Raw genomic sequence first — 922,746 nt, 5'->3', positions numbered from 1 at the left:
CCGGCTGGAAGGTCAACAACAAGCGGATCCGCCGGCTGTGGCGCGAGGAGGGCCTGCGGGTCCCGCAGCGCCGCAAGAAGAAGCGGCTTGACCGGTATCGGTGTCGAGGTGGGGGCGATGTCGCCGATTCGCCCGAACGTAATCTGGGCGATGGACTTCCAGTTCGACACCACCGCTGATGGCCGCACGCTCAAGATGCTCAACGTCATCGATGAGTTCACCCGCGAAGCACTGGCGATCGAGGTCGATCGATCCATCGACGCCGATGGCGTCGTCGCGGTCTTGGATCGCCTGGCCACACTGCGAGGAGCGCCGGTCTATGTGCGTTTCGACCACGGCCCGGAGTTCGTGGCGTATGCCGTGCGTGATTGGTGCCGATTCAACAGTGCTGGTTCACTTTTCATAGATCCGGGCTCGCCGTGGCAGAACGCTTGGATCGAATCGTTCAACGGCCGGCTCCGTGATGAACTACTCAACTCCTGGCGCTTCGACTCGCTGCTGGAAGCCCGGGTAATTATCGAAGACTGGCGCCGCGACTACAACGCCAACCGGCCCAATTCGGCCCACGGCGAACTCACCCCAACCGAGTTCGCCCTACAGTGGACCACGACCCACCGACCCCAAGCCGCATAGCGACTGGACCATCAAATGGGTCCCCCTCACAACCTGACGCACTGGTATGTGCAATCTGAGGCGGCCAAGGCTCGCGCTGCCGGCCAGCCAACCATGGCGACCATCTGCGGCGGCAGCATGGCAACACCGCCCGGCCATCTTGACGACAAGGGGCGCTCAGCCGAACCCGGCCTAGTCAAGCCCAAGACGATGCGGGAAACCGAGTATGAAGACGCTGCGACCGGGCTGTCGTGGGTGTGGCGAGTCCCCGTTACTGAGTCCACCTGGTCTCAATCACCGGGAACACGCCATCGCCTCCGAACCGGAGAACTACTAGCGAGACAGCGCCGACGACTTGCATGAGATACGCCGCCGGGCCCTTAATGGGAACCAGACTCATTGTCGAAGTGTTTACCTGCTCCAACCAGGCTACTGGTCGCATGCCACGCACTATCTTGTTCGTCTATATCTACTTCGAGCCTTTAGAACAAATCGGCAAAGACTTCTTTCTCCTCAGGCTTCCCGTAGCGGCTCACGAACCGCAGCGCAGTCGATCCATTTGTTGTTTCGATCGTGGGATCAGCACCGCGCTCGCGGAGCAGTCGCATGATGTTGAGGGCAGCGGGTGTGGTGTTGCGGACGGCGTTGTACAGCGGCGTCTCCCCTTTGGTGTTCTTGGCGTTGACGTCGGCGCCGGCATCCAGCAGCAAGCGAACGGCTTCGTCGCTTTCTCCTTTGGTCGCAAAGTGCAGCGGTGTGGAGCCTTCGTCGTCGATGGCGTTGACGTCGGCGCCGGCATCTAACAGCCGGCGCGCGTTCGCCAACATGAATTCCACTATCTTGCGGTGGTTTTCGGCCTTCAGCTCTGGATCGGTTAGCGCTGCTGTGTGGTCCAGACCCACTGGCGCGTCAATCACCGCGTAATGCAGCGGGGTCCGTCCCGCACGGTCGCGATCGTTCATATCATCCTGCCTCTCTCGGTAGTTCGGATGCGTGGCTGAGGTTTCCTGGCGCGTCTTCGACCTGGTAAAGCCCGGGGCGGTTGCAGTACTCGATGAGCTGCTGTCGGGTCCAGTGCTCCCGGATGGCCATGTCTCGAATGCGCCACCATTCCTGACCGCTGACATGGCCGAGATGGTAGGTGGGGTCTACGGGGTACCGGATGCCGTCGGCGCCGAGGTAGTACTTGCCGTCCGCGCTCTTCGGCAGGTTCAGAATCGCGTCCTCGTATTGTTTGGACACCGGGACCAACACATTGTCATCGGTAGCGCTGATGTAGTACTTCCCGTCGGGCGTCCTTTCTGGCTGCCGCCTCAACAGCTTGTCGGGTTCCGACCCTGATGTAGGGCCGCGACAACAGGTCAAGGCCTTCGGTGCCCAACAACCCCGGGATGGCGCCCTCGGCTAGGAACAGCTGTGCGCGAGCGGAGAGCAGTGGCGACAGTTCACCCACCGCCCGTACCGCGTTGCCGAGGGCACTAGCGGTCGGCAGGCTAGAGGCTTCGGCTGCGACCCGAAACTCGCGGATAATGTTCGCGATCCGTGCACCGGTGGCCACCAAACGCGCTACATCGACGACCTTCGACACACCCTCACTTATGGCCGCCGTGAACGGAATAAGAACCGCGGCAACGGCTTCGGTGACCGCTACAGTCGCCCCAAGCGCGGCCATCTCATGCAGGATCTTCGAGTGCGCGTCATCGATTGCCTGCGCGTAATCCGAGCACGCCGTCCCTGCCGCGTCGAAGCCGTCAGCAACCGCTTTGAGCGAATCTCGCTCCAGAGCGCAGTTGGTGGCCGCAACCGGGAACTCTGGTGACTTTTGCGCACGCACCGACTCGATCACACCGTCGTTGGCGATATCGGCCGCAGCGCGCAATTCCCGCGCCGCCCCATGCCAGGCGTCGGCGGCCGCACGCAGCTTGTCTTGGTGACCATTGGGCCACATCTCGCCCTGCACATAGGCCTGAATGGTGTGCCACCACCCGGGCACATCACTATGCCCGCCCTCCGCGGACGGGATGGCCGGCACTAAGAACATCGGTTTAGCGGTGGGCGGAAACGCCGGCGCACCAGCGTTGTTCATCGCTGACTGCTGATCAGCGTTTTGATGGTTGACCGCCGTGGTGGCCAATAAATCCGAGCACTGAGCTGCACCCATGATCGCGGCGGTCGCCGCCTCCATCAACCCCGCCCCACCTGCACGCCCGCCGACCAGCGCGTCGTACTTCAGACCCCAGGCATGGGCGCCGGTGTCGGTGCCGGCCATACCAGCGGACCCTTTCAACACCCCCGCCAAGTGCTGTACGGCCGCAGCTGCGGCGTCATAGTGCCGTAGACGCGTCCGGCTTCGGCGACGACTGCAGGATCGACGTCTTGAGTCATGGCCACATCGTTGTGCTGAGTTCCGCCACCCCGGTGTAGTTGCGGTGCGCCAGCTCAGCGTTTCGTCGTAATTCGTCGAGGCCCTCACGCATCTGCTGATCGGCAGCCATCCACTTCTGGTGGTATTCGCGCTCGGCGTCGGCGCCCGCACCTAGCCAGCTGCCGTGCAATTCGGCGACGCATTGATCCACAGCGGTGGCGATCTGTTCCGCACGCGCAGTGAACTTGGCCAGCCGATCGGCAAAGGCCAGCAGGGCATCCAAATCGACCGTGTAGCGCCGGCTCACACTGCTGGACCTTTCCGGTACAACGCTTCGAAAGCTTTCGCCGCAGTGTTTTCATGGTCGAGCATGAGATCCACCGACCGCATCAACAGCTGCGAATGTTCCTCCAGGATCGCCGCAGCCGTCGCAGCACCCGAATACCACTCCTGCCAGGGCGGCTGATATGCCGACGCGGCGACACCGGTCCACGTGGACGACAGCTCGCGCCACTGGCGGGCGATACTGTCCAGCTCGTCCTTAAGCTCATCAGCCTGATTGGTCAGAACATGCGCGGCCGTCGCCATCGCCTCCAACTTCATTGCCAGCTCGTAGGCCAACGGCGTTCGCTCCTTTTCGCGCGCAGGGTCAGGGTGTTCTCGGGTAAGCGTCATTGGCACCACGCTTATCCTTGACCGGCCCGCAGTTGCGTGCGTCGGGAGGGTCTGCCTCCTCGCAAGCTAGCCGCCGCGGACGTCAGCCCGACCTTCTAACTAGATCGTCGACTGATCCCACGGAGCATCGCCGATAGTCGCTGGCAGATCGGATTCCGATATGCCGTGAGCCGCTGCCCACCGCCGCCGGGCCGCCCACCACTCATCGAGGCCCCGCTCCCACGTCAGGGCGTCCGTGTGTACCGGCCAGCCCGGGAATTCCAGCAGCTCGCGCGGTAGCGTCGCACCGTCGTAACGGCGTCGCATCACGCGCCCCTCTCGTCGTCGCGGTTGATGAGTGCCAGCAGCCGGCGGCGTCGTTCAGCCCAGGCGTCCACCGCTCGTCGGTACGCGACGGGCGTCGAGTACCGACGGCCGTTGAACAGAAACCCCAGTAGCGGATCAACAGGCCGGCGCCGCATCATGCACCCGCGATCCCGTAGACGCCCCTGGCAGCTCCACGCCGCTGGGGACGACGCAATACAGACGGGTCGTCCTGATCGCCACTCGGCAACCGCAGCGACGCGGCGAGCCGGGCCAGCACTATCCGCTGCTGCTGCGCAGCCGTCAGCGCCGGATGCGCCTTCGCCCCGTGCGGACCTTCCACCCACCAGGCCGTCGCGCTCGGTGATCGCATGCAGCTCGTCGAGCGGGTCGACACAGCGCACCATCTCCCTAAGCAAGGCCAGTTCGTGCTGCTCAAGCTCATACCGGGCCATAACGTCACGCCACAGCACCCGCCCGCTCGATCGTGCGCCCTTCGGCGGGGCCGGTATCTGCGCTCTCGCCATCGTCAGCTCCTGTTCTGACTTGAACTCCGTTGTGTTCCAAAGGTTTTTGCGCTACTTCCCCCCCACACACAAAGCCAAAAACGTGCGCGCCGCAATTGCCAAGGCCAGTCGTGCGGCGCGGGCCTGGTCGTCAAGGCCGAGAATCTGCGGCGGCATGCTCTCTGCTAGACCACCTCAAGGTCGGCGCCGTGGTCATGTCGTGCCCAGTACCGTATGCCGTCAAGGATGAAGTCGGAGCCGGTGTGGGCTATGGCTTCCCGGGCGCGGCGCTTGCCTCGTCTGGCCCATTCACGCGGGATGCGGATATGGCCGTTGATGATGGGCAGCGCCTCGACTGCGGCGACCCCGACACCGAAGAGAAGAGCCAAGGCTTGCATATCGAGCATCGGTTCACCGCCAATTTCCTTGATGGTGACGACAATGATGTTGGTCACGCGGATGTGCCTTTCTGGATAGGGATTCGATAGTGATGGACCTGTCTGCCTGGTAAGGGTTGGCCCGGCCGCACGGTGTTGCGGCAGGCATCGCCGGGAGGGGCGCCACAGAGGCCGCAACGTTGCGTCAGGGACGCGGCGATGTCTTGGGCGTCGGCCGCGAGTTCCGGTTCACCGTGGCCGCGCATGCGTTCGTTGCGCAGCACGAGCTTGCACTCTTGGCACAGGCCGGTGATCTCGTGCGGGTTCAGCAATGCGGCGTCGCAGATGGCGCATGAGGTGGGGATGCCGGTCATGCCGCTGACCCCTCCCGACTCTGGCGTGCCGCTGGCACCGGCATCGGGTCGTTGCCGGGCCGTGGTGCCTGCCGGTGCCCGCGCGGGGTTGGGGCCGGATCACCGGGTGGTGCCGGCGGGCGGGATGAGTTGAGATCGGCGTTGGGTACATAGATGGCGCATAGGCCATGCCGCAAGGCCACCAACTCGGGGCGCGCAGCGGTCATGACGCCAGCTGCCGGCACCATTGGCACGGCTGCGGCTGGTCGGCGCAGAGGCAGCCGGGCCGCCGAAAATCAGTGCCAGAAATAGCGGAGGGTACGTGTAGGGCACCGCTGCTTTCTTGCCCTCTTCTATGGGGGCTAGGGGTATGTAACGCTAAATCTGGTACTGATTGGGGATCGAGTGCGTGCGGATTGATACCGTCGGTCAGGCTGTAGTACCAGCGCGTCACGTCCTTACCCGACCAGGTGATCTCTTCCTCCTCGCAGTCCAGCACGCCGAGCATGTGCAGCGCCTGCAACTGACGGTCGACGGTGGCGCGGGGTTTGCCGAGTTCTTTGCGGATGTCGGCGGTCGAACTGTGTGGGTGCTTGGCCAGGTAGTCGATGATCGCCAGTCGCAGCGGCGGCATGGAGTCGCGGGCACAGCGGATCGCTAGGCGCACCGCGGCGGCCCGGTCCATGCCGAGAGCCACCCCGCCGCGCACCACCTGCGCCAGCTGCTTGGCGAAGCGGGTGGGCATCTCCGGGGCGTGCGCGTCGATCACATCACCGCGGTAGTCGTACTCGACGCCGGTGCGGGCCAAGGTCACCAGATCGGCTGCCGCCAGCAAGACGTCCGTCTCGGCCGTAACAGCGATGGGGCGGGTGTCCATCCCGGCCAGGACACCTGCCACCGCGTCGGCCAGTTCGGCGCGCATCCTGATCTCAGATCCGGTGTTGCCGATGGCCTTGCGGCCGGCGGCCTGGCGCCCGACAGTGCTGTCGATGCGAATCAGCACAAACCGGTCGCCCATGGACGCGATCGCGCTGTGCGCCTTATCCCACGCAGTCGTCACAGCACCGATGGCAGCAATACGCCCAGCCCAGTCGAGGGTAAGCCCGCCATCGGTGCCGACATTGCGGGACCAGCGCCCGTCATACACCTCACGCAACGCGCCGAGGACTTCGGCGCGCGCTTCGCCGGACATTGACAAGATGCTGGTCACGTCCTTGACTACCAGGACGCCGCGCGGCTCTAGCTTGCGCAACAAACCGCCGGTCGCGTCCTTGGCGCGCTCGCGTTTGGGGCTGGCTGAGAGTAGCGCACCGGGTGATGAGATGGTGCTGGTGACGATTGCACCGATACCGTCGAGTGCTTGCACGGTCTCGGTTTTGGCGTTGCCGGACCCGGAAATAAGCAGCAGCCAGAGCGGATCGCCATCCAGCCGCTCAACGGCCGCTGTGGCGAGTACCGCATCCACCGCGTCGGTGTCGTAGTCGTCGCCGAGCCAGCGGCGAAATACGGCGTGCGCGTCGGCGAGTGAGATCGGTTGCGCCCCCTGTGTCTCCGCCACCAGCGCCGCCGCGATGTCATCCACCGACTCGACCCGTTCGGGCATCTCTTCGGCGACGCGGGTTCGGACCTCGTCGAGGTTGGCCGCGAGTGCCTGCCCGACCGCCCACGCGAGGACGCCGGCCCACTCGGAATCGGCGACGCTGCCGGTGCGGCGGACGCCGGTCGACCCGCCGAGCGCCACCGCGCCGAAGAAGATCGGCTTGAGCGCGGCGATCGCCTCGGCTGCCGGAAAGTATCCGGCCCGAGCCTCTTTCATTGCGCCGGTGACGACTGAGACCGCACTCATGTGGCAGGATTCGCCGCGCTCGATCTTGCCGGAAAGCGCAGACACCCAGCTGCGCAACACTTCTGGGCGACTAGCGGCACGGTGCTCTGCGAGGAATGCGGCCACTACAGCATCGCTGACGGCGTCCTCGGCAGATGCGGCGTCCGGGAGCAGCTCGGCGATGTCGGCGGGCAGCACTGGGACGATACCTGCATGCGCCCAGCGGTATTCGCCGCCTTCGGGGTGCCATGACGGTGCGGCGATGATGACGCCGTTGGCGCCGCGGATTTCGCCCCAGGCTCCGCCGAGACGCCCGGTGCCGTTGCCCAGTGTCTGGCCGGGCGGCATCGCGAAAACGTAGTGCCCTCGCCGCGGCGTGTCCGGTCGGCTCGATTGGTGCGGCGCTGTGTCGAGATGCCGCGCCAGGACATCCGGCATGGCATCCGGGTCGTCGACGTCGAACACCACGGCGCCGGATCGGCCGCAGTGCAGCGCAATTCCGTGGTCGGTGGCCGCGTACCAGGCGGCGATGACCTGGGGGTCGCTGCTGGACTTGTGGTGCCATTCGTGGCCGACGATACCGCCGGGGTGTTTGCCCGCTTTGCCGGCGACGCGCCGGACCGGCAGCACGTACCACCCGGCGGCGGCGTAGGCCAGCGCGGCGGTGAGGCAGTCCGCGTCGGCGGCGATCTCGGGGATGGCCAGCTGAATACCGTCACCGCTATCCACGAGTTGCGATGCCTGCGAACGCTTCTCGGCCACTACGCCACCCCCCGCGGGATGTACGCACCGGTGCGCACCGCGTTGGGGACGCGCGTCGCTGAAGACTCCGAACATCTTTTGCGGGTCACCGTCCGCCAATTCGTACCATGCCGGCGTGCCCGGCCAGGGGTCTCGCGCCATATCGGCCGCGCAGGACTGGGGCGCGCATTGTCGAGCAATTGCCCGACTCAGACGGCAAGCCGTTGGCCGAGGGCGAGTGGAGTCCCTCGGTGAGGTTGTTGCCATCGTGGATTGAGTTTGACTTCGACAATCGCCGCGGTGGGCCAGATCTCCACTGCCGCGTTGAGTTGCGTCACGATGTGCCCAGATTGGTTGAATTAAGTTGGCGCGCAACAGAAGATCAGAGGGAGATTCGCCAGAAAGACCTCCGCGAAACGGAGGTCGCAACACTTGTAAACACCATCTACGGAACATGCATCTTCGAAGTGCGTGATGTTTGGCGCGACAGGGACGGCGCGGCGGTACGCGCTCAGCTAGGTGAAATCGACGAGAGCGAGCAGTGGCGGGCCATCCGCGGGTTTCTGCACGACCTTCGCGCGGGTCGGCGACATGTCAACGCGGAGCTTCTGCGCCAGGTCGCCGAGGTCTACCGCGCCAATATCGACAAGGCCCCCGCTGAGGCGGTCGGACGAACATTCGGAGTCAAACAGAGGATGGCGCACGAGTATGTGCGGCGCGCACGGGAGCGCGGATTTCTGCCGCCCACAACGCAAGGCAAGAAGAAGGCGTGAGGTCTACATGAGTCGCCAACAGTTACAACCACAAATCAGGAAGGTCGAGGTCGTCGACCGTAGCACTGGAAAACGCGCCGTGCGCTACCAAGTCACGGTCGACGCGGGCAAGTCGGCAGACGGCAAGCGCCGCCAGGTGCGGCGGCGCTACGCCTCGGAGCGCGAAGCGCGCGATGCTCTCGCGAAGATCACCGGCGGCGTTGTCGACGGCACTTTCGTCGCTCGCTCCGCGCTTACTATCGAACAGGCATGGTAGCGATTGGCTCGCTGGCTTGCACGACATCGAGCCGACGACCCCCGTGCGTACCACCCGGACACCCTGTCGGACTTCTGGCGAGAACTGTGCGGCGAGGCCAAGGTGCGACAGATCCGGTTGCACGACGCCAGACATTCCTGCGCCTCGATCATGCACGCGCCGGGCGTCCCGATCGCAGTTATCTCGGCGTGGCTCGGCCATGCCGATCCGGCGTTCACCATGCGGACCTACGTTCACGCGCAGAACGATGCATTGAAGGCGGCCGCTGCCGCTTTGCAGAAGGTTGTGACACGGTCGTGACACCGAAGCCTTGGATCGAGCGCTCTCTCAGCACACTGCCTGCGAAGTTTGCGCAGCTAGATGAGTAAGTCGAGCCCCCTGTCAGGATTGAACTGACGACCGCTCGCTTACAAGGCGAGTGCTCTACCACTGAGCTAAGGAGGCCTGGTTAACCGGTGCCAGCCTAACGGGTCAGTGCTCGCTGTCGATGATGCGTTGCGAGCGCACCGACCGAGACGACGAGCGTGGCCGGCGGCCCGGCAGCGGGATGCGCTCGGCGATGTTGCTGAGCGGGTTGACCACCATGGTGAGCGCAATGACGGCGTCTTGCAGCGTGGCAATCGCGGGCTCGAGCGCCTCCATGCCCGGCGCCAGCCGGGCCAGGGTGTCGGCCACGCCGGCGAGTTGTTCGAGGGGTCCGTTCTTCGACGTCAGCTTGTCGATCAGGCCGCCCTCGGCGAGCAGCCGATCGGCCAGCCCGTCCTCGGAAAGCACCCGTTCGACCAGGCCGTCTTCGGCCAGTATCTGGTCGGCCAGCCCGCCCGGTTGCAGCGCGCGCTGCATCGCACCTCCCTCGGCGGTGAGGCGGTCCAGCAATCCGCCGGGCGCGGTCAGCAGGTCGACCACCCCACCCGGGCGCAGCATTCGGTCCATCGGCCCGTCGGGTGCGATCGCGCGTCCCAGCGGTGCGTCTTCGTCCAGGAGCTTGGCCAGCCGGTTGGCGCGCACGATCGCCTCTTCGATCCCCAATACGCTGGCCATGGCGTTGGACCCGGCATCGCCACCGGTCTCACCGAGCGCTTGCTTCGCCAGTCCGACCGCTGCGCCGGCTAGGTTGAGGCTGGTTTCGGCGGCGGCGAGACCGGCACGGGCCGGCAGGGTAGCGATCGCCACGAGACTGTTGCCGAGATTCATCCTGCGAGTCTATTCGCGACGCGACCAAATAATTGCGCATGGGTTCAAGCCAATCAGCCGACTCCTGGCAGACTATTATCAGTCGACTGCCAACGAGCTCTCAGGAAGTACTCAATGAACGTGAAGCTAGTACTCAACTACGTGCTGCAGGAATGGTTGTCATGACCGCAGTGAACCCGGGAGAAGCCGGCACACCGGAAGCTCGCATCCTCGTCGTGGACGACGAGGCCAACATTGTCGAGCTGCTGTCGGTGAGCCTGAAGTTCCAGGGATTCGAGGTCCATACGGCCAGCAACGGGGCCCAGGCGTTGGACCGGGCCCGGGAAGCCCGCCCGGACGCGGTGATCCTCGACGTGATGATGCCCGGCATGGACGGCTTCGGGGTGCTGCGCCGACTGCGGGCCGACGGCGTCGATGCCCCCGCGTTATTCCTGACCGCCCGCGACTCCCTGCAGGACAAGATCGCCGGCCTGACTCTGGGCGGCGACGACTATGTGACCAAGCCGTTCAGCCTGGAGGAGGTTGTCGCCCGGCTGCGGGTCATTCTGCGCCGCGCCGGCAAGGGCAGCGCCGAACCGCGCAATTCCCGCCTGACGTTCGCCGATATCGAGCTCGACGAGGAAACCCACGAGGTGTGGAAGGCCGGCCAGCCGGTGTCGCTGTCGCCCACCGAGTTCACCTTGCTGCGTTATTTCGTGATCAACGCCGGCACGGTGTTGAGCAAGCCGAAGATCCTCGACCACGTGTGGCGCTACGACTTCGGCGGGGATGTCAACGTTGTTGAGTCCTATGTCTCGTACCTGCGCCGCAAGATTGACACCGGCGAGAAGCGGCTGCTGCACACCCTGCGCGGAGTGGGCTACGTATTGCGGGAGCCACGATGAGCGCGCTTCGTGTGGTGCCCGGCCCGGCTAGGTAGTGGAGTATGGCCACGCACCGTCGACGCGGAATACCGCTGCGGGTAAGCCTGGTCGCGGCGACCCTGGTTCTGGTGCTGTGCGGTCTGCTGGCTTCGGGCGTTGCGGTCACCTCGATCCTGCGGCACAGCCTGATCAGCCGGATCGATTCGACGCTGCTGGACGCCTCGCGCACCTGGGCGCAGTCCCCGTGGAAGCATTCGATGTCCAACGGGGAAGGGCCCGATCCCGCCCGGCCGCCGTCGAAGTTCTACGTGCGCGGCATCAGTCCCGACGGCCACACCGTCACGGCCATCAACGACCGCAATGCCGAGCCGGCGTTGCCTCCTAGCAACGACGTCGGCCCGGATCCGACGACCCTGCATTCGGTGAACGGCTCCGATATCGAATGGCGCGCGGTCTCGGTGCACGGCACTCATGGCGGCCTGACCACAGTGGCCATCGATCTGTCTGACGTCCAGCACACGGTTCGATCGCTGGTCTGGTTGCAGATCGGCATCGGCGCTGCCGTACTGGTTGTCGTCGGTATCGCCGGCTACGCGGTGGTGCGCCGTAGCCTGCGGCCATTGGCCGAGGTGGAACAGACCGCCGCGGCGATCGCCTCCGGACAGCTGGATCGCCGCGTCCCCGAGCGCGATCCCCGAACCGAGGTGGGCCGACTTTCGCTGGCGCTCAACGGGATGCTGTCCCAGATCCAACAGGCGGTAGCGGACTCCGAATCTTCTGCCGAGAAGGCCCGCGGGTCCGAGGATCGGATGCGCCGATTCATCACCGACGCCAGCCACGAACTGCGCACGCCGCTGACCACCATTCGCGGCTTCGCCGAGCTGTACCGCCAGGGTGCCGCCCGCGACGTCGCCATGTTGCTGTCTCGGATCGAGAGCGAAGCCAGCAGGATGGGCCTGCTGGTGGACGACCTGCTGATGTTGGCCCGCCTGGACGTCCAGCGGCCGCTGGAACATCACCAGGTGGACTTGCTGGCGTTGGCAAGCGATGCGGTGCACGACGCGCAGGCGATCGACCCCGAGCGCACGATCACCCTGGAATTCCTGGAAGGCCCCGGCACTCCCGAGGTGCTCGGCGACGACGCGCGGCTGCGCCAGGTGCTGAGCAACCTCGTCGCGAATGCGTTGCAGCACACCCCGGCAAGCGCCGACATCACCGTCCGCGTCGGCACCGAGGGTGACGATGCGGTGCTCGAGGTGGCCGACAGGGGACCGGGCATGAGCCAGGAAGATGCGTCGCGGGTTTTCGAGCGCTTCTACCGCACCGACTCGTCACGGGCACGAGCCAGCGGCGGTACCGGCCTGGGACTGTCGATCGTCGACTCCTTGGTCAGGGCTCACGGCGGTGCTGTCAGCCTGGCGACCGCGCCGGGGGAGGGGTGCTGTTTTCGCGTCACCCTGCCGCGTGTCAGCGAGGTTGCGGCTCAGGTCAGTTGAGCCAGTGCGGCCTTGATCTTGGCCTGCGCCTCGTCGAGTGACTCCGGCGACGGGTTGCGGTCGACGTTGGCAAATCCGAAGTCACGCAGGCTGCGGGTGGGGAACACGTGGATGTGCAGATGCGGGACCTCGAGCCCGGCGATGATCACGCCGGCCCGTTCGGTGTGGAACGCCTTGCACACTGCCTTGCCGATCAGCTGGCTGACCTGCATGACGCGGGCGAACACCGCGCCGTCCACGTCCTGCCACTGGTCGATTTCGGCGCGCGGCACCACCAGCGTGTGGCCTTGGGTCATCGGCTCGATCGTCAGGAAGGCGACGACGTCGTCGTCCTCGTAGACGAAGCGGCCCGGTAGTTCGCGGTTGATGATCTTGGTGAAGATCGACGCCATTCGTCCAGCATAGGTGGGCGCATCGGCGGCCCGCGGTCACCCGAACAGGTTGGGCGCGGAGCCGAAAAGGCCACGCGCCACCGAGTTCACCACGTCCGCGGCGGTCGGCAAGCCGACCAGTGACCCGTGTGAGAAATACGGTCCAGCATCAGGGGTCAGCGACGAATAGCCGTCGTTGACAATCGGCTGCAGAACCGAGTTGAGGGTGTCGACGATCGGTTGTGGAACACCGATATCCTTGAGCGGCAACAACATTGGCAGAGTTGGAGCGGGAATCATGTAGGTGGTGATGGCGCCGCCCAAGGAGGTGGTCGTACTGGACACCTGCACCGCGTCCGACAGCGAGGCCAGTGATGCCGTGTTGTGGTAGTAAGCCGCCCCGAACAGCGAGTTCACCGCTGCCGGCAGATTCCAGGGTCGATCGGGCGGATTGCCCCAGAAATCGTATTGGCCGTACACCACGCTGACGTCGTACTGGGTGTTCGGTAGGCCCTGCACCGTGTAGTTGATCAATGGCACGGTCATCCCGTTCGGCAGGTAGATGTTCGCCAGACCGAGCTCGGGGCTGGAGAACATGGCGAACTGCAGAGCATGAGGCGGCGGAGCGCTCGGGTTGGCTGCCAGGTAAGCCAATTCGCGGTTGACGACGATGGTGCCCTCCGACAGCCCGGCGATGTGTACCGGTGAGCCGCTACCGTTGGCAAACGCATTCATGATCTGGTCGTTGAGCGCTCGCTGTCCCATGGCGACGGCGTCGTTGGTGGTGGGAGCGGCCAGGCTACCGCTGAGGATGCCGATGCTGGCTGGGTAGTTGACCAGTTGAGCGGTGGTGCCGGGGAACCAGTTCTGTCCGATGGCATGGTTGAGCAGCTCGTACCCCTGCAGGATTGATACCGAGCTTGGCCCCGGGACGCCGCCCTGAAGGAGCACCTGCCCGAGGTAGGGCAGCGTGGTGATGAAGTTCGGGTAGTACAGCGGCCCTGCGCCGGGCACCGTGATCCTCGTGCCCGCCGCCGCGGTGGCAGTCGGGGCAAGACCGGCAGCGCCACCCATAGCCATCGCGCTACCGGCGTTGCTGAATGGCTGGCGGCCCAACAGTGCCCGGGCCGGAACGTTGACCGCGTTCCGCAGCGTTCGCTCAGCGTTGGCGGTCTCGGTGGTCAGATACGAGCTCGCGGTTGCAGCCATGGTGCTTACGAACCGCCGATGCAACTGCGCTGCTTCTGCGACGACCGCCTGGTATTCCAGGCCGTGCGCGCCGAACAACGCCGCAATGCGGGTGGACACCTCGTCGGTGGCCGCGGGCAGCAACGACGTTGTGGAATTGGCGGCCAGCGCGTTCGCCGCGCTGACCGCCGAACCGATCTCGGCCAAATCGCCGGCGGCAGTGACCAGCAACTCGGGAGCTGCCACGACGTACGACACTGGTGCCTCCTGGCGGAGCGAACACGGGCAAACATCAACGCCGTGTGGGCCCGACGCAATCAGTGGCTGTGAGGGTACTCGCCGCTGGCGGCCTGAGCGTGGCTTTTCACGGGCCGGAGCAGCACCAGCTTTTCGGGGCAGGCATTCACTATCGAGATTGGATCACCGCCACGTTGTTGTCGCGCTTGGTGACGTAGACGGTGTGGGTGCCCGGATCCGCGGCCAGCCACCCCCCGCTCTTGCCGAGGGGCACGGTGGCGGTAACCCGGTAACCCGGTAACTTGGAACAGCCGACGGCGCGGCAGAGTGGGAACTGGCGGTAGGACCCTGACCACCCGAAGAGCCCCGGCATCCAGCTAGGGACACGGCTGACACGACTGCTCCGATGACCGCCAGCACGCCCCTCAGCGCCGGTATCGGCGCGAGCCGCCAGTGTTGTCGGGTTGGTTGATCATCGGCGCTGGCGATCATGTGCACGCTCCTGGCCGTCTGTTGCCCGGTTGCAGCGTGCGCCCGGCGCCTCACCGCCGTATGCGAATTCGAGCTGTTGGTTGCCGCCGAGCACTCTGAACCGCCGGTCCGTCATCTCGAGGCGAAACCGTTAACATCGCGTTGCCGTGTCGTTGTCCGCGATCGCGACAATCCACTTAACCCAATGCGCGGGAGGGGCCCCGGTGCGGTTTCCCACAGCAATGCTGGCTGTTCCTACGGCATTTCTGGCCGCGTGCGCGATTTCTCTTGTGCCCGCGGCGCTTTCCCGGAACCTTCCACCGAACGCGCGGGCGGCAGCCATGTTCGGCCCGTTGGCGCCGCCGAATCCGTTCATGGCGCCGAACGGGTTGGCGTCCATGCACAACGACGCCGCCTCGGCCGACGCGGGACCGCTACCCGGACCCGGAGCCCGGCCCTCCGCGATTCTGGCGTACCCGCTGGTGGCCGCGTGCCCGACCATCACCCAGGGGACCGACGGCCTGGTGCTGGCGCTGTGCACCTCCGACATCACCCAGGCCCCGGTGGTTCACCTGATCGATCCCAACGGCATTGTGCCGCGGGTCATTCCGCTGGCCAGCATGGATATCGCCAAGGGCGGCCTGCTCGGTGGCGTCTATGCGTACCTGGACAACAACAACCAGCTGGTGATGATCGACGGAACCAACCATCTGCTGCGCATCGCTCACGCCAAGGACGGCAAGGGCTGCTGGCAGCTGATCGTCACCGAGTCCACCGATGTGTCCAGCGTGATACCGCCCGGCGACCAATCCGTCGGGGTGGTCCCCGATTACCTGGGCAATGTCTGGTTCGCCACCGGCACCGGCGTGGTGGGCGTGGCAAAAACAGGTGGGGGTGTTGCCAGCGTGCAATTGCCCGCCGGTGAGCAAGTGGCGAACAGCATCTCGGCGGCACCGAGCAATCGCGTCGCGGTCGCCACCACCTTCGCCCTCTACGAACTCAACCTGGACGGCATGGGCAACCCGCAGATCCTGTGGCGTCAAGCCTACGATCGCGGACCGGCCCGCAAACCAGGGCAACTGAGCTGGGGAACAGGCTCCACCCCAACCTATTTCGGCCCGACGGGTGCCGACTACCTGACCATCGTGGACAACGCCGATCCGCTGGTTCACGCGTTGGTCTACCAATCCGGAACCGGCACGCTGTTTTGCGAGCAACCGGTGCTGACCCAAGGCGGCCCCGGCAGCGAGAACTCTCCCATCGGTGTCGGGAATTCGATGTTCATCGCCAGCACCTACGGCTACCCCTATCCGGCGGTCCCGGCGGGCGCCGGTCCGGCAGTGCCGCCGACAGCGCCGTTCGTCGGCGGGATGACCAGGGTGGACGTCGAGCCCACCGGATGCCGCACGGTATGGGACAGTCGAACTCGCAGCGCCGCATTGCCGCATCTGTCCATCGCCGACGGCCTGATCTACACCATCACCCGGATCGGATTGGACAACACCACACCACTGGATGTTTTCGCGTTCGCCGTCATCGACCCTGACAACGGGAGAGTGGTTCTGCAGCAACCGAAATCGGCTACCATCCTCAGCGACCCGATTCAAACGGCCTGCATGGTGCTGATGGGTAACAAGATCATGCAAGGCAACATCACGGGAATCGGCCGGATCGGCTGATACGCCTATTCCTCCTTGCCGAACGTCATCATGTCGAGGTTCCAGTAGCCGCGCATGTTGGTGATCAGCCCCACGTCGTCGACGCGATAGGTGAATATGCCACGGACCTCGCTGGTGAAGCCGCCTGGAAACCTGCTGCGCAGCACCAGGATATGGGCGATTTCGTTGGGCGAACTCGACGGGAATGTCTCCTCGCAGGTGATCGTCAACTGATTGGCCGCGATGTTGGTGTCGTAGAAAGCGGCAACGCCGTCCTTGCCGCGCACCCCGGTGCCGTCCGGGTTCGTGACGGACTCGCCGATCGGGTCCTCGATCACCACATCGTCGGCCATCAACGCGAGCCAACCCTGCCGATCGTGAGCTTGCACGCAGCGCCACGACGATTGTGACGCCGTCAGTGCCGGAGATTGGGCCGTCTGGGTCATCGATCGGCGTCCGTGAATCGGATGACGCCGCGAATATTCTTGCCGTCCAACATGTCCTGGTAGCCGTCGTTGATCTGCTCCAGCCGGTACTGGCGGGTGATCATGTCGTCCAGGTTCAGCTTCCCGGCCCGATACATCGACAACAGCTGCGGAATGTCGTACTGCGGGTTACCGCCACCGAAGATGGTGCCCTGCAGGTTCTTCTGCATCAAGGTCAACATCGCCAGGTTCAGCGTCACATTGGTGTCCAGCAGGCTGCCGATGGCGGTGAGCACGCAGGTGCCGCCCTTGGCGGTGATGGTCAGGTAACTGTCGATATCGGCGCCCTGGAGTTCGCCGACGGTGATGATCGCCTTCTTGGCCATCAGACCGTAGGTGACCTCGGCGATGCCCATGAGCGCGGCGTTCATGTCGGGATAGACGTGAGTGGCGCCGAATTTCAGCGCCTGGTCGCGCTTCCACTCCACCGGCTCGACGGCGAAGATGTAGCGCGCGCCGGCGGCGACCGCGCCCTGCAGCGCGGCCATCCCGACGCCGCCCAGACCGACGATGGCGACGTCGTCACCGGGCCGGATGTCGGCGGTGCGCACCGCCGAGCCGTAGCCGGTGGTGACGCCGCAGCCGACCAGGCAGGCGACCTCGAACGGGATCGACGGGTCGATCTTCACTACCGAGCTGCGGTGCACCACCATGTAGGGCGAGAACGTGCCCAGCAGCGTCATCGGGTAGACATTTTGCCCGCGGGCCTGAATGCGGAAGGTGCCGTCGCTTACCGCGGCGCCGGCCAGCAGCCCGGCCCCCAGATCGCAGAGATTGCGCAGCCCGGCCTGACAGGTGGGGCACTTCCCGCACGACGGGATGAACGACAACACCACGTGATCGCCCGGGGCGATGTCGTCCACACCCGGACCCACCTCGGTGACGATCCCGGCGCCCTCGTGTCCGCCCAGCACGGGGAAACCCGCCATCGGAATACCGCCGGTAACCAGGTGGTTGTCGGAGCGGCACATGCCCGCCGCCTCCATCTGGATCTTGACCTCGTCCTTGACGGGGTCACCGATTTCGATGTCCTCGACCGACCATGGCTGGTTGAATTCCCAGATCAGAGCGCCTTTTGTCTTCACGGTAGACATGACCTCATTTCGCCGTTGAATTGAGACTGCCCGGCCCCATCGTGCCGAGCATCGGTGGTGACGAGTACCACAGGGCACCCCCGGTGGCGCCAGCATAGCGCGCCAAACAAAACAAATGCTTGGTTGGGTCCCGGCGGGCGGCTCACCACAGCGGTACCGGAGCCTGGCCCAGTGGGTAATACCCGGGCATCTTTTCGCCTGACAGGCCCCGGTCGATCCGTTTGCGCATGCCCTCCGACAATTCTCCGTTCTTCATTAGCTGCATGTAGAGCGCCGAGACGTGCCCGAAGTCGAAGAAATCCCGCTGCCACTCGATGAGTTTGTCCGCGTTGAGCCGAAACCAGCTGCCGCCGATTCCGTAGACCTCCTGCCGTCCGCCGTCGGCGTCGACGACGACCTGCTTCCAGAACCCGACGATCTCGCCCTGGCGGTCGTCGACGATGACCTTCTGGTAGGGATACTGCCAATCCTGCAGGCCCTGCATCTCCAGGCCGAGCGCGATGTCGCGGATCTCGTCGATCCCGACGCACATCACGTCTTCCTTGGGGCCGATATTCCAGCCATAGGTGGCATCGGCGGCGTAGAAGCCGGCCAGCGGCGTCCAGTCGCCCGCTTTTTCGCAGTCCTCGTTGGCCCGCAGCCACGACTGCACCCACTCGTCGAGTTCGGCGCGTTCGAAAGACACCATTTTCACCAGCCCTCTGTCAGTCCTGTTGTTTGATGAAAAGAGCTTGCGTGGGGCATGATCGGACCGCTCGCTCGATTTCCGGGCGCGCCTCCTCGGGCGGCTGCGCGTCGACGATCTCGACCTTGCCTCGCTTGGGCACCCGGAAATAGTCGGGCGCCTCCAGTTCGCACATCGCGTGGCCCTGACACAAATCCGGGTCGGCCTCGATCCGGTAAGCCATGGTCAGCCGCTTCTTCTGCGGCGGTAGCGCACGGTGGCCGGCCGCGCCAACTGCACCACCATCTTGGAGTGGTCGTTGCGGTAGCTGTCGGGCGGCTGCGCCATCTCGAATTCATACTCGCGCAACAACACCGAGAAAATCGCCTTGATCTGCATGGTGGCGAACGCCGCGCCCACGCAGCGATGCCGGCCGGCGCCGAACGGAATCCACGTCCATCGGTTGATCAAATCCTCTTGGCGCGGCTCGTCGTAACGCTGCGGCACGAAGTCGTCGGGATCGGGGAAGTCTTCGGGAATCCGGTTCGAGATCGCCGGTGAGGCCGCCACCAGTTCGCCTTCGTGTATCGGGTAGCCCTCGACCTCGAACTCGCCCTTGGCCACCCGCATCAGAATGATCAGCGGCGGGTGTAGCCGCAGCGTCTCCTTCAGCACGTTCTCCAAATGCGGAATCTGGCGCAGCGCATGGAAACTCACCGGCTGCCCGTCTGCGTAGAGCTCGTCGAGCTCGGCGATCACCTCGGCGTAGGCGTCCGGATGGCGCAGCAGTTCGATCAGCGTCCACGCCGAGGTGCCCGAACTGGTGTGGTGCCCGGCGAACATCAACGATATGAACATGCCGGTGATCTCGTCGGCGGAGAACCGCGGGTGGCCGGCCTCGTCGCGGATCGAAACCAGCACGTCGAGCATGTCGCGGTCGCGTTTGTCGATGGGCGGGTTGGCGATCCGCTGGTGCATGATCTCTTGAACCAAAGCCACCAACCCTTTTCGGGCTTCGTCGCGTCTGCGGAAGCTGTCGATCGGCAGATACGGGTCGACGTAGCACAGCGGGTCGGTGCCGCGCTCGAGTTCGTGATAGAAGTGTGCGAATCGTGAGTCGAGCTGGTTGCGGAACTTGGTGCCGATCAGGCACGAGGTCGAGGTGTAGATGGTCAACTCGGCGAAGAAGTCCAGCAGGTCGATTTCGCCTTCGTCGCACCAGTTCTCGATCATCCGGTGCACTTCGCGTTCGATCGTCGCGGCATGGCCCTTCATGTGCTCACCGCGCAGCGCCGAGTTGTGCAACATCTCCTTGCGGCGCTCGGGGCTGGCGTCGAACACCACCCCCTTTCCGAAGATCGGCGTCATGAACGGATAGGCCTGCGCCTGGTCCAGCTCCTCGTCGGAAGACCGGAAGAAGAACTCGTTGGCCTTGGCCCCGGAGAGCAGGACGACGTGCTTGTCCGCCAGCTGGAACCACCCCACGTCGCCGCACTCGTCGCGCACCCGCTGCATCAGGCCGATCGGGTCGGTCCGGAACTCTTCGAGATGCCCGTGTTCGTCCTGGCCGCCGGACACTCGCGGCACGATGGCTGTGGTCATGAATCCAGCGCTTCCTTGTCGACCCTGAGCTGGTGCCGCTCTGCGGCGGCGGCCAGCGGCGCTTCGGGCTGCAGCTCCATGTTCACCACAAAGCCGCCCCGGGGCGTCTCGGCGACAAACGTGATGGCCCGGGCGATATCTGAGGCCCGCAGGAAATAGTTGTGGCGCGCCTGACCCCATTTGGCCCAGTCCTGCAGGGCCGGTCCGATCGACTCGACGGGCAAGCTCCAGCCCATCCCCGTCTTCGTCGGGCCCGGGTGCACGATGGACGCGCGCACCCCGGTGCCCTCGAGCTCCATCTGCAGGTTGGTCACCATCGCCACCAGCCCGGCCTTGGCCGCCCCGTAGGCGCCCATGTGCGGACGCTGGCGCAACGCCACATCGGAGCCGACGAAGATCAGGTCACCGCGCTGGCGTTCCAGCATGCCCGGCAGCACAGCCGTGGCCAGGCGGTTGGCCCCGATCAGGTGAATCCGGACCTGTGACTCGAAGGTCTCGGTGTCGGTTTCGTGCAGCCTGCCGAAATAGGTGTCGCCGGCCCCGGCGACCAGAACCTCGATGTTGCCGAGCTTTTCGGTCGCGTCGCACACGAAATCCGTGACCGATTCGGGATCGGTGACGTCGAGCGGTAACGCCACCGCCGCGCCCCCGTCGGCTTGGATCTTCTCGGCGATCTCCTGGCATTTATCCACGCGCCGCGCACCCAGCGCGACTGGAAACCCATGGGCGGCGAGCTCTATCGCGGTGGCCGCGCCGATGCCCGAGGACGCGCCGGCAACAATCGCTGGCCTGCGGTCCGGGTGCGGTGGAAAGCGTGGCATTCAGCGGACCTCCACGGCTATGGGCAGGGCGGCGAACCCGCGGACATTGCTGGAGTGGACGCGGACGGCATTGGCCTCGTCGACTTCATATCCGCGGATTCGCTTGAACAGTTCGGTGAGCGCCACCCGGGCCTCCATCCTGGCCAGATGAGCCCCCAGGCAAAAGTGCGCGCCGCTGCCGAAACTCAATAGCCTGGAACCGATTTCCCGGCCGATCAGATACTCGTCGGGCCAGTCGAACACCCGCTCGTCGCGATGCGCCGACCCGGGCAGCAGTAACACGACGTCGCCATCGGGAATCCGGGTGTCGTAGAGCGTGAGCTCGCTCACGACGGTGCGGGCCAGGATCTGGCTGGACGTGTCGTAGCGCAGGGTTTCCTCGACCCACAGCGGCACCCGCGACAGGTCCGCGTAGACCGGCGCCAGCTGGTCGGGGTTCCGATGACCCCAATATGCCGCATTGGCAAGGAGTTTGGTGGTCGTCTCGTTACCGGCGATCACCATCAGGAACATGAACCCGAGGATCTCCTCGTCGGTGAGCCGGTCGCCGTCGATCTCGGCCTCCAGCAGCGCCGAGGTCAGATCGTCGGCCGGCGTCGCGCGACGCTCGGCGATCATCTGCTGGTAATACAGGATCAAGTTGATCGAGGCCTCGATCGCCGACGCCGGCACGTCGGTGACGCCGTCCTCACGGTGCATGACGCCGTCGGCCATGGCCCTGATTCGGTCGCGATCGGCGACCGGCACGCCCATCAGCTCGGAGATCACGTCCATCGGCAGCTTGCCGGCGAATTCGGCGACGTAGTCGACGGTTCCGGACGCGGCCTTGTCCAGCATGGTGTCCAGGTGCTGCACGGCCAGCTCGGTCACCCGCGGCTCGAGCTCTCGAATCCGGCGCGGGGTGAACCCTTTTGACACCAGCGTGCGCAACCGCAGATGTGCAGGGTCGTCCATGGCCAGAAATGACATCGTCTTGGCGGCATGCGGACCGCGGGACACCGGATCGAGTGAAACGCCGTCGCGGTTGGACAGCGTGGTGCTGTTGCGGAAACCCTGATGCACGTCCCGGTGCCGCGACAACGCCCAGAAGCCGAGTTCTTCGTTGTGGTACAGCGGGGCCTCGTCACGCAGCCGCCGGTAGTACGGGTACGGATCCTCGTGGAAGTCGTAGTCGTAAGGATCCAGGACCACGTCGGACTTGCCGGTATGAATAGTCATGCGTCACCGGCCTTCTCGGCCCCGGCCAGGATCAGCCGCACCGCATCGGCCAGGCGGTCGGCGATCTCGTGATAGGTGAACTCGCCGCTGCCGGCTTGCACCAGCGCCCCGAAAAACGCCATCTGCAAGGCGGATACGGTGGTGGGCTCGGCGCCGGGTCCAATGGCCGACGCGATGCGCCGGTGGATCTCGACGCCGATACGCTCGCGGGCCGCGCGTACCGCGGGGTCTGCGCCACCGCCGAGCAGCGCGGTGGTGCACGCGGCGCCGACCTCGGGTTCGTCGGCGACTACCAGCGCCAGGTGCCGCAGCGCCTGATCCACCCTGACGGGCATCGGGACGTTGACGTCGGTGAAGTAGGGGACTTGCCGGACCAGGTCGAGGTAGACCTCGGCGATCAGGTGATTCTTCGACGAGAAGTACGTGTAGGCGGTGGCCGGAGCCACCTTGGCGCGGGCAGCCACCATGCGCACCGTCAGGTCGGTGTAGGAGTTCTCCCGCAAGGTCTGCATGCCGGCTGCCAGCACCTTGCGGAACGTTTCTTCCTGGCGCCGGTTGCGTGGCCGGTCGTCGACTGCCTGCGCGGCCCGATCCGTCACCGCCACCAGTGCATCGCTGGACACCTGTCCAAACTAGCGGACGGTTGTGGCGCCGGGCAACCATGCTGGCTGAAAATCCAGTTCGTCCCGCATATTGGCGCCGGTACGACGACGGTCTCCGGTGCCGGCCCTTGCACCGCTACGACAGGCGAAGCTATGGTTCGAAGCAAAGATATCGGACAGTTGTCCACCCCAGTTGTCCAGCGGGTTGGATGTCTTCATCAACGATCAGGTGGGAGCGCTAGATGGCCTTGTTGGCCGACGGAGTCAGCTCGTTGTTCATCGACGGGAAGTTGTCGGAAGGCAGTGCCGGCACCTTTCCGACGGTCAATCCGGCCACCGAGGAAGTGCTGGGCGTCGCCGCCGACGCGGACGCGGCAGACATGGGACGCGCCATCGAAGCCGCGCGGCGTGCCTTCGACGACACCGACTGGTCACGCAACACGGCGTTGCGGGTGCGGTGCGTGCGTCAGCTGCGCGATGCGATGCGCGAGCACGTCGAAGACTTACGAGAACTGACCATTTCCGAAGTCGGTGCGCCGCGGATGCTCACCGCCGCCGCTCAGCTGGAAGGCCCGGTCAATGACCTGGCGTTTGCCGCCGACACCGCCGAGTCCTATTCCTGGAGGCAGGATCTCGGTCAGGCGGCACCGCTGGGCATCCCGACCCGGCGCACCTTGGCACGGGAGGCCGTGGGCGTCGTCGGGGCCATCACACCATGGAACTTCCCCCACCAGATCAACCTGGCCAAGCTGGGGCCGGCGCTGGCCGCGGGCAACTCCGTCGTACTCAAGCCTGCGCCGGACACACCGTGGTGTGGGGCCGTGCTCGGCGAGATCATCGCCGACCACACCGATTTTCCGCCCGGAGTGGTCAACATCGTCACCTCCAGCGACCACGGCCTGGGCGCGCTGCTGGCCAAAGACCCTCGGGTGGACATGATTTCGTTCACCGGCTCCACCGCGACCGGGCGCAGCGTGATGGCCGACGCAGCGGCCACCATCAAAAAGGTATTCCTGGAGCTGGGTGGCAAGTCGGCGTTCATCGTGCTCGAGGACGCCGATTTGGCCGGGGCGTGCGCGGTTTCGGCGTTCACCGCCGCTGTGCACGCCGGGCAGGGCTGTGCAATCACCACCCGGCTGGTGGTGCCGCGGGCGCGCTACGACGAGGCCGTCGCCATCGCGGCGGGAACGATGTCGTCGATCAGGCCGGGCGACCCCAAGGACCCGGGAACCGTGTGCGGGCCGTTGATTTCGGCGCGTCAGCGCGATCGGGTGCAGGGCTACCTGGACTTAGCGGTCGCCGAAGGTGGGACGTTCGCCTGCGGCGGCGGACGGCCGGCGGGCCGGGATGTCGGATACTTCATCGAGCCGACCGTCATCGCGGGCCTGACCAATGACGCCCGGCCCGCGCGGGAGGAGATCTTCGGGCCGGTGCTGACGGTGATCGCCCACGACGGTGACGACGACGCCGTACGGATCGCCAACGACTCGCCCTACGGCTTGTCGGGCACGGTGTTCGGCGCCGACCCGGACCGGGCGGCCGCGATCGCCGCGCGACTGCGGGTCGGGACCGTGAACGTCAACGGTGGTGTGTGGTATTCGGCGGACGCGCCGTTCGGCGGCTACAAGCAGTCCGGCAACGGGCGCGAAATGGGACTGCTCGGCTTCGAGGAATACCTGGAAGCCAAACTCATTGCCAAGGCAGCAAATTAGGAGACGGTGTGGGTCAATTCGACGACAAGGTGGCCATTGTCACCGGGGCTGGGCAGGGTATCGGCCGGGCCTACGCCGAAGCGCTGGCGCGCGAAGGCGCGTCCGTGGTGGTCGCCGACATCAACACCGGCACCGCCGAGGCAGTCGCCAAGCAGATCGCTGCCGACGGCGGAACCGCAATCCCGGTGGCCGTTGATGTTTCGGACGAGGAATCGGCCAAGGACATGGCCCAGCGCACCGTCAGCGAATTCGGCGGCGTCGACTATCTGGTGAACAACGCCGCGATCTACGGCGGCATGAAGCTGGACCTGCTGCTGACTGTGCCGTGGGACTACTACCGGAAGTTCATGAGCGTCAACCATGACGGTGCGCTGGTGTGCACCCGCGCGGTATACAGGCACATGGCCAAGCGGGGCGGCGGCGCCATCGTCAACCAGTCGTCCACCGCGGCCTGGCTGTACTCGAACTTCTACGGCCTAGCCAAGGTCGGGGTCAACGGGCTCACCCAACAGCTCGCTCGGGAGCTGGGCGGAATGAAGATCCGGATCAACGCGATCGCGCCCGGGCCGATCGACACCGAGGCCACCCGAACCGTGACGCCCGGCGAGCTGGTCAAGGACATGGTCAAACAAATCCCGTTGTCTCGCATGGGGACTCCCGAGGATCTGGTGGGAATGTGCCTGTTCCTGCTCAGCGACCAGGCGTCCTGGATCACCGGACAGATTTTCAATGTCGATGGCGGGCAGGTCATCCGATCATGACCGCGCCACCCCGCCTCGGATACATCGGCCTGGGCAACCAGGGTGCACCAATGGCCAAGCGTTACCTCGACTGGCCGGGCGGGCTGACGGTCTTCGATGTACGGGCCGAAGCCATGGAGCCGTTCGTCGAGGGTGGCGCCACAGCGGCGGCGAGCGTCGCCGAGGTTGCCGGCGCCGACATCATCAGCGTGACGGTGCTCGACGACGCTCAGGTGCGCAGCGTGATCACCGGCGACGACGGGCTGGCCGCGAACGCCAAGACCGGCACCATCATTGCGATTCACTCCACCATCAGCGACACCACCGCCGTCGAGCTAGCGCGACAACTCGAGCCGCAGGGCGTCCACGTTGTGGACGCCCCGGTCAGCGGCGGCGCAGGGGCAGCGGCCGAAGGCAAATTGGCCACCATGGTGGGCGCCGACGACGAGACGTTCCAGCGGATCAAGGAGCCGTTTCGCCGGTGGGCGTCGCTGGTGATCCACGCCGGCGAACCAGGCGCCGGTACCCGGATGAAACTGGCCCGCAACATGCTGACATTCGTGTCCTACGCGGCGGCTGCCGAGGCCGAAAAGCTGGCCGAGGCAAGCGGTTTGAGCCTGCGGTCGCTCGCCAAAGTGGTGCGCCACAGCGATGCCCTGACCGGTGGTCCCGGAGCCATCATGTTCCGGGAGACCACGGCCGCGATGAAACCCGACGACCCGCTGCGTCCGCTGCTGGAGCACACCCGGGCACTCGGGGAGAAGGACCTGAGCCTGGCACTGGCGTTGGGGGAGTCGCTATCGGTTGAATTGCCGTTGGCCAAGCTGGCATTGGAGCGGTTGGCCGCCGGCCTCGGGGTGCCGCACCCCGATCTAGCTGAGGAGTCGTGATGGACGAGTTGCGCCGCAAGGGCCTGGACAAGATGAACGAGGTCTACGGCTGGGAGATGCCCAACATCGAGGGCGACGCGTACTTCGACCTCACCGTCGATCACCTGTTCGGCACCGTCTGGACACGGCCGGGCTTGTCGATGCGCGACAAGCGGATCATGACGTTGACCGCGGTGACCGCGATCGGGAATCGCGACCTGGCCGAAATCCAGATCAACGCCGCGCTGCTCAACGCAGAGCTCACCGAGACCGAACTGAAGGAGATGGCCGTCTTCCTCACCCACTATCTCGGGTTTCCGCTGGGTTCTGCGTTCAATGGGGCGGTTGACACCGTCGTGGCAAGGCGTAAGAAGGCCGCGGCCAAGGGAGCCGACGAGGACAAGAAGGCCAACGTCGACGCCGCGTTGAAGATGCACTCGGGTAAGGCCGCCGACTAGGGCGTACGCGCTCGATGACGGCGCGGCCGTGGTCCCGTAATCCCTTGTGTCACTGTGGTTTCAGTGGTCACATGACGGCGATTGTTGTCGGTGGCTGTTCGTAGAATTTCAGGCATGGGTTCGAGCAGTCGTGAAGACATCGTCGGGGTCTTCAACACGCTCGACGCGGATCTGGATCGTTTGTGCGAGTTGTCTTTTGACGTGCTCACCACCCCCGAGCGAATGCGCGCCCTGGAGCGCCTGGAAAGCTTGGCGCGCCGGCTGCGGACACCGCAGCACACGCTGATCAATCAGCTCGGCGCGCAGGCCGGCGAGGAAGAACTGGGCGCCAAACTGCGCTCGGCGCTGGCTGATCGGTTGCGTATCACCAAGGCCGAAGCGAGCCGGCGCATCGACGAGGCAGCTGATCTCGGGCAACGGTGGGCGCTCACCGGTGCGCCATTGGCGCCGCAGTTGACCGCGACCGCGGCCGCCCAGCGCGACGGGCTCGTCGGCGACGGGCATGTGCGGGTCATCCGCAGCTTCTTCGCCCACCTGCCCGCCGAGGTGGACCTGGCTACCCGGGAGGCCGCCGAAGCCGACCTGGCCCGCAAAGCCTGCGGGTATCGCCCCGACGAGTTAGCCAAATACGCCCAACGGATCATGGATTGGCTCAACCCCGACGGGGAATGTCGCGACCAGGAGCGGGCCCGCAAGCGCGGGATCATGCTGGGCAGGCAGGAATTCGACGGGATGTCGCGCATCAGCGGCATGCTGACCCCGGAGTTGCGCGCCGCCGTGGAGGCCGTGTTGGCCAAGCTGGCCGCCCCCGGGGCGTGCAACCCCGATGACCAAACCCCCGTCGTGGATGAGACGCCCGATGAGGATGCGGTGCGCCGTGACACGCGCAGTCAGGCGCAACGCAACCACGACGGCGTCCTTGCCGGACTGCGGGGGCTGTTGGCGTCGGGGGAGTTGGGCCAACACAACGGGTTACCGGTGTCGATCGTGGTGACCACCACGCTGCAGGACCTGGAATCCGCCGCCGGCAAGGGCCTGACCGGCGGGGGCACGCTGTTGCCGATGAGCGATGTGATCCGCCTGGCCAGCCACGCTCACCACTATTTGGCCATTTTCGATCGCGGCAAGGCCCTGGCGCTGTATCACACCAAACGGCTGGCTTCCCCCGCGCAGCGAATCATGCTCTACGCCAGGGACCGTGGCTGCACGAAGCCGGGATGCGATGCCCCCGCCTACCACAGCCAAGTCCACCACGTCCAAGGCTGGAAGGCCACCGGCCGCACCGACATCGACGAGCTGACCCTGGCCTGCGGAGTCGACAACCGACTCGTCGAAAAAGGCTGGACCACCCGCAAAAACGCCCACGGCGACACCGAATGGATCCCGCCACCGCAACTGGACCGCGGACAACCGAGAACGAATAGCTATCATCACCCGGAGAGACTGCTGGCGCCCGACGACGAGGAAGCTGATTGACGTCAGGAAAGCAGGCATTACACAGCCGGCTGTCGAGCTAACGCGCATACGATGCAAGCGGTGCCGTGATGGGACAAGTCACCTCGGCCGGAACCGACCGCCCTCCGCTAAGCCGCGCCGGTCCGTTCCCGCTGGCCAGAAAAGACCCGACGGGTCGGTGGCCTGGGCCGGGACTTGCGCGGCTACGCTGACCTCTCGTGCGCGTCCTGGTAATCGGCTCCGGTGCCCGTGAACATGCCCTGCTCTTGGCGCTGGCCAGGGATCCGCAGGTCACGCACCTCATCGTGGCTCCGGGCAACGCCGGTACCGCCCGCCTGGCCGAACAGCACGATGTCGACATCACCTCCGGCGCGGACGTCGTCGCCCTGGCGCAGCGGGTCCAAGCCGACATGGTGGTCATCGGTCCCGAGCTGCCGCTGGTGCTCGGGGTGGCCGACGCCGTGCGCGCCGCCGGCATCGTCTGCTTCGGTCCCGGCAAGGACGCCGCCCGCATCGAAGGTTCCAAGGCATTCGCCAAGGACGTGATGGCCGCGGCCGGCGTGCGCACCGCCGCCAGTCAAATCGTCGACAACCCAGCCCATTTGGATGTCGCGCTGGATCGGTTCGGGCCGCCCGCGGGCGACCCCGCCTGGGTGGTCAAAGACGACCATCTGGCCGCCGGCAAGGGCGTGGTGGTCACACCGGACCGCGCTGTCGCCCGCGCCCATGCCGCGGGCCTGCTCGAGGCCGGGCATCCGGTGCTGCTGGAGTCCTATCTCGACGGTCCGGAGGTGTCGCTGTTCTGTGTGGTCGACGGCGAGACCGTGGTGCCGCTGCTGCCGGCGCAGGACTTCAAGCGGGTGGGCGAGGGCGACACCGGACCCAACACCGGTGGTATGGGCGCGTACGCGCCGCTACCGTGGCTGCCCGACGAGGTCTACCGGGAGATAGTCGGCCAGATCGTAGAACCCGTTGCGGCTGAACTCGTTCGCCGCGGCAGCCCGTTCTGCGGCCTGCTGTATGCCGGTCTGGCGATCACCACGAAGGGCCCCGCGGTGGTCGAATTCAACTGCCGTTTCGGCGATCCCGAAACTCAGGCGGTGCTGGCGCTGCTGGAGTCGCCTCTAGGGCAGTTGCTGTACGCGGCGGGTACCGGAAAATTGGCGGAGTTCGGCGAATTGCGCTGGCGAGACGGCGCCGCCGTGGCGGTAGTGCTGGCGGCCGAAAACTATCCCGGGCGGCCCCGGGTGGGCGATGTCGTCGTCGGCTCCGAAGCCGACGGGGTACTGCACGCCGGGACGATCCGACGCGAGGACGGCATCGTCGTGTCATCCGGCGGCCGGGTGCTGTCGGTGGTGGGCACCGGCGCGGACCTGTCAGCGGCGCGAGCGCACGCATACGACATCCTCGGTTCAATTCGGTTAGCCGGCAGTCATTTCCGCAGCGATATCGGCTTACGCGCCGCAGAACGAAAGATCAGCGTTTAGCTACCGCGACGGCGCAATGCCGCCGCGGTCGGAGACGTGCCCGACGTATGACTCGCCCGGCTGTGATGTCGACACGGGGAGGCGTTTTCCGCTACCCCCGGTGTTGCGGACAGAAGGCGCTGATCGCCGCGTTGACGCCGGCGGCAGCCTGTGCGGGCGAGATTCCGGTGTTGTTCACGGTCGCGGCGGCGGCATCATCGGGGCTTGCCCCGTTCTGAAGGTCCGTGCACACGCCACGGCCAGTGGCGGCGGCAGTTGCGGGGTCGGTGACGATGACACCGGGGATCTGTGACACGAGACCGAGAAAGGTCTGTTCGGGGTCGGGTATCGGTTGCTGCGGGACGGGTGCCGGGCGTCGGGGCGCCGGCGCGGCCGCAGCGGATGCCGGAGCTGGAATGTCCCTGCGCGTTGGCACCGTTGGCGGCTGCGCCGCTGTGGGTGGCGGCACGTACTGCGCCACCTGCCGAGGCGGCGCCACCGCCGGTGGTGGCGGGTAGTCCGCCGGCTGGCGAGGCGACGCCACAGTCGGCGATGCGGCGAGCGGCCCCGCTATCGAGTCGGTGTCGAACGGGTAGTCGCTGGCTCCGACGGCGGTGACCGCGACAACCGTTGATGCTGCGGCGAAGAGCCGCCACCGACGACGTCGTTGCCGTGTGCCGGCCTCAGCCACGGCCGAGACCCCCACGCCGTTGAGTGGCCCGCTCGCCAAGGGTCTCGGCATGGTCGAAGCCGACGCTATCGGATGTTCGACGCGACGGGCTGCGCGTGCGAACGCGTCGGCGAAATCAGTGCAGCATGCGAAGCGATCGGCGGGGTCCTTCGCGAGCGCTACGGCAAGCACCGGGTCGAAGGCCGCGAAGGGCGGGTGGATCTGCGCTAGTGCCGGAGGCGGGGTGGTCAGGTGGCGGCTGATCACAACCGCAGGGTTGGTGTGCGGGAACAGTGTCGATCCGGCCAGCAGATGGTAGGCGGTAGCCGCCAGCGCGTACTGATCGGCGCGTCCGTCAATCTCTGCGCCCGTTAGCTGTTCGGGCGCCGCATAGGGAAACGTGCCGATGGTCATGTTCGTCGCGGTCAGACCACTCGTCTCGCCGATGCTCCGAGCTATTCCGAAGTCGCCCAAGAGAATCCGCTGATCGCCGCCGTCCGGGTCGGCGAGCAGGATATTCGCGGGGCTGACATCGCGGTGCATGACATTGTGGTGCTGATGCGCGTGGTCTAGTGCGCTTGCGATCGCTGCGATTATCGTGACTACTTGATCTGCCGGCATTCCGGCCGGAAAGCGGTTCCGCAACAGGCTGGCTGCGTCGGTTCCGTCGACGAAGTCCATCGAGATCCATAGCTTCCCATCGAACTCGCCTCGGTCGTTGACCCGCACGATGTTCGGATGCCACAGCGCGGACGCCACGTCCGCCTCTCTGATGAATCGCCGGCGAAAGTCGTCGTCAGCGGATACCTCACCGCCCAATATCTTGAGCGCTTCGCGGCGCGGCAGCCGTGGGTGCTGGGCAAGGTAGACTTCGCCCATTCCCCCGGCGCCCAGCAAACGGACAATCGTGTATCCGGCAAAGATGTCACCGACTTTTAACCCGATACCCGGGCCTTGATCACCTAACCCAATCATCGCACCGTCCATTACCGGAATGCCGAGTACATTCTCAGCTCAGTCTGCGATTAGCTGGGATTGATATTACCCAGCGCTTTACCGTGAGGCCACCCTCTGTTTTCTATGAGTTTACCGTTAGTTCACCGTTGGTTCGGCGGCGTGTAAGGTCCCACACCTTGGTGCCGGTCCCGCCAATGGACTTGTCAACGAAGGCCGACATAGTGTCGGGGCGAAACGCGGGTCACGGTTTCCCGGCGCGATGCCCGGTGCCCGGAACCGAGCGAGTTCTGGCGATTGCAGCGAAGCGGTCGGTGGTGAGCACGGGCGCTGGCCGGTGCGCGGCATGTGAGCATCCTACCGCGTCCTGAATTCAATCCGCCTGCCAGGCAGCCACTTTCGAAAGGATCACGGTGCTGGCGGCTGAAGGCAGCATCAGCGTCTCAAAGTGCGGCGGGCGACCGCCGCGTCATGGACGGGCGGCACCACACCCAACCCCAGTTGCCCAACTCTCGGGAGGGTGCACGCGACCCGCCTCGCGGCGCGACCGAATCGGGGCGCCGTGGGCGAGGCACAGTGTGAGATTTTGACTACTGGGTATCAGGAATTGAATCGGAGGTCCACCACGATGACCCGCCCCGCGAAACGATTGATGGCCGGCAGGGAACCACGGCGATGATAAGGGTGACTGCTCCGCTCTGGATCGGTGTCATCGTTGGAATGCTGCTCGGAGGCATCGGTGAGCTTTGGGGAATAGCGAATCCCGAGACCGTGATCCGGTTAGCCCGATGGAAGGACAGGCTGCTAGTCGGCTGCATAGCCATCGCCTCAGCAGTTGGCGCCGTCACCTTGTACGGGCTGTATTCGATGGGGTTCTCCATGCATTTTTCACCGAAACCGGTATACGTTGCCGGTGTTATGCTTGGTGGGCTTCTTTTCGGTGCTGGAATGGCTATTTCCGGCTATTTTCCGGGCTCAGAGTTAATGGCGCTGGGTGAAGGACGTCGCGACGCATTGTATGCATTTCCCGGTGGTATTCTCGGTGCGGTCGCGTAAACACTGGTGTATCCGACGGCGGTTGGCCGCTGGCTAGTAAATAGGGCAAATTACGGTAGCCTTATTGCGTCTGGATCAATAGATCACATTCGCCCGGTATTCACGCTTCTCATTGCTGTCGGCTACGCGATTGCGATTCTTGTCGGCACGGCATTGCTTCCGCGCTACCCCCATGGCAGGAGTTGTTTATCTCGGCGTGGCCGGGGGAAGGTCGACCCACGCGAGCCGGAGCTGATCTCGGACACCCTTGCGTACCTCGCGGAAGGCGGCTTGGATCAGGGCCGGTTGGGAAAGCTCGACAGCAGGATCGTCGCCGACGTCGCCGACGGTAATTCTTACTCGCGGGCGAAGCTGGGAACGAGCGCATTACTCGGTATTGCGGTGGTCGCGGCGATTTTCTTGCACCAGATCGTCGGCGAATCTAGCACATACTCGTGGTTTGCCGGCCAGCTGTTCCTCCCGAACTCTGAATATACTCATTTGGTGACTCAAAAGGTAGGATGGGAGCCATTTTCGGATATCGGAACCTTCCTGGGTGCCTTGATTACGGCTGTATTGGTGAGCCGTTACTTCCAGGGGTTCAAGCCGATCGTTCCCCCGTCGTGGCGTAATAGGTTTGGGGCGAGTCCAGTGAAGCGCGCAATTGGTAGCTTCGGCGGCTTCTTCATCTTGATGTTTGGCGCGCGAATGGCGGATGGGTGTGCCAGTGGGCACATTCTCAGTGGTGGCATTCAAATGGCGGTCAGTGCCTGGTGCTTCACGGTAGCCGTCTTTATCGGCATGATCGCGACGGCTCGCGTCACCTATGGGGATGCCAGCGAAAAGGTATCAGGATGAAAACAGGTGACAAACGGTTGCTCGTCGTTGTGTTGTGCTGCGCTGCCGCGACCTGTGCGGTTGCGGGACTGGTGACCCACAATCGCACGTCCACACCGTTGACTTTGGGTGAAGTGCTGGTCACGGCCGTCGTCCCCCTGGGACTGCTCGCCTACCTCACGGTGTACTACACACGGAAGCGGGTACCTGATGACGACTCGACCGACCAAAACCCGGCGAGCCGGTAGGACAATTGATCAGGAGGCGCACGGTGCAGGTTCAGCAAGAAGAATGCGCATTGACGCGTGGAGTATTCGGCATGCCCAAGCCGCAGGGATGGACCCTCGAACGGGTCGTGAGCCTCATCGCCGGCGCGGTAGTGATTACCACGCAGATGGTAGGGGGCGAGCGTTCGGCCCGGCTGCGCTTGTTCACCGGATTCGTCGGCGCGAACTTGCTGCTCAACGCGGCCGTGGGCTGGTGCCCGACAAGCCTGCTGCTGCATCGTCTGGGCTTGCCAACGGGTGCCGAGCGCGCGCTAGACCGTGGCGCGTGAGCCGGTCGGCGACGCTTTTGGCACGCGGCCGCGAATGGCGTAACCCGCAGTGAGCACTGTTCATCCAGCAGCGGTGAGCACGGGCGCCGTCGTTGCCGCGGCGCCGTTCGGCATCTTGATCGGGCTCGCACTCGGAGCCCTCGGCGGCGGTGGATCGATCCTGGCAGTGCCTGCCCTTGTCTACGGAGTGGGCGAGACGGCCCATACAGCGACGGCGACCTCGCTGGTGACGGTGGGAGCCACGGCGCTGGTGGGGATGGTCGGGCACCTGCGGACGGGCTCGGTGCGGCTCTTCTCCGGATTGACTTTCGGGCTGGCCGGCCTTGGCGGCTCGCTACTGGGTTCGCTGCTCAGCCGTGCCGTCCCCAACGATGTTCTGTTGCTTTCGTTTTCGGCGTTGATACTGGTGGCTGCGTGGCGTATGCACGCACGGCAAGCTGAGACGCCCTGCCACACCAGACAATTAGCGACAGTCGCTGCCGACGGTGCCAGAGATCAATCCGCAAGCGTGCGTGATGCATCCCCGGCGACGAAGTCGGCGGGCAATGTCAGTGGTCACCGGCGGACTGTGACGGCCACGGCCTGGCGGGTGCTGATCGCCGGCAGCGTCGTGGGCTTTCTCACCGGCTTCTTCGGGGTAGGCGGAGGCTTTGTGATCGTGCCGGCGCTGGTCCTGGCGCTCGATTACGAGATGCCCGTCGCGGTCGGGACCTCGCTGCTGGTGATCGCCATCAGCTCGGCAGAAGGTGTTCTGTTCCGCCTGTCGAGCGGCGGAATCGAGTGGGGGGTGGCGATCCCTTTTACCGCGGGGGGAATCGTCGGGGTGCTCCTCGGAGATATGATCGCCAGCCGAGTCCCGGCGGCGCGTCTCACCAGGTGGTTCGTGTGGCTTCTCGTCGCTGTCGCCTGTTATACGGCGGCCCAGTCGATTCTGTCGATGTGACCGGGCAAATCGGTCTCGAGACCAGAGAAGCGCCGGCAAGTGCGCCGAAAACCCTGGAGAGGCGCGCGTGATCGCGAATCGTCGTGCGCACCGAAATGCCCGGTTGCCAAGCTATTTCGTGGCCCATCAGCCTTAGGTGGTTAACCGCCTCGCGCGACGATCACAGGTGTGCGTACCGCGTGCACCACCGCGGTGCTGACCGATCCGAGCAGCATTCCGGCGAAGCCACCACGCCCGTGGCTTCCGACGACCACCAGCTGCGCTGATTCCGAGCGCTCGACGAGGTGCTGCGCGGGCCGGTTGACGACGACTACACGTTCAACGTCGACATCGGGATAGCGGTCCCGCCAGCCCGCCAAACGCTCCGCCAATGTTTCGTCGGCTTCCGATTGCAGAGTTGACCATGACGTCCTGGTCAATCCGGTCCACTCGCGGCTTGGCGTGCCGGGAACTTCGGCATCGGTCCAGGCGTGCAGTGCCACCAATTCCGCGCCCCGCCACGAAGCCTCCTCGAAGGCGATGGCGGTCGCCCGCTCCGATGCCGGCGAACCATCGATGCCGACGAGCACTGGTCCCTCGCGCGGTGCGGGAATGTCGTTGTGGATCACCGCGACCGGGCAATGGGCGTGATGGACCAGCCCGGTGCTGACGGATCCCAGTAGCATGCGTTTCACAGTTCCCTGTCCGCGGCTACCGACCACGACCATGTCGGCTTTTGTGGACAGGTCGACCAGCGCGGGGACGGGCGCAAGGGAAGTCAGTTCGCTGTTGATCCGCGGGCGGCGGTCTCCGGTTATGTTTTCGACGAGCTTGATTGTGTCGGCGAGCACCCGCCGTGCGCTTCCATCCAGCTGCTGCATCAATTCGTCCGGTATGGGGTCTCCCGACCACTCGAGGAGCGGCGAGCCGCCAGGCACCGGGGCTGCGGCGTGCACAAGAGTCACTGCCAGGTTGCGCATCGTCGCCTCACGGACGGCCCACCGCGCCGCCGCGTTTGAAAAAGTAGATCCGTCGACGCCGACGACGATTCCCGGATCCGTAATCTCGCTGGACATTTTGCTGCCTCGTTTCCTAGGGAATTGTGTTCAGCACGTTCGACATTAGAACTCCGTGACGCGTGATAGGAGGTATCGGTCCCAGGCGCTGGGGGCCGAGCGACCTTCCCACCCGGGCCCACGGTCAGCCGGGACCACCTTTGCCGGTTCCGGGCGGCGCGCACACCGCCGGCGGGGAGCCCAGGCACCGTTCGGCTGGTCGCCCGCGCGCGTCGGTGCGGCCGGAAACATCTTCGGTCGCTCACGGTGGATGCACGACTGGCGATTGCCCTTCCCGGGTGTGGTGGCCGAGGTGCAACTCCTCACGCATGCGCGGCACCATGTGCGGGTAGTGCAATTCGAAAGCGGGACGTTCAGATCGGACGCGGGGCAGTTCGGTGAAATTGTGCCGGGGCGGTGGGCAGGTGGTGGCCCACTCCAGCGAATTGCCGTATCCCCACGGATCATCGACGCTCACCGGTTCGCCGTAGCGCCAGCTCTTGAACACGTTCCACACGAACGGCAACATCGACACTCCGAGGATGAGCGCCCCGATGGTGGAGACGATGTTGAGCGGCTGGAACCCGTCGGTGGCCAGATAGTCCGCGTAGCGCCGTGGCATACCCATATTGCCCAGCCAATGTTGCACCAGAAACGTGGTATGGAAGCCGATGAGGGTCAACCAGAAGTGGAGCTTGCCCAGCCGCTCATCCAGCAGACGGCCGGTCATCTTCGGAAACCAGAAGTACACCCCGCCGAACGAGGCGAACACGATGGTGCCGAAGAGCACGTAGTGGAAGTGGGCGACCACGAAATAGGTGTCATGAACATGGAAATCCAGCGGCGGGCTCGCCAGCAGCACACCGGACAGCCCACCGAGCAGGAAGGTGACCAGAAAGCCGAACGCCCATAGCATGGGCGTTTCAAAGGTCAACTGCCCCTTCCACATGGTGCCGATCCAGTTGAAGAACTTGATGCCGGTGGGCACCGCGATCAAGTACGAGGTGAGCGAAAAGAACGGCAGGAGAACGGCTCCGGTGGCGAACATGTGATGAGCCCACACCGTCATCGACAGCCCGGCAATCCCGAGAGTGGCGTACACCAAGGTGGTGTAGCCGAAGATTGGTTTGCGGCTGAACACCGGGATGATCTCGGTAACGATCCCGAAGAACGGCAGCGCCACGATGTAGACCTCGGGATGGCCGAAGAACCAGAACAGGTGCTGCCACAGAATTGGGCCGCCGTTTGCCGGGTCATAGATATGGGCCCCGAGGTGGCGGTCATAGGCCAAGGCGAATAGTGCGGCGGTCAGGGGCGGAAAGGCTATCAGCACGAGGATCGAGGTCACCAGGATGTTCCAGGTGAAAATCGGCATCCGAAACATCGTCATCCCGGGCGCACGCATACTCACCACGGTGGTGATCATGTTGACCGCACCGAGGATGGTGCCCAGCCCGGCGACGATCAGTCCCATGATCCACAGGTCGCCGCCAGCGCCAGGGCTATGTATGGCGTTGCTCAGCGGGGTGTAGGCGGTCCAGCCGAAGTCGGCGGCGCCGCCCGGGGTGATGAAACCTGCGAGAGTGATCAGTGCGCCGAACAAGAACAACCAGTATGAGAAGGCATTCAGCCGCGGGAATGCCACATCGGGGGCGCCGATCTGCAGCGGCAGCACCAGGTTGGCAAAGCCGAAAACGATTGGTGTGGCATACAGCAGCAACATGATGGTGCCGTGCATGGTGAACAGCTGGTTGTACTGCTCGTTGGACAGGAACTGCAGGCCCGGCGCGGCGAGCTCGGTGCGGATCAGCAACGCCATCAGTCCAGCCACAAAAAACAACGCATAGCTGGTGACGACGTACATGACGCCGATCGTCTTGTGATCAGTTGTTGTGACCAACTTGTAGACCAGCGCGCCCTTCGGGCCCGACCGGGCCGGAAACGGGCGGCGCGGGTACAACGGTGCGGCAGGCGGCGCTTCGGCAGTCATGGTGCTCCTATGTGTACCCACGACGATGAGCGTGATAGCCGTCATCGCCAGCGGGATACCAGCGAGGTGTGGATGTGTTCGTCACATCGGTGCGACCGCCTACCTGGATCGACGCATGACGGCCGCAGCTTGCGCGCACCACTGCGTATCGGTAGCGGAAAATGGTGCTGGCATTTGGCTTGACCCCTGCCAGGCTCACTGAGGCTTACGCCTCACCTAGCAGCGTGGCGTCAGCCTCGGTGAGACTGTCGAGGCGCTCTTGCAGCTCGGTGTTCGCGGTCGCCAGACGCTCGTTGCGTTCTTGAGCTTCATGGAGTTTGGCGGTCAGCTCCGTCTGGTTTTGGTACCAGGCCGAGTGGATGCAATTGGTGTAGTAGCCGTTCTCCGCGATCAACCACTGCGCCAGGTCCATCACGTCGTTGCACGGCGGTGTGTTGTTCATATCCGCACTATACCGATACCCGTATGGGTATTATGGCGCCGGGGATCGTGAGCTGGTCAAACCACCCACGGGTGTCGCTACGAAGACGGCATACCGGGAGACAATCTCGATAATCAGGACGCTGACGCTTGCCATCCTGTCGGCCACCGCTTCCCACCTGACCTGGTAGACCCGTGCAACTGCCGTCGGCACTTGCCATGCCCACGGGCATCGCTGGCCACGCACATCCTGGTTGTTCCGCGCCCCCCACCGCGTGGGTCGCAGGTGGCGTTCTACCCAGAACGCCGGCGCGGTGCCGCGGATGGCTAATTGAGAGTGACCTGGCAGCCTGTGACACGGACACACTTGGGGTGCCCACGGCACCACAGGCGCAGCTGTGGCTTGGCCGAAACGCAGCAGCGCCTCGTAACGGCAGGGCAGCGGGCGGTGTGCGAGGGCGAATGCGGTAACCGCCGGGGAGTGAGTGTGGATAACGCCGCCCACGTTTGGCCGGGCCCGATACACCGCGGCGTGCATGGGAACAATCTCGGCGACGGCGGGCTCAAGCTGTCCGTCGAGCGGTTTGCCGTCGTGGTCGACGACGGCGAGCCGATCGGTGGTGAGGTTCCGCACCCTGCCCGATGCGGTGAGCAGCATGCGCTCGTTGACGAGGCGGACGGAGGCGCTCGCATGTCCGGCATGGGACATCACCCGGCCTCGAACATGCGGTGTATCGCGACGACGAGCGTTTCCCGCTGCTCGCTGAATTGCTGCGCCGTCCCGCCTACCCCCTGTACCTGCGAGTCTTGCCCGCCGGGTACCCGGCTAGGTGCTCAGCAAACCGCCGCTGTTGGCAACCCAAAATTGGACCGCAGCCGCGCAGGGAAAAGTAGCCGAACTCCTGCGGACACCGCTGGGTCAGAACGCCACAGCCTGACCGTCGCGGCGCGGGTCACTGGCCGCGACATATCCGTCATCGAGACGCCAGATCGCCTGGCAGCTGCCGAACTGGTTGTAGTCGTCCACCGTGACCAGCTCATGCCCGCGCCTGCGCAAGTCGTCGAGTGTTGCCGGCGGAAAGCCGTTTTCGCAGCAGACCTGCAGTCCCTGCACCCACCGGAATCGGGGGCCGTCGCACGCCGTCTGGGGGTTCTGGCCGTAGTCGGCGATGCGGACCAGCACCTGCACGTGGCCTTGTGGTTGCATCTGGCCACCCATCACGCCGAAACTCAGCACCGGCGCGCCGTCCTTGGTCACGAACCCCGGGATGATGGTGTGGAAGGGCCGCTTGCCAGGTCCGACCTGGTTCGGATGACCTTGCGTCGCAACAAAACCCGAGCCGCGATTCTGCAGTGAGATGCCGGTTCCCGGCACCACCACGCCGGACCCGAAGCCCAGGTAGTTCGACTGGATCATCGACACCATCATTCCGGAGGCATCTGCTGCGGTGAGATACACGGTGCCGCCCCTTGGACTTCCAGCCGACGCCGGCTTGGCGTGTTTGAGATCGATCAGCGCGGCGCGCCCCCGCAGGTACTGTTCGTCGAGCAGGTGCTCCGGAAGCAGCGGCATGTGGTCGATGTCGGCGACATAAGCCTGCGCATCGGCGAACGCGAGTTTGAGCGCCTCGATCTGCAGATGCACGCTGTCCGCGGAATCGACTGGCAGCGAGGCCATGTCGAACTGCTCGAGTATCCCGAGCGCGATCAGGGCGACGATGCCCTGGCCGTTGGGCGGGATCTCGTGAATGGTGTAGCCGCGGTATGTGCCAGTGATGGTGCCCACCCAGTCGCTGCGATGGGCGGCCAGGTCGCTGACTCGCATCGCGGCGCCGTTGGCTCTGGCGTGCGCTTCGAGCTTTTCGGCCAGCTCTCCCCGGTAGAACGCTTCACCATGGGTGGCGGCGATCTTCTCCAGGGTGTCCGCGTGGTCTGGAAACCTGAACAGCTCACCGGGTTTTGGCGCGCGGCCACCGGGCAGGAACGCCTCGGCGAACCCGGGCTGCGACGCGAGCAGGGGTACCTGAGCCTCCCATTGCGCGGCGACGATCGGTGACACCGGAAACCCCTTGCGGCCGTGAGAGATAGCCGGCTCAAAAAGTCGTTCGAACGGTAGGTTTCCGAACTCCGCGTGCAGATCGGTCCACGCCGACACGGCACCCGGTACCGTCACCGAATTCCAGCCGAGCGCGGGAACGCCGTTGCCGCCGAAGTATTCCGGCGTCCACGCCGCAGGTGAGCGGCCGGAGGCATTCAACCCGTGTAGCCGCGTGCCGTCCCAGACGACGGCGAAGGCATCGGAGCCGATGCCGTTGGACACCGGTTCCACCAGTGTCAGGGTGATGGCGGTGGCGATAGCGGCGTCTACCGCGTTCCCCCCTTCGGCGAGCATCCGCAGACCGGCCTGGGCGGCGAGCGGCTGTGAGGTGGCGACGACGTTTCGGCCCAGGATCGGCATTCGTGGCCAGGCGTAGGGAAAACTCCAACCGAACGGTCTTCCAGACGGGTTCACCGGGCGATCCTCGCATGCCCTGGCGGTCACGCCGTCAGCAGCGGTGCCATCCAGGTCAACTCGGCGGGCAGCTGTGAGCTCCAAAACCCGCCGTTGTGCCCGCCGGGGGAGAACCCGCCCGCGGGCGGGTTCGGTAGTTGAGCGATGAACTGTTTGGTCGCCGAATAAAAGGGATCGCTGTCGCCGCAATCCACCCGGATTGGAATGGAACCCAGCGCGGGCATGCCGAACACCGAGTTCGCGGCAAAGTCGTCGGCTCCGTCGAACGCGCCGGGTGCGGCCGCGCCGGCCGTCAGCCATAGCGCCGGGCTCACCGCGCATATCGCCGCGGTCCGAGCCGGTCCGAGTCGGCCGCCGAGCAGTAACGCCCCGTAACCGCCCATCGACCAGCCCAGAAATGCCACCCGCGAGGTGTCCAGGTTATGGGTGTCCAGCAGCGGGATGAGCTCACTGAGCACCATGGCCCCGGAATCCTCGCCGGAAGCCCGTTTATGCCAGTAGCTGCCGCCCCCGTCGACGGCGACCACAGCAAACGGCGGTAGCCCGGCGTTGACGGCTTGTGCCAGGCCCTGTTCGACGCCGCCGGCCATCACGGTGGCCGCGTCGCTGCCCTTGCCGTGCAGCGCGATCACCGGCCGCAGCGGCTTGGTCTGGCCGGGCGGACGGGCGATGGCCCAGTTGGTCGATATTCCCCCCCGCGCCGCCGATACGAACGAGCCGGTCGTCATCGTCGGCGCGGCCTGAGCCGGTGGCGGTGGATCGAGCGGTCGTGTCGGCGCCAACGGAACGTTTGTGCCAATCGCCGGCGCCGGAGTGGCATGCGAAGTCCGTGGCTGGAGCAGCATGTCGAGTGCGAATACGCCGCCTGCGCCAAGGGTCGCGCTGGCGCCAAGGCCGAGCACGGCGCGGCGACTTAAGTCCGGCATGCGGGCCATCATGCCATGGCCGTTTAGCGAAAATGGCAATGTAGTACCAATTTCACTGGCAGCATGGGTGGGCGTGACGGCAGCTGTTACTCCAAAAGGAGAACGTCGGCGGTATGCGTTGGTCAGCGCCGCTGCCGAGCTGCTTGGCGAGGGCGGATTCGAAGCAGTACGTCACCGGGCCGTCGCCCGGCGCGCCGGACTGCCGTTGGCCTCTACCACTTACTACTTTTCGTCCCTCGATGATCTGATCGCCCGCGCGGTCGAACACATCGGGATGATCGAGGTGGCGCAGTTACGGGCGCGGGTCAACGCGCTGCCGCGGCGGCGACGGGGACCCGAGACCACCGGTGAAGTGCTGGTCGACCTGCTTGTGGGGGACGTGGACGGCCCGGGGCTCGCCGAACAGCTGATATCGCGATACGAGCGGCATATCGCCTGTACCCGCCTGCCCGCGTTGCGGGAAAGCATGCGCCGCAACCTACGCCAGCGCGCCGAGGGGGTTGCCGAGGCCATCGAGCGATCCGGCCGGTCCGTGCGCATCGAACTGGTGTGCACCCTGATCTGCGCGGTCGACGGTTCGGTGGTCTCCGCGCTGGTCGAAGGGCGCGACGCGCGCGGCGCCGCGCTGGCAACCGTGGTCGATCTCATCGATGTGCTTGCGCCGGTCGACCAACGGCCGATCCGGGTGTAGCGCCGCGGGCAACGTCGGCGTGACGACGTAGCCGGTCGCGAAGTCTCCGTAGACGGTGATGTCGGACGGGCGGCGTTCGGCGTACCGGGCTACGTATGCGCAGACCACGGCGTCGATGGGGTCTTCGGCGCGGCGCAGCTCGCACTTGCGCACGGCGGCCTGCACCTGCCGGCGCAACGAGAGCCAGTCGGCATGGCCGGTCACGCGCAGCGGCGGTGACGTCTTTTCCAGTCCCTCGATGCCGTCCATCAACCGCAGCAGCTCCGATTTGAGCTGTTCGGCACTGCGGCCGGGCTTGGCCTTGTACTTCAGCGTGCGGGACAGCCGAAACAGCGCCACCGTCGCCGCATGCGGGTAGACCTCGATGGCCCGCCGGGGGCCCGCCGAGAACGGATCCATATCCAGGCCCAGCGCACCGGACAGCCGTGCCGCGCGCGGGCCGTCGGCGAACTCGGGTCTTCCGGCGTTCGTCGGATACGCACCAGCCTCGAATGCGCGGAAGTCGCGGTTGAGTGCGGTCTCGGCCGGCCGTTGACCGGACGGGTTGGTCACCACCAGCGGCGCGTCGAACGCGACCCGGCAAGGGCCGGCGGTGTACGGCCGCAACGCCGCCAGCACCTCCGCGTCGTCGCGGACGGCACGCACGCGCACCAGCACGCCGTCGTCGTCGATCACCGCAACACCCGTGGGATTGCGGCCCGCCCAGGCGAGGTCCACACCGGCGAAGTACATAGGCCGAAGGGTAGGCGTGGTCGATCGAGCGCGCCCCGAATCCAAGCAGAACGCCTGGGCCGGACATGTCCCCCGATACACCAGACGCCGACGACCGAATGCTGCCGACGCTGGCCGCCGCTCAGGCCTGGTGGACGTCGCGAAAGAAATGCGTGGCCGCGGCTTGCCGGCTAGGTCAACCCGTCCAGGCCGAGCAGTATCCCCCCGGCGCCGGGGGTGCCACCGGTGCCGGCCACGAAGCCCGTCCCACCCTTACCGCCGTTACCGCCGTTGCCGATCAGCATGGCGTCGCCGCCGGCCCCGCCTTTGCCGCCGGTCCCAAAGCTCTCCCCGCCGGCACCGCCGCCACCGCCGTCGCCGAACAGCCCGGCCTTGCCGCCGGTGCCCCCGACCCCACCGGTTGCGGGGCCGAACCCGCCGGTGCCGCCGGCCCCGCCATCGCCGGAGAGCATGCCGGCGTTGCCGCCGGCACCGCCGGCCCCGCCGACGGCCCCGAGGCCGCTGCCGAACCCGCCGGCCCCGCCGGCGCCGCCGGAGCCGAAGAGGATGCCGGCGTTGCCACCGGCCCCGCCGACCCCGCCTGTGCCGCCAGCAGTTTGGCTGCCGCCGGCCCCACCGGTGCCGCCGGTGCCGAACAGCAAGCCGGCGCCGCCGGCCCCGCCGGCCCCGCCCGTGCCGCCGGCCAAGATGCTGAGCCCGCCGGCCCCGCCGGGCCCGCCCGCGCCGAACAGCCCGCCGATCCCGCCGGCCCCGCCGGCCCCGCCCACAGCGTTGCTGGCGCCCGTGCCGCCGGCGCCGCCGATGCCGAACAACAACCCGCCAGCCCCGCCCGCACCGCCGGCCCCGCCGCCGACGAGTGCGGCGCCGCCGGCGCCGCCGTTGCCGAACAGCCCGGCGGCCCCCCCGGCACCGCCAACCGTGCCGGACCCGCCCGCGCCGCCGTTGCCGTACAACCACCCGCCGGCCCCGCCGGCTGCCCCGGACCCCGCCGCCGCATTGGCGCCGTTGCCGATCAGCGGGCGCCCGGTAGCGGCCAGGAAGGGCGCGTTGAGTGCGTTAAGCAGCGGACTGGTTATCGACGCGGCGCTGGCGGCCTCGGCGGCCGCATAGGACCCCCCGCCGGCGGCCAAGGCCTGCACAAGCTGGTCATGAAACGCCGCCGCCCGCGCACTCACCGCTCGATAGGACTGGGCGTGCGCGCCAAACACCGCCGCCACCGCCGCCGACACCTCATCAGCGCCCGCGGCCAGCACCGACTCGACGTTGCCCGCCGCCGCGGCGTTGGCCGCCCCGATCGTCGAACCGATTCCCGCCAAGTCCGTGGCCGCTGCGGCCATCAACTCCGGCACCGCGATCACAAACGACATCGGACACCTCCCACTAGGTCATGGCCCAATAAGCCAGGACGGACCCCGGGAGATGCCCCGGGTCACCATCAACCCTTGGGCAGGAGCGAATCATAGCGCCGCACGGGGTGCGAAATCCCGATTTCGCCTTGATCATCCAAAATGCCCGCGTACCCTATTCGTTGCCGGACCGGAAAATTACCAGGGTGAGTGGGCAGGCGCAGCTGTCGGATCGGCGCGGGCGGCACGAATGAGGACCGCAGCAGCCCCTTTTCGGTGAGCTTGGCCAGCCAGACAGCGTCGCGTTTGTCGGTTTTGGGCCGGCCGGGCACTTTTTCACGGCACGGGCGTTGACCAGCTGCACGTCGAGTCCGGTCGCCTCGAGCAGGTAGTACCGGATCCGCCAGTAATCGGAGGTGGACTCCACGGTGACCTTGTCGACTTCCAGCTCGGTCAGTTGATCGGCCAGGTCGGTAACCGCGCGGGTGGGGCTTCCACGTCCCACACCTTGCTGACCCGCCGGCGCTCCCGCGGGGTCCGCACGCACACCGTGCCGGATGCCTTGGCCACGTCGATGGCGCATACCCGTTCGATCACCAATTCGTGTTCGGCGTCGGGAATCTCCTCCGGCACCGGTGTCTGTTTCGGCTTCGAACTCAATTCGCTTGTCCTCCAAACACATCCACACTCCAACGGGGCGGACCGCCTGGGGGCCTCGGTCAAGGGAACCGAAAGTCTGACCGGCGTGCTCGAAGCAACAGTGCGTGACCCTTCCAGGTCGGGCCCCGGCGCCCAGGCTCACGTGCGAGTTCGTTGATCCCAGGGAAACGTCGGCGTCGGCAGGCGACCCGAGCCCATTTTCACGCCTGCGAGGCGTCCCGGAAACGGAACTGGAGGCTCACGTGAGAATGCGCTTACCGGCGGGTGCCCTGCCCCGTAGCGAAGTCAAGTGCTTAGGCGGGCCGTCGGTTGACCCGCGAGGACGGCAGCTCGCTGAGGAGCCACGAAATCCAATCAGGCCCGCGCCAGACCGTAAGCTGTGTCTTCGTGGGCATTCCGAACGTGCTGGCCTCCCGGTACGCCAGCGCCGAGATGGTCGCGATCTGGTCGCCGCAAGCCAAGGTGGTCGCCGAGCGGCGGCTATGGCTGGCGGTGCTGCGGGCACAAGCCGAACTGGAAGTGGAGGTTCCGCAGGAGGCGATCGCCGACTACGAACGGGTGCTCGACGACGTGGACCTGGACTCGATCGCGGCCCGGGAGCGGGTGCTGCGCCACGACGTCAAGGCCCGCATCGAGGAATTCAACGACCTCGCCGGTCACCAGCACGTGCACAAGGGCATGACCAGTCGTGATCTGACCGAGAACGTCGAGCAGCTGCAGATCCGGCAATCGCTGGAGTTGGTTTTCTCTCACGGCGTGGCGGTGGTGGCCCGGCTGGCCGAACGGGCGGTGGCTTACCGCGACCTGGTGATGACCGGGCGCAGCCACAACGTCGCCGCCCAGGCCACCACCTTGGGCAAGCGTTTCGCTTCGGCGGCGCAGGAAACGCTGATCGCGTTGACCAGGCTGCGAGAACTGATCGACCGCTACCCGTTGCGGGGCATCAAGGGCCCGATGGGCACCGCGCAGGACATGCTCGACCTGCTGGGCGGCGAGCCGGCCAGGCTGGCCCGACTGGAACGCCGCATCGCTGACTTCTTAGGTTTCTCAACCGTTTTGACCAGTGTCGGGCAGGTGTATCCGCGCTCGCTGGACCATGACGTGGTGTCCGCGCTGGTGCAGCTCGGCGCCGGACCGTCGTCACTGGCCCACACGATCCGGCTGATGGCCGGGCACGAGCTGGTCACTGAGGGTTTCGCGCCGGGGCAGGTCGGCTCGTCGGCGATGCCGCACAAGATGAACACCCGCAGTTGCGAACGGGTCGACGGGTTGCAGGTGGTGCTGCGCGGGTACGCCTCGATGGCCGCCGAACTGGCCGGGGCGCAGTGGAACGAGGGCGACGTCTTCTGCTCGGTGGTGCGCCGAGTTGCCTTGCCGGACAGCTTCTTTGCCATCGACGGACAACTGGAGACATTTCTGACGGTGCTCGACGAATTCGGCGCCTACCCGCGGGTGATCCAGCGCGAGCTGGATCGCTACCTACCGTTCCTGGCCACCACCAAGGTATTGATTGCGGCGGTGCGCGCGGGTATGGGCCGCGAGAGCGCGCACCACGTGATCCGCGAACACGCGATCGCCACCGCACTGGCCATGCGCGAGGGCGCCGAACCCGACCTGCTGGACCGGTTGGCCGCCGATCCGCGGTTGCCCCTTGACCGCGCGGCGCTGGACGCCGCCCTCGCCGACCGCAAGGCGTTCACCGGCGCTGCCGCCGACCAGGTCGACGAGGTGGTCGCGATGGTAGACAAGCTGGTAGGCCGCTACCCGGAAGCCGCTAAGTACACGCCAGGAGCAATCCTATGACTCTCGCGGGCGCGCTCTCGAGCATCGACTTCACCGACCTGGACAACTTCGCCAACGGATTCCCGCACGAGCTCTTCGCGGTCCACCGCCGGGAAGCGCCGGTGTACTGGCACCAGCCGACCGACAACACCCCCGACGGCGAAGGCTTCTGGTCGGTCGCCACATACCCGGAAACGCTTGCGGTGCTGAAGGATCCGGTGACGTACTCGTCGGTCACCGGCGGCGAGCGGCCGTTCGGCGGCACGCTGCTGCAGGACTTGGCCATCGCCGGCCAGGTGCTCAACATGATGGACGACCCGCGGCACGCCCAGATTCGCCGGCTCGTCAGCTCCGGGCTGACGCCGCGGATGATCCGCCGTGTCGAGGATGATCTGCGGGCCCGGGCGCGTCGGCTGCTAGACGCGGTGCAGCCGGGCGAACCGGTCGATTTCCTGGTCGACATCGCCGCCGAACTGCCCATGCAGATGATCTGCATTCTGCTGGGAGTGCCGGAGTCCGAACGGCATTGGCTGTTCGAGGCGATCGAGCCGCAGTTCGACTTCGGCGGCTCCCGCAAGGCGTCCCTGTCGCCGCTGTCGCCGGTGTCGGTTTCCGAACAAGCGGCGCAGGCCGGGTCCCGGATGTACGCCTACGGCCAGCAGTTGATCGCGTCCAAGCGCGCCGACCCCACCGACGACATGTTGTCTGTCGTCGCGAACGCGATGCTCGACGATCAAGATGCGCCGGCTCTGTCGGATCTGGAGCTCTATCTGTTCTTCAGCCTGCTGTTCAGCGCCGGCGCCGAGACGACACGCAACGCGGTGGGCGGTGGGCTGCTGGCGCTGGCCGAACACCCCGAGCAATTGCGGGCGCTGCGCAACGATCTCGAGATGTTGCCGTCGGCGGTCGAGGAGATGGTTCGCTGGACGTCGCCGTCGCCGTCCAAGCGGCGCACCGCCACCCGCGATGTCAGCCTGGGCGGACACTCGATCCGGGCGGGGCAGAAGGTACAGATCTGGGAGGGTTCGGCCAACCGCGACGCGGCCGTGTTCGACCACGCCGACGAGTTCGACATCACCCGAAAGCCCAACCCGCACTTAGGGTTCGGCCAAGGTGTGCACTACTGTCTGGGAGCCAATCTGGCTCGGCTGGAACTGCGGGTGCTGTTCGAGGAACTGCTCTCGCGGTTCGCCGGCGTGCGCCTGGTGCGGCCGGTCGAATGGACTCGCAGCAACCGGCACACCGGCATCCGCCACCTGGTCGTGGAGCTACGTGAGGGACAGTGACACTTCGGCTCGCCGATGCCGAGCCGTCACCCGATGTCTTCGCCGCGGTGATGGCGACCGGCATCGTGTCGATCGCCGCTGAGAAGCACCACTATCGTCTGATCAGCGAGACCATGGGCGTTCTGGCGTCGCTTGGTCTGGTGTTCCTGACCGCCCTGGTGATCCTCACCCGCCGGTTTCGCGTGTGGGACCTGCGCGATCCTGACATCACGCTGCGGCTGTTCACCTTCGTCGCCGCGTGTGCGGTGCTGGACAGCCGGCTGATGGCCAACGTCGCGGTGGTGCTGACCCTCGGCGTGGCCGCGTCGTCGTCCTGGCTGGTCTTGGTGGTCCTCACGGCCCGCAACATCACGGCGCGGCCGTGGACGCGGCTGCGCGACCGGGCGCACGGCGCCTGGGAGCTGGTCAGCGTCGGCACCTCCGGCCTGGCGATCGTGGCCGCCAAGGTGGCCCGATCAACCGGTGAGCCCGGCTGGCTGGGCGTCGCCATGCCCATCTGGGTTTTGGCGCTGGGCAGCTACGGCTTGATGACGTGGCTGATCGTGTGGCGGGCGGCAGAAGACCGACGGGACCGGGAAAATGCCGAGCCTGACAGCTGGATCCTGATGGGCGGCCTGGCCATAGCGACATTGGCCGGCGACAACATCCACCGGGTGGCAGCGGCCTGGCTGGCCCGGCCGGTGTGCATCGTGACCGTGGTGACCTGGGTGGCCGCCACGCTGTGGATACCTCCGCTGGTGTACTTCGGCCTGCGCCGCTTCGGCCGGGAGCCCGAAGCGCTGCGCTTCGGCGGGGTGTGGTGGGCGTTCGTGTTTCCCCTGGGTATGTACTCGGCGGCCACCGAGGCCACGGCAGCCGAGTTGGGCCGGCGATCGCTGAGCACCGTTTCGCTGGTGTTCTGCTGGATCGCGGTGACGGCGTGGGTGATCGTGGCCGTCGCGGGCCTGCTGCGACTGCGGCGCGCCGTGGTGGGCAACCGCGATTAGTGTCCCCGGAGCCGCACGCCCGCCGCTCGCAGTTCGAGTGCGGCCAGGCCCCGGATGGTGGCGGGATCCTCACGGCGCCAGCCGCCGACCGGATCCGCGCTGACGGCGGCCAGTTTGGCCGGCGACCGGTTGGCCAATGCCCGCAGCGCCAGCAGCTGCTGACCAGCCGCGGTGGTGGCCAGGGTCGTCACGGTCCACTTGCGGCGGAAGAACCGCAGCCGCAAGAACAGCCACGGCATGGCCACCGCGAGGATCGGCGTCGCGGCGACCGCCAGTGCCAGCAATACGGCCAGCCAGCTCGCGGTGGTGTCCAGGCTGTGGCCGGCGCCGGCGATGTCGAGCGCGGCCTCGCTGGCGGCCGTGAAGGGCTTGCTGACCGCATCACCCACCAACGGGATGTGCTGAGCTCCATGACCTGCCGACTCCAGGTTGCCGGCAATGCCCTGGGAGCCGTTCTCGATTTGACGGCCCGCCTCGGCGATGGTCGAGATGGCGCTGTGGACGGCCAGACCGACCAGCACCCAGACCGTCGTCCACGCGGCAACGGTGATATCGCTGAACAACTGGATGGCCAGCCGGACGGGTCTGGTCGAGTAGGGCACAAACCGTGATCGCATAGCACTGATACCAGCACAGTGCGCGGCCCGACCCCACCGATAGGCTGGCCCGATGTTGCGTCCTGCATTGTCCGACTACCAGCATCTGGCCAGCGGCAAGGTCAGGGAGATCTACCGCATCGACGACGGCCACCTGTTGCTGGTCGCCACCGACCGGATCTCGGCGTACGACTACGTCCTGGACAGCACCATCCCCGACAAGGGCCGCATCCTGACCGCGATGAGCGTGTTCTTCTTCGGCCTGGTCGATACCCCCAACCACCTGGCCGGGCCGCCCGACGATTCGCGCATCCCCGATGAGGTGCTGGGCCGCGCGCTGGTGGTGCGCCGACTGGAGATGCTTCCGGTGGAATGCGTGGCGCGCGGCTATCTGACCGGCTCGGGTCTGCTCGACTACCAGGCAACCGGAAAGGTCTGCGGGATTGCCCTGCCACCGGGTTTGGTCGAGGCCAGCAAGTTCGGTGCGCCGCTGTTCACCCCGGCGACCAAAGCCGCGCTGGGCGACCACGATGAGAACATCTCGTTTGCCCGGGTGATCGAGATGGTAGGTGGGGTGCGCGCCAACCAGCTGCGCGACCGTACTCTGCAGATCTACGTTCAGGCCGCCGACCACGCCCTGCGGAAGGGGATCATCATCGCCGACACCAAGTTCGAGTTCGGTATCGACGGCGACGGCAACCTGCTGCTGGCCGACGAGATATTCACCCCCGACTCGTCGCGGTACTGGCCGGCCGACGAGTACCGGCCCGGCGTGGTGCAGACCAGCTTCGACAAGCAGTTCGTCCGCAATTGGCTGACCAGCCCCGAGTCCGGCTGGGACCGCGGCGGCGACCAGCCGCCGCCGCCGCTGCCCAGCGCCATCATCGAGGCCACACGGGAACGTTACATCGAAGCCTACGAACGTATCTCGGGTCTGTGGTTCGGCGACTGGATCGGACCGAGCGCATGACGGACCACGCCGCACCGCCGTTGGCCAAGCGAGCCGAGACCCGGCGGGAGCACCACGGTGACGTCTTCGTCGATCCCTACGAATGGCTGCGCGACAAGGACGATCCCGAAGTGATCGCCTACCTGGAGGCGGAGAACGCCTATACCGACCAAGCGACCGCTCATCTGGAACCATTGCGGCGCAAGATCTTCGACGAGATCAAGGCGCGCACCAAGGAAACCGACCTGTCGGTGCCGACCCGGCGCGGCAACTGGTGGTACTACGCCCGCACCTTCGAGGGCAAGCAATACGGCGTCCACTGTCGTTGTCCGGTTACCGATCCCGACGACTGGGACCCGCCGCGCTTCGACGAGAGTACCGAGATACCCGGTGAGCAGGTGCTGCTCGACGAAAACCAGGAGGCCGACGGCCACGACTTTTTCGCGCTGGGCGCGTTGAGCATCAGCCTGGACGACAACATACTTGTCTACTCCGTCGACGTTGTCGGCGACGAGCGATATACGTTGCAATTCAAAGATTTACGCACCGGGGAAAGATATCCCGACGAGATCGCCGGCATCGGCCCCGGAGCGACGTGGGCTGCAGACCACCGCACCGTCTACTACACCACCGTGGACGACGCGTGGCGCCCGGACACGGTCTGGCGCTACCGGCTCGGCCCCGGTGCCGTATCCGAGCAGGTCTACCACGAGTCCGACGAACGGTTTTGGCTCGCGGTGGGGCGCACCCGCAGCAACGCCTACATCGTCATCGCGGCGGGCTCGTCGGTCACCTCCGAGATCCGCTACGCGGACTCGGCCGACCCAGCCTCGCAGTTCGCCATCGTGCTGCCGCGCCGCGACGGCGTCGAGTACTCCATTGAGCACGCGATCATCGGCGGACAAGATCGCTTTCTCATCCTGCACAACGACGGTGCGGTGAACTTCACCCTGGTAGAAGCCCCGGTTGAGGATCCGGCCCGGCAACGCACGCTGATTGCGCACCGCGAGGACGTCCGACTCGACGGCGTGGACGCCTTCGCCGGCCACGTGGTGGTCAGCTACCGGCGCGAGGCGTTGCCCCGGATCCAGTTGTGGCCGTTCGGCCCCGAGGGGGAGTACGGCGAACCGGAGGAGATCGCCTTCGACTCCGAGCTGATGGCGGCCGGGCTGGGTCCCAATCCCAACTGGGATTCGCCCAGGCTGCGCGTCGGCGCGGGATCTTTCATCACTCCGGTGCGGATCTACGACATCGATCTGCTCACCGGCGAGCGCACCTTGCTCAAGGAGCAGCCCGTCCTGGGCGGCTACCGTCGCGAGGACTATGTGGAACGCCGCGATTGGGCTCACGGGGACGACGGCACCCGCATCCCGGTTTCCATCGTGCACCGGGCCGACATCGAATTCCCCGCGCCGGCGGTCATCTACGGTTACGGTGCGTACGAGATGTGCGAAGACCCCCGGTTTTCCATTGCCCGGCTGTCGCTGCTGGACCGGGGAATGGTGTTCGTCGTCGCGCATGTTCGCGGCGGCGGTGAGATGGGCCGTTTGTGGTACGAGCACGGCAAGATGCTGCACAAGAAGAACACCTTTTCCGACTTCGTCGCGGCGGCAAAGCATCTGGTGGATTCGGGGCTGACCCGCCCGGAGCGGCTGGTGGCCCTGGGCGGCAGTGCGGGCGGTTTGTTGGTGGGCGCGGTGGCCAATATGGCGCCGGAACTCTTCGCCGGAATCCTGGCGCAGGTGCCGTTCGTCGATCCGCTGACTACCATCCTCGATCCCTCGCTGCCGCTGACCGTTACCGAGTGGGACGAGTGGGGAAACCCCCTCGACGACAGCGATGTCTATGCGTACATGAAGTCGTACTCACCGTATGAAAACGTGGCAGCCAAACGGTACCCGGCCATTCTGGCGATGACTTCGCTCAACGACACCCGGGTCTACTACGTGGAGCCGGCCAAATGGGTTGCAGCGCTTCGGCACGCCAATACCGACGGCAATCCGGTCCTGTTGAAGACGCAGATGAACGCCGGGCATGCCGGGATAAGCGGACGATACGAACGCTGGAAGGAGACCGCGTTCCAGTACGCCTGGCTGTTGGCCGCCGCCGGATGCGACACCGAAGCCGGAGAACACGGGCCGCGAGCGTGACGCTGCAGTCACATTCGGACCCGAACGTGACCGCAGCGTCACATAGCGAACCCTGAGTCGAGATTGCCGCTACCCAGACGTAGGTTCAAACGCTCACCGCGCCCGCCGGTGTCTTGGGCAGGAACGCCGCGGGGATCAGTGTCGACACCACCAGCACGACCGCGATCACGAACACCACCGTGTAGGCATGCGAAAGGTCGTGCAGTACCCGGCTTGCGAAGTCGTGGGCAAGGGCCTGCTGCGGTATCGCCGACGGGTCGACCGCCACGCCTTGTCTGACGGCCTGCTGCTGTAGGGCAGCGATTTTGTTTGCCGCACCGATGTTTTCGCTGCGGTTGAACTGGTTGGTGAGGATCATCGACATCAGCGCGGTTCCTATCGAGCCGCCGACCTGCTGGGTGACGCTGATCACCGCCGACCCACGGGCGATCTCGCGCGGTGCCAGTGCCTGGATCGCGGCGCCCGAGAGCGGCATCATCGTGGCGCCCGTCCCCATGCCCAACACCAACAGGCCGACCAGCAGGGTCGGCAGGTAGCCCGTCTGCCTGGCGACGCCGAAAGCGAAGATGCCCAGGCCGGCGGCGATCAGGGTGAGGCCCACCAGCACACTCTTGCCCGGTCCCCGCCTGTCCATGAAAGCGCCGGCGAACGGCATGGTCAGCATGGCGCCCAGCCCGTTGGGAATCAGGTGCACCCCCGACTGCATCGGTGTTTGATGCAGAACCTGCTGGAGATAGCTCGGCAGCAGCAGCGCCGCACCGAAATAGGCGGCGGCGAATGTCACGAAGGTCAGATTGGCTCGGGCGAACACCCGGTTCGTGAACAGCCGCAGATCGAGAAGCGGATGATCGGCTCGGTGCCAGGCATGCCACCCGAACAACGCAACCAGCATCAGCCCGACGATCACCGGAACGGCCACGTAGCGGTCGGTCACACTGCCGCGGCCCGGGATGGACGACACCCCGAACAGAAACGTTGCCAGGCCGGGCGACAGCAGCAGCACCCCGACGAGGTCGAAGCTCTCCGCCGGTGCGGGCCGGTCCTTGGGGAACACGATTGCCGCAAGGGTGAACGCGATCAACCCGATCGGCAAGTTCACCAGGAAGATCCACGGCCAGCTGAAGGCGCCGATGAGCCAGCCGCCCAGGATCGGCCCGCCGATCGGACCGAGCAGCATCGGGATGCCCAGCACCGCCATCATGCGTCCCAGCCGCTTGGGGCCGGCCACCCGGGTCAGGATGGTGAACCCCAGCGGCATCAACATGCCACCGCCGATACCCTGAATCACCCGGAAAGCGATGAGCGCCAGAATATTTGGCGCCAACGCACACAGCAGTGAGCCGAGCGTGAACGCCAGGATGGAACCCATCCAGAGGCGCTTGGTGCCGAACCGGTCGGCCGCCCAACCTGTCAGCGGGATCACAGTTGCCAGCGCCAGCGTGTAGCCGGTCATGGTCCAGCCGACCACGGCCTGGGTGGAGTCGAACTCGGTGATGAAGGTGCGTTGCGCGACACTGACGATGGTGGCGTCGAGGATCGTCATCACCGAGGCCAGCACGCAGACCCCGGCGATCCGGAAAAGTCGCGCGTCGAGCCGGTCCGGGTAGACGTGTTCGCCGGGGCTGTGCTGCCCCGTGGCAGTTGTGGGCAGCGCGGCGTCGGCCGGTGCGGAACGCGCCTTGTCCATGGCGCTGCTGAGCATATCGACATGTGTCACCGCTACCGCTGCCGGGACCGGCTCGGCCCCGGGTGACCGGCCCCGCGGCGAGCCGGATATCCGCACGTCAGAGGCACTGGATAGACGCCTGTTGGCTGCGTGTACTTCACCGTCCGGAAACCTGGCATCGGCAAACTGAACGCGTGTCTGGAAAATTGATCGTCTCGGTCTCGGGGATAGGTGAGCGCACCCTGGCCGGCGTCGAGGAATTCTGCGCGGAGATGGATGCCCGATCGGTGCCGGTGTCGCTGCTGGTTGCTCCGCGGCTCAAGGGGGACTACCGCCTCGACCGGGACCCCCGCACCGTCGAGTGGCTCGCCGCCCGGCGTGCCGGCGGAGACGCCCTGGTACTGCACGGCTACGACGAAGCGGCCACCAAGAAACGGCGCGGCGAATTTGCGACGCTGCTTGCCCACGAGGCCAACCTGCGGGTAACGGCCGCCGACCGGGTACTCGAACATCTGGGGCTGCGTACCCGGCTGTTCGCGGCGCCCGGCTGGGTGGTGTCCCCGGGTGTTGTCAAGGCATTGCCGGGAAACGGTTTTCGGTTGCTTGCGGATTATCACGGGATCACCGACCTGGTCCGCAAGACCACCGTGCGTGCCCGAATACTGGGCATCGGTGAGAGCTTCCTGACCGAGCCGTGGTGGTGCCGGATGGTGGTGTTGTCGGCCGAGCGCATCGCGCGGCGTGGCGGTGTGGTGCGCGTCGCCGTTTCGGCCCGGCAATTGTCCAAGTCCGGTCCACGCCAGGCCATGCTGGATGCCATCGACCTGTCGATGATGCACGGCTGCACACCGACGGTGTACCAATGGCGGCCCAATAGGGCTGTGCTCGACGCCGCCTAGCTGACGCCCGGCCGCATGGTCAGCCGCCATGAGCGGTGGCACTACCCTGTACCGACATGAGTGATGCTTCAGTAGGTTCGGGGCCCGTGTCGGACGGGTTTACGGCTGACGCGATCATCGTCGGAGCTGGACTGGCCGGTCTGGTGGCCGCCTGCGAGCTGGCGGACCGCGGCCTGCATGTGCTGATCGTCGATCAGGAGAACAGCGCCAACCTGGGTGGGCAGGCGTTCTGGTCGTTCGGCGGCCTGTTTTTCGTGGACAGCCCGGAGCAGCGCCGGCTGGGCATCCGCGACAGCCATGAGCTCGCATTACAGGATTGGCTGGGGACGGCCGCTTTCGATCGGCCCGAAGACCATTGGCCGCAACAATGGGCCCATGCCTATGTCGATTTCGCGGCGGGGGAGAAGCGCAGCTGGCTGCGGACCCGCGGACTGAAGATCTTCCCGCTGGTGGGCTGGGCCGAGCGTGGGGGTTACGACGCGCAGGGCCACGGGAACTCGGTCCCGCGGTTTCACATCACCTGGGGAACCGGACCCGCCCTGGTCGAGATCTTCGCCCGTCAACTGCGGGACCGCCCGAACGTGCGCTTCGCACACCGGCACCAGGTTGACCGACTGATCGTTGAAGGGGACGCGGTGACGGGCGTCCGGGGCACCGTGTTGGAGCCGTCGGACGAACCGCGCGGCGCGCCGTCGTCACGAAAAGCGGTGGCTAAGTTCGAATTCCGCGCGTCGGCGGTGATCGTGGCCAGCGGTGGCATCGGAGGCAATCACGATCTGGTGCGCAAGAATTGGCCGAAGCGGATGGGCCGTGTCCCCAAGCAGCTGCTCAGTGGGGTGCCGGCGCACGTCGACGGCCGGATGATCGGCATCGCCCAAAAGGCCGGAGCGCGGGTGATCAACCCCGACCGGATGTGGCATTACACCGAGGGCATCACCAACTACGACCCGATTTGGCCGGACCACGGCATCCGGATCATTCCCGGCCCTTCCTCGCTGTGGCTGGATGCAGCGGGAAATCGGTTGCCGGTGCCGTTGTATCCCGGTTTCGACACGCTCGGCACCCTCGAGCACATCACCCAGTCCGGTTACGACTACACCTGGTTTGTGTTGAACGCCAAGATCATCGAGAAGGAATTCGCCCTGTCCGGTCAGGAGCAGAACCCCGACCTGACCGGGCAAAGCGTGCGTCAGCTAGTGCGGTCGCGGGTCCGGTCCGGACCACCGGGACCGGTGCAGGCCTTCATCGACCGGGGCGTGGATTTCGTCAGCGCCGACTCGTTGCCTGAGTTGGTGGCCGCGATGAACGAGTTGCCCGAGGTCGAACCGCTGGAATACGAGACAGTGGAAGCCGCGGTCACGGCCCGCGATCGTGAGGTGGCCAACAAGTTCACCAAAGACGGTCAGATCACCGCGATTCGCGCAGCCCGCAGCTACTGGGGCGACCGGTTGGGGCGGGTGGTGGCGCCGCACCGGTTGACCGATCCCAAGGCAGGCCCCTTGATTGCCGTCAAGCTGCACATCCTGACCCGAAAGACTCTGGGCGGCATCGAAACCGACTTGGACGCGCGGGTCCTCAAGTCCGACGGCACCCCACTGACCGGGCTGTATGCGGCCGGCGAGGCCGCCGGATTCGGCGGGGGCGGTGTACACGGTTACCGGGCGCTGGAGGGCACCTTCCTGGGTGGTTGTATTTTCTCGGGCCGCGCCGCCGGTCGCGGCGTCGCCGAGGACATCACATAGCGGCGACCTTCAACAGGCCCTGGCAAAAGCCCCCGCACGCCCGGCGTCAGCGGCTATTGCGTCTCGCCCTAGAAGGTGACCGCGCTTTCCTCCGGCAACACCTGGAAATCGGTGTCGGTCAGCTCGGTGAGCCGGCCGTAGTAGATGCTGCGCGCGTCGGGAGCAATGATCCCTTGGTGGATCGGCACCGCCCGAGCCGGGGCGACCGCACGCAGATAATCGACGGCCTCGGAGATCTTCATCCACGGCGCGGCGGCCGGAGTCGCCAATACGTCCACCGGCTCGTCGGGCACGAACAGAGCGTCACCCGGGTGCATCAGCCTGGCGCGGCGGTCACCTTCGTCGACTAGATACGAAATGTTTTCCACCACAGGAATTTCCGGGTGGATCACCGCGTGCTGACCGCCCATGGCCCGGATGGTCAGCGCGCCGACCGCCAGTTCGTCGCCGACGTGCACCGCCCGGCACGGTGCGCCCAGCTGCGCGGCTGTTTGCGGATCCGCATACAGTGCCGCATCCGGGTTGTCCTCGAGCAGCGCAGGCAGCCGCGCAGCATCGACGTGATCGGGATGTTGGTGGGTGATCAGGATTGCCGCCAGGCCGGTGATCCCCTCGAAGCCGTGCGCGAAGGTGCCGGGATCAAAAAGCACGCTGGTGCGGCCGAACTCGGCGAGCAGGCAGGAATGCCCGAAATGCGTCAGTTGCATGTCCACGATTGTGCCCCGATGCGGTCCGCACCGATGCGTGTCCCCCGGGGATGTTCGCGTCGCAGCCGGACGGGCACGGCCAGCGGCACCCAGTCCACACTCGCCTCGGTGCCCACGTGGCGAACTGCAGCTCGGTGGCCGTCGAGGATCGCCACGGCGGCGCTTCCGGGTAGCCGCGGACTCACGGGCGGGCGCGGCGCCGGAATTCGGCCTGGCGCAATTGGTTTGCTGCATGCGGATCCGGCACACGGTAGGGTCGGCTCATGCTGACACTCGACGTTGTCTACAGTGCGGCGACGCACACCTGGCCAGAGCTGCGAGACAACGTGCTGCGGGCCGAAGCGGAAGGGTATGGCACCGCGTGGGTTTACGACCACATGTCGGGTGCGGTGTTATCGAGTCCCCGAATGCTGGAATGCTTCTCGCTGGCCGGCGCCTTGGCCGCAGCCACGTCCGCGATAGGGATCGGCACTCTGGTGGTGAATGCCGCCAACCGGCCCGCGGGGGTGACGGTCGCTGGGGCAGCCTCCCTGCAAGAGATCAGCGGCGGGCGCTTCATGTTCGGCCTTGGCGCCGGTGCCGCCCCGGGTAGCCCCTGGGCGGTGGAGCATGAGCTGCTCGACTTCCCGCTGCACCATTCGATGCGGGAGCGGCACGGTCACCTTCGCGACGTGCTGGACCTTTGCGACGTCCTGTGGGATCCGCATCGAGCCGACAAATGGGCAGGCTTTCCGTTGCCGTCGCCCCGCCCGCCGGTGCTGCTCGGAGTCAATAGCGTCGCCCTGGCCTCGCTAGCCGGTGCGCGATGCGATGGCGTCAACGTACGCCTCGATCACCCGCGGATCGGGCAGTTCTTCGACGCGGCGCGTCGGGCCCGGGCCGCGTCCGCCAATGCCGGTGTGCCCTTCGATATCAGCGCCACGACGCCCATGAGCGAAGCCGCCCTCGATCCCGACGGGCCGGCCCAACGCCGGCTGGCAGAGCTGGGTGGCCACCGGCTCATCCTGGTTTCCTGAACGGAATTGGCGCTTACTTATCGGGACGCTGCCGCACCTCGTATCGCATCGCCCGATTAGGGCGGGACTTGGTCCCGCATCGACGTGCCTCTAGTATCACTGCGTTGATTTCGGCTGCACGATCGAAAAATGTCATCCCCGCGTATCGATGATCGGAGGTAACTGGCGCTTTAATTCGCTGACCGCACGTTTCAGGCATGCCGGAGGTTATTCGCATCGACGTACCGGCCCCCGATCGAATCAAAAAACTTGCGCCCCTGCGCATCCCATGGAAGGAATCAGTGAGCAGGTTATGCCGTACACCATCAAACAAACATTCCGGGTTGAAATAGGCCACCGCACCTGGAGCCATCACATGCCCACCAGTAGAGGTGGCAGCGAATTTTACACACCGGATTTGATAGCGAATAAATGTGCAAACATTCACGGCCACACGATCTTTGTTTCCGTGACTCTGGTCGGGGACAGTCTTGACGAGCAGTATTTCCTCTTGGATACCGACCTACTGGAACAGGCATTCCGGCCGATCCTGGACGAGTTCGACTTCGCTTTCGTGGTTGACCGGCACGACCCGCTCTATGAGGACATCGCCGCGGTGGTGCACAAGGGTGGGCTCAAGCTATGCACGGTGGATTTTTCGCCCACATTCGAAGGTCTGGTTCGGCACTTTTATGACCGCCTGCAGGCCGTTATCGCGGAAAAGGGGTTGGCCGACCAGCTCCGAATCAAGGAAATGAAGGTGCTCGGCGAACTGACGGTGGAGGCGACCTACAGCGGCGAAGGCGAATAGGCCGGCGCACCCGGCGTGGCGGCGGCGCGCAGGCAAACGCGGCTCGGCGCGGGCCGCCCGCGGCGATCGTCGCTGGCGCGAGAATCCCCGTCGGACAAGAGGTTTCACCAAGAACGCGAAACCAGTTTGGCGGCAGAAATCCGACGCGCAGCCATCGGCCGGGTATCCCCCGGTGTCGCCGCGGTGTGCGGCAGCACCAGGGGCCGATACCGCTGTTGTTGCTGCCGGCATTGCCGAAGCCGATGTTGTTCGATGCGGCTGTCAACCCCGGCCCCACGTTTCCGAACCCGATGTTTCCGCTACCGAGGCTGCCGCTGCCGTAGTTGGCGCTGCCGCGGTTGCCGCCGCCGACGTTGCCGCTGCCGACGTTGCCCAACCCGAAGTTGAGGTCACCGATGTCGGCGTTGCCGATGTTGCCCCGACCGTCGTTGGCCAGGCCGAAGTTGCGGAAACCGAATTGTCGGGCGGCTGCCGTGCCGGGGGAAGCGCGCCCAGCGGGTCCAACGGTGGATTCAGGCTAAACCACGAAGTCGAAGAATCACACGATGGCCTGCTACGCCACGTCGGTGGATTTGACCCAAGGTCTTGGCCTTGCCTGGAAGTGGATCTAATATTCACTCCGTGACACTGACGGGAGGTCGTTTCACAGATCGACAATCCTAGCTACGTCGTGCTTGCCCCCGGAGGTGTCGAACCATGAGCCATACGATCGAGAAGACTTTTAGGTTCGATGCGGGCCATCGTTCTCTGGGCTTCAACTACAAAAAAGAAGAAACCATCCACGGCCATACCTGGCAGCTAAGACTGATCCTTGAATATGGGGACCAGCTGGATGATATGAAGACCGTTTTCGACACCAATGAGCTGGCCGTCATAGTCGAGCCGATAATAAGCGATCTGGACCATTCCTTCATTATCTGGGACCAAGACCCGATATACGACGACTTCCTCAAGGTCTGTGAGCTGGCGGACGTTGCGGACAAGGTGTATACGGTCGATTTCAACCCCACCATCGAGGGGCTCGTCGAGCACATCTATGAAAGGGTGAACAGCCAGCTCAGGCTTTCCGGCTGCGTCTTGAGGCGGGTGGAACTCCAATGCGCGTCGACACTCAAAGCCAGCTACGGACTCAATTAGCCAAAGTCGTGCGTCGATCACACCCAGGGAGTAGGTCATGCCGTATACGATCAAACAAACCATCCGTCTGGAAATGGGTCACCGCACCTGGACCCACGACATGCGCACCAGCCGAGGCGGTAGTGAACTTTACACTCCCGAATTGGTGGCCAACAAATGTGCCAACCTGCACGGACATACGATCTTTGTCTCGGTGACCCTCACCGGAGACAGTCTTGACGAACAATACTTCCTCTTGGACACCGACCTACTCGAGAATGCATTCCGGCCGATCCTCGACGAGGTCGACCACGCGTTCGTGGTGGACAGGAAGGATCCGCTGTACGAGGACATCGCCGCGGTGGCCCGCAAGGGCGGGCTGAAATTGTGCACGGTGGACTTTTCGCCCACCTTCGAGGGGCTGGTACGGCACTTCTACGATCGCCTGCAATCGGTCATTCAGGAAAAGGGGTTGGCCGACCAGCTCCGAATCAAAGAAATGAAGGTTCTCGGCGAGCAGACGGTCGAGGCCACGTACTGCGGGGAGTAGCCTCAGCACGCCTGGGACGCGGCGCGGCAGCTGCCGCCGGTAGAGTTGGCCCCGAGCAATCGGATCTGAGGAGGAGCGCCGGTGGCGCGGGTGGTCGTGCATGTCATGCCCAAGGCGGAGATTCTCGATCCGCAGGGTCAGGCAATCGTTGGCGCGTTGGGCCGGCTCGGTCATGCCGGAATCTCGGATGTGCGGCAGGGCAAGAGGTTTGAGCTCGAGGTCGATGATTCCGTCGACGACTCCACGCTGGCCGAGATCGCCGAATCGCTGCTGGCGAACCCGGTCATCGAGGATTGGACGATCAGCCGGGACCCGCAGTGACAGCTCGGATCGGTGTCATCACGTTTCCGGGCACGCTCGACGACGTGGACGCCGCGCGCGCGGTACGGCAGGTGGGCGCCGAGGCGGTGAGCCTCTGGCACGCGGACGCCGACCTCAAGAAAGTCGACGCGGTCGTGGTTCCCGGTGGCTTTTCCTACGGCGATTATCTGCGCGCGGGTGCGATCGCCAGTTTCGCACCGGTGATGGGCGAAGTGGTGGTCGCCGCCGCGGGTGGTATGCCGGTTTTGGGTATTTGCAACGGATTTCAGGTGCTCTGTGAGGCGGGGTTGCTGCCCGGCGCCCTCACCCGCAATGTGGGGTTGCACTTCGTCTGCCGCGACGTGTGGCTGCAGGTAGCGTCGACGTCGACGGCCTGGACATCGCGTTTCGAACCGGACGCCGACGTGCTGGTGCCGCTGAAGTCCGGTGAGGGCCGCTATGTGGCACCCGAGGCAGTGCTAGAAGAATTGGAAGGTGAAGGGCGAGTGGTGTTTCGGTACCACGACAACGTCAACGGCTCGCTGCGCGACATTGCCGGCATCAGCTCGGCCAACGGTCGGGTGGTCGGGTTGATGCCCCACCCTGAACACGCGATCGAGGCGTTGACCGGTCCGTCCGACGACGGTCTAGGCCTGTTCTATTCGGTTTTGGACGCGGTGCTGGTGGCCTGACGCCGACGCTGAGATGTCGGCGCGCACATGACACCCGAACCTGTTGTCGTGCATAGTGATCCGGTCACACGACACATGCGGGCCGAAACCGAGCACGCACCGCGGTATTCCCGACTAATGGGAAGTGCCTGGCCAGTCGGACAGCATTCCGGCAGAACTGGCTCAGCTCAAGTTAGTGGGCACGTCAGCTGGGATCTTGATGGGGGCCCGGGTATCGGGTCGGCGGCGGTGCGGGCTTGATTGGCGAGGAAAGTCTTTATGCCCCAACCTGTTTCAGACTTGATACGGTGCTACTGATCAGCCTGTTGGGTGTTGCTGGTGGTTGGGGTTGGAAGGGTTTGGTACCACCACCAGTGGGCGCGTTCGCCGGTGGGTCCTGGGCAAGGCGCGACGGCGGGTGGGGGTTGGGTGGGTGGGCGCGCCAGCGATCCTGGGGCGCAGTACTCGGCCGTCGGTGTCGGTGACGGTCAAAGCGTCGGCGGGTCCGGTGATGGTGATGACGCCGCGGTGGTGGCTGCGGTGGTGATACGGGCACAGCGGCGGAGCCGTAAGTTCATGACCCGCCCGGACGAGCTGAAGCGAGTGCGAAGAGAGTGCGTGCCGAGGATCGGGCTGAGGTGACGGTGGTTCTTGAACCCACCGGAAACGCCTGGATCGTGATTGCCGAGCGGTTTCGCCGTCGTGGTGCGAAAGTGGTGATGGCGCCGACCACGCAGTCGGCTGACTTGCGCAAGTACTACTGCAAGCACGCCAAGAACGACCGGATCGACTCGGAGCTGTTAGCCCGGGTGGCGCTGCTGCACCCGGAAGGATAGCGCCCCTATACCGGCCAAGGCCCGGCTGATCCGTTGCGGCGGCCGACCAAGCAGCGTTCCACCATGGTCAAGCGCCGCACCGCGGTCTATGCCGGTCTATGCCCGCCCCGACGCGCTGATCGAGCTGCTGGGACCGGCCTGGTATGCGGTACTGGGCTCGAACTACGGCGACGCAGCGCTGGAATTTTTGGCCCTTTAAGCAGATCCGGTCGCGGTGGTCCGGCTCGGCCAGGCCGGGCTGGCCAGGTTCCCCATCGCCCGCTCGTGTGGAAACTGGCGCCAGATTGGCCCGCCCGAGGCAGGCGCCGCACCGTGTGGATAACAGAGCTATGTGCGCGAGCTAACCGAAAATAGACGAATCATTGTGATAATTACCAAGTTCCAGCGATCCACGAGCCTCACCCGGCATCGAGCAGCAACGGCTCTGTGGGTTGCGGCAACCCGGCAACCGGCGTCAACTCGCCGAACAGATCCACCGCGGCGTCCAAGGCGCGGTCGACGGTATCGGCGAACTCGTTGAACCGGACGAGACTCGGAATCCATTGGGAATTGCAGGCGGTGACGCCGACGCGCTGCGGATCGGAAGACCCGTGCACGATTGCGGTCACTGCGTGATTCCGGGTGTTCCACAGGTCTGCGAATTGTGCCAGCCGGGCCTGGTCCGCGGCGGGGAAAAAGTATGCGGGTGTGACCCGGATGGTGAACACGCACGGATGCTCGAGCGAGATCTCCAGGTGGACGTGCAATCTTCGCGGGTAAGCGTTTGCGACGAAGAAGAACTCACCGTCATGCCGGCCGCGGAAGTATCGCTTACCGCGGCTGCACAGATAGCGCTCGATCAAGTTCGTGGACAGTGGCTCACCCAGCGGCGACGATGTCATGATGCCCATGTTGAAGCGGCTTGGTACGGAAATCCTTTGAATCAGGCAAGGCGGTTGCGAAGAATCAGTTGAGAATTCGCTGAGCGGTGCGGACACCGCTCGCCCGCGGACGCAACCAGCCGACGGCAAAAAGGCACCCGCTAACTTTCGTGGCAAAGGTCGATCGAAGATACCCGCTGCTGCGGAGCAACAACTACCGCCGATAGCAGATTTTTCAACCGGGCGGTTAAGGCCTCGATGGTGGCGGCGTCATAGACGTCGGTGCGGTACTCCACGACTCCGCTGATTCCGGCGGGCGCACCGGAGGCGGTGAAGTTCTCTTCGAGGAACAGTGCCAGGTCCATTCGAGCGACGTTGGTTTGTAAGTGGACAGCGGTGACGTCCAGATCGCCCAGCATCCACTCGGCGGGTCTGTTGGTTTGCCAGCCCAGCATTACTTGCCCCAGCGCGGTGCTCGGTGATCCATGGTGATTGAGCCGCTCGGTGAGAACCCGGAAGGGGATGTCTTGGTGGTCGAAGGCCTGCAAGCTGCGCGCGCGTACCACGCCGAGCAAATCGGTGAAGGTGGCGTCCTCAGCTACCTCGACGCGCAAAACCAACCTGTTGACGAACACGCCGATCAGATCATCCAATGCCGGGTGAGTGCGACCGGCGACGTTGATCGCGACTGGAATGTCCGTGCTGGCGCTGAGCTTTGACAGCAATGCAACCAGGGCTGCGTGGACCACCATAAAAGCGGTAGCCCTGCTTTCGTGGGCGAGGCGCGCTATGTCCTGGTGCAGCGACGGTGGCCAATGCAGGGCCACTGTGCCCCCGTTGCCGACCGTGGCTGGTGGGTAGGGCCGGTCGGTAGGCAGTTCCAGCCGCTCGGGCATTCCGGCGAGGGTTTCCTCCCAGTACCGTAGCTGACTCGCGATGATGCTCGTGGGATCGGCCAGGTCACCCAGGTATTCATGTTGCCAGAGCGCGTAATCGATGTATTGCACCGGCAACGAGGCCCATGCTGGCGCCCGTCGGGCGCATCGACTGCGATAAGCCACAGCCAAATCGGCCGCAAATGTGGCCATCGACCAACCGTCAGCGGCGATGTGATGGATGGTAATCGCCAAGATGTGTTCGTCGTCAGCGACGCGGTAAAGTCTGGCGCGCAACGGAATCTGGATCGACAAGTCGAAGGGATCGCGGGCATGTCGACTGAGAGCTTGGTCGAGCTTCTCGGTCGACCACTGGGTGGCATCGACTATTTGCCAGCCGAGATCTGCCCGTGCGGGGGGCAGCACGACTTGTTGCGGTATGCCATCGACGCTGACAAAGACGGTGCGCAGGGGCTCATGGCGGCCGACCACGTCATCCAGCGCATGGCTTAGCGCCTGGACATCCAGACCGCCGCTCAATCGCAGCGCTAACGGAATGTTGTAGAGCGCGGACGGACCCTCCAGCTGGTCGACACACCACATCTGCTGCTGTGCGAAGGATAGGGGGATTTGGGGGGGTCGGGGTCGGGTGGTCAGTGGTGGCTGGGCTGGTTTGGGGTTGGGGGTTTTGATGGTGGTGGTTAGGCCGGCGACGGTGGGTGTGGTGAATATTGTTCGGATTGAGATGTCGATGCCGAGTTCGGCGCGGATGCGTGCTGCTAGGCGGGTGGCTGATAGGGAGTGGCCGCCTAGGTGAAAGAAGTTGTCGTCGATGCCGATTCGGGTTAGTCCGAGGATTTCGCCGAAGAGGGTGGCCAGTGTGTGTTCGTGGTGGTCGCGGGGGGCTCGGTAGGTTTTGTCGCTGACGAACTGGGGGGTGGGTAGGGCTTGTCGGTCGAGTTTGCCGTTGAGGGTTAGTGGTAGGGCGTCGATGGTCATGATCGCTGCGGGGATCATGTGTGGGGGGAGTTGGGTGGCTGCGTGGCGGCGGATTTGGGTGATCAGTTCGATGGCCGAGGGGTTGTTGGCGTAGTTGGTGATGTCGTGGAGGGGGTGGGTGGGCAGGTAGACGTTGGTCAGCGCGGTGTGGGTGGGGTGGGGGGTGCGGGTGTAGATGAGGTCGATCAGGCCGGGGGTGGGTGAGTAGGTCAGGGTGGTGGTGTATCCCAGGTGTTGGGCCAGTTGGTGGCATTGGTGGGGTAGGACTGTGGTGGTGGGGATGGTTGGGCGGCGTTGGTGCAGCGCGGTGGGGTCGTGGGTGTGGGTCAGGGTGTGGGCCATGGTGATGTCGGGCCAGATTCCGCCGTGGGGTATTCCGGTGATGCGTAGCTGGTCTGGCTGTTGGGTGTGGAGGTAGTGGGCCAGCTTGTCGAGGCTTTGGTAGTGCTGCCAGGGTTGGGTGGGCAGCTCGGCTAGGCAGTGTATGGGTGTTGGTGCTTTGCGCAGTATGACGTCGTAGCGGTAGTTGCTGAGTTCGTTGACTGCTGTCATGTGTTTGAGTTGGATGTCCACGGCGGCGATGTCGCTGAGGTGTTGGGGCACAGCGGCGAAGAATTCCGGTGCTAGCAGCAGTTCTTGTTCGGCGAGTATTTCGTGGCGTATTCGTTCGCGCAGCGCCGCGGGGCTGGCGTGGGTGCTGGTGGTGTCGGCGCAGACCACCCCGGTGATAAATGCTTGCAGCAAGCTCAGGTTGCGCACGTCACCGATAAACAATGCCCCGCCGGGTGTGAGCAGTTGCAGTGCCGTGGTGAGCACATCGAGTAGATAGGCCACGCTCGGGAAGTACTGGATCACCGAGTTGAGGATCACCACGTCAAAGTGACTGTGCGGCAATCCCTTGGCCGAGTCTGCGGGCTGTGCGTGCAAGCGCACCCGATCACCCCACGGTTGGCCAGCCGCCGCGACGCCTAGTGCCTTGATCGTGGATTCGCAGATATCGGTGCCCCAATACTCGAGACACTGTGGGGCCAGCTGTCCCAGCAACAGCCCGGAACCCACCCCGATCTCCAGCACCCGCTTGGGGTCCAACCCGGTTATCCGACGCACCGTGGCTGATCGCCAGTCCCGCATTTCATCCGGGGGGATGGGCGCTTCGGTGTAGCTGCTATTCCAACCGGCGAAATTGTCGCTTAGGGCTGCTGGCAGCATGCCTGCGTCAAAAAATGCCGAATGCAGATTGTCGTAAACTCCCCGCCACTGCTCAATCAGTTGCGATTCTCGCTGCTCGTCCCGCGTTAGCGTCGTCTCCCGATCGAGGACCACATAGGCCAGCAATTGCTTCTCAGCCGCGTCATCGGCGGTGGGCTCCAAGGCCGGTGTGTGCGCTACGACGACTGCCTGGGCCACTCGGGGATGGCCGGTGAGCACTGCTTCGATCTCGGCGGGCTCGATGCGGTACCCGCGGATTTTGACCTGCTCGTCGGCGCGCCCGAGGAACTGCAGCTGCCCATCAGCGCCCCAGCGCACCACATCCCCGGTGCGATACATCCGTGTTCCCGCCGCCGCGCCGAAGGGGCAGGCCACAAACCGCGAGGCGGTCAACCCACCCCGGCGCACATACCCATAACCCACCCCGGCCCCGGCCACATACAATTCCCCGGCCACCCCGACCGGCACCGGACGCAAACCCGCATCCAACACAAACAACGCCGCCCCCGGCACCGGCGACCCAATAGGAACCACACCCGCCCCCGGACGCAACGACGCATGGGCCACATACATGGTCGTCTCCGAAGGGCCGTATTGATTGATCAGTAGCTGCCCGGTCGTCCGGCACCGGTCCACCAGCGCGGGCGGGCAGGCCTCACCACCAAAGATCACCGCATCCAGTTGCAGCCGAGGGCTTGGTTGGTGTTGTGGGACCTCGGCTGCCCGCAGGAGCGCAGAAAATGCTGACGGCGTCTGGATCACCACGTTGACGTGTTCGGTGGTCAGTAGTCGGTGCAATTCGGTGGGGGAGCCGGTGATGGTTTCAGGGACGACGAGCAGCCGGGCGCCGTGCAGCAGGGCGCTCCAGATCTCCCATACCGATACGTCGAAGCCGTAGGAATGGCAGTGGGTCAGTGTTTGCCCGGCGGCCGGGGTGAAAGCTGTTGGTGCGGTGAGCAGTTGGGTGATGTTGTGGTGGCTGATAGCCACGCCTTTGGGTGTTCCGGTGGTGCCGGAGGTGTAGATGATGTAGGCGATATCGTCGGGGCGGGGATGGTCGAGGGGGTAACTGGGCGAACACCTAAGGGTCGGGTCGTCGACGGCGATGAGCGGTAGCTGGTGGCCGCTCAGGCGTGGGCGCAGTCCGGTGGTGGTCAGCGCGGCCACCGGCATGGCGTCGTCGATCATCAACGTGATGCGGGCATCGGGAAGAGCCGGATCGATCGGCAGATAAGCCGCACCGGTTTTCAGTACTGCCGCGACAGCGATCACCGCCTCGGCTGATCGCTGCAGCAGCAGCGCCACCACGTCACCGCGGCCAATCCCGTGCCCGGCCAATCGCCACGCCAGCTGGTCAGCGGCCTGATCCAGCTCACGGTAGGTCAACGTGGTCCCAAGGAAGGTCAGCGCCGGCGCCGACGGGCTCCGAGCCACCTGCTCGGCAAACAACCCAGGCACAGTCGCCCCAGCCAACCCGGCCGGTCCGGTGGCGGCGGTGGTGTTGGATCGAGTCAGCATCTGGACGCATTCGGCGGGATCAAGGACGTCGATCACCTCGATACGCCGGTATGGGTCGGTAGTGACGGTGTGCAGCAGGCGTAGGTAGTAGCCGGCGAACCTTTCGATGGTGTCGCGGTTGAACAGGTCGGCCGCGTATTCGATGCTGGCGGGCATAGCTTGCGGCTTCCCGGCGGCCGGGGGCAGATCCACCAGGTTGATGAACAAGTCGAACTTGGCCGCGCCGGTGGACACGGTCAGAAATTCGATCTCTATCCCGGGCAGTTCGACTGCAGGCACGGGATTGTTTTGCAGAGCGAATGCCACTTGGAACAGGGGATGGTAGGCCGTCGACCGTCTCGGGTTGAGCACCTCTACCAGACGTTCAAACGGAGCGTCCTGGTTTTCATAGGCGGCCAGCGCCTTGGCACGCACCTGCTGGAGCACGTCAGCGAAAGTCGGGTTGCCGGAGGTGTCGACTCGCAACACCCAGCTGTTGACGAAAAACCCGATCAGGTTGGTCAGCGCTTGGTCGGTGCGTCCAGCGATCGGTCCGCCGATCGTGACGTCATCACCGGCGCCGAGTTTGCGTAACAGCACCGCCAACCCGGCCTGCAGCATCATCGACATGGTGGTGCCTGTGTCGTGAGCCAGCTGCTGGAGGCGCTCGCGCAGCTTGGCGCCGATGGTGAACGGCACCATCCCCCCGCGAAACGACTGCCGGGCCGGTCGGGGTCGATCTGAGGCCAACGTGATGTGTTCGGGCGCTCCGGCCAGCTCGTCACGCCAGTACGCGACCTGCCGCGCCATCTGGCTGTTGGGATCGTCTTCGCAGCCCAGGATTTCGTGTTGCCACAAGGTGTAGTCGGCGTACTGCACCGGCAGCGGTGACCAATGCGGCGGTTGGCCGAGACAGCGCGTGGTGTAGGCCGCGGCCAGATCATGGGCCAACGGCACCAGCGAGGCCCCGTCGGCGGCGATGTGGTGCACCACCAACACCAACACGCACTCGGTGGCCGATAGTTGCAGCACATCGACCCGTATCGGGATCTGAGTTGTCAGATCGAAGCGATATTGAGCGGCCTGAGCCACCGCTTGCGCCAACTCCTGTTCGTCGGCGACCTCGGTCACCGATACCGGCGAATCCACCGCTTCGGCCGGCACGATCCGCTGCCAGGGGACACCGTCGGTTTCGGGGAACACCGTGCGTAGCGCTTCGTGACGGGTCACCAGGTCGCCGATGGCCGCAATGAGTGCCTCGACATCGAGTTCGCCGGTCATCCGCAGCGCTAACGGAACGTTATAGGTCGCTGAGGGGCCCTCGTACTTGTGGATGAACCACAACCGAGACTGTGCGAAGGATAGGGGGATTTGGGGGGGTCGGGGTCGGGTGGTCAGTGGTGGCTGGGCTGGTTTGGGGTTGGGGGTTTTGATGGTGGTGGTTAGGCCGGCGACGGTGGGTGTGGTGAATATTGTTCGGATTGAGATGTCGATGCCGAGTTCGGCGCGGATGCGTGCTGCTAGGCGGGTGGCTGATAGGGAGTGGCCGCCTAGGTGAAAGAAGTTGTCGTCGATGCCGATTCGGGTTAGTCCGAGGATTTCGCCGAAGAGGGTGGCCAGTGTGTGTTCGTGGTGGTCGCGGGGGGCTCGGTAGGTTTTGTCGCTGACGAACTGGGGGGTGGGTAGGGCTTGTCGGTCGAGTTTGCCGTTGAGGGTTAGTGGTAGGGCGTCGATGGTCATGATCGCTGCGGGGATCATGTGTGGGGGGAGTTGGGTGGCTGCGTGGCGGCGGATTTGGGTGATCAGTTCGATGGCCGAGGGGTTGTTGGCGTAGTTGGTGATGTCGTGGAGGGGGTGGGTGGGCAGGTAGACGTTGGTCAGCGCGGTGTGGGTGGGGTGGGGGGTGCGGGTGTAGATGAGGTCGATCAGGCCGGGGGTGGGTGAGTAGGTCAGGGTGGTGGTGTATCCCAGGTGTTGGGCCAGTTGGTGGCATTGGTGGGGTAGGACTGTGGTGGTGGGGATGGTTGGGCGGCGTTGGTGCAGCGCGGTGGGGTCGTGGGTGTGGGTCAGGGTGTGGGCCATGGTGATGTCGGGCCAGATTCCGCCGTGGGGTATTCCGGTGATGCGTAGCTGGGCTGGTTGTTGGGTGTGGAGGTAGTGGGCCAGCTTGTCGAGGCTTTGGTAGTGCTGCCAGGGTTGGGTGGGCAGCTCGGCTAGGCAGTGTATGGGTGTTGGTGCTTTGCGCAGTATGACGTCGTAGCGGTAGTTGCTGAGTTCGTTGACTGCTGTCATGTGTTTGAGTTGGATGTCCACGGCGGCGATGTCGCTGAGGTGTTGGGGCACAGCGGCGAAGAATTCCGGTGCTAGCAGCAGTTCTTGTTCGGCGAGTATTTCGTGGCGTATTCGTTCGCGCAGCGCCGCGGGGCTGGCGTGGGTGCTGGTGGTGTCGGCGCAGACCACCCCGGTGATAAATGCTTGCAGCAAGCTCAGGTTGCGCACGTCACCGATAAACAATGCCCCGCCGGGTGTGAGCAGTTGCAGTGCCGTGGTGAGCACATCGAGTAGATAGGCCACGCTCGGGAAGTACTGGATCACCGAGTTGAGGATCACCACGTCAAAGTGACTGTGCGGCAATCCCTTGGCCGAGTCTGCGGGCTGTGCGTGCAAGCGCACCCGATCACCCCACGGTTGGCCAGCCGCCGCGACGCCTAGTGCCTTGATCGTGGATTCGCAGATATCGGTGCCCCAATACTCGAGACACTGTGGGGCCAGCTGTCCCAGCAACAGCCCGGAACCCACCCCGATCTCCAGCACCCGCTTGGGGTCCAACCCGGTTATCCGACGCACCGTGGCTGATCGCCAGTCCCGCATTTCATCCGGGGGGATGGGCGCTTCGGTGTAGCTGCTATTCCAACCGGCGAAATTGTCGCTTAGGGCTGCTGGCAGCATGCCTGCGTCAAAAAATGCCGAATGCAGATTGTCGTAAACTCCCCGCCACTGCTCAATCAGTTGCGATTCTCGCTGCTCGTCCCGCGTTAGCGTCGTCTCCCGATCGAGGACCACATAGGCCAGCAATTGCTTCTCAGCCGCGTCATCGGCGGTGGGCTCCAAGGCCGGTGTGTGCGCTACGACGACTGCCTGGGCCACTCGGGGATGGCCGGTGAGCACTGCTTCGATCTCGGCGGGCTCGATGCGGTACCCGCGGATTTTGACCTGCTCGTCGGCGCGCCCGAGGAACTGCAGCTGCCCATCAGCGCCCCAGCGCACCACATCCCCGGTGCGATACATCCGTGTTCCCGCCGCCGCGCCGAAGGGGCAGGCCACAAACCGCGAGGCGGTCAACCCACCCCGGCGCACATACCCATAACCCACCCCGGCCCCGGCCACATACAATTCCCCGGCCACCCCGACCGGCACCGGACGCAAACCCGCATCCAACACAAACAACGCCGCCCCCGGCACCGGCGACCCAATAGGAACCACACCCGCCCCCGGACGCAACGAGGCGCTCATCGATGTATAGATCGTGGTCTCGGTCGGACCGTATGCGTTGATCAGTAGCTGCCCGGTCGTCCGGCACCGGTCCACCAGCGCGGGCGGGCAGGCCTCACCACCAAAGATCACCGCATCCAGTTGCAGCCGAGGGCTTGGTTGGTGTTGTGGGACCTCGGCTGCCCGCAGGAGCGCAGAAAATGCTGACGGCGTCTGGATCACCACGTTGACGTGTTCGGTGGTCAGTAGTCGGTGCAATTCGGTGGGGGAGCCGGTGATGGTTTCAGGGACGACGAGCAGCCGGGCGCCGTGCAGCAGGGCGCTCCAGATCTCCCATACCGATACGTCGAAGCCGTAGGAATGGCAGTGGGTCAGTGTTTGCCCGGCGGCCGGGGTGAAAGCTGTTGGTGCGGTGAGCAGTTGGGTGATGTTGTGGTGGCTGATAGCCACGCCTTTGGGTGTTCCGGTGGTGCCGGAGGTGTAGATGATGTAGGCGATATCGTCGGGGCGGGGATGGTCGAGGGGGTAACTGGGCGAACACCTAAGGGTCGGGTCGTCGACGGCGATGAGCGGTAGCTGGTGGCCGCTCAGGCGTGGGCGCAGTCCGGTGGTGGTCAGCGCGGCCACCGGCATGGCGTCGTCGATCATCAACGTGATGCGGGCATCGGGAAGAGCCGGATCGATCGGCAGATAAGCCGCACCGGTTTTCAGTACTGCCGCGACAGCGATCACCGCCTCGGCTGATCGCTGCAGCAGCAGTGCCACCACGTCACCGCGGCCAATCCCGTGCCCGGCCAATCGCCACGCCAGCTGGTCAGCGGCCTGATCCAGCTCACGGTAGGTCAACGTGGTCCCAAGGAATGTCAGCGCCGGCGCCGACGGGCTCCGAGCCACCTGCTCGGCAAACAACCCAGGCACAGTCGCCCCAGCCAACCCGGTAGTGGTCAACGCGGCCGCGTTATCCCACGCCGACAGGCATGACTGTTCGTCGCGCACGTCGGCTTGCGGTAACCCGAAGGACTCGGCATTACGCATTCGAGTCACCTGCCTGCTCAACGGCCATATGTCCAATTACGTTCGGGCTGAGCATCGCTCGGCCGTCAGTCGACGATCGTTCACTGCAAGACGACCTGCGGCAAACGGACAGCACTCGGTGGCGATCTCATATGGCGTCTTCGCCGGTGTTGTTCAAGGACATCCGCTTTGCCTCGAGCGCCTAACGCAATTCGCCCGTTGATTGGCGACGCCCACTGGCAACGAACGACGTACGGCGGGCCGATTCCGGCGACATCACGGTCGGGTTCGGGTCGACAGGTGGTGTTGGAAACCCCCGGGCTGCAGTCCTATTGGTGCTGCGATCACCGCACCGCCCGTCGTGGACATGGATTGGACACAGCGAAAAGGAACTTTCAACGACTCAGCTGGTTGAGTCATCGGGTTCTGACAGCGCATCGCTCGTTGTGAGTCCGACTGCCAACCGCGGTTTGCGGCGGCCTGATCCGGACACGGTCTCAACAGTCAAGACAGCTGCATGGCCATGCCTGCGGGGGCAACGCACGAGCGCCGTTGCGTCGTGCCAGCGTGCTGGTGGTCGATGCCATGTGCGCAGCAGGACCCGCAACGTCACGCGCATTCCTCCTTGAGGCAAACCTTCGTCGGCATCGACCAAACCGGTAAGAATGGTCAACATCATGTGCAGAGCGTTATCTGTTGCACTCTATGGGGTTTCGAGACCATCCGGAAGTAATTAACACCAGCTACGGAGTTGTCGCCAGGGTTAAACCAGCTCAACTGTTTCGTTCGGATGAGGCAAAGCGCCCCGGATGATCAGTTGCGGTCGCGCGGTGTGTGCACATATTCCCGTGTCGCCACGACACCGCGACACTCTGCCCCAATGCCGGAGCTGACTTGGGTCGCAACGGCCCATGCCTGCACCGCGGATATCCCACTGCCCGGGTGTATCGCCGGCAGCACCTCACTGAGTATCGACCAGTCCCTCGTCCAGCAGTGCAGGGCGTCGACAGTCGCCCATAACAGCCGACGAGTGTCGGCAACGGAGCGTAAACCAGTGACAGCCAATCGAGTTCGGGATGTTTGGAGGAGATTCGGCCGTGCGCGTATTTCAGGCATCGGGACGACCAGTTATATGCGTGATCCCAATCGCGCCTGTGCTTGCACGAGCAGCTGTCAGGCGCAGTAAATAGGCGCATCATGTTGTGCCGCAACATATTATAGCCAACTCGGGCCCTGTGCCGTTCGGTCCGACTATGGAACGGCCAGGTCTCAGCTTGATGACAGACGAACAACGGCTCGGGCCGCAGGGCCGAAGTTGTCGGTAGCGTGTGCCTGCCCCGCCCGCGGGATGTATGTGTCGTCAAGCTAAGAAAGGCTTTCGGTGAAATACGGACAGCGTGCAGAACTCTCGCGTCGGCAATTCTCAATTGGCGCAGCGTTGTTCGGTGGTGCGGGACTTTTCGCGCCGTGGGCTACGCCGCTGATGAACACCGCCTATGCGACCGGGCCGGATTCCAGTATTGTCACCGGGTTTGACCCGCAATTTGCTCTGGACGTGCCGCTACCATTGTGCCTGGCCGCCTATTCGGTGACGGACTGCAACAACGTGCCGCTTCCGCCGGGATTTGTTCAGACCGCGTTGATCAAGGTCGATGCCATTACTGCTGGGAAGAAAGCCGCAAAGCATCCCGAGGTGACACAGTTGGCCTTCAATGCCAACATATTTGGGCTGATGGGGCGCAATGCATCTACCCGTACCGCGTTCGTGGCCTTCCGCGGCACCATCACGTTTGACGATGTGATCACCGACTTGGGCGCCATACCTGAACCTTATGAACCAGTAGGCGGGTTCGGGTATGTGCATTCGGGCTTTCAGACTGTCTACCAGTTGGTTCGCGAAAGCGTGGTCAACAACATCGCCAGCGCGGCTACGGGCTGCGACAGAATTCTCGTTACGGGGCACAGCCTTGGCGCAGCGCTTGCGGTGCTTGCTGCGCCCGATATCTTCCGCAACATGACGCCGAACCTACGACCGAACACCATCACCTTCGCGGGACCTATCGCAGGGCTGTGTGACTTCGCAAAGGCTTTCAATCAGGCAATCACGAGCTGTTATCGGGTGGTGAACTTCCTTGATCTGGTGCCATACCTGCCGCCGTTTTTCTACAAACACGTGGGCAGGGCGATCGAGGTCGACAGCGGCGGGTCGATCGACCCACTGTGGCGCCATAGCCTGTTCGCCTATAAGGCTGGGCTGGAAAGGATTATCCACTCGAATGGCTGATGTGGGCCGCGAGTCTGTCAACTATGCCATTGGGCAACCCGAGCAGCGGCCGGACACGTGCAGCGAGGCGTGGCGCGGTTAGGCTTGGTTGAGATTGGGATTGCCGAGCCATCGCTGTCGGAGCCTTGGCAGGGTTCCGTTCTCCTCCAGGGCGGCCTGTGCGGTGGTGATCCGCTCGAGAAGGTCGTGGTCCGTTTTGGGGACCCCGATTGCGATCTTTTCTACCGATATGCCCGTACGCTGGACGACCTCGACGCCTTGCACCGGCTTGACCAGCTCGGTCAGCACCGGCGCCAGCTTCATGAAGGCGTCGCAGCCGCCAGTGGTCAAGTCGGTTATCGCTGAACGGACAGCGCCATAGTCGTATACCCGCACGGCGCCGGCTCGACCTTCGGCGACAAGGCGATTCGCGATTGGCTGGCTGGTGTTGCCCTGCTGGACGCCGATTGTCAGTCCAGACAGGTCGTCAATGGATCGCACGTTCGGCAGCCGGGCGGTGTCGACGGCCAGTGACTGACCCGAGATCAGGTATGGCGCAACGAATGCCGCTTGCTTCTCACGTTCGGGTGTTACGGTGGTTCCGGCTGCGACGCAGTCGTAGTCACCGCTGTTGAGCGCACCGAAGATGCCGTTGAAGTCGGCGCCTTCGTAGCGAATGAAGCTGACTTCAGTGCCTAGGGCTCGGGCAATCTCGGTCATCAGGTCGATGTCGAAACCGCCACCTGTGGGCATGCCGTTGAAGGGCGGATCAGGAAACGCCGCTCCCACCCGTAGGGTTCGCCTATCGTTGGGCGGCCTGCCCGCGACGTCGCATGCCGCCAATCCGGCGGAAGCCGCCACGGCCACGCCGGCAACCACAAGCTGCCGCCTCCGAACCGACATCAACGTGTCTCCCTTTCAGTTAGTGAACTCGGTGTCGTCATGCGCCCGATGTCCCTCCTGTCGGGAGCTCGACGGATTTCATTGGCTGATTGAATCCCATTCGACTTCGCACCGCAGGTGGATTGTGAGTGGGGCCGATCCGTCACGTTCAACTGTCGCTTTGACTTGATGTACCAAATCAATGTTCCCGGTCAAGGCGGCATCACCGTTAGGCGTGACGATGTAGGGGGTATCGGCCCTCCCGCACCTGACGGCCGTCCTTCCAAAATTACCGATATGTCTACACGCGGAATGTGCGGCTGGTCCAGGTTGAGGTACCGGACGTTGCGGAAATCACATGCGTTGGAACTAGCCACGGAGCGTCGTGGATGGCTGCCTTGTAAAATGCGTTGACAAATGAACGAATCCTCACCATGGATCGATGGCACCATGGACCTGCATTCGCCCTCACGGGCCGGTTGTACCGCGTCACTAATTTGCCGAATGTAATGTGGCACTTTGTCGCCATCGTGGATCTGGTCGGGAAGTTCTGCACCCAGCTGAGCGAGGGATACACGAGCTGTGGGCACTTTGTCTCACATCGGCCCGGCGAATGAGTCGATGTGACTCTGGCGCGCCCCCACTGGCGTGCTGTTTATTCGATGAGAGGGCGAGCGCCGACGTGGTACAGCGTCCTGGATGACGTGAATTGACCGCATGATCGACCTCGTCGGGGATTGTCATCTTCCGGCGAGATTGGCTCCATCGAGGAAAGCGTGACTATGGAAAAAAATGCCAGACCTGATAGTTGTAGCAACCGCTCGCAGGCAGGGTCCGGGCTTGGCGGCAAGGGTTGCGTAGCTGCCGCGAAGATTGGCGACGGGATAACAACACCTCCTGCACCTGGGGTGCCGGACCCGCCGCCGGCGGAATTCAGTAGGCAACAGCCTGTGGCAGCTGGTCCAATGTCTGGACGTCGGCGATGCACCGGCCGACGAGGCGGTGTCAGGCGTTCCCGCCGGGTCTCATGCGGGGCCGGCTCCGCGAGGCCGGCGAGTCGGTGACGGGAAGTCGTCGCTGGCAAGTTCCGCGGCCATCATCTACTCGAAATTCGCTCCCCCAATATCACAGCAAGCTGAAGGAGGTGACGATATGACCTATGAACTGCTTTTCACCGAGAACGAAGCAGCCCTCGCATTCAACAGCTCAGCGATGTTCACTTGCGACAACGTGGCCGAGTGAATGGCCAATCCGAGTTGGCGGCGCTGTCGGCGCGGGATCATCATACGGGAATGAGATCCCTCGCCGCCGGTCCGTCGACCAATGTGTGATCTTTAACTGTCAGATGAATTGATAGCACTAATGAGTGCCCCCGGAGCCGCTGTTTTGAATTCCGGCGCCTTTCATTGAGCCTGGAGGTTGCTTTTGATAGCCAACCTGGCCGGCGCCCGGACGGGTGGGTCGGCGTCGTTTTCAAAGATCTCACGGCGATGAGCGGCGCCTGTGTACGTCGGCCGGTCCCGATATCACCCCGATATGACCCCGATTTCACCGGGGACGAGAGCACAAGAACACGTTGATGACGAAATCGTGGTGCTGGTCAGAGTTAACACCCTAGCGGTCAGTCCCGCATCGGTGTCGGCGCACGACCCGACGGACGTTCGCCGACAACCGGCAAGTCGCTACTACCCGGACGGCCGGACTCTGTTGGATGTTTCGTGACGACGTCGAGCCGATGGTCGGCACGCTCACGGTCGGTGAGAACGCCGCCGGTCCGGTTTCGATGTGCTGCCAAAAGCGTTGCTGCCCAATGGCTTGAGTCTGCGACGAGCCGATATCAGAGCGAGGAGGCGTGAGCGTTGATCCCGTGGTGCAACTTGCAATATGGAAGGCCATTGAAAGCCATTGAAAGCCATTGAAAGCCACTGCCTTTGCCTGCAGATCGCGCCCGACTGCGCCGTACCTCACGGCCGCGCGTTCCCTTCAGTTGATCGGACAGCCATCCAGATTCAGATCGAATCGCCACTCTGACACGCGGTGGCGATGTAAAGACCGTTTACATTTCCGGTGCATATAGTTCAGCCGTACCAGGAATGTCAAAATATCCGACATCTAATGGCGGAATAATGGCTGCGTAACAAGTAAGTAATTGCAAGGTAACGTAGCATTATGCTATAGTTTCACTCGGAGGTTATTGCACCACCGCATTATTTCGGTGCGCAGTGGCCCGAGCGGACCGTCGACGACGACGGAGCCCGCCCCGGATGGCCGATTCCTCGTCTCCCGGAGGTTTCCTCATGGTGATTCTCGTGCTCATCGGTCGTCGTAGCGGCGTACGGGAAAACAATTTTCAACGGGCCTGAAGATCCGGTACGCGGACCGTTACTGCAAGCGCAATGGTGCGCCACTCGCGCTGGTGTGCATTGTTGTATCCGTTACCAGCCGAGCCGAGCAAAAGCAAAGTCCGCAGTCGGTGTGGCAAATAGTTGTGCGCAATGTGGAAGGCATTAGGTATGACCGCGTTCGCTCGGGTATCCGGCACATCAGAAGAGCCTGTTCAGCCGCCTCCTGATGCCGCGGCGCGTCGGGTCAAGGTATGTGGCGTTTCGGCCGCCGACGGGTTTCCGGTCGAGGTGGTCGAGGCTGGGCCCAGTATTGCGGCGCGGTTGGTGGCGATGACATCGCGATTGACGATCAGGCCGATGCTGACAATGGTCGGCTTTTTCCCGCATCTTCCGCTGCCGCTGCGCCTCATCGACCCCGTCTGCGGTTTCCTGATCCCGCCTGAGCCGGGCACTACCCGGACCACAATCAGGTTGCCTAACGCCACCGCGCAGTATGTGTGCGCGCCGGGGGTGCGGCCTACGGAAAACCCGCGCCGGGTGGTGCTGTATCTGCATGGAGGCGCCTTCGTGACCTGCGGCGCTAATTCGCATAGCAGGATCGTCAGGTCACTTTCACGACATGGCGACTCACCCGTCCTGGCGGTCAACTATCGGCTGCTGCCCGAGCACTCGATCGCAATGGCGCTCGACGACTGTCATGATGCATACCGGTGGCTGCGAGCAACCGGTTATCGGTCGCAAGAGATCGTGTTGGCCGGCGATTCCGCGGGCGGTTACCTCGCGCTCGCGCTCGCGCAGCGGCTGCAGCAGGACGATGAGAAGCCGGCGGCATTGGTCGCGATGTCCCCGCTGCTGCAGCTGGCCAAGGAGCCCAAGCAGTCGCATCCCAACATCAGGACCGACGCGGTGCTTCCGGCGAAGGCATTTGATGCGCTTACTGCTCTTGTCGGCAGGTCCACCGCAAAGCAAACGGTTGACGGCGGGCCTGAGGAACCTTATGAGCCGTTAGACCATATTCGCCCCGAGCTGCCGCCGGTACTGTTGCACGTCTCCGGTTCGGAGGTGTTGCTTTACGACGCGCAGCTGGCTGCCGGCAAACTAGCTGCGGCCGGAGTACCGGCCGAAGTGCGCGTGTGGCCGGGTCAAATTCACGTTTTCCAACTTACGGCGCCGCTAGTGCCCGAAGCGAACCGCTCGTTGCGTCAGATTGGGCACTACATTCGCGAAATCACTGGTCAGTCAAGCGCATCCAGTGAATAGAAATTGTCGAACTTCATACGGCCCGATGCCGTTCTGAAGAGCATATTTATCGGGAGTACCATGAGGCGTTTTGGACGCATACCCAAATCAAGCGAGTGCACGTCGCTGATTTCTGAGTGCCATAGGCTGACTGCCACGACCCTGCTAGTCGCCTCACGTGGGCGACGCGGTGAACATCGCGGCGCCCACAACGAATGGCCGCGAGAAAGTGTTCAACAAAAAACTGCGAAATCCGGCCGCAATGACGCAGTGGCGGTTATGCCGCGCAGATCACTCGAATCGTTTCGACGATGCGGCAACGCTTGTTGTGGCGGCACCGAGTCGGCCCTGGCTCAGGCGCCTTCGTGCAGAAGGTACTCCGATGGTCCACGTTGATGTTCACCCGAAGGTTGAAAGCCCGAGCGCCGCAGAGCCGCAGCGCGACAACGGTCCTGCGCCAAGGCAATCCCGGGTAGTCCGGGCAGGTAAGCGGGTCGTCGACGCTGTGCTGACACACGGTGATAGCCAGTTGTTCGGAACCGTGGCGGCTTTCGCCGCCAGGCACGCCTGGCTGGTTATCGGGTGTTGGGTGTTGTTGCTGGGAATGCTGAATCTTTCGATACCGCAACTGGAAGTGACGGTTGCCGAGGACTCCGCACCGTTCATGCCGGCCCACCTTCGGGCAGCGCAAACCCTTCAGGATATGTCGGCTGATTTCGGCGTCCCACAATCATCAGCCATTGGCAGCATCGTGGTCGTCGACGAAGCGGGCCTGAACGACGCGGACAAGACGTTCGCCGGTCGGCTCATCGAGGCGCTGCGGGCTGACAAAGACGATGTCGCTTATGTCCTCGATACATTTTCCAACGCGAACCTGCGCGATATCTCGATTAGTCCTGACGGCAAAGCAATCAACCTGTTCGTCGCCGGCACGGGCAAGGTCGGCTCGGCCAAGGCCAAGGCAAACATCGTCGACGTTCGCAGGATGGTGGAATCGCTACCGAAACCCCCTGGCGTCCATGTCTATTACACGGGGTTTGCGCCGACGTTGGCGGACCTGTTCGACGAGATTGACCGATCACTTCTGGCTATCACCGCGGTATCGATCGTGTTGATCGGGGTGCTGCTGCTGGTGGTGTACCGATCCGTGGTGTTGGCAACGATCCCGTTGCTGACGGTCGGGGTTTCGCTGGGCGTGGCTCGCCCCATCGTCTCGTTGCTCGGTCTAACGGGCAGCATGACGGTTTCCAACTTCACCATCGCCTTGATGACCGCGATGGTACTCGGTGTCGGTACGGACTATGCCATCTTCATCCTCGCGAGCTATCACGAAGGTCGGAGAGGCAAACTCCCTGTGACTCAGGCGATAACCCGCTCTGGTAAGAAGATTTCGGGAATTCTGATCGCCTCTGCAGTGACTATCGCGGTCGCATTTTCGGCGATGATACTCACCAAGATCGGTTTGTTCCGGGCGGCGGGTCCGCCCGTCGCCATCGCTGTGGCGATCACGCTCGCAGTATCGGTCAGCCTGCCTTACGCTCTGCTGTCGATCGCGGGTCGACGGGGCTATGCAGAGCCGCGCGCAATCAACGAGTTTCGCTGGCGTCACATCGGTGCTCAAATTGTCCGACGCTCCGGCTGGCTAACGGCTGCATCGCTGGTGGTGTTGGTATCGCTCGCCTTGGTGTTGGCGACGATCAAGATCAACTTCGACGAGAACTCGATGCAGCTTCGTGGAACCGAAAGCCGTATCGGATATGAAAAGGTCTCTGCGCACTGGGGTCATAATGAAGCCGCCCCGGAATTCCTGGTCATCAGGTCAGACCACGATATGCGGGACACAGATGATCTGGCTGCGCTCGAGGTTGTCGCTACAAACATCGCCCGACTTCCCGACGTGGCCTTCGTAAGATCGATTACCCGGCCGCTCGGAACGCCTTCCAAGCAGACCGCGATCGGCTATCAGGTCGGTCTGGTCAGCGATCGGCTTGGCGACGCGTCGCGGCGCATCGGCGAGTCGGCCCCCGATCTCGAGCGGCTTGGGCAGGGGGTAACGCAGTTGCTGAACGGTGCTGAGTCGGCAAAAAGCCAGTTACCCCAATTAGTCTCGGGCGTAGCGGAGGTTTCGCGGATGGCTCGCAACATGTTGAACAGTTACGGTGCCGCCAGCTCTGCCCTGGCCACGATGACGGATGGCCGCATGGGCGTGCCAGCAGCAATCGGCGATTTGAACTCGTCGCTGCATCTGCTGGATCTGGTCTTGGATTCGTTGAGCAAGGATGATTTGGCTGCGGCGGCCATCGGTTCAGCGAACGCGGCTTTGGGCCCAATGCTGACGCCTGAGCCGACCGCGGAGTGCACCGGCAACCCGCTGTGCATGCGAGGGCGCGCCGACTTGGCGGATCTGAACGAGCTTACGAATGGCGCCGTAGGCCGAGCGCTGACCATCTTGCAAGCAGCAGCTGCGGTACCACGTGAGGCGATCGATAAGGTCCGGGCTTCATTGCCGTTGCTGAAGACTCTGTTGGAACAGCTGCAGTCGATGGCGGCGCAAGTTGGCGGCAAATCGCCGGCTGAGCTCAGCGCACGGCTAACCGCGCTATCGCAGGGTGCTGAACGGCTGTCAGGCGGGATGGCCCAGCTGGTCATCGGCCTGGATCAGGTCAAGACCGGGGTGGACATGGTGAGCAGCCTCACCGGTCAGCTCGGGGCAGGATTGCAGGATGCCTCCAGCTACCTCGGCGGCCTCAGCATGCATACGACGGCCGGCAGCGGGAATGGCTTTTATATGCCCCCGCAGGGGTTTACGGACGCGGCATTCCATGCGGGAGAGAACCTTCTGTTCTCGGCCGATGGGAAAGTCGCCCGGATGGTAGTGGTATGGAAGACGAACCCTTACAGCTCCCAGGCGCGCGACACGGCAAGGGTTTTGGCGCAGACGGCACAGCACGCCGCCGTCGGCACCCCGCTGCAAGATGCACGATTCGCTACAACGGGTATCGCCTCCATCTCGGCGGACATGGGTGATCAAGTGTGGCATGACTTTGCGGTCTTTGGGTTCGCAGCGATCGTGGGGGTGTTGCTGGTACTGATGGTGCTGCTGCGAAGCATCCTCGCTCCGGTCCTGCTGGTGGCCATGGTTACGTTGTCATTCACATCTGCAGCAGGACTAAGCGTGTTGGTGTGGCAGCACATCATTGGGATCGATCTCGACTTCTCCGTACTACCCGTAGCGTTTATGGCACTGATCGCGGTCTGTGCCGACTACAGCATGCTTTTCGCTTCGCGGATTCGGGAGGAGTCTCGAGAGGGGATGATACGCGGGATCATTCGCGGATTCGGGAAGACCGGCAGCGTAATCACAACAGCAGGCGTAGTGTTCGCGCTCACCATGTTTGCGCTCATGAGCGGCAGTGTCATCCAGCTGGTACAGATTGGGTTCACAATCGGTGCGGGCCTTCTGATCGATATCTGCGTGGTCCGCTCCGTACTGGCTCCGGCAGCGATGGCTCTCATTGGTAACCGGATCTGGTGGCCCGGCACCGCTGAACCGATGGCGCAGGAATAGGACGGCGCAACACGCGCCGCACCCGCTGTGAGCCGAGGTGTCCCGATCGTTGCCAATCGTCAGTCTTTTCCGATGGGGGTAGACTCTCCTGCCGGCCCTTCGGGCACCGGCGATGTTGTCAAGCAGTGGTTTTCGGACGCTTGAGTCCGGGTAGTTGTGTGCAGGATGTGGAAGCTGCGCGCATCATCACTTCAAGGTCGCCGTTTGTGGTTGCGGTGGACAGGTTGGAGAGGGCGCAATCATCACGTCACTGGCCGCAGGCGTTGCCGCCGAGCTCAGAGCCCAACAATGTAAGGCTGGCCAGGGCCGGCGGTAATCCGCACGCTTCGTCCCCCTCATCGTGGTCCCGATTGAGCTCACGCCCCGGCGTGCGACGCACCCGAATCCTGTCGCTGTCGGTCGAAATCAGCGGTGTAACAGGGTGGTACGCGACGTGATCAACGCGGTCGCACCGCTGACATCCAAGCCTGGGAGCATCGGCTTCGTCCAGCGGCCGTTACCGCGAACTCAACCATCACCGTGGGCTCGTGTGGTTGCCGTACCACTCCAGCGCCTCGAGGGCCACGGCCACATGGACGTAGGACTGCGGGAGGGGACGGGGGAGCATACGTGCGGCTGCCTCGAGTCGCCGTAACAGCGTATTGCGGTGGCTGTAGAGCAGTTTGGCGGCGCGGGACACGTTGCATTGTTGGCGAATGTAAGTCAGGAGAGTCGCACGTAGCTCCGGGCTGGCTGAGGCGAAGTCACCTAGCGTGCTGGAGATGAAATCTTCTGCCGCAGAGGCATCCTGAGTGATCAGATTGACGAGCTGAATGTCGGCGAAGAGCGCGATCCGTCGGGGTGACTGCAGGCGTGTCATCATTCGCTGTGTGGCCAGCGCGTCAAGATGGCTGCGGCGGAAACCTTCGATCCCGGACGCATTGGGACCGATGGCGATACGGGCTCCCGGACAGTTGGTCAGCGCTTTTTCGATAGTGTCGACATCAAGGTCAACGGCGTCGGGCACCCATATCCAGCGGGTAGCAGCAGTAGCGGTCACGGTTAATGCCCGGGTTGAACCGAGAGCGTAGCTGACCGCATCGGCGGCTTTGTCGAGGAAGATGTGGTCGCCCTCGAAATCGTCGCTCCACAGAATGGCAGCGGTGTGTGGCTGATCCAGTGAGTAGCCCAATCGCGCTTCAGCACGCTCCTGACCAATCGCGGCGCCATCAAGTATGAGCTCGACGATCTCGCGGCGTTCAGCATGGGTGCCACAAGCCAACTCGTTCAACTCCAGTTTCAACTGCGCGGCGATGCCCGCGAGAGTAGCGCTGATGAAGTCACTGATCGACAACGATGAGACGACGAGGACTTCACGCAGCTCGTCTGGGTCTGCGGTGAGCCCGAAAACAATCTCGATCCAGTGCCGCCACGCGACATCCTGTCCGACGCGGTAGATCTCGAGCGTGGTCGAATCGAGTCCGCGACGAACCAAGTCACGAGCCAGGGCAAGCGGCTCGGGCCCGAGGTTGGCTGCAACAGGCGCACCCGGATCACGTACGTTCGCCGCCGCCCAATGCAACAGGTTGGCGCGGCTCGCACGCCGAACGGCCGCCGCAAGGACGGGGTCTTCGGCGATGACTGCATTCTTGCCGAGGGTGGCTTTGTCGAGGCGATCCAGCCACTCCTGGTTGGGGTTGAGGGCGATTCGCGCACCGGCACGGATCAATTCGCGCGTTCTTGCGGATGGCCAGTCTTGCGACGCCGAGTCGGCGGCATAGGGCTGGTTGCGTGTGAGTTGGGACATTTAGGTTCTCCTGCAAAGCGTTTGGTGAGGATCGAGTCGGCCTTTGCTGCTCGGCGCCCTAGCGAAGGCGGCGAATCGACTGCGATTGGTTTGGCCTCGAAATCAATTGACACGGAACGTAGTTACGTTGCGTATGGCGTGGCTAGGCAACATCGACCCGGGCGGTGGATCGCTCGTAGCGAAATTGGAGTGCGTGGGCCCGATGCAGTTGCGGTCCAATGGAGCCCATCGGATGTCACCACCGCCGCGACAGCGGACCCGCAGGTTTGCGACATGCCCCTTACTTCCTCATTGCGAAGAATCCAAATCGGCCGGGCCGGCAGAACCTGCGATGGCCGCTACCGGCCCCGGTTGAAATCGTTGCCCGGCGAGCACTCGGCCAGTGATGTTGCCGCAGAGGCCTTGTGGGTAACCGCATCCTCGGGGCAGCACCTCATCGTATCCAACCCGCCCCAACCATTGTGCACCGAGTTAGGATACCCCGGTATCGTACAGATGGTGGACCGCGAAGGTCGGATCTCTTCCCCCGGTAGCAGGAATCGCTTGTACGCCGAATGGGGGACAGCACGGTAACGGCGCGACCGGCAACGCATTGCGGTCGGGCTGTCCGGCCGCAGACCCACCCGGATACATGGCGTTGCACTTGCGTTTCAGCGGTGTCGTCGACCCAAGCGGTGTTGGGCGCTGGTGTCAGCGGAGCTGATGGTGGTCTCGGCCCGGTGGTTGTGCGCACTGTTAACGCTCGGATCGAAAAATGTTATCCGCGTTGCCTACTGGCCCGCGGTCCGGCGATGCTGTGCCAATCTCTCACGCAGCGCCTTCGGGCGAATATTGGTCCAGTTCTTGTAGAGGTACTCCGGAGTGCATCGGGAGAATCCGGACCGGAGACTGCCTCGCCAGGATGAGGCGACATCGACGAAAGTTGACCATAGCCCGTACTGCTTCTCGTCGTTGACAAAGGCCGACAATGTAGCACCCTCGTTGTCAAAAGGATTGACACTCACGTTGTTACCCCTAGCCTGATGGCGTCGCCGCATGTAGCGGTATCGGTAACGATTGCACCGCCGGCCTGTAGCGCAGATTGCCCCGGGGAGCTGCCTGAACATCGTCGACGTCGCCCCGTTGATGATTAGAGCGAAATTATGACCTGAACGGTGCTCATCCCCACGAACAATCCCGACGCCCGAACTGCTGCTGCCTCGGTGAGAAATTCAAATCGGAATGAGCTGAACGGTTTATCGATCCGATTGGCGCGACCGCTGAGCTTGTCGATCCACCTCGACGGTCGTGTCACTCGGCCCAGCGGGGAGACCCATTGGTGATGCACCGCCACGTGGTGCATTGTGCCGAAGAGTCCATTCATTACGCGGCATTTTGTACTTGTTCCTTCCGCTGGCGCGGATCCTGGTCGCAGTTTGACCCGCTTCGCGCCACTGATCGGGATGCTTTGACCCTGGTAACTTCGGCGCCGCCGGCGATGATTGTCGATGGATCGCGGCTGACGTGCAGTACCGCGCGAGGATGCTGAACCACAAAGGTACTGCCGCCGCCGGGCTCGCTAGGTGTCTGGCGGGCGTAGGCCCGTTTCAAGGAGGAATGCGCGTGACATTGCCAGCGGTGCCTGAGCGCTTGGCCGCGGCCAGCGCGCAGGTGGCAGCACTGACCGCTCGGTTGGCTGCCGCACATGTTTCGGTTCTGTCGCTGATTGCCGCCACAGCGCCTTCCCGAGTTGATGTGGTGTCGATCCAGACTGCCGCCCACTACGGTGCTGGCAAGAATGCCAGTGCCGCGGTGACGGTTGAACGAGTCGGGGAGTCGGCTGGATGCGCTACCTTCGGCCATAGCTGGGGATAGTCGCGCTGATCCTCGTAACCAGCGGTTTCTCACACCGCAAAGCCCGACTCATCTGCGACGGGCGGATGGACCGCGGTGAACACGGCGGCCCAGAGCTTGCCGTTGACCGCCGGGGCTGGCGCAGCCAAATGCCCGACAGTGGTCGCGGACAACGCACAGATATCAGGACTTACGGCGGCGAATCAATGTCGTCGGCCATTCTTTTTGCGGATGCTGGTAGACATTGCGTGCTGCAGTCGAGCGCTTGCAGCGCACCATCAGCCCGTCCGCGTTATATGTCCAGTAGGTTTACATGGCAACCGGGACCGCAAAATGCCAGATCGGCGTCCACAAGTTTTACACGGCGCTACGCAGAAGTTAAATCCCAGGTCATAGCCTACGCAGACACATGCCGACGTCGAACGTCGGTCACGTCGAAACCAAATCGGCAGTTTGGTCAAACCAATCAGGGGAACCCAAAACCGATCGATCGGGGGATACATCGAATTCGGTAGGCAACGTAATCTCGGAGCAGAAATGTGGCCGGGCGTAGTCCGATGGGGCGCCAGACAATTGAGAAGGAAATTTCGGCTTGTCCAACCGGTGTATGAGATGAGTGACATTAAGGAAGTGGGTTGCGAAAGGGTTCGAGTTGCTTGTCTGCCCAATCCGTACGGTGGTCGGCAGGGGGGCGTCTCCGGGTACCGGGGCATTGACGGGGCCGAGCGAGCTTGGCGACTGCGGTTTCGGGCCTTGCGACACGGCCCGACGCTTCCCGGCCAGCGACGCGCTCCGGGCCACCGGCAGCGGCTGACGCACCATTGCCGGCGGCCGGCCGAAGCCGGACTTACCGCCTCGTCCGGCGGGTTGGGTTGGCGTCTTTTCCTCATCGGTGGATCCGCGGGGACCCTCTTCGGATACTCGATCGCGGTCAGCAACGACGCCATCGGGCCAATCCGGCAGCAATACTCACTGTCCGGACTAGCGGTCGGAACAGTTGTCAGCAGCTTGATCGTCGGCGCTCTAGTTGGGTGCCTTTTCGCCGGCGGCGCCGTCGAACGCAACGGCCACCGGCTCGTTCTTGGGGTCGCCGGGGTCGTCGCAGCGTTCGGATCGGTCATCGCAGCAACAGCTCACGGCACTCCGATGATAGTGATTGGACGACTTATTCTCGGTGTCGCAGTGGGCGTAACAACGGCGGTCACACCCAGCTACATTGGGGAACTGGCTAACGTTGACAAGCGGGGGCCGATGATGGCCGCCTACCAATTCTCCATCGCCAGTGGCTTTCTGTTGGCGTTTACGGTTGGCGCCCTGCTCAGCTTTGGCGGCCACGAGTGGCGGATCATGTTCCTTGCCAACGCAATCCCAGCAATCTTGCAAACCGCGACAATGACCAGAGTCCCATCCAGCCCGTACTCGCTAGTCGCTCGTGGCCGACCTCACCAAGCGCGCAACACCCTGACGGCGATCCGCCATCGCGACGAGGTCACCGCCGAGTTGCAAAGCATCATTGCTGCGCATCGAGAACGGGGCCGGCCCGTCTCAGTCATAAGCGATCCGTCGCTGTGGCGACCCATCATGGTCGCCATGGGAGCGTCGTTGATGGATGTGCTCGTTGGTATCTGCGCCGTTGTCTACTACTCCACCGCGGTATTCGCCATGGCGGGTGTCGGTGGCCATGCTGGTGCCGAAATCGCCTCATTCTCAGTTGGATTGATTGATGTCGTCTTTACGGTGATAGCGGTGAGTCTGCTCAACAGACATGGCCGGCGCCCGTTACTTACCGTTGGGCTGACGGGAATGATTCTGGCGCTTACCGCGACAAGTTTCGGACTGCTGTCACCGTCCGCGGTATCCGGTGCAATAACGATCGCCGCAATGCTTGCCTTTACGGCTTGCCATGCGTTCTCAGCCGGACCAATTGGGTGGCTCCTGGTAGCCGAAGTGCTCCCTACCCGCATAAGGTCTCGTGGGAGCGCGGTGGCAATCGCGCTCAACTGGGTTGCCAACCTGGTAGTGGCCCTGCTGTTTCCGATTCTCGTGGGCAGTCCCGGCCAACCATCGCGTGCCGCGATCGGATTTTTGATCTTCGCTGGAATCTCCCTTGGGTTTCTGGTATTCGTCCGCGTCTGCGTCCCGGAAACCAAGGGTCTGACTCTTGCCGAAGTGGAAGCGAAGCTGACCGGCCGCAACATCGATGTGAGGCAAGATGATCCCACCGATTGACGATGCACCGGCCGCGGGACGTTGGGTGAAGGCCGCTCACCTTGTGTTTGGTTCAGGGCTCCGGCACCGGACCGGGCCAATCCGGGAACTGCAACAGACTGCGGCCGCGGCGGCAACGGTGCGAGCGGTAGGCGGCGGCGATTCGGGTGACAGTACGGTGGTTACCGTCGGTGATCTCGTCTTGATCGATCGATTGCGTGCGGTACTGGCGATTGATCCGCTCCAGATGAGCGGATGTGTCGACACCGGCAACCGATACGGCGAACTGACATCGCAGTGGTACCGCGGCGGCTTGGCCCTCGAGAATCTCAGCTCGATGACACACATGTCCGTGGCCGGCGCATTCTTCGGCGGAGTGCATGGACCAGGAAACCGTGATGGATCGGTATCGCACGCAGTCACCTCCGTTGCGGTGGCGCACAGGTCGCTTGCAGCGCAGAAGCGGGAACTGCGATGCAATCTCTGACGATAGAGCCGGGCCGAAGGGGATCGATGCAGGTGGTCGAGCTGCCCGAGCCCATCGCGGCTACCGGAGAACTCTTGGTCGACGGGTTGGCGCTGGGTGTCTGCGGCACAGACAAGGAACTTGTCGCCGGCGATATCGGATTGCCCCCGAGTGGGTCGTCGTGGATGGTGCTCGGTCATGAATCGCTCGGCAGGGTGCGGCAGGCGCCGCCAGGCAGTAGCTTCTCGGCCGGTGATCTGGTGGTGGGTGTGGTGCGTCGGCCCGATCCGGTGCCCTGTGGGGCGTGCGCCCGCACCGAATTCGACAACTGCCGCAACGGCCGCTACTCGGAACGCGGCATCAAAGAGCTACACGGATACGGCAGCCAAACATGGTGCGTTGAAGAAGAATACGCGGTGCGGCTGGACCCCGCGCTGAAGCACGTTGGTGTCTTGACTGAGCCCACTTCGGTGGTAGTCAAAGCATGGGAGCAGATAGACCGGGTCGGTGCTCGGGGTTGGTTCGAGCCGGAGCGAGTGTTGGTCACCGGCGCCGGGCCGATCGGACTGCTGGCTGCTTTGATGGCGACCCAGCGAGGCCTGGAAACCCATGTGCTGGATCGGGTGACCAGTGGCGCCAAGCCCGCAGCGGTGCGGGTGCTGGGCGCTACCTATCACCACGACGACGTCGAGCTTGTCGCCAAGAGGATTCGTCCGGACGTCGTAATAGAGGCCACCGGGGTGGGCACCGTCGTTGTCGACGCGATCCGCAATACCAACTTTTACGGAATCACCTGCCTGCTCGGCCTGCTGTCCAGCGAACACCACGTGGACGTCGACGCCGGCATCCTGAACCGAGACATTGTGCTGAAGAACGACGTAGTCGTCGGGTCGGTCAACTCCAACCTGCGTCACTTTCGCGGGGCCGCTGACGTTCTGGCACGTGCTGATGAAGCTTGGCTGCAACGGTTGATCACCCGCCGCGTTCCGCTCGCAAGAGCCGCCGAGGCCTTCGAACACCGCGCGGCAGATATCAAAGTGGTCATCGAACTCGACGAAGCTGGATAATCAGTCCTTGGTACCAGTTGACTTCCGAGCGCGTCTGTGAAGTCGGCATACGGGGTATAGTAATAGCGATCCCGCAGCTAGTGATGCGGCAGCGATCAATCAGTTCATGAATCCTCCACCGCGACATATAATTCTGAGAACAAGTAGGTATCTGTTGTGCGTATGCCCCGCATGTGACGTATACCATTAGGGGGTACCCAAACCATCGCGGTATGGTATTTGCACGGAAGTTGGAAGGGGCTGCTCGGCCACCGCATCACGCATGGACGCACCGGTAGCGTGGTCGCTCACTCGGTTGCTGCGCAACGGCGGGATTGGCGAAACGTGACGAAGAAGCGATGATTGGAGCAAGGAGCTTGAAGACACAGCGGCGCGCAGACCAGGTTTCGGATTCACAGTGTTTGCCTGTCGACCGCGAACCGGGGGTCAGGGCATGCCACATTGACGTCAGTCGTCATGTGGCAACATTCGATGGTCTTGGCGCCCAGCGATATCGATGGAACGAGTGTGCATCGTGACCGCCAGGACGTGGCTCCACACCGCCTTCGTGCCGCGGGACAACAAGCCCATCACCCGCCCGGTGTTGCTCGGTGTCGTGACGATGGCCAATCTTATGGGTATCGGTGTGGTGTTGCTTCTGGTAACCGTAGCTATACCCGTGCCCAATGTGTTCGATCCGCACGTCGTGTGGATTTCGGAAGAGGTTGTGCCACTTTATGTTGCCGCTTCGATTGGGCTGGGCTGGGTGTGGATTACCAAACGTATCCTTGACCAACTGCGTTGGAAAAACGACGACCGGCCGCTGACGGCCAAAGATCAACGCAACGCCTTCCTGGCGCCATGGCGGTTGGCGTTGGTTCCGATTGTGCTGTGGACCATCGGTGCCGTCTTGTTCGCGCTGCTTTACGGAAGCGTGAGCTCCGAGTACATCCCAAAGTTTGTCTTTGGTTTTAGCTTCAGCGGAATCGTGTTGTCGGTGAGCTGCTACTTCTTCGCCGAGTTGATGCTTCGGCCCGCGGCTGCCGTCGCACTTGAGGCGGGGCGTCCAGTGCGGCGGCTTTCGCCCGGTGTGATGGGTCGGGCCACGGCATCGTGGCTGTTCGGTTCCGGTGTTCCGTTGATCGCCATCATCTTGGCGGTGGCGTTCGCGCTACTGGAAAGAACCATGAACGTCACCGAGCTCGGTGCGGTGGTGCTATTGCTGACGATGGCGGCCTTCGTCTTCGGTTTGGCGTCCAACCTTATCGCCGCATGGCTCACCGCTACGTCGGTGCGAGATGTGCATTCTGCGTTGCAACGCGTGGAGGGCGGCGACCTCGAATGCCAGCTGGAGGTGTTCGACGGAACCGAACTCGGTGAGCTGCAGCGCGGGTTCAATGCAATGGTCGAGGGGCTTCGGCAACGCGAGCGCATCCGTGATCTGTTCGGCCGACATGTCGGACGCGATGTGGCGGCCGCCGCCGAAGGACAACAGATCGAACTCGGTGGTGAAGAGCGCTATGTGGCAGTACTTTTCGTGGATATCATCGGCTCCACCCGCTTGGTAACGGCCCGGCCTCCAGCCGAGGTCGTCCGGCTGCTCAACTGTTTTTTCGCCGTCATTGTGGAGGAAGTCGGCCGCCGCCACGGCCTGATAAACAAGTTTCAGGGCGACGGCACTTTGGTGGTCTTTGGCGCACCGGCGGGTGTCCGTTCTCCGGAAACCGACGCGCTGGCCACCGCTCGAGCCATTGCACACCGACTCGCCGCCGAGGTGCCCGAGTGCCAGGCCGGTATCGGCGTGGCCGCCGGAATAGTCCTGGCGGGCAACGTAGGTGCTTACGAACGATTCGAATACACCGTCATCGGCGAGCCAGTCAACATCGCTGCTCGACTGTGTGAATTGGCAAAAACGGAGCCGCACGGCATCCTTGCTTCAGCCCAAACCGTGCAGGCCAGTGACGCCTACGAACAGACGATGTGGGATCTGGGCAGGCAAGTTGTGTTGCGCGGTCATGGCAAGCGGACCAGATTGGCCAGCCCAAGCCAAGCGCCGCACGAGCGGATCGCAGCGCTATGTGCCGGGACACACCGAAAATGATCGAATCGTCTTGATCATCAGCCGATCCGCTGCGCGGCAGCGGCAGCTGAAATTGTCGCGACACGCTGTGACGAGCTCTTCGGATCGGGGAGTGGCAAATCTGCGCCGGCTTCACCATTATTGCAGCGATCGTCGCAGACTGCGCAATTCCTGTTCATTGGTCGCTGCGCGGCCACGGTGCACGAAGGGCGGGGCACCGACTCGCTAACCAGCCATTTAATGAGCGCATCTGGAAAAGTATTCTAGTCAGGACGTGCATGAGGATTCACGCTTCACCGCTCCGGGGCTACCAGGGGTGCGGTGATCGACAATTTATTCGAATGGAACGAAGGCGTCAGCGCACTCATATTCGGAATTCCCTTGATGCATCCCAGCGGCGCTCGCGGTCACCGGGAATTCGCGATCCACCTTGCTCGGTGCCGGTGCCAACGACCCAGGGCGGCAAACAAACTCGTGCATCGACCATCGGCTGGCTGCTGTTATTCTCTATCTAAGGCATAAATGGCGTACCCGTTCAAGTCAACGGTGTGCGCAAGTACATCCAATCTAAGGAAGGTTGCGAATGGGTTCAGGAACTGAGCTCTGCGACAAGACGACGAAGATAATTTCTGGGATACTCTTGTCTATGGGATCGGGAGTTCCCGACCCGGGTGACATCTTCACCACCGGATCGTCTTTGTTGAGGCAAGTCAGCGACAAGATGGAACTGGCCATACCTGGCGCCAACTGGATTGGTGCATCGGCGGCGGCGTATTCGAGTCAAAACCTCGCTCAGCAACTCCGTACGAAGGCGATGAGCGACATCGACAAGCTGGCCGGCAATCTGGTCTCAAACCAGGCCAGACACATCCGCGACGCACGTAAGGTGTTGTCGGCAATGATCACGATGGTCAATGGTGTGCGGAAGGCCTGCAAGAAGCTTGAAAAGGTGCCACTTGTCGGCAAGGGCTTATCACTCGCGCTCGCGGTACCGCCATGCGGCACTGCGATGTCTGTGGTCGGTGGGGCGCTGCTCTATTTAACGCTCACGACCATGAACAACGTGATGAACCTCAAGGGATTGCTTGGCAGGCTGATCGAGATGTTGACCGCGCTGCCGAAGTTCGCCGGGCTACCGAAGCTACCGATCCCCGGTCTGCCGGAGATTGCGTGGCCGCCGAAATTGCCTGAAATTCCGATCCCCGGTCTTCCGAGCATCCCGGGGCTGCCCGAATTCAACTGGCCACCAACCCCAGGCGCTCCCGACTTCACGCTGCCGATCCCGGGGCTGCCCGAATTCCAATGGCCGTCTATGCCAGGCTTTCCCCAATTCAACTGGCCGCGCCCCGGATTTCCTATCCCCGGGTTTCCCGGTTTGCCTGGGCTTCCGACGATTCCCGATGTCTTCCCCGGACTTCCGGGATTGGACGACTTGCTGTCGGGCGTCGGGATATTGGGCAGGTTGCCTACCTGGGTAGAGGTGGCTAGCTTGCCGGAATTTCTGGCCGGCTTCGCCGGGCTGCCCAGCTTGGATTTCGGCGAGCTGCTGAGCTTTGCGCAACTGCCGGCAGTGGGTCAGCTCACTGAAACCATGAATCAGCTGGCTCAGCTAGCTTCGGCCGGTGGCCATTCCAGCAACATCGTCAACATGGCAGGTCAACAAACACCGATGATCTCGTCGCTGGCGCGGCAGAGCGGGCCGCCGCAAGGCATCCTGGGCGTCGATACCGATAACGAAGTCAGAACGGATGCTGCCGCAGGCGCCACTGTCGAGCGCGCGCCTATCGACACCGCGAGTGACGGCACCCAACTGGAGAGGCGGCTTGCGTGACGGGACAATCCGCGCCACGCGGGCCGTACCGCCCGGCACCGCGCGATCCGGTCGGCTGCAAGAACGGGCCGCAGGCGACTGGGCGCTTGAGGGCGCTCCCGTAGTTCGAGTTACTTTCTCCCCCAGGCAATGTCGTTAATAGTCGCTTAGCCAGCGGCGCGATCAGGCCTGCCGGCAACGGATGGCGCTTGCGACCCCGCCGCAACGGCGGGGTCGTGCTGCGCTTTCGAGGTCACATTCACACCTTTGCGGCGACCGGTGGCAACGGTTAGACAATCACCCCATACGTGTGATGTGTGCGGGACAAGAACCGGGTCCTTGCCGGCGCGCCACCGCTTCCCGGCGAGGACCTGCCCACAGTTCGTCGTCGTCGGCGACTCGAGCGTGAAAGTCACCGGACTCCAAGGCATTCAGCACTGCTCGTGCGACCCGTGCGTACCATTGGGCGACGTCGGTGGGATAGTCGGCGTAGCTGCCGTTTTCCCGCAGGATGGGACCCTCCACCGTGGCAATGTCGGTGACGCCGTCGAAATCGCGCCGGTAGGGTTTGCCCAGTCGCGCCGCCGTCGTCGCGTCGATGGTGGCGTCCAGTTTTACCCATCGGTTGCCGAGATGGGCTTCGCCGAGGGAGTGCCACGGCAACGGCCTGCCGGATTTGCCTCCCCACAGGGCGCGGACCTCCGGGGCGAGAAACTCCTTGTCCGGGGAGCTCAACGTCTGGAAGGCGATGCGGGCCGGCACGCCCACCGCTCGGCATAGGGCGACGAACATGCTCGCCTTTCCCATGCAGAAGGCGACACCGTGCCGGAGCGCGTCGCTGGCCCGGTGTTCGCCCCGGGCGAGGTAGCGGAATGCGGCAAGGATGTCGTAGGGCAGATCACGCACATAGTGATAGATGCGTCCGACCCGCTCGATATCGGATGCGGCGCCGGGCACCAGCGCGGTGGCCGTCGCGCGGACCAGCGGATGGTCGGCGTCGATGTAGTCGGTCGACACCAGGAACCGCCCCATATCGCGGGCAACGGTCATGAAGCCCTGACCCCCGATTTGAGCAGCGGGATGATGTCACGACCGATGGCGTGCAGATAATCGGACTCCATCACCCGCGGAACCGTGAAGAGGAAGTGGGTGACCCCGCCGTCCAGGTACTCGCGGATGCGCTCCGCGCAGCGATCCGGGTGCCCGACGATGAGGCCGGACGCCGGAATAGAGGCGAACTCCAAGCGAATTCGCGCCTCGTCCGCAGCGGAATCGGTCGGTGCCAGCAGTACCGTCACCGACAGCTGCAGACTGGACGGGTCACGGCCGGCCGACTCGCAGGCCCGGGTCAGGAAACCCCGGCGTTGGGACACCTGCTGCGGTGACCACCACCGCACGTTCAGACCTTGCGCCAGCTTGGCCGCGATGCGGTGTACTCGGTCCCCCTCACCCCCGATCCACAATGGCGGGTGGGGCCGCTGGATGGGAGGCGGATCGCAGATCGCGCCGTTCAACGTGTAGAACCGGCCGGCAAAGGTGGGGTTCGGCTCGGTCCAGACCGTCCGGATCACCTCCAGGGCTTCGGCCAGTGCGGAGACTCGGTCACCCACCGGCGGAAACGGAATGCCGTAGGCCTCGAACTCGCGCTGAAACCAGCCTGCGCCCAACCCCAGATCGAGGCGTCCCTCGGAGATCACGTCGAGAGTGGCGGCCATTTTGGCCAGCACCGAGGGATGGCGATACGAGTTGCACAGCACACTGGTGCCCAGGCGCAGCCGGGTGGTGTCGCGAGCCAGCGCCGTCAAGGCCGTCCAGCCTTCCAGCAGGGGAAGCGATGTCGGCCGTGGTTCCCGGCCGGTTTCAGCGGACTGGCTGCCGATGCCGGCGTCTTTGACGTAGTCGTCCGGGCTGACGGTCAGGAAATGATCGCAGAGCCAGATGGAGTCGAATCCGTAGTGCTCTGCGGCTCGCGAGACGGTGACCATATCGGGGTAGCTGCTGACCGCCAGCCCGTTGACCGTCAGCGCCAGGACAAGTCCGAAGTGGGGGTCATTCGATCCGGCAATCTTCATGGGAATTACGACCTTTCGATGATTCCGGCACCCGGCTCGGGCAGCGTTCGCGGCAGTGTGACGGAGAACCGGTACCGATCGGGGCGGTAATGGAACACCACCACCTCGAGCGCTTTGCCGTCTTCGCCGTAGCTGGTGCGGTCGAGCACCAGCACCGGCGCGCCCACCGGCAGCTCCAACGCCCCGGCCACTTCGGCGGATGCGCCGGCCGCCGATATGTCGTGGGTGGCCTTGGCAATCCGGATGCCCAATCGTTGCTCCCACATGGTGTAAGTGGTTTCGGTATCGAGGGCACCGGATAATAGTGGTTCCACAGCATCGCCCACACTCGGCGGTAGGTAGGCGGTGACCAGCGCCAAGGGTTCGTCGCCCGCGCTGAAGCGCCGGCGAATACCCAAGACCTCCGGCAATGCCAGTGCCGCGGCTATGGGTTGCGGTGGCGCGCAGACGCTTTGGGACAGCACCTCCACTCGCGGGGTGACACCGGAGCTCAGCAGCACCTCGGTGATGGTTCGCACCCCCGAACCGAGTTCTTGCCTGACCGGATCGGCGACGAAGGTGCCCAGTCCCTGCCGACGGACCAGCCACCCCTGACGCTCGAGGATCCCCACCGCGGAGCGTACCGTCACCCGGCTCAGCCCCGACTTGTCGATCAGCTCCCGTTCGCTGGGCAGCCGACCACCGCTGGGCAGCCGTTGTTTGACGATCTGCGTCTTGAGTGCCTCGGCAAGCTGGGCGCTCACCGGCACGCTGCCGCGCGATATCCGGAACTCGGCGGCATCCAGGTCCAGCTTGACACTCGTCATAGGACGTATTAAAACGTCTTATCGCGTCGGCCGTCAAGGGCTGACGGCACACCTGCCCGGAAGGTCGTCACAATGTCGTCGTCAATCGCGGTCATCGCCCGGTTCAGCCCCCGTCCGGAATCGATGGACGCGCTGCGTGTCCTGCTTGCCGGGATGACCGGGCCGACCCGCGCCGAAGACGGGTGCCGCACCTATGACCTCTACGAAAGCGCCGACGGCGCCGAGTTGGTCCTGTTCGAGCGTTATCGCGACCACAGCGCTCTCGACGAGCACCGGGGCTCCGCGCATTACCGGAGTTACCGCGAACAGCTGCCCGCCCTGCTGAGTAAGCCGATCGCGGTCACTGTGCTCAGCCCACTCGACGAGGCGACCGGATCAGAGCGGATACAGCCCCGGTAGGTTGACCACGATCGGCTCCTGGGTGCTGCGCGCGATGACCACCTCCGCGGGCGTGGTGGGGTCGGGGTTCTCTTCCCGGTGCGGCAGATACGGCGGGATGAAGATGTAGTCACCGGGCCGGGCTGAGATGCGCACCTCCTGGATGCCGTCGTGAAACACGAACTCGGGATGGCCACTTCGTACATAGATTGCGGTTTCCGAGTCGCCGTGATGGTGGTTGGCCGACGCCGTTTCGGGCGAGACGTGCGTCTCGCCCATCCACAGCTTCTCGGCGCCGACGGAACGTCCGCTGAGCGCGGCAAATCGCCGCATCCCCTCTGATTGTGCTGTGTCGGAACTGATTTCGGATGATCTGACATGGTGTACCCGGTTGCGCGCGGCCACGCCCGGCGTTGCGTCGCGGTGAAATTCCGGGTGAAAGGCGTCCGAGGTCACCATGAGCACTCCCTTGCCAGTTCATGTCCGACCACCGCGACGCGCAGGTCCGACAGACTGCAGCGATCCGGGACGTTGTGCCGGACCGGGCCGGCGCCGAGCACGGCGTCGCCGTAGGAATCGTCGGGCATCTCCCAGTCCTTTCGCCGGTCCTTGTGTCGACGCTACGCCTCCAGCAACCAAACTCGTGGCGAATTGACGCCAGATCGGCACGCCGGCAACAGGTTTGCAGATTTGCTGATTATCGCCGCCCGGCGGGACTAAGTTTGGTGGATCCGCTCCTGGCGAGTAGAGGAGTCATGATGCCGCCAAATTTCGCGTTGTTGCCGCCGGAAGTCAATTCGGCACTGATGTTCGCGGGCGCGGGCCCGGCGCCGTTGCTGACGGCGGCCGGCGCCTGGGACGCGCTGGCCGAGGAGCTGAGCCTGTCGGCGGCCGAGTTTTCTGCGGTGACGGCGGGCCTGACCGCCGGATCGTGGCAGGGTCCGGCCGCGGCGGCGATGGCGGCCGCGGCGGCCCCGTATGCGGCGTGGCTTGACGCAACAGCGGCGCAGGCCGCCGGGGTGGCAGGTGGTGCCCGAGCGGTCGCCGGGGTGTTCGAGGCGGCGCAAGCCGCCATCGTCCACCCCGCGGCGGTGGCGGCCAATCGCTCTCGGGTGGTGTCGCTGGTGTTGTCGAACCTGTTCGGGCAGAATTTCCCGGCGATTGCGGCCTTCGAGGGCGCCTATGAGGAGATGTGGGCCCAGGATGTGGGCGTGATGGCCGGTTACCACGCCGGTGCCTCGGCGGCAGCCGCGCAGCTGACGTCCTGGCAGCAGTCGCTGTCCAGCGCACTGGGGCTCCCGCAGAACATCGGTGTCGGCAACAACGGCAGCGGCAACGTGGGCAACGGAAACCACGGTGACGCCAACGTGGGCAATGGAAACGCCGGCAATTCCAATGTGGGCAGCGGCAACACCGGTAGCTCCAACCTGGGTAGCGGCAATACCGGCAGTTCCAACCTTGGTGGCGGCAATCGCGGCGACAGCAACGTGGGCGGCGGCAACTCGGGCACCAGCAACGTCGGCGGCGGCAACAGCGGCACCCAGAATGTGGGCTTCGGCAACGAAGGAAACGCGAACATCGGCGGGGGCAACAAGGGCGATGGGAATGTCGGTTTCGGCAACGTGGGCCCCACGAACAGCCCCGCGCACAACAACATCGGCAGTGGAAACACCGGCAGCTTCAACCGGGGTTCGGGCAATACCGGGGATTCGAACTGGGGCTTCGGCAACACCGGCAATGGCAATATCGGCTTCGGCAACACCGGGAACGGGAACATCGGCTTCGGGCTCACCGGAGACAATCAGATCGGTATCGGTGGGCTCAACACGGGAAGCGGGAACATCGGGTTCGGCAATTCGGGCACCGGAAACATCGGCTTTTTCAATTCCGGCACCAACAACGTCGGCTTCTTCAACTCGGGTTTTGCCAACGTCGGTTTTGAGATATCGGGGACAAACAATACCGGCTTTCAAACCACGGGCGGCACCGTCACCGGTTTCTGGAATACCGGGCTGCAAGATACCGGCTTCGGCAACACCGCCGGGGAAGCCACGGGTGCATTCAACTCCGGCCGCAACGCCACCGGTTTCTTCAACTCGGCGAACGAGAATACGGGCATGTTCAACTCGGGCCGGGGGAACACCGGCTTTTTCAACTCGGGTGAGCGAAACACCGGCTTCTTCAATGCCGGCGCCACGAACACCGGGTTCGGCAATTCGGGCAATATCAACACCGGTGGCTTCAACTCCGGCAACCTGAACACGGCCATCGGGCAGGTGGGCGACGGGCCCGGCCAGAGTTCGGGCTTCGGAAATCTGGGCACCGGCACCTCGGGCTTTTTCAACCAGGGCGACGATACCTCGGGCTTCACCAACGCAGCGGAGAAGTCATCTGGCGCGCGTAACTTGGGGCCGTTGGGTTCCGGCTTCAACAACTTCGGCTTCGGCGGCTCGGGCTTCTATAACTCAAGCGATAGAGGTTCAGGCTTCTTCAATGGTGTCAACGATGGCGTGGGATTCCAGAACTCGGGGTTCTTCAACATCGGTATTCGCAACTCGGGCGTCGGAAATATCAGTGAATTCCCCGGCACCGATAGCGGCCACTCGGGCTTCTTCCACCGCTGAGCTGCCATCGGCGCGGATCTCGTTCCGGGCGAGCCGGAGCTAATACCAGCCCGGCTCTTTGACCGGGAACATGCCGGGGTCGAAATCCAGCTTCGATCTGGCGACTGCACCAAGTTCGCCCAGCAGCCTGATGAGTTCGTCGCGACCGTCGTCACCGAGGCGTTTGCGGATCGCCCGGTCTAGGGCAGCCGCTTTGCGCAGGCGCGCAGTGACGTACTCGATGGCTTTCGGTGCGAGCTCGACAACCTTCTCGCGCTGGTCGGTCGTCGACGGCTTGACATGCACATAGCCGCGACGACGCAAGTCGGCGACAACCTTGCTGGCGGCCTGGCGACTGACGCTGAACTGCCGCCCCATTTGGGAAATCGTCACGGGCTCCGGTTGTGCATACAGCGCGAACACATAGATCATCGGGAACTGTAGATCCGGAAAACCCGCGGCCTCCATTTCGACATCAATTCGCCGGGAATAGCTCCACCAGGCAATCCGCAATGCTAGGCCGAGTTCTGTCTGCGGTGCTCGGGTGCTTGGTCTGGCCGCCACGATCGACAGCATAGGCGATGGGCTTTACGGCGGCCGTCGTCACACGCGCTGGAGCCACTGCGGCGGCAAGACGCTGGCCGGGCGACGCGACGGCGGCCAACGGCACCGCGGCGTCTCTGCGACTTCACGGTAACGGTTCTGTCAATCATGATTGACAACATGGGCAGCGCGGTCATAGCATCATATTGTCAACTGCTGAAGACAAATTGTGGGAGTGAACCGCGTGGATGCAGCTGCCGCCGGAAACGGCGAGCAGGCCGGGGCGACGATGCCGCCGGGCGCGGAGCCGTCCTCGCCCCACTACGAATCACTGTGTGCCACGGACGTTTCAGCGTCGACGCTCTCGCAAGATTGTAGTGGGGCTCGTTTCGGCCAACCTCGAAAGGTATTCGGAATGTCGAAGATCCGTATCATTTCGGCCGGTGTTCTCTGCGCCGTTGGCGTGTCGCTAGCGGCAGGCCCGCTGGGTAGCGCGGTAGCTTCCGCCGACCCCGGCCCGCCACTTCCGCCCCCGACGCAGGACGTCGGGCCCGGTGCGGGCGGCGGCCCTCCGGGTGAGCAGGCGGGCCCTCCGGGCCGGCACGCCGGTCCTCCGGGTGAGCAGGCGGGCCCTCCGGGCCAGCAGGGGGGTCCTCCGGGTCCGTTGGCGGGCCCGCGGGGTCGACGCGGCGGTCCTCCGGGTGCGCAGGCCGGTCCGCCCGGTCAGCAGGCCGGGCCTTCGGGGCCGGTGGGCGGTCCGCAGCCGGCCGTGGGTATGCCGCCACACTGACGCAGCGGCACGCGCCGGGGTGCCGCCGCCCAACCACTGACCACCACTGACCAGGGCACGGCGAACCGCTGCAGTCAACGGGTTTCAACACGGTCCGCAAAGGCCCGCCGAGGACACCGGGCTCGCAATTCGAAAGGAAAGCTCAATCGATGTTGACAGAACAATCCATGGCGCTCGCAGATGTCGGGGGCGTGAACTTCGACGCCGCAGATCGACTGGCAATCATGAACTTGTTCGGTGCTTACGCCTACACGTACGACCAAGACAGGCTTGACGACTTTCGTGCCTTGTTCACCGATACGCCGGAGCTTGTCTTGCTGCACGACAACCGCGAGCTTACGGCGGACATCGATACCGTGATGCGGTTGCTCTCGGCACGGAAATCGGGTTTCAGGGCCGCCGGAAACAAACGGCGTCACGCCCTGAACTCGTTGTGGTTCACCGGCCAAAGCGCCGATGAAGCTACCGGGCACTGCTACGTCCAAGTATTCTCAATCCGGCAAGGCGGTTCGCCCGTCGCCGACCTCACCGGCTGTTACGACTTCACCGTGGTCAAGCAGCAGGGCGTGTGGCGGATCAGTCGATGGGTCGTGACCGCCGACCAGACCGAAACCGGACTCCCGAGCGACGCCGGCTCGGCAAGCGTGAGCACGGTGTCGTCAGTCGCTTAGGCGGCGCGGGGGCCGGTGCGCAACAGCAGCGAGAGGACGCGCATGGCCCCCACCGAGGAAATCATCACGCCCGGGGGCGATCTCGAAGCCGTGATCAGCGCCATGATGCGCAGCGAGCCGCCCGCCGCGCAAGTCATCGATCGCGTCGCCGTGCAAATCCACCGGAACGTCGTGGTGACCACCCTGTGTAAGCCGCAGGCGCACAACGCATTGAACCTGGCCGCCTGGCGGCGCCTGAAGCTGCTGTTCGACGACCTGGCACGCGAATCAGACCTGCGGGTGGTGGTTATTCGCGGCGCGGGCGATGCGGCGTTCGCCGCGGGCGCCGACATCAGCGAGTTTCCGCGCACCCGGATGACCGCCGTGGACGCGGCGACCTACAACGAGAGCGTCGCAGCCTGCCTACGGGCCGTGACCGCACTACCGGTTCCGGTCATCGGAGCGGTCCGCGGACTTGCCGTCGGTGGCGGCTGTGAACTGCTCGCCGCCTGCGACGTCCGTATCGCGGCCGACGACGCGCGCTTTGGCATCCCGATCGGCAAGCTCGGCGTCACCCTTGGCCTCACTGAGTCCGACACCGTAGCCGGGCTCATCGGTCCGGCGGCCTTGAAGTATCTGTTGTTCAGCGGAGAACTGGTCGACGTCGAGCAGGCCGCGCGTTGGGGTTTGGTGCAGAAGGTCGTCGCAGCAGCCGAATTGCCGGACGCGACAGCCAAACTGGTCGGCCAGATCTGCCGGCAATCGGCGGTGACGATGCGCGCGACGAAAGTGGTTGCCAATATGCACGGTCGGGCGCTGACCGCGGCCGACACCGATGCCCTGATCCGATTCGGTGTCGAGGCCTATGAGGGGGCCGACGTGCGGGAAGGGGTGGCCGCCTTCAGCCAGCGGCGGCCACCGAGATTCGGTGACAGCCAGGAGATCTGAGGTTTCAGCGCAACCGGACGACGACGCGCTGTGGCGGCTCGAACTGACCGAGCTTGCCGCGCTTATTCGCACCCGGCAGGTCAGTTCGGCGGAGGTGACCGATGCGACGCTGCGCCGAATCGAGAAGCTCGATGCGGGGCTGAAAAGCCACGCATTCGTCATGGCGGACTCCGCGGTCCAGGCCGCTCGCACTGCCGACGCTGAACTCGCCCGGGGGCTCTGGCGGGGAGCCCTGCATGGTGTGCCAATCGGTGTGAAAGATCTCTGTTACACCGCCGACGCCCCCACGGGCGCAGGCACCGTCATCCGTCGCGAGTTCCGGTCGTCGTATGACGCCACGGTCGTGGCGAGGCTGCGCGCTGCCGGTGCCGTGATCACCGGCAAGCTGGCCATGACCGAGGGCGCATACCTCGCATACCACCCCGACATTCCGGCACCGGTCAATCCGTGGGACCCGGCGACCTGGGCCGGCGTGTCCTCGAGCGGCTGCGCCGTGGCCACCGCGGCGGGGTTGTGCTTCGGTTCGATCGGTTCGGACACCGGGGGGTCGATCAGGTTTCCGACGAGCATGTGCGGGGTTACCGGGATCAAACCAACCTGGGGCCGGGTGAGTCGGTATGGAATCGTCGAGCTGGCAGCAAGTTTCGACCACGTCGGACCTATCGCCAGAAGCGCTGCGGACGCGGCGGTCCTGCTGAGCGCCATTGCCGGATTCGACGTCCGCGACCCTATGTCATCGCGAACGCCCGTGCCCGACTATGCGGCTGACCTCGCGCTGAGCCGGGTCCCCCGGGCCGGTGTGGACTGGTCGCAACTGTCCGGTTTCGACGACGACACCACATCCATGATGGCCCAGGTCGTCACGACACTGGAAGGAATCGGTTGGCCGGTCGTCGAGGTCACGCTGCCCGCGCTGGATCGGATGGTCGACGTGTTCGCCAAGATGCGCGGGGTCGAGACGGCGATCGCGCATGCCGAGACCTATCCGGCACGTGCCGACGCGTACGGACCGGTGCTGCGCGGGCTGCTCGACAACGCGCGAAACCTGAGTGCCGTTGAGTACCAAGGGCTGATAATCCGCCGGCGGGAGTTCACCGAAGCGCTGCAGCGGGTGTTTACCGACGTGGATCTGGTGTTGCTGCCCAGCGCCGGTCTGGCGTCGCCGACGGTGGCCGGCATGCGGATGCTGGGTGTGGACCCGGTGCTGTCCGCCACGTTGGCCAGACCGACTGCCCCGCTCAATGTCACTGGTAACCCGGCGATATGCCTGCCCGCGGGAGTCACGTCGCGCGGAACGCCGCTGGGGGTGCAGTTCGTCGGCCGTCATTTCGCCGAGCAGTTCCTGGTCCAATGCGGGCACGCGTTCCAGCAGGCCACCACGTTCCACCGGCGCCGTCCGCAACTGTGAATCCGCCGGTATCGACCCGCTTCAGTCCGAGGGCGGGCTGAGCGCCACCGAAGCCTCGGCGGTGTAGCACAGGAAGGTCAGGGTCTCCTGTAGGTAGAGCTGCACGCTGTCGGCGTCGTGGCTGGTATAGCCGATCGCGACATCGGTGCCCAACTGCAGGTCGAAGTCACCCCCGCGGGTGGTCAGCACGAAAGCGCCGTCGATGGCCGGCGCCCAGATGATGTCGCCGTCGACCAGCCGGTTCAGGTGCTCGCGAATCGGGTAGCCGTGTTCGGTGGTTTCGCTGACCTTGGTGTAGACGTCGGCGGCCAGCAGCACCGAATACGGCCCGTCGACGCCGGCCAAGCGCAGCTCGGTCAACGCCTGCGAGATGACATCCGGGATTTCGCGCGGGTCCTCGGGCAAGGTCAGTGGCCGGTTCGAGCTGGCGCTGCGGATGCCCTCGATGGAGGCGGCCGCGTAGCCCTCGAAGATGGTGCGGTCCTCGACGAACGCCAGCTTCTTGGCGGCCGCCTTCACCGGATCCCAGTCCGAGTCCTGCGAACCGCGCTCGACGTCGTCGATCTCGTTGCGCGACAAGGTGAACGGAACCCGCAGCCGCACCAGGGGCTTGCTGGCGCGCAAGTGGGCGATGACGCCGTCGGTAGGCGCGGTGACGTCGATCAGCCGGCCGGTGCCGACGGCCGCCGAAGCCGGTCCGCCCGGACCGCTGACGTCGACCACCCGGCGCCCGGCGAGGTGCCGCTTGAACGTCCGCGTTGCCTCCAATTCGATTTCGGCCCAAGCGGCTTCGGTGACCGGAGCCAGTTCGCGGTACAGGTTGTTCATCGGGAGGTTCCTTTCAGGCTGCCGATCGAGAGTGAACCGTCTTCGGGGGCCGGCGCGGCCGGCCGAGCGGGTGCCGGTGATTGGGGCAGGGCCGGTGGATCGTCGAGGAAGTCCATGGTGGGGGAGAAGAACAGCCCGCCGGTGACCGCGGTGGAGAAATCCAGAATGCGGTCCGTGTTGCCGGGAGGCTCGCCGAGAAACATGTTGTGCAGCATCCGCTCGGTGACCTCGGGGGCGCGGGAATAGCCGATGAAGTAGGTGCCGTACTCGCTCTTGCCGACCTCGCCGAACGGCATGTTGTGCCGCACGATCTTCAATTCGGCGCCGTCGTCGTCGGTGACGACATTAAGCGCGACGTGCGAGTTGGCCGGCTTCACGTCGTCGCCGAGTTCGATGTCTTCCAGCTTGGTGCGCCCGATCACCCGCTCCTGCTCGGTGACCGACAGCGAGTCCCAGGACCGCATGTCATGGACATACTTCTGCACGTGCACGTAGCAGCCGCCGGCGAACGCCGGATCCTCGTCACCGATCGCGGTTGCACTGACAGCCGTTGGGCCGCTTGGGTTTTCGGTGCCATCGACGAAACCCAACAGGTCGCGGTTGTCGAAGAAGCGGAATCCGTGCACCTCGTCGACAACGGTGACCGCGCCGGCCATCGCGTTGAGAATGCGCCCGGCCAATTCGAAGCACACATCCATGCTTTCGGCGCGAATGTGGAACAACAGGTCCCCCGGGGTAGCCGGCGCGGTGTGCCGCGGCCCGTGCAGTGCGACGAACGGATGCAGCTTCGCCGGTCGCGGGCCGGAAAACAACCGGTCCCACGCGTCGGAGCCGATCGAGGTCACCACCGACAGATTCTTGTTCGGGTCGCGAAACCCTATCGCGCGCACCAGGCCCGAGATGTCGGCCAACCCGTCGTGCACGGACGCGTCGCCGCCGTCGTCGATGGTGGCCACGAGAAAGATCGCGGCCGGCGTCAAGGGCGTGAGGATAGGCTGCGGCTGAACCGATGGCACTCTGCCGACCCTAGCGTGAACCATGCAGTCCCCGACAGCGATGATGGTGGGCATGTCCGGCGGGCCCACACCCTCAGCCAGCGCGCGAGGCCTCTGCGAGTTCATCGACGCCTCGCCGTCGCCGTTTCACGTGTGCGCCACGGCGGCCCGGCGGTTGCTGGACGCCGGGTACACCGAACTCGCCGAAACCGACCGCTGGCCGCGGCAGCCGGGCCGTTACTTCACCGTGCGGGCCGGCTCGCTGGTCGCCTGGAACAGTCAGCTCGCCACCGGCACCCCCGCCCCGTTCCGGATCGTCGGCGCGCACACCGACAGCCCCAATTTGCGGGTCAAGCAGCACCCGGACCGGCTGGTCGCCGGCTGGCAGGTGGTGGCGCTGCAGCCCTACGGGGGCGCGTGGCTCAACTCCTGGCTGGACCGCGACCTGGGTATCAGCGGGCGGTTGTCGGTGCGGGACGGCTCGGCGGTGCGGCACCGGCTGGTCCGCATCGACGAGCCGATCCTGCGGGTGCCGCAGCTGGCCATCCACCTGGCCGAGGACCGCAAGTCGGTGACGCTGGACCCGCAACGGCACGTCAACGCGGTCTGGGGCGTCGGCGACGCGGCCGGTTCCGTCATCGGCTATGTCGCGCGGCATGCCGGGGTGGCCGAGGCCGACGTGCTGGCCGCCGATCTGATGACCCATGACCTGACACCGGCGGCGCTGATCGGGTCTGACGGGTGCCTGCTGAGCGCACCCCGGCTGGACAACCAGGCCAGTTGCTATGCCGGGCTGGAAGCACTGCTGGCCGCGCAACCACGCGAGGTGCTGCCGGTGGTGGTGATCTTCGACCACGAGGAGGTCGGCTCGGCTTCGGACCGCGGCGCGCAATCCAACCTGCTCAGTGCCGTGCTGGAACGGATCGTACTGGCCGGCGGCGGGGCCCGGGACGACTTCCTGCGGCTGCTGCCGGCGTCGCTGCTGGCGTCGGCCGACATGGCCCATGCCACCCACCCCAATTACCCCGATCGGCACGAGCCGGGCCACCTCATCGAAGTCAACGCCGGACCGGTGCTCAAGGTGCACCCGAATCTGCGATACGCCACCGACGGGCCTACCGCCGCGGCCTTCGCGATGGCCTGCCGGCAGGCCGGGGTGCCGCTGCAGCGCTATGAGCACCGGGCCGACCTGCCGTGCGGGTCGACCATCGGGCCGCTGGCGTCGGCCCGGACCGGCATCCCTACCGTCGACGTGGGCGCCGCCCAGCTTGCGATGCATTCGGCGCGGGAGCTGATGGGCGCCGCCGACGTGGCGGCCTATTCCGCAGCCTTGCAAGCATTTCTGTCACCCGGGGCATAGGGTCTTGGGGTATGACGCTCAGCGTGGAGATGGTCACGTTCGACTGCAACGACCCGGCGCGGCTGGCCGGCTGGTGGGCCGAGCAGTTCGGCGGGGCGACACGCGAGCTGCTGCCGGGCGAATTCATCGTGGTGATCCGCGACCAGGGGCCGCGCCTGGGGTTTCAGAAGGTGCCCGATCCCACGCCCGGGAAGAACCGGGTGCACCTGGATTTCACCGCCGAGGACGTGGATGCCGAAGTGGCGCGGTTGACGGCCGCCGGCGCCACCGAGGTGGAGCGGCACCAGTTCGGCGAGAACTTCCGCTGGGTTGTGCTGACCGACCCGGAGAGCAACCTGTTCTGCGTGGCGGGGCAGTGACCCAGGCGTCTCGCCGAGCGTGACGTGGCTGCGAGAATTGCGCGCTGATCGCGCGCTGACGTCACGCTCGGCGAGAAAGACCGCCCGACCTAGACTGTCTGGCGTGACGAGCGCGCACCGGCACGTGATTGACACCGTCGAACACGCCGCCACCACCCCTGACGATCCGCAACCCTTTCACGAGCTGGGCCTCAAAGACGACGAATATCAGCGGATACGCGAGATCCTGGGCCGCCGGCCCACCGACACCGAGCTGGCCATGTACTCGGTGATGTGGAGCGAACACTGCTCGTACAAGTCCTCCAAGGTGCACCTGCGCTACTTCGGCGAGACCACCACCGACGAGATGCGCGCCGGGATGCTGGCCGGCATCGGCGAGAACGCCGGCGTCGTCGACATCGGCGACGGCTGGGCCGTCACCTTCAAGGTCGAATCGCACAACCACCCGTCCTACGTCGAGCCTTATCAGGGTGCGGCCACCGGTGTCGGCGGCATCGTGCGCGACATCATGGCCATGGGCGCGCGCCCGGTCGCGGTGATGGACCAGTTGCGGTTCGGCGCGGCCGACGCCCCCGACACCCGCCGCGTGGTCGACGGCGTGGTGCGCGGTATCGGCGGCTACGGCAACTCGCTGGGCCTGCCGAACATCGGCGGGGAGACCGTGTTCGACCCGTGCTATGCCGGAAATCCGTTGGTCAACGCGCTCTGCGTCGGCGTATTGCGCCAGGAGGACCTGCATCTCGCGTTCGCCTCCGGAGCCGGCAACAAGATCATCCTGTTCGGGGCGCGCACCGGGCTCGACGGGATCGGCGGGGTTTCGGTGCTGGCGTCGGACACCTTCAGTGCCGATGGCGCCGGAGCCGCTGCCCGCAAGAAGCTGCCATCGGTGCAAGTGGGCGACCCCTTCACCGAGAAGGTGCTCATCGAATGCTGCCTCGAGCTCTACGCGGGCGGGCTGGTGATCGGCATCCAGGATCTGGGCGGCGCCGGGCTTGCTTGTGCCACTTCGGAATTGGCTTCTGCCGGGGACGGCGGTATGACGATCCGGCTCGACGCCATGCCGTTGCGCGCCAAGGACATGACCTCGGCCGAGGTGCTGTGCAGCGAGTCGCAGGAACGCATGTGCGCGGTGGTCGCCCCGGAGAACGTCGACGCCTTCATGGCGGTGTGCCGCAAGTGGGAAGTGCTGGCCACCGTGATCGGCGAAGTCACCGACGGGGACCGGTTACGGATCAGCTGGCACGGCCAGACCGTCGTCGACGTGCCGCCCCGCACCGTAGCCCACGAGGGCCCGGTGTACCACCGCCCGGTCGCCCGCCCCGAATGGCAGGACGCCCTCAACGCCGACACCTCGGCCGCACTGCCGCGCCCGGCGACCGGCGACGAACTGCGCGCGACTTTGCTTGCGCTGCTGGGCAGTCCGCACCTGTGCAGCCGCGCGTTCATCACCGAGCAGTACGACCGGTACGTGCGCGGCAACACCGTGCTGGCCGAGCATGCCGACGGCGGCGTGCTGCGCATCGACGAGTCGACCGGCCGCGGCATCGCGGTGTCGACAGACGCGTCCGGACGCTACACCCTGCTGGACCCCTACACCGGCGCCCAACTCGCGCTGGCCGAGGCGTACCGCAACGTCGCCGTCACCGGCGCCACCCCGGTCGCGGTGACCGACTGCCTCAACTTCGGCTCACCGGAAGATCCCGGCGTGATGTGGCAGTTCGCCCAGGCGGTCCGCGGGCTCGCCGATGGCTGTGCGGCCCTGGGCATTCCGGTGACCGGCGGCAACGTCAGCTTCTACAACCAGACCGGGTCCACCGCGATCATGCCCACCCCCGTGGTCGGGGTGCTTGGTGTCATCGACGACGTGAACCGGCGTCTGCCCACCGCGCTGGGCCGTGAGCCCGGTGAAATGCTGATGCTGCTGGGCGAGACCCACGACGAGTTCGACGGATCGGTCTGGGCCCAGGTGACCGCCGACCACCTGGGTGGCCTGCCGCCCAGAGTCGACCTGGCCCGCGAGCGGCTGCTGGCCGAGGTGCTGCGCTCGGCCTCGCGCGACGACCTGGTGTCCGCGGCGCACGACCTGTCCGAAGGCGGGCTGGCCCAGGCCGTCGTCGAAGCAGCGCTGGCAGGTGAAACCGGTTGCCGGATCGTGCTTCCCGAAGGAACCGACCCTTTCGTGATGCTGTTCTCCGAGTCGGCCGGGCGGGTACTCGTCGCGGTGCCACGCACCGAGGAGAGCCGGTTCCGGGCGATGTGCGAGGCGCGCGGCCTGCCCGCGGTTCGCATCGGCGTCGTCGATCAGGCCTCGGAGGTCATCGAGTTCCACGGATTGTTCACGGTGTCGCTGGCCGAACTGCGCCAGACGTCCGAGGCGGTGCTCCCGCGATTCTTCGGGTAAGTCGGCTTCGCGCAACATCTTTGGCCGCCGGCCTGGTCGGCTGGAGCTTTGTCGCGCCGCGGCTGCCCACTGCGTGGCGGGTAGGGTTGCAGGCCGGGCTCGGGTGCTTGCTGGTGTGGCTGACCCGGGCGCCCGTGGGTCTTCGGCCGCCACGGCTGTGGGCGGGTTTGCGACTGGGAGCGGCGGCCGCGGCGGTGACGACGACGGCGATCGCGGCGAGCGCACCGGTGCCCGTGGTGCGCTTGTCGATGTCCGAACGTGAACTGCCGTCGTCGGCGCCGGGCTGGCTGGTGCTGCACATCCCCTTCGGGACCGTGTGGGCCGAGGAGGCCGCGTTCCGGGCGGCGCTGGCCACCGCCGGGACCCAGGCATTCGGACCGGTGGGCGGACGGCTGCTGCAAGCGGGCGCCTTCGGCCTTTCCCACATTGCCGACGCGCGCGCGACGGGCGCGCCGGCGGTGCCCACGGTGCTGGTCACCGGCCTGGCGGGCTGGGTGTTCGGATGGCTCGCCGAGCGCTCCGGCAGCCTGGCGGCGCCGATCCTGACGCATCTGGCGATCAATGAGGCCGGCGCGGTCGCGGCGCTGGCCGTCCAGCGGCGGCAGGCGAGCGCTGCGGGCACGCTGGCACGCCGTTATACTTGACGCGCTGTTTCCCAGCGATCACCAGACCGAGAGGGTTGGCACCTCAGGTGCACAGACTTAGGGCCGCGGAGCATCCGCGGCCGGAATACGTTCTCCTGCATATCAGCGACACGCATCTTGTCGGCGACGATGGTCCCCTTTACGGCGCTGTGGATGCCGACGGCCGACTGGGTGAGCTGCTCGAACAGCTGACCAGCTCCGGGATGTGTCCCGATGCCATCGTCTTCACCGGCGACCTGGCCGACACCGGTGAGGCTCAGGCATATCGCAAGCTGCGAGCGGTGGTGGAACCGTTCTCCGCCGAGCTTGGCGCCGAACTCATCTGGGTGATGGGCAACCATGACGACCGGGCCGCGCTTCGCAGCTTCCTGCTCGACGAGGCGCCGTCGATGGCACCGCTGGACCGGGTGCACATGATCGACGGCCTGCGGATCATCACCCTGGACACCTCGGTACCCGGATACCATCACGGCGAACTGCGGCGCTCCCAATTAAGCTGGCTGGCAACACAATTGGCGACTCCGGCACCGCACGGCACCATCTTGGCGCTGCATCATCCGCCGATCCCCAGTGTCTTGGACCTCGCGGTGACGGTGGAACTCCGGGATCAGGCCGCCCTTGGCCGGGTACTCGACGGCAGCGACGTGCGGTCCATTCTGGCTGGGCACCTGCACTACTCGACGAACGCCACCTTCGTCGGGATCCCGGTTTCGGTGGCATCGGCGACCTGCTACACCCAGGACCTCACCGTTGCCGCAGGGGGAACCCGCGGCAGGGACGGCGCGCAGGGATGCAACCTGGTGCACGTCTATCAAGACACCGTGGTGCATTCGGTGATCCCGCTCGGTGGCGGAAAAACCGTGGGCACCTTTGTCTCTCCCACCCAGGCGAAACGTCAGATCGCCGAAACCGGGATGTTCATCGAGCCGTCGCGGCGCGATTCGCTGTTCAGCCAGCCTCCAATGGTGCTGACGCCAGCGGCGCGGCCGGGGCCGGCCCACTGACGTCCGCGGCCACCTTTTCCCACGGCGCGGGGATCGGAAAGTACCGCTCCAAGAAGCTGACCACCCGTTGTGCCCGCTCGGCCGGGTCGACTTCGGGGAAGCTGCCGTCGTTCAGACAGAAGAAGTGGTACTGGCGGTGTTTCCGCAATTCCTCCAGCAGGTCCAGGCCCGCGTGGGTGGTGGTGTCGACGTAGCGAACCTTGGCATTTTCCTGTTGGACGGCACGGCCGGTCATCAGCGCGTAGTAGTGGTACAGCGAGTTGGTTACCGAGATGTCGGTGGCCGACCGGAACGCGCTGGCCCGGGTGCACGCGAACTCCTCGGGGAATTCCTGCTCCATCTCGATGAGCACGCTCTTGCGCAGCGGGACCGCGGTGTGCTCGAGATGGCGCGTGATCAGCTGCCCGAACCGCTCGAATAGCAGCCGCCGGTTGACTCGTGCCGCGTTCTCGTGACCGCTGCGGGCCGGATCGTTGGTGCCCAGCCCTATCCGGGTCTTGGCCTCGATGAACTTCGTGACGCCGCCGGGGGAGAAGAACATGCTGGCCTTGACCGGCCGCCCGAAGAACATGTCGTCGTTGGAATACAGGAAATGCTCGCTCAGCCCCGGGATGTGGTGCAGCTGGCTCTCCACCGCATGCGAATTGTAGGTGGGCAACGCGGCACGATCCGAGAAGTGATCCTCGGCTCGAACGATGGTGATTTTCGGATGGTCGGCTAACCACCGCGGCGGGGCTGAATCCGTCGCAATGAAGATACGACGAATCCACGGGGCAAACATGTTCACCGACCGCAGGGCGTATTTCAACTCATCGATTTGCCTGATGCGTGCTTCGGCGTCGTCGCCTTCGCCGACCACGTACTGCGACATTTGCGCGGCACGCCGCGCCCGGAAAACCGGGTCACTGCCGTCGACCCAGGAGAACACCAGATCAATGTCGAACGTCACGTCGCTGGCATGGGGCGTGAACATTCCCTCCAGCGTCGGCCACTTGTATCCGTACAACTTGACGGTCGCCGGGACCAGCTCATTGCGGGGCAACACTTTGCGGGTGAGTGAGTTCTCCACCGGACAACGGATCACCGTCTCGTCGAAAACCCAGAATTGAAGCTCAACTCCGAATGCCGGACCATACCGGAATCCGCCCGGCGCAATCCGTTGCCGATACAGCCTGAGGATTCGCGGGTCGCCCATTGCGGAAAGCCGGCCATTGGCCAGCAACACCGCCGGAATGCCCTTCTGATCGATTGTCTTGGCGTACATCGGCTCGGTGACACACGCCGCAGCAAAGGCTTGCTCGACCGCGGGACGCAGTCGGATGTCGACGGCCAGGATCGGCCTGTTTTTGTGGTTGCGAACCAATAGAAACGGAATGTTGGCCCGATTCAACGCCTTTCGCACAAAAACCAGGTCCTCGAGCTGTGCCTCGTGCGGGGTAAGGCTGGATTCCAGGCGGGCGATTTTGCCTCGCCGGGTGACGATGATGGGAGCCAGGCTACGCTCGGCGGGCCGGCCGCCATCGCACGAAGGGATTCTGGGCATCGGAACACCGCCTTAGGTAGAGGTGATTAGGGCACGGAGAGGATCTCACACTTTGTGCGCCGGTGCAGAGTGAGAGCGCTCCCCGCTATCGAAGCGCATGAATGCGATGCGAGCCAAGTCTACAACGCTTGTGCGACAGCCGATTTAGCACCGCCTGGATACGCGCTGGCAATCTGCTGGCTTGCGGCTGCGTATCACCGATTCAGTTTCAGTGGACCCGGTCCTGCTGGTCGGGCAACACGGTGCCATCGGCTTGACGAAGCGGCGCCTGGCCGCCGTCGGGCTCGTTGAATCCCTGGGTTGCGCACCGGTAGGGCGGGCTCACCGGCAGGGGATTGATAAAGACCGGGTTGACCATCCACTTGCCGTCGGCATTGGCGTACGCCCAGCACATCAACTCGATCTGGTTGCGATTCAGGACGAGGCGCAGTTCGGTCGCGTCCGTGACGAACGTCACGTCTCCGTCGGAGTCGCCCGCGGCGAACACCTGCCGACGCTGCTCCGGAGACTGCTGGAAGGCAGCTGCGCTCTCGACGCCGAACACCTGCTCGTTGACCCGGCATCGCTTGCCCTCGTTGAAGGGGATCGACGGTTCGCCGCCACACACTGCCAGGCGAGACGTCAGAACGTCACCGTCATGGTCCGTGCGCACGCCCATCACGTGGTCAGCCGGGATGCCGATGCCGGTCGCCCACACCCGGACCACCGGCTCAGCCGACGCGGAGATGATCCGCACGTCGAACCCGTCGGCTTGCAGCGTGCCGACGAGGTCTCGCATCTGTGTGTAGTAGCGCACCCAACCGGTCTGTCGGGTACTGCCCACGGTCTGCTCGGATCCCTGGGTGGCGTCGAGGTTCTGCTTCCTGGCCGCGGTAGCGAATTCGGTGACCTCGGCGTCGGTCCAGCCGGCCAGCAGCTGGGCCGCCCAGGCGTCGCCGGGTTGTATGCGGCGGTGGTTGTAACCAGTGAACGCGGTTGCACCCGAACGGGTTTCGCGCGTGGCATAAACGGCCACCAGCTCATCAGCGCAGCCGGTGCTGGAGCCGGTGGGCAGCGGTTGTCCGGGATCCGCGAGGCCACCGCAAGCGGCGGCCAACGCCGCCGCGGCTTCGGTGGTGAGGTATGCGCTGGTGGTGGACCAGCTGCCGCCGGCAGGCTGACGCACTTTGGAGTTGTTGATCATCCAGAAGAACGTCGCACTCCCGACGTCGTTTCGGACCATGGTGTTGTCCCAGTCGAACAACGCCAGGGGAGCGCCGGCGGCAACAGATCCGGTCTTTCCGCAGCTGCCCAGCCGGTTGATCAGCGCGTCGATGCGCTCGCGATTGTCGCCATACCAACCCGGGTCGGCGGCCACGATGCGGCAGTTGTGCGCGGCCGCATCCGAATGTCGGCCGGTGTAGCTACAACCGGTGAGGGTCAGCACCGGTGTCAGCGCAGCGGCAAGCAGGCGCAAAGGCCAGAGCCTCATCGATTCTTCCCGTCTCTGGCCTCCGTCAAGGATTGATCGTGTACTCGCCGAACTGACGTCCCCAGACATATTCGGTGAACATCGGCTGGCCGAGTTCGACATGGTTGTAGGGCGCCACGCTGGCGCCGACATCCATCACCAGAAACGGGGCGGGCCACAAGTCGTGAGTGATCGGTTGCCAGCACCCCGGTTTCCCGCCCGGTCCTCCCCGGGCGTTGACCCGCGGCAGGTTCTCCGGATAGATGTAGGGGCTGGGTGCGCCGGTAATGCTGCCGGAAGCGGCCCCCAGCGAGTAGCCGGTGAAGCCGAGTGCAGCGCGGATTTTGGGCCCGACTTCGTTGTAGTTGCGGATGGTACAGAAGATTTCGGGGCTGTACTCGTCGAGCAGCTGGCTGGGGATAACCAGATCGGCGGCCCCCCGGGCCAGATATGGCCCGCCGCGACCGAACACGTCAGAACCGTTGTTGCCCAACCCAACCGCCGCCAGCAATGCGGCATCAAGGCCGGCCTGCCCGTGGTTCGTGGTTCGCGCGGTAGTCACCGCCTGGTCCAGCGCAGTCCACAAGTCCGGCGCCGCATCGGCGTAGACGTCGCCCAAGGCCGCCAGTCCCTGTATGTCGGCCCGAACCATCGGTAGCCGCGGGTTCACGTCGTCGAGGATGGCGCTGCCGTTGACCAGTGCGGCGCCGAACTTGTCCCCGAGGCCGCTCAGGGCCTGAGCGGCCGCGCCCAGCGTCAGGTTGAGCTTGACCGGATCGACCTTTTCGGCAATCGCCGTCAGCGTCTGGAACAGCGTGTTGAATTCCGTCGTCACCGCCGTCGCGTCGATCACCATGGACGGGTTGATGTGTTGTGGATCAGCGATTTTCGGTGACGTCAGCGACACGTACTTGTTGCCGAAGACCGTCGTCGCCTTGATCTCGCCGCCCACATTGGCCGGAATCGAGTCGATGTACTTCGGATCGACGTCCAGTACCAGCTTGGCCGCCGGAACGCCGTCTCGCGTGACCTCCGAAATGCTGGCCACCCGCCCGATCTGCACACCGTTGTAGGTGACCTTGGCGCCCGGGTCGGTCACCAGACCCGCGCGCGGAGCAAGCATCGTCAACTTGGTCTTCGGGATGAAAGCCCCGCGAAACTGGGCGTAGAGCCCGGTGCCGACGAGCGCCAACACCATCAGCCCCAGCAGACCGATGATCTTGTACGGTGGCCGCGTTCGCGGATCCATGATTCTGAGACCCTAGAGCATGGCCACCCGCGGTAAAGCCGATCCGGCTAAGACTCGGCAGGCTGTGTTGGCCGTCGCGGACTGGCTGCACGACGAGACGCACCCGGCGCCCGACCGGGACGCGCTGGGGACCGCGGTTCGGCTCACCGCGCGCACCCTGTCCGCGCTGGCTCCCGGCTCCAGCGTCGAGGTCCGGATCCCGCCTTTCGCGGCGGTGCAATGTGTTTCCGGGCCTAAGCACACCCGCGGCACACCGCCCAATGTCGTGGAAACGGCTCCGCGCACCTGGCTGCTGCTGGTCACCGGACTATTGACCGTCGAGGACGCAGCGGCCAGCGGAGAGCTGATCGTGTCGGGTTCGCGGGCGCGTGAGATCGCGTCGTGGCTGCCGCTGGTGAACCTGTCGAGCTGAATATCGGCGGCATCCCGCCGCTGCGCCGGCGTACGGGCAAGACTCGCGGTCCCCGGACACGCCCCGTCGATTCGGCGACACGCCCGGATTACCCGTAGACTCCCTATACGTCACCATTCGTGCCCCAGGGAGTCGCCTAACCGTGACCGTCCAGCAGCCCGAGCAAGACCTGAACTCGCCCCGTGAAGAGTGTGGTGTATTCGGGGTTTGGGCCCCGGGGGAAGACGTCGCCAAACTGACCTATTACGGCCTGTACGCGTTGCAGCATCGCGGCCAGGAAGCCGCCGGGATCGCGGTAGCCGACGGCTCCCAAGTGCTGGTCTTCAAGGATCTCGGCCTGGTCAGCCAGGTATTCGACGAGCAGACTCTGGCGGCCATGCAGGGCCACGTGGCCATCGGGCACTGCCGCTACTCCACCACGGGCGACACGACCTGGGAGAACGCCCAACCGGTGTTCCGTAATACCGCTGCCGGCACCGGGGTCGCCCTGGGACACAACGGGAACCTGGTCAATACCGCCGCCCTTGCCGCCCGCGCCCGCGAAGCCGGATTGATCGGTGGCCGCTGCTGCCCCGCGCCGGCGACAACCGACTCCGACATCCTGGGCGCGTTGCTGGCCCACGGCTCCGCCGATTCCACCCTGGAACAGGCGGCGCTCGAACTGCTGCCGACCGTGCGCGGCGCGTTCTGTCTGACGTTCATGGACGAGAACACGCTGTATGCCTGCCGAGACCCGCACGGTGTGCGGCCGCTGTCGCTCGGGCGGCTGGATCGTGGCTGGGTGGTGGCCTCGGAAACCGCTGCGCTCGACATCGTCGGCGCATCCTTTGTGCGCGACATCGAACCGGGCGAATTGCTGGCGATCGATGCCGACGGCGTCCGGTCCACTCGCTTCGCCAACCCCACGCCCAAGGGCTGCATCTTCGAATACGTCTACCTGGCTCGTCCGGACAGCACGCTGGCCGGCCGGTCGGTGCACGCCACCCGACTGGAGATCGGTCGTCGGCTGGCCCGCGAATGCCCGGTCGACGCGGACCTGGTCATCGGGGTGCCGGAATCGGGCACACCCGCCGCGGTGGGATACGCCCAGGAATCCGGTATCCCGTACGGGCAGGGCTTGATGAAGAACGCCTACGTCGGGCGCACCTTCATCCAGCCCTCGCAGACCATCCGGCAGCTGGGCATCCGGTTGAAGCTCAACCCGCTCAAAGAGGTGATCCGCGGCAAGCGGCTCATCGTCGTCGACGACTCGATCGTGCGGGGCAACACCCAGCGCGCGCTGGTGCGCATGCTGCGCGAGGCCGGCGCGGTGGAAGTGCACGTGCGGATCGCCTCGCCGCCGGTGAAGTGGCCCTGCTTCTACGGAATCGACTTCCCGTCGCCGGCCGAGCTGATCGCCAACGCCGTTGAGGCCGAAGCCGAAATGCTCGAAGCGGTCCGGCATGCCATCAACGCCGACACGCTCGGATACATTTCGCTGCGCGGACTGATCGCGGCGACCGAGCAACCCGCCTCCCGGCTGTGCACCGCCTGTTTCGACGGCGTCTACCCCATCGAACTGCCCAGCGAGAGTGCGCTGGGTAAGAACGTCATCGAGCAGATGCTCGCCAACGCGGCCCGTGGAGCCGGGTTGGGTGGCCTCGCCGGCGACGAAGTACCGGTCGGTCGCTGACCAAGCCAACCCCGGTAGTTGATTCCGATAGGCGATCGGCCTGAGAGCGCCGGTCGCCGATACCGGTGATGGGTGCGGCCCGGTAGCCTTTATCGCGATGACGGAACCGCCACAAAGTCCAGAAAGCTCCCTCAGAGGCCCGAGTATCCAGGGCATCACCTATGTCTCGGCGGGGGTGGACATAGACGCCGGTGACCGCGCCGTCGAGTTGTTCAAGCCGCTGGCAACCAAAGCCACCAGACCCGAGGTGCGCGGCGGTCTGGGCGGTTTTGCCGGGTTGTTCGCGCTGCGCGGCGGCTACCGCGAACCGGTGCTGGCCGCCTCCACCGACGGGGTCGGCACCAAGCTGGCGGTTGCTCAGGCAATGGACAAACACGACACCGTCGGCCTCGACCTGGTCGCGATGGTGGTCGACGACCTGGTGGTCTGCGGTGCCGAACCGCTTTTTCTACAGGACTACATCGCGGTCGGTCGCACGGTGCCGGAACGGGTGAGCGCGATCGTCAGCGGTATCGCGGAGGGCTGCGTGCGTGCTGGTTGCGCACTGCTGGGTGGCGAGACCGCTGAACATCCCGGCTTGATGGAACCCGACCACTACGACATCTCGGCCACCGGCGTCGGCGTGGTGGAGGCCGACGATGTGCTGGGTCCCGAGCGTGTGAAACCTGGCGACGTGATCATCGCGATGGGGTCGTCGGGTCTGCATTCCAACGGATACTCGCTGGCCCGCGCGGTCCTGCTGGAGATAGACCGGATGAGCCTGGCCGGTTACGTGGAGGAGTTCGGTCGGACTCTGGGCGAAGAATTGCTGGAGCCCACCCTGATCTACGCCAAGGACTGTCTGGCGCTCGCCGCCGAAACGCACGTCCGCACGTTCTGCCACGTCACCGGCGGCGGGCTGGCCGGCAACCTGGAACGGGTCATTCCACACGGTCTGGTCGCTGAAGTAGACCGAGGCACATGGACACCCGCACCGGTGTTCGCCATGATCGCCCAGCGTGGCCGGGTAGTACGGCAAGAGATGGAAAAGACGTTCAACATGGGCGTCGGGATGATCGCCGTCGTGGGTCCCGAAGACACCGACCGGGCGTTGGCCATACTGACGGCCCGGCACCTGAACTGCTGGGTTTTGGGAACCGTGCGCAAAGGTGGGAAAGACGGTCCGCGTGCGACATTAGTCGGCCGGCATCCTAGGTTTTAGACACCGGCCCCATTCTGTTTGCGCTGATCCCCGCCTCGCGCTCGGCGCGGACAGCACGAAAGTCCCTTCTGCGATTGCGCCGGGTTGCACTGCCATACGGCGGAAAAAGGTCCGCCGACTGCGCTTGGCGCGGGCGACCGGGCTAGCCGGAGGCCCCGCTGAGCCCGGCAGCGCCCGGGTCGCCGCTGTGTCCGGGTGCGCCCGCATCGCCCGGCACAGCCGGTCCGCCTGCCCCGCTCGCGCCGCCTGTTCCGCCGGCGCCGCCTGCGCCGCCTGCGCCGCCTGCGCCGCCTGCGCCGCCGGTGCCGCCGGTGCCGGGGCTGCCTGAACGGCCGAACAGTCCGCCCGCGCCAGCGGATCCGCCGGCGCCGCCATTGCCGCCGCCACCGCCGTCGCCGCCGTCGCCGCCTGCCCCGCCGTCACCGCCGGCGCCGCCGGAAACCCCGGATCCGCCGTTGCCGCCGCCACCGCCGACGGCGCCATGCGCACCGTTGCCGCCGTTGGCGCCGCCGCCGCCGGCGCCGCCGTCACCGCCGACACCGAACAAGAGGCCACCCCGACCGCCGGCGCCACCGTGCCCGCCGCCGCCACCGCCATGGCCGGCCACTCCGGCACCACCGATGCCGCCAGCACCACCGCCGCCTCCAGTACCGCCAACAGTGCCGTTTCCGCCGTTTCCGCCGTGGCCACCCGGCGCGCCGATACCGCCTACGCCGCCAGCACCGCCGCCGCCACCGCCGCCGCCGTCGCCGTTGCCGCCATTGCCGCCGTGACCGCCGGGCGCGCCGGCACCACCAGCACCACCGACGCCACCGCCGCCACCACCACCCGCGCTGGAGGATTGTCCGAGCCCGCCAGCACCGCCGCCGACGCCGCCGCCGTTGCCGCCGGAACCGCGCGGGCCGCCGGCACCACCGTCGACACCGCCACCGGGGCCACCGGAGACGGCCGAACCGCCGCTACCGCCGCTGCTGCCGATTCCCCCGCCGCCTCCTCCTCCACCACCAGCGCCGGAGCCGGAGTCGCCGGTGCCGCCGGCGCCGCCGCTGCCGCCGGGCGCCCCGGGGCCGCCCGCCCCACCAGCACCACCACCACCGCCACCGTTAGCGCCGGGCGCGGTGCTGTCGGTGCCGCCGCTGCCGCCGCCGCCGCCAGCTTGCCCGCTGACCGTGCCGTCGGAGCCGGGCCCACCTCCGGCATGGGCGCCGGCGTCGGTGCCGTGAGCCGCCGGCGTGATTGGTGTGGCGAGGCCGGGATTGACCCCGTCTGCGCCGAGTGCCCCGGCTCCGCCACGCCCGCCGGCTCCGCCGACGCCGAACAACCCGGCATCACCGCCGGCCCCGCCGCTGCCACCCATGCCCCCCGCTACGGCCGCGGCCCCGCCGGACCCACCGACACCGCCATTGCCGTACAGCCAGCCTCCCGCACCGCCGGCGCCACCGGCTGCACCGGCCCCACCGGCACCCCCAGCGCCTCCATTGCCGATCAATCCCGCGGCTCCACCAGCACCACCGGCGACGCCCGCGGTCGTGCTGGCACCCCCATTGCCGCCGTTGCCGTATAGCAAGCCCCCGGGCCCACCGGGTTGACCCGGCGCGCCCGGCGTCCCATCACCAATGAGCGGACGCCCCACCAACGCGCGCGCCGGGGCGTTGATCGCATCGAGCACCAGCTGCTGCACATTGACCGCTTCGGCACCGCCATATGCGTTTGCTGCGGCCACCAGCGCCCGCACAAATTGCTGTTCAAAGGCCGCAGCCCGGACGCTGAGCACCTGGTAAGCCTGCCCGTGGCTGGCAAACAACGCGGCCACGGCCACCGACACCTCGTCGGCAGCAGCTGGCGCCACCGTCGTGGTCGCCCTCGCCACGGCCGCATCCGCAGCATCAACCGCCGATCCCACCCGGGCCAAGACCGCCGCTGCCTCTACCATCCACACCGGTTGGGCCACCACAAACGACATCGCACGCCTCCGTTCGACGGCCACCACGCCGGAATCAGACGTCCCGAGTATGACAGCAGATACTCACCCGGAGTCCCCCATTTCGTCGCAAGAGTGCGGATCGACCGGGCTGCAAACGGCGATATCTGTTTATGCCCGCGTGCTGCTCAGGATGATTGAGCCGATTCTTATCGGCGTCGCTTGGCATAGCGACAATAAACGGACAACGTCCTTGCGGGAGGGACCGAATGCAACACCACCCGCACCCCGGTCCACCAGGTCATAGGTCCACTCGCACCTCCGGTAGAGGTGGATCGCCCCCCACCGATGGCTCACCGGTAAACTTGGCTCTTTCGCCGGGTATTCATACGCGTATTTGTGAAACCAGCCCGACGGCCCGCACGGCCGCAGAATGGGGGGAAACGGGGGCGTGGGTGCCCTTCTAGCGGCGCCAGCTGTCCTCGTCGGCCCACGAGTCGTCGACGTCGTCGTCTACCTGGTCAGATGCATCGGCACTTGCTCCCGACAGCTCGCGCTGAAGCCGCTGGAAGTCGGTCTGCGGGGAGCTGTATTTGAGTTCTCGAGCAACCTTGGTCTGCTTTGCCTTAGCCCGGCCGCGGCCCATGGGGGGACCCCCTCGCGAAATAACGGAGCGGCCTACGAGTAGGCGGCTCCGATCTCTTAGTGTCGTTATTGTCCTGCCGACAGCTTACCGTGCCCGTGCGTGAGCGTGGGCACGCCCTGGCACCCAAGTGCCGGCAGCATGGCGGACGTCACAGGTTTCACTGGACACCGCGTCGTAATCGTTCGACGGCCAGCCGCCCAGCGCCAACTTCGTCGGCAGGCGGCACGGACTCGGCGTCAATCACCGCGGCGATGTCGGCATCTGGGCCGGTCATGAGCTCGGTGTCGGCCGGCAGCCCACGCTTGACCAGAGCCAAAGCGACGGGGCCGAGGTCCACGTGCTCGACCACCGTTCCGACGCGTCCGACAGCGCGACCGCCCGCCATCACCGCATCACCGGTCGACGGCCGATCCCCCGAGCCGTCCAGATGCAACAGCACCAGCATCCGCGGCGGTTTGCCTAGGTTGTGCACCCGCGCGACGGTTTCTTGTCCGCGGTAGCAGCCTTTGTCCAGGTGTACGGCCCCGAGCCCGGGCCCGCCGATCCAGCCCACTTCGTGGGGAATCGTTCGTTCGTCGGTGTCGACGCCCAGCCGGGGGCGTCTGGCCGCCACGCGGTGCGCTTCGTAGGTCCACACCCCGGCCGGTCGGACACCCGCTTGCGTCAAGCGGTGCTGCCAGTCGGCGCAGTCTTCGCGCGGCACAAGCAGGTCCAGTTCGATCTGGCCGGCGGGAGCCGGCATCCGGCGCACGAATCCGCCGCCGGCGAGCGGGACCGCGGCCATTTCGGAAGGCAATGCATCCAGGCCCACCACGTCCAGCACCGCTCGATCGGCCAGCCGCGGGCCCAGCAGCGACAGCACCGCCAGATCGGCGGCCTCAGGGGTGACGGCGGCCCAGAACACCATCTTTCGCAGATAACTCAACAGCGGTTCGCCGCGCCACGGCTCGGTGTCGAGGTAGGTGGTGTCAGCCAGCTCGGTTTGGATCCAGTGGTCTTCTACCCGGCCTTGCCCGTCCAGGCTGAGATTCTCGGTGCTGGCACCTTCGGGCAGATCACTGACGTGCTGCGTGGAAATGCTATGCAGCCAGGTCTGCCGGTCCTTGCCGGTCAAGGTGATGACGGCCCGGTGGGAGCGGTCGACGAATACGCTCTCGGTTTCGGCCGCGCGCTGTTCGCCCAACGGATCACCGTAATGCCAGATCGCGCCGGCGTCGGGTCCTGGATCCGGGGCTGGAACTGCGGTCACATGTCGACTCTACGGAAACGCGATGCAGCGAACTCCCCGAACCGAGCGGGCTTGAACCCGCTGCGCGCGGCACTGCCGCGCTTGCGATCGGCGGTGACGCCTGGTGGCGACCCGCTGCGCGCGGCACTGCCGCGCTTGCGATCGGCGGTGACGCCTGGTGGCGACCCGCTGCGCGCGGCACTGCCGCGCTTGCGATCGGCGGTGACGCCTGGTGGCGACCCGCTGCGCGCGGCAGTGCCGCGCTTGCGATCGGCGGTGACGCCTGGTGGCGACCCGCTGCGCGCGGCACTGCCGCGCTTGCGATCGCCACGAGGCCATTAGGCTCCTGGGGATGGCTGGGCAGACGGGCGTTGTCGTCACGCTCGACGGTGAAATCCTCGAGCCGGAGACGCCGTTGTTGCGGGCCGATGACCTCGCCGCGGTCCGGGGCGATGGGGTCTTCGAGACATTGCTGGTGCGCGACGGCGCGGCATGTCTGGTAGAGCCGCACCTGCACCGGCTGACCCATTCGGCCCGACTGATGGATCTGCCCGAACCGGACCTCGCCGGTTGGCGGCACGCCATCGACCTGGCGACGCAGCGGTGGGTTGCCGGCACCGGCGACGAGGGTGCGATGCGGCTGATCTACAGCCGCGGCCGGGAGAGCGGTCCCCCGCAAGCGGCAGGTGCGCCCGCCGCTCCCACGGCCTACGTGATGGTCAACCCGGTACCAGAGCGGGTCGCCGAGGTTCGGCGTTCCGGCGTCGCGGCGATCACCCTGGACCGCGGACTGCCGGCCGCCGGCGCCGACACAATGCCCTGGCTCATGGCCGGCGCCAAGACGCTGTCCTACGCGGTCAACATGGCCGCCCTGCGGCACGCCGCCCGGCAGGGCGCCGGCGACGTCATCTTCGTCAGCACCGACGGCTACATCCTCGAAGGGCCCCGCTCCACGGTGATCATCGCTACCGACGATGACGGCATGGCCAGCGGTAAACCGTGCCTGCTCACGCCGCCGCCGTGGTATCCGATCCTGCGCGGCACCACCCAACAAGCTCTCTTCCACGTGGCCCGGGCCAACGGCTACGACTGCGACTACCGGGCCTTACGAGTATCCGATCTGGTTGCCGCTCAAGGGGTTTGGCTGGTATCAAGCATGACCCTGGCGGCTCGGGTGCACACCCTCAACGGCCGGCGACTACCCCCCGCCCCGATCGCCGCCGCATTCGCCGAATTGGTCGATGCGGCCATCGTCAGCGACCGCTGAAGGCGCCAATTCTGTTGTCGGCAGCTCGAAGTGCGGGTACGGTCAGCCGTACACAGGAAAGGAGGTGGTCCGCGAAATTGATAGCTTCCTAGCGGACCACCTAAAGCCACACTTCACAGGCGGTATTTTCAGCCCCGCCCCGGCGTCACCCCGGCGTCCGCGCGACTGATGTAGCCCGGCGAGGTTTCTCCAAGCACAACCATGGCAAACTTGTCGCCGTGGAGCTTTTGAGGAAAGTGACCTAGAAGCACCGATTTGCTCAGCGGGTGCTGAGGAGGAGTCAGGATGCCGGAAAACCAACCCCCGAGTCAGCCGCCGTTCCCACCGACGCCGCCTGGCGGCTACTATGGCCCGCCGCCCGGCTACTACCAGCCGCCGCGCAAGAAGCGGAAAGTTTGGCCGTGGGTCCTGCTCGGCGTTTTTGTGCTGTTCTTTGGCGGTTGCTTTGCATTCCTCGGGGTTATCGGCTCAGCGGTGCACTCGAGTAGTGAGCAACGATCAAGCGAACGGGCTGCGGCGTCTGCGCCGTCTGCGGCAATGCCCGGCATCGGTCAAGAAGTTCGTGACGGGAAATTCGCGTTCACCGTCACTGGCGTGACGAGGGCATCCTCGGTGGGCACAACGCAAGCGCGCGGCGAGTTCGTGATTGTCGCGATGACTGTGAAAAACACAGGTGACCAGCCGCAAGACTATTTCTCATCGAATCAAAAGCTCTTTGACACCGCCGGGCGAGAATTCGCGGCTGACCCGATGGCAATTGCAAAGGATTCGATGGTGGTCAACCTCAATCCTGGGTTTGACCTCAACGTGAAGGTTCCGTTCGACGTTCCTGCAGGGACGACGATCGCCACAATTGAATTGCACGATTCCGCATTCTCGAACGGTGCAAGGGTCAGACTGAAGTAGCGCACACTACCCGACCAAGCTAACAACCTTCGCCTTGGCGGGCTTCGGCTCTGGCAGGTTGTTCGGCACGCCGCCGTCCTCAGCCGGTATGTACGCGCCGTAGGTGTTCAGGGTCAGGGTTTAGTTGGCGTGCCCCAGCCACTTCGACACCTGCATAAAGTGCAGGCCCGCCGAAAGTTGTAACGCCGCGAAGGTATGCCGCGTGTCGTGCAGGCGAGTGCCTTCTAGCCCAACCGTTTTGAGTGCAGACCGCTACACGCGCTTCGCCCAGCCGTCCAGGTCGCACGGCGCGGTGTAGTCGAACAGCAGCGCGGGCCGGGGCGGGCGGTTGTCGCTCGTGGGCAAGTAGGGGCCAATTGGGTACGCACCGCGCACCCGCCTCGGCCACAGCGGGCCTCGGGCTAGTCGGCGGCTTCGTGCGTATTTGCCAGGTACGCAGCAAGTTTCTTAGCCAGCCAGGGCGGTAGCGGCACCGTCCTGTTGCTGCGCTTGGACTTCGGTGTGTCGGTAACCCGCTGAGCGCCCTTGCGGGCCTTGGTGAGCTGTACTCGCACACTGCCGCCTGTAACGCCGGTAGGTCCGGTGGTCAACGTCAGGTCGCGCAGCTCTAAGACCTGCGCCTCGGTTTTGCGTAAGCCGGTGTAGCACATGAATAAAACCAGCAGCTCATCCACCGCGCCACGTGCAGCCACATGTTGCGCAAGTGCTGCAACCTGCGGGCCGGTAAGCGGGCGGTGCTCGCGGGGCGCTGTGGCCGGCACCGCATTACGCCCCACCCCGCGCCCAGGATTAGCGGCCAAAGCACCATCCGCCTCAGCGTAATCCAGCACCGCCATCAGCACCTGCCACGCTAGCCGTCTAGTCGCCCGCGACCTGTCGCTCAGGCCGGCCAAGAACGCCAACATGTGCGCGTAATCGACCCAACCGCACGCGACCCAAACGATTTGGTCAAGTCCAGGGACGTGGTGTACGACGTCGATCGTGTGATTCTTCGATTTTGTGATTTAGGCGGTCAGTGCTGTGGGGGTGTTCTCCTGTTCTGTCGGTGTGGTGGTGGTCGGGCGGGATTTGCTGAGGACGTCGAGGCCGAGGTAGCGGCGTGATTCGGCCCATTCATCGTGTTGTTCGGCCAGCACGGCGCCGACTAGGCGGATCAGGGCGTCACGGTCGGGGAAGATGCCGACAACGTCGGTGCGACGCCGAATTTCCTTGTTGAGCCGCTCTTTTATCCGGCCCTCAGGGTGGAGGTCAACCCGGTGTGGGTTCGGCTTCAACGATCGAGGCGTTGGAGATGGTCGGTGAGGGCATGGGCTACGCGGTCGTGGCGGGCTGCTTCGTCGGTCCAGCCGCGGTTCTCCGCGTCGGATTTGAGGGCTTGGACGTCGGCGAGTTGGTTAGTGAGGGCGCCGCGGAATTCGGGCGCGGTGATGTAGTTGTCGCAGGTTTCGCAGATGTTGGCATATGGGCAGGCGCCGGCGGTTGGGTGGCGCGCGCAGTAGCCGTGCCCGACACGGGTTTTCAGCATCTCACTGTGTAGCCAGCTGACCTTGTCGGGCAAGATGGGTCGACCGACCGGGGTGAGAGTGAACTGGCGACGCATCTTGCCCATGGCGTCGTCGTAGGCGGCGCGCAGGGTTGGCGAGGCAAGGGTGGCGTAGCGGATCGTCATCTGCGGTGTGACATGTCCGAGCAGCGCCATCAACGCTTGCATACTCATTCCGGCGTTGGCGAGTTCGGTGGCCCAGGTATGACGCAGCTGATGAGGCGTGACGACGAGGATGCCGCCGTCGGGTCCGCGTAGCCCTGAGGATTGGGCCGCGGCCAGCAGCCCGTTGCGCAGTCGGGTGTAGCCCAGGCGGCGGCCGTACTGGGTGAACAGGAAGTCGGTGAGCACGCCGGTGCGTGGATGGGCCAGTGGCCGGTGTGCGTCACGGTGGGTGACCCATTCGTCGAGCGCAGCGGTAGTGGCCGCCGATAGCGGCACCATGCGTTCGGTAGCCAGCTTGCCCAGCGGTACCTTTAGCCAGGTGCCAGCCGCCCCGTAGTCGATGATGCTGCCCAGTTCCAGGTCGAGCAGCTCACCCACCCGCAGCCCCGCTCCGCGCAGCACGGTCAGCCCGATACGAGCGAATGAATCATCTAGACGGGCAACAGCATTCATCACCGCCGCATCGATGTCAGGGGCCAGTGCCCGCGGCAGCGGCTGGTCAAGCTTGGGAACGTCGGCGGCGAAGACCAGTCGCCGCGGCGGTGCTTCTTCCCAGCCCCAGGCGGTGATGTCATCGAGCAGGTTGCGCAGGCTTAGCACCGCCGACTGGGCAACCGCAGCCGAGACGGTGCGCCCGGCGCCGGCGGCGGCACGTTGCCCGCGCCAGCCGCGGGTGCGGTTCCAGGTCAGATAGTCCTCGATGCAGGCGCGGTCGAGCTCGCGCAGGCTGGTCAGCTTCGAGTGGTGGGCGGTGAGGTATTCGACGAACGGCAGCAGGTCATTGATCAGCGATTCCACCGATTTGGGCCGCAACACCGCGGCTCGGACCCGGATATAGCGCAGCAGGGTGTCGAGGATCGGGGCAGCCATAGCCACGTCGGTGAAACGTTGCTCGAGGCTGCGTGCCCACGGTCGTCGTCGCGGAGCGGCGTCGAGGACCCGGACCTCGTAGAGCAGCTGGCGCAAGCTGGCCAACCGCGCCCGGTAGGCGCGCCGTGACGATCGCGGGATTGAACTCGCCGACAACGCACTGTCGAATTCATCGATCGCCTGCTCGGTGAGGTCAGCGACCAGCCCACCATGGCAAGCCACCAGCACCGCCAAGCACTCGCCGAGCACAGTTTCAATCCAGGAACTGCTCCAGCCCAACCGGTTTCCCGCTTCACGCATCGCGGAGAACCCGGCCGAATCACGCATCTCCACCGCGGCACCGAGCCCGGTCAGCTGCTTAATGACGGCCAGCTCAACATCCAGCCGCAACCGGCCGGCACCGATCGCATAGCACAGCAGGGGCCATGCCCCACTCGACCGAAGCTCGCCAGCCCGCTCAACCGCCGGCAGAGCCATCCACGCCGCCAGATCCGGGTGACGAGCAAGAAATTCCCGTGCGGTTCGGATCCGGTCCCGAATCGCCCGATCACTCAAGCGCAGGCGAGCGACGTGGTCGAGGTAGTCACTCAACAAAGTGCCGGCGTCAATGGAGTCCTGAACCGTAGCGACGGTCATCGCCGTGCTCCGGCCAAGGAGGCGCGGGCGGCACCATATTCGGCGGCGAGCTGCTCCAGTGACAGGTGCACGTAGCGGGCCGTGGTCTCCGGTGAGGCGTGTCCCATCAACGCCCGTAATGCAAGCAGATCAATTCCCGCAGAAGCCAATTCGGTACCATAGGTATGGCGCAGCCGATGCGGACGCACCCGGATGGACCCGGAGAGTTCACGGTGACGGCGAAACAAGCTGCGCAGCCCTGCCTCACTAACCGGCGCCCCCGTCGTCGGACCGCGCAGCACCACGAAGCACTGCGGTGTCGACAGCCCAGCCGGGCGCTCCAACCGCAGATAGGCAGCAACCTCAGTGAAGAATGCCGCATCGACCGGCACGTAGCGTTCCTTGCCGCCCTTGCCGATCACCCGCAGCCGCCGCCGCCCCATGTCCACATCGGCCAGCAGCAGACCGCGCGCTTCCGCCGACCGCAACCCGCCCAGCAGCATCGCCAGCACCATGGCCCGATCCCGATGTGACCCCAGCGTTGCGACAAATGCATCGATGTCGCTGGCCGGCAACGATTCCGGAAGCAGCTGCGGTTGGCGCACCAACCTGCCGCCAGGACGGGCACGCCCAGGACCCAGATGACCTAGCAGGCCGCGCTCCGAGCGGCGCAGCCCTTGCCCACGCCGCGGCGACGGGACCGGGTTGTTCCCACGGCGACCGGTCATCGCCAGGTACTCGAACAAGGCGCGTACCGCCGCCACCCGACGGTTCACCGTCGAGGCTGCAGCTGAGCCCGGCTGGGGCCGACCGGTGCGGCGTACCCCTTGCCAATCGATCCAGTCGAATACCAGTGGAGCCTGCACTTCGGACAGCGTCACATCGCGCTCAGTGAGGAACCGCGCCAGATTCGCCACGTCGAAGGCATACGCCCGAACCGTCGCCGCGCTAAATCCCCGTCCGGCCAAATGCGTGAGAAACGCATTGGCCGAATCCAACCCCTCCCAATCCCCACCGAGCCGATACCCCTCATCGACGCGCTGCACCCGCACCGTCATCACTCGACCTCCTGATCTCGGGGCCGCCCTCAGCATCTACCCGGCTCTGGGAACGGTCCCGGATCTCACGCCGCAGTCAGATTCGTGTCTCCTGAGGGCCGGTTAACGGATAGGGGGTTGTTGGACCAGATTTGGCGCCAGATCTGCTTGGGAAAAGCAGTGAACGCCAGCAAGTCCGATCGGGCGGCTTCGAGGTGATCGGCGACCTTGGGCAGCTTGTCGGCCAGGGCGTCGATGATCCGATCATATTGCGCAGCAACGGATGTGGCGTCGGGCTGATCGAACACCGAATGCAGCAGCGTCTTGACCCAGGGCCAGGAGCTCTTGGGGGTAATGGCCATCAAGTTGGTGGCGTAGTGGGTGCGACACCGCTGCCAGGATGCTCCGGGCAGGGTTGCCCCGATCGCGGAAAGCAACCCAGCATGGGCGTCACTGGTGACCAATGCCACCCCCGATAGGCCGCGGGCGGTCAACGAGCGCAGAAACGTCAACCAGCCGGCGCCGTCTTCGGCGGTGCTGACATCGATGCCTAAAATTTCGCGGTAACCCTCGGCGTTGACCCCCACCGCGATCAGCGCGTGCACGTTGACCACGCGGCCGGCCTCACGGACTTTAAGCACCAGGGCATCGGCGGCCATGAACGTGTACGGGCCAGCATCGAGGGGACGAGTCCGGAAGGCTTCCACGGCGGTGTCGAGCTCTTTGGCCATCACCGACACCTGCGACTTCGACAGGCCGGTGATCCCGAGAGTTTCGACGAGTTTGTCCATCCGCCGCGTGGACACCCCGAGCAGATAGCAGGTCGCCACCACGGTAGTCAGGGCCCGTTCGGCGCGTTTGCGGCGTTCCAGCAGCCAGTCCGGGAAGTAGGAGCCCTGGCGCAGCTTGGGGATCGCCAAATCCAAACTTCCTGCCCGGGTATCGAATTGGCGATGCCGGTAGCCGTTGCGGGAGTTGGTGCGCTCACTACTGCGTTGGCCATAGCCTGCGCCGCACAGCGCGTCGGCCTCGGCGCCCATCAGCGTGTGGATGAACGTGGCCAGCAGTTCGCGCAGCACATCAGGATGGGTGGTGGTGAGTCGTTCGGCCAGCACTGCAGGCAGGTCGATATCGTGGGCAGCGGTCATCGCGTCGATTCCTTTGCTTGAGTGACTTTGGACGGTCTCTCGAAGAATCACGCGATGACCCTCATCTACCCGGCTACGACACGCCGGTCCTCAACTCACGGCCCGACTCGTACACCACCTTGGTGGACGCAACCAACGATTTCAGCGCGTATCGGCTCAGATAGCCGTGACCGGACCCCGTGAACTGGTCCACGGCGAACGAGAGTCGTTCATTGGTGGGTGCAGGTGGCAGCGTAGTGGGCGGGGGCTTGGTAGCCCAAGGCAGAGTGCCGCCGGTGATGGTTGTAGTCATGTTTCCAGTCGCTGATGACCACGCGGGCCTGGGCTAGAGACCAGAAGCTGTTGATGTTGAGGCATTCGTCGCGGATGCGGGAGTTAAATGATTCGACGTAGCCGTTTCGCCAAGGTTCACCGGGCGGGATAAAGTGCAGCCCGACGTGACCGTCGGCCCAGTCTGCCATTGCCGCACAGGCTAATTCGGGTCCGTTGTCACATCTGAGCACGTTCGGATAGGTACCGCGTTGAGCGGCGATGCGGTCAAGTTCGTCGATGAGGTCCTCGCCGGTGATGCTGCGGTCTACCTTGTCGCCGAGACATTCGCGGGTGTGCTCGTCGATGATCGAGACGATCTTGAACGGGCGCCCATCGGTAGTGGAATCGAACTGAAAGTCCACGGCCCAGACCCGGTTGGGGGCATCGGCGCATACCTCGGGCCGGGCGGTGGAGCTACCGCGTCGTTTACGGCGCCGCCGCTGCGGCACGCGCAAGCCTTCCTCACGCCAGAGCCGTTGCACCTTCTTGTGATTGACTTGCCAACCTTCAGCGCGGGCATCGTGATAAGCGGGCCGAAACCCACGCCGCGGATGGTCTTTGGCGTAGCGGCGCAGCCAGGCCCGCAAGCCGGCATCGGGGTCCTGGGCAGTCTCGGCGGCGGGTTCGTGGCGTTGGGTGGCCCGATGCTGCCCGGTCACGCGGCAGGCGAACCGTTCGCTGACCCCCAGCACACGCTGGAGGTGACGAACGGCTGCCCGCCGACGCTCCGGGCCTAGAAGTTTCCCCGCGCGATCTCCTTGAGTGCAGCCTTCTCTAACTCGGCATCTGCCAAGAGCCGCTTCAGCGTTGCGTTCTCGCGCTCGAGGTCCTTCAGGCGCTTGGCATCCTCGGCCTTCAAACCACCGAACTGATTGCGCCATCGGTGATACGTCGCCTCCGACACACCCAGCTCGCGGCACACTGCCGCTGTGTCCTTGCCCTCGGACAACAGCCGATCCGCCAGCGTCAGCTTGCGCACGATCTGCTCGGGGCTATGCCGCTTCCTTGTTGCCATGATCTTGTTGAGCCTTCCTGCCCACAGCGTGGGCTGCAAGACTCTCATAAGCCATGGACCAACCGATCGGGGTCAGGCCAGCCGCTATAGCTGTCGTAGCTGCCCTGCTTGAGCCGCCCGTTGGCCACCTTAAGCTGCTGCGCCGCCAGCCATTTCGCCGCGTAGTCGCCGAACGTCCGCGCCGCCTTCACTTCGCGTCGGCCAAAGCCGCTGTGCCGCCGAGGTGGTGCTTGGCGTTGTTCAGTTCGTCGCGGCGCGCCTCAGCCGCCTCACGGGTTGGGCAGCTCTCCTGGCGGGCGCGGGTCTTGCCGGTGGGCAGGCCCGTTGTTGGGTCGCAGGCGGGCTCGCGCCACACCACCTCGTACCGCTTCACCACCTTGCCCTTGCGCTTGATGGTCGTGTTGTGTGCTCGTATGTACGCCATGATTACTCGTGTTCCTGTCGAGTTTAATGCCGACGCCAGCGTGTTTTGGCAGGTGCGTGCGCCTGTGACCTACGACGAATCAACCCGTACTTTTCTCGCCAAGCTGCCGGGTAGGGCATTCCCTGTCGGCGATTAGGCGACGCGCCAAGGGCAGCGCCGCGCCAAAACGCAAGTGCGGCAAGTAGCGGAAGAGGGCACGGAGCGCTGGAGGGGGTGTAGCCCGTCGTGCGGCCCATCGGATCACAATGGGGCACGTGAATGCGATCAGTGACTTCTGGGCGACAGGTGCCGCCCAATTACGTGCAAACTTCGAGCGAACGCGCCAAACGCAAAGGGACTCCCACATCAAAGGTGGCGCGAACGAGCGAGCACTCGCGGACTTTCTCAAAGAAAACCTCGGGGCTCACCGGGTAGCTGTCAGCTCATCCATCATCGACCCCGAGGGCCGTCAATCCGACGAGGTCGATGTGGCGGTCGTCAACGAGTTTCAACCACTTTGGACCGGTGACAGCCAATCGATGTTGATTGCACACGCCGTGGAAGCCGCATACCAAGTCAAGGCTCGGCTCAGTACCGAAGAACTGCGTCGAGCGATGAAGAACGCGCGGTCGGTAAAGCAGCTCTATCGGCGCCCAGGCAAGGGCGGTGAGGTCTTCGCAGCACCCACGGATGTCCCTCGATTCGTCGAACGCATTCCTTTTTTCATCTTCGCGTACACAACGAACATCTCTGGTGAAGCTGCGATCAAGCTCATAAGAGACGAGTTCAAAGACAGCCCATGGCACGAGCAGGCCGATGGAATCTTCGTGCTGGATGGCTGGGCAGCCGTCAATATCGGCAACAACGACGGGGCCCAGAGGGTGTCACCATTAGAGCGCCGAGGCTTTGTTCTGGCTGACGAACTTCCCTCGCTTGTACAGATGCTCTGGACTCACTGCAGGTTGCGTCCACCAAGGTGGTGTACGAGTCGGGCCGTGAGTTGAGGACCGGCGTGTCGTAGCCGGGTAGATGAGGGTCATCGCGTGATTCTTCGAGAGACCGTCCAAAGTCACTCAAGCAAAGGAATCGACGCGATGACCGCTGCCCACGATATCGACCTGCCTGCAGTGCTGGCCGAACGACTCACCACCACCCATCCTGATGTGCTGCGCGAACTGCTGGCCACGTTCATCCACACGCTGATGGGCGCCGAGGCCGACGCGCTGTGCGGCGCAGGCTATGGCCAACGCAGTAGTGAGCGCACCAACTCCCGCAACGGCTACCGGCATCGCCAATTCGATACCCGGGCAGGAAGTTTGGATTTGGCGATCCCCAAGCTGCGCCAGGGCTCCTACTTCCCGGACTGGCTGCTGGAACGCCGCAAACGCGCCGAACGGGCCCTGACTACCGTGGTGGCGACCTGCTATCTGCTCGGGGTGTCCACGCGGCGGATGGACAAACTCGTCGAAACTCTCGGGATCACCGGCCTGTCGAAGTCGCAGGTGTCGGTGATGGCCAAAGAGCTCGACACCGCCGTGGAAGCCTTCCGGACTCGTCCCCTCGATGCTGGCCCGTACACGTTCATGGCCGCCGATGCCCTGGTGCTTAAAGTCCGTGAGGCCGGCCGCGTGGTCAACGTGCACGCGCTGATCGCGGTGGGGGTCAACGCCGAGGGTTACCGCGAAATTTTAGGCATCGATGTCAGCACCGCCGAAGACGGCGCCGGCTGGTTGACGTTTCTGCGCTCGTTGACCGCCCGCGGCCTATCGGGGGTGGCATTGGTCACCAGTGACGCCCATGCTGGGTTGCTTTCCGCGATCGGGGCAACCCTGCCCGGAGCATCCTGGCAGCGGTGTCGCACCCACTACGCCACCAACTTGATGGCCATTACCCCCAAGAGCTCCTGGCCCTGGGTCAAGACGCTGCTGCATTCGGTGTTCGATCAGCCCGACGCCACATCCGTTGCTGCGCAATATGATCGGATCATCGACGCCCTGGCCGACAAGCTGCCCAAGGTCGCCGATCACCTCGAAGCCGCCCGATCGGACTTGCTGGCGTTCACTGCTTTTCCCAAGCAGATCTGGCGCCAAATCTGGTCCAACAACCCCCTATCCGTTAACCGGCCCTCAGGAGACACGAATCTGACTGCGGCGTGAGATCCGGGACCGTTCCCAGAGCCGGGTAGATGCTGAGGGCGGCCCCGAGATCAGGAGGTCGAGTGATGACGGTGCGGGTGCAGCGCGTCGATGAGGGGTATCGGCTCGGTGGGGATTGGGAGGGGTTGGATTCGGCCAATGCGTTTCTCACGCATTTGGCCGGACGGGGATTTAGCGCGGCGACGGTTCGGGCGTATGCCTTCGACGTGGCGAATCTGGCGCGGTTCCTCACTGAGCGCGATGTGACGCTGTCCGAAGTGCAGGCTCCACTGGTATTCGACTGGATCGATTGGCAAGGGGTACGCCGCACCGGTCGGCCCCAGCCGGGCTCAGCTGCAGCCTCGACGGTGAACCGTCGGGTGGCGGCGGTACGCGCCTTGTTCGAGTACCTGGCGATGACCGGTCGCCGTGGGAACAACCCGGTCCCGTCGCCGCGGCGTGGGCAAGGGCTGCGCCGCTCGGAGCGCGGCCTGCTAGGTCATCTGGGTCCTGGGCGTGCCCGTCCTGGCGGCAGGTTGGTGCGCCAACCGCAGCTGCTTCCGGAATCGTTGCCGGCCAGCGACATCGATGCATTTGTCGCAACGCTGGGGTCACATCGGGATCGGGCCATGGTGCTGGCGATGCTGCTGGGCGGGTTGCGGTCGGCGGAAGCGCGCGGTCTGCTGCTGGCCGATGTGGACATGGGGCGGCGGCGGCTGCGGGTGATCGGCAAGGGCGGCAAGGAACGCTACGTGCCGGTCGATGCGGCATTCTTCACTGAGGTTGCTGCCTATCTGCGGTTGGAGCGCCCGGCTGGGCTGTCGACACCGCAGTGCTTCGTGGTGCTGCGCGGTCCGACGACGGGGGCGCCGGTTAGTGAGGCAGGGCTGCGCAGCTTGTTTCGCCGTCACCGTGAACTCTCCGGGTCCATCCGGGTGCGTCCGCATCGGCTGCGCCATACCTATGGTACCGAATTGGCTTCTGCGGGAATTGATCTGCTTGCATTACGGGCGTTGATGGGACACGCCTCACCGGAGACCACGGCCCGCTACGTGCACCTGTCACTGGAGCAGCTCGCCGCCGAATATGGTGCCGCCCGCGCCTCCTTGGCCGGAGCACGGCGATGACCGTCGCTACGGTTCAGGACTCCATTGACGCCGGCACTTTGTTGAGTGACTACCTCGACCACGTCGCTCGCCTGCGCTTGAGTGATCGGGCGATTCGGGACCGGATCCGAACCGCACGGGAATTTCTTGCTCGTCACCCGGATCTGGCGGCGTGGATGGCTCTGCCGGCGGTTGAGCGGGCTGGCGAGCTTCGGTCGAGTGGGGCATGGCCCCTGCTGTGCTATGCGATCGGTGCCGGCCGGTTGCGGCTGGATGTTGAGCTGGCCGTCATTAAGCAGCTGACCGGGCTCGGTGCCGCGGTGGAGATGCGTGATTCGGCCGGGTTCTCCGCGATGCGTGAAGCGGGAAACCGGTTGGGCTGGAGCAGTTCCTGGATTGAAACTGTGCTCGGCGAGTGCTTGGCGGTGCTGGTGGCTTGCCATGGTGGGCTGGTCGCTGACCTCACCGAGCAGGCGATCGATGAATTCGACAGTGCGTTGTCGGCGAGTTCAATCCCGCGATCGTCACGGCGCGCCTACCGGGCGCGGTTGGCCAGCTTGCGCCAGCTGCTCTACGAGGTCCGGGTCCTCGACGCCGCTCCGCGACGACGACCGTGGGCACGCAGCCTCGAGCAACGTTTCACCGACGTGGCTATGGCTGCCCCGATCCTCGACACCCTGCTGCGCTATATCCGGGTCCGAGCCGCGGTGTTGCGGCCCAAATCGGTGGAATCGCTGATCAATGACCTGCTGCCGTTCGTCGAATACCTCACCGCCCACCACTCGAAGCTGACCAGCCTGCGCGAGCTCGACCGCGCCTGCATCGAGGACTATCTGACCTGGAACCGCACCCGCGGCTGGCGCGGGCAACGTGCCGCCGCCGGCGCCGGGCGCACCGTCTCGGCTGCGGTTGCCCAGTCGGCGGTGCTAAGCCTGCGCAACCTGCTCGATGACATCACCGCCTGGGGCTGGGAAGAAGCACCGCCGCGGCGACTGGTCTTCGCCGCCGACGTTCCCAAGCTTGACCAGCCGCTGCCGCGGGCACTGGCCCCTGACATCGATGCGGCGGTGATGAATGCTGTTGCCCGTCTAGATGATTCATTCGCTCGTATCGGGCTGACCGTGCTGCGCGGAGCGGGGCTGCGGGTGGGTGAGCTGCTCGACCTGGAACTGGGCAGCATCATCGACTACGGGGCGGCTGGCACCTGGCTAAAGGTACCGCTGGGCAAGCTGGCTACCGAACGCATGGTGCCGCTATCGGCGGCCACTACCGCTGCGCTCGACGAATGGGTCACCCACCGTGACGCACACCGGCCACTGGCCCATCCACGCACCGGCGTGCTCACCGACTTCCTGTTCACCCAGTACGGCCGCCGCCTGGGCTACACCCGACTGCGCAACGGGCTGCTGGCCGCGGCCCAATCCTCAGGGCTACGCGGACCCGACGGCGGCATCCTCGTCGTCACGCCTCATCAGCTGCGTCATACCTGGGCCACCGAACTCGCCAACGCCGGAATGAGTATGCAAGCGTTGATGGCGCTGCTCGGACATGTCACACCGCAGATGACGATCCGCTACGCCACCCTTGCCTCGCCAACCCTGCGCGCCGCCTACGACGACGCCATGGGCAAGATGCGTCGCCAGTTCACTCTCACCCCGGTCGGTCGACCCATCTTGCCCGACAAGGTCAGCTGGCTACACAGTGAGATGCTGAAAACCCGTGTCGGGCACGGCTACTGCGCGCGCCACCCAACCGCCGGCGCCTGCCCATATGCCAACATCTGCGAAACCTGCGACAACTACATCACCGCGCCCGAATTCCGCGGCGCCCTCACTAACCAACTCGCCGACGTCCAAGCCCTCAAATCCGACGCGGAGAACCGCGGCTGGACCGACGAAGCAGCCCGCCACGACCGCGTAGCCCATGCCCTCACCGACCATCTCCAACGCCTCGATCGTTGAAGCCGAACCCACACCGGGTTGACCTCCACCCTGAGGGCCGGATAAAAGAGCGGCTCAACAAGGAAATTCGGCGTCGCACCGACGTTGTCGGCATCTTCCCCGACCGTGACGCCCTGATCCGCCTAGTCGGCGCCGTGCTGGCCGAACAACACGATGAATGGGCCGAATCACGCCGCTACCTCGGCCTCGACGTCCTCAGCAAATCCCGCCCGACCACCACCACACCGACAGAACAGGAGAACACCCCCACAGCACTGACCGCCTAAATCACAAAATCGAAGAATCACACGATCGACGTCGTACACCACGTCCCTGGACTTGACCTCACTGCATGACCGTGCATCGCATCTTTTACCGCGAGCACCCGATCCGGCGATACCACCCGTTCCCCAGCCAGCCCCCTGAAACGAAGTAGGGGGACATCGGCGGCGGCATTCTCACACGAGCGTCGGGGTTGGGGGTGTCAGGATGCCGTGCAAACTAGCGAGTCGCTCCGACGCCCTAACTGACCCTGGGCGTCGCCCCGGCGTTACCCCGGCGACAGCGGGCAATTTGTAGGCGTACCGGCGCCGTACCGCGGTCGTACTCTAGTCAGCCCGAAAACGGTCGCCGACGTGCGGGAAGGGACCTGAATGCTATGGTCGAGACACACAGGAAAGGAGGTGGTCCGCGAAATTGATAGCTTCATGGACATGTGAGGTGGCTGCGCGCTAGCTGCAATGGCTCGGAAGAGCCGGCGTTCTACGCACGCTGGCGAATCCCACGTAGCCACCCGGCCCTCGAGCTTCCGGTCTGTCCAACCGGAAAAGCGCTCGGGGGCCGCTCCATATGTAGCCGGTGTTACTTCGCCGCTTTGGTACTCATCTGTTCCGCGATCTGGCCGGCTCCGTCAGCGATGTCCGTACCGCAGGCCTCCACCTCGATGACGACATCCGATACCGCCCTCAGCACATGCTGGCAGGCCTTCCCGCTGCCGTTGGTCTCAGTGCGTACCTGGGCAATTTTAGGGGAAGCCCCGGTCACATCCCCGAAGGTCCATTCGCTGGCTTTGGTCGAACTGGTGAACTTGACGGTCTGGTTCGCGCAGGTCGCCCATTTGTCTGCGGATGCCTGGACGAATGCCCGAGCCTTCTCGGCCGACGGGAAGGTTGCTGCGGCTTCGATCACTCGGTGCGCCGGGTTCTCGCCTTGGGTGTGCAGGACCTGGCTGCGCACCTCGGTAGGGGCATGGGGCCGATACACCGACTCCTGGAAGGGCTCGTAGGCCGCCAGACATGCCGGTTCCGACAGCGTCCCCTGCGGGGCGCGCAGTTGATCGCCGTGCGCAGAGACCATCATGTTCTGGTCGCCGAGAATCTGTCCGACTTCTGCGGCGCCGAGCAGCATCGGTTCGATGCGGGATGCGGCCGCCGGAGCAGCCGGAGCCGTGGAGCTGCCCGGCCTGGCCGCCGGTTTCCGGTTGCCTCCCTGGGTGGCGAACACCGCAATCAACGCGACCGCGACGACGACGGCCACGACGGCGCCGCCGATGACGAGCAGCCGCTTGTTCGACTGGCCATTGGCACCGCTTGGCGCGACTTGCGCCGGTGACGGCCGAGACTGGGTGCTGGGCGCGGACGCCGCCTCGGCTGCCGGCACCGGACTCGGTTGCGGTTTGGCTTGCGGTGTTGACGATGCACCGGCCGGACCCGCTTCGACGGCGCCGATTTCAGCGAGCACATTGTCGATTTCGGTGCGGGTGCGGTACGTGACGTCGTGTCGCATCCGCAGCATGCGCAGCAGCTGGGCGATGTCGCTGCGAGCGCTCGGATCGTCGCCGTCCTCGTCGAGCCCGGATCGCAGCTCCACCAGCAGCTGAAGCTGTTGCTGGGGACTGAGTTCCTTTTCGGCCAGGGTGTCGCCGAGCCGCATCAGGTAGCCGAACGGTACAGGTGGCTCCTCGGGCAGCGGCGACGGCAGCGCCGGGGCCTTTTCGCGCAACGCGTGTATTGCCGTCACCAATTGAATGCCGGCATCAACGGTCGGGTTCTGGTAGTTGATGATCTGCAATGTCGAGACGGGATTTACCCGCACACTGTCGACGGGCCCGACCTGTACCGGAAGGATTGGCCGCTGCAGGGCTTGGGCGTAGCGCAACTCGGCCTGACTGGGCTTGGACTGCAGCCAGTGATTCGACAGCGCGACGATGAACACGTCGGATGCGCGAATCTGCTCCAGTATCTTGTTCCACCAAGCGTCGCCGCCGCCGAGCTCTTGATCGAACCAAACTTGCTGCTGGGCACGCCGAAGCGCCGCCGTCAGGGCTTCCAGCGACGACCGGTCTTGGCTCGAGTAGCTGATAAATATGGCCATAGCAGTCTCCGATTGAGGGGGCGCGGGGAGCTAACACGGCGAATCCGTCAAGCGACGGTAGCGCATGGCATTGAGCACAGCAATCTGGCTTTGGCAAACGTGCGCTGCATCATGACGCCGGTTGGCGCCGATGGGTACTACTATCCGGTCCCTCGTGGGCGTCCTCTTCCTCCGGCGGACGAAGTTCGACATAGCGGCGGGCGAACTCGTCCCCCGGGACTGGCCATTGCTCGCCGTCACTGCCGCGTACCACCCAGTCTCCGTCCGCGGCGATCGTCGGCCCTTCCAGGGTGTTGATCGTCTCGCCCGCATGCGCGGGCCGACCCTGCACCTGCCCCTTCCTGCGCCATTGTCCGTCGCCGACGTCCTCATAGGTGGCCCGGAAGATGTCGTCGCGCACCGACCAGGTCTTACCGTCGGCTTGGACGGCCCAGTCTCCCGCGGCCGCGCGCATGGTCTGTCCCGAATCCGACTTCCAGGTCCACGGGCTGCCCCGCTGCTCAGCGGTGACCGTCCCGACACGAGTGAAAGATCGCCACAGCGGGCGTGACCGGTAGCCCAGCTGGCGCAGGCTCCAGAGGGTGGCCGCCAGGCTGCGCACCGCGGCGTTGAGCAGGTCGGGGTTGCTTTCCACCTCCGACCAGTCGACCAGCTTGTCGTGGATTCGGCGGGAATCGTCGCGGGGGGTTCCGTATTTCCAGCCGTTGCGACGGTAGTAGCGACACCAGTCCTCATGTTCTGCCTTGGCCATGCTCAGCGCCGAGTAGCGGTCGAAGCCCATCAGGGCGAGCTGTTCTAGCGGCGGCAGATCGGCCATGTCCCGGCCGGACAGCTGGGCCGGCGGGCTGCCCCAGGTGTTCCAGGTGTGTCCGGCGATCCGTTCGACCATCCATAGCGCGTTGCGCACCTGGCGACGGTTGGACCCGCGGTAGAACTCGTCGAGTTGGGCCCACGGCATCACCGCCGGGGATCTCGGCGCGTTCGGGTCGATGGTGGCGACATAGCGCTCGTGGATCAGCCTGGCCGCGCGTTCCCAGGCGTCCTGTACCTGACCCTGACGGGTGTCCAGCGCCAGGCTGTAGGTCTGCAGCAGGCCGACGATCTGCGAGGAATCCTCGGTGCCCCGGGCATTGGGGTCCCAGGCGTAGACGGGCATCGCGGGCAGGCGCGCGCCCAGCCTGGTTCCGGTGGCCGCGGAATGTGTGTCGACCAGAATCACTGCGCACGTTGCCGGGTCGGCGTCACCGATGAGACGCAGCAGGGTCGGTACCGTCGGCGCCTCGGGCACCGCGTCGATTGCCGGTCCGTCCGACAAGAAGCCGGCCTGCTGGCGGTAGAACTGGTGGTCTTTGAGGTAGTCCTCGGCGTCTCGTTCCACCAGCGTGAGCGCCGGGAGAGGTGGCACCCCGGGCGGGGTGTAGAAGTCGCGTTCGAGCGCTCGCCGGGTCAGGTCGGCGCACAGTGCCAGCGTCAATTGTGAAGTGCCGCAGATAAATACGCGTTGTATGTTGGGCGTCGCGATGATGCCGTCGAGTAGTCGGCCGGCGGTGACCTCGTACCGGCCGACGACGTCGGCGGCCCATCTGGTGTCGGAGCCGCCGAACTGCTGGGCCCGCCACGCCTCGGCCAGCCACGGGTCGTCGATGCGAACGATGAGCGGCAACCGCTGCTTGTCGCCGATCTCGGCGAGCCGACGACCGATCAGGTCCAGCCACATCAGGTTGGTCGCCGGATCGGGCGACATCAGATAGAGCCGCCCGAGATGGCGCCACAGTCGCAGCGACACCAGGGTGGACGGGGCGTTGAGGTCGACCAGCACCACCCGGGCGCCCAGCCTTCGGACCCGCTGCACCCGGTCGTCGCCGGCGTTGGTGATCACCACCAGGGTGCTGCGCCGATCCAACGTCCGCGCGATCGCGCTGACCATCGATTCGGTGTCGTCGTCGACACCCACGATCGCGGTGACCGAATCGGCGAGATTGGCCCGCAGCCGGTCCACCTGGGAGCGGAAGACACCGACCACGACGCCGCCCAAGCCGGTGAAGATCGCCGACAGCGCCGCGATGCGGGCCAGTTCCAGGCCGACAGGCGTGGGATTGGGGCAGGTGCGCCCACTCAGCGAGGTGTCCCCGGTGCTGCCTTTGACCAGTTGGGCGGTCCACATCAACGGGGTGAAGACAGCCGGATGGTTGGCGTCATGACAGCCCCAGTACGAACTGAGGCCCAACACGGCGCTCATCGTGATGAGCAATGCAATCACGGTGAACGAAACACCCACCAGCCGGTGGCTGCCGTTTCCCCGGAAGTTCAGCACCGAGACAGCGATCAAAACCGACACCACGACCGCGATGGTCGCCATCGACCCCGGGCGGCCGAACCAGCTCAGCCAGGACGGCAGCACATCGAGAATCGCTGGTTGCAGGGCTACCGCGGCGAGATAGGCGATCAACAGCACCCCGATGACCGACACCACCCAGCGAGCCACCGGCGAGGGTGTCCTGCTGCGCGCCATCCGCCGGCTCCTTTCGTTCGTGTATCGGCTGCTCGGACGTCGAACAGTACACGCAGAACCAGCGGGCGAAGGCAACAAATGGGTCGGTTAGCTTCGGGCGGCTCAGGCCCGGGGGGCAACTCTCAGCCGACGAATCTGGACAAGCGCGCCGACAGATGCGGCACCAACCCGCCGTCGGCGTCCACCCGCTCCTCGACATAGGCGAGGTCGCCGCCCTCGACGATGCCGTAGAGCCGCTTGGCCCCGCCGACCAGCACGCCGGAGCGGCTCCGGGCCAACGCGTCGGTGACCAACTCCCAGGACGACTGGTTGCGCGGGCGGCCGTAGAACAACTCGACGTAACCGGCGGAGTGCGCCAGTAGCAGCTCGATCGCCTGCGACTCGCTCGGGTCGTCGGGATCGCTGACAAAACGCCAGAAGCCCGTCTCGCGTAAACCCGGTTCGAGGTACTCACCGGTGTCGGTGAGACGCCACGACCGGGCTTCCCAATTCAAATAGTCTCCGCCGTCGTGCGACACGACGATCTGCTGGCCGAAGCGGTAGTCACCGTCGTGTCCGCGGCCCTCTCCCTCGCCGCGCCACACACCGACCAGCGGCAGCAGTGCCAGCAGCGCGTCGTGCAAGCTGGCGCCTTGGCGCAGGTTGGCGGTGTCGGCGGGTAGTGGCAAATCGTCGAAGACGGGAATATTGCGGGTCGCGGTCAGCTTGGCACGTTCCGCCGCTTGAAACATTCCGGCGACGGCGCGGTCGCCGGAGCCCGCACCCGGCCCGTGATGGCCGTCGTCGGAGGTCACGATTCGTCGGTGATCAGCCGATACAGCGCATACAGCGCGAACCAGGAGATGACCACGGTCGCCAGGACCAGCATGATCTCGAAGAACAGCACCACGCGGATGAGTCTATCCGGGATCAGCCTGGAGCGGCTGTCAGGCGATCTTGACGTCGACCTCGTGAATGCCCGCGCCCGACGGTCTGACCACCGCGTCACCATTGCCGACTTTCGACAGTGCGCGCACCGTCCAGGAGCCCGGCGCGGCGAAGAACCGGAAGTCGCCGGTGGCCGACGCGACCACCTCCGCCGTGAACTCGTCGGACGAGTCCAGCAGCCGGACGAAGGCGCCGCCCACGGCTTGGCCGTCGCGGTCCACGACACGACCGGTGATCACTGTTTCCTTCTCCAGGTCGACACTGGCAGGCAGCGTCAGTCCTTGCTTCGGCGCAGTGCACATATCAGTTTCCCAACTCGATCGGGGCACCCACCAGGGAGCCGTATTCCGTCCAACTGCCGTCGTAGTTCTTGACGTTCTTGTGCCCGAGCAATTCGTGCAAGACAAACCAGGTGTGCGAGGACCGTTCCCCGATCCGGCAGTACGCGATCGTTTCCTTGGTGCCGTCCAGACCGGCGCCGGCGTACAACTGGGCCAGTTGCTCGTCGGACTTGAAGGTGCCGTCCTCGTTGGCGGCCTTGCTCCACGGCACGTTGATCGCCCCGGGAATATGGCCGGGCCGCTGGCTCTGTTCCTGCGGCAAATGCGCCGGCGCCAGGATCTTTCCGGAGAACTCGTCGGGGGATCGCACGTCGACCAGGTTCTTGGCGCCGATGGCCGCGATCACCTCGTCACGGAATGCACGGATGGCATTGTCCGGCGGGGCCGCGCTGTAGGAGGTCGCGGGCCTGGTGACGGTGTCGGTGGACAGCGGGCGGCCGTCGAGTTCCCACTTCTTGCGGCCGCCGTCGAGCAGCTTGACCTTCTCGTGGCCGTACAGCTTGAAATACCAGTAGGCGTAGGCGGCGAACCAGTTGTTGTTGCCGCCGTAGAGGACCACGGTGTCGTCGTTGGAGATGCCGCGGTCGCTGAGCAATTTCGAGAATTGCTGGGCGTCGACGAAGTCGCGTTTGACCGGGTCCTGCAGATCGGTGCGCCAGTCCAGCTTGATGGCGCCGGGGATGTGGCCGTCGTCGTATGCGCTGGTGTCCTCGTCGACTTCGACGAAGACGATGTTGGCCGCTTCCGGATTGCTGAGATTGCTCTCAGCCCAGTCGGCAGAGACCAGGACGTCGGAGCGTGCCATGGTGGGGATCCTTTCGATTTGCGTCAGATAAACAGCAGTCAGGCGGGAATGGCGCCGCGCCGCAGGCGGGCCAGCAGCGGGTAAAGCTGGCAGCCCAGGCAGATGCCGAAGGCCGCGTTGAGGAGGGCGGCCGCCAGCGCGAACGAAGTCGCAACGACGCCCACCACAACCGGGCCGACAGCGAAGCCGATGATCCCGCAGATAGCGAACACAAATCCGACCAGTTGGGCGAACTTCAGCGGTGGCGCAGGTTCCCGTTCTCGCACCGGTCCCAGGCGGGGCGACACAAACGTCGAGTACAGCAGCCCATAGGGATGCCGGCGAGGCCCGAATGCGGCACCGACAGCGAACACGACCGCCTGGATGCTCAAGGCAACTGCGGCAGCTGCCGAACTGAAGGCGGAAACGATCAGGACGAGCCCCAGAACCCCCGTCGTCAGCCACGCGGCGAATCGCGGCCCGCGGACGTCGACACCCACTTGGGCGGGGGTGCTATTACTCGACACGAATTACTCCTAGATACGCCGATTGCACGGAAAAGGTGGGAGATACGCCGCGGTGGGTCTCCGAGGCTGCTCCGAGCGCTGCGTGGACGACGCGGCTACTCAGCAGCTACAGCAACAGCAACAGCAACAGCCCGTGGTGCGGCACAGATCAACTGCGCGTCGCTTGGTGAGCTTGAGCTCAAGGCGGGCTGACACGTCGGTCAGCTTACCCAATGACGTAGTGATCAAGCCAACAGCATCGTCGGGGCCGGGGCGGCCGGCGTTGAGCTTCCGTGGGGCGTCGATCCGGTGATCATGACTGCCTGAATCCGGTGAGCGCAACGGTCACGTCGTAGGTGATGCCCTCGATGATGACGTCCGACCCGCGTGCGCCCACAGTGTTCGGCGCCACCCCGAACGGCAGCTTCTGGTTGGGCAGCCTGCTACTGAAGGCGTGCAGTACCGCCTCCCGTTTGTCGTCCGGAACGGGCTGGTCCGCGGTGTCCGGGCCGGTCACCACCCCTGTCGGTGTGATCACCAAGGTCTCCTGGCTGTGGGGATCGATGGACAGATCCACCGCGACGCTGACCCGACGATCGAAGTCGGCTGACTTCGGTGTCCCGCTGAAAACGAGCCCGTGACTGCCCGATATCCCCGATTCGGTGGTGCCGCCGGTGGCATCGTTGCTTTCCTGGAGAGGCGCCTGCACCATCAGATCGGCCATCCCCAGATAACGGCCCAGGTGCATGGAGTCGATGATGATGCGGCTTTCCAGCTCGTGCACCGACAACCTCGCGTCGGGCTGTATCAGCCAGGATGCGTGAGACAGATCGATGGAATGCATGGTGGCTTCGAGCGTGGCTGTGCCCACCGTCGAGTGCTCGATGGCGTACGCCTTGATCTCCAGCTCGCCGTAGCGATCTCGCATCGCCTGCGGGATGAACGGAAAACCGAGGATGGCGACGAAGGGATCAGAGCCCAGGTTGGCTGCCTTGCGCACACTGGTCGAAAGCCGATATTCGGCGTAAATGCTGGCGCCGAAGTCGACGCCGACGGCGCCGAGGACGACGACGGCCACGGCGGCGACACCGATCAGCACCTTGCGCATCCGCATATTGTGGCCTATCGCCCCGGCGCTATCCCTGGCTGAGCTCCCGGGCGTCGCCGTCCACGGCGTTTCATGGCCGGATCTGAATCTTGACCCGCTGGCGGCAGGTCCGAAGCTGCGGTTGAAGCCGGCTGCAGCGCCGGGGTTTCCAAGTGCCGCCGACATAGCTGCCACATGTGCCTCCGGATCCGCCGGTACGCGCTGACTCACCAAGAGTGCCCGGCTTGGAGCGACAACCGCCGCGCTCGGCTGCGCACCCGTTGTCGCTGCGAGCGATGCGGGCGCCACACCCCGGCGTGAAGAGATGAAGGTCGTGGGCTGGTGCGGTTGGGTCGACGGCTGGCGGCGTCGACTGTGCGCTGGCGGCGTCGACTGTGCGCTGGCGGCGTCGACTGTGCGCTGATGGCGCCGACTGTGCGCTGATGGCGCCGAGTGTGCCGTCAGGGCGGCCGATCGTGGGCAGACCCCGCCCTGCATGCACCCTCAAAGCCGTCACCGCACACTCGATACGGCGGCATGGCCGCCGATTCAGTGAGTACGTGAGGTATCTCCCGAACGCCCGCCCTCACAAGAGGTTCGAGCGGAGGTGCCGTATCGGCGTGCCGAAAATTGGGCCAAGGTTTCGTGGGTTTCCTAGGTGCTGGTCAACGATTGAATTTTCTCGTGACCTGGGCACACACGCAGATCCCCCGCACCGGCTGGGGCAGATGGGGCGAATGTGACATGACGCGGCGCCCGGTGCCAACTTCGCAGGCCGCGTCGTCGATTGCCCGGCTCCTCAGCAGGCGGTGCCTGCATCGTCACCGGGCTGTCGTCGGATTTGCCCGGCTCCTCAGCAGGCGGTGCCTGCATCGTCACCGGGCTGTCGTCGATTGCCCGGCTCCTCAGCAGGCGGTGCCTGCATCGTCACCGGGCTGTCGTCGGATTTGCCCGGCTCCTCAGCAGGCGGTGCCTGCATCGTCACCGGGCTGTCGTCGGATTTGCCCGGCTCCTCAGCAGGCGGTGCCTGCATTGTCACCGGGCTGTCGTCGGATTTGCCCGGCTCCTCAGCAGGCGGTGCCTGCATTGTCACCGGGCCAAAGACCAGGTGGCAGGTTATCGTTAGACGATCCGGCCGCTAAAGTTCACCGGTTGCGCTGACTCAGGGAGATGCCTTCCCCCGACGCTGGAGGGGATCGTTGGAATTACTACTACTGACCTCGGAGCTGTATCCCGACCCAGTCCTGCCGTCGCTGTCGCTGCTTTCGCATAACGTGCGGACGGCGCCGCCGGAGGCTTCGTCGCTGCTGGAGGCCGGTAACGCGGATGCGGTGCTTGTCGACGCGCGCAACGACCTGTCGGCCGCGCGCGGTCTGTGCCGTCTGCTGAGCACCGCGGGTCGGTCCGCGCCGGTATTGGCCGTGGTGACCGAGGGCGGGCTGGTGGCAGTCAGCGCTGACTGGGGGCTGGACGAGATCCTGCTGCCCAGTACCGGCCCGGCCGAGATCGACGCCCGACTGCGCCTGGTGGTTGGCCGGCGAGGCGGTCTGTCCGACCAAGAAGGCGTCGGCAAGGTCAGCCTGGGGGAACTGGTGATCGACGAAGGCACCTACACCGCGCGACTGCGGGGCCGACCGCTCGACCTCACCTACAAGGAATTCGAACTCCTGAAATACCTCGCCCAGCATGCCGGACGGGTGTTCACGCGTGCGCAGCTACTCCACGAGGTATGGGGATACGACTTCTTCGGCGGCACCCGCACGGTCGATGTGCACGTCCGGCGATTGCGCGCCAAACTCGGCCCCGAGCACGAAGCCCTGATCGGCACCGTCCGCAACGTCGGTTACAAGGCGGTGCGGCCTGCGCGGGGCCGAACCGCAGTCGCCGAGCCCGACGACGAAGGATCGGGGCCCGATTCCGCAGATTTCCAGGACCCGCTGGTCGACCCGCTGCGCAGTCAGTGACGCCGGGGGAGTGGCGCTCGGCGCTGACAGCCGGTCAGCAGCAGGAAGTACACGAAATAATCTCGGCGGCAACAGAATTCGACGGTGTGGCGCCGGTGGGCGAGCAGGTGCTGCGAGAATTGGGACAGCGGCGCACGCACCATCTGGTGGCCACTGATCCCCGAGCGGGCAACGCGATCGTCGGCTATCTCAACCTCAGCCCGGCGCGCGATGCCGATTCCGCAATGGCCGAGTTGGTCGTGCACCCGCAATCCCGGCGTCGCGGTGTCGGCACCGCCATGGCGCGCGCCGCGCTGACAAAAACCCATGGGAAAAACCAATTCTGGGCGCACGGCACCCTGGAAGCCGCCCGGGCCACGGCCGCCGCGCTGGGTCTGGCCCCGGTGCGCGAACTGGTGCAGATGCGCCGCTCGTTGCGCGATATCCCCGAGCCGACAATCCCCGACGGGCTGCGGATCCGCACCTACGCCGGCCCGACCGATGACGCCGAACTGCTTCGGGTCAACAACGCCGCGTTCTCATACCACCCCGAACAAGGTGGCTGGACCCAACAACAGCTGGCCGAGCGGCGCGGCGAACCTTGGTTTGATCCGGCGGGCCTCATCCTGGCGTTCGACGCTTCCCCGGGCCACGAGGCGAAGCTGCTGGGTTTCCACTGGACCAAGATTCACCACCAGCCTGACCTTGGCGAGGTCTACGTTCTCGGCGTCGATCCGGTAGCGCAAGGGCGTGGGCTCGGCAAGGCGTTGACGTTGATTGGTCTCAGCTCGTTGGCGCGGCGGCTGGCCGGCGTGAACCCTGCCGAAGAACCCACCGTCATGCTGTATGTGGAATCGGACAACGTCGCGGCCATGCGGACCTATCACAGCCTGGGATTTGTCACCCATAGCGTCGACACGGCCTACGCGCTGGCCTGCTCAGATCCGGCACTCGGCTGACGATCGCCAACCGGCAAGTTCCGGCACGACGCATAGTTAATGGTTGACTTGGCAATTCGTCCTGAAGACGGCCGTGCAGCGCCGCAATCGTCGTAAATGCATTCAGGGAGCGAGATCGATGAGGCTCGATACGGTGGTCAGGGCATTCGCGGCGGCGGTGGCGGTGATCACCGCTTGCGGTGGGACCCTCACCGCATGCGGTAGCGATCAAAACCCCGGTATTTCCTCGGCGAATGGCTCCGCAGCGCCGTTGCCAAAGGCCGACTGCAGCGGCCGAGATGCGCTGACGGCAGAGGGATCGACTGCCCAGCAGAATGCCATGGCGTTGTTCAACCAGGCATGGGGCCAGGCGTGTCCGGGTAAGAAAGTGTCGTACAACCCGACCGGGTCAGGGGCCGGTCGCGAGCAGTTCATCGCCGGTCATGTCGACTTCGCGGGATCGGACTCGCCCCTGGTCGCCGAGCAGATCGGTCCGGCGGCCGACCGCTGCAAAGGAAACCCGGCCTGGGACCTGCCACTGGTATTCGGGCCAATTGCGTTGGTGTACAACCTCGCTGGCGTAACGAACCTGGTTCTCGACGCCGATGCGATGGCAAAGATCTTCAGCGGGTCCATTCGGACCTGGAACGACCCGATCCTTGCGGCCCTCAATCCTGGTGTGGCACTTCCTAATATCAAAATCATCCCGGTGTACCGGAAGGATTCGTCGGGAACCACGGACAACTTTCAGAAGTACCTGACCGCCGCCGCGCCACAAAGCTGGAGCCGAGGTGTCGGCGGCGAGTTTCACGGCGGTGTCGGGGAAGGCGTCGAAAGGTCGGCAGGTGTGATCCAAGCCGTACAGGTCACGCCAGGTTCGATCGGTTATGTCGAGAAAGGTTTCGCTGACCGCGCCGGCATACCGTTCGCCCAGATCGACACCGGCAACAACGTCGTACCGCTCACCGAGGAAACGGCTCGCAAGGCAATCGACTCCGTCACTTTTGCGGCCAACGGAAACGACCTCGTTCTGGACCTGAATTCGATCTTCGCCATCCAGGACCCGGGCGCCTACCCGTTGGTACTGGCGACCTACGAGATTGTGTGCTCGAAGGGATACCCGCGCGACATCGGTGCCGCGGTCAAGGCGTTTCTCACCACTGCCGTCCACAACGGTCAGACCGGCCTTCCGTCGGCCGGCTACGTTCCGGTGCCAGATAAGGTGGAAGAACGCCTGGTCACCGCCATAAACGCCCTGCAATGACTGCTTGACCACGGACGACGCTGATAAAAGAGGAGCCAACAAGCACCGCAGTGACAGGATCGACGGGATCGCAGTGACAGTGCCCGACCCAGCCGAGGCGGGTGCGATCGTTGCTGCGCCTTTTCCGGAGCCGCCGGCAACCTCCATCAACCCTTGGGGTACCGGCAAACCGGGTCTGGGGGACCGGGTGTTTCGCGGGCTATCGCAGGGTTCCGGCGTCTTGATCATCGTTCTGATCGCCGCGATCGGCGCGTTTCTGCTGTGGCGTGCGATACCGGCGCTGGCGCGCAACAAAGAAAACTTCTTGACCTACGGCGGAACCTGGAAGACCGCCGACCCCTCGGCGATGCACTTCGGAATCCTCGATCTGTTGCGAGTGACCACGTTCGTATCGCTGTTCGCACTGGTGCTGGCCATGCCCGTCGCGCTGGGTGTCGCCATATTCCTAACGCAGTATGCGCCGCGACGGTTCGCCATGCCGCTGGCCCACCTGGTCGATCTGCTGGCCGCGGTGCCGTCGATCATCTACGGCGTATGGGGTTTGCACGTGCTGGCGCCACACCTGCGACCCGTCGCGACCTCGCTCAACCACACCCTGGGTCACTGTTTCCTGTTCGCCGGCGGCAATACCTCAATTGGGGGCGGGGGCAACGTCTTCACCGGCGGCATCGTCCTGGCGGTGATGATCCTGCCGATCATCACCGCGGTCACGCGCGAAGTGTTCGCCCAGACCCCGCACGGCCAGATAGAGGCGGCGCTGGCGCTCGGCGCCACCCGCTGGGAGGTTGTCACGACAACGGTGTTGCCGTTCGGACGGTCCGGATACATCAGCGGCGCGATGCTGGGCCTGGGACGGGCACTGGGAGAAACGGTCGCGCTGTTGATCATCTTGCACGGTACCCAGCAAGCCTTCGGCTGGTCACTGTTCGATGGTGGTTCGACCTTCGCCACCAAGATCGCCGCCGCCGCATCGGGCCTCGACAACCCCTACCAAGCCGGTGCCTACCTGGCCGCGGGACTGATGCTCTACCTGCTCACATTCGTGGTCAACGCCGCGGCACGCGCGGCTCTGGCCGGAGCGGGAAGGGCCACCCGATGACCTCGATGCTGGACCGGCCCGTCAAAGCGCGTGCACTGCCCGCGTTAGGCCGGCGCCGTCGAGTCACCGACAACATGGCCGCCGTGCTGGTGACGCTATCGATGGCGATCGCGCTGACACCCCTGGCGTGGGTCCTGTGCTCGGTGCTGGTCAACGGCCTCCGGACGGTCCTGTCGAGCACCTGGTGGACGCATTCACAGGCCGGGATGACGTCGTTGAAAGCCGGCGGTGGTGCCTACCACGCAATCGTCGGCACGGTGTTGCAGGGTGTGGTGTGTGCGGCGATATCCATCCCGATCGGCGTCCTGGTGGCCATCTATCTGGTCGAATACGGTGGCGCTAGCGCGCTGCGCAGGGTGGTCTCCTTCATGGTGGACATCCTGACCGGCGTGCCGTCGATCGTGGCGGCCCTGTTCATCTATGCGCTGTGGGTCGCGGTCCTGGGCTTCCCCCGCTCCCAACTTGCGGTGTCACTGGCGCTGGTGTTGTTGATGCTGCCGGTGATCGTGCGCTCGACCGAAGAGATGCTGCGTATCGTCCCGGTAGATCTGCGAGAGGCGAGTTACGCGCTGGGAGCGCCCAAGTGGAAGACCATCGCCAAGATCGTGATCCCGACCGGGTTGTCCGGCATCGTGACCGGCATCCTGCTGGCCTTGGCCAGGGTGATGGGCGAGACGGCGCCGCTGCTGATCCTGGTTGGTTATGCACAGACAATGAACTTCGACATATTCAGCGGGTTCATGGGGTCGCTGCCGGGCATGATGTATGACCAGGCGACGGCGGGCGCCGGCATCAGCCCGGTCCCCACAGAGCGGCTGTGGGGCGCCGCGCTGACGCTGATGTTGCTGATCGCGATGATCAATATCGGCGCCAGGGTGGTCGCCGCCATCCTCGTCCCCAAGAAGTCGTAGGCAGGAGCACTCAGTGGCCAAGCGGTTGGACCTCAAGGACGTCAACATCTACTACGGGGCGTTTCAGGCCGTCGCCGATGTGTCCTTGTCGATTCTGCCTCGCAGCGTGACGGCATTCATAGGCCCGTCGGGGTGCGGCAAGACCACGGTGTTGCGCACGCTGAACCGGATGCACGAAGTGGTGCCCGGCGGGCGCGTCGAAGGCACCGTGCTGCTCGACGACGAAAACATCTACGGGCCCGGCATCGACCCGGTCGGGGTGCGGCGGGCGATCGGAATGGTTTTCCAGCGGCCCAACCCGTTCCCCGCGATGTCGATTCGCGACAACGTGGTCGCCGGCCTGAAGTTGCAGGGCCTGCGCAACCGCAAGGTGCTCGACGAAACCGCCGAATATTCGCTGCGCGGCGCCAACCTATGGGATGAGGTCAAAGACAGGCTGGACAAACCCGGCGGCGGGTTGTCCGGCGGCCAGCAACAGCGGTTGTGTATCGCGCGGGCCATCGCCGTCCAGCCCGATGTGTTGCTGATGGACGAGCCGTGCTCGGCGCTGGATCCCATCTCCACGATGGCAATCGAAGACCTGATCAGTGAATTGAAGCAGGACTACACGATCGTCATCGTCACGCACAACATGCAGCAGGCCGCCCGAGTGAGCGATCAGACGGCGTTCTTCAATTTGGAGGCCGTGGGCAAGCCGGGCCGCCTGATAGAAATCGACGACACCGAGAAGATCTTCTCCAACCCGAGCCAGAAATCCACCGAGGACTACATCTCCGGCCGATTCGGCTAGCGCGGTCGAATTAGCGCGAGTGAGGCGTCGTTTCGTCTTCGGGAAACCTCCCGGTCGCCTGGAAGATCACGCGTCGCGCCACTTCGACGGCATGGTCGGCGAAGCGTTCGTAGAACCGGCCCAGCAACGTCACGTCGACCGCCGCTGCCACGCCGTGCTTCCATTCCCGGTCCATCAGAACGCTGAACAAATGCCGGTGCAGATCGTCCATCGCGTCGTCTTCCTCGCGGATCCGGGCCGCTTTCTCCGGGTCGCGGGACAACACGACCTCCTGCGCGCTGTTTCCCAATTCGACTGCGACTCTGCCCATTTCGGCAAAGTATCCTTTGACCTCTTCGGGTAACGCATGCTGCGGATGCCGCCGGCGGGCGATCTTGGCGACGTGCAGGGCAAGTGCGCCCATCCGGTCGATATCGGCCACCATCTGGATCGCGCTCACGATTGCCCGGAGATCACCGGCGACCGGGGCCTGCAGTGCCAGCAGGACGAACGCGCTTTCCTCGGCCCGGGCGCTCAGCGTTGCGATCTTTTCGTGGTCGGAGATCACCTGTTCGGCCAACACCAGATCGGCCTGCAGCAAGGCCTGGGTCGCCCGCTCCATGGCGATGCCTGCCAGCCCGCACATCTCACCGAGCCGCTCGGACAATTCCGAGAGTTGCTCGTGGTAAGCGGTTCGCATGTGATAAAGCCTACGTTCTCGACGCCGGATACGCCGTGAAGCGCTTACTCGCAGGTGGTGTCGGCGGCGTTGGTGACGGTCAGATCCTCGGGCAGCTTGGTCGGCGGAGTGCTGGAATTCCGGTTGATCTGCATGCTGACCGACGAGCCGCTGGGCGGCGGGGTGGTCACCGAACTGAAATCCGGGCCGAGGACTACCTGAACCACGTGTCCGATCCCGGTGACCCGCTCGACTTTCGAATTGCCGAACGCCGCGGCCACGGTTGCTGCGGCCTGCTCATTGCCCGGGGAAAAGAACACCGTGGTGGCCTTCAACGAACTCGGGTAGTCGTCCGGCGTCATCACGTTGAAGCCGTTTCGCTTGAGCTGGTTGGCTGCGGTGGTCGCCAGGCCGGCGGTGCTGGTCCCGTTGGAGACCTGCACCGTGATTTCCTGCGGCGACGTGGTGATCACCTGTTCGCGCTGGACCTCGCCGGTGCCGTTCGGCGGGGGCGTCTTCTTCGTCGTGGTCGGCGCCGTCGTCGGCGAGTTCCCCAGCGTCTGCGCGTTGTGGTCGTTCTCCAGCGGCAGCGGATCGTCGTTGATGATGGCGGCGAACAGCGCTTTCATGTCGGCCGTCCGGGGCGGTTCGTCGCCGTTCTGGTCCGTCACGCCGGTCGGCACGGTGACGAACGTGACGTGGCCGGCCGCCATGTGCTGCAACGACTGGCCCAGCTGTACCAGGTCCTTGGTCTTGACGTTGTCCACGTAGCTGTTGCCGATGAACATGTTGACGACGTTGTTGAGCTTGTTGAGGTTCATCAACGTGTCCTCGGAGATCAGCGAACGCAGCAGTGACGACAAGAACAATTGCTGACGTTTGATGCGACCGTAGTCGCCATTGCTCTCGGTGGTGACTTGGCGGGCTCGCACATAGTTCAACGCGGTCGGCCCGTCGATGATCTGACGTCCGGCGTGTTCGAGCACCGTACCCAATTCGTAGTCGCGCAGCGCAGTGGTGCTACACACCTCGACGCCGCCGAGGGCTTCGACCATTCGCGCGAAACCGACGAAGTCGATGGCGATGAAGCGGTTGATGCTCAGGCCGGACAGCTTCTGGATGACCTTCACCAGGCACTTCGGGCCGCCGAAAGAAAACGCCGAGTTCAGCTTCGTCTCGGTGTAGACCATCCGGGGACCCCACGTCCCCTTCTTCTCGTCATAGATGGGCCCGTACTTGCCGGTGTCGGGGTTCCAGGCCTCGCACTGGATCGGGGTGATCGCCAGGTCGCGGGGGAACGACACCGCCACCACCCGCTTCCGGTTCGCCGGGATGTTGACCAGCATGACGGTGTCCGACCGGGCACCGCCGGCGTCCTCGGTGTCACCGGCACCGATCTCGGAATTCGCGCCGGCGCGCGAGTCCATGCCGACGATCAGGAAGTTTTCGTCGCCGTACTGCCCGTTGGGGTCGACGATATCGCCGGAGTTCGGGTCGAGCGCGCTTACCGTGTTCAGCCGTTCGTTTTTCGATGCGCTCCACTGCCACGCCCCGCCGGTCAGGACCAGCGCCAGCACGGCGAACATGGCCGCCAGTGACCGCCCGGCCAGCAGCATCGGCCGCCGGCGCGAACGCCGTTTCTTTGCCCGGTTCTCCCGGCGCTTCGGGGTTTTTGAGCGCTTGACGACAGGCGCCCGCGACGACGCGGCCGGCTCGCCCTCGGGTGGCTCGGCGGCGACGGTATCCGGTGCGAAGGCGGCCGACCCGAGGTCGGGCAGCTCGGAGAGGAGTTCTGAAGAGTAGGCCGGAATGGCGATGACCTGGGTGTCCAGTTGGTCCGCGTCGTCGTCGGGGACCTCCACGTCCATCCGGGATGGTTGCGACGGCTCCGCGACGGGATCGGGGTCCGGCGCGCTGTGGCGATGGGTGGGACGGGCGGGCGCAGGTGCGCCGAGTTTGGCGATCAGCTCCGCGACGCTGACTCCGCCGTTGACGTGACAGCCGACCTCTGCGGGCTCTGCGTGGTCCGGGCCGCCGTGATGTCCGGCCGCATCGCCGGATGACACTCCCGACCAGCGGAGCAAGCTGTCCTCGGGCGGCGGCGCGAACAACCGCTCCCACGGCGCGGCGCCCGGTGTCGCCGGCGGGTTCAGGGTGACCGGTTGGGCGTCGTCGCGGGAGCCGGACACGCGCCGAAGGTCAGGAGTGGCGTCTTTGTCGCCGTCACTCATGTCCCATCGGCCTCCGAAAAATATGATCCGGACATCTGGGTTGTCCGTGCGCACACGTCAGCGCAGCGCCGAGCCGATCGGCGCCGCGCCATGCATAAAGCCCACATCGTACTGACTTGTGGTCGCAGACGCGATCTCGGAAGAGTTTCGGTTCAACCACCAGAATGCATGACGTCGGCTCCGTCGGGCACCCGGCAGTCGTCGGCATCGTCCAGCCAACCGTCGGGAAGGGCCACCCGGGCGGGTGAGCCCTGCCGGCCGCGGGGGCCGTTGCCGGCACTCGGGAACGGGACGCTGCCGTCCAACCGGTTCAGCAGGTCGTCGAGTTCGCTCAACGTTTTGACCAGCGCTAACGCTCGCCGGACGTCTGATCCGGCCGGGAACCCATGCAGGTACCAGGCGATGTGCTTGCGGATATCGCGCATGCCCTTGTCCTCACCGAAGTGTGCCGCCAGTAGGGCTCCGTGGCGGCGGATGACGTCGGCGACCTCACCGAGTGTGGGCGGGGTGGGAGCCGGGCGGCCGGTAAAGGCGGCCGACAACTCGGCGAACAGCCATGGTCGGCCCAGGCAACCGCGGCCGATGACAACGCCGTCACATCCTGTGGTGGCCATCATGGCTAGCGCGTCGCTGGCATCGTAGATGTCCCCGTTGCCCAGCACCGGGATGGTCGTGACCTGCTGCTTGAGCCGGGAGATCTGGTCCCAGTCGGCGGTGCCGGAGTACCGTTGCGCGGCCGTCCGGGCGTGCAGAGCGACCGCGGCGGCACCTTCGGCCTCCGCGATGCGGCCGGCGTCCAGATGGGTGTGGTGAGCGTCGTCGATGCCGATGCGGAACTTGACCGTCACAGGTATCCCGGTGCCTTCGGCGGCACGCACCGCCGCAGCCACGATCCGGCCGAACAGCCGTCGCTTGAACGGCAGGGCCGCCCCGCCACCGCGCTTGGTGACCTTGGGCACCGGGCACCCAAAATTCATGTCGATGTGGTCGGCCAGGCCTTCGTCGGCGATCATTCGCGCCGCCGCGTAAGTGGTGTCGGGGTCGACGGTGTAGAGCTGCAGCGAGCGAGGCGATTCGTCCGGGGCGAACGTCGTCATGTGCATGGTGACCGGATGCCGCTCGACCAGCGCGCGGGCCGTCACCATCTCGCAGACGTAGAGTCCGCCGACCGTGCCGACCTTCGCCTGTTCTCGTGGCGATCGCAAGGGCGGTGAAGCCGGACGCAGCGGGTCGCCACGCATCGAACCGAAGTCACGGCACAGGGTGCGGAACGCGACATTCGTCACACCGGCCATCGGTGCCAACACAACCGGGCTGGCAAGCTCGATTGAGCCGATACGCAACGGCCACTACCGCCCGGTCATCCTCAGCGTGCCCTTGGTGGTGAGCACCTTCCTGGCGGTGATGCGCTCATCCATGCGGGCCTGGCGCGCGAGGTAGCGCTGCTTGGACGCCTCGAACTTGTCGCACTCCGCCTCGAGCTCTTCCATCAGCTTGGCGAGGTCGTCGCGCATTTGTGCGGCCTCGCCGGTGAAGTCATCCCGCTCGAAGATGCGCCACTTCTTCAGCACCGGCTTGACCACCTCGTCGAGGTGAATGCGAATGTCATAGACGCCGCCGACGGCGATGATGACCGCCTTGCGGCGGAACTCGGGCACCAAGAAGCCGGGCATTTTGAAGTGGCGCAGGATCAGGTGCAACGACTTCATCGCCTGGTTGGGCGCCAGGTCAAACGCCGCCTCGCTGACGTCGCGGTAGAAGATCATGTGCAGGTTCTCATCGGCGGAGATCCTGGCCATCAGCTGGTCGGCCACCGGGTCGTTGCAGGCCTTACCGGTGTTGCGGTGCGAAACCCGGGTTGCCAGCTCCTGGAAACTCACGTAGATGACGGAGTCGGTGACGCTCTCGGCGAAATATTCGCCCTGGTGGTTCTGGCCCGGGCTGAAGCCCCGGTTGACCACCTCGAGGCGAAGCTTCTCCAGCTCCACGGGGTCGACCGATCGGGTCACTACCAGATAGTCGCGCAGCGCGATGCCGTGCCGGTTCTCCTCGGCGGTCCAGCGGTTGACCCACTGTCCCCAGGCGCCGTCCATGCCCATGTTCATCGCGATCTCACGGTGATAGGACGGCAGATTGTCCTCGGTGACCAGGTTCTGCACCATGGCCACCTGGGCGACGTCAGAAAGCTTGCTCTCTTCCGGATCCCAATCCTGGCCGCCGAGCGCGTAATAGTTCTTCCCGTCCGACCACGGGATGTAGTCGTGCGGGTTCCAGTTCTTGTGCATGCTGATGTGCCGGTTGAGGTACTTCTCGACGACCGGTTCGAGTTCGTGCAGCAGCTGTAAGTCGGTCAGCTGGGCTGACATAGTCCCTCCGGTTATCTGTGTCGATGGGTTGCACTCAATATATCTGTGTCGACCGGTATCAACAAGTTTGCCCGCCGCGCGGCGAGCCACGACTGTGACTGTTGTGACTGTGGCGACGTCAGTCGCGAGGCCGCGCCGCAGCGGGGTGCCCGGCTTCCTGGCCGGGTCGGTGCGGCACATGGCTGGCCGCCGCATTGAGCAGCATGTCGACGCAGTAGTCGATGAATTGCTGGCGGGTGGCCCCTAGTTGACCATTCAGATAGGCGGTAAACAGGCCGGTCAGAGCGCCGATCAAGCTGGTGGCGACCAGTTTCTGCACAACCGGGTCGACAATGCGGGAGAGTTTTCGCTGCAGCAGTTCGATGAAGTTGGGCATCCACTCCGCGCCGGATCGGGTCAGCACCGGTTCCACCGTCGGCGCCAACAGCAGCACCCGCCCGCGCACCGGATCATCGACCATCAGGGCGACGAATCTTTCCACGGCTTCCCGGGCGGTATGGGCTGACATGAGTGTGGCCATGGCCCGGGTACAGACGTCGTCGTACACCGCGCGCACGAAGTGTTCACGGTCGGTGAAGCTTTCATAGAAGTAGCGCTCGGTCAGGGCCGCCTTGCGGCAGACCGCACGTACGGTCAGCGCCGGCCCGTCCTTCTCGCCGAGCAGTTGCACGCCGGCGGCGATCAGATTTTCCCGACGTACGGCGTGGCGATCTTCCAGCGGGACGCCGGTCCAGCGGCCTCGTTTTTGACCGGCCTGCACATCGCTCCTAAACTTCAAGTGACAACGCGTGTAGTCAGAATTGCTGACGTCGCCCTAACCACCGGGAAAGCACCAGTGACTCAAGATACGTCTGCTTCGTGCCCGCTGACCAGCGCTAAGGTGCAACCCTCGACTGGCGCCGCTGCCGCTGCGGCGCCGAACGGCGCGGTACCCGCCGGTTGCCCGGTTTCGCCGCAGGGTTACGACGCACCACCAGTGCCGCTCGGCCCGGATTCGCTGACCTGGCGATACTTCGGTGACTGGCGCGGCATGCTGCAGGGTCCCTGGGCCGGGTCCATGCAGAATATGCATCCCCAGCTGGGTGCGGCGGTCGAGGAGCACTCGACGTTCTTTCGGGAGCGCTGGCCGCGGCTGTTGCGGTCGTTGTACCCGATCGGCGGCGTGGTTTTCGACGGCGAGCGAGCTCCGGTCACCGGCGCCGAGGTGCGCGACTACCACGTGGACATCAAGGGCGTCGACGCGTCGGGGCGCCGCTACCACGCGTTGAACCCCGACGTCTTCTATTGGGCGCATGCCACCTTTTTCGTCGGGACCCTGCACGTCGCCGAGCGGTTCTGCGGCGGCCTGACCGAGGCGCAGAAGCGTCAGCTTTTCGACGAACACGTCCAGTGGTATCGCATGTACGGCATGAGCATGCGGCCCGTGCCGGCGTCCTGGGAGGAATTTCAGGTCTACTGGGACGACATGTGTCGCAACGTGCTGGAGAACAACTTTGCGGCGCGGGCCGTGCTGGATTTGACCGCGTTGCCCAAACCTCCCTTCGCCCAATGGATTCCGGACAGGTTGTGGGCGCTGCAGCGCAGGCTGTTGGCGCCGTTCTTCGTCTGGCTCACGGTCGGCCTCTACGACCCGCCGGTGCGCGAACTGATGGGCTACCAGTGGTCGCGCCGGGATGAATGGCTACACCGGCGCTTTGGTGACCTTGTCCGTCTGGTCTTCGCCGTCGTGCCACGCCGGTACCGAAAGCACCCGCGGGCGCGGGCCGGCTGGGACCGGGTCAGCGGACGGATCCCGGCCGACACCCCGCTGGTGCAGACTCCGGCGCGCAACCTGCCGCCCCTGGATGAGCGCGACAACCCCGCGCACTACTGCCCGAGGGTCTGAACCCTCGACTCAGCTGTGCGCGTGGCTGTGCACCTCTTCAAGGCCTTCAAGGCCTTCGAGGCCGCGCTGATGGACGTGCTCGTGGGTGTGCTGGGTCCCGTCGTCGTGTGAGTGTGGGTGCTCATGGGCGACATGCTCGTGCTCATGGCTGGTGTGCGCGTGGCTGTGGGTTATGTCGCCGTGCTGATGGTCGTGCGTGTGCGGTGCGTCATGGGTGTGGGTGGCTACCATGATAGTTACCTCCTCAATGTGAAATATGTTGTGGCGCTGGTGGATTCGGTTATCCAGCATCTGGTGTTGCGGAGACTGCCTGCAGTCCGTCGCCGCGGTGGTGGCGGGGCACGCCGGGACCGGCGTGCTCGGCGTTGAAGACGGCGTCGATGACGAGTTGGCGCACGTGGTCGTTTTCCAGGCTGTAGAAGATCGTCGTACCGTCGCGGCGGGTGCGAACCAAGCGCGCCATCCGCAGCTTGGCCAGATGCTGGGACACCGACGGCGCCGGCTTGCGTACGTGTTCAGCCAGCTCGTTGACCGACATCTCCGTAGTTGCCAGGGACCACAGAATCTGCACGCGGGTGGCGTCGGCGAGCATCCGGAACACCTCGACCACGAGACCGGCCTGGTCGTCGGGCAACCTGGTCGGTCTGTTATTTGCGTGCATACGCAGATAATAGTGCAGTTTGACGTGCTGTCAACCGGCGTCCAGGTCGGCGCCCGTCTAACCGGCCGGTACGGCGGTGGCCGTGCGCCGTCCGCCGTTGCGCTCCTGCCAGAACCGGTAGACGTCGACGGCGGCGGGGCGCGGCTCGTACCGCATTGGCAGGCGCCGATCCCGCCAGCCTTTGGCGAATTCGTCATAGAAGGTGGCAAGTTCGAAGTATTTGCGGTCGTCGACATAATGCGGTTCGTAGGAGTCGCGCGTCGTCAGAAATACCACTTCGTCGGGCGAGCAGTAGTACAGCGATCCGAGGCACATGGGGCACGGGTGCGCCAACACGTAGATAGTGGTACCCACCAGGTGCTCGGTGCCCAGCTTGGTGCAGGCCTCGCGGATGGCAAGGATCTCGGCGTGGGCGGTGGGATCGTTGGTCTGCGCGACCTTGTTGGCGCTTTCGGCAAGGATCTCGCCGTCTTTGACGATGACCGTCGCAAAGGGGCGGCCGCCCTCGGCCACGTTCTGGCGGGCGAGATCGATGGTGCGCTGGGCGAAGTCGATCATGGTTGGTCAGAGTAGTCCGGCAGGCGCGATCGAGCCTGTGATAGTAACTAGGTTATCTATCTTTCTTCTGGTTCGGCGAAGGAACTTCCATGGCGCGTACCGAACGTGATCGCTGGGATCTTGCGACGAGCGTCGGCGCGACGGCAACCATGGTGGCCGCGCAGCGCGCGCTGGCCGCTAGCCGCGAATTCGCCTTGATTGACGACCCGTTCGCCGCGCCATTGGTGCGAGCGGTCGGTATGGACGTCTATACCCGGATGGTGGACGGGCAGATCCCGGTCGAGGAGGATTCCGAGTTCAACCCGGAGCGCGTGGCCCGCGGGATGGCCTGCCGGACCAGGTTCTACGACCGGTTCTTCCTCGAGGCCGCGGGGAGCGGCATCGGCCAGGTGGTCATCCTGGCGTCCGGCCTGGATGCCCGCGCCTATCGGCTGCCGTGGCCGAAGGGCACCGTCGTCTACGAAGTCGACATGCCAGAGGTGATCGCGTTCAAGACGTCAACGCTGAGCGGTCTCGGCGCCGAGCCCACCGCCCAGCGTCGCACCGTCGCGATCGATTTGCGCGACGACTGGGCCGCCGCGCTGCAGGCCGCGGGATTCGACGAGCAGGTCCCCTCGGCCTGGAGCGCCGAAGGGTTGCTGGTCTACCTGCCTGAGGACGCGCAGGACGCCCTGTTCGACAACATCACCGGGTTGAGCGCCCCCGGCAGCCGGCTGGCGTTCGAATTTGTGCCCGACACCAAGATTTTCGCCGACGAGCGGTGGCGCTCCCATCACGACCGGATGAGCGAACTCGGGTTCGACATCGACTTCAACGACCTGGTGTATCACGGCCAACGCAGCCATATCATCGAGCATCTATCTCGCCAGGGCTGGCAGACGTCGTCGCACACCGTCAAGGAACTCCACCAAGCCAATGGCTTCGAATATCCCGACGACGAACTCGCGACCGCGTTCGCCGACGTGACCTACACCAGTGCGGTGCTCGGGTGCTGAGGTAATCGGCCCTCGCCTGACTGGTTTATTGGCGAAGCAGCTCGTCTTTGAGGCGGGCGGTGATCAGGTCCTGGAACACTTCGCGGGCGGGACCGTACAGGTCGGTCAAGGTGGACACGAGCGCGTCCCGGTTGTATTCCGGAATGGAGCCCCCCACCGGAGTCCAGAAGCTGTCGATATCCATGAGGAAGAACGGACCGGTCTGCGGCGGCGTGATGCGGCGCAGATGGTAGCTCTGATCCAGCGCCTGGCCCACACCGGGCCCGTACCGCAAGATCAACGACTTGCCCGGTTGGGGTTCCCGGTAAACCGCGGCACCCTGCCACTCGGTCAGCGACAGGCCGCCCGGTGCGATGCGGTAGGGCCCGAGCAGCTGCTCGTCGATCCAGTTGCCCCAGTTGACCCGGCCGTCGACTCCAACCGGGACCCGGATCTCGAGGACATATCGCAGACCGATGCGCTCTACTCCGACGATCGACGAAACCTGCGCGCGGGCGTCGGCGACCCGTAACACGAGGTCGCAAAAGGTCTCGAAGTCGCGGTAAGCGCTGGTTTCGACGACGATGGCCTGGTTCTTCAGTGAGGCCGAAACGGTATTGTCCCGGTTGCCGTAGCGGACGAAGCGGTCCGCAACGGGGGTCGGGGCGGCGCCGGGTGCCGTCACTCCCCAACTCACGTCCTGCGCCTGGCGCTCGATCGGCAAGTCATTGATGAGAAGGTGTTTGAGTTCCCGGCTGGTTGATTCGGTGAGGGAATCTGTTGCCGGGTGCCGGATTTCCATCGTCACCAGGGCGACGGGCGCGTTGGGTTGGATTCCATCCTGACTCATTTCGGGAAGCATAACCGCAGCATAGCCAAGCGATGTGCGGCTCTGAACGCGGGCTGACCATGCGCGCCTCGGTTGGAGCCGCTCGTTGCCAGGAACCCGGCGATCGGCGGGATCGGCGGCCGCGGTTGGGGCGGCTGTGCGGGCAGTCTGAACGGTGATGAGGGGCGATCGGCCGGTGCGCCGCCCGGCGTCGGCGGGGGGCGAATTCGTGGTTCTCGGTGCGTTCTCGGTGCCCCCACCAGGACTCGAACCTGGGACCTGCGGATTAAAAGTCCGTAGCTCTACCAACTGAGCTATAGGGGCGCGGAGTCCCAGGATACTGCGTGCCCGGGCGAAGCTCGTTTGAGGATTAGGCCCGGGGTGACCTAAGCTGACGTGGCTCCCAATGATGACCACATTGCGAGTGCCCCGGAGAGATTCGGTTCTGCCCCCTTCGTCTAGACGGCCTAGGACGCCGCCCTTTCAAGGCGGTAACGCGGGTTCGAATCCCGTAGGGGGTACCCTGCGATGCGGGTATCGCGGAGCAGTAGCACAGCATGGCCCTGTGGCGCAGTTGGTTAGCGCGCCGCCCTGTCACGGCGGAGGTCGCGGGTTCGAGTCCCGTCAGGGTCGCCGATACGGCCAGGCACATGCTGCCTTCCGGCCAGGTAGCTCAGTCGGTATGAGCGTCCGCCTGAAAAGCGGAAGGTCGGCGGTTCGATCCCGCCCCTGGCCACTGTGTATCAGCCCAGCTCAGGGCATCAAATCGCTCCTCCTGCGCGCAGATTCCCGTCCGGTCGGAGCGCTTCACGCATACCTACTTGATTGGCGACCATGTGGCGGTCCACTCAGATACCGGTTCGCGGTTCGGGTCCTCCCCCGAATTGGGCGGTGGCTGGGAGGTTAGACAACTGTTGGTGAAGACCCGTTGATAGGGACCCCAACGCGCCGAAAGGGTTCCGTCCGGGCGGAAGATGTAGGAGATCGGCCCGGACATCTCGGCGGTGCCGGTGCATTCGGGACTTTGTGGATCTGGATTCGTCGCGTACGACCTGGCGTATCCGGTCACCGTCATCCCGGACAGCTTCCCCGTCATCGTGCCTGTGTACGTCTCTGTCGGCTTAAGGTTCTTCAAAGTTTCGTTGCAAGTTACCGAACTCGCGCGGACATGGCAGTCGGAAACCAGGTCGCCGTACTGAATCTCGAAATGCTCAGGCAAGGTCGCCTCACCGCCACCCGCAGAGGAGGTTGAGGTCGACATCGGAGCAGTGGGGCCTGGCTCGGCCGGCGTCGGTTGTACGGATTGGTGGCTGCCAGCCGTGCAGCCCGCAATTTGCCATGCGGTCACCCCCGCCGCCGCGGCCAAGAGAAGTTTGGGCCTCAGTCGCGTCACCTTCTGCGCCTTGCCGTCTTTGATGGTGTGGCCGGCCTCGACGACCGGCGGCTTGCCAAGGGGCTGTTTGTCCGGACTGCAGCCGCTGACAAGACGCAGTGCGGTGACTTCAGGCAATGGGTCGGTGGCCACGCGAATGGGTGTTGTCTGCATTGGTTCTCGCCTCCCTGTTCGGAGTGGCTGGACGTTCGACGGTGGTGCACCTACTCGTTGGCTGACCATTCGACCGGTCCTTCGAAGCCTTCCACCGTTTCGGTGAACGTCCCTGAGCACGTGCCGCTGAGAGTCTGCTCGTTGTGCCCCTGCCCCATCTTCAGGTGGCCAATGCCGTCAGATTTGAATTGGTAGGTAACAGGCCAGAAATAGTCGACCGTGAAGACGCAACCCTGTAGGGAAGGGCCCACGAAGTAATCTGTTCTCTTTCCCGTCATGGTCGACCCGGACAACGTGGCCGAAATCCATTTCGTCGTACTCGGATCGCTGCTGTCCGGTCTTGCGGTGCAGTCAACGGTACTTCCGCTGACTATGGAGTCGAAGTCCTCTCCCCGGATCGTGGAACGCTTTGGCACTACTGCTCCGTTCCCGCCTCGGGTCGGGGTCGACGTTGCGGGCGGAGAAGAGCTGCCACCGCCGCTGGCACCTCTGTGGATGCAGGAGTTGAAGGCCTCCATGCATGTGCGCACGTTCTCGGCGGTGACGTAGGGCGCCCCGTGGATTCCGGTCTTGGCGCTCAGCCGCAGGCACTGTGGCAGGTCTTCGCCGCACGTCGGCGAGGGCGCGGCACCGGCGACACACCCGGTCGCCATGGGTGATCCGAGCGGGCAGACATACAGTCTCACCGCCCCTGCCGTTGCGAGCGCTATCCGAGGGGCGACCACTGCGCCGTTCCCTCAGTCTGCGCACTGGTCTGCGAGGAACTGTTCGAGCAGCTGCCGTAGTCGGTATGTTGCCACTGGAGCGGGCCGTTGCGCATCGCGACGGTTCCGTCGGAGTTGAACACATACGTGGCGGGACCGCTGGCCTCCTCGGTGTAGAAGCAACCGGGCGAGCCGTCGTAGTGCCCTTCTACACGTATCGTCTGGGTGCCCGTCATCGTCATGCCCGAGAGCGTTCCGTTGATCTCACCGATCCACGAATCCTGGTTCCCGACAGGTGCATTCGGGTTGATGATCTTGCAGGACACCTTGTCTCCGCTGACCTTGCAGTCGTTGACGAGCGTGCCCTCGTAGGTGATGCCCAGATGCGGCGGCAGACCCTTGCGGCCACCGCCCCCGGTGGACGTCGTCGGCGGGGGAGTGGCCCCGCCTGCACCGGCACCCCCGTGGATGCATTCGTTGAAGGCGTCGACGCACTTCGCGACGTCGTCGGCGGTGACGTATCGCGCTCCGTAGATGCCGGTCTTCGCGCTGAGCCGCAGGCATTCCCGTAAGTCACTGCTGCAGGATCGCGAGGGTGCCGCGCCGGCTACGCCGTCACACCGGCTTGCCATCGGGATCCCCAGGGTGGCGACATACAGCCCCATCGCCGCCACTGTGGCCAGCGCCAGTCGTGTCACCATGGGCCGGCCTCACCCCTTGGTGATGCTGTTACCGGTGCCGAGGTCCGCGACGCTCGGATCACCGTCGCGATAGGTGACGGTATTGTTCAGTCCGGCGACGGTGAGTTCGGTCTCGATGTTTTCGAAGCTGATCTTGTTGTCGTCACCGCCGATGATCACCTTCGCGCACCGGCCCTTGACGGTGAGGGTGTTCTTGGACCCGCCGATGTTGAGCGACTTGCCGCCGGCGCAGTCGAGGGTTTCGGTCTTGCCGAAGGTGCCGTCATTGATGGTGTTGTTCATCTCGGCCACCGGCGGCTTGTCGACGGCCTGCTGCTTCTTGTGGCAGCCGGGGACGCCCAGCGCGGCGACAATCACCATCGATCCGATCAGAAGCTGAAACAATCTGGTGCGCATGATCTCTCGCTTCCGTCGTGCAGTCAGCTATGTCCGCGACCACGTCGCGGCGAAGTCCAAAGCGGGGGAATGGATGTTGTTGGAACCCGCCCCGGTGGGGCAGGTGTAGTGCACCGTCTCGTCGAAGGGCTCTGAATGCACAGCGACAGTGCCGCCCAGGTTGAAGACGAAATTGAGGGAGTGGGATTCAGTCGACTCGAGGCTGCACCCCGCTGAGTTGTGGTACCTGGTGGTGCTTGTCGCCGTGCCCGACATAGTGAGCCCCGACAGCGTCCCCGTGATGGACTGACCGAACGAATCCACCTCGGCGGGAGCGGTTTTCCACGTGGTCTTACAGGAGACGGCATCTCCGTTGCGTGAGCAGTCGTAGGCGAAGTGTTCGCTGTCGATGCCGAAGCGTGGCGGCAGACTGCTCTTGCCGCCACCGGTGGTGGGCGGCGGGGGTGGAGCGTCACCGCCACCGCTGGCGCCGCCGTGGATGCAGGCATTGAATGCTTCCACGCATTTGGCGACGTCCTCGGCGGTGACGTACCTGGCCCCGTAAATGCCGGTCTTCGCGCTCAGGCGCAGGCACTCCCGCAAATCGCTGCTGCACGTCGGCGACGGTGTGGCCGACGCCGTGCGCAGACACGCCCCGAACGGTCCGAACATGGCGAACGCCGTGACGTAGGGTCCGACCGCAGCCACCGTGGCGAGTGCCAGCGTCGACACCACTTTCGGCATGGTCGATCACTTCCCTCCTCCCGCTGGAGGAGGCGGGCCATGTCCGTCCTGCTCCAAGGAGTGCGGGTATGGTATCCGACCATTGGTCAGACAACGGTAGAGACTTAAGACCCCATCTCGGAGGCCTGCGTCCACCCGTTTTCGACACCGCGAGCGCTACGACGATGGGTCAGCACGGCGTTCATATTGGTCACGCGTTTGGCATAGCGGTGATCTCGGCTGCCCGCGCCGTCGCCGCCCACCCTGCGACGACAACACGCCGCCGATCGATGACATCGACGGCTATCCGCTGGCCGCTAGCCGACGGGACTACGGCGACCAGAGCAGCGACGGCGCGCGGGGAAGACGAGCTTGCCCCCGTTGTGGGGGTCCTTCGACAGCACTTGGAGGATCGACGTTAGCTCGGGAACACTCGGCTGGGCACGGGCACGTCGCCAAAGCGGTTGCGGCTAAGGCTCACCCCGGCGCCACCCCGGCGACCCAGGGCGATTTGTAGGCGTACCGCACTCGTACCTCCTCCGTACCGACAACACCTGAAAGCGCTGTCTTGCAGTCGGGTCTGCATGCACCGGAATTCTGCGGCTGGCTCGCGTTCAGATGGCAGAACCCGCGCAGCGTTGACGGGGCCAAATATCGGACCGACGCGGCAGATTAGTCGCGCTGGTCCAGCAGGGTGACCATCGTGGCCCTGCGCAACGACGGGCTGGCGAATCGCGCACACCGACGTCGAGCTGACACCGAAGGGTGTTGCCCTATCAGACCTTCTCGGCGAGGGACGCGCTGCACTGGGCACGCCATAACTTGCGCTTTGGGTCCACCGTCACCGGCAACGAACCCCGGTGCGCGGCTTGCCGCGCTAGCTCTCCACCAGGTCCGGCAACGGCTCGGCACCCGTCAGCCAGTGGCGTCCGGTCTGCCGGGCCGCCTCCCACTTGGGCACGCTCACCGCGTCGTCCTGTCCCAGGTCTTCGGGCGTCGGGCCGATGCGCTCGGCCAGGGCGGCCAGCGCGCCCAGGTCGAAGTTGTACACCTCCGCTGCCGCCAGGCCCAGGATCTGCCGGGTCTCCGCTACGGGAATGTCCCAGAACGAGCGTTTCAGCCAATCGCGGGTGTGCGGCCAGGTCCCTTCAGGATGGGGAAAATCGTTGCCCCACAGCATGTTTGAGACACCGATCTCGTGGCGGCGCGCCAATTCCCGGCGCTCGGTGGTGGTTGCGCCGATAAAGCAGTTGCGGTCGAAGTACGCCGAGGGCGGCATCGTCAGATCGCCCTCCATCCGCCGGCTCATCTTCTTGGCCGAGTGCTCACGCAGGTACCGCGTGTCCATCAGCCAGAGCAGGTCGCTGGCCCAAAACGCGCCGCACTCGGTGGCTCCCCAGCGCAGCCGGGGGAAGCGTTCGAAAACCCCGGACCACAACGCGAACCACAGCGGCCGGACCCCCCACCAGCGCACCTCGGTGACATAGATGCCCAGGTGCTCGCCGTAGTCCTCCTGCGGGGCGGCGCCGACGTGGGTGTGTACCGGCATCTGCAGGTCCTGGCAGGCGGCCCAGACCTTGTCGTAGCGACGGTCGTGGTAGGGCGGGTAGCCGGCCCAGCGCGCCGGGATCATGATCCCGCCCCGCAACCCGGACTCAGCGGCGCGGGTGATCTCGGCCACCGCCGCATTGATGTCCGCCAGTATCGGTACGACCGCCACCCCGGCCCGCCGCTCGGGGCTGTGGCTGCACAGCTCGGCCAACCAGCGGTTGTGGGCCCGTGCCCCGGCCATCGCCCGGCCCGGGTCGAGGTCGCCCGACTGGGCCAGGCCGGCGCCGAACGGGGCCCCGGCGACCCCGCTGACGGCGTCGGCGTCGGGGAAGATGACCTCGCCGACCACCCCGTCGCCGTCGAGCTCTTTGTCCCGCAAACCCACATCCCACCCGCCGGCGATGCCGTCGCCATGCTCGGAGAACCATGCTTGCGCGAACTGCTCGTCGATCAATCCGCCGACCTGCGCCGCAGCTGCCTTCTCGACCAGGAAGGCCTCGAAGTCCTCGCGGTATTCCGGGTCGATGTACTCGCGGTACCGCTCGGTCGGCAACTCGGCGTGGCAGTCTGCGGAGATGATGATGTAGGGGTCCCGGCTGTCCATGGGTGGGGTCCTTTCACTACCAGGCACGGATGGGCTCAGGCTCGAAGGCGGTGCTGGTCGCGTCGGCGGGCACGGCCGCCAGCGGCTCGGCGACTTCGGCCACGGTCGGTCCGATTCGGTCGGCCAGCGGTGCGAGGGCCTCGAGGTCGAAGCGGTAGACGGCGGCCGCGTTCCCCCCCACCATGGCCGCCACCTCGTCGGCCGGGACGTCGCTGAAGGTGTGGCGCAGCGCCTCGCGGCTGTAGGGAGCGGTCCCCTCCAAGTGCGGGTAGTCGCTTGCCCACATGATCCGGTCGACTCCGATTCGGTGGCGCTGGGCACACTCGACCGGGCGCAGGAAGCTGGCACCGGCGTAACACTGGCGGGCCCAGTACTGGCTCGGTTTCAAGGGCAGCGAGCCCGCGGTGGGGCCGGCGAAGCGGGCGATCGCCGAGTTGGCTCGCCCGAAGCGGACCGCTGCCACGTCGAGCGAATCGAGGGTCGCCGATATCCATCCGGTGCTCTGCTCGGTGAAGACCACGGTGAGGTCCGGATGGCGATCGAGTGCACCGCTGAAGATCAGGTGCCACAGCGCCCGGTGCGACCACCAATGTGTCTCGTACACCCACACCGCGAACGAGCTACCCCACCCGTCGGTCGGGGTCGGTCCGGCGTTGCCGCCGTGGTGGTTGACCACCACGCCCGTGTCCTCGCACGCCGCCCAGAGCGGCTCCCAGTGTTCGGCATAAAGCGCGGGAATGCCGGTACCCGGGACAACCCCGGGCAGCAGCACGCCGCCGCGCAGCCCGAGCTTGGCGATCTGGGCCACCTCGGTGACGGCCTCGTAGAGGTCCCCGAGCAGGATCTGGCCCACTCCGGCGCGCCGCTCGGGCGACAGGGAGCAGAAGTCGGCCAGCCAGCGATTGTGCGCGCGCAGGCCGGCCCAGCGCAGTTCGAGTTCCCGGGCGGTCTGCGGTGGCGGGGCGGCCAGACTGCCCTGGGGAAAGAACGGCGGCACCGTATTGGGAAAAAGGACTTCCCCCGCGATGCCGTCCTCATCCAGTTCGCTGTTGCGCCGATCGCTGTTCCAGTTGCGCTCGGCGTCGGGCTCGGTGAGGTCGCCGAACGGGTTCACGAACGTCGGCGCCCAGCCGTCAAATTCCTCCCGGTATTGCGGATCGAGGTACTCGCGGTAGTCGAGTAGGTCGGCGCCGGCGTGGCAGTCGGCCGAAATGACGGTGTATCGGTCCATGGCTTACACCCGTGCCCGCTCGGGGGTCGGGGACGCCGACAGGACCGGATCGTCGTAGCGCTGGTGTACGTAGGGCAGCAGCCATTCCTGTGGCACCCGCTCGGCGATCCTGGCCACCTGGATGGTGCGCCGGCGGCACCAGGTGATCGACCTGATCTCGCGGATCACGATGTCGGCCACCGGGTCCAGCGGCGACTCACCCAACTCGAGGGTGCCCTCGATGTTGTCCAGCAGCTCGTAGTGGCGGTGGTATTCGCCGTAGACCAGGTGCGGGTCGGTGATGCCGTTGCCGTCCGGGGAACGCAGGAATTTGAAGTAGAACTCGGTGTCGACCCGGTCGTCGGGCAATTCCGCCGGGCCGGTGACCCGGCCTTTGAGCGTGATGAGCCGATACCCCATCCGCTCCACGGTTGCGGTGATGCGGTCCCCGTCGCGCTGCACCTCGATGCGGCCCAGTTTCTTGGGCTCGCCGAATGTTTCGCGCCCGCCCGTGACCGATTGCTCGGTCGACTGGGGCATCAACAGGGGGTAGTCGCCGCGGCGCTCGCCATGGCGGGCGGTCACCGAAAACACCGCCGACCCGAACGGCGGCCTGCCCTCTATCCGGACCCGCTGAAGCTGGACCCGCACCAACGGTTCATCCGCCGGCTCCAGCGGCTTGGGCAGCACGGCCGCGACAATCTCCGGATCGGTCAGATAGGTGACGGTCACCGCCTCGGTGGCGATGGGCGCCTTGGTGACGTCGATCTCGTGGTCGACTTGCGCCTGTGGTGGGCGGGGACCATATCGGACTGCGGTGCTCAACGCTGCGCTCCTTCGGTTTCTTGTTCCTGCCCGGCGTGCCGGCTGAGGACGTCGACCAGGTAGTCGGGGTTGCTGCGGGCGACGATCGACGCCGCTTTGCGGCTCACGACCTCGTCGGCGGATGTGGGCGGACCCATCACCCAGAAGCGGTCCGCCCTGATCCCCTCAACCAGTTGGTCCGCGACTGTCTCGAGCGGAGTGAACTCGACGCGGCGGCCGCCAGCTTCGAAGCGACCCACCACCGCCGCCAGCGTCGGCTCGGGTGTCCGGCGCTGCTGGGTCGCGGCGTAGCGCTCCGGCCGGTGCCGCCAGGACTCCCAGATCCCGGTATTCAAGAAACCGCTGGGAAAGAGGACATGCGCCCGCACCCGCGTGCCGGTCATCTCCAGGTGTGTGTAGAGGCTCTCGGTCAGGCAGAGCACCGCGGCTTTGGTCATCGGGTAGACGGCATTGGCCGGGCCGCCCAGGGCGCCCCGGGCGATCGGCGCGAACCCGCCGTTGCCCGAACAGGTGTTGACCACGTGTCCCTCGCCCTGCTCGAGCAGGATCGGTACGAAGGCCTTGATGCCGTGGATGACGCCCAGCACATTGACGTCGATCCCCCAGCGCCAGTCGGCTAGGTCGTGTTCCCACATGTAGCCCTCGGAGACCCCGCCGGTGCCGGCGTTGTTGCACACCACGTGCACCGCGCCGAATTGGCGGAGCGTCTGCCTGGCCAGTGACTCGACCGAGGAATAGTCGGTAACGTCGGTGACGACCCCGGCCACCTCTATGCCCGCGTCCGCGAGTTCGCGGGTCGCCGCACCGAGCGGCTCGGCGAGGACGTCGGCCAGCACCACCTTCATGCCCTCCTGGCCGAAACGCCTGCCCATGGCCCGGCCGATGCCTCCCGCTCCGCCGGTGACGACCGCCACCTTGCCCTGAAGGTCCCTCATCGCGGCCACCGTCACATGGTGGACCATATCGACTCAATCCGTCGCGTAATTCGCCCACAATCGTCAATGTCGCTGACCCACCGGTGCAACCTTCGCTGCTCGTATTGCATGCCCGCCGACGGCCTTGACCGGATGGCCGATTCCGACCGGCTCACCGATGGCGAAGTCGTGCGCCTGGTTGGCATCGTGGTAGCTCGGCTTGGGATCCGCGAAGTCCGATTCACCGGCGGTGAGCCCCTGCTGCGCCGCGGCTTGGAGTCCACCGTTGCTCAGGTCGCACGATTGCGCCCCAGACCGCGGATCTCGTTGACCACCAACGGTATCGGGCTGCACCGGCGTACCGCCCAACTGGCTGCCGCCGCTGTGAACCGGGTCTCGCTGTTGCGTTTTGCGGGGTTGTCACGCTGTGCGGCCACCTGTGCGTCCGCCGCCGATCATCGCGACCTGGGACCGGGCACGCACAACCCTGTCAGTGCATGAGGCCCGAACCGGGTTCATCGTCAGGTACGCGAGATGGCCTGGCGCGCACCGCACATCGCACGGCCGACGTCGACGCCGCCATTCCGTTCGCGACCTCATCGGAGCCCACAACGTCACCGTCTTTTCATTTGCGCGGCGCGCATTTCTGTTCCCGGTGTACTGTGAGGCCGCCCGCGACGCCCCATACTTCGGCGCTCAGGAGTGACCATGGTTCCATCAGCGGCGCTGTGTGCGCTGGACAGCGCAGTGCTCGGCGGCTTGCATACCACCGACGAGCTGCGAGCGATCCTCGGCGAGCGAGGGTTGCTGGCCCGCTTCCTGCAGGTCGAGGCGGAGCTCGCGGCGGCACAAGCCGACCTGGACATGATCCCGGCCGAGGTCGCACCGGCGTTGCGCGCCGTTACGCCCGACCACCTCGACATCGCGCGCCTCGCCGCCCGCACGCAGGCGGCCGGGTATCCGATCGTCGGCCTCGTCGAACAACTTGCCGCGATAGTGCCCGACGGTCTCGGCCAGTACGCCCACTGGGGGGCCACCACCCAAGACATCATGGACACGGCTGCGGTCCTGCAGATCGTCGCGGCACTTGACGTCATCGAGCGGGATCTCCTGCACACGTTGGCCGCGCTGACGACTCTGGAAACCCAGCATGGCAGCGAGCTGATGGTCGGTCGCAGCCAACTGCAGCACGCCCTGCCGATCACCTTCGGATACCGCGTGGCGTGCTGGACCGCGCCGCTGCTGCGCCATCTGGACCGGCTCGCCGAGCTGCGGCCCCGGGTCGCGGTGGTTCAACTCGGCGGTGCCGTCGGCAGTCTCGCCTCCATGGCGCCGCACGGTCTGGATATTCGTCGCGAGCTAGCCCGTCGTCTCGGCTTGGCAGCACCGTCAATCAGCTGGCACGCCACCCGTGATCGCTTCGTCGAGGTCGTCGCCTGGGCCGCACAGGTGGCGGCCTCGCTGGGCAAGATCGGGCTCGACATCGTCGTGGGTTCCCAGACCGAGCTCGCCGAGCTGAGCGAGCCCAGCGCACCCGGCCGCGGCGTCAGCAGCACCATGCCACAGAAACGCAATCCCATCGGCTCACAACAGCTCATCCGAGCCGCGCGGCTGACCCGCTCCTACCTGGACCTTGCACTCGACGGCGCCGTGGCCGACTGTGAACGGGCCACGGCCGTGTGGTCGCTCGAGTGGCACACGGTGGCCCCAGCGCTGGCCGTCTGCGGCGGCGCCGTTCGCACCGCGGCCGACGTGCTCGCCGGGCTGCACGTGGACTCCGCGGCAATGGCGGCCAATCTCGACCGGACCCACGGGATGATCATGGCCGAATCGGTGATGATGCGGTTGGCGCCGGTCCTCGGCCGCCAGGCCGCCCACGACCAGTTGGAAACGCTGGTCACCGCCTCCCTCGAGAGTGGCGAGTCGTTCGCCACCCTTGTTGCGCGCCGCGACCCGAAGCTGGCCGACGCCGTAACGCCGGCCGCATATCTCGGGCACGTCGACGAACAAACCGTCGCCGTCATGTCCGAGGCGGCCGCGCGAGTAGGCGGACAGACATCGAGGCAGGGCACCGCGACATGACCCGATCGCCGTGCGGAACGCCGTCGGTGACCCCTCGCAGGTTGGTGACCACCTGGTAGACCCCGGGCAACGTTGCATGCACGGTCATCGACGTCTGCGCCGATGTCACGCCGGTCGCGCCGGCCAGCGTCAAGCCCCGAGCGGGAGACCCCCAGCAGTTCGCACATCCGCGTGATTCTTACGCCACGCGCTTGGCCACCAGTGCATTTCACAATTGGCGAACGATTGCCGAAAGGCCGCGTGGGCATCATTGATCACGCAAACACTGCGCTTGCCGTAAACGGTCAGGGTCGCGGGCTCACGGTGCCTCGGATTCCGCCTTACTACTGAGGTCTCCATATGTCGTTTCTGATCACAACACCGGAACTGCTGACAGCAGCAGGTGAGGAGCTCGCAGCCATCGGCTCAGCGATCGACGCCGCCAATGCCGGCGCAACGGCGGCAACAACGCGCATAGCCGCGGCGGGTACCGACGAGGTCTCGAGGGCTGTTGCGGCGGTCTTCGCCGCGCATGCCCAGTCATGTCAAGCGGTTAGCGTCCGCGCGGCGGCCTTTCACTACCGATTCGTTGCCAGCCTCTTTGCCGGCACAGAGTCATATGTGGCCACCGAAGCTGCTAGCGCAATGCAGAATTTGCTCAATGTGGTCAACGCACCCACCCAAGCGTTGTTGGGGCGCCCTCTTGTAGGAGACGGCGTTAACGGTGCCTCGGGCACCGGGCAAGACGGCGGGCCCGGAGGAATCTTGATCGGCAACGGCGGGTCCGGCGGGTCCGGCGCCCCAGGCAAACCCGGAGGCAACGGCGGGTCCGCCGGGCTGATCGGTCATGGCGGCAACGGCGGCGTCGGTGGGAACTCATCGAATGGCGGGGCTGGTGCCGGCGGCAATGGCGGCAACGGCGGGCTGCTGTACGGAAACGGCGGATCAGGCGGTGCCGGCGGGGCAGGTGGCATTGGCACCTTCGCCGGCGGGCCCGGCGGAATTGGCGGTAACGCTGGGTTGTTCGGCGACGGCGGGGCTGGCGGGCCCGGCGGCATTGGAGGTACCGGAGCCGCCGGGGTCGACCCGCCGCGTGACCCTCCACCGAAACCCCCAGACGGCACCACCAATCCTCTCTACGGCACCGGATTCGACGGGAGCGCCGGCTTGAACGGCACCGCGGAAGGACAGGCCGGCGGGGAAGGAGGCACGGGCGGCGACGGCGGAACGATATTTAACGGAGCGAGAAGTGAAGGTCGACTGGGTGGCGACGGCGGGCCCGGCGGCACCGGTCATGACGGTGGTGTCCCAGGCGGCGGTGGCGGTGCCGGCGGTGCCGGCGGCGCCGGTGGTCATGGCGGGCTACTCATCGGCAACGGCGGTAGCGGCGGCAGCGGCGGCACGGGCGGCAGCGGTGGCACCGGCGCTTCCGGCGGCGCCGGCGGCAGCGGCGGCATCGGTGGCAACGGCGGCCCAGGTGAAAACACGGGTTTCGGCGGTGATGGCGGCGATGGAGGTAGCGCTGGCATGGGCGCCCCCGGCGGAGCGGGCGGTGCAGGCGGTGCTGGCGGCGCCGGCGGCAATGCGGGACTCATCGGCAACGGCGGCAATGGGGGGATCGCCGGTGCCGGCGGTGCCGGCGGCGCCGGTGGTGCGGGCGGCACTGGCGGTGGCGGAAGTATCGGTGGCCGCAGCCCCCATGCCGAATTTTTTGGCGGTGGCGGCGGGGACGGTGGGCGGGGTAGCACAGGTGGTGCGGGCGGGGTCGGCGGCAGCGCCGGCGCCGGCGGCGACGGCGGCAGCGGAGGAAAGGGCGGGCTTCTCATCGGAAATGGCGGCCACGGGGGCAGCGGTGGCGCCGGAGGAGGGGGTGGCGGGGGCCGAGGCGGCGACGGTGGCGGCGGCGGGGGTGGCGGCGCGGGCGGCAGCTCTGACAATCGTGCTCCAGGACGAGCTGGTACCGGCGGTGACGGCGGTGACGGTGGCAAAGGGGGAAACGGCGGTGATGGTGGGGCAGGCGGACACGGTGGCGCAGGCGGCACCGCCGGGATGTTCGGCCAACTCGGTCGTCCCGGCGACGGCGGAGTGGGTGGAGCCGGGGGCTTCGGCGCCGGCGGGATAGGCGGTCTACCCGGACAAGGCGGTCTTGACGGCAGCGGCGGACATGGCGCAGCCGGCCAACTGGGATCCCCGGGCAAAGACGGTACCCCTGGGCGACCCGGACCACCCGGCTGATGGGGCCAACGCACGAAAGCGTGGCGGTGTGAAATGCCGAATAGATCTTCGCAGCCTGACGGCTTACTATGCGCTACCGAAGCCGAGACAACGTCGGCGGCTATCCGTCAATTGACATCGCGCCCTGCGTTCCGAACCCGTCTCGAAAAGGGAAAGCCGCCTCACGGTGCTGCGCGAGTGCCGTCACCCAGGCTCAGTGGGGTAGGCAAGTCGGCAGGGCACTATGAAAGCCCTAGAGACCCTTTGTCGCTGGAGAAGATGCCGGCACTTCGCCGTCGTTGCCCACTTCCACCAGCTCCGGGGTTGAGCCAGACCGTCCAGGCCGATCTCTGGACCGCTCCACTTACCCCAGCTTCGTACTACCAATCGTTCAAGAAAACCAGACGGGCGCCGCGATGTCGTATGTGATCGCAACAGCGGAGCTACTGGCGGCGGCGGCAGCGGATGTGATGGGCATCGGCTCGTCGTTGGATGCCGCAAACAGCGCTGCGGCCGTGCCGATTACCAGGGTGTTCGCCGCCGCTGGAGATGAGGTGTCAGCGGCGATCGCTGCGCTGTTTTCCAGCCACGGCCAGGCTTATCAGTCGGTGAGCGCGCAGGTGGCGGCGTTCCAAACGCAGTTCGTGCGGGCATTGACCAATGCTGGGGCCTCGTATGCAAGCGCCGAGGCGGCCAATGTGTCGCCGTTGCAGGCCCTCGAAGAGGGGCTGCTGGGTGTCATCAATGCGCCCACCAACCTGCTGTTGAGCCGTCCGCTGATCGGGAACGGCACCAACGGCACCCCCGGGACCGGGGAAAACGGCGGGTCTGGCGGGATCCTATGGGGCAACGGTGGCAATGGCGGATCGGGCGTAGCCGGCGGGGCCGGCGGGGCCGGCGGCGCCGCGGGGCTGGTTGGTGCGGGCGGGATCGGCGGCGCCGGAGGGGTCGGCGGCGGCGCCGGCGGTGCCGGCGGCACGGGCGGATGGCTATGGGGCAATGGCGGTGCCGGCGGTGCCGGCGGTGCCGGCGTCAATGGAGGGGCCGGCGTCAATGGAGGGGCCGGCGGTTCGGGCGGCAGTGCACTGTTGTTCGGCAACGGCGGCGCCGGCGGCGTGGGCGGGGCTGGGGCACCGGGCGCAGCTGGCACCGCGGGCGCTCCGGGCACCTCGACGTCTGTCGGCGGTACTGGCGGCCCGGGCGGTGACGGCGGCAACGCGGGTATGGGCGGAGCCGGCGGCAACGGCGGCTTCATATACGGCTCGGGCGGTGCTGGCGGCCCGGGCGGCGTAGGCGGGTCCGGCGGGGTCGGTGGGGCTGGTGGCGCCGGTTGGGATGCGGACGCAGTCGGGGCAACGGGCGGCAACGGCGGCAACAGCGGCAGCGGCGGCCACGGCGGCAGCGGTGGCATGGGTGGAACCGGCGGGCACGGCTCGTTCCTATTCGGCGCGGCAGGCGCGAGTTGCAACGGCGGGGCTGGCGGCGCCGGCGGCAACCCCGGAGCACCAGGAAATGGCGGTATCGGCGGCATCGGCAACGCCACCACTGACGGGGGAACCGGCGGCAACGGTGGCGATCCCGGCAGCTTTGGCGTCGGCGGCACCGGCGGTGTGGCCGGTGGCCAAGGGGCCACCGCCGGCGCTAACGGCGCGGTTGGCGCCATCGTCCCCGGCAACGGCGGCAACGGCGGCACCGGTGGCCACGGCTACGACGCTGACAGCGACCCCTCGGCGCGATTCGGTGCATCCGGGGGCAAGGGCGGGACCGGAGGTAACGGCGGTAGCTACGGCAACGGCGGCACCGGCGGAGCCGGTGGCAACTCCGCGCTCGGCGGTGGGGCCGGCGGCGACGGCGGGACCGGCGGCAAGAGCGGTTTGTTTGGCGGTACCGGCGGTACCGGTGGTACCGGCGGGAACGCCACCGGTGCTGGCAGCGGCGGGAACGGGGGCACCGGCGGGGCCAGCCAACACGAAGGACCCGGTGACGCGATCGGCGGCATCGGCGGTAAGGGCGGCATCGGGTACTCGGGCGGCGGAAACGGCGGCACCGGCGGTGCAGCGATCAACAACGGAACCGGAGACGCAATCGGAGGTGCCGGAGGGGCCGGCGGCATCGCCCAGATGAGCGGGGGAAGCAGCGGAAGCGGCGGGGGCGGCGGGATCGCGATCAACAACGGAAGTGGAAACGCCGTTGGCGGCGCTGGAGCGAACGGCACCAGCGGCGGCAACAACGCCGCCGGTGGGAACGGAGGATCCGGCGGCAGCGCATCCATCACTCACGTCGCCGCAACGGGCACCGCGACCGGAGGCAACGGTGGGGCGGGCGGTAGTGGTGCCGTGGGTGGCGGGCACGGCGGAATCGGCGGCTCCGCCAGCAGCGCTTCCGCGACCGGGGACGCGATCGGCGGTACCGGGGGCGACGGTGGCCGCGGCTTCGGCATCGGCAAGGGCGGTTTCGGCGGCGGCGGCGGCAGCGCGGGCCTCACCAACGCCGGCGCTGCCGGCAGCGCGACCGGTGGCGAAGGCGGGGCTGGGGGCAACGGCACCATCGGTGGGACGGGCGGGAGCGGCGGTGATGGGTCCACAAATGGAACCGGCTTCGGCATCGGCGGCACCGGTGGCGACGGCGGGGACAGTTTTACCCCCTCGGCCAAGGGCGGCAACGGTGGCAACGGTGGCGATGCCCACGCGCCTGATCCGGACAACGCCACGGTCGGCGCCGGCGGCGTCGGCGGCGCAGGCGGCCCCGAAGGTTCGCCTGGCGCAACCGGGAGCAAGGGAACGGTCTTCTGATCAACCTTCCGGCCACGTGCCGTCCACAGCTACCGACCCCAGCGCGTCGCGCCTACGCGCATTGTGACTTCACGAAGTACGGGAGGACGGTGGTGATACCCCGAACTGCGCGGAAAGGAGCAGCTGGCGGGGGCCTTCATCAGCAGCGACGCCGTGTTGTGCGGCGATGATCCCGAGCTACTCGACCACGAGCGGGGCATCCCACACTGCAAGGGATTCGCCGGGCGGATCGTCAAACTAGCTGAGCCGCTGGCCTTTTCGACCGCGGCCCGGAGAGGATGACAATGGCACGCCGGACGGGCCGCTCAGTGGTTGTTAACCGGATCCTCGCGATCACCCAGCCGCGGGGCAAGGTCGCCGAGGTGCGCGCCCGGCGTGGGGGTGTCAGGGTCGCCCCGGGACGATCCCGAGCTCGACCACGACGCATATCTGGACAAGCAGGGGTAGGCGCCTGGACGCGTTCACATTTCTGCGCCCCTGCGGACGAGACGATTGATTTCACAGGTGGTGGTATGACGACTAGCCCGAAGCCACGGCGGCTCGGCCGCGACGCCCGTGCTGACTGCAGTTTTGGCGAAGGTGTCGGTCGTTGCGGTGGAGCATTTCTTGATCCGGACGCGGACGATGGCGGGCGCAGTTGGTTATTGCCGAATACTGTCAAGCCATGGTTTCGGACGCCGTCGGCGCCTCACCTCCCTCGTTAATGCGAGTGCCATGTTGCTGGTGCCCGCGATGATGGGATTCTCCACGGTGCTGTGCTTGGCGCGAGCACCGAGCCCGCTGACGCTGGTTGCCATCCACGAGTACCTAGGACGTGCCAGGATTTTCGACCGGATCTGGCTGCTCGCCGCGTTCGGGTGGATCGGTTGGGCCGGCGTGCAGGGCGGCGCGCCGGGCTGCACCGTCGCGGCCGGAGCCGTCGCGCTGGTGTTGTCAGGCCTCCACTTTTGGCTAACGGGATCGCTGCGCGGGATGCTTGCGCCGCTGGTCGGGGCAATTCTGCGCGCTGGGCCGGTGACCGCAGTGGGCGAGGACGGGATGCTTGTTTCTCGTCGTCGGACCCGCGAAGACATTCCCGTCCTGCCGGTCGATTGGGCTGCCCGAACACTCGCGTTGGTGCTGCTGGCGGATATCGGGCTCTTCGTCAGCGTCGCCCTGGTCGCGGATCCGTCGTCATTCGGCCTGGCCATTCTGGTCGGCGGCTTCTGGCTCTCGCTCGGCGTCATCGGGATCGACTTGGCTCAGGACGTGTGGCCCGGCACGACCTCGGCGGCCCGCCTCGCCGAGTGCTCCCGGTACTACGTTCAGGTGTTCGAGCAGTGGAAGAACATCGGAGTGCTCGTCGGCTTTGGCACCGTGTTGATCGGCGCACCAATCGCCTGGGCGATCGGGCGTGCTGGTGCCCCGGTGCTCGCGTTTCCGCTGTGGACCGGGGCCTGCCTCGTCTTCGCTATCTCCTTCAACAAGGTGTTGCAGCGCATTGGATGGAACCGAAGCCGGGTGCCGTTGCCGGTGTCGGTGAACGAATACAGCGCGACACATCCACTGTGGGCCCATTCCTTCACCTTGATTCACCTCGTGATGGCCCTCGCGCTGCTCGCCGGTCTCGTCGCGCTGCACCCGGTTCACGCTTAGGTTCGCCCTCGGCTGGGCAGCGATTCGGCTCTTTCCCGCTACTGCATGGCCGGCCCTGCGGTGGGCGGTCCGCCGTCCAGCTCGACGCGGGCCGCACCCACACCAAGCACACCATTTGCACGGTCTGCGCCATCGGCTGCCAGCTTCGCCCCGTGATCGTTGACGGTGTACCCGCGAAGGTCTTAGGCCAGGAAAACCCGGCATGAGAACGGTCATCCCTGGTCGCCGATCACCGACCAGTAGTACTCCTCGACGACGGCGAAGCCGGCGATGTCACGATCGCTGCGAACGCGATCGCTAGAGTTCCCCCGCCTTAACATTTCAATTTCTTAACAAAAATTGAGGACCGCTAAGCTACGCTGGGACGGCACCTGATTACGTCGACGAGGATCGCGATGACAACATCTGTCGGTGTCCTGTGACGACCGATCCGGCCGAAATGGGGCGTCGCAAACGGCGCCACATCGATGTCTGCCTCAACGGCGACGTCAACTTTGCCGGCGTAACAACCGGGCTGGAGCGTTATCGCTTGCCGTTCAACGCCCTGACCCAAACCAGCCTTCACGACATTGACATGTCCGTCGACTTCTTCGGCGCAAGCCTGCGTGCGCCGATCCTGATCGGTGCGATGACCGGCGGCGCCGAACTGTCGGCGACAATCAACCGCAATTTGGCGACCGCCGCGCAGCGGCTTGGTCTGGGGATGATGCTCGGATCGCAGCGGATCATGCTGGACAGATCACGGGGGGAGCGGGCCGCGGCCAGTTTCGAAGTGCGTGACATGGCCCCGGACGTGCTGCTGATCGGCAACATCGGCCTGGCGCAGCTGACGAAAGCCGCCATGCCCGACATCAGCAACGCGCTGGACCGGGTGGGAGCCAATGCCCTTGCGGTGCACGCTAACTCGTTACAAGAGGCCATTCAGGGCAACGGGGACACCGACTTCACCGGATCGCTGCACCGGCTGTGTGATGTCGCCGGCGCGCTGGATTGCCCGTTGCTGCTCAAGGAAGTGGGCCACGGTATCGGCGCCCGGGCGGTCGCGCTGTTGGCCCAGCTGCCCGGCGGTTTACCGGTGTCGGGTATCGACGTGGCCGGCGCCGGGGGCACCTCGTGGTCGAGAGTCGAGCAGCTGGTTCGCTACGGTGAACTGCGCTACCCGGACTTGGCCGACTGGGGCATACCGACGGCCCAGGCGATCGTCGAGGTGCGCCAAGCGCTACCGACGATTCCGCTGGTCGGCTCCGGCGGTATCCGCACCGGGATGGACGCGGCCAAAGCGATCGCCCTGGGTGCGGACGTGGTTGCGCTGGCTCGTCCGCTGCTGGCCCCCGCGATTGAGTCCGCGGACGCCGTCGAAGATCGGCTGCAACGGTTCATCGAGGAGCTTCGCATCTGCCTGCACTGCTGTGGCGCAACGGATCTCAATGCGCTGCGCGCCGTCGGCGTGATCCCGACCCGGTAGCCGGCCCCGGCTCGGCCGTTGCCGGTTTCGGCGACGGCTTTCGCCGCCTGCCGGGTGCCGCCTTCGCAGATTCCTCGGTTCGCGCCGCCGACCCCGGAGGCGGGTAGAGCTCGCTTTCAAATGCAGACATCCCCGCGATCATCGCCGTGAATACCTTGTGGGCGCTGCGCAGATCGCGGTCAGGCAGCTCGGCCAGGGACGCACGCAGATGCTCACCCAGGGGCCTGAAGAACTCGTGAGCCAACTCCATGCTGCCGTCCTGCAGCCGCAGCAGCGACCTGCGGCGGTCCTCGACATCCGGCTCACGGCGGACATGTCCGGCGTCGATCATGCGATCGGCAAGATAGGTGATGGCCGCCGCCGACACGTCCAGGCGCTGGCTGAGCTGGGCGGGTGTCAACGGTGTGCCCGCTGTCTCGGCCACCATGAGATGCAGCAGGGCGTGAAAGTCGCCGTGGCTCAAATCGTTCTGCCGGGCATAGTAACGGCCGACCCGGTCGGAATGAGCAGTCATCATCCGGAGGTCGGCCGAGAGCAGCCTCTCCAACTCAGCCCGAGTCGGCTGTCGATTCGCAGCGACGCGCTTGGTCACTTGCCTGCATCCTTCATGGCGATAAGGCGATAGCTTAGCCGGTGCCCCTTTCACATGGTCCTCGACGCGGTCCTTAATTGTCTTAACAGTGCCGCGGCGGAAACGCGGTAGCTAGCCGTTGGCCGTTCGGACCGCCCCCACGGCTTCACCGACTGCACCGGCCTCACCGGCTTCACCGGTCTCGCCGGCGAAGATCCGACGGTGCATAGCGGCCAGCGGTTGCGGCGCCCACCAGTTCAGGCTGCCGAACACATGCATGAAAGCCGGTACCAGCAGCGCCCGTACCAGGGTCGCGTCGACCAGCACCGCGATCGTCAGCCCGACTCCGAACATGCGCATGAAGGACACGTCGGCGGATATCAGCGCCGCAAACGAGATCGACATCAACAGCGCGGCGGCGGTGATCACCCTGCCGGTGTGGGCCAGACCCAACGCGATGCTTTCGTCGTTGTCGGCGCGTGCCCGGGGGGACTGCAGCCAGTACTCGCGAATGCGTGCCAACAGGAAGACCTCGTAATCCATCGACAATCCGAATGCGATACAGAACATCAGCACCGGAATGTTGGCGACCAGCGTACCGGTCGGTGTGGTGCCCAGCGCACCCAGATGCCCGTCCTGAAAGATCCATACCAGCGCGCCGAAAGCCGCTGTGAGGGAAAGCATATTGAGCAGCACGGCCTTGATCGGCAGTAGCAGGCTGCCGGTCATCAGGAATAGCAACACCACAGTGACCGCGGCGATGAAACCGAACACCACCGGCAAACGTGAGGTGATCCCGTTGACGCAGTCGCGGTTCATCTGGGCGATTCCGGTCATCTGGACCGCGTGACCGCCCGGAAGCGCGACGGCATGCAACCGGTCCAACTGTGTCTCCGATGCCTGTGTGTACAGCGGTGCGGCGCTGTCCACGGTCAGGTAGGCGCTGCCGGCTGCCATGCCGGCTGGCGCCGACGGCGGCCCCGTGAGCCGGCCGGCCACGAACGCGCCCGTCGGCGCGGACACCGCCGCCACCTCGGGCACCTGGGACAGCTGAGCGGCGTACGTGTCGAGGTCCGACGTTGTCAGGCCGGCGGTGTCGGGGATGACGATCGTCACTCTGGTGGCGGAGTTGGAGGTGAAGTCGCTGCGGATCCGATCGCTGACCATCCGCGCCGATGCCGACGACGGCAGCACCCGGTCGTCGGGGTAACCCCATTTGATGCCGAGGAACGGTATTCCCAACGCGATCAATAGCGTAATGATGGCCAGGCCCACCGGAATGGCGTGACGCATAACAAATTTGGCCGTGCGATACCAGAAACTCTGCGCGATGGGCTGCCGCGTCGGCTCGGGGCGGCCTGATAACCGCCGGCCCAGCTGCCGTACGTTGAGCGCATCGAGCCGATCACCCAGTAACACAAGCACGGTCGGCGCCACCACCACGGCGGCCAACGCGGAAAAGACCACGACCGCGATGCCGGCATAGGCGAAGGACTTCAGGAAATACATCGGAAAAGCCACCATGGCGACCAGCGACAGGGCGACCGTCATCGCGGAAAACAGCACGGTGCGCCCTGCCGTCGTCATGGTACGCACCAAGGCGTCGTCACGGTCCCGTCCGTCGGCGAGCTCGTCGCGGTACCGGCTGACGATCAGCAAGGTGTAGTCGATCGCCAAGGCCATCCCCAGCGCAACCGTCACGTTCAGCGCAAAGATCGACACGTCGGTGACCAGGGCAATCCCACGCAGCACCGCGAGTGAACCCAGGATCGCGAAGCCGCCAACGGCTACCGGCAATGCCGCGGCCAGTAACCCGCCGAATACCCACACCAGCGCGACGAAACTCACCGGAATCGCAATGAATTCCATTCGCAGCAAGTCTTTTTGGGTCTGCTGATTGACCTGCGCGTAGACCATTGCCGCGCCGCCGGCCTGTACTGTGACGCCGTCGCGGTGCTGCGCGAGCCGCTCTGCCAGGGCCTGGGCGTGCGCGGGTGCGCTGCTTTCATTTCCCTTGAGCGCGGCCACGATTATCGCGGACTTGCCGTCGGTGCTGACCATGCCGGGGGCCGGTCGGGGTGTGTCCCAGGGGGATGCGACCTGAGCGACGAACGGTGACTCAGCAAGCTGTCGTGTGATATCGGTTCCGATGACCCGGGCCGGGCCGTCTTGCACGCCACTGTCCGAGTTCACCAGCAGCACCATCTCCATGTCGCCCCGATGGAACTTCTCGGCCAGCACCGTTGCAGCGCGCGCGGATTCGGATGCCGGATCCACGAACCCACCGGGGGCGAGACTGGTCGCGGCGGGGATGCCGAAGATCGCGGCGCCGGCCATCACCAGGATTGCGGTCGCGATGATCCGTCGTGGCGCGGCCAGAGAGATGCGGGCCATTTTCGACAGCATGTGCGGCGTCCTCCGGGGTTATTTAGCCGATGGCGACTTCATCGACGCGCTCGCGGGCGCTCCCACAGCAGCAGAACCGCGGTGACCATCGCGAAGCCGAACAGGAAATCCTCGATCGGGATATCGAGCGGGAACCGCAGGCCCGTCGTTTGGCGTTCGTCATAGCTGACGATCGGCGAGTTGAGTTTGGTCAGCCAGCCGTCGACCGGGATTTGAAATCCGAGCACGATCAGCATCGACACCCAGTACGCCGGGCGCCGAAACATGCCGATGCGCAAGAGCTTCAGCTCCAATGCGCTGACGGCCACCACGGCCAGCACGGCCGGCAGCGTATATCCCAGCCCGGTCATCGGCGGGTGAGCCGATCGAGAATCGTGCTGACCGCGTTGTAGGTCAGCAGCGCGCAGATCGGGATCACCACGAAGAACAGCACTTCTTCTACCGGCACCCGAAACGGAACGGCCACGCCGCTGATATAGCGCGCGTCGTAGGTCCATATTCCGGCGGCGACGGCTACCTCATCCCAGATGAGGAACACCGCCGCAACCGGCAGCACCGCTCTCAGCAGTCGCAGCGGTTGGCGATAGACGCCGTTGCCGAAAAACTCCAGCGGTGCGGTGATTGCCAGGCAGGCGGCCAGGACCAGCAGGTATTGCCAGTGATCGTTCATGCGGCACCCGGCTCGGCTGGATCGGACGCATCCGGGACGCTGTTGCGGGCCAGCCAGGCTTGGATCAGTCCGGCTCCGGCGACCCGGAGTCGTCGTGCCTGCCCGACGGTGGCACGGTGACTGAACACCTCGAAATCGTCGTCTTCGATGCGATCCAGAATTTCCGAGTACAGCGTCAAAGCGGTTGCCACACAGGGCCGGGAGCGAGGCGCCAGCATGGCGATCCCGTCAGCGGCGAACCGATAGGTGTTCCTGGTGATTGCGTGCTGGGCCGCCAATGCGTTACGTACCCGATTGTCGGTGCACCGATTCCGGTGGCACCACATCAACAGATCCCGGTCGACGCCGTCGCCGGCGAGCTCGTCCGCGGGCAGGTAGACCCGGTTTCTGGTCAAGTCTTCGTCGATGTCCCGGATGAAGTTGGTGAGCTGGAAAGCGCGTCCGAGGGCGGCAGCGTACGGGGCCGCCTCCGCGACCGGCACCACGGCGCCCAGGATCGGAAGTACCTGCAGCCCAATCGCTTCCGCTGAGCCTCGCATGTAGTCGTTGAGCGCGTCGCGGTTGGGGTAGTCGGTGATCGTGAGGTCCATTCGCATCGATGCCAGAAAATCTTCGAACGGCGCGGTATTGATGTCGTAGCGGCGTGCGGTGTGGCGCACGGCCACCAGCACCGAGTGGTCGGTGAGGTCGGCGCCGGCGAAAAACCCATCGGAAAGTTCTTGCAGTCGCTGGGCGCGAACGTCCATGCCCAGATCGGGATCAAGCGAGTCGAGAATGTCGTCGGCATGACGGGCGAAACCGTACAGTGCGTGCACCGGCGGTCGTTGGTCCGGCGCCAGCAATCGGGTGGCGAGGAAGAAGGTACGTCCGTGGGCGGCATTGATCCGCCGACAGCGGCGATACGCCTCGCGCAACCGCGGATCGTGGATGCCAGCGGCGTCTAACTCGTTGTGAATCATGACATCTGCGCTTTCACGTCGACTCTCATGTCAAAGTTGCGTGCTTGTCGGCGCACGCCGCCGGTGATGCGATCGGCGGCAAGCCGCCCGGAGATGAGCGTGGTCGGCACACCGACGCCGGGAATGGTCGACGACCCCGCCAGCACGGCATTGTCGACGCCGCGAACCATGTTTGCCGGCCGGAACGGCCCCGTCTGGCCAAACGTGTGCGCCAGCGCGAACGGTGTGCCTGCCGCCATGCCCTGACGCGCCCAATCCAGCGGGGTGACAACGTCGAGCACGTCGGCACTGTCGCGAAGCTCCGGCAGCAGCCGGTCGCCGACGGTGTCGATGATCGATTCCGCGTAGGCGTTGCCGGCGGTGGGCCAGTCGACCGCACCGGCGGCCAGGTTGGGTGCCGGTGCAAGCAGGTAGAACAGGTCGCGGCCGGTGGGGGCCAGCGTCGGATCGCTCGCTGTCGGCCGGGTAACCAGTAGCGACGGGTCCCGCATCAGAAGGCCGTCACGAATGATGTCGGTGAAAGTCTGCTCCCACGCTGCCCCGAAAAGGATTGTGTGATGAGATATCGGACGGTCCGCCGACGAGACGCTGCGGCAGCCGGCGTGGACGACGACGGCGGACGGCGAGGCCCGCAATGCACGGACGCGACGCGGTGTGCGGCCCAATAGTCGGTACGTCGTGGGTAGTTCGGTGGTGAGCACGACGGCGTCGCAGGGGATGCGCTGTCCCCGGTCGGTGTGCACGGCGGTGATGCGGTTGCCGCTGTGTTCGAGTTCGGTGGCGCTGCAACGGTAATGAAACTGCACGCCGGCGCCGGTTCCGGCGGCCGCCAGCGCATCGGGTAGCGCTCGGACGCCGCCGCGCGGGAAGAACACGCCCGACACGGTGTCCATGTATGCGATCACGGCATACGCGGCCAAGGCATCGCGCGGGGCCACACCGGCGTACAGCGATTGGAAGGTGAAGATCCGTCGCAGCCGCGGGTCGCTGAGGTAGCGCCCGACCATGGCGTCCCAGTTGCGGAATCCACCGATCGCCGCCAGCCGAGCCAGCTGTGGTGTCAGCAGCGACAATGGCGAATCGAAATTGGCGGCGATGAACCCGTCCATTTCGGTGCGGTACAGCCGTGTCAGCCACTCGCGCAACTGGCGGTAGCCGACGGCCTCCCGGCTGCCGGCAAACGTCTGGATGGCCGATGCCATCCGGTCGGCGTCGCAATGGACGTCGAGAGAGCTGCCGTCGGCGAACATCGCGTGGTAAGCCGGGTCCACCGGGAGCAGTTCCAAACGGCCAGAGCTGGTTTCGCCTACGGCGGCGAATACATCGTCGATGATGTCGGGCATGGTGAGCACCGTTGGGCCGGTGTCGATTTGGTAGCCGCCGACGTCGAGTCGTCCCGCGCGCCCGCCCGGCCACGGTTCGCGCTCGACCACCGTGACACTGCGGCCGCGGCCGGCCAGATGCAGTGCGGTGGACAGTCCCGCCAATCCCGCACCGATCACCACCACGTGGTCGGTGCGTCCCTGGATGGTCCGCATTACCGGGCTCCTATCATGCGGTGCGCTCCACGCAGGCCTCCGCCAAGGTGGCCAGCGCCGTGCGTGCGGCGCAGTCGATCACGATGTGGTCCAGGACATTTCGGGCACGGTCAACGCGGCGTCTGATCATGCCCTCGATGCGCTGTGCGGCACCCGTCGCGATGATTACCGCTCGGAAGCGATCCAGCGCTGCATCGTCGAGGTGATCGGCACGCACCAGCTCGGCAAGCTCCCGGCGTGCCGACTGGTCGGCCATCTCATGGGCGGCCACCACCACGCTGGTGGCTTTGCGGTCGAGCAGATCCCCGCCGTTGGGCTTGCCTGTGGTCGCCGGCGGGCCGAACACGCCCAGTAGGTCGTCGCGCAGCTGGAAGGCCTCGCCGACATCGGCACCGTAGAGCCCGAGTTGGGTCAATGTGCGATCGTCGCAGTCGGCCATCGCCGCGCCCATTTCCAACGGCCGGCGCACCGTGTAGTTGCCCGACTTGCGCCGCGCGATGTCGAGGACGGTCCGCAGCGACGGACGGTCGCGGATATCGTTGGCCAAGTCGGCGAATTGGCCTACCGCCAGCTCGATGCGCATCGCGTCGTATCGCGGCCACAGTTGCTGCAGCCGGCGGGCTTCGACACCGCTTTCGCGCAGCATCTGTTCGGCCCAGATGAGGCAGACATCGCCCAGCAGGATCGCCGCCGATTCACCGAATCGCCCTGCCGGGCCGGATAATCCACGTAGCCTGTACCACTCGGCAAGCTGGACGTGCACAGCCGGGCTACCGCGCCGCTGTGACGATCGGTCCATCACATCGTCCTGCAGGAGCGCAAACGCATGCAGCAACTCCAAGCTGGCCGCAGCCGACAGGGCCGCGCGGCTCGGCGCGGCGCCGCACAGCCAGCCCAGGTACATGAAGGTGGACCGCAGGCATTTGCCGCGTGAGACGAACGTCAACAAGATTTCGCCCGCGGCCGCCGAAGCTGCCTCGTCGAGCTGGGATGCACTGCGCGTCACGACGAACTCACCGACAGTGGCCAGGACCGCCCGCCGAAACATGGCTCGCCAAGAAGCGGAATCGACGGTGGGTGATCGGTAGCCGGCGGTCGTCGGCGGCGAATCCACCCCGGCCGCCACTGACACCGTAGGCAGCTCGGCCGTCGGCGGTTGGCGCGAAAAGCTAGCACACACCGGCTCATGCCTCCCTGTTCGTTGGGTAGCAAAACGGTCTGCACCACGTTGAGAAGTGGTTGCGACGCTAGTGGCAGCTTAGAGGAGAACCGGGCGAATCGCTTAATAAACTTAAAAATCAATTATATGAAGTGTATGTGAAGCCGCAGGTGCCGTTCGGGGAAGGCGCGTAGCGGCACACCCCCGGCTCTTGGGGGGCCGTTCGGTTGCGGATGGGCTGTCGAGGCGCGTGGTCGCGCCGGATATGCCCGGACTGACCGCTAGTGCAGCCTGGTCAGTTGACGGTGGCCGAGAACGAATTGACGGCAAGGCCGATGCCGCCGTTCCACGGCTCGAATCCGGCCTGAATGCTGGTGAGGTACCAGGAACTGGTTATCGCGCCCCGGTTGCGGACGTCGCTGACGAAATCCAGCACGTCGAAGCTCCACGAGTTGATCGGCGTCGGCGCGACGTAGGAGATCACGTTGTTACTGCCGTTGCTGCCTTGCCAAACATCCCAATTGCGGCCACCGATAGTGGCCGTGCCGACCTGCGCGCCGACCGGCTGGATGGAGCCCTGACGGTTGAACCAGATCATGATCTCCATCTGGTTGACGCCGTCCTTCTTCGGTGTCGGATCCAGCCAGATGTCGTACGCCGCGTCGTAAGTGCCACTGGCGTAGCTGTAACTAATGCTGCTGTTAGCACTGGTGAGCTCGCTCAGCTGGGCCGGCAGCCTGCTGCCCGGGGAGCAATTGCTGTAGTGGCAGCCCAGGTAGACCGACGGATATGACAGCGGAGCGCCGTTGGTGGGTGCAGAGCCGTCCTCTTTGGTGATGGCGAACCCGGTAGCGGTGACGTTGATGCACTGCGCGGCGCTGGTGCCCCACCGATTGTTCTGAACGACGTAGGCGCCTCCGATCGTCGTCGTTCCGAACTGATCGCAAATCTGGGTACCGCTGGTTGCGGTGCTCGTGGTTGTCGCCGGAGTCGTGGCCTGGCTGGTTGATACCGATCCGCCGGTACAGGACTGGCCGTTGAGCAGACAATTCGCCGGTGGCGCATATGCGCCCGTCTGAGCGGCCTGGAAACCGACGGTGACCGAATTGCCCGGAGCGATTGTGCTGTTGTAAGACTCGGGAGTCAGGACGTAATGCGTACCGGATTGGGCAAGTTTGCTGCTCCACGCATTGGTGATGGATTCGCCGGCGGGCAAATCGAATTCGAGTTTCCAGCCGTTCAGCTGCGCGGCGCCCGGGTTGGCGATGTTGTAGTTGGCCACGAAGCCGGTGTCCCATTGCGAGGTCACCGCAAACGTCGCGGTCGCCGCGCCGGGGGTGGCGGCCCCCGTCGTCGAGGTGGTGGTCGTCGGTGTCGTGGTCGTCGTGGTCGTAGTGGTCGTCGTGGTCGTAGTGGTCGTGGTGGGAGTGGTGGGAGTGGTGGGAGTCGTCGTCGCAGTGGTAGCCGTGGTGCTCGGGGTCGATCCGGTGGTGCAAGGTTGGCCATTGACCAGACAATTCGCCGGTGGTGAATAGGCGCCGGTCAGCTCGGCCTGGAAGCCGATGCTGATGGAGCCGCCGGGCGCAATCGTTCGGTTGTAATCTTCGGGGGTCAGGACGAAGTGCGTTCCGGACTGGGCCAGCTTGCTACTCCACACATTGGAGATCGATTCGTCTGCAGGCAAATCGAATTCGACCGTCCAGTCGGTCAGCTGAGCCGAGCCCGAGTTCACTATCTTGTAGTTGGCCACAAAGCCGGTGTTCCACTGCGAGGTCACCGCCAAGGTTGCGGTCACCGCGGCCGCATGAGCTATCGGCGATGCGAGGATGACGGTGAAGGCAATGACGACGAATGCCGACACGGCAACGTGAAATGCTGGGCGCCAGCATCTCTCACACGTGTTCGATTCGCGCATCCGGGCAACGTTATAGCTGAGCCAATGGCAATGGCGCTAATCGACTTCCAAAGCTGCCGTATCTTCGCCCAACCGAAACCGTCATGAAATATCCGCATTTACCGCTATTCCGCGATGCCGCGATCTGCCCGAAATGCCCGCGGCTCAGTGTCTCGGCCGCAATATCATTACGTTAGCCAAGTACCGGGAGCAGAAGTCGCGACGACGAGCGGACGGTGTTCAGGCTGCTGGTACCGACGCTGGCATGCCGGAAACCCATGATGGCGGGCACCGACGGATCTTGGTCGTCGCTAGTGAGCACCAGCTGGATCCGGTGCCCGCTCTTGAACCGGCGAGCGTTGGGAACCAATGGGATTCGATACACGACGTCTTGTCCTACCGGTATCCCCTGAGCGTTCGTACAGGGCAAGGCCGGCGCCCCGGGGCGGCTCGCCGCCTCGTCGAGCGCACGCATGCTCGCGCGCAGCCAGCCCGCCGTCACATCGGTGGTTTGGCCATCGGGCGCCACGTCCTGCAGCGTGACAATCCACGCGGTGTCGATCGCCGTCGCCGATGCCACCAGTCGCAGCTCGATGTCGCCCACGACATCGAGGCCCTCGCTCAACGGGGTGCCGGTCCAGGTCAGTATCGACGGTGGATCGATAGCACTCGCCTTGACGCGGCCCAATCCCGAACCCAGCACCATGAATTCGCGGCTGCCCGGCTCACCCTCGTCCGCGCGCAACGCGCCGTCGGCGCGCAGGGCGAGTTCGCGGTGCGGCGTCATCGACGGCGGCCATGCCTCGGCGGTACGCCATTCATCGGCGCCCGGCAGAAAATAGCGGATCGGCGGCCCGTCGAGGATTCCGGTGTCGCGGCCCTTGAGCCAGTGGTCGTACCAGGCAAGCGCTTCGACGTGCAGACTTTCCCATGGCCAGGTCAGGCCGAACTTTCCGAGTAGACCCATTCGCACACAAGCGTTGTCCGACAATGCGTTCCAGGTGGCAAACGTTGACGGGAGGTGTAGTGGCACGTTGTCCCAGTCGCAGCCGAGGTAGACCGGGATGTCGATTTCCTTCAGTAGCGGCAACAGGTTTCGCTCCTGCCACCACTGGTCGCGGGTTGGATGCCTGACCGCGGCGTCGAGCCACAGCTCGTCCCACGGATGCGGATTGTGCGGTAGGCGGAGGAGCTGGCGCAGCATGGTGAGCGCCGACTCCCCGTTGAGGGTTTCGAACTTCTTATGCACCCGCGGGTTGTTGAGCACCCGGCGAAGCAGACCGACGGGCTTGCTGCGCCAGAGCTTGTCGCTGCGCGCGGCCGTCAGGCCGGTCATCGCGAGGAAGGGTGTGACGAAAGACGAACTCAGCAGGCCGTGATGGTTGGCTCCCTCGTAGAGGTCGGTGGTGACCGCCACGGGGAAGATCGCCTTGAGGTGCGGCGGGCGCTCGACGGCGGCTTCGAGCTGGCTCATCGCGAAGTAGCTGATGCCGATCATGCCGACGTTTCCGTCGCACCAGGGTTGTGCGGCGACCCACTCGACAACGTCGTAGAGGTCTTGGCGCTCCTGTGCGTCGAAGAAGCTGAACGTGCCGCCGGACCCGCAGGTGCCGCGGAGGTTGGCGATCACGTGCGCATAGCCGCGCGACACCCAGAAGTCGGTCGCGCCGGCCTCGATGAAACCGGCGGGTGCGCCGAAGTCCTGCATCTGCCGCGGGTAGGGCGAAGCGGCCAGCAGCGCGGGGAAGCGGCCGTCGGAATCGGGGCGGTGCACATCGGCCAACAACCTGGTCCCGTCGCGGACCGTGATCGCCGCGTTGGTGTCGGTGCGGGGGGTGTGGCGAGGCTCGCTGAGGTTGCGGTATTGCCGGCCGGTGGTCTGGGGGCCGTTGAGTGTGCTCGTCATAGTTTCACGCTACGTTGAAACTAGTTTCAACGCAAGATGAAATTTCGCGGGTATGGTGTGACTGTGGCGAAACGATCCGGCACCCCCGGCCCGCGCGACGACCGCGGCGTGCTGGCGGCGCGCATCCTGACCGCGGCCCGCGACGAGTTCGCCGAACACGGCTGGGCCGGCACGGCGATTCGCGCCGTCGCCCGCGCCGCCGACGTCGACCCGGCGCTGATCTACCACTACTTCGGCTCCAAGGAAGGCCTGCTCGACGCGGCCACCACGCCGCCGCAGAAGTGGCTCGACTCGGTCGCCAAAACCTGGGCGGCGTCACGAGATCAGCTGGGCAGGCAATTGATCCGCAACGTGCTCGACATCTGGACGGATGAGGAGGTCGGTCCCGCGCTGCGCGCAGTGGTGCTCACCGCCGCCCACGAACCGACGACCCGCGAAAAGCTCCGGCTCATCGTCGAGCGCGGGCTGATCGGTGAGTCGACGCTCGGCGACGACGAGGGCGAACGGCTGCGTCGCAGTGCGTTGATCGCCAGTCAGCTGATCGGCTTCGCCCTGCTGCGCTACGTCTGGAAAATCGAGCCGATCGCGTCGATGCCCGACGACGAGGCGGTGGCAGCGCTTGCGCCCAACCTGCAGCGCTACGTCGACGGCGACATCACCTGAAGTGCGTCAGGCGATTACCCGCGCGGGGCCGGAGATCGGGTCGTCGCCCGGAGGTCAGCACCTTGCCTCGGCTCGAGGGTGCCGCCGCGTCCGGCACGGGGCGCCGGCCGGCCCGGGGAAAGTCGTAGTCGTCAAGATCCAACGACGGCGGCGGGAAGTCCCACGGCGGCTGAGCCGACCCCTGCGCCCACTCGATCACGGCTCCCCGCATCCACGCTTGGGCAAGGTCCTGTGGTGACCTGCCGCAGGCCGGCAGCCGGGCTGGCCCCGCCGGCGCATCGCCGGTGACCTGCGTCGCGACGACGCCACGCAGCCAGGCCACCGCGGATTCCGCGTCGGCATGCACAGCTGCCGCGCGGTACCGCATCGGTGGGCGACCGGCCTGGAGGTGGCGCAGCACCTGCGGGTAGTTGTCGGGATGTGCCGCCAGGTGGTCGGCGATGCGGTGCGCGTCGGCCCGCAGCGCGGTTTCGGTGTGCGCGGACAGCAGCAGGCACGGAACGGCCGGAGTGGTCGCGGCCGACTCGTAACCCTGTTCCACGATCGCATGCGCGTTGATGCCGCCGGCGCCGAAGCTGCTGACCGCGGCCACGCGGGTACGCCGCGCCGGCCACGGCCGCGCTTCGGTGGGAATGTAGAACGGAACCGCGCCGTCGCCGATTTCCGGGCTGAGTCGTCGAAAGTTGACGTTCGGCGGAATCACCGCGTTGCGCACCGCCAACGCCGCGCGGATCAACCCGGTCACGCCGGCGGCCACCCCCAGGTGGCCGACCTGGCTCTTGAGCGAGGACAACCCGCATGAGGCAGGTTCGGTGAGCCCGTAGCCCTGCTGCAGCGCGTTCACCTCGACAGGGTCGCCCAGCCGGGTGGCGGTGCCGTGAGCTTCGACATACCCGATTTCGGTGGCGCTGCGCCCACTGCGCCGCAACGCCTGGGCGATCACCGTGCGTTGTCCGGCCACCGACGGGGCCATGAAGCTGTGTTTGCGTGAGCCGTCGTTGTTGATCGCCGACCCGGTGATCACCGCGTGGATGGTGTCGCCGTCGCGTTCGGCCTGAGACAGGCGCTTGAGCACCACGACCGCGACTCCGCTGGCGCCCAGCGTGCCCTCGGCGTCGTCGCTGAACGGGCGGCAGACGCCGTCGGGCGCCAGGAAGTAGTGCGGCCGATGCCGGTACCCGTCGGTCAGCGCGGTGTCGACGTTCACGCCCGCCACCAGCATCACGTCCGCGTCGTCCTCGCGCAGCAACCCGGCGGCCAGATGCACGGCCACCAGCGAGCTGGCGCACGCTGCCTGCGCGGTGAATACCGGTCCGGTCAACTGCAGGTAGTAGGCCGCCTTGGCGGCAAGGAAGTTCTTCTCGTGCAGAATTTCCATGCTGAGCCCGCTGGGGAGGTCGGCGGGATCGGCCTCGCGCATCATCGCCTCGTAGTAGGTGTCATAGCCGCCGGTGGCCACCAGCCCGACGCGGGCCGTGCCGGGCTCGGCGATGCCGGCGTGGGCCAGCGCTGCCGTGCAACTCATCAGCAGATGCCGCTGTTGGGGATCCATCAACCGGGCGTGGCGGTGGCTGATCCCGAATCGGTCCGGGTCGAACGCCAGCATGCCGTCCAGCTGGCTGCGGGCGCCGACGAGGCCGTCGGCCGCCTCGAAGTGCTCCACGCCCGACCCGCCCGTTTCGACCAGGCGCCAAAATGACGCCAGATCGGGGGCGCCGGGTGCCCGCACCGCCATCCCGACGATCGCGATGGCTTCGGCGACCGGGCCGTCGCGGTATTCTCTGGCCGCCGGTCGCGGGCCGGGTGCGGGAGCTGCCGAGGCCTGCGACGTCTCCAGATGGCGACTGAGCTCACGGATGCTGAGGAACTCGAAGAGGTCGGCGACCGTGAACGGCAGTCCGAGCTCGGTGCTGCAGCGCTGCTGAAACCGCATCAGGTCCAAACTGGTGGCGCCGGCATCGAAGAACTTCTGGTCCGGTCGCAGCGGCTTGCCGGTCGCCGCCAAGAACTCGCCGTAGAGCCGGCCTTCCAGCGCCGACACATCCCGCCACGCGGTAACCGTCGCAAGCTCGCGTCCCTGCACGGTCGTCGCGGCCCGACGGTCGAGTTTGCCGCTCGGGGTGAGCGGCAGCGCGTCCACCCGCCGGAAGTCGGCGATCCGGGCATGCGCGGGCAACAGCCCGGCGAGGTGCGAGTTCAGCTCGTCGACGCTCGGATCGTCGGGGCCGTGGCATTGCACCAGGGCGCGCAGCGAGCCGTTCGCCGGGATGACGACGGCTCCCCCGATCCGTGGGTGGCGCAGCAGGGCGGCCTCGACCTGACCTAATTCCAGCCGGTGGCCGCTGATTTTGATTTGCTCGTCGTCGCGCCCGTCGTAATGGAACAACCCGTCGTGGTCGACGTGGGCGAGGTCGCCGCTGCGGTAGAAAAGTCCCTGCCCGGGCACCGCGGTGAAGCGGGTCCGGTTCAGTTCGGCATCGCCGAGGTAGCAGGGCGCGGCCATCTGCCCGCCGATGAGCAGCCGGCCGGTGACGCCGGGCGCGACGGGGTCACCGGTGTCGTCCACCACGCGCAGCACCGCGTTGGCTACCGGCCGGCCGATCGCGGGCCGTTCCGGCCACGTCTCCGGATCCCCGTCCAGCACCAGGGCGCTGACGACGTGCGTTTCGGTGGGGCCGTAGTGGTTGAACAGCCGCGCACTCGGCAGCCGCGCGAACCAGCTGCGGACCGCCGGGGTACAGATCAGCTGCTCTCCGGCGGTGATGACCTCGCGTAGGCGGGACGGGTATCTGTCCAGCCGGACGCCGTGCTCGGCGAGCAGTTGTAATGCCACGTACGGCAGGAACAGGCGCTCGACGCCGGCGGTCTCCAGCTGGTCCAGTAGCTGCGGCAGATCCCGCCGCCATGCCGGGTCCACCAGATGGAGCCGCCCGCCCGAACACAGCGTGGTGAAGATTTCCTGGAAGGACACGTCGAAGGACAGCGCGGAGAACTGCTGGGTCACCGCGGCGCCGGCAAGCCCGCCGTGCTCGCTTTGCCAGTGCAGCAGGTTGCACAGCGTGCTGTCGGGGACGTCGACGCCCTTGGGCGTGCCGGTGGAGCCCGAGGTGAACAGGGTGTACAGGGGCCTGCGGCCGTCATGCGGCGCGGCGGCGCACGGTATGGCCGGCGCTGCGGCCGCCAGCGTGACGACCAGCCGGGGCACGCCGTCCGGCGCGACGGCAGCCACCTCGGCCTCAGCGCCCGGCAGCATCAGCACACACAGCGGCTCGGCCTGGCGCAGGATCTGGCCCAGCAACTCGGCGGGATAGGCCGGGTCCAGCGGAACGGCGGTGACGTTGAGCCGAGCCGCGGCCAACAGCGCAACCACATGCTCGGCCGACGGCGGCAGGTACATCGCCACCCGCGCGGGTGCGGCGGGGTCGGACACCTGGGGGAGTTGGGCGGCCAATGCGGCGGCGTGGGCGTCGAGTTCGGCGTAGGACAGCGCGTGCTCGCTGGTCGTCACGGCCGGGGCGTGCGGTGTCCGGGCGACCTGACGCGCGAAGCCCTCGGCCACCGTGACGAAGGACGGCGTCGACCGTGGACCGCGACCGTGGCCGGCGATGTCCGCCCGATAGGGGGCGGCCAGCTCGGTCAGCGTGCCCGAGCTGTCGCTGATGAGCAGGTCCACCGCGCGATGAAACAGCTCGGCGGCCGCTTGGATCCGGTCGCCGTCGAACGCGCCCTCGGCGTACTCCCAGACGCAGTCGGGGCCGGCTTCGCGTTCCAGCACGAACAGCGTCAGCGGGCATTTGGCCTGGGCGGGCTGCGGCCAGAGGTGACGCACCCCGCAATCCGGCAGGGCGAGGGCGCCGTAGTCGGTGCTCTCCAGCACGAACAGGAATTCCAGCGGCGAAACCCCCGCGGGTACCGGGGTGTCGGTCAGCACGTCGGCCAGCGTCACGTCCTGACGGTTCAGGACCTCCTGGGTTGCGACGGCCTGCCGTTGCAGCTGGGCGCGCAGCTGCGCATCCGGTGCGAGGTCGACGGGCAGCAGCACCGTGTTGGCGAACATCCCGACTGCCGACTCGAACTCGGCCATCGGCCGACCTGCGACCGGCGTGGCCACGATCGGGCGGGTGCGGCCGGTGACGCCGTAGAGGCTCCACGTGAATGCGGCCAGTAGCAGCTGGAACCGGGTCAGCCCCAGTTCGGCCGCTAGCCGGGCGATGCCGGCGCGCTGCCCGGCGTCCAGCGAGCTGCGGAACAGCCGGGCGTTGCCACCGGCCGTCTCGGCGCGCGGGGTGGGCCACTCGAGCCCGGCGTAGTGGCGGCGCAGGGCGCGGCGCTGGTCCTGGTAGCCCGGGCTGCAGCGAAGGTCCCGCTGCCACAGCGTCGCCTCGACCGGGGTGTGCGCCGGCCGGTGCTCCGGCAGGGCCTGGCCGGCGGCAAGCGCGGCGTAATCGGCGGACAGCTCACGGAACAAGACGTTGAGCGAAATGCCGTCGACGGCGATGTGGTGCAGGTGCAGCAGCAGCATGAAGCCGCCGGTTGCCGCCGGCCGGGCACTGCCGCCGAAATCGCCGTGGGGTGCCAGGCCCGCCCGCAGCATCCGCGGTTGCGCGAGGTCGAAGGCCGGAGCGAAAAACCGGTCGGCGGTCAGTTGCCACGCTTCGCCGTCGCGCGCGTCCACCGAGTCCCACGGGTCGTACGGATCACCGACTTCCTGGCGCAGGCCGTCCAGGGCGGCCCGCAACCCGGTGCGCAGCGCGGGATGGCGGGCCACCAATCGGCATACCGCGACGCGCAACGCAGCCACGTCGGGAGCGCCCTGCAGCTGGAAGGCCAGCCGCACGTCGTAGGCGCGGTTCTGCGGGTCGCGCTGCTGCAGCAACCACAGCCGTTGTTGCTCGGACGTGGCCGGCGCGCTGCGCAGGCCGGTCGGGGCCGGCACCGGCGGGTAGTGGCCGGCATGGGCGCCGGTGTCGATCGCGTCGGCCAGGGCGGCGAAGTCCTTGCCGATCACGTCAGCAGGTGGGACGTCGACCTGCCAGCGCCGCTGGATTTCGAAACGCAGCCGCAGCGCGGTCAGGGAATCGCCGCCGCTGGTGACGAATCGGTCGCTCGCGGCGAGATCCGCCACGCCAAGGACGCCGCCCGCCAGCTCGAGTAGCTCGCGCAGGGTGGCACCGGCGTGGCACTCGACGGTCCGGGGCCGGCGCCACGGAGCCACCGCGCAGTTCAGCAGCGCCGCTTCGTCGACCTTGCCGTTGGCGGTGTGCGGCAGCGCATCGACGACGTAGGTGTGCTGCGGACGCATGTACGGCGCCACGGTGTCCGCCAGGTGCCGGTGGTAGGCGTCGAAAGTCAGGTTGGCCGCCAACACCAGGTAGGCCAGCAGCTCATGACGGCCGTCGGGATGGCGGCGAGTGCACACGCGGACCTGCCGTATCGCGGGGTGGGCCGCAAGCTGCCGTTCCACCTCGGCGGGTTCGATCCGGAAACCGCGGACCTTGACCTGACGGTCCGCGCGCCCGACGAACACGATCAGGCCGGCTTCGTCACGGCGGACCAGGTCGCCGGTCCGGTACCAGCGCTGGACCCCGTCGTCGTGCCAGGGCAACCGCACGAAACGGCTCGCCGTTTCGTCCGCCAGGTTGCGGTAGCCGTCGGCCAGGCCCGCGCCGGACAGGTACAGCTCCGCCAGCTCGCCCGCCGCGGCGGCGCGGTTGCCGTCGGCGACCAGCACCGCCGCGGTCGAGGGCAGGGGTCTTCCGATCGGCACGACATCGCCGGCGAAGTCGGCCGGGATCGGGTGATACAGCGCGAATGTCGTGCATTCGGTGGGGCCGTAGACGTTGACCAGCTCGGTGGCGCTGGCCGGGTTGTCGCGGTACCAGCGGCGGATGCGGGCGGCGTCCAGCTGCTCGCCGCCGATCAGCACCCGCGAGACCGTGGCGAAACAGTCCGGTACCGCGTCGATAAGGGTGTTGAACAAAGCCGTCGTCACGAACACGGTGTCGATGCGCGACCTCCGCAAAGCCTCGGCCAGCCGCCGCGGGGTTTGCAGATGCGCTTGGCCGTTCAAGCCGGTCGAGCCGTTCAGGCCCAGACCGCCGAACACCACGCAGGTACCGCCGGTCAGCAGCGGCGTCCACACCTCGAAGGTCAACGCGTCGAAGGCGGGGTTGGACATGCTGGCAACCCGCGTGCCGGGGTCGAAGCGCAGCCATCCCGGCTCGGCCAGCCGCAGTATGCCGGCGTCGCAGACTTCGACGCCCTTGGGTAGTCCGGTCGTTCCCGAGGTGTAGAAGACGAAACCCGGGTCCTGCGGCGGTGCGTCGACTCGGTCAAGGGGCCCCGGCCCGGCGTCGAGCAGGTCGGCCACTCGCAGTGCCCGCACCGAAGCCGGCGTCGGCGCCGTCTCCGGCGTCGCGCACACCACCGCCACGCTGCCCGAGTCCGCAAGGATGTGGTGTTGCCGCGTAACCGGGCTGTCCGCGTCGAGCGGCACCACGGTGGCCCCGGCACGGCGAATTCCGAGCATGACGCAGACCAGCTGCCACGATCGGGGCAGGCAGATGGCCACCGCCTGTCCCGGACCGATACCGGCGGCGTGCAGGCCCCGCGCCACTGTGGCGCTGAGGCGCTCCAGATCGTCGTAGGCCAGAACCCGATCGCCATCGACCACCGCGGGTGCCTCGGGGGTGCGGCGCACTTGGTCAAGAACGGCGGCCGCGAGGCTGCGCCGGGCCCGGTCGTTGGGTGCCGTGGCTGCGGCAGTCGGCGTTTGTGGGTCCACGCTGGTACTTTCGCCCGCGCGACCGGTTGCTGTCTGTCGTGTTTTCAGCCCTACTTCGAGCGGAGCGGCCGTCCCCTGATCGGGTGACGATGCCTTCCCCCTGGCATAGACGGCCGTCTCGGTGACTTTCTGCTCTTGTCCGGGGCGGCGGATAGCTCACTATGGAAGTGCGGCAGTCGCTGACCAACATCGACAAGCCGTCGAATCGGTTGCCAGGAGGACCAAATGAACGCTGTAGCTCACGAGCAGCATGTGGGGCACGACCATCCGCATGGGCATGGATGTGGGCATGTCGCGATTCCGCACGGTGATCACGTCGACTACGTGCACGACGGTCACCTGCATCGACAGCATGACGATCACTTCGACGAATGCGAACCGGCCGGCGGCCACGCGATGCATGAGGGGCACGACCACGCGCACGGCGAGGGCTGCGGACATGTGGCGGTTCCGCACGGCGACCACGTCGACTATGTGCACGACGGGTGCCGCCATGCCGCCCATGACGGTCACTATGACGAACACTGACGAACACTGACGAACACTGAGTAATCCCCGGGTTCATCGCCCGTCCGCTGAGCCGTCCGCGAGGCCGGTATCGGTTCGGTAAATCGTTTGCCGAGTTTCGCCGCCACAGGTGTGGCTGCGCAGCCTAAGGCTGTACCACCCGCGACAATGTCCGGATGCCTGGAATGCGGCGATTCTGTGCGGCCGTGGTCGCCGTGTTGCTCGTCGCGGTCTCGGGCGCCTGCCAAGACCCCGGTGTCGGGGCCCCCACGTCCTTGCCGGTCCGGCCCGTCGGGACCACGGTCCCGTCCGGCCCCGGCGTGCCGCCGGTCAGCGACGCGGCGCGCGCGGCCGGGTTCGTCGACGTCCGAAGCGTGCTGCCCGACGCCGTCATCGACCTGCGGTACGCGACCACCAACAACTTCACCCACACCCAGCTCTATCCCGCCGATGCCAGGTGCCTGGTACACCAATCCATGGCCCAAGGACTTGCGGCGGCCGCGGTCGCACTGCGCCCGCAAGGGCACGTGTTGGTCTTCTGGGATTGTTACCGGCCACACGAGGCGCAGGTCAAGATGTTCAACGCGGTTCCCAATCCCGCGTGGGTGGCGCGGCCCGGACCGTATGCCCGCAGCCACGAGGCCGGCCGCTCGGTCGATGTGACGTTCACCAGCCCGCAACAGAGCTGCCCGGCCGAGCGGCAGGTGCACGGACTGTGCCTGGCCGACATGGGCACCGACTTCGACGATTTCTCTTCGCGGGCAACGGCTTTCGCGACCCAGGGGGTGACCGTGGCGGCTCGGGCGAACCGGACCGCGCTGCGGGAGGCCATGAACTACGGCGGGCTGAACGTGTACTCCGGCGAGTGGTGGCATTTCGATGGTCCCGGCGCCGACGTCGACCGTCCGGTGCTCAACGTCCCCGTCGACTAGCTATCTCATATATTGAGATAATAATTTCAAATAGTGAGTTGAGGTTATAGGCTGGCGCCACCGACGACGCGCCGACCAAGGGACCCCGCAAATGAACGACCGCTCTGCGACCAGCTACACGCACGGACATCACGAGTCGGTGCTGCGCAGTCATCGGGTGCGCACCGCGGAGAATTCCGCCAGCTACCTGCTGCCGCACCTGAAGCCGGGGATGACGGTGCTGGACGTCGGTTGCGGGCCCGCGACGATCACCGTCGAGCTCGCCGCCCGGGTGGCGCCGGGATCGGTGACGGCCGTCGAGCTCACCGACGACGCACTGCGCCTGGGCCGTGCCGAGGCCGAGCGGCGCGGCGCGGCGAACGTCTCGTTCGTGACCTCCGACGTGCACGCGCTCGACTTTCCCGACGACACCTTCGATGTCGTCCATGCCCACCAGGTCTTACAACACGTCGCCGATCCGGTCCAGGCACTGCGGGAGATGAGGAGGGTGTGTGCGCCGGGCGGAGTTGTCGCGGCTCGCGATGCCGACTACGGCGGATTCATCTGGTATCCACGGCTGCCCGCACTGGACCTGTGGCTGCGACTCTACGACGGGGCGGCTCGCGCCAACGGCGGCGAGCCGGACGCGGGCCGGCGGCTGCTGTCCTGGGCGCTGGCGGCCGGCTTCGACGACATCACGCCGACCGGCAGCATCTGGTGTTTTGCGACGGCCGAGACCCGCCAATGGTGGGGCGGAATGTGGGCCGACCGCATCCTGCAGTCGGACCTGTCTCGTCAACTTGTGGACTCGGGAATGGCCACAATGGTCGAGCTGAAAGAGATCTCGGCGGCGTGGCAGGCCTGGGCTGGCGCCCCGGACGGTTGGCTGGCGATGCCCCACGGCGAAATCCTTTGCCGGGCCTAGGGATCAGCTCGGAGCGGCGGGGAAGCCTCCGCACAGCGATTCGAAGGCGGCGGCAACTCTCAATACGTTGGCATCGTCGAATCGCTTGCCCACGATCATCATTCCGGCGGGAAGCCCGTCGACCAGGCCGGCGGGCACCGAGATCGCGGGGTGGCCGGTGATGTCCATGGGTGCGGTGTTTAGCGCCTTGCCAAATGTGTGTGGCAGTAACCCGACATCCTGCGGGCTGCCCTCCGGCAGCGGATTGGCCGTGCCGGGCACCGTGGGCATCACCAACACGTCGTAATGCTCGAGCGCCCCGTCATAAGCTGCCCGCAGGTGCGGCACCAGATTACGCGCCTTGGCATAGACTGCGCCGCCCAACCTGTTTCGGCTGTAGTGGCCGCACAGCGCCGTCGCCTTGATGGTGCTGGCGAATTCGTCGGCCTTGACCACGCGCTGTCGGGCGAAGTGCGCCATGAGTTCCGGGTCGTAAAGTCCGTCGACGCCGAGCCCGGATCCGTTGCCCTCCAGCATCTGGTAGGTCGCGCCGTCGGTGATGATGACGTTGAAGACGTGGATCGCGCGCCGGTGCCAGGGCACGCTGATCTCGCCCACGGTACAACCGATTTCGGCGAACCGGCGGGCCGCCGACCGGACCAGCTCGTCGACCTCGGGCCGGGATCCGGTCCACCCGAAGCCCTCGCTGAGCATGCCGACCCGCAGACCGGTCACGTCGCCGGTGAGTGCCGCCCGATAGTCGAGTGGGGCTATCGCCGCGGACTGGCGGGGATCATGGCCGTCCGGGCCGGCAAGCACCGTAAGCAGTACTGCCGCGTCGGCGACGGTGCGCGTCATCGGGCCGAGGTGATCGATGGTCCGCTCGATGGGAAACGCGCCGGTGTAGGGCACCAGCCCGTACGTCGGCTTGAGCCCGACGATGCCGCACAGGGCAGCCGGGATGCGCACCGACCCGCCCTGGTCGCCGCCCAGTGCCAGCCCGACTTCACCGGTGGCGACGAGCGCGCCACTGCCGCTGGATGATCCGCCCGTTTCCCGCGTGGTGTCCCACGGATTGCGCACCGGTCCGGAGGCGGAGGTGAAGCTGGATCCCGAGCAGCACAGGTCTTCGCAGACGCTCTTGCCGGCGATGGTGGCCCCGGCGGCGAGCAGCCGCCGCACGACGGTCGCGTCGCGGCTGGGGACAAATCCCTCCACCGCGCGTGATCCGTTCATCATCGGGAGGCCTGCCACGGCGATGTTGTCTTTGATCGCGACCGTCCTGCCGGACAGCGGACCCTGCGCGCCGGAGGCGATGTCGGCCGTGACGTACCAGGCGCCGAGCGGATTGTCGCCCGGCTCCGGGAATCGATATACCCGATCGGGCGCCTGAGGCTGAGCGGAGTGGTCACAGAGGTCGCCGTAGAGTTCGTCGACCACGTCGTAGGACCTGAGTGTGTGCCCGACGGCCGCGAGGTAATCCCGTTGGTCGTCGGCGTCGAGGTGGAAACCGAAGTGCTCGGCGGCGGCACGCAGGTCCGCCGCCGACGGCCGGGGAACCGCCATGTCGCCTCCGTCATACGTTGCTGGGTCGCTCGGGTGCGGCTGAGCGCGGATCAGCCGAGGCCGACCGCCACCGCCGCCCAGCATTCTGCTATCTCACCTGGTCAGGCCAGCGGTATTGGCATTCTCTTTTTTTGCAAGTACGTTATTCATCGATGGATAATGAAGCTCAGACCGCATCGGGCATCCCGGTTGCGCCGGTGTACGGGCCGCAGGACCGCGAGTCGGAACCCCCGGGTCCGGGGGAGTTTCCCTTCACCCGGGGGAACTTCGCGTCGGGCTACCGCGGCAAGCTCTGGACTTTTCGTCAGTACTCCGGATTCGGCACCGCCGAGGAATCCAACCGCCGGTACCGGTATCTGCTGGAGCAGGGTGGGACGGGTCTCTCGGTGGCGCTCGACCTGCCCACCCAATGCGGTTTCGACTCCGACGACCCCGACGTCGTCGAGGAAGTCGGCCGGGTCGGCGTCGCCGTCGACACGCTGGCCGACGCCGAGATCCTGTTCGACGGCATCCCGTTGGACAAGATCAGCACCAGCATCACGATCAACGGCACCGCAGCGATCCTGCTGGCGTTCTACGTCGCCGCGGCCGAGCGCCAGGGCGTACCGCGGGCCAAGCTCACCGGAACCATCCAGAACGACATCCTCAAGGAGTACGCATCGCGCGGGACGTGGATCTGGCCGCCCGAACCGTCGCTGCGGCTGATCGCCGACACCATCGAGTTCTGCGCGGCCGAGGTCCCGAAGTTCAATGCCATCTCGGTGGCCGGAGCGCACTTCCGCGACGCCGGCGCCACCGCCGTGCAGGAGATGGCCTTCACCCTGGCCGACGGCGTGACCTATTGCGACACCGTGGTGCAACGCGGCCGGATGACCATCGACGAGTTTGCGCCGCAGATCTCCTTCTTCTTCTACACCCACGGCGACTTCTTCGAAGAGATCGCCAAATACCGTGCGGGACGGCGACGTTGGGCGACGCTGGTTCGGGAACGCTACGGCGCCAAGACGGACCGGGCATCGATGTTCCGTTTCGGTTGCGTATGCGGCGGCGCGTCACTGTATGCGCCGCAGGCGCACAACAACGTGGTGCGGGTCGCCTACGAGGCGATGGCGGCGGTGCTGGGCGGCGTGCAGTCGATGTTCACCGCGGCCTGGGACGAGCCCTTCGCGCTGCCCACCGAGGAATCCACCACGTTGGCGCTGCGCACCCAGCAGATCCTGGCCTACGAAACCGGCGTGGCCAGGGTCGCCGACCCGCTCGGCGGCTCCTACTTTGTCGAGGCGCTCACCGATGCCACCGAAGCCCGCATCATCGAGATCATGGCCGACCTCGAAAAGCACGGCGGGATGGTCAGTGCCATCGAGGACGGCTACCTGCAGGGGCTGATCGCCGACGAAGCCTTCAAGATGCACAAGGACATCGAGACGGGTGCGCGGCCGGTGGTCGGGGTCAACAGGTTCGTCTCCAAGGAACCCGAGCACGACATCATGACCTACGAGCTCGACGCCGAGGGGCGCGACCTGCAACTCAAGCGGCTGACTCAGGTCAAGGCCGAAAGAGACAATGCCGCAGTACAGTCCACGCTCACCGCGCTGGCCCGCGGCGCCGAAGGCACCGACAACCTCATGCACCGGCTGATCGACTGCGCCAACGCCTACTGCACGGTCGGCGAGATGGTCTCCGCGCTCAAGGCGGTGTGGGGCGAATTCCAGCAGCCGGTGGTGTTCTGATGGCTACTCGCATCTTGGTCGCCAAACCCGGGCTCGACGGGCATGACCGCGGCGCCAAGATCGTTGCCCGCACGCTGCGCGACGCCGGTTTCGAGGTGATCTACACCGGGATCCGGCAACGCATCGAAGACATCGCGTCGATCGCCGTCCAGGAAGACGTGGCCGTGGTGGGGTTGAGCATCCTGTCCGGCGCACACCTGGCGCTGACCGTGCGCACCATCGAAGCGCTGCGCGCCGCTGACGCCGCCGACATCGCCGTCGTCGTCGGCGGAACGATCCCGCACGCCGACGTGCCCAAGCTGCTGGAGGCCGGCGCGGCGGCGGTATTTCCCACGGGGACACCGCTGGGCGTGCTGGTACGTGACATTCGCGCTTTGACCGGCGGCCCGCAACCTGCCCCGGAGGAACCATGCGCGTCGGAGTGATGGTCGGTCCCGAGCGTGGCGATTCGGCCCGCAAGGTCATCCGGATGCTGGCCGACATCGACTGGGCGGAGAGCGCCGGCCTGGACAGCGCCTGGATTCCACAGATTCCCAACGACTTTGACGCGTTAGTGGCGGTGGCCCTGATGGGCACCCGGACCAGCCGCATCGAGCTGGGCACCGCGGTCGTCCCGCTGCAGGCGCAGCATCCCATTGCGTTGGCGCGCCAGGCGTTGTCGGTGCACGCGGCTACCGGAGGCCGGCTGGTGCTGGGTGTCGGGCCGTCGCATCACTGGATCATCGACGACATGCTCGGGCTTCCCTACGAGCGGCCAGCCGGCTACACCCGCGACTATCTCGACGTGCTGCACGCGGCCTTCGCCAATCCCGGCCCGGTCGACGTGGAGAACACCACCTTCCGGGTGCACAACCCCCTCGACCTGGCGCCGGTGGCGCCGCTGCCGGTGCTGGTGGCCGCGCTCGGGCCGGTGATGCTGACGTTGGCCGGCGAGCGGGCCGACGGCACCGTGCTGTGGATGGCCGACGAACGCGCCGTCGCCGAGCACGTCGTGCCCCGGATCACCAAGGCCGCCGACAACGCCGGTCGCCCGGCGCCGCGCATCGTCGCCGGCGTACCGGTATGCCTCTGCAGCACAACCGAAGTCGACGCCGCACGGGAGCGCGCCAACCGAATCCTGGGCGAGGCCGAGGTCTCGCCGAATTACCAGCGGCTGCTGGGGTACGGCGACGCCAAAGACGTCGGCGATATCTGCGCGGCCGGCGACGAGGACGCCATCCTGGCCCGGCTGCTCCGATTCGCCGACGCCGGTGTGACGGACCTGTCCGTGCGTCTGTTGCCGATCGGTGGCAACCGCGACGCGCTTGTCGCGTCCAAGCGCCGGACCCGCGAGATGATCGCTTCGCTGGCAACGGAGTTGCGGTGACTGGTCGAGGTCCGCTGGCGGGGATACGGATTCTCGAGGTCGGCACCATGCTGGCCGGGCCGTATGCCACGATGCTGCTGGCCGATCTCGGTGCCGAGGTGATCAAGGTCGAGCCGCCGGACGGCGAGATCTCCCGCAGCGTGGGGGACAGTTACTTCGCCAGCCTCAACCGGAACAAGTCGAGCATCTGCCTGGACCTGAATACCGAAGCGGGACAACGGTGCTTGGGTGAGCTCGCGGCGCAATCGCAGGCGCTGCTGGTCAACCTGAAGCCGTCGGCCGTTCGCCGGCTGAGGCTCACCTACGAGGCCCTGCGGCGGTGGAACGAACGGATCGTCTGCGTGGCGATCACCGGTTACGGTCTCAACGGCGGCGATGATCCGGCGTTCGACTACGTGATTCAGGCCGCTACCGGTATTGCCGCTTTGACGGGTGAGCCAGATGGTCCGCCGACATTGCCGGGCTACTCGTCGGCGGACAACTCCACCGGCATGTGTGCGGCACTGGGATTGTTGGCCATGATCGTTTCGGGTCGCGGCGGGCAGGTGGACGTGTCGCTGCGCGACGTCATGCTCTCGCAGCTCAATTACCATGCCGCCGCTTACCTCAACGAGGGTATTGAGCCGCACCGCCGGCCCTATGGCGCGCATTCGTATTACGTTCCCGCTCAGCTTTTTCCGACCGCTGACGGGTATCTGGCGCTGTTCATCACGCACGACGGGTTCTGGAAATCCTTTGCCGACGAGGCGGGTATCGGCGGTTTCGAAACAATGGCCGAGCGCGCGGCCCGGCGCGACGAGGTGCTCGGCGTCGTCACGGCGATGCTGGCCACCGATACCGCCGCCGGCTGGGAACGACGGCTGCGTCCGCTGGGCGTGCCGGCGGCGGCCGTCCGCACGCTGCCCGAGGCATTGCAGGCGGCGCCGGAAACTATTGTGCGGGCTGGTGATTTACGTCTCGTCGGGAATCCTGTGCATGTTTGCGGCTATGAGCCCGACTACCGGCCGGCGCCACGGCTGGGTGAACACGGCGACGTGCTCAACGCTTGAGCTCGATGACGTGTTGTCAGCCCCTCGCGCACTATCTCGCCCAACTGCAGCTTAGGATCAGCTCAATGTCAATTGATTCTGAGTTGGTAGCTGTTGATCTGACTAGCGATGAGCGCAGCTTCATACAGCATGCGCTGTACCAATGGCAGTTTTCGGCGACTGCGACACCGTTTCCGATCCGCGTGCTGGGGTTGTCGACGTGGGAGGAATTCGACGAGCTCACTGGTCGTCTTTCTTACGCAGTCGTTGGTGGCCAAGCGCTTACTAGCTTGGATTGGGCTCGGGTGTTGTACTTGACGGAATGCTCCTGGGCCAGCGAGTTGGTGGGCGCGGGATTGGACTTTGCGACCGTTAGCGGGATCTCCGATACGGAGGCGGTGAGTTTACTGCGCGGCTTGCAGCGCAAGATCGGCCGCATCACCACGGCTGAGTTGTTGTTTCCTGGGAGCGGTCGGCACTCAAAACCCGCTGATGGAGGCTAGCGTCCTGCTCCTAGTCGAAGTCTCGGGGATTTTCCCACGGGTCGTCTTCTCCCAAAATGGGGAGGTGATGGGGGATGGTATGCGGTGGGTGCACAACGTGGGGTCCCAAAAGGCGGTGCGGGTCCGCCGGGAAGCATCGGCCCTTCGACACCTTTGGGTAGGGGCGCTGGCTTGGGTGCCGGTGGCGCTTCAACCGGTGGCGGTGGTGGGGGTGCGGGTCGCGGAACCGGTGGAGCGGCGGGTGTAGGTGGCGCCATTTCGCCGGGAGTAAGCGGTGGAAACCGTCCCGATGCAGGGGGAGCAAGTGGTTCGACGGCCCTAGTCGGAAGTTACGACGGGTTCTGACTGGGGATTAGTGTTCTGAGCTGGCGCTATGGGCTGTTGTCTCGTGCTGATATGTAGTCACGAATATGTGCGTGTCATTCGTATCTGATCGGCGTAATCAGGCTATGATGCTTTGTATGCCGCGTAACCAGGGCAAAGCTCACGTAGTCAGAGTTAAAAAGACGCATGTGGATAAGCAGGGCAAACAGCGCGTTTATCAGTCGGTGCTGTTGCGCCGCACCTTCCGCGACGGGCCCAAGGTGCGCAACGAGACCGTGGCCAACTTGTCGATGTTGCCCGAGGCGGCGATCGCCGCGCTGGAGGCGACGCTGAAGGGACACAGCCTGGTGCCCGCTGGTCAGGAGGTGACGGTGCTACGCGCGTTGCCGCATGGGCATGTGGCCGCGGTCGCGGCGATGGCCCGCCAGCTGGGACTGCCCGCGCTGCTGGGGTCGCCGTGTCGGTCCCGCGATCTGGTCTACGGGCTGATCGTCTCGCGGGTGATCCATCCGGCATCCAAGCTCTCGACGCTGTCGCGCTGGGCCGATTGCACCCTGGGCGCAGACCTGCAGATCGCCGGCGCTTCCACCGACGAGATCTATGCGGCGATGGACTGGCTCAGCGACCGCCAAGACGGCATCGAAAAGAGGCTCGCCGCTAAACACCTTGGTCCAGAAGCCAATCCGTCACGGATGGCATTGTTTGACCTGACCTCATCGTGGGTGACGGGCCGGCATTGCCAGCTGGCCAAGCGCGGCTATTCCCGCGACCGCAAAAAGGGCTTACCGCAAATCGAATACGGGGTGCTCACCGACCCTGCCGGCCGGCCGGTGGCGGTGCGGGTCTTTGCCGGTGATACCGCCGATCCGGTCGCCTTCACCGACATCGTGGAGGTCATCCGCACCGGCTTCGGGCTGGATCGGCTGGTGCTAGTCGGCGATCGCGGCATGATCACCGCCGCTCGCATCGCCGCGATCAAAGAACTCAACGACACCGGAACCGATTTCGGGTGGATCACCGCGCTGCGCGCTCCAGCGATTGCCAAACTGGCCGCCGACGACGGGCCGCTGCAGATGAGCCTGTTCGATACCCACGACCTGGCCGAGATCACCCACCCCGACTACCCACACGAACGGCTGATCGCCTGCCGCAACCCCGCCCTGGCCGCTGAACGGGCCCGCAAACGCAACGAACTGCTGGCCGCCACCGAGACCGCCCTAGCGCGTATCGCCGAACGGGTCGAGCGCGGCAGCCTGGCCGGGGCCGGCAAGATCGGCGAAGCTGTCGGGCAGATCGTCAACAAATACAAGGTAAGCAAGCACTTTCACCGCACCATCACAGACACCAGCTTCGCCTATGAACGCGACCACGCAGCCATCACCGCCGAAGCCGCCCTCGACGGCATCTACGTCCTGCGCACCTCGGTGCCCGCCACCGACCTCGACGCCCCCGCGGTGGTCACCGGGTATAAGAACCTGGCCTATGTCGAACGCGACTTCCGCAGCATCAAAACCGACGACCTCGACCTACGCCCCATCCACCACCGGCTGTCTGAGCGCGTCAAAGCCCACGTACTGATCTGCCTGCTGGCCTGCTATGTGACCTGGCACTTACGCAAAGCCTGGGCGCCGCTGACCTACACCGACGAACACCCACCAACCCGCGACAACCCCGTCGCACCCGCACAACGCTCACCACATGCGCACACCAAAGCATCTCGCCACCAAACCACCGACGCCACTCCACTGCGCAGCTTCCGCGCTCTGCTCGATCACCTGGCCACCTTGACCCGCAACCGAATCCGCTACCAGGACACCAACATCGAAATCGAGACTCTCACCGAACCCACCCACGACCAACGCCGCGCCTTCGACCTCATCAAGGCCACCATCCCCCTCACCATCGCGGCGTAGTCAGACCTAAAACACCCAAAACCAACAAAACCCCACGTCAAAGCCCGAATCACCTATCCAGACGGTCGCAACTTCGGCCTAGTGTTCTGCTCGAAGTATTCCAGCGGGGTTCGCCACGGAGTCGTCGCAGTCGGCTTGGGTTCGAAGGCAGTTCCATAGTCGCCGTCCTGCGGATTGATGAAAATAATGGTTCCATCGCTCTTCAGCAGCGTTAGTCCGCCGGATTTGATGCTGGAACCGATCCGAGTATTGGGGTCCTTCATCGCGTCGTAAATCGATCTGGCCAGGTCTTCTGGCGTCTTTCCCGGAAAATGCTTCAAGGCATGACCGTTGGCGATTTCGACAGCTACTTGTCTCATTTGCTCGTCGGTCCAGCCGGCAAACGGATTGCCCGGTGGTCCCGGTTGCGGTTGTTGTGGGCTGTCTTTGAAGGTGTGGTTGTCGACGGCCTGGATGCGAGGTTTGGGGTCGTGAGGTGTCTCCGGGAAGGTGGTGGCCGCGATTCCGGCCGTCGCGGCGGTGATTTTGCCGGCTACGTCGCGTTCGACCCCGAGCAGTTGGGCGACGCGTTGGCGGATGTCGGCGGCGAATGCGTGGGCTTGGGCTTGACGAGCCGCCTGTTCGGCCGCGGATCGGCTGGTTCGGCTGTCGATGACCGAGAAGTCTTCTCCCACAGCAAAACCCGCGTTATGGGTGTCCTCGATAGCAAAGAGGACCCTGCGTTGGGCGGCGCCGATGGTGCCGGCGCCGTCACGGGCAATCTTGCTCGCTTGGCGCAATTGGTCGGCTTTGGCGCTCACGACTGTGAAGTCCGCGCCGGTTCGCGCCCGCAGCGCATCACCGCCGGCGCCTTCCCACATCAGGGTGTGGGATTGGTTGCGCATCTGCAAGAACACGTCTTCCCACTGATCGGCGGTCTTGGTCCAGTAGCCGGCCGCCTCGATCAGATGCTGGGTGCTCCAGGTCCGGACTTGGGAAAGGGTCGCCACTCCCTACACCAATCTCGGTCGCGCGGCCGCCATCTCGGCCACAGCGGTCGCTTCGTTGCTGGCATATCCCGTAGCACCGGCCTGCACCGTGCTGGCCGTCGCCTGTGTCCGGGCCAACAACGCCGCGGCGGCAAACTCAACCGCTGCGTGGGCACCGCGCACCGCCGCGGTGGTGCGTTGAAACGGTTGCCCTAGTGAAGGCGGTGCTAGGACGGCAAGTTCCAAGCTTCGCTGACCCCATTGACTGGCCACGCCTTCTAGCTGTGGGACATCGATCCGCAGCTGACCCCGTTCCATCCTCCGGAAGTGTAGTGGCGGGCCTGGAGCAACTCACCTTAGGTCGAGCGACACTGCGCCCCCGCCGGTCGCCTTGCCGTCGTTGTCGTAGACAACTCAGCTTCGCATGCGGTGCAGCAGCGGCGCTGATGCCGCGGCTTTGTCACGCGGGTTGACGTCAGCGTCGTATTGCATGGGTACGCCCGGAGGCGAACGGCCTGATCCCAGACGTGCAGTTGACCATGATTCAGCCAAGTATCAGTCGTGGGCGGTGGTACCGCGCGGAGCGTCGCTGCGCTGAGCATCCGTGTTGCTTTCCGGGTATCCAACACCGCGTGTTTCGATGCCGGGTCGAGGGTCGGATTGCCCTCTGTCCGTCGGGTTCACAGATGCTCCCGGCGCGGTAGGGGTTGCCGCCGGGCCGGCCGAGGCGGCGTCCACGTCTTCGGATGATTCTGTCCGCTGGGTGGGCACCTCGTAGCCCATTGCCCTGCGCACCTGAAGGACATCACGAAGCGGCGGGTTAGCTGGGTCTTGCCCGAGCAGCACCAACGTTCCGGTGCCGAGGCGTTCAACGGTTGCGCCAGCTGGCAACAAGGCCATGTCGAACTTTACCGAATCGGAATCGCTGAGTAAATTAGCCCACCCTGCCGGGTGTCCGATCAATTGACCAGCAATTATGCCGCCATTTTCCAGCCGCTGATCTGGCTGGCGCTGTTTGTCGACTAGATCGTGGTTCGTCCAAACAGCATGATCGGGCTGCCATGTGTCGACCACGATATTCAGCAATTTCGCTGCGACGGCCGGGTCATATATGTGACCTGAGCCGGCGCCAGGTTTGGGCAGATTTAAGATGAAGCTGTTCGTTACGTATGGTGAGGTCCGACCACATCCGACAGAAAGGCCGATCGATGCATCTGGGTTTCCGTTCCACCAAGACACAGAGTAGCCGAGTTCATCAATAACCTGCCTGTTAGTGTCTCGGCGATTGCGTCCTGCAAGGAGCCGAGTCACTAGATCCGTATGATCGGATATCACAACCGGTTGCTCGATAGCCCTTCGTTTGGATCCCGCCCCTTGGCGCCAACCAGTTAAGAGTGGGTCAACGTGTGCGAACTGTTCAATCAGCGTGGTCAGACGCTGTGCGCACTCGTCCACAGACGCCGCACGGATCCCCAAGTACGCACCTAGGTAAAAACTCGGTGACATATTTTCCTTGGCACCCGAGATGGGCATGAACCGAACGTCGCTTTGCACGGTACTTGTAGGCGAATGGCTGCGAACTTAGACATCGTGGGCACGATTCAATAAAGAACTATTTGTCGTGCGCGCTGGTGCCGCGCTGAGCGTCGCTGCGCTGAGCATCCGTGTTGCTTTCCGGGTATCCAACACCGCGTGTTTCGATGCCGGGTCGAGGGTCGGATTGCCCTCTGTCCGTCGGGCTCACAGAGGGTCCCGGTGCGGTAGGGGTTGCCGCCGGGCCGGCCGAGGCGACGGCCACCTCTTCAGATGATTCTGTCCGCAGGGTGGGCACCTCGTAGCCCATTGCCCTGCGCACCTGAAGGACATCACGAAGCGGCGGGTCAGCTGGGTCTTGCCCGAGCAGCACCAACGTTCCGGTGCCGAGGCGTTCAACCGTTGCGCCAGCTGGCAACAAGGCCATGTCGAACTTTACCGAATCGGAATCGCTGAGGAAATTAGCCCACCCCGCCGGGTGTCCGATCAATTTCCCGAGTACATATCCGCGGCCATCCTTCGTAGGCCGATTTGGCTCTTTTTGTTTATTGCGAAGATCGTTGTTCGTCCAAACACCCCACTCGGGTCCGAAGACATCTAAAAGCGTCTGGATAATGTGGCGCGCGGTCTCCAGTCTGTACAAGCGTGGCGCCGATTCTTGATCGGGAAGATCGAGCATAGCATTATTTAGCCCGATAGCTGATGTCCCAGCGATACGGATCGACAATTTAGCAGCTGGCCGGCTGTTGTCGGAGCCCCCATTCCACCAGTGTGCCGCGTACCCGTACGGTTCGATGACTTCGTTGTTGTCGGGGCGGCGATTGCGCCCTGCAAGCAGTCGCTCAACCAAGTCGGCGTGATCGTTGGTTACCAACGGCTGGGCTAGTGCTTCGCGCTTTGACGGACCCCCGTCACGCCAGCCCGACAGCACTGGATCGAGCGCTGCCAGCGTCGTCACGAGCCGCGCAATCCGATAAGCGGATTCATCCACCGATTCGGCACGGGGTCCCCAATACACCCCCACTTCCGCTCTAGGCATGCGACCCTCTCTACTTCGGCGGAACCACTATGACGTTGATGGCATACCCGTTTCTTGTCAGAAGATCTTCCACGAGCGCCGCGGTTTCTGGCTGAGCGAATACCCATTCTATCGGTGTTGTCCCGGCGACCCGTATTTGATTATACGCCTGATTGAGTATTCCTTGCTCGCCGGTAAACCAGGGCTTCCAGTGGCCGTTCTCGGTAAACTGATCATAATAGCTTTTAACCTCAATTAGCGCTCCGTCTGTGAATCCGTCGAATTTCACCCCGTCGACGATGTATCCCTCGGTGATGGGGTGTCCGGTGATCTGCATTTGGTATTGGGCGGCGCGGTCGGACATCGACTCGGTGACCGGTTGCCAAGTGCCTGGGCCATGCGGGACTGGTGTTGGTGAGTGTGGTGGCGGTTGCCATGGCTGTGCCCAGTCCGGGACCAGGCGTGTTCCTTGGGCGGGCACGGTCTCTGTCTTGCCTAGCTGCGCCTCCAAGGCGCCTTTCCGGGCATTGAGCGCATCTGCTTCTCGGTTGTAGGTGGCGACCGCGCTGGCGTCATCGAGCGGGGGTCGCCACGAATTATGGTCGCGGATCTCCCCTTTCAGTTGGTTATAGGCTGCCCGTGCTTGTTCAGGTGTCATCCGCGCCGGATCGTCCGGTGGCTGCGGTTGTTGTGGGCTGTCTTTGAAGGTGTGGTTGTCGACGGCCTGGATGCGAGGTTTGGGGTCGTGAGGTGTTTCCGGGAAGGTGGTGGCCGCGATTCCGGCCGTCGCGGCGGTGATTTTGCCGGCTACGTCGTGTTCGACCCCGAGCAGTTGGGCGACGCGTTGGCGGATGTCGGCGGCGAATGCTTGGGCTTGGGCTTGACGAGCCGCCTGTTCGGCCGCGGATCGGCTGGTTCGGCTGTCGATGACCGAGAAGTCTTCTCCCACAGCAAAACCCGCGTTATGGGTGTCCTCGATAGCAAAGAGGACCCTGCGTTGGGCGGCGCCGATGGTGCCGGCGCCGTCACGGGCAATCTTGCTCGCTTGGCGCAATTGGTCGGCTTTGGCGCTCACGACTGTGAAGTCCGCGCCGGTTCGCGCCCGCAGCGCATCACCGCCGGCGCCTTCCCAAATCAGGGTGTGGGATTGGTTGCGCATCTGCAAGAACACGTCTTCCCACTGATCGGCGGTCTTGGTCCAGTAGGTGGCCGCCTCGATCAGATGCTGGGTGCTCCAGGTCCGGATTTGGGAAAGGGTGGCCACCGATTACACCAATCTGGCTTGCACGGCTGACATCTCGGCCACAGCGGTCGCTTCGTTGCTGGCATATCCCGTAGCACCGGCCTGCACCGTGCTGGCCGTCGCTTGGGTGCGGGCGGTCGACGCCGCCGCAGCCAGGTCAACCGCTGCGTGGGCACCGCCCACCGCTACGGCGGTGGGTTGAAACGGTTGCCCCGGCAGGGGCGGTGCTAAGACAGCAAGTTCGACGCTTCGCCGACTCCATCTCAGCTTCGCATGCGGTGCAGCAGCGGCGCTGATGCCGCGGCTTTGTCACGCGGGTTGACGTCAGCGTCGTATTGCATGGGTACCCCGGAGGCGAACGGCCTGATCCCAGATGTGCAGTTGACCATGATTCAGCCAAGTATCAGTCGTGGGCGGTGGTACCGCGCGGAGCGCCGCTGTGCTGAGCATCAGTGTTGCTTTCCGGGTATCCAACACCGCGTGTTTCGATGCCGGGTCGAGGGTCGGATTGCCCTCTGTCCGTCGGGTTCACAGATGCTCCCGGCGCGGTAGGGGTTGCCGTCGGGCCGGCCGAGGCGGCGTCCACGTCTTCGGATGATTCTGTCCGCTGGGTGGGCACCTCGTAGCCCATTGCCCTGCGCACCTGAAGGACATCACGAAGCGGCGGGTCAGCTGGGTCTTGCCCGAGCAGCACCAACGTTCCGGTGCCGAGGCGTTCAACGGTTGCGCCAGCTGGCAACAAGGCCATGTCGAACTTTACCGAATCGGAATCGCTGAGGAAATTAGCCCACCCTGCCGGGTGTCCGATCAATTTCCCGAGTACATATCCGCGGCCATCCTCGGTTGAGCGATCCGGCTCTGTTTGCTTGGCGAGAAGTTCCTCATTAGACCAAAGCACCGAATCGGGGTCAAAAATATCCACGAAAATATGTAGAAGTTTATGCGCGATGCCCCGGGTGTAGAGGCTCGGGACCGCATCGGGTTCGGGCAGCTTGAGCACCACATGGTTTCCCAGTGCACTAGAACCGATATGGATATTCAAGTTAGCCGCCGCCTGGTTGTCCTCGGCGCCGTTCCACCAGTAGACCGAGTAGCCCATATCTTCCATGATTTGTCGGCCAACGTCGGTGCGGTGTCGTCCGTCCTGTAATCGCTGCACCAAGTCGGCGTGGTTGGTGGTGACCAAGGGTTTGGCGGTTGCCTCCCTTTTGGACCGGCCAAGATCGCGCCAGCTCGACAGGGCTGAGTCGAGCGCAGCGAGCGCCGGCAACAGTTTCGCAACCCGGCCTGCGGCTTGGTCGACCGACTCGACACGGCCTCCCCATCCGACACTCACATTCGATTTCGTCATTTACCGATCCTTTGCTTAGGGTGGCGGTATAACCACGTAGTCAATAGCACCCTGTAGACCAGGAACATCGTTTAACATCTGCCTCACTACAGCGGCAGTTTCTGGTTCCGCGAATACCCATTCTATGGAGTTCCGTGCGCAGCGCTTACTTGATTCAGTGCTTGGTTGACGAGACTCTGTTGTCCGGTGAAGAACGGCTTCCAGTGGCCGTTTTCGATGAACTGTGAGTAATAGCTTTTAACTTCAATTAGCGCTCCGTCTGTGAATCCGTCGAATTTCACCCCGTCGACGATGTATCCCTCGGTGATGGGGTGTCCGGTGATCTGCATTTGGTATTGGGCGGCGCGGTCGGACATCGACTCGGTGACCGGTTGCCAAGTGCCTGGGCCATGCGGGACTGGTGTTGGTGAGTGTGGTGGCGGTTGCCATGGCTGTGCCCAGTCCGGGACCAGGCGTGTTCCTTGGGCGGGCACGGTCTCTGTCTTGCCTAGCTGCGCCTCCAAGGCGCCTTTCCGGGCATTGAGCGCATCTGCTTCTCGGTTGTAGGTGGCGACCGCGCTGGCGTCATCGAGCGGGGGTCGCCACGAATTATGGTCGCGGATCTCCCCTTTCAGTTGGTTATAGGCTGCCCGTGCTTGTTCAGGTGTCATCCGCGCCGGATCGTCCGGTGGCTGCGGTTGTTGTGGGCTGTCTTTGAAGGTGTGGTTGTCGACGGCCTGGATGCGAGGTTTGGGGTCGTGAGGTGTTTCCGGGAAGGTGGTGGCCGCGATTCCGGCCGTCGCGGCGGTGATTTTGCCGGCTACGTCGTGTTCGACCCCGAGCAGTTGGGCGACGCGTTGGCGGATGTCGGCGGCGAATGCTTGGGCTTGGGCTTGACGAGCCGCCTGTTCGGCCGCGGAGCGGCTGGTTCGGGTGTCGATGACCGAGAAGTCTTCTCCCACAGCAAAACCCGCGTTATGGGTGTCCTCGATAGCAAAGAGGACCCTGCGTTGGGCGGCCCCGATGGTGCCGGCGCCGTCACGGGCAATCTTGCTCGCTTGGCGCAATTGGTCGGCCTTGGCGCTCACCACCGAGAAGTCCGCGCCGGTTCGCGCCCGCAGCGCATCACCGCCGGCGCCTTCCCAAATCAGGGTGTGGGATTGGTTGCGCATCTGCAAGAACACGTCTTCCCACTGATCGGCGGTCTTGGTCCAGTAGCCGGCCGCCTCGATCAGATGCTGGGTGCTCCAGGTCCGGACTTGGGAAAGGGTGGCCACCGATTACACCAACCTGGCTTGCACGGCTGACATCTCGGCCACAGCCGTCGCTTCGTTGCTGGCATACCCTGCAGCACCGGCCTGCACCGTGCCAGTCGTCGCCTGTGTCCGGGCCAACAACGCCGCGGCGGCAAACTCAACCGCTGCGTAGGCACCGCACACCGCCGCGGTGGTGCGTTGAAACGGTTGCCCTAGTGAAGGCGGTGCTAGGACGGCAAGTTCGACGCTTCGCCGACTCCATTGACCCGCCGTAGCTTCTAGCTGACCGACATCGATCCGCAACCGATCCTGCTCCATCCTCCGGAAGTGTAACGGCGGGCCTGGAGCAACTCACCTTAGGTCGAGCGACACTGCGCCCCCGCCGGTCGCCTGGCCACCCGTGCGCTTTGCCGGTGTCATCGCAAAACGCGACAAAGTACTGGCCACCAACGCCTTACGGAACAGCCGAATGCGCCTTCCCGCCTTCCGGTCAGCAAGGGCGTCGCGCCGGACAGAACTTGCGTGGAACTGGGCCGAAAATCCGAGCCTCCAGCGAATTCGACCAGGGCACGGGCCGTTTCGGGTAGGGTTGCATCCACCCGCCAGTGGAAGGCCCGGCAAATGACTGAACAGCCGCCTATGCCGCCGCCCTCCGGATACCCACCGCGGGCACGCGCGGGATATCCACCGGTCCCGGGTCAACCGATGCATGACTTTCCGATGGCGGCCTACGCATCGTGGATCCGGCGAGTTGGCGCCTATCTCATCGACTACATGCTGGGGTTCGTTATCGGCGTGACGCTCGGGATCGTCGGCGGCGTGACCGCCACCTTGGTCGGTGGCGGCTCACGTTTCCAGGGCATCGTGGCATTGATCGTCAATCTGGCGTTGCTGGCGTACTGGGTCTGGAATTGGGGCTACCGCCAAGGGATTACCGGCTCGACCGTCGGCAAGTCGGTGCTGAGGTTCAAGGTACTCGGCGAACGGACCGGCGCGCCCATTGGCGTCGGATCGTCGATCGCGCGCTACTTCGCCCACTTTCTGGACGCGATCACCTTCGGCATCGGCTACCTGCTGCCGTTGTTCACGGCCAAGCGCCAAACGATCGCCGATATGGTCATGGACACGGTTTGCGTGCTCGACGAACCCCCGCGGGCGCTGCGCAGCCACACTGCCCGACCGGGACTGCGGATGGTGGTTGGCGCCGTGGTGTTGGTGATCGCGGCCGCGCTCACCGTGCTGGCTTGTCTGAACGCCACCAGCCACTGGGTCTGCACGGTCGGCGGCCAGTATCGCCACTGCGGAAACCAGGTGTCGGTCGGCCCGATCTCATATCCCGCCTGGAAAATCTTCGATTCATATGTTCAGGCGACGCTGGTAACTCCGTTGTGGACCGCAGGGATTCTGATCCTGCGGCGGTACTACCGGGCGACATATGCGCTCATCCCGGTGGCCGGCATCGTGGCGATGACGGTGTTCGCGCAAGGTCGCTATGACTGGGGCTGGCAACACAATTGGTTCGCGTTCCTGGCATGCGTTGCTGCGACGACGGCAGCCTGTGCCCTCATCGCGCGAGGCATCACCCGTTCGGTTGCGGCACGTCAAAGTTGAGTACCGGCGGTCACGCGAAAAGCGTTCAGGCCGTAGGTGATCACGCCGTCGGTGGGTACGCGCTCGTCACCTCGAGCAGCCGCATCACCGGTGGGGGATCGAACTGCAGCGCGTCGGACATGTGCAATCGGCCGGCCGAGGCAACCATGTTGTCCAGGATCGCCTGCAGGTCATCGCCTTCGATCTCGTAAAGGGCCACATACGGCCCCGCACCGTTCACCGGCCTCAGGCGCCGCGCCGAGACGAATCCGTCGAGCGCCACCAGTTCGGGTATGTGAACCTCGTCGTACCAGATGTTGTATTCGCGTTCGCGATCGGCTGCGCTGGGGCGAGTCTCGACATAGATGATTCCCTTGGCCATGGCGCCTTCCTGGTGACTACTCGTAACGCACCGTGATCGAGTCCGTGTCGGGTACTCCTTGGCAGGTCAAAATGTAACCCTCGGCCACTTCGTCTTCTTCGAGCGCGTCGTTGACTCGCATGGTTGCGCTGCCCTCGATGAGCCTGGCCATGCACGTTCCGCAGTTGCCGGCCTCGCAATTGAAGGGTGGGTCCAGGCCCGCCCGGCGCGCGCTTTCCAGAAGGGTCTCGCCCGGGACCAGGGGTACCGACACTTTCTTGCGGTCGAGCTGGATCGTCACCATGCCTGGCTCCGTCATCACCGCCCTCTGAGGCTAGCTGCACTTGCGTTCTTCAGTATAGAGAATACTATTCTCCTGAGACGATAGTATCTTCTCAAGACTGTCAGGGTTCCCCCGGGGAAGGACGAGACGTGACCGAGCCGGCCGCGCTCGTGGTCGAGGATCGGCGCTTCAGCCGGCCCGCGCTCGACGCACTGATCCACGGTCTGGCTGCGAGCCTGAGCCACCACGGTGTCCTCGCCGGCGAACGGGTTGCGGTCATGGCTTCCAACCGGCCGGAGTTCGTCGCCGCGTTGCAGGCGATCTGGCGGCTGGGGGCGGCGGCGGTGCTGATCAGCCCGGCCTGGAAACGCGACGAGGTCGACCACGCCCTGGGACTGACCGACCCGGCCCACGCCGTCGGCGACCACCCGGTGCTGGCTGACCTGATGCCGATGCTGCACCTGGACGAGCCGGCCGCGTCCGCGGAGCCGTTGACGCGTTCCCCGCAGCAGCGGGACGACGCGGTGCTGGTGTTCAGCTCGGGCACCACGGGTCTGCCAAAAGCCGTGCGGCACACCCACGCATCGCTGGATGCTGCCGTTCGCCACTGGCGCGAGGCGCTGCGGCTGACCGAGCGCGACCGCATCCAGGTCGCCACGCCGCCGTCGCACATCCTCGGCCTGCTCAACATCCTGACCGCGCTGCGGACCGGCGCGTTGGTGCGCCTGCATCCGCGGTTCGACGTGGATCGGATGCTGCAGACCATCGAAAACGACCGCATCACAATCGAAATGGCGGTTGCGCCCATTGCGCAGGCCATCGCGTCGTGCCCCCGGCTCGAGTCCTATGATCTGTCGTCGCTGCGGTTCATCATGTGGGGCGCCACGCCGGTCACCGCCAGCATCGCCGAGACCGTGACCCGGCGCACCGGCGTCGGATGGGTGCCGGCATACGGCACCACCGAGTTACCCGTCATCGCCTGCAATCCTGTGCAAGGCGCCCGGCTGGACTCGGTGGGCCGGCCGGTTGCCGGTGTGGACGTGCGGATCGTGTCACCGGAAACCGGCCAAGTGCTCGGCCCGGGGCAAGTCGGCGAAATCCAGGCCCGCTCGACATCTCTGACGGCCGGCTATCTGCCGGTCGCGGCTAACGCCGAGGCGTACTGCGCCGGCTGGTATCGGACCGGCGACATCGGTTGGCTTGACGGCGAGGGCTGGCTGCGCATCACCGACCGGCTCAGGGAGATGATCAAAGTGCGGGGATTCCAGGTTGCGCCGGCGGAAGTCGAGGCCGTGCTGCACGGCCATCCGGTGGTCAAAGACTGCGCGGTATTCGGTGTTCCCGACGGCGCCAACGGGGAAGCGGTCGTCGCCGCCGTCGCCACGCACGTACCCGGCAACGCCGGGGTGGCTGCCGAGCTCACCGCACGGGTGGCGGCACGGCTGGCCCCCTACAAACGGCTGAGCCGGGTCGTGTTCGTGCCCGACATTCCCCGCCTGCCCTCGGGCAAGGTGTTGCGCCGAGTGCTCAAGGAGCTTCATGGATGTCCGTCTGACAGCTGAACAACGACAACTGCGTGACGCCGCAGCGAAATTAGCCGACGATCTCGGACCAGGGGCGGTGGCGGATCTGGCTGACGAACACCGAATTGCCCGGCTGGACCGCCAGATTGCCGCGACGGGCTGGCGATCGCTGCGTTCCGACGGGGCTTCGGGGGTCGAAGTCGCCATTGTCACAGAGGAATTCGGCCGCCGATTGGTCGATGTCCCGTTTCTCGGGCCGGTACTGGCCGACGACCTGGCCCGCCACCTGGACACCGAGCGGGGCGACGCGACCATCGCCGTCGACGGCCTGGCGTTCGATACCCGCGGCTATCGGCGGGCCCTGCTGATATCGGGCACCACGGTGCTTGCGGCTGAACTGGACACGGACCACTGCGGTGCGGACCTGACGCGAGTGACAACGGGCATTGCCGGGTCACCGCGGCGTGTCGGCGAGGTAGCCGCCGACACCGCCGGACGATGGCGGGCGCTCGCGCTGGTGGCCACCGCGGCGGACCTGCTCGGTGCTGCCCGCGGCGCGCACGCGCTGGCCGGCGACTACGCGAAAATCCGCGAACAGTACGGAAAGACGATCGGTTCGTATCAGGCCGTCGCGCACCTACTGGCCGAAAGCCTGGCCCTGATCGAAGGTTCCATCAGCATCCTGCGGCACGCCGCATGGGCGGTGGACGAACTCGAACCGGCCGCGGCGCTGCACGCTGCCCGGGTCGCCAAGGTGTACTGCGGGCGTGCCACCCGAACGGTCTGCGAGACCGCGGTGCAGGTACACGGCGGCATCGGCAATACCTGGGATTGCCCGGCGCACGTGTACCTGCGCCGGGCCTTGACGTCGACCGAGCTGTGGCCGGTGAGCCTGAAGGAGGTCGGTCGTGGACTTTCGTGATTCCCCGCAGGAGGCCGCTTTCCGGGAACGACTGCGAACCTGGCTTACCTTGCATGTCAAGGAGTTCTGCGCTACCGGCGACGAATACTGGGCCCGTCAGGCCGACTGGCATCGGGCGCTCTATCGAGCGGGATTCTTCGGGTTGTCGTGGCCGCGCGAATACGGCGGCCAGGAGCTGCCGCCGGTCTACGACGTCATCGTCGACGAAGAGCTGGCGCGCGCCGGCGCACCACCACGCCCCAGCGTGGGCTACCTGGTCTTCGGGATCGGGCGGCACGGCAGCGAGGCACTGCGGCAACGCTTCCTGCCCGGCATCATCGACGGCAGCCAGCGCTGGTGTCAGGGCTTCAGCGAGCCGGGTGCCGGCTCGGATCTGGCGTCGCTGACCACTACCGCCACCCGCGAGGGCGACCATTACGTCCTGCACGGACACAAGATCTGGACCAGCTACTCCGACGTGGCCGACTGGTGTCTGCTGCTAGCCCGCACCGATCGGGAAGCACATCGCCATCGCGGCCTGTCGGCGTTCGTCGTCGAGATGAAACAGCCTGGTGTGCAACAACGTCCGCTGCGCATGATGAACGGCGTCAGCAACGAATTCGGCCAGGTGCTCTTCGACGGCGCAACCGTCCCGACAGACCGCATGGTGGGTGCGCCCGGTGACGGCTGGGCGGTGGCCATGACCGTGGTGGGCCACGAGCGCGAACCGGCCACGCTCGGCTATGCGGCCCGTTACGGCAAGCTGGTGCGAGAATTGTTGGCGCGCAGTGAGAATCCGCCATCCGAGGAGCTCGCCTGGGCGGCGGTCCAGGCGGAGATGCTGACCCACCACGTGCGCCGCCGGCTGTCCGAACAGCTCGACGGGGTCTCGCACGGACCCGAAGGATCGCTGGACAAGCTGCTGATGACGTGGGTGGAGCAATCCGTCGGACACGCCGCATTGGCCGTCGGCGGAACCCGCGACCCGGACCTGCTCAGCGCCTACCTGTACAGCCGCGCGCAAAGCGTGATGGGCGGCACCTCGCAGATACAGAAGAACATCATCGCTTCGCGAATCCTGGGATTAGGGGTTTGAAATGTACGACATGCCAGCAGAAATCGACGTTCGTGCCGACGGGGCGTTGCGCATCATCACCCTGAACCGCCCCGATGCCCTCAACGCCGTCAACGACAATCTGCATGTCGGGCTGGCGCAGCTGTGGCCGCGATTGAGCGACGATCGCACTGCCCGCGCTGCGGTGCTCACCGGCGCCGGCCGGGCGTTCTCGGCAGGCGGCGATTTCACGTATCTGGCCGAGTTGGCCCACGACGCCGATCTGCGCGCCAAGACCATTGCGCACGGGCGCGACATCGTGCTGGGTATGGCACGCTGCCGAGTGCCGGTGGTGGCAGCGGTCAACGGCCCGGCCGTCGGGCTGGGCTGCAGCCTGGTCGCCTTGAGTGACATCGTCTACATCGCCGAAGACGCCTACCTTGCCGACCCGCATGTGCAGGTGGGACTGGTGGCCGCAGATGGTGGTCCGCTGACCTGGCCGTTGCACATCAGCCTGATGCTGGCCAAGGAATACGCGTTGACCGGCACCCGAATTCCCGCTCAGCGAGCCGTCGAACTCGGGCTGGCCAACCACGTGGTGGCCGACCCCGTCGCCGAGGCGGTGGCCTGCGCCCAGCGGATCATGGAGTTGCCCCAGCAGGCCGTCGAAAGTACCAAGCGGGTACTCAACATCCATCTCGAACGAGCCGTGTTGGCCAGCTTGGACTATGCCCTTTCGGCCGAACACCAATCCTTCACCACCGAGGACTTCCGCTCGATCATCACCAAACTGACCGCCGGCAAGAACTGACGAGCGTAACGCCACGGCGAAACATCGGTCTCTGATTTTGCCCGTCGCGTTACGCTCGCGCGGGGCCGCCCCGGTCGTGGTGACCCAGGAAGTCCCGCAGCAGCGCGTCGAACCGGTCCGGTTCTTCGATGAAGGGCAGGTGGGCACTTCGCTCGAAGAACTCGAAACGTGAGCCGGCAATACGGCGGTGCATGTCGCGCATGTGTTCCGGCGAACATTCGTCATACCTGCCGGCGATCAGCAGCGTTGGCAGCGTGATCTCAGCCAACCGTTCGACGATGTCCCAGGTCCGGATGGTGCCGACAATGTGAAAGTCGCTGGGGCCGAACATCATTTCGAAAATCTCGGTGCCCATGTTGCGGAATGCTTCGTAGAGTTCGCCGGGCCAGGGTCGGGTGCGGCACAGATACGTCTCGTTCCAGGTGGTGATCGCTGCCTGGTATTCGGCGGAATGCGTGGTGCCGGCGGCTTCGTGGCGGTCGATGGCGGCTTGGGTCGCCGGGTCCAACCTCGACTTCAGTTCGATCACGTGGTCGGCGAACCGTGGTATGGACGCGGTGCTGTTCGAGATGATCAGGCTGACGGCACCGGATGGCACGTCAAGGACATACTGCTGGGCGAGCATCCCGCCCCACGAGTTGCCGAAGATGTGAAAGGCGTTGAGGCCCAGCGCTCTTATCACGGCATCCATTTCGGTTACCGAGCGTTGCATCGTCCAAAGATCCGGATTCGACGGACATTCGGAGTTCCCGCAGCCGAGCTGATCCCAGAAGATGACTTCGCGTTCGTTTGCCAGACGTTCCAGCGAGGTCAAGTAGTAATGCGGCAGACCCGGGCCGCCGTGCACCACGAGCAGCGGAAGGCCTGGCCCGCCGCCGACCCGCTTGAACCACACGTTTCCGCCCGGGACCGCGATTGTCGCCTCTGGTCGAGTCATGCCACCAGCCAACCACCGACCCCGACGAAGGCTGTGCTGCGCCGGCCCGCCGCCCGCTGGCGTAGGCCGAGTCCAGCTTGCCCCGGCCGTGGTTTTCGACCTGGCAGCCTGTGGCCGATCCGTGGAGCCGCAATCCAATAGTCACGCCATATCTGACCATTTTGGCCAATCACCGCACTATGCAGGGAATCACGTGAGTAATGGCGGTCGAATCTGTCAATACCTCGACGCATCATTCCGGACCACCGGGGCTACCGGAGCAGCTCAATGCGGTGGCGTAGTGCGGGTACGATCTCAGCAAGCAAGGCTAGAGGCCCAAAGACCCTAGTGACCGATCTTGCTCAAGCGGAAGGTCGATTCGGCTGTACAAGTCGAGTCCGAGAGAAGGACCCGGGAATGGGAGTTTGCTCGTTGAGCAACGGTATGGGGGTGCACCTGTGAAGGCCTTCACCAAGATTCTGCTTGCGGTGTTTGTAGCCCTACCGTCATTTCTCTCGGTGTCGTCGGTGATGCCCCCGCTGGCACGGGCCGAGGGCACTGCGTGCGAAAGCCGTGGTTTCGACTTAGCAACGTGCGATCAGTTCTTCCTCGAGGACCTGAGGGATCGCGGCGTCCCTTTTACGGACCCTGCGGCGGCGATCAGGGTCGGTCACGGCACCGCTGACTACCTGGCCCAGCACCCCACGATGAAGGGGATCACAGCCATAGCCAACAGGCTCATCAGGGACAATTCGAATGTGAATTTCACCGTTCAGAATGCGGTCAACTTCATCAAAGTCTCGGTGCATTACTACGGACCACCGGGGTTGGAGCAGCAGCTCGACGCGGCGGCATCGTGAGCCTTGAGGCGGCAGATTACTGCTGGCCTCGGTCCGCATGAAGGTCAGAGAAATCGCTCGGACCAGCGAAACCATTCTTGATTGCCGCAGTCAGCTGTTGCGGGTTCGCAGTCGGTGCGTTGCCGAGGCTGTCGGACGGGCAAGTCGTGTCGTCGGCACAGTTGAGCGCGAAGGAGCCGATGCCATCGGTGGGGTCCGCGGCGGGGTCGGCCATTGCGGGCGCTGCCGCCCCGACGGCGGCGCCGAGGACGATGGCCGCGCTGACCAGTACTTTCGTCAACATAGGTTTTCTCCTAAATCGGTTGCTTCGCATCGTACGCTCTGCCGGTCCTGGATGGCCGGTCCTGGATGGCCGGTCGCAGCTGTGCCAACACAACGCGCTGTGGGGCGGATAGGTTCCTGTCGGCCAGTTTCCTGGCGCCAGCTATTCGGCTCGATAACGTCCAGAGCCCAGGCTCACCGCCAATCCGCTTGAACATCTCCGACCGTGGCCGCGATTGTTGTTGCCGGCTGAGTCAAGTCCGCAGCCGTTGCCGGTGTGCTTTTTCGAGTCATTTCGGGTACCCGTTTGGTTCGGCGCGGTCGGGCGACGATCACCCAAAGGTCGCTGGGCCCCCCAGCGACGATCCGAACGCCATTGCCAGCCCCGCGAGATAGGTCACGATGACAATCGCAAGACCCAGAGCGGGCCAGGTCCACCTCGCAGTGGCCCTACGGTGCGCCACGATGAGCCCGGCGATGGCGACGACGACGCCGACCAGGATCCCGGCGAGGGTTACTACACCGCCCGTGGCCAAGAGGTCCGGGTTGCAGGTCCCTTCGGGCGAGATCTTGTACGAGCAGCGCGCCGCATTGTTGAAGGCGTAGGTGCCAAAGTAGGAGCCGATCGCCACCAGCGGTACCAGGACCGTCAGGATCGGCGTCAACACGATGTCGGCGGTGCTCGGCCGGCGGACTTCATCAATAGGGGACATTGCTTGCTCCTCTTTGGCGTTGGGCGGTGGGTGTTGCCGGCGTTGCGCGGCCCGGAATCGGTTCCATAGTGAACCAGCCAAAGTGAACTAGCGATTGCCACCGGCGGCGAGGCCTACCCAGGTCGCGGCGGCCCACCTCCTTGCAACTCATACTCTCGGAATGAGAGAATAGTGTTCTCGCCAACCTGTGGATGGAGAAGACCTGTGCCAGAAGCCGTCATCGTGTCCGCCCTGCGTACGCCCATCGGCACTGCGCGCAAAGGAACCCTGCGCGACACCAGCGCATTCGACCTGGCCCATCACGTGGTCAGCGAAGCCGCAGCCGGTCTCGACCCGGCACTGGTCGACGACGTGATCCTGGGCGAGGGTCTCTACGGCGGCGGCGTGATCGCCCGCCACGCGGCCATCACGGCCGGCCTGAGCCACGTGCCCGGCCTGGCGAACAATCGGCACTGTGCGGCTGGGCAGGCGGCCGTGCAGAGCGCCGCGGCCGGTGTGCGCGCGGGAATGGACCAGCTGGTCATCGCCGGCGGAGTGAACTCGGCGTCAACGTCGCCGCGGTCTCGGATGCAGGTCGACGGCGAATGGGTCGACTGGTTCCCGCCGACCCACCCAGACCGGCCCGACGCGCCCAACCTGGACATGTCCATCACGGTGGGGTGGAACGCCGCGGTCAAAGCGGGCATCAGCCGCGAGGAGATGGATGCGTGGGCACTGCGGTCACACCGCAACGCGATCGCTGCGATCGACGAAGGCCGGTTCAAGGAAGAGATTGTGCCGATCGAGACCCCGCACGGGTTGTTCGCGGTCGACGAACATCCGCGGCGCGACACGACCATGGAGAAGCTGGCTGCGCTCAAGCCGTTGCATCCCGAAATAGCGGGCTTCTCGATCACCGCGGGTAATGCCTGCGGCGCCAACGACGGTGCCGCCGTGCTGACCATCGCGAGCGACCGGCTGAGTGACCGGCTGGGACTTCCCGCGCTGGCCCGCATCGTGTCCTGGGCCTCCGTCGGTGTGGACCCGGCGGCCACCGGCTTGGCGCCCGTCGAGGTGATCCCGAAAGCCCTTGCCCGCGCTGGACTTTCGATCTCCGACGTGGACCTGTTCGAAATCAACGAAGCGTTCGCGTCGATGTGTGTGGCCACCGTGAAAATGCTCGACCTCAACCCGGACCGCGTCAACGTCAGCGGCAGCGGCTGCTCGCTGGGCCATCCCGTGGCGGCGACCGGTGCCAGAATGCTGACGACGCTGGTGCACGAACTGCGCCGCCGCGGCGGTGGTATCGGCGTCGCGGCGATGTGTGCCGGCGGCGGCATGGGCTCGGCAACGGTCATCGAGGTTGCGGCGGCATAACGATCCGTAGCGAGCCGTTACGCATGGACATCGCCGATCTGATTGCCCGGGCGCGCAACGGATCTCCCCGCGCGACAGGTCGGCTGCTGAGCCTCGTCGAGGGAGAACGTCGCGACGAGGTACTAGCCGCCATCGACCCTGCGCCGGTGTCGGAGATCCGCGTCGTCGGCATCACCGGGCCGCCGGGCGCCGGAAAATCGACGACGATCGCGGCCCTGGTCGGCGCCTACCGGGAGCGCGGCCGCCGGGTGGGGGTATTGGCCGTGGACCCGTCGTCGCCGTTCAGCGGGGGTGCCCTGCTCGGCGATCGGATCCGGATGACCGCACACATCGACGACTCCGACGTACTGATCCGCTCGGTGGCCAGTCGCGGGCACCTCGGCGGTCTGGCCGCCGCCGTTCCCGCCGCCATCCGGCTGCTGCAAGCCATCTGTTATGACGAGGTCCTGTTGGAAACCGTCGGGGTGGGCCAGTCGGAGATCGAGATCGCCGCCATCGCCGACCCGACCGTCGTCATCCTCAACCCCGGCACAGGTGATGCCGTGCAGGCCGCCAAAGCGGGTCTGCTCGAGGTCGCCGACATCGTGGTGGTCAACAAGGCCGACCGAGACGGCGCCGAGCAGACGGTGCGGGATCTGCGGGCCGAAACCGATGTTCCCATCGTCAAACTCGCGGCCGCGCGCGGTGACGGCGTTGCGGAGCTGGTGGCCGCGATCGACGCACATCACCGCCGCGACAGCCGCCACCGCCGGCTGGCCCGCGCCCGCGCGCTGATCCTGTCCTTGGCACACACCCGGCTGCGGGCCCATGCGGACCTCGATCGGCTCGCCGAGTCGGTGGTCGACGGCGGCGACGATCCGTATACGGCTGCCGAGCGGTTGCTGTCCCCGCACCCGCGACAGGACTGAACCCCGACCGAAGCGCGGCGCCTCGCGCCGGGCGGAGGACACCAACTCCGTCGATCGGAGGACAGCATGATTCCGCCAGCAAAGTGCCCGCTCGCCCGACAGACATCGGAGGGGAGCCACGGCACTGTTGTGTCATGTCTTTCGTGACCAGTGAACCCGAGGCGCTGATCTCGGCAGCAGGGAACCTGCAGTCGATCGGTAGCGCCATGAACGCGAGTAATGCGGCCGCGATAGCTCCCATCACCGGCGTGGTACCGGCTGCCGCAGACGAGGTGTCGGCCTTGACCGCAGCTCACTTCGCTGCCCACGGCACTCTCTATCAAGCGGTCAGCGCACAGGCCGCGGCGATCCACGAACTCTTTGTGACCACCCTCGGAGCCAGCGGCGGTTCCTATGCGGCGACCGAGGCGGCCAACGCGATCGCAGCCCGCTAAGGACGGATTCCGCAGCGATGGTGTACGGGGCGCTGCCGCCCGAGATCAATTCCGGACGCATGTACGCCGGGCCGGGGGCAGGATCGATGCTGGCCGCCGCCGGCGCGTGGGATGGACTGGCCGTCGAGCTGAACTCCATGGCAATCGCCGTCGAGTCGGTGGTCATCGGACTGATCAGCGGGCCCTGGCTCGGCGCCTCCGTGACCATGATGGCCGCTGCCACCACACCGTATGTGACCTGGCTGAAAGCCACCGCTGCTCAAGCTGAGCTGGCCGCCGGCCAAGCCAAAGCGGCGGCCGCGGCTTACGAGTGCGCCCACGCGATGACGGTTCATCCGGCCCTCGTGGCAGCCAACCGTGCACAGCTGGCGGTCCTGATCGCCGCTAACCTGCTCGGCCAAAACTCTCCGGCGATCGCGGCCACCGAGGCCCAGTACGGCGAGATGTGGGCTCAGGACGCGGCCGCGATGTACGGCTACGTCGCCGCGTCGTCCGCCGCAACCAGCTTGACCCCGTTCACCCCGCCCCCGCCGACGGCCAACCCGGCGGGGCTGGTCAGCCAGGCCGCGGCAGTTGACCAAGCCGCCGGCAACTCGGCGGCCAGCAACGTCGCCACGGTGCTGTCCGAGCTGATGTCGGTGTCGACCGCCAGCGGCACGTCGATACTCCCGGATTGGATGCAAGACCTGCAGACGATGATGAGCATTTTCGGTACGCCGTTCTTCGTCTGCACCTCGTCCGCAGGCCTGATGATGTCGGCGATGTCGGCCTTCAAGGGCCTGTTCCCGGCGGCGGCCGCGGTCGGCGCCCAGGTCGCGGCGGCGGCGGAGGCTGCTGCCGCGGGAGCCCTGGGTTCGGCGGGCATGGCAGGCCTGACCGGCGCGGTGTCGGCCGGCATGGGTGGAGCGGCGACGGTCGGCGGCTTGTCGGTGCCAGCGGCGTGGGCCGCCTCCGCACCAACCCTGAGTCATGCCGCGGTCGCGGCGTTGCCGGGCGCCGTCTCCAGCGGCGCTTCCTCGCTCGGCTCCGGCGCGGCCCCCGGTCTGCTCGGCGGGTTGCCGCTGGCTAGCGCATCCGAACGGGCAGCCGCGGCCGGCAACGCCGCGCAGGACGGCATCGAGCCGCTTCGGGTGCTGCCGCAGCTGATCGGATAGCGACTCCGACAGCGACTCCGGCAGCGACTCGGGTAATGACGAGCCCCAGGCGGGTCCGGGCAGCGCGGCCGTATCCGTCCGTATCCGGGCGGACATGTCCTCCGATCGGTGGACCCAGATCGCGGCGGTTTTTCGGCCGATCGGCGGAGTTATCGCAACGTGATCATCTCTACCGTTCAATTGGTGACGAAAACCGCGGCCATCGCCGGCAGCGAACCGGTGCTGACCTCTGGCTCGGACGTCGATCTCCCTACTGCTTTGCTGCGGCTGCGAACGCTGGCCGCCAGTCATCCGGGCCGGTATGCCGGCGGGCACTGGGCCTGGTTCAGGGCGGCGAGGGCCACGCACTCCGGCGCGGCCAAGGTACTCGGCGCCCGTGCCGGCCTCGACCTGCGTCGCCGGATGTCGGATTCGCACACGTCATCCCACTCGTCCTGCCGGCAGGGGCTGCCGGGCGTCATATGGCTGCTGCTGGGCGGCAACCTGGTGGTGCGCGCGGCGGGGTTCGCCTATCCGTTCATGGCGTTTCACGTGGCCGGGCGAGGACACACCGCCGGCGCTGTCGGCGCGGTCCTGGCCGCCTTCGGGGTCGGCTGGGCAGTGGGTCAACTGGCATGTGGCTGGCTGGTGGACCGCACCGGCTCGCGCGCGACGCTGGCGTCCACCATGCTGGTGGCGGCCACGGTGCTGGTGCTGATGGCCCAGGCCCGCAGTGTGCCGGCATTGCTGATCGGCGCTCTGGTCACCGGTGTGGTCTACGACGCGCCGCGCCCGGTGCTGGGCGCCGCGATCGCCGAGCTGGTGCCCGATCCCGCGCGGCGGGCGAAGATCGACGCCTGGCGCTTCGGCTGGATCGTCAGCATCGGCCGCGCGATCACCGGCGGTGTGGGCGGTCTGCTCGCCGGCTGGTCGGGCGTTCCCGTGCTGTTCTGGATCAACGCCGTTGCGTGCGCGCTGCTGGCGCTGCTGGCGGCCTGCTGCATCCCGGCCAGGGAGCATCGCCGGTCCCAGGCGGCCACCGAGCCGGTTGCGCAGACTGCTGAAATCGGTTACCGCGGAGCGTTTTCGGATGCACGGCTGGTCCTGCTGCTCGGGTCCAGCCTCGCGACACTGACGGCGGTCCGTGGTCTTTATGCCGCGGTACCCATGCTGATGGCCGACAGCGGTTTGGGCGCAGGCGAATTCGGCTGGGCGCAACTGGCCAATGCCGTTGCCGGGATTGGCCTCACCCCGGTGATGACACCGTGGCTGGGCCGTAAAGCGGCGGCCCGCTTTCGTCCGAGGCTCGACATTCTCGCCGCCGCCGGCGTGTGGACGGCGGTGAGCATGTCGGGCGCCGCGCTCGCACACACCACCCTCGGCTTCACCGTCGCCACGGCGGTCTGCACCCCGGGCGAGATCGCCTGGTTCGTGATCGCCGCCGGCATCGTGCATAGGATCGCTCCGCCCGCCAACGGCGGCCGTTACCACGGCATCTGGTCCATGACCCTGGCTATCGCTTCAGTGGTAGCCCCAATCATCGCCTCCTACAGCCTGGTTCATGGCGGTCATCGTCTGGTGGCGATCGTCACCGTGACGGTCGGGCTGACCGGCGCCGCGCTGTGTCTGCCGCTGGCCCGCGCGCTGCGCCGGTCCGCTTCAGTGCCGGCCCTGAGGTCGCCCTGAGGCGGCGCTACTTTGCCGCACACGGCACGTCACAGGCGTCGAGCAGCCGGGTCACCAAGCCGCGCCGAGGTGACGTCATGGGTGCAAGCGTTCATCACCGCTCGACCCGTGCCGTGTCCCCTGGTCGGAGGAACGGGCGTTCATCAAGCGAGGGGGCCGATCGGCGGTACCCCGCGCGGACCCGCGTCGCTACCTTGAGGCCCGTGGCCACAGGAACAGCCCTCGCAGCTATCGCGGGTGAGGATGTGGCGAACAGCCATCCGGACGCCGCGGTTGCTTCGGTCTCGTCAGCCGTGGTGCGGCCGGACCGCGATCGCTATCCGGCGGTGATGTGGATACTGCTGGCCGGCAACTTGCTAGTGCGCTCGGCAGGCTTCGCGTATCCGTTCCTGGCCTACCACGTGGCCGGACGCGGTCATCAGGCAGGAGCCGTGGGCGTGGTCCTGGCGGCCTACGGTGCGGGATGGGCGGCGGGGCAGCTGCTGTGCGGCTGGCTGGTCGACCGCTACGGAGCCCGGTCGACGCTGGTCTCCACAATGGCGGTGGCGGCCGCGGTGCTGATGCTGATTGCCGCGGCGCACAGCGTTCCGGTGTTGTCGGTGGCAGCCATGATCGCCGGATTGACCTGCGACACACCACGTCTGGTGCTCGGCTCCGCGATTACCGCGTTGATTGCGGATCCTCGGCACCGGGCCAGACTTGACACCTGGCGCTACGGGTGGGTTCTCAACATCGGCGCGGCGATCGCGGGCGCGGTCGGCGGTCTGGTCGCGGAGTGGATGGGCACCTCGCTGCTGTATTGGATCAACGGGATCGTATACGCAACTTTCGCGGTGATGACGGTCCGCTGCATACCGGCCGGCCGGTACCGCGCGGCGACGCCCGTGACCGCTCATGACCGGGGTGATTACCGGCAAATCTTCGCCGACAAACGGCTGGTTCTGTTGGTCGCATCGGGCTGGGCGACTCTCACGGTGCTGATGGGCATCTTCGCCGTCGTTCCGATGCTGATGAATGCGTCCGGTCTGGGTACCGGCGCTTACGGCTGGGTGCAGGTGGTCAACGGTGTGGCCGTGGCGGCCCTAACCCCTTTGATGACACCGTGGTTGAGTAAGCAGCTGGCGGTCGGCCCCAGGCTCGACATGCTGGCCGTCGCGGGAGTGTGGGTGACTCTGTGCATGGGCGTGGCCGGGATCGCCCACACCACGGCCGGTTTCAGCGCTGCCGTTGCGGCGTGCTCACCGGGTGAGATCGTCTGGTTTGTGGTCAGCGCCGGCATCGTCCACCGGATCACTCAACCTGCCAGCAGCGGCCGCTACCAGGGGGTTTGGTCGATGACGACGGCGGCTGCGGCGGTGACCGCGCCAATCCTGGCTTCCTGCAGTCTCGCACACGGCGGGCGACTACTGATGGTCGGCGCCACCGTGACCGCCGGCCTGCTCGGCACTGCACTGTGCGCACCCCTGGCACGTGCTTTGGCCGGGGCCGACATCGGCAGGGCGCCGCGCAACCACGGCCGCAGATGCTGCTGAACAGCCCGCTGATGAAGCCGGTCCCGAGGGTCCGGCCGGCTCCAGACCCGGCGGTGAAACGCCGCCGTGAGTACGGTATTCCCGTGGCAGTCACCAGCGACGTGGAACTGGAGCGGGTACGCAAGCTGCACCAGCTGCGCTCATACCGGATCGTCTCGGTACTTCGCATCGGGGTCTTGGTGTTCGTCATTGCCGCGATGATCGTCGGCACTCCGACGCACGAATGGGGCCAGCAAACCGTCTTGGTCGCTTTGTATGGAGTTGCCGCACTGTGTGCCCTGGCATTGGCTTTTTCCCCGGCGCGACGACTGCTCGAAGCGGAGGAATCGTCGGGCGTGCGCCGGTGGGAACCTCTGGTATTCACCGCCGTCGACATCGTGGCATTGACCGGCTTCCAGCTGCTGTCGGCCCACGGACTGTATCCACTGCTGATCATGACGTTGCTGCCGGTCCTGGCGGGCGTCGATATCTCGTCACGACGAGCTGTCACGGTGCTGGCGTTCAGCCTGCTCGGGTTCGTGCTAGCGGGGGTCCACGACGGTGTGCTCCTCGGCCCGACGGGCTGGCCCCATACCGCTTTTCTCTTCTCGCTGTATGCATTTCTGTGCGCCACAGCGTTGGTGGTGGTGCGCATCGAGGAGCGCCATATTCGCTCGGTGGCCGGGTTGAGCGCGTTGCGCGAGGAGTTGCTGGCTCAAACCATGACGGCCTCTGAGGAGTTGCAGCGCCGGATCTCGGAGTCCATTCACGATGGGCCGCTGCAAGATGTGCTGGCCGCGCGCCAGGAACTCGTCGAGCTGCAGATCGCGTGGCCAGGCGACGAACGGGTGGACCGGGCTTTGGCCGGCTTGCAGGATGCCTCAGAACGTCTGCGGCAGGCCACCTTTGAGCTGCATCCGGCCGTCCTCGAGCAAGTCGGGTTGGGGGCCGCGGTCCTACAGCTGGCCGCCTCCACCGCGCAGCGTTCGGGCATCGAGATCAGCACCGACATCGACTATCCGGTGCGCAATGAGATCGACCCGATCATGTTCGGTGTGGCCCGTGAGTTGCTGTCGAACGTGGTGCGTCATTCCCGGGCCCGCACTGCGTCGGTCAACCTCGGGATCGCCGACGGCACCTGCGTTCTAGATGTTGCCGACGACGGGGTGGGAATCAGCGGCGACACCATGGCTCGTCGCCTCGGCGAGGGGCACATCGGCCTGGCTTCGCATCGGATGCGGGTCGACGCCGCGCGGGGCATATTCGTTTTTCTGGATACCCGGGCGGGCACCCACGTCCGCGTGGCAGTACCGCTGAAATCCTGATTGCGGCACGCAATTGCTGGCCCAGCGGCAGTCGGTCGAGCGGCAGTCAGTCGAGCAGCCCCTGCCGCATGGCTTCGGCGACTGCGGCCGCACGGTCGCTGACGCCAAGCTTTTCGTAGAGCCGCTGCACATGGGTTTTGACCGTCGATGGCGCCACATACAGTTCGCCGGCGATCGCGGGGATGCTCTGGCCGCGGGCAATACGATTGAGCACCTCTCGCTCGCGGGCGCTGAGCACCGGAGCCGTCGGGGCCGCTCGTTGGCGGATTTCGCCGGCAAGGCCGCCGACCAGGGAGGGCGCGACGACGTCGCGTCCCTTGGCGCAATCGAGTACGGCTTTGACGATCTCGGTGCGTGTCGAATCCTTCAGCAGGAATCCGGCGGCGCCCTGCTGTAATGCCTGGTAGACGATCGCCGATTCGTCGTGCGCCGATATCAGCAGGACGCGGGTCGGCAAGTCGTAGCTGCGCACCGCGGCGGCCACCTGGGCGCCGTCCATGCCCGGCATCCGGTAGTCGAGCAAGGCGACGTCGGGCAGCTCAGTCTTGATCAACTCCAGCGCCGTCGCGCCGTCATCGGCCTCACCGACCACGTTGACCGAGCCGCTCAAGGAAAGCGCGCGCACCACGCCCTCACGAAATAGCGGGTGGTCATCGCCGACCACCACACGGACTTTTTCGGGCGCCGTCATGTTCGCGTCATGTCCCTATCATGTCCGGGTCATGTCCGGGTCATGTCCGGTCATGTCCGGGTCGGCCGACCATGGCGATGAGTGTAGCCGCTCGCCGCGACTATCTGCCCGCAATTCCCGGACAACTCGCGGGCCTGCCCGACAGTTTGCTCTGGCGGATCGGTGATATTGCCGCGCAACCTCCCAATCGCATCCGCGGTCATGACTACGGTGTTCTTGTGGTAGAGACCAGCGACGCGGAACTGAAACGGGTGCGCAAGCTGCACCAGTTGCGCTCCTACCGAATCGCTTCGGTGCTTCGAGTCGGAGTTGTGGTGTTGATGGTCGCCGCCATGCTGGTCGGCACCAACCGCTCGGAATGGCTGCAGCAATCCGCGTTGATCGTTGCCTACGCGTTGGCCGCGCTGTGGGCCCTGGCATTGGCGTATTCGCCGTCGCGACGCGTCATTGTGTTGCGTCGATTCGTCCGGATGGCCAGATACGAGCCCGTTGCGTTCACCGCGGTAGACGTTTTCGCGTTGACCGGTTTTCAGTTGCTGTCCACCGACGGGATCTATCCGTTGCTGATTATGACCTTGCTGCCGGTGCTGGTGGGCTTGGACGTGTCGTCGCGGCGGGCGGCGGTGGTGCTGGCTTTCACGCTCGTCGGATTTGCCCTCGCGGTGGTCCAGGATCCGGCGATGGTGTGGGCAATCGGATGGCCCGAAGCGGTATTCCGATTCGTGCTCTATGCATTTCTGTGTGCCACCGCATTGATCGTCGTTCGAATCGAGGAGCGCCACGCCCGCTCGATCGCGGGTCTGAGCGCGTTGCGTGAGGAACTGCTGGCTCAGACCATGACCGCGTCTGAGGTGTTGCAGCGCCGGATCTCGGAGTCCATTCACGATGGGCCGCTGCAAGATGTGCTGGCCGCCCGTCAGGAGCTCATCGAGTTACAGACGGCTGCGCCCGACGACGAGCGCGTCAACCGGGCTTTGGCCGGTCTGCAGAGCGCATCGGAACGTCTGCGACAGGCCACCTTTGAGCTACATCCGGCCGTCCTGGAACAGGTTGGCCTCGGCGCGGCCGTCGAACAGCTGGCCGCGTCCACCGCGCAGCGTTCGGGTATCAAGGTCAGCACCGACATCGACTATCCGGTGCGCAATGAGATCGACCCGGTCATGTTCGGGGTGGCCCGTGAGTTGCTGTCGAACGTGGTGCGCCATTCCCGGGCCCGCACTGCGTCGGTCAACCTCGGGATCACCGATGGCATCTGCGTTTTGGATGTTGCCGATGACGGGGTGGGAATCAGCGGCGACACCATGGCTCGTCGCCTCGGCGAGGGGCATATCGGGCTGGCTTCGCATCGGGCCCGGGTCGACGCCGCCGGCGGGACTTTCGTCTTCCTGGATACTCCGGCGGGCACCCACGTCTGCGTGGAAGTCCCGCTGAAGTCCTGAAACGACCGCTACCGCGGGTCGACGGATGCGCCGGTGGCGGCAGCGTAGCCGGCGCGGTACCCGAAAACCATTGCGGGGCCGATCGTTCCGCCCGCGCCGCCGTAGGCTCGGCCGGTAACTCCGGCCATCGTGTTGCCTGCGGCGAACAGACCGGGTATGGGGTTGCCGCTGACGTGGAGCACGCGTCCATCGCGGTCGGTGCGCGGTCCGCCCTTGGTGCCCATCGCACCCACACAGATCGGTACCGCATAGTAAGGGCCGGTGTCGATCGGGCCGAGGGTCTTGCCGGCAAGTGTGGTGGCACTCTGATCGCCCCAATAGCCGTCGTAGGCACTGGAACCGCGGCCGAAGTCGGGGTCGCCGCCGGCCGCGACGTTGCGGTTCCACCGCTCGATGGTGCGCGTCAGCCCGTCGACGTCGATGCCGGTCTTGGCGCCCAATTCGGCCAGGTCGGCCGACTCGCAGAACCAGCCGGGAACCGGTTGAGCGTGGGTGACACCCAGAAACCCGTAGCGCTGCAGGTGAATCGAGTCAAACACGATCCAGCCGCGGTCGTTGACGTAGCCGTCCCGGGGATCGAGGTAGTGGAAGGGACCGGCCATCGAGTTGTAATCGCATGCTTCGTTGACGAACCGCCGCCCGGCCCGGTTGACGATGATGCTGCGCGGGCGGGTTCGCTCCAGGCGCACGCTGCGGCTGCGTTGCCTGGCGCCGATGGTGTCGCCGGGGATCTGCACGATCGGAACCCACCACGCTTCACCCATATTGGCCAGATCGGCGCCGCGCGCCATCGCCATGCGCAGTCCCTCCCCGGTGTTGTTGGGCGGCGAGACCGCGCCGTGCATGGGTCCGCGAAGGAATGCCCGCACCAGAACGGGATCCCATTCGAACCCGCCCGTCGCCAGGATGACCCCACGACGGGCCCCAACGCTGATGCTGTGTTCGGGGCGCGCGATTCGCACTCCGGTGACGGCTGAGCCGTCGACGATCAGTTCCTCGGCCGGCGCGTTCGGGCATGGTTGCACTCCGGTGTCCAGCAGGCCCTTCAACAGTCCGGCGATCAGCGCGGTGCCGGCCACGCACATGTTGCCCGGCCCGGGGTCGACGCCGGTATGCAACCGGGCGCGGGTCTCGGCGTCGAAACCGACGTTGGACCAATCGGCGGGGAATGAGGTGATGCGGCCGGCCCACTCGCCGATTCGGTCGAGATCGAACGGCGCCGCGCTGAGCGAGCGCCCACCTGCGGGCTGTCCTCCGGGCAGCTCGGGCCGGTAGTCCGGGAATCCGTCGGCGACCTCGAAGCGCAGACCGCTGTGTTTCTCGACGAAGTCGAGCATGGCCGGGCCGGTACGCACGAACGTTTCCACCAGTGCGTCGTCCATCGATCCCCACGATTGCGCGCGCAGGTATTGCAGGGCCTCGGCCACCGTCAGCTCACGGTCGGGACAGCGGTGATGAGCCGGAATCCAGGCTATGCCGCCCGAGACAGCGGTGGTCCCGCCGATGGTCGGCGCCTTCTCGAACACCGCTACCGATGCGCCGGCGACCGCTGCGGTCAATGCGGCGGTGAGCCCGGCACCGCCGCTGCCGAGCACCACGACATCGAATTCCTGATCCCACCGCATGCCCGGCGTCCCTTCAGCTCAGCAGTGTGGACAACTGTGTGGCGGCCGCGATGACCGCGTCCTTTCCCCGGCACACCACGTCTTCGCGGTGGGAGATGAGGTTGATGCAGGTCGGCGGGGACGGCGCGACGCGGCCCACGGGCACGGCCAGGCCGTAGGTATTGGGTTCGATCTCCCCGTAGGTCATCACCCAGCCCCGCTCCCGGGTGGCGGCTATCAGGTCCCGTTCACCCGGACGCGGCGGCATGCCCGCCAGCAGGGCTATTCCGGCGGCGCCGCGGTCCAGCGGATACCTGCTGCCCTCGTGGAAAGCGAGCTGGTAGGCGACCTGGGTCGGCACGATGACCGCGATCGCCACTTGCTCGTCGCCCTCGGCGACCAGCAACGATACCGTGGTGCCCAGCTCGTCGGCCAGCGACCGCAGGGTCGGCAGACTCAGCTGGCGCAGGTTGTGGTCGAAGGACGAGCCGAGGACCGCCAGCGCCGCCGCCGGCCGGTAGCGCCCGTCCTCGCCCTTGGCGACCAGCCGGAACTGGGTCAGCGTGGCCAGCAATCGGTAGGCGATGGTCCGGTGTACGCCTACCTGGTCGGCCACCTCCTGCATGGTCAGCCCGCGGGGTGAGCCCGCAACCAGCTGCAGCGCGGTCAGCCCCCTGGCCAGGGTCTGCGAGCCGGTCACGGTCTTGACAGGCCCCCGGACGAGAGCAAAGCTCTATATATAACGCACATTAATGTGCGATATTAGCACAATCCGGTACCCGTAAATGAGAACCGGACTTCCGACGGAAGGAACCGTGGCGGAGTTCGAGAGCGTGTGGAGCGATCTCCAAGGTGTCCCGTTCGAGCAGGGTTACCTCAACGCCGCGGGGATCCGGACGCGCTATCTGCGCGCCGGCGATCCCGGTAAGCCTGTGCTGGTGCTGTTGCACGGGTCCGGTGGTCACGCCGAGGCCTACGTCCGCAACCTGGCGGCGCACGGCGAACATTTCTGGACCTGGTCGATCGACATGCTGGGTCACGGATACACCGACAAACCGGGGCATCCACTCGAAATCCGGCACTACGTCGAGCACCTGATGGCGGTGGTGCGCAGCATCGGGGCCGACCGGATCAAGCTCAGCGGTGAATCGCTGGGTGGCTGGGTGGCCGCTCGCGCCGCCATCGACCATCCGGACGTCGTCGACCGAATGGTGCTCAACACCGCCGGCGGCTCGCAGGCCGACCCGGAAGTCATGGCGCGCATCATCGCGCTGTCCATGGCAGCCGCGGAGAATCCGACCTGGGAGGCCGTGCAGGCGCGGATCAAATGGCTGATGGCCGACAAATCCAAGGGCTACGACGACTTGGTTGCCGCCCGGCAACGCATCTACCGCCAGCCCGGGTTCGTCGCGGCCATGCGCGACATCGTGGCTTTGCAGGACCCGCAGATCCGGGCCCGCAACCTGCTGGGTCCCGACGATTACGGGGTCATCACCGCGCCGACGCTGGTGCTCTGGACGACCCACGACCCGACGGCCGACGTGTCGGAGGGCCGCCGGATCGCGTCGATGATTCCCGGCGCGCGCTTCGAGGTGATGCCGGGCTGTGGCCACTGGCCCCAGTACGAGGACGCGAAGACGTTCAATCGCCTGCACCTCGATTTCCTGCTGGGCCGCTGATGACCGGGAACGGACATGAGGTAGACGTACTGGTGGTCGGCGCCGGCCCGGTCGGGCTGACGTTAGCCAATATCCTTGGGCTGCAAGACATTCACACGTTGGTGGCCGAGGAGCGAGCCAGCCTGATCGACTATCCGCGCGGGGTGGGGCTGGACGACGAGGCGCTGCGCACCTTTCAGTCGATCGGTCTGGTCGACGAAATCCTCCCGCACACGGTGCCCAACCAGATTCTGCGGTTCTTCGATGCCAAGCGCCGGGTTCTGGCCGAAATCGCCCCGCCCGACGCGCGTTTCGGCTGGCCCAAGCGCAACGGTTTTGTGCAGCCGCTGGTCGATGCCGAATTGTTGCGGGGGCTGGACAGATTCGACCACGTCGAAGTGTGGTGGAACCGTCCGGTGATGTCCTGCGCGGAAACCGGCGACGCGGTGACGGTCGAGTGTGGTGGCGAAGGCGGCGTGTCGCGGGTGCGTGCCGACTATGTCATCGGCTGCGATGGTGGCCGCAGTGTCATCCGTCGGACGATGGGGGTTTCTTTCGAAGGCACCACGTCGCCCACCCGGTGGCTGGTGGTCGATATCGCCAACGATCCGCTGGGCCACCCCAACAGCGAGGTCGGCGCCGATCCGGAGCGCCCGTACGCCTCGATCTCCATCGCACACGGGATCCGCCGGTTCGAATTCATGATTCACGCCGACGAATCCGACGAGCAGGCGGAGGATCCGGCGTTCTTGACCCGCATGCTGGCACGCGTTGTCCCATACCCCGACCGGGTCGAGGTGATCCGCCGGCGCGTCTACACCCATCACTCGCGAATCGCCGGCGCCTTCCGTAGCGGGCGTCTGCTGCTGGCCGGCGATGCCGCACACCTCATGCCGGTATGGCAGGGGCAGGGCTACAACAGCGGCATCCGCGACGCGGCGAACCTGGGATGGAAGCTTGCCGCGGTGGTCACCGGGCAGGCCCGCGACTCCCTGCTCGATACCTACGACATGGAACGCCGCAAACACGCCCGGGCGATGATCGACCTGTCCACCATGGTGGGCAAGGTGATTTCCCCCACCGACCGCAGGGTCGCGGCCGGCCGGGACCTGATCGTGCGCGCCGCTTCAATTGTGCCGGCGCTCAAGCGCTATGTGCTCGAGATGCGGTTCAAGCCGATGCCAAGCTACGAGCGCGGCGCAGTCGTGCACCTCGGGCCCCGCAACCCACGATCCCCTGTGGGTACTTTGTTCGTTCAACCCCGGGTCAACACCCGCACCCGCCGCAACGTCTTGCTGGACGACGTGCTGGGCGCCTGGTTCGCCGTGTTGTGCTGGAACAACAACCCGCGGAAGATCCTTGGCGAGCCCGCATTTGCGACGTGGCAGGCGTTGGGTGCCCGGTTCGTTGCCGCTCGTCCGCAGGTGCAGCTGCGCTGGACCGGACACGACGATCCCGATGTCGTGGTCGTCGGTGACCACACCGGAGACCTCAAGTCCTGGTTCGACGCTCACGGCGAGTCGGTGGTGTTCCTGCGTCCCGACCGGTGTATCGCCGGCGCATGTATCGCCCAACTCGCTCCCGAGTTGAGCGCATCGCTCGTCAAAGCCCTCACCCTCACTCCGAGAGGCGGTGATTTCCAAAGTGCCACTGGCTCTGTGCTGTATGTCCCACAGCCCGCTACTGAATCTACCGGGGCCGCCGCGGGACCTGCTTGACGAAGTGAATACCGCGATCGCAAAGGCACGGGAATTCGTCGGCGAGTACGACCCCGAGCTCGTCGTCATCTTCTCGCCCGACCACTACAACGGATTCTTCTACAAGGCGATGCCGCCATTTTGTATCGGCATGCACGCCAACGGAGTCGGCGACTACGGAAGCTACACCGGCCCACTCGACGTTCCCGAGCAGATCGCGCAGCGGTGCGCCAAGGCCGTGCTCGGCGCGGACATCGATGTCGCGCTTTCGGCGAGCATGGACGTCGATCATGGAACGGTCCAGCCGCTGGAGAAACTCTTCGGCACGGCGACCGCGCGCCCTGTGATACCGATCTTCATCAATGCGATCGCCACGCCGCTGGGACCACTGCGCCGCTGCCGGGCACTGGGCACCGTGGTAGGCAATTTCCTTGCCTCGCTGGACAAGCGGGTACTGGTGATCGGATCCGGCGGGCTGTCGCACAGCCCTCCGGTGCCGACTCTGGACGACGCCGGCCCGGCCGGTCTGGAGCGGATCGTGCACGGCCAGCCGATGAGTTCCGAGCAACGCCAAGCCCGGCAGACGGCGGTGATCGACGCCGCCAAGAGCTTCGCCGCGGGAGACAGCAATCTTCAGCCCCTCAACCCGGCCTGGGATCAGCGCTTCCTGGAGATCGTCGACGGGGGACACCTGGACGACCTGGATCAGTGGTCGAACTCGTTCGTGATGCACGAGGGCGGTGGTTCCGCGCATGAAATCCGCACCTGGATAGCCGCTTTCGCTGCCCTGGCGACCGCGGGAACGTACCGGACCACGCTTCGCTACTACAAGCAGGCTCCCGACCTGATCACCGCGTTCGCCATCAGGACGGCGGCGCCGAGCCCATGACCCATACCGGCAGCGAAGGGTTCGACCACGTGGTCGACGTGCTCGTGGTGGGGTCCGGCGCGGGCGGTATGACTGCCGCGCTGGCCGCCGACGCCGCCGGCCTGCAGACGCTGGTGGTGGAAAAGTCCGGACACTTCGGCGGTTCGACCGCCTTGTCCGGCGGCGGTATCTGGGTACCCGGCGCGCCGGCGCAGCGCCGAGCGGGCTACGCCCCGGCATCCGCTGATGTGATCGAGTACCTGCGCCGGGTCACCGGCGGTCTGGTAAGTCCGGCACGGATCCGGCAATACGTCGAATCGGCCCCGCGGATGCTGGAGTTCCTGGAAGGGCTCTCGCCGTGGCTGGAATTCGTCTGGAAGCCCGGCTATGCCGACTACTATCCGAACCTGCCCGGCGGCTCCGAACTGGGCAGCACCATCAACGTGCCGCCCATCGATCTGCGTTCACTGGGTGACGACGAGGAGAAGCTGCTCCGGCCGCTGGCGCTGGCGCCGAAGGGAATCTGGCTGGGTCCAAACGAGTTACGTGCGTTCTACCGGATCCGCCAGTCGTGGAGCGGAAAGGTAGTGCTGCTGAAGCTGATCGCCCGCATGGTCAGGGCCAGGGTGCTCGGTGAGCGGATCGCGGCGATCGGCCAGTCACTGGCGGCACGGTTGCGACTGGCGATGAAAGAGCGTGACATTGCGCTGTGGTTGGACTCGCCGATGGCCGAATTGCTCACCGACAGCGACGGATCGGTGATCGGTGCGCTGGTGGACCGGGCGAGGGTGCCGACACGGATCGGCGCGCGACACGGGGTGATCCTGGCTAGCGGCGGTTTCGACCACGACCTGCCGTGGCGCAAGGAACAGCAGCCGATCGTGGACCAGGATTGGAGCTTCGGCAATCCCGTGGCCACCGGCGACGGCATCCGGGCTGGCCAGCGGATCGGCGCGGCCACCGAGCTGCTGGACGAGGCATGGTGGTTTCCTGCCATTCAATGGCCCGACGGCCGAATGCAATTCATGCTCAACGAGCGGATGATGCCCGCGCAATTCATCGTCAACGGTGACGGCAGGCGCTTCGTCAACGAGGCCGCTCCCTACCTGGATTTCGGCCACGCCATGATCGAGGGTCAGAAGTCCGGGGTCACCCACATCCCCTGTTGGCTGATCACTGATCACCGGTCCTGGAATCGCTACGTCATCGCCGGGCATCTGCCGATACCGAAGATTCCCGGCGCGCCGGTGCCTACCGGGCGGACGGTCCCCGCGGCCTGGCTGGAGACCGGCGTCGTCAAAGCGGCGCGGACGTGGGAGGAGCTGGCAGGTAAGATCGGCGTCCCGGGCGCCCAACTCCGGGCAACGGCAACGCGTTTCAACGAACTCGCCCGCAACGGCCACGACGACGACTATTGCCGCGGCGACAGTGCCTACGACAACTACTATGGCGACCCGACGCTGCCCAACCCCAACCTCTACCCGCTGGGCGATCCGCCCTACTACGCGTTCCGCATCGTTCTCGGTGACCTCGGCACATCGGGAGGCCTGCGCACCGATGAACACGCACGGGTGCTGCGCTGCGACGACACCGTGGTGCGTGGACTCTACGCGGTGGGCAACACCTCCGCACCGGTCATGGGCCGCAGCTATGCCGGCGCCGGGGCAACCATCGGACCCGCCATGACCTTTGGCTATGTCGCAGTGAAACACGTCGCGGCACAGGCACGTAATGCTCATAGGAGGTAAGCATGAAGATCTCGCTGTTCTACGAATTCGCCCTGCCGCGTCCCTGGACCGCCGACGACGAACGCATCCTGCTGCAGGATTGCCTCGACGAGGTCGAGGCCGCCGACAAGGCCGGCTTCGCCACCGTCTGGCTCACCGAGCACCACTTCCTCGAGGAATACTGTCATTCCACTGCACCCGAAATATTTCTGGCCGCGGCCAGCCAGCGGACCAAGAACATCCGGCTGGGATTCGGCATCATGCACCTGCCGCCCGCAGTCAACCATCCGGCGCGGGTGGCCGAACGTATTGCCACCCTGGACCTGCTGTCCAACGGGCGGGTCGAGTTCGGCACCGGCGAATCTTCCTCGGTGGGCGAACTCGGGGGATTCAACATCGATCCCGCCGACAAGCGGGCGCAATGGGAGGAGGCACTGGAAGTCGCGATTCGCTGCATGATCGAGGAACCGTTCTCCGGTTTCCACGGCGAGCACATCCAGATGCCGGCCCGCAACGTCATTCCCAAGCCGACGCAAAAGCCGCACCCGCCGGTATGGGTAGCCTGCACCCGGCCGGCCACCGTCCAGATGGCCGCCCAGAAGTGCATCGGCGCACTGAGTTTCGCCTACACCGGCCCGGGCCCGCTGACCGAGCGGGTGAACGGCTACTACAAGGAATTCGAGGAGAACGGCGTCCCGGCGACCCCACGGATCAACCCAAACATCCTGGCCATCGGCGGTGACCTGTCGATGATGGTCGCCCGGACGGACGACGAGGCGCTGCGGCTCCTCGGGCAGGGCGGCGGGTTCTTCTCGTTCGGCATCATGCACTACTACATGACCGGTGTGCACACGCCCGGGCGCACGGGTGTATGGACCCGGTATCTCGAAGAGGTGCAGAAGGATCCGACGCTGGCGTACGGGCCGGGACGCGGCGCCATCGGCTCGCCGGCCACCGTGCGCGAGTTCCTGCGCGGCTACGAGGAGAGCGGCGTGGACGAGATCATCCTGCTGCTCAACCCGCGTAGTCACGAGGGCACCATGGAGTCCATCGAAATCATGGGCGCCGAAGTGCTGCCGGAATTCATCGAGCGCGACGCCAAGGCGGTCGCCGACAAGGCCGCCAGGCTGGCTCCCGTCATCGAGCGAATCGAGGCACGCCGGCCGGAAACACGACCCTTTGGCGCACCCGCCTTCGACGAAAACTACTCGTTCGGCGGCCTGCCCACCGGACGCGGCGGTAAGTTCACTGCCAGCGAGATTCCCGAAGCCATGGCGGAGATCAACGAGGGCCGCGTCATGGCGGCGCGCCGCGCGAAGGAGCAGCGTCAATGACACCGGAAGCTGGCTAGGCGTTGGGCCTGATCGACGACCTGTGGTGCTACGACGGCCGCCGTGCAGTGGTGACCGGATGTTCCTCGGGCATCGGCGCGCAGGTTGTACATCAACTCACCGAACTCGGCGCGCACGTGGTCGGCTTGGACAAACAGCGACCGGGCCACGAGATCAACGACTTTCACCAGGTTGACCTCGCCGATCCGGATTCCATCGATCGGACCGTCGCGGCTCTCGGCGGACGCGTCGACATGCTGTTCAACGTCGCCGGCGTCTCATCGGGGATCGGCGACCCGCTACTGGTTGTCACCATCAATTTCCTTGGGCTGCGCCATCTCACCGAGGCGCTGATCCCGATGATGGCCGCGGGTGCGTCGATTGTCAGCGTGTCATCGCTTGCCGCGGCGGCCTACCGGGAACATCGGTCTGCAGTGGCTCCGCTGCTGGATACCACGACGATGCAAGAAGGCATCCAATGGTGTCATCGCCACCCCGAGGCGGTTGGCAGCGGCTACCAATTGTCCAAGGAAGCAGTCATCCTCTACACGATGCGACGCACGGCCGACCTCGGTGCACGCGGTATCCGGATCAACTGCACCGGGCCCGCGGTGACCGAGACACCGATCCTCGACCAGCTGAGGCGTGCCTACGGGCCGGAATTCCTCGACGACATCTTCAAGCCGCTGGGCCGGGTGGCCGATCCGGCCGAACAGGCCGCGGTGCTGCTGTTCCTGAACAGCCGTGCCGCCAGTTATATTTCGGGTCAGGTCGTCTGGGTGGACGGCGGAAACCTGGGCGCCGCAATCGCCGGTGAACTCGAGAAGGGACGGGCGTCATGGCCAGCCTAACCGAATTCAGGAGGGTGGCAAGCGATCTCAGCAACTGGGGCCGGTGGGGTGACACGGACGAACTTGGGACGCTGAACTTCATTACCGCCGACACCGTCCGGCACGCCGCCAGCCTGGTCCGGCACGGGAAGGTGTTTCCGCTCGGCGTGGATTTCGGGTCGTCCGGCCCGCAGGGCGCTTTCGGGTTCCGGCACAACCCGATACACGTGATGACCGTGGACGGTGGCGATGCGAACACCCTGGGCAGGTACGGGCCGGGATGGACGCAGAACCCCACCGCCGAACAGATGGGCAGCTACCTGGTCGACAATCCGTTCCGGTTCAACGACGACATGGTCATCATGCCGTTGCAGGCGGCGACCCAGTGGGACGCGCTGTCGCATGTCTACTACGACGACCTCCTCTACAACGGCTTCCCGGCGGGGTCGGTGACCAGTCTGGGGGCCTTCCACTGCGGCATCGACAAGGTCGATGTCAAGGGCATCACCTCGCGTGGCGTGTTACTGGACCTGGTGCGTCATCGCGGTGCGGAAGTCTTTCTCGAGCATGGCAACCCGATCACTCCAGAAGAGCTGGACGACGTCGTTCGTGCCCAAGGCGTCACCGTCGGCCGCGGCGACATCGTGCTGATCCGAACCGGTTGGTGGGCACGGTTTCTGATGACCGGCAACAAGACCGAGCGGTACTCCGGGTTGGACTGGCGCTGCGCCCAGTGGCTGCACGATCACGAGGTCGCCGCGGTCGCTTCCGACAACCTTCAGGTGGAGGACCCGGTTTCGGGAGTCGAAGGCCTGTTCTTGCCGTTTCATCTGCTGTGCCTGCGTGACATGGGGCTGATGCTGGGCGAATACTGGGACCTCACGGCCTTGGCGGCCGACTGCGCCACCGACGGGGTTTACGAGTTTCAGCTGATCGCGCCGCCGCTGAGATTCATTGGCGCCGTGGGATCGCCGGTGAATCCCGTCGCGATCAAGTGATGCCGATACACCGCCGCACGGCCGTGGTCGACGGGCTGGTCACCAGTTATCTGGAGTCGGGTACGGGTGACCCGGTGGTGCTACTGCACGGTGGCGAATTCGGGGCCACCGCCGAATTGGGCTGGGAGCACAACATCGTCGCGCTGGCTGCGCGCTACCGGGTGCTGGCACCCGATCTCCTCGGGTTCGGGCAGTCCGCCAAGGTCGTGGACTTCGTCGACGGCCGCGGGATGCGCATCCGGCACGTGGCACGGTTCTGCGACGTTGTCGGTGTCGACTCCGCGCATTTCGCCGGCAATTCCATGGGCGCCATCATGCTGCTGACCGATGCCACCTCGGATGCACCCCGGCTGCCGATCCGCACCATGGCGATCATCTGCGGTGGGGGAGAGATTCAGCAGAATCGGCACTTCGACGCCCTGCAGCGTTACGACGCCACGCTGCCGGGGATGCGCCGCATCGTCGAGGCGTTGTTCCACGACGCCCGCTATCCGGCCGACGAAGACTACGTGCGGCGCCGCTACCAGTCGAGCATCGCTCCGGGAGCGTGGGAAGCCGTGGCGGCAGCGCGTTTTCGCCGCCCCGGCGCTGGGCCGGGATCTGAGCCGGAATCTGCACCGGCCTCGGAATCGTCGAGTGCGCGCCGCTATCAGTGCATCACCGTGCCGACGCTCGTGGTCGAGGGGCGTAACGACAAGCTGCTGCCCGCCGGGTGGGCCGCGCAGCTCGCCGAGCAGGTCAAGGATGGACGCGCGGTGGTGATCGACGACGCGGGCCACTGTCCGCAAATCGAGCAATCCTCGGCCGTCAATGAACTCCTGCTGGACTTCTTCAGCCGTCAGAAGACGTAATCCAGGCGCGTCATCATGCCGGCCGCCAGGTGATACATGTTGTGGCAGTGCATCACCCACGTACCCGGATTATCGGCGACGAGCACTGCTTGGACCTTCTGCTTGGGCAGGACGATCACGGTATCCTTGCGGGCGCCGAGGGAACCGTCGGCTTTGATGATCTGATAGGTGTGGCCGTGCAGGTGCATGGGGTGCCACATCACGGTGGCGTTGTCGAACACCAGAAGTTGGCGCTGGCCCTGGTGTACCTGTAGTGGCTTGGTCCTGCTGTAGGGCTCACCGTTGATCGTCCAGTCGTATTTCGCCATGGTGCCGCCCAACACGACGGGGAGTTCGAGGCCGGGTTCGGCCCGGCCCAGATTGGCCGACGTTGTGGCGGTGAACATCTCGATGGTGCCCACCTTCTTGGTGAGTTCCGCCGGCCGGAACTGCGGATCGGGCGCGCTGCCCGCACCGGTGGACAGCAGCGAACGGGCCACGGCGTTCTTGCCTTCGGCGAGTGCGACGAGCGGGAAGACACCGGATGCCGCCGTCACGATGACGTCGTAACGTTCGCCCATACCGATCAGCAGGGCGTCGACCGGTGTCGGAAGCACCGGGTAACCGTCGGTGTGGGTGACCGTCATCGAATGTCCGGCCAACGCGACACGGAACGCGGTGTCTGCGGCGGCATTGATGATCCGGATCCGGATTCGCTGTCCCGGTTTGGCATTGAAGGTCGTGGGGGCCGCGGGGATACGGCCGTTGATCAGGTAGTAGGGGTAGGCGACGTCGCCGGCGTCGCCGCCGAGCAAGTCGCTGCTGGCCACGTCGCCGCCGGGCATCCCGGGCATCGGGGACGACGGCGTGGTCTCGGTGGTGGTCGTCGTACTTGTGGCACTTGTCGTGCTCGTCGTATCTGTCGTGGTTGGCGGGGTCGTGCTTGGCGGGGTGGGCGTGGGCATTGCGGTGGGCTTGTTCGGGTCGACCAGGGCGTCGTAAATCTGTTGCGGACTCTTGCCGACGCCGTCGGTCCAATCGTCAAGCACAACAATCCATTCCGCGTCGTAGCGCCCCGGCTCGGTCGGATCGTCGATGATGACCGGCAGATAAAGCCCCATGTCCTCCTCGAGGCCGACGTGCGGATGAGCCCAGTAGGTGCCTGGATCGGGTACGGAAAACCGGTAGGTGAAGTCGTGGCCGGCCTCGATGTTCGGGGTGGCGGGCACGACACCGTCCATGTCGTTGCGCAGCGCGATGCCGTGCCAGTGCACCGACGTCGGGCGGTCGAGCCGATTCGTCACCGCGACGACAATCTCATCGCCGACGGCGGCCCGGATCAGCGGTCCCGGGACCGTGTTGCCGTAGGCCAGCGTATGGGCGATCGGCCCACCGAGGTCGATCTCCGCCTGCTGAGGGACCAGGCTGGCGGTAACGGTTCGACCGCTGTGCGGCCGGGCCCGCTCGGCCGCGTCGATTGCGGCAGCCATGGCCGCCTCGCCTGCCGAGTGTGTCTGTGAGTGGCCGCAACCGGCCAGCGCCAACCCACTGGCGATTCCGGCGCCGATAAAGCCGCGCCTGCTGAGCTGTACTCCGCCCAGGGGATGACCGCTCGCTGGCAGTACCGGCATGGACAGCTCCTCGTCTCCGTTGATTCGGGCCCGCGCTACTACCCTGCTAGGACATCGACCGCCGCGCAAGCCGCAATGCCGCACTTTACGTGATACCCACCGGGGGTATATAGTGGCCGACGTGAACCTTCGGCAGGCGGTGTGGACGCGGTCCGCGCGGATTGCGATCGTCCTGGTCGTGGTCGTCGCCGCGGTAGCCGCTCAATGTTGGCTGCCGCAGTTGGATCGCCAACCGGCGCATCCGAGCCACCCGCTGTCGACGGCGATGGGCAGTGAATTCGCGGTGAACATCGGTCACGCACATCTCACCGACGACTCGGCGTCACCGTGCCCCCCGCTGCAGGCCGGCGCGGTGATGCCGCGACCGGACACGCCGGCGTTCGAAGCTGCCGTGGTGGTGGTCGCCGGCGGCATCGCGAGCATGCCCACCGCTGCTGTGGTGGTCGCCGGGCGTGGACCGCCGACCCTGCCGGTTGATGTCCGCACCGGTCAAGACTTGTTGACTCGGTTCTGCCTGTCTCGTTGCTGACCGGTCAGTGTCAGGCCCTGGTGACCATTTCGCCATGGCCGATGACTGCTGACCCTTATCACCTTGCCGCACTTGATCGGCGGCTCGAGACCGAAGCGACGACACCATGAACATCAACGTGCCCGTGAAAAATCCGGCCCACCTGAACAACTCACGCGTCCTACGTCCCAACCGCCCACATCTCACCTCGGTCCGGCGGCAGAACCGGGATCGTTACCGTGTCATCCCGCAGGCTTACCAGCTCCCGCCAAGCCGTAACCGCCAGCCCGGCACCATGGTCGGCAACACGCCGGTGCTGTGGATATCGGGAAGCGCCGGGCCGGTCGGTAGCGCCGACCGTGGATTCTGGGCCAAGCTCGAAGGATTCAACCCCGGCGGCATGAAAGACCGCCCCGCCATGCACATGGTGGAACGCGCCCGCGTCCGCGGCGACCTCGCGCCCGGTGCCGCGATCATCGAATCAACCAGCGGCACATTGGGATTGGGGTTGGCACTAGCCGGCAACGCATACCGGCACCCGGTGACCCTGGTCACCGACCCGGGACTGGAACCGATCATCGCGCGCATGCTCACCGCCTACGGTTCCCGCGTCGACATGGTCACTGAGCCGCACCCGGTCGGCGGATGGCAGCAGGCCCGCAAAGATCGGGTCGCCGAGCTGCTGGCCGCCGACCCAGCCGCCTGGAATCCCAACCAGTACAGCAACCCCGACAACGTCGACGCCTACCGGCCACTGGCGCTGGAGTTGGTCGCCCAGCTCGGGAAGGTCGACGTGCTGGTTTGCTCGGTGGGCACCGGAGGCCATTCGGCGGGCGTGGCACGGGTATTGCGCGAGTTCAATCCGGACATGCGGCTGATCGGCGTCGACACCATCGGGTCGACGATCTTCGGCCAGCCCGCCACCAGCAGGCTGATGCGCGGACTGGGATCGAGCATCTATCCCCGCAACGTCGACTACGCCGCATTCAACGAGGTGCACTGGGTTGCGCCGGCCGAAGCTGTCTGGGCCTGCCGCAATCTGGCCGCCACCCACTACGCCAGCGGCGGCTGGAGTGTCGGGGCGGTTGGTCTGGTCGCCGGATGGGCCGCGCGCACCTTGCCGTCGGACACCACGATCGCCGCGGTGTTTCCCGACGGCCCCAACCGCTATTTCGACACGATCTACAACGACGAATACTGCGACGAGCACGGGCTGCTCGGCGACCGGCCAGCCACCGACCCCGACGAGATCGCCTCACCCTCGGCTGCGGTCGTTACCCGCTGGACACGCACCACCGCGGTGGTGGACCCGAGCCGGGCGGCGGCGTGATGGGATTTCTCACCCAATTCCGCAGCTTCAACCGACCCAGCCGGCTGCTGATGATCAACCAATTCGGCATCAACGTCGGCTTCTACATGCTGATGCCGTACCTGGCTGACTACCTGGCCGGTCCGCTGGGGCTGGCCGCGTGGGCGGTCGGTCTGGTGATGGGGGTGCGCAACTTCTCCCAGCAGGGCATGTTCTTCGTGGGCGGCACGCTGGCGGACCGCTTCGGCTACAAGCCGATGATCGTGGCCGGCTGTCTGATCCGTACCGGTGGATTTGGCTTGCTGGTGTTCGCACAGTCCTTGCCCACCGTGCTGATCGCCTCGGCCGCAACCGGTTTCGCCGGTGCACTATTCAACCCCGCGGTGCGCGCCTACCTTGCCGTCGACGCCGGCGACCGGAAGATCGAAGCCTTTGCGATGTTCAACATCTTCTACCAGGCGGGCATCCTGCTCGGCCCGCTGGTGGGATTGGCGTTGCTGGCATTGGACTTCCGGATGACCGTGCTGGGCGCTGCGGCAGTGTTCGCCGCGCTGACCGTGGCCCAGCTGCTGGCGCTGCCGCGGCCGTCGGCCGACCCCGAATACGAGAAGACCTCGATCCGGCGGGGCTGGTGCACTGTTGCCCGTAACCGAGCGTTCTGGTGCTTCGCCGCGGCCATGACCGGCGCCTACCTGCTGTCGTTCCAGATCTACCTGGCGCTGCCCATGCAGGCATCGGTGCTGGCGCCGCGCAACCAATCTCTTTTGGTGGCGGCAATGTTCGCGGTGTCGGGCGTGGTCGCGGTCGCCGGGCAGCTACGCATCACCCGATGGTTCGCCGCACGCTGGAGCGCCGGCCGCAGCCTGGTCGTCGGCGCCGGCATCCTGGCTGCGTCGTTCGTACCGCTCGCGGTGGTCCCGGACGTCGAACGGTTCGGCACCGCCGCAGCAGTCATGGCGTTGTTGCTGTCGGCGAGTCTGCTGGCGATTGCCTCGGCGGCGTTGTTTCCGTTCGAAATGCGGACCGTGGTGGCATTGTCGGGCGACCGGTTGGTGGCAACTCACTACGGGTTCTACAGCACCATCGTGGGAGTGGGCATCCTGCTGGGAAACCTGGGCGTCGGCTCGCTGTGGGGCACGGTGCACCGGGTGAACTCCGACGCCGTGTGGGGCGGTTTGATTCTGGTGGGACTCGCGACCGTCGCGGGGCTCTACGCGTTGGACCGATCTTCCCAAGCGGCGCCCCGCCCCGCCTCCCTTCGGGCGCTGCCCGGCTCCGACATCACGATCGACAGTAGGTCCGATAACGATCCCGTCCGAACCTCGCGCCGGCTTGTCGACGCTGCGCAGCCGGCGGTTATGAAGAGCGCCAAGGTAACTGACTTCGGGCCGCAGATCGGCCAACCCGAAGCCAGGCGGCGACCCGGAGGTGCGGCGAGGTGGATTTCGGAGCATTACCACCCGAGATCACTTCGGCGAGAATGTATGCGGGTTCTCGGTCGGAGCCGCTGCTACGGGCCGCGGCGGCCTGGGACAAACTGGCTGACGACTTGTACGGCACTGCCGCGTCCGTGGGTTCGGTCGTTTCGGCGCTGACCGACGAGGGGTGGCGGGGCTCCGCGTCGGACTCGATGGCTGCCGCGGTTGCGCCCTACCTGCGTTGGCTGACCGGCACCGCAGCCCAGGCCGAGCAGATTGCGGGCCAGGCCAGGACGGCTGCCTGCGCATTTGAGAACGCCTTCGCCGCCACCGTCGCGCCCTCGGTGATAGCCGCCAACCGGGCTCGCTTGGCCTCGTTGACCCACGCGAACGCGACCGGTCAAGACACGCCCGCTATCGCGGCCCTCGAAGCCGACTACAACGAAATGTGGGCACAGGACGCCTGCGCGATGTATCGCTACGCTAACGCTTCGGCGTCGGCCGCGACCCTGACGCCGTTGGCGCCACCCACACCGGGTGAGAGCGCGCCCGGCTTCCTGGCGTGCGACGACGACGCCGGCACGCTCGACATGTTGGCCCAGACGATGGCCCAGGTGCCTGCGGCGCTGCGTAGCCTCGGGCGGCCGGTGCAACCCGTGTCTGTCGCCTCGACGATCGCGGACATGATGCGGCTCAAGCACTTCCCGTCGCCGGTGAGCGCCTTCGTGTCGGCGATCAGCTCACCGTCGGCCGCGATGGCGACCACGACGCCCGGAGCGTCACGGTCGGCGGTATCGGCGGCCTGGGGTCGCGCGGTAGTGGTCGGCACGTTGGCGGTGCCGCGTGGTTGGGGAGCGGCGGCCATCGCCTCGGTGAGGTCGATTGCGTGAGCTCGGCCCGCGACCGGTTCCCGCTGCCGCGTAAATCAACTGCTTGACTTAAGGCGGTGCGCGTCGATTAACTCGTCGTGTGGTCAACGAACTGGCCGGCAAAGTCGCTGTCGTCACCGGTGGGGCGTCGGGTATCGGCCGTGCCACGGTTGAGCGGTTCGTGACCGAGGGTGCGCGGGTGGTCATCGCCGACGTCGACGAGGACGCCGGCCGAGCGCTGGCCAGCGCGCTAGGGCCGGATACGTTGTTCCGGCGCACCGACGTCTCCGATCCCGAACAGGTCGAGGCGATGGTGGCAACCACGGTCGACACCTTCGGCGGCTTGGACATCATGGTGAACAACGCGGGCGTTTCCGGAACCATGCACCGGCGATTCCTCGACGACGACTTGGCCGACTTCCACCGGGTCATGGCTGTCAACGTCCTGGGGGTCATGGCGGGCACCCGCGATGCCGCCCGGCACATGGCCGCCCACGGCGGCGGATCCATTGTCAACATGACGTCCATCGGCGGGATCCAGGCCGGCGGCGGCGTGATGACTTATCGCGCGTCGAAAGCTGCGGTCATCCAGTTCACCAAATCCGCGGCAATCGAGTTGGCGCACTATGAAATTCGGGTCAACGCCATCGCGCCGGGCAACATACCCACGCCGTTACTCGCGACGTCGGCGGCGGGTATGGATCGAGAGCGCATCGAGCAGTACGAGGCGGCGATTCGACAGACGATGCGGGACGACCGTCCACTGAAGCGGGAGGGTACACCGGAGGACATCGCGGAAGCGGCATTGTATTTCGCCAGCGAGCGGTCCCGCTATGTCACCGGAACCGTGCTGCCGGTGGACGGCGGGACGGTGGCCGGTAAGGCGATCCGGTCCCAGCGCCGAACGTGAAGCCACTGCGAACTTTTCGCGGAATTGTCGCGTTCATTACACGTTGGGCGACGCGGCGACGGCGGCCCTAGTCTTGACGGGCCGCTTCTTGGGCGAGTTGCACCCGGGAGGTCACGCCGAGCTTGGTGTAGACGTGGGTGAGATGTGATTGCACGGTCCGCGGTGAAACGAAAAGCCGGCTGGCGATGTCGTTTCCGCCACTGATGCTTCATAGCCGGCGTCGTAGATCTTGAACCGCACCAACCCCATTCGCTCCCGCATCGCCGCTGCGGCGGCGAAGAGCCGCGCGGCTTCGCGGGTGGCTTATCACTCGAGTCGCTGAGGGCCGGGTTCATGTTCTGCCCGTCTGTCATCGACAAGTTTGTTGTGCCCTGGAGCCCTGGTATCAATCAGGTATCATGCCGTCATGGGGATGACGCTACGCACGAGTGCTGAGCAGACGGAAGCGCTGCGCAGGCAGGCGATCGCGGAGGGACGGTCGATGCAGGCCGTCGCATTGTCGGCCATCGACGAATACATCGCGCGGCGCACGCACAAGGCGAAGGTTGCCGTGGCTCTGCAGCGCGTGGTGCGGGAGGAGGCCGGGGTCCTGCGACGTCTTAAGGACGCATGACCGAGTACCTGGATCTCGACGATCTGCTCGACATTGCCCGTGAGGCTGTCGGTTCGGGTGTCGTGGTCGGGGATTACGGCTTGCTTGAATCAGCTCTCGCACGCCCTTGCGCGTCGGTGTTCGGTGACGATGCCTACCCGAGTCTGCACCTCAAGGCCGCCGCGCTGCTGCACTCCCTGGCGCGTAACCACGCGCTGGTAGATGGAAACAAGCGACTGGCGTGGACGGCCTGCCGGACTTTCCTCGCCATCAACGGCCAGTGGATTAGTGCCCCCGAGGATGACCGCTTCGAATTCGTCATCCAGGTCGCGACCGGCGCAGTGCCCGATCTTGCCAAGATGGCCGAACAACTACGCGCATGGAGCTACGACGAGGGCTGAGTCAACCGTGGCGGCACTGCATCGGCTTCACCCGACGCGCCGACCTTCTCCAGCGCGTACTGGCGCACCGTTTCCAGCAAGCGGTAACGCGTTCGGCCGCCGGTGTTTTCGGCGACCACGATTGTCTGGACATCACCCGGCAGGGGCCGGCGCCGATGCTGACCTTCGGCGGTGGTGTGCACTACTGCCTGGGCGTGCCTGGGTGCGCATCTGGCCAGAGTCGAACTCGCCGAAGCGCTGGTAGCCGTGACCCGGCTGATGCCGCACGCGCGCCGCAGCGGACCCGTCACGTGGAAGCCCATCGCGGGAATCAGCGGCCCGACAGCGCTGCCCGTCGAATTCGACGCCCGACCCGTGTGACGGGTGGCCAAGCCGGGCGCGGGGACGAGGACCGCGAGGAATCGAGGACCTCGATCCGGCAATTCGGCCCGTGCGCACGGGCGAGCCGAGCGTCCAGCGTGAGCAGCGTCGCGTCGAACGCCTCCGCCAGTGCCACGTAGAACGCGTCCCATCCGCGAACCGAGGTGCGCAGTTGCCATGCTCGCTCCAGCAGCCAGCGATGCCCGAATCGTTCGCCGGGCCAGTCCCGTAGATCGGCGAGGGCTTGGGCGGCGCCGTGCTGTCCATCCGCCCGCGGAGGTGTTGAGCGCGGATCACCCCCATCACCTCGACGTCGATCACGTGCGGCGCCACCTGGTCGGTGTCGGAACCCGGGCGGGTCGCGATCTCGCCGGCCCGCGGTGTGTCCGCGACGACCTCGAACAGGCAGGACGCGTCAACGACCACCATGGGGCCACTCGCCGCGCCACTCGTCCAGCGTCGCCAGCACCTCGGCCGAGGATATCTCCGAGGGCCGCCACCCGGTACGTGCCAGCCAGTGGGTGACCGACGGCCGCGCCGCCAGCCGGGCGGCCTCCCGGCGCAGCAACTCGGGCACCGTAATGCCCTCTGCGGCGGCGCGCCGCGCCAAAGCCGCGTACATGCAGATATGCGCCGGAGCCGAGCCGGGCCGGTCTAAATCAAGCGCTTGACTTAACTGCCGGGCGGGCGGTTCACTGGACGGCATGACCAGTCTCGGGAGGGCCGTGCGTAGCGAGCGCGCCAGCTCCACGCAGGAGGCGATCCTGGCGGCCGCCGAGCGGCTGTTCGCCGAACACGGCATGTTCGCGGTGTCCAACCGGCAGGTCAGCGAGGCCGCCGGACAGGGCAACAACGCCGCGGTCGGCTATCACTTCGGCACCAAAACCGACTTGGTGCGTGCCATCGAGCAGAAGCACCGGCTGCCGGTTGAACGGCTCCGCGAGCAGATGGTGGCCGAGCTGCCGAACGCTCCGGCGATGCGCGATTGGGTCGCGTGCCTGGTGTGCCCGCTCACCGAACATCTCGAGGCTCTGGGTAATCCCACGTGGTACGCGCGGTTCGCCGCCCAGGCGATGACCGATCCCGCGTATCACAACATCGTCGTCAAGGACGCGCTGAGCTCGCCATCGCTGGTTCGGGTGATCGACGGCATCAACGGCTGCCTTCCCGATCTACCGCTCGACGTCCGCTATCAACGCAACCTCATGGCCCGGAACCTGCTGATGCATACCTGCGCTGATCTCGAACGTGCTCTGGCGACCGGAACCTCGACGCCCCGGCCTTCCTGGCGGGCTACGGCCACCGCACTCATCGACGCGATCGTGGGCCTGTGGCTGGCCCCCGTCACAGCGTGCAAGTGAAGGGCCGGCAGATGAAAGTGACTGTGGACCAAGATATTTGCGCCTCCTCCGGTAACTGCGTCATGCATGCGCCCGCGGTGTTCGACCAGCGCGACGAGGACGGTGTGGTCATCCTGCTCACTGCGCACCCGCCCGCCGAGCACGCCGAGGGCGCCCGCAAAGCCGCCGCCGCCTGCCCGGCAATGGCCATCCACATCGAGGAGTGACAGTGTCGGACACGCTTGCCAGCAGCGCCCCCGAGGCAGCGCCTGAGATCCCGGACTATCCGATGGCGCGAGCCGCGGGCTGTCCGTTCGCGCCGCCTCCGGGCGTGATGGCGCTGGCCAACGCCGGGCCGCTGTCGCGGGTGCGGATCTGGGACGGCAGCACACCGTGGCTGATCACCGGTTATGAGCAAGTGCGCGAGCTGTTTTCCGATTCGCGGGTCAGTGTCGATGACCGGCTGCCCGGATTTCCGCACTGGAACGCCGGCATGCTGTCGACCGTCCACAAACGTCCGCGATCGGTGTTCACCGCCGACGGCGAAGAACACACCCGTTTCCGGCGGATGTTGTCAAAGCCGTTCACGTTCAAAAGGGTTGAGGGTCTACGTCCGACCATCCAGCAGATCACCGACGACCACATCGACGCGATGCTGGCCGGTCCGAAGCCGGCCGATCTCGTTGCGGCACTGGCTCTGCCGGTTCCATCGCTGGTGATCAGCCAGCTGCTCGGGGTGCCCTACGAGGACGCCGGGATGTTCCAGCACCACGCCAGCGTCGGTCTGGCGCGGTATGCCACCGGCGAGGACACCGTCAAGGGTGCGATGAGCCTGCACAAGTACCTGGCGCGCCTCGTCGAGGCCAGGATGGACAGTACCTTGGGAGAAAAAGAAGACGCGGTGTCCGATCTGGCCGAACGGGTCCGGGCCGGCGAGCTCAGTGTCAAGGAGGCCGCCCAGTTGGGTACCGGCCTGCTGATCGCCGGACACGAGACCACCGCGAACATGATCGGCCTCGGTGTGCTTGCCCTGCTGGAACATCCCGAGCAGGCGGCCATATTGCGCGATGCCGAGGACCCGAAGGTCGTCGCCAACGCGGTCGAGGAGTTGCTGCGTTATCTCAGCATCATCCAAACGGGCCAGCGCCGTGTCGCCCTCGAGGACATCCACATCGCCGGCGAAACCATCCGCGCCGGTGAGGGGATCATCATCGATTTGGCGCCGGCGAACTGGGATCCGCGCGCGTTCACCGAGCCGGACCGGTTGTATCTGCATCGCTCGGGGGCCGACCGGAATGTGGCATTCGGGTACGGCAGGCATCAGTGCGTGGGCCAGCAGCTGGCCCGCGCGGAATTGCAGATCGTCTACCGAACGTTGTTGCGGCGCATCCCCACCCTCGCGCTGGCCATCCCCGTCGAAGACGTCCCGTTCAAACACGATCGGCTCGCCTACGGGGTCTACGAACTGCCGGTCACCTGGTGACCACTTCCGCCGATCCGAATGGAGGCTCCACGATGTCGGCTCAAACCAGCACAATGTCGCTCTACCCGCCCGAAGGCTTCGGCGCACCGAAGAATCGCCGCGGACACGCCGCGGGTACCGACCCCGGCCTGCCCGAAGGGACGGTGGTGTTCTCCGCCGACAACCACATCTCGCTGGCCGCGGACATTTTCTACGAGCGCTTCCCGGATGAACTGAAGGACAAGGCACCCCGCATCTGGTACGAGGACGGTGCCTATCAGGTGGGGCGCAAGGGCCAATCGTTCCTGCCGGGCGACTTCAGCGCGGTACTCATGCAATACGACGACCTGCCCGGGGCGGCAAGCACCAACATCGAGGCCCGGATCGAAGAGCTGCACGACGACGGCGTCGACAAGGAGCTGGCATTCCCCAATGCCGTCCTGGCGCTGTTTCACTATCCCGACAAGAAACTCCGCGAGCTGGCCTTCCGAATCTACAACGAGTACATCGCGGACCTGCAAGAGCGTTCGGGTGGGCACTTCTACGGCGCCGGGCTGATCAACTGGTGGGATCCGGAGGGAACGCGGCGCACCCTGGCCGAGCTGAAGCCTTTGGGGCTCAAGACGTTTCTGATGCCACTCAACCCGGGCAAGGATGACGACGGCAACCCGATCGACTATGCCAGCGACTCGATGAGCCCGGTGTGGGACGAGATCGAGGCTTCCGGTGTTCCCGTCAGCCATCACATCGGCGAAACCCCGCCGAAGAGCCCGTGTGAGTTCAACAGTGTGGTCGTCGGGATGATGATCAACATCGACGGGTTCCGGGAAACATTCTCCAAGTACATCTTCGGTGGCATCCTGGACCGGCACCCGCGGTTGCGGATCGGCTGGTTCGAAGGCGGCATCGCCTGGGTACCGTGGGCACTGCAAGACGCCGAGCACCTGGTGGCGTCCTACCGACATATGTTCAACCGGCCGCTGGAGCACGACATCCGCTATTACTGGGACCGGCACATGAGTGCCTCGTTCATGGTCGACCCGCTGGGGCTGGAGCTGATCGACCGGATCGGCATCGACAAGGTCATGTGGTCCTCGGACTACCCGCACAACGAAAGCACCTACGGCTATTCCGAGAAGTCGCTGGCGTCGGTGGTGCAAGCCGTCGGGCCGGCCGATGCAGCCCGGATCGTCAGCGGCAACATCACCGAATTCCTGGGCCTGCAACGGTGACAACGCTAGCGCAGTTGCAGATACCCGACACTCCGGACCTGACCCGGATGCGCCGGGAAACCGGTGTGCGGCTGCGAAGGGCGATGGCCGAACGCGGAATAGACGCGCTGATCCTGCTCGGCAATAGTGCCGTCGTCTACGCCACCGGAGCCAGTTGGCCACTGGGCGACGCCGGACTCTCCCACGTCGAGCGGCCGGTGGCGGTGGTACTCGCCGGCGACGAGTGGCCGCATCTGTTTCTGCCGTTTCGTGCCGGCGCCTCGCAGGAGTCGGAGTTGCCGTCCGACCACCTGCATGGACCGGTATACCTCGAATTCGACGAAGGTGTCGAGCTTTTCGCCCGGCGGCTGGCCGGCCTGACGCCCAACGGGGCGACCATAGCGGTCGACGAACTGACCGGCGCCATGTCGCGAGCCCGCAATTTGTTGTTCCCCAACGGCTCTCCCGAGGACGCCACCGCCGTCGTCGGCGCCGCAAAGGTGATCAAGACTCCGGACGAATTGGCGTGCATCCGCTCCGCGGTGCGGATCACCGACGAGGCGATGGTCGAGGTCCACCGGGCGCTGGCACCGGGCATTCGCCAAATCGATTTGTCGGCACGATTTTTACGCCGCTCCTTCGAGTTGGGTGCCACCGCCAGCATGCTTGAACCGATCTGGCAGGTGATGCCGCAGAGCAGGGCCGAGGGCGTGTGGACGACGCACGGTGATCTGGCGCTGCCGCTGCTCACCACCGAGCGGGAACTGGCCGAGGGCGACGTGTTGTGGACCGACGTGAGCATCACTTACCGGGGTTATTGTTCGGACTTCGGGCGGACCTGGATCGTCGGCCGGGACCCGGCGCCGCGCCAGCAGGCGCAGTTCGACAGATGGCGAGAGATCATGGCCGCGGTGGTGGGCGTGGCCCGCGCCGGGGCCACCGCCGCCGAGTTGAGCCGGGCCGCGACACAGGCCAACGGCGGCGTCCGGCCCTGGCTGCCGCACTTCTACCTGGGCCATGGCATCGGCGTCAACGCAGCCGAAATGCCGATGATCGGAACGGATCTCGGCGACGAGTTCGACGAAGGCTTCGTGCTGCGGCCCGGCATGGTGCTGGTCTTAGAGCCGGTGGTGTGGGAGGACGGCACCGGCGGCTACCGCGGCGAAGAGGTGCTGGTGATCACCGAGGAGGGCTCGATCCGGTTGACCGACTATCCCTATGACCCTTATGCCGACTGAGGTCCTGCCCGACGACCGGGCGTTGCGCCTGGGGCGCCGGCAACGGGCGCTGGAGCAGATGGCCGCGCACGATCTCGACGTCCTGGTTCTCGGTCGCCAGGCCAATGTCCGTTATGTCTCCGGCACACCGCAGTTGTGGGTCGCCGGGACCCGCCCGTTCGGCCCGACGTGTGTGCTGGTGCGCGCCACGGGCGCCGTTCATCTGCTCAGCACCTGGGATGAGGGTGTCCCCGACGACATCCCCCACGAGAACCTGTATGGGATCTCCTGGAATCCGCTGACCACCATTGCGGTGTTGCAGCGCATCGAGGGCGCCGCGACCGCCCGGCGGGTGGGAACCGACGCGCTGTCACCGGTTTTCGCGCGCCTGCTGCCGACGGCTTTTCCCAATGCTCAACTGGTGGACGGCGAATTGGCAATGCGTGCCGCGCGGCGGATCAAGACCGACGACGAAGTGGCCGCGTTGCGTCAGGCCATCGCGGTGGCCGAATCGGGATTGGCCGCAGCCGTAGCCGAGTTGCGGCCCGGGGTTCGCGAACAACTCTTGGCCGCGGTGCTGTTGGAAGCTCTGGCCGCCGGCGGGGTGAGCACGCCGTCGAATCAGGACGTCGCCTGGGTGACCTCGCGCGATCACCCGTGGCGCCTGGCGAGCCGTGACGGTCACGTGCACGACGGCGACTTGGTCGCCTTTTCGGCCGGAGTGCTGGCCGGCGGCTACATCGGTGAGGTGGGCCGGACCTGGCCCGCCGGCGGCGGTGCCGGCGCCACGGCTCTTTACCGGCGCTGGGAAAGCCTGTGGGACCGGCTGATTGCGGCGTGTCAACCGGATGCCGGCGCCCGCGGGCTGTTGGCGGCTTACGCCGCATCCGGAGAGCCGGACCCGCCGATGCCGGTGGCGCGGGGACTGGGCATGGGGTTCGACCCGCCGCTCATCTCCACACAGCTACCGCAGACAGCGACCGACGAACGATTGGAGCCGGGAATGGTTCTTGCCGTGACGGGGTACGTCTGGGAACCGGGGATCGGCGCGGTGTTCGGCCGTGAAGCCGTGTTGATCACCGCCGACGGACCCGAAGTGCTGACGGCCAGCCCGATGTGGCGGGCATAGTGATGGCCGGATCGGATCCACCGGTGGACAAGGTCATTCGTTACGAAAAGGACGCCAAGACGCGCATCGCTACCATCACGTTCGACCGGCCCGGCCACCTCAACGCGCCGACGATCGCCGCCCGGTTGCGCTACGCCGACCTGCTGCACCGCGCGAGCATCGACGACGACGTCAAGGTGCTCGTGATTCGCGGTGCCGGAGAGGATCTCGGTTCGGGTGCCGATCTCGAGGAATTCATGGACGTCATGAATTCGGAGGATCAGGGTCCGCGACTTGCCGAGTTCCGCATCGGCGCAGACGAAGTCAAGTATCCACCGATCGGTTCCTTCCGGCACGGCGCGTCGGTCAGCCAGTGGTATGCCAACCCGAACTCCGGCATTCGTGGCCTGCAGGACTTCAAGAAGATCAGCATCCTGGAGGTGAAGGGCTACTGCTACGGTTGGCACTTCTATCAGGCCGCCGACGCTGACTTGGTGATCTCCAGCGACGATGCGCTCTTCGGGCATCCTTCGTTTCGGTACTACGGGTGGGGTCCGCGAATGTGGTGGTGGGCGCAGACCATGGGCATCCGGAAATTTCAGGAGATGGTCTTCACCGGAAGGGCTTTCACCGCCGCGGAGATGTATGACTGCAACTTCCTCAACAGCGTGGTGCCCCGCGACCAACTCGAAGCCGAGGTGGCGAAATACGCATTGGCGTGTGCGCGAAACCGGCCCAACGACACCGTGTTCATGCAGAAGGTGTTCTTCGAAATCATGAAGCAGTTCCAGGGTGAGTATCTGGGCAGCCTGCTCAGCGGTTTCTTCGAATCGATGGGCAGCGGTGTGCGGGCCGACTCCGACGACCTGATGCTCGACGACGCCATCGAACAAGGGCTCGGTGCTGCGGTCAAGGACTATGACAGCCGGTTCCCTCCGGAGTGGCGGCTCAGCAAGAAGCAGCGTCCCAACCGCAAGAAGAAGAAGGGTGAGTGACGGAACAACCAGCGGTCGAGCCGCCCCTGGCCGGCTACACGGTGGTGGAGTTGTCCACCGGTATCGCGGGCGCCTACTGCACCAAACTGCTGGCCGACGGCGGCGCCGACGTCATCAAAGTCGAACCGCCAGAAGGTGATCCGTTGCGCTCCTGGTCTGCTTCGGGAGCCGTCATCGACCCGGGGGCCGACGGGGCGTTGTTCAGCTTCCTGAACGGCGGCAAGCACAGCGTGGTAGCCGATCCCGCCAGCGCGGCCGACCCCGACTTGGTCGAGACGTTGTTGGCCTCGGCTGACGCGGTGGTGTGGTCAGCCGGTTCGGCGGTCGCCGCGCGTTTCAGACCCGAGGAGATGCATCACCGTCATCGGCACCTCGTCGTCACGTCGATCACCCCTTTCGGACTGGAAGGCCCGTGGCGCGACCGTCCCGCGACCGAGTTCACCCTGCAGGCGTGGTCGGGTGGCATAGTCGGCTTGGGACGCGGGGTCCCGGACCGGGCGCCGGTGTTCGTCGGCGGCCAGGTCGGCGAATATCTGGCCGGGGCATACGCGAGCGCTGCCACCCTGGCATCTCGTTATCGCCAGATCGACAGTGGGACTGGCGAACTGATCGACTTGTCGATGCTGGAATCCCAGATACTCGGGCTGACCTACTATCCCGTGACGTACTTCGAGATGCTGGGACGGCCCTGGCGCGACGCCCGCAAGCTCACCGTGCCGGGGGTGGCGCAGGCGCGTGACGGATTGGTGGACCTCGGATGTGGAACCGCGCAGCAGTGGTTCGACCTGTGTGCGATGGTCGGCCGCCCGGAGTGGATCGACGAGGACTCACCGCTGTCCATCACCGAACAGGCCAACATCCACGCCGACGAGATCTATGCGTGGGTGCGCAGTCGCCCCGTCGACGAAATCCGGGAACTCGCGACAGCGTTCCGCATTCCCAACGCGCCGGTGGCCAACGGCGCGAACATCGGGTCGCTGGACCACTTCCGGGAGCGTGGTTGCTTCGTGACCAATCCGCGCGACGGGTTCCTGCAGCCGGGTCATCCGTATCGGATGTGGCCGGCTCGGCTTCGCCGGCCCGAACCGGCACCGCGGTTGGGCGAACATACTAAGCGTTACCGGTCCATCCGCCCGATTCCCAGGCCATCACCAGCAGTCACCGCAACATCGCTGCCGCTCAGCGGAATTCGCGTCCTCGACATGACGACCTTCTGGGCGGGGCCCTGCTGTACGCATTTCCTGGCCATGCTCGGCGCCGAGGTCATCCACATCGAGTCCACAAGTCGCCCCGACGGCACCCGGCTGATCGCCGGCATCCCGGTGACCGAGGATCAGTGGTGGGAGAAGTCGCCGATCTTCGCGGCACTGAACAGCAACAAGAAGGACCTCACGCTTGACCTGGGCAGTCCGCGCGGCCGAGAGGTGTTGCATCGGCTCATCGCGACCTGTGACGTGATCGCGGAGAACTTCACGCCCCGGGTAATAGAGCAGATGGGCCTGGATTTCGCGACCATCCAATCGATTCGTCCCGATGTGGTGATGCTGCGCATGCCCGGGTTCGGTCTCGACGGGCCGTGGCGGGACAATCCGGCATTCGCGTACGTCATCGAATCCGCGGCCGGAATCAGCTGGCTGACCGGCTATCCCGACCTTCCGCCGTTCGAGCCGTACTCGGTCGGTGACCCCAATTCGGGCGTGCATGCGGTCAGCGCGCTGCTGCTGGCGCTCGAGCACCGCCGCCGCACCGGCCAGGGCGTGCTGGTGGAATCGGCAATGGTGGATGCGGCACTGAGCATCGCCGGCGAGCAGATTATCGAATACACGGCCTACGGGGCAGTACTGCAGCGCACTGGCAACCACGGCCCGGGAGCCGTGCCGCAGAACCTCTACCGCACCGCCGATATCGACGAGTTCGGCCGTCTCGACAGCTGGGTAGCCATCGCGGTCGCGACCGACGAGCAGTGGCACAATCTCTGCGCCGCGCTCGGATCACCCTCCTGGGCAACGGACCCCGCGCTGGCCACCGCCGACGGCCGGCGTGCCCGCGAGGACGCGATCGACGACCATCTGGCGCCATGGTGTGTGTCCCGAAGCGGCGATGAGATCGTCGCAACGCTGTGGAATGCCGGTGTGCCGGTGGCCAAGGTGATGCAGCCGCACCGGCAGCCGGAGCTGGCGCAACTGGTCGCGCGCGGCTTTTTCGAGGTTATCGACCACCCGGTTAATGGCGCGGTTAGGCTCAGCAGCATGCCGATGCGGTTGTCCGGCGGGCCTTGCCGGTTCCACACCGAGCCGGCGCCATTGTTGGGACAGCACAATCGCGAGTTACTGACCGGGCTGGGCCTGCCGGCTGCCGAGATCGCCGAATTGGAAGCCGACGGCGTGATCGGCCGGACACCGGCCATGTACTCGGCAACCTGAAGTGCGCCATGACGATCGACCCGTCGGACATTCTGCTCAGCGGCCGCGTCGCGGTGGTAACCGGCGGCGGGTCGGGGATCGGGCGCGGTATCGCCGCCGGTCTGTCGGCCTTCGGCGCTTCGGTGGCCATCTGGGAACGCGACCCCGAAACATGTGCGCAGACAGCAGAATCCCTCGGAGTACTGGGCATCATCACCGATGTTACAGCGGTCAAGTCGACGCCGCACTGCGGCGCACCGAAACCGAGCTGGGGCCGGCGAGCATCGTGGTCAACAACGCCGGTGGAGTGTTCTCGTCGCCGCTACTGGAGACCAGCGAGAACGGCTGGGATGCGCTCTACCGCGCCAACTTACGCCACGTGCTGCTGTGCACGCAGCGCACCGCACGGCGCCTGGTGGCCGCTGGATTGCCGGGCAGCATCGTCAATCTGACGTCGATCGAAGGTGCGCGCGCCGCACCCGGCTACGCGGCATATGCGGCGGCCAAGGCCGGCGTGATCAGCTATACCAAGACCGCGGCTTTGGAGCTGGCACCGCACGGCATCCGGGTCAACGCGATAGCACCGGACATCACGCTGACGGAAGGCCTGGAACTCCTCGCCGGTGGCGCGGAGATGGCCGGCATCGGCAACGTAGTGCCGCTGGGCCGTCCCGGGCGTGTCGACGAAATCGCCAGTGTAGCAGTATTTCTTGCCTCTAACATGTCGAGCTACCTCACCGGCCAGACGCTGCACGTGGACGGCGGCACCCACGCTGCGGGTGGCTGGCATCATGGCTCGCGGACCGGTGAGTACCGGCTGGGCTGACGGACCTGCGGCGTGGTGCGGTAGCCGTTGCGCGAGCCCTGGTGCCATCCTCGGATGCCCCACACTCGCGTGCTCACCGGGTCGACTGTTGTTGCCGCCACATCGAGTGTGCGGTGAGGGCTTTGGGCGTGCTCGTAGGGCGGGAATATCACGATCTGCCCGCCCTGGCGGCACATTCGGCGCCGTCGAAGCACACCGGACGCCGTCGAAGCACACTCGGCGCCGTCAGCGCACACTGGACGCCGTCGAAGCACACTCGGCGCCGTCAGCGCACACTGGACGCCGTCGAAGCACACTCGGCGCCGTCAGCGCACACTGGACGCCGTCGAAGCACACTCGGACGCCGTCGAAGCACACTCGGCGCCGTCGAAGCACGACAAACGGACAGCGAACGCGACAGGGTCGTCAAAATAGCCCGGTCGCTGTGTGACCGTCAGACTGCATGGTCTCCCTCGGCCGGTGACTGCTGTGTCCGATGGCACGCCTTAGTGGCACCAACCCTCGGCGGCCTGCTGGTCGAAGGTGCGATCGATCCGCTCGAACCTGCGGCGGATGGAGGCCCGGGCGGCCTGGTGCGGCAGCACATAAAGGCGGTTGGCCGCAATCGCGTCGGCCGTCAGCCGCGCGACGTCGTCAACGGTGAGGCTGTCATCTTGCGCCGGCAGCGAACCGGTCGTCCCAGTCACGTCCGGCGCCGCCGACAGCCCGTAATCCGCGCCACGGATTCGTTCGGAGTTGGAGACCAGTTTGGTGTCAACGACCATGGGGCACAGCACCGAAACGCCGACTCCGCGGTCCTTGACCTCGCGGGCCAGGGTTTCGGCCAGGCTGACGACGCCGTACTTGGCGACGCCATACGCCCCGAGGCCGGCATTGGGCACCAGCCCGGCGAAGGATGCGGTGAACGCGATATGACCGCCATGTTCGAGCAGACCCGGCAAGAATGCCTCGACGGCATGAATCGAGCCCCACAGGTCGATATCGATCACCCAGCGCCAGTCGTCGTGCGTCATGTCGGCGATCGGACCCGCGACGACAATGCCGGCGTTGCTGAAGACGATGTCGACGCGGTCCAGCAGGCGGGACGCCTCGTCGGCGAGATGGGTGACTTCGCGCAGATGGCGGACGTCGCACATCACGCCGTGCGCCTCGAAGCCACCGGCACGCAGGTGCGTGACGGCCTGTTCGAGCCCGGGCTGGTCTACGTCGGCGAGCACCACAGCCGCGCCGCGACGGGCGAACTCGGTGGCGGTGGCCAAACCGATGCCGCTCGCGCCCCCGGTGATGACCGCCCCGCGCCCGGCAAATCCGGTAGATCCCGCCATGGGAAGGAACCTTATTTCAGGCAGCCGCCCGCGTCGACGGGCAGGGTGACACCGGTGATGTACCGGGATTCGTCGGAGGCCAGGAACAGCACGGCATTGCTGATGTCCTCGGCCTCAACCCACGGAATCGGCAGCGTGTGGAACATCTGACAGATCGGCGCCATGTCGTCGGGACCCGGATTCTCCAGGTCCGGACGGAACATCTTGAAGGTGCCCTCGTTGTGCAGCATCGGGGTGCGCACATGTGTCGGATGCACCGAGTTTACCCGAATCATGTGCTGTCCCAACTCGACTGCGAACGACCGCATCAGGCCCACCACGCCATGTTTGGCCGCCACATAGTTCCCGCAATGGGGGTAGGCCTTCAGCCCGCCCACCGAACTGGTCAGGATGATCGAACCGCCGTGGCCGCCGGCAATCAGATGGGGCACGGCGGCTTTGACTGTCTTCCACACACCCGACAGGTTGACGTCGATCATCTCTTGCCAGTCGTGTTCGGTGGTCTTGTCCAGGGTGTCGCCGCCGTTACCGATCCCGGCGTTTGCCACGATGATGTCCAGACGGCCCAGCTGTTCCACGCCGGTATCCACCGCAGCTTTGAGTGCGTCGTAGTCGCGCACGTCGACCTCGGCCGTGAAGATTCTGCGGTTGTGACCCTTGACGAGGTCGGCTGTCTCGGCGAGGTCCTCGGGAGTCGAGGCCGGGATGGTGGTGTTGGCGACGATTGGTTTGCACACGTCGACGGCGATGATGTCGGCGCCTTCCTGCGCCAATCGCACCGCGTGGCTGCGGCCCTGACCGCGCGCCGCCCCGGTGATGAAGGCGACTTTTCCCTCGACACGGCCTTGACGGTCTTCAGCCATGGTTACCTCATTTCTCAAGTGGCTCAGCCGATGACGGCCGGCATGGTCTCCCAGCCCCGCACCGTGGAGGTGGGGGACAGCTTTGCCTGGCTGAGGTCCACATCCCATTCGGGGAAGCGCTTCAGGATCTCTTCGAGTGCGATCCGTCCCTCCAGTCGGGCCAGCGCCGAGCCGAGACAGTAGTGGGTACCGACGCTGAACGTCAGGTGCTGACGCGGTTCGCGCCGGATATCGAAAACGTCTCCGTCGGGCGGGAATTGGCGGTGGTCGCGGTTGGCAGCTCCGATGAGCATCATCATGACGCTGCCCTTGGGCACCTGCCGGCCGTAGTACTCGACGTCGCGGGTCACATACCTGGCCACGTGCGGAGCGGGCGGCTCATATCGCAACAATTCCTCGACGGCCTGCGGAATCAACGACGGGTCGTCGACCAGCGCACGCCGCTGATCCGGATGCTCGGCCAGCACCTTGCCCGCCCAGCCGATAAGCCGGGTGGTGGTTTCGTTGCCCGCTCCGGAGACGACGCTGACATAGATGAGAAGTTCGTCGCGTCGGAGCCGGCGCACCGTCCCGGTCTCGTCTTCGAACTCGACGTTGAGCAGTTCGGTCATGATGTCGTTGGCGGGATGCTCGGCGCGCCAATCGATGTACCGGGCAAAGAAGTCGCCGCTGACCATGCCGTCGGTGGAAGCCTTCATCGGCTTGCCGGCCTCGGTCCGCAGCTGGGCGTTGGCGAAATCGCGTGCGGCTTCTTGGTCTTCCTCGGGCACGCCCAGCAGCATGCCGATGACCCGCATCGGCATCTGCGCCCCGAGATCGGCGACGAAGTCAAACCTGCCGGTTCCGACCAGCGGATCCAGGCTGCGCGAACAGAATTCGCGGATCTTAGGCTCCAGATCATTGATCTTTCGCGGAGTGAACATGCGCGACAACAACTTACGGTGAACGTTGTGAATGGGCGGATCCTCGAATACCAGCACACCCGGCGGGATGTCGATGTTGGCCTTGATGATTTCCAGGATCGCGCCCCTGGCCGAGCTGAACGTCTGATAGTCGACGATCGCCCGTTCGACGTCGGCGAACCTGCTCAGGGCGTAGAAGTCGTGCTGGGCGTTGTAGTACAGCGGTGCCTCGTCCCGGAGCCGGCGGAACATCGGATAGGGGTCGGCGTTGAGCTCGACGTCGTAGGGATCGAAATACACGTCGCTGGCTGCGGTGACTGTCACGGGTTATCGCCTCTCGCCGGAACGCGCTCACCCGTTTCCCCAGGGGAGCGCGAATCGTGCCGCACCTGAACTCTGTCATCATTCACCAATAGGTGTCAACGCCGGATTCGTTTCTGCTAGTGATCATTCTTAATCACAGAGAATCGAGTTCTCAAAGGCCCGGCGCGGTACGACTCGGTTGCGACATTCAGGACCGCTACGCGCCGGCGAAGCCGCGTGAACAGAAGTCCCATACCTCCTCGGCGGTGATGGGATGGACGGTCGCCTCGTCTTTGCCGCCGCTGGACTGCGCAATGAACATCACGGTCTGCATGGTCATCGCGGCCATCCGCCGCGGATTGACATCTACGCGCAGCTTGCCGGCTTTAGCGGCGTCTTCCATGAGCTCGGTTAGCAACGCCAGCAGGGGCGCGTGAGCGATCTTGACCTCAGCCGGATGCGTAACAAGCAAGCGCGGCGCAAAGTCGGTGAACAGGGGCCGCTGGGCCGTGGGGTCGGGCCGTGAGGCCTCGTACAACAGCTCGATGGCGACCTTCAGCCGCTCCAGCGGGTCGGTGTGGCCGTCCGTAGCGGCCCGGATCTGGTCGGCCGAACGACTCAGCGCATCCTCGAACAACGCAAGCAGGAGCTCGTGCTTGCCGTCGAACTGCAAATAGAAGCTCCGCAACGACTGGCGGGAGCGGTCAACGACTTCCTGGACGGTGAAATCCGTGCTGCCCTTTTCGATGATGATCGCCTGCGCGGCATCCAGAAAACGCTGAACCCGCTGTGCCGCACGCAGTTTCGCGGTCTTGATGGAGCGTTCGACGGCGCGCTGCTTCCAGGCCGGCTCTTCGCTGGCATTGGTCACGGGCGGCTCTGATGACTGCCGCGGGGACAAAACATGGTTGGACTGTACCGGAGAACGCCGTGGCATTGCTGCGCTCGACCTCCTCACGGGCTTGTCGACGATGTCTCTGAGATTGTAACTTCCTCGTGACGAGAATACTATTCTCTTGCGCGCGTGTTTGGGAAGCGCAATCAAGAGAGCGGGTGCCCAGGAGTGCCGTGCAGCTGACCTTTGATGCCGATGTCGAGGCATTTCGCCGTGAATTCGTCGCGTTTCTCGACCATCATCTGCCCGACGAAGCTGCCGGGATGCAGCGGCCGCGGTCGTGCTCGCATGTGCCGGAGTGGGCGCGCCGGTGGCAGCGGCTGCTGTTCGACAACGGGTGGCTGCTGCCGGGGAATCCGCCGGAGTTCGGTGGCCGCAACGCCTCGCTCTTGCAGCAGTACGTGTACTTGGAGGAATTGGCCCGGCGTCGGATTTATCGCAGCTTCAACCCCCAGGGTGTGGGGATCATCGCCGAATCGTTGCTGTCGTTCGGAACTGAGGAGCAGAAGCGGCGCTGGGCCGTGCCGATTCTGCGGGCCGAGATGACCGCGTCGCTCGGGATGAGCGAACCCGGCGCCGGTTCGGATCTGGCGTCACTGAAAACCCGCGCGGTGCTCGACGGTGACCACTTCGTGGTCAACGGACAGAAGGTATGGACGTCGGGCGCCCATGATGCCGACGTGTTGCTGACGTTCGTGCGCACCGACCCCAACGCGTCAAAACACAAGGGCCTCAGTGTCTTGCTGATCCCGACGGACACTCCCGGGGTGCTGCGACGGCCGTTTCCGTCGGTATGCGGCCACGACGATGTCGAGTTCAACGAGGTGTTCTTTACCGATGTGCCGGTACCGGCCGAGAATCTGGTGGGAGAGCTCAATGGAGGCTGGCGGGTGGCAACCGGTTCGCTCGGCCACGAACGTGTCATGCTCTGGCTGGGATACGCAAACCTCTTGGGCGAGCTGACAATCGATTTCACTCCGTCGGATGTGCTGCAGCGCGATCGTTACGCCACCCTGGTGATGGATACCCACGCGATGCGACTGCTGGGGTCTGCGGCGCTGGCCCGGGCCGCGCGCGGGGACGAAGATGTGCCCGCCCAGTCGGTGCTCAAGCTGCTCGGTTCGGAGGCATTGCAGCGTGCTTCGGAAGATGCGCTGAACGCCGCGGGAGCCGACGGGCTCCTGCACCCTTCGGTGACGGCCCCATTCGCACCGCTGAACCTCGACGACCACTACGGCAGCTGGTTCGACCGGTATGCGCGCACCTTCGCCGGCACCATTGCCGGCGGGACTTCAGAAATCCAGCGCAATATCATCGCCGAGCGCATCCTCGGTCTGCCGCGGGGCTAGGCCCCGGGGGCGTGGGATGGTCAACTGATCACGGCCATTGCCACGCGTTCGGCGCGGTCGCCGGCTGACGCCGCCGCCGGCCCAACCGGGCACCCTAGAGGGGTTGTGTATACCAAGATCGGGCTTGCGTTGCCGGCGATCTGAACGGATACGCGCTACTAGGGCCTAAAGACCATACCCATGTAGGGTACCTATGTGGCATCGTTCAATGGATGACGCAAACACCAGAACCTGCCGAACCGACCGTCCAAGCGGAGCAGCGCGGGTATGAGGATCGATCTGGCCGGCCCGGCTGGCTCGATCAACTATTGACCTGGGTGGGCATCATCGCCGGTGTCGTGTTCATCGTTGCGCTGATCTTCTTCTCCGGGTTCTTCTTGGGTCGGGCTACACACGGCCCCTATGGCGGACGTGACGGCGGCTGCTCGATGATGGATTCCGGCGGACGGATGGGACCCGGCGGAATGGGTGGGGGAGGAATGATGGGTCCTCACCAGACGCCCAGCCCGACAACACCGCAGGCGCCGCACCCGTAGTCGGAAATGCTAGGGCCGCACCAGAATTAGCAGCGCTCAGCCTCTTCATCTTCCGGCACAGCCGCTTTCGTGCGTCATCTGGCCCTACTCACACCGCTGGATTGCAGATCGCAGAAAGGGGGGTCGGGAAAATGATGACGACCCGACGTCGGATCACGCTCGTAGCAGCCACCATAGGGGCTACCGTCGGGCTGATGGTCCTAGCGCTCCCGCTGATTCCGCCGTTAGATGCCCATATCGACAGCGCTGTGCTGTCCGAAATGGGCATGCTGCCCGAGGTGCCGGTCCCGCCGAGGATTCACTATGGCGCCATCGCCTATGCCCCGACCGGCGAGTGGGGCAAATCACGGAATTACTTGACCCTGGCAAAAGCGGAGGAGGTTGCATTGGACCAGTGCGGCCTCGACACATGCAAGGTGCTGATCAACTTCAAACGATGCGGCGCGGTCGCCTATGACGGCTCGACCTACCACGGCGGAAGCGGCCTCACGCTCAGCGATGCTATGGCGGATGCCATCAACAGGCTTGGCGCCGGGCGGATCGTCAACTGGCTGTGTAACGGTTTGTGATTCCGCGCGGCCAGCCCGGTCGCGAGTGTGAATTGCTCGAAGCCGCGCCGGTTGCGTCGTGAGATTCACTGTCGCGGCCGGTGACGATAGAAAGTCGGTTGACCAGCGGCCCTCCCGGGTGCGATTCTTTTCAGCTGCCCTGCCCCTGAACAACCACGAGCCGATGAACCTCACCCATGACAATCTGGTCGAGCTGACCGATCTGACCGACGGCGCCAACGTGCGCCGCCGGCCGATCACCGATGTCGACGCATGGCTCGACGGACTGGACTACGACGTGCGTCCGGCACTGCACGCACTCGGGGAGCTGCTGGTCGGCGTCGCCGAACGCGAGGGCGCCGAAAGCGCAGACCGGTTCACCGCCCGCTGCCTGGGCGCGGCGGATTGCGGGCACCTGCTCGATGAGGAACGCGAACTCAATCCGGTCTCGCGGTTGACCACTGCGCTGGCGCTGGCCGAATGGATCGAGGAGCACGAGCCTGTCTGCGAGATCGGCCCCGGCGAGTGCACCCATCCCCCAAAGTGGACCCAGACCGAGATCGGTGGGCGGCGCTACCGCCACCCACTCTGTTTGAGTGTGCACTTCCCCGCCGGGACGCTGCTGGACGAAACCGGATGCGTGATCCGGATCGAAACTCGCGAAACCGTCATGTACTCAGCCGAAGTGAGCGCATACGTGACGCCCGACAATCAGGCCCACGCGCGAGCGGTGCTGGACCGCATCGCCGATCGCGCAAACGAGCTCAACCCCTACCGTGGACGGGCGGTGCGCGCCACCAACAGGCATGGGCTGAGCTTTGCCGTCATCGACCTGCCCGCGACCGCGACGCGTCGGAACGTCATCGTCGCAGACGAGGTGTGGGCCGAGGTCGACCTCGGTGTGATCGCCGCGCGGGACCGTCACGGCCTCCTTAACGCGCACAGCCTCGGGGCGCGCCGTGGAGTGTTGCTGTGCGGTCCACCTGGCACCGGCAAGTCGGCGGTGAGCGCTGTGATAGCCAGGGAAGTCGTCGGGGAATTCACGGTCATCTACGTCGAGGCCAAGGCCGGTGCGCAGCTGCTGACCGCCGTCGTGGAGGAAGCTCAGCGGCTCGGCGGTCCGGTGCTGCTGGTGCTCGAGGATGTCGACCTGTGGTGCCACGACCGCACGACGGGTGATGCCGGGCTGTCGGAGCTGTTGCAGGCCACGGACATCGAACCCGACGCTCGCATCCTGACGTTGGCCTCCACCAACGACGCCGCCACCCTGGACAAGGCGGCCATCCGCACCGGGAGGTTCGATTCGATCGTCGAGGTGGGCTATCCCAGCCGCGCCGACGCCGCCCGCATCCTGACGGCGCTGCTCCGCGACCTTCCCGGCGGCCGCGCCGTCGACGCCGCCACGGTCGTGGCCGCGCTGCCGGAGAACACCAGCGGCAGCGACATCCGCGAAATCGTGCGCCGGGCCGTGCTGTCCGGCGACGACGGAAACGTCAGCACCGCAACGCTGCTCGCGGAGGTGGGCAACGGTCGCTACCGGGCTCAGGCGCCGGCCGGGATGTATCTCTGATACGAACGCGGCGTCGATGGCACATGTGTCCGCCTCCGGATATGTGACGCTGCTAGCCCGCCGCCCCGGGGACGCCGTACAACAGTCCGCCGGTGCCGCCCGCCCCGCCTGGCGCACCGTCGCCGCCGGTTCCACCCTTGCCGCCGTTGCCGATGAGTTGGGCGTTTCCGCCATTGCCGCCGTTTCCGCCGGGGCTAGCGGCCTGGGCGCTCATTCCGCCATTCCCGCCCGCGCCGCCGTCGCCATAGAACAGGCCGCCGGCGCCGCCGTTACCGCCGCTGCCTCCCGCAAAACCCGCTCGGAGGCTGGCGCCGGAATTACCCCCTACGCCTCCAGAACCGCCGGCTCCGATCAGCAAGGCGCTCCCGCCACCCCCTCCGGAACCACCTTGGCCGCCGACTCCGATGAGATTTCCGTTACCGGCGTCGCCGCCGGCCCCCCCGGCCCCACCGGCCCCGCCGCTGCCATAAAGCAGACCGCCGGTGCTGCCCGCGCCGCCGGTTCCGCCGGCGCCGCCGGTACCGCCGACTGATCCGAAACCGGTAGCACTACCTCCTGTCCCGCCGGTTCCGCCAGCGCCGCCGCTGCCGCCATTGCCGAAGAGCACGCCGCCGCTACCGCCGGCGCCGCCGGCCCCACCGCTGCCGCCGTCGAGTCCAGTTGCCCCGATGTCACTGCCGGTCCCGCCGGTCCCGCCGTTCGCGCCGGCCCCACCAGTGCCGAACAGCCCCGCGGCGCCTCCGCTGCCGCCCGTACCGCCGTTCCCGCCAAACAATCCCGCCCCACCGGCACCGCCGTTGCCCCCGGCCCCGGCGTCGCCGTACATCAGTCCGCCGACGCCGCCGTTGCCCCCGTTTCCGCCAGTCCCGCCGATGGAACCGCTGATGGTGGACCCGCCCATACCGCCCGATCCACCGGCGCCCCCGGCGCCAAACCATCCGGCGGCGCCGCCGTTGCCGCCGTTGCCCCCGCTCCCGCCGTTTTGACCAGGCCCCCCGGCCGCACCGGGCCCGCCATTACCCCCAGTCCCGCCGTTTCCCCACAGCCATCCGCCGTGGCCCCCCGCACCGCCGGCAGCGCCGACGCCGCCGGCCGCGCCGATGCCACCGTTGCCGATCAACCCGGCCGCGCCACCCGCGCCGCCGGCCACACCCGGGTTCAGCCCGGGCGCGCCGTTGCCGCCGTTGCCGTACAACAGCCCACCGGGAGCACCGGCCTCTCCGGGCGCCGCCCCGTCGGCGCCGTTGCCAATGAGCGGGCGCCCCAAAATTGCCTGGGCTGGGGCGTTGATGAGACCCAGCACCTGCTGCTCGAGGAGCTGTAACGGCGTGGCGCTGACGGCTTCGGCGCTGGCATACGAGGCGCCCGCACGAGTCAACGCGTCGACGAATTGCGCGTGAAAGACCGCCGCCTGACGGCCCAGCTCCTGATAGACCTGGGCGTGTCCAGAAAAGAGCGATGCGATGGCCGTCGACACCTCGTCCATGCCAGCGGCCGCCACGGCGGTAGTCGACGCCGCGGCCGCGAAATTCGCTGCGTTCAAGCTCGATCCGAGTGCTGACAAGTCTACTGCGGTCGCGGTCAGCAGTTCCGAGGCCACCACCACATACGACATCGCTGCCTCCTTGCCAGATCGGGCGTTAAGTGCCGACGAGCATTCAGTATGGGTCGGCTGCGATGCGATATTTCCGCGTTTCGACCGATCTCTTAGGCCGCTGCGCGGCCGGGAGTATGCCTTTTCACGTGAACCTCATGGGTTTGACCAGTTAGCGTGCGCGCATTCTATCAGAGCGGACCCCGAGGATCGCTAACCCGCCCATTGCAGTGGGCTTAAAGTTGCGCGAGCCGGGGAGCAAACCCCTTGACTTGCAATGCAACTCCAGCTTCCCGGATGAGCTCATGAGCGCTGCCCAGCAGCCCGTCGAGCACCAGCGACCGCTTGACGTGGCGGTGCAGCTGATGTTCGGCGGTGAAGCCGATGCCGCCGAGCACCTGTTGGCAATGTCTGGAGACGGTCAGTGCGGCCTGGCCCGCGGCAGCCTTGGCCAGCAAGCACGCGAGCTCGCCGGGTTCGTCGGTGGCGGCCTGCACCGCGGCTTCGGCGCCGTCGAGGGCGACGAGCGACTCAGCCAGGCGGTGTCGGACCGCCTGGAAAGACGCGATCGGCCTCCCGAACTGGACGCGGTCCAGCGCATGCCGGCATGCCAGCGCCAACATCGCCCGGCCGGTGCCCACCAGCCACCAGCCCACCGCGCGCCGGCCCGCGGCCAGGGCCGTCGCGGGCACCGAATCAGCTTGGGCCACGCGGTGTATCGGTAACTCGTCGTCCACCATTGACGTGGCCCGTTCGGTTCGTTCCCAGAGCACCCAGGAGCCGCCGGCGAATGGCAGCGGCACCGTGCCGCCGCCGGCGCGCCCGGCCGCGTGCAGCACGACGTCGTTGAGGACCGGTGCGTGCGCGCCGGACTCCCCGAGCAGCCGGAACACCAACGGTATTGCGATATCGGGGATTTCAGCGAGCATGTCGAGCCAGCCGACGCCCGCCAACCCAGCGTCGAGCTTGCCGCCGGACGCGCCGGACATCATCGTTCGCATCATGTCGGCCAGTAGCCGCAGCGACTCGGAATCGGTTGGCTCCACCGTCATTCCCTCCCGAGCTCGAGCAACCGGCGGGCGATGATGTTGCGCTGAATCTCGGCGGTACCGCCGTAGATGGTCGCCGCCCGCGAGTACAGGTACTCCGAGCGCCACGGTGAGTCGTCGAGCTCCAGCGTCCCGGGCAGCAGGTCACGGACCGTGTCATAGAGGCGCTGCTCGGCGGTTGCCAACAGCACCTTGTCAATCGAGGTCTCCGGCCCGAGTCGCGCTCCGCCGGCAAGTCGGTGCTGGGTGGCGCGGGATCGGCAGCGTAGCGTGTGCAACGCGAGATAGGCTGCGCCAAGCGCCGATTCGTCGGGATCATCGGCCTCGGCGATCAGCGCATCGAATCGGGAATACAGATAGGCGATCCGTTGCCAGAAGCAGGTCGAGCGCTCATAGGGCAGCAGGTCCATCGCGAGCCGCCAGCCGTCTCCCGGGCGCCCGAGCATCCGGCTGGCCGGAATCGCCACGTCGTCGTAGTAGACCTCGCAGAATTCGTCCACGCCGTGCATGGTGCGCAGTGGGCGAACGGTGATGCCGGGCGTGTCCAGATCGACCAAAAATGCGGTGAGTCCCTCGTGCCCCGGCGCGGTGCGGGTGAGCAGGATGCACCGAGTGGCGAATTGCGCAAAGCTGGTCCAGACCTTCTGCCCGTTGACAATCCAGTCGTCCCCGCGAGGGGCGGCGCGGGTGGACAACGACGCCAGGTCGCTGCCAGACCCCGGCTCCGAAAAGCCCTGACACCAGTGCTCACGTCCGCTCAGCAGCCGCGGCACCAGCTGTGCAGCGAGTTCTGGTGGCGCATAATCGATCATCGTGGGCGCGAGCACCTCGACCATCGAATACGGGCCCGGTTCGGCCAGACGGCGACCGACCACCTCCTCGCCGACGATCGCACGCAGCAGCGCGGGCCCGCCCAACCCGCCGACGTCGACCGGCCAGCCGTAGCGCATCCAGCCGGCGTCGTACAAAGCCCGGTGGACGCGGGCGAGTTGCCGCATCTGCGCTTGCAGCGAGTGGTCGGGCCCGGGTGTCAGATCATGGTCGTCGAGCCATGCGCGCAGGTCGGCCCGGAACTGCGTGACATTCACGGTGCCGGACGTCCGACGGCGTGCGGACGTCCGGAGTCGTGCACGCCGCTACGCCGAATGAACGTCATCGCACGGGTTTTCAGCCGCCAGCCGTCGGCGGTGCGCACGTAGCTGTCGCGGTAGTAGCCGATGCGCATGTCGTGGGTGGCGTGTTCGATGAAGCACAGCGGCTGGGTACCGGTCGCCGCGTCACCATCGAGTTCCACCAGCGCGGTTCCGGTGAGGAACAGGCCCTTTGGGGCCGCGGCCACCAATTCCGGGAACCTGTCGAGGTGGTAGGTGTCGCCGAATGCGCTGTAGGTTCCGTCGGGTGTGAAGACGCTCAGCAGTCCCTCGATGTCTTCCCGGGTGATGGTGACGGCATAACGTGCCAGCAACTGCTGGATCTCGACCAGGTCGTCAGTTCTGCTGTGCATAAACCTTGCCGCCCTTCATCACGAAGCCGACGTTGCGGGTAACGGTGATGTCTTCCAACGGATTTCCCGGCACCGCAATGATGTCGGCCAGCTGCCCATCCGCGAGCCTGCCCCGGTCGGTGACGTTGATCAACTCGGCTGCGGTCACCGTGGCCGCCCGCAGCACGGCCAGCGGCGGGATGCCCCACTCGACGAGGGTCACCAGCTCGTCGGCGTTGCGGCCGTGCGGTATTGCGGGTGCGTCGGTGCCGACGGCGATCTTCACGCCGGCCCGGTAAGCGGCCAGCATCGAGGTGCGCGCCCGTGGGAACATCTCGGCGGCCTTGGCCTGCAACTCGGGCGCGGCATGGGAGACGTCCATCGCGTTGCCGTCGGCCAGACGCCGCGTGCTCACCAGAAACGTGCCGTGCTGCACCATCATGGCGATCGCCTCGTCGTCGACGAGGAAGCCGTGCTCGATGCAGTCGATCCCGGCGGCGACGGCGTGCTTGACCGCGTCCGCGCCGTGCGTGTGCGCGGCGACCCGCAGGCCGCGCCGGTGCGCCTCGTCGACGATGGTACGCAGCTCTTCGTCGGAATAGTGTTGTGCGCCAGGCGGTCCGGTCAGCGACATCACTCCGCCCGAACAGCAGACCTTGATCAGCTGGGCGCCATGTTTGATCTGGTAACGCACGGCCTTGCGGATCTCGTCGACACCGTTGGCAATTCCCTCCTCGACGGTCAGGTCCAGCACATGCGGGGCGAAGGCGGCGAACATCGTCGGGTCCAGATGCCCGCCGGTGGGCGTAATGGCATGGCCGGCAGGCACAATCCGAGGTCCGTCGATCCAGCCAGCGTCGATGGCCTTGCCCAGCGCGACGTCGAGCAGGTACCCGCCGGTCTTGACGAACAGGCCCAGATTGCGCACGGTGGTGAACCCGGCGCGCAACGTGCGGCGAGCATTTCCCACCGCACGCAGCACCCGCGTCGGCGGGTCATCCTGTACCTGGGACAAACCCGGCTTCTCGCCCCGCCCGCCCATCAGCAGATTGACTTCCATGTCCATCAGCCCGGGCAGCAGGATCTGGTCGCCCAGATCGATGACCTCACCAGCGGAATCGCCACCGATGCCGGCAATCCGGTCGCCGTCGACCCGCACGACGCCGGGCCGGACGATCTCGCCGGAGTCGACGTCCAGCAGTCCGGCAGCCCTGACCGTTATCACCTTGTCAGATCACCGGCTCCTTGATCAGTTCCACCCACGCGGCGCCGCTGTCGGGTACCCGCGGCTGCTTCCAGGCCTCCACCGGAAACGACACCATGATCAGCGATTGCATCATGTGCATCAGCGTCCGTGCGTCCTCGGGCAGATCGTCGAGCGGATACTTGTCACAGTAGGCGATCGCGTCGTTAAGGCGGGGGAATGCCGCGTCGTAAAAGGCTTGCATCTCCGACATGGAAGAGGCCAACCGCTTGGCGTAGCGCTCGGGCTCGTTGGCCAGGTCCCAGTCCAGATACGGGTCCAGGTCGGCGAATTCAGCGGGCAGCTTGCGTGGCGTGGCCATTGTTGCGGTACTCCTTGACGTAGTCTCCGGTCATCTTGTGCAGATGGCGAAGCAGGATCTCCTGATCGCACAGGGGAAAGTCGGTGACAACCTTGGTGCCGATCATGGTCTGGGTGGCCTCCAGGGTGTTGGCGTCCTGCAGCGCGTATTCCTTGAATGTGACGGCGGCCAGCTCCTGGGCCAGCCGTTCCCGCGCGTTTCGTGGTGGCACGAAGTACAGGCTGGTCTCGAAGATGTGCTTGTCCACGGTGGTCGGCCAGTAATGGTAGGTGAGATACCACCCGGGCGCCCAGATCAGCAGCATGAAGTTCGGGAAGAACAGGAAAGAGTCGATGCCCCACTGCTTGGCCTTGCACGGGTTGATGCCCGGCGGCAGCTCGCCGAGCTCATTGATCACGTCGGGCCGGTCCCAGGGACCGAACAGCCCGCTGCGCAACACCCGGTCCATCGGCTTGACCATGCTCAGGTCGGCAGGCGGCGACTGACCGCCCCAGACCGAGATCATCGCGTGCGGGCCCGTCAGCTCGTAGTGCAGCGCCTCGAATCCGTACTTCATCATCTTGGCGGCCTCATCCTTGGTGTACTGGCCCTGATGCAGGACCGGCGCATGGTAGAACTCCGCGAACGCGTCGATGAACAGCTTCCAGTTGCTGCCGACTTCGGCCTTGTACGAATAGACTTCGGTCATCTCGTGGAAGGGGTATCCCTCCAGACCCTTGGCCATCGGGCCCAGATATTCGGCTAACGGGGCCGCGTCCGGATCGAGGTTGACGAAGACGAACCCCTCCCACACCTCGCAGCGCACCGGCTTGAGGCCGTACTGGCTCTTGTCGACGTCGAAGAACTCGTCCTCCTGCTGGATGAAGGTCAGTTCGCCGTCGAGGCTGTAACGCCAGGCGTGGTACTTGCAGGTGAACTGCCGGCAGGTACCCGCGGTCTCTTCGTGCGGAAAGTCGTTCCACACCAGCTTGTTTCCGCGGTGGCGGCAGATATTGTGGAAAGCCCGGATCACGCCGTCCTTGCCCTTGACGACGATCACCGACATGCCGGCACCGGCCGCCGGCAACTCCTTGGTGAAATAGCTGCCCGCGCGGGGCAGGCGTTCGACGCGGCCGACGTTGAGCCAGGTGCGCCGGAAAATGGCCCGCTGTTCGTCGGCGAAGTACTGCGGGTCGATCGAATCCGTGTAATCGACCGGTGCGGTGCCTAATTCGGGATAGTTTTGCGTCCAGCTTCCCGCGGCTGGTTTGGTGAAGTGGGGCAAGGCACTACCTCTCTTGTTTCGAGTCTTGTTTCGAGTCTTGTTTCGAGTCTTGTTTCGAGTCTTGTTCGAGCTCGACGCCAAAAGTGTTGAAGGCCATGGCCAGTAGCGCGTAGCAGCCGACCGTGAAGACGTAGTCCATGCGTTGACGGTCGTCGAGGCGTTCGCCGAGAGCGGCCCAGGTCTCGTCGGACAACTGCGACTGCTCGTCGAGTTCGTCCACCCCGGTCAGCACCGCGCGTTCGAAGGCGTCGGCGGCTGCACCGCGGCGGACGGCGGCCACCTCGTCGTCGCTGATTCCGGCCTGTCGGGCCAGCGATACGTGATGGGTCCACTCGTAGGCGCAGCCGCGTCGATGCGCAATCCGCAGGATGGCCAGTTCACGGACCCGGGGCGGCAATGTGGAGGCGAACAACAGGTGAAGATTGAACCTCAGGAACGCCTTGGCCAGCGCCGGGTGATTGGCGAACGTCGACAGCGCGTTGCCGGCGTCGTGCGGATTGCAGCGTTGCGGGGACAGCATGCCCGAGAGCGACTGCCGGACAGCCTCGTCCCACTGGTCGGCCGGCAGCGGCGGCAGACGCATCCGACGGCCTCCTCTCAGCGCGTCGTTCGAGCCCCTCTCCCATGCGGAGAATCAGATTCTCATTTCCAACTAATAGACTTGCACGATTCGTTTCCGGGGTCAATGCCGGGGCGTCTGAGCTTCGCTGCGCCCGACCGCACAGCTGCCCTGAATGTTGATTCTCGCTTCGCGAGAAGATAGTTTCCAACTAGAGAGCCTGGAGGCAGGTGGCGGTTCGCCGATGCCGGCTCGGTGGCCGCGTGAAGATTCTCGAAGGACCCAAGGGAGAGGGGTACGGCCATGAACAAGGAGGACATGATTCTGATCAGCGTCGACGACCACACCGTCGAGCCGCCGAACATGTTCAAGAATCATCTGGCATCGAAGTACCTCGACGACGCCCCGAGGCTGGTGCACAACCCCGACGGCTCGGACATGTGGAAGTTCCGCGACACCGTCATCCCCAACGTGGCGCTCAACGCGGTGGCCGGCAGGCCCAAGGAGGAGTACGGCATCGAGCCCACGGGCCTGGACGAGATCCGGCCGGGTTGCTACAACGTCGACGAACGGATCAAGGACATGAACGCCGGGGGAATCCTGGCCTCGATCTGCTTCCCGTCCTTTCCGGGATTTGCCGCGCGACTGTTCGCCACCGACGATCCCGATTTCTCGATCGCGCTGGTGCAGGCCTATAACGACTGGCACATCGACGAATGGTGCGGTGCGTATCCAGCGCGGTTCATCCCGATGGCGATCCCGGTCATCTGGGATGCCGAGGCGTGTGCGGCCGAGGTGCGGCGGGTGTCGAAGAAGGGTGTGCACGCGCTGACCTTCACCGAGAACCCGGCGGCGATGGGCTACCCCAGCTTCCACAACGAGTATTGGAATCCGCTGTGGAAAGCATTGTGTGACACCAACACCGTGATGAACATCCATATCGGATCGTCGGGCAGGCTGGCCATCACCGCGCCCGACGCGCCGATGGACGTGATGATCACGCTGCAGCCGATGAACATCGTGCAGGCCGCCGCGGACCTGCTGTGGTCGCGGCCGATCAAGGAGTTCCCGGACCTGAAGATCGCGCTGTCGGAGGGCGGCACCGGGTGGATCCCCTACTTCCTGGAGCGCGCCGACCGTACCTTCGAGATGCATTCCACGTGGACCCACCAGAACTTCGGCGGCAAGCTGCCCAGCGAGGTGTTCCGCGAGCACTTCCTCACCTGCTTCATCAGCGACAAGGTGGGTGTCAAACTGCGCAACATGATCGGCATCGACAACATCGCCTGGGAGGCCGACTACCCCCACAGCGACTCGATGTGGCCGGGCGCACCCGAGGAGCTGTGGGATGTTCTGTCGCTCAACGATGTTCCGGACGATGAGATCAACAAGATCACCCACCAGAACGCGATGCGCTGGTACTCGTTCGACCCGTTCACGCATGTTCCCCGGGAGCAGGCCACGGTCGGGGCACTTCGTAAGGCCGCCGAGGGACACGATGTGTCCATTCGCGCGCTCAGCCACCACAAGGACACCCGGGCGGGTTCGTCGTTCGCGGAGTTTGCCGCCAGCGCGAAAGAACTCACCGGCAATAAGGACTGAGGCGCCTCGTGGCGGCGAGCAGACGCAGAATCGCATAGTGCCGGTGACAATCATGCGATTCTGCGTCTGCTCGCGCTGAAGGAAGGTGGGTGGGATGGATTTCGAGCTGACCGGCGACCAGGAGTTGATCCGCCGGTCGGTTGCGGAACTGGCGCGCAAGTTCGACGACCACTACTGGACGGAAAAGGACCAGGCGCACGAATTTCCGACGGAGTTCTATCAGGCCATAGCTCAGGGCGGCTGGCTGGGTATGACGATTCCGGTCGAGTACGGTGGGCACGGCCTGGGCATTACCGAGGCGACGATATTGCTCGAGGAAGTCGCCAAATCGGGCGGTGGCATGAATGCCGCCAGCTCCATTCACCTGTCAATCTTCGGCATGCAACCGGTCGTGGTGCACGGCTCGGCGGAACTCAAGGCGCGCACGCTGCCGCGGGTCGCAACCGGCGAGGTACATGTGTGCTTTGGAGTGACCGAACCCGGTGCCGGGCTGGACACCTCGCGCATCACCACGTTCGCCAAACGCGACGGCGATCGCTATTTCGTCAACGGACGCAAGGTGTGGATCTCCAAGGCGATGGAGTCCGACAAGATCCTGCTGCTGACCCGCACGGAGTCGCTCGACGACGTCGAAAGACGGGGCGCCAAGAAGACCGACGGCATGACGCTTTTTCTCACCGACCTCGACCGCAGCCGGGTCGACGTCCGGCCTATCCGCAAGATGGGCCGCAACGCCGTCAGCTCCAACGAATTGTTCATCGACAACCTCGAAGTACCGGTGGAGAACCGAATCGGCGAGGAAGGCAAGGGTTTTCAATACATCCTGGACGGGCTGAACCCCGAGCGGATGCTCATTGCCGCCGAGGCGCTCGGCATCGGCAGAGCCGCTCTGGACAAGGCGGTCAAGTACGCCACCGACCGCGAGGTGTTCGGCCGGCCGATCGGCATGAACCAGGGCATCCAATTTCCGCTGGCGGATTCGCTGGCCCACCTGGACGCCGCCGAGTTGATGTTACGCAAGGCAACGTGGCTCTACGACAACGGCAAACCGTGTGGGCGCGAAGCGAATACCGCCAAGTACCTGTGCGCCGACGCCGGCTTCACCGCGGCCGACCGGGCGTTGCAAACCCATGGCGGCATGGGATATGCGGAGGAATATCACGTCGCGCGCTACTTTCGCGAGGCTCGGCTGATGAAGATCGCACCGATCAGCCAGGAGATGATTCTGAATTTCCTTGGGGAGCATGCCTTGAAGCTGCCGAGGAGCTATTAGCGGGCGCCGTCCGGCGCAACTCAGGTGTTGCTCTGGTCGATCCCGAGCACCCAGCGGCTGAACCGCCATACCCCATGCTGCTTGACCGCCGTGAATTCGTAACAGGCCGTCAGGTCGGCGGTGGGCGGGCCGCCGTCACGGATCGCGAAAACCTGGACATAGCAGTGTCCGCTCGCCTCGGTGGCTGTTTGGCTGGTGAACCACACCGAGTCGATCGCATGGCGCCGACGGTTGTTCTCGGCGTTGAACGCCGCTTTCCGTGCTGCCGCAAGGGATGCCACCGTATCCATGTCGGCCGACAGGGTGTGGTCTTCTTGCACCAAGAACAGTTCCGGTGACTCGGTGAACAAGCCGCGATGCTCGTCGAGGTGGTCTTGGTCGTAGAGATAGGCGTAAGCGCCCAGCAAATTGATGATCGCCAAGCGGTCGGCAGCATCGAACGTCGCATCGCCGGCGTCCATCGTTTCGACCGGCGTCGTGCTCAACATGGGTACCTCCACAATCTCATTGTCAATTCGGTCACTAGCGGATGGATGACCCGATGGAGATGCCGCCATCCACGTCGAGCACGACACCGGTGAGGTAACCGGCAGCCGGCGAGGCAAGGAATGCCGCGGCCTCGGCGATATCGTCGGGTCGGCCGACACGTTTCATGGGAATCTTGCCGATCAGTTTGCTGCGGGCTGCGCCATCCATCGAGGCCAGCATCGGGGTGTCGATCAGACCGGGCGCAATCGCGTTGGCGGTGATGCCGTGCCTGGCGCCTTCGAGGGCGATGGCGCGGGTCAGACCGACGATTCCGGCTTTTGCTGCGACGTAATTGGTCTGACCGAAGTTTCCGCGCCACGACATCGATGAGAAGTTGACGATCCTGCCGTAACCCTGATCCGTCATCGGCCCGAATGCGGCGCGGGCACAGTAGAATGCGCCGCTGAGGTTGACCGCCAGGACGGAATGCCAGTCGTTGTCCGCGATGTTTTCCAGGCGGTTGTCCCGGATGATGCCGGCGTTGTTGATCAGCACATCGAGACGGCCAAATTCCGTGGCGATCTTAGCAATCCAATCGTCAACCGAGCCGGAGCAGCTAACGTCGACGACATCGCAACGCATCGGACCGCTGACCCGCGCGGCAATCGAGTCGCCGGCACCGGCGAGAGCATCTGCGCGGACGTCGGCCATTGCGACGGCGGCGCCCTCAGCTGCGAACCGCTGGGCCATGGCCAGCCCGAGCCCTCGGGCCGCACCGGTGATCGCGACGACGCGGCCGACATATCGGTTCATCGGACTTCTCGCTGGCTGACCCGGTGCTGCAGAAATGCCCGGACGGCTGCCGGAGGATGGCCGGTATCCCAGTGTTGCGCAAAGGCTTCGAGCTCTACCTGCAGCGCGCGGACGGTATCCGCCGAGTCGATCCGATGCAGCAGCGCCTTGAGGCTGCGCTGGGCGGGCCCGGCACGTTCGGCCAATCGGGCACAAACCGTTTCGGCCGTCTCGTCGAGCCGATCGGGGGGAACGACCCGCAGGATCCAGCCCGCGTCGGCGAGTTCGCTCGCCGGCAACAGTTCACCGGTGAGCAGCAGCCACCGGCACCGGCCATGCCCGACCGCACGCGCCAGCCGCATGCTGGAGCCGGCGGCCGGGAGCAATTGATTGTTGAGGTGACCGTCGCCGATCATGGTTCCTGCTGCGGCGATGACGACGTCACAGGCCAAGGCCAATTCCAAGCCTCCTGCGACGACGTGCCCGTGTAGGACCGCTACCCACGGCACCGGGCTGGCCTCGATCCGGCTGAAGCAGTCCGACACCGTCTTCAAGAAGTGCACCGGATTGTGGCCCCGCTGGTGCAACTCAAGAAAATGACGGAAGTCGCCGCCCGCGCAGAAGCTGGGCCCGTTGCCGGCCACGGCCACCACCGCGGTCTGTGGGTCAGTCTCGGCGCGGGTGATCTGCTCGGTCAGCGCCTCGACCAGCTCACGGTTGAGCGCGTTGCGTTGCGCCGGTCTGTTGAGCCGCAGCCATCGGACCGCGCCGCGCTGCTCGACCTGCAGGCAACCGTCAGTCCCGTTGCCGCTCATGTGGTTTGCGGCTCTGCTGCTTCTTGGCGTTGCCGGCGCAACACCGACCGCTGAACTTTTCCGCTGCTGGTCTTGGGCAGTTCGTCGACGAAGTGCACCTGCCGCGGGTACGCGTGGGCGGCGTAGTTGTCTTTGACGAAACGCTGCAACTCGGCCGGGAGTTCTGCCGACCGCGGGTGGTTGCCGCGCAGCACGACGTAGGCCTCGATCACCTCGCCGCGAACCTCGTCGGGTGCGGCCACCACGCAACATTCGGCGACAGCCGGATGCCGCGACAGCACCGACTCGACGTCTGCCGGGCCGATGCGATAGCCCGCCATGATGATCACGTCGTCGTCGCGCGCGAAAAAGAAGAAGTCTCCGTCGTCGTCGACGCGGGCGATATCACCGGTGAGGTAATAGCGGCGATCGGCGCTGAACCGGCCGCCATGAGCCTGATCCTGGTAGCCGGTGAATGTCAGCAAAGGACTGGCCGCCACGTCGATGGCGACGCGGCCCAGAACGCCCGGAGGCGCCGGCCGGTCATCGTCGCCCAGCACGGTCACCGACCACCCGGGCAGCGGGCGGCCCATCGACCCGGGTTTGACCGGTCGCGCCAGTTCGGGGTGATGGTGGTTACCCATGACCATGCCGAGTTCGGTTTGACCGAAGTGGTCGTGCACCAGCAAGCCCAGTGCCCGGCGCGCCCATTCGTTGACTTCGGCAGTGAGCGGTTCTCCGGCGCTGGAGGCGCGGGCGAGGTGAAGGTCGGCGGGCAGCACCGTCGACGACGCTCGCAGGCTGCGGAAAACCGTTGGGGCAGCAGCGAAATTGGTGACCCGGTGTTCGGAGAGCGTCCGCCAAGTCGACTCGGCACTGAAGCCTCCCCGGAGCAGAATGCTCGAGATGCCGGCGGCCATGGGTGCGGCGATGGCGGTGTAGAGCCCGTAGGCCCAGCCCGGGTCGGCCGCACACCAGAAGCTGTCGTCGGACGTCACGCCCAGGCTGTATTCCAGGTAGGCCTGAAAACCGGCCAGATAGGCCACGGGGTGCACGACACCCTTGGGTTTTCCGGTGGTGCCGGATGTGAACATGTGGACCAGCGCTCCGTCGCCACCGACCGCGACACGGTCGACCGGCTCCGGTGCAGCCGCCGCGACGGCGTCGGCCAGCAATCGGTCGCCGTCGGGCGTGACCGGCGCGGCGCCCGTGACCAGGACCGTCCGGTGGGCGCTGGGGGCCAGCTTGTGGCGTTGGTCGGGGTCGGCGACCACCAACACCGCGCCGGACCGCTCCAGACGTTCGGCGATTGCGTCGGCCCCGAAGGCGGTGAACAACGGTACGTACACCGCGCCGAGCCGCCAGGTGGCCAAGATGGTGACGACGAGATCGACGCTCTTGCCCATCAATGTCGCCACGCGATCGCCCCGACGTACGCCCGCGGCGCGAAAGGCCTGCGCGGAGCGGTGGGACGCGGTGGCGAGCTCGCCGAACGTCATGGACACCGACCCGCCGTCGCCGACCACGGTGAACGCGATGCGCTGGGCCGGATGGCGATCGCAGAGCAACCATGCGACGTCGGCGTGCGCGTCGGAAAACTGTTCTCGGAGCTCGTCGACTCGTTGCCGGGAGTTCATCCGTTCACCGAGTGGGTACATATTGACGTACAATAGTACCCATTAAGTTACCAAGGCTGGGAATATGGTTACAGCTGGCTGTGTTGTGCCCCCAGCCGGTCAGTGCGCTCCGAGACGGCCGCCCGCACCGGATAATGAGGCGATGAGTACGGCGGCCGACGGTGGCGCGTTCGACGACAGCGGGTCCGTTCGGCGGCGCCGGGTCGACCAGCGGCGACGCGCTCGATTGCTTGCCGACCTGGAAGATCTGTTGCTCGCCGAAGGCTTCAAGAACCTGACCGTCGACGACATCGCGCAGCGGTTGCGCTGTTCCAAAGCCACGCTGTACAGCCTCGCGGGTAGCAAGGAACAGCTCTCCGTGGTCATCACCAGGCAGTTCTTCCGCAACGCCACCGCCGAGATCGAGGAGGCCGTCGCCACCGTCACCGATCCCCGGGTGCGCATCTCGGTCTATCTCGCGGCGATCGGATCGGCGATGAACCGCTGCTCGCCCAGCTTCTACGCGGACATGAAGAGCTATCGCCCCACCGCCGACATCTACCGGGTGAATTCCGCCGCCGCCGCACATCGGGTCCAGCAATTCATTGCCGACGGTATCCGTGCCGGCGCGCTGCGCGACGTCAACGGGCTCTTCGTCGGACAGCTGATCGCTCTGGCGATCGACGGCGTGCAATCGGGCGCGCTGCTCGACCCCACCGGGCTCACCGCGGGCCAGGCGTACCAGGAAATCGCCGACCTGTTGCTGCACGGACTCAACGCATCGCCGGCGTCGGCTCGCTGAGGCCTCGTGCTGGGGCGGGCCGAGCTCGCGGCCATCGCGTCGACTCGCTGAGGCGTCCACGGACCGAAGCTGCCTAGGAGCCATTGAGGGCCTTGCCAACCGTCCAATCGTGCGGGATCTCGAAGCGGTGCAGGCAGGGTACAAACGCAGGTCCACTCATTCGCGTTATTCCGGCTGGCCGACAACTGGGCGTACTGGTGCTAGCCGCCGGGTTCCGGCGCCGAAACGTGCGTTGCAGTGGGTCGGGTTGCCAGATTCGTTAGTGGAAGAAACCCGACAGTGAGGTTCCGGTGTTGAAGCCACCCGAGCTGAGGGTAGCCGAGTTCGCCACGCCGGAGGTGCCGATGACGATGTTGGGGGCGGAGTTGGCGATGCCCGCGTTACGGGCGCCCGTATTTCCTATGCCAACGTTGGCAAAGCCCGAATTGTTGATTCCCACGTTGGAGGCGCCCGAGTTATTGATACCCGAATTCACGCCACCGACGCCCGCGTTGAAGAAGCCCGAGTTGAAGCCGCCGGTACTGGTGTTGAAGAAGCCCGAGTTGTTCGCGCCGGTATGACCGAAGCCCGAGTTCGGGCCCACCGAACCCAAATTACCCACACCCGTGCTCAGGTTCGTCGAGTTGAGAAAGCCCGTGTTGATGTTGCCTGAGTTTCCCCACCCCGTGTTGGTCATACCGGCATTCCCGAAACCGGTATTAACGGTTCCCGAGTTTTCCCAGCCCGTATTTTGGATGCCCGCGTTGCCGAAGCCCGCATTGACATTTCCCGCGTTTCCGTAGCCGGCATTCAAGATGCCTGCGTTCCCATAGCCCGCGTTGAGGCGGCCTGCGTTCCCGAAGCCCGTATTGGTATCGCCCGCGTTCCCGAAGCCCGTGTTGGTGAAGCCCGCGTTCCCGAAGCCGGTGTTGCCGCCGCCCGCGTTCCAAAAGCCGCCGTTGGTGGCTCCCGAGTTCCCGAACCCGACATTGCCGTTGCCCGAGTTGAAGAAGCCCACGTTGTTATTGCCCGAGTTGAAGAAGCCGATATTGTTGTCGCCCGAATTCCCGAAACCGATGTTGTTGTTTCCCGAATTCAGTCCGCCGATACCCACCTGGTTGTTGCCGGTGAGCCCGAAGCCCACGTTGTTGTTGCCGTGGTTTCCAAAGCCGACGTTGTTGCTGCCGAGGTTACCGCTACCCAGGTTGAAGTTGCCGAGATTTCCGCTGCCTAGGTTTGTGCTGCCGTTGTTCCCGTCGCCGACGTTTCCGGGGCCGATGTTGCCGCCACCGAAGTTTCCGTTGCCGATGTTTCCGAAGCCGAAGTTGCCGGTGCCGAAGTTGCCGGCGCCCATATTGGCGGTGCCGTTGTTTCCGGCGCCGGCGTTTCTGATGCCGATATTTCCGTCGCCGAAGTTTGCGGAACCGAAGTTTCCGTTGCCAACGTTGATGTTGCCCTTGTTCCCGCTGCCCAGGTTGGCGTTGCCGATGTTCCCGCCGCCCAGGTTGGCGTTGCCGGTGTTTCCGCTGCCCAGGTTGGCGTTGCCGATGTTCCCGCTGCCCAGATTGGAATCACCGGTGTTTCCGCCGCCCAGCTGTAGGTTGCCGTTGTTCCCGACGGGTGTGGCGGCCGCTGCCCCGGCCGCCGCACCGGCTGCTGCGGAGCCAGCCGCGGGGTTTTGCGCCGCAGCCGCGGCAGCGCTGGCAGGTAGGCCGAGCACGCCCGACAACGCCTGCTGCAGACCCCTCTGCCATGACTGCAAGTGCGCCGCCGCCGCCGACGCTCCGCCGTGATAACCCACCATCGCGGCAACATCGGCAGCCCACATCTGCTCGTACTGGGCCTCCGCCAAGGCAATCGCCGGCGCATTTTGACCGAACACATTCGACAACACCAACCGCACGAACGCATTGCGATTGGCCGCCACCGCCAACGGGTGAACCATGGCCACGCGAGCCGTCTCGAACGCGCTCGCCACGGCTTTGGCCTGAGCCGACGCCGCCGCAGCCCGGGCCGCCGCCGTGCTCAACCATCCCGAGTAGGGCGCAGCCGCCGCCACCATTGCCCTCGACGCCGCACCTTGCCACGCCTGACCCGCCAACCCCGCGGTCACAGACCCGAACGACTCCGCTGCCGAGCCCAACTCAGCGGCGAGGCTGTCCCAGGCCACGGCGGCCTCCAGCATCGGCGCCGAGCCCGCGCCAGCAAAGATCCGCAACGAGTTGATCTCGGGTGGCATTACGGAAAAATTCATGACAGTCGCCTCTTTTCCGGCCGGCGTTCCATGAGACTGGCCAGCGCGGGTAGCGCCTCCCAAACGCCATGTGGGCGACCACGCCAACTCGAGCACCTTGGCAGGAAGAGATTTTACGTCACACGCCACACCACATCAGGGTTTCGTTGAGATACGTTCGATGGACCGCCGAATGTTGCAAGGCTTCTTTTACTGGGTTTACTGGCTTTACTGGTCGGTGGGGCAGGTACCGGTATCGAGATCGGAGCAGACGCGTGCGGGAAACAGTCATCGTCGAAGCCGTCCGTACCGCTGTGGGCAAGCGCAACGGCGGACTGTCCGGCATCCATCCCGCCGACCTGTCCGCGGTCGTGCTCAACGAACTGCTGGAGCGCACCGGGGTCAGCCCGGAAATCATCGACGACGTGATCTGGGGCTGCGTGTCGCAGGTGGGCGACCAGTCCAGCAATATCGGCCGCTTCTCGGTCCTGGCGGCGGGCTGGCCGGAGAGCATTCCGGGCACCACCGTCAACCGGGCGTGCGGATCCAGCCAGCAGGCCCTCGACTTCGCGGTGCAGGCGGTGATGTCTGGCCAGCAGGATGTCGTGGTGGCCGGCGGTGTCGAGGTGATGAGCCGCGTGCCGCTCGGGTCCGCCAGGGCAACGGGGATGCCGTACGGCCCGAAAGTGCTTGCCCGCTATGACAATTTCTCGTTCAACCAGGGCCTGTCGGCGGAGCTGATCGCCAAGAAGTGGGGCTTGTCCCGTAGCCGGCTCGACGAATACTCGGCGTTGTCGCACGAGCGGGCCGCCGCAGCCCTGGACGGCGGCGCCTTCACCGGGCAGATCGTCCCGGTCTTTGGCGACGACGGAGCCGTCGTCAACGCCGACGAGGGCGTGCGGCGCGGCACCACCGTCGAGAAGCTGGCCGCCCTCAAGCCGGCGTTCGTCGAGGACGGAGTGATCCATGCCGGCAACTCGTCGCAGATCTCCGATGGCGCGGCGGCACTGCTGGTGACGACGTCGCAGATGGCGCTGGAGCTGGGCTTGACGCCGATCGTGCGGTACCGCGCCGGCGCGGTCACCGGTGCGGACCCGGTGCTCATGCTGACCGGACCGATTCCGGCGACCGAAAAGGTGCTGCGCAAGTCCGGCATCGCGCTCGACGAGGTCGGCGTGTTCGAAGTCAACGAGGCCTTTGCCCCGGTGCCGCTGGCCTGGCTGGCCGAGACCGGCGCCGACCCGCGCCGGCTGAATCCGCTGGGTGGGGCGATCGCGCTCGGTCACCCACTGGGCGCCTCCGGCGCGGTGCTGATGACTCGCATGGTTCATCACATGCGCGACAACGGAATTCGCTACGGCCTGCAGACCATGTGCGAAGGCGGCGGCACGGCCAACGCCACCGTGGTCGAGCTGATGAACTAAGGCCGCCATTTCGGCATGTCCCGTCGCCGTATTCGCGGTCAGCGCGAGGTCACGTTGACGCCGGCCACCTCCTATGGAAATGTCATACTCATCAGTGAGAGGGAGGTTCTCGTGAGTGATTACGGCGAGATGGACTTCTTCCGCGACAAGCGGCTCGTCGAGAATCCGTACCCGTATTACGAGGCGCTGCGCGAGCGCTGCCCGGTGACCCGCGAAGGCCACTACGGGGTGACCATGGTGACCGGCTGGGATGAAGCCGTGGCGGTGTTGAACGACGCCGAGACGTTTTCGTCTTGTATCTCGGTGACGGGGCCATTTCCGGGCTTCCCGGTGCCGCTCGAGGGTGACGACGTCACCGAGCTGATCGAGCAGCACCGCGACGAGCTGCCGTTCAGCGACCAACTGCCCACCCTGGACCCGCCGACACACACCAACCATCGCGCCCTGTTGATGCGGCTGATCACCCCGAAGCGTCTCAAGGAAAACGAGGACGCCATGTGGCTGCTGGCCGACCGGGTGCTCGACGGGTACCTGGCTGCGGGACAGGGCGATTTCATCAAGGACTTCGCGAGCCCGTTCACGCTGCTGGTCATCGCCGACTTGCTCGGTGTTCCCGACGAAGATCGCGGCACCTTCGTCACCAACATCCACCGTCACGCGGGCGGCGGTGTCGGCGGCACCGGTGACAAACCGTTGGCGCACAACCCGCTGGAATTTCTCTACGGAACCTTCGCCGACTACGTCCGCGACCGCCGCCGCCAGCCCCGCGACGACGTGCTCACCGGCCTGGCGACCGCCACCTTCCCCGACGGCTCCATTCCCGATGTCGAAGACGTGGCCCGGGTCGCCTGCAATGTCTTTTCGGCGGGGCAGGAAACCACGGTGCGGCTGTTGGGTGCGGCCTTGCAGGTCATCGGGGAGCGCCCCGACATCCAGGCGCAGTTGCGCAGGGACCGCAGCCTGATCCCGAACTTCATCGAGGAGGCGCTGCGCATCGAGAGCCCGGTCAAGGGCGACTTCCGCTTGTCCCGGGTACCGGTCAACGTGGGCGGTGTCGACCTGCCGGCCGGTACGACGGTGATGGTTTTGCAGGCCGCGGCCAATCGGGATCCGCGCCGGTTCGCCGAGCCCGCCACGTTCGACCCGGAACGCAAAAACGCCCGCCAGCATCTCTCGTTCGGGCGAGGGATCCACAGCTGTCCCGGTGCGCCGCTGGCGCGTGCCGAAACCCGGGTGGCAATCGAGCGGCTGCTGGACCGGACATCGGAGATCAGGATCGACGAGCGGATGCACGGCCCCACGAAAGACCGCCGCTACCACTATGTTCCGACTTACATTCTGCGCGGTCTCACCGAGCTGCACCTGGAGTTCACGCCGGCATGAGGGTGTGGGTGGACGACCAGTGCTGCCGCGGGCACGGCATGTGCCTGACGCTGTGCCCCGAAGTCTTCAGACTGACCGACGACGGTTACGCCGAAGCGATAACCTCGGATGTGCCAACGGAATTGGAGGCGGCTGCCCGCGAGGCCATCGAGTGCTGTCCGGAGCAGGCGATCAGAGAGCGCTGACCGGCTCAGCCGGACAAGCCATCGAGGCCGGCCGCCCCGGCGGCACCGGTCCGGCCCGCGGCGCCGGCAATTGCGGTGGCACTGCCTGTTCCGCCGCCACCGCCACCAGCCGGGAAAGGCTCGCTAGTCGCCAAGCGAAATCGCTTGGCGGGGGCACTGCCGCACCGCCTCGCGCACCAGCGCCTCGTTTTCGGGAGTGACCTCCGGCTGCAAGACGGTCAGCATGTCGTCGTCGCCGACCCGGAACACCTCCGGGGCGATGCCCATGCATACCGCGTTGCTCTCACACAGATCCCAATCGACTTCGATTCTCATTGCGGCCTCCTCACCGCAGCACCCGCACCGGCACGTTCTGCCAGCCGAGGACATTTTGCATGTGGACCCTGTTGCAGTTTGCCCAGTCAACCTCGTAGCGAGGCATGAAGTCCAGCAGCTTCTCCAGCGCGATTGCGCTCTCCATCCGGGCCAGCGCCGCGCCCAGACAGCTGTGAATCCCGTATCCGAAGCCGAGATTGGTGGCTTCGTGCGGGTCGCGGTCGATGTCGAATCTGTCGGGATCGGTCCAGGCTTGCGGATCGCGGTTGGCGGCGCCGTTGATGAGGAACACCGGCTTGCCGGCCGGGATCGTGACACCGTGCAGTTCCACGTCTTTCATCGAACGGCGGACCTGATACTGCGACGGCGCCTCATAGCGCAGCAGTTCCTCGACCGCGGCGGGAATCTTGCTGCGATCGTCGAGGAGCTTCTGCCATTGTTCGGGAAACCGCGCGAACACCACCGGGGCGTTGCCGACGAGCTTGGTCACCGTCTCGGCGCCCGCCCCGCCCAATAATGTTGCAAAGCCTGCTATTTCGAGGTCGTCGAGCTTGGTGAGCTGTCCGTCGTCACGTTCGATCTCGGCGTTGATCAACTTGGTGAACAGGTCGTCGCGCGGTTCGGAGCGACGTTGCTGGACCAAGTCGTAGTAGAGCATCGCCGTGTTGATGTTGGCTTGCATGCCCTTTTCGCCGACCTCCACCTGCCCGGGCTCGCGGTGCAGCGACTCGTCGATCCAATGCCGCACTTGCTGGGCATATTCCTCGGGCACGCCCAGCATGGTCGTGATCACTTCGACCGGGAACGGGCCGGAAAACTCCTGCACCGCGTCGAAACCATTGGGATCAACCGCGCCCAGGTACTTGTCGATCTTGTCGATGACCGTCTGCCGCTGCGACTGGATGGCGCGCGGCGTGAAGACCTTGTTGAGCAGGCTGCGCATGTGGCGGTGCTCGGGGGGATCCATGAAGATGATCGCCTTGTGCGGCGACGGCTGCCCGGTTCGCACCATCGCAAGGTCGATTCCGTAGGCCGACGAGTACGTCTGGAAGTCCTTGAGGCCCGCGGCTACATCAGCGTGGCGAGTGAGCGCGTAGAAGTCGTATTCCTCGCTGTAGTAGACCGGCGCTTCTTCCTGCATCCGCCGGTAGGTGTCCCAGGGGCCGTTGAAGAATTCTTCGGAGAACGGGTCGAAGACAATCTTCGAGGTGGTCATGGCACACTCCTTGAGCACCGGGTGGCGGGCGGGATCGTTACGACTGAGCGTTCGACTGTAACGGTAACGGTAGCGGCTTGCGGGCGGGTGGGAAACATCAACCGGCCTCCTGATCGTCGGCTGTCGCCGGGGGTAGTTCCACGCACTCCTGCACAAACGCAAAGACCTTGCGGTGATAGTCGGCGGCGCTGTGACCGAGACTGAGATTGTGCCCGGCCTCGTCCTGCAGGTCGCTGACGAAACATGCTGCCGCCGAGAACATGTCGGCAATTTCGGCCAAGGCCTGCGGGTCTGATCGAAAGACGTTGTCGTGGCGGCCGAGGGTGAACCGCACCGGGACCCGCACCGCAGGTGCCAGCTCGGGGAAATCCCGGTGCGACCAGTTCAATGCCACGCTCCGTTCGTAACGGGGGGCGACGGACGAGTTGGTGATTGCGCTGATGATGTCGGCCGGATACAACCGCATCGGCTCCCACAACAGCTCGCGCACCCCGGGTGGGCGGTCCTGTTGGGCGGCCGCTCGCATGACTTCCTTGGCGGCCGGGTGGTAGCGCCGTCCGGTGCCGCCCAGTTCGAGGCCGAGCAGCCCGGCGGCGAGCGGGCTGGCGGCCATCCGCAGCACCAACTCGCAGCCACCGGAATGGCCCATCAGGAACAGGCCCGCGCCGCGCGGGCGCGGTCCCAGGATGCGCTCCACGGCTCCGAAGGCAAGCTCAACCCGCTGCTGCGGACTGTGCACGGCTTCGGGATACGGCGCCGAGCTGCCGTGGCCGGGGCGGTCGAGTGCGACCACGGTGAAACCCAGCGTCGCGCCGAGCCGTAGCAATGACAGCTGCGGGTGGCCGGGACAGTCGAAATAGGTCGACGTGGTGCCGCCGCCATGCAGGGCCACGATGACCGCCCGGGGATCTTGGGCCTCGGCGACCAGTCCGGACATCGGCACGCCGTCGACCATGACCACCCGGGGACGCACGGTTGCCCGGTTCATGCGTCAGCCCGCAACAGGAGCACACCGCTGGGCGTCAGGCCGCCGCTGCTCACCACGCCGACGCGGGCGCCGGCGACCTGGCGTGCGCCGGCTTCGCCGCGTAGCTGGCTGACGGCCTCGTGCAGCAGACCCATTCCGTGGGTGCGGCCGTGCGAGAGCTGGCCGCCGTGAGTGTTCAACGGCAGCACGCCGTCGCGGGCGATGTTCTTGCCGCCGTCCAGGAATTCTTTGGCTTCACCGATTCCGCAGAATCCCAGGGCCTCGATCCAGGACAGGCAATTCATGGTGAACCCGTCGTAGAGTTCGGCGACGTCGACGTCGGCAGGCCGCAGCGAGGTGCGGGTCCACAGGTGCGCGGCCTGGCCCAGCACCTGCGGTTCGTGCGTGAGAGTGCTTTGGTCCCAATCGATTCGCTCGATGATCTGCGTCCCGACGGCTTCCACCAGCACCGGGGGCTTGGCCAGGTCGCGGGCGGCGTCGACCGCGGAGACGACGACGGCTATCGCGCCGTCGCACGGGACGTCGCAGTCGTAGAGACCGAAGGGTGTAGTGATGGGCCGCGCGTTCAGATAGTCGGCCATGGTCATCGGTGACCGATAGATCGCGGTGGGGTTGAGTTCGGCGTTAGCCCGCTGGTTCAGCGCGATCCAGCCCAGCGTTTCTTTGGTGGTGCCGTAACGGTGACAGTGCCGTTGCGCGTTGATCGCCAGGGTGTGCGCGGCCGAGGTGGCGCCGAACGGGATCTGCCAGCTGGTGGTGCGGCCCCCCGATCCGAATGGCGGGGCGACCCTGCCCTGTTTCATCAGCTCGTTGAAGGTGGCTTCCCACAGGGTCCGGAAGCACAGCACGTGGCGAGCCAGACCACCGGCCACCGCGAGCATCGCCGCGATCACCGATCCGCCCGGGCCGAAGGTTTCGATGCCGCCGTTGTGCCAGGTGGGCCGGATGCCCAGCGCCGCCTCCAGGGCGGTCACCCCGCCTTCGCCGAACCCGCCGAGATTGCCGCCGCCAGGGTAGGTCGACAGTCCGTCGATGTCGGCGAAACTCAGCCCGGCGTCGGCGATGGCGGCCTCGCAGGCGTCGACCGTCAGTGACAGCGGCGCCACCATCAGCCGGCGCCCGATGGCCGACATGCCGATGCCGGTGAGGGCGACCTTGTCCTCGAACTTCGTCGTCGTCAGCATGGGACGGACGTACTCGCCGAAACGGTGTGGCTCGATGTCGTCGCCCGGCAGTGCAGCCGACGCCTCGGCAGTGGCCGGCCGAAACAACGGTAGCCAGACGTCCTCGATCTGCTCGAAGACCACGTCGACGGGTTGACCGAGCTGCAGCCGATCCGGCTCGCACTCCACGATATTGGTGGTGAGCCGCACCCGGGGGTCTTCGGCGATCGACACCTGCGCCACCACATACGGCGCCGGCAGACCGGGCAGGCTGAACCGGTGGTTGACGGTGAACCCGGCCAGCGTCGCCCGGCCCGACACGGCACGCACGTCCGTTTCACGGGATCGGCAATAGCGACACACCGGCGCGGGCGGATGGATCAGCGCTTCGCAGGCCGAACAGTGCTGGAACCGGAGTTGGCCGTCCGCGCCTGAGGTCCAAAAGAATTCGTTCTCGGCGGTGATCTGGGGCAGCGGACGTCCCGGTGCTGCTGACAACTTCACCTCCGCGGTGAATCTGGTAGCCGCGTTATGCGAATACGAGAATTACGTTATCATCTTGGCACAGCCCCTTCCGGGGGTCGACACCATCGAGCGGGTCTGATGTGACGGAGACGTTGGTCAAGGAGACGCCTCGCTCCGGTGTCGTGGTGATCCGCCTCAACCGGCCCGAGCGGTTGAACGCGATCAATGACGCGATGTTGGCGGAGTTCACCCGGACGTTCGCTTCCCTTGCCGCCGACGCGTCGGTCAAGGCCGTGGTGCTCACCGGCGCGGGCCGCGGCTTCTGCTCCGGCATCGACGTGCGCGACTTCGGGGCCGGCGCGCCGGATGCCGGCGACCCGGCCATCGACCGAATGCGCTTTCAGGAGGCAATGGCGTCCATACCGCGGGCCATCCGCGACCTGCCGCAGCCGGTTATCGCGGCCGTCAACGGACCCTGTGTCGGTGCGGGACTGGCGTTGTGCCTGGCTGCGGATATCCGGATCTGTTCGGCGGCTGCGACATTCGGCAATGCGGCAATCCTTTTGGGGTTGTCGGGGGCCGAGATGGGGATGAGCTATCACCTGCCCCGCATCGTCGGCACCAGTGTGGCCGCGGACTGGATGCTGACCGGCCGTACCGTGTCCGCCGCCGAGGCCGACCGACGAGGGTTGGTGAGTCAACTCGTGGCACCGGAAGGGCTGTTGGACCGGGCACTCGAACTGGCGGGCCGAATCGCCGAACTCGCGCCGTTGGCCGTCGCACTGACAAAGCGTGCGCTGCAGGTGAATACGGACGCTACCGGGTTGGCTGCGGCCCTGGAGCTGGAGAATCGCAATCAAGTGATCAGTCACGCCACCGAGGAGGCCGCGGCCCTTCGTGGGAAATGGTCGACATGAGCCGGCCTTCGACGGCAGGCGGTCGAAACTGCGCTCAGCGCGCGATCTCGTGGCGCTGGCATGATCTGTGCGCAGTATCGATGCCGCCACCGCAGGCTCGAGCCCAAGTACGTCAGTGAGCTGACCACCAGAGCGAAGGGATTGGCGCGTGGCGTGGGACTTTTCCACCGACCCGGAGTGGGCGGCACAGCTGGAGTGGGTCGACGACTTCGTGCGGTCCGAGTGTGAGCCGGTCGACTTGCTGGTCAAGGAATCCCACGACCTCAACGACCCGGTGCGCCGGGCGCTGATTCCACCGCTGCAGCAGATCGTGAAGGAGCGTGGCCTCTGGGCCACCCATCTCGGTCCGCATCTGGGTGGACCGGGATATGGACAGTTGAAATTGGCGCTACTCAACGAGATCCTGGGCAGATCGGAATGTGCGCCGATCGTGTTCGGTTCGCAGGCACCAGATTCCGGAAACAGCGAAATCCTGGCTCACCACGGCACTCTTGAATTGAAGAAGCGATACCTCGAACCGCTGCTCGACAACCGAATCGTGTCGTGCTTTTCGATGACCGAGCCGCAGGGCGGCGCCGATCCGAAGGTGTTCACCACCGAAGCGGTGCAGGATGGCGACCAGTGGGTCATCAACGGCGAGAAATGGTTCTCCTCGTTCGCGCAGCTGGCGTCCTTCCTAATCGTGATGGCAGTGACCGACCCGCAAGCCCCTCCGTACCAACGTCATTCGATGTTCGTGGTTCCTGCCGAGACGCCGGGGATCACCATCCTGCGGGAGGTGGGACTGGGCTATCAGCCGATCGGCGGTGGTCGCGAGTGCTATGTGCGGTACGAGAACGTGCGCGTGCCGGCCGACCATATGCTCGGCCCGCGGGGCGGCGCTTTCGTGGTCGCCCAGACCCGGCTCGGCGGTGGCCGCATCCACCACGCCATGCGCACCGTCGGGTTGGTGCGCCGCATCTTCGACATGCTGTGCGAGCGCGCCGTTTCCCGGCGCACCCAAGGGGAGTTGCTCGGCGACAAGCAACTGGTGCAGGAGATGATCGCCGACTCCTGGATGCAGATCGAGGCGTTTCGCCTGCTGACGTTGCAGACCGCCTGGAAGATCGACCGGCACAACGACTATCAGGCGGTCCGCGCCGACATCTCGGCGGTGAAGGCGATGATGCAACAGGTCCTGCACGACGTGTCGGCACGGGCATTGCAGTTGCACGGTTCCCTGGGCACCACCCATGAGATGCCGTTCGTGCAGCATCTCGTCGAGTCGTTTGTGCTCGGGCTGGCCGACGGGCCTACCGAGGTGCACAAGACCACCTTGGCAAGGTTGCTACTCAAGGGCCGTAAGCCGGCTCCGGACATGTTCCCGTCTGAGCACCTACTGCGGCTGCGGCAGGCTGCCGAGGAGAAGTACGCCGCGAAGCTCGCCGGTATTCCTCGGACCTAATCCACCCTAATCCACCCTAATCGACCCTAATCGAGCAAGATGCAAGCTCGAGACAGCAAGTGCGGCAACACTTGCGCCATAGCCTCCACGTTGGCGTCGGGCCGGTGGCGCCGACGGTTGTGCTTGACGATCAGCGACCAGGTCGCTGCGGATTTGAAGCACGCCAGCGCCTGAAACCAGGCGAGATCGGGCAGCCGATATCCCGCTGCCGCGCAATATATCGACACCAGCTCGGCGGGGCTCGGCGTTGCCCCGGCATAGGGGGTGGCGCGTTGATACGTTTGCCGATCACAGTTGATGAGAAACCATCCGACGTCAACCCGAGGGTCACCCACCGACCAGATCTCCCAGTCGAGCACCCCGGTGATCCTGCCGTCGACGGCACGCAGATTGCCCAGCCGAAAATCGCCATGGACCACGGCGGGAGGCAGCGGTGGCGGCGCTGCGGCGCGCAACGCCTTGCCGAGGTCTATCCACCCCGCCGCCAGCGTCGGATCCACGGTTTCCAGTGCGCGACACCAGCGATCGATCTCGGCTTCCGCCCCGACGATCGGTTCGCTTCCCAGTCCGATGGCAGCCGGTTGGATTCGGTGCAGCTGCGCCATGGTGGCCGCGGCGCTCCGAAAGCGCTCGGCCACAATGTCTTCGCTCTCACACGCGCAGTCAAGATCGAACAGCGGCTCCAGCGAGCTGCCGTCGATCCAGGACATGACGAACAGGGGAGGTATTTCAGGAGGGTCGCCGGCATCCGCCCACAACACGTCGGGGACGGGTACGGGTGTGGCGCGGAGTGCCTTGATGATGCGGCACTGGCGCAGCACGTCGCGATTCCGAGTCGGCTGGATTCCGGGCGGAGCCATCTTCACCACGACCCGATCGCCCAGGCGTTGTCCGGCGTAGGTCAGGCTGGAAGCGCCACCGGTCAACGGACGCAGGTCCTCGATGTGTGCGGGGGCAAGTCGCCTGCGCAGCCGCTCGAGGTCAGGGTCGGTCAGCTCAACCATCCCAGTTCGCGCAGGAATGGCTGCGTGTGAGCGATGCGACCGGTCAACGACTTCGGGTCGCCGGTGCACAGCTCCAGCGCCGTCTGGACGATCAGTTCGATGTCCTCGGTGTCGGACTTGGCCAGATCGAGGCGGCCCGCGCCCGGCGTCGCCACCGGCTTTGACGGGGCGGCCGCGTTGACGGCGATGCCGTCGTCATACAGTTCCGCGGCAAGGCTTTTCGTGAGCCGGTTCAGCGCGGCCTTGACCGTGCCATAGATTCCGAAGCCCGCGCTGCGGTCGAAGTCGTCGAACGGCGGCCCGCCGGGCAGGTCTGCGCCGACGGAGGTCACGTTCAGCACCCAGCCGCGGCGCCGCTCTCGCATGGCCGGGATGGCCAGTTGGGTGAGGTGCAGGGGGGCAAGCACATGCATCTCCATCATGAGTCGCACCCGCCGCTCCGGGAACTCGTCGAGCGGTCGCAAGAACGTGACGGCCGCGTTGTTGACCAGGATGTCGGGGGCGCCGAGGCGGTCGACGACTTCGGCGAAGAGTCGTTCTCGTTCTTCGGTTTTCGACAGGTCAGCCGCAACGGCGATGGCCGCACCGCCGTCGGACGTGATCTGTGCCAGCGTTTCCCGAAGGCAGCCCCGGTATTTCGGATCCGGATCCATGGTTCGGGCCGTGAGAGCAACCGCGGCTCCCTCGGCGGCCAGTCGCTGGGCGATCGCCTTGCCCAGACCCCGGCTGGTACCCGTCACCAAGGCGATCAGCCCGGCGCAGCGTCCGGTCAACGCGTGAATCCCCACTGCGCTTCGTTGGACTCGGTCTTGAGATGCTCGGCCGGATCTTCCGGGCTGGCGGCGAACGGATGAGCGACCTCGGGTGGGCGGTCACCGATTTCGGTGATGGCATGCACCGGGCAGTCCATCAGGGCACGCATGACCGCCTCGCGGTCCGCTTCGGCGACGGTGCCGTCCCCGACCAAACACGCGTATCCCCAGTCGTCGAGTGAGAAGTAGGACGGGGCGTGCTTGGCGCATACGCCGAAGCCGTCGCAGACGGTGCGGTCAAGACGGATTCTCACGCGATCACCGCTGTGGCCTGGTAGGGACGCTCGGCGCGAAAAGCGCCGGCACTGCATTGCCGGCAGTCGCCGCTCAGATGGCGGGCCACCTCGTCAGGGAACTGGCCGAGCAGTGTCCCGGCAACGTTGGTCGCGGCATCGAGCGTCGCGCAGGCGCCGCGCCCGCGCAGCACCACAGACCAGCGTCGCAGCCGGTCAACGTCTTCGGGTGTCGCGGCGGAGTCGCGCAGCGCCGAAGCGACGGCGGCCATGGCAGCCGTGCCGTTGAAACACGAACCGCACTGCCCGGCGTTCTCGCGGTCGAAGTAGGCCAGCACCGAAGCGGCAACCGCGACCGGGCAGTCGTCGGTGATCACCGATATCGCGCCGCAGCCCAAACCGCTGCCGGCTCGCCGCATCGTCTCGTGGTCCAGGGTGGTATCCAGCACGCTGCGGTTGAGTAAGCCGGCGAAGTAGCCGCCCATCAGGGTTCCGCGCACCTGTTCGGATGAGACACCATGCAGCGCAAGCAATTCGGTGAAACGCAATCCGTGCGGGAGTTCGTAGAGCACAGGCGGGCGGTTGGCTCCGGCGACGGTGGCCAGGAATGTCCCCGGCGATGACGGCGTGCCCTGGGTCCGAAACGCCGAAGACCCGCGCTGCTGCAGGTAAGGCAAATTGGCCAGGGTCTCCACATTGCTTACCAGGGTGGGCCGTCCGCGTACGCCGACTTCGTATGGACGTGGCGGTTTGTCGGTCGGTTTGGCCGGGCCGCCGTTGATTGCGCGGACGGCCGCGGTCTCCTCGCCGGCCACATACCCGGGCGGCACCGTCCACACGCTGATGCCGACGCCGCCGAGTGTGTCGGAGCCCAGCTCGGCGAGAGCGGCCTCGGCACCGCGCGCCGCGTCCGGGTCGGACACGTACACATAGCCGCGTTTGGCGCCGACGATCGTCGCGGCCAACCGCAGCCCGTCCAGCACCAGGTGCGGGCGGTTACGCAGCAGCCAGCGGTCCTTGATCGAAGTCGGCTCTCCCTCTTCGCCATTCGCAACGACGACGGCGCCTCCGGCGGCACGCCCATTGCGCCGTACCGCGCGCAATTTCACCCCGAGCGGGAAGGCGGCGCCGCCCCGGCCGAGCAGTCCGGCGGATTCGATTTCGTGGAGCAAGGTGTCCGCGTCGGCTAGCGGTCGGTATCCGCCCTGCTCCCGATAAGCCGCGATGTCCTCGGGTTCGCGGCTCTCCCGCAGCAGCCGGGGCGGGCTGCCCGGCCAGGCTGCGGTCCTGAATACGGTGTCGGTGGCTTCCATCGATTAACCTGCCATCGCTGCGGTTACGCTTGCCCGTATGCGGACTGCGGTGGTGCGGGTCAACGTCGACCCGACCGGTGCGCTGGCGGATGCGCGGTTACGCGAGGGCATGGCCACGCTCCGCGGGCTCCTTGCCGGGGTCGGCGCCGACTTGGTGGACAACGACCTCGGGGCCAGGCCGGGCGGTCGCCGCGACCTCGAACTGCTCATCGCCTGCGAGGACGTCGAAGCCGCCAAGAAGAAGGCAATCGACCTGTGCGCCAAGGCCTTCGACACTGCGCCCGTGGCCGGGGTGGTCACCTTCATCAGCCGGGGCACCGACGACGACGCCCATGGTGTGCTGTCGGCTTTCGGACTCACCGGTGAGGTAACCCGCCGGCTCGACGATGATGGCTTCGACATCGTCTACGTGACACTGCGCGAAGCCGACCTGGGACGCGTCCCGGAGAGCCGGATCCACACCGCGCTCGAGGCGTCGCTCAACTGTGAGGTGCATATCCGCAGCACGTGAGCGCATCACGTGCCCAGGAATTCGAGGATCGCGGGCGCGGCCTGCACCCAGGTGTCGAACATGTTGAAGTGCTTTACCTTTCCGGCTGCGCGTTCTTCAGCCGCACGCTCCCAGGCGTCCTCCGGCCACGGCGGATCGATCAACGTGGATCCTTTGATCAGGCAGCTCACCTCCAGCGAGGTGCGCTTGGGGTGATCCCAGTCGTTCTCACCGCCGCGGATGATCAGCGTGGGAACCTTGATGCGGCCGAACATTTCGTCGTCGACTCCGGGGATCGTCTGCCCCGGCTTGGGTACGAACGCGTTGAGCCAGCGCAGCATGACGGTGAGGAATTCGTCGGCGTTCAGATCGAGGAACCGCTGCTTGTTGGCCGGGTTCTGGTCGATGCGCTCGCGCCACTCGGGTACCTTGAGCAGCCCCTCGATACCCGACCAGCGCACCGCCTGGATACTGGGCAGCACGTAGTAGGCGCCCAGCTGGTACATGCCGTACACGCCGCCGACGATGTTCCACACCACCAGCTTCTCCACCAGCTCGGGATAGAGCATCGTCGTCAGCATGGAATCGCGTGCCCCGCCGGAACCGCCGGCGATGATGCAACGGTCGATCCCGAGGGCGCTCAACAAGCCGCGCAGCGTTTCGGCACGCATGTGCGACTCGCTTTGACCGTAGAACTGCACATCGGAGGCACCGCAATTCGGCCTGTCCCACAACAGGACCCGATAGCCACCGTCGACCAATGCCTCGGCCAGCGGACGCAGGCCGGGAATATCCTTGCCGAACCGGCCGCCGGGTGTCAGGACAATGAGATCGCCTGACGCGCCGATGATCTCGTACACCACGTTGCCGCCGTCCACCTCGACGGCACAGACCTGACTCTGCCGTGGAGTCATGCCATCACCAGGACGTCATTGCCCACCACCCGGACCGGGTAGGTTCGAATACTCCACTCCGGTTTGACCGCCGTTGTCCCGGTTGCCAACTCGAAACCCCATTGGTGCCAAGGGCAGTAGATGAATTCCAGATCGCGGACCATGACCGCGTCGCCGGGGGCGCTTTCGTCCACGATGGTGCGGCCCCGGGCGCGGCCCGAGCACAGCGGGCCGCCTTGGTGCGGACAGTAATTCGCGATGGCGTAAAAGGTGCCGTTGACGTTGTAGACGCCTACGCCGTGCCGCCCGATCGGCACCAGTTTGTGGGTGCCCGGCGGGATCTCGTTCACCGTCGCGACGACGTGTTCGCGGCCCTGGGCGAGGCGGGCCGGTTTGGGTTGCCCCGCAATTTCAGCGGTCAATTCAGAGCACCCGCGTCTGGCCCTCGAGGACCGGCACCGACTCCGGCAGATGATAGGTGGCGATGCCGTTCTTGTACATCACCGCATCCCGGGCGGCCTTGGGCAGGTGCTTGACCAACCAACGTGGGTCGTCGAACGTCCAGTGCGGGTAGTCCGACGAGAAGAGCAGGATCTTCTCGCACTCCATCCATTCCAGCGCCCGGGTCAGTTCGGTCTTGTCTTCCGGGTAGTCCAGCGGCTGGGTGGTGAACTTGATGTGTTCCTTGACGTACTCCGACGGCTTGCGCTTGATGTCCACCCGAGACTTGCGCGCCGCATAGATCGCATCCATGCGCCACATCAACGGCAGAATCCAGGTGAACGCGTGCTCTACGAACACGATCCGCAGTGTGGGGAACCGGTCGAAGACGCCGTCGAAGATCAGGCTCATCACCTGGTTGGCGGCCAGCAGCGAGTAGGTCACCATGAAGTCGTGGTTATAGCTGGGAAAACCCACCGGCGGTGTCGGCAGCATCTCGTAATTGCTACGCGACAGGTGACAGCTCACGGTGATGTCGTGCTTGGTCGCGGCCGCCCAGATGGGGTTGTACATCGGGTGACCCCATGACGGCCGCGGCTCGGCCTTGATCAGCACCTGCGCCATGTAGGGGTGCCCGGCCCACTCCTCGATCTCCCGGGCGGCCCCCTCGGGGTCCTCGACGGCGGCGCAGATGGAACCGCGCCAGCGCTGATGCCAGTTGTTGTGGCTGTCGAGCCAGTGATTGGCCTGCCAGTGATTGAGTGCGGTCGAATAGGCCTGGTGGGCTTCGGGCAGGCGCGGTGTCCGGCCGCCGGGCTCGAGGATCGCGATGTCGGAGCCGGCCTCCATGATCAGCTGGCGAAAGGCCATATCCGGGTCGCTGCCGGGGAATTCGCCGTCGGGCGGGAAGGTGTCGACGCGCATCGCGAAACTGTGGGCGTAGTCGGGGGCGTCGTAGTAGATCAGCTCGCCGACCTTGTGGTCGAGGAAGTACTTGCTGCGCCACGGTTCCGGGATGTACTGGGTGATTTCACCGCGTCTGGGCACCGGGTGAACGTCGGAGTCGACGCACCGGACGGCGATGCGCTCGGCTGCGGGAACCCGTTCGTGTAGATGGGTCAGCGTCATCGTGATCTCCTCAGTCCCGTCTCATCCCCGTGTCATCATTGTGCGACTGCGGGCCGGCTAACCTCTAGCGACATCGACAGGAATCTCGATCCCGTAGAGGCCGGCGGCGTTGCGCCAGCACAGCTTCTCGCGCTGGTCGGCGGACAGCGCCGTGGGAAGCTGCCGGATGTCCCCGACGTCATGGCACTGCCAATGCGGATAGCTGGAGCCGAACATCACCATGTCCTCCTTGCCGGTGAAAGCCAGCCACTCACCGGCGAAGTCGGCATCACCGGGACCGTCGAGTCCGCCCTGCACGAAGTACACGTGACCGGGCAGATAGTCGCTCGGTATCCGTGGCGCCCAAGGGGTTTGTTCCAGGTGCGGCCGGCCGAACACGTCCATCCGCCAGATGAACGGTGTCACGAAGTCCGCGGCGCCGTCGGCCCAGACGAACTTCAGGTTGCCGAATCGCTCGAACACCCCCTCAGCGATCATGTTCATCAGGTGGTAGAGGTAGTTCAGCGCCATGAAGCCGACGTATTGCTCGTAGGTGCGGGTGTGCCCGGACGGCGTGGGCGGAAATCCGATGCCTTCGCCGGATTCGATGTGAACCGCCACCGGCAGGTTCGCGTCGGCCGCGGCCTCCCACAGCGGCCAGAATTGCGGCTTGCCATAGACCTCGCGGGATTGCAGCGGAACGCCGATCTGAACGACGCGGGGGTGGGAGCGCCACTTTTCGATTTCGCGGACTGCGCCGGCGATGTCGTCGGGGTTGACCCGGATGGTGCCGCGGAACTTCTCACCGAATTCGTCGTGTTCGAGCCAGCGCGACACCATCATTTCGTTGTGGGCGGCGTGCAGCGCGCTGCCGAGGTGCCGGTCGGGCATGATGCCGCGGCCCATCGGATGCAGGATCGCCACGTCGACACCGCGTTTGGAAAAGAGTTCGTCGGCAACGAGTTCCACGCTCGAACCCGGGTATTCGCGGTTCGGTCCCTCGGCGTTCGGCGCGTACTCGCCGCCGGGTGCCCCGTACCAGTCCATCTCGTAGTCGGGAAAGCCGCGGCTCTTGAACGGCTCGCGCAGGAAGCCGCGCAGGTCTTTGTTGGACGGAAAGAAGATGTGCACACTGGCGTCGATGACCGGCGTGCGCGTTCCCTCGGCATCCTCGATCACGAAACCCACCCTCCGGCTCCGGCGACGACGAGCCCGGCCAGGGCATCTGATAGACAACCTAACATTTCCGTCGGTCGCCGATCAACGCCTTTCCGGTAAGCATTTCGATTAATCATCTGCCCTGCTACGCGGTGTTGTTGCCGGCCCTACTGCCAGTATTGTTCTTCAATACGGATAATATCATTCTCTCATTGCATGAGAGGCGCTCCGAGCGGGATCCGAAATACCGGGATGGACTTCGGTGTGCGGATCCCGGGGCAGCCACCGCGATCGGCAACGGCTAGTTGCACGCCCAGTCGACGATCCGCCCGCCACCTAGGTTGGCCATGGCGTGTGCTTCCGCCGCGCTGCGGTTGTACCCGTAACCGCCGTGGTACTTCGCGCCGTCGTGGGCGACCGCGCCGCATCGGGTGAAGACGCTGACCACTGTGCACGTGTCGATCCCGCACAGCTCCAGGGCGCGGTGCTTGGCCTGCGCCTTGGACAGGTGCCGCCATGCCTTGCCATTCGACCCGTCGTGACCGTAGGCGATGGCGCCGTAGTAAACCGGGAAGGGCGGCATATTGGACACATGGGTCATCTCGCCCCGGTGGATATGCGCGCCTGCCGGATGGATCTGCGTGACGGTCATGGCGGCCGCAACCGCCAAGCCCGACACTGCCACTACGGCTCGGCGGCGAAGCTTTCCGGTGCTTCCTTCGGCTCTAGTCACCTGGGCTCACCTCCACCACAACCTCACTGTTCTCGATGCCCCGATGGATGAGGGCGCCGACGCTATATGAAATGTGAAATTTACTTGGAAGAAACATTCGTCACCTACACTACCGGGGCGTTGGCCGGTATTGGTTGCGTGAATCGGGCTTCATAGGCAATTCATGACGTGGGTTGGCCGTCTCGCGGGCCGGCAATCTCGAACATCGGGACGTCACATCCTCAGGCGTGCTATGTATCGAAACCGCTTTGGCCGCAGCCGTATCGCCGATGCCGGCATTCAGCACAGGCCGCTGGGAATGCCTCTGGTGGGCGTCGTTTCCTGGCTGGGCATCGCCTGCGGGTAGGGCACCCGGTAGGGCGGGTTCAAGCGATAGGTGCCTGTTAACGCGCCGATGCCGAGGCCGCACTGAGCCAGTTCCGGCAGCACCCGTCGGGATTGGTTCAACTTGGGTGGCGACGGGTTGGGTGGGACGGCGAAGTTGAAGGCCGACGTCATGTCGCCGGTCACGCTTCGGCGCCATGCGGTGAGGTTGGGCACCGGCACGCCGAACCGTTTCTCTATCAATCGGAGTTGGGAGGTGTGATCGAACACGTCGTGGGCCATCAGCCCGCCGCGGCTGAACGGTGAGATAACCAGGCAGGGAACGCGAAAGCCCAAGCCGATCGGTCCGCGGATGCCGCCGGACCCGGCCACGCCGTCGATGTCGGGCACCGTCAGGTATTCGCCCGCGGTGCCCGGCGGCGCCGTCGGCGGCACGACGTGGTCGAAGAAGCCGCCGTTTTCGTCGTAGCTGACGATCAGCGCGGTCTTTTCCCACACCGCCGGATTGGACAGCAGAATCCGCAGCGTGTCCGCCATCGCGACGGCGCCGCCCGCGTCCGGCATCGCCGGGTGTTCGGACACGAGAATATTCGGAACCAGCCAGGAGACCTGCGGCAGCCTGTTGGCTCTGACATCGGCGGCGAAGTCCCAGGGATAGCGGGGGGCGACGCCGAATCGAGCCAGATCCGACCGCGGGTCTGCGGCCTGTTTGAACCACCGCACGATCTCGCCGTAACCGACGTAGGCGTTGACGGCGGGCCCTAATGACTTGTCGCTGTACACCTTCCAACTGACGCCGGCATCGCTGAGGTTCTGCGGCATGATGCGCCAGTTGAACGCCCCGATCGGCGCGGTGGAGGAGGTCTCCACCAATGGCCCCCCGTTGGTACCGGCGGGGTCGATCCAGGCACTGAGCCAATACAGCCGGTTGGGAGAGGTCGGACCCAATACCGAACAGAAGTAGTGATCGCAAACAGTGAAGGTGTCGGCCAGCAGGTAATGAATCGGGATGTCTCGACGGGTGTGGTAGCCCATTGTCGCCGGGGTGTTGGCGGCCGAACGGGTCCGCGCTTGCGCCGGCAGCCAGTTGTCGTTCGCGCCGCCGTTCCACGACTGATGGATTGCGATCCAATCATGGTCGGGATCGTTGATGCACGCGCCGTTGAGAAAGGGTGCTCTGGTGGTGTCGAAACGGAACGGGAGGGTGATGCCGGAGGGATCCAGCGACTGGGTCCGCGGGTCCCAGCCCTTTTGCTGGAACAGCGGCGAGGCGGTATCGAATCCGTCGATATCGGAAAGTGTTCCGAAGTAGTGATCGAAGGATCTGTTTTCTTGCATTAACAGCACGATGTGCTCGATGTCGGTCAGCTGACCTGAGCACGGCCCGGCGCCGTAGGCCTTTTCGATCACCGGCCCGACTAACGACATGAGAGAGGCGGCAGTGGTAGCAGCGGCGGCTTTAGCCAAAAACTCGCGGCGCGTCATCGTGTCAACCGGGTTATTGCCCATCACCGCGGGTCCTTCCGCACAGTTGGGCGAACTGTATCTTTGCGGCGGCGATCTGCCCTGACACCTCGGCGGGCGTGTCGTGGCGAATGCGCTGGGGCGCTTAGACGCAAATCCGCCGGGGCGCGAATAGCCGGCGTGCCGCCAACTGGATTACTGCCTAATCGGCTGAGTGCGCGACGAAAAACCGGGCGGCCTTGCGGATGGAATCTTCCACCGGTTCCGGTGTCCAGCCCAGTTCGCGTTCGGCTTTGCTGTGATCCAGCGGCGACATCAGTTCCGCCATGCGCGCGCCGACGTAGGCGAAGAGCAGGTCGCGACGCAGCAGGCGGGCGGCCAGATCGTTGAGGCGCGCCGCGGCACGCATGACGGGCATCGGGATCGGAATGCGCGGGGGGCGTATGCCCACCGCGCGGGCCGCGATTTCGTGGATTTCCCGGGTGCTCAGGTAACGATCGGAAATGATGTAGCGCTCGCCGACGCGGCCCCGGTCGGCCGCCAGAAGCATGGCGCGGGCGGCGTCTTCGATACCGACCACCTCGGCGGAGAAGCCGAGATAAAACGGGAACCGCCCGGTGGCGACGCGCGCGATGAGCGAACCATGAGGGGTCGGGGCCCAGTCGCCGGGCCCGTAAGTGGTCGAGATACACATCGCGACCGCCGGCAACCCCTTCTCGCGCACGTACTGCATGACCAGGTTCTCCCCGGCCACCCGGGATTCGATGTAGGCGCCGCCGTCGTTCCAGTTGTGCGGATCGTCCTCGGTGACGGGCCGCTGGTCGTTGATTGCCAATGTGCCGGTGCTGCTGGTGAATACAAACTTGCGCAACTGTGCGTCGAGGGCCGCGTCGAGCACATGCCGCAGGCCTTCGACATTGGTGCGGAACAGCGGAGTGGGGTCGCGCAGCCACATCCGGGCGTCCACGACGCAGTAGTAGACGACGTCGCAGCCGGCCATGGCTTCCCGCAGCGCGGCGTCGTCGAAGATGTCGCCGTAACAGCGTTCGACTTTCCGGGTCTGCAACAGGTCGTCGATGCCCTTGGTGACACTGGTGCGCCGCACCATGACCCGCACGTCCTGCCCTGCAGCGACGAGTTGGCGGGTGACGTGTGAGCCTAGGAAACCGCTGGCCCCGATGACTAGTTTGGTGGTTCCGGCCATCGCCGCCTCAGAAGGTGGTGGGTGCCAGCGCGTCACGGCCGTATTTCGTGCCGATCAGCGCCCACGGGTCGGCGTACGGACCTCGGTGCTCGAGTCGCCGTTGCACGTCCAGAAGCGCGCGGATCGCCGGACGGATCACGGGGCCAAGCGCTTTCAACACGGTGCGGCGTCGTCCCATCTCAGCGGCAATCCACGCCAGCGTGTCGGACCAGTCGTGTTCCTGATAGCCGAGCAGGGCCTGGGATCCGCTGGTGTCGAACCACCCGGTGAAACACCACCCGCGGTCGTCCTCGGGATTGCCGGGCAAGCCGGCCGTCGGTCCGAGTCGGCCGATGCCGACCGCCGCCATGACGTCGTCCTGCAGGTCGCTCATCAGGTGCACATAGGTGTCGTTGCCGGCAATCACCAGCACCTTGCCGTCGACGGCTTCGCGGCGGTCCACGGCGTTGGCGAAGGCCAGCGCGGCATCACGGGCATCCACGGCGTGCATGCGGTTGTCCGTCGGGGTGGCTCGTACCAGCAGTAGGTAGTCGGCGTCGAGATTGGCCGAGCCGTCCGGAGAGATGACTCCGCCCAGCCGCAATATGGCGTAGGGCAGGCCGCTTTGTGTGAGGGCGGCCTCGGCGAGGACCTTGTCCTGGCCGTACTGGTCGATCGGGTTGACCGGGGTGGCGGCAGTGATGCGCTCGGGTTGCCGGTGCGGGTTGCGGGATCCGTACACAGCGGCACTGGAGGCGAACACGAACAGCGGCGGGTCGCTGCGGGACTGCGCTGCCCTCAGCAGGTTTCGGGTGCCCTCGACATTGACCTTGCGGGCCAGCCGGGGATCGCGGTAGGAGGGCGGGGACACGATTGCCGCCAGATGCACGATCGCGGTTGGCCGGTGGCGGGCCACCCCGGCGGCGACCGCACCGGCATCGGTGAGGTCAGTGAATTCCGGTACCAGCGTTGGGAAGTGGCCGGCCAGTGCCGCCGCGGCAGCCGCTGTCCGGTCGTTGCGCACATCCACGGCGACCACGGTGTGGCCGCGGCGCAGCAGGATTTCCGTGCAGCGCTTGCCGATCTGGCCATACGCGCCGGTGACGAGAACGGTCTGGCGGTTCACCGGCCGAGCCGCCGCGCCAGCAAGGCCGCCGTGTCCCGCAGCCGAGGCGAAATACGCACGGAGAAAATGGGATTGAAGATATCCTCACGCAGCCGGGTCAGCGTCGAGGACTTGATCAGCCAACTGCCGTCGAGCTTCTCGTAGGTTTCGTGGTAGTGACCGCGCCCGTTGAGATTGACGCCCGGGCCCAACCGCACCACGTCCTCGAGCGCCCAGATCCCGGTCGCGGTCGTCGGCGACGTCAGCGTGATTTCGGGGGCGTGCACCTGATGCACCGTGGGTTGCGACGGCTTGCCCAGGGCGTGGCGCACGTAGGACACGAACTCGTCGGCGCCCCGGATCACCCTCCCGCCCGACTGCGAGGTGTCGCTGACGAAGTCGTCGGTGAACAGCCGCCGCCAGTCATCCCAGCGCTTGGTGTCCAGGTATCGGCAGTATCGGGCCTTGAGTTGCTTGATCGCCTCCATCTCCCACAGTGTCGTGGCGGTGTCGGACATCGTCGCTCCCTAATGCACCTCATAGCCCGATTGCGAGATTACTGCTTCCATATCAGAGAATGCTATTCTCGCATGATAGCGACGACAGGAGGCGGCCCGAATGCTGTTGGAGTTCGATGCCGATCAGCGCTTGTGGCAGGACACCGTGCGCGATGTCGTGGCCAAGCAGTGCCCGCCGTCGCTGGTGCGCGCCGTGGCCGAAGACGGCGTCGACACCGGTCCGCTGTGGAAGGCGTATGTGGATCTCGGCTGGACGGAACTCAACGATCCGGCCGGCGCGGTGGAGCTGGCGATCGTGCTGGAGGAGTTGGGGCATGCCACCGACCCCACCCCGTTCCTGGCGACGATGAGCCAGTTCGCGCCGCTGGCCACGGCTCATTTCGATCCGCACCAGTCGGGTACCGCCGTGTACAGCGGGGTGACGGCGCGCCGGGACGCCGACGGATGGGTGCTCGACGGTACCGCACGCCACGTTCTCGACGGCGATCGCGCCGACCAATTGGCGGTGGTCACCGACGCCGGGGTGTTTATCGTGGCCGCCCATCAGGTCTCGGCCCGTCGCGAATCCGTGTTCGACCCGGTGCTGCATGTCGCCGACCTGTCCTTCGATCGGATTCGGGTGCCCGAGGGTGTCCGGGTAACCGTCGACCGGGAACGTGCGCGCCACGTTGCGTTGACCGGCATGGCCATCACGATGGTCGGCGCGTGTCAGCGCATCCTGGATCTCGTGCTCGACCATGTCCGCAGCCGGCATCAGTTCGGGGTTCCGATCGGGTCGTTCCAGGCCGTGCAGCACAAGGCGGCCGACATGCACGTCGCGGTGCAACGGGCCCGGGCGCTGGCCTACTTCGCCGCGCTGACCATCGCCGCCGACGACCCGCGGCGGCGGCTGGCCGCCGCCATGGCCAAGGCCAGCGCCGGGGAGTGCCAGTCGCTGGTGTTCCGGCACGGCTTACAGCTGCACGGCGCAATGGGATTCACCTGGGAGAACGACCTGCAATTCGCGCTCAAGCGGGCCAAGGCCGGCGAGCTCATGCTCGGCGGTGCGGCGGAGCATCGGGCTCAGATCGCGCAGGAGTATCGTGCAGCTGACTTTTGATCCCGACGTCGAGGCGTTCCGGGCGGAGTTCGCGGCCTTCCTCGACGAAAACCTGCCTGCGGCAAGCGAAACGGGCGAACGACCGCGGTCGGTCTCGCACATGCCGGCTTGGGCGCGCCGTTGGCAGCGGTTGCTGTTCGACAACGGCTGGCTGCTGCCGGGCCAGCCGCCGGAGTTCGGCGGGCGCAACGCTACGGTGGTGCAGCAGTTCGTGCACCTCGAGGAACTGTGCCGGCGACGGATCTATCACAGTTTCAACCCGCAGGGTGTGAATATCGTTGCCGCGTCTCTGTTGTCGTTCGGCACGGACGAGCAGAAGCACCGGTGGGCGGTGCCGATCCTGCGGGCCGAGATCACCGCTTCGCTGGGGATGAGTGAGCCCAGCGCCGGATCCGACCTGGCGTCGCTGCGCACCCGGGCGGTTCTGGACGGAGATCGCTTCGTCGTCAACGGCCAGAAGGTGTGGACCTCCGGCGCCCACGATGCCGACGTGTTGCTGACGTTCGTACGCACCGACCCGGATGCGCCAAAACACAAGGGCATCAGTGCATTACTCATCCCGACCGACACCGCGGGTGTGGTGCGCCGGCCGTTCCCGTCCATCTGCTCGGCCGACGACCTGGATTTCAACGAGGTGTTCTTCACCGATGTGTCGGTGCCGGCGGAAAACCTGGTGGGTCCGCTCAACCAGGGCTGGCGCGTTGCCAATGGCTCCCTCGGGCACGAGCGCACCATGATGTGGCTGGGTTTCGCCGATCGGCTGGACAATCTGCTGGCCGACTTTCGTCCCGCCACGCAACTCGAACGCGACCGCTACGCCACCATGGTGATGGACAAACAGGCCCTGCGCCTGTTGGGTTCGGTCGCGCTGGCCCGCGCCGCCCGCGGCGAGGACGACACCGCCGCCATCTCGGTGCTCAAGCTGCTGGGATCGGAGGCGGAGCTGCAGGCTTGTGAGCATGCCCTCTCGGCCGCGGCATCTGACGGACTCGTTCACCCGGCGCTGACCGGACCCTATGCGCCGATGAACCTCGATCACTACTTCGCGAGCTGGTTCGAGCGTTACGCCCGCAGCTTTTCCGGAACCATCGCCGGGGGCACGTCGGAAATACAGCGCAACATCATTGCCCAACGAGTGCTGGGCTTACCCCGGGGCTGAATTCTCTCGCCGAGCTGAGGGCACCTGGCGCTTGCCGAGCAGACACACAATCGCATGAATTCTGGCGCTGCGATGCGATTCTGTGTCTGCTCGCCGGGGTGCCGAGGTGGTCCAGGCTCACCAAATGACGGCAGCCTCTTTGCGTTCGGTGACGGGCCTGGCGAGTTCCTGCTCGTCGCAAATGCGTTGCAGCTTGTCAAGGGTTTCGTCAAGGCCCGCGCCGACCTTGTGGCCGGGTGTGAAGGTGGCCGGTAGCTTGCGCATACCCTGGATGACCCCGATGGTCTCGTAGTGGACGGTGCCCGCAGGGTCGCAACGGTAGTCCGGCATCCGGTCGAGGACCGCGGTCAGCATGGACTTGAAAACGGTGCGCGCCACGTTGGATCCGATGCAGCGGTGCACACCGATCCCGAAGCTGAAGTGCCGGTTACCTTTACGATCAAGGATGACCTTGTCCGGGTCGGGGAACACCGCGGGGTCGCGGTTGGCCATCGCCCACGAAATCCACAGCCGCTCGCCCTCTTTGAAATGCAGCCCGTCCAGTTCGACGTCGTCGGCGAAAGTCCGGCCATCCCCGGGAGCGGGGGTGAAGTAGCGCAGAAATTCCTCGGTCGCCGAGTCGAGCAGGGTTTCGCGTTGCCTGCTGAGCAGCTCGCGCTGTTCGGGGTTTTCCGAAAGCCATTCCAGTGCGTGGGCGGTCAGGGCCGTTGTGGTGTCAAAGCCACCACCGATGAGCAGCCCGAGATTGCCCAGTATTTCCAGCTCGGGCGCGGGCTTGCCGTCGATGCGCATCTCGAGCAGGGCGTTGACCACCCCGGGTCGCGGATTGTCGCGAATCTCGACCATGTTGTTGACCAGGTCGAGCCCCATCTGCCGGTGCATCTCGGTAACCCGCTGGATGTCCGGCGAGTGCTCCGGGGTATACACCGCGGCGTGGGTCGGCTCGCTGTACATCTTCCAGTTCTGCAGCGGAATACCCATGAGCGCCAAGGTCAGAACCGCGGGCACGACGTTAGCCAGATCGTCGACGAAGTCGATGCTGCCGTGCTCGATCCTCTCGTCGAGGCAGGCGCGCGTGATGTCGTCGACGAACGGCACCCAGCGCTTGACGGCGGCCGGCGACAGATACGGGTTGAGCACATTGCGGTAGCTGCGGTGCTCGGGGTCGTCCATCTCCAGGATGCCGCCGCGCACGCCGTTGATCCGGCTGGCCGTCGGAATCGAAATGCCCTTGTAGCCACGGCGTTCGTTGCTGACATCGTGATCGTTGGACACCGCGGGACAGCGGGCGAGCTCGAACACTTCGTGGCTGCCGGCGGCGACCCAGTGCCCGCCGTAGGTGTCGCTCCACGCCATCGGGCACCGCGCGTGCATCTCCTCGGTGATCGCCTTGAACCGTGACCGGTACTCCGCGGAGTGCCGGTCGAAGTGGTACCGGTGATTCTCGCGGTCACTGACGCTCAACCCGCTGTCTCCCTTTACCCGTCTTACCCGTCGGTGATGACGATGGCCTGCTCCGGGCACGATTGCGCGGCTTCACGCACCCGGTCCTGCTGGTCGGCCGGTACCACTTCGCTGACCGCCGACGAGGTGCCGTCGATGTCGCTGAGCCGGAAGGAGTCCGGGGCGATCATGGCGCACAGGGTGTGGCCCTGACAGCGTTCGGGGTCAACCCAGACCTTCACGACGCCTTCCTTCCCGGCTCAGGTGTTCCGGCCGCCGTTGACGCCCAGAATCTGGCCCGTGATGTAGCCGGCTTCCTCGGACACCAGAAAGGCGCAGGCCGCGGCGATGTCTTCGGGCCTACCCATCCGCCGCACCGGAGTGCGGGCGATGTTCTCTTCGATGTCGCCGAGAAACCCTTGCTCCGCGGCCTTGCGCAGCATCGGAGTATCGATGAACCCGGGCGGTATGGCGTTGACGGTGATGCCGCTGGGCCCGTACTCGAGCGCCAGTGTTTTCGTGAGGCCGTTGACCGCGGATTTGGCCGCGACGTAGTGCGCCATGTAGGGGGTGCCGGAATGTGTGCTCGACGACGATATGTTGACGATCCGTCCCCACCCGGCCTCGACCATGTCGGGCAGCACCGCCTGAATGGTGTGGAAGACGCCGTTGAGGTTGACGTCGATCACCCGCTGCCAGTCCTCGAAGGTGATGTTGGCGAACCGCTTGAACCCGTCCAGGCCCGCAGCGTTGACCAAGATCGTGACCGGTCCCAGTCGGTCGCGGATCGCCGATAGGGCGGCATCGACCTGCGGGCGGTCCGTCACGTCGGCGGTGTAGGCGAGCTCGGCATCGCTGGGCTTGAGGTCGACGGTGGCCACATCGATACCGTCGGATCGCAGCCGATGGGCGACCGCCAGCCCGATGCCCGACGCGCCGCCGGTGACGACGGCGGTCTTCATGCCCACGACCTCTCAATCATAAAGAATCTCCCTTACAATTATGAGAACCTTACTCTCGCCCTGGAGCGACCCGCAAGCCCGTGCCGAAACTGCGTCCTGCCTGCGCCTAACGCCGTAATCGGGATGCCGCTGAGCGATTGCTTAGCACCACGGCAGGTCGGTCCGATGACGGGGCGTTCTTGAACTCTCAAATGGCGAATGTAAGATTCGCAAAGGATGAGAATGAAATTACCGTGACCGTCAGCACACCGAGGGGGCCGCAATGCCGACGCAGCAGACGGCGGGAACCATCGCGGAGGCGGGAACAGCCGCCAGCCGAGCCGGCACCCCCGCATCGGTCGACCGGCGACTGTTGATCGACGGCCGGCTGGTCACCACCGATACGAGATTTCCCTCCATCAACCCCGCCACGGGCACAGTCCTGGGGTACGCACCCGATGCCGGGACGGCGGAAGCCCGGGCGGCGGTCGCGGCGGCCCGGCGTGCCTTCGACACCACCGCCTGGCCGACCGACGTCGAGTTGCGGACGCGCTGTCTCGACCAACTCCATCAGGCATTGCTCGACCACGCCGAGGAATTGCGGGAGCTCACGATCGCCGAAGTCGGCGCCACCCGCGCCCTGACCCACGGAGCGCAGCTCGACGAGCCGATCGGCATCGTGCGCTATTACGCCGACCTGCTGCGCGGCTATCAGTTCTCCGAAGACCTCGGCGACAAGGAATCGCGGGGGATGCGCCATCACCGCTGGGTGGAGAAGGAAGCCGCCGGGGTGGTCGCGGCGATCATCGCCTACAACTATCCCAACCAGCTCGCGTTGGCCAAGCTGGCCCCGGCCCTGGCCGCCGGCTGCACGGTGGTGCTCAAGGGCGCGCCGGACACCCCGCTGGTCACGCTGGCGCTCGGTGAGGTGATCGCCAACTACACCGATATCCCGCCCGGGGTCGTCAACGTGCTGAGTTCGTCCGATGCCGCCGTCGGAGAGCTGTTGACCACCAGTCCCGACGTCGACGTGGTCACCTTCACCGGGTCAACGGCGGTCGGCCGGCGGATCATGGCGGCGGCCAGTGGGACCGTCAAACGGGTGTTCCTGGAGTTGGGCGGCAAGTCCGCGGTGATCATGCTCGACGACGCCGACTTCGCCGGCGCGGCGATGTTCGCGGCGTTCAGCATGGTCACCCACGCCGGCCAGGGCTGCGCACTCACGTCGCGGCTATTAGTGCCCCGACAGCACCACGACGAGATCGTCGAACTCATCGCGCAGAACTTCGCCAAGGTGCGGCACGGCGACCCGGCCGAGCCGAAAACATACATGGGTCCGCTGATCAACGAACGCCAGCGGGACAAGGTCGACGGCATGGTGCAACGGGCCGTCGCGGCCGGGGCGACGCTGGTCACCGGCGGCAAGCGACTGGATCCCGGCTATTTCTATGCTCCTACCCTGCTCACCAACGTGGACCCGGACAGCGAGATAGCCCAGGAGGAGGTGTTCGGTCCGGTGCTCGTCGTGATCGGATTCGACGACGATGATCACGCCGTCCGGATCGCGAACAACTCGATCTACGGCTTGGCCGGTGCGGTCTTCAGTCGCGACCAGGATCGGGCGTTGGCGGTGGCCCGCCGGATCCGCACCGGATCGTTTTCCATCAACGGCGGCAACTACTTCGGCGCGGACAGCCCGTTCGGCGGCTTCAAGCAGTCCGGGGTCGGCCGCGAGATGGGGGTCGCCGGCCTGGAAGAGTTCTTGGAACGCAAGACTTTTGCCGTTCCGGTCGGACCCGCGCAGGGAGCCCGCGGATGAACCCCCTCGAAGGCATCCGCATCCTGGAAGTCGCCATGTACGGGTTCGTCCCGTCGGCCGGCGCGGTGCTCGCCGAATGGGGAGCCGACGTCGTCAAAGTCGAGCATGCGGTGACCGGCGACCCGCAGCGCGGCCTGCGGCAGACCGGCATGCTGCGGGTGGAGGGCGACCCCAACCCCAACATCGAGCACGCCAACCGCGGCAAACGCAGTATCGGCCTGGACATGTCGGTGCCCGAGGGCAAAGACGTGCTCTACGAGCTGGCCCGCCGCTCCGACGTATTCCTGACCAGCTTCCTGCCCGACGCACGACAGAAGTTCGGCATCGACGTCGACGACATCCGGGCGGTGAACCCGTCGATCATCTACGCCCGCGGCAGCGCGCTCGGCCCGCGCGGCGACGAAGCGACCAAAGGCGGCTACGACATGACCGCCTTCTGGTGCCGGGCCGGAACCGCTGCCACCATCACTCCGATGGGTTATGCGGGGATGATCAATCCGCCCGGGCCCGCCTATGGCGACACCATCTCCGGCACCAACCTCGCCGGCGGCATCGCGGCGGCGTTGCTCAAGCGTGAGCGCACCGGGGAACCGTCCGTGGTCGACGTGTCGCTACTGGGCAGCGGATTCTGGTCGCTGGGCCACACCGTGGCCTTGACACGGCATTTGGGTCAGCGGATGCAAGCACCGCCGCCCGGTGTGCACGGCGCGCCCAACAACCCTCTGGTGGGGCTGTATCCGACGTCCGATGGCCGCTACATCTCGTTCGTGATGATGCAGCCCACCAAGTTCTGGGCCGACGTGTGCCGTCACATCGACCGGCCCGAATTGGCCGACGATCCGCGCTTCGCGACCGTCGAGACCATCTCCGCCAATACCGCGGATGCCGTCGAGATCTTGACCAAAGTGATCGCAACACGCACGCTTGCCGAATGGAGCGAACGCTTTGCGACGCTCGCGGGACCGTGGGCGCCGGTGCAGGACACCCTGCAAGCGGCCGACGACGCGCAGATCCGGGCGAACGAGTATCTGGTGCGCGCTGGCCAACTCGAGCTGGTCGCCAACCCGGTGCAATTCGACGTCACCGCGCCCCATACCGGGCCGGCACCCGGATTCGCCGAGCAGACCGACGAGATCTTGTTGGAACTCGGCCTGGACTGGGATCGCATCATCGAACTCAAAACGGCCGGCGCCGTCACCTGAGACCCGCATGAGACCCGAGCCCGCAATGCCGAATGCCGCCGTTGTCGAAACCCTCGCAGCCGATCGGCCTTGCCGGACACGGTTACCGGTTTCCGGTTACACCTGGGCGCGGCATGAGCCATAATCGCCACAGGCTGCAAGACGTGGGGGCCGGGTCGGGCCGGCATTGCTTGCAAGCGCCAACTCACGCGACGGAACGGAGGACTGGCGTGAGGGCGGTAACCGCTCTTCACGGCGAACCCATGCCCTCTGGGGGCAACCGATGATCGTCGCTGCCCGGGTTATCTTGGCGCGCAGCCACATTGGTCACATGGCCGCCGGAGGGCCGGGGGGCCATGGCCGGTAGGGGGGCGGACCGCTGGTCACCGGGCATCACGTTGGGGCGTGGGTCCAAACCCATGCAGGCGGTCGGGGGGCTATTCGCGATGTCGGCGGACGCCATCAAGTTCGTGTTCCGGCGGCCCTTCCAGTGGCGGGAGTTCCTGGAGCAGTCGTGGTTCGTCGCGCGCGTCTCGATGGCGCCGACGTTGCTGGTGGCCATCCCATTCACCGTCCTGGTCAGCTTCACGCTCAACATCCTGCTGCGGGAACTGGGCGCGGCCGATTTGTCCGGTGCGGGGGCCGCTTTCGGTGCGGTCACCCAAGTCGGTCCGCTGGTGACCGTGTTGATCGTCGCCGGCGCGGGCGCGACGGCGATGTGCGCAGACCTTGGTTCGCGAACGATCCGTGAGGAAATCGACGCGATGGAGGTACTGGGTATCAACCCCGTGCAGCGCCTGGTGACCCCCCGCATGCTGGCCTCGGGCTTGGTCGCGCTGTTGTTGAACAGTCTCGTCGTCATCATCGGCATCTTGGGCGGCTATGTCTTTTCGGTGTTCGTCCAAGACGTCAACCCCGGCGCGTTCGCCGCGGGCATCACCTTGTTGACCGGGGTGCCCGAGGTGATCATTTCCTGTGTCAAGGCAGCGCTTTTCGGCCTGATCGCCGGTCTGGTCGCATGCTACCGGGGGCTGACGGTATCCGGCGGGGGAGCCAAGGCCGTCGGAAACGCCGTCAACGAAACCGTGGTGTACGCGTTCATGTCGTTGTTCGTCGTGAACGTGGTTGTCACCGCTATCGGCATCCGCATGTCAGCCAAATAAACGCAAGGGGAGGCCTAGGGACACGCTGTGACACTGCGAGCAGCCTATCCGCGACTGACGCGACAACTCCAGAAGCCGGTCGGCACGTTGAGCCGCATCGGCGATCACACGTTGTTCTACGGCAAGGCGCTGGCTGGCGCTCCGTTCGCGGCCACCCACTACCGGCGGGAAATCGTTCGTCTTGTCGCCGAAATCAGCATGGGTGCAGGAACTTTGGCAATGATCGGCGGGACCCTGGTGATCGTCGGCTTCTTGACGCTGGCCGCGGGAGGCACGCTGGCGGTCCAGGGCTACAGCTCGCTGGGCAACATCGGCATCGAAGCGTTGACCGGATTCCTGGCCGCTTTCATCAATGTTCGCATCTCGGCGCCCGTGGTGGCGGGAATCGGGCTGGCCGCCACTTTCGGCGCGGGCGTGACCGCACAGCTGGGCGCGATGCGGATCAACGAAGAGATCGATGCGCTGGAATCGATGGCGATCCGCCCGATTTCATATCTGGTCAGCACCAGGATTGTCGCCGGGATGCTCGCGATCACCCCGCTGTATTCCATCGCCGTGATCCTGTCCTTCCTCGCCAGCCAATTTGTCACCGTGGTCCTGTTCGGCCAATCGGGTGGCCTCTATCAGCACTACTTCACGACGTTCCTGAATCCGATCGACCTGTTGTGGTCGTTTCTGCAGGCGGTGCTGATGGCACTGACCATCTTGTTGATCCATACCTATTTCGGTTATTTCGCCTCGGGCGGACCGGCCGGTGTCGGGGTTGCGACCGGTAACGCGGTGCGCACCTCGCTGGTCGTGGTCGTCTCGGTGACATTGCTGGTGTCGCTGTCCATTTACGGCTCCAACGGCAACTTCCACTTGTCGGGCTAGGGGAAAACGACAGTGACGAAGAACCTCGGGCCGGGCCCCCTTCACCGTTCGGAAACCGCTAGCGCCGCAAGACCTATCGCGGCATCACCCGGCCGGCACTTCGGCGTGCGGTCCTACGTCCGCCCCTTGGCGGGTTTGGCAACCGTCGTCGTGGTGGCCGGTATCGCCGCCGTCGCGGTGGGTTTGTTCCAGGGCTCTTTCACCGACAGCGTGCCGGTGACCGTGGTTTCGCCGCGAGCCGGCCTGGTGATGAACCCCGACGCCAAGGTGAAGATGCGCGGGGTAGAGGTGGGCAAGGTCGCCTCGATCGAATCCCGGCCGGACGGCAAAGCGGTGCTGCACCTGGCCATGCAACCGTCGCAGCTACATCTCATTCCGTCCAACGTTCTTGTCGACATCGCGTCGACGACCGTCTTCGGCGCGAAATTCGTCGAGCTGGTGCCGCCCGATAATCCGTCGTCGCAGCCGCTGCGCGCCGGTGACGTGCTCGAAGGCCAGCACGTCACCGTCGAAATCAACACGGTATTCCAGCAACTCACCTCGCTTCTGAACTCCATCGATCCCGCCAAACTGAACGAGACCCTCGGCGCCATCGCGTCGGCGGTGAACGGCCGTGGCCACGAGATCGGCCGGATGCTCTCTGATCTCGATCACTTCCTGGCCACCCAGGACCCGAGCCTTCCCGCGCTTCGCCACGACCTCGAGACGCTGCCCGCGGTCAGCAACGCCTATGCCGACGCCTCGCAAGACCTGGTCACCACGGCCGACAACGCCATCCGGATCAGCAAGACGATTGTCGACGAGCAACGAAACCTGGACGCCTTCTTGATCAGTTCGATCGGTCTGGCCGATATGGGCAACGACGTGATAGGCGGCAACCGGCAAGCGCTCACCGATGTCCTGCATCTGCTGGTGCCGACCACCAATTTGACCAACGAATACCACCAAGCGCTGTATTGCGGTCTGGCCGGGTCGTTGGTGAATCTGCACGCGCCGCCGCTGCCCACCCCCGGCGTGTTGGTGTTGGTCGGTTTCGAGTGGGGGGCCGAACGATATCGCTACCCGGTCAACTTGCCGAAGGTGGCCGCGACCGGTGGCCCGCAGTGCTGGGACCTTCCGGTGGTGCCCTTTGACGTGGCTCCGCCGTTCGTGGTCGCCGACGTGGGCGCCAACCCCTGGCAGTACGGAAACCCGCACCTGCTGCTGAATTCGGATGCCCTCAAACAGCTGTTGTACGGGCCACTCGACGGGCCGCCGCGCAACACGATGCAGATCGGGCAGCCCGGATGAGCAGCTCACGCCCGATGATCATCAAGTTCGGCATCTTCGCCGTGATCATGACGGTGCTCACGGTGTTCTTGTTCTTCATTTTCGGCCAGTACCGCACCGGTTCGACGAATGGTTATTCCGCTGTCTTCAACAATGTCTCGCGACTCAAGGCCGGACAGACGGTACGCGTGGCTGGCATCCGGGTGGGCACCGTCAACAGCGTCACGCTGCTGCCCGACAAAAGGGTGCGGGTGAAGTTCGACGCCGATCGCAGCGTCGTGCTCACCACCGGCACCCGGGCCGTCGTCCGCTACCTCAACCTGGTCGGTGACCGCTATCTCGAACTCGTCGACGGTCCCGGGTCCACCAAGGTGCTGCCTGCCGGGGGCGAGATCCCCCTCGACCGGACGGCGCCCGCGCTCGACCTCGATCTGCTGCTGGGTGGCCTGAAACCGGTTATCCAGGGCCTGAATCCGCAAGACGTCAACGCGCTCACGGCGTCGCTGGTACAGGTGTTCCAGGGCGAGGGCGGCACCCTGCAGTCGTTGCTGTCGAAAACGTCATCGTTCTCGAATACGTTGGCCGACAACAACGAAACCGTCCAGCAATTGATCGACAACCTCAACACGGTGGTCGCCACGCTGGACAAGGACGGCGACAAGTTCTCCACCGCATTGGATCGGCTGCAGCGGCTCGTCAGCGCGTTTTCCGACGACCGGAATACGATCGGCACCGCGATCGACGCCCTGGACCAGGGAACCGCGTCGATCGCGGATCTGCTCACCCGGGCCCGGCCGCCGCTGGCCGGCACGGTGGATCAGCTCAACCGGCTGGCGCCGCTGCTTGACCAGGACAAGGACAAGATCGACGTTTCGTTGGCGAAGCTGCCCAACAACTACCGCAAGCTGGTGCGGCTGGGCTCCTACGGTGCCTGGATTCCGTACTACCTCTGCGAGCTGAGCCTTCGCGTCTCCGACCTGCAGTACCGGACCGTGGTATCGCCCATATACCGCCAAGAAGGCGGGCGGTGCGCGGAGCCCGATGAAGGAGACCGATGAACAAGTACCGCGGCGCCGGTCTCGTTCGGGCCGGATTCATCGGCACCGTGCTGGTGATCATGGTCATTGCGGTCGGACTGTCGCCCGAGCAACTGATCCAATGGGCCACCGCCGTCAGATACCAGGCGGTGTTCTCCGAAGCCGGTGGCCTGGCCCAGGGCAACGACGTGACGATATCGGGCATGAAGGTCGGCTCGGTCTCGGATGTGGCCTTGCACAACGGCGATGCCCTGGTGACGTTCAACATCAAGGGCTCGGTGCTCCTCGGGTCGGACACCACCGCACACATCAGGACCGGTTCGCTGCTGGGTCAGCGGGTGCTCACACTGGAATCGGCGGGTAGCGGCAAGCTGCATCCCATGGATGTGATACCGATTTCACGCACATCCTCGCCGTACTCGTTGAGCGAAGCCCTCAGCGATCTCACGACCGACGTCGCCGGCACCAATACCGATACGCTCAACCAGTCGCTGGACACGCTCTCGACAACGCTTGACCAGATCGCCCCGCAATTGGGTCCGGCCTTCGACGGGGTGACCCGGCTGTCGCAAACCCTCAACAGCCGCAACAAATCACTGCGCGACCTCTTACAGGGCGCCGCCGATGTCACCAAGATCCTTTCGCAACGCAGCGCGCAGGTGAACACGCTGATCCTCGACGCCAACACCCTGCTGTCCGTCCTGGTGGCCCGTCGGCAAGAGATAGTGCAACTGCTGGCCAACACCTCCGCGGTGGCCAAACAGCTGTCCGGCTTGGTGCACGACAACGAAAGCAAATTGGCGCCGACGTTGACCAGGCTGAATTCGGTGATCGCGATGCTGGAGAAGAACCGCGACAATCTCTCGCAGGCGCTGCCGGGCCTGGCCAAGTATCAGCTCACCCAGGGCGAGGCCATCTCCAACGGGTTCTACTACACCGCGTTCGTCCCGAACTTCTTGGTAATGGAGATCTTTCAGCCGTTCTTCGACTATTTCTTCGGCTTCCGAGCCTACGGAGCGCCCGGTCAGCCACCGGATACCGCCGGTCCGCGGGCATTGATCCCGTTCCCCTCCAACGCGATTCCACCGTGCCCCGACTGCCGGGTGCCCGGACTTCCGCCCTTCCCCGGAGGGTCGTGATGATCACCCGCACCGTGCTTCGGGCCGGCCTGGCGATCACGCTGGTAGCGCTGGTGGTCGTCGGCGCCGCAGTGGCCGTTCGCAATACGTTCTTCCGACCGAAGACGATCACCGCCTACTTCACCAAGACCACCGCGATCTACCCGGGCGACGACGTGCGGGTGTCGGGTATCAAGGTCGGCACCATCACCGCCATCCATCCGGAGGGGACCACGGCCAAGATGGTCATGCACGTCGATCACGACGTCCCCATTCCGGCGGATGCCAAGGCGGTGATCGTCGCACAAAATCTGGTCGCGGCTCGCTATGTCCAACTCACCCCGGCCTACCGGTCCAGCGGTCCCACCATGCCCGACGGCGCCGTGATACCGGTCGACCGGACCGCGATACCCGTCGAGTGGGACGAGGTCAAAGACCAATTAATGCGGCTGGCAACGGAATTGGGGCCCAACAGCAAAGTCTCGACGCCCTCGGTGGCGCGGTTCATCGACAGCGCCGCCACCGCGCTGGGCGGCAACGGCGCGAAGCTCAGGCAGACCCTGGCCGAACTGTCCGGCGTGGGAAGGGTTTTGGCCGACGGCAGCGGCAACATCGTCGACATCATCAAGAATCTGCAGACTTTCGTCAAGGTCCTTCGCGACAGCAACCAACAACTGGTGGTGTTCAACAACCAGCTGGCCACGCTGACCAGCGTGCTCGACGACAATAAATCCGACTTGGACGCCGCGCTCACCGATTTGGCCGGCGCCGTCGGTGAGGTGCAACGGTTCATCGCGCAAACCCGTGACCCGACCTCGGAGCAGATTGCGCGATTGGCCGACCTGACCCAGATCCTGGTCGACAACAAGATGGCTCTCAAGAACATCCTGCATGTCACGCCGAACGCACTCGCCAACGCCTACAACGACTACGAACCCGACATGGGGGCAATCCGCGGCGCGTTCACGATCAACAACACGGCCAACTCGGTGAACCTCTACTGTTCGCAACTCGGGGCCATCGAGAACGTCACCGCGGTCGAATCCGGCAAGCTGTGCGGGCTGTATCTGAGTCCGGCACTGCGAGTGTTCAACCCGCTGTTGCTCTTCAACTGGAACTATCTTCCAATTCCGATCAACCCGATCCTGGCGTCGTCAGCGGACCCGCAAAACATCGTCTACACCGAGCCGCGGCTGGCGCCAGGCGGTGAGGGCCCCAAGCCCGGACCGCCCGAGCTGCCACCGGCGGTGTCGGCGTATACCGGACTGCCCGGCGATACGCCGGACTATCCGCCGCCGCCGGGGCCACCGGCACGGATACCGGGTGCCGCAATGCCCGAGCCGCCGGCACCCACCCGCCCGGGTGAGTCACCGCCGCCGTCGCCGGCGCCGATACCCGGCCTGCTCCCAGCCGAAGGGACGCAGCCGTGACCGCCCGGGTGTTGGCCCGCCGGATGCTGGTCCTCGGTGCGGCCGTCATGCTGAGTGTGACCGGATGCGCATTCAATGGCCTGAACTCGCTGCCGCTGCCCGGTGCGGTGGGACGTGGCGCGGGCGCCGACATCTATCACGTCGAGATCGCCAATGTCGGTACCATGGAGTCGAATTCGCCGGTGATGGTCAACGACGTCGTGGTGGGCAGCATCGGCAGGATGCGCGTGACGGGCTGGCACGCCGACGTCGAGATCTCGGTGAAGCACGGTGTTGTGATACCCGCCAACGTGATTGCCAGTGTCGGTCAGACGAGTCTGCTGGGATCCATGCACCTGGAGCTCAATCCGCCGCCCGGAAAACAGGGCGAAGGGAAGTTGCAACCGGCGGCCGAATGCGCCCGGCTCCACCTCGCCCAGCCGCCCTGCGCCACCGTCCCGCTGGACAAGTCGTCGACGTACCCGTCGACGGAACAGACGTTGTCGTCGTTGTCGGTTGTGATCAACTCGGGCGGCTTCACCCAAATCGGCGACATCGTGCACAATTTCAACGCGGCCTTGTCCGGCCGGGCAGCCGATGTTCGCGACCTGATCGATCGCCTCGACCGTTTCGTGGGAACACTCGACCAACAGCGTGGCAACATCGTCGCGTCGATCCAGGCGCTGAACCGGCTTGCCGGCACGTTTGCCAGCCAGCGCGACATCATCACCCAGGCGCTCTACAAGGTGCCGCCCGCCCTGGACGTTCTGATCCGCGAGCGGCCGCGCATCACGGCCGCGTTGGACAGACTCAGGGTGTTCAGCGACACCGCCACCAGGCTGGTCAACGATGCGGGCAGCGATCTGGTCACGAATCTGAAAAACCTTGAGCCGACCATCAGTGCGCTCGCCGACGTCGGGCCGGAGCTCGACGCCGCCCTCGCCTACGCGCCGACGTACCCGTTCACCCAGAACCTCATCGACCGAGCTATCCGAGGTGACTTCGTCAACGGGTTTTTCGTTCTCGACCTTACGAACGCCCGGCTGCGCAAGGGGCTGTTGCTGGGCACCCACTGGGGACGGTTGGGCGCGGAGTTGGTTCCGGCGCCCGGGGACCCGTCGTACCTGCAGTACCAGTACACGCCCGACCCGCGGAATCCATCCGCTCCTGGGCCGGTGGCGCCGCCGGTCGGTGCGCCGTTGACGCCGACGGCGGCGCCGGGGCCCGCGACACCGGTACCGCTGCCGTTGCCGCCGCCGGGCGTGCCGCCGCCGGTGCCGCCACCACCGCGGCCACAGTTGGGCCCGGCGACGCCCGAATTCGGTCCGCAGGTGCCGGGCACGCCGCCGACCGCCACGCAGCCAGCGGATGCGGGCTCGTAAATGCTGACCCGGTTCGTGCGTATCCAGCTGGCGATCTTCACGATCGTGGGCATCGTCGGTGTGGTCGTGATGGTACTGATGTACATCCAGGCGCCGACGCTGCTCGGAATCGGGCGGATAACGGTCACCCTGGAGGTGCCCGCGGCCGGCGGCCTCTACCGCTTCAGCAACGTGACCTACCGCGGGGTGCAGGTCGGCAAGGTGACCGCGGTGGGGCTGACGTCGCACTGCAGCGACCCCAAACGCAGTCCGTGCACGAATGCGACGCTGTCGCTTGGCTCTTCGCCGAAAATCCCGGCGGACCTGCAAGCCGACGTGCGCAGCATCTCAGCGGTCGGTGAACAGTACGTGGATCTGCGGCCGCGCACCAACTCGCCGCCGTACCTGCACAACGGCTCGGTGATCCCGATGAGCCAGGCCTCCGTTCCGCAGCCGATCGGGCCGGTGCTCGATCAGACCAGTGCGTTGATCGACAGCATCCCCAAGGACAAGCTCGTCGCGTTGCTCGACGAGGCATTCAAGGGTTTCAACGGGGCGGGCTACGATTTCGGATCGTTGTTCGACTCGGCGGCAAAGGTTTCCGGTGACCTCAACGGTGTCGCCGACCGGGCCCGAACCCTCACCGAGGACACCGGGCCGGTTCTGGACTCGCAAGCGCAAACCACCGACGCGATCCGCCTGTGGGCGCGCAGCCTTGCCGGCGTCACCGGCCAATTGGTGACCAACGACCCGCAGGTCCGCACCCTACTGGAGCAAGGCCCCGGCGCATTTGACGAGGCGTCTCGACTGCTCGAGCAGATCAAGCCGACCCTGCCGGTGCTACTGGCCAACCTGACCACGGTCGGCCAGATCGCGGTGACCTACCACGCGTCGCTCGAGCAGGTACTGGTGTTGCTGCCGCCGTTCGTTGCCGCGATTCAATCGTTCGTCGGCACCAAGAACCCGACGGGCTACGCCCAGGGCGACTTCGCGGCTCTGGTCGACGATCCGCCCGGCTGCACGGTCGGATTCCTACCGCCGAGCCAATGGCGCTCGCCGGCCGACACCACGACGATCGATACCCCGGACGGGCTGTACTGCAAGCTGCCGCAGGACTCACCGATTTCGGTTCGCGGTGCCCGGAACTACCCCTGCATCGAGCACCCGGGCAAGCGCGCGCCGACGGTCGAAATCTGTGACAGTGACCAGCCTTTCGAGCCACTGGCGATGCGCCAGCACGTCTTCGGCACCTATCCGCTGGATCCGAACCTGCTGGCGCAGGGCATCCCGCCCGATGACCGGGTCAACTTCTACCGGGACCGGATTTTCGGGCCGGTTGAGGGCACCCCGCTGCCACCGGGATCGCCCGGGCCGCGGGGAACGCCGCCGGGACCGCCGAGTTCGCCGGTGCCGCTGGGGCAACCGCCGATCCCGCCGGGATCGTCGGTACCGCCACCGGCCAACTTGCAACCGCCGGTGCCGGTGGACCTTGCGCCCGTCGCGCCGATGGATGTTCCGGACGGCGCCCCCCCGGCCCCGGTTGGCGGGCCGCAAGCCGCACCAAGCGCCTTCGGCCGCAACGGTTCTCGAGTAAACCCGGGTTTGAGCGTGGCGCAGTACGACCCCCGCACCGGTCGCTACGTCGGTCCGGACGGTCAGCTGTATCGGCAGTCAGATCTGGTCAAGGCGCCCAAGACCTGGGAGGACATGCTCTTGGCGGCGTGAGCGGCGACCGGTCAGATCTTGTCGAGCCGGAACGGCATCATGACGACGAGCCACTTGTTGACACCGCATGCGCCGCTGGGCCCGACCGTCTGGTCTTTGCCCGCGAGTGTCGGCGACCCGGTCTGGATGGTGCCGTCCGGCCCTGCCGGATAGAAGGTGAATGTCTGCACTCCGGTGAACGAGGTGCCGTCGGGGCATGTTTCCCAGTTGGGCACTTCGTGTTTGACGGTCCACATCACTCCGTCATGCATGTAGAGCGGTGCGCTCCAACCCTGGTCGCTGGTCACCCGACCGGTGCAGTCCTGGGCGGTGGCACAACTGGACGATACGGTCCAGGTGCTGCTGACGGTCGGTTCGTCATGAAACGATTGATTCGTCTTGGCCCATTCACCGACGGACGTGGCGCGGTAGGTTCCGTTGATGGCGGGGCCGTCGGTGGAGGCCCGGGCCGGCGGCGCTGTGCTCGAGGCGCCAATCATCGTGGCAGCCACCGTTATTGCGCTTGCGACAGTGCCCATTGACCGCATCACGTGCTCCTCGACGCGCTGGCGTCACTTCCCACTGAGACAGTAACACCGGCGCCGCCGGGTGGGCGAGGGCTTTGCCGCGGAGCGCGCGTTCGTCACAGCGAGTCGAGCTTGGCGATGAGCCAGGATCCGTTGACCTTGCGCAGCGTCACCCGCACGCTACTGGTGGTTTTCACCGGTTCGGGTTGGTCCTTGCTGGTGGTCTTCAGACTGATGAACACAAGTACGACAGCTGAATCCGGGCGCAACTCCGCCGCGGCGGCTCGAATGACGCGGGCGCTGGTTGTGATTTGGCCCCGCTGTGCCGCGGGCGCCACGATCTGCTCGGTGAACCGTTCGTAGTAGGCCTGGTAGTCGTCGGTGAGACGCCATCTCGCATTGTCGAAATCGCGGCTCAGGCTGTCGGGCGAATACGACAGGAGTGCGACCGTGCCTTCGGAGGCCGCTCTGATCGCATCGCGTGCCGCCGCGTCGTCGGTCTGTTGATCCGGACGGTAACCGAAGTAGAAGAATCCGGCAGCGAAGCCCGTCGTGGCAATGACCAACAGCCCTAACAGAATTGGACGCCACCGCGTCAGGCACCGGCGGATCCGGCGGCGTGCCACCCTGAATCGGCGGCGCGGCGCCGCGGTGTCCTCCGGCAAAGCGGTCGGGTCGTCGAGTTGGGGACCGTCGTCGACTGTCACGGCAGCGCTTCGACCTTCGCCACTTTGAGCTGTCCGCCGTCGCGTTGCAAGGTCATCACGATCCGCCACGACCGCGGCGCCAGTGTTTCTTTACCGGAATTGGGGCCTGGATTGGCCTCTGGATTGGCGACCTCGGCCCTGGCCGCGACCAGGACCACGGCGGAATCGTCGGTCATCGACTGGACAGCGACGCCTTGCACGGTCGCCTTGGTGCTGACTCTGGACTGCTCGACCGACTGGACCAAGTCGTCGGCAGCGATCAGCATCCCGCCTTTGAACGCGCCGGTGGTGCTGTCGATGATGCGCTGTACATCTTCTCTGGCCTTGGTGGCATCAATCGACATCAGGGTGATCGCGCCCTGCCGCGCCGCGGCCGCGAACTCGGCGGCGCGCTGCTGTTGGTGCGCCACGGTGCGGTGGTGCCACACCAGATAGCCGCTCGCGCCGAGCGATCCGCAGCCGACCACTGCTGCGGCCATCGCAGCCAGGCCGGTGCGTCCCGGGCGACGAAGCCACCGAGGCCGCAACCGGAGTCGGCGGCGGGCGGCGGCGGCCCGGTCGTCGGTGGTTGTGCTCTCGGTCTTCGCGTCATCGGACGTGCCGGCGGACTGCGGATCGCCGGCCAGCGCGGCGGCCTGGTGACTCAGCTGTCTCGCGTGTTCGCGGGCCGCGCGGGCCCGGGCTTCTGCCACGGCGACGGCTTGCTCTGCTTGGGTGAGCGAAAGACCGTCGGCGTCAAGGTCCTCAGAAAGAGGCTCTCGCGACGGCATTGTCACCTCCTGGCCACGCTCTCAGCGAGAGCAACATTATCGATCACTCACCGAACGGGCCCGCCCTCGAATACGTTGATTCGTGTCCTCTCCGAGCAGGAGAGTTTTCTTCTCAATTGTGCAAGAGTAATAGCGTGCGCTCACTCGTGGCAGCGATTGCCGCGTTGCTCGGCATGACGGTATTGACGGCACCACCCGCCGCCGCGGGCCCGACGGTGTGCGACTATCCGGCCTGCACGCCCGGAATCACCCCGAACGTCGTCCTCGGCGCACCCTGCGACAACACCACCTACTACGTCTTCGGCACCGCCGACTACTACGTCTCGTTCGCTACCGAGCCGGGGCGGCTGATGTTCTGCGGTTCGCCGCGGCGATACGAGCCCAGATGGTTCCGATCACCCCCGATGGCCGGAATCAAGGACGAGAACTCCGACTGCACCAGGTACCCGGAGTACTACGTCGCCCAGGCGCCCGACGGCCTGTTCCTCGTCTGCGTGGCGCAGAACGGTCACGCCCGGTGGGTGCGGGGCGACACCTAAAGGGGCTTAGCGGTAGAAGGTGCGCCGCGGCCACTGGGCGCGCCGCCGGTGCCGTCGCCGCCCGCGCCTCCGTTACCGAAAATCTGCGCTTTACCGCCGTTGTCACCGCTGTTACCGGCCCCGTCGTTTCCGCCGGATTGGCCCCTGCCCCCAGCCCCGCCCTGCCCGGCGTTGCCGCCCGCCCCGCCTGAACCGATCACTCCGGCATTGCCGTCGTCGCCTCCGGCTCCGCTGTTGCCTCCATGCCCGCCAGCCACACCACCCCTTGAGTTCCCGCCTGAGAACCCGTACCGCCAGTCCCGCCATCGCCGAACCAGCGCGCGGCGCCACCGGCACCACCGGTCCCACCGGTTCCGCCGGACCTGCCAACGCTATTGCCTTCGCCCGGGCTACCGGATCCGCCGGCCTCGCCATTGCCGCCGTCGCCGAATAGCCCACCCGCTCCGCCGTTGCCGCCATGGCCGAAAAACCCTGCCGCACCACCGTTTTCGCCGTTTTGGCCTGCGGCCCCGGATCCGCCGTTGCCGATTAACCATCCGCCGGCCCCGCCGTTTTGCCCGGTGCCTGCGGCGCCGTTGGCGCCATTGCCGATCATTCGGCGTCCGACGAGCCACTCGCTGTCGGTATTTGCTGTCTTGAGCGCATTCTGCGCTGCATTCTCGATCTCGGTGGCCCAGTACTTCCCAGCGCTGCCGTTGAGGAGGTCGACAAACCGCTGGTGCAGCCACTCATAGTCTCTGCTGAATGCTTGCCAGGTCTGGCCGTGGCTGGTCAGTAAGGCGGCGATATCTGCTGATATTGCATCGGCGCCAGCGGGTAGTGGCCCCGTAGTCGGAATGGCCGCGGCGGCGGTTGCCTCGCTAAAAACCGAGCCGATACCTGCCAAATTTGTTGCAGCGTTTTCCAGAGCCTGGGGCATTATGGTCACAAATGACACAGCGCATCCTCCTCGTATTTGCCATCGGCGGATGCGGTTGCTTGCGTCGTTGGCAGGGGGGCGGCAGTGACCCGAGTCCTTGCACGGCAGAACTGGACAGCACACTGGGCTGTGATCCGGCCCAGGTCGGCGGCACCGATACCGCTCCGAGCGTGTTGGCCTGACCCAATGCTGCGGACACTCCGCCATCGGGCATTCCAGCCCCGCCGACCCGGGGCAGTGCCATGGCGGAACCAGCACCGCCAGCAAGCGGCGATGCCGACAACGACAAACCGGTGGCTCCCAGACCAGTGGCTGCACCGCCCAATCCGGCGGTAGCCCCGCGTGCGCCTGACACCAGGATCATCGACGGCGACATTTCCGAGGTGTTTTCTGTTAGGTCGAGACGAATGGCGCGAATCATACTGCTAACGGTCGGTCCGACCTCCTCGAACGTCCACCAGATTGGTGCTTAAGCGAGCATTTCAATCGAGCTGAAAGAAACTATCGCCTCGGCGATTCCAGATATCAAACTGATAATGTCTATCATGCAGTACACAGCATTCATCAACATGCGGCTTCGGGCGCAAAGCGTCGGCCACGGTTTTGCCGAAGTTGGTTGGTTGTGGACGTTGAACGGCGAAAGTGCTTGTCCCGCAGTGCTCAAGCTGGCGCCCGACGGATAACCCGCTCGAGCGATCCCTCACCCCACTTCGGTGGGATCGGCCCAGTCGCGCGCGCCGACGAGGCGGCGGGTGATGCGGCGCAATTGCGAACGCAGTGCCTCGTCGTCGATTTCGGCGACCAAGGGGTGCATCACGCCGACGGCAATCGCTCCTGACAGCATCGCCGCCGAAACCCGCGCGTCCTCGGCGGCGTCGTCGACGAGCACGCCGTAGAGCCGGGCTATGAAGTGCTGAAACGGTTGGTGCTGGGCCAGCAACCGCACGATGACCGGGTCGAACTGCAGCGTGCTCGCCGCCCCCCGGCGTTCGACCGCCATATCGATCACCCGATCCAGCAGCAGCTCGCGTGCCCGCGGTTGGCCGGCCTGGGTTTCGGCGGCCTCCAGTGCCTCTTCCAGGCCGCCGAGCTCACGTTCGGTGAGGGCGATGACGATCTGCTCTTTGGTTTTGAATTGGTGGTACACCGCTGCTTTGGTAACCCCGATGGCGTCGGCGATCATCTGCAGCGACGTACCGCCGACGCCGTGCTCGGCGATCAGTTGCAGTGCCGCATCCAGAATGCGGGTCTGCGCGGGGCTGCGGGTGATGAAGCGGAACTGGCCGGTCGGCGGCGTGAACACCACATCGAGAGCCTAGCCGATCGGCTATTGACCGCAGATAGCCGATCGGCTAGCTTCGCTGAGAAGCCGCACCCCGCGATCGCCCAACGACCCGCGGACCGGAAGGAGTCCCCGATGTCCGGCACCGGTGAGCACCGAATAGCCCCGCCACCGGCGTCACGGCGTACCGATGGCGAGCTGATCCTGTTGTGGACGGTGCCCGCCGTGGTGATCATCTGGGTCTCGGCGTTCCTGTTGTTTCCAGGCTTTACGCCACCGATGTCGCCCAGAATGCCGGCCGAACAGGTGGCCGCCTTCTATCGGGAAAACCAGTCCGGGGTCCGCTACAGCATGATCCTGTTCAACTGGTTCTGCGTGGGCCTGATCCCGGTCCTGATCCTGCTGGTGATGCAGATTCGCCGGATGGCTCACCGCACACCGATCTTTTCCTACTGCATGCTCGGGTGCGTGGCCGGCGGTCCCACCCTGTTTCTCATCGCCAACGTCTGTTGGTTGCTGGCCGCGTTCCGCCCGGAACGCAACCCCGAGCTGACCCAGATGTTCAACGATCTGGCCTGGCTCACCTTTACCACGCAGGTGCCCTTCCTCATCGGGCAGAGCGTGATTCTTGCCCTGGCGATCTACTTCGACGATCCGTCGCATCCGGTATTCGGCCGGTGGGTGGCTCATTTCAATCTGCTCATCGCCGCCGCGCTGGTGCCGGCGGCGTTCGCCGGCCTGACCCCGTCCGGCCCCTTGGCGTGGGACGGAGCGTTGTCGTTCTGGCTCAAGAACATCGCCATCGCGGTGTGGATAGTGGTGTCGGCAGTCGTCCTCGGCCAGGCTGTTTACCGGGAGCGCGCCGACGAATCTGCGGGCGCATGATCGCAGTGGCGACACAGCCCAAGCGCGAGTTGTGGCTGGCCTGGTGGACGCTCGTGGTCTTCTACAACTTGTTCGTCCTGGTGTTTTTCGTGCTGACCCGCACCCAGCCCCCGCCAGACCCCTCGTGGGACACACCGAGGATCGTTCGGTGGTTCCAGGACAACCACTTTGGGATACTCATCGGCTTTGCCATCATGTTCGTCATCGCCGGCATGACGACCATGAGCAATGCGCTCATCGCCTATTCCATGCGCCGCATGTCGGTCAGCTCCGCATTCGCGTACTCGTACCTGGTGTTGTACTCGCTCAGCGCGATTCCCGGAATGATGCTGATGTGCATTGTGCTCACCGCGGGGGCGATGCGCCCCAACCGCGATCCAGAACTGATCGGTTGGCTCTACGACTTCGGCTTCCTGTCCTTCATCGGGACCATGGGGGTGTTCCTGATCGGCTCGCTGGTGTGGATGCTCGCCATCCTGATCGATAAGAACCAGGTTTTCCCAAAGTGGTTCGGCTACCTCAACCTCTGCAACGCGCTCACCGAGATCGTGGTCTCTCCGGCCTGGATTTTCCGCCGGGGCGTCCTGGCCTGGAACGGGCAGATCGCCTGGTGGCTCGACATGGTCGTATTCGGTATCTATACGGGCGTTTTCATCGTCCTGCTGCGGCGGATGATCCAGCGTGAGAACTTCGGTACCGGGACGCTACCCAAGCTTGCGCCCGGGAAGGTGGTCGCGCTATGACCGCGGGTGCGAACAAGACGCCCAGGTTCGTCCCCGGCCAACCGGACATGTGGGCCTTCGTGCTGTTCGAGACACTAGTATTCACTGCTTATTTCAGCTTCTACCTGTTCTACCGCACCCAGAGCCCCGAGCTCTTCCTGCGCTCCCAGGTGCAGCTGGACCTGCGTATCGGGGTATTCAACACACTTATTCTGCTGCTGAGTTCCTGGTCGGTGGCACGATGTGTCCAGTCGGCCCGCGCCCACGCATACCGGGCAGCGCTCACCGACGCCTTTCTCACCGCGTTCTTCGGCCTGGTGTTCCTGGGCGCCAAGGTGTTGGAGTGGGCCAGGCAGATCCGGATGGGCAATTCCTTGACCGCTAACGACTTCTTCACTTATTACTTCTTTCTCACCGGTATCCACTTCGCGCACCTGCTGATCGGATTCGTCGTCATCGGAGTCGCGGTGTATCAGCTGTGGGGCTCGGCACGAACAGGTCAGGGGTCTCGGGGATCTCAGCAGTTGGTCGAGACCTGCGCCACGTACTGGCACACAGTCGACTTCCTCTGGGTGCTGATTTTCGCACTGCTGTACGTGGTGAGGTGATCCGAAATCAGATTCAACAAGCGGCTGCTGGTCGTCTGGGTGGTGCTGGCGTCATTGACGTTCTCGTACCTGTGGTTTGATTACGCTGTCGACGGAACCCCGAAGGCCGGCGCGGTCATCACGTCGAGCGTGATCGTGATCGCACTCATCAAGGTACGCATCATCTTTCGCGAGTTCATGGAAGTCAGGCAGTCTCCCGCGATGCTGCGCCACCTGACGGACGCGTGCGTGCTGGTTGTCGGGGCTGCGCTGCTGGGCAGCTATCTGGTCGGGATGATGCTCCACTAGGACAGTTGTTGACTTTGTCCTGGCCCGGCGATCACATGCACGATTTGCCTGCCTTTCGGCGACAAGCCAAGGTGCGCAACGAATTTTTCGCGTAAGGCCGGGCGCAAACCAACATTCGGTATCCGTGCGGATTGATGTGGCTGATGTGAAAGTAGCAGTTGACTCCTACAACTCGGGGCACCAGATCAGCGCCATCCTGGGTCCGTCGCGGGGATGCACGCTTGCACCGACGGGGCCTGGGTTTTCGCGCCCTCGGGGATGGCGATGGCGCAAGCTCACGGAGTCGGTCCGGTCCAGTGGCGTGCAGATAGCCGGCCCCAACTCATCGCTTCGCGCAAATCGGAAAGTGTTCCTAAAACCGCAGATTCATCCAATGCCGCCGAGGACCAACAAGTAGACACGAGTGGCGTAATGATATTGACCCACTGGGCGTGGACGTGCATGATGATGCTACGAAGATCACAGTTTAATAACGGTCAGATCTCTTTTGCGTCGCGCCGCCAGGGAGGTGTGCCTCCACGCTGGAGAGCATCTGGCAGGTCCGCTGATAGCCGAGAACCTATGAGAAGTAGGTGGCCCCGTGACATTCGTGATTGCAGCACCAGAGATCATTTCCTCAGCGGTCTCGGATCTGGCCGACGTGGATTCGGCATTGAGCGCAGCCAATACGGCGGCGGCGGTTCCGACCACCACGGTGCTGGCTGCCGGTGCTGACGAGGTGTCGGCCGCGATCGCGTCGCTGTTCGCCGGCTACGCCCGCGACTATCAGTCGCTCAGCGCTCAGGCGGCGACGTTCTACCAGAAGTTTGTGCAGGCGCTGAGTGGCGCGGGAAATTCCTATGCGGTTGCCGAGGCGGTCAATGCTTCGATAGTGCAGACCATCGAGCAGGACCTACTGGGTCTGATCAACGCGCCGGCCCTGGCATTGCTGCATCGCCCGCTGATCGGCGACGGCACCGACGGTGCAGCGGGCAGCGGGCAAAACGGCGGGCCGGGTGGGCTGCTGTTCGGCAACGGTGGCAACGGCGGGTCCGGCGCTCCCGGACTACCGGGCGGCCGGGGCGGTGATGCCGGACTGGTCGGCAACGGTGGCCAGGGCGGTGCGGGCGGGAACGCCATGCTCGATGCCTCGGGGGTGCCGGCCGGCAACGGCGGGGCCGGCGGCGCCGGCGGCCACGGCGGGCTGTGGTACGGCAACGGCGGTAACGGCGGTAACGGCGGCAACGGCATCAACGGCGGCGCGGGTGGGGCCGGCGGGCAAGGTGCGCCATTGTGGGGTCATCCGGGCGCCAACGGCGTTGACGGCACGAGCACCGGCGGCGGCACCACCGGCACCGGCACGGATGGCGGTACCACCGGTGGGGGCACCGGCACCGGCGGCGGCACCACCGGCACCGGCACCGGCACCGGCGGCGGCACCACCGGCACCGGCACGGATGGCGGTACCACCGGTGGGGGCACCGGCACCGGCGGCGGCACCACCGGCACCGGCACCGATGGCGATACCACCGGTGGGGGCACCGGCACCGGCACCGATGGCGGTACGAGCACCGGGATAGCGGCGACATACAGCATGGGGTCGCAATGGGATAACGGCTTCACCGGCAGCTACACCATCACCAATTCGGGCGCGACGTCGCAGACCAACTGGCAGCTCCAATTCGATTTGCCGGCAAATGAATCCGTTACAGGTGTGTGGAACGGACAGGTTGCCCAGTCCGGCACGCAATACGTCATAACGCCGGCGTCGTGGAATCAAACGATTGCACCAGGCAGTTCGGTCACAGTTGGCTTCGAAGCAACCCGGACCGGCGCTTACTCGCCGCCGACCAACTTGTTGATCAACGGACAACCAGTCGCCGGGGGCACGGGGACTGGCACCGGGACCGGCGGCACCGGCACCGGGGGTACCGGTACTGGGGGCACCGGCACCGGGGGCACCGGCATCGGTGGGACTGGCACCGGTGGGACCGGCACCGGCGGGACGGGAACGGGGGGGACGGGCACCGGGGGGACCGGCACCGGGGGTTCGACGTCGGGCCAATACTCGCCTTACGTCGACATCACGCTGTATCCCGGACCTAACGGATACGACTTTTCCTCCGCCGCGCAGGCGGGAGTCAAGAACGCCACGTTGGCCTTCATCACCGCCGACCCGAATGGTCAGGCGGCCTGGGGAGGATATTCGGCTTTCGACGTCACCGGCGGCTCCCAGAGTTCGTTCATCAACAACCAGATCGCCAACATGCACAGCGCGGGCATCAATGGGACCATCTCCTTCGGGGGCGCGGCCGGCACCGACCTTTCGGCCGTCAGCGGTCAGACCCCCACAGCGCTGGAGCAGCAGTTCCTGTCGGTGGTGAATACCTACAAGATCTATCACCTCGACTTCGACGTCGAAGGCGCGTTGCAAGGCAACACCCAGGCGCTGACGACACAAGCGAAAGCCATCGCCCTGCTGCAGCAGCAGGAGGCGGCCAATGGCACGCCAGTGACCGTCTCCTATACCCTTCCGGTGCTGCCGACGGGGCTGGTGCCGGGTCAGGGTGGCGGACTGAACGTGCTCCAAATCGCCACGGCCAACGGTGTCAACATCTCCCGGGTGAACATCATGGCCATGGATTACGGCCCCGGTTTCGATCAGCCCGGGAATCCGGGGATGGGCACGTACGCGATCGACGCGGCGACGGCGACCCACGGTCAGTTGATGACGTTGTATCCATCGCTGACCAGCGAGCAGGCGTGGTCGATGCTCGGGGTGACGCCGCTCATTGGAATCAACGACGATCCGAGCGAGGTCTTCACCCTCGCCGACGCGCAACAGCTGACCACGTTCGCGGTACAAAACCACATCGGCGAATTGTCCATGTGGGAGCTCCCGCGCGACACCACAGGCACATTGGGCGCAGTAGATGCCGTCGACGGCAGCGGAGTGGCGCAAACCCCCTTCGAGTTCTCCAAGATTTTCGAGCAGATCGAAGCCGGCTCCCAACTTTGATGCCGGTCGCTGAACGGGGCGGCCCGAAGACGCCCTGGACTCCGGAAGCCGCTGTGCCACAGGCTTTTCGGGAATCACCCGACGGGAGCGTCGGGGTCGAGCGGTTACCCCGTCGGCGTGAACGTCAGGTGTAGTTCGGTGAGGCCGCGCAGGATATAGGTCGGTTCATAGCGATAGCGGCGATCGCCTGCCGGCCCGTGTCTGGCCTCGTCGACGGCGATGTCGGCCATCCGGTCGAGGATGCGCTCGATCGAAACACGGCCCTCGACGCGGGCAAGCGGTGCGCCGGGGCAGGAGTGGACCCCTCGGGCAAAGGCCATGTGTTCGCGAACGTTCTTTCGGTCCAGGCGAAACTCGTGCGGATTGTCGAACCTGCGCGGGTCGCGGTTGACGGCCCCGGGCAACACCACCACGACGGTGCCGGCCGGGATGTCGACCCCGGCGACGGTGGTGGACCGGCGGGCGAGCCGCGAGTCGCTCTTGACCGGGCTCTCCAGGCGAAGCGATTCCTCGATGAACGACGGAATCAGGCTGCGGTCCTCACGGAGCCGCTCCTGGATGTCGGGCCGCTCGACCAGCACCTGCAGCGCGGCGCTGAGCAGTTTGGCCGTTGTTTCCTGCCCGGCGGCGAAAAGGAATGTGGCCGAACGGACTACGTCAATGACCTCGGGTGTGGATCCGTCCGGATACTTTGCCGTCGCAAGCGCGGTCAGCACGTCGTCACGCGGTTCGCGGCGGCGGTCTTCGATGTAGCTGCTGAACTTCTCGTCGAGCCACTGCAGCGGGTTGGTGCCGACCGATTCGTGGTCGAGCCCGCCCACCCGCGAGCCGGGACGCTCGGCGCCCAACATGACGCGAAACTCCTTGTGGTCGTCTTCGGGAACACCCAGTAGGTCGGCAATCACCAGGGTGGCAAAGGGTTTGGAGTATTCGCTGATGAACTCGCACCGGCCGTTGCCCAGGAACTCGTCGAGCTGGCGGTCGGCCAGGCGCCACATGAACTCCTCGTTCTGTTTCAGGCGGCTGGGCGTGAGCAGCCGGCTCAGCAATGACCGGGCCCGGGTGTGATCCGGCGGGTCCATCGTGACCATGTGCTCATACATCGGGAACTTCTCGCGGTGCTGGTCGATCTGGGCGTTGATGTCGTCACCCGCGGGCTCGAAGGGCAGCGGCGGGAACGGTCCGCCCAGTGCGACGCAATTGGAAAAAGAATCGGTGTCCTTGTAGACCGCGGCGGCCTCTTCGTACCCGGTGACGGCGACGACGCCGTGATGCGGCAGCCTCAGTACCGGGTTGCGGCTGCGCAAGTAGTCGAAATACGGGTACGGGTCGGGAACCAGCGACGGGTCGGTGAAAAAGTCGATCGAATCGTAGTCGCTCATGTCGCGCGTGCCTCCCGCAGCTGGGTTGCCGAATGGGCCGTCGGCGGCGATAGCTTCCGCCGCCCGAATCCGACGATGTGCTGAGCACCTGCTTAGCATGGCGCTATTGTCATGGTCAAGGCGGCCCGCCCGGCAACCACGGCGACGTCGCTACGATCGGCGTGGTCGACATAGAGGCATCGAAAATACGGAGTGAGGGCATGACATCGGCTCGCCGGATCGGGGCGCCGGACGCGAAGAATCGCGGACTGTTGCTCGACGCGGCCGAGCAATTGATGCTCGAAGAGGGCTATGCGGCAGTGACTTCGCGCCGTCTGGCTGGCAAGGCGGGGTTGAAGCCGCAATTGGTGCACTACTACTTCCGCACGATGGATGACTTGTTTCTGGAGGTGTTTCGGCGCCGCGCCGAAGCTGGTCTGCGGGTGCAGGACCGGGCGCTCGGGTCGGCGCAGCCGCTGTGGGCGCTGTGGCGGTTCGGCACCGAGCCCGGATTCGCAAAGATGACAATGGAATTCATGGCCCTGGCCAACCACCGCAAGGCGATGCGGTCGGAAATCGCTTACTACGCGGAACGTTTCCGCGAACGGCAGCGGGTGGCGTTGACGGCCGCGCTGCAGCGCTACCACGTCGACACCCAGGACGTGCCGCCGGTGGTGTGGACGGTCCTCATGACGAGCATTTCGCGATTTCTGGTGATCGAGCAGGGGCTTGGCATGTCGGGCGGGCATGCCGAAACCGTGGCAGTGGTCGAGCGCTACCTGCGTCGCCTGGAAGGTGAGCCACAGCCACCCGAGGGGTAAGCGCCGGCCGCCGAATCACCAGTTGCGCAGCGAACAGAGCACGCCGCGGGGACCGTCCTTGGCGACGACGACGACCCCGTCCACGGCGATCTCGCAATGAAACATCGGCGTGCCCGGTTCCGGGCCGGTGCTGGCGGTGACGGTGGCCCACTGGTCGGGGTTGGCCAGCATGACCTGCATGGTCCACGGCCTGTCCGGAGCGATGTCGGCCTGGATGTTCGGCGTGAATTGGTATGGATTGTGGCTGTAGTCGGAAAAGACGGCCGGGTCCTGGTCCTGGTAATAGATGTCGGCGTAAATCGGGTTCTTCGCCGAGACCGTGTACCGGACCTGATGCATGGGTGTGTCGTCGGCGTGTGACCGGCCGGTGCCTACCGCGAGAGCCGTGCCCGTCAGCAACACCGCGAGGCCGCAACCCAGCCGCCGCGTCGTCGTGGTCATATCGCGCCTCCAGCTGGCCGGCGGGGACCGGATGTGCGGTTCATCACCCGCGCTGCGGCCTGCCAATGAGGCTCCGCCACCCACAGTCGTGCAAAGGATGCTATCGCTTCATCAGCCGAAACACCGCTGATTACCCGCTTGATCTCGGTCGCCGGGTGGCGCGCCAGGGCTGCGGCAACCGATCGCCACCCGCGATCCGGTGAGTCGAACGAGGCCCGGGGCAGCACCAGATCCACCAGGCCGATGCGTTCGGCCTCGACGGCGTCGAGCGCCGTTCCCGTGCCGGCCAGCAGCAGCGCCCTGCTCTTCCCGACCAGCGCGGCCAGTCGCTCGGCGCCGCCCCAGGCCGGCATGATCTCCAGCTCCACCTGATTGAACGCGATCTTGATGTCGTCGGCGGCAATCCGGATGTCTGCGGCGACAGCCACCTCGGCGCCACCGCCGAAGGCGTGGCCGTTCAGCACGGCGATCACCGGAGCCGGAAAAGCCGCGAGCTGGTCGCAGATGGCGCGCATCCGCTTCGCCATCGCCGCGGCGTGCTCCTCGGTTCTTAGCACGCTCAGCTCCTTGAGGTCCCCGCCCGACACGAAGGCTCGGTCCCCGGCGCCCTTGATCACCAGCGCTCGCGCACCCGCCGCCGCCTCCAGCGCCGTCTCGAGCTGGTCCATGGTGTCGAGCGCGATGGCGTTGCGGGCGTGCGGGCGGTCGATGGTGAGCACCGCCAACCCGGTGCCGGACTTGTCGAACTCGAGGTCCACCATGCGTCGATGCTTCCGGGGCGAGCGGGCGATATTGGTATTCTCTCATCCGGAGAATAGCATCATCGCTGAGACTCAAGCTCTCCCTGCGCAGCATCCGAGGTGGCACGTGCAACACCGAATCGGGGCAGTGAGCACAGCGGCCGTAGCGGCACTGTCGGTAGCCGTTCTCGGGGCCTGCGGCGCGCCGTCAGCCGCTCGCATCTCCAGCACCGCAACGGTGAGTGTCAACGGCAACGAGGTGCGGCCACACCTCGTCAGGTGCGTTCAGTTGGAGTGGTACCGGACGATCGAGGTCGGTAACGGTGACTCGGGAGCCACCGTGGTCATCGATCAATGGGCCGTACCGATTACCGCCAAGTCGGTGCGCATCCGCAATCTGGCCGGTTTCACCGGCCTGTACTCCGAAGGTGACGGTGGCAGCGCCAAGGCCGGCTTCGGCGACAGCGGGTTTACCGTCAGCGGTACTGCCGACGGCTTCAACACCGTTGCACCCAACCAGCCGGCTACCGCCGAGTTTCGGATCGTCGCCCGCTGCTGATCAACGCCACAGTGGCGCCCGTTGCGACCGCGCGGGCAAGAGAATAATATTCTCCCAAATCGCGAAGGAGGATTTCATGTCGTCGGGCATGCTGTCATATCCGCTGTTCGATGCGGACAATCATCTCTACGAGACCGAGGAATCGCTCACCAAGTACCTGCCCCAGCAGTACCGGAACGTGATCCAGTACGTCCAGGTGAAGGGGCGGACCAAGATCGCGATACGGGGCCAGATCAGCGACTACATCCCCAATCCCACCTTCGAGGTGGTCGCCAGGCCGGGGGCGATGGAGGAGTACTTCCGGGTGGGTAACCCGGAGGGCAAGAGCCGCCGGGAGATCTTCGGCGAGCCGATGCGTTCGATCCCGGCGTTTCGCGAACCCGGCCCGCGGCTGGAGCTGATGAACGAGTTGGGCGTCGACCGCAGTTTGATGTTCCCGACATTGGCCAGCCTGGTCGAAGAACGCATGCGCGACGACCCGCTGCTCATCCACGTGGTCGTGCACGCGCTGAACCAGTGGCTGGACGAGGTGTGGGGTTTCAACTATCAGAACCGCATCTTCACCGTGCCGGTGATCAGCCTGCCGATCGTGGAGAAGGCGATCGACGAGCTGGACTGGGTGGTGCAACGCGGCGCCCGGGCGGTTTTGGTGCGGCCGGCCCCGGTTCCTGGGTACCGCGGTCCAAGGTCGTTCGCGCTGCCGGAGTTCGACCCGTTCTGGCAGCGCTGCGTCGAGCACGACGTACTGGTGGCCATGCATTCCTCAGACAGCGGCTACGCCCGCTATACCGCGGAGTGGGACGGCGGCGACAAGGAGATGCTGCCCTTCCAGACCAATGCATTCGCGATGCTCAACGAGTGGCGCCCGGTGCAGGATGCGGTGGCGTCCTGGGTGATTCACGGTGCGTTGTACCGTTTCCCGCGCCTCAAGGTCGCGGTCATTGAGGCCGGGTCGAAGTGGTTGTTCCCGCTGCTGGAACAGCTGGCCGACGTCTACAAGAAGACACCGGAAAGCTTTCCCGGCGGCGACCCGGTCGAAGAGATCAAGAACCGCATCCACATCAGTCCGTTCTACGAGGACGGGATCCGGGACCTCGTCGACCTGATCGGCGTTGACCATGTCCTGTACGGCTCGGACTACCCGCATCCGGAAGGGCTCGCGGCACCGCGGCATTACGCCGATGCGCTGCAGTACCTCAGCGTCGACGATCAGGCAAAGATCATGGGCGGCAACCTCTCTCGCCTCGTGTCGGTATGACGCAGTCGGCGCGGCAGCGCCGGGACGAACCACCATGGGAGACCATCCCCGAGATGGTCCTGAGCGCGGGCGAACGGTTCGGCGACGCCGAAGCCGTCGTCGACGGGCCACTGCGCCTCACGTTCGCCGAATTGGCCGAGCGGGTGCGCCGTGCCGCCGGTGCCTTCGCCGCGGCGGGGGTCAACAACGGCGATCGGGTTGCGATCTGGGCACCCAATTCGGCGGAATGGATCATCGCCGCGTTCGGCCTGCTGACCGCCGGCGGCGTGCTGGTTCCGGTCAATACCCGCTTCAAGACGGCCGAGGCGGCCGACATCATCGGACGCAGCGGCGCCAAGGCCGTGTTGGTTGAAAAGGGTTTTCTCGGAATGGATTTCACAGCTCCTGCCGGTATCCCGGTGGTCGACGTGAAGTCTGGATTCCTCGACAGCGGCAAGCCCTTCGAGCGCGCGGTCAGTGGCTCAGACGTCGCCGACATCATCTACACCTCGGGAACCACCGGGCGGCCCAAGGGTGTGATGATGGACCATGCGCAAACGTTGCGGCACTACGCGGAGTGGTGCGACCGCGCCGACCTGCGCCAGGGCGACCGCTATCTGATCGTCAACCCATTCTTTCATATCTTCGGGTACAAGGCCGGTTGCATCGCGTCGCTGATCCGGGGCGCCACGATCGTCCCGGTGCCGATATTCGAACTCGAAAATGTGCTGAAACTGATTGAGCAGGAACACATTACGATGCTCCCGGGACCGCCGACACTGTATCATTCGCTACTCGGCGCCCAGGGTGGGCGGGACTTGTCGTCGCTGCGGGCGGGCGTGACCGGGGCCGCCGACATTCCGGTGGAGCTGGTCCGGCGGGTGCGCACCGAGCTGCCCTTCCAGACCCTCATGACCGGGTACGGCCTGACCGAGGCGGGCACCGTGACGCTGTCGCGGCCCGAGGATTCGTTCGAGGACATCGCGACCACCGCCGGCGTTGCGTGCGACGGGATCGAGGTGGACATCGCCGCCGACGGCGAGATCCTGGTGCGCGGGTACAACGTGATGAAGGGCTATCTCGACGACCCCGTCGCCACTGCCGAGGCCATCGACGACCAGGGCTGGCTGCACACCGGGGATCTGGGCAGCCTGGACGAGGCGGGCCGGCTGCGCGTCGTCGGCCGCAAGAAGGACATGTTCATCGTGGGCGGATTCAACGCCTATCCGGCCGAGATCGAAGGCTTTCTGTTGGAGCACGAGGCGGTGGCTCAGGCCGCCGTGATCGGAGTCCGCGACGACCGGCTCGGACAGGTGGGAAAGGCGTTCGTCGTCCGCAAAGGTGCGGTCAGCGCTGACGAATTGATCAGCTGGTGCCGCGAGCGCATGGCGGGGTTCAAGGTGCCGCGCTCGGTGCAGTTTGTCGAAGCGCTGCCACTCAACGCCACCGGCAAGGTGGTCAAAGACCAGCTGCGTTGAGCGCGGCGGCAGCATCGGGCTTGTGTCGTCGGGTTTCGCGAGGCTGCGAGCGGGGCGATGTGTTCCGTATAAGAATGCTATTTCCGCTGGATGTAGGATTGTTTGGCCGTGGCTGCGGCGTGACCTCGGGGTGGAAGGTGATGACTTGGCTCTCCAAGGACCGGCGATGCCGAGAGCCGGCGCCAGCACCTGGCCGGTGACCGCAACGTCGGCCCGGGTGCTCGCGTGATATCGGCTTTGGCTAGTAGGGTTGCGCAACAGCGACGTCTGGCCACTGGCGGACCAGGGGTAGAGGAGATCCGCGTTGAGTTACCCGAGCAGTCGCCCCGTCGGGCCGGTGAATCATGAGCGCCGGCAGCAACCAAAACGCCGCTGACCCGAGATCGGTTCTGGTGAGCGGCGACGAAAACGCAAGCACCGCAGCTGAATTGCGGGCATTGGCCGAACAGGCCGAGGCTGAGGCCGCCGAAGCCGAAGCCTTGGCCGCCGCCGCCCGCGCCCGCGCCCGCGCAATTCAGTTGCGCCGCCGGGCCGAAGTCGCCGAAGGCCCGGACGAAGGTCCGGACACCGAAGAAGGGCCGGCCACCGAAGGAGTCGGCGCGGAGGTGTCCAAGGGTGAGCCGGACGCTTCCGAGCCCACCGTATTATCCGAAGTATCCGAAAACGTCGAGGCCGAGCGCGGTTTGGACGGCGGGGGCGAAGGCAGCGACGTCGACGTGTCCGCCGATGCCGATGAGGCGCCGGCGCGGCGCCGGCGCAGGCTGCGGCTCACCCGGTCCGCGGTTGCCGCTGCGCTAGCCGTCATCGTCATTCTGGCCGGGCTGTCGGGCAGCCTGTTCATGCTTGTGAAGCATCGCGATGCCACTCGCCACCGGGATCGAGTGGCTGAGTTCGCCGCAGCTGCGCGACAGGGCGTCGTGACGTTGACATCGCTGGACTTCACCAACGCCAAGCAGGGCGTGCAGCGCATCCTCGACAACTCCACCGGGACGTTCCGCGACGATATGGCAAAGGTGGCAGACGATTTCATCAAGGTGGTCGAACAGTCGAAGGTGGTCGAGCAGGGCACCGTCCAGGCCGTCGCCGTCGACGTGGACACCATGACCGACGACTCGGCGGTAGTACTGGTCGCCTCGACGTCCGAAGTCACCAATGCTGCCGGAGCCAGGCAGGATCCTCGCAAGTTCCGGTTGATCGTGACCATCACCCGCGACGGTGATCAGCTCAAGATGTCGAAAGTCGAGTTCGTGCCATGACCGCGGAGGAAACGTCGATCGAGGAGGCTGCGGAGCCCGACCCGGCCTTGTCAAACGACGACGACCGGCCCGCACGGCCGAAGCGCCGCGCGGGCTGGGTGAGCAAGCTGTCGTCGGGCAAGGTGGTCGCTGCGCTGGTGGCGTTACTGGTGGCGGCCTCGCTGGCGCTGCTGGCAGGACTATATTTCTTCTCCTACCGACCGGATCGCGAGGTCGATGCCCAAGCCGCCAAGTCGGCGGTTGCGGCGGCTACCGATGGCACCATCGCCATCCTGTCGTACTCTCCGGATACTCTGGAGCGCGATTTCTCTTCCGCGAGATCACATCTGACCGGCGACTTCTTGTCGTATTACGACCAGTTCACCCAACAGATCGTCGCACCGGCCGCCAAGCAGAAGTCGGTCAAGACGAGCGCGGTAGTGCTGCGCGCCGCCGTATCCGAATTGCATCCGGACTCGGCCGTCGTACTGGTGTTCGTCAACCAGAGCACCCAGAGTGCCGACCGGCCGGAGCCGACGTTGACGTCCAGCAGCGTGCTGGTCAAGCTGACCAAGGCCGACGGGAAGTGGCTCATCTCCTCGTTTGATCCGGTGTAGATCCGGTGTAGATCCGCGGGTGACGGGAATACGACCATGACCAACGACATCCATTCGATGGTGATCGCGTCCGACTACCGGGTCCCGGATCCGAGCCGAGTGTGGCCGTTGTTGCAGCGCAAGAAGTCGGCGCTGGCCGCTATCGGAGCCCACCACGTCCTGGTCTATACCTCGACCCACGACTACGGCCGCGTCCTGGTGATGATCGGCGTGCACAGCCGCGAACCGATCGTGGAACTGCTGCGCTCGCGGGTCTTCTTCGAATGGTTCGACGCGGCGGGCGTCGCGGACATCCCGGCGGTCTTCGCCGGCGAGATCGTGGACAGGTTCATTGCCGAGACTCCGGCCGCGGGGGCCGCCGGCCGGGCGCCGGGGGTCGTGGTAGCGGGAATCGCGTCGGTGGACGATGTGGCGACACTGACCGCGGAGGTCGGCCTTGCGATGGCGCGGTTCACCGCGGCCGGCATCCGAAAGACGTGGGTTTTCCAGGCTTTCGACGACGAGCACGAGGTCCTGATCCTTCAGGAGTTCCAGGACGAAGAGCGCGCCCGGGCGTGGATCGACCATCCCGACGCCGCGGCCCAGTGGATGGGCCGCGCCGGGGTCGGTGCCTACCCACCGCTGTTCGTGGGCCGGTTTGCCGAGATGATGCGGATCGAGACGGATTGAGCGGAACGCTCGATGTATGTCTGCCTGTGTAACGGCGTCACCAGCCAGATGGTGGCCGAGACCGTTGCTGCCGGCGCCTCGACGACCAAGGATGTCGCCCAGGCCTGCGGAGCGGGCGCCGACTGCGGACGTTGCCGGCACACCATTCGCGCGATCCTTGGTGCTCGTCGAGGCGGTGCTGCCGCGGAGCCGACACCGCACCGGTGCTGAGTCAGCGGCGCGCGGTGCCGTCCGACGACGTGGGCGCGACGAGATCGCTGAGCAGATGCGGGATTTCGAGTCGTGGCAGCACCGCTTCGACGAGCACCAAACGGTCCCGGTGCGCCGCGGCCGCGGTGAGTGCATCGTCGAGTTCGCCGTAGGTCCGCGCCCGAAATGCCAGGTGGTCGGTCACTCCCAGCGCGCTGGGGACGGCGGTCCAGCTCCAGGCGGCGATGTCGTTGTAGGAGGCAGTTTCGCCGTGGATCGCCCGTTCGATGGTGTAGCCGTCGTTGTTGACCACCACGATGACGGGGGACAGGCCCTCGCGGGAGAAGTTGCCGATTTCCTGGACGGTCAGTTGCGCGGCCCCGTCGCCGATCAGCAGTACCGTCCTGCGGTCACGATGCGCCACCGCGGCCCCCAGCGCCGCCGGCAACGTGTAACCGATTGAGCCCCAAAGAGGTTGACCGATGAAGGTGACCCCGTGCGGCAACCGGTGGTCGGCCATGCCGTAGAACGAGGTGCCCTGCTCGGCCAGCACCACATTGCCGGGGGTAAGCGCGTCGTTGACCCGGTCCCACAACATCCGCTGGGTCAGAGGGTCATCGCGCTGCGGAGTCGATGCCGGACGGTGGTCATCCGGAGCCGGCACGGGGGGTGAGGTTATCCCGCGCCCGGTCAGGATCTCGGCGATCGCGCGCAGGGCGGCGCTCATCTCGAGCGGCGCGAACACCCGGCCGGCCACGGTGCTTTGGTACTGGCCGATATCGATGGTGCGCGCCGGGTCGATCCGCTGGCTGAAGAATCCGCTGACCATGTCGGTGAACACCACCCCGGCCGTCACCAGCACGGGCGCCTGCTCGATCGCCGCGCGCACTCGCGCGGCGCTGGCGGCTCCGGCATAGATGCCCAGGAAGTTGGGCGAGCTCTCGTCGAGCAAACTCTTGCCCCACATCAGCGTGGCATGCGGCACCACGTCGGCGGCCAGCAACGCCTCCAGCTCGTCGACCGCCCGCAACCGATGGACCAGCAGGTCGGCCAGCACGGTCAGCTGGTGCTCGCCGATCAGTGCGGCGGCGGCCTCGGTGAACAGTGACAGCGCGCGCGGACTGGTGCCGCCGCCGTAAGGGGGTAGCGGAGCGCCGGGCGGCTCGGTGGGGAAGCGGGCCACGTCGGTGGACAGCAGCAGGTATCCGGGCCGCTTCTGCTCCCGCACCTCACACAGCACCCGGTCGATCTCCCGGCATGCCGTTGCCGGCATGAGATTGGCTTGGGCGCAGGTGATTTCGCGGCTGATCCGAAAGAAGTGCTCGAAGTCGCCGTCGCCGAGCGAATGGTGCAGGGCCCGCCGGGTGCCCTGGGCGTCTTTGGAGGGACCGCCGACGATGTGGACCACCGGCACATGCTCGGCGTAGCTGCCCGCGATCGCATTGGCGGCCGACAGTTCACCGACACCGAATGTCGTTACCACAGCCGACATTCCGCGCAACCGCCCGTAGCCGTCGGCGGCATAGCCGGCGTTGAGCTCGTTGGCGTTGCCCACCCACCGGATGGCCGGATGGGCCACGATATGGTCGAGGAACTCCAGGTTGTAGTCCCCGGGCACGCCGAAGATTTCGGAAACGCCGAGTTCGGCGAGTCGGTCCAGCAGGTAGTCGCCGACGGTGTACACGGGTTCGTTGGGGCCAGCCGCGCGATCGGTCACGAAGACGACGGTACGCCCGGCCGAAACCATTCCGGCAATGACGCGGTCGCGCTATCGTCGGCGCCATGGCAGTCAAGGAATCCCGCGAAGTAGTCATCGAAGCAAGCCCCAAGGAGATCCTCGACGTCGTCGCCGACATCGAGGCAATGCCCGAGTGGTCCGACATCCATCAGAGCGCACAAGTGCTCGAACGTCACGACGACGGGCGACCCCGGCGGGCCCGGATGAAAGTCAAGACCGCCGGGGTCACGGACGAGATCGTGCTCGCCTACACCTGGCGTGACGACGGCGTCACCTGGACGCAGGAAAGCGGGAAGGCTTCTCGTAACCAAGAGGGCGGCTACACGCTCACGCCGGAGGGCGACAAGACCCGGACGAAGTTCGACCTGAGCCTGGATCCGCTGGTGCCGCTGCCCGGCTTTGTGATCAAACGCGCCATCAAAGGGGTCATCGAAATCAATACCGACGGGCTGCGCAAGCGGGTGCTCAAGGTCAAGAAGGGCGGCTAGCCACCGTGACCGGCGGGGGGCCCTTGGCCGGGGTGAAGGTCATCGAACTCGGCGGTATCGGACCAGGTCCGCATGCCGGGATGGTGCTGGCCGACCTCGGCGCCGACGTGGTGCGGGTGCGCCGTCCCGGCGGGTTGACCATGCCGTCGGAGGACCGGGATCTGCTGCATCGCGGGAAGCGGATCGTGGACCTGGATGTCAAGGCGCAGCCGGGTGCGTTGCTGGCGTTGGCCGCCAAGGCCGATGTGCTGCTGGACTGCTTTCGGCCGGGCACCTGCGAGCGGCTCGGCATCGGTCCCGACGACTGCGCGGCGGTCAATCCGCGATTGATCTTCGCGCGCATCACGGGCTGGGGACAGGACGGGCCGCTGGCATCGACGGCCGGCCACGACATCAACTACCTGTCGCAGACCGGTGCGTTGTCGGCGCTCGGTTACGCCGACCGGCCGCCGATGCCGCCGCTGAACCTGGTCGCCGACTTCGGCGGCGGCTCCATGCTGGTGCTGCTGGGCATCGTGGCCGCGCTGTATGAGCGGGAGCGGTCGGGCAAGGGCCAGGTGATCGACGCGGCGATGGTCGACGGGGTCAGCGTGCTGGCCCAGATGATGTGGACCATGAAGGCAATCGGGAGTTTGCGCGACGAACGCGAATCGTTCCTGCTCGACGGCGGCGCCCCGTTCTACGGCTGCTATGAAACCGCCGACGGCAAATACCTGGCGGTGGGCGCCATCGAGCCGCAGTTCTTCGCGGCGCTGCTGGCCGGGCTCGGCCTGAAGGCCGACGACGTGCCCAACCAGCTCGACGTCGGCTCCTACCCGCGGATGCGCGACATCTTCGCCGAGCGGTTCGCCGGCCGGACCCGCGACGAGTGGACCGAGGTCTTCGCCGGCACCGACGCGTGCGTGACTCCGGTGCTGACCTGGAGCGAAGCGGCCGGCAACGCCCACTTGACAGCCCGGTCGACGGTGATCAACGTCGACGGTGTGGACCAGGCCGCACCCGCGCCGCGCTTCTCGCGTACCCCGGCCGGACCGGTCGCGGCGCCACCGGCAGCAACCACGCCGATCGACGAAATAAATTGGTAGTCACCTAATCTTTCGAATTGTCCCGAATACGTCCGCGAATAGGACGGCGTTGCTAGCTTGAGCTTGGTGGCCGTCAAAGCATCGCGGGAGATCATCATCGATGCGCCTCCGGAAGTGGTCATGGAGGCGCTGGCAGATGTGAGCGTGCTGACATCCTGGTCACCGCTGCACAAACGGGTGGAAGTGATCGATTATTACCCGGACGGGCGCCCCCATCACGTGAAAGCCGTGGTCAAAATTCTGGGGCTGGTCGACAAGGAGATCCTGGAATATCACTGGGGCCCGGACTGGATGTGCTGGGATGCCGACCAGACTTTCCAGCAGCATGGCCAGCACATCGAGACCACCGTCAAGCCCGAAGGCGTCGACTCGTCACGGGTGCGGTTCGACATCACCGTCGAACCGGCCGGCCCGATTCCCGGCTTCATCGTCAAGCGGGCCAGCGAACACGTGCTGGATGCCGCGGCGAAGGGGCTGACCGAACTGATCAGCAGCCGCAGCAACCGGGATGATCTGACATAGTTCCGTTTCCGCCGCGCCGCAAGCCGGCCCGTGGTTGCTAACTTGGTGGCAGTGGCTGTCCAAGCGTCGAGCGAAATCGTCATTGATGCGCCCCCTGAGGTGATCATGGAGGCGCTCGCCGACATGGACGCGGTGCCGTCATGGTCTTCGGTGCACAAGCGGGTCGAGGTCGTCGACACCCATCCCGACGGTCGACCGCACCACGTGAAGGTCACCGTCAAAGTGACCGGCATCGTGGACACCCAACTGCTCGAATACCATTGGGGGCCGGACTGGATGGTCTGGGACGCCCACAAGACCGCTCAGCAACACGGGCAGCATGGTGAGTACAACCTGCGCCGCGAGGGGGAAGACAAGACCCGGGTGCGGTTCACGCTCACGGTGGAGCCGTCGGCGCCGCTGCCCGAGTTCTGGATCAAGCGGGCGCGCAAGAAGATCCTGCACGCAGCCCTGGAGGGACTGCGAAATCACGTCATGAAGACCGGATAGCCCCGTCGCGCAGTGCGGCAAGTCGCCTGATCGCCTCGTCGAGGGTATCCTCCCGTTTGCAGAAGGCGAAGCGCACCAGGTGATTCCACAGGTCGGTGTGCTGTGCCGCGGGGTCGCAGAACGCCGACATCGGAATGGCGGCCACCCCCGCCTGCTCCGGCAGCGCCGCGCAGAATGCCGCGCTGTCGTGGTAGCCCAGCGGACGCGGATCGGCGCACACGAAGTAGGTGCCGTAGCTGTCGTGTACCTCGAAACCGATCTCGGTCAATCCCGAGGCCAGCCGATCGCGTCTGGTCTGCAAAGAAGTGCGCAGGGTGGCCACCCAGTCGTCCTGGGTGTTGAGCGCAAGAGCCACCGCCGGCTGAAACGGTGCGCCGCCCACATAGCTTAGGTACTGTTTGGCCGCGCGCACCCCGGAGATGAGTTGTGCAGGGCCGCAGGCCCATCCGATCTTCCAGCCGGTGCAGTTGAACATCTTGGCCGCGCTCGAGATGGTGACGGTGCGCTCGGCCATGCCGTCGAAGGCGGCCAGCGGCAGGTGATCGTGGCCGTCAAACACCAAGTGCTCGTAGACCTCGTCGGTGATCACCAAAAGGTCTGCGGCGACGGCAATCTCCGCGATGGCCGCCAGCTCGGCCCGCCCCAGCACCGCACCGGTCGGATTGTGCGGAGAATTGACGATCAACGCCCGGGTACGCGGCGTCACGGCGCGTCGCAACGCATCGGTGTCCAGGGCGAAGCCCCGGCCATCGGCCACCAGCGGCACGGCCGCCCGATGCGCGCCGGCCATCGCCACGACCGGCGAGTAGGAGTCGTAGAACGGCTCGATCAGCAGTACCTGCGAGCCGGGTTCGACCAGTCCCAGTACCGACGCGGCAATGGCTTCGGTGGCCCCGACCGTGACCAGCACCTCGGTGTCCGGGTCGTAATCGATGCCGAAAAGCCGTCGCCGCTGGGCGGCGATCGCCTGCCGCAGCTCCGCGATGCCTATTCCGGGCGGGTACTGGTTGACCCCGGCGGCGATGGCCTCTTGTGCGGCCCGCAGCATCGCCGGCGGCCCGTCCTCGTCGGGAAACCCCTGCCCGAGGTTCACTGCGCCAACACGCGCGGCCAGCGCCGACATCTCGGCGAACACCGTGGTCGCGTAGGGCTGCAGCCGCGACACCGTCATGGCGATCGAGCTTAAGGCTCAATGTCGGATCGTTCGGGACCGACGGCGATTGTCGACGATCTGCCGGTGATGTTGGTTGTGCCGCGGTGTGAGTCGGTCGGCGAGCACGGCGGTGCCGATGCGCCCGACGAGGTTCGCCGGTCCCGCAAAGCACCCGGCTGCCCGCGATGACATCGACCCGGCGGCGCCGGGCAGAGTCAAGGACAGCTGCGACGGGCCTGCCGCCCAGCGAAGAAACTCGCCGCCGCAATCGGGGGCTCAACAGCGTGAAGACGGCAAATCGTGAGCCTGCCGGCGCGCGGGTTCCGTGCCAACGATCACAGCCGCGCAGTCGGACCGTGACCCCGCGACATCGGCCCAACCAACAGGTTGGCCGAGCACCCTGTTAGTGTTCCCCTACTGGACCTAGTCTTTAAGACGGACCTAGCCCTCCCTTTCCCCGAACAGGAAATCGACATGCCCGAAGAAGCCTTTATCTACGAGGCCATCCGCACCCCGCGTGGCAAGCAGAAGAACGGATCGTTGCACGAGGTCAAGCCCTTGAGCCTGGTCGTAGGCCTGATCGAGGAGCTGCGCAAGCGTCACCCCGACCTGGACGAGAACCTGATCAGCGACGTCATCCTGGGCTGCGTTTCACCCGTCGGTGACCAGGGTGGTGACATTGCCCGGGCCGCGGTGCTGGCGTCGGGCATGCCGGTCACCTCCGGCGGTGTGCAGCTCAACCGGTTCTGCGCATCGGGCCTCGAGGCCGTCAACACCGCCGCGCAGAAGGTGCGCTCCGGGTGGGACGACCTGGTGCTGGCCGGCGGCGTCGAGTCGATGAGCCGCGTTCCGATGGGCTCCGACGGCGGCGCGATGGGGCTGGACCCCGCCACCAACTACGACGTCATGTTTGTTCCGCAGGGCATCGGCGCCGATCTGATCGCCACCATCGAGGGCTTCTCCCGCGAAGATGTCGACCGCTACGCGTTGCGCAGCCAGGAGAAGGCCGCCGCCGCGTGGTCGGGCGGCTACTTCGCCAAGTCGGTGGTTCCGGTCCGTGACCAGAACGGCCTGCTGATCCTCGACCACGACGAGCACATGCGGCCCGACACCACCATGGAAGGTCTGGCCAAGCTGAAGCCGGCCTTCGAGGGCCTGGCGGCGATGGGTGGTTTCGACGACGTCGCGCTGCAGAAGTACCACTCGGTCGAGAAGATCAACCACGTGCACACCGGCGGCAACTCCTCGGGGATCGTCGACGGTGCCGCACTGGTGATGATCGGCAGCGAGAAGGCTGGGCAAGCGCAGGGCCTCACCCCGCGGGCCCGCATCGTGGCCACCGCCACCAGCGGCGCCGACCCGGTGATCATGCTGACCGGCCCCACCCCGGCCAGCCTCAAGGTGCTCGACCGGGCCGGGCTGACCGTCGACGACATCGACCTGTTCGAGCTCAACGAGGCGTTCGCGTCGGTGGTGCTGAAATTCCAGAAGGATCTGAACATCCCCGACGAGAAGCTCAACGTCAACGGCGGCGCCATCGCGATGGGCCACCCGCTGGGTGCTACCGGCGCGATGATCCTGGGCACCATGGTCGACGAACTGGAGCGCCGCAATGCCCGACGGGCGCTCGTCACGCTATGTATCGGCGGCGGCATGGGCGTCGCGACGGTTATCGAGAGGGTTTAAACGTTATGCCCGACAATACAATCCAGTGGGACAAGGACGCCGACGGCATTGTCACGCTGACCATGGACGACCCGTCGGGGTCGGCCAACGTGATGAACGAGGCCTACATCGAGTCGATGGGCAAGGCCGTGGATCGCCTTGTCGCCGAAAAGGATTCGATCACCGGCGTGGTGATCACCAGCGCGAAGAAGACCTTCTTCGCCGGCGGTGACGTGAAGACCATGGTGCAGGCCAGGCCCGAGGACGCCGGCGATGTGTTCAACACCGTCGAGACAGTCAAGCGGCAATTTCGCACCCTGGAGACGCTGGGCAAGCCGGTGGTCGCCGCCATCAACGGCGCAGCACTTGGCGGCGGACTGGAGATCGCCCTGGCCTGTCATCACCGCATCGCGGCCGACGTGAAGGGCAGCCAGATCGGGCTTCCGGAAGTGACGCTGGGCCTGCTGCCCGGCGCCGGTGGGGTAACCCGCACGGTGCGGATGTTCGGCATCCAGAACGCGTTCGTCAACATCCTGTCGCAAGGCACTCGCTTCAAGCCGGCCAAGGCCAAGGAAATCGGACTGGTCGACGAATTGTTGCCCACGGTTGAGGAATTGGTGCCCGCCGCCAAGGCTTGGATAAAGGCCAACCCGGATTCCCATGAGCAGCCCTGGGACAAGAAGGGCTACAAGATGCCGGGCGGCACCCCGTCGTCGCCGGGGTTGGCGTCCATCCTGCCGTCGTTCCCCGCGCTGCTGCGCAAGCAGCTCAAGGGTGCGCCGATGCCGGCGCCGAAGGCCATCCTGTCCGCCGCCGTCGAGGGTGCGCAGGTGGATTTCGACACCGCCACCCGCATCGAGAGCCGTTACTTCGCCTCACTGGTCACCGGCCAGGTCGCCAAGAACATGATCCAGGCGTTCTTCTTCGACCTGCAGGCCATCAATGCCGGTGGTTCGCGTCCCGACGGGATCGCCAAGACCCCGATCAAGAAGATCGGGGTGCTGGGCGCGGGCATGATGGGCGCGGGCATCGCCTACGTCTCGGCCAAGGCGGGCTACGACGTGGTGCTCAAAGACGTCAGCTTGGAGGCCGCGCAGAAGGGCAAGGGCTACTCCGAAAAGCTGGAGGCCAAGGCGCTGGAGCGGGGTCGCACCACGCAGGAGCGCAGCGATGCCCTGCTGGCGCGCATCACCCCGACGGGCGACCCCGCGGATCTCAAGGGTGTCGACTTCGTCATCGAAGCCGTCTTCGAGAACCAGGAACTCAAGCACAAGGTGTTCCAGGAGATCGAAGACATCGTCGAGCCCAATGCGGTCCTCGGGTCCAACACCTCCACGCTGCCGATCACCGGCCTGGCAACCGGCGTCAAACGGCAGGAAGACTTCATCGGGATCCACTTCTTCTCACCGGTGGACAAGATGCCGCTGGTCGAAATCATCAAGGGCGAGAAGACTTCTGACGAGGCGCTGGCCCGGGTGTTCGACTACACGCTGGCCATCGGCAAGACCCCGATCGTGGTCAACGACAGCCGCGGGTTCTTCACCTCACGGGTCATCGGCACCTTCGTCAACGAGGCGCTGGCTATGCTCGGCGAGGGCGTGGAACCGGCGTCGATCGAGCAGGCCGGGTCGCAGGCCGGGTACCCGGCCCCGCCGCTGCAGCTCTCCGACGAGCTCAACCTGGAGCTCATGCACAAGATCGCCGTCGCTACCCGTAAGGGTGTCGAGGATGCCGGCGGCACCTACGAGCCGCATCCGGCCGAGGCGGTTGTCGAGAAGATGATCGAGCTCGGGCGGTCCGGCCGGCTCAAGGGCGCGGGCTTCTACGAATACGTCGACGGCAAGCGAACCGGCTTGTGGCCGGGGCTGCGGGACACGTTCAAGTCGGGGACGTCGGCGCCACCGCTGCAGGACATGATCGACCGGATGCTGTTCGCCGAGGCCCTGGAGACCCAGAAGTGCCTCGACGAGGGTGTGCTGACGTCCACGGCCGACGCGAACATCGGGTCGATCATGGGCATCGGTTACCCGCCGTGGACCGGCGGTAGCGCGCAGTTCATCGTCGGCTACCAGGGACCGGCCGGGATCGGCAAGGAAGCCTTCGTGGCGCGCGCCAAGGAGTTGGCCGCCAAGTACGGCGACCGCTTCCTGCCGCCGGAATCTCTGACCTAGTTTCGGCCGCGAAGCAGACGTAACGGCCCCCGAAAACCGAGGTTTTCGGGGGCCGTTACGTCTGCTGCTCGCACTTACACAGAGTCAGCGGTTCGGCGGCGCCGAGCGCTCGGACTTGTCAAGGCCAAGGAGTTTGAGGGCCAACGATTTCAACGCGGGGTAGTCCACCTTGCCGAGTGCTGTGCGGGGTACACGATCCACCGTGAGCATCACCTTGGGAGCCTTGAAGGCGGCGATGGTCTTGCGGCAGTGGTCTTGGAGCTGCTCGAGTGTCAGTGTCGCGCCGACGCGCAACTGCACGACGGCCGTCACCTGTTCACCCCATCGCTCATGCGGCGTACCGACCACGCCGGCATCGAAAACATCTGCGTGTTCCAGCAATACGCCTTCCACCTCTTCGGGGTGGATCTTCTCTCCGCCTGAGTTGATCGTCACCGAGCCGCGTCCGAGCAGCGAAATGCTGCCGTCATGCTCTCGGCGGGCGAAGTCGCCGGGTATGACCCAGCGCTTGCCGTCGATCTCCTTGAAGGCGGCCGCCGTCTTCTCCGGGTCGTTGAGATAGCCCAGCGGGATCGGGCCGCTGCGCGCCAGCATGCCGACTTGCCCGACCGGGCAGGGCCGCCACTGCTCGTCGACAACCATGACGTCGGGTCCCGCATCGAACAAGGGTGTGGTCCGAGGCGTGCCGTCATCGATCCGGGTGGCGGTGGTACCCGACTCGGAAGCACCGTAGCTGTCGTTGATGATGCAGTTGGGTAAGGCCGTGTGCAGCTGCGCCCGCACCGCGGCCGATAGCGGCGCCGCGCCGTTGGACACCGCTAGCAAACTGCTGAGGTCCCATCGTCCCGGTTCGGCCAGCAGTGCCTCCGCAAGCGGCCGGGCGGTCGCGTCACCGAGCACGACCAAGCTGATGACGTTGGCCTCCGACGCGAGGTCGAGCGTCTTCGCCGGGTCGAAACTGGGCAGAGTGGAAAGCACAAAGGTGGCACCGGCGACGTGGCAGTTGCCCATGATCCACTGGCTGCCGCCGTGCATGAGCGGTCCGACGGTGAGCAGCCGCATCGGGAACTCGTTGGCGGCCGCCTCGGCACCCAGCTGCTCGACGCTGTCCAACGGGGCGCCGTAGCGCAGGGCGTTGAGCGCTCCGCGGATCAGGTCTTCCTGCCGCCACACCACGCCTTTGGGCAGGCCGGTCGTGCCGCCGGTGTACAGGATGTAGAGGTCATCGGAGCTGCGACCGGTGATGCGGCGCTCCGGCGATGCGCCGGTTAGCGCCGTGTCGTAGTCCTCGCCGAGCACCAGCAGCTGTCGAAGGGCGGGCAGCTCAGGGCGGATGTCGTTGACCAGCTCGACATATTGAGGGGCGACGATCGCCAGCACGGCCCCGGAGTTGCCGTAGACGTGCTTGAGTTCGTTGTGCCGGTAGCGGTAGTTGACGTTGATCGGGACCGCTCGAGCTTTCATGATGCCGTAGAACGCGTCGACCCACTCGATGCAGTTCATCGCGTGCACCGCTACGTGGTCACCGGGCCGGATACCGGCGGATACCAGGTGGTTGGCCAATCGCGTTGTGCGGTCGTCGATTTCGGCGTAGGTGTATTCGCTGGTCTCAGTGATCACCGCGGGCCGGTTGCCGACGGAGTCAGCCATCTGTTCGATGATCTCGGCGAGGTTGAACGGCCGCGCACTCATCGCCAAGACTCAAATCGGCTCAAATCGGCCGATGCCACACGACGACATCGGATTCCGCAGCAAAGCCGCCTTGGTCATCTCACGGCCGGTACTTCGGCGTTCTCACCCAGTGCGACGACTTCCTCGAAGCCCTCCCGCAGGGACTCGAGCAGGACGTCGTGGTCGGGTACCGCGCTGGTGTCGACATTGACGCCGATATCACAAGTCCCTCTGTAGGAGATCAATGTGATGTTGAACGAGGCCCCGATCGTCGGTCCGAACCCGAAGAAACCGGTGACCTCGGCGCCTGCCAGATAGATCGGCACCGGACTGCCGGGCAGGTCGCTCGCCAGGAAGTCGACGTGCTTGAGCATGCCGCCGATGTAGCCCACGGGCAGAAAGATGAGGCCTTCGGCGATCACCTCTGCGAGGTGACTCGCGGGCTCGTTGCGGACCGTTTCGACGACGCGGTGCACCTTGTGCATGCGGGCGGCTGGGTCGGCTTCGGCCACCGGGAGTGCGATCCGGGCCAGCGTGATCCGGTTGCCCCAGGTACCAGCATCCGCTGCGGTTCGGATGTTGATCGGCATGGTGACGCGCAGCGACTCGACGGTCGCGTGGTGTCGCTCATGGTAGCGACGCAGGCCGCCTGTGATAGCTCCGAGGAACGCGTCGTTGACCGTTACCCCGATGCCCTTAGCCGCCCTATTGAGCGCGTCGAGAGGGATTTCCATCGTCGCGAGGCGGCGAACCATCGCGCGCTCGCGCATCACCGGTGACATGGTGTCGGGCATGGGTGCAGCGAAACGGTAGACAGAACGCGTCATCGCGACGACGTTGCGGGCCGTGCCGATGGGGTGACGTGCGGTGTGCAGCAGCGTCGGTACCGCGGTCTCGGCTCCCCGGCGGGCCCGATGGACCACCCGCCCGAGTGACGAGCGCAGTGCGCCGGTCATCACGGCCCGCGCGCCCAGCCTCTCACCGGTCGGGGCCGGTGGCATCGGTCCCAGATCATCGCCATCGCGGTGCATGTCGAATAGGACATCCATCATCTGCATGCCGCCGACACCGTCCGACAGCGAGTGGTGGATCTTGAAGATGACCGCGGCTTCACCTCCCTGCAGACCTTCGACCAGGGTGAACTCCCACAGCGGGCGCTCCCGGTCGAAGGTGTCCATCGCCGCCTGCCGCGCCAGCTCGAGCACCGTGTCTCGCGTACGCGGCTCTGGTGCGTTGACGCGGCGCAGGTGCCAGTTCAAATCGAAGTGGTCATCGCTCACCCACCGGGGAGTCGCCAATCGTAGTGGCGACTCGACGACATGCTGTCGCAACGACACCATCGATCGCGATGCCCGGTCGACACGGTCGGCGAGTACCTCCCAAGTGGGCGACCGGTCGAGCCAAATGACGGCGACAACCGTCGAGCGCAGCGCGGGATCACGCTCCATGTTCCAGGCGAACGCATCGATGGCCCGCATGTAATTGCTTGCCATGAAGGCGAGGCTACGGTCCGGTCAGCCGGCCTTATAGAGGCCAAGGTCCCCACCTGCGGCACATCTTCGGCGGCTCGCGGCCCGGGGGCGTCGCCGGAACGCCGATCCGCGTCGAAACTTCGGCCGTTGCTATGGTTTTCGTCGTGTCGTCGCGGCAGGCTAAGTGTCGCGAGCCCGCTAACTGCGGGTTAGCTCGCTGTACTCCTTGAACCGCATCGAGTCATAGAGTCGCACGCCCTTGGTGTTCCGCGCCGCGACCGACCGGGTGAGCCGGGCGGGCAGCAGTGAGACCAGCCGCGCGCCGCGGGTCAACGCCCACACACCCGTCGCGGAGCCCGGCACGATGCTCTTCGCCATCGCTTGGGCAAACGTGCGGCTGCGACGTACCGGGTCCGCCATCTGTTGCTCGTAGGCCGCGAACGCGCTTACGTAGTCTGCACCCGCCTGCGCCAGTTCTCCGGCCAGTATGTAGGCCCCCAGCACGGCGATGCTGGTGCTGCCGCCGACCGCGGGACCCGGGCAGTATCCGGCATCCCCGACCAGGGTGACCCGCCCGCGCGACCAGCTGTCGAGCTGCAACTGCGTGATCGAGTCGAAGTAGAAGGTGGGTGTGCGGTCGAGCTCGTCGAGCCAGCCGTCCACCTGCGGGTGCATCCCGGAAATCGCGCTGCGCAGTAACGCCTTCTGCCGCAGGATATCTCGGTGGTGATAACGCAATTGCTGCTTGCTGCGGAACATGAACAATGCGCGCGCATCGTCCAGTGGGCGCGCGGTGTAGATCATGGCGATGCGGCCCGGGCCCAGGTGAGCTATTGATTCTCCTTCGCGGGCAAGTGTTTTCGGCACCGACAGCACCGCAAGGTAACCGCCCAGGAACTGGATGCGTCCGGAGTCTGCACCGAAGACCAGGCGCCGCACGTTCGAGTGCAGCCCGTCGGCGCCGACGACCACGTCGAACCTGCGCGCCTTGCCATGCTCGAAAGTCACGTCGCCATCGGATGATATGGCCGTAATCGAGTCGCCGAAAAGATACTCGACATGGTCGCGGCCGGCGCGGTAGTACGCCTCACTCAGATCGTCACGCATGATCTCCACGTGCCGGTCGGAAGCGGCGGCGACGATCTTGGTGAGGTCGACCCGCGTGGGTCGTTGGGCGCCTTGGCGATACAGCGTTAGTCGGCTGGTGCCGGTGGCCAGTCCCTCGATCTGCGGCAATGCCCCCATCTTCTCCGAGATCTCCATGGCCGGCCGGAACAGGTCGACGGCGTGGCCGCCGGTCTTGCGTAATTGCGGGGCGCGTTCGACCACGGTGACATCAAAGCCGTACCGGGCGAGCCAGTACGCCAGGACCGGACCTGCGATGCTGGCGCCCGAGATCAATATGCGCATGACGTCCTCGTTTACTTAACGTCCGTAAAGCTAGCACAGGTGCTTACCTATCGGTAAGTCAGTTACGCTGGCGTGGTGACCAAGCCCAGGTCGGACACCAGGCAACGTATCCAAGAGGTAGCCCGCGTGCTCTTCCTGCGCCAGGGCGTGCAGCGCACCAGCCTGCAAGACATCGCCGACGAGCTGGGGATCACCAAACCCGCGCTCTACTACCATTTCAGCTCCCGAGAGGACCTGGTGCGCAGCATTGTGGTGCCGCTGATCGAAGAGGGTGAGCGATTCGTCGCCGATCGGGAGAACCGCGGCGACACCAATGCCCGCGAGTTGCTGGAGGGCTATTTCGATTTCCACTACCGGCACCGCGAAGACCTCATGCTGGTGGTGGCCGAATTGACGATGCTGGCCGATCTCGGGCTTGTCGACACGGTGCTGGGCTGGCGCGAACGGCTGGGAAAGCTGGTCTTTGGCCCCATGCCGACGCTTGCGCAGGCGACTCGTGCGGTGGTGGCATTCGGCGGATTGCAGGACTGTTGTCTGCAGTTTCCCGATGCGCCGCACCTGGAGTTGCGAACCTGCTCGGTGGAAGCGGCATTAGCCGCCTTAGGTGCGTGACATCGGGCTAAAGTCCCAGCTATGCGCTTCGGACTTTTCATCCCGCAAGGCTGGCGAATGGATTTGGTCGGCATCCCGCCCGAAAAGCATTGGGCTGTCATGCGCGACCTTGCTACCTATGCGGACGGAAGCACGTGGGATTCACTGTGGGTTTACGACCACTTTCATACCGTCCCGCTGCCGACCGATGAAGCCACTCATGAGGCGTGGTCGTTGATGGCGGCATACGCCGCGACCACGTCGCGGATCAAGCTGGGACAGATGTGCACCGCGATGAGCTACCGCAACCCCGTCTACCTGGCCAAGGTCGCGGCCACCGCTGACATTATTTCCGGCGGCCGGATCCAGATGGGTATCGGCGCCGGATGGTACGAACATGAGTGGCGCGCTTACGGTTACGGGTTTCCGTCGGCCAAGGTACGGTTGGCTCGCCTGGACGAGGGTGTGCAGATCATGCGGGACGCCTGGCGCGACGGAAAGGTGACTTTCACCGGGGAGCACTACCGGGTAGACGGTGCAATAGTAGCGCCAAAGCCGTTGCAAGCCGGCGGTATTCCGCTATGGATTGCCGGCGGCGGGGAAAAGGTGACACTACGCATCGCGGCGAAGTATGCCCAGTACACCAACTTCACACCCGAGCCCACCGCATTCGCCCGAAAGTCGGAACTGCTGGCTCAGCATTGCCGCGAACTCGGGACCGACTTCGACGCCATCGTTCGCTCATCCAACTTCACCGCCGTCGTCGGCACCTCGGAGACCGATGTCAAGGATCGGTTGCAGCGGGTGCGCGACCGCCTGGTCGGCTATGTGCCTGAGACGCTGGTGGATTCGATGGTCGCGGGCCTTTCGGATGCGGCGACGGGCACGCCGGAACAGGTGATCGAGCAGCTGGCCAAGACCCGCGACCTCGGGTGTGACTACGCCATTTGCTATTTTCCCGAGGCCGCCTACGACCGTTCGGGCATCGAGCTTTTCGAACGTGAAGTGATTCCGGCGCTGAGTTGATTGCCTGCCGAATGTGCCGGGTGCTGCTGTCAGATGTCGGTCGTCACGTACCTGGTCTTGACGGGAGGCGCGGCGAGCAGCGGCGGAAGCTCCGTCAGCCGGCCTTCGCCGGCGCGAAATCTGCGGTAGGCCTCGTCGTGCTCGACGGTGTCCCAGAGTTCGTAGATGAGCCAGTGGGCTTCGTCGTCTTGATCGACCAGCACGTCGGTACCGAGGTTGCCGTCGAACGCCCGGGTGGTTTGCAATGCCCGGCTCATGACCTCGCGCGCCGCGGGCACCGCTTCGGGTTTGAGCTTGAGTTCAAGTATCACCGTGACAGGCATCGTCGGGTCCTCACATGGAGTTCAGTTTCGTCGGCAGGGGCGATCTGGAGAAGATAGCGAAGGGCCCGGAGTCCGCCGTCGGCGGCGGTCGGTCCAGCGCTTCGCAGATGACGAGAATGATATTTCCACTCTGTTTGAATGCTGTTGTACTGTTCGGTAAAGCGTATTATTCTGCGGCCGACGACGAAGGATTGCGCGATGCAGAAGGCCCTGGCCCCCGACATCTCGACCTGGCCGAACGACAACCCGCAGCTGATCGGCAGTTGCTGCGGGGACTGTGGTGCCACGACTTTCCCCGTGCAGCAGTGGTGTCCGCGCTGCAGCGGCGCGGACATGAGCGAGGTGTCGTTGCCGCGCCGCGGCACCCTCGTGGCATGGACCACGCAGGGATTCCCGCCCGGCCCGCCCTATGCCGGGCCGGCCGGCAAGGATTTCGTGCCGTTCGGCATGGGCTTGGTCCAGCTCGGTCTGGGAGAGGAGGCGGTCATCCGGGTCGAGGGCCGGCTGACCGAGAACGACCCGGCCAAGCTGCAGTTCGGCCAGGAGGTCGAACTCACCATGGTGCCGCTTTTCGCCGATGACGACGGCAACGAGGTGATGACATTCGCGTTCCGGCCGGTTTCAAAGGGCCAGGAAGGACTTTGACGATGGGCAACGAGGTGGCGATCATCGGCGTGGGCCTGCATCCGTTCGGCAGGTTCGAGAAGACCGCGATGCAGATGGGCGCCGAGGCCATCCGATCCGCGCTGACCGACGCCGGTGTGGAATGGAAGGACATTCAGTTCGGGTTCGGCGGCAGCCACGAGGTGTCCAACCCCGACGCGGTGACCCGGCTGGTCGGACTGACCGGCATCCCGTTCACCGATGTGTTCAACGCGTGCGCCACGGCGGCCAGCGCCGTCCAGCAGACCGCCGACACCATCCGGCTGGGCAAGTACGACATCGGCATCGCCATCGGCATGGACAAACACCCGCGTGGTGCCTTTACCGACGACCCCGCCAAACTCGCGCTGCCCCAGTGGTATGCACAGAATGGTCAGTTCGTCACCACCAAATTCTTCGGCATGAAAGCCAACAAGTACCTCCATGACCACAACATCTCCCGGGCCACGCTGGCCAAGGTCGCCGCCAAGAACTACCGCAACGGCGCCATGAATCCGAATGCGTTCCGTCGCAAGGCAATTCCTGAGAGCGAGATCCTCAACTCGGCGGTGCTCAACTATCCGCTGACCCAGTACATGTTCTGTGCGCCCGACGAGGGCGCCGCCGCGGTCATCATGTGCCGCGCCGACATGGCGCACACGTTCACCGACAAACCGGTGTATGTACGGGCATGCGAGATCCGCACCCGCCGCTACGGCGCCTACGAAGTACACGCCACATCGGCTGCGCTGGACGAGGACGCCGCACCGACGGTGTACGCGGCTCGAGCCGCCTACGAGGCCGCGGGAATCGGACCCGACGACATCGACGTCGCGCAACTGCAGGACACCGACGCCGGCGCCGAGGTGATCCACATGGCCGAGACCGGGCTGTGTGCCGACGGCGAGCAGGAGAAGCTGGTCGCCGACGGTGCCACCGAGATCCACGGCTCGATCCCGGTCAACACCGACGGCGGGTTGATCGCCAACGGTGAGCCCATCGGCGCGTCGGGGTTACGGCAGGTGCACGAGCTGGTGCGGCAGCTGCGGGGTACGGCTGGCGAACGTCAGGTGCCCGGCAACCCGCGCGTCGGCCTGGCGCAGGTATACGGCGCCCCCGGCACCGCGTCAGCCACCATCCTGTCGACCTAGATCGCCGGGCCCAACAGGTCGTCGGCGTCGCGGATGATGTAGCCGTAGCCCTGCTCGGCCAAGAACCGCTGCCGGTGCGCGGCGTATTCGGCATCGAGACTGTCGCGAGCCACCACCGAGTAGAAGATGGCGCCGCCGCCGTCGGACTTGGGCCGCAGCAGCCGGCCCAACCGCTGCGCCTCCTCCTGACGCGAACCGAAAGTGCCCGAGACCTGAACCGCCACAGAGGCTTCCGGCAAGTCGATGGAGAAGTTGGCCACCTTGGACACCACCAGCGTCGCGATCTCGCCGCGGCGAAAGGCGTCGAACAACGCCTCGCGTTCGCTGGTCCTCGTCGATCCCTGGATAACGGGAGCGTTCAGCTCGGTGCCCAGCTCCTCGAGCTGATCCAGGTAGGCGCCGATCACCAGGGTCTGCTCGCCGGGGTGTTTGCCCAGAATCGACTTGACCACAGCAATTTTGGTGTGCACAGTCGAGCACAGCCGGTAGCGCTCCTCGGGCTCGGCCGTCGCGTACTGCATCCGCTCGTTGTCGGTCATCGTCACTCGAACTTCGACGCACTCCGCCGGTGCGATCCAGCCTTGGGCCTCAACGTCTTTCCACGGCGCGTCATAGCGCTTCGGGCCGATCAGAGAGAACACGTCGCCCTCGCGGCCGTCTTCGCGGATCAACGTGGCGGTCAGCCCGAGTCGCCGCTTGGACTGCAGGTCTGCGGTCATCCGGAACACCGGCGCCGGCAGCAGATGCACCTCGTCGTAGATGATCAACCCCCAGTCGCGGCTGTCGAAGAGTTCCAGATGCCGGTATTCGCCCTTGGTGCGACGGGTAATCATCTGGTATGTCGAAATGGTGACGGGCCGAATCTCCTTGCGCTCACCGGAGTATTCGCCGATCTCGTCGTCCGTCAGCGAGGTGCGGGCGACCAGCTCGCGCTTCCACTGCCGCGCGGCCACGATGTTGGTGACCAGGATCAGGGTGGTGGCCTGGGCTTTGGCCATTGCGGCCGCACCGACCAGGGTCTTGCCCGCGCCGCACGGCAGAACCACCACCCCGGAGCCGCCGGACCAGAACGAGTCCGTGGCCATCTGCTGGTAATCCCGCAGCTGCCAGCCATCCTCGTGCAGACTGATCGGATGCGCCTCACCGTCGACGTAGCCGGCGAGATCTTCTGCGGGCCAACCGATCTTGAGCAACAGCTGCTTGACCCTGCCCCGCTCGCTGGGGTGGACGACAACGGTGTCCTCGTCGATGCGGGCGCCGAGCATCGGTGCGATCTTCTTGTTGCGCAGCACTTCCTCGAGCACGGCACGGTCCAGGCTGAGCAGGGTCAGGCCGTGTGCGGGATTCTTGACCAATTGCAGCCGCCCATAGCGGGCCATGGTGTCGACGATGTCGACCAGCAGCGGCTGTGGCACGGCGTAGCGGGAGAAACTGACCAGCGCATCGACGACCTGTTCGGCATCGTGCCCGGCGGCACGGGCATTCCACAACGCGAGCGGGGTGATCCGGTAGGTGTGCACATGCTCGGGCGCGCGTTCCAGCTCGGCGAACGGCGCGATAGCGGCGCGTGCGGCACCGGCCAGGTCATGGTCGACTTCGAGCAGCACCGTCTTGTCGGACTGCACGATCAACGGCCCGTCGGTCACAAGAGCGCTCCACGGCAATCGGGTGGTCGGGTCATGGGTTCCATTATCGGTCGTCGACCGACATCACCGAGGTGATGCGATGGATGGCGAAGTCACGCAGCTTCCCCGACGACGAGTCGAAGGCCATCAGCTGCCCACCGCGGACGGCGATCGGTGACACCACCCGCTGGGTCGCCACGCCGGCGGCGTCGAGGTAGCCGATCAACACCGTAGCCTCGTCCTTAATTGCGCGCTGCAGTAGCGACATTGCGACGGCCGGGTCGACGCGGATATTGCCGAACGGCGCCGCCGTCACCTTACGTAACACCGCGACCACCGCGTGCAACGTCTCGCTGCTGGGCCGCGGCGGCGGGCGGTAGGGCCGGCGTTGGTTCGGTGCGGGTACGCGGGCGCCGCGCGGGCGGACGTCGACGATCGCGCCGGTGGAATCTTCGGCGGCCGGAGCGAAGCCCGCATTCCGCAAGGCGGCCAGCACCTCGGCGATGGGCGCGGGTGACACCGCGACCGTCGGCGCCAGGGCCCGTAGCTGCAGGTCCCCGGCGGCGGCCACGGCATGGGCCAACAGTGCGGGGTCCTCACACCGCACGAACGACGCGGCCATGCCGATTCTGAGTTGCCCATGACGGCGTGCGACATCGTCGATCAGGTAGGTAAGTCCCTGCGGCACCGGTGTCTTGGAGTGGCCGGCGAAGAACCCGTGCATCCAGTCGCGGCTCTTGCCGACGTCGAGCGCATGCCGGATGGACTGCTCGCTGACCCGGTACACCATTGCCGCACCGGCCGATTCGACAGTAGCCACCGTGGCCAGCTGATCGGCGAGTTCGCGTTGCAACGGCCCCGGTACCACGACGGTCAGATCCGCCTGTACCAGGAAGTGGTCGATCGGCTTCGGTAGCGCCCGCGTCATCGCATCGACCACCGGGGCGGGGTTCCCAGCGTCTCGATCACTGTTCAGCAGTGCCCGGCCGGGCGTGCTGATCGCACCGCGACCGACAAGACCCAGCGCGTGGCCTTCGGTCAACAGATCCGCGACCGGCCCCGGCTGCAATCGCCGGCCCCACCGCGGACGGCGCCAGATCAGGGCCGCCGACGCAGTTGCCGCATCGACACCGGCACCGGCAGCCAGCTCCGCGAGCATCCCCAGCAACAGCCGCCGATCCAGCGGCGCCGCCGTCGAAAACAGCGAATCACTCAAGGCGGCATACGGTTTGCCGTCCGGGCCGCGGCTACCGAGCAGCGCCGGCCGGCCCGGCAGGTCGAGCCAGGTGCGGGCCAGCAGGTGCCACCGCTCGGCCGGGGACATGTCGGCGAATCGGTCGGCGGCCGGCGTCGGCGCCCAATAGGGGCCTTCGCCGTGGGATGGCAGCGGCTCAGGCATGCCGCCGGCGATCAGCCCGGCCGCGGCCACCACCTCGAGGATCAGACCCAGACGTGGTTCGTCGATCCCGGTTGCCTTGGCAAGCCGCTTGATTTCGCGTACGCCGAGCCCGCCGGTGCGTAGCTCGGGAACCGGTGTGGCGCTGAGGTTCTGCAACAGAACGTCGATCTCGCGCAGCAGGTCGATGACAGCTCCGGCGGCCGCGGCGTCGACGTCGCGGAGCGCGGTGGTGGCCACCACCGGATCGGGCGCCGTCAGCTGCATCGGACCTGGTTCCTCGCCGCGGAGCACCTGCCCGACTTGGCGGGGCAGGATCACCGTCTCAGCATCGACACGCCGCAGCAGCCCCGTGGCCAGCAGCCGGGGCACCGGGCGGTGCGGCGGAGCGCCCGGTGCGGCGTCGCGAGTGCGCCCCATCGGTGATCCTTCGACGAGTTTCTCCAGCACCTCACGCTGGGCCTCGTCGAGCCCGGCGATCAACTCGGCGATCTGCTCGCCGGTGCGCGAGCCGTATTCGAGGGTGACTTGGCCCGGGTGCCACGGCAGCGCCGTGCCGGTGTCGGCGGCGACCCGCACCGCACTGTCGCCCCAGACCAGGGCTCGTTTCTTGAGGTCGGCCAGCGCATCGGTCACATCGGCTTCGGCGGCGCGGTCGCCGATCGACGAGAGCAGCTTGGCGATCGGCACGGGCGCGGTGTCGGCTTGCAGCACCAGCAGGGCGTCCAGCACCGCCAGTCGCAGGAAGTCGAGGTCGTCGGTGGCGGCCTTGACCGACTGCCGGGCCTGGGCGCGCGCTGCCAGTGCGGCGATGCTGCCGGGTGGCGGCTGAGCCAGATCCGGGCGGTGTTCCAGCAGCTGGATCAGCCGTTCGTCGGGTAGGTCGGCCAGCCAGGACCCCAGCGGGATCTCCGGAGTGTGTTCGGTCGGGGCTTGCTCAGGCATTGCTGATCAGCGTAGGCCCGACCTGCGACCTTGCGCCGCGGGCGGCAGCAAGACCTGTCAGAATGGATGCCGTGGCTGACAATGACGGCAAGGCGCGCAAGACCAAGTACGTGGACAACGGCTGGCCGACCACCGACCCGGACGACCATGCGGTAAGCGAACTGGTGACCGACCGCACGGGTGCGTTGTCACCCTTCGGCGAGCTGGCGTTCCCGCTGGCCGCCGATGACCTCCCGTACCTCCATCCGGTGACGGTCGTCAACAGGTAGGACTCCGCCGATGGCCACGGCGTCCGACTTCCAATCGGGCGGATTGTCGCACCTGGATGAGCGGGGAGCCGCGCACATGGTCGACGTGACGGAGAAGTCGGCCACCCGGCGCACGGCCGTTGCTGCCGGCGCCTTACGCACCTCGACGGAGGTGGTGGCGCTGATCTCCACCGGGGGCCTGCCCAAAGGTGACGCGCTGGCTACCGCACGGGTAGCGGGCATTATGGCGGCCAAGCGCACCAGCGACCTCATTCCGCTGTGTCATCAGCTCGCGCTCACCGGTGTCGATGTCGACTTCACCGTCGGCGAGTCGGATGTCGTGATCACCGCAACGGTTCGCAGCACCGATCGAACGGGGGTCGAGATGGAGGCGCTGACCGCGGTGAGCGTGGCGGCTCTGACGCTCTACGACATGATCAAGGCGGTGGATCCGGCCGCCCGGATCGACGACATCCGCGTGCTCCGCAAAGAGGGCGGCCGTAGCGGAAGCTGGGCACGGTGACCGGTGCGCGATCTGCCCGGGTCATCATCGCGTCGACTCGCGCATCGTCGGGCGTCTACACCGATGAATGCGGGCCCATCATCACCGAATGGCTGGCGCAGCGCCGTTTCTCGCCCGTCGAGTCGGAGGTGGTCGCCGACGGGAATCCGGTTGGTGAGGCGCTGCACAACGCGGTCGAAGCGAGGGTCGACCTGATCATCACGTCCGGCGGCACCGGTATCTCGCCGACCGACACCACCCCGGAACAGACCGTGGCGGTGCTGGATTTCGTCATCCCCGGGTTGGCCGACGCGATCCGTCGCTCGGGGCTGCCGAAGATTCCGACGTCGGTGTTGTCGCGCGGGGTGTGCGGCGTCGCCGGCCAATCGTTGATTGTCAATTTGCCGGGTTCACCCGGCGGGGTTCGCGACGGGCTCGGGGTGCTCGCCGGCGTGGTGGATCACGCACTCGACCAACTCGCCGGCCAAGATCACCGGCGATGACGCAGGTCCTGCGCGCTTCGCTGACCGACCAACCGATCGATCTGGCCGAGCATGAGGGTCTGGTGAGGCATCACGCGGCCGGCGCTGTCGTCGGGTTCGTCGGAGTGGTCCGCAACCACGATGGCGGACGGGATGTGGTGCGGTTGGAGTACTCGGCACATCCGTCGGCTGCGCAGGTTCTTGCCGACGTGGTAGCCGAGATCGCGGAGAACGCCACCGGGGTGCGTGCGGTGGCGGCCAGCCACCGCATCGGTGCCCTCGCGGTCGGGGAGGCGGCCTTGGTGGCCGCCGTCGCCGCCGATCATCGGCAGGCCGCGTTCGCCACCTGCGCGCAGCTGGTGGACTCCATCAAGGAGCGGCTACCGGTATGGAAGCATCAGTTCTTCGGCGATGGTTCCGAAGAATGGGTGGGTTCGGCCTGAACCGTTGATCAGCCGATGACGGTCGGCTGCGCGAGCGCGTCCAGCGCGTCGTTGCCGCTGACGTTTTGGCCCACGATCGCCTGCCAGAGCTTCTTGGTGTAGGCGACATTCGAGACCTGGTGGATTTCCACCGGTGCGTTGGCTGCATCGGCAGGCGCTGGCGCGTCGGCCGGGTCGGTCAGCGGCAATCCTGCCTCCAGGACTGCCGGGGCCTCCGGCGCCGCCGGAATGGCCTCCGGAGCGGGAGCCAGGTCGGCCGGGGCGGGCGGCAGGTCGGCAGGTGCGGGTGCCAGGTCGGCAGGTGCGGGTGCCAGGTCGGCAGGTGCCGGCGCCAGGTCGGCAGGTGCGGGTGCCAGGTCGGCAGGTGCGGGTGCCAGGTCGGCAGGTGCGGGTGCCAAGTCGGCAGGTGCGGGTGCCAGGTCGGCAGGTGCGGGTGCCAAGTCAGCAGGTGCCGGCGCCAGGTCGGCGGGTGCCGGCGCCAGGTCGGCGGGTGCCGGCGCCAGGTCGGCGGGTGCCGGCGCCAGGTCGGCGGGTGCCGGGGGCAGGTCGGCGGGTGCCGGGGGCAGGTCGGCGGGTGCCGGGGGCAGGTCGGCCGGAGCCGTCAGCTCGGCAGGAGCCTGCGGAGCCGGCAGTTCATTACCGGCGAATTGCACCTGCGGGGCCGGGTCGGCCGGCTGTGCGACGTCCGCGGGGGGTGGGGCGTCGGCCAGCGGGGCCGGTTCGCCATTGACATCCGGCGCATCGACGGGCGCGTCCATCGCCGCCGGAGCAGGAACGTCGCGGAGAGTGGCAGACGACAGCCCGTGACCGCACACCGGCCAGGCGCCGCGGCCCTGGGTGGCCAGCACCCGCTCGGCGACCGCGATCTGCTGTTCTCGGGTGGCCAGTTGGGCCGACGGGGCGAACTCGCCGCCGCCGTGGGAGGCCCAGGTGCCTGGAGTGAACTGCACGCCGCCGTAGTAGCCGTTGCCGGTGTTGATCGCCCAGTTACCGCCGGACTCGCAACGGGCTACCTGATCCCATTCCCAATCGGTGGCCGCGGCCGCATGACCGGCCATGGCGATGCCGCCGCCGCCGAGCACCGCGCCGGTAAAGGCGACTTTGGCGACGCTGACGCTTGATGTGGTGGGCTTACGGTGACGTCCACTCATACGCTCGGTTATTCCTCTCTGTGCACGCCTACGAGGTCAGCTGTCGGGTTCGGGTTGGTTCAAAACCAGAGAGGCCACCCGGCCAGCGTCGTACTCCGGTGAGACGACGTCGGCTTCACCCCAAGGGCCGTGAACGGCCCCGGTCCGATCTCGGCGGACCCGGTGGGTCCCCCGCCTCCATCCGCGGTCGGAACCCCTCACCTACTGGATGGAGCTCGGCGCGTGGTAGGCAGGGTGGGCAAGTCAGTGGTTCGTTGACGAGCCTTCGGAGACGGTAGCGGTTTCAGCCAATCCCGTCACGTGTGAGATGGACCGGCGTTTTGCTCACAAACGCCGGCCAAAACCCCAGGAAGCGCACTTATTTGCGCAGGTCATAACGCTCGACACCGCACCGTGTCCGGCTTGTTATCGTTCCGTTACGTGACAAATCTCACAGCGATCAGCCGCCCGCAAACGGGGGGAGTACATCAAGTGTGTCGCCGGCGGATAACGGTGTGGCGTCGTCTCGGACGGCAATACCGTCGCGCAGATAGGAGCATCGGTCCAACACCGTTGCCAGCCGAGCGTTGCGTGCGGCCAGGTCGTCGACCAATTCGGCCACCGTGGCCCCGGGTCGCAACGTGACTGTTTCCGACTCGATACCGGCGGCCGCCCGCGCCGCCGCGAAGTAGCGGACGGTCACGTGAATTCCGGTGACATCTGCCGTCGAGTTAGCCGTCGAGTTAGCCGTCGAGTTAGCCATCGAATTAGCCGCCGAGTTAGTCGCCGAGTCAGCCACCGATGGCGCTCATCGGACGGTCGGGCTGCACGAAATCCGGATCGTTGATGCCGTGGCCGGCCGGCTTGCGCCACATCGCGGCGCGCCATGCCCGCTCGATCGTGTCGTCGTCAGCGCCGCTGCGCAGCAGGCCTCGCAAGTCGGTCTCCTCGCTGGAGAACAGGCAGCTGCGGATTTGGCCGTCGGCGGTAAGCCGGGTGCGGTCGCAAGTCGAGCAGAAGGCGTGCGAGACCGAGGCGATGACCCCGAACTTCCCGGTCGGCGTGTCCGGGCCCGAGTCGACCAGCCAGAGCTCGGCGGGGGCCGAACCTCGCGGCGTCGGATCGGGCCGCAAGCGGAAGTGTGGCCCCAGCGCCGCCAGCACGTCGTCGGCGCTCAGCGCGGCGCCGCGGCGCCATTGGTGGCCGGCATCGAGCGGCATCTGCTCGATGACTCGCAGTTGGTAGCCGTGTTCCAGGCAGAAGCGCAGGAGCGCGACGACGTCCGTACGGCCGGTGGCGGGGTCGAGCACGGCGTTCACCTTGACCGGCGTCAGGCCGGCATCCTTGGCGGCGGCCAGGCCGTCCAGCACGTCGGTGAGCCGGTCCCGACGGGTGATGGCCGCGAAATGGGCGCGGTCCACGCTGTCCAGAGACACGTTCACCCGGTCCAGGCCCGCGTCGGCCAGTGCGGCTGCCCGCCGCGCCAGTCCGACGCCGTTGGTGGTCAACGAGATCTCCGGACGAGGCCGCAGGCCGGCCGTTGCGCCGACGACCTCTTCCAGGTGACGTGCTAACAGCGGCTCGCCGCCGGTAAACCGCACGCTGGTAACACCGAGCCGGTGGACGGCGATGTGGATCAGCCTGACCAGCTCCTCGGGGCGCAGCAATTGCTGTCCGGGCAACCAGTCCAGGCCCTCGGCCGGCATGCAGTAGTTGCACCGCAGATTGCAGCGGTCGGTCAGCGAAACCCTTAGATCGGTTGCGACCCGGCCGAAGCTGTCCAGCAAAGGGCCTTCCACAGGAGCGGCGTCCGGCGGGGCCGCTGGCTCTGGCAACCGCCCACGCACCGTCGGAACGCCCAGCGCCGTCACCGTCATGCGGTCACGCGTTCGATTCGAGCCGGCGCGCCGACGGGAACGATCTCCTTGCCCAACGGCACCAACGACACCGGGATCAGTTTGAGATTGGCCAGGGCCAGCGGAATGCCGATGATCGTGGCGGCCATCGCCACCGCGCTGACCAAGTGCCCGATTGCCAGCCAGATGCCGAACAGCAGCACCCAGATGACGTTGCCGAGCAGGGCACCGGTCCCGGCGCTCGGCTTGTCGACGATCGTCCTGCCGAACGGCCAGAATGCGTACGACGCGATGCGCAGGGCCGCGAACCCGAACGGGATGGTGACGATCAACAGGAAACAGACCAACGCCGCGACCAGGTATCCGATGGCCAGCCATAGGCCACCGAAGACCAGCCAGATAACGTTCAGGATCAGGCGCATATCTCCTCCAGCGGTAATCCCAGCCTACTCAGTACGCGGTAAACACGGATGCTCGGCGGGCGATGGTCCGAGTAGGATCTGAGATCGTCATCGCGTCCTGCGCAGGCGGGGCGCGTCTTGGTGTGGAATTCCCAGCGATCCGTTAAGACAAGCAGGTGAGAGCAGTGCCGACCGGCAAGGTGAAGTGGTACGACTCCGAAAAGGGGTTCGGCTTCCTGTCGCAAGAGGACGGCGAGGACGTCTACGTCCGTTCCTCGGCGTTGCCGGCGGGTGTCGAAGGACTCAAAGCGGGGCAGCGCGTGGAGTTCGGGATCGCATCCGGGCGGCGCGGGCCGCAGGCGCTTAGCCTCAAGCTGATCGACCCGCCACCGAGTCTTTCTCGCACCCGCCGGGAGGCGGTCGAGCACAAGCACAGTCCCGACGAACTGCACGGCATGGTCGAGGACATGATCACCTTGCTGGAGAGCACGGTGCAGCCCGAACTGCGCAAGGGCCGCTACCCCGACCGCAAGACGGCTCGGCGGGTCTCCGAGGTCGTCAAGGCCGTGGCCCGGGAGCTAGACGCCTAGCCGCGCCGGCTGCGGACGTTGCCGGCGCGGCCGTTCCTGTCGGATCGGTGGCGCACCACGGCACCGTGCCGCCGTAACCGGCCTTGCAGCGACACCGACTCGGTGGGTTCGCCGGCCAGGCTTATCCGGCAATGCTTTTCGTCTGTAACAGCGCGCCGGGCCGGGCGGCGCGGTGTTTCTACGCCCGTCCCCTTGGACTCGGAGGCGCGGGGCTGCGCTGGGCGATCGCACAGTTTTTGCCCCGGCCGGTAAGGGTCATTCGGGCCGCCTCTCGTCGTACTATCGGGCAGGAACCGGGTAATCAACCCCCATGTCGGTTCATCGGCGAGGAGGCCGCGATGGCGCAGCAAGTGCAAGTCACCGAACAGCAGGCGAGAGCGCTTGCCGAAGAATCGCGCGAAAGTGGTTGGGATAAACCATCTTTCGCCAAAGAGATTTTTCTCGGCCGCTTCCCGCTCGAACTCATCCACCCGTTTCCGAAACCGTCGGAAGCCGAGGAGGCTCGCATCGAGGCGTTCCTGGGCAAGTTGCGGGAATTCCTCACCACCGTCGACGGCAGCATGATCGAGCGTGATGCCCAGATTCCCGACGAATACGTGAACGGCTTGGCCGAACTGGGCTGCTTCGGCATGAAAATCCCGACCGAATATGGCGGATTGAACATGTCGCAGGTCGCCTATAACCGCGCGTTGATGATGGCCTCGACGGTTCATCCGAGCCTGGGCGCACTGCTGTCGGCCCACCAGTCGATCGGGGTGCCCGAGCCGTTGAAGCTGGCCGGAAGCCCGGAGCAGAAGCGGAAGTTCTTGCCGCGGTGTGCTGCTGGCGCCCTGTCCGCATTCCTGCTCACCGAGCCCGACGTGGGCTCGGACCCGGCGCGCCTGGCCGCGACGGCCACGCCGGTCGAAGACGGCAAGGCGTACGAACTCGAGGGCCTCAAACTGTGGACCACCAACGGCGTGGTCGCCGAACTGCTGGTCGTCATGGCGCGGGTCCCGAAGAGCGAGGGGCATCGGGGCGGCATCAGCGCGTTCGTCGTCGAGGCTGACTCACCCGGGATCACCGTGGAGCGGCGCAACAAATTCATGGGACTGCGCGGTATCGAGAACGGCGTCACCAGGCTGCACCGCGTGCGGGTTCCGGCCGAAAACCTGATCGGTCGAGAGGGAGATGGTCTGAAGATCGCGCTGACCACACTGAACGCCGGACGGCTGGCGATACCGGCGATGGTTACCGGATCGTGCAAATGGTCGCTGAAGATAGCGCGTGAATGGTCTCGTGAGCGGGTGCAGTGGGGCAAACCGGTAGGCAAACACGAAGCGGTGGCCGGCAAGATCGCGTTCATCGCCGCCACCACTTACGCGCTGGACGCGGTGGTCGAGCTTTCTGGTCAGATGGCCGACGAAGGTCGCAACGACATCCGGATCGAGGCGGCGCTGGCCAAGCTCTGGTCCAGTGAGATGACCTGTCGGATTGCCGACGAGCTGTTGCAGATCCGGGGCGGGCGAGGGTACGAGACCGCCGAGTCGCTGGCCGCGCGAGGTGAGCGCGCGGCACCGGTGGAGCAGTCGCTGCGGGACATGCGGATCAATCGCATCTTCGAGGGATCCAGCGAGATCATGCGGCTGCTCATCGCCCGGGAGGCGGTGGATGCGCACCTGACAGCTGCCGGTGATCTCGCCAAACCCGAGACCGATCTGCGCCAGAAGGCCGCAGCTGCGGTCGGCGCCAGCGGATTCTACGCAAAGTGGTTGCCGCAGCTCGTATTCGGCGAAGGGCAACGACCCACGGCATATCAGGAATTCGGCCCGTTGGCGTCGCATCTGCGATTCGTCGAACGCTCCACGCGCAAGCTGGCCCGCAACACGTTCTACGGCATGGCGCGCTGGCAGGCCAGGCTGGAGCAGAAGCAAGGGTTCCTCGGGCGCATCGTCGATATCGGTGCGGAGCTGTTCGCCATGTCCGCGGCATGCGTTCGGGCCGAGGGGCAGCGGGTTGCTGATCCGGTTGTCGGTCATGAGGCCTATGAGCTGACCGAAATCTTCTGTGAGCAAGCGACCCTTCGCGTCGAGGCGCTGTTCCACGCGTTGTGGGCCAACACCGACAGCAGCGACGTTCGCCTGACCAACGATGTGCTGGACGGCCGCTACACCTGGCTGGAGGAGGGGATCATCGATCAGTCGGAGGGCACCGGACCGTGGATCGCGCCCTGGGAACCGGGCCCGTCCACCGAAAGCGATGTGGCGCGGCGAATTTCGACGGTGTCCTCGCCTGGGCCGGTCGGGCGAACGCAAAGCGCGTGAGTCCCGCCGCGAAGCTCAGCATCGAATTGGCCCTAGCTTGGCTTGAAATCGGCGGTATCGTTCGGCGCGGCCCGGCCGGCGCCGGACGACCAGCCAACCGACCGCTAGGAGTATGAGCCACAACGGAAACCACGCCAATGCGACCAATGTTTCGGTATTTGTGGTGAGCGTCCAGATCACGAACGCGAAGAAGGCGAGTACGGCCCAACACATCATGACGCCACCGGGCATCTGGTAGTTCGAGGTCGCATGACGCTGTGGGTGCCGGCGGCGATAGGCAAGGTAGCTGAGGATGATCATTGCCCAGACGAACATGAACAGCAACGACGACATGGTCGTGATGAGGGTAAAGGCGCCGATCACCGAACCACCCGCATAAAGCAGCGGGATGGCGCTGAGCAGTAGCACCGCGGTCAATAGGAGCGCCGGCGCCGGTACGCCGCCGCGATTCAGTTTCCCGAAAATTGCTGGGGCGCTGCCTTCGTCAGCCAGTCCGAACAGCATTCGTCCGGTGGAAAACACCCCGGAGTTCGCTGCGGAGGTGGCGGAGGTTGCGACGACGAAGTTGACCACAGATGCCGCTGCGGCAACTCCGGCCAGGGAGAACATCATCACGAAGGGTGACTGGCCGCTGCTGAACTGCCGCCAGGGAACGACCGCCAGGATTGCCAGCAGGGCGCCGATGTAGAAGATCGCTACGCGCACCGGCACGGCATCGATCGCGCGGGGCAGGGTGCGTGTCGGGTCGGCCGTCTCTGCGGCGGCGGCGCCGACGAGTTCCACACCGATGTAGGCAAAGAACGCGATCTGGAAGCCACTGACCAGACCCATGAAGCCGGTAGCGAAGAACCCGTTGTCATTCCAGAGGTTGGCAATCCCGGCCGGGGCGCCGTGCGGGGAAACGTAATGTGTGGCTCCCATGATCACGGCGACGACGATCAGGCAGCCGATCGCTGCGAGCTTGATCAACGCGAACCAGAACTCGATCTCCCCGAAATTACTGACGCTGAACAAGTTGCAGCCCAAGATCAGTGAGACCGTGATGACAACCGGTAGCCAGGCTGGTATGTCGGGCCACCAGAACTTCGAGTATCCGGTTATCGCAACCAGGTCGGCGATACCTGTGACGATCCATGCGAACCAATACGACCAACCCATGAAGAATCCCGCCGCCGGCCCTAACAGATCGGCCGCGCAATCGACAAACGACTTGTAGTTCAAGTTGGAAAGAAGCAATTCTCCCATCGCTCGCAGAACGAAAAAAACGAAGAATCCGATGATCCCGTAGACGACCACAACCGCCGGACCAGCCAACGAGATTGTTCGCCCGGACCCCATGAACAGACCGGTGCCGATGGCGCCGCCGATCGCGATCAACTGAACATGCCGGTTGGCAAGACCTCTGTGCAGCTGTGCGACATCGGTCGCGGCGTTGGCGGTGGCGACCGGGTCCGTGATGTGTGAAGTCTTCGGCACAGGAGTTGGTTTCATCATCGCGCTAACCCGCAAACGGTGGTCGCACCATCACTTTGGGACGAAAACCGTATCGGGGAGCGCTGCCCGCCGCGTTGACTCCGGGGCCGGCTAGCGGCATGCCGCCGAGCATGTTGCTGCTTTCCGAAGCGGCCTCCGGCAAGGCGATATTGCTGACCAAGGGCGCGGATACCGACCCTACGGACGGAACTGGTACCGGGCCGGTCGCCGACCAGCCTGGCGGTACCGATAACTTGCCGACGGCCGGCGCATTGCCCATACCCGCGGCTATCGGTGCACCGCGGCCCAGCGTCCCCGCAGCGTCGGCCGCGGCGCCGCCCGCGGAAGCTGCCGCCGCACCGACCTCCGGACCGATCGCTCCGACGGCTCTTGCCGTCGAAGCAAGGCTGTTGGTAATACCGATCCCGAAATAGGGCAGGCCCGTGACGTTGTACCAGGTACCGGTCAACGGAGCAATCAGGTTCAGGAAATCCTCTAGCCACACCACCCATGTGGGTGGCGTCGGGGCTGCTCCCGCGGAAGCCAATAGGGACGAGAGTGGCGTCGCCAGATCAAGTAAGGCGTTCGGCGCCTGAGAAACCAGCTTCGACAGCAGGTTTTGTATCCCTCCAGCAGCGGTGCCTGCGGCCTTCGCGACGGCCGCGCCTTGCCAGGCCGAAGCGGATGGGCTGGTGGTTTGCGTTGGCGACGTGAACGGTGTGAGTCGGGAGGCATTCGCGGAAGCGGCGGCATACACATACATGGCCGTCGCATCCTGAGTCCACATGTCGCCGTACTCCGCTTCGAGAAGCGCTACCCGAGAGGTGTTTTGGCCAAAGACGTTGGTCGAGACCAGCAATGCCACCTGGGCGCGATTGCCCGCAACCAGAGGTGGGGGAACGACTGCCGCTACCGCAGCCTCGTAGGCGGCGACCAGCATGCGCGCCTGGGTGGCTGTTTGCTCAGCCTGTGCTGCAGTGGCTCTCATCCACGCCACGTACGGTTGGACTGCACCGGCCATGGATGTCGCCGCCGGGCCGATCCAGTCCTCGCTCTGCAGTCTGGCGACTATGGTCTCGTAATCGTCTGCGGTAGCAGTTAATTCGGCGGCCAATCCGCTCCATGCCGATGCGGCGGCCAACATCGGCGCCGACCCCGGGCCGGAATACATTCGGATTGACGTGACCTCCGGCGGTAAAACGCCAAAATCAATCATTGCTCTGAACCCCTTACGTCATTTCCGTCGCTGTTATGTGTGAACTACCTTCTGGGCCAGGCGCCCTCGGCGGTGACTCGCTCATGGCGGCTAGATATGTACCCTGCTAACCAATTGCCTTCGGGCTGATCACCGTAATACGTGATCCCTGTTGGCGTTTGACGAAGTGTGTGTCTTCGCGCATGCCACCTGTCCGCATGCCGGGAATCAGGCCGGTTGGTCCATTTCCCGGCACGGCGTTGTTGACCACCATCGGCGCCATCCGCACCGCTTCGGGGTGCGGCGTTGAAGCCGAGGTAGTCCAGCTGGTCGGCGCCGACATCAGCCCGACCTTGTCGGCCTTGCCCATACTCGCCGACACTTCAGCTGAGCTCACGCGGGCAAATCCAGAGCCGACAGGGTGCCCGCTGACGCCGGTTGATGCGGCAGCGGCACCGGTTGCTGCTTGCGCGGGTGCCCACGCCAGCGACTGAATGAGCTGCAGGACGTTTAGTTCGTAGCCCTGGGTGTCGTAGATCAGCGCCCCGTACATGTATTCCAGGTTCAGCAGCTGGTCCCACACCGGGATCGGGATACTCTTGAGGAAGTCCCAGATTCTGATGTACCAGGGCGGCGACGAAAGGTGTTGCAACACTTGGGTTGCAACGGCGAGGTCGATCAATTTCGGGGTAAGTTGTGATATCGCGGACGCGGTCCTGCCCACCGGCGTCGTGGCGGCGTTTGCGACCGCAGCGGCTTGTCTGGCCAGACCGTCGGAGTCGGCGGTTCGGGGTGGCGCTGTGAACGGAGTCAGCATCGAGGCGCTCGCGCAGGATGCGGCATAACCGTACATCGCGGCGGCATCTTGCGCCCACATCTCGGCGTAGTGGAACTCGGTGGACGCGATCGCCGGGGTGTTCTGGCCGAAGAAGTTCGTCGCAATCAGCGTCAGCAGCAAGCTCCGGTTGGCTGCGACGACGGGCGGGGGCACGGTCATCGCGTGCGCAGTTTCAAAGGCTGCAGCGGCGGCCCGTGCCTGTATTCCGGTCAGCTCTGCACTCCTGGCGGTTGCGCTGATCCAGACTTGGTGTGGCACGATGGTGGCCACCATCGCCATCGACGCGGGCCCCAGCCACTGTGAGCTGGTCAACTCCGAAATCACCGAAACGTAGCCCGCCGACGCCGCGGTCAATTCTGCGGTCAGCGCGTCCCACGCCGTTGCCGCGGCGATAAGCGGCCCCGATCCGGGGCCGCTGTAGATCCGAGCTGAATTGATCTCGGGCGGTATTGCGCCGAAATCGACGGACACCACTTGACATTGGGTCAGGGGCTGCTCCATACCGGCGTGGGTGTCGTTGGCGCGAAAGGTCATCTAGCCCACCATGTGTATGGGTCGCGTGCGCGACACCGTCGTCGGGGCACAGCAGACCGATGAATACAGCGATAGTCCGTGACTGCACTACGGAGCGGTGGAAATCATCGTCTACGATTGTTTTCGTTGCGTTACCTTTCTGTAGCGTCCTGTTCTCCGGCGGTGACCCATCGCGACCGTGGCCGCGGTGCCCTCGGGGCGGTGGAAACGACGGCAGCACACGGCTATGAGATTCGGCGGAGCCAGCGTTCGACCGCCAACTGTCAAGCGCTTCGCCCGGTGTGTCCGCCAAGGCATCATGGAAACCATGGCCGCTTACGTCGCCGGGACAGGCGAATTCAACCGCGACACCAACTACATCACCACCCGTATCACCGCCGACGGACGCGACGGCTATCGGGTCGAGCCGGGCCGCTATCGGCTTGTCGTTGCCCGTGCCTGTCCGTGGGCCAACCGCACGAGCATCGTCCGTCGGCTGCTTGGTCTGGAACCCGTTCTGTCCATTGGTTTTTGCGGTCCAACCCACGACGAGCGCAGTTGGACGTTCGATCTTGATCCCGGCGGCGTCGACCCGGTGCTCAAGATTCCCCGCCTTCAGGATGCCTACTTCAAGCGTTTCCCCGGCTACCCGAAAGGCATCACAGTTCCCGCGATCGTCGACGTGAGGAGCGGAGCGGTGGTCACCAACGATTTCGCGCAGATAACCCTGGACTTTTCCACGGAGTGGGCCGCATACCACCGCGACGGCGCGCCGCAGCTGTACCCCGAGGCATTGCGGGACGAGATCGACGAGGTGAGCAAGAGGGTTTACACCGAGATCAACAACGGCGTTTACCGCTGCGGTTTCGCCGGATCACAGCAGGCCTACGACGCAGCCTACGACCGGCTGTTCACCGCGCTAGATTGGGTCAGCGATCGCCTGTCGGCGCAGCGATACCTGTTGGGGGACACCATCACTGAGGCCGACGTGCGGCTGTTCACCACGCTGGTCCGCTTCGACCCGGTATACCACGGGCATTTCAAGTGCAATCGAACCAAGCTGTCCGAGATGCCGGTGTTGTGGGCCTATGCCCGAGACCTGTTCCAGACGCCGGGTTTCGGCGATACGGTCGACTTCACTCAGATCAAGCAGCACTACTACATCGTGCACGCCGACATCAATCCCACACGCATCGTGCCCAAGGGGCCTGAGCTAGCCGGATGGCTCACACCACATGGGCGGGAAGCATTGGGCGGCAGGCCTTTCGGCGATGGGGCGCCACCAGGTCCGCCGGTCGAGGGGGAACGGGTGTTGGCGGGTCACGGAGCGTAGGGGATTCCGGCGTCGAGGTGTCTGGCTTAAATGAGTTGACGGGCATGCCGCCCTGGTATGGCTGGCGCGCCTGAGGGATCAGTCCGCTGCGTCACCTTTGAGCTTGAGGGCTTGTCGTTCTCCGGCGGGCGTGAGGCCCAGCCAGATCGTGAGGTCCCACGATTCGCGGTTGTCATAATGGCGGACGAAGAGGTCATAGACGCGCTGCGTGGCGGCGTCGATCGGGAGGTCCCAGCCTGCGAACTTTTGCCCGGGTAGGGGAGGTCCCCAATCTGCATGAGCCCGTCTTCCAAGAGCGATCGGATGGTTCGCAACGCGAACTCTTGTCGGGCGGGAAGGGTTTCAATAAGGTCGCCGCGGGTGATCAGCGATTCCACCTCCGCCAGCGGCACCAGGTCGTACAGCGCACTAACGAGCAGCTCGGCGCGCAGCCGGTCTTGTGCCGCTTTGATTGGCTGGCTCACCGGCCGCCTATTCTCATCGGGTCGAGTCATGATTCTCCATACTTGGGTGGTGTGCTTGTGCTGTCGTGTCTTAGCGACTGGTCGGAGTAAACGTCAGAGGCGTCATCCGGGGTTGAATTCGTCGAGGTCAGGTAGCTCGTCTTTGCCCAGCACCGGCGGCCCGTGGTGGCTGTGGGGCGGGTGAACAGGGTGTGGGATGGATTCTGGCGGTACCGGGCCGATACCGACCGGTGGCGGTACGCGACCGGGTGATGCCGGTGCGGAGGGTGGACGGGTCACGGCGGGGGTTTCGACCGGCGGACTGACGGGTGGCGGCTCAGGTGGCCCCGGCCTGAGGGGTGCTGGAATGTCGGGTACGTCGCCCCGCGGATTGATGTGCACCTTCGTATAGCCCCCTTGACTGGGGATATCGAAGTCAAGGACCGGCTTGCTGGTGGACTCGGCGGACCAGCGTTGCCAGATTATCGTGCCGTCTGGCAGTCGGTAGCGGATGCCTTTGCTGGGATCTCCATAGCCGTTCGGGATTTCCACCCCGTTCTGTTGGGCCCACCTCCACAGGTTCGCAAGATCCTCCGGTGAACGGACCTCCGCGTCTCGGTGCGCAGCCTGTCGGCTGCCGCGCCTCGCCAATCCACCGCTAGCGCGTCTCGCCAGACCTGGTTGGCCACCCGTAGCAGCGCCCACCGACAGCCTCCCAGTGGTCAGCGGCCTCGGTGAGATGCTCGGTGGGCCAGGCCAACAGCTGCGAAAGGGTGGGAAACGCGGGGACCACTGACATGTGCTAGGCGCGGATCACCGGACTGGCCACGGCGGCCAGCATATTCGCCGAATCCGTCTCGTTGGCAACGTAGCGAGTATCAGCCTCGACGACATGGGCGGCCCGGCAGATCGCCAGTGGCGGCGAGCGCCGCCGAGAACGCCGTGACATCGGCGTGGGCGCCGTCGACCGCGACAGCGCTGGCTTGACCCGACAAACCCGGCCCCGTCGGAGCCGCTGTCGCGTTCAGTTCGCCCGCCGCAGCGCCCCAGCGGGTGGCCATGGTCTGCAGACCACCGCTATCGACACGCAGATCCTGCTGCATGGCGGCAGTGTAGCCACCCTCTTCGTCGCCCGCACTTCGGCGTCAAAATACCAGGCGCACAGACCATTCCGCGTGTGGCGCCTCGCGCAACTCGCCGGAGGCGGGGTCGACCACCAACGTCAACAATTGCACCACAATCCCGGTCAGTCGGCCCCGATGCGGGTCGACGGTGGGGATGGTGACCGCGAGCCGGCTGTCGGGCCGAAAGATGGTGGCGGCGGCATCGGCGGGATCCTCGTAGAGCTGCAGGAGTCGCCACGGTGCCCGCGAAATGGCTTGCGGCACCGAGAGCTGCACCGGATCGCGTTCGTTCACCGGCAGTTCGCCCTGGGTCTGCGGTGTCTCACACTCGTTGAGCCGCAACACGTTGCAATACATGTACGGACCCACGCGGGTCAGGTGCCCGTGTGAGTACGCACTGATCTCAGGTCGCTGCGGACCGGAATCGCGCACCAGCAGCCACGCGCCAAGCCCCGCCCCGACGGACAACAGCAACACCACGACCGCGAGAAGCGCAACGCCCCAACGTTTCACTGCGGCATCATCGCCGGGCCACGACGCGTGCTCTCCTGCTCGGCCAGCACCGGCCGATTACCGCCGAGACCCGGTATCAACGAGTCACCCCGGAAGCTTACGATCGTCTGCGCCAAACCCAGGATCAGCAAGGCGCTGACGACGGTGAACCCGACCCACAATTCGGTGTAGACCAACACGCCGACCGCGCCGCCGAGCACCCAGGCGAGCTGCAGCGTCGACTCCGAACGGCCGAACCCCGACGCCCGCGATTCCTCGGGTAGATCGTCTTGCAGCGAGGCGTCCAGCGAGGCTTTTGCGATTGCGCTGCAGCCCGACGTGAACAGGGTCGCAATGGCGGCCGCCACCAGATTGCCGGCCACCGCGGCCGCCAGCGCGAACACCGTCACCACCACGGTGCAGCGCACGACCAGCACCGCCGGCCGGCCCAGTTGCAGGCGGGCGCTGGTGAAATTGCCGGCGAAGTTGCCGATCGCGGCCGCTGCGCCGATCAGGCCCAACATGGCCAACTGAACCCACCCGTCGGCGTCGTGGGCCTTGGCGACGAACGCCGGATACAAGAACAGGAAGCCGACCATCACCTTGATGGTGCAGTTGCCCCACAACGAGGTAATGATGTTGCGGCCCAACGGCTGTCGCAGTGTTCCACCGAGGTTCTTGACTTCCTCCGGCCAGCTTCGCCGCGCCTTGCCGGCGTCGCGGTGGTAGCTCAGAGTGGCCGGCACCTCGCCGGTGGTCACCTCGACCCAGCTTGGAATCCGCATGGACAAAACAGCGCCGGCGATGGTGATCGCGACGACGACGAACAACGCGCCCGGAAGTTCCAACAGATGGGTACAGCCGAACTCGACTCCGGCGGCGACGGCACCGCCGGCCATGGTGCCGCCGAGCAGACCGAACACCGTCAGCCGGGAGTTGACCCGCACCAAATCGATCGTCGGCGGCATCACCCGCGGTGTCACCGCGCTGCGCAGCACGCTGAATGATTTCGAGAACACCATCATGGCCAGCGCGCACGGATAGAGCACCCACGACGGGAAGCTACCGGTGGCGCCGTCGTAATTCATGATCAACACCAGTGCCAAGGCGGTCCGAAGTCCGAACGACAGAGCCAGCGCCACCCGTCGGCCGTGCTGCAGCTTGTCCAGCGCGGGACCGATCAGCGGCGCGATTACGGCGAACGGCGCGATGGTGATCAATAGGTAAAGAGCGACCCGCGATTTGCTTTCACCGCTGGCTGCGGCAAAGAACAAGGTGTTGGCCAGCGCAACCGCCATCGCGGAGTCGACCGCGAAGTTGGCCATCACCGGCCAGGTCAGCGCGGTCAGGCCCGACTTGTCGGCGCCGTCGGCGGTGGCGGCACGCTGCACCATCCAATACATCCGCGAGCCCATTTCGCGGCTGCGCATCGCCGCGGCCCGGGTGACGGTGATCCGTTCGCCGCCGTTGAACTCGCGCGGCGGCGGCTGGCTGTCGCGCTGGCGTTCCTGCTCCTGACCCAGCGGCGGGAGGTAGCGGTTGGCGCTCGGCATGGGCGGCGGACGGCGCGGGCGTCGATAGTCCGCGTCGTCAGCGGGATAGTTGGCCATGCCGGGGTGCTCGTTGACCGATCCGTTCCGGCTCCGGCGGCCCCCAGCCGGAGCAGCCGTACGGCCCGGGTGATCACGCCGCCGTGCAGACACGCATCAATTCTGGCTTATCCCGTCTCCACGCGTAGGCAACCGGGTGTGGCTCGTCCACCGTGTCTTCCGGCAGTATGGATACGCAGTGCAGAGAGGGAAGAGTGTGACCGGACCCTTGGAGAAGTCGGTGGAATCCGCCGTGGCGACCGTGGCCGAGTGGCCGCAAGATTTGGCGTCGGTGCTCACCGGCGCGGTGGACCAGGCCAGGGCGGCGGTCGCCGAGTTCAGCGGGCCCGATGCGGTCGGAGACTACCTCGGTGTCGGCTACGAAGATCCCAATGCGGCGACACACCGATTCCTTGCGCATTTGCCCGGGTACCAGGGATGGCAGTGGGCCGTCGTCGTCGCTGCCCATGCTGGTGCCGATCGTGCCACCATCAGCGAGGTGGTCCTGGTCCCCGGCCCAACGGCCTTGCTGGCGCCGCCCTGGGTGCCCTGGGAGCGGCGGGTACAGCCGGGAGATTTGAGCCCGGGAGACTTGCTGGCGCCGGCCAAGGATGACCCGCGGCTGGTACCGGGCTATAGCGCCAGCGGCGACCCGCAGGTCGACGAGACCGCTGCCGAGATCGGGTTCGGCCGACGCTGGGTGCTGAGCGCGTGGGGCCGCGCCGGCGCGGCGGAGCGCTGGCACAACGGCGACTACGGCCCCGACTCGGCGATGGCACGGTCGACCAAACGAGTCTGCCGCGACTGCGGGTTCTTCCTGCCGCTCGCCGGAGCGCTGGGCGCAATGTTCGGGGTGTGTGGTAACGAATTGTCGGCCGATGGCCATGTCGTCGACAAGCATTACGGTTGCGGCGCGCATTCCGACACCCCGGCCCCGGCGGGCAGCGGCTCCCCGATGTATGACCCGTACGACGACGGGGTGCTCGATATCTGGGAGAAGCCGCCGGAATCGTCCGATTAGCCTTTTTCGGCGGCCGCCTTGATCTTCGCCAGCGAGGTGTTCATGCCGTCGACCAATTCGCGTTCGAAGTTCGTGGTGCCACCCAAGAGGGCGTTGACCGACAAGTTGGAAAACGCGCTGACCCCGTTTTCGGCGTGGCGGCTCTCGGTGACCCGGGTGCCCTCGCCGTTCGGCTCCAGCTCGTAGCTCCAGATGCTGCGGTTGGTGTCGACCCGGAACGCCAGCTTCTGCTCCGGGATGACCTCGACGACAGTGCAGGTTGTCGGCCAGAACAACCGGTTGCGGCGGTTGAGGTTAAGGGTGCGGGCTCCACGGCGCAGCGGACCGAATTGGTGCGTCCAGCGACACTGCGGGCTCCATTGCGGCATTCGCCGCAAATCGGATATCAGCGCCCAGACTTTCGAGGGCGGCGCATCGATGTCAACCTGTGCCTGTAGCAGCGGAGCTACCATTTGTCCTCCCAGATGTGTTTTGCGCCACTATTTTGGTCTTATTGTTGGTCCAGATACGTCTCGAGTCCGGCTTGAGCGCCGCGAGCACCGCGGCGGGCGGCAGCAAGTTGCCAGACGAAGATGCCCGTGCCGAGCAACCCCACCGCGAGGCCGGCCACTGTCACCGGACGCCATGTCTGAAGACTGGGTACGGCGAACGCGGCCACCGCGGCAGCCACCCAGCCGAGTGCGCCGACCGCGATGACCGGCCACACTTCCAGTAGCGCTGCCGGTAAAGGTGGCGGCTCGAGATTGTGGTCGGGTTCGTCGCTCATCGGGTTTCAACATAGCTCGCCGCGATGCCGGGCGCTGTACGGGCGGAACGGGAGCGCCTGGGGGTGCCCGGCGCCGAGGGGTGTCACTAGGAGCGCTGAAGGGGCTGCACCCCGAGGTGGGGAGATGTAAATCGTGGCCTGGTGCGGCTGGGTGCGTGTCGGGGTGCGCTCGGGTCGTGGTTGACGCTTACGGGGTGATTCGGCGGCCCCATCACGTCCGCAACCCGTCATCAGGGGCGCGCGGGCTCATCGGAGGCGGTCATGTCGCTCAGGGTGTCGGTTTGCGCTGGCGCCGCGGGCGTCGAGTGTGCAGCGATGGTGCCGAGCGTGCCTTCAGGGCGCCGAGCGTGCCGTCAGGGCGGGCCGCCGCGGATCTTCCCGCCCTACGCGCACGATCAAAGCCGTCACTGCACACTCCGTATGGCGGGCATGACCGTCGGCCCGGTGAGCACGCGATTCTTCTGCTGTCCGCCCCCGAACACCCGCCATCACAAGAGGTTTGAGCAAAGCCGCGAGCATTGGCGTGGCCGAAAACCGACGCCAAGGTGTGCGCGCAGCCCAAGCTGCGGGTGCAGACATCGGTGACCGGCAGCCGTGTGGCCTCGGGACGGCTTTTCATCGCCCAACAGATCACCGAACGAGATGACGCATGCGGTGGGCGAGTCGACACAGGGTCCTAATAGCGTCCTGGGCCTCTCGGGTGTCTACCCGTGCAGCGACCGATGTGACAGCTGGTATGGATGTGACGCTGCTGGACAGAGCGGCGCAACGGTTTCAGCATGCCGGGGGAGTGTGGCGACGGGGTGCGGACTCAAGGTGGGGGCGTAATCGTTTGCCGTCGTTCTGATCGCGAGCATTGGGGTTCCGTTGTAACCTCGCGCTGTGCCTGACAGCGATGCGCAGCTGGCGAGCGACTTGTCGCTGGCGGTCATGCGTCTGGCGCGCCAACTTCGATTCCGGAATCCGTCATCTCCGGTGTCCTTATCGCAGCTGTCGGCATTGACAACCCTGGCCAACGAGGGCGCGATGACGCCCGGCGCTCTGGCGATCCGGGAGCGGGTCCGCCCACCGTCGATGACCCGGGTGATCGCCTCCCTGGCCGACGTGGGCCTGGTGGACCGCGCCCCGCATCCCGTCGACGGCCGTCAGGTGCTGGTGTCGGTATCCCAAGCCGGCGCGGACTTGGTCAGGGCTGCACGGCGAGCCCGTCAGGAGTGGCTGGCCGAACGGCTTGCGACGCTCGACAGCGGCAAACGTGACACCCTGCGCCACGCCGCCGACATCATGATGGCACTGGTCGACGAAAGCCCGTGACCGGTTTCGACGTCGACGTTCAAGACATCAGCGATCCCGACGATCCGCGCCTCGACGATTTCCGCGACCTGAACAGCGTCGACCGCAGGCCCGACCTGCCGTCCGGGAAGGGCCTGGTGATCGCCGAGGGTGTGCTGGTCGTGCAGCGCATGCTGGCTTCGCGCTTTACCCCGCGAGCAATGCTCGGCACCGACCGCAGGCTGGCCGAGCTCAGAGATGACTTGACCGGCAGCACGGCCCCCTACTATCGAGCCTCCGCGGAAGTCATGGCGCGGGCCGTCGGATTTCACCTCAACCGGGGGGTGCTGGCCTCGGCAAGCCGGTTACCGGAGCTCACAGTGGCCCAAGTGGTCGACGGTGCTCGCACCGTCGTCGTGCTCGAGGGGGTCAACGATCACGAGAACCTGGGCTCGATCTTTCGCAACGCGGCGGGGCTGGGCGTGGACGCGGTGGTCTTCGGCAGCGGTTGCGCCGACCCGCTGTACCGTCGTGCGGTCCGGGTGTCGATGGGGCACGCTTTGCTGGTGCCCTACGCCCGAGCAGCCGACTGGCCCGCAGACTTGTTGATGTTGCAGCAACTGGGCTTTCGACTGTTGGCGATGACCCCGCACGGCGATGCCCGCGAACTGGGCGAGGCCATGGACGCGGTACGTGAGCAACCGATTGCGTTGCTGGTGGGCGCCGAGGGGCCGGGACTGACCGCCGCCGCGCTGCGGATCAGCGATCTGCGGGTGCGGATCCCGATGTCGCGGGGCACCGACTCCCTCAACGTGGCGACGGCGGCGGCGTTGGCGTTCTACGAGCGGGCTAGGCTCTGCCCGTGAGCCGAGAGCTCGAAGATCGCGACGAATCTGTCCCGTGGGCAACGGGTTTGGTGGTAGCCGGTTTTGTCGCCGCCGCGACCGGGGTCGGGATGGTGGTGCTCAGCCTGGGACTGATCCGAGTGCACGCATTGCTGGCGGTCGGGCTCAACATCGTGGCGGTCGGCGGGCTGGCGCCGACCCTCTGGGGCTGGCGGCGCACTCCGGTGCTGCGCTGGTTTGTCCTGGGTGCAGGAGTAGGGGTAGCGGTGGCGTGGTTGACGCTGCTCGCGATGACCGGGTTGGGGCGTGCTTAGCTCAGCGCTGCCCGCCGGAGCGCACGCCGAGCAGGACGTCCTCCCAGGCCGGGATGGCCGGCTTGCCCCGTCGATGGCTGGCTGGTGGTTCCGCCGCCGGGGCGGGTGCCGGCTTCGCGGGTTCGTCGAAGGCGAGGTGGGCCACCGGAGCCAGCTGCCGAGGTTTGAAGTCCGGGTCGATCAGCTCACTGGCCGCGTCGTCGATCGCGGTGACGGTGCCGCCATGCGCGCCCGGTGTGAAGCGGAAGTGCGCGAGGTTATCGGAGTGGCCGGCCTGCCATGCAAGCTGCACGGTCCAGCGGCCGTCTTCGTTGCGCCACGCGTCCCAGCTGAGTTTCTCCGGGTTGAGGCCACGCGTCAGCAGCGCGGCGGTGATGGTTTCGAGCAGCGTCAGCACCGCGGGGCCGTCCGACAGCATCGGGTGCGCGGCCGTTGCCAGCTCGGCGGCACGCGACCGTTCCAGCAACACCGGGTGGGCGAATCGCTGAATGCGCGCCAGATCGGAGCCCGACGCCGCGGCCACCTGCTCCACCGATGCCCCGGCGCGGATCCTGGCCTGAATTTCCTTGGGACTCAACATATTCGTTATTTCCATGTCCAGGTGCGGTTGAACCGGGTGCGTCGTATTGCCGCTCAGGACCGCCCGCAATCGGTCGTCGGCCGGCAGCTTGAATGTTTCGGCCGGTTTGGCGCCCTCGCAGATGAGGTATTTGCCGTCGGCATCCAGTCCAACCAGTTTGAGTTCCCGCATGGCTTCTCCTCGCAGGCTCCGTGCCTCTGAGCACCGGACCTGTTACGTGCGCACTTTAATGCAGCCACCCCCGCAACCCGCGCTGACACGCGGGACGGTTGCGGGTGGATAACGAGCAGGTTAAAGCCGCTCGACCACCCAGTCGATGCATTGGGTGAGGGCGCTGACGTCGTCGGGTTCGACGGCGGGGAACATCGCCACCCGCAACTGGTTGCGGCCCAGTTTGCGGTACGGCTCGGTGTCGACGATGCCGTTTGCCCGCAAGGTCTTGGCCACGGCCGCGGCGTCGACCTCGTCGACGAAGTCGATCGTGCCCACTACCTGCGACCGCAACTCCGGGTCGGTCACGAACGGCGTGGTGTACGGCCGCTCCTGCGCCCATGAGTACAACCGCTGCGAGGAGTCCGCCGTCCGCTTGACCGCCCACTCCAGGCCGCCGTTACCCAGCAGCCAATCGAGCTGTTCGGCCAGCAGTGCCAGCGTGCCGATAGCCGGTGTGTTGTACGTCTGGTTCTTCAGACTGTTCTCGATCGCTATCGGTAGCGACAAGAAGTCGGGAACCCAGCGCCCCGAGGCCGCGATGGCCTCGACGCGGGCCAGCGCGGCCGGGCTCATCAGCGCCAGCCACAGGCCACCGTCGCTGGCGAAATTCTTTTGGGGCGCGAAGTAATATGCATCGGCCTCGGTGATGTCGACCGGCAGACCGCCGGCGCCCGAGGTGGCGTCGATGACGATCAGCGCGTCGCCCGAGCCGGCGGGACGTCGCACCGGCACCGCCACCCCGGTCGACGTCTCGTTGTGAGCCCAGGCGACAACGTCCACCGACGGGTCGGCCTGCGGCTGCGGCGCGTCGCCCGGGTCCGCCTTGATGATGATCGGGTCGCCCACGAACGGGTTCTTGGCGACGGCTGAGGCGAACTTCGCGCTGAACTCGCCGTAGGCCAGATGCAATGAGCGCTTGTCGATCAGCCCGAACGCGGCGGCGTCCCAAAAGGCCGTCGCGCCGCCGTTGCCCAGAATCACCTGGTAACCGTCGGGCAGGGAGAACAGCTCGGCCAGGCCGGTGCGGACCCGGCCTACCAGATTCTTGACCGGCGACTGCCGGTGCGAGGTGCCGAACAATGCCGCCGCGGTGGTGGTCAGCGCCTGCAATTGCTCGGGCCGCACCTTGGACGGGCCCGACCCGAAGCGCCCGTCGCGGGGTTTGAGGTCAGCAGGAATTTCGAGGGCAGTCGTGAGCTGGTCGGCCATGGCAATCAGGGTAGTGAGCGGTGGGGGACCGGCGACCACGCGGGCCGAATAATGCCGCGTCAAGCCAGCCGACGTGAGCAGCGTCACACTCAATCGATCGATACGGGCCAGGCCACAGCCTGCCCGCGGGTCTGGAGAATTCCCGGTACCAGCGGTACCGTGTTTATCAGAAGTCCGAAGGTAAACCTCAACACAAACCTCATTGGGGAGGCTTCTCAGTGGACAAGACGCGGATGGTTCGGCGTTGGCGCCGCAACATGGAGGTTCGGGACGATACCGAGTACGTGGAGATGCTCGCCACACTGTCCGAGGGGTCGGTGCGGCGAAACTTCAACCCGTACACCGACATCGACTGGGAGTCACCGGAGTTCGCGGTCACCGACAACGATCCCCGGTGGATCCTCCCGGCGACGGACCCGTTGGGCCGCCACCCCTGGTATCTGGCGCAGCCCGACGAGCGCAAGATCAAGATCGGGATGTGGCGCCAGGCCAACGTGGCCAAGGTCGGGCTGCACTTCGAGTCCATCCTGATCCGCGGCCTGATGAACTACACGTTCTGGATGCCCAACGGGTCACCGGAATATCGGTATTGCCTGCACGAATCCGTTGAAGAGTGCAACCACACCATGATGTTCCAGGAGATGATCAACCGCGTCGGCGCCGACGTTCCGGGAATGCCGCGGCGGCTGCGCTGGGTTTCGCCGTTCATCCCGCTGGTGGCCGGCCCGCTGCCAGTGGCCTTCTTCATCGGGGTACTCGCCGGTGAGGAGCCCATCGACCACACCCAAAAAAATGTGTTGCGCGAGGGCAAGGCGCTGCATCCGATCATGGAGCGGGTGATGTCCATTCACGTGGCCGAGGAAGCTCGCCACATCTCCTTCGCGCACGAATTTCTGCGTAAGCGATTGCCGCAGTTGACCAAGCGGCAGCGATTCTGGACGTCGCTGTACTTCCCGCTGACCATGCGGATGCTGTGCAACGCAATCGTGGTGCCGCCCAAGGCGTTCTGGGAGGAATTCGACATCCCGCGTGAGGTGAAGAAGGAGCTGTTCTTCCGGTCGCCCGAGTCGCGGAAGTGGTTGCGCGACATGTTCGCCGACGTACGGATGCTGGCTTACGACACCGGGTTGATGGAAAGTCGCCTGGCCCGGCTCATGTGGCGGCTGTGCAAGATCAACGGTGAGCCGTCGCGCTATCGCAGCGAGCCGCAGCGTCAACACATGGCCACCATGCCGGCCGCGTAAGCCTTTATGCCGCACGTTATTACCCAGTCATGCTGCAATGACGCGTCATGCGTCTTTGCGTGCCCGGTCAATTGCATCCACCCCTCACCGGACGAGCCGGGCTTTGCGACGTCGGAGATGCTGTATATCGATCCGGTGGCGTGCGTCGACTGTGGCGCCTGCGTGAGCGCCTGCCCGGTCGGCGCCATCGCGCCAGACAGCAGGCTGGAATCGCGGCAACTGCCGTTCGTCGAGATCAACGCCTCGTATTATCCGAAGCGGCCGGCCGACGCGAAGCTGCCGCCGACGTCGAAACTGGCCCCGGTGATCCCGGCCGCCGCGGTGCGTGCGCGCCGTCATCCGCTGACCGTTGCCATTGTCGGATCCGGGCCCGCGGCGATGTACGCCGCCGACGAGCTGCTGGTCCAACCGGGCGTGCACGTCAATGTCTTCGAGATGCTGCCCACGCCCTACGGTCTGGTGCGCGCCGGGGTGGCACCGGATCACCCGAACACCAAGAGGGTTACGGCCCTATTCGACCGGGTCGCCAGCCACGATCGGTTCCGCTTCTATCTGAATGTCGAGATTGGCAAGCACCTCACACACGCCGATCTGTTGGCCCACCACCACGCCGTGGTGTATGCAGTCGGCGCGCCCGACGACCGTCGCCTCAACATCGACGGGATGGGGCTAGCCGGCACCGGTACCGCGACGGAGTTGGTCGCGTGGATCAACGGTCACCCCGAGTTCGTCGATTTCCCAGTCGATCTCGGCCACGAACGGGTGGTGATCATCGGCAACGGCAATGTCGCTCTCGACCTGGCGCGGGTGCTCACCGCCGACCCCGGGGACCTGGCCCGAACCGACATCGCCGATCATGCGCTGCAGGCGTTCCGCGGCTCGGCGGTCCGTGAGGTGGTGATCGCTGCCCGCCGCGGACCCGCTCACTCGGCGTTCACCCTGCCGGAGTTGGTCGGGCTTACCGCTGCATCCGACGTGGTGCTCGACCGCGACGACCACAAGCGGGTCCTCGAGGACTTGGCAACCGCCTCGGCACCCTTGACGAAAGCCAAGCTGCAGATCCTGAGCACCCTGGGCGACGGGTCGGTCCCGGCGTCGCGCCCACGAATCCGGCTGGCCTATCGGCTCACGCCCCGGCGCGTCCTGGGACCTCAACGGGCCACCGGCATCGAGTTCGCCGTCACCGGGACCGATGAGGTGCACCGACTTGACGCCGGCCTGGTGCTGACGTCAATCGGCTACCGCGGCAAGCGGATTGGCGATCTGCCGTTCGACGAGGCAACGGCCGTCGTGCCCAACGACGGTGGGCGGGTGGTCAATCCGGGTACCGGGCAGCCGGTGCCGGGTGCCTATGTCGCGGGCTGGATCAAGCGCGGGCCGACGGGCTTCATCGGCACCAACAAATCCTGCTCTTGGCAAACCGTTCAGGCGCTCGTGGCCGATTTCAATGCGGGCAAGCTCACCGATCCTGCGGGCAGGCTGTCGGCGCTGGACCAGCTGGTGGCCGCGCGTCAGCCCGACGTCATCGACGCCGGGGGCTGGCGTGCCATCGATGCCGCCGAGGTCGCCCGCGGTAGCCGCGACGGCCGGCCGCGCAACAAGTTCACCGACGTCGGCGACATGCTCGCGGCGGCGACCGTCGCCCAGCAGGCGCCGCCGTTGCGACGGCGCCTGCTGACGCGGCTGCGCAAGCTGGCCTGAACTAGCCGGTTGCCTGCGCGGACATGGCCTCTTGAATCTCGTCCATGCTGAGCTCCCGTACGGGTTGCCCCAGTGACCAGTGGTGGCCGAACGGGTCGGCGACTACTCCGTATCGGTCGCCCCAAAACTGGTCTGCCAACGGGATTACCACGGTGGCACCGGCGTCTACTGCCCGCTGGAACTTGGTATCGACATCGGTGACGGTCAGGTGGATGGTGACCGGGGTGCCGCCCAGTGACCTCGGTGTCGTGGACTTGCCGCCGCAGGTTTCCGGGAAGTCGTCGTTGAGCATCACCAGGAAGCCGTTGATGCGCAGGGCGGCGTGGATGAGTTTGCCGTCGGGCCCTGGTATGCGTCCCAGCTCAACGGCGTCGAAGGCCTTGACATAGAAGTCGATCGCCGCCGCGGCGTCGTCGACGACGAGGTGGGGGGACAATGCGGGTTCCACGGTGATTGCCACGTTGCTCGCTCCTTTGGATAGTTGGTATCGCCCGCGCGGGGCTCACAGGTACTGACCGAACGTGGCGGCGATTTTCATCGCGCAGTCGGCGACGGCAGCGGCGCTTACTGTCGCAAGCCTCGGCACAGCCGTGCGGCCGCCGGGCGCGCCGCGGGTCGGGCCACCTCTTGCGATGTGACGTAGCGAACTGATATAGATGTGTCGACTGCTGTTGATACAACTGTTTCACCATATGTCTCAGTATTAGCCGACGAGGATGCCCGCGTGTGCGCTGCCCGATTGACCATCCATCGCACGATGGACGCGCGTCAGCTGGAAGTACGTACCCGGCTGCTTCAGGCAGCGCGACAGCTGATCCGCGAGCACGGTCATGAGGCCGTGGGCATGGAGTTGATCGCCACGACAGCAGGGGTATCGAGGGCGACGACGTACCGCTACTTCGCGTCCAAGGAACATGTCGTCTGCGAGGCCGCGCTGGCCTGGGGTCATGACGTTGCGGCGCGCTTGCCGCAGGTCATCGAGGCAGCCGGGGAGACGGTTGGCGCCATCGACGTCGCGATCGAACAGGTGGTGCACGAGGCAGCGTCGGATTTGTCGATGGTTCGGGCCACCATGGCGTCGGTGCTGGCGCAGGGCCCGGTCGCCGACGAGTTTCGCCGGGGTGTGCGTGAGATGTTCCGCGCGTTGTTGGCCGGTGCCGTCGACAACATGCCGGCCACCCTTGACCCGTCGATGACGTTGCTTGGGCGGGTCTTTTTCGCCGACCTGGCATTGCTGGGTGTCGGCGATATCAGCGTCGAGCAGTGCATCGAAGAGCTGCGGACGGCGGCACAGCGCTTACTTACCGGTACTACTCACCACAACTAGGAGCGGACCCATGAGTCAGGTATCGCCTTTCCAACCGATCTGGGATGAGCTATTGAACCTGTTGGGTGTCGGCTTCTTCGAATTTCCGCTGTATTTTCTGCCCGTCGTCGTCGCGGTCGTCTTGCTGACCGGCATCGGCTTTTCGATAGTGGATGTCGCGATCTACCGGCGGATCTCGGCCAAAGCGGCCACGACGCTCGGAATTCGGATCATGTCGACCTATGTCGGCGCGGCCGTTTTGCTGTTCGTGCTGCACGCGACGTTTCACGTCTGGACGGCCGCGGTCCCGGATGCCGCGCCGACGCCGCCTGTCTTTGTGGCCCAACTCATCGGTTTCATGGTGGTCGGCGAATTTCTGACCTATTGGTGGCACCGGCTAGAGCACGGCAGCCGCTTTGTGTTTGAGAAGGTCCACTACGTGCACCACCGGGTCCAGTCGCCGTTGACCATCTGGACCAACTTCGTCGTGCATCCCGTCGAAGGCTTGATGGTGATGCTGTGCCTGTACGTTCCGCCGCTGCTGGTTGGTGCGCATCCGCTGGTGGTGGTCGCGTATGCGATCACCAACACGACCGCAATGGTGATCACGCACAGCGGATACGACATCACGTTTTATCCCCGCTGGTTGTTACCGGCCGCGTCGGGCCATGAATTGCATCATTCCGAGCGGCGTCCCACCAACCTTTCCGTGGTGATGACCTACGGCGACAGGCTGTTTGGCACGTACAAGAATCCGGTCGGATCACGTCAGCCACTCATGTCGCAGGCATGACCGGTACTCGCAGGGATCCCGGGCATCCGGCGAGCAACTTGCCGAACGCGGCGCGTGATCAGTTGATTAGGAATACTTTTGGTATCACCATGGGTACTTTCAGATCTCGACACGGGTACTTTTTGGTTTCAACACCAATACTTCTCCATCACAACGACGGGTCGAACGAAACCACAAGCGGCACCGAATCCCCCGACGGCCCTGCCTCACAGCGTCTTTGTCGGCGACCAACCGGCCCATGGCCAAGGCTCGACAGGAGTATCCCGCCAAGGCCGGACGGTCACCACGAATCAGCGACCCGGGCCCGCTCCGTGCCTGGTTGGCCAACCATGGAAAGGATGTTTGAGCAACCGGGGCTACGAGACCGGTAACGTAGCGAAACCCGCTGTGCAGCCGAGCACCTCAGCCGCCGTTCACATCCGACACGTCGACCGGCCAAGGGTTCACGTACGTAGGCGAGGCTTCCGTTGAAACGACGACCAGCGCCTGTGAAACCGCTGGCTCTCTGCGGGGTCGGGGCACCCACATCGGTTGCTCTCCAACAGTATTCGAATGACGCCGAATCAGGCGACAGTTGTTCACCGTTGCTCGCCCGGTAGACGAGCGGCAGCTTCGCAAGCCTGCTCAGCCCGCCCTCTTCAAAATCGCAACCCAATGTCGTTGTATGTCAGCATTTTTAGCGAAGACATGGCAACTTCTCGGTGTCACCCCAGAAGGCTCGTGGAATGAGCGGAGGGTTGCTTCTGCCGCCGAGATTATCGAGGCCGGGCAATTGCGTGCGACGCGCGGCACGCGTCACCCCGCCTCCGAGCGGGTGCCTCGCCGAACTCGGCAACTTGTTGAAAGTGCCGGCGGGACACCCGAAGGCGATTAGGTCAGCTACCCAAAGTCGGATATTGACAATGGCTCTCGTGGCGCGGCAAACTTCGCTCGGCATTCGCACCTCGGGTTCAAACACCTCTGATGTCAGGTGCGCAACGCGACCCGAAAATGCTACGGCAAGCAACGACGAGCACCGAATTATCCACTGACAGTTCAACAATCACCGGCCCACTAGTGGATGCGCAAGGAGAATCCATGGGTTATGCCAGGCGTATCGGCGGCGTCGGGGCGATAACCGCTGTTCTGTTGGCTGGCAGCACGCCGACCAACCCTACGGTCGGTTACGCTGCGCCAACGGATTCGGGTTCCTCGGCTGGCGAGTGGGCAGACGTGCCGTCACCGCCAGCCGGGTCGGACACGGGCGCGGTAGCAGCCGGGGTACCGGGAGCGGCGGCTGCGGTGCCGGGCGGGGCAGCTGGGGTGCCGGGCGCGGCGGCTGCGGTGCCGGGCGCGGCAGCTGCGGTCCCGGGCGCGGCGGCTGCGGTGCCGGGCGCGGCAGCTGCGGTCCCGGGCGCGGCCCTGCCGGGCGCCAGCGCGCAACCGGTCGACCCTGCCAGCATTCCCGATGACCTGCTCAATGCCGTGATCGATTTTCTGGCCGCGGTCCGCAACGGGGTTGTGCCCGTCATCTTCAACCGGACTCCGGTCGCGACCCCCCAACAAGTCAGCATCCCCATCAACGGCAGCACCGGCCCCGTTCCGTTCACGGCCTACGACCCCGACGGCAACAGGATGACCTTCAAGGTCAATCCGCGCGGTACACCTGGCGGACCGCAGCACGGCGTCGTCAACATCAACCAACAAACAGCCAGCTTCACCTATACGGCCGATCCGGGTTTCGTCGGCAACGACACCTTCACCGTCGCCGTCAGCGACGACACCAGCCTGCACGTACACGGCCTGGCGGGATACCTGGGTCCGTTCCACGGACACGACGACGTCGCCACCGTGACCGTCTTCGTGGGTGGCGTCCCGACCACGACGATAAGCGGTGCCTTCAGCATGCTGACCTACAACATTGCCGGGCTGCCATTTCCGCTATCCAGCGCAATCTTGCCGCGCTTTCTGTACACCAAACAGATTGGGCAGCGGCTCAATTCCTACTATGTCGCCAACGTCCAGGAAGACTTCGCCTACCATGATTTCCTGGTCAAGAAATCGGATATGCCCGGCCAGACACCGCCCAGCCCACCCACGCTGCTGTGGCCTATCGGCGTGCCCTTCTCCGACGGACTCAATACCCTTGCACAGTTCAAGGTGAAAAGGCTCGACCGGCAGACATGGTGGCAGTGCAGCGCCGACAACTGCCTCACCGTGAAAGGCTTCAGCTATAGCCAGCTGCAGCTTCCGGGTGGTGAAACCATCGACCTTTACAACCTGCATACGAATACCGGCGGGGGCGCGTTCACCAACGCCAACCTTGCTCAGCTCACCAATTACATCCAGCAGAATTCCGGGGGCCACGCGGTCATTGTTACGGGCGACTTCAACGCCCTGTATTCCGACGACCAAAGCGCGCTTCTGCAATTCGCCGCGAACAATTTGCTGACCGATGCGTGGGTCCAGGTCCAGGGTGGTCCCACCAGCCCACCCTTCGCACCTACGTGCAAGGTCGGCAACGAGTGCGAGCTGCTGGACAAGATCTTCTACCGAAGCGGTCAGGGCGTGACGTTGACCGCGACCGGTTACAGCAACGAGGCGCCGAAGTTCTTCAATTCCAATGGGCAGCCGCTGTCTGATCACAGTCCGCCCATGGTCACCTTTCAGTACACCGCCGACAATGTGGGTCCCTAGACTGCCAACCGTCCCCAGGTCTCGACGGCCGGCGGTTGCCTTTCAGCGCCTGACGACTGTGGGCAACCAACGGGACCGGCTGCGCGGTGCGAGGGCTTCGCGTCGAAAATCGCGTTGAATCAAGCGGACGTGAGAACCTGGTTCCACCCTGCGACAGATTCGGGGCTGCGCGGACCCGGCCCGACATAAATGGCCGACGGGCGGACCAGCTTGCCGAGTCGCTTCTGCTCGAGGATGTGCGCACACCAGCCAGCGGTACGCCCGCAGGTGAACATTGCCGGCATCATATTCGCCGGCACTCGGGCGAAGTCCAGGATGACGGCGGCCCAGAACTCCACATTGGTCTCGATCGCCCGGTCCGGGCGGCGTTCCCGCAGCTCGGCCAGTGCAGCCTGCTCCAGCGCCATGGCGACGTCGTAGCGCGGTGCGCCCAACCGTTCCGCGGTTGCGCGCAGTACCCGCGCCCGCGGGTCCTCGGCGCGATAGACCCGGTGTCCAAAGCCCATCAGCTTGTCGCCACGATCCAAGATCTTCTTGACCAGACCACGCGCGTCGCCGGTGCGCTCGACTTCTTCGAGCATCGGCAGCACCCTCGCCGGCGCCCCGCCGTGCAGCGGTCCGCTCATCGCGCCGATCGCCCCGGACAGCGCTGCGGCGACGTCCGCACCGGTGGAGGCGATCACGCGTGCGGTGAACGTCGAGGCGTTCATGCCGTGCTCGGCCGCCGACACCCAGTAGGCGTCAATGGCTTCGACATGCCTGGGGTCCGGCTCGCCTTGCCACCGGGTCATGAAACGCGCTGTAACCGTTGAACATTCGTCGATGACTCGCTGTGGTACGGCCGGCTGATAGATGCCGCGCGCGGATTGCGCGACGTAGGACAGTGCCATCACCGATGCACGGGCCAGCTGTTCGCGGGCCGTGCGATCGTCGATGTCGAGCAACGGCGCATACCCCCAGATGGGGGCCAGCATCGCCAGTCCCGCTTGCACGTCGACCCGCACGTCGCCGGTGTGGATGGGCAACGGGAACGGTTCGGCCGGCGGCAGCCCATGGCCGAATTCGCCGTCCACCAGCAACGCCCACACGTCTCCGAATGTGACCCGTTGACTCACCAGATCTTCGATATCGACGCCGCGGTAGCGCAATGCGCCGCCGTCTTTATCCGGCTCGGCAATCTCGGTGGTGAAGGCCACCACGCCATCAAGACCAGGGACAAAACCTTCCGGGACCACAGTCATAGGCAAATTCTCGCACCCCACCTCCCCGCGGACGCTACCGGCTGGTAGCGACACCGCTAGCGTTGACACGATGACAGATCATCTGGCTGGGATGCGGGTTGAGTACGGGTCCGCCGAGAAGGACGGAAGCCCCGACCTCGATGAAGCCTGGCTCGCGGACGGATGGCTCGCTTTGTTTCGCACCTGGCTTGCCGACGCTCAACGCGCCGGCCTCGTCGAGCCAAATGCGATGGTGCTGGCTACCGTCGCAGCGGGCCGGCCGGTCAGCCGATCGGTGCTGTGCAAGGGCGTGGACGAGACGGGGATCACCTTTTTCACCAACTACGAGTCGGCCAAGGGCGCCGAGTTGGCGGCTGTGCCTTATGCGTCGGTCACATTTCCGTGGTATCAGCTGGGTCGACAAGTCCACATCCGGGGCCCGGTGAGCCGGGTTGATCCCCGAGTGACCGAGCAGTACTGGTCCCAGCGACCGCGTGGGTCGCAGCTTGGAGCGTGGGCGTCGCACCAGTCGCAGCCGATCGCGTCGCGCGCGGCGCTGCTCGATCTACTTGCTGAAGTGACTGCGCGGTTCGCCGACGCGGAGCACATTCCGGTTCCGCCGAACTGGGGCGGTTATCTCATTGGCCCTGAGGTGGTGGAGTTCTGGCAGGGCCGGGAAAACCGGGTACACAACAGGATCCGGGTGGCCGGCGGCCATATCGAGCGGCTGCAGCCCTAGCGGGCCGACGACGCGGGGCGCGAAGCGCCATTGGGGCGATGCGCGCCGCCGACGCGGCGCCGCGAAGCGGCGGTATAGGGGAGAGTAGTTCCCATATCAAACCGCTGGCGGGCCGAGTGTGCCGAGTGTGTAGTGGCCGGTTCCGAATGTGAGCTCACGGTGGCCCAAAGGGCCGCGGGCCCGCCGCAGCCGCACGCTCGACACCGTGACTGCACACTCGACGCCGCAGCCGCACGCTCGACACCGTGACTGCACACTCGACGCCGCAGCTGCACGCTCGACGCCGTGACTGCACACTCGACGCCGCAGCCGCACGCTCGACGCCGCAGCTGCACACGCGACGCCGTGACTGCACACTCGACGCCGCAGCCGCACCCTCGACGCCGTGAGCGTGCGCTCGAGACCCCGCAAGCGCGCGATGGCCTACCCCAATGCGCGGACAAGCCCGGAAAGACCCGACAAGCGCCGCACGACCGGCAGATTCGACCCCGGGCAGGCGCTCCGTCGTGTCAACGACTACCTTCACCTATACGCACCGAGTGGGGCTGCCATATCAGCCAGAGCGCAAAGGGGTTCTCGTGGCCGACACCGACGACACCGCAACTCTGAAGTACCCGGGGGGCGAGATCGACCTGCAGATCGCCCATGCCACCGAAGGCGCAGACGGGATTTCGCTCGGTCCACTGCTGTCCAAGACCGGCTACACCACATTCGACGTCGGCTTTGTCAACACCGCTTCGTGCAAGAGCTCCATCACCTACATCGACGGAGACGCCGGCATTCTGCGTTATCGCGGTTACCCGATTGACCAGCTGGCGGAGAAGTCGACCTTCATCGAGGTCTCCTACCTGCTGATCTACGGCGAGCTGCCCACCCCTGACCAGCTGGCCGAATTCACCGGCCGCATCCAGCGCCACACCATGCTGCATGAGGACCTGAAGCGGTTCTTCGACGGCTTTCCGCGTAACGCACACCCGATGCCGGTGTTGTCCAGTGTGGTCAACGCCCTCTCGGCGTATTACCAGGATGCCTTGGACCCGATGGACAACAACCAGGTTGAGCTGTCAACCATCCGATTGCTGGCCAAGCTGCCTACCATTGCTGCCTACGCCTACAAGAAGTCGGTCGGCCAGCCGTTCCTCTACCCGGAGAACTCGCTGACATTGGTGGAGAACTTCCTGCGGATGACGTTCGGCTTCCCGGCCGAGCCCTACCAGGCCGACCCGGAGGTGGTGCGGGCGCTGGACATGCTGTTCATCCTGCACGCCGACCACGAGCAGAACTGTTCGACATCAACGGTGCGGCTGGTGGGCTCGTCGCGGGCCAACCTGTTCACCTCCATCTCCGGCGGCATCAACGCGTTGTGGGGGCCGCTGCATGGCGGCGCCAACCAAGCGGTGCTGGAAATGCTCGAGCAGATCCGCGAGAGCGGCGACGACGTGGGCGAATTCGTCCGCAAGGTGAAGAACCGCGAGGCCGGCGTCAAATTGATGGGCTTCGGCCACCGGGTTTACAAGAACTATGACCCACGCGCGCGGATCGTCAAGGAACAGGCCGACAAGATCCTGTCCAAGCTGGGCGGCGACGACTCGCTGCTGGGTATCGCCAAGGAGCTCGAAGAGGCGGCGCTGACCGACGACTACTTCATCGAGCGCAAGCTGTACCCGAACGTCGACTTCTACACCGGCCTGATCTATCGTGCGCTCGGTTTCCCGACTCGGATGTTCACCGTGCTGTTTGCGCTGGGTCGGCTGCCGGGTTGGATCGCGCACTGGCGGGAGATGCACGACGAGGGCGACAGCAAGATCGGTCGCCCGCGCCAGATCTACACCGGCTACACCGCGCGCGATTACGTGGCCATCGATGGGCGGTAATCGCCGCTAATCGGAGTGTTACTCGAGTGCTAGTCGAGTGCTAGTCGAGTGACGCCAACACCGCCATGGCGGCGTTGTGCCCGCCGATGCCCGATACTGCGCCGCCGCGGCGGGCACCTGAGCCGCACAGCATGATCCGTTCGTGGCCGGTGGCCACCCCCCATTGCCGGGCCGGTGTGTCCAGCGGCTCGTCGTCCTCGGCGAACGGCCACGACAGGGCGCCGTGGAAGATGTTGCCGCCGGTCATGTGCAGCGCGTGCTGCAGGTCCAGCGTGGTGGTGGTCTCGATGCACGGCCGGCCGCCCGCGTCGGTCATCAGGAGATCCTGAATAGGTTCGGCCAGAACCGAGTCCAGTGACGAGAGCACCGACCGCGTGAGCTGGCCGCGCACGGCGTCCGGGTCGGCGCCGGAGCACAGCGAATGTGGCGTGTGCAAGCCGAACACGGTCATGGTGTGCACTCCCGCGTCGCGCAGCCGGTCCGACAGGATGCTGGGATCGGTCAGCGAATGGCAGTACGCCTCGCACGGCAACGGATCGGGCAGCCGCCCGCCGGCTGCGTGCGAATACGCAGTGTCCAGCTGGGTCCAGGTCTCGTTGACGTGCAAGGTCCCGGCAAAGGCCTGCTCCGGGGTGACGCCGGCGTCCCGCAACCGGGGTAGTCGGCGTACCACCATGTTCACCTTGATCTGGGCGCCCGGGGTCAGCAAGGGCTCCCGTTCGCCCAACAGGCCGGCCAAAACCGCCGGTGTCACGCCGGCCAGCACGAACCGCCCTCGGATCACATGCTCGTCGCCGTCCGCGCGGTAGCGCACCTCCCCGGTCGGATCTACCACGAAAACATCTGCGCCAGTAGTTATTTCGGCGCCATGGCGGGCGGCTGCGGCAGCCAGGGCCCACGTCACCGAACCCATGCCGCCGACCGGGACGTCCCAGTCTCCGGTGCCCCCGCCCAGCACGTGATAAAGGAAGCAGATGTTCTGCCTCAGCGACGGGTCGTCCAGTCGCGCGAAGGTGCCGATCAGCGCGTCGGTCGCAATCACCCCCCGGACCAGGTCGTTAGCCACCGCGCCGGTAATGGCGTGTCCGATCGGCTCGTCGATCATGGCCTGCCAGGCGCCCGCCGCCACCCGGCCGGCGCGGTCCACGACGTGGCGGCGTGCCTGCTGCCGGGTGCGCAGTGGCTCCATCAGCGTCGGCCAGAGCCGTTCGGTCACCAGTCGGCAACGACGGTAGAAGGCGTCGAAGCCATGCTCGTCAGCCGCGGCGCCGATCGCAGCGAATGTGCCCGCGCCGTTCGGCCCGACGAGCAGACCGGACCGCCCGGCGGTAGCCGGGTCCGGCGTATACGACGAATACGGTCGACGGGCTAGCCGCACGGGTGCGCCCAGTTCGTCGACGATGCGCTGCGGCAACAGGCTGACCAGGTAGGAATACCGCGATAGCCGGACCTCGACACCTTCGAAGGCCTGCGCCGACACCGCGGCCCCACCGATGTTCGGCAGCCGCTCCAGCAAGCGCACCGCAAGCCCCGCCCGGGCCAGGTAAGCGGCCGCGACCAGGCCGTTGTGACCGCCGCCGACGACGACGGCATCGTATTCCTGCATGGTGGTGTCGACAGGCAGCCCGGATCGGGGCTAGCTGAGCGCTAGCTGAGGTACCCCTCGACTTGGCCGCCGGGACGCAGATGTGCCTCGCGCGGGTCACCACCGGTTTCGCGCAGTGCCCGTCGCTGCCGCAGCAGGTCCCAGCACTGGTCGAGTTCGACTTCGATGCGGCGCAGTTGCTGATGCTCGTCGGACTCGGCGACGTCGCCGTGCTGCAGCCGCGTACGCAGCGCCTTCTCCTCAGCGACCAGGTCGCGGATCTGCGCCAGGGTCTCGCTGTCCGTTGGTTTGCTCCCGCTAGCCATTGCTCCAGTGTGCCTGACATTCGCGGTTTCGCCGCTGGACAGTCGGTAGGCTGCATATCGCCCGAGGGCGGTACAGATAACTTTTCAACGGCGAGAGGCGGGGCAATGGCGGGTACCCAGCCGGTCTCAGACACGGCGCCCGCACCGGCCCACGCGCGCAGATTCCGCCGGCACCCGCTCGGCGTCGCCTGGCTGATTGCGCTGGCGGTTATTCCGTTGCTGATGGCGGCAATCGGTTACGGCGCATTCGGTCGTCCCACGTCCGTCACCGCCCCGACCGGTGACCTGCCCACCCTGACAACGATCAGTAGCACGCCCAACGCCTCCGATGTGTCATGGTCGCTGCTTTCAATCAGCCGCAGTGGCAACACCATTACGCTTATCGGCGACTTTCCCGACGACAATGCCAAGGCGGCGCTGCTGGCGGCACTCAGGAACGTGCTGACTCCGGGCGTCACCGTCATCGATCAAATCCGTATCGATCCTCTGGTCCGCGCCCTCGATTTCGCAAACGCGGAACCGGTTTTCACCGCCGGCGCCGCAATCCCGGACTTCAGCCTGAAGGTCGAGAGAAACACCGTGACCTTGTCGGGAACCGCCGCATCGCCCGATCAGAAAGATGCGGTGGAGCGTGCAGCCAAAACTTCTTGGCCCGGAGTCAAGATCGTGAACAACATCGAGGTCAAGGGGCCGGCCCCGACGCCGGGCGCCAGTCCACCGCCAGGCTCGGGTGCCGCCGGCCCGTGTGCCGACCTACCGGCGGTCATCAATGCCCTGACGGGCGGGGCGATTGCCTTCAAGAACGACGGGGTCAGCCTGACACCTGCCGACAACCAGATCCTGAGCCAGGTAGCCGCCAAACTCAAAGCCTGTCCGGACGCACGAGTGACCGTCAACGGCTACTCCGACAACGGCGGCGGCGAGGGCATCAACTTTCCGTTGAGTGTTCAGCGAGCCACCACCGTCGCCGATTTCCTGGCCGCCCAGGGAGTTGCCCGCGATCACATCACCGCCCGGGGCTACGGTTCCGCCAACCCCATCGCCAGCAACGACACACCCGAGGGTCGCGCCAAGAATCGCCGCGTCGAAATCGTGGTCAGCTAAGGAGAATCCAGCGTGGATTTCGTGATCCAGTGGTTGTACTACCTGGCTGCCTTCGTGGCAGGCTCGGCTCTCGCATGGGTGATCGCCACCGTCTTCGTCAAGCCCGCCGGCCAAGAACAGCAAGAACTGCAAGAGCACGAGGCGCATGAGACGGAGGCAGCGCCGTGACGGGCCACGTGCACTGGTGGCTGGTGGGGCTGGCTTTCGCCCTCGGCATGCTGCTGACCTTCACCCTGATGGTCGGCCCGGTCAAAGAACAACTACCGCAACACAAGTCGGGCACCATGCCGCGCCGGCCGGCGAAGAAGGCCACTGCCGCCGAGACGCCGCGCAAGAGGGCCGTCGCCCACAAAAGGGCACCGGCGAAGAAGATCCCGGCCGCCAAGAAGGTACCCGAGACCCCCGATGCGGACACTGCGTCAACGCAAGAGATCGCACCCGCGAAAGTTACGCCGGCACAGCAGGTCCCGGACGCAACGGAGTCGTCGGCCGAGCAGACCGTGGTAATCGGGGAATCTTCGCTGCAATCCCCGGCGCGGTTTGCCCCCTACGGTCCGGGCTCCGCGCGCGCCGGCGCCGACGGCAGCGGACCGGAGGGATGGCTGGTCAAGGGCCGCACGGATACCAGGCTCTATTACACCCCCGACGATCCCGACTACGACGCGACCGTGGCCCAGGTCTGGTTCCAGGACGAAGGTGCCGCGGCACGGGCCTTTTTCACGCCTTGGCGCAAAAGCGCGCGACGGGAGTGAAACCGGCGTTCGGTTAGCTCGGGCCGGGAAGCTTCAGCAGCAGCCGCGCGCCGCCCAGCGGGCTGTCCTGCAAAGACGCGGTCCCGCCGTGCAGCTGAGCCTGCTGCGCCACCAACGCCAGCCCGAGACCGGATCCCGAATGGGACGCCGTCGATCCGCGGGAGAACCGGTCGAACACCACCTGGCGCTCTTCTTCGGGTACTCCGCTGCCGTTGTCGTCGATGGCGATCTCGACGCCGGCCCGCGAACTGACGGCCGACAGCTGCACCCGGGTGGCGCCGCCGTGTTTGACGGCATTGGCGATGGCGTTGTCGACGGCCAGCCGCAAGCCGGCCGGCAGCCCGACGATGATGCAGGTCGGCGACGGCACCAGCGAGACGTCGAGGTCGGGGTAGATGCGTATCGCATCGTGGGCCGCGCGGTCGAGCAGCTCGGTGATGTCGACCGGCACATGATCGTCCGAGGTCGACAATTCGCCCTGGGCCAGCCGCTCCAGGGCGCTGAGTGTGGCTTCGATGCGCGATTGGGTGCGGATCACGTCGTTGAGCACTTCTTTGCGTTGGTCTTCGGGCAGGTCCAGGGTGGACAGCACCTCGAGATTGGTCCGCATCGCGGTCAACGGAGTGCGCAATTCGTGGGAGGACACCGCGGCGAAGTCGCGAGCCGACGCCAGCGCCTCCTTGGTGCGGATTTGCTCGTTCCAGATGCGCTGCAGCATGCCGCGCATCGCCTCGGCGATCTCGATGGCTTCGCTGGCGCCGTGCACTTCGACCCGCGGCGCCTCGTCCCCGGCGTCGATCGACCGCGTTTGTTCGGCCAGCTGTTTGAACGGCCGCACCGCGAACACGGCCAGCAGCCAGGCGAACACCGCTGCCGCGCCGATGGCGAAGGCACAGATCAACAGCACCCGGCGGTGCAGGTTGTTGGTCTCGGCGACGGTGGCGTCATAGGTCGCGCCCACCGCTACCGACGTCGGCTCGGGCCCCGGGATCTCCACCGTGCGCACCCGGTAGCGCACTCCGCCGATGTAGGTGTCGGCGTAGTCATTGTGCAGTTTGGGCAAAGTGATGTCGGAATTCGACTTGACCAAATCACCGCGGCGGACCGTGATGAGGGCGTCGCGGTCGTTGGGGGAGCGCGGGATTTCGTCGAGGCCACGTGGCACGAACGGGATCGCGAATCCCGCCGCCTCGTCCAGGCGGCGGTCCAGCCGCTCTTTGCGGTCGTTGGTGATCCCCACCCAGACCACGGTTCCGACGATGAGTACCGGTATCGCGGCGCCGATCGCCGTCGCAACCACCACCCGCGTCCGCAACGAGGGCGTACGGGCGAAGATCCGCGACAGGATGTTCACTCACTGCATCCTGAGCACGAAGCCGACGCCGCGCACGGTGTGCAGCAGCCGGGGTCCGCCGTTGGCCTCGAGCTTGCGCCGCAGGTACCCGATGAACACGTCGACGACGTTGGTGTCGGCGGCGAAGTCGTAGCCCCATACCAGCTCCAGCAGCTGCGCGCGCGACAGCACCGCCGTCTTGTGCTCGGCCAGAACTGCCAGCAGGTCGAACTCGCGCTTGGTCAGGTCGACGTCGACGCCGTTGACCCGGGCGCGCCGGCCCGGGATGTCCACCTCCAGCGGGCCCACCGTGATGGTTTCCGAGGAGGACGTCGCGGTGGAGCCGCGGCGGCGCAACAGCGCCTTCACCCGGGCCACCAGCTCAGCCAGCACGAACGGCTTGACCAGGTAATCGTCGGCACCGGCCTCCAGACCAGCGACTCGGTCGTCAACCGAGCTGCGTGCCGACAGCACGCAGACCGGCACGTCGTTGTCCATGGCGCGCAGTGCCGTGACCACACTCACGCCGTCCAGCACGGGCATGTTGATGTCGAGCACGATCGCGTCCGGGCGGGTCTCGGTCGCGCTGCGCAGGGCCTCGGCGCCGTCTACCGCGGTCGAGACCTCGAACCCGGACAGCCGCAGGCCGCGTTCCAATGAGGCCAGGACATCGGAGTCGTCATCGACCACCAAGACCCGAGGTGAGCTCACACCAGTCTCCATGCCGCTCATTTTGCCTGATTGTCACCCGCGGCGGTGGGACGCCGCCCGCCGGGTCGCTTGTGCCTGTCCGGCGGCTTACCGCCAGCCTGTTCGACTCACCTCGACGGCGACGGGAGCCGCGGCGGCGGCGACGCCGACGCCCGCGCCGCAGGCGCCTGGAACCCGACCAGACCGAGCGGGAATTCACCGCTTGCAGCGCGGCGCTATCGCGAGCAGGAACGTGCGGCGCGGGCATGTTCCGTGTAGGCACTCCTCGAATGTTGCGGAGGTCCGACGGCTCGATCCCGGATCGCCGCTGCCGCGGGCCCGGCAGGTGGCGAACGTCAATGTTGGCTGAATGGTTACGGATTCGACGCTACGCTGCGACTGCCAGATATCACTGGCATGTCATCATCGAAATCAGGTGGCAGGTCAAGATATTCGATGTCCTGACCGGCATTTGCCGTTGCGGGTTCGATATTTCGGCGCCATCTTCCCGTAACGAGATCGGGAGACGAATTCTTCGTGACTGAAGTGAGGTGCGCGCCGGGGACAGCGGCGCGGCATCCGTCGCCGGCAATCGCCGTAGCGCCGGAGCGGCGCCGGGCGGCAACCGATCTCAAGCGGCTGTTGCCGTACCTGATTCCCTATCGCACCCGCTGGATCGTCATCGTGGTAGCCGCGACTGCCAGCCTGGTTGCGACGGTGGGTATTCCGATCATGACGAGAGCCGTCATCGACGGACCGGTGCGCCACCATGACCAACGCGGGCTGTGGGTACTGGGGTCCGCGGCGATGGGGCTCGGCCTGTGCGAGGCGGGGATGCTGTTCATCCGTCGCTGGCTCACCGCGCACGCGACCATGGGAGTCGAAGCCGATATCCGCCGAGACCTGCACGCGCGCCTGCAGATCCTGCCGATGTCGTTTCACCAACGATGGCAGTCCGGCCAGTTGGTGTCGCGGATCATGAACGATCTCGGCACGATTCGCGACTTGCTGTCATTCGGCGCGGTATTCATGATGCTCAACCTGCTGCAAATCACCGTGGTGACGGTGTGTCTGCTGGTGATGTACTGGCCGCTGGGTCTGGTCGTGTTGGGTTCCATCGTGCCGATCGTCGCCACGGTGCTGCACTACCAGGGGGAGTTCACTCGGCTGTCGCGTCAGGTGCAGGACCAGACCGGCCACGTCGCAACGCATGTCGAGGAGTCGACGCTGGGCCGCGACGCGGTCCTGGCATTCGGGAGCGAAGATCAGGTATTCGAGCAGTTCGACTCGGCGATCACGACGCTCTACCACGTTGGTCGCCGCAAGGTGTCGGTAGCCGCAAAGTTCTGGACCCTTCTCGAGGTCATCCCCAATGTGGCCCTTATCGTCCTGTTGGGCTTCGGCGCCTATGCGGTGGGCCACGGACTGGTCACCATCGGCACCCTGGCCGCGTTCATCACGATGACGCTGTCGCTCGTGTGGCCCGTCACCGCGATGGGTTTCCTGCTGTCGATGACCCAGGAAGCGATGACGGCGGCGAACCGCATCGCCGAGATATTCGATGCCCCAGGTGAATTCGACAACGGAGTGCAGTCGGACTCGGCGCCCCGCGGTCGACTGGAATTGCGTGACGTCGGGTTCCGAGTTCCGGGCGACGCTGGTGGCAGGTGGCTGCTCCGGCATGTCACGCTGAGCCTCGAACCCGGCGAGACGCTGGCGCTCGTCGGCTCCACCGGTGCGGGTAAGTCGCTGCTGACCGAGCTGCTCTCTCGGATCCACGACGTCTCGGAGGGCCGGATTCTTCTGGACGGGCGTGACATACGTGAGTTGTCGCTGTCGGCGCTGCGCCGACTGGTTTGCCCGCTGTTCGAAGAGCCGACGGTGTTCTCGATGTCGGTGGCCGAGAACCTACGGCTGGGCCGGCCGGCGGCCGGCGACGCAGAACTGGTCGAGGCGATCGAGCTGGCCGGGGCACAGTTCGTCTACGACCTGCCGTTCGGGTTCGACACGCGTATCGGCGAGCAGGGCATGCGGTTATCCACCGGGCAACGGCAGCGGCTATGCATCGCCCGGGCACTGGTTGCCGCGCCGGCGTTACTGATAATCGACGACGCCCTGCCCGCAGCCGACATGTTGCCCCGGGCGCTGCGCGGGGCCAGCAGCGTGGTGGTTACCCGCCGGCCGTCCACGGCCCAACAAGCCGACCGGGTCGCGCTACTCGAGCACGGCACCATCACCCACATCGGCACGCATGCCGAGCTGCTTGCCCAGGTGCCGCGGTACCGCCATCTCATGACTGGCGATCATATCGATTGTTCTGCAACGATTTTCGCGAGCTCATTGGTGGAGAAACCATGACGACACTGGATACCCGGCCGAGGGTGGTCCACGGCCGCGACGCCAATCGCGCCGACCATGATCCCGCCCTCGACGAGGCCATGGCCCACGGCCGCCGCGCGCGTGTACTGCTGGGCTCGCTGATGCGGCCGCACACGTCGACCCTGCTGCTGCTACTACTGCTGGCGGTGCTGGAAAACGCTGCGCGACTTTCGGTTCCACTGCTTGTCCGGCGTGGCATCGACTACGGGATTCCCTCGATCATGCATGGCGGCTCGGCCGGCGCGTTATTGCTCATCGTCGTCACGCTGTGCGGAGCGGTGCTTATTCACGGCCTGTGCCGGTGGTTCTTCCTCAACCGCGCCGGGGCGGTCCGCCTGACGGTCCTGTTGGATCTGCGGCGCAAAGTATTCCGGCACTTTCAGCGGCTCGACACAGCCTTCCACGACCGGTATACGACGGGCCGGGTGGTCAGCCGGTTGACCAACGACGTCGAGGCCGTCCAAGACATGCTTGCCGCCGGGTTCGATTGCCTGATCACGGCGGCGCTGACGCCGCTCGGTATCGCCGTGCTGCTGGTCGTGCTCGACTGGCGGCTGGGGTTGGTCTGCGTGGCGGTGTTTCCGGTATTGCTGGGCCTGGGCGCGTGGTTTCGGGCCGAATCGTCGAAGACCTACCGTGAGGTGCGGGAAAGCACGGCGCTGGTCATCATGCAGTTCATCGAGTCGATGGCCGGCATCAAGACCCTGCAGGCATACCGGCAGGAGCCGCGAAATCAGGTGGTGTTCGAAGACATCGCCGATCAGTACCGGGTGATCAACGAAAAGTCCTTCAAGCTGATGGCCGTCTTCACGCCGGGCGTGAAAGTGATCGGCAACCTAACCATCGGCTTGGTGTTGCTCTACGGCGGCAGCCGGGTGCTGCACGGCGAGATGACGATCGGAACGTTCGCGGCCTTCCTGCTGTACCTGCGCATGTTCTTCGAGCCGATGCACGAGATCACCCATTTCTTCAACGCATTTCAGGCTGCCACGTCGGCGCTGGAGAAGTTGGCCGCAGCGCTGCGCCGGCGGCCCGCAATCGAATACCCGGGCACGCGCACGTTGGGTTCTCTGCGCGGAGCCGTCGCGTTCAACAACGTCCATTTCGGTTACGTGCCGGGCCGTCCCGTCCTGTCCGGGCTGTCCCTGACCGTGCCGGCAGGCCAGACGGTGGCGCTGGTCGGCGCGTGCGGCGTCGGCAAGAGCACCGTCGCCAAACTGCTGGCCAGGTTCTCCGACCCGACATCGGGATCGATCACCCTGGACGGCGTCGATCTACGAGATCTGTCCCGCGCCGAGCTGCGCCGGCATGTCGTGCTGGTCGGCCAGGAAACCTTTGTGTTCTCCGGCTCGATTGCCGACAACATCCGGTTCGGCCGGCCCGGCGCCAGCGATGCGCAGGTCAGGGACGCGGCCGCCGCGGTCGGCGCCGACGACTTCATCGCCGCGCTCCCGAACGGATACCGCACCGAGGTCGCCGGCACCGGCGTGCCGTTGTCCGCGGGCCAGCGACAACTCATCGCCCTGGCGCGTGCGGTGCTGGCGGACCCGACGGTGCTGATCGTGGACCAGGCGACGTCGTTACTGGACGTCCCCGGCGAACGCGCGGTGCGACGGGCCCTGCAGACCGTGCTGGCGGGCCGGACCACGCTGGTCATTTCGCAGCGGCTCGACGCGGCCGAGGGTGCCGACCGGCTGGTGGTTCTCGGCGAACGGGGCCAGATCGTCGCCGACAATGCGCCGGGCACTGTCGTGGGGCACGGCCACCCGAAATGGATGGCACCAGGCGCCGAGAGCTAGGCCGGGGGGGTCTAGGTGTGGTCTAGGTGTCTTGAGGCAACCCGATGCGTCGATAGCGCGCCAACCGAGCGGCCATGCGTTCGGCGTCGGGAACCGACCGCAGCGCATGCACCTCGGCCGCGATGGCGCGCGACAGCCGTCGGGCGAACTCGACCGGCTCGGCTGCGGCGTCGGGATACTCGGGCACGACGACGTCGACAATCCCGGCGGCCAGCAGGTCCGCCGACCGGACGCCTTGGGCCGCGGCCAGCTCGGCGGCATGGGCGGTGTCGCGGAACACGATCGCACTGGCACCCTCCGGCGGCAGCGGCGCCAGCCAGCCGTGCAGCGCGGCCAGCACCCGGTCGGCGGGCACCATCGCCAACGCCGGCCCACCGCTGCCCTGGCCCAGCAGCACCGACACCGTCGGGGTGTCCAGTGTGACGAGGTCGGCAAGGCTCTGGGCGATCTGTCCGGCCAGCCCCCCCTGCTCGGCTTCGGCCGACAGCGCGGGTCCGGCGGTGTCGATCATCAGCACCAGCGGTAGCCGCAGCTCGGCGGCCAGCGCCATGCCTCGCCGGGCTTCACGCAGCGACACCGGACCGACGAGTCCCCCGACGACTCGCTGCTGGCCCAGCACCACCGCCGGCTGGCCGCAGAAGCGAGCCAGGGCCAGCAGCGTCGTCGCCGCTTCGCCATAGCCGGTACCCGAGAGCAGCACCCGGTCGGTGGCGGCATCGCGTAACAACCGCGCCACACCCGGCCGGTCGGGCCGTCGCGACGCCACCACCGAGTCCCAGGTCGGCACGTCGGGTACCGGCTCGGGCTGCGCCGGCGCCGGCGGCGGCTCGGGAGCATCGGTGAGCACCGTCAGCGCCCGATCCACCGTGCGGCGCAGCTCGTCGAGCGCGACGACGCCGTCGATCACGCCATGGCGTTGCAAATTCTCCGCGGTCTGAACACCGTCGGGGAAGGGTTCGCCGTAGAGCAGCTGGTACACCCGTGGACCCAGGAAACCGATCAGGGCACCCGGTTCGGCGACGGTGACATGGCCCAGCGAGCCCCACGACGCGAACACCCCGCCGGTGGTCGGATTCCGCAGGTAGACGAGGTAGGGCAGGTGTGCCTGCTGGTGCAGCCGGACGGCTGCGGCGATCTTCACCATCTGCAGGAAGGCGACCGTGCCCTCCTGCATCCTGGTGCCGCCGGAACTCGGTGACGCCAGCAGCGGCAGGCGCTCGGCGGTGGCGCGCTCGACGGCGGCGGTGATGCGTTCCGCCGCCGCAACCCCGATCGATCCGGCGAGGAAGCCGAATTCGCACGCCACCACCGCGACGCGTCGCCCGAAGATGCGCCCCTCGCCGGTGAGCACCGATTCGTCGCGGCCGGTGGCGGCGCGGGCCCGCGCCAGATCACCCGCGTAGGACTGCGATACCGGCACTGGCAGCGGGTCGGTGTCCCAACTGGTGAACGAGCCCTCATCCAGCACCGCGTCGCGCAGTTGGTCGGTCGTGATACGACTCACCCGATGAGGCTATATAGGCTGGCGCAATGATCGGTATCACCCAGGCCGAGGCCGTGCTGACAATCGAGTTGCAGCGCCCGGAGCGCCGCAATGCCCTGAACTCCCAGCTCGTGGAGGAGCTGCGGGAGGCATTCCTGAAGGCCGGTGACGGCTCAATCCGGGCGATTGTGCTCACCGGACAAGGCTCGGCGTTCTGCGCCGGAGCGGACCTGTCCGGCGACGCATTCGCCGCCGACTACCCCGACCGGCTCATCGAGCTGCACCGGGTGATGGACGCCACCCTGATACCGGTGATCGGCGCCATCAACGGTCCGGCTATCGGCGCGGGCCTGCAGCTGGCCATGCAGTGCGACCTGAGAGTAGTCGCGCCGGAGGCGTTCTTTCAGTTTCCGACGTCCAAATATGGTCTGGCGCTGGACAACTGGAGCATCCGTCGGCTCTCCTCGCTGGTCGGTCACGGACGGGCGCGCGCGATGCTGCTGGCCGCGGAGAAGCTGACAGCCGAGATGGCGCTGCACACCGGAATGGCCAACCGGATCGGGACACTGGCCGACGCGCAGGCCTGGGCCACCGAGATCGCCGGCCTGGCGCCGCTGGCAATTCAGCACGCCAAGCGGGTGCTCAACGACGATGGCGCCATCGAGGAGCCCTGGCCGGAGCACAAGGAGCTTTTCGATCGGGCCTGGAGCAGCCAAGATGTCATCGAGGCACAGGTTGCGCGCGTGGAGAAGCGGCCGCCGAGGTTTCAGGGGGAATAGTCGTGGTGGTGCGCCGAGCGCTACGACTGGCCGCCGGCACGGCCTCGCTGGCGGCAGGTGGCTGGCTCGTGCGGGCACTGCACGGCGCACCGGCTGCGCTCGGGGCAAACCCCGCGACCATCCGCGCCATTTCGGAGGGGTCGCCACACTACCGGGACGGCAGCTTCGTCAACCTCGACCCGGGGTCCATATACGTCATGGGCCGCGAGGAACTGCGGCTCATTCTCTGGGAGTTCGTGGGTAATCGCGGTGGCAGCAGGCCCGCGAAACCGATCCCGCTGGCCGCCCCGGAGATCTACAAAGGTGACGCCAGCCGGCTCGCCGTCAGCTGGTTCGGTCACTCGACGGCGCTGGTGGAAATCGACGGTTACCGGGTGCTGACCGATCCGGTGTGGAGCGACCGGTGCTCGCCCTCGGATCTCGTCGGGCCCCAGCGGCTGCATCCGCCGCCGGTGCAATTGGAGGGCCTTCCGGCCGTCGATGCGGTGGTGATCAGCCATGACCACTACGACCATCTCGATATCGACACCGTCATCGCGTTGACCCGCACCCAGCGCGCGCCGTTCTTCGTGCCGCTCGGGGTCGGTGCCCATCTGCGGGCGTGGGGCATTCCCGAGCAGCGCATCGTCGAACTCGATTGGCAGCAGAGCGGTCAAGTTGACCAGCTCAGGATCGTCTGTATGCCGGCACGGCACTTTTCGGGACGCTTCCTGAGCCGTGACAACACCTTGTGGGCGTCGTGGGCGTTCATCGGTCCCCGTCATCGCGCCTACTTCGGCGGTGATAGCGGCTACACCAAGAGCTTCGCTCAGATCGGTGCGGACCACGGGCCGTTCGATCTGACACTGATGCCGATCGGTGCCTACAACACCGCGTGGCCGGATATCCACATGAACCCCGAGGAGGCGATCCGGGCCCATCTGGAGGTCACCGATTCCGGCGCGGGGCTGTTGGTGCCGGTGCACTGGGGCACCTTCCGGCTGGCTCCGCACCCATGGTCAGAACCGGTCGAGCGGCTGATAGCGGCCGCTGAGCCCGAGCGGGTCAAGGTGGCGGTGCCGCTGCCGGGTCAGCGGGTGGATCCGGCCGGGCCGTTGAGATCCAACCCGTGGTGGCGGCTTTAGCTCGGCAGCGCTGGACCCGGCCGCGTGCCACGTCGCTCACGCGGCACGATTCGGCACCGGGTTAGAGTGAGCGGCCATGACGAGACGCGCGGCGACGGCCGCATTAGTTGGGATGTTGCTGGCGCTGGTGGCATGCGGGCCCGCGCAGCGGGCATCCGGCCCGACGTCGGCGCGATCCAACGTTCCGCCCAATGAGGTTTCGGGCCTGGACATTCCGGCCGGGCGTATCGACGAGGCGGTGGCGAAGCTCGACGGCCTGGTCGCCGAGCTGATGAAGACCAGCGGCATCCCCGGCATGGCCGTGGCCGTTGTCCACGGTGGAAAGACGTTGTACGCGAAGGGTTTCGGCATCAAGGATGCCAGCAAGACCGACGGTCCGGACAACCGGGTGGACGCCGACACCGTCTTCCAGCTGGCATCGGTGTCCAAATCGGTCGGTGCGACGGTGGTGGCGCACGAAGTGGGCACCCACGTGGTCACCTGGGATACGCCCGTCGTCGCGAAGCTGCCGTGGTTCGAACTCGGCGATGCCTACGTCACCAGCCATGTGACCATCGCCGACCTCTACTCGCATCGCTCCGGATTGCCGGACCATGCCGGTGACCCGCTGGAGGATCTGGGTTACGACGGGCAGCAGGTGCTGCAGCGGCTCAAGTACTTGCCGCTGGCACCATTTCGGATCAGCTACGCCTACACCAACTTCGGGGTGACCGCTGCGGCCGAAGCGGTCGCGGCCGCGGCCGGCAAGCCCTGGGCGGAGCTGTCCGACGAGGTGCTCTACCGTCCGCTGGGAATGACGTCAACCAGCTCGCGGTTCGCCGATTTCCTGGCCAGACCCAACCACGCGGTAACCCACATCAAGGTCGCAGACAAATGGGAGGCCCGTTTCCAACGGGATCCCGATGCCCAAACGCCCGCAGGCGGGGTCAGCTCCTCGCTCAACGACATGACGCACTGGCTGACCATGGTGCTGGCCAACGGCACCTACAACGGTCAGCAGATCACGTCGCCCGAGGCGCTCTTGCCGGCCATCACACCGCAAGTGATCTCGACTCCCGCGCGGTTGCCCAAGGCGCGAGCGGGCACCTATGGTTACGGATTCAACGTGTCGGTGAACTCGTCGGGTCGCACCCAGTACGGACATTCCGGCGGATTCGGCTTGGGGGCCGCGACGAATTTTACGGTCCTGCCGTCCGAAGACCTCGCCATCATTGCCCTGACCAATGCCGCACCCTACGGAGTGCCGGAAACGCTGACGGCCGAATTCATGGACCTGGTGCAGTACGGCCAGGTCCGCGAGGACTGGGCGACCCTGTATAAGCAGCAACTTGCCCCGCTGAACAACCCGGAGGGGGCGCTGGTCGGCAAACAGCCTCCGGTCAGCCCCGCGCCGGCACGGCCGTTGAGCGACTACGTCGGGGTCTATGCCAACGACTACTGGGGTCCGGCCACCGTGACCGAACGTGACGGCCAGCTGCAGCTGTCGCTGGGGCCGAAGAACCAGACATTCACGTTGACGCATTGGGACGCAGACACTTTCACTTTCCCGCTGTCGACCGAAAACGCCTTGCCCGGATCCATTTCCAAGGCTGTCTTTTCCGGATTCCCTGTCGCCACGCTGAACCTCGAATACTACGACGCCGACAAGCTGGGAACGTTTACTCGATGAGCGCCGCGCCCGGCTTGACCGATGCCGAAGTGGCACAACGGTTAGCCGAGGGCAAGAGCAACGACATCCCGGAACGGACCACCCGCAGCGTCGCGCAGATCATCCGGGCCAACGTGTTCACCCGCATCAACGCGATCCTGGGCGTGCTGCTGGCGATCGTGTTGGCGACGGGCTCGGTGATCAACGGGCTGTTCGGTCTGCTCATCATCGCCAACAGCATCATCGGCATGATTCAGGAGCTCCGGGCAAAGCAGACGCTGGACAGCTTGGCGATCCTGGGGCAGGCCAAACCCTTGGTGCGCCGGCGATCCGGTACTCAGACCCGGTTTCCGAGCGAAGTCGTCCTGGACGACATCATCGAACTCGGGCCAGGAGACCAGGTCGTCGTCGACGGTGAGGTCGTCGAGGACAGGAACCTCGAGGTTGACGAATCACTGCTGACCGGTGAGGCGGACCCGATCGCCAAAGACCCCGGTGACCCGGTGATGTCGGGCAGTTTCGTCGTCTCCGGAACGGGAGCCTACCGCGCGACCAAGGTGGGCCGGGAAGCGTACGCGGCCAAGCTGGCCGCCGAGGCCAGCAAGTTCACTTTGGTGAAATCCGAACTGCGCAACGGTATCAACAGGATTCTGCAGTTCATCACCTACCTGTTGGTGCCGGCGGGACTGCTGACCGTCTATACCCAGCTGTTCACCACGAAGGCCGGGTGGCGGGAATCGGTGCTGCGGACGGTGGGCGCCCTGGTGCCGATGGTGCCCGAAGGTCTGGTGTTGATGACGTCGATCGCGTTCGCGGTCGGCGTCATCCGATTAGGCCAACGCCGATGCCTGGTGCAGGAATTGCCCGCCATCGAGGGGCTGGCCCGAGTCGACGTGGTTTGTGCCGACAAGACCGGCACGCTGACCGAAAGCGGTATGCGGGTATCCGAGATCAGTGGATTGGGCACTGCTGACGATCGTATCGTCGACGTGCTGGCTTCCCTGGCTGCTGCCGACGACCGACCCAATGCCAGCATGCAGGCGATCGCCGCGGCCTGTCATTCGCCGCCCGGCTGGAGCTTAACTGCGACAGCGTCTTTCAAGTCCGCGACAAAATGGAGCGGCGCCTCGTTTCATGATCACGGCAACTGGGTGATCGGCGCACCCGATGTGCTGCTCGACTCGGCATCGACAGCCGCCGAACAGGCCGAGCGCATTGGGGCGCAGGGGTTGCGGGTGCTGCTGCTGGGTGCTTCCGACGTCGCCGTGGACCATCCCGACGCGCCCGGACGGGTCACCCCGGTCGCTCTGGTGGTGCTCGAGCAGAAGATCCGGCCCGACGCCCGCGAAACGCTTGAATACTTTGCCGACCAAGGCATTTCGGTAAAGGTGATCTCTGGCGACAACGCCGTGTCGGTCGGGGCGGTCGCCGGCAAGCTCGGGCTGCGGGGCGAGGTGCTGGATGCGCGTCAACTCCCTGCCGAGCCCGCCGAACTGGCCGACACGTTGGAATCCTTCACGACGTTCGGCAGGGTGCGTCCCGACCAGAAACGAGCCATTGTGCATGCCCTGCAGTCGCACGGGCATACAGTGGCGATGACCGGCGACGGCGTCAACGACGTGCTTGCCCTCAAGGACGCCGACATCGCCGTGGCGATGGGGGCGGGCAGCCCGGCTTCGCGCGCAGTAGCGCAGATCGTCTTGCTGGACAACAGGTTTGCCACCTTGCCCTACGTGGTCGCCGAAGGCCGCCGGGTGATTGGCAATATCGAACGAGTCGCGAATCTGTTTCTGGCTAAAACAGTGTATTCGGCGCTGCTGGCGTTGCTGGTGGGGATCGAGTGCTTGCTTGCCAAGCCACTGGGGGCTGATCCGCTGCTGTATCCGTTCCAACCGATCCATGTGACCATCGCGGCGTGGTTCACCATCGGCATTCCGTCATTCATCCTGTCCCTGGCGCCCAACAACGAGCGCGCGTATCCCGGCTTCGTTCGGCGCGTGTTGACCTCTGCGCTGCCGTCCGGACTTGTGGTGGGCACCGCGACTTTCGTTTCCTACCTCGTGGCCTATCCTGGCCGTCACTCGACATGGCATGAACGGACGCAAGCCTCGACGGCAGCCCTGATCACGCTGCTCGTGACCGCGCTATGGGTGCTTGCGGTGGTGGCACGGCCCTATCAATGGTGGCGTCTTGGACTGGTTATGGCCTCCGGCGCCGCCTATTTGGCGATCTTCAGCCTTCCGCTGGCGCAGCAGAAGTTTTTCCTGGACCCGTCGAACCTCGTTGTGACGTCGATTGCCTTGGGCATCGGCGTGATCGGGGCCGGCGTGATCGAGGCGACATGGTGGATTCGGGCCAGGGTGCTCGGCGTCAAACCGCAGGTATGGCGGCGTCCGGAAAAGTAAACGACCAAGACGTCAATATGGGCGGAAGTCAAAGGCGTGGCATCCCGGACCGCAGGTGTATAAATACTTTACATTTCGGGGCTATCTAAGAATGTTTCTTTGTCGTGGTCTGTTTTTCCGAAAACGCGAAATTCTTGCTGCGCTCGCCGTATGCTGACGCGAAAATCCGCTTGACGGCAACCGGCTGAATCCCGGTGACCGCCGGATTGTCGCAGGCAGTGATCGATGGGTGGCCCAGAGGCGACGGCCACCTGGGAGAGGTTGCCGCGAATGAATTTTTCGGTCTCGCCACCGGAGATCAATTCGGCCCGCATATTCAGCGGTGCCGGGGCAGGTCCGATGCTGGCCGCGGCGGCGGCCTGGGACCAGTTGGCCGGCGAGCTGGGATCGGCGGCGACCGCATTCTCGTCAGTGACCTCGGAGCTGGTGGGTTCTTCCTGGCAGGGCCCGGCGGCGACGGCGATGGCAAGTGTCGCCGGAAGCTATCTTGGATGGTTGTCCTCGGCGGGAGCGCAAGCGGCGCAGGCGGGTGGTCAGGCTCGGATCGCCGCGGCCGCGTTCGAGGCAACCCGCGCCGCCACGGTGCATCCGGCAGCGGTTTGGGCCAACCGTTCTCAGCTGGTTTCGCTGGTTGCCTCCGACCTACTCGGCTTCAACGCGCCTGCGATCGCCGCCGTCGAGGCCGTCTATGAGCAGATGTGGGCCCAGGATGTGGCGGCGATGTTCGGGTATCACGCCGGTGCTTCGGCGGCCGCGTCGGCGTTGACGCCGTTCATCCAGTTCGTGCAGAACCCCGTCGCCGCCGGTGAGGCATTGGTCGCGGCCGCGCAGGCCGCCGTCTTGAGCCCGCCGGGTCGGGTGAGCATTTTTAATGCGGGGTTGGCGAATGTGGGGGTGGGCAATGTTGGGTTCGGGAGTGTGGGTGATGGGAATGTGGGTGGGGGCAATGTTGGTGGTAGTAATGTGGGGTTTGGGAATCTGGGGGGTTGGAATTTTGGGTCGGGGAACCTGGGGAGTTTCAATGTGGGTTCGGGGAATATCGGGTTGTATAACTTCGGGCCGGGGAATCTGGGGTCATACAATGTGGGGTTGGGGAATGGCGGGGATTACAACTTTGGTTTCGGGAATACCGGGATCGGCAATATCGGGTTCGGGAACACGGGTAGTCATAATATTGGGATCGGGTTGAGTGGTGATGGTCAGGTCGGGTTCGGGGGGTGGAATTCCGGTAGCGGGAATGTGGGGTTGTTCAACTCGGGTGCCGGGAATGTGGGGTTGTTCAACTCCGGGACCGGGAACTGGGGGGTGGGCAACTCCGGTGAGCTCAATACGGGGTTGTTCAACCCGGGCCGGTTGAACACCGGGGTGTTTAACACCGGGTTGCTCAACACCGGGGTGGGTAATGCGGGTTCCTACAACTCGGGCAGTTTCAATGTGGGGGCCTCCAACACCGGCTCGTGGAATGCCGGGGACACCAACACCGGCTGGTTTAACCCCGGGAACCTCAACACCGGGATCGCCAACACCGGTGATGTCAACACCGGCGGGTTCAACCAGGGCAACCTCAACAACGGCTTCTTCTGGCGCGGCGACGGCCAAGGCCACGCCGGGATCGACTACACCCTGACCATCCCGGCGATCGGGTTGAACCTCGGCGTCGACGTCCCGCTCGATATTCCCGTGACCGGCACCATCGGGACCATCGTCAACGGCGGTCCCCCCCAAATCACGGTTCCGGGCTTCACGATTTCGACCTTGCACCTGACCGGCGACGCGCTGTTCGGCACTATTGGGCCGATTGTGGTGGATCCGATCACGATTACGGGTCCGTCGGTGGATTTGCATGTGGGCGGCGCGGGTGAGTCGTTGCAGTTGGGGATTTCGGGTCCGGGTGTGGGTCCGGTGGTGATTCCGGTGTTGCAGGTGGCGGCGGGGCCGGGGGTGGGGAATTCGACGGGTGGTGTGTCGTCGGGGTTCTTTAATAGTGGTTCGGGTAGTGCGTCGGGGTTTGGGAATGTGGGTGGGGGTTCTGGGTGGTGGAATTTTGGTGGGTCTTCGGGTGCGGGGAATGTGGGGGTGTTGGGTTCGGGGGTGTTGAACCTCGGTGATGGGGTGTCGGGGTGGTTTAACACGATTCCGAGTATGGGTTCGGGTGTGGGGAATGTGGGGGAGCAGCTGGCGGGGTTGTTCTCGGCGGGTCCGGGGGGGCCGAGTGTGTTCAATGTTGGTTTTGGTAATCAGGGTGGGTTGAACCTGGGTCATGCCAATGTGGGTGGTTTCAACCTGGGTGGCGGCAATGTGGGTGATCACAATGTGGGTGGGGCTAATGTGGGTGATGCCAATGTGGGGGTGGGTAATGTTGGTGGTCACAATGTGGGTGGCGGCAATGTCGGCGACCTGAATGTGGGGGGCGGCAATGTGGGGGATGCGAACCGGGGGTGGGGTAATAGCGGGAGTTTCAATGTCGGGTTCGGTAATACGGGTTTCGGGAATTTCGGGTTGGCGAACCAGGGCGCCAATAATATCGGGATCGGGCTGACCGGGGATAACCAGATCGGGTTCGGCGGGTTCAATACTGGTGTCGGTAATGTGGGGTTGTTCAACTCGGGCAGCAACAATATCGGGTTCTTCAACTCGGGCAACGGTAACTTCGGTATCGCCAACTCGGGCAGTTTCAACACCGGGATCGCCAGCACCGGTAGCACCAACACCGGGGTGTTCAACGCCGGGCTGGGCAACACCGGCTGGGCCAATAGCGGTGACTTCAACTCCGGTGGGTTTAACGCCGGTGCCTTTAATACCGGCTCGTTTAACCCCGGCGACACCAACACCGGCTGGTTCAACATCGGTGACCTCAACACCGGAGCGTTTAACACCGGCGATATCAACACCGGCGCGTTCATCACCGGCGACGCCAACAACGGATTCTTCTGGCGCGGCACCGGCCAGGGCCTCATCGCCGCCGACTACACCATCACCATCCCCCACATCCCCCTCACCCTCGGCGGAGGCGGCTTATTCGAGTTGCCCATCACCGGCCACATCACGGGACTGACCGTGCAGTCATTCATGGTGCATGGGATCGGCGACAGCAATACCGGCATACCGCTGAACCTCCAGCTCAATGTGCTTGGACAGCAGACCGATGAGATCGGCGTCCACGTTCACATCCCGGTGATCGACAAAAACGTCACCATCCCGCTACCGGCCCTGCCGATCAGTTTGGGCATAACCGTCGACAATCAGATAGGCGCAATCCTCGTCCCGCCGATCACCATCAATCCGATTACGTTTAATAACTTCATGGTGGGCAATAATACGACGTCGTTGTCGGCGGATGTGGCGGGTGGTATTGGGCCGGTGACGATTCCGGTGTTGCAGCTGGCGGCGGCTCCGGGGTTTGGGAACAGTACGGGTGTGCCGTCGTCGGGTTTCTTTAATTCGGGTGTGGGTGGCGGGTCGGGTGTCGGCAATAGTGGTAGTGGTGTGTCGGGTTGGTGGAATGTTGGGTCGCTGAGTTCGGGTTATCAGAATTTGGGTAATCTGGTGTCGGGTTTCATCAACAAGGGTGAGTTGCTGTCGGGGATCAACAACAGCAATATATTGGGTCTGTCGACCTCGGGTGTGGGTAATGTCGGGGACAACGTGTCGGGACTGTTCTTCCAGGGCGCCGACCGGATGAGTATTTTTAATGCGGGGTTGGCGAATGTGGGGGTGGGCAATGTTGGGTTCGGGAGTGTGGGTGATGGGAATGTGGGTGGGGGCAATGTTGGTGGTAGTAATGTGGGGTTTGGGAATCTGGGGGGTTGGAATTTTGGGTCGGGGAACCTGGGGAGTTTCAATGTGGGTTCGGGGAATATCGGGTTGTATAACTTCGGGCCGGGGAATCTGGGGTCGTACAATGTGGGGTTGGGGAATGGCGGGGATTACAACTTTGGTTTCGGGAATACCGGGATCGGCAATATCGGGTTCGGGAACACGGGTAGTCATAATATTGGGATCGGGTTGAGTGGTGATGGTCAGGTCGGGTTCGGGGGGTGGAATTCCGGTAGCGGGAATGTGGGGTTGTTCAACTCGGGTGCCGGGAATGTGGGGTTGTTCAATTCCGGGACCGGGAACTGGGGGGTGGGCAACTCCGGTGAGCTCAATACGGGGTTGTTCAACCCGGGCCGGTTGAACACCGGGGTGTTTAACACCGGGTTGCTCAACACCGGGGTGGGTAATGCGGGTTCCTACAACTCGGGCAGTTTCAATGTGGGGGCCTCCAACACCGGCTCGTGGAATGCCGGGGACACCAACACCGGCTGGTTTAACCCCGGGAACCTCAACACCGGGATCGCCAACACCGGTGATGTCAACACCGGCGGGTTCAACCAGGGCAACCTCAACAACGGCTTCTTCTGGCGCGGCGACGGCCAAGGCCACGCCGGCTTCGACTACACCCTGACCATCCCCGCAATCGCACTAAACCTCGACGTCAAAGTCCCCCTCGACATCCCCATCACCGGCCACCTCGGCGACATCGTGATCGGCAGCTTCACGATTCCGACCTTGCATCTGAACGGTAATAATTTGACCGGCACTATTGGGCCGATTGTGGTGGATCCGATCACGATTTCGGGTCCGTCGGTGGATTTGCATGTGGGCGGCGCGGGTGAGTCGTTGCAGTTGGGGATTTCGGGTCCGGGTGTGGGTCCGGTGGTGATTCCGGTGTTGCAGGTGGCGGCGGGGCCGGGGGTGGGGAATTCGACGGGTGGTGTGTCGTCGGGGTTCTTTAATAGTGGTTCGGGTAGTGCGTCGGGGTTTGGGAATGTGGGTGGGGGTTCTGGGTGGTGGAATTTTGGTGGGTCTTCGGGTGCGGGGAATGTGGGGGTGTTGGGTTCGGGGGTGTTGAACCTCGGTGATGGGGTGTCGGGGTGGTTTAACACGATTCCGAGTATGGGTTCGGGTGTGGGGAATGTGGGGGAGCAGCTGGCGGGGTTGTTCTCGGCGGGTCCGGGGGGGCCGAGTGTGTTCAATGTTGGTTTTGGTAATCAGGGTGGGTTGAACCTGGGTCATGCCAATGTGGGTGGTTTCAACCTGGGTGGCGGCAATGTGGGTGATCACAATGTGGGTGGGGCTAATGTGGGTGATGCCAATGTGGGGGTGGGTAATGTTGGTGGTCACAATGTGGGTGGCGGCAATGTCGGCGACCTGAATGTGGGGGGCGGCAATGTGGGGGATGCGAACCGGGGGTGGGGTAATAGCGGGAGTTTCAATGTCGGGTTCGGTAATACGGGTTTCGGGAATTTCGGGTTGGCGAACCAGGGCGCCAATAATATCGGGATCGGGCTGACCGGGGATAACCAGATCGGGTTCGGCGGGTTCAATACTGGTGTCGGTAATGTGGGGTTGTTCAACTCGGGCAGCAACAATATCGGGTTCTTCAACTCGGGCAACGGTAACTTCGGTATCGCCAACTCGGGCAGTTTCAACACCGGGATCGCCAGCACCGGTAGCACCAACACCGGGGTGTTCAACGCCGGGCTGGGCAACACCGGCTGGGCCAATAGCGGTGACTTCAACTCCGGTGGGTTTAACGCCGGTGCCTTTAATACCGGCTCGTTTAACCCCGGCGACACCAACACCGGCTGGTTCAACATCGGTGACCTCAACACCGGAGCGTTTAACACCGGCGATATCAACACCGGCGCGTTCATCACCGGCGACGCCAACAACGGATTCTTCTGGCGCGGCACCGGCCAGGGCCTCATCGCCGCCGACTACACCATCACCATCCCCCACATCCCCCTCACCCTCGGACTAGGCGGCAAACTCGACATCCCCATCACCGGCCACATCGCCGCCATGACCGTCAACCCCATCACCCTGCACGGCGTCGGGGGCAGCACCACCGGCATACCGGTGAACGCCCACTTCACCCTCCTCGGCTCCACCGGTGGCACCACTATCCACTTCAACATCCCGGGCACCGACCTAGGTTTCAGCTTCGACCTACCGTCCCTGCCGATTTCCATCGGAGTGGACATTGGTGATCAAATAGGTGCAATCACTATTCCGCAGATCACGATTAATCCGATTACGTTTAATAATGTTGTCGTGGGCGGCGATACGACGTCGTTGTCGGCGGATGTGGCGGGTGGTATTGGGCCGGTGACGATTCCGGTGTTGCAGCTGGCGGCGGCTCCGGGGTTTGGGAACAGTACGGGTGTGCCGTCGTCGGGTTTCTTTAATTCGGGTGTGGGTGGCGGGTCGGGTGTCGGCAATAGTGGTAGTGGTGTGTCGGGTTGGTGGAATGTTGGGTCGCTGAGTTCGGGTTATCAGAATTTGGGTAATCTGGTGTCGGGTTTCATCAACAAGGGTGAGTTGCTGTCGGGGATCAACAACAGCAATATATTGGGTCTGTCGACCTCGGGTGTGGGTAATGTCGGGGACAACGTGTCGGGACTGTTCTTCCAGGGCGCCGACCGGATGAGTATTTTTAATGCGGGGTTGGCGAATGTGGGGGTGGGCAATGTTGGGTTCGGGAGTGTGGGTGATGGGAATGTGGGTGGGGGCAATGTTGGTGGTAGTAATGTGGGGTTTGGGAATCTGGGGGGTTGGAATTTTGGGTCGGGGAACCTGGGGAGTTTCAATGTGGGTTCGGGGAATATCGGGTTGTATAACTTCGGGCCGGGGAATCTGGGGTCGTACAATGTGGGGTTGGGGAATGGCGGGGATTACAACTTTGGTTTCGGGAATACCGGGATCGGCAATATCGGGTTCGGGAACACGGGTAGTCATAATATTGGGATCGGGTTGAGTGGTGATGGTCAGGTCGGGTTCGGGGGGTGGAATTCCGGTAGCGGGAATGTGGGGTTGTTCAACTCGGGTGCCGGGAATGTGGGGTTGTTCAATTCCGGGACCGGGAACTGGGGGGTGGGCAACTCCGGTGAGCTCAATACGGGGTTGTTCAACCCGGGCCGGTTGAACACCGGGGTGTTTAACACCGGGTTGCTCAACACCGGGGTGGGTAATGCGGGTTCCTACAACTCGGGCAGTTTCAATGTGGGGGCCTCCAACACCGGCTCGTGGAATGCCGGGGACACCAACACCGGCTGGTTTAACCCCGGGAACCTCAACACCGGGATCGCCAACACCGGTGATGTCAACACCGGCGGGTTCAACCAGGGCAACCTCAACAACGGCTTCTTCTGGCGCGGCGACGGCCAAGGCCACGCCGGCTTCGACTACACCCTGACCATCCCCGCAATCGCACTAAACCTCGACGTCAAAGTCCCCCTCGACATCCCCATCACCGGCCACCTCGGCGACATCGTGATAGACCCCATCACCATTCCGCTGATCCACCTGACCGGGACCGGCGGTAATAGTCTGACTGGCACTATTGGGCCGATTGTGTCCGACCAGATCACGATCACCGGACCGTCGTTAAGCCTAACCCTCGGGGGTCCGGGTGAGTCGTTGCAGTTGAGTTTTTCCGGTCCGGCGCTGGGTCCGGTGGTGATTCCGGTGTTGCAGGTGGCGGCGGGGCCGGGGGTGGGGAATTCGACGGGTGGTGTGTCGTCGGGGTTCTTTAATAGTGGTTCGGGTAGTGCGTCGGGGTTTGGGAATGTGGGTGGGGGTTCTGGGTGGTGGAATTTTGGTGGGTCTTCGGGTGCGGGGAATGTGGGGGTGTTGGGTTCGGGGGTGTTGAACCTCGGTGATGGGGTGTCGGGGTGGTTTAACACGATTCCGAGTATGGGTTCGGGTGTGGGGAATGTGGGGGAGCAGCTGGCGGGGTTGTTCTCGGCGGGTCCGGGGGGGCCGAGTATGTTCAATGTTGGTTTTGGTAATCAGGGTGGGTTGAACCTGGGTCATGCCAATGTGGGTGGTTTCAACCTGGGTGGCGGCAATGTGGGTGATCACAATGTGGGTGGGGCTAATGTGGGTGATGCCAATGTGGGGGTGGGTAATGTTGGTGGTCACAATGTGGGTGGCGGCAATGTCGGCGACCTGAATGTGGGGGGCGGCAATGTGGGGGATGCGAACCGGGGGTGGGGTAATAGCGGGAGTTTCAATGTCGGGTTCGGTAATACGGGTTTCGGGAATTTCGGGTTGGCGAACCAGGGCGCCAATAATATCGGGATCGGGCTGACCGGGGATAACCAGATCGGGTTCGGCGGGTTCAATACTGGTGTCGGTAATGTGGGGTTGTTCAACTCGGGCAGCAACAATATCGGGTTCTTCAACTCGGGCAACGGTAACTTCGGTATCGCCAACTCGGGCAGTTTCAACACCGGGATCGCCAGCACCGGTAGCACCAACACCGGGGTGTTCAACGCCGGGCTGGGCAACACCGGCTGGGCCAATAGCGGTGACTTCAACTCCGGTGGGTTTAACGCCGGTGCCTTTAATACCGGCTCGTTTAACCCCGGCGACACCAACACCGGCTGGTTCAACATCGGTGACCTCAACACCGGAGCGTTTAACACCGGCGATATCAACACCGGCGCGTTCATCACCGGCGACGCCAACAACGGATTCTTCTGGCGCGGCACCGGCCAGGGCCTCATCGCCGCCGACTACACCATCACCATCCCCCACATCCCCCTCACCCTCGGACTAGGCGGCAAACTCGACATCCCCATCACCGGCCACATCGCCGGCCTGACCGTCAATCAATTCACCCTGCATGGGGAAAACGGTCCGGGGATTCCGCTGAACCTCTTGCTCGCTATTGACGGGGACTCAGGCGGAACGAGTATCCACGTCAACATCCCGGACACCGATATCGGCTTCACCATACCTATAGACGGTCTTCCGATTACATTGACCGTCCCCTTGAACTCTGAACTGAGCCCCATCGTCATTGAACCAATCAATATCGGCGCAATCCCGCTGGACCTCACGCTGGGCGGCGAGACAATGCAGCTCAACGCCAATCTCGGCGCCGGTATCGGACCCATTACCGCTACCCTCTTCCACCTCTCGCCCGTTCCCGGCTTCGGCAACTCCACCGGTAGCCCATCGTCAGGCTTCTTCAACTCCGGTGCCGGTGGTTCGTCAGGCTTCGGCAATTTCGGCGATACCCTCTCGGGCTTCTGGAACGTCGGCTCTGAGGGTTCGGGGTTCGAGAACTACGGTGGCAGCCTCGTGTCCGGCATCACCAACCTGGGCGGCGCCTTGTCCGGCATCGACAACACCAGCGGTCTCGGCCTCGCGCTGGCCGGCCTGGTCTCGGGTCTCGGCAACATCGGCAGCCAGCTCTCCGGCCTCTTCCTCAGCGGCTCGGTGCCATAACCGCAGGCCGAAGCTGGTTTGGGCGCCACCAGCACCGGCAAGTAGGGTTCCTGCAAGACGTTGCGGATCCCCGCGGAAGGAATCGGTTGCGCATGGGAATCATGGACAAGGCAAAAGACCTGCTGTCACAGAACGCCGACAAGGTCGAGACGGTGATCGACAAGGCCGGCAAATTCGTCGACGACAAGACGCAGGGCAAGTACTCCGACACCATTCACAAGGTGCAGGAGCAGGCCAAGAAAGTAGTCGACACGGGCGACCAGCAGAACTGAAGCCATGGCGAAACTCTCCGGATCCATCGATGTCCCGTTGCCGCCGGAGGAGGCGTGGCTGCACGCCTCGAATCTGTCCCGCTACCGGGAGTGGCTGACGATCCACCGGGTCTGGCGCAGCAAGTTGCCCGAAACGCTGGAGAGGGGCGCGGTCGTCGAGTCGATCGTCGAGGTCAAGGGGATGCCCAACCGGATCAGATGGACGATCGTGCGCTACAAGCCGCCGGAAGGCATGACGCTCAACGGCGACGGAGTCGGCGGCGTCAAAGTCAAACTCATGGCCAAGGTCGCGCCCAAAGAGGAGGGCTCCGTCGTGAGCTTCGACGTGCACCTCGGCGGACCCGCCCTGTTCGGGCCGATCGGCATGATCGTCGCCGCCGCGCTCAGAAGCGACATCAGCGAATCCCTGCAGAACTTCGTCGAGGTGTTCGCACAGGCCTGACGCCGACCTGCAACGGCGCCCGCCGCGGAACAGCTGACCTATCAGCCGATGAGTTTCCGGGGTGACCGCAGTCCATACCGGTGAAACCACACGGCAAGGAGGACATCATGCCCATCCGTCACGGCGCGCCGCTGGGCGCCCCCTGCTGGATCGACTTGACCACATCAGACGTCGACCGCGCCCAAGATTTCTACGCCACGGTATTCGGCTGGACCTTCGAATCCGCCGGCCCCGAGTACGGCGGATACGTCAATGCCGCCAAGGACGGCCATCCGGTCGCCGGACTGATGGCCAACAATCCGCAGTGGCAGTCGCCGGACACCTGGACCATCTATTTCCACACCGCCGACGTCGACGCGACCGCTGCCAAGGTCAGCGCCGCGGGCGGCTCGGTGTGCCTGGATCCGATGGAGGTACCCGCCAAGGGCTTCATGAGCCTGGCGAGCGATCCGACGGGCGCGGTGTTCGGCTTGTGGCAACCGCTGGAGCATCGCGGCTTCGAGGTGATCGGTGAAGCCGGCACACCCGTCTGGCATCAACTGACTACCCGCGACCACCGCGCGGCCCTCGACTTCTACCGCGAGGTCCTCGGGTGGCGGACCGAAGACATTTCTGACACCGACGAATTCCGCTACACCACAGCGTGGTTCGGTGACGAGCAATTACTCGGCGTCATGGATGGCGCCGGTTGTCTGCCCGACGGTGTGCCGTCGAACTGGACTACCTTCCTCGGTGCCCACGACGTCGACAAGACACTGCAGCTGATCACCGACAACGGCGGGGCCGTAGTGCGGGCGGCCGAGGACACCCCCTACGGGCGGCTTGCCGCGGCCACCGACCCGACGGGCGTCGCCTTCAACCTGTCTTCGCTGCAGACAAGCGTGGCGTGACTCGATGCGAGTTGGCGCCCTATTACGCTCGCATGCATGATTCGCCGGCTGCGCCCGGGTTGGCTGGTGGCGCTTTTCGCCGTGATCGTGTCGGTCAGCACGTGGCTGCCGTGGTTGACGACGACGGTCGGTGGCGGGGGCTGGGCAAATGCCATCGGCGGCACCCACGGTAACCTGGCACTTCCGCCTGGGTTCGGCGCGGGCCAGCTGATCGCGTTGCTGTCGTCGACGTTGTTGGTGGCCGGGGCGATGGTGGGGCGGGGTTTGTCGGCCAAGCTGTCTTCGGTTGTCGCGCTAGTGGTTTCGCTGCTCATAGTGGCGCTCACCATCTGGTACTACACGATCAACGTCAACCCGCAGGTGTCGGCGGAGTACGGCCTGTACGTGGGCGGGGGCGCGGCCGGGTGCGCGGTGGTTTGCTCCCTGTGGGCGGTGGCCGCCGCGACCCTGCAATAGACTTCACCATTCGTGGCGGACAGTGATGATAGTGATGCCCCGTGAGTCCGACGCTCGGTGAAGTCTTCCGGGTCATCGACCTCGCCGGTGTCTTCGGCAACGCGGTGCTCGGTGGCATTGTCGCCACCGAGGAACGTCTGGACCCCGTCGGGTTTGCGGCGCTGGCCATTCTGTCCGGCCTGGGCGGCGGGCTGATCCGCGACACCCTGTTGCAGCACGGTCCCCCGGTCGCGCTGACCGACTACCTGTATCTCGTGACGGCTATCGCCGGGGGCGTCGTGGCCTTTCTGGTGCCGGTATACGGCCGCACGTGGAACCTAACGCTGCCGGTCATCGACGCGATCGCGCTGGGAACGTGGGCGGTCGCGGGAGCACAGAAGACACTCGGAATAGGCCTGGGCTGGGCGGCGGCACTGCTGATGGGCACCATCACCGCAGTGGGAGGCGGGACACTGCGTGATATCGCGGTCCGCCGCACTCCACTGATCTTCGGCGGTAACACGCTTTACGCGACCTGCGCGGTCATCGCCAGCGGTGTGGTGGTGCTCTTCGCCCACTACGGGCAAGCCACCGTGGGGGCGGTGGTTGCCACCGTCGTCGGTGCTGTCTTGTGCCTGGTCGCCCGCTGGCGGGGGTGGCAGTTGACGGAGGGGCCGGCATGGCACTACGCCCTGCGAAGACAGCCAGGTAAGCGGCTGCCCCGGATTACGTTGCGGGTCAACAGCGACGACTCACCGCTGCCGCTGGTCAGTGAAAAACGCAAGCCGCGGAAGCGCTGACGGTCTCAGCTCGACGGGAACTCGTGGATGCCTGAGGCCGAGCTGTCGGCGGGCTCGTTGACCCCGTACACGAAGGGCGCGAACACGACTTCCCGGCCGTCCGGGTCGCGGAAGGTGACCGCTCCCGTCGCTTCCCAGTACGGGTGCTGCTCGACGGGCTCGACCCCAGCCGTCCGGAGCCGTGCCATTGCCGCCTGATGGGCCTGATTGTCCGGGAAGTACAGGCACAGCTGTTCGTGGTGGTCCACCGCGACCTCGTCGACCGCCTCGACGATCTCGAGGGTGAGGTTCCAGCTGGGCAGACCGAAGATCGCACCGTTGCTCCCGTAGCTTTCCCCGAATGTCTCGTAGAGCGGGAGCCCGACCAGGTCGCGGTAAAAGCGCACTGCCTCCTCGAAATTCGAGGAGCGACGGGCGAAGCGGATAGAGCCGATGCACGCCAACTCCTTGGGCCAGTGTGTCGTCCGGCTGTGCTTGTTGTTGTTCACTGCTCCTCCGTTTCACCGAGCCTGTAAATTCGCAGGCCGCTACTCGTAGTCTTCCTGCCGTATTACAGGCTCGCGAGCATCACAGCCCGACAGCACCCGCCGGCGACTCGGCGTGATGCCAGCGCCGCAATTCGGCGCCGGGTACCCACGTCGAATGGGTGCCGCTGGAAATGCGTTCGGGCAGCTGTAGTTTGCACACCGGGCCGTCACCGACTCGGGCCGCGTCGAAGACCAAGCAGTAGGAGGTGTCGTCGTTCATGTCGGTGGTCAGCGTGACCAGGTAGCCGTCGTCCTCGGCGGTGCCGCCAACCCGTGGCGCCATCTGGGTTTCGCTTCCATAGACACCGTCACCGAACGAGTAGCCCTCCTGGTTTCCGGTGAACAGGTCGTGTTTGACCAGTCCGTCGAACAGGAACCAGCCCGGTTTGCCGGTAGCGGCATAGGCGTAGCGGTACTGGCGCGCGGCGTAGCCGTCGTTGATGGTCCCGAACTCGGTGATGGACTCCGACAGCTGTTCTTCTTTCACGGCGCCGGTGACCAGGTTGAGGCGCCACCGGTGTAGCCGGGTTTGCAGGCGATCCAGCGCCAGGAACCGAAACAGCTTCTCCCACTTGGTTCCGCCGGTGTCCAGCGGCTGCGGATCGGCTTCGTAGAAGCCGTCGAGCACGATCTCGTCGCCGTCTTCGTAGGCGTTGGTGAAGTGCAGCACGAACGTCGGTTCCGCTTCGAACCAGCGGATGTCGCCGCTAAGCCCGCGGCGCGGGATCACCGCGAAGCGCGACGGCATGTCCGGGTAGAAGCGCGGCAGGTGCACGTTGTGCTCGAGCAGCCGGGGATCCCAGAACAGCGGGAAATCGTTGAGAATGGCGTAGTTTTCGGTGAACGCCATATCGTGCGGCAACCGCGGGCCGGGCAGCGGGATGTCGACGTAGTGTGCCAGCTCGTTGTTCTGGTCGACGACGCCGTAGTGCATATACGGTTCTTGCTTGCTGTAGTTGAAGAACAACAGCTCGCCGGTCCCGCTGTCGACCTTGGGGTGAGCCGATACGCCCCAGCCGAACGGAAAGTGCCCGTTCCAGGTCTCCTTGCCCAGGGTGTTGCCCGAGTAGGGGTCCAGCCGGTAGAGGTCGCCGCATTGGTAGAAGCTGGTGAGCGCGATGCCGCGGTGGACGATGACGTCGGTGCTCGACGCGTCCTTCATCAGCGTGCGAGCCCCCCAGCCGGTGTCTCGTTTGGCGAATTGCACCGGCTCGGCCAGTCCCGGCCACAGCGGCCCGCCCGCCTCGTTTTCCGCCAGGAAGCCCTCGGTCTGGACAAAGCGGTTGCGGTAAAAGGACTTTCCGTCGCGGAAGCCGACGACGTGCACCATGCCGTCGCCGTCGAACGGGTGGTAGGTCTTGAACGCCGGATGCAGCGGGTTCTCGGTGTTGCGCAGGTAGATGCCGTCGAGATCGCGGGGGATCGCGCCCTCGACGGCGGTCAGCGCGTCGGCGTCCCACTCGGTGGTCTGTGGCCGCCACGGACCGGTTCGGTACGGGTGGTCGTCGTCTTCGGGCAGGGTCGACAGGTATTTCCCGACGATCTCGACATGCATCATCAAACACCTTTGCTGACAACGAAACTGACGGTGGTAGCGGTGCTGCCGCCGAAGTTCAGGGTGCCGAATCTTCGCGCTCCCTCGACCTGATAGTCACCGGCCGTGCCGCTGACCTGCTTGGCCGCGTCGAGAAGCATCCGCACGCCGGAGGCCCCGACGGGATGTCCCCCGCCGATCAGCCCACCGCTGGGGTTGATCGGCAGCCGCCCGCCGATCTCGATCTCGCCGTTTTCGATCGCCTTCCACGATTCGCCCGGGCCGGTCAGTCCGATGTGGTCGATGGCCAGGTACTCGCTGGGGGTGAAGCAGTCGTGCACCTCGAACCCGTCGACGTCGTCGAGGCTCACCTGTGCACGACGCAATGCGTCGAGCACGGCCGACCGCACATGGGGCAGCACGTAGGGATCGTGAGCGGCGCGCTCGAGTTTCTGGCGCAAACCCAGCCCGACGGTGCGATGCCCCCAGCCTTCGATCCGGCCGATCGGGCGTGCGTCGGGATGGGCCCGCAGATAGGCGTCGTTGACCAGCACCACTCCCGCGCCGCCATCGGTCATTTGGCTGCAGTCCAGGCGCCGCAGCCGTCCTTCGGTGATCGGGTTGGTCGTGTCGTCGTCGGTGATCGGGTCGGGAATCGTCCAGCCCCGAGTCTGGGCGTTGGGATTGCGGCGGGCGTTGGCGTAGTTGAGTGCGGCGATGGCCCGCAGGTGGGTGTCGTCCAGGCCGTAGCGCCGGTCGTATTCGTCGGCGACTTCGGCGAACATCGACGGCCACAGGTAACGCGCCTCGGCACCCTCGTGGCCGGTCCACGCCGCCGCACCCAGGTATTGCGCCGCGGTGTCACCGGGCACGGTCTTTTCCAATTCGAGGCCGACGACGAGCGCGCAATCGTATGCGCCTGAGCGCAGGTCGGCCATCGCCGCCAGCGTGGCCACGCTGCCGGACGCGCACGCGGCCTCATGCCGGGAGGCCGGGGTGTCCCAGAGGCCGTCGCACATGGTCGCCGGCATCGCTCCGAGATGGCCCTGAGCGGCGAACATCTCGCCGAAAGCATTAGCGACATGGATGACGCCGGTAGCGGCAATGCCGGCAGCGTCGACCCGGGCTTCATTCAGCGTGCCGGCGACGACCTCTGCCGTCAGGTCGGCAAAGTCACGGCGCTCCTTGGTGAGGTTGCGAGCGAAATCGCTTTGGTAGCCGCCAAGAATCCACACGCCTGCAGTGCCGTCCATATGCGGCACGGTACCCCAGGTTGGTGCTCCCTTTCGGTGATATCCGGTGAGCCGCGCCAGCCGCCGGAACGTGGGCGGCCCCATCGGCTCTCGGGCTGAACCGACGGGACCTGGGAAGGCGTAAAGGCCGGCCGATACGCCCCCCTCTTGTGGGACATTGCCATCGGCGGCGATTGACAAACATCTTCGCCAAAACGGGTCTCGAGACTCGAAGAATGGTGCTGAGCTGCTGCAATTCCGTAGATCGCGGGTGTGGCAGTACCGCTGGCTCAGTTAGAGCGGACGGTTGCCCGGTGTTCCTCCGGCGGGCGGCGGCTGCTGGATCACCACGACGGTGGGCTTGCGCTTGGGTTCCCCGTCCTCCTCCGCGGCGGCTTCGTTGGGGACACGTGGCCCCATGCCGCCGGCGCCGCGTCCGGCCAAACCCGCCAGCGCCATCCCGCTCAGCAAGCCCATCGGAGCCCCTCCAAGATCTGTGGGTGCGGCGGTCAGGCCGGCGCTCGGCAGCGACTCGACTGCCAGCTTGATCTCTGGGGCGGCCATGGTCCAGCCGTGCGGCACCGACAACCCCCCTACCAGGGCCGCCTGGCCGCTACCCGCCGACACGGGTGCGCTAGCGACGCTTCGCGGCGACGACGCCAACACCTCTCGCTCCGAACTGATGGGTTCACCTTGAGTGGGTTCTATCCCGCCGGGGCTTGGAGCGGGCCGAAATCCGTTGTAGCCGAAGTACCACGGTCTCGCGGTGTTGACCACGGCCAGGGACAGGCTGGCGGTGCCGATGGCCGAGATATACAGGGCCAATACATCCAGGTCCCCGATCGGGGTTGGGATGGTGATGCTGGCGGCCGGCTCGGGTAGCTGTGATCCGAGCGGAGCAGATGACGCGGCCGTCGCGAGTAGTTGCAGCGTTTCGGGACCGATGGACGCTGCCGGTCCCGCCGCGGCTGACGCGTCGGCACCCCCGGCGACCTGTGCGGCCTGGGACGCCGACGCCGTCGGGTCGGCGGTGTGCGCCGGTTGGCTGAAGGGCATCAGCGTCGACGCGGTCTCGGACGCTTCGGCGTACTGGTACATGACGGCGGCGTCCTGCGCCCACATCTCGGCATAGTCGGCCTGGATGGCCTCGATCGCCGGGGTGTTTTGACCGAAGGTGTTCGTCGTGACCAACGTCGCCAATTGGCTGCGGTTGGCTGCGATCAGCGGCGGCGGTACCGCCGTGGCCCGCGCCGTTTCGTACGCCGCCGCCGCTGCCGATGCTTGGGCGGCGGTCTGCCGGGCCTGCTCCGCCGCGGCGCTCAACCATTCCGCATAGGGCGCGGCCGCAGCTGCCATGGACGCCGACGCGGGACCCAGCCACGACTCGAGCGTCAGCGCCGAAACCACCGAGGCATAGGAAACCGCTGCGGAGTTCAACACCGCGGTAAGGCTTTCCCACGCGGTGGCGGCCGTCAGCATGGGTCCAGACCCTGGACCCATGTACAACAAGGCGGAATTCACCTCCGGCGGCAGCGCACCGAAGTCCGTCGCTAGCACCCTTCTCGGCCAGCCTTAGCCGGTCTAACCGGCCGCGATGGCATTGGCCGCCTCGGTCGCCTCATAGGAGTTCGCACTGGCGGTCAGGGCGGCGACGAAGGCCTGGTGAATCGCGGCGGCCTGGGCACTGACTACCTGGTACACCTGCGCGTGTGCGCTGAAGCGCGCCGCCGTCAGCGCCGACACCTGGTCGGCAGCGGCCGGAGTCACGCTTGTCGTGTGAGCCGACGCGGCGACGTTTTGAGCGCTGACTGCCGATCCGATCTCCTGCAAATTCCCGGCCGCCGCCGCTAGTGTCTCCGGCTGGGTGACCACAAACGTCATCACATTCTCCTAACTCGCAGAAGGCGCCGGATTGCCTGTCCGATAGGTGAATTAGACGAACAGGCGCCCCGAAAACCCCGCAGGAAGGCACTCCCTAGCTGCAGGGTACTTCGTTGCCTGCTCGCTGAACCCCGTTTGGCCGAGATCCATACCGGATGGATAAGGAGGCGTTGCGCTATTCGGAAGTCATTCGGTGTCGGCGACGAGGGCGACCGGCTCCGGTCCCTCACGACGCTCGTCCAGGTGCATCCGTTCACGTTCGGCTAACAGCCGCTGGGCGTCGGCGCGATCGACGTCGGCCAGGTCAACGCCGTTGGTCTCGCGGGCGACCAGGACGGCGACGGCGCTCACCGAGGCGGCAGCCGCCAGGTACCAGGCAATGGGCGTCGCGGACCTGTAGGTTTCGAGCAACCGGACAGCGATGATCGGCGCCAGTGAACCGGCCACGATGGAGGTGACCTGATAACCGAGTGAGACTTCGGAATAGCGCATCCGGGTTGGGAACATTTCTGCCATGGCCGCGGGCTGGGTTGCATACATGAGGCCATGGAAGACCAGCCCGATCACCACGGCTGACAAGACGATTGCGTTGCGACCGCTGTCCATCATCGGGAAGGCGAAAAAACCCCACGTGGCGGCGGTGACGGTACCGACGAAATAGATTGGGCGCCTGCCGAATCGGTCACTGAGATGTCCGGCCAGTGGGATGACGGCAAAGTGTGTGGCATGGGCGGCCAGCAGCCACCACAGGATGGCCACGGTGTTGGCGTGCACGTGCACCTTGAGATAGGTGATGGAGAAAGTGACCACCAGGTAGTACATGGCGTTCTCCCCGAACCGCATCCCCATCGCGGTGAAAACGGCACGCGGGTAACGCTTTAACACCTCGGTGAGGCCGAACGACGTCGCGTTGGCGCGCTCGCTTTGCTGTTGCGCCTCGAGAAAGATCGGCGCGTCGGTGACCTTGGTGCGGATGTAGTAGCCGATCAGGACGACAACCGCCGACAACCAAAATGCCACCCGCCAGCCCCAGCTCAGGAACGCTGCATCCGACAACATCGAGGTAAGGACCAGCAGCACCACGGTGGCCAGCATGTTGCCGCCGGGCACTCCGGCCTGCGGCCAGCTCGCCCAGAAGCCGCGGCTGGCGTTGGGGCTGTGCTCGGCGACGAGCAGAACCGCACCGCCCCACTCGCCGCCGACGGCGAAGCCCTGGATGAACCGCAGCGTCACCAGTAATGCTGGAGCCCAGTAGCCGATCTGGGTGAAGGTCGGCAGGCAGCCCATGAGGAACGTGGCGGCGCCCACCAGCAGCAGGCTCAGTTGCAGCAACTTCTTGCGTCCGAACCGGTCGCCCAATTGGCCGAAGACGATGCCACCCAACGGGCGGGCGGCGAAGCCCACGGCATAGGTCACAAAGGCCGCCAGGATGGCGTCCAGATCATTGCCGCCCTGGGCGAAGAACACCTTGCTGAACACCAGCGTCGCCGCGGTGCCGTAGAGGAAGAACTCATACCATTCGACGACGGTGCCGGCCATGGACGCCGCAACCACCCTGCGCAGGTACGTTGGCCGGAAATGGTCGGGCGGCAAACGATCACCCACAGTCACCCGGTTGTCCTCCTCGTCGACCCCCCGCAGGGGCCTGCGGCAGCGTACCCGGTCACGAGTGGTGGCGCAGGGCATCGATGCGATGACGATGCCGCTGTTTGCCGTGCTCCGGTGCCAGTGCGGGGTATGCCGACATACCCGCCTAAGCGCGACAACCGGGCGTGGTACCGGGCAACGGCCGCGCCGCTACTACGGAGCGGGCGGGGCGGGAGGCAAGGGGGGTGCTGAAGCCGGCGATTGGAGCGTGGTGAGCGTGGGCGGCGGCGTCGTCGGGGTGGTGACGTCGACAGTGGCGGTCACGGTGTCCGTGCCCTCGGTTGCCGTGATGGTTGCGGGAGCCTGTTTGAAGGCGGTGTCCGCACTCGAGGTGCCGGTCATCCCGTAGCTCATGAGAGCCGCGGCTGCGAAGCCAATGCTGGCCATGCCCAGTCCGGCGCCGATCGGCTTGAGCCGGATTTTGTGATCTGTCACGTGAAACTCCTGTCTTCATTACTTGCAATCGGTCGTTGCCGATCCCGGAAGGCAGCGGGACGAGGGTCGGCCACTTCCAGTTGTTCGGCCTGCGGTCGAGGGGCGTTACAAGTCACTCGCGCCGCTTTGCGGTAGGCGGGTGATCGGTTTGCCGGCTCGGCTAGTCAACCCGGTTCGAGCGCTTTACCTCCTGTCCGTCAGCCCGGGTCGATGATCCGCAATGCGATTCAATATAAACCGCGATACGGATCTTTGGAAGGAGTGATGGCTCCCGCGTTGCCAAAGGAAGGCTCGGAGCGCCATTCGGTCCAGAAGGTTGGCGGCAATCGCCGGGAGGTTGGGTGCCGTCGCTGAGCCTCGATCGTCGTGGTGGCGAGCGGAGAGCCGCGGGATCCGGGCCGTGCGCGAGCGGCGCGAGCAAGGTCTCGGACTCGTCTCGGTAGACCGATGTCGCCGCTGGCCTTGGTGAGCTGGTGCCCCCGGCAGTGTCTGGCGCCCCCGGCAGGATTCGAACCTGCGACACCGGCTTTAGGAGAACCTGCAAGCCCGTCTGGTCGAGACGCCGAAAGGGCATCCGAGCTGGCCATATAACGCCATCGCACACCACGCGAAACCACGGGATGTCGCGGATCACCGACCAAGCACCGACCACAGGCGGGCCGCACACTGATGGATATCAACAGTTAATGAAATGCGCTTGCACGCCGCGTCATTGCCGGCGACCGCGCGGAGGAGCGGGGGTATGCGCACATTGCGAATCGAACACAGCGGTTATCCATGACCAACTCCGCCATTTTCATCAGATGGATAGCGTCCCGTGAATTGGTGGACTTCGGATCTCGGCGTGGTTCCGCGTTGTGATCGACGAGTCTTGTTGAACGCTAGGTGGTTGGCGGCGATTACTGTGCGTAGCTCGACATCAGCCCGAGGCTTGATCTCCTTGTTTAACCGCTCTATCGGGTTATCTGCCAATGGGCCTTCGGGAACGCGGTGAACGCCAGCACATCGGTCTTGGCCGGCTCATCATGGCGGCCACCTTCGGGAACGACCCGGCCAGGGTGTCGGTGACGCGGTCCCATTGCGCGGCGACCTCGGTGGGGTCGGCATGGGCGAAGATCGTCTTGACAGCCGCGGTCACGCGGGGGCGTGTTTGGCAGCGACGGCAGTGTGTAAGTTTCGCATGAAATGCACCCGGCAGCGCTGCCACGAAGACCCGGTGAACTGCTGGGCCACAGCAGCTTTCAACCCGGCGTGGGCATCGGAGATGACTAGATACACCCCGGATAATCCACGGCCTTGAGCGAGGCCAGGAACTCGCGCCAGAACTCATAGGACTCGGTGTCGCCGACGGCGGTGCCCAGCACCTCGCGGATGCCCTCGATAGACACCCCGGTAGCCACTACCAGGGCCTGCGAGACCTCGTGCGCGCCGATGTGGACCTTGCAGAAGGTGGCATCGCACAACACGTAGGGAAACGTGGTGTGGGTCAGGCTGCGGGTGCGAAACGCCTCATTCTCCTTGTCCAGGCCCGCGCAGATGCGGGAGACCTCCGACTTGGACCCCCCCGACTGGGTACGACCTAACACAGCAGCTCGGCACAAGCCGCGAGTTTTTCAGGTCGAAGTAGCTAGGCGAACATCGGCGCAACAAATTTATCGACGAGCCGGCGCTCGGCATCGTCGTCTTCTCCTGGCCAGTACATCAGTGACACCACGACGCGAACCAGATACTTCGCGTCGTCAGGGTCATCGCCGGTGAGCCCCGTAAGGTCGCGAGCAAAGTCGGAAAGCTGCGGCATCTCTGCGAGCCAGGCCACTTCACCGGGGCCGCCACGACCGAGGTGATCATGAGTTGGCGTAGCGGCTCCGGCCGAATTTCATGAACTGTCAGGAAGATTGCGGTGCTGACCCGCTCCGGCCCACTCAACATCTGGACCGCCAAGCGCGCAGTTTCGGTGATGCGGGCCGCAACCCGGGCAACGACCCCGTCTTGGATTTTGGATTTGCCGCCAGCGTAACGGTAGAGGGGTCGCTCGCGAATGGGGGACACTGGAGGCCAACTCGTCGAGGTCGAGTGAGTTCATTCCGCTGCGTCTTATGAGGTCGATAGCGGCATCGTAGATCCGAGCTGCAGCGGCCAAGCGGCGATCGCCACCGACCACCCAATCCTCACCAGGTACTGCTCTGTCCTTTCCGTAGCGAAGGCCCAGTGCATTTTCTAGCACTTGAAACAAAGTTGACATTATTTATCGCTAAAGACGCAGGTCACCACATCGCGCTGAGACAACCCCGGTCGCACGCGCCGGTGGCCCATTTCAACTTGTCTCAAACCCGTTGACCTGCGGGTTTGCCATGTTCATGATCATTCGATCAATGCCTCTCGAACGGGGTGCTGGACATCGCGGATGCCGCCGATGGGCGTGACAGCCGGGTAGACGAGTGCCAACGCAGGCTCGTCGATTTCGGGTCACGAGTCGCTGAGGTGTGCGGCGTGAGGAAGGTTTGACCATGAGTTTCTTGGTACTGCCACCGGAGATTAACTCAGCGTTGATGCTCGGTGGCGCCGGCTCTGAACGGTTGTTGCGCGGCCGTGGCGTCCTGGAACGTCTGGAACGTGCCGTCGGGAGAATTGGATTTCGCCGCAGCCTCTTTCGGGGCGCTAACAACGGGGTTGGTAGGCGCCTGTCCGGCGTATTCAACGTCAACCCCGAAGTCTTATTCGGCGGTTCGGGCTACCAAAACGTCGGCTCCGCCATTTCGGGCCTGCTCAACCTCGGCAACGCCTCTCTCCGGCATCGCCAACATCGGCAACCCGGGCCTGAACTTCTTCGCCAGGATCTGAGCAATGACCGCCGCGTGCAAATGCAATGAGCATGACTCGGGCGGAGTCGGCAAGTGCCGCACCGCAATAGCCAAAATGTCTTCGACCCGCATGATGGAAGGAAAGTGACATGTCGTACCTGGTTGCCGGTCCAGAGTACTTGTCTGCCGCCGCAAATAGTCTGGCCGGTATCGGCTCGACCCTGGGTGAGGCAAATGCAGCCGCGGCAGCTTCTACGACCCGCATATTCGCCCCTGCGCTCGACGAGGTGTCGAAGGCTGCGACGGCGCTGTTTAGCCAGCACGCGCAGGCCTACCAGGCATTCAGTGCCCACGCGGCGAGGTTCCACGAGCAGTTTGTGCGAACTTTGGCTACCAGCGCGGGCTTATACCACAGCACCGAGACCTTCAACGCGCTGGGCGCCGCGGCGGCAACCAACCCGCTCACCGCGATGAATTCGGCGGCTCAAAACCTGCTGGCCCCGGTCAATGCGGTAAGCGCTGCGGCAAACGCCCAGTCTCTCGCACTTACCGGCCGCCCCCTGGTGGGCAACGGCGCCAATGGGGGTCCCGGCCAGCCTGGCAAGCCCGGCGGGTGGTTAGGGGGTAACGGTGGCCGCGGGGGTGACGGTCTGCCCGGCCAGCCTGGAGGCCGGGGCGGCGATGCGACGTTCGGCAACGGCGGGGCCGGCGGCCGCGGCGGGATTGGGGGCGGCGCCGGCGGCCATGGGGGCAATGTGCAGATGCTCGGCAACGGCGGGGCGGGCGGTGCGGGCGGAGTCGGTGCCCCCGGTGTAGCCGGCGTCAACCCGATTCAGAGCATTACCCAACCTGCGGCGTCTGCGGGCAGCGCTGGCGGCCCGGCGTCGTCCGGCGGGGCCGGAGCCGACGGTGTCGCCGGGCAGCCGGGCGGGGCGGGCGGCGCCGGCGGGATCGGCTCGACTTCTGTCCCGGGCGGCACCGGTGGCGGGGGCCACGGCGGCGACGGGGGCGACGGCGGTACCGGCGCGCCAGGCGGCGCCGGGGGGCGCGGCGGCGCGGGTGTGGGCGGGCAGCCCGGTGGCGGCGGCGGTGACGGCGGCGATGGCGGCGCGGGTGCGCCGGGCGGCGCCGGCGGCAACGGGGGCGCCGGGACCGGCATCACCGGTGGTGGCGCCGGTGGCGACGGTGGTGACGGTGGCATCGGCGCGGCCGGCGGCCGGGGCGGTGCCGGTGGACCCGGCGCACCGGGTGGCGCTGGCGGCGACGGTGGCGACGCCGCTGGCCCCAGAAGCGTAGGCGGGCATGGTGGCGCGGGTGGTGCCGGCGGAAACGGTGGGCACGGCGGCTCCATGGGTGGCAACGGGGGGGCCGGCGGCGTCGGCGGAGCCGGGGGTGCAGGTGGCGTAGGAGCCAATGGCGCCACCGGCGGCATCGGCGGACTTGGCGGCACGGTGGGTGCCAACGGCGGCGACGGAGGCGACGGTGGCGCTGGTGCGGCGGGTGGTCAGGGCGGCCTCGGCGGGGCAGGCGGTAATGGCGGCAACGGCGGCCTGTATGGCCGCGGCGGTGCCGCGGGCGCCGGTGGTGTCGGTGGTGTCGGTGGCACCGGCGGAATCGGCGGCACCGGCGGTGCCGGCGGCGGAGCCGTGGTCACGGGCACCGGTGGTACCGGTGGCGCCGGCGGCAGCAGCGGCGCCGGCGGCGTCGGAGGAATGGGTGGCCCCGCAGGATTGCCCGGGGCAGGCGGTCCTGCCGGCCCCGACGGTCCCGCCGGCCCGATCGGTGCGGCCGCACCCGGCGGACGCGGAGGCGCCGGAGGCGCCGGCGGGGTCGGCGGCCGGGGCGGCAGCGGTGGCACCGCGCTGCACGGCGCCACGCCGGGCGTTGGCGGCCCGGGCGCGAGCGGCGGTGCAAGTGGGGCCGGTGGTGTCGGCGGTCCTGGCAGCCCAGCTGGCAGCATCGGCGCCGCCGGTAAGGCCGGCCTCACCGGCAGCAATGGATCCACCGGTGCGAAGGCTCCCGTTTTGGGGTTCTAGCCTGCTGGCCATAACGCGGCATTTTGAATATACAGCGATTTCTGAATTTCGAAACCGCTATGCGTTAAACATGTGGCACACCCATATACAGACATTTGCTTGCGGTAGACATGAAAGCGGCATGATGGCCTTTTACTCAAGGCCGATCACAGCTAGGTCTTGCCTGATCCGAAATGCGGCGCACTATCGGTCTTCGCAGCGTGTAGTCGATTGACTATGTTGCGTAACAGAATATTTCGATTTTGCGTGGCCCCACTGCGGCGATGGGGTGACACCTATGTGTGCGACCAGCCTTTGAACGTTCGTTTGATTCGCGGAACTTCCACGAGATAATTGTTGAATAGGTTTGCTGCGTGCTATTTGCTTCACTTAGCAGTAAGGAGTTAATATCACAACGTCAAGTATGGATATGACCATTCTGGCGAAGGCGGCCGAATGTCCGTGTCGCTAACTAGCATGGAAGGATCACATGTCGTTTGTAATCGCAGTGCCCGACATCGTGGCGGCAGCCGCGGCGGACTTGACCAGCCTGGGTTCGACACTCGCCGAGGCCAACGCGACCGTAGCCCACTCGACAATAGAGGTGCTGACCGCGGCTGAAGACGAGGTGTCGGAGGCGATTGCGGCGTTGTTCTCCGCCCACGGCCGCGCCTATCAGGGGCTCAGCGCGCAGGCCGCCGCGTTTCATGCCCAGTTCGTGCAGGCCCTGACCGCCGGCGCGGGAGCCTACGCCAGCGCCGAGGCCGCGAACGCCGGACCATTCCAAAGCCTGCTGGGGGCGATCAATGCGCCCGTGCAGGCGCTGACCGGGCGCCCCTTGATTGGCGACGGCATGGCGGGAGCCGCGGGCACAGGACAAAACGGGGCGCCGGGGGGGTGGCTGCTCGGGAATGGCGGGGCCGGCGGGTCGGCAGCGGAAGGTACAGGCCAACGAGGCGGGGCCGGCGGGGCGGCCGGGCTGATCGGCATAGGGGGTACTGGTGGGGCCGGCGGGAGTTCAGCCACGGGTTTCGGTGGAGATGGCGGGGCCGGCGGCGCCGGCGGCTGGCTGTGGGGCAACGGCGGGACCGGCGGGATAGGCGGAGCCAGCACGTTCGCTGCGCCTACCGGGCCAGTCGGGTCGGGCGGGACCGGCGGGGCAGGCGGCGCCGGCGGGGCCGGCGGGCTGTTCGGCAGCGGCGGACTGGGCGGGGCCGGGGGAAGCGCATCGACCGCCGACGGCGTCGGCGGCTTCGGCGGCACCGGCGGCACCGGCGGGGCCGGCGGCACCGGCGGGCTGCTCGCCGGACTGGTCGGCGGCACCGGCGGGAACGGCGGAGCCGGCGGTGCGGGTGCCCTGGGGGGTACGGGCGGCGTCGGCGGCTCCGGCTTGTTAGCGGCTCCCAACGGTTTTCCTACGGTTAATCCCACCGGCATGCTTATCGGTTCAGGCGGTGCTGGCGGCGTCGGCGGCACCGGCGCCGTCGGAGCGGGGGGCTTGGGTGGTTGGGGCGGGGACGGCGGGCTCCTGTTCGGCAACGGCGGCACGGGCGGAAACGGCGGCACCGCCCCTGGCGCATTCGGAGGGAACGGCGGGAACGGCGGCGGTGCTCTCCTCTTCGGCAACGGCGGCAACGGGGGCAACGCCGGCGCCGGTCTCGGCAGCGGCTTTGGCGGCATTGGTGGGGCTGCCGGGTTGCTGTTCGGCGCCAAAGGACTCGACGGGTCGAGATAGTTGATCTACGCCCGCCGCCTTCTCTGCTGCCCGGGGATCGCCGATTGGCAGTAGCGCAACCAGTGTCCTGGGTCTGAACCGGGTTTACGCGTGTGGGCCAGGATTTCGTCGGGGGTCCCGCGCCGCCAACTGCGAGTGGTTTGCGACAACTCGTGCGAAATATGCTGCGGAACAGCTTGTTTCGAGCTGCACCCATGCGTCGGCGTTTGACGTCGTGGTCGCGCGGCGCGGCGCTACGCCGTTGGCCTCATGTACGTACATTCGGCGGCGGCAGGGTGCCGTGCTGTTCGGCGAGTACGTCGTAGGCTACAAGCGGTGGTGTCAGGGAGCGAGTGCTAGTTTCTTGCACTCGTTGCATTCGCTGGAAGTCACTGTGGTGATGCTGATTTGGCGTCGGCGCAGCTGTACCTGCAGGCGCGGAAGAATTCGTGGGTTGTCGAGCGCGATGTCTTGTTGATGGCCGCCATCTTCGCGCACGACTTCGACGTCGGCGTCGCAGTCCCATAGTGCTAGTGCCTGGCCGCTGTTGTAGCCAGATCGGTAATGAATGCCGGTGATTTCGGGTCCAGCGGGTTGGTCTTCGTAGATGGCGCGGGCCCACTGCTGTGTTAATGAGCGGGCTTCGTTGCCGTCGCCGAGGGCCGGCAGCGCGCCGATCGCCATTGCCGCGCCTTTTGCTGCAAGGTTGAACATCGCCAGCGTGGTGGTGGGGGCGATGATGGCAACCCGGTAGTTGGGGCAGATCGCGGCGATCCCCGCGTCGCCGAATACCTCGCATGCCGAAGTTGCCAAGTCCTCACCGACGTAGAGGACTCGCCGGCCCGTTGTGTCCACGACCGGAGGGTCCGCAGGCAGGTGATGGTCGAACCGCGCCGTTGGCCCATGTCGCCGGAAGGTAATGCCGTCGGGGACGTGTTTGCCTTGGTGATAGACCCGACACCACCACCAGCGCCCTGAGGCGGCCGGTGGATTCCACCTCCAGACTCGTTTCGCTTTGGGTAGCGGGCGTGAGGGCGGGCCGAGCTTTCTTACCATCCGGCCGCGGTCAGGTTGCGCGCGACCCTGATGACCGACCCGCTGCCGTGGGTGATCGCTTCCTCGCGCGGGGTGCGCCCGTCGAATTCTGGGTTAGGTCGCATCATCCATCGCGAGAGGCTCACGGGTCCGCCCGGAAAGGCTGCCTGTAGAACGTTCAGCTCGGGGAGGGTACCTGTGGTGTTGTCTGGGGCGAATTGCCAACGAGGCAGTCGCCATTCACGGCCCACCTTGATACCGACAAGCTTTCGTGATTCGAGTTTGTCGGTGATGCTTTGCGGGCTGATTCCTAGCAGTTCGGCGGCTGCTTCTCTGCTTATGCTGTTCGCAGCGAGGTCGCGTCGCTGCGCGAACTGCTCGGTGAGATCGGCAACGACTGCCTCGGCTGCGGTCATCGAGTCTGGCGCGGGTCCCCAGAAGCGCTCATCGAGGCCGTCGTCGGGCGATACGCTCACCGCCTCCTCTAGCCGCGCAAGCTCGGACTCGTTGGCTTCATTGACTAGAGCTTCCAACTCGGCACGCAACCGAGACTTGTCATCGGAGCTGGGATCGGCCGGTGACGGTGCTTCGTCGACTTTTTCGACCGCGATGATGGCCAGTCCGGCGTTCTGCAGGGCCTGCTCGAGTTGATCGCGTCCGGGGATGTCCCACGGCAGATTCTTCGGGAGTCGGCGAGTGCCACGCCTGCCGACGATCATGCGCTCAACCACCAAGATTTCAGCCATGTCTGCAGGATACGCAAGCTATGCTACCTACGCTAGGCCTGGGCCCTGGTTCGGCATGGTAGTCAGACTGGTGGTCCCGTTGAGCGCGTCGAAGCACGAATCAGTGGTGACAACGCTGAACCGCTGCGCGGCTCGTTCCCGACAGACCTGGACGACATCACTTCCCGACTCGACGCCGCGCCTTGATTGACTATCGCCCGCCACGGCACATCATCTGATGTCAATAAATCAGCGACCACAGCACCGACCAGAGCAAGCCAGGGTCGGTCGGCGGGCAACAAAAAACCAACGCTGACCTGCATCAACAGTGAGTGCCCCCGGCAGGATTCGAACCTGCGACACCGGCTTTAGGAGAGCCGTGCTCTATCCCCTGAGCTACGAGGGCGGAGGGACGTCTTAACTGACTAAACCTAGCTGAACCTTTCCCACGGTGTTCGGTCCGTCCTGATGCGATCCCAGACCCGCCGATACGAAGTGTCGACCCTGTCACGATGAGTGAAGTTCGGTATGCGACAGAAGACGACAAAGGGAGCCAAACGCAAGACCATCGCGGTTCGGCCGGTGGCGTCGCAGCCAGCAGCGGACCAGCGGGCCCGCTAAACCACCGCCAGCACAGGGCAGCCCAACCTACTGCATCGGTAGTCACACCGCCACGACGCGGATCAGCTTCTCCAGCCCCGCGAAGTCCTCGGCGTTTCGACTGTAGAGATCCAAGCCATTGGCGTGCGCCGTCGCGGCAATTAACATGTCCGCGAACCGGCTTCGCGGTTTTCGTCCTTCGTGCACCACGGCGGCAACGATGAGCCCGTAGCTGCGCACGGCGGCCCCGTCGAACGGAAGGGGCTCCAGCCGCGATTCGACCTCCTGCAATCGGGCCTGGCGTCTGGCCGCCTCGATCGGCGTCGTGGCCAGCAGCGGACCGGCGGCCAACTCGGCAACCGTAATGGCCGAGATCGCCATCTCGTCGGGCAGTGCGGCAACGATCGCCGGGTCGTGCCAGTCGATGACGACCGACGTGTCCAACAGGCCGGAGGTCATTTCACAGACTCTGGTCGATCAACCGGTCGAGGTCGGCGCGGAACTGACGATGATCAATGCGCACCGCTGTGCTGGCCAGTGCGGCGACTTCGTCGCGAGTGATGAATCTGCGGCGAACGGCCCGCAGCGGGCGAAGTTCGGCCACCGGTTCGCCGTTGCGCGTCACCACGAACGTCTCACCCGCGGCCACCTCATCGATCACCTTCGCGTTGTTGTTGCGGAGGTCGCGCTGGGGGATTGTCTTCGCCACGTAGCGAATCGTAGCGTATTCTGCGACGGCACGCTACGCCGGACCCCGCGCTGCACCAGCTGATCCGTCGAATGCCGCGCGGACGTCGGAATCCATTGCGACAGTGCCCAACAGCGGCTCCAGGATCGCCTCGTATCGTCTTCATGTCAGCGATCAGGTCTTCGGCACTCCAACCGGCACAACGCGTGGGCAATCCCGAGTTCGGCGTCGGTGACACTGCCGACGTCCCTGCGCGGCTGGCCCGGCGCAGCGGCACCAAATGCGTGAAAGTCGGCCATTGACAAAGCAATTCGACCCTAGTCGACGATGATTCCGCCGGTAAGGTTGGCAACCGTACCGGTCATCGCGGCGGCATGTTCTGAGGCCAGGAAGACCGCCGCCTGCGCGAGTTCGGCCAGGGTGGTTGCGCGTTTGCGATGGGTATTGGCGGCCATGGTCGCCGCGAATTCCTTGCTGGTGACGTGATACGCGCTGGCGTGCAATCCGAAGACGACGTCGATCGTCGGGGTTTCCTCGATGCCTGTGGTTCGCAGGCACACCGCACGCACCCCATAGGACGCCCACTCCGCCGAAAAGGCGCGGTTGAGCGCTTCCATGGGCCGCCCAGGCCGGACTCATCCCGCCCAGCAGCGGTATGGCCAACCGCGCCGGCTCCGGGGTGTGCATCAAGACCACGCCAGATTTCTGGCCGATCATGTGCCGGGCGGCGGCTCGACCGGTCACAAAATGCGCCCGCGCATAGGTGGTGATCGGCAGTGAGAAGCTCTCCACCGCCAGGTCGGTGAGCGGGATCCCTTGCATGCCCTGTTGCGGAATCCCGATGGCGTTGACGAAATATCGATCGTCCCCGCCGTGTCGACGACGGCGTCGAGGTGGTTGGTCACCGCCCGCTCGTCGAGGGCGTCGACCGGAGCCGCTTGCGCGGACCCGCCGGCAGCGCGGATCTCGTTGGCGAGCGCGTCGATACCGTCGAGGTGACGTCCCGTCACAAACGCGCGGGCCCCTTCGCGAGCAAACGCACGAGCCACCGCGCTTCCGACGGCTCCGCCGGCCCCTCACCCTGACCGGCGAGCGGATCTGCGCGCTCACCCGGTTCGACAACGACGTACTCCCGTCGTTCGGGCTGCCGCGATCGCTTCCCGGCTGACCGGCTGTTGCATGCACAGACCCATGCATGTATACATGCATTGTGGCCACCAAGACCATATCGATCGATCTCGACGCCTATGAGCGTCTTCGGGCGGCTCGGCGTTCGCCCAACGAATCGTTCTCCCAGGTCATCAAGCGGGCACATTGGCGCAACGAAATGCCCACGGCAGCAGCACTTCTCGATGCGCTCGCTGAGCTACCGACGGTTACCGGCGACGTTCTCATGCGCCTCGATGAAGCACAGCACGCTGACGCGCCACCTGAGGATCCATGGCTCCGCGGGTGAGCGTCGACACGACGTTTCTGATCGACCTGCAGCGCGAACGATCCACTGGCGACGACGGTGCTGCGCATCGATTCCTCAAACGCTCGCCGGACGCAGAGCTTTACCTTTCCACGATCGCGCTCGGCGAGTTCGCCGAAGGGTTCGACGGAGCGCAGCACCCAGTCCTCAACGCCATGCGCGAGGGCCATGTCCTCGTTCAGGTGGATGATCAGATCGCGTTTACCTACGCGAGAATCGTGCGTGAGTTGCGTCGCCGCGGCGAACTGATTGGCAGCAATGACCTGTGGATCGGTTGTACGAGTTTGCGTTTGGGTATCCCGATCCTTACCGCGAACGTGGCGGATTTCCGGCGCATCGACGGCCTGGGCATCGTGCAGTACTGCTGAACCCGGTGGCGCCTGCTGGTCCGAAGCTCGCCACGAACCGTTCAGCGTAGTTCCGCTATCACCTTCGCGAAGTTGTCCATGTGACTGTCCTGCACGGTGAACGACGTCACGCCATACCTGTCGCGATATCCGCCCAACGTGTCGGCGATCTCCCGCGGTGACCCGCTGAGAACCGAGTGCAGCGCCAGTATTTCCTCGTCGGACAAACCGGGCGTGTACCTGCGCGTCAGCGCCAGATTCGGGATGCGCTCACCCTCGGGCGGCACCGCCGTGATCGCCAGGTTCAGTTCGAGCGCATCGAACCGCTCGCCGGCGGCCTTGCGGACGAACTCGATCCGCTCGGCCAGCGGGTCTTCGGCGTCGTGAACCCTGGCGCCCGTCAGTCCGACGATGTCGGCGTGCCGGGCGGCCAGCGTCATCACCCGGTCGCCGTTTCCGGCGATCAGAATCGGAACCTCAGGATGATGTTCTTTGAGGTAGGCCGTCATGTGTTCGAGATAGTCGACCCGCGCTCCGGCGCTGGGGTAGGGCAACTCGGCGGCCTCGAACTCCTCGCGGACGTAACCGGTGCCCAGGCCTACCTCGAGCCGGTGGTCGCTGAGCAGGTCCAGCGCCTCGACCTCGCGACCGAGCAGGGCCGGCTTGTAGAACGCGGCATTGAGCACGTACATGCTCAGCCGGATTCTCGTGGTGACCATGGCCGCCGCGGTCAGCGTCGGAAAGGGCGCCGCCGCGCCGAGATGATCGGGCACACACAGGACGTCGAACCCGAGATCTTCGGCCCGCCGCACCTTCTCCTGCAGCGCGGACCGCGATTTGATGAAGCGAACGCTGAGTCCGAAGCGAAAGTCCTTGGCCACCAACAACCTCCGTTCACCCGCAACGACACTTACCAGGAACGCGCCGCGGCCACCAGTCCCCCCACCAGCGCCGCGGTGACCGGGGACAGGCCGTCGGCTCCCGGCAGGGGACTGCGCGGGCTGAGCCCCCGCACGCGCGCCGACAGCTCCAGTTGGGTTCCGCCGCCGCGTATCCGGTTGACCGGATTGCCGGAATGCAGGCCGCGCAGCTCCAACGGAATGGCCTCCAGATCGGTGACCACCTGGTAGCCGGGCAGCTGGAGGTGCCGGGCAAGGTGGGCGGCCAGCGCGCGGTTTCCGCCCCCGGCCAGCAGCTGCGTTTCCCGCCCGATGCGACCGTAGCCGTGCAGCGAGACCGCGACGTCGACGTGGTCCAGGAACTCCGCGAGCCGCGCGGACTCCGCCGGGTCGAACCGGGCCGAGGGTAGGTGATGCGGATATCGGTCGGGATGCCGAACGAGGTACACCGATGCGTCGGCGGCCTCGGCGGCGTGTTCGGCGATCACGTCGGTCATCTTTTCCAGGTCGCCGCCGTGGATCGCAAGAAAGCCGAAACGCGACCGCAGCCTGCTGACCTCGCGTACTCCGGGCTCACGCAACAGCGCCGAAAGTGATTGCGGCGCAGGCTCCGACGTGGCTCGCGGGTTGGCCCGCGGCCAGCGCGCGGGGTCCCAGCGGTGCAGAAAGTCGATCCAGCGTTGCGGTAGCCCATGGTGGACGGCGCCGCCGATGATGCGGGGCAGATAGCCGGGCCGGGGCGGGCCGGCAGTGACCCGGTGGTCGATGTACACCCAGGCCGGCGTCGGTCCGGTGTCGGTGTGCACGCTGCGCCGGTAGCGCCGGTAGCGGACCGGTACGCCTTCGGCGCTGTCCAGGGTGGCCAGGTCGCGGTCGGAGACCTGCCAGAGCACCCCGTGTACCTGGCTTCCGGTGGACGGCTCGACGGTGGCCACCCCGCGCTGGTTGATCAGCCAGTCGTGGTCCGACAGCACCGCCGGCCGCGGATCAGCCGCGTCGGGGCAGCGCGCCGCCATCTGGCGGACGCACAGGTTGGAGCCGTATGCGAAGTAGGGCTGGTGAGCGTTCACCATGAGATCGCGACGCGAATGCCGGGTAGCAAAGCTGACCTCCCGGGGGCTCAGGGACGACGACGTTACTCATCTTGCCCCACCTGCGGAAATGGCCATCCCAAAATGGGGTGATGGAGGCCGATTACCCCACCACCGTCAGGCAAATCAGCACCGCGTTGAGCAGGCTGATCATCACTGCGACGACCCAGCCGACGACGGTGGTGGCGCGGTGGTTGGTATCGCTGCCCATCACCTCCGGGTCGCTGGTCAGCCGGACCAGCGGCAGCACCGCGAACGGTATGCCGAACGACAGCACCACCTGCGAGAGCACCAGCGTGCGGGTGGGGTCGAAACCGATTGCCAGGATCGCCACCGCAGGGCACAGCGTGACCAACCGGCGTACCGCCATCGGAACAGACCAGTGCAGCAGTCCCTGCATGATCGTCGCCCCGGCGTAGGCGCCCACCGAAGCCGACGCCAGACCCGACGCCAGCAATCCGATCGCAAACAGCGCCGCGATCGTCGCGCCCAGCGTAGCGTGCACCGCGGCGTACGCGCCTTCGATCGACGCCGTATCGCCGCGACCACGCATGTTGAGCGCGGCGACCAGCAGCATGGCGGCGTTCACCCCGCCGGCGAGCACCATCGCTAGGCCGACGTCCCAGCGGGTGACCCGCAGCAGCCGGCGCCGGAACGGCCCCGGCTCGGGGTGCCCGTGGCGGTCGCGGGCCAGACCCGAATGCAGATACACCGCGTGCGGCATGACGGTGGCGCCCAGGATGGCGGCGGCCAGGAGCACGCTCTCGGTTCCGCGGAACCGCGGGATCAGCCCGGCCAGGACGGCATCCGACGGTGGTGTCGCGACGAAGAAACTGGCGGTGAAGCCGACGGCGATGATCATCAGCAAACCGGTGATGACCCGTTCGAACAGGCGCTGGCCGCGGCGGTCCTGAACCGTCAACAGCAGCAGCGAGATGACCCCGGTGATGATCCCGCCGACGGGCAGCGGCACGTCGAACAGGATGCGCAACGCGACAGCCCCGCCGATGACCTCGGCCACGTCCGTTGCCATTGCCACGATCTCGGCCTGCGCCCAGTAGGCGAGCCGGGCCGGACGGCCCATCCGCTTGCCGATCGCCTCGGGCAGCGAGTTTCCCGTGACCAGCCCCAGCTTCGCCGACAGGTATTGGACCACGCCGGCCATCACGTTGGCGGCGACGATCACCCACAGAAGTAGATAGCCGAACTGGGTGCCGGAGCTGACGTTGGCGGCGACGTTTCCGGGGTCGACGTAGGCGATTGCCGCGACGAAGGCCGGCCCGAGCAGATACCAGCTGGTCTTCAACGAGGCCCGGGTGTCCTGCGCCAACTCACCGACCTTCGATCCACGACCTCGAACAAACCTCGAACAAAAAAGTGAGGTTAGCCGAAACCTGGCCGGCCGGCCACCGCGCGGTCCGACTACTCGCCGGCGGCGTAGAGGCCCTTACCGGTGATCAAGGGCAGCTCGAGCGTCGTGCGGATCCCCGGCTCGGCGGCCACCACCGCCGGGATCGCGTTGACGAGCCGCATCGCCGTGGCGACGAGTCCGGCATGGTTGTGGTCGCCGTGGCGGCTGCTCAGACAGATGTCCATGGCGTAGGACGGTTCGCCGGTGATCTCGATGCGATACGAGCCGCCCGGCTGTGCGGGCTGCGGCCAATCCGGGCACAGGTCTGCGCGCAGCCTGGTGACGTGTTCGAGCACCACGGCGGGCGCACCGTCGACCAAGCCCAGCACCTCGAACCGCAGCGCGGCGGCACTGCCCTTGGGAATGTGACCCGCGGCAATGTCGAAGGCCTCCGGAGCCGGTTCCCGGACGTACATCTCCTCGACGACGCCTACCGAAAGGCCAAGGCCGGCAGCCAGTTGGCGCACCACCGAACCCCAGGCCAAACTCAGCACACCGGGCTGCAGCAGCATCGGAATCTCGTCGATCGGCTTGCCGAATCCCATCACGTCGAACATGACGACGGCACTGTCATAAGTGGCGTAGTCGACGATCTCCATGCAACGGATCTGCTCGATGCTCTGGCAGGTGCCGGCCAGTGCCAGCGGCAGCAGGTCGTTGGCAAAACCCGGGTCGATGCCGCTGACATAGAGGCTCGAATTACCTTCCCGCGCGGCATCTTCCAGCGGCTTGACGAGCTCGTCGGGAATTACCTGCCACGGGTACTGCAGGAAAACCGGTCCACTGCCGACGATGTTCACCCCGGCCGCCAGCACCCGCCGATAGTCGTCCAGCGCCTCGGAGAGGCGGTTGTCGGCCATCGCGTTGTAGACGGCGCACTGCGGTCCGCTGGCCAGGACCGCATCCAGGTCGGTGCTGGCCTTGACGCCGGTCGTTTTGGTGAATCCGGCGAGCTCGGCCGCGTCCTTTCCCGCCTTCGCTTCCGACGACACCCACACCCCGGTGAGCTCGTAGGCCGGGTTGGTGATGAGCGCCCGCAGCGAATGAATTCCGACGTTGCCGGTGCCGAGCTGGACGACGGGTATGGGCATGCTGGCTCCTCACAGATCCGGGACGGGAAGGTCGAGGTTGGGGTGGGTGAGGCCGCCGTCGACCTCCAACGTCTTGCCGGTCAGGAAGCTGCCCGCGGGCGAGGCCAAATACACTGCGGCGGCGGCGATGTCGACGGGATCGCCGAGCCGGCGCAGCGGTGTGGCCCGTTCCATCGGCGCGCGCAGTTCGTCGTTGGCGGCCACCACGTCCAGTGCGGAGGTGAGGATCGACCCCGGGGCGATCGCATTGACCCGGATGCGTGGACACAGATCCAAGGCCGTCAGCCGCGTGTAGTGGGCCAGGGCCGCCTTCGCGGTGCCGTAGGCGGCGAAACCACGTCCGGCGAGCCGGCCCATGGTCGACGTGATGTTGATGATGCTGCCGCCGCCGGAGTGCTCCAGCATCAGCGGCACCGCCGCGACGGTCAGCGCGTGGGCGGTGGCGACATTGAAGGTGAAAGCGTCCTTGAGGTCCTTGGTCGAGGTGGTCAGCAACATGTTCGGCATGGTGCCGCCGACGTTGTTGACGACGATGTCCAGTCTTCCGAACGCCTCGACCGTCTGACCGGCCAGCTCCGCGGTGACCTCGGGATTGGCCAGGTCGGCGGCGACGACGTGGGCGCGCCGTCCGATGGCGCGCACCCCTTCGGCGACCTCGTCCAGCTGGGAACGCGTTCGCGAGGCGATGACCACATCGGCGCCGGCCTCGGCGAAAGCCAACGCGATAGCCGCACCCAGGCCGCGGCCACCGCCGGTGATGACGGCGACCTGGTCGTCGAGGCGGAACCTGTCGAGGATCACTGCGGCTCGTTTCGGTTGTCGGCCGAGACGGCAGCTTCCCTCGCCGTCTGGGCTGCAGGTATTTCTGGAACGGGTTCTACTTTCTCACAGCGGCGCAAAGATGTAACGGCTCCGGACACCCTGATGGGCTCGGGCGAGTCGCAAGTGTGATTGGCCGGCAGGTGCGGCTTCACGAACGCCATATGTCTGCACGGCGGCCGACTGATGAACTGGTTTAAGACTGCCGATTGTTACTGTAGCCTCGTGCTGCGAGAGAAGCGGCTGGTTTGCGCGCCGTGGCCAAGTGCGGTCCGGCGAATGTCTACCGTTAGGAACTGAATTGAAACTCAACGGATTTGGCGCCACGCTGAGTATCCTGGCTTCGGGCGCTCTGCTCTTGTCCGGGTGTGGCAGCGACAATAACGCCAGCGGGGGCGGCTCTACGGCGGGCCAATCGTCGGGCAATGTGAATTGCGGCGGGAAGAAGACACTCAAGGCCAGCGGGTCCACGGCCCAGGCCAACGCGATGACGCGCTTTGTCAAGGCATTCGAGGAAGCCTGCCCGGGTCAGACGCTCAACTACACGGGCAATGGTTCGGGTGCCGGAATCAGTGAATTCAACGGGAACCAAACCGATTTCGGTGGTTCGGATTCGCCGCTGAGCAAGGACGAAGCCGCGGCGGCGCAACAGCGCTGCGGCGGCTCGCCGGCGTGGAATCTGCCGGTGGTGTTCGGCCCGATCGCGGTCACCTACAACATCAGCGGGGTCAGTTCGTTGAACCTGGACGGTCCCACCCTGGCGAAGATCTTCAACGGCACCATCACCACCTGGAACGATCCGGCGATCCAGGCCCTCAACTCGGGCACCAACCTGCCCGCGACGCCCATACACGTGGTGTTCCGTAGCGACGAGTCCGGGACTACGGACAACTTCCAGCGCTACCTTGACGCCGCCTCCAACGGCGCATGGGGCAAGGGCGCCGGAAAGGCATTCGCGGGCGGTGTCGGCGAGGGCGCCAAGGGCAACGACGGCACGTCGGCCGCGGTGAAGGGCACCGAAGGGTCCATTACCTACAACGAGTGGTCGTTTGCTCAGGCGCAGCACCTGAACATGGCCAAGATCGTCACCTCGGCCGGTCCCGAAGCGGTGGCCATCAGCGCCGAGTCGGTCGGAAAGACGATCGCGGGAGCCACGATCAAGGGGCAGGGCAACGACCTGGTGCTGGACACGATGTCGTTCTACCGGCCGACGCAGCCCGGGTCCTATCCGATTGTGCTGGCGACCTACGAAATTGTCTGTTCCAAGTACCCTGACTCCCAAGTCGGTACCGCGGTGAAAGCGTTCCTGCAGTCGACCATCGGCGCCGGTCAGAATGGGCTGGCCGACAACGGCTATATCCCCATTCCGGACGGGTTCAAGTCGAGGTTGTCGACCGCGGTGAACGCCATCGCCTGATCTGGGGTCGACGTGGTCCGAGGCCCGCTGGCCAAGCCTGCGCTGGTAGAGGTCGACGCGCGCGCGTCGCGGCGGGCGGACCGGTTGTTCAAGCTGGCGGCATCGGCCGCCGGTTTGACGATCGTGGTCGCAATCGCGCTGATCGCGGTATTCCTGTTGCTTCGTGCCGTGCCGTCGTTGCGCGCCAACCACGTGAATTTCTTCACCAGCGCCGAGTTCAACACGGCTGACGACGAGAAGTTGGCGTTCGGCATCCGCGACCTGTTCATGGTCACGGTGCTCAGTTCGATAACCGCGCTGGTGCTGGCCGTACCGGTTGCGGTCGGGATCGCGGTGTTCCTCACCCAATACGCGCCCAGAAGGTTGTCGCGTCCGTTCGGCGCGATAGTGGATCTGCTGGCCGCGGTGCCGTCGATCGTTTTCGGGTTGTGGGGAATCTTTGTGCTGGCGCCAAAGCTGGAGCCGGTCGCAGGTTTTCTCAACCGCAACCTTGGCTGGCTGTTCTTGTTCAAGAAGGGAAATGTGTCGCTGGCCGGTGGGGGCACCATATTCACCGCCGGGATCGTGTTGGCGGTGATGATCCTGCCGATCGTCACCTCGGTATCCCGCGAAGTGTTCCGTCAGACGCCGCTGATCCAGATCGAAGCGGCCCAGGCATTGGGCGCGACGAAATGGGAGGTGGTGCGGATGACCGTGCTGCCGTTCGGCCGCAGCGGCGTGATCGCCGCGTCGATGCTGGGGTTGGGGCGTGCGCTGGGCGAAACCGTGGCGGTGCTGATCATCTTGCGGTCGGCGGCGCGGCCCGGAAACTGGTCGTTGTTCGACGGCGGTTACACCTTTGCATCCAAGATCGCCTCCGCGGCGTCCGAGTTCAGCGAGCCGCTGCCGACCGGCGCCTACATCTCGGCCGGGTTCGCGCTGTTCGTCCTGACCTTCGTGGTTAACGCCGCCGCGCGTGCGGTGGCCGGCGGAAAGGTCAACGGATGAGCGTCGACGCCCTCGACCGGCCGGTCAAAGCGGTGGTGTTCCGTCCGCTGAGCCTGGCGCGACGGATCAAGAACAGCCTGGCGACCGTGGTGTTCTTCAGCTCGTTCGCCATCGCGTTGGTGCCACTGGTCTGGTTGTTGTGGGTAGTGATCGAGCGCGGCTGGTATGCCATCATCCGGGTGGACTGGTGGACTCATTCGCTGCGCGGCGTGCTGCCGGAGGAGTTCGCCGGGGGCGTGTACCACGCGCTCTACGGGACATTGGTACAGGCCGGGGTGGCGGCCGCGCTGGCCGTGCCGTTGGGCCTGATGACCGCGATCTACCTGGTCGAATACGGCACCGGCCGGATGGCGCGGGTGACCACGTTCATGGTCGACGTTCTTGCCGGGGTGCCCTCGATTGTGGCGGCGCTGTTCATCTTCAGTCTGTGGATCGCCACCCTGGGATTTCAGCAGAGCGCCTTCGCGGTGTCGTTGGCACTGGTTTTGTTGATGCTGCCGGTGGTGGTGCGCTCTACCGAGGAGATGCTGCGGTTGGTGCCCGACGAGCTGCGCGAAGCCAGTTATGCGTTGGGCGTTCCGAAATGGAAGACGATCGTGCGCATCGTCGTTCCGATCGCAATGCCGGGCATTGTGTCCGGTGTGCTGCTGGCGCTGGCGCGCATCATCGGCGAGACCGCCCCGGTGCTGGTGCTGGTCGGCTACAGCCGTTCGATCAACCTCGACATCTTCAACGGCAACATGGCCTCGCTGCCGTTGCTGATCTACACCGAACTCACCAACCCCGAACGCGCCGGCTTCCTGCGGGTGTGGGGTGCCGCGCTGACGCTGATCATCCTGGTGGCCTTGATCAATGTGGTCGCGGCGGGGATTCGCTTCGTGTCCACCCGTGCGTCGACGATCGGCGTGATCCGGGCGGGGCTTCGCCTCCTGGTCGCTCGGTAGTGGGGAACCGGCGCGCCCTATGAGCCCTGGGCGAGTTTGAGCACCCTGCCGTTGCCGCGGTCGGCGACGTAGACGTTGCCCTTCTTGTCGACCGCAACCGACAGCGGGGTGTTGAGGCCGGTGAACGGCAGTTCGGTGGAAGCGGTTGCGCCGGCCGGCAGCTTGGCCACCGCGTTGTTGTCGTGTTCGGTGACGTAGACGTTGCCGGCACCGTCCACGGTGATACCCCACGGCGCGGTGAGGCCGGTGAACGGCAGTACCGATTGATTGCTGGTGCCGGCTTCCAGCTTTACCACCCGATTGTTGTCGGTGTCGGTGACATACACATTCCCGTCGGCGTCCACGGCCACACCGTCGGGGTTCTTCAGGCCGTTGAACGGCAGCACCGTCTGGCTGGTCGAGCCCGCCGCCAACTTCACCACCCTGTTGTTGCCCCGGTCGGCGACGTACACACTGCCCTGAGCGTCCACTGCGATGCCCTCGGGATAGTTGAGTCCGCTGAAGGGCAGCTCGACCTGGCGATTCGACCCGGCCGCCAACGACACCACCCGGTTGTTGAAATCACTGACGTAGATGGTGCCGGAGCCGTCGACGGCCAGGCCCTGCGGCTCGTACAGCCCGTTGAACGGTTTGACGGTCGGCGTGCTGGAGTCCGCCGGCAACGTCACCACCCGGCCGTACATGGTCTGGTTGGTGACGTAAACGGTGCCCTGGTCGTCGACCGCGACCCCGCCCGGGGAGAAGCGGAAGTTGAGCCCGTTGAAGGGCAGCACCACCTGACCCTGCGGCGGTGTCGAGCCTTTCGGTCTGGTGGCCACGAATGCGCTGATGCCGGCCACCACCAGGATGACGGCCGCGACGACGGCCGCGACGGTCCACGTCTTGCGCTTGTTGCGCGGCTGGCGCGTGGGTTGAGATTGCGACGGCGGGCCGAACGACGGTGAGCCCCCGGAACCGGCACCCTGGCCGACGGGCCCCTGGCCGACGGGGGACAGCCCGGGCTGGCTGGGCCAACCGGTGCCGGTGACGATGGGGGCAGCCTGGGTCTGTTGGTCGGAACTGTGTGGTTTAGACCGCCATCCCTGGAGGCCGGACGGCACCGGCCGGACCGCGGTCTCGTTTTCGGTGGGGTACTGCGGTCGAGGAGCGATCGGCGGCGGGGGCTGTGGTTGGGGTTGAGGCTGGGGCTGGGGCTGGGGACCCGCGCCGGTGTAGTTGGTCCAGGCGCCGCCGAAACCCGCATTGGCGATCAGCGTCGCGTTGTCGCCCCGCTCCAGGATGGTCGCTTCCTGACGCTGCTCGGGCATGGTGAGCGCATCGTGGGCGGCGATCGCCAGGTCTCCCGCGCTCATGTAGCGCTCCTGGGGATTCTTCGCCATGCCCTTGGCGATCACCTCGTCCAGAGCCGGCGGAACTCTGCCGGGTCGTAGCACGCTGGGCCGTGGCGGCGGCTCCATGAGGTGTGCGGCGATCAATCGTTCGACGCTGTCGGTCCGATAGGGGGGCGCCCCGGTCAAGCATTCCCCCAAAACGCAAGCCAGCGCGTAGATGTCGGCGCGGTAGGTGATGTCGTCGGCGGTGAATCGTTCCGGGGCCATGTAGTTGTAGGTTCCCACGGCCATCCCGCTCTGGGTCAGTCCCGGGTCGTGGGCAGCACGTGCGATGCCGAAATCAACCAGATAGGCGAAGTCGTTGGCAGCGACCAGGATGTTCTCGGGCTTGACGTCGCGGTGGGTGACCCCGGTGGTGTGCGCCGCGTCGAGTGCCGCGGCTACTTGCCGCACGATGGCCACTGCCCGTGCCGGGGCGAGCGGACCGTACTGGGTGAGCAACGTGCGCAGGGATACTCCGTCGATGAGCCGCATCTCCACATAGAACTGGCCGTCGATCTCGCCGTAGTCGTGGATCGGCACGATGTGCGGTTCCGTCAGCCGTCCCGCGGTGTCGGCCTCACGCTGCATCCGCGCGCGAAACACCGGGTTCTCGGAGTACTGCGTCGAAATCAGCTTCAGCGCCACGATGCGGTGCTTGCGAGTGTCCTCGGCCTCGTAAACCTCGCCCATGCCGCCGCGTCCGATCAACCGCACCAAGTGGTAAGGCCCGAAGCGCGACCCAACCCGCGAACCCGGCTCGGTCTCGCTCACCGTCGACGCTCCCTTCGTCCGGCCCGCCAATCCACCGGACACCGTTGGTTAACACACGGTAAATCCTCAAAGACCGGGGACACAACAAAATCGGGCTTACTCTCAGTGATTTCTGACCCGTGGCTCAGGATAAAATTTGGATTGGATTACCACGGCGGCAACCGGTTGCCCGCCGAGACCATTGCGACACTTGGCGATTCGTCCCGTGATCGGCATAATTCCGCCGGGCCGGACCGGCGCCGCAATCGCCCCGCCTCGGGTGACGGCCGATCATGCAATGGCGTTGACCACCGGGATCAATTTCGATTGGAACGAACTCGGCAGCGGAATATACCCGTACTCGTCCAAACCGATCTGGCCGTCGCCAATTGTGGCCTGCATAAACGCTTTTACGGCGGCACCGGTGGGTGCGTCGGGATATTTCGAGCAGACGATCTCGTAAGTCACCAGCACGATCGGGTAGGCACCGGCCTTGGTGGGCCGATAGAACGAGGACGTGTCCACCACCAAGTCGTTGCCCTGACCCTTGAACGTGGCCCCGGCGATGGTCTTGCCGACGGTCTCGGCGGTGATCGTCACCGGATCCGGGCCGGCCGAGGTAATGATCTGGGCCATGTTCAGTTGATGACCCACCGCGTAGGACCACTCGTTGTAGGTGATCGAGCCGTCGGTTCGCTTCAGCGCCTGAGACGTGCCGTCATTGCCCGCGGCGCCTTCGCCGACACCTCCGTTGAATGTTTGGCCGGTGCCTTTGCCCCACGCGCCGTTGGAAGCGGCGTCGAGGTATTTCTGGAAGTTGTCCGTGGTGCCGGACTGGTCGCTGCGGAAGACGACGTGAATGGGTGTCGATGGCAGACTGGTACCCGAGTTGAGGGCGGTGATCGCCGGGTCGTCCCATTTGCTGATGGCGCCGTTGAAGATCCTCGCCAAGGTGGGGCCGTCCAATTTGAGCGTGCTGACCCCGTTGATGTTGTAGGTGACCGCGATCGGGCCGAAGACCACCGGCAGGTCCCACGCTTCCGACCCGCAGCGTGCCGCGGCTTTGTCGGGCTCGCCTTTCGCCGGATCCATCGGGGAATCGGAGCCCGCCAGATCGGTCTGGTTGCCCAGGAAAAGCTTCATGCCGGCGCCCGAGCCATTCGCGTTGTAGTCCAGCGTGTGGCCGGGGCAGGCATGAATGTAGGCATACACGAACTGTTCGATCGCGTTCTTTTGTGCTGTCGAACCCGCCGCCAGGAGCTTCTTCTTACCGCCGCAGTCCACCGGGACACTGGGGGTGCTGGATCCGGTCGACGACGACGTGTTACCGGAACGACCGCCGCAGGCTGCCAAGACCAGAGTGCTGACCAGTAGCAGGCTCAGCGCGGCTCGAGTTCGTCCAGATCGGGGGAACTTCACGGGATACTCCTCTCGGCAGCACGACGAGCATAGGCCAACAGCGCCCACCCGGGTCAGGACTTGGACGCTTGTTTCGCGGGGGCCTTCTTCCGTGCCGGTGTCTTCTTCGCCGGCGTCTTCTTGGCGACCTTCGCCACCGGTGGTTTCTTTTCGCCCGAGCGCGCCTTGACGCTGGCTTCCAGTTTGGCGAGCAGATCGGAGACGTCCTCGGTCTCGTCCAGTTCGGTCGGTTGCTCCTCGGTGGTAAATGCTTCTCCGCCTTCGAGTTTGGCGTCGATCAGTTCCTGCAGCTGCTCCTGGTAGGTATCGCGATAGCGGTCCGGGTTGAACTCTTCGGCCATCGACTCCACCACTTGGCCGGCCATCTTGAGCTCCGCCGGTTTGATCTCGACCTTCTTGTCCAGTACCGGGAAGTCGGGGTCGCGAATCTCATCCGGCCACAACAACGTATGCACGACCATGACGTCACGCTTGCCGAAATCCTTGACCCGCAACGCCGCCAGCCGGGTCTTGTTGCGCAGGGTGAAATGCACGATCGCCATCCGGTCTGACTCTGCAAGCGTCTTAGCCAGCAGCACATAAGATTTCGACGACTTCGAGTCGGGTTCCAGGAAGTAGCTGCGGTCGAACATCATCGGGTCGACTTCGTTGGCGGGCACGAATTCGAGCACCTCGATCTCGCGGCTGCGTTCCTCGGGCAACGTGGCGATGTCGTCGTCGGTGATGATCACCATCTGGCCGTCGTCGGATTCGTAGGCCCGAGCCAGGTCGCCGTATTCGACCACCTCGCCGCACACCTCGCACACCCGCTTGTAGCGGATGCGTCCGTTGTCCTTGGCGTGGACCTGGTGAAACTTGATGTCATGGTCTTCGGTGGCGCTGTACACCTTGACCGGCACGTTTACCAGGCCGAAGGCGATCGAACCCTTCCAGATGGAGCGCATGCAGTCAGTATGCCCACAACGCGGGGCGGTTAACAGCGACGCCACGGCATGCCTGCAGGTCGGTGGGTTTGCAGTGCCCGGATGCGAGCGACGTCGATGCCATGGTCGGTGCCGGGCAGACTGACGTTTGCAGCTCGGACCCGTTGCAATCCAGCGTATTTCGACCTGATATCTGGTTGATCGGCATCGTCACGGCCTCAGCTGGATACGTATCGCCGACGGCTGACGCAGTTCGGGCCACCGACGTCATGGGTGAGACGTCTCGAGACTTCCCGCGGTTGATCGAGGCGGCCTGCCGTCGTCTGGGGACGGTCCGGGTGTCTGCGTGCCCGCAGATCGCGGGATAGGAAGTACTACAAGGGTTTTGGTGTGCCGGCGGTGCAGCGTTACACCGGGCTGGCCGGACCGCGTGGCCGGGAACTGCACGGCGCGGTTTCGAATCATGCGCGCGAATCCGGTAGTCGGGCCCGTCCGGCCCACGACAGGACCTGCCGTCGGACTCGGCCCTAACGCCGGACGTGCGAACGCCAGCGGCGGAGCTCACGGGTGATTGACTGGAGAGCAGCACGCGCTGGCGCCAGGTCACCGGCCCTTGACACGGCCATAGCCCCAAACAGCGCCGCTTGGATCAGCCGGGCGCGGTCCTGCGACGATCCAGCTTCGATGTCCCCGGCCCGGGCCGCCGTATCGAGCGCGGCCTTGAGGGCTCGCTCGATCCGGCGCCGGTAGGCCGCCACCAGTTCCTGGACCTCCGGAATTCCGTCTCCGACCTCCACCATGGTGTTGACCATGAAGCAACCGGTCGGTGAAGCAGGAGTCTCCAGCACGGCCCGAACGCGATCGATGAACCGCACGATGTCGGGAAGGCCGCGCGCGCCCGATTCGAGTTCGCCGAGTATGCCGCTCATCTCGCACTCGTACCGCGCCAATGCGGCGGCGAGTACACCCTGCTTGCTTCCGAATGCCGCGTAGAGGCTCGACAGGCTCAGACCTGCTTCCGCGGCGAGTTGTTCGACGCTCGTTGAGCGAAAGCCGCGACTCCACAGCGCGCGCTCGAGCGCCGCGGTGGCAGCGTCGAGGTTGAACTCACGCGGCCGACCACGCTTTCGGCGGGGGGCGGAACTCGTTGACATTCAGGAGTGAATACTACAATATTTATTTATAGAATACCTATTCCTGAATTAAGGGAAGGCGACGCGCCAATGCCCCATTCCGAACGAGCTCTCACCCTGCTGCCCCGCGACCCCGGGGATGCCGACCCAACGGTCGCGGCCATCCTGTCCAAGGCCCGGTCCAAACTAGGTTTCCTGCCGAACATGTACCGCAACATGGCCAATGTGCCTGGGTTGCTGGACACGTACATGGTTGGTTACGACGCATTCCGCAGCGACTCGGGACTGACACCGGCCGAACAGGAGACCGTGCTACTGGCGATCAGTCGTACGAACGGCTGCCAGTACTGCGTCGCCGCGCACAGCACGATCGCTGATGCTTCTGGTGTGCCGACGGAGATCACCGAGGCGCTGCGGGACGGTCGGACACTCCCCGATGCGCGCCTGGATGCGCTCGCAAAGTTCACCACGGCGATGGTCGAGTCGCGCGGACTTCCGACCGCCGCCGAGCTGGAGTCCTTTCTCGCCGAGGGGTTCGCCGAGACCGACGTGTTGCAGGTGCTTCTCGCGATCGCCGTGAAGACGATCAGCAATTACTCCAACCACCTATTCCACACCGACGTCGATGCCGCCTTCGCCGGTCAGATCTGGGAGGCGTGATTGTGGCCGTTACGTCGACCGACACCGGCTATCGCTTTGCCCACCCCACGATGGCGACCGTGCTCAGCGACATGCGAATCCCTGGTACCGACCCGCGCCCGGGCGACGCGATCCCCGAGTTCAGCGTGACGACCACCGACGGAGCCGTTATCGACAACGCGAGCCTGCGCCGTGACGGTCGGCCGGCGCTGATCGTGTTTGGCTCGCTGACGTGTCCGATTACCGAGAGCGCGGGCGATGGCCTGCGTGAGCTCCACGCGCGCTACGGCGACCGCGTTCGCTTCATCGTGATCAACGTCCGGGAGGCGCACCCCGGGGCGTCGACGCCGCAGCCCCGGACGTACGAGCAGAAGGCCGGCCACGCGTCGCGACTCAAGGAGCATCACCGGTTGCCGTTCGAGGTCGCCACCGACGATCTCGACGGTACCTTGCACCGCGCGTTCGGCCCTCGGCCGAGCTCGGCCTACCTGGTCGACCCGTCTGGCGAGATCACGTTCCGCGCCCACTGGTCCAACGTCACGCCCGCCATCGAGGTAGCCGTGGCAGCCGCGGCGTCCGGCGTTCGCCCGCCGCGTGCCGAGGTCGGCCAGACCGTGCGGGCGATGGCGCGGATGACCGGTCACGCGGGGCAGGCGCTCCAGACGGCCGGCCGCGGTGCCACCCGCGACACCTGGAAGATCGCCCCGCCGTTCGCGGCGATGATCGCCATTTCGAGGCTGTTCGGATTTCTCCCGGCCAGCCGCCGCGGTGTCGCGGTGATGGTCACCTTGGCATCGGTGACGATTGCTGTCGGGGTTGCGATCGCCGCGTTCATGTGACGGCCGGGTTCAGCCTAATTCGCGGCCGGGCTGCGAATCGATCGCGACGCCGGGCCGCTTTCGATTCGCCCGCCTGCGGATCCGGGCGGCATGCGCGGACCGGACCGTCCCGGGGTCGGCCGCGTCGCCCGGGGGCGCAGATTGGCCCCAGTTCGGAGCCCATGGTCACAGACGCCGGTGCAGGAAATCGCGAATCAGCGCGGTGATCTCAGCTCCGTGGGTCTCGAGCGCGAAGTGTCCGGCGTCCAACAGATGGATCTCGGCTTCGGGAAGGTCACGTCGGTAGGCTTCTGCCCCGGCTGGTCCGAAGATTTCGTCGTTACGGCCCCACGTCACCAGAGTCGGAGGCTGGTGGGTGCGGAGGTACTGCTGGTAGGCCGGGTAGCCGTCGAGATTGAACTGGTAGTCCCAGAACAGTTGTAGCTGCACCGCGTCGTTGCCCGGCCGGTCCAACTTCGCCTGGTCGAGTTGCCACGTTTCCGGCGCGATCCGGGCCAGCCGGTCGGCCGGGACGCCGTGCGTGTACTGCCACCGGACGGACTTGGGCTGCAACAGTTCTCGAACACCGGCAGCGTTGGCTTCCCGGTCCTTGGCGTGGGCGAACAAGATGTCCCAGAACGGCGTGAAACCCTCCAGGTACGCATTGCCGCTCTGGGTGATCAATGCCGTCACCCGCTCCGGTGTCCGGCTCGCGATCCGCAGCCCGATGGGTGCTCCGTAGTCCTGGATGTAGAGCGCAAAGCGCTGCAGGCCGAGCTTGTCCACGAGGCCTTCGACGATCTCGGTCAGATTGTCGAAGCTATAGCGGAACTCGTCGACCGACGGTGCGGCCGAATTGCCGAAGCCGATGTAATCGGGAGCCACCAGGTAGTACTCGTCGGAGAGCGCGGCGATGAGATTGCGGAACATATGCGAGCTGGTGGGGAAGCCGTGCAGCAGGAGCAAAGCCGGGTTTCGCGGATTGCCGGCCTCCCGGAAGTACACCTCCAAGCCGTTGATGGACGTAGTCCGGTGCCGGGTGTCGAAGGTAGTCATTGCGGTTTCCTTTCGGTGATGGTCGGGTGCCGGTCGGGAGAACGAGCGTTCTCACGGCTGGTTGTAGTCTAGAGAACGATCGTTCTTAGCGCAAGGAGGGAATGCCATGACCGAAGGCGAGGACCGGGATAATGTGCTCGCCGCAGCCGATAGGTTGTTCAATGACCGCGGTGTGCAGGCGGTCGGCATAGACGACATTCGCGATGCCGCGGGCGTACCGCTCAAGCGGCTCTACAGGGAGTTTCCGTCGAAGGCGCATCTGGTTCGGGCGGTTCTGCAGCGGCGCGACGCCGACATCCGGCAGGCGATCGTCACATTCGTCGAGGCCCGCGCGGCCGAGCCGCGATTTCAGATCCTCGCGGTGTTCGACTTTCTCTATGAGTGGTTCTCGCAGCCGGATTTCCGCGGTTGCATGTTCATCAATACCGCCGGCGAGCTGGGGGGCACGTCCGACGACGTTGCCCGGATCGTGCGCCATCATAAGCTGGCGGTCCGCGGTTACCTGGATCAGCTCGTCAAGGCCGCCGGGTATCCGGCCGTGCTAGCTGATCAGTTGCTGATTCTGGCCAACGGCGCGATGGTTACTGCCGCGATCAACGGCACCCCGGAGTCGGCCCGGCATGCTCGCGATGCTGCCGAAGCGTTGTTGACGGCGCAGCGCGAGGGCCCGTAGAAACTGCTCACGTAACGCTGCCGCTGCACCGCGGGCCTCAATCCAGCCTTGCCCGTGTGGGGCAACTGCTACTACTACTACTTTGGTACCCCTCGACCCGGCTGCGGTCCGCAGCGCTTAACACGGCCCCGAATGGGGCCAACCAACACGAAATAACCAACGATCCACCGTTACCGGGGGTCCTCAACACAGATAAGGGGGACGGGGAAACGGATCTGCTTTGCAGACACCGCGCCCCTAACTGCCAATGGGTTCGGCGCAGGTGTGGCCTCCGGGCGGGGAGGATGGTCCGCGGGTCACGCTGACCAACGCCGACAAGGTGCTCTATCCGGCGACCGGGACCACCAAGCGCGACGTCTTCGACTACTACACCCGCATCGCCGAGGTGATGGTGCCGCATATCGCCGGGCGTCCGGCGACCCGCAAGCGCTGGCCCAACGGAGTCGACCAACCTTCCTTCTTCGAAAAACAACTGGCGTCGTCAGCGCCGGACTGGTTGCCGCGGGCAAGCGTCGTGCACCGGTCCGGAACCACGACCTATCCGATCATCGACAGCGCGACGGGGCTGGCGTGGATAGCCCAGCAGGCGGCGCTCGAGGTGCATGTGCCGCAGTGGCGGTTTGTCGCCGAATGGACACGAAGCGAGGCGGAGCAGTTGAAGCCCGGCCCGGCTACCCGATTGGTGTTCGACCTGGACCCGGGTGACGGCGTGACGATGGCCCAGCTGGTCGAGGTCGCACATGCGGTCCGGGAGCTGATCAGCGGTATCGGGCTGAGCACCTTCCCGCTGACCAGCGGCAGCAAGGGTCTGCATCTGTACGCACCACTGGACGAGCCGGTGAGCAGCAGAGGCGCCACGGTGCTGGCCAAACGCGTTGCGCAACAACTGGAGAAGACGATGCCCACGCTGGTCACCGCGATCATGACCAAGAGCCTGCGGGCGGGCAAGGTGTTTTTGGACTGGAGCCAGAACAACGGGTCCAAGACCACCATCGCGCCGTACTCGCTACGCGGGCGCGACCAGCCGACGGTCGCCGCGCCCCGCACCTGGGACGAACTGCACGACCCGGGGCTGCGCCAGCTGCGCTATGACGAGGTGCTGGTCCGGGTCGCCCGCGACGGGGACCTGCTCGCGCCGCTGGATGCCGACCTGCCCGCCGGGGACCGGCTGACCAAGTACCGCAGCATGCGCGACGCGTCGAAGACCCCCGAACCGGTTCCTCGGTCCAGACCTGTTGTCGGCCAAGGCAATACCTTTGTCATCCAGGAGCACCACGCCCGCCGGCTGCACTACGACTTCCGGTTGGAGCGTGACGGCGTGCTGGTGTCGTGGGCGGTGCCGAAGAACCTGCCGGAAACCGCATCGGTGAACCATCTTGCGGTGCGCACCGAAGATCATCCGCTGGAATATGCGACATTCGAGGGCACGATCCCGAAGGGGGAGTACGGCGCCGGGAAGGTGATCATCTGGGACGCCGGCACGTACGACGTCGAGAAGTTCCGCGACGGGGCCGAAAGCGCGGCCGAAAAAGGACCCCAAAAAGGACCCCAAAAAGGACCCCGAAAAGGAGAAGTGATCGTCAACCTGCATGGCAAGCGAATCTCCGGGCGGTACGCGCTGATCCAAACCAACGGTGACCAGTGGCTGGCGCATCGCATGAAGGAACAGCAGGCCTTCGACTTCGACACCCTGGCTCCGATGCTCACCACACACGGTTCGGTGGACCGTCTCAAGGCGGGACAGTGGGCCTTCGAAGGCAAGTGGGACGGCTACCGGTTGCTGGTGGAGGCCGACCACGGCGCCGTGCGGCTGCGCTCCCGTAGTGGCCGTGACGTCACCAAAGAATATCCGCAATTGCGTTCGCTGGCAGCAGACCTCGCCGATCACCACGTGGTGCTCGACGGGGAGGTGGTCGCACTCGACGCCGCCGGCGTGCCCAGCTTCAACGAAATGCAGAACCGGGTCCGGGCCACCCGCATCGAGTTCTGGGCATTCGACCTGCTCTACCTCGACGGCCGCTCGCTGTTGCGTGCCAAGTACCAGGACCGGCGCAAGCTGCTGGAAACCCTGGGCGCCGCAGGCCATCTCACTGTTCCGGAGCTGCTGCCCGGTGACGGAGCCGAGGCCATGGCTTACTCGCGCAAACGCGGCTGGGAGGGTGTGATCGCCAAGCGGCGTGATTCCGGTTATCAGCCCGGCCGGCGTTCGGCAGCGTGGATCAAGGACAAGCACTGGAACACCCAGGAGGTCGTCATCGGCGGCTGGCGGGCCGGGGAGGGCGGTCGCAGCAGCGGCATCGGCTCGCTGCTGATGGGCATTCCCGGCCCTTCCGGGCTGCATTTCGCCGGCCGAGTCGGAACGGGCTTCACCCAACGCAACCTGGACAGCCTGAAAAGGACGCTGGCGCCCTTGCGCACCGACGAAAATCCTTTCGGCGCTTCGCTTCCGGCGCGTGAGGCTAAGGGCGTCACGTTCGTCGAGCCGACGCTGGTCGGCGAGGTGCGCTATAGCGAATGGACCCCCGACAATCGGCTGCGTCAAACGAGTTGGCGTGGGCTGCGGCCGGACAAGGACCCGAGTGAGGTGGTGCGGGAATGAAGTGGGTGACCTACCGCAGCGACGACGGCGAACGGGCCGGCGTGCTCTCCGGCGACACGATCTATGCGCTGCCACCGGGATCGGCGCTGCTCGACCTGCTCGGCGGGGGCGCCGACGGGCTGCGCACGGCCGGCGAGGCCGCGTTGCGGGCACCGGCTGCCGTCGTCGGTCTCGCCGACGTGTCGCTGACGGCGCCCATCCCGCGCCCGCCGTCGATCCGTGATTCGCTGTGCTTCCTGGACCATATGCGCAACTGCCAGCAGGCCATGGGCGGGGGCCGGGTGCTCGCCGACACCTGGTATCGCATCCCGGCGTTCTACTTCGCTTGTCCGGCAACGGTTCTGGGGCCCTACGACGACGCGCCGACGGCACCCGGAAGTGCCTGGCAGGACTTCGAATTGGAAATCGCCGCGGTGATCGGAACCGGCGGCACGGACCTGACCGTCGAGCAGGCCGAGCAATCGATCGTCGGCTACACGATTTTCAACGACTGGTCCGCACGCGACCTGCAGATGCTGGAGGGCCAGCTGCGGATCGGACAGGCCAAGGGCAAGGACAGCGGAGTCACCCTCGGCCCGTATCTGGTCACCCCGGATGAGCTGGAGCCCTACCGCCGCGGCGGCAGGCTGCACCTGCAGGTCACCGCGTTGGTCAACGACACGGTGATCGGCACGGGTTCGACCGGGGCGATGGACTGGACGTTCGGCGAGGTGATTTCCTATGCCTCCCGCGGGGTGCTGCTGCGACCCGGCGACGTGTTCGGCTCGGGCACGGTGCCCACCTGCACGCTGGTGGAGCACCTGGGTGACCTCGAGTCGTTCCCGGGCTGGCTGCACGAAGGCGACGTGGTGACCCTGCGCGCCGAGGGACTTGGCGAGACGCGCCAGACCGTGCGCGTCAGCAAACCGCCCCATCCGCTGATGCCCCGCCGCAACCCCGACGCGCCGCCGGCGCGGGCCCGAGTGAATCGGGCCCCGGCGCGGGTCCCCTACACGCGGGGCCTACATGAAGTCGCCGACCGGGTATGGGCGTGGACGCTGCCGGACGGGGGGTACGGCTGGAGCAACGCCGGGCTGGTCGCCGGCGACGGGGCATCGCTGTTGGTGGACACGCTGTTCGACCTCGCGCTGACCCGCGAGATGCTGGACGCGATGAAGCCGATCACCGATCGTGCGCCCATCACCGACGCGCTGATCACCCACTCCAACGGCGACCACACCCACGGCAACCAACTGTTGGATCCCTCGGTGCGGATCATCGCCGCCCAAGGCACGGCCGAGGAGATCGCGCACGGCATGCACCCGGAGATGCTGGCCCGGCTGCAAACCGCGGACCTGGGCCCGGTCGCCACCGGCTATGCGCGAGACCGCTTCGGGCACTTCGGCTTCGGTGGCATCACGGTACGCAACGCCGACCAGACCTTCGAGCGTCAGTTGACTATCGAGGTCGGCGGGCGGCGAGTGGAACTGCTGAACCTCGGACCCGCACACACCGCAGCCGACTCGGTGGTGCACGTGCCCGAGGCCGGTGTGCTCTTCGCCGGGGACCTGCTGTTCATCGGCTGCACGCCGATTGTCTGGTCCGGCCCGATCGAGAACTGGATCGCGGCCTGTGACGCGATGATCGCGCTGGAGCCGTCCGTCGTGGTGCCCGGCCACGGCCCGGTCACCGACTCCGACGGAATCCGTGCCGTCCGCGGCTATCTCGTGCACATCAGCGAACAGGCCGAAGCCGCATACCGCAAGGGGTTGTCGTTCGTCGAGGCCGTCGACATCATCGACCTCGGTGAGTACGCGACCTGGCTGGACTCCGAACGGGTGGTCGTGAACATCTATCAGCGTTACCGCGAACTCGATCCGGCCACCCCGCGGCAGGAGTTGCTCGGGCTGCTGACCATGCAGGCCGAGTGGTTGGCCAACCGCTAGCGTTGTGCGCGAAAAGAATTGGGACGTCAACGATGGCACGGCGCCCCGGCTCGGAATGCTGGCCGCGCGTGGGCGCACTCGGTCGGCGAGTGGCCGGGCGGAAGCGTCACGCCCGCGGCGGGCTTCGTTGTTCTGGCGAACAATCATGTCCGAAAGTGCGAAACACGCTGCATAGTCGCGCTACTGTCCCCTAACGTCAGGTTGTCACCAGATCCGACCGAGTGACACCAGTCTTGAAACCGCTCGATTTGGGGAGGATAGAGATGTCATTCGTAGTCGCAAGTACGGAGATGCTGGAGGCGGCGGTTTCGGATCTGGCCAATGTCGGTTCAACTATCCACGTGGCGAATGCGGCGGCAGCGTTCCCGACGACCTCGGTGCTGGCCGCCGGCGCCGATGAGGTATCTGCGGCCATTGCGGCACTGTTCAACACGCACGCCCAGGCCTACCAGTCCCTCAGCGCTCAAGCCGCGAGCTTCCACGCCCAATTCATACAGACCATGAACGCCGGAGCGGGCGCGTACGCGGCCGCCGAGGCCGCCAACGCATCGCCGATACAGGCCCTGTTCAACGCGATCAATGAGCCCACCCAGGTGTTGCTGGGGCGCCCGCTGATCGGCAACGGAGCCGACGGCACGGCGGCGAACCCCAACGGCGGGGCCGGCGGGTTGCTCATCGGCGACGGCGGCAAAGGCTACAGCCAAGCGGCGGGCAGCGGGCTGGCGGGCGGTAACGGCGGCGCTGCCGGATTGATCGGCAACGGCGGTCACGGCGGGGCCGGCGGCAGCAGCGCCACCGGCGCTGGCGGCGCTGGCGGCAGCGCCGGCGCCGGCGGGCTGCTCTTCGGCAACGGTGGGACCGGCGGTGGGGGCGGTGCGACCACCTTCGCCGGCAGCAACGGCGGCAACGGCGGGGCCGCCGGCAACGCCGGGCTGTTCGGCAGCGCCGGTTCTGGCGGCGGCGGCGGGAGCGCCACCACCGGCACCGGCGGACACGGCGGGCTCGCCGGCAACGCCGGGCTGTTCGGCAGCGGCGGTTCTGGCGGCGAGGGCGGGAGCGCCACCACCGGCACTGGTGGCGCGGGCGGCAATGGCGGAACCGGAGGCTGCCTGAACGGCTATGGCGGGCTTGGTGGGTTTGGCGGGGACTCCGCCAGCGGCACGGGCGGCCGCGCCGGGGCCGGCGGCGACGCCGGGCTGATTGGCTACGGCGGTGTCGGGGGAAGCGGTGGAAACTGGGACACCGGAGGCTCTGGCGGTAACGGTGGAGCCGGTGGCCGCGGCGGGTGGCTGTTGGGCGACGGCGGGATTGGCGGCGCCAGCGTTGCCGAAGGCGGAAACGGCGGCAACGCCGTACTGATCGGCAGGGGCGGACCCGGCGGATTCGGTGGTATCGGCGGCTACGGCGGCAACGGCGGGTGGCTGTTCGGCGACGGCGGCAGCGGCGGCGGCGGCAGTGACATCGTCCCCAACAGCACCGGCGGCAGTGGCGGAAATGCCGGGTGGCTCTTCGGCAGCGGCGGTGACGGTGGCTCCGCCGTCACAGGTGGCCACGGCGGCGCGCCCGGCAGGGCGGGGCTGCTGATCGGCAACGGCGGCAACGCCGGCGCGGGGTCGCAAAATGGAATGTTGGTGGCAGGAGCTGACGGCGGATGGCTGTTCGGCAACGGCGGAGACGGCGCGACCAGCTTCAACTCGGCGGGTGCTGACGGCGGTAACGGCGGACTATTCGGCAACGGCGGCAACGGCGGGGCCGGCGCAAGTGGGACGGTAGCCGGCGAGAGCGGAAGCAACGGCGGCAACGGTGGCAACGGTGGGTGGCTGATCGGCCATGGTGGGCACGGTGGAGCCGGTGGCAACGGAAGCTTCTTCAACGTGGGCAACACGCCAGCCGGTAATGGCGGTAACGGCGGCAACGGCGGAGCCGGCGGCCTGCTGTACGGCGACGGCGGGGCAGGCGGGACCGGCGGCACCGGCGGAGTCGGATCCCTGGTGCCCGGCGGTAACGGCGGTAACGGCGGCAATGGCGGCAACGCGAAGTTAATCGGCGACGGCGGTAATGGCGGTAACGGCGGTAACGGCGGGTTTGGAACTACTTTCGGGACCGGTGGTGGCGGCGGTAAAGGCGGCAGCGGTGGGTCGTTGGTCGGCGTCGACGGAACGTCCGGTAAGGCCGGCATGTGAGCTATCGTGTGCGGAAGTCTGCCGCTGGCCGGCAGCGGCTTGACCGGAGCGTGGCATCCACCACCTACTCCGCTGTAACCTGCTGACAGTACGATCACGTTGGCGGACAACATGATTGGTTGCGTCGCAACGTATCGGCACTCGCGAGGTGCGATTTCTGCGTTCCTGCCGAATGGCTGAGCCCCCAAGGTCGACAGAGCTACTCCGTCTCGTCGTCTTCGTCTGCGTGGAGCAGTTTTTCGGGGTGGTGCATGTTGGTGCGGGGTTGGCCCGTTGATCCAGACGAGTCGAGGTGGGGTGGGGGTGTCCATTCGGTGTCGCCGTGGGTGTTTTTGCGGGTGCTCCAGCCGTTGTCGGCTAACGGGTGGTGGCCGCCGCAGGCGAAGGTGAGTTGGTTGACGTCGGTGCTGGGGGATTGGGCGTAGGGGATGACGTGGTGGATCGATTCGCTGCCCCGGCGCGGCCAGCCGTTTGCTGTGATACAGCGCCAATGTCTTGCCGCCGTCGAAAACCGCCAGATAATGGCGGGCGTGGCGGGCCAGCCGAATCACATCGCTCATCGGCAGCAGGGTGCCGCCGCCGGTGAGTCCCTGTCCGGCAGCGGCTTCCAGTTCGGCCAGCGTGGTCGACACGATGATCGGCGCGGGTAAGCCGTTGTGCTGACCCAACTCTCCGGACGCCAACAGGGCGCGCAGCCCGGCCAGCAGCCCGTCATGAGAGCGTTGGGCCGCTGAGCGGGTGTCGGTGTCGATGGCGGCCTGACTGGGACTGCCGTCCACACCGGGGGTTTCGGATTCGGGGTTGCACATGCCCGGGGCGGCCAGCTTGGCCAGCACGGCTTCCAGGGTGGCGCGCAGCTCGGGGTGATCCGCGCGCGCAGCTCCGACATGCCATCGGCTTGCTGGCTGCCCAACATCAGAGCGCGCCGCCGCGCCCGGTCCTCGTCGCGGTAGGTGCCGTCGGGGTTGAGGCGATCAGCGATCGTGGCGGCCAGCCCGGATAGTTGTTCGGGGCGAACCTGGCCGCCTTGGCGGGCCAGCTGAGCTTCGGCGCGCTCGCGGGTGGCTTGATCGACCCAGCCCGGCAACTGCCGGCAAAAGCGGCGGATCACCGCGATGTGCTCGGCGCCGATCGTGCCGTCGCATTGGGCGGCGGCGGCCCCGGCCAGTACCGGGGCGATCGGTTCCCCGGTCAGCGCGCGCCGCGGCCCCAGATCGGCGGCGGCGTTGCTGCGCCGGCTGGCCTCGGTGCGGCTGGTCAGCGCCCAGTCGGCGATGGCATGCGACAGTTTGCCGCCTAGTTCTTCGGCGCTGGCCTGGCGGGCCAGGTTGTTGATCAGCTGGTGCTCAGCCACCGGCAGGCGTCGGCGCACCTTTTCACAGCGCCCCAGCAGCACCAACCACTCCGGAGTCGTCAACGCATCAAAGTCCAGACCCACCAACCTATCCGCCGCGGCGTCGAGTGCATCAAAGATCGCCGTAACTGTCTGCCGATCCACGACACCGCGCGAGCCCATACCCGCAATCTATCGACCGACACCGACAGGAAACCGGCAGAAAGTGACTGCCGAACAACCGATTTCACATGTTCACTCACAGCGAACAGCCACCCATTTTCGCCGGGCCTATCGCGGCGCGGCGATACCTCGGGTAGCAACGGGTTGCAACGGGTTGCAAACGCACCAATGCCGCCGACGGCCGAACCCACACGGACAGCGTCCCTACACCAGGCCCCGCGCGATCGCCTCACCGCGCCAGCGCCGTAACTGCAGGACTCGAGATACCGTGCGGGTATGGCCGCAGTCGAATTGCAGACGCTCGAAGATGACATCGCGCTGGTCACGTTGAACCGGCCCGGGCTGTTAAACGCCATTGACGGCTCGCTGATCGACGCGATGGATGGGGTGTTGGACGTGCTCAACCGGGCCGAATTCCGGGTGGCGATCCTCACCGGAGCCGGACGGGGATTTTGCGCCGGCGCCGACCTGAGCGGCACCGGCGAACCGTGGGTCAAGGCCAAGCCGGCCAGCCCCGCATTCAAGGCCAACTACGACTCCCAGGTGCGGCTGGCCGATCTCTATGTGCGGCTCTACGAGCTGCCCATCCCGGTGATCGCCGCGGTCAACGGTGCCGCCGTCGGGGGCGGGCTGGCGTTCGCGCTGCACTGCGACATCCGGATCGCTTCCGAGCTAGCCCGGTTCGGCTCGGTGTTCATCAAGGCCGGCTTCTCGTCGATGGACATGGGCACCAGCTACCTGCTACCGAAGATCGTCGGCGCCGGAGTGGCGCGGGAACTCATGCTGACCGGACGCATCATCGACGCGGCCGAGGCCTACCGCATCAAGCTGGTCCACGAGGTGGTGGCGCCGGACGACCTGATGCCGGCGACGCTGGCCAAGGCTCGCGAGATCGCCGCGAACAACGCTTTCGGCGTGTGGCAGACCAAGATCGGGCTCAATACTGCGCTGGATGCGCCCAGCTTGCGGCATGCCATCGAGATCGAGAACCGCACCCAAATGCTCACCGGCTTCACCGATAACCCGGCCGAAGCCGCCAAAGCGCATCGGGAAAAGCGGGCACCAAAATGGGATCCACTGTGACGCCTAGACTTTGGCGATCACCTTCTCCGCATACCGTTCGAGGTGACGGATCTTTTGCTCCAGGGGCTCGGTGTCGGGCCCCTTGACGTAGGGCCAGCGGAAACCCACGATGACGTCGGTGACGCCCTTGTCCTCGAGCCGCTTGACACCGTCCGTGGTGTAGGCGTCCATCGAGATCACATGGATCTCAAACGGGCCGGTCTTCCCCTGCTCGTCACGAAACCTCTTGACACGGGCGATAAGTCGGTCGAGTTCTTCAGCGCTGGTGCCGCCGCCGTGCATCCAGCCGTCCAGGCGTGCCGCGCGCCGCAGGGCGGCATCGGCGTGGCCGCCCACCAGGATCGGGATCGGCTGGGTGGGAGCGGGACTCATCTTGGTCTTCGGGATGTCGTAGAAGTCGCCGTGGAATTCGAAGTAGTCTCCGGTGGTGAGCCCCTTGACGATTTCGATGCATTCGTCAATTCGCTTGCCCCGCTTGGCAAACGGCACGCCCATCAGCTCGTAGTCCTCCGGCCACGGGCTGGTGCCCACGCCGAGCCCCACCCGGTTGCCGATCAGCGCTGCCAGCGAACCCGCTTGCTTGGCCACCAGTGCCGGCGGCCGGACGGGTAGCTTGAGCACAAAGAAGTTGAACCGCAGCGTCGTGGTCACCGCGCCCAACGCGGCCGTCAGGACGAAGGTCTCGATGACCTCCTTGTCTTCCAGGAATTCCCGATTGCCGTCCGGGGTGTAGGGGTACTTCGAGTCGGACTGGTACGGGTAGGCCAGGCTGTCGGCGATCGTCATGCTGCTGTAGCCGGCAGCTTCGGCGGCCTGAGCCAGCGGAATATAGAACGCCGGGTTGGTCAGTGCCTCTGCATAGCTGAACCGCACGTCATCCGTACCTTCTGTATTCGGGCGTCATGCCCGAATACTAGAACGCGTTCTCATTCGCCGGGTGGGTGGCCGACGGCGTCGGCGCTTGCCGTGCCGTCCGCGCGGAACACGAGCGGCAACCACCCCGAAAACGGTCGACGCACCGGCACCGCGGTCGTCGGCAGGTGGATCGTCACCGGCTAGAGCTGGTTTTCCGGGCCGATGATCGCCCAGACCGTCTTGCCGGACGATGTGGGAGTGCTGCCCCACGCACGGCACAACGCATCGACAATGGCCAGGCCGGACACGTCGATGCCCTTGGGCGGAGATTTCAGCCGTATGGCCGGTGCAGTGCTGCCGTCGGAGACCGCGATCGTCGCCGTCGGACCGTCGCTGAACACCCGTACCATCGGCTCACTGCTGGTGTGTTTGAGCACGTTCTCGACGAATACGTTGACGACCACCAACGCGACAGGGATCAGCCCGGGCTTGGACCAGGAGGTGAGCCATTCGCGAACCAGTTGCCGCGACTCGCGAAGGCTGTTCAAATGTGCGGGCAGTTGTGCCTGGGCATGCCGGACGTTGCGGCGCGCCAGCCGGCCGACGGCCTTGATCGCGCCCTTCTCGGTGGGATAGACCGGCATGAATGCCGCGACTCCGGAGCGGGTGACCGCGTCCCGGCCGGCACGACTGGCGCAGACGAGCACGATCGGAACGTTCGGCCGGGTGTCGGCCTGCCAGCGTGCGCCGATAAAGGCCGACCATGCAGCGTCATCGGGAACCTGCAGCCCGGTCACGTTGACGATCACCGCGGTCGGCTCGTCGAGCGTCGCCTTCATGATGCTGTCGCGCAGCGCCGCCGAGTTGGCCGCGCCGAGCACTCCCTCGACTGCCAGCATGACTGCCGACTGCTCGAGCCGAGTGGCAACGGCCAGCGAGGTCGACTTGGCGACCGCGCTCACCGCGGCTGACCTTCCCGGGCCGTCTCATCCAACCGCGGCCTGCGCTTCGCGGCGGCAAGTCTGGCGACACAACGGCGGGACGTCATGAACCGGCCTCCCGGGTCCGTCCTGTGTCCGGTTCCATGTCCTGCTCCTCGAACTGGCCCCGGCAACTGCGCGAGGGTGCCGCACGCGTTAGCGGCGGAGACTTCCATCTTCGACCAAGTATCCCGATTTGTGCACGGCCGGTGGCGCGACCGGACCGTGGGGTGATTGATCGTGGCGGTCGCTCGGCGGCGCACCGGCGCACGCGGGTCGGGTCAATCCCCGGCGCCCGCCGCTTCCAAGAGCCGAACGCTACCTCGCCGACCATGCCGCTCTCGTCCGTGTCGTCGTCTGCCGCAGCACCAGCCACCCAGGGCGGTTACCCGCATTAGCCACGCGGTCAACCTCTAGTCTGGCAAGCACTCAGCCTATCGGGATTTGCCCGGTCGAGCGGGAGGAATCGGCGCAACGGTGGCGGGGAAGCCGCTGCTACCGTCCGCTTGGCGGGTAGGGTGGTGCCCCCACTCCGGCCACGGAGTGCGTGCCCCAGGGTGTTTGTTCGACGATGCGGGCCGGTGCGCTGCGGTCACCGACGGTCAATGTCGCGGTCCTTGATTGGGTGAGCGAATCAGGCGGCAGGGGATCGAAAACGGTCCCCTGCCAATGGTAATTACCGTCGATCGGATCGAGGTGACCGGCGAGGCGGACGTGCACCGGTAGTCGGGTTCCGGCCAGCTCCAACGTCGCCGCTCCGTCGTAGGTGTCGTCGTCGGGCGCATCGGCGGACAGGTCAAACGCCCGGGACACCCGCTGCGCGTGGACGGGTTTCAGTTGGGCGCGTTCGTTGAACACCTGCTGAGTGCTGCGCAGCACCTCGATGCGGGTGCTGGCGGTGCGGTTCATCAGGTCCAGGGCCTCGGCAACGTAGCGGAGCTGTACGGCGGCGTTGGCGTTATCGGGGCCGGAGATGAAGAAGTAGTTGGGAAAGCCGTGCACGGCGATACCCAGGAAGGGCTCCATGCCGTCCTGCCAGGCCTGTCGGATGGTCACCCCACGCGACCCAACCAGGGTCTGCTCGGGCAGCTGATCGGGGATGGCGAACCCGGTGCCGTAGATGATGGCGTCGGCGCCGTACTCGACACCGTCGTCGGTGCGGACGCCCGACGGCGTCAGCGCCGCGATCGCCGACCTGGCCACCCTGGGCGATCGCCGCGGCTGTCCGCCGCGCAGCTTGCGACGCAGCCAGCGCCGGGCCCGGGTGGTCTGCAGTGGCAGGTCGGAGACCACCCGGCGCGGGGCATGGGCGACGACGGTGACCGAGTCCGCCGATTCCACGAGCCGGTCGAGATGACAGGCGAGGGCGGTATCGATGCCAACCGCGGCGATGCGTTTGCCGGCGGCATCGAAGGTCGGATCCCAGGCCGCCGCGTGAAACGATTCGCCGCCAAAGTCGTCGCGCCCGGGCAGATCCGGTATCCACGGGACATACGGCGGCCGGTGGGCGGCGATGACGACGCGACCCCGGACAACCTCGCCGCCGCCGGTGCGCACCGCCCAGGTGTCGGTGTCGTCGTCGAACACCGAACCGAGCACTTCCGCCTCGGGGTTTGCTGCGCTGTCAATGATCACGATGTCGCCGGCACCGGCGGCCGCCAACGCGGCTCGGCCGCGGGCACCCGCGCCGACGACGACCACGTGGTGCACGTCGGGTGCCTGGATCACAGAAACTTGCTGCGCTTCCAGGCCCGGCGCGCGATCGGGCCCATCAGCCCGACCTCGGTCAAAAATGCTGCCAGTGGCGCGAATCCGGCTATCTGCATCTGGTGGCGGTGTGGGCTGTTGCGGGCAGTCATGCGTGCCCGCTTCGGGTCCAGGCCGGCGCGCGCGTACGGGATCGGATTGCTGAACAGGTACCGGAAGAAGTACCCGCCGAGGCCGTTGATGTTGGCCATGAACCATCGGTTGAGCCGCGGCATTTCGGCCGCCCGCTTGCGTGCGCCATCACGCGCGAACTGGATATGGCGGGCCTCTTCGGTGACGTGAATCCGCATGAGCCGCTGGATAATTGGCTGTAGGTCCGGGTCGTCCATCATCTGTCGTTGCAGCGAGTCGAAGATCTCCTCGCCGATCAGCGCGGCCACCCACAGCATCGAACCCCGCTGGAAGGCCAGCGGAAGCGCGTTGATGACCATCCGGTGCAGCCGCCGGGGACGCACCGGCTTGGCGCCGATCCGCTCGATGGCCTTGCCGAACATGACCATGTGGCGGGTCTCGTCGCCGAGCTCGGTCAGCTTGTAATGCGTCGACCGGCTGGTCGGGTCCTCGTGCAGGATGGTGCGCAACAGCGACTGATTGAGCATGTTCTCGAACCAGATCCCGGCCGAGAGCGTGTTGACCAGTTCCTGTTTGGACAGCTCGATTTGCTGCTCGCGGGTCATTTCGTCCCACATCGGGGTGCCGTACAAGGACACCAGCTTGGGCGGTAGATAGAACTTGTCCGGATCCAGCGGGGCATCCCAGTCGATGTCGACGACGGGCTCATAGGACTTCTTGACCGACCCCTTGAGCAACCGCTCCGAGAATTCCTCACGACTGGGTCCACTTGACTTGGGCCCACTTGGTTTCACCGCGGTGGTCATCGTTGGTGTCCCTTCATCAGGTGGTTCAGACGTTAGGGAGATCACACTCGATAGTCAATACCCAGGGTACTAGGTACCGGAGGTCTCGGGTAGGTATTTCGAGATCTGAATTACGTTGTGTTGCATGGGTCGGCACATCCACGTCATCGGCATCGGCGCCGGAGACCCCGACTACCTGACTGTGCAGGCGATCAACGCGCTCAACGACGCGCAGGTGTTCTTCGCCATGGACAAGGGCGAGACCAAGAGCGACCTGGTGGCGCTGCGGCGCGCGATCTGCGAGCGGTTCATCCGGGAGCCCGGATACCGGTTCGTCGAGCTGCCCGACCCCGAGCGTGCGACCGACACCGACTACCGGAAAGCGGTCTTTGACTGGCATGCGGCGCGGGCGCGGATCTGGTCGGCGGCCATCGCCGCCGAACTGGGTCCCGACGGTGTGGGCGCCTTTCTGGCGTGGGGCGATCCGTCGCTGTACGACAGCACGCTGCGCATTCTGGAAGCGGTGTCTTCCGAGGTCGACATCAGCTATGACGTCATCCCGGGAATCACCGCGGTTCAGGCGTTGACCGCCCGGCACCGCATCCCGCTCAACGACGTCGGCGCTCCCGTGCTCATCACCACCGGCCGGCAGTTGCGTGCGCGGGGACTCACCGGTTCGGCGGTGGTGATGCTCGACGCCGAGTGCTCGTTTCAGAGCTGCCCGCCGCAAACCCGCATCTGGTGGGGCGCGTACCTGGGTACTGCCGACGAATTGCTGATGGCGGGCACCGTCGGCGAGGTCGGGACGCGCATCGCGGCATTGCGCGCCGAGGCCCGGGCGCGGCATGGCTGGATCATGGATACCTACCTGTTGCGAGCGCCAGATTAAGCACAGCATGAGCTTCTTGACGGTTTGTCAAGAAGCGTGCGATTGACCCTCCAGTTCGCGATAGCATCGGTTACCTCTGCATTGTGTCGCACGTCACTTCGCGATTGCGGGGAATCTGCACTGATGGGGAGGTTTGTACATGTCGTGGGTGATCGCCGCGCCCGAGTACGTGGCTGCAGCGGCCAACGATCTGGCAGGTATTGGTTCGACGCTTAGCCAAGCGAACATGGCAGCCCTGGCCCCGATATCGGGCGTGCTGCCCGCGGGCGCCGACGAGGTGTCGTTTGCGATCTCAGCATTGTTCGACGCCCACGCTCAGGCATATCAGGCGCTCAGTGCCCAGGCGGCGCTGTTTCACCAGCAGTTCGTGCAGCTCATGAGCGGCGGCGCCGGGCAGTACGCGGCCGCAGAGGCCGCCAACGTGTTGCCGATGCAGGTTGCGGCAGCGGCGATCAACGATCCCGTGCAGGCGCTCACCGGGCGTCCGCTGATCGGTAACGGCGCCAACGGCGCCCCGGGCACCGGGCAAAACGGCGGGCCCGGCGGGTGGCTACTGGGCAACGGCGGCAACGGCGGCTCCGGCGCGGTAGGCCAAAACGGCGGCAACGGCGGATCGGCCGGGCTGTGGGGCAACGGCGGTAACGGCGCACCCGGTGGCGCGGGCGCCGTCGTCCCGGCCACCGGTGGAGCCGGCATGCCGGGCGGCAACGGTGGCAATGGCGGCAACGGCGGGTGGCTGTACGGGCTCGGCGGACAAGGCGGTATGGGTGGCAACGGCAGCAGTGCCGTCGCCGTCCCCAGCGGCGCGGGCCTCAACGGCGGCGCGGGCGGCAACGGAGGCCCCGGCGGCAACGGCGGTCTGCTCTTCGGGCATGGCGGTGTTGGCGGACTCGGTGGCAACGGTGGGGACGCCACCGGCGCCACCAACTCCTCCTCTGTCGCCGGCATCGGCGGGCAGGCCGGCAACGGCGGCAACGGCGGGCACAGCGGCTGGATCTACGGCGACGGCGGTGCCGGCGGCAACAGCGGCGACGGCGGATCATTCGTGGCCGGCAGCGGTATCCTTGCCGGCGCAAGCGGCGGCAGCTTCGGCGCGATCGGGGGCACCGGCGGCGACTCCGGACTGTTCGGCAACGGCGGTCCCGGCGGCAACGGCGGATTGGGCGGCGCCGGCCAGGCGGCAACCGGTGACTTTACGACTGCTGGTCAGGGCGGCGGCGGTGGCTTCGGCGGCAACGGGGGCAACGGCGGCTTCCTTTACGGCAACGGCGGCACGGGCGGCGGCGGCGGGAACGGCGCCGACGGCGGCGACAACAGCGGCGCCACCTTGTCCTTCAACGGCGGCGGCGGCTTCGGCGGGTTCGGTGGCTGGGGCGGCCAGAGCGGGCTGATCGGTAGCGGGGGTAACGGCGGTGCCGGCGGCAACGGCGGCAACGGCGGCAACGGCGGCAACCACGGCGGTGACGCCGGTCCGGGCGCGCTTGGCGGCTTCGGCGGCGACGCCCAGCTGTGGGGCAACGGCGGCGCCGGTGCCAACGGCGGCAACACCGGCAATCCCGGAAACCTGAACGGCGGCGGCACCGGCTCGGTGTACCAGACCAGCAACGGCGGCAACGGCGGCCAGGGCGGCTTCTTCGCCGGCAACGGCGGCAACGGCGGCAACGCCGGCAGCATCCCCGCGGGCTTCATGGCCCCGGCGGAGAACGGCATCGGCGGCAACGGCGGCGGTGCCCAGTTAGTCGGCAACGGCGGCAACGGCGGTGCCGGAGCCGGAGCCAGCCAGGGCGGCACCGGCGGCACCGGTGGCCGCGGCGGCGACCTCTTCGGTCAGCCCGGCGCCGACGGGCCCCCGTAGCCGTCGCACTCGCGGGCGGTTGGACACCTGCCTGACGCGGTCGGCAGACTGGACTGGTGCCCGAATTGCCCGAGATCGAAGCACTGGTCGACCATTTGCGCAGGCACGCCGTCGGTTTGCCGATCGGCCGCGTCGACGTCGCCGCGCTGTCGGTGCTCAAGACCTTCGATCCGCCGGTCAGTGCCCTACACGGCCACACCGTCACCGCGGCCGACCGATGGGGCAAATACCTGGGCCTGCGGGCGGACCCGCTGTGGTTGATCGCTCACCTGTCGCGGGCGGGCTGGCTGCGATGGTCGGACAAGCTGGCCGCGGCGCCGCTGCGGCCGGGCAAGGGGCCGATCGCGTTGCGCGTGCATCTTGGTATCCCAGGTGAGGCACCGGGTTTCGACCTCACCGAGGCCGGCACGCAGAAGCGTCTGGCAGTTTGGCTGGTCGACGATCCGAAGCATGTCCCGGGTATCGCGGCGCTCGGGCCGGATGCGCTCGAACTCAGCACCGAGGATCTGGCCGGGCTGCTGGCCGGCAATACCGGACGTATCAAGACGGTGATCACCGACCAGAAGGTGATCGCCGGCATCGGCAACGCCTACAGCGACGAAATCTTGCACGTGGCCAAGATCTCGCCGTTCGCCACCGCCGGCAAGCTGTCGGCCGGACAGCTGGCCACCCTGCACGACGCGATGGTGTCGGTACTGTCCGACGCGGTGCACCGCTCCGTCGGCCAAGGCGCCGCAATGCTCAAGGGGGAGAAGCGCTCCGGGTTACGGGTGCACGCCCGCACCGGCTTGCCCTGCCCGGTGTGTGGAGACACCGTGCGGGAAGTGTCGTTCGCGGACAAGTCTTTCCAGTACTGTCCGAGGTGCCAGACCGGAGGAAAGGTGCTGGCCGACCGGCGCATGTCGCGGCTGCTGAAGTAGCCGATATGCTCACCCGGATGACCCGTCGGAAAATCCTCATCACCGGCGCCAGCTCCGGCCTGGGCGCCGGGATGGCCCGCACGTTCGCCGCCAGGGGCCGCGATCTGGCCCTGTGCGCCCGTCGTACCGATCGGCTCGGCGAACTGAAAGATGAACTTTCCCAACGTTATCCGTCGATCAGGATCGCGGTGGCGGCCCTGGACGTCACTGACCACGAGCAGGTGCCCAAGGTATTCGCGGAGCTGAGCGACGAACTGGGTGGCATCGACCGCGTCATTGTCAACGCCGGTATCGGCAAGGGCGCGAGGCTGGGGTCGGGCAAGTTGTGGGCCAACAAGGCGACCATCGAAACCAATCTCGTGGCCGCACTGGTGCAGATCGAAACGGCGCTGGAGATGTTCACCAAGAACGGCTCGGGGCATCTGGTGCTCATCTCCTCGGTGCTGGGCAACACGGGCGTGCCGGGCGTCAAAGCCGCCTATGCCGCCAGCAAGGCCGGGCTGAGCTCGCTGGGCGCATCGCTGCGTGCGGAGTACGCCACGGGGCCCATCAAGGTCTCGGTGATCCAGCCGGGCTACATCGAATCGGAAATGACGGCCAAGTCGAACAGCACAATGTTCATGGTCGACAGCGAAACCGGCGTCAGGGCGCTCGTCGACGCCATCGAGCGCGAGCCCGGCCGGGCCGTGGTGCCGTGGTGGCCGTGGGCGCCGCTGGTGCGATTGATGCGGGTGCTGCCGCCGCCGCTGGCGAAGCTCTTCGCCTAATGGGCGCGCATGCCCGCGTTGCCCGCGTTGCGCGAGCAGACGCAGAATCCCCTCGACACGCCGTGTGAGAGGGGATTCTGCGTCTGCTCGCCGAGTTAGCCCGCACGCCCCCGTTCGGTGCGGTAACGACGCACCAGCGCGTCGGTCGAGCTGTCCGACTGCGGCGCGGGCGCGGCGTCGCCGGTGATCACCGGAAGCAGGGCCTTGGCCTGCGTCTTGCCCAGCTCCACCCCCCACTGGTCGAACGAGTCGATCCCCCACACCACACCCTCGGTGAACACCTGGTGCTCATACAAAGCGATCAGCTGTCCCAGCACCGACGGCGTCAGCCGGTTGGCCAGAATCGAGGTGGACGGCCGGTTGCCGGGCATCACCTTATGTGGCACCACCTCGGCCGGGGTGCCCTCGGCCGCGATCTCCTCGGCGGTCTTGCCGAACGCCAGCACCTGGGTTTGGGCGAAGAAGTTGCTCATCAACAGGTCGTGCATGCTGCCGGTGCCCTCGACGGTCGGCAGGTCGTCGAGCGGTTGACTGAAGCCGATGAAGTCGGCCGGCACCAACCGGGTTCCCTGATGCAGCAATTGATAGAAGGCATGCTGGCCGTTGGTTCCCGGCTCGCCCCAAAAGATTTCGCCGGTATCGGTGGTCACGGGGGTGCCGTCGGCGCGGGTCGACTTGCCGTTGGACTCCATGGTCAGCTGCTGCAGATAGGCCGCGAAGCGGGCCAGGTCATTGGAATACGGCAACACCGCACGCGATTGCGCACCCATGAAGTTGGAGTACCACAGGCCGATAAGACCAAGCAGCGCAGGCGCATTGGACTCCAGCGGCGCGGTGCGGAAGTGTTCGTCGACGATGTGGAACCCGGATAGGAAGTCGGCGAAGGCTTCTCGGCCAATAGCGGCCATCACCGACAGTCCGATCGCCGAATCTACCGAATATCGCCCGCCTACCCAATCCCAGAAGCCGAACATGTTGTCGGTGTTGATGCCGAAATCGTCGACCAGGCGCTTGTTGGTGGAGACCGCGACGAAATGCTTGGACACCGCCGCGTCGCCCAACGTGTCGGTCAGCCAACGACGCGCGGCGGTCGCGTTGGTCAGCGTCTCCAGCGTGGAGAACGTCTTGGACGCGACAACGAAAAGCGTTGTGGCAGGGTCTAAATCGGCTAGTTTGGCGATGAGGTCGGCCGGGTCGACGTTGGAGACGAAACGCGCCGAAATCCCGGCGTCGGCGTAGTGGCGCAGCGCCTGGTACACCATCACCGGGCCGAGGTCCGAACCGCCGATGCCGATGTTGACCACGGTGGTGATCCGCTTTCCGGTGGCTCCGGTCCACTCGCCGCTGCGCAGCCGGTCGGTGAAGTCGCCCATCGCATCCAGCACGGCATGCACGTCCTGCACCACATTGCGGCCGCCGACAACGAGCTCGGCGTCGCGGGGCAGCCGCAGCGCCGTGTGCAGCACGGCGCGATCTTCGGAGGTGTTGATGTGCACGCCCGAGAACATCTGGTCGCGGCGCTCCTCGAGCCCTGCCGCACGGGCTAATTCGATCAGCAACCGTAGTGTCTCGCGGGTGACGCGGTGCTTGCTGTAGTCGATGTAGAGGTCACCGACGGTGATCGTGAGATCGCGGCCGCGATCGGGATCATCGGCGAACAACTGCCGAAGGTGAGTTTCTCCGATCTGATCGTGGTTCTTGCGCAGGGCGTCCCATGCCGGGGCGGCGATGATGTCGGGGATTGATGGCTGGGCGGTCATGATTTGACCCTAATGCTCCGGGACCCGGGGCAGTCGGTGCGTCAGCCGCGTCTGTCTAAGCCGTGCCCAGCGCTTGCCGAAGATCGGGCAGCATGGCCTGTAATTGTGCGCCCCAATATGACCAGGTATGGGTGCCGTTAGCCGGGAAATTGAACACGCCGTTGTGCCCGCCTTTGGCTTTGTACCTGGCCTGGAAAATCTTGTTGCTGATCCGCGTGGCGGATTCCAGCAGGCTGGCATCGAGCTTGCCGGCGGCCTCCAAGTCCGATTGGCCGCCGTTGCCGGTATACACCCAGATTCGGGTGTTGTTGGCGACGAGTGTCGCCGCATTGGCCGTCGGGTCGTTGGCCGCCCAGGCGGGGTCGGTGGGCGGGCCCCACATCGCCTCGGAGCGAAAACCGCCGGCGCCCAGTTGCGCGGCGCTGACCAATGACGGCCATTGCCCGGCGGACAGGTTGAGAAAGCCCGACATCGAGGCCGCGTAGCCGAAATTCTGCGGATGTCTGGCGGCCAGGATCAGTGCTGCCGATCCGGACATCGACGCACCGACCACCGCGTTTCCCGAAGTGCTGACGGCCTTGTTCGTCGCCAGCCACAGCGGCAGCTCGTCGGTCAGGAAGGTTTCCCATTTGTACGTCCAGACCCCCCCGTTGCCGGCCGCGGGCTGATACCAATTGGAGTAGAAGCTGGCCATGCCGCCGACGGGCATGACGAGCGACAGCCCGGATTGGTCGAACCATTCGAACACCGGCAGGTGCATGTCCCAGCCGTTGTAGTCGTCCCTGGCGAGCATGCCGTCGAGCAAATACACCGCATGGGGGCCGCCGCCCTGAAATTCCACCTTGATCTGGCGGTGCATCGACGGTGAGGGCACCATCAGATACTCGATCGGCAGGCCGCGCCGCGACCACGCGGACGAGGTGGCCGAGCCACCGGCCAGCGCTGCCAGCAGGGCGAGTACTGCCGTTGCCGAAACGACCATCGCACGGCTCAGTCGCAGAACCCCAGCTGACTTTGCTGTAACCATTTCGGCGGAATGTACCGCAGAAACCAGGATATCCGCGATAAGCAGCGGAAACGTGACATATTAGTGACCGAGACGACCCCGGCCCAGCCGTAAAAGCAGCATTGCCAGGTGCTTACCGTCGGGTCCGAGTTCGCTGTAGCGCTCGATGACCTGCATCTCGCGGTTGTGGACCAGCCGGGTGCCTCCGGAGGCCATTCGGACTCTGCCGATCGCCTGCGACACTTCGGCGCGCCGTTTGACCGCGGCCAGGATTTCACGGTCTAACCGGTCGATCTCTTCGCGCAGTTCCTCGATGCTGGGCAGCTGTTGGGTATCGGTGTTCATTTCCGCTGACTCCGCGTTCTCGTGATGTGGGGATTCTGGTCTCATCCGGTATCGGGCCTCACACAAGAGACGAGCCCCGAATCGCCGAAGCGGACCACGGGGCTCTGCGAGAGCAGCTAGACCACGGGCACCGCTGGTCGGTACCCGTAGAAAAATCGGCGCTGCCTGTTGAGCACCAACCGAGTGTGCCACCAAGGGCGCCGGCTGCGCAAAAAGCCGGCGACCTGTTGGCCGGAAATCGTGGCGGGCAGGCTGCGGCCGATGGACCCTGTCCGGTCCCGCGGGTTCGCCGCGTGCGGCGGAGCGTCGATTCGATTGGCGAAAAGTAGCGCGAAAACGCCCATCATGCCGCAATGCCGGCCGTAAGCTCTACGCGCTGTGTCGGCGAGTGTGGCACTGGTACAAGGGGAGCCGGCTGGGTCGGGCCCAGGGGCGGAAGGACTGTGGTGATGAATTATTCGGTGTTGCCTCCGGAGATCAACTCTTCGCGGATGTTTGCGGGTGCGGGCGCGGCTCCCATGCTCGACGCCGCGGCGGCCTGGGCAGGGTTGGCCGAGGAACTGAGTTCGGCGGCGTCGTCGTTCGGCTCGCTGACTTCGGGGTTGGCTGCCCAGGCATGGCAGGGGCCCGCGTCGACCGCGATGGTGGCAGCGGCCGCACCGTACGCAAGTTGGCTGAGCGCGGCGGCAACCCAGGCCGTAGCGGCGGCCGGGCAGGCCCGAACGGTCGCCGGCGTGTTCGAGGCGGCGCGGGCCGCGACGGTCGTGCCGGCCGCGGTGGCGGCCAACCGGAATGCGTTGGTGCAGATGGTGCTGTCGAACTGGTTCGGGCTGAACGCGCCGGCGATCGCGCACATCGAAGGGCTGTACGAACAGATGTGGGCTCAGGATGTGGCCGCGATGGCGGGTTATCACGGTGGAGCTTCGGCAGCGGCCGCCGGGCTGGCTCCGTGGCAGCAGCTACTGCAGAACATCCCGGGCCTGAGCGCGCTTTCGGCCGTCGGCAACATCGGTGCCGGGAACCTGGGCTTGGGAAACATCGGCAGCGGGAACCTGGGCAGCGGCAATACCGGTAATGCAAACTTCGGCAGCGGGAACAATGGCAACCTCAACTTCGGCGACGGAAACCTGAGCGGAATCCTCAATTTCGGCAGCGGAAACACCGGCAGTTTCAACATGGGCAGCGGAAACAGGGGCAGCAGAAACTTCGGTGCCGGTAATCGTGGCAATGGCAACTTTGGCTTCGGAAACTCTCAGGCCACCGGTGGTGGAAACATAGGGAGCGGCAACAGTGGCAGCGGGAATATTGGCAACGGGAATACCGGCAATTTCAATGTAGGCAGCGGAAATTTTGGTAATGCCAACTTCGGCTTCGGCAACAGCGGTCCCGGAGCTATGCCCACGGCAGGAAACTCGAATGTCGGACTTGGCAATACCGGCAACTCCAACATCGGTATAGGTAACTTTGGTAACCTCAACATTGGGCTGGGCAATACCGGCGAGTTCAACATCGGCTTCGGCAACTCGGGGAACAACAATTTCGGCATCGGTCTGACCGGCGACAATCAGTTTGGAATCAACTTCAACGGACTGAACTCCGGCAGCGGCAACATCGGCTTATTCAATTCCGGCGACAACAACGTGGGCTTCTTCAATTCCGGCGACGGAAACTGGGGCATCGGCAACTCGGGCGACGTAAACACGGGAATCGCGAACTCCGGCAATACGAATACCGGTATCATGAACTCCGGTAACCACAATTCTGGTTGGGTCAACACGACTAACACCAACGTCGGATTCGGGAACTCCGGCCACGGAAATGTCGGTTTCTGGAACGCTGGAAGCGATAATGTGGGCGTCGGAAACGGCGGCGGCTTTGCGGTAGGCGCCTTCAACTCGGGCTCGAGCGGCACCGTGGGCTTCTTCAACTCCGGTGCGAGCAGCGTGGGCTTCTACAACTCCGGCTCCGGCAATACCGGGTTTGGAAATTCGGGCAACACCAACACCGGATTTTGGAACTCGGGGAGCATAAACACCGGCGCCGGAAATGCCGGCGATGTGAATACCGGCTTCGGCAGCGCAACCGACACCGGCGCCACAAACTCCGGTTTCGGCAACACCGGCACCGGAACCTCGGGGTTCAATAACCATGGGAACAGTACTTCCGGATGGGAGAACACCGGCAATTCGAGCGAGGGCTACGGAAACATCGGTAACTTCCAGACGGGCTTCCAAAACACAAATAGCCGCAATACCGGGTTCTCCAACTCGGGGGTCAACTCCGTCGGATTCTCGAATACCAGCAGCTTTGGTATTGGCTTTGCGAACGGCGGTGTCACCGGCAACGTGGGCTTCATGAACACCGGCACCGACAATTCGGGCTTCGGCCAGTCCGGGACGTTGAATTCGGGCTGGGGCAACTCGGGAAGCAACAGCTCGGGCAGCAATCACACGGGCAACGACCAGTCCGGGTTCGAGTAACCACACCGTTCCGAACGCTCAGCCCGCCTGGCCCGACGAGTCGTCGGTGGGCGGCGGTAAGTTTGGACCGACATGAGTGTGCACGCGACCGATGCGAAGTCCGAAACAGATCAGCTGCTCGACGGCCTCAACCCGCAACAGCGCCAGGCGGTGCTGCATGAGGGCGCGCCGCTGCTGATCGTCGCGGGCGCGGGTTCGGGTAAGACGGCGGTGTTGACCCGGCGGATCGCTTACCTGATCGCCGCCCGCGGTGTCGCGGTCGGTCAGATTTTGGCGATCACCTTCACCAATAAGGCCGCCGCCGAGATGCGGGAACGTGTGGTGCGCCTGGTCGGCGCCCGGGCCCGGTACATGTGGGTGTCCACGTTTCATTCGACGTGTGTGCGCATCCTGCGCAACCAGGCGTCGCTGATCGAAGGTCTTAATTCCAACTTCTCCATCTACGACGCCGACGACTCGCGGCGGCTGCTGCAGATGATCGGCCGGGACATGGGCCTGGACATCAAGCGGTATTCGCCGCGGCTGCTGGCGAACGCGATCTCGAACCTGAAGAACGAGCTGATCGACCCCCATCGGGCGCTGGCCCACCTGACGGACGACTCAGATGACTTGGCACGTACCGTCGCATCCGTCTACGCCGAGTACCAGCGGCGGCTACGGGCGGCCAATGCGCTGGATTTCGACGACCTCATCGGCGAGACCGTCGCGGTGTTGCAGACCTTCCCGGACATCGCCCAGTACTACCGGCGGCGGTTCCGGCATGTCCTGGTAGACGAATACCAGGACACCAACCACGCGCAGTACGTGCTGGTGCGTGAGCTCGTCGGGCGCGACACCGAAGATGACGTACCCCCAGCGGAGTTGTGCGTCGTCGGCGACGCCGACCAGTCGATCTACGCGTTCCGTGGCGCCACCATTCGCAACATCGAAGACTTCGAGCGCGACTACCCCGACGCGACAACCATTCTGCTGGAACAGAATTACCGCTCCACACAGAACATCCTGTCGGCGGCCAACTCCGTGATCGCCCGCAACGCCGGGCGCCGGGAGAAGCGACTGTGGACCGACGCCGGCGAAGGGGAGTTGATCGTCGGCTACGTCGCCGACAACGAGCACGACGAGGCCCGGTTCGTCGCCGAAGAGATCGACGCGCTGGCCGAGCGTGGCGAGATCACCTACAACGACGTCGCCGTCTTCTACCGCACCAACAACTCGTCGCGGTCCTTGGAAGAGGTGTTCATTCGCGCCGGAATTCCATACAAAGTCGTTGGGGGCGTGCGCTTTTACGAGCGCAAGGAGATCCGCGACATCGTCGCCTACCTGCGTGTGCTGGACAATCCCGGTGACGCGGTCAGCATGCGGCGCATTCTCAACACGCCACGGCGCGGCATCGGCGATCGCGCCGAGGCGTGCGTGGCCGTCTACGCCGAGAACACCGGCTCCAGCTTCGCAGACGCGCTACAAGCCGCGGCCGAGGGCAAGGTGCCGATGCTCAACACCCGCGCGGAGAAGGCGATCGCGGGCTTTGTGGAGATCCTCGACGGCCTGCGGGGCCGCCTCGATGACGACCTCGGTGAGCTGGTCGAGGCGGTGCTGGAACGTACCGGATACCGTCGGGAGCTGGAATCGTCCACCGACCCCCAGGAGCTGGCGCGGCTGGACAACCTCAACGAACTCGTCAGCGTCGCACACGAATTCAGCGCCGACCAGGCGAATACCGCTGCGCTGGAACCGGACAACGAAGACGTGCCGGACACCGGCGTGTTGGCGGCGTTTCTGGAACGAGTGTCGCTGATCGCCGACTCTGACGAGATCCCCGAGCACGGTGCCGGTGTCGTCACGCTGATGACGTTGCATACCGCCAAGGGGCTGGAGTTCCCGGTGGTATTCGTGACCGGCTGGGAGGACGGGATGTTCCCGCACATGCGGGCGCTGGACGACCCGACCGAACTGTCCGAGGAGCGGCGGCTGGCCTACGTCGGCATCACGCGGGCCCGGCAACGGCTTTATGTCAGCCGGGCCATGGTGCGGTCTTCTTGGGGACAGCCGATGCTGAATCCGGAATCGCGCTTCCTGCGCGAGATTCCGCAGGAGCTCATCGACTGGCGCCGCACCGCGCCGAAGCCGTCGTTCAGTGCGCCGGTGAGCGGAGCCGGCCGGTTCGGCGCCCCGCGGTCGGCGCCCACCCGTTCTGCTGGGGCGAGCAAGCGCCCGCTGCTGGTGCTACAGCCCGGCGATCGAGTCACCCACGACAAGTACGGCTTGGGCCGGGTCGAGGAAGTCTCCGGCGTAGGGGAGTCCGCGATGTCGCTGATCGACTTCGGCAGTTCGGGGCGGGTCAAGCTGATGCACAACCATGCCCCGGTCACCAAGCTGTAGCGCTCTTGCACCGACCGTGAACTCGCCGCGAAATGCGTGAAAACCTCATAGTGGCAACATGTTCGGCGAAGCCGCTACTCCACGAGCCAGCGTTTGGTCGCCGGATGCAGGGCCAACACCGCGCTGGCGATCGGCAGCAACGGCAGGGTGTGCACGATCCACCCGACGCGCGCACCCGCGATGAACACGCCACCGTAGGTCAACACCGCGACCACCGCACCCGCCGCGATCAGATAGCGCCCCAGAGACCGGCGAAGCAGCAACATGATCACGCCGGTGACGGTGGCCGCGGCGAAGACCAGGGCCAGAAAGCCCACCGCGATGCAGAACAGTCGATCGGTCCGCCACCATCCGGCAATCAGGTCGGTGGCCACCACCGTGGTGGCCCATCCGCTCACGATGCTGACCGCCGCAGCCGCGACGGCCGTCCAGGGGCTCGGCTCGTGGCCGATCGCGGCCGGTAGGGGCGGAAAGTGGTCCACCCGGCCGGTCGCGTCCGACGCTGCTGGGTGGCGCGAGATCTGGGTGGCCGCAGAATCGGATATCGCGGGCAGTGGTCCGGTCGGCGCCCGGCGGATGATCCGGGTGCGCGGTTCCTCGAGAGATCCAGTGGGCTCGGACGGGTTCTCAGGCGCGGGGGGACGGCTGGCTGCGGTCACCGGTCAGCCGGCGTAGTTGCCTACAAAGATTCCGCGCTTGGCCAGCCACGGCACGGGGTCGATTCGCTCGGTGCCGCCCAGGAGCACTTCGAAATGGAGGTGCGGGCCGGTGGAAAAGCCCCGGTTGCCCATGGTGGCGATCTGGTCGCCCGCCATCACGCGCTGACCGACGCTGACCAGCGTGGTGTTGACGTGCCCGTAGAGGGTCACGGTGCCGTCGGCGTGGCGCAACTTGACCCACATGCCGTAGCCGGCGGTAGGGCCGGCGTCGATCACGACACCGTCCGACACCGCGTAGATCGGCGTCCCGATGGAGTTGGCCAGATCGATACCAGCGTGCAGCACACCCCAGCGATACCCGAAATTCGACGTGAATATGCCTTTGGCCGGCAAGACATACAGCGGCTGCTGCAGTCGTGCCTCACGCTGGGCGCGTTCTTGCGCAAACGCCACACCATGGGCCAGTTCCGCGTTGTGCACTGCCGCACTTGCCGCCGGCTGCGCGGCAATGACCTGAACCCCCCGGGGGGTGCCACCCGACCCTCCGGTGAGGGCCGACGCATTAGCGCTCAACACGGTGTCGGCCGTGGTGGTGTCGGTTTGATGAGTTGCCGTATGCGCAGCGGCCGCGGCGGCACCTGCGGCCATCGCCGAGATCAGCAGGCGTCCCTTGGCAGCGCTGGTCGGCTGCTTGCGGTGCTGCCCGCCTCGCCGGGGCACCGGGGTGACAGTCGCGGCGTGCGGGCGCGGGGCAGGTGCTTGGCCGCCGGACTCGATGCTCAGAGCGGCCAGCACCTCGGTCGGGCCGGCCAGCCACGCGGGGGTGAGGTCGTCGGTCTCATGCAGGTCGTCGAGTTCGGGGGCCTGCAACAACTGCACGTCAGTTCCGAACTCGGGATCGCCAAAGTCCAGCTCGTCGAGGTCGGCGAGTTCCAGCTCGTCGAACCCGTCGAATCCGTCCAGCGGGATGATTTCGGTGATTTCGTTACGGTGGTGATGGTGAAGCCGACGATCGCGGGATGCATAAAGCCCGCCTGCAGCGGCAGGACGGGCGAATCGGTGCTGGGACAACGCTGAAATGTCCTCGTATCGTGACCATAACGTTATCTGGACCCTGAGACGGTATCCGCTCATCAATGGGGCTTGCAACCTCAGGACAATAACCCACCCGCAAATGTGATCTGTATCACGTTTGGAAGCCGGCGGTATTTGGTGACGTCCGCCACACCGATGGGATGCGATCACGGCGGTCGTTTGGCGCCTCGCTACAGTTCCAACCGTGCGGTTTGCCGAATCTGGCTTTGCCGCCTATAGGCCTGCCTACAGGCCCAGCAGATAGCCCAGCGACGACAGTGAGCACATGGACCTTTTCGAGTATCAAGCCAAGGAACTGTTCGCCAAGCACAACGTGCCCAGCACGCCCGGCCGAGTGACCGACAGCGCCGAGGGCGCCAAGGCGATCGCCACCGAGATCGGTCGTCCGGTGATGGTCAAGGCGCAGGTCAAAATCGGCGGGCGGGGCAAGGCGGGCGGCGTCAAATACGCCGCCACTCCAGACGACGCCTACCAACACGCCCAGAACATCCTCGGCCTGGACATCAAGGGCCACATCGTCAAGAAGCTGCTGGTCGCCGAGGCCAGCGATATCGCCGAGGAGTACTACATCTCCTTCCTGCTGGACCGCGCCAACCGCACCTACCTGGCCATGTGCTCGGTCGAGGGCGGCATGGACATCGAAGAAGTGGCCGCCACCAAGCCCGACCGCCTGGCCAAAGTCCCGGTGGACGCCGTCACGGGCGTCGACTCGGCGTTTGCGCGTTCCATTGCCGAGCAGGGTCACCTGCCGGCCGAGGTTCTCGACGCCGCCGCGGTCACCATTTCCAAGCTCTGGGAGCTGTTCGTCGCCGAGGACGCGACCCTGGTGGAGGTCAACCCGTTGGTCCGTACACCCGATGGCCAGATCCTGGCGCTGGACGCCAAGATCACCCTCGACGCCAACGCCGATTTCCGTCATCCCGATCACGGCGAGTTCGAGGACCGCGCCGCCACCGATCCCCTGGAGCTCAAGGCCAAGGAGCACGACCTCAACTACGTCAAGCTCGACGGGCAGGTCGGCATCATCGGCAATGGCGCCGGCCTCGTGATGTCGACCCTCGACGTCGTCGCCTATGCCGGTGAGAAGCACGGCGGCGTCAAGCCGGCCAACTTCCTCGACATCGGCGGCGGTGCGTCGGCCGAGGTCATGGCAGCCGGATTGGACGTGGTGTTGGGCGACGAGGACGTCAAGAGCGTGTTCGTCAATGTGTTCGGCGGCATCACCTCCTGCGACGCCGTGGCTACCGGGATCGTCAAGGCGCTGGAAATCCTGGGCGGTGAGGCCAACAAGCCGCTGGTGGTGCGTTTGGACGGCAACAACGTCGACGAAGGCCGGCGCATTCTTGCCGAGGCCAACCACCCCCTGGTAACGCTGGTGCCGACGATGGACGAGGCCGCCGACAAAGCCGCCGAGCTGGCGAGCGCCTGAAAGGACCACACGACAATGGCGATCTTCCTGACCAAAGAGAACAAGGTCATCGTCCAGGGCATCACCGGCTCTGAGGCCACCGTCCACACCGCCCGGATGCTCAAGGCGGGCACCCACATCGTCGGCGGCGTGAACGCCCGCAAGGCCGGCACCACCGTCACGCATGAGGACAAGGGTGGCCGGCTGGTCAAGCTGCCGGTGTTCGGCAGTGTCACGGAGGCGATGGAGAAGACCGGCGCCGACGTCTCGATCATCTTTGTGCCGCCCAAGTTCGCCAAGGACGCGATCATCGAGGCGATCGATGCCGAGATCCCGCTGCTGGTGGTCATCACCGAGGGCATACCGGTGCAGGACACCGCCTACGCCTGGGCCTACAACATGCAGAAGGGCGGCAAGACCCGCATCATCGGCCCCAACTGTCCCGGCATCATCACGCCCGGCCAGGCCCTGGTGGGTATCACCCCGGCCAATATCACCGGACCCGGCCCGATAGGCCTGGTGTCCAAGTCCGGCACGCTGACCTACCAGATGATGTTCGAGTTGCGGGACCTCGGTTTCTCCACTGCCATCGGGATCGGCGGTGACCCGGTGATCGGCACCACGCATATCGACGCGATCGAGGCCTTCGAAAAGGATCCCGACACCAAGCTGATCGTGATGATCGGCGAGATCGGCGGTGACGCCGAAGAACGCGCGGCCGACTTCATCAAGGCCAATGTGTCCAAGCCGGTCGTGGGTTACGTCGCCGGCTTCACCGCGCCGGAAGGCAAAACCATGGGCCATGCGGGCGCGATCGTGTCCGGCTCGTCGGGCACCGCGGCCGCCAAGAAAGAGGCACTCGAGGCGGCCGGCGTCAAGGTCGGCAAGACGCCGTCGGAAACCGCGGCCCTAGCCCGGGAAATCCTGAAGACTCTTTAGCGCGCTGAGCAGGCGCAAAACCCCCGACAGGCCGAGCGTGCGGGGGCTTTTGCGGCTGCTCGCGCCCAGGCCGTTACGGTGTGCCGGGCTTGCCGGGCACACCGAGCAGTTGCCCGCCGTCGCCGCCTTGGCCGCCGGTGCCCGGGGGTGCCCCAGGCCCGCCGTTGCCACCGTTTCCGCCGAAACCTATGAGCAACGCGGCGCGTCCACCGGTGGCGCCGGCCCCGCCGGGAGTGCCGCTGGCGGCTCCTCCTGCGCCGCCAGCGCCTCCGTCGCCGAATAGCAAGCCAGCGTCGCCGCCGGCACCACCGGCACCTGCGCCGATACCTCCGCCGTTCCCGCCGCCGCCACCGGCGCCACCCGAGCCCGACAGCGTGCCGCCGCCACCGCCGGCCCCGCCGGCACCACCGAGGGGACCGAAGCCACCGACGCCGCCGGTGCCCCCGGTGCCATTGAAGAATCCACCGTGGCCGCCGATCCCCCCGGTACCGCCGGAAGTGCCAGCCACTAACCCGTCCCCGCCGGCACCGCCGCCCCCGCCGGAGCCGAGCAGGGTTCCGCCGGCGCCACCGAGGCCGCCCAAGCCACCGGTGGTGCCGGGGATGATGGTGGCGCCACCGCGGCCGCCGTCGCCGCCGATGCCGATCAATCCGCCGGCGCCGCCGGCGCCGCCCGCCCCGCCGTCGCCGCCGAGTGTCGCTGCCGCGCCGGCGCCACCAACACCGCCGGTACCGAAAAAGAGCCCGGCGGACCCGCCGGCGCCGCCTGCACCGCCAAAGACGCCTCCGTTCCCGCCGGCTCCGCCGTTACCGAACAGTCCACCGGCTCCACCGTTGCCACCGGGGGCCGCGGGCCTGCCCGTGCCGCCGGCTCCGCCGCTGCCGAACATCCCGCCGGCCCCGCCGTTCCCGCCGGCGGGATGGGCGGCGGTGCCCGACCCGCCGGCTCCGCCGTTGCCGATCAGCAGTCCGCCGGGCTGGCCGTCTGCCCCTGGCTCTCCGTTGGCCCCGTTACCAATCAGCGCGCGACCCAGCAGCAGCGTGGTGGGCGCATTGATGACGTCGAGAAACTGCTGCTCCAGCAGCTGCAACGGCGAGGCATTAGCGGCCTCGGCGAGGGCGTAATGCCCCGCGCTCGCGTCCAAGAGCTGGACAAATTGGCGATGAAATTCCGCAGCCTGAGCGCTCAGCGTCTGATACCCCGTGGCATGCTCCGCGAACACGGCGGCGATCGCAGCCGACACCTCGTCGGCGCCCGCCGCCAGCACACCGGCCGTCGGGGCCGCGGCGGCTGTATTGGCCGCAACGACTGCCGAAGCGATATCTGCCAGATCCGAGGCAGCCACCGCCAGAAATTCCGGTACCGCGACGACAAACGACATATGCCACCTCCCGAGAAGGTGTGGGCACCGATCGATGACTTTCGGAGGTCCGATCGATACGTCGGCAGGCCATCATGGTAGAGCCGTCGGGGCTACTGATCGGTGGCTTTCATGACATTTACCGGCCAGGCCCGCCAACCCGCCGGCTCGGCGACAGCGGGAGTCGAGGGACGCCTGCGCTTGTGCCAGCCGCATTCCCGGCAATTCAACAACGCGCCGGCCGAATGGCGTTTGCCCAGCGTTACGTCTTAGCGCGAGCAGCCGCAACAGCCCCCGACACGCCGAGCGTGCGGGGGCTGTTGCGGCTGCTCGCGGTCAAACCAAAGTGGCCAGCCTGCCGGCCAGCCGCTCCACATACGCGGCGACTTCGCTTGCGGAGCGGTCCGGCAGGCCGAACAGCACCTCGGTCACTCCCAATTCGGCCCAGTGCGCCAGCTTCTCGGGCACCGGCTTGAAGTCCAGGGCTACGATCTGGGGCGCCCCGTCGCGGCCGGCGGCCGCCCAGTTGTCCTGCAGCAACCTCACCGGCTCGTCGATGTCGACGTCACGCGGCGTGGTGATCCAGCCGTCGGCGCTACGTGCAATCCACCTGAAGTTCTTCTCGGTACCGGCGGCGCCCACCAGGATCGGAATGTGTGGCTGCACGGGCTTGGGCCACGCCCAGCTGGGTCCGAACTTGACGAATTCGCCGTCGTAGGCGGCTTCCTCTTGGGTCCACAACGCCCGCATCGCTTCGAGGTATTCGCGCAACATGGTGCGCCGGCGCGCCGGCGGCACGCCATGGTCGGCGAGTTCGTCGGTGTTCCAGCCGAATCCGACGCCGACGCTGACCCGCCCCCCGGATAGGTGGTCCAGCGTGGCAATGCTTTTGGCCAGCGTGATCGGGTCATGCTCGACCGGCAACGCAACCGCTGTTGACAGTCGGACCCGGGAGGTGACCGCTGAAGCCGCGCCCAAACTCACCCACGGGTCCAGCGTGCGCATATAGCGGTCGTCCGGCAGCGACGCGTCACCCGTCGTGGGATGGGCGGCCTCCCGTTTGACCGGGATGTGCGTGTGTTCGGGCACGTAGAAAGTGCGAAAGCCATGGTCGTCGGCCAGTTTCGCGGCTGCCGCGGGAGAAATGCCACGGTCGCTGGTGAAAAGGACAAGCCCGTAATCCATGAACAGAATTAGAACGTGTTCTACCTCAGCCGGGCAAGCGGCTCATCCGCCGATCGTCGGCAGTGGTGACGGGGCCGGTATCACGGGGGCAAGGTCGCCACGGCGCGAGTACCAGGCCGTGCGCTAGCGTGGGTCATCGAATCGTGTCGCAGGGAGCAATCGTCGCATTGCAGCAGGCGTAGCGACGGCACTGGAGGTAACAGGAGGAGCCATGACCTACTCACCAGGTAGTCCCGGATATCCGCCCGCGCAATCGGCCGGCTCCTACGGAGCCGCCACACCGTCTTTCGCCAAGGCCGACGACGGTGTCAGCAAGCTTCCGATGTACCTGAGCATGGCGGTTGCCGCGCTCGGGCTGCTGGCGTATCTGGCCAGCTTCGGGCCGATGTTCACGGTGAGCTCAGAACTGGGCGGGGCCGGCAGCGAGGTTTCCGGCGACACCGGGTTGGCTGTCGGCCTGGCTCTGCTGGCCGCACTGCTTGCCGGGGTGAGTCTGGTGCCGAAGGCCAAGAGCTACGTCGCCATCGTCTCGGTGGTCTCGGCGTTGGGCGTGTTGCTGATGATCTCGGCTACCTTCAACAAGCCCAGCGCTTATTCGACCGGCTGGGCGCTGTGGGTTGTGTTGGTGTTCATCGTGTTTCAGTCGGTTGCCGCGGTCGGTGCGCTGCTGTTGGACGCGGGTGTCATCTCGGCGCCGGCGCCGCGGCCCAAGTTCGATGCCTACGCGCAGTATGGCCAGTACGGCCAATACGGACAGTACGGCGGTCAGCCCGGCGGATATTACGGTCAACCGAGTGCGCAGCAGCAGGCCGCGCCCAGCCCTGCGCAGCCGTCCGGATACGGATCGCAATACGGTGGTTATTCGTCCAGCGGCGGCTCCAACCCGTCGACCGGCGGATTCGGCGCCCAGCAACCCGGCCAGTCGGCGCCCCAGCCGATGCACCAGGGTCCGTCCACCCCACCCACCGGCTTCCCAAGCTTCGGCCCGCCGCCGCCGGTCAGTGCCGGAACGGGATCCCAGGCCGGGTCGGCTCCGGTCAACTACTCAAACCCCGCCGGGGGACCGCAGTCTTATGGGCAGGGGTCCGGCCAGCAGTCGTCGTCACCCGGTTCGGCGCCGGTCTAATCGGGCGCTCTCGCGCTGAGTAGGCACGTGCGCGAAGAGTGAACAGGGTGTCGGCAAACAACGAGGACAACCGAGCAGCGGGTGCTCGCCAGGCACGCGACCTCGTCAAGGTTGCGTTCGCGCCTGCGGTGGTGGCGCTCGTCATCATCGCCGCGGTTACGCTGCTGCAGTTACTGATCGCCAACAGCGACATGACCGGGGCGTTGGGCGCGATCGCCAGCATGTGGCTGGGCGTACACCAGGTGCCGATCTCGATCGGCGGTCGCGAACTCGGCGTAATGCCGCTGCTGCCGGTACTTCTGATGGTGTGGGGCACCGCGCGTACGACGGCCTTGGCCACCTCGCCCTACTCCTCTTGGCTCGTTGTGCGATGGGTTGTCGCGTCGGCGCTGGGCGGGCCGCTGCTGATCGCGGCGATCGCCCTGGCAGTCATCCACGACGCGTCGTCGGTGATCACCGAACTCCAGACGCCCAGCGCGCTGCGGGCGTTCACCGGCGTGCTGGTAGTGCATGCCATCGGCGCGGCGATCGGGGTGTGGTCCCGGGTGGGCAGGCGGGCTCTGGCGGCTTCGCCGCTTCCGAATTGGCTGGGCGATTCGGTGCGCGCCGCCGCCGGCGGGGTCTTGGCATTGCTGGGACTGTCCGGCTTGGTGACGGCAGGGTCGCTGGTTGTCCACTGGGCGACGATGCAAGAGCTCTACGGGATCACCGACTCCATCTGGGGGCAGTTCAATCTGACGGTGCTGTCGGTGCTGTATGCACCCAACGTCTTCGTCGGCGCCGCGGCGGTCGCGGTTGGGTCCAGTGCCCATATCGGCTTTGCGACGTTCAGCTCGTTCACCGTTTTCGGCGGCGACATTCCGGCCGTACCGATCCTGGCCGCGGTACCCACACCGCCGCTCGGGCCGGCGTGGGTCGCTTTGCTGATCATCGGAGCAGCATCTGGGGTCGCGCTGGGGCAACAGTGCGCCCGCCGGCCGCTGCCGTTGCTTCCGGCAATGGCCAAGGTGCTGGTGGCAGCGCTTATCGGGGCGTTGGCGATGGCACTGCTCGGTTATGCCGGCGGCGGCAGGCTGGGCAATTTCGGCGCTGTCGGCGTCGACGAGGGGGCCTTGCTGATCGGTGTTTTCTTCTGGTTCACCGTGGTTGGCAGTCTCACCGTGGCGATGGCCGGCGGGATCACCAGGCGTCCGCGCTCGCCCAAACCGCGGCCCGCCCCGCCAGCTGACGAGGCTGAGACGCCTGCGGTCGCGTTCGACGAGGGCGATCAGCCCCACGATGTCGTCGATGAGCCGTCGCAGCCCGAGGACGTCGACGTTTCTGGCGACGACGGCGTGTCCTTAACAGGTGAAGCCGAATCGGACTCAGCCCCCCAGCGCGAGGATTAGGCCGTGTGTATTGTGCGCCGCCTGCTGCGGCGGCGCGGTGTTCCCGCACGAGCCTGAACTGACCCTGTACTGACAATGTCGAGTCTGCGTACAGCGCGCGACACGCCGGGTGGCGCTAGCTGTGGATGCAGGCTCGACGCGCCTACGCGGCCCGTTCGGATATGGCGGGTCGCGTAGGCGCGCACTAGGCCCGATTGTCTGGCTCCTCCTCCGGCCGCTGGCGCGCCCGGCTCGGATATGGCGGGTCGCCCGACTAGGCCCGATTGTCTGGCTCCTCCTCCGGCCGCTGGCGCGCCCGGCTCGGATATGGCGGGTCGCCCGACTAGGCCCGATTGTCTGGCTCCTCCTCCGGCCGCTGGCGCGCCCGGCATCGTCGCCCGACTAGGCTCGCCGTGTGCAGGAACCGCTCCGGGTACCCCCGAGTGCACCGACGCGAGTGGTAGTGCTGGCATCGGGCACCGGATCGCTGCTGAACGCGCTGCTCCAAGCCGCCGTGGGCGACTATCCGGCGCGGGTCGTGGCCGTCGGTGTGGACCGCGATTGCCGGGCCACCGAGATCGCCGCGCAGGCATCGGTGCCGGCGTTCACGGTCCGGGTCGCCGACTACCCCGGTCGCGATGCCTGGGACGCGGCCATGACCGACGCCACCGCCGCCCATTCACCCGATCTGGTGGTATCGGCCGGATTTATGAGAATCCTTGGGCCGCAATTCCTTTCACGCTTCAGCGGACGTATCCTCAACACCCATCCCGCCCTGCTGCCGGCATTCCCGGGTGCCCACGGCGTGGCCGACGCGTTGTCCTACGGTGTGAAGGTCACCGGCTGTACGGTGCATCTGGTGGATGCCGGCGTGGACACCGGGCCGATACTGGCGCAGCAGGCCGTTCCGGTGCTCGACGGTGACGACGAAGAGACATTGCACGAGCGCATCAAGGTCATCGAACGGCGACTCCTCGTCGACGTGGTGGCCGAGATTGCCACCGGCGGCCTGACCTGCATCGGACGAAAGGTGACCCTGGGATGAGCAGAGTATGACCGGCGACAGCGTAAGGAAGCCGATCCGCCGCGCGTTGATCAGCGTGTACGACAAGACGGGGCTGGTCGAGCTGGCCCAGGGCCTGATGGCGGCCGGCGTCGAGATCGTCTCGACCGGATCGACGGCGAAGACCATTGCCAGCAAAGGCATTCCGGTAACTCGCGTCGAGGAGCTCACCGGCTTTCCGGAGGTGCTCGACGGCCGGGTCAAGACCTTGCATCCCCGAGTGCACGCCGGGCTGCTGGCCGACCTGCGCAAGCCCGAGCACCAGGCCGCGCTGGACAAACTCGGCGTGGCGGCGTTCGAACTGCTGGTGGTCAACTTGTATCCGTTCAGCCAGACCGTCGAATCCGGCGCCGGTATCGACGAATGCGTCGAACAGATCGACATCGGCGGGCCGTCCATGGTTCGGGCGGCGGCCAAGAACTTTCCCAGCGTGGCCGTGGTCACCGACCCTCTCGGGTACGACGGGGTGCTTGCCGCGCTGCGCAGCGGCGGATTTAGCCTCGGCGAGCGTAAAAAGCTGGCGTCGCTGGCATTTCAGCACACCGCCGAATACGACATCGCCGTCGCGAGCTGGATGCAGTCGACGCTGGCGCCCGAGCAACCCGAAACGGCTTTCCCGCATTGGTTCGCCAGAAACTGGCGCCGTCAGGCGATCCTGCGCTATGGCGAGAACCCCCACCAGCAGGCCGCCCTCTACACCGACCCGGGCGCGTGGCCGGGGCTGGCACAAGCCGAGCAGCTGCACGGAAAAGAGATGTCCTACAACAACTTCACCGACGCGGATGCGGCCTGGCGGGCGGCTTTCGATCACGAACAGATCTGTGTGGCGATCATCAAACACGCCAACCCCTGCGGCATTGCCATCTCGTCGGTTTCCGTCGCCGACGCACATCGCAAGGCCCATGCCTGCGACCCGCTGAGCGCCTACGGCGGCGTGATCGCAGCCAACACCGAGGTCAGCGTCGAGATGGCGGAGTACGTCAGCACCATCTTCACCGAAGTGATCGTCGCGCCGGCCTATGCACCCGGTGCGCTTGACGTGCTGGCGCGCAAGAAGAACGTGCGGGTGCTGCTGGCGCCCGAACCGCAGAACGGCGGCACCGAATTACGCCCGATCAGTGGGGGACTGCTGATGCAGCAGCGCGACCAGCTCGATGCACCCGGCGACAACCCGGCCAACTGGACCTTAGCCACCGGCGAGCCGGCCACCCCGGCGACGTTGACCGATTTGGTATTCGCCTGGCGTGCCTGCCGTGCCGTCAAGTCGAACGCGATCGTCATCGTCGCCGACGGCGCCACCGTCGGTGTCGGCATGGGTCAGGTCAATCGGGTCGATGCCGCGCGGCTGGCCGTTGAACGAGGTAATGCGCGCGGCGGCGAGCGAGTGCGCGGCGCCGTCGCGGCATCGGATGCGTTCTTCCCGTTCCCCGACGGATTACAGACGCTAACCGCTGCGGGGGTCACGGCGATCGTGCATCCCGGCGGGTCGGTGCGCGACGACGAGGTCACCGCCGCGGCGGCCGAAGCCGGGGTCACCTTATATCTCACCGGAGCACGCCACTTCGCCCACTGAGGTCCGCCAAGTACCGGGAAAGTCACAGTTCAAATCCACTCTCGTCGCCAGAAGAAAGATGGCGTCGTAGCGTGGAGTGGTGACTTCACCGAGCAACCTGCCGCGCACCGTCGGCGAGCTACGTGCCTCCGGTCATCGTGAGCGGGGGGTCAAGCAAGAAATCCGGGAAAATCTGCTGACCGCACTGGCCGAGGGCGAGAATGTCTGGCCCGGCATTCTGGGCTTCGAGGACACGGTGTTGCCGCAAGTGGAGCGGGCCCTGATCGCAGGCCATGACTTCGTCCTGCTCGGCGAACGCGGCCAGGGCAAGACCCGGCTGCTGCGTGCGTTGACCGGACTGCTCGACGAGTGGACGCCGGTGATCGCCGGAGCCGAATTGGGGGAACACCCGTACCGGCCGATCACGCCGGAATCGATCCGGCGGGCCGCGCAACTGCGTGACGACCTGCCGGTGGCGTGGAAGCATCGCAGCGAGCGCTACACGGAGAAGCTGGCCACCCCCGACACCAGCGTGGCCGACCTGGTCGGTGACATCGACCCGATCAAAGTCGCCGAGGGTCGCAGTCTCGGCGACCCCGAGACCATCGCCTACGGCCTGATCCCGCGGGCACATCGCGGCATCGTCGCGGTCAACGAATTGCCCGACCTGGCCGAGCGCATCCAGGTGTCGATGCTCAACGTCATGGAGGAGCGCGACATCCAGGTCCGCGGCTACACGCTGCGGCTGCCGTTGGACGTCCTGGTCGTCGCCAGCGCCAACCCCGAGGACTACACCAACCGCGGCCGGATCATCACGCCCCTCAAGGACCGGTTCGGCGCCGAAATCCGTACCCATTACCCGCTGGAGCTGGACGCGGAAGTGCGTGTGATCGTGCAGGAGGCGCACCTGAGCGCGCAGGTGCCCGACTATCTGATGCAGGTGATCGCGCGGTTCGCCCGGTACCTTCGGGAGTCGCACTCGATCGACCAACGGTCCGGGGTGTCGGCCCGGTTCGCTATCGCAGCGGCGGAGACGGTCGCGGCCGCGGCCCGGCATCGGGGCGCGGTGCTGGGCGAGACGGATCCGGTGGCGCGGGTGGTCGATCTGGGCACGGTGATCGACGTGTTGCGGGGCAAGCTGGAGTTCGAGTCCGGTGAGGAGGGCCGCGAACAGGCCGTGCTCGAGCATCTGTTGCGCCGCTCGACCGCCGACACCGCGTCTCGAGTGCTCGGCGGCATGGACGTCGGCCAACTGGTGACCGCCGTCGAGCGGGGTTCGGCCGTGACGACAGGCGAGCGGGTGTCGGCCAAGGACGTGCTGGCCGCGGTTCCGGGGCTGCCGGTCGTCGACAGGATCGCCAGAAAGCTGGGTGCGGAATCCGAGGGTGAGCGCGCCGCCGCGCTGGAACTCGCGTTGGAGGCGTTGTACCTTGCCAAGCGCATCGACAAGGTGTCCGGGGAAGGCCAAACCGTCTATGGCTAAGCCTTTTGGGGCGCACTCTTCGCGCTACTCGGCATACACCGGCGGACCCGACCCGCTGGCGCCGCCGGTCGACTTGCGCGAGGCGCTGGAGCAGATCGGGCAAGACGTGATGGCCGGCACCTCGCCGCGCCGCGCGCTGTCCGAGCTGTTGCGCCGCGGCACCAAGTCCATGCCCGGCGCCGACCGGTTGGCCGCCGAGGCGAATCGGCGCCGACGGGAGTTGTTGCGCCGCAATAACTTAGACGGTACCCTGCAGGAGATCAAGAGACTGCTCGACGAAGCGGTGCTGGCCGAACGCAAGCAACTGGCCCGCGCACTGGACGACGACGCCCGATTCTCGGAGCTGCAGCTGGATGCGTTACCGTCGTCACCGGCCAAAGCGGTTCAGGAGCTTTCCGGGTACAACTGGCGCAGTACCGAGGCCCGCGAAAAATACGACCAGATCAAGGATTTGCTCGGCCGTGAGCTGCTCGACCAACGCTTCGCCGGGATGAAGCAAGCACTGGAAGGCGCGACCGACGAGGACCGTCAGCGGGTCAACGAGATGCTCGATGATCTCAACGACCTGTTGGACAAGCACGCCCGCGGTGAGGACACTCCGCAGGATTTCCAAGACTTCATGGACAAGCACGGCGAGTTCTTTCCGGAGAACCCGCGCAACGTCGAGGAGTTGCTGGACTCGCTGGCCAAGCGCGCCGCCGCCGCACAGCGGTTCCGTAACAGCCTGAGCCAGCAGCAGCGAGACGAGCTGGATGCGTTGGCGCAGCAGGCATTCGGATCGCCCTCGCTGATGCAGGCGCTGAGCCGGCTCGATAGCCATCTGCAAGCCGCACGCCCCGGAGAGGACTGGACCGGATCCGAGCAGTTCTCCGGTGACAACCCGTTCGGTATGGGCGAGGGCACCCAGGCGCTGGCCGATATCGCTGAGCTGGAGCAGCTGGCCGAGCAATTGTCGCAGAGCTACCCGGGCGCCACCATGGATGACGTTGACCTGGACGCGCTGGCCCGCCAGCTCGGCGACCAGGCCGCCGTCGACGCCAGAACGCTCGCCGAATTGGAACGCGCACTGGTCAATCAGGGTTTCTTGGATCGTGGTTCCGACGGCCAGTGGCGGCTGTCGCCCAAGGCGATGCGCAGGCTGGGCGAGACCGCGTTACGTGACGTGGTGCAACAGCTTTCCGGACGTCGTGGCGAACGGGACCATCGGCGTGCAGGGGCCGCCGGAGAACTGACCGGTGCGACCCGGCCCTGGCAATTCGGTGACACCGAGCCGTGGAACATCTCCCGGACGCTGACCAATGCCGTACTGCGCCAGGCCGGGACGACGTCGATGCCCCGTTCGGGCATTCGGATCACCGTCGACGACGTTGAGGTGTCCGAGACCGAAACCCGTACCCAGGCCGCGGTTGCGCTGCTGGTCGACACCTCGTTTTCGATGGTGATGGAAAATCGCTGGCTGCCGATGAAGCGAACGGCACTGGCACTCAACCACCTGGTGTGCACGCGTTTCCGCTCAGATGCCCTGCAGATCATTGCGTTTGGCCGCTACGCCCGCACTGTGACGGCGGCCGAGCTGACGGGTTTGGAAGGTGTCTATGAGCAGGGCACCAACCTGCATCACGCACTGGCGCTGGCGGGGCGTCACCTGCGCAAGCACCCCAATGCACAGCCGGTCGTGTTGGTGGTGACCGACGGTGAGCCCACCGCCCATTTGGAGGATTTCAGCGGGGAGGGGACGGGTTCTGCTGTCTTCTTTGATTATCCGCCGCATCCGCGGACCATTGCCCACACGGTACGGGGTTTCGACGACATGGCCCGGTTGGGTGCGCAGATCACGATCTTCCGGCTGGGCAGTGACCCGGGTCTGGCCCGGTTCATCGACCAGGTCGCACGACGGGTGGAGGGCCGGGTCGTGGAACCCGACCTCGACGGGCTGGGGGCGGCGGTGGTCGGCGACTACCTCCGGTCGCGGCGACGCAGGTAGGTGGCAACACCGCGGCGCAATGATGCACTGGCGAATTCCATTGGCGTAATCAATTTTTGGCGTTGCGTGGATTGTGCTCCTGGTTGGCCGGGGCAAACGGCTATGCCGCACCAGCCACACTGGTCTCTGTGGGTGACTGTGTTGATTGTGCCCAACTGATAGCGACAAACCCTGCGCGACTTGGCTTCTCGCTGCGAGGCGGGCAAATCGTGTACCGACCTATCCCTGGGACTCCTGGCGGATATGGTTGGCGGACCAACCGAGTCGCCAACTCAGGGCTACGCATTACACGAAAGTGGGCGCAGGCATTTGGGATATCCGCATTCCGGGTGCCCGAGCATAAGTTGCCTTGGTCAACCGCGAGCTTCGGCTTGGGCAATGGCCCAGGCCGCATTGACCAGCCCGATGTGACTGAACGCCTGCGGGAAGTTGCCCAACAGCTCGCCGGTGCCGGGGTCGACCTCTTCGGAGAGAAGTCCTACGTCGTTGCGGTAACTGATAGCGTGCTCGAACACTTCGCGCGCCCGGTCGAGCTGGCCGGAGGCTGCCAGGGCTTGCGCCAACCAGAATGTGCACAGCAGAAACGTGCCCTCTTGTCCGGTCAGGCCGTCGGCATTGGCGTCGACGCTGGTGCGATACCGATAGACCAAGCCACGCGAGTCGACGAGCTGACCGGCGATGGCGTCGATGGTGGCCAACACTCGAGGGTCGTCGGCGGGCAAGAATCCGACCAGCGGAATCATCAGCGCTGAAGCGTCCAGGTCGTCGCTTTCGAATGCCTGGGTAAACGCGTTGGCCGCGTCGCTCCACCCGCGAGTAAGGATCTGATGCCGGACGTCATCGGCAGCTTTACGCCAGCCGTCGACCCTGTCCCCGGCGCCGAGTGCATCGACCATGGCGATGGCGCGGTCGAGCGCGACCCAGCACATCAGCTTGGAGTAGAGGAAGTGTTGCGGCTCGCCGCGGACTTCCCAGATACCCGAATCACGTTGCTGCCAAAGACGTGCGGCGGCATCGGCGGATCCGATGAGGAACTCGCGTCCCGCGGCGGCGCAGGGGCGGTCCGGGTGCAGCTGTTTGGCCAGGCGGTGTGCCGCACCCAGCAGTTCGCCGTACACGTCGATCTGGCTTTGCCCCCACGCGCCGTTGCCGACCCGAACCGGGCGGCTGTCGCGCCAACCGCGGAGATGACCGAGCTCACGTTCGGACAGATCATGTTCGCCACCTATGCCGAACATGATCTGGAGAGGTTCGTTGGCGCGTAGTTGTCCGGCGGAGCTGACCGCGAGGTAGTCGAAAAACTGCTCCGCCTCGTCTGGACATGCGGCTACCCAGAGGGCTTCCAGCGTGAGGCTGGCGTCCCGGACCCACGAATAGCGGTAATCCCAGTTACGTTCTCCACCAATCTCTTCCGGCAGGGACGTCGTCGGGGCGGCGACCACGGCCCACGTGGGTTGGTAAGTCAATGCCTGCAGAACTCGGCCGCTGTGATGCACCAGATCGCGCCATGGCCCGTCATAGCTCTGATGGACCTTCGACCACAACCGCCACGCGTCGATTGTCGCCGTGAGCGCTGCCTCGAGCTCGGCCGCTGACATGGATTCAGGACACGCTTCCGAGGTGGTGCGATGTTGCAACCCGAGGGACATCCGCTCACCCTCGTGCATCCGGAATCGGCCACTGGCGTCGGAATCGGTAATACCCAGCGGAATTGGGCAACACAGGAGCAGGACGTCGGCGCCACCGCGGACCAGGATGCAGCCGTCGTCCTTGGACACCAAGGGTGTGACCACCCCGTATTCCGGGCGTGCCGAGAATTCGACGGTCACCTCGACCTCGCCCGCGGTACACGTTAGCGACCGCACCAGCAGCCGAGGGGCGGTCGCGCCCAACTGGTGCGGGTCATCCACGTACCCGGTGGCGAGCGCATCGGATAGCACCAGCGTGCCGGTGCCGGTGGTGAACGTCGTCTCGAGCACCATGGTCTGGTCGACGTAACGGCGTTCGATCTCCGCGCCGGGATCGGTGGGGTGCACCGAGAAAAACCCGGCGTCAGCGTCGAGCAGTCTGGCGAACACCGATGGCGAGTCGAACCGGGGCAAGCAGAGCCAGTCGACTGAACCGCTGCGACTGACCAGCGCTGCAGTATGCCGGTCAGAGAGCAGGGCGTAGTCGGCGATTGGTGTGGTGCTCACCGGGTGCCTCCTAGGTACCGCGTCGTTCCCGCTTGCCTACCACACAGTTGGCCGTGTCGTGGCCATTCTCGCGGCGCGGCTTCCGGATTGCGGGTACACCGCCGTTGTGTCGTCGTGGCAGCCGCCGATTCGCGGTCCTTCCGCTACCGCCGGTTTCAGCGCATCGGCAGGCCGGCAACCGTTGTTCGTCAACGCAATTGTGAACCGCCGAACCGAGTGGCCGGTGTGACCTCGACTTCGCCCGACTGCGCCGACCTGGCGGCTGACAACTTGCCGTGTGTATCGCGCATGTATACCGAAGGGGAGGGTATCCCGTCTACAGCAATCGGCATGGCGGGTGCCCACCGATTGCCGAGCCGATTCACCTGTTGTACTGGACCGAGGAGATCGATATGACTGCGCACCGAAGCACAAATGCCTGGCCCAGCTTGCGGGTCGACGAGTGGACGCCAACCCGGGAAACGCTGCATATGTGGACTCAGATCGTCGGCAAGATCCGGCTCGCTCATGCCCCCATGGTCAACCATTGGTGGCAGGTGACGTTGTACGTTACCCCCCGCGGGTTGACGACGTCCGCAATCCCTTATGGGAACGAGATATTCGATATCGAATTCGACTTCATCGACCATCAGTTGGTGATCTGCAGCAGCACCGGTGCCAACCGTACCGTCCGACTGGAACCGAAATCGGTCGCCGACTTCTACGCCGAAACCATGACGACCTTAGCCGAATTGGGCTTCCCCACGAGCATCCAGTCACACCCCAACGAGGTCGACCCGGCTCCTCGGTTCGCCGAGGACGTCGAGCACGCCTCGTACGACCCGCACGCGGCGAACCTGTTCTGGCGCCAGCTGATTCAAGCCCACCGTGTGTTGAGCCGGTTCCGGTCCCGGTTCGCCGGAAAGGTGAGTCCGGTACATTTCTTCTGGGGTGCAATGGATATCGCATGTACCAGATTTTCCGGGCGTGGCGCACCCCGCCATCCTGGCGGCGCCCCCAACTTGGGCGACTGGGTTATGGCGGAAGGATATTCGCGGGAACTGAGCAGCTGCGGGTTCTGGCCAGGCGGTGGTGAGGAGGGCGCCTTCTATGCCTACGCCTACCCCGAACCCGACGGCTTCGCCGGTCACGTCGTCAATCCCGAGCAGGCGTACTACAGCAAGGACCACGGCGAGTACCTGCTGCCCTACGAGATCGTGCGACAGGCAGCCGACCCGGATCAGGTACTTCTGGGATTCTTGCAAGACACCTACGAAGCGGTGGCCACCAGAGCTGAGTGGGATCGCGCCCTGCTGGAAGAAGATCCGGATCGTTGGAAGGAGCGTGAAACTCGTTCCTGAGGAATGTCTTTGAACATCGGCGACATGACGACTGGATGGGTTCTCGACGTGGTTCGCAACCACTGTGACTGGTGCCGGGCTTATCGGAGCGCCGACCGCGGATCAATATGCGTCGCGGGTTCGGCCACCTGGGGATCCGTACAGGTATGGGTAGTGGACGTCGGGGTCGTTGGGGGGCCGCATGTTTAGTGGTGGTGGCGCCGTGCGCCACGCGGCCGGGAGGTGACAGCCGGTGTCGTAGGAGTAGGACAGTGGGCTGTGCTCGTCGCCGTTGACGAGACGGATCAACACGCCGTCGTCTCGGATTTGCGAATCGTTGGCCGATCCCAAAGGAAGCGGGGCATCGCCCGGTGCGGCGTTGTTAGGCCGAAAACCCGCCGCCTTGAACACCGGCGCCAACTCGGTCACAATCCGCAGCCATTGCTCTGGGGTGGGTGCAGGTTCGCCGAAGAAATGATCGCTTCCCACTTGCCGGCCGATGGTGCGGACGAAGGGGTCGTTGCAGCCGTTGGTCGGATGACTCACTGAGGTGCTGGAGAACTTTGTCTGTGGCGAGTATTCGGCGATCACCGCCCGGATGGTGGCATCGAGGTTGGCGAGCTGCTGCTGGACCGTCTCCAGGTCGGGTCGTTTGTTGACGATCTGCTGTAGGCGATCCAACTCGCCACGGCCTGGGTTGGCGTACGGATCCAACGTATTGGGTTTGAGGCAGCCGGTGAGCAGTAGCGTGACGCTGAGCAGTCCGGCTGTGGCATAACGGTGTGGCCGGTTCATACGTGCTGCCGCGGGATTGGAGGCGGTACTTCATAGGGGCCGGCGCCGCCGGGCAGCCGGTCCACGCCGACGGCACGGGGTGTGATGAGGTCGTCGGGCAGTCCGGCCAGCACCGCGGCCATGTTGTACCCGCTCATGCGCAGTTCGCCGTTGCTTCCCATGCGCGCATACTCCGAATGACCGTAGGCCCGCTCATGAAGGTTGCCGTCACCGTAGCGACCGCCCAGTGCCAGCCCAGTACTGGTGGACAGCTCAGTCATGCCCGGTACGTCCTGCGGTGCGGCACCGAATGCGCCGAACTCGGGAATCACTTGAGAGACATCATCATTGACACCGATCATGTAGTAGGCATGTCCCGGCTGAACTCCTAGCTGGGAAGCGTTGGTGAGCTCGGTACCCGGCGAACCGTACAGTACGACGTCGCTTACCGGTGCGCCCTGCTGCAACGCAAGACTGGTCACCAGGGAGCCGTATGAATGCCCGAACGCGGTGATGTGCTGATCCGCGACATTGCTACCAGCCGCTATGCCCTTGTAGAAGCGGTTCAATGGCCCTGCGGCATCGCGCGCCGACCAGTCATGCGTCACGTCCTTCAGGCTGTCAGGTGCGTCATATCCGAGCCACGCAATGGAAGCGACCGCATCGTAATTCGGTGCACCCGCCAACCTCCTCAAGTCCGATGCTTTGCCTTGTTGGACTTGAGCTTCCCTGAGCATCGCTTCAACGCTGGAACTTACTCGCGTGTTCAATCCGCCCACCGTTACACCCACCCGTTGTGCATTGTCGACGTCGCCGACCCCCACCGCCGCCAACACCTTGCGGGAATTACTGGCGGTGTCCAACAGAATCAGGCTGCTGCCCGGGTTGTTGGTAAGCGCTCGCTGTAACGCCTGCAGATCCGCCAGCTTCTCAGTGTCCGTATGCCACAAGCCATTTCCATCCAGCCAACCGCGCTGCAGCCGGTCGAGTTCGCGTTGCAGCACCGGTACATTGAGTTCGTTGCGAACTCTGGTCGGGACGCCGTCGAGGTTGCGAACGGCGTTGGGGAACCACTGTTTGACCCGATCCTGCTGTCCCGGTGTCAGCGAATGCCACCACTTGCTCACCTCCGTGGGATCGCTGTCCGGCGGCGGCATCTGCGGCATCTTGGGTGGCTCATGGCTGAGTTGGGTGTTGACCTGCTCAGGTGACAAGTCCCCGTCGGCGCCCCGAATCGCCGCGGCCAGATCCTCATCGGCGGTCTCGGCGTCAGCCAGCAGACGCTTGGTGCTTTCCGTCAGGCTGATCGCGGCATTGAGAATCGACTGCTGATCAGCAGGGGAGTACGACCACAAGTCAGCAGGCGGCAACGCCGTACCGGTCGCATTGTCAATCGTCAGGTGGTAATCCCGGGCACTATCGCGAATGGCATGCAGCCGCAACTTGATTGCGGCCACCTCTTCGGCCGATTTCTCCGCGGCCCGTGCGACCGCCTCGCACGCATCGGCATGGTCGTCGAGAAGCATTGTCGTGCGGTGCGTCGCCGCCAGCGCGGCATCGGCGGCATCACCACCGAAGTCCAGCAACCGCATGGTGTCACTGAGCGCCGCCGATGTGGTGCGGGTGCCGTGTGCGCGGTCAATCGCCGCCCGAAACACCGTCCTGATTGCCGCAGGATCCCAGCGCTCAATATCAGCTAACGTCAGCGCCATCGAATCGACCGCTGCTGCCAGCCTGCGCACGGACCGCGGCCAGCGCCGCGGCGTTGCTCTGGTCCATCTCAGCGAAGCCGACCGCCGCGAGATGCATGCCGCAGGAATGCTCACCGAATCGGTCGGCGTGGGTGGCGCTGACCGTCTCCCAGCTACCCAGCAACCCCGACAGCGCGCCAGCCGAGGAACCGACCCATCCCGACCGCGCGCCTTCGGCGGCACCGTGGCATGACTGGTGCAAGACCAGCAGTGACTCACCGTGATTGGCCAACTCATATCCCACCCGGGTCAGGACTTCGGGAACGACACGCAACGGCTTCATCATCGACCCTCCCGATCAGCCGGCAAGCAAACCTCCGGGGAGTATGGCACACACCCGCCAACCGGGCTATTCACCTTTGGCGGCCGTACCGGGCTACTTGCGGGGCTTGCGCGCTTTACGCTTGATGCCCACGCCGCCCCAGAACGAGAAGCCGCGGATCTTCACCTTGGGTGCACCCCGGCTGCCCTCGCCCACGACTTCGCGGTCGAAGTTGCCCATCACACCGCGGCCGCGGATTTCGACGTGTACTTCGGGGGGCAGCAGGATGGTCTGCACACCCATGATCGAGTAGGCGCGGATCTCGACCTCGGTTGAGGTGAAGTCGGCGTAGCGCAAATCCAGCACGCCGGTTCCCCAAAGCGTGAAGGTGGTCAGCTTCTTCGGCACATTCCACCGGCCGCGCCGCTCGAACCCACTCATCAGGGCGAGCAACAGGGTGGACGGTGCCGGGTTGCAGTTGCCGCCGCGACGGGGGCTTACCGAGGCGCCGGGCAGGTCGGCTCGAAGCTGGTCCAGCTCTCGGTAGGTGGTTGCCGCGTAAGCCCTGGTAAGCCGATCTTCATACTCGTTCAGCTGCAGGCGACCCTGTTCCGCCGCGTATGCCAGCAACTGCGCGATCTGGATGCGATCGGTGTCAGCCGCGAGCGACGAATCGTCACGCGTGTCCTTCGTGTCGCGCTGGGCCGGGTTGCTCATCACCCACGAGCGTACGACGTCCACGATTTGCTGCAAGCTGGTTGGCTAAACTGCAACCTTGCCCCCGGCTAAGTCCGACTCGCCCAGCCGGCAATGGTGCTGCTCAGCGACTCGCCGGGTCGGCTTTGACCCAACTCGGTGGACGTTTCTGCAGGAATGCCAGCATGCCCTCGCGCGCTTCCTCCGAAACGAACAGCCGCGCCGACTCCTCGGCGAGCCGTTGGGCGTCGCGGTCGAATCCTTCCAGTACCGCGGGGGTCGTCAGCGCCTTCGACGCCGCCAGGCCCTGCGGTGACCCGCGACCCACCTCGGCGACCAGCTTGGCCACCGCAGCGTCCACATCGTCGGCTGCCATGGTGACCAAGCCGATCTCCGCGGCTTCGCTGGCGCCGAACGTCTCGCCCGTCAGGTAGTACCGCGCCGCCGCGCGCGGCGATAGCTTGGGCAGCAACGTCAGCGAAATGATCGCCGGGGCCACGCCGATCCGGGCCTCGGTCAGCGCAAAGGTGCTGCGCGGGCCGGCGACCACTATGTCGCAGGCCCCGACCAGACCGAACCCGCCGGCTCGGACGTGCCCGTTGACCGCGCCGATGACCGGCCGTGGGGACTCGACGATGGCGCGCAGCACCGTCGTCATCTCCCGGGCCCGCGCCACCGCCATGTCGTATGCCGATGGTGGCGACCCGCTTCGCCCGGCTGCGCCGCGCTCGCGATCGCCACCGGCCGATGGTGGCGACCCGCTTCGCCCGGCTGCGCCGCGCTCGCGATCGCCACCGGCCGATGGTGGCGACCCGCTTCGCCCGGCTGCGCCGCGCTCGCGATCGCCACCGGCCGATGGTGGCGACCCGCTTCGCCCGGCTGCGCCGCGCTCGCGATCGCCACCGGCCGATGGTGGCGACCCGCTTCGCCCGGCTGCGCCGCGCTCGCGATCGCCACGCGGGTCGCCGCCGCCGGCCTCGCTCAAGTCCGCGCCCGCGCAGAAGGTGCCGCCGGTGTGGGTGAGCACCACCACCCGTACCGCCGGATCCGCGGCAGCGTCTCGCAATCCCTGATGCAGCTGGCTGACCAGGACGCTCGACAGTGCGTTGCGGTTGTGCGGCGAGTTGAGCGTCAACCGTGCCAGCGGACCGCCGCACTCGTCCGGCCCCGCGTATTCGACGAGAGCGTCCATCAGTAAGACCGGGGCAGGCCCAGCGATGTCTGCGCGACGAAGTTGAGCACCATTTCGCGGCTGATCGGGGCGATCCGGGCCAGCCGGGCCGACGTCATCATCGCGGCCACGCCGTATTCTTTGGTCAGCCCGTTGCCGCCCATGGACTGCACGGCCTGGTCGACCGCCCGGGTCGAGGCTTCGGCCGCAGCGTATTTGGCCATGTTGGCCGCCTCGGCCGCGCCCACGTCGTCGCCGTGGTCGTAGAGCGTGGCGGCCTTCTGCATCATCAGCTTGGCCAGTTCAACCTCAATGTGGCACTGCGCCAACGGATGCGCCAACCCCTGATGCGCGCCGATCGGGGTGGACCACACCTGACGCGTCTTGACGTAGTCGACGGCCTTGCCCAGCGCGAACCGCCCCATGCCGACGGCGCTGGCCGCTCCCATGATGCGCTCGGGGTTCAGACCGGCGAATAGCTGTGCGATCGCGGCGTCCTGGGCGCCGACCAGTGCATCGGCGGGCAGTCGGACGTCGTCGAGGAACACCTGGAACTGGCGTTCTGGGCTGATCAGCTCCATCTCGATCGGCGTATAAGTGAAGCCTGGTGCGTCGGTGGGCACCACGAACAACGCCGGGCGCAGCTTGCCGGTCTTGGCCTCTTCCGTGCGACCCACCACCAGCACCGCCTGCGCCTGGTCGATCCCGGAGATATAGACCTTCTGGCCCTTGAGAATCCAGTCGCTGCCGTCGCGACGCGCGGTCGTGGTGATCTTGTGCGAATTGGACCCGGCGTCCGGCTCGGTGATTGCGAACGCCATCGTCAACGACCCGTCGGCGATGCCAGGCAGCCAGCGCTGTTTTTGCTCGTCGGTGCCGAACTTGGCGATGATGGTGCCGTTGATGGCGGGCGACACCACCATCAGCAGCAGCGCGGAGCCCGCTGCCGCCATCTCCTCCATCACCAGCGACAGCTCGTACATGCCGGCGCCGCCGCCGCCGTATTCCTCGGGCAGGTTCACTCCGATGAACCCGAGTTTTCCTGCTTCGGCCCATAATTCGGTGGTGTGCTGATGCGCGCGGGCCTTCTTCAGGTAGTACTCGTGGCCGTAGTTGGACACCCATTCGGCCACCGCCTTGCGCAGCGCCTGGCGCTCTTCGCTTTCGATGAAGCTGGTGTCTGTCATTGTGAATCTCCTTGTGCTTCGGGTCCTTCCACGCGTGCCAGCACGGCACCGACGTCGACCTGCTGGCCGGTGTGGACGTTGAGCTGGGTGAGTACACCGTCAGTCGGCGCGCTGATGGTGTGTTCCATCTTCATGGCCTCCAACCAGATCAATGGCTGGCCCGCTGTGACGGTTTCGCCGACCTCGGCGCCCAAGCGGATGACGTTGCCGGGCATCGGCGCCACCAACGATCCCTGCTCGACGGCCGAACCGGGCTCGGGAAAGCGGGGTAGTGCGACCAGATGCACCGGTCCGCTGGCGGAATCGACGTAGACGTCCTGGGCGTAGCGCGCCACCGTGAAGCCGCGGTCCACGCCATGACCGTCGGCCAGCACCACCTGGTCCGGCATGGCCGATACCAGTCGGACGGATTCGTCGCCGGGAAGTTCCAATCCCTTTCTGGTGAACCGGTATTCGATACGATGTTCCTCGCCGCCGTCGTCGAGGTACGACTTGACCTGATAGCCCGACGCCAGGTTGCGCCAGCCACTGGGGATGGAGCCGAACACCGCCGCGATCGTGCGATTGTGCGCGGCGTCGGCCAGGGCGGCGGCGATTGCCGACAACCGGATGGTCGTCGCGTCGGCAAGCGGTGCCGACAGCTCCGCCAAGTTGTGTGTGTCGAAAAATGCTGTGTCCGTGGCCCCGTCGAGAAATGCCGGATGACGTAGCACGTTGACCAACAGCTCACGGTTGGTGCGCAGGCCGTGCAGGCGGGTACGGGCCAGCGCGTCGGCGAGCACCAACGCCGACTGCCGGCGCGTCGGAGCGTAGGAGATGACTTTGGCCAGCATCGGGTCGTAGTGGATCGACACCGTCGAGCCGCCGACGATCCCCGAGTCCAGCCGGATCCCGGTCCGGTGCCCCAATGTGCCGAACTGCGCGCGCACCGACGGCACGTCGATGCTGTGCACCAGACCCGCCTGCGGCTGCCAGCCGCGCGCCGGGTCCTCCGCGTAGAGCCGGGCTTCGATCGAATACCCTTGGGCGGCAGGAGGTTCGGCATCGAGTCGGCCTCCGTCGGCGACCGTGAGTTGCAGTTCGACCAGATCCAGCCCGGTGGTCTCTTCGGTGACCGGGTGCTCGACCTGTAGCCGGGTGTTCATTTCCAGGAAGTAGAACTCGCCGTCATCATCGGCAAGGAACTCCACGGTGCCGGCGCCGGCATAGCCGATCGCGGAGGCGGCCAGCCGGGCCGCGTCGAACAGCTTGGCGCGCATGCCCGGGATGCGCTCCACCAACGGTGACGGCGCCTCTTCGATGATCTTCTGGTGGCGGCGCTGAATGGAGCATTCCCGTTCGCCGACAGCCCACACGGTGCCGTGCACGTCGGCCAGGACCTGTACCTCGACGTGGTGTCCGGTGGGCAGATAACGCTCGCAGAACACCGTCGGGTCGCCGAAGGCGGACTGCGCTTCGCGCCTGGCGGCCTCGACTTCGGCCGGCAAAGCTGACAATTCGCGAACCACCCGCATCCCGCGGCCACCACCGCCCGCGGACGCCTTCACCAGCACCGGCAGCTGGGCTTGGGTAACCGTGTCCGGGTCGAGCTCGTCGAGCACCGGCACTCCGGCGGCCGCCATCAGCTTCTTGGACTCGATCTTCGAGCCCATGGCCCGTACCGCGTCCACCGGTGGGCCGACCCAGGTCAGTCCCGCCTCCTGTACGGCCGCGGCGAAATCGGCGTTCTCCGAAAGGAATCCGTAGCCGGGGTGTACGGCGTCGGCACCGGCGGCCCGTGCGGCCGCGATGACGGCCTCGGCGTTGAGATAGTCGTTGGTCTTGGGCAGCCGCACCCGGGCGTCGGCCTCGGTGACATGCGGCGCTGCGGCATCCGGTTCGGTGTAGACGGCGACGGTGCCCAAGCCCAGCCGGCGGCAGGTGGCGAACACCCGCCGTGCGATCTCGCCGCGATTGGCAACCAGTACTCGAGTGATCGGCATTTGCATCACATCCGGAAGACGCCGAAGTTCGACGTCCCCTTGATCGGGCCATTAGCGATGGCGGACAAACACATTCCCAGGACGGTGCGGGTATCGCGCGGGTCGATCACCCCGTCGTCGTAGAGCATCCCGGACAACACCAGCGGTAACGACTCGGCTTCGATCTGGCCTTCGACGGCGGCACGCATCGCGCTGTCGGCCGCTTCATCAACCTGCTGGCCGCGGGCCTCGGCGGCGGCGCGGGCCACGATGGACAGCACCCCCGCCAGTTGCGCGCCGCCCATCACGGCGGACTTGGCGCTGGGCCAGGCGAACAGGAACCTCGGGTCGTAGGCGCGCCCGCACATCCCGTAGTGGCCCGCGCCATATGACGCGCCGATCAACAGCGAGATGTGCGGCACGGTCGAGTTGGACACGGCGTTGATCATCATCGAGCCGTGTTTGATCATGCCGCCCTCTTCGTAGACCTTGCCGACCATGTAGCCGGTGGTGTTGTGCAAGAACAACAGTGGCGTGTCGTAGCGGTTGGCGAGCTCGATGAACTGGGTAGCCTTTTGCGACTCTTCGCTGAAAAGTATGCCGCGCGCGTTGGCCAGGATGCCCAGCGGGTAGCCATGCAGCCGGGCCCACCCGGTCACCAGCGACGAGCCGTACAGCGGCTTGAACTCGTCGAATTCGGAGCCGTCGACAATGCGGGTGATAACCTCCCGCGGGTCGAACGGAATGCGCAGGTCCGCCGGGACGATGCCGATCAGCTCCTCGGCGTCGAACAACGGCTCGGTGACCGGCCCGGGCGCGGGCCCCCGCTTGACCCAGTTCAGCCGGGCCACGATGCGACGTCCAACGCGGATCGCGTCGAGTTCGTCTTGCGCGAAGTAGTCGGCCAAACCCGAGATGCGGGCATGCATTTCGGCGCCACCCAGCGACTCGTCGTCGGACTCCTCGCCGGTGGCCATCTTTACCAGTGGCGGGCCCGCCAGGAACACCTTGGAGCGTTCCTTGATCATCACCACGTGATCGCACATGCCGGGAATGTAGGCGCCGCCCGCGGTGGAGTTGCCGAATACCAGTGCGATAGTCGGGATCCCGGCTGCGGACAGCCGGGTGAGGTCGCGGAACATTGCTCCGCCGGGAATGAAGATCTCCTTCTGAGTCGGCAGGTCCGCCCCGCCGGATTCCACCAAAGAGATCACCGGAAGCCGGTTCTGGAACGCGATCTGGTTGGCCCGCAGGATTTTTCGCAACGTCCACGGGTTGCTGGTCCCGCCTTTGACCGTCGGGTCGTTGGCGACGATCAAGCATTCCACGCCGGACACCGCACCGATGCCGACGACCGTGCTGGCACCGACCGTGAAGGCGCTGCCGTATGCCGCCAGCGGGCTCAGCTCGAGGAACGGCGAGTCCGGGTCGACGAGCAATTCGATGCGTTCCCGGGCCGTGAGTTTGCCGCGGGCGTGATGACGGTCGACGTATTTGGGCCCGCCGCCCGCCAGCGCCTTCGCCAGTTCGGCGGCGATCTCGTCGAGCTTTGCCGCCGTCGCCGCTGCCGCTTCGGCGTATGCGTCGGCATTGGGGTCGAGGGTGGACTGTAAAACGGTCACGATTGATACCCCAGCAGTTTGGCGGCGAGCGCGGTCAGGATTTCGGTGGTTCCGCCGCCTATGCCCAATATCCTCATGTCCCGATACTGGCGTTCCACTTCAGATTCGGCCATGTAGCCCATCCCGCCGAAGAGCTGGACGGCCTGGTTGGCCACCCATTCGCCGGCCTCGACGGCGGTGTTCTTGGCGAAGCACACCTGCGCAATCAGGTTCGTCTCACCCGCGAGCTGACGCTCCACCACATGGCGGGAGTAGACCCGGGCGACATCGATGCGCCGGGCCATTTCGGCGAGCGTGTTCTGCACCGCTTGACGCGAGATCAGCGGACGCCCGAAGGTCTCCCGGTCGCGGCACCACTGCACCGTGATGTCCAGGCATCGCTGCGCGCTCGAATATGCCTGTGCAGCAAGCCCGATACGCTCGGAGACAAATGCCTGGGCGATTTGGGCGAATCCGGTGTTCTCGCCGCCGACGAGATTGGCAGCCGGCACCCGCACGTCGGTGTAGGACAGCTCGGCGGTGTCCGAGGAGCGCCAGCCCATCTTGTCCAGCTTGCGAGAGACCTCAAAACCTGGCGTGCCCTTCTCCACCACCACCAGTGAAACCCCGGCTGCGCCCGGTCCACCGGTGCGCACCGCGGTGACGACGTAGTCGGCGCGCACCCCCGAGGTGATGTAGGTCTTGGCGCCGTTGATCACGTAGTGGTCGCCGTCGCGCACCGCGCTGGTGCGCAGATGCCCGACGTCCGAACCGCCCCCGGGTTCGGTGATGGCCAGCGCGCCGATTTTCCCACCGGCCAGGGTGGGACGAACGTAGCTGTCGATCAACCGTGCATCGCCGGAGGCGATCATGTGTGGCACCGCGATGCCGCAGGTGAACAGCGACGCGAAAACCCCGCCGGGCGCCCCGGATTGGTGCATCTCCTCGCAGATGATCACCGAGTCGGCGCCGTCGCCCCCGCCACCGCCGACGGCTTCGGGAAACCCGGCTCCCAGCAGGCCGGCGGCCCCGGCGCGCCGGTGCAAGTCACGCGGCAACTCGCCGACTCGCTCCCATTCGTCGATATGCGGCAGGATTTCTCGTTCGGCGAACGAGCGGACGGTCTTTCGCAGCTGCTCGCGCTCCGGTGTGGTCCAGATATTCACAACAGCGTCTCCGGAATGTCGACGTGGCGGCTGCGCAGCCATTCGCCCAGCCCCTTGGCTTGCGGATCGAAACGCGCCTGGTAGGCGACGCCCTGACCCAGGATTCCCTCGATCACGAAATTCAGCGCCCGCAGATTGGGCAGCACATGCCGGGTGACGTCGAGTTCCGCCGTCTCGGGCAACAGTTCCTTGAGAAACTCGACGGTTAACGTGTTGGCCAGCCAGCGCCACTGCTCGTCGGTGTGCACCCACAGCCCGACGTTGGCCGAACCGCCCTTGTCGCCGCTGCGGGCGCCGGCGATCAAACCCAGCGGCGCACGCCGGGTCGGTCCCACCGGCAACGGCTCGGGAAGCGGCGGGGGAGCCGCCGGTGCCAGCTCCAAAGTCTCGGAAGCGCAGGCGATTTCACTGCGGGTGCCGTCGGGATGGACCGCGATGTGCGGCACCTGGGTGGCGTCGACGTAGCCCGGGGTGTACACGCCGTACACCTGACCGTCGCCGGGCGGGGCGGTCACGGTGAAACCCGGATAGCTGGCCAATGCCAATTCGACTGCCGCCGAAGAGAATTGCCGTCCGACATTCGCGGGATCGGGATCGCGGACCACGCAGCGCAGCAAGGCGCTGGCCGCCTCCTCGGTGTCGGCGTCGGGGTGGTCGGTGCGGGCCAGGGTCCATTCGAGTTCGGCAGGTTTGACGGTCAGTGCGGCTTCGAGCTGGCGTCGCACCAAATCCGCCTTGGCTTCGATGTCGAGGCCGGTCAGCACGAATGTCATGGAGTTGCGGAAGCCGCCGATGCTGTTCAGCGACACCTTGAGGGTGGGCGGCGGCGGTTCGCCTACCACACCGCTGATGCGCACCCGGTCCGGGCCGTCAGCCGAGAGCGTGATGGTGTCCATCCGCGCCGTCACATCCGGGTTGGCGTAGCGGGCGCCGGTGATCTCGTAGAGCAGCTGCGCGGTGACGGTGTCGGTGCTGACCAGACCGCCGGTGCCGGGGTGCTTGGTGATCACCGAGGAGCCGTCGGCGTGGACCTCGGCGAGCGGGAAGCCGGCGTGGATGAGGCCCGGCACGTCGGTGAAGAAGGCGTAGTTGCCGCCGGTGGCCTGTACCCCGCATTCGATGACGTGACCGGCGACCACCGCTCCGGCGAGCTGGTCGTAGTCGGTGCGGCTCCAGCCGAAGTGCGCGGCCGCCGACCCGACGACCACCGAGGCGTCGGTGACCCGGCCGGTGACGACGACGTCGGCTCCGGCATTGAGGCAGTCGACGATGCCCCACGCACCCAGGTAGGCATTGGCCGTCAGCGGTGTGCCAAGGCCGAGTTCGGCGGCCTGGGACAGCAGGTCGTCGCCTTCGACGTGGGCGACCCGGGCCGGCACGCCGAGGCGCTGGGCCAGGGCCCGGATTGCGTCGGCCAATCCGGCCGGGTTCAGGCCGCCGGCGTTGGCCACAATGCGCACCCCCCGGTCGCAGGCCAGCCCCAGACAGTCCTCGAGTTGGGTCAGAAAGGTCTTGGCGTAGCCGCGCTCGGGGTGCTTCATCTTGTCGCGACCGAGGATCAGCATGGTCAGTTCGGCCAGGTAGTCGCCGGTGACGTATTCGACGTCTCCGCCGGTGAGCATCTCACGCATGGCCGACAGGCGGTCGCCGTAGAAGCCCGAGCAATTGGCAATTCGCACGGCTCCGGACGCGCCACCAACTGAGGCCATGCGCGTCCTCCCTTCATTGGGATTACCGATGGGGCCGAACCCGGCCAACCAACCGGTAGGTCAGCATAGCCGTAAGCTTCGAGAGGTGTGATACCCGCCTCTCTCGCCGACGTCACGCTCCGTTTTGGCGAGCTGGAGCTCACCGACTACCCTTTCAACGACACCCGTCAAAAGGGTAGTGTCGCCGTCCGGCCGACGGGTTCGTCCGCGGCTGTGCAACGCGACATGCACCGACCCAACCCCGATCGAGGAGTAAGGCCCCACCATGGCGGTACCCAAGCGCAGGACGTCGCGCGCGAATACCCGAAGCCGGCGCTCGCAGTGGAAGGCCACCTCGACCGAACTGGTCGGTGTCACCGTGGCCGGCCGGAAGCACAAAGTGCCCCGCAGGCTGCTCAAGGCGGCACGCCTGGGCCTCGTCGACCTCGACCGGCGCTAGCTGCTCCCGGGAGGGGCTACTGTGGCGCATGTGACGAGCCCGCCGGTCGAGCCCGTCTTCTCGACGGCGCGCCTCTCAGGCCAGTCTCAGGCGGTCGTACGAAACTAGTGTCCGTGCGAATCCTTGTCGTCGACGACGATCGTGCGGTACGCGAGTCGCTGCGCCGGTCGCTTTCCTTCAACGGCTACTCGGTCGAACTGGCCCACGACGGGCTCGAGGCTCTCGACATGATCGCCAGCGATCGACCCGACGCACTCGTGCTGGATGTCATGATGCCGCGGCTGGACGGCTTGGAGGTGTGCCGCCAGCTCCGCAGCACCGGCGATGACCTGCCGATCCTGGTGCTGACCGCCCGTGACTCGGTTTCGGAGCGGGTGGCCGGCCTCGACGCCGGGGCCGACGACTACCTGCCGAAGCCGTTCGCTCTCGAAGAATTGCTGGCGCGGATGCGGGCATTGCTGCGCCGCACCAAGCCCGACGACACCGCCGAGTCGGTGGCCATGCGCTTCTCCGATCTCAGCCTGGACCCGGTAACCCGTGAGGTAACCCGCGGGCAGCGCCGCATCAGCCTCACCCGCACCGAGTTCGCCTTGCTGGAGATGCTGATCGCCAATCCGCGACGCGTGCTCACCCGCAGCCGCATCCTCGAAGAGGTGTGGGGCTTCGACTTTCCCACGTCCGGCAATGCGCTGGAGGTCTACGTGGGGTATCTGCGCCGCAAAACCGAGGCCGATGGCGAGCCGCGGCTGATCCACACCGTCCGGGGAGTGGGTTACGTGCTACGCGAAACGCCGCCCTGATGCTCGGGTTCCGCCGCCGAGCACGGGTACCGCTGCGAACGACCAGTTCGTTGTCCCTGCGGTGGCGGGTCATGCTGCTGGCGATGTCGATGGTGGCGATGGTCGTCGTTCTGATGTCGTTCGCGGTGTACGCGGTGATCTCGGCCGCCCTCTACAACGACATCGACAATCAGCTGCAGAGCCGCGCGCAGTTGCTGATCGCCAGCGGGTCGCTCGCCGCCGACCCGGGCAAAGCCATTGAGGGCACAGCCTATTCGGATGTCAATGCAATGCTGGTGAACCCGGGCCACTCGATCTACACCGCCAACCAGCCCGGACAGCACCTGCCCGTCGGAGCGCCGGAAAAAGCCGTGATCCGCGGCGAGTTGTTCATGTCGCGGCGGACGGCGGCCGATCAGCGGGTGCTTGCCATTCACTTGCCCAGTGGCAGTTCCCTACTGATCTCCAAGAGTTTGAGGCCGACCGAGGCGGTCATGACCAAACTTCGCGCGGTACTGCTGATCGTGGGCGGTGTCGGTGTGGCGGTCGCTGCGGTGGCCGGCGGGATGGTCACCCGGGCGGGGCTGCGTCCGGTGGGCCGCCTCACCGAGGCGGCCGAGCGGGTAGCGCGAACCGACGACCTGCGACCCATCCCGGTATTCGGGAGCGACGAATTGGCCAGGCTGACCGAGGCGTTCAACCTGATGCTTCGGGCGCTGGCCGAATCCCGGGAACGACAGGCCAGGTTGGTCACCGATGCCGGGCACGAGTTGCGCACCCCGTTGACGTCGCTCCGCACCAACGTCGAACTGCTGATGGCGTCGATGGAGCCGGGAGCACCGCGACTGCCGGAGCAGGAGATGGTCGGCCTGCGTGCCGATGTGCTGGCCCAGATCGAGGAATTGTCCACTCTGGTAGGCGATTTGGTGGACCTGACGCGCGGCGACGCCGGTGAAGTGGTGCACGAGACGGTCGACATGGCTGACGTCATCGACCGCAGCCTGGAGCGGGTGAGGCGGCGGCGCAACGACATTCACTTCGATGTTCAGGTGATTCCCTGGCAGATCTACGGTGATGCCGCCGGGTTGTCGCGGGCGGCCCTCAACCTCATGGACAATGCGGCCAAGTGGAGTCCACCCGGGGGCCATGTGGGCGTCACGCTGAGACAGCTCGACCCGTCACATGCCGAGCTGGTGGTTTCGGACCGCGGGCCCGGCATTCCCCCGCAGGAGCGGCGTCTGGTGTTCGAGCGGTTCTACCGGTCCGCGTCGGCGCGGGCGATGCCGGGTTCGGGCCTGGGCCTGGCAATCGTCAAGCAGGTGGTGCTCAACCACGGTGGATCGCTGCGGGTTGAAGACACCGTTCCGGGTGGCCAGCCCCCGGGAACATCGATTTCCGTGCTGCTGCCGGGCCGCCCGATGCCGGGTGCGACCTACCCGGCGACCCCGGCCGATACCGGCGCCAGGGCCGAGGCCGCCCATTCTGATGAGGGCGCCGGGGACTCTACGAACTCACGGAGTTCGACGAACGTTATCTCAGTGGATTCTCAGTCCGCGCGCGCAAGGTAGTGGTGCAGTTACTGTTGACAACAAGCCCATGCCCGCAGCGCATGGCCAAGCACAGGGCTCACTAAGGCCCTAGTAGAGGAAGAGCAACTTAGCGACATGACGAATCACCCGAGGTATTCGCCACCGCCGCAGCAGCCGGAATATCGTGCCGCGTCGAACCAACCGGTGCCGCCGGCTTATGTGCAAGGGTCTGCGCAAACGTACAATCAACAGTTCGACTGGCGCTACCAGCGATCGCAGCCCCAGTACGGTCGGCCCCATGACCCCTTCGCGGGTACCGGCCCACGCCCGCTGCCGGGCGGTACCGGGGTGGGCCCCATCCCGGGTGGTACCGGACAAGGCCCTGTCGGTGGCGGCCCGGGCCCCGGCCCGATAACCGGCATGCTTCCGCCGATGTCAGCGCCTCCCACGGTGATTCAGCAGCGACGTCCCCGCGCAGGCATGTTGGCGATCGGCGCACTCACCATCGCCGTAGTGTCGGCCGGTATCGGTGGCGCGGCCGCATCGGTCGTGGAATTGACCCGCTCACCGGCGAGCAGCAACGGTGGCGGAGTGGTAGCCAGCGGCGCTCCCAGCATTCCGGCAGCAAACATGCCGGCGGGTTCGGTCGAGCAGGTGGCCGCCAAGGTGGTGCCCAGCGTCGTCATGCTGGAGACCGATCTGGGGCGCGCATCGGAGGAGGGCTCGGGCGTCATCCTGTCCAGCGACGGGCTGATCCTGACCAACAATCACGTCGTCGCGGCCGCCGCGAAACCGCCCGCCGGTGCTCCGCCGCCCAAAACCACGGTGACCTTCTCCGACGGCCGGACGGCACCGTTCACGGTGGTCGGGGCCGATCCGACCAGTGACATCGCCGTGATCAAGGTCCAAGGTGTCAGCGGACTCACCCCCATATCGCTGGGATCATCGTCGGATCTGCGGGTCGGTCAGCCGGTCCTGGCGATCGGTTCACCGCTGGGTCTGGCCGGCACGGTGACCACGGGAATCGTCAGCGCCCTCAACCGGCCGGTGTCGACCACCGGCGAGGCCGGTAACCAGAACACCGTCTTGGACGCTATCCAGACCGATGCCGCCATCAACCCCGGCAACTCCGGTGGTGCGCTGGTCAACATGAACGGTCAGCTGGTCGGCATCAACTCGGCGATCGCCACATTGGGCGCGGATTCCGGCGATGCCCAGAGTGGATCGATCGGCCTGGGTTTTGCCATCCCGGTCGACCAGGCCAAGCGGATTGCCGACGAGCTGATCAGCACCGGCAAGGCGACACATGCCTCGCTGGGCGTTCAGGTGACCACTGACAAGGGCATTCCGGGCGCCAAGGTGGTCGAGGTGGTGCAAGGCGGTGCCGCCGCCACTGCCGGAGTGCCCAAGGGGGTCATCGTCACCAAGGTGGACGAGCGGCCCATCAACAGCGCTGACGCGCTGGTCGCCGCGGTGCGGTCCAAGGCGCCGGGCGACAAGGTGGTGCTGACCTTCCAAGACCCATCGGGTGGCAGCCGCACCGTGCAGGTAACGCTAGGCAAGGCGGAGCAGTGATGAACGCGGGTCCTCCGTTGTCAGAACTCGGATATACGGTTGCACCCATGGAACAGGGTGCGGAGTTGGTGGTGGGCCGGGCGCTTGTCGTCGTCGTCGACGATCGCACAGCCCACGGCGACGAAGACCACAGCGGCCCGTTGGTCACCGAGCTGCTCACCGAGGCCGGGTTCGTTGTCGACGGTGTGGTCGCGGTCTCGGCCGACGAAGTCGAGATCCGCAACGCGCTGAACACCGCGGTGATCGGCGGCGTGGACCTGGTGGTGTCGGTCGGTGGGACCGGCGTCACGCCCCGCGACGTCACACCGGAGGCCACCCGCGACATCCTGGACCGGGAAATCCTCGGTATCGCCGAAGCCATCCGCGCTTCGGGGCTGTCGGCAGGGATCATCGACGCAGGCCTGTCGCGCGGCTTGGCGGGAGTATCGGGGAGCACGCTGGTGGTCAATCTCGCCGGTTCCCGCTACGCCGTGCGAGACGGCATGGCGACGCTGAATCCGTTGGCCGCTCAGATCATCGGGCAGTTGTCGAGTCTCGAAATCTGAGTTTCGGAAGCAAACCCGCGGATCAGGTGTCCGCGCGAGGCCCGTGGTTGGGCGGTGGGGACACAGCCGCGGCAGTGCCGCCATGCTTGCCCGACGGGCTTTCGCCGTTCGTTTGGGCCAGCAAGTCCCGGATCTCGGTGAGCAGGACCACCTGCGCGTCGTCCGCCTGCTCGACCTCGCCTTTTCTGCGCAGCCTGTTGTACGGCAGCACGATCAGGAAGTACACCACGGCGGCGATCAGCACAAAGTTGATGGCCGCCGACACGAGGATGTTCAAGTCGATGGCCTGACCGCCGCCGATGTCCAACCGCAAGATGCCGAAGCTGGTCTGCTGGTTGACACCGACCCGGGTTATCAACGGCGTGATGATGCTGTCGGTGAATTTGGTGACCAACGCCGTGAACGCGGTGCCGATGACCACCGCGACGGCCAGGTCGACGATGTTGCCCCGCGCGAGAAACTCCTTGAACCCTTTGAGCATGGGTAGCGCCTTTCACAGTCGATGTCGTCTGATCCTGTCCTGCATGCCGGGCCGTTGTCTCGGCACGTCGAAGGCAGACGGTATCTCAGATGCGGGTTGGCTCCAGGGGTGACGTGAGTATTCGTGGCCGGACCCTGGTTTGGGCCGATTCAATGCAAGGTCAGGGTCACCGTCTGCCCAAGCACCGCGCCTGCGACCGTATTCGCCAGGCGTGCCGGCAGGACGACCAACACGACGCGGTCATCGTGTGACTGAAGCTCCGGTTTGGCCGACACCAGCACGACGACGGCGTCGGTGGCCACGACCTTGCTCACCGGCGACGCAGCCGCCGGTGAGTCGGTAGCCGGCGCGGCAACTACGTCCACCACGTCGCCGACCCGGACAAGGTCGATCAGCGCGCTATCGGCCAGATGGAGCGGGACGATGCGGGCGCCGGGACCGGCCGTCGACTCGGCCAGTCGGCTGCCCAGGACCCGCACATCGGTGAGCACCTCGCCGCGTCGCGCCGGGCCCGCCAGCGTCGAGCCGACGACTGCACCCAGGTCGGTCTGTGATCCATCGGGAAGCGTTGCCGCCGAACGCGTTTCCAGCCGGATGTCGTTGTAGGTCAGGGCACTGCCCGGGCGCAGATCTCGAGCGGCGACCACCACCTTCGAACCGTCGGCGTCGGTATTCGACCGCAGCGCTGCTACGCCGGCCAACAAGACGAGCCCGCCGGCGGCGATGCGCCGGGCCAGAACGGTCCGGGTCCAGTCGGGACGCAGCAGCATCGTCAGGCGGCTGAACAGGGATGCGTTCAGCGATGGTTCGGCCACGTGCACACCGTATGCGCGAAGCAGCGCCGGCGATGCCGGTCAGGAAGCGGCCTGTGGATAACCGATCAGCTCGCGGCGGCCGCGGTAACTGGCGCGGCGGTGCTGGTGGACTTCTCTGCCGGGCTCGACGACTTGGTCTCGCTCGACGTGGACTCGCTCGACGACGAGCCGTTGGTCGAGCTCTTCGACTTCTTGTCGGTCTCGCGGCTGTCGGTGCGGTAAAAACCGCTGCCCTTGAATACGACGCCAACCGAGTTGAACAGCTTGCGCAGCCGACCGGAGCACTTCCCGCAAGTGGTCAGCGCTTCGTCGGTGAAGGCTTGCACAACGTCGAAGCGGTCGGCGCACTCGGTGCACGCGTAGCTGTAAGTCGGCACAAGAACCTCCGGATAATTCGGCTTGGGCTAGCACTCTACCTTCTCAAGTGCTAGAACCACCACGTGACATCAGTCATTCCCACACGGGAGCGCGATCAATCCGCGTGCGGGTGTGATGACGTGTGTCATTCGCACGTCGTGTGCTTCCTGCGGCAGGTCGTCGACCAATTCCTCGTCGCGGATCAGCGCAATCAGCCGTGTGTGCGGGTTCATCCCAGCCAGAGAGCGGTCGTAGAAACCAAGTCCCTTGCCCAGCCGCACACCCCGGCGGTCGACGGCCAGCGCCGGCACGAGTACCAGGTCGGCCTCGGCTACAGCCGATTCCTGAAGCCACGGTTCGGGCGGCTCCAGTAATCCCCACCGGCCCCGCACCAGCTCGCCGGGGCGGTACTCCCCCCACAACAGCGGCAACGGAACCTTGTCCGCGGCGACCCGGGCCACCGGCAACAGCACCCGTGCCGCGCAGCGCCGCAATGCCATGAGCATGTCGATCGACCCGGGCTCGCCGCCCACCGGCACATAGGCGCAGACCGTGGTGTGACAGCTCACTAACGGCTCCAGGTGCCGGGTGAACAGCCCAGCCTCGGTGGCGCGGACGTCGTCGGCAACCAGGCGACGCGCGGCCAGCACCCGTCGCCGCAACGCCGCCTTGCCCGCGCTTGTCACGCCCACAACGATGACAGGCGGGGATTTCGCCACTCCGAACCCACCCGGCAAATCCGGTGAGAGTTATCGTGTGAACGATGTCATCAGATGTTCCGGTCCCTTTCACGGCGATCGTCCCGGCAGCCGGCCTGGGCACGCGGTTTCTGCCGGCGACCAAGACGGTGCCCAAGGAGCTGTTGCCGGTGGTCGACACGCCCGGCATCGAGCTGGTGGCCGCCGAGGCGGCTGCCGCCGGTGCCGAGCGCCTGGTGATCGTCACCTCCGAGGGCAAGGACAGTGTGGTCGCCCATTTCGTCGAGGATCTGGTGCTCGAGGGAACCCTCGAGGCCCGCGGCAAGACGGCCATGCTGGCCAAGGTGCGCCGCGCTCCGGAGCTGATCAAGGTGGAGTCCGTGGTGCAGTCCGAGCCGCTGGGGCTCGGGCACGCCATCGGCTGCGTCGAGCCCGCGCTGGCGGCTGACGAGGACGCCGTCGCGGTGCTGCTGCCCGATGACCTGGTGCTGCCGACCGGGGTGCTGGAGACCATGTCGAAGGTTCGGGCCCGGCTGGGCGGCACGGTGTTGTGCGCCATCGAGGTGACGCCCGAGGAGATCAGCGCCTACGGGGTCTTCGACGTCGAACCGGCCCCGGATGCCGAGATGGCCGATGTGCTGAGGGTCAAGGGGATGGTCGAGAAGCCCAAGGCGCAGGACGCCCCGTCGATGTACGCGGCAGCCGGTCGCTATGTGCTCGACCGGGCGATCTTCGATGCGTTGCGCCGCATCAACCGCGGCACGGGCGGGGAAGTTCAGCTCACCGACGCCATTGCGCTGCTGATTGCCGAGGGCCATCCGGTGCACGTCGTCGTGCACCGGGGATCCCGACACGACTTGGGAAATCCCGGCGGCTACCTCAAGGCTGCGGTTGACTTTGCATTGGATCGTGACGATTACGGCCCGGAGTTGCGGCGATGGTTGGTGGCGCGATTGGGTCTGACCGAGCAGTAGCCGGGCAGAGTGGGGCGACCCGCCCTCGGGCCGACCCGGGTGATCGGGTCCAGCTCGCCCACCTGGCTCGACGGAAAGGCGCGCTGTGCGTTCTGTGGAGGAGCAGCAGGCCCGGATATCGGCCGCCGCAGTAGCCCCGAGACCGATCCGAGTCGCCATTGCCGAGGCGCAGGGTTTGATGTGCGCCGAAGAAGTGGTGACCGAGCGCCCGCTGCCCGGTTTCGACCAGGCCGCGATCGACGGCTACGCGGTGCGCAGCGTCGACGTGATGGGAGTCGGCCAAGACCTTGGCCCGGGGGCCACCGAGCTCTTTGCCGACGACGCGAGCCTCGAGGGTCGCGAGGTGGTGACCCTGCCGGTCATGGGCACCATCGAGGCCGGTGCGCGCACCCCGACGAGGCTGCAGCCACGGCAGGCGGCCCGGGTGCAGACCGGGGCCCCGCTGCCCACCTTGGCCGATACCGTGCTGCCGCTGAGGTGGACCGATGGCGGGATGTCGCGGGTGCGGGTGCTGCGCGGCGCGCCATCGGGTGCCTATGTGCGCCATGCCGGCGACGATGTGCAGCCCGGTGACGTCGCGGTGCGCGCCGGCACCATCATCGGCCCTGCGCAGGTGGGGCTGCTGGCCGCCGTGGGCCGGGAACGGGTTCTGGTGCACCCGCGTCCGCGGCTGTCGGTCATGGCCGTCGGTGGCGAGCTGGTCGACATCTGTCGGACCCCGGGCAACGGGCAGGTGTATGACGTCAACTCCTACGCCCTGGCCGCCGCCGGCCGGGATGCCGGGGCCGAGGTGAACCGGGTCGGTATCGTCAGCAACAACCCCAAGGAACTCGGCGAGATCGTCGAGGGTCAGCTCAACCGCGCGGAGCTGGTGGTGATCGCCGGCGGGGTCGGCGGCGCGGCCGCCGAAGCGGTGCGCGCGGTGCTGTCCGAACTCGGCGAGATGGAGGTCGTCCGCGTCGCGATGCATCCCGGATCTGTCCAGGGGTTCGGGCAGCTGGGGCGGGATCGGGTTCCGACGTTTCTGCTGCCGGCCAATCCGGTCAGCGCGCTGGTGGTTTTCGAGGTGATGGTCCGGCCGCTGATCCGGCTGTCGCTGGGCAAGCGACAGCCGATGCGCCGGATCGTGCAGGCCCGCACCTTGTCGCCGATTACCTCGGTGGCCGGGCGCAAGGGTTACCTGCGCGGTCAGCTGATGCGCGATCAGGACAGTGGCGAGTACCTGGTGCAGGCGCTGGGCGGGGCGGCGGGCGGATCGTCGCACCTGCTGGCCACCTTGGCCGAGGCCAACTGTCTGGTTGTGGTTCCCACCGGAGCAGAGCAGATCCGCACCGGCGAGATCGTCGACGTCGCCTTCCTGGCTCAGCACGGCTAGGCGCAACCGCGGCACCTTCTTGTGAACCTGTTGCGCTCGAGTTACCGGCATCCCGGGTGGCCGATGAACGTCGGGCCGCTGCGGGTCAGGGCCGGAGTGATCCGGTTGCGACCGGTCCGGATGCGCGACGGCGCGCAGTGGAGCCGGGTGCGGCAGGCCGATCGTGCACACCTGGAGCCGTGGGAGCCCAGCGCGGAAGGTGACTGGGCGCTTCGGCATTCGGTTGCCGCGTGGCCGGCGGTCTGTTCGGGTCTGCGTTCTGAGGCGCGCAGGGGCCGCATGCTGCCCTACGTCATCGAGCTCGACGGGAAGTTCTGCGGTCAATTGACCATTGGCAACGTCACTCACGGAGCGCTGCGATCGGCGTGGATCGGCTACTGGGTACCGAGCACGCATACCGGTGGTGGGGTGGCCACCGGAGCCTTGGCGCTGGGCCTCGACCACTGCTTTGGCCGGGTGGGACTGCATCGGGTGGAGGCCACCGTCCGTCCGGAGAATGCCGCGAGCCGTGCCGTTTTGGCAAAGGTCGGCTTTCGCGAAGAGGGGTTGTTGCGCCGTTACCTCGAGGTCGACTCGGCGTGGCGCGACCACCTGCTGGTGGCGATCACCATCGAGGAGGTCGACGGGTCGGTGGTGTCGAGGCTGATCCGCGCGGGGCGGGCCGGTTTGCCCTGACCCGGCGCCGCGGGGTGCGGTCAGCAAGGCCCGGGCCAGCTGCCGTCGGTCGGGAAAAGTGTGGCTGACGCGACACGTGTGACCAGTGGTGCTTGTGAGAGGCAAATTACAGGTGTGTAATTGCCTAAGGCGCATGACCGGCCGCGTCGGCCAACGATCTGCCGCGTGGAGAAAGGAGCAGGTCACCATGCCAAGCATCCCGCAGTCGCTCTTGTGGATATCGCTCGTGGTGCTCTGGCTGTTCGTGCTGGTACCCATGCTCATCAGCAAACGCGACGCGGTGCGGCGCACCAGCGACGTCGCCTTGGCGACCCGGGTGCTCAACGGCGGCGCCAGCGCGCGGCTGCTCAAGCGCACGGGTCCGGCTGCCGGTCATCGCAGCGACCCCCACTGGAAGCCCGAGGACGACTGGGGTCACGAGCCCGTCGGCCAGGCCGAAGACGACGCGGAGCAGGACACCGCTCCGGTCCATGACGTGGCGAGGGACGCCGAGGTTGCCGACGACGTCAGTCGCCCGGGGGCGGTCGTCTTGAAGGCTGGCGACGCGCGTGCGGCTCGCGGAACCGAGGTCGACAGGCCGGACTACCTGGACGTCGAGGTGGTCGAGGAGACCGCGGGGGCGCTTCCGGTCGGGGACAGCGCCCAAATGGCCGAGCCCACGCCGCTGTCAGTCGATGGCCGATCCGCTGTGGACGAACCCGCCGTCGACGACGACACCGCCGACGAGTCCGAACTCGACACCGCAGAACTGTTCGCCGTGCGAGCCGGCGACCGGGAACGTGCCGAGCGTGCCGATGACGAGTATGAATACGTCGAGGACTCGTCCGGTTTGGAACCGCCGGAGGATCCGCAGGACGACCATGACGCGCCGGCAAGTTTCATCCCGGGCGCCTCGCGGCGGCGCCGATTCGACACCAAGACCGCCGCCGCGGTGAGTGCGCGCAAGTACGCATTTCGCAAGCGCATGCTGATGGCGATGGCGCTGGTCCTGGTGGGGTCGGCGGTTGCGGCCTTCGAGGTGACGCCGCTGGCCTGGTGGTTGTGCGGTACCGCCACCGCGGTCACGGTGCTCTACCTGGCCTATCTTCGCCGGCAGACCCGGATCGAGGAGAAGGTGCGTCGTCGCCGGATGCACCGGATGGCGCGGGCGCGGGTCGGCGTGGAGAACGCACATGACCGCGACTACGACGTGGTGCCGTCCCGGCTGCGGCGTCCCGGCGCCGTGGTCCTGGAAATCGACGACGAGGACCCGATCTTCGAGCACCTCGACAACGCGGTGCCGATGCGGCACTACGGGTGGTCACGCGATCTGCCGCGCGCCGTCGGTCAGTAGGGCCGGCAGTTCGGCCATCGACTGCCGCGGCTGGTAGCCTGCTAGCGATCAGGGGCTATGGCGCAGTTGGTAGCGCGACTCGTTCGCATCGAGTAGGTCAGGGGTTCGAATCCCCTTAGCTCCACTCTGCAAAAGCGCAGCTGATCAGAACAATTCTCGTTAGCCAGGGCGCAATCCGGTTTTCGCCAGTACGCAGCAGATCGCATCGCCACGTCCCAATTCACCGCGACGGCGGCGAGGTTGTAGTCGAACGAGTCTGCTGACACGTCGAGGGTCATCGACGCCTTGGCGTATCCGAGCATGCGCTGCAACGCCTTGACGTTGGCCCCCCGCCGTCACCGCCAGGCTCGCGGCGGTGTTCGGGCGTCGTGCGGAGTGATTGACGGAAAGCTCTCGTCGGCTTTCTGGCACTTGGTCACCACCCCGGTGAACACCCGGGCGCCATTTGGAGTTACGCAGCACCCCGCCGGGCGTGTCGGCAAACACCAGATCGTTGCGGCCCTTGCCGACCATCAGCCCGGCAGCTCGTCGGCCAGCGTGGCTGGAAATGGCACTGAGCGACGTTCCCACGTCTTCGGTGTGCTCCACACCGGGGTGCCCGACTCGGTGACCGGTCGCCACACGTTCACGCGCCGCCGCAACGTGTCGAAGGACCCCACGTGGTCGATGTCCTGCCTCGCTACCCGACTAGACGGACGTACCGCTGGCCAAAGTAGAGCACCGCAACAACTCCGATACCGGCGTCGTCGACGAATTCGCCGAGGCGGAGGCGGCCGGCTGTTCCGCTGAACTGCTTCCACCAGAAGCGGGGAACGGATCGACTGCTCGGAATAGGCTCATAGTTGTGAGCGATCCAGCGAAGAACGGCGACGGAGGGTTTGCGCTCCATTTCGACGGCAAGCGCGGCCTAGTCGTCGGCTTCGTCGGCAACGTCCTATCGCTATTACCGCTATGACGACTGCGGAGGCCTAATCCGTGCGCCGCACAACCGTGTGTCGATCGAAGCCGTCGTAGGTAGCCAAGACTTTATTTTCTCCACTGACGGGCAAAGAGGAATAAGCGGTTGCCCAGTTTTCGCTCCCACTCGGGCTGGATTCGGGAACATCCTTGATCTGAGTGATCTGCATCCATGGCAAGTTCCCCGCTGGCTTGATCACCTGGGCGGTACTTTGCATGACGTGGCTGCTGCCGTACCCAGTGTCTCCGCGGTGAACCGAGCAGGCGACGTACTCCGTGCGCTCGCAGTGACCCCAAACGTGAGCACCACCATCGGACCCAACGAGCACGGCATCGAGGAAATTTTTCAAGCCCTCGACACGCTTGAAGCGTGGCGCGCTGCGCATGCCCGTCCCCTTCAGGCCGCGACCATGGGCCTGCGTTCGCGGGTAGCCACGATGGGCTGCTCGCAGATCGAGGTATCACAGCGGCTAGAACGCATTCCGACGATCATCGACAAACTGCGTCGCGAACCGGGCATGAACCTCGGGCGGATGGCAGACATCGGTGGCTGTCGAGCCGTTTTGCGCGACGTCGACGAGGTGCGGCGCGTACAGTCCCGCTACGCCGGCGCCGCCGTTACCGTCAGAACCAGGGATTACGTTGAGCAGCCAAAGTCGGACGGCTATCGCGCCGTACATGTGATCGTCCGCTACCACGGTCGCCTGATCGAGGTTCAGCTGCGAACGCAGGTGCAACACGAATGGGCCTATACGGTGGAGAGCGTTACGTCGCGCTTCGGGCTCGACATCAAGGCCGGTGGCGGGCCGCGGCCGGTGCATGACTGGTTCGTAGCGGTGTCAGAAGCGATGGCGCTGGAAGAATACGGTGAGCCGGTAGCGCCGGAGCTGTTGCGGCGTGTAGATACACTGAGGGCAGCCGCCCAGCCTTACCTGCAAGGAGTACGACGATGACTGCATCGCTGAATCACTTCTTGCTCGTCTTCGACCACAGCCGGGCCGAGCTGGTGGACCTGAAGAACTTCGGCACCGACGCGAAGAGTGCGATGGCGGAATACGCCCGCTTAGAGCGAGAGCACATGGGCAAGTCGGACGCGATTGAGATCGTGCTGATCGGTTCCGATTCACTGGAAACGGTAAAGGTCACGCACGCCAACTACTTCGATGGCACCGTTGCGGTCTCAAAGTATTTTGCTGGCATCTAAACGCCGGTCCCGTGCATCTGCAAGCCCGCCCCCTCACCCCGCCGCAGGCACAAAGACAAAATTGTTGACGTAGACGCCGCGGACCGCCCACGGGTCGTCCGGGCCGCCGATGTGTGCCGGGTTCTGATGCTGCGCCGGGTCGAACTCCTCGACCGCCCGCCGGGCGCCATCGAATTCGAAGTAGCCCGCATAGCCGAATCCGGTCAACAACGCGGTGATGTCGGCGACGGCGCCGGGGCGATGGCGTTCCTCGGCTTCCACCAGAATCACCGGCCGGTTGCGCCGGAGCGTTTCCGCGGCGCCGCGCACCACGGCCAGTTCGTGGCCCTCGACATCGATCTTGATCAGGCCGACGTCGTCCAACTGCAGATCGTCGAGGCGTTTGACCGGCACGTCGATGCTGTGGACGTCGCCGCCATCCACGTCGCTGAGCACGTTGTCGGTGTCGATGGTGCTTCGGCCCGGTTCGGATTCGACCACTCGCATGGCCATCACGCCGGGCCTGTCCGACAGCGCCACAGCTTCGACCCGCACCGCGGCGCCGACCGCTGCGAACATGGCCGCCAGATCGCGAGCCTGGGCGGGCCGGGGTTCGAACGCTATGACCGACCGCGACACCGGCAGCATCGCGATCGCGACCTCTCCGACGTCGGCTCCGATGTCCAGCGAAATGCGGTTCGGATCGCATAACGACGCTGCCAGCCGCGCGTCCGGGCTGGATTTGCCGAGGCGTTGTAGTAAGCGGTATTTCCGCCGCCAGAACAAGCGTGGCGCGACAGCTTTTGCTGCCGGGGCCAGCCGGCGTTTGACCGAGTGTGCTACGGACATTTGCCCTTTCTCCGGCAGTGTTTCCCCGCGATCACCGGCTGGGAATCCACGGCCATCCGCTACGGCTACGTCGTTGCTGGGCGTGAACATACGCTGCGGCGTGGATCCTACGCACTCCCGACCTGCTCTTCGAGGCGGGCGAACCACTGATACCTGCCGCGCGATCCGCCCGCCACTGTCAGGTAGCAGGGGCCGGCGCGGCATACCGCGAGTCAGCAAAATTCGCCATTGTTCGGCCTTACGCAGCGATCTTGACGCTACGTTGCACGGTGATGCTGCATAATGTGCTCGCGGTCAGCGCGGCGGGTGCGCAGTAGACAGTATCGGCCCTATTCGTGTGACGTCGGGTCAAGAAAGGGCAGTGGATGGATTTCCGCACCTTCGTTCAGACCCTCCTCACCCGCTGGAAACTCGTCGCGGCCGCGCTGCTGGCCTGTCTGGCCGGCGCGGCGGCCGTCACGATCTTCCAAAACAAGGCGTACCAATCGTCAGCCACCGTTCTCATCTCGATTGCCGGTGCGACCGACGTCACCGAGGTGTACTGGGGCGGGCAGGCCGCACAAGACCGGTTGTCGTCGTACGCCGAGATTGCCGGTGGGCGTGCCGTAGCAGAGCGCGCCGTGAGTCGGCTGCAACTCCCGATCAGCGGCGACGCCCTGGTGAGCAATACCCAGGTGAAATACACCCCGAAATCGATGCTGTTCACGATCACCGTCACCGATACCGATCCCAAGCGTGCTGCGCTGCTTGCGGGAGCGATGGCCGATTCGTTTGCCACGCTGGTCCCGACACTCGACGTCAACGCGCGTCCGCAGGGCTCTCCGCTGGGCAGGGACGCGCCGCAGCCGCCCAAGCCGATTCCGACCGCCACAGCGATCGTCGTCAAGCAGCCCGAGATACCCAGTCGTCCGAGCAGGCCGATGCCGTTGCGCAACATGGCGATGGGACTCACCGCCGGGGTGCTGCTCGGCATCGCGGTGGCACTGACCCGGGAGGCCAGCGATCGCACCGTCCGCAGCCGCGGGAAGCTGGAACAACTTTCCGGTCTGCCGACTTTGGCCGAGCTACCCGGAAAGCACGGCAGCACACCGCGATTCGGCACCGACGTCACGGCCGACGACGCGGTGCGCGGCTTGCGCACCCGACTGCTCAGGGCCATCGGACCCGAGGCCCGCCGGGTGCTGGTGGCGGCGCCGTTCGGCGGTGAAGGAACCACGACGACAGCGCTGAACTTGTCGCTGGCGCTTGCCGAACTCGGCGAAGACGTGCTGCTGGTCGAAGGCGATACCCGCCGGCCGGTGATCGCCGGTCTGCTGCGAGTCGAATCGGGGGAGGGACTGGCCAATGCGCTGGCCAACCCCGCTATTGCCGCCGAAACCGTGAAGCGGACGCCGATTTCGAAGCTGTTCATCCTCGCGTCCCGATTCGTCCGCCGCGAGACCTCGCCCTGCAGCGCCTATCTACCGGAAGTGATCGACACCGTGCTGGCGGACTTGTCGTCGCGTTTCGACCGAATGTTGGTCGACGGGCCGCCGGTGCTGGCTACAGCCGACACCGGTCTACTGGCGGGCGCCGTTCAAGCCACGGTGCTGGTGGTACGGGCGGGACGCACCACCGTCGATGAACTCAACGACGCACTGACCGCGCTGCGCGCTGCCGGCGCGCAGATCGCCGGCACCGTGCTGACCGACGCCCGAGTGCCCCGGCACACCAGAGCCGCGGCTCGGATATACCGGGCCAAGGTCAGCGGGACGCCGTGATTCTCTACGTAAGGGATCGCCATCGCCTGGTGACGGCCGGAGTAGTGCTGGCCGTTTTTCTGTTCGGGTGCTTTCTGGTCGGTGTGTTCGCGGTACGCCAGACCGGCCAGGGACTGATGCTCATCGCCGCGATATTCAGCCTGGTCGTGTACTGGGCAAAGCCCGAAGCGATGGTCTGGGTCGCGCTTTTCTGGGCGTTTGCGGCACTGCCGGCCGACTTGCACGTCGGCAAGGTCGTCGGCCCGGCGGTGATCTACGCCTACCAGGCGGCGCTGGTGCTGGCGATTTTTTACCTGACCCCCGTCGTGAAACCGCGGTTCTCCGACTTCGCGGTGCCGGGGCTGTTCGCGTTGATGGTGCTGTTTTCCACCGTCGCCGGATTGGCCACGGGACACGCCGCCTGGGTGGTGATCCGTGAATCGACGACGCTGCTCGAGATGGTCGCCGGGTTCATCCTCGCGTTGCTGATCGTGAAGGGCAATTACGTCAAAGGTTCGATCCACGCGATGGTCGTGATTCTGTGGTTTTCGGCGGCCATGGCGATCGTGGGTTCGTTTCATGCCGTCCGGCTCGCCGGCCGGGCAGAGACCCTGCAGGGCACCGGCGCCGGCGAGGCCCTCCGGATCATCCTGTCGGCCCAGACACCGGCCACCGCCGTGCTGACCGCCCTGATCGCCGCCGCGATCGTCGGGGGAGTCAGGCCCGCAATGTATCTGGCGCTGGGTCCTCCTGCGTTGATCATTACGCTGCTGTCATTCAGCCGAAACCCGTTGATCTCTTTCGCGGTGGCCGCCGTCGTCGCCGTACTTGCCGGCTTCAGCTGGTCGACCCTGCGCCGATCGGTCACCCTCACCGCGATCGGCGCGGTCGTCATAGCGGTGACGCTGGCGTGGTCGCTGTTTCTGCTGAAGGGTTCGTCGACCGGGGCGTGGGTCGCCGAGCAGTTCAGCGCATTCAATCGCCGGGTGCTCGGCGGCGTTTCGACGGGTGCGCTCGCGGTGGACCCATCGACGCTGGACAGGCTGCGAGAAGTGGACAACCTCGACCGCGCAATCGCCCAGGCGCCGGTGTTCGGCCACGGTCTGGGTTACGCCTACCAGCTGCCCTACGGGAGTGACCCGAACGAGTTCACCATGAAGTTCTATCCGACCTACTCCCACCTGTTCTACCTGTGGTGGCTCGCCAAAGCCGGGGTGGTGGGCATGGCGGCGTTTGCCGTGTTCGCACTGACGCCGTTGGTCCGGGCGCTACGCCGGGCCTCGGCGCCGGCGAAGGTCAGTGCGGCGGTCAGCGCCGGCCTGCTCGCGATGTCCACCGTGTGGCCGTTGCCGGAGATGCCGACGGACGCGGTTTCGCTTGGTCTGGCCCTGGGCGCGACGATGGCGTACGCCGGTGCGCGGCCCACGGGCCCGGTTGCGGACGAGACGGCCGCCAACCGGGCGCCGGCTCGCACCGGTGAACACGGGTGAATTGGGCGGAAGAGATTTCGGTGCCGGACCCGCTGCGGGTGCTGGTGGTGGGTCCGGCACCGATCGCGGCGGACAGCCGGGGCGGCATGGCTGCGGTGATCGCGCTCATGGCGGCACATCCCGACGAGCGAATCCGCATCACGGTGGTGCCGACGTTCGTCGACGAACCCCGGTGGCGGCGGCTGTGGGTCGGTGTCCAAGGAATGGTGCGCGCCACCTGGCTGGTGCTGCGCGGGCACACTGATGTTCTGCACGTTCACCTGGCGCATGGCGGCAGCGTGATCCGCAAGGCATTGCCGCTGTGGGCGGCGCGGCTGACCGGCATACCTACCGTGGTGCACGCCCACAGCTACGACTTCGGCGGCTGGTTCGATCGACTGCCGCCGCTGGTCCGGGCAGCGGTACGGCGCATGCTGGCCGCCGATTGCTGGCTGGTGCTGGGCGAGCGTCACGTCGCGGAGTACGCCAGCCGGCTGCGGCTGGCCGACAGTCGAATCGGTCTGTTACACAACGCAGTCCGGATTCCCGACACACCGGTGACGCAATTCGGCGCGGAGCCGGTCCATGCGGTGTCGTTGGGTCGGCTGGGGGCACGCAAGGGCAGCTACGACGTGATCGCCGCCGTCGCCTCGCTCGACGCAACGGTTCGCCGCCGGCTGCGGGTGACGCTGGCCGGCGACGGCGAGGTCCACGAGGTGCGCGCGGCGGTCAGCAGCGCCGGAATGGGTGCGACGATCCGCGTGGCGGGCTGGCTGGACTCCGCGGCACGCGACGAATTACTCAGTAGCGCACATATTTTCGTGTTGCCCAGCTACAACGAAGGTCTGCCGGTGGCGCTGCTGGAGGCGATGGCGTACGGGCTGGCGCCGGTGACCACGATGGTGGGCAGTATGGGGGAGGTGGTCAGTGATCGCGTCGACGGTCTGATCGTCGGCCCCGGCTGCCCCGGTGAGATTGCCGAGGCGCTGAGCGCACTGGTGACCGACGAACAGTTGCGGGCGCACCTGGGCAGCGCCGCACGCGAGCGGGCGAGCGACTTCGGACTCGACCGCTGGTATCAACAGCTGACGCAGCTGTGGACCCGCCTGGCGAGCACGCCGGCAGCGCTTTCGCGGTAGGTGGTTCGTGTCGACCGTATCGGTGAACCGGCTAAATTCAGTTGCCACACCTTCGCACAGACGGGAAGCGCCGCGTTGACGCAAAGCGAAGAGTCCGCCGAGCAGTTCTTCGAATTGCAGACGGAGTCCAACAAAGAGTATTGGCGCCGGCTGGGAGTCGCGGCCCCGGACTGGACCGGCAAACGCGTGCTCGATGTCGGCTGTGGCCTCGGAGCGCTGTCCATCGAAATGGCTCAAGCGGGGGCCAGTGTGCTGGGCGTCGATCTGGACGAGAACCTCATCGCATTCGCCAACCGCAAGGTGGCGCAGGAATTTCCGCAGTTGCTCGACCGCGTGACATTTCGAGCGGCCGATGCGATGTCCCTGCCGGTAGCCGAACCGTTCGATGTGATCGTTTCCAAGGACACCTTCGAGCATGCCCCGGACGTCGCGTCGTTGCTGAAGGCGCTCGACAAGCAACTGGCCCGGCCACAGGGAATCCTCTACGCAGGTTTCAGCCCGCTGTATTACAGCCCCTACGGCGACCATGGTCGCACCGGGCTGAAAGTGCCGTGGGCGCATGCGGTTTTGCCCAAGCGCGTGGTGTATGCGGCCGCGGCCCGGCACAACGGACATCCGGTGGGCTCGCTCTTGGACATCGGCCTCAACGGCAATACCCCCGACCAGTTCCGGGCCGCGTTCGACGACAGCGGGCTGCGGATCATTCGCCTCGCCTACAACTGCGGCGACAAGCGGTTGCTGCCGGTACTCGAGAAAGCTCGCAAGCGGTTCCGGCGGCTCGATCGATTTACCACCGTCAGCATTTATGCCGTCTTCGCTGTCTGATCGCCATAAGTCGATCCGGCCGGAATTGTTCAGCCTTGTTTTCGGTCCGAATAAATCACCCTCTTGCGGCCGCCGGCTCGACCGATTACTCTCGCTACGCGGCACTTGCCGGCTGCAGCTGTTTCGAACGCCGCAATGCAGATTCACGGACGGGCGACCTCAAAGAGTCGGGGCGGATGTCAACCTGGTTGCGGGATGCCGCTACGGGCGTCAATTCCAGGCGATCGTTGTCCGGTCGTGCTCGGGCACGACGGTGGCGGCACCTCATCGAGACCTTCCCGTCGCTCCGGGAAATGCGAGTGCTGGACCTCGGCGGAACACCCGAGTCGTGGCGATTGGCGCCGGTGCTGCCGAAATCGGTCACCGTGGTAAACCTGCTGCCGCAGGAGTCGCCGGTCGACGGCGTTGTCGCGATCCAGGCAGACGCGTGCGACCTGCCCGGCTCGGTCGCGAGCGACCACTTCGATCTGGTGTACTCCAATTCGCTGCTCGAGCATGTGGGCGGCCACGTGCGGCGCCAACGAATGGCTGACAACGTCCGCTCGCTGGCCGACCGCCATTGGGTACAGACGCCATATCGCTATTTTCCGATCGAACCGCACTGGCTTTTTCCCGGTATGCAATGGTTGCCCTACGAGGCGCGCGTGCAGATATCGTTGCACTGGAACCGCGGCCACATTCGGACCCACACTCGTGCAGAGGCGCAGGAACAAGTCGACGAGATTGATTTGATTGGTATTTCGCAGATGCGTCGATACTTCCCGTCATCGACCATCTGGTACGAACGATTTGCCGGATTGATCAAGTCGTTGGTCGCCATTCAAACCGGACCGGCGTAGGTCTTTCGGTCGCCGGGATTCCTGCGGCGCCGACGGCAGGAACCCCGCGAGGCTTGTTCAACCCTCGGCCGTGGCTGGCTGCGACTTGCGTATGACGTAGGTGAGATTGTTGTGCCGCCAGGCTAGAGCACCAAACGACAAGGCCGACAAGGCTTTCGCGTATGCCCGAATCGCCCGGACCCGGGCACCGGTGCCGCGTACATAGTAGGTGTGGCCGCGCTCTTCCAAGATTGAGCATCCGTTTCTGCTGCAGAAGTCGCGTATCCCGTCACGGGAAATGAGGGGCGCATAGTAGGTGGGAAACGGCGAGTGGCCGGGCTTTCCAGCACCCGGGTACCGAACGAAGTACCGGTAATAAGCGATGTGAACCCGGAAGGGCATGCGCCTGGCGGTCCAGCCGTATACCGAGTCCCGGTCCGGGATCCGCAGCACCAGCAGTCCATTCGGCTTGAGCCCGTTGAGCATGTTCACCAGCGCGCTCTCGGCCTCAGGTATGTGCTCGAGAACGAATGAGTTGTAGATGACGTCGTAGCGGCCGGCCGGAATGGTCGCCGGCAGCGTCAGGTCGCCGATGATCGCCTCGTCCAGGTCTCCCATCTTGTCGATACGGCTTTGGAGCGCATCAGCATCGAGGTCGATACCGGTCAGCCGATAGTCGACGCCTTCGAGATCGAGCGGCCAGTCGAGCCCGCAACCGGCTTCGAGGATTTCCAGTGGGCCGCCAAGCCCTTTGATGATCGACGAAACGAGCGTCACTTCCTCGTTGTAGGTGTCGACGGTCTTCAACTCCGTCCGAGTACTCACTTGGTCCTCCGCACGTTTCGTCGATGACCGGCTTCCCGTCCGTGACCCGAACCGTAGCCGCCGTTGTAAACCGGCTGATCGTGATACGCCCTCTGCCGGCCGCCGGTGTCACACGTTGACCGGGCCACTTCAGGTGGGGCCGTCGGCGGAGGCGACCGGATTGGCCCGTGTCCTCAATCGATACTTCAGCCGCGCCGCACCGTATTGCGCCCACCAGATCGCTCGTTTGTAACCAACGGTCCTCTTGCAAAGCTGCAGATACCGGCGTGAACTCCCCGCGTCTACCGCGTGCCTGTCCTCCAACAACCGCACACACCGCAACGCGAGGTCGAACGACCCGTAGCAGTAATGCGCGATCATCGCCAGCTGCTTCAGCTGCTCGTCGGTCATCCCGTCCGGGTGGACGAAGTCGCGCACATAGACGATATCGGTCTCCAAGATCTGATTCAGCGGCCGGAAGGGATCACCGACCGCGAAGTCCCCGATCACCCATTTCTTCACGTCGCCGGGGATGCAGTGCGGAACAAAACCCTGACGGCGCAGCTCCAAATCGACCTCCCCGAATGGGGGCTGGTCTTGATACACCGTAATAAACGACACCTCGGTCTGAATTGCCACCGCTTCGGCGAGCTTGCTGCGCCCATTTTGAAATACGGTCAGCTCACCTCCCTGGATGTCAATTTTCAGCAAATCGAGATGCTCGATTTCGCGGATGTCGTCGAGGCGCTGGGTGTCGAGTGGGACGCGCTCGATGACCCGGCCGAACCGATCGAAGAGACTGAACAGTCCCTGCGTCAGCGCATCGGGTTCGAGCAGGCTGGTCATCGCCCCGGGTGCCGGACAGACCTTCAGTGTCTGCGAGCTGCCGTCGCCCAGCGCAAACGGAAGGTAGCGCTCGTTGGGGCCGCTTTTGGTTTGCAACTCGAGCAGCGCCTCCCGACCCGGCTCGAACCCTGTCACAAAACACAGGCCGGCGCCGAGCATCGACGCGTACGGCCAGTCGCCGCACCGCCGGCTGGCTCCGACGTCCACTATGTGGGTGAGCCGCGACGGGGAAAGTATGTCCGGCACAGTGTTATTCAATCCATCACCGCCGGTTGCTGTGGTGCGCCGGGTAAGACAGCAGATTCCACGCCGTGACGGAGCCGTGGATCCCGCGTTTCAGTCTCGGCAACACAATGACGCATCTCGGCCGTCGAGCACATTGTGCTTGAAATCGACGAACGCCGGCACCCTTGACACCGTCGGAAGAGTCCACTGCTCCGGCCCCGTCGACGCGTCACCACCGGCCATCCGCACAGTGAACCGGGGCGGCCCGGTACGGGCAGCTAAAGACGTCCGCGTCGACCACCGCGTCGAAGGCAAGCACCGACACACAATATCGGGCGCCCTTTGGGGAAGACGGCCATTGCAGCAAATGCAAGTGACACCGGACCATCCCGGCGCGTTTTCGACCGGGACCCACCAAACACCGTGGCACCTGGGCAACAATCCGGCAACGCGTTGCAGCCAGACCTAGTGAGCGGTCGTTAGAGTTCGATGGGTGATGGCAGGAATCAAGGGTCTCGCGCCGCACGCGACCCGCGCGACCCTCAAGAACTTCGCAGCCGGATTGTTGTGTGCCGCGGGTGTTCCGACGCTCGCCCGGCGGCGACACCGCAACCTGCTCGCCATCGTGATGTTCCATGGTGTGGAAAGCGAACCGCTGTCGCCGGCATGCTGGCATGTGCTCGGCTCGGTGCTGTACCGACGTCAACTTGAGTACATCCGCAAGCACTTCAACGTCCTTCCGCTCCAAGAGGCCCTCGATCGACTTGCGGCGGGGACATTGCCGCCGCGCGCGATGGCGATAACGTTCGACGACGGCACCCGCAACCTCGCCACGCACGCGATCCCGGTGCTGCGTGATCTGAAGCTACCCGCGGCGGTATTCCTGGCGACGGGCGTGATTGGCAGCGACGAAGCCCTCTGGCCCGACCGGCTTTGGCTGGCGATCGCTCGCACCAATGCAAGCCAGATCGATCTGGCCGTGCTGGGACTGGGCACTCGATCGCTCGACGGTGCAGTCAACCGCGGCGCAGTCTACGCGGCCGCGGTTGAACGGATGAAACACTTGGCCGACGCGCAACGGATCGCCGTGCTGGACGAGATGCTCCGGGTGCTGGGCTACCGCGATGGCAGCGACGGCGGTCCGTTCCGGATGCTCTCCTGGGACGAAGCCCGTGACATTGCGAGCGATGGCCTGGTGACGTTGCATCCGCACACGGTGACCCACCCGATCCTCGCCCGCTGCAGCGATGACAAGGTCGAGCAGGAGATCGCGAATTCCTGTGCGGCGATTGAGCGCGAGACTGGTTGGGCACCAACAATTTTCGCGTACCCCAATGGTCGGCTGCGGGATTTCGACGCGCGCGCCAAGGACGTCCTGCGCGGTCGTGGCGTGCGTTGGGCGTTGACGACCACGGCGGGATTCGCTCATCGTCGCTGCGACCCACTGGAATTGCCACGGTTGGCGGTCGGCAGCGATTCGTCGTTCGACTACTTCCGGCTCATGGTCTCCGGCGGGCTGCCGCGTCGCTATGGCGGTAGCCGCGGGATGGCCGCCGCAGGCTGAAACCCTTGCGGCGCCGCGATGCGGCAGCGAGCCACACGTCGTGCAATGCGTCCCGCCAGCGCGCGACGTCGAACTTGCCGGCGCGCGCATAGGCGGCCGCGGCCAGCCGATCGCGCAACTCGGCATCGACTAAGAGGTTTTGCAGGGCCGCCGCCAGCTGTCCGGGGTTGCCGGGCTTGACGAGCACGCCATTCACCCCGTCGGTCACCACTTCCGGTATCGCGCCCACCGGAGTGGTCACCGGTACCACCCCGTTGGCCATCGCCTCCAGCAACGCCATCGGAAGACCCTCGCTGTAGCTGGGCAACACGAAGATCACCGATTCGGCCAACAGCCGGTCCCTGTCCGCTGGGCCGACCCACCCGGCGACGTCGATGGTGTCGTCGAGTGCATTGGCGCGGACGAACTCACGTACCTGCTCCACCTCGCCGTCACCGGCCAGCGTGACCCGCAGGTTGGCACGAATGTCGTTGGGCAGCAAGCCGATTGCCCGGACGAGGTCATAGCTTCCCTTGTTGGCACCCAGTCTGCCCAGAGACGCCACCGACAATGGTCGGCGGGTCCGCGGCGACGGCGCGGCGCGCGGCATGACCACGGGGTTGTAGAGGAGTCGGGCTTTGGACACCTCGAATCCGAGTCTCGCCGAGGACGCCACCATATGAGATTCACCGAGCAGAACCACGTAGTCGGCGCGCAGTGCCGCGCGTACGGCTCGGCGCAGCAGTGTCGGCAACCCATCGAACCAGGTGAAAAAGTGAGAACTGTGACAATGGATAATCGTCGGGATGCCCCGTATTCGCGCTACGAATAGCGGTACGGATTTGCGGACCACGCTGCCGCGCAACGAAAAGTGCACGTGCAGTACGTCGACCACCCCGGCCAACAGCAGCGCCGAAGCCCTGAGCATGCCCGAGATCCCCGTCCATAGCCAAGCGGGCAGGGAGTCATCGACGTAGGTGGCCACCGAGCGGACGTGGAACCGCGGGTCGTTGTCCTCGATCAGCAACTGCATTACCGCCGCCATGCCGCCGCGGCTGTTGGGTCCGGTTGGCGCGGTCCCGACCGTAAGCACCCGGATCGGATAGCGGACCGGCCCTGTTGGTGTCGATTGGTTGCTACCTGGATGGTTCTCGCGGAGCCGTAGTTTAGGCAACGACGAGGCCTCCTGGTTCTGGCTGCGTCCCCGGGCCGCCCACCTCAGGCCCGGCTGCCACCGCGACACCTTGATCAGCCGGAACTCTAGCAAGCATCATGGAGGACTTTCAGCCAACCGACCCAAGCCACAAGAACTTCGTGCGAGCGGGCGTACAAGCGGGTGAGTCCCCGCCGCCGACTCGCTACCCCCGGAGACCTCGGGGGCAAGTAGCGCTAGTTCGGGCCAGGTGTCATTTGTAGGACGCCGCGCGTCGTCGCTCGGACGCTTTCGCGCAATACCAACCGGCGTACAGCAGCGGCGGGTTCGGCCAGTCACCGCAGGTTCGGCTGCGCCCGATAGCCACGAAATGTGTGAAATGCGACGGGAAAAGTATGTCCGGCACCGTGCCCGTCAATCGTGCGGTTTGGGTGATAGATCAGTTGCCCGCCCCGACGGCGAGTGAACACGCGTCTCGGGCTCGTCTACAAACCTGCTAATCCTGCTCAGCCGTGCATCATTCGGCTTGGCCACGGACGACACCCTGGCCACCTCGGCCCTGCCTTACAAATGGCTCAGTGGATACCCAGTGAGCTGCACCCGCGATTCAGCTCTATTGCCTTTCGACGCGGCTTCAACACTGCATACTGTTCCGGTGATGGGTCGGAAATATATGGGCAGAGTCATTGCGCTGGCCGCTGTGATCGGATTGTTGACCGTCAGCGCCCCCGCATCATGGGCGGAGCCCACCGAACCGGGCACCACGACCGAGCCCGGCGAACCGGCCCGAACGACGGCCTCGTTGACCTTGGCGTTGTCCGATATCGGTTCCAGCTCCACCATGGCTTTCTACGGCTTGGACGGCACGATCCAGCTGAGCGTGCCGGTCCCGCGCGGGCTGACACCGGCGGCTTTGAACGCGATCGTGGAACCGCCGATCAACCTGCGGTCCGGGATCATCACCGTCACGCAGGACGAGCGCCAAATCGCGAAGGTGAACCTGCCCACCACCGACCAAGCGCCGATCGTCATCCCGCTTGCCGGAACACAAGTGATCAATGATTCGGCGACGGTGTTGCTGCGCGCACATCTGGTGCCGCAGGAGGGATTCTGCGTCTATCCATGGAGTCCGTTGCGGTTGATCAACGGAACCGTCGGCTACACCGGGGTTGAACAGCCGCCCACCACGGTGGCCCACTTCCTGCCGCCGGTGCTGCGCAAACTGACCATATTTGTGCCGGAATCGCCGTCGGCAGCCGAGTCCGACACGGCAATTCGAGTGGCCACCTCCGCCGCCGCGCACTACGGCAAACAGAACCCGGCGATCGACGTGGTGCCGTTGAAAGAAGGGCAGGCCGGGCCGCCGACGCCGCCGTCACCACAGGAACGCCAGATCGTCGTCAAAGAGGGACCCGACAACGGGCTTTCCCTTCAAGGCGCCACCGGCGTGCCGTGGCTGTTGATCTCCGGACCGCTCGGGCCGAGCAACGCATCCGACACAGCATTGTTGTTCAGCGAGCTGTCCGGGTTGGCGCTGGCTTCCAAGGCTGTCGTCACATCGCTGCAGAGCGGCATCCAACTGCCCGGCGACACCACCACGCTGCGTGAGCTGGGGCAGCCCGTGGTCAACTCCACGGGGCTGCAACCACGGGTGGTGATCGGCTTGGACCAGACCCGGTTCGGCAGATCCATCCACTCGGTTCGAGTGCATCTGCGGGGGTCCTACTCTCCGACGCCGACCACGATGAGCGGTCAGATAGAAGTAACGGTCGGCCCGGAAATCATCGACCACTGGCCCACCGACGGCCACGGCGCCATTGATCGCTGGATCGATGTCCCGGATCGGCTCCTGCAGCGGTGGACCGGTCTTACTGTGACGCTGGATATTTCGGGCAACGTTGGACGGTGCGGAGACTTCTACGTCGCCGGCGCGGGAGACCAGCTGCTGTCGTTGACCATCAACGGCGACACCACCGTGCAGAGCAGCCCCGCCAAGCCGCCGGTGCCCGATGGGCTGTCATCGGTGCCGCAGGCACTCATGCCCAAGGTCCAGGTGGGCATCGAGCCCCACTCGTTCAGTGACACCGCGCGCGCCGTCGAACTCATGGTTGGCCTGCAGCGAACCAGCTCGATACCCATCGACACCGCCGTGACGAGCCCACAACAAGCCATCGATTCGTCAATTCCGGCGATCGTGATCGCCGCCGACGGATGGAACCATCCCGACATCGTGCTTCCGGTGTCCGCGGGGCCCACCGGGCCAATCACCATCAATGCCTTCGGATCCGACGGCAAGCCCACCAAGCTCACACTGGACCCGACACTGCGGTTCGCATCCCTTCAGACGGTCTTCAACCGCGGCCGGTCGCTGCTGATCGCAACCTCCAACGGCGCGTCCGCGCAGCTCGACGACCTCCTCAGATGGCTCGACGCCGACAGCAGTCGATGGCCGAGCGTCAAAGGTGTCGCGCTGGTGGCGGTACCCGGACAAGACCCGGTGACCGTCGATCGCCTGGGCATGCCCGGCCCGGTTGCGGCATCCGAGAGTCACTCCGACTGGGGATGGCTGTGGTGGTTCGGCGGAGCGTGGGCTGTGCTGGCCGTCGCCGGCGCAGCGGTAATCGTGCTGCGTAGCCGTCGCGGAAGGCTGCGGGGCTGACGGTCAACGGGGAATACCAGTGGAACCCAGGGGAGCCAAATTAATCTCGCGCTACAAGAAGACCTACGGCATTCCGGCCGAGGTGAACATCACCGAGCAGATGATATTAGCTCACTGGGATCTGGAAAAACGATTAACCTCAGAACTGCGTCAATCGGGGCCCGAAGACCGGTGGGATACTTTTGATCACTGCTACACCCGCCTCTATGCGGAATTGGAGTGGCTCAATCAGTTTTCCGGGAAAGCCGATCCGCAATCGCCTCATCAGAAATTTGGCAGATGGCTCGAACTGATCGGCGAACCTCCCAAATCGATCTATGAAATCGGTTCCGGCCAGGGCGGCCTGATTTCGTTCCTGGCGGCTCGTGGTTATGACTGTCGAGGCACGGAGATCACCCGCGAACGCGGACAGAAATTGATGCCCGAGTCGCGCGCGAATCCTTCCTGGGCGATATCCGACGGGGTGCACCTCGATGCGTTCGAGCCTCCCGAAACTTACGACATCGTGGTGTCAGACCAGGTCATCGAGCATATCCACCCCGACGATCTGGATAGTCATCTGCGAAGCGTCCGAACTATATTGAAAGGCGGTGGTAAATATATCTTCAACACCCCTCATCGATATACCGGCCCGCACGACGTCTCGCGCGTATTCAAATGCGGCGAGGCGGCGGGGATGCACCTGAAAGAATACACGTGCCGGGAACTCGTCGACGCCGCGCAGCGGGCCGGTTACCGCTCCATACGTTATGGATTTGTACCCAGGCGATTCCGACTGATGCTCACCGCATCGGGCGTAAATAGATTCGCCGGACCGGACGCGGCGGGGATTCTATTCCTGCGGGCCGAATTCTTGGCGGAAAGATTTCTGCGCGTCTTAAGCGCTCCCGCCGTACGCCGTGGGTGCGGGAAAATGCTTTCCGCGTTCGGCGTTTTCTCCGAAACCCTCTCCCTCGTCGCCGAGAAATGAAATTCGCGCGCTTCCTGGTCAAGGCCGGGGGGGCACGACCGCTGCGATGACGTCCAGCAAGCGATCCGCGGCGTGGTCGGCGGCGAATCGCCGCGCGTAGTGGCGTGCTGCCGCGGCTCCCTGTCGTGCCGCGGCGGCCGGGTCGGCCAGCGCGTCGAAGGCGGCGGCCAGACCGGCCACGTCGTCGATACCGATTGGCGGGCGGCCGGGCGGCTGGTATTCGGGCAGCGCACCGGCGGTGGACACGATCGGCATCACGCCCAGCTGCATCGAGAGCACCTGCACGCCGCTTTGTGAAGCGCGCCGGTAGTGGGCGACCGAGCCCTTCGCGGCGGCCAGCGTCGTAACGACGTCGCGGTAGCGATAGCTGCCGGGAAGCCAGCGGGTGTGCTTGGGCAGCGGGCCGGCGTCCAGTGGCCCGCCGATGAGCACCAGGTTGTCACCGCGCCAGCCGCTGCCGACGTGTCGCTGCCAGGCTTGCAGCACCACCTCGACGTTCTTGTAGGGGTGCAGCCGGCCGATCATCACGAAGTCATGGCGTCCTTCGGGCCCAACGAGCGGCGGCACCAGGGCCGGGGCCAGGTCGCTGGTGAGCGGCACGACATGCACCCGGGTGCCCGCGACGTCGAGTCGGGTGGCGACGGCCGCGGCGACGTAGTCGCTGTAGGTCACGGTGGCCGCCGAGCGGGCGCCCCAGCGGTCAAAGATGGCATGTTCGTAGGCCGGCCGGTGTTCGATGGCGTCGTGCGGACTGTCGTCGTGCACCAGCTGGATGCGCGGAGCCCGCCCGGCCAGTGCGATCCAGCGGGGATCGCGAACCAGCTCGGCGATCACGACATGCGGCCGGTAGTCACGGACACGGCGCCACGCCCTGAGGCTCGCGGGCCAGGTTGCCGCCGTGCGAAACCGTGGGTCGAGCACCAACTCGTAGTCACGGGCGTCGTCGGACTCCGGATGCTGGTCGGAGGTCACCAGCAGTACCTCGGCGCCGTGCCGGATCAGCGCCTCCGCCTGCACCCGTGCCAGCGGCCGCATCCACGGTGAAAGCCAAAGCACCCGAGGCGAATTCATAGCACGGCGTCGATCGCATCGAGGTAGGCATCGGCCATTGCCGCAACCGTGTAGTGCTGTTGCATCCGTTCGAAGCCGCGCCGACCAACCGATGGCAGCGCGGCGGGGTCTGCCAGGATCTTGGCCAGCTGTTCTCGCCATCCCGACACCGACACGGGTTCGACGACGAACCCCGCCCTTCCGAAGTCCAGCATTTCCGGCACCGCGCAAACCGCCGACGCCGCAACCGGCACCGCCCAGGCCATCGCCTCGAGTATCACCAGCGGGAAGGCCTCGGAACGGCTTGGGACGCAAAGCAGATCGGCGTCGGCCAGTGCCGGCCCGGGGCCCGCCGACCAGCCGCGCCACTGAACCCGGTCGCGCAGCTCGGCCGGAGTGCGCGCCTGCAACCGCTCCCGGTCGGGGCCGTCACCGAAAATCGAGAGCCTCCATCGCATCTCGGTGAGGCCGGCCAGCGCTTCGACCAACAGGTGCGGGTTCTTGTGCTCGACGATCCGCGAGAGCATCACCAGGTGCGGCGGCTGACCGACGCCCCGGATCGGGGGGGCCGGGTCGCCGGCCGCGGCGACGCCGTTGGGTGCGACGAATCGCCGTCCGCCTAGTCGATGGTGTGCGGTTAGCATCTCCCAATGACGTTGTGCCAGAACAATAAATCCGTCAGCACGGCGCATCGCCGCGGTCAGTGGCCGAGAGTAGATGGGCCGGTTGTCTTCCGGCGGAATGTGCGCGGCGACCAACCATCGCCGGCTCTTGGCAGCTGCGCGCCACAGCGTGGCAAATCCAGTCTCGGTGTTGGTGTCGCCGCTGATGAGCACCGCCGGACCCGCCGGAATGTCGACGATCGGCGCCCACCAGGGCTGGCGGACCACCCGCACGCTGTGCGGGATTTCGTTGATCAGCGGGCCGAACCGTTGGACGCAGACAATGGTGACCGGATAGCCCCGTCGATCCAATTCCGTTGCCAGCAGCGCTTTTTGACGCTCAGCACCGCCGTACACGAGGCGGTTGGTGACGATCACGATCGCCGGCAGGCCCGTTCGATGGCCGGCCGCAGCGCTGCTGCCGGCGGCGCGCTTCGATCGTTGCAGTCGCTCCACCAGCTTGGTGGCGGCCAGGTAGACGTCCGCGTGGTGAACGCTGTGTTGATGTTCGAGCAGCAGCGCGGCGTTGGCGCGCGCCAAGTCCCGGTTGCGGTCGTGTTGGGCTGCCGCGACGGCGCCCTCGTGAGTCGAGCCGGTAACGTGCGCATCCGCACCGGTCACCCGATTACCCCGGTCGGCGCCCACTTCGTCGGCCAGCAGAATGCGCCAACCCGCCGCGCGGGCCCGGTTTTGCCAGTCGGCGGCCTCGCCGTAGCGAAAGAACTCCTCGTCGAAACCGCCGATGGCGTTCCATGCCGTACGGCTGATCGCCAGACAGGTAGCTCCCAAACAGCCTTCGATGCTTTGGGATTCGGGTGGCTGGCGGGCGTAGCGGGGCGAGATCGGCATGCCGCGCAGCGAGTCGGAGTAGCCGGCAGCGGCAACCAGCGCCCGGATCAGGGTCTGGCGGCGGGCCGCGATATCCCACGGTGGCCGACCGGGTGCGGTGTCGTCACACACCATCGGCGACACTGCCGCCACCCAAGGCCGGCGAAGCAGTTCTCTGGTGCGGGTCAACGGTCCCCGCACCCGGGCATCGGCATGGAGCAACAGCAGATCGGTGTCGCTCGGTGCGTGCGTCACCAGCGTATTGAAGGCTGCGGCGAAGCCACGGCTCACCGGTCCCGACACCCAGTGAACCGCCGGGTGGCGGGCGACCAGTTCCTCGCGACCGGGGCGTCCCCCGCCGCGGCTGTCATAGACATAGACCGGCAGCTTAGGTAAATGCTCGGCGACACTGTGAAGGCACGTCTGGAGGCCGTCGTGGTTCTTGCAGGACACAATCAGCACCGCAAGTGACCGGCCGGACGGCAGCGCGGGCGGGTCGCCGGCTGGGCGTTGCAGATATGCCCGGTCCGTTTCGCGGGTCATGCCAGCAACGCTTCCCGTGCCAGGGCCGCGGGAGCGCGGAGGCCGTCGCCGCAACCGCCGTTAGGACAATCGTGGAGGCCCCAGAGCAGCAGCGGGACAACGATATTCGCTCTTGTTACCGGCACCGTCAATCCTCGGTGAGCGCCGTACCCGGGTGGCGGTCGTTGACGATCCGGGCCGGAGAGCCCGCGACGTCGACGTCGTCCGGCACCGATTTGGTGACCACCGCACCCGGTCGGATGGCGACGCGGTTGCCGACGTCGGCACCCAGCACCATCGCCATCGGCGAGATGAACACGTCGTCGCCGATGGTCGGGAACTGGCCTGGACGCCCTTCTCCTATCGTCACTCCGTGATGAATCCGGCAATTCGCGCCGACCCGAGCTTTGTAGTGCACGACTATCAGGCCGGCGTGGGCTATCGACAGACCGGGGCCAAAGACGTTGCGCGGGATGTCGAATCCGAGCCGTTCGCCCAAGAACTTGGTTCGTAGCCTCAGATATGCGGCGACGACGTGTGCTGCCGGCGTCCGCGCGGTATTTGTCCAATACTCGGATTTTCGCAGTAGGCGCTGAAAATGGGCTGGGCGCTTCAAGATTCGGTGGCGGAGCCGCCAACGCTGCAGGCCGTGTGCTTTCAGGTCCGCCGCCAGGTATGCCCGCAAGTCCTCGCGAGTCCTGATCACGGGCACACGGTACTACACGTATCAATCAGGTGACCGGCCTTTACTTGTGGTATTGCCGGGCTCGGGGGTCCCGGCGGTAACACCCCCGTATCGCCGGCCGGGCTCCTCAGGCACGCGCGGTCCGTTCTCACCGTCATGCCGCCAGCCGGTGGCGGCTCGGCAAGGTCCGCAACGAGGCTAACGTCTGCCAGGTGACCGGGCCGACCACTGCGCTGGTTGCCAGGTATGCGGCGGCGGCTGCACCCAGAACGAGAGCCACGTGTTGACCCGAAAGCAGCAGCGTCACCGCGACACTCGCCGCGGTCGGCACCAGCAACCGCAGCAGGAACGTCACCGGTGTGCGGTAACCGCACTGACGGTGTAGGCACCAGCCGGCAATCGTCATGTTGGCCAATTCCGTGCACACCAGCGCGATACCGGCGCCCACCGCACCCAGCCGCGCGCCCAGGGCGAGATTGAGCGCGACGTTGAACCCAAGGGTGGCGACGGACAGCCAGAACCAGAACCGCTGGCGGTGGCTGGCGAACAGACCCTCGCCCAGGGTGGTGGTGACGAAGCGCAATGCCACCGCGACGAAGAGCAATGCCAGCGTCGGCGTGCCGCGGCCAACGAATGCCTGGTTGCCGAACAACCTGATCAGTGGTCCGGCGAGCAACGCACCGACAACCGCCACCGGGATCGCCAGAAAATACATCAGCTCGACACTGCGGCGCATGAAGCCGGCAAACGCCGCGACGTCGCGCGAGAACAGTTCGGTGGCCGTCGAGAGTGTGGACTTGAGGAAGAACACCGACACCACCAGGGTGTTGAGCGCGATCGAGGACGCCAGGCCGTAGACGCCTACCTCGGAATGGGTGTTCACCAAGGACAAGATCACCCCGTCGGCGCGCCAGTACAGGACGGTGACCATTGTCACGCCCATCGGAAAGAGGCTCTCCCGCAACAGATCCGCGGCCTCGCGCAGCGCGAAGCTGGGACGCAACGAAACATGGCGCGCCGCAGCGCTGCTCTGGATCAGCACCTGCAGGGTCGTCGGAATGAGCTGCACTACCGCGAACCAGATGACATCGGCGCGTTCCGCTACCAGAAGCGCGATCACGGCCAGCGTGGCCAACCGCCCGACGACGTCGGAGACCGCCACTGCGAAGAACCGCACGGTGGTCTGAAACACCGGCTCGAGCCGTGTCGTCATCGTCACGATGAGCAGTTGCGTCGACAACACCACGAGCATCACCCGCACTTGGTGGTCGCGGTACAGCAGCAATCCGGTTCCCGCCGCCAACGCCGCGAGCGGAACGCAATACAGCAGGGACAGCCCGTTGTAGATCCGGACCAGGCGCTCCAGATCGTCGCGGCCGGAGGTCACGCGACGCACGATCACACGCCCGACGCCAAGATCGACCAGGCTTGCCCACATTCCGATGAATGCGACCGCGATGGTGAGCTGGCCGTAGCGGTCGGGACCCAGGTAACGAGCGGTCATTGCCACCGAGACCACCGAGGCCAGCATCCCCAGCATGCGGCAGATCAGCTGGATCGAGAACGCGTGAGCCAACCGCGCGACGGGCACCGATGGTGCGACCGCACCGGGCGCCGTCGGCTCAGTCATGGCTCACGGCCACCTAGTATGCTCCGTGACCCGTCAAGACGGCTTTCACCGTCTTGGCGATGATCATGAGATCACCCGCCATCGACCAATTGTCGACGTACGACAGATCCAGCCGCACCGACTCTTCCCAGGTGAGTTCTGAGCGGCCGCTTACCTGCCATATTCCGGTAACTCCCGGCTTCACCAGGAGCCGCCGCTTCACATCACCGTTGTAGTTGTCGACTTCTCGGCTCAACGGAGGGCGCGGGCCGACCACGCTCATGTCCTGCTTGATGACATTGACGAATTGGGGGAGCTCATCGATGCTGAATCTGCGGAGTAATCTTCCGACAGCAGTGACCCGGGGATCTTGACGCATTTTGAACAATATTCCACCAGCGCCCTGATTCATCGATAACAGGCGGTCGATTTGTGTGTCGGCGTCTGCCTCCATGGTTCGGAGTTTAAGCATCATGAAGGGATCGCCATTAATACCTATACGTTCGGACCGGTACAATACCGGTCCTTTGCTGGACAGCTTGATCGCGATAGCAGACGCAATGAGAAGTGGCGATACCAGGATCAGCGCCGCCAGCGCGAAACAGAAGTCGAATGTCCGCTTTTGAAAGCGCTGGGCCCCGGTGTATAGCGGCTTTTCGACATGCAGCAGCGGGAATCCGGCGACCGGTCGCACGGTCAATCGCGCTTCCGCGATGTCCATCACCCCCGGCGACAACACCAGGTCCACGTCCATCGTCTCCAACTGCCACATCAAGTTTCTGATCGCGTGCTCGCCGAAATGCTCGGTCTGGGTCACCACGACGGTGTCCGCGCCGCAGGCGTCAAGCGCTGCCACCGCATAGGATTCGTCACCGAGAATCGGGACTTTGCGGCCTTCGACCGTCAGGATTTCGCCGCGGGGCGGGCCATAGCCGGGAATGCAGACACCGACGACGACGTAGCCGTCGAGTGGGTTGCGGTCCAGTTCGTGTGCCAGGCGTGAAAGTCCTTGGCGGTCTCCGATAGCCAGTGACATCGTCTGGTATTCGCCCCGGGTTCGCTTCCGGCGGATATACCTGCGCCAGCTGTTTCGGCTCGTCAGCAATCCCAGGGTGCCGACGGGAAGCGCCACCGCCAGATAGCCCCGGGCCAAGTCAATCTTGGCGAGAAGTGTCACCATTGCGATGATCCCGAATGTCCAAAATGATGCGCTGCTGATTCGCCGGTACTCGTCGATTCCCACTCCGACAACGTGCGGTGATCGCGTGTGAAATATCGCCAGAGAGGAAAGCCAGAGCGCTGCGAAGAGAAAGGAGAACAGCGTCATCACCGGGCCCGGGTAACCCGACTTGTTCGGCGAATCGCCGAAGCGGACGTATTGGGCGAGCATAACCGAGGCGAAGACGATCACCGAGTCGGTGATCAGCAGCCGCTGTGAATACCGGTGCTGCCAGCGCCCGATTGTATTGCGGTCGGGCGTGCGCACCGGAGCCAGAGTTACCCGCGAATTGTCGGTTCGGCGATGAAGTGACGGGATCACGCTGGCTCGCTTTCCCTTACACGGTTGCTGGCTCGGGCCGCGCGGCATCGCGGACGGCGCCGCTGATATCGCGGCGATCACTTGGCGGCGTGCCCGGCCAGCCCGCGCTGGGATAGCAGATCAGCTGCGCGCGTGCGGTACGGAGCAAGGCGATAGGGCCCTGCAGCAAATAACGGCGGGCCAGCCGCCGCGGCTCGCTGATCAGTCGGTGCAACCATTCCAGGCCGAGTTTCTGCATCCATCCCGGTGCTCGTATGGTCTTGCCGGCCAGGAAGTCGATGGCGCCGCCGCAGGGCAGCAAGACCCGGGCACCCGTCGCGCAGCCGTACCGGTCAACCCACTGTTCTTGACGCGGCTTGCCGAGGCTGACGATCAGGATATCGGTGCGCGCGGTGCGGATGGTCGCCGCCAGCCGCTCAGAAAGCGATTCGATGTCATCGGCGTCCGGTGCCCACATCCCCGAAATGGCAAGCGCTGGATGACGTTTCCGCAACAAGCCGGCAAGCAGCCGATGGGTTTCGGGGCTACCGCCAAAAAAGCCGACCCGCTGGCCGGTCGTTTCGGCCAGCGCCAACACGCCGGGAAGCAGGTCGGCCCCGGTGACCCGGGGCCACGGCTTGCCGGTGAGCAGTTGGCCCCGCCAGGCGATCGGCATGCCGTCGGCCAGTAGCAACCACTCCAGGGGACCGGTGGGCGCCGACATGACCTTGCGGAAGTGGTACAGGTGGTCGAGGTTCACCGAGCCCACGGCCAAGCTCGCCGTGGGTGAGGATTGCAGTCGTGACGCGATGATCGACAGCACGTCGTCGAACTCCCGGCGCTCGACTATGGTGCCGCCGATGATCATGCGCACACCGGTTTCGGGCAGCGTGTCCACGCTCATCAGCTGATGTCCTGCTCGATGCCGTTCTCGACGGCTTGGGGGAGCACCGGATGCAGCTGCGCCGGAGAGATTCCGAGAACCTAGCCATTGAACGGGCATGTCGAGGCCTACGTGTATCCGGCAGCCGGTGGACGGGTCATTACCGTGGGGACAATCCCGTATCGGGGACCGACAGATCGGCCCGGACCGGTCAAACCGGATCGCGGCGCCGCGCCCAATAGGCTTGGCGCCGCGTTGGCAGCATCGAGGCCGTTCGGCAACGCGGCGGCGGCGCCCATGTTCGCCGTCGGGATCACGCTGGTCCAGCTCGCCGGCACCGACAACGGGCCCAGTGAGGCCGCGTTGCCCATGCTGCCCACCACGCCGGGACCCACGGATGCAATCAGACCTGCCCCCGAGCTGACCGCACCCGCTGCCCCTTCTGCTGCCGCTTGCGCAGCCGCAGCTGCCCCACTCGCCAAACCCTGTGCGGTTTGGGCCATTCCGAGGATGGAGGACAACGAATAGAGCGGGGTCGCCGCGGCCATGAAATAGCTGGGAAGTGCATAGACCGGGACGGTTGCGAGGGTGGGCATCAGCGACGACGATGATTCCGCAAGCCCGGATAGGGGTGAGGCCAGCCCGTCCAGCATGGCCGGAACCGAGGACACCAGGCCGGCCAGCGATAGTTGCTCTGCTCCCGACGCGGCTGCGGCGTGGGCGACTGCGGTGCTCTGCCCGGCCAGACCGACCGGGTTGATGACCTCCGGAGGCGATATCAACAGGGTCAGTTCGCAAGCGGTCGCCGAGTTTGCGGCATATTCATACATCGCCGCGGCGTCCTGCGCCCACATCACGCCGTATTCGGCTTCGGTGGCCGCGATCGCCGTCGAATTCTGACCAAAGAAGTTCGTGGCGACCAGTGCCGCCAGCAGAGCCCGGTTGGCCGCGACCACCGGCGGCGGCACCGTCATCGCGAAGGCCGCCTCATAGCCCTCGACGGCAAGCACGGCCTGACTAGCCGTCTCCGCTGCGCGTGCGGCCACCCCGGCCGTCCAGGCCACATAGGGTCCGAGTGCCGACGCCATGGACAGTGATGCGGGGCCCAGCCAGCGTCCGCTGGTCAATCCCGCGATCACCGACCGGTAATGACCTGCTGTCGCGTGCAGTTCGGCGGCCAAGCTGTCCCACATCCCCGCGGCCGCCGCCAGCGATCCCGGGCCGGGGCCGGCATACATCCGCACGGAGTTGACCTCCGGCGGTAAGGCACCGAAATCCATCACGTCAAACCCTGGCCGTAGCTAGGCTCCTGAGATGCGGCGAAGCGCATCCCCCTCGCGGCCGAGTCGGCTGCCGCGGGCCGCACTTCTGCTGCAGGAGCTGCCGAAGCCAGCTTTCCGCCGGTCATCGCGGAGCCCCGGTGGCGAAAGACATTCACTTCTCCCCTAACGCGTGCAGGCTGACGGATACGGGAGCCGAGCCACAGTGCTCGTTCCGACCGTCAGTATCCGAACTCGTTACCTACCCTCATAGATGTGAAGATTTCAGCAGGTCAGTAAACTGACAGTCGTATGATAGCGGTTCTAACATCCTGTCCGTATCGTTTTCGTTCGCTGAGCCACGCGGCAGTCCGTTTTCCGGGTCCGGGGTTCTCGGCGTTCAGTAGCGCGCCGGTCGCGGTGACTACACCGGCAACGCAAGCACCTCGAAGCGGGGTCCAATTTCGCTACCCCCATCGAGCAGCGTCGTCAGAAAAACGGATTGCTGTTCGAGTACCGCTTCGCCTCTTCGGGGCGCGGGCCGTAACGCCGGATGTATTCCTCGTGCATCTTGGCGTCTTTCTCCCGCTTGATCGCATCAACCAGGTTCGGGTCCAACCCATGCTGGGCCAGGCGGTGCCGCCGCCACACCTTGTTCAGTGCGAGCGAGATCAGCAACGCCCAAATGTAGATCGGTAGCGTCATCTCGAGATGCACGTACAGCGACGCGGGCAGTAGCCAGAACGGTGCCAGTACCAGCAGCGGCGGTATCGCCGTCAAGAGCATGTACCGGCGGACCGCTCCCTTGCCGGCCAGATCCCGTGCGACCCAACTTCGCATTGAGTCGGGCAGGCGTCGAAGGCCGTACGAGTACGCGAGGTATTGCAGGAAATTGGGTCGTCCGGCCGCCGGAGAAGTCATCGCCGCTCCTCATGGTTCGGTCGTACCCATGTATGCCCGTGCATACCCGCAAGCGTTCGGTCTGGCCCGTCGCACCGCCGGGGACGGTGCTTGCCAACGATGATCCGCTCGAGAAGGGGGCGGGGCAATCGCGAGCAGCGGCTCAACTGGGGTGAGCGCATCGGCCGGACATACCCGGGCCTGGGGCCGCTGCTACCCGTCGCTGTTGAAATCCCTTGACTGCAAAGCAGTTTCATCCCGCGGGCGTTACCCGACCATTTCCCGGACCGTGCGGGCGACCGGTCAGGGATATGCGGCGAGATACGTTTCGTTGCTCAGACCAGCGGTCAGTTCCTCGACGTCGAACGGCCGGCGCAGCCGGGCCCGGAGCTTCTGCGGGTCGACAAGGAGCCGGACTTCGGCGGTTTGCTCGGCAAACAGCCGCCCGATGAATGGGTAGATCCGCCGCATGACTGCGCGCTCGGCAGGTGTGCAGCGTGACGCGCAATAGCCGACATGGCCTATCTCGTCGGTAAGGATTTCGCTGTAGAGCAGTTCGATTCGCCCGGCGACATCGGGTTCGTCGGCGAACAGCTCGATGCCGACGCGGCGCAGCTCGTCGAACACGATGCACCCGGCCATCTCTGCGGCCCCGACGAACACGAAGCCGAACCTTTCCGGCAGGAACACTCCAACCTTGACGAGCTGTCGCATCACGAACGGCGGAGCGGCCACCCGGAATGGCAGATCGAAAATGTCCAACGCGTATGCCAGCAACCGGGTGTGGTAGTGCTCTTCGAGTTCTACGTACACCCGCTCGGGTGCCACATCCTCAGCGCTGTTGCGCCCGTAGGTTTCGCCAAGCCCCACGCCGAAGCGTTCTGCCTGATTGAGCTTCGCCGTCGCCAGCAGGAACAGCATTTTTGGGTCCAAACCCGGTTCGGGTCGCCGCCGGCGCAGGTTCCGAAGAAACGTCGACCGGTCCGCCGGACGGGCCGACCGCACCGGGTGAGCCTCAAGGTCTTTGATGAACTCCTCCCGATTCGTCAGGCGCCGGTTGAGCAGGTCCGCTTCGCCGTCGCGCCGCGCCAGGAAGTCCCTGTAGCCATCGATACCGGTTGTCTTCATCGTGTCTCCATCCCTTTGACAATCGTTGTTACGTACCGGCTCAACACGGCATCCGCTGTCGGCGAATGGTGTGCACCGGTGGCAAGGAGGGCGTAGAGCCCGGTCAAGAAGAAGACCGCGAGATCGCGCGCGTCCGCATCCGGCGTGACCTGCCCCGCGTCCTGCGCCCGGCTGATCGCGTCGATCAAGAACTCCGCTAGCGGGTGCCGGCTCAACTCGTCCTCACCCGGGCGCGTCGACGAGAAGTGCAGACCCAGCATGTCCCGGAAAACCACTGTCCCCAGCCGACGTTCGGCATCTAGCACGTGGTGCACCAACCGGGAAAGCACCGATATCAGATCGCCGGCCTCGGCCCGGGCGCCGACGAGTTCCGCGACGATGCGGGTCTCCTCGTTTCGCTCCAACTCGACCAGCACTTGTTCCTTGGTGGGGAAGTGGAAGTAGAACGTCCCCCGTACCACACCTGCCGCCGCGGCGATGGAGCTGACGTCGGCGCCGCCGATTCCGTTCCGTGCGATCTCCGCCAACGCGGCGTCGAACAGACGTGCCCGTGTTTCGAGCCGTCGAGCTTCCCGGATGCCGGCTGGTGATTCCGCTGCGGTGCTGTCCTGTGGTGACCGCACCGAAACACCGTACGTCCATTCACTGGCACCCGTCAATGACGGTCGTCAGCGACTGTTGGAGAAGCGCCGCCATTCAAGGTCGACCTTGGGCAGGTCGGGAGGTTATGACGAGCCGAGCGACAACAATTCGGGCGCCACGGTCCCGGTCACATGGGTCCGCCCGCGCGACGAAACGGTGAGCACGATTCGCGGCGGTTGCGCGATGGCGGCCGAGAACGCCGTCACGTGCTGCAACTCGGTGAGGAAAAGCGCCGTCTGGCCCGGGGGTATGTCGTAGGGCACCGGGGTCCCCGACGCCCGGGTCGGCTCCAGTGACGTGCCGTCGGGATCGGAGCGGACCGCCCAGCCCGCCACGGGTAGCGGGGCCCGCCCCGCGTTGACCACCCTGACGCCGATGACGTATCGGCCGCCGGGAAGTTGCGCCGCTGCGTTTTCCAGCGACGCCCGCGCCTGGCCGCCGGCATCGTTGGTCACCAGCCCGTCGGGTGTCAACAGACCCACGACCGGCGAAAGCATCGGTGCCGGCCCCGTTCGTAGCCGCAAAACCTGCCAGGTCAGCAAGGCCACCGAGAGCACGGTGCCAACCAGGCCGAGCACGAATCCGGCGACGCTCACCGTGGCACGCTGCAGGGGACGATCATGAGCGTGCAGGCTACTGCCCCCGTGTTCGAAGTCGAAGGGCGGCGGGGTCGCCGAGGACGCAGTTCCCCCCAGCCACGTTATTGTCGCGGGGCCTTCGATAATGGTATTGCGTTGCGGCGGAGGCGATCCGGCGCCGAGTCTGATGAAGTTCCAAATTTCGACTGAACATTTGCTAAGACCGCGTTTCGCGAGCGGTGCCGCGTATTACCGCGGCCCTAAAGTCGGGGCATGAGCACCAAGTACTACCTGCAGAAAGTGCCCGTCGAATCGGTGGAACCGGGCTTTTCGTTGGCCGTCGAGCACGACGGCGGCTATCACCTGTTCCAGGTCGACTGCACGCAAATGTCGCGGCGCAGCGGCCAACCGGTGATGATCAGGCTCGCCTCGGAGCCAGTTGACGGCGGCGATCCGTGGGTCGTGGAGTACGAAGCGGGTACGCCGGTGGTCCGGCTCCTCGGCGTCTGCGAGGCCGCCTCGTAGCTCGGCTTCAGCACGGACCGCTGGGAATTCCGCGGGCGGGCGTCGTCTCCTGCGTGGGCATTACCTGCGGGAAGGGCACCCGATAGGGAGGAGTGACCTTCGCGAAAGTTGCGACGGTGTCTGGAACGCATTGCACCTGCGGCGGAATGGCTTGCAGTGCGGGGTGGTCCAAGTTCGGTGGCGCTGGGTTGGGCGGGACGGCGAAGTTGAACGTCGACGTCATATCGCCGGTCACGCTTCGTCGCCAGGCACTCAGGTTGGGGACCGGCACACCGAACCGTTTCTCGAGCAACCGCAGCTGCGAGGTGTGGTCGAAGGTGTCATGCACCATCAGCGGGCCGCGGCTGTAGGGCGAGATGATGAAGCAGGGCACGCGATAGCCCAGACCGATCGGCCCGCGGATGCCGCCCGAACCCGTGACCGCGTCGATATCGGGCACCGTGACGTACTCTCCGGGAGTTCCCGGTGGCGCTGTAGGCGGTGTCACGTGGTCAAAGAAGCCGCCGTTCTCGTCGAAGCTGACGATCAACGCGGTCTTTTCCCACACCTGGGGATTGGACAGCAGGATGCGGAGGATATTCACGATCGCGGTGCCACCGACGGCCGGCGTTACCGGTAGTCCGGGATGCTCGGACACCTGGAACCCGGGCAGCACCCACGAAACCTGGGGCAGCCTGTTGGCTGCGACGTCGGCGACGAAGTCCAGGGGATAGGTCGGGGCGATGCCGTTGCGGGCAATGTTGGAGCGTGGATCCTGAGCCTGCTTGAAGTCAACGAGCATCCCGTTGTAGCCGATGACCGTGTTGTTGAGCGCTCCCAGCAGCTTGTTTTGGTACACCTTCCAACTGATGCCGGCATCGCTGAGGTTGTCCGGCATGGTGCGCCAACTGAATTGGGCTTGCGGTTGGATGTTGGGGTCTATCAGCAGCGGACCGCCCGCAACGCCGTCGGGGTCGATCCAGGCGCTGATCCAGTACAGCCGGTTGGGCGAAGTTCCGCCCAGCAGCGAACAGTAATAGCCATCACAGATGGTGAAGGTGTCAGCCAGCAGGTAATGGATCGGTTGATCTTGGCGGGTGTAATAGCCCATCGACACCGGGACGTTGCCTTGCAGCGTTTGCTGTTCGGCCTGCGCGGGCAACCAATTGTCGTTGGCGCCGTTGTTCCATGACTTGTGGATGGTGATCCATTGGTGGGCTGGGTCGTTCACACACGCGCCATTGAGGACCGGGCCCCTGGTGGTGTCGAAACGGTACGGGATGGTCACGCCGGCAGGGTCAATCGATTGGGTCTGCGGGTTCCAGCCCTTTTGCTGGAATGACGGCGAGGGTGTGTCGAATCCGTTGATGCCCGACAGCGTGCCGAAGAAGTGATCGAATGACCGGTTTTCCTGCAACATCAACACGAAGTGCTCGATATCGGTCAAATGGCCGGAGCAGGGGCCGGCCCCGTAAGCTCTTTCGATCACCGGACCAGCCAACGACATCAACGCCCCGGCGCTGCCTGCGGTGGCGATTCTGGCCATGAACTCTCGCCGCGACATCCCATCGACTGGGTGCTTACTCACCACCGTGTCCTCCCGCATACATTGCGGGTTCAGCGTAGATTTGCGGCGACGATTCACCACGACGCGAATCCGGTGTGTCGTGCGCCGTTTTTTGGCGTTGTTCGCCAAAAGCAATGCGTCGTTTTCGAAACGGGTGAGCCTTCCTGGAATTCCGGGCACACGCTGGCCCCGGCTTTCGGCGTTGTGGCGCCGGTTGGATTGACCGACGATGTTGCGCCGCAGGGCTTTACATTCGACTAGGCAACGGTTTGGAAGGCATTTTTCGCTGATTGCGCGCCGATCAAATCACCCGAGCATCCACGGATCGGTGCTCACCGGGGCTTGGTGGCCGCGACGAACTGCAGTGCCCGCTGTGTCTGCTGCTCGATGTCGACCAGACCGGCCGAGGAGAACAGGTCGACGAAGCTGCTTCGGTCGAACATGGTGAGCCCGATCAGATTGGCTGTTGCGGTCAGCGCCTTACGGATTGGCGCCGCTTGCCCGGCATAGCTGGTCAGGATCGCGATCCGGCCGCCGGGCCGCAATACCCGCAGCATCTCGCGGGTGATGTCGAACGGTTCGGGCATCAGGTACAGCGCGCCGAAACAGCAGACCGCATCGAATGTTTCGTCATCGAACGGCAACACGCGGGCATCGCCGCGGACGTAACAGGTCTGCGGCCCGTCGTTGTCCACCACGGCACGAGTCAGCATCGGTTCGGAAATGTCGAACCCCACCGCGAGAGCTCCGGCCGGCAGACAGCGGGCCAGCGGTGCGGTGAAATTCCCCGGGCCACAGGCTACATCGAGCAACCGGTGGGCAGTCGAAAGGCGCAACGCCGCGGCGGCACGCCGCTGCTCGGCCCGGGCGGTGATACCGCTTGCGAGGTAGAAGGACGTCGGACGCCACAACCGCTCGTACACGGTCGCGACGAACCGGCTGTTCATCGCCCGCTGCGCAAGCGTCGGAACCGGCGAACTCGTCGATTCGCCCAACACGTCGAGGAAGCCGTGCCGCAGCACGGCGGCCGTATTGAGCAGACCACGGGTCGACTCGCGGGGATCCGGGCTGGTGTTCATCGCAGGTCTGGTCCAAGAGGCCGGGGTTGAATTGTCCGCTGTCAGGCTAATCTGCGCCGTGCGGTGTTGCTGCAGCGGCAGCCGACGCCATAGCCTGGGGCGGATCGGACCGCGAGCCGGGCTTGGCGCTGTGGCGGATTGGACGGGATGGCCGAATTGACCGGCGCTAGGACAGCAGAGCTCGCCGGAATGGACATCTTCGCGGGATGTCCGGCCGACGACCTGCTGCCGCTGGCTGCCCGGCTGGCTCCGCTGCGTGCCGCGGCCGGCCAGGTTCTGATGCGGCAGGGTGAGCAGGCGGTGTCGTTCCTGCTCATCTCGTCGGGTAGTGCCGAGGTCATCCATGTCGGCGACGACGGTGCGGTGATCGTCGAGCAGGCGCTGCCGGGCATGATCGTCGGGGAAATCGCCTTGTTGCGTGACATCCCGCGAACCGCGACGGTCACCACCGTCGAGCCGCTGACCGGTTGGATCGGGGGCACCGACGCCCTGGACCGGATGGTCAACATCCCCGGGATCATGGATCGGCTGGTGCGCACGGTCCGCCAGCGTCTGGCCGCGTTCATCACCCCCGTCCCGGTACGGATTCGCGACGGAACCCAACTGCTGCTGCGCCCGGTGCTGCCCGGCGACAGCGAACGCACCGTACACGGGCACATCCACTTCTCCAGCGAGACGATCTATCGGCGGTTCATGTCGGCCCGGGTTCCCGACGCGGCGATGATGCACTACCTGTCCGAGGTGGACTACGTCGACCACTTCGTGTGGGTGATGATCGACGGCATCGACCCCGTGGCCGACGCGCGTTTCATCCGTGACGAACATGATCCGACGGTCGCCGAAATCGCGTTTACCGTCGCCGACGCCTATCAGGGCAGGGGGATCGGCAGCTTTCTGATCGGCGCACTGTCCGTCGCTGCCCGCGTCGGCGGCGTCGAGAGGTTTTCCGCGCGGATGCTTTCGGACAACGTGCCGATGCGCACCATCATGGACCGCCACGGCGCGATCTGGCAGCGCGAGGACATCGGGGTCATCACCACGGTCATCGACGTGCCCGGCCCGCGCGCTCTGGACTTCGGGCGCGAAATGGCCGAGCAGATCAGGCGAGTGGCCCGCCAGGTGATCGAGGCCGTGAGCTGAGGGCCGGCGACCATGCGGCCGTTGTGGATTGGCGTGATGGCGACGGCGTTGGCGGCTGCATGTGCGCAATCGCCGGCGCCGGTGACTGCGCCGACCCATACCTCGCCGTCGGCTCATCCCACCACCGTCAACCCGGCCAATATCAAAAGAATCAGCCGTGAGCTGCCGCCCGGTTACGAAGTGACCAGGGACATTCCCGCGGGCGCGTCACCGCGACTGGTTTTCGGTCTTGGTGCCAACGCGACCGCCCAGCCCGCACCATGCGCGACCCTCGCCGACCCCGGCCACGGCCGCGACCAGTCCGCGCAGGGGGTGTCCGGGTCGGGGGAGGGCGGCATTGTCGGCGCCGTCGTGGTGGCCGTGCGGCCGCGGCCGGTGGCGCCGGGAAGCGACGTGGTTGCCGGCTGCGCGCAGTGGACGATGTCGGACGGACACACCAGCGCGGCCATCCGTCTCATCGACCCGCCGCATATCGACGGCGCGCCAACTCTGGCCATGGTGGCCGACGTCCGCACATCCGTGGAGTCCGGCACCGAAATCGATTCGCGCACCTACACGTTCATCGCCTACCTGGGCGACTACTACGCGTTCACCACGCTGACCACCGACCCCGGGTCCATGCTTCCGCCGCTGCCACCGCGGTTCGCCGCCGATCTGCTGGTCAAAACGGTGTCGACGTTACGCGGCTGAGCAACCGCGTTGGGTAGGGTGGCCACGATGTCGAAGGTGGTGCTGGCGCTGGTAGCGGTGTGCCTGCTCGTCGGTTGTTCGCCGGGCGCCTCCCAGTCGCCGAAGGCCGACATCGCCAAGGTCATCGACGTCAAGGCCAGCTTCGGACCGGGGTTCACGGTCAACGACGTCCCGCCGAGGGCAATCGATCCACAGTTCTTCGCGGCCCGCAAGCTGCCCGACGGCCTGAGTTTCGATCCGGCGAACTGCGCGAAAGCGGCTCTGGGCCCCCAGATGCCTTCCGGTGTGCAGGGCAATATGGCCGCCGTGACAGCCGAGGGCAACGGGAACCGGTTCGTGGTGATCGCGGTGGAGACCTCCCAGCAGCTACCGTTCAACGACCCGGGTAAAGAATGCGGCAGGATCGCCTTCTCCGGCGCACAGGTGCGAGGCGGCATCGAGATGGTTGCAGCGCCGCACATCGACGGCGCCCAGACGCTGGGCGTGCATCGCGTGCTTCAGGCGCTGGTCGACGGGTCGGCCCGCACCGGCGAACTTTACGACTACTCCGCGCAGTTCGGTTACTACCAGGTCAACGTGATTGCCAACCCGCTGGTGATTCCGAATCAGCCGGTTGCGCCGGTCGATGTCCAGCGTGCCCGCGACCTGCTGGTCAAGGCGGTGGCCGCGATCCGGGGTTGACAGCGGCCGCTAGCGCACGTCGCGGGGCCGGAACTGGATGCTGACCCGCGGGCCGGTCGGCGCCGTCGTCTTGGGCACCGCATGCTCCCAGGTGCGTTGACACGATCCGCCCATCACCAGCAGGTCGCCGTGCGCCAGCGGGAAGCGCAACGAGGTTCCGCCGCCGCGCGGCCGCAGCGCAAAGACCCGGGTCGCGCCGAGGCTGACGATCGCCACCATGGTGTCTTCGGTGCTGCTGCGGCCGATGGTGTCGCCGTGCCAGGCGACGCTGTCGGAGCCGTCCCGGTAGTAGCACAGCCCGACGGTGGTGAACGGCTCGCCCAGCTCACCTCCGTAGATGTCGTTGAGGCGCCGGCGAATTCGCGTGAGTTGCGGATGCGGCGGGTCCTCGACGGTCAGGTCGTGAAAACTCACCAGGCGCGGCACGTCGACCACCCGGTCGTACATCTGGCGCCGTTCGGAGCGCCACGGCACACCGGCCAGCAGCGCCGCCAGCAGGTCATCGCCACCGTGGAGCCAGCCCGCCCGGATGTCGATGAAGGCACCGTTGCCCAGTTGTCTTCGCTCGTTGTGCTCGAACAGCGAGCCCTGAACCGCGAACGCCACGCCCGCAAGTTTATCGCACACCAGTTCGAGGAGTGGGTGTGCGGCGCCTGCCGGCTGGCCACGGCTACGGTTTGATGCTGTGGGCGTCGAGTTGGGATCCAATTCCGAGGTGGGCACGCTACGGGTCGCCATCCTGCACCGCCCCGGCACCGAACTGCGCCGGCTCACCCCGCGTAACAGCGACCAGCTGCTGTTCGACGGACTGCCCTGGGTGTCGCGCGCGCAGGAGGAGCATGACGAGTTCGCCGAACTGCTGCGCTCGCGGGGGGTTACGGTGTTGCTGCTGTCCGAGTTGCTGACCGAGGCGCTGGCCAGCGGGGCCGCCCGGATGCAGGGCGTCGCCGCCGCGGTTGACGCGCGCCGGCTGGGATTGCCACTGGCGCAACAGCTTTCGGCGTATTTGCGTAGTCTCGACCCGGTTCGGCTGGCGCATGTGCTGACGGCCGGGATGACCTTCAACGAATTGCCGTCGGATATCCGGACCGACGTGTCGCTGGTGGTCCGCATGCACCAGGGCGGGGATTTTGTCATCGAGCCACTACCGAACCTGGTGTTCACCCGGGACTCGTCGATCTGGATCGGTCCGCGGGTGGTCATCCCGTCGCTGGCGCTGCGGGCGCGGGTTCGTGAGGCGTCGTTGACCGACATCATCTATGCCCATCACCCGCGCTTCACCGGGGTGCGGCGGGCCTACGAATCACGCACCGCTCCCGTCGAAGGTGGCGACGTGCTGTTGCTGGCCCCCGGCGTGGTTGCCGTCGGTGTCGGCGAGCGCACCACCCCGGCCGGCGCGGAAGCCTTGGCGCGCAGCCTGTTCGACGACGACCTTGCGCATACCGTGCTCGCGGTGCCGATCGCTCAGAAGCGTGCGCAAATGCATCTGGACACCGTGTGCACCATGGTGGACGTCGACACCGTCGTGATGTACGCCGCCGTCGTCGACACGTTGTCGGCGTTCACGATCCGGCGCTGTCCCAATGGCGCGACGATCAGCGATGCGGCCCCGTTTGTGCAGGCCGCCGCCGACGCGATGGGCATCGAGAAGCTGCGGGTCATCGGCACCGGCCTGGACCCCGTCGTCGCCGAACGCGAACAATGGGACGACGGCAACAACACGTTGGCGCTGGCGCCCGGGGTCGTCGTCGCCTACGAGCGCAACGCGCAAACCAACGCCCGGCTGGAGGCGGCGGGCATCGAAGTGCTGACCATCGCCGGCTCGGAGCTGGGCACCGGCCGGGGCGGGCCGCGCTGCATGTCCTGCCCGGCCGCGCGCGACCCGCTATAGCGTATGCGTCGCAAATCCGTGCACCGCCAGGCCGAGCAGGCCGACAATCTCGGCGGGTCGGCGCGTGGCGGGCGCCAGGGCTTTCGGGCCGATTCCGTTGAGCGCGTTATCGGTAGGACCGCGGAGATTCCGGCCCGTCGCCGTCGCTGAGCGCCATTGGCCTGCAAATCGTTGTTGCTCTTCAGCCCAGGCCGATATGGGCGGGGAGAGGCCCGCCGGTTCGCTGGCGCCCCGGCCGTTAGCAAACGGGGCTCGGCACGAACCGCAGGGCCGCGGAGACGGCGATGGGCACACGATTGCGCGAAGTGATCATTGCTCCCGCTTATCAATGGTTAGGCATTACATATTGGACCGCTGGTGTTCTCTATTGGCATGCTGCGTGTCGGGAAGAAAGCTTTATAAAGCAAATGGCTTGAGGGGAAGTTCACGATATTGACCACTGCATTCGGGACGACCGTGAGTCCTTTCTGTCGCAACGGACTGGGCAAGCGCCACAGAGAATCCACGATCAGCGCAGCGATTCCGTATCGGCGGCACGCCGCCGGGATTTCATCGCGCTACGGGTATCGGCGACATCAGCATGTACCCGCGCCATCATGCAAAGGCACCTGGCGTCCACGCGCCGAGCGTAGGAACAAAGGTCGAGCTGTGAGACTGCTAATGGGGCTACTACTAAGTGCTTTCACTACGATCGGCATCGCGGCGCCCGCACTCGCCGACGCGGGCGTTGACCTCGGTGCTCGCGATGTGGGTTTCCTCGGTGCCCTGCAGGATGCTGGCATCACGTATTCAAATCCAGGTCACGCCGTCGAGTCCGCCCATGCGATGTGCAGGAACTTGCATCACGGCGAATCAGGGCTGCAAGCCGTCCAGCAGGTGAAAATCCAGAATCCACCAATTGATTTGGACACGGCATCCCGATTCGCCGTGATAGCCGCGAAATATTATTGTCCTGAACAGCTCTACTAGGTAATAGCCGGCTGCCCCGCGCTATTGATAACGTATTCACGCCGCGGTACCGGAGCTTCAACGTCGAAAGGACCGGGCAGTCGCCGTCGTAACCGATTGCTGGCAAATTTGCGGGCATCGCCGCGGAGACATCACCGCCAGCTGGGCAGCCAGATCTCCATGTTCCAGGTCTGCTGTGAGATCGGCAGGCCGGTAAGTATCGGGAATAGCCAGGCGAAGTTGGTCACCACTAGAGCCACATAACAGCTCACCACGATCAGCCCCAGGGTGCGCCGCTCCCGGCCCTGACCGGGTTGGTAGAGGACGTCGCCGAGAATCAACGCGATGGCCATCACCAGAAACGGCGCCATGGTCGCCGCGTAGAAGAAGTACATCTGCCGGTCGATGTCGGCGAACCACGGCAGCCAGCCGGCGCAATAGCCGACCAACACCACCGCATAGCGCCAGTCCCGACGGACGAACATCCGCCAGGCGGCATACAACAGGACCGGCACCGCCAGCCACCACATAGCCGGAGTGCCGACCAGCATCTCGGCTTTGACGCACGACTGGCCACCGCAGCCCGACACGTTTTGTTGGTCGATGGCATACAGCACCGGCCGCAACGACATCGGCCAACTCCACGGCTTGGACTCCCACGGGTGGTGGTTGCCGGCCGAATTCGTCAGCGTCGCGTGGAAGTGGAATGCCTTGGCGGTGTAGTACCACAGCGAGCGAACCGCGTCGGGCAGCGGGAGGACGCTGTCCGGGCCGATCGTCTGACCTACCTGGTGGCGGTCGATCGCGGTCTCGGATGCGAACCAGCCGGCATAGCTGGCCAGGTAGACCGCGAACGGAATCAGCGCCAGCGCGTATCCGGTGGGCAACAAATCCCGCCGCAACGTCCCCAACCAGGGCCGCGGCACCTGGTACTGGCGGCGTGCCGCCACGTCGAACGCCAACGACATCGCGCCGAAGAACGCGATGAAGTACAGACCGGACCACTTGGTCGCGAAGGCCAATCCGAGCAGCACCCCGGCGCCGAACCGCCACCAGCGCACCCCCAGCCGTGGTCCCCACACCGTCTCGGCGACCCGGTTCTCGCTCAGTGCGACGTGCATGCGCTGGCGAACCTGATCGCGGTCGACAATGAGTGCGCCGAAAGCCGCGACCACGAAGAACGTCAGGAAGCCGTCCAGCAGCGCGGTGCGCGCGGCGACAAAGCTGACTCCGTCACAGATCAGCAGCACGCCGGCGATGCCCCCGACCAGGGTCGACCGGGTGATCCGCCGGACGATCCGGGTCACGAGCGCCACCAGGATGACGCCCAGCACCGCGCCGCTGAACCGCCACCCGAACCCGGTGTAACCGAACAGGGCCTCGCCGATCGCGATCATCTGCTTGCCGACCGGAGGATGGACGACCAGGCCGAAGCCGGGATTGTCTTCGACGCCGTGGTTGTGCAGCACCTGCCAGGCCTGGGGGGCGTAGTGCTTCTCGTCGAAGATCGGAGTGCCGGCATCGGTCGGCGAGCCGAGGTTCAAAAACCGGGTCACCGCGGCGAGCAGCGTAATCACGGCGGTGACAATCCAGCCGCGCATCCGGTCTACCGGTCCGAAATCGGCGATCGGTACCAGCGGCCCGGGGCTGATGACGGGTGCCGCACGCTCCTCGGCCAGGCCGGAAGTTTGTTGGGGCGGGGCGGTCATCAGCTCGATCGTAGGCTGTCCGTCATGAGTTCCGGCCGCCTGTTGCTCGGCGCCACTCCGTTGGGCCAGCCCGCGGATGCGTCGCCACGCCTGATCGACGCGTTGGCCGGAGCCGATGTGGTGGCGGCCGAGGACACCCGCCGGGTGAAAACTTTGGCCAGGGCGCTTGATGTCGAGATCAGCGGGCGGGTGGTGAGCCTGTTCGACCGGGTCGAGGCGTTGCGGGTGACGGCGCTGGTTGACGCGATGCAAGCCGGCGCCACGGTGCTGGTGGTCAGCGACGCGGGATTGCCGGTGATCAACGATCCGGGATATCGACTGGTCGCGGCCTGTATCGATGCCGGGATCACGGTGACCTGCCTGCCCGGGCCGTCGGCGGTGACAACCGCGCTCGTGGTGTCCGGTCTGCCGTCGGACAAGTTCTGCTTCGAAGGGTTCGCCCCGCGCAAGGGTGCGGCGCGGCGGGCGTGGCTGGCCTCGCTGGCCGACGAGCAGCGCACCTGCGTGTTCTTCGAATCCCCACGACGGCTGGCCGCATGTCTGCGCGATGCTGTCGAACAGCTTGGCGGGGCGCGTCCGGCCGCGGTCTGCCGGGAGCTGACCAAGGTGCATGAGGAAGTGGTGCGTGGATCGCTCGACGAGTTGGCGGACTGGGCTACCGGCGGGGTGCTTGGCGAGATCACCGTGGTACTCGCCGGCGCCGGCGCGACCCCGACCGCCGACCTGCAGTCGCTGGTCGAGGAGGTCGAGCACCTGGTCGCGGCCGGCATCCGCGTCAAGGACGCCTGCAGCGAGGTGGCCGCGGCACATCAGGGCGTGCGCTCACGTCAGCTCTACGATGCGGTCCTGCTGGCCCGCCGCGAAACCGATGCGGCGCCCTAGAAAGACTTTGCGACCGGTAGTCCCGGTCCGGGTCAGGGTGTGCAGGAACTCCCGATGGGACCGATTGTCGGGGTGCACAACTGCGGGTGCGGGGGAATGGGGGGCCCCTGGATGGTCGGGAGCTGGGGTGGCGGGGGCAGCGCCGGAGCCGGCAGCGCCGGCAGACCGCCCGGCAGCGCCGGCAGCCCGCCCGGCAACGCCGGCAGCCCACCCGGCAGCGCCGGCAGACCGCCGGCGGTCAGTGCGGGCAGTGCCGCGGCCAGCATCGCCGGGTCAACCGCCGGAAGGCCGCCCGGTAGACCTGCCGCCAGCGCCGGCAACGCCGCGGCCAGCATCGCTGGATCCACGCCCGGCAGCGCCGGCAGACCGGCCTGCAGCCCGGGCAGAGCGGACGCCAGCTGTGGCAAGCCACCGGCCGCCAGGGCCACCACATCGGTGGGCGACACTCCGGGCAGACCGGGCAGTCCGGCGGCCGCCAGCCCCAGCAGATTGGTCGGCGACACTCCCGGCAGACTCGGCAAGCTCAGGTTTGGCAGACCGCCCACCCCCGCCAACGCGATCAGGCCCGCCGGCGATACCCCCGACAGAGCCGGTAGGCCCGGCAGACTCAACGTCGGCAAACCGACCGAGGGTAGACCCGACGGGAACAGCATGGAGCCGATTGTGTTGGCGGTGGAGTTGAGTTGCGGCAGGATGCCCGAGGACTGCAAGGCGTTGTAGGCAAGGACCACATACGTGACCGCCAGCGCGCTGGACGTCGTGACGCCGGCGATGGTGCCGCCAATCCCCAGGACGCCGTTCACGACCGAGGTGGCCGTTCCGACCGCGGCAGGTCCGTTGGCCAGGTTCGGCACCCCGGGCAGGCCGAGGCCGGGGACTCCGAGGTACGGCGTGCCGATGTAAGGCGTGCCGATGTCAGGCAGGCCGGGTCCCGCCGGAAGCGCCGCGTCGGGCAGGGGAGGGGCGGCCGGCAGCGCGGCCGGACCCAAGTCGGTGACACCGGGCAGTCCCGGTCCCGAGGCCACTCCGGGTACCGCGCGGGCAGCCTCCGGCGCGGCGCGCGGCGCCAATACGGGGGTCAGCGCATCCGTCGGTAACTGTGCCGGCGCCGGCGCTGCCTGTGCGGGTTTGCCCGGCTGCGCACTGGTGCCGGGCATCAGCACGGAGGCCAGGCGGTCGCATTGCTGGCCGGCGGTACACGTCCCTTGGTTCGGGGTGCGCATCGGCCCGCTCATCGTCAGCGGCGCAACCGCCAGCGTTCCCCCCACCATGGCCGCGGCCGCAACGCCGACGACACCGACTCTCATGACGGACCCCTCTCGCATTCGACCACGCGATACACGCGGGTCGCCGATTAGGAGCTTAGGCGCACCAGGCGTGCCATGTGGGCGTTACGCGAAATTCCGCCGAGCCGCACCTCGCCACAGTTTGCTGACTAGCCGACCCGGGTGGCGGTCGCCGGGACCGCCATCCCGACGATGGGTGCGGCCTTGTGCAGGCATTCCTGCCACTCGGCGTCGGGGTCGGAGTCCGCGGTGATCCCGCCGCCAACGCCCAGGACGGCGTTGCCCGCGGCATCGAATTCGACGGTGCGAATCGCAACGTTGAGTTCGGAACCGGCGATTGGTGATGCGAAACCAACTGTGCCGCAATATATTCCGCGACGATGCTGCTCCCACTGTGAAATCAGTTGGCGGGCCCGTAGTTTGGGCGTTCCAGTAACCGACGCCGGCGGGAAGGCGGCGTCCAGCAGCGCCGACATCGGCAAGTCGGCCGGAACCTGGGCCGCCACGGTGGACACCAGGTGCCATACGCCCGGCGCGCGGCGCACCACCAGTAGCTCGGGCACGGTGACCGTGCCGGTAATGGCCACTCGGCCAAGGTCGTTGCGGACCAAGTCCACGATCATGATGTTCTCGGCCACTTCTTTGGGTGATGCCCGCAGCGCCGACGGCCAGGCCTCCAGTGGCAGCGTGCCCTTGATCGGGCTGGACGCCACGCCGGTGCCGTGGCGCCGCAGGAAAAGTTCCGGGGATAGCGATGCCACCGCGCCCCACGGGCCGCCGACATACGCTGCTCGGGACGGGGAGGTGCCGGCGGCGTCAACGAAGTCGATGAAGAAGTCCAGCGCGGACCCGCTGACGGTCCCGGTGAACTGCGTGCACACGCAGGCTTGGTAGACCTCGCCGGCGGTGATCGCCGCCAGGCAGGCCAGCACGCCGCCGCGATGAGCTTCCCGGTCGGCCGCTGCCCAGTCGATCCGGCAGGTGCCCGGCACCGGCCGGCCGGCGGGCGCCGGTGTCGTGGCCAGGGCGCTGACCAGCCAGTCCGGCATGGGTGCGTCCGACAGGCTCTCGTACCACCAGTGGCCGTCGCGGTCGCGGCGCAGCACGCAATCGGTCCAGCCACCGGCGGCTTCGGGGATCCGGCTTCCCCGCCCGTCCGCGCCGGGATCGGGGTAAGACAAGTAGCCGACCCAGCCGCCGCCCACCGCGCCCGAGACGGGTGCCACCGGTTCACCGGGGGCCTCCCGGACCGGAAACGCGTCGCCGCGGTCCACCGGCCGCACCGACACACTCGGGGCGATCACCGCCAGCGCGCCGAACCACTCGCCGGTCAACGCGGCCGGCGGCGCCAAGCCCAGCCGGACGGTGGCACGAGCGACAGCGCGTAGCACCTGCGGTGCTCCGCCGAGGTCGCCGAGCCGATCGATTCGCACCGCCCTAGCTTGACAGAGTGGGGGATATCCGCGCGCCGGGAGTTGCGATCAGCCGCGGCTGATCTCCCGCGGGCTGGCCAACGCCGTCAGCTTCTCGGGATTGCGCATCACGTAGAAGTTGGTGATCTTGTCGTCGACGATCTCCAGCGTGATCACGCCCTCCAGGTGCTCGCCCAGGTAGAACAACACCGCCGGGGCGCTGTTGCAGGTTGCAATCTCGACCCGCAACAGCGCTCCCGCCTTGCGCATCAGTCCGGTGATGGCCCTGGCCACCCGCTCGGCGCCGACCACCGGCCTGCGTGCCGCAGACACCTTGCCGCCGCTGTCGGCCATCCAGGCGGCATCCGGAGCGAGCATCGCCATCAGCGCCTCCACGTCGCCGCTGGTGGCCGTCTCCAGGAACTGTGCGGTGATCTGGGCGTGGCGCTGCGGGTCGACCGGCCGCGCGCCGTATCGCTTGCGCCGCGCCTGCACGTGTTCGCGAGCGCGGTGGGCGATCTGGCGCACCGCCGGCCCGGACTTGCCCACCGCGTCGGCGATCTCGGCGTAGTCGAATCCGAAGACTTCGCGCAACACGAACACCGCCCGTTCGTCGGGGCTCAGCGTCTCCAGCAAGACCAGCATCGCCATCGACACCGATTCGGCCAGCACGACGTCGGCAGCCGGGTCCTGTTCGTCGAGCAGCAGTGGCTCCGGCAGCCACGGCCCCACGTATTCCTCGCGGCGGCGGGCGCCGGCCCGCAAGGCGTTGAGCGCCTGGCGAGTGACCAGCTGAGCCAGGTAGGACTTGGTGTCCCGCACCGTCTCCAGGTCGACGCCGGCCCAGCGCACATAGCTGTCCTGCAGCACGTCCTCGGATTCGGTTGCCGAGCCGAGGATTTCGTAGGCGATGGTGAACAGCATCGGCCGCAGCAGGGTGAACCGTTGGGCGTGCTCGCCGGGTGACTGTGTCATCGGGGGGGTCATCGGGGGGGTCATCGGGGGGTCATCGGGACTTCACCGCAGCCTGCTGCTCGGCCGGTAGCTGTGCGGCCCGCTTGCCGCCTTTGAACCAGAAGTACGAGCCGGGTTTGGCGGCTTCGTGCCGGATGGACCACACCGTGCCCTTGCAGATCGCTTCCTTGATCGCGGCGCCGGTTCGGCCCCCCACGGCCACGTTGACCGGAGTGTCGTCGGAGCGCGACAGCTGCACGGTGCCATGGGAGCGGCCGAGGCTGATGCATTGCCCGACGAACGCCTGGCTGAGCATCGCCGGGGTTTCGCCCGCGATCCTGCTGAGCACGGTATTGGCGGCCTGGGCCCCTAGCGGCCCGGCCGCCTGGCAGCTCATCCGCAGCGGCTGGCCCGATGGTGCGGCGCAATCGCCCGCGGCGACGATTCGTTCGTCGTCGGCGCTGGTCAGTGTTTCGTCGGTGAGCAGCCGGCCCAGAGCGTCGGTGCGAAGCCCGCTGCGCGCGGCCAGATCCGGCACCTCGAATCCGGCGGTCCACACCGTGACCGCGCTGGTCAGCACGGTGTGGTCACTGAGCACCACGGCATCCCAGCGCACCTGGCTGACCGCGACCGATTCGAGCACCGCGACGCCCAGTCTGCGCAGCTGCCTGGCCACCGAACGCCGGCCCCGCTTGCTCAGCGACGGCCCCAATGGGCCGCCGCAGACCAGCGTCACCGGGCGGCCCTGCTCGGCAAGCTCCGAGGCGGCTTCGATGCCGGTCAACCCGCCGCCCACCACGACGACGGGAGCGGCGGCGGGCAGGTCCATCAGGATGTGCCGCAGCCGGGTCGCGCCGTCCAGATCGGCGAGTGAGTATGCGAATTCAGCAGCTCCGGGAACCGCCGGCGTGGCTCCGGTGCTGCCCACGGCATAGATGAGGTAGTCGTACTCCAGTTGGGCACCTGAAGCCAGCCGCAACCTGCGGTCGGCGGAGTCGATGCGGTCGACGGTGTCGACGATCAGCTCGATGCCCTCGCCCAGCAACGTGCCGTACTCGACGGTGGCGGTGCCGCTGCCCGCCGCCAGCTGGTGCAGCCGGATCCGTTCGACGAACACCGGGCGTGAGTTCACCACCGTGATGTCGATGTCGGCGTTGAGGCGCAGGTGGTTGGCGGCCACCGTGCCGGCGTAGCCGCCGCCGACGACGACGACGTGAGTACGTGGGCCAGTCAATGGGGTCGGCTCAAACATTGGGAGTCTCCTGTTCTTCATTGTGGCGGGATCATCCGGGATCACCGATGACTGCTGCACTGGAGACACCACAGACCAGCCTGCTGTGACAGCCGTGATGGAGATTGTGAGCCGGTTCACTTTCCCGACTTTTCCAGGACCGGACGTTGGGCGCTGAATTTTGGCCCTCGACAAGTCGAGACATGTCGAGGCGCCGGAATCGAGGTCGGCGCTTACACATTGGAGCGATGCGAGTGCTGAATTCCGGGCGGGCGAAATGGGGCGCCGTGCTAGGCTGTCGCAACGAAAATGGACTGAATTCCCAGGTGAACCCGGTAGACAACCAGGCAGACCAGGGCCCCTCCAATGCGCAGCGGCGAGCATTCGACAGGAGCGACCCCTAAGACCGTCCGTCGACCGAGTAGTCGCCCACATTGGACACGTGCACACATCGGAGGGGATCCCTTGCCGCGCAGCTTGGACCTCGTCGTCACCTCCGTAGCCACCCAGCTGATGGAGGCGACCGCATCCACCGCAACGCAGGTGAGCCAGCGGGTGCTCGCTCAACTGGTCGAGCAGTTCGATGTGGACGCCAGCTTCTTGCGGCACCACGACCACGAGATTCGCGCCTCGGTCCTGGTTGCGGAGTGGCCGCCGCGGCGTGACGTTGCGGACCCGGACCCGGAGGGCGTCGTCCACTTCACCAGCGCCGACCCGGTGCTCACCCAGTGCGAGCACGGTAGGAAGCCGGTTGTCATCCGGCCGCACCGAAACAACCGGTTCTTCCGGCGCTGGCTGGGCGGCTCCATAGCAGCGGCGTCGCCATCGGTGGCTGCGGCTCCGCTGGTCTCGGGGCAGGCGACCACCGGCGTGCTCGGCTTCGTGAAGTTCGGCGCCAGGAAGTGGAGGCATGAAGAGATCAACACGCTCGAGGCCGTCGCCGCGTTGTTCGCACAGCTGCAGGCGCGGATCGCCGCCGAGGAGAAATTGCGCTACCTGGCCGAGCACGACGATCTGACCGGCCTGCATAACCGCCGCGCGCTGCTGGCGCATCTGTCGGAACGGCTTGCGGCGGGTACACCCGGGCCCGTCGCCGTGCTGTACTTGGATCTGGACCGGCTGAAGTCGATCAACGACTATCTGGGCCACAACGCCGGCGACTGGTTCATCCGCCTCTTTGCTCAGCGCCTTCGCGGGTGCGTCGGCGGTCAAAGCATGATCGCCCGACTGGGCGGCGACGAATTCGTGGTGATCCCCGATCAGGCGATGTCCAAAGGAGCCGCCGAATCGTTCGCCCGCCGGCTTTCTTCAATGCTGCGGGAACGGCTGGCAATCGGCGGCCATCAGATCACCCGGACGGTGAGCATCGGTCTGGCCGTGGGCATGCCTGGCCGCGACGACGGCACCGATCTGCTGCGCCGGGCCGACGAGGCGGTGCTGACCGCCAAACGCGCCGGTGGCAACCAGGTGGCGCTGGCTACCGACGACATGTCGCTCAAGAGCGCGTTCCGCAACGACATCGAGCTGCATCTGCAAGGCGATATCGACAGCGATGCGCTGGTGCTGCACTACCTGCCGGAGGTCGACTTGTGGACCGGCGCGGTCGTGGCGGCCGAGGCGCTGGTTCGCTGGCGCCACCCCATTTGGGGGTTGCTGCTGCCGGACTCGTTCATCGGGGTGGCCGAGTCCACCAACCTCGCCGGCGAACTCGGCCGATGTGTGATGCGCAGCGCGTGTGCCGAATTCAGCCGGTGGCGCAAGAACGGCGTGGGGCAGAGCGCGGTGTTGCGCATCAATGTTTCGCCGGTCCAGCTGATAACCCGCGGCTTTGTGCGCAGTGTGGCCGACACCATCGAGGAGTTCGGCATCGACGGCGGATCGGTGTGCCTGGAAATCACCGAACGTGCCGTCGTGCACGACATCGAGGCGACGCGAAAGACGTTGTCAGAGCTCAAGGACGTCGGTGTGCAGGTGGCCATCGACGATTTCGGCACCGGTTACGCCGTGTTGTCGCATCTGAAGTCGCTTCCCGTCGACATGCTCAAGATCGACACCGGCTTCGTCCGCGACCTGGGCACCAACGCCGGCGACCTGGCGATCGTTCGCGCCATTATCGGCCTCGCCGAGGCGTTCGGACTGCAAGTGGTCGCCGAGGGTGTCGAAACCCCTGCGGCCGCGCTGACTTTGATGCAGCACGGTTGCCACCGGGCGCAGGGATTCCTGTTGTCGCGCCCCGTCCCGGGCAACGCCATGGAGGCGTTGCTGTCCGCTCGCTGGATGCCGATGCCGTTCCTCGCCGACCGCGAGGCACTGACGCTCGGCGCAATCTAGCTCAAATGTGAAAATGGTTCGAGCAATTAGAAAATCATCGATCGTTGCCGCGTGCGCCGTCTTGCTGCCGGGTGGGGCGCTCACCGGATGCAGCAGCCACCAACCCGACAACAGCCCGCTGACCGCGATGGTCAGTCCGGCCATACCGTCGACGGTCCAGGAGATACCCAACCCGTTACGCGGCCAGTACGAAGACCTCTTGGAACCGCTTTTCCCGCAACGCGATCCGGCCCAGCAGCGGTATCCGGCGTGGCCAGCGTCCTACGACGCCAGCCTGCGGGTCTCGTGGCGTCAGTTGCAGCCCACCGACCCGGCTACGCTGCCGCCGGATGCCCCCGACGAGCGCAAGTACGACTTCAGCGTGATCGACGACGCGCTGAGCCGGCTCGCCGAGCGGCGCATGCGGATGACGCTTCGGGTGTACGCCTACAACTCCTGCTGCAATGCGTCGTATCCCAACAACACCAACATCGCGATTCCCGACTGGGAACGCGCCCGGCCGGGCACCAACACGACTTATCCCGGGCCGGCCAACGGTGCCGCGGCGGGAGTGCTGCAGGTGGTGCCGAACTTCAACGATCCGACCTATCTCAACGACTTCGTACAACTACTGGCGGCACTGGGTCGCCGCTACGACGGCGACGAGCGACTCAGCGTTTTCGAGTTCTCCGGGTATGGGGATTTCAGCGAAAACCACATCGCCTACCTGCGCGACTCGCTCAACGCCGCCGGTCCGGCGCCCGAGGACAGCGTTGCGGCATTGGGGTATTACAGCCAGTTCCGTGATCAGAACATCACCAAGGCGTCCATCCAGCGCCTGGTCGAGGCCAACGTCAGCGCATTTCCCCGCACCCAACTGGTGACCAGCGCAGCCAACCCGGAGATCATCCGGGAACTGCTCGCCGACGACGTCACCAAGAAGCTCGCCGCGCCGGTGGGAATGCGCTCGGACTGCCTGGGCGTCTATGCGCCCATGCCGGCGTGGGCCGACGGCAGCGCCGCCCACTACGTGCAGACCAACGATCCGGTTGTCGCCGCATTGCGCAAGCGGCTGTCGACGGCTCTGGTGATCACCGAATGGTGCCAGCTGCCCAGCGGAACAACGCGGCAGGCTTACTACGAGAAGGGCCTGCGCGACATCATGAGATATCACGTCTCGATGACCTCGAGCATCAACTTCCCGGACGACGATGCGACCTCGCCGATGGACCCCAAGCTGTATGTGCTGTGGGCGCAGGCCAATGCGACGGCGGGCTACCGGTACTCGGTGGAGGCCAAGCCCGGGTCGCAGGGGTTGAGCAAGGACGGCAAAGTCGCGACGATCTCGGTTGTCTGGACCAATTACGGCTCCGCGGCCGCGACCGAGAAATGGGTCCCCGGTTACCGATTGGTAGATTTCACCGGACAGACGGTTCGGACGTTGCCCGCAAGCGTGAATCTGAAGTCCCTGGTCCCGGAGGCGCCCGGGGACCGCACCGCCCAGCAGCCCATACCGGCGTCGGCCTCCGAGACGGTTCGCGTCGAGCTGGCCGACTTGCCGGCGGGGCATTACACGTTGCGGGCGTCGGTGGATTGGCAACAGCACAAGCCGAACGGTGCGCATGTGGTCAATTACCCGCCGATGCAGTTGGCCCGCGACGGCCGTGACGATTCCGGCTTTTATCCCGTCGCGACGCTCGACATTCCGCGCGACGTGCAGACCGCAACGAACGGCGCGTGAGGCGGCTTGGCAGGCCGAAGTCCGGCCTTGGGCATACCACTCGCATGGAAATATCCATTAGCCGTACCGGCAGTATTTCGCTTGGCGGATAGTGCTGCCCCGCGTGAAGCGTCGCAGCGAGAAACCGGGCTGATACCCTCGAAATCGGCGTCAATGCAACCTGAGGCACAGCCGGTAAGCAATCACGAGATGACCATCTGGCTTCCCCGCTCGAGGAGGGCATCGCGAAGGTGACGGCGGTCGTCCTGCCCGGTGGTTCCGGTTTCGGAACCGCTCGAGACAGCCTGGAAACAGACGCCATCCATGCGCAGCGCGACCGTCAGCGGCGGCCGGCATGAATTCTTCGGCTCAGACCACGACCGACTCGACGAGCGGGCGAGCGGACACCACGCGCCAACAGATTCTGCAGGCCGCCGCGCATCAGTTCGCCCGGCGCGCGTACCACGACGTCGGGCTCGACGACATCCTCGCGGCGGCCCAGCTCACCAAGGGTGCGATGTATTTCCACTTCCGGTCCAAGCACGCGCTGGCGGTGGCCATCATCGAGCAACACACCGCCGCCGGCCGGGGTGTCGTCGAGGAGCTGCTGGCCAGGCAGCTTTCCGGCCTGGAGACGCTGGTCGACTTCGTTTATCTGATCGCCGTCCGCGACATCAGTCAGGACATGGACAGGGCGGCCTCGAATCTGCTCGGCTCGGTCGGCCGAACGGAAGGCCTGCAGACGAAATTGTTGGACGGCTGGATCGAAGCCCTGGCGAGTGTGGTGCGGCGGGCGATCGTCGAAGGTGACGTGGCCGAAGGATGCGACCCGCAAGACGTTGGCCGCCTCATCGTGTCGATCTACATGGGTTTGCGGCAGGCCAGCGACCTGGATGCGCCGGAGCGGTTTCTTCGCGATCTGGAAAAGAGCTGGTTGCTGGTGCTGAGGGGCATCGCCCAGCCGGACAGAGTGGACTACTTCACGCAATTCATCGCGCGGCGGACCGTGCTGGCCATCCGCTCGGCAACGGCGCTGGTGGCACCCGATTGACAAAGTTCAGAGCCATGGCGGCTGTTAAGGCCCGCCCGCTGACTAGGAAAGTACGAGATGCGGAGGTCCGGAGCCCGATCGGATCCGCCGCACTGGCGGAGGTACGAGTGCGATGGCACGCCAGGTTCGATCCGAGATAACCCGGCGAAAGATCCTCGATGCCGCCGTCGACGTCTTCGGCGAGGCCGGATACGCGGCCGCCGGGTGGGGCACGATCATCGATCGGACGGGCATGACCAAAGGTGCCCTGTATCACCACTTTGATTCCAAGGAAGCGCTGGCGTCGGCGATTATCGAGGAAGGGTCCGAAGCGCTTCTCGGCGCATTTCGCAACGTTTGCGGGTCGGCGTCACCCGCCCTGGAGAATATGATTCACGGCACCTTCGCCGTCGCGCACCTGCTCAGCGTCGACAAGGTGGCCCGCGCGGCCGAGCAGCTAACCGCCGTCCTTGCCGGATTCAACGCCGCGGCTGCGCATTTCTTCAGCGCGGGAGTCGGCGAGATGGCCGAGCAGGCCCGGCGGGCAATTGCCGAAGGCGATCTCCGGGACGACGTCGACCCCGAACTGGTCAGCGAGTCGATTGTCGGCGCGACGTTCGGGATGCGGCTGCAAGCCAATGCGTTATCCGGACCCGGCGCCAACGGGTACGGGGTCGAGAGCCCCGCCGAGCGATTGGGTCAACTGTGGGGACTTCTGCTACCTGGCATGACGGTTGAAACGTCGCTGCCCTACTTCCGGGAATTCCTTGCTCGCGAGGCGATGCGTAGCCGCCAGTGATCGCGGCCGTGCGCGGTGAAGTCCGCCGCCAGCGGTCGTGGCAACACCGCGGACAGTCAGCGCTCCTCTTCCCACAGTTGTTCGGTCAGATCCTGAAACACCGCGAGAGCAAAATTGTCGTCTGCACGTCGCACGGCCGACCTGCTCATCAGCGCTCGCACCACCGAGCCGTCCTTGTGGGCCAACTCGACGACCATGTTGGCCAGTGCATGCACGAATGACAGCGTCGACGATGCCGAGTCCGGGCACTGATGGAAGATCTCGTGGAACCGCAGCGACAGCACCTCGTCCGGGTCACGGCCCACCATCTGGGCGAATGCCGTGTTGGTGAACAGGATGCTGCCGTCATCTCCGGTGGCGAGTACGGGGACCGGAATCCGCTCCAGAACGACCAGCGCAGGCAACTGCTGCAAGGCGATCATCGGCGATTGACTTGCCTGCCGGTTCCGTCGGCGCTCCACAGCCCCTGATTATTGCCTATGACAGCGAGTTGGCCGGGCGGTTTCCGGTAAGTCGGAGTTCGCTGCGGGTTCGCGACAGGTGCCCCTGCATTTCGTTGCGAGGCACCGGGCGACAGGGGGTCGTTGACGACGCCGCCGCGGCGGCCACCGCAGCGAGCGGCAACGAATTGCTTGTAGCGCAAAGCAACTATGACCTCGTGCCGAGATGTCCGGTTCCTCACGAAGGGCGTGGGATCGGGGTGTCCGGCGTTCGGCTGGTTTCCGCCTGGACTTTGCTGTAGCGCTCGTTCCCGTCACTCGACTTCGGTGCTTGATGCTCGTCTCGTTCCCGTCACTCGCTGCGCTGGATTGTTCGTCTCGTTCCCGTCACTCGCTGCGCTGGATTGTTCGTCTCGTTCCCGTCACTCGCTGCGCTCGTTCCGCTCACTCGACTTCACGGGCTCGTTCCGCTCACTCGACTTCGGTGCCTGATGCTCGTCTCGTTCCCGTCACTCGACTTCGGTGCTTGATGCTCGTCTCGTTCCCGTCACTCGCTGCGCTGGATTGTTCGTCTCGTTCCCGTCACTCGCTGCGCTCGTTCCGCTCACTCGACTTCACGGGCTCGTTCCGCTCACTCGACTTCGGTGCCTGATGCTCGTCTCGTTCCCGTCACTCGCTGCGCTGGATTGTTCGTCTCGTTCCCGTCACTCGCTGCGCTCGTTCCGCTCACTCGACTTCACGGGCTCGTTCCGCTCACTCGACTTCGGTGCCTGATGCTCGTCTCGTTCCCGTCACTCGACTTCGGAAGGCGGCTGGTAACGCGGGAAAACCCCTGTGGGCGGCGGCAGTTGGGTCCCCGGCGCGAGCCGGGTGCCCACTGCGCTGAACGCCCGCCGGTCGTCGGGTTGGCCGAGCAGGTCCAGCATCTTGGCAGCGGACTCCGGCATGACGGGCTGCACCAATAGCGCTGCGATGCGAACCACCTCGCAGGTGGTGTAGAGCGTGGTGCGAAACCTCGCCTGGTCGGCCTCGGACTCGCTCTTGCGCAGCACCCACGGCTGCTGTGTCGAAAAGTACTTGTTGGCGTCGCCGAGCATCAGCCAGATCGCCTCCAGCGCCAGATGCATTGCCTGACGGTCGAAGTGGGCCCGCACCCGATCCAACAACCCGTCAGCCGTCGCCAGCAACTCGGTGTCGGCATCACAGAACTCCCCGGGTTCGGGCACCACCCCGCCCAGGTTCTTGGCAACCATCGACAACGAGCGCTGGGCCAAGTTGCCGAGCTCATTGGCCAGATCGGTGTTGATCCGGGTGACGATGGCCTCGTCGCTGTAACTGCCGTCCTGCCCGAACGGCACCTCCCGCAACAGGAAGTAGCGGACCTGATCCACGCCGTATGCCTGGATCAGTGCCACCGGGTCGATAACGTTGCCCACCGACTTGCTCATCTTCTCGCCGCGATTGTGTAAGAACCCGTGGGCGAACACCTTTCGCGGTAACTCGATGCCCGCCGACATCAGGAAGGCCGGCCAGTAGACGGCGTGGAACCTGATGATGTCCTTGCCGATCATGTGCAGGTCGGCGGGCCAGTAGCGGCGGAACGACTCCGAGCCGGTATCCGGGTAGCCGGCGCCGGTCAGGTAGTTGGTCAACGCGTCCACCCAGACGTACATGACGTGGTCCGGATGCTCCGGCACAGGCACGCCCCAGTTGAACGACGTCCGCGACACCGACAGGTCTTTGAGGCCGCCGGACACGAAGCTGATCACCTCGTTACGCCGTACCTCGGGTGCGATGAAGTCGGGGTGGGCGTGGTAGTGGGCCAGCAGCTTGTCGGCGTAGGCCGACAGCCGGAAGAAGTAGGTCTGCTCCTCGGTCCAGGTCACCGGGGTGCCGGTCTCGATGGCGATCCGGGTGCCGTCGACGAGTTGGGTCTCCGACTCGACGAAAAACCGCTCGTCGCGCACCGAGTACCAGCCGGAGTAGTTGTCCAGGTAGAGATCACCGGCGGCCTCCATCCGGCGCCAGATCTCCTGCGACGCCGCGTAGTGGTCGGGGTCGGTGGTGCGGATGAACCGGTCGAAGGAGATGTTCAGCGCCTCCTGCATGCGCTGGAAGACGTCGGAATTGCGCCGGGCAAGCTGTGCGGTCGGCACGCCCGCGGCCGCGGCGGCCTGCGCCACCTTCAGGCCGTGTTCGTCGGTACCGGTCAGGAAGCGCACGTCGAAGCCGTCGAGTCGCTTGAACCGGGCGATTGCGTCGGTGGCGATGTATTCGTATGCGTGACCCACATGCGGCGCAGCGTTGGGATACGCGATCGCGGTGGTGACGTAATAGGGCTGCAATGGCTTCATTGGGATCCCACCCTATTGGGTGGTCCTATTGTGTGCGCGTGAGCACCAACCGGCCTGCCACACCGCAAGCACCGCCCGCCCCGGAGCCGTTGGCCCCGCTGATCGACGCCCATACCCACCTCGATGCGTGCGGCGCCCGCGACGCCCGGGACGTGGCTGAGGTCGTCGACCGGGCCGAGGCCGTCGGGGTGCGTGCGGTGGTCACCGTCGCCGACGACCTGGAATCGGCGCGCTGGGTGACCCGGGCAACCGAGTGGGATCCGCGGGTCTACGCTGCGGTGGCACTGCACCCCACCCGCGCCGATGCGCTCACCGACGCCGCGCGTGCCGAAATCACCGAACTCGTCGCCCATCCGCGCGTCGTTGCCGTCGGCGAGACGGGCATGGATCTGTATTGGCCGGGCCGCCTCGACGGATGCGCACAGCCCGTCGTGCAGCGCGAGGCCTTCGCGTGGCATATCGACCTGGCCAAGCGCACCGGAAAACCGTTGATGATCCACAATCGGCAGGCCGACCGTGAGGTGCTAGACGTGCTGCGGGCCGAGGGCGCACCGGACACTGTGATCTTTCACTGCTTCTCATCGGGCAGCGCGATGGCCCGCGAGTGTGTGGCCGCAGGATGGTTGCTGAGTCTTTCCGGAACTGTGACCTTCCGCAACGCCCGGGACCTCCGGGAAGCTGTTCCGCTGATACCGCTGGAGCACGTTCTGGTGGAAACCGACGCGCCGTTTCTCACCCCGCACCCCTACCGTGGCACAGCGAACGAGCCGTATTGCCTGCCCTACACCGTTCGGGCACTGGCTGAGCTGGTCGATCGCCGTCCCGAGGAAGTGGCCCAGATCACGACGAGCAATGCCGCGCGAGCATATGAACTGGGTCACACAGCTGGTGGGTGGCCCTAACACCCGGCGTGCCGGAGTTGCTCAGCTTTGATCGGTTCGTTACCGTCTTGTGATCGTACGGGTGGGCCTCTGGGGCCCATTTTGGCGTTTTCAGCTGAATTCGGCTGAAATGTCTGGAACTTGCTGCTGGGTCGTTGCTGAGGTTGTTGGTTAGGTCGGGGATAGTCGCACATTGAATCTGCTTACGAAACTTCATCAAACCGAATCACCGATGTTGCGCCTTGTGGTTGGCGCCTTACTGCTGGGACTGGCGTTCGCCGGCGGGTATGCCGTTTCGGCGGCCAAGACGGTGACGCTGACCGTCGATGGAACCGCGATGCGGGTCACCACGATGAAATCGCGGGTGATCGAGGTCGTTCAGGAGAACGGCTTCTCCGTCGACGCGCGTGACGACCTGTACCCCGCGGGGGACGTGGTGGTCCACGATTCGGAGAACATCGTGTTGCGGCGCAGTCGCCCGCTGGAGATCTCGCTGGACGGCCACGACGTCAAGAAGGTCTGGACGACGGCGTCCACGGTGGACGAAGCGCTGGCCCAACTGGCCATGACGGATACCGCCCCTGCGGCCGCCTCGCGCGGCAGCCGGGTCCCGCTGGCGGGGATGGCGCTGCCGGTCGTCAGCGCCAAGACGGTGGAGATCAACGACGGCGGGGTGGTACGTACCGTGCACCTAGCGGCGCCCAACGTGGCGGGCCTGCTCGACGCCGCCGGCGTACCGCTGCAGGGCAGCGACCAGGTGGTGCCCGGTGCGACGACGCCGATTACCGACGGCATGCAGATCCAGGTGACCCGGTACCGCATCGAGCGGGTCACCGAACGGTTGCCGCTGCTGCCCGATGCGCTTCGCATCGAAGACCCGGAAATGAACATGAGCCGCAAGGTCGTCGAAGACGCGGGGACTCCCGGTGAGCAGGATGTGACGTTCGCGGTGGCCGAGGTCAACGGCGTGGTCACCGGAAAGCTGCCGATCGCCAACGTCGTGCTGACGCCGGCGCGCGACGCGGTGGTGCGGGTGGGCACCAAGCCGGGCACCGACGTTCCTCCGGTGAGCGACGGAGACATCTGGGACGCCATCGCCGGTTGTGAGGCGGGCGGCAACTGGGCGATCAACACCGGCAACGGGTACTACGGTGGGGTGCAATTCGACCAGGGCACCTGGGAGGCCAATGGCGGGCTGCGGTATGCGCCCCGCGCCGACCTGGCCACCCGCGAAGAGCAGATCGCAGTCGCCGAGGTGACCCGCCAACGCCAGGGCTGGGGCGCGTGGCCGGTGTGCAGTGGACGAGCGGGGACACGCTGACTATCCGGCTGCTCGGACGCACCGAGATCAGGCGGCTGGCCAAGGAACTCGAGTTCCGGCCACGAAAATCGCTCGGACAGAATTTCGTGCATGACGCCAACACGGTGCGCCGGGTGGTTGCGGCCTCCGGGATCACCCGGGCTGACCAGGTGCTGGAAGTAGGGCCCGGCCTGGGCTCGCTGACACTGGCGCTGCTCGACCGCGGCGCGACCGTGACGGCCGTCGAGATTGACCCGGTACTGGCCGCCCGGCTGCCGCAGACCGTGGCCGAGCACTCCCACAGTGAGATCCAGCGCCTGACCGTGCTCAATCGCGACATCTTGAGCCTGCGCCCGCAGGACTTGGCCGACGAGCCGACCGCAGTGGTCGCTAACCTGCCGTACAACGTCGCGGTTCCGGCGTTGTTGCACCTGCTGGCCGAGTTCCCGTCCATCCGGGTGGTGACGGTCATGGTGCAGGCCGAGGTCGCCGAACGGCTTGCCGCCGAGCCGGGCGGCAAGGAGTACGGCGTACCCAGCGTCAAGGTGCGCTTCCACGGACGGGTTCGGCGTTGCGGCATGGTGTCGCCGACCGTCTTCTGGCCCATCCCGCGCGTTTACTCCGGACTGGTCCGCATCGATCGGTACGAGACGTCACCGTGGCCGACCGACGGCGCGTTTCGGCAGCAGGTGTTCGAACTGGTGGACATCGCCTTCGCGCAGCGCCGTAAGACGTCCCGTAACGCGTTTGCCCAGTGGGCGGGCTCGGGCAACGAGTCGGCGAATAGGTTGCTTGCGGCCAGCATCGACCCTGCTCGACGCGGTGAGACGCTGTCGATCGCCGATTTCGTGCGTTTGCTGCAGCGCACTGGGCAGGGGGCCGGTGAGGTGGCGCAGACCAGCGGCGCCGCCGGCGAACAGCAGGTCTCGGCTGGTTGATGGCGAGCCGCCGGGCGCCGTTGCGTGTGGTTCGACGGTTACAGCGATAGTCTGCTGCGGTGGTCAGGGCGTCGGACGGCAACACCGCTGAGTTGTGGGTGCCCACCGGGTCGGTCACCGTACGGGTGCCCGGCAAGGTGAACCTATACCTTGCGGTCGGCGACCGCCGTGGCGACGGCTACCACGAGCTGACGACGGTGTTTCATGCCGTCTCGCTGGTCGACGAGGTGACGGTCCGCAATGCCGATGTGCTGTCGCTGGAGCTCGTCGGCGAGGGGGCGCACGAGCTGCCCGTCGACGAACGCAATCTCGCCTGGCAGGCGGCCGAGCTGATGGCCGAACATGTGGGCCGGGCACCGGATGTGTCGATTCTCATCGAGAAATCCATCCCGGTGGCCGGGGGAATGGCGGGCGGCAGCGCCGACGCGGCTGCCGTGCTGGTCGCGATGAATGCCCTGTGGGAACTCAGCCTGCCTCGCCGCGACCTGCGCCTGCTCGCCGAGCGGCTGGGCAGCGATGTGCCGTTTGCGCTGCACGGCGGTACCGCGCTGGGCACCGGCCGCGGTGAGGAGCTGGCAACGGTGCTGTCCCGCAACACCTTCCATTGGGTGCTGACGTTCGCACACAGCGGGCTGTCCACGCCGGCGGTATTCACCGAGCTCGACCGACTCCGCGAGGTGGGCGACCCGCCGCGCCTCGGCGAACCCGGACCGGTGCTGGCAGCGCTGGCCGCGGGCGATCCGCAGCAGCTGGCGCCGCTGCTGGGTAACGAAATGCAGGCGGCCGCGGTAAGCCTGGACCCGGCGCTGCGTCGGGCGCTGCGGGCAGGTGTGGAGGCCGGTGCGCTGGCCGGCATCGTGTCGGGTTCGGGTCCGACGTGTGCGTTTCTGTGTGCCTCGGCGGAGTCCGCGATCGACGTGGGCGCGCAGCTGTCGGGGGCGGGGGTGTGCCGCACCGTGCGAGTGGCCACCGGACCGGTGCCGGGCGCCCGGGTGGTCCCGGCTCCGGTGACCCCCGAATAACCGGTGTGACTTCGCTGTGAAATCCGCCTCAAACGCCCTAAGAGTTTGGCAGTTACTTAAGAGTTGCTTAAGATAATCGGCGGTGACGGCTAGCGGTAAGCAAGGGAATGCGATTTCGTCGTCCGCCGGGCAACGCGCCGGGCGGTCTGCGAACCGCCTTCGGTCCAGGCAGGCCCGGATATCGGGCCACGCTCTTGCGCATCGTGCGGTCCGGCGTTGGATCGTCAGCTCATCACCGAACCGAGACCTAACTGCTCCCCAACTGTGTGCGCGCGCCTGCTACCAAGTGCCGTCCAGCAGGCGGAACATAAGAACCCGGACCCCCGGCCCGGAACCGAGGAGGATGCTTTGAGCAGGTTTACCGACAAGATGTTCCGCAACGCCCGTCAGAGCGCGAAGGGCATGGTGACCGGTGAACCCCACACCCCGGTTCGGCACACCTGGGGTGAAGTCCACGAACGGGCGCGGCGGATAGCCGGCGGTTTGGCGGCCGTCGGCGTCGGCCACGGCGACGCGGTCGGTGTGCTGGCCGGCGCGCCGGTGGAGATCGCCCCGACCGCCCAGGGGCTGTGGATGCGCGGCGCCAGCCTGACCATGCTGCACCAGCCCACCCCACGCACCGACCTCGCGTTGTGGGCCGAGGACACGACCACCGTGGTCGACATGATCGAGGCCAAGGCGGTCATCATCTCCGACCCGTTCATGGCCGCCGCTCCGGTGCTGCAAGAGCGGGGCATCAAGGTGCTCACCGTCGAGCAGCTGCTGGCGTCGGACCCTGTCGACCCGATCGAGACCGACGAGGACGACCTGGCGTTGATGCAGCTGACGTCGGGTTCGACCGGCTCCCCGAAAGCTGTTCAGATCACCCACCGCAACCTGTTCGCCAATCTCGAGGCGATGTACATCAGCGCCGAGTACAACGAAGACACCGACGTCATGGTCAGCTGGTTGCCGTTGTTCCACGACATGGGGATGATCGGCTTCTTGACCGTGCCGATGTACTTCGGCGGTGAGCTGGTCAAAGTCACCCCGATGGACTTCATGCGCGACACGCTGCTGTGGGCCAAGCTGATCGACAAGTACGGCGGCACCATGACCGCGGCGCCCAACTTCGCTTATTCGCTGTTCGCCAAGCGGCTGCGCAAGCAGGCCAAGCCCGGCCAGTTCGACCTGTCCTCGCTGCGCTTCGCGCTGTCGGGCGCCGAGCCGGTCGAGCCGGCCGACGTCGAGGACCTGTGCCAAGCTGGTGCGCCGTTCGGGCTCAGGCCGCAGGCCATCCTGCCGGCCTACGGCATGGCCGAGATCACGCTCGCGGTGGCGTTCTCCGAGTGCGGCGCCGGCCTGGTGGTCGACGAAGTGGACGCCGACCTGTTGGCCGCGCTGCGGCGCGCGGTGCCGGCCACCAAGGGCAACACCCGCCGGCTGGCCTCGCTGGGCCCGCTGCTGCAGGGGATCGAGGCCCGCATCGTCGACGAGGACGGCAACATCCTGCCGCCGCGCGGCGTCGGGGTGATCGAGCTGCGGGGCGAGTCGGTGACACCCGGCTACATCACGATGGGGGGATTCATCCCGGCGCAGGACGCGCAGGGCTGGTATGACACCGGCGACCTCGGCTACCGGATGGAGAATGGCCACGTCGTCGTCTGTGGCCGCGTCAAGGACGTCATCATCATGGCCGGCCGCAATATCTATCCGACCGATATCGAGCGGGCTGCCGGCCGGGTCGAGGGGGTACGTCCGGGTTGTGCGGTGGCGGTGCGGCTCGACGCCGGCCACTCGCGCGAGACTTTCGCGGTGGCGGTCGAGTCGAACGCTTTCGAGGACCCCGCCGAGGTTCGCCGCATCGAGCACCAAGTGGCCCACGAGGTGGTCGCCGAGGTGGACGTGCGTCCGCGCAACGTCGTGGTTCTCGGTCCGGGCACCATCCCGAAGACGCCGTCGGGCAAGCTGCGACGAGCCAATTCGGTCACCCTCGTCACCTAGCTTTCGGTCGCGAGCAGACACAAAATCGCCCATTTCCCAAGGAAATTGGGCGATTTTGCGTCTGCTCGCGGATGCCAGTGGTGGAATGGTCTTGCCAACCGATCGTGGGTGGCCCGAATGATGTGTGACCGCTGCGGAGCGCTGCGTGCCGAACAGCCGGCCCCATCGAAAACCGAAGGGAGCAGTGCCCATGTTGTTCGCCTCGCAATCACTGATGACGCGAGTTGCCGCTGGCCTTTCCGTCGTGGCGCTGACCGCGGCGGCGTGCAGCAGCACCAAGAACAGCGCTCCGCAATCAACGAATTCGCCTGCTACGAGCAGTGTTTCAAGCCAGCCGCGCACCGTGTCGACAAGCTTCATCAGCTATACCTCGAACCAGAAATTCGAAGCTACCGTCGATGCACTGCAGAAGGCGGCCGCCGACAACGGGATGATGATCGTCGGCGACCTCAACCAGGATGCGGTGCTGGCGGCTACCGGGCTGCAATTGCCGGGGGCGCATAGCTTCTTTGTCGGCAATCCGCGGATCGGTAAGACGTTTTTCGACGCCACGCAAGCGATCGGCGCGGTCATCCCGGTACGCGTGCACGTCTGGGTGGACGGCGACGGTCCGGCCCATATCAGCTACTTCGACCCGGCCCCGGAGTTTACCGCCGTCGACCCGGCTCTCGGCGATGCCGGTCAGCAGATATCCCAGTCGGTCCGCACCATCGCCGAAGCCGCGGTGGGCGCCGGCGCCGCACCTCAGGCAACCCCTCAGGTAACGAAGGTCGACACCACATTCATCACCGTCGACACGTCGAGTTCGTTCGAAGGGACGATTGGCGCGTTGCACACGGCTGCCGACCAGAACGGCATGACCGTCCTCGGCGACGTGAACCAGGCCAGCAGGCTCGAGGCGATCGGATTGCAGTTGCAGCGGTCGCATAGCTTCTTCGTCGGTAATCCGCAGATCGGCAAGACGCTCTTCGGCGCCACGCAAGCGATCGGCGCGGTGGTTCCGGTACGCATGCAGGTCTGGGCGGAGAGCCGCGGACCGGCGCACATCAGCTACTTCGACCCGGCACCGCTGTTCAGCGTGGTCGACCCGGCTCGCGCCGACGTCGGGCAGCAGGTGTCGCAGGCAATCCGCGCGGTCGCCGACGCCGCGGCGGCGACGCACTAAAAGCGATCCGCCCGACGCGGATCACCCCTGCCAGGCATGGACCCGATTTTGCGCGGTCTCCAGTCCCATTTCGATGAGCAACTCGGTGGCGTCTGCCGCCTGCTCGCAGATGGTCGGGACTTCGGCACGTTCGGCGGTGGTGAAGTTCTCCAAGACGAACGCCGCGGGGTCCTTGCGTCCGGGCGGACGGCCGATGCCGATACGCACCCGCTGAAAGTCCTTGGTGCCCAATGCAGCCGCCACCGAGCGCAGCCCGTTGTGGCCGCCCTCGCCGCCACCGAGTTTGAGCCGGATGCGACCGAAGTCCAGGTCGAGGTCGTCGTGGATGACGACGATGTCGGCCGGCGCCACCGAGTAGAACGTGGCCAGCGGGCCCACCTGGCGGCCCGACTCGTTCATGTAGCAGCGCGGCTTGGCCAGCACCACCGCGCGTCCCGCCAGCCGGCCGGTGACGACTTCGGCCCCGGAACGCTTGTGCCCCTTGAATTTCGAGCCCAACCGCGCAGCCAACAGGTCGGCAACCATGAACCCGAGATTGTGCCGGGTGCGCGCGTAGGTGTCTCCGGGGTTCCCGAGGCCGACGACCAGGAACGGCTCGGCCACGTCGTGAGCCGCCTACTCGGACTTTTCTGCGGCGGGTTCGGCTTCGCCAGCCTCTTCTTCGGCTACCGCGGCTTCGGCAACCTCTCCTGCGCCCTCTTCGGCGAGATCTTCGGCCGTCGGCGCGTTCACCACGTTCACCACCAGCAATTCCGGGTCGGAGATCAAGTTGACGCCCCGTGGCAGCGCGATCTTCCCCGCGGTGAACTGGGTGCCGGGCTCCGCATCCTCGACCGACACGGTCAGGTGCTCGGGAATCGACAGCGCCTCCGCCTCGATCTCGATGGCGTTGGCTTCCTGGGTCACCAGCGTGCCCGACGCGGCCTCGCCTTCCACCACGACGGCGACCTCGACGACGACCTTCTCACCGCGCCGGACCACCAGCAGGTCGGCGTGCTGAATGGTGCGGCGGATCGGGTGGATGTCCAGCGCTTTGGTCAGCGCCAGCTGCTCCTTCCCGGCGATGTCCAGGGTCAGCACCGCGTTGGTGCCCGAATGCCGCAGCACCGCGGCGAAGTCGTGTCCGGGCAGCTCCAAGTGCTGGGGTTCGGCGCCGTGGCCGTAGAGGACTGCCGGAATCCTGCCGTCGCGGCGGGCTCGCCGGGACGCGCCCTTGCCCGTCGCGGTCCGTACCGTGACCTTCAGTTGGTTGACTGCAGCCTTGGCCATTGTGTCGCTCCTGTGTGCTCTGAACCCAAGTCATAGGGCACGGCAAGGATCGCGACGAAAGTGTCGGTCTCCGTCGATAACGGTGCTGGTCTTTCGCACCCTCGCCGTGACGCCCGGCCAGGTTAGCGCATCGGCACAGCAGAGGGGAAATTCGCCTGCCCTCGCGTCATCACCGCGACTTCACTGCTACCACGAAACCGCGGATGATCGCCTCGATGTCGGGCGCATTCGCGGCCGCCTCGGTGGCCAGGCTGGTGATCGTGAGCTGAACCAGATACCGCTGATTGTCCGGCGGTGGCCCGGTGGGCACGACGACCCGGTTCCAGCTATGTAACCGCGTGCCGTCGAGGTCGTAGCTGCCTTGCATCATCGACGACGGAAAGCCGTTGAAGTCTGCCGTCGAGGCGTCCAGTTGCTTGAAGTTGTCGAACAGTTGGGCGTCTTCGTTGCCGCGCCTGGCTACGTCGGCGGGATTGAAGTCTCCGCGCAGCTTGAACACCACCAGCCTGGCCGTCGGATACTTGCCGCCTTTGGAGATGATCACCGTCTCCGGGGAGATCTTGGGCCCGCTGTACGGCGACCAGCCCGGTGGTGTCGGAATGGACACCGTCAGACCGCTCAGTTTGCTCGGCGCAACCTGTTCTCCGCTGACCCCGATGCTTTCCAGGTACTTCGACAGCGGAACCGGCCGTGCCGTCGTAGTCAGCGTGCTGGTGGTCACACCCGTCGTCAAGATGGACTGAAAGTCCGGGGGTTTCGCCGGGGAGCAGGCGACCGATGACATCACCACCGCGATGGCGACGACGGCCGTGTTGCGCCGGCGAGCGATCACAGAATCTCGCGAACGGCGTCGACCGGCCGAGCCAGCCGGGTGCCCTTCGAGGTGACCACAAAAGGCCGTTCGATCAGGATGGGGTGCTCGGCCATGGCGTCGAGCAGTTCGTCATCGGTGGCGTCGGCGAGGTTGAGTTCGGTGTAGAGCGGTTCGCGTTTGCGTACCGCGGTCCGTAGCTCGATGCCGGCGTCTCGGATCAGCTGCACCAGCTGTTCCCGGGACGGCGGGGTTTTCAGATATTCGACGATGACGGGCTCGAGGTTGTTGTCGCGCAACAACTCCAGCGTCTTGCGGGAGGTGCTGCACCTGGGGTTGTGGTAGATGACGGATTCCCCTGCGGCCGCGGGCATCTACGCGTCTCCGTCGAAAAGCCCTGTAACTGAGCCGTTTTCGAAGACCGCGCGGATGGTGCTGGCCAGCAGCGGCGCGATGGACAAGACCGTCAGCTGGGGGAAACGCTTCTGCTCGGTGATGGGAAGCGTGTTGGTGACGATCACCTCGCGGGCGCCGCATGCCGCCAGCCGCTCGGCGGCCGGGTCGGACAGCACGCCATGGGTGGCCGCGATGATCACGTCGGCGGCGCCGTCGTTGTGTAACAGCTGTACGGCGCCGGCGATGGTGCCGCCGGTGTCGATCATGTCGTCGATGAGCACACAGGTGCGGCCGGAGACTTCACCCACCACCCGGTTGGACACCACCTGGTTGGAGACGCGCGGGTCGCGGGTCTTGTGAATGAAGGCCAGCGGGACGCCGCCCAATGCGTCGGCCCACTTCTCGGCGATGCGCACCCGGCCCGAGTCGGGGGAGACCACCACCATGTTGCCGTCGGGATAGTTGTCCCTGATGTAGCCGGTCAGCAGGTTCTGGCCGCGCATGTGGTCGACCGGTCCGTCGAAGAAGCCCTGGATCTGGTCGGTGTGTAGGTCGACGGTCACGATGCGGTCGGCGCCGGCGGTTTTGAGCAGGTCGGCGACCAGCCGCGCCGAGATCGGCTCACGGCCGCGGTGCTTCTTGTCCTGGCGGGCGTAGGGGTAGAACGGCATGACCGCGGTGATCCGCTTGGCGCTGCCCCGCTTGAGCGCGTCGATCATGATCAGCTGTTCCATCAGCCAGGTGTTCACCGGGGCCGGGCAGGACTGCAGGACGAATGCGTCGCAGCCGCGCACCGATTCGTTGAAGCGCACGAAGATCTCGCCGTTGGCGAACTCCCGCGCGTCCTGCGCGGTGACATGGACGTCGAGTTCCTTGGCGACCTGCTCGGCCAGCTCCGGATGGGCGCGGCCGCTGAAGAGCATCAGGTTTTTGCGATTGTCGGTCCAGTCGTGGCTCAACGCGCTGCCCTCGCCGTATCGGGATCGAAATGGATGACTTATCGTACGGGGCCTGGAGGTGCTGCCGGGTAGCCGGCACCCTGATTCACGCTGTCTGGTTGCCTTCGGAATTCCGCCCGGCCTTTTCGGCGGCTTCTGCTGCCTGAGCCGCCGCAGTTCCGGGCCGTTTGCGCTGCACCCAGTTCTCGATATTGCGTTGCGGACCCGCGGACACCGCCAGCGCCCCCGGGGGCACATCCTCGCGGACGACTGTGCCGGCCCCGGTGTAGGCGCCGTCACCGACCGTCACGGGTGCCACGAACATGGTGTCCGAACCGGTGCGAACATGCGAGCCGATTGTGGTGCGCTGCTTGGCGGTGCCGTCGTAGTTGACGAACACGCTGGACGCGCCGATATTGCTGTGCTCGCCGATGTCGGCATCGCCGACGTAGGTCAGGTGCGGAACTTTGGTGCCGGTGCCGATGGTGGAGTTCTTGACTTCCACGAAAGCGCCCAATTTGCCGTCGGCTCCCAGCACGGTGCCGGGCCGTAGATAGCTGAAGGGGCCGACCGTGGCCCCGTCGCCGATCGATGACGATGTGCCGTGCGTTCGGATCACCGTGGCGCTGTCGCCGACGGTGACGTCGGTCAAGGTGGTGTCCGGACCTATGACGCAGTGGCCGCCGATCTGGGTTCGGCCCAGCAGCTGGGTGCCGGGGTGGATGACGGTATCGCGCCCGATCGCGACGTCGACGTCGATCCACGTGGTGGTGGGGTCGATGACGGTGACGCCGGCCATTTGGTGCGCGGCCACGATCCGGCGGTTGAGCTCGGCGCCCAGTTGTGCCAGTTGGACGCGGTTGTTGACGCCGGCCACCAGCGCACTGTCGTCGACGTGGCGGGCACTTACGGTGTGCCCGTCGCGGCGCAGGATGGCGATGACATCGGTCAGGTACAGCTCCTGCTGAGCATTGTCGGAGCTCAGTCGGCTCAGGGCAGACCGCAGAGCGGTGATGTCGAAGGCGTAGACGCCGGTGTTGACCTCGCGGATGCCGCGCTGTGAGGGGGTCGCGTCGGTTTGCTCGACGATCGCCATCACCTCGTTGTCCTGGGTCCGCAGAATGCGGCCGTAGCCGTGCGGGTCGCTGAGCGTCGTGGTCAGCACCGTGACCGCGGCCTTGCCCTGGGGGGTTGCCGCGCTGTGGGTGGCGATCAGATCGGCCAGCGTGTCCGCGTCCAGCAGTGGCGTATCGCCGGAGGCGACGACCACGATGCCGGCGTAATCGTCGGGCAGTGCCGACAGGCCGCATTGCACGGCATGCCCGGTACCCAGCGGCCGGTCTTGTAGTGCCACGTCGATGGTGCGCCCCAGGGTCTGGGCCAGCTCGGCGACCAGCGGCGAGATGCGCTGGTGATCGTGGCCGAGCACCACGACCAGATGCTGCGGCGCCAGCTTGGTCATCGCGTGCAGAGAGTGCGCCAGCATGCTGCGCCCGCCCAGGGTGTGCAGCACCTTGGGGGTGTCAGACCGCATCCGGGTGCCCGGTCCGGCCGCGAGGACCAGGACCGCGGTGTCGCCACGAAACGTCATCGACCCTCCTTACGTGTCGCGCTCGCGAACGCGCACGCTCGCGGCAACGATCTTGGGAAGATCCCGGGAGCCACGCTCCGTCGCCAGGACTCGAACCTGAACTCTCAGAACCAAAATCTGATGTGCTGCCGATTACACCACGACGGATTGCCGGTCGATGGCGAGCATTTTGCCCGCTCACCACCATGAGACTCTAACGTTAAGCGGATCGACTCCGGAGCCCCCGGCGTCGATTGTCGAAACGATTGTGAAGTTGTGGCCTCGGGTGTGCGAATAGGGCGGCAAAATCACGGCTCCGGCGGCCCCTGACGCACAGTCGGCGCCGTCAGCTCACACTCGGCGCCCTCGACGCACGCTCGGCGCCGTCAGCTCACGCTCGGCGCCCCTGACGCACGCCCGACACCCTCGACGCACGCTCAAAGCCCTCAGCTCACAGTCGAAGCCCTCCATGCACGCTTGACACGGCTAACCCCCGCCCGACCGGATACCCTAATTGACGTGGCTGTTCCCGAAAAGGAGCCGGAAAGGGAAACGCGGGCGCCGCGCGCCCGGATGACCGGCAGCGAACGCCGGCACCAACTTATCGGCATCGCCCGAACGTTGTTCGCCGAACGCGGCTACGACGGAACCTCGATCGAGGAAATCGCGCAACGCGCCAACGTCTCCAAACCGGTTGTCTACGAGCATTTCGGCGGCAAGGAGGGCCTGTACGCGGTGGTCGTCGACCGGGAGATGCAGGCGCTGCTGGACGGCATCACCTCGTCGCTGACCAACAACCGCTCCCGGGTGCGTGTCGAGCGGGTCGCGTTGGCCCTGCTGACCTATGTCGAGGAACGTACCGACGGCTTTCGCATCATGATCCGCGACTCGCCGGCGTCGATCAGTTCGGGCACCTACTCCAGCCTGCTCAACGACGCCGTCAGCCAGGTCAGCTCCATCCTGGCCGGTGACTTCGCTCGGCGGGGCCTGGACCCGGACCTGGCGCCGCTATACGCCCAGGCGTTGGTCGGTTCGGTGTCGATGACCGCGCAATGGTGGCTCGACGCGCGGGAACCCAAGAAGGAAGTCGTCGCCGCCCACCTGGTCAACCTGGTCTGGAATGGCCTGACCCATCTCGAGGCCGATCCCCAGCTGCAGGGGGAGTAGGCCCGTTACCCGCAATCGCGTGACAACAGGTCGGCGATCGTTTCGCGGCGAACCAGCTCCCGGGCCCGGCCGCCGTTGACTGCCACCAGCGGCGGCCGCCCGACCATGGTGTAGTTCGACGCCATGCTGTGGTGATAGGAGCCGGTACACGCCACCGCGAGCAGGTCGCCCGCATGGATATCCGACGGCAGCTCGACATTGCGGGCGATCTCGTCGCCGGCGCCGCAATGCCGGCCCGCCACGGTGACGGACCGCTTGACGCCCAGGCCATGCCGGTTGGCCAGGGCGACCGTGTACTGTGCGCCGTCCAGCGCCACCCGCGGATTGTCGCTCCTTCCGCCGTCCACTGCGACCACGGTGTGGCCGTTCGGCCGGGTCTTCACCGAGCAGACGCGGTAGAGCGTGACGCCGGCCCGCGCGCTGATAGCGCGACCGGGCTCTACGACGACGGCCGGGCGCGGGAAGTGTTCGGCGGCGCAGGCTTCGTCCAGCGCGTCTTCGATGACGCCGGCCAACTCGGCGAGGTCGAGTTCGGGGTCCCCGCGCAGGTAGGGGACGGCGTGGCCGCCGCCGATATTGAGTTCGGTGAGGATGACGCCGTGGTGTGCCCGGATGTCGGCCATTGCCGCGATCAGGCGGCGGATCGCTTCGCCGTAGCGGGCCGGGTCGCTGACCTGTGGGCCCAGCTGGCAGTGCAGTCCGATCAGGTCGAGGATGGGATGCGCCAGCACCGCCCTTACCGCGTCGGCGGCATGGCCGCCGGTGAGGGTGAACCCGCAGGTCGGGTCGCTGATACCGGTGGTGACCGCCCGGTGGCCGTGAACATCGACATCGGGGGTCACCCGGATGAGCACCCGCTGGCGCCAGCGCGCCAGTCCGGCCAGGTAGGCGATGCCGAGGCTGGAATCCAGGACCAGGCGCCCGACACCGACGGCCACGGCGTCGCGCAGCTCGTCGGGCGAGGTGGCATTGCCGTGCATGACCATGCGTGACGGGTCCACGCCACCGGCCAGGGCGACGGCCAGCTCGCCGGGTGAGCAGACGCCGATGCCGAGTCCCTCTTCGCGGGCCCAGCGTGCCACCGCGGTGGTCAGCAACGACTTCCCGGCATAGACGACCTCGACGTCCCGCAACACCGCGCGGTAGCGACGGGCGCGGTGGCGGAAGTCGGTTTCGTCGATCACGTAGGCGGGGGTGCCGAACTCGTCGGCGATGTCGGCGAGCGGCACGCCGCCGGTGCACAGCCGGCCGTCCTCGTCGGAGCTGGCGGTGGTCGGCCAGATCGCGGGGTCGAACCGCCGCGGTGCCGCGTGCCCGATGGACGGTAGCAGGTCGAGCAGGGTCATGGCTCCACGATGTGCCGGCGCCGGGGCCGGTATCGGGGTCCTTACGCATTCTTGACGGCGGCAGGCTCGATTTTGACGAATCGGCTGCGCCCTAGAATGGCCGCATCATGACCGCACCGGGGGCTGCTAGCCCAGATACCCCGATCGCGGGGCTCGTCGAATTGGCGCTGGCCGCGCCAACCTTCCAACAGCTGATTGCGCGCGCCTCCGATCGACCTGACGACTTGACGCTGGTAGGGCCGGCTAGTGCGCGCCTGTTCGTCGCCAGCGCGCTGGCGCGGCTGGGTCCGTTGCTGGTGGTCACTGCCACCGGTCGCGAGGCCGACGACCTGACCGCGGAACTACAGGGTGTTCTCGGCGGCGCGGTCGCGGTGTTTCCGTCGTGGGAGACGCTGCCGCATGAGCGACTCTCCCCGGGTGTCGACACCGTGGGCGCTCGGCTGCTGGTGCTGCGCCGGCTGGCTTATCCCGACGACGCCAGGCTGGGCCCGTCGTTACGGGTGGTGGTGACCGCGGTGCGCTCATTGCTGCAGCCGATGACGCCGCAGCTGGGTCGTCAAGAACCGCTCGCCTTGAGTGTGGGTCAGGAGATCGACTTCGACGGGGTGATCGCGCGGTTGGTCGAATTGGCCTACACCCGCGTGGACATGGTGGGCCGCCGCGGCGAGTTCGCCGTACGCGGCGGGATTCTCGACGTCTTCGCTCCGACCGCCGAGCATCCGGTGCGGGTCGAATTCTGGGGCGACGAGATCACCGAAATGCGGATGTTCTCGGTGGCCGATCAGCGTTCCATTCCGGAGATCGAGGTTGACACGCTGGTCGCGGTCGCCTGCCGTGAGCTGCTGCTGACCGACGACGTGCGGGTGCGGGCCGCCGAATTGGCCGCGCAGCACCCGGCCGCCGAGAACGCGGTGACCGGCAGCGTCTCCGACATGCTGGCCAAGCTGGCCGAGGGCATCCCGGTCGACGGGATGGAGGCGCTGCTGCCGGTGCTGCATCCCGCGCAAGATGGGGCAAACGGGGCCCACACGTTGCTGACCGACCAGCTGCCCGAGGGCACCCCGGTGTTGTTGTGCGACCCGGAGAAAATCCGGACCCGGGCGGCCGACCTGATCAAGACCGGGCGTGAATTTCTGGAGGCGTCATGGTCGGTGGCCGCACTGGGATCCGGTCCGGAAAATCAGGCTCCGGTCGACGTCGAGCAGCTTGGCGGATCGGGCTTTGCCGAGCTGGACGAGGTGCACACGGCGGCCACCGGGTCCGGCCACCCGTGGTGGACGCTGAGCCAGCTGTCCGGCGAGGCGGTTCTTGAACTGGACGTCCGGCCGTCACCGTCGGCGCGTGGGCATCAGCGCGATATCGACGGAATCTTTGCGATGTTGCGTGCGCACGTGTCGACCGGCGGGTATGCGGTGATGGTCGCGCCGGGGACCGGTACCGCGCATCGGATGGTGGAGCGGCTGACCGAATCCGACATCCCCGCCGCCATGCTCGACCCGGGCGCCACACCCAAACTCGGCCTGGTCGGGGTCTTCAAGGGTCCGCTGCATGACGGCATCGTGGTACCGGGCGTCGTACCCGGCGCTGACCTGGTCGTGGTCACCGAATCCGATCTCACCGGCAGCAGGGTCACCGCGGCCGAGGGCAAGCGCCTGGCCGCCAAGCGGCGCAACACCGTGGACCCGCTGGCGCTGACGGCCGGCGACCTGGTGGTGCACGATCAGCACGGCATCGGCCGGTTCGTCGAGATGGTCGAACGCACGGTCGGCGGCGCCCGGCGCGAGTACCTGGTGCTCGAGTACGCGTCGAGCAAGCGCGGTGGCCAAAACAGCACAGACAAGCTGTATGTCCCGATGGATTCGCTGGACCAGCTGTCCCGGTATGTCGGCGGACAGGCGCCGGCGCTGAGCCGGCTGGGCGGCAGCGACTGGGCCAACACCAAGACCAAGGCACGCCGGGCGGTTCGCGAGATCGCCGGCGAACTCGTCTCGCTGTACGCCAAACGGCAGGCCAGCTCCGGGCATGCGTTCGCGCCGGATACTCCGTGGCAGGCCGAGATGGAGGACGCGTTCGGGTTCACCGAGACCGTCGACCAGCTCACCGCGATCCAAGAGGTCAAGGCCGACATGGAAAAGCCGATCCCGATGGACCGGGTGATCTGCGGCGACGTCGGCTACGGCAAGACCGAGATCGCGGTGCGGGCGGCGTTCAAGGCCGTTCAGGACGGCAAACAGGTAGCGGTGCTGGTGCCCACCACGCTGCTCGCCGACCAGCATCTGCAAACCTTCGCGCAGCGAATGTCCGGGTTCCCGGTCACCGTCAAGGGTCTGTCTCGGTTCACCGACGCCGCCGAATCGCGCACCGTGATCGACGGCCTGGCCGACGGGTCGGTGGACATCGTGATCGGCACCCACCGGCTGCTGCAGACCGGCGTGCGCTGGAAGGACCTGGGCCTGGTGGTGGTCGACGAGGAGCAGCGGTTCGGCGTCGAGCACAAGGAGCACATCAAGTCGATGCGCACCCACGTCGACGTGCTGACCATGAGCGCCACCCCGATCCCGCGCACCCTGGAGATGAGCCTGGCCGGCATCCGCGAGATGTCGACCATCCTGACCCCGCCCGAAGAGCGCTATCCGGTGCTGACCTACGTCGGACCGCACGACGACAAGCAGGTTGCGGCGGCGCTGCGGCGTGAGCTGTTACGCGACGGGCAAGCCTTCTACGTGCACAACCGGGTCAGCTCCATCGACCGCGCCGCGGCCCACGTCCGTGAGCTGGTGCCCGAGGCGCGGGTGGTGGTGGCGCATGGACAGATGCCCGAGGAGCTGCTGGAACGCACCGTGCAGGGCTTCTGGAACCGCGAGTACGACATCCTGGTGTGCACGACGATCGTGGAGACCGGCCTGGACATCTCCAACGCCAACACGCTCATCGTCGAGCGCGCCGACACCTTCGGCCTGTCCCAGCTGCACCAGCTGCGCGGCCGGGTCGGCCGCAGCCGGGAGCGCGGCTACGCCTACTTCCTCTATCCGCCGCAGGCACCGCTGACCGAGACGGCCTACGACCGGCTGGCCACCATCGCCCAGAACAACGAGCTCGGCGCGGGCATGGCGGTGGCTTTGAAGGACCTCGAGATCCGGGGGGCGGGCAATGTGCTGGGCGTCGAGCAGTCCGGGCATGTGGCCGGCGTCGGGTTCGACCTGTACGTGCGGTTGGTCGGTGAGGCCGTCGAGGCGTACCGGGCCGCTGCCGACGGCAAGACGGTAACCACTGCCGAGGAGCCCAAGGACCTGCGGATCGACCTGCCGGTCGACGCGCACCTGCCGCCGGACTACATCGGCAGCGACCGCCTGCGTTTGGAGGCCTATCGGCGGCTGGCCGCCGCCTCGTCCGACAACGAGGTCGCGGCCGTCGTCGAAGAGCTCAACGACCGCTACGGGCCGCTGCCCGAACCCGCCCGCCGACTGGTGGCGGTGGCGCGGTTGCGCCTGCTGTGCCGCGATTCCGGCATCACCGAGGTGTCGGCCCCGTCGGCGGCAACCGTGCGCCTCGCACCGATGACACTGCCCGATTCCGCCCAAGTTCGCCTCAAACGGATGTACCCGGGGGCGCATTACCGTGCGACGACGGCTACCGTGCAGGTCCCGATTCCACGTGCCGGCGGTATCGGTGCGCCGCGCATCCGAGATGTCGAATTGGTGCAGATGGTCGCCGACCTGGTGACGGCGCTGGCCGGCATACCGCAGAAAGATATTGGTATAACGAGTTCGTCCGGCGACGACGCGGACCGCCCCGTGTCGAGTAAGGAGCGACGAGCGCGATGATTGTCGTCCTGGTCGACCCGCGCCGCCCGTCGCTGGTGCCCGTCGAAGCCATCGAGTTGCTCGGTGGCCCGGTGCAATACACCGAGGAGATGCCGGTCGCGGTGCCGTGGTCGCTGCGCGACGCGCACCCGGTGCACATGGGAGCCGACGCACCGGTGTTGCTGTCATCCGATCCCAACCATCCGGCCGTGGCGGCACGACTGGCCGGCGGGGCTCGGCTGATCTCGGTACCGGATCGCCGGCGCGGGGAACGACTGCTCGACGCCGTGGCCATGATGGACAAACTTCGCACCGACGGACCGTGGGAAAGCGAGCAGACCCACAACTCGCTGCGCCGCTACCTGTTGGAGGAGACTTACGAGCTGCTCGACGCGGTGCACAGGGGCGATGTGAACCAGCTGCGCGAGGAACTCGGTGACTTGCTGCTGCAGGTGCTTTTCCATGCTCGCATCGCCGAAGACGCGGCGCTGCTTCCGTTCACCATCGACGACGTCGCCGACACGCTGATCCGCAAGCTGGCTAATCGTGCACCGGGAGTTCTTGCCGGGCAAGAGATTTCGCTGCACGAGCAGATGGCTCAGTGGGAAGAGCGGAAGGCGGCCGAGAAGTCCCGGAACTCCGTTTTGGACGAGGTCCATACCGGTCAGCCGGCGTTAGCTTTGGCGCAGAAGGTCATTCAGCGGGTCAGCAAGGCGGGCCTACCTCCGCAGCTGATCCCGTCGGGCATCACCTCGATCCGTGTTTCGGCCGAGGTTGATGCGGAAAATTCCTTGCGCGCAGCTATTTTGGACTTTATCGACCAGGTCCGCAGCGCCGAGAAGGCGATTGCGGCCGCGCGCCGTGGCGACAGTGTTGCCGAGGAACTCGACGTGACGCCCATCGGCACGATCACCGCAGAAGAGTGGCTGGCCCACTGGCCATCCGGTGCCTCGCTGGTCGATGCGGCGCCAGCCGCGGTGACGCTCGAGACGGACGAGCCGGCCTTGGGCTCCGAACCTGTCTTCGAAACAGTGGATGTGCCCGGCGAGGCGGACGATGCACTGGAAACCAGCCCCGAAACCGACCCGGCAACGGGTAAGGAGTCCCGCGGCGGCTCGAAGAAGCGCAAAGGCAGGCGCTGAGCCGCCTGTCGCGGGTACACAGGATTTTTGGCCACGCCGGGCCGGTTTGCTCGGTCGTTGCGAGCACTCAGAGCCCAGCCACGGCAAGCGATCACCGCAAAGTTTGCGACAGATGCGTTTGCTGCCAACAAAACCGGGAACAGCGATAGCCAAACACGCTCCCAGCTAACCGATGTCTACGTCATAAGAACGGCATGTCCGGGTGCTGAGCCGTGAATCAGAAGGGGCACGCTCCGAACCCGTGGGACGATGATCATGACCACAGCAGCAGCAGACCGGAATAGGACGTAAGGGAAGCGGCGGTCGGGCCTGGGCACAGCCACACACGGAGCCCCCAACAGAGCCCAAGGAGCCACGAAGGAGCAGTGTGACGCCGAGACGTTGGTTGCGCGCGGTCGCCGTGATAGGGGCGACCGCGATGCTGTTGGCGTCCAGTTGCACCTGGCAGCTCAGCTTGTTCATTCCCGACGGTGTGCCGCCGCCGCCGGGGGATCCGGTGCCGCCGGTGGACACGTATGCCAGCGGCCGGCCCGCCGATCAGCTGCGAGAGTGGGCCGAGCAACGTGCTCCGGCCCTGGAAATGCCGGTCATCGCTCTCGAGGCCTACGCCTACGCCGCTCGCGTCGCGGAGGTCGAGAACCCGAAGTGCCACATCGCGTGGACGACGCTGGCCGGTATCGGGCAGGTCGAGAGCCATAACGGCACCTATCGCGGCGCGACCATTGCGCCCAACGGTGACGTGACTCCGCCCATTCGTGGTGTTCGCCTCGACGGCACGGGCGGCACGCTGCGCATCGTGGACAGCGACCGCGGCACCGTCGACGGCGCTTCCGACGGAGACGGGGTGCAGCGCGCGATGGGGCCGATGCAGTTCATCGCCGAGACCTGGCGACTCTACGGGGTCGACGCCAACAACGACGGCATTGTCAGTCCCGACAACATCGACGATGCCGCACTCTCGGCGGCAGGTTACTTGTGCTGGCGCGGAAAGGATCTCGCGACGCCGCGCGGCTGGATCACTGCGTTGCGCGCCTACAACAACTCCGGTGTCTACGCGCGGGCGGTGCGGGACTGGGCGACCGCTTACGCGGCGGGTCACCCGCTGTAGCAGGATAAAGCGCCGAGCCAAGCTTTACGCTAATGGGCGGTCCGGGGACCATAAGAGAACCACAGCGCAAAGGAGAATCCAGTGCCGATTATCGAGCAGGTCGGGGCCCGCGAGATTCTGGATTCCCGCGGCAACCCGACGGTCGAGGTCGAGGTGGCTCTGATGGACGGCACCTTCGCCCGCGCCGCGGTGCCGTCGGGCGCATCGACGGGCGAGCACGAGGCCGTCGAATTGCGCGACGGCGGCGACCGCTACGGCGGCAAGGGGGTCAAGAAGGCAGTCCAAGCCGTACTCGATGAAATCGGCCCGGCGGTCATCGGCCTCAACGCCGACGACCAGCGGCTCGTCGACCAGGCGCTGGTCGACCTGGACGGCACGCCCGACAAATCCCGGCTGGGCGGCAATGCGATCCTCGGTGTCTCGCTGGCCGTTGCCAAGGCCGCCGCGGAATCGGCGGAATTGCCGTTGTTCCGTTACATCGGCGGCCCCAACGCCCACATCCTGCCGGTGCCCATGATGAACATCCTCAACGGCGGCGCACACGCCGACACCGCCGTCGACATCCAGGAGTTCATGGTGGCCCCGATCGGCGCCCCGAGCTTTGCCGAGGCACTGCGCTGGGGCGCCGAGGTGTACCACGCGCTGAAGTCGGTGCTGAAGAAGGAGGGGCTGTCCACCGGCCTGGGTGACGAAGGCGGTTTTGCCCCGGACGTGGCCGGCACCACCGCGGCGCTGGATCTGATCAGCCGGGCCATCGAGTCGGCGGGTTTCCAACTTGGCTCGGACGTGGCACTGGCACTCGACGCCGCGGCCACCGAGTTCTTCACCGAGGGCACCGGCTACTCCTTCGAGGGTTCGACCCGCACCGCCGAGCAGATGGCCGAGTTCTACGCCGGACTGTTGGCGTCCTACCCCCTGGTGTCCATCGAAGACCCGCTGTCCGAAGACGACTGGGACGGCTGGGCCGCGCTCACGGCGTCGATCGGCGACCGGGTACAGATCGTCGGCGACGATATCTTCGTCACCAATCCGGAGCGACTCGAAGAGGGCATCGAGCGAGGCGTGGCAAACGCGTTGCTGGTCAAGGTGAATCAGATCGGCACGCTGACCGAGACACTCGACGCGGTGGCGCTGGCTCACCACAGCGGATATCGCACGATGATGAGCCACCGCAGCGGCGAGACCGAGGACACCATGATCGCCGACCTGGCGGTGGCCGTCGGCAGCGGACAGATCAAGACGGGTGCACCGGCCCGCAGTGAACGGGTCGCCAAGTACAACCAGCTATTGCGGATCGAAGACACGCTCGGCGACGCCGCCCGTTACGCCGGCGACCTGGCCTTTCCCCGATACCTTGGGGATCAAAAATAGGTTGGCCGCCAACTCGAGGCGCGGCTGAAACGACATGCCCGACGCGAAACGACCCGATTCGAAACGCCGCTCCCCGGCTTCGCGGCCGGGCAAGGCCGGCGACACGTCCCGGGCCCGTCGCTCGGCGTCGCCGTCGCGGCCCGCGTCGTCGCCGGCCACCGGCCAGACCACCCGCACCCTGCGCGAGCATGTCGTCGAACCCATCAAGCGCTCGTTCACCGAATCCCTGGAACAGCGGTCCGATCAGCGGCTGGGGTTCACCGCCCGGCGGGCGGCGGTGCTGGCCGCGGTGGTGTGTGTGCTCACGCTGACCATCGCCGGGCCGGTACGCACCTACTTCGCGCAGCGCACCGAGATGGAACAACTGTCGGCGACGGAAGCCGCGCTGCGTCGCCAGATCGCCGACCTGGAACGGCAGAAGAACCAGCTGGCCGACCCGGCCTATATCGCGGCCCAGGCCCGCGAGCGTCTCGGGTTCGTGATGCCGGGCGACATCCCGTTTCAGGTCCAGCTTCCGCCGACGGCGGCGGTGTCGCCCCAGCCTCGCGGCGATGCGCCGACCCCGGCCAAGAACGAGCCCTGGTATACCGCGTTGTGGCATACCATCGCCGATGCGCCACACTTGCCGCCTGCCGCCGCCCCGGAGCCCACACCCGAACCCGGTCCGCCCGGTGCGGTGCCGCCCAACCCGACGGCACCCGGTGGTTGACCGGGCCGACCTCCAGGTGGTGGCGCGTCAGCTCGGCCGGGAGCCTCGCGGCGTGCTCGAGGTGGCTTATCGATGCCCCAACGGTGAACCCGGCGTGGTGAAAACCGCCCCGAAACTGCCTGACGGCACGCCGTTTCCGACGTTGTACTACCTGACGCATCCGGTGCTCACGGCGGCGGCGAGCCGGCTGGAGACCACCGGGCTCATGCGTGAGATGACCCATCGGCTCCGATGCGACTCCGGCCTGGCTGCGGCTTACCGGCGGGCGCACGAGTCGTATCTGGCCGAGCGTGACGCCATCGAACCGCTGGGGACATCCGTGTCGGCCGGCGGCATGCCCGACCGGGTGAAGTGCCTGCACGTGCTGATCGCGCATTCGCTCGCCAAGGGTGCCGGGGTGAATCCGCTCGGCGATGAGGCGGTGGCGCTGCTGGCCGCCGATCCCGCGGCAGCGGGTTTGATTGTGGGGGAGCAGTGGCGATGAGTGGATCGGGAAGAAGGATTGCGGCAATCGACTGCGGTACCAACTCGATTCGCCTGTTGATCGCGGAGGCGACCGGCGCCCGCCTGCACGATGTGCATCGCGAAACGCGGATTGTCCGGTTGGGTCAGGGAGTCGACGCGACCGGCGAATTGGCCCCGGATGCCATTTCGCGCACCCGCGCAGCGTTGACCGACTATGCCGCATTGCTGAGGCTGCACCGTGTCGAGCGGGTGCGAATGGTTGCCACGTCGGCCACTCGCGACGCCGCCAACCGAGACGCCTTTTTCGCGATGACGGCCGAGGTGCTGGGCGCCGTCATCCCCGGTTCGGTGGCCGAAGTGATCAGCGGCGCCGAGGAGGCCGAGCTGTCGTTCCGCGGCGCTGTCGGTGAATTAGACAGCGCCGGTGCGCCTTTCGTGGTTGTGGATTTGGGCGGCGGCTCCACCGAGATTGTGCTCGGGAAGGCTGATAACGAGGTGGTCGCGAGTTATTCGGCCGACATCGGCTGCGTCCGGCTGACCGAACGCTGTTTGCACTCCGATCCCCCGACGGCTCCGGAAGTTGCCGCGGCCCGCGAGGTGGTGCGCGAACGGTTGGCGGTCGCATTGCAGGTGGTACCTGTCGAGGCGGCCCGGACCTGGGTCGGCCTCGCCGGAACAATGACCACGTTGTCCGCGCTGGCTCACAACATGGCGGCCTATGATGCTGCGGCCATTCACCTTTCGCGGGTGCCGGGGGATGAGCTGCTGGCCGTGTGTGAGCGGCTGGTGAAAATGACTCGCAAACAGCGCGCCGCCCTGCCGCCGATGCACGAGGGCCGGGTGGACGTGATCGCCGGCGGAGCGATTGTGGCCGAGGAGTTGGCGCGCGAATTCCGCGACCGGGCCGGTATCGACGAGTTGACGGTCAGCGAGCACGACATCCTGGACGGCATTGTGCTGTCGCTGTGCGGCTGAGTCACATCACAGCGTCAAGCGCGCCGTGGGCATCATCCCCCACCGCCGCGTGCACCCGGTTTTGCCGATGCGCCGACGCGATCGCAGATGCCCGTTCGGCTCGCCGTCATCGCACAAGTCTTCGCATAAGATGCGAACGCCACCGAGCAGAAGCTACGTCAGATAACCTTCACACGGCATCTGGGATGCCACCGTGGCCCACGGCATGGCTGCTCCAAAAACCGAACGGGACATGCACTCGTGCGCAGCATCGAATCAACGTATGACGCAATTGTCGTCGGCTCCGGCGCGGCTGGCTCGTGGGCGGCCAAGGAACTGACGGAAGGCGGCCTGAAAGTTGTCCTGCTCGAGGCCGGCAGGAATCTGGACATTGTGCGCGACTTCCCTGCCCACGCCGCGGCGAAATCCATCGGGATCGTGCCGCGCATCAAATCGGCGATTCGGGGCCAACACGTTCAGGCGCGATCCGTAGCCTTTTCCGACGCGACCAGGCACTTTTACGTCAACGACCGGGAGAATCCTTACACCACGGCACCGGGAAGCACATTTCGCTGGTACCGGGGCCGACAACTCGGCGGCCGCCTCCATACGTGGTATCGGCATGCGCCCCGCATGTCGAATTTCGAATTCAAAGCCGCAAGTGTCCGTGGTGATGGCATCGATTGGCCGTTGTCGTACGAAGACGTGATGCCGTACTACGATATCGTCGAACGGACCCTTGGCGTCTACGGGGTATCCGCAGGAATTCCCAACTGCCCAGACGGTCAGTTCCTCGGGCCGGCGAAAACGACAAAGGTCGAGGAAGCGTTCCTGGGCAAAGTCGAGCGGCTTCTCCCGAGGGTTCGCGCGACATACGCCAGGAAAGTCAGATACGACAAAGAGCGGATCGCGCTTCCCGTCCGGCTCGCCTTGGCAACCGGCCGCCTCGACATACGAACGGACGCCGTCGTGAGCCGATTGCTCATCGATGCGCAGTCGGGGAAAGCGACCGGCGTCGAATATATCGAGCGCCTGACGGGACACCTCCGGGCGGTTTATGGGAAAGTGGTGGTCCTCTGCGCGTCGACGATCGAAAGCGTGCGGATCCTGCAAAACTCGGCGTGCGCGACGCATCCGTCAGGTGTCGGCGGATCGTCGGGCCATCTCGGTCGCTATCTGTGCGACCACGTGGTGTGCACGCTTGTCGGTAAAGTGCCTGAGAGCGAGGTCGAACTGGGCCTGGACGAGGATGGGTTCGACTTCGGAAACGTGGGGCTCTACATTCCGAGCTTCTGCGAAAGGGAATCGAAGAACTTTCCCGGTGGCTACGGCATACAAATATCGATCGGACGCGGGCGCCCGCGGTGGGCGATGACCGCTTTTGGCGAAATGCAGCCTCGATACGAAAATCGTGTATCGCTCGACCCGATTGTCAAAGACGCGTGGGGGATCCCCGTAGCTAAGATCGAATGTCGCTATTCTCGTGCCGAGACTAATATGGTCGCCCACATGAGGCAACGGCTTCCAGAAATTGCGGCCGTCGGCGGCCTGCGAGTCGACACGGTGCTCAATCGCATTCTCCACTCCGGGTTGCCTTACCCGCCGGGAGTCGCCATCCACGAGACCGGCGGCGCGCGTATGGGCGATAAACCGGACAACTCAGTGGTGAATTCGTACTGTCAGTGCTGGGACGCCGACAACGTTTTCGTGACGGACGGCGCCTGCTTTGTCCACAGCGGATTCCAGAATCCCACGCTCACGATAATGGCTCTTACGGTTCGGGCGTGCCGATTCATCGTGCACGACTATGCGAAATGTGTGAGCTGAGTGGACTACGGGAAGGTTGCCGGGGTTGATAAACCGGTTTCCCGTATTGTCTTCGGCACCGATCGATTGCGGGGCCGGCTACTGCCGTGGCTGCCCGATCGAGACCGCGAGCAACACGCCTTCTCGTTGCTAGATCAGGCATTCGAACTCGGATGCAATTCGTTCGACACGGCGCGCTTATATTGGGATAGCGAAAGGACGCTTGGGGCGTGGCTTCGGAAACGCCGCAATCGCGACGACGTGGTGCTCATCAGCAAAGGGTGTCATCCCAGCCTGCCCTTGAGATCCCCGCGGCTCTCTCCGGCGGACGTTACGCACGACCTGCACGCATCTCTCCGGGTTCTCGGCACCGATTTCATCGATCTCTATCTGCTCCACTACGACCACCCCACCGCGCAGATCGAACCGGTCGTGGAACGGCTCAACCGCCATATCGACGAAGGCAAGATCAGCGCAATTGGTGCGTCCAACTGGTCTCATGAGCGCATTGCCAGGGCCAACACGATTGCTGCCGGCAGGGGCCTGCATCCGTTTAGCGCCTCGAGCGTTCAATTCAGCCTTGCCGACTGGACGCGATCGCTGTGGCCCGGTGCTGTCACGCTTGGTGGGGCTGGCCAGCGTGCCGCACGGGAGTGGTATGCGGCGCACGGGCTGCCGGTGTTCGCGTGGTCCAGCCTCGCCCGCGGATTCTTTTCACCTCACTACGAGCCGACCAAGCCCGACCGCAACCGCGTCAGCCGTCGGTGTACCACCTACTTCGGCACCGAAGCGAACATCCAACGGCTGGAGCGCGCAAAGACGTTCGCACGCGAGCACCGTTTGACCGTCGCGCAGGTTGCGCTGGCGTATGTGCTCTGCCAGCCGCTCGATGTGTTCGCCGTGGTCGGCTGCAAGACCGTTGAGAAGTTCGCCGAGAACGTGGGCGCGTTGTCTCTGACCCTGGATGAGGCGACACTGCACTGGCTCGCCACCGGCCATGGTCGGTGAAGTGGTCATACCCCGTCGATAACGCCGTGGCCGCGGCCGCTCGAAAACATATTCAAGACCGAGTCCCCAAGCGGCAACGTTAACAATTGGGGCCGACCCCGGCCTCGGGTATCAAACTCTGAACCGGCCGGGTTCATTTTGTGCATTGTTCAACCTACGGCCACGGAGAGAACATAGAATCTCGACGCGCTCCGCCACATTCGTACCGAGGGCGAACCGAAGGTTGGTGGAAACGAAGGTTTTCCAACCCTAAGCAGATGGAGGCGACGATTACTGATGGCTGGCCCAGCTTCTTTGTCGGAATTGCTGCGGGACCGAGCGAGTCGGCGGCCCGAAGATGTTGCATACAATTTCATCGACTACGAGGCTGACCCGACCGGCATTTCCGAAACCCTGACCTGGAGTCAGGTTTATCAAAGAGTGCAGGTCATTGCCGAAGAACTCTTGATGTGCGGATCGATCGGTGACCGGGCCGCAATAGTGGCGCCGCAGGGACTTGAATACATCATGGCTTTCCTGGGAGCCCTGCACGCCGGGTTCATAGCCGTTCCGCTGCCGCACCCACAGTTCGGTGTTCACGAAGAGCGGGTCCACTCGGCACTGCGAGATTGCGCCCCGTCCGTGATTCTCACGACGGCCAGCGCCGCCGGCGAAGTCGCCAAATACGCAGCCGGTTGCCGCGACGGTGCCGCCGCAGCGGTCATCGAGATCGATTCGCTGGACCCCGAAGCTCAGTGCCGACTGGAGCCGGCGCGCTGCAGACCTTCCCAGCCCGCCTATCTGCAGTACACGTCCGGATCGACCCGGCGGCCCACCGGAGTCATGATCTCGCACCGCAACGTCATGGCAAATTTTCAACAGTGGTCTCGCGATTTGTTCCCAGCGGACAGGGAGATGACTGTCGTGTCGTGGCTGCCGTTCTACCACGACTTGGGTTTGATGATGGGGATTTGCCAATCGGTGCTGACCGGATTTCCCGCTGTGCTCATGAGTCCGGTCGCGTTCGTGCAACGGCCGGCCCGCTGGATACGGTTATTGGCCACAAATAGAGGCGTTTTCACGGCGGCGCCGAACTTTGCCTTCGAACTGGCGGCCCGGAAAACGACTGACGAAGACATGGCCGGGCTCGATCTTAGCGATTTGCTGATCTTCTGCAGCGGCGGCGAACGAGTGCAGCCCGCGACGCTGCAGCGCTTCACGCGGCGCTTCGCACCGTTCAACTTGCCCGAAGCGGTGATACGGCCCACCTACGGGCTCGCAGAGACAGTGGTGTACGTGTCGACCCGCACGCCGGCCCAGCCGCCCGAAGTCGTTGATTTCGATTCGGAGGAACTGTCCGCAGGCCTTGCGCAGCGGTGCCGGGATGGCGGTACCGCTCTGGTCAGTTATGGATTTCCGTCCTCACCGATGGTGCGAATCGTCGACCCTGACACCCGCACCGAACGGCCGGCAGGGACCACCGGCGAGATTTGGGTGCACGGCGAAAACGTGGCCATGGGGTACTGGCGTAGGGCTGAACAAACAGAGCAAACTTTTCGGGCAAGCCTCGTTGATCCACCAGCCGGCACGCCGCTCGGGCCATGGCTGCGAACCGGCGATCTCGGGGTTATGTCCGAAGGTGAGTTATTCATTATCGGCCGTATCGAGGATCTGCTGATCGTGGACGGTTCCAATCATTATCCGGACGATATCGAAGCAACCATTCACGAAATAACCAAAGGCCGTGCCGCGGCTGTGGCTGTCCCGAATGAAGGGACAGAGCAAGTAGTCGCCATTGCCGAGATTAAGACAACAAACAGTTCCGGCGAAGATCAGCAGGAAAAACTGCGTTCGATCAAATATGAGGTGACCTCGGCGATTTCAAATTCCCATGGCCTTCGCCTCGCGGATCTGGTTTTTGTGGGGCTTGGCGCGATTCCGACCACGACCAGCGGGAAGGTTCGACGTTCCGCCTGTGCCGAGCGTTACCGGCGAGGTGAATTCGAACGTGTCGAGGTCACGCCGTGACGGCGACCTTTACTGATGGTGTCGAACTGAAAAAGTGGTTGATCGGTTACGTCGTTGCCAACATTGATTGCAGCCCCGATGAGATCGACCCCGACCTGTCGCTGAAGGACCTCGGGCTGGGTTCCCGGGATGTCATCAACATGTCAGGAGAACTGGCCAAGCTGCTGGGTCGTGCGGTCTCGCCGGTGGACTGTTGGCAGCACCCGACAATTAACGCTCTCGTAGCTTTTCTCACCGCGGCGGAACCCGATTCTGGAGCCGAAGAGACACATTCGGCGCATCCTTCGGTCAGCGAACCGATCGCAGTTATCGGCATGGGGTGCCGGTTTCCGGGTGGAATATCTGAACCCGAAGCATTGTGGCGGTTCCTCTGGAAAGGCCACTGCGCGATAGGGGAAGTCCCTGCCGAGCGCTGGCGGCCCTTCGACGACGGATCACCAGAGGTATCGGCAACCCTCGCCCGGACAACCCGGTGGGGTTCGTTCCTGGGCGATATCGACGGGTTCGATGCCGAGTTCTTCGAGATCTCGCCAAGCGAAGCCGCCAAGATGGACCCCCAGCAGCGGTTATTGCTGGAAGTGGCCTGGGAGGCCCTCGAACACGCCGGCATTCCGCCGACGTCGTTGCGTCGCTCGCAGACCGGAGTGTTCGCCGGGGCTTGCGGCAGCGACTACGGGTATTTGGCGGCCGCCGATTTGCCCGCGGTCGATGCGTGGAACAACACCGGCGGCGCCCTGAGCATCATCGCCAATCGGCTTTCGTATTTCCTGGATTTGCGTGGCCCCTCCGTTGCGGTGGACACGGCCTGCTCGTCGTCGTTGGTGGCGATCCATCTGGCATGTCAAAGCCTGCGGATGGGTGACTCCGACCTGGCGATTGCCGCCGGAGTGAACCTGCTGCTGGCGCCGGCGGTTTTCCATGGTTTCGATCAAGCCGGTGTCTTGTCCCAGAGCGGTCTGTGTCATGCCTTCGACGCCGCTGCCGACGGGTTTGTGCGCGGCGAGGGCTGCGGGGTCGTGGTGCTCAAACGGCTCAGTAATGCCCTGCATGACGGCGATCGGGTGCTGGCGGTGGTGCGGGGTTCGGCGGTCAATCAAGATGGCCGTTCCAACGGGCTGATGGCTCCCAACCCGGCGGCGCAGATGGCGGTGTTGCGGGCGGCTTATGCCAACGCGGGTGTACAGCCACGCGAGGTGGACTATGTCGAGGCCCATGGGACCGGGACCTTGCTGGGCGATCCGATCGAGGCGCGCGCGCTGGGCAAGGTATTGGGTCGCGGACGGGCGGCAACGTCGCCGCTGCTCATCGGAGCGGTCAAGACGAATCTGGGTCACTTGGAGGCCGCAGCGGGGATCGCGGGGTTCATCAAGGCGGTGCTGGCGGTACAGCGAGGACAGATCCCGGCGAGCCTGCACTTCGAGAACCCCAATCCGCATATTCCTTTCGATCAGCTGCGCCTTAAAGTCGTTGCTGAGCAACAGGAATGGCCCGCAGTAGCACGGGCACGGCGCGCCGGTGTGTCATCGTTTGGGTTCGGCGGCACGAATGCGCATGTGGTGCTGGAGCAAGCTCCTGAACCGGCTGCCGTCGTAGGGGACCCGGTTCCCGCGGTGAGCACGCTGGTGGTCTCGGGCAAGACGCCAGAGCGGATCGCCTCAGCAGCAGGCGTTCTAGCGGAATGGATGGCCGGTGCGGGTGCCGAGGTGGAAGTGGCAGAAGTGGCCCACACACTCGCTCATCACCGGGTGCGTCATCCCCTGGTTGCCACGGTATGTGCGCGGGAACGGGCCCAGGCGCTGGTCGGCTTGCAGGCGCTGGCAGCCGGACGGGCGGCGACTGGAGTGGTGGGCCCGCACGAGGGGGAATGCGGGCCGGGCACTGTGTTTGTGTATTCGGGTCAGGGCTCGCAATGGGCGGGAATGGGCCAGCAGCTGCTGACCGACGAACCGGCGTTTGCGGCAGCGGTGGCCGAACTGGAGCCCAGCTTCGTTGAACAGGTGGGCTTTTCACTGCAGCAAGTACTGGCCGAGGGACAACCGGTGGCCGGCGACGCGCGGGTGCAGCCGGTGATTGTGGGCCTGCAGCTGGCGTTGACGCGGCTGTGGCGGGTCTACGGGGTCGAACCGGATGCGGTGATTGGCCATTCGATGGGGGAGGTTTCCGCGGCGGTGGTCGCCGGGGCGTTGACACCCGCCGAGGGATTGCGGGTAATCGCGATTCGATCGCGGTTGATGGCGCGGATGGCCGGCCAGGGCGCGGTGGCCCTGCTGGAGCTCGACGCTGATGCCGCGGCCAGGTTGCTGCACACCCTTCCCGGGGTCAGCGTGGCGGGTTTGCTCTCGCCGCGCCAAACCGTGATCGCCGGACCCCCCGCTCAGGTGGCTGCGGCGATCACCGCTGTGCAGCAGCAAAACCGGTTCGCCCGCCGGGTCAACATGCAGGTAGCCTCGCATACTGCGTCGATGGATCCGATCCTTGCCGAATTACGTTCGGCCCTAGCCGGTTTGGCGCCGAAGCTGCCCGTGATTCCGTTGCTGTCCACCGTCACCGACACCGGCACACCACGGTTGGACGCCGACTACTGGGTGGCCAATGTGCGCCAGCCGGTGCGGCTGAGCCAAGCCGTTGCCGCTGCCGGGCAAGACCACACGACCTTCGTCGAAATCAGCCCCCACCCGATGCTGACGCAGGCGATCACCGAGACGCTGGGCACGGCAACCCACCACCACAGCATCGGCACACTGCGGCGCGACGCTGATGACACACTGAGCTTCCACACCAACCTCAACGCCGCCACCACAAATCACCCACCACGCATGCCGCACCCGCCCGGGCCGCACCAGGTGCTGCCGGCCGCCCCGTGGCGGCACCGTCGGCACTGGATTTCCGCCAAGCCGACGGCCGCTGCTGCCGTGGCTGGTCATCCGTTGTTGGGCACTGGTGTCACTGATCCCACGACCGGGATTCGGGTGTGGGAGCGCACGCTGGGTCCCGACTCCTTATGGCTTGACCATCACCGTATTGATGGCGCGTGTGTGCTGCCGGGCGCGGCGTATGTCGAGTTGGCACTGGCTGCGGCGACGGAGGCGTTCGGCGCCGAGGTCGATAGGCCGTGGGCGGTTGCCGAGTTGCTGCTGCACCAGCTGATGCCGATTCGCGAAGGCACGGTTGTCGTCACCAGGCTGAGCGGTGCCGCATCGGGGCCAAGTGTGGAAATCCGTTCGGGCAGTGCTGATTCAGGCTGGACGTTACATGCAAGCGCGGCGCTGGAGCGCCTTGCGGCCACCGCCGCTGAGCCGATCGATGTTGACGAGTCATCGGTGACGATGCTGGATGCCGACGATCTCTATCGACGGTTACGCAGTGCGGGTCAGCAGCACGGTCCTGCCTTTCAGGGAGTCGTCGGGCTGCGCGTTTTCGGCTGCGGCGCGGCGCGCGCCGAGGTGCGGTTGCCGGTGCAGGCCAGTCAGGGCGCGCGACGGTTCCTTGCGCATCCGGTGATGCTGGATGTTGCGGTGCAAGCCCTTGGTGCGACGCGGCTGGCCACCGAGCTCGCCGGTGCCGGGGACGCGGGAACGGTGGCGGTGCCGGCGCGGTTTTCCGGAGTACGCGTCTACGGGGATGTGACGGAGGGTGTTACCGCGCACGCAGTGTTGCGGCCCACGCCGGATCCGGATCGGTTCGTGGGCCGGGTGGTGCTTAGCGGCGCCCAGGGTCAGACGCTGATGGTGATTGATGAGATCGACATGGCGGTGCTGCGGGCGGCAGCCGAGACCGCGCTGGCCAGTCACGCGTTCGACTTGCGTTGGGAGCCGATCGATTCGGGTCATCCGGCCGCGGAAACGGGCCCGGTGTTGCTGGTCGATGAACAAGGCGTCGGCAACCGCGGCTCGGATGAGCTGTGGGAAGCAGTATGTGCCGGCCTTTCGCGGCGGGCGTCGCGGTATCGCGTGGTAAGGGCACGGGATCAGACCGGGCTGCTCGACGCGCTGACTCATGAGTCGTGGCACGCAGTCGTTCTGGTATGCCCGCCACGGTCGGCAGATGAGGCGTTGGCCGATGGCGAGCAGTTGGAGTTGGCTCAGTCGCGCACATTATTTGTCGCTGGCATGGTGAAGACCTTGTCGCAGCGCGATGTTGGCAGCGGTCCGCGGTTGTGGATCGTGACGCGCGGTGCTCAGCAGGTAAGTTTCGGTGAGTCGGTGACGTTGGCGCAGAGCACGCTTCGGGGAATCGCTCGGGTGTTGGCGTTTGAGCATCCGGAGCTGGCGACCACCATTATTGATGTCGAGGCCGAGGGCAGCGGGTCAGCCGGCGCGCTGGTTGACGAGTTGTGTGCCGAAAGCAGCCATGACGAGGTGGCTTTGCGCGATGGGCAACGATATGTGCATCGCCTTGTGCCGGTGGCTGTTTCGGCGCAGAGTGAATTTCCGGTTGAGCGGCGTCCGGTGCGTGTCGATCTCGATAGCGGCGGCGCGGTGAGGTTGCAGATCGACCAACCCGGACGGCTTGACGCGTTGGCGGTACATGCGATGAGACATGTTCCACCGGCCGCGGATCAGGTCGAGATCCGGGTGGTGGCCGCGGGGGTCAGCGCCGGCGACGTGCTCAAGGCGACGGGTGGGTATCCCACGGGGGCCGACGGCGCGGCGGTCCTGGGCAGTGAATGCGTGGGATACGTGACCAGGCTGGGCGCGGCAGTGGATTCAGTGCGGATTGGGCAGCGTGTCATCGCGTTCGGGCCCGGCACCGTCGCTTCGCATGTCACGACGTCGGCCGATTTTGTCGTGCCGGCGCCGGAAGCGCTATCGGATCACGAAGCCGCCGCGGTGGGAATTGCCTATCTGACGGCATGGCACGGGTTGTGCGAGGTGGGGCGGCTGTCGGCTGGTGAGCGGGTACTGATTCATTCGGCCGCCGGCGACGTCGGGTTGGCGGCGCTTTGGATCGCCAAGGCGACGGGGGCTCGCATCTATGCCACCGCCAGTTCGGCGGTCCAGCGAAAGATGTTGGCGCAGTTGGATGTCGAGTATGTCGGCGATTCGAGCAGCAGGGAGTTCGCCGACGAGATTCGTGTGGCCACCGACGGTCAGGGTGTCGATGTCATTCTCAATTCGCTTGCTGGCGAAGCAATTCGACGCGGCCTGCAGATGCTGGCGCCGGGTGGGCGGTTTGTGGACCTGGGCAGAAGCGACGTCTGCGCCGACGCTCAGTTGGGGCTGGCGTTGTTGGCCAGGAGCGCGTCATTTGCGGTGGTCGACCTGGATTTGAACCTGCGCCTGCGGCCGCGGCGTTACCGCGAGTTGCTGCAGAAGCTTCTGCACCAACTGGTGGCCGGCCAGCTGCGGATGCTCCCGGTCACCGCGTTCAGCCTCGATCACGCCGTTGACGCCTTCGAGCTGATGGCCTCGGACGCTCATGTCGGAAAAGTCGTCATCTCGATGCCGAGCACGGGCCGCATCGCCGCGCTCGCGCAGCCGCCGGCGCAACCGCTGGTCCGTCGTGACGGTGGCTACATCGTGGTGGGCGGCATGGGCGGGTTGGGGCTTGTCGTGGCGCGTTGGCTGGTGGCGCAGGGCGCGGGTCTCGTTGTGCTCAACGGACGTTCGGTGCCCAACGCCGACGTTGGCGCGGCGATCGCAGCGATGAACGCCGCGGGTATCCGGGTGCAGGTCATCACCGGCGACATCGCCCAACCCGATACCGCGGCGCGGTTGGTGGCGGCGGTCGAGCAGGCCGGAGCGCGACCGGCCGGTGTGGTGCACAGCGCGATGGTGTTGGCCGACGAGATCGTGTCGAACATGTCGGAGTCGGCGGCGCAGCGGGTATTCGCCCCGAAGGTGGCCGGCCACTGGTGGTTGCACACGGCCACCGCGCACCTCGATCTGGATTGGTGGCTGAGCTTTTCGTCGGCTGCGTCGATGCTGGGTTCACCCGGGCAGGGGGCCTACGCGGCCGCCAACTCATGGGTGGACGGGCTGGTGGCCTACCGGCGCGCCCACGGCCTGCCCGCGATTGGCATCAACTGGGGCCCGTGGGCGCAGGTGGGTCGTGCCCAGTTCCTGGCCGATCGGGGGCTCTCGATGCTGCGCCCCGAGCTGGGGCTGGCCGCCATGCAACAGCTGCTCATCGCCGATCGGGGCCGCACCGGGGTGTTTAGCCTCGACGCCGGCGAATGGTTCCGGTCCTTTCCGGCCGCGCAAGCATCTTCACTGTTCGCCGGGCTGGCCGACACGAGCGTGGGAGAGACGAGCCTCATCGACACGCTGCGCCGCGCGGACCGGCAGCAGCGCCGGCGGCTGCTCGAGTCATACCTGTGCGAGTTAGCGGCCAGCAAACTGGGCCTGACGCCGTCGCGCCTGGACACTCAGGCGGCTCTGGACCGCCTCGGAATCGATTCGCTCACCGCGCTGACGCTGCGCAACCAGATTCAGCATGACCTGGGCATCGCTGTTCCGGCCGTCCAGTTGCTCGACGGCGGCAGCATCGCGGGCCTCACCGACTGGCTCGCCGAGCAGCTGTGCGGCGCAGGCCCCGATCAGCCCGACCCGGTCGCGGCAGTCGACAGCGCGGCGCAGCCCAGCGAGGACGCGACGGCCGATGTGGCCGGCTCACCGTGGATCGACCTGCTGACCCAGGTGCCGCAGGTTTCAGACGACGACGTCGACGAACTACTTCGTCAGCTCATAGCCGCCAAGGGAGAACCAGGATGACAGATAGTTCCAGGGACCCGTCGATTGACATCGCCGGACTCTCCGCGCAGGAGAAGCGGGCGCTGTTGTCTCGACTGCTGATGGAGCGCGCGGCGGCTTCGGCGTCGGCGCATCCGCTGTCCTACGGGCAGCGCTCCCTGTGGTTTCTCTATCAACTCGCGCCCGACAATCCCGCCTACACCCTCACCTATGCCGGTCGGGTCAGCGGCGACCTCGACGTGGCGGCGCTGGAACGCGCCGCCCAAGCCCTTGTTGAACGCCATGCGATTCTGCGCACCACCTTCGCCGTGCGCGACGGGCAGCCGGTGCAACTGGTCCATCCGCACTGGCCGGTGCGCATCGCCCGACAGGACGTCGGACCGCACGACATTGACGAATGGATACACCGGGAATCCGATGGCGCGTTCGACCTGCAAACCGGACCGGTTTTCCGTTTGACGCTGCTGCGCCAATCACCGCACGAGCATGTCCTGGTGCTGGCCGTCCACCACATCGCCGCCGATTTCTGGTCCATTGACGTCATCCTGGACGAGCTGTGCAAACTGTATGCCGCACAGCGTGGTTCGGACGCACCTCCGGTTTGCCCGGAGCGTTATGTCGGCTACGCGGATCGGCAGCTGCAGCTGATGTCGGGCGCCGAGGGGGATCGCCTCTGGCAGTATTGGCGTGACCAGCTGGCCGGCGAGCTACCCAAACTCGGTCTGGCTACCGACCGGCCGCGATCGGCGTCGCCGACGTATCACAGTGCGCTGCAACGTTTCAGTGTTGACGGCCGCCTGGCGTCGGGACTCAGGGAGGTGGCCCGCGGTGCCGGCGCGACACCGTACATGACCTTTCTGGCTGCCTACGCCACGCTGTTGCACCGCTACACCGGCCAGGACGACCTCCTCGTCGGCTCACCATTCGCATGCCGCGATCGGGTCGGGATGGAGGGTCTGGTCGGCTACGTCGCCAACACCGTCGTCTTGCGTACCGACTTGCATGGTGATCCGGCCTTCTCGTCGCTGCTGGGACGGGTCAAGAAAACGGTTCTGGGTGCGCTCGCGCATCAGGATTACCCCTTTGCGTTGCTCGTCGAGCGGCTCCGCCCGTCCCGCGACTTGAGCTACACACCGCTCGTCCAGGTTTCGTTTGCGTGGGAACAGGCCCGCCGGTTCCAGGGCGGTGCCGCGGATCCGGAAGCGCTTGAACTGAACACGATTCACGTCGGGCAGGGCGGTGCGGCGTTTGACCTGATGATTCAGGTGGCCGATGTGGACGGGAAGTTCAGCTGCGATCTGCACTACAACGCGGACCTTTTCGACGCCGCGACAATAGCGCGGATGATCGGGCACTTCACCACGCTGCTCGACGGCATCGTCACCGATCCGGCCCGCCGCTTGTCGCAGCTGCCGCTCCTCACCGAGTCGGAGCGCCGTCAACAGGCTGCGTGGAACGACACCCGCGTCTGCTACGACGCCCCCGACTGCCTGCACGACATGGTGGCCGAAACCGCCCGGCGCACCCCAGACGCCGTCGCCCTCGCGTTCGGCAACCAGGAGATGACCTACGCCGAACTCGATGGGCGAGCCAACGCGCTGGCCGCTCAGTTGCAGCGCCTCGGAGTGGGCGCCGACGGCATCGTTCCGGTCCTCCTGGACCGGTCAACGGAGCTGGTCGTGGCTCTGCTAGGGGTACTGAAGGCCGGTGGTGCCTTCATGCCGCTCGATCCCGCGCAACCCGTCAGCCGCATCGCGGCCATGATCGGCAACGTGCCCGACGCGCCCGTGTGCGTCACGCACCAGCGGCATTCGGACAAACTGTGGGGGTTCACCGGTCACCGCCTGTGCCTGGACCTGTCGTCGGCGCCGGCGCCATCGAACGGGTTCGTGGCGCTCGACCGCCGCGGCCGGTCGGTCGGCCTTGCCTACGTCGTCCACACCTCCGGTTCCACCGGGACGCCGAAGGGTGCGCTCAATACCCACGCCGGGATCCGCAACCGCCTGTTGTGGATGCAGGCGGCCTACCAGCTCACGCCGGCTGACCGGGTGCTGCACAAGACTCCGATAACCTTCGACCCGTCGATCTGGGAGATCTTCTGGCCGCTGATCGTCGGCGCGCGGCTTGTCATCGCCGAACCGGAAGCGCACAAGGACCCCGCGGGCCTGGTTTGCACCATCGTCGATCAGGCCGTCACGACGGTGCATTTCGTGCCGTCGATGTTGCGTTCCTTCCTCGCCGAGCCCCGGGTGACCGACTGTGCCGGGTTGCGCAGGGTGTTCTGCAGCGGCGAGGTGCTGCCGTATGACGTGCAGGAGCGCTTCCTGGCGACGTTGGACGCCGAGCTGTACAACCTGTACGGCCCCACCGAAGCGGCGATCGACGTCACCCATTTCCATTGCAGGCGCGGTGAATCCCGCTGTCCCGTTCCGATCGGGCGACCCATCGCCAACATTCGCATTCACCTGCTCGACGCTCATCTGCAACCGGTGCCGGTCGGAGTGCCGGGCGAGCTGTTCATCGGCGGGGTCGGGGTGGCGCGCGGCTACCTCAACCAGCCCGACGCGACGGCGGCTGCCTTCCTTACCGATCCGTTCGCGGCGGATCCTGATCAGCTGCTGTATCGGACCGGTGACCGGGCACGCTACTTGCCCGACGGCAACATCGAATACCTGGGACGCCGCGACGACCAGGTGAAGATCCGCGGCGTGCGGATCGAACCGGCCGAGGTGGAGGTCGCGCTGCAACGACACCCCGGGATCGTGGAGAACGCGGTGGTGGCCGACAACGACGGCCGCGGCAACACCCGGCTGGTCGCGCACATCGTGGCGGCGCGCGGGGCTGCGCCCAGTGCTGCTGAGCTGCGCCGCTTTCTGCTCCAGCAACTGCCCGCTGCCATGGTGCCCGCTGTCTTCGCGGTTACCGAGTCGCTGCCGCACACGTCGAGCGGAAAGGTGGACCGCCGCGCGCTCCAGGCACGGGGCGAATTGGATTGTCGCGCACCGGATTTCGTTGCTCCACGGACACCCGCCGAACAGCTCCTCGCCGGCATCTGGTGTGATGTGCTCGACCTGGAAACCGTTGGGGTGCATGACGACTTCTTCGCTCTGGGCGGCTCCTCGAGCCACAGCCTGGAGGTGGCGGCGAAAGCCAATGCGGCCAACCTGCCGCTGCGGCCGGAGTCGGTGTTCGCATTCGGCACCATCGCCGAGCTGGCCGCCGAGTACGGCCAGGCCGTGCAAGGCTCCGAAGATTTTGCTGCGCGGGCGGATACCGAACCCTTCGGCGGCTCGGACGGGTCCGGCAAGGAGCTTGCCGCCTCGGCACCCGAGGCTACCGAGGCTCCCGAGGCTACCGAGGCACCCGAGGCACCCGAGGCACCCGAGGCTACCGAGGCTCCCGAAGCTCCCGGGACCAGCCGGCGGCGACGTAACACCGTGATCGAAAGCATCGGTGTGTATCTGCCGGCGGGAGTGCTGTCGACCGAAACCGTGCTCGCCGGGTGCGTCAACGAGATCGGCATACCGCTGGAACGCCTGACCGGCATCAGCAGCCGGCGGGTGGTGGCGCCCGGCGAATTCTCGATCGACCTCGCGCGAAACGCGGTGGCCGACTGCCTGGCTCGGTCGAGCTATGCGCCGGAGGAGATCGAATTGGTGATCTGCTGCAACATCTCCCGCTACGACGGACCTGGGAAGGTCATGTTCGAGCCCAGCACGGCGGCGCGGTTGCGGGAGCAGTGCGGCCTTACCGATGCCATTGCCTTCGATGTCTCCAACGCATGCGCCGGCATGTTCACCGGTGTCGCCGTGGCCGACGCGTTTCTGCAAGCGGGACTGGTCGAGCGCGCCATGGTGGTCAGCGGCGAATACACCACCCACGTCACCGAGACCGCGCAGCGGGAGATCGAAGGGCCGATGGATCCGCGGCTGGCCTGCTTGACCATTGGTGACGCCGGCGCCGCGGTGATCCTCGAGCGCGGTCCCAACGACCGCGCCGGTTTCCACGATATCGACATGGCGACCTTGAGCCGGTACAGCACCCTATGCATGGCCAAGGTAAGCAGTGCCGCCCACGGCGGCGCGATCATGACCGTCGACTCGATCAACTTGACCGCCACGGTGGTCAAGCGTTTGGTGCCGTACACCGCCGCCGTGATGAACCGACACGGGTGGCGCGCCGAGCACTGCGACCACTTCGTCATACACCAGACCTCGAAGGCATCGCTGAACGACGCGATGGTCGCCATGAACCAGGTGTTCGGACCCGGCGCCGCCAACTCGGCTAACGTCATCAACAACCTGACGGAACGGGGAAACACCGCCAGCACCACCCATTTCGTAGCGCTGAGCGACCAGATCCAGGCCAATCGGATCAACCCTGGAGACAATGTGGTCTTCGGCATCAGCGGCACCGGACAGACGATCGGCACCGCGCTGTACACCTTCGACGATCTGCCGGCCCGGATGCGCAGGGCGCCCGACAACGGGCGCAACCGCACCTTCGTCAGCCGCCGGAGACCCGCGGAGCTATCGGCTGCGGCTGGGGTGCGAATCGAATCGATCGGTACGGCCCCGGCCCAGCAGCACGCTCCCCGCAGTGCGGTCGATCTGGCCGCGCAGGCGGCCAGACGTTGCCTGGACCGCAGCGGGCTCGACCCGGCAGAGCTCGGATTGGTGATTTACGCCGGGGTATATCGGGAAGACTTCATGGCCGAACCGGCCATTGCGGCGCTTGTCGCCCACGAACTCGGCGCGAACGAAGACATTGACTCTCCGTACGGGCCCAAGACGTTCGCTTTCGATGTGCTCAACGGCGCCGTCGGGTTCCTCAACGCGTGCCAGGTGGGAGTGCAGATGATCGGCGCCGGAAAGGCTGAGCACGTGATGATCGTGGCTGCCGAAATAGAGAACAACAGCGCCGGCAGCGGGCACCCGTTGTACGGCGTCCTCGAGACGGGTTCCGCACTGATTTTGGGTAGGGACGCAGGTCATTGCGGTTTCGGCCGGTTTGTCTTCCATCACCATCCCGAATACGGCGCGGCATTGGAAACCTACTTACAGCAACGCGACGGAAAGAGCTGGCTGCAGATCGACCGCGATCCGCACCTGGCCGCACGCTATCTGGACTGTATCCCCGCCGCCGTCGAGGAACTGCTGAAGCTCGAGGAGCTCGACTGCTCCCAGATCGCTGCCGTGTTCCCGCCGCACCTGTCGCTGGCAGGTCGTGCCGAACTTGCTGCGCGCCTTGACATTCCGGTGTCACGATTCGTTGACCTGCCGACTGGATCCGACGCGTTCTCGTCGTGTCTGCCGTACGGACTGGAGTGCGCCTCGCGGAATCAGCTGGTAGGCCCGGGTGATATCGGGTTGATCGTGAGTGTCGGGTCGGGCATTGAGGTCGGTTGCACCACCTACCGCTTCTGACGCCGATGCTCATAAATGCCAGCCCCTCGTGCATCTTTGCCATGTTGTCCACGCTGCCACGCGAAAGGTGACAATCCATCGTGAAATTCGCAATGGTCTGCTATGGAACCCGGGGTGATGTGGAGCCCTGCACCGCGGTAGCGCAGGAGCTGCTGCGGCGCGGGCATGAGGTGTGCATGGGCGCGCCGCCCAACCTGCTCGGCTTTGTCGAGTCGTCCGGGCTCACCGCGGTTCCCTACGGACCGGATTCACGCAAGCAGCAGGACGACAATTTCGCCAGGGATTTCTGGAAGATGTTGCGGACTCCAAAGGCGTTTCTACGCAGCGGCAGCGACTTCATCACCAGGGGCTGGGCAGAAAAGAGCGCAACTTTGACATCGCTGGCAGCAGGGGCCGACCTCATACTGTCGAGCTGGATGTATCCCGGACTCGCCGCCAATGTCGGCGAGTACTATGGCATTCCCGTTGCCGCGCTGAATTTCGTTCCGCTGCAAGTAAATAGCCAACTGCTTCCGAAGCTGCCAGCCCCGTTGAGCCGCAATGCGCTTGCGACGGCGTGGTGGATGTACTGGCGCATGACGAAGGAGGCCGAGGCGGCCCAGCGCCGTAGCTTGGGCTTGCCAACGGTGCCGGCCTCGACGTGGCGACGGCACGGCGACCGCGGATCGCTCGAGATCCAGGCCTACGACGAGCTGCTATTCCCCGGGCTGGCAACGGAATGGGCCGGGCGATGGCCGTTTGTTGGCTCGCTGACCATGGAATTGCCCACGGATGCCGACGATGAAGTCACGTCGTGGATTGCGGCCGGGACGCCGCCGATCTACTTCGGGTTCGGCAGTCGACCGATCAAGTCGCCCGCCGAGATGATCACCATGATCGGCGGGGCCTGCGAGCAGTTGGGCGAGCGGGCGCTAATCTGCACCGCTGACAACGATTTCGCTCCCGCGCCGCATTTCGACCATGTCAAGGTCGTCAGCGCGGTCAACCATGCGGCGGTTTTCCCGGCTTGCCGCGCCGTCGTGCATCACGGCGGCGCAGGTACCACGGCCGCGGGCCTGCGAGCTGGAATTCCCACGTTGATCCTCTGGTTCACGTCCGATCAGCCGATCTTCGGGGCCGCGGTGAAGCGACTCAAAGTCGGTGCGGCCCGGAGTTTTGCGGCCACCACGCAGGAATCGCTGGCCGCAGATTTGAAATCCATCCTCACACCAGAACATGACGCCAGGGCCCGCGAGATCGCCAGCCTGATGAGCAAACCCGCCGAAAGCGTCGCCACCACCGCGGACATCTTGGAAAAAGCGGCCCCCCTAAGGGGTTTGGCTGATGGCCGCGCCGAACCCAGGACGACTGGACGCCCGCATTGAGACGGAGCAAGGAGGATTCGATGCCTGAAGACAGCGGGATCGCGGCGCCACCGAGTTTGTTGGACGTTCTGGTCCGAAACGCCGAGCGCTATGCAGACAAGGTTGCGTTCGACTACTGCCGGTATTTGCCTGGCGGGGAGGAACATAGCCGCCTCACCTATCGCGAACTGGACATCAAGGCTCGCGCCATCGCGGCCGTTCTGCAGCAACACGGCCTTGCGGGCGAGCGGGTGTTGGTCCTGTGCCCGTCGGGTTTGGATTTCCTGGCGGGCTTTTTCGGGTGCGTCTACGCCGGGGCCGCCGCCGTGCCGGTGCATCCGCCGGTTCGCGACCGGGTGATCGGGCGCGTGTCGTCGATCATCGCGGATGTGCGAGCGCGCTTTGTGCTCACCACCGCCGAAGTGCAAGCCAAGGTCAAGGGTGTCGTAGACGGCTTGGCGGAAGGAAGTTCCCTGCAGTGGTGTGCCGTAGACGCCGTGCGCCCGGAGGGTGCCACGGACTGGATCGCGCCCGACGTAGACCCGGACGCAATGGCACTCGTGCAGTACACCTCGGGCTCGACGAGCACGCCAAAAGGCGTGATGGTCACCCATCGCAACCTGCTGTCCAACCTGGAGACCATCCGCAGGGCCACCGGGTGGGTGGATTCCTACGTCGCCGTGTCCTGGCTGCCGCCGCACCACGACATGGGCCTTATCAGCATGATTCTCGGAACGGTTTCCTTCGGCGGTAGTTGCCATTTCATGCCGCCCGAAGCTTTCATCGAACGCCCGATGCGGTGGCTGGAAGCGCTTTCCCGCTATGGCGGCACGATCACCGCCGCGCCGAACTTCGCCTACGACCTGTGTGTCGAACGCAGCAGCGCGGCCGAACGTGCCGCCCTCGACCTCTCCAAGTGGCTATTGGCCGTGTGTGCGGCCGAGCCGGTGCGCGCCGCTACCTTGGACAGGTTCGCGGACGCGTTCGGCCCCAGCGGTTTTGCGCCCGAGGCGTTCAAACCAGCGTACGGGTTGGCCGAAGCGACCCTATTGGCGTCCGGTCAGGGGGATTGGATCGTGCCACTGGTGCGCCACGTTGATCCGGTGGCGCTGCGCGAGCACCACGTGGTCGGCGTCGCGGCGGAACACTCGTCCGCCGTCACGCTCGTAGGCTGTGGCCCCGCGCTGTACGGCGTAGAAGTTGTCATCGTCGATCCGGATACCCGGATGCGCTGTGCGAACGGTGGGGTCGGGGAGATCTGGCTCGGCGGCGGCGGAGTCGCGCAGGGGTACTGGGGCGAGCCGAGCAAGACACAAGAGACGTTCTCGGCGTTCCTCGCGGATTCCGGTCGTGGACCGTTCCTGCGCACAGGGGATCTGGGGTTCTTTCTTGACGGCGAGTTGTTCGTCACGGGGCGACTCAAGGATCTGATCATCATCCGCGGTCGCAACTACTATCCCGAAGACATCGAAGCCGCGGCGCAGGACAGCCATTCGGCGCTGCTGCGGGGCCGTGGGGCCGCCTTCTCGGTCACACCGTCATCGGATGACGCCGAACAGCTCGTCGTGGTGCAGGAGGTGGACCGTGAGCGGATCCGTGAAGCCGACGTCGGCGCGGTTATCGCCGCGATCCGCACCGCGATCACCGAGCGTCATGAGATCGCGCCGCACGCCGTCGTTTTGGCCGAACCGCTACGCATCCCGACAACCTCGAGCGGAAAGATCCGGCGCAACGCCTGCCGGCAACGGTTCCTCGACGGCAGCCTCGAGGTGTTCGCCGAGTGGCATGCGCCGGCCCCGCGCGATCCGGGCCCTGCCCCATCGCCTGTCGAACAGTGGCCAGCACGCACCGGGCGCAGCACCGCCGAGATCGCGGCGTGGTTGATCTCCCGGTTCGCGCAGGAACTCGGCCTGCCAGCAACGGAAATCGACACGTCGGTGCCGTTCGCGCACTACGGTCTGGACTCCGTCCGTGCCATCCGGCTGACCTCGGCATTGGAAACGTGGCTCGGGTGCGAACTCTCGCCGACGGTCACCTACGAGCACCCCACGATCGATCTCCTCTCCAAATATATGGCTGCGCAACAATGTTCGGACGCACCCACCGACATACCGGCGGCGGTAGCCGAGGACGGTGCGACGGGCATAGCCGAGCCGATCGCCGTCATCGGGATCGGTTGCCGCTTCCCGGGCGCCGACGGGCCTGCGGCATTCTGGCAGCTGCTCCGCGATGGCGTGGACGCCGTCACCGAGACACCGCCGGACCGCAGGGACCCGGACGCCTCGGGCAACGGCGGCACCCGTCGCGGTGGGTTCCTGGAACAGATCGACCGGTTCGACGCTAACTTTTTCGGCATCTCGCCGCACGAGGCGGGCCGCATGGACCCCCGGCAACGCCTGCTTCTCGAAGTGGCGTGGGAGGCTTTGGAAGACGCCGGGCAGGTGCCGGAGCGGCTCGCCGGCAGTCGCACCGGCGTGTTCATCGGCATCTCGGCCAACGACTACGGCAGCCTGCAGCATGGCGGGCCCGCGCTGATCGAGGCCTACACCGGAAGCGCGTCGAGCATTGCCGCCAACCGTCTTTCCTATGCGTTCGACTTCCGCGGACCAAGCATGGCGATCGACACCGCCTGCTCGTCGTCGCTGGTCGCCGTTCACCAGGCGTGCCGCAGCCTGTACGACGGCGAGTCCACGATGGCGTTGGCCGGCGGCGTGAACGTCATCCTCTCGCCGGCCATCGGCGCCAAGCTCGAGCAGGCTGGGATGATGGCGGCGGATGCCCGCTGCAAGGCCTTCGACGCCCGCGCAGACGGATACGTCCAGGGCGAAGGTGCCGGGATCGTCGTGCTCAAACCGCTGAGTCGAGCGTTGGCGGACGCTGACCCGGTTTACGCGGTGATCCGGGGCAGCGCCGTCAACCACGATGGGCGCACGAACGGATTGACGGCACCCAGTCGCGGATCACAGGAAGCGGTGCTGGCCGACGCCTACCGCCGGGCGGGTCTGTCGCCCGGTGTGGTGCAGTACGTCGAGACACACGGCACGGCAACGTTTTTGGGCGACGCGATCGAGGCGGCGGCTCTCGGCGCAATCCTGGCGAGGGGCCGCATGCCGGACAGCCGGTGCCTGATCGGCTCGGTCAAGACCAACATCGGTCATCTGGAAGCAGCTGCCGGAGTGGCAGGGCTCATCAAAGTTGTTTTGGCGCTTCGCCATCAGGCTATCCCGCCGAGCTTGAACTTTGCAGAGCCCAACCCGCATATCCCCTTCGACACCTTGCCGCTGCGCGTCGGGCAGACCCTAGTTCCATGGCCCGAGGACGGTCGACGAGCAGTCGCCGGCGTCAGCTCGTTCGGCTTGGGTGGTACCAACGCACATGTGGTTGTGACGGAGGCTCCACAGGTTCGGGTCGCCCGGGCGGAGGATGACGCGGCGCAGGGTCGCGCTGAGCTCCTGCCGCTGTCGGCGCGGTCACCCGAGGCCCTGGCGGAACTGGCGCTGCGCTATGAGACGGCCCTAGCGGCCGGAGCGCCGCTCGCCGACCTCTGCCATACGGCCGGCGCGCGCCGTGGCCATTACGACTATCGGCTGGCCGCTGTCGGCGACTCGGCCGCGGAGCTGTCGGCGGCTCTTGCCGCCTACCGGAAGGGAACGTCTCACCTCGGACTGTCAACCGGACGTTGCCGGGCCGGCCGGCCCGGGGTTGTCTTCGTGTTCTCAGGCCGGGGCTCGCAGTGGTCTGGCATGGGCCATCGGCTGTTTTCCGAAGAGCCGGCTTTCCGGGAAGCGCTGGGTGCCTGCGACGTCGCCCTGCAAGCGCATATGCAGGAGCCGTTGCTGACGCAACTTTTCGATGGGTCGGCCGGGGCGCGGCCGTGGCTTGCCGGCGCCGCCGAGCCTGCGATCTTCGCGATACAGGTTGGGCTGGTTGCGCTGTGGCGTTCGTGGGGGGTGGAACCCGAAGCCGTGCTCGGCCACGGAAGCGGTGCGGTGGCGGCGGCTTACGTTGCGGGCGCCTTGACCCTCGACGATGCCGCACAGGTGATCTGTGGGGTCGGCCATGGCTTCGAGGCGGAGGCGCTTCGCGATAGCCTGGCCGGGATCCGGCCAGCGCAGCCGGCCGTACCTATGTACTCGACCGTGACGGGCGATCGGTTGGTCGACCGTGTGCCGGACGCGGCCTACTGGGTTGAGAATCTCTGTGCGCCAGTGCTTTTCCCTGCCGCAATCGGGCGCCTTTTTGACGCCGGTCACGACACGTTCCTGGAGATCAGTCCGCACCCCATTCTGTTGAGCGAGGTGCACGCAGGCGCCGACGAGCGGGGTATCCCCAGCACGCTCCTGCGATCTATGTGCCGCGACGAACCGGAACGTGCCACCATGCTCGCGTCACTCGGAGCTCTCTACACCCACGGGCAAACCGTTGCCTGGGAGCAATTGCATTCCGGGAGCGGCCGATGCGTGCCGGCCCCCACATATCCGTGGCAGCGGCAGCGTTTCTGGCTGGACGAGCGCAACGCCGCCGAGGTCGGCATCAACGACGGGGCGCCGTCGCCTGTCGGCGTGGAGCCCGCAGCCGGCGGCGCGCCTGCCGAGGGAGCCAGCCTCAACGAAGCGCTGCGCCGCGCTGGCCGGCAGGAGCGCCAACGGTTGCTCGAGTCATACCTGGGCGCTCAAGCCGCTGGCAAACTCGGTCTGACCGCCGCTCGGCTGGACACTCAGTCGCCGCTGAAGCACCTGGGGCTCGGCTCACTCACGGCTACGAAGTTGCGGAGCGAGATTGAACGCGACCTGGGCATCGACGTCCCGGTCATCAAGTTGCTCGATGACGCAAGCGTTGCGGGTCTGGCTGATTGGCTCGCCGACCAGCTGTCCGGAAGGGGCTCGGCCCAGCCCGATCCGGCCGCGGCGGCGGACCCGAGCGCGACGCAGCCCAACGGGCAGACCGACGCGACCCATGTCGCAGGTCCACCGTGGATCGACCTGCTGGCCCAGGTGCCCCAGGTTTCAGACGACGACGTCGACGAATTGCTTCGCCAGGTCATGGCCGGCCAGGACAATCAGGATGAGGGGCGATGTTGAGCAGATGCTCGTAGGTGTCGACAACGGTGTGCGGCACACCGCGGGAGCGATCGCCTCGGCGCCGAGCAGATCGGACTCGGCGCGACGTCGGCGAGCCCGAAGCCGGGGACTTCGACCACATCCGGGCCGCCACGGCCCAAGGGCGGCGCCGCGGTGAAAGTGGCGCCTGTCAGTCAAGCCTCGAAGCGGTAGCCCATTCCGGACTCGGTCAGCAGGTGCTTGGGGTGTGACGGGTCGTCTTCCAGTTTGCGCCGCAGCTGCGCCAGATACACCCGCAGGTAATGGGTTTCGGTGGCGTAGGCGGGTCCCCATACCTCCTTGAGCAGCTCCTCGCGGCCGACCAGCTTGCCGCGGTTGCGGACCAGGACCTCGAGCATGCCCCATTCGGTCGGGGTCAGATGCACTTCGGCACCGTTCTTGGTGACTTTTTTGGCGGCCAAATCGACTGTGAACGCGTCGGTTTCGACAACCGGCTGATCCACCTCCGACGCCGCGGCGTTGCGGCGCACCGCCGCGCGCAGCCTGGCCAGAAACTCGTCCATGCCAAAGGGTTTCGTGACGTAGTCGTCGGCGCCCGCGTCCAGGGCCTCGACCTTGTCGGACGAATCGGTGCGCGCCGACAACACGATCACCGGCGCCGTCAGCCAGCCGCGGAGCCCGGCCAGCACGTCGATGCCCGAAATGTCGGGCAGGCCGAGGTCCAGGATCACCACGTCGGGCGGGTGCTCGGCGGCGGCGCGCAGCGCGCCGGCACCCGTCGAGGCGGTGATCACCTCGTAGCCGCGCACGGTCAGGTTGATGCGCAGCGCCCGCAGGATGTGCGGCTCGTCGTCGATCACCAGCACGCGGGTCATCGGCGCCGCTCCTCTTCATCGCTTCGCTCTGCATCGTCGCCGGCGCGGGTCATAAGTCACCGTCTTCGGGCGGCGCGGCCAGGTCGACGACGACGGTCAGGCCGCCGCCCGGCGTATCTCCCGCGGCGACTGTGCCGCCCATCGCCTCGACGAAACCTCGCGCCACCGACATTCCCAGACCGACCCCGGTGGTGTTGTCGTTATCGCCAAGGCGCTGAAAAGGTTCGAAGATCTGCCCCTGGCTTCCCGGCGGGACCCCGGGGCCCTCGTCGATGACGTTGATCAGCACGCGATCGCCCACCCGGCCGGCATTGACCCGCACGACGCAGTCCGGCGCATAGCGCAACGCGTTGTCGATGAGGTTGGCCAAGACCCGTTCCAGCAGACCGGCATCGGCCATGACCACGGCGCCTCCGACGTCGACCTTGACGCGGTCGATGGCCGATCGGTAGAAGCCGGTGGCGCCCTTGCCGATGCTGACCAACGCGCGCTGCACCTCTTCCTCCAAGTACACCCGCTGCAGATCCGGGCGTAGCACGCCGGCGGCAAGCCGCGACGAATCGAGCAGGTTTCCGACCAGCGCGGTGAGCGCGTCGATGGATTCTTCGATGGTGGCCAGCAATTCGGCGGTGTCCGCCGGGGAGAAGGCGATGTCCTGGGCGCGCAAGCTGGACACCGCGACCTTGGCCGCGGCCAGCGGGGTGCGCAGATCGTGGCTGACCGCCGACAGCAGTGAGCGTCGCAGCTCGTCGGCACGCACGATCGCTTCGGTGCGGCTGGCTTCTTCGGCCATCTCGCGCTGCCTGACCAGACCCGCGGCCTGTCTGGCCACCGCGTTGAGCACTCGGCGGTCCCGTGCGGAAAGTTTCTTTCCGGCCATCAGCATCCAGAATTCGTCGTCACCGACCTCGATCGCGGTGTCGGCGGAATCGACTGTGGCACAGGGCTCTTTGCCGACAGAGGCCACCACTTCACTGCGGGTGCGGTCTTCGTCGGCATACTCGCGCAGCATGCTGACCGCGCGCTGCGAATAGGTTTCGCGCACTCGCTCCAGCAATGTTTCCAGGTCTGCGCCGCGCAGCACCGATCCGGCGAACAACGTCAGCAGCTCGGCCTCTTGTGATGCGCGGCGGGCCTCCCGCGCTCGTTTGGCCGCACCGTCCACAAGGACCGCGACCGCGACCGCCACCAGAAGCAGGACCGCCTCGGTCACGGCGGCCGAGGGTTCGGCGATGGTGAACGTGTGACGCGGATCGGTCAGGTAGTAATTCAGCAGGAGGCTGGATAACACCGCCGAAAGGACAGCCGGGGCAACGCCTCCCAGCAGCGCCACCACGAGGACCCCGACGAAGAACAGCGCGCTTTCACCGCTGGTGTCCAGATAGCGGTCCAGCACGGCCACGGTTATCGCGCAGATCAGCGATGGGACGATGACCGCCGCCAGCCAAGACGCCACCCGTCGCTCCCGGGGCGCGATCGGCGTGGTTCGCAGGCCGCGCCTGGACTCCTCGTGAGTGACCAAATGCACGTCGATCTTGCCCGACCGCTCGACGATGGCCTGGCCGATACCCTCCTCGAACAGTCGCGCCCACCGGGTCCGGCGCGAGGTGCCGATCACCAGCTGAGTGGCGTTGATTTCGCGGGCGAAATCCAGCAGGGCGTCGGCGACGTCGTCACCGACCACGGTGTGCAGCGAGGCGTCCAGGCTGCCGGCCAGTTCGCGGATCTTGCTCATCCGCGCCTCCGACAGACCCGCCAGCCCGTCGCCGCGGATGACGTGCACCACCATCAGCTCGGCACTGGATTTCGATGCGATCCGCGATGCCCGCCGCACCAACGTCTCTGATTCCGGGCCGCCGGTGACGGCCACGACGACGCGTTCGCGCGCTTCCCACAGGTCGGTGATCTGGTTCTCCGCGCGGTATTTGGCCAGCGCGGTGTCCACCTGGTCGGCCAGCCACAGCAGCGCCAGTTCCCTCAGCGCGGTCAGGTTTCCGCGGCGGAAGTAGTTGGACAACGCCGCGTCGATCTTGTCGGACGCATAGACATTGCCGTGGGACAGCCTGCGGCGCAACGCCTCCGGTGTGATGTCGATGAGTTCCACCTGAGCCGCCTGCCGCACCACGGAATCCGGCAGGGTTTCCTTCTGTTCGATACCGGTGATCTGGGCGACGACGTCGTTGAGGCTTTCCAGATGCTGGATGTTCACCGTGGAGATCACGGTGATTCCGGCGTCGAGCAATTCCTCGACGTCTTGCCAGCGTTTGTGGTTTTTGCTACCCGGGGTATTGGTATGGGCCAGCTCGTCGACCAGTACCACCTGCGGGTGGCGCGCCAGCACGGCGGGCACGTCGAGTTCGGGGAACGTGGTGCCGCGGTACTCGACGTAGTGCGGGGGAATGATTTCGATGCCGTCAAGCAGCGCAGCGGTTTTCATGCGCCCATGGGTCTCGACCACGGCCGCCACCAGGTCGGTGCCGCGTTCCAGCCGGCGATGCGCTTCACCGAGCATCGCGTACGTCTTGCCGACTCCCGGCGCCGCCCCCAGATAGATGCGGAGTTCTCCGCGTTTGCGAGGGGGGTCGACGGCGCTCACACAACCATCATCCACCCGCAACGCTAGGCCGGGTATCTGCGGTCGAGTTCCAGATTGAGCTGCAGCACATTGACGCACGCCTGGCCGAATATGTCCAGGGTGCGGCCGCTTCGCGTCTGCGTTACCACGGCTCGGATCTGATCCGGTGTGGCGTGCCGGGCCCGGGCTACCCGGGGAATCTGCAGCTCGGCATAGGCCGGGGAGATGTCCGGGTCCAGCCCGCTGCCGCTGGCCGTGACGGCATCGGCCGGAACCAGCGGGACCTCCGGTGCCGCGCCACGAATGGGCACGATCTGGCCGAGCGAGTAGTTCTCGCCGAACACGGCGCACTGGACCGCTACGCCCTCGTAGCGGTCCAGGAACGGCTGTTTGACGTCCGGGCAGGGCTCGTTGACGCTGACCACCCTGGTTGGGCGCGAGACATTGCCGCGCGCATCGCGCGGACCGATCACCGACAGCACGGCCCCCACGCCGCCGGGTGTGCAAAACGGACGTGATCCGGCCGCCACCTCGAGGCCCTCGAATCGCGCCACCGCCACACTGCGCGAACACACCTGGGTCAGCAGACCGGGCCGGAATCCGGCCTCGGCCGGACTTGCGCCGGCAGCCAGCTTTGCCGGGTCGGCGGGCGCATCCACGATGCTCTCCGGCCCCAGATTGCTGCCGCCGCTGGACAACGGGTCATATCCGGCACCGGCGGCCGACGGCCGGCCCTGGAAGTACTGCGGCAACGGGCGGCCGGCGGCATCGAGGTAGGACTGTCCGATCAGCCTGCTGCCTACCGGCTTACCGCCGGCTTCGACAATGGAACCTTGCGCCTTGTCATGCAGCCCGGGAAGCCCCGCCACCAACCAGATGAGCAGCGGGTAGCCGACGCCGAGGAGAACGGTGAAAACGAGTAGGGCGCGCAGCGCGGCCCAATGTTGGCGAACCATCTACGACATCCCGGGCAGTAGTTGGACGACCAAGTCGATGACCTTGATCCCGATGAACGGCGCTATGAGCCCACCGACGCCGTAGCGGTAGAGGTTGCGGCTGAGCAGTTTCGAGGCACGGCTGGGCGTGTACCGAACCCCGCGCAATGCCAGTGGAATCAGCGCGACGATGATGACGGCATTGAAGATCACCGCGGACAGGATTGCCGATTGCGGGCTGTGTAGCCGCATCACGTTGAGCAAATCCAGGCCGGGGAAGAGGGCTACGAACATCGCCGGGATGATGGCGAAATACTTGGCGATGTCGTTGGCGATCGAAAATGTGGTCAGCGCACCGCGGGTGATCAGCAATTGCTTACCGATTTCGACGATCTCGATGAGCTTGGTGGGATCGGAATCCAGATCCACCATGTTGCCGGCTTCCTTGGCGGCGGCGGTGCCGGTGTTCATCGCCACCCCGACATCGGCCTGGGCCAGCGCCGGCGCGTCGTTGGTGCCGTCGCCGGTCATCGCAACCAGGCGCCCGCCGTGCTGCTCGTGCTTGATCAGCATCAGCTTGTCCTCGGGTGTGGCCTCGGCCAGAAAGTCGTCGACACCGGCTTCGTCCGCAATTGCTTTGGCGGTCAACGGGTTATCACCGGTGATCATCACGGTGCGAATTCCCATCTGGCGCATCGCGTCGAAGCGCGCCCGCATGCCCTGCTTGACCACGTCCTTGAGGTGAATGACGCCGAGCACCTGCGCTTTTCGGTGATCCACGCGGCCCACCACCAGCGGCGTGCCCCCCGCAGCGGAGATGCCGTCGACAATCTGTCCGAGTTCGGCCGGAACATCGCCGCCGTTGCCGCGTACCCATTCGGCGACCGAGCTGGCCGCTCCCTTCCGCAGCTTTCGCCCGTCCAGGTCGACACCCGACATCCGGGTCACCGCAGTGAATTCCACCCAGGAGGCGTCGTCGAGGTCTCCCGGGGTGTGGGCGCGCAATCCGTACGCCTGTTTGGCGTAGACCACGATGGAGCGCCCCTCCGGTGTTTCGTCGGCCAGGCTGGACAGCTGTGCGGCGTCGGCGAGCTCCTCGGCGCTGATCCCGTGGACCGGAATGAATTCCGATGCCTCCCGATTGCCGAGGGTGATGGTCCCGGTCTTGTCCAGCAGCAGCGTGTTGACGTCCCCGGCGGCCTCGACCGCCCGTCCGGACATGGCCAGCACGTTGCGTTGCACCAGCCGGTCCATGCCCGCGATCCCGATTGCCGACAACAGCGCCCCAATTGTGGTGGGAATCAAGCACACCAGCAGCGCGACCGCCACGATGCCGCTGATGCCGCCGGCGCCAAGAGCCTGGGTATCGGGCACACCCGGGTTGTTGGCTTTGGAGTAGATCGCCAGCGGCTGCAGCGTGGCGACCGCGAATACGAAGATGATGGTCAGCGCCGCGAGCAGGATGTTGAGCGCGATCTCGTTGGGGGTCTTCTGCCGGTTGGCGCCCTCCACCAGCGCGATCATCCGGTCCACGAAGCTCTCGCCCGGTTTTTGGGTGATTCTGATGACGATGCGATCCGACAGCACGGTCGTACCACCGGTCACCGACGAGCGGTCGCCGCCGGATTCGCGGATCACCGGTGCCGACTCGCCGGTGATGGCCGATTCGTCTACGGAGGCAATGCCTTCCACCACGTCACCGTCTCCGGGAATGACCTCGCCCGCCGCGACGACGACGATGTCGCCCGGCTGCAGCAGTGGCGCGGCGACGTCTTCGGGGTCTTCGGGTGTGCCTGCAGTTCCCGGTGACCAATTCCGGAGCCGGTGTGCGACGGTGTCCGCCTTCGCCCGCCGCAAGGTGTCGGCCTGCGCTTTGCCGCGTCCCTCGGCAACCGCTTCGGCAAGGTTGGCGAAAATGACGGTGAGCCAGAGCCAGAACACGACGAGCCAGCTGAACCAGGTGTTGTCGCCGATCGCCAGGATCGTTGCCCACCCGGCACCGATCTCGACGATGAACATCACCGGATTGCGCCACAAGGTGCGCGGGTCGAGCTTGCGCAGCGCGTCAGGCAGCGACCGCACCAGCAGCCCCGGATCGAGCAGGTGTCTAGCCGAAGTGGTGGTGCGCGTCACGGTTTCAGTGGATCCCTTCGGCAAGCGGTCCGAGCGCCAGCGCAGGCAGGAACGTCAGGGCCACCAGGATGACGGTCACCCCGACCACCAGGCCGACGAACTGCGGCCGGTGCGTGGGCAAGGTGCCGGCCGACTCCGGCGTCGCCCCTTGCCGGGCCAGTGAACCGGCCAGTGCCAGCACCAGAATCATCGGCAGGAAGCGCCCGAAGAGCATCGCCAGGCCCAAGGCAGTGTTGTACCAGACCGTGTTGACCGCCAGACCCGCGAACGCCGAACCGTTGTTGTTGGCCGCAGAGGTGAACGCGTAGAGCACCTCCGACAAGCCGTGCGGCCCGGTGTTGGCCATGGCGGCGCGCGCGCCGGGCAGGGCCATCGCGACGGCGGTGCCGACGAGCACGATCAGCGGAGTCACCAGAAAATATCCGGCCGCCAGTTTCATTTCCCGCGGCGTGATCTTCTTGCCGAGGTATTCCGGGGTCCGCCCGACCATCAACCCGGCGACGAACACGGTGATGACGGCCAGGATCAGGATGCCGTACAGGCCGGAGCCGGTGCCGCCGGGTGCGACCTCGCCGAGTTGCATGTTGAACAGCGTCATCATGCCGCCCAGGCTGGTGTAGGAGTCGTGCGTCGAGTCGACGGCGCCGGTGGACGTCAGCGTGGTGGCGTCGGCGAAGACCGCCGAGTCGGCAACTCCGAAGCGCTGCTCGACTCCTTCGGTCGACGCACCCACCGCGGTGGGCACGGTGCCGTGGTGCTGCAGCTGGAACGACATCATCGTGGTGACGCTGAAGACGGCGATCACCGCGACGATCGCCGCAATCGCGTAGCCCTGCCGCTTGCTGCCCACCAGCCGGCCGAACGTCCGGGGCAGCGCGGAGCTGATGACCAGCAGCAGGAAGATCTCCACCCAGTTGGTCCAGGCGGTCGGGTTCTCAAACGGGTGTGCCGAGTTGGCGTTGTAGAAGCCGCCGCCGTTGGTGCCGAGTTCCTTGATCACCTCCTGGCTGGCGACCGGGCCGCCCGGGATGGTCTGCGGTGTTCCGGCCAGCGTGGTGACAACCTGATCGTTGAGATGGAAGTTCTGGACCACGCCGCCCATGACGAGCACCACCGCGCCCAGCACGGCTATCGGCAGGAGGATCCGCAGCGTGCCGCGCACCAGGTCCACCCAGAAGTTGCCGAGTTCACCGGTGCGGTTGCGGGCAAATCCCCGGACGAGGGCCACGGCAACGGCCATGCCCACCGCTGCGGACACGAAGTTCTGCACCGCCAAACCGGCCATCTGCACCAGGTGCCCCTGGGTGGATTCTCCGGAATATGCCTGCCAATTGGTGTTGGTGACGAAGCTGACCGCCGTGTTCCAGGCAAGTGCCGGTGTCATCGGTGTAGCCGGATGGGCAAGGTGCAGTGGCAGCTTGTCCTGCACCAGCTGCAGGGCGAACAGGAATATGACGCTCACCGCCGAAAAAGCCAGCACGCTACGGGCATACGCCGCCCACGTCTGTTCGGCATCGGGATCCGCGCCGATCAATCGGTAAATGAAACGCTCTGTGCGCCAGTGTGTTTCGGAGCTGTACACGCGAAACATGTAGTCGCCGAGCGGGACGTGTACCGCCGCGAGTGCGGCGACCAGCAGCCCGAGGAACAACACGGCCGCTGTGGTGTCGCTCATCAGAACTTCTCCGGATACACCAGGGCGGCCACCAGCAACAGCGCCACGAGCACCGCAAGGGCCAGACCGACGGCGTTGGCGGCGCTCATAGGTCCAACCTCAGCAGTGCGTTGAGCACGGCAAAGACGGCCACGGTCAGCGCCAGGTAAACCACCACGGACATATCTGTCTTTCTCGACACGCAACGACGAACGGCTCTCCGGTAGAGGGCCAGACAGAGGCCCAGACAGAGGCTAGGTGCCACCGAGGCCGGGCGGGAGCGGCCTTAACGGTTTCTTTACGGCGTCATCCGCGAGTTTTACGGCCGTTGCGGCGGTGCGGCTATCGGATGTCCGTGCCCGGCCGGTCCATCATCGGCAGTCTGACCCGAAAGACGGTGTGGCCGTGCGCGGACTCTGCAGTCACCGAGCCGTCATGCGCCTTGACGATCGAGTTGACAATGGCCAGGCCCAATCCATGGCCGGCCTCACCCGAGCGCGTCGTGTTGGCGCGCACGAACCGCTCGAAAAGTTGGGGCACGACGTCGGGATCGATGCCGGGTCCGTCGTCGCTCACCGTCAGCTCGGCGTATGACCCGTTGGTCGCGTCGGTATGGCAGGTGATCGCCGTGGTCACGGTGACACCGGGCGGGGTATGCACCCAGGCGTTGGTGAGCAGATTGCTGACGAGCTGATGCAGCCGGGCATGATCGCCGTTGACCCACACCGGCTCGTCGGGCAGCTCTTTGACCCAACAGTGGCTCGGCGCTGCCACCGTCGCATCGTTCACGGCGTTCATGACCAGATCGGTCAAGTCGAGCTCTTCGGTTTGCAGGTCTTCGCCTTCACCCAACCGGGACAGCAGCAGCAGTTCGTCAACCAATGACGCCATCCGCCGGGCTTCCGATTCGATGCGTGCCAACGCGTATTCGGTGGTGGGGGGCAGGGCCGAACTGTCTTGACGAGTCAGTTCCGCGTAACCCTGGATTGCGGCGAGCGGGGTCCGCAGCTCGTGGCTGGCGTCGGTGATGAATTGCCGCATCCGCAGGTCCGATTCGACACGGTGCTGCAGTGCGCTATCGACGTTGTCCAGCAATCGATTCAGGGTGTGGCCCACGATCCCGACTTCGTTGTCCGGGTCGGTGTCTTCGGGTCGGACCCGCACGCCGATCCGGTGGTCCTCGCCGGCGAGCGGCAACGCGGCGACTTCGGCCGCGGTCGCGGCGAGCCGGCGCAGCGGCCGAAGGGCATATCCGACCACCCAGGCCGTGAGTACCGCCGTGATCACCAGCGCCGTGGCGACCAGCACGGTGGTGGTGATGTTCTTGCGGGAAATGATCTGGTCGGCGAGGTTTAGCGAAACGCCGACGATGAGTCGGTCGGATCCGGCGGCGCGGCTGGCAACCTGGTAGGAACCCAGGCTGCCCAGCGTTTCGACACGGGCGGGGCCGTCGTCCCAGGATTGGACTTCGATGGCGCGGATGACGTCGGCCGGCGCGGGCTGTGGTTCGTCCTCGGAGAAGACGGCCGAGCCGATGACCACACCGTCGCGTAGCACCGCGATGAGGTTGCCCGGGGTTTGCCCGGTGAACTCCAGCAGCGCCTGGGATACCGGGGGAGTACCGGTATGTATCGACGTGTGTTCGCCGTTGCGGTATCTGGCGTATGCGTGACTGAGCGCATGTAAGGACTCCGCGACCTCGGCGTCGTTCATCGCGGTGACGTAACCGCGCAGGCTGAGTACGGAGACGGCGCCCACGGCCACCAGCACTACGGTCACGACAGCCAGCACGCCGAGCAGCAATTGCCCGCGTAACGAACGGGGAAACCAGCGAGGGGTGTTGCGGTCCCCGGTCACTGCCGGCTCATTCCGCTGGTCGCAGCATGTATCCAATCCCGCGGACGGTGTGGATCATCGGATCGCGGTCAGCGTCGATCTTCTTCCTCAGGTACGAGATATAGAGGTCGACAATGCTGGTGCGTCCGGCGAAGTCGTAGTTCCAGACCCGGTCGAGGATCTCGGTGCGGCTCAGCGCGCGGCGCGGATTGCGCATCAGGAACCGCAGCAATTCGAACTCGGTCGACGACAGCGATATCGGCGTTCCGCCGCGGGTGACTTCCCGGCTGGCGGCGTCGAGCTTGAGGTCGCCCACTTTGAGGGACTCGTCGGCCGGGGGCGCCAGATGGCTGGACCGGCGCAGCAGTCCGCGCAGCCGGGCGACCAATTCCTCGAGGCTGAACGGCTTGGTCATGTAGTCGTCGGCGCCCGCGGTCAGACCGGTGACCCGATCCATCACCGAATCCCGGGCGGTCAGGAACAGGGTGGGCGTGTAGTCGTCGGATTCGCGGACCCGCTGCAGAATCTGCAGCCCATCCACATCGGGCAGCATGATGTCCAGGACCAGAACGTCCGGGCTGATTCTTTCGAACTTGGCGATGGCTTCCCGGCCGTTGTGGGCTATCTCGACGTCCCAGCCTTCGTAATGCAGCGCCATCTTGACCAGATTGGTCAGCGCCGGCTCGTCGTCGACCAGCAAAACCCGGATCGGTGAACCGTCAGCACGGTGAATGCGGGGCAGCTGCCCCAGGATGGCTTGGCGCGGACGTTGAGTGCGCGGTTGTCCGGTCATTGCGGTCATGATTCCCCATACTGTCAAGCTCACATGGGATCGTCACGGAGCTCATAACAACCTCAAATGTAGCCATGCCCGGTCACGTCCGACGCTACCAACAGGAACTCGGGCGTATACGTGTTATATGCAAGTGTTTTATATGCATTTTGTCGGTATGGGCTATTGGGGTGCCCACCTGCCGACTTAACAATGCTTCTCGATTCAGCGGTTGCCGGGGTTGTCGAATGCAGAACTCGGTACCGACGGCCGTCATTGAGCTGGTACCCCGGCGCGGGTCACGCCAGCTGCCGCTCGGAGGCATGGTCGGGCGCGAGGCCGACGGCCCGGTTCACCGCGTCGGGGTCAGTTCGTCGGTGATTCCGCATTCGCCGATGGGCGGCTAGGTATGGGCGCACACAAGTGTGGCCGCACACCTGGCGGTGTGCGGCCACACTTGTTGTTGCCGGCTTTAGGCCCAGCTGGAGCCGACGGCGCTGTCGGTCTGTGCCATGTTGCTGCCGGCGGCCTGGACCTTCTGGCCGTGGGCGTTGGCCTGCTCGTAGATCACCTGGAAGTTGCGACCCAACTGGGTGATGAACTCCTGGCAGGCCACCGAACCGGCGCCGCCCCAGAAGTCGCCGGCAGCCAGCACATCGCGAACGATGGCCTGGTGCTCGGCCTCGAGCGACGCCGCCTGGGCACGAATCGTGGCGCCGTGGGCGTCGACATCGCCGAACTGGTAATTGATGGTCATTGGTCTTGTCCTCCTGAATCGAAGCTGTCGGGCCGGGGCTAGCTGCTGAGGATCTGCTGGGAGGCCTGCTCTTGCTGCTCGTAGTTGTTGGCGTCGCGGATCAGCCCGTCACGCACTCCGTGCAGCATGTTCACAATGTTGCGGAAGGCCTGGTTCATCTGGCCCATGGTGTCCAGCGAGGTGGCCTCGGCCAGACCGCTCCAGCCCGCGCCGGAGATGTTCTGCGAGGACGCCCACATCCGGCGGGCCTCGTCCTCAACCGTCTGAGCGTGCATCTCGAAGCGGCCCGCCATGTCCCGCATCGCGTGCGGGTCGGTCATGAAGCGTGCGGTCATGGTTCCTGTCTCCTTATATCGCAGTCTGAGTTTTAAGAGTTCTAGCACTTGAATGGTGCGGTGGTAGCCGCTTCGCGGAATACATTACGGCGCGCCGGTAAATTGCCGGCCTCCAACGAGTGACATGTCCCCCTTTTCTCGGCCGGGTCTTTCGGGTTACACGACGACCTGTTTGGGCATGACGATCGGCTTGAAGCCGTAGCGCGGCCCGGCGTACGCGCCGGCCCCCTTGGCGGCCGCCGCCATCCCGGGCATCCCGGCCATTCCGGAGACCGGTCCGGCTTCCTCGGGGACGCTCCAGCCGCTGCCGGACAGTAGGCCGGCGGTGGAAGCCGCCGCCGGTGTGGCGCTCGACCAGCTCGCCGGCACCGACAGGCTGCCGACCAGTGACGCCTCGCCCAAACCGGCGGCTACCGCGCCGGCGCCGGCCGCCGGTGCGACGCTTTCTGCCAGCCCCGCGCCCGCTGCGGCGGCCGCGCCCGCCGCACCTTCGACGGCTTCGGCGGCTGCCGTCGTCGGCGCGAGGGCGTTGGAGAGGAATATCGCGTTGGGGATCGCCGCCATGACAAACCACGCGGCGGTGTTGATGCCGCCGTTCAAAATGTTGGCCACCATCGGAATCGCGAGCAGGTCGTCGATGCTTTGCATGATTCCGGTCAGCCCGGTCGCGTCGGCAACCGAGGTGATCGGGGAGGCGAGGCTCATCACCGCGTTGGGCAAGTCGGTGATCAGACTGCTCAGACCAACCTGGTTGACCGTGGCAGCCGCGGCGGCCTGACCGACCGCCGCCGACTGGGCGGCCAGCCCACCCGGGTTGGTGCTCTGCGACGGCGTGGTCAGTGGGTTGAGCGTTCCCGAGTTCGCCGAGGAGGCCGCGTAGGCGTACATGGCCATGGCGTCTTGGGCCCACATTTCCATGTAGTGGGCCTCGGTGGCCATGATCGCCGGCGTGTTGATGCCCAGGAAGTTGGTGGCGACGAGCGCGGCCAGCAGAGCCCGGTTGGCGGCGATGATCGGCGGCGGTACGGTCGCGGCAAATGCCGCCTCGTATGCCGCAGCGGATGCCATGGCTTGCGCGCCAGCGTGTTCGGCCGACGCGCCCGTGTAGGTCAGCCACGCTATGTAGGGTTGGGCCGCGGCGGCCATCGACAGCGACGCCGGGCCCAGCCACTGTTCGCCGGTCAGCAGCGTGACGATCGACTCGATGGAGGCCGCTGTGGTGTTCAATTCGAGGGCCAGGCCGTTCCAGGCCGCCGCGGCGGCCAGCAGCGGGCCGGCACCTGCGCCCGCGTACATGCGTCCGGAGTTGATCTCAGGAGGCAGAGCTGCGAAATCCATTGGTTCCCACCTTTTTGAGTAGTCTCGCTCGTTGATTTGTGCAATTGCGCTGTGCGCAGCGCCTATACGCTCACCGGTTTGGGCATGACGATGGGTTTGACGCCGTAGCGCGGCGCACCGAAGCCGGCGCTGTTGCGCGCGGCCGAGGCCAACCCGGGCACGCCCGGGTAGAGCATGCCGGGTGCGGCTTGTGGGGCGGCGGCGGTCCAGCCGGCGCCCTGCAGCGCTCCGGCGGTGGTGCTCGAGACCAAGGTCGCCTGTCCAGCCCAGCTGGGCGGCACCGACAAAGCACCGATCGCCGACGCCTCGCCGATTCCGGCCGCGACGGAACCTCCACCGAGCGCCGCCTCCGCCGCGCCGAGTTCGCCCAGTGCGGCTTCCCCGCCGAGGAAGGAGTCGGCGGCAGCGGCCTCTTCGGCGGGTAGCAGTCCACCGCCTGCCAAGCCGAGCAGGTTCGATGTGGCGGACGCCCAGTTCCCCATGCCGATGTTCATCATGTTGGCGAAGCCGCCGTTGAACGAGTCCGGAATCATCCCGGTGGTACCACCGATGAGGCCGCTGATGCCCGACGTGAGTCCGGAGAGGGGCGAATCCGCCGCCGCCGAGTTGAGCGACTCGGTGGCACCGTAGGTACCGGCGCTGAACCCCAAGGTGTTCACGAACATGTCATGCATGGCCGCGGCCTCGGCGCTGACCTGCTGGTAGAGGGTGCCGTACGCGGTGAAGAGGGCCGCTTGCAGCGCCGATACCTCATCGAGAGCCGCCGGAGCTATCGCAGTGGTAGGCGCGGCGGCGGCCGTGTTCTGTGCGGTCAATGACGTGCCGAGTGCCCCTAGCTGCGTAGCCGCGGCTGTCAGCTCTTCCGGCACTATCTGCAGGAATGACATTGGTGCCTCCTAATGTGAAACATGGCGACCTGTTGACTCCCCGGGTCAACCCTGTGTGTTTGCGTAACGACCCCTGTGTATTGGCGTAACGCTAACCAGCCATGCCCCCACATTCGGCGCTGAAAGGCACAGGGTGACAGACGTTTACGGCCTCTTAACGCCAACGCCGGCAGTTTTAACAAGCTCTATGCGCGCGATACGGCCATGTCATATGCCCCAGATGGGCGCCACTGCGACCCGGCGCGCGGCGGGCGATCCTACTCAAACTCCGACCGAGGCGCACGCTAGTGTTTTCTGAGTTCGTATCCAGGAGCGGATATCTCGTGCCGGGCGTCCGCGCGTTACATTCGCCGCCTGGCCCCCATAGCCCAATTGGCAGAGGCAGCGGACTTAAAATCCGCCCAGTGTCGGTTCGAGTCCGACTGGGGGCACCCACGTTCTTGCAGGTAGAGGCAATCCTTGTCGCGAACACATGAGCGGTGACGATCGTCGACGGCCTGCCGCGTCCACACGGCGCCCACACACCACACACTGGGCCCTTGCCGCATGAGTCGGCAATCCGCTATTGCACTGACTTCAGGGCAGTACATGTGCTCGGGTCTTCGGCACACTTTGCAGACGTTATTTCATGAAACGTATGATCACAGCTGGCGACATGCCTACTGAACTGGCGACTCATCCTTTCGCATTGACCGCTTTACGGCAGTGGTCATACACTATTGGTATGGATGTCCATACCGAACGCCTCTCTAGGCTCCAGCGGAAGTTGAGACATCGATGAACGTGAACAGCGCCGCTCCCAATGTCTTCGAAGCCGGACTCCCCACGTTCAGCTACGACCTCAACGCCACTCCCCACGACATCCTCGAAGATGTTCGAACTGCACAATCGTGTTCGCCCATCGCCATCGGGCCGCTTGGTCCCGAAATCCTGTCCTACGAGATGGCTCGCGGGATACTGCGCGACAACAGATTCCGCCTGCCACCCGGTGTGACTCTGGCGGCGCAGGGCATCACCTCGGGTCCGTTGTTCGACAAGATGGCAAGCAGCCTCCTGGGCCTGGACGGTGCACGACATGTCCGCTTGCGCAAGTTGGTCTCCAAGGCGTTCACTCCGCGTGCGACATCGCGCCTGCAAGAGACGATCCACGAGGTGGTGAACGGGCTGATCGACCGGGTGGTGGACGACGGGCGGTGCGACGTCGTGACCGACATCGCGTATCAGTACCCGACCCCGATCATCTGCACGCTGCTCGGCGCGCCCCGCGAAGATTGGCAGTTGTTTGCGGACTGGACTGAGGAGATTTTCAAAGCTCTCAACTTCCAGCCCGACGTCACCTTCGATGAGTCCGCGATCATGCGCGCATGGGGCGAACTCGACGCCTACGTGGACGACATGGTCGCCGCCCGCCGAGACAACCTCACCGATGACCTGCTCTCGGAACTCATACGCGCAGAAAGCGACGGTGACCGGCTCAATCTTGACGAACTCCGCATGCTGGTCGCCGGGTTCCTGATGGCGGGAACGGATACGACGCGAAACCAACTGTCGGCGTCCGTGCAGGTGCTCTGCGAGCACCCGGACCAGTGGGCAAAGTTGCGCGAGCAACCGGAGCTTGCGATGCAGGCGGTCGAAGAGAGCATGCGCCACTCACCCGCAGCCTGCATCGTCCCGCGAGCCGCCGTTGACGACGTCGAGTTCGGTGGGCACACATTCCCGGCAGGAACCCTCGTAGTCGTCAACACCTTTGCCGCCAACCGAGACCCAGCGATCTACGACGACGCTGACCGCTTCGACATCACGCGCAATGACCTCCCCGCGATTCTGACGTTCGGCGGTGGCGCGCACTACTGCCTCGGGGCGAACCTCGCACGCCGGGAACTGGCGGAAGCACTCACCGTCCTTGCCCGTCGCCTCACCGGCCCCCATCGTGTCGGACCGGCTCCGTGGAAACCCCTTCTGGGAATGACCGGCCCGACAACCCTTTCGATTGAGTTCACCAGCGAAAGGCTTGTGACGGCGGATGCGTAGTCGTGGCTGGGGGGGTGTCACTCCCTCATCGGACGAGGAAGCTATTTCGCGCATTCTGAGCGCGGTAGACGAGGAGATCGCGGAGCATGGAGCGGCATTACGCCTTGCCGACGTCGCCCGCAGGCTGGGAGTCACTCGTCAGACGGTGTACCGCTACTTTCCCAATGCCGACGCGTTGCTCATCGCCAGCGCAATGCGAGCCGTCGACGGATTCATCGACCAAGTTGTAGAACACGTTCGGGGACTCAACGACCCAGTCACCGCAATCGTCGAAAGCGTGTCGTTTGGAATCGACAATCTCGCCGGTGATCCACAGCTGGAAAACCTGCTGACCCGGCGGCATGAAGGCGAAGCCGCCACCTCCCTGACGTCCGACACGGCTATCACAATCTGTTTGTCCACCTTCCACCGCTTCGATGTGGATTGGAGGCTTCACGGTTTCGACACCACCGCGCTCAGTGAGCTCGCCGAAATGACCCTGCGCACAGTGCAGTCCATCCTGACCGATCCCGTACAGCCACCCCGCGAGGGAATCGAACTACGCCGGTTCATTACTCGATGGCTCGGTCCAGCCATCCTGTATCCACGGATGATGTCGCTGGTTAGCGCTGCACCGTAGCTATCCATGTAGCTCATGTGGTCGGCGATCGACCACCCCACCAGGCGCCGGGAAAAGCAATCGATCACTGTCGCCAAGTACAAGAACTGGCCCTGTCCGCACGGCAGGTACGTGGCGTCGCCGACGTACTTGGTGTTGGGCTCGGTGGCGGTGAAATCTCGATCGAGCAGGTCCTTGGACGCGGTGTCAGCGGGCTCGGGAATCGTGGTGCGATGCTTGCGGCGCAGCCGCAATCCCTGGATTGCGTTCTCGCGCATGACTCGCCCGATCCGTTTGTGGTTGATCCGCTGATCGGCCGGCTTTCCGTCGTTGATTTCGGCAGTGATCCGCGGCCGCCCGCAGATGTTGGCCGCGTCGTGCACGGCGCGGATGTGCTCGGCCGGCTCGGCGTCAGCTGCCACGCGTGCGGCCCTGGCCTCAGCGGCGCTTAACCACGCGCAATACGACGACCGGGATATGTTGGTAGCCTGGCATAACCGCTTCACCTCGAAGGTGTCGGAGTGGTCGGCGACGAACTGGAAGCGGTTCACCAGTTCGTCTCCCCCGGCGAAATATTTGGCCGCCGATCGCAGGATGTCACGCTCGGTTTGGTCGCACCCTCGGTGACGCGGTACAGCTCAACGGCGTTGCGGCGGAACTCTTCACTGTAATTCCTCTTTGCCATCGGGTTGGATAATCTCGCTTCCCCCGGTCTGACACCGGGATTAAGCGTGTCCAGCACGCGGGGTCAAGGTCCAAGGTCGATCGCGAAGGGGTTCGCTTGATAGGTGATCTGGCGCCGTTTTCGCGAATAACCCACCACCGGTTGATAGATCACCGCGGCGCGCCTTCAGCGGCCAGACGTTCCACGATTCCCGGACAAGTGTTCACTAAGAGAGTAGTAGATACCCCTCCCTGGGGACAGTGCAGAGAAATATTGACCAGTTCGGAGTCGAGAGCAAACACATATCAGCAATATTCGCCGAATCACCGCGGACACCCGCCTCGCTGGATATTCTGAACAGATGTCCGGAATCACCTTCCGAGGCGGCGTCGATCGTCCCATCCAGAGGCGCAGGGACAAGCGCGCTGAGCAGAGTGTTCGCCGGCTTCTCGATGCCGCCGTCGAAGAACTGGCCGAGTCCCCATACGCCGAGCTGACCGTGCGCGGAGTCGCCGCCAGGGCCGCGGTTTCCCCGACCACCGCCTACACCTATTTCAAGTCGAAGGACACCCTGATCGGGGAGGTCTACCTACGACTCCTGCATGACGCCGACACCTTCGTCGACGTCAACGACAATGCCGAGACCAGGGTGAAGGCCCAGCTGCGAGAGTTGCTACTGCTCGTCGCGGACATGCCTTATCTCGCCGACGCATGCACGACGGCGATCATGGCCGACGACCCGGTGATGGACGACATTCGGGGACGGATCGCGGTGGAGGTCAGCCGTCGTATCACCGCGTCACTCGGGCCTGGCGCCGCAACCGAGGTCGCGGCAACCCTGCACATGGTGTTCTCCGGGGCGCAGATGCATGCCCGATCGACAGCGGGCGGCTACCGGGCCGTCGCCGACAAGCTCGACGACGCGGTATCCCTGATCATGAATTCGCAGCGAGACCCGCACACCGCCGGAAAACATTGATATATATGGGTTTTCGGCACCGCCCTGTTGGCAAGCGACCCCCGGATCACACCGGGGAAGCGGCAGAACGCAACGGGTTCACCACCTTCTCCAGTTCTGGGCACAGCCACACTCCGACCAAGCTGGCCGGTGACGAGTCGCGCCACATCACCCGGCAGAACCCGTCATCGATGCCGGTTCATCCACGACGGCAACGGCTGTTCCCGCCGTGAAAACGATGCGATCAAAGAACTGACGGGCGGCTGATATGCGTTTCACCTTCTCGGACTCGATGACGCGTTCGGAGTATCTGCCCCGCCTCGTGACTGCAGCGGAATCTGCGGGGTACCACGGGTTCGCCATCCCCGATTCCATCGGCTATCCGCAGCATTCCGATGCTGTTTATCCGTACACCGCAGACGGTGACCGTAGCTTCCTGGAGGGCAAGGAGTTCATCGAGCCGTTCGTGCTCGCCGCCTATCTCGGTGCGCTCACCCGACGCATCCGCTTCAACACCTTCGTGGTGAAGTTTCCGGTCCGCTCACCCGTGCTGGCTGCGAAGGAGGCGTTCTCAGTGGCCACACTGACCGGCAACCGTCTCGGCCTCGGGGTCGGCATCGGTAGCAGTCCGTATCCCGACGACTACTTGATGGCCGGCGTTGACCCCGCCGGCAAGGGCGCCCGTCTCGACGAGGCGATCGACATCTTTCGGGGGCTGGAGTCCGGGCAGTTCTTTGAGTTCCACGGCCGCTTTTATGACGTGCCGTCGATGAAGGTCTGTCCGGTGCCCACTCACCCCATTCCGCTGTTGATCGGCGGCCACTCGGAGGCCGCCCTGCGGCGCGCGGCGACCAAAGCCGACGGGTGGATGCACGCGGGCGGTCCGAACGACATGCTGGAATCGATGCTGGGCAAACTGCAGGCGTTTCGCGCCGAGGCGGGAAAGTCGAACGAGCCCTTCGAGATTCATGTCGCCAGCCCCGACGGGCGCTCGGTTGACGGATGCGAGCGGCTGGAGGGCCTGGGTGTCACCGACGTCATCGTGGGTTTCCGAAATCCCTACACCAAGGGTGAAGATCCGCAGCCGCTGGCGGACAAGGTGGCCAAGCTCGAGCGCTTCGCCGAAACCGTCATCACCAAGGTCAGCCCCTGAAAGGACGTCGTGAAAAGCTTCTTCTACTTTGACTGGCGCACCTGGTGGGCGATGGTCCAACTGGTTCGCTTCGAGCAGGACCCTGCCCGGCGCCGGCGCCAGTACCGCACCCTGTGTGCCGTCGTCCCGGCCATGGCTCTTCTGCACGCGGTGACGTTCGCACTCGACCCGATCGTCTTCCCGGCGTTGCGGCGCACCGACGTCCGGCAGCCCGTCTTCGTGGTGGGTCACGCCCGCAGCGGCACCACTTACTTGCATCGGATGCTCGCCAATGATCCCCGGTTCTCGTATGTCCTGCTGTGGGAAATGTTTTTCCCGTCGCTCATCGAGAAGAAGGTTTTGCGGGCGGTGTTGCGGTGGGACCAGCGGCTGGGTGGCCGGCTGCGCAGGCGCATCGACGCCCTCGATGAACGGCTTTTCAGCAAGAGCAACCAAGTTCACGAGTCGGGGCTGTTCGCACCGGAGGAGGACGAGTTCCTGCTGACGATGTCGTGCGCCTCAGGCTATTGGGTCGTGCAGTATCCCCGGGCTCAGCACCTGGACTTCTACTACGTCGACGACCGGTGGCCGGCGCGCAAGCGGCGCCGCGTCATGCAGTTCTACAAAGAGTGCGTGCGCCGCCAACTGGTCCTCAATGGACCCGGCAAGACGCACCTGTCCAAGGCGCCGATTCACTGCGGCCGCGTCGAAAGCCTGATCCAGACCTTCCCGGACGCCAAATTCGTTGTGCCGGTGCGCAATCCGTACGAAACGATCCCGAGCTTCCTGAAGCTGATGCAGTTTGCTTGGTCGGCCCGTAGGCAATCGGAGAGCGACATGCAGGCGTCGTTCCGGTCGTTCGTGGAGTCGTCGTATCACTACTACCAGCACCCGCTGGAGGTGTTGGACGCCCACCCCGAGGTGCCCAGCGTGATTCTGAACTACCGCGACCTGGTGACCGATCCGTCCGGCACGATGCACCAGGTGTACGACAAGCTCGGTCTTGACATGGCCCCAGAGCAAGAGAAAGCGCTCGCGGCCGAGAAGGGGCGTGAGTACCGATCCGGTCACTCGTACAGCCTCGAAGAGTTCGGCCTGGAAGCCGACGGCATCCGTATCCACCTGGCGCCGTTGTTCGATCGGTTTGGTTGGGAGGCTGACCGTGTCGGATGACCATGCCGCCGCGTTGCGCGGTGCCTGGGACGAGATGATCGAGCGGTTGGGTAGGGCGCGGGATGCCCTGGAATCTCCCGAGCTATACGCTCCGCCGCAGTCCGGGCCGCGCGAGCTCGCCGAGGGCTATCGCTATCTGCTCGGCTTCGTGCACTCGGCTGTGGAGCGCGCCTTCTTCGGCGATCCCGCCTTTCCGTACTTCCGCCGCGCCATCGGGGTGCTCGACAAGGCCACCATCGACAATGCCGACGCGATGTACCTCTCGACACCCATCGACGGCCGGTATGAGTACCGGATCACCGGCCAGGTACCGGACTCACGCCACTGGCGCGGTGAGCCGCCGGCGCCGTCGGGTGCCATTGCGCCGCAATACCTCATCGTCGAGGCCCATACCGGCTACGCCGGCGACACCGGCGACCTCGCTGAACTGCGGCCCGGCGTGCGCGGCAACACCGGCAAGCTGGACTCCGCCGAGCTGACTATCGGGCAGGACGGACGTTTCGAAATCATCCTGGCCCCCGAGCGGCCAGCCGGGTACGAGGGCAATTTCATCTCCACCCAGCGCATTTCAAAGGGCTCCGACGTTCATTATTTCGCGGAGTATGTCACCGTGCGGGCGTTGTATCACGACTGGGAGCGCGAGGAGGCCCCCGAACTGCTGATCCACCGCCTGGACAAGGTCGGCGAACATCCACCCGCGCTCGACGCGCCGGCCGCCGCGGCCGCGATGCGCCGCGTCGGCGAGATCGTCGACAACCAGACCCGGTTCTGGAACAAGTTCTACGACGTGGTGCTCGAGGCGCACGGAGATCGCAACGGCGACGGGCTGACCTTCATGCCGCGCAACGGGTTCAACGCCCCGGCCGGTGCGTCACTGGCTACTGGCGGCGGACAGAGCACCAACGTCTATTCCGGCGGGATGTATGACCTGGCCGAGGATGAGGTCCTGCTCATCGACACCGAAGTGTTCGAACCGCCCGCCTACATGGGCTTCCACCTGGCCAACGTCTGGGGCGAGTCACACGACTACGCCAACCACGTCAGCAGTCTCAACGGCACCCAGGCCCGCCGCGACGACGACGGGCACTACCGTTACGTCGTCGCCCACCGCGACCCCGGTGTGCCCAACTGGCTGGACACCACCGGGCTACGCCGGGGCTTCATGACCATGCGTTGGACCTATTCCCAGCCGACAGAGCGGCTGCCCGTGGTGACGGCGCGCAAGGTCGTTTTCGACGAGATTGACGATCACCTACCCGCGTCGACACCCAGGTTCTCGCCCGAGGACCGGCGCGAACAAATACGTGTCCGCCAGGAACACGTCCAACGTCGCTACCGGCAGTACTGAGTGGGCTCCGGACTCGAACCGCAACGCCGAAGGATCCGGCGCCCGGGAATCCATGGAGGATCGGCAGAGGGCCTCAACACTCGGTATTGAGGTCCAAAGTCCCTGTACGAGGAGCACCCCGAACAACGAGCGTGGCTTCATGATCCGTTTGAGCTGCCTTGTTGCCGCTGTTGTTGCGACCGTGAGTACGGCCGCGCCGGCCAGCGCCGACCCGCTGAGTGACTTGACGGGCTTGCTGCCGGCAGGCTACGGCAGCGGCGTATGCAAACCGACCGCGGCCGGGGCGGCACTTGCCGCTGTGAGCTGCGGGGCCAACTCGCTGCCCGGCGGCCCGACGGCGGCAACCTATTGGCTGTTCGGCGATGACAAAGCGATGCAAGAGGCATTCGCGTCCGCCTTGAGTGGTCCGGATTGGACGCCTGCGGCGTGTCCCGGCATGCGATCGTCTCTTCCAATTCCGCTGACGAAATCCGACGGCACCAGATACGGGTCGGTGGTCTGCGGACGCGCGAGCACCTTCCTGCCCGACCGAGATGGCGGCATCGCGTGGACGCGAGACGCGGACAAGCTTCTCGGCGTGGCGTATGTGGGGTATCAGGGCCAGGCGTATCCGGCCGGTCTGTTCGAGTGGGTGCGGGCGCAGCAGACCTAGAGTCCTTATCGCGCCGCCGGCGACCAAGCAAAGGTGTCCACGCCGGTGTCTACCCGGGTAGGGCTGCGGTTGTCGAGATCCGTTACCACCAGCCAGTTCCCGGAGGACGTGTCCAGGTAGGCGACGAAGTCGCCGGCACCCCACACCGGTTCCTGGGCGGCATTACAAACGCTCCCTCCGCGAGGGGAGTCTTGACAGGTCAACATAACCGCGACGTCGGTGACCGTCGTGCGCGGCAGCGACGAACCCGCGTCGAGGACCTGGATTGTCTTCGATGGATCGGCGGCGCCCCGCCCGGGAGGTTGCGTCGTGAACGCCACAGCGCCGGAACCCAAGGCCGTGATGTCGCCGTAGTACGAACCCGGCTTGGCGAATAGTGGAGTGGGTGCGGGCCGCTTCCCGCCGGTTTCGGCGGCGGCGACGGAGTAGATGCCGCCAGTGCGGACGGCGAATGGGGGCACGCCCGCGTCCAGCCCCGATGCGTCACCGTTGGCGAACAGTATTGCCTGGCCATCCTTGGAGTAAGTCACCGAGGAGGCGTTCGTGTCGGTGGCGACAGGCGTGGACGCACCGCCGACGGCAAGGACGTTGACATCCACCGGCCTCACGTCGCTGCGTGCCTGAACCCAGGCGATGTGGCGGCCGTCGGGCGCCCACGCGAAGCCGGATTCGGCGAACAGCTTCTGTTGTGTGGGTGCGAGCGCACCGGTGTCGGCCGCCGCGACCAGCAGGTAGCCGCCGTCCACCGCCCCACCGGTCGGGTTGTCGACGAAGGCAACCTGTTTCCCCGTGGGTGACCACCGGGGACTGGCGACCATCGCGGGTACGTCGCCGCTGCCATGCGCAAGGGCGGCTGGATCCACTAACCGCCGCGGTGGACCGACGGGTGCCAGTTGCGGTGACAGGTCGAGTATCCACAGTTCACCGCCATAGTCGGCGGCTGTCGCCTTGCGGACGAATACCACGTGCGACAGGTCTGGGGACGGCGCCGGCTGCGCATCCGCGGGTCCGTCCGTCAGCTTTCGGCCGGGGGTACCGGCGGGTTCGCTGACGTAGAGCGACCCCGTCTTGGTGTAGAACAGCGCACCCGGTCGCATGGTCATCGGGGCAGTTGTCCCGGACGTCGCGGTGGGTGGCGGCTGCGAGGCGGGTGAATTGGTTCTGGTCCCCGGAGTGCATGCGGCCAGCGCTGACACGGCCAGCAATGCGGCCCACCAACTCCTGCGGCGCCGGATCGTGGGCGTCGCCCGACTGTGGGCACCCATGTCGAACGGTTAGTCGCCGTCTTCGATGATGTGCATCGCGGCTTCCTCAGCCGAGGCTGCGCCGCCGCTGATACCGACGTCCTCGGCGACCAGTTCTGCCTCGGTGTCTTCGCCGAAGCCCAGGTCAGGCGCGACGAGGCGCCCCGCTCGGGCCCGTCCGACCTCGCCGTGCCGCGGAAACTCGGCTTCGCGCTCGGCTTCGTCGGAGCGTTGCCGTTCGTCTTCGTCCAACAACACATCGATTCGCGACGCCGGATCCGGTTCTTCCTCCGCAAGCAGCTGGTCCAGTGTTTCGGAAGGGCCGAAGGCGCCAGGTGCGTACGGACGCTCCGGCGGGGAGTACCCCTCGTCGAGGATGTCGTCGACGCCCCGGTCGATCAGCGTGTCCTCGGGTTGAAGCTGATTGTCGTCTTCGGTGCCGTATTCACCTGCCGCCGGGCCGGCCCAATAGGCATTGCTCACGGTGTCCCTCCTCCAAATCCTGATCACGCGGAATCGTTCGACTCGCGGGCAATCCACAACCTAAAGCGTTACGAGTGCTCCGCCCTAGGGTCGTTGGGCCTTCATGGGCGGCGACGTTGGGCTCGTCGCCCATACCCGCAGCTGCGAATGAGGGTCTTATTCCTGCCTACTCGATCACCGACCACTTCTCGGAACTTTCCCATATCCCGCCGTTGCCGGACTCTGAGCCTGTGCAACTGCCGCTGCGAGTCGAGTGCACCTCTCCGGGTCCCCCTCGCATCACCACCGTCCCGTCCAAACTGAAGACATAGGTAACGGGATCCGACGTATCCGTGGTCCAGATGCACGAGCGATCCGTCTCGTCGGGGTACCTCTGGTGCGTGGTCTGCGTTCCCGTCAACGTAACCCCGGACAAAGTGCCGGTCATGGTTCCTTCAAACGACTGCACCATGTACGACGGTTCCATGCTCAGGGTGCACGTGACCGCATTGCCGTTGACGTGGCAGTCGTGCACAGTGCCGTAGCGTTGGTCGCCGATCCGGAAGTGCTTCATGGGCGGCAGGCCGATGCCGGACGAGGTGGTGCTGGCTGGTCCGTCTTTGCGGCCATTCTCCGGCTGGGCTACCGGCCTACCCGTCGTCGTTGAGTGGCAGCCCGCAAGCCAGAGCGTGACCATCGTCATCGCCGCGACGGCGCCCGGTGTTTGTCTATGTGCAGGTAACTGCATGATTCCCCGATTTCGACGGTGCTCAGTCCACCGCTGTGTCCAGCTGTGATTTAGGAGCTGCGGCTAGTTGATCGCCCACCAGGGGAAGGATGCTTCTTCTTCCGGAATCGTCTTCTTCCGGAATCGTCGTGGTATATGAGTTGCCACACTTGCTGTTGTAAGTCACTTCCATCTGACTCGGTCCTTTGCGTATCACCACTGTCCCATCAGGACTGAAAACGAGCATGGCCGGATCGGAGATACTCGTCACGAAATTGCAACCGTCGGAACCGAATTGTTCGACACGTTTTGTGTGGGTGTCCGTCATCGTTAAGCCTGACAGGGTTCCGGTGATCTCCTCACTCTCCGTCATCGTCCCTAACTGATGTGTTACCGCGCATCTCATTGAGTTTCCATTTACCCGGCAATCGAAGTCGGCGCCGGCCAACGGTAACAACGGCATCCGGTTGTCAATAGAGACTTTGGGCCCACACGGATTGTCCGGGAGCACTGTTCAACAGTTTCGGGTGCCGCCCACATAGCAGCGACCAACTACCTGCGAACTGAGGTCTGAAGTCCCTATTCGGCGAGCGCCTCAGCGGACGAGGGTGCCCTTATGATCCGGCATTGCCTGCATAGTTGCCGCAGTCGTCACCACGTGTCGTCGTGGCGTTATTGGTTGCTGGCCGGTCTGGGCATGACGGTGATCTCGGTCGCGCCGGCGGTTGCCGCCCCGCCCGGCGACGACAACCCATCACCGCGGGATGACCTCGACCGCTATCCGCTCGCCGCGGGCCTCTACGAAGGCGTTTACGGCAGCCTCACGCCACAGACGCCCAACTTCTGGGGGTACTGGCTCTACTTCAAGACACCCGGGGGATGGTCATGCGGCCTGGCCCCCAACGGCGGCCCGATCGGCTGCGACATGGTGCCCGCCGACGCACCGCCGGGCACCAACCAGACCTTCGCCGATGCCGCCCATCCCGCCGGATATCGCCAATCCAATACTGCGACCTTCACCCGTGACGTCCCGGTGCTTCCCGCCGGTCAACGGGTGCAGACGGTTGGTGCCAGCTGCGCGATCGACGACACCGGCGCGGTGCACTGCCAGACGGAGGGCAACCACGGCTTCATCCTGTCCGCCAGCCACGGCGTGCTGTGGTAGCTGCGCGCTGCGGTTGCGGCACCGGCCATAAACTGAGCCTTCGTGGGTATGCTCTTTGGTTTCGCGCCGTGGATCGTCTACTGGGTGTTGGTCGGCAATGTCCCGTTCGAGATTGCCGTCGCGGTGTCGCTGTTGATCGCGCTGGCGGTGTTTGCGGTCGGGCGGGCCACCGACAAGCCCGGCCGAACGATTGAAATCGCTGCTGTCGCAACGTTTTCAGTGCTGACGGTGCTGACCTTTGCGCTCAGCGAGCCGGTGATGGCGCGGTGGATACAGCCGTTGAGCAACGCGGGGATCTTGCTCGGGGCGCTGGCCGGCCTGCTGATCGGCAAACCGTTCGTCCGCGAGTTCGCCGCGGCCGAACAACCGCCCGACGTGGTCAAGACCGAGCTGTTCGACGGGATGACCGTGACGTTGACCTGGTTGTGGGTCGCCGCGTTTGCCGGGATGACGCTGTCATCGGCGATCCCGCCTATCGTGCTGCGCGACGCCACCATCCTCGACACGAAGACGCCGCTGTCGTTCATCGGTTACTGGGTCGTCCCGTTTTCGCTATTGGGCCTGGCGGCCCTGGCGTCCCGGCTACTGTCCGATCGGATGCTGGCCGGGGTGGGCGACGCCGTCCGGGAAACCTCCTTCGTCGCCTACGACGAAGCCACCATCGACGAGCTGTACTACCTTGCCCAGGAGCACGCCAATCGCGAAGTCGGCCCAGGTAAAGAGGCTTACAACGTCAAGGTCGGCGGCATGGGAACGCCGCTGACGGGCGACGAGTCGCGCAAGTCGTGGCCCTCGACCTACAAGGTTCGCGACAAGAAGCGCTAGCAAATCTCGGCTCCCGTTACCCGCGCGACAACTTCTCCTGCTAAATCATGCCCATGGCGAACACGACGAGATGGTGGGTTGCGACGGTAGCGGTATCGGCAGCGCTGACGGCCTGCTCGTCGAGCGCGTCCGACTTTACGGGTGCGCATCCGGGCAGGGTGGACCTGAGCACCAAGGCCGGAACCGCGCTTACGATCACCCCGGACCGGATGCTGGCCGCCACCGGAGGCCTGACACCCGTGGCCTTGGGTAAGCCAGCGCACGGAAAGATCGCATACGCCGCAAACGGGGCACTGACATATACCCCCGACGGCGGCTTCACCGGTACCGACGAACTCAGCGTCACCGTCAGTCGCGCCGTCAAGACCTACGCCGAGAATCAGCTGCCCCTGGTCACCATGGGCGGTGTCGCCATCAAGGCCAGTGCGCACGGGTCCGGGATAGCCGCGGTACCCGGCGTTTCCGATGAAATCTACGGCCTCACCGACCGCGGCCCCAATGTCGACGGGCGTGCCCCCAACGAAAGGGTGTTCCCGGTACCGGATTTCCAGCCGCATATAGCCAAGCTCAAGCTCGCCGACGGCGTGGCCACAGTCGAGCGGACTATCCCGCTGCGCGGTTCGGACGGCTCACCGTTGGTCGGGCTGGTCGACCGGCAGGCCAATACCGGCGAGTCGGCGGTCGACCTCGACGGCATGCCGCTGCCGACTTCGGACTACGGAGTCGACCCCGAGGGCTTGGTCGCCACGCTCGATGGCAACTTCTGGGTGTCCGACGAGTACGGCCCCTACCTCATCCACTTCGACGCCAATGGCAAAGAGCTGGAACGCCTTTCGCCCTTCGACGGCACATTGCCCAAGGAGTTGTCGCTGCGCAGCCCCAACCGCGGAATGGAGGGGCTGACCATCAGCCCCGACGGCACGATGTTGGCCGGGATCATGCAGTCGGCGCTGCAGACACCGGGGCTGCAGGGCTCCGCAAAATCGGTGCCGCTCGCCCGCATCGTGACCGTCAACGTCGTCGACCCCCAAATCGTCCACGAGTATCTGTATCCGCTGGCCAATCCTCAGGACACCGACTTCGCGGTATCGGAGATCACGGCGCTGAGCGCCACCACGTTCCTGGTCGTCGAGCGGGACAGCAAGCCTGCGCCCAACGCGAACAAGAAGATCTACGCGGTGGACATTGCCGGGGCCACCGACGTCGGCCCCCGCTCGACGGTGCCCGGTGCGTCGTATCAGCCCGACGCCGGCGGCCTGCTCATCAACGGCGTCCCGATCGAAACCGCCATCGGTGTAGGTACCGATGCGGACGCCGTCGTCGCCAAGCTCAGGGCCGCCGGGATCACCGTTGCCGCCAAGACGCTGAAGCTCGACCTTGAAGCTCTGTTGCGAACGCTGTCGGCCAGCGGTGATTTCTACGGACACGACAAGATCGAAGGCCTCATCACCCCAGACGGTGGTAAGACACTCGTCATCGCCAACGACAGCGATTTCGGCCTGGCCGGCCTGGCTTCGGTGACCCCGCCGATGCGTCTGCGGCCCAAGATCCTGCCCAACGGGACGCAGGACAGCGGCGAGATTCTCGTCGTCGACACGACAGCGCTGCCGCCGAAGACCGAATCAATGAAAGTTCCGATCAAAGTCCGCTGAACGTTCAGCCGGTCAGTGGGCGCAGCCGAAACACCCTGATCTGTCGTGGAGCGCACTTGGCGCGGTAGCGCTCGTAGCCGGCGTAGAAATCGGTGGCGGTGGCCCATGCTCTGGCGCGATCGTCGCCGGTGAGCAGCTCTGCGCGGTACCGCCTGGGCGGTCCCTTGAATTCAACCGTGCATTCGGGGTGTGCCAGCAGGTTGGCGCTCCACGCGGGATGGTTGGCCCGCCCGTAGTTGGACCCGATCGCCAGCAGACCGTCGGAGTCTTCGAGGAATACCAACGGCTGGCTGCGCGGCCGGCCTGACTTGGCGCCGGTCGACGTGAGCAGACCAACCTTGTTCCAGCCGACCGAGCTCAGCCGGCCTCTGGTGCGCGGGATCAGCACCTTGTCGACGCGCGGCGCTACGTGAAGCGCGAACAGGTAACCCATCGGGCTGATCAAAGCGCGTTCCATGAGCGCCTCGTCCAGCCGCAACCGTCGTCCGCGAGTCGGGCTCTCCCGCCTCAGTGCCACGGCTAGACGGTACTCGATAGGTTGGACAGCCGGGGGCGAGAAGAGGCTGCGCCAGACAAGGAGGGTCACGATGAACGCTGTCAGTCCGGATGCCATTCGCGCGGAAACGATCACGATCACCGGGCACCGCGGCGACCAGATCGAGGCCTATCGGGCCATGCCGCTTGCCGAGGGCTCGCGCGGCGGCATCGTCTGGATCCACCACATGCCGGGCTACGACCGCGAGACCAAGGAGTTCGTCCGGCGGCTCGCGGTCAACGGTTACCACACCGTGGCGCCCAACCTGTATTCCCGTGAGGCCCCGGGCGCCGAATCGGACGATGCCGCCGCCGCGGCTCGGGCAGCCGGTGGTGTCCCCGACGAACGCCTGGTCGGCGATGTTGCCGGCGCCGTGGAGCACTTGCGCTCGCTGCCCGGAGCAAACGGTAGATTCGGCGTCATCGGGCACTGCTCGGGCGGGCGGCACGCCTTCCTGGCGGCATGCTGGCTGCCGTTCGACGCGGCCGTGGACTGCTACGGCGCTTTCATCGTCGAGGAGCCCCCGGAAGGGATGCCCAAGACCATGCAACCGATCCTGAACCTGGCGGCGAACCTGAGCTGCCCGCTGCTGGGGTTGTTCGGGGTCGAGGACCGGTTCCCGGCGCCCGCTGGGGTAGCCGCGCTGGATGCCGAGCTGACCAGGCGGGGCAAGCCGCACTCGTTCACCTCCTACGAGGGCGCGGGTCATGCGTTCTTTTCCGTCGACCGGCCGGCATACCGCGCGGAGGCGGCGCTGGACGGTTGGCGCCGCATCGACGAGTTCTTCGCTACGCACCTGAAAGGCTAGGTGTCCCAACGCATGTGCACTTACCTGACCGAACACCTGCAGATCGACGGCAGTGCCAAGGGCGCGACCGGGTGGTTCGGCGCCAGCCGGGCCACGGTGTATGTCGATCACCCCGTGCATGCCCGCTACGGCCACACGGTGAACATCGATGTGATCAACCCGGATCTCGGCCCGTCCGCTCGGGTCGCGCTCGAACTCACCGAGGAAAGCGCGCTGGCGTTGGCCGACGCAATCCGCAACGCGATCGCCCACGCGCCGGCCGGCCTGGCTTCCAAATACCAGAAGGACCAGTAGCCGACAGATGGGCATCGATCACGACTACCCACAGATGGCGGCCGCGCGCGGACGCATCGAGCCGGCGCCGCGCCGGATCCGCGGCTACCTTGACGACGCGCTGGTATTCGACACCACCGCCGCCCGCTATGTATGGGAATTACCTTACTACCCAACGTATTACGTGCCGATTACCGATGTCCGCAGGGAATTCCTGCGTGACGAGGACCATCCCCAAAAAGTTCAATTCGGTCCGTCGCGGTTATATTCGCTGGTCGGTGCGAACCGGACCCACCCGTCGGCCGCGCGAGTATTCGACGCCGACGGCGACAGTCCGCTCGCGGGCACGGTGCGCTTCGACTGGGACCCGCTGCGGTGGTTCGAGGAGGACGAGCAGATCTATGGCCACCCGCGCAATCCGTACACCCGGGTGGACGCGCTGCGCTCGCACCGCCACGTCCGGGTGCAGCTGGACGGCGTCGTGCTCGCCGACACCCGGTCACCGGTGCTGGTGTTCGAAACCGGTTTGCCGACCCGCTACTACATTGATCCCACCGACGTCGCCTTCGAACACCTGGAACTCAGCTCGACGCGGACGCTGTGCCCGTACAAAGGAACGACATCGGGCTACTGGTCGGTGCGGGTCGGCGACACGCTGCACGCTGACCTGGCATGGACCTACCAGTACCCGTTACCGGCCGTCGCCGCCATCGCCGGTTTGGTGGCGTTTTACAACGAAAAGCTCGACATCATTGTCGACGGTGTCGTGCTACCACGCCCACGCACCCAATTCAGCTGAGGTGGCCGCGGGAACCGGCTTAGCGCATTGTGATATTCGCCTCTGTTGGCCGTGCAATATAAGAATTTCTTATCTAACGACCGCGTAATTGCTCGGCAACAAGTTAGCCCCAGGGCTGAAGTGGCTGACACAGCAGCTATCCGTGTTTGCTGTAAGCCCGCTGACAAAATGCCCGATTATTGCAGCCTGAGTTTAGCCTGAGGCCGCGGGGTGACGTGGGTAACAATGCTGAAATCGAAATCTTTTCGTCGATAATTCAACGGCTAGACTCTTGCGAACGCGGTCAATCAGTGCTTTTTGGTGCTGAAATCCGGGTGGTCCCCGGGGCGGTCAGGTCGCACAGAGCAGTGGCGATGTCTGAAGCCCGCGCAACACAGCAAAGGCGGTGCCAACGTGAGCGATGTGAACGGCCAAAACACCGGCTGGGATGAGCGGGATGGCGCACAGGTCCAACTTTTCGGGTCCGGCGCTACACCGGATTTGCCGGCCGCGGTCGAGATCCGCCTGAACAACGGCCCCATCGCTGCCATGGCCATGAGCCCCGACGGCAGCCGGCTGCTGGTGACCAATTACAGCGACCACAGCGTGTCGGTCATCGACACCGACAACTGCCGGGTGGTGGAGACCATCGCCGGCGTCAACGAGCCGTTCGCTATCGCCACCGGCAGCGCGCCGGCCGCGCGGGCATACGTCAGCATCGTGTCGCCGTCCTACGACTCGATCGGCGTCATCGACACGTCCACCAACACCCTTGCCGCCACCCACCCGCTGACGCTCAGCGTCAACGATCTCACCGTCGACCCCGGCGGCAACTACGTCTACGTCAGCCGGAACGGCGCCCGCGGTGCCGACGTCGCTGTCCTGGACACCGCCACAGGCGGCGTCGAGGCCATCGACATCGCGACCGCCCCGGGCACCACCGCCGAGTGTGTGCGCAGCAGCACCGACGGGACCCGGCTCTACGTCGCCATCAACGGACCGTCCGGCGGCCAGCTGGTCGTCGTCGCGACGCGCGCGGAGCCCGACCCGGATGGCGGCGCCACCGGCCGTTCGCGCTGGCGCCGCAAGAACCCCAAAAACGCCCACGTCGCCCAGGACGGTAAGCCGAAACTGCGCGTCGTCGACACCATCGACATCGGTTCGGCGGTTCGCGATGTCGCGGTGAGCCCCGACGGCGCCACCGTCTACGTCGCCAGTTGCGGCGCCGACTTCGGCGCCGTCGTCGACGTCGTCGACAGCCGCGCCCGCGAGGTCACCGCTACCCGCAAGATCGACCAGATCGGTGGTTTGGTCACCCGCCTGACCCTGAGTAGTGACGGTGATCGGGCCTACCTGGTGAGCGAGGACCGGGTCACGGTGCTGAACACGCTCACCCAGGACATCATCGGCACCGTCCGCGTCGCGCAACCGTCCTGCGTCATCGAGAGCCGGGACGGCGGCCACGTGTACATCGCCGACTACACCGGCACGATCACCATGGTGCCGGTCGCCGCGACCGTCGCGCGCATCGACGACGCTCGCGAGTACGAGGCGTCGACCGAGTGGATCCTGCCCGAGCTGCTGCAGTACGAGGCGGCGCTGGCCTGACGGTCGTGGCCGGGACCGCTCCGGCCCGGCATTGAACGCGGTTCTCGGGGGAACCCGTTCTCATGACTTGCCCGCGGCGATAGCATTCGCCCGACCAGACATGAGGCGGTGCTGCGCCGAGATCCGTAAGGCGGTACATCTGATGTACAGCACGATGCAGGAATTCCCGCTGACCATCACCGCGATCATGCGGCACGGCTGCGGTGTCCACGGCCTACGCGAGGTGGTGACGGCCACCGGCGACGGCTATCGGCACACCAACTACCGCGACGTGGGGCAGCGCGCCGCCCAGCTGGCAAACGGATTGCGCCGCCTCGGGATCACCGGGGACCAGCGGGTGGCCACCTTCATGTGGAACAACACCGAACATCTGGTGGCCTACCTAGCCGTGCCGTCGATGGGCGCGGTGCTGCACACGCTGAACATCCGGCTGTTCGCCGAGCAGATCGTCTACGTGGCCAACGAGGCCGAAGACCGGGTCATCCTGGTCGACCTCTCCCTGGCCAAGCTGCTGGCCCCGGTGCTGTCCAAACTCGACAGCGTGCACACGGTGATCGCCGTCGGGGACGGCGACACCGCGCCCTTACAGGCATCCGGTAAGACCGTGCTGCGCTACGCCGAGGTGATCGACGGCGAGTCGGCCGAGTTCGACTGGCCGCAGCTCGACGAGAATTCCGCGGCCGCGATGTGCTACACCAGCGGCACCACCGGCAATCCCAAAGGTGTTGTCTACAGCCACCGTTCGAGCTTTCTGCACACCATGGCGACATGCACCACGAACGGCATCGGGGTGGGCTCCAGCGATCGGGTGCTGCCCATCGTGCCGATGTTTCACGCCAACGCCTGGGGGCTGCCGTATGCGGCCCTGATGGCCGGTGCCGACTTGGTGCTGCCGGACCGGCATCTCGACGCCCCGTCGCTCGTCCACATGATCGAGAACCTGCGGCCCACTTTGGCCGGCGCGGTGCCGACCATCTGGAACGACGTCATGCATCACCTGGCGAAAGACCCCGGCCACGACGTGTCCTCGCTGCGTCTGGTCGCCTGCGGCGGCTCGGCGGTCCCGGAATCGCTGATGCGCACCTTCGAAGAAAAGCACGGCGTCCAGATCCGGCAGCTGTGGGGCATGACGGAGACCTCGCCGATGGCCACCATGGCGTGGCCGCCCCCGGGAACCCCGCCGGACCGGCACTGGGCCATCCGGTCGACGCAGGGCCAGCCGGTGTGCGGGGTGGAGGCCAGGATCGTCGACGACAACAGCCAGGTGCTGCCCAACGACGGCAAAGCCGTCGGCGAGGTGGAAGTTCGCGGTCCGTGGATCACCGGTTCGTATTACCTGGGATATGACGAGTCGAAGTTCGACTCCGGCTGGCTGCGCACCGGCGACGTCGGCCGTATCGACGAGCAGGGTTTCATCACGCTCACCGACCGGGCCAAGGACGTCATCAAGTCGGGCGGCGAGTGGATTTCGTCGGTCGAGCTGGAGAACCTGTTGATCGCGCATCCCGACGTGGTCGAGGCGGCCGTGGTGGGCGTGCCCGACGAGCGCTGGCAGGAACGGCCGCTGGCGGTGGTCGTCACTCGCGAGGGAGTCGACGTGAGTGCCGGTGATCTGCGGAAGTTCTTGGCGGACAAGGTAGCTCGGTGGTGGTTGCCCGAACGGTGGGCCGTTGCCGAAGAGATCCCGCGGACCAGCGTGGGCAAGTACGACAAGAAGACCATCCGGTCCCGCTACGCCGAGGGCGGTTACGACGTTGTCGAGGTGCACAACTGAACGCCGCGGGGGCGCCATCCGCTGTGCCCGAGCAGTCATAGAATCGCATAGCCACGCGGCAAAACGTGCGATTGTGTGTCTGCTCGCGAGGAAGGTGAGTTCGAGGACATGGGTTTGAGGGTCGTTCAATGGGCAACCGGGTCGGTGGGGGTCGCCGCGATCAAGGGTGTGCTCGAGCATCCAGAGCTCGAATTGGCCGGCTGCTGGGTGCATTCCGAGGCCAAGAACGGCAAGGACGTCGGTGAGATCATCGGCACCGCACCGCTGGGAGTCGTCGCCACCAATAGCGTCGACGACATCCTGGCTCTCGACGCCGATGCGGTGGTCTACGCGCCGTTGCTGCCCAGCGTCGACGAGGTCGCGGCGTTGCTGTGCTCGGGCAAGAACGTCGTCACTCCGGTCGGTTGGTTCTACCCGAGCGAGAAGGAAGCCGCGCCGCTCGAGGTGGCCGCGCAGGCCGGCAACGCGACCCTGCATGGCGCCGGTATCGGGCCCGGAGCTGCCACCGAACTGTTTCCGTTGCTGCTGTCGGTGATGTCCACCGGTGTGACTTTTGTTCGTTCCGAAGAGTTTTCGGACCTGCGGAGCTACGGCGCCCCCGATGTGCTGCGTTATGTGATGGGCTTCGGCGGCACCCCGGACAGCGCCCTGACCGGTCCGATGCAGAAACTGCTCGACGGCGGATTCATGCAGTCGGTCCGGCTGTGCGTCGACCGTCTAGGCTTTGCCGCCGACCCGAAGATCCGCGCATCGCAGGAGGTCGCCGTTGCGACCGCGCCGATAGACTCGCCGATCGGGATCATCGAACCGGGCCAGGTTGCCGGGCGCCGGTTTCACTGGGAAGCGCTCGTCGGGGACAAAGTGGTGGTCGAGATCACCGTCAACTGGTTGATGGGGTCCGAAAACCTGGATCCGCCATGGTCTTTCGGACCGGCGGGGGAGCGCTACGAGATCGAGGTGCGCGGTAATCCCGACACCTTCGTCACCGTCAAGGGGTGGCAGCCGGAGAGCGTGGCAGCCGGGCTGCAGAGCAACCCGGGCATCGTCGCCACGGCGGCGCACTGCGTCAACGCGATCCCCGCGACCTGCGCCGCCCCGGCGGGCATCCAAAGTTTCTTCGATCTGCCGTTGATCACCGCCCGGGCCGCACCGGAGTTGTCGCGGTGACCACCGGGGCGCGCCGTGCCCGATACCGCCGTTAGAGTTGTCCGGAAATCGATTTCGAGACAAAGGGGATGGGCAACTGACACGCTCTGTCGTGGTCGAGCAATCGCGGGCGATACCCGTCGCCGTCGAGGACGCCTTCAGTCGAACGCTGCCGATAGCGCTGCCGGTGATCTGTTCTCGGTGGTATGGGGTGATCCCGCCGATCAAGGAGGTCCGGGACCAAACCGGCGATTGGGATGCGGCGGGCCAAAGCCGTGTCATCGCCATGGTCGGCGGCGGCCTGGTACGCGAGACGCTGACCAACGTCGACCCGCCGCGATCATTCAGCTACACGCTCACCGACATCAAAGGTCCGTTGGCGCCGCTGGTCAGCCTGGTGGAAGGCAAGTGGAGCTTCGTGCCGGCGGGGACGGGAACCAGGGTCGCCTGGCAGTGGACCCTGCACCCCAAATCGGGCGTAAGCGCACCGCTGCTGCCGCTGTTCGGCAGGATGTGGAAGGGCTACGCCCGCATCGTGCTCGAGAAACTCGCCGAGCAACTGGTGGGCTGAACGGCGGCGCGCGGCGCTCGCGAATCCGTCGACGGCCTCAGCGCAGAGTCGGGCCGTACACCTGCCGGCCGGCGAGAAACGTCGCCCGCACCTCGAGATCGGCGATCTCCTCGGGGGCGACCGTGCGCGGGTCTTGCGACAACACGACCATGTCGGCGTATTTGCCGACCTCCAGCGAGCCGATCACGTCGTCGGCGAACAACTGCCACGCCGCGTCCAGCGTCTGGGCGCGGATCGCCTGCTCGACCGTCAACCGCTCCTCGGGCGCCAGTACCCGCCCGCTCGGCGCGGTACGGGTGGCCGCGACGCTGATGTTGCGCAGCGGTTCTTCGGGGGTGACCGGCGGATCATTGTGCAGCGATATCCGCATTCCGGCGGCCACAGCGGAACCGGCTGGCGCCCAACGTGATCCGCGCTCGGGCCCGAAAAGACCGTCGACCAGGATGTCGCCCCAGTAGTGGATCTGGTCGACGAACAGGCTGGCGGTGACGCCGAGGTCGGCGGCGCGGCGCAGCTGGTCCGGGCGCAGCATCGGGGCGTGTTCCAGCCTTAGCCGGTGATCGGTTCGGGGATACTTGCGCAACGCTTCCTCGTACACGTCGAGGATGGTGTCGACGCCGGCGTCACCCATGACGTGACAGGCCATCGGCCATCCCAGCGGGAAGTAGGCGTCGACGATCTCGGTCAACTGCTCGCGGCTGTAGTTGGCGTGGCCACAGGAACCCGGCGCGATACCCATGGCGCGGCTGGCGCCGGTGTTGAGATAAGGAGCCGAAAGGTCGATGTTGCCGATCCACGGCGAGCCGTCGACCCAGATCTTGATGCCAACCTGGCGCACCATGTCGTCGCCGTTGTCAGGGGTCATGTCGGTGGTCAGCGCGGCGGTGGAGATCTCGTAGGTGCGTAGCCGGACGGTCAGCTCACCCGCGTCGTTCAACTGGGCAAGCATCGGGCGAAAGCTGGGCTCAAACGCCATCTCCGAGCACGTCGTCAGGCCCGCCTGATTCAGCCGGGCGCACTCGGCCCGCAGCATGGCGGGGTAGTCGGCCGGGTTGATCGCCCCGGCGACCAGTGGCAACAACGCGGCGGTCTCCTCGGCGGTGCCGTCGAGGTCGCCGTTGGCGTCGCGACCGTAGTTGGCGCCCTTAGGGTCTGGCGTATCGCGGGTGATCCCGGCCTGCCTGGCGGCAGTCGAGTTGAAGTAGGCCTTATGACAGGAGTTGTGAAAGATGACCAGCGGGGTGTCGGCGGCCAGGCCGTCGAGCCAGTGCAGGGTCGCTTCCGGGAGACCTGGTTGCAGCAGTGGATCCCAGCCGAACAGGTACGCGCCCGTCGCACCACGTGCGGCCACCTCCCGCCGAATCGCGCCGACCACGTCGTCCGCGTCGCGGACCGTGACCGGGCGGATGTCGACCATCCGGTTCGACAGCACCATGGACTCCAGCAACGGGTGCCCGTGTGCCTCCACCAGGCCCGGCAGGACACAGCCCGATCCGGTGTCGACGACCGGCGTATCGGAGCCGACCCAGCCCTCGACATCCGACCAGTTGCCCACCGCGACGATCCGGCCGTCTTTGACGGCAAGGGCTTCGGCGGTAGGTCGGGGGTCGTCGACGGTCAGTACCACACCGCGGATCACGAGGTCAGCAGCTGCCATGGATGGCCTCCCGCCTGATATGCCGCCGGCAACCGGGACGCCACCGAGCGCTAGCCCGTATTTGACCACACCGGAGCACCGCGGTCATGACTTTGCTGATGCGCCGTTCGGCCGGTGACTGCCGGTGACGGCCGGGCAGCCGGGGCCCGCCCAGGGCCGGGTAACGTCGAGGCCATGTGCCGACTCTTTGGCCTGCACGCCGGGAATGAGGTTGCCACGGCGACTTTTTGGCTGCTGGACGCCCCGGACAGTCTGGCGCGGCAAAGCCGCAGAAACCCCGACGGCACCGGGGTGGGGGTGTTCGACGAACACGGTCGGCCGCAGTTGCACAAGGAGCCGATGGCGGCTTGGCATGACACCGCGTTCGCGACCGAGGCTCGCGAGCTGACCGGCACGACGTTCGTCGCTCACGTGCGCTACGCGACGACCGGTTCGCTCGATGTCCGCAACACCCACCCGTTCTTGCAGGACGGCAGGATGTTCGCGCACAACGGCGTGGTCGAGGGCCTCGACGTCATCGACGGACGACTCCGCGAGCTGCGCGCCGCGGACCTGGTGCTCGGCCAAACCGATTCCGAGCGGGTGTTCGCGTTGATCACCGCCACGATCCGCGCTCACGGCGGCGACCAGTCAGCCGGCCTGGTCGACGCGCTGCGATGGCTGGCCGCGAACGTGCCGATCTACGCCGTCAACGTGCTGCTCAGCACCGCCACCGACATGTGGGCGCTGCGTTATCCGGACTCTCATGAGCTCTATGTGCTGGACCGGCGCGATCCGTCGTTATGCGGTCCGGAATTTCACCTGCGCAGCAACCGGATTCGCGCGTGGTCGTCGCACCTGTGCACGCGGCCGTCGGTGGTTTTCGCCACCGAGCCGATGGACGAGGATCCGCGTTGGTCCTTGCTCGGCCCGGGCGAGTTGGTCCATGTCGACACCGCGCTGCAGCTGACCCGCGATGTGGTGCTGCCGGATCCTCCCGGTCAGCTGCTGCGGCGGGCGGAACTTGGCTCGTCGGTGATGGCAGACTAGGCCGACGTGGCAGGCAAACGGGCGCTCGTGCTGGCGGGCGGCGGCCTGGCCGGAATCGCTTGGGAGACAGGTCTTCTCCGCGGCGTCACCGAGCAGTCGCCGGCGGCGGCCCGGCGGTTGCTGGATTCGGATGTGCTGGTGGGGACATCGGCCGGATCGGCGGTGGCGGCGCAGATCAGCAGCGGTCGGCGCCTGGAAGAGCTGTTCGATCTGCAGCTCGCCGAGACATCGGCCGAGATCGACCCCGGCGTCGACATCGACGCGATTACCGAGCTGTTCCTCCAGGCGTTGCGCGCCCCCGGTGAGCAGGGGCCGTTACAGCGAATCGGCGCCGTCGCGCTGGCGACGCGCACCGTTCCCGAGCCGGTGCGCCGGACGGTGATCGCCGAGCGGCTGCCGGTGCACGACTGGCCCGACCGAGACCTGCGGATCACCGCGATCGACACTGCCACCGGCGAATTGGTGATCTTCGACCGCCACTCGGGTGTCGACCTCGTCGATGCGGTGGCCGCCAGCTGCGCGGTGCCGGGAGCGTGGCCGCCGGTGACGATCGCGGGCCGCCGTTACATGGACGGCGGCGTGGCCAGTTCGGTCAACGTCGGCGTCGCCGGCGACTGTGCGGTGGCGGTCGTTCTGGTGCCGTCCGGCGCGGACACGCCGTCCCCGTTCGGCCCCGGGCCGGCCGCCGAGATCGCGGCATTCCCGGGCAGCGCATTCGCCGTGTTCGCGGACGACGAGTCGCTGACGGCGTTCGGGCCCAACCCGCTGGATCCGCGCTGCCGGGCAGCTTCAGCCATGGCGGGGCGAGAACAGGGCCGTCGGGAAGCGGCGACCCTCGCCCGCTTCCTGGGTGTCTAATTCAGCCCTCGATCGCCGGAGGGGTCGGTTGCTCGTCGTCGGCTTCGAGGGCATCGAGGGCACGTGCGGCCAGGGCCCGACCGGCGGCGATCACCTCGACGGCCCGGTGGAATTCCAGGCTTCGGCACGTCGCACGCGGCACCTCGATCAGCAGGTCGGCGGGATAGGCCGCCAGAGTGTGGCGGGCCAGCGCGGACTGGGCGATGTCGATGGTTCGGTTCATCACCTCGAAGCTGCCCATTCTGGGGATTTCGGGCGCCTGATCCTCGGCAGTGTCCGTAGCGTCGGCAGCGTCGGCGCCTTCGCCGAGGTCCAACTCCGCGTCATCGGAAAACGAATCCGGCTCCGGCGAACCCGCACCGAACCGGCTCAACACCGCCCGCGCCGTTGGCCGGTCAAGCAGTGCCCGGGCGGCAGTGGCATCGAAGATCGCCGAGGTGCTGCGGACCACACGGTTCAACCATTCGGCGGTGACGCCGGGTTCGGAGCCGCGTGGCAGCCCCGCTTCGCTGCCGTTGAGGCTGACCGCGATGGTCAGATCGGCATTGACCGCGGCGATCGGCGCAATCGGCAGCGGATCCAGGATGCCGCCGTCGGCGAGCAGGCGTCCGTCGAGTTCGTGCGGGGCGATGACCCCGGGTATCGCGATCGATGCTCGGATGGCCTCGTCGAGAGGTCCACGCTGAAACCAGACCGACTTGCCCGCCAACAGGTCCGTCGCCACCGCCGTATAGGGGATCGGCAGTTGTTCGATGGTGACCGGGCCGAGGATGTCGCGCACCGCATCCAGGATCTTCTCGGCCCGCAGCACCCCGGCCGCGGTAATGGACGGGTCCAGCAGCCGCAGAATGGTGCGTTGCGTCAACGACTTCGCCCAGTCGGTGAACTCCTCCAGCCGCCCGGCCGCGTGCAGGCCGCCGACCAGCGCTCCCATGGAGGAGCCGGCGACCCCGACGATGTCGTAGCCGCGCTCCCGCAGCATCTGGATCACCCCGATGTGGGCGTAACCACGGGCGCCGCCGCTGCCGAGCGCCAACGCGACACGACTCGGCGACGATCCCCTCGCCCGCACGGCTGTTGGCCCGGTCATCCCTTCATTCTGCGTGGCCGTTATGGCTCCCGCGGAACCGGTCGGAAGTTTCTTGCAGCCGTGATCGCAATTGTGCGACCGGCTGGAACCGCCCGGCGGATGGCTATCCGCATTCGTTGTTGGCCGCCGCGACCGCCGCCACGATCACCGCCGCCTGACGCGCCGGGGTCAGTTCGGCCCAGCGGACGTTCCAACTGCCGGCAACGCCGGAGTGCGAGGTCTGCACCATCGCCAGATACGGCTCGATCAAGGCCTCGCCGGTGCCGGGCTGGGTCTGCATCCACACCTTGGCGGCATGGCAGGCCTGGAAGTATTCCTCCTCGGTCGACTCGGCGGGCACGTCGACCCGGGTCGTCACGCCGGTGGGTGAGACCCCGACAACACCCGGCGGCAGCGAACTCGGCGCCGTTGGTGACGGCGCCGACGACTTGGCTGGAGATGACGAAGAAGACGCCGCCCTACCGCCGCCGCCGGCATGCCAGCAGCCGGTGACGACTGACACGCTCGCCGCGACAACCAGCGGCCCCCACAGCAAGGTGCGCGCCAGGCCCCTAGGTCGCGATCCGCGCATGGTGCCAATTTATGCAACACTGGCTGCCGTGATGAAGTGCGTCGGATTTTTCGAGTGTTGTCGGCCCTGACCTGCCGTCGATAACCCGATCCGCTTTCGCACTCTGGAGTCCCCAGCATGGCTATGCCACTTCTCACCTCACCTGCCGTTGCCTCCCCTTTCCCCGGACCCACCCGGCTGCGGGTACCCGACCTGTTGCACGCCACCGATCAGGTCGCCGACGACGTGCTCAGCGGGCGCTATGACCACCTGCTGCCCCGTGGCGGCCTGCCCGAGACGGAGCGCTGGTTTGCCCGCGTTCACGGGGACGACGACCTCGATATCTGGCTGATCAGCTGGGTCCCCGGGCACGCCACCGAATTGCACGACCATGGCGGTTCGATCGGGGCGCTGACGGTGCTGTCCGGGTCGCTCAACGAATACCGGTGGGACGGCCGGCGGTTGCGGCGCCGCCGGCTCGATGCGGGTGATCAGGCCGGGTTCCCGCTGGGCTGGGTGCACGACGTGGTGTGGGCGCCGCGCAAGGCGCCCGTTACCGAGCCCGCCGTCGAGCCGCTTTCGAGCCCCATCGCGCCGACGCTGAGCGTGCACGCGTATTCGCCGCCGCTGACGGCGATGTCGTATTACGAAGTCACCGAACGCAATACGCTGCGCCGCCGGCGCACCGAATTGACCGACCAACCCGAAAAGTCGTGATGAGCCGGATCGATCGGATGCTGGATCTCGCCCGCAGCCGGTATCGGCGCCTGCCCGCCGGCGAGGTGCCCCAAGCGTTGCGACGCGGTGCGGTGCTCGTCGACATCCGCCCGCAGGCCCAGCGCGCCCGCGAGGGCGAGGTGCCGGGAGCGTTGCTGATCGAGCGCAACGTCCTCGAATGGCGGTGTGACCCGACCAACGACGCCCGCCTGCCGCAGGCCGTCGACGACGACGTCGAATGGGTGATCCTGTGCTCGGAGGGCTACACCTCCAGCCTGGCTGCGGCCGCGCTGCTGGACCTCGGGCTGCACCGCGCCACCGACGTCATCGGCGGCTACCACGCGCTGGTGGCCGCCGGTCTGCTGGCCGAACTCGAGCCGCTGGGCAGGTGTTAGCCTGACGAGCCGAGCGGCTTGGCGTCGGAGTGCAACACCGGCCGCAGGCGCTCGGTCATCTGCTGCGTCCAGCCGGGCGGCGACAGTATCGCGGCCCAGGCGTCGACCGCATCGGCGACGTAGTGGTGCCCGTGTCCCGGCGGCACCTCCACTGCCACCGCCATGTCGGCGGTGACTTGCAGAAATGTCACCACCGGGATCCAGCGAGTCTGCGGCAGCACGTCGTAACCGCGCGGTTCGCGCAGCCAGTCGGGTTTCTTGAACAACAGGTCGGGCGTCCACCACGCGATCGGATCCGAGGCGTGCTGGAGATAGACCACCCGCGGCCGCCCCCAGGGCTCGTCCGGGCGTTGCAGATCACTCGGGCGGGCGACGAACCGCACATTGGCGCCGTGGTGATAAATCGGCAGCCACTCCGGTGAACCGGGATCGCGAGTCGAGGTCAAGTCGTTCCAAATGGTGTTGTTGAAGGTCGGGCCGCTGAACAAGGCGCCGTCGGTGCGGGCGAGGACATTGTCGAGAGTCATGAACGGCGCCTCGCCGCCGAAGGATCCGAGGCTCTCACCGAACACCACGAGCTTGGGACGCTTGAATTCCGGCATCTGCCGGATCAACTTGTCGACCGCCTCGAACAGGGCCTGCCCGGCGTGGCGGGCGTTCTCCTTGTCCACCAGGAACGACAACCAGCTCGGCAGGTACGAGTACTGCATACTCACGATCGCGGTGTTGCCGTTGTAGATGTACTCCAGCGCGTCGGCTTCGGCCTCGTTGATCCAGCCCGTGCCGGTGGTGGTGGCGACGGCGACGACAGCGCGTTGCAGACCACCGGCGCGCTGCAAATCGCGTGCCGCCAACTCGGCCGTCTCGGTAATTCCCTTCGCCGAGTCCAGTCCGGCGTAGGCCCGGATCGGCTCGGTCGCCGGGGTTCCGCTGAACTTGGTCAGTTCGGCGACGGTGGGACCGGCCTCGACGAAGATGCGGCCCTGGTGCCCCAGCGAGTCCCAGGACACCAGCGACTGCGGGCCGCCCGATCGCAGCGATGTCCTCGGGGGCGCCGTGTTGGGGTTCATCTCCTCGTTGACGGAGGCAAAGGTGCTGTTCATGGAGCGCATCGCGAACTTGAGCACGACACCGTTGAGCAACGTGATCGTCAGCGCCACCAGCAGGACCACCACGATGGTCGCAGACACCCGGAAAGGCGCGATCCGGTCGACTTGCCTCACCAGGAAACCGACCAGCCGCCGGATGAACTGGCCGATCTCGACAAGGGTGAACAACGCGATCAGCGATACGGCCGCGGCCAGCGGGTAGTCGTACCACTTCAAGTGCTCGACACCCATCAGGTCGCGCACGTCGTCCTGCCAGACGTGGAACCAGATCGCCATCAGGACCATGCCGACCGCGCCGACCGCGATCAGCGGCAGCCACACCCAGCGCGGGGGTGGCGGACTGGAATTCTGCGAGCGCATGTACCGGACCAGCCAGACCGTGAAGACGCCCAAGCCATACCCGATGGCGCCCGAGATGCCACTGACCAGACCCTGGTAGAGCGGACCGCGCGGCAGCAGTGACGGCGTCATGGAGAACCACAGGAAAATCAACCCGAGCGCGGTGCCGGTGAAGGTGTAGTGGCGTATCCACCACGCCTTACGAACCGCTTGCGGCTCAGGCGTTTTCGCGACCGGAATGGCGGACGACTCGGTGCCGCCGGCTTTCGGTTCGGTGCCGGTGCCGGTGCCGGTGCTCGTCGCAGAATGCAGTTCGCTCATCGGTGGGTGAAATGAGGCGGCCGCTTCTCGATGAAGGCGGCCATGCCTTCCGATTGATCGTCGGTGGCAAAGGTGGAATGGAAGAGCCGGCGTTCGTAGAGCAGTCCTTCGGCCAGAGTCGATTCAAAGGCTCGGTTGACGGCCTCTTTGGCCATCCGGGTGGCTGACCGTGACAGTTGCGAGATGGTGGTGGCGACGGCCTTAGCCTCGGTCAGCAGGTCATCGGCCGGCACGACCCGCGAAACCAGGCCACTGCGCTCGGCCTCGGCGGCGTCGATGGTGCGCCCGGTCAGGATGAGATCCATGGCCTTGGCCTTGCCGATGGCCCGGGTCAACCGCTGCGAGCCCCCCATACCGGGCAGCACGCCGAGCTTGATCTCCGGCTGGCCGAACTTGGCGGTATCGGCGGCGATCAGCAGGTCGCACATCATGGCCAGCTCGCAGCCGCCGCCCAGCGCATATCCGGCCACCGCAGCGATCGTCGGGGTACGCACGGCGGCGAGTTTGCCCCAGGCAGCGAAGAAGTCGGCGTCGAATGCGTCGGCGAACGTCAACCCAGCCATTTCCTTGATGTCGGCGCCCGCGGCGAACGCCTTGGCGGAGCCGGTGATGACGATCGCCCCGATGCCGGGATCGCCGTCCAATTCCGTTGCTGCGCTGGTGACTTCGTTCATCACCTGGCTGTTGAGCGCATTCAGCGCTTGGGGGCGGTTCAGCGTGATGGTGCCGACCCGCTCGTCGCGCTCGACCAGAATCGTTTCGTATCCCATGGATTGCCTTCCTGGAAGCTCCTAGAAGCTCAAGTCGTCATCGACCGGCTCGAAATACGCTGCCACGTCGGCCCGGGTGATCTCGGCCAGCGCCGCCGGCGACCATTTCGGCTTGCGGTCCTTGTCGATTAGTTGCGCGCGGATGCCTTCCGCCAGATCGTGGGAGCGCAGCGACGCCGACGATACCCGATAGTCCTGGACCAGAACGTCTTCCAGCGTTTCCATGGCGGCGGCGCGGCGTACTGCCTCCAACGTCACCGACAGCGCGATAGGGGAGCGGGTGGCGATCAGCTCGGCGGCGTCGTTAGCCGGTTGTGCACCATGATCCCGCAGCTTGGCGACGATCTCGGCGACGGTATCGCCGGTGTAGCACTCATCGATCCAATCGCGTTGTGCCGCAAGCTCACTGGGTGGAGGTTCGACGGTGTAGTGCGCAAGTGCGCTCGCCACGCCGTCGGAGGTGATCGCGGCGCGGAACGCGTCGAGGTCGGCGTGCGACACGTAGTGGTCGGCAAAGCCCATCGCGATGGCGTCGGCTCCGGAAAACGGCGCTCCGGTCAGCGCGGCGTGCAAACCCAGCGAGCCCGGTGCCCGGGACAGCAGATACGCCCCACCCACGTCGGGGATGAACCCGATGCCGACCTCGGGCATCGCGACCTTGGAAGTGTCGGTGACCACCCTGACGTCGCCGTGGGCGCTGACGCCCACGCCGCCCCCCATCACGATGCCGTCCATCAGAGCCACGTACGGCTTGGAGAATCGGCCGATCTGGCCGTTCATCAGGTACTCGGCGCGCCAGAACCGCCGCGCCTCGACCCCGTCCTTGCGGGCGCTGTGGTAGACCGCGACGACGTCGCCGCCCGCGCACAAGCCGCGTTCGCCGGCCCCCGAAACCACCACGGCACGGACTTCGTCGTCGCGTTCCCAACGAATGAGCACCGTGCTCAGCAGGTCCACCATCGTCTGGTTCAGCGAATTGATCGCCTTCGGGCGGTTGAGCGTAACCAAGCCGACGCCGCCGTCGACGCGGGTCAGGACTTCGTCGGATTCGCCAGTCACGGCCTCAGTCACGCCTTAGTCTCCCCTCGCAGGAATCCGTCCCAAGTCTGCCCATGAGTTTGACGAGCAATCTAGATCGTGACTCGCCCCGGGGTGCCCGCGGGGCTAAGGTTTATCTTGAGCCGGACGACAAAACAGCAGCTCCGCTGGGAACCCGGCCGGGCCACTGATCGTTGAGCAGGTGTTCGCACAACTCGAAGCTGTAGTCCGAAGCTTCCGAAGCTGTAGTCATATGTGAAGCTGTTGTCATATGTGGAGCCACAAGAGAGGATCCGACGGTGCGGGAGACAAGTAACCCGGTATTTCGTTCGCTGCCGAAGCAGAGGGGCGGATACGCACAATTCGGTCCGGGCCTGGCCCAGCCGGGATACGCGGGCGACCCTTACGCAGCTCCCTACCAGGAAACCCGGGCTGCGCGCCCGCTGACCATCGACGACGTCGTCACCAAGACCGGTCTGACCTTGGCGACGCTGACGGCCAGCGCCGTCGTCTCCTACTTCCTGGTCGCCCAGAACCTCAACCTTGCGATGCCGCTGACCCTGATCGGCGCGCTCGGCGGGTTGGCGCTGGTGCTGGTGGCCACCTTCGGTCGCAAACAGGACAACCCGGCGATCGTCCTCACCTACGCCGGACTCGAGGGCCTGTTCCTGGGAGCCTTCTCGTTCGTCATGGCCAACTTCTCGGTGGGCTCGGCCAATGCCGGAATGCTCATCGGAGAAGCCATCCTGGGCACTCTGGGCGTGTTCTTCGGCATGCTCATCGTGTACAAGACCGGGGCCATTCGGGTGACACCCAAGTTCACCCGAATGGTGGTCGCTGCCCTCTTCGGCGTGCTGTTCCTGATGCTCGGCAACTTCGTGCTGGCGATGTTCCATGTCGGCGGCGGCGAGGGTTTGGGCCTGCGCAGCCCCGGTCCGCTGGGCATTATCTTCTCCCTGGTGTGCATCGGTATTGCGGCGTTCACCTTCCTGATCGACTTCGACGCGGCTGACCAGATGATCCGGGCCGGAGCGCCGGATAAGGCGGCATGGGGTATTGCCCTGGGCCTGACCGTCACGCTGGTCTGGCTGTACATCGAGATCCTGCGCCTGCTCAGTTATCTGCAGAACGACTAGTTCGGGCGACAAAAAGCCGGCACGTACGTGCCGGCTTTTTGCTGCGCTGTGTGCCGTTGGCGTCGGGTGTGTGCCGTTGGCGTCGAGGCCTGGCGTGTCTTCGCCCCAGACGCACAGTGAGCGCCCAGGACGCACACTAATGGGTCTTGATCGGCCTGCCGTTGAACGGGTTTGTGGCCCGTGTGCGGCAGGCTGGTCACCGAGCGGCTGGCTGGTGAGCACTTGCTCACACTGGAGTGTTCGATCGATTCCTCGAGTCGAGACCGTGCCCCAGTCGGTCGTGAGGTCACCTGTAGCGCTGATGGGATGGCGTGCCGGTCGAGCACGTGCATTAGGTCGCCGCGGGGTGTCCTCCAGCTCAACCTGGTTGGTGAAGTTCTCGAAGGGCAAGAGAGGTGGTGACCGATGATCTTCGTGGGTGACGACTGGGCCGAAGACCATCATGACGTGTGGGTGATGAATGAGGCCGGGCGGCGGCTGGCATCGCGGCGGCTGTCGGAAGGAATCACCGGCATGCGGCAATTGCACGAGCTGATCGGCGTGCACGCCGAGGAACCCGATCAGGTGGTGGTCGGTATCGAGACCGATCGCGGCCTGTGGGTGCAAGCCCTGGTCGCCGCGGGGTATCAGGTGTTTGCGATCAATCCGCTGGCGGTGGCGCGCTACCGCGACCGCCATCATGTCTCAGGCGCCAAATCCGATGTCTCAGATGCCAAACTGCTGGCCGATCTGGTGCGCACCGATCGGCACAACCATCGCCCCCTAGCCGGCGACAGCGCCGAGGTGGAGGCGATCAAGGTGCTCGCCCGCGCCCACCAGAGCCTGATCTGGGCACGCGTCCGCCACACCAACGCGCTGCGCAGCGCGTTGCGGGAGTACTACCCGGCGGCGTTGGCGGCCTTCGAGGACCTTGACCACGGCGACGCCCTGGGGGTGTTGGGTCGTGCCCCCACCCCCGATACGGGTGCCAAGTTGAGTCTGTCGGCCATCCAGTCCGCGCTCAAACGCGGAGGCCGCCAACGCTATATCGCCAGCCGAGCCAAAGAGATTCAAGCCGCGCTGCGCTCACAACAGCTGACCGCCCCACCAACGGTGGCGACGGCGTTCGCAGCCACCACCCGCGCTGCCGTGGCCATCATCGCCGAGCTGAATCGACAGATCACCGAGCTCGAAACCAGCTTGGCCGCCCATTTTGAGGCACACCCGGACGCCGACATCTACCGCTCCCTGCCAGGACTTGGTGTCGTACTCGGCGCCCGGGTGCTTGGTGAGTTCGGGGACGACCCGAATCGATACACCGACGCCAAGTCTCGCAAAAACTACGCCGGAACCTCACCCCTGACCGTCGCCTCCGGCAAGAAATGCCGCGTCGTCGCCCGCTACATCCGCAACAGCCGCCTCTATGACGCCATCGACCAGTGGGCCTTCTGCGCCCTTTCCACCAGCCCGGGCGCCCGCGCCTTCTACGATCAGCGCATCAGGGCTAAAGACAGCCACCACCAAGCCCTACGCGCCCTCGGCAACCGCCTCGTCGGCATCCTGCACGGCTGCCTCCGCCACCACACCCTCTACGACGAAGACCGAGCCTGGGCCCACCGAACCCCCATCGCCGCTTGACAACTTACAAACCTGGGATGTCTCGACCCGGCCAAAACGCAGGCTCGATCGGCTGGCCGGAGCGCCGCTAACTGAGCCGCTCGATCACCATCGCCATACCCTGGCCGCCGCCCACGCACATCGTCTCCAGACCGAATGTCTTGTCGTGGGTCTGCAGGTTATTCAGCAGCGTGGTGGTGATGCGTGCGCCGGTCATGCCGAACGGGTGTCCCAGGGCGATCGCTCCGCCCGAGACGTTCAGCTTGTCCTCGTCGATGCCCAGCTCGCGGGCCGATCCCAGCACCTGCACAGCGAAGGCTTCGTTGATCTCGACCAGGTCGATGTCGTTGATCGACATGTCGGCTCGTTCGAGTGCCTTCTTGCAGGCCTCGATCGGGCCGAGGCCCATGATCTCCGGGGACAAACCGCTGACGCCCGTGGACACGATGCGTGCCAAGGGTGTCAAGCCGAGTTCCTTGGCCTTGGTATCGCTGGTGATCACCAACGCAGCGGCGCCGTCGTTGAGTGGACAGGCGTTCCCGGCGGTGACGGTGCCGTTGGGCCGGAACACCGGCTTGAGTTCGCTCACCTTCTCGTAAGTGGTTCCGGGCCGGGGGCCGTCGTCAGCGCTGACCATGGTGCCGTCCGGGAGCGTGACCGGAGTGATCTCGCGCTGGAAGAAGCCGCTCTTGATCGCCTCCTCGGCGCGGTTCTGACTGCGTACACCCCAGTGGTCCTGGTCTTCGCGGGAGATGCCGGTGAGGATCGCGACGTTTTCCGCGGTCTGGCCCATCGCGATGTAGACGTCGGGCAGCTTGCCGTCGGCACGGGGGTCGTGCCATTCCTCGGCGCCGGCGGCCGTTGCGGCCGAGCGTTCCTGAGCCTCGTCGAAGATCGGGTTCTTGGTGTCCGGCCAGGAATCGGAGTTGCCCTTGCCGAACCGGGAAACTGTCTCCACCCCCGCGGAGATGAATGCGTCGCCTTCGCCGGCCTTGATCGCGTGGAATGCCATTCGGGTGGTCTGCAACGACGACGAGCAATAGCGGTTGACCGTGGTGCCCGGCAGGAAGTCATAGCCGAGGGCAACGGCGACGACGCGCGCGATGTTGAAGCCCGACTCGCCGCCGGGCAGACCGCAGCCCATGATCAGGTCGTCGATCTGATGCGGGTTCAGCGCGGGCACCTTGTCCAGTGCGGCACGCACGATCTGTACGGCCAGGTCGTCGGGCCGCATGGTGACCAGTGAGCCTTTCATGGCGCGGCCGATGGGAGAGCGGGCGGTTGAGACGATGACGGCTTCCGGCATGACGGACTCCCTCCATTGGGGTGTGCGAAGCCGAATCTAGCTTGGCGACGATGCGGCCCGCGAAGCGGGGCGAGGAGGAGGCGGGCAATTGGGGTGAGCTTGGCGACGATGCGGCCCGCGAAGCGGGCACCCCCGAGCTGGCGGGCCGGACAACCCCGGCCGAGGTCAGCCCCCGGCCGGCGCGGCGACGGCTGCGGGCACGGCCGGCAGCGGACGCCGCCATAGCCGCGACACGATGCTGCCTCGGGTGGGCTCACAACCGCGTGCCGGCGCAGCGGGTCGGGATGGCTGCTCAACCCTCGGTCGGGCAATCTTTCCGCGCAGCGCGTCGCGCAGGGCGAGCAACAGCTGGTCGGCTGCCAACGCGTAGGCGGTCGCCGATGGGTGGTATCGGTCGGCGGAGAACATGCCTTCGGGCGCGGCCCGGAATTGGGGCGCCAGCAGATGTGCCAACGGCACCGGCACCCCACCGGCCGCTTTGACGGCGACGGTCTGAGCGCGGGCCAGCCGCGTAGCACGCGTGTGCGCCAGGGAACGCAATGGCTGGGGGATGGCCGTGATGACGCCGAAGTCGGGACAGGTGCCGACGACCACGGCCGCGCCGCGGGCACGCAATCTGCGCACCGATGAGGCCAGCCGCTCGGCGGATTCTCCGATGCGGTTGAGGGACGTGACGTCGTTGGCGCCGATGATGATCACCGCCGCGTCCGGCGGCGGTCCGGCCACGAACATCGCATCGACTTGACCGCTAACGCCTTTCGAGGTGGCGCCGACGATGGCTTTGGTGCTCAACCGGACGCGCTTGCCGGTCTGCTCGGCGAGTTTGCGGGCGATCAGCACGCCCGGGACTTCCTCGCCGCTGGTACACCCGTATCCGCACGCCGTCGAGTCGCCGAACATCATCAGGTGCAGATCGAATGGTGTTCCGCGGCGCCACCGTTGTACCGGCCCGCCGCCGCGGGTGTACACGCCATCGGCACGAGGCGGCATGTCGCAGGCTCTGGGAATGACGGTGCGCGCGTGTGTCGCCTGGCCGACCAGCAAGTTGCGTGCGCCCAGATAAGCCGTGCCCGTCGAGGCGAGTGCACCTGCTGTGGCCAAAGCGATAGTCGAACGCCGCGGCACGCTCATGCCCACGAGACCAGTTTAGATCGGCTTCGCTGTTTGCGCGGGTAGCTGACAAAACAGGTGAATTACGGTGCGGATCAATTGTGATATCGAATCAGACTCTACGAACGTTGCCTCGGGAATATGCTGTCAAGCTAAGTCGGACGAGTTGGCTGACCGCTTCGGGGAGCAGGTGAACCGGACGCTCACCCTATTCGTCACATGCTGTATCGGACTACAACGGCGTAGGAAGTGTTGAGCATGACGGCACCGAACAGGGTATCCGGTTCCCCCAGACATCCGATTCGCCCACGCGACGCGCTCAAGGCACGTAGACTGCAGGCACGCAGATTTGCCATCAGCGACGGCGCTCCGGTTGAGGTCGTCGAGTCTGGCCCGAGTATTGCTGCGCGAGTTGCTACGCTGGCGTCGCGGCTGACGATCCGGCCCGTTCTCACTGTGGGTAGCTACGTTCCACATGTGCCGTGGCCGTGGGGCCTGATCGACCATGCGGCCAAGATGCTGCTTCCGGCACCGGTAACCGTCAGGGCCTCGGTGAGCTTGCCTAACGCGTCGGCGCAACTGGTTCGGGCGCGCGGCGTGCTGCCCGCGGACGGTACCCGACGAGTGGTTCTGTATCTGCACGGCGGCGCCTTCTTGACCTGTGGAGCAAACTCGCACGGGCGGCTCGTCGAGTTGCTGTCACAGTTTGCTGATTCGCCCGTCTTGATCGTCAACTATCGGCTGATGCCCAAGCATTCGATCGGGATGGCGCTCGACGACTGTCACGACGGCTACCGTTGGCTGCGGCTGTTGGGTTACGACCCGGAGCAGATAGTGCTGGCCGGCGACTCCGCCGGCGGCTATCTCGCATTGGCGCTCGCGCAGCGTCTACAGGACGAGGACGAGGAGCCGGCAGCGCTGGTGGCGATCTCGCCACTGCTACAGCTGGCAAAGGAAAATAAGCAGGCGCATCCGAACATCAAAACCGACGCGATGTTCCCGGCGAAGGCCTTCGATGCGCTCGGCGAATTGGTTGCTAGCGCAGCGGCCAACAACGCCGTCGACGGCAAACCCGAGGAGCTTTACGAGCCGCTGGAGCACATCCGGCCGGGCCTGCCGCGAACGTTGATTCACGTGTCCGGATCCGAGGTGCTGTTGCACGACGCACAGCTGGCCGCGCGCAAGCTGGCGGCGGCCGGGGTGCCCGCCGAGCTTCGCGTCTGGCCCGGCCAGGTGCACGACTTCCAGGTCGCCGGGCCGCTGCTGCCCGAGGCGGTGCGCTCGCTGCGCCAGATCGGCGAATACATCCGGGAGGCCACCGGCTAGCAGCTGGATGTACGCGGGCCCAAACCGCCTGAGACCATGAACGCATGCGGATCGCGCAGCACATCAGTGACCTCATCGGCGGCACACCACTGGTCCGCCTGAACTCGGTCGTCCCGGACGGGGCGGCGACCGTGGCGGCAAAGATCGAATATCTCAGCCCGGGCGGCAGTTCCAAGGACCGGATCGCGGTGAAGATGATCGACGCCGCCGAGGTCAGCGGACAGCTCAGACCGGGCGGCACCATCGTCGAACCCACCTCCGGCAACACCGGGGTCGGGCTGGCGTTGGTAGCACAGCGCCGCGGGTACCGGTGTGTGTTCGTCTGCCCGGACAAGGTCAGCGAGGACAAGCGAAATGTATTGCGAGCCTACGGCGCCGAGGTAGTCGTGTGCCCGACGGCGGTGCCGCCCGCCGATCCGGACAGCTACTACAGCGTCTCCGACCGGTTGGTCAGAGAAATCGACGGCGCCTGGAAGCCCGACCAGTACGCCAACCCCGAAGGACCGGCCAGCCACTACGCCACCACCGGGCCGGAAATCTGGGCCGACACCGACGGCAAGGTCACTCATTTCGTCGCCGGCATCGGCACCGGCGGAACGATCACCGGCGCGGGCCGCTATCTCAAAGAGGTGTCCGGAGGTCGGGTGCGCATCATCGGCGCAGACCCCGAGGGCTCGGTGTATTCGGGCGGCGCCGGCCGGCCCTATCTGGTCGAGGGGGTCGGCGAGGACTTCTGGCCGGCGGCCTACGACCCTTCGATTCCCGACGAGATCATCGCGGTGTCAGACGCCGACTCGTTCGACATGACCAGGCGGCTGGCCCGGGAGGAAGCGCTGCTGGTGGGTGGGTCGTGCGGGATGGCGGTGGTGGCGGCATTGAAAGTCGCCGAAACCGCCGGACCCGACGCCCTGGTTGTCGTCCTGCTGCCCGACGGCGGCCGCGGCTATATGTCGAAGATCTTCAATGACGCGTGGATGTCGTCGTACGGATTCCTGCGGACCCGTCTCGACGGGTCGACCGAGGAAGCCACGGTCGGTGACGTGTTGCGTCGCAAGTCCGGTGCATTGCCCGATCTGGTGCACACCCATCCGTCGGAGACGGTGCGCGACGCGATCGGGATCCTTCGAGAGTACGGGGTGTCGCAGATGCCCGTCGTCGGCGCCGAGCCGCCGGTGATGGCAGGCGAGGTCGCCGGCAGCGTGTCCGAACGCGAACTGCTGTCGGCCGTTTTCGAGGGCCGCGCCAAGCTGGCCGATGCCGTGTCACAACATATGAGCCCGCCGCTGAAGATGATCGGGGCCGGCGAATTGGTCAGCGTGGCCGAAAAGGCGCTGCGGGACAGCGACGCGTTGATGGTGGTGGAGGAAGGCAAACCGGTCGGGGTGATTACCCGCTACGACTTGCTGGGTTTCCTGTCCGAAGGGGCGGGTCGACGCTGAGCGACAACGGGGGATAGGCACGCGACACAGCGCGGCCGGCGGCTTTCGCCCAGCCTCCCAACGGCATCCGACCTCAGGTACTGTAGGGCCGCCTCAAGCGAATCCTGAGTGGAAGGTTGCTCCCATGACCGATCAGCCGCCCCCCGGCGGGTCTTACCCCCCACCGCCACCGCCTCCCGGCTCCTCCGGTGGGTTTGAGCCACCGTCCCAGCCTTCGCAGCCGAGCGGCGGCTCCTACCCGCCGCCTCCGCCGTCTGGCGGGTCTTATCCGCCACCGCCACCCCCGCCCGAGGGCGGCTATCCGCCACCGCCGCCGCCGTCGGCCGCCGGCTACGCGCCGCCGCCGCCCGGGCCGGCGATCCGTTCCCAGCCGACGGAGTCCTACACCCCGTGGATCACCCGCGTACTGGCGTTCCTTATCGACAACGCTCCTGTCGTCGTCGTCTACGGCATAGGTTGGGTGATCGCATTGGTCACCCAGCAGTCGTCGTGCGTCACCAGCGTCAATCAGTACGACGTGAGCCAGTACTGCTACGTGCAGGACTCGATCATCGGCGTGCTGGCGCAGGGGCTGGCGTCGCTGGCGATACTTGCCTACTGGGTGTGGAACTACGGCTACCGCCAGGGCACCACCGGATCGAGCATCGGCAAGTCGGTGCTTAAGTTCAAGGTGGTCAGCGAAACCACCGGGCAGCCGTTGGGCTTCGGGATGTCGCTGGTACGCCAACTCGCACACTTTGTCGACGCGATCATCTGTTACGTCGGCTTCCTGTTCCCGTTGTGGGACGCCAAGCGACAGACGCTGGCCGACAAGATCATGACCACGGTCTGCCTGCCGGTCTGACCCGGGCAGCGACTCGGCAAGGCGCTATCCCGGTCGTGACGCGACGGCCCGGGGTAGCGCCTTGCTATTAGGCTGGCCACCGATGAATGACGACCGCCGGGGGCATCACCAGTTCGTAGGGCTAGCCACAAAAGCCATCCACGCCGGCTACCGGCCCGACTCGGCAACCGGAGCCGTCAACGCTCCGATCTATGCCAGCAGCACGTTCGCCCAGGACGGTGTCGGCGGACTGCGGGGCGGCTACGAATACGCTCGCACCGGCAATCCAACGCGGGCCGCCTTGGAGGCGTCGCTGGCCGCCGTCGAGGAGGGCGGGCACTGCCGGGCGTTCAGCTCCGGGATGGCCGCCGCCGACTGTGCGCTGCGGGCCATGCTGTCACCCGGGGACCATGTGGTCATCCCCGACGACGCCTACGGCGGCACCTTCCGGTTGATCGACAAGGTGTTCACCCGGTGGAACGTCGAGTACACGCCGGTGGCGCTTTCCGATCTGGATGCGGTGCGCGCCGCGATCACGCCGCGCACCCGGCTGATCTGGGTGGAAACACCGACCAACCCGTTGCTGTCGATCGCCGACATCGCACAGATTGCCCAGCTGGGCGCGGACAGCTCCGCAAGAGTGTTGGTGGACAACACGTTTGCATCGCCGGCGCTGCAGCAGCCGTTGACGCTGGGCGCCGACGTGGTGTTGCACTCGACCACCAAGTACATCGGCGGGCACTCCGACGTCGTGGGCGGTGCCCTGGTCACCAACGACGAGGAGCTCGACCAGGCGTTCGGCTTCCTGCAGAACGGGGCGGGAGCCGTGCCGGGTCCGTTCGACGCCTACCTGACGATGCGCGGGCTGAAGACCTTGGTGCTGCGGATGCAACGGCACAGCGAAAATGCTTGTGCCGTAGCCCAATTCCTCGCCGAACATCCCGCGGTCAGTACTGTCCTGTATCCGGGCCTCCCGGAGCACCCCGGGCATGACATCGCCGCGCGGCAAATGCGCGGCTTCGGCGGCATGGTCTCGGTGCGCATGAAAGCGGGGCGGGAAGCCGCCCGGAATCTCTGCGCCAACACCGGGGTCTTCATCCTGGCCGAATCGCTGGGCGGGGTGGAATCACTGATCGAACATCCCGCCGCCATGACCCATGCGTCGACGGCTGGTTCGCAGCTCGAGGTTCCCGACGATCTGGTGCGGCTTTCGGTCGGCATCGAGGACATCGCCGACCTGCTCGGCGATCTAGAGCAGGCACTGGGCTAGGCGCGCCGACGGCTTACCGGGGGCGCCAGGATTAGGAGTGATACGGCTCCGCGCTGACCAGGGTGACCTCGACGGTGTTGCCGTTGGGCACCTTGTAGCTGCGGGTCTCACCGACCTTGGCGTCGATCAGCGCGCCGCCCAGCGGTGAATTCGGCGAGTAGACCTCGAGCTTGCCGTCGTTGACGCCCTCCTGGCGGGTGGCGATCAGGAACGTTTCGGTGTCGGACTCGTCGCCGTTGTAGTAGACCTTGACGACCGAGCCGGGCAGGGCCACCCCGGACTGCGTGGGCGCTTCGCCGACCTTGGCATTGCTGAGCAGGTCCTGTAGCTGACGGATGCGAGCTTCCTGCTGGCCTTGCTCTTCGCGAGCGGCGTGGTACCCGCCGTTTTCGCGCAGGTCACCTTCCTCGCGGCGGTCGTTGATTTCGGCGGCGATGATCGGACGATTCGCAATCAACTGATCGAGCTCGGCCTTGAGTCGGTCATGTGACTCCTGGGTCAACCAGGTCACCTGAGTATCCGTCATCTCGTCGCGCTCCTTGTGTTCTCTTATGCGTATGTGCATAAGGTGCTGATCCCGCTGTCGGTGTGCGGGTTCCCGCCCGGTTGCTGTCACGCCGTTTTGCTCACGGCCGTTAATGCAGCAATACACGGTCCAAAGCAGGACCGTGCATCCACCAATGTTACCACTGCGGAAACACTCGATGACGGCATCTGCGCAGTTCGGCTCACGATGAGCCGGAAGATGTGCCTCAAGACGAGCGCAGGTATGCGGGCACGTCTGTGCCGCAACCATATATGTCCGCCATCACCGGCGGCTTGCTCGATTTCAGCGTCGTCGTCACCTGCACGGTGTTCTGATCCGACGGTGCCACCAGCACTTCGCGCCGACCCGTCTCGCTGCCGTCGTGGGCGCGAACCCGCACAATGCAGTCCACGGGTTGCGACGGGTCTTTGCGGGTCACGCTGATCGTCACCGATGCTGTTTCGTTGTCGATCACCCGGTAGGCGGCCAGCGAGCCGGTGACGGCATTGGTGCCGATCCGTTGGTAGGCGACGAAGGCCACGGCCAATCCGGCCGCCACGGCCACCGCCGACAAGGCGATGGCCAGGCGGCGCCGCGACCGGCTGGACAGCCGTGCTCGCCCGTAGCGGGCTTCGGGACGGGAAACGGGTACTGGTTTCATACCTGGATGGTTGGCGGGAGGCCGGGGTACGGCCGAGGAGGATGGGACGATCGAGAACTGGAATTATAGGGTCGCAACCGGGCGCGCAGCAGACCGGCCGGCTGGCACAGGAACAAGGGAGCACGTGAGCGAACTGCGGTTGATGGCGGTGCACGCCCACCCCGACGACGAGTCCAGTAAGGGCGCGGCCACGCTTGCCCGCTACGCCGACGAGGGCCATCGGGTGTTGGTGGTGACCTTGACCGGCGGCGAGCGCGGCGAAATTCTCAACCCGGCGATGGACCTGCCCGACGTGCATGGCCACATCTCGGAGATCCGCCGCGACGAGATGGCCAAGGCCGCCGAGATCCTCGGTGTGGAGCACACCTGGCTGGGCTTCGTCGACTCCGGACTGCCCAAGGGTGACCCGCCACCACCGCTGCCCGAAGGCTGCTTTGCGCTGGTCCCGCTGGAGGAGTCGATCGAGGCGCTTGTGCGGGTGGTCCGGGAATTCCGGCCGCACGTCATCACCACCTACGACGAGAACGGTGGGTACCCGCATCCGGATCACATTCGTTGCCATCAGGTCTCGATCGGCGCCTACGAGGCAGCGGGCGACTACCGTCGATTCCCGGATGCCGGTGAGCCGTGGACGGTGTCCAAGCTGTACTACATCCACGGCTTTTTGCGGGAGCGGATGCGAATTTTGCAGGAGGAGTTCATCAAGCGCGGCCAGGAGGGTCCCTTCGCGAAGTGGCTCGAGCACTGGCATCCCGACCACGATCCCTTTGCCAACCGGGTGACGACGCGCGTGGATTGCTCTAAGTACTTCGCTCAGCGTGACGACGCGCTGCGCGCACACGCCACCCAAATCGACCCGAACGCCGAGTTCTTCGCCGCTCCGCTGTCCTGGCAGCAGGAGCTATGGCCGACCGAGGAATTCGAATTGGCGCGCTCGCGCGTGCCCGTTCGCCTGCCGGAGACGGAGTTGTTCGCCGGGATCGAGCCGGACCAGTGAACGGCGTTTTGCTCAGCGTGATTGCCGACGATGCGCCCCGCAACCACGGCCCCGATTTCGGTAAGGCCAGCCCGGTGGGGCTGCTGGTCATCGTGCTGCTGGTGGTCGCCACGCTGTTCCTGGTGCGATCGATGAACCGGCAACTGAAAAAGGTTCCCGAATCGTTCGACCGCCAGCACCCCGAGCCCGACCAGGCCGCCGACGAGGGTACCGACCCGGTCACTCCCGACGAGCCGCCGGGTGCCGACGGTAACGGATCCGCGCGACCACCGGGACCCGCCGATGACCCCGGCTGACCCGTCCGGAGCCAATACCCTGGCGGCTGCCACCAGCCCTTACTTGCGTCAGCACGCCGACAACCCGGTGCACTGGCAACAGTGGACCCCGCAGGCACTGGCCGAGGCGGCCGCGCGCGACGTGCCGATTCTGCTGTCGGTGGGCTACGCCGCCTGCCACTGGTGTCACGTGATGGCCCACGAATCCTTCGCCGATGACGAGGTGGCCGCCGCGATGAACGCCGGATTCGTCTGCATCAAGGTCGATCGCGAGGAACGGCCGGACATCGACGCGGTCTACATGAACGCCACCGTCGCGCTGACCGGGCAGGGCGGCTGGCCGATGACCTGTTTCCTCACCTCCGACGGCCGGCCCTTTTTCTGCGGCACCTACTACCCGAAAGATGCTTTTCTGCAACTGCTTTCGGCCATATCCGAGACCTGGGAGCAGCGCCGCGACGAGGTCGAACGGGCCTCGGACCATATCGTCGGCGAGCTGCGCTCGATGGCGTCCGGCCTGCCCGGCGGCGGGCCGGACGTTGCGCCGCAGTTGTGCGATCACGCCGTGGCGGTGGTGCTGGGTGACCAGGACACGGCTCACGGCGGCTGGGGCAGGGCGCCAAAATTCCCGCCGTCGGCGTTGCTCGAAGGGCTGCTACGACACTACGAGCGCACCGGTTCCTTGGCGGCGCTTCAGGCGGTGTCGCGCACCGGCACCGCGATGGCCCGGGGCGGTATCTACGACCAACTCGCCGGCGGCTTCGCCCGATACAGCGTCGACAACGCTTGGGTGGTACCGCATTTCGAGAAGATGCTGTACGACAACGCGCTGTTGCTGCGCGCCTACGCACACTGGGCCCGGCGCACCGGGGATCCGCTGGCCCGCCGAATCACCGACGAGACCGCGCGATTCTTGCTCGAGGAGCTGGCCGACGGTGACATGTTCACGTCGTCGCTGGATGCCGATGCAGACGGCCGCGAGGGCTCGACATACGTGTGGACCCCCGCGGAGCTGACCGAGGTGCTCGGCGCCGACGACGGGCGTTGGGCGACAGAGGTTTTCGCCGTCAGCCGGTCCGGCACCTTCGAGCACGGGGCCTCGGTGCTGCAGCTACTCAGGGATCCCGACGACCGGCAGCGTTTCGAGCGGATCAAGGGCGCGTTATTGGCGGCCCGGCTCACCCGTGCCCAGCCCGGGCGCGACGACAAGGTCGTCACCTCCTGGAACGGGCTGGCCGTCACCGCGCTGTCCGAGGCCGGCGTGGCATTGCCGGAGCCACGACTGGTGCAAGCCGCGCAGCGCTGCGTGACCGCCCTGCTGGACTTGCACGTCGTTGACGGCCGGTTGCGGCGTGCCAGTCTGGGCGGGGTGGTGGGCGACAGCGCCGCCATCTTGGAGGACCACGCCATGCTGGCCACCGGTCTGCTGGCGCTGTACCAACTGACCTCCGATGCGGCCTGGCTAACGGCGGCTAGCGGCCTGCTCGATACCGCGTTGCAGCACTTTGCCGACCCGCAGCATCCCGGCCGGTGGTTCGACACCGCCGACGATGCCGAGCAGCTGATGTTGCGGCCGGCCGACCCGCTGGACGGGGCGACACCGTCCGGCGCGTCGTCGATCGCCGAGGCGTTGCTGACCGCCGCGCACTTGGTCGGGCCGGGCCGCGCCCAGCGTTATTTGCAGGCGGCCACAGACACGCTGCGCGAACATTCGGTTTTGCTGGCCCGTGCGCCACGGTCGGCCGGTCACTGGCTGTCGGTCGCCGAGGCGGCGGTGCGCGGGCCGCTGCAGATCGCGGTCGCGTATGCCGATCCGCAGTCACCGTTGTTGGCCGCCGCCCGCCGACTCGCGCCCGGAGGGGCGATCGTCATCGGTGGCCGGATGGGCTCGTCGGCGCTGCTGATCGACCGGGACCGGGTGGGTGGTGCCGACGCGGCTTACGTGTGCCGGGGACGAGTCTGTGACCTGCCGGTGACCAGCTCAGACGAACTCGCCGCCGCTCTGCGACCGCCGGGATAGTAGCGTGCCCCACATGCCGCACCGCACCGACAGAGCCCAGGCGATCGCTGACACCGTCCACCGTTACATCGCGGTGCTCAACGACGGCGGCGTGGAGGACTTGGTCAGCTTCTACGCCACCGACGCCACTCTCGAGGATCCCGTCGGTGGGGAGGTGCACATCGGCACGCACGCAATCCGCGGCTTCTATTCGGCGATCGCCGGGCTCGAGCGGGTATGTGAGTTGGTGTCGCTGCGGGTGTCCGGCAACGAGGCAGCGTTCCAGTTTCGGCTGACCGTGACGGCGGGTGACGACGCAATGCGGGTGGAGCCCATCGAAGTGATGGTTTTCGACGACCGCGGCAAGGTCACCGCGATGAAGGCGTACTGGTCGGCCGACGACGTCACCCGGCTCTAGCGCGCCGACGATCCCGGCTGTGGAGCGGCCGGGGGAGGAGGTGCGCAATTGGGTTCTAGCGCGCCGACGATCCCGGCTGTGGAGCGGCCGGGGGAGGAGGTGCGCAATTGGGTTCTAGCGCGCCGACGATCCCGGCTGTGGAGCGGCCGCAGCCCATCTCAGCCGCCGCCGTTGCCGCCGTTGCCGCCGGGGAGCCCGGCCCCGCCTACGGGCTGCGGGTGCGGGCATACCGCCGGCAGAGACACCAACGCGGCGGTCAATCTGGGCCGCCGCGGCCACACCCATCAGGACCCCGACCGAACCCCGTACCCCCGAGCTTGGGGGTGCCACCCGCTTGCGGGGGAGAGGCCGGGCCACCAATGTCCGCCGACGGGACAGCGCTGACCAACACCCCTCGTATTGGTGAAACCCGCCCGAATGACGCGGAAACCGACGTTCACACCGCCTCGGCGGCCTGAACCGACGACGCCCGAGAAGGGCGGTTCCGATTACTCATCAGAGTGGTTCGACACGCTCTAGAACACCACAAACCACATCGCGATGTAATGGCAGATCGCCGCGACCGCGGTGCAGGCGTGGAAGAATTCGTGATAGCCGAACGTCGACGGCCACGGGTCTGGCCACCGTACCGCGTAGAGAATGCCGCCAATGCTGTACAACGCGCCGCCGACGAACAGCAACACCAGCGCCGTCACCCCCGCGTTGTGCAGGATCGTCGCGGTGTACCAGACGGCCACCCAGCCCAGCAGGAGATAGAGGGGCACGCCGACCCAGCGGGGCGCGGTCGGCCAGCACATCTTCAGCAGGACCCCGGCGATCGCGCCACCCCACACGATCGACAACACCACTCGCCCGGCATGGCCCGGCAGGGCCAATAGCGCAAACGGCGTATAGCTGCCCGCGATGAACACGAAGATCATGGAATGATCGGCGCGCTTCATCCAGGCGCGGGCCGACGGGGATTCCCAGTTGACTCGGTGGTAGGTGGCGCTGACGGTGAACATCACCACGGTGGCCATGATGTAGGCCAACGTCGCCAGCCCGGCCTCGGTGGAACTGACGGCCCACGAGACCGCGACCAGCGACGCCCCTGCGAAAACGGCGGTACCGGCCGAGTAGACGTGGATCCAGCCCCGGAAGCGGGGTTTGGTCAGGGCCCGGGTCACGCCCTCGACGATGTGGTGGGCAGCATTGGACGGCGTGAGCCCGTGTGAGTCGGGTGCTGCGGCGGTAGCCGTGCTGGCCTGGCTGCTCATGTCTCCCATCTCCCCGTTGTGTTATTGCCGGTAACCGTCACAATCACCCTAGTCGGGTCGGTCGACGTAGACCGTTACGACGTGGGCGCGCGTGCGGTGATTTTGGCCCGGATCAAGGCCGGAATCTGGTGTCCATCACAGTAGTCTGGATTCTTGTGGAGATCATCCCGCCGCGGCTCAAAGAGCCGTTGTATCGGATTTACGAGCTTCGGTTGCGGCAGGGTCTGGCCGCCACTCGATCCGAATTGCCGAGACACATCGCTGTGCTGTGCGACGGCAACCGCCGGTGGGCGCGCAGCGCGGGTTACGAGGACGTCAGCTACGGCTACCGGATGGGTGCCGCCAAGATTGCCGAGATGCTGCGGTGGTGCCAGGACGCCGGCATCGAGATGACCACCGTCTACCTGCTTTCCACCGAGAACCTCCAGCGTGATCCCGATGAGCTCGCCGGACTGATCGAGATCATCACCGACGTCGTCGAGGAGATCTGTGCCCCGGCCAACCGCTGGAGTGTGCGTACCGTCGGCGATCTGGGGCTGATCGGGGAGGAGCCGGCCCGCCGGGTGCGCGACGCTGTGGAATCGACCCCCGAGACGGCGTCGTTCCACGTCAACGTCGCGGTGGGCTACGGCGGGCGCCGGGAGATCGTCGACGCGGTTCGGGCGTTGTTGAGCAAAGAATTGGCCAACGGCGCCAGTGCCGAAGAGCTCGTCGACGCGGTGACCGAAGACGGCATTTCCGAAAATCTCTACACATCGGGCCAACCTGACCCGGATTTGGTGATTCGCACCTCAGGCGAGCAACGCCTGTCCGGTTTCCTGCTGTGGCAAAGCGCATATTCGGAGATGTGGTTCACCGAAGCGCACTGGCCCGCGTTTCGCCGGGTCGATTTTCTGCGCGCGCTGCGCGATTACAGCCAGCGCCATCGGCGGTACGGCAAGTAACCCGTGCCGATCGCGAGCGCGGCGATGCCGGGTGTAGCGGGTCGGCACGAATCGGACCCCGTGCCGATCGCGAGCGCGGCGATGCCGGGTGTAGCGGGTCGGCACGAATCGGACCCCGTGCCGATCGCGAGCGCGGCGATGCCGGGTGTAGCGGGTCGGCACGAATCGGACCCCGTGCCAAACTGGATGCATGGCTGCGCTGTCGGCGGCGGTGTTCACGCTGAGCCTGTGGCTGGGGCTGTACCTCCTGGCCCGTGATCCGCGCAAGCCGGTGCTGGTGTTGGCGGCGACTGGACTGTGCGGTTTCGCGCTGGTGGTGGCCTTGGATGCGGTGCGCACGACCAGCGTCGGGCACGCCGCGCTGCTGAGCCGACTGGAGATCTACCTTGTCGCCGTCCCCGGCGTCGCGTGGTTGGCGGTGCTTCTTGAGCTGGCCCGGCCGTGCGACAGCTGGCGGGCGCGCACCCGCGAGCTCGTGCTCATCGGCGGTGTCGCGGCGCTGACCTTGTTCGGCGCGACGATGGCGGGCGGCGTCACCGGCCCGTTGCGGGCCGGCCACCTGATGATGTTGGCGGTGATATCCGCATCCACCCTCGGGGCGATGGTGGTCGCGGTGCTGCGGCCCGCGCAGCCGACGCCCGTCGTTGGCGTGGTGATCGTGGCAACCCTGTTCTTCGCGCTGGCCAACGCCATCCTGATCATTCCGCTGGGCCTGGTGCCCAGCTGGCTGGCTCTGGCGTCGACGGGTTTCGACGTCTTGGCGCTCGGGGTGGCGGTTGCCCTGTGGGACGCCTTCGACGAGGGCCAGGCGTTGCGGGCAGACATGTTGCGCTCGTTTTTCGGCACGCTGGCGGTGGCGGTGTTGTTCGGCGGTCAGGCGCTGATCAGTTTGGCGGTGACCCGCACCGAGCCGGCGGCGCAGACCGCGCTGACGGTGCTGCTTTTCACCAGCCTGGCGATCGCGATCATCGTGCAGGTGCTCGCCGATCCGCTGGCCGGGCTGCTGGACCGGCTGGCGTTTTCCCGGTCGCCCGCGCTACGCGCCGACCGGGCCGCATTGCGGCATACCGGGGCGGGTTTGCCGCTGCGGTCGGTGAACCCCCTCGCCGACGTGGACGACGACACCTTCGTCCGGCTCACCCGCCGGGCACTGGGCCACTATGGCGATCTGACCAAACTCGTCGCCAGCCCGCTGACCGCGTTGCCGGTGATCGATGAGCGGTTGGCCGCACGCGGGGCACCCGATCATCCTTTGGAGCGGGCCAACGAACTCAAGGCCGTGCTGGCCGACGGCATTGCCCGGCTCAAGCCGCGCGACGCCGGCGATTTCGGAACCACCGAACACTGGCGTTACTACAACTCGGTGTATTTCCCCTACGTCGTGGGCGTGCGCGCCTACGCGCAAAACGCCACCGCAGCTGGTTTGGATGCGACCGCCCGCCAAGCCTGGCAGTGGCTGGTGACTGAGGTGCCGCAGCGCTCACTGCACAATTGGCAGAACGCCGCGGCTCGGCTGATCGCCGCCGATCTGCGCGGGCGGGTCGCCGTTCCCAGCGATTAACCCGGGCGCTGGCCGGCGTACCATCCTCAGCGTCCTGAGCGTCGAATACCTGGTTGGGTAGGCCGAAAGGGTAGTCATGGCAGCAAAGCTTCCGCCGGCCGGGGTCGTGCGGATCGTCGAGACGGTGCGGCATCACCTCGGTCGACTGCATCGCGGCCTGGTTCCGGCACCGGTCGCCCTGATGGAAATGATCCTGCAGGCCTGGGCGGCTCAGGCGATCACCGTCGCCGCGGACCTCGGTATCGCCGACGCGCTCGCCAATGGGCCGATGACCGCCGATGAACTCGCGGCAGCCGTCGGCGCCGATGCCGACGCCCTCAGCCGGCTACTGCGGGCCCTGATCGGACGCGGTATCTTCCGGCGATGCCGCGATGGCCGCTACGCCTTGACCCCGCTGGCGGACGCTCTTCGCAGCGATGCCGACGTGTCGTTGGCCGGGATGGCTCGATTTGTCGGTGCTCCTGCTCATCGAGAGCACTGGAGCCGGCTCACGGATGCGGTGCGCAGCGGCCACACCGTCGTCCCGGCATTGCGCGGCAAGCCGTTCTTCGACTATCTCGCCAGTGAACCGGCGCTCACCGAAATCTTCAACCAGGCCATGACAAGTTCGTCGGAACTGTCGATTGCGCCGGTGGTCGCCGCCTATGACTTCAGCGACTGTGGGACCGTCGTCGACGTCGGTGGCGGACATGGTCGGCTGTTGGCCGCGGTCCTGACGTCGGCGCCGCAGGCACGTGGCATCCTGTTCGACCTTGGCCACGTGGTTGCCGGAGCCCCCGACCTGCTTTCCGAACACCTGGTCGCGGACCGGGTTCGGATCGAAGCTGGTTCGTTCTTCGACGAGATACCGACCGGCGGCGACGCCTACGTCCTCAAGCACATCATCCACGACTGGCCCGACGACGACGCGGTGCGAATCCTTCGCAACGTCCGTGCGGCGGCGGCAGCGGGCACGAAGGTCTTGCTCATCGAGCAGGTGATTCCGCCGCACGACCGGGAATTCATGGGTAAATGGGTCGACCTGGAGATGCTGCTGCTCGCGGACGCGCGCGAACGCACCGCCGAAGAGTACAGCCGACTCCTGGGGCGCGCGGGCTTTCGCATGACCCGTGTGGTGGCAACCGCCTCGCCATACAGCCTGGTCGAGGGCATCGCGGTGTGATCTTGGCCCGTCGATGGCAGTAGCTGGCAGTGCCATGCGTCGATCTGGCAGTGCTTGGGCGGCACCGTGAAACCTGTTCCACAAACCGCCTTCCATACAGCCAAGGAGTAATGGCATGACCGCTCTTTCCGATCCGACAATCCGGCCGCTATACGACTCGACGGACTCACTGCTGCGGTTCGCGATGCGTGCCGATGCCACGTTGACGGGACTGCTGGGTTTGGCCGTCGCCGTCGCCGCCGACCCGATTTCGAAGATGACGGGCCTGGCGTCCGGCCAGGAATACAGCATGGGCGCTTTCTTCGTGCTCTACGGCCTGGTGGTGTTCGGTCTTGCCGCGCTGCCGAACCTGCGCCGGGCAGGTATCGGGGTCGTCGTGGGCAACATCGTCTACACCCTGGCCGCTGTCGTGGCCGCCGAGCTGGTGCCCATGACCGCCGTTGGCGTGGCCGCGACCCTGGCCAGCGGCGGGTACACGGCGTTGTTCGCCGGTCTGCAGTACCTGGGGGTGCGCCGGCTGACGGCCTAGTCGCCGTGTTGCTGACGCGGGGCGCCGCTGGATGCCGTGGACGCCCCGCGTCCGCCATTCCGGCGGCGCTTTCGGCAAAAAGCGGAAGATGTCGTTTCCGGCGGCGATACGCTCCAATTTCCGGTCATTGCCGGTGGTCGACGTGATTCAGGTGCGGAGATTGGGGGCAGCCATGTCGTTCGTGATCGCGAGTTCGGAAATGATGGCCGCGGCGGCCACCGATTTGGCCGGAATCGGTTCGAGCATCAGCGCGGCCAACGCGGCTGCGGCGGCCCCGACGGCCGGCGTGGTGGTGGCTGCCGCCGACGAGGTGTCGGCGGGTGTTGCCGCACTGTTTTCCGCCTACGCGCAGGCCTATCAGAAGCTCGGTACGCAAGTGGCCGGTTTTCATGCACAGCTCGTGCAGGCTTTGACGGCAGGCGCGGGCGCGTACGCGAGCACCGAGGCCGCCAATGTCGAGCAGACCCTCCTCAATGCGATCAACGCGCCCACTCAGGCGTTTCTGGGGCGGCCATTGATCGGTAACGGAGCTAACGGCGGACCCGGGCAGCCCGGGGGTCCTGGTGGGCTGCTGCTGGGTAACGGCGGTAACGGCGGAAACGGCGGGCCCGACCAGCCTGGCGGCGCCGGTGGGTGCGCTGGCCTGATCGGCAACGGCGGCAACGGCGGCGCCGGTGGCGTCGCCAACGGCGGGATGGGGGCTGGTCTGCCCGGAGGCGCGGGCGGCGCGGGCGGCTGGCTGCTCGGCAGCGGCGGGCAGGGCGGCATGGGCGGCGACGCCGTGCTGGGCCCCGGCGGCCAGGGCGGTGCCGGTGGCAGCGCTCACCTGGTGGGCCACGGAGGTGCCGGCGCCGAGGGCGGCAAAGGTGGCGGGGATGGCCAACCAGGCGGCTCCGGCGGCGACGGCGGTAACGGCGGCTTGCTCTGCGGCGACGGCGGCGTGGGTGGCTTGGGCAGCTCGGGCGGCGGCCATGGCAGCTTGGGCGGCAACGGCGGAAAGGGCGGCAACGCCATCCTGATCGGCGACGGCGGTAACGGCGGCAACGGCTCCAATGGCGGCATCGGGGGCGAGGGTGGGACGGGTGGCCTGCTGTTCGGCAAGCACGGAGTCCACGGCGCATCGCCGGTCTGATTCGGCACCGGCTCGACGCGGGCCGTGCTACAGCTTGCGCAGCCGCAGCCGGTTGATCGCGTGGTCGGCGTCTTTGCGCAGCACCAGGGTGGCACGCGGCCGGGTCGGCAGGATGTTCTCGACGAGATTGGGCCGGTTGATCGACCGCCAGATCTCGCGGGCCGCGACCACGGCCTGCGGGTCGGACAATGCCGAATAGTGGTGAAAGTGTGATTCCGGGTTGGCGAACGCCGTGCTGCGCATGGCCAAGAACCGCGACACGTACCACTGTTCGATGTCCTCGATGCGCGCATCGACGTAAAGGGAGAAGTCGAACAGGTCCGAGACCATCAGGGTGGGCCCGGTCTGCAAGACGTTGAGCCCCTCCAAGATCAGGATGTCCGGATGGCGGACCACGTGTTTGGCCCCGGGAATGATGTCGTAGTGCAGATGTGAATACACGGGCGCACACGCATATTCCGAGCCCGACTTCACCGAGGTCACGAACCGCATCAGCGCCCGGCGGTTATAGCTCTCCGGAAAACCCTTGCGGTGCATGAGGCTTCGCCGTTCCAGCTCGGCGTTGGGGTAGAGAAAGCCGTCGGTGGTCACCAGGTCCACCCGCGGATGGTGGTCCCAGCGGGCAAGCAGCGCCTGTAGCACACGTGCGGTGGTCGATTTGCCGACCGCCACGCTGCCGGCCACACCGATGATGAACGGCACCGGCCGGTCCGGGTTCTGCTGCGGCTCGCCGAGGAATTCGGCGGTTGCGGCGAACAACCGCTGACGGGCGGCTACCTGAAGGTGGATGAGCCGGGCCAGAGGCAGATACACCTCTTCGACTTCCAACAGGTCGATCTGCTCACCCAGACCACGCAGGCCGACCAATTCCTCTTCGGTGAGGGCCAGTGGGGTCGACATACGGAGCGCGCGCCATTGCTTTCGGTCGAACTCGACATACGGGCTCGGCTCGCTAAGCCGTGGCATGGTGTCAGTCTTGCAGGGATCGACGCGGGTCTGACGGCTGGGCCGGGTAAAGCGTGCGCCAAGCCCACGGCGAAGTGCCCGGCTTTCAGCGACGACCGAACCCGCCGGACAGGGTCGCCGACGGGTGGGCAGGTCGTTACCCGGTTACCCGCCGGACAGGCGAGACCTCCGGTAGCCGCGGCGATCACGGGATCGGGTGCGTCGAACACGATCAGCCGCGAAGCGCCACCCTCGATAGACTGGCGCCCGTGACTGCCGCACCTGACGCCCGTACTTCTGCCCGCGTAACGGCCCCTGAGACCAGCTCGGTCATGTCCGCCCCGCTGGCCGAGGTCGACCCCGAGATCGCGGAGCTGCTGGGCAAGGAACTCGGCCGGCAACGAGACACCTTGGAGATGATCGCCTCGGAGAACTTCGTGCCGCGCTCGGTGTTGCAGGCCCAGGGCAGCGTGCTGACCAACAAGTATGCGGAGGGGTTGCCGGGCCGGCGGTACTACGGCGGTTGTGAGCACGTCGACGTCGTGGAAAACATCGCCCGGGACCGGGCCAAAGCGCTGTTCGGCGCCGATTTCGCCAACGTGCAGCCGCATTCGGGCGCCCAGGCCAACGCCGCGGTCCTGCACGCGCTGATGACCCCGGGGGAGCGGCTGCTGGGTCTGGACCTCGCCAACGGCGGCCACCTGACCCATGGGATGCGGTTGAACTTCTCCGGCAAGTTGTACGAGAACGGGTTCTACGGTGTGGATCCCACGACGCACCTGATCGACATGGACGTGGTGCGCGCCAAGGCGCTGGAATTCCGTCCCAAGGTGATCATTGCCGGCTGGTCGGCCTACCCCCGGATTCTCGACTTCGCGGCGTTTCGCGCCATCGCCGACGAGGTTGACGCGAAGTTGTGGGTGGACATGGCGCATTTCGCCGGTTTGGTTGCCGCCGGATTGCATCCGTCGCCGGTGCCGCACGCCGACGTGGTTTCCACCACTGTGCACAAGACGCTCGGCGGAGGCCGTTCCGGCATGGTCCTGGGCAAGCAGGAGTACGCCAAGGCGATCAACTCGGCGGTGTTCCCCGGCCAGCAGGGCGGGCCGTTGATGCATGTGATCGCGGGCAAGGCGGTTGCCCTGAAGATCGCTGCCACCCCCGAGTTCGCCGACCGCCAGCGGCGCACCCTGTCAGGTGCCCGGATCCTCGCCGAACGACTGCTCGGTGACGATGTCGCCAAGGCCGGCGTCTCGGTCGTCAGCGGCGGAACCGACGTCCACCTGGTGCTGGTCGACCTGCGCAACTCTCCACTGGACGGCCAGGCCGCCGAGGATCTGTTGCACGAGGTCGGAATTACGGTCAACCGCAACGCCGTGCCCAACGACCCTCGCCCGCCCATGGTGACCTCGGGCCTGCGGATTGGAACGCCCGCGCTGGCTACCCGCGGGTTCGGCGACGCCGAATTCAGCGAAGTCGCCGATGTGATCGCTACCGCCCTGGCCGACGGCAGCGCTGCCGATGTCCCGGCGCTGCACGCCCGGGTGACCCGCCTGGCCAGGGAGTTTCCGCTCTACGCGGGCCTCGAGGACTGGAGCTTGGCAGGTCGCTAGCCTGCAGCGAAACCGTTGTCGGCGTTATCACGCGGGTAAGCCACGACACGCGCAGCCCCAATTTCACGAAACCTGTGTCGTCGGGTTACAGTTACTGCATGGCACAGAAACCTGTCGCTAATGCGCTGACCCTGGAACTCGAGCCTGTGGTGGAAGAGAATATGGCTCGACATCTTGACACCGAGGACATCTGGTTCGCCCACGACTACGTTCCGTTCGACCGCGGCGAGAATTTCGCCTTCCTCGGCGGACGGGACTGGGATCCGTCCCAGGCGACGTTGCCGCGGGTCATCACCGACGCCTGCGAGATCCTGCTGATCCTCAAGGACAACCTGGCCGGCCATCACCGCGAACTGGTCGAGCACTTCATCCTCGAGGAGTGGTGGGGCCGCTGGCTTGGCAGGTGGACAGCGGAAGAGCATCTGCACGCCATCGCGCTGCGCGAATACCTCGTGGTGACCCGCGAGGTGGACCCGGTCGCCAATGAAGAGGTCCGCGTCCAGCACGTCATGAAGGGCTACCGCGCCGACAAGTACACGCAAGTGGAGACCCTGGTCTACATGGCGTTTTACGAGCGCTCCCTTGCCGTGTTCTGCCAAAATCTGGCCGCACAGATCGAAGAACCGATCCTGGCCGGGTTGATCGACCGGATCGCCCGGGACGAGGCGCGCCACGAGCTGTTCTTCGCCAACCTGGTCACACACTGCCTCGACTACTCCCGGGACGAGACGATCGCTGCGATCGCGGCCCGCGCTGCCGACCTCGAGGTCGTCGGAGGCGACATTGACGCCTACCGGGACAAGGTGCAGAAGATGGCCGAGGCCGGGATCTTCGGCCCGCAGCAGCGGGGCCAGGTGATTGCCGATCGCATCACCGCGTGGGGTGTGGCCGACGAGCCTGCGCTCAAGCCGTTCGTCACCGTCTAGTCCCGACCTCCACGGAGCGCGTCGGCGCGCCTGTCCTGCGGGAGTGTCGTCACCGGAGTAGCGTCGCAGACGATGGTCAGCGACATGCTCTGCTGCCAGGGCGGCACCTTCCGTCACTACAACGGCAGGACCGGCCCCGGTCCTGGTGCCGCGGCCCGCGCCGACACGCTCGTGTGGGTTCGCGCGAGCGTCATTCGCTCGAGGAGCGTTTCGTGACCGATATCCGGACGTATGTGCTCGACACCTCTGTGCTGCTGTCCGATCCCTGGGCGTGCAGTCGGTTCGCCGAACACGAGGTGGTGGTTCCGCTGGTGGTGATCAGCGAACTGGAGGCCAAGCGTCACCACCACGAGTTGGGCTGGTTCGCTCGCCAGGCGCTGCGGCTGTTCGACGATCTCCGGCTGGAGCACGGACGCCTGGATCAGCCCATTCCGGTTGGCACCCAAGGCGGCACGCTGCACGTCGAACTCAACCACAGCGACCCGGCGGTGCTGCCCGCCGGCTTCCGGACCGACAGCAACGACTCCCGGATCTTGAGCTGTGCTGCCAATCTCGCCGCCGAGGGCAGGCGAGTCACGTTGGTCAGCAAGGACATCCCCCTGCGGGTCAAGGCTGCCGCGGTGGGGCTGCCCGCCGACGAGTACCACGCGCAGGACGTCGTTGCCTCCGGGTGGTCAGGGATGCGCGAGATCGAAACTGCTGCCGAGGAGATCGCCACTCTGTTCGCCGACGGCGAAATCGACCTGGCCGAAGCCCGGGACCTGCCCTGCCACACCGGGATTCGGCTGCTGGGCGGTAGTTCGCATGCGCTGGGCCGGGTGAACCCGGCCAAACGCGTCCAGCTGGTTCGCGGTGACCGCGAAGTGTTCGGGCTGCGTGGCCGGTCCGCCGAGCAGCGGGTGGCGCTCGACCTGCTGCTCGACGAGTCGGTGGGCATCGTCTCGTTGGGCGGTAAGGCCGGCACCGGGAAGTCGGCGCTGGCGTTGTGTGCGGGTCTGGAGGCTGTGCTGGAGCGCCGGACCCACCGCAAGGTGGTCGTCTTCCGCCCGCTGTATGCCGTCGGCGGCCAGGAGCTGGGCTACCTGCCCGGCAGCGAGAGCGACAAGATGGGCCCCTGGGCTCAGGCCGTTTTCGACACGCTCGAGGGGCTGGCCAGCCCCGCCGTGCTGGACGAGGTCCTGTCCCGGGGCATGCTCGAGGTGCTGCCGCTGACCCACATTCGGGGCCGCTCATTGCACGACTCGTTCGTCATCGTCGACGAAGCCCAATCGCTGGAGCGCAACGTGCTGCTGACCGTGCTGTCCCGGCTGGGCGCCGGGTCGCGGGTGGTGCTGACCCACGACATCGCCCAGCGTGACAACCTGCGGGTCGGCCGCCACGACGGGATCGTCGCGGTGATCGAGAAGCTCAAGGGTCATCCGCTGTTCGCCCACATCACGCTGCTGCGCAGTGAACGGTCCCCGATCGCCGCGCTGGTCACCGAGATGCTCGAGGAGATCGCCGGGCCACGCTGACGGGTCTCCCGGGCAGGCGCCCAGAGAAACAGCCGAGGTCGAGTGTGCGTCCAGGGCGGCGAATCCGGCGGATTGCGCCCTGATCACCCCCTCGACGCCGCGAGCGCACACTAGACGCCCGGTAAACTTCCTAGGTGCCCAAACGACCCGACAACCAGGCCTGGCGCTACTGGCGCACGGTCATCGGTGTCGTGGTGGCCGTCGCGGTGCTGGTGATCGGCGGGCTGACCGGCCACGTCACCCGCGCGGACAACCTCAATTGTTCGGTGGCCAAGTGTGTGGCGCTGACCTTCGACGACGGGCCGGGACCTTACACCGACCGGCTGTTGCAAATCCTGAAAGACAACGACGCCAAGGCGACGTTCTTCCTGATCGGCAACAAGGTGGCGGCCAACCCGGCGGCTGCCAAGCGGATCGCCGACGCCGGCATGGAGATAGGCAGCCACACCTGGGAACACCCGAACATGACGACGATCCCTCCCGAGGACATCGCCGGCCAGTTCGCCAGGGCGAACGATGCGATCACCGCGGCCACCGGGCGCACGCCCACGCTGTACCGTCCGGCCGGCGGCCTGTCCAACGACGCGGTGCGGCGAACCGCCGCCACCTTCGGCCAAGCCGAAATCCTTTGGGACGTCATTCCTTTCGACTGGGCCAACGACTCCAACACGGCGGCAACGCGACTGCTGCTGATGACCCAGATCAAGCCGGGCTCGGTGGTGCTGTTCCACGACACTTACTCCAGCACCGTCGACCTGGTGTACCAGTTCATCCCGGTGCTCAAGGCCAACGGCTACCGGCTGGTGACGGTCAGCGAGCTGCTCGGGCCGCGTGCGCCCGGAAGCAGCTACGGAAGCCGGGAGAACGGGCCGCCCGTCAACGAACTCCACGACATCCCGGCCGCTGACATCCCGTCGTTGCCCAACACGCCCTCACCCAAGCCGATGCCCAACTTCCCGATCACCGACATTCCCGGCCAAAACTCGGGCGGGCCGAACAACGGTGCGTAGGGCTCGCGGATCCGCAGCCGACGCGCATCCGCCAAGCGCCCGCAGGTTGTTGGCTCACTATGCGCTCGGCCTCGCCATCGCCTACGTCCTCGCAGTCCTCGACGCATCGGCCGTCTTGGTTCCGCTGAGAGGCCACACCTACGTCGACTTCGCCGAGAAAAACATGGTGTTGGTGTCGGTGTTGGTCGTGTTGGGGACGGTCGGCGTCGCGGTGGGTGGTGTTCTCCTCCTGGCTCCCACACTGCGGTGGTTCGTCCCCGGCGACGAGCCCACCCCGCAGCAGCGAGAGTCCGCGATCAAGCTCGGCGGCCGCCAGTCGGCCATCTTGGTAGGTGCCTGGTCAGCGTCTGGCTCGGTGCTGATGCTGATCAATCATGCTGACGGCGCCAAGATATTGCTGCCCATTCTGCTCGGAGTGCTGCTAGGTGGACCCGCCGCCGCGGGCACCGGCTTGCTGCTCGCACAACGCACCCTGCGGCCGATCATGGGAGTGGCCACCCGAGGATGTCAGCCGCGCCTGGCGGTCCCCGGCGTGTTGGCGCGACTGGTCCTGTTGTGGTTTTTGTGCAGCGCGATCCCGATCGGGGTGATCGCCGCATTTGTCGTGCTGCGGTCCTATGGCTGGCTGATTCAGGAGACCGCATCGCTGGATGTGCCCATCTTGGTGGTGTCGCTGGCAGCGCTGCTGCTCGGGCTGCCGACCATGATCCTGACGTCGCGATCCATTTCCGATCCGCTCGACGAGATCGTCGATGCGATGGCGCAGGTCGAACACGGCAACATCGCCACCTACGTCGGCGCCTACGAACGTTCCCAAATAGGGCGACTGCAAACCGGATTCAACCGGATGGTCGCCGGGCTCGAGGAACGGGAGCGGCTGCGTGACCTCTTCGGCCGGTACGTCGGAACGGATGTCGCCCGCCGGGCCATCGAAGAGGGCTCGTCGCTGTCGGGCGACGTGGTGGAGGCGGCAGTCCTCTACATCGACCTGGTGGGTTCGACGCAGCTGGCCGAAAATCGTCCGCCGCAAGAGGTGGCTCACGTGCTCAACGACTTCTTCCGGATAGTCGTGGACGCCGTGGACGAATATCAGGGCTTGGTCAACAAATTCGAGGGTGATGCGGCGCTGGCGGTCTTCGGAGCGCCGCTGCGCACGAGCAAACCGGCGTCGGCGGCGTTGGCGACGGCACGTGCGCTGGCGAGCCGATTACATGAGCTGCCGGACGTCGACTTCGGGATCGGCGTGTCGGCAGGACGGGTGTTTGCCGGCAATATCGGCGCCGAGAACCGGCACGAGTACACCGTCATCGGCGACGCCGTCAATGAAGCCGCGCGGCTGGCCGATCTGGCCAAAACGTCGGACCGGCGGATCCTGTGCTCGGCGGCGGCCGTCGAGCGCGCGGCCGAGGACGAGCGTGGACGCTGGGCCGAGCGCTATTCCGCGGTGCTGCGTGGCCGCTCCGAAGCCACGCACATCTCGGCACCCGTCGGCGATGCTTAGTGGTCACCCATGAGTTCGTCGGCGGTGGGGATCGCGGTCCTTGCGTCGCGATCGACGGTACCGTCAGACCTTCTCGCGATTTTCGGCGCGCGTAGATCTCGACACTTGTCGCATGAACGCCGGCCTCATGGCAGACCGACCGCCGACGAATTTGGGAGTGCGACCACCCGGCTAGGCGTTGGGGGGACGAGTCGGCGCCGACGACGTCGACGCCGGTGCGGGCGAACTCGTCGATACCGCGGTCTGGCTGGCGGGGGCACCCGGAGCCTGGCTGACCGCGATGGTGCGCATGTGTGCGCCGGGCAGCTCATCGGCTGTGGTGGCGGCGAAATCGACCCGCAGATCGTAGAGATGATCGGCTGTCTGATATTTGAAAGCGATCGGAATGTAGGGTTGCTGCTCGAAGCCGGCCACCATGTTGGGTGCGCCGAAGACGGCTCCGACGTCGGTGGCGGTACTGTCCCAGGTCCATCCTTCGGGGAGTTTGCCCCGGTAGAGGTATTTCTGTTCGCGGATGTCGTTGTACAACACGACGCCCACCACGGTTGCGTGTTCGTCAGGAACCAGCCCGAACCCCTCGTTGGGGACTCGGACGATATCGGTCAGGGCGCGGATATCCTGCGGGTCCGGGGTTGACTGTTGACAGAGTTTGGGGTCGCCGTAACAAACCCGTCCGGGTCCGCCCGGTACCGAGTTGAGGTAGTCCCGCAACGTCGGGTCGGTGAGCATGCTTTTTCCCAGCGCCCATTGCCATATCTCGCCGCTGGGTGCCGCCGGCACCGCTGCCGCGGGCACCGAGATCACGGTCCACGCCGAGGTCAATACCGTCAAGACCGCCGCCAACGCGAGGCAGCACTTGCTTATCAGTCGAGCCATATCGGAAGTATGGACGTGCGGGCGCGATTCGTCATGATTTCGACACCTTCAGCGCGGCGATCACCTTGCCGATCGTTGCCGCCGAGCCGGCGTCGCCGATGGGGGTCGCGCCCATGAAGATGGTGACCGGCTTGGTGTCCACCGCGATGATGGTGACGGTGTCACCCTTGACGTGCCGCGAGGTGTCGCCGATGGTGATGTCGGCGTCCACCCGGGCGGCCTTGACGCCGTCGACCGTCATCGACGACGTCTTCGTGGGCCCCAGGGTGGGCTGGGACTGCGAATAACCGGGGCCGCTGGCCACACATTGCATCAGCTTCGAGGCCTGCTTGCTCACGTCCATGCTGGAGACGAAGTTGGTTATCGCGACTTCGGCCTGCATCATCCACTGACTCGCGCCGGGCACCTCTTGGCCCACTCCCACCGCGTCGATCAGGTTGGGGCTCTGGTCGTCGGAGAACGGCGCCCATCCCGCTGCCACGCTGGCGGGAAACGACAGTTTGCCGGCGCTGATCGTGCCGTCGTCGGGCTTGTCGCCGCCGGACACGTTGGGCGTGCAGTCGGTCGCGGTCTGCTCAGAACCGTTGGGCTGGGAGGTCGGAGCGCTCGTCGTCGGCGAGGAGCCCGGGGAACCGGCCGTGGTCGAGCTGTCGCGGTGGTTGAGCACCACCACCAGGACGATTACCAGCGCGATCACGCCCACCACCGCGACGCCGGCGAGGATCAGCCACGGCACCTTCGAGCCGGGCGGCTTCGGCGGTGGTCCGGGCGGGTACTGCCCCGGGGGCCAGCCGGGCGGGTATTGCTGGCCGGGTTGCGGATATTGCTGGGGCGGGTAGGGGGCCGCCCCGTAGGGATCCGTGCCTTGAGGGCCCGGGTAGGGGCCGGGCGGTGGATACGGGTACTGGCCGCCCTGCGGCTGGCCACCCCAATAGGGTTGCTGCCCATACTGATTCGGATCGGGACCGTATGGGCCGCCCGGAGGAGCCGTCATCTGCTGAACCACCCTCGCTTTCAGGGACTACCCCAACCAAGGTAGCCGTGCATTCGCGTCGCCGCAGATCCGCGTGACGCCGGTGTCGAGCTGCCTAATCGTCGGCCGCTTCGACCTTGGCCATCGCCAACACGTCGAGGCGGCGGTCGAGCTCCTCGATGGAGAGCTTGTCGCCGACCAGGCCGCGATCGATGACGGTCTGGCGGATCGTCTTTCGCTCCTTGAGCGCCTGCTTGGCGACGGCGGCCGCCTCCTCGTAACCGATGACCGAGTTCAGCGGCGTGACGATCGACGGTGACGACTCGGCCAGCTCGCGCAGGTGCTCGACGTTGGCGGTCAGCCCGGTGATGCAGCGCTGCGCGAACAACTTCGAGACGTTCGTCAGCAGCTTGAACGACTCGAGGATGTTGCGGGCCATCATCGGGATGTAGACGTTGAGTTCGAACGCGCCGTTGGCTCCGCCCCAGGCGACTGCGGCGTCGTTGCCGATCACCTGCGCGGCGACCTGGGTAACCGCCTCGGGGATAACGGGATTCACCTTGCCCGGCATGATCGAGCTGCCCGGCTGCAGGTCCGGCAGCCGGATTTCGGCCAGCCCGGTCAACGGGCCGGAGCCCATCCACCGGATGTCGTTGGCGATCTTGGTCAGCGACACCGCGATGGTGCGCAACGCCCCCGACGCCTCGACCAATCCGTCCCGGGCGGCCTGGGCTTCGAAAGAGTTTGCCGCCGTCCGCAATTCGGACAGGCCGGTCTGGGCCACCAGTACTGAGACCACCTTGACGCCGAAGCTCTCGGGAGCATTCAGACCGGTGCCGACGGCGGTGCCGCCGATCGCCAGTTCACCCAGCCGCGGCAGCGTGGCGCGTACTCTTTCGATGCCGGCCTCGATCTGGCGGGCGTATCCGCTGAATTCCTGACCAAGGGTGATCGGGACGGCATCCATCAGGTGGGTCCGGCCCGACTTCACCACCGTCTGCCACTCGAGAGCCTTGGCCGCCAGCGCATCGTGCAACACCTGCAGGGCGGGGATGAGATGGCTGACCGCGGCCTCGGTGGCCGCGATGTGGGTTGCGGTGGGGAAGGTGTCGTTCGACGACTGCGACATGTTGACGTCGTCGTTGGGGTGCACCGTAACGCCGTTGGCGGCGGCGATGCTCGCGATCACCTCGTTGGTGTTCATGTTGGAGCTGGTGCCCGAACCCGTCTGGAAGACGTCGATGGGGAACTGGTCGTCATGTTGACCGTCGGCGATCTCGGCTGCGGCGGCGATGATGGCGTCGGCCTTTTCCGGCGCCAGCAAGCCGAGGTCCTTGTTCACCTGCGCGCAGGCGCCTTTCAACAGGCCCAGGGCGCGGATCTGGGCGCGCTCCAGGCCCCGCCCGGAGATCGGGAAGTTCTCCACCGCACGCTGGGTTTGCGCGCGCCACAACGCTTTCGCCGGCACCCGGACCTCGCCCATGGTGTCGTGTTCGATGCGGTAGTCGGTGTCGTTATCAGAGGCACTGTCGGCCATTGATCGGATCCTTGGTTGTGGGGAACGGTTTACGGCAGAGGGTAGGCGGCGTTGGTGTCGCCGGTGAAGTCGATCGCCGAGTACTCGTTGAGCTTCGAAAGCCGGTGGTAGGCCTCGATCATCCGCACGGTGCCCGACTTCGACCGCATCACGATCGACTGGGTGGTGCAGCCGCCGGGGTAATAGCGCACACCCTTGAGCAGGTCGCCGTCGGTGACCCCGGTGGCGCAGAAGAAGACGTTTTCGCCGGCGACCAGGTCCTTGGTGGTCAGCACCTGGTCGAGGTCGTAGCCGGCGTCGAGCGCTTTACGCCGCTCGGCCTCGTCCTTGGGCGCCAGCTGGGCCTGGATGGCCCCGCCCATGCACCGGATCGCCGCGGCGGCGATGATGCCCTCCGGGGTGCCGCCAATACCGGCCAGCATGTCGGTGCCCGACTCGGGCCGGCACGCCGAAATCGCGCCGGCCACATCGCCGTCGGTGATCAGTCGGATCCGCGCCCCGGTAGCCCGCACGTCGTGGATCAGCTGCGCGTGCCGTGGGCGGTCCAGGATGCACACCGTCATGTCCCGTACCGACAATTCCTTGACCTTGGCCACCGCCCGGATGTTTTCCGAAATCGGGGCGGTGATGTCCAGCACGTGTGCGGCATCGGGGCCGACGGCGATCTTGTTCATGTAGAACACCGCCGACGGGTCGAACATCGCACCACGATCGGCCACCGCCAGCACCGAGATGGCGTTGGGCATGCCTTTGCTCATCAGCGTGGTGCCGTCGATCGGGTCCACGGCGAAGTCGCATTCCGGGCCGTCGCCGTTGCCGACTTCCTCGCCGTTGTACAACATCGGCGCGTCGTCCTTTTCGCCCTCGCCGATCACCACGACCCCGCGCATCGAGACCGAGTTCACCAGCTCGCGGATTGCGTCGACCGCCGCGCCGTCGCCGCCCTCCTTGTCGCCGCGGCCCACCCAGCGCCCGGCGGCCATGGCGCCGGCCTCGGTGACCCGCACCAACTCCAGGGCCAGGTTGCGGTCCGGAGCTTCCCCGCGCGGCGGCCGGCTGGCCGAAGGGTCGGTTTTCGCAACCGTCGCCGGCGACGAACCGGATCCCTGTGCAGTCATGGTTGCTGATTGTCCCAGAAGCGAATCACGCGGCACGAGCTGGGATACTGGCCAGGTGACTGTTGAGCCGCAGCCGGCCCCGAAGCCGGCCAAACCACGGTTGCTGCAGGACGGTCGCGACATGTTCTGGTCGCTGGTGCCGCTGGTGATCGGCTGCATCCTGCTGGCCGGCATGGTCGGGATGTGTTCGTTGCAACCGGGCGGAACGAACCGGGGACGGATCCCGTCCTACGACGCTGCGAGGGCGTTACGGGCAGACGCCGCAACGCTGGGGTTCCCGATCCGGCTGCCGGTACTGCCAGCGGGATGGCAACCCAACTCCGGTGGGCGCGGCGGTATTGAGAACGGGCGGACCGATACGTCCGCCGGTCAGCGGCTCAACGCGGCCACCTCGACCGTGGGATACATCAGCCCGACGGGGATGTACCTGAGCCTGACCCAGAGCAACGCCGACGAGGACAAGCTGGTCGGTTCCATCCATCCGGGCATGTACCCCACCGGAACGGTCGACGTCGGCGGAACCAACTGGGTCGTCTATGAAGGCGCCGACAAGAACGGCGCATTCGAGCCGGTGTGGACCACCAGGCTGGCCAGCCCGGCCGGTCCCACCCAGGTCGCGATCACCGGCGCGGGCAGCGCCGAGGAGTTCCGCACGCTGGCCGCTGCGACCCAGTCGCAGCCGCCGTTGGCCCCGAACCGATAGGAGAGACGTATCGTGAGCGGACCCGAAGCAGACCTGTCCGGGTGGTCGGCGTCGTCGTTCACCGGCGGCGGCTACACCCACGACGTCTATCGCAAGGGGTCCGGCCCGGGAGTGGTGCTGATCCCGGAGATCCCGGGGATTCATCCCGGGGTGCTGGGCCTGGGTAATCACCTGGTGGACAACGGGTTCACCGTGGCAATCCCGTCGCTGTTCGGTGCGCCGGGCAAGGCGGTATCGGCCGGCTATATGGCCGCCACGCTCAGCCGGGCGTGCGTGGCCCGGGAGTTCGCGGCGATGGCCACCAACAAGCAGCGCCCGGTGGCGCAGTTTCTGCGCGCGCTGGCGCGCGATCTCAACGCGTCGACCCCCGGTAAGGGCGTCGGTGTGATCGGCCAGTGTTTCACCGGCGGCTTCGCGCTGGCCGCCGCCGTCGACGACAGCGTGCTCGCCCCGGTGCTCAGCCAGCCCTCGGTGCCACTGCCGCTGACGCGCGCGCAGCGTCGCGACCCCGGGCTGAGCGAATCCGAGCTTCGCGTCGTCGCCGACCGCTGTGCCAACGACGGCTTGTGCGCCATGGGATTGCGCTTCAGCGAGGACAAGATGGCGCCGCGGGAACGGTTCGCCACGCTCAAGCAGCGGCTCGGTGACGCGTTCGCGGTGATCGAGATCGACTCCAGCCCGGGCAACGCGGACGGCTTCAGCCGGATGGCGCATTCGGTGCTCACCGACGAGGTCCGCGAGGTGGACGGTCAGGCGGCGTACGAAGCCCGCAAGCGTGTGGTCGAGTTCCTCACTGAGCGGCTGAGTCGGTAGCCGCGCCTGCCGGGGTGTCCCCGGTTCGCCGCGGGAGCCACTTGCGACGGCCGGGCGGGTCGTGGTGTTCCTTGAGTTCGACCCCCTTGTACACCGCCAGGTAGACGTCGATGGTGGTGACGATGAGGATCATCAGCACCGGACCGATGATGATGCCCCACGGGCCGAACATGCCGATGCCGGCAAACACCGAGAGCAACATGAGTGCGGAGTTCAGCCGGGCGTCGCGCGGAACCAGGATCGGACGTAAGAAGTTGTCGATGTTGGTGACCACCAGCAGATGCCACAGCACCACGAACACGCCGCCGGCGATGTTGCCGTAGAAGATCATCCCGATGCCGAACGGGATCGTCACGATCCCGCCGCCCAGCGGAATGATCGACAGCGCGGTCAACACGATCGCGAAGATGAAGAACCCGTGGTGAAATCCGGCGAGGTAGATGGACGCGGCGCCGGCCACGCCTTGGCACAGGGCGATGACGAACTGGCCGTTGACGGTGCCACGCACCATCGAGCCCATCTTTCGCAGGTACAAATCGGTAACTTCCTCGCCCAGCGGGTTGAGCTGGCCGATCAGCGTCCTTAACTTGTCCCGGTTCAGCAGCAGGGCCACGAAAACATACAGAAAGACGATGGCCGACGTGACCGCGCCGGCGAGGCTTCCGGCCGCGCCCTGCAGGACATGCAGCAGCCAGGTGCCAACGGTGCGGGCCGCCGAGATCATCGCGTTTCGCAACATCTCGGGAGTCACGGTCACATGCAGGAACGGCACCCTGGCCAGCAGGTCGTTGACCAGGCGTAATACCTTGTCGCCGAGCTCGCTGGGATCGGTCGTGTTGAACCACTCGGCCACGTTGTCGACCATCCGGGCGACCTGGACTACGGCCAGCGCCACTAACAGCGCGACCGGAATGAAAACGCTGGCCAATGCCGTCAACACCGTGCACGTGGCCGACAAGCCCGTGCTCAGCCGCTTGTTGAACCAGGTGAACAGTGGCGTGAACAGATAGGCGCCGACCGCGGCCACCACGATGAGCACGAAATAGTCGCGCAGGAAGTAGGCGCCGAACAGCAGGGCGACCATCGTCAGGATTGCCAGCGCGCGCTTCTGGGTGAGCGTGAATTCCGTGTTCATGCCTAGGCTCGCCCGCCCTCCGCATCGGTGTTGAGCGTCACCCTAACCGGAGACTGAGCCGTAAGGGCGAGAAGAAGGCCACGCCCCGGAAGTCCTGCGTGAAGGGTCGCCGGCTACGCGGAAAGCGGGCACTGTCCGGCGAGGTGCGCGTTGAGCTCGAGCTGTTGGCCGAGCACCCGGTTTCGAAGCGGCGTGGTTCATCTCCACTACGGTGTGGCCCGGAGGCCTTTCGGACCGCCTGCGGCCACCGGTCGTTAACCTGAGATCAGGCATGGGAATGGGAGTTTCAGGGGTATGGCGATCGACGATTGTGTGGTCGAAACCAGCTACGGCCCGGTCCGGGGCACCGGCGACGTGCGGGCCAAGACCTGGAAGGGCGTGCGATATGCCGCGCCGCCGCTGCGTGACCTGCGCTTCCGGGCGCCACAACCGCCCCAGCGATGGACCGAGGTGGCCGACGCCACCAGCTTCGGCCCGGCCTGCCCGCAGCCGGTGGTCCCGAACATGCCACTGGATCTGGGAGCGCCCCAGGGCGAGGACTGTCTGCGACTGAACATCTGGGCCCCGGCCGGCGTCGAGCCCGGCGACGGGAAGCCCGTGATGGTATGGCTGCACGGCGGCGCCTACCTGCTCGGGTCGGGCAGCCAGCCCCTCTACGACGGCCGGCGCCTGGCCGCCAGCGGCGACGTGGTGGTGGTGACCATCAACTACCGGCTCGGAGTGCTGGGTTTTCTCGACCTGTCGTCGTTGGGTAGCGCGCGGCGCGGTTTCGACTCCAATATCGGGCTGCGCGACGTGCTGGCCGCGTTGCAGTGGATCCGCGACAACATCGCGGGGTTCGGCGGTGATCCCGGCAACGTCACGCTGTTCGGCGAATCCGCGGGAGCGGGGATCGTCACGACGCTGCTGGCCGTCCCGGCGGCGGCCGGGCTGTTCGGGCGCGCGATCGCCCAAAGTTCTCCGGCCACCTCGGTATACGACCGCGACAGGGCCCGGCGGGCGGCGATGTGCGTTCTCGGCAAGCTGGGAATCGGCACCTCCGAGGTGGACCGGCTGGTCGATGTCCCGATCGCCGCGATCATCACCGCGTCGAAAGAAGTGTTCGACGAAGTGCCCGTCCGCAACCCCGGCACCCTGGCGTTCGTCCCGATCGTCGACGGCGACCTGTTGGACGACTACCCGGTCAAAGTGGCGCAGGAGGGCCGCTCTGAACCCGTGCCGTTGATCATCGGCACCAACAAGCACGAGGCGGCGCTGTTCCGGTTGATGCGCTCGCCGCTGATGCCGATCACTCCGCACGCGATAACGTCGATGTTCACCCAGATCGCCGCCGAACAGCCCGACCTGCAATTGCCTACCGAAGAGCAGATCGGGCTGGCCTACTCGCGCATCCGGCGCAAGGCGCGGCCGCTGAGCATCGCCACCGATGTCGGGTTCCGGATGCCCTCGGTGTGGCTGGCCGACGGACACCGCAAGGTGGCGCCGGTATACCTTTACCGCTTCGACTATTCGACGCCGTTGCTCAAGCTGCTACTGGTCAACGCCGCACACGCTACCGAATTGCCTTATGTCTGGGGCAATCTCGGGGGACCCCACGACCCGACGCTGCGACTGGGCGGGGTCAGGACCGCCAAGGCGGTTTCGGAAAGAGTGCGGACCCGATGGGTCAACTTCGCCAGGCACGGTAAGCCGGCGGGCGAGCCGGACTGGCCGTCGTACGACGACGCCGACCGGGCCTGCCTGGTCATCAACAGAACCGACAGCGTTGCGCGCGATCTCGACGGCCACCTCCGAGCTGCCTGGGGCGGCGAGGTCGTGGGCTTCCGCTAGCCGCGGCTGGATCGAGAGGTGGGTGCGGTGAGCTCCAACGCCCCGACATCGCGAGCCTTGGTCCTGGAGGCGCCGCGCCGCCTGGTTGTCCGGGAGCTTGCGGTGCCGGAGATCGGCGCTGACGACGCGCTGGTGCGGGTGGAAGCCTGCGGATTGTGCGGCACCGACCACGAGCAGTACACCGGAGCGCTGAGCGGCGGCTTCGCGTTCGTTCCCGGTCACGAAACCGTCGGGATCATCGAGGCGATCGGGCCGCAGGCGGCCCGGCGCTGGGGCGTGGCCGCCGGCGACCGGGTGGCGGTCGAGGTGTTCCAGTCGTGCCGACAGTGCCCGAACTGCCTCGCCGGTGAGTACCGGCGCTGCGAACGCCACGGTCTGGCCGACATGTACGGCTTCATCCCGGTGGACCGCGCACCCGGCCTGTGGGGCGGTTACGCCGAATACCAATACCTGGCGCCCGATTCGATGGTGTTGCCGGTGCCGGCCGGCTTGGATCCCGCGGTGGCCTCCCTGTTCAATCCGCTGGGAGCCGGAATACGCTGGGGTGCAACGCTTCCGGGCACCGGTGCCGGTGACGTGGTCGCGGTGCTCGGACCGGGTGTCCGTGGACTGTGCGCCGCCGCGGCGGCCAAGGAAGCCGGCGCGGGATTCGTCATGCTGACCGGGCTGGGGCCCCGTGACGCCGACCGGCTGGCGCTGGCCCCTCAGTTCGGGGTTGACCTCGCCGTCGACGTCGCCGCGGACGACCCCGTGGCCGCGCTGCATGACGCGACGGGTGGGCTGGCCGACGTCGTCGTCGACGTCACCGCCAAGGCGCCGGCGGCGTTCGCACAGGCGATCGCGCTCGCGCGGCCTGCCGGGACGGTCGTGGTCGCCGGCACCAGAGGCCTGGGCGCCGGCGCGCCCGGATTCTCGCCGGACCTGGTGGTGTTCAAGGAGTTGCGCATACTCGGCGCGCTCGGGGTGGACGCCACCGCCTACCGGGCGGCGCTGGCGCTGCTGGCATCGGGTCGCTACCCGTTCGAGAGCCTGCCGCGACGCTGCGTGCGCCTCGACGATGCCGAGGAGTTGCTCGCCACCATGGCCGGCGAGCGTGCCGGTTTGCCGCCCGTGCACGGAGTACTCACGCCATGAGCCCGCAGCGGGCTGACCTGCGCTTCGTCATCATCGGCGCCGGAATGGCCGGGGTGTTGGCCGCCATCAAGCTGCGCGAGGCCGGCTTCACCAATGTCAGCGTGTACGAGAAGGCCGAGCGGCTGGGCGGAACCTGGCGGGAGAACACCTACCCCGGGATCGCCTGCGATGTGCCGGCACACCTGTACACCTACAGCTTCGCTCCGAACCCGGAGTGGAGTCATGCGTTCGCGCCCGGGCCGGAGATTCTGGCGTATTTCGATGGCGTCGCACGCCGCTACGGCGTCGAGGAACTGGTCCGCTACGGCCGCGAGGTGCGCCGCCTCGAACACGACGGAAGTCGTTGGCGCATCGAGACATCTATCGGCGAACGCGACGAGGCCGACGTCGTCATCGCCGCCACCGGCGTGTTGCATCACCCGCGCTACCCAGATATCAACGGGCTCAACGAATTCGGTGGCAGCATCTTCCACAGCGCCCGCTGGGACCACAGCGTGCCGCTGGAAGGCATGCGAGTCGGTGTGGTCGGCACGGGCTCGTCGGCGGTGCAGATCTCCGGCGCCATCGCCGAAGTCGTGCGCGAGCTGCATCTGTTCCAGCGCACCCCGCAGTGGATCCTGCCGGTCGACAACCCGCCCGTCGACGAGGCCGGGCGGGCACGCTACCGGTCCGACCCGGCGGCGCTGACCCGGCTGCGCGCCCAGCTGAACCGGGACTTCATCCAAAACTTCGCCAACGCGGTCGTCGACGCCGACTCGCAGGCGCTGAAGACGCTGCAACGGGTGGCCCGCACCAACCTCGAGGACAGCGTCGCCGACCCCGGGCTGCGGGAAAAGCTACGGCCCGACTACCGCGCCGGGTGCAAGCGCCTGATCATCTCCGGCAACTTCTACCAGGCGATCCAGCGGCCCAACGCCCATCTGGTCACCGAGGGCATCGACCGCGTCGAGCCCGACGGGATACGCACCATCGACGGAACGCTGCATCGCCTCGACATGCTGGTGCTGGCCACCGGTTTTCGGGTAGATCGTTTCCTGCGCCCCATGGAGGTGGTCGGCCGCGGCGGTGTGCGTCTCGACGATGTGTGGGGACAGCGGCCGTTCGCCTACTTGTCGGTGTCGGTGCCCGGTTTCCCCAACCTGTTCATGCTCAATGGACCCAACGGGCCGGTAGGCAACTTCTCGCTGATCGACGTCGCCGAGGCCCAGATGGCTTATCTTTTACAGCTTTTCGAGCTGCTGGCCGATGGTCGGTGTAGCCAGATCAGCGCCACCCGCGAGTCGACGGCGCGCTTCGAGGCCGACCGTATTGAAGCGGCGAAAAAGACGGTGTGGGTGACCGGTTGCCGCAGCTGGTATCTCGACGACCGCGGCGTTCCGGTGGCGTGGCCGTGGACGTTCACCCGGTTCCGCGACGTCATGGCGCGTCCCGCCCTCGAGGACTACGAGCTCCGATAGCGGGTGCTCAGGCCTACCGTAAGTTCTGGCGCGGCTGACACTGGCCCCCGTCGGCCGGGATGCTCCAGGTCCAGGTCGATCCGGCAGGCCGCTTCCCCGGATGCGACCAACCGGCAGGTGTACGACATCGACCACACCGTGTCCTATCTGCGCGGTCTGATTCATCCGTCGAACTGCAAGCTGCTGTGCCGCTACCAATGTCGGGTCAATCCCTCTAGCCCATGGTCATGTTCCCCTAGCGGTGTCTTCATGACATCAACCGAACGGGTTCAATCCGCAGCATCGATGCCCGCTTTTCGCAAAGTGTTGTGCGCCGTGTACGCACTCATCGCGGTGGTCGCGTTTGTTGCGACGTGGAGTCAGACCGTCGCGTATACCCACAACGGCATCGTTGCTTTCTTCGACAACTTCTGGCACGACGCCCGCGTGAATGCCTCGTCGCGCAACATCACCACGCCCGGATGGCGGCTGACCCGCCGCCCTTCTAGCTCAGGCGAACGCGCTACTCCGGTGGTGCCGCGTCGACCACGGATACCAGATGGGGTTTGGCTGCGGCCTTGACCTGTTCGAAAAGGTCTTTGTAGTAGGGCAGGCATTCGGCCAAGGCCTGCTCGGTGGTGAACAGCGGCCGGTAGCCCAGATCACGCTGCGCCTTGGCGATCGAAAAGTAGTTGTCGAGGTAAAGCCGCTCCACCGCAAGGGGTTCCAGTGGCGGCTTCGGCAGCCCGAACCGGAAGTGCAGCCACTGCCACGCCGACATCAGGTCGCGCACCAGGCGGCCGGATACCCTTATCCGCGGCCAGCTTTCGCCACACGCGGTGACGACAGGCCGGGCGAACTCGAACATGTTGATTGGCTCGGCGTCGTTGATGAAGTACGCCTGCCCGGGCGCGGTTCCGCCGGGGACCAAGTGCTGCGCGGCCAGAATGAAACCGTGAATCAGGTTGTCCACGTAGGAGTTGTCCAGCCGGGCCGATTTGCGGCCGACCAGCACCTTGACCTGGCCCTTGACCACGCTTTCGAACAGCTTGCGGAACATCGTCTGGTCGCCGCGGCCCCAGATGCCGCTGGGCCGGATAGCGCAGGTAAGCATGCCGTCAACGCCGTTCTGCGACAACACGAATCGCTCGGCGGCCACCTTCGTCTCGGTGTAGAGGTCGTTGAACCGGCTGGTGTAGGGCATCGTCTCGTCGCCACCGGCAATATTCTGGCCACCCATCACCACGCTGTTGGAGGAGGTGTAGACGAACCGCTTTACCCCCGCCCGCTGCCCGCCGTGCACCAGGTTCTCGGTGCCGCCGACGTTGACCGCGAAGCTGCGCTTCCGGTATTCGTCGGTTACCGATGCGCCGCCCATCAGCTCGATGATTGCGGCGGTGTGGAAAATCGTGTCGATGCCGTCAACTGCGGTGGCGCAGGTGGCCGCGTCGGTGATATCACCCTGCAGCACCTCGAGCTTCGGGTGCGGGGGCAGCGGCGACGGCGCGCGGTCGAAGGAACGCACCTGGTATCCCCGCTCCAGCAGCGTGGTAACCAGGTTGGCCCCGACGAAGCCTGAGCCGCCGGTTACCAGGACGCGGCCGAGTTCAGTTGTCAACGATGCATCACCCATGCGGCGAAGCATAACTAAAACGTGTTCCAGTTTGGAATAAGGTTTGCCCAGTGAAACCGGCGGGCATCGGTATGCGCTAGTCGTCCGAAGCCGCGCCGGCCGCCAGCGCATCGGTTACCCGTTGCCGAGCGCCAGCTAAGTGCTCCTCACACCTTTTGGCGAGTTGCTCGCCTCTTTCCCAAAGCTTCAGCGACGTATCGAGGTCCAGGCCGCCCTGTTCCAGCAGCCGCACGACCTCGATCAGTTCGTCGCGGCACGCTTCATAGCCGAGCTGACTAATGGGTGTAATGGAGCCGTTCCCGTCGTGGTTTTCGCCGTTTTCGTCAGCAGCCATCGGTATGTCCTTCGCTTAGCGCCGCAATGGCGCCGTCGGCAACCCGCACCCGCAGCCTGGTGCCCGCTGGCGCGTCATGGACCGACCGCAGCACCCCGGTCGGTTGTCCGGCGGCCGAAAGCCTTTGCACAACGGCATAGCCGCGGGCGAGCGTGGCCGCCGGCCCCAGCGTGGTCAATCGTGCCGAAAGGTGGCCGACCCTTTCGGTCTCGGCAGCGATCAACCGGTTGATGTCGCGGCGAACTGCGGAGCGGGCCCGCTGAATTTCGTCGTGGCGCGCGGTGAGCGCCTTCAGTGGGTCGGCTAGCACCGGGCGGTTGCGCAGGTGGGCCAGTGCCCGCTCCTCACGAGACACCCAGTTGCGCAGCGCTTGCGCGCTGCGCCGGCGCAGGTCGACGATCAACCGTTGTTCGGCGGCGGTATCGGGAACGACTCTCTTGGCCGCGTCGGTGGGGGTGGCGGCCCGCAGATCGGCGACCAGGTCGCAGAGCGGGTTGTCGGGTTCGTGACCGACCGCGCTGATCACCGGTGTGCGGCAGGCCGATATGGCGCGGCACAGCGTCTCGTCGGAGAACGGCAGCAGGTCTTCGACACTGCCACCGCCGCGGGCCAGCACGATCACGTCGACCTCGAAGTGGCGATCGAGATCGCGCAGCGCCTCGACGATCTGCACGACGGCGTTGGGCCCCTGCACGGCGGTGTTGCGCACCGCGAACCGCACCGCGGGCCAGCGTGTCGCGGCCACCGTCGTCACATCCCGCTCGGCCGCGCTCGCCCGGCCGGTGATAAGTCCAATCATGTTGGGTAGGAACGGTATTGGGCGCTTGAGCCGCGGATCGAAGAGGCCCTCGGCGTCTAGCAGCCGCCGTAGCCGTTCGATGCGGGCCAGTAGCTCGCCGATGCCTACGGCCCGAATCTCACTGAGCCGCAGTGAGAATGTGCCGCGCCCGGTGTAGAACGAAGGCTTGCCACAGACCACCACCTGGGTGCCCTCGGTCAATTTCACCGGCGCGCCCAGTATCAGATCACGGGGACAGGTGACGTTCAGCGACATGTCGGCTGCCGGGTCACGCAGCACCATGAACACCGTCTTGGAGTTGGGCCGCATGGTGATCTGGGCCAGCTGCCCCTCGACCCAGACCGTGCCCAGTCGATCGATCCAGCTCGCGACCCGGATGGCTACCGCGCGGACCGGGAACGGATTCTCGGCCGAGTTCGCGTCGGAAGCCCGGGTCACTTGGCGGTCGCGCGGGTGATCCTGTTGGCCAGCAACGTCTGGAACGGGGCGCGCGCCTTGGTGGCCTGCTCGTAGGCCAGCAAGGCTTCGAGCTCGTTGACATCCAGCGATTGCAGCCGGGCCCGGAGCTGGGCCAGGGTCAGCGACGGATAGTCGAGTTCACTCGCGATCGCAGGTGCCGGGACCGCCGAATTCGGCGACGATGTCTTCGGCGGCTTGGGTTGCCTGGCAGGCATCGGCTTGGTCGGGGAATCGACGTCCCTGGACTCATCCGCGTCGGATACCGAATACAGTGCGAACCGTCCCGCGGACCGGCGGTCGGCGCCGGCGGCGTCGGGATCCGGCAGCGCCGTGAAAGACCCGTCCCAGCCCTCTGCGGCGTCGAGTTGGTCCTCGTCGAAGGTCGCCCATTCCGGCTGCTCGTCCTTCGGGGGGAACAGTGTCTCCAACGTGCTGTCGCCCTTGATGACCAGTTCAGCAAGGTTCTGTTGGAACCGCATGACCAGGTGTGCGGCCTGGCTGATCAGTGTCATCGGGTACATGAGAATGGTGCGCGGCAGTTTGATCGTCTCCTCGACGGCGACTGTCGCCGCGCCGACCAGTAGCCGAACCCCATACGGTGCAGTAGCCATGGGTCCAAGACTGCCTCAAGCGGCGGCTAACTCCAAGCGGGGCCGCCATGAGGCGGGGTTGTGTCATGGTTGTGTCGCTGCCGGCGGCCGGAAAGTACCCTGGATGCATGGTGCCGACTGTCGATATGGGGATTCCTGGTGCGTCGAGGTCGGTGAGCTCGGTAGCCAACGCCCCAACCCACAAGCGGGTGCTGCTGGCCGAGCCGAGGGGCTACTGCGCGGGTGTGGACCGGGCCGTCGAGACGGTCGAACGCGCACTGGAAAAGCACGGCGCGCCCGTCTACGTGCGGCATGAGATCGTGCACAACCGGCACGTGGTCGACACCCTGGCCAAGGCCGGGGCGGTGTTCGTCGAGGAGACCGACCAGGTTCCCGAGGGAGCCATTGTGGTGTTCTCCGCGCACGGGGTGGCGCCCACGGTCTACGCGGCCGCGGCCGAACGCAACCTGCAGACCATCGACGCCACCTGCCCGCTGGTCACGAAGGTGCACAACGAGGCCAGACGCTTTGCCCGCGACGATTACGACATCCTGCTGATCGGTCACGAGGGCCACGAAGAGGTTGTCGGCACCGCCGGAGAGGCGCCCGACCACGTGCAGCTGGTCGACGGCGTGCAAGCCGTCGACCAGGTGACGGTCCGCGACGAGAACAAGGTGGTCTGGCTGTCGCAGACCACGCTGTCCGTCGACGAGACCATGGAAATCGTCGAGAAATTGCGTCAGCGCTTCCCCAAGCTGCAGGATCCGCCCAGCGACGACATCTGTTACGCCACCCAGAACCGACAGGTGGCGGTCAAGGCGATGGCACCCGAGTGCCAATTGGTGATCGTCGTCGGCTCCCGCAATTCGTCGAACTCGGTGCGGCTGGTCGAGGTGGCGCTGGGCGCCGGGGCCAAGGCCGCCCATTTGGTTGATTGGGCTGACGACATCGACCCGGCCTGGCTGGAGGGCGTCACCACGGTCGGTGTCACGTCCGGCGCGTCGGTTCCCGAGGTGCTGGTGCGCGGCGTGCTGGAACGGCTGGCAGAGTTGGGCTTCGACATGGTGCAGCCGGTGACCACGGCCAACGAGACGCTGGTGTTTGCCCTGCCGCGGGAGATCCGTCCGGCGAGGTAAGGCAGGCCCACCGGCTCGGAACCGGGCTCAGACGTCGTATTCCCAGGAGTCGGGCTGGGGTCTGCGCGGTGTGCGGGAACGATTCCGGCGCTCAGGTGGCGGCTCATCGCGCGGAATGTCACGTAGCTCGTCATAGGGGGCCGAGCCGCGGTAACGGACCTGCGAGATCGGGTGGTGGGTCGGGTTGGCGGCGGTTGGCCCGCCCGGGGCGGAGCGCCGGCGCGGCGGCTCGTAGGGCTCGTATCGGGTCCCCCGCCGCTCGTACCGGTTGGGCGGCTCGGCCGGCTCGGGCGGCTCGTAGGGATCGAAGCGGCTGCTGCGTGGGGCCGGCCGTTCGTAAGGATTACGGCGGGTGTGCGGATCTCGGCGCGTCTCCCGTGGCGGCTGGGCGCGCAGGTCGGGATCGTCTTGTGGCCGGGGCCGGCGCCGTGATCGAGGCGGCGGGTCGGCGGCTTCGTAATCGCGGTAATCGCGGTAATCGCGTGGCTGCGCCGGACGCCGGCGGCGCGGACGTTCGGCGGCCGGATCGACCGGGTCATCCCCCCCGGAGCGGGCGTGGCGGGATCGGCTCCGATCGGAGCGTCGGGAGGCAGTCCGACTGTTCCGGGAGGTCCGGGTGCTGCGGGACGTGCGTCCGATCGCATGGGCCGGTTGTGAGCTGGGGTCGGGAGCTTCCTCGGTGGTGTCGCCGGGGCCGAGCCAGGCGCTGAGTTTGGCTACAAGACCGCTAATCGCAGACTTTCGCGGGGTCGTGGCCGTCGTGGCGTCTTTGGCTTTCGCGGCAGTGGTCGTGCGCTGGGTCATACCGAAGTACCACCGGATCAGACCGATCAGCAGGACACCGCCGGCGGTACCCAGCATCAGCGGGAAGCGCTCGATAAGCGGATAACCGCAATTGATCAGCAGATCTTTGAATTTGCCGATCTTGCTCCCGTGGAACAGCCAGTAGGCGCCGGGCACCGTGAAGAAAAGGATCAGCGGCGGCTGGATGACCGCGGTAAACAAGCCCGACTGGCGCACGGCCAGCACCGCCGCCACGCAACCGGCGACGTAGAACCCGGCGAAGACGTGCGTCAAGTCCTTGTGGCCGGCGTCGAACGCGTACCCCACGGCGGTGGCCGTGACGGCTATCAGCACGGCCGCCCACCAGGGCACCCCGGGGATGTTGGGGACGATGGAGCGGTGACTTGGCTCCACCGCTGAACTCGCCCGCTGCGCTGACACATGTAGACCGTACCGGCTGTGAGCCCGAAGGCTCGTCAACACCTCGCGAGCGGTCGGCGGCGTGCCATCCCGAGCCGATGGTGCTGTGCACGGGGCAGCAGTCACATCTGTCCCAGGGGTCTCACGAGCGGAGTCGGTCCACAGTTTGTCCCTCCCATCGTCATGCGCCGCGAGTGTCACGCCCGCCGGGGGCGGAACTAACGCGAGGTGACGCTGTGACCGACGTCATAAGCGGTGCCGCCCGGACGGCCGGCAGGGTGCCGGCGCGCTGCCGTCCTAGACTTGGGTCCCTGTGAGCCTGAGCCTGGGAATCGTGGGTCTGCCCAACGTCGGAAAGTCGACCCTTTTCAACGCGCTGACCCGCAACGACGTGGTCGCGGCCAACTATCCGTTCGCGACCATCGAGCCCAACGAGGGTGTCGTTTCGCTGCCGGACTCGCGACTGGACAAACTGGCGGAGCTTTTCGGATCCGAGCGCATCGTCCCCGCACCGGTGACGTTCGTCGATATCGCCGGCCTGGTCAAAGGGGCCTCGGAGGGCGCCGGCCTGGGCAACAAGTTCCTGGCGCACATCCGCGAATGCGACGCCATCTGTCAGGTGGTGCGGGTATTCGCCGACGACGACGTGACCCATGTGGCCGGGAAGGTCGACCCGCAATCCGATATCGAGGTCGTCGAAACCGAGCTGATCCTGGCCGACCTGCAAACTCTCGAGCGGGCCCTGCCGAGGCTGGAGAAGGAAGCTCGCACCACCAAGGAGCGCAAGCCGGTGTACGAAGCGGCGGTGGCTGCCCAGCAGGTGCTCGACGGCGGCACGACGCTGTTCGCCTGTGGAATGGATGCTTCGCTGCTACGGGAGCTGAATCTGCTGACCACCAAACCGTTCCTGTACGTGTTCAATGCCGACGAGGCGGTCCTGACCGATTGCACCCGGGTAGCCGAGCTCCGTGGGCTTGTCGCGCCCGCAGACGCCGTCTTCTTGGACGCCGCCATCGAATCGGAGCTGGCCGAACTCGACGACGACTCGGCCGCCGAGCTGCTGGAGTCGATCGGGCAGACCGAGCGCGGCCTCGACGCGCTGGCTCGGGCCGGGTTTCACACCCTGAAGCTGCAGACCTTTCTGACCGCCGGCCCTAAGGAATCGCGGGCGTGGGTGATCCATCAGGGCGACACCGCGCCCAAGGCGGCGGGGGTGATCCATTCCGACTTCGAAAAGGGCTTCATCAAGGCCGAGATCGTGTCCTACGACGATCTGGTCGCCGCCGGGTCCATGGCGGCGGCCAAGGCGGCCGGCAAGGTCCGGATCGAGGGCAAGGATTACGTGATGGCCGACGGCGACGTGGTCGAGTTCCGGTTCCAAGCGGCGTCCGGCGGCAAGGCGGCTGGTCGCTGACCAAGCGAAAACGGAAGCATCCGCCGGCTCGTCACGGCGCCAACGTCAAGGTCCACCGACCCTAGACCGGGCCTGTGCAAGCGTGGACTATGTGTTGAGGGTGCGACAAGTGAGAGCTTCGGATGGCTGAATCAATGCGCACGGCGCAACAGGATCATCGCCAAGAGGCGGTCGCGCAGCGCAAGCAGGCGGCGGGCGAACGGGTGCGGGCCGCGAGTGAGCGCGAAGCGTCGAGACAGAAGGCAGCGGCTGACCTGCGCCGAGCCCGGAGCCAGGGGCCGAACGGTGGTCGCTGATCATCGCGCCGATGCGCTCAACGAGCTTGACCGCCGAGCCGCCGACCTCGACGAACGCGAGAAAGCGCTGCAACGACGCGAGGCTGCGCTGGCAAGGCGCGAATGGCTCGCTTCCGAGCGGGATCGGATGGCGGCGGAGCGGGACCGGGTCGCCAACGATCGTGAGTTGTCCGCCGACGAACGAGAAAGACGCGCAGACCAACGCGAGGGCACCGCCGCTGACCGGGAACGCGAGCGCTTGCAGCGTTCCGCCGACCGGGACGAGCGGCTGCGAGCCCATGCCGCTCGGGAACAGGCGGAGATCAGGCGTCAAATGGATGAGTCCGAACGACGTCGCGCTCAGATCGACCCAGACGAATAGCGACGTGACGCGGTCGAGTAAAGCCCGGCCGCCAAATTCCGGCGGGCTTCCTGTTCGCCCAGTGGATCTTCGGCGAGCAGATCATCGCCGCCGTCGCCGGCCGCGCGCCGCCGGAATCAGTCGATGTGCGCGATGTGATGGTGCGGTCGACGAGAACGACGATGAAAGACCGGCCGCATCCGACCGGTTAACCAGTCGGGGGACTGACCAGGTGCCACCAACGAGTAAACGCACAGTTGCAGCGACAATCGCGCGCATTCGCTGCAATGCGCCATTTCTGCTGCTCACACCCCTGCCTGGCGATAAGCTTGTGATTCAGTAACAGTTTGCTGAGTGCACATTGATCACTTCTGTTTCAATTTCTAGATAAATGCGTGACATACTTGCCGTATATGCAGGTCAGACGATTATCTGGTTAATCGTGATAACCACCACATTATTTGGTTTCCTATACATATTGTCGGTAGTGTCCCTGCCCATGATTGCTTTAGCAACGCTGTTGACGCTTATCAACCAGGTTTCGGGAACCCCGTATATTCCAGGTGGCGATTCGCCGTCCGGTACCGACTGTTCGGGGTTGGCTTCGTGGGTGTCGAATGCGGCTACGGACCGGCCCATTTTCGGTGATCGGTTCAATACCGGCAACGAGGAAGCCGCTTTGGCGGCCCGGGGCTTTCAACAGGGCACTGCTCCCAACGCCTTGGTGATCGGATGGAATGGTGGCCACACGGCCGTCACATTGCCGGACGGCACTTCGGTGGCCAGCGGTGAAGGCGGCGGGGTGCGCATCGGTGGCGGTGGCGCCTACCAGGCGCAATTCACTCATCACATGTACCTGCCGATGGATGCCGACGCGGTCGCGGACGACGCGCCTCCGCCCGATGCGCCCGCTGTTCTGGTCGATGCCGTGGACCCGGACGCACCTGCCCCGGCGCCCGATGATGCGGGTCCGATAGGCGATCCGGAAATGGTGAATACCTGAACGATCCCGCACAATCCAGCTGCTATGTGACGCGAGCAACTGCAATTCTGCGACCTGGGTCACACATATCATCCCGACGGATAAGCGCAGCCACGCCCAACCGTTATTGTGTGCCCAGTCACAACGCGGTACGGGTGTGGCTGCGCCATTTTGTCGAGTATTAATTGTCGATTATTGGCGGCTGGCGAATTAGATTCCAGGGATGCGGTGGAGATCTGTTCACACTGGGCTTGGGGCTCGATCGGCCGGTCGTGCTCCTTGCCATTGCCGAGACGGCAGAAGCTTTGCTTGTGACATCCCAAACAGCCGAGCACAGGACCGCTTTGGGCCTGTCATCGCCGCCACCCGGGAGGCGGTGTCCGCCGACCGGGAAAGCGGGCGGGTGGTGTTCCAGGCTTCGGCCACCGCGCACGATACGGTGGCCAGCACGGTAACGCTCGGCCAGTATCAGGTCGAGGTCGACGAGCCACGACCGCTTGGCGGCGAGGCCTTGTATCCAGGAAGGCTCCGAACCCCGTGGAGTACCAACTGGCCTCGCTGCTCTCCTGCCAGATCGTCACCTGGCGCTGCTGGGCGGAAGAGCTCGGGATCGCGGTCGACGACATCACTGCGCATGCCGAAGGTGATCTCGACGTCCAGGGCTTCTTCGGGTTCGACGACAACGTCCGCTCCGGGTTTCAAGAGGTGCGCGTGGTGATCAGCGTGACCGGGCCCGAGACGCCGGAACGCTATCGTGAGCTACAGCAGGCAGTCGACCGGCACTGCCCGGTGCTGGATCTGACCCGCAATGCCACCCCGGTGACCACCCGAGTGCAGCTCAGTTGACCGGGGTCTGCTGGGTATTCTGACCCTGCCGCCCGAGCGTCGGGCCAGCGGCAAGAGTGGGGAGCGGCAGTGATCTTCATCGTCGTCAAGTTCGAAACCAAGCCCGAGTGGAGCGAGCGCTGGCCGGATCTGGTGGCGCCGTTCACCGCGGCCACCCGCGCCGAAGCGGGCAACCTGTGGTTCGAGTGGTCGCGCAGCCTGGACAATCCGGCCGAATACGTTCTGGTCGAAGCCTTCCGCGACGGCGACGCCGGCGCGGCCCACGTCAACAGCGATCACTTCAAGCAGGCCATGCAGCAGCTGCCGCAGGCGTTGGCGTCCACGCCCAAGATCATCAGCCAGACCATCGACGCCACCGGATGGTCGGTCATGGGGGAGATGTCGGTCAGCTAGCCGACGATGACGGCGATCTCGTTGCCCAGCCGATAACCCGGCGCCAGCGGCAGCGTGTCGCCGCTCCAGAACTTGCCCGGGTCGAACCAGTTCTCGTCCTTGTCCGTGGCCAGCAACCCCATCTCCTCGTAGGTGATGGCCACCGTCTCGGCGCAGTACGCTGTCTCCAGGCCCATCGCCCGCCGGGTGGCCTTGCGTCGCTGCGTTTGTTCGCGAACCTTGCTGTCCACCAACGGAATTCCGCGGATCCAGTCGTTGAGAGTGGGCAGCCGGCCGCGCAGCCAGCGTCCGGTCAGCCGAGCCGTCGTCGGGAATGGGGTGCCGTCCATCCGCGCGATGACCCGCAGCAGTTCGTTCTCCTGTTGCCGGTTGGCATACGGGGTCAGTTGGCGCAGCCAGCACCGCTGCTGGTAGCGCCCGGTCCACTGCTCCACCACCTGGCGTGCGTCGTTGAGCTGCACGCCGCGGTGCTGGGTGCCGGTCCACACGTCGATCAGTTTGTCGCCCAATTCGGCATGCCAGATCAGCGGCGGTAAGTCGTCGATGGCCACCGTCATACCGACGTGGTTGACCGGGCTGTTGGTCAACGTCTGGATGGCGCGGTCCGGCCCGGACCGCCCCCGAAACAACCACAGGTCGCCCGTCCGGGTCTCGGTCAGCGCTTGGTCCAGGGTGAGCGTGCTGGTTTCCACCCCAGCACCTTAGGCAGAGATAGCCTGTCGTCATGCGCAGCATCTGGAAGTGGCTAGGCCTGGCCGGTGTCGCCGGCGTTGTCGCCGGAGGGGCGCTGGTGGTGCGCGACGAACGCAAGCGCCGCGCGTATAGCGCCGACGAGGTCCGGGCCCGGTTGCACCAGAGGCTGGCCGAATCCGGCGCAGCCGGCTATCAGTCCCCGTCGGACACGGGCGGGGACGTCACCGCGAACAAGCGGTAGCTGCCGGAGAAGCCCTTCAATTCGACGTCGCAGCCCTCGTCGAAGCCGATGCCGTCGCAATCGCCGACGGCGTCGCGAACCGGTTGGCTCACCCGTATTTCGCCGCCGGCGGCCTGCCCGGCAACCCGGGCCGCCATGGCGACGTTGCGGCCGAACAGGTCGTCGCCGCGGCGTACCGAGCGGCCCATGTGGATGCCAATTCTGACCCTTATCACGTTGCGGCGCTTACGCTTTGCTTCCCTGTGTAGCGCATCCTGGATGTCGATGGCGCACCGTAGGGCCTGTTCGGCCCGGGCGAAGGCGACCATGAATCCATCGCCTTGACTCTTCACCACGTGGCCGGACCGGCGTTCGACGAGCTCGTGAATCATCTTGTCATGTGCGGCAATGAGTTTGACCCAGGCTCTATCACCGATTCGCTCGTTGAGTGCGGTAGATTCCTCGATGTCGGAGAACAAGATCACCACGCGACCGTCCGGGGTGACTCGCGCCAGGTCCGGCCGCTCGACTTCGGCCCAGTCCGCCAGGTCTTCGATCGAGCTGCGCACCGCCGCGCCGAAGCCCTCCTTGCGCACCAGGTTTGCGGTCTGCCATACCGTCTTGACGGCCTCGCGGCCACCGGACAACAACCAGTTGCGGGCATCGGCGCGGCGTCGCAGCTCCTCGACCTCCTGACGACTGCGGCTCAGCAACCGCCACAGCACGACCAGCCCGACGGCTTCCGCCACCGCGATCCCGGCCAGCACATAGACCGCGATGTGTAGCGCAGCACCGGAGCCCAACACCCGGTCCATTCTTCCCGGGCCCGGCTGAGTCGATCTTGTCGGGCCAGGAGGCAATGTCTAGGGTTGAGGTCGGCCACCACGGGAAGTAGCTGTCAAGCCGTTGGGTGACTTTCGCAGATGACGTCCTGGAGGTGGGCATTGGCCGGTAGCGTATCTAGTGCCTCAGACGTGTTGGTGATCTTCGGAATTACCGGTGATCTGGCGCGCAAGATGACTTTCCGCGCGCTGTACCGGTTGGAGCGTCGGGGGTTGCTGGACTGTCCGATCGTGGGTGTGGCCAGTGACGACATCCCGGTGGACAAGCTGGTCGAGCGGGCCCGGGAGGCCATCGGTCAGTCGGGGGAGAAGTTCGACGACAAGGTGTTCGCCCGGTTGGCCAGCCGGTTGTCCTATCTATCGGGCGACGTGACCGACAGCGCCTTGTACACATCGCTGGCCAAGCAGATCGGTTCCGGACGTCGCCCCCTGTACTACCTGGAAATGCCGCCTGCGTTGTTCGCCCCGATCGTCGAGAATCTGGCGGCGGCCGACCTGGTTCGGGGCGCACGCGTCGCGGTGGAAAAGCCCTTCGGCCACGACCTGGCCTCGGCGCGCGAACTCAACTCCAGGCTGCGCGCGGTGCTCGACGAAGAGCAGATCCTGCGCGTCGACCACTTCCTGGGCAAACAGCCCGTCGTCGAGCTGCAATACTTGCGCTTCGCCAATCGCGGCCTGGCCGAGTTGTGGGATTCCAAGAGCATTTCCGAGATCCACGTCACCATGGCGGAGAACTTCGGCGTCGAGGACCGCGGCTCCTTCTACGACGCGGTTGGGGCGCTGCGTGACGTCGTGCAGAACCATCTGCTGCAGGTGTTGGCGCTGGTGACGATGGAGCCGCCGGTCGGCGCCAGCGCCGACGATCTCAACGACAAGAAGGCCGAGGTGTTTCGCGCGATGCCGGCGCTGGAGCCGGCGCGTTACGTGCGCGGCCAGTACCGGGGCTACGGCGATGTTGCCGGGGTGACCCAGAATTCGCAGACCGAGACCTACGTCGCGCTGCGGACCGAGATCGACAACTGGCGCTGGGCGGGCGTACCGATATTCCTGAGGGCCGGAAAAGCGTTGCCGGAGAAGGTAACCGAGGTTCGGATGTTTCTGCACCACGTTCCCGGGTTGGCGTTTCTGCCCAACCGCAGGCCGCCCGAGCCCAACCAGATCGTGCTGCGCATCGATCCCGACCCCGGGATGCGGCTACAGATTTCGGCCCACACCCACAATGCGTGGCAAGACATCCACCTGGACTCCTCGTTCGCCGAAGACCTCGGTGAGCCGATCCGTCCCTATGAGCGACTCCTGCACGCCGGATTGCAGGGTGATCGCCAGCTCTTCGCCCGCGAAGACAGCATCGAGGAGACCTGGCGGATCGTGCAGCCGGTGCTCGACAACCCGGGCGAAGTCCACCAGTACGACCGCGGTTCCTGGGGACCCGATGCCGCGCAGACGCTGCTGCGTGGTCACCGCAGTTGGCAACAGCCGTGGCTGCCTCGCGGCGCAAGAACAGCACAGTAAGGGAGACGAAATCATATGCAGCTAGGGATGATCGGTCTGGGCCGGATGGGTGCCAACATCGTCCGTCGAGTGGTCAAAGGTGGGCACGAATGCGTGGTGTACGACCACAACCCCGACGCCGTCAAGGCTTTGGCGGGGGAGGACAACACCACCGGGGTGTCGTCACTGCGGGAGCTGCGTGACAGACTCTCCGCGCCGCGAGTCGTGTGGGTGATGGTGCCAGCGGGCAACATCACCACCGGGGTCATCAAGGAGCTGGCCGAGACCCTGGACTCCGGAGACATCGTGATCGACGGCGGTAACACCTATTATCGCGACGACATCACGCACGCAAAGCTGCTGTCCGACAAGGGAATTCACTTGCTGGACACCGGCACCAGCGGGGGCGTGTGGGGCCTGGAGCGTGGCTACTGTCTGATGATCGGCGGGGATGCCGGCGCATTTGCGCACGCCGAGGCGATCTTTGCCACCGTCGCGCCGGGCGTGGAGGCGGCGCCGCGCACGCCCGGCCGCGATGGCGAGGTCGCGCAATCGGAGAAGGGCTACTTCCATTGCGGGCCGTCCGGGGCGGGACACTTCGTCAAGATGGTGCACAACGGCATCGAGTACGGGATGATGGCCTCGCTGGCCGAGGGCCTGAACATCCTGCGCAATGCCGACATCGGCACCCGCGTGCAGCAGGGTGACGCCGAGACCGCGCCGCTGTCCAACCCGGAGTATTACCAGTACGACATCGACATCCCCGAGGTCGCCGAACTGTGGCGCCGCGGCAGTGTCATCGGCTCGTGGCTGCTGGATCTGACCGCGATCGCACTGCACGAATCGCCTGAGCTGCAGGAGTTTTCGGGGCGGGTCTCCGATTCCGGGGAGGGCCGGTGGACCTCGATCGCGGCGATCGACGAGGGCGTGCCCGCGCCGGTGCTCACCACCGCGCTGCAGTCCCGGTTCGCCTCGCGTGACCTCGACGACTTCGCCAACAAGGCGTTGTCGGCCATGCGTAAGCAGTTCGGCGGACACGCCGAGAAACCGGCCAACTAGCGAAGCTAGAAAAATTAGGTCGCGGCAACCGTCCGCCTGACGAAGTCCACCACCGCATCGCTGAAGGCGTCATTGTCGTCGCCGGCGGCGGTGTGGCCGGCGTTGGACAGCTCGACGAACTCCGCGCGCGGCACTTTGGCCAAAAAGTCCTGGACCCCTTCCGGGCTGACCACGTCGGAGAGTTTGCCGCGGATCAACAGGATCGGGATCTTCAGATTCACCGCCGCCCGCTCGAAGTTCTCGGTGCGCAGGTCCGGGTCATCCAGGGGTGCGGTCATCATCGCCGGATCCCAGTGCCAGTACCACCGTCCGTCGCGCAGCCGCAGATTCTTCTTCAACCCCTCGGGACTGCGCGGCTTGGTGCGGTGCGGCAGATAGGCCGCGACGGCGTCGGCGGCTTCCTCGAGCGAAGCGAAACCATCAAGGTTGGTGCGCATGAAATCCCGGATGCGGGCGCTGCCCTCCTTCTCGTACCGGGGTACCACGTCGACCAGCACCAATCCCGTCACCCGTTCGGGGCCGGCGGCATCGGCGACCAGGATGCCGGTCAGCCCGCCCATGCTGGCCCCGATTACCACCACGTGACGACCGATCGCATCCATGACCTGCAACACGTCCTCGGTGAGGGTCTCGACGGCGTAATCCGCGGCCGGCGCTCGATCGCTGTCCCCATGTCCACGGGTGTCGAGCGCGACGACGTGAAACCCCTCGTTCGCCAGGATCTGCCCGGTCTTCTTCCAGGAGAACCGGTTTTGGCCGCCGCCGTGCAACATCAGGATGCTCGGCCGATCGGCCGCCTCGGCGCCGCGGTTCCATTCGTCGGCGACCAGCGTGATTTCCCCGACACCGGAAAACTCGACAGTGCGGGGGCTGCTCACGGTGCTCACGCATTCCGACGTTACCTAGTTCGTTTAAGCACATTCATCCAGGGTGGCGACGTGACCGCGGGCCATCTCCGCCGCGGCGGCCGCAGGAGCCCGGTCTCACAGCAACTTCACGGCTGACACCCACCCCGACACGCCGTCTTATATGTCATCCTAGGTTGACAAAAATTTAGGGCCTTGCCGGCCAGGGCGACATGGCGCGGACCAAAGGAGTTCTCATTCTTACGCTTTCACCTAGGCGCCAGGCATTCCGACCGGCCGGCCGCGTGTCGTTGTGCACGCCGCGGGTGTGGCTGGGCCCGATCATCGTCGCGGTCGCGCTGATGTACGGGTTGGGTCTGTTCTACGTCGGCGGCGCCCTTAACCCCGGTGCTAACCTGCGACATTTTCCGATCGCGATCGTCAACCAGGACACGGGGATGACGGGCCGACTCATCGCCGACGGGCTTGCGGCCAATATGGACAGGAACCAGTTCGACATCCGGGTGCTGCCGGCCGATCAAGCGCGCGACCAACTCGAGACCGGGAAGGTTTACGCGCAGGTCTTGCTGCCCTGGGACCTGTCCCAGCGACTGTTCGCGTTGCCGGATGCGACCTTGCAGCCGGGGCAACCCCTCAAGCCGGTCATCACCATCTCGACCGGCCAGCGGTCCGGCGCCGTCGCCGCCGTCATCGCCGAGAAGGCGATGCGGAAGGCATTGGCGGTCGTCAACGCCAGGGCCGGCACCATGCTCACCGCGCAACTACGACGGCAAAGCGACGGCGCGCCGGTGCCGGGAGGCGCCTTGATGGTGCTGGCCAGCCCGATCGACGTCGACACCATCGGGGCCGAGCCTCCCGACGGCGGGAGTGGAGTTTCCGTCTTGTACTGCTCGTTACTGCTGGTGATCGGCGGCGTTACGGCCGCGGTCGTGGTGAGCCTGACCGCCGGGGCGCTACTGCGTTCGGCGCCGGTAAACCATGGGCGATGGCAGCGGTTAGCCGACCGCATTAGGGTCTCCCGGCTGCAGGCGTTGCTCGTGGAGTGGACGCTACTGTCGCTGCTGGCCCTGCCGACATCTGCGGTCTGCCTAGGGATCGCGGTTGCGCTGGGTATGCCGGCGCCACAGCTGCTGGCGGTGTGGTTGTTCGGTGCCTTCATTGTCGCCACGGTTGGCGTCATGTCGAGTTCGCTGATCGCGGCCCTGGGCACCTGGGGTGCGTTGATCAGCGTGTTCGTGTTCATCTTCCTGGGGATTCCGTCGGCTGGTGCCACCATCCCGTTGGAGGCCTCGCCGCGGTTCGTGGCCTGGCTCGCCGAATTCGAACCGGTGCGCCAGGCATTCCTGGGCTGTCGGTCCTTGCTTTATTCAGACGGCGCCGGCGGTGCCGAGCTGATCCGATCGGTCACGGTGTGCGCGCTGGGCCTGGGCATCGCTTTGTCGGCCGGTGCCTTGGTCACCTACATCCGCGACCGCGACCGGCTGCCCCGCATCGAGGTTTCCGCAACCTGCTGACGCCAGTGTCGCCAAGGAGGCGACGAGGGGCCAACGTCTCGTTGAGTTTCCGGCTGTTCTGCGGCCGGACGCTCGAGGCGCGGACAAGAGCACTGCGACCTCAGCGAAGAAGCACCCATGTTCAACCGCCGTGTCGCCGCGATCTGCGGCATCGCGCTGGTGGCCATTCCCCGGGTCGTCGGACCGGTACTTCTCGCGTCGGGCCAAACCGCGCAATCACCGGTTGTCTTGCCGCCCATGCCGTCTGCCCGCAGCATCGGAGCCGCAGGTCAACCCGGAGCCCCTCGACACCATCCACCGCGAGGCCTTGAAAATCGGCCAAGACGACAGCGACGCAATGCAATTCGGTCACGCCATCTGCTGGGGACTGGATGAGGGCCGGTCCGGCACAACCGCAGGAGGGCGCGGCCGTGCAAGCCGGTCTCAGCCGGGTAGGTGCGCACGAGTTCGTGGCCATTTCGGTCCTGAGCCACCGCCCGCAGCACCGGCATCAGCTGGGCTAGCGTCCTGCGCCAGAAATTGAACGAATAAATATATGCTTTGTTGGTGGCGAGCAGGGGACGGCCGGTGGCCGAGTTGACGTTGACAGATGATGAGCGGCAGACGTTGGAGCGTTGGGCGCGGCGACCGAAGTCCTCGCAGGCGCTGGCGCAGCGGTCTCGGATCGTATTGTGTTGTGCAACAGGTAAATCCAATAAGGACGTCGCCGCCGAGGTGGGCGTGTGGCCGCAGACGGTGTGTAAGTGGCGGGCACGGTTTGTCAAGGATCGGTTAGACGGTTTGACCGATGAGCCGCGACCCGGCGCTCCGCGCACGATCACCGACGACCGGATTGAGCAGGTACTGGTCGACACGCTGGAGAGCCAGCCCAAAGCCGCGTCCAAATGGTCGCGCAAATCGATGGCCGAGCGAAGTGGGCTGTCGAAATCGACGGTGGGCCGAATCTGGAAGGCTCTTGGACTCAAGCCCCATCTGGTCGACACGTTCAAGCTCAGCGACGATCCGCAGTTCATCGACAAGGTTCGCGATGTCGCCGGGTTGTATCTGGACCCCCCGGAGAAGGCCCTGGTGCTGTGCGTGGACGAGAAATCCCAGATCCAGGCCCTGGACCGCACTGCCCCGGTGCTGCCGATGATGCCGGGATTGCCCGAACGTCGTACCCACGACTACGTCCGCCACGGCATCACCACATTGTTCGCCGCTCTGAATGTGGCCACCGGGCAGGTCTACGGATCGATCCACCGGCGCCGCCACCGCGCGACGGAATTCAAGAAATTCCTGGTCAAACTCGACGCCGAGGTTCCCGCCGGCCTCGATGTGCATCTGATCTGCGACAACTACGCAACCGACGAGTCTCCGGTGGTGGCGAAATGGCTTGCCGCGCATCCCCGCTTCCACATGCACTTCACGCCGAACTATTCGTCCTGGCTCAGCCAGGTCGCACGGTGGTTCGCGTTGCTGACCGATGAGAAACTGCGCCGCGGCACGCACCGATCAATCCCGGCTCTGGAAAAAGACATCCGCAACTGGATCACGGCGTGGAACGACAACCCCCAACCCTTCGCCTGGACCAAAACCGCCGACGAGGTCCTCGAACGACTCAACTCGTATCTTCAACGAATTCCTGGTGCGGGACACTAGTGTCCTGCCCAGGAATTCACTTACATAGTTGTAACTGCTGGTTGTCGACCCTGGTCAACGCGAATTCCGTTGATGAATACGATGATTCGGGTGCGACGAAGCGAGGGCGAACGAATACGGAGCTGGTGCTGACCGATGAGGAGTGCGAGACGCTGACCAGGTGGGCACTTCGGCGCAAGTCGGCGCAGGCGTTGGCGTTACGGGCGCGGATCGTGCTCGCCTGTGCCGAGGGGCTCTCTAACACGGAGGTGGCGGCGCGGGAGCGGGTTTCGCGGCCGACGGTGGGTAAGTGGCGCTGCGGTTCCTTGACCCGAGGCTGGACGGGCTGGCGCACCCACGGTCTAACGTGCACTTCACCCCGACCTACTCGTCGTGGCGCAACCAGGTCGAGCGTTGGTTCGCGCTGCTGACCGACAAGAAGCTAAGACGCGGAGCGCACCGTTCCATCCAGGTTCTCGAGAAAGACATCCGCGCCTGGATCCAGAACTGGAACGACGACCCACGGCCGTTCACTTCGAACAACCGCCGACGAATTCCTCGAACGACTCGCCTCATATCATCAACGAATTCCTGGCGCAGGACACCAGTCCGGAGTTCACCAATTCGCTCAACTCAAGGAGGTTGGATGTCCACCGCCGCTTGGATGACCTCGATAACGCTACTGGCCGCGACACTCATGTTCACGCTCAATCGATGGCCAATGGAAATAGTCGCTTTGGGCTCCGCCTTCGCGTTGGTCGTCGTCGGCGTGATATCACCAGATCAAATGATTTCTGGGTTCTCCAGCCCGACCGTAATTCTCATAGCCTCGTTATTGATCGTTGCCGAAGCGCTGGATGCTACCGGTGTAACCGCGTGGGTGTCAGGAATCATTGATTCGAGCGCTGGCAATAGCAGAAGCCGTGCGTTGGTCCTAACTATGACGGTGGCAGCGTTGATGGGGACTGTCATAACTGCGACCGGCGCAACAGCGGCGTTGGTTCCCAGCGCGGTCAAGGTCTGCCAGCGCATGGGAATGACTCCGTCACGAATGCTTATGCCGCTGGCCTTCGCTGCAAAGGTGGGGCCGCTGCTTATCCTGGTGGGTTCACCGATCAACATCATGATCGCTCATGCCATCGGAAACACCACGGGCATGACGGTCGGCTTTTTCACATTCGGAATACTCGGTGCGCCACTTCTCCTTGCAACTGTCGTAATCACCTCGGTCTTAGTGTGGTTGCTGCCCCCTCGCAGGTCCGTGTCCCAGTCCGCGGATCTGTCGAGCCACGGGGAGACCCTCGCCCAGCATTATGGCCTTGATCATGTGTTCCATCTTCGGCCTACAAAGAGCAGTCCGTTGGTCGGTGCGCGGATCAGTGACCAGGCTATACGAGCTGACCGCATCAAGTTGATACCGTCAGCTCGTGGTGGACCAACGCTAGCAGCTCGGTTCGATCGCACTATTACGGAAGGGGAACTCCTTACCGTAATTGGTGATCGATCATCGATCGAAAGCTATGCCCAGAAGAATGCACTGGAAATTGTTGATCAACACTCGGGTTCGGAGCCCCTCAAGAACTTTCTCAACGTCCAAGGCGGCATCGTCGAGGTCATGATCCCCCCGAGATCGCGCTACGTACACCAGGAGGTGAATGCAGGCCAGCGGCTGCTTGAAACCGATGTCGTAGTGCTGGCGGCGCATCGGCTCGACCACGAGATTCATCTGCCCGCGAAACTCAATGTCGGCGACACGCTTTTAGTCGAAGGGTCATGGGATAGTCTCGAGGCTACATCGGCGAACCCTGATGTACTTCTCGTTGATGCACCCAGTGAGGTGCGTAGACAAACGGTCAAACTCGGACGGGGGTCCGGACGAGCGATCGCAATTGCAGTCACAATGGTTGCGTTGATGGCTACGGCGTTACTCACCCCCGCAGTAGCCGGAATATTGGCAGCAATTATGGTCATCCTTACCGGCGTCATCGCACCAGAAGACGCCTACCGCCGAGTCCAGTGGGGCACCGTCTTTTTGATCGCAGGGATTCTCCCGATGTCGACTGCCGTCGAGCAGTCCGGCCTTGCTGACGTCATAGCGGGCACCATTGTGGACGCTGTGGGCCGCCTCGGGCCGGCTGCGATACTCGCGGTGATCTTCGTTGTCGGCATGCTGCTGACTCAAGTCCTTACTGGTATCCCAGCAACGCTGATCATGATCCCCATCACACTTTCGGTCGCAAAGACGGTTGGCGTTAGCCCCGTACCCCTCTTGATGGGCGTGTTGATCGGTTGTTCTGCGGCATTTCTCACGCCTGTCGCCGCTCCGGCCAACGCCATCATCATGGGACCTGGCGGATATCGATTCATGGATTACCTCAAACTTGGCCTGCCGGTGACCATCGTTTTTTTCCTCGCAGCCGTCATTTACACACCGCTGTTTTGGCCCTTCTGACGCCTAGGCCGGGAAGTCCGTGGCGTGGCAAGTTTTCTGCCGATTTCGGCGATCGCCTCGCGGAGGTCGTCGGGTAGTGGTCGGCGGCGGACAGGATTGGTTGGCCAGCTTGATTTTGGCGGTGCGGTAGCGGCGGGCCGTGTGCACGAATTTCTTGATCATCCAGCCGGTTTGGGTTTCGTTGTAGTGGCTGACGGCCAACGCGGCGACCACGATGCTTAGCAGCTGGTGGTAGGCGTCGATACGAATGCCGAGCATTGGGTAGTCAGGTTGGTGGTGTATCCCTTCCACCCGGGCCGGCGCAGGCGTCTTGGCCTCAAGGTCCGGTTAACGTCGGTTGCCAGAAATAAGGGGCCAGCTTGGCGGGGGTCTTGCCAGTAATGGGACCACCTGGCAAGCCGCGACGCGCCGCGCGTGCGGTTCTGAACGATGTTGCGGTGAGTTTTCGTCGTCGCCGGGGTCTATCACAGCGACGACCCCCCGACGACCCCCGACGACCCCCGACGACCCCCGACGACCCCCGACGACCCCCGACGACCCCCGACGACCCCCGACGACCCCCGACGACCCCCGACGACCCCCGACGACAAGGAGACGGCCATGCCATCGATCACGCCCGCACTCTGGTTCGACCACAATCTGGAAGAGGCGGCCCAGTTCTACACCTCGGTGTTCCCGAACTCGCACGTCGAGAGTTTCAATCGCTACACCGAGGCCGGCCCGGGTGAACCGGGCGCGGTGGTGTCGGGCACCTTCGTCCTGGACGGGGTGCGGTTCGTCGGCATCAACGGTGGCCCGGAATTCCGCTTCACCGAGGCGGTGTCCTTCATGGTCGACTGCAAGGACCAGGACGAGGTCGACTACTACTGGGACCGGCTGACCCAAGGCGGCGAAGAATCGCAGTGCGGCTGGTGCAAAGACCGCTTCGGGCTGAGCTGGCAGATCGTCCCGGCCCGGCTATACGAGCTGCTCACCGACCCCGATCCTGCCGTGGCGACCGCGGCGACCACCGCGATGCTCGGCATGCGCAAGATCGTCATCGCCGAATTGGAAAGGGCCGCAGCGCAAGTGTGAGCTACTTGGTGAGCCTGGCGATCCATTCGATCGCCGTATCGATGATCGGCGCGACGTCGTCGGGGTTCTCGCAGTCGGCGATCATCAACGACGACTCGGCGATCGTCGCCATCAGAAGGCGGCTCAGCAGTTGGCTGCGCAGCGACGTGTCGGGCGGCAGCACGGCTAGCAAGCGGCGGAAGGCGGCCGACATCCGGTCGCGGCGGACGGTCTCGAATCCGGCGGGCGTGTCGCCGGACGACAACACCCTGGCCCGGCATCGGTTGTCCCACATCGCCTCCAGGTAGGCCCGCACGTGAAGTTGCAGTGCGTGTCGCGGGTCCGCGCCGTCCGGGCCGGTCCGGAGGGCGTGCTGCATCGCCGCCTCGATACGGCGTTCCACGTCGTCGGCCAGCTGCTCGAAGATCGCCAGAAACAGTTCGCTCTTGCCGCCGAAATGGTGGTAGATGCTGCCGATGCTGGCACCTGACTTGGCCACCACATCGGCCATCGTCGCCGCGGTGAAGCCCCTGGCCGCGAAAACCTCGGTTGCCGCATCCAGGATCCTCCGCTGAGTGGCGCCCGTTTTGGCCCGTCGGCGGACAGTGTCCGCATTGCTCACCGAACCCGCCCGCCTATCAGCCGACCACCTCCGGCAGCACCCGCAGCGAGCCGAACTCCAGCCGGGACGGGCCACCGGTCATGCCTCGGGAACTCAACTGCGCCAACGGCATTCCGCCCAACAGCGTTCCCGGACTTGCGGCGTCCAGTACGTCGACCGCGGCGGCCAGCGCCGACCGAGGCAACGGCGTTGCCGCCGCGGCGGTGGCCGCCGGGGCCACGGGGGCCGTGGCGGCCCAGCTCTGGGGCACCGACAGGGCGCCGACCGTGGTCGCGTTGCCCAACCCGGCCGAGACCGCCGCGGTCAGCGACGACGACGTCAGCGCGCCGGTTCCAGTCTGCGCGACCGACGTCGCGATCTGGGCGCCGGCGGCGGCCGCCGCGGGGAACAGACCCTTGAGGTTCGACAACATCGACATCCCCAGCCCGGCCAGCGAGGTGGAGGCGAAGAACGGCGTCCCGAAGATGCTCATCACGGTCTGCAGGTCGCTCACCCATGACGGCAGCGCCGACGGCGCCGCCATACCGCCGATGCCGGCCAGGGCGGCGGGCACCGCGGACGTCAGCTGCGCAACGGCGTTGGTGATTTCGGTCGCCACGGAGTTGCCGGTGGCCTGGACCAGCGCGGCCAGGTTCGCGACCTGGCCGGACGGGTCGGAGATCTCGGCCGGCGCGGTGAACGGGGTCAATGTGGTCGCCGCCGTCGAGCCGGCGGCGTAGCAGTACATCGCGGCCGCGTCCTGGGCCCACATTTCGCCGTATTGGGCCTCGGTAGCCGCGATCGCCGGGGCGTTCTGACCCAGCACATCGGTGGCGATCAGCGACTCCAGCTGAGCGCGGTTGGCCGCGACCAGCGCCGGCGGGACCGTCATCGCATGCGCTGTCAGATAGGCCGCCACCGCGGCTCTTGCCTGGGCCGCGGCCTGCTCGGCCTGGGCGGCAGTGGTTTTCAGCCATGCCACGTACGAGGCGGCGGCGGCCGCCATGGCCGTCGCGCTGGCACCCAGCCACGGGCCGCTGATCAGCCCGCAGATCATCGAGTCGACCGACGCCGCCGTGGCGTACAACTCGCCGGCAACCGTCTCCCAGGCGCTCGCCGCGACCAACATCGACTCCGCTCCGGGACCGGTATACATCCGGCCCGAGTTGACTTCTGGGGGTAACGACGCGAACATCATCGTTGCTTGGTCCTCCCGTTGACGACGCTGAATTCAGGGTGCCGTGACGGCGGCGCGACGTCTGTCGGCCAAGCGGCCACACCGGGGATGAATGCGAAGTCCCCCGATCGACGGTCTTTTTGTCCCCCATGCGTCCCGGTTACGTTGGATCATGCGCGCGCTGCAGGTGGCGATAGGAGTCAACATGAGGAACCAAGCTGCCGCGCCGGGCGCCACGCCCGGCATGATTGGCAACGCCGCGACCGACCACGCCAACGCCGACCAGGAAGCCTGTCATGCCTGAACCCCACTGGATCGACGTCCCGGGCGCCGGTGCTGATCTCAAGGCCCTGACCTGGGGCCCGGCCGGCGCCCCGATCGCCTTGTGCCTGCATGGCTTTCCCGACACCCCATACGGCTGGCGCAAGGTCGCTCCTCGGCTGGCGAAGGCGGGTTGGCGGGTCGTCGCACCCTTCATGCGGGGATATGCGCCGTCGTCGATTCCGGCCGACGGCTGTTATCACGTGGGTGCGCTGATGCACGACGCGCTGCGGGTGCGCGCGGCCGCCGGCGGAACCGACGACGACGTGGTGATTGGGCACGACTGGGGCGCGATCGCCGCCACCGGTCTGGCCGCGATGCCCGACAGCCCGTTCGCCCGGGCGGTCATCATGTCGGTGCCGCCCGCGGCGGCATTCCGGCCGCTGGGCCGGGTACCCGACCGCGGGCGGCTGGCCCGCGAGCTCCCGCATCAGCTGTTGCGCAGCTGGTACATCGCCTACTTCCAGTTGCCCTGGCTGCCCGAGCGGTCCGCCGCGTGGCTACCCACGCTGTTGTGGCGCCGGTGGTCGCCGGGTTATTACGCCGAGGAGGATCTGCGCCACGTCGACGCCGCGATCGGCACACCGGAGAGCTGGCGAGCGGCGCTAGGCCCATACCGGGCCACCATCCGTAACACCCGGCCGCCGGCCGCCTACGCCGAGTTGAACCGATGGTGGACCGAGCCGCCGCGGTTGCCGAGCCTGTACCTGCATGGTCGCGACGACGGTTGTGCCACACCAGCTTTCACGCATTGGACCGAGAACGTGCTGCCCGCCGGCAGCGACGTGGCGATCGTCGACCACGCCGGGCATTTCCTGCAGCTGGAACAGCCGGAGAAGGTGGCCGAGCTGATCCTGACGTTCGTCGGCACACCCGGGTGAGGCTGTGGCGGCACACCGGATGGCGGCCGTCGACGCGCAGTTCTACTGGATGTCGGCCAAGATTCCCAATGACCAGTTCCTGTTGTATGCCTTCGACGGTGAAGCCGTGGCTGTCGAGCGGGCTGTCGCGCAGCTCCTGGACCGGGCCCACGCCTGTCCGCAGCTGCGGATGCGGGTCCACGCCCGATCTGCCCTGACCTATCCGCAGTGGGTTGCCGCGGGTGTCGAGCCCGAGCAGGTGGTCCGCCACGAGCCGACCGACGACAGTTGGCATGGCTGCCTGGCGGCCGTCACCGGGCTGGCCGACGAGCAGCTCGATATTCGCCGGATGCCTTGGCGGGTCCACGTATTCACCCCGGTGACCGGGATTCCGGGGGTCCGGGGCGCGGGCACCGTTGCGGTCGTCCAAGTCGCGCATGCGCTCGGCGACGGCGCGCGCGCCTCGGCGATGGCGGCCTGGCTGTTCGGGCGGGCGGCTCCGGTGGCGCCGGTCACCGGGCCGCGGCGGGGTGTCCTGCCCTGGCGGGCCGCCGCAGCGGCCTACGCGCACCGCCGGCTGGTTCGCGACACCAGGTCCGGGCGGTTGGCGCCGAGTGCCGGTTCGCGGCCGCTGCTTTCCACCAACGCCCGGCCCGAGGGTGTGCGAGCGGTGCGCACACTGGTGCGGCAGCGCTCGCAATTGCCCGGTCCCACAGTGACTATCGCGGTGCTGGCCGCCGTGTCCACGGCGCTGTCCCGGCTGCTCGGCGGGTCGGCCGAATCGCTGGCAGCAGAAGTGCCGATGGCTAAACCGGGTGTGCCGCAGGCGCATAACCATTTCGGCAACGTCGTCGTCGGCCTGTACCCGGCGCTCGGTCACGCCGAGCGGGTTGGGCGGATAGCCGCCGATGTAGCCAATGCCCGCCGCCGCATGCGACATCCCGCCGTGCGGGCGGCCGACCTGGCCTTCGCTACCATTCCGGCAGTGCTATTGCGGTGGGGCGTCAGCCAATTCGATGCCGACGCCCGGCCGGCCCAAGTGGCCGGCAACACCGTCGTATCCAGTGTGCACCGCGGAGCCGCGGATCTCCATTTCGGTGACGCGCCGGTGGTGCTGACGGCCGGCTATCCGGCACTGTCACCGGCGATGGGGCTGACCCACGGGGTGCACGGTATCGGCGACACGATTGCGATCAGTGTCCACGCGGCCGCGTCGGCAATACCCGATATCGACGCCTATGCGCAATTACTTGACGCCGCCCTGCAATGAATACTATTGGGCATCACCAGATCTGGCCGCTTCTTCGCGGGTCAGGCCCACGGCCAGGATCAGCTCCTCATGCAGTTCGAACCAGACGGTGTGATAGGAGTCGATGAGCGGCCTGGTGAGCCAGGCGATATCGCCGGACTTGACCTTGTCAAGCGCGGCATTCAGTTTCGCCGAGTAGGCGTGCAGCCGCGGCAGCTGCGTTGCGGCGGCCGCGATGATCGGCTCCACGCGCCGGTGCACATTGTCGAGACGGGCCAATACCGCGTCGTCATAGCCGGCATCGTCGTGGACATTGGGTTGGCCGCCCTTGAGTTGCCAGTCCGTGACCACAACTTTGAAATCGGCGTTGACGCTGCGAAACTCGTTGTAAGCGGCGGCCATTGCCGCCGGGTCGACGCGGGTGCGCTCCTCGGCGAGCAACGCATTGAGTCGGGTGCGGCCGCTGGGGCTGATCCGCAACGTCGCGCCCTCGAGCAAGAGGCCCGATGCGGTGAGCTGATCGACGATTTCGGTGATCGCGCGGAGGTCTTCACCTAGCGTGGTAGCCAGGTCGGTTGGGCTCACCCGGCCCTTCAGGCGGACGGCTTGTAACACTTTGACGTGCATTCCGGGTGCTGTGGGGTTGGCTTGGCTTGGGGTTTCGTTGTCCATGTCACCGGGTCTCGTCGTTGTCTGGGTTAGCCCAGCTCCGCGTGTCTGTTTCCCGGCTGCGGTGATTCGCTTAACATCGCATCGTTTTCGCAGGCCGGCAAGAATGCGAATAACACCTGTCCGCCAAAATACAATATCCAGTTGGCGGCATACAGGTCGAATGTCGGAACATTTCGATCCTGCCCCGGTGCCAGCCACGTGCTGAACAGGTACAAGTCTGATAGCGGGAGAAGCAGTCCGCCGATTAGTACGGGCAACGCCGGCAGGCTGAGTCGGTTCGCCCAAAAATACCAAATACTGAAGCTGATCATCAGGGTGTAGATGACGAGGTTGAAAAGGAAGCTGCCAAGCTCGAGGAACTGATGACCGGCCACTGGCTCCCGCACGTACGAGATCCAGCCCACAGTGTTGGCCACCGCAATGATCATCAAGACGAACCACCGCATGCGGTAACCGGTTCCGCCACGTTGTGCGAGTCTGGGCTGAGAAAAACGGTAGAGGACGTAAACGTACAAGGTGTACCCGGCGCCGAACAGAATGATCGCGGTGGACAGCTTTTGGCTGATGGGTTCGATGCCGGATATGGCGCTATTGACCACGTCTCCCACGGCGCACATTGCCATTCCCGCGATCAGTATGCGCGTATACCTTGCCACCTGCGGGGAAAGCCGCTGCTGATAAGCCAGGCGTACGGTGATGACAAAGAGCATCAGAGCCACATGCCAGATGTGATAGATCGCCGTGGGTGGCCGGGAGATATTACCCATCCAGAGTACTTCTGTTGTGACGCTGAGGGCGAGCAGGCTCAAAAGTATTGTGGCGTATGGAAATTTCATGGGCGCCTATTCTTGAGGCTGGTTCCGGTGTGCGCGATGGCCCACGGCCATCGTCGAGTCTGAGCAGTGCCGAGAATCCTCACAATGGCCCGACTGTATAGCACCAGACCTGGTTGGAAATTGAGAGGGGAAATGACCAGTGTCCGGTAGGTCTGTGCAGCGAACTGGTTTAGCTGCAGCTGGCAGCTGCCCTCTGGTCCTCGCCCCGCCTGAAGGTCGCGGGCACAAATTTCGGGGTATAGCCCGACTGACCCGAAAGTCGGGTCTCGATGCGCGCCGAGAGGATGTCGGTCTGGGTGTTCAGCGCGTCGATCTGGCTCAACAGCATGCGCGCGAGTTCGGCGTGATGCTCACGAAGCGACCGTCAAGCGCGGTGATTCAACTCCGAGCGCTTGGCTTTCATCTTTCCGCGTGCCAGTTCGGCCAGCCCGTAGGGATCGCGCTCTCCGGCGATCAGGGCCTCGATCATGTTCCGCGTTACTGCGGGTGTTGATCAGGGGTGTGGGGCGTGAGGTCGCGGGTCGGTGGCGGTGCGGGGTTGGTTGTGGTTTCGGGTGTCCGCGATGTGGGGGGTGGCCGGGTTGTGCGCCAATGTGTTTGGGTTTCGATGCGGTGCCGGTGGTGGCCGGCTCGGGTAGCCGCGTTAGTTGGGTGTTGGTGGTGGTTGGGGTTGGAAGGGTTGGTACCACCACCAGTGGGCGCGTTCGCCGGTGGGTCCTGGGCAGGGCGCGACGGCGGGTGGGGGTTGGGTGGGCAGCTGCCCTCTCGTCCTCGCCCACGCCCGAAGGTCGGTGACGCGGGCACAAGTTTCGGGGGTAGTAGGGCGTCGACGCCGGGTCAGTTCAATTGCGCCGCCGCGGACAAGTGCGCTACGCGGTGGCGACGGCTTGGGCGGAGCGTGTTGCCCGGTATCAATCAGCCGATGCCCGCAGCGCGTGCAACATGGCGATCAGTGGCGTGTCCGACACGACATCGCGATGTCCGGCGGTCATGGCCGCGCGCACCGCAGCTTCGGAATGATCCTCCAGCCTCGGGTAGTCGCCGGTGGCGTGCGCTCGCAGCGGGCTGAGGCGTAATGCGATGCCGGTGAGTTCCCGCAACTCCGGAGTGTCGTTTTCCGACCACGCGGACAGCGACAGGCTGCCGTCGCGCACTTCGCCCTCATGTCCGTCGACGGTGATCTGTTTGCCGGCCAGGGTCGCGGCTACACCGTGGCCGCAACCCACGACGGCAACCCGGCCGAGCTCGCGGCTGACCACTGCCGCGTGGCTGGCCGCGCCGCCCACCTCGGTGACGATGCCCTGTGCGGCCAGCATGCCCAGGACGTCTTCGGGCCTGGTGTGGTCGCGCACCAGGATGACCGGCTCGCCCCGCTCGGCCGCGTCCAGCGCCGCATCCACGTCGGTGTAGGCGATTCCGGTTGCCACGCCCGGGCAGGCGGGCAGACCTTTGGCCAAAAGCGGTGCGGCCAAGCGTGTTTCGGGTTGCAGGGCGGGGCGCAGCACGGCTTCGACGGCTGCGGGGGTCACTCGGCGCAGGGTCTGGGCGTCGTCGATGAGACCGTCGTGTCGCAGTTGCAGAGCCAGCCGCACCGCGGCTTGCGCCGACCGCTCGGCGGACCGGGTCTGCAGCAGCCACAGTTTGCCGTTTTCAACCGTGAACTCGATTTCTGGGACGTCTGAGGTCAGTTGCTCCAGGCGGCGGGCGGCCTCGATAAGCTCGTCATAGACGGCGGGTAGCTCGTCGCGCAGCGTGGCGATCGGCTCGACGTCCACCAATCCCGAGACCACGTCGTCGCCCTGACCGCCGGGCAGCCAGTCGCCGAACGGTTCGTTTGCGCCGGTGATCGGGTTACGGGAGGAGAGCACACCGGCGCCGGAGCGGGCCGTCTGGTTGCCGAACACCATCGCCTGCACGACCACCGCGGTACCCCCCTGGTCGTCTCGACCGTAGTGCTCGCGATAGGCCTTGGCGCGCGGAGAGTTCCAGGAAGTGAAGACGGCCCCGATGCCGACGCGCAACTGCTCGTATGGATCCTCGGCGGGGTGCTGGCCGGTGACTCGCCGATACATACGGTTGAACCGCCGTCGCGTGTCACGCGCAAATTCAGCGGTGCAAGCCCTCGCCAGGGCCTGCTCGACGGCGTCGTTGACGCCCAGGTCCAAGATGGTGTCCATCATCCCGGGCATCGACTGGGTGGCGCCCGAGCGCACGCTGACCAACAACGGCCGCGGCCCTCGGCCGAACGTGCGCGAGGTCTCGGCCTCCAGCCAGCCCATCCGCTCGATTACGACGTCCCAAATCGCATCCATGGTCGGGTCGGGGTCGGCCAGGTACCGCACCCCCACCTCGGTGGTGATGCAGAACGCGGGCGGTACCGGCAACGCGTGGCGGCGCATCACGTCGATGCCGTGGCCCTTGTTGCCCAGAACCTCTCGCGAATGTTCCGCCTGTCCGTCCAGCAAGACCACCGGGTCTTTCCAGATGCGCTTCGGGGGGTCTTCGAGGGGATCCCTGCCTCGCGGGATACGAGCCATGTGATGCACCCCCTGGTGGTCGGGCAAGCCTGAAGCGGTTGCGGGGAAACGTCGGAACGCCCGCAATGTTTCCACACGGATCACCGGAACCGGCGGCTCGCCGTTGCTGCCGGGAGCTGGGCCGGATGATCTAGTTTTGACGGTATGACTCCGTATGACGTCGGGTTGCTGATCCTGCGGCTGGTGCTGGGCCTGACACTCGCCGCGCATGGCTTGAACAAGTTCTTCGGTGGCGGCCGGATACCGGGGACGGCGCGGTGGTTCGAAAGCATCGGTATGAAGCCGGGGAGGTTTCACGCGACGGTGGCCGCCAGCACCGAGACTGCCGCCGGACTGGGGTTGGCCGCGGGTCTGCTCACGCCCATCCCGGCCGCGGGTTTCGTCTCACTCATGCTGGTCGCGGCGTGGACCGTGCACCGGCCCAACGGCTTCTTCATCGTCAAGGAGGGTTGGGAATACAACCTGGTGCTGGCGGTCAGCGCCGTCGTCGTCGCCACCCTTGGCGCGGGAAGGCTCAGCCTGGACTGGATGATCTTCGGAAAGAACTGGTTCGACGGGTGGGGCGGCCTGCTGATCTCACTCGGACTCGGCCTCGCCGGCGCCATCGGGCAGTTGCTGATCTTCTACCGGCCGCCGGTCCAACGAACCGGGTAGCGGATATCCGGCACGCGACCGGACGGGTCCGCCTGGGCTCTCACTGGCCGTTGTTGCCGTCCTGGCCGAGCAGCTGCCCGCCGGTGCCGCCGGCGCCGCCCGTACCCGGCGTCACGCCGATTCCGCCGTTGCCGCCGTTGCCGCCGTCGCCGATCAGCCATGCGCTGCCGCCCGCACCTCCATTACCGCCGGTGCCGGTAGCCGACCCGCTGTTCCCGCCGGCGCCACCGTCACCGCCATTGCCGATCAGTCCGGCCTTGCCGCCGACTCCTCCGTTTCCGCCGAGACCGCCGAATCTGCTGGTGCCGCCGGTACCGCCGACGCCACCGTTGCCGTAGAGCACGCCAGCATTGCCGCCAGCTCCGCCGGGCGCACCGATACCTGACTGGCTGATACCGGCAGCGCCGCCGGCGCCGCCGTTGCCGCCGAGGATGCCGGCGTTGCCGCCGGCTCCGCCGGACCCGGCGATGTTGGCACCGAACCCGCCGGTACCGCCGATCCCGAATAATCCCGCTGGCCCACCGTTACCGCCCGGCATGCCGGGCGCGCCCGACCCGCCGGCCCCGCCGTTGCCGATCAAGATCCCGCCGGCCCCGCCGTCGGCGCCGGTCCCCGGGGCGGCGTTGGCGCCCCAAGGTTGCCAGATGTCCTGGATGTCTTGCGCGGACGTTTGCGGGCGCGTTGATCGCCAGCGATACGTATCGCGGTCCGCGGCGCAACGAGCCCGTTCAATGCCCGACCCAGATAGGCTGTCGGGGTGGTTCCGCACTGGTGGGTAGGACCGCTGACGCTGCCGGTACATGGCATGTTCGTCGGGCTGGGCGTGCTGGTGGCCACGGCAGTTTTCTTCGCCGAAGCCCGCCGCCGCGGTGCGGTGAACGACCAATCGCTGGTGGCGGTGACCGGAGCTCTGGTCGGCGGGGCAATCGGCATGCGGCTGTCCGGGTGGGCGGAACACATCGATGTCCGGCTCAACCCGACCTTGTTGCAGGCCTGGGAATTTGGGTCGCGGAGCATCCTGGGCGGCCTCGCGGGCGCCTACGTAGGCGTGCTGATTGCCAAGCGGATCGGCGGCTTCCGCGGCAAAACCGGCGATCTGTTCGCCCCGGCGGTCGCACTGGGAATGGCTGTCGGTCGCATCGGGTGTCACCTCACCGAAGCTCCCGGCCGGCCGACCGGCCTGCCGTGGGGTGTGCATGCCCCAGCCGCCACACCGAAATGCCCGGGTTGCCTCATTGGCGCCGCGATGCATCCGTCGTTCCTTTACGAGATCGGTTTTCAGCTGGCCGCGTTCGCCGTTCTGCTGTGGCTGCGCAATAAGCTCACCCAACCCGGTGAGCTGTTCGTCCTCTACGTCGCGGGCTACGCGGTGTTCCGGTTCTTCGTCGAGTTCGTCCGGGCCAACGAAACCGTGTGGCTGGGTCTGACACGGCCGCAATGGTTTCTGCTGCCCTCGGTTGTTCTCATCGCCGTTCGGCTGGGCTACGGATACCAGCGTGGTCACTATGACCCACTGCTGCACAGGCAGGCACTGCCAGCATGACGAACCCACCTCCGGGTTGGCCTCCGCCGGGCTATCCCTACGACCCGAACCAGCCCTACCCCGGCTGGCCTCCGCCACCCCGCAGGTCCGGTGGGGAGATCTTCGGGGCGGTCGTGGTCGGTGTATTCCTTTATTTCGGAATCAATCTGGTGGTCGGGTTCATGGTGATCGCCGGCCTTGCCCAAGCCGTCTCGTCCCACGCCGCTCTGGTGACGGGAGCTATTGTCCTGGGGCTGATCGCCTTTGGCGGCGGCGGCGTGCTGGTTGCGCTGCGAAACCCTTGGGCCAGGGGAATTGGGATGGGGTTGATGATCGGCTGGGCGGTCGCGTCGATCGTCACGGTCGGCTTCTGCACCGGCTTGAATCCGACGCTGTACGGAACTGCCGGATGACCGGCATGGATTTGCGGGGCGACAGCATTCATCGCTACGTCAACGCGTTCTGCCCGCGCTGTCACGACGAGGAACCGGATCGTCCGTTGAGTAGTGTTGCCCGGCTCAGTGGCTGGCTGGCCGTGCGCGACGGGCTGGTCTGGCTGGAGCGCGGCTGCCGCTCCCACGGGCTGGTCCGAACCCTCTACGACGAAGATCCCGAAATCCTTGCCTACCTTGAAGAATGGACGGCCCCGACGAAGGCTCACATCCCCGATACGCCGGGTAACTTCGACCCGATTCCGTCGGCGTATCTGCGTGGTCTGCCGCAGATGCAGACACAGCACACCTGCATCCTGCTGGAGGACATCGCCGAGACGTGCAACCTGCGCTGCCCGACCTGCTTTGCCGATTCATCGCCGGACCTGCGTCATGTCGTGGCGATCGGCGACGTGCTGGCCAACGTCGACCAGCGTCTCGAGCGCGAGAACGGACGCCTCGATGTGCTGATGCTCAGCGGCGGCGAACCCAGCCTGCATCCGCAATTACCGGAGTTGTTGGCCGAACTGAGTGCGCGGCCAATCACGCGAATATTGCTCAACACCAACGGAATCCGAGTAGCCCAGGACGACGGATTACTCGACGTGCTCACCGAGCACCGCGAGCGCGCCGAGGTGTACCTGCAATACGACGGGCTCTCGCAGGCCGCACATCGATACCATCGGGGCGGGGATCTTCGTCGGATCAAGCAAGACGCGTTGCGCCGGCTGTCCGAACGGGAGATATTCACCACGTTGGTGATGACGGCCGCGCTGGGCGTCAACGACCACGAGATCGGCGACGTGGTTCGGCTTGCCCTACGAACACCCTATGCGGGCGGGGTCTGCATTCAGCCCCAGTTCGGTTCGGGGCGTTCGGGATTCATCGACGCCGACAATCGGCTCACGCACACCGGTGTGCTCAGGAGGCTGGGGCCACAGACCGACGATCTGGTCACGTGGCGGGATCTGACCGCGCTGCCGTGCTCACACCCGCATTGTTGTTCGGTGGGGTACCTGCTGCGCGACGACGGCGGGCGGTGGCGCTCACTGGTGGCCTTGATCGGTCACGACAACCTCAAAGACAAGCTGGGCCTGGTCGCAAACCGTATCGCCGACAGGGATATTCCCCGCGAGTTGCGGCTGGCGGTACGTGAATCGCTACTGGCGTTGCTGTCGGAGCAGTCGTCGTTGTCGCACCCGCAGATGTCCGACGTGTGGCGTCTGATCTGCCAGAATTGCGACCTGGGCATGGCAACCCTGCTGACCCTGGCCTCCAGCGCGCTGCCCGGGCGACGGCGCCAGCTGCGGCGGCTGCTGGGGGAGCGGGTGCTGCGTATCACCGTCAAACCGTTCATGGATATGTCGACGATGATCGAAGAGCGGCTGGTGCAGTGCTGCGTGCATGTCGGCACGCGGTCGTCACAGGATCAGTGCGCACCGTTCTGCGCGGTCCAGGCCTGGCCGGCGCTCGGCCGGCAGCGGTTGTCGGTGGCCGCCGAGCGGCTCCTGCCGGTGGTGTGAGGAATCCGGCGGCCGCACCTAAGCGACGCGATCGCACACCCGGCGGCTATTGCCGCCCGATGTTGCCGTCCTGCCCGAGCAGCTGCCCGCCCTTGCCCCCGGTGCCGGCCTTACCCGGCGGCGTGCCGGTCCCGCCGTTACCGCCGTTACCGCCGTCGCCGATCAACACGGCGTTGCCGCCGGTTCCGCCGGGGCCGCCCGCGCCGCCGTGACCGTCGGCGCCGGCGCCGCCGTCACCGCCGTCGCCGATCAGGCCCGCTCGGCCGCCGGCGCCGCCGGCGCCGCCGTTGGTGAGCGGGCTGAGGCCGGCAGCGCCGCCGGCCCCGCCGGAGCCGCCGGAGCCGTTCAGGATGCCGGCGTCGCCGCCGGTGCCGCCGGTCCCGCCGTTGGCGCCGAACACGCCGGCACCGCCGCTGCCCCCGGCGCCGCCGGAGCCGAAGAGGAATCCGCCCCGTCCGCCGTGGCCGCCCGTCCCGCCGGTGCCGCTGAAGACGGCGCCGCCGGTACCGCCCGCGCCGCCGGCGGCGCCGAGACCGAACACGCCGGAGTTGCCGCCCACCCCGCCCGCTGCGCCGGTTCCGGACAGCCCGAACCCGCCGACGCCCCCGGTGCCGCCCGCACCGAACATCCCCCCGTTGCCGCCGGCCCCGCCCGTCCCGCTGGTGGTGGTGCCGGCTCCGCCGGCCCCACCGTCGCCGCCGCCGGCGAACAGCCCGCCGCTGCCGCCGGCCCCGCCGGCCCCGGCGATGCCGCCGAACCCGCCGTACCCGCCGACCCCGCCGCTGGCGAACAGCCCGCCGGTGCCGCCGGCCCCGCCGGTCCCGCCTTTGCCGGGGCCGCCGCCGGCCCCGCCGGTCCCGGCGGCACCCGAGAGAGCGCCCGCGTTGCCGCCCGCGCCGCCCGCGCCCCCGGTGAAGGGGCCCGGGGTGGCGGCGGGAGCCACCGCCGTACCGCCGGCCCCGCCATTGCCGCCGGAGCCGATCAGGAAGGCCGACCCGCCTGCGCCGCCGGACCCGCCGGTGGTGACACCGGGGCCACCGGCGCCGCCGGCCCCACCGGAGCCGAACAAGATTCCGCCGGTACCGCCGTTTCCGCCGGGCCCGCCGGTGGCGCCGGCCGCGCCGGATCCGCCGATCCCGCCGTTACCGAATAGCCACCCCCCGTCTCCGCCAGCCGCCCCGGTGCCAGGAGTCCCGTTGATGCCGTTGCCGATCAGCGGACGTCCGGTCAGCGCCTGGACGGGCGCGTTGATGGCGTTGAGCGCCTGTTGCTGCATGGTGTGCACGGGTGAGGTGCCGGCGGGGGCGTTGAAGCCGTCCAGACCCAGCAGCTGGCCGCCGATACCGCCGGCGCCGGCCTTGCCCGGGACGGTGCCGGTCCCGCCATTGCCGCCGTTGCCGCCGTCGCCGATCAACACGCCGTTGCCGCCGGCGCCGCCGCTACCGCCCTTACCACCGGCGCCGGTCCCGCCAGCGCCGCCGCTACCGCCATTGCCGCCGTCACCGATCATCCCGGAGCTGCCGCCCGCGCCGCCGTTACCGCCGGCCGTCGTACCACCCTGCCCGCCGGCGCCGCCGGCACCACCGGAGCCGGCAAGCATGCCGGCGTTGCCGCCGGTGCCACCTTTGCCGCCGTTCGTGGCGCCGAATCCGCCGTTGCCGCCGGCCCCGCCGTCGCCGAAGAACATGCCGCCGGTGCCGCCGGCTCCGCCCGCCCCGCCGAGTCCGCCCGGGGTGACACCTTCCCCGCCGGCGCCGCCGGCGCCGCCGGCCGCACCGAGGCTGAGCATGCCGGCGTTGCCGCCGGTCCCACCCATGCCACCGCTGGTTGCGCCGTGCCCGCCGCTGCCACCGGTGCCACCCGCGCCGAACATCCCGCCGGCCCCGCCGGCCCCGCCGACTCCGCCGTTGCCGCCCAAGCTCTCTCCGCCGACCCCTCCGGTGCCGGCGGGGCCGAACATTCCGCCGGTCCCGCCGGCGCCGCCGGTCCCGCCGGTCCCGGCCTCGCTGAATCCGCCGGCCCCTCCCGCGCCGCCGCTGGAGAACAGCCCACCGGCCCCGCCGGCGCCGCCCGTCCCACCGAGCGCGGTGTTGCTCTGGGTGAACCCGCCGGCGCCGCCGGTCCCGGCCGCGCCGAAGAGCGTGCCGGCGTTGCCGCCGGACCCACCGGTCCCGCCGGCCCCCTGGATCGAGCCCCCGCCGGCCCCGCCGGCCCCGCCGGCGCCGAACAGCCCCGCATTGCCGCCGTTGCCGCCGGCGCCGCCGGTGCCGGTGGTGGCGGATCCGCCGGCCCCGCCGGCCCCGCCGTTGCCGATCAGCCCTGCGGCCCCGCCGGTGCCGCCGGCTCCGCCGTTGGCGCCGGTGGCTCCGGACCCCCCGGCACCGCCGTTGCCGATCAACCAGCCGCCGGGTGTGCCGTTCTGCCCGGTGCCCGGGGCGCCGTTGATGCCGTTGCCGATCAGCGGGCGCCCGGTAGCCGCCTGCACCTGCGCGTTGACCCCGTCGAGCAGGTTCTGCAGCGGGGAGGCGTTGGCCGCCTCGGCGCGCGCATAGGTCGTCCCAGCAGTGGAAAGCGCTTGCATGAACTGTTGGTGAAACCGCGCGGCCTCGGCACTGAGGGCCTGATAGACCTGGGCGTGTCCCGAAAACAGCGACGCCACCGCCGCCGACACCTCGTCGGCGCCGGCGGCCAGCACCCCGATCGTCGGGGCCTTGGCCGCCGCGTTGGCCGCACTCAACGCCGACCCGATGTTGTCCACATCGGCTGCCGCTGACGCCAGGAATTCCGGGTCGACTGACACAAACGACATCGCTATCCTCCCTGTCGTCATCGCGTGCTCCGGGGAACTCCGAGCCGCACGCGAATGCGTCAAGGATGGGCAACGAGACGGCCAAGAACGTCGGTCAGAAGACGTAGATGACCCGAGTTACGGGTCGTAGATTTCCCGCGAACGGGGTTTGACTGGACGCCGTGGCTCAGCCGCGGCTGGCACCCTCGTGGGCCAGCTGGACTCGTGAGTTGATGCCGAGTTTCGCGTACACGTGGGTGAGGTGGGTTTGCACCGTGCGCCGCGAGATGAACAGCCGCGCGGCAATCTCGTTGTTGGCCAGTCCGTCGGCCACAAGCCGCACGACGTCGCGTTCGGTGGGGGTCAGCGATGCCCAGCCGCTGGCTGGGCGCTTGCGTTCGCCGCGGCCGCGCCGCACGTAGGCGATCGCTTGGTCGATCGTTAGGCCGGTCCCTTCGGCCCACGCGGTGTCGAAGGCCTGCTGCCCCAGGGCGTCCCGAGTGATCGCGACGGTTCGTTCGTAATCGGCGTCGTAGACGGCGAACCGCGCGGCGCCGAAGCGTCGCCGGATTTCGTGTGCCGCGCCGAAGAACCGCGCCGCGTCCCGATGACTCCTGCCGTCCGGGGCCAGCCGTCCCAGGCACTCGAGGATGTCGGGGACGGCCAGGTTTGCCTGGTGTTCTGCGGCGCACACCAGTGCCTTATGGGCGTCGCGTTCGGCTTGATCGGGGTCGCCCTTGGCGATCGCTATGCGAGCACGCGTCGTCAGTGCCCGGGCCAGGTGCCAGCCCGCCGACGCCGCGACCTCTTGGTCCGCCCAGCGTCCCGCCGTGATCAGATCCCCACGCGCCAAGGCAACTTCGGCCATCGGGTTGGTGTTTGCGCCGGCGAGTTGGCCTTGCACACTGAGGCGCTGCCGCGCCGCCTCGCTCGCCTCGGCCGCCGCGGCAACATCGCCTGCGGCCACTGCCGCGGTGGCCAGCACCGCATAACTGAAGCCTTCGTTGTACGGCCACAGGTCAGCGGCGGCGGCCAGCGACGCGGTGGCTGCGACCCGAGCTGCCCCGGTATCACCGCGGAAGGCCAGCGCCTGGCTGAGGGCTAGTCGGCTGCCCCACCGGAACAACACGTCGTGAGCCGCGTCGGCGTCGGCGGTCACCGCGCGGAATTGGGCGATCGCGTCGGGCACATCGCCTTCCATCAGCTGCGCCAGCCCGAGGGTCCAGCGGCACGAGCGCGCGTGAAACTGGTCGCCGATGGCCTCGGCAAGGTCGAGCCCTTCCTGCGAGGAAGCGCGCGCGGCCACCGGATCACCGGCGTAGAACGCGCCGTACGCCTGCCAGGTCAAGATTTGGGTGAGCCGCCACCGGTCGCCGAGTTCGCGGGCGATGTCGAGCGCCTCGGCGAGGTAGGGCCGGGCCGCGTCGGCGCTGTAGGAACTGATCGCGCCGCAGGCGGTGAGCCCGCGGGCCAGCAGCGCGCGGTCGTTGAGCTTGCGCGCGATCGCGACGGCTTGTTGCGCCTGATCGAGGTTGTCGTGCACGCTGCGCGACGCGTCGAGGGCCGCCTTGTCGGCCAGTGCCCGCCCGCGCACCACCGCCGCGACGGCGCTCATGTCGTGATCGGTGAGGACGGCGTCGAACCAGGCCAGCCCCTCTTGAATGCGTCCCCGCGTCAGCCACAGCGGCTGCAATGACGACGTGAGCTCCAGCGCCCGATCGGTCTCACCCGTTTCGCGCGACCAGGCAAACGCCGCCCGCAGGTTGTCGATCTCGATCTCCACCTGCTCGATTTGGCGCTGATCACGCTTCTCGCCCGGGCTGTCCAGCAGGGCGGCCAGCCGCGCATAGTGATCGCGATGGCGGGCGCGCATCGCATCAGCTTCCCCTGCGTCCGGGCCGTAGTCGCGCAGCTTGGCCAGCGCATAATGGCGCACCGTCTCGAGCATCCGGAAGCGGGTCCGGTCCCCGGCCGGTTCGGCCACCACCAGCGACTTGTCCACGAGCCGGGTGAGCAGGTCGAGGACCTGATGCTGATGCAGGTCATCGTCGGCGCAGACGGCCCGTGCGGCCTCCAGGTCGAAGCCGCCGTTGAACACCGCCAGTCTGCGGAACAGGACGCGCTCGGGTTCGGTCAGCAAGGTGTGCGACCAGTCGACGGAGGTCCCGAGGGTCTTCCTGCGCTGCGACGCGGTGGGCGTGCCATCGGTGAGCAGCCGGAAGCGGTGACGCAAGCCGTCGAGGATCTCGCTCAGCGACATCACCCGCACGGCCGCCGCCGCGAGCTCGATGCCCAGCGGCAAGCCGTCGAGACGGGCACAGATTTCGCCGACCATATCGACGTCGGCAGCGGTGACACCGAACTCCGGCCGGGCCAGTCGCGCACGGTCGACGAACAGTTCGATCGCCTCGTCGGCGAGCGACAGCGACGGCACCCGCCAGGTCAGTTCGCCGGGCACCCCGATCGGGGCTCGGCTGGTCGTCAAAATCGTCAGCCGCGGACACGCCCCCAGGAGTTCGCCGGCCAGCGCGGCGCACGCGTCGGTCAGGTGCTCGCAGTTGTCCAGCACCACCAGCAAGTCCCGGTCACCGACGAATCGCACCAGGCTGTCCATCGCGGACCGGCCGGGCTGGTCCGCGATGGACAGCGCCCGCAGCACCGCGACCGGCACCACGTCGGGATCGCTCACTGGTGCCAGATCGACAAACCACGCCCCACTGCCGACTTCCGCCGATGCCGCCGTAGCAATCTGGACCGCCAGCCGCGTCTTGCCGACACCGCCGGCACCCGCCAGGGTGACCAGCCGATGGTCGGCCAGGAACTTGCACACGTCGTTGATCTGCGCGGCCCGCCCGACGAACCGAGTCAGGTGTGCCGGAAAGCCATGCAGCGCAATGCTATCGGGCGCGTGCAGCGGTGGGAACTCGATACGCAGATCGGGGTGGCACAACTGCGCTACGCGCTCGGGGCGCGCCAGGCCGCGCAGCCGATGGGTGCCGAGGTCTTTCAGCCACACATTGGCCGGCAGCTCGTCGATGACCAGGTCGTGGGTCGTGCCCGACAGCACAATCTGGCCGCCATGCGCCAGATCCCGCAGTCGCGCCGCCCGGCTGAGGGCCGGCCCCCCGTAGTTGCCCGGCTTGCGCTGCGTCACCTCTCCGGTATGCACCGCGACGCGTAGCTGGATCGGCGCCAGTGGTGCCTGCTGCAGATCGACGGCGCATGCCAGGGCATCGGTGGCGCGCGGGAACACGGCCACGAAGCCGTCAAAGCCATCGGAGCCTTCAAAGCCGTCGGAGCCGTCGGAGCCGTCGGAGCCGTCGGAGCCATCGGAGCCGGGCTCGACAGGACCCACCCCGCCATGGGCCGTGACCATCTCGGATGCGGTGCGGTCGAGACGCCCGACCGCGGACGCCATCGCCTCGCGCTGGGTCTGCCACAGCTGCGCCGAGCCCTGGACGTCGGCGAGCAACAGGGTCACTGTCCTCGTCGGCAGGAACTCGCTCACGCACATATGCAACCCGATCCGTGGCCGTGTCCGGGTAGGTATCCACGACTAACTCAGTGTCACGCACCGTGACCGGCAACGGTTCAACATGAGTCGAAAAATGTCGGTGATGCCCTCCCGGCCGCGCAGTCCCAGGGCAGTGCCGTAACCGGCCACGGACGGCGAGGCTACGACCCCTGACGACGTCGATCTACGACCCCCGCGACGGCTGGATTTGCGCGTTGTGACCGACGTTCGCCGGCCGGTGCGGCCCGCATCCTTGACTCGTTTCGCACTTCACCGGGTCGCGACGAACGTCGCCGCACCTGCGCCGAGGGATGGTCGCCATGAACTTTGTGATACTGCCGCCGGAGATCAATTCGGCGCGGGTGTATCTGGGCGCCGGGTCGGGACCGATGCTGGCGGCAGCGGCGGCCTGGGACGGGCTGGCCGGTGAGCTGGGCTCGGCGGCCGGTTCCTTCGGCTCGGTGACGTCAGGGTTGACGGGGGCGGTGTGGCAGGGCCCGGCCGCGACGGCGATGGTCGAGGCGGCGGCCCCGTATGTCGGGTGGCTGTCGGCGGCCGCGGCTCATGCCCAGGGCGCGGCGGGTCAGGCCCGCACGGCCGTGTCGGCGTTCGAGGCGGCGGTGGCGGCGACGGTGCATCCGGTGGCGGTGGCGGCCAACCGCAATCAACTGGTTTCGCTGGTGGTGTCCAATCTGTTCGGCCAGAACGCGCCGGCGATCGCGGCCGCCGAGACCGCTTACGAACAGATGTGGGCACAGGATGTGGCCGCGATGGTTGGTTACCACGGCGAGGCCGCGGCGGTGGTCGCCCAACTGGCGCCTATGCAGAGTGGTCTGCAGCAGGCACTGCAAACTCTGCCGGGCATGCTCGCCAATCTCGGCGTGGGCAATGCCGGTAGCGGAAACCTGGGTGGGGGTAATCACGGCGACAACAATCTGGGCAGCGGCAACAACGGCAGCCACAACGTCGGCAGTGGGAACGCCGGCAATACCAACCTCGGCAACGGGAATTCCGGCAACAGCAATGTAGGCAACGGCAATCGGGGCGACCAGAATTTCGGCAGCGGCAACTCCGGCGGCACCAACACCGGAAACGGGAATATCGGCACCGGGAACGTCGGTAGCGGAAATCTTGGCAACGGAAACCTCGGTAACGGAAACCTCGGAAATTCCAACGTCGGCAGCGGAAATCGTGGCGACAACAATATGGGCTTCGGCAACCGCGGCAGCAGTAACATCGGCGTCAGCAACACCGGAAACCACGATTTCGGCTTCGGTAACACGGGCAACAACGACATCGGGTTTGGTCTCACCGGGGACAACCAGGTGGGCTTTGGTGCGCTGAACTCGGGCAGCGGCAATATCGGATTCGGAAACTCCGGAAGCGGAAACGTCGGCTTCTTCAATTCGGGCACCGGAAACGTGGGGCTCTTCAACTCGGGCGGTCATAGCTTCGGTGCCGAGAACTCGGGCAGCTTCAACACCGGTCTCACCAACTCGGGCCAAGGGAATACCGGTTTTGTCAACGCCGGCTTCAACAGCCTCGGCTTGGCAAACGCCGGGGCCAACAACATGGGCGTGTTCAATGGTGGCTCCCAGAATTTCGGCTTCGGAAACTCGGGCTTCCAGAACACCGGTAGCTGGAACGCGGGCTCGATCAACACCGGCGACTTCAACGCGGGATCCATCAACACCGGCTGGGCCAATTCCGGTGCCAGCAACACCGGCGGCTTCGACTCGGGCAGCCTGAACACCGGCTTCGGCAGCATGCTGACGCCGGTTGGCGCCAAAAACTCGGGTTTCGGCACGACGGGCCTGGATTCGTCGGGCTTTTTCAACTCCGGTGGTGACACCTCCGGTTTTCAGAACACCGGCCTCGCCTTTGAGTCAGGTTTTCACAACTCGGGCAACGGCAACAATGCGGGTATCAATAACACCGGCAGCTTCCTCGCCGGCATTGGCAACACCGGCTTCGACAATATCGGCATCGCCAATTCCAATGTGTTCAACTCGGGCATCGGTAATTCCGGTAACGACGACTCCGGATTCTTCAACAAGACCGATGCGCAGTCCGGATTCTTCAACTAGTTCGGTTGCGGGGTCGGATATGGATTTCATGCTGTTGCCGCCGGAGACCAATTCCGCGCTGATCTATGGCGGGGCGGGTTCGGGATCGCTGTTTATGGCCGCGGCGGCGTGGGAGGGGCTGGCCGCGGAACTGCAAGCCGCTGCATCGTCGTTCGATGCGGTGATTTCGGGGTTGGCGGCCGGGCCCTGGTCGGGTCCGGCGGCGGTGGCGATGACCGCGGCAGCGGCGCCCTACGTGTCGTGGTTGGCGGCGTCAGCAGCGCAGGCCCAGGGCGCGGCCACCCAGGCGCGAGTCGCGGCGACGGCGTTCGAAGCGGCGCAGACGTCGACGGTGCATCCGGCTGCGGTGACGGCGAATCGGGTGCTGCTCGGGGCGTTGGTCGCGACGAACTTCGTGGGCCAGAACACCCCGGCGATCGCGGCCACCGAGTTCGACTACATGCAGATGTGGGCCCAGGACGTGGCCGCGATGGTGGGATACCACGCGGGCGCGATGTCGGTGGCCGCGACGCTGCGCCGAAATTCGTTGGTGACACCGCGCCCGCGATGAAGGGGACGGGGATATCGGCGGGTGTGGGTCAGGCGCGGCTGGTGGGTGCGATGTCGGTGCCGCCGACCTGGTCAGGGTCGATACCGGCGCAGCTGGCCAGCTCGGTGATGCCGGGGCTGGGCGCGATGGGTGGACCTGTCGAGCCGGCCCGGGCGGCCGGGGCCACCGGTGGAGTGCCGATGATGCCAATGCCGATGGGTGGCATGGGTGGCGGCGGGATGGCCGCGGGCATGGTCGGCCGCGGTGGGTCGAGTGCGCATGTGATGCAGTCGCGGCCCAGCGTGGTGCCGCGGACCGGGATCGGATAGGGGGGTCGGATAGGTGGGGTGATTTCCCTGGTTTCGCCATGTGGACAAGTGATCCCGATCACTTCGCTGGGTGTCGTGGCCTCTTGACAAATAGACCAACTAAGGACTAATACCTTACCCAGCAGTAAGATTCTTTAGCCTCTTGACAAACGATCTACTTGTCATGTGTCAAGAGGCGATTCAAAGGAGTTTGATATGTCTTTTGTGATTGCGGCGCCGGAACTGGTGCAGGGCGCGGCCCACGATTTGGCTGGTCTCCGGTCGTCGCTGGCCGAGGCCGCTGCGATCGCAGCGGGGCCCACGACGGGGATAGCGGCGGCTGCTCAGGATGAGGTTTCGATCGCCATCGCCTCGATGTTCGGCAACTTCGGCCAGGAATTTCAGGTTCTCAGCGCCCAAGCGCAGGCGTTCCATGACCGGTTCGTCAGCCTGTTGAATACGGGCGCCGGTGCATACCTGAGCGCCGAGGCCGCCAACGTCGAGCAGACCCTGCTCGGTGGCGGCGCCGGTGGGGTGACTCAGCTGCTCGGCAACGTCGGCCAGGAAGTGGCCGGACAGATTCAGACTGGCGCACAGGCCATTTCGCAGGCGATCGGTGGCCTACAGACGGGGCTCGGGGCGCTTGCGACCGGCGGGTTACCGGGGCTGCCCGACGGCTTGGCCAGCTTTGGTGCCACGGTCGCCGGCCCGTACCAAACCCTCTTCGCCACTACCGGCGCCAATCTGCAAAGCCTGCAAAGTGCCCTCGCCGCGAACCCGCAGCCGTTGCTGCATCAGATTCTCAGCAACCAGACGGGCTACCAACAGACGGTCGCCACCGCCTTGCAAAGCGCGATCCAGAACTTCCCCGCCGACCTGGCCACCGTGCCGGCGGACATCCGGAATCTGCTGTCGGGTGATCCCGCGGCGGTGCTGCAGACGATCATCAACCAACATATGGGTTACGCCCAGACGATCAACACCGCCCTGCACAGCGCCGCACAGGACTTCCGCACCGGCGCGGCCGGCCTGCACAGCGCCTTCCAAGCCGCCTTCCAGGACCTCGCGACCGGCAACGTCGACGGCGCGGTGGGCGACATCTCGACCGGCCTGCGCGACCTGTTCTTAACCGGCTTCGCCCCCACCGTCGACCTCGATACCGGGATTATCACCATCACGCCGACAGGCACCTTGGGAGATCTGATACCAACCCTCGCCATCCCGGGACAGATGGCGCAGAACTTCACCAATCTGCTACCCGCCGGCTCCATTCCGGCACAGATATCGCAGAACCTCACGAATGTGATCCAGACGGCGACCAGCACCACACAAACGCTGGATCTCGGCACCGGTGCCCTCCACGTCGGATTGCCGTTGGTGCTCGCTCTTGACGCGATAGGCCCGGCGGTCACCACAGCAAACGCGTTCGGATCCAGCGCCAGTGCGGTTATCGGTGCGATGCAAACCGGGGACATGCTCGGGGCCGTCACCGCCCTCATCGATGCTCCGGCCGTCGTCGCGAACGGCTTCCTCAACGGCCACGCGACACTGCCGCTGGCACTGTCGGTCCTGGGGCTCGACACGACGACCAATATCCCCCTCGGCGGTATTCTCACACCCGCCGAAACCGCTTCCCTCACACTCACCGTCTTCGGGGAGACGGGGACACTTCCGCTCAGCGGCACAGCCTTTGGAGGTATCGTCCCCGCGCTGCTGACGTTCCTGCCCGAACAGCTTGCCGAGGCAATCGGTGCACCCCTACCCGGTCCGCCCACCATGTGACAGGGAACGGTTGATTCGGGGCACGCGGCGTCGCTGAAGGCCGATCATCAGGCGATCGTGCGGCATGTGTTGGCCGCCGGGCCTGACCGGCAGCCCCCGGGAACGCGCAACCAGAAAAGCAGGTCGGCTCCTTGCCCAGAGTCGAATTACGTTGCTGCGAAAGGGATTCAGGCCGCCAGCACTTCCGACGCGGCGCGCTCCCCGGAGCGGATTGCGCCGTCAACCCATCCGCACATGGTGGCCGAGCTCTCGGTTCCGGCCCAGTGGATGCGTCCGCACGGCGGACGCAGGGTGTAGCCGAATTGGGTCAGCACACCGGTCGGAGCGTGACTGATCATCCCGCCGCCGGAATAGCGTTCCAAAATCCAGTCCTGCTCATGGAATTCGCGCGGAGCACGCGCCGTGGCGCCGAACCGGTCGGCGAGTTCGCCGATGACCACCGCCTTGCGCTCGGCCTCATCGAGCCGCGCCAGCCGGCGCGCGGCAGGTCCCTCGGTGATGACGCACATGATTCCCGGCACCGCGGTGTCCGTGCAGGCGTCGATGGTCAACGTGGCGGGGGAACCGGGCGCGGCGGACTGGCCGGACAAACCGTCGGCACGCCAGAACGGCTCGTCGTAGACGATCGAGATCTTGTAGACCGCGCCGCTTGGCATCCGATGATGCAGCAGCGCCCGGTCCACCGGAAGCACCGGCTCGTAGTCGATACTGTTGGCGATTGCCAGCGGGATCGCCACGATTGCTCGCCGTGCGCGCACCGTGAGATGGTCCGAGCGGATCGTCACGCCGTCGCCGTCCTGGGCGATGAGCCGCACCGGCTGTGAAAAGTGCACCGCTTCACCAAGTTCGGTGACCATCGGGCCGTAGATGGCACCCATCCCGCCAACGGGGCGGGCGTCCTGCGCGCCGCCCTTACCCGAAATGACGAAGGTGGGACCACCTCCGGAGGCCATTTGCAGCAGCACCCACAGCAACGACGTCTCGGATGCCGCGGAGGTGTAGGGCCCGGCCAAAGCCATGTCGAGCATGTCGCGGGCGGGCTTGGACAAGGTGTTCTTGTCGAGCCATTGCCCCAAGCTGATGCGGTCCCATTCGTCGGCTCGCTTTGCCTCCCATGGGGCTTCGCGAGGGATCGACTTGCACATCTTCTCTACCGCGGCCAAACCAAGGCCAAGGTTGGTGACCGCCCACGGGCTCAGCGTCCACGGGATCGTGCCGCCATAGCGATGCTTTTTGCCGCCGACGATCATCATGGCCTCGCCGTCGTTGTACTGCTTGTATTCGGGTACCCCGAATTCCGCCATCAGGGCGTAGATGCGGTCCTGGCCCGGTCCGATCCATGCGCCGCCGCGGTCGATCCATACCCCGTCGTCGCGGGTCACGGTGTAGGTGCGGCCGCCGGCCCGGTCACGAGCTTCCAGCAACACCACCGAAGCACCGGCTCGGTGTAACCGCAGCGCCGCCGTCAAACCGGCGAACCCGGCACCCACCACGCAGAAATCGACATCCGCCACGATTTGCTCCTCGGTTGATGCGCCGTTGGCCAGCAAATTACACCGATTGCGGCCTCTCGGCGGTCGAATTCGGGCGGATGCAACGGCTCGGACAACAGGCCCGCGGGGAACTTCTGGCTCGGATCAATGCGGCAGTAGCCGTTGTTTCTGCTCGGTGAATTCGTCCTCGGTGAGGATTCCCGAATCGCGCAGGGCCGCAAGCTCACGCAGCTCCGCCGCGATACCCGTGATTGGCCCGGTTGCTGAGCTGGCCGCCGCTGATAACGGATCTCGCTTGACCGCGCCGACCCGCTCACGCAAGCTCCCATTGCCGGCACCGGCCATCGCTCGCCCGGCCATGCCGGCCAAGGCCATTTGGCTGAACAGGCTTCCGGCGCCACCGGCGGAGACTTCCGCCGCGCCGAGACTGGTGGCAGGCAATGCGACTGCCAGAGAGCGGATCTCGGGTGCGGCCGCGGTCCACGTCGGCGGCACCGACAGCCCCGCGATCGAGTTCGCTTCGCCCAGACCGGCCGAAACCGCCGACCCGCCCAGATCCGTGATGGATGCCGACGGCACTGGCGCGGTCCCCGGAAACGACTCGATTCCGGCCCACTCACTGACGATGTCATCCGTGTGGACACCAATCTGGTAACCGACAATGTCGTAGGGAAGTCCGGTAATCCCGACGATCGAGTCGAAGCCAAGTCCCGCGGCCCCTATTTCCGGGTCGACTAACAGCCCACTAAGCCGAAGTTACGGCGTGTTTGAGCGCTAATTGTGTGTCTGGTCTGCGGCTATGGTGTTGTTAGCGGTCTCGAAACGTAGCCAAAAAACTATGGTGTGTCAGGTCTGGATTTCTTGCGAATAACGCTATGATGCAGCATATGGTGCGGCGGTCAGGCGCGATGCATGTGGCCAGGATCAAGAGTAGTCATGTGGATAAGGCCGGTCAGCGTCGCGACTACCAGTCGGTGTATCTGCGGCGCAGCTTCCGCGACGGCGGCACGGTTAAACACCAGCAACTGGCCAACCTGTCCGCCCTGCCCGAGGCCGCGATCAGCGCGATCGAGGCGGTGCTGTCGGGTGCGACGATGGTGGCCGCCGGCGACGCGGTGCGCATCGAATCATCGCTACCACACGGCCACGTCGCTGCGGTACACACCATGGCGCGCACATTGGGCCTGCCGGCCCTGCTGGGCCCGCCGTGCCGGGCCCGCGATTTGGCCTATGGGCTGATCGTGTCCCGAGTGCTGAGGCCGGGTTCGAAATTGTCCACACTGACCGGGTGGGCCGATACCACCCTGGGCGCCGATTTGGGTATCACCGGCGCGAGCAGCGACGAGGTGTACGCGGCGATGGACTGGCTGCACCAGCGCCAAGATCACATCGAAAAGCAGTTGGCGGCAAGGCATCTGGACCACGAAGTGAACCCGTCGCGGATCGCGATGTTTGACCTGTCCTCTTCGTGGGTGACCGGTCGGTGTTGTGAATTGGCCGCCCGCGGCTATTCCCGCGACGGCAAGAAGGGCTGCCCACAAATCGAATACGGGTTGCTCACCGACCCCGCCGGGCGCCCGGTCGCGATCCGGGTGTTCGCCGGCAACACCGCCGACCCCACCGCGTTTCGCGCCGCGGTTACCACGGTCAAAGACCGCTTCGGACTGACCAACATGGTGATGGTCGGTGACCGCGGCATGATCACCTCCGCGCGCATCACCGCCCTTAAAGACCTCGGCGGAATCGGCTGGCTGACCGCGCTGCGCGCCCCCTCCATCGCGGCCCTGGCTGCCGATGACGGACCGCTGCAGATGTCGCTGTTCGATGACCACGACTTCGCCGAGATCACCCACCCCGACTATCCCGGCGAACGGCTGATCTGCTGCCGCAACCCCCTGCTGGCCGCCGAACGCGCCCGCAAACGCGGCGAATTGCTTAACGCCACCGAACAACTCCTGGCCCCTATCACCGCCGCCGTGGCCGCCCGGCGACTGGTCGGCGCCGATCAGATCGGCCTCAAAATCGGCAAAGTCATTGACAAATACAAAATGGCCAAACACCTGCACGTCACCATCACCGACACCACCGTGACCATCACCCGCAGGCACACCCAGATCAGCGCCGAAGCCGCCCTCGACGGCATCTACGTGCTGCGCACCAGCGTGCCCGCCAGCGATCTGGCCAGCGCCGCCGTCATCAACGCCTACAAGAACCTCGCCAACGTCGAACGCGACTTCCGCAGCCTAAAAACCGACGACCTAGACCTGCGCCCGATCCACCACCGCCTTGAGGACCGCGTCCGCGCCCACGTCCTGATCTGCATGCTCGCCGCCTACCTCACCTGGCACCTGCGTCACGCCCTGGCGCCGCTGACCTTCACCGACGAAAACCCCCCTACCCGCGACAACCCCGTCGCACCAGCGCAGCGATCCCCCCAAGCCGCCACCAAAGCAGCCCGCAAAACCACCACCGACGCCCAACTGCCCACCCACAGTTACCAAGGACTGCTCACCCACCTAGCCACACTCACCCGCAACCAAGTCCGCTTCGCCGGCACCAAAACCCCCGTGCCCATGCTCACCGAGGCCACCGACACCCAAACCCGAGCCTTCCAACTCCTCAACACAACCATCCCGCTAAGCCTGCAGTAGCCAAAACATCCACACCCGAAAACACCGAACCCCCAGCTCAACTGGGGGTTCGAGCGCCCTCACCGCCGTAACTTCGGACTAAGGTCCGCCAGCAAGTCCAGCCACTCGAGTGGCGTCAGTGAGGGAATGGCCGCCGCCGGGCTCGCGAGGCTTGACAGCGTATTGGGCACCGCGGACACCGACCGGCTGGTGCTGGACGCGTTGTGCCGCGCGTTGCCGGCTGAGGCCCCGGTGGCCCGGGCCACCGCGGCGGCTTGGACCGATAATCCGCCGGGCTCTGTGTTGGGCGGTGGCGGAGTGAACGGGGTCAACCTGGTCGCCGACGCCGACGAACCCGCGTAGCCATACATCGCTGCGGCATCCTGGACCCACATGTCGGCGTACTGTGCCTCGGCGACCGCTATGGCCGGGGTGTTCTGCCCAAAAAGGTTGGTCACGATCAGCGCCGTCAGCAGCGTGCGGTTGGCCGCGACCACGGGCGGAGGCACCGTTTGCGCAAACGCCGTCTCGTATGCGGCGGCCGCGGCCGCGGCCTGGCCGGCCGCCTGCTCGGCTCCCGCGGCGGTGGCTCTCGTCCACGTCACAAACTCGGCGGCTGCGGCAGCCATCGACGCCGATGACGGGCCGACCCAGGGACCGCAGGCCAACCCCCCGATGACCGACTCATACGAGCTCGCCACCGAGTGCAGCTCGGCGGCAAGCCCGTCCCAGGCCGTTGCGGCGGCCAGCATTGGTCCCGAGCCGGGACCGGCGTATATCCGGGCAGAGTTGATCTCGGGAGGTAGTACCGCGAAATCCAATGTCGTTTCTCCGATCGATGCGGCGCGGCCGGGACGGTGCCAGCACCGGTGACGGCATATTAGGGGCGCAGCCCCCGCCCCGCGAACCGAACTGGAGCCGGGCTCATCGACATTCGACACGTCGCCTCGCGTCCGCAGGCCATGCCGTCCTCGTGCGCGGCAATCAACGACACCAACCGCGATCGGGCGTTCGCACGCCGAGGACTCGGCTCACCCGCTTGTCGGTGCAGCGCCGCCGCGCTCCGTGAGTAGTTGCGGGACTGCGCAATTGGTCATCGCCCAGGATCGGTATCGACGAGATTGCCTACCCAGAGCGGCACCGCCGTTTGACGGTGTCGTCGGCCGCGGTTCGGGTCGCACGGTGTGCACGGCGAGGGCTGCGTAACGGAACTCGGGGCCGGTTCGTCGACCCGTTAGGTGACCAACGCCACGTAGTCGGTCGTGGGTGCCTCACGCACGCATCCCCGAATTCGTCACCCTGCGGCGTCCGTCACTTACCCGCGGGCCTTGACGACGCACGCCCATGGATTTCAAATATCGCAGCCGCGATGGGACCGACTCTGAATCGCCAAATATCGGACATGCCGGTCAGTTCACGCTTGACGTTCAGCGGAAATTCGACGTGCTCAATTAAGCGCACAGGAGGCATTGTGGTAGACGAACAACTGGTCGACGGGAATGTCGCGTCGACAGTTTCTGGCCAAGCTCGCCGCTGCAACCGGCGCCGCGGCTTTCATGTCCGTGGCCGGCCCGGCGATCGATAAGGCTTATCCGGCAGGCCCCTGCTCGGGCCATCTGAGCGACATCGAGCACTTCGTCTTGCTCATGCAGGAGAACAGGTCATTCGATTCGTATTTCGGCACCCTTTCCGGGGTCAACGGATTCGACGGCGCCTCGCCCGCTTTTCAGCAGAAGGGCGGGAACCCGGCTACCCAGGCGAAGGACCCGTCCGGCATCACGGTCCCGTACCGTTTCGACACCACCCGGGGCCCGCTTCTCGACGACGAATGCGTCAATGATCCGGTCCGCCGTATTGCCACACCAGGCTGTGATCGCCGGTCATGGTCGGGTTGCACCACATCGTCCGGCCGCTGGCGTCCTGGGTGGTCGCGTGCAGCACGGTACAGGAATCACCCGGAGACGGCGCCTGGGCCGCAGCGATGCCGCCGCCCGCGACCACGATCGGCGAGAACAGCGTCACGATGGTCAATGCGACACACCGCCATCTGCTCACGTGGACACGGTATCCGCGGGCGCAGCGGCAGGTAAAGAATTGGACGCCAAGATGAACCCACGCGGCTAGAACACGTTCTAATCTGGGTCACCATGGGATTCCTCAAACCCGAACTGCCGCAGGTCGACGTCGCCGAATGGAGCAAGGGCACCCGCAGCGAGAAGATCCGCCCGATGGCCCGGCACTGGGCCGAGGTGGGTTTCGGCACACCCGTGGCGCTGCACCTGTTCTACGTCGTCAAGATCGGCCTCTACATCCTGGGCGCCTGGCTGGTGGTGCTGAGCACGAAGGGCATCGACGGGTTCACCAACGTCAGGTCGTGGTACTCCGAGCCGATCGTTTTCGAGAAGGTCGTGCTGTACACGATGCTCTTCGAGGTGATCGGGCTCGGTTGCGGCTTCGGACCGTTGAACAACCGGTTCTTCCCGCCGCTGGGGTCCATCTTGTATTGGTTGCGGCCCAACACCATTCGACTGCCTCCGTGGCCGGGTAGGGTCGCGCTGACCAGGGGCACGGCGCGGGCTCCGATAGATGTGCTGCTGTATGCGGCGCTGTTGGTGATGACGCTGTGGGCGTTGTTCTCCGACGGCACCGGTCCCGTCCCGGAGCTGGGCACCAAGGTCGGGTTGTTACCGGTGTGGCAGATCTGGACGATCCTGGCGATCCTGGCCGTCGCCGGATTGCGCGACAAGGTGATTTTCCTGGCCGCCCGCGGTGAGGTCTACGCCTCGCTGACCGTGACGTTCCTGTTCGGCGGTGCCGACCTGATCGTCGCCGCCAAACTGGTGTTTCTGGTGATCTGGATGGGGGCGGCGACGTCGAAGCTCAACAAGCACTTCCCGTTCGTGATCTCCACCATGATGTCCAACAACCCGCTGATCCGGCCACGGTTCATCAAGCGGAGGTTCTTCGAGAAGTTTCCCGACGACCTACGGCCCGGACGGTTGTCCCGGATCATCGCCCACGTCAGCACTTTTATCGAGATGGCCGTGCCGGTGGTGTTGTTCTTCGCGCACGGCGGCTGGCCGACCGCGGTGGCGGCGTTCGTGATGGTGTGTTTCCACTTGGGCATCCTGACGGCGATCCCGATGGGAGTGCCGCTGGAGTGGAACGTCTTCATGATCTTCGGCGTGCTGTCGCTGTTCGTCGGCCATGCCGAACTCGGCCTTACCGATGTGAAAAACCCTGTGCCGGTGGGAATTCTGTTCGCCGTGGTGGCCGGCACCGTCGTGCTGGGCAACGTGTTCCCGCGCAAGATCTCGTTTCTGCCCGGCATGCGTTATTACGCCGGCAACTGGGACACCACGCTGTGGTGCATCAAGCCGTCGGCAAGCGAGAAGATCGGCAAGGGCATCGTCGCGATCGCCAGCATGCCGGCCGCGCAGCTGGAGCGCTTCTATGGCAAGGACAAGGCGCAGATTCCGATGTATCTCGGATATGCGTTCCGCGCCATGAACACTCACGGCCGGGCGCTGTTCACCCTGGCGCACCGGGCCATGGCCGGGCAGAACGAAGACGACTACGTCATCACCGACGGCGAGCGGATCTGCAGCACCGCGATCGGGTGGAATTTCGGCGACGGCCACATGCACAACGAGCAGCTCATTGCCGCGATGCAGGAGCGCTGCCACTTCGAACCGGGCGAGGTACGCATCGTCCTGCTCGACGCGCAACCCATCCACAAGCAGACCCAGGCCTACCGGCTGGTCGATGCGGCGACCGGCGAATTCGAACGCGGTTACGTGCGGGTGGCCGACATGGTGACCCGGCAGCCCTGGGCCGACGACGTGCCGGTTCACCTGCTATCGGACGAGTTTCGACGGGTGTGAGCGGCCGTTGGCGTGTCGCGTTGGCGTCGAGTGTGTAGCGAAGGCTTCCAGCGTGACTGTACGGCGGCCGAAAAGCGCTAGGGCACACCGTGGACTCACAGTCAAAGCCGTCACTGCACACTCGGCCGGGCCAGTTCGCGGCATCACGCCGGTCCTCATCACGCCGGTCCTCATCACGCCGCTCCTCCGCACGCCGCTCCGCGGCGTCGCCGAGCGTAACGCCACGGCGAGACTTCGCGCCGAAAGTCGCCGTGGCGTTACGTTCGCGAGCCCGGAACTACACGTCCGCGCGGACCTCCCGGGCCGCGGCCACCATGTTCCGCAGTGACCCGGTGACCTCATCGACGTTGCGGGTCTTCAGGCCACAGTCCGGGTTGACCCAAAGCCGCTGCACCGGAACCGCTTTCAATGCCGCACGCAGCGACTCGGCCATCTCCTGGGAACTCGGCACCCGCGGCGAGTGAATGTCGTAGACGCCCGGGCCCACACTGTTGGCGAAGCCGGCCGCATTCAGGTCGTCGAGCACCTCCATGTGCGAGCGCGCCGCTTCGATCGACGTCACATCGGCATCCAGATCCGCGATGGCGCCGATGATTTCACCGAATTCGGAGTAGCACAGATGGGTGTGGATCTGCGTCGAGTCGGCGACACCCGAGGTCGCCAACCGGAAAGCGGTTACGGCCCAACGCAAATACTCGTCCTGCTCCCCGCGACGCAACGGCAGCAACTCCCGCAGCGCGGGCTCGTCGACCTGGATGACCGCGATCCCGGCGGCCTGCAGGTCCACTGTCTCATCGCGGATCGCCAGCGCCACCTGGTTGGCGGTCTCGGCCAGTGGTTGGTCGTCGCGCACGAACGACCACGCCAAGATCGTCACCGGACCGGTCAGCATGCCCTTGACCGGCTTGTCGGTCAGAGACTGCGCGTAGGTGATCCAGTCGACCGTCATCGGGTGCGGTCGCGCCACGTCGCCGTAGAGGATCGGCGGGCGCACGCAGCGGCTGCCGTAGGACTGCACCCAGCCGTTCTGGGTGGCGAAGAACCCCTGCAGCTGCTCGGCGAAGTACTGCACCATGTCGTTACGCTCCGGCTCACCGTGCACCAGCACATCCAGCCCGAGCTGCTCCTGCAACGAGATGACGTCGGCGATCTCGGTCTTCATCCGGCGGACGTACTCGGCCTCGTCGATCTCGCCGGATCGAAAAGCCGCGCGCGCCTTGCGAATCGCCGCGGTCTGCGGATAGGAGCCGATGGTGGTGGTCGGCAGCGCCGGCAGGTGCAGGCGTGCATCCTGGCTGGCGCGACGCGCGGCCGCGTCACCCCGGTGGGCGCCCGACGCCACAATCGAGTCGATGCGGGCCCGAACCTGCCCGTTGCGCAGGCGCGGATCCCTCCGGCGCGACGCCACCGCCGCATTGGACGCCGCGATCTCCTCGGCGACCGCGTCACGCCCGTCGCGCAGGGCCCGCGCGAGCACGACGACCTCGCGCACCTTCTCCGCGCCGAACGCCAGCCAGCTGCGCAAGTTGTCGTCCAACTCGGTTTCCGGCTCCAGCGAATACGGCACGTGCATGGTGGAACACGACGTCGAAACCGCAACCGTGGCCGCCGAACCCAGCAACGTCGCCAGCCGGCCCAGTGCCGCCTCCAGGTCGGTGCGCCAGACGTTACGGCCGTCGACGACGCCGGCCACCAGCGTTTTGCCGGCCAGCTCGGGCACCCCGGCCACCGCGGTGCGCGCACCGGCCACCAGGTCCACTCCGATGGCTTCCACCGGCGTGCGGGCCAGCGCCGGCAGTGCGGCGCCGGGATCACCAAAATAGGTGGCGACGTGGATGGCGGGCCGGTTGCTCAGCGACCCCAGCGCCGTGTACATCCGCTCGGCCAGCGCCGGCGCGTCGGGGCAGATGTCGGTCACCAGCGCGGGCTCGTCGAGTTGTACCCACCGGGCGCCCTCGCCGGCCAGCAGGGACAGCAGTTCGGCGTAGATCGGAACCAGCTCCTGGAGCCGTTCGATCGGTGGGGCGGCACCGTCGACGGCCTTGCTCAGCAACAGGAAGGTGACCGGCCCGATGATCAGCGGACGCGCCGGAATACCGAGCTCCTGTGCCTCTTTGAGCTCGGCGAGCACCTTGTCGGGGTTCAGCGTGAACGTGGTCGACGGCCCGATCTCCGGAACCAGGTAGTGGTAGTTGGTGTCGAACCACTTGGTCATCTCCAGCGGCGCGACGTCGGCGTTGCCTCGCGCGGCGGCGAAGTAGCGGTCCAACCCGTCGGAGATCCCGCTCACCCGGGCCGGCAGCGCACCGAGCAGCACCGCGGTGTCGAGCATCTGGTCGTAATAGGAGAAGGTGTTGATCGGCACCGAGTCCAGGCCGGCGGCGGCCAGATCGGTCCAGGTGCCACGGCGCAAGGTGGCGGCGACGGACTCCAACTCGGATCGGCTGGTGCGTCCGGCCCAGTACCCCTCGGTCGCTCGCTTGAGCTCACGGCGGGGGCCGATGCGGGGGGAGCCGGTGATGGTGGCGGTGAACTTCTGAGAACTATGAGCGGTCACGACGTGTCCTTTACTCGACGGTGTGGTCACCGCCCGCGGACGTGCAGCCGAATCCGGTTGCGGTGCAACACCGTAACCGGTACGGCCAAACGCCCACTCCACGAGGCGATGACCCGCCGGACGCGGCGCGCCCGGCACGGCTGGCAGGTCTTCGGACTCGCAGGCGCGCACCGGTGGTGGTGCTCCTAATGGCCGTCGCTTCCCAGTCGTGCGACCAGTGCTGTTGACGGCGGTCGTTCCTGCATACCGCTGCGGGACAGTTCCGGATTCCCACCGGATTCCCTCTCGCGGGGCATCGCTAACCTGCCTCGCTCGATGCCGGCGCCGCATTGCTGCGACGACGGCAGACCAGCTGCGTGGTCCAGGTTACGCTGCGGCCCGGCCCGGTGGATCGGCTGCCAGGGCTGCGGCGGCTAGGGCATCGGGACGCGGCCCATGATCAGGTCGAGGATCGGTTTGCCCGGCGGGTAGGCGCCGGTGAGCGACGCCATGGTGTGCCCGTAGTCCACCAGCAACGTGATACCGCTGATCCCGAAGGCGGCCGCGCTGTTGAGGAACACCATGACGTCGCCCATCTGCTCGGGAGTGTGCACCTTGGAGCCGGTCTCGTCACGGTAGTCCTGCGCGTAGCTGAGCCACAGGTCCGCGTTGGCCTGGGCCAACGGGGTGTCGGTGGGCCCGGGGCAGATGGCGTTGATCCGTATCCCCTTCTTCAGCAGGGGATAGGCCTGCATCGCCACATAGGCGTTGACCGCCTTCTTGCTGAAGCCGTAGTGGATGATGCCCTCGGCCTCGTGCGCGGCAACCCAGTCCTGGGCCGCCGCGTAGTCGGGCGTGGCCAGGAACTCCTGCAGGCGCGGCAGGTCGTTGTCCCATCCCATGCCGGCGACCGAGGAGATGAAACAGATCGCCGAGCCGGACGGCAGCAGGTCGTTGTCCAGCAGCCGCTGGATCAGATGGCGATGGCCGATGAAGTTGATCTTCATCAGCTCCGGGCCTTCGGCCACCCCCGCTGCGGAGAACACCGCGTGGACCGGTCCACCGAGTTGCCCGATCGCCGAGTCGATCGATGCCGGGTCTCGCAAGTCGACCTGCAGCGACTGGGCGACGTCAAGGGTCACCGGCGCGTAGTCCATGACGGTGACGTCGGCGCCGAGTTCGGTTGCCGCCCTGGCCGCCGCGGCGCCCATGCCCGTCGCGCCGCCGACAACTAACGCCCGCTTGCCGTCGTAGCGCAGCCGATCCAGAACAGTCATGGAGATCCCTTCCCCGCGGGCCCTACGTATTCGCCGCTTACCTGCCCCACTCTAGGGAGAACATATTTTTGGTTCAATACTTTCAAACCGCGGACACAACTGGCGTCACGGCTCGCCGCGTACCGCGGCGCCGCGTAACACCGTGTCACGGGCATGAATTAGGGCGGCCCGCGGGCCGACGGCGCGAAGGATGTTCTCCGGTATCCACTGCAAGGCGATGACGGATCGTGCCAGCATCGCCAGGGACGGGGTTTCGATCCGTATCTCGTCGGAGCGGAAACCTTCGGAGAGTAGTGATTTCAGCTGCCGCAGCCGGGTGGCATACAGCCACCCCGGGTTGGGGGTGTTTGGCGGTGACTGCCGCATCCAGGCGAGCTGTATCCGGAATTCGTCGGAAAACTGATCCAGCGCATTGATATTGATCCAGCTCAGCGCGTCCAGCTTTTCGATCGGCGTGGCATCCGAGCGCAGTACGCTGACCCAGCCGGCCTCGACCTTCTGGCCGAAGGAGCGCATGATCGAAGCCAGGAGTTCGTCCTTGGATCCGATCACCCGATAGACCGTGCCGGTGCCCATACCGGCCGCAGAAGCGATGTCTCTGATCGTGGTGACTTCATATCCCCGGCGCCCGAACTCGGTTCGGGCTACGGCACGGACGCGGGCTGCTTTGTCGCCGGGGTCGGCGTCCTTGTCGTCGGTCCATGTCGCGATGGCGTCGTTGGCGGCCGCCAAGGCGCTTGATCCGTCCAGCTCCGGATCATCCGGGGGTCGGGTTGCCAACCCCTGCAGGATGATTCGGCACATCAGCCGGGCGACCTGGTCGGCTGAGGCGTGGTGCCGGATCACGTCGAGCCCCACCTGCAGCATGGTCTGGCAGATGCGGTCGGCCAACGTCGGAAGATCCATTTCCGGTTTGATGTAGCCGCTCCACCTGGCGGCGCGCAGCGTCTGCACCATCGCCTCGTGCAGCGCCGCGGGCCGCTGCTGGGTGAGCTTCATCAGTTCGGGATCCGCACTCGGTCCCTCGTAGAACGACATCTGCAGGGCTGCTTGGTGCGCTACCGCACAGTTGGCGATCGCCGATCCCAACTCGGTGATCTTCTCGGCCACCGGCCGCGAGTCCGGTTCGTCCAGTTTCTGCTGCGCGGTTAGGCCGACGCGATTCAGATCGTTTTGATAGCGGCGGATCAGTTCGATCAGGATCGCTTCTTTGGACTCGAAGTGGTGATAGAGGCTGCCCGGCAGAATGCCTGCCGCTTCGGCGATTTCCTGCAGCGACGTTCGCAATCCCGACGACGCGATCAACGACGCCGCGGTCTGCAGAATCTCGGCCCGGCGCGTCCGGGAGTCGTCGGCGACGGCTTCGTCGGGGCGATCTACCGGCTGGCGGCCTTTTGCCAACGTGTTGGCTTTTGCCATAGCTACCGGGACGCACGTCCGGAGGACCGCGGCTTGGCAGACAGCGGCTTGGCAAACCTACGCACTCGCCCTCCCGCCGAACCAAATCTTTGTTGTTGAAGACTATCAGACCGTAGACCGGTCGACGCGCTGCTGGAGGTGGTTGACAGGCCGATTCTAAAACGGGTTGTTCCGGCTGGCCGCGGATTGGCATCGGGCGGCTCCCGCGAAGCCTCACCCGTTGCGGCCCGGCGCGCGGCGCATCCGCCGGGAGGGGGCTACGTGCCGGCCGGCCCGCCCGGCGATGTGGCCCAACTGCCGGCCCTTTATAGGTGATTGACAGGTGGCTTTGAGGATATTGGCAGGAAGGTTTGGTGCGAAAGCCCTGATTTTCTGCGTCGCACCGCCTTAGCATTCGGCCGTGGCGCAAATAGTCGCACGAGGTGACTGTTGCTGCGGGTGCGTGTCGTAGTGAAGGCAGTCGGCGGGAGTGGATGTCCGAGCCGTTAATACGGCCGGAGGTTTGGGGTTGGCATGATTCCTGAGTTTGCGTGGTTGCCGCCGGAGGTCAACTCGGCACGAATTTTCGCCGGTGCGGGATCGGGTCCGCTGCACACGGCGGCTTCGGCGTGGGAGAGCCTGGCTGCGGATCTGCGGGCGTCGGCGGCATCGTTTGATTCGGTGGTCAGCGGGTTGGCGGCCGGGCCGTGGTCGGGGCCGGCCTCGGTGTCGATGGCGGCGGCGGCGACACCGTACGTGGGGTGGTTGAGTGGGGCCGCGGGGGAGGCCGAGTCGGCCGCCGTTCAGGCGCGCGCGGCGGCGACCGTTTTCGAGGCGGCATTGTCGGCCACGGTGCATCCGGCGGCGGTGACCGCCAATCGGGTGTCGGTGCTGTCGTTGGTGGCGACAAATTTCTTGGGGCAGAACACCCCGGCGATCGCGGCCGCCGAGGGCGATTACCTCGAGATGTGGGCTCAGGACGTGGCCGCGATGGTGGGGTATCAAGCCGGAGCGACGTCGGTGGCGTCGACGCTGACGCCGTTCAGCCTGCCGCCGCTGACGATGGCGGGGTTGGCCGGGCTGGCATCGCAGGCCGCCTCGGGTGTCACGGCGATAGCGTCGTCGGCGGGCGCCGCGATAGCCACACCGGTGCAGGGAATCGTGTCGGCGGCTCCGTCCGCACTCTCGATGCTGCAGTCTTTGCCGTTGTCGTCGTTCATGTATCCGGTGAGCATGGCCATTTCGCCGTTGATGAGCGTGCTGACCAATGCGGCGCGCACTCCGGCCGCGGGGTTGGCCGGTGCCACGGCCGGCGGAGCGGCGGCAGGCGAGCCGAAGTTCGTGGGCGCCGCTCATCCTGGGACCAAGCCGTTTGCCGGCGGCGGGCTGGGTTCGGCGATGTCGGCGGGTCTGGGTAAGGCCCGGATGGTGGGGACGATGTCGGTTCCGCCGACGTGGCAGGGGTCGACGCCGACGCGGATGGCGAGTTCGCCGTTATCGGGCTTGGGTGCTGCAGGCATGGCCAATCCCGCGGAGCTGACCGGAGCGGCGCGGCCCGCCGGGATGCCGATGATGCCGATGCCGATGGGCATGGGCGGTGCCGGCGCCGGGATGCCCGGCGGCATGATGGGCCGCGGTGGAGCGGGCGGGAATCCGGTGCAGTCGCGGCCCAGCGTGATTCCGCGGACCGGGATCGGATAGGCCCGGATCGGGACGGCCGAGCGGCCCGCGGCTTTCGGAGGGGCAGTGCGGCCGGAGCCAATTCGAGAAGCAGCATGCCGCCGTCGCCGACGACGTCAGGACACGTTACTGATCAACGGAGTTGGTTGTCGCGCGGGCGCGTGCCCCGGCAAAGCCGGGTTGGCCTACCAGCTTCCCGCCCGAACCGCCGGCGCCGCCAGTGCCGGTCCAGTGCCCCGTCCCGCCATTACCACCGTTACCGCCGTTGCCGATCATCGAGGCATTCCCGCCGTTACCGCCGTTTCCGCCGCTGATATAGCCGCCGCCGCCGTTACCGCCGTTGCCGCCGTCGCCGATCAGTCCGGCGTTGCCGCCGTTGCCGCCTGCTCCGCCGTTGCCGCTCAACCCGATTCCGCCACCGCCGCCGGCGCCGCCCGATCCGAAGAAATGGCCCGCGTTGCCGCCGGCCCCACCGTCACCGCCGTTGGCGATGCCCTGGCCACCGGCGCCGCCGGCGCCGCCGTTACCCGAAAACCAGGCTCCGCTGCCGCCGTCGCCGCCGCTACCACCGTTGGTGGTGCCGCCCACTCCGCCGGTCCCACCATTGCCGCCGTCACCGGCGAGCCAGCCGGCGTTGCCGCCCGCGCCACCGCTGCCTCCGTTGTTGTTGCCGTATCCGCCGGTGCCGCCGTCACCGCCGTTTCCGGAGAGCAAACCGGCATTGCCGCCGGCCCCACCGTTTCCCCCGTTGTTGACGGCGCCGGCGCCACCGGTTCCGCCGTCGCCACCGTTACCGGAAAGCCACCCGCCGTTGCCTCCGGATCCGCCCTGGCCGCCCGAGCCGGAGGTTCCCGCCACTCCGCCGGCACCTCCGGCGCCCCCCGATCCGGCAAGCCACGCGTTGCCGCCGGCCCCGCCGGCACCTCCGTTTCCCGTGCCGGACCCGCCGGCACCGCCGGTCCCTCCGGTGCCGAAAAGTCCGCCGGTTCCACCGGTTCCGCCGGCGCCGCCGGTGCCGTTCATCGACATACCGCCGGCTCCGCCGGCGCCGCCGGAGCCGAACAACCCGCCGGCGCCGCCGGCGCCGCCGGCCCCGGCGGTGCCGTTCACGGAGTTTCCACCGGCTCCGCCGGCGCCGCCGGAGCCGAATATCCCGCTGTCACCACCGTTGCCGCCGGCATGGCCGGGCGCACCTGATCCGCCGTTACCGCCGTTTCCCCAGAGAATGCCGCCGTCCCCGCCGTTTTGCCCCGTCCCGGGAGCCCCGTTGGCGCCGTTGCCGATCAGCGGGCGTCCGAACAAATACTCGGTCGGTTCGTTGATGACGTGCAGGACAGTCCGCTCGGCGTTCTCCAGCTCGGCGGTCGCATACTTGATGGCACTACCGTTGAGGGCATCCACAAACTGCTGATGAAGCCACGCAGCGTCCTCACTGAACGTTCGCCAGACTTGCGACTGCGCGGAAAATAGCGCTGCGATCGCGGCCGAAACATCGTCGGCGCCTGCGGGAAGTATTTCCGTTGTAGCTGTGGCCGCAGCGGTATTGGCCTCGCCGAGCGAGGATCTGATAGTCGCCAAGTCGGTTGCGGCGGTCTGCAGCGCCTCAGGCACCGTGGACACAAATGACATGGGGATCTCCTAATCGCACTGAGCGCTTGTCGGGTAACCACTTGCTCCCGGACTGCACGCGCCCATTCCCCTCCGTGCAATTGGGTCTCTGCAGAGTAGCACCGCAGTCGCTCGGTTGCAGCATGTCTTTCGACGTCGTTGTTCAGAGTCCCTGGCGTACGCAATATTTCGGCCAAGCACCGACTTTGGACGACGCGGTGGGTTCGTCGGGAACGAGGTCTTGCCAAGGTACTTCAGGTGATTGCACTACTTCGCACCGGCAGTGCCGGCGCCCAGCGGGGCACTAGAAGACAGTCAGCCGGCGTGCGGGACACTCCGTATGTGCGAAATAGGGCTTATAGAATACGAATTCGTAACCTTCGCCTACGTAAGCGTAGCCAGAGAAAACAGTTGACAAGGCGTATGGTTTGTGGGAGTTTTTGTCCGGCTGAAGATCCCCGTTCGGCTGCGGTTCCCGACGGCCGCGATGTGACAGCGGATAACGGTCCGCATTGAAAAGGCTGGATTCACTGGATGACTCAGATACTTGTTCACGGATTATAACTGCTTTGTGGTGCGCGCGAACTAGTGCGGCCTCCGCTGTTATATGGAATGTCGTTCTATGTCAGCGTGATTCGGCACCGGCTTGATCGTGTGGTACTCCATTTCGGATCAAGGAGCGTCGCGCAAGACGGCTCGTTGTCACTGACCAGGTCGAATTGATCTGTGGCGCAACGAATACCGTTGCGCCTATATTTTGGCGAACGGTCCTACCGGCTCGGCGACTAAGGCCGCCAATGCCAGCCAAAATCCTAACCGTTCGGACATGACCTCCTGGCCTAGGCCATTGTCGTGGAGAGCGCAGAGGTTGACATCTGAAGGCTGACAAGAGAACTACCGGAGATTTCTAGCAGTGCGTCCGAGCCGTGTACGGCGGAAGGGTTGGGGTTGAGATGATTTTGGACTTTGCTTGGTTGCCGCCGGAGGTCAATTCGGCGCGAATCTTCGCCGGTTGCGGGTCGGGCCCGCTGTTGCGAGCGGCTTCGGCCTGGCTGAGCCTGGCAGCGGATTTGCGGGCATCGGCAGCGTCGTTTGATTCGGTGGTAACCCGATTGGCGACCGGGCAGTGGTCAGGTCCGGCATCGGTGTCGATGGCGGCTGCGGCGGCACCATTTGTGGGCTGGCTGAGCGGGGCGGCCGGGGAGGCGGAGTTGACCGCTGCTCAGGCTCGGGTTGCGGCGACAGCGTTCGAGGCGGCTCTGTCGGCGACGGTGCATCCCGCCGCGGTGACGGCCAATCGGCTGAGATTGCGGTCGCTGGTGGTGACGAACTTCTTGGCTCAGAACACCCCGGCGATCGCAGCGACGGAGTTCGACTACCAGGAGATGTGGGCGCAGGATGTGGCCGCGATGGCGGGATATCACGCCGGCGCGGCGTCGGTGGCCTCGACAATGGCGCCGTTTAGTCCGCCGCCGTCCAATCCTGGGTTGGCCGGGTTGGCGTCGCAAGCTGCCTCGGGCGTGCCGTCGGTGGTTTCATCCGCGGCAGCGCCGGCGCAGGACATCGCGGCGATAGCTTCAGCCGCGGAGTCGGGCCTGGATTCGCTGCCGTGGTCGAGCGTGTCGTTGTTGATGTATCCGCTCAGCATGGCGATGTCGCCGCTCATGAGTTTGATGAGCAATGCGACGCGCACGCCAACGGGCGGGATGGCCGGTGCGCTTGCCAGTGGGTTGCCCGCGGACGTGCCGAAGTTGATGACGGTTCCGCATGCTGAAATCACGGCATCCGGTGGCGGAGGGCTGGGTTCGGCGATGGCGGCGGATTTGGGTAACGCTCGGATGGTTGGAGGCATGTCGGTTCCGCCGACTTGGCAGGGGTCTGTGCCGGCTCCGATGGCCAGTTCGGCGATGTCGGGCTTGGGTGCAGCCGGTATTCCCACCCCGGCAGCGCTGACCGGGGAGCCAAGTTCGCCGGGTATGCCGATGATGCCGATGATGCCGAGCGGTACCGGTGGTGCCGGGATGCCCGGCGAGATGATAGGCCGCGGCGGGGCCAGCCCCAATGCACCGCAGTCGCGGTCCGGCGTGATACCGGTAACCGGGATCGGATAGCGACTGGGACGGCGCTGTTCCAGTGCCCGAGTTGGAGGACGCGACTGCCGCTTTCCCATAAGCCACCTCAGTCTCCACGCGTTTAGGGCGCGCGCTGTGCCTGGTCTGTCAGCGATTCGTTGCGCACCTTTGCGTGTCGCTTCAAAGGTAGGCACCCTTGATGAGTCAGCGTGTACGGGTTGGGACAGAGGTCAATGTGACCGATGTGCTTGTCGCGGCCGGGAAGTCGCCGAGCGCGGTGATTGGATCAGCACGTCTTAGGTAGTCACGCCAAGCCGCGCGCAGACGCTGAAAACCTCTTCGAAAATCGAGCCCGGCGCGGTGAACGGTTCGGTGGCAGACACTTCCGGCCAGTGCGTCGCGATGTCCTCGGCGGTCGGTTCGCAGTCAGCACCGGCTGACCATCCCTGACTCAGACCGACGAACAGCCGCGCGAAGCGCCCGGCGCAGGCCGAGTAGTTGTGATGGGTGACCTCGCAAACCCGGCTCGCCAAAATGACCACGATCGGTACCACCAACTACGTCGAGCCCGCCGAAGTGCTCCACGGCGGCCTGCACTATCGCCTCGCCACCCTGCGGGCCGGCCACCGAGTCGTGCGACGCCAGCGCGGTTCCGCCCGCACTGTGGATCTCGGCAACGACCTCGTCGGCGACGCTGGAGTCGGAGCCCTCGCCGTGCATGGTCGCACCGACATCGTTGACCATCACCGCGGCACCGCGGCGGGCCAAATCCAGCGCGTACAACCGGCCGAGCCCCCGGCCGGTGCCCGTGACGATCGCGACCTGGTCGCGGAAATCGATCATCGGTAGGCCTCCGCTTTTGGATGCGCAAGGCGCGCACCGACTTCGGTAAGATAGCGGTCGGGTCCACCCAGAAATGCGCTCCAGCTCAGCAGGCGTTTGAGGTACAGGTGAGTGTCGTGCTCCCAGGTGTAGCCGATGCCGCCGAAAATCTGTATCGCCGTGTCGGCGACGGTGGCCAGCCGCCCGGCGAAGGCCTTGGCCCGCAGCGCGCACAAGTGGTGCTCGTCGGCGTTATGGGGCAAGGCATCCGAGGCCCACAATGCGTGGATCACACCGCTGCGGGCCAGCTCGACCGTCTCATACATGTCGACGCACAGCTGCTGGATCGCCTGGAACGAGCCGATGGCCTGGCCGAATTGCTTTCGCACCTTTGCGTATTCGACGGCCGAGCCCATGACGGCGCGGGCCGCGCCGAGCGCATCGGCGGCCATGGCGATCAGCACGTCGTCGACGACGGCCGCAACGGCGGCCGGCGACGGGGTGGCCAACCGGTGTGCCGTCACACCGTCGAGCTCGACCCGAAACGTCTTGCGGGTCTGGTCGATACCGCGCTCGGGCGTCACCGAAACGCCGGGGGAAGCGGTGTCGACCGCGAAAAGCTCGGCGCCGTTCGCGTTTCGAGCGAAAACCAACAGCACGTGGGCGGCTGCGGCGTCGGGAACCGATACGAGCTCACCATTGAGCGACGTGCCGTTTGCTGTCGGCAGGGTCGCCACGTCCAACGGGCCGACGGTGGCGATCGTGGTCCCCGCGGCAATCCCGGTGAGGATCTCGGCGGCCTCCGGGCCGGCGTCGCACCGGCGCAGCGCCCGCGTCGCCGCGACCGCAGTGGACAACCACGGTCCCGGGTGCAGGGCGGCGCCGAGTTCCTCGGCGACGATGCCGGCCTCGACCATCGTCATGCCGGCGCCGCCGTATTCGGGTGACACCAACAGCCCGGTTGTCCCAAGCTCGGCCAGACCGTGCCACACCGGCTCGGTGGTGCCGGTCGGTTCGTCGAGCAGCGTGCGCACGTGTCCCGAAATCGGCGCCTTCTCGGCCAGAAAACGCCGCACCGTGTCGCGCAGCGCCACCTGCTCCTCGGACAGTTCCAGGTTCATCGGCGCGGCAACTCCAGCACCCGCTGCGCGGTGATGTTCGTGTTGATCTGCGTGGTGCCGCCGGCGATGGTCAGCGAACGCGACGTCAGCCGGTAATCGGCCCACCGGTGTGCCTGCGGACCCAGCACGTCGAAAGCCAGCGCGGCCAGATCTTGCCCGATCTCGCCCCATACCGTCTTGGCCAGGCTGGCCGACCCGAAGGCGGTGATTTCCGAGCCGCCATGCAGGGTCGCCGAAATCGACCGCAGACACAGCACTTCGAGATACTTGACGCGCACCGCGATCTCACCGAGGCGCCGCAAGGTCACGGGGTCTTCGCCGACCCCGAATGCGGCGAAGTCCGCCGCCAGCTCCTCGAGTCGCACCTGCAGTTCGGTGTAAAGTCGCGCCGCCCCGGCCCGCTCGTGACTCAGCGTGGTGGTGGCGACCTGCCAGCCCGCGTTGAGCGGACCCAGCAGCGCGTCGGCCGGTACCACCACATCGTGGAAGAACACCTCGGCGAAGTCGGTGTCGCCGTTGAGCGTGACCAGCGGCCGAGCCTCGATGCCCGGCAGCCTCATATCGACGATCAGGCAGGAGATGCCCTGGTGTTTGGGCGCCTCGGGATCGGTGCGGACATACAGTTGACACCAGTCGGCGCGGTGCCCGAGTGAGGTCCAGATTTTCTGTCCGTTGACCACGAAGGTGTCGCCATCGCGCACCGCGCGGGTACGCAGTGCGGCGAGGTCGGATCCGGCGTCGGGCTCCGACATGCCCTGGCACCAGATATCTTCCGCGCGCAACATCCGGGGCAGCAGTGTCGTCTTCTGGGCTTCGGTGCCGTATTGCATGATCGCCGGAGCGATGTTGTTCATGCCGATGACGTTGAGCGGCAAGGGCGCTCGGGCGCGGGTGGTTTCCTCGGTGTAGACCAGCTGCTCGAGTACGGTGGCGCCGCGGCCGCCGTACTCGCGGGGCCAGGAGACGGCCGCCCATCCGGCGTCGGCCAACGCGGCGTTCCAGGCGCGCAACATGTCGAATATCGTGTCGCTGCGTCCGGGGGATCGGCGGGCGGTGATCAATTCGTCGGTGAGATTCGCCGCGAGCCAGCTGCGCAGCTCGTCGCGGAACTGTTCCACTTCGACGGGATATGAGAAGTCCACGTGCGTGTGTCGACCTTGCGCGATTGACTGCCTGTCAAGCCGGACTCTACGTTGGAACAGATATTTGGTCAACACGAACAACCAGGACGAACCGCTTGACCGGCGACCAGCACAACACCGATCGGCTGCCGCGACTGGGCATGGTGGCCTCGGCCATCGCGGGCCGTACGGTGCGGGTTGCCCCGGCCGGTACCGGCGAGTCGGCATGGACCGATGGCCGCACCATCTTTGTCGACGCCGACCTGCCGGGGCGCGATCAGCTGCAGTCGCTGGCCGTACAGGCGTCGCTGCTGGCGGCGGGAAGTCTCGAACCGGATGTGATCCGCGCGCTCACCCGGCGCCCCGCGGTGGCCAGGCGGTATCTCGCGGTGGAAGGGCACCGGGCGCTGGCGGCCAACGAATACTGGCTACCGGAGCCGACGCGGGGGTTGATCGACCGCGACATCGCCGCTCGCACCGATTCGCCGGCCACCTCGCTGGCTGCCGCGCGGAGCCCGCACCCCATCGCCGGCGTGCCGGCGATTTTCGGCGCTATCCACGCCCGGAAGCTGCTGGCGCAGTTGGCTACGCACGGAGATGCGCCGACAGTCGGTGCGCATGGTCGCCAAGCCGGCCCGGCGCTGGCCGCCCCCGACGACGATCCCGCAGACCCACAGGAGGCTGCCGACGCCTTCTCCACCCCGATCGGCGGCGCCGGAGCCCTCGGCCGGTTGCTGCGCCGCATGCTGCACCCGGTGCGCCGGCTCGGGGACAGCGGTCAGCCGGGGGCCGACGCCCCCGCCCAGCGCAGCCGCTCAGGGATCGGGTCCGCGCCAGGAGTGTTGTCGACGGCACCGGCCGGATTGTTCGACGAACGCGCCGCCGGCCCCAGCGGGAAAGCAGGGTCGGTCACCTATCCCGAGTGGGATGTCCACCGTCGCTGCTATCGGCCGAACTGGTGCACGGTGCGCGAAATACCGGCGGTTATCGGCGACGCCTCGTTTCCGGATGGCCTGAACCGCTACGCATTACGGCGCTCCCTGGCCCGCCTCGGGCTGGGGCCGGACTGGTTTCGCCGGCAGCTGCACGGCGAGGACATCGATCTCGACGCGGCCGTCGAGGCGCGCGTCGACGCCGTGGCCGGTTCGCTGCCCACTGACGCGATCTACCTCGATCGGCTGCGCCGCCGACGCGATCTTGCGGTGCTGCTGCTGCTGGACATCTCCGGCTCGGTTGCCGAGCCGGGCGCGACCGGAAAGACGGTGCACGAACAGCAGCGGGCCGTCGCTGCGGCACTCGCTGTCGCCTTTCGTGATCTCGGAGATCGGTTGGCGCTCTACGCATTTCACTCGCAGGGGCGGGCGTCCGTGCAGCTGGTGCCGGTCATGCGTTTCGACGATCCGCTGGATGCCCCCGCGCTGCGAAGGCTCGGCGGCCTGGTGCCCGGGGCGTATTCGAGGCTCGGTGCCGCGATCCGGCACGGTGCGGCCGTGCTGGAATCCGGTGGCGGCACGACGCGGCGGCTACTGGTCGTGGTGTCCGACGGGTTGGCCTACGACCACGGCTACGAACGCGCCTACGGGGCGGCGGACGCCCGTCGTGCGCTGGCCGAAGCCCGCGGCCGTGGCACCGGTTGTGTCTGCCTGGCAGTCGGGGCGAGCACCGATCCCGAGGAACTGCAGCGGGTCTTCGGCAGCGCGGCGCTGGCCGCCATCCCGGAACCGGAGCAGCTGCCGCGGGTGGCCGGGCCGCTGTTCCGCGCGGCCCTGCGCTCGGCCGAAGTCCGCAGGCCCATCGATAGTTGAGCCAAATATCTGTTCCGCGTTACGCTGCGGCCATGCCAGGCACAGGCAACGACGGGACGACACCCGCGGCTGCCCGCCCCTTTTACGTCTCGGTGGGCAATGAGGAACAAGTCTTCAAGGCTGCTTTCCGTCAAGGCCTCTCGGTATTACTCAAGGGGCCCACCGGCTGCGGCAAGACACGGTTCCTGGAAGCCATGGCCCATGATCTGGGGCGGCCGCTCGTCACCGTGGCCTGCCACGACGACCTCACGACCGCGGATCTGGTCGGGCGGTTCCTGCTGCGCGGTGGGGAAACGGAGTGGGTCGACGGCCCGCTCACCCGCGCCGTTCGTGGGGGCGCCATCTGCTACCTCGACGAAGTCGTCGAGGCGCGCCAGGACACCACCGTCGTGCTGCACCCCCTGGCCGATCACCGCCGCCAGCTTCCGATCGAACGTCTGGGCGTGACACTGGACGCCGCACCCGGCTTTTGCCTGGTGGTGTCCTACAACCCCGGGTACCAAAGCGTCCTCAAGGATCTCAAGGACTCCACTAGGCAGCGCCTGGTGGCCATCGAATTCGGCTTTCCCGCAGCAGATGTCGAGGAAAAGGTCGTCGCTCACGAGGCCGGCGTCGGCTCCGACGTGGCCGCCGAGTTGGTGCGATTGGCCCAAGCGATCCGGCGGCTGGAGAACCGCGGACTGCGTGAGGTGGCGTCGACCAGGGTGCTCATTGCCGCTGGCCGTTTGATCGCCGAGGGGCTCAGCTCCCGGGAGGCGGCCCGCGCCGCCGTCGCCGGCCCGTTGACCGACGACATTCACACCGGTGACGGCCTACTGGAGCTGATCGATGTCTACCTGTGCGACACCTAGCCGGTGGCGATTGACGCTGCACCGCCCACCGCGCTAGTGTCAGAACAAATTTTAGGTTTGTCGGGACAGCCGCTGACGGAGATGGAGACTTGTCCTACGAGAGCACCGCGCAACCGATCAAAATCGGCTACCTGTTCGACTTCCTGCTGCCGGAGTTCTACCCCCAGGAGATGCGCGACGACCTGACCCGACCGTTCGAGTTGGTATTCGCCGACGGGCTGCGGCAGCGCATGCTCGACCGTCCGGTGGAGATCGTGTACCGGGAAGTGGAGGGGCTGCCCAAAGGCGCCGTCAAGGCCGTGATCGACGCCTACGGCGAACTGGTCGACGAGGGCTGCCTGGCGGTGTTCGGGCCGCACATCAGTGAGAACGCGGTACCGGCCAAGGAGGCGATCGAAGAACGGTTCCGGGTTCCGGCCGTCAACGTCTGCGGCAGCGACGACTGGTTGGGGGAGTGGACGTTCGCGTTCCCGCAAGGGTCGATGACCGACGAGCCGATCTTCTGGGCGGACTTGCTCGCCAAGGGGGGTCACACCGAGGTGGCGGTGCTGGTCGAGCAATCGCTGGTCGGCCAGAGCTACCTCGCCAACTTCCGAAAAGCGGCTCAACGCAAGGGTATCCGCATTGTCGCCGAAGCGCAGATCGCCCAAACCGCCCAGGACGTCGGCCGGGCGATCCGCGCGCTGCATGAGGCGAAGCCGTCGGCGCTGGTGCATTGCGGGTTCGGCTTCGGGATCGTGTTCATCAACCCGGCCCTGGCCGAACTCGACTGGGATCCGCCCCGGTTCACCAGCACCGCGTTTCAGAACGCCTGGATCAATCCGATTATGTGGCAAGCCTTGATGGGCTGGACGGGGATCGACCAGTACGACGAGGCCAACAGCGTCGGCCAGGCCTTCCTGGACCGCTACGAATCGGAATGCGGCCGTCGCCCCCAATATTGCGTTCCGGTGGTCAACCACGACGTCGCCAATACGCTGCTGCATGCCTTCGCCGACGCCTACCCGCTGAGCCCCCGCGGCGTCAAGGAGGCATTAGAGCGGGTGAAGATGCTGCCGGCCGCCTCGGGCGCCCCGGGAACCAGGGTCTCCCTGGGCAAATGGACCCGGCGGGCCTGGATGGGCGCGGGCTACCTGGTGGCGCGGAGGCTGGATCCCGACGGCGTCAACTCCCACCTCGTCGATCGCTTCGGCGCCGGGTAGGCGATGACCGCCCGGCAGACAGCGCCGTCGATCACGCCCACGCGCCAGACGGGCTCGATGTGGGCGGTCGCGTGGATATTCGCAGCCGTCGCCGTGCTCGCCGTTGTCGCCCACTACGCCCGAAAGGGCGCCGTCTCACCGCGAATTCGCAATCCGGAGGTCACCGGCGTCCCCCGTCCGGTCGAGCCGTTGTTCGGCTATCAGCATTGGCTGGGGCTCTTCCAGATCTTCACGATCATCTCGATGTCGATCATCATCGCGGTCTATGTGGTGGCATGGCGCCGCCACCCCGCCCACCCCGTCCTGCTCATGGGCATCGTGACCACGCTGATCGTTTGGCAGGACCCGATCATGAACTGGGCGCCGTATGCGGTCTACAACCCGCAGCTGTGGCACTGGCCGGAAGATTGGCCGCTGGTGTCGCTGTCACCCACGGTGGAGCCGTTCCTGGTGATCGGCTACATCATGTTCTACCTGGGCCCCTACTTCCCGGCGATCTGGATCCTGCGCAAGATCCAGGCCCGAAGCCGCCTTGATTCGTTTGTCTGGCGCCATCCGCTGATCACGCTGGCGGCCATCATCCTGCCCGTGGGCATGCTCATCGACGCGATGCTCGAGATGACGCTGGTGCGCACCGGCTTTTACATCTACTCGCAGGTCATTCCGTTCGGGTCGGCCTTCGCCGGCCAGACCTACCAGTTCCCGTTCATCTGGGAAACGGTGATGGTGACCTTCGTGATGATCCCGGCGGGGGTGCTGCTCTACCGCGACGACACCGGCCGCACCGTCGCCGAAAAACTCGCCCAGCGAACCCGGATCTTTCCCCGGAAGCCGAAGCTGGCGATGTTCGTGGTGATGTTCGCCCTGATCAACCTCGCCTACCTCGGCTACGGCACCGGCTTCGCCGTCATCAAGTGGACCCGGACGGCCACTTCCGTCGCCTGCCCGTGGCCCTATCCGGAGGCCAAAGTCTATGATCCGCAAGGCTTTTACGAACGCGACGGCCAGCCCGGCCCGTATTCGGTGGGCATCTGGTCGACCTGGATGAGCGCGCAACCGCACGGCCGCCCGGACGTGACGCCGCCCGCCGGCGGTGGCCGCTGTGGACCGGCACATGGATGAGCCACCTGCCGTCGTCATCACCGGCGCGTCTCGCGGGCTGGGCCTCGCGTCGGCTGCCCACCTGTACCGGCAGGGGTGGCGGGTGGTGGCCGCGATGCGCTCACTTGAGTCCGGCATGGCGGCCTTGCGGTCGACGGCCGCTGCCGCAAAAGAGGATTCGCGCCTGATAGCGGTCCAGCTGGATCTCACCGACCAGGCATCCGTCACGGCCGCGGCCAAGGCGATCGAGGAGGCCGTCGGCGCTCCGCGGGTGCTGGTGCACAACGCGGGCATATCCGCGGCCGGGACGGTCGAGGAGACGCCCATCGACCTGTGGGAGCGAATGTTCGCGACGGCCGTCTTCGGGCCGGTGCTGTTGACCAAGGCGCTGTTGCCGTCGATGCGCGCCGCGGGCCGAGGGCGCATCGTGATGATCTCGAGCCAGGGCGGCGTACGCGGCATGCCGGAGATCGCGGCGTACTCCGCGGCCAAGGGCGCACTCGAACGGTGGGCCGAGTCGCTGGCGGCCGAGGTCGCTCCGTTCGGACTGGGTGTCACCGTTCTGGTGGCCGGGACCTTCGACACTGACATCATCACCGACGCGGGAACCTCGGATCACCGCGACCTGGCCGGTCCGTACGCCGCGCTGCACACCAAGGTCGACCGGCGCGGCCGGACCGCGATGCGATTGGCGCGCCCACCGGAGCAGTTCGCGCGAGCGCTGGCCGGGGCCGTCGAGGACCGCTCGCCCTTCACTCGGCGCGCCGTCGGACCCGACGCCCGGATGCTGATGGTTGCCAACCGGCTGCTTTCCGGTAAGGCTCTCCATAGGGTGACCCGGCTGGCGCTGGGTCTCCCGCGCTCTGGGGCACTACGAGCGCCGGAATAGTGAGCCTCGTCTGAAGAGAGCTGAACAAACATGGCTGACACTGTAAAGGTCCGGTTCGAATCGAAGATGATGATCGACGGCAAGCTCGTCGACGGTCAGGCCGGCACCTTCACCAACATCAACCCGGCCACCGAGGAGCCGATCGGAGAGGTCGCCGACGCGTCGACGGCGGATATGCACCGGGCCATCGACGCCGCCCGGCGAGCCTTCGACGAGACCGACTGGTCGACCAACCGCGCGCTACGCAAGCGTTGCCTGGAGCAATTACAAGAGGCCATCGAAGCCGAACGGGAGGAGCTGCGGGAGGAGCTCATCGCCGAGGCCGGCGCGCCCCGGGCGATCACCTACGGACCGCAACTGGATGCGCCGCTGGCCGACGCGCTGCGCTATCCCGCCAAGCTGATCGACGAGTACCCCTGGGAAACCGACCTGGGCGACGTGCTGGTCAGCATCACCGGCCAACTGACCAGCCGCAAGGTCTTGCGCGAACCGGTGGGCGTGGTCGGCGCGATCGTGCCGTGGAACTTCCCGTTCGAGGTCACCATCAACAAGCTCGGCCAGGCGCTGGGCACCGGCAACACGGTGGTACTCAAACCGGCGCCGGACACGCCGTTCAATGCCACCCGCCTGGGCCGGCTGATCGCCGAAAAGACCGACATCCCACCAGGAGTCGTCAATGTCGTCACCGCATCGGACCATCTGGTCGGCGAGGAGCTCACACTGTCGCCCAAGGTCGACCTGATCTCGTTCACCGGTTCGACCGTAGTCGGCAAGCGGATCATGGAAAAAGGCGCGGCGACGCTCAAGCGGCTGTTCCTCGAACTCGGCGGCAAATCGGCCACCATCGTCCTCGAAGACGCCGAGTTCGGGTTGGCCTGCGCGATCGGCATCGCGCCGTGCATGCATGCCGGGCAGGGCTGCGCCAACCCGACCCGGATGCTGCTGCCGCGGTCCCGCTACGACGAGGGTGTGGCGATCCTGCAGAGCATCTACGACAACGTCATGCCGGGCGACCCCCAGGACCCAGCGACGTTGTGCGGCCCGGTGATCTCCGACAAGCAACGCAAGCGGGTGCTCGGCTACATCAGCAAGGGTGTCGAGGAGGGTGCCACCTGCCTGGTCGGCGGGCCGGACGCGGCCACCGGTTTCGACAAGGGATTCTATGTCCGGCCAACGCTTTTCGTCGACGTCGACAACTCGATGACGATCGCCCAGGAGGAGATCTTCGGCCCGGTGCTGGCCGTCATCCCGTTCGACGACGAGGAAGACGCGATCCGGATCGCCAACGACAGCGTGTACGGGTTGGCCGGCAACGTGATGTCGGGTTCGCTGGAACACTCGCTGGCGGTGGCCCGGCGGCTGCGGGCCGGGTTCATCGGTGTGCAGGGCGCCGCCCCCTACGGTGCCGACACCCCGTTCGGCGGCTACAAGGACAGCGGGATAGGCCGGCAGAACGGGATCGCCGGATTCGACCAGTACACCCAGATCAAATCGGTGGGGTATCCAGCCACCTGAGGGGGGCGCGCATGCAGCTGTTCGACGATCTCGAGGACTTCGGTGCCTTCGACGACGTGGTATCCGGCGACGTCCGCGATCCCTACACCGAGTTGGCCCGGCTGCGGCGCGAGGAACCGGTGCAGCGCATCGACTTTTCGGCCATGCCGCATGAGGAATCCAAGCCGGTCTTCATCGTCTACCGCCATGAGGATGTGGCGCGGCTGCTGCGGGACAACGAGACGTTCTCGTCGGCGATCATCATCGACGCCTTCGGCGACGTGCTGGGCCGCCACGTCATGCTCGGGATGGATGAGCCCGAACACGGCCGTCATCGCGCGCTGGTAGCAAAAGCTTTCTCGCAGAAGGCATTAGCGCGCTGGGAGGATGAGCTGGTCGGCAAGGTCGGCAACGAGCTGATCGACCGGTTCGCCGGCCGCGGCCACGCCGATCTGGTCAAGGAGTTCACCTTTCCCTATCCGACGCAGATCATCGCCGGCCTGCTGGGTCTGCCGCGCGAGGACTATCCGCAGTTTCAGCGCTGGTCGATCTCGCTGTTGAGCTTCACCGTCAACCCGCAGCGCGGCCGGGCCGCCTCGCAGGCGTTGCAGCAGTACTTCACCCCGATCCTGGCCGCCCGGCGCGCGGAGCCGCGCGACGATCTGATCAGCGGCCTGGCCCACGCCGAGATCGACGGCGAGCAGCTGTCCGACGAGGAGATCTTCTCCTTTCTGCGGTTGCTGCTGCCGGCCGGCGTCGAGACCACCTACCGCTCGCTGGGCAACATATTGTTCGGATTGCTGTGCAACACAGACCAACTCGATGCGGTGCGGGCCGACCGCGCACTGCTGCCGCAGGCGATCGAGGAGGCGGTGCGCTGGGAGCCGCCGCTGCTGACCATCACCCGCGTGGCCACCCGCGACACCGAACTGAGCGGCGTGCCCATACCCGCCGGCTCCTCGGTCATGCCGATGCTGGGCGCGGCAAACCGGCAAGAGGACAGATACCCCGACCCGGATCGCTTCGACATCTTCCGCCCGGCCAGGGCGCACATCGGTTTCGGTCACGGCGTTCACGTCTGCCTGGGCATGCACCTGGCCCGCCTGGAGATGCGGGTGGCCCTCAACCTGCTGTTGGACCGCCTGCCCAACCTGCGCCTTGATCCCGACGGCGACGATCCCCACATCCGCGGCCAGATTTTCCGGTCACCGACCGCGCTTCCGGTGCTGTTCGACGCGACTTCGACCCAACTTCGCCCCGGGGTGTCCTGATCGGGCCTATCCCGATCGTCCTCTTGATGAGATCCGGGATTGGACCGGATGATCATCGGGACAAGGAGGACACCATGCCGCAATACGCCGCACTGACCTACACCAGGGACATCGACTGGTCGGCCCCCGAGCAGGCCGCCGACATGGCCGACTACATGAAGTTCGGCCAGGAGCACGCCGCCGCGATTCGTGGTGGCACAGCGCTGTATCCGACGTCCACCGCGACGACGGTTCGCGTCAAAGGTGCCCGCGGCGGTGACGTCGTCACCAGCGACGGCCCCTATGCCGAGACCAAGGAGGCATTGACCGGCTTCTATCTTATCGAGGCCGCCGATCTGGACGAGGCGCTACGGATCGCCGCCGAGATACCCGCAGCGTGGGACGGTGCCGTCGAGGTGCGTCCCATCATCGAATTCGGTTGACCGCCGAATCCGCGCTCGCCGAAACCGTCCGGATCGAGGGAACCCGCATTCTGGCGACCCTCGTCCGGGCGGTCGGCTCGCTGCAGATCGCCGAGGATGCGGTACAGGAAGCGGCGCTGCGCGCGCTTCGGGACTGGCCTCGCAACGGCGTGCCCGACGAGCCGCGCGCGTGGCTGACGGTGACCGCCCGCCGGGTCGCTATCGACCTACTGCGCCGTGAGGGTGCTCGAGCCCAAAAGGAGCGTGCCAGCATGGAGCTCGCGGTTCCCGATATGCCGCCCGACAGCATGGTGGCCGACGACCGGCTGCGGCTGATCTTCACCTGCTGCCACCCGGCGCTGGGGCTTGAGGCTCAGGTGACGCTGGCATTGCGCACCTTGTGCGGTCTGTCGCCGGCGCAAATCGCGGTGGTGCTGCTGACCAGTGAGGCCGCTATTGCCAAGCGGCTCACCAGAACCCGAGCCAAGATCGCGCGGGCCGGCATCCCGTACCGCGTTCCGGCCGACGAAGACCTGCCGGCGCGCCTGGCGGCGGTGTGTGCGGTGGTGCACTCGTCCTACACGATCGCCCACACCGCGGCCGGCGGCGACCGGCTGACCGATGTCGACGGTGCCCGTGAGGCGGTGCGCCTGGCCCGCTTGGTACACGAGCTGATGCCCGATGAACCGGCACCGATGGCGGTGCTGGCGCTGTTGCTGCTGACCGAATCCCGGCGCGCCGCACGGTGCGACGACGCCGGCGATCCGGTACCGCTGTCCGAACAGGACCGCTCGCGCTGGGACAGCGATGCGATCACGGAAGCGCTTGCCCTGCTGGATGAATCGCTACGCCGAACCGCAGCGGTGGCCGATCCCTATCAATTGCAGGCCGCGATCGCAGCAGAGCATGCCCGGGCCGCGTCGTATGCCGCTACCGACTGGGCGGAGATCGTCCGGCTTTACGACATGCTGCTGTCCGTGCACCCGAGCGCTCCGGCTGCCTTGGCCCGTGCCGTGGCTGTTGCCGAATCAGACGGGACCGCAGCGGGTTTGGCGGAGCTCGAGGAGCTCGAACCCGATCAGCGCTGGCATGCTGTCCGCGGTGAACTGCTGGCCCGGCAAGGCAGATTCGCCGAGGCCGTCGCGGCGACGCGGGCTTCCCTCGCCGATTCGACCACCGCACCCGAACGGCGATACCGCCAACGGCGCATCGCGCAATGGGCTGCGCAACAAGGAGTGACATGAAAGTCGATGTGGTCAGCGAGATCCTGATCGCGCGGCCCCGCAGCGACGTGGCCGCCTATGCCTGCGACCCGGACAACGCAACCGCCTGGTACGTCAATATCAAGTCGGTGCAATGGAAGACGCCCAAGCCGGTGGCCGTGGGATCGCAATTCGCCTTTACTGCAAGGTTTCTCGGGCGTTCGTTGAGTTACACCTACGAGGTGGTCGACCTGCAGCCGGGCAGCAGGTTCGTGATGCGCACCGCGGAAGGGCCCTTTCCCATGGAGACGACCTACCTGTGGAACGACGGCCCGAACGGTACGACGACGATGACCCTGCGCAACCGCGGTGAGCCGTCCGGGTTCGCCGGAATTACGGCACCCGTCCTGGCGAAGGCGATGAAGCGGGCCAACGCCAAGGATCTGGCCCGACTCAAGGCAGTGCTGGAGGCGTCGGCCTAGCCGTCGGCTAGCTGAAGGTTGCGGTGCAGCGCCCACGCACGGGCCCGGACGCAGCCGCGATCCACGACCCACCGGGAGGCCGGGCGCTCTATGCGGGTGCGTTGGCGCCGCGCAGCACCTCGGTGGACACCCCAGCGACCGCGGCATGCCAGAGGCACACTGCACGGTGCGCACCGACAGCCGCGCGCCGGAGGCAAGGCGCTCGTTGGGCTCATTCATCGGGAACAAACCACCCGGTATCGGTCCCGACGCAATGGCATCAGGCCGGTGACGGGCCTTCCCGCCGAAACGCTGGACGCGCTCCGGGAGGGCCAGTACGTAGGTTCCCACGTTCACTGTCAGATCGATCGACAGGCGAAGGTGCCCAGCTATGCTCCTGCGGCATGGCCACGGCTACGCCGCGGGCCTTCACCGTGACCTCCCGGCCGGCGGTACAAACCGATCGCGGAGTTCCCCGCACCACAACGTGATACGAGTGTGCGCCGCTGCCCAGCCCAGATCCGCCAGATTCGAGCTGGTCGGAACGGCTCGAGGAGCGTTCAGTCGCTGGTTTCTCACGTACACCGTCCTGTCTTGCTTGCCGGACCCGTGTCGTCTGGCAGTGCCGACACGTCCCGTCTTCGTCAGGGCTGCTTTCCACCCTCATCGGCGCCCACCGAATCAGGCTGCCCCAGCTTCAACCCGCTGCCGCGACAGCGGTCAGATGAAGGTCTCTCACCTCCATTCGATCTCACAGCGCCTCGTGGCGCTCTGAACCGGTGCACCCAGTCGGCAGCGAGTAGTGCCGGCGGTGATGCGGACCTTCTTGGGCCACACCACGCCTTGCCAACCGTTGGCCCGCTTAGAGCCGTCACAGTGACCCGAATCGATGCGGTCGGCGTCTACTTTAGGACGCGTTACACAAGGCGCTGTCGAGTAGCCCGGCGACGTGTTGCCAGTACAGCCAGTCGGCGATGGCGGCACGCTGGGTGTTGGGATCGGCCGCGGAGTGCGCCTGGTGCAGGGCGAGTTCTTGAGCGTGAGCAGCATAGGCCTGGAAGGCCTGCAGGTGTGCGGCCTCGCGGCCAGTTGCGCTGCTGGCCATGGGTTTCATCACCTCGAACCACAACATCTCCCGCTGATGTGCCGGGAGATCCGCGGCAACAGGAGCTGGCGGCACCAGTTTGATCAAACACCGATCTTCGGTGTCGGCCAGCCGAGCTGCGGCCGCAGGACTGACCAACCCGAGCCGGGACCGGCCGGTCATTTTGCCGCTGTCCGGGATGTCGTCGGACTCCAGGATGATCTTGGCGACCCCGAGATCGCAATCGGCCAACTGCTCCGCGGTGCCGATCACCGCACGCAGCGTGGCGTGATGATGCGTCGCCCAGGCCTGCACGGCCAGCAGTGGGTAGGTCGCACAGCGGGCCCGCTCGCCGACCGGGATGGCGTCATCGGCGCTCGCCATCTGCACGACGTCCGGTAATTCGACCCCTTCGGGGATATAGGCCAACCCATAGCTATTGGCTACCACGATTTTCCCGTCGGTGGTCACCGCGGTGATCCAGAAGAAGCCCCAATCGATGTCGCCGCGACCGCCGGGTGCGTTCAACGCCGCCGCGATGCGGCGCGCCAACCGCAGCGGATCAGTCTTGGCGTTACGGCGACCGGCGAAAGCAGCGGCCACGGCGTCGCGCGCCGCCCGCGCCGCGGCAACTGGGATCATCGGTGCCGCCGTGGGAGTATCTTCCGACTCGCGCTCATCGGTGCGATCGGTGTGATCGGTCGCCGGCAAGCGTGCGGCCGATGCACTGTGCGCCGACGCTCGGGTGGACGCCGCGCGCCCCCGGCCCGTACCACCCAATCGGGTCGGGCCAGCCGAAGCGCGTGATCCCGCGCCCCACGCCGTGGCCGGACCGGCGCTGCCCGAATCTGCGACAGCGCCGAGTCCGGCCCCCTTCGGTGCGCCACTGGCCACCCGCGCGGGCGGTACGCCGGTCACTGCGGTGGGCGCAACGCCAACCGATGACTCCTCGGAATGCGATGGACCCGCCTGCGGCGCCCCCGGCTGATCGGTAGGCCCACCCGCAACGGGCGCCTGCTCCGTCGACGTTGCGGGTTTCACCTGAGCTGCCGGCTCGGCCCGCCGGCCCGCAGCCGGACGCGGGCTCGTTCCGAGGCTTGGTGGCGGCGGGGATGGTACTGCCCCCGAGGTAGCCGGTACCGGAGTTACGGGTGTAGCCGGCGGGGCCGGGATGGCCGGAGCCCCAGGCGTTTCAGGTGTTGGGTTGACCCCGATGCCCGTGGTATCCGGGATTGTGTTGACCGGCGCTGGGGCGACCCGGGACGGTACGTCTGGCAGCGGTGGTGCTTTTTGGTTGAGCAGCTGCTCAAGGGCGTTCTTCGGCGGCTTCCAGTGCTTGGATTCCAGAACCTGCTCTGCGGTGCTGGAAACCACGCCGACACTGGCCCGGTGCGCCGCGCGGACCAACGAATCGATTGCAGCGGTTTTCTCGTCGGTGTCGAGGTTTTGGTCCCTCTCCAGGGTGTTGATTTCCCGTTGAGCGGCGTCGACATTGTTGCCGATATCCGATTTAGCTTGCACAATCAAATCGGCTATATCACGGTGCCAGGTAATCACAGTCGCGAGGTGATGCTGCAGCATCACCAATTGATCGATGTTTGCGCCGAGACCGTCGTTGGCGGCATTAGCGGCACCACCCGACCAGACGCCGCCTTCGAAGACGTGAAGCCGCTGCTCTCGACACTTATCCAAGATGTTGGTGATTTTCTGCAATGTTTGGCTGTACTGCTGGGCCCGGTCGTAGAAGGTGTCCTCATCGGCTTCTGGCCACCCGTCCGGGTCCAGCATCAGCTCGGCATATTCACCAGTCGGCTTCGCGATACTCATCGCTTGCTCTCCTCCCAAATACTGGAAGGCCGCATAGATCACTATCACGAGTTGTTCGGGTGGAATCACGGCCGTATCGGGTTGCGAACACCTTTTTTTCTGCTGCGGCAGCCTCCTCCGGCGTCGGCAAGTTCAGCGTAGTGCCGACGAATTCAAGCAGCTGGGCGCTGTGTTGTTCGTTCTTGATCTCACGCACGCTTTGGAGCATGAAGGTGTACTGAGCGGCCCGCGCTTTCTGCCGGGCCAGGTCGGCAATAACAAATATCTCTTCCGCGAGCTTCGGTTCAGCCATGGTGGTGACTTCCTCCGACAGTTCGACCTGGTGGATTATTCCGCCCAAGAGAGCCGACACCGACACGCTTCCTTGTGGATTGGTCACCGTGAACAGTTCGTATTCCTCTTTATTGTCTTTATTGTCCGCCTCTGTCGGCTTATGGAGGACGGTGAAGTCGACATCAGTGTGCTGCGGTTCGGCCGGCGCGAAAGCGCGCAACGCGCCAATTGCGGATTCCTTGCGCCCGTTGGCGCAGGAGAAATTTAGGGCGGCCAGATTGCTGTGGGCGTTGCTGTGGGCATTACTGTGGGCCTTGTATCCGGGCTGGTCCATTATGGCGTGCCTTTCTGGGGTGGTAGCGGGCATAGTGAGCGGTCTTTAGGCGTCGGCGTCGTCAAACCAGGCGCCGGCAGGCAACAGCTCTAGCAGGCTGTCGAGCGCGCGCTGCAGATTTTGCTGGGTGCCAGGCAGAAAACATCCGTACAGCTCGCCGCCGACGCACCGTGGAAGCGACACCAGCCTGCCGAGCGTCGAGTCGAGGACACCGGCGGCCGCATCGGTCTGCGTTGTGGTGCCGCCGGAGTGGCGTTGACTAGCGACTATCTCCACCCAACTGGACGGGTTGTTGACGATCTCGGTAAAGACGCGGGTGGTAGCCGCTGGGACACCGTGCCTGGCTGGCGGGGCCGCGGTTGTGCACTCGGCCAGTTCGGAGGCCACGCCCGCCAGCGGTTCGACGTTCGCCGGTAGGGCAGGCCCCAGCACGGTTGTTATCATGCCCGCCAGGCCGACCTGGGGCTCGACCAGCTGCAGCACCAGCATCTGGCCGTCGCGCGCGGCGACGACATGACGATCGCCCTTGCGGCATACCACAAAACGCGCCATGGCGCCGCCCACATAGCGCCGCCACCAGCGACCCTCCAGGGTCCGGTCCGGCCGACTGAGGGTGTCGACCATCGCCGCGACCGTTGGGTGGGGTTGCCCGTACTGGTCGAGTACTCCTTGGGCGGTGAGGTCACGTCGTACCCGGTCCCAGACGACGTCTGGCAGTTCCTTTTGCGGGATGTTGGGCCGGATACCAAGCGCCGTAGGGAAATCGACCATGGGCAACCGCTCGGCGATCACCAGCACGCTGTCGATGGTCAACTTGACGCCGGCGACGTCATCAACCAGGCCCGCGCCATCAGTAGCGAGCCGACCGGACATGATCAGCCATCAATCTGCTCGCCGAGGATCTCGGCGCTGTTTAGGTCGGTATTGACGTAAGCGGTGAGTGCCTTGTTCAGGCTCTTGGAAAGTCCGGCTGCGACGCCTTGCAAGGCTTGGCCGGCATGGGCGCGGACGGCTTCATAGGCCCTGAGCGCATTGTTGAACTCCGATGTGAACGTACCGTGGGTGGTGGCAACGTCCGAGCTGATCCCGGCGGGCGCCACCGTCGCGGCATGAAGGCCGGTGATCGTAGCGTCGTGCCCTTTCGCCAGTCTGTTGATGACATCGGGCCGCAAGGTCAGGATTTCATTCATGGGTTGGGCTTTCCTCTCGGTTGACGTTTGCTCGCTTGGTTGCGGGCTAGTGACGGATTTTGGGCCGCAAGTTTTGGCGCCTCGATGGCTCGAGCCGGTGGCCGCTTGTGGTGGTGTTGTTGGTTAGGCCGGCGGCTGGTTGATCGCGCCGGAAATGGTGGCAAGTGTTTCGGCAAGCGTTTGGCCCGACTGTTCGTCAAAGACGCTGACTGCTCGCTGCGCGTTCTGCAGCGCCTCGTTGACCCGCTCGGCGACTCCCTGGGCGCCCACCTTTTTCAGCAGACCGTTTTCGATGCGGATGCCGGTGAGCCATTGGTAGCCGTTAAGTGTCACGTGGACGGACTTTGTCTCGTCTGAGGCTTTGAAGATTCCGTTGTTCATCTGGTGGAGCCGCCCCTGTAGAGCCGACTGAAACTGCGACATCAAGGCCAGAGCCCGGGCTGCTGTGGGGTCCAATTTCACTGCTCCTCGTTCTCGTCGGGCCGGCCGATTCCGATGAGGCCCTCGGTCCAGGCACGTGTCTCGGTGTAAAGCGCTTCCTCTTCTTGCTGAGCGCTCTTGTTCTTGGCGTTCCCTTGGCCCTGACCGGGCACGCCCATTGGCATGCCGCCGCCCATCAGGCCTCCTCGGGGCACGCTCCCGCCCGCGGTGCCGCCCGCCGCACCGGCCGGCACGGACTTGGCATCAATTCCGGGAGCCCAGGGCTTCGCCAGCGCGCCGCCGCCGAGGCCTCCGCCGGCTCCGACCGACGCCGGTTTCACCCCCACGTCGGGCGCCAGCTTCGCCGCACGGCGCGCCGCGTCAGCCGCTGCTTGCATGTCGTTGCCGCCCGGCGCCCCGGTGAACGGCGTCATCGGCGTGAGCGGCGTGGGCGGCGTCATCGGCATCCCGCCCCACGGGATATCGCCGGAGCCGCCGTGGGGTTGCGGGTCACTTCCTGTGGGGGCGGGAGGCGGCTTTGGCGGATTCACTGGTTCGACGATTGCTTTGTTGAAATATCCGGCCAGCACCTCCTCCGATTTTTGCTGATAAGCCGCGTATTTCTTCATGCACTGCTCTGTAAGTCGTGTATTGCGCTTGGCGGTGGCGTTGGCGTATTCGAGTTGAAGAGTGACGATCTCCTCCATCGTGGGATGGCTACTAATGGCCCAGTGGTGCGTCTGGGCAAGGTCGAAGGCTTGCTTGGCCAGCGTGACGCTCAATTGCGCCATCAAGCGCAGCCAGTCTCTCTGCTGAACGAATGCGGCCTGGATCGTGGCGGCCGCGTCGCCTTCCCAGTCGTCAAATTCCCGGAACCGACCAAGGGATTCCAGAAGCGTGAGATTGTACTTATTCCAAGCCGTTGCAAAGGCCTTGAGCGATGCGGCTTGGTCAGGTTTATCGAGCATTGTTCTTGCGTCTTTGAGCTCGAGGAAGATCGGAGGTTTCGGTGGCGACGCCACCTCGGTATCGCTTAGTGCTGCCGGGCCCGGGTTTGCGTTCGCAGTGAGCATTGCGGGCAACAGGCAACCTTGGCCGCCGTAGTTCAAGGCGGTCGCGGATTCCTGGTCAACATCGTCGTAGGCGTTGGCTACATTCCTCATGAACTGGGCGAGGCGTTGGCGCTCCGTGGCGCCCGCGGCAAGGTAGGTCCGCATGTTCTCGGCGGACAACATGATTTGCCTGGCCGCGGTAGTGGCCGCGTCTAGGGCGCACGCGCCTACGACGACGTTGCTCGGTGGGTCCGCGATCGGGGACTCCACCTCGTCGGCCCTGGCCAAAATCTCGCTCTGATTCACCGTCAGCGTACGCGACTGAGACATAACCGAATCTTCATCTTCCTGCTTGGTGTCGCAAACAACTGTAGTCGCCGAATTTACTGGGTTCCTGCACCAGTTTCAAAATCATGGTTCCAGAATTAGCTTCCAAAATAAAGCAGAACCCAGTTCCAAAAACAAAACGAAACCAGCTTCCAAAACAAAACGGAACAACGTTCCAGAGTAAATCAGAACTAGTTTCTGAGATAGAAAGATTTCTAAATCAAACTTGCCTAATAGGACGGGCTCATCTATAACTACTTCGGCCCGCCGATCTGGTTGCGGCCTCTCAACTGAATAAAAGCGCTCGCAACCCCGCGACGGCGGCCGCGAACCTGTTGACGTCGTTTGCGGCCCGGGACGGGTAGGCGCTGGCGCTGAACACATCGGCTTGAGAAGAACCCACCCAGACGGGCGAGGAGGTCCAAGACATCGCCCGCACCGGTTCGCACGTCGACGACCGCGCCGCCGGTCTCGGCGTGCCAAGTCCAATCAAGACCACGTCGGAACAAGAGGTAGGGGAAATCATGCTGTGGCACTCAATGCCACCGGAACTCAACACCGCGCGGTTAATGGCCGGCGCAGGGTCAGCGCCGATGCTGGCAGCCGCCATCGGGTGGGAGGCGTGGGCGATCGCCTTGGACGCTCAGGCCGCCGAGGTGTCCGCGCGCCTGAACTCCCTGCGCGAGGCGTGGACCGGAGCAGGCAGTGACAAAGCGATTGCTGCTGCCACGCCGATGGTGGGCTGGCTCGCCGCTGCCTCGGCGCAGGCGAAAATGCGTGCGACGCAGGCAACGGCACAAGCCGCGGCATACACCCAGGCGATGGCTAACACACCGTCGTTGCCCGAGATCGCAATGAATCACATCACGACCGCGGTCCTAACGGCTACCAACTTTCTCGGTATCAATACGGTGCCGATCGCAGTCAAGGAAACGGACTATTTCGTCCGGATGTGGAATCAGGCCGCTGCTGCGATGGACGTCTATCAGGCGGAAACGACCGTCAATACGCGTTTCGAAAAACTTGAGCCGGCGAAGGCCATTCTTGCTCCCTCGACGACCCGGTTTTTGGTGAACGGGTTAAATAAGGCTGTCACGATCTCCCGCAAGGGCGCTTTGCCTTCGAAAGAGGCGATCCAGCAAACGCTGACTCAGGTGTCGGGAATGAGCGGCTCGATGCAGCAACTGGCCCAGCTGCCGGCCCAGATGACGTCGCTGTTTAGCCACATCGGCGGCAGCATGGGCGCGGGGCTGGGCCAGGACGAAGGCGCGCAGATAGGTCTGCTGGGTGCCAGCCCGCTGTCCAACCACCCGTTGGCGGGTGGCTCAGGCCCAAGCGTCGGGTCGGGACTGCTGCGCGCGGACTCGTTGCCAGGCGCAGGTGGTTCGCCACCGCGTACCCCGCTGATGGCGGGGTTGCTCGATAAACCCACCGTGCCTATGGCGCCGGCCGCCGTCAGCGCCGGATCGCCGGCCGTAGCTGGCACCGCCCCCTTGGGGTCGACGGGCCATGGCCTAAGAGCCGGCGGCGGCAGCTCTAGGCCAGGGCTCGGGGTGCGGGCGTCTTTGGTAAAAGAACTTGAGGAAAACGACCAGAACGGCTGGGACGACGGCGAAGACTGGTGAGTCGCAGCAGGTTTGACCGCCTCCCGGCGGGCGCCCTAAGAGCTGTGCGCGAACCCCGGTGGCGCTGCTTGCCGGCAAGCGGATGCCGAGGCAACCTCACATCAACGGAACTGTCGCGGTACTAGCCGACCCTGGCGGATACGCCAGCGGATCTGCCTGCTGGCCTTGGCTTTTCCGCCGAAGGCGGATTGGCCTCTTGCCCAACCTGGATCCCCGCCATTGAAACTGAATCACTCACCACGACGCCGGACTTGTCGGCGGGTCATACCCGAAGCCTGCCAATTGTGGCCATATATGCGACCGTGACTGCCCAACAGACCGTTCATTCACGCGTTTCGCAATGTCACATGGATTGGCCCCGCCCTCATAGGCCAACTCAGGTTATCACCGCGACCGCCGTGAAGCCGTTGACGCGTGGCGCCGTCGTTGTCGTCGCCTTCTTTCACATGATCGGCCAGGGGTGCCTGCTGCTGAGAGCCGTGTTGGGCCAGCGAGGAGATCAGTTGTGCGTGTCGGCCGGCCACGTTGGTGAGTTGGCTGAGCCCGCTTGCCGCCTGCGACAGCCCGCTGAGCTGGCTCAGGGGTGCTGGCAGTCGAGCCATCATGGGCAGGCCGCCCGGGGTACCCGAGAAGTCGCGTAGCACGGCGAAGTCGTTTGCCATGGACACCGTGGGCAGGCCACCCGGGAACACGTCGGGCAACCCGGGCGTGCCGGTCACGTGGGGGATGGGCAGGTCGGGCGCGCCGAAATCGGGGAAACCGGGACTCGGCAGGGCGGGTGTGCTGAATTCAGGCGAGCCGGGCAGGTCAGCCAACGCCGAGGACACATCGGGTGTCTTGGGGAGGGGGGGGCGAGGTGTCGTCGGGCAGGCCCGCGAGGGTGAGGGCCAAGGAATGGCCGGCGGCGTCGAACTCCGGAGGGAAATGTGCTGGGGGACAGGGCACGTCGGGCAACCCGGGAATCGCGTCGGACAGTGTCGGTAAAGTCGCGACCAGGTCGGTCAACCTCCGCGTCACAGCCTGCAGGTTGCTCGCATTGGCGTGTTCCTTGTTCTTCAAATCGATCAGTATGTAAATGGCGGCACCTATCATGGCGGTGCAAAACCACACCGCGACCCAAAACATAGCGATTGCCGCGTCTGGCTCTAACATAACTTCAGCGGTAAGGCAGGCAACTCCGACCACGCCAACGGCGGCCATCATTTCAATCACTTTTTCGCGAGCGGTTAGATTGGCGTAACTCTCGGATAAAACGAGGCCGGAGGTGAGACGGTCGAGATCAGCCGTCAGCTTTGCACGCTGTGACTGTGCGAGGTTTTGGGCTACATAGGCCTGCGCCGCTGAGCCCTGCCAGCTACCGTCGGGGACAAGGGCCGCGATCTGGGCACTGATCTCATCAAACATCGATCCACTGTCCACGAAGCGATCACCTTGATCGGGTCTTCCCTGCCCCAGTAATCCCAGCACGCTGCCAAGGAAGACCTCGGTCAAAGCGCAAACAATGGATCCCCGCTTCCACCACTTCAGCCTCTCCCGGACGGCGTCCACCGGTATTTCCTCGGATGACATATCCGAGATCGTTATCGAGGGGTCTGAAGGTGGATTAGGAAGTGGTTGAGTCATGAGTTGGACTTTCCTCTCGGGTCTAACGCCGCACCGGCGCTGGCCTGGGCTGGTGAGTGCGTCGGCTGTTAGGGCTTTGGTGTGGTGATGGCTGGACTGGTGCGGCCTCTACAGGACGCGCCCCTCGCGGTGTTCGGAGGGGCCGGTTGCGGCATCAACGGGAGCGGGCTCTGCGGTGGTTGTGCCGCCGGCGGCACCGTCGTTGTCATCATCTTTTTTGACATGATCGGCCAGGGTTGCCTGCTGCTGGGCGCTCTGCTGAGCCAGTGAGGAGATCATTTGTGCCTGTTGGCCGGCCACGTTGGACAGTTGGCTCAGCCCGCTGGCTGCTCCCGAGAGCTCGGTGAGCTGGCTGAGCCGTACCGCCAGCTGAGCCACGGTGGACAGGTCGGCCAGGCCCAGGCAGGCCAAGGCGCTCGACACGTCAGGCAACGCGGCCAATTGAGGGATGGGTAAGTCGGGCGCGCCGAAATCGGGGAAGCCGGGGGACGGCAGGGTGGGCATGCTGAATTCGGGCGAGCCGGGTAGGTCAGCGAAAACCAAGGAGACATCGGGTGTGTTGGGGGTGGGCCCGGTGTTGTCGAGCAGGCCAGCGATGGCGGGGGGCAGGGTGTGCTCGAATTCGGAACGGGAATCTGCTGGGGGGCAAGGCAAATGGGATTTCCCAGGAATCGGGTCAGACGGTGTCGGCAACGTCGCCAGCATATCGGTCAATCTGTGGGTCGCTGCCTGCGCCGTGCTCGCATTCTGGGACGTCGTGATCCACAAATCGATCAAGAAGCCGACCAGGACAGCTAGCGCAACACCGCATACGGCTGGTGCGACTTGAGACGACAAAATTTGGCCCGCCGGGCCCATCGTCGTTTCCGCGTAAATGCAAAATGCCAACGCAGCGGCAACCGCGGCCATCTCTGTATACACGACGTAGCGAACTCGCTGAACGGCGTCGGCTTGAGCGGAAACCAGGTCGCCGGCGAGATGTTCGAGATCACCGATCAGCTTCGCGTGCTGTGATTGTGCGAGGTTTTGGGTCACGTAGGCGTGCGCCGCTGAGCCCTGCCAGCCGCCGTCGGGAGCAAGAGCCGCGATTTGGGTGCCAGCGTCATCGAACATCGATCCACTTCTCACGAGGCGATCACCCGAGGCTGGACTCCCCTGTCCAAGCGATGCCAGCACGATGCCAAGGATGACCTCTGTCCCGGCGCAAACAACGGATCCCCGCCGCCACCTCCGCTCCCGTGCCTCCTCTGCTAGATACTCTTGTAGTGCCTCTTGCCACGTCTCTACGTGATGCCCGGCCTCGACGGGATCGGCTGGGTTCCCGCCGAATCCCAGGTTCAAGACGGCCCAGTCCGCTAACGGCCAAACGTGCATGGGTTGGATGTTCCTCTCGGGTCTCGCCGTTGCACCGGCTGAGGTCGGTGGTGAAGGCGTTGGCTGTAAGGGCTTTGGCGTTGTGAACTGGGTGGCCCTACAGGACGCGCTGCTCGCGCTGCGGGAGATGTCGGTTGCGGCGTCGACCAAGGCAGGCTCCGCTGTAGTTGTGCCGGCGGCGGGTGAAACTAGGCCAGTCATGCGTCCGGGCAAGGTCTAAGGCTTGCTTGGCCAACGTGACGCTCCATTGCGCCATGCGGTGCAGCCGGTCTCTGTGTTGATCGAATGTGGCCTGAATAGCGGTGGCCTCTTCGCCTTCCCGGTCTTCAAATTCCCGGAACCTACCAAGCGGTTCCTGAATCGTTAGGTTGTACTTATTCCATGCCTCCGCAAAGGCCGTGAATGATCCGGCTTGGTCTGGTTTGTCCAGTATCGTTCTTGTCTCTTCGAGTTCAATCAAGTTTGGAGGTTCGGCAGATCGGACCGTGGCGGTATCGCACAGTGCTACCGGGCGCGGGGTGTTGTTCGTCAGCCCTTCGGGCGACACGGGACCTTCGCCACCGTTGTTCAAGGCGATCACAGTCTCCTCGTCAACATCGTCATAAGCCCAGGCCACGCTCCTCATGAACTGCGTAAGGCGTTGCTGCTCCATGGCGCCCGCAGCAAGCTGGGTCCGTAGGTGGTTTGACACCGGCGTGTAGGCCGCGTCCAGGGCGCACGCGCTCACGACGCGGCGCTGCTCGGTGGTTTCGGAATTGGGGATTCCACCTCGTCGGCCCTGGCCGAAATCTCGTTCTGATTCACCGTCAGCGTGCGCGGTTGAGACATAACCGAATCTTCCTCCTTGGTGCTACAGCAACTATAGTCGCTTAATTCAGTGGTTCCTGCGCCAAAATTCGGCACCCGGGTTTCGGAACTTGCTTCCAAGATAAAGCAGAACTAGCTTCTGAAATAAGATGATGATAAACCGATCTTGTCTAATGGGGAAGGGCTTACCTAATAACTATTTTGACCAGGCTATTGGGTAGCGGCATTCTTAAGTGAATAAAAGCGTTCGTACCGCAGCGACGGCGGGTGCGACTGTATCGACGTCGGCAGCTTTATGTCGCGACCCTCGTGCCCCCGGGGCGTCGGGCCAACGAAGAAGTCAAGCCGACAGATCATTAATGCCTGTTGACCGGCCATGCTGGTGAGCTGGCTTAGCCCGCCGGTTGGCCCGACAGTCCGCTGAGCTGGCTTAGCGTTGCTGCCCGGATCGGGGCTTGTATCTCCGAGGCCTGCCAGGATGCCGCCAAGGGCGCACTCGGTCACAGCGCAAAGACCGCTTCCACGCTGTGCAAACTGGCGGTAGTACGCCCTGTTGTTACGGATGTATGGCGGCGCCACCGAAATTAGACTCATGGGTTTGAACTTGCTTAGGGCTACCGTTGTACCGGCTCTGGTCTTGACCGGCCATGGCTTTGGCGCGGGGATGGCACCCCCGCCGGCCTTACGGGACGCGCTGCGGGCGCGCCTGGGAAGAGCCGGTTGCGGTGTCGACCGGGGCTCGTCCTGCGGTGGTTGTGTCCGCGGCGGCTACGACGGTGTCGTCGTCTCGGGTGGCATGGCCGGCTAGAGTGGCGTGCTGTTGGGCGCCCTGGCCGGCCAGTGACGAGATCATTTGTGCCTGTTGGCCGGCTGTGTTGGCGAGTCGGCTGAGCCCGCTGGCTGCCCCCGAGAGCCCGGTGAGCTGGCTGAGTCGTGCTGTTAGGGGGGCCATGGTGGGCTGCGAGGTCGTCGTGGGGTTGGCCAGGTCCAGGCCGTGCATGCCATCGGGACTGCAGAACAAGTCACCCAAGCTGGGCATGCCGGCTAACTGGGGAACGCGCAGGTAGGGCGTGCCGAGATCGGGGAAGCCGGGGGTGGGGAGGTCGGGCATGCTGAATTCAGGTGAGCCGGGTAGGTGAGCGAACGCGGAGGCAACATCCGGTGTCTCGGCGGTGGGCGCGTTGTCATCGGGCGGGCCCGGGATAGTGGCGGGCACGGTGTGGTCGGCTGTCTCGACGTCGGAAGGGGAATGTCCGGGGTGGAAGGACACATCGGGCGACCCGGGAACCGGGTCGGACAGTGTCGGCAATCTCGTCATCGTATCGGTCAATTCCTGCGCCAATATCTGCAGGTTGCGCGTATTCCGAGATGTCGTGATCATTAACCACACCAGGCAGGCATCGACGGCGGACAGTGCAAGAGTGCACCCCTTTAGTGCGAGTTGATACGACAGGATTTGGCCGGCGGGTCCCCCGTTTAGTTCAGCGGTTACGCAAATGACTAGCAGGAAGCCAACAAACACCATGATGAGAAATACGACCGTGCGAGCGTTCTGAATTGTTTCGGCTTGAGCGGAAACAAGGTCGCCGCTGAGATGGTCGAGATCGCCCATGAGCTTCGCGCGCTGTGACTGTGCGAGGTTTTGGGCTAAATAGGCCTGCGCCGCCGAGCCCTGCCAGCCGCCGTCGGGAACAAGAGCCGCGATCTGGGCGCTGACGTCGTCGAATATTGCCCTACTGGCCACGAATCGATCACCCGTGTCGGGGGTTTTGACTCCAAGGCCTAACAACACGGTGCCGAGAAGGAGCTCGGTCCCAACACAAAGACCGCTTCCCGCATGCGCCTGTACGAACCGCCGGACGTCCTGCCTGTTCCGGAACTCTTGCAGAAACATCCAAATTTCATCCATTGTTTGAACTTTCCTTTAGGTCTAATCCCCAGCGTGCTCCGGCCTGGGATCATGTTGGCAGTGGCATTAGGGCGGTGGCGTGGTGATGGCACCACCCGCTGGCCTTACAGGACCTGGCGCGCCTGGGAGGAGCCGGTTGCGGTGTCGACAGGGACTCGTCCTGCGGTGGTTGTGTCTGCGGCGGCGCCGACGGTGTCGTCGTCTTGGGTGGCGTGGCCGGTCCGGGTGGCGTGCTGTTGGGCGCCCTGCTGGGCCAGTGAGGAGATCATTTGTGCCTGCTGGCCCGCTGTGTTGGCCAGCTGGCCGAGCCCGCTGGCCGCCCCCGAGAGACCGGTGAGCTGGCTTGGCGGTGCCGTCGCCTGAGCCATCGCGGGTAGCTTGGCCAGGCCCCGGCTAGGCGGGGTGGCCAAGGCGTCCGCAAAGCCGGGCAGTGCGACCAAGTCATTGTTGGTGGGCACCATAGGTAGGCCATCAGGGGACACGTCGGGCAGGGTTGGCATACCGGTCAAATGGGGGATGGGCATGTGAGGTGCGCCGAAATCGGGGAAGCCGGGGGCCGGCAGGTTGGGCACACCGAATTCAGGTGCGCCGGGTAAGTCGGCGAAAACCAAGGAGACATCGGTTGTCTGGGGGAGGGGCGCGTTGACGTCGAGCAGGCCCGCGATGGTGGGGGGCAAGGTGTGGTATTCGGAAGGGGAATATGAGGGGAGGAAGGCCATATCGGGCGACCCGGACATCGGGCGGGACAGTGCGGGCAACCTCGTCAACATCTCGGTCAATTTTTGGGTCATTGCCCGCGCCTTGCTCGCATTGCGGGATGTCCTGATCGCTAAATCGATCAGAAAGCCAACGACGACAGCTAACGCAAAAGCACATATCACCGTTGCAGTTCGCCGTGACAGGATTTTTCCAGCCGGCCCCATCGTCGCTTCACAGTAAATGCAAAATGCGAATGTGCAGCCTATCGCGACCATCTCTGTGATCACGACTGAGCGAACTCTCTCAACGGCTTCAGCTTGATTGGAGACCAGCTGGCCGATCTGGTAGTCGAGATCGCGCATCATTTTCGTGTGCTGTGATTGTGCGAGGTTCCGGGTTGAATAGGCCTGCGCCGCTGAGCCCTGCCAGCCGCCGTCCGGAACAAGAGCTGCGATCTGGCCACTGACTCGGTCGAACATCGCCCTACTACCCGCGAAGCGATCACCGCCGTCGGGGCTTCCGTCTCCAAGCCATGGCAACACGCCGCCAAGGACCAACTCAGTCACAAGACAAATGACGGATCCGGGCACCTTCATCGAGTTGGCGTCCGGGACGTTGTGAATGGCGTCCGCGGGAAAGCCGTCCCCGATGTCCGACATTAAGCTCGAGACCTCCGACCTGTCCGAGATTGGCGGCGAAGGGTGAGTCATGGGTTATTTTCCTCTCACTGGTTGGATTCTCCTCTGGGGTCAAACGCCACACCGGCCGCGGTCTTGCTGATGACGGCGTCGACCGTGCGGGCGTCGGCGTGGTGGTGGCCGACCCGGCGGCCTACGCGACGTGCTGTTGGCGTCGTTGGGAGGTACCGGTTGCGGCATCGACAGGGACGCGCAGTTCGGTGGGCGTGCCCGTTGCGGCGCCGGCGATGTCGTGATCGGCCGGGGTGGTCAGCTGTTGGACGCCCTGCTGGGTCACTGAGGAGATCATTTGTGCCTGTCGAGCGGCCGTGTTGGCCAGTTGGCCGAGCCCGCCGGCCGCCCCGGAGAGGCCGGTGAGCTGGCTCAGGGATGCCGCCAGCTGAGCCATCGCGGGCTGCGAGGTCATGGTGGCCAGGTTGGCCAGGTTCAGGCTGGGCATAGCGGCCAAGGCCTCCGCCAAGCCAGGTAGCGCGGGCAATTCGTCTGCGGTGGGAACGTTGGACATGCCACCGGCGAACACGTCGGCCAAGTTGGGCCGGCCGGTCGACGAGTTGGGCAGGCTCGGCATGCCGGCCAACTGGGGGATGGGTAAATGAGGCGCACCGAAATCGGGGAAGCCGGGGCTCGGCAAGTTGGGCACGCTGAATTCAAGCGAGCCGGGTAAGTCCGCCAGTGCTAAGCAAATATCGGGTGTCTCGGGGCGGGGTGCGGTGTCGTCGGGCAGGCCCGCGATGGTGGGCGGCACGACGGGGTCGGCGCCGTCGAATTCGGAACGCGGATGTGCTGGGGGGAAAGTCGAATCGGTTAACCCGGGAATGGGACCAGACCGTGTCGGCAAACTCGTTACCAGATCGGTCAATCTCTGGGTCATTGCCTGCAGCTTGCTCGCGTTCTGGGAGGCCGCGACCGCTAATTCGATCAGGAAGACAACGACAAGAGCGACTGCAGGACTGCACATGAATAGCGCGATTTGAAACGACAGGATTTGACCGGGGGGCCCCATCGTTGCTTCGCAGGTAGCGCATACTCCCAACGCAATTCCAGCGATGACCATTCCAATATTCGCGGCTTCCCGAGCGTTCACCACGGCTTGGGCTTGAGCGGAAACCAGGTCGCCGGTTTGATGGTCGAGATCTCGGATTACCTTCGCGCGCTGCGATTGTGCGAGGTTTTGGGATAAATAGGCCTGCGCCGCCAAGCCCTGCCAGCCGCCGTCGGGAACAAGAGCCGCGATCCGGTCGCCGACTTCGTCGAATTTCGACCCACTGCCCACGAAGCGATCACCCGTGTCGGGGTTGCCAAATCCAAGGGATACCCGAACGATCAGTAAGCCGCCCAGGGTCGAAGCGCAAATAACGGATCCCCGCACTCTCGGCGCCCTCACCGGGTCGTCGTGTGGTATGTCCGGGATAGCGTCCTGGGGGAAGCCGTCCCCGATGTCTGACATGCGGCCCGAGACTTCCGAGTCCGATTCCCAAGGTTGACTCATCGGTTTAACTTTCTTCTCACGGGTTGATTTTTCCGCCGGGTCTAACGGTGCACCGGCTCCGGTCTTGGCTGGTGGTGGCTTTGAGCGCCAGGGCTTTGGTGCGTTGATGGCGCCTCACCTGACGCGCTGCCGGCCCGGTTGCGAGGGGCTGGTTGCGGTCTCGACGGGAGCGCGCCGGGCGGTGGGTGTGCCGTGGCGGCGCTCGGGGTGTCGTGGTCTCGGGTGACATGAGCGGCCAGAGTTGCCGGCTGCTGAGTGCCTTGCTGGGCGAGCGAGGAGATCGTGTGTGCCCGTTGAGTGGCCACGTTGGTGAGTTGGCTGAGTGCGCTAGCTGCCCCCGAGAGCCCGGCGAGCTGGGCTAGCGGTGCCGCCAGTTGAGCCATTGGCGGCTGCGTGGCTACGGTGGGCAGATCTGCCAAGCCCAGGCTGGGGAAAGTAGCTAACGCGCTCCAAATGTCTAGCGAGCTTCGCAAGCGGGCCAAAATGGGGATGGGCACGTGGGGCACACCGAAATCGGGGAATCCGGGGGTTGCTACGGCGGGCACGCTGAATTCGGGCGAGCCAGGCAAGTCAGCGAAAACCAAGGAGACGTCAGGTGTTTCTGGAGGTGGCCCGTTGCGCTTGGGCCGCCCCGCAATAGAGGGGGCCAGGGTGTGATCGGCGGCGTCGAAATCGGAAGGGCAACATGCTGAGGGGAAGGACACGTCCGGCGACTGGCGAGTCGCGTCGGGCAATGTCGGCAAACTCGTCACCATTTCGGCTAATCTCTGGGCCATTTCCTGCGCCTTGCTCGCATTCCGCGATGTCGTGATCGCCAGATCGATCAGGAAGCCAGCCAAGACAGCTATCGCGACAGTGCATACGGGTACTGCAACGTGAAGCGACAGGATTTGGCCAGTGGGCCCCATAGTCGTTTCGGCGTAAATGCAAAATGCCAACGTAGCGGCAGCTGTAGCGATCTCTGCAACCACGACGTAGCGAACTTCTTGAACGGCTTCGGCTTGAGCGGAAACCAGGTCACCGGTTTCTTGGTCGAGATCTCCGATTACCTTCGCGCGCTGTGATTGCGCAAGGTTCTGGGCTGAATAAGCTTGCGCCGCTAAGCCCTGCCAGCCATCGCCGGGAACAAGGGATGCGATATGGGCGCTGACTTCGTCGAACATCGACCCGTCGGACACGAGGCGATCACCCGTGTCGGGGCTCCCATCTCCAAGGCATGCCAGCACGCCGCCAAGGACGCACTCGGTCGCGGCGCAAACGACTGATCCCCGCCGCAGCACCCGCCTCCGCGGAATGTGTTGTGTTTCTTCTGGCCACTGCAGCCCTGCCGGTGGCTCCAGTGGCCAGGGATCACCGTTGCCCAACAACTCGGCCTGCAAATGCCAAGCCGACCCAATTCGACTCATGCGTTGAACTTTTCCTCCCGTGTCAGTTGTTGTACCGGCTCTGGTGGCTGGTGAGGGCGTTGGCCGTTAAGGCGGCTTCGGCGTGGTGATGGCGTGGCCCGGGTGGCCCTACGGGACGCGCTGTTGGCCCGGTTGGGAGGGGCTGGTTGCGGTGTCGATGGGAGCGCGCTGGCCGTTGGCTGTGCCCGCGTCGGCGCCGGGGGTGTCGTCGTCCGGTGTGACCTGATGGGTCAGGGTGGTGTGCTGTTGGGTGCTCTGTTGGGCCAGGGCGGAGATCATTTGGGCTTGTTGGCCGGCCATGGTGGCCAGTTGGCCGAGCCCGCTGGCCGCCCCCGAGAGCCCGCTGAGCTGGCCCAGCGGTGTCGCCAGCTGCGCCATGGTGGGGAGATTGGCCAGGCTCAGGCCGGGCACAGCGGCCAAGGCGCCCGACAAGTCGGGCAGCGCGGCGAATTCGTCTGCGGTGGGCACCGTGGGTAGGCCGGGCAACGCGTTGGGGAGATTTGGCATGCCGGTCAAGGTGGGGATGGGCAGGTGGCGAGCGCCGAAATCGGGGAAACCGGGGCTCGGTAGGTCGGGCACGTCGACTCCAGGTGAGCCCGGTAAGTCCGCCAACACCACACCGACATCGGGTGTCTCGGGGCGGGGGCCGGTGTCGTCGGGTAGGCCCGCGGTAGGGGACGATGTTGGGGACGAGGGCACGTCGGGGAGCCCGGGAATCGGGGTAGACGGTGTCGGCGACGTCGTCGCCATAGCGGTCAATCTCTGGGTCAGCCCCTGCAGGTTGGTCGCATTTTGGGACGTCGTGTTCTTCAACGAGACCATTTTGTCGATGGCGACACCAAGCGCAGCGGCGCAAACGACTACTGCGACGGCAAGCGATGCCTGTTGGCCGGCAGGGCCCCCGAATTCTTCCAGGGCCAAGCAACCAACGCCCACCGCGGCAACGGTGATCATCTCGTAAAGCAGCCACCTGCGAGTGTCCGAAACGGCGGGGGCCTGAGCAGAAACCAGGCCGCCGGCAAGACGATCGAGATCACCCATCATCTTCGCGCGCTGTGATTGTGCGAGGTTCTGGCCTACATAGGCCTGCGCCGCCAAGCCCTGCCAGCCGCCGTCGGGAATAAGAGCCGCGATCTGGGCACTGACGTCATCGAACACCGACCCACTGGCCACCAAGCGATCACCCGCATCGGGGCTTCCATCGCCCAGCCATCCCAGCATGCCGCCAAGGGCGCACCAGGTCACATAGCAAACAACGGATCCCCGCAACACCCTCTTCTCCGGGTTGTCGTCCGAGATGTTCGGGAGCTCATCTTCCGAGTCGGTCGGGAACTGGAACGAGCCTGTCGAGGTGGCGTCGTCGTCAGGGGGGAAGCTCCAGGACGGCGGCAACGTCTCCGCCCCGTCAGAGGAAGACAAGGATGAGCGCAGGAAGCGCTGGATGTCCGACCACTCGGACGAGATGTCCGACGAGACCGAAGGCCCGTTCATAGGTGGAACTCTCCTTTCATGGGTTGAACTTTCCGCTGGGGCCCGACGTTGCGCCGGTTCTGGTTGGGCTGGATGGCGCTGGCTGTTAGGGCTTTGGCGTGTTGATGGCTGGGCCCGGCTGGACTTACATGACGCGCTGCTGGCCCTGTTGGGAGGGGTCGGTTGCGGCGTCTACTGGAACGCGCCGTGCGCCGGGTGTGCCCGCGGCGGCGCCGGCGGTATCGCCGTCCCGGGTGACCTGATCGGCCGGGGGTGCCTGCGGGCGGGCGCCCTGTTGGGTTAGTGAGGAGATCATCTGTGCCTGTTGACCGGCTGTGTTAGTGAGTTGGCTGAGCCCGCCGGCTGCCCCCGGGAGCCCGGTGAGCCGGCTGAAGGGTGCCGTTAGCTGAGCCATTATGGGCAGCCCAGCCAGGGCCCCCGAAAAGTCGGGTGAGGCGGCCAGTTCGTTTGCGGTGGGCACCCTGGGTAGACCATCCGCGCCGCAGAACGGGTCGGGCAAGGTTGGCATGCCGGTCAACTGGGGGATGGGCAAGTGGGGTGCGCCGAAATCGGGGAAGCCGGGGCTCGGTAGGGTGGGCAGGTTGAATTCGAGTGAGCCGGGTAAGTCGGCGAAAGCCAAGGAGATATCCGGTGTTTCGGGGAGCGGCCCGGTGAAGTCAAGCAGCCTGGCGGCGTCGAATTCCGGACGGGTATGTGAAGGCGGGAGGGCCCCATCTGGCAATCCGGGAATCGTGTCGGAGAGTGTGGGCAACATCGTCAACATATCGGTCAATTTCTGCGTCGCTGCCTGCAGATCGATTGCATTCTGGGATGTCGTGATCCACAAGTCGATCAGGAAACCAGAGAGGACAATTATCGCAACGGTGCATACGGCTACTGCAACTTGAAACGACAGAATTTGGCCAGCAGGCCCACCTGTCACCTCGTAATAAATGCAGAATGCGAACGTACCGGCAACCGCGAGCCTCTCTGCCACCACGACGTAGTAAACTCTTTGAATGGCTTCGGCTTGAGCCGAAACCAGCTCGCCGGTTCGACGGTCGAGATCACCCATCATTTTCGCGCGCTGTGATTGTGCGAGGTTCTGGGCTGAATAGGATTGCGCTGCTAAGCCCTGCCAGCCGTCATCGGGAATGAGAGCCGCGATCCGGGCACTGACATCAGCGAACATCGGCCCACTGGCCGCCAAGCGATCACCCGGATCGGGGCTCCCGTCTCCAAGCAATGGCTGCAGGCCGCTGAGGCCGCGGATGGTCCAACCGCACACACTGGATCCCCGTGGCCTCTCTGGGAAGTCTTCTGCCAACTCTTGTGCCGCCGGCTGCTTTAACAGCATCTCCGCCACCTCCGGGGTCTGCTCGATCCACGCGTCTTGCCACAGGTCGCAAAAGAGCTGCCAGACATCCATAGGTGACTTTTCTCCCTCGGGGTCTTATGTTGTGCCGGCGGTGGTTTTGGCTGGTGATGGTGTTGGTCGTTAAGGCTTCGGCGTGGTGGTGGGGTGGCCCGGGTGGCCCTACAGGATGCGCTGTTGGCCCGGTTGGGAGGGTCGGTTGCGGTGTCGACCGAAACGCGCTCTGCGGTGGGCGTGCCCGAGCAGGCGGTGTCGTGGTCGGTGGAGACCTGATTGGCGAGGGGTGGCTGTTGGGTCCTCTGTTGGCCCAGGGCGGAGATCATTTGGGCTTGTTTGCCGGCCATGGTGGCCAGTTGGCCGAGCCCGCTGGCTGCCCCCGAGAGCTCGCTGAGCTGACTGAGTGGTGTCGCCGGCTGAGCCATGGTGGGTAGGTTGGCCATATTCTCGACGGAGAATGTGATTTTCCTGGCCTCGTGTAAGGCCTGCGCGCCCACGATGGCACTGCTCTGTGGGTCCGCTTTCGGGGAGGCCAGCTCGTCGGCCCTGGCCAAAATCTCGCTCTGGTTAGCCATCAGAGCGCGCGGTTGATGAGACATAGCCAAATCTTCCTCTTGGGGTTACTGCAATAATAGTGCTGAATTCACGTGCCTCCTGCACAAAATTCAGGAGGTGGTTTTCAGAACTGGCTTCCAAAATAAAGCAGAACAAGTTTCCAAAACAAACCAGAATTACTTTCCGGAATAAGATGATTTGCGCAGCCTCTCGTCTAACGAAGCCGGCTCATCTATAACGAGTTAGGCCAGGCCGTCTGGTTCGAAATGCGATGGTTTGTGCTATGGTTTTCCGGGGCGTGGCGGGGCGTGGAATTAAAGCCGCACTGCTTTTTGAAGGACCGTAGCGAGAATGACCGCACCAGTATTGCATGACGCCCCGTTGGGCGCTTGCACGCAGGACCCCGAACGCTGGACAACCAGTCCCGATGACCAGGCAAAAGCACTGTGCCGCGCTTGCCCGTGTCGGTGGTCGTGTGCCCGCGAAGCGGTCGAGTTGCCGGGTGCACAAGGGCTGTGGGCCGGCGTCGTGATCCCTGAGGCGGGTCGGCTGCGCGCGTCTGCGTTGGGTCGATTGCGGTCGCTGGCCGAGCGTAACGGTTACCCGGTGCGTGAATCTGCATCATTGGCCTGATTCGCTGGCCCCGGCGCCGGCTGCTGGGAGTTACGTCCAGGACGTGGTGTATGGGGGTTAGGCCTGGGCCGCGTTCGCGGCCAGCTGCAACCTGCGCGACATGGGCACCTACGTATGTGGGCTGCCCACCGTCTGCCTCGGCTGCGTCCATGCACGGCCGAAAAAGACTGCGGCACCGGTGTTTCGGCGGATGATCGCTAGCCACACCCGCGCGCTTGCTAAGGCTCGTAACCACGGTGAGCCGGCCGGACAGCTCGCCGCCCGCGAGCTTGAACTCGATCGCCTTCGCAGCGCCTTGCGCCGCGCCGAGGAACTCGACAGCTACCGACTCAACGACCGCGACCTCGGCCGCACCCCCGCGGCCGCCACGACTGAGGAATAATCACCAACCACCTATCCCCAGGGGGTCAATTTCACCTGTGGGAGGGAGATCTCATTGTGGGCAAGCACCAGAGTTCGGCGATCGGCACCCTCGTTGAGCGTGAGACCCGCTTGATCCGGCTGCTGCACCTGCCGGCCCGCGACGCCGATGCCCTGCGCATCGCGATCACCGGCACCGTGAGCGATTTGCCGGTCACGCTGGTGCGCTCCATCACCTGGGATCAGGGCATCGAAATGGCCGGGCACATCGATATCACCGCCGACCCCGGTGCGCCGGTCTACTTCTGCGATTCGCGCTCACCGTGGCAGCGTGGCAGCAACGAAAATGCCAATGGTCTGCTACGGCAATACTTCCCGAAAAGAACCAGCCTCGACGCCTATACCGCAGAGCACCTACGCGCAGTCGAGGACGAGATCAACCACCGACCTACGAGCATCCTCGGAGACCGAAGGCCCGCTGAGCTTTTCACCGCCCTGCTAACCGCACCACACCATCAACTGTTGCGACAATGACTGGAACCCACCCTGCCGCCAGGGGGCCAAAATTCAGCTGCCGCCGGCAGGCTGTGGCGCATTGATGGCCGGGGTTGTTACCGGGCGTGCAGCTGGCGTTGTGGGGCGGGGCTGGTTGCGGCATCAACTGGAGCGCGCTGTGCGGTGGGTGTGCCCGCGGCGGCGCCGACGGTGTCGTCGTTCTGGGTGACCTGATCAGCCAGGGTGGCCGGCTGCTGGGCGCTCTGCTGGGCCAGGGAGGAGATCATTTGTGCTTGTTGGGCGGCCAAGTTGCTCAGTTGGCTGAGCCCGCCGGTCGCCCCGGACAGCCCGCTGAGCGCGCTCAGGGGTGCCGCCAGTTGAGCGATGGTGGGCAGGTTGGCCGGGCCCAGGCCAGCCCTAGCACCCGAGACGTCGGGCAGCGCGGCTGATTCGTCGGCGGTGGGAATCGCGGGCAGGCCACCGGGAAACACGTCGGGCACACTGGGCATGCCCGTCAAGGTGGGAGTGGTCAAGTCGGGGGCCCCGAAATCGGGGAAACCGGGACCCGCCAGGTCGGGCACGCTGAATTCCGGTGAGCCGGGTAGGTCAGCCAACGCCAAGCAGACATCGGGTGTCTCGGGCAGGGTTACCGTGTCGTCGAGGACTCTCGCGAGAGTGAGAGACCCGCTGTGGTCGGTGGCGTTGAATCCGGAAGCCGAACCTGACCTGGGAGAGAAAGCACCGGGTGATCCGGGAATCGGGTCACTTAGTTCAGGCAACCTCGTCACAATATCGGCCAATTCGGAGGTCAATGCCTGCACCTTACCCGCATTCTGGAACGTCGTGACGATCAAATTGACCACTGCGCCAGCTAAGACAGCAAGCGCAATCCCGCAGACGACCTTTGCGAGAATCAGCGATTGCCCTTGACCGGCAGGCCCGCCCAATGTTTCCAATGCGAGGCAACAAAGGCCTGTCGCGGCGACGACACCCGCTGCAACGATCACGATACGGCGAGCAGTTAAAACGGTTCGGGCTTGAGCGGCAATCAAGTCGCCGGTGAGACGGTCGAGGGCGGCCATGGTCTTTGCGTGCTGTGATTGTGCGTGGTTGTGAGCTACATAGGCCTGTGCCGCTGAGCCCTGCCAGCCGCTGTCGGGAACCAGAGCCGCGATCTGGGCACTGACGTCATCGAGCATCGACCCACTGCTCAGGAAGTGACCACCCGTATTGGGGGATCCAAATCCAAGCAATGCCAGCATTACACCAAGCAAGCCCTCGGTTGCGAGGCAAACTACGGATCCTCGAAGAACGGTTTCGTCCTCGGGAACTGTTTGCTGCATCGGGTTGGATGGCCCCGGTGGCTCTCGTAGGTGCGGGAATCTTTCCTCGAAATCAGCCATGGCTTGGTCGATTAGTGCCTGCAGCTCCGATGATCGGTCCGGTAGCGGCCATCCTTCAGCGAGTGGCCAAGTCAATGTGCGTGCTCCTTGCAGTGATCTTGCGTAGCATCTCTTCGCGTTTGTGCAGGGCACGTTGAGTCTAACAGCACGCTGACCGGCGAAGATGCATGAAATTTGTTGCGGTAGCGGTCTTTGGCGGCACGACTTGCAGCGCTGGCGAGCACGGTGACGTCGACGGGCCCGGCGCACGTCGCGGCCACGTGCACCAGCTTCACCTACTGTCGCGACCAGCGCGCATCGACGCCGAAGCTGGACGGGCATCTACGTGCTGCGCACCACCGTCGACGCCGAGGCCGTCGACCCGCCCCGGTCGCCACTAGTGCAGTGTTCAGTTGGCCAGGTTGTTGTCCGGTCCGATCCGTGCGGAGGGGCCGGTTTGCGGTGTCGACCGGAACGCACCACCACGCCGAAGCCTTAACGACCAACACCATCACCAGCCAAAACCACAGCCGGTGCAAATTCAGATTCGGCAGAAGGGTCGAAAGCTACAAGAACCTCGCCAACATCGAACGCGACTTTCCCATCATCAAGACCGACGACCTGGACTTGCGACCCATCCACCACCGCCTAGCGGACCGCGTCAAGGCCCACGTGCTGATCTGCATACTCGCCTGCTGCTTGGTCTGGCACGGGTTGTCGAAGACGCGGCTGCCTTCGCTTGCCCGATTCTTTGCCCAGGCCCCGGGGATCTGGCCACATGGGGACTGGCTGAGGCTGAGACATAACCTAATCTTCCTGCTTGGTGTTGGAAACAGCTATAGTCACTGAATTCACTGGCTCTCTCCGTCAAATTCAAAAGCCCGGTTTCAAAATTCGCCTCCAAAACAAGACAGAACTAGGTTCCAGAATAAATCAGATCTAGTTTCTGGAATAGAAAGATTGCAAAACATTATTGTCTATTGGGCCCGGCTCATCTATAACGACTTCGGCCGGGCTATCTAATTGCGGCTTTCCCAATGGATAAAAGTGCTCACAACCCGGCAATGCCGGGGCGAATTGACGTCATTTGCGGTCCAGGGCGGGTAGGCGCTGGGCTGAACATAACGGCTGAAAAAGAACTCACACGCAGGGGCGAGCCGGTCCAGGACATCACCCGCGCTGGTTCGCAAGTCGACGACCGCGGCGCGGCTCTATTGGCATGTTGTGTCCATCGAGGACACATCGGCATAAGAGGTGGGGATAATCATGCTGTGGCACTTAATGCCACCTGAACTCAACATCGCGCGGTTAATGGTCGGCGCGGGCTGAAGGGCTGAAGGGCTGAATATCTTGCGCAATACCTTCGGCACCCGCGTGCAAAAGGGTGGCCAAGACCGCGCCCCTGTCCAATCCCGACTTCTACCTCACCGCCGTCGGTGAAGCGGTCCCGGCAAGAGTCGGCCTCGTGTTGGTCTTTGCAGTTGACCGTGAAGGACGAGGAATCCCAGTGCGGCTGGTGCAATGACCGCTTCGGCCTGAGCTGGCAGATCGTCCCGGAGCGCCCCTATGAACTGGTCACCGATCCGGATCCGACCCGAGCGGCAGCGGCCACCATCGCGATGTTCGGCATGCGCAAGATCATCGCCGCCGAGCTGGAGAAGGCGGTACGAGCTGGGAAGGGCGGTGGAGGATTCGCAGCGAGTTCACTCGGTGAGCCGGCCGACCCAGTCGATCGTCGCCTCAATGATCGGCGCCAGGTCGTTGGGGTCCTCACACGCCACGGCCATCTTCGATGACTCTTCTATGAGCGCCAGCAGAGCTCGGGTCAGAAGTTGCCCGCGCCGGGACGAATCCGGCTCCAGCCCAGCCATGCCGGTGCGGAATGCAGCCGTCAAGCGGTCGCGCCGGGTGTTCCGGAACTCGGGGGGCCGGTCTCCTGCCGACACCAATTTGGCTACGCGCCGGTGGTCCCACACTGCCTCAAGGTATGCCCGCACATAGAGTGCCAAAATCCGGCGGCGGTCGGTTTCGCCTGCCGCTTGCTTGGACGCCTCCTTGATCCGCTGTTCAATAGCGCTGGCCATTCGGTCGAAGATCGCCACGAAGAGTTCGGTCTTGCCGCCGAAGTGGTGATAGATGCTGCCGATGCTGGCGCCGGAGCGGCTCACCACATCGGCCATCGTCGCTGCGTTGAAGCCGCTGGTCGCGAACACGTCAACAGCGGCGTCGAGGATGCGCTGCTGGGTCGCGTCGGTCTTGGCCCAGCGGCGAGCCGGCAAGCCCCTGCCTTGATCGTCATTGTGGGGCCCGTCCATAGGCACTTGAGACCCCGAGAAGGTCATCATGGCTATATACGTTAACGCCGATTGCCAAAGTCCACTGCCAGGGCGGCTCATTTCGTTACCAGGCGCTAACCCACGCTGCTGACGCAGCAGAGATTGCATCAAGGATCACCGCGGCAGTTTCCGCTACGTTTGCATTGGACCGCACGGGGCCAGCGCTGGCGCCACCGCACGAACCTACCCGCATAGTGCCCCAAGTGCCCTCAGGTCGAAGTCCCTGCCACGGTCGGGACACACTGGAACGCAATATCAGCCGCTTCACCCGTGGTCCCTGGGGCGGCCGCCGAGCCCGCTGCCGCAGGCTAAAACGCATCCTGGCCGACATCTTGACCCGAGGCGGGTGCCGTCAACCTCTCCCGACTCGCCACCCTGGGCCTGCGCCAGACCCTTAGGTGCTGGGCCATCGCCTGACCGCATCCCCGATCGTTATCCAGAGATCAATTCTCAAATACCGTGCCAAATCAGAATTCTCACGCCGTCGACCTACCTCGGTGTTGTCCTAGGTGAGGAAGGGGTTGAGAACCGGCGGGATGATCTGGTTGCCGGTCACGCCGGTGAGCCGGACCCAGATCTGTGCGGGGGTGTTAAGCGACTGGTAGACGCCGGCGCCGAGCCATGAGACGGGTAGCTGTAAGAAACTGGGCACCGCATCGACGATGTTTTGTATCGGGGAGTACACCAGGTAGGGAATCGTGGCCGCCACCGTGCGCGACCCAAGGCTCAGGGTGGTCGCGATATCGGGATACCCCTGTCCGGCGAAATCGGCGCTGAGCACACTGAACAAGTTGGGGCCGGGATCAACGTAAGTGCCGTCGAAGTTGGCGGATGTCAGCGGCGCACCCTGCATATACGGCAGCGGCGGAATGCCGAATTGATCCATGATCGTCGGCGTCGTGCTGACGATTTGCCACGAGTTATTGATATAGCCGTCTCTCACATCATTGAAGGCCGGATCGAAGATGAGGAATGTCGCTGTCTCACGGGGTGATTGGAAGCCATGCGTGATGCTGAAATTTTGAGGCCCGATTTCACCATGATCGGTAACCACGAGCGTGGAGAACTGCTCGGTCGGGTTTGCGACCTCCCAGTCGGCTACCGCCCCCAACAGGCCCGAACCGCCCATACTTGTAGGAAGTTGCCGACCGAGGTTGTAGTCCATGTTCCGAATGGCCTCTTGGTACTGCGGCGAATCACCGCCGTACATGTGCGCGTTTTCATCGACACCTATGAAGTAGGAGAAGATGAGATTCCGATCAACAGGAAATTCGCGTCTGGTGCCATCGAAAGCAGAGCAAGGGCCTGTGCTTGAGACACCGACAGGACTGCTGGATGCTCCCCGACGCTGCCAGTGGCTCCCGGGGCGCCGAATAAGGACAACGCGCTTCCGCCCAACCCACCGGTCCCGGCCGCGACGGATCCTATGCCGAGCCCGCCGGTGCCGCCGACTCCGCCGTTACCGATCAACCCGGCAGTGCCGCCGGTCCCTCCCCGCTGACCCACCCCGCCCCGGCTGCCGATTACATTGGTTAACAATGTACCCAGCACCACTCTGTCAAAGGAGACATACCCATGGCTGAAGCCGTCATCGTCGAGGCTGTACGTTCCCCGATCGGCAAGCGCAACGGCGGGTTGTCCGGAGTGCACCCGGCCGACCTGTCCGCGCAGGTCCTCAACGGTCTGGTGCACAAGGCCGGCATCGACCCCGAACTCGTCGACGACGTCATTTGGGGATGCGTCATGCAAGCCGGCGAGCAGGCCCTCGACATCGCCCGCACCTCGCTGCTGGCAGCCGGCTGGCCCGAGACGGTCCCCGGGGTAACCGTGGATCGCCAGTGCGGGTCGAGCCAGCAGTCCGTGCACTTCGCGGCGGCCGGCGTCGCGGCCGGTCACTACGACGTCGTCGTCGCCGGCGGGGTGGAGTCGATGTCACGCACCCCGATGGGGTCGTCGCTGGCCAACGGCGGGCGGCCCTATCCCAAGGCCTTCCTCGACCGCTACGAAGGCAAGATCCCCAACCAGGGCATCGGCGCCGAGATGATCGCGCAGCGATGGGGCCTCGACCGCCTCGCGCTTGACGAGTTCTCCCTCGGATCGCACGAAAAAGCCGCAGCCGCACAGGATTCCGGCGCCTTCGACGACCAGATCGTCGGCATCAAGGACCAGGACGGCAATACGGTCCTCAGGGACGAAGGCATCCGCCGCGGCACCCCGATGGAGAAGATGGCGTCACTGAAGCCGGCGTTCAAGGAAGACGGCGTGATCCACGCCGGCAACTCCTCGCAGATCTCCGACGGCTCGGCCGCGCTGCTGTTCATGTCCGCAGAGAAGGCAAAGTCGTTGGGGCGCAAGCCGATTGCCAAGGTCCACTCGGTGGCGCTGGCCGGGGCTGACCCGGTGATCATGCTGACCGCGCCCATCCCGGCCACCCAGAAGGTGCTCAAGCGCTCCGGGCTGTCCATCGGCGACATCGGGGCATACGAGGTCAACGAGGCGTTCGCCCCGGTGCCCCTGGCCTGGCTGCGCGACATCGGCGCCGACGAGAAGAAGCTCAACCCCAACGGCGGCGCGATCGCGCTCGGCCACCCGCTGGGCGGCTCGGGCGCGCGGCTGATGACCACCCTGCTATATCACATGCGGGACAAGGGAATTCGCTACGGACTGCAGACGATGTGCGAGGGCGGCGGTCAGGCCAACGCCACCATCCTGGAGCTGTTGTGACCGAAGCCGACGGCGCTACGCCGGCCGTACTGGTCGAGTGCCGCGGCAACGTCATGGTCATCACGATCAACCGGCCCGAAGCCCGCAATGCCATCAACAGCGCCGTGAGCGTCGGGGTGGGCAATGCACTCGACGAAGCCCAGCATGATCCCGAGGTACGGGCCGTGGTGATCACCGGCGCCGGCGACAAATCGTTTTGCGCCGGCGCCGACCTCAAGGCGATCGCCCGGCGGGAAAACATCTACCACCCCGACCACGGCGAGTGGGGCTTCGCCGGATACGTGCACCACTACATCGACAAGCCCACCATCGCCGCGGTCAACGGCACCGCCCTGGGCGGCGGCACCGAACTGGCGCTGGCCAGCGACCTGGTGGTGGCGCACGAACGGGCCAAGTTCGGGTTGCCGGAGGTCAAGCGTGGACTGATCGCCGCTGCCGGTGGCGTCTTCCGGATCGTGAACCAACTGCCCCGCAAATTGGCGATGGAACTGCTGTTGACCGGCGAGCCGATCACCGCAGCCGACGCCTACGACTGGGGCCTGATCAACCAGGTGGTCAGGGAGGGTGCGGTGCTGGACGCCGCGCTGACGCTGGCCGCGCGGGTGATCGTCAACGCGCCGCTGTCGGTGCAGGCCAGCAAGCGCATCGCCTACGGGGTCGACGACGGCCTCATCACCGACGAAGAAGCGGGCTGGCAGCGCACCACGCGCGAGATGAGTTCGCTGATCCGGTCCGAGGACGCCCGGGAAGGGCCGTTGGCGTTCGCCGAGAAGCGGGAGCCGGTCTGGAAGGCGCGCTAGCGCGCCAGCGCGTTGACCGCCCACTCGAAAACGGAAGGCAACAGCTCACCCGCCGGCACGATGGCCCGGCGAGCCGGGTAAGGCGTACTGCCCAGCACCAGACCTCGGGTGAGCCAGCGGTAGTTGCGGGTAACCCGATGCCAGGCGGCCTCATACGACGCGGGTGCGTCGTCGACGATGGCCCGCACCGCCGCGGCCGCCTGCTTGACGGCCAGGCTGATGCCCTCACCGGTCAGGGCGTCTTCGTAGCCGGCCGCGTCGCCCACCAACAGCACCCGCCCGGCAACGCGACGGGACACCACCTGCCGCAACGGGCCGCAGCCGCGCGCGCGCCCGGGTTCGGCGTCGCGCAAATGACGGGAAAGCCAGGGAAACCACGAAAGTTCGGGACGCCGACGGGACAGGATCGCAACGCCCACCAGGTCCGGTTCCACCGGTGTCACGTACGCCTCACCCCAGCGCGACCAGTGCACTTCGACGAACTCCGACCACACCGGCACCCGGTAATGCCAGCGCACCCCGTAGCGCCGTGGGCTACCCGCCGTCGCGGTGATTCCCACCGCCCGCCGCACCCCCGAATGCAATCCATCGGCCGCCACCAGCCACCTCGCGCGCACATCGGCGGCCGTCACACCGTGGGCGTCCTGCGACACACCGGTCACCCGCGTCCGAATCCATTCGGTGTCTTGCTCTTTGGCGCGCGCCGTCAACGCCGAGTGCAACGTGGTGCGCCGCACGCCGCGGCCCGGACCGCTGCGAAACCACGCCTCGGCGCGGCGATTTTCGCTGACGTAGGCGATGCCGTGAAACGGCATGCCGGCCGGGTCGACGTCGAGCGCTGCCAGTTCGGCCAGACCGCCGGGCATCAGTCCTTCGCCGCAGGCCTTGTCGATCGGGCTCTCCCGGGGATCGGCGACGATGACCGAAAGTCCGTGCCTGCGTGCGTGTAATGCCGTGGCCAGACCTCCCGGGCCGCCGCCGACGATCAGCAGGTCGGTGTCGTAGGTCATGAATAGCCCAACACGGAGTTCTCCACCCGCAGGCGCACCGTCAACAACATGGCGTTGGCCACGGTGAAACCGAGTGCGGTCAACCATGCGGTGTGCACCATCGGCAGCGCGAACCCTTCGGCCACCACCGCAACATAGTTCGGGTGGTGCATCAGCCGGTAGGGCCCCCGCCGCACCAACGGCTCGTGCGGCAACACGATGACCCGGGTGTTCCAGCGTCGTCCCAGCGACTTGACGCACCACCAGCGCAGCCCCTGGCTGAGCAGCAGCACACCCACCATCGGCCAGCCCAGCCAGGGAATGAACGGCCGGTGCAGCGCCCAGGGTTCGACGAGGCAGCCGAGCAGCAGCGCGGTGTGCAGAGTGACCATCACGACGTAGTGGGGACGGCCGAACTCCTTGCCGCCCTGAGCGAAAGACCAGCGCGCGTTGCGCCTGGCCACGATCAGCTCGGCCAGTCGTTCCACGCCGACGGCCAGGACCAGCAGGTAATACATGGCCTACCAGCCGAGCAGTACGAATTCGGAAGAAAAACCCGGGCCCATGGCGATCATGATCCCAAACGATCCCGGTGGCGGCGGCGGATCGGCCATGGTGGCCCTAAGCACGTCCAGCACCGACACCGACGACAGGTTGCCGTTGTCGCGCAATGAGTCTCGGGTGCGATCCAGGGCATGAACGGGTAGCTCGAGGGCATTCTCGACGGCGTCGATGACCCTGGGCCCGGCCGCGTGCAGCACCCACGTCGACACGTCGGCCGTGGTCAACCCATGGTCACCCAGGAAATTGCGGATATCGTCGGCCACGTATTTCTCCACGACAGTCGCCACCTCGACGGATAACACGATCCGGAACCCGTCACTGCCGATCTCCCAGCCCAGTACGTCCTCGGTGTCGGGGTAGGTCCGGCTGCGGCTGGCCAGCAGCCTGGGCCCGGCCCGCCTTCCGGAAGCCAGCTCGGCCCCCATTGCGACGACCGCGGCGGCGCCGTCACCGAACAGGCTGGACGCGACGAGATTGGCCACCGAGTGGTCGTTACGCTGAACGGTCAGCGAGCACAGTTCCACCGCCAGCAGCGCTGCGACCTGGTTGGGGAAGCCCCGCAGGTAGTCATGCACGCGCGCTACCCCGGCGGCGCCGGCCACGCAGCCCAGCCCGAACAGCGGAATGCGTTTGACGTCCTGGCGCAGCCCCACCCGGGTGGCCAGGCGCGCTTCCAGGGTCGGCACGGCCAGCCCGGTCACCGTCGTCGAAAAGACGACATCGACATCCGCGGGCTTGACCCTGGCGTCATCGAGCGCTGCCAGCAGTGCCTGCCCACCCAGGTCGAGGGCGACGTCGACCCAGGCGTCGTTTGCTTCGGTGAAGCCGCTCAGATGGCCGTAGCGAGACAACGGCAGCGCGGTATGGCGTGCGGTGACTCCGCTGCTGTTGGCGAATCGGCGAAAATCCGGGCCGGCAAAGGTCATCAGCGCACCGATGGTTTCGTCCTGGCTGTACCGGTGTTGTGGGAATGCCACCGCCACGCCGGCTACGCACGGGCTCGTCGTCAAAGCCGAAGTCGTCAATACCGAACTCGCCTGCGCAGCGACACGCGCCGGCCTACCCCCTGTGAATGTATTCATGTGGGGAGTCACGTCGGCGCCGCCGGATCGGTTCACAGCCGGTGCCATCGCCTGCCATTCGCCGCCGTGCGGCTAGCTTGGATGTCATGCGGATTCTGGTCACCGGCGCCACCGGCTATGTCGGATCGCGCCTCGTGACAGCGCTCCTCGCCGACGGCCACAAAGTCCTGGCCGCCAGCCGGAACCTGGCTCGCCTGCGGCGGTTGGGCTGGTCCGACGACGTGACACCGGTCCTGCTCGACGCCTCGGATCCCGCGTCGGCGCGGGCCGCGATGGACGCCGCGGGTCACATCGACGTCGTCTACTACCTGGTCCACGGGATCGGTCAACCCGGATTCCGGGACAGCGACAACGCCGCGGCCGCCAACGTGGCCGTCGCCGCCCGCGCTGCCGGAGTGCGACGCATCGTCTACCTGGGTGGCTTCGTGCCCGACGCCCCCGAAGACGAGGCGCTGTCCCAGCACCTGACCAGCAGGGCCGAAGTGGCGGCGGCCCTGACCGTCGAGAACGGCCCGGAACTGGTGTGGCTGGGCGCGGCGATCATCATCGGCGCCGGGTCGACGTCGTTCGAGATGCTGCGCTATGTCGGAGATCGGTTCCCGGTCATGCCGATGCCGAACTGGATGGACAACCCGATCGACCCGATCTCGGTTCGCGACGTGCTGCATTACCTGGTGGCCGCCGCCGACTCGGACCGGGTGCCGGCGGGTGCCTACGACATTTGTGGACCCGACACCACGTCCTACCGGCGGCTGCTCGAGGCCTACGCCCGCATTTGCGGCAGATGGCACGCCGCGGTGCCGGTGGGCAACACGCTCGATACCGCGATAGCGTCGCGCATCACGGCGGCCGCGTTGCCCATTCCGCCGGGCCTGGCCGCGGGCCTGGTCGAATCACTGGATCACCCGATGCGGGCCTCCGCGACCGGCCTGCGAGACCGGGTGCCCGATCCACCCGGTGGGTTGCTCGGCGTCGAGGACGCCATCGCGCTGGCCTTGGCGGACGACCCGCATGCGCCGCCGGCTCCGGTCAACGTGCTGGCCGATCCCCATCACCTCGCGGATTCCGATCCCTCCTGGGCCGGTGGGGACGCGCTGCGCATCCGGCGGCTCGCCCGCGCGGTGACGCCACCCCTCGCGCGACCCACGTTGAAGCTGCTGAACATCGTCCCCGGCCCACTCGCCGGCGCACTGCGAACTAGTCTGGACATCCTCATCGCCCTGACTCCGAAAGTTCTGCCCGCATGAGCCAATCCACCACGCCCCGCCCCCGAGCGATCCAGGATCTTCGCCGTGCGATGACCAATGTCGCAGTGCCGCATCATGAGCCACCTGCGATAGTGCTGCGGCGGCGCATCGTGGTCGGCGTCGTGCTGCTGATCGGTGCGGCGGTGCTGGGCCTGTCGATGAGTCGCCGCCCCGGGGAGTCGACGTTCCACTGGCTGACGCTGGGCCTGGCCGTGATCTGGGCTGTCGGGGCACTGGCGTCCGGACCGTTGCATCTCGGCGGTATCTGTTGGCGGGGACGCAACCAGCGTCCGGTGATCACCGGCACCACGGTGGGCCTGGTTCTCGGTGGCGTGTTTGTTCTGGGCGGCTTGGTCACCAGGGAAATCCCGGCCGTGTCCGACCTGATTGCCCGCGTCCTGCGATTCGCCGAGCACGGATCGGTTCTCGTTGTCCTGATCACCTTGATCAACGGTATCGCCGAGGAGATGTTCTTCCGCGGCGCGCTGTACACCGCGCTGGGCCGCTTCTATCCGGTACTGCTCTCCACGGTGGTGTACGTCGCGGCCATCATGGCCACCGGCAACCCGATGCTGGGATTCGCTGCGGTCATCCTGGGAACGGTGTGTGCGTGGGAGCGGCGTTTCACCGGCGGTGTGCTTGCGCCGATCCTGACCCACGCGGTGTGGGGCTTGATCATGGTGCTTGCGTTGCCGCCGTTGTTCGGCGTCTGATCGGCTATCCGGCCGACGCGATGACGTCAGCTGCCAGCGCACGCAGCGCGGCGGTGTAGAGGGGCCGCAGCATCGCCCAGGACAACCGGCCCGGGATGCCGCGGGGATAGACAATCGCCCGCTGGGTGTACCTGCGCCGGGGCGTGACCGTGATCTCCAGCCACACCGGCCCGGGTAACCGGGTGGCGGCAGCCAACCGCAATGTGGTCGCGCTGCGTTCGGCCACGCGCCACCGCTGCCCCGAGCGCCGCCCCCCGGACGCCAAGATGAACGAGTACCACCGGCCGCTGTTGACGGCGTCTTGAGCGGATGTCCAGATGTCCTCGGGCGCGGCGGTAGTCGCGGCGGTGCAGACGTCGCTGTAGACGATTTCGCCGGCCCACTTCGGGTCGCTGGGCAGCAGGTCGGCGGGCTCGGAGTGCAGCGAGTCCCAGGTCGGGGCCGGCCGCCCCCGGGCCGCGCGCTCGAGCGCCAACTCAACCGCCTGGCGATAACCGGTCAGACCACCCGGCGGTGGCCCGACGATGGCGTCGATATCCGAGTTGCGCATCACCGCATCGCATTCCAGCGACTCGATCAGGGGCCGCGCCAGACCGGACGGGATCGGTGTCACGGTGCCGACCCACAGGCTGGCAATCCTCGGTGTCAGGAATGGAAGCACCACCAACCGGCGCTGGTGCAGTCCGGCTACCTCGGCGTATATCCGCATCATGTCGCCGTACTCCAAGACATCTGGGCCGCCGATGTCCCATGTCCGAGACGACGGCACCGCTACCGTGGCCGCCGCCACCAGGTAGTACAGCGCGTCATGTACGGCAATCGGCTGGATGCGGTTGTGGACCCACTTCGGCGTGGTCATTACCGGCAACCGGTCGGTGAGGTGCCTGATCATCTCGAACGACGCCGATCCCGATCCGACCACCACTGCGGCCTTCAGCACGACGGTCTCGATACCTGATTCGATCAGCGTGTCACCCACCGCCCGGCGCGACTCGAGGTGGGGTGAGAGTTTGCGGCCTTCGGGGTGCAGCCCGCCGAGGTACACCAGACGTCGCACTCCGGCACGTCGCGCTGCCGTCACGACGTTGCGCACGGCCCGGGCTTCCTCGGCGGCGAAGTCCGTGGCGGTGCCCATCGAATGGACCAGGTAATACACCACGTCGATGCCGTCGAAAGCGGTGATGAGCGAATCGACGTCACCGAGGTCGCCCCGGGCCAGCTCGGCCCGCTCCCGCCATGGCACGTCTGCCAGCTTGTTCGGGTCGCGGGCCAGGGCGCGAACGCGATGGCCCTGGTCCAGCAGGAGTGGTACCAGTCGGGCACCGATATAGCCGGTCGCTCCGGTAACGAGGCAGTTGACCTGTCCAGCTGACAATGGGATCTCCGGGGGTCTTTTACGTTGTCCAACGTTATTCGGAGCCGCCGCCGGTAAGGATTGCCGCTTCGTCCCGGACTCGAGACGCCGCCAGTCCGGCCCAACCGCCGGGGCAATCAGGAGTCGGTGAACGTCGGCGTGCGGCGCTGCTGGAATGCCCTTGCGCCCTCGGCGAAGTCGGGCGATCGCAACAGGACCGACTGGCCCGCGAATTCCCGCTCCAGAGCGTGGTCCAGCTCGGTGAGCGTGGCCGCGTTGATCGCGTCCTTGGTCTTGGCGAACGCGACGGCCGGACCCGCCAGTAACCTCGAAATGACCTGGCCCACTTGGTTTTCGAAGTCCTCGGCCGGATAAACCGCGCTGACCAGACCCCACGACAGCGCCTCGGCGGCCGGCAATCGCTCCGGCAGCAGGGCCATCCGCATCGCCCGGATGCGGCCGACCGCGGCGGCCACCAACGCCGACGCTCCGCCGTCGGGCATCAAGCCGATCTTGGTGAACGCCAGCATGAAAAATGCTTCCTCGGAAGCCAATACGAGGTCACTTGCCAGGGCAAGCGAAACCCCGACCCCGGCGGCCGGACCCTGAACCACGGCGACCACCGGATGCGGCAGCGCCGTGATGGCCCGGATCGCCCGGTTGATCTCCGCGATGGTTTCGGTGCGGGACTTGCCGCGAACCACATCCTCGGCGCTCATCCCGGCCCCGGAGCAAAAGCCCCGACCCGTTCCGCCGAGGCGCACTACCCGGACCCGCGGATCGGTGGCCGCGCGCTCCATCGCATCGGCGATACCCGCCAGCACCGCCGCCGTCAGCGAATTCAGCGTCGCGGGCCGGTCGATGGTCACCGACAGCACACCGTCGGTCAACGTGACGTCAAGTCCGGCGACCGGCGCCAGCGTGTCGATCCCGTCCTGCCCCGGCATGGGGCTCACCTTAGGCGACCGGATGCAGGGTCGTCGGCTGCGGCTGCAAAGATGCGAACGACGTCACCGCGGACGAAAGGTCGGTACATCAATGGCAGGACCGCTACATGGGTTGCGCGTTGTCGAGCTGGCGGGGATCGGGCCTGGCCCGCACGCCGCGATGATCCTGGGCGATCTCGGAGCCGACGTGGTGCGTATCGACCGTCCCGCAGCGGGTTCGGGAGGTGTCGCGAAAGACGCGATGCTGCGTAACCGCCGCATCATCACCGCTGACCTCAAGTCCGACCAGGGGCGCGAGCTCGTCCTCAAACTCGTCGCCAAGGCCGACGTGCTGATCGAGGGCTACCGTCCCGGCGTCACCGAGCGGCTGGGCCTTGGTCCCGAGGACTGCGCCACAGTCAACGACCGGCTCGTCTACGCCCGGATGACCGGCTGGGGTCAGGCCGGGCCGCGCAGCCAGCAGGCCGGTCACGACATCAACTACATCTCGCTGAACGGCATCCTGCATGCCATCGGCCGGGTCAACGAGCGGCCGGTGCCGCCGCTGAACCTGGTCGGCGACTTCGGCGGCGGCTCGATGTTTCTCCTCGTCGGCATCCTGGCAGCGCTGTGGGAGCGCCAGAGTTCCGGCAAGGGGCAGGTCATCGACGCGGCGATGGTCGACGGCTCCAGCGTGCTGGTCCAGATGATGTGGGCGATGCGCGCCACCGGTATGTGGACCGACGTGCGCGGCACCAACATGCTCGACGGCGGCGCGCCCTACTACGACACCTACGAGTGCGCCGACGGCCGCTATGTCGCGGTGGGTGCCATCGAGCCGCAGTTCTATGCCGCCATGCTGTCCGGGCTGGGTCTGGACGCGGCCGACCTACCCGCGCAGAACGACGTGACCCGGTGGCCCGAACTGCGCGCGGTGTTGACCGACGCGTTCGGCCGGCACGACCGCGACCATTGGGCCAAGGTGTTCGCCGACACCGACGCCTGCGTGACGCCGGTGCTGGCGTTCGGCGAGGTGCACAACGAGCCGCATATCGCCGAGCGAAATACCTTTTACGAGGTCAACGGCAGCCCGCAGCCGATGCCGGCGCCGCGATTCTCGCGCACCGCCCCGGATCAACCGCGGCCGCCGGTGGCGGCGGTGAGCGACATCGAAGCGGTTCTCCAGGACTGGGTATAGTCTCGACCAACCGGTCGGTCGGGTACTCGACCGTGCTGAACGAGAAGGGACTCGCATGGAAATCAGGGACGCCGTAGCCGTCGTTACTGGGGGCGCATCGGGACTGGGACTGGCCACCACCAAGCGGCTGCTGGACGCGGGGGCGCAGGTGGTGGTGCTGGACCTCAGAGGCGACGACGTTGTGGCGGAACTCGGCGATCGCGCGCGTTTCGCACAGGCCGACGTGACCGACGAGGCAGCCGTGACCGGTGCGCTGGATCTGGCGGAATCGCTGGGTCCGCTGCGCATCGTCGTCAACTGCGCCGGCACCGGTAACGCGATTCGCGTCCTGGGTCGCGACGGTGTTTTCCCGTTGGCCGCGTTCCGCAAGGTCGTGGACATCAACCTGGTCGGTACCTTCAACGTGCTGCGGCTGGGCGCGGAGCGGATCGCCAAGACGGAGCCGATCGGGGAGGAGCGCGGCGTCATCGTCAACACCGCGTCGGTGGCGGCGTTCGACGGTCAGATCGGGCAGGCCGCCTACTCGGCGTCCAAGGGCGGCGTGGTCGGCATGACCCTGCCGATTGCTCGCGACCTGGCCGGCCACCTGATCCGGGTGATGACCATCGCGCCCGGCCTGTTCGACACCCCGCTGCTGGCCGGATTGCCGGAACCGGCGCGTGAGTCGCTGGGCAAGCAGGTGCCGCATCCGTCGCGCTTGGGCAGCCCCGACGAGTATGCGGCGCTGGCCGTGCACATCATCGAAAACCCGATGCTCAACGGCGAAGTCATCCGGCTGGACGGCGCCATTCGGATGGCACCGCGCTGACGGCCGGAAAATGGAAAACCCCCCGCAATGGCGGGGGGCTCACCTCAGTAAACGGATTCAGTTATCGACGAAACCACCGGCTGACGGCCGGTTCGGCAATAAGGAGCCGTGCAAGCATGCCCATGGTGTGCCTCAGCTTGCCGTAGGCAGCGGGTGCCAGTCTTCGAGCTGCTCCGAGGTCTCGCCTTCCACCAGCATGTCGCCGTGGTAGAGAGCCTCGAAGTCGGCTTTGATGACGTCGGCACTCGAGTCGTCGATCCACATGTCACTGAGCGTAGGAGTCACCCTTAAGGAATCGCTGAGTCACGATTCGGAAAATGGTGGCAATTCTTACCCGTGGGTAGGGTGTCGCGGCCGGGGGTATGAACGCCGTTGAGGCGATGCTTTCGCCTCCCGGGTGAACTGTACCGGTACCCAGGTTCGTGAGTAGGGCAGGCATTGTTTGACGCCTGTAAGTTATCGCTGATAAGTTACCGCGGATACGGCGGCCGCTCGGGGACGGCCTGTGCCGGCGTTGGAGGGGACGCATGATGTTGCAGGGGATCGCACGACTCGCCATAGCTGCGCCGCGCCGAATCATCGGGGCTGCGTTGCTGGTGTTCCTGGCCGCCGCGGTCTTCGGCATCCCGGTCGCCAAGAGCCTGTCGCCCGGCGGGTTTCAGGACCCCAACTCTGAATCTGCCCGCGCCATCAAGGTGCTGACCGACAAGTTCGGCCAAAGCGGTCAGCAGATGCTGATCCTGGTGACCTCCCCCGGGGGCGTCAATAGCGAGGCTGCTCGCAGCGTCGGTACCGACGTCGTCGGCCAGCTGCAGCGATCGCCGTTGGTCTACAACGTGACATCACCGTGGACGGGGCCGGCGCCGGCGTCCGGCGACCTGGTCAGCACCGACGGCAAGTCGGGGTTGATCGTGGTCAACATCAAGGGCGGCGAGAACAACGCGCAGAAGAACGCCCAGACACTGGCCGACGAAATCGTCCACGACCGTGACGGTGTCACCGTGCGCGCGGGCGGGTCGGCCATGGAGTACGCCCAGATCAACGAGCAGAATCAAGCGGACCTGCTGGTGATGGAGGCGATCGCGATTCCGCTCAGCTTCCTGGTGCTGGTGTGGGTTTTTGGTGGCCTACTTGCAGCGGCGCTGCCGATGGCGCTGGGTGCCCTGGCGGTGGTCGGCTCGATGTCGGCGCTGCGACTGGTGACGTTCACCACCGAGGTCTCGATCTTCGCGCTCAACCTGAGCACAGCGTTGGGTTTGGCCCTGGCCATCGACTACACACTGCTGATCATCAGCCGCTATCGCGACGAGCTGGCCGAGGGCAGTGACCCGGACGAGGCGCTGATCCGGACGATGGCCACGTCCGGTCGCACGGTCTTGTTCTCGGCAACCACGGTGGCGTTGTCGATGGCGGCCACAGTGGCGTTCCCGATGTACTTCCTGAAGTCGTTCGCCTACGCCGGTGTGGCCACCGTCGCCTTCGTGGCGGCCGCGTCGATCATGATCACTCCGGCCGCGATCGTGCTGCTGGGTCCCCGCCTCGACGCATGGGACGTTCGCCGCCTCATACGCCGCATGCTCGGTCGCCCCGAGCCGGTGCACAAACCCGTCGAGCAACTGTTCTGGTATCGGTCCACCAAGTTCGTCATGCGCCGGTGGTTGCCGATCGGTCTGGCGGTGCTCGCGCTGCTGGTGCTGCTGGGGCTCCCGTTCCTGTCGGTGAAATGGGGCTTCCCCGACGACCGGGTGCTGCCGCGAACGGCCTCTGCCCATCAGGTGGGTGATCGGTTGCGCAAGGACTTCGCTCACGACCTGGCGATGGCGGTTCCGGTCGTCGTCCCCGACGCCCGCGGTCTGACTCCGGCCGACCTTGACGGCTATGCCGCCGACCTGTCGCGGGTACCCGACGTGTCGTCGGTGAGCGCCCCGAGCGGAACGTTCGTCGGTGGGAACAAGGTGGGCCCGCCGGCCGGAGCCACCGGGTTTGCCGACGGCAGCGCGTTCCTGACCGTCTACAGCATCGCGCCGCTGTTTTCCCAAGCCTCCGACACCCAGCTCACCCGCTTGCACCAGGTGGGTGGCCCGGCCGGGCGATCCGTCGAGATGGCCGGCGTGGTGCAGGTCAACAGGGACAGCGTCGCTGCGGTGACCGATCGGCTCCCGCTGGTACTGGGCTTGATGGCCGTCATCACGCTGGTGCTGCTGTTCCTGCTCACCGGCAGCGTGGTGTTGCCGGTCAAGGCTCTGGTTTGTAACGTGCTGTCGCTGAGTGCGGCGTTCGGCGCGCTGGTATGGATCTTCCAGGACGGCCATCTGGGGGCTCTGGGCACAACTCCGAGCGGGACGCTGGTGGCGAACATGCCGGTGCTGTTGTTCTGCATCGCCTTCGGGCTGTCCATGGATTACGAGGTATTCCTGGTCGCCCGGATCCGCGAGTACTGGCTGGCTTCCGGAGCTGCTCGGCCGGCAACCCCCAACCCGGCCGAAGCGCATGCCGCCAACGACGAGAGCGTGGCGCTCGGGGTGGCCCGCACGGGGCGGGTGATCACCGCGGCGGCGTTGGTGATGTCGATGTCGTTCGCCGCGCTGATCGCCGCGCATGTGTCGTTCATGCGAATGTTCGGTCTGGGCCTGACCCTTGCCGTGGCCGCCGATGCCACCCTGGTGCGCGTGGTCTTGGTGCCGGCCTTCATGCACGTGATGGGCAGCTGGAACTGGTGGGCGCCCAAGCCGTTGGTGTGGCTGCACGAGCGGTTTGGCATCAGCGAGGGCGCCGCAGTCGAGCATGGGGCCAAGACGGCGAGCCGCTGTGAGGAGCCGGCGATTCCCGCAGCGTTGACGGGTAAGGGTTGACGTGACGATGGGACTGCGTCGCTCACGTGCCCCGCGCGGATCGGGAGACCGGCTGCGCCAGGAAATCCTGGATGCGGCCACCGAGTTGCTGCTGGAGACGGGCCAGGCGCGGGCGGTCTCGATCCGGTCGGTGGCCCAGCGGGTGGGAGTCACACCGCCTTCCCTCTATCTGCACTTCGCGGACAAAGACACGCTGTTGGACGCGGTGTGCGCCCGCTACCTGGCCAGACTCGACGGTGAAATGGAGCGTGCGGCTACCGGCCAGCCGTCCACGGTGGACGTGCTGCGGGCACAGGGTCTGGCCTATGTGCGGTTCGCTCTGCAGACTCCGGAGCTGTACCGCCTTGCCACCATGGGGGAGTGGCGGTCGGGCAGCGACGTCGATCTCGCCCTGGACAGCTCCGCGTTCCAGCACATGCGCGCCTCCGTACGGGCGCTCATGGACGAGGGCGTCTACCGCGTGGACGACCCGACCATGATCGCCCTGGAATTGTGGGCCGCCGTGCACGGCGTGGCCGCGCTATTGATTACGAAGCCGCACTTGCCGTTCGACGACGTGGAGGCGTTCGCCGATCGGGTGCTCAGCGCGGTCCTGTGCGGCCATATGGTGGCCGGTCTGGCCGGTCGGCACGCGACGTCTCGACAGGTGTTGGATTGGGTTATGCGGCATCGCTCACCAGAGGCGGCGCAGGTATGACGCGCGATACCCGGGTCGAGCACCCGTTCTTCGCCCGCATCTGGCCCGTCATCGCCGCCCACGAAGCCCAGGCGGTACGAGACCTGCGCCGAGAGAACCTGGCCGGCTTGTCGGGCCGGGTACTGGAAGTCGGTGCCGGTGTCGGGACGAACTTCGCCTACTACCCGCAGACCGTGAGAGAGGTCGTGGCCGTGGAGCCCGAGCCGCATTTGACGGTGAAAGCCCGTGCGGCCGCAGAGGGCGCACCCGTTCCCGTGGTGGTGATCGGCGATACGGCGGAGGACTTCAGCGCCGGTGAGCCATTCGATGCGGTGGTCTGCTCGCTGGTGCTCTGTTCGGTGAACGACCCGGTCGGGGTGTTGCGACATCTGCGCTCATTGCTACGGCCGGGTGGGCAGTTGCGGTATCTCGAGCACGTAGCCAGTGCCGGTGCTCGGGGTCGGCTTCAGCAGTTCGTCGACGCGACGTTCTGGCCGCGGCTGGCCGGCAACTGCCACACCCATCGCCATACCGAACGCGCGATCGTCGCGGCGGGATTCGACGTGGACACCGCACGACGGGAGTGGACACTGCCGGCGTGGGCGCCGGTGCCGGTGTCAGAGTTGGCGCTGGGCCGGGCGCGGCGCCCGTTGCCCTGACCCCGAAACTGTGCTCAGCGCGCGACCACTTGAGCCCAAGGAGGCGAAGGGCGATCTGTGCGCAGGCTCGATGCGACTAGCGCAGGCTCGACGCGCGAAACTCCAACGCAGCACGGATCCGGCGAATGATGTCGGCAGGACTATCGGTTGCCACCACTCGCACGACGAGCCAGCCGAGCCGCTCCAACGCCTCGCTACGCCTGATGTCCCTGGTGTATTGCCAGCGGTCGAGGCGGTGATGCTCGCCGTCGTATTCGACGGCGACCATCAAATCCGGCCAACCCATATCGAGGTAGTACATCCGGGTGCCATCCGATGGTGCCACCGGGATTTGCGTGGTCGGCCGGGGTAGCCCGGCGCCGATGATCAACAGCCGCAGCCAGCTCTCTTTAGGCGACTGCGAACCGGTGTCGACGAGCTCCAGCGCGCTTTCCAGTTGCCTTAAGCCCCGCGCACCGCGATGCCGGTCGGCTACTTCGGCGACTTCCGCAACTTTGACGTCGGTTGCCCCCAGCAGAGCGTCCAGGTGTGCGATCGCGGTGCCCATCGGCTTTCGCCGTCCAATGTCGTATGCGGTGCGTTGCGGTGTGGTCACCGGGATGCCGCCCACGACGTCGTGCTCCTCGGGCCGGAGCCGCACGTCATAGGTGCGCAGGCCGCGTGGGGGTCGCGCGTTCGACCACACCAATTCGACGGGCAGGAGTTCGTCCACCCATTTCGAGCCGTGCCACGCGGCGGCGGTCAGCCCCGCAAGCACACCGCGGCGATGCGACCACAGCCACGCCGCGACCGCACGCTGGTGCAGCGTCAACTGCTGATCGCGTCGCACGTAGACGTCGGGATACACCGCCCGGAATCGGGAACGCAGCTGGTGGGGCCGCAGTGTTCCGCTGCGCACCGCTTCGCTGCCGACAAATGGTTCCTCGCTGGCCATGACCGCAGAATCGCCCGCCCCGCCGACGCCGGCTCACCGAAACTGCGCTGAGCGCGCGGTCCTGTGGGCGAACCGCGATCTGTGTGCAGTTTCGATGCGAGTATCGCAGGCTCGACCCGAAAGCTAACCCAGCAGCGAAGGCAACCGCTGCAACAACCCGGGCAACGCCCGACTCGCCGACTGGCGTACACAGATCGTCGCGCTCCCGGACAGCGGAGTCGGCTCAGGATTGACCTCGATCACCGGAATGCCGCGTGCCAGTGCCAGCTCCGGTAGCCCGGCGGCCGGGTAGACGATCGCGGAAGTCCCCACCACCACCATCACATCGGCGGATTCGGTTGCCGCGACGGCATGTTGCCACGGCCCTTCGGGCAGCGCCTCGCCGAACCACACGATGTCGGGGCGGATCAGGCCGCCGCAGCCGCAGACCGGCGGCTCCACCTCGATCGCCGGCTCGGTCATCACCGGTAACGCCTCGCTGTAGGGGATACCGCAACGGGCGCAACGGAATTCGAAAAGGCTGCCGTGCAGGTGGTGCACCGGGGCGCTGCCGGCACGTTCGTGCAGATCGTCGACGTTCTGGGTGACGACGGTGACGTCGGCCGCGCTCTGCCAGTCGGCGATCGCTCGATGACCCTCGTTGGGTTCGACGGTGGCCACCAGGTAGTGGCGCCACAGATACCAGCCCCATACGCGCTCGGGGTTGCTCTCCCATCCGTGTGTGCTGGACAGCTCGTAGGGGTCGAAACGGGCCCACAATCCGTTTTTGTCGTCGCGAAAGGTCGGCACACCGCTTTCCGCCGAGATCCCTGCCCCGCTGAGCACCGTCACTCGCATCCCACAAAGATAGCCGTGCTTGGTAGATACTGGGTGGGTGGAGCTGCGCGACTGGTTACGGATCGATGTGAAGGCGGGCAAGCCGCTGTTCGACCAGCTCAGAACCCAAGTTATCGACGGGGTGCGAGCCGGTGCGTTACCACCGGGAACCCGGCTGCCGACGGTTCGCGACCTGGCCGGCCAGCTCGGGGTTGCCGCCAATACGGTGGCCCGCGCCTACCGGGAGCTGGAGTCGGCGGCGATCGTCGAAACACGCGGGCGCTTCGGTACTTTCATCTCCCGCTTCGACCCGACCGACGCGGCGATGGCCGCCGCAGCCAGGGAATACGTGGAAGTCGCTCGCGCACTGGGCCTGACCAAGTCCGACGCGATGCGCTATCTCACGAACGTGCCCGACTGAGGGTTCAGCCGAACTCCAGCAGGGTCAGGCATGGACGCAGCGCGTCGAAGACGGGCATGCGATAGACCGTCGACAGCGCGGCGTTGAACACCAAGCCGCGCCCGGTGGGCAACGGCACGTCGCGAACCGCGCGGATGCCCGGCACCGTGTTCACCAAATCCGCGGCCTGCCCGACGGACAGGCTGAACGGCATCGGCGGAATCTTGTAGCGCAGCGACGTCCGGATGCCGAGCCGGCTGAAGAGGGTAAACCAGCGCGGCGGCAGGTCGAAGAGCATCTGGCCGCCCGGGAATTTCTGCGCGCACTCGCTGATCAGCGCCAGCGCCTGTTCGGGCTGCAGGTACATCAGCAGCCCCTCGGCGGTGATGAACACCCCGCCGGATGGGTCGACGCAGTCCATCCAGCTGTAGTCCAACGCGGACTGGGCGCACACCGACACCCGGGCGGGCGTCGGCAGCAGCCGCGCACGGATATCGATGACCGGTTCCAGATCAACTGTGAGCCAACGAAATTGACCATCCGAAAGAGCGGCGTCCAAACGCCAGAAGCTGGTTTGCAGACCTTCTGCCAGCGCCACCACCGTGGCCGACGGATGCCGGCCGAGATAGGACAGGGCCGCGGCGTCGAAGGCCCGGGCCCGCAACGCGATGTCCTGGCGGGTAGGACCGAACTTCGCGAAATCGAAGTCGATGGAGTCGACCAGCCTGACGGCCATCGGGTCTTCGATGATCGGGTCGCTGCGGCGGGCCTCGGCGGCCCTTGCGTTCAGCGTCAGCAAGGCGGTCTCGGAGACTCCGGTGAGGCTGACCTTCTGTTGGGCGGCTTCGTCGGCGGGGGTCATTTCAGCACCTTGTCCAGGGTTCGCAGGTTGCGGGTGGTGGTCGACGACTTGTAGCGCTTTTTACCCATGGTTTGGCCGATGGCGCTGTTCAATGTGCTTCCCTTCGGTACCTGCCAGTAAACGACGCCGTCGCCGCGGCTGATTTTCTCCGCCGGGCCACCTTGCAGCGCCGCCAGTTCGTCGAGCACCGCGGCGTCGCTGACAAACGTGACGTACGACTGGTATCCGTCGACCTCCCGGTCAAACGGGTACCCGTCGTCGATGGCGTGCACGGTATCGATGTCGTAGACCAACACCCACGCGTCATAACCGAACTGCTCGCGCAACGCGGCCTCGGCAGTGGCGCGCACCTGCGCGGCATCGGAGGATGACTCGAGCAGGACGTTGCCGCTGGCCAGGACGGTGCGCACGTCGGTGAGCCCGGCGTCGGTCAACGCCGCGGCGACGTCGGCCATCTTCAGGGTCACGCCCCCGACATTGACGCCGCGCATGAATGCCGCGTACCGGGTCATGATCCGATTCCACCAGGTGGTCTTGGGCCGCCGCGAGGCAACGTAGGCTTTCGGGCATGGGACGCCACGTCTTCGACGACAAGCTGTTGGCCGTGATCAGCGGAAACTCGATCGGAGTTCTGGCCACCATCAAACGCGACGGACGTCCCCAGCTGTCCAACGTGCGGTATCACTTCGACCCCCGCACCCTGGTGTTCCAGGTGTCGATCACTGAGCCGCGGGCCAAGACACGCAACCTGCGCCGGGACCCGCGGGCGTCGATCCTGGTCGATGCCGACGACGGATGGTCCTATGCGGTCGCCGAGGGCACCGCGGAGCTCACGGCGCCGGCCGCCGCGCCCGGCGACGACACCGTGGAAGCGCTAATTGCCTTGTACCGCAACATCGCTGGTGAGCATCCGGATTGGGACGAATACCGGGAGGCCATGGTCACCGATCGGCGGGTACTGCTGACCCTGCCGATCTCCCACGTTTACGGTCTGCCGCCGGGTAAGCGGTAGACAACCGGGTTAGGCTGCCGAGTATGGCTGCATCGGAGTCCCCGGAGGACGAGACCAAGCGCAAGTTCCGCGAAGCCCTCGACCGCAAGCTGGCCAAGTCGTCAGGCGGATCGGACCACAAGGATGCCGGCGGCAAGCAGTCCCGGGCGCATGGGCCGGTGGAAAGCCGTCGGGAGTTCCGTCGCAAGAGCGGCTAGCCAGGTGATTGCGCTTTCGATCGGTGTGTATCACGCGGTATCGATGTGGTCGACAGTTGACGACGGGCAGCGGTGACGAATGTCGTTGTTGTCCAAGGCGAAGCCGGTGACTGATAGTCCCGCGTGATCCGCCGTCCGGGCCGGTTGCGCCACCAACACTGCGAACTCGCCGCTCACCCATCCGTGCCGGGTGCGCCAGTCAACAGCCCGCCTGCGCCACCAACGCCGCCGAGCCCGTCGACCCCGTCGTTCCCACCCCCACCGTTGGTCCCGGCGGACCCACCGGTTCCGCCATCGCCGCCGTCACCAACCGCCTGGGCGGCCCCACCGTTACCGCCGTTACCGCCGTTACCACCGTTACCAAGGGGGTCGGGAGTGGCGCCGCCGGCGCCACCCGCACCCCCGCCGCCACCGGCACCAAACAGCCACCCGCCGACGCCGCCCGCGCCGCCGGCGCCTCCGCTGCCGCCGGCGAAGGACGTCGCAGAGGCGCCGAGTCCACCTCGCCCGCCGGTCCCACCGTTGCCGACCAGCCAACCGCCGGCACCACCGGCACCGCCACTACCGCCGGTGCTCGGGCCGTAGAGGACAGTTTGCCCGCCGTCCCCGCCGGCTGCGCCGGCTGCGCCGTCACCGAACAATCCGGCAGCCCCACCGGCGCCGCCGGCGCCACCGCTGCCCCCGTGGTAGTTCGAGTGCCCGCCGGCGCCACCTTGACCCGCGGCCCCGGCGTCGCCGCTCAGCCACCCGCCATAGCCGCCATTGCCGCCGTGTCCGCCGTGGCCACCGCCGTTGTAGCCGATCCCCCCGGCCCCGCCGGCGGCGCCCGCTCCACCGGCACCGAGCAGCCCGGCGCCACCACCGCTGCCGCCGGCGCCGCCGTTGCCGGCGAAGTAAGGAGCAACGGGAGCGTCTCCGCCCGCGCCACCTTGCCCACCGCCTCCGGCGTTGCCCGACAGCCAGCCGCCGGCCCCACCGCCGCCACCATTGCCGCCGTTACCGGCGGCGTAGCCCTTGCCGCCGCCGGGGGCCCCGCCGATGCCACCTTGCCCGCCGGCGCCGCCGCTGCCCCACCACCCGGCGGCACCGCCGGCCCCGCCGTTACCGCCGTTACCGCCGTTAAAGCCCGCTAAGCCGGCCCCGCCGGCCCCGCCGGCTCCGCCGTTGCCGTACAGCCAGCCGCCGGCCCCGCCGGTCCCACCGGCCGCACCGGCACCACCGGCCCCGCCGAACCCGCCATTGCCGATCAATCCGGCTGAACCGCCGGAACCACCGGCCACTCCGGCGTTTGCGCTGTTGTCGTAGCCGTTGCCGCCGTTGCCGTACAGCCACCCGCCGTCATAGCCGTTAGGGTGTGACGGGTCACCGTCGGCACCATCGCCGATCAGCGGGCGTCCAAAGATCTCCAAGGGCGCACCGCCGTACAGCCGGCCGCCGATTCCGGCAATGCCGCTGGCCCCGTCGGCCCCGCTGTTCCCGCCGGCCCCGCCAGCTCCGCCGGCGCCGGCCTTGCCGCCGGCACCGGCGGAGCCGATCAGCTGGGCCGCCCCGCCATTGCCGCCGTTGCCGCCGTTGCCGCCACTTGCGGTGGCGGAAGCGCTAGCCCCGCCGGCGCCACCGGCGCCGCCGGCGCCGCCGTTGCCGTATAGCCATCCACCGATGCCTCCTGCGCCTCCGTTACCGCCAGCTCCCCCGATCTCGAACGAGGCGCTCGCTGCCGGAGCTCCGGCGGCCCCGCCTTGCCCGCCGGCCCCGCCGTTGCCGATCAACCGCCCGCCTGCGCCTCCGGTGCCGCCAGCCCCGCCGCTGCTGCTGTAGTACTGGCTTTCTCCGCCAGCCCCGCCAACACCACCGGTCCCACCGTCGCCGAACAATCCGGCGGCACCACCGGCGCCACCGGCGCCACCGGCGCCGCCAAAGAGACTGCCGGAAAAGACCGCATCCCCGCCGGAGCCACCGTGACCGCCGGCCCCGCCGTTGCCGTACAGCCACCCGCCGGACCCGCCGCCGCCCCCATCGCCGCCATTACCGCCGCTACCTTGGTAGCCTCCGCTGGGCCCGCCGCTTCCGCCGTTGCCGCCGGCCCCGCCGGACCCGATGAGCCCGGCGGCTCCACCATTGCCGCCGACGCCACCGACGCCGCCATAGTTATCCCTGTTGGGGGAGCTCCCGTCGCCGCCGGCCCCACCGTGCCCGCCGGCCCCGCCGTCGCCGGCCAACCACCCGCCGTGGCCGCCGATCCCGCCATTGCCGCCGCTGCCGGCGGTGATGCCGCCATGAACCCCGGCGCCGCCGGTGTGGTCGCCGGCGGTCCCGCCGGTCCCGCCCGCCCCGCCGGCACCGCCACTGCCCCACAGGCCGGCCGCCCCGCCGGCACCGCCCGCGCCGCCATTGGCACCGTTGAAGCCCGCCAAGCCGGCTATGCCGGCGCCACCTTGCCCGCCGACCCCACCGTTGCCGTACAACCATCCGCCATGCCCGCCGGCGCCGCCGGCCGCGCCGGCCCCACCAGCACCACCGATCCCGCCATTGCCAATCAAGCCCGCAGCACCACCCGCACCCCCGGCCACGCCGGGGTTCATCCCGGCGGCACCATTACCGCCGTTGCCGTACAACAACCCGCCGGCCCCACCGGCCGCTCCGGGTGTCGTCCCGTCGGCGCCGTTGCCGATCAGCGGGCGACCCAAGAGCGCCAGAGTAGGCGCGTTGATGAGACCCAGCACGTCTTGCTGCACACCCTGTAGGGACGAGGCGCCGACCGCCTCGGCGGCCGCATAGGCCGCCCCGGACCTGGTCAGGGCCTGGACGAACCGTTCGTGAAAAGCCGCCACGTGAGCGCTGAGTGCCTGATAGTCCCGGGCATGTGCGGAAAACACCGCGGTGATCGCCGCCGACACCTCGTCGCTGGCTGCAGCCAGTAGCTCAGTGGTCGGGGCCGACGCTGCGGCGCTGGCCCTGCTCAGTGACGAACCGATACTCTGCAAATCCGTTGACGCCGCCGCCAGTAGCTCGGGTGCTGCAATCACATACGACATCGCAGGTGCTCCAGTTGGCGATTCGAAATATCGGCAACAATTTACCGCGGATCGCAAGGCTGTTCCGGCGGTTTGAGCGATCTGCTGGCAAATGTTGAGCTCCGACGACCGGTGCCGGCGCCACATGAGTGCCAGTAGCTGATTACGCCGGCCATGCATCGAGATGACAAGCCGTTTCTCGTGCCCGGCAACGGTGACAGCTGCGGTGATGCTGTGTCGCAGTTCTAGACTGGGTTGGTGGTGCGTCCAGAAAGCTGGATCAGGCTTGCGGGTGGAAGTCGCGTCCCGGTAGGCACCGGAGCGCCGGGTAGGGGGCCCCGGTTCGTCGTTGAGAGGCGGCGGGCTAAGCGGGGTGTCGAAAGCCTCTTTGGAGGGATCGAGTGCATGGGCTGTAGCGGTAACGCGAACTCTGCAGCCTCGTCACAGTTACAACGGGAGAGCCGAGCCGCTCACTTCACGGTGAAGGCCATGTCTGACGCGCCCTGGTCCGGGTTAGCTCGCCGGGTCTCTTCGGGGTAGGGAGATTACACGTGCACACAAGTCTGGTTCGGAACTGGAGAGGCCCGTCTGCACGTGCCGACGTCGGGCAAGGGACCAGGGATATAAGCCGATGGTGAAAGTCCTTGGAGTGCAGCGGGAGTCCGAGGGGGTCGTAGTGCGGGTGATCGGCGTGCAACATAACGCGCCGGGAGGTAAGGGACCCTGCTGTGGTCACGCGGGCGAAGCGGGCAAGCATGAGGGCATGACCGGTGCTGCCCGAACCAACCACCCCAACGAGTCATCGCTTGTTGTAGCCGACGACCAACTGTTGGTGGTGTCGCCGGTGAAAATGCGACAACTTCAACAGGCACTATGGGCTGCGGCCAAGCAGTCCAAGGGTCGGCGTTTCCATGCCCTGTATGGCCCGATCCACAGGCATGACGTCTTGTGGGAGGCGTGGGAACGGGTGCGTAAGAACAGGGGTGTGGCCGGGGTGGATCGGCTCACCTTGGTTGCGGTGGAAGATTGGCGATGGCGCCTTGGCGCTGCCCGTCCCGCAACGTCAGGAGGTGGCCGCTTAACCATGCGTTGCCTGCGTGCCCTGCGCATATTTCAGCCGATGCCCGCGGTCGGCTCCCCCGATCTCCCTGTCGCCCCCCAGCTGTTGAGTGGACTTCCCGGAAAGAATGAGCGGCCGCACCCCTTTTCGGCGGCCCGCATGTCGGGCACCCCATCGATCATCATGTCACCGGATTCATCCGTGGACCCAGATAAGGCGGGGCGCCGGCACGCGCAACGTCGTCTCCCACACCGTCGGCATGGAGGAAGCAGATGACTTGAACGAAACGGCCTTTCCCCTCGTCCGACCCGACTCAGTATGCGGCGGATCCTCGCCAGCCCCGAGGTCGTTCGTCCTCGCTGCGCTGTGGGCGCTCCACCTCGACCCCGGCTACGGTCCGCAGCGCTTAACACGGGCCCGAACGACGGCCAAACAACATGAAATGACCAACGGATCCACCTTTACCGGGGGTCCTCAACACAGATAAGGGGGATGGGGAAACGGATCCGCTCGTCGGACACCGCGTCCCTGACTACCAATGCCGAAACTGCAGCTTGCCCAGGACCAGGCCGCCGACGCGCTGCTCGACTCCAATCCGTTTGCGCTGCTGGTCGGCATGCTTCTTGATCAGCAGGTGCCGTTAGAGACCGCGTTCGCCGGGCCCAAGAAGATCGCCGACCGGATGGGCGGTTTCGACGCCGGTGAGATAGCGGACTACGACCCGGAAAAGTTCGCCGCACTGTGCTCGGAAAAGCCTGCGATACATCGCTTTCCGGGCTCGATGGCCAAGCGCATCCAGGCACTGGCGCAGGTCGTCGTGGACCGCTACGGCGGGGATGCGGCCGCCGTGTGGACCGCCGGCGATCCCGATGGTAACGAGTTGCTGCGGCGGCTCAAGGGGCTGCCCGGTTTCGGCGAGCAAAAAGCCCGGATCTTTCTGGCGTTGCTCGGCAAGCAATACGGCGTGACGCCGCCGGGCTGGCGCGAGGCCGCCGGACCGTACGGTCAACCCGGCAGCTATATCTCTGTCGCCGATATCGTCGACGCCCGCTCGCTCGGGCAGGTGCGCTCGCACAAGAAACAGATGAAGGCTTCTGCTAAGGATTAGGGCCATCGGCAAAGCCAAGTGAAAGGCGGCAACGTGAAAACACACATAACGTGTCCGTGCGGCGAAGCCATCGTCGGCAAGGACGAGGACGAATTGGTCGAGCTGACCCAAAAACACCTTGCCGACGTTCATCCCGGCCTGGAGTACGACCGCGACGCAATCTTATTCATGGCGTACTGATGCCGCGACTGGCCAGCTGTCGGCCGCGGCGGCGAGTCACGCCGGGCTGTCGTTGCGCCCAACCATGAGCCTGCGCCGCCGCGATACCGAGACCGAACCCGTTCTACGGCACCACCGTTGACCCGATGGTCGGCATGAACTGGCACTGCCGTTCCTTGGTGGTGACCTGACCGAAAATCGTCGACATGATGCTGCCCGAACCGGTGTCGGCGATCACGGTCAACGTGGTCGGCCCGTCCGGATTGATGTCCGGCCGAGGCTTGAGCGTGGCGCTGCCGGACCTGCCGGTCGTCAGGTTCACCCAGGTGACGTTCAACGGCAGCCGCTGAACCTCGGCGGGTCCGGGGGTCCCGACGGCAGTGAACACATACGCCGTCTGGCCCGGCCCCGGGCCGGGTGACGGAATCTTGGCGGGGCCCGCGACCGAGAGCGCGGTGGCGATCACGTTGCTACCGTCGGCCAGGCAATTCGTGCCGATCGAGGGGTACATGAAGTCCTGCGTGGGCGGGGTGTCGGGGCCGAATCCGGGTGCCGCCGCCGGAGCCGCGGCCGGCGCAGGTGGGGCCGCTTCGGGGGCCGGCGCGGGGGCGGCCGACGGTGGAGCCGGCGCGGGCGCCCCACCTGGCGCAGAATCCGGCGCGTGCACGCCCGACGGGGGAGCCGGTGCGGGTGCGGCGGCCGGCGCGGGAGCCGCAGCGGCAGGTGTCCCACCCGGCGGAGAAGCCGGTGCGGGGGCCGCAGCGGGCGGTGCTCCACCGGGCGGAGAAGCCGGTGCGGCGGCCGGTGCGGGGGCCGCAGCGGGCGGTGCTCCACCCGACGGAGAAGCCGGCGCGGGGCCGGCCGCGTGTGCGGGATCGACCCCGGTCGGCAGGTGCGCCAGCATGCCGGGCTCCACACCAGGTGGTGGCACGTGTGGCACCGGGGCGGTCTCGGGAGCCGGCGCCGGCGCGGGCACACCCAGCGCGGGCGAACCGGGATTGGTCGGCTCTGCCACGAACTGGTTCACCGAAGCCGCGACGTTCTTGGATTCCGGCGGCGCAGCCGGATTGTGGACAAACGCTTGCGCCGCGGCCATCAGCAGCTGCGTCGCCTGTCCAGGGTTGCTGGCGGCCTGTTGGATTATCGGACTCAACTGGGTCAACGCCGGCAGGCCGGGTAGCTGCTGGTTGGGGTTGGGCTGCGGCGCCGCCGGGTCGGCTGCCGCGGCCGGGCAAAGCCCGAACGCGGCAGCCGAGGTGACGACGGCGGCGGCCAAACCTTTGGACAGGCTCCACGTGCTTGCCACGGTAGTTTCTCCAGTCCTAGGTAGATGGTCGGCCGGTTGACAGTTGGGTCAGGGCAGTGCAGCTAGCAGCGTCTGGGGCGGACCTGCCGGTGCCCCAGGCGCGGGTGCCGCGGGCGCGGGGGCAGCGGCCGGTAGTCCCGGAATGGCGCCCGAAGCCAACCCCGGTAGGGCCGCCTGGGCGAGACCCGGAATCGCCGATGCCAACCCGGGAAGCGCCGCTGCCGGCGCCGCGGGAGCCGCCGGAGTCAGCGGCGCGGTGACGCCCGGGATCGGTGTGGTCACCCCGGGAATGGCCGGCGTTGCCGCCGCTGCGGGAGCCGTCGGAGCCGCCACCGGTGCGGTGATACCTGGGATCGGTGTGGTCACCCCAGGAATGGCCGGCGTTCCGGCCGATGTAGCCGGTACAGCCGGTGCGGTGGGAGTCAGTCCCGGAATCATGGATGCGATGCCGGGCGCGGCAAGCGCGGGTTCCGGGGCTTTGGGGACTGGCGGGGTGGCTCCCAGGGCCGTCGCGAGGTTTTGCAGAATTTGCGGCGCGTTGGCGGCCGACGCGATCAGCTGCTGCGGGATGTTGGAAACCGGATCCGGCACCGGAGCCGGGTCGGCGTGGGCGATACCGCCCGTGAGTAAGGCGGCGGACGAACCGACCAAGACGGCGGCGGCGCGTACGTAGGTCCACATGGTTGGCATGACTCTCCCTGGTTAGCGGTGACAGGTCCCGCAGCAGAAGCTATCGCGGTACTGGTGTGACTCAAGTGACACATGTGGCATTTATGTGATCGTTACCGATACGAGTGGTGGCGGTGATCCGGCGCTCTCGGATGGTGTCCCACTAATGTCGTGCGGGTAGACAGGACTTCAGCCGTCCTTACGGCGAGAACCACCCGGTGGCAGATGCGGGCAGCGCCGCTGCTGCTGATCCTGAGCGTCGCCGCGCGATTCGCCTGGACCTACCTGGCGCCCAACGGTGCGAACTTCGTGGACCTGCATGTTTACGTGGGAGGGGCTGCGGCTCTGGATCGCCCGGGCACCCTGTACAGCTACGTGTACGCCGACCAGACGCCGGACTTCCCGCTGCCGTTCACCTATCCACCGTTCGCTGCGGTCGTCTTCTACCCGTTGCATCTGCTGCCGTTCGGTCTGCTTGCGCTGTTGTGGCAGCTCGCGACGATGGCGGCGCTGTACGGCGCGGTCCGGATCAGCCAGCGCCTGTTGGGCGTGCCGGCCGGACGCGGTCACCGGGCCGCGATGCTGTGGACGGCGATCGCCATCTGGCTCGAGCCGCTGCGCAGCACCTTCGACTACGGCCAGATCAACGTCTTGCTGATGCTGGCGGCGCTGTGGGCGGTTTACACCACCCGGTGGTGGCTGTCGGGCCTGCTGGTCGGGGTGGCTGCCGGCATCAAGCTGACGCCGGCGATCACCGCCGTCTATCTCGTTGGCGTACGGCGCTGGCTAGCCGCGGCCGCGTCGGCAGTCGTCTTCGCGGCCAGCGTCGGCGTGTCGTTACTGGTCGTCGGCGACCAGGCGCGCTACTACTTCACCGACCTGTTGGGCGACGCTCGCCGGGTCGGGCCCATCGCTACGTCGTTCAATCAGTCGTGGCGCGGCGCGATTTCGCGGATTCTCGGACACGACGCCGGCTTTGGTCCGCTGGTGCTGACAGCGATTGCCGTCACGGCGGTCCTGGCTGTCCTGGCGTGGCGGGCGCTGGATGCGTCCGATCAGCTGGGCAAGTTGCTGGTCGTCGAAATGTTCGGGCTACTGCTTTCGCCTATTTCGTGGACCCACCACTGGGTGTGGCTGGTGCCGCTGATGATCTGGGTGTTGCAGGGGCCGGTGCGCGAGCGCCTTGGCGCCCGAATCATCGGCTGGAGCTGGCTGGGGCTGACCATGATCGGCGTGCCGTGGTTGCTCAGCTTCGCCCAGCCCACCATCTGGGTGATCAGCCGGCCCTGGTATCTGGCCTGGGCCGGGCTGGTCTATCCGGTGGCTACGCTGACGACCCTGGCCTGGGTTGCTGCGACGCGGAGTAGGTCACGCTAGTCCGGGCCAACGGCGCTACCGGCGTTGGAAAATGCGTCCGTGATTGCGGAACCAGGCGATGTTGCCGGCTGAGTCGCGCACGAAATCGGACCGCGTGCCCACCGGCTTGTTGTCGGGTCCGAGGTCGATCGCATGGTCGGGCCGGTAGAAGGCAAGGCCCAAGCGGCTGCTGTCCGTGCCTGGGTCACCGTTGCTGATGGTGCCGTCGAGGTGCCCGTTCCCTACCCGCAAGTCGATGACTGCCTGCCCGAGGCGCCCGGATTCGTCGATGAGCTCGGCGACGTAGCGCCCCTGAAACGGCGCCAGGTCGGCGGCGCTGAGGTGCTGCGGTACCGCGGGCAGGTTGCTGATCCCGGCGAAGCGACGCAGCGCCCAGTCGTCGGCGAACAGGTCTGTGGTCAGCGCCGCTCCGCCTTCGGAATTGGTGAGCAACGTCATTGCGAAGTTGCGCTCCGGCACCATGAAGAACCCGGAGCGTTGCCCGTTCCAGGTGCCGCCGTGCTGGACAATGATCGGGCCTTCCGCGGATGGCCGGAGCATCCAGGCAACACCCATTCCGGTGAGCTCGACTTGCAGGGTGCCGCCCGCGCCGGGGTCCGAGCGCATTGCCGCCAGCGCTTGCGGGCCCAGTAGCCGGCTTCCGTCGGGTGCCGTGCCGTCGCCGAGGTGAAACCTGGCGTAGCGCAGTTGATCTCGCACACTGGAAATCAACGCGCCGGTCGGGTTGCAGCTACGCGGAAAGGACCAAAAACCGGTATCGACAACCGGTTTGCCGTCGACCACGTTGTGCGCGGCCGCCACGTTCAGACCGACGATCTGGTCGGAGAAGTAGTGGGTATGGCCAAGTTGCAGCGGGTCCAGCAGTAGACGTTGCACCGCCGACTCGTACGTCGACCCGGTGACGACTTCGATGATCCGGCCCGCGACCACCAAACCGGCGTTGTTGTAAGCGAATACGGTTCCCGGCGCAGTCAGCTGCGGTAGTCGCGTCATCGATGCGACGTAGGCCGAAAGTGCGTCGTCGCCGCGGCCGAAGTCCTGGACGTCGTCACCCATCCAGCCCGACGTGTGGTTGAGCAGCTGACGCACCGTCACGGCGGCGCCGACCGCCGGGTCGGCAACCGCGAACTCGGGAAGGTACCGGCGCACGGGCGCGTCCAGGTCCACCGTGCCCTCGTCCACCAGTCGCATGAGCGTGGTTCCGGTGAATGTTTTTGTGGTGGAACCGATCCGGAAGACGGTATCGGCGTCCACGGGCACCGGATGGTCGACGTTGGTGACACCGTAGCCCTTGACGTATTCCTGACCGCCGGCCCATACGCCAACCGCGACGCCCGGGATCCCGTAGGCCTTCATGCCCGCATCGATCTTGGCGTCGAGTTCGTCGAAGGCGGACGCGGGTTTAGCGGTTCGGTCAGGCCTGGATGAACATGACGCCAATCCCAGGGCTGCCGCCCCCGTGATGGCTCCGCCCAGCAGAGACCGTCGAGTCACCGTCACGGTGGGGGCGGGGTGATGGCGTAGGGCGGCGGGGCAGTGGAGTTGATACAGCTGGTGTCGGGCTGCTGTGGGTTGTCGAAGAACGATGCGATGACGGCGGCCCCGCAGCGATCGGCGTAAATCCCATGTGCCACGCCGGGGACCGTCACCGAGATCGCATGCGGAAGATGCTGGGCGACATATTGCCCTGATGCCGCGCCGGTCTGCCCGTCGTAACTGCCGGACAGCGCCAGGGCCGGCATTGCGGCGTCGCTGACCCCCCGCACCCAGTCGGCGGCCTTGGGCACATTCCACGCCGCGCAGCCCTGACGCAGGAACGGCAGTTGCGGGGCTTGGGCGCGCACCGAATCAGGCAGCGCGGCGAAAGCCTGCCGGGCGGCCCGCAGTTGGTCGTCTGCGGACTCGAACGGCACCCATTCGCTGCACCAGATGCTCAGCGTCAGGCCCCAGCCCATCAGCCCGGCCTTGCCGGGGTTCACCCACGCCGACGCCCACCGCTGGGCGATACGCGCCGGATTACCATGCGCGAGTTCGTCAATCGCGGCGGGCACCTCGGCCGGAAAATGCGTTCCCAGGGGGACCATCCAGTTCAGCAGGGCGCCGCCGTCGAGCACCACTTGGGTATCACCGGCCCCTTCGACCTTGACGGTGGTGGTAACCGGATGCGCCTCGAGTTGATTGACCAGCCGAACGAAAGTGTCCGCCAGGTTGGGATAGTGGGCTTGGCATGCCGGTTGGACAGTGCAGGCGCTCATCATGTTGTCGAACGCTTCCCGTGCGCTGCTCCAGGTCCACCCCGGGCTCGCTATCGACGGCGGCGTCATCCCGTCGAGGGCCAGCGACCGGATCGCCGGTGCGTCCAGCCGCGAGTAGATCAAGGCCAGGTCGGTGCCGTAGGAATGGGAGAACACGTTCCACTGGTTGACGTGCAGCGCGTTGCGCAGATCGATGAGGTCGTAGGCGCTCTCGGTGGAGTTGAAGGCCGACAGGTCGGCGCCACCGGCCAGTCGGTCGTGGCAGGACTTCACCGCCTGCACATACTCGTCGCCGGTGGTGGCTGCGTCATACACCAGGCTCACCCGGCGGGCGAAGAACTGGTCGATTTCCGGGCAGCCCAGTGTGGGTTCCGACGAATGGTTGCCGCGCTGCGACAACAGGATCAGATCGCGATTGCGGTTGAGCCCCACGCCCTCGGCGATCGGCGGATCCAGGATGGCGTCCTCGCCCGGCCCGCCGGTGATGAAGACAATCGGGTCGGCGGCCGCGGGCTGGGTTTCCGACGGAATGATGGCGACGGCCAGGCGCAGCGTGCGCCCGCCGGGTTTGCTGCGATTTTCGGGAACCACCAACGCCGCGCAATGGCCGCCCTGCAGCTCCGGCACGGGTTGCGGCGCTTCCGGGCAGGGCGCCGACTCATAATGCGCTGGCGCGTGAGCCACCGTGGTCGGCGCTGCTGCCGGAGCCGCCGACCCGGGAGGCGACGAAGGCCCGCCGCTCGGCGGCGATGGCGGATGCGTGCAGGCCGCACATACCAGGGTCAGCGACACCGCCAGCACCAGTCCGGCCCGGCCCGCTCCGCTCGTACCTCGTGTCCGAGCTCCGATCGGGACGGATCCGCGCGGGGTCATAGCAAGACATGTTCACATACCGGGCGCGTCAGCAGACGGCAGATCGGCCCAGAATGGGCCGGCTACTTCCCGACGATCCCGTCGATATCGCGTGCCATGTCGATATCGCGTTGGGTGATCCCGCCCTCTGAATGCGTGACCAACGCGAAAGTTACCGTCCGCCAGCGGATATCGATATCGGGATGATGATTCGTGCGTTCCGCGTGCTCGGCCACCCGGCGCACCGCGTCGATGCCGTCGAGGAACGCCGGAAACTTGACGGACCGGCGCAGGGCACCTTCGGCGCGCTCCCAGCCGTCGAGGCCGGGTAGTGCGGCGTCTACTTGCTCATCCGTTAACACAGCCATATCGCGACGGTACCCCGGTCGCATCGAATCTCTCCAAACCGGCCACGGCGGGCCTGGCCACCCGGCATGGTCTCGGCATCGGGCCAGCTCTGCCAGCTACAGGACACCTAGGACGTTAAGTGTTTGGGGGCCCGCATGTTTCGCTCGTTAGCAGTCGTGATAGCCGTTGTCGCGGGAACGGCCGGCGCCGGCCTGGTCACGCACGCGTCGCACGCGTCCACCCTGTCAGCCGCCGGGATGTGCCCGCCGGGCAGCTATCAGAATTCGAGCGGTGCCTGCGTCCCGCGTCCGGACAGCTCGAACGACGACGTCACCGCAATCTGCCGGGACGGCTCGCATTCGCACAGCCAGCACCGCAACGGCACCTGCTCCGGTCACGGTGGAGTCGGCCAATGGTGTCCATGCAGCTTCTCGTCGGGACACTGGGATCCAGCGGCAGGCCCGCGACGGTATACCGTCATTGCCCATGCCGACGCAGATCGTCGTGGCGGGAGCCATCATCTGTGGCTCCACGGTCCTGGTGGCGCAACGGGCTAGGCCGCCGGAGCTGGCCGGGCGCTGGGAGCTTCCCGGCGGCAAGGTGGCCACCGGCGAAACCGAGCGCGCCGCACTGGCGCGGGAACTGGCCGAGGAGCTCGGGCTCGACGACATCGCCGTGGGTGATCGCTTGGGCGACGACATTCCGTTGGGCGACACCGTAATACTGCGGGCCTACCGGGTGCGGCTGCTTGGCGGCAAACCGGATGCGCGTGACCACCGCGCGCTGCGCTGGGTGACGGCGGAGCAACTGCACGATCTGAACTGGGTGCCGGCCGACCGCGGCTGGCTTCCCGATCTCGCCAAGGTGCTCTGACCCGGTTCCACAGCCGCCTTTCAGCTAACGTCCAGGCCTGCTCAAGGTCGCCGCCGTCCACTGGAAGAAGGACGTGACAAACCACTAACCTGGGATTTGCATGCCGGTAGCGATCGCGGCGGTCCGCTGGACGTCAGTGGCCGGCTGCTATGCCGATGTTGACGCGAATTTCAGCCAACACACCGCGCGAGCCGACGATGATGGGCCACGCGCCGGCTTCGCCTGTTCCGCGAGCGCGATCGACTGGCTACGGCCCCGCGCCTGGTCGTCCATGACAAGGAGGGTCACTGTTGACCATCACACCTCACGTCGGCGGAGCGCTCGAGGAGCTGCTGGAGCGCAGCGGACGCTTCTTCACCCCGGGGGAATTCTCTGCTGATCTGCGCACGGTAACCCGGCGCGGCGGGCGAGAGGCTGACGTTTTCTACCGTGACCGGTGGAGTCACGACAAGGTGGTCCGCTCGACGCACGGCGTCAACTGCACCGGATCCTGCTCGTGGAAGATCTACGTCAAAGACGGCATCATCACCTGGGAAACCCAGCAGACCGACTATCCGTCGGTCGGCCCGGACCGCCCCGAGTACGAACCCCGCGGCTGTCCCCGGGGCGCATCGTTCTCCTGGTACAGCTATGCCCCGACCCGGCTTCGCTACCCGTATGCGCGCGGCGTGCTGATCGAGATGTACCGCGAGGCCAAGGCCCGGCTCGGCGACCCGGTGCTGGCGTGGGCCGACATCCAGGCCGATCCGCAGCGCCGTCGCCGCTATCAGCAGGCCCGGGGCAAGGGCGGGCTGGTCCGGGTCAGCTGGGCCGAAGCCACCGAACTGATTGCCGCGGCTCACGTGTACACCATCAAGACCTACGGCCCGGACCGGGTTGCCGGTTTCTCGCCGATCCCGGCGATGTCGATGGTGTCCTATGCCGCCGGCTCGCGGTTCTTCGAGCTGATCGGCGCCCCCATGACCTCGTTCTACGACTGGTACGCCGACCTGCCGGTGGCCTCCCCGCAGGTGTTCGGCGACCAGACCGATGTGCCCGAATCCGGGGACTGGTGGGACGCGGCCTATCTGATGATGTGGGGCTCCAACGTGCCCATCACCCGGACCCCGGATGCGCACTGGATGGCCGAGGCCCGCTACCGCGGCACCAAGGTGGTCACCGTCAGCCCCGACTACGCCGACAACACCAAGTTCGCCGACGAGTGGATGCCGTGTGCGGCCGGCACCGACGGGGCGCTGGCGATGGCGATGGGTCACGTCATCCTTTCGGAATGCTATGTGCGAAAACAGGTTCCGTTTTTCGCCGACTTCGCGCGTCGCTACACCGACCTGCCGTTCCTGATCAAGCTGGAACAACGGGGCGAGATGCTGGTGCCGGGCAAGAACCTCACGGCGGCGGATCTGGGTGAGGCCGATAAGAACTCCGAGAACGCGGCGCTCAAGCCCGCGGTGCTGGACGAAACGACCGGTACCGTCGTCGTGCCGCACGGCTCGCTGGGATTCCGCTACGGCGAGGACGGCGTCGGGAAGTGGAATCTCGATCTCGGTGATCTGCTGCCGGCGCTCAGCGTGCAGGGCGCAGAAGCCACCAACGGGGATCGGCGCACCGCGCTGGTGCACCTGCCCAGCTTCGACACGGTCAACGGCGAAGGCGCGACGGTGGCGCGCGGCGTGCCGGTGCGCCGGGTCGGTAAGCACCTGGTGTGCACGGTGTTCGACCTGATGCTGGCCCACTACGGCGTGGCGCGCGCGGGCCTGCCCGGCCAATGGCCCACCGGCTACGACGATCCCACCCAACCCAACACCCCGGCCTGGCAGGAGCCGATCACCGGGGTGTCGGCCGCCCAGGCCATTCGGGTCGCCCGCGAATTCGCCCGCAGCGCAGAGGAATCCGGCGGCCGCTCGATGATCATCATGGGCGGCGGCATCTGTCACTGGTTCCATGGCGACGCCATCTACCGTGCGGTGCTGGCACTGTTGATGCTGACCGGCTCGATGGGACGCAACGGCGGCGGCTGGGCCCACTACGTCGGTCAGGAAAAGATTCGGCCGCTCACCGGGTTTCAGACGATGTCGATGGCCACCGACTGGGTACGCCCGCCGCGTCAGGTCCCCGGCGCCTCGTACTGGTATGCGCACGCCGACCAATGGCGCTACGACGGCTACGGAGCCGACAAGCTGGCCAGCCCGGTGGGCCGGGGCCGCTTCACCGACAAGCACACCATGGACGTGCTGGCCTCGGCGGTGGCAATGGGCTGGAGCCCGTATTACCCGCAGTTCGACCGATCCAGTCTGGACCTCGCCGACGAGGCGCACGAGGCGGGTCGCGACGCCGGTGAATATGTGGCCCAGCAATTGGCGCAGCGCAAACTCAAACTCGCCGTGACCGATCCGGACAACCCCGTCAACTGGCCACGAGTACTGACGGTCTGGCGCGCCAACCTGATCGGCTCGTCGGGTAAGGGCGGCGAGTATTTCCTGCGCCATCTGCTGGGAACCGATTCCAACGTGCAGGCAGCGCCGCCGCGCGACGGGATACGGCCCGTCGACGTGGCCTGCGAAGGGGATATTCCGGAAGGCAAGCTCGACCTGATGATGTCGATCGACTTCCGGATGACCTCGACCACGCTGGTATCCGATGTGGTGCTGCCGGCAGCCACCTGGTACGAGAAGGCCGACATCTCCAGCACCGACATGCACCCATATGTGCACGCATTCAGTGCCGCGACCGATCCGCCCTGGGAAACCCGTTCGGATTTCGACGCTTTCGCTGCGATCGCCCGGGCCTTCAGCGCTATGGCCAAGGGTCATCTAGGCACCCGCAGCGACGTGGTGCTCACCGCACTGCAGCACGACACCCCGGATGCGATGACATTTCCCGGCGGTGCGGAAAACGACTGGCTGCATACCGGCGCGACGCCGGTGCCGGGACGCACCATGGGCAAGATCACCGTGGTGGAGCGCGACTACACCGCGATCTACGACAAGTGGCTGACGCTGGGTCCGCTCGTCGAAAAGTTCGGGTTGACCACCAAGGGTGTGACGGTGCACCCGTTCCAGGAGGTCCAGGAACTCGCAGCCAGATTCGGCGTGCTGAATTCCGGTGCGGCAGCAGGGCGTCCGGCGATCACCACCGCGGCGCGGATGGCCGATGTACTGCTGCTGCTGTCCGGGACAACCAATGGCCGCCTGGCCGTCGAGGGCTTCCGCGAGCTGGAGAAAAGGACCGGCCAGCGGCTGGCGCATCTGGCCGAGGGCAGCGAAGACCGCCGCATCAGCTACGCCGATACCCAGGCGCGTCCGGTCCCGGTGATCACCAGCCCGGAGTGGTCGGGCAGCGAAACCGGCGGGCGGCGTTATGCGCCGTTCACCATCAACATCGAGAACCTCAAACCGTTCCACACCCTGACCGGGCGGATGCATTTCTACCTGGCCCACGATTGGATCGAGGAACTCGGCGAACATCTGCCGGTTTTCCGCCCGCCACTGGACATGGCGCGACTGTTCGGCCATCCCGAGCTAAGCTCCCGATCCGGTGACGGAATCGGCCTCACCGTGCGGTATTTGACGCCGCACTCGAAGTGGTCGTTCCATTCCACCTACCAGGACAACCTGTACATGCTGTCGTTGTCCCGCGGTGGCCCCACCATGTGGATGAGTCCGGGGGATGCGGCGAAAATCCAAGTGCGCGACAATGATTGGGTCGAGGCCGTCAATGCCAACGGCATCTACGTGTGCCGGGCCATCGTGTCACACCGGATCCCCGACGGCGTGGTGTTCGTCTACCACGTCCAGGAACGCACGGTCGACACGCCGCGCACCGAGACCAACAACAAGCGCGGCGGTAACCACAATGCCCTTACCCGGATCCGGATCAAGCCCAGCCACTTGGCCGGTGGTTATGGTCAGCATGCGTTCGCGTTCAACTACCTGGGCCCGACCGGCAACCAGCGCGACGAGGTGACCGTGGTACGGCGACGCAGCCAGGAGGTGCGCTACCAATGAGAGGCCCCAGCGACGCTCGCGGAGCGAGACAATGAAAGTCATGGCGCAGCTGGCGATGGTGATGAACCTCGACAAGTGCATCGGCTGCCACACCTGTTCGGTGACCTGCAAGCAGGCCTGGACCAACCGTGCCGGCACCGAGTACGTGTGGTTCAACAACGTCGAAACCCGTCCGGGCCAAGGCTATCCGCGCACCTACGAGGACCAGGAGCGCTGGGGCGGCGGCTGGGTACGCGACAAGAAGGGCCGGTTGCGGCTGCGTGACGGCGGACGCTTCCACAAGCTGTTGCGGATCTTCGCCAACCCCAAGCTGCCCACCATCGACGAGTACTACGAGCCGTGGACCTACGACTACGAAAACCTGACCACCGCACCCGCCGGCGACACGTTCCCGACGGCCGCGCCGAAAAGCCTGATCAGCGGCAAACCGATGAAGGTCTCCTGGGGGCCGAACTGGGACGACAATCTGGCCGGATCGCCGGAAATCCTTTCCGAGGACCCGATATTGAAGAAGGTCAGTGACGAGGTCCGGCTGAAGCTCGAAGAGACCTTCATGTTCTATCTGCCGCGGATCTGCGAGCACTGCCTGAACCCATCCTGCGTGGCGTCGTGCCCGTCGGGTGCGATGTACAAGCGCAGCGAGGACGGCATCGTGCTGGTCGACCAGGACCGCTGCCGCGGCTGGCGCATGTGTGTGTCCGGATGTCCTTACAAGAAGGTCTATTTCAACCATAAAACCGGCAAGGCCGAGAAGTGCACGCTGTGCTATCCGCGAATGGAGGTCGGCCTGCCGACCATCTGCTCGGAGACCTGCGTGGGCCGGCTGCGCTATCTGGGCCTGGTGCTCTACGACGTCGACCGGGTGCTGCAGGCCGCGTCGGTGGAAAACGACACCGACCTCTACGAGGCGCAGCGACGAATCCTGCTCGACGCATGCGATCCTGAGGTGATCGCCGCCGCCCGCGCGGCCGGTATCTCGCAGGAGTGGATCGAGGCCGCGCAGCGCTCCCCGGTGTATGCGCTGATCAATACCTACCGGGTGGCGCTGCCGTTGCACCCGGAATACCGCACGATGCCGATGGTCTGGTACATCCCGCCACTGTCGCCGGTGGTCGACGCGGTCAGCCGTGACGGTCACGACGGCGAGGAACTGGGCAATCTGTTCGGCGCGCTGGAGGCGCTGCGCATCCCGATGCAGTACCTGGCCGAACTGTTCACCGCCGGCGACACCGCCGTGGTCGAGGGCGTGTTGCGCCGGCTGGCGGCGATGCGTTCCTACATGCGCGACATCAACCTCGGCCGGGAGACCCAACCCCACATCCCGGAGTCGGTCGGGATGACCGAAGAGCAGATCTACGAAATGTATCGACTGCTGGCCATCGCGAAATACGAAGAGCGCTACGTCATTCCGACCGCGTTCAGCCCGCAGGCGCGCGAGCTGGAGCAGATGGGCTGCTCGCTGACCGGCGACGGCGGCCCGGGCATGTACGAAGACGGCGGGCCGGTGCCCGTCTCCGTGGAGACATTCCATGCCCAACAGCGTTCGACCCAGGTAGACCTGCTGACCTGGGACGGCGACCAACCACCGGTCGGGATGTTCCCGGAAAAGCAGCAGCGATGAAGCTGCGCTCCCGATCCCGCGAACCCGCGATGCGCGACCGGCTGGTGTGGCAGGCGGCGTCACTGCTGCTGGCCTACCCCGACGACGGGCTGACCGAGCGCCTGGACACCGTCGAGGGCCTGCTGGCGCACCTGGACGGGACCGTCGCCGACCTGCTCGGGCGAACGGTCGCCGCGCTGCGGGCCGCGGAACCGATGGCCGCCGCCATGGACTACGTCGCCACGTTCGACATGCGCAGGCGCGCCACCATGTACCTGACGTACTGGACGGCGGGGGATACCCGCAACCGCGGGCGGGAAATGCTGGCCTTCGCCACCGCCTACCGGGAGGCGGGTGTGGAGCCGCCGCGCAGCGAGGCGCCGGATCACCTGCCCGTGGTGCTCGAGTTCGCGGCGACCGTCGCACCCGGGGCGGGACGCCAGTTGTTGACCGAGCACCGCGTCCCGATCGACGTGCTGCGGTCCGCGTTGGCCGACGCCGCGTCGCCGTATGAGCACACCGTGGCGGCGGTGTGCGAGACGCTGCCGGCGGCCACCGACCAGGAAGTGCGCCGGGCGCAACGTCTGGCAGAAGCCGGCCCGCCCGCGGAAGCCGTTGGGCTGCAACCGTTTACCTTGACCGTGCCGCCTCGACGCGAAGAAAGAGCGCCCGATGTTTAGCAATGTATTGTTCTGGGACATCACTCCTTACGTCACGCTGGCGGTCTTGGTGGTCGGACTGTGGTGGCGATACCGTTACGACAAATTTGGCTGGACCTCACGCTCTTCGCAGATCTACGAGTCGCGGCTGCTGAGCATCGCCAGCCCGATCTTCCATTTCGGCATCCTCGCGGTGTTCGCCGGGCACGTGATGGGATTGTTCATCCCGCCGCGGGTGACCAAGGCGCTGCATGTCAGCGACTACGTCTACCACCTGCAAGCCGTCATCGCCGGATCCATTGCGGGCTTTGCGACGCTGGTGGGCGTTGGTTTGCTGATCTACCGGCGGTTTACCCGCCCGGCGGTGTCGGCGGCCACCACCCGCAGCGACAAGGTGATGTACGTGGTGCTGGTGCTGGCGATCGTGGTGGGCCTCTACTGCGACCTGATCGGCACCGGCCCGCATGGCGGCGAGTTCCATTACCGCTACACCGTCGGGATGTGGTTCCGGCGGATCTGGCTCTTCCAGCCGCACGGCGAAGTGATGATCAACGCACCGCTGGACTATCAGTTGCATGCCCTGATCGGGATGGTGCTGTTCACGCTCTGGCCATTCACCCGGCTGGTGCACGTGCTGAGCGCCCCGATCGCCTACCTGTTCCGGCCCTACATCGTCTACCGCAGCCGCGACGTGGCCGCATCGGACCAGTTGGTCGGTTCGGCGCCGCCCCGTCGCGGCTGGTAGGGCCGTCCCCCAGGGCGCGCCGAGACTGCGCCCAACGCGCCGAGACTGCGCACAGCGCGCCGCTCGCTCGCTTGCGGTAGCGCTGTACGCAGAGTCGATGTACGAGACAGCGCCGGACGCCGATTTTCGCGAACCGGCCACCGGGCTGCCACAATCACCGACGTGCCATTCCGCAATGTCGCCATCGTCGCGCACGTCGACCACGGCAAAACCACGCTGGTCGACGCCATGCTGCGACAATCCGGGGCGCTGGCCGAACGGGGCGGGCTGCAGGAACGCGTGATGGACACCGGCGACCTGGAGCGGGAAAAAGGGATCACCATCCTGGCCAAGAACACCGCCGTGCACCGCCATAACAGCGATGGCACCGTGACTGTGATCAATGTCATCGACACGCCCGGACACGCCGATTTCGGCGGCGAGGTGGAGCGCGGGCTGTCGATGGTGGACGGGGTGCTGCTGCTGGTCGACGCGTCCGAGGGCCCGCTGCCACAGACCCGCTTCGTGCTGCGCAAGGCGCTGGCCGCGCACTTGCCGGTGATCCTCGTCGTCAACAAGACCGACCGGCCCGACGCGCGCATAGCCGAGGTAGTCGAGGCCAGCCACGACCTGTTGCTGGACGTGGCCAGCGATCTCGACGACGAAGCAGCCGCAGCCGCCGAGCACGCGCTGGGCCTGCCCACCCTGTTCGCATCCGGACGCGCCGGGGTGGCCAGCACCACTCAGCCGCCCGACGGCCAGATTCCCGACGGCGACAACCTCGACCCGCTGTTCGAGGTCCTCGAAGAGCACGTGCCGCCGCCGAAAGGCGACCCGGAGGCGCCGTTGCAGGCCCTGGTCACCAACCTGGACGCCTCGACATTCCTGGGCCGCCTGGCGTTGATCCGCATCTACAACGGACGCATCCGCAAGGGCCAGCAGGTCGCCTGGCTGCGCGAGAATGGCGCCGCGACCGCCAAGATCACCGAATTGCTGGCCACCACAGGTGTGGAACGCAATCCCACCGACGAGGCCGTTGCCGGCGATATCGTCGCCGTCGCCGGCCTGCCGGAGATCATGATCGGCGACACCCTGGCCGATCTGGCCGACCCCGTCGCGCTGCCCAGGATCACTGTCGACGAGCCGGCCATCTCGGTCACCATCGGTACCAACACCTCGCCGCTGGCCGGCAAGGTACCCGGCCACAAGCTCACTGCCCGCATGGTCCGCAACCGGCTGGACGCCGAGCTGGTGGGCAACGTGTCGATCCGGGTCCTCGACATCGGCGCACCCGACGCCTGGGAGGTGCAGGGCCGCGGCGAGCTGGCGCTGGCCGTGCTGGTTGAGCAGATGCGCCGCGAAGGCTTCGAATTGACCGTGGGCAAGCCGCAAGTGGTGACCAAGACCATCGACGGCAAGCTGCACGAGCCGTTCGAGGCGATGACCGTCGACTGCCCCGAGGAATACGTCGGCGCGGTCACCCAATTGATGGCCGCACGCAAGGGCCGCATGGTGGAGATGGCCAACCACACCACCGGCTGGGTCCGGATGGATTTCGTGGTGCCCAGCCGCGGCCTGATCGGGTGGCGCACCGACTTCCTCACCGAGACCCGCGGCACCGGCGTCGGCCATGCGGTGTTCGACGGGTACAAACCGTGGGCTGGGGACATCCGGGCGCGGCACACCGGATCGCTGGTCTCCGACCGGTCCGGCACCATCACTCCGTTCGCGTTGCTGCAACTCGCCGACCGGGGCCAGTTCTTCGTCGAGCCAGGCCAGGACACCTACGAGGGCATGGTCGTCGGGATCAACCCGCGCCCGGAGGACCTCGACATCAACGTCACACGGGAGAAGAAGCTGACCAACATGCGGTCGTCGACCGCCGATGTCATCGAGACGCTGGCCAAGCCGCTCGAACTCGACCTGGAGCGGGCCATGGAGTTCTGCGCGCCCGACGAATGCGTCGAGGTGACCCCGGAGATCGTGCGGGTCCGCAAGGTCGAGTTGGATGCCACCTCCCGGGCCCGCAGCCGGGCACGGGCCAAGGCCCGGGGTTAGCTTGGGGCCGCCTGGGGAGCGCCAGCGTAACGCCACGGCGAAATCCGGCCCGGTTTTGCGCCATGGCGTTACGGTTGCGGGCGGGCGGTACCCCCAGCTCGATACCCTGATGGGCGTGCTGCACCAAGCTCGTCATGTCCTGGTGACGGTCGGCGTGCTGATCTCGACGTTGGGTGTGGCGCTGTCCGGTTGCACGGTCAGCCCGCCGCCGGCACCGCAGAGCACGGATACCACGCACGTCACACCGCCGCCGCCGCCGCATCCCACCCAGATCATCATGGGCATCGACTCGATCGGCGCCGGGTTCAATCCGCATCTGCTCTCGGATCTGTCGCCGGTGAACGCCGCGATCAGCGCGCTGGTGTTGCCCAGCGCTTTCCGCCCGGTGCCCGATGCCAGCTCGCCGACCGGTTCGCGCTGGGAGATGGACCCGACGTTGCTGGTGTCGGCGGACGTGACCAGCGAAAACCCATTTACGGTGAGCTACAAGATCCGGCCCGAGGCGCAATGGACCGACAACGCCCCCATAGCCGCCGACGACTTCTGGTACCTGTGGCGGCAGATGGTCAGCCAGCCGGGCGTCGTCGATCCGGCCGGCTATGACCTGATCACCGGTGTGCAATCGCTCGAAGGCGGCAAGCAGGCCGTGGTGACCTTCGCGCAGCCATACCCGGCCTGGCGGGAGTTGTTCAACAACCTGTTGCCGGCGCACATCGTCAAGGACGTGCCCGGCGGTTTTGCCGCGGGGCTGGCCCGCGCGCTGCCTGTCACCGGGGGGCAGTTCCGGGTGGAGAACATCGACCCGCAGCGCGACGAGATCCTGATCGCCCGCAACGACCGGTACTGGGGGCCGCCTGCCAAACCCGGCCTGATCCTCTTCCGGCGGGCCGGGGCACCCGCGGCGCTGGCCGATTCGGTGCGTAACGGCGACACGCAGGTGGCGCAGGTGCATGGCGGTTCGGCCGCCTTCGCGCAGTTGTCGGCCATTCCGGATGTGCGGACCGCGCGGATCGTGACACCGCGGGTCATGCAGCTGACGCTGCGGGCAAACGTGCCGAAGCTGGCCGACACGCAGGTCCGCAAGGCGATCCTGGGGCTGCTGGATATCGACCTGCTGGCCGCGGTGGGCGCCGGCAGCGACAATACCGTGACCCTGGACCAGGCGCAGATCCGCTCGCCCAGCGACCCGGGCTATGTGCCGACCGCGCCACCGGCGATGACGACCACCACCGCATTGGGGTTGCTGGCGGCATCCGGATATGAGATCGACAGCAACACGTCGGCGTCGACTGCGCCGCCGGGACCGGGTTCGACCACACCGGTGAGCACCGGGCCGCCTGAGGTGATCCGGGGCCGGGTCAGTAAGGACGGCAAACAGCTTTCGCTGGTCATCGGGGTGGCGGCGAACGACCCGACGTCGGTGGCGGTCGCCAATACGGCCGCCGACCAACTGCGCAACGTCGGGATCGACGCGACCGTGCTGGCCCTGGACCCGGTCGTCCTTTACCGGGATGCGTTGAACGACAACCGGATTGACGCCATCGTCGGCTGGCACCAGGCGGGCGGAAACCTGGCGACATTGCTGGCCTCCCGTTACAGCTGTCCCGCGCTGCAAGCCACCCAGGTCCCGCCACCGGCTTCGCCGGCGGTTACCCCGACCGGAGCGACGCCGACCGTGGCTCCAGACACCGTTGTGCCCACGCCGCAGCCCGGCCCGCCGGCCGATCCCGGGGCGCTGGTCAAAGCGCCGTCGAACCTCACCGGGATCTGCGATCGCAGCATCCAGTCGAATATCGACGCCGCCCTCGACGGCACCAAGAACATCAACGACGTGATCACCGCAATCGAACCGCGACTGTGGAATATGTCGACGGTGCTGCCGATATTGCAGGACACCACGATCGTCGCGGCCGGCCCGAGCGTGCAGAACGTCAGCTTGTCCGGCGCGGTGCCGGTCGGCATCGTCGGCGACGCCGGCCAATGGGTCAAGACCGGGCCATAGCAGATCTCGCGCGCCTGCCATCAACCTGGGCAATCCGGCGGTAGGAGGGTACTGCGCCAGTGCAGCTGCGGGAAACATGTGTGTTACCTGTGAAGTTGTCATTAGTCCGTTGTGGAAATCGCCATTTCCGTGTAGCGCCCGCGAGCAAGTTTGTTCACTACACATAGTTGCGCGATCGGACGATGTGATAGTCGGCCGTTCGTCTGTTGACCCGGCAGGAGTGAAGATGTCGTATTTGGCAGCAGCACCGGAGATATTGGCCTCGGCCGCAACGGATCTGGCGGGTATCGGGGCGACGCTCAGCACGGCCAACACGGCGGCGGTGGCGGCGACAACGGGGGTGGTGCCGTCGGCTGCCGACGAGGTGTCGGCGGCCATTGCGGCACTATTTGGCGCGCACGGCCAGGCCTACCAGGAGGCCAGCGCCAAGGTGGCGGCATTTCACGACCAGTTCGTACAGGCGCTGAACTCGAGCGCGACGGCCTATGCCGTCGCAGAGTCGGCAAACGCATCACCGCTGCAGGCGGCGCTGTCTGCCGCCGCGGCACCGACGAGTCCCTTCAAGCAGCTCGAACAAATGCAGATCGGCTTCACGACCTCGTTGGTTAACAACGAGATGAGCCTCAACCATGCGCTGGTCGCCAACGAGGTGGCGCTGGAGAAAATGATCTTCGGCACCGACATTGCCCTCAACGGGGTGATCAACCGCAGCTTCAACGTGGGCAACCTGCTATTGGGAACCGTTGAGCAAACGGGCAATGCTCTCGTGGGTGTTACCGTGCCGGCCAACTTCACCTCCGGGCTGCTGCTGGGCAGTTCGGCCCAGGTCTTCAACAGTGGCCAAATCGGCGGCCTGGTGGGTGCTTTCGACCAAAGCCTCATGGTTCCCACCGATTTGGCCGGCATCTTCGTCGGCAACCCAACGCCGCTGCCGGCGGCGCTGGGCGTCTTCCCGGCCTCGGCCCAAGCTCTATCGACAAGTCCGGTAGCTGATTTCATGGCGCAGCTGGAAACGGCACAGCTCGGCTTCAACACCTCGCTGGTCGCCAACGAAACGAGCTTCAACCATGCCTTGCTCACCAACGAGGTGGCTTGGGAGAAGGGCGTATTCGGCACCGACAGTGCGTTGAACGGCGTGATCAACCGCAGCTTCAATGTAGCCAACCTACTGGTTGGCACCGGTGAGCAAGCCTTCGACGCCGTCGTCGGAGCGCAAGTGCCAGCAAACTTTATCTCCGGTCTGCTGACCGGTAGCGGAGCACAGACGTTCAACGGCGGCCAGATCGGCGGCCTGGTTGGCGCCTTCGATCAGAGCATGATGGTCGGCGCCGACGTGGTCGGCCTCCTCACCGGCACATAAATCAATTCTGGTTGGTCGCCGGCGCCGTCCGCGGGATCACTGTGTCGACGATCAGTTCCAGATCCCTGCGGCTCGGCGGTGTTCCGGTCAGCATGAAGTGCTGGTTGATCAGCGCGGGGCCGACCCGTGCTGTCAGCGGAGTCAGCGTGGCGGGATCAATCTGGCCGTCGCGGGCGGCGGCTTGCAGGATCGATTCGATAACTTTCAGGCGGGGGAACACCACCGCGTTGACGAAGATGGCGCGAAGTTCGGGTTCGTGAATGAACTGACCGATGATTTCCAGCCCGGGAAAGTCGGTTTTGCCGGCCAGCACATCACGGTGAGCGGTGAACAACGTCAACAGGCTTTCCCGTGCCGACCCACTGCTGCGCGGCACGGCAAGGGGCGGCACAGCATGTTGCAGCGCCGCGTGCACCAGGTCGTGCTTATTGGCCCACCTCCGGTACAACGCGGCCTTGCCGGTGTGAGCGCGTGCCGCAATCCCTTCCATGGTCAGGCCGCCGTACCCGACTGCCGCCAGTTCCGCCAATGTGGCCGCATACAGCGCACGTTCGAGCACTTCGCCGCGTCGGCGACTCCGGACGTTCGACCTGTCGTGGGTAGGCTGCGCCATGCTGTGATAGTAGCCGCTCGCGTTCCTACTTGAGGCCGACCGAATGCCGCCCGCGCCGGATGCGCCGTCAGCTTCCCGACTACAGCGACGCCGGATAGGGTGCTAGCCGATGCCTGAGACGCCGCGGCTGCTATTCGTGCATGCCCACCCCGACGATGAAAGCCTCAGCAATGGCGCAACGATCGCCCACTACACCGCCCGGGGCGCCGTGGTCCATGTCGTCACCTGCACGCTCGGTGAGGAGGGCGAGGTCATCGGCGACCGCTGGGCCCAACTCGCCGCCGACCACGCCGATCAACTCGGCGGCTACCGCATTGCCGAACTTACCGCCGCGCTGCAGCTGCTGGGGGTGAGCGGACCCCGCTACCTGGGCGGCGCGGGCCGTTGGCGTGACTCCGGGATGGCCGGCACCGAGCAGCGCAGCAAACGCAGATTCGTCGATGCCGACGAACGTGAGGCGGTGGGAGCACTGGTCGGGATCATCCGTGAGGTCCGCCCGCATGTGGTGGTGAGCTACGACCCCGGCGGCGGATATGGACATCCCGACCACGTGCATACTCACAAAGTCACCGCCGCCGCAGTGGCCGCAGCAGACACCTCAGACTTCCCGGGTGACCCGTGGACGGTGCCGAAGGTTTACTGGACTGTCTTCGGGCTCAGCGCATTCCGCGCGGCCAAGCAGGACTTGGCCGCCGAGGACCTGCGGCCCGAGTGGGTGATGCCGCCGGACGAAGTGCCCTTCGCCTTTCCGGACGAGCGGATCGACGCCGTCGTCGAGGGGGACTCGCATGCGCAGGCTGCCAAGGCCGCGGCGCTGGCGGCGCACGCCACCCAGGTGACCGTCGGGCCGACCGGCCGGGCCTGCGCCCTGTCCAACAACATGGCGCTGCCGATCGCGGCTCAGGAGCACTATGTGCTCGCCGCGGGCGTCGCGGGGGACCGCGATGAACGTGGCTGGGAAACAGATCTGCTCGCCGGTCTGGGCTTCACCGGTTACGGCACGTAGGCTGCCAATCAGGCAGCCACGGAAGGAATTCGCATGGACCCCGACCTGGACCCTAACCTGCAGCACTGGCAGGACCGGCTGGACAGCCTGCAGTGGGTCATCGGCTCGATCCTCTCCCAGATCGACAGCGTCCCAACCTGACCGAAACTCAGCCGCGCGCCGTCTCGGGTGAAGAGACCGCCGCCTCCACCGACCCCGCGATACGTGTCGTTGTCTTGGCCTTGCTGGCCGTCGACGGGGTGTTATCCGCACTAGCCGGGGCTCTGCTGCTGCCGTCCTACATCGGTTCGGTGCCCTTCCCGATCAGCGCTGTGATCAGCGGACTAGTCAATGCCGCGCTCGTGTGGGCGGCCGCGCGATGGACCACCTCGCCGCGGGTGGCCGCGTTACCGCTGTGGACATGGTTGCTGACGGTAGCGGTGTTGAGCTTGGGGGGTCCGGGCGACGACGTCGTCCTGGGTGGACGAGGGCTGATGGCCTTTGGGGCGTTGATCCTCATCGGGGCGGGGGTCGCGCCGCCGGCATGGGTGCTTTGGCGGCTCCGAATCCACCCCTGACCGTTACGGCCGGTTACGGCAGCGGTGGCCAGGGCGGGAGGAAGCCGCGGATCCAGCTGATCTCGGTGTTGATGAACTGGTTGACCGACGCCGTGGTGGCCGACCAGAAGTTGCTCAATCCCTGACTGAAGGTGATCGTCCCGTCCAGCCAGTCCAGCGTATTGAACAGGCCGCTCTGCACCATCGGCTCGAACAGGTAGTAGAAGAAGTTGATCTGCGGCGCCAAGATGCCGATATACGGCACCCAACCTGCCGCCCAGGAGGCGACGCTGAAGCCCCATTGCACCCACGGCTCGGCCCAAAGATAGAAATTCTGGATGGCAGTGGCCACCGACACCGGTATGACCGCTGCCGGAGCCGCGGCGGCGCCGGCCAAGGGCCGCAGCAGCGCGCCGCTGCCCGCCAGAGCGCCGAGCCCGCCGGTGGGCGGCAGTGTCAGCGCGCCGACGGCCGCGTTCCCACCGAGCGCGCCGGAACCCAGCGCACCGGATAGGGCGCTGGGTGCCGGGCTCACCGCGTTGGGCACCAGGCCGGTGGGCCCGGTCAACGGTTGCCCCAGCAATTTCGCGGGCGCGGTCACCGCCCCCAACAAGGTCTTGGCGGCGTTGGCCTCGGCCGACGCATAGGCGTTGGCGCCGGCGCTCAGGGCCTGCACAAACTGGTCGTGAAACGTCGCCAACTGCGCGCTGAGCCGCTGGTACACCTGACCGTGTGACGAGAACAGTGTGGCGACCTGCGCCGAGACGGCATCGGCGGCCGATGCGGTGACTCCGGTCGTCGGAACCGCCGCCGCCGCGTTGGCCGCGCTGATTTCCGATCCGATGCCGGCGACATTCGAAGCCGCCGCTGCCAGCGCCTCCGGCGCCGCGGCCAGATACGACATCGCGTCTGCACCCCCGTTCCACCGTGGTCTGGCTAGCGTATCTCGATCGGGTGCTCATCGTGGTGGATCGGCCAAGACGCAGCCAGGCCGGTCAGTGGCGGGCCCGGTCCTGCCGCTACTGTTGCGAATATGGCACCCGCCGAGTTTCGGACCGTTGACGCGCGGACGGAAGTTGTACCAACGTGCCACTGACTTCGCGCCAGGAGTCCACAGCTCTGCCTCACCCCGTGGTGCCGCCCAGACCAGATGCGTCGGCGCTGCGGCGGGTGCTGCGGCGGGCTCGTGACGGGGTCTCGCTGAATCTCGACGAGGCGGCCGTCGCGATGGCGGCGCGCGGCGCGGAACTGGCCGACCTGTGTGCCAGCGCGGCACGGGTACGCGACGCGGGTCTGGAGTCGGCCGGGCGGCGCGGCACGGGGGGCCGGCTGCCGATCACCTACTCGCGCAAGGTCTTCATCCCCGTCACCCATCTTTGCCGCGACACCTGCCACTACTGCACGTTCGTCACCGTTCCGGGCAAGCTGCGCGCCCACGGCGCCGGGATGTACCTGGACCCCGGCGAGATCCTCGACGTGGCTCGGCGCGGAGCCGAATTGGGTTGCAAGGAAGCATTATTCACACTCGGGGACCGTCCGGAGGATCGCTGGCCGGAGGCGCGGGAGTGGCTCGACGAACGCGGCTACGACTCCACGCTGTCCTACGTGCGCGCGATGGCGATACGGGTGCTAGAAGAAACCGGCCTGCTTCCGCACCTCAACCCCGGGGTGATGAGCTGGTCGGAGATGTCGCGGCTCAAGCCGGTCGCGCCGTCGATGGGCATGATGCTGGAAACGACATCGCGGAGGTTGTTCGAAACGAAGGGCCTGGCCCATTACGGCAGCCCGGACAAAGACCCTGCGGTGCGGCTGCGCGCGCTGACCGACGCCGGCCGGCTCTCCATCCCGTTCACCACCGGCCTGCTGGTCGGCATCGGCGAGACGCTGACCGAACGCGCCGATACCTTGCATGCGATTCGCAAGGCGCACAAGGAGTTCGGCCATGTTCAGGAAGTGATCGTGCAGAACTTCCGGGCCAAGAAGCACACCGCCATGGCTGCGGTTCCCGACACCGGGGTCGACGACTACCTGGCGACGGTGGCGGTCGCGCGGCTGGTTCTCGGCCCCGGCATGCGCATTCAGGCGCCACCGAACCTGGTGTCCCGGGACGACTGCCTGGCGCTGATCGCCGCCGGTGTCGACGACTGGGGCGGCGTATCCCCGCTGACGCCCGACCACGTCAACCCGGAACGGCCCTGGCCCGCGTTGGAAGACTTGGCCGCCGTCACCTCGGAGGCCGGCTACGATTTGGTGCAGCGGCTGACCGCACAACCCAGGTATGTGCAGGCGGGCGCGGCCTGGATCGACCCGCGGGTGCGCAGACATGTTGCGGCCCTTGCCGATCCGGCGACCGGCTTCGCGCGTGACGTCAAGCCGGTGGGCATGCCGTGGCAGGAGCCCGACGACATGGCTTCTGCCGGCCGGGTGGATCTCAACGCGGCGATCGACACCGAGGGCCGTAGCACCGAAGCTCGCAGTGACCTCGACAGCGCCTTCGGCGACTGGGAATCCATCCGTTCGCAGGTGCACGATCTGGCGGCTCGTGCTCCCGAACGCATCGACACCGATGTCCTTGCCGCACTGCGCTCGGCGGAACGGGACCCCGCCCGCTGCAGCGACGAGGAATACCTCGCCTTGGCCACCGCCGACGGTCCAGCACTGGAAGCTGTTGCCGCGGTAGCGGATTCGTTGCGCCGCGATGCCGTCGGCGATGATGTGACGTTTGTGGTCAACCGCAACATCAACTTCACCAATATCTGCTACACCGGCTGCCGGTTCTGTGCCTTCGCCCAGCGAAAGGGTGATGCCGACGCGTATTCGCTGTCGGTCGACGAAGTCGCCGACCGCGCCTGGGAGGCTCACGTCGCCGGTGCCACCGAGGTGTGCATGCAGGGCGGCATCGATCCGGAGCTGCCGGTCACCGGCTACGCCGATCTGGTGCGCGCAGTCAAGGCCCGGGTGCCGGAAATGCATGTGCACGCGTTTTCTCCGATGGAGATCGCCAACGGCGTGACCAAGAGCGGGCTGAGCATTCGCGAGTGGCTGATCAGCCTGCGTGAGGCCGGGCTGGGCACCATTCCCGGCACCGCGGCCGAGATTCTCGACGACGAGGTGCGCTGGGTGCTGACCAAGGGCAAGTTGCCGACGTCGCTGTGGGTCGAGATCGTGACCACCGCGCACGAAGTGGGGCTACGGTCGTCGTCGACCATGATGTACGGGCACGTCGACACCCCCCGGCACTGGATCGCCCACCTCAACGTGCTGCGTGATATCCAAGACCGCACCGGCGGCTTCACCGAGTTCGTGCCGCTGCCCTTTGTCCACCAGAATTCACCGTTGTATCTGGCGGGGGCGGCGCGACCCGGGCCCACGCAGCGCGACAACCGGGCGGTGCACGCACTGGCGCGGATCATGCTGCACGGCCGCATCGCCCACATTCAGACCAGTTGGGTGAAGCTCGGGGACCAAGGCACGCAGACAATGCTCAACGGCGGCGCCAACGACCTGGGCGGCACGCTGATGGAGGAGACGATCTCGCGGATGGCCGGCTCCGAACACGGTTCGGCCAAGACCGTCGCCGAGATGGTGGCCATCGCCGCGGGGATAGGCCGGCCAGCGCGCCAGCGCACCACGACCTACGCGTCGCCGGCCGCACAAGAGCGCATAAGAGCGCGGGCGTAACGCACGCAAGATCCCCGAATGGGAGTCTTGCGTGGCGCTACGCCCGCAAGCTCAGAATCAGTAGTTGTTGCAGGACGCCGCGACCGACTCGACCAGCCCGACGTATTGCGCAGCCCCCGGCATTGCCTGCACCTGCGCGGCCATCTGCGCACGCCGCGGCGGCGGTGAGGCCAGGAACGAATGCAGCCAGCCCTGCGCGATCGGCGAGGCGTTGAACTGCGCAGCGGCTCCCGGGTCGGTGGCGTTCAGCGCCGCCATCACCTGACCGTAGTTACAAGTGGTGTTGATGACCGCGTCCAGCGGATCTGCGGACGCGACTCCGGCGCCAGCGGTCAGCGACAATGCCAACGCGCCGGCGGCGACAGTCAGTCCCTTCAACGACAGCCTCATGTTCGGACACCTTCCCAGTTATTGCACCGCCAACAAGACGTCGACGGCGTCTGCCCAGCGGGTTGCCGTCTTCGGTCAAGGTTAGCAGCCTCCGTGGGCCAACTCATATCAAACGTCTTATCGAGAAGATCCTTCCTCGCGTGACTATCCGCAGGTCAGCGCCATAATGACGGTGATTTCACGCTCAGTGAAATCGAACCCCATCCGATCCCTGCCGGTCACAGTCGGGCGGCAAGCTCGGTGCCCTGCTTGATGGCGCGCTTGGCGTCCAGCTCCGCGGTGACCGCCGCACCGCCGATGATGTGCGGGTCGACACCGCCGCGTCGTAGCGCGGCCTCCAGATCCCGGACCGGCTCCTGGCCGGCGCAGACCACCACGGTGTCCACTGCCAGCACCCGGGGCCGCTGCCGGTGCGCGCCGAAGCTGATCTGCAGGCCGTCGTCGCCGATCCGCTCGTAGTTCACCCCGGAAAGCTGGTGGACACTTTTGGCCCGAACCGATGCCCGGTGTACCCATCCGCTGGTCTTGCCGAGCCGCGTGCCCTGCGGACCTTTGGTGCGCTGCAGCAGGTAAACCTCGCGCGCCGGCGGGGCCGGGCGCGGCGTGGTCAGCGCTCCCCGGGCTTCCGTCGGGTTCGCGGCGCCCCACTCCTCTTTCCATAGCTTGAGGTTCAGGGCTGGCGAATGCTGGGTGACCAGGAGTTCGGTGACGTCGAACCCGATGCCTCCGGCGCCGATCACGGCCACGGCCTTCCCGACCGGCTTGGCGCCGGTGATCGCCTCGGCATAGGTCAGTACCCGCGGGTGGTCGATCCCGGGAATGGCCGGAATGCGCGGCACTACACCGGTTGCCAGGACGACAACGTCGTAGCCCGTCAGCTTGTCGGCGGTTACCCGGGTGCCCAGCCGGACCGTGACGCCGTGCTTGTCGAGCATCGTCGAGAAGTAGCGGATCGTTTCGCCGAACTCCTCTTTGCCCGGGATACGGCGGGCCAGGTCGAACTGTCCGCCGATGAAGTCGTTGATCTCGAACAGCGTGACGCGGTGGCCCCGCGCGGCGGCGTTGACCGCTGCCGCCAAACCGGCGGGACCGGCGCCGACCACGGCCACCGAGCGGGCGCGCCGCGTCGGCGACAACACCAACGTGGTCTCGTGCCCCGCCCGCGGATTCAGCAGGCACGACACCGCTTTCTTGGCGAATGCGTGGTCCAGGCAGGCCTGGTTGCAGGCGATGCAGGTGTTGATTTCCGCGGCTCGGCCCGACTCCGCCTTGGCCACCCATTCCGGGTCGCTCAACAGCGGGCGGGCCATCGAAATCAACCGCACCGGGGTCTCGGCCAGAATGTGTTCGGCGGCCTGCGGCATGTTGATCCGGTTGGACGCCGCAACCGGGATGCCGACGTGTTCGGCGATGGCGCTGCTGATGTCGACGAACGCGCTGTTGGGCACGGAGGTGACGATGGTTGGCACCCGAGCCTCGTGCCAGCCGAATCCGGAGTTGATCAGGGTCGCGCCGGCAGCTTCCACTTCGGTTGCCAGCGCAAGGATTTCGTCCCAGCTTTGGCCATGCTCGACGTAGTCGGCCATCGACATCCGGTAACAGATGATGAAGTCGGCACCCACCGCGGCGCGGGTGCGTCGCACAATCTCCACCGGGAACCGCCGGCGGTTGGCCGCTGAGCCGCCCCAGGAATCGGTGCGCTTGTTGGTGCGCGGTGCCAGGAACTGGTTGAGCAGATACCCTTCGCTGCCCATGATTTCGACACCGTCGTAGCCGGCTTCGCGGGCCAGCCACGCGCACCGCACGAAATCCGCGATGGTGGACTTGACACCGCGCGTCGACAGCGCCCGGGGCCGAAACGGGTTGATGGGAGCCTTGATCGACGACGCGCTGACCGAAAACGGGTGGTAGGCATAGCGTCCGGCGTGCAGGATCTGCAACAGGATCTTGGCGCCCGCATCATGGACGGCGCTGGTGATCCGGCGGTGCCTGCGGGCTTGCGCCGTCGAGACCAGCTCCGAGGCGAACGGCAGCAGCCAGCCCGTGCGGTTGGGGGCGTAGCCGCCGGTGACGATCAGTCCGACGCCGCCGCGGGCGCGTTCGGCGAAGTACTCGGCGAGCCGGTCGATACTACCCGCCCGGTCTTCCAGGCCGGTGTGCATCGAACCCATGACCACCCGGTTGCGCAGCGAGGTGAAACCGAGGTCTAACGGCGACAACAAATTCGGGTACTGGCTCGTCACGGGTTCTCCTGCGGTCGTCGAGGTACTCGTCGAGCCGGTTGTCGGCGGCGACGATCGTGTGGGCCAGCCCACCGGGGCAGCATAAATGTCACCTCGGCGCTGTGCAGCGTGGCGCATGCTGACCGGCGTGCCAGTTGGTTGACGTGTATGTGCAACGTCTAGTATCAGTAACCGAACGCTTCGCCGATCAGCGGCCCGGAATCCGCCGAAGGCAAGCAGCAGCCCCACAACTGAGCAAGCCGAGCAGTAGCCAGCAGTAGCTGAAGTACACGTTGAGGAGACGTCCGTGACATACGTGATCGCCGAGCCTTGCGTCGACATCAAGGACAAGGCATGCATCGAGGAGTGCCCGGTCGACTGCATTTACGAGGGTGCCCGGATGCTCTACATCCACCCCGACGAATGTGTCGACTGTGGCGCCTGTGAACCGGTCTGCCCGGTCGAAGCGATCTACTACGAAGACGACGTGCCCGACCAGTGGACCCAGTACACGCAGATCAACGCCGACTTCTTCGACGAGCTCGGTTCGCCGGGCGGCGCGGCCAAGGTCGGGATGACCGAGCACGACCCGCAGGTGGTCAAGGATCTGCCGCCGCAGGGCGAAGAAGACTGACCAGGTTCGCAGCTCCGCACCCTGGCCGCCGGGTGTCGGCGTCCCTGCCGGATTTTCCGTGGGACACGCTGGCCGACGCGAAGGCGCGGGCCGCCGCCCACCCGGACGGCATGGTCGACCTGTCTGTCGGTACCCCGGTGGACCCGGTCGCGCCGCTCATCCGGGAAGCGCTGGCGGCCGCCGGTTCCGCGCCGGGATACCCCGCCACCGCGGGGACCGCGCGGCTGCGTGCGGCCGCGGTTTCGGCGCTGGCCCGCCGCTACGGCATCACCGGCCTGGCCGAGTCGGCGGTCTTGCCGGTGATCGGCAGCAAAGAGCTCATCGCCTGGTTGCCGACGCTGCTGGGTCTGGGTCCGCGCGACGTGGTGGTGGTGCCCGAGCTGGCGTACCCGACCTACGACGTCGGTGCCCGGCTGGCCCGGGCGCAGGTGCTGCGAGCCGACTCACTGACCCAGCTCGGACCGCAAACCCCGGCGCTGCTGTATCTGAACTCCCCGAGCAACCCCACCGGACGGGTTCTCGGACTCGATCATTTGCGCAAGGTCGTCGGGTGGGCCCGCGACAGAGGCGTGCTGGTGGCTTCCGACGAGTGCTACCTGGGTTTGGCGTGGGATGTCGACTATCCGGGACCGCTGTCGGTGCTGCATCCCGAGGTGTGCGACGGCGACCATAGCGGTTTGCTTGCGGTGCATTCGTTGTCGAAGACGTCGTCACTGGCCGGCTACCGGGCCGGTTTGGTCGCCGGCGATGCGACATTGGTCGCCGAATTGCTGGCCGTGCGCAAGCACGCCGGAATGATGGTGCCCACACCCGTGCAGGCCGCCATGGTGGCCGCCCTGGACGACGACGATCACGAAAAGCAGCAGCGGCAGCGGTACGCGAACCGGCGTGCCGCACTGCTGCCGGCCCTGCGCTCGGCGGGTTTCGCCGTCGACCACTCCGAGGCCGGCCTGTACCTCTGGGCCACCCGCGGCGAGCCGTGCCACGACACGGTCGCGTGGCTGGCCGAGCGCGGCATCCTGGTGGCCCCCGGTGATTTCTACGGACCGCGCGGTGGGCAGCACGTGCGGGTCGCGTTGACCGCTACCGACGACCGCATCGCCGCCGCGATACGGCGGCTCAGTTGAGCGGGCTCACCGCCAGGTGGTGCGCAGCTGGGTGGTGAGTGCGAGGGGGTTGTCGCCGCGGAACAGCTCGAGGATGGCCTGGCCCTCGGGGGAGTCGGCTCGCAGGTGCCGTGGCGGACCGATGTGCTGGCGCCATGACTGCAGCAGACATTCCAGTCGGTCCTTGCGGCGGGCGAACCACTGCGGCACCCCGTGCCAGGCGACGGCGCCGGGCAGCGGCACGCCGATCACGGCGCGGGCCGCGAACAGGCCCCGGGCGACCCGTCCGGTGGGCGGGGTGAGGATCTTGCGCCCGATGAGGTAGCGCGGTTCGGTCAGCGGGGCGAGTAGCTCGTCGAGGGCGGCGGTGAACCGCTGCGACTGCTCGGTGGGCACCCCGCCGAGTTCGCAGCGGATCCAGCCGTCGGGATCCACGGTGATTCGCAGCGCGTCGGATCCGCGGTCGGCGCCGCCGGCGGCCCGCAGCGCGTCCGCGACGGCGGCGGCCAGCTGCTCGAGTGCGTTGGGCGCGTGGGCCAGGCGACGGCTTTCGGCTCCGGCAGCAACGACGAGCACGCCAGCGCTGGTCGCGATGACGGCTCCGGCCGTGGTGGCACCGGCCAGCGGGCCAAGGCTGGTGCCGGCGAACGCGGCGCCGCCGGCCGCGCCGGCCAGGGACACGCCGGCGGCGGCGGCCCTGGCCGCCCGCAGCGGACTGCGCCGACCCGGCAACGACGGGACCAACGCCGACGCCGGGATGCCGGGTGCGGCGATACCCGGGGAGCGCTGGGATCGGATGCGGATGGTTGCCACATCGGTTCCCTGATAGGGCTCACCGATCCGCCACCACGCCCGGGCCCGGCCGCGTTCGGCGACGCGCTGCAGCGCTCGGGCGGTGACGCCGGCATCGTCCGGTGGCGGGCCGTAAGGCGACAGGCGGGGATCGCAATGGGTCACCCCCGACTCGATCAGCCCTTGCGGACTCGCCGCGAAGTACGCGTCGTGTTTGCGCACCAGCCGCAGGTAGTCGGCGTCACCGCGCGGATGGTCGGGACTGATGCAGCACACCGACCAGTTGTCGGCCACCTTGTCGGCGTCGGCGGGATCTCTGCGGAGTGCCCGGCCGCGCATCTGGGTGATCGCTCCCGGGGTTGTCGCACTGGTCAGGTCGACGGTGACGTTGACCGCGGCGCAGTCCCATCCCTCGCCCAGCAGGGCGCGGGTGCCGACCAGCACGCGGGCGCGTCCGGTCATGAAGTATTCCGTGGCCAGCGTGACCCAGGTGCGGGGGCCGAAGTTGCCGATGCCGCGCACGATCCGCAACCCGGGATGGGCCTGCAGCGCCTCGGTGCGCACGAGCGCGCCCCGGGCGGCACAGAAGGCGATCAGGTCGTCTTCGATCGCGGCAGGACAGGCGAAGGTTTGACCCGTCACCAGCAGGGGGCGCAGCGGGGTACCGCGCCGAGTGTCGGACGCGGCAAGCATCGCGGTGACCAGCTGCGCCGACCCGGACAGGTCGTTGACGGGCGCTCCCTTCAGCGACGTGGGGAGCGTGCCGGTCATCGATTCGAAGTCGCACAGCACCAGGGCCCGCAACCGCGCCCCCAGCGCGGTGTCCTCGGCATCGAGGATGTGTGTCGTCGCCGCCACCTTGGACTCCGACAGCGCGCACACCCGGTCCACCGGTGAGGTCGCGACTCGCACCCCGCGACTGGTGAGCCGGTAACCGAGGCCGGGCAACACCCGTTTGATCGCGGTCAGCGCCTGCGCATCACGCGGATCGCCGCTGTCTTGCAGGTGGCCGACGGCGAAGTCGGTCAATACGGTGACCCAATCGTGGGCGTCGGGCGTAACCCGGTGCTGCTCGCGCAGGCGGGCGCCGTCGGGCAGCGGGATGAGGCCGTCGAAGGCAAAGCGCAACCCGCTCGCGGCAAGGGCGGGTTCGGCGCGCTCGAACGTCGACCACGCGATCTGGTTGCCGTCGCGTGTCGACCGGTCCACGATCCGGGTCCGCAGCCAGGCGGCCAGCGACAAGCTGCCCACTTGTTGGTCGACGAGCGCCAGCATGAGATCGGCGAAGCGAGCGCGTTCGGTCGCCATCCAGGCCTGTTCTTCCGGGGTTGGTCCGGTCAGGTAGACCAGCTCTTGATAGGGGGCCAGGTCGCCCTCTTTGACCAGGGCGGGTGTCGGGACGACGAAATCGGCCGTGCCGAACAGCTCGTCATGCAGGGCGCGCTGCCATTCGGTGAGCGCGGTCGCCGGGGTCGCGGTCAGCCCGATCAGCGCCGTCCGTGGCCCCAGCACCGACAGCAACGCCCCGACCAGCGCCCCCCACGTCGCCAGCAGGTGATGACACTCGTCGAGCACCAGCGTCCACGGTCCCAACGATGCGGCCCGCTCGATCAATGCCCTGCCGTTGGGGTGCAGCAGGCCCAACAGGGCTTGGCGGTCCCGGGTGCGCAGGATCGCCCGCCGCACCGTGGCATCCGTTTCGCCGTCGATGACCGCCAGCGACTGATACGTCAGCACGTTCATCGCCGCCGTCAAGGCCCGATCGGTTCCGCAGCCCGGCGCCGACGGGTCGGGTGGCGAAAACCTGGTGTCCCACGCTGCAGCCCACTGCGCCTGCACCGCCGTGTTGGGAACCAGCACCAAGGTGCGCCGGCCCACCCGGCGCGCGGCTTCCAGCCCGATCATCGTCTTTCCGGCGCCCGGGGGCAGCACCAGATACGACCGGTTGTCGCCCCTGGCGACATCGGCGTCGAACGCGTCCAATGCCTGCTGCTGATACCGTCGCCATTCGCCGGCGAAGGCGCGGGAGTGCAGGTCACGACCAGGCTCCACGAGTGCCCACCCTAACCAACCCGCAAACAGACACCGGCTTGGCAGAATGCATCGAATGTTTCGTCAGCGCTCAGGGTGCGCTGCGCCTGGGGTAAGGAGTGGTCGTGACCGCTTTGGCTGGTAATCCGGCTGCCAAGCCGGCTATCCCACTGTCGCTGGGCGACATCGTCAAGCGGGTGTTTCTGGGCAAACCGCTCATCACCGAAAACCTGGGATCCGAGAAACTGTCGAATCCCGTTGCGCTGGGCGCACTCTCGCCGGACGCCATCTCGTCCACGGCCTATGGTCCGGAGCAGATCCTGATCGAGCTGCTGCCGAATGCCGGACTGGCGGCCTTCGCGTTGCTGTTGCCCCTCACGGGCGTCATCCTGCTGATCCTGGTGCTGGTCACGGCTTCGTATCGGCAGGTTGTGATCGCCTACACCCGGGCCGGCGGTTCCTACATCGTGGCGCGGGAGAATTTCGGACCGCGCGTCGCGCAGATCGCAGCTGCGGCACTGCTCATCGATTACGTGGTTACCGTCGCCGTGCAGTCGGCGGCCGGGACCGTTGCGGTGGTGTCAGCCATCCCGGCGCTGGGCCCCTACAGCCTGGAAATCACGGTCGGTGTGGTGATTGTCATCTGCTATGCGAACCTGCGGGGCATGCGCGAAGCCGGACTACCGTTCGCGGCGGCGACGTATTTCTTTGTCATCATGATCGCCTTGACCATCATCACCGGCGTCGTCCGTCGAATATGCTGGGAATTACCGATATACGATCCTGCGCAACTACCGGGGACGGTACCCGTCCACCAGGGGAACGGATTGGTGATGGGTGCAACCATCCTGGTTGTGCTGCGCGCATTCGCCAACGGCGGTTCGTCGCTGACGGGCGTGGAGGCAATCTCCAATACCGTCGATGTATTCCGGAAACCTCAGGGCCGCAATGCTCGTCGGGTTCTCACTACGATGGCCTGTATTCTCGGCTTCCTGCTGGCCGGTGTGGCTTACCTTGCCTATGCTACCCACGCCACGCCCTACCGCACTGAATATCCGTCGGTGCTTTCCCAAATCGGGCGAGCGGTGTTCGGCACCGGGGCGATCGGACACGTCTTCTTCATTCTGGTCCAGGCCTCAACCGCGGCAATCCTTTTCACCGGTGCCAACACCAGCTTCAACGGGTTTCCGGCGCTGGCCAGTTTCGTCGCCGAAGACCGGTTCCTGCCCCGGCAGCTGACCAAACGTGGTTACCGCCTGGTCTTTTCGAACGGCATCATCACCTTGACGGCGCTATCGGTGACGCTGCTAGTGATCACCGGCGGGTCGGTCAACGCGCTGGTCCCGTTCTACGCGATCGGAGTGTTCACCGGGTTCTCGATGGCCGGCTACGGGATGACCAAACACCATCTGACCCAACGCGAACCCGGATGGCGTTACCGGTTGGCCATCAACCTGTCGGCGGGAATCTTGTCGACGGTCGTGGTGGGCATTTTCGCGGTGGCGAAGTTCACCGAGGGCGCCTGGCTGGTCGTCGTCGTGTTTCCGATACTGGTGTATTTCCTGATGCGGCTCAACCGCGAATATCGGTCCGAGGCAGCCATTCTCGAGATGTTCCGGACCGACCGTCCCGAGGTGGTGAGGTATGCCCGGCACCGGGTGTATGTCTTTGTGAGCTCGGTCGATCTCTCGGTGCTCGAGGCGTTGCGGTACGGGAAAGGGCTTCGCGCCGACGAATTGATCGCGGTGCATTTCATGGTCGATGCGGCCCAGGCCGCGCAGTTGCGCAAACGCTGGGACCACTTCGACCTCGACACCCCGTTGCGGGTGGTGGACTGTCCGGATCGGCGCATCAACCGGGCGGCTCAGCTGCTGGTTGCCCAAGCGCGCGATGAACATCCAGATACCAACGTGACGGTGTTGTTGCCACGCCGAACCTTCGCGCCGGTGCTGGGGCGGCTGCTGCACGACCGCACCGCGGACAAGATCGCCCAGGCTGTCAGCTTGATTCCGGACGCCGCGGCCACGATCGTGCCCTACGACGTCCAGTCCCGCATCAAGGAGGCCTACCCGGACGGCTTCGAGCAACGGGTGGCACGGGTTCTGGACAGGTTCGAAGCGTGGGTTTCCCGGGGCGACGGGTCGGCCGTCTATGCCTACGAGCACCCCGAGCGGCCGTCGTCGGTGATCACCGTGGCAGGGCTGATTCCCGGGCAGCGCGCGACCATCGAAGGGCGGGTCAGTCAGGTCGAGGACATCAGCAAACGCGGGCGAACGCAGCGATGGATCCTGGTGGGCGACGAGAGCGGGGACATCCGAATCGCGTTTCGTGATGGGCGCGGCGGCGCCGACATCCAACCGGGCCAGCTGTTGCGGATCACCGGCAAGGCCCGCCAGAGCGGCAACCGGCCCATGTGGATGCTCGACCCCGGCTACCACGTGCTCGAGGAGCCACCGAAGAACCCGGATGCCGGAGACGCCGGAGCAGCGCAACAGGTCGGCAGACGATAACGGCTCGCCGGCGGCTCGCAGTGCACCGGCTACCCGCCGGATAGCGGACGCGGCATCGTGAAACGGCGACGCCCCTTCCGCAACACCGGGGTGCCGGTGTGTCGGGCGACGTTGCCGGTCATCGGCCCCATGCCGAGCAGCCGGTTGGAGATGCCGTTCGGTGAGTCTGCGCCGCCCGCCGGAACAGCGCGAAGACCGGTCCCGCGGGGCTCCGGCAGTGTATCGCCGACGCTGGGCTGTGAGATGGCCGCCGTCCAGCTCTGCGGGACGGACAGGCGTCCCACCGTCGCAACGCACCGCGCCCGGGCAAGCACCGCACCGTTTCCTGACTGTCCCGCCCGCACCGTGGTCGCCCGGGTGATGGGAAGGGCCTTGGCCTCGGCCTGGGCGTCGGAGCGGTAAAGCCCGGTACCGAATCGGCCCGCCGAGGTGATGGTGCGGCTGAGGGCGGCAGCAAGGTTCGCCGGGCCGGTGAGGGCATTGAAGTCGCTGACGAGCGTAAGCAACAGGGTCGGCCAGAATATCCACCAAGAACCCGAATGCCCTGCTGTTGCAAGGATTTGCAGCAGCTGCGCCACGATTTGGCACAGTTTGCCGTGTTCGGCGGTCGAGGTGGCAACCAGATACGCCGCCGCAGCCGTCTCGTCGGCTGGTCCGTCGCCAGTTGCGCTCTGCGGCGGAGGGCTGAGCGGCACCGGTTGCGTGGCAACCAACGACGAAGCGGCATAGCAATACATCGCTGCCGCGTCCTGAGCCCACATCTCCACGTAGGCGGCCTCGGTGGCGGCGATCAGTAGGGTGTTCTGACCGAAGAAGTTGGTTGCCACCAGCGTCGCAAGCACGATGCGATTGGCTGCGACCACTTCCGGCGGCACCGTTGCGGCGTAAGCCGCCTCGTACGCGGCCGCCGCTGCCCGAGCCTGATTGGCGATTTGTTCAGCCTGCGCCGCTGTCGTCAGCGCCCACGCCACATATGGGGTGATGGCGCCGGCCATAGCGATGGCCGCGGCGCCCGACCAGCTGGTGTCCAGCAGCTCCGACAGCACTGTGGAGTAACCGGCCGCGAACAGTTCCAGTTGCGCGGCCAGCGCCGCCCACGCCGACGCGGCCGCCAGCAGCGGTCCCGCGCCTGGCCCGGAATACATTCTGGCCGAATTGATCTCGGGAGGCAGTATCCCGAAATCAAGCATCGGCAGCCTTTCTGTGCATGGACGGGCCGGTTTCAGGTCGCGGACCTACTAGCCGCCGAGGGACGGGCGTGGCATCTTGAACCGGCGGGGCTCCACGCGCAATACGCTGCCGACGGTGGGACGCGTCGAGAAGCCCGCTATCGGCCCCATGCCCGCGGTCGGCGGCCCGGTGAGCATCTCCGGGGTCTCCGACGACCATGACGGGCCGCCGTCGAGTTCGTTGTCGGACAACCACATCGGCTCGTCGGCCGCCGCCAGGACAGGTGGATTTGCCGTCGCCCAGCCTTGCGGAACAGAGAGTCTGCCGACCGGTGCCGCGTTACCTACACTCACTGTCACCTGGCCGCGCAGGGTTGCCGGGCCAACCGATTCCGCACCCTTGGCGATCGCCTTCGCGGCGCCGCCGCCGGCCTGGATCCCGGATCGGTAGGCCCCCGTCAGGAAACTTCCGGCCGACGTACTGGTACGGCTGAAATTCGAGGCCAAACTCGCCGGGCCGGCCAGTGTGTTGAAGGCGCTGAAGGCCGCAAGCACCGTCGATGGCCCCAGCCACCAGGAATGGGCCGGATGACCGCCCGCTGCCAGGGCTTGCAGCTCTTGTGACACCGTTGACATCAATTGCGTCAAGCCGGTCCGAGCATTGCCGGCGGCCGATGCGGCGCCGGCTTGGGCCACCGCAATGGATTGGGCTGTTTGCCCGGTGACGTTCGCGGTCTGGGGTGGTTCCCGGAAAGGGGTCAGTCTGGTCGCTGCCGACGACGCGGCGGCGTAACCGTACATCGCGGCAGCATCCTGAGCCCACATCTGCTCGTACTCGGATTCGGTGGCGGCGATGGCCGTGGTGTTCTGGCCAAAAACATTGGTTACCATCAGCGTCGCCAACTGGTCGCGGTTGGCGATCACCAGGGCCGGTGGCACCGTCGCGGCGAACGCAGCCTCATAGGCGGCCGCTGCCGCACGAGCTCCGCTGGCAGCCTGCTCGGCCTGCGCTCCCGTCGCCGTCGCCCATGCCAGGTATGGTGCGACGGCGCTGCCCATTGCCGCCGACGCACTGCCCGACCAACTTTCGCCTTGCAGCTGCGAGATCACGACGCAGTACGCGCGTGCTGTGGACTCCAAGCCGGCGGCGAGTGCCTCCCAGGCTGCGGCGGCCGTCAGCATTGACGTCGAGCCAGGACCCGAATACATTCTGCCCGAGTTGATCTCGGGCGCCAGGGCCCCGTAGTCGAGTATCAGCTTTTCACCTTCCTCAGTTCCGCCCTCAGTTCCGCTCAGGTTGCGACAAGCCGAGCCGCGGGACTCGCTGAGCATGCGCGGCGAGGTCAGGCAATCGGCGGCTGACCGGGATGTTGCCAAACACAACGGATGTCCCTACAGCTGTTGTGTTGCAACGATTGTGGCTGTCAACGGTGACGCGCAGTCAAGGGTGAGCAGGGCTGCCGGCGCACGTTGACCATCCGTCGCGTACTCATCTTGACTGCGCAAGTCTCACTCTGACCATTAGATAGTTGCATGCAATTGTTGCATATGGATACCAAAACTTACGATGCACAGCAGATTTACAGCTAACCTTCGGGTGTAACGATGCGGTCAAGCGGCCCGGCGTCGAGGAGCTGCCCGGAAAGCCCGACGCGCATGACATTAATTACATTGGGGGGTGGAAGTATTTCGAATCGCAGCATTTCTGGCGGCCGGACATCTCTCCGGGTGACTCCGCCACGGCGGTACCGAATTGACTATTCGACTGGGTTTCAGGCATTACGCCAGCCCGGATATGGTTACACGGCAAGCTATTTCGACCAACCAGGACAATGCCGCAATCCGGGCTAGGGGTACATCAGCGGAAAGCGGTGCGGCTCTCCATCATCGCCGCTGCTGCGGCGCCGGCCGTGGCCCGAAGCCGAGCCGGGCCCGAGTGATCTGAAGCCTCAGCTCGGCTGGCGGCACTGGCCAAGTGAGCTGAAAATCTCCTGTGCGTCAGCGATGTCTAGTTGTCGGGTGACCGCGATTGGGCTTCACTGTCGGGTGGTCGGTGTGACGGCGTGCAGCGGTGCCCGTGTTCGTCAATGCCCAGGTGTCACCGGTCGTCGTCAAAAGCCCCTTAGAACCGCATTGCGTGGCTGTCCGATCGGGTAGTCATTTGTGACGCGGAGGAAGAGCAGTGTCCGTGCACTTTTCGTCAGAGCCCTCGTTGGGAAAGTTAGGCAACCCGCGGCCGGCCGGTGGCGCGTCGTCATACTGACCATCCGTATGCCGGGCGTCCGAACCGATGGGCCGAGCAACGTCGGACGGTTTCGGTGGGCAAGCAACTAAACGCACCGACCCACCTGTTGCCTGATCTTGCTGAGTGAATGCACACTAAGCCACCATGTATTGCCGCTCGGTGGTACGTCGACATCGTCTGTGAAAGGTAAGTACCGTATGGCGCGACCACACCGCATCGCGGATTGGGATGCGGAGGACGCCGCCGCCTGGCGCGACGGCAACAACGTGATCGCCCGCCGCAATCTGATCTGGTCGAACGTGACCGGCCACATCGCCTTCTCCATCTGGTACCTCTGGTCGGTGATGGTGCTGTTCATGCCGGAGAGCGTCTACGGTTTCTCGACCGGCGACAAACTGCTGCTGGCGGCCACCGCGACGTTCGTCGGGGCGATCTTGCGAATTCCCTATGCGATGGCCACCACCAGGTTCGGCGGCCGCACCTGGGCCGTTTTGTCGTCGCTGGTGTTGCTGATCCCCACCGTCGGCGCGATGGTGTTGCTGGCTAATCCCGGCCTGCCGTTGTGGCCATATCTGGTGTGCGCCGCGCTGACCGGATTGGGCGGCGGCAACTACGCCGCGTCGCTGGCGCACATCGAAGCCTTCTACCCGCAGCGGCTCAAGGGCTTTGCGCTGGGCTTCACCGGGGGTTTCACCAACCTGGGGTCGGCGGCCATTCAGGCAGTCGGGCTCGTGGTGCTGGCGACCGCCGGCCACCAGGCGCCCTACGTGGTGTGCGCGGTTTACCTGGTGCTGCTGGCCGTAGCGGCTGTCGGCGCGGCAGTGTTCCTGGACAACCTCAGCCACGTGATCGACGTGGGCCATGTGCGATCGGTTCTGCGGGTTCCCGACTCGTGGGCAATCTCGTTTCTCTACCTGTGCTGCTCCGGCTCGTTCCTTGGCTTCGCGTTCGCTTTCGGCCAGGTGCTGGTGCACAATTTCGTGGCCGCGGGGCAAACCCACGCACAGGCGTCGCTGCACGCGGCCGAGATCGCCTTCATCGGCCCGCTGCTGGGATCGGTGGCGCGGATAGTCGGCGGCAGGTTGGGCGACCGCTTTGGCGGTGGTTACGTGACCCTCAGTGCGTTGGCCGCCATGGCGGGAGCCGGTGGGTTCCTGGTCGCGGTCAGCACCCACGACGACCTCACTCAGGGGATTCGCGGAGGGCCCACCGTCCATACGATGATCGGCTACATCTTCGGCTTCATCACGCTGTTCATCTGTTGCGGCATAGGCAAGGGCTCGGTGTTCAAGCTGATCCCGTCGATTTTTCAGAATCGCAGTCGCGCGCTGAACGTCACCGCCGCCGAACGCCGCCACTGGGAGCGGGTCATGTCGGGAGCCTTGATCGGGTTTGCCGGGACACTCGGCGGGTTGGGCGCCATGGGGGTCAACCTGGTGCTGCGGCAGTCGTATGTGAGCGCCGGCACCGAAACCCCGGCATTCTGGGTCTTTCTGCTGTGCTATATCGGCGCCACGACGTTGACCTGGTGGCGCTACGTACGTCCGCACGGCGGGAGTGGGCCGGCACCGACGTTGCGACAACAAACTGCGGGGGAGCCAGTCGGAGGGGCTGCTGCCTGACACGAGAGGGAGCATCAACGTGCTCTCGCTGGGAGACGTCCGGCCGCCGGCGTCGAAGCCGCGGCCGAATCCAACAGCACGCGTCAATGTCGGTGAATTGATTTCCGGCCCAGGATAATTCGATTTAATGCAGTCCAAACAGCATGATTTCGCAACGGTGTACATTGCCAGATTTTCCTAAAATGCGGCATCGCAACAGGATCAGATTCCGAAACGCCGTAAATACAACATCGTTGACGTATCTGTCTCGTGTGTATAGGTTCGATCACCACAACCGAATAGCGTCGGCATCAACGCGATGTAGTCGAAACACGCAGGGAGTAAACGCAAATGACGAACCGCGTATTGTCCATTATCGGCACGGCAACTTTGATCCCTTGTCTTCAGTTCTTTCTTCCGATGGCTAACGCCCATGCGCATGGCTTTGTCTCGTCTCCGCCCAGCCGTCAAGCCCAGTGTGCACAGGGCGCAGTTCAATGCGGCGCGATCAAGTATGAGCCGCAGAGTGTGGAGGGCCCCAAGGGGCTTACCAGCTGCAACGGCGGCCTCGGGCAGTTCGCCGAACTCAATGACGACAGCAAGCCGTGGCGGTCGACGCCGGTCGGCAATACCGTCTCGTTCACCTGGACCAACACCGCACTACACCGGACCACCGGCTGGGAGTATTACGTCGGCGCCACCAAAGTCGCCGGCTTCGAGGGTAATAACGCGCCACCTGGTGCGACGGTCACGCACACGGTCAACCTGAGTGGGTTCAGCGGCCGCCAGAAGCTGCTGGCCATATGGATTATCGGCGACACTCCCAACGCGTTTTATTCCTGCGTCGACCTGCAAGTCGGCGCCGGCCAACCGCCCACCAGCACAACGACCCCGCCCGCCGGCACCACGACGACGGTTCCGCCGGCGGCCAACGCGTGGGCTGCCGGCGCGACCTATGCGGTGGGTGACACCGTCACCTACAACGGCAAGACCTACCGATGCCTGCAGGCGCACACCGCCTACGACCCAACCTGGACCCCGGCTGCAACGCCGGCGCTCTGGAAGGAGACGTGACCGTTGTCGTCGATCGGGTTGTCCCGCTCATGTGGGGTCGGCATCGGACACGCCATGCCGGTAACCGTGCTGGGCCGTCGTCTCGTGTGTGGCATGCGGCGGCGCAGTCGGGCGATGTGCCGGGCCGCCATCACCTAGGCAGCCCGTCCCTTTCGGCATCTGCTCGATAGCGGTCCACCCACTCGTCGGAACGCTGATCGGCCTGCCGCTCCAGCGCCGGCGCGGGCGCCAGCCGCGGGTCGAGCCCCAACGCCTCGAGGATGGTGCCGACCAGTTCGGTCAGGTTGCGCCACAACACCGGATAGGCGATCTCCATCGGTGTGATGTTCTCCTCGACGAACCAGCTGCGCCAGCCCGCTTCCTGGGCGCGCAGCATGGTGACGACGTGAGCGATCGCCCCGGCGTGATAGACGGCACGAGCGTCGCGGACCGGATCGGGGCGACCCCGCCAGACCCGCGTCTGCACCGCGCGCCAAAACGACACCGCCTGCGACACGACGTCGGGACGGTAGACATAGACAAGGAACGGGTTCTCACCGACGACGTCGCGGATGGCCGCCTTGAGGCCCTCGCCCGAGCGATCGGGAAGCTCGCTCGCGCGATTCACCAGCAGCGGGGTCTGATTCCACATCAGCTTGCCGCCCCAGACACCGTTAGGCGTTCTGCCGACCGTGCGGATGTAGTCGCGCCAGATCTCGGCCGGCGCTAGGTCCGGCTTACCGTCGTCCAGCGGATCGAGCAGGCGCAGGATCGACTCGTCGTCAACTCCGGCAAACCACTCCCGCGGTTGCGGCGGCTGGCTCGTCGTCGGCAGATATTGGAAGAACTCCTGGGGTTCGCCGGCTACGCCGGTGGCGCGCAACGATTCGACCAACAGCGTGCTGCCACTACGCTGAGATGCCAACACCAGGTATGACGACGGGTGGTCTGCCACGAAAAAAGAGTATCCGGACGAAAACTGACTGCGCGCGTGATTGCGCCTCCGTCAACCAGACCTTTCGGTCACGCGCAACCCCAGCGAAAAGAGCAGCCGCACATCGGGATCAGCCAACGACGTCGACAGCAGCTTCTCGATCCGCCGCACTCGATAGCGCACCGTGTTGGGATGCACCTGCAGTGACTGCGCGGCGGCGCCGATATCGCCGAAGCTGTCCAAGTAGACCCGTAACGTTTCGGCCAGCGCCGGATCGCGGGTGCGCAGGTCGGATATCCGCGGGTCGACCAACCGCGCGTGGGTGCCGACCAGCGTGACGATTTCGTCGAGCAGGACTGCGGTGCGTGCTTCGGCCACCAAGGTCACCTGCCCAATCGAGATGGGGTGGCGCACAGCGCTGTCGAGCACGCCGTCCACCTCGCTGCGTGCCGCGGCGATCCCCCGCAGACCCGCGACCGGCGCGGCGATCGCGGCCCGCAGGTGTACGCCCAGCTCGGTGCGCAGCGAGCTGACTGTGCCATGCACCCATGAGGTGACCGCGCGGGCCGTCGCGGTGTGCGGCAACACCACATAGATCCGTGATCCGTTGGTCCCCACCTGGGCGTCACGACGAAAAGCGCTGGCGCTCAACGCCAAGACGTCGGTGAGCCGGGCTGGTTGGTTTTCGGCCGCAATGGTGTCGAAGCCGATCAGCGCGGCGTTCCCGTCGCCGGGCAGCCCGAGTTCGCGCGCGACGGCGGCGACTTCGAGCGGTTCACCATCGGCCAGGCCGAGCAGTTGCTGTACCCGCCGCGCGTGCGTGGAGGGCCGGGCAGCCAGCCGCGACATGATCCGAGCGGCCAGCACCGCAGCGCCCTGCAAAATCTCTTCGGCATCGTCGGCCAGCGGCTGCGTGCCCTGCTGAACCCAGATCACGCCGGCGAACACCGGTGAGCGCCGCGGGTTGATTGCTGGTTGGTGAATCCCGATCGCCAGCCGCGGACGCAGGGCCAGTTCCGGGCGCTCGGCCACCCGGACCACCTCGCTGCTGGCGCGAAGGGCATCGAAGATGCCCCATTGAGCCAGCCATTCCAGATGCTCGGGTGGACCGGCGCGGCCCAGAATGGACAGCCGGCGCAGCTCGTCGGCGTCTTCATTGGACGCCGAGTAGGCCAGCACATGCGACTGCGCGTCTTCGATGCTGACCATGCCGTGGATTCGGTCGGCCAGGGACTGAGCCAGGCCGAACAGGTCGGTGCCCGAGTCGTCCATGGGATCGCCACGGTCCCCGTGATGCTCCAACACGTGATTGACCAGCCGGTAGAGGCGTTCCCAGCGAGCACGCGGTTCCACGGCAACCACCGCCGACCCTGCTCGGACCGCATTGGCCACCACCGCGTCGGACGGGTCCTTGACGAAGATCGCCACCGGCGCGCCGGCTTGGCCGTCGATCCAGCGCAGCGCCTCGTCGTCGGTGACGCCGAGCAGAAAGAAGGCGTCGGCCGAGCCCGCCGCTTCGGCCAGGCCCAGCCTTACATCGTCGGAATCGACCAGCGCCGCCGAGGCCACCGTGAGATCCAGCCCCCGCGGGGCTTCGACCAGGCTGACCAGCGTCGCATCCAGGGCAAGGAGTAACTGGCCCAATCCGACACCAGCCGCCCGCATATTGTCCGATCCTACTAGTATCGGTGACAATTCCTGTCGTATCGGCCAATCGATTGCGGTCCCCGGACGGGGAACCTGGCAGGCATGGACGCTATTACCCAAGTGCCGGTCCCGGTCAACGAGCCGGTGCATGACTATGCGCCGAAATCGCCGGAACGCGCCCGGCTGCGGACCGAGCTGGCCTTGCTGTCCGATCATCCGATGGACCTGCCGCACGTCATCGGCGGCCGACACCGGATGGGCGACGGCGAGCCGGTCGACGTCGTCGCACCGCACCGGCATGCCGTGCGGCTGGGCACCCTGACCAACGCCGACCATGCCGATGCGGCGGCGGCGATCGCGGCCGCGATGGCCGCCAAAAACGCTTGGGCCGCTCTGCCTTTCGACGAGCGTGCCGCGGTGTTCCTGCGCGCCGCCGATCTGCTCGCGGGGCCGTGGCGGGAAAAGATCGTCGCCGCCACCATGCTCGGCCAGTCGAAGTCGGTGTATCAGGCCGAGATCGACGCGCCCTGCGAGCTGGTGGATTTCTGGCGATTCAACGTCGCGTTTGCCCGCCAGATCCTGGCCCAGCAGCCGATCAGCGGCCCAGGGGAGTGGAACCGCGCCGATTACCGTCCGCTGGACGGCTTCGTCTATGCGATCACGCCGTTCAACTTCACCTCCATCGCGGGTAATCTGCCCACCGCGCCGGCACTGATGGGCAACACCGTGGTGTGGAAACCGTCGATCACCCAGACCTTGTCGGCCTATCTGCTCATGCAACTGCTCGAAGCCGCGGGGTTGCCGCCGGGTGTGATCAACCTGGTCACCGGCGACGGCTTCGCGGTTTCCGAGGTGGCGCTGGCCGATCCGCGATTGGCCGGCATCCACTTCACCGGATCGACGGCCACCTTCTGCCACCTGTGGCAGCAGGTCGGCGCCAATATCGGCCGTTACCAGAGCTATCCGCGGCTGGTGGGGGAGACCGGCGGTAAGGACTTCGTGGTGGCACACCCGTCGGCGCAGCCGGATGTGTTGTCCACCGCCTTGATTCGCGGAGCATTCGACTATCAGGGCCAGAAATGCTCGGCGGCGTCGCGGGCGTTCGTCGCTCACTCGGTGTGGCAGCGGATGGGTGATGCCTTCCTGGGCGCCGTCGCCGAGCTGAAATACGGTGACATCACCGACCTGTCGAACTATGGTGGGGCGCTGATCGACCGGCGCGCTTTCATCAAGAACGTCGACGCGATCGAGCGGGCCAAGGGAGCGGCCGGTGTCACGATCGCGGTTGGCGGTGAATACGACGACAGCGTGGGATATTTCGTGCGTCCCACGGTATTGCTATCCGACGACCCGACCGACGAGGCGTTCGCGACCGAATACTTCGGGCCGGTGCTGGCGGTGCACGTCTATCCCGACGGGTACTACGAACGCATCCTCGACGTCGTCGATACCGGTTCGCGCTACGCGCTGACCGGCGCAGTCATCGCCGACGACCGCCGTGCGGTGCTGACGGCACAAGACCGGCTGCGGTTCGCCGCGGGCAACTTCTATGTCAACGACAAGCCGACCGGTGCGGTCGTCGGGCGCCAGCCGTTTGGTGGCTCGCGCGGATCGGGCACCAACGACAAGGCGGGTTCGCCGCTGAACCTGTTGCGTTGGACCTCGGCGCGCACCATCAAGGAGACGTTCGTCCCGGCAACCGACCACCACTACCCGCACATGGCTGCCGACTGATGGCCCGACTGTTCGCCCGCACCCTGCGCCCGGCCCTGCTGGCGGCCGGACGGTCCGATAGGTTGCGGCTCATGACCGGGCGCTCGTCGGTGACCCGGCGGGTGGTGCGCCGGTTCGTGCCCGGTGAAACGCTGGATAGCGTCCTGGAAGTGGTTGCCGCGCTGCGTGATTCGGGCCGCTATGTCAGCATCGACTACCTCGGTGAGAATGTCACCGACACCGACGGCGCCGCGGCCACCGTGCGGGCCTACCTCGACCTGCTCGACGCGCTGGGCCGGCGGGCGGACACGGCATTCGACGGTGTGCGGCCGCTGGAGGTGTCGGTCAAGCTGTCGGCGCTGGGGCAGGCGCTGGATCGCGACGGCCCGAAGATCGCCTTGGACAATGCCCGCACTATCTGCGAGCGGGCCGAGCAGGTCGGGGTGTGGGTCACCGTGGACGCCGAGGACCACACCACCACCGATTCGACCTTGTCGATCTCGGGTGACCTGCGGGTCGACTTCGGTTGGTTGGGCACGGTTGTGCAGGCCTACCTGCGACGCACGCTCGCCGATTGCCGAGAGCTGGCCTCGGTGGGCGCTCGGGTCCGGCTGTGCAAGGGCGCCTACGACGAGCCCACAGCGGTGGCCTACCGGGACGGCGCCGGGATCACCGACTCCTACCTGCGCTGCCTCCACGTTCTGCTGTCCGGCTCCGGGTATCCGATGGTGGCGTCGCACGACCCGGCGATCATCGGCGCGGCCGTCGGCATGGCTGCTGAAGGACGTCGTACCGCACGTGATTTCGAATTCCAGATGCTGTACGGCATCCGCGACGACGAACAGCGGCGCCTGGCCACCGCCGGTAATCAGCTGCGGGTGTACGTGCCGTTCGGCGGCCAGTGGTACGGCTATTTCATGCGACGCCTGGCCGAGCGCCCGGCGAACCTGGCGTTTTTTCTGCGCGCCTTGGCGCATTGAGTGCGTCGGGTGTGTGTTGGTGACGTCGGGTGTGCATTGGTGGCGTCGGGTCTGCATTGGTGGCGTCGAGTGTGCCCACTGGGCGGGTTTTCTGGCGGCTCAGCCGCCCTCACTGCACACTCGACACCGCAGCCGCACACCCGAAAGCCCTAGCCGCACACTCGACGCCGCAACCACCCACCCGACGCCGGCCGCATACTCAGCGCAGCTTCGACGCGGCCCGGGACCGCGGCCGGTCACCGCAGAAACCCCGTACCACATGCGCACGCACGAAATCGGCTACGGCTTCAGGGGCATCGGGGTCGTCCAGATTGCGGATCGGCGAAGGCGTGGTGAACAACGAGAATAGGATGCGGGCCAACCACTCTCCGGCGGCCTCGATATCGAGGTCCTTGCGCACCTCGCCGGTGAGCTTGGCCGCGGCGAGGTAGGGCGCGAAGAAGTCGACGCTTTCGCGCAGCAACTCGGCGGCATCCTTGGTCAGCAACAGGTTGATCGCATCTTCATCGACATAGGTTGCCGACGCGATCGCGCGCCGCGCTCGAGTCACGAATACCGCCGCGCAGCAGAGCTTTTCCTCCAACGTGCTCACCCGGCTCATGGACTGGGCCATTTCGCGGTAGAACTGGTGGGAAGCATGTTCGGCACAGGACTCGACAATGGCTGCCTTGTCCGGGAAGTACTCGTAGACGGTGCTGCGCGAAACCCCCGCCAGCCTGGCGATGTCGACAATGGTCGCCTTCTGCAGTCCGTGCTCGCGGAAACAGACGTATGCGGCCCCGATGATGAGCTCGCGCGTATCGCCCGCCTGGATCACCGCAGAAGCCCGCGTCGTCACGCGCTCACCCGGCCTGCGCGAGAATCAGGCCGCTGGTGGGCACCCCGGTTCCCGACGTGACCAGGACATGTTCGACGCCGTCGACCTGGTTGCGGGAGGTGCCGCGCACCTGACGAACCGCCTCGGTGATGCCGTTCATGCCATGGATGTAGGCCTCGCCCAGCAGACCACCGTTGGTGTTGATCGGCAGCATGCCGCCCAGCGACAGGTTCTCGACGGTGGCGAAGTCCTTGGCCTCACCGCGCCCGCAGAAGCCGAGCTCCTCGAGCTGAACGAAGACAAAAGGCGTGAAATGGTCATAAATAAAGGCGGTTTGGATGTCGGCGGGTTCGAGACCCGAATCCCGCCACAGCCGCCGGGCCACCACCCTCATCTCCGGCAGGCCGGTGATGTCCTCGCGGTAGTAGCTGGTCATCATCTCGCCATCGGAGGCGGCGCCCTGGGCGGCCGCGGTGATCACCGCCGGCGGCTGCCGGAGATTCCGGGCTCGGGCAGCGCTGGTCACCACCAGCGCAACCCCGCCGTCGCTTTCCTGACAGCAATCCAGCAGGCGTAGTACGGGTTCGACGATCCAGCGCGAGTTCTGGTGATCTGCCAACGTGATCGGGCGCTGGTAGAACCACGCGTCGGGATTGCGGGCCGCATGGGCCCGGTCGACAACGGCAATCGCACCGAAGTGCTCGTTGGTGACGCCGTAGGTCGACATGTAACGCTGGGCGTGCAGTGCCACCCATGCTGCCGGAGTAAGCAATCCGAACGGCGCGTAATGCGCCATGAACAACGGGGTTTCGCCGCTGGTGCGCCCGCTGCCGCCGAACCGCATACCGGAGCGCTCGTTGAACGCGCGATAGCACACCACCACCTCGGCGACACCCGTGGCGACCGCCATCGCCGCGTGCGCCACGGTCCCGGCGGCCGCGCCGCCGCCATGGGGCACCCGGCTGAAGAAGTCGAGATCGCCGATACCGACGTTGCGGGCGACCTCGATCTCGTCGCTGGCGTCCATGGTGAAGGTGACCATGCCGTCGACGTCGCCGGGCGCCACACCGGCGTCGTCGAGTGCGGCGCTGACCGCCTCACACGCCAATTGCAGCTCGCTGCGCCCGGACTCCTTGGAGAACTCGGTCTGCCCGATTCCCGCGATGGCCGCGGCGCCGGCCAGCGAGCCGGTCATGCACCCGCCCGGTCGAGCAGGCTGAGCACCGCGGTGCCGGACACGTGCTTGCCCAGGCTGTTGGCGGCCTGAAACGTCACTTCGACGAAGTTCTCGCCACCTGAGCCCGCCGACTTGGCCGTCACGCTGCCGGTGAAGCGTAGCGGGTCGTCCGGAAAGCACGGTACGCCAAGGCGAATCGAGAGGTTCTTGACCATCGCCTCGGGCCCGGCCCAGTCGGTGAGGAAACGGACACACAACCCGTTGGTGGTCAGGATGTTCATGAACAGGTTGGGCGAACCCTGCTTGTTGGCGTAGTCACGGTCGTGATGCACCGGCATGAAGTCCCGCGATGCGATCGCGCCGGCGACGATAACTGTTGCGGTGACCAGGATCTCGAGCGGAGTCAGCTCGTCCCCGACGGCCACGTCGGACCATCTCAGAGTACTGGTCGCGGTCATCGAGATTCTCCCGCGACCGGGGGGCCGGGCCGGAATTGGTGCAGCACCAGGTCGTTCTCGAAGGTCTGGTAGTACACCTCGACCGGCATCCCGACCACGACGTCAGCCGGATCGATGTCACCCAGATTGGACACCAGCCGCACCCCTTCGGCCAGTTCCACCAGCACGACGATGTAGGGGTAATCGAAGAATGGAAACCGCGGCTGGTGCGGCATCACGTAGCTGTAGACGGTGCCGCGGCCCGACGACTCGGCAACCGTCCAGTCCACGGAGCGGCACCCGGGACACATGGGGCGTGGCGGGTGACGCAGCGCTGTGCATCCGGTGCAGCGCTGGATCAGTAGTTTGTGCTCACGCAGACCGCGCCAAAAGAACTCGGTGTCCGGGCTGATTGCCGGTGCCGGCCGGGTCGCCATCAGCGCTTCGGCCTGAATCGCAGGACCCGGAATCGCTGGCGGCCCAACACCTCTGAATGCTGGTCGACATAGGTCGTCACCCAGGTGAGGAAGAAGCCGGTGCCCAGCGCGGTCTCCTTTTCGTCGGAGACGTCCTCGTACACCGTCATCGCACTGATCACGTCGCCCAGGCGCGGGTAACGTTCGATCTCGAACTCCGAGTTCACCGCCACCGTGCTGGTGTAGCCGGCCTCGTCAAGGAAGGCCGTTGGATTGCAAGTGATTTCGGTCGGAGTTCCGCCCCGCTCCCGGATCCCTTCGAGCTTCGGCGCGGGCATCGTCCAGGTCTGCAGCATGACCGGCGGCGACACGATGCCGCCGAACCTCGACGTGGCCGCGAACTCCGGATCCAGGTACACCGGGTTCATGTCGTCGAGCGCATGCGCCCAGTGCCGAATCATCGGTTGATTGACCGGATCCGGCGCCACCAAAGGCTTTCCGGTACCACCGGTGTGCTGCCCGACGAGAGCGCGCAACTTGGCGCGGAACTCGGCTGACGGCACGGCGCCCTCCCGTCGCAGATCGATCAGAACCAGCGAATCCGACACATCGACACAAGGTGTTCGCCAACTGTGTTTACTCGTGTACGGCGTTGCTTGTCAATATGCCTGAAATTGCCGGTAATTCGGGCTAGCACTCGTTGACTCCGACCTGTGACCGGTGTACACCAGGTGTTGATATGACCGATATGCGGTTTGGGGATGCAGATGGCTGAATCACCTCTTGTCGACACCTACCAGCTCTATATCGGCGGACGCTGGGCGGAACCGCACAACGGCCGCTACGACGACATCTCGCCATCGACCGGCGCGACGATCGCCACCGCGCCGGACGCCAGCGTCGGCCAGGTCGCCGAGGCGATCGAGGCCGCCCGTCGCGCATTCGACGAAGGTTCCTGGCCGGCGATGAGCCACCAGGAACGCGCCGCCTGCCTGACTCAGCTCGGCGAGGCGCTGAAACAGCATGCCGACGAGTTCTTCGCGCTCTCCCAAGCCGAATGGGGCTGCACCACCAACGAACGATCAATGCAGATCGACAGCGCGTCCTTCATCGCGCAGCGCGCCGGCCAACTCGCCACCACGCTGCGCGAGGAGCCGATCGGATCGGTAGGCGCCGGTGCCACCGTGCTGTGTCACGAGCCGCTGGGTGTGGTCTCCATCCTGACGCCGTGGAACTTCCCGCACAGCCTCAACGTCATGAAGCTCAGTCGGGCCCTGGCGGCCGGCAACACCGTCGTGCTCAAGCCGTCGCCGCTGACCCCGCTGGCCGGGTTGGCGCTGGCCAAGGTGATCGACGAGCACACCGACATCCCGCCCGGGGTGGTCAATGTGGTCACGCCCGGCAGTATCGAGGCCAGCAAGCTGCTGGCCGTCGATCCGCAAATCGACATGGTCAGCTTCACCGGCAGTTCGGCGGTCGGGCGGGAGGTGATGGCCGCCGCGGCCGGCACCATGAAGCGGGTCCTGTTGGAATGCGGCGGCAAGTCGGCGAGCATCGTGCTCGACGACGCCGAGCTGACCGACGAGTTGCTGCAGCGGATGCTGTTCGAGTCCTGCCTGTTGCATGCCGGTCAGGCCTGCATCCTGCACAGCCGGCTGCTGCTGCCCGACGCGATGCACGACGACGTCGTCGACCGGCTGGTGGCACTGGCGCGTCAGGTGAAAGTCGGCGATCCCGCCGATCCGGAGGTGCAGATGGGCCCGCTGATCAGCGAGCAACAGCGGCAGCGAGTCGAAGGGTTGGTCTCCCGGGCGCTCGGCGACGGCGCCACCCTGGCCACCGGCGGCCGGCGCCCCCCAGCGCTGGAAACGGGCTTCTATTACGAGCCGACGATCCTGACCGGCTCGACCCCGGACGCGACCATTGCGCAGGAGGAAGTCTTCGGGCCGGTGTTGACCGTCATGCGTTACCGCGACGACGACGAGGCGGTCGCGATCGCCAACAACTCGCAGTACGGCCTGTCCGGCGCGGTGTGGGGTACCGACGCCGAACGCGCCGTCGGTGTCGCTCGCCGCATCCGCACCGGCCAGATCGCGGTGAACGGGTTCGGTCCCGGCGACGCGCCGTTCGGTGGTTTCAGGCAGAGCGGCCTGGGCCGTGAGGGCGGTGGAATCGCCGGCCTGCACCAGTACATGGAGCCCAAGGCGATCGGGATGCCCGCCTGACGGGAGGCTGCGAAAGGCGCCCATCCGGGACCCGTCCCGGATTGTCACGAGCAAAGTCCGCATGCGAAGCTCTCGGGATGGTCGTCGCAATTGCCCGTCCCAAGATCGAAGGAAACATCGCGGTCGGGGAGGATCGCCAGATTGGTTTCGCCGAGTTCGGCGCCCCGCAGGGACGTGCGGTTTTCTGGCTGCACGGCACCCCCGGTGCCCGCCGGCAGATCCCGACCGAGGCCCGGGTCTATGCCGAACACCACAACGTCCGGCTGATCGGTGTCGACCGGCCCGGCATCGGCTCGTCGACCCCGCATCAGTACGAGACCATCTCCGCGTTCGCCGACGACATGCGGACCATCGCCGACACCCTCGGAATCGAGAAGATGGCCGTCGTCGGCCTGTCCGGCGGGGGCCCCTACACGCTAGCCTGCGCCGCCGGGCTGCCCGACAAGGTCGTGGCCGCCGGGGTGCTCGGTGGCGTGGCACCGACACACGGTCCCGACGCGATCAGCGGCGGCGTGATGAACCTCGGTGTGCGGGTGGCGCCGTTGCTCAAGCTGGGCGGGAGCCCGCTGCGGCTTTCCGCCAGCCTGCTGATCCGGGCGGCCCGGCCGGTCGCGTCCCCGGCACTGGACGTGTACGCACTGCTCTCACCCCAGGCCGACCGGCATCTGCTGGCCCGTCCCGAGTTCAAGGCGATGTTTCTCGACGACCTGCTCAACGGCAGCCGCAAACAACTGGCCGCGCCGTTCGCCGACGTCATCGTGTTCGCCCGGGACTGGGGATTCCGGCTCGAGGAGGTGACGGTCCCGGTCCGTTGGTGGCACGGCGACCACGACCACATCATCCCGTTCTCCCACGGGGAGCACGTCGTTTCCCGCCTGCCCAACGCCGAGCTGTTCCACCTTCCGGAGGAAAGCCACCTCGCCGGGCTCGGCCGCGGCGAGGAGATCTTGGCGACCATGATGAAGGTCTGGGACGAGGAGGGCTGACCCATGTCCACGACCAAACCCGTCAGCGCCCCGCCACTCGCGCTCTATCTCACCGACATCCCGCGTGCGGTGGCCGAGTACGGGCAATTGGTCAGTGTCCTGCCGCTGCGCCGGATGCTGCCGGTCGGCGACGGGCACCCGGTTCTGGTGCTGCCCGGCCTGCTGGCCGGGGACGGTTCCACCTGGACGTTGCGGCGGCTGCTGGGCCGCCTCGGGTATCGGGCCCACGGCTGGGGCCTCGGCCGCAACATCGGCCCTACGCCCGAAGCGGTGCGCGGCATGGAACTGCGCCTCGAGGAGCTGCACGCAAGCTACGACGTTCCGCTCACCCTGATCGGCTGGAGTCTGGGCGGCATCTTCGCGCGCACGCTGGCCCGCCGTCACCCGGAGGCGGTGCGTCAGGTGATCACCCTCGGCAGCCCGTTTCGCATGGAGGACGAAGGCCAGTCCCGCGCGACCCCCAGCTTCAAGCGCTACGCCCACCTGCACTCCGAACAGCACGCGCTGCCATTGAAGTCCGAAGCCGAACCCATGCCGGTCCCCACGACGGCGATCTACTCGCGCTTCGACGGCATGGTCGCGTGGCAGACCTGCATCAATCCGCCCGGGCCGCGCAGCGAGAACATCGCGGTACTGGCCAGCCACATCGGTTACGGACACCATCCGGCGACGGTGTGGGCCATCGCCGACCGGCTGGCGCAACCGCGGGGCAGCTGGACCCCGTTCCGTCCGCCGGCGGTGTTGCGACCGCTGTTTCCCGGCTCGTCGAAGACCGCCGCTGCGGCCGCCGACGGGTCTGGGTAGCCTGCTCAGGTGCTGCTGGCCTCACTGAACCCCGCCGACCTTTCCACCACCGACATCGCCGACGCCATCAGCATCGACGGCGTCACGCTCAGCCGCAGTGACCTGATCGGCGCCGCAACCTCGGTGGCCGAGCGGGTCGCGGGCGCGCACCGGGTCGCGGTACTGGCCACGCCGACCGCCGCCACGGTGCTGGCCGTCACCGGTTGTCTGCTCGCCGGTGTGCAAGTCGTCCCGGTACCGGCCGACGTCGGTGTGGCCGAACGTCGGCATATGCTGGCCGACTCCGGTGCGCAGGCGTGGCTGGGACCGGTACCCGCCGAAACCGAAGGGCTACCGCACATTCCGGTCCGGTTACGCGCCCGGTCCTGGCACCGTTATCCCGAACCGTCACCCGATGACGTCGCGATGGTGATCTACACCTCCGGCACCACCGGCCCGCCCAAGGGCGTGCAGTTGAGCCGGCGCGCGATCGCCGCCGACCTCGACGCGCTGGCCGATGCCTGGCAGTGGACCGCCGATGACGTCCTGGTGCACGGGTTGCCGATGTATCACGTCCACGGCCTGGTCCTCGGTCTGCTCGGCTCGCTGCGCGTCGGAAATCGGTTCGTGCACACCGGAAAACCGACGCCGGCGGGCTATGCCGCAGCGGGCGGCACCCTGTATTTCGGGGTGCCGACGGTGTGGTCGCGGGTGGCGGCCGACCAGGCTGCCGCCGAGGCGCTCAAACCGGCGCGGTTGTTGGTGTCCGGCAGCGCGGCACTGCCGGTGCCGGTTTTCGACAAGCTGGTCGCGGTCAGCGGGCACCGGCCCATTGAACGCTACGGCGCCTCGGAATCATTGATCACCGTGTCGACCCGGGCCGACGGCGAACGTCGCCCCGGGTGGGTGGGCCTGCCGCTGGCCGGCGTGCAGACCCGACTGGTCGACGACAACGGTGACCCGGTCCCGCATGACGGCGAAACCGTTGGCAGGCTTCAGGTTCAGGGCCCGACGATGTTCGAGGGCTACCTGAATCGGCCGGATGCCACTGCTGAAGCCTTCGACGCCGACGGTTGGTATCGCACCGGTGACGTCGCGGTCGTCGATGCCGGCGGCATGCACCGCATCGTGGGGCGAGAGTCGGTCGACTTGATCAAGTCGGGCGGATTCCGCATCGGCGCAGGCGAAATCGAGACGGTGCTGCTGGGGCATCCGGATGTGGCCGAGGTCGCGGTCGTCGGGTTCCCCGACGCGGACCTGGGCCAGCGCATCGTTGCCTACGTCGTCGGCTCAGCCAACCCGGATGACTTGATTCAGTTTGTCGCCCAGCAGCTTTCGGTCCACAAGCGCCCGCGTGAGGTGCGGATCGTGGAGTCGCTGCCGCGCAATGCGCTGGGCAAGGTACTCAAGAAGCAATTGCTGTCGGAAGGCTGAACCGGCTCGAATTGGCCGCGAATTGGCCGCGAATTGGCCGCGAATTGCTAAGCCGGCACGCCGTCGCCGTGACGAGCGGGTCCGGGGAGGTTGCCGATGTCGCTGCCGCGCCACCTCAGGGCTTCGAGGGCGACGGCGACCTCGACGGAGGTGCGGCCGAGTGGCCGCGGCAGGAGTCGTTGAGCGGACTCGATTCGGCGCAGCAAGGTGTTGCGGTGCGTGTAGAGGCGTTTGGCGGCGCGGGAGGCGTTGCACTGCTCGTTGATGAACGTCAGCAGGGTCGTTTGCAGCTCCGGGCTTCCCGATTCCAGGTCCCCGAGCGTGCTGGAGATGAATTCGCTTGCTGCTTGCGGGTTTTGGGTGACCAGAGCGACCATCTGCACGTCGGAGAAGAATGCCACCCGCTGGCCGGACTGTAGTCGCATCAGGGTGCGCTGGGTGGTCAGCGCCTCGAGGTGGCTGCGCTGGAACCCTCCGGTCCCGGTTGCGGTGGTTCCAATGGCGATGCGTGCCCCGGCGGTGCTGTCCAGTGCCCGCTCAACCGCGGCGATGTCGAGGCCGGCGGCGTCGGCCAGCCACACCCAGCGGGTGGCCGCACTGGCGACCACGGTGAGCTGTTGCGCATAGCCCACAGCGTGGCTGAACGCGTCGGCGGCACGATCGAGATCGCCGTGGTTGCCGTCGATCTCGTCGCTCCAGACGATGGCTGCGGTGTGCGCCCGGTTCAATGGATAGCCCAGCCGAGCCTCGGCGCGCTCTCGGCTGATCGGGGCGCCCTCGAGAAGGAGCCCGACCACCTCGAGGCGCTCGGCATGGCTGCCACGGTTGAGTTCGTGGTGTTCGAGCTGGATTTGGGCGGCGATGCCGGCAAGTGTGGCCTCGATGAAGTCGTTGACCGACCGGGCGGAGACGTCGAGAAGCTCACGCAGCTCCGCCGGATCGGCGGTGAGGTCGAACGCAATGTGCAGCCACAGCCGCCAGGCGATGTATTCCCCGGTTCGATAGACGTCGTGCGCCAAGGTGTCCAGGCCCCGGCGCACCAGGTCTCGGGCCATGCGAAGCGGCTCCGCACCGAGGTTGGGCGGCACCGGCGCGCCGGGGTCGCGCATATTGGCGGCCGCCCAGTGCACCAGGTTGGCGCGGTTGGCCTTTTGGACAACCTTGGCCAGGACAGGATCATCGGCGATGGCCGGGTTGGCCGCGACGGTGGCACGATCCAGCTCCGTGATCCATTCCGGGCCGGGGTTGAGGGCGATCCGGGCTCCTTCTCGGATGAGCTCACGTATTCGCGGCGAGGGTCGTTGCCGTACCACGCGCTGATTCTAGGATCGGCATGTGGTGCCACAGGTGATCGATTTCCGCTTTGTGGCGGGATTTAACCGTTTGTCGCCCTTGGTCTCTCGGATTCACGGCAGCAATGCCTTGTCCGTTTGCCGCCGATGTGGTAGCCGACACAGCCGCAGTGGCGGATTGGCGAAGCCGCTGGTTGCGCGGGCGCGAAACCACTTGACCGCGTGGGTCGGGAAGGCCGTTGCAGTGGCCGGCTGACGGGACCCGACAGTTATGCTCGTCGGGAGGCAAACGGTGATCCGGCAACCAAACCGGTTAGGGCGGCGCCGATCCGCTCAACTCAGGCTGAATATATCTCGGCCACGGCTCGATTGGCGTGGCTCCGCCGCGAGAACCGAGCTCATAGAGCATCCCGGTTTGGAACGGGTTGCGGCGCAGTACGATAGCCGACCCATGATGAGCCAGCGGCCCCCGGTCCGGACAAAGTGCCGCGCTGTACCCACGGTGCACTTTGCACCTGCGACCGGGTTCTGTTGGGAAGATTTCACCGCTGGCCCGACCCGTTGGTGCGTTTTGCACCTCCGGGCGGCCGGTTCGGGTGAGATTAACCTGTTGCCGTCGTTGCGTGTTCGCCATCATCAGCGCCAGTTCATCACCGCGGACCCGACCCGTGGCGGAGAGCTTGGGCCACCGGTGACCCGACGATCAACCTGCATTGCCGGGCGAGTGCCCGGCCTCTCGAGGAGGTAACCGCATGTCCTTCCTGACGGCACAACCAGACGTCTTGGCGGCCGCAGCCGCCAACCTCGGGTCGGTGGGTGCGGCGCTGAGCGCCGGCAATTCCGCTGCCGCGGCTCCGACGACGGGTGTGTTGCCCCCCGCTGCCGACGAGGTCTCGGCATTGGTAGCAGTGCAGTTCGCGGCGCACGCCGCCACCTATCAGGCGGTGAGCGCGAGGGCCGCCGGAATTCATGATCAGTTGGTGGCCACTCTTGCCGCGAGCGCCGGTTCGTATGCCGCCACGGAAGCCGCCAACGCCGCGGCCGCCCAGTAACCGACGGTGTTCCGAGAATAGGACTGAAGATGGATTTCGGAGCTTTGCCGCCGGAGATCAACTCCGCCAGGATGTACACCGGTCCGGGTTCGGGCTCGCTTCTGGCTGCTGCGCAGGTTTGGGATGGCGTGGCTATCGATTTGTACAACGCCGCGTCCGCAGTTCAGTCCGTGATCTGGGGGTTGTTGGTCGGGCCGTGGCGGGGTACGTCGGCAGGCTTGATGGTCGCGGCGGCATCGCCGTACGTGACGTGGCTGGGTACCACCGCAGCGCAGGCCGAACTGACCGCTGACCAGGTCCGGACCGCGGCGACGGCCTACGAGGCAGCCTTTGCCACGACGGTGCCGCCGGCGGTGATCGCCGGAAACCGTATCCAGCTGTTGACGCTGATCGCGAGCAACCTTTTCGGGCAGAACACCCCGGCGATCGCGGTCACCGAGGCCGACTACGGCGAGATGTGGGCTCAGGACGCCGCCGCGATGTATGGCTACGCGGGTTCGGCGGCCGTTGCGGCGGAGACGCTGACGCCGTTCGACGAGTCCCCGGAGATCACCAATGCCGGCGGGCTGGTGCAGCAGGCCGGGGCGGTCGAGGAGGCCACCGATACCGCCGCGGCGAATCAGCTGATCTCCACGGTGCCGCAGGCGCTGCAACAACTCGCCGAGCCCGGGCAAGGCACCACACCCTTCACAGCAGTGGGCGAGCTCTGGAAGGCCATTTCGCCGCATCTGTCGCCGATCAGCAACATCGTGTCGATGCTCAACAATCACGTGTCGATGCTCAGTTCGGGCATGTCGATGACCAACACGGCAAGTTCGCTGTTGAAGGGCATGGCTCCGGCGGCCGCCCAGGCTGTTGAATCCGCGGTCGAATCGGGGGCCAGGGCCATGGGGTCGCTGGGGAGCGGGTTGGGTACCTCCGGGATCGGTGGTTCCGGGGTCGCGGCGGGTTTGGGCCGGGCGCTGTCGATCGGCTCGTTGTCGGTGCCGCACGGGTGGGCGGCGGCGAATCAGACGGTCGTCCCGGCGGCCCGGGCATTGCCGTTGGCCGGTGTGGCGACTGCTGCCGAAACCGGACCAGCGCCCATGCTCGGTGGGTTGCCGCTGGGCCAACTGGCCAACGCCGGCGGTGGCAACGGCGTCAGTGGCGTGCTGCGGGTCACGCCGAGGCCCTA

The 922,746-nt window shown here is 65.9% G+C and carries 784 protein-coding genes, 9 tRNA genes, 46 pseudogenes and 2 riboswitches (2 of these 841 running past the window's edge); of the genes and pseudogenes, 434 read left to right on the top strand and 405 right to left on the bottom strand.

Going from position 1 to position 922,746, the window contains the following annotated elements; genetic code table 11:
* Positions 1–633, top strand: a pseudogene (locus MKAN_RS29600) (IS3 family transposase) (its annotated part extends 229 nt beyond the left edge of the window); the annotation flags it as partial.
* 461 nt (positions 634–1,094) lie between these two features.
* On the opposite strand, the gene MKAN_RS10880 reads toward MKAN_RS29600, so the two are convergent.
* From MKAN_RS10880 to MKAN_RS29590, 10 genes are all read right to left on the bottom strand, one after another.
* Positions 1,095–1,574 carry an ankyrin repeat domain-containing protein gene (locus MKAN_RS10880; RefSeq protein ID WP_036395442.1) on the bottom strand — a complete coding sequence of 160 codons (480 nt, stop codon included), beginning with the start codon at positions 1,572–1,574 and terminating at the stop codon, positions 1,095–1,097.
* Position 1,575: 1 nt separating this feature from the next.
* Positions 1,576–1,854 carry a GH-E family nuclease gene (locus tag MKAN_RS30420; protein ID WP_160937834.1) on the bottom strand — a complete coding sequence of 93 codons (279 nt, stop codon included), beginning with the start codon at positions 1,852–1,854 and terminating at the stop codon, positions 1,576–1,578.
* Between the two features lie 16 nt (positions 1,855–1,870).
* The gene (locus MKAN_RS10875) at positions 1,871–2,881 is read right to left on the bottom strand and encodes a WXG100-like domain-containing protein (protein ID WP_023368224.1); all 1,011 of its coding nucleotides are present in this window, start codon (positions 2,879–2,881) and stop codon (positions 1,871–1,873) included.
* Between the two features lie 112 nt (positions 2,882–2,993).
* Complete coding sequence (locus MKAN_RS10870; protein WP_023368222.1) at positions 2,994–3,284, bottom strand: WXG100 family type VII secretion target; 291 nt, start codon at positions 3,282–3,284, stop codon at positions 2,994–2,996.
* Positions 3,281–3,598, bottom strand: a complete 318-nt coding sequence (locus tag MKAN_RS10865) for a WXG100 family type VII secretion target (RefSeq protein WP_036395443.1) — start codon at positions 3,596–3,598, stop codon at positions 3,281–3,283. The genes MKAN_RS10870 and MKAN_RS10865 overlap by 4 nt, the downstream gene beginning before the upstream one ends.
* Positions 3,599–3,751: 153 nt before the next feature.
* Complete coding sequence (locus tag MKAN_RS10860; RefSeq protein WP_023368218.1) at positions 3,752–3,958, bottom strand: hypothetical protein; 207 nt, start codon at positions 3,956–3,958, stop codon at positions 3,752–3,754.
* Between the two features lie 154 nt (positions 3,959–4,112).
* Positions 4,113–4,328, bottom strand: coding sequence for a hypothetical protein (locus MKAN_RS31940; protein WP_225722885.1), 216 nt, complete (start codon positions 4,326–4,328; stop codon positions 4,113–4,115).
* 318 nt (positions 4,329–4,646) lie between these two features.
* Positions 4,647–4,916, bottom strand: a complete 270-nt coding sequence (locus MKAN_RS10855; protein WP_023368215.1) for a hypothetical protein — start codon at positions 4,914–4,916, stop codon at positions 4,647–4,649.
* Entirely contained in the window at positions 4,913–5,212 is a 300-nt protein-coding gene (locus MKAN_RS28770) for a zinc finger domain-containing protein (RefSeq protein ID WP_051404528.1), read from the bottom strand. Before MKAN_RS28770 ends, MKAN_RS10855 begins: the two co-directional genes overlap by 4 nt.
* 202 nt (positions 5,213–5,414) lie before the next feature.
* Positions 5,415–7,778: a bifunctional DNA primase/polymerase gene (locus MKAN_RS29590; protein WP_160937838.1), complete on the bottom strand. Its 2,364-nt coding sequence runs from the start codon at positions 7,776–7,778 to the stop codon at positions 5,415–5,417.
* A 179-nt stretch (positions 7,779–7,957) separates the two neighbouring features.
* Here MKAN_RS29590 and MKAN_RS31110 point away from each other — a divergent pair, with 179 nt between their 5' ends.
* From MKAN_RS31110 to MKAN_RS32725, 3 genes are all read left to right on the top strand, one after another.
* Positions 7,958–8,530 (top strand): hypothetical protein, encoded by a 573-nt coding sequence (locus MKAN_RS31110; protein ID WP_023368211.1) that lies wholly within the window; start codon positions 7,958–7,960, stop codon positions 8,528–8,530.
* A 7-nt stretch (positions 8,531–8,537) separates the two neighbouring features.
* Entirely contained in the window at positions 8,538–8,786 is a 249-nt protein-coding gene (locus MKAN_RS32730; RefSeq protein WP_306769733.1) for an Arm DNA-binding domain-containing protein, read from the top strand.
* Between the two features lie 102 nt (positions 8,787–8,888).
* Complete coding sequence (locus MKAN_RS32725) at positions 8,889–9,086, top strand: tyrosine-type recombinase/integrase (RefSeq protein WP_332909378.1); 198 nt, start codon at positions 8,889–8,891, stop codon at positions 9,084–9,086.
* Positions 9,087–9,158: 72 nt separating this feature from the next.
* On the opposite strand, the gene MKAN_RS10825 is transcribed toward MKAN_RS32725, so the two are convergent.
* Together MKAN_RS10825 and MKAN_RS10820 are read right to left on the bottom strand one after the other, a co-directional pair.
* Positions 9,159–9,230: transfer RNA gene (locus MKAN_RS10825), tRNA-Thr, on the bottom strand.
* A gap of 27 nt (positions 9,231–9,257) precedes the next feature.
* The gene (locus MKAN_RS10820) at positions 9,258–9,980 is read right to left on the bottom strand and encodes a hypothetical protein (protein WP_023368205.1); all 723 of its coding nucleotides are present in this window, start codon (positions 9,978–9,980) and stop codon (positions 9,258–9,260) included.
* 161 nt (positions 9,981–10,141) lie between these two features.
* Here MKAN_RS10820 and phoP point away from each other — a divergent pair, with 161 nt between their 5' ends.
* Together phoP and MKAN_RS10810 are read left to right on the top strand one after the other, a co-directional pair.
* On the top strand, positions 10,142–10,864 hold the full coding sequence (gene phoP / locus MKAN_RS10815; RefSeq protein ID WP_036395445.1) for a two-component system response regulator PhoP: 723 nt from the start codon (positions 10,142–10,144) through the stop codon (positions 10,862–10,864).
* A gap of 41 nt (positions 10,865–10,905) precedes the next feature.
* The gene (locus MKAN_RS10810; RefSeq protein WP_023368201.1) at positions 10,906–12,339 is read left to right on the top strand and encodes a sensor histidine kinase; all 1,434 of its coding nucleotides are present in this window, start codon (positions 10,906–10,908) and stop codon (positions 12,337–12,339) included.
* Here the strand turns inward: MKAN_RS10810 and MKAN_RS10805 are convergent.
* The 3 genes from MKAN_RS10805 to MKAN_RS10795 all read right to left on the bottom strand — a co-directional run bounded on the left by MKAN_RS10805 (position 12,327) and on the right by MKAN_RS10795 (position 14,508).
* The gene (locus tag MKAN_RS10805) at positions 12,327–12,731 is read right to left on the bottom strand and encodes an HIT family protein (RefSeq protein WP_023368199.1); all 405 of its coding nucleotides are present in this window, start codon (positions 12,729–12,731) and stop codon (positions 12,327–12,329) included. The two genes, MKAN_RS10810 and MKAN_RS10805, sit on opposite strands and share 13 nt — an antisense overlap.
* 36 nt (positions 12,732–12,767) lie before the next feature.
* Complete coding sequence (locus MKAN_RS10800; RefSeq protein WP_023368197.1) at positions 12,768–14,156, bottom strand: PE-PPE domain-containing protein; 1,389 nt, start codon at positions 14,154–14,156, stop codon at positions 12,768–12,770.
* 148 nt (positions 14,157–14,304) lie between these two features.
* Positions 14,305–14,508, bottom strand: a complete 204-nt coding sequence (locus MKAN_RS10795; RefSeq protein WP_023368195.1) for a hypothetical protein — start codon at positions 14,506–14,508, stop codon at positions 14,305–14,307.
* Between the two features lie 322 nt (positions 14,509–14,830).
* Between MKAN_RS10795 and MKAN_RS10790 the strand changes: the two genes are divergently transcribed.
* Complete coding sequence (locus tag MKAN_RS10790; protein WP_080674061.1) at positions 14,831–16,285, top strand: hypothetical protein; 1,455 nt, start codon at positions 14,831–14,833, stop codon at positions 16,283–16,285.
* A gap of 5 nt (positions 16,286–16,290) precedes the next feature.
* Here MKAN_RS10790 and MKAN_RS10785 read toward each other — a convergent pair whose 3' ends face one another.
* The 8 genes from MKAN_RS10785 to MKAN_RS10750 form a co-directional block, all read right to left on the bottom strand.
* The gene (locus MKAN_RS10785; protein ID WP_023368189.1) at positions 16,291–16,710 is read right to left on the bottom strand and encodes a ketosteroid isomerase family protein; all 420 of its coding nucleotides are present in this window, start codon (positions 16,708–16,710) and stop codon (positions 16,291–16,293) included.
* Positions 16,707–17,834, bottom strand: a complete 1,128-nt coding sequence (locus MKAN_RS10780; protein ID WP_036395447.1) for an NDMA-dependent alcohol dehydrogenase — start codon at positions 17,832–17,834, stop codon at positions 16,707–16,709. Before MKAN_RS10780 ends, MKAN_RS10785 begins: the two co-directional genes overlap by 4 nt.
* Positions 17,835–17,985: 151 nt before the next feature.
* Complete coding sequence (locus MKAN_RS10775; RefSeq protein WP_023368185.1) at positions 17,986–18,531, bottom strand: nuclear transport factor 2-like protein; 546 nt, start codon at positions 18,529–18,531, stop codon at positions 17,986–17,988.
* A 16-nt stretch (positions 18,532–18,547) separates the two neighbouring features.
* Positions 18,548–18,751, bottom strand: a complete 204-nt coding sequence (locus MKAN_RS10770; protein ID WP_023368183.1) for a ferredoxin — start codon at positions 18,749–18,751, stop codon at positions 18,548–18,550.
* Positions 18,752–18,753: 2 nt separating this feature from the next.
* Entirely contained in the window at positions 18,754–20,109 is a 1,356-nt protein-coding gene (locus MKAN_RS10765) for a cytochrome P450 (protein ID WP_023368181.1), read from the bottom strand.
* Positions 20,106–20,930 carry an SDR family oxidoreductase gene (locus tag MKAN_RS10760; protein WP_023368179.1) on the bottom strand — a complete coding sequence of 275 codons (825 nt, stop codon included), beginning with the start codon at positions 20,928–20,930 and terminating at the stop codon, positions 20,106–20,108. The genes MKAN_RS10765 and MKAN_RS10760 overlap by 4 nt, the downstream gene beginning before the upstream one ends.
* Positions 20,931–22,148, bottom strand: a complete 1,218-nt coding sequence (locus MKAN_RS10755; RefSeq protein WP_023368177.1) for a cytochrome P450 — start codon at positions 22,146–22,148, stop codon at positions 20,931–20,933.
* Entirely contained in the window at positions 22,145–22,771 is a 627-nt protein-coding gene (locus MKAN_RS10750) for a TetR/AcrR family transcriptional regulator (RefSeq protein ID WP_023368175.1), read from the bottom strand. The genes MKAN_RS10755 and MKAN_RS10750 overlap by 4 nt, the downstream gene beginning before the upstream one ends.
* 221 nt (positions 22,772–22,992) lie before the next feature.
* Between MKAN_RS10750 and MKAN_RS10745 the strand changes: the two genes are divergently transcribed.
* The 6 genes from MKAN_RS10745 to purD all read left to right on the top strand — a co-directional run bounded on the left by MKAN_RS10745 (position 22,993) and on the right by purD (position 29,471).
* Positions 22,993–24,462: an aldehyde dehydrogenase gene (locus MKAN_RS10745; RefSeq protein ID WP_023368173.1), complete on the top strand. Its 1,470-nt coding sequence runs from the start codon at positions 22,993–22,995 to the stop codon at positions 24,460–24,462.
* Positions 24,463–24,470: 8 nt separating this feature from the next.
* Entirely contained in the window at positions 24,471–25,223 is a 753-nt protein-coding gene (locus MKAN_RS10740; protein WP_023368171.1) for an SDR family oxidoreductase, read from the top strand.
* On the top strand, positions 25,220–26,092 hold the full coding sequence (locus tag MKAN_RS10735) for an NAD(P)-dependent oxidoreductase (RefSeq protein ID WP_023368169.1): 873 nt from the start codon (positions 25,220–25,222) through the stop codon (positions 26,090–26,092). Before MKAN_RS10740 ends, MKAN_RS10735 begins: the two co-directional genes overlap by 4 nt.
* Positions 26,092–26,529, top strand: a complete 438-nt coding sequence (locus MKAN_RS10730) for a carboxymuconolactone decarboxylase family protein (protein WP_036395448.1) — start codon at positions 26,092–26,094, stop codon at positions 26,527–26,529. The genes MKAN_RS10735 and MKAN_RS10730 overlap by 1 nt, the downstream gene beginning before the upstream one ends.
* A 114-nt stretch (positions 26,530–26,643) precedes the next feature.
* Entirely contained in the window at positions 26,644–28,005 is a 1,362-nt protein-coding gene (locus MKAN_RS10725) for an HNH endonuclease signature motif containing protein (protein WP_023368165.1), read from the top strand.
* Between the two features lie 197 nt (positions 28,006–28,202).
* Positions 28,203–29,471 carry a phosphoribosylamine--glycine ligase gene (purD, locus tag MKAN_RS10720; RefSeq protein WP_023368163.1) on the top strand — a complete coding sequence of 423 codons (1,269 nt, stop codon included), beginning with the start codon at positions 28,203–28,205 and terminating at the stop codon, positions 29,469–29,471.
* A 91-nt stretch (positions 29,472–29,562) separates the two neighbouring features.
* Here purD and MKAN_RS10715 read toward each other — a convergent pair whose 3' ends face one another.
* Positions 29,563–31,095, bottom strand: coding sequence for a serine/threonine-protein kinase (locus MKAN_RS10715; RefSeq protein ID WP_042313567.1), 1,533 nt, complete (start codon positions 31,093–31,095; stop codon positions 29,563–29,565).
* Between the two features lie 663 nt (positions 31,096–31,758).
* Between MKAN_RS10715 and MKAN_RS31475 the strand changes: the two genes are divergently transcribed.
* The 5 genes from MKAN_RS31475 to MKAN_RS10695 all read left to right on the top strand — a co-directional run bounded on the left by MKAN_RS31475 (position 31,759) and on the right by MKAN_RS10695 (position 34,445).
* Positions 31,759–32,130, top strand: coding sequence for a YeeE/YedE thiosulfate transporter family protein (locus MKAN_RS31475; RefSeq protein ID WP_196233474.1), 372 nt, complete (start codon positions 31,759–31,761; stop codon positions 32,128–32,130).
* A gap of 6 nt (positions 32,131–32,136) precedes the next feature.
* The gene (locus MKAN_RS29575; RefSeq protein ID WP_198036515.1) at positions 32,137–32,967 is read left to right on the top strand and encodes a YeeE/YedE thiosulfate transporter family protein; all 831 of its coding nucleotides are present in this window, start codon (positions 32,137–32,139) and stop codon (positions 32,965–32,967) included.
* Positions 32,964–33,194, top strand: coding sequence for a hypothetical protein (locus MKAN_RS10705; RefSeq protein WP_023368155.1), 231 nt, complete (start codon positions 32,964–32,966; stop codon positions 33,192–33,194). Before MKAN_RS29575 ends, MKAN_RS10705 begins: the two co-directional genes overlap by 4 nt.
* 71 nt (positions 33,195–33,265) lie before the next feature.
* Positions 33,266–33,502 carry a YgaP family membrane protein gene (locus MKAN_RS10700; RefSeq protein WP_023368153.1) on the top strand — a complete coding sequence of 79 codons (237 nt, stop codon included), beginning with the start codon at positions 33,266–33,268 and terminating at the stop codon, positions 33,500–33,502.
* Positions 33,503–33,551: 49 nt separating this feature from the next.
* Positions 33,552–34,445, top strand: a complete 894-nt coding sequence (locus tag MKAN_RS10695) for a sulfite exporter TauE/SafE family protein (protein WP_198041704.1) — start codon at positions 33,552–33,554, stop codon at positions 34,443–34,445.
* A gap of 140 nt (positions 34,446–34,585) precedes the next feature.
* Here MKAN_RS10695 and MKAN_RS10690 read toward each other — a convergent pair whose 3' ends face one another.
* From MKAN_RS10690 to MKAN_RS10665, 6 genes are all read right to left on the bottom strand, one after another.
* Positions 34,586–35,500: a universal stress protein gene (locus tag MKAN_RS10690; RefSeq protein ID WP_023368151.1), complete on the bottom strand. Its 915-nt coding sequence runs from the start codon at positions 35,498–35,500 to the stop codon at positions 34,586–34,588.
* Positions 35,501–35,741: 241 nt separating this feature from the next.
* Positions 35,742–37,469: an aa3-type cytochrome oxidase subunit I gene (gene ctaD, locus MKAN_RS10685; RefSeq protein WP_023368149.1), complete on the bottom strand. Its 1,728-nt coding sequence runs from the start codon at positions 37,467–37,469 to the stop codon at positions 35,742–35,744.
* A gap of 205 nt (positions 37,470–37,674) precedes the next feature.
* Complete coding sequence (locus tag MKAN_RS10680) at positions 37,675–37,911, bottom strand: hypothetical protein (protein WP_023368147.1); 237 nt, start codon at positions 37,909–37,911, stop codon at positions 37,675–37,677.
* 30 nt (positions 37,912–37,941) lie between these two features.
* Positions 37,942–38,547 (bottom strand): class II aldolase/adducin family protein, encoded by a 606-nt coding sequence (locus MKAN_RS32985; RefSeq protein ID WP_364469927.1) that lies wholly within the window; start codon positions 38,545–38,547, stop codon positions 37,942–37,944.
* A 261-nt stretch (positions 38,548–38,808) separates the two neighbouring features.
* Positions 38,809–40,347: a gamma-glutamyltransferase family protein gene (locus tag MKAN_RS10670; protein ID WP_023368143.1), complete on the bottom strand. Its 1,539-nt coding sequence runs from the start codon at positions 40,345–40,347 to the stop codon at positions 38,809–38,811.
* A gap of 80 nt (positions 40,348–40,427) precedes the next feature.
* Positions 40,428–41,339 carry an alpha/beta hydrolase-fold protein gene (locus MKAN_RS10665; RefSeq protein ID WP_023368141.1) on the bottom strand — a complete coding sequence of 304 codons (912 nt, stop codon included), beginning with the start codon at positions 41,337–41,339 and terminating at the stop codon, positions 40,428–40,430.
* A 55-nt stretch (positions 41,340–41,394) separates the two neighbouring features.
* Between MKAN_RS10665 and MKAN_RS29570 the strand changes: the two genes are divergently transcribed.
* On the top strand, positions 41,395–42,018 hold the full coding sequence (locus tag MKAN_RS29570; RefSeq protein ID WP_099184337.1) for a TetR/AcrR family transcriptional regulator: 624 nt from the start codon (positions 41,395–41,397) through the stop codon (positions 42,016–42,018).
* Between the two features lie 3 nt (positions 42,019–42,021).
* Here MKAN_RS29570 and MKAN_RS10660 read toward each other — a convergent pair.
* From MKAN_RS10660 to MKAN_RS31920, 4 genes and pseudogenes are all read right to left on the bottom strand, one after another.
* Positions 42,022–42,750, bottom strand: a pseudogene (locus MKAN_RS10660) (DUF429 domain-containing protein); the annotation flags it as partial.
* Positions 42,751–43,586: 836 nt separating this feature from the next.
* Positions 43,587–44,117: pseudogene (locus tag MKAN_RS31930) on the bottom strand (PE family protein); the annotation flags it as partial.
* Positions 44,118–44,314: 197 nt separating this feature from the next.
* A pseudogene (locus MKAN_RS31925) lies at positions 44,315–44,538 on the bottom strand (IS110 family transposase); the annotation flags it as partial.
* An 11-nt stretch (positions 44,539–44,549) separates the two neighbouring features.
* Positions 44,550–44,756: a hypothetical protein gene (locus MKAN_RS31920; RefSeq protein WP_225722884.1), complete on the bottom strand. Its 207-nt coding sequence runs from the start codon at positions 44,754–44,756 to the stop codon at positions 44,550–44,552.
* Between the two features lie 387 nt (positions 44,757–45,143).
* Between MKAN_RS31920 and purB the strand changes: the two genes are divergently transcribed.
* From purB to MKAN_RS10635, 3 genes are read left to right on the top strand one after another with little or no spacing between them, the layout of a single operon-like run.
* Positions 45,144–46,559: an adenylosuccinate lyase gene (gene purB, locus MKAN_RS10645; protein ID WP_023368131.1), complete on the top strand. Its 1,416-nt coding sequence runs from the start codon at positions 45,144–45,146 to the stop codon at positions 46,557–46,559.
* Entirely contained in the window at positions 46,556–47,824 is a 1,269-nt protein-coding gene (locus tag MKAN_RS10640) for a cytochrome P450 (RefSeq protein ID WP_023368129.1), read from the top strand. Before purB ends, MKAN_RS10640 begins: the two co-directional genes overlap by 4 nt.
* Positions 47,821–48,810: a tellurite resistance/C4-dicarboxylate transporter family protein gene (locus MKAN_RS10635; protein WP_023368127.1), complete on the top strand. Its 990-nt coding sequence runs from the start codon at positions 47,821–47,823 to the stop codon at positions 48,808–48,810. Before MKAN_RS10640 ends, MKAN_RS10635 begins: the two co-directional genes overlap by 4 nt.
* Here the strand turns inward: MKAN_RS10635 and MKAN_RS10630 are convergent.
* The gene (locus tag MKAN_RS10630; RefSeq protein WP_023368125.1) at positions 48,807–49,427 is read right to left on the bottom strand and encodes a hypothetical protein; all 621 of its coding nucleotides are present in this window, start codon (positions 49,425–49,427) and stop codon (positions 48,807–48,809) included. The genes MKAN_RS10635 and MKAN_RS10630 overlap by 4 nt on opposite strands.
* Before the next feature lie 55 nt (positions 49,428–49,482).
* On the opposite strand from MKAN_RS10630, the gene MKAN_RS10625 reads away from it, so the two are divergent.
* Complete coding sequence (locus MKAN_RS10625; RefSeq protein ID WP_036445193.1) at positions 49,483–50,376, top strand: phosphoribosylaminoimidazolesuccinocarboxamide synthase; 894 nt, start codon at positions 49,483–49,485, stop codon at positions 50,374–50,376.
* Positions 50,373–52,505, top strand: a complete 2,133-nt coding sequence (locus MKAN_RS10620; RefSeq protein WP_036395486.1) for a S9 family peptidase — start codon at positions 50,373–50,375, stop codon at positions 52,503–52,505. The genes MKAN_RS10625 and MKAN_RS10620 overlap by 4 nt, the downstream gene beginning before the upstream one ends.
* 85 nt (positions 52,506–52,590) lie before the next feature.
* Here the strand turns inward: MKAN_RS10620 and MKAN_RS10615 are convergent, their stop codons facing one another.
* Positions 52,591–54,207: a DHA2 family efflux MFS transporter permease subunit gene (locus MKAN_RS10615; RefSeq protein ID WP_023368119.1), complete on the bottom strand. Its 1,617-nt coding sequence runs from the start codon at positions 54,205–54,207 to the stop codon at positions 52,591–52,593.
* A 158-nt stretch (positions 54,208–54,365) separates the two neighbouring features.
* Between MKAN_RS10615 and MKAN_RS10610 the strand changes: the two genes are divergently transcribed.
* Positions 54,366–55,070 carry a DUF2334 domain-containing protein gene (locus tag MKAN_RS10610; RefSeq protein ID WP_023368117.1) on the top strand — a complete coding sequence of 235 codons (705 nt, stop codon included), beginning with the start codon at positions 54,366–54,368 and terminating at the stop codon, positions 55,068–55,070.
* Between the two features lie 35 nt (positions 55,071–55,105).
* Complete coding sequence (locus MKAN_RS10605; protein WP_099184334.1) at positions 55,106–56,812, top strand: FAD-binding dehydrogenase; 1,707 nt, start codon at positions 55,106–55,108, stop codon at positions 56,810–56,812.
* 68 nt (positions 56,813–56,880) lie between these two features.
* On the opposite strand, the gene MKAN_RS10600 is transcribed toward MKAN_RS10605, so the two are convergent.
* Positions 56,881–57,519: an MBL fold metallo-hydrolase gene (locus MKAN_RS10600; protein WP_023368113.1), complete on the bottom strand. Its 639-nt coding sequence runs from the start codon at positions 57,517–57,519 to the stop codon at positions 56,881–56,883.
* Between the two features lie 263 nt (positions 57,520–57,782).
* Between MKAN_RS10600 and MKAN_RS10595 the strand changes: the two genes are divergently transcribed.
* From MKAN_RS10595 to purQ, 6 genes are all read left to right on the top strand, one after another.
* Positions 57,783–58,535, top strand: a complete 753-nt coding sequence (locus tag MKAN_RS10595; RefSeq protein WP_023368111.1) for an LLM class flavin-dependent oxidoreductase — start codon at positions 57,783–57,785, stop codon at positions 58,533–58,535.
* 292 nt (positions 58,536–58,827) lie between these two features.
* Entirely contained in the window at positions 58,828–59,325 is a 498-nt protein-coding gene (locus MKAN_RS10590; RefSeq protein ID WP_158006346.1) for a 6-pyruvoyl trahydropterin synthase family protein, read from the top strand.
* 696 nt (positions 59,326–60,021) lie between these two features.
* Positions 60,022–60,462, top strand: a complete 441-nt coding sequence (locus MKAN_RS10580; RefSeq protein WP_023368105.1) for a 6-pyruvoyl trahydropterin synthase family protein — start codon at positions 60,022–60,024, stop codon at positions 60,460–60,462.
* A gap of 37 nt (positions 60,463–60,499) precedes the next feature.
* Positions 60,500–60,991 (top strand): 6-pyruvoyl trahydropterin synthase family protein, encoded by a 492-nt coding sequence (locus tag MKAN_RS10575; RefSeq protein ID WP_023368103.1) that lies wholly within the window; start codon positions 60,500–60,502, stop codon positions 60,989–60,991.
* An 81-nt stretch (positions 60,992–61,072) separates the two neighbouring features.
* Complete coding sequence (purS, locus tag MKAN_RS10570) at positions 61,073–61,312, top strand: phosphoribosylformylglycinamidine synthase subunit PurS (RefSeq protein WP_023368101.1); 240 nt, start codon at positions 61,073–61,075, stop codon at positions 61,310–61,312.
* A complete protein-coding gene (gene purQ / locus MKAN_RS10565) occupies positions 61,309–61,983 on the top strand; it encodes a phosphoribosylformylglycinamidine synthase subunit PurQ (RefSeq protein WP_023368099.1) in 675 nt (224 codons plus the stop codon). The genes purS and purQ overlap by 4 nt, the downstream gene beginning before the upstream one ends.
* A gap of 256 nt (positions 61,984–62,239) precedes the next feature.
* Here purQ and MKAN_RS29560 read toward each other — a convergent pair.
* Positions 62,240–62,520 (bottom strand): annotated as a pseudogene (locus MKAN_RS29560) (hypothetical protein); the annotation flags it as partial.
* On the opposite strand from MKAN_RS29560, the pseudogene MKAN_RS33225 reads away from it, so the two are divergent.
* A pseudogene (locus tag MKAN_RS33225) lies at positions 62,491–63,078 on the top strand (IS110 family transposase); the annotation flags it as partial. The pseudogenes MKAN_RS29560 and MKAN_RS33225 overlap by 30 nt on opposite strands.
* 118 nt (positions 63,079–63,196) lie before the next feature.
* On the opposite strand, the gene MKAN_RS10555 reads toward MKAN_RS33225, so the two are convergent.
* Both MKAN_RS10555 and MKAN_RS32555 read right to left on the bottom strand, forming a co-directional pair.
* Positions 63,197–63,679 (bottom strand): hypothetical protein, encoded by a 483-nt coding sequence (locus MKAN_RS10555; protein ID WP_036395487.1) that lies wholly within the window; start codon positions 63,677–63,679, stop codon positions 63,197–63,199.
* Between the two features lie 140 nt (positions 63,680–63,819).
* Positions 63,820–72,765 carry a non-ribosomal peptide synthetase gene (locus tag MKAN_RS32555; RefSeq protein WP_023368091.1) on the bottom strand — a complete coding sequence of 2,982 codons (8,946 nt, stop codon included), beginning with the start codon at positions 72,763–72,765 and terminating at the stop codon, positions 63,820–63,822.
* A 1,360-nt stretch (positions 72,766–74,125) separates the two neighbouring features.
* Between MKAN_RS32555 and MKAN_RS10545 the strand changes: the two genes are divergently transcribed.
* Positions 74,126–75,028, top strand: a complete 903-nt coding sequence (locus MKAN_RS10545; protein ID WP_023368089.1) for a lipase family protein — start codon at positions 74,126–74,128, stop codon at positions 75,026–75,028.
* Between the two features lie 78 nt (positions 75,029–75,106).
* On the opposite strand, the gene MKAN_RS10540 is transcribed toward MKAN_RS10545, so the two are convergent.
* Complete coding sequence (locus MKAN_RS10540; protein WP_042313562.1) at positions 75,107–75,760, bottom strand: ABC transporter substrate-binding protein; 654 nt, start codon at positions 75,758–75,760, stop codon at positions 75,107–75,109.
* A 2,642-nt stretch (positions 75,761–78,402) separates the two neighbouring features.
* Between MKAN_RS10540 and MKAN_RS10535 the strand changes: the two genes are divergently transcribed.
* Together MKAN_RS10535 and MKAN_RS10530 are read left to right on the top strand one after the other, a co-directional pair.
* On the top strand, positions 78,403–79,494 hold the full coding sequence (locus MKAN_RS10535) for an alpha/beta hydrolase fold domain-containing protein (RefSeq protein ID WP_023368083.1): 1,092 nt from the start codon (positions 78,403–78,405) through the stop codon (positions 79,492–79,494).
* A gap of 487 nt (positions 79,495–79,981) precedes the next feature.
* Positions 79,982–83,041, top strand: a complete 3,060-nt coding sequence (locus tag MKAN_RS10530; protein ID WP_036395496.1) for an MMPL family transporter — start codon at positions 79,982–79,984, stop codon at positions 83,039–83,041.
* A 514-nt stretch (positions 83,042–83,555) separates the two neighbouring features.
* Here MKAN_RS10530 and MKAN_RS10525 read toward each other — a convergent pair.
* Positions 83,556–84,827, bottom strand: coding sequence for an Rv1453 family transcriptional regulator (locus MKAN_RS10525; RefSeq protein WP_023368079.1), 1,272 nt, complete (start codon positions 84,825–84,827; stop codon positions 83,556–83,558).
* 770 nt (positions 84,828–85,597) lie between these two features.
* The gene (locus tag MKAN_RS29555; RefSeq protein ID WP_225722882.1) at positions 85,598–85,864 is read right to left on the bottom strand and encodes an MbtH family NRPS accessory protein; all 267 of its coding nucleotides are present in this window, start codon (positions 85,862–85,864) and stop codon (positions 85,598–85,600) included.
* A 565-nt stretch (positions 85,865–86,429) separates the two neighbouring features.
* On the opposite strand from MKAN_RS29555, the gene MKAN_RS29550 reads away from it, so the two are divergent.
* From MKAN_RS29550 to MKAN_RS10495, 6 genes are all read left to right on the top strand, one after another.
* A complete protein-coding gene (locus MKAN_RS29550; protein WP_080674222.1) occupies positions 86,430–86,681 on the top strand; it encodes a PE domain-containing protein in 252 nt (83 codons plus the stop codon).
* 846 nt (positions 86,682–87,527) lie between these two features.
* Positions 87,528–88,889, top strand: coding sequence for a sugar porter family MFS transporter (locus tag MKAN_RS10515; protein WP_023368073.1), 1,362 nt, complete (start codon positions 87,528–87,530; stop codon positions 88,887–88,889).
* Positions 88,873–89,355 carry an FAD-binding protein gene (locus MKAN_RS32980; protein WP_023368071.1) on the top strand — a complete coding sequence of 161 codons (483 nt, stop codon included), beginning with the start codon at positions 88,873–88,875 and terminating at the stop codon, positions 89,353–89,355. The genes MKAN_RS10515 and MKAN_RS32980 overlap by 17 nt, the downstream gene beginning before the upstream one ends.
* A 26-nt stretch (positions 89,356–89,381) precedes the next feature.
* A complete protein-coding gene (locus tag MKAN_RS10505) occupies positions 89,382–90,401 on the top strand; it encodes a glucose 1-dehydrogenase (RefSeq protein ID WP_023368069.1) in 1,020 nt (339 codons plus the stop codon).
* A gap of 514 nt (positions 90,402–90,915) precedes the next feature.
* The gene (locus MKAN_RS10500) at positions 90,916–92,481 is read left to right on the top strand and encodes an adenylate/guanylate cyclase domain-containing protein (protein WP_225722881.1); all 1,566 of its coding nucleotides are present in this window, start codon (positions 90,916–90,918) and stop codon (positions 92,479–92,481) included.
* Positions 92,482–93,043: 562 nt separating this feature from the next.
* On the top strand, positions 93,044–94,291 hold the full coding sequence (locus tag MKAN_RS10495) for an EspA/EspE family type VII secretion system effector (protein WP_042312147.1): 1,248 nt from the start codon (positions 93,044–93,046) through the stop codon (positions 94,289–94,291).
* Positions 94,292–94,567: 276 nt separating this feature from the next.
* On the opposite strand, the gene MKAN_RS10490 is transcribed toward MKAN_RS10495, so the two are convergent.
* The 3 genes from MKAN_RS10490 to MKAN_RS10480 are packed head-to-tail and all read right to left on the bottom strand — an operon-like array spanning position 94,568 to position 97,148.
* Positions 94,568–95,320 (bottom strand): transglutaminase-like domain-containing protein, encoded by a 753-nt coding sequence (locus tag MKAN_RS10490; protein WP_023368063.1) that lies wholly within the window; start codon positions 95,318–95,320, stop codon positions 94,568–94,570.
* Positions 95,317–96,342, bottom strand: a complete 1,026-nt coding sequence (locus MKAN_RS10485; RefSeq protein WP_023368061.1) for a TIGR03560 family F420-dependent LLM class oxidoreductase — start codon at positions 96,340–96,342, stop codon at positions 95,317–95,319. Before MKAN_RS10485 ends, MKAN_RS10490 begins: the two co-directional genes overlap by 4 nt.
* A 5-nt stretch (positions 96,343–96,347) precedes the next feature.
* Positions 96,348–97,148 (bottom strand): Rv0792c family HTH-type transcriptional regulator, encoded by an 801-nt coding sequence (locus tag MKAN_RS10480; RefSeq protein WP_023368059.1) that lies wholly within the window; start codon positions 97,146–97,148, stop codon positions 96,348–96,350.
* A 72-nt stretch (positions 97,149–97,220) separates the two neighbouring features.
* Between MKAN_RS10480 and MKAN_RS10475 the strand changes: the two genes are divergently transcribed.
* Entirely contained in the window at positions 97,221–97,547 is a 327-nt protein-coding gene (locus MKAN_RS10475; RefSeq protein ID WP_023368057.1) for a putative quinol monooxygenase, read from the top strand.
* Here the strand turns inward: MKAN_RS10475 and MKAN_RS10470 are convergent.
* A complete protein-coding gene (locus tag MKAN_RS10470; protein WP_023368055.1) occupies positions 97,524–97,985 on the bottom strand; it encodes a cupin domain-containing protein in 462 nt (153 codons plus the stop codon). The two genes, MKAN_RS10475 and MKAN_RS10470, sit on opposite strands and share 24 nt — an antisense overlap.
* Positions 97,979–98,113: a hypothetical protein gene (locus tag MKAN_RS32550; RefSeq protein WP_023368053.1), complete on the bottom strand. Its 135-nt coding sequence runs from the start codon at positions 98,111–98,113 to the stop codon at positions 97,979–97,981. Before MKAN_RS32550 ends, MKAN_RS10470 begins: the two co-directional genes overlap by 7 nt.
* 171 nt (positions 98,114–98,284) lie before the next feature.
* On the opposite strand from MKAN_RS32550, the gene MKAN_RS10465 reads away from it, so the two are divergent.
* Positions 98,285–100,150 carry a PPE family protein gene (locus MKAN_RS10465; RefSeq protein WP_036395503.1) on the top strand — a complete coding sequence of 622 codons (1,866 nt, stop codon included), beginning with the start codon at positions 98,285–98,287 and terminating at the stop codon, positions 100,148–100,150.
* 39 nt (positions 100,151–100,189) lie between these two features.
* Here the strand turns inward: MKAN_RS10465 and MKAN_RS10460 are convergent, their stop codons facing one another.
* Positions 100,190–100,693 carry a MarR family winged helix-turn-helix transcriptional regulator gene (locus MKAN_RS10460; protein ID WP_225722880.1) on the bottom strand — a complete coding sequence of 168 codons (504 nt, stop codon included), beginning with the start codon at positions 100,691–100,693 and terminating at the stop codon, positions 100,190–100,192.
* A 918-nt stretch (positions 100,694–101,611) separates the two neighbouring features.
* On the opposite strand from MKAN_RS10460, the gene MKAN_RS10455 reads away from it, so the two are divergent.
* The 3 genes from MKAN_RS10455 to MKAN_RS10445 are packed head-to-tail and all read left to right on the top strand — an operon-like array spanning position 101,612 to position 104,468.
* The gene (locus MKAN_RS10455) at positions 101,612–102,133 is read left to right on the top strand and encodes a nuclear transport factor 2 family protein (RefSeq protein WP_023368047.1); all 522 of its coding nucleotides are present in this window, start codon (positions 101,612–101,614) and stop codon (positions 102,131–102,133) included.
* A 42-nt stretch (positions 102,134–102,175) separates the two neighbouring features.
* Positions 102,176–103,060 carry an enoyl-CoA hydratase/isomerase family protein gene (locus tag MKAN_RS10450; RefSeq protein WP_023368045.1) on the top strand — a complete coding sequence of 295 codons (885 nt, stop codon included), beginning with the start codon at positions 102,176–102,178 and terminating at the stop codon, positions 103,058–103,060.
* Complete coding sequence (locus MKAN_RS10445; protein WP_023368043.1) at positions 103,041–104,468, top strand: amidase; 1,428 nt, start codon at positions 103,041–103,043, stop codon at positions 104,466–104,468. Before MKAN_RS10450 ends, MKAN_RS10445 begins: the two co-directional genes overlap by 20 nt.
* Positions 104,469–104,489: 21 nt before the next feature.
* On the opposite strand, the gene MKAN_RS10440 is transcribed toward MKAN_RS10445, so the two are convergent.
* The gene (locus tag MKAN_RS10440; RefSeq protein WP_023368041.1) at positions 104,490–105,296 is read right to left on the bottom strand and encodes a family 1 encapsulin nanocompartment shell protein; all 807 of its coding nucleotides are present in this window, start codon (positions 105,294–105,296) and stop codon (positions 104,490–104,492) included.
* Positions 105,293–106,336, bottom strand: coding sequence for a Dyp-type peroxidase (locus tag MKAN_RS10435; RefSeq protein WP_172836681.1), 1,044 nt, complete (start codon positions 106,334–106,336; stop codon positions 105,293–105,295). The genes MKAN_RS10440 and MKAN_RS10435 overlap by 4 nt, the downstream gene beginning before the upstream one ends.
* A 28-nt stretch (positions 106,337–106,364) precedes the next feature.
* On the opposite strand from MKAN_RS10435, the gene MKAN_RS10430 reads away from it, so the two are divergent.
* The 5 genes from MKAN_RS10430 (at position 106,365) to MKAN_RS10410 (ending at position 112,059) form a co-directional block, all read left to right on the top strand.
* A complete protein-coding gene (locus MKAN_RS10430; RefSeq protein ID WP_036395506.1) occupies positions 106,365–107,651 on the top strand; it encodes a M18 family aminopeptidase in 1,287 nt (428 codons plus the stop codon).
* Between the two features lie 11 nt (positions 107,652–107,662).
* Positions 107,663–108,010 carry a VOC family protein gene (locus tag MKAN_RS10425; RefSeq protein WP_023368036.1) on the top strand — a complete coding sequence of 116 codons (348 nt, stop codon included), beginning with the start codon at positions 107,663–107,665 and terminating at the stop codon, positions 108,008–108,010.
* Positions 108,011–108,134: 124 nt separating this feature from the next.
* Positions 108,135–110,411 (top strand): phosphoribosylformylglycinamidine synthase subunit PurL, encoded by a 2,277-nt coding sequence (purL, locus tag MKAN_RS10420; protein ID WP_023368034.1) that lies wholly within the window; start codon positions 108,135–108,137, stop codon positions 110,409–110,411.
* On the top strand, positions 110,399–111,055 hold the full coding sequence (locus tag MKAN_RS10415) for an Rv0804 family intramembrane glutamic endopeptidase (protein WP_103798007.1): 657 nt from the start codon (positions 110,399–110,401) through the stop codon (positions 111,053–111,055). The genes purL and MKAN_RS10415 overlap by 13 nt, the downstream gene beginning before the upstream one ends.
* 47 nt (positions 111,056–111,102) lie before the next feature.
* Positions 111,103–112,059, top strand: a complete 957-nt coding sequence (locus tag MKAN_RS10410) for a 3',5'-cyclic adenosine monophosphate phosphodiesterase CpdA (protein WP_036395456.1) — start codon at positions 111,103–111,105, stop codon at positions 112,057–112,059.
* On the opposite strand, the gene MKAN_RS10405 is transcribed toward MKAN_RS10410, so the two are convergent.
* The 3 genes from MKAN_RS10405 to MKAN_RS10395 all read right to left on the bottom strand — a co-directional run bounded on the left by MKAN_RS10405 (position 112,004) and on the right by MKAN_RS10395 (position 116,301).
* Positions 112,004–113,602: a stealth family protein gene (locus tag MKAN_RS10405; protein WP_023368027.1), complete on the bottom strand. Its 1,599-nt coding sequence runs from the start codon at positions 113,600–113,602 to the stop codon at positions 112,004–112,006. The genes MKAN_RS10410 and MKAN_RS10405 overlap by 56 nt on opposite strands.
* A gap of 208 nt (positions 113,603–113,810) precedes the next feature.
* Positions 113,811–115,073 carry a haloacid dehalogenase-like hydrolase gene (locus MKAN_RS10400; RefSeq protein WP_225722879.1) on the bottom strand — a complete coding sequence of 421 codons (1,263 nt, stop codon included), beginning with the start codon at positions 115,071–115,073 and terminating at the stop codon, positions 113,811–113,813.
* A gap of 25 nt (positions 115,074–115,098) precedes the next feature.
* Positions 115,099–116,301: an MCE family protein gene (locus MKAN_RS10395; RefSeq protein WP_023368023.1), complete on the bottom strand. Its 1,203-nt coding sequence runs from the start codon at positions 116,299–116,301 to the stop codon at positions 115,099–115,101.
* Positions 116,302–116,320: 19 nt separating this feature from the next.
* On the opposite strand from MKAN_RS10395, the gene MKAN_RS10390 reads away from it, so the two are divergent.
* The 3 genes from MKAN_RS10390 (at position 116,321) to purM (ending at position 119,586) form a co-directional block, all read left to right on the top strand.
* On the top strand, positions 116,321–116,713 hold the full coding sequence (locus MKAN_RS10390) for a sterol carrier family protein (RefSeq protein WP_023368021.1): 393 nt from the start codon (positions 116,321–116,323) through the stop codon (positions 116,711–116,713).
* Between the two features lie 142 nt (positions 116,714–116,855).
* The gene (gene purF / locus MKAN_RS10385; protein WP_023368019.1) at positions 116,856–118,385 is read left to right on the top strand and encodes an amidophosphoribosyltransferase; all 1,530 of its coding nucleotides are present in this window, start codon (positions 116,856–116,858) and stop codon (positions 118,383–118,385) included.
* A gap of 97 nt (positions 118,386–118,482) precedes the next feature.
* On the top strand, positions 118,483–119,586 hold the full coding sequence (purM, locus tag MKAN_RS10380; RefSeq protein WP_023368017.1) for a phosphoribosylformylglycinamidine cyclo-ligase: 1,104 nt from the start codon (positions 118,483–118,485) through the stop codon (positions 119,584–119,586).
* A 142-nt stretch (positions 119,587–119,728) separates the two neighbouring features.
* On the opposite strand, the gene MKAN_RS10375 is transcribed toward purM, so the two are convergent.
* From MKAN_RS10375 to ygfZ, 3 genes are all read right to left on the bottom strand, one after another.
* Positions 119,729–121,549 carry a PE family protein gene (locus MKAN_RS10375; protein ID WP_023368015.1) on the bottom strand — a complete coding sequence of 607 codons (1,821 nt, stop codon included), beginning with the start codon at positions 121,547–121,549 and terminating at the stop codon, positions 119,729–119,731.
* A 421-nt stretch (positions 121,550–121,970) separates the two neighbouring features.
* Positions 121,971–122,153: a DUF3073 domain-containing protein gene (locus MKAN_RS10370; RefSeq protein WP_023368013.1), complete on the bottom strand. Its 183-nt coding sequence runs from the start codon at positions 122,151–122,153 to the stop codon at positions 121,971–121,973.
* A gap of 157 nt (positions 122,154–122,310) precedes the next feature.
* Entirely contained in the window at positions 122,311–123,402 is a 1,092-nt protein-coding gene (gene ygfZ / locus MKAN_RS10365; protein ID WP_023368011.1) for a CAF17-like 4Fe-4S cluster assembly/insertion protein YgfZ, read from the bottom strand.
* Between the two features lie 331 nt (positions 123,403–123,733).
* Here ygfZ and MKAN_RS10355 point away from each other — a divergent pair, with 331 nt between their 5' ends.
* Positions 123,734–124,648 (top strand): aminodeoxychorismate lyase, encoded by a 915-nt coding sequence (locus MKAN_RS10355; protein WP_023368007.1) that lies wholly within the window; start codon positions 123,734–123,736, stop codon positions 124,646–124,648.
* A gap of 285 nt (positions 124,649–124,933) precedes the next feature.
* A complete protein-coding gene (locus MKAN_RS29540) occupies positions 124,934–125,554 on the top strand; it encodes a DUF4352 domain-containing protein (RefSeq protein ID WP_023368005.1) in 621 nt (206 codons plus the stop codon).
* Between the two features lie 401 nt (positions 125,555–125,955).
* Here the strand turns inward: MKAN_RS29540 and MKAN_RS28740 are convergent, their stop codons facing one another.
* The 7 genes and pseudogenes from MKAN_RS28740 to MKAN_RS10310 form a co-directional block, all read right to left on the bottom strand.
* A complete protein-coding gene (locus tag MKAN_RS28740; protein ID WP_141563921.1) occupies positions 125,956–126,390 on the bottom strand; it encodes a site-specific integrase in 435 nt (144 codons plus the stop codon).
* 168 nt (positions 126,391–126,558) lie between these two features.
* Positions 126,559–126,777, bottom strand: a pseudogene (locus MKAN_RS10340) (transposase); the annotation flags it as partial.
* Between the two features lie 47 nt (positions 126,778–126,824).
* Positions 126,825–128,768 (bottom strand): tyrosine-type recombinase/integrase, encoded by a 1,944-nt coding sequence (locus MKAN_RS10335; protein WP_023364740.1) that lies wholly within the window; start codon positions 128,766–128,768, stop codon positions 126,825–126,827.
* On the bottom strand, positions 128,765–129,805 hold the full coding sequence (locus MKAN_RS10330; RefSeq protein WP_023364742.1) for a tyrosine-type recombinase/integrase: 1,041 nt from the start codon (positions 129,803–129,805) through the stop codon (positions 128,765–128,767). The genes MKAN_RS10335 and MKAN_RS10330 overlap by 4 nt, the downstream gene beginning before the upstream one ends.
* Positions 129,806–129,918: 113 nt before the next feature.
* Positions 129,919–130,932: pseudogene (locus tag MKAN_RS10325) on the bottom strand (IS256-like element IS1512 family transposase); the annotation flags it as partial.
* A gap of 209 nt (positions 130,933–131,141) precedes the next feature.
* Positions 131,142–132,259 (bottom strand): IS3 family transposase gene (locus MKAN_RS10320; RefSeq protein ID WP_122443431.1). Its coding sequence is split into 2 segments (ribosomal slippage): positions 131,142–131,992 and positions 131,992–132,259, totalling 1,119 coding nucleotides; the frame shifts between segments, so codons are not numbered across the junction.
* Between the two features lie 187 nt (positions 132,260–132,446).
* Positions 132,447–132,683 (bottom strand): hypothetical protein, encoded by a 237-nt coding sequence (locus tag MKAN_RS10310; RefSeq protein WP_023367994.1) that lies wholly within the window; start codon positions 132,681–132,683, stop codon positions 132,447–132,449.
* Positions 132,684–132,937: 254 nt separating this feature from the next.
* Here MKAN_RS10310 and MKAN_RS10305 point away from each other — a divergent pair, with 254 nt between their 5' ends.
* The 5 genes and pseudogenes from MKAN_RS10305 to MKAN_RS10285 form a co-directional block, all read left to right on the top strand.
* Positions 132,938–133,666: a DUF6602 domain-containing protein gene (locus MKAN_RS10305; RefSeq protein WP_082273697.1), complete on the top strand. Its 729-nt coding sequence runs from the start codon at positions 132,938–132,940 to the stop codon at positions 133,664–133,666.
* Positions 133,667–133,756: 90 nt separating this feature from the next.
* A pseudogene (locus MKAN_RS10300) lies at positions 133,757–134,770 on the top strand (IS256-like element IS1512 family transposase); the annotation flags it as partial.
* A gap of 113 nt (positions 134,771–134,883) precedes the next feature.
* On the top strand, positions 134,884–135,924 hold the full coding sequence (locus MKAN_RS10295) for a tyrosine-type recombinase/integrase (RefSeq protein WP_023364742.1): 1,041 nt from the start codon (positions 134,884–134,886) through the stop codon (positions 135,922–135,924).
* Positions 135,921–137,864, top strand: a complete 1,944-nt coding sequence (locus MKAN_RS10290) for a tyrosine-type recombinase/integrase (protein ID WP_023364740.1) — start codon at positions 135,921–135,923, stop codon at positions 137,862–137,864. Before MKAN_RS10295 ends, MKAN_RS10290 begins: the two co-directional genes overlap by 4 nt.
* Positions 137,865–137,911: 47 nt before the next feature.
* Positions 137,912–138,130 (top strand): annotated as a pseudogene (locus MKAN_RS10285) (transposase); the annotation flags it as partial.
* A gap of 574 nt (positions 138,131–138,704) precedes the next feature.
* Here the strand turns inward: MKAN_RS10285 and MKAN_RS10280 are convergent.
* The 9 genes from MKAN_RS10280 to MKAN_RS31100 all read right to left on the bottom strand — a co-directional run bounded on the left by MKAN_RS10280 (position 138,705) and on the right by MKAN_RS31100 (position 147,466).
* Positions 138,705–140,216 carry a sensor domain-containing protein gene (locus tag MKAN_RS10280; protein ID WP_023367989.1) on the bottom strand — a complete coding sequence of 504 codons (1,512 nt, stop codon included), beginning with the start codon at positions 140,214–140,216 and terminating at the stop codon, positions 138,705–138,707.
* Between the two features lie 109 nt (positions 140,217–140,325).
* The gene (locus MKAN_RS10275) at positions 140,326–142,728 is read right to left on the bottom strand and encodes a hypothetical protein (protein WP_042312135.1); all 2,403 of its coding nucleotides are present in this window, start codon (positions 142,726–142,728) and stop codon (positions 140,326–140,328) included.
* A 122-nt stretch (positions 142,729–142,850) separates the two neighbouring features.
* A complete protein-coding gene (locus tag MKAN_RS10270; RefSeq protein WP_225722930.1) occupies positions 142,851–143,459 on the bottom strand; it encodes a heme-binding beta-barrel domain-containing protein in 609 nt (202 codons plus the stop codon).
* 195 nt (positions 143,460–143,654) lie between these two features.
* Positions 143,655–143,957 (bottom strand): DUF1416 domain-containing protein, encoded by a 303-nt coding sequence (locus tag MKAN_RS10260; RefSeq protein ID WP_023367979.1) that lies wholly within the window; start codon positions 143,955–143,957, stop codon positions 143,655–143,657.
* A gap of 1 nt (position 143,958) precedes the next feature.
* Positions 143,959–144,801: a sulfurtransferase gene (locus MKAN_RS10255; RefSeq protein ID WP_023367977.1), complete on the bottom strand. Its 843-nt coding sequence runs from the start codon at positions 144,799–144,801 to the stop codon at positions 143,959–143,961.
* 38 nt (positions 144,802–144,839) lie between these two features.
* A complete protein-coding gene (locus MKAN_RS10250) occupies positions 144,840–145,307 on the bottom strand; it encodes a DUF4395 domain-containing protein (RefSeq protein ID WP_036393799.1) in 468 nt (155 codons plus the stop codon).
* Between the two features lie 99 nt (positions 145,308–145,406).
* A complete protein-coding gene (locus MKAN_RS32975; protein ID WP_364469214.1) occupies positions 145,407–145,502 on the bottom strand; it encodes a putative leader peptide in 96 nt (31 codons plus the stop codon).
* 97 nt (positions 145,503–145,599) lie between these two features.
* On the bottom strand, positions 145,600–146,400 hold the full coding sequence (gene lmeA, locus MKAN_RS10245) for a mannan chain length control protein LmeA (protein ID WP_023367973.1): 801 nt from the start codon (positions 146,398–146,400) through the stop codon (positions 145,600–145,602).
* Between the two features lie 826 nt (positions 146,401–147,226).
* On the bottom strand, positions 147,227–147,466 hold the full coding sequence (locus MKAN_RS31100) for a hypothetical protein (protein WP_036393795.1): 240 nt from the start codon (positions 147,464–147,466) through the stop codon (positions 147,227–147,229).
* 106 nt (positions 147,467–147,572) lie between these two features.
* Between MKAN_RS31100 and MKAN_RS10235 the strand changes: the two genes are divergently transcribed.
* The 6 genes from MKAN_RS10235 (at position 147,573) to pstB (ending at position 153,318) form a co-directional block, all read left to right on the top strand.
* Positions 147,573–148,337, top strand: a complete 765-nt coding sequence (locus MKAN_RS10235) for a winged helix-turn-helix transcriptional regulator (protein WP_023367969.1) — start codon at positions 147,573–147,575, stop codon at positions 148,335–148,337.
* Positions 148,334–149,275, top strand: coding sequence for a mycothiol synthase (gene mshD, locus MKAN_RS10230; RefSeq protein WP_023367967.1), 942 nt, complete (start codon positions 148,334–148,336; stop codon positions 149,273–149,275). The genes MKAN_RS10235 and mshD overlap by 4 nt, the downstream gene beginning before the upstream one ends.
* Positions 149,276–149,393: 118 nt before the next feature.
* Positions 149,394–150,518: a phosphate ABC transporter substrate-binding protein PstS gene (pstS, locus tag MKAN_RS10225; protein ID WP_023367965.1), complete on the top strand. Its 1,125-nt coding sequence runs from the start codon at positions 149,394–149,396 to the stop codon at positions 150,516–150,518.
* Between the two features lie 73 nt (positions 150,519–150,591).
* Complete coding sequence (gene pstC / locus MKAN_RS10220) at positions 150,592–151,617, top strand: phosphate ABC transporter permease subunit PstC (protein ID WP_036393793.1); 1,026 nt, start codon at positions 150,592–150,594, stop codon at positions 151,615–151,617.
* On the top strand, positions 151,614–152,528 hold the full coding sequence (gene pstA, locus MKAN_RS10215) for a phosphate ABC transporter permease PstA (RefSeq protein ID WP_023367961.1): 915 nt from the start codon (positions 151,614–151,616) through the stop codon (positions 152,526–152,528). The genes pstC (MKAN_RS10220) and pstA (MKAN_RS10215) overlap by 4 nt, the downstream gene beginning before the upstream one ends.
* 13 nt (positions 152,529–152,541) lie before the next feature.
* Positions 152,542–153,318, top strand: a complete 777-nt coding sequence (gene pstB, locus MKAN_RS10210; RefSeq protein ID WP_023367959.1) for a phosphate ABC transporter ATP-binding protein PstB — start codon at positions 152,542–152,544, stop codon at positions 153,316–153,318.
* A 10-nt stretch (positions 153,319–153,328) separates the two neighbouring features.
* On the opposite strand, the gene phoU is transcribed toward pstB, so the two are convergent.
* The 5 genes from phoU to MKAN_RS10185 all read right to left on the bottom strand — a co-directional run bounded on the left by phoU (position 153,329) and on the right by MKAN_RS10185 (position 159,333).
* Positions 153,329–153,997 carry a phosphate signaling complex protein PhoU gene (phoU, locus tag MKAN_RS10205; RefSeq protein WP_023367957.1) on the bottom strand — a complete coding sequence of 223 codons (669 nt, stop codon included), beginning with the start codon at positions 153,995–153,997 and terminating at the stop codon, positions 153,329–153,331.
* 44 nt (positions 153,998–154,041) lie between these two features.
* Positions 154,042–156,207: an LCP family protein gene (locus MKAN_RS10200; RefSeq protein WP_036394034.1), complete on the bottom strand. Its 2,166-nt coding sequence runs from the start codon at positions 156,205–156,207 to the stop codon at positions 154,042–154,044.
* 152 nt (positions 156,208–156,359) lie between these two features.
* The gene (gene dusB / locus MKAN_RS10195; RefSeq protein WP_230589279.1) at positions 156,360–157,502 is read right to left on the bottom strand and encodes a tRNA dihydrouridine synthase DusB; all 1,143 of its coding nucleotides are present in this window, start codon (positions 157,500–157,502) and stop codon (positions 156,360–156,362) included.
* A 54-nt stretch (positions 157,503–157,556) separates the two neighbouring features.
* Entirely contained in the window at positions 157,557–158,573 is a 1,017-nt protein-coding gene (locus MKAN_RS10190; protein ID WP_023367951.1) for an acyl-ACP desaturase, read from the bottom strand.
* A gap of 118 nt (positions 158,574–158,691) precedes the next feature.
* On the bottom strand, positions 158,692–159,333 hold the full coding sequence (locus MKAN_RS10185) for a TetR/AcrR family transcriptional regulator (RefSeq protein ID WP_023367949.1): 642 nt from the start codon (positions 159,331–159,333) through the stop codon (positions 158,692–158,694).
* A 75-nt stretch (positions 159,334–159,408) separates the two neighbouring features.
* Here MKAN_RS10185 and MKAN_RS10180 point away from each other — a divergent pair, with 75 nt between their 5' ends.
* The gene (locus MKAN_RS10180; RefSeq protein ID WP_036393790.1) at positions 159,409–160,458 is read left to right on the top strand and encodes an oxygenase MpaB family protein; all 1,050 of its coding nucleotides are present in this window, start codon (positions 159,409–159,411) and stop codon (positions 160,456–160,458) included.
* 9 nt (positions 160,459–160,467) lie between these two features.
* On the opposite strand, the gene MKAN_RS32720 is transcribed toward MKAN_RS10180, so the two are convergent.
* From MKAN_RS32720 to MKAN_RS10165, 3 genes are read right to left on the bottom strand one after another with little or no spacing between them, the layout of a single operon-like run.
* Complete coding sequence (locus MKAN_RS32720; protein WP_036394032.1) at positions 160,468–160,689, bottom strand: hypothetical protein; 222 nt, start codon at positions 160,687–160,689, stop codon at positions 160,468–160,470.
* A 49-nt stretch (positions 160,690–160,738) separates the two neighbouring features.
* Positions 160,739–161,119, bottom strand: coding sequence for an ArsR/SmtB family transcription factor (locus MKAN_RS10170; RefSeq protein WP_023367943.1), 381 nt, complete (start codon positions 161,117–161,119; stop codon positions 160,739–160,741).
* A 57-nt stretch (positions 161,120–161,176) separates the two neighbouring features.
* Complete coding sequence (locus MKAN_RS10165) at positions 161,177–161,677, bottom strand: nucleoside deaminase (protein ID WP_023367941.1); 501 nt, start codon at positions 161,675–161,677, stop codon at positions 161,177–161,179.
* Between the two features lie 89 nt (positions 161,678–161,766).
* Here MKAN_RS10165 and MKAN_RS10160 point away from each other — a divergent pair, with 89 nt between their 5' ends.
* Positions 161,767–162,672 (top strand): class I SAM-dependent methyltransferase, encoded by a 906-nt coding sequence (locus tag MKAN_RS10160; RefSeq protein ID WP_023367939.1) that lies wholly within the window; start codon positions 161,767–161,769, stop codon positions 162,670–162,672.
* Positions 162,673–162,697: 25 nt separating this feature from the next.
* On the opposite strand, the gene MKAN_RS10155 is transcribed toward MKAN_RS10160, so the two are convergent.
* Both MKAN_RS10155 and MKAN_RS10150 read right to left on the bottom strand, forming a co-directional pair.
* Complete coding sequence (locus MKAN_RS10155; RefSeq protein WP_023367937.1) at positions 162,698–163,513, bottom strand: TIGR04255 family protein; 816 nt, start codon at positions 163,511–163,513, stop codon at positions 162,698–162,700.
* 218 nt (positions 163,514–163,731) lie between these two features.
* A tRNA-Lys gene (locus MKAN_RS10150) sits at positions 163,732–163,804 on the bottom strand.
* Between the two features lie 123 nt (positions 163,805–163,927).
* Here MKAN_RS10150 and MKAN_RS10145 point away from each other — a divergent pair.
* From MKAN_RS10145 to MKAN_RS10135, 3 genes are all read left to right on the top strand, one after another.
* Positions 163,928–164,001, top strand: a tRNA-Glu gene (locus tag MKAN_RS10145).
* Positions 164,002–164,039: 38 nt separating this feature from the next.
* Positions 164,040–164,113, top strand: a tRNA-Asp gene (locus MKAN_RS10140).
* A 29-nt stretch (positions 164,114–164,142) separates the two neighbouring features.
* A tRNA-Phe gene (locus MKAN_RS10135) sits at positions 164,143–164,216 on the top strand.
* Between the two features lie 81 nt (positions 164,217–164,297).
* On the opposite strand, the gene MKAN_RS10130 is transcribed toward MKAN_RS10135, so the two are convergent.
* Positions 164,298–165,026: a hypothetical protein gene (locus tag MKAN_RS10130; RefSeq protein WP_023367935.1), complete on the bottom strand. Its 729-nt coding sequence runs from the start codon at positions 165,024–165,026 to the stop codon at positions 164,298–164,300.
* A gap of 276 nt (positions 165,027–165,302) precedes the next feature.
* Here MKAN_RS10130 and MKAN_RS10120 point away from each other — a divergent pair, with 276 nt between their 5' ends.
* Complete coding sequence (locus MKAN_RS10120) at positions 165,303–165,575, top strand: hypothetical protein (protein WP_023367931.1); 273 nt, start codon at positions 165,303–165,305, stop codon at positions 165,573–165,575.
* Positions 165,576–165,732: 157 nt separating this feature from the next.
* Here the strand turns inward: MKAN_RS10120 and MKAN_RS10115 are convergent, their stop codons facing one another.
* From MKAN_RS10115 to MKAN_RS10085, 7 genes are all read right to left on the bottom strand, one after another.
* Positions 165,733–166,431, bottom strand: a complete 699-nt coding sequence (locus MKAN_RS10115) for a hypothetical protein (protein WP_023367929.1) — start codon at positions 166,429–166,431, stop codon at positions 165,733–165,735.
* Positions 166,432–166,440: 9 nt separating this feature from the next.
* On the bottom strand, positions 166,441–166,827 hold the full coding sequence (locus MKAN_RS10110) for a DUF3060 domain-containing protein (protein WP_023367927.1): 387 nt from the start codon (positions 166,825–166,827) through the stop codon (positions 166,441–166,443).
* Between the two features lie 27 nt (positions 166,828–166,854).
* A complete protein-coding gene (locus tag MKAN_RS10105) occupies positions 166,855–167,550 on the bottom strand; it encodes a hypothetical protein (protein ID WP_023367925.1) in 696 nt (231 codons plus the stop codon).
* Positions 167,551–168,406: 856 nt separating this feature from the next.
* Complete coding sequence (locus MKAN_RS10100) at positions 168,407–169,684, bottom strand: amidohydrolase family protein (RefSeq protein ID WP_023367921.1); 1,278 nt, start codon at positions 169,682–169,684, stop codon at positions 168,407–168,409.
* A gap of 16 nt (positions 169,685–169,700) precedes the next feature.
* A complete protein-coding gene (locus MKAN_RS10095) occupies positions 169,701–170,915 on the bottom strand; it encodes an amidohydrolase family protein (protein WP_023367919.1) in 1,215 nt (404 codons plus the stop codon).
* Between the two features lie 3 nt (positions 170,916–170,918).
* Complete coding sequence (locus MKAN_RS10090) at positions 170,919–171,719, bottom strand: acetoacetate decarboxylase family protein (protein WP_023367917.1); 801 nt, start codon at positions 171,717–171,719, stop codon at positions 170,919–170,921.
* Complete coding sequence (locus MKAN_RS10085) at positions 171,716–172,654, bottom strand: SDR family NAD(P)-dependent oxidoreductase (RefSeq protein ID WP_036394028.1); 939 nt, start codon at positions 172,652–172,654, stop codon at positions 171,716–171,718. The genes MKAN_RS10090 and MKAN_RS10085 overlap by 4 nt, the downstream gene beginning before the upstream one ends.
* 66 nt (positions 172,655–172,720) lie before the next feature.
* Between MKAN_RS10085 and MKAN_RS10080 the strand changes: the two genes are divergently transcribed.
* The 6 genes from MKAN_RS10080 to fni all read left to right on the top strand — a co-directional run bounded on the left by MKAN_RS10080 (position 172,721) and on the right by fni (position 182,800).
* Positions 172,721–173,134, top strand: a complete 414-nt coding sequence (locus MKAN_RS10080) for a radical SAM protein (RefSeq protein WP_023367913.1) — start codon at positions 172,721–172,723, stop codon at positions 173,132–173,134.
* A gap of 207 nt (positions 173,135–173,341) precedes the next feature.
* Positions 173,342–174,715: a class-II fumarase/aspartase family protein gene (locus MKAN_RS10075; RefSeq protein ID WP_023367911.1), complete on the top strand. Its 1,374-nt coding sequence runs from the start codon at positions 173,342–173,344 to the stop codon at positions 174,713–174,715.
* Between the two features lie 339 nt (positions 174,716–175,054).
* Entirely contained in the window at positions 175,055–176,929 is a 1,875-nt protein-coding gene (locus tag MKAN_RS29535) for a PE family protein (RefSeq protein WP_036393787.1), read from the top strand.
* A 395-nt stretch (positions 176,930–177,324) separates the two neighbouring features.
* The gene (locus MKAN_RS10065) at positions 177,325–179,700 is read left to right on the top strand and encodes a PE family protein (RefSeq protein ID WP_023367903.1); all 2,376 of its coding nucleotides are present in this window, start codon (positions 177,325–177,327) and stop codon (positions 179,698–179,700) included.
* A 714-nt stretch (positions 179,701–180,414) separates the two neighbouring features.
* Complete coding sequence (locus MKAN_RS10060) at positions 180,415–181,335, top strand: hypothetical protein (RefSeq protein WP_023367901.1); 921 nt, start codon at positions 180,415–180,417, stop codon at positions 181,333–181,335.
* Between the two features lie 439 nt (positions 181,336–181,774).
* A complete protein-coding gene (gene fni / locus MKAN_RS10055; RefSeq protein WP_165800767.1) occupies positions 181,775–182,800 on the top strand; it encodes a type 2 isopentenyl-diphosphate Delta-isomerase in 1,026 nt (341 codons plus the stop codon).
* On the opposite strand, the gene MKAN_RS10050 is transcribed toward fni, so the two are convergent.
* The 10 genes and pseudogenes from MKAN_RS10050 to MKAN_RS10005 all read right to left on the bottom strand — a co-directional run bounded on the left by MKAN_RS10050 (position 182,760) and on the right by MKAN_RS10005 (position 193,903).
* Entirely contained in the window at positions 182,760–183,392 is a 633-nt protein-coding gene (locus tag MKAN_RS10050; protein ID WP_023367895.1) for a MarR family winged helix-turn-helix transcriptional regulator, read from the bottom strand. The two genes, fni and MKAN_RS10050, sit on opposite strands and share 41 nt — an antisense overlap.
* A gap of 111 nt (positions 183,393–183,503) precedes the next feature.
* Positions 183,504–185,777 (bottom strand): MMPL family transporter, encoded by a 2,274-nt coding sequence (locus MKAN_RS10045; RefSeq protein ID WP_023367893.1) that lies wholly within the window; start codon positions 185,775–185,777, stop codon positions 183,504–183,506.
* Between the two features lie 38 nt (positions 185,778–185,815).
* Positions 185,816–186,127 (bottom strand): lycopene cyclase domain-containing protein, encoded by a 312-nt coding sequence (locus MKAN_RS10040; protein WP_023367891.1) that lies wholly within the window; start codon positions 186,125–186,127, stop codon positions 185,816–185,818.
* Positions 186,124–186,447 (bottom strand): lycopene cyclase domain-containing protein, encoded by a 324-nt coding sequence (locus tag MKAN_RS10035; RefSeq protein WP_023367889.1) that lies wholly within the window; start codon positions 186,445–186,447, stop codon positions 186,124–186,126. The genes MKAN_RS10040 and MKAN_RS10035 overlap by 4 nt, the downstream gene beginning before the upstream one ends.
* Positions 186,444–187,406 carry a phytoene/squalene synthase family protein gene (locus tag MKAN_RS10030; RefSeq protein WP_023367887.1) on the bottom strand — a complete coding sequence of 321 codons (963 nt, stop codon included), beginning with the start codon at positions 187,404–187,406 and terminating at the stop codon, positions 186,444–186,446. The genes MKAN_RS10035 and MKAN_RS10030 overlap by 4 nt, the downstream gene beginning before the upstream one ends.
* Positions 187,403–188,944 (bottom strand): phytoene desaturase family protein, encoded by a 1,542-nt coding sequence (gene crtI / locus MKAN_RS10025; RefSeq protein WP_023367885.1) that lies wholly within the window; start codon positions 188,942–188,944, stop codon positions 187,403–187,405. The genes MKAN_RS10030 and crtI overlap by 4 nt, the downstream gene beginning before the upstream one ends.
* Positions 188,945–188,957: 13 nt before the next feature.
* The gene (locus MKAN_RS10020) at positions 188,958–189,992 is read right to left on the bottom strand and encodes a polyprenyl synthetase family protein (protein ID WP_080674220.1); all 1,035 of its coding nucleotides are present in this window, start codon (positions 189,990–189,992) and stop codon (positions 188,958–188,960) included.
* Positions 189,993–190,398: 406 nt separating this feature from the next.
* A complete protein-coding gene (locus MKAN_RS31895) occupies positions 190,399–191,385 on the bottom strand; it encodes a GH12 family glycosyl hydrolase domain-containing protein (protein WP_230589280.1) in 987 nt (328 codons plus the stop codon).
* A 207-nt stretch (positions 191,386–191,592) separates the two neighbouring features.
* Positions 191,593–192,018 (bottom strand): annotated as a pseudogene (locus MKAN_RS31890) (cellulose-binding domain-containing protein); the annotation flags it as partial.
* A 172-nt stretch (positions 192,019–192,190) separates the two neighbouring features.
* Positions 192,191–193,903 carry a CocE/NonD family hydrolase gene (locus MKAN_RS10005; RefSeq protein ID WP_023367881.1) on the bottom strand — a complete coding sequence of 571 codons (1,713 nt, stop codon included), beginning with the start codon at positions 193,901–193,903 and terminating at the stop codon, positions 192,191–192,193.
* Between the two features lie 63 nt (positions 193,904–193,966).
* Between MKAN_RS10005 and MKAN_RS10000 the strand changes: the two genes are divergently transcribed.
* Positions 193,967–194,566, top strand: a complete 600-nt coding sequence (locus MKAN_RS10000; protein WP_063476878.1) for a TetR/AcrR family transcriptional regulator — start codon at positions 193,967–193,969, stop codon at positions 194,564–194,566.
* Here MKAN_RS10000 and MKAN_RS29520 read toward each other — a convergent pair.
* Positions 194,559–201,350, bottom strand: coding sequence for a non-ribosomal peptide synthetase (locus MKAN_RS29520; protein WP_023367877.1), 6,792 nt, complete (start codon positions 201,348–201,350; stop codon positions 194,559–194,561). The genes MKAN_RS10000 and MKAN_RS29520 overlap by 8 nt on opposite strands.
* Before the next feature lie 225 nt (positions 201,351–201,575).
* Here MKAN_RS29520 and MKAN_RS29515 point away from each other — a divergent pair, with 225 nt between their 5' ends.
* From MKAN_RS29515 to MKAN_RS09980, 3 genes are all read left to right on the top strand, one after another.
* On the top strand, positions 201,576–201,878 hold the full coding sequence (locus MKAN_RS29515; RefSeq protein ID WP_080674055.1) for a hypothetical protein: 303 nt from the start codon (positions 201,576–201,578) through the stop codon (positions 201,876–201,878).
* A 164-nt stretch (positions 201,879–202,042) separates the two neighbouring features.
* On the top strand, positions 202,043–202,789 hold the full coding sequence (locus MKAN_RS09985; RefSeq protein ID WP_023367873.1) for a M15 family metallopeptidase: 747 nt from the start codon (positions 202,043–202,045) through the stop codon (positions 202,787–202,789).
* Between the two features lie 91 nt (positions 202,790–202,880).
* Entirely contained in the window at positions 202,881–203,693 is an 813-nt protein-coding gene (locus MKAN_RS09980; RefSeq protein ID WP_023367871.1) for a class I SAM-dependent methyltransferase, read from the top strand.
* 3 nt (positions 203,694–203,696) lie between these two features.
* Here MKAN_RS09980 and MKAN_RS09975 read toward each other — a convergent pair whose 3' ends face one another.
* Entirely contained in the window at positions 203,697–205,238 is a 1,542-nt protein-coding gene (locus MKAN_RS09975; protein WP_036393778.1) for an amidase, read from the bottom strand.
* A 152-nt stretch (positions 205,239–205,390) separates the two neighbouring features.
* Between MKAN_RS09975 and MKAN_RS09970 the strand changes: the two genes are divergently transcribed.
* From MKAN_RS09970 to MKAN_RS09940, 6 genes are all read left to right on the top strand, one after another.
* Positions 205,391–206,968, top strand: a complete 1,578-nt coding sequence (locus MKAN_RS09970) for a methylmalonyl-CoA mutase family protein (RefSeq protein WP_023367867.1) — start codon at positions 205,391–205,393, stop codon at positions 206,966–206,968.
* Positions 206,968–207,393, top strand: coding sequence for a cobalamin-dependent protein (locus tag MKAN_RS09965; RefSeq protein ID WP_023367865.1), 426 nt, complete (start codon positions 206,968–206,970; stop codon positions 207,391–207,393). Before MKAN_RS09970 ends, MKAN_RS09965 begins: the two co-directional genes overlap by 1 nt.
* Complete coding sequence (locus tag MKAN_RS09960; RefSeq protein WP_023367863.1) at positions 207,378–208,334, top strand: LLM class F420-dependent oxidoreductase; 957 nt, start codon at positions 207,378–207,380, stop codon at positions 208,332–208,334. The genes MKAN_RS09965 and MKAN_RS09960 overlap by 16 nt, the downstream gene beginning before the upstream one ends.
* Positions 208,335–208,381: 47 nt before the next feature.
* Entirely contained in the window at positions 208,382–209,383 is a 1,002-nt protein-coding gene (locus MKAN_RS09955; protein ID WP_042313551.1) for a CaiB/BaiF CoA transferase family protein, read from the top strand.
* 65 nt (positions 209,384–209,448) lie between these two features.
* Positions 209,449–209,865: a hypothetical protein gene (locus MKAN_RS09950; protein WP_051404525.1), complete on the top strand. Its 417-nt coding sequence runs from the start codon at positions 209,449–209,451 to the stop codon at positions 209,863–209,865.
* Between the two features lie 461 nt (positions 209,866–210,326).
* A complete protein-coding gene (locus MKAN_RS09940; protein WP_225722800.1) occupies positions 210,327–212,102 on the top strand; it encodes an IS1634 family transposase in 1,776 nt (591 codons plus the stop codon).
* 53 nt (positions 212,103–212,155) lie between these two features.
* On the opposite strand, the gene MKAN_RS31885 is transcribed toward MKAN_RS09940, so the two are convergent.
* From MKAN_RS31885 to MKAN_RS31865, 9 genes and pseudogenes are all read right to left on the bottom strand, one after another.
* Entirely contained in the window at positions 212,156–213,091 is a 936-nt protein-coding gene (locus MKAN_RS31885) for a hypothetical protein (RefSeq protein ID WP_023367855.1), read from the bottom strand.
* A 3-nt stretch (positions 213,092–213,094) separates the two neighbouring features.
* Positions 213,095–213,388: a hypothetical protein gene (locus MKAN_RS09930; RefSeq protein ID WP_023367853.1), complete on the bottom strand. Its 294-nt coding sequence runs from the start codon at positions 213,386–213,388 to the stop codon at positions 213,095–213,097.
* A 237-nt stretch (positions 213,389–213,625) separates the two neighbouring features.
* The gene (locus MKAN_RS30410) at positions 213,626–214,603 is read right to left on the bottom strand and encodes an Imm52 family immunity protein (protein WP_129111795.1); all 978 of its coding nucleotides are present in this window, start codon (positions 214,601–214,603) and stop codon (positions 213,626–213,628) included.
* A gap of 79 nt (positions 214,604–214,682) precedes the next feature.
* Positions 214,683–215,621 (bottom strand): Imm52 family immunity protein, encoded by a 939-nt coding sequence (locus MKAN_RS30405; protein WP_036393774.1) that lies wholly within the window; start codon positions 215,619–215,621, stop codon positions 214,683–214,685.
* Between the two features lie 31 nt (positions 215,622–215,652).
* Entirely contained in the window at positions 215,653–216,792 is a 1,140-nt protein-coding gene (locus tag MKAN_RS32970; RefSeq protein WP_416188598.1) for a Tox-REase-5 domain-containing protein, read from the bottom strand.
* Between the two features lie 96 nt (positions 216,793–216,888).
* A complete protein-coding gene (locus MKAN_RS31870; RefSeq protein WP_036393772.1) occupies positions 216,889–217,161 on the bottom strand; it encodes a hypothetical protein in 273 nt (90 codons plus the stop codon).
* 106 nt (positions 217,162–217,267) lie between these two features.
* Positions 217,268–218,215, bottom strand: a complete 948-nt coding sequence (locus MKAN_RS09915) for an Imm52 family immunity protein (RefSeq protein ID WP_023367843.1) — start codon at positions 218,213–218,215, stop codon at positions 217,268–217,270.
* 194 nt (positions 218,216–218,409) lie between these two features.
* Positions 218,410–219,471, bottom strand: a pseudogene (locus MKAN_RS29505) (hypothetical protein); the annotation flags it as partial.
* Positions 219,472–219,474: 3 nt separating this feature from the next.
* Complete coding sequence (locus tag MKAN_RS31865) at positions 219,475–219,768, bottom strand: hypothetical protein (protein WP_023367836.1); 294 nt, start codon at positions 219,766–219,768, stop codon at positions 219,475–219,477.
* Positions 219,769–220,071: 303 nt separating this feature from the next.
* Here MKAN_RS31865 and MKAN_RS28720 point away from each other — a divergent pair, with 303 nt between their 5' ends.
* Positions 220,072–221,061, top strand: coding sequence for an RDD family protein (locus MKAN_RS28720; RefSeq protein WP_023367833.1), 990 nt, complete (start codon positions 220,072–220,074; stop codon positions 221,059–221,061).
* A gap of 40 nt (positions 221,062–221,101) precedes the next feature.
* On the opposite strand, the gene MKAN_RS09895 is transcribed toward MKAN_RS28720, so the two are convergent.
* Both MKAN_RS09895 and MKAN_RS09890 read right to left on the bottom strand, forming a co-directional pair.
* A complete protein-coding gene (locus MKAN_RS09895; RefSeq protein ID WP_023367831.1) occupies positions 221,102–221,422 on the bottom strand; it encodes a DUF4286 family protein in 321 nt (106 codons plus the stop codon).
* A 16-nt stretch (positions 221,423–221,438) separates the two neighbouring features.
* Entirely contained in the window at positions 221,439–221,720 is a 282-nt protein-coding gene (locus tag MKAN_RS09890; RefSeq protein WP_023367829.1) for a 2Fe-2S iron-sulfur cluster-binding protein, read from the bottom strand.
* A gap of 113 nt (positions 221,721–221,833) precedes the next feature.
* Between MKAN_RS09890 and MKAN_RS09885 the strand changes: the two genes are divergently transcribed.
* Genes MKAN_RS09885 through MKAN_RS09870 form a run of 4 tightly spaced genes read left to right on the top strand, consistent with a single transcriptional unit; the run spans position 221,834 to position 225,973 of the window.
* A complete protein-coding gene (locus tag MKAN_RS09885) occupies positions 221,834–223,246 on the top strand; it encodes a class I adenylate-forming enzyme family protein (protein ID WP_023367827.1) in 1,413 nt (470 codons plus the stop codon).
* The gene (locus tag MKAN_RS09880; RefSeq protein WP_023367825.1) at positions 223,224–224,129 is read left to right on the top strand and encodes an acyl-CoA dehydrogenase family protein; all 906 of its coding nucleotides are present in this window, start codon (positions 223,224–223,226) and stop codon (positions 224,127–224,129) included. Before MKAN_RS09885 ends, MKAN_RS09880 begins: the two co-directional genes overlap by 23 nt.
* Positions 224,116–225,204 (top strand): acyl-CoA dehydrogenase family protein, encoded by a 1,089-nt coding sequence (locus MKAN_RS09875; RefSeq protein WP_023367821.1) that lies wholly within the window; start codon positions 224,116–224,118, stop codon positions 225,202–225,204. The genes MKAN_RS09880 and MKAN_RS09875 overlap by 14 nt, the downstream gene beginning before the upstream one ends.
* Position 225,205: 1 nt before the next feature.
* Positions 225,206–225,973 carry an enoyl-CoA hydratase/isomerase family protein gene (locus tag MKAN_RS09870; protein ID WP_023367818.1) on the top strand — a complete coding sequence of 256 codons (768 nt, stop codon included), beginning with the start codon at positions 225,206–225,208 and terminating at the stop codon, positions 225,971–225,973.
* Between the two features lie 49 nt (positions 225,974–226,022).
* On the opposite strand, the gene MKAN_RS09865 is transcribed toward MKAN_RS09870, so the two are convergent.
* Positions 226,023–226,910, bottom strand: coding sequence for a proline iminopeptidase-family hydrolase (locus tag MKAN_RS09865; protein WP_023367816.1), 888 nt, complete (start codon positions 226,908–226,910; stop codon positions 226,023–226,025).
* Between the two features lie 437 nt (positions 226,911–227,347).
* Here MKAN_RS09865 and MKAN_RS09860 point away from each other — a divergent pair, with 437 nt between their 5' ends.
* Complete coding sequence (locus tag MKAN_RS09860; RefSeq protein WP_023367814.1) at positions 227,348–227,749, top strand: DUF732 domain-containing protein; 402 nt, start codon at positions 227,348–227,350, stop codon at positions 227,747–227,749.
* Between the two features lie 16 nt (positions 227,750–227,765).
* Here MKAN_RS09860 and MKAN_RS09855 read toward each other — a convergent pair whose 3' ends face one another.
* Positions 227,766–228,032, bottom strand: coding sequence for a hypothetical protein (locus tag MKAN_RS09855; RefSeq protein ID WP_023367811.1), 267 nt, complete (start codon positions 228,030–228,032; stop codon positions 227,766–227,768).
* A gap of 310 nt (positions 228,033–228,342) precedes the next feature.
* The gene (locus tag MKAN_RS09850) at positions 228,343–228,723 is read right to left on the bottom strand and encodes a hypothetical protein (protein WP_023367809.1); all 381 of its coding nucleotides are present in this window, start codon (positions 228,721–228,723) and stop codon (positions 228,343–228,345) included.
* A gap of 204 nt (positions 228,724–228,927) precedes the next feature.
* On the opposite strand from MKAN_RS09850, the gene MKAN_RS09845 reads away from it, so the two are divergent.
* The 7 genes from MKAN_RS09845 to MKAN_RS09815 all read left to right on the top strand — a co-directional run bounded on the left by MKAN_RS09845 (position 228,928) and on the right by MKAN_RS09815 (position 237,076).
* On the top strand, positions 228,928–230,079 hold the full coding sequence (locus tag MKAN_RS09845) for a thiolase family protein (RefSeq protein WP_023367807.1): 1,152 nt from the start codon (positions 228,928–228,930) through the stop codon (positions 230,077–230,079).
* Between the two features lie 23 nt (positions 230,080–230,102).
* Positions 230,103–230,987, top strand: a complete 885-nt coding sequence (gene meaB / locus MKAN_RS09840; protein WP_023367805.1) for a methylmalonyl Co-A mutase-associated GTPase MeaB — start codon at positions 230,103–230,105, stop codon at positions 230,985–230,987.
* A 134-nt stretch (positions 230,988–231,121) separates the two neighbouring features.
* Complete coding sequence (locus MKAN_RS09835) at positions 231,122–231,421, top strand: PE family protein (protein WP_023367803.1); 300 nt, start codon at positions 231,122–231,124, stop codon at positions 231,419–231,421.
* A gap of 17 nt (positions 231,422–231,438) precedes the next feature.
* Entirely contained in the window at positions 231,439–232,575 is a 1,137-nt protein-coding gene (locus tag MKAN_RS09830) for a PPE family protein (protein ID WP_023367801.1), read from the top strand.
* Positions 232,576–232,977: 402 nt separating this feature from the next.
* Positions 232,978–234,240: an MFS transporter gene (locus MKAN_RS09825; protein WP_042313547.1), complete on the top strand. Its 1,263-nt coding sequence runs from the start codon at positions 232,978–232,980 to the stop codon at positions 234,238–234,240.
* Between the two features lie 329 nt (positions 234,241–234,569).
* Positions 234,570–235,772 (top strand): MFS transporter, encoded by a 1,203-nt coding sequence (locus MKAN_RS09820; protein ID WP_129111810.1) that lies wholly within the window; start codon positions 234,570–234,572, stop codon positions 235,770–235,772.
* An 83-nt stretch (positions 235,773–235,855) separates the two neighbouring features.
* Positions 235,856–237,076 (top strand): sensor histidine kinase, encoded by a 1,221-nt coding sequence (locus MKAN_RS09815; protein WP_036393993.1) that lies wholly within the window; start codon positions 235,856–235,858, stop codon positions 237,074–237,076.
* A 46-nt stretch (positions 237,077–237,122) separates the two neighbouring features.
* Here MKAN_RS09815 and narL read toward each other — a convergent pair whose 3' ends face one another.
* Entirely contained in the window at positions 237,123–237,767 is a 645-nt protein-coding gene (narL, locus tag MKAN_RS09810; RefSeq protein ID WP_023367793.1) for a two-component system response regulator NarL, read from the bottom strand.
* 218 nt (positions 237,768–237,985) lie between these two features.
* Between narL and MKAN_RS09805 the strand changes: the two genes are divergently transcribed.
* Positions 237,986–239,206 carry a sensor histidine kinase gene (locus MKAN_RS09805; RefSeq protein WP_036393991.1) on the top strand — a complete coding sequence of 407 codons (1,221 nt, stop codon included), beginning with the start codon at positions 237,986–237,988 and terminating at the stop codon, positions 239,204–239,206.
* 8 nt (positions 239,207–239,214) lie between these two features.
* Here MKAN_RS09805 and MKAN_RS09800 read toward each other — a convergent pair whose 3' ends face one another.
* Both MKAN_RS09800 and MKAN_RS09795 read right to left on the bottom strand, forming a co-directional pair.
* A complete protein-coding gene (locus MKAN_RS09800; protein ID WP_023367789.1) occupies positions 239,215–240,831 on the bottom strand; it encodes an FAD-dependent oxidoreductase in 1,617 nt (538 codons plus the stop codon).
* Between the two features lie 13 nt (positions 240,832–240,844).
* A complete protein-coding gene (locus MKAN_RS09795; protein WP_023367785.1) occupies positions 240,845–241,510 on the bottom strand; it encodes an IclR family transcriptional regulator in 666 nt (221 codons plus the stop codon).
* Between the two features lie 115 nt (positions 241,511–241,625).
* On the opposite strand from MKAN_RS09795, the gene MKAN_RS09790 reads away from it, so the two are divergent.
* From MKAN_RS09790 to MKAN_RS09755, 8 genes are read left to right on the top strand one after another with little or no spacing between them, the layout of a single operon-like run.
* Positions 241,626–242,489: an alpha/beta fold hydrolase gene (locus tag MKAN_RS09790; RefSeq protein WP_036393988.1), complete on the top strand. Its 864-nt coding sequence runs from the start codon at positions 241,626–241,628 to the stop codon at positions 242,487–242,489.
* Positions 242,489–244,186 carry a bifunctional 3-(3-hydroxy-phenyl)propionate/3-hydroxycinnamic acid hydroxylase gene (locus MKAN_RS09785; protein ID WP_023367780.1) on the top strand — a complete coding sequence of 566 codons (1,698 nt, stop codon included), beginning with the start codon at positions 242,489–242,491 and terminating at the stop codon, positions 244,184–244,186. Before MKAN_RS09790 ends, MKAN_RS09785 begins: the two co-directional genes overlap by 1 nt.
* Complete coding sequence (locus tag MKAN_RS09780; protein WP_036393768.1) at positions 244,134–245,054, top strand: 3-carboxyethylcatechol 2,3-dioxygenase; 921 nt, start codon at positions 244,134–244,136, stop codon at positions 245,052–245,054. Before MKAN_RS09785 ends, MKAN_RS09780 begins: the two co-directional genes overlap by 53 nt.
* Positions 245,051–246,781, top strand: coding sequence for an FAD-binding protein (locus MKAN_RS09775; RefSeq protein ID WP_023367776.1), 1,731 nt, complete (start codon positions 245,051–245,053; stop codon positions 246,779–246,781). The genes MKAN_RS09780 and MKAN_RS09775 overlap by 4 nt, the downstream gene beginning before the upstream one ends.
* 2 nt (positions 246,782–246,783) lie before the next feature.
* On the top strand, positions 246,784–248,094 hold the full coding sequence (locus MKAN_RS09770) for an LLM class flavin-dependent oxidoreductase (protein WP_023367774.1): 1,311 nt from the start codon (positions 246,784–246,786) through the stop codon (positions 248,092–248,094).
* Between the two features lie 20 nt (positions 248,095–248,114).
* Positions 248,115–248,942 (top strand): coniferyl-alcohol dehydrogenase, encoded by an 828-nt coding sequence (locus MKAN_RS09765; RefSeq protein WP_023367770.1) that lies wholly within the window; start codon positions 248,115–248,117, stop codon positions 248,940–248,942.
* The gene (locus MKAN_RS09760; RefSeq protein WP_023367767.1) at positions 248,930–249,919 is read left to right on the top strand and encodes a cyclase family protein; all 990 of its coding nucleotides are present in this window, start codon (positions 248,930–248,932) and stop codon (positions 249,917–249,919) included. Before MKAN_RS09765 ends, MKAN_RS09760 begins: the two co-directional genes overlap by 13 nt.
* A complete protein-coding gene (locus MKAN_RS09755; RefSeq protein ID WP_023367765.1) occupies positions 249,919–250,770 on the top strand; it encodes an alpha/beta fold hydrolase in 852 nt (283 codons plus the stop codon). The genes MKAN_RS09760 and MKAN_RS09755 overlap by 1 nt, the downstream gene beginning before the upstream one ends.
* Here the strand turns inward: MKAN_RS09755 and MKAN_RS09750 are convergent.
* The gene (locus MKAN_RS09750) at positions 250,758–252,380 is read right to left on the bottom strand and encodes a multicopper oxidase family protein (RefSeq protein ID WP_023367763.1); all 1,623 of its coding nucleotides are present in this window, start codon (positions 252,378–252,380) and stop codon (positions 250,758–250,760) included. The two genes, MKAN_RS09755 and MKAN_RS09750, sit on opposite strands and share 13 nt — an antisense overlap.
* Before the next feature lie 112 nt (positions 252,381–252,492).
* Here MKAN_RS09750 and lpqS point away from each other — a divergent pair, with 112 nt between their 5' ends.
* The 5 genes and pseudogenes from lpqS (at position 252,493) to MKAN_RS09725 (ending at position 257,394) form a co-directional block, all read left to right on the top strand.
* Positions 252,493–252,909 (top strand): putative copper homeostasis (lipo)protein LpqS, encoded by a 417-nt coding sequence (lpqS, locus tag MKAN_RS09745; RefSeq protein ID WP_023367761.1) that lies wholly within the window; start codon positions 252,493–252,495, stop codon positions 252,907–252,909.
* A gap of 106 nt (positions 252,910–253,015) precedes the next feature.
* A complete protein-coding gene (locus MKAN_RS09740; RefSeq protein WP_023367758.1) occupies positions 253,016–254,218 on the top strand; it encodes a PLP-dependent cysteine synthase family protein in 1,203 nt (400 codons plus the stop codon).
* Positions 254,218–255,468: pseudogene (locus MKAN_RS09735) on the top strand (MDR family MFS transporter); the annotation flags it as partial. The gene MKAN_RS09740 and the pseudogene MKAN_RS09735, both read left to right, overlap by 1 nt.
* 209 nt (positions 255,469–255,677) lie before the next feature.
* A complete protein-coding gene (locus tag MKAN_RS09730; protein ID WP_051480830.1) occupies positions 255,678–256,505 on the top strand; it encodes a PPE family protein in 828 nt (275 codons plus the stop codon).
* A gap of 79 nt (positions 256,506–256,584) precedes the next feature.
* Positions 256,585–257,394: an SDR family NAD(P)-dependent oxidoreductase gene (locus MKAN_RS09725; RefSeq protein WP_023367752.1), complete on the top strand. Its 810-nt coding sequence runs from the start codon at positions 256,585–256,587 to the stop codon at positions 257,392–257,394.
* 67 nt (positions 257,395–257,461) lie between these two features.
* On the opposite strand, the pseudogene MKAN_RS32965 reads toward MKAN_RS09725, so the two are convergent.
* A pseudogene (locus MKAN_RS32965) lies at positions 257,462–257,584 on the bottom strand (response regulator transcription factor); the annotation flags it as partial.
* 216 nt (positions 257,585–257,800) lie between these two features.
* Here MKAN_RS32965 and MKAN_RS09720 point away from each other — a divergent pair.
* Positions 257,801–258,007 (top strand): hypothetical protein, encoded by a 207-nt coding sequence (locus MKAN_RS09720; RefSeq protein ID WP_023367750.1) that lies wholly within the window; start codon positions 257,801–257,803, stop codon positions 258,005–258,007.
* Complete coding sequence (locus MKAN_RS09715; protein WP_023367748.1) at positions 258,004–258,387, top strand: type II toxin-antitoxin system death-on-curing family toxin; 384 nt, start codon at positions 258,004–258,006, stop codon at positions 258,385–258,387. Before MKAN_RS09720 ends, MKAN_RS09715 begins: the two co-directional genes overlap by 4 nt.
* Positions 258,388–258,392: 5 nt before the next feature.
* Here MKAN_RS09715 and MKAN_RS32960 read toward each other — a convergent pair.
* Positions 258,393–258,515 (bottom strand): annotated as a pseudogene (locus MKAN_RS32960) (hypothetical protein); the annotation flags it as partial.
* Between MKAN_RS32960 and MKAN_RS31085 the strand changes: the two are divergent.
* Positions 258,495–258,747: pseudogene (locus MKAN_RS31085) on the top strand (cytochrome P450); the annotation flags it as partial. The pseudogenes MKAN_RS32960 and MKAN_RS31085 sit on opposite strands and share 21 nt — an antisense overlap.
* Before the next feature lie 415 nt (positions 258,748–259,162).
* On the opposite strand, the gene MKAN_RS09705 reads toward MKAN_RS31085, so the two are convergent.
* Complete coding sequence (locus MKAN_RS09705; RefSeq protein WP_023367741.1) at positions 259,163–259,369, bottom strand: hypothetical protein; 207 nt, start codon at positions 259,367–259,369, stop codon at positions 259,163–259,165.
* An 82-nt stretch (positions 259,370–259,451) separates the two neighbouring features.
* Between MKAN_RS09705 and MKAN_RS09700 the strand changes: the two genes are divergently transcribed.
* The 9 genes and pseudogenes from MKAN_RS09700 (at position 259,452) to MKAN_RS09660 (ending at position 269,308) form a co-directional block, all read left to right on the top strand.
* Positions 259,452–260,108, top strand: a complete 657-nt coding sequence (locus tag MKAN_RS09700) for a TetR/AcrR family transcriptional regulator (RefSeq protein ID WP_023367739.1) — start codon at positions 259,452–259,454, stop codon at positions 260,106–260,108.
* Positions 260,109–260,119: 11 nt separating this feature from the next.
* Positions 260,120–260,314 carry a ferredoxin gene (locus MKAN_RS09695; RefSeq protein ID WP_036393982.1) on the top strand — a complete coding sequence of 65 codons (195 nt, stop codon included), beginning with the start codon at positions 260,120–260,122 and terminating at the stop codon, positions 260,312–260,314.
* Positions 260,315–260,376: 62 nt separating this feature from the next.
* Positions 260,377–261,570, top strand: a complete 1,194-nt coding sequence (locus tag MKAN_RS09690) for a cytochrome P450 (protein ID WP_051493554.1) — start codon at positions 260,377–260,379, stop codon at positions 261,568–261,570.
* Between the two features lie 143 nt (positions 261,571–261,713).
* On the top strand, positions 261,714–262,781 hold the full coding sequence (locus MKAN_RS09685; RefSeq protein ID WP_036448845.1) for an amidohydrolase family protein: 1,068 nt from the start codon (positions 261,714–261,716) through the stop codon (positions 262,779–262,781).
* Positions 262,778–263,998, top strand: coding sequence for a M24 family metallopeptidase (locus tag MKAN_RS09680; protein WP_023367731.1), 1,221 nt, complete (start codon positions 262,778–262,780; stop codon positions 263,996–263,998). Before MKAN_RS09685 ends, MKAN_RS09680 begins: the two co-directional genes overlap by 4 nt.
* A complete protein-coding gene (locus MKAN_RS09675) occupies positions 263,988–265,106 on the top strand; it encodes a M24 family metallopeptidase (protein WP_023367729.1) in 1,119 nt (372 codons plus the stop codon). The genes MKAN_RS09680 and MKAN_RS09675 overlap by 11 nt, the downstream gene beginning before the upstream one ends.
* A 2-nt stretch (positions 265,107–265,108) precedes the next feature.
* On the top strand, positions 265,109–266,080 hold the full coding sequence (locus tag MKAN_RS09670; protein ID WP_036393975.1) for an enoyl-CoA hydratase/isomerase family protein: 972 nt from the start codon (positions 265,109–265,111) through the stop codon (positions 266,078–266,080).
* On the top strand, positions 266,077–268,503 hold the full coding sequence (locus MKAN_RS09665) for a CaiB/BaiF CoA transferase family protein (protein WP_023367725.1): 2,427 nt from the start codon (positions 266,077–266,079) through the stop codon (positions 268,501–268,503). Before MKAN_RS09670 ends, MKAN_RS09665 begins: the two co-directional genes overlap by 4 nt.
* 8 nt (positions 268,504–268,511) lie before the next feature.
* Positions 268,512–269,308, top strand: a pseudogene (locus tag MKAN_RS09660) (SDR family NAD(P)-dependent oxidoreductase).
* Positions 269,309–269,793: 485 nt separating this feature from the next.
* Here MKAN_RS09660 and MKAN_RS09655 read toward each other — a convergent pair.
* From MKAN_RS09655 to MKAN_RS09640, 4 genes are all read right to left on the bottom strand, one after another.
* A complete protein-coding gene (locus MKAN_RS09655; RefSeq protein WP_023367720.1) occupies positions 269,794–270,633 on the bottom strand; it encodes an SDR family NAD(P)-dependent oxidoreductase in 840 nt (279 codons plus the stop codon).
* A gap of 11 nt (positions 270,634–270,644) precedes the next feature.
* Complete coding sequence (locus tag MKAN_RS09650) at positions 270,645–271,496, bottom strand: mycofactocin-coupled SDR family oxidoreductase (protein ID WP_023367718.1); 852 nt, start codon at positions 271,494–271,496, stop codon at positions 270,645–270,647.
* 23 nt (positions 271,497–271,519) lie between these two features.
* A complete protein-coding gene (locus MKAN_RS09645) occupies positions 271,520–272,722 on the bottom strand; it encodes a cytochrome P450 (protein WP_023367716.1) in 1,203 nt (400 codons plus the stop codon).
* Positions 272,723–272,918: 196 nt separating this feature from the next.
* Entirely contained in the window at positions 272,919–273,572 is a 654-nt protein-coding gene (locus tag MKAN_RS09640) for a TetR/AcrR family transcriptional regulator (RefSeq protein WP_023367714.1), read from the bottom strand.
* Between the two features lie 125 nt (positions 273,573–273,697).
* Here MKAN_RS09640 and MKAN_RS33220 point away from each other — a divergent pair.
* The 5 genes and pseudogenes from MKAN_RS33220 to MKAN_RS09620 all read left to right on the top strand — a co-directional run.
* Positions 273,698–274,378: pseudogene (locus tag MKAN_RS33220) on the top strand (acyl-CoA dehydrogenase family protein); the annotation flags it as partial.
* Positions 274,379–274,519: 141 nt separating this feature from the next.
* Positions 274,520–274,945, top strand: coding sequence for an acyl-CoA dehydrogenase family protein (locus MKAN_RS33215; RefSeq protein ID WP_435871488.1), 426 nt, complete (start codon positions 274,520–274,522; stop codon positions 274,943–274,945).
* A 212-nt stretch (positions 274,946–275,157) separates the two neighbouring features.
* A complete protein-coding gene (locus MKAN_RS09630; RefSeq protein WP_023367710.1) occupies positions 275,158–275,481 on the top strand; it encodes a hypothetical protein in 324 nt (107 codons plus the stop codon).
* 134 nt (positions 275,482–275,615) lie between these two features.
* Complete coding sequence (locus tag MKAN_RS09625; RefSeq protein ID WP_371686085.1) at positions 275,616–276,050, top strand: DUF4189 domain-containing protein; 435 nt, start codon at positions 275,616–275,618, stop codon at positions 276,048–276,050.
* 163 nt (positions 276,051–276,213) lie between these two features.
* Positions 276,214–277,599 carry an ATP-binding protein gene (locus tag MKAN_RS09620; RefSeq protein ID WP_036393972.1) on the top strand — a complete coding sequence of 462 codons (1,386 nt, stop codon included), beginning with the start codon at positions 276,214–276,216 and terminating at the stop codon, positions 277,597–277,599.
* 52 nt (positions 277,600–277,651) lie between these two features.
* On the opposite strand, the gene MKAN_RS09615 is transcribed toward MKAN_RS09620, so the two are convergent.
* The 8 genes from MKAN_RS09615 to MKAN_RS09580 all read right to left on the bottom strand — a co-directional run bounded on the left by MKAN_RS09615 (position 277,652) and on the right by MKAN_RS09580 (position 285,137).
* Positions 277,652–279,214 carry a PE family protein gene (locus MKAN_RS09615; RefSeq protein WP_023367704.1) on the bottom strand — a complete coding sequence of 521 codons (1,563 nt, stop codon included), beginning with the start codon at positions 279,212–279,214 and terminating at the stop codon, positions 277,652–277,654.
* A gap of 215 nt (positions 279,215–279,429) precedes the next feature.
* On the bottom strand, positions 279,430–280,245 hold the full coding sequence (locus MKAN_RS09610) for an acyl-CoA dehydrogenase family protein (protein ID WP_023367702.1): 816 nt from the start codon (positions 280,243–280,245) through the stop codon (positions 279,430–279,432).
* On the bottom strand, positions 280,242–281,330 hold the full coding sequence (locus tag MKAN_RS09605) for an acyl-CoA dehydrogenase family protein (RefSeq protein WP_023367700.1): 1,089 nt from the start codon (positions 281,328–281,330) through the stop codon (positions 280,242–280,244). Before MKAN_RS09605 ends, MKAN_RS09610 begins: the two co-directional genes overlap by 4 nt.
* Positions 281,327–281,746 carry a nuclear transport factor 2 family protein gene (locus MKAN_RS09600; RefSeq protein ID WP_023367697.1) on the bottom strand — a complete coding sequence of 140 codons (420 nt, stop codon included), beginning with the start codon at positions 281,744–281,746 and terminating at the stop codon, positions 281,327–281,329. The genes MKAN_RS09605 and MKAN_RS09600 overlap by 4 nt, the downstream gene beginning before the upstream one ends.
* Positions 281,730–282,950, bottom strand: a complete 1,221-nt coding sequence (locus tag MKAN_RS09595; protein WP_023367695.1) for a metal-dependent hydrolase family protein — start codon at positions 282,948–282,950, stop codon at positions 281,730–281,732. The genes MKAN_RS09600 and MKAN_RS09595 overlap by 17 nt, the downstream gene beginning before the upstream one ends.
* Before the next feature lie 4 nt (positions 282,951–282,954).
* A complete protein-coding gene (locus tag MKAN_RS09590) occupies positions 282,955–283,290 on the bottom strand; it encodes a hypothetical protein (RefSeq protein WP_023367693.1) in 336 nt (111 codons plus the stop codon).
* The gene (locus tag MKAN_RS09585; protein ID WP_023367691.1) at positions 283,262–284,554 is read right to left on the bottom strand and encodes an aromatic ring-hydroxylating oxygenase subunit alpha; all 1,293 of its coding nucleotides are present in this window, start codon (positions 284,552–284,554) and stop codon (positions 283,262–283,264) included. Before MKAN_RS09585 ends, MKAN_RS09590 begins: the two co-directional genes overlap by 29 nt.
* A 4-nt stretch (positions 284,555–284,558) precedes the next feature.
* The gene (locus tag MKAN_RS09580; protein WP_023367689.1) at positions 284,559–285,137 is read right to left on the bottom strand and encodes a carboxymuconolactone decarboxylase family protein; all 579 of its coding nucleotides are present in this window, start codon (positions 285,135–285,137) and stop codon (positions 284,559–284,561) included.
* A 279-nt stretch (positions 285,138–285,416) separates the two neighbouring features.
* Between MKAN_RS09580 and MKAN_RS09575 the strand changes: the two genes are divergently transcribed.
* Together MKAN_RS09575 and MKAN_RS09570 are read left to right on the top strand one after the other, a co-directional pair.
* Positions 285,417–286,715 (top strand): amidohydrolase family protein, encoded by a 1,299-nt coding sequence (locus tag MKAN_RS09575; RefSeq protein ID WP_023367687.1) that lies wholly within the window; start codon positions 285,417–285,419, stop codon positions 286,713–286,715.
* Between the two features lie 94 nt (positions 286,716–286,809).
* A complete protein-coding gene (locus MKAN_RS09570) occupies positions 286,810–287,988 on the top strand; it encodes an acyl-CoA dehydrogenase family protein (protein WP_023367685.1) in 1,179 nt (392 codons plus the stop codon).
* A 20-nt stretch (positions 287,989–288,008) separates the two neighbouring features.
* On the opposite strand, the gene MKAN_RS09565 is transcribed toward MKAN_RS09570, so the two are convergent.
* From MKAN_RS09565 to MKAN_RS09550, 4 genes are read right to left on the bottom strand one after another with little or no spacing between them, the layout of a single operon-like run.
* A complete protein-coding gene (locus tag MKAN_RS09565) occupies positions 288,009–288,488 on the bottom strand; it encodes a nuclear transport factor 2 family protein (RefSeq protein WP_161940154.1) in 480 nt (159 codons plus the stop codon).
* Positions 288,489–288,510: 22 nt separating this feature from the next.
* The gene (locus tag MKAN_RS09560; protein WP_023367681.1) at positions 288,511–289,269 is read right to left on the bottom strand and encodes an SDR family oxidoreductase; all 759 of its coding nucleotides are present in this window, start codon (positions 289,267–289,269) and stop codon (positions 288,511–288,513) included.
* Positions 289,266–290,063, bottom strand: a complete 798-nt coding sequence (locus MKAN_RS09555) for an enoyl-CoA hydratase/isomerase family protein (protein ID WP_023367679.1) — start codon at positions 290,061–290,063, stop codon at positions 289,266–289,268. The genes MKAN_RS09560 and MKAN_RS09555 overlap by 4 nt, the downstream gene beginning before the upstream one ends.
* Complete coding sequence (locus MKAN_RS09550; RefSeq protein ID WP_198036518.1) at positions 290,060–291,700, bottom strand: AMP-binding protein; 1,641 nt, start codon at positions 291,698–291,700, stop codon at positions 290,060–290,062. The genes MKAN_RS09555 and MKAN_RS09550 overlap by 4 nt, the downstream gene beginning before the upstream one ends.
* Before the next feature lie 121 nt (positions 291,701–291,821).
* Between MKAN_RS09550 and MKAN_RS09545 the strand changes: the two genes are divergently transcribed.
* The gene (locus MKAN_RS09545) at positions 291,822–292,460 is read left to right on the top strand and encodes a TetR/AcrR family transcriptional regulator (RefSeq protein ID WP_023367675.1); all 639 of its coding nucleotides are present in this window, start codon (positions 291,822–291,824) and stop codon (positions 292,458–292,460) included.
* A 259-nt stretch (positions 292,461–292,719) separates the two neighbouring features.
* On the opposite strand, the gene MKAN_RS09540 is transcribed toward MKAN_RS09545, so the two are convergent.
* Positions 292,720–294,693 carry a PPE family protein gene (locus MKAN_RS09540; RefSeq protein ID WP_036393760.1) on the bottom strand — a complete coding sequence of 658 codons (1,974 nt, stop codon included), beginning with the start codon at positions 294,691–294,693 and terminating at the stop codon, positions 292,720–292,722.
* 254 nt (positions 294,694–294,947) lie between these two features.
* Between MKAN_RS09540 and MKAN_RS09535 the strand changes: the two genes are divergently transcribed.
* From MKAN_RS09535 to MKAN_RS09525, 3 genes are all read left to right on the top strand, one after another.
* Positions 294,948–296,096, top strand: coding sequence for a thiolase family protein (locus tag MKAN_RS09535; RefSeq protein WP_023367671.1), 1,149 nt, complete (start codon positions 294,948–294,950; stop codon positions 296,094–296,096).
* A 129-nt stretch (positions 296,097–296,225) separates the two neighbouring features.
* Entirely contained in the window at positions 296,226–297,479 is a 1,254-nt protein-coding gene (locus MKAN_RS09530; protein WP_036393968.1) for a cytochrome P450, read from the top strand.
* Positions 297,476–297,664, top strand: a complete 189-nt coding sequence (locus MKAN_RS09525) for a ferredoxin (RefSeq protein ID WP_023367667.1) — start codon at positions 297,476–297,478, stop codon at positions 297,662–297,664. The genes MKAN_RS09530 and MKAN_RS09525 overlap by 4 nt, the downstream gene beginning before the upstream one ends.
* 123 nt (positions 297,665–297,787) lie before the next feature.
* Here the strand turns inward: MKAN_RS09525 and MKAN_RS09520 are convergent, their stop codons facing one another.
* The 4 genes from MKAN_RS09520 to MKAN_RS09505 all read right to left on the bottom strand — a co-directional run bounded on the left by MKAN_RS09520 (position 297,788) and on the right by MKAN_RS09505 (position 301,844).
* Positions 297,788–297,979 carry a ferredoxin gene (locus MKAN_RS09520; protein WP_023367665.1) on the bottom strand — a complete coding sequence of 64 codons (192 nt, stop codon included), beginning with the start codon at positions 297,977–297,979 and terminating at the stop codon, positions 297,788–297,790.
* Positions 297,980–297,989: 10 nt separating this feature from the next.
* Entirely contained in the window at positions 297,990–299,195 is a 1,206-nt protein-coding gene (locus MKAN_RS09515; RefSeq protein WP_036393965.1) for a cytochrome P450, read from the bottom strand.
* Between the two features lie 97 nt (positions 299,196–299,292).
* Positions 299,293–300,183, bottom strand: a complete 891-nt coding sequence (locus tag MKAN_RS09510; RefSeq protein WP_023367661.1) for an alpha/beta hydrolase — start codon at positions 300,181–300,183, stop codon at positions 299,293–299,295.
* Entirely contained in the window at positions 300,180–301,844 is a 1,665-nt protein-coding gene (locus tag MKAN_RS09505; RefSeq protein ID WP_036393960.1) for a thiolase C-terminal domain-containing protein, read from the bottom strand. Before MKAN_RS09505 ends, MKAN_RS09510 begins: the two co-directional genes overlap by 4 nt.
* A 107-nt stretch (positions 301,845–301,951) precedes the next feature.
* Between MKAN_RS09505 and MKAN_RS09500 the strand changes: the two genes are divergently transcribed.
* Positions 301,952–302,728 (top strand): enoyl-CoA hydratase/isomerase family protein, encoded by a 777-nt coding sequence (locus MKAN_RS09500; protein ID WP_023367657.1) that lies wholly within the window; start codon positions 301,952–301,954, stop codon positions 302,726–302,728.
* 148 nt (positions 302,729–302,876) lie between these two features.
* The gene (locus tag MKAN_RS09495) at positions 302,877–304,172 is read left to right on the top strand and encodes an acyl-CoA dehydrogenase family protein (protein WP_023367655.1); all 1,296 of its coding nucleotides are present in this window, start codon (positions 302,877–302,879) and stop codon (positions 304,170–304,172) included.
* 26 nt (positions 304,173–304,198) lie between these two features.
* On the opposite strand, the gene MKAN_RS09490 is transcribed toward MKAN_RS09495, so the two are convergent.
* From MKAN_RS09490 to MKAN_RS09475, 4 genes are read right to left on the bottom strand one after another with little or no spacing between them, the layout of a single operon-like run.
* Entirely contained in the window at positions 304,199–305,176 is a 978-nt protein-coding gene (locus MKAN_RS09490) for a phosphotransferase family protein (RefSeq protein WP_023367653.1), read from the bottom strand.
* A complete protein-coding gene (locus MKAN_RS09485) occupies positions 305,164–305,949 on the bottom strand; it encodes an SDR family NAD(P)-dependent oxidoreductase (protein WP_036393956.1) in 786 nt (261 codons plus the stop codon). The genes MKAN_RS09490 and MKAN_RS09485 overlap by 13 nt, the downstream gene beginning before the upstream one ends.
* Positions 305,946–306,242, bottom strand: a complete 297-nt coding sequence (locus tag MKAN_RS09480; protein WP_023367649.1) for a ferredoxin — start codon at positions 306,240–306,242, stop codon at positions 305,946–305,948. Before MKAN_RS09480 ends, MKAN_RS09485 begins: the two co-directional genes overlap by 4 nt.
* Entirely contained in the window at positions 306,239–307,534 is a 1,296-nt protein-coding gene (locus MKAN_RS09475) for an NADH-ubiquinone oxidoreductase-F iron-sulfur binding region domain-containing protein (protein ID WP_023367647.1), read from the bottom strand. The genes MKAN_RS09480 and MKAN_RS09475 overlap by 4 nt, the downstream gene beginning before the upstream one ends.
* 37 nt (positions 307,535–307,571) lie before the next feature.
* On the opposite strand from MKAN_RS09475, the gene MKAN_RS09470 reads away from it, so the two are divergent.
* On the top strand, positions 307,572–308,045 hold the full coding sequence (locus MKAN_RS09470) for a hypothetical protein (protein WP_023367645.1): 474 nt from the start codon (positions 307,572–307,574) through the stop codon (positions 308,043–308,045).
* A 5-nt stretch (positions 308,046–308,050) separates the two neighbouring features.
* Here the strand turns inward: MKAN_RS09470 and MKAN_RS09465 are convergent, their stop codons facing one another.
* From MKAN_RS09465 to MKAN_RS09425, 9 genes are all read right to left on the bottom strand, one after another.
* Entirely contained in the window at positions 308,051–308,938 is an 888-nt protein-coding gene (locus MKAN_RS09465) for an alpha/beta fold hydrolase (protein WP_023367643.1), read from the bottom strand.
* The gene (locus tag MKAN_RS09460) at positions 308,935–309,339 is read right to left on the bottom strand and encodes a Rieske (2Fe-2S) protein (RefSeq protein ID WP_023367641.1); all 405 of its coding nucleotides are present in this window, start codon (positions 309,337–309,339) and stop codon (positions 308,935–308,937) included. The genes MKAN_RS09465 and MKAN_RS09460 overlap by 4 nt, the downstream gene beginning before the upstream one ends.
* Position 309,340: 1 nt before the next feature.
* On the bottom strand, positions 309,341–310,486 hold the full coding sequence (locus MKAN_RS09455) for an amidohydrolase family protein (protein WP_023367639.1): 1,146 nt from the start codon (positions 310,484–310,486) through the stop codon (positions 309,341–309,343).
* 57 nt (positions 310,487–310,543) lie between these two features.
* The gene (locus MKAN_RS09450) at positions 310,544–311,644 is read right to left on the bottom strand and encodes an amidohydrolase family protein (RefSeq protein WP_036393952.1); all 1,101 of its coding nucleotides are present in this window, start codon (positions 311,642–311,644) and stop codon (positions 310,544–310,546) included.
* Between the two features lie 280 nt (positions 311,645–311,924).
* Positions 311,925–312,356 carry a DUF4189 domain-containing protein gene (locus MKAN_RS09445; RefSeq protein WP_036393754.1) on the bottom strand — a complete coding sequence of 144 codons (432 nt, stop codon included), beginning with the start codon at positions 312,354–312,356 and terminating at the stop codon, positions 311,925–311,927.
* Between the two features lie 279 nt (positions 312,357–312,635).
* Positions 312,636–314,189, bottom strand: coding sequence for a phospholipase C (locus MKAN_RS09440; protein ID WP_023367633.1), 1,554 nt, complete (start codon positions 314,187–314,189; stop codon positions 312,636–312,638).
* Positions 314,190–314,346: 157 nt separating this feature from the next.
* Entirely contained in the window at positions 314,347–315,348 is a 1,002-nt protein-coding gene (locus tag MKAN_RS09435) for an NAD-dependent epimerase/dehydratase family protein (RefSeq protein ID WP_023367631.1), read from the bottom strand.
* 7 nt (positions 315,349–315,355) lie between these two features.
* Positions 315,356–316,453, bottom strand: coding sequence for an NAD-dependent epimerase/dehydratase family protein (locus tag MKAN_RS09430; RefSeq protein ID WP_023367629.1), 1,098 nt, complete (start codon positions 316,451–316,453; stop codon positions 315,356–315,358).
* Entirely contained in the window at positions 316,450–316,950 is a 501-nt protein-coding gene (locus MKAN_RS09425) for a nuclear transport factor 2 family protein (protein WP_023367627.1), read from the bottom strand. Before MKAN_RS09425 ends, MKAN_RS09430 begins: the two co-directional genes overlap by 4 nt.
* Before the next feature lie 100 nt (positions 316,951–317,050).
* Between MKAN_RS09425 and MKAN_RS09420 the strand changes: the two genes are divergently transcribed.
* Complete coding sequence (locus tag MKAN_RS09420) at positions 317,051–318,049, top strand: acyl-CoA dehydrogenase family protein (RefSeq protein WP_023367625.1); 999 nt, start codon at positions 317,051–317,053, stop codon at positions 318,047–318,049.
* Positions 318,033–319,208, top strand: a complete 1,176-nt coding sequence (locus MKAN_RS09415) for an acyl-CoA dehydrogenase family protein (RefSeq protein ID WP_023367623.1) — start codon at positions 318,033–318,035, stop codon at positions 319,206–319,208. The genes MKAN_RS09420 and MKAN_RS09415 overlap by 17 nt, the downstream gene beginning before the upstream one ends.
* A 117-nt stretch (positions 319,209–319,325) precedes the next feature.
* On the opposite strand, the gene MKAN_RS09410 is transcribed toward MKAN_RS09415, so the two are convergent.
* The 3 genes from MKAN_RS09410 to MKAN_RS09400 form a co-directional block, all read right to left on the bottom strand.
* The gene (locus MKAN_RS09410; protein WP_371686083.1) at positions 319,326–320,582 is read right to left on the bottom strand and encodes a cytochrome P450; all 1,257 of its coding nucleotides are present in this window, start codon (positions 320,580–320,582) and stop codon (positions 319,326–319,328) included.
* A gap of 113 nt (positions 320,583–320,695) precedes the next feature.
* Complete coding sequence (locus MKAN_RS09405; protein WP_023367619.1) at positions 320,696–320,893, bottom strand: ferredoxin; 198 nt, start codon at positions 320,891–320,893, stop codon at positions 320,696–320,698.
* 18 nt (positions 320,894–320,911) lie between these two features.
* Positions 320,912–321,613 (bottom strand): SDR family NAD(P)-dependent oxidoreductase, encoded by a 702-nt coding sequence (locus MKAN_RS09400; protein WP_023367617.1) that lies wholly within the window; start codon positions 321,611–321,613, stop codon positions 320,912–320,914.
* Between the two features lie 262 nt (positions 321,614–321,875).
* Here MKAN_RS09400 and MKAN_RS09395 point away from each other — a divergent pair, with 262 nt between their 5' ends.
* The 10 genes from MKAN_RS09395 (at position 321,876) to MKAN_RS09350 (ending at position 334,547) form a co-directional block, all read left to right on the top strand.
* Positions 321,876–323,411, top strand: a complete 1,536-nt coding sequence (locus MKAN_RS09395) for an aldehyde dehydrogenase family protein (RefSeq protein ID WP_023367615.1) — start codon at positions 321,876–321,878, stop codon at positions 323,409–323,411.
* On the top strand, positions 323,408–324,613 hold the full coding sequence (locus tag MKAN_RS09390; RefSeq protein ID WP_023367613.1) for a CaiB/BaiF CoA transferase family protein: 1,206 nt from the start codon (positions 323,408–323,410) through the stop codon (positions 324,611–324,613). Before MKAN_RS09395 ends, MKAN_RS09390 begins: the two co-directional genes overlap by 4 nt.
* Before the next feature lie 335 nt (positions 324,614–324,948).
* Positions 324,949–325,755 carry an MlaE family ABC transporter permease gene (locus MKAN_RS09385; RefSeq protein ID WP_023367611.1) on the top strand — a complete coding sequence of 269 codons (807 nt, stop codon included), beginning with the start codon at positions 324,949–324,951 and terminating at the stop codon, positions 325,753–325,755.
* 27 nt (positions 325,756–325,782) lie between these two features.
* Positions 325,783–326,628: an ABC transporter permease gene (locus tag MKAN_RS09380; protein WP_023367609.1), complete on the top strand. Its 846-nt coding sequence runs from the start codon at positions 325,783–325,785 to the stop codon at positions 326,626–326,628.
* Between the two features lie 12 nt (positions 326,629–326,640).
* The gene (locus MKAN_RS09375; RefSeq protein WP_080674051.1) at positions 326,641–327,918 is read left to right on the top strand and encodes an MCE family protein; all 1,278 of its coding nucleotides are present in this window, start codon (positions 326,641–326,643) and stop codon (positions 327,916–327,918) included.
* Positions 327,915–328,955 carry an MCE family protein gene (locus tag MKAN_RS09370; protein WP_036393748.1) on the top strand — a complete coding sequence of 347 codons (1,041 nt, stop codon included), beginning with the start codon at positions 327,915–327,917 and terminating at the stop codon, positions 328,953–328,955. Before MKAN_RS09375 ends, MKAN_RS09370 begins: the two co-directional genes overlap by 4 nt.
* The gene (locus MKAN_RS09365; protein WP_023367602.1) at positions 328,952–330,073 is read left to right on the top strand and encodes an MCE family protein; all 1,122 of its coding nucleotides are present in this window, start codon (positions 328,952–328,954) and stop codon (positions 330,071–330,073) included. Before MKAN_RS09370 ends, MKAN_RS09365 begins: the two co-directional genes overlap by 4 nt.
* Positions 330,073–331,482, top strand: coding sequence for an MCE family protein (locus tag MKAN_RS09360; RefSeq protein ID WP_023367600.1), 1,410 nt, complete (start codon positions 330,073–330,075; stop codon positions 331,480–331,482). Before MKAN_RS09365 ends, MKAN_RS09360 begins: the two co-directional genes overlap by 1 nt.
* A gap of 23 nt (positions 331,483–331,505) precedes the next feature.
* Positions 331,506–332,843, top strand: a complete 1,338-nt coding sequence (locus MKAN_RS09355) for an MCE family protein (protein WP_036393945.1) — start codon at positions 331,506–331,508, stop codon at positions 332,841–332,843.
* The gene (locus MKAN_RS09350) at positions 332,844–334,547 is read left to right on the top strand and encodes an MCE family protein (protein ID WP_023367596.1); all 1,704 of its coding nucleotides are present in this window, start codon (positions 332,844–332,846) and stop codon (positions 334,545–334,547) included.
* A gap of 11 nt (positions 334,548–334,558) precedes the next feature.
* Here MKAN_RS09350 and MKAN_RS09345 read toward each other — a convergent pair whose 3' ends face one another.
* From MKAN_RS09345 to MKAN_RS09335, 3 genes are all read right to left on the bottom strand, one after another.
* Positions 334,559–335,074: an Rv2253/PknI dimerization domain-containing protein gene (locus tag MKAN_RS09345; RefSeq protein ID WP_023367594.1), complete on the bottom strand. Its 516-nt coding sequence runs from the start codon at positions 335,072–335,074 to the stop codon at positions 334,559–334,561.
* Positions 335,075–335,169: 95 nt separating this feature from the next.
* Positions 335,170–335,760 (bottom strand): hypothetical protein, encoded by a 591-nt coding sequence (locus MKAN_RS09340; protein ID WP_023367592.1) that lies wholly within the window; start codon positions 335,758–335,760, stop codon positions 335,170–335,172.
* A complete protein-coding gene (locus MKAN_RS09335; protein ID WP_036393941.1) occupies positions 335,757–336,530 on the bottom strand; it encodes a hypothetical protein in 774 nt (257 codons plus the stop codon). Before MKAN_RS09335 ends, MKAN_RS09340 begins: the two co-directional genes overlap by 4 nt.
* A 134-nt stretch (positions 336,531–336,664) precedes the next feature.
* Between MKAN_RS09335 and MKAN_RS09330 the strand changes: the two genes are divergently transcribed.
* On the top strand, positions 336,665–337,069 hold the full coding sequence (locus MKAN_RS09330) for a hypothetical protein (protein WP_023367588.1): 405 nt from the start codon (positions 336,665–336,667) through the stop codon (positions 337,067–337,069).
* A 196-nt stretch (positions 337,070–337,265) separates the two neighbouring features.
* On the opposite strand, the gene MKAN_RS32545 is transcribed toward MKAN_RS09330, so the two are convergent.
* Positions 337,266–338,006 (bottom strand): PE family protein, encoded by a 741-nt coding sequence (locus MKAN_RS32545; RefSeq protein WP_051754302.1) that lies wholly within the window; start codon positions 338,004–338,006, stop codon positions 337,266–337,268.
* On the bottom strand, positions 337,930–338,202 hold the full coding sequence (locus MKAN_RS32955) for a PE/PPE C-terminal domain-containing protein (RefSeq protein WP_080691538.1): 273 nt from the start codon (positions 338,200–338,202) through the stop codon (positions 337,930–337,932). The genes MKAN_RS32545 and MKAN_RS32955 overlap by 77 nt, the downstream gene beginning before the upstream one ends.
* A gap of 331 nt (positions 338,203–338,533) precedes the next feature.
* Here MKAN_RS32955 and MKAN_RS30395 point away from each other — a divergent pair, with 331 nt between their 5' ends.
* Positions 338,534–338,671, top strand: coding sequence for a hypothetical protein (locus MKAN_RS30395; protein WP_155254703.1), 138 nt, complete (start codon positions 338,534–338,536; stop codon positions 338,669–338,671).
* Between the two features lie 17 nt (positions 338,672–338,688).
* Here the strand turns inward: MKAN_RS30395 and MKAN_RS09320 are convergent, their stop codons facing one another.
* Positions 338,689–339,228, bottom strand: coding sequence for a TetR/AcrR family transcriptional regulator (locus MKAN_RS09320; protein ID WP_042313530.1), 540 nt, complete (start codon positions 339,226–339,228; stop codon positions 338,689–338,691).
* 177 nt (positions 339,229–339,405) lie between these two features.
* Between MKAN_RS09320 and MKAN_RS09315 the strand changes: the two genes are divergently transcribed.
* The 5 genes from MKAN_RS09315 (at position 339,406) to MKAN_RS32540 (ending at position 344,771) form a co-directional block, all read left to right on the top strand.
* Complete coding sequence (locus tag MKAN_RS09315; RefSeq protein ID WP_023367580.1) at positions 339,406–340,155, top strand: hypothetical protein; 750 nt, start codon at positions 339,406–339,408, stop codon at positions 340,153–340,155.
* On the top strand, positions 340,152–340,898 hold the full coding sequence (locus MKAN_RS09310; protein ID WP_023367578.1) for a hypothetical protein: 747 nt from the start codon (positions 340,152–340,154) through the stop codon (positions 340,896–340,898). The genes MKAN_RS09315 and MKAN_RS09310 overlap by 4 nt, the downstream gene beginning before the upstream one ends.
* Positions 340,895–341,485 carry a cytochrome c oxidase subunit 3 gene (locus MKAN_RS09305; RefSeq protein ID WP_023367576.1) on the top strand — a complete coding sequence of 197 codons (591 nt, stop codon included), beginning with the start codon at positions 340,895–340,897 and terminating at the stop codon, positions 341,483–341,485. Before MKAN_RS09310 ends, MKAN_RS09305 begins: the two co-directional genes overlap by 4 nt.
* A 6-nt stretch (positions 341,486–341,491) precedes the next feature.
* Entirely contained in the window at positions 341,492–341,773 is a 282-nt protein-coding gene (locus MKAN_RS09300; protein ID WP_036393742.1) for a cytochrome C oxidase subunit IV family protein, read from the top strand.
* A gap of 580 nt (positions 341,774–342,353) precedes the next feature.
* The gene (locus MKAN_RS32540; RefSeq protein ID WP_023367572.1) at positions 342,354–344,771 is read left to right on the top strand and encodes a PE domain-containing protein; all 2,418 of its coding nucleotides are present in this window, start codon (positions 342,354–342,356) and stop codon (positions 344,769–344,771) included.
* Between the two features lie 104 nt (positions 344,772–344,875).
* Here MKAN_RS32540 and MKAN_RS09290 read toward each other — a convergent pair whose 3' ends face one another.
* Entirely contained in the window at positions 344,876–346,153 is a 1,278-nt protein-coding gene (locus tag MKAN_RS09290; protein WP_023367570.1) for a cytochrome P450, read from the bottom strand.
* Between the two features lie 200 nt (positions 346,154–346,353).
* Here MKAN_RS09290 and MKAN_RS09285 point away from each other — a divergent pair, with 200 nt between their 5' ends.
* The gene (locus MKAN_RS09285) at positions 346,354–346,953 is read left to right on the top strand and encodes a TetR/AcrR family transcriptional regulator (RefSeq protein WP_023367568.1); all 600 of its coding nucleotides are present in this window, start codon (positions 346,354–346,356) and stop codon (positions 346,951–346,953) included.
* A gap of 15 nt (positions 346,954–346,968) precedes the next feature.
* Here the strand turns inward: MKAN_RS09285 and MKAN_RS09280 are convergent, their stop codons facing one another.
* Both MKAN_RS09280 and MKAN_RS09275 read right to left on the bottom strand, forming a co-directional pair.
* Positions 346,969–347,292 carry a hypothetical protein gene (locus MKAN_RS09280; RefSeq protein WP_225722926.1) on the bottom strand — a complete coding sequence of 108 codons (324 nt, stop codon included), beginning with the start codon at positions 347,290–347,292 and terminating at the stop codon, positions 346,969–346,971.
* Between the two features lie 98 nt (positions 347,293–347,390).
* Positions 347,391–348,155, bottom strand: coding sequence for an enoyl-CoA hydratase/isomerase family protein (locus MKAN_RS09275; RefSeq protein ID WP_023367564.1), 765 nt, complete (start codon positions 348,153–348,155; stop codon positions 347,391–347,393).
* Between the two features lie 127 nt (positions 348,156–348,282).
* Between MKAN_RS09275 and MKAN_RS09270 the strand changes: the two genes are divergently transcribed.
* The 7 genes from MKAN_RS09270 to MKAN_RS09240 all read left to right on the top strand — a co-directional run bounded on the left by MKAN_RS09270 (position 348,283) and on the right by MKAN_RS09240 (position 354,139).
* Positions 348,283–348,693 (top strand): lipoprotein LpqH, encoded by a 411-nt coding sequence (locus tag MKAN_RS09270; protein WP_225722877.1) that lies wholly within the window; start codon positions 348,283–348,285, stop codon positions 348,691–348,693.
* 76 nt (positions 348,694–348,769) lie between these two features.
* Positions 348,770–349,951, top strand: coding sequence for an amidohydrolase family protein (locus MKAN_RS09265; protein ID WP_023367560.1), 1,182 nt, complete (start codon positions 348,770–348,772; stop codon positions 349,949–349,951).
* Positions 349,948–351,408, top strand: a complete 1,461-nt coding sequence (locus MKAN_RS09260; protein ID WP_023367558.1) for a FadD3 family acyl-CoA ligase — start codon at positions 349,948–349,950, stop codon at positions 351,406–351,408. Before MKAN_RS09265 ends, MKAN_RS09260 begins: the two co-directional genes overlap by 4 nt.
* A 344-nt stretch (positions 351,409–351,752) precedes the next feature.
* A complete protein-coding gene (locus tag MKAN_RS09255) occupies positions 351,753–352,664 on the top strand; it encodes a hypothetical protein (RefSeq protein ID WP_023367556.1) in 912 nt (303 codons plus the stop codon).
* Positions 352,661–353,260, top strand: coding sequence for a hypothetical protein (locus MKAN_RS09250; RefSeq protein WP_023367554.1), 600 nt, complete (start codon positions 352,661–352,663; stop codon positions 353,258–353,260). The genes MKAN_RS09255 and MKAN_RS09250 overlap by 4 nt, the downstream gene beginning before the upstream one ends.
* Positions 353,261–353,296: 36 nt before the next feature.
* Positions 353,297–353,929: a hypothetical protein gene (locus MKAN_RS09245; protein WP_023367552.1), complete on the top strand. Its 633-nt coding sequence runs from the start codon at positions 353,297–353,299 to the stop codon at positions 353,927–353,929.
* Positions 353,930–353,941: 12 nt separating this feature from the next.
* On the top strand, positions 353,942–354,139 hold the full coding sequence (locus MKAN_RS09240; RefSeq protein WP_036445643.1) for a (2Fe-2S)-binding protein: 198 nt from the start codon (positions 353,942–353,944) through the stop codon (positions 354,137–354,139).
* Position 354,140: 1 nt separating this feature from the next.
* On the opposite strand, the gene MKAN_RS09235 is transcribed toward MKAN_RS09240, so the two are convergent.
* Positions 354,141–355,865 (bottom strand): alpha-keto acid decarboxylase family protein, encoded by a 1,725-nt coding sequence (locus MKAN_RS09235; RefSeq protein WP_023367550.1) that lies wholly within the window; start codon positions 355,863–355,865, stop codon positions 354,141–354,143.
* 35 nt (positions 355,866–355,900) lie between these two features.
* Here MKAN_RS09235 and MKAN_RS09230 point away from each other — a divergent pair, with 35 nt between their 5' ends.
* The 4 genes from MKAN_RS09230 (at position 355,901) to MKAN_RS09215 (ending at position 358,440) form a co-directional block, all read left to right on the top strand.
* Positions 355,901–356,344, top strand: a complete 444-nt coding sequence (locus tag MKAN_RS09230) for an SRPBCC family protein (protein ID WP_023367547.1) — start codon at positions 355,901–355,903, stop codon at positions 356,342–356,344.
* Between the two features lie 5 nt (positions 356,345–356,349).
* Positions 356,350–357,429: a CaiB/BaiF CoA transferase family protein gene (locus tag MKAN_RS09225; protein WP_023367545.1), complete on the top strand. Its 1,080-nt coding sequence runs from the start codon at positions 356,350–356,352 to the stop codon at positions 357,427–357,429.
* 66 nt (positions 357,430–357,495) lie between these two features.
* On the top strand, positions 357,496–357,951 hold the full coding sequence (locus MKAN_RS09220; RefSeq protein ID WP_023367543.1) for an SRPBCC family protein: 456 nt from the start codon (positions 357,496–357,498) through the stop codon (positions 357,949–357,951).
* Between the two features lie 51 nt (positions 357,952–358,002).
* Positions 358,003–358,440 (top strand): SRPBCC family protein, encoded by a 438-nt coding sequence (locus MKAN_RS09215; RefSeq protein ID WP_036445641.1) that lies wholly within the window; start codon positions 358,003–358,005, stop codon positions 358,438–358,440.
* On the opposite strand, the gene MKAN_RS09210 is transcribed toward MKAN_RS09215, so the two are convergent.
* Positions 358,424–359,611, bottom strand: coding sequence for a pyridoxal phosphate-dependent aminotransferase (locus tag MKAN_RS09210; protein WP_023367539.1), 1,188 nt, complete (start codon positions 359,609–359,611; stop codon positions 358,424–358,426). The genes MKAN_RS09215 and MKAN_RS09210 overlap by 17 nt on opposite strands.
* Positions 359,612–360,067: 456 nt before the next feature.
* Here MKAN_RS09210 and MKAN_RS09205 point away from each other — a divergent pair, with 456 nt between their 5' ends.
* Entirely contained in the window at positions 360,068–361,279 is a 1,212-nt protein-coding gene (locus MKAN_RS09205) for an acetyl-CoA C-acetyltransferase (RefSeq protein WP_023367535.1), read from the top strand.
* A 5-nt stretch (positions 361,280–361,284) separates the two neighbouring features.
* Complete coding sequence (locus tag MKAN_RS09200) at positions 361,285–363,429, top strand: 3-hydroxyacyl-CoA dehydrogenase NAD-binding domain-containing protein (protein WP_023367533.1); 2,145 nt, start codon at positions 361,285–361,287, stop codon at positions 363,427–363,429.
* A gap of 84 nt (positions 363,430–363,513) precedes the next feature.
* Here the strand turns inward: MKAN_RS09200 and MKAN_RS09195 are convergent, their stop codons facing one another.
* The 3 genes from MKAN_RS09195 to MKAN_RS09185 form a co-directional block, all read right to left on the bottom strand.
* On the bottom strand, positions 363,514–365,121 hold the full coding sequence (locus tag MKAN_RS09195) for an AMP-binding protein (RefSeq protein WP_023367531.1): 1,608 nt from the start codon (positions 365,119–365,121) through the stop codon (positions 363,514–363,516).
* Positions 365,122–365,195: 74 nt separating this feature from the next.
* Entirely contained in the window at positions 365,196–366,593 is a 1,398-nt protein-coding gene (locus tag MKAN_RS09190) for a wax ester/triacylglycerol synthase domain-containing protein (RefSeq protein ID WP_023367529.1), read from the bottom strand.
* Between the two features lie 177 nt (positions 366,594–366,770).
* The gene (locus MKAN_RS09185; protein WP_023367527.1) at positions 366,771–367,982 is read right to left on the bottom strand and encodes an FAD-dependent monooxygenase; all 1,212 of its coding nucleotides are present in this window, start codon (positions 367,980–367,982) and stop codon (positions 366,771–366,773) included.
* Between the two features lie 75 nt (positions 367,983–368,057).
* On the opposite strand from MKAN_RS09185, the gene MKAN_RS09180 reads away from it, so the two are divergent.
* Entirely contained in the window at positions 368,058–368,594 is a 537-nt protein-coding gene (locus tag MKAN_RS09180; RefSeq protein WP_036445646.1) for a TetR/AcrR family transcriptional regulator, read from the top strand.
* A 21-nt stretch (positions 368,595–368,615) separates the two neighbouring features.
* Entirely contained in the window at positions 368,616–369,599 is a 984-nt protein-coding gene (locus MKAN_RS09175; protein ID WP_023367523.1) for an LLM class F420-dependent oxidoreductase, read from the top strand.
* 29 nt (positions 369,600–369,628) lie between these two features.
* Here MKAN_RS09175 and MKAN_RS09170 read toward each other — a convergent pair whose 3' ends face one another.
* Positions 369,629–369,922 carry a putative quinol monooxygenase gene (locus MKAN_RS09170; protein ID WP_023367521.1) on the bottom strand — a complete coding sequence of 98 codons (294 nt, stop codon included), beginning with the start codon at positions 369,920–369,922 and terminating at the stop codon, positions 369,629–369,631.
* A 198-nt stretch (positions 369,923–370,120) separates the two neighbouring features.
* Between MKAN_RS09170 and MKAN_RS09165 the strand changes: the two genes are divergently transcribed.
* Both MKAN_RS09165 and MKAN_RS09160 read left to right on the top strand, forming a co-directional pair.
* Entirely contained in the window at positions 370,121–370,567 is a 447-nt protein-coding gene (locus tag MKAN_RS09165) for a Zn-ribbon domain-containing OB-fold protein (RefSeq protein WP_023367519.1), read from the top strand.
* 2 nt (positions 370,568–370,569) lie between these two features.
* Positions 370,570–371,715 (top strand): thiolase family protein, encoded by a 1,146-nt coding sequence (locus MKAN_RS09160; protein ID WP_023367517.1) that lies wholly within the window; start codon positions 370,570–370,572, stop codon positions 371,713–371,715.
* Here MKAN_RS09160 and MKAN_RS09155 read toward each other — a convergent pair.
* The gene (locus MKAN_RS09155; protein WP_023367515.1) at positions 371,712–373,361 is read right to left on the bottom strand and encodes a DNA repair helicase XPB; all 1,650 of its coding nucleotides are present in this window, start codon (positions 373,359–373,361) and stop codon (positions 371,712–371,714) included. The two genes, MKAN_RS09160 and MKAN_RS09155, sit on opposite strands and share 4 nt — an antisense overlap.
* A gap of 43 nt (positions 373,362–373,404) precedes the next feature.
* A complete protein-coding gene (locus MKAN_RS09150; protein WP_023367513.1) occupies positions 373,405–375,681 on the bottom strand; it encodes a helicase-associated domain-containing protein in 2,277 nt (758 codons plus the stop codon).
* A 71-nt stretch (positions 375,682–375,752) separates the two neighbouring features.
* Between MKAN_RS09150 and MKAN_RS09145 the strand changes: the two genes are divergently transcribed.
* From MKAN_RS09145 to MKAN_RS09130, 4 genes are read left to right on the top strand one after another with little or no spacing between them, the layout of a single operon-like run.
* Positions 375,753–375,950, top strand: a complete 198-nt coding sequence (locus MKAN_RS09145; RefSeq protein ID WP_099184984.1) for a hypothetical protein — start codon at positions 375,753–375,755, stop codon at positions 375,948–375,950.
* A gap of 10 nt (positions 375,951–375,960) precedes the next feature.
* Positions 375,961–376,452, top strand: coding sequence for a cyclic pyranopterin monophosphate synthase MoaC (moaC, locus tag MKAN_RS09140; protein ID WP_023367509.1), 492 nt, complete (start codon positions 375,961–375,963; stop codon positions 376,450–376,452).
* Positions 376,449–376,934, top strand: a complete 486-nt coding sequence (locus tag MKAN_RS09135) for a MogA/MoaB family molybdenum cofactor biosynthesis protein (RefSeq protein ID WP_023367507.1) — start codon at positions 376,449–376,451, stop codon at positions 376,932–376,934. Before moaC ends, MKAN_RS09135 begins: the two co-directional genes overlap by 4 nt.
* The gene (locus tag MKAN_RS09130; RefSeq protein WP_023367505.1) at positions 376,931–377,356 is read left to right on the top strand and encodes a molybdenum cofactor biosynthesis protein MoaE; all 426 of its coding nucleotides are present in this window, start codon (positions 376,931–376,933) and stop codon (positions 377,354–377,356) included. The genes MKAN_RS09135 and MKAN_RS09130 overlap by 4 nt, the downstream gene beginning before the upstream one ends.
* An 8-nt stretch (positions 377,357–377,364) precedes the next feature.
* Here the strand turns inward: MKAN_RS09130 and MKAN_RS09125 are convergent, their stop codons facing one another.
* The 4 genes from MKAN_RS09125 to MKAN_RS09110 all read right to left on the bottom strand — a co-directional run bounded on the left by MKAN_RS09125 (position 377,365) and on the right by MKAN_RS09110 (position 380,764).
* A complete protein-coding gene (locus MKAN_RS09125) occupies positions 377,365–378,507 on the bottom strand; it encodes a transglycosylase family protein (RefSeq protein ID WP_023367503.1) in 1,143 nt (380 codons plus the stop codon).
* Between the two features lie 9 nt (positions 378,508–378,516).
* Positions 378,517–378,738, bottom strand: a riboswitch (cyclic di-AMP (ydaO/yuaA leader).
* A 208-nt stretch (positions 378,739–378,946) separates the two neighbouring features.
* On the bottom strand, positions 378,947–379,249 hold the full coding sequence (locus tag MKAN_RS09120) for a MoaD/ThiS family protein (RefSeq protein ID WP_023367501.1): 303 nt from the start codon (positions 379,247–379,249) through the stop codon (positions 378,947–378,949).
* 28 nt (positions 379,250–379,277) lie between these two features.
* Entirely contained in the window at positions 379,278–380,363 is a 1,086-nt protein-coding gene (moaA, locus tag MKAN_RS09115) for a GTP 3',8-cyclase MoaA (RefSeq protein ID WP_023367499.1), read from the bottom strand.
* Entirely contained in the window at positions 380,360–380,764 is a 405-nt protein-coding gene (locus tag MKAN_RS09110) for a YccF domain-containing protein (RefSeq protein WP_023367497.1), read from the bottom strand. The genes moaA and MKAN_RS09110 overlap by 4 nt, the downstream gene beginning before the upstream one ends.
* A 164-nt stretch (positions 380,765–380,928) precedes the next feature.
* On the opposite strand from MKAN_RS09110, the gene MKAN_RS09105 reads away from it, so the two are divergent.
* Positions 380,929–381,333, top strand: a complete 405-nt coding sequence (locus MKAN_RS09105) for a cold-shock protein (RefSeq protein ID WP_023367495.1) — start codon at positions 380,929–380,931, stop codon at positions 381,331–381,333.
* Between the two features lie 338 nt (positions 381,334–381,671).
* Entirely contained in the window at positions 381,672–383,636 is a 1,965-nt protein-coding gene (locus MKAN_RS09100) for an acyl-CoA dehydrogenase family protein (RefSeq protein WP_023367493.1), read from the top strand.
* Positions 383,637–383,651: 15 nt separating this feature from the next.
* Here MKAN_RS09100 and MKAN_RS09095 read toward each other — a convergent pair whose 3' ends face one another.
* The 3 genes from MKAN_RS09095 to MKAN_RS32535 all read right to left on the bottom strand — a co-directional run bounded on the left by MKAN_RS09095 (position 383,652) and on the right by MKAN_RS32535 (position 387,643).
* Entirely contained in the window at positions 383,652–385,094 is a 1,443-nt protein-coding gene (locus MKAN_RS09095; RefSeq protein ID WP_042313518.1) for an amino acid permease, read from the bottom strand.
* 40 nt (positions 385,095–385,134) lie between these two features.
* Positions 385,135–386,322 carry a PPE family protein gene (locus tag MKAN_RS09090; protein ID WP_036445627.1) on the bottom strand — a complete coding sequence of 396 codons (1,188 nt, stop codon included), beginning with the start codon at positions 386,320–386,322 and terminating at the stop codon, positions 385,135–385,137.
* 109 nt (positions 386,323–386,431) lie between these two features.
* On the bottom strand, positions 386,432–387,643 hold the full coding sequence (locus MKAN_RS32535; RefSeq protein WP_042313515.1) for a PPE family protein: 1,212 nt from the start codon (positions 387,641–387,643) through the stop codon (positions 386,432–386,434).
* A 340-nt stretch (positions 387,644–387,983) separates the two neighbouring features.
* Here MKAN_RS32535 and MKAN_RS09080 point away from each other — a divergent pair, with 340 nt between their 5' ends.
* Positions 387,984–388,988, top strand: coding sequence for a glutathione S-transferase family protein (locus MKAN_RS09080; protein ID WP_036445623.1), 1,005 nt, complete (start codon positions 387,984–387,986; stop codon positions 388,986–388,988).
* A gap of 1,042 nt (positions 388,989–390,030) precedes the next feature.
* Here MKAN_RS09080 and MKAN_RS32950 read toward each other — a convergent pair.
* The 4 genes and pseudogenes from MKAN_RS32950 to MKAN_RS09060 form a co-directional block, all read right to left on the bottom strand.
* Positions 390,031–390,230, bottom strand: a pseudogene (locus MKAN_RS32950) (hypothetical protein); the annotation flags it as partial.
* A 79-nt stretch (positions 390,231–390,309) separates the two neighbouring features.
* Positions 390,310–390,534, bottom strand: a complete 225-nt coding sequence (locus MKAN_RS28715) for a hypothetical protein (RefSeq protein WP_023367481.1) — start codon at positions 390,532–390,534, stop codon at positions 390,310–390,312.
* A 42-nt stretch (positions 390,535–390,576) separates the two neighbouring features.
* A complete protein-coding gene (locus tag MKAN_RS09065) occupies positions 390,577–391,068 on the bottom strand; it encodes a DUF2771 domain-containing protein (RefSeq protein ID WP_023367479.1) in 492 nt (163 codons plus the stop codon).
* Positions 391,065–392,657, bottom strand: a complete 1,593-nt coding sequence (locus MKAN_RS09060) for an MFS transporter (RefSeq protein ID WP_023367477.1) — start codon at positions 392,655–392,657, stop codon at positions 391,065–391,067. The genes MKAN_RS09065 and MKAN_RS09060 overlap by 4 nt, the downstream gene beginning before the upstream one ends.
* 196 nt (positions 392,658–392,853) lie before the next feature.
* Here MKAN_RS09060 and MKAN_RS09055 point away from each other — a divergent pair, with 196 nt between their 5' ends.
* Positions 392,854–393,657 carry a DUF3027 domain-containing protein gene (locus MKAN_RS09055; RefSeq protein WP_023367475.1) on the top strand — a complete coding sequence of 268 codons (804 nt, stop codon included), beginning with the start codon at positions 392,854–392,856 and terminating at the stop codon, positions 393,655–393,657.
* Here the strand turns inward: MKAN_RS09055 and MKAN_RS09050 are convergent.
* Both MKAN_RS09050 and MKAN_RS09045 read right to left on the bottom strand, forming a co-directional pair.
* Positions 393,654–394,109 (bottom strand): SRPBCC family protein, encoded by a 456-nt coding sequence (locus tag MKAN_RS09050; protein WP_023367473.1) that lies wholly within the window; start codon positions 394,107–394,109, stop codon positions 393,654–393,656. The two genes, MKAN_RS09055 and MKAN_RS09050, sit on opposite strands and share 4 nt — an antisense overlap.
* 38 nt (positions 394,110–394,147) lie before the next feature.
* Positions 394,148–394,423 carry a DUF2530 domain-containing protein gene (locus MKAN_RS09045; RefSeq protein ID WP_023367471.1) on the bottom strand — a complete coding sequence of 92 codons (276 nt, stop codon included), beginning with the start codon at positions 394,421–394,423 and terminating at the stop codon, positions 394,148–394,150.
* 882 nt (positions 394,424–395,305) lie between these two features.
* Between MKAN_RS09045 and MKAN_RS09040 the strand changes: the two genes are divergently transcribed.
* Genes MKAN_RS09040 through MKAN_RS09030 form a run of 3 tightly spaced genes read left to right on the top strand, consistent with a single transcriptional unit; the run spans position 395,306 to position 396,854 of the window.
* The gene (locus MKAN_RS09040; RefSeq protein ID WP_023367466.1) at positions 395,306–395,737 is read left to right on the top strand and encodes an Rv0880 family HTH-type transcriptional regulator; all 432 of its coding nucleotides are present in this window, start codon (positions 395,306–395,308) and stop codon (positions 395,735–395,737) included.
* Entirely contained in the window at positions 395,734–396,561 is an 828-nt protein-coding gene (locus MKAN_RS09035) for a TrmH family RNA methyltransferase (RefSeq protein ID WP_023367464.1), read from the top strand. The genes MKAN_RS09040 and MKAN_RS09035 overlap by 4 nt, the downstream gene beginning before the upstream one ends.
* Entirely contained in the window at positions 396,558–396,854 is a 297-nt protein-coding gene (locus MKAN_RS09030) for a DUF2537 domain-containing protein (protein WP_023367462.1), read from the top strand. Before MKAN_RS09035 ends, MKAN_RS09030 begins: the two co-directional genes overlap by 4 nt.
* A gap of 1 nt (position 396,855) precedes the next feature.
* On the opposite strand, the gene sepH is transcribed toward MKAN_RS09030, so the two are convergent.
* Positions 396,856–397,605, bottom strand: coding sequence for a septation protein SepH (gene sepH, locus MKAN_RS09025; RefSeq protein WP_023367460.1), 750 nt, complete (start codon positions 397,603–397,605; stop codon positions 396,856–396,858).
* A 120-nt stretch (positions 397,606–397,725) separates the two neighbouring features.
* Positions 397,726–398,856 carry a phosphoserine transaminase gene (gene serC / locus MKAN_RS09020; RefSeq protein WP_036445619.1) on the bottom strand — a complete coding sequence of 377 codons (1,131 nt, stop codon included), beginning with the start codon at positions 398,854–398,856 and terminating at the stop codon, positions 397,726–397,728.
* A gap of 218 nt (positions 398,857–399,074) precedes the next feature.
* Between serC and MKAN_RS09015 the strand changes: the two genes are divergently transcribed.
* Positions 399,075–400,100 carry an AurF N-oxygenase family protein gene (locus MKAN_RS09015; protein ID WP_023367456.1) on the top strand — a complete coding sequence of 342 codons (1,026 nt, stop codon included), beginning with the start codon at positions 399,075–399,077 and terminating at the stop codon, positions 400,098–400,100.
* Positions 400,101–400,106: 6 nt separating this feature from the next.
* On the top strand, positions 400,107–401,801 hold the full coding sequence (locus tag MKAN_RS09010) for an FAD-dependent oxidoreductase (protein WP_023367454.1): 1,695 nt from the start codon (positions 400,107–400,109) through the stop codon (positions 401,799–401,801).
* A 1-nt stretch (position 401,802) separates the two neighbouring features.
* Here MKAN_RS09010 and MKAN_RS09005 read toward each other — a convergent pair whose 3' ends face one another.
* Positions 401,803–402,261 (bottom strand): VOC family protein, encoded by a 459-nt coding sequence (locus tag MKAN_RS09005; protein WP_023367452.1) that lies wholly within the window; start codon positions 402,259–402,261, stop codon positions 401,803–401,805.
* 264 nt (positions 402,262–402,525) lie between these two features.
* Here MKAN_RS09005 and MKAN_RS09000 point away from each other — a divergent pair, with 264 nt between their 5' ends.
* From MKAN_RS09000 to MKAN_RS08990, 3 genes are all read left to right on the top strand, one after another.
* Complete coding sequence (locus MKAN_RS09000; protein WP_129111786.1) at positions 402,526–403,128, top strand: TetR/AcrR family transcriptional regulator; 603 nt, start codon at positions 402,526–402,528, stop codon at positions 403,126–403,128.
* Positions 403,129–403,138: 10 nt separating this feature from the next.
* A complete protein-coding gene (locus tag MKAN_RS08995) occupies positions 403,139–403,900 on the top strand; it encodes a sterol desaturase family protein (protein ID WP_023367448.1) in 762 nt (253 codons plus the stop codon).
* A gap of 1,077 nt (positions 403,901–404,977) precedes the next feature.
* Positions 404,978–406,576: an Ig-like domain-containing protein gene (locus MKAN_RS08990; protein ID WP_023367446.1), complete on the top strand. Its 1,599-nt coding sequence runs from the start codon at positions 404,978–404,980 to the stop codon at positions 406,574–406,576.
* A 119-nt stretch (positions 406,577–406,695) separates the two neighbouring features.
* Here MKAN_RS08990 and MKAN_RS08985 read toward each other — a convergent pair whose 3' ends face one another.
* Entirely contained in the window at positions 406,696–407,817 is a 1,122-nt protein-coding gene (locus MKAN_RS08985) for a citrate synthase 2 (RefSeq protein WP_023367443.1), read from the bottom strand.
* A 91-nt stretch (positions 407,818–407,908) separates the two neighbouring features.
* Here MKAN_RS08985 and pdxH point away from each other — a divergent pair, with 91 nt between their 5' ends.
* From pdxH to MKAN_RS08975, 3 genes are all read left to right on the top strand, one after another.
* Positions 407,909–408,535, top strand: coding sequence for a pyridoxamine 5'-phosphate oxidase (pdxH, locus tag MKAN_RS08980; RefSeq protein ID WP_023367441.1), 627 nt, complete (start codon positions 407,909–407,911; stop codon positions 408,533–408,535).
* A 245-nt stretch (positions 408,536–408,780) separates the two neighbouring features.
* Positions 408,781–408,924: a hypothetical protein gene (locus MKAN_RS30390; RefSeq protein ID WP_155254702.1), complete on the top strand. Its 144-nt coding sequence runs from the start codon at positions 408,781–408,783 to the stop codon at positions 408,922–408,924.
* Between the two features lie 189 nt (positions 408,925–409,113).
* Entirely contained in the window at positions 409,114–410,409 is a 1,296-nt protein-coding gene (locus MKAN_RS08975; protein ID WP_023367439.1) for a citrate synthase, read from the top strand.
* 40 nt (positions 410,410–410,449) lie between these two features.
* Here MKAN_RS08975 and MKAN_RS08970 read toward each other — a convergent pair whose 3' ends face one another.
* Both MKAN_RS08970 and MKAN_RS08965 read right to left on the bottom strand, forming a co-directional pair.
* On the bottom strand, positions 410,450–412,015 hold the full coding sequence (locus MKAN_RS08970; RefSeq protein WP_023367437.1) for a phytoene desaturase family protein: 1,566 nt from the start codon (positions 412,013–412,015) through the stop codon (positions 410,450–410,452).
* 41 nt (positions 412,016–412,056) lie between these two features.
* Entirely contained in the window at positions 412,057–412,320 is a 264-nt protein-coding gene (locus MKAN_RS08965) for a DUF2630 family protein (protein ID WP_023367435.1), read from the bottom strand.
* A gap of 105 nt (positions 412,321–412,425) precedes the next feature.
* Here MKAN_RS08965 and arfA point away from each other — a divergent pair, with 105 nt between their 5' ends.
* Genes arfA through arfC form a run of 3 tightly spaced genes read left to right on the top strand, consistent with a single transcriptional unit; the run spans position 412,426 to position 414,176 of the window.
* Positions 412,426–413,424 (top strand): channel-forming protein ArfA/OmpATb, encoded by a 999-nt coding sequence (gene arfA, locus MKAN_RS08960; RefSeq protein WP_023367433.1) that lies wholly within the window; start codon positions 412,426–412,428, stop codon positions 413,422–413,424.
* Between the two features lie 12 nt (positions 413,425–413,436).
* Entirely contained in the window at positions 413,437–413,592 is a 156-nt protein-coding gene (gene arfB, locus MKAN_RS31075; RefSeq protein ID WP_023367431.1) for a channel accessory protein ArfB, read from the top strand.
* Positions 413,589–414,176: a channel accessory protein ArfC, sunset domain variant gene (gene arfC, locus MKAN_RS08955; protein WP_023367429.1), complete on the top strand. Its 588-nt coding sequence runs from the start codon at positions 413,589–413,591 to the stop codon at positions 414,174–414,176. Before arfB ends, arfC begins: the two co-directional genes overlap by 4 nt.
* A 13-nt stretch (positions 414,177–414,189) precedes the next feature.
* On the opposite strand, the gene prrB is transcribed toward arfC, so the two are convergent.
* Positions 414,190–415,530 (bottom strand): two-component system sensor histidine kinase PrrB, encoded by a 1,341-nt coding sequence (prrB, locus tag MKAN_RS08950; RefSeq protein ID WP_023367427.1) that lies wholly within the window; start codon positions 415,528–415,530, stop codon positions 414,190–414,192.
* Positions 415,531–416,241 (bottom strand): two-component system response regulator PrrA, encoded by a 711-nt coding sequence (gene prrA, locus MKAN_RS08945; protein ID WP_023367425.1) that lies wholly within the window; start codon positions 416,239–416,241, stop codon positions 415,531–415,533.
* A gap of 495 nt (positions 416,242–416,736) precedes the next feature.
* Between prrA and MKAN_RS08940 the strand changes: the two genes are divergently transcribed.
* Positions 416,737–418,557, top strand: coding sequence for an ABC transporter ATP-binding protein (locus MKAN_RS08940; RefSeq protein WP_023367422.1), 1,821 nt, complete (start codon positions 416,737–416,739; stop codon positions 418,555–418,557).
* Positions 418,554–420,377, top strand: coding sequence for an ABC transporter ATP-binding protein (locus MKAN_RS08935; protein ID WP_023367420.1), 1,824 nt, complete (start codon positions 418,554–418,556; stop codon positions 420,375–420,377). Before MKAN_RS08940 ends, MKAN_RS08935 begins: the two co-directional genes overlap by 4 nt.
* Positions 420,378–420,399: 22 nt before the next feature.
* On the opposite strand, the gene MKAN_RS08930 is transcribed toward MKAN_RS08935, so the two are convergent.
* A complete protein-coding gene (locus MKAN_RS08930) occupies positions 420,400–421,881 on the bottom strand; it encodes a carboxyl transferase domain-containing protein (RefSeq protein ID WP_023367418.1) in 1,482 nt (493 codons plus the stop codon).
* Between the two features lie 26 nt (positions 421,882–421,907).
* On the opposite strand from MKAN_RS08930, the gene MKAN_RS08925 reads away from it, so the two are divergent.
* The 10 genes from MKAN_RS08925 to MKAN_RS08880 all read left to right on the top strand — a co-directional run bounded on the left by MKAN_RS08925 (position 421,908) and on the right by MKAN_RS08880 (position 439,937).
* Positions 421,908–422,639, top strand: a complete 732-nt coding sequence (locus MKAN_RS08925; protein ID WP_023367416.1) for an enoyl-CoA hydratase — start codon at positions 421,908–421,910, stop codon at positions 422,637–422,639.
* A gap of 5 nt (positions 422,640–422,644) precedes the next feature.
* Entirely contained in the window at positions 422,645–423,763 is a 1,119-nt protein-coding gene (locus MKAN_RS08920) for an MBL fold metallo-hydrolase (RefSeq protein ID WP_099184983.1), read from the top strand.
* Positions 423,764–423,839: 76 nt separating this feature from the next.
* On the top strand, positions 423,840–425,432 hold the full coding sequence (locus MKAN_RS08915; RefSeq protein WP_036393602.1) for a serine hydrolase: 1,593 nt from the start codon (positions 423,840–423,842) through the stop codon (positions 425,430–425,432).
* A complete protein-coding gene (locus MKAN_RS08910; RefSeq protein WP_023367410.1) occupies positions 425,429–427,816 on the top strand; it encodes a cation-translocating P-type ATPase in 2,388 nt (795 codons plus the stop codon). The genes MKAN_RS08915 and MKAN_RS08910 overlap by 4 nt, the downstream gene beginning before the upstream one ends.
* A gap of 270 nt (positions 427,817–428,086) precedes the next feature.
* Entirely contained in the window at positions 428,087–437,098 is a 9,012-nt protein-coding gene (locus tag MKAN_RS08905; RefSeq protein ID WP_023367408.1) for a PPE family protein, read from the top strand.
* A gap of 92 nt (positions 437,099–437,190) precedes the next feature.
* Entirely contained in the window at positions 437,191–437,370 is a 180-nt protein-coding gene (locus tag MKAN_RS08900) for an antitoxin (protein ID WP_023367405.1), read from the top strand.
* A gap of 4 nt (positions 437,371–437,374) precedes the next feature.
* Entirely contained in the window at positions 437,375–437,812 is a 438-nt protein-coding gene (locus MKAN_RS08895; RefSeq protein WP_023367403.1) for a type II toxin-antitoxin system Rv0910 family toxin, read from the top strand.
* Between the two features lie 107 nt (positions 437,813–437,919).
* Positions 437,920–438,702: a VOC family protein gene (locus MKAN_RS08890; protein WP_036393899.1), complete on the top strand. Its 783-nt coding sequence runs from the start codon at positions 437,920–437,922 to the stop codon at positions 438,700–438,702.
* A gap of 36 nt (positions 438,703–438,738) precedes the next feature.
* On the top strand, positions 438,739–439,158 hold the full coding sequence (locus MKAN_RS08885) for a hypothetical protein (RefSeq protein ID WP_023367399.1): 420 nt from the start codon (positions 438,739–438,741) through the stop codon (positions 439,156–439,158).
* 41 nt (positions 439,159–439,199) lie between these two features.
* Positions 439,200–439,937, top strand: coding sequence for a trimeric intracellular cation channel family protein (locus MKAN_RS08880; RefSeq protein WP_023367397.1), 738 nt, complete (start codon positions 439,200–439,202; stop codon positions 439,935–439,937).
* 5 nt (positions 439,938–439,942) lie between these two features.
* Here the strand turns inward: MKAN_RS08880 and MKAN_RS08875 are convergent, their stop codons facing one another.
* The 9 genes and pseudogenes from MKAN_RS08875 to MKAN_RS08835 form a co-directional block, all read right to left on the bottom strand.
* Positions 439,943–440,425 (bottom strand): VOC family protein, encoded by a 483-nt coding sequence (locus tag MKAN_RS08875; protein ID WP_023367395.1) that lies wholly within the window; start codon positions 440,423–440,425, stop codon positions 439,943–439,945.
* A 79-nt stretch (positions 440,426–440,504) separates the two neighbouring features.
* A complete protein-coding gene (locus tag MKAN_RS08870; protein ID WP_036393600.1) occupies positions 440,505–442,019 on the bottom strand; it encodes a carotenoid oxygenase family protein in 1,515 nt (504 codons plus the stop codon).
* Between the two features lie 2 nt (positions 442,020–442,021).
* Positions 442,022–443,251: an acetyl-CoA acetyltransferase gene (locus MKAN_RS08865; RefSeq protein ID WP_036393894.1), complete on the bottom strand. Its 1,230-nt coding sequence runs from the start codon at positions 443,249–443,251 to the stop codon at positions 442,022–442,024.
* 273 nt (positions 443,252–443,524) lie between these two features.
* Positions 443,525–444,730 carry a PPE family protein gene (locus MKAN_RS08860; RefSeq protein ID WP_230589276.1) on the bottom strand — a complete coding sequence of 402 codons (1,206 nt, stop codon included), beginning with the start codon at positions 444,728–444,730 and terminating at the stop codon, positions 443,525–443,527.
* 81 nt (positions 444,731–444,811) lie between these two features.
* Positions 444,812–445,111 (bottom strand): PE family protein, encoded by a 300-nt coding sequence (locus tag MKAN_RS08855; protein WP_023367387.1) that lies wholly within the window; start codon positions 445,109–445,111, stop codon positions 444,812–444,814.
* 186 nt (positions 445,112–445,297) lie between these two features.
* Positions 445,298–446,722 (bottom strand): MFS transporter, encoded by a 1,425-nt coding sequence (locus tag MKAN_RS08850; RefSeq protein ID WP_023367385.1) that lies wholly within the window; start codon positions 446,720–446,722, stop codon positions 445,298–445,300.
* Positions 446,723–446,911: 189 nt separating this feature from the next.
* On the bottom strand, positions 446,912–447,193 hold the full coding sequence (locus MKAN_RS08845; protein ID WP_023367383.1) for a hypothetical protein: 282 nt from the start codon (positions 447,191–447,193) through the stop codon (positions 446,912–446,914).
* Between the two features lie 915 nt (positions 447,194–448,108).
* Positions 448,109–448,761 (bottom strand): annotated as a pseudogene (locus tag MKAN_RS08840) (IS256 family transposase); the annotation flags it as partial.
* Positions 448,762–448,820: 59 nt separating this feature from the next.
* A pseudogene (locus MKAN_RS08835) lies at positions 448,821–449,435 on the bottom strand (TetR/AcrR family transcriptional regulator).
* Positions 449,436–449,700: 265 nt separating this feature from the next.
* Here MKAN_RS08835 and MKAN_RS33210 point away from each other — a divergent pair.
* The 3 genes and pseudogenes from MKAN_RS33210 to MKAN_RS08820 all read left to right on the top strand — a co-directional run.
* A pseudogene (locus tag MKAN_RS33210) lies at positions 449,701–449,857 on the top strand (PPE domain-containing protein); the annotation flags it as partial.
* 286 nt (positions 449,858–450,143) lie between these two features.
* Positions 450,144–452,030 carry a PE family protein gene (locus tag MKAN_RS32530; RefSeq protein WP_080674046.1) on the top strand — a complete coding sequence of 629 codons (1,887 nt, stop codon included), beginning with the start codon at positions 450,144–450,146 and terminating at the stop codon, positions 452,028–452,030.
* Between the two features lie 469 nt (positions 452,031–452,499).
* Positions 452,500–453,732: pseudogene (locus MKAN_RS08820) on the top strand (PE family protein); the annotation flags it as partial.
* A gap of 333 nt (positions 453,733–454,065) precedes the next feature.
* On the opposite strand, the gene MKAN_RS08815 reads toward MKAN_RS08820, so the two are convergent.
* The 7 genes from MKAN_RS08815 to MKAN_RS31820 form a co-directional block, all read right to left on the bottom strand.
* A complete protein-coding gene (locus MKAN_RS08815; protein ID WP_332909376.1) occupies positions 454,066–454,599 on the bottom strand; it encodes an RES family NAD+ phosphorylase in 534 nt (177 codons plus the stop codon).
* A 173-nt stretch (positions 454,600–454,772) separates the two neighbouring features.
* Positions 454,773–455,504, bottom strand: a complete 732-nt coding sequence (locus MKAN_RS08810) for an antitoxin Xre/MbcA/ParS toxin-binding domain-containing protein (protein WP_023367367.1) — start codon at positions 455,502–455,504, stop codon at positions 454,773–454,775.
* Between the two features lie 312 nt (positions 455,505–455,816).
* A tRNA-Arg gene (locus MKAN_RS08805) sits at positions 455,817–455,889 on the bottom strand.
* Positions 455,890–456,146: 257 nt separating this feature from the next.
* Complete coding sequence (locus MKAN_RS08800) at positions 456,147–456,542, bottom strand: type II toxin-antitoxin system VapC family toxin (protein ID WP_023367365.1); 396 nt, start codon at positions 456,540–456,542, stop codon at positions 456,147–456,149.
* Position 456,543: 1 nt separating this feature from the next.
* The gene (locus MKAN_RS08795) at positions 456,544–456,792 is read right to left on the bottom strand and encodes a type II toxin-antitoxin system Phd/YefM family antitoxin (RefSeq protein ID WP_023367363.1); all 249 of its coding nucleotides are present in this window, start codon (positions 456,790–456,792) and stop codon (positions 456,544–456,546) included.
* A gap of 296 nt (positions 456,793–457,088) precedes the next feature.
* Positions 457,089–457,388: an SDR family oxidoreductase gene (locus tag MKAN_RS31825; RefSeq protein ID WP_023367359.1), complete on the bottom strand. Its 300-nt coding sequence runs from the start codon at positions 457,386–457,388 to the stop codon at positions 457,089–457,091.
* Between the two features lie 123 nt (positions 457,389–457,511).
* Positions 457,512–457,820 carry an SDR family NAD(P)-dependent oxidoreductase gene (locus tag MKAN_RS31820; RefSeq protein WP_225722876.1) on the bottom strand — a complete coding sequence of 103 codons (309 nt, stop codon included), beginning with the start codon at positions 457,818–457,820 and terminating at the stop codon, positions 457,512–457,514.
* 161 nt (positions 457,821–457,981) lie between these two features.
* Between MKAN_RS31820 and MKAN_RS08785 the strand changes: the two genes are divergently transcribed.
* Both MKAN_RS08785 and MKAN_RS08780 read left to right on the top strand, forming a co-directional pair.
* Complete coding sequence (locus MKAN_RS08785) at positions 457,982–458,227, top strand: antitoxin VapB family protein (RefSeq protein WP_036393881.1); 246 nt, start codon at positions 457,982–457,984, stop codon at positions 458,225–458,227.
* On the top strand, positions 458,224–458,613 hold the full coding sequence (locus tag MKAN_RS08780; RefSeq protein ID WP_225722875.1) for a type II toxin-antitoxin system VapC family toxin: 390 nt from the start codon (positions 458,224–458,226) through the stop codon (positions 458,611–458,613). The genes MKAN_RS08785 and MKAN_RS08780 overlap by 4 nt, the downstream gene beginning before the upstream one ends.
* Before the next feature lie 41 nt (positions 458,614–458,654).
* On the opposite strand, the gene MKAN_RS08775 is transcribed toward MKAN_RS08780, so the two are convergent.
* The 5 genes from MKAN_RS08775 to MKAN_RS08755 all read right to left on the bottom strand — a co-directional run bounded on the left by MKAN_RS08775 (position 458,655) and on the right by MKAN_RS08755 (position 463,885).
* Positions 458,655–459,479, bottom strand: a complete 825-nt coding sequence (locus tag MKAN_RS08775) for an LLM class F420-dependent oxidoreductase (RefSeq protein ID WP_023367353.1) — start codon at positions 459,477–459,479, stop codon at positions 458,655–458,657.
* A gap of 23 nt (positions 459,480–459,502) precedes the next feature.
* On the bottom strand, positions 459,503–460,507 hold the full coding sequence (locus MKAN_RS08770) for a poly-gamma-glutamate hydrolase family protein (RefSeq protein ID WP_230589274.1): 1,005 nt from the start codon (positions 460,505–460,507) through the stop codon (positions 459,503–459,505).
* A 178-nt stretch (positions 460,508–460,685) separates the two neighbouring features.
* Positions 460,686–461,912, bottom strand: a complete 1,227-nt coding sequence (locus tag MKAN_RS08765; protein ID WP_023367349.1) for an Nramp family divalent metal transporter — start codon at positions 461,910–461,912, stop codon at positions 460,686–460,688.
* A 92-nt stretch (positions 461,913–462,004) separates the two neighbouring features.
* Positions 462,005–463,084, bottom strand: a complete 1,080-nt coding sequence (locus MKAN_RS08760; protein ID WP_023367347.1) for an NAD(P)H-dependent amine dehydrogenase family protein — start codon at positions 463,082–463,084, stop codon at positions 462,005–462,007.
* Positions 463,085–463,093: 9 nt separating this feature from the next.
* Positions 463,094–463,885 (bottom strand): SDR family oxidoreductase, encoded by a 792-nt coding sequence (locus tag MKAN_RS08755; RefSeq protein WP_023367345.1) that lies wholly within the window; start codon positions 463,883–463,885, stop codon positions 463,094–463,096.
* A 319-nt stretch (positions 463,886–464,204) separates the two neighbouring features.
* Between MKAN_RS08755 and pstS (MKAN_RS08750) the strand changes: the two genes are divergently transcribed.
* The 3 genes from pstS (MKAN_RS08750) to pstA (MKAN_RS08740) are packed head-to-tail and all read left to right on the top strand — an operon-like array spanning position 464,205 to position 467,251.
* Positions 464,205–465,320 (top strand): phosphate ABC transporter substrate-binding protein PstS, encoded by a 1,116-nt coding sequence (gene pstS / locus MKAN_RS08750; protein WP_023367343.1) that lies wholly within the window; start codon positions 464,205–464,207, stop codon positions 465,318–465,320.
* A 12-nt stretch (positions 465,321–465,332) separates the two neighbouring features.
* Positions 465,333–466,307, top strand: coding sequence for a phosphate ABC transporter permease subunit PstC (pstC, locus tag MKAN_RS08745; RefSeq protein WP_023367341.1), 975 nt, complete (start codon positions 465,333–465,335; stop codon positions 466,305–466,307).
* On the top strand, positions 466,304–467,251 hold the full coding sequence (gene pstA / locus MKAN_RS08740; RefSeq protein ID WP_023367339.1) for a phosphate ABC transporter permease PstA: 948 nt from the start codon (positions 466,304–466,306) through the stop codon (positions 467,249–467,251). Before pstC (MKAN_RS08745) ends, pstA (MKAN_RS08740) begins: the two co-directional genes overlap by 4 nt.
* Before the next feature lie 17 nt (positions 467,252–467,268).
* On the opposite strand, the gene MKAN_RS08735 is transcribed toward pstA (MKAN_RS08740), so the two are convergent.
* The 4 genes from MKAN_RS08735 to MKAN_RS08715 all read right to left on the bottom strand — a co-directional run bounded on the left by MKAN_RS08735 (position 467,269) and on the right by MKAN_RS08715 (position 472,870).
* Positions 467,269–469,395, bottom strand: a complete 2,127-nt coding sequence (locus tag MKAN_RS08735) for a serine/threonine-protein kinase PknD (protein WP_036393591.1) — start codon at positions 469,393–469,395, stop codon at positions 467,269–467,271.
* Between the two features lie 270 nt (positions 469,396–469,665).
* Positions 469,666–470,793 carry a phosphate ABC transporter substrate-binding protein PstS gene (gene pstS / locus MKAN_RS08730; RefSeq protein WP_023367335.1) on the bottom strand — a complete coding sequence of 376 codons (1,128 nt, stop codon included), beginning with the start codon at positions 470,791–470,793 and terminating at the stop codon, positions 469,666–469,668.
* Positions 470,794–470,846: 53 nt separating this feature from the next.
* On the bottom strand, positions 470,847–471,737 hold the full coding sequence (gene ku, locus MKAN_RS08725; RefSeq protein WP_023367334.1) for a non-homologous end joining protein Ku: 891 nt from the start codon (positions 471,735–471,737) through the stop codon (positions 470,847–470,849).
* Positions 471,738–472,243: 506 nt separating this feature from the next.
* Entirely contained in the window at positions 472,244–472,870 is a 627-nt protein-coding gene (locus tag MKAN_RS08715) for a TetR/AcrR family transcriptional regulator (RefSeq protein WP_023367330.1), read from the bottom strand.
* A 69-nt stretch (positions 472,871–472,939) separates the two neighbouring features.
* Here MKAN_RS08715 and MKAN_RS08710 point away from each other — a divergent pair, with 69 nt between their 5' ends.
* On the top strand, positions 472,940–473,509 hold the full coding sequence (locus MKAN_RS08710; RefSeq protein ID WP_023367328.1) for a carboxymuconolactone decarboxylase family protein: 570 nt from the start codon (positions 472,940–472,942) through the stop codon (positions 473,507–473,509).
* A gap of 2 nt (positions 473,510–473,511) precedes the next feature.
* Entirely contained in the window at positions 473,512–474,327 is an 816-nt protein-coding gene (locus tag MKAN_RS08705; protein ID WP_036393870.1) for a peroxiredoxin family protein, read from the top strand.
* A gap of 165 nt (positions 474,328–474,492) precedes the next feature.
* On the opposite strand, the gene MKAN_RS08700 is transcribed toward MKAN_RS08705, so the two are convergent.
* Positions 474,493–475,362: an alpha/beta fold hydrolase gene (locus MKAN_RS08700; protein ID WP_023367324.1), complete on the bottom strand. Its 870-nt coding sequence runs from the start codon at positions 475,360–475,362 to the stop codon at positions 474,493–474,495.
* A gap of 172 nt (positions 475,363–475,534) precedes the next feature.
* On the opposite strand from MKAN_RS08700, the gene MKAN_RS08695 reads away from it, so the two are divergent.
* The 4 genes from MKAN_RS08695 (at position 475,535) to MKAN_RS08680 (ending at position 482,742) form a co-directional block, all read left to right on the top strand.
* Complete coding sequence (locus MKAN_RS08695; RefSeq protein ID WP_332909940.1) at positions 475,535–476,035, top strand: TetR/AcrR family transcriptional regulator; 501 nt, start codon at positions 475,535–475,537, stop codon at positions 476,033–476,035.
* A gap of 247 nt (positions 476,036–476,282) precedes the next feature.
* Complete coding sequence (locus MKAN_RS08690; protein ID WP_023367320.1) at positions 476,283–478,634, top strand: ATP-dependent DNA ligase; 2,352 nt, start codon at positions 476,283–476,285, stop codon at positions 478,632–478,634.
* Complete coding sequence (locus tag MKAN_RS08685; RefSeq protein WP_023367318.1) at positions 478,631–480,559, top strand: fumarylacetoacetate hydrolase family protein; 1,929 nt, start codon at positions 478,631–478,633, stop codon at positions 480,557–480,559. The genes MKAN_RS08690 and MKAN_RS08685 overlap by 4 nt, the downstream gene beginning before the upstream one ends.
* Positions 480,560–480,822: 263 nt before the next feature.
* Positions 480,823–482,742 (top strand): PE family protein, encoded by a 1,920-nt coding sequence (locus MKAN_RS08680; RefSeq protein WP_023367316.1) that lies wholly within the window; start codon positions 480,823–480,825, stop codon positions 482,740–482,742.
* Between the two features lie 199 nt (positions 482,743–482,941).
* Here MKAN_RS08680 and MKAN_RS08675 read toward each other — a convergent pair.
* A pseudogene (locus MKAN_RS08675) lies at positions 482,942–484,258 on the bottom strand (13E12 repeat family protein).
* 276 nt (positions 484,259–484,534) lie between these two features.
* Here MKAN_RS08675 and MKAN_RS08670 point away from each other — a divergent pair.
* Positions 484,535–485,341 carry an enoyl-CoA hydratase/isomerase family protein gene (locus MKAN_RS08670; RefSeq protein ID WP_023367312.1) on the top strand — a complete coding sequence of 269 codons (807 nt, stop codon included), beginning with the start codon at positions 484,535–484,537 and terminating at the stop codon, positions 485,339–485,341.
* 3 nt (positions 485,342–485,344) lie between these two features.
* Here the strand turns inward: MKAN_RS08670 and MKAN_RS08665 are convergent, their stop codons facing one another.
* The 4 genes from MKAN_RS08665 to MKAN_RS08650 form a co-directional block, all read right to left on the bottom strand.
* On the bottom strand, positions 485,345–486,214 hold the full coding sequence (locus tag MKAN_RS08665) for an LLM class flavin-dependent oxidoreductase (protein ID WP_023367310.1): 870 nt from the start codon (positions 486,212–486,214) through the stop codon (positions 485,345–485,347).
* 182 nt (positions 486,215–486,396) lie between these two features.
* Positions 486,397–487,158, bottom strand: a complete 762-nt coding sequence (locus tag MKAN_RS08660; RefSeq protein ID WP_023367306.1) for an STAS domain-containing protein — start codon at positions 487,156–487,158, stop codon at positions 486,397–486,399.
* A gap of 513 nt (positions 487,159–487,671) precedes the next feature.
* Positions 487,672–488,658 (bottom strand): DUF4873 domain-containing protein, encoded by a 987-nt coding sequence (locus tag MKAN_RS08655; protein ID WP_225722924.1) that lies wholly within the window; start codon positions 488,656–488,658, stop codon positions 487,672–487,674.
* Positions 488,659–488,900: 242 nt separating this feature from the next.
* Entirely contained in the window at positions 488,901–489,821 is a 921-nt protein-coding gene (locus MKAN_RS08650; protein WP_036393584.1) for an AurF N-oxygenase family protein, read from the bottom strand.
* 124 nt (positions 489,822–489,945) lie between these two features.
* Here MKAN_RS08650 and cobF point away from each other — a divergent pair, with 124 nt between their 5' ends.
* The 5 genes and pseudogenes from cobF to MKAN_RS08630 all read left to right on the top strand — a co-directional run bounded on the left by cobF (position 489,946) and on the right by MKAN_RS08630 (position 494,231).
* Complete coding sequence (gene cobF, locus MKAN_RS08645) at positions 489,946–490,689, top strand: precorrin-6A synthase (deacetylating) (RefSeq protein ID WP_023367300.1); 744 nt, start codon at positions 489,946–489,948, stop codon at positions 490,687–490,689.
* 139 nt (positions 490,690–490,828) lie between these two features.
* On the top strand, positions 490,829–492,544 hold the full coding sequence (locus MKAN_RS08640; protein ID WP_023367298.1) for a PE family protein: 1,716 nt from the start codon (positions 490,829–490,831) through the stop codon (positions 492,542–492,544).
* Between the two features lie 56 nt (positions 492,545–492,600).
* Positions 492,601–492,795, top strand: a pseudogene (locus MKAN_RS31815) (DNA-formamidopyrimidine glycosylase family protein); the annotation flags it as partial.
* A gap of 180 nt (positions 492,796–492,975) precedes the next feature.
* Complete coding sequence (locus tag MKAN_RS31810; protein WP_371686082.1) at positions 492,976–493,464, top strand: zinc finger domain-containing protein; 489 nt, start codon at positions 492,976–492,978, stop codon at positions 493,462–493,464.
* A 17-nt stretch (positions 493,465–493,481) separates the two neighbouring features.
* Positions 493,482–494,231: an SDR family oxidoreductase gene (locus MKAN_RS08630; protein ID WP_036393866.1), complete on the top strand. Its 750-nt coding sequence runs from the start codon at positions 493,482–493,484 to the stop codon at positions 494,229–494,231.
* 95 nt (positions 494,232–494,326) lie between these two features.
* On the opposite strand, the gene pgi is transcribed toward MKAN_RS08630, so the two are convergent.
* Genes pgi through MKAN_RS08615 form a run of 3 tightly spaced genes read right to left on the bottom strand, consistent with a single transcriptional unit; the run spans position 494,327 to position 497,387 of the window.
* Positions 494,327–495,991: a glucose-6-phosphate isomerase gene (gene pgi / locus MKAN_RS08625; RefSeq protein ID WP_023367292.1), complete on the bottom strand. Its 1,665-nt coding sequence runs from the start codon at positions 495,989–495,991 to the stop codon at positions 494,327–494,329.
* A 55-nt stretch (positions 495,992–496,046) separates the two neighbouring features.
* Entirely contained in the window at positions 496,047–497,018 is a 972-nt protein-coding gene (locus MKAN_RS08620) for an esterase family protein (protein WP_036393580.1), read from the bottom strand.
* 60 nt (positions 497,019–497,078) lie between these two features.
* Positions 497,079–497,387 carry a chorismate mutase gene (locus MKAN_RS08615; RefSeq protein ID WP_042312057.1) on the bottom strand — a complete coding sequence of 103 codons (309 nt, stop codon included), beginning with the start codon at positions 497,385–497,387 and terminating at the stop codon, positions 497,079–497,081.
* Positions 497,388–497,791: 404 nt separating this feature from the next.
* Between MKAN_RS08615 and MKAN_RS08605 the strand changes: the two genes are divergently transcribed.
* Both MKAN_RS08605 and pcrA read left to right on the top strand, forming a co-directional pair.
* Positions 497,792–499,822 carry a PPE family protein gene (locus MKAN_RS08605; protein WP_023367284.1) on the top strand — a complete coding sequence of 677 codons (2,031 nt, stop codon included), beginning with the start codon at positions 497,792–497,794 and terminating at the stop codon, positions 499,820–499,822.
* 72 nt (positions 499,823–499,894) lie between these two features.
* Entirely contained in the window at positions 499,895–502,201 is a 2,307-nt protein-coding gene (gene pcrA / locus MKAN_RS08600) for a DNA helicase PcrA (protein ID WP_023367282.1), read from the top strand.
* Positions 502,202–502,275: 74 nt separating this feature from the next.
* Here the strand turns inward: pcrA and MKAN_RS31290 are convergent, their stop codons facing one another.
* Both MKAN_RS31290 and MKAN_RS08590 read right to left on the bottom strand, forming a co-directional pair.
* Positions 502,276–502,860, bottom strand: coding sequence for a hypothetical protein (locus MKAN_RS31290; protein ID WP_023367280.1), 585 nt, complete (start codon positions 502,858–502,860; stop codon positions 502,276–502,278).
* Positions 502,861–502,863: 3 nt separating this feature from the next.
* On the bottom strand, positions 502,864–503,841 hold the full coding sequence (locus tag MKAN_RS08590; protein ID WP_371686081.1) for a M23 family metallopeptidase: 978 nt from the start codon (positions 503,839–503,841) through the stop codon (positions 502,864–502,866).
* Between the two features lie 379 nt (positions 503,842–504,220).
* Here MKAN_RS08590 and sucC point away from each other — a divergent pair, with 379 nt between their 5' ends.
* Both sucC and sucD read left to right on the top strand, forming a co-directional pair.
* Entirely contained in the window at positions 504,221–505,384 is a 1,164-nt protein-coding gene (sucC, locus tag MKAN_RS08585; RefSeq protein ID WP_023367276.1) for an ADP-forming succinate--CoA ligase subunit beta, read from the top strand.
* 15 nt (positions 505,385–505,399) lie between these two features.
* Positions 505,400–506,302, top strand: coding sequence for a succinate--CoA ligase subunit alpha (gene sucD, locus MKAN_RS08580; RefSeq protein WP_023367274.1), 903 nt, complete (start codon positions 505,400–505,402; stop codon positions 506,300–506,302).
* A 73-nt stretch (positions 506,303–506,375) separates the two neighbouring features.
* Here sucD and MKAN_RS08575 read toward each other — a convergent pair whose 3' ends face one another.
* Together MKAN_RS08575 and MKAN_RS08570 are read right to left on the bottom strand one after the other, a co-directional pair.
* The gene (locus MKAN_RS08575; protein ID WP_023367272.1) at positions 506,376–507,683 is read right to left on the bottom strand and encodes a PE family protein; all 1,308 of its coding nucleotides are present in this window, start codon (positions 507,681–507,683) and stop codon (positions 506,376–506,378) included.
* Positions 507,684–507,998: 315 nt separating this feature from the next.
* A complete protein-coding gene (locus MKAN_RS08570) occupies positions 507,999–508,847 on the bottom strand; it encodes an LLM class F420-dependent oxidoreductase (protein WP_023367270.1) in 849 nt (282 codons plus the stop codon).
* Between the two features lie 211 nt (positions 508,848–509,058).
* On the opposite strand from MKAN_RS08570, the gene MKAN_RS08565 reads away from it, so the two are divergent.
* The 6 genes from MKAN_RS08565 to MKAN_RS08540 all read left to right on the top strand — a co-directional run bounded on the left by MKAN_RS08565 (position 509,059) and on the right by MKAN_RS08540 (position 517,422).
* Positions 509,059–509,973: a DUF5336 domain-containing protein gene (locus MKAN_RS08565; protein WP_023367268.1), complete on the top strand. Its 915-nt coding sequence runs from the start codon at positions 509,059–509,061 to the stop codon at positions 509,971–509,973.
* Between the two features lie 38 nt (positions 509,974–510,011).
* On the top strand, positions 510,012–511,361 hold the full coding sequence (locus tag MKAN_RS08560) for a cell division protein PerM (RefSeq protein WP_023367266.1): 1,350 nt from the start codon (positions 510,012–510,014) through the stop codon (positions 511,359–511,361).
* Between the two features lie 394 nt (positions 511,362–511,755).
* Positions 511,756–512,385, top strand: coding sequence for a phosphoribosylglycinamide formyltransferase (gene purN, locus MKAN_RS08555; protein WP_036393577.1), 630 nt, complete (start codon positions 511,756–511,758; stop codon positions 512,383–512,385).
* 7 nt (positions 512,386–512,392) lie between these two features.
* The gene (gene purH, locus MKAN_RS08550; protein ID WP_023367262.1) at positions 512,393–513,976 is read left to right on the top strand and encodes a bifunctional phosphoribosylaminoimidazolecarboxamide formyltransferase/IMP cyclohydrolase; all 1,584 of its coding nucleotides are present in this window, start codon (positions 512,393–512,395) and stop codon (positions 513,974–513,976) included.
* Between the two features lie 76 nt (positions 513,977–514,052).
* Positions 514,053–515,438, top strand: a complete 1,386-nt coding sequence (locus MKAN_RS08545) for a sigma 54-interacting transcriptional regulator (protein WP_023367260.1) — start codon at positions 514,053–514,055, stop codon at positions 515,436–515,438.
* A complete protein-coding gene (locus MKAN_RS08540) occupies positions 515,431–517,422 on the top strand; it encodes a VWA domain-containing protein (protein ID WP_023367257.1) in 1,992 nt (663 codons plus the stop codon). The genes MKAN_RS08545 and MKAN_RS08540 overlap by 8 nt, the downstream gene beginning before the upstream one ends.
* A 353-nt stretch (positions 517,423–517,775) precedes the next feature.
* Here the strand turns inward: MKAN_RS08540 and MKAN_RS08535 are convergent, their stop codons facing one another.
* The gene (locus MKAN_RS08535) at positions 517,776–519,617 is read right to left on the bottom strand and encodes a glycoside hydrolase family 15 protein (protein ID WP_023367255.1); all 1,842 of its coding nucleotides are present in this window, start codon (positions 519,615–519,617) and stop codon (positions 517,776–517,778) included.
* 392 nt (positions 519,618–520,009) lie between these two features.
* Here MKAN_RS08535 and MKAN_RS08530 point away from each other — a divergent pair, with 392 nt between their 5' ends.
* Entirely contained in the window at positions 520,010–520,957 is a 948-nt protein-coding gene (locus MKAN_RS08530; protein WP_036393862.1) for a DUF5996 family protein, read from the top strand.
* Between the two features lie 102 nt (positions 520,958–521,059).
* Here MKAN_RS08530 and MKAN_RS08525 read toward each other — a convergent pair whose 3' ends face one another.
* The 11 genes and pseudogenes from MKAN_RS08525 to MKAN_RS08475 all read right to left on the bottom strand — a co-directional run bounded on the left by MKAN_RS08525 (position 521,060) and on the right by MKAN_RS08475 (position 533,184).
* The gene (locus MKAN_RS08525; protein WP_023367250.1) at positions 521,060–521,731 is read right to left on the bottom strand and encodes an LppA family lipoprotein; all 672 of its coding nucleotides are present in this window, start codon (positions 521,729–521,731) and stop codon (positions 521,060–521,062) included.
* Positions 521,728–523,422, bottom strand: coding sequence for an alpha/beta hydrolase (locus MKAN_RS29460; RefSeq protein ID WP_023367248.1), 1,695 nt, complete (start codon positions 523,420–523,422; stop codon positions 521,728–521,730). Before MKAN_RS29460 ends, MKAN_RS08525 begins: the two co-directional genes overlap by 4 nt.
* The gene (locus MKAN_RS08515; RefSeq protein ID WP_023367246.1) at positions 523,403–523,747 is read right to left on the bottom strand and encodes a hypothetical protein; all 345 of its coding nucleotides are present in this window, start codon (positions 523,745–523,747) and stop codon (positions 523,403–523,405) included. The genes MKAN_RS29460 and MKAN_RS08515 overlap by 20 nt, the downstream gene beginning before the upstream one ends.
* 90 nt (positions 523,748–523,837) lie before the next feature.
* Positions 523,838–524,440: a DUF1707 SHOCT-like domain-containing protein gene (locus MKAN_RS08510; protein WP_023367244.1), complete on the bottom strand. Its 603-nt coding sequence runs from the start codon at positions 524,438–524,440 to the stop codon at positions 523,838–523,840.
* 103 nt (positions 524,441–524,543) lie between these two features.
* Positions 524,544–525,188: pseudogene (locus MKAN_RS31805) on the bottom strand (enoyl-CoA hydratase family protein); the annotation flags it as partial.
* A 195-nt stretch (positions 525,189–525,383) separates the two neighbouring features.
* Positions 525,384–525,611 (bottom strand): annotated as a pseudogene (locus MKAN_RS31795) (enoyl-CoA hydratase-related protein); the annotation flags it as partial.
* Positions 525,611–526,777: an acyl-CoA dehydrogenase family protein gene (locus MKAN_RS08495; RefSeq protein ID WP_023367240.1), complete on the bottom strand. Its 1,167-nt coding sequence runs from the start codon at positions 526,775–526,777 to the stop codon at positions 525,611–525,613. The pseudogene MKAN_RS31795 and the gene MKAN_RS08495, both read right to left, overlap by 1 nt.
* Entirely contained in the window at positions 526,774–528,759 is a 1,986-nt protein-coding gene (locus MKAN_RS08490) for an acetyl/propionyl/methylcrotonyl-CoA carboxylase subunit alpha (RefSeq protein WP_036393854.1), read from the bottom strand. The genes MKAN_RS08495 and MKAN_RS08490 overlap by 4 nt, the downstream gene beginning before the upstream one ends.
* A 5-nt stretch (positions 528,760–528,764) precedes the next feature.
* Positions 528,765–530,360, bottom strand: a complete 1,596-nt coding sequence (locus MKAN_RS08485) for an acyl-CoA carboxylase subunit beta (protein WP_023367237.1) — start codon at positions 530,358–530,360, stop codon at positions 528,765–528,767.
* Positions 530,357–531,505, bottom strand: coding sequence for an acyl-CoA dehydrogenase family protein (locus tag MKAN_RS08480; protein ID WP_023367235.1), 1,149 nt, complete (start codon positions 531,503–531,505; stop codon positions 530,357–530,359). Before MKAN_RS08480 ends, MKAN_RS08485 begins: the two co-directional genes overlap by 4 nt.
* Positions 531,502–533,184: an acyclic terpene utilization AtuA family protein gene (locus MKAN_RS08475; RefSeq protein ID WP_099184980.1), complete on the bottom strand. Its 1,683-nt coding sequence runs from the start codon at positions 533,182–533,184 to the stop codon at positions 531,502–531,504. Before MKAN_RS08475 ends, MKAN_RS08480 begins: the two co-directional genes overlap by 4 nt.
* A gap of 295 nt (positions 533,185–533,479) precedes the next feature.
* On the opposite strand from MKAN_RS08475, the gene rpmF reads away from it, so the two are divergent.
* From rpmF to MKAN_RS08450, 5 genes are all read left to right on the top strand, one after another.
* Positions 533,480–533,653 carry a 50S ribosomal protein L32 gene (rpmF, locus tag MKAN_RS08470; protein ID WP_023367231.1) on the top strand — a complete coding sequence of 58 codons (174 nt, stop codon included), beginning with the start codon at positions 533,480–533,482 and terminating at the stop codon, positions 533,651–533,653.
* A 113-nt stretch (positions 533,654–533,766) separates the two neighbouring features.
* Positions 533,767–534,453: a two-component system response regulator MprA gene (gene mprA, locus MKAN_RS08465; RefSeq protein WP_036393573.1), complete on the top strand. Its 687-nt coding sequence runs from the start codon at positions 533,767–533,769 to the stop codon at positions 534,451–534,453.
* The gene (locus MKAN_RS08460) at positions 534,453–536,000 is read left to right on the top strand and encodes a HAMP domain-containing sensor histidine kinase (RefSeq protein ID WP_023367227.1); all 1,548 of its coding nucleotides are present in this window, start codon (positions 534,453–534,455) and stop codon (positions 535,998–536,000) included. The genes mprA and MKAN_RS08460 overlap by 1 nt, the downstream gene beginning before the upstream one ends.
* 96 nt (positions 536,001–536,096) lie before the next feature.
* Positions 536,097–537,536: a S1C family serine protease gene (locus MKAN_RS08455; protein WP_023367225.1), complete on the top strand. Its 1,440-nt coding sequence runs from the start codon at positions 536,097–536,099 to the stop codon at positions 537,534–537,536.
* On the top strand, positions 537,536–538,081 hold the full coding sequence (locus MKAN_RS08450; protein ID WP_023367223.1) for a MogA/MoaB family molybdenum cofactor biosynthesis protein: 546 nt from the start codon (positions 537,536–537,538) through the stop codon (positions 538,079–538,081). Before MKAN_RS08455 ends, MKAN_RS08450 begins: the two co-directional genes overlap by 1 nt.
* A 22-nt stretch (positions 538,082–538,103) precedes the next feature.
* Here MKAN_RS08450 and mscL read toward each other — a convergent pair whose 3' ends face one another.
* From mscL to MKAN_RS08430, 4 genes are all read right to left on the bottom strand, one after another.
* On the bottom strand, positions 538,104–538,562 hold the full coding sequence (mscL, locus tag MKAN_RS08445) for a large-conductance mechanosensitive channel protein MscL (protein WP_023367221.1): 459 nt from the start codon (positions 538,560–538,562) through the stop codon (positions 538,104–538,106).
* 149 nt (positions 538,563–538,711) lie between these two features.
* On the bottom strand, positions 538,712–539,377 hold the full coding sequence (locus tag MKAN_RS08440) for an SAF domain-containing protein (protein ID WP_036393851.1): 666 nt from the start codon (positions 539,375–539,377) through the stop codon (positions 538,712–538,714).
* A gap of 65 nt (positions 539,378–539,442) precedes the next feature.
* Positions 539,443–539,754, bottom strand: a complete 312-nt coding sequence (locus tag MKAN_RS08435; protein ID WP_023367217.1) for an FmdB family zinc ribbon protein — start codon at positions 539,752–539,754, stop codon at positions 539,443–539,445.
* A gap of 69 nt (positions 539,755–539,823) precedes the next feature.
* Entirely contained in the window at positions 539,824–540,420 is a 597-nt protein-coding gene (locus tag MKAN_RS08430) for a 5-formyltetrahydrofolate cyclo-ligase (RefSeq protein WP_036393849.1), read from the bottom strand.
* Positions 540,421–540,497: 77 nt separating this feature from the next.
* On the opposite strand from MKAN_RS08430, the gene MKAN_RS08425 reads away from it, so the two are divergent.
* The 7 genes from MKAN_RS08425 to MKAN_RS08385 all read left to right on the top strand — a co-directional run bounded on the left by MKAN_RS08425 (position 540,498) and on the right by MKAN_RS08385 (position 546,950).
* Positions 540,498–541,406, top strand: a complete 909-nt coding sequence (locus MKAN_RS08425; protein ID WP_023367213.1) for a UTP--glucose-1-phosphate uridylyltransferase — start codon at positions 540,498–540,500, stop codon at positions 541,404–541,406.
* Positions 541,407–541,491: 85 nt separating this feature from the next.
* Positions 541,492–542,781 (top strand): molybdotransferase-like divisome protein Glp, encoded by a 1,290-nt coding sequence (gene glp, locus MKAN_RS08420; protein WP_023367211.1) that lies wholly within the window; start codon positions 541,492–541,494, stop codon positions 542,779–542,781.
* 21 nt (positions 542,782–542,802) lie between these two features.
* Entirely contained in the window at positions 542,803–543,456 is a 654-nt protein-coding gene (locus tag MKAN_RS08415) for a GNAT family N-acetyltransferase (protein ID WP_080674044.1), read from the top strand.
* Positions 543,457–543,643: 187 nt separating this feature from the next.
* A complete protein-coding gene (gene sepX / locus MKAN_RS08410; RefSeq protein WP_036393847.1) occupies positions 543,644–544,789 on the top strand; it encodes a divisome protein SepX/GlpR in 1,146 nt (381 codons plus the stop codon).
* A gap of 51 nt (positions 544,790–544,840) precedes the next feature.
* Positions 544,841–544,913: transfer RNA gene (locus MKAN_RS08405), tRNA-Ala, on the top strand.
* 1,132 nt (positions 544,914–546,045) lie between these two features.
* The gene (locus tag MKAN_RS08390; protein WP_023367202.1) at positions 546,046–546,699 is read left to right on the top strand and encodes a RelA/SpoT domain-containing protein; all 654 of its coding nucleotides are present in this window, start codon (positions 546,046–546,048) and stop codon (positions 546,697–546,699) included.
* Positions 546,696–546,950, top strand: a complete 255-nt coding sequence (locus tag MKAN_RS08385; RefSeq protein ID WP_023367200.1) for a hypothetical protein — start codon at positions 546,696–546,698, stop codon at positions 546,948–546,950. The genes MKAN_RS08390 and MKAN_RS08385 overlap by 4 nt, the downstream gene beginning before the upstream one ends.
* Positions 546,951–546,983: 33 nt before the next feature.
* Here the strand turns inward: MKAN_RS08385 and MKAN_RS08380 are convergent, their stop codons facing one another.
* Positions 546,984–547,778, bottom strand: a complete 795-nt coding sequence (locus tag MKAN_RS08380; RefSeq protein WP_036393567.1) for an FkbM family methyltransferase — start codon at positions 547,776–547,778, stop codon at positions 546,984–546,986.
* Positions 547,779–548,143: 365 nt separating this feature from the next.
* Between MKAN_RS08380 and MKAN_RS08375 the strand changes: the two genes are divergently transcribed.
* The 5 genes from MKAN_RS08375 (at position 548,144) to MKAN_RS08355 (ending at position 553,789) form a co-directional block, all read left to right on the top strand.
* Positions 548,144–549,538, top strand: a complete 1,395-nt coding sequence (locus tag MKAN_RS08375) for a tyrosine-protein kinase domain-containing protein (RefSeq protein WP_023367196.1) — start codon at positions 548,144–548,146, stop codon at positions 549,536–549,538.
* Complete coding sequence (locus MKAN_RS08370; RefSeq protein ID WP_023367193.1) at positions 549,535–551,007, top strand: O-antigen ligase family protein; 1,473 nt, start codon at positions 549,535–549,537, stop codon at positions 551,005–551,007. The genes MKAN_RS08375 and MKAN_RS08370 overlap by 4 nt, the downstream gene beginning before the upstream one ends.
* Positions 551,004–552,125 (top strand): glycosyltransferase family 4 protein, encoded by a 1,122-nt coding sequence (locus MKAN_RS08365; protein WP_023367191.1) that lies wholly within the window; start codon positions 551,004–551,006, stop codon positions 552,123–552,125. The genes MKAN_RS08370 and MKAN_RS08365 overlap by 4 nt, the downstream gene beginning before the upstream one ends.
* A gap of 75 nt (positions 552,126–552,200) precedes the next feature.
* On the top strand, positions 552,201–552,950 hold the full coding sequence (locus MKAN_RS08360) for a class I SAM-dependent methyltransferase (RefSeq protein ID WP_036393842.1): 750 nt from the start codon (positions 552,201–552,203) through the stop codon (positions 552,948–552,950).
* Positions 552,951–553,126: 176 nt separating this feature from the next.
* Complete coding sequence (locus MKAN_RS08355) at positions 553,127–553,789, top strand: class I SAM-dependent methyltransferase (RefSeq protein ID WP_023367187.1); 663 nt, start codon at positions 553,127–553,129, stop codon at positions 553,787–553,789.
* A gap of 57 nt (positions 553,790–553,846) precedes the next feature.
* Here the strand turns inward: MKAN_RS08355 and MKAN_RS08350 are convergent, their stop codons facing one another.
* Both MKAN_RS08350 and MKAN_RS08345 read right to left on the bottom strand, forming a co-directional pair.
* Positions 553,847–554,593, bottom strand: coding sequence for a class I SAM-dependent methyltransferase (locus tag MKAN_RS08350; protein WP_023367185.1), 747 nt, complete (start codon positions 554,591–554,593; stop codon positions 553,847–553,849).
* 129 nt (positions 554,594–554,722) lie between these two features.
* Entirely contained in the window at positions 554,723–555,577 is an 855-nt protein-coding gene (locus MKAN_RS08345) for an FkbM family methyltransferase (protein ID WP_080674213.1), read from the bottom strand.
* A 562-nt stretch (positions 555,578–556,139) separates the two neighbouring features.
* Between MKAN_RS08345 and MKAN_RS08340 the strand changes: the two genes are divergently transcribed.
* Positions 556,140–557,207: a polysaccharide deacetylase family protein gene (locus MKAN_RS08340; protein WP_023367181.1), complete on the top strand. Its 1,068-nt coding sequence runs from the start codon at positions 556,140–556,142 to the stop codon at positions 557,205–557,207.
* On the opposite strand, the gene MKAN_RS08335 is transcribed toward MKAN_RS08340, so the two are convergent.
* Complete coding sequence (locus MKAN_RS08335) at positions 557,143–558,231, bottom strand: glycosyltransferase family 4 protein (RefSeq protein WP_080674212.1); 1,089 nt, start codon at positions 558,229–558,231, stop codon at positions 557,143–557,145. The two genes, MKAN_RS08340 and MKAN_RS08335, sit on opposite strands and share 65 nt — an antisense overlap.
* Before the next feature lie 766 nt (positions 558,232–558,997).
* Between MKAN_RS08335 and MKAN_RS08330 the strand changes: the two genes are divergently transcribed.
* Positions 558,998–560,998: a hypothetical protein gene (locus MKAN_RS08330; protein ID WP_036393563.1), complete on the top strand. Its 2,001-nt coding sequence runs from the start codon at positions 558,998–559,000 to the stop codon at positions 560,996–560,998.
* A gap of 19 nt (positions 560,999–561,017) precedes the next feature.
* Positions 561,018–561,968 carry a class I SAM-dependent methyltransferase gene (locus tag MKAN_RS08325; protein WP_023367175.1) on the top strand — a complete coding sequence of 317 codons (951 nt, stop codon included), beginning with the start codon at positions 561,018–561,020 and terminating at the stop codon, positions 561,966–561,968.
* Between the two features lie 18 nt (positions 561,969–561,986).
* On the opposite strand, the gene MKAN_RS08320 is transcribed toward MKAN_RS08325, so the two are convergent.
* From MKAN_RS08320 to MKAN_RS08270, 11 genes are all read right to left on the bottom strand, one after another.
* The gene (locus MKAN_RS08320; RefSeq protein ID WP_023367173.1) at positions 561,987–563,039 is read right to left on the bottom strand and encodes a glycosyltransferase; all 1,053 of its coding nucleotides are present in this window, start codon (positions 563,037–563,039) and stop codon (positions 561,987–561,989) included.
* Complete coding sequence (locus tag MKAN_RS08315; protein WP_023367171.1) at positions 563,036–565,051, bottom strand: glycosyltransferase; 2,016 nt, start codon at positions 565,049–565,051, stop codon at positions 563,036–563,038. The genes MKAN_RS08320 and MKAN_RS08315 overlap by 4 nt, the downstream gene beginning before the upstream one ends.
* Positions 565,052–565,178: 127 nt before the next feature.
* Complete coding sequence (locus MKAN_RS08310; RefSeq protein WP_036393830.1) at positions 565,179–565,736, bottom strand: serine acetyltransferase; 558 nt, start codon at positions 565,734–565,736, stop codon at positions 565,179–565,181.
* 133 nt (positions 565,737–565,869) lie between these two features.
* Entirely contained in the window at positions 565,870–567,345 is a 1,476-nt protein-coding gene (locus tag MKAN_RS08305) for a flippase (RefSeq protein WP_023367167.1), read from the bottom strand.
* 13 nt (positions 567,346–567,358) lie between these two features.
* Entirely contained in the window at positions 567,359–568,912 is a 1,554-nt protein-coding gene (locus tag MKAN_RS08300; RefSeq protein ID WP_036393559.1) for a sugar transferase, read from the bottom strand.
* Positions 568,881–569,747 carry a WecB/TagA/CpsF family glycosyltransferase gene (locus MKAN_RS08295; RefSeq protein ID WP_023367163.1) on the bottom strand — a complete coding sequence of 289 codons (867 nt, stop codon included), beginning with the start codon at positions 569,745–569,747 and terminating at the stop codon, positions 568,881–568,883. Before MKAN_RS08295 ends, MKAN_RS08300 begins: the two co-directional genes overlap by 32 nt.
* Before the next feature lie 107 nt (positions 569,748–569,854).
* On the bottom strand, positions 569,855–571,009 hold the full coding sequence (locus tag MKAN_RS08290; RefSeq protein WP_036445571.1) for a PPE family protein: 1,155 nt from the start codon (positions 571,007–571,009) through the stop codon (positions 569,855–569,857).
* Positions 571,010–571,474: 465 nt separating this feature from the next.
* Positions 571,475–571,906 carry a DUF5313 domain-containing protein gene (locus MKAN_RS08285; RefSeq protein ID WP_023367159.1) on the bottom strand — a complete coding sequence of 144 codons (432 nt, stop codon included), beginning with the start codon at positions 571,904–571,906 and terminating at the stop codon, positions 571,475–571,477.
* A 282-nt stretch (positions 571,907–572,188) separates the two neighbouring features.
* On the bottom strand, positions 572,189–573,013 hold the full coding sequence (locus MKAN_RS08280) for a hypothetical protein (protein ID WP_023367157.1): 825 nt from the start codon (positions 573,011–573,013) through the stop codon (positions 572,189–572,191).
* Entirely contained in the window at positions 573,010–573,636 is a 627-nt protein-coding gene (locus MKAN_RS08275; protein WP_036393552.1) for a TetR/AcrR family transcriptional regulator, read from the bottom strand. The genes MKAN_RS08280 and MKAN_RS08275 overlap by 4 nt, the downstream gene beginning before the upstream one ends.
* Before the next feature lie 102 nt (positions 573,637–573,738).
* Positions 573,739–574,251: a hypothetical protein gene (locus tag MKAN_RS08270; protein ID WP_023367153.1), complete on the bottom strand. Its 513-nt coding sequence runs from the start codon at positions 574,249–574,251 to the stop codon at positions 573,739–573,741.
* A 255-nt stretch (positions 574,252–574,506) separates the two neighbouring features.
* On the opposite strand from MKAN_RS08270, the gene MKAN_RS08265 reads away from it, so the two are divergent.
* Entirely contained in the window at positions 574,507–574,758 is a 252-nt protein-coding gene (locus tag MKAN_RS08265) for a hypothetical protein (RefSeq protein WP_023367151.1), read from the top strand.
* A gap of 7 nt (positions 574,759–574,765) precedes the next feature.
* Here the strand turns inward: MKAN_RS08265 and MKAN_RS08260 are convergent, their stop codons facing one another.
* Positions 574,766–576,343, bottom strand: coding sequence for a phospholipase C (locus tag MKAN_RS08260; protein ID WP_023367149.1), 1,578 nt, complete (start codon positions 576,341–576,343; stop codon positions 574,766–574,768).
* A 293-nt stretch (positions 576,344–576,636) separates the two neighbouring features.
* The gene (locus tag MKAN_RS08255; RefSeq protein ID WP_023367147.1) at positions 576,637–577,383 is read right to left on the bottom strand and encodes a class I SAM-dependent methyltransferase; all 747 of its coding nucleotides are present in this window, start codon (positions 577,381–577,383) and stop codon (positions 576,637–576,639) included.
* Between the two features lie 138 nt (positions 577,384–577,521).
* On the opposite strand from MKAN_RS08255, the gene MKAN_RS08250 reads away from it, so the two are divergent.
* The 3 genes from MKAN_RS08250 to MKAN_RS08240 are packed head-to-tail and all read left to right on the top strand — an operon-like array spanning position 577,522 to position 579,894.
* Positions 577,522–578,523 (top strand): GNAT family N-acetyltransferase, encoded by a 1,002-nt coding sequence (locus tag MKAN_RS08250; RefSeq protein ID WP_023367145.1) that lies wholly within the window; start codon positions 577,522–577,524, stop codon positions 578,521–578,523.
* Between the two features lie 12 nt (positions 578,524–578,535).
* Positions 578,536–579,213 carry a DUF5642 family protein gene (locus MKAN_RS08245; RefSeq protein WP_023367143.1) on the top strand — a complete coding sequence of 226 codons (678 nt, stop codon included), beginning with the start codon at positions 578,536–578,538 and terminating at the stop codon, positions 579,211–579,213.
* A gap of 27 nt (positions 579,214–579,240) precedes the next feature.
* On the top strand, positions 579,241–579,894 hold the full coding sequence (locus MKAN_RS08240; RefSeq protein ID WP_036393827.1) for a DUF5642 family protein: 654 nt from the start codon (positions 579,241–579,243) through the stop codon (positions 579,892–579,894).
* 9 nt (positions 579,895–579,903) lie between these two features.
* On the opposite strand, the gene MKAN_RS08235 is transcribed toward MKAN_RS08240, so the two are convergent.
* A complete protein-coding gene (locus MKAN_RS08235; RefSeq protein ID WP_178131773.1) occupies positions 579,904–580,500 on the bottom strand; it encodes an alpha-ketoglutarate-dependent dioxygenase AlkB in 597 nt (198 codons plus the stop codon).
* A 79-nt stretch (positions 580,501–580,579) separates the two neighbouring features.
* On the opposite strand from MKAN_RS08235, the gene arcA reads away from it, so the two are divergent.
* Together arcA and MKAN_RS08225 are read left to right on the top strand one after the other, a co-directional pair.
* Positions 580,580–581,785 (top strand): arginine deiminase, encoded by a 1,206-nt coding sequence (arcA, locus tag MKAN_RS08230; RefSeq protein ID WP_023367137.1) that lies wholly within the window; start codon positions 580,580–580,582, stop codon positions 581,783–581,785.
* A gap of 648 nt (positions 581,786–582,433) precedes the next feature.
* Positions 582,434–582,754, top strand: coding sequence for a DUF732 domain-containing protein (locus MKAN_RS08225; RefSeq protein ID WP_371686078.1), 321 nt, complete (start codon positions 582,434–582,436; stop codon positions 582,752–582,754).
* Positions 582,755–582,885: 131 nt separating this feature from the next.
* On the opposite strand, the gene MKAN_RS08220 is transcribed toward MKAN_RS08225, so the two are convergent.
* The gene (locus tag MKAN_RS08220) at positions 582,886–584,442 is read right to left on the bottom strand and encodes a dolichyl-phosphate-mannose--protein mannosyltransferase (RefSeq protein ID WP_023367133.1); all 1,557 of its coding nucleotides are present in this window, start codon (positions 584,440–584,442) and stop codon (positions 582,886–582,888) included.
* Positions 584,443–584,466: 24 nt separating this feature from the next.
* On the opposite strand from MKAN_RS08220, the gene rsmI reads away from it, so the two are divergent.
* A complete protein-coding gene (rsmI, locus tag MKAN_RS08215; RefSeq protein WP_023367131.1) occupies positions 584,467–585,324 on the top strand; it encodes a 16S rRNA (cytidine(1402)-2'-O)-methyltransferase in 858 nt (285 codons plus the stop codon).
* A 32-nt stretch (positions 585,325–585,356) separates the two neighbouring features.
* Here the strand turns inward: rsmI and MKAN_RS08210 are convergent, their stop codons facing one another.
* From MKAN_RS08210 to MKAN_RS08195, 4 genes are all read right to left on the bottom strand, one after another.
* Positions 585,357–586,631: a hypothetical protein gene (locus MKAN_RS08210; RefSeq protein WP_051404521.1), complete on the bottom strand. Its 1,275-nt coding sequence runs from the start codon at positions 586,629–586,631 to the stop codon at positions 585,357–585,359.
* 128 nt (positions 586,632–586,759) lie between these two features.
* Positions 586,760–588,043 (bottom strand): aminodeoxychorismate synthase component I, encoded by a 1,284-nt coding sequence (locus MKAN_RS08205; protein WP_023367129.1) that lies wholly within the window; start codon positions 588,041–588,043, stop codon positions 586,760–586,762.
* 48 nt (positions 588,044–588,091) lie between these two features.
* Positions 588,092–589,009 (bottom strand): RNA polymerase sigma-70 factor, encoded by a 918-nt coding sequence (locus tag MKAN_RS08200; RefSeq protein ID WP_080674043.1) that lies wholly within the window; start codon positions 589,007–589,009, stop codon positions 588,092–588,094.
* A gap of 19 nt (positions 589,010–589,028) precedes the next feature.
* Positions 589,029–590,228, bottom strand: a complete 1,200-nt coding sequence (locus MKAN_RS08195; RefSeq protein ID WP_023367125.1) for an NAD(P)/FAD-dependent oxidoreductase — start codon at positions 590,226–590,228, stop codon at positions 589,029–589,031.
* 444 nt (positions 590,229–590,672) lie between these two features.
* Here MKAN_RS08195 and MKAN_RS08190 point away from each other — a divergent pair, with 444 nt between their 5' ends.
* The 4 genes from MKAN_RS08190 to MKAN_RS08175 all read left to right on the top strand — a co-directional run bounded on the left by MKAN_RS08190 (position 590,673) and on the right by MKAN_RS08175 (position 596,066).
* Positions 590,673–592,538 (top strand): putative bifunctional diguanylate cyclase/phosphodiesterase, encoded by a 1,866-nt coding sequence (locus tag MKAN_RS08190; RefSeq protein WP_036393542.1) that lies wholly within the window; start codon positions 590,673–590,675, stop codon positions 592,536–592,538.
* A 13-nt stretch (positions 592,539–592,551) separates the two neighbouring features.
* Positions 592,552–594,258, top strand: a complete 1,707-nt coding sequence (locus MKAN_RS08185; protein WP_036393541.1) for a hypothetical protein — start codon at positions 592,552–592,554, stop codon at positions 594,256–594,258.
* Positions 594,259–594,592: 334 nt separating this feature from the next.
* Positions 594,593–595,288, top strand: a complete 696-nt coding sequence (locus tag MKAN_RS08180) for a TetR/AcrR family transcriptional regulator (RefSeq protein WP_023367119.1) — start codon at positions 594,593–594,595, stop codon at positions 595,286–595,288.
* Positions 595,289–595,400: 112 nt separating this feature from the next.
* Positions 595,401–596,066, top strand: a complete 666-nt coding sequence (locus tag MKAN_RS08175) for a TetR/AcrR family transcriptional regulator (RefSeq protein WP_023367117.1) — start codon at positions 595,401–595,403, stop codon at positions 596,064–596,066.
* Positions 596,067–596,122: 56 nt separating this feature from the next.
* Here the strand turns inward: MKAN_RS08175 and MKAN_RS08170 are convergent, their stop codons facing one another.
* The 4 genes and pseudogenes from MKAN_RS08170 to metG form a co-directional block, all read right to left on the bottom strand.
* Entirely contained in the window at positions 596,123–596,488 is a 366-nt protein-coding gene (locus tag MKAN_RS08170) for a PAS sensor domain-containing protein (protein ID WP_042312028.1), read from the bottom strand.
* Between the two features lie 321 nt (positions 596,489–596,809).
* A pseudogene (locus MKAN_RS32945) lies at positions 596,810–596,964 on the bottom strand (acyl-CoA carboxylase subunit epsilon); the annotation flags it as partial.
* A 159-nt stretch (positions 596,965–597,123) separates the two neighbouring features.
* A pseudogene (locus MKAN_RS32715) lies at positions 597,124–597,246 on the bottom strand (acyl-CoA carboxylase subunit epsilon); the annotation flags it as partial.
* A gap of 51 nt (positions 597,247–597,297) precedes the next feature.
* Positions 597,298–598,851: a methionine--tRNA ligase gene (gene metG / locus MKAN_RS08165; RefSeq protein WP_036393816.1), complete on the bottom strand. Its 1,554-nt coding sequence runs from the start codon at positions 598,849–598,851 to the stop codon at positions 597,298–597,300.
* A 41-nt stretch (positions 598,852–598,892) separates the two neighbouring features.
* On the opposite strand from metG, the gene MKAN_RS08160 reads away from it, so the two are divergent.
* The 6 genes from MKAN_RS08160 to MKAN_RS08135 all read left to right on the top strand — a co-directional run bounded on the left by MKAN_RS08160 (position 598,893) and on the right by MKAN_RS08135 (position 606,149).
* Complete coding sequence (locus tag MKAN_RS08160) at positions 598,893–599,762, top strand: TatD family hydrolase (RefSeq protein ID WP_036393534.1); 870 nt, start codon at positions 598,893–598,895, stop codon at positions 599,760–599,762.
* A 172-nt stretch (positions 599,763–599,934) separates the two neighbouring features.
* Positions 599,935–601,062, top strand: coding sequence for a resuscitation-promoting factor (locus MKAN_RS08155; RefSeq protein ID WP_023367109.1), 1,128 nt, complete (start codon positions 599,935–599,937; stop codon positions 601,060–601,062).
* The gene (gene rsmA / locus MKAN_RS08150; protein WP_023367107.1) at positions 601,026–601,979 is read left to right on the top strand and encodes a 16S rRNA (adenine(1518)-N(6)/adenine(1519)-N(6))-dimethyltransferase RsmA; all 954 of its coding nucleotides are present in this window, start codon (positions 601,026–601,028) and stop codon (positions 601,977–601,979) included. The genes MKAN_RS08155 and rsmA overlap by 37 nt, the downstream gene beginning before the upstream one ends.
* A 59-nt stretch (positions 601,980–602,038) precedes the next feature.
* Positions 602,039–603,001, top strand: a complete 963-nt coding sequence (locus MKAN_RS08145; protein WP_023367105.1) for a 4-(cytidine 5'-diphospho)-2-C-methyl-D-erythritol kinase — start codon at positions 602,039–602,041, stop codon at positions 602,999–603,001.
* Between the two features lie 348 nt (positions 603,002–603,349).
* Positions 603,350–604,984 carry a fatty acyl-AMP ligase gene (locus tag MKAN_RS08140; RefSeq protein WP_036393810.1) on the top strand — a complete coding sequence of 545 codons (1,635 nt, stop codon included), beginning with the start codon at positions 603,350–603,352 and terminating at the stop codon, positions 604,982–604,984.
* Positions 604,985–605,327: 343 nt separating this feature from the next.
* A complete protein-coding gene (locus tag MKAN_RS08135) occupies positions 605,328–606,149 on the top strand; it encodes a DUF302 domain-containing protein (RefSeq protein ID WP_225722871.1) in 822 nt (273 codons plus the stop codon).
* Between the two features lie 21 nt (positions 606,150–606,170).
* Here MKAN_RS08135 and pth read toward each other — a convergent pair whose 3' ends face one another.
* The 7 genes from pth to MKAN_RS08100 form a co-directional block, all read right to left on the bottom strand.
* The gene (pth, locus tag MKAN_RS08130) at positions 606,171–606,752 is read right to left on the bottom strand and encodes an aminoacyl-tRNA hydrolase (protein WP_023367100.1); all 582 of its coding nucleotides are present in this window, start codon (positions 606,750–606,752) and stop codon (positions 606,171–606,173) included.
* Between the two features lie 12 nt (positions 606,753–606,764).
* The gene (locus tag MKAN_RS08125; RefSeq protein ID WP_023367098.1) at positions 606,765–607,418 is read right to left on the bottom strand and encodes a 50S ribosomal protein L25/general stress protein Ctc; all 654 of its coding nucleotides are present in this window, start codon (positions 607,416–607,418) and stop codon (positions 606,765–606,767) included.
* A gap of 169 nt (positions 607,419–607,587) precedes the next feature.
* Entirely contained in the window at positions 607,588–608,202 is a 615-nt protein-coding gene (locus MKAN_RS08120) for an LpqN/LpqT family lipoprotein (protein ID WP_042313466.1), read from the bottom strand.
* Positions 608,203–608,246: 44 nt separating this feature from the next.
* Entirely contained in the window at positions 608,247–608,603 is a 357-nt protein-coding gene (gene arsC / locus MKAN_RS08115; RefSeq protein ID WP_023367094.1) for an arsenate reductase (glutaredoxin), read from the bottom strand.
* Positions 608,604–609,584, bottom strand: coding sequence for a ribose-phosphate diphosphokinase (locus MKAN_RS08110; RefSeq protein WP_023367092.1), 981 nt, complete (start codon positions 609,582–609,584; stop codon positions 608,604–608,606).
* An 85-nt stretch (positions 609,585–609,669) separates the two neighbouring features.
* Positions 609,670–611,154, bottom strand: a complete 1,485-nt coding sequence (gene glmU, locus MKAN_RS08105; RefSeq protein ID WP_023367090.1) for a bifunctional UDP-N-acetylglucosamine diphosphorylase/glucosamine-1-phosphate N-acetyltransferase GlmU — start codon at positions 611,152–611,154, stop codon at positions 609,670–609,672.
* A gap of 75 nt (positions 611,155–611,229) precedes the next feature.
* Positions 611,230–611,301: transfer RNA gene (locus tag MKAN_RS08100), tRNA-Gln, on the bottom strand.
* Between the two features lie 405 nt (positions 611,302–611,706).
* Between MKAN_RS08100 and MKAN_RS08095 the strand changes: the two genes are divergently transcribed.
* Positions 611,707–612,300 (top strand): TetR/AcrR family transcriptional regulator, encoded by a 594-nt coding sequence (locus MKAN_RS08095; RefSeq protein WP_023367088.1) that lies wholly within the window; start codon positions 611,707–611,709, stop codon positions 612,298–612,300.
* Between the two features lie 5 nt (positions 612,301–612,305).
* Here MKAN_RS08095 and lysA read toward each other — a convergent pair whose 3' ends face one another.
* On the bottom strand, positions 612,306–613,646 hold the full coding sequence (lysA, locus tag MKAN_RS08090; RefSeq protein WP_023367086.1) for a diaminopimelate decarboxylase: 1,341 nt from the start codon (positions 613,644–613,646) through the stop codon (positions 612,306–612,308).
* A 107-nt stretch (positions 613,647–613,753) separates the two neighbouring features.
* On the opposite strand from lysA, the gene mfd reads away from it, so the two are divergent.
* From mfd to MKAN_RS08020, 14 genes are all read left to right on the top strand, one after another.
* Complete coding sequence (mfd, locus tag MKAN_RS08085) at positions 613,754–617,470, top strand: transcription-repair coupling factor (protein WP_023367084.1); 3,717 nt, start codon at positions 613,754–613,756, stop codon at positions 617,468–617,470.
* Positions 617,467–618,591 carry a nucleoside triphosphate pyrophosphohydrolase gene (locus MKAN_RS08080; RefSeq protein WP_023367082.1) on the top strand — a complete coding sequence of 375 codons (1,125 nt, stop codon included), beginning with the start codon at positions 617,467–617,469 and terminating at the stop codon, positions 618,589–618,591. The genes mfd and MKAN_RS08080 overlap by 4 nt, the downstream gene beginning before the upstream one ends.
* A gap of 367 nt (positions 618,592–618,958) precedes the next feature.
* Positions 618,959–619,699: a lytic transglycosylase domain-containing protein gene (locus MKAN_RS08075; protein WP_023367080.1), complete on the top strand. Its 741-nt coding sequence runs from the start codon at positions 618,959–618,961 to the stop codon at positions 619,697–619,699.
* An 81-nt stretch (positions 619,700–619,780) separates the two neighbouring features.
* Positions 619,781–621,070 (top strand): phosphopyruvate hydratase, encoded by a 1,290-nt coding sequence (eno, locus tag MKAN_RS08070; RefSeq protein WP_023367078.1) that lies wholly within the window; start codon positions 619,781–619,783, stop codon positions 621,068–621,070.
* Positions 621,071–621,104: 34 nt separating this feature from the next.
* Positions 621,105–621,779 (top strand): FtsB family cell division protein, encoded by a 675-nt coding sequence (locus MKAN_RS08065; RefSeq protein ID WP_023367076.1) that lies wholly within the window; start codon positions 621,105–621,107, stop codon positions 621,777–621,779.
* A complete protein-coding gene (locus tag MKAN_RS08060; RefSeq protein ID WP_023367074.1) occupies positions 621,772–622,263 on the top strand; it encodes a DUF501 domain-containing protein in 492 nt (163 codons plus the stop codon). Before MKAN_RS08065 ends, MKAN_RS08060 begins: the two co-directional genes overlap by 8 nt.
* A complete protein-coding gene (locus MKAN_RS08055) occupies positions 622,260–623,219 on the top strand; it encodes a Ppx/GppA phosphatase family protein (protein ID WP_036392323.1) in 960 nt (319 codons plus the stop codon). Before MKAN_RS08060 ends, MKAN_RS08055 begins: the two co-directional genes overlap by 4 nt.
* A gap of 240 nt (positions 623,220–623,459) precedes the next feature.
* Positions 623,460–625,025 carry a GMC oxidoreductase gene (locus MKAN_RS08050; RefSeq protein ID WP_023367070.1) on the top strand — a complete coding sequence of 522 codons (1,566 nt, stop codon included), beginning with the start codon at positions 623,460–623,462 and terminating at the stop codon, positions 625,023–625,025.
* Complete coding sequence (locus tag MKAN_RS08045) at positions 625,026–626,012, top strand: aldo/keto reductase (protein WP_023367068.1); 987 nt, start codon at positions 625,026–625,028, stop codon at positions 626,010–626,012.
* A 276-nt stretch (positions 626,013–626,288) separates the two neighbouring features.
* The gene (locus tag MKAN_RS08040; protein WP_036392328.1) at positions 626,289–628,019 is read left to right on the top strand and encodes an AMP-binding protein; all 1,731 of its coding nucleotides are present in this window, start codon (positions 626,289–626,291) and stop codon (positions 628,017–628,019) included.
* Positions 628,016–634,732, top strand: coding sequence for a type I polyketide synthase (locus MKAN_RS08035; RefSeq protein WP_023367064.1), 6,717 nt, complete (start codon positions 628,016–628,018; stop codon positions 634,730–634,732). Before MKAN_RS08040 ends, MKAN_RS08035 begins: the two co-directional genes overlap by 4 nt.
* Complete coding sequence (locus MKAN_RS08030) at positions 634,729–640,137, top strand: non-ribosomal peptide synthetase (RefSeq protein ID WP_023367062.1); 5,409 nt, start codon at positions 634,729–634,731, stop codon at positions 640,135–640,137. The genes MKAN_RS08035 and MKAN_RS08030 overlap by 4 nt, the downstream gene beginning before the upstream one ends.
* Positions 640,138–640,217: 80 nt before the next feature.
* Entirely contained in the window at positions 640,218–641,501 is a 1,284-nt protein-coding gene (locus MKAN_RS08025) for a glycosyltransferase (RefSeq protein ID WP_023367060.1), read from the top strand.
* Between the two features lie 20 nt (positions 641,502–641,521).
* Positions 641,522–646,561 (top strand): type I polyketide synthase, encoded by a 5,040-nt coding sequence (locus tag MKAN_RS08020; RefSeq protein ID WP_023367058.1) that lies wholly within the window; start codon positions 641,522–641,524, stop codon positions 646,559–646,561.
* Between the two features lie 173 nt (positions 646,562–646,734).
* On the opposite strand, the gene MKAN_RS08015 is transcribed toward MKAN_RS08020, so the two are convergent.
* From MKAN_RS08015 to MKAN_RS07980, 8 genes are all read right to left on the bottom strand, one after another.
* On the bottom strand, positions 646,735–647,415 hold the full coding sequence (locus MKAN_RS08015; protein ID WP_023367055.1) for a response regulator: 681 nt from the start codon (positions 647,413–647,415) through the stop codon (positions 646,735–646,737).
* 49 nt (positions 647,416–647,464) lie between these two features.
* Positions 647,465–650,047, bottom strand: a complete 2,583-nt coding sequence (locus MKAN_RS08010; protein ID WP_225722921.1) for a sensor histidine kinase — start codon at positions 650,045–650,047, stop codon at positions 647,465–647,467.
* Positions 650,035–650,946 carry a potassium-transporting ATPase subunit C gene (locus MKAN_RS08005; RefSeq protein WP_023367051.1) on the bottom strand — a complete coding sequence of 304 codons (912 nt, stop codon included), beginning with the start codon at positions 650,944–650,946 and terminating at the stop codon, positions 650,035–650,037. Before MKAN_RS08005 ends, MKAN_RS08010 begins: the two co-directional genes overlap by 13 nt.
* Positions 650,947–653,058 (bottom strand): potassium-transporting ATPase subunit KdpB, encoded by a 2,112-nt coding sequence (kdpB, locus tag MKAN_RS08000; protein ID WP_023367049.1) that lies wholly within the window; start codon positions 653,056–653,058, stop codon positions 650,947–650,949.
* 4 nt (positions 653,059–653,062) lie between these two features.
* Positions 653,063–654,733, bottom strand: a complete 1,671-nt coding sequence (gene kdpA, locus MKAN_RS07995; RefSeq protein WP_023367047.1) for a potassium-transporting ATPase subunit KdpA — start codon at positions 654,731–654,733, stop codon at positions 653,063–653,065.
* Positions 654,733–654,822, bottom strand: a complete 90-nt coding sequence (locus MKAN_RS31790; RefSeq protein WP_023367046.1) for a hypothetical protein — start codon at positions 654,820–654,822, stop codon at positions 654,733–654,735. Before MKAN_RS31790 ends, kdpA begins: the two co-directional genes overlap by 1 nt.
* 232 nt (positions 654,823–655,054) lie before the next feature.
* The gene (locus MKAN_RS07985) at positions 655,055–656,569 is read right to left on the bottom strand and encodes a sensor histidine kinase (protein ID WP_023367044.1); all 1,515 of its coding nucleotides are present in this window, start codon (positions 656,567–656,569) and stop codon (positions 655,055–655,057) included.
* A 7-nt stretch (positions 656,570–656,576) separates the two neighbouring features.
* Positions 656,577–657,350 carry a response regulator transcription factor gene (locus tag MKAN_RS07980; protein WP_023367042.1) on the bottom strand — a complete coding sequence of 258 codons (774 nt, stop codon included), beginning with the start codon at positions 657,348–657,350 and terminating at the stop codon, positions 656,577–656,579.
* Between the two features lie 218 nt (positions 657,351–657,568).
* Here MKAN_RS07980 and MKAN_RS30380 point away from each other — a divergent pair, with 218 nt between their 5' ends.
* Entirely contained in the window at positions 657,569–657,727 is a 159-nt protein-coding gene (locus MKAN_RS30380) for a hypothetical protein (RefSeq protein ID WP_023367040.1), read from the top strand.
* A 65-nt stretch (positions 657,728–657,792) separates the two neighbouring features.
* Here MKAN_RS30380 and MKAN_RS07975 read toward each other — a convergent pair whose 3' ends face one another.
* From MKAN_RS07975 to MKAN_RS07960, 4 genes are all read right to left on the bottom strand, one after another.
* Entirely contained in the window at positions 657,793–658,077 is a 285-nt protein-coding gene (locus MKAN_RS07975) for a WXG100 family type VII secretion target (RefSeq protein ID WP_023363993.1), read from the bottom strand.
* Between the two features lie 38 nt (positions 658,078–658,115).
* Positions 658,116–658,412 (bottom strand): WXG100 family type VII secretion target, encoded by a 297-nt coding sequence (locus tag MKAN_RS07970; protein WP_023367038.1) that lies wholly within the window; start codon positions 658,410–658,412, stop codon positions 658,116–658,118.
* A gap of 156 nt (positions 658,413–658,568) precedes the next feature.
* The gene (locus MKAN_RS07965; RefSeq protein WP_023367036.1) at positions 658,569–659,750 is read right to left on the bottom strand and encodes a PPE family protein; all 1,182 of its coding nucleotides are present in this window, start codon (positions 659,748–659,750) and stop codon (positions 658,569–658,571) included.
* Between the two features lie 62 nt (positions 659,751–659,812).
* Complete coding sequence (locus MKAN_RS07960) at positions 659,813–660,637, bottom strand: PPE family protein, SVP subgroup (RefSeq protein ID WP_023367034.1); 825 nt, start codon at positions 660,635–660,637, stop codon at positions 659,813–659,815.
* Positions 660,638–660,994: 357 nt separating this feature from the next.
* Between MKAN_RS07960 and MKAN_RS07955 the strand changes: the two genes are divergently transcribed.
* The 3 genes from MKAN_RS07955 (at position 660,995) to MKAN_RS31785 (ending at position 663,287) form a co-directional block, all read left to right on the top strand.
* Positions 660,995–661,068 (top strand) — tRNA-Leu (locus tag MKAN_RS07955).
* Positions 661,069–661,414: 346 nt separating this feature from the next.
* The gene (locus tag MKAN_RS07950) at positions 661,415–662,668 is read left to right on the top strand and encodes a cytochrome P450 (RefSeq protein ID WP_023367032.1); all 1,254 of its coding nucleotides are present in this window, start codon (positions 661,415–661,417) and stop codon (positions 662,666–662,668) included.
* Positions 662,661–663,287, top strand: coding sequence for a TetR/AcrR family transcriptional regulator (locus tag MKAN_RS31785; RefSeq protein WP_080674040.1), 627 nt, complete (start codon positions 662,661–662,663; stop codon positions 663,285–663,287). Before MKAN_RS07950 ends, MKAN_RS31785 begins: the two co-directional genes overlap by 8 nt.
* A gap of 14 nt (positions 663,288–663,301) precedes the next feature.
* On the opposite strand, the pseudogene MKAN_RS07940 reads toward MKAN_RS31785, so the two are convergent.
* A pseudogene (locus MKAN_RS07940) lies at positions 663,302–663,874 on the bottom strand (DDE-type integrase/transposase/recombinase); the annotation flags it as partial.
* A gap of 417 nt (positions 663,875–664,291) precedes the next feature.
* Here MKAN_RS07940 and MKAN_RS07935 point away from each other — a divergent pair.
* From MKAN_RS07935 to MKAN_RS07910, 6 genes are all read left to right on the top strand, one after another.
* Positions 664,292–664,909: a TetR/AcrR family transcriptional regulator gene (locus tag MKAN_RS07935; RefSeq protein ID WP_023367025.1), complete on the top strand. Its 618-nt coding sequence runs from the start codon at positions 664,292–664,294 to the stop codon at positions 664,907–664,909.
* Between the two features lie 5 nt (positions 664,910–664,914).
* Positions 664,915–665,121: a hypothetical protein gene (locus MKAN_RS07930; RefSeq protein ID WP_023367023.1), complete on the top strand. Its 207-nt coding sequence runs from the start codon at positions 664,915–664,917 to the stop codon at positions 665,119–665,121.
* 35 nt (positions 665,122–665,156) lie between these two features.
* Positions 665,157–666,041: a TIGR03619 family F420-dependent LLM class oxidoreductase gene (locus MKAN_RS07925; protein ID WP_023367021.1), complete on the top strand. Its 885-nt coding sequence runs from the start codon at positions 665,157–665,159 to the stop codon at positions 666,039–666,041.
* Positions 666,042–666,050: 9 nt separating this feature from the next.
* Positions 666,051–667,193, top strand: a complete 1,143-nt coding sequence (locus tag MKAN_RS07920) for a sulfotransferase family protein (RefSeq protein WP_023367019.1) — start codon at positions 666,051–666,053, stop codon at positions 667,191–667,193.
* Positions 667,183–668,541 carry a hypothetical protein gene (locus MKAN_RS07915; protein WP_023367017.1) on the top strand — a complete coding sequence of 453 codons (1,359 nt, stop codon included), beginning with the start codon at positions 667,183–667,185 and terminating at the stop codon, positions 668,539–668,541. Before MKAN_RS07920 ends, MKAN_RS07915 begins: the two co-directional genes overlap by 11 nt.
* 181 nt (positions 668,542–668,722) lie before the next feature.
* On the top strand, positions 668,723–669,193 hold the full coding sequence (locus MKAN_RS07910; RefSeq protein ID WP_023367015.1) for a hypothetical protein: 471 nt from the start codon (positions 668,723–668,725) through the stop codon (positions 669,191–669,193).
* 5 nt (positions 669,194–669,198) lie between these two features.
* Here MKAN_RS07910 and MKAN_RS07905 read toward each other — a convergent pair whose 3' ends face one another.
* The 4 genes from MKAN_RS07905 to MKAN_RS30375 all read right to left on the bottom strand — a co-directional run bounded on the left by MKAN_RS07905 (position 669,199) and on the right by MKAN_RS30375 (position 671,999).
* Positions 669,199–670,296, bottom strand: a complete 1,098-nt coding sequence (locus MKAN_RS07905; RefSeq protein WP_225722870.1) for a hypothetical protein — start codon at positions 670,294–670,296, stop codon at positions 669,199–669,201.
* Between the two features lie 171 nt (positions 670,297–670,467).
* The gene (locus MKAN_RS07900; RefSeq protein ID WP_023367009.1) at positions 670,468–670,920 is read right to left on the bottom strand and encodes a DUF5709 domain-containing protein; all 453 of its coding nucleotides are present in this window, start codon (positions 670,918–670,920) and stop codon (positions 670,468–670,470) included.
* A 166-nt stretch (positions 670,921–671,086) separates the two neighbouring features.
* Entirely contained in the window at positions 671,087–671,473 is a 387-nt protein-coding gene (locus tag MKAN_RS07895; RefSeq protein ID WP_023367007.1) for a hypothetical protein, read from the bottom strand.
* Positions 671,474–671,669: 196 nt separating this feature from the next.
* Complete coding sequence (locus tag MKAN_RS30375; RefSeq protein ID WP_082276303.1) at positions 671,670–671,999, bottom strand: hypothetical protein; 330 nt, start codon at positions 671,997–671,999, stop codon at positions 671,670–671,672.
* 285 nt (positions 672,000–672,284) lie between these two features.
* Here MKAN_RS30375 and MKAN_RS07890 point away from each other — a divergent pair, with 285 nt between their 5' ends.
* Genes MKAN_RS07890 through MKAN_RS07875 form a run of 3 tightly spaced genes read left to right on the top strand, consistent with a single transcriptional unit; the run spans position 672,285 to position 675,268 of the window.
* Positions 672,285–672,791, top strand: a complete 507-nt coding sequence (locus MKAN_RS07890) for a hypothetical protein (RefSeq protein WP_023367005.1) — start codon at positions 672,285–672,287, stop codon at positions 672,789–672,791.
* A 42-nt stretch (positions 672,792–672,833) separates the two neighbouring features.
* Positions 672,834–673,616, top strand: a complete 783-nt coding sequence (locus MKAN_RS07885; RefSeq protein ID WP_023367003.1) for a hypothetical protein — start codon at positions 672,834–672,836, stop codon at positions 673,614–673,616.
* Between the two features lie 47 nt (positions 673,617–673,663).
* Positions 673,664–675,268 carry an esterase-like activity of phytase family protein gene (locus MKAN_RS07875; RefSeq protein WP_036392341.1) on the top strand — a complete coding sequence of 535 codons (1,605 nt, stop codon included), beginning with the start codon at positions 673,664–673,666 and terminating at the stop codon, positions 675,266–675,268.
* Between the two features lie 4 nt (positions 675,269–675,272).
* Here the strand turns inward: MKAN_RS07875 and MKAN_RS07870 are convergent, their stop codons facing one another.
* Positions 675,273–675,785, bottom strand: a complete 513-nt coding sequence (locus MKAN_RS07870) for a nitroreductase family deazaflavin-dependent oxidoreductase (protein ID WP_225722869.1) — start codon at positions 675,783–675,785, stop codon at positions 675,273–675,275.
* Positions 675,786–675,855: 70 nt separating this feature from the next.
* Here MKAN_RS07870 and MKAN_RS07865 point away from each other — a divergent pair, with 70 nt between their 5' ends.
* The 7 genes from MKAN_RS07865 (at position 675,856) to MKAN_RS07835 (ending at position 682,761) form a co-directional block, all read left to right on the top strand.
* Positions 675,856–676,611, top strand: coding sequence for a dienelactone hydrolase family protein (locus MKAN_RS07865; RefSeq protein ID WP_023366995.1), 756 nt, complete (start codon positions 675,856–675,858; stop codon positions 676,609–676,611).
* Positions 676,612–676,623: 12 nt separating this feature from the next.
* On the top strand, positions 676,624–676,905 hold the full coding sequence (locus MKAN_RS07860) for a DUF6295 family protein (protein WP_036392665.1): 282 nt from the start codon (positions 676,624–676,626) through the stop codon (positions 676,903–676,905).
* Between the two features lie 13 nt (positions 676,906–676,918).
* The gene (locus MKAN_RS07855) at positions 676,919–677,683 is read left to right on the top strand and encodes a DUF427 domain-containing protein (protein WP_103797936.1); all 765 of its coding nucleotides are present in this window, start codon (positions 676,919–676,921) and stop codon (positions 677,681–677,683) included.
* 393 nt (positions 677,684–678,076) lie between these two features.
* On the top strand, positions 678,077–679,270 hold the full coding sequence (locus MKAN_RS07850) for a YncE family protein (RefSeq protein ID WP_023366989.1): 1,194 nt from the start codon (positions 678,077–678,079) through the stop codon (positions 679,268–679,270).
* 142 nt (positions 679,271–679,412) lie between these two features.
* On the top strand, positions 679,413–681,044 hold the full coding sequence (locus tag MKAN_RS07845; RefSeq protein WP_036392667.1) for a long-chain fatty acid--CoA ligase: 1,632 nt from the start codon (positions 679,413–679,415) through the stop codon (positions 681,042–681,044).
* Positions 681,045–681,152: 108 nt separating this feature from the next.
* Positions 681,153–682,211: an NAD(P)H-dependent amine dehydrogenase family protein gene (locus MKAN_RS07840; protein WP_036392345.1), complete on the top strand. Its 1,059-nt coding sequence runs from the start codon at positions 681,153–681,155 to the stop codon at positions 682,209–682,211.
* A gap of 76 nt (positions 682,212–682,287) precedes the next feature.
* Complete coding sequence (locus MKAN_RS07835) at positions 682,288–682,761, top strand: SRPBCC family protein (RefSeq protein WP_036392669.1); 474 nt, start codon at positions 682,288–682,290, stop codon at positions 682,759–682,761.
* Between the two features lie 37 nt (positions 682,762–682,798).
* Here the strand turns inward: MKAN_RS07835 and MKAN_RS07830 are convergent, their stop codons facing one another.
* Positions 682,799–684,418 (bottom strand): amidohydrolase, encoded by a 1,620-nt coding sequence (locus MKAN_RS07830; protein WP_023366981.1) that lies wholly within the window; start codon positions 684,416–684,418, stop codon positions 682,799–682,801.
* Between the two features lie 174 nt (positions 684,419–684,592).
* Between MKAN_RS07830 and MKAN_RS07825 the strand changes: the two genes are divergently transcribed.
* Both MKAN_RS07825 and MKAN_RS07820 read left to right on the top strand, forming a co-directional pair.
* A complete protein-coding gene (locus tag MKAN_RS07825; protein WP_023366979.1) occupies positions 684,593–685,447 on the top strand; it encodes a class II glutamine amidotransferase in 855 nt (284 codons plus the stop codon).
* A 6-nt stretch (positions 685,448–685,453) separates the two neighbouring features.
* The gene (locus MKAN_RS07820) at positions 685,454–686,305 is read left to right on the top strand and encodes a patatin-like phospholipase family protein (RefSeq protein WP_023366977.1); all 852 of its coding nucleotides are present in this window, start codon (positions 685,454–685,456) and stop codon (positions 686,303–686,305) included.
* Between the two features lies 1 nt (position 686,306).
* Here MKAN_RS07820 and MKAN_RS07815 read toward each other — a convergent pair whose 3' ends face one another.
* Entirely contained in the window at positions 686,307–687,395 is a 1,089-nt protein-coding gene (locus MKAN_RS07815) for a patatin family protein (protein WP_023366975.1), read from the bottom strand.
* A gap of 103 nt (positions 687,396–687,498) precedes the next feature.
* Positions 687,499–687,966 (bottom strand): lipoprotein LpqV, encoded by a 468-nt coding sequence (locus MKAN_RS07810; RefSeq protein WP_023366973.1) that lies wholly within the window; start codon positions 687,964–687,966, stop codon positions 687,499–687,501.
* A gap of 117 nt (positions 687,967–688,083) precedes the next feature.
* Between MKAN_RS07810 and MKAN_RS07805 the strand changes: the two genes are divergently transcribed.
* The gene (locus tag MKAN_RS07805) at positions 688,084–688,662 is read left to right on the top strand and encodes a cysteine dioxygenase (RefSeq protein WP_023366971.1); all 579 of its coding nucleotides are present in this window, start codon (positions 688,084–688,086) and stop codon (positions 688,660–688,662) included.
* On the top strand, positions 688,662–689,057 hold the full coding sequence (locus tag MKAN_RS07800; protein WP_023366969.1) for a rhodanese-like domain-containing protein: 396 nt from the start codon (positions 688,662–688,664) through the stop codon (positions 689,055–689,057). The genes MKAN_RS07805 and MKAN_RS07800 overlap by 1 nt, the downstream gene beginning before the upstream one ends.
* Here MKAN_RS07800 and MKAN_RS07795 read toward each other — a convergent pair.
* From MKAN_RS07795 to MKAN_RS07785, 3 genes are read right to left on the bottom strand one after another with little or no spacing between them, the layout of a single operon-like run.
* Positions 689,054–690,826, bottom strand: coding sequence for an alpha/beta hydrolase (locus MKAN_RS07795; RefSeq protein WP_023366967.1), 1,773 nt, complete (start codon positions 690,824–690,826; stop codon positions 689,054–689,056). The two genes, MKAN_RS07800 and MKAN_RS07795, sit on opposite strands and share 4 nt — an antisense overlap.
* Positions 690,823–691,596, bottom strand: a complete 774-nt coding sequence (locus MKAN_RS07790; protein ID WP_023366966.1) for an enoyl-CoA hydratase — start codon at positions 691,594–691,596, stop codon at positions 690,823–690,825. Before MKAN_RS07790 ends, MKAN_RS07795 begins: the two co-directional genes overlap by 4 nt.
* A gap of 21 nt (positions 691,597–691,617) precedes the next feature.
* Positions 691,618–692,655: an enoyl-CoA hydratase/isomerase family protein gene (locus MKAN_RS07785; RefSeq protein ID WP_023366964.1), complete on the bottom strand. Its 1,038-nt coding sequence runs from the start codon at positions 692,653–692,655 to the stop codon at positions 691,618–691,620.
* A 278-nt stretch (positions 692,656–692,933) separates the two neighbouring features.
* Between MKAN_RS07785 and MKAN_RS07780 the strand changes: the two genes are divergently transcribed.
* Positions 692,934–693,770, top strand: coding sequence for a Bax inhibitor-1/YccA family protein (locus tag MKAN_RS07780; protein ID WP_023366962.1), 837 nt, complete (start codon positions 692,934–692,936; stop codon positions 693,768–693,770).
* 405 nt (positions 693,771–694,175) lie between these two features.
* The gene (locus tag MKAN_RS07775) at positions 694,176–695,387 is read left to right on the top strand and encodes an IS110 family RNA-guided transposase (RefSeq protein WP_023366957.1); all 1,212 of its coding nucleotides are present in this window, start codon (positions 694,176–694,178) and stop codon (positions 695,385–695,387) included.
* A 67-nt stretch (positions 695,388–695,454) separates the two neighbouring features.
* Here MKAN_RS07775 and MKAN_RS07770 read toward each other — a convergent pair whose 3' ends face one another.
* Both MKAN_RS07770 and MKAN_RS07765 read right to left on the bottom strand, forming a co-directional pair.
* Complete coding sequence (locus tag MKAN_RS07770; RefSeq protein WP_023366955.1) at positions 695,455–696,672, bottom strand: acetyl-CoA C-acetyltransferase; 1,218 nt, start codon at positions 696,670–696,672, stop codon at positions 695,455–695,457.
* Positions 696,673–696,837: 165 nt separating this feature from the next.
* The gene (locus tag MKAN_RS07765; protein WP_103797966.1) at positions 696,838–697,797 is read right to left on the bottom strand and encodes an SGNH/GDSL hydrolase family protein; all 960 of its coding nucleotides are present in this window, start codon (positions 697,795–697,797) and stop codon (positions 696,838–696,840) included.
* A gap of 243 nt (positions 697,798–698,040) precedes the next feature.
* Here MKAN_RS07765 and MKAN_RS07760 point away from each other — a divergent pair, with 243 nt between their 5' ends.
* The 4 genes from MKAN_RS07760 (at position 698,041) to MKAN_RS07745 (ending at position 702,640) form a co-directional block, all read left to right on the top strand.
* Positions 698,041–699,108: an alpha/beta hydrolase gene (locus MKAN_RS07760; RefSeq protein ID WP_023366951.1), complete on the top strand. Its 1,068-nt coding sequence runs from the start codon at positions 698,041–698,043 to the stop codon at positions 699,106–699,108.
* 44 nt (positions 699,109–699,152) lie between these two features.
* Positions 699,153–700,547, top strand: a complete 1,395-nt coding sequence (locus MKAN_RS07755; protein ID WP_023366949.1) for a cystathionine beta-synthase — start codon at positions 699,153–699,155, stop codon at positions 700,545–700,547.
* Positions 700,548–700,671: 124 nt separating this feature from the next.
* Complete coding sequence (locus MKAN_RS07750) at positions 700,672–701,391, top strand: RDD family protein (protein WP_023366947.1); 720 nt, start codon at positions 700,672–700,674, stop codon at positions 701,389–701,391.
* Positions 701,392–701,473: 82 nt separating this feature from the next.
* The gene (locus MKAN_RS07745) at positions 701,474–702,640 is read left to right on the top strand and encodes a cystathionine gamma-synthase (protein WP_023366945.1); all 1,167 of its coding nucleotides are present in this window, start codon (positions 701,474–701,476) and stop codon (positions 702,638–702,640) included.
* Positions 702,641–702,671: 31 nt separating this feature from the next.
* Here the strand turns inward: MKAN_RS07745 and greA are convergent, their stop codons facing one another.
* Positions 702,672–703,166: a transcription elongation factor GreA gene (gene greA / locus MKAN_RS07740; RefSeq protein ID WP_036392673.1), complete on the bottom strand. Its 495-nt coding sequence runs from the start codon at positions 703,164–703,166 to the stop codon at positions 702,672–702,674.
* Between the two features lie 226 nt (positions 703,167–703,392).
* On the bottom strand, positions 703,393–703,827 hold the full coding sequence (locus MKAN_RS07735; protein ID WP_023366941.1) for a DUF4307 domain-containing protein: 435 nt from the start codon (positions 703,825–703,827) through the stop codon (positions 703,393–703,395).
* A gap of 124 nt (positions 703,828–703,951) precedes the next feature.
* On the opposite strand from MKAN_RS07735, the gene mca reads away from it, so the two are divergent.
* Genes mca through MKAN_RS07715 form a run of 4 tightly spaced genes read left to right on the top strand, consistent with a single transcriptional unit; the run spans position 703,952 to position 707,516 of the window.
* A complete protein-coding gene (mca, locus tag MKAN_RS07730) occupies positions 703,952–704,824 on the top strand; it encodes a mycothiol conjugate amidase Mca (RefSeq protein WP_023366939.1) in 873 nt (290 codons plus the stop codon).
* Positions 704,821–705,120, top strand: coding sequence for a hypothetical protein (locus MKAN_RS07725; protein ID WP_023366937.1), 300 nt, complete (start codon positions 704,821–704,823; stop codon positions 705,118–705,120). Before mca ends, MKAN_RS07725 begins: the two co-directional genes overlap by 4 nt.
* Positions 705,107–707,119 carry a thioredoxin domain-containing protein gene (locus MKAN_RS07720; protein WP_023366935.1) on the top strand — a complete coding sequence of 671 codons (2,013 nt, stop codon included), beginning with the start codon at positions 705,107–705,109 and terminating at the stop codon, positions 707,117–707,119. The genes MKAN_RS07725 and MKAN_RS07720 overlap by 14 nt, the downstream gene beginning before the upstream one ends.
* Positions 707,120–707,132: 13 nt before the next feature.
* Positions 707,133–707,516 carry a nuclear transport factor 2 family protein gene (locus MKAN_RS07715; protein WP_023366933.1) on the top strand — a complete coding sequence of 128 codons (384 nt, stop codon included), beginning with the start codon at positions 707,133–707,135 and terminating at the stop codon, positions 707,514–707,516.
* Positions 707,517–708,031: 515 nt separating this feature from the next.
* Here MKAN_RS07715 and trhA read toward each other — a convergent pair.
* Positions 708,032–708,772, bottom strand: a complete 741-nt coding sequence (gene trhA, locus MKAN_RS07710; protein ID WP_023366931.1) for a PAQR family membrane homeostasis protein TrhA — start codon at positions 708,770–708,772, stop codon at positions 708,032–708,034.
* Positions 708,773–708,927: 155 nt separating this feature from the next.
* Here trhA and MKAN_RS07705 point away from each other — a divergent pair, with 155 nt between their 5' ends.
* The 5 genes and pseudogenes from MKAN_RS07705 to MKAN_RS32525 form a co-directional block, all read left to right on the top strand.
* Entirely contained in the window at positions 708,928–709,716 is a 789-nt protein-coding gene (locus MKAN_RS07705; protein ID WP_023366928.1) for a (2Z,6E)-farnesyl diphosphate synthase, read from the top strand.
* Positions 709,717–709,906: 190 nt separating this feature from the next.
* Positions 709,907–711,277, top strand: a complete 1,371-nt coding sequence (locus MKAN_RS07700) for a hypothetical protein (protein WP_023366926.1) — start codon at positions 709,907–709,909, stop codon at positions 711,275–711,277.
* A gap of 76 nt (positions 711,278–711,353) precedes the next feature.
* Complete coding sequence (locus MKAN_RS07695; protein ID WP_023366924.1) at positions 711,354–712,439, top strand: methyltransferase; 1,086 nt, start codon at positions 711,354–711,356, stop codon at positions 712,437–712,439.
* Positions 712,440–712,554: 115 nt separating this feature from the next.
* Complete coding sequence (locus MKAN_RS07690) at positions 712,555–712,968, top strand: hypothetical protein (protein WP_023366922.1); 414 nt, start codon at positions 712,555–712,557, stop codon at positions 712,966–712,968.
* A 172-nt stretch (positions 712,969–713,140) separates the two neighbouring features.
* A pseudogene (locus tag MKAN_RS32525) lies at positions 713,141–714,088 on the top strand (PE family protein); the annotation flags it as partial.
* A 39-nt stretch (positions 714,089–714,127) separates the two neighbouring features.
* Here MKAN_RS32525 and coaA read toward each other — a convergent pair.
* Positions 714,128–715,066, bottom strand: coding sequence for a type I pantothenate kinase (gene coaA, locus MKAN_RS07680; RefSeq protein ID WP_023366919.1), 939 nt, complete (start codon positions 715,064–715,066; stop codon positions 714,128–714,130).
* Between the two features lie 311 nt (positions 715,067–715,377).
* Here coaA and glyA point away from each other — a divergent pair, with 311 nt between their 5' ends.
* The 5 genes from glyA to MKAN_RS07655 all read left to right on the top strand — a co-directional run bounded on the left by glyA (position 715,378) and on the right by MKAN_RS07655 (position 721,609).
* A complete protein-coding gene (glyA, locus tag MKAN_RS07675) occupies positions 715,378–716,658 on the top strand; it encodes a serine hydroxymethyltransferase (RefSeq protein ID WP_023366917.1) in 1,281 nt (426 codons plus the stop codon).
* Between the two features lie 98 nt (positions 716,659–716,756).
* Complete coding sequence (locus tag MKAN_RS07670; protein WP_023366915.1) at positions 716,757–717,584, top strand: acyl-ACP desaturase; 828 nt, start codon at positions 716,757–716,759, stop codon at positions 717,582–717,584.
* Positions 717,585–717,796: 212 nt separating this feature from the next.
* The gene (locus MKAN_RS07665) at positions 717,797–719,098 is read left to right on the top strand and encodes a PhoH family protein (RefSeq protein ID WP_036392677.1); all 1,302 of its coding nucleotides are present in this window, start codon (positions 717,797–717,799) and stop codon (positions 719,096–719,098) included.
* A gap of 134 nt (positions 719,099–719,232) precedes the next feature.
* Positions 719,233–720,108 (top strand): polysaccharide deacetylase family protein, encoded by an 876-nt coding sequence (locus tag MKAN_RS07660; protein WP_023366911.1) that lies wholly within the window; start codon positions 719,233–719,235, stop codon positions 720,106–720,108.
* 49 nt (positions 720,109–720,157) lie between these two features.
* Positions 720,158–721,609, top strand: coding sequence for an adenylate/guanylate cyclase domain-containing protein (locus MKAN_RS07655; protein ID WP_036392679.1), 1,452 nt, complete (start codon positions 720,158–720,160; stop codon positions 721,607–721,609).
* 171 nt (positions 721,610–721,780) lie between these two features.
* Here MKAN_RS07655 and MKAN_RS07650 read toward each other — a convergent pair whose 3' ends face one another.
* The 4 genes from MKAN_RS07650 to glpX form a co-directional block, all read right to left on the bottom strand.
* The gene (locus MKAN_RS07650) at positions 721,781–722,485 is read right to left on the bottom strand and encodes a hypothetical protein (RefSeq protein ID WP_023366907.1); all 705 of its coding nucleotides are present in this window, start codon (positions 722,483–722,485) and stop codon (positions 721,781–721,783) included.
* 31 nt (positions 722,486–722,516) lie between these two features.
* On the bottom strand, positions 722,517–723,479 hold the full coding sequence (locus MKAN_RS07645; protein ID WP_023366905.1) for a hypothetical protein: 963 nt from the start codon (positions 723,477–723,479) through the stop codon (positions 722,517–722,519).
* A 94-nt stretch (positions 723,480–723,573) separates the two neighbouring features.
* A complete protein-coding gene (locus tag MKAN_RS07640) occupies positions 723,574–724,995 on the bottom strand; it encodes a class II fumarate hydratase (RefSeq protein ID WP_023366903.1) in 1,422 nt (473 codons plus the stop codon).
* Positions 724,996–725,024: 29 nt separating this feature from the next.
* A complete protein-coding gene (gene glpX, locus MKAN_RS07635) occupies positions 725,025–726,113 on the bottom strand; it encodes a class II fructose-bisphosphatase (RefSeq protein WP_036445506.1) in 1,089 nt (362 codons plus the stop codon).
* A 55-nt stretch (positions 726,114–726,168) separates the two neighbouring features.
* Between glpX and MKAN_RS07630 the strand changes: the two genes are divergently transcribed.
* Together MKAN_RS07630 and MKAN_RS07625 are read left to right on the top strand one after the other, a co-directional pair.
* Complete coding sequence (locus MKAN_RS07630) at positions 726,169–726,816, top strand: DUF4245 domain-containing protein (RefSeq protein WP_036445503.1); 648 nt, start codon at positions 726,169–726,171, stop codon at positions 726,814–726,816.
* 12 nt (positions 726,817–726,828) lie between these two features.
* Entirely contained in the window at positions 726,829–727,629 is an 801-nt protein-coding gene (locus MKAN_RS07625) for a dienelactone hydrolase family protein (RefSeq protein WP_023366899.1), read from the top strand.
* Here the strand turns inward: MKAN_RS07625 and MKAN_RS07620 are convergent.
* Positions 727,607–728,764 (bottom strand): AI-2E family transporter, encoded by a 1,158-nt coding sequence (locus MKAN_RS07620; RefSeq protein ID WP_023366897.1) that lies wholly within the window; start codon positions 728,762–728,764, stop codon positions 727,607–727,609. The genes MKAN_RS07625 and MKAN_RS07620 overlap by 23 nt on opposite strands.
* Positions 728,765–729,058: 294 nt before the next feature.
* Between MKAN_RS07620 and MKAN_RS07615 the strand changes: the two genes are divergently transcribed.
* From MKAN_RS07615 to MKAN_RS30370, 4 genes are all read left to right on the top strand, one after another.
* Positions 729,059–730,594, top strand: a complete 1,536-nt coding sequence (locus MKAN_RS07615) for a carboxylesterase/lipase family protein (protein WP_023366895.1) — start codon at positions 729,059–729,061, stop codon at positions 730,592–730,594.
* Positions 730,595–730,621: 27 nt separating this feature from the next.
* A complete protein-coding gene (locus MKAN_RS07610) occupies positions 730,622–731,728 on the top strand; it encodes a zinc-dependent alcohol dehydrogenase (protein WP_036445520.1) in 1,107 nt (368 codons plus the stop codon).
* Positions 731,725–733,185: a flavin-containing monooxygenase gene (locus MKAN_RS07605; RefSeq protein ID WP_023366891.1), complete on the top strand. Its 1,461-nt coding sequence runs from the start codon at positions 731,725–731,727 to the stop codon at positions 733,183–733,185. Before MKAN_RS07610 ends, MKAN_RS07605 begins: the two co-directional genes overlap by 4 nt.
* Before the next feature lie 117 nt (positions 733,186–733,302).
* Complete coding sequence (locus tag MKAN_RS30370; protein WP_133163559.1) at positions 733,303–733,746, top strand: hypothetical protein; 444 nt, start codon at positions 733,303–733,305, stop codon at positions 733,744–733,746.
* Here the strand turns inward: MKAN_RS30370 and MKAN_RS07600 are convergent.
* From MKAN_RS07600 to MKAN_RS07585, 4 genes are all read right to left on the bottom strand, one after another.
* A complete protein-coding gene (locus MKAN_RS07600; protein WP_042312005.1) occupies positions 733,688–734,809 on the bottom strand; it encodes a 3-beta-hydroxysteroid dehydrogenase in 1,122 nt (373 codons plus the stop codon). The two genes, MKAN_RS30370 and MKAN_RS07600, sit on opposite strands and share 59 nt — an antisense overlap.
* 64 nt (positions 734,810–734,873) lie before the next feature.
* Positions 734,874–735,131, bottom strand: a complete 258-nt coding sequence (locus tag MKAN_RS07595; protein ID WP_023366887.1) for an exodeoxyribonuclease VII small subunit — start codon at positions 735,129–735,131, stop codon at positions 734,874–734,876.
* A complete protein-coding gene (gene xseA, locus MKAN_RS07590) occupies positions 735,121–736,368 on the bottom strand; it encodes an exodeoxyribonuclease VII large subunit (protein WP_023366885.1) in 1,248 nt (415 codons plus the stop codon). Before xseA ends, MKAN_RS07595 begins: the two co-directional genes overlap by 11 nt.
* Entirely contained in the window at positions 736,365–737,000 is a 636-nt protein-coding gene (locus MKAN_RS07585) for a lipid droplet-associated protein (protein ID WP_023366883.1), read from the bottom strand. Before MKAN_RS07585 ends, xseA begins: the two co-directional genes overlap by 4 nt.
* A gap of 107 nt (positions 737,001–737,107) precedes the next feature.
* Here MKAN_RS07585 and MKAN_RS07580 point away from each other — a divergent pair, with 107 nt between their 5' ends.
* Positions 737,108–738,115 carry a 4-hydroxy-3-methylbut-2-enyl diphosphate reductase gene (locus MKAN_RS07580; RefSeq protein WP_023366881.1) on the top strand — a complete coding sequence of 336 codons (1,008 nt, stop codon included), beginning with the start codon at positions 737,108–737,110 and terminating at the stop codon, positions 738,113–738,115.
* 27 nt (positions 738,116–738,142) lie between these two features.
* Here MKAN_RS07580 and MKAN_RS07575 read toward each other — a convergent pair whose 3' ends face one another.
* Complete coding sequence (locus MKAN_RS07575; protein ID WP_178131772.1) at positions 738,143–739,339, bottom strand: DUF4118 domain-containing protein; 1,197 nt, start codon at positions 739,337–739,339, stop codon at positions 738,143–738,145.
* 292 nt (positions 739,340–739,631) lie between these two features.
* Between MKAN_RS07575 and ychF the strand changes: the two genes are divergently transcribed.
* From ychF to MKAN_RS07550, 5 genes and pseudogenes are all read left to right on the top strand, one after another.
* A complete protein-coding gene (gene ychF / locus MKAN_RS07570; RefSeq protein WP_023366877.1) occupies positions 739,632–740,732 on the top strand; it encodes a redox-regulated ATPase YchF in 1,101 nt (366 codons plus the stop codon).
* Between the two features lie 285 nt (positions 740,733–741,017).
* Positions 741,018–741,389, top strand: a complete 372-nt coding sequence (locus tag MKAN_RS07565; protein ID WP_023366875.1) for a hypothetical protein — start codon at positions 741,018–741,020, stop codon at positions 741,387–741,389.
* A gap of 421 nt (positions 741,390–741,810) precedes the next feature.
* Positions 741,811–742,344: pseudogene (locus tag MKAN_RS07560) on the top strand (hypothetical protein); the annotation flags it as partial.
* A 361-nt stretch (positions 742,345–742,705) separates the two neighbouring features.
* Positions 742,706–743,196: pseudogene (locus MKAN_RS07555) on the top strand (OsmC family protein).
* A 69-nt stretch (positions 743,197–743,265) separates the two neighbouring features.
* The gene (locus MKAN_RS07550; RefSeq protein WP_023366869.1) at positions 743,266–743,589 is read left to right on the top strand and encodes a putative quinol monooxygenase; all 324 of its coding nucleotides are present in this window, start codon (positions 743,266–743,268) and stop codon (positions 743,587–743,589) included.
* Here MKAN_RS07550 and MKAN_RS07545 read toward each other — a convergent pair.
* Positions 743,586–744,281 (bottom strand): guanylate cyclase, encoded by a 696-nt coding sequence (locus MKAN_RS07545; protein ID WP_023366867.1) that lies wholly within the window; start codon positions 744,279–744,281, stop codon positions 743,586–743,588. The two genes, MKAN_RS07550 and MKAN_RS07545, sit on opposite strands and share 4 nt — an antisense overlap.
* Positions 744,282–744,313: 32 nt before the next feature.
* Between MKAN_RS07545 and MKAN_RS29435 the strand changes: the two genes are divergently transcribed.
* Positions 744,314–744,523: a hypothetical protein gene (locus MKAN_RS29435; RefSeq protein ID WP_080674038.1), complete on the top strand. Its 210-nt coding sequence runs from the start codon at positions 744,314–744,316 to the stop codon at positions 744,521–744,523.
* On the opposite strand, the gene MKAN_RS07535 is transcribed toward MKAN_RS29435, so the two are convergent.
* Positions 744,475–745,308 (bottom strand): adenylate/guanylate cyclase domain-containing protein, encoded by an 834-nt coding sequence (locus MKAN_RS07535; RefSeq protein WP_225722868.1) that lies wholly within the window; start codon positions 745,306–745,308, stop codon positions 744,475–744,477. The two genes, MKAN_RS29435 and MKAN_RS07535, sit on opposite strands and share 49 nt — an antisense overlap.
* Before the next feature lie 117 nt (positions 745,309–745,425).
* Between MKAN_RS07535 and MKAN_RS07530 the strand changes: the two genes are divergently transcribed.
* Complete coding sequence (locus MKAN_RS07530) at positions 745,426–746,856, top strand: glucose-6-phosphate dehydrogenase (protein ID WP_042311994.1); 1,431 nt, start codon at positions 745,426–745,428, stop codon at positions 746,854–746,856.
* A gap of 15 nt (positions 746,857–746,871) precedes the next feature.
* Positions 746,872–747,894: a phosphogluconate dehydrogenase (NAD(+)-dependent, decarboxylating) gene (gene gnd, locus MKAN_RS07525; protein ID WP_023366859.1), complete on the top strand. Its 1,023-nt coding sequence runs from the start codon at positions 746,872–746,874 to the stop codon at positions 747,892–747,894.
* A gap of 14 nt (positions 747,895–747,908) precedes the next feature.
* Here the strand turns inward: gnd and MKAN_RS07520 are convergent, their stop codons facing one another.
* Complete coding sequence (locus tag MKAN_RS07520) at positions 747,909–748,781, bottom strand: alpha/beta fold hydrolase (RefSeq protein ID WP_023366857.1); 873 nt, start codon at positions 748,779–748,781, stop codon at positions 747,909–747,911.
* Between the two features lie 263 nt (positions 748,782–749,044).
* Here MKAN_RS07520 and MKAN_RS07515 point away from each other — a divergent pair, with 263 nt between their 5' ends.
* The 4 genes from MKAN_RS07515 to MKAN_RS07505 all read left to right on the top strand — a co-directional run bounded on the left by MKAN_RS07515 (position 749,045) and on the right by MKAN_RS07505 (position 754,346).
* Positions 749,045–750,274 carry a YhgE/Pip domain-containing protein gene (locus tag MKAN_RS07515; RefSeq protein WP_023366855.1) on the top strand — a complete coding sequence of 410 codons (1,230 nt, stop codon included), beginning with the start codon at positions 749,045–749,047 and terminating at the stop codon, positions 750,272–750,274.
* Positions 750,275–750,820: 546 nt separating this feature from the next.
* Positions 750,821–751,915, top strand: a complete 1,095-nt coding sequence (locus MKAN_RS07510) for an IS630 family transposase (protein WP_080674210.1) — start codon at positions 750,821–750,823, stop codon at positions 751,913–751,915.
* Positions 751,813–752,325 (top strand): helix-turn-helix domain-containing protein, encoded by a 513-nt coding sequence (locus MKAN_RS32710; protein ID WP_308457951.1) that lies wholly within the window; start codon positions 751,813–751,815, stop codon positions 752,323–752,325. The genes MKAN_RS07510 and MKAN_RS32710 overlap by 103 nt, the downstream gene beginning before the upstream one ends.
* A 215-nt stretch (positions 752,326–752,540) precedes the next feature.
* Positions 752,541–754,346, top strand: coding sequence for an SLC13 family permease (locus tag MKAN_RS07505; protein WP_023366849.1), 1,806 nt, complete (start codon positions 752,541–752,543; stop codon positions 754,344–754,346).
* Here the strand turns inward: MKAN_RS07505 and MKAN_RS07500 are convergent.
* Positions 754,319–754,678 (bottom strand): annotated as a pseudogene (locus tag MKAN_RS07500) (hypothetical protein); the annotation flags it as partial. The gene MKAN_RS07505 and the pseudogene MKAN_RS07500 overlap by 28 nt on opposite strands.
* Before the next feature lie 268 nt (positions 754,679–754,946).
* On the opposite strand from MKAN_RS07500, the gene MKAN_RS07495 reads away from it, so the two are divergent.
* Positions 754,947–755,420, top strand: coding sequence for a VOC family protein (locus tag MKAN_RS07495; protein ID WP_023366845.1), 474 nt, complete (start codon positions 754,947–754,949; stop codon positions 755,418–755,420).
* A 1-nt stretch (position 755,421) separates the two neighbouring features.
* Here MKAN_RS07495 and MKAN_RS07490 read toward each other — a convergent pair whose 3' ends face one another.
* Together MKAN_RS07490 and MKAN_RS07485 are read right to left on the bottom strand one after the other, a co-directional pair.
* Positions 755,422–756,021 carry a TetR/AcrR family transcriptional regulator gene (locus MKAN_RS07490; protein WP_023366843.1) on the bottom strand — a complete coding sequence of 200 codons (600 nt, stop codon included), beginning with the start codon at positions 756,019–756,021 and terminating at the stop codon, positions 755,422–755,424.
* 16 nt (positions 756,022–756,037) lie between these two features.
* On the bottom strand, positions 756,038–757,198 hold the full coding sequence (locus MKAN_RS07485) for a PPE family protein (protein ID WP_023366841.1): 1,161 nt from the start codon (positions 757,196–757,198) through the stop codon (positions 756,038–756,040).
* A 275-nt stretch (positions 757,199–757,473) separates the two neighbouring features.
* Between MKAN_RS07485 and MKAN_RS07480 the strand changes: the two genes are divergently transcribed.
* Positions 757,474–758,379 carry an alpha/beta fold hydrolase gene (locus tag MKAN_RS07480; protein ID WP_023366837.1) on the top strand — a complete coding sequence of 302 codons (906 nt, stop codon included), beginning with the start codon at positions 757,474–757,476 and terminating at the stop codon, positions 758,377–758,379.
* Positions 758,380–758,383: 4 nt separating this feature from the next.
* Positions 758,384–759,628, top strand: a complete 1,245-nt coding sequence (locus MKAN_RS07475; RefSeq protein ID WP_023366835.1) for a WS/DGAT domain-containing protein — start codon at positions 758,384–758,386, stop codon at positions 759,626–759,628.
* Positions 759,629–759,631: 3 nt separating this feature from the next.
* Here MKAN_RS07475 and MKAN_RS07470 read toward each other — a convergent pair whose 3' ends face one another.
* The 4 genes and pseudogenes from MKAN_RS07470 to MKAN_RS07460 all read right to left on the bottom strand — a co-directional run bounded on the left by MKAN_RS07470 (position 759,632) and on the right by MKAN_RS07460 (position 763,652).
* Positions 759,632–760,234 (bottom strand): hypothetical protein, encoded by a 603-nt coding sequence (locus MKAN_RS07470; RefSeq protein ID WP_036445318.1) that lies wholly within the window; start codon positions 760,232–760,234, stop codon positions 759,632–759,634.
* Positions 760,235–760,305: 71 nt separating this feature from the next.
* A complete protein-coding gene (locus MKAN_RS07465) occupies positions 760,306–761,115 on the bottom strand; it encodes a lysoplasmalogenase family protein (RefSeq protein ID WP_023366831.1) in 810 nt (269 codons plus the stop codon).
* Positions 761,116–761,758: 643 nt separating this feature from the next.
* A pseudogene (locus MKAN_RS31770) lies at positions 761,759–761,866 on the bottom strand (hypothetical protein); the annotation flags it as partial.
* Positions 761,867–762,026: 160 nt separating this feature from the next.
* Positions 762,027–763,652 carry a pyruvate, phosphate dikinase gene (locus MKAN_RS07460; RefSeq protein ID WP_160937993.1) on the bottom strand — a complete coding sequence of 542 codons (1,626 nt, stop codon included), beginning with the start codon at positions 763,650–763,652 and terminating at the stop codon, positions 762,027–762,029.
* A 144-nt stretch (positions 763,653–763,796) separates the two neighbouring features.
* On the opposite strand from MKAN_RS07460, the gene MKAN_RS07455 reads away from it, so the two are divergent.
* Positions 763,797–764,306 (top strand): DoxX family protein, encoded by a 510-nt coding sequence (locus tag MKAN_RS07455; RefSeq protein WP_023366823.1) that lies wholly within the window; start codon positions 763,797–763,799, stop codon positions 764,304–764,306.
* 442 nt (positions 764,307–764,748) lie between these two features.
* Here MKAN_RS07455 and MKAN_RS31765 read toward each other — a convergent pair.
* Positions 764,749–764,937, bottom strand: a pseudogene (locus tag MKAN_RS31765) (PGRS repeat-containing protein); the annotation flags it as partial.
* 174 nt (positions 764,938–765,111) lie between these two features.
* Between MKAN_RS31765 and MKAN_RS07445 the strand changes: the two are divergent.
* The 3 genes from MKAN_RS07445 to MKAN_RS07435 are packed head-to-tail and all read left to right on the top strand — an operon-like array spanning position 765,112 to position 767,782.
* Positions 765,112–765,849: a prolipoprotein diacylglyceryl transferase gene (locus tag MKAN_RS07445; RefSeq protein WP_023366819.1), complete on the top strand. Its 738-nt coding sequence runs from the start codon at positions 765,112–765,114 to the stop codon at positions 765,847–765,849.
* The gene (locus tag MKAN_RS31760) at positions 765,846–766,241 is read left to right on the top strand and encodes a hypothetical protein (RefSeq protein ID WP_036392438.1); all 396 of its coding nucleotides are present in this window, start codon (positions 765,846–765,848) and stop codon (positions 766,239–766,241) included. Before MKAN_RS07445 ends, MKAN_RS31760 begins: the two co-directional genes overlap by 4 nt.
* A gap of 5 nt (positions 766,242–766,246) precedes the next feature.
* Positions 766,247–767,782, top strand: coding sequence for a radical SAM protein (locus MKAN_RS07435; RefSeq protein ID WP_036392710.1), 1,536 nt, complete (start codon positions 766,247–766,249; stop codon positions 767,780–767,782).
* A 1,156-nt stretch (positions 767,783–768,938) separates the two neighbouring features.
* Here the strand turns inward: MKAN_RS07435 and MKAN_RS32940 are convergent.
* The 3 genes and pseudogenes from MKAN_RS32940 to MKAN_RS07425 all read right to left on the bottom strand — a co-directional run.
* Positions 768,939–769,034, bottom strand: a pseudogene (locus MKAN_RS32940) (PE family protein); the annotation flags it as partial.
* Between the two features lie 1,056 nt (positions 769,035–770,090).
* Positions 770,091–770,591 (bottom strand): annotated as a pseudogene (locus MKAN_RS32935) (PE family protein); the annotation flags it as partial.
* A 166-nt stretch (positions 770,592–770,757) separates the two neighbouring features.
* Positions 770,758–774,078 carry a LuxR family transcriptional regulator gene (locus tag MKAN_RS07425; RefSeq protein ID WP_036444322.1) on the bottom strand — a complete coding sequence of 1,107 codons (3,321 nt, stop codon included), beginning with the start codon at positions 774,076–774,078 and terminating at the stop codon, positions 770,758–770,760.
* Positions 774,079–774,404: 326 nt separating this feature from the next.
* On the opposite strand from MKAN_RS07425, the gene MKAN_RS07420 reads away from it, so the two are divergent.
* From MKAN_RS07420 to MKAN_RS07410, 4 genes and pseudogenes are all read left to right on the top strand, one after another.
* Positions 774,405–776,171 carry a PPE family protein gene (locus tag MKAN_RS07420; protein ID WP_036392713.1) on the top strand — a complete coding sequence of 589 codons (1,767 nt, stop codon included), beginning with the start codon at positions 774,405–774,407 and terminating at the stop codon, positions 776,169–776,171.
* A gap of 19 nt (positions 776,172–776,190) precedes the next feature.
* A pseudogene (locus MKAN_RS33205) lies at positions 776,191–776,685 on the top strand (PPE family protein); the annotation flags it as partial.
* 32 nt (positions 776,686–776,717) lie between these two features.
* The gene (locus MKAN_RS33200) at positions 776,718–777,029 is read left to right on the top strand and encodes a PPE family protein, SVP subgroup (protein WP_099184251.1); all 312 of its coding nucleotides are present in this window, start codon (positions 776,718–776,720) and stop codon (positions 777,027–777,029) included.
* Between the two features lie 195 nt (positions 777,030–777,224).
* Positions 777,225–778,790, top strand: coding sequence for a PE family protein (locus MKAN_RS07410; protein WP_023366804.1), 1,566 nt, complete (start codon positions 777,225–777,227; stop codon positions 778,788–778,790).
* Positions 778,791–778,957: 167 nt separating this feature from the next.
* Here MKAN_RS07410 and MKAN_RS07405 read toward each other — a convergent pair whose 3' ends face one another.
* On the bottom strand, positions 778,958–780,304 hold the full coding sequence (locus MKAN_RS07405; protein WP_042313446.1) for a flavin monoamine oxidase family protein: 1,347 nt from the start codon (positions 780,302–780,304) through the stop codon (positions 778,958–778,960).
* 123 nt (positions 780,305–780,427) lie between these two features.
* Entirely contained in the window at positions 780,428–780,862 is a 435-nt protein-coding gene (locus MKAN_RS07400; protein ID WP_023366800.1) for a PPE family protein, SVP subgroup, read from the bottom strand.
* A gap of 308 nt (positions 780,863–781,170) precedes the next feature.
* Here MKAN_RS07400 and MKAN_RS07395 point away from each other — a divergent pair, with 308 nt between their 5' ends.
* The gene (locus tag MKAN_RS07395) at positions 781,171–782,934 is read left to right on the top strand and encodes an IS1634 family transposase (RefSeq protein WP_051404573.1); all 1,764 of its coding nucleotides are present in this window, start codon (positions 781,171–781,173) and stop codon (positions 782,932–782,934) included.
* 80 nt (positions 782,935–783,014) lie between these two features.
* On the opposite strand, the pseudogene MKAN_RS07390 reads toward MKAN_RS07395, so the two are convergent.
* Positions 783,015–783,734: pseudogene (locus MKAN_RS07390) on the bottom strand (PPE family protein); the annotation flags it as partial.
* A gap of 678 nt (positions 783,735–784,412) precedes the next feature.
* Between MKAN_RS07390 and MKAN_RS31745 the strand changes: the two are divergent.
* Positions 784,413–784,757, top strand: a pseudogene (locus tag MKAN_RS31745) (alkaline phosphatase family protein); the annotation flags it as partial.
* Here the strand turns inward: MKAN_RS31745 and MKAN_RS31740 are convergent.
* Entirely contained in the window at positions 784,747–784,968 is a 222-nt protein-coding gene (locus MKAN_RS31740; protein WP_023366788.1) for a hypothetical protein, read from the bottom strand. The pseudogene MKAN_RS31745 and the gene MKAN_RS31740 sit on opposite strands and share 11 nt — an antisense overlap.
* 92 nt (positions 784,969–785,060) lie before the next feature.
* Here MKAN_RS31740 and MKAN_RS07380 point away from each other — a divergent pair, with 92 nt between their 5' ends.
* Complete coding sequence (locus MKAN_RS07380) at positions 785,061–786,797, top strand: DUF3556 domain-containing protein (protein WP_023366786.1); 1,737 nt, start codon at positions 785,061–785,063, stop codon at positions 786,795–786,797.
* Positions 786,798–787,074: 277 nt separating this feature from the next.
* On the opposite strand, the gene metE is transcribed toward MKAN_RS07380, so the two are convergent.
* The 3 genes from metE to MKAN_RS07365 all read right to left on the bottom strand — a co-directional run bounded on the left by metE (position 787,075) and on the right by MKAN_RS07365 (position 792,029).
* Positions 787,075–789,354, bottom strand: a complete 2,280-nt coding sequence (gene metE, locus MKAN_RS07375; protein WP_036392726.1) for a 5-methyltetrahydropteroyltriglutamate--homocysteine S-methyltransferase — start codon at positions 789,352–789,354, stop codon at positions 787,075–787,077.
* A gap of 125 nt (positions 789,355–789,479) precedes the next feature.
* Positions 789,480–789,676: riboswitch (cobalamin riboswitch) on the bottom strand.
* Positions 789,677–789,767: 91 nt separating this feature from the next.
* Positions 789,768–790,610, bottom strand: a complete 843-nt coding sequence (locus MKAN_RS07370) for an SDR family oxidoreductase (protein ID WP_023366782.1) — start codon at positions 790,608–790,610, stop codon at positions 789,768–789,770.
* 105 nt (positions 790,611–790,715) lie between these two features.
* Complete coding sequence (locus MKAN_RS07365; protein WP_023366780.1) at positions 790,716–792,029, bottom strand: TetR/AcrR family transcriptional regulator; 1,314 nt, start codon at positions 792,027–792,029, stop codon at positions 790,716–790,718.
* A 513-nt stretch (positions 792,030–792,542) separates the two neighbouring features.
* Between MKAN_RS07365 and MKAN_RS07360 the strand changes: the two genes are divergently transcribed.
* Positions 792,543–793,709, top strand: a complete 1,167-nt coding sequence (locus MKAN_RS07360) for a PPE family protein (protein ID WP_023366778.1) — start codon at positions 792,543–792,545, stop codon at positions 793,707–793,709.
* A gap of 105 nt (positions 793,710–793,814) precedes the next feature.
* On the opposite strand, the gene MKAN_RS07355 is transcribed toward MKAN_RS07360, so the two are convergent.
* Positions 793,815–795,317 (bottom strand): PE family protein, encoded by a 1,503-nt coding sequence (locus tag MKAN_RS07355; protein ID WP_023366776.1) that lies wholly within the window; start codon positions 795,315–795,317, stop codon positions 793,815–793,817.
* Positions 795,318–796,249: 932 nt separating this feature from the next.
* On the opposite strand from MKAN_RS07355, the gene MKAN_RS07350 reads away from it, so the two are divergent.
* Entirely contained in the window at positions 796,250–797,407 is a 1,158-nt protein-coding gene (locus MKAN_RS07350; RefSeq protein ID WP_023366774.1) for a PPE family protein, read from the top strand.
* Positions 797,408–797,664: 257 nt separating this feature from the next.
* Here MKAN_RS07350 and MKAN_RS29410 read toward each other — a convergent pair.
* The 3 genes and pseudogenes from MKAN_RS29410 to MKAN_RS07330 all read right to left on the bottom strand — a co-directional run bounded on the left by MKAN_RS29410 (position 797,665) and on the right by MKAN_RS07330 (position 800,453).
* Positions 797,665–798,211: pseudogene (locus MKAN_RS29410) on the bottom strand (SDR family NAD(P)-dependent oxidoreductase).
* Positions 798,208–799,311, bottom strand: a complete 1,104-nt coding sequence (locus MKAN_RS07335; RefSeq protein WP_023366768.1) for an acyl-CoA dehydrogenase family protein — start codon at positions 799,309–799,311, stop codon at positions 798,208–798,210. The pseudogene MKAN_RS29410 and the gene MKAN_RS07335 overlap by 4 nt, the downstream one beginning before the upstream one ends.
* Positions 799,308–800,453 carry an acyl-CoA dehydrogenase family protein gene (locus MKAN_RS07330; protein ID WP_023366766.1) on the bottom strand — a complete coding sequence of 382 codons (1,146 nt, stop codon included), beginning with the start codon at positions 800,451–800,453 and terminating at the stop codon, positions 799,308–799,310. The genes MKAN_RS07335 and MKAN_RS07330 overlap by 4 nt, the downstream gene beginning before the upstream one ends.
* Positions 800,454–800,548: 95 nt before the next feature.
* On the opposite strand from MKAN_RS07330, the gene MKAN_RS07325 reads away from it, so the two are divergent.
* The 10 genes from MKAN_RS07325 to MKAN_RS07280 all read left to right on the top strand — a co-directional run bounded on the left by MKAN_RS07325 (position 800,549) and on the right by MKAN_RS07280 (position 811,130).
* Positions 800,549–802,237, top strand: a complete 1,689-nt coding sequence (locus MKAN_RS07325; protein ID WP_023366764.1) for a nitric oxide reductase activation protein NorD — start codon at positions 800,549–800,551, stop codon at positions 802,235–802,237.
* Positions 802,238–802,269: 32 nt separating this feature from the next.
* Positions 802,270–803,088 (top strand): CbbQ/NirQ/NorQ/GpvN family protein, encoded by an 819-nt coding sequence (locus MKAN_RS07320; RefSeq protein ID WP_023366762.1) that lies wholly within the window; start codon positions 802,270–802,272, stop codon positions 803,086–803,088.
* Between the two features lie 89 nt (positions 803,089–803,177).
* Complete coding sequence (locus tag MKAN_RS07315; protein ID WP_023366760.1) at positions 803,178–804,290, top strand: ABC transporter substrate-binding protein; 1,113 nt, start codon at positions 803,178–803,180, stop codon at positions 804,288–804,290.
* 3 nt (positions 804,291–804,293) lie between these two features.
* Positions 804,294–805,412 carry a spirocyclase AveC family protein gene (locus MKAN_RS07310; RefSeq protein WP_023366758.1) on the top strand — a complete coding sequence of 373 codons (1,119 nt, stop codon included), beginning with the start codon at positions 804,294–804,296 and terminating at the stop codon, positions 805,410–805,412.
* A complete protein-coding gene (locus MKAN_RS07305) occupies positions 805,405–806,280 on the top strand; it encodes an SDR family oxidoreductase (protein WP_036392735.1) in 876 nt (291 codons plus the stop codon). Before MKAN_RS07310 ends, MKAN_RS07305 begins: the two co-directional genes overlap by 8 nt.
* A 30-nt stretch (positions 806,281–806,310) precedes the next feature.
* The gene (locus tag MKAN_RS07300; RefSeq protein WP_023366754.1) at positions 806,311–807,795 is read left to right on the top strand and encodes an aldehyde dehydrogenase family protein; all 1,485 of its coding nucleotides are present in this window, start codon (positions 806,311–806,313) and stop codon (positions 807,793–807,795) included.
* Positions 807,796–807,806: 11 nt separating this feature from the next.
* Positions 807,807–809,045: a cytochrome P450 gene (locus MKAN_RS07295; RefSeq protein WP_023366752.1), complete on the top strand. Its 1,239-nt coding sequence runs from the start codon at positions 807,807–807,809 to the stop codon at positions 809,043–809,045.
* A gap of 143 nt (positions 809,046–809,188) precedes the next feature.
* On the top strand, positions 809,189–809,467 hold the full coding sequence (locus MKAN_RS07290) for a YciI family protein (protein WP_230589271.1): 279 nt from the start codon (positions 809,189–809,191) through the stop codon (positions 809,465–809,467).
* Positions 809,458–810,690: an RNA polymerase sigma factor gene (locus MKAN_RS07285; protein WP_371686075.1), complete on the top strand. Its 1,233-nt coding sequence runs from the start codon at positions 809,458–809,460 to the stop codon at positions 810,688–810,690. Before MKAN_RS07290 ends, MKAN_RS07285 begins: the two co-directional genes overlap by 10 nt.
* Positions 810,687–811,130: an SRPBCC family protein gene (locus tag MKAN_RS07280; protein ID WP_023366746.1), complete on the top strand. Its 444-nt coding sequence runs from the start codon at positions 810,687–810,689 to the stop codon at positions 811,128–811,130. The genes MKAN_RS07285 and MKAN_RS07280 overlap by 4 nt, the downstream gene beginning before the upstream one ends.
* Positions 811,131–812,016: 886 nt before the next feature.
* Here MKAN_RS07280 and MKAN_RS07275 read toward each other — a convergent pair.
* The 6 genes from MKAN_RS07275 to espB form a co-directional block, all read right to left on the bottom strand.
* Positions 812,017–814,020, bottom strand: a complete 2,004-nt coding sequence (locus MKAN_RS07275; protein ID WP_023366744.1) for a hypothetical protein — start codon at positions 814,018–814,020, stop codon at positions 812,017–812,019.
* Positions 813,995–814,627, bottom strand: coding sequence for a DUF2694 family protein (locus MKAN_RS07270; protein ID WP_051404571.1), 633 nt, complete (start codon positions 814,625–814,627; stop codon positions 813,995–813,997). Before MKAN_RS07270 ends, MKAN_RS07275 begins: the two co-directional genes overlap by 26 nt.
* A gap of 45 nt (positions 814,628–814,672) precedes the next feature.
* Positions 814,673–815,500, bottom strand: coding sequence for an ESX secretion-associated protein EspG (locus MKAN_RS07265; RefSeq protein WP_023366740.1), 828 nt, complete (start codon positions 815,498–815,500; stop codon positions 814,673–814,675).
* A 2-nt stretch (positions 815,501–815,502) separates the two neighbouring features.
* Positions 815,503–815,817, bottom strand: coding sequence for an ESX-1 secretion-associated protein (locus MKAN_RS07260; protein ID WP_023366738.1), 315 nt, complete (start codon positions 815,815–815,817; stop codon positions 815,503–815,505).
* A gap of 123 nt (positions 815,818–815,940) precedes the next feature.
* Positions 815,941–816,240: a YbaB/EbfC family nucleoid-associated protein gene (locus MKAN_RS07255; RefSeq protein WP_172836725.1), complete on the bottom strand. Its 300-nt coding sequence runs from the start codon at positions 816,238–816,240 to the stop codon at positions 815,941–815,943.
* A 35-nt stretch (positions 816,241–816,275) separates the two neighbouring features.
* Positions 816,276–817,619, bottom strand: coding sequence for an EspB family ESX-1 secretion system-associated protein (espB, locus tag MKAN_RS07250; RefSeq protein ID WP_023366734.1), 1,344 nt, complete (start codon positions 817,617–817,619; stop codon positions 816,276–816,278).
* Positions 817,620–818,140: 521 nt separating this feature from the next.
* Between espB and MKAN_RS07245 the strand changes: the two genes are divergently transcribed.
* Positions 818,141–819,241, top strand: a complete 1,101-nt coding sequence (locus MKAN_RS07245) for a PPE family protein (protein WP_036392744.1) — start codon at positions 818,141–818,143, stop codon at positions 819,239–819,241.
* Positions 819,242–819,567: 326 nt separating this feature from the next.
* Here MKAN_RS07245 and MKAN_RS07240 read toward each other — a convergent pair whose 3' ends face one another.
* The 9 genes and pseudogenes from MKAN_RS07240 to MKAN_RS32925 form a co-directional block, all read right to left on the bottom strand.
* A complete protein-coding gene (locus MKAN_RS07240; RefSeq protein ID WP_103799535.1) occupies positions 819,568–820,056 on the bottom strand; it encodes a hypothetical protein in 489 nt (162 codons plus the stop codon).
* The gene (locus MKAN_RS07235; RefSeq protein WP_023366728.1) at positions 820,049–820,810 is read right to left on the bottom strand and encodes an EspA/EspE family type VII secretion system effector; all 762 of its coding nucleotides are present in this window, start codon (positions 820,808–820,810) and stop codon (positions 820,049–820,051) included. The genes MKAN_RS07240 and MKAN_RS07235 overlap by 8 nt, the downstream gene beginning before the upstream one ends.
* A 162-nt stretch (positions 820,811–820,972) precedes the next feature.
* Positions 820,973–821,977 carry an EspA/EspE family type VII secretion system effector gene (locus tag MKAN_RS07230; RefSeq protein ID WP_023366726.1) on the bottom strand — a complete coding sequence of 335 codons (1,005 nt, stop codon included), beginning with the start codon at positions 821,975–821,977 and terminating at the stop codon, positions 820,973–820,975.
* Positions 821,978–822,335: 358 nt separating this feature from the next.
* On the bottom strand, positions 822,336–822,965 hold the full coding sequence (locus MKAN_RS07225) for a PPE domain-containing protein (RefSeq protein ID WP_023366724.1): 630 nt from the start codon (positions 822,963–822,965) through the stop codon (positions 822,336–822,338).
* A 762-nt stretch (positions 822,966–823,727) separates the two neighbouring features.
* The gene (locus MKAN_RS07220; protein WP_133163544.1) at positions 823,728–824,789 is read right to left on the bottom strand and encodes an EspA/EspE family type VII secretion system effector; all 1,062 of its coding nucleotides are present in this window, start codon (positions 824,787–824,789) and stop codon (positions 823,728–823,730) included.
* A gap of 269 nt (positions 824,790–825,058) precedes the next feature.
* On the bottom strand, positions 825,059–825,745 hold the full coding sequence (locus MKAN_RS31045) for a hypothetical protein (protein WP_133163545.1): 687 nt from the start codon (positions 825,743–825,745) through the stop codon (positions 825,059–825,061).
* A gap of 252 nt (positions 825,746–825,997) precedes the next feature.
* Positions 825,998–826,132 (bottom strand): annotated as a pseudogene (locus MKAN_RS32930) (EspA/EspE family type VII secretion system effector); the annotation flags it as partial.
* A gap of 352 nt (positions 826,133–826,484) precedes the next feature.
* Positions 826,485–827,798: an EspA/EspE family type VII secretion system effector gene (locus tag MKAN_RS28700; protein WP_133163546.1), complete on the bottom strand. Its 1,314-nt coding sequence runs from the start codon at positions 827,796–827,798 to the stop codon at positions 826,485–826,487.
* Positions 827,799–827,881: 83 nt separating this feature from the next.
* Positions 827,882–829,003, bottom strand: coding sequence for an EspA/EspE family type VII secretion system effector (locus MKAN_RS32925; RefSeq protein WP_364468781.1), 1,122 nt, complete (start codon positions 829,001–829,003; stop codon positions 827,882–827,884).
* Between MKAN_RS32925 and MKAN_RS32515 the strand changes: the two genes are divergently transcribed.
* The gene (locus MKAN_RS32515; RefSeq protein WP_023366716.1) at positions 828,980–829,105 is read left to right on the top strand and encodes a hypothetical protein; all 126 of its coding nucleotides are present in this window, start codon (positions 828,980–828,982) and stop codon (positions 829,103–829,105) included. The two genes, MKAN_RS32925 and MKAN_RS32515, sit on opposite strands and share 24 nt — an antisense overlap.
* A 249-nt stretch (positions 829,106–829,354) precedes the next feature.
* Here MKAN_RS32515 and MKAN_RS07205 read toward each other — a convergent pair whose 3' ends face one another.
* Positions 829,355–830,737 carry an EspA/EspE family type VII secretion system effector gene (locus tag MKAN_RS07205; RefSeq protein ID WP_023366714.1) on the bottom strand — a complete coding sequence of 461 codons (1,383 nt, stop codon included), beginning with the start codon at positions 830,735–830,737 and terminating at the stop codon, positions 829,355–829,357.
* A 124-nt stretch (positions 830,738–830,861) separates the two neighbouring features.
* The gene (locus tag MKAN_RS07200) at positions 830,862–832,145 is read right to left on the bottom strand and encodes an EspA/EspE family type VII secretion system effector (RefSeq protein ID WP_023366712.1); all 1,284 of its coding nucleotides are present in this window, start codon (positions 832,143–832,145) and stop codon (positions 830,862–830,864) included.
* A gap of 93 nt (positions 832,146–832,238) precedes the next feature.
* Between MKAN_RS07200 and MKAN_RS32510 the strand changes: the two genes are divergently transcribed.
* From MKAN_RS32510 to MKAN_RS07190, 4 genes and pseudogenes are all read left to right on the top strand, one after another.
* Positions 832,239–832,364, top strand: a complete 126-nt coding sequence (locus tag MKAN_RS32510; RefSeq protein ID WP_023366710.1) for a hypothetical protein — start codon at positions 832,239–832,241, stop codon at positions 832,362–832,364.
* Positions 832,365–832,994: 630 nt separating this feature from the next.
* Positions 832,995–833,276: a WhiB family transcriptional regulator gene (locus MKAN_RS29405; protein WP_080674033.1), complete on the top strand. Its 282-nt coding sequence runs from the start codon at positions 832,995–832,997 to the stop codon at positions 833,274–833,276.
* A gap of 100 nt (positions 833,277–833,376) precedes the next feature.
* Positions 833,377–833,658: a hypothetical protein gene (locus MKAN_RS07195; RefSeq protein WP_082273522.1), complete on the top strand. Its 282-nt coding sequence runs from the start codon at positions 833,377–833,379 to the stop codon at positions 833,656–833,658.
* Positions 833,659–833,696: 38 nt separating this feature from the next.
* Positions 833,697–834,170, top strand: a pseudogene (locus MKAN_RS07190) (IS30 family transposase); the annotation flags it as partial.
* A gap of 77 nt (positions 834,171–834,247) precedes the next feature.
* Here MKAN_RS07190 and MKAN_RS07185 read toward each other — a convergent pair.
* Positions 834,248–835,330 (bottom strand): EspA/EspE family type VII secretion system effector, encoded by a 1,083-nt coding sequence (locus MKAN_RS07185; RefSeq protein ID WP_023366702.1) that lies wholly within the window; start codon positions 835,328–835,330, stop codon positions 834,248–834,250.
* 1,679 nt (positions 835,331–837,009) lie between these two features.
* On the opposite strand from MKAN_RS07185, the pseudogene MKAN_RS31735 reads away from it, so the two are divergent.
* A pseudogene (locus MKAN_RS31735) lies at positions 837,010–837,177 on the top strand (VOC family protein); the annotation flags it as partial.
* A 39-nt stretch (positions 837,178–837,216) separates the two neighbouring features.
* Here the strand turns inward: MKAN_RS31735 and MKAN_RS07175 are convergent.
* Entirely contained in the window at positions 837,217–837,957 is a 741-nt protein-coding gene (locus MKAN_RS07175; protein ID WP_225722866.1) for a TetR/AcrR family transcriptional regulator, read from the bottom strand.
* A gap of 125 nt (positions 837,958–838,082) precedes the next feature.
* Here MKAN_RS07175 and MKAN_RS32920 point away from each other — a divergent pair.
* Positions 838,083–838,266: pseudogene (locus MKAN_RS32920) on the top strand (transposase); the annotation flags it as partial.
* An 88-nt stretch (positions 838,267–838,354) separates the two neighbouring features.
* Here MKAN_RS32920 and MKAN_RS07170 read toward each other — a convergent pair.
* Positions 838,355–839,014 (bottom strand): alkaline phosphatase family protein, encoded by a 660-nt coding sequence (locus tag MKAN_RS07170; RefSeq protein WP_129111709.1) that lies wholly within the window; start codon positions 839,012–839,014, stop codon positions 838,355–838,357.
* A 410-nt stretch (positions 839,015–839,424) separates the two neighbouring features.
* Here MKAN_RS07170 and MKAN_RS07165 point away from each other — a divergent pair, with 410 nt between their 5' ends.
* Positions 839,425–840,573, top strand: a complete 1,149-nt coding sequence (locus MKAN_RS07165; RefSeq protein ID WP_023366692.1) for a thiolase family protein — start codon at positions 839,425–839,427, stop codon at positions 840,571–840,573.
* Positions 840,570–841,373 (top strand): crotonase/enoyl-CoA hydratase family protein, encoded by an 804-nt coding sequence (locus MKAN_RS07160; RefSeq protein ID WP_023366690.1) that lies wholly within the window; start codon positions 840,570–840,572, stop codon positions 841,371–841,373. Before MKAN_RS07165 ends, MKAN_RS07160 begins: the two co-directional genes overlap by 4 nt.
* On the opposite strand, the gene MKAN_RS07155 is transcribed toward MKAN_RS07160, so the two are convergent.
* From MKAN_RS07155 to MKAN_RS07145, 3 genes are read right to left on the bottom strand one after another with little or no spacing between them, the layout of a single operon-like run.
* Positions 841,370–842,383, bottom strand: coding sequence for an NAD(P)/FAD-dependent oxidoreductase (locus MKAN_RS07155; protein ID WP_023366688.1), 1,014 nt, complete (start codon positions 842,381–842,383; stop codon positions 841,370–841,372). The genes MKAN_RS07160 and MKAN_RS07155 overlap by 4 nt on opposite strands.
* Positions 842,380–842,880: an isoprenylcysteine carboxyl methyltransferase family protein gene (locus MKAN_RS07150; protein WP_023366686.1), complete on the bottom strand. Its 501-nt coding sequence runs from the start codon at positions 842,878–842,880 to the stop codon at positions 842,380–842,382. Before MKAN_RS07150 ends, MKAN_RS07155 begins: the two co-directional genes overlap by 4 nt.
* A gap of 3 nt (positions 842,881–842,883) precedes the next feature.
* Complete coding sequence (locus MKAN_RS07145; RefSeq protein WP_371686072.1) at positions 842,884–844,044, bottom strand: type III polyketide synthase; 1,161 nt, start codon at positions 844,042–844,044, stop codon at positions 842,884–842,886.
* A gap of 50 nt (positions 844,045–844,094) precedes the next feature.
* Between MKAN_RS07145 and MKAN_RS07140 the strand changes: the two genes are divergently transcribed.
* Both MKAN_RS07140 and MKAN_RS07135 read left to right on the top strand, forming a co-directional pair.
* The gene (locus MKAN_RS07140) at positions 844,095–845,255 is read left to right on the top strand and encodes an NAD(P)H-binding protein (protein ID WP_036392453.1); all 1,161 of its coding nucleotides are present in this window, start codon (positions 844,095–844,097) and stop codon (positions 845,253–845,255) included.
* Entirely contained in the window at positions 845,252–845,968 is a 717-nt protein-coding gene (locus tag MKAN_RS07135) for a CPBP family intramembrane glutamic endopeptidase (RefSeq protein WP_036392455.1), read from the top strand. The genes MKAN_RS07140 and MKAN_RS07135 overlap by 4 nt, the downstream gene beginning before the upstream one ends.
* Positions 845,969–845,972: 4 nt before the next feature.
* On the opposite strand, the gene MKAN_RS07130 is transcribed toward MKAN_RS07135, so the two are convergent.
* Both MKAN_RS07130 and MKAN_RS07125 read right to left on the bottom strand, forming a co-directional pair.
* Complete coding sequence (locus MKAN_RS07130; protein ID WP_023366678.1) at positions 845,973–847,343, bottom strand: NAD(P)H-binding protein; 1,371 nt, start codon at positions 847,341–847,343, stop codon at positions 845,973–845,975.
* A gap of 116 nt (positions 847,344–847,459) precedes the next feature.
* On the bottom strand, positions 847,460–848,269 hold the full coding sequence (locus MKAN_RS07125) for an enoyl-CoA hydratase (protein ID WP_023366676.1): 810 nt from the start codon (positions 848,267–848,269) through the stop codon (positions 847,460–847,462).
* A 91-nt stretch (positions 848,270–848,360) separates the two neighbouring features.
* Between MKAN_RS07125 and MKAN_RS07120 the strand changes: the two genes are divergently transcribed.
* Entirely contained in the window at positions 848,361–849,446 is a 1,086-nt protein-coding gene (locus tag MKAN_RS07120) for a CaiB/BaiF CoA transferase family protein (RefSeq protein ID WP_023366675.1), read from the top strand.
* A 55-nt stretch (positions 849,447–849,501) separates the two neighbouring features.
* Positions 849,502–850,254 (top strand): 3-hydroxyacyl-CoA dehydrogenase, encoded by a 753-nt coding sequence (locus MKAN_RS07115; protein WP_023366673.1) that lies wholly within the window; start codon positions 849,502–849,504, stop codon positions 850,252–850,254.
* A 132-nt stretch (positions 850,255–850,386) separates the two neighbouring features.
* Here MKAN_RS07115 and MKAN_RS32505 read toward each other — a convergent pair whose 3' ends face one another.
* Positions 850,387–850,518: a hypothetical protein gene (locus tag MKAN_RS32505; RefSeq protein ID WP_023366671.1), complete on the bottom strand. Its 132-nt coding sequence runs from the start codon at positions 850,516–850,518 to the stop codon at positions 850,387–850,389.
* 266 nt (positions 850,519–850,784) lie between these two features.
* Between MKAN_RS32505 and MKAN_RS07110 the strand changes: the two genes are divergently transcribed.
* Genes MKAN_RS07110 through MKAN_RS07100 form a run of 3 tightly spaced genes read left to right on the top strand, consistent with a single transcriptional unit; the run spans position 850,785 to position 854,441 of the window.
* Complete coding sequence (locus MKAN_RS07110; RefSeq protein WP_036392761.1) at positions 850,785–853,106, top strand: MMPL family transporter; 2,322 nt, start codon at positions 850,785–850,787, stop codon at positions 853,104–853,106.
* Positions 853,107–853,113: 7 nt separating this feature from the next.
* Positions 853,114–853,803, top strand: a complete 690-nt coding sequence (locus tag MKAN_RS07105) for a TetR/AcrR family transcriptional regulator (protein WP_023366666.1) — start codon at positions 853,114–853,116, stop codon at positions 853,801–853,803.
* Positions 853,800–854,441, top strand: coding sequence for a class I SAM-dependent methyltransferase (locus MKAN_RS07100; protein ID WP_023366664.1), 642 nt, complete (start codon positions 853,800–853,802; stop codon positions 854,439–854,441). Before MKAN_RS07105 ends, MKAN_RS07100 begins: the two co-directional genes overlap by 4 nt.
* Before the next feature lie 76 nt (positions 854,442–854,517).
* On the opposite strand, the gene MKAN_RS07095 is transcribed toward MKAN_RS07100, so the two are convergent.
* Both MKAN_RS07095 and MKAN_RS07090 read right to left on the bottom strand, forming a co-directional pair.
* Positions 854,518–855,375: a hypothetical protein gene (locus tag MKAN_RS07095; protein ID WP_023366662.1), complete on the bottom strand. Its 858-nt coding sequence runs from the start codon at positions 855,373–855,375 to the stop codon at positions 854,518–854,520.
* A 123-nt stretch (positions 855,376–855,498) separates the two neighbouring features.
* Positions 855,499–856,212: an SIR2 family NAD-dependent protein deacylase gene (locus MKAN_RS07090; protein ID WP_023366660.1), complete on the bottom strand. Its 714-nt coding sequence runs from the start codon at positions 856,210–856,212 to the stop codon at positions 855,499–855,501.
* A 37-nt stretch (positions 856,213–856,249) separates the two neighbouring features.
* Here MKAN_RS07090 and MKAN_RS07085 point away from each other — a divergent pair, with 37 nt between their 5' ends.
* Positions 856,250–856,612, top strand: a complete 363-nt coding sequence (locus MKAN_RS07085; RefSeq protein ID WP_023366658.1) for an Rv1152 family transcriptional regulator — start codon at positions 856,250–856,252, stop codon at positions 856,610–856,612.
* Between the two features lie 4 nt (positions 856,613–856,616).
* Here the strand turns inward: MKAN_RS07085 and MKAN_RS07080 are convergent, their stop codons facing one another.
* Positions 856,617–857,453 (bottom strand): class I SAM-dependent methyltransferase, encoded by an 837-nt coding sequence (locus tag MKAN_RS07080; protein ID WP_023366656.1) that lies wholly within the window; start codon positions 857,451–857,453, stop codon positions 856,617–856,619.
* Positions 857,450–857,965: a DUF1697 domain-containing protein gene (locus MKAN_RS07075; RefSeq protein ID WP_023366654.1), complete on the bottom strand. Its 516-nt coding sequence runs from the start codon at positions 857,963–857,965 to the stop codon at positions 857,450–857,452. Before MKAN_RS07075 ends, MKAN_RS07080 begins: the two co-directional genes overlap by 4 nt.
* A 56-nt stretch (positions 857,966–858,021) precedes the next feature.
* Between MKAN_RS07075 and MKAN_RS07070 the strand changes: the two genes are divergently transcribed.
* Positions 858,022–858,465 (top strand): PPOX class F420-dependent oxidoreductase, encoded by a 444-nt coding sequence (locus MKAN_RS07070; RefSeq protein WP_023366652.1) that lies wholly within the window; start codon positions 858,022–858,024, stop codon positions 858,463–858,465.
* 23 nt (positions 858,466–858,488) lie between these two features.
* Complete coding sequence (locus MKAN_RS30360) at positions 858,489–858,662, top strand: DUF5302 domain-containing protein (RefSeq protein ID WP_023366650.1); 174 nt, start codon at positions 858,489–858,491, stop codon at positions 858,660–858,662.
* A 173-nt stretch (positions 858,663–858,835) separates the two neighbouring features.
* On the opposite strand, the gene MKAN_RS07065 is transcribed toward MKAN_RS30360, so the two are convergent.
* Positions 858,836–861,697, bottom strand: a complete 2,862-nt coding sequence (locus MKAN_RS07065) for a PE family protein (RefSeq protein WP_023366646.1) — start codon at positions 861,695–861,697, stop codon at positions 858,836–858,838.
* Between the two features lie 1,577 nt (positions 861,698–863,274).
* Here MKAN_RS07065 and MKAN_RS07060 point away from each other — a divergent pair.
* Both MKAN_RS07060 and MKAN_RS29385 read left to right on the top strand, forming a co-directional pair.
* Complete coding sequence (locus MKAN_RS07060; RefSeq protein ID WP_023366644.1) at positions 863,275–863,844, top strand: HhH-GPD-type base excision DNA repair protein; 570 nt, start codon at positions 863,275–863,277, stop codon at positions 863,842–863,844.
* Between the two features lie 33 nt (positions 863,845–863,877).
* Positions 863,878–864,024, top strand: coding sequence for a hypothetical protein (locus MKAN_RS29385; protein WP_064774821.1), 147 nt, complete (start codon positions 863,878–863,880; stop codon positions 864,022–864,024).
* A gap of 103 nt (positions 864,025–864,127) precedes the next feature.
* Here MKAN_RS29385 and MKAN_RS07055 read toward each other — a convergent pair whose 3' ends face one another.
* Positions 864,128–865,309, bottom strand: coding sequence for an Rv1157c family protein (locus tag MKAN_RS07055; RefSeq protein WP_023366640.1), 1,182 nt, complete (start codon positions 865,307–865,309; stop codon positions 864,128–864,130).
* A 48-nt stretch (positions 865,310–865,357) separates the two neighbouring features.
* Positions 865,358–865,999 (bottom strand): hypothetical protein, encoded by a 642-nt coding sequence (locus MKAN_RS07050; protein WP_023366638.1) that lies wholly within the window; start codon positions 865,997–865,999, stop codon positions 865,358–865,360.
* A 150-nt stretch (positions 866,000–866,149) separates the two neighbouring features.
* Here MKAN_RS07050 and MKAN_RS07045 point away from each other — a divergent pair, with 150 nt between their 5' ends.
* On the top strand, positions 866,150–867,355 hold the full coding sequence (locus tag MKAN_RS07045; protein WP_042311948.1) for a mannosyltransferase: 1,206 nt from the start codon (positions 866,150–866,152) through the stop codon (positions 867,353–867,355).
* A gap of 15 nt (positions 867,356–867,370) precedes the next feature.
* On the opposite strand, the gene MKAN_RS07040 is transcribed toward MKAN_RS07045, so the two are convergent.
* The 3 genes from MKAN_RS07040 to MKAN_RS07030 all read right to left on the bottom strand — a co-directional run bounded on the left by MKAN_RS07040 (position 867,371) and on the right by MKAN_RS07030 (position 870,830).
* A complete protein-coding gene (locus MKAN_RS07040) occupies positions 867,371–868,819 on the bottom strand; it encodes a serine hydrolase domain-containing protein (protein WP_042313409.1) in 1,449 nt (482 codons plus the stop codon).
* Positions 868,820–868,851: 32 nt separating this feature from the next.
* Positions 868,852–870,294 (bottom strand): alpha/beta fold hydrolase, encoded by a 1,443-nt coding sequence (locus MKAN_RS07035; RefSeq protein ID WP_225722865.1) that lies wholly within the window; start codon positions 870,292–870,294, stop codon positions 868,852–868,854.
* Between the two features lie 251 nt (positions 870,295–870,545).
* Entirely contained in the window at positions 870,546–870,830 is a 285-nt protein-coding gene (locus MKAN_RS07030) for a 4a-hydroxytetrahydrobiopterin dehydratase (RefSeq protein ID WP_023366629.1), read from the bottom strand.
* Positions 870,831–870,965: 135 nt separating this feature from the next.
* Between MKAN_RS07030 and MKAN_RS29380 the strand changes: the two genes are divergently transcribed.
* From MKAN_RS29380 to MKAN_RS32500, 9 genes are all read left to right on the top strand, one after another.
* The gene (locus MKAN_RS29380) at positions 870,966–871,367 is read left to right on the top strand and encodes a DUF3761 domain-containing protein (protein ID WP_080674028.1); all 402 of its coding nucleotides are present in this window, start codon (positions 870,966–870,968) and stop codon (positions 871,365–871,367) included.
* Complete coding sequence (locus tag MKAN_RS07025) at positions 871,297–871,683, top strand: (deoxy)nucleoside triphosphate pyrophosphohydrolase (protein ID WP_023366625.1); 387 nt, start codon at positions 871,297–871,299, stop codon at positions 871,681–871,683. Before MKAN_RS29380 ends, MKAN_RS07025 begins: the two co-directional genes overlap by 71 nt.
* 290 nt (positions 871,684–871,973) lie before the next feature.
* Entirely contained in the window at positions 871,974–875,687 is a 3,714-nt protein-coding gene (locus MKAN_RS07020) for a nitrate reductase subunit alpha (RefSeq protein ID WP_023366622.1), read from the top strand.
* A 31-nt stretch (positions 875,688–875,718) separates the two neighbouring features.
* Positions 875,719–877,308 carry a nitrate reductase subunit beta gene (gene narH, locus MKAN_RS07015; protein ID WP_023366620.1) on the top strand — a complete coding sequence of 530 codons (1,590 nt, stop codon included), beginning with the start codon at positions 875,719–875,721 and terminating at the stop codon, positions 877,306–877,308.
* Positions 877,305–877,967, top strand: a complete 663-nt coding sequence (narJ, locus tag MKAN_RS07010) for a nitrate reductase molybdenum cofactor assembly chaperone (RefSeq protein WP_023366618.1) — start codon at positions 877,305–877,307, stop codon at positions 877,965–877,967. Before narH ends, narJ begins: the two co-directional genes overlap by 4 nt.
* On the top strand, positions 877,960–878,691 hold the full coding sequence (gene narI, locus MKAN_RS07005; RefSeq protein WP_023366616.1) for a respiratory nitrate reductase subunit gamma: 732 nt from the start codon (positions 877,960–877,962) through the stop codon (positions 878,689–878,691). Before narJ ends, narI begins: the two co-directional genes overlap by 8 nt.
* Positions 878,692–878,853: 162 nt before the next feature.
* Positions 878,854–880,728: a translational GTPase TypA gene (gene typA / locus MKAN_RS07000; protein ID WP_023366614.1), complete on the top strand. Its 1,875-nt coding sequence runs from the start codon at positions 878,854–878,856 to the stop codon at positions 880,726–880,728.
* A 109-nt stretch (positions 880,729–880,837) separates the two neighbouring features.
* Positions 880,838–882,730, top strand: coding sequence for an ABC transporter family substrate-binding protein (locus tag MKAN_RS06995; protein WP_023366612.1), 1,893 nt, complete (start codon positions 880,838–880,840; stop codon positions 882,728–882,730).
* Between the two features lie 226 nt (positions 882,731–882,956).
* On the top strand, positions 882,957–884,090 hold the full coding sequence (locus MKAN_RS32500) for a PE family protein (RefSeq protein WP_036392768.1): 1,134 nt from the start codon (positions 882,957–882,959) through the stop codon (positions 884,088–884,090).
* Between the two features lies 1 nt (position 884,091).
* Here the strand turns inward: MKAN_RS32500 and MKAN_RS06985 are convergent, their stop codons facing one another.
* On the bottom strand, positions 884,092–884,703 hold the full coding sequence (locus MKAN_RS06985) for a TetR/AcrR family transcriptional regulator (RefSeq protein ID WP_036392461.1): 612 nt from the start codon (positions 884,701–884,703) through the stop codon (positions 884,092–884,094).
* Between the two features lie 109 nt (positions 884,704–884,812).
* On the opposite strand from MKAN_RS06985, the gene mshB reads away from it, so the two are divergent.
* The gene (gene mshB / locus MKAN_RS06980) at positions 884,813–885,709 is read left to right on the top strand and encodes an N-acetyl-1-D-myo-inositol-2-amino-2-deoxy-alpha-D-glucopyranoside deacetylase (RefSeq protein ID WP_023366606.1); all 897 of its coding nucleotides are present in this window, start codon (positions 884,813–884,815) and stop codon (positions 885,707–885,709) included.
* 92 nt (positions 885,710–885,801) lie between these two features.
* Positions 885,802–886,266 carry a hypothetical protein gene (locus tag MKAN_RS06975; RefSeq protein WP_023366604.1) on the top strand — a complete coding sequence of 155 codons (465 nt, stop codon included), beginning with the start codon at positions 885,802–885,804 and terminating at the stop codon, positions 886,264–886,266.
* A 13-nt stretch (positions 886,267–886,279) separates the two neighbouring features.
* Here MKAN_RS06975 and MKAN_RS06970 read toward each other — a convergent pair whose 3' ends face one another.
* Positions 886,280–887,149, bottom strand: a complete 870-nt coding sequence (locus MKAN_RS06970) for a PE family protein (protein ID WP_023366602.1) — start codon at positions 887,147–887,149, stop codon at positions 886,280–886,282.
* A 182-nt stretch (positions 887,150–887,331) separates the two neighbouring features.
* Between MKAN_RS06970 and MKAN_RS06965 the strand changes: the two genes are divergently transcribed.
* A complete protein-coding gene (locus MKAN_RS06965; RefSeq protein WP_036392465.1) occupies positions 887,332–889,926 on the top strand; it encodes a bifunctional FO biosynthesis protein CofGH in 2,595 nt (864 codons plus the stop codon).
* Between the two features lie 57 nt (positions 889,927–889,983).
* Here the strand turns inward: MKAN_RS06965 and MKAN_RS06960 are convergent, their stop codons facing one another.
* Entirely contained in the window at positions 889,984–890,316 is a 333-nt protein-coding gene (locus MKAN_RS06960; RefSeq protein ID WP_023366598.1) for a hemophore-related protein, read from the bottom strand.
* 218 nt (positions 890,317–890,534) lie between these two features.
* A complete protein-coding gene (locus MKAN_RS06955) occupies positions 890,535–892,559 on the bottom strand; it encodes an NADPH-dependent 2,4-dienoyl-CoA reductase (protein ID WP_023366596.1) in 2,025 nt (674 codons plus the stop codon).
* A gap of 286 nt (positions 892,560–892,845) precedes the next feature.
* On the opposite strand from MKAN_RS06955, the gene fdxA reads away from it, so the two are divergent.
* Entirely contained in the window at positions 892,846–893,172 is a 327-nt protein-coding gene (gene fdxA / locus MKAN_RS06950; protein ID WP_023366594.1) for a ferredoxin, read from the top strand.
* 32 nt (positions 893,173–893,204) lie between these two features.
* Complete coding sequence (dapC, locus tag MKAN_RS06945; protein WP_023366592.1) at positions 893,205–894,299, top strand: succinyldiaminopimelate transaminase; 1,095 nt, start codon at positions 893,205–893,207, stop codon at positions 894,297–894,299.
* Between the two features lie 6 nt (positions 894,300–894,305).
* On the opposite strand, the gene MKAN_RS06940 is transcribed toward dapC, so the two are convergent.
* The gene (locus MKAN_RS06940) at positions 894,306–897,122 is read right to left on the bottom strand and encodes a DEAD/DEAH box helicase family protein (RefSeq protein WP_023366590.1); all 2,817 of its coding nucleotides are present in this window, start codon (positions 897,120–897,122) and stop codon (positions 894,306–894,308) included.
* A 113-nt stretch (positions 897,123–897,235) separates the two neighbouring features.
* Between MKAN_RS06940 and MKAN_RS06935 the strand changes: the two genes are divergently transcribed.
* On the top strand, positions 897,236–899,611 hold the full coding sequence (locus MKAN_RS06935; RefSeq protein WP_036392771.1) for an APC family permease: 2,376 nt from the start codon (positions 897,236–897,238) through the stop codon (positions 899,609–899,611).
* A gap of 29 nt (positions 899,612–899,640) precedes the next feature.
* On the opposite strand, the gene MKAN_RS06930 is transcribed toward MKAN_RS06935, so the two are convergent.
* Together MKAN_RS06930 and MKAN_RS06925 are read right to left on the bottom strand one after the other, a co-directional pair.
* A complete protein-coding gene (locus MKAN_RS06930) occupies positions 899,641–900,801 on the bottom strand; it encodes a PPE family protein (RefSeq protein ID WP_023366586.1) in 1,161 nt (386 codons plus the stop codon).
* Positions 900,802–900,849: 48 nt separating this feature from the next.
* Complete coding sequence (locus MKAN_RS06925; RefSeq protein ID WP_036392772.1) at positions 900,850–902,034, bottom strand: PPE family protein; 1,185 nt, start codon at positions 902,032–902,034, stop codon at positions 900,850–900,852.
* A gap of 1,188 nt (positions 902,035–903,222) precedes the next feature.
* On the opposite strand from MKAN_RS06925, the gene MKAN_RS06920 reads away from it, so the two are divergent.
* Both MKAN_RS06920 and MKAN_RS06915 read left to right on the top strand, forming a co-directional pair.
* On the top strand, positions 903,223–904,647 hold the full coding sequence (locus tag MKAN_RS06920) for an MFS transporter (protein ID WP_023366582.1): 1,425 nt from the start codon (positions 903,223–903,225) through the stop codon (positions 904,645–904,647).
* A 330-nt stretch (positions 904,648–904,977) separates the two neighbouring features.
* Positions 904,978–905,700 carry a lytic polysaccharide monooxygenase gene (locus MKAN_RS06915; protein WP_023366580.1) on the top strand — a complete coding sequence of 241 codons (723 nt, stop codon included), beginning with the start codon at positions 904,978–904,980 and terminating at the stop codon, positions 905,698–905,700.
* Positions 905,701–905,830: 130 nt separating this feature from the next.
* On the opposite strand, the gene stf0 is transcribed toward MKAN_RS06915, so the two are convergent.
* Positions 905,831–906,634, bottom strand: coding sequence for a trehalose 2-sulfotransferase (gene stf0, locus MKAN_RS06910; protein WP_023366578.1), 804 nt, complete (start codon positions 906,632–906,634; stop codon positions 905,831–905,833).
* Positions 906,635–906,685: 51 nt separating this feature from the next.
* Complete coding sequence (locus MKAN_RS06905; RefSeq protein ID WP_023366576.1) at positions 906,686–908,278, bottom strand: PucR family transcriptional regulator; 1,593 nt, start codon at positions 908,276–908,278, stop codon at positions 906,686–906,688.
* 84 nt (positions 908,279–908,362) lie between these two features.
* Between MKAN_RS06905 and pruA the strand changes: the two genes are divergently transcribed.
* The gene (pruA, locus tag MKAN_RS06900) at positions 908,363–909,994 is read left to right on the top strand and encodes an L-glutamate gamma-semialdehyde dehydrogenase (RefSeq protein ID WP_023366574.1); all 1,632 of its coding nucleotides are present in this window, start codon (positions 908,363–908,365) and stop codon (positions 909,992–909,994) included.
* Positions 909,994–910,953, top strand: a complete 960-nt coding sequence (locus tag MKAN_RS06895; RefSeq protein WP_023366572.1) for a proline dehydrogenase family protein — start codon at positions 909,994–909,996, stop codon at positions 910,951–910,953. Before pruA ends, MKAN_RS06895 begins: the two co-directional genes overlap by 1 nt.
* 199 nt (positions 910,954–911,152) lie before the next feature.
* Here the strand turns inward: MKAN_RS06895 and MKAN_RS06890 are convergent, their stop codons facing one another.
* The 5 genes from MKAN_RS06890 to MKAN_RS06870 are packed head-to-tail and all read right to left on the bottom strand — an operon-like array spanning position 911,153 to position 914,288.
* A complete protein-coding gene (locus tag MKAN_RS06890; protein ID WP_036392468.1) occupies positions 911,153–911,791 on the bottom strand; it encodes a TetR/AcrR family transcriptional regulator in 639 nt (212 codons plus the stop codon).
* 4 nt (positions 911,792–911,795) lie between these two features.
* Positions 911,796–912,965 (bottom strand): lipid-transfer protein, encoded by a 1,170-nt coding sequence (locus MKAN_RS06885; RefSeq protein ID WP_023366568.1) that lies wholly within the window; start codon positions 912,963–912,965, stop codon positions 911,796–911,798.
* Complete coding sequence (locus tag MKAN_RS06880) at positions 912,962–913,405, bottom strand: MaoC family dehydratase (RefSeq protein WP_023366566.1); 444 nt, start codon at positions 913,403–913,405, stop codon at positions 912,962–912,964. The genes MKAN_RS06885 and MKAN_RS06880 overlap by 4 nt, the downstream gene beginning before the upstream one ends.
* Positions 913,402–913,821 (bottom strand): Zn-ribbon domain-containing OB-fold protein, encoded by a 420-nt coding sequence (locus tag MKAN_RS06875; RefSeq protein WP_023366564.1) that lies wholly within the window; start codon positions 913,819–913,821, stop codon positions 913,402–913,404. The genes MKAN_RS06880 and MKAN_RS06875 overlap by 4 nt, the downstream gene beginning before the upstream one ends.
* Positions 913,821–914,288 (bottom strand): FAS1-like dehydratase domain-containing protein, encoded by a 468-nt coding sequence (locus tag MKAN_RS06870; protein ID WP_332909375.1) that lies wholly within the window; start codon positions 914,286–914,288, stop codon positions 913,821–913,823. Before MKAN_RS06870 ends, MKAN_RS06875 begins: the two co-directional genes overlap by 1 nt.
* Before the next feature lie 279 nt (positions 914,289–914,567).
* Here MKAN_RS06870 and MKAN_RS06865 point away from each other — a divergent pair, with 279 nt between their 5' ends.
* The 4 genes from MKAN_RS06865 (at position 914,568) to MKAN_RS06850 (ending at position 919,228) form a co-directional block, all read left to right on the top strand.
* Positions 914,568–916,025 (top strand): aldehyde dehydrogenase family protein, encoded by a 1,458-nt coding sequence (locus MKAN_RS06865; protein ID WP_036392781.1) that lies wholly within the window; start codon positions 914,568–914,570, stop codon positions 916,023–916,025.
* A 77-nt stretch (positions 916,026–916,102) separates the two neighbouring features.
* The gene (locus MKAN_RS06860) at positions 916,103–917,011 is read left to right on the top strand and encodes an alpha/beta fold hydrolase (RefSeq protein ID WP_023366558.1); all 909 of its coding nucleotides are present in this window, start codon (positions 916,103–916,105) and stop codon (positions 917,009–917,011) included.
* A gap of 3 nt (positions 917,012–917,014) precedes the next feature.
* Positions 917,015–917,815, top strand: a complete 801-nt coding sequence (locus MKAN_RS06855) for an esterase/lipase family protein (protein WP_023366556.1) — start codon at positions 917,015–917,017, stop codon at positions 917,813–917,815.
* 9 nt (positions 917,816–917,824) lie between these two features.
* Positions 917,825–919,228, top strand: a complete 1,404-nt coding sequence (locus MKAN_RS06850) for an acyl-CoA synthetase (RefSeq protein ID WP_023366554.1) — start codon at positions 917,825–917,827, stop codon at positions 919,226–919,228.
* A gap of 47 nt (positions 919,229–919,275) precedes the next feature.
* On the opposite strand, the gene MKAN_RS06845 is transcribed toward MKAN_RS06850, so the two are convergent.
* A complete protein-coding gene (locus MKAN_RS06845; protein ID WP_023366552.1) occupies positions 919,276–920,541 on the bottom strand; it encodes an Rv1453 family transcriptional regulator in 1,266 nt (421 codons plus the stop codon).
* A gap of 731 nt (positions 920,542–921,272) precedes the next feature.
* Here MKAN_RS06845 and MKAN_RS06840 point away from each other — a divergent pair.
* Entirely contained in the window at positions 921,273–921,572 is a 300-nt protein-coding gene (locus MKAN_RS06840; protein WP_023366550.1) for a PE family protein, read from the top strand.
* Positions 921,573–921,601: 29 nt separating this feature from the next.
* On the top strand, positions 921,602–922,746 hold the 5' portion of the coding sequence (locus tag MKAN_RS06835) for a PPE family protein (RefSeq protein ID WP_023366548.1). 31 nt of this gene lie beyond the right edge of the window; only the first 1,145 of its 1,176 coding nucleotides appear in the window; its start codon is at positions 921,602–921,604; its stop codon lies off the right edge, out of view.

The organism is Mycobacterium kansasii ATCC 12478 (genome assembly GCF_000157895.3).
GTDB lineage: Bacteria > Actinomycetota > Actinomycetes > Mycobacteriales > Mycobacteriaceae > Mycobacterium > Mycobacterium kansasii.
The sequence above is the reverse complement of the archived record's forward strand: the minus strand, read 5'-3'. Positions and strand labels throughout refer to the sequence as shown.

Coding starts and splice junctions, on each gene's coding strand:
- MKAN_RS10880 (WP_036395442.1), bottom strand. CDS start 1,574: ATGAACGATCGCGACCGTGCGGGACGGACCCCGCTGCATTACGCGGTG.
- MKAN_RS10875 (WP_023368224.1), bottom strand. CDS start 2,881: ATGGCCGGCACCGACACCGGCGCCCATGCCTGGGGTCTGAAGTACGAC.
- MKAN_RS10860 (WP_023368218.1), bottom strand. CDS start 3,958: ATGCGACGCCGTTACGACGGTGCGACGCTACCGCGCGAGCTGCTGGAA.
- MKAN_RS31940 (WP_225722885.1), bottom strand. CDS start 4,328: ATGCGATCACCGAGCGCGACGGCCTGGTGGGTGGAAGGTCCGCACGGG.
- MKAN_RS28770 (WP_051404528.1), bottom strand. CDS start 5,212: ATGACCGGCATCCCCACCTCATGCGCCATCTGCGACGCCGCATTGCTG.
- MKAN_RS32730 (WP_306769733.1), top strand. CDS start 8,538: ATGAGTCGCCAACAGTTACAACCACAAATCAGGAAGGTCGAGGTCGTC.
- MKAN_RS10820 (WP_023368205.1), bottom strand. CDS start 9,980: ATGAATCTCGGCAACAGTCTCGTGGCGATCGCTACCCTGCCGGCCCGT.
- phoP (WP_036395445.1), top strand. CDS start 10,142: ATGACCGCAGTGAACCCGGGAGAAGCCGGCACACCGGAAGCTCGCATC.
- MKAN_RS10810 (WP_023368201.1), top strand. CDS start 10,906: ATGGCCACGCACCGTCGACGCGGAATACCGCTGCGGGTAAGCCTGGTC.
- MKAN_RS10805 (WP_023368199.1), bottom strand. CDS start 12,731: ATGGCGTCGATCTTCACCAAGATCATCAACCGCGAACTACCGGGCCGC.
- MKAN_RS10795 (WP_023368195.1), bottom strand. CDS start 14,508: ATGCCGGGGCTCTTCGGGTGGTCAGGGTCCTACCGCCAGTTCCCACTC.
- MKAN_RS10785 (WP_023368189.1), bottom strand. CDS start 16,710: ATGACCCAGACGGCCCAATCTCCGGCACTGACGGCGTCACAATCGTCG.
- MKAN_RS10775 (WP_023368185.1), bottom strand. CDS start 18,531: ATGGTGTCTTTCGAACGCGCCGAACTCGACGAGTGGGTGCAGTCGTGG.
- MKAN_RS10770 (WP_023368183.1), bottom strand. CDS start 18,751: ATGGCTTACCGGATCGAGGCCGACCCGGATTTGTGTCAGGGCCACGCG.
- MKAN_RS10765 (WP_023368181.1), bottom strand. CDS start 20,109: ATGACCACAGCCATCGTGCCGCGAGTGTCCGGCGGCCAGGACGAACAC.
- MKAN_RS10760 (WP_023368179.1), bottom strand. CDS start 20,930: ATGCCACGCTTTCCACCGCACCCGGACCGCAGGCCAGCGATTGTTGCC.
- MKAN_RS10755 (WP_023368177.1), bottom strand. CDS start 22,148: ATGACTATTCATACCGGCAAGTCCGACGTGGTCCTGGATCCTTACGAC.
- MKAN_RS10745 (WP_023368173.1), top strand. CDS start 22,993: ATGGCCTTGTTGGCCGACGGAGTCAGCTCGTTGTTCATCGACGGGAAG.
- MKAN_RS10735 (WP_023368169.1), top strand. CDS start 25,220: ATGACCGCGCCACCCCGCCTCGGATACATCGGCCTGGGCAACCAGGGT.
- MKAN_RS10730 (WP_036395448.1), top strand. CDS start 26,092: ATGGACGAGTTGCGCCGCAAGGGCCTGGACAAGATGAACGAGGTCTAC.
- MKAN_RS10725 (WP_023368165.1), top strand. CDS start 26,644: ATGGGTTCGAGCAGTCGTGAAGACATCGTCGGGGTCTTCAACACGCTC.
- MKAN_RS10715 (WP_042313567.1), bottom strand. CDS start 31,095: ATGATTGGGTTAGGTGATCAAGGCCCGGGTATCGGGTTAAAAGTCGGT.
- MKAN_RS10705 (WP_023368155.1), top strand. CDS start 32,964: ATGAAAACAGGTGACAAACGGTTGCTCGTCGTTGTGTTGTGCTGCGCT.
- MKAN_RS10700 (WP_023368153.1), top strand. CDS start 33,266: ATGCCCAAGCCGCAGGGATGGACCCTCGAACGGGTCGTGAGCCTCATC.
- MKAN_RS10690 (WP_023368151.1), bottom strand. CDS start 35,500: ATGTCCAGCGAGATTACGGATCCGGGAATCGTCGTCGGCGTCGACGGA.
- ctaD (WP_023368149.1), bottom strand. CDS start 37,469: ATGACTGCCGAAGCGCCGCCTGCCGCACCGTTGTACCCGCGCCGCCCG.
- MKAN_RS10680 (WP_023368147.1), bottom strand. CDS start 37,911: ATGAACAACACACCGCCGTGCAACGACGTGATGGACCTGGCGCAGTGG.
- MKAN_RS32985 (WP_364469927.1), bottom strand. CDS start 38,547: ATGCTGCTCACCGCATCGGGCAGGGTGCGGAACCTCACCACCGATCGG.
- MKAN_RS10670 (WP_023368143.1), bottom strand. CDS start 40,347: ATGCCGATCCTGGGCCGAAACGTCGTCGCCACCTCACAGCCGCTCGCC.
- MKAN_RS10665 (WP_023368141.1), bottom strand. CDS start 41,339: ATGATGGCCCGCATGCCGGACTTAAGTCGCCGCGCCGTGCTCGGCCTT.
- MKAN_RS10640 (WP_023368129.1), top strand. CDS start 46,556: ATGACTCTCGCGGGCGCGCTCTCGAGCATCGACTTCACCGACCTGGAC.
- MKAN_RS10630 (WP_023368125.1), bottom strand. CDS start 49,427: ATGCGATCACGGTTTGTGCCCTACTCGACCAGACCCGTCCGGCTGGCC.
- MKAN_RS10620 (WP_036395486.1), top strand. CDS start 50,373: ATGACGGACCACGCCGCACCGCCGTTGGCCAAGCGAGCCGAGACCCGG.
- MKAN_RS10615 (WP_023368119.1), bottom strand. CDS start 54,207: ATGCTCAGCAGCGCCATGGACAAGGCGCGTTCCGCACCGGCCGACGCC.
- MKAN_RS10600 (WP_023368113.1), bottom strand. CDS start 57,519: ATGCAACTGACGCATTTCGGGCATTCCTGCCTGCTCGCCGAGTTCGGC.
- MKAN_RS10595 (WP_023368111.1), top strand. CDS start 57,783: ATGCTGACACTCGACGTTGTCTACAGTGCGGCGACGCACACCTGGCCA.
- MKAN_RS10590 (WP_158006346.1), top strand. CDS start 58,828: ATGCCGTACACCATCAAACAAACATTCCGGGTTGAAATAGGCCACCGC.
- MKAN_RS10580 (WP_023368105.1), top strand. CDS start 60,022: ATGAGCCATACGATCGAGAAGACTTTTAGGTTCGATGCGGGCCATCGT.
- MKAN_RS10575 (WP_023368103.1), top strand. CDS start 60,500: ATGCCGTATACGATCAAACAAACCATCCGTCTGGAAATGGGTCACCGC.
- MKAN_RS10555 (WP_036395487.1), bottom strand. CDS start 63,679: ATGACATCGTCGCCGCTGGGTGAGCCACTGTCCACGAACTTGATCGAG.
- MKAN_RS32555 (WP_023368091.1), bottom strand. CDS start 72,765: ATGCGTAATGCCGAGTCCTTCGGGTTACCGCAAGCCGACGTGCGCGAC.
- MKAN_RS10540 (WP_042313562.1), bottom strand. CDS start 75,760: ATGCCCACAGGTGGCGGTTTCGACATCGACCTGATGACCGAGATTGCC.
- MKAN_RS10535 (WP_023368083.1), top strand. CDS start 78,403: ATGACCGCGTTCGCTCGGGTATCCGGCACATCAGAAGAGCCTGTTCAG.
- MKAN_RS10525 (WP_023368079.1), bottom strand. CDS start 84,827: ATGTCCCAACTCACACGCAACCAGCCCTATGCCGCCGACTCGGCGTCG.
- MKAN_RS29555 (WP_225722882.1), bottom strand. CDS start 85,864: ATGCGGCGACGCCATCAGGCTAGGGGTAACAACGTGAGTGTCAATCCT.
- MKAN_RS32980 (WP_023368071.1), top strand. CDS start 88,873: ATGATCCCACCGATTGACGATGCACCGGCCGCGGGACGTTGGGTGAAG.
- MKAN_RS10505 (WP_023368069.1), top strand. CDS start 89,382: ATGCAGGTGGTCGAGCTGCCCGAGCCCATCGCGGCTACCGGAGAACTC.
- MKAN_RS10495 (WP_042312147.1), top strand. CDS start 93,044: ATGGGTTCAGGAACTGAGCTCTGCGACAAGACGACGAAGATAATTTCT.
- MKAN_RS10490 (WP_023368063.1), bottom strand. CDS start 95,320: ATGACCGTTGCCCGCGATATGGGGCGGTTCCTGGTGTCGACCGACTAC.
- MKAN_RS10485 (WP_023368061.1), bottom strand. CDS start 96,342: ATGAAGATTGCCGGATCGAATGACCCCCACTTCGGACTTGTCCTGGCG.
- MKAN_RS10480 (WP_023368059.1), bottom strand. CDS start 97,148: ATGACGAGTGTCAAGCTGGACCTGGATGCCGCCGAGTTCCGGATATCG.
- MKAN_RS10475 (WP_023368057.1), top strand. CDS start 97,221: ATGTCGTCGTCAATCGCGGTCATCGCCCGGTTCAGCCCCCGTCCGGAA.
- MKAN_RS10470 (WP_023368055.1), bottom strand. CDS start 97,985: ATGGTGACCTCGGACGCCTTTCACCCGGAATTTCACCGCGACGCAACG.
- MKAN_RS32550 (WP_023368053.1), bottom strand. CDS start 98,113: ATGCCCGACGATTCCTACGGCGACGCCGTGCTCGGCGCCGGCCCGGTC.
- MKAN_RS10465 (WP_036395503.1), top strand. CDS start 98,285: ATGCCGCCAAATTTCGCGTTGTTGCCGCCGGAAGTCAATTCGGCACTG.
- MKAN_RS10455 (WP_023368047.1), top strand. CDS start 101,612: ATGTTGACAGAACAATCCATGGCGCTCGCAGATGTCGGGGGCGTGAAC.
- MKAN_RS10450 (WP_023368045.1), top strand. CDS start 102,176: ATGGCCCCCACCGAGGAAATCATCACGCCCGGGGGCGATCTCGAAGCC.
- MKAN_RS10440 (WP_023368041.1), bottom strand. CDS start 105,296: ATGAACAACCTGTACCGCGAACTGGCTCCGGTCACCGAAGCCGCTTGG.
- MKAN_RS10435 (WP_172836681.1), bottom strand. CDS start 106,336: ATGGTTCACGCTAGGGTCGGCAGAGTGCCATCGGTTCAGCCGCAGCCT.
- MKAN_RS10430 (WP_036395506.1), top strand. CDS start 106,365: ATGTCCGGCGGGCCCACACCCTCAGCCAGCGCGCGAGGCCTCTGCGAG.
- MKAN_RS10425 (WP_023368036.1), top strand. CDS start 107,663: ATGACGCTCAGCGTGGAGATGGTCACGTTCGACTGCAACGACCCGGCG.
- MKAN_RS10405 (WP_023368027.1), bottom strand. CDS start 113,602: ATGCCCAGAATCCCTTCGTGCGATGGCGGCCGGCCCGCCGAGCGTAGC.
- MKAN_RS10400 (WP_225722879.1), bottom strand. CDS start 115,073: ATGAGGCTCTGGCCTTTGCGCCTGCTTGCCGCTGCGCTGACACCGGTG.
- MKAN_RS10395 (WP_023368023.1), bottom strand. CDS start 116,301: ATGGATCCGCGAACGCGGCCACCGTACAAGATCATCGGTCTGCTGGGG.
- MKAN_RS10390 (WP_023368021.1), top strand. CDS start 116,321: ATGGCCACCCGCGGTAAAGCCGATCCGGCTAAGACTCGGCAGGCTGTG.
- purM (WP_023368017.1), top strand. CDS start 118,483: ATGACGGAACCGCCACAAAGTCCAGAAAGCTCCCTCAGAGGCCCGAGT.
- MKAN_RS10375 (WP_023368015.1), bottom strand. CDS start 121,549: ATGTCGTTTGTGGTGGCCCAACCGGTGTGGATGGTAGAGGCAGCGGCG.
- MKAN_RS10370 (WP_023368013.1), bottom strand. CDS start 122,153: ATGGGCCGCGGCCGGGCTAAGGCAAAGCAGACCAAGGTTGCTCGAGAA.
- MKAN_RS10355 (WP_023368007.1), top strand. CDS start 123,734: ATGGCTGGGCAGACGGGCGTTGTCGTCACGCTCGACGGTGAAATCCTC.
- MKAN_RS29540 (WP_023368005.1), top strand. CDS start 124,934: ATGCCGGAAAACCAACCCCCGAGTCAGCCGCCGTTCCCACCGACGCCG.
- MKAN_RS28740 (WP_141563921.1), bottom strand. CDS start 126,390: ATGGCGGTGCTGGATTACGCTGAGGCGGATGGTGCTTTGGCCGCTAAT.
- MKAN_RS10335 (WP_023364740.1), bottom strand. CDS start 128,768: ATGACCGTCGCTACGGTTCAGGACTCCATTGACGCCGGCACTTTGTTG.
- MKAN_RS10330 (WP_023364742.1), bottom strand. CDS start 129,805: ATGACGGTGCGGGTGCAGCGCGTCGATGAGGGGTATCGGCTCGGTGGG.
- MKAN_RS10310 (WP_023367994.1), bottom strand. CDS start 132,683: ATGGCGTACATACGAGCACACAACACGACCATCAAGCGCAAGGGCAAG.
- MKAN_RS10295 (WP_023364742.1), top strand. CDS start 134,884: ATGACGGTGCGGGTGCAGCGCGTCGATGAGGGGTATCGGCTCGGTGGG.
- MKAN_RS10290 (WP_023364740.1), top strand. CDS start 135,921: ATGACCGTCGCTACGGTTCAGGACTCCATTGACGCCGGCACTTTGTTG.
- MKAN_RS10280 (WP_023367989.1), bottom strand. CDS start 140,216: ATGGCCATATTTATCAGCTACTCGAGCCAAGACCGGTCGTCGCTGGAA.
- MKAN_RS10275 (WP_042312135.1), bottom strand. CDS start 142,728: ATGGCGCGCAGCAGGACACCCTCGCCGGTGGCTCGCTGGGTGGTGTCG.
- MKAN_RS10270 (WP_225722930.1), bottom strand. CDS start 143,459: ATGTTTCAAGCGGCGGAACGTGCCAAGCTGACCGCGACCCGCAATATT.
- MKAN_RS10260 (WP_023367979.1), bottom strand. CDS start 143,957: ATGTGCACTGCGCCGAAGCAAGGACTGACGCTGCCTGCCAGTGTCGAC.
- MKAN_RS10255 (WP_023367977.1), bottom strand. CDS start 144,801: ATGGCACGCTCCGACGTCCTGGTCTCTGCCGACTGGGCTGAGAGCAAT.
- lmeA (WP_023367973.1), bottom strand. CDS start 146,400: ATGCGGATGCGCAAGGTGCTGATCGGTGTCGCCGCCGTGGCCGTCGTC.
- pstS (WP_023367965.1), top strand. CDS start 149,394: ATGAGGCTCGATACGGTGGTCAGGGCATTCGCGGCGGCGGTGGCGGTG.
- pstA (WP_023367961.1), top strand. CDS start 151,614: ATGACCTCGATGCTGGACCGGCCCGTCAAAGCGCGTGCACTGCCCGCG.
- phoU (WP_023367957.1), bottom strand. CDS start 153,997: ATGCGAACCGCTTACCACGAGCAACTCTCGGAATTGTCCGAGCGGCTC.
- MKAN_RS10200 (WP_036394034.1), bottom strand. CDS start 156,207: ATGAGTGACGGCGACAAAGACGCCACTCCTGACCTTCGGCGCGTGTCC.
- dusB (WP_230589279.1), bottom strand. CDS start 157,502: ATGGCCGGTGTGACGAATGTCGCGTTCCGCACCCTGTGCCGTGACTTC.
- MKAN_RS10190 (WP_023367951.1), bottom strand. CDS start 158,573: ATGTCAGCCCAGCTGACCGACTTACAGCTGCTGCACGAACTCGAACCG.
- MKAN_RS32720 (WP_036394032.1), bottom strand. CDS start 160,689: ATGGTAGCCACCCACACCCATGACGCACCGCACACGCACGACCATCAG.
- MKAN_RS10170 (WP_023367943.1), bottom strand. CDS start 161,119: ATGCACGCAAATAACAGACCGACCAGGTTGCCCGACGACCAGGCCGGT.
- MKAN_RS10165 (WP_023367941.1), bottom strand. CDS start 161,677: ATGATCGACTTCGCCCAGCGCACCATCGATCTCGCCCGCCAGAACGTG.
- MKAN_RS10160 (WP_023367939.1), top strand. CDS start 161,767: ATGGCGCGTACCGAACGTGATCGCTGGGATCTTGCGACGAGCGTCGGC.
- MKAN_RS10155 (WP_023367937.1), bottom strand. CDS start 163,513: ATGCTTCCCGAAATGAGTCAGGATGGAATCCAACCCAACGCGCCCGTC.
- MKAN_RS10130 (WP_023367935.1), bottom strand. CDS start 165,026: ATGCAGACAACACCCATTCGCGTGGCCACCGACCCATTGCCTGAAGTC.
- MKAN_RS10120 (WP_023367931.1), top strand. CDS start 165,303: ATGGTCGACCCGGACAACGTGGCCGAAATCCATTTCGTCGTACTCGGA.
- MKAN_RS10115 (WP_023367929.1), bottom strand. CDS start 166,431: ATGGTGACACGACTGGCGCTGGCCACAGTGGCGGCGATGGGGCTGTAT.
- MKAN_RS10110 (WP_023367927.1), bottom strand. CDS start 166,827: ATGCGCACCAGATTGTTTCAGCTTCTGATCGGATCGATGGTGATTGTC.
- MKAN_RS10105 (WP_023367925.1), bottom strand. CDS start 167,550: ATGCCGAAAGTGGTGTCGACGCTGGCACTCGCCACGGTGGCTGCGGTC.
- MKAN_RS10100 (WP_023367921.1), bottom strand. CDS start 169,684: ATGGACAGCCGGGACCCCTACATCATCATCTCCGCAGACTGCCACGCC.
- MKAN_RS10095 (WP_023367919.1), bottom strand. CDS start 170,915: ATGGACCGATACACCGTCATTTCGGCCGACTGCCACGCCGGCGCCGAC.
- MKAN_RS10085 (WP_036394028.1), bottom strand. CDS start 172,654: ATGAGGGACCTTCAGGGCAAGGTGGCGGTCGTCACCGGCGGAGCGGGA.
- MKAN_RS10080 (WP_023367913.1), top strand. CDS start 172,721: ATGTCGCTGACCCACCGGTGCAACCTTCGCTGCTCGTATTGCATGCCC.
- MKAN_RS10075 (WP_023367911.1), top strand. CDS start 173,342: ATGGTTCCATCAGCGGCGCTGTGTGCGCTGGACAGCGCAGTGCTCGGC.
- MKAN_RS29535 (WP_036393787.1), top strand. CDS start 175,055: ATGTCGTTTCTGATCACAACACCGGAACTGCTGACAGCAGCAGGTGAG.
- MKAN_RS10065 (WP_023367903.1), top strand. CDS start 177,325: ATGTCGTATGTGATCGCAACAGCGGAGCTACTGGCGGCGGCGGCAGCG.
- MKAN_RS10060 (WP_023367901.1), top strand. CDS start 180,415: ATGTTGCTGGTGCCCGCGATGATGGGATTCTCCACGGTGCTGTGCTTG.
- fni (WP_165800767.1), top strand. CDS start 181,775: ATGGGGCGTCGCAAACGGCGCCACATCGATGTCTGCCTCAACGGCGAC.
- MKAN_RS10045 (WP_023367893.1), bottom strand. CDS start 185,777: ATGCTGTCGAAAATGGCCCGCATCTCTCTGGCCGCGCCACGACGGATC.
- MKAN_RS10040 (WP_023367891.1), bottom strand. CDS start 186,127: ATGACCGGGCTGGGATATACGCTGCCGGCCGTGCTGGCCGTGGTGGCC.
- MKAN_RS10035 (WP_023367889.1), bottom strand. CDS start 186,447: ATGAACGATCACTGGCAATACCTGCTGGTCCTGGCCGCCTGCCTGGCA.
- MKAN_RS10030 (WP_023367887.1), bottom strand. CDS start 187,406: ATGATTCACAACGAGTTAGACGCCGCTGGCATCCACGATCCGCGGTTG.
- crtI (WP_023367885.1), bottom strand. CDS start 188,944: ATGCGGACCATCCAGGGACGCACCGACCACGTGGTGGTGATCGGTGCG.
- MKAN_RS10020 (WP_080674220.1), bottom strand. CDS start 189,992: ATGTTTCGGCGGGCGGTCCTGGCCACTGTCGGTGAGTTCGTCGTGACG.
- MKAN_RS10005 (WP_023367881.1), bottom strand. CDS start 193,903: ATGACGAGCACACTCAACGGCCCCCAGACCACCGGCCGGCAATACCGC.
- MKAN_RS29515 (WP_080674055.1), top strand. CDS start 201,576: ATGAACGCTGTAGCTCACGAGCAGCATGTGGGGCACGACCATCCGCAT.
- MKAN_RS09985 (WP_023367873.1), top strand. CDS start 202,043: ATGCGGCGATTCTGTGCGGCCGTGGTCGCCGTGTTGCTCGTCGCGGTC.
- MKAN_RS09980 (WP_023367871.1), top strand. CDS start 202,881: ATGAACGACCGCTCTGCGACCAGCTACACGCACGGACATCACGAGTCG.
- MKAN_RS09975 (WP_036393778.1), bottom strand. CDS start 205,238: ATGGCGGTTCCCCGGCCGTCGGCGGCGGACCTGCGTGCCGCCGCCGAG.
- MKAN_RS09970 (WP_023367867.1), top strand. CDS start 205,391: ATGGATAATGAAGCTCAGACCGCATCGGGCATCCCGGTTGCGCCGGTG.
- MKAN_RS09965 (WP_023367865.1), top strand. CDS start 206,968: ATGGCTACTCGCATCTTGGTCGCCAAACCCGGGCTCGACGGGCATGAC.
- MKAN_RS09960 (WP_023367863.1), top strand. CDS start 207,378: ATGCGCGTCGGAGTGATGGTCGGTCCCGAGCGTGGCGATTCGGCCCGC.
- MKAN_RS09955 (WP_042313551.1), top strand. CDS start 208,382: ATGCTGGCCGGGCCGTATGCCACGATGCTGCTGGCCGATCTCGGTGCC.
- MKAN_RS09950 (WP_051404525.1), top strand. CDS start 209,449: ATGTCAATTGATTCTGAGTTGGTAGCTGTTGATCTGACTAGCGATGAG.
- MKAN_RS09940 (WP_225722800.1), top strand. CDS start 210,327: ATGCCGCGTAACCAGGGCAAAGCTCACGTAGTCAGAGTTAAAAAGACG.
- MKAN_RS09930 (WP_023367853.1), bottom strand. CDS start 213,388: ATGGAACGGGGTCAGCTGCGGATCGATGTCCCACAGCTAGAAGGCGTG.
- MKAN_RS30410 (WP_129111795.1), bottom strand. CDS start 214,603: ATGCCCATCTCGGGTGCCAAGGAAAATATGTCACCGAGTTTTTACCTA.
- MKAN_RS09915 (WP_023367843.1), bottom strand. CDS start 218,215: ATGACGAAATCGAATGTGAGTGTCGGATGGGGAGGCCGTGTCGAGTCG.
- MKAN_RS31865 (WP_023367836.1), bottom strand. CDS start 219,768: ATGGAGCAGGATCGGTTGCGGATCGATGTCGGTCAGCTAGAAGCTACG.
- MKAN_RS28720 (WP_023367833.1), top strand. CDS start 220,072: ATGACTGAACAGCCGCCTATGCCGCCGCCCTCCGGATACCCACCGCGG.
- MKAN_RS09895 (WP_023367831.1), bottom strand. CDS start 221,422: ATGGCCAAGGGAATCATCTATGTCGAGACTCGCCCCAGCGCAGCCGAT.
- MKAN_RS09890 (WP_023367829.1), bottom strand. CDS start 221,720: ATGACGGAGCCAGGCATGGTGACGATCCAGCTCGACCGCAAGAAAGTG.
- MKAN_RS09880 (WP_023367825.1), top strand. CDS start 223,224: ATGGATGTCCGTCTGACAGCTGAACAACGACAACTGCGTGACGCCGCA.
- MKAN_RS09870 (WP_023367818.1), top strand. CDS start 225,206: ATGTACGACATGCCAGCAGAAATCGACGTTCGTGCCGACGGGGCGTTG.
- MKAN_RS09865 (WP_023367816.1), bottom strand. CDS start 226,910: ATGACTCGACCAGAGGCGACAATCGCGGTCCCGGGCGGAAACGTGTGG.
- MKAN_RS09855 (WP_023367811.1), bottom strand. CDS start 228,032: ATGTTGACGAAAGTACTGGTCAGCGCGGCCATCGTCCTCGGCGCCGCC.
- MKAN_RS09850 (WP_023367809.1), bottom strand. CDS start 228,723: ATGTCCCCTATTGATGAAGTCCGCCGGCCGAGCACCGCCGACATCGTG.
- meaB (WP_023367805.1), top strand. CDS start 230,103: ATGGACATCGCCGATCTGATTGCCCGGGCGCGCAACGGATCTCCCCGC.
- MKAN_RS09835 (WP_023367803.1), top strand. CDS start 231,122: ATGTCTTTCGTGACCAGTGAACCCGAGGCGCTGATCTCGGCAGCAGGG.
- MKAN_RS09830 (WP_023367801.1), top strand. CDS start 231,439: ATGGTGTACGGGGCGCTGCCGCCCGAGATCAATTCCGGACGCATGTAC.
- MKAN_RS09825 (WP_042313547.1), top strand. CDS start 232,978: ATGTCGGATTCGCACACGTCATCCCACTCGTCCTGCCGGCAGGGGCTG.
- MKAN_RS09820 (WP_129111810.1), top strand. CDS start 234,570: ATGTGGATACTGCTGGCCGGCAACTTGCTAGTGCGCTCGGCAGGCTTC.
- narL (WP_023367793.1), bottom strand. CDS start 237,767: ATGACGGCGCCCGAAAAAGTCCGTGTGGTGGTCGGCGATGACCACCCG.
- MKAN_RS09800 (WP_023367789.1), bottom strand. CDS start 240,831: ATGCGGTGGGATCAGGAATTCGATGTCGTGGTGCTCGGCAGCGGCGGT.
- MKAN_RS09785 (WP_023367780.1), top strand. CDS start 242,489: ATGACCGGGAACGGACATGAGGTAGACGTACTGGTGGTCGGCGCCGGC.
- MKAN_RS09780 (WP_036393768.1), top strand. CDS start 244,134: ATGTCCCACAGCCCGCTACTGAATCTACCGGGGCCGCCGCGGGACCTG.
- MKAN_RS09775 (WP_023367776.1), top strand. CDS start 245,051: ATGACCCATACCGGCAGCGAAGGGTTCGACCACGTGGTCGACGTGCTC.
- MKAN_RS09770 (WP_023367774.1), top strand. CDS start 246,784: ATGAAGATCTCGCTGTTCTACGAATTCGCCCTGCCGCGTCCCTGGACC.
- MKAN_RS09760 (WP_023367767.1), top strand. CDS start 248,930: ATGGCCAGCCTAACCGAATTCAGGAGGGTGGCAAGCGATCTCAGCAAC.
- MKAN_RS09755 (WP_023367765.1), top strand. CDS start 249,919: ATGCCGATACACCGCCGCACGGCCGTGGTCGACGGGCTGGTCACCAGT.
- MKAN_RS09750 (WP_023367763.1), bottom strand. CDS start 252,380: ATGCCGGTACTGCCAGCGAGCGGTCATCCCCTGGGCGGAGTACAGCTC.
- MKAN_RS09740 (WP_023367758.1), top strand. CDS start 253,016: ATGAACATCAACGTGCCCGTGAAAAATCCGGCCCACCTGAACAACTCA.
- MKAN_RS09730 (WP_051480830.1), top strand. CDS start 255,678: ATGTATGCGGGTTCTCGGTCGGAGCCGCTGCTACGGGCCGCGGCGGCC.
- MKAN_RS09720 (WP_023367750.1), top strand. CDS start 257,801: ATGGGGATGACGCTACGCACGAGTGCTGAGCAGACGGAAGCGCTGCGC.
- MKAN_RS09715 (WP_023367748.1), top strand. CDS start 258,004: ATGACCGAGTACCTGGATCTCGACGATCTGCTCGACATTGCCCGTGAG.
- MKAN_RS09705 (WP_023367741.1), bottom strand. CDS start 259,369: ATGTACGCGGCTTTGGCGCGGCGCGCCGCCGCAGAGGGCATTACGGTG.
- MKAN_RS09700 (WP_023367739.1), top strand. CDS start 259,452: ATGACCAGTCTCGGGAGGGCCGTGCGTAGCGAGCGCGCCAGCTCCACG.
- MKAN_RS09695 (WP_036393982.1), top strand. CDS start 260,120: ATGAAAGTGACTGTGGACCAAGATATTTGCGCCTCCTCCGGTAACTGC.
- MKAN_RS09690 (WP_051493554.1), top strand. CDS start 260,377: ATGGCGCGAGCCGCGGGCTGTCCGTTCGCGCCGCCTCCGGGCGTGATG.
- MKAN_RS09675 (WP_023367729.1), top strand. CDS start 263,988: ATGCCGACTGAGGTCCTGCCCGACGACCGGGCGTTGCGCCTGGGGCGC.
- MKAN_RS09670 (WP_036393975.1), top strand. CDS start 265,109: ATGGCCGGATCGGATCCACCGGTGGACAAGGTCATTCGTTACGAAAAG.
- MKAN_RS09655 (WP_023367720.1), bottom strand. CDS start 270,633: ATGGCGGGATCTACCGGATTTGCCGGGCGCGGGGCGGTCATCACCGGG.
- MKAN_RS09650 (WP_023367718.1), bottom strand. CDS start 271,496: ATGGCTGAAGACCGTCAAGGCCGTGTCGAGGGAAAAGTCGCCTTCATC.
- MKAN_RS33215 (WP_435871488.1), top strand. CDS start 274,520: ATGCTCTGGCTGGGATACGCAAACCTCTTGGGCGAGCTGACAATCGAT.
- MKAN_RS09630 (WP_023367710.1), top strand. CDS start 275,158: ATGACGCAAACACCAGAACCTGCCGAACCGACCGTCCAAGCGGAGCAG.
- MKAN_RS09625 (WP_371686085.1), top strand. CDS start 275,616: ATGACGACCCGACGTCGGATCACGCTCGTAGCAGCCACCATAGGGGCT.
- MKAN_RS09620 (WP_036393972.1), top strand. CDS start 276,214: ATGAACCTCACCCATGACAATCTGGTCGAGCTGACCGATCTGACCGAC.
- MKAN_RS09615 (WP_023367704.1), bottom strand. CDS start 279,214: ATGTCGTATGTGGTGGTGGCCTCGGAACTGCTGACCGCGACCGCAGTA.
- MKAN_RS09610 (WP_023367702.1), bottom strand. CDS start 280,245: ATGACGGTGGAGCCAACCGATTCCGAGTCGCTGCGGCTACTGGCCGAC.
- MKAN_RS09600 (WP_023367697.1), bottom strand. CDS start 281,746: ATGCACAGCAGAACTGACGACCTGGTCGAGATCCAGCAGTTGCTGGCA.
- MKAN_RS09590 (WP_023367693.1), bottom strand. CDS start 283,290: ATGGCCACGCCACGCAAGCTGCCCGCTGAATTCGCCGACCTGGACCCG.
- MKAN_RS09580 (WP_023367689.1), bottom strand. CDS start 285,137: ATGCGTCTGCCGCCGCTGCCGGCCGACCAGTGGGACGAGGCTGTCCGG.
- MKAN_RS09575 (WP_023367687.1), top strand. CDS start 285,417: ATGAACAAGGAGGACATGATTCTGATCAGCGTCGACGACCACACCGTC.
- MKAN_RS09570 (WP_023367685.1), top strand. CDS start 286,810: ATGGATTTCGAGCTGACCGGCGACCAGGAGTTGATCCGCCGGTCGGTT.
- MKAN_RS09560 (WP_023367681.1), bottom strand. CDS start 289,269: ATGAACCGATATGTCGGCCGCGTCGTCGCGATCACCGGTGCGGCCCGA.
- MKAN_RS09555 (WP_023367679.1), bottom strand. CDS start 290,063: ATGAGCGGCAACGGGACTGACGGTTGCCTGCAGGTCGAGCAGCGCGGC.
- MKAN_RS09550 (WP_198036518.1), bottom strand. CDS start 291,700: ATGTACCCACTCGGTGAACGGATGAACTCCCGGCAACGAGTCGACGAG.
- MKAN_RS09545 (WP_023367675.1), top strand. CDS start 291,822: ATGAGTACGGCGGCCGACGGTGGCGCGTTCGACGACAGCGGGTCCGTT.
- MKAN_RS09540 (WP_036393760.1), bottom strand. CDS start 294,693: ATGAATTTTTCCGTAATGCCACCCGAGATCAACTCGTTGCGGATCTTT.
- MKAN_RS09530 (WP_036393968.1), top strand. CDS start 296,226: ATGGACTTCTTCCGCGACAAGCGGCTCGTCGAGAATCCGTACCCGTAT.
- MKAN_RS09525 (WP_023367667.1), top strand. CDS start 297,476: ATGAGGGTGTGGGTGGACGACCAGTGCTGCCGCGGGCACGGCATGTGC.
- MKAN_RS09520 (WP_023367665.1), bottom strand. CDS start 297,979: ATGAGAATCGAAGTCGATTGGGATCTGTGTGAGAGCAACGCGGTATGC.
- MKAN_RS09515 (WP_036393965.1), bottom strand. CDS start 299,195: ATGACCACCTCGAAGATTGTCTTCGACCCGTTCTCCGAAGAATTCTTC.
- MKAN_RS09510 (WP_023367661.1), bottom strand. CDS start 300,183: ATGAACCGGGCAACCGTGCGTCCCCGGGTGGTCATGGTCGACGGCGTG.
- MKAN_RS09490 (WP_023367653.1), bottom strand. CDS start 305,176: ATGGTTGAGCTGACCGACCCTGACCTCGAGCGGCTGCGCAGGCGACTT.
- MKAN_RS09475 (WP_023367647.1), bottom strand. CDS start 307,534: ATGGAAGCCACCGACACCGTATTCAGGACCGCAGCCTGGCCGGGCAGC.
- MKAN_RS09470 (WP_023367645.1), top strand. CDS start 307,572: ATGCGGACTGCGGTGGTGCGGGTCAACGTCGACCCGACCGGTGCGCTG.
- MKAN_RS09465 (WP_023367643.1), bottom strand. CDS start 308,938: ATGACTCCACGGCAGAGTCAGGTCTGTGCCGTCGAGGTGGACGGCGGC.
- MKAN_RS09455 (WP_023367639.1), bottom strand. CDS start 310,486: ATGACGCTGACCCATCTACACGAACGGGTTCCCGCAGCCGAGCGCATC.
- MKAN_RS09440 (WP_023367633.1), bottom strand. CDS start 314,189: ATGGGCAATAACCCGGTTGACACGATGACGCGCCGCGAGTTTTTGGCT.
- MKAN_RS09435 (WP_023367631.1), bottom strand. CDS start 315,348: ATGGCCGGAACCACCAAACTAGTCATCGGGGCCAGCGGTTTCCTAGGC.
- MKAN_RS09425 (WP_023367627.1), bottom strand. CDS start 316,950: ATGTCCGACACCGCCACGACACTGTGGGAGATGGAGGCGATCAAGCAA.
- MKAN_RS09420 (WP_023367625.1), top strand. CDS start 317,051: ATGCTGTTGGAGTTCGATGCCGATCAGCGCTTGTGGCAGGACACCGTG.
- MKAN_RS09410 (WP_371686083.1), bottom strand. CDS start 320,582: ATGCACGCGCGGTGCCCGATGGCGTGGAGCGACACCTACGGCGGGCAC.
- MKAN_RS09400 (WP_023367617.1), bottom strand. CDS start 321,613: ATGAAGACCGCCGTCGTCACCGGCGGCGCGTCGGGCATCGGGCTGGCG.
- MKAN_RS09395 (WP_023367615.1), top strand. CDS start 321,876: ATGCCGACGCAGCAGACGGCGGGAACCATCGCGGAGGCGGGAACAGCC.
- MKAN_RS09390 (WP_023367613.1), top strand. CDS start 323,408: ATGAACCCCCTCGAAGGCATCCGCATCCTGGAAGTCGCCATGTACGGG.
- MKAN_RS09385 (WP_023367611.1), top strand. CDS start 324,949: ATGGCCGGTAGGGGGGCGGACCGCTGGTCACCGGGCATCACGTTGGGG.
- MKAN_RS09370 (WP_036393748.1), top strand. CDS start 327,915: ATGAGCAGCTCACGCCCGATGATCATCAAGTTCGGCATCTTCGCCGTG.
- MKAN_RS09365 (WP_023367602.1), top strand. CDS start 328,952: ATGAACAAGTACCGCGGCGCCGGTCTCGTTCGGGCCGGATTCATCGGC.
- MKAN_RS09360 (WP_023367600.1), top strand. CDS start 330,073: ATGATCACCCGCACCGTGCTTCGGGCCGGCCTGGCGATCACGCTGGTA.
- MKAN_RS09355 (WP_036393945.1), top strand. CDS start 331,506: ATGCTGGTCCTCGGTGCGGCCGTCATGCTGAGTGTGACCGGATGCGCA.
- MKAN_RS09350 (WP_023367596.1), top strand. CDS start 332,844: ATGCTGACCCGGTTCGTGCGTATCCAGCTGGCGATCTTCACGATCGTG.
- MKAN_RS09345 (WP_023367594.1), bottom strand. CDS start 335,074: ATGCGGTCAATGGGCACTGTCGCAAGCGCAATAACGGTGGCTGCCACG.
- MKAN_RS09335 (WP_036393941.1), bottom strand. CDS start 336,530: ATGCCGTCGCGAGAGCCTCTTTCTGAGGACCTTGACGCCGACGGTCTT.
- MKAN_RS32955 (WP_080691538.1), bottom strand. CDS start 338,202: ATGCCCGATGGCGGAGTGTCCGCAGCATTGGGTCAGGCCAACACGCTC.
- MKAN_RS30395 (WP_155254703.1), top strand. CDS start 338,534: ATGCAGTACACAGCATTCATCAACATGCGGCTTCGGGCGCAAAGCGTC.
- MKAN_RS09315 (WP_023367580.1), top strand. CDS start 339,406: ATGTCCGGCACCGGTGAGCACCGAATAGCCCCGCCACCGGCGTCACGG.
- MKAN_RS09310 (WP_023367578.1), top strand. CDS start 340,152: ATGATCGCAGTGGCGACACAGCCCAAGCGCGAGTTGTGGCTGGCCTGG.
- MKAN_RS09305 (WP_023367576.1), top strand. CDS start 340,895: ATGACCGCGGGTGCGAACAAGACGCCCAGGTTCGTCCCCGGCCAACCG.
- MKAN_RS09290 (WP_023367570.1), bottom strand. CDS start 346,153: ATGAGCGACTACGATTCGATCGACTTTTTCACCGACCCGTCGCTGGTT.
- MKAN_RS09285 (WP_023367568.1), top strand. CDS start 346,354: ATGACATCGGCTCGCCGGATCGGGGCGCCGGACGCGAAGAATCGCGGA.
- MKAN_RS09280 (WP_225722926.1), bottom strand. CDS start 347,292: ATGCATCAGGTCCGGTACACGGTCTCGGCGAAGAACCCGATTTACGCC.
- MKAN_RS09275 (WP_023367564.1), bottom strand. CDS start 348,155: ATGGTGGACCTCGAGTTCGACAAGTCCGGCACCGGGTTGGCGGTGCTC.
- MKAN_RS09265 (WP_023367560.1), top strand. CDS start 348,770: ATGTCGTCGGGCATGCTGTCATATCCGCTGTTCGATGCGGACAATCAT.
- MKAN_RS09260 (WP_023367558.1), top strand. CDS start 349,948: ATGACGCAGTCGGCGCGGCAGCGCCGGGACGAACCACCATGGGAGACC.
- MKAN_RS09255 (WP_023367556.1), top strand. CDS start 351,753: ATGAGCGCCGGCAGCAACCAAAACGCCGCTGACCCGAGATCGGTTCTG.
- MKAN_RS09250 (WP_023367554.1), top strand. CDS start 352,661: ATGACCGCGGAGGAAACGTCGATCGAGGAGGCTGCGGAGCCCGACCCG.
- MKAN_RS09245 (WP_023367552.1), top strand. CDS start 353,297: ATGACCAACGACATCCATTCGATGGTGATCGCGTCCGACTACCGGGTC.
- MKAN_RS09240 (WP_036445643.1), top strand. CDS start 353,942: ATGTATGTCTGCCTGTGTAACGGCGTCACCAGCCAGATGGTGGCCGAG.
- MKAN_RS09235 (WP_023367550.1), bottom strand. CDS start 355,865: ATGGTTTCGGCCGGGCGTACCGTCGTCTTCGTGACCGATCGCGCGGCT.
- MKAN_RS09230 (WP_023367547.1), top strand. CDS start 355,901: ATGGCAGTCAAGGAATCCCGCGAAGTAGTCATCGAAGCAAGCCCCAAG.
- MKAN_RS09210 (WP_023367539.1), bottom strand. CDS start 359,611: ATGACGGTGTCGCGGCTGCAGCCCTACGCGACCACGGTGTTCGCCGAG.
- MKAN_RS09205 (WP_023367535.1), top strand. CDS start 360,068: ATGCCCGAAGAAGCCTTTATCTACGAGGCCATCCGCACCCCGCGTGGC.
- MKAN_RS09200 (WP_023367533.1), top strand. CDS start 361,285: ATGCCCGACAATACAATCCAGTGGGACAAGGACGCCGACGGCATTGTC.
- MKAN_RS09195 (WP_023367531.1), bottom strand. CDS start 365,121: ATGAGTGCGCGGCCGTTCAACCTCGCCGAGATCATCGAACAGATGGCT.
- MKAN_RS09190 (WP_023367529.1), bottom strand. CDS start 366,593: ATGGCAAGCAATTACATGCGGGCCATCGATGCGTTCGCCTGGAACATG.
- MKAN_RS09185 (WP_023367527.1), bottom strand. CDS start 367,982: ATGCGCATATTGATCTCGGGCGCCAGCATCGCAGGTCCGGTCCTGGCG.
- MKAN_RS09175 (WP_023367523.1), top strand. CDS start 368,616: ATGCGCTTCGGACTTTTCATCCCGCAAGGCTGGCGAATGGATTTGGTC.
- MKAN_RS09170 (WP_023367521.1), bottom strand. CDS start 369,922: ATGCCTGTCACGGTGATACTTGAACTCAAGCTCAAACCCGAAGCGGTG.
- MKAN_RS09165 (WP_023367519.1), top strand. CDS start 370,121: ATGCAGAAGGCCCTGGCCCCCGACATCTCGACCTGGCCGAACGACAAC.
- MKAN_RS09160 (WP_023367517.1), top strand. CDS start 370,570: ATGGGCAACGAGGTGGCGATCATCGGCGTGGGCCTGCATCCGTTCGGC.
- MKAN_RS09150 (WP_023367513.1), bottom strand. CDS start 375,681: ATGCCTGAGCAAGCCCCGACCGAACACACTCCGGAGATCCCGCTGGGG.
- moaC (WP_023367509.1), top strand. CDS start 375,961: ATGGCCACGGCGTCCGACTTCCAATCGGGCGGATTGTCGCACCTGGAT.
- MKAN_RS09130 (WP_023367505.1), top strand. CDS start 376,931: ATGACGCAGGTCCTGCGCGCTTCGCTGACCGACCAACCGATCGATCTG.
- MKAN_RS09125 (WP_023367503.1), bottom strand. CDS start 378,507: ATGAGTGGACGTCACCGTAAGCCCACCACATCAAGCGTCAGCGTCGCC.
- MKAN_RS09120 (WP_023367501.1), bottom strand. CDS start 379,249: ATGGCTAACTCGACGGCTAACTCGACGGCTAACTCGACGGCAGATGTC.
- moaA (WP_023367499.1), bottom strand. CDS start 380,363: ATGACGGTGACGGCGCTGGGCGTTCCGACGGTGCGTGGGCGGTTGCCA.
- MKAN_RS09110 (WP_023367497.1), bottom strand. CDS start 380,764: ATGCGCCTGATCCTGAACGTTATCTGGCTGGTCTTCGGTGGCCTATGG.
- MKAN_RS09100 (WP_023367493.1), top strand. CDS start 381,672: ATGGCGCAGCAAGTGCAAGTCACCGAACAGCAGGCGAGAGCGCTTGCC.
- MKAN_RS32535 (WP_042313515.1), bottom strand. CDS start 387,643: ATGGAGCAGCCCCTGACCCAATGTCAAGTGGTGTCCGTCGATTTCGGC.
- MKAN_RS09080 (WP_036445623.1), top strand. CDS start 387,984: ATGGCCGCTTACGTCGCCGGGACAGGCGAATTCAACCGCGACACCAAC.
- MKAN_RS28715 (WP_023367481.1), bottom strand. CDS start 390,534: ATGCAGCAGGATCTGCGTGTCGATAGCGGTGGTCTGCAGACCATGGCC.
- MKAN_RS09060 (WP_023367477.1), bottom strand. CDS start 392,657: ATGGCCAACTATCCCGCTGACGACGCGGACTATCGACGCCCGCGCCGT.
- MKAN_RS09050 (WP_023367473.1), bottom strand. CDS start 394,109: ATGGTAGCTCCGCTGCTACAGGCACAGGTTGACATCGATGCGCCGCCC.
- MKAN_RS09045 (WP_023367471.1), bottom strand. CDS start 394,423: ATGAGCGACGAACCCGACCACAATCTCGAGCCGCCACCTTTACCGGCA.
- sepH (WP_023367460.1), bottom strand. CDS start 397,605: ATGCGGGAACTCAAACTGGTTGGACTGGATGCCGACGGCAAATACCTC.
- serC (WP_036445619.1), bottom strand. CDS start 398,856: ATGGCCGACCAGCTCACGACTGCCCTCGAAATTCCTGCTGACCTCAAA.
- MKAN_RS09010 (WP_023367454.1), top strand. CDS start 400,107: ATGCCGCACGTTATTACCCAGTCATGCTGCAATGACGCGTCATGCGTC.
- MKAN_RS08995 (WP_023367448.1), top strand. CDS start 403,139: ATGAGTCAGGTATCGCCTTTCCAACCGATCTGGGATGAGCTATTGAAC.
- MKAN_RS08990 (WP_023367446.1), top strand. CDS start 404,978: ATGGGTTATGCCAGGCGTATCGGCGGCGTCGGGGCGATAACCGCTGTT.
- MKAN_RS08985 (WP_023367443.1), bottom strand. CDS start 407,817: ATGACTGTGGTCCCGGAAGGTTTTGTCCCTGGTCTTGATGGCGTGGTG.
- pdxH (WP_023367441.1), top strand. CDS start 407,909: ATGCGGGTTGAGTACGGGTCCGCCGAGAAGGACGGAAGCCCCGACCTC.
- MKAN_RS08970 (WP_023367437.1), bottom strand. CDS start 412,015: ATGCAGGAATACGATGCCGTCGTCGTCGGCGGCGGTCACAACGGCCTG.
- MKAN_RS08965 (WP_023367435.1), bottom strand. CDS start 412,320: ATGGCTAGCGGGAGCAAACCAACGGACAGCGAGACCCTGGCGCAGATC.
- arfA (WP_023367433.1), top strand. CDS start 412,426: ATGGCGGGTACCCAGCCGGTCTCAGACACGGCGCCCGCACCGGCCCAC.
- prrA (WP_023367425.1), bottom strand. CDS start 416,241: ATGAGCGGCATGGAGACTGGTGTGAGCTCACCTCGGGTCTTGGTGGTC.
- MKAN_RS08935 (WP_023367420.1), top strand. CDS start 418,554: ATGACGACACTGGATACCCGGCCGAGGGTGGTCCACGGCCGCGACGCC.
- MKAN_RS08925 (WP_023367416.1), top strand. CDS start 421,908: ATGATCGGTATCACCCAGGCCGAGGCCGTGCTGACAATCGAGTTGCAG.
- MKAN_RS08915 (WP_036393602.1), top strand. CDS start 423,840: ATGACGAGACGCGCGGCGACGGCCGCATTAGTTGGGATGTTGCTGGCG.
- MKAN_RS08910 (WP_023367410.1), top strand. CDS start 425,429: ATGAGCGCCGCGCCCGGCTTGACCGATGCCGAAGTGGCACAACGGTTA.
- MKAN_RS08905 (WP_023367408.1), top strand. CDS start 428,087: ATGAATTTTTCGGTCTCGCCACCGGAGATCAATTCGGCCCGCATATTC.
- MKAN_RS08900 (WP_023367405.1), top strand. CDS start 437,191: ATGGGAATCATGGACAAGGCAAAAGACCTGCTGTCACAGAACGCCGAC.
- MKAN_RS08895 (WP_023367403.1), top strand. CDS start 437,375: ATGGCGAAACTCTCCGGATCCATCGATGTCCCGTTGCCGCCGGAGGAG.
- MKAN_RS08890 (WP_036393899.1), top strand. CDS start 437,920: ATGCCCATCCGTCACGGCGCGCCGCTGGGCGCCCCCTGCTGGATCGAC.
- MKAN_RS08885 (WP_023367399.1), top strand. CDS start 438,739: ATGATTCGCCGGCTGCGCCCGGGTTGGCTGGTGGCGCTTTTCGCCGTG.
- MKAN_RS08870 (WP_036393600.1), bottom strand. CDS start 442,019: ATGCATGTCGAGATCGTCGGGAAATACCTGTCGACCCTGCCCGAAGAC.
- MKAN_RS08865 (WP_036393894.1), bottom strand. CDS start 443,251: ATGGACGGCACTGCAGGCGTGTGGATTCTTGGCGGCTACCAAAGCGAT.
- MKAN_RS08860 (WP_230589276.1), bottom strand. CDS start 444,730: ATGGGTCCAGGGTCTGGACCCATGCTGACGGCCGCCACCGCGTGGGAA.
- MKAN_RS08855 (WP_023367387.1), bottom strand. CDS start 445,111: ATGACGTTTGTGGTCACCCAGCCGGAGACACTAGCGGCGGCGGCCGGG.
- MKAN_RS32530 (WP_080674046.1), top strand. CDS start 450,144: ATGTCGTACCTGGTTGCCGGTCCAGAGTACTTGTCTGCCGCCGCAAAT.
- MKAN_RS08810 (WP_023367367.1), bottom strand. CDS start 455,504: ATGGCTGAAATCTTGGTGGTTGAGCGCATGATCGTCGGCAGGCGTGGC.
- MKAN_RS08800 (WP_023367365.1), bottom strand. CDS start 456,542: ATGACCTCCGGCCTGTTGGACACGTCGGTCGTCATCGACTGGCACGAC.
- MKAN_RS31825 (WP_023367359.1), bottom strand. CDS start 457,388: ATGGAAGCGCTCAACCGCGCCTTTTCGGCGGAGTGGGCGTCCTATGGG.
- MKAN_RS08770 (WP_230589274.1), bottom strand. CDS start 460,507: ATGGCGGCGCGCTGCCCCGACGCGGCTGATCCGCGGCCGGCGGTGCTG.
- MKAN_RS08760 (WP_023367347.1), bottom strand. CDS start 463,084: ATGCCCATACCCGTCGTCCAGCTCGGCACCGGCAACGTCGGAATTCAT.
- pstA (WP_023367339.1), top strand. CDS start 466,304: ATGAGCGTCGACGCCCTCGACCGGCCGGTCAAAGCGGTGGTGTTCCGT.
- ku (WP_023367334.1), bottom strand. CDS start 471,737: ATGCGCTCCATCTGGAAGGGTTCGATCGCCTTCGGCCTGGTAAACGTG.
- MKAN_RS08715 (WP_023367330.1), bottom strand. CDS start 472,870: ATGTCAACGAGTTCCGCCCCCCGCCGAAAGCGTGGTCGGCCGCGTGAG.
- MKAN_RS08710 (WP_023367328.1), top strand. CDS start 472,940: ATGCCCCATTCCGAACGAGCTCTCACCCTGCTGCCCCGCGACCCCGGG.
- MKAN_RS08700 (WP_023367324.1), bottom strand. CDS start 475,362: ATGACTACCTTCGACACCCGGCACCGGACTACGTCCATCAACGGCTTG.
- MKAN_RS08690 (WP_023367320.1), top strand. CDS start 476,283: ATGGGTTCGGCGCAGGTGTGGCCTCCGGGCGGGGAGGATGGTCCGCGG.
- MKAN_RS08685 (WP_023367318.1), top strand. CDS start 478,631: ATGAAGTGGGTGACCTACCGCAGCGACGACGGCGAACGGGCCGGCGTG.
- MKAN_RS08680 (WP_023367316.1), top strand. CDS start 480,823: ATGTCATTCGTAGTCGCAAGTACGGAGATGCTGGAGGCGGCGGTTTCG.
- MKAN_RS08670 (WP_023367312.1), top strand. CDS start 484,535: ATGGCCGCAGTCGAATTGCAGACGCTCGAAGATGACATCGCGCTGGTC.
- MKAN_RS08650 (WP_036393584.1), bottom strand. CDS start 489,821: ATGACCACCGCGGTGAAACCAAGTGGGCCCAAGTCAAGTGGACCCAGT.
- cobF (WP_023367300.1), top strand. CDS start 489,946: ATGGGTCGGCACATCCACGTCATCGGCATCGGCGCCGGAGACCCCGAC.
- MKAN_RS08640 (WP_023367298.1), top strand. CDS start 490,829: ATGTCGTGGGTGATCGCCGCGCCCGAGTACGTGGCTGCAGCGGCCAAC.
- MKAN_RS08630 (WP_036393866.1), top strand. CDS start 493,482: ATGACCCGTCGGAAAATCCTCATCACCGGCGCCAGCTCCGGCCTGGGC.
- pgi (WP_023367292.1), bottom strand. CDS start 495,991: ATGACCGCCCAGCCATCAATCCCCGACATCATCGCCGCCCCGGCATGG.
- MKAN_RS08620 (WP_036393580.1), bottom strand. CDS start 497,018: ATGGTTACAGCAAAGTCAGCTGGGGTTCTGCGACTGAGCCGTGCGATG.
- MKAN_RS08615 (WP_042312057.1), bottom strand. CDS start 497,387: ATGAGACCAGAATCCCCACATCACGAGAACGCGGAGTCAGCGGAAATG.
- MKAN_RS08605 (WP_023367284.1), top strand. CDS start 497,792: ATGAATTATTCGGTGTTGCCTCCGGAGATCAACTCTTCGCGGATGTTT.
- pcrA (WP_023367282.1), top strand. CDS start 499,895: ATGAGTGTGCACGCGACCGATGCGAAGTCCGAAACAGATCAGCTGCTC.
- sucC (WP_023367276.1), top strand. CDS start 504,221: ATGGACCTTTTCGAGTATCAAGCCAAGGAACTGTTCGCCAAGCACAAC.
- sucD (WP_023367274.1), top strand. CDS start 505,400: ATGGCGATCTTCCTGACCAAAGAGAACAAGGTCATCGTCCAGGGCATC.
- MKAN_RS08575 (WP_023367272.1), bottom strand. CDS start 507,683: ATGTCGTTTGTCGTCGCGGTACCGGAATTTCTGGCGGTGGCTGCCTCG.
- MKAN_RS08570 (WP_023367270.1), bottom strand. CDS start 508,847: ATGGATTACGGGCTTGTCCTTTTCACCAGCGACCGTGGCATTTCTCCC.
- MKAN_RS08565 (WP_023367268.1), top strand. CDS start 509,059: ATGACCTACTCACCAGGTAGTCCCGGATATCCGCCCGCGCAATCGGCC.
- purH (WP_023367262.1), top strand. CDS start 512,393: ATGACCGGCGACAGCGTAAGGAAGCCGATCCGCCGCGCGTTGATCAGC.
- MKAN_RS08540 (WP_023367257.1), top strand. CDS start 515,431: ATGGCTAAGCCTTTTGGGGCGCACTCTTCGCGCTACTCGGCATACACC.
- MKAN_RS08530 (WP_036393862.1), top strand. CDS start 520,010: ATGACTGCGCACCGAAGCACAAATGCCTGGCCCAGCTTGCGGGTCGAC.
- MKAN_RS08525 (WP_023367250.1), bottom strand. CDS start 521,731: ATGAACCGGCCACACCGTTATGCCACAGCCGGACTGCTCAGCGTCACG.
- MKAN_RS29460 (WP_023367248.1), bottom strand. CDS start 523,422: ATGGCGCTGACGTTAGCTGATATTGAGCGCTGGGATCCTGCGGCAATC.
- MKAN_RS08515 (WP_023367246.1), bottom strand. CDS start 523,747: ATGATGAAGCCGTTGCGTGTCGTTCCCGAAGTCCTGACCCGGGTGGGA.
- MKAN_RS08510 (WP_023367244.1), bottom strand. CDS start 524,440: ATGAGCAACCCGGCCCAGCGCGACACGAAGGACACGCGTGACGATTCG.
- MKAN_RS08495 (WP_023367240.1), bottom strand. CDS start 526,777: ATGACAGACACCAGCTTCATCGAAAGCGAAGAGCGCCAGGCGCTGCGC.
- MKAN_RS08490 (WP_036393854.1), bottom strand. CDS start 528,759: ATGCCGATCACTCGAGTACTGGTTGCCAATCGCGGCGAGATCGCACGG.
- rpmF (WP_023367231.1), top strand. CDS start 533,480: ATGGCGGTACCCAAGCGCAGGACGTCGCGCGCGAATACCCGAAGCCGG.
- MKAN_RS08460 (WP_023367227.1), top strand. CDS start 534,453: ATGCTCGGGTTCCGCCGCCGAGCACGGGTACCGCTGCGAACGACCAGT.
- MKAN_RS08455 (WP_023367225.1), top strand. CDS start 536,097: ATGACGAATCACCCGAGGTATTCGCCACCGCCGCAGCAGCCGGAATAT.
- MKAN_RS08450 (WP_023367223.1), top strand. CDS start 537,536: ATGAACGCGGGTCCTCCGTTGTCAGAACTCGGATATACGGTTGCACCC.
- mscL (WP_023367221.1), bottom strand. CDS start 538,562: ATGCTCAAAGGGTTCAAGGAGTTTCTCGCGCGGGGCAACATCGTCGAC.
- MKAN_RS08425 (WP_023367213.1), top strand. CDS start 540,498: ATGTCATCAGATGTTCCGGTCCCTTTCACGGCGATCGTCCCGGCAGCC.
- sepX (WP_036393847.1), top strand. CDS start 543,644: ATGCCAAGCATCCCGCAGTCGCTCTTGTGGATATCGCTCGTGGTGCTC.
- MKAN_RS08385 (WP_023367200.1), top strand. CDS start 546,696: ATGACTGCATCGCTGAATCACTTCTTGCTCGTCTTCGACCACAGCCGG.
- MKAN_RS08380 (WP_036393567.1), bottom strand. CDS start 547,778: ATGTCCGTAGCACACTCGGTCAAACGCCGGCTGGCCCCGGCAGCAAAA.
- MKAN_RS08375 (WP_023367196.1), top strand. CDS start 548,144: ATGGATTTCCGCACCTTCGTTCAGACCCTCCTCACCCGCTGGAAACTC.
- MKAN_RS08355 (WP_023367187.1), top strand. CDS start 553,127: ATGTCAACCTGGTTGCGGGATGCCGCTACGGGCGTCAATTCCAGGCGA.
- MKAN_RS08345 (WP_080674213.1), bottom strand. CDS start 555,577: ATGCTCGGCGCCGGCCTGTGTTTTGTGACAGGGTTCGAGCCGGGTCGG.
- MKAN_RS08340 (WP_023367181.1), top strand. CDS start 556,140: ATGGCAGGAATCAAGGGTCTCGCGCCGCACGCGACCCGCGCGACCCTC.
- MKAN_RS08335 (WP_080674212.1), bottom strand. CDS start 558,231: ATGGCGGCGGTAATGCAGTTGCTGATCGAGGACAACGACCCGCGGTTC.
- MKAN_RS08330 (WP_036393563.1), top strand. CDS start 558,998: ATGGGTCGGAAATATATGGGCAGAGTCATTGCGCTGGCCGCTGTGATC.
- MKAN_RS08320 (WP_023367173.1), bottom strand. CDS start 563,039: ATGAATTCGCCTCGGGTGCTTTGGCTTTCACCGTGGATGCGGCCGCTG.
- MKAN_RS08315 (WP_023367171.1), bottom strand. CDS start 565,051: ATGACCCGCGAAACGGACCGGGCATATCTGCAACGCCCAGCCGGCGAC.
- MKAN_RS08305 (WP_023367167.1), bottom strand. CDS start 567,345: ATGACTGAGCCGACGGCGCCCGGTGCGGTCGCACCATCGGTGCCCGTC.
- MKAN_RS08300 (WP_036393559.1), bottom strand. CDS start 568,912: ATGCCGCGCGGCCCGAGCCAGCAACCGTGTAAGGGAAAGCGAGCCAGC.
- MKAN_RS08295 (WP_023367163.1), bottom strand. CDS start 569,747: ATGAGCGTGGACACGCTGCCCGAAACCGGTGTGCGCATGATCATCGGC.
- MKAN_RS08285 (WP_023367159.1), bottom strand. CDS start 571,906: ATGACTTCTCCGGCGGCCGGACGACCCAATTTCCTGCAATACCTCGCG.
- MKAN_RS08280 (WP_023367157.1), bottom strand. CDS start 573,013: ATGAAGACAACCGGTATCGATGGCTACAGGGACTTCCTGGCGCGGCGC.
- MKAN_RS08265 (WP_023367151.1), top strand. CDS start 574,507: ATGAGCACCAAGTACTACCTGCAGAAAGTGCCCGTCGAATCGGTGGAA.
- MKAN_RS08260 (WP_023367149.1), bottom strand. CDS start 576,343: ATGCGGGAGGACACGGTGGTGAGTAAGCACCCAGTCGATGGGATGTCG.
- MKAN_RS08255 (WP_023367147.1), bottom strand. CDS start 577,383: ATGAACACCAGCCCGGATCCCCGCGAGTCGACCCGTGGTCTGCTCAAT.
- MKAN_RS08245 (WP_023367143.1), top strand. CDS start 578,536: ATGCGGCCGTTGTGGATTGGCGTGATGGCGACGGCGTTGGCGGCTGCA.
- MKAN_RS08240 (WP_036393827.1), top strand. CDS start 579,241: ATGTCGAAGGTGGTGCTGGCGCTGGTAGCGGTGTGCCTGCTCGTCGGT.
- MKAN_RS08220 (WP_023367133.1), bottom strand. CDS start 584,442: ATGACCGCCCCGCCCCAACAAACTTCCGGCCTGGCCGAGGAGCGTGCG.
- rsmI (WP_023367131.1), top strand. CDS start 584,467: ATGAGTTCCGGCCGCCTGTTGCTCGGCGCCACTCCGTTGGGCCAGCCC.
- MKAN_RS08210 (WP_051404521.1), bottom strand. CDS start 586,631: ATGAGAGTCGGTGTCGTCGGCGTTGCGGCCGCGGCCATGGTGGGGGGA.
- MKAN_RS08200 (WP_080674043.1), bottom strand. CDS start 589,009: ATGACCCCCCCGATGACACAGTCACCCGGCGAGCACGCCCAACGGTTC.
- MKAN_RS08195 (WP_023367125.1), bottom strand. CDS start 590,228: ATGTTTGAGCCGACCCCATTGACTGGCCCACGTACTCACGTCGTCGTC.
- MKAN_RS08185 (WP_036393541.1), top strand. CDS start 592,552: ATGGTTCGAGCAATTAGAAAATCATCGATCGTTGCCGCGTGCGCCGTC.
- MKAN_RS08180 (WP_023367119.1), top strand. CDS start 594,593: ATGAATTCTTCGGCTCAGACCACGACCGACTCGACGAGCGGGCGAGCG.
- MKAN_RS08175 (WP_023367117.1), top strand. CDS start 595,401: ATGGCACGCCAGGTTCGATCCGAGATAACCCGGCGAAAGATCCTCGAT.
- MKAN_RS08170 (WP_042312028.1), bottom strand. CDS start 596,488: ATGATCGCCTTGCAGCAGTTGCCTGCGCTGGTCGTTCTGGAGCGGATT.
- MKAN_RS08125 (WP_023367098.1), bottom strand. CDS start 607,418: ATGGCCAAGGCTGCAGTCAACCAACTGAAGGTCACGGTACGGACCGCG.
- MKAN_RS08120 (WP_042313466.1), bottom strand. CDS start 608,202: ATGTCATCGGTCGCCTGCTCCCCGGCGAAACCCCCGGACTTTCAGTCC.
- arsC (WP_023367094.1), bottom strand. CDS start 608,603: ATGCCCGCGGCCGCAGGGGAATCCGTCATCTACCACAACCCCAGGTGC.
- glmU (WP_023367090.1), bottom strand. CDS start 611,154: ATGACGTTTCGTGGCGACACCGCGGTCCTGGTCCTCGCGGCCGGACCG.
- MKAN_RS08095 (WP_023367088.1), top strand. CDS start 611,707: ATGACCGGCAGCGAACGCCGGCACCAACTTATCGGCATCGCCCGAACG.
- lysA (WP_023367086.1), bottom strand. CDS start 613,646: ATGACCCTGCTCGACCTGCTACCGTCCATCGGGCACGCGGCACCGCGG.
- mfd (WP_023367084.1), top strand. CDS start 613,754: ATGACCGCACCGGGGGCTGCTAGCCCAGATACCCCGATCGCGGGGCTC.
- MKAN_RS08080 (WP_023367082.1), top strand. CDS start 617,467: ATGATTGTCGTCCTGGTCGACCCGCGCCGCCCGTCGCTGGTGCCCGTC.
- MKAN_RS08065 (WP_023367076.1), top strand. CDS start 621,105: ATGCCCGACGCGAAACGACCCGATTCGAAACGCCGCTCCCCGGCTTCG.
- MKAN_RS08055 (WP_036392323.1), top strand. CDS start 622,260: ATGAGTGGATCGGGAAGAAGGATTGCGGCAATCGACTGCGGTACCAAC.
- MKAN_RS08040 (WP_036392328.1), top strand. CDS start 626,289: ATGGCTGGCCCAGCTTCTTTGTCGGAATTGCTGCGGGACCGAGCGAGT.
- MKAN_RS08030 (WP_023367062.1), top strand. CDS start 634,729: ATGACAGATAGTTCCAGGGACCCGTCGATTGACATCGCCGGACTCTCC.
- MKAN_RS08020 (WP_023367058.1), top strand. CDS start 641,522: ATGCCTGAAGACAGCGGGATCGCGGCGCCACCGAGTTTGTTGGACGTT.
- MKAN_RS08015 (WP_023367055.1), bottom strand. CDS start 647,415: ATGACCCGCGTGCTGGTGATCGACGACGAGCCGCACATCCTGCGGGCG.
- MKAN_RS08005 (WP_023367051.1), bottom strand. CDS start 650,946: ATGGTTCGCCAACATTGGGCCGCGCTGCGCGCCCTACTCGTTTTCACC.
- kdpA (WP_023367047.1), bottom strand. CDS start 654,733: ATGAGCGACACCACAGCGGCCGTGTTGTTCCTCGGGCTGCTGGTCGCC.
- MKAN_RS31790 (WP_023367046.1), bottom strand. CDS start 654,822: ATGAGCGCCGCCAACGCCGTCGGTCTGGCCCTTGCGGTGCTCGTGGCG.
- MKAN_RS07980 (WP_023367042.1), bottom strand. CDS start 657,350: ATGACCGCAATGACCGGACAACCGCGCACTCAACGTCCGCGCCAAGCC.
- MKAN_RS30380 (WP_023367040.1), top strand. CDS start 657,569: ATGCAGAACTCGGTACCGACGGCCGTCATTGAGCTGGTACCCCGGCGC.
- MKAN_RS07975 (WP_023363993.1), bottom strand. CDS start 658,077: ATGACCATCAATTACCAGTTCGGCGATGTCGACGCCCACGGCGCCACG.
- MKAN_RS07970 (WP_023367038.1), bottom strand. CDS start 658,412: ATGACCGCACGCTTCATGACCGACCCGCACGCGATGCGGGACATGGCG.
- MKAN_RS07965 (WP_023367036.1), bottom strand. CDS start 659,750: ATGGATTTCGCAGCTCTGCCTCCTGAGATCAACTCCGGACGCATGTAC.
- MKAN_RS07960 (WP_023367034.1), bottom strand. CDS start 660,637: ATGTCATTCCTGCAGATAGTGCCGGAAGAGCTGACAGCCGCGGCTACG.
- MKAN_RS07950 (WP_023367032.1), top strand. CDS start 661,415: ATGAACGTGAACAGCGCCGCTCCCAATGTCTTCGAAGCCGGACTCCCC.
- MKAN_RS31785 (WP_080674040.1), top strand. CDS start 662,661: ATGCGTAGTCGTGGCTGGGGGGGTGTCACTCCCTCATCGGACGAGGAA.
- MKAN_RS07935 (WP_023367025.1), top strand. CDS start 664,292: ATGTCCGGAATCACCTTCCGAGGCGGCGTCGATCGTCCCATCCAGAGG.
- MKAN_RS07930 (WP_023367023.1), top strand. CDS start 664,915: ATGGGTTTTCGGCACCGCCCTGTTGGCAAGCGACCCCCGGATCACACC.
- MKAN_RS07925 (WP_023367021.1), top strand. CDS start 665,157: ATGCGTTTCACCTTCTCGGACTCGATGACGCGTTCGGAGTATCTGCCC.
- MKAN_RS07905 (WP_225722870.1), bottom strand. CDS start 670,296: ATGACCATGCGACCGGGTGCGCTGTTCTACACCAAGACGGGGTCGCTC.
- MKAN_RS07895 (WP_023367007.1), bottom strand. CDS start 671,473: ATGAAGCACTTCCGGATCGGCGACCAACGCTACGGCACTGTGCACGAC.
- MKAN_RS30375 (WP_082276303.1), bottom strand. CDS start 671,999: ATGACGGAGAGTGAGGAGATCACCGGAACCCTGTCAGGCTTAACGATG.
- MKAN_RS07875 (WP_036392341.1), top strand. CDS start 673,664: ATGCCCATGGCGAACACGACGAGATGGTGGGTTGCGACGGTAGCGGTA.
- MKAN_RS07865 (WP_023366995.1), top strand. CDS start 675,856: ATGAACGCTGTCAGTCCGGATGCCATTCGCGCGGAAACGATCACGATC.
- MKAN_RS07860 (WP_036392665.1), top strand. CDS start 676,624: ATGTGCACTTACCTGACCGAACACCTGCAGATCGACGGCAGTGCCAAG.
- MKAN_RS07845 (WP_036392667.1), top strand. CDS start 679,413: ATGTACAGCACGATGCAGGAATTCCCGCTGACCATCACCGCGATCATG.
- MKAN_RS07840 (WP_036392345.1), top strand. CDS start 681,153: ATGGGTTTGAGGGTCGTTCAATGGGCAACCGGGTCGGTGGGGGTCGCC.
- MKAN_RS07830 (WP_023366981.1), bottom strand. CDS start 684,418: ATGGCAGCTGCTGACCTCGTGATCCGCGGTGTGGTACTGACCGTCGAC.
- MKAN_RS07825 (WP_023366979.1), top strand. CDS start 684,593: ATGTGCCGACTCTTTGGCCTGCACGCCGGGAATGAGGTTGCCACGGCG.
- MKAN_RS07815 (WP_023366975.1), bottom strand. CDS start 687,395: ATGACCGGGCCAACAGCCGTGCGGGCGAGGGGATCGTCGCCGAGTCGT.
- MKAN_RS07810 (WP_023366973.1), bottom strand. CDS start 687,966: ATGCGCGGATCGCGACCTAGGGGCCTGGCGCGCACCTTGCTGTGGGGG.
- MKAN_RS07805 (WP_023366971.1), top strand. CDS start 688,084: ATGGCTATGCCACTTCTCACCTCACCTGCCGTTGCCTCCCCTTTCCCC.
- MKAN_RS07800 (WP_023366969.1), top strand. CDS start 688,662: ATGAGCCGGATCGATCGGATGCTGGATCTCGCCCGCAGCCGGTATCGG.
- MKAN_RS07795 (WP_023366967.1), bottom strand. CDS start 690,826: ATGAGCGAACTGCATTCTGCGACGAGCACCGGCACCGGCACCGGCACC.
- MKAN_RS07790 (WP_023366966.1), bottom strand. CDS start 691,596: ATGGGATACGAAACGATTCTGGTCGAGCGCGACGAGCGGGTCGGCACC.
- MKAN_RS07775 (WP_023366957.1), top strand. CDS start 694,176: ATGATCTTCGTGGGTGACGACTGGGCCGAAGACCATCATGACGTGTGG.
- MKAN_RS07770 (WP_023366955.1), bottom strand. CDS start 696,672: ATGCCGGAAGCCGTCATCGTCTCAACCGCCCGCTCTCCCATCGGCCGC.
- MKAN_RS07760 (WP_023366951.1), top strand. CDS start 698,041: ATGACGGCACCGAACAGGGTATCCGGTTCCCCCAGACATCCGATTCGC.
- MKAN_RS07755 (WP_023366949.1), top strand. CDS start 699,153: ATGCGGATCGCGCAGCACATCAGTGACCTCATCGGCGGCACACCACTG.
- MKAN_RS07750 (WP_023366947.1), top strand. CDS start 700,672: ATGACCGATCAGCCGCCCCCCGGCGGGTCTTACCCCCCACCGCCACCG.
- MKAN_RS07745 (WP_023366945.1), top strand. CDS start 701,474: ATGAATGACGACCGCCGGGGGCATCACCAGTTCGTAGGGCTAGCCACA.
- greA (WP_036392673.1), bottom strand. CDS start 703,166: ATGACGGATACTCAGGTGACCTGGTTGACCCAGGAGTCACATGACCGA.
- MKAN_RS07735 (WP_023366941.1), bottom strand. CDS start 703,827: ATGAAACCAGTACCCGTTTCCCGTCCCGAAGCCCGCTACGGGCGAGCA.
- MKAN_RS07720 (WP_023366935.1), top strand. CDS start 705,107: ATGACCCCGGCTGACCCGTCCGGAGCCAATACCCTGGCGGCTGCCACC.
- MKAN_RS07715 (WP_023366933.1), top strand. CDS start 707,133: ATGCCGCACCGCACCGACAGAGCCCAGGCGATCGCTGACACCGTCCAC.
- trhA (WP_023366931.1), bottom strand. CDS start 708,772: ATGAGCAGCCAGGCCAGCACGGCTACCGCCGCAGCACCCGACTCACAC.
- MKAN_RS07700 (WP_023366926.1), top strand. CDS start 709,907: ATGGCTGCGCTGTCGGCGGCGGTGTTCACGCTGAGCCTGTGGCTGGGG.
- MKAN_RS07695 (WP_023366924.1), top strand. CDS start 711,354: ATGGCAGCAAAGCTTCCGCCGGCCGGGGTCGTGCGGATCGTCGAGACG.
- MKAN_RS07690 (WP_023366922.1), top strand. CDS start 712,555: ATGACCGCTCTTTCCGATCCGACAATCCGGCCGCTATACGACTCGACG.
- coaA (WP_023366919.1), bottom strand. CDS start 715,066: ATGCCACGGCTTAGCGAGCCGAGCCCGTATGTCGAGTTCGACCGAAAG.
- glyA (WP_023366917.1), top strand. CDS start 715,378: ATGTCCGCCCCGCTGGCCGAGGTCGACCCCGAGATCGCGGAGCTGCTG.
- MKAN_RS07670 (WP_023366915.1), top strand. CDS start 716,757: ATGGCACAGAAACCTGTCGCTAATGCGCTGACCCTGGAACTCGAGCCT.
- MKAN_RS07650 (WP_023366907.1), bottom strand. CDS start 722,485: ATGGCTCGACTGATAAGCAAGTGCTGCCTCGCGTTGGCGGCGGTCTTG.
- MKAN_RS07645 (WP_023366905.1), bottom strand. CDS start 723,479: ATGACGGCTCCTCCGGGCGGCCCATACGGTCCCGATCCGAATCAGTAT.
- MKAN_RS07640 (WP_023366903.1), bottom strand. CDS start 724,995: ATGGCCGACAGTGCCTCTGATAACGACACCGACTACCGCATCGAACAC.
- glpX (WP_036445506.1), bottom strand. CDS start 726,113: ATGACTGCACAGGGATCCGGTTCGTCGCCGGCGACGGTTGCGAAAACC.
- MKAN_RS07620 (WP_023366897.1), bottom strand. CDS start 728,764: ATGAACACGGAATTCACGCTCACCCAGAAGCGCGCGCTGGCAATCCTG.
- MKAN_RS07615 (WP_023366895.1), top strand. CDS start 729,059: ATGGCGATCGACGATTGTGTGGTCGAAACCAGCTACGGCCCGGTCCGG.
- MKAN_RS07605 (WP_023366891.1), top strand. CDS start 731,725: ATGAGCCCGCAGCGGGCTGACCTGCGCTTCGTCATCATCGGCGCCGGA.
- MKAN_RS07600 (WP_042312005.1), bottom strand. CDS start 734,809: ATGCTTCGCCGCATGGGTGATGCATCGTTGACAACTGAACTCGGCCGC.
- MKAN_RS07595 (WP_023366887.1), bottom strand. CDS start 735,131: ATGGCTGCTGACGAAAACGGCGAAAACCACGACGGGAACGGCTCCATT.
- MKAN_RS07585 (WP_023366883.1), bottom strand. CDS start 737,000: ATGGCTACTGCACCGTATGGGGTTCGGCTACTGGTCGGCGCGGCGACA.
- MKAN_RS07580 (WP_023366881.1), top strand. CDS start 737,108: ATGGTGCCGACTGTCGATATGGGGATTCCTGGTGCGTCGAGGTCGGTG.
- MKAN_RS29435 (WP_080674038.1), top strand. CDS start 744,314: ATGCGCAGCATCTGGAAGTGGCTAGGCCTGGCCGGTGTCGCCGGCGTT.
- MKAN_RS07530 (WP_042311994.1), top strand. CDS start 745,426: ATGACGTCCTGGAGGTGGGCATTGGCCGGTAGCGTATCTAGTGCCTCA.
- gnd (WP_023366859.1), top strand. CDS start 746,872: ATGCAGCTAGGGATGATCGGTCTGGGCCGGATGGGTGCCAACATCGTC.
- MKAN_RS07505 (WP_023366849.1), top strand. CDS start 752,541: ATGTCCACCGCCGCTTGGATGACCTCGATAACGCTACTGGCCGCGACA.
- MKAN_RS07495 (WP_023366845.1), top strand. CDS start 754,947: ATGCCATCGATCACGCCCGCACTCTGGTTCGACCACAATCTGGAAGAG.
- MKAN_RS07485 (WP_023366841.1), bottom strand. CDS start 757,198: ATGATGTTCGCGTCGTTACCCCCAGAAGTCAACTCGGGCCGGATGTAT.
- MKAN_RS07480 (WP_023366837.1), top strand. CDS start 757,474: ATGCCTGAACCCCACTGGATCGACGTCCCGGGCGCCGGTGCTGATCTC.
- MKAN_RS07470 (WP_036445318.1), bottom strand. CDS start 760,234: ATGCACGTCAAAGTGTTACAAGCCGTCCGCCTGAAGGGCCGGGTGAGC.
- MKAN_RS07465 (WP_023366831.1), bottom strand. CDS start 761,115: ATGAAATTTCCATACGCCACAATACTTTTGAGCCTGCTCGCCCTCAGC.
- MKAN_RS07460 (WP_160937993.1), bottom strand. CDS start 763,652: ATGGCTCGTATCCCGCGAGGCAGGGATCCCCTCGAAGACCCCCCGAAG.
- MKAN_RS07455 (WP_023366823.1), top strand. CDS start 763,797: ATGACTCCGTATGACGTCGGGTTGCTGATCCTGCGGCTGGTGCTGGGC.
- MKAN_RS07445 (WP_023366819.1), top strand. CDS start 765,112: ATGTTCGTCGGGCTGGGCGTGCTGGTGGCCACGGCAGTTTTCTTCGCC.
- MKAN_RS31760 (WP_036392438.1), top strand. CDS start 765,846: ATGACGAACCCACCTCCGGGTTGGCCTCCGCCGGGCTATCCCTACGAC.
- MKAN_RS07435 (WP_036392710.1), top strand. CDS start 766,247: ATGGATTTGCGGGGCGACAGCATTCATCGCTACGTCAACGCGTTCTGC.
- MKAN_RS07420 (WP_036392713.1), top strand. CDS start 774,405: ATGAACTTTGTGATACTGCCGCCGGAGATCAATTCGGCGCGGGTGTAT.
- MKAN_RS33200 (WP_099184251.1), top strand. CDS start 776,718: ATGAAGGGGACGGGGATATCGGCGGGTGTGGGTCAGGCGCGGCTGGTG.
- MKAN_RS07410 (WP_023366804.1), top strand. CDS start 777,225: ATGTCTTTTGTGATTGCGGCGCCGGAACTGGTGCAGGGCGCGGCCCAC.
- MKAN_RS07395 (WP_051404573.1), top strand. CDS start 781,171: ATGGTGCGGCGGTCAGGCGCGATGCATGTGGCCAGGATCAAGAGTAGT.
- MKAN_RS07380 (WP_023366786.1), top strand. CDS start 785,061: ATGGGATTCCTCAAACCCGAACTGCCGCAGGTCGACGTCGCCGAATGG.
- MKAN_RS07370 (WP_023366782.1), bottom strand. CDS start 790,610: ATGACTGTTCTGGATCGGCTGCGCTACGACGGCAAGCGGGCGTTAGTT.
- MKAN_RS07365 (WP_023366780.1), bottom strand. CDS start 792,029: ATGGCAAAAGCCAACACGTTGGCAAAAGGCCGCCAGCCGGTAGATCGC.
- MKAN_RS07360 (WP_023366778.1), top strand. CDS start 792,543: ATGATTCCTGAGTTTGCGTGGTTGCCGCCGGAGGTCAACTCGGCACGA.
- MKAN_RS07355 (WP_023366776.1), bottom strand. CDS start 795,317: ATGTCATTTGTGTCCACGGTGCCTGAGGCGCTGCAGACCGCCGCAACC.
- MKAN_RS07350 (WP_023366774.1), top strand. CDS start 796,250: ATGATTTTGGACTTTGCTTGGTTGCCGCCGGAGGTCAATTCGGCGCGA.
- MKAN_RS07335 (WP_023366768.1), bottom strand. CDS start 799,311: ATGAACCTGGAACTGTCCGAGGAGCAGGTGGCGCTGCGCGACACGGTG.
- MKAN_RS07320 (WP_023366762.1), top strand. CDS start 802,270: ATGCCAGGCACAGGCAACGACGGGACGACACCCGCGGCTGCCCGCCCC.
- MKAN_RS07310 (WP_023366758.1), top strand. CDS start 804,294: ATGACCGCCCGGCAGACAGCGCCGTCGATCACGCCCACGCGCCAGACG.
- MKAN_RS07305 (WP_036392735.1), top strand. CDS start 805,405: ATGGATGAGCCACCTGCCGTCGTCATCACCGGCGCGTCTCGCGGGCTG.
- MKAN_RS07300 (WP_023366754.1), top strand. CDS start 806,311: ATGGCTGACACTGTAAAGGTCCGGTTCGAATCGAAGATGATGATCGAC.
- MKAN_RS07295 (WP_023366752.1), top strand. CDS start 807,807: ATGCAGCTGTTCGACGATCTCGAGGACTTCGGTGCCTTCGACGACGTG.
- MKAN_RS07290 (WP_230589271.1), top strand. CDS start 809,189: ATGGCCGACTACATGAAGTTCGGCCAGGAGCACGCCGCCGCGATTCGT.
- MKAN_RS07280 (WP_023366746.1), top strand. CDS start 810,687: ATGAAAGTCGATGTGGTCAGCGAGATCCTGATCGCGCGGCCCCGCAGC.
- MKAN_RS07275 (WP_023366744.1), bottom strand. CDS start 814,020: ATGAGTATCGCGAAGCCGACTGGTGAATATGCCGAGCTGATGCTGGAC.
- MKAN_RS07270 (WP_051404571.1), bottom strand. CDS start 814,627: ATGGACCAGCCCGGATACAAGGCCCACAGTAATGCCCACAGCAACGCC.
- MKAN_RS07265 (WP_023366740.1), bottom strand. CDS start 815,500: ATGTCCGGTCGGCTCGCTACTGATGGCGCGGGCCTGGTTGATGACGTC.
- MKAN_RS07260 (WP_023366738.1), bottom strand. CDS start 815,817: ATGAATGAAATCCTGACCTTGCGGCCCGATGTCATCAACAGACTGGCG.
- MKAN_RS07255 (WP_172836725.1), bottom strand. CDS start 816,240: ATGTCGCAGTTTCAGTCGGCTCTACAGGGGCGGCTCCACCAGATGAAC.
- espB (WP_023366734.1), bottom strand. CDS start 817,619: ATGTCTCAGTCGCGTACGCTGACGGTGAATCAGAGCGAGATTTTGGCC.
- MKAN_RS07245 (WP_036392744.1), top strand. CDS start 818,141: ATGCTGTGGCACTCAATGCCACCGGAACTCAACACCGCGCGGTTAATG.
- MKAN_RS07235 (WP_023366728.1), bottom strand. CDS start 820,810: ATGTCATCCGAGGAAATACCGGTGGACGCCGTCCGGGAGAGGCTGAAG.
- MKAN_RS07230 (WP_023366726.1), bottom strand. CDS start 821,977: ATGTTCGATGACGCTGGCACCCAAATCGCGGCTCTTGCTCCCGACGGC.
- MKAN_RS31045 (WP_133163545.1), bottom strand. CDS start 825,745: ATGACCCAAAAATTGACCGAGATGTTGACGAGGTTGCCCGCACTGTCC.
- MKAN_RS28700 (WP_133163546.1), bottom strand. CDS start 827,798: ATGTCAGACATCGGGGACGGCTTCCCCCAGGACGCTATCCCGGACATA.
- MKAN_RS32515 (WP_023366716.1), top strand. CDS start 828,980: ATGGGCGCTGACTTCGTCGAACATCGACCCGTCGGACACGAGGCGATC.
- MKAN_RS32925 (WP_364468781.1), bottom strand. CDS start 829,003: ATGTTCGACGAAGTCAGCGCCCATATCGCATCCCTTGTTCCCGGCGAT.
- MKAN_RS07205 (WP_023366714.1), bottom strand. CDS start 830,737: ATGAACGGGCCTTCGGTCTCGTCGGACATCTCGTCCGAGTGGTCGGAC.
- MKAN_RS07200 (WP_023366712.1), bottom strand. CDS start 832,145: ATGGATGTCTGGCAGCTCTTTTGCGACCTGTGGCAAGACGCGTGGATC.
- MKAN_RS29405 (WP_080674033.1), top strand. CDS start 832,995: ATGACCGCACCAGTATTGCATGACGCCCCGTTGGGCGCTTGCACGCAG.
- MKAN_RS07195 (WP_082273522.1), top strand. CDS start 833,377: ATGGGCACCTACGTATGTGGGCTGCCCACCGTCTGCCTCGGCTGCGTC.
- MKAN_RS07185 (WP_023366702.1), bottom strand. CDS start 835,330: ATGCTCGATGACGTCAGTGCCCAGATCGCGGCTCTGGTTCCCGACAGC.
- MKAN_RS07175 (WP_225722866.1), bottom strand. CDS start 837,957: ATGCAATCTCTGCTGCGTCAGCAGCGTGGGTTAGCGCCTGGTAACGAA.
- MKAN_RS07170 (WP_129111709.1), bottom strand. CDS start 839,014: ATGGACTACAACCTCGGTCGGCAACTTCCTACAAGTATGGGCGGTTCG.
- MKAN_RS07165 (WP_023366692.1), top strand. CDS start 839,425: ATGGCTGAAGCCGTCATCGTCGAGGCTGTACGTTCCCCGATCGGCAAG.
- MKAN_RS07155 (WP_023366688.1), bottom strand. CDS start 842,383: ATGACCTACGACACCGACCTGCTGATCGTCGGCGGCGGCCCGGGAGGT.
- MKAN_RS07150 (WP_023366686.1), bottom strand. CDS start 842,880: ATGTATTACCTGCTGGTCCTGGCCGTCGGCGTGGAACGACTGGCCGAG.
- MKAN_RS07140 (WP_036392453.1), top strand. CDS start 844,095: ATGCGGATTCTGGTCACCGGCGCCACCGGCTATGTCGGATCGCGCCTC.
- MKAN_RS07135 (WP_036392455.1), top strand. CDS start 845,252: ATGAGCCAATCCACCACGCCCCGCCCCCGAGCGATCCAGGATCTTCGC.
- MKAN_RS07125 (WP_023366676.1), bottom strand. CDS start 848,269: ATGCCGGGGCAGGACGGGATCGACACGCTGGCGCCGGTCGCCGGACTT.
- MKAN_RS07120 (WP_023366675.1), top strand. CDS start 848,361: ATGGCAGGACCGCTACATGGGTTGCGCGTTGTCGAGCTGGCGGGGATC.
- MKAN_RS07115 (WP_023366673.1), top strand. CDS start 849,502: ATGGAAATCAGGGACGCCGTAGCCGTCGTTACTGGGGGCGCATCGGGA.
- MKAN_RS32505 (WP_023366671.1), bottom strand. CDS start 850,518: ATGTGGATCGACGACTCGAGTGCCGACGTCATCAAAGCCGACTTCGAG.
- MKAN_RS07110 (WP_036392761.1), top strand. CDS start 850,785: ATGTTGCAGGGGATCGCACGACTCGCCATAGCTGCGCCGCGCCGAATC.
- MKAN_RS07105 (WP_023366666.1), top strand. CDS start 853,114: ATGGGACTGCGTCGCTCACGTGCCCCGCGCGGATCGGGAGACCGGCTG.
- MKAN_RS07100 (WP_023366664.1), top strand. CDS start 853,800: ATGACGCGCGATACCCGGGTCGAGCACCCGTTCTTCGCCCGCATCTGG.
- MKAN_RS07095 (WP_023366662.1), bottom strand. CDS start 855,375: ATGGCCAGCGAGGAACCATTTGTCGGCAGCGAAGCGGTGCGCAGCGGA.
- MKAN_RS07090 (WP_023366660.1), bottom strand. CDS start 856,212: ATGCGAGTGACGGTGCTCAGCGGGGCAGGGATCTCGGCGGAAAGCGGT.
- MKAN_RS07080 (WP_023366656.1), bottom strand. CDS start 857,453: ATGACCCCCGCCGACGAAGCCGCCCAACAGAAGGTCAGCCTCACCGGA.
- MKAN_RS07075 (WP_023366654.1), bottom strand. CDS start 857,965: ATGACCCGGTACGCGGCATTCATGCGCGGCGTCAATGTCGGGGGCGTG.
- MKAN_RS07070 (WP_023366652.1), top strand. CDS start 858,022: ATGGGACGCCACGTCTTCGACGACAAGCTGTTGGCCGTGATCAGCGGA.
- MKAN_RS30360 (WP_023366650.1), top strand. CDS start 858,489: ATGGCTGCATCGGAGTCCCCGGAGGACGAGACCAAGCGCAAGTTCCGC.
- MKAN_RS07065 (WP_023366646.1), bottom strand. CDS start 861,697: ATGTCGTATGTGATTGCAGCACCCGAGCTACTGGCGGCGGCGTCAACG.
- MKAN_RS07060 (WP_023366644.1), top strand. CDS start 863,275: ATGCCGAAACTGCAGCTTGCCCAGGACCAGGCCGCCGACGCGCTGCTC.
- MKAN_RS07050 (WP_023366638.1), bottom strand. CDS start 865,999: ATGCCAACCATGTGGACCTACGTACGCGCCGCCGCCGTCTTGGTCGGT.
- MKAN_RS07030 (WP_023366629.1), bottom strand. CDS start 870,830: ATGGCTGTGTTAACGGATGAGCAAGTAGACGCCGCACTACCCGGCCTC.
- MKAN_RS29380 (WP_080674028.1), top strand. CDS start 870,966: ATGTTTCGCTCGTTAGCAGTCGTGATAGCCGTTGTCGCGGGAACGGCC.
- MKAN_RS07025 (WP_023366625.1), top strand. CDS start 871,297: ATGCCGACGCAGATCGTCGTGGCGGGAGCCATCATCTGTGGCTCCACG.
- narH (WP_023366620.1), top strand. CDS start 875,719: ATGAAAGTCATGGCGCAGCTGGCGATGGTGATGAACCTCGACAAGTGC.
- narJ (WP_023366618.1), top strand. CDS start 877,305: ATGAAGCTGCGCTCCCGATCCCGCGAACCCGCGATGCGCGACCGGCTG.
- narI (WP_023366616.1), top strand. CDS start 877,960: ATGTTTAGCAATGTATTGTTCTGGGACATCACTCCTTACGTCACGCTG.
- MKAN_RS06995 (WP_023366612.1), top strand. CDS start 880,838: ATGGGCGTGCTGCACCAAGCTCGTCATGTCCTGGTGACGGTCGGCGTG.
- MKAN_RS32500 (WP_036392768.1), top strand. CDS start 882,957: ATGTCGTATTTGGCAGCAGCACCGGAGATATTGGCCTCGGCCGCAACG.
- MKAN_RS06985 (WP_036392461.1), bottom strand. CDS start 884,703: ATGGCGCAGCCTACCCACGACAGGTCGAACGTCCGGAGTCGCCGACGC.
- mshB (WP_023366606.1), top strand. CDS start 884,813: ATGCCTGAGACGCCGCGGCTGCTATTCGTGCATGCCCACCCCGACGAT.
- MKAN_RS06970 (WP_023366602.1), bottom strand. CDS start 887,149: ATGTCGTATCTGGCCGCGGCGCCGGAGGCGCTGGCAGCGGCGGCTTCG.
- MKAN_RS06960 (WP_023366598.1), bottom strand. CDS start 890,316: ATGAGGCTGTCGTTGAAGGGACTGACTGTCGCCGCCGGCGCGTTGGCA.
- MKAN_RS06930 (WP_023366586.1), bottom strand. CDS start 900,801: ATGCTTGATTTCGGGATACTGCCTCCCGAGATCAATTCGGCCAGAATG.
- MKAN_RS06920 (WP_023366582.1), top strand. CDS start 903,223: ATGGCGCGACCACACCGCATCGCGGATTGGGATGCGGAGGACGCCGCC.
- MKAN_RS06915 (WP_023366580.1), top strand. CDS start 904,978: ATGACGAACCGCGTATTGTCCATTATCGGCACGGCAACTTTGATCCCT.
- MKAN_RS06905 (WP_023366576.1), bottom strand. CDS start 908,278: ATGCGGGCGGCTGGTGTCGGATTGGGCCAGTTACTCCTTGCCCTGGAT.
- pruA (WP_023366574.1), top strand. CDS start 908,363: ATGGACGCTATTACCCAAGTGCCGGTCCCGGTCAACGAGCCGGTGCAT.
- MKAN_RS06895 (WP_023366572.1), top strand. CDS start 909,994: ATGGCCCGACTGTTCGCCCGCACCCTGCGCCCGGCCCTGCTGGCGGCC.
- MKAN_RS06885 (WP_023366568.1), bottom strand. CDS start 912,965: ATGACCGGCTCGCTGGCCGGCGCCGCGGCCATCGCGGGAATCGGGCAG.
- MKAN_RS06880 (WP_023366566.1), bottom strand. CDS start 913,405: ATGACCGCGACCAGTACTCTGAGATGGTCCGACGTGGCCGTCGGGGAC.
- MKAN_RS06875 (WP_023366564.1), bottom strand. CDS start 913,821: ATGGCGACCCGGCCGGCACCGGCAATCAGCCCGGACACCGAGTTCTTT.
- MKAN_RS06865 (WP_036392781.1), top strand. CDS start 914,568: ATGGCTGAATCACCTCTTGTCGACACCTACCAGCTCTATATCGGCGGA.
- MKAN_RS06860 (WP_023366558.1), top strand. CDS start 916,103: ATGGTCGTCGCAATTGCCCGTCCCAAGATCGAAGGAAACATCGCGGTC.
- MKAN_RS06855 (WP_023366556.1), top strand. CDS start 917,015: ATGTCCACGACCAAACCCGTCAGCGCCCCGCCACTCGCGCTCTATCTC.
- MKAN_RS06840 (WP_023366550.1), top strand. CDS start 921,273: ATGTCCTTCCTGACGGCACAACCAGACGTCTTGGCGGCCGCAGCCGCC.